The 887,722-nt window shown below is 64.2% G+C and carries 818 protein-coding genes, 8 tRNA genes, 3 rRNA genes, 1 other RNA gene, 14 pseudogenes and 1 riboswitch (1 of these 845 cut by a window edge); of the genes and pseudogenes, 417 read left to right on the forward strand and 427 right to left on the reverse strand.

What is annotated here, in order from left to right:
- Positions 1-823, forward strand: partial view of a type IV toxin-antitoxin system AbiEi family antitoxin domain-containing protein gene (locus tag QFZ40_RS17020; protein ID WP_306905823.1) — the 3' portion only. Its footprint begins 116 nt before the window's first position; the window shows 823 of its 939 coding nt (coding positions 117-939); its start codon lies beyond the left edge, outside the window; its stop codon occupies positions 821-823.
- A gap of 90 nt (positions 824-913) precedes the next feature.
- On the opposite strand, the gene QFZ40_RS17025 is transcribed toward QFZ40_RS17020, so the two are convergent.
- Both QFZ40_RS17025 and QFZ40_RS17030 read right to left on the reverse strand, forming a co-directional pair.
- Positions 914-2,179, reverse strand: a complete 1,266-nt coding sequence (locus tag QFZ40_RS17025) for a serpin family protein (protein WP_306905824.1) — start codon at positions 2,177-2,179, stop codon at positions 914-916.
- Positions 2,180-2,445: 266 nt separating this feature from the next.
- The gene (locus QFZ40_RS17030; protein ID WP_306905825.1) at positions 2,446-3,834 is read right to left on the reverse strand and encodes an MFS transporter; all 1,389 of its coding nucleotides are present in this window, start codon (positions 3,832-3,834) and stop codon (positions 2,446-2,448) included.
- A gap of 272 nt (positions 3,835-4,106) precedes the next feature.
- On the opposite strand from QFZ40_RS17030, the gene QFZ40_RS17035 reads away from it, so the two are divergent.
- Genes QFZ40_RS17035 through QFZ40_RS17045 form a run of 3 tightly spaced genes read left to right on the forward strand, consistent with a single transcriptional unit; the run spans position 4,107 to position 7,193 of the window.
- Entirely contained in the window at positions 4,107-4,775 is a 669-nt protein-coding gene (locus QFZ40_RS17035) for a response regulator transcription factor (protein WP_306905826.1), read from the forward strand.
- Positions 4,772-6,208, forward strand: coding sequence for a sensor histidine kinase (locus tag QFZ40_RS17040; RefSeq protein WP_306905827.1), 1,437 nt, complete (start codon positions 4,772-4,774; stop codon positions 6,206-6,208). Before QFZ40_RS17035 ends, QFZ40_RS17040 begins: the two co-directional genes overlap by 4 nt.
- Complete coding sequence (locus QFZ40_RS17045; protein WP_373427444.1) at positions 6,195-7,193, forward strand: TAXI family TRAP transporter solute-binding subunit; 999 nt, start codon at positions 6,195-6,197, stop codon at positions 7,191-7,193. The genes QFZ40_RS17040 and QFZ40_RS17045 overlap by 14 nt, the downstream gene beginning before the upstream one ends.
- 144 nt (positions 7,194-7,337) lie before the next feature.
- Here QFZ40_RS17045 and QFZ40_RS17050 read toward each other — a convergent pair whose 3' ends face one another.
- Positions 7,338-8,852 (reverse strand): helix-turn-helix transcriptional regulator, encoded by a 1,515-nt coding sequence (locus QFZ40_RS17050; RefSeq protein ID WP_306905830.1) that lies wholly within the window; start codon positions 8,850-8,852, stop codon positions 7,338-7,340.
- A gap of 153 nt (positions 8,853-9,005) precedes the next feature.
- Here QFZ40_RS17050 and aceA point away from each other — a divergent pair, with 153 nt between their 5' ends.
- Positions 9,006-10,322, forward strand: a complete 1,317-nt coding sequence (gene aceA / locus QFZ40_RS17055) for an isocitrate lyase (protein ID WP_306905831.1) — start codon at positions 9,006-9,008, stop codon at positions 10,320-10,322.
- A gap of 226 nt (positions 10,323-10,548) precedes the next feature.
- A complete protein-coding gene (aceB, locus tag QFZ40_RS17060) occupies positions 10,549-12,201 on the forward strand; it encodes a malate synthase A (RefSeq protein WP_306905832.1) in 1,653 nt (550 codons plus the stop codon).
- Positions 12,202-12,483: 282 nt separating this feature from the next.
- Here aceB and QFZ40_RS17065 read toward each other — a convergent pair whose 3' ends face one another.
- Positions 12,484-13,680, reverse strand: a complete 1,197-nt coding sequence (locus QFZ40_RS17065; protein WP_306905833.1) for an MFS transporter — start codon at positions 13,678-13,680, stop codon at positions 12,484-12,486.
- A 198-nt stretch (positions 13,681-13,878) separates the two neighbouring features.
- Between QFZ40_RS17065 and QFZ40_RS17070 the strand changes: the two genes are divergently transcribed.
- Complete coding sequence (locus QFZ40_RS17070) at positions 13,879-14,838, forward strand: D-2-hydroxyacid dehydrogenase family protein (RefSeq protein WP_306905834.1); 960 nt, start codon at positions 13,879-13,881, stop codon at positions 14,836-14,838.
- A gap of 14 nt (positions 14,839-14,852) precedes the next feature.
- Here the strand turns inward: QFZ40_RS17070 and QFZ40_RS17075 are convergent, their stop codons facing one another.
- Entirely contained in the window at positions 14,853-16,064 is a 1,212-nt protein-coding gene (locus QFZ40_RS17075) for an ROK family transcriptional regulator (RefSeq protein WP_306905835.1), read from the reverse strand.
- 178 nt (positions 16,065-16,242) lie between these two features.
- Here QFZ40_RS17075 and QFZ40_RS17080 point away from each other — a divergent pair, with 178 nt between their 5' ends.
- The 7 genes from QFZ40_RS17080 to QFZ40_RS17110 all read left to right on the forward strand — a co-directional run bounded on the left by QFZ40_RS17080 (position 16,243) and on the right by QFZ40_RS17110 (position 23,767).
- Positions 16,243-16,983: a sugar phosphate isomerase/epimerase family protein gene (locus tag QFZ40_RS17080; RefSeq protein ID WP_306905836.1), complete on the forward strand. Its 741-nt coding sequence runs from the start codon at positions 16,243-16,245 to the stop codon at positions 16,981-16,983.
- On the forward strand, positions 16,980-18,104 hold the full coding sequence (locus tag QFZ40_RS17085; protein ID WP_306905838.1) for a Gfo/Idh/MocA family protein: 1,125 nt from the start codon (positions 16,980-16,982) through the stop codon (positions 18,102-18,104). The genes QFZ40_RS17080 and QFZ40_RS17085 overlap by 4 nt, the downstream gene beginning before the upstream one ends.
- A gap of 107 nt (positions 18,105-18,211) precedes the next feature.
- Positions 18,212-19,585 (forward strand): ABC transporter substrate-binding protein, encoded by a 1,374-nt coding sequence (locus QFZ40_RS17090; protein WP_306905839.1) that lies wholly within the window; start codon positions 18,212-18,214, stop codon positions 19,583-19,585.
- Positions 19,586-19,647: 62 nt separating this feature from the next.
- The gene (locus tag QFZ40_RS17095; RefSeq protein WP_306905840.1) at positions 19,648-20,661 is read left to right on the forward strand and encodes a carbohydrate ABC transporter permease; all 1,014 of its coding nucleotides are present in this window, start codon (positions 19,648-19,650) and stop codon (positions 20,659-20,661) included.
- A complete protein-coding gene (locus QFZ40_RS17100; protein WP_306905841.1) occupies positions 20,654-21,493 on the forward strand; it encodes a carbohydrate ABC transporter permease in 840 nt (279 codons plus the stop codon). Before QFZ40_RS17095 ends, QFZ40_RS17100 begins: the two co-directional genes overlap by 8 nt.
- A 56-nt stretch (positions 21,494-21,549) precedes the next feature.
- Complete coding sequence (locus QFZ40_RS17105; RefSeq protein ID WP_306905842.1) at positions 21,550-22,764, forward strand: Gfo/Idh/MocA family protein; 1,215 nt, start codon at positions 21,550-21,552, stop codon at positions 22,762-22,764.
- A 1-nt stretch (position 22,765) separates the two neighbouring features.
- Positions 22,766-23,767 carry a sugar phosphate isomerase/epimerase family protein gene (locus tag QFZ40_RS17110; RefSeq protein ID WP_306905843.1) on the forward strand — a complete coding sequence of 334 codons (1,002 nt, stop codon included), beginning with the start codon at positions 22,766-22,768 and terminating at the stop codon, positions 23,765-23,767.
- A gap of 34 nt (positions 23,768-23,801) precedes the next feature.
- On the opposite strand, the gene QFZ40_RS17115 is transcribed toward QFZ40_RS17110, so the two are convergent.
- Together QFZ40_RS17115 and QFZ40_RS17120 are read right to left on the reverse strand one after the other, a co-directional pair.
- Entirely contained in the window at positions 23,802-24,617 is an 816-nt protein-coding gene (locus QFZ40_RS17115) for a hypothetical protein (protein WP_306905844.1), read from the reverse strand.
- A 34-nt stretch (positions 24,618-24,651) separates the two neighbouring features.
- Complete coding sequence (locus tag QFZ40_RS17120) at positions 24,652-25,770, reverse strand: glycosyltransferase family 4 protein (RefSeq protein ID WP_306905845.1); 1,119 nt, start codon at positions 25,768-25,770, stop codon at positions 24,652-24,654.
- Between the two features lie 187 nt (positions 25,771-25,957).
- On the opposite strand from QFZ40_RS17120, the gene QFZ40_RS17125 reads away from it, so the two are divergent.
- Both QFZ40_RS17125 and QFZ40_RS17130 read left to right on the forward strand, forming a co-directional pair.
- A complete protein-coding gene (locus tag QFZ40_RS17125) occupies positions 25,958-26,656 on the forward strand; it encodes a DsbA family oxidoreductase (protein WP_306905847.1) in 699 nt (232 codons plus the stop codon).
- Positions 26,657-26,698: 42 nt separating this feature from the next.
- The gene (locus tag QFZ40_RS17130; protein ID WP_306905848.1) at positions 26,699-27,349 is read left to right on the forward strand and encodes a TetR/AcrR family transcriptional regulator; all 651 of its coding nucleotides are present in this window, start codon (positions 26,699-26,701) and stop codon (positions 27,347-27,349) included.
- Positions 27,350-27,370: 21 nt separating this feature from the next.
- On the opposite strand, the gene QFZ40_RS17135 is transcribed toward QFZ40_RS17130, so the two are convergent.
- Positions 27,371-28,042, reverse strand: coding sequence for a LytR C-terminal domain-containing protein (locus tag QFZ40_RS17135; RefSeq protein WP_306905850.1), 672 nt, complete (start codon positions 28,040-28,042; stop codon positions 27,371-27,373).
- A complete protein-coding gene (locus QFZ40_RS17140; protein ID WP_306905851.1) occupies positions 28,035-28,334 on the reverse strand; it encodes a type II toxin-antitoxin system VapB family antitoxin in 300 nt (99 codons plus the stop codon). Before QFZ40_RS17140 ends, QFZ40_RS17135 begins: the two co-directional genes overlap by 8 nt.
- A gap of 150 nt (positions 28,335-28,484) precedes the next feature.
- Here QFZ40_RS17140 and QFZ40_RS17145 point away from each other — a divergent pair, with 150 nt between their 5' ends.
- Both QFZ40_RS17145 and QFZ40_RS17150 read left to right on the forward strand, forming a co-directional pair.
- Positions 28,485-29,414, forward strand: a complete 930-nt coding sequence (locus QFZ40_RS17145) for a hypothetical protein (protein WP_306905852.1) — start codon at positions 28,485-28,487, stop codon at positions 29,412-29,414.
- 74 nt (positions 29,415-29,488) lie between these two features.
- A complete protein-coding gene (locus QFZ40_RS17150; RefSeq protein WP_306905853.1) occupies positions 29,489-31,111 on the forward strand; it encodes a stealth family protein in 1,623 nt (540 codons plus the stop codon).
- Positions 31,112-31,190: 79 nt separating this feature from the next.
- Here QFZ40_RS17150 and QFZ40_RS17155 read toward each other — a convergent pair.
- The 4 genes and pseudogenes from QFZ40_RS17155 to QFZ40_RS17170 all read right to left on the reverse strand — a co-directional run bounded on the left by QFZ40_RS17155 (position 31,191) and on the right by QFZ40_RS17170 (position 34,984).
- Positions 31,191-32,121 (reverse strand): annotated as a pseudogene (locus QFZ40_RS17155) (phosphodiesterase).
- 159 nt (positions 32,122-32,280) lie between these two features.
- Positions 32,281-32,769: a glutathione peroxidase gene (locus QFZ40_RS17160; RefSeq protein ID WP_306905854.1), complete on the reverse strand. Its 489-nt coding sequence runs from the start codon at positions 32,767-32,769 to the stop codon at positions 32,281-32,283.
- A 78-nt stretch (positions 32,770-32,847) separates the two neighbouring features.
- Positions 32,848-34,200 (reverse strand): M23 family metallopeptidase, encoded by a 1,353-nt coding sequence (locus QFZ40_RS17165; protein ID WP_306905856.1) that lies wholly within the window; start codon positions 34,198-34,200, stop codon positions 32,848-32,850.
- Positions 34,201-34,606: 406 nt separating this feature from the next.
- Positions 34,607-34,984, reverse strand: a complete 378-nt coding sequence (locus QFZ40_RS17170; protein ID WP_306905857.1) for a MarR family winged helix-turn-helix transcriptional regulator — start codon at positions 34,982-34,984, stop codon at positions 34,607-34,609.
- An 85-nt stretch (positions 34,985-35,069) separates the two neighbouring features.
- Between QFZ40_RS17170 and QFZ40_RS17175 the strand changes: the two genes are divergently transcribed.
- On the forward strand, positions 35,070-36,530 hold the full coding sequence (locus QFZ40_RS17175; protein ID WP_306905858.1) for an MFS transporter: 1,461 nt from the start codon (positions 35,070-35,072) through the stop codon (positions 36,528-36,530).
- 101 nt (positions 36,531-36,631) lie between these two features.
- Complete coding sequence (locus tag QFZ40_RS17180; RefSeq protein WP_306905859.1) at positions 36,632-37,549, forward strand: oxygenase MpaB family protein; 918 nt, start codon at positions 36,632-36,634, stop codon at positions 37,547-37,549.
- A 78-nt stretch (positions 37,550-37,627) separates the two neighbouring features.
- On the opposite strand, the gene QFZ40_RS17185 is transcribed toward QFZ40_RS17180, so the two are convergent.
- Positions 37,628-37,715: transfer RNA gene (locus QFZ40_RS17185), tRNA-Ser, on the reverse strand.
- Positions 37,716-38,048: 333 nt separating this feature from the next.
- Here QFZ40_RS17185 and QFZ40_RS17190 point away from each other — a divergent pair.
- From QFZ40_RS17190 to recR, 4 genes are all read left to right on the forward strand, one after another.
- Entirely contained in the window at positions 38,049-38,372 is a 324-nt protein-coding gene (locus QFZ40_RS17190) for a hypothetical protein (RefSeq protein ID WP_306905861.1), read from the forward strand.
- Positions 38,373-38,427: 55 nt separating this feature from the next.
- Positions 38,428-38,524: signal recognition particle sRNA small type (gene ffs, locus QFZ40_RS17195), an RNA gene on the forward strand.
- A gap of 63 nt (positions 38,525-38,587) precedes the next feature.
- The gene (locus tag QFZ40_RS17200; protein ID WP_306905863.1) at positions 38,588-41,929 is read left to right on the forward strand and encodes a DNA polymerase III subunit gamma and tau; all 3,342 of its coding nucleotides are present in this window, start codon (positions 38,588-38,590) and stop codon (positions 41,927-41,929) included.
- An 80-nt stretch (positions 41,930-42,009) separates the two neighbouring features.
- A complete protein-coding gene (gene recR, locus QFZ40_RS17205) occupies positions 42,010-42,609 on the forward strand; it encodes a recombination mediator RecR (RefSeq protein WP_306905864.1) in 600 nt (199 codons plus the stop codon).
- A gap of 106 nt (positions 42,610-42,715) precedes the next feature.
- Here recR and QFZ40_RS17210 read toward each other — a convergent pair whose 3' ends face one another.
- Both QFZ40_RS17210 and QFZ40_RS17215 read right to left on the reverse strand, forming a co-directional pair.
- Complete coding sequence (locus tag QFZ40_RS17210) at positions 42,716-43,849, reverse strand: ABC transporter permease (protein WP_306905866.1); 1,134 nt, start codon at positions 43,847-43,849, stop codon at positions 42,716-42,718.
- Positions 43,846-44,775, reverse strand: coding sequence for an ABC transporter ATP-binding protein (locus QFZ40_RS17215; RefSeq protein ID WP_306905867.1), 930 nt, complete (start codon positions 44,773-44,775; stop codon positions 43,846-43,848). The genes QFZ40_RS17210 and QFZ40_RS17215 overlap by 4 nt, the downstream gene beginning before the upstream one ends.
- A gap of 247 nt (positions 44,776-45,022) precedes the next feature.
- Between QFZ40_RS17215 and QFZ40_RS17220 the strand changes: the two genes are divergently transcribed.
- Positions 45,023-46,381, forward strand: coding sequence for an aspartate kinase (locus QFZ40_RS17220; protein WP_306905868.1), 1,359 nt, complete (start codon positions 45,023-45,025; stop codon positions 46,379-46,381).
- A gap of 126 nt (positions 46,382-46,507) precedes the next feature.
- Here QFZ40_RS17220 and QFZ40_RS17225 read toward each other — a convergent pair whose 3' ends face one another.
- A complete protein-coding gene (locus QFZ40_RS17225; RefSeq protein ID WP_306905870.1) occupies positions 46,508-46,714 on the reverse strand; it encodes a hypothetical protein in 207 nt (68 codons plus the stop codon).
- Between the two features lie 172 nt (positions 46,715-46,886).
- Complete coding sequence (locus QFZ40_RS17230; protein ID WP_306906970.1) at positions 46,887-47,081, reverse strand: hypothetical protein; 195 nt, start codon at positions 47,079-47,081, stop codon at positions 46,887-46,889.
- Between the two features lie 157 nt (positions 47,082-47,238).
- Here QFZ40_RS17230 and QFZ40_RS17235 point away from each other — a divergent pair, with 157 nt between their 5' ends.
- From QFZ40_RS17235 to QFZ40_RS17250, 4 genes are read left to right on the forward strand one after another with little or no spacing between them, the layout of a single operon-like run.
- The gene (locus tag QFZ40_RS17235) at positions 47,239-47,736 is read left to right on the forward strand and encodes a MarR family winged helix-turn-helix transcriptional regulator (protein WP_306905871.1); all 498 of its coding nucleotides are present in this window, start codon (positions 47,239-47,241) and stop codon (positions 47,734-47,736) included.
- A 28-nt stretch (positions 47,737-47,764) separates the two neighbouring features.
- Positions 47,765-48,325, forward strand: coding sequence for a serine protease inhibitor (locus QFZ40_RS17240; RefSeq protein ID WP_373427445.1), 561 nt, complete (start codon positions 47,765-47,767; stop codon positions 48,323-48,325).
- Positions 48,282-49,271, forward strand: coding sequence for a 3-methyladenine DNA glycosylase (locus tag QFZ40_RS17245; protein WP_306905873.1), 990 nt, complete (start codon positions 48,282-48,284; stop codon positions 49,269-49,271). Before QFZ40_RS17240 ends, QFZ40_RS17245 begins: the two co-directional genes overlap by 44 nt.
- Positions 49,268-49,648, forward strand: coding sequence for a serine protease inhibitor (locus QFZ40_RS17250; RefSeq protein ID WP_306905875.1), 381 nt, complete (start codon positions 49,268-49,270; stop codon positions 49,646-49,648). The genes QFZ40_RS17245 and QFZ40_RS17250 overlap by 4 nt, the downstream gene beginning before the upstream one ends.
- Here the strand turns inward: QFZ40_RS17250 and QFZ40_RS17255 are convergent.
- Together QFZ40_RS17255 and QFZ40_RS17260 are read right to left on the reverse strand one after the other, a co-directional pair.
- On the reverse strand, positions 49,645-52,776 hold the full coding sequence (locus QFZ40_RS17255) for a S8 family serine peptidase (protein ID WP_306905876.1): 3,132 nt from the start codon (positions 52,774-52,776) through the stop codon (positions 49,645-49,647). The genes QFZ40_RS17250 and QFZ40_RS17255 overlap by 4 nt on opposite strands.
- Before the next feature lie 309 nt (positions 52,777-53,085).
- Positions 53,086-53,271: a hypothetical protein gene (locus QFZ40_RS17260; protein ID WP_306905877.1), complete on the reverse strand. Its 186-nt coding sequence runs from the start codon at positions 53,269-53,271 to the stop codon at positions 53,086-53,088.
- 259 nt (positions 53,272-53,530) lie between these two features.
- On the opposite strand from QFZ40_RS17260, the gene purS reads away from it, so the two are divergent.
- From purS to purL, 3 genes are read left to right on the forward strand one after another with little or no spacing between them, the layout of a single operon-like run.
- Entirely contained in the window at positions 53,531-53,782 is a 252-nt protein-coding gene (gene purS / locus QFZ40_RS17265) for a phosphoribosylformylglycinamidine synthase subunit PurS (RefSeq protein WP_214959051.1), read from the forward strand.
- A gap of 1 nt (position 53,783) precedes the next feature.
- Positions 53,784-54,569: a phosphoribosylformylglycinamidine synthase subunit PurQ gene (purQ, locus tag QFZ40_RS17270; RefSeq protein ID WP_306905880.1), complete on the forward strand. Its 786-nt coding sequence runs from the start codon at positions 53,784-53,786 to the stop codon at positions 54,567-54,569.
- Positions 54,566-56,884: a phosphoribosylformylglycinamidine synthase subunit PurL gene (gene purL, locus QFZ40_RS17275; protein WP_306905881.1), complete on the forward strand. Its 2,319-nt coding sequence runs from the start codon at positions 54,566-54,568 to the stop codon at positions 56,882-56,884. The genes purQ and purL overlap by 4 nt, the downstream gene beginning before the upstream one ends.
- Positions 56,885-57,014: 130 nt before the next feature.
- On the opposite strand, the gene QFZ40_RS17280 is transcribed toward purL, so the two are convergent.
- The 3 genes from QFZ40_RS17280 to QFZ40_RS17290 all read right to left on the reverse strand — a co-directional run bounded on the left by QFZ40_RS17280 (position 57,015) and on the right by QFZ40_RS17290 (position 58,470).
- Entirely contained in the window at positions 57,015-57,308 is a 294-nt protein-coding gene (locus QFZ40_RS17280; protein ID WP_306905883.1) for a DUF503 domain-containing protein, read from the reverse strand.
- 37 nt (positions 57,309-57,345) lie between these two features.
- Positions 57,346-57,969, reverse strand: coding sequence for a hypothetical protein (locus QFZ40_RS17285; RefSeq protein ID WP_306905884.1), 624 nt, complete (start codon positions 57,967-57,969; stop codon positions 57,346-57,348).
- A gap of 81 nt (positions 57,970-58,050) precedes the next feature.
- Positions 58,051-58,470: an MmcQ/YjbR family DNA-binding protein gene (locus QFZ40_RS17290; RefSeq protein WP_306905885.1), complete on the reverse strand. Its 420-nt coding sequence runs from the start codon at positions 58,468-58,470 to the stop codon at positions 58,051-58,053.
- Between the two features lie 45 nt (positions 58,471-58,515).
- Between QFZ40_RS17290 and QFZ40_RS17295 the strand changes: the two genes are divergently transcribed.
- Entirely contained in the window at positions 58,516-59,544 is a 1,029-nt protein-coding gene (locus QFZ40_RS17295; protein ID WP_306905888.1) for an isopenicillin N synthase family dioxygenase, read from the forward strand.
- A gap of 11 nt (positions 59,545-59,555) precedes the next feature.
- On the opposite strand, the gene QFZ40_RS17300 is transcribed toward QFZ40_RS17295, so the two are convergent.
- The 5 genes from QFZ40_RS17300 to QFZ40_RS17320 all read right to left on the reverse strand — a co-directional run bounded on the left by QFZ40_RS17300 (position 59,556) and on the right by QFZ40_RS17320 (position 63,426).
- A complete protein-coding gene (locus tag QFZ40_RS17300) occupies positions 59,556-59,981 on the reverse strand; it encodes a CoA-binding protein (RefSeq protein WP_306905889.1) in 426 nt (141 codons plus the stop codon).
- Positions 59,982-60,001: 20 nt separating this feature from the next.
- On the reverse strand, positions 60,002-60,862 hold the full coding sequence (locus QFZ40_RS17305) for a hypothetical protein (protein ID WP_306905891.1): 861 nt from the start codon (positions 60,860-60,862) through the stop codon (positions 60,002-60,004).
- Positions 60,859-61,410 (reverse strand): RNA polymerase sigma factor, encoded by a 552-nt coding sequence (locus tag QFZ40_RS17310; protein WP_306905892.1) that lies wholly within the window; start codon positions 61,408-61,410, stop codon positions 60,859-60,861. Before QFZ40_RS17310 ends, QFZ40_RS17305 begins: the two co-directional genes overlap by 4 nt.
- A gap of 294 nt (positions 61,411-61,704) precedes the next feature.
- Positions 61,705-62,061, reverse strand: coding sequence for a YegP family protein (locus QFZ40_RS17315; RefSeq protein ID WP_306905893.1), 357 nt, complete (start codon positions 62,059-62,061; stop codon positions 61,705-61,707).
- A 495-nt stretch (positions 62,062-62,556) separates the two neighbouring features.
- The gene (locus tag QFZ40_RS17320) at positions 62,557-63,426 is read right to left on the reverse strand and encodes a helix-turn-helix domain-containing protein (protein ID WP_306905895.1); all 870 of its coding nucleotides are present in this window, start codon (positions 63,424-63,426) and stop codon (positions 62,557-62,559) included.
- A 90-nt stretch (positions 63,427-63,516) separates the two neighbouring features.
- Between QFZ40_RS17320 and melA the strand changes: the two genes are divergently transcribed.
- The 3 genes from melA (at position 63,517) to QFZ40_RS17335 (ending at position 69,025) form a co-directional block, all read left to right on the forward strand.
- Entirely contained in the window at positions 63,517-64,893 is a 1,377-nt protein-coding gene (melA, locus tag QFZ40_RS17325) for an alpha-galactosidase (protein WP_306905896.1), read from the forward strand.
- A 265-nt stretch (positions 64,894-65,158) separates the two neighbouring features.
- On the forward strand, positions 65,159-66,838 hold the full coding sequence (locus QFZ40_RS17330) for an extracellular solute-binding protein (RefSeq protein WP_306905897.1): 1,680 nt from the start codon (positions 65,159-65,161) through the stop codon (positions 66,836-66,838).
- Between the two features lie 165 nt (positions 66,839-67,003).
- Positions 67,004-69,025, forward strand: a complete 2,022-nt coding sequence (locus QFZ40_RS17335) for a cellulase family glycosylhydrolase (RefSeq protein ID WP_306905898.1) — start codon at positions 67,004-67,006, stop codon at positions 69,023-69,025.
- A 69-nt stretch (positions 69,026-69,094) separates the two neighbouring features.
- Here QFZ40_RS17335 and QFZ40_RS17340 read toward each other — a convergent pair whose 3' ends face one another.
- Positions 69,095-70,384, reverse strand: a complete 1,290-nt coding sequence (locus tag QFZ40_RS17340; RefSeq protein WP_306905899.1) for an adenylosuccinate synthase — start codon at positions 70,382-70,384, stop codon at positions 69,095-69,097.
- A gap of 303 nt (positions 70,385-70,687) precedes the next feature.
- Positions 70,688-70,792: riboswitch (SAM riboswitch) on the forward strand.
- A 9-nt stretch (positions 70,793-70,801) separates the two neighbouring features.
- Between QFZ40_RS17340 and QFZ40_RS17345 the strand changes: the two genes are divergently transcribed.
- Positions 70,802-72,010: a cobalamin-independent methionine synthase II family protein gene (locus tag QFZ40_RS17345; protein ID WP_306905900.1), complete on the forward strand. Its 1,209-nt coding sequence runs from the start codon at positions 70,802-70,804 to the stop codon at positions 72,008-72,010.
- Between the two features lie 217 nt (positions 72,011-72,227).
- Positions 72,228-72,860: a uracil-DNA glycosylase gene (locus QFZ40_RS17350; RefSeq protein WP_306905901.1), complete on the forward strand. Its 633-nt coding sequence runs from the start codon at positions 72,228-72,230 to the stop codon at positions 72,858-72,860.
- A gap of 100 nt (positions 72,861-72,960) precedes the next feature.
- Here QFZ40_RS17350 and QFZ40_RS17355 read toward each other — a convergent pair whose 3' ends face one another.
- The 3 genes from QFZ40_RS17355 to QFZ40_RS17365 form a co-directional block, all read right to left on the reverse strand.
- On the reverse strand, positions 72,961-73,380 hold the full coding sequence (locus QFZ40_RS17355; RefSeq protein ID WP_306905902.1) for a DUF3151 domain-containing protein: 420 nt from the start codon (positions 73,378-73,380) through the stop codon (positions 72,961-72,963).
- Between the two features lies 1 nt (position 73,381).
- Positions 73,382-74,401, reverse strand: a complete 1,020-nt coding sequence (gene fbaA / locus QFZ40_RS17360) for a class II fructose-bisphosphate aldolase (RefSeq protein WP_306905903.1) — start codon at positions 74,399-74,401, stop codon at positions 73,382-73,384.
- A gap of 129 nt (positions 74,402-74,530) precedes the next feature.
- Positions 74,531-75,205, reverse strand: a complete 675-nt coding sequence (locus tag QFZ40_RS17365) for a TrmH family RNA methyltransferase (RefSeq protein ID WP_373427446.1) — start codon at positions 75,203-75,205, stop codon at positions 74,531-74,533.
- Between the two features lie 53 nt (positions 75,206-75,258).
- Here QFZ40_RS17365 and QFZ40_RS17370 point away from each other — a divergent pair, with 53 nt between their 5' ends.
- The gene (locus tag QFZ40_RS17370) at positions 75,259-76,089 is read left to right on the forward strand and encodes an HAD-IIA family hydrolase (protein WP_306905904.1); all 831 of its coding nucleotides are present in this window, start codon (positions 75,259-75,261) and stop codon (positions 76,087-76,089) included.
- On the opposite strand, the gene QFZ40_RS17375 is transcribed toward QFZ40_RS17370, so the two are convergent.
- From QFZ40_RS17375 to QFZ40_RS17445, 15 genes and pseudogenes are all read right to left on the reverse strand, one after another.
- Complete coding sequence (locus tag QFZ40_RS17375; protein ID WP_306905905.1) at positions 76,086-77,126, reverse strand: alpha/beta hydrolase; 1,041 nt, start codon at positions 77,124-77,126, stop codon at positions 76,086-76,088. The two genes, QFZ40_RS17370 and QFZ40_RS17375, sit on opposite strands and share 4 nt — an antisense overlap.
- 54 nt (positions 77,127-77,180) lie before the next feature.
- The gene (locus tag QFZ40_RS17380; protein ID WP_306905906.1) at positions 77,181-77,819 is read right to left on the reverse strand and encodes a hypothetical protein; all 639 of its coding nucleotides are present in this window, start codon (positions 77,817-77,819) and stop codon (positions 77,181-77,183) included.
- Between the two features lie 96 nt (positions 77,820-77,915).
- A pseudogene (locus tag QFZ40_RS17385) lies at positions 77,916-78,675 on the reverse strand (GAF and ANTAR domain-containing protein).
- A gap of 117 nt (positions 78,676-78,792) precedes the next feature.
- Positions 78,793-79,377, reverse strand: coding sequence for an orotate phosphoribosyltransferase (gene pyrE, locus QFZ40_RS17390; RefSeq protein WP_306906975.1), 585 nt, complete (start codon positions 79,375-79,377; stop codon positions 78,793-78,795).
- Between the two features lie 57 nt (positions 79,378-79,434).
- Positions 79,435-80,676, reverse strand: a pseudogene (locus QFZ40_RS17395) (FAD-dependent oxidoreductase); the annotation flags it as partial.
- A gap of 26 nt (positions 80,677-80,702) precedes the next feature.
- Entirely contained in the window at positions 80,703-83,021 is a 2,319-nt protein-coding gene (locus QFZ40_RS17400) for a gluconokinase, GntK/IdnK-type (RefSeq protein WP_306906977.1), read from the reverse strand.
- 68 nt (positions 83,022-83,089) lie between these two features.
- A complete protein-coding gene (gene manD / locus QFZ40_RS17405; RefSeq protein WP_306905907.1) occupies positions 83,090-84,319 on the reverse strand; it encodes a D-mannonate dehydratase ManD in 1,230 nt (409 codons plus the stop codon).
- Positions 84,320-84,324: 5 nt separating this feature from the next.
- The gene (locus tag QFZ40_RS17410; protein ID WP_306905908.1) at positions 84,325-85,785 is read right to left on the reverse strand and encodes a mannitol dehydrogenase family protein; all 1,461 of its coding nucleotides are present in this window, start codon (positions 85,783-85,785) and stop codon (positions 84,325-84,327) included.
- Positions 85,785-87,188 (reverse strand): glucuronate isomerase, encoded by a 1,404-nt coding sequence (gene uxaC, locus QFZ40_RS17415; RefSeq protein ID WP_306905909.1) that lies wholly within the window; start codon positions 87,186-87,188, stop codon positions 85,785-85,787. The genes QFZ40_RS17410 and uxaC overlap by 1 nt, the downstream gene beginning before the upstream one ends.
- Positions 87,189-87,192: 4 nt before the next feature.
- Positions 87,193-88,098: a sugar phosphate isomerase/epimerase family protein gene (locus tag QFZ40_RS17420; RefSeq protein WP_306905911.1), complete on the reverse strand. Its 906-nt coding sequence runs from the start codon at positions 88,096-88,098 to the stop codon at positions 87,193-87,195.
- 4 nt (positions 88,099-88,102) lie between these two features.
- Positions 88,103-89,269, reverse strand: coding sequence for a Gfo/Idh/MocA family protein (locus QFZ40_RS17425; RefSeq protein WP_306905912.1), 1,167 nt, complete (start codon positions 89,267-89,269; stop codon positions 88,103-88,105).
- The gene (locus QFZ40_RS17430) at positions 89,266-90,114 is read right to left on the reverse strand and encodes a sugar phosphate isomerase/epimerase family protein (protein ID WP_306905913.1); all 849 of its coding nucleotides are present in this window, start codon (positions 90,112-90,114) and stop codon (positions 89,266-89,268) included. Before QFZ40_RS17430 ends, QFZ40_RS17425 begins: the two co-directional genes overlap by 4 nt.
- A 2-nt stretch (positions 90,115-90,116) precedes the next feature.
- A complete protein-coding gene (locus QFZ40_RS17435; protein WP_306905915.1) occupies positions 90,117-91,040 on the reverse strand; it encodes a carbohydrate ABC transporter permease in 924 nt (307 codons plus the stop codon).
- Positions 91,037-92,047, reverse strand: coding sequence for a carbohydrate ABC transporter permease (locus QFZ40_RS17440; RefSeq protein ID WP_306905916.1), 1,011 nt, complete (start codon positions 92,045-92,047; stop codon positions 91,037-91,039). Before QFZ40_RS17440 ends, QFZ40_RS17435 begins: the two co-directional genes overlap by 4 nt.
- 6 nt (positions 92,048-92,053) lie before the next feature.
- Positions 92,054-93,415, reverse strand: coding sequence for an ABC transporter substrate-binding protein (locus tag QFZ40_RS17445; RefSeq protein WP_306905918.1), 1,362 nt, complete (start codon positions 93,413-93,415; stop codon positions 92,054-92,056).
- Positions 93,416-93,702: 287 nt separating this feature from the next.
- On the opposite strand from QFZ40_RS17445, the gene QFZ40_RS17450 reads away from it, so the two are divergent.
- The 3 genes from QFZ40_RS17450 (at position 93,703) to QFZ40_RS17460 (ending at position 96,028) form a co-directional block, all read left to right on the forward strand.
- Positions 93,703-94,689 (forward strand): LacI family DNA-binding transcriptional regulator, encoded by a 987-nt coding sequence (locus QFZ40_RS17450; protein ID WP_306906980.1) that lies wholly within the window; start codon positions 93,703-93,705, stop codon positions 94,687-94,689.
- A gap of 104 nt (positions 94,690-94,793) precedes the next feature.
- Complete coding sequence (gene nadE / locus QFZ40_RS17455; RefSeq protein WP_306905919.1) at positions 94,794-95,648, forward strand: ammonia-dependent NAD(+) synthetase; 855 nt, start codon at positions 94,794-94,796, stop codon at positions 95,646-95,648.
- A 23-nt stretch (positions 95,649-95,671) separates the two neighbouring features.
- Complete coding sequence (locus QFZ40_RS17460; RefSeq protein WP_306905920.1) at positions 95,672-96,028, forward strand: DUF5655 domain-containing protein; 357 nt, start codon at positions 95,672-95,674, stop codon at positions 96,026-96,028.
- Between the two features lie 16 nt (positions 96,029-96,044).
- Here QFZ40_RS17460 and QFZ40_RS17465 read toward each other — a convergent pair whose 3' ends face one another.
- The gene (locus QFZ40_RS17465; RefSeq protein ID WP_306905921.1) at positions 96,045-96,824 is read right to left on the reverse strand and encodes an IclR family transcriptional regulator; all 780 of its coding nucleotides are present in this window, start codon (positions 96,822-96,824) and stop codon (positions 96,045-96,047) included.
- A 184-nt stretch (positions 96,825-97,008) separates the two neighbouring features.
- Between QFZ40_RS17465 and QFZ40_RS17470 the strand changes: the two genes are divergently transcribed.
- The 5 genes from QFZ40_RS17470 to QFZ40_RS17490 all read left to right on the forward strand — a co-directional run bounded on the left by QFZ40_RS17470 (position 97,009) and on the right by QFZ40_RS17490 (position 100,514).
- A complete protein-coding gene (locus QFZ40_RS17470) occupies positions 97,009-97,740 on the forward strand; it encodes a CoA transferase subunit A (RefSeq protein WP_306905922.1) in 732 nt (243 codons plus the stop codon).
- 78 nt (positions 97,741-97,818) lie between these two features.
- Positions 97,819-98,523, forward strand: coding sequence for a CoA transferase subunit B (locus tag QFZ40_RS17475; RefSeq protein WP_306905923.1), 705 nt, complete (start codon positions 97,819-97,821; stop codon positions 98,521-98,523).
- Positions 98,520-99,704 carry an acetyl-CoA acetyltransferase gene (locus tag QFZ40_RS17480; protein WP_306905924.1) on the forward strand — a complete coding sequence of 395 codons (1,185 nt, stop codon included), beginning with the start codon at positions 98,520-98,522 and terminating at the stop codon, positions 99,702-99,704. Before QFZ40_RS17475 ends, QFZ40_RS17480 begins: the two co-directional genes overlap by 4 nt.
- A 191-nt stretch (positions 99,705-99,895) precedes the next feature.
- Positions 99,896-100,099, forward strand: coding sequence for a cold-shock protein (locus QFZ40_RS17485; protein WP_013599688.1), 204 nt, complete (start codon positions 99,896-99,898; stop codon positions 100,097-100,099).
- 94 nt (positions 100,100-100,193) lie between these two features.
- The gene (locus QFZ40_RS17490) at positions 100,194-100,514 is read left to right on the forward strand and encodes a DUF6221 family protein (RefSeq protein ID WP_306905928.1); all 321 of its coding nucleotides are present in this window, start codon (positions 100,194-100,196) and stop codon (positions 100,512-100,514) included.
- Positions 100,515-100,521: 7 nt separating this feature from the next.
- On the opposite strand, the gene QFZ40_RS17495 is transcribed toward QFZ40_RS17490, so the two are convergent.
- Complete coding sequence (locus QFZ40_RS17495; protein ID WP_306905929.1) at positions 100,522-101,655, reverse strand: acyl-CoA dehydrogenase family protein; 1,134 nt, start codon at positions 101,653-101,655, stop codon at positions 100,522-100,524.
- Positions 101,656-101,866: 211 nt separating this feature from the next.
- Between QFZ40_RS17495 and QFZ40_RS17500 the strand changes: the two genes are divergently transcribed.
- Together QFZ40_RS17500 and QFZ40_RS17505 are read left to right on the forward strand one after the other, a co-directional pair.
- Positions 101,867-103,591, forward strand: coding sequence for an AMP-binding protein (locus tag QFZ40_RS17500; RefSeq protein WP_306905930.1), 1,725 nt, complete (start codon positions 101,867-101,869; stop codon positions 103,589-103,591).
- A gap of 3 nt (positions 103,592-103,594) precedes the next feature.
- On the forward strand, positions 103,595-104,104 hold the full coding sequence (locus QFZ40_RS17505; protein WP_306905931.1) for a MarR family winged helix-turn-helix transcriptional regulator: 510 nt from the start codon (positions 103,595-103,597) through the stop codon (positions 104,102-104,104).
- A 64-nt stretch (positions 104,105-104,168) separates the two neighbouring features.
- Here QFZ40_RS17505 and QFZ40_RS17510 read toward each other — a convergent pair whose 3' ends face one another.
- The gene (locus tag QFZ40_RS17510) at positions 104,169-108,098 is read right to left on the reverse strand and encodes a family 43 glycosylhydrolase (protein WP_306905932.1); all 3,930 of its coding nucleotides are present in this window, start codon (positions 108,096-108,098) and stop codon (positions 104,169-104,171) included.
- A gap of 232 nt (positions 108,099-108,330) precedes the next feature.
- Between QFZ40_RS17510 and QFZ40_RS17515 the strand changes: the two genes are divergently transcribed.
- Positions 108,331-109,557 (forward strand): MFS transporter, encoded by a 1,227-nt coding sequence (locus QFZ40_RS17515; protein ID WP_306905933.1) that lies wholly within the window; start codon positions 108,331-108,333, stop codon positions 109,555-109,557.
- Between the two features lie 42 nt (positions 109,558-109,599).
- On the opposite strand, the gene QFZ40_RS17520 is transcribed toward QFZ40_RS17515, so the two are convergent.
- The 5 genes from QFZ40_RS17520 to QFZ40_RS17540 all read right to left on the reverse strand — a co-directional run bounded on the left by QFZ40_RS17520 (position 109,600) and on the right by QFZ40_RS17540 (position 114,619).
- Positions 109,600-110,190: a DedA family protein gene (locus QFZ40_RS17520; RefSeq protein ID WP_306906981.1), complete on the reverse strand. Its 591-nt coding sequence runs from the start codon at positions 110,188-110,190 to the stop codon at positions 109,600-109,602.
- A 116-nt stretch (positions 110,191-110,306) separates the two neighbouring features.
- Complete coding sequence (locus QFZ40_RS17525; protein WP_306905934.1) at positions 110,307-111,083, reverse strand: enoyl-CoA hydratase; 777 nt, start codon at positions 111,081-111,083, stop codon at positions 110,307-110,309.
- Complete coding sequence (gene mmsB / locus QFZ40_RS17530; protein WP_306905935.1) at positions 111,080-112,039, reverse strand: 3-hydroxyisobutyrate dehydrogenase; 960 nt, start codon at positions 112,037-112,039, stop codon at positions 111,080-111,082. The genes QFZ40_RS17525 and mmsB overlap by 4 nt, the downstream gene beginning before the upstream one ends.
- Positions 112,032-113,120 carry an enoyl-CoA hydratase/isomerase family protein gene (locus QFZ40_RS17535; protein WP_306905937.1) on the reverse strand — a complete coding sequence of 363 codons (1,089 nt, stop codon included), beginning with the start codon at positions 113,118-113,120 and terminating at the stop codon, positions 112,032-112,034. Before QFZ40_RS17535 ends, mmsB begins: the two co-directional genes overlap by 8 nt.
- Positions 113,120-114,619, reverse strand: a complete 1,500-nt coding sequence (locus QFZ40_RS17540; RefSeq protein ID WP_306905938.1) for a CoA-acylating methylmalonate-semialdehyde dehydrogenase — start codon at positions 114,617-114,619, stop codon at positions 113,120-113,122. Before QFZ40_RS17540 ends, QFZ40_RS17535 begins: the two co-directional genes overlap by 1 nt.
- Positions 114,620-114,766: 147 nt before the next feature.
- On the opposite strand from QFZ40_RS17540, the gene QFZ40_RS17545 reads away from it, so the two are divergent.
- Both QFZ40_RS17545 and QFZ40_RS17550 read left to right on the forward strand, forming a co-directional pair.
- Positions 114,767-115,573, forward strand: a complete 807-nt coding sequence (locus QFZ40_RS17545; RefSeq protein WP_306905939.1) for an exodeoxyribonuclease III — start codon at positions 114,767-114,769, stop codon at positions 115,571-115,573.
- Positions 115,574-115,607: 34 nt separating this feature from the next.
- Positions 115,608-116,558 (forward strand): hypothetical protein, encoded by a 951-nt coding sequence (locus tag QFZ40_RS17550; protein ID WP_306905940.1) that lies wholly within the window; start codon positions 115,608-115,610, stop codon positions 116,556-116,558.
- Between the two features lie 52 nt (positions 116,559-116,610).
- Here QFZ40_RS17550 and QFZ40_RS17555 read toward each other — a convergent pair whose 3' ends face one another.
- The 5 genes from QFZ40_RS17555 to QFZ40_RS17575 all read right to left on the reverse strand — a co-directional run bounded on the left by QFZ40_RS17555 (position 116,611) and on the right by QFZ40_RS17575 (position 121,262).
- A complete protein-coding gene (locus tag QFZ40_RS17555; RefSeq protein ID WP_306905941.1) occupies positions 116,611-117,663 on the reverse strand; it encodes a LacI family DNA-binding transcriptional regulator in 1,053 nt (350 codons plus the stop codon).
- 120 nt (positions 117,664-117,783) lie between these two features.
- Complete coding sequence (locus QFZ40_RS17560) at positions 117,784-118,035, reverse strand: hypothetical protein (RefSeq protein WP_306905942.1); 252 nt, start codon at positions 118,033-118,035, stop codon at positions 117,784-117,786.
- Entirely contained in the window at positions 118,032-118,928 is an 897-nt protein-coding gene (locus tag QFZ40_RS17565; protein ID WP_306905943.1) for a carbohydrate ABC transporter permease, read from the reverse strand. Before QFZ40_RS17565 ends, QFZ40_RS17560 begins: the two co-directional genes overlap by 4 nt.
- On the reverse strand, positions 118,925-119,962 hold the full coding sequence (locus tag QFZ40_RS17570; protein ID WP_306905945.1) for a carbohydrate ABC transporter permease: 1,038 nt from the start codon (positions 119,960-119,962) through the stop codon (positions 118,925-118,927). Before QFZ40_RS17570 ends, QFZ40_RS17565 begins: the two co-directional genes overlap by 4 nt.
- Before the next feature lie 7 nt (positions 119,963-119,969).
- Complete coding sequence (locus QFZ40_RS17575; protein WP_306905946.1) at positions 119,970-121,262, reverse strand: ABC transporter substrate-binding protein; 1,293 nt, start codon at positions 121,260-121,262, stop codon at positions 119,970-119,972.
- 126 nt (positions 121,263-121,388) lie between these two features.
- Between QFZ40_RS17575 and QFZ40_RS17580 the strand changes: the two genes are divergently transcribed.
- Positions 121,389-123,230: a glycoside hydrolase family 13 protein gene (locus QFZ40_RS17580; RefSeq protein ID WP_306905947.1), complete on the forward strand. Its 1,842-nt coding sequence runs from the start codon at positions 121,389-121,391 to the stop codon at positions 123,228-123,230.
- A gap of 171 nt (positions 123,231-123,401) precedes the next feature.
- On the opposite strand, the gene QFZ40_RS17585 is transcribed toward QFZ40_RS17580, so the two are convergent.
- The 7 genes and pseudogenes from QFZ40_RS17585 to QFZ40_RS17615 form a co-directional block, all read right to left on the reverse strand.
- Entirely contained in the window at positions 123,402-123,683 is a 282-nt protein-coding gene (locus QFZ40_RS17585; RefSeq protein WP_306905948.1) for a hypothetical protein, read from the reverse strand.
- A gap of 234 nt (positions 123,684-123,917) precedes the next feature.
- Entirely contained in the window at positions 123,918-124,529 is a 612-nt protein-coding gene (locus QFZ40_RS17590; protein WP_306905949.1) for a hypothetical protein, read from the reverse strand.
- On the reverse strand, positions 124,526-125,152 hold the full coding sequence (locus QFZ40_RS17595; RefSeq protein WP_306906982.1) for a hypothetical protein: 627 nt from the start codon (positions 125,150-125,152) through the stop codon (positions 124,526-124,528). The genes QFZ40_RS17590 and QFZ40_RS17595 overlap by 4 nt, the downstream gene beginning before the upstream one ends.
- Positions 125,153-125,208: 56 nt before the next feature.
- Complete coding sequence (locus QFZ40_RS17600; protein ID WP_306905950.1) at positions 125,209-125,589, reverse strand: hypothetical protein; 381 nt, start codon at positions 125,587-125,589, stop codon at positions 125,209-125,211.
- A complete protein-coding gene (locus QFZ40_RS17605; protein ID WP_282329661.1) occupies positions 125,586-125,777 on the reverse strand; it encodes a hypothetical protein in 192 nt (63 codons plus the stop codon). Before QFZ40_RS17605 ends, QFZ40_RS17600 begins: the two co-directional genes overlap by 4 nt.
- Complete coding sequence (locus QFZ40_RS17610; RefSeq protein ID WP_306905951.1) at positions 125,774-126,250, reverse strand: Asp23/Gls24 family envelope stress response protein; 477 nt, start codon at positions 126,248-126,250, stop codon at positions 125,774-125,776. The genes QFZ40_RS17605 and QFZ40_RS17610 overlap by 4 nt, the downstream gene beginning before the upstream one ends.
- A gap of 321 nt (positions 126,251-126,571) precedes the next feature.
- Positions 126,572-128,168 (reverse strand): annotated as a pseudogene (locus QFZ40_RS17615) (glycoside hydrolase family 68 protein).
- Between the two features lie 533 nt (positions 128,169-128,701).
- On the opposite strand from QFZ40_RS17615, the gene QFZ40_RS17620 reads away from it, so the two are divergent.
- Positions 128,702-129,133 carry a toxin-antitoxin system YwqK family antitoxin gene (locus QFZ40_RS17620; RefSeq protein ID WP_306905952.1) on the forward strand — a complete coding sequence of 144 codons (432 nt, stop codon included), beginning with the start codon at positions 128,702-128,704 and terminating at the stop codon, positions 129,131-129,133.
- A 151-nt stretch (positions 129,134-129,284) separates the two neighbouring features.
- On the opposite strand, the gene QFZ40_RS17625 is transcribed toward QFZ40_RS17620, so the two are convergent.
- The 3 genes from QFZ40_RS17625 to QFZ40_RS17635 form a co-directional block, all read right to left on the reverse strand.
- A tRNA-Phe gene (locus QFZ40_RS17625) sits at positions 129,285-129,360 on the reverse strand.
- Between the two features lie 48 nt (positions 129,361-129,408).
- Positions 129,409-129,482 (reverse strand) — tRNA-Asp (locus QFZ40_RS17630).
- Positions 129,483-129,573: 91 nt separating this feature from the next.
- Positions 129,574-129,646, reverse strand: a tRNA-Glu gene (locus tag QFZ40_RS17635).
- A gap of 169 nt (positions 129,647-129,815) precedes the next feature.
- Here QFZ40_RS17635 and QFZ40_RS17640 point away from each other — a divergent pair.
- The 6 genes from QFZ40_RS17640 (at position 129,816) to QFZ40_RS17665 (ending at position 136,738) form a co-directional block, all read left to right on the forward strand.
- Entirely contained in the window at positions 129,816-130,862 is a 1,047-nt protein-coding gene (locus QFZ40_RS17640; protein ID WP_306906983.1) for a PHP domain-containing protein, read from the forward strand.
- A 112-nt stretch (positions 130,863-130,974) separates the two neighbouring features.
- Positions 130,975-131,949: a DMT family transporter gene (locus QFZ40_RS17645; protein ID WP_306905953.1), complete on the forward strand. Its 975-nt coding sequence runs from the start codon at positions 130,975-130,977 to the stop codon at positions 131,947-131,949.
- Positions 131,950-131,997: 48 nt separating this feature from the next.
- Positions 131,998-132,441 carry a metallopeptidase family protein gene (locus QFZ40_RS17650; protein ID WP_306905954.1) on the forward strand — a complete coding sequence of 148 codons (444 nt, stop codon included), beginning with the start codon at positions 131,998-132,000 and terminating at the stop codon, positions 132,439-132,441.
- Between the two features lie 10 nt (positions 132,442-132,451).
- Entirely contained in the window at positions 132,452-133,372 is a 921-nt protein-coding gene (locus QFZ40_RS17655; RefSeq protein WP_306905955.1) for a cation diffusion facilitator family transporter, read from the forward strand.
- A gap of 229 nt (positions 133,373-133,601) precedes the next feature.
- Positions 133,602-135,011 carry a C40 family peptidase gene (locus QFZ40_RS17660; RefSeq protein WP_306905956.1) on the forward strand — a complete coding sequence of 470 codons (1,410 nt, stop codon included), beginning with the start codon at positions 133,602-133,604 and terminating at the stop codon, positions 135,009-135,011.
- A 50-nt stretch (positions 135,012-135,061) separates the two neighbouring features.
- Positions 135,062-136,738: an FAD-binding dehydrogenase gene (locus QFZ40_RS17665; protein WP_306905957.1), complete on the forward strand. Its 1,677-nt coding sequence runs from the start codon at positions 135,062-135,064 to the stop codon at positions 136,736-136,738.
- 7 nt (positions 136,739-136,745) lie between these two features.
- On the opposite strand, the gene QFZ40_RS17670 is transcribed toward QFZ40_RS17665, so the two are convergent.
- From QFZ40_RS17670 to QFZ40_RS17690, 5 genes are all read right to left on the reverse strand, one after another.
- Entirely contained in the window at positions 136,746-137,543 is a 798-nt protein-coding gene (locus QFZ40_RS17670) for an ABC transporter permease (protein WP_306906984.1), read from the reverse strand.
- An 82-nt stretch (positions 137,544-137,625) separates the two neighbouring features.
- The gene (locus tag QFZ40_RS17675; protein ID WP_306905958.1) at positions 137,626-138,564 is read right to left on the reverse strand and encodes an ABC transporter ATP-binding protein; all 939 of its coding nucleotides are present in this window, start codon (positions 138,562-138,564) and stop codon (positions 137,626-137,628) included.
- A 158-nt stretch (positions 138,565-138,722) separates the two neighbouring features.
- Entirely contained in the window at positions 138,723-139,841 is a 1,119-nt protein-coding gene (locus tag QFZ40_RS17680) for a LolA family protein (RefSeq protein ID WP_306905959.1), read from the reverse strand.
- Positions 139,842-139,930: 89 nt separating this feature from the next.
- Positions 139,931-142,708, reverse strand: coding sequence for a PEP/pyruvate-binding domain-containing protein (locus tag QFZ40_RS17685; RefSeq protein ID WP_373427447.1), 2,778 nt, complete (start codon positions 142,706-142,708; stop codon positions 139,931-139,933).
- Positions 142,709-142,738: 30 nt separating this feature from the next.
- Positions 142,739-143,770: a universal stress protein gene (locus tag QFZ40_RS17690; RefSeq protein ID WP_306905960.1), complete on the reverse strand. Its 1,032-nt coding sequence runs from the start codon at positions 143,768-143,770 to the stop codon at positions 142,739-142,741.
- A 402-nt stretch (positions 143,771-144,172) separates the two neighbouring features.
- On the opposite strand from QFZ40_RS17690, the gene QFZ40_RS17695 reads away from it, so the two are divergent.
- Positions 144,173-144,805 (forward strand): NAD(P)/FAD-dependent oxidoreductase, encoded by a 633-nt coding sequence (locus tag QFZ40_RS17695; RefSeq protein WP_306906986.1) that lies wholly within the window; start codon positions 144,173-144,175, stop codon positions 144,803-144,805.
- A gap of 56 nt (positions 144,806-144,861) precedes the next feature.
- On the opposite strand, the gene QFZ40_RS17700 is transcribed toward QFZ40_RS17695, so the two are convergent.
- Entirely contained in the window at positions 144,862-145,533 is a 672-nt protein-coding gene (locus QFZ40_RS17700; protein ID WP_306905961.1) for a copper resistance CopC family protein, read from the reverse strand.
- A gap of 110 nt (positions 145,534-145,643) precedes the next feature.
- On the opposite strand from QFZ40_RS17700, the gene QFZ40_RS17705 reads away from it, so the two are divergent.
- Both QFZ40_RS17705 and hutG read left to right on the forward strand, forming a co-directional pair.
- The gene (locus QFZ40_RS17705; protein ID WP_306905962.1) at positions 145,644-147,089 is read left to right on the forward strand and encodes an NCS2 family permease; all 1,446 of its coding nucleotides are present in this window, start codon (positions 145,644-145,646) and stop codon (positions 147,087-147,089) included.
- Positions 147,090-147,199: 110 nt separating this feature from the next.
- Positions 147,200-148,177, forward strand: coding sequence for a formimidoylglutamase (hutG, locus tag QFZ40_RS17710; RefSeq protein ID WP_306905963.1), 978 nt, complete (start codon positions 147,200-147,202; stop codon positions 148,175-148,177).
- A 16-nt stretch (positions 148,178-148,193) separates the two neighbouring features.
- Here the strand turns inward: hutG and QFZ40_RS17715 are convergent, their stop codons facing one another.
- Together QFZ40_RS17715 and QFZ40_RS17720 are read right to left on the reverse strand one after the other, a co-directional pair.
- Positions 148,194-148,862, reverse strand: a complete 669-nt coding sequence (locus tag QFZ40_RS17715) for a response regulator (RefSeq protein ID WP_306905964.1) — start codon at positions 148,860-148,862, stop codon at positions 148,194-148,196.
- A 2-nt stretch (positions 148,863-148,864) separates the two neighbouring features.
- The gene (locus QFZ40_RS17720) at positions 148,865-150,436 is read right to left on the reverse strand and encodes a sensor histidine kinase (RefSeq protein WP_306906987.1); all 1,572 of its coding nucleotides are present in this window, start codon (positions 150,434-150,436) and stop codon (positions 148,865-148,867) included.
- A 263-nt stretch (positions 150,437-150,699) separates the two neighbouring features.
- Here QFZ40_RS17720 and QFZ40_RS17725 point away from each other — a divergent pair, with 263 nt between their 5' ends.
- The 8 genes from QFZ40_RS17725 to QFZ40_RS17760 all read left to right on the forward strand — a co-directional run bounded on the left by QFZ40_RS17725 (position 150,700) and on the right by QFZ40_RS17760 (position 158,366).
- Positions 150,700-151,701, forward strand: a complete 1,002-nt coding sequence (locus QFZ40_RS17725; protein WP_306905965.1) for a Bug family tripartite tricarboxylate transporter substrate binding protein — start codon at positions 150,700-150,702, stop codon at positions 151,699-151,701.
- Complete coding sequence (locus tag QFZ40_RS17730) at positions 151,698-152,201, forward strand: tripartite tricarboxylate transporter TctB family protein (RefSeq protein WP_306905966.1); 504 nt, start codon at positions 151,698-151,700, stop codon at positions 152,199-152,201. The genes QFZ40_RS17725 and QFZ40_RS17730 overlap by 4 nt, the downstream gene beginning before the upstream one ends.
- Entirely contained in the window at positions 152,201-153,832 is a 1,632-nt protein-coding gene (locus tag QFZ40_RS17735; protein ID WP_306905967.1) for a tripartite tricarboxylate transporter permease, read from the forward strand. The genes QFZ40_RS17730 and QFZ40_RS17735 overlap by 1 nt, the downstream gene beginning before the upstream one ends.
- 90 nt (positions 153,833-153,922) lie before the next feature.
- Positions 153,923-154,315 carry a universal stress protein gene (locus tag QFZ40_RS17740; RefSeq protein ID WP_306905968.1) on the forward strand — a complete coding sequence of 131 codons (393 nt, stop codon included), beginning with the start codon at positions 153,923-153,925 and terminating at the stop codon, positions 154,313-154,315.
- A 338-nt stretch (positions 154,316-154,653) separates the two neighbouring features.
- Positions 154,654-155,994 carry an ABC transporter substrate-binding protein gene (locus tag QFZ40_RS17745; RefSeq protein ID WP_306905970.1) on the forward strand — a complete coding sequence of 447 codons (1,341 nt, stop codon included), beginning with the start codon at positions 154,654-154,656 and terminating at the stop codon, positions 155,992-155,994.
- Between the two features lie 44 nt (positions 155,995-156,038).
- Positions 156,039-157,022 (forward strand): carbohydrate ABC transporter permease, encoded by a 984-nt coding sequence (locus QFZ40_RS17750; RefSeq protein WP_306905972.1) that lies wholly within the window; start codon positions 156,039-156,041, stop codon positions 157,020-157,022.
- Complete coding sequence (locus QFZ40_RS17755) at positions 157,019-157,990, forward strand: carbohydrate ABC transporter permease (protein ID WP_306905973.1); 972 nt, start codon at positions 157,019-157,021, stop codon at positions 157,988-157,990. Before QFZ40_RS17750 ends, QFZ40_RS17755 begins: the two co-directional genes overlap by 4 nt.
- A gap of 187 nt (positions 157,991-158,177) precedes the next feature.
- The gene (locus QFZ40_RS17760; protein WP_373427484.1) at positions 158,178-158,366 is read left to right on the forward strand and encodes a hypothetical protein; all 189 of its coding nucleotides are present in this window, start codon (positions 158,178-158,180) and stop codon (positions 158,364-158,366) included.
- A 132-nt stretch (positions 158,367-158,498) separates the two neighbouring features.
- Here the strand turns inward: QFZ40_RS17760 and QFZ40_RS17765 are convergent, their stop codons facing one another.
- The 5 genes from QFZ40_RS17765 to QFZ40_RS17785 all read right to left on the reverse strand — a co-directional run bounded on the left by QFZ40_RS17765 (position 158,499) and on the right by QFZ40_RS17785 (position 164,207).
- Entirely contained in the window at positions 158,499-158,735 is a 237-nt protein-coding gene (locus tag QFZ40_RS17765; protein ID WP_306905976.1) for a hypothetical protein, read from the reverse strand.
- Between the two features lie 162 nt (positions 158,736-158,897).
- On the reverse strand, positions 158,898-160,490 hold the full coding sequence (gene hutH / locus QFZ40_RS17770; RefSeq protein ID WP_306905978.1) for a histidine ammonia-lyase: 1,593 nt from the start codon (positions 160,488-160,490) through the stop codon (positions 158,898-158,900).
- A 9-nt stretch (positions 160,491-160,499) separates the two neighbouring features.
- The gene (hutU, locus tag QFZ40_RS17775) at positions 160,500-162,200 is read right to left on the reverse strand and encodes a urocanate hydratase (protein ID WP_306905980.1); all 1,701 of its coding nucleotides are present in this window, start codon (positions 162,198-162,200) and stop codon (positions 160,500-160,502) included.
- A 156-nt stretch (positions 162,201-162,356) separates the two neighbouring features.
- On the reverse strand, positions 162,357-163,151 hold the full coding sequence (locus QFZ40_RS17780; protein ID WP_306906988.1) for an IclR family transcriptional regulator: 795 nt from the start codon (positions 163,149-163,151) through the stop codon (positions 162,357-162,359).
- A gap of 249 nt (positions 163,152-163,400) precedes the next feature.
- Entirely contained in the window at positions 163,401-164,207 is an 807-nt protein-coding gene (locus tag QFZ40_RS17785) for a gamma-glutamyl-gamma-aminobutyrate hydrolase family protein (protein ID WP_306905981.1), read from the reverse strand.
- Between the two features lie 220 nt (positions 164,208-164,427).
- Between QFZ40_RS17785 and QFZ40_RS17790 the strand changes: the two genes are divergently transcribed.
- Complete coding sequence (locus QFZ40_RS17790; protein ID WP_306905982.1) at positions 164,428-165,402, forward strand: phosphotransferase; 975 nt, start codon at positions 164,428-164,430, stop codon at positions 165,400-165,402.
- 88 nt (positions 165,403-165,490) lie between these two features.
- On the opposite strand, the gene QFZ40_RS17795 is transcribed toward QFZ40_RS17790, so the two are convergent.
- The 4 genes from QFZ40_RS17795 to QFZ40_RS17810 all read right to left on the reverse strand — a co-directional run bounded on the left by QFZ40_RS17795 (position 165,491) and on the right by QFZ40_RS17810 (position 168,772).
- Positions 165,491-166,960, reverse strand: a complete 1,470-nt coding sequence (locus tag QFZ40_RS17795; RefSeq protein WP_306905984.1) for an HNH endonuclease signature motif containing protein — start codon at positions 166,958-166,960, stop codon at positions 165,491-165,493.
- 188 nt (positions 166,961-167,148) lie between these two features.
- On the reverse strand, positions 167,149-168,120 hold the full coding sequence (locus QFZ40_RS17800; protein ID WP_306905986.1) for an NAD(P)-dependent alcohol dehydrogenase: 972 nt from the start codon (positions 168,118-168,120) through the stop codon (positions 167,149-167,151).
- Positions 168,117-168,350, reverse strand: a complete 234-nt coding sequence (locus tag QFZ40_RS17805; protein WP_306905987.1) for a helix-turn-helix transcriptional regulator — start codon at positions 168,348-168,350, stop codon at positions 168,117-168,119. The genes QFZ40_RS17800 and QFZ40_RS17805 overlap by 4 nt, the downstream gene beginning before the upstream one ends.
- Positions 168,344-168,772, reverse strand: a complete 429-nt coding sequence (locus tag QFZ40_RS17810) for a hypothetical protein (protein ID WP_306905988.1) — start codon at positions 168,770-168,772, stop codon at positions 168,344-168,346. Before QFZ40_RS17810 ends, QFZ40_RS17805 begins: the two co-directional genes overlap by 7 nt.
- Positions 168,773-168,997: 225 nt before the next feature.
- Here QFZ40_RS17810 and QFZ40_RS17815 point away from each other — a divergent pair, with 225 nt between their 5' ends.
- Both QFZ40_RS17815 and QFZ40_RS17820 read left to right on the forward strand, forming a co-directional pair.
- Entirely contained in the window at positions 168,998-170,497 is a 1,500-nt protein-coding gene (locus tag QFZ40_RS17815) for an amino acid permease (protein ID WP_373427448.1), read from the forward strand.
- Positions 170,498-170,550: 53 nt separating this feature from the next.
- Positions 170,551-171,186, forward strand: a complete 636-nt coding sequence (locus tag QFZ40_RS17820) for a LysE family translocator (protein WP_306905989.1) — start codon at positions 170,551-170,553, stop codon at positions 171,184-171,186.
- Positions 171,187-171,229: 43 nt separating this feature from the next.
- Here QFZ40_RS17820 and QFZ40_RS17825 read toward each other — a convergent pair whose 3' ends face one another.
- Positions 171,230-172,093, reverse strand: coding sequence for an SDR family oxidoreductase (locus QFZ40_RS17825; protein WP_306905990.1), 864 nt, complete (start codon positions 172,091-172,093; stop codon positions 171,230-171,232).
- A 121-nt stretch (positions 172,094-172,214) separates the two neighbouring features.
- Between QFZ40_RS17825 and QFZ40_RS17830 the strand changes: the two genes are divergently transcribed.
- On the forward strand, positions 172,215-172,604 hold the full coding sequence (locus QFZ40_RS17830) for a winged helix-turn-helix transcriptional regulator (RefSeq protein ID WP_306905991.1): 390 nt from the start codon (positions 172,215-172,217) through the stop codon (positions 172,602-172,604).
- Positions 172,605-172,782: 178 nt separating this feature from the next.
- On the forward strand, positions 172,783-173,046 hold the full coding sequence (locus QFZ40_RS17835) for a hypothetical protein (RefSeq protein WP_306905992.1): 264 nt from the start codon (positions 172,783-172,785) through the stop codon (positions 173,044-173,046).
- Positions 173,047-173,139: 93 nt separating this feature from the next.
- On the opposite strand, the gene QFZ40_RS17840 is transcribed toward QFZ40_RS17835, so the two are convergent.
- The gene (locus QFZ40_RS17840) at positions 173,140-173,889 is read right to left on the reverse strand and encodes a 3-hydroxybutyrate dehydrogenase (RefSeq protein ID WP_306905993.1); all 750 of its coding nucleotides are present in this window, start codon (positions 173,887-173,889) and stop codon (positions 173,140-173,142) included.
- A 52-nt stretch (positions 173,890-173,941) separates the two neighbouring features.
- Positions 173,942-175,324, reverse strand: coding sequence for an MFS transporter (locus QFZ40_RS17845; RefSeq protein ID WP_306905995.1), 1,383 nt, complete (start codon positions 175,322-175,324; stop codon positions 173,942-173,944).
- A gap of 129 nt (positions 175,325-175,453) precedes the next feature.
- On the opposite strand from QFZ40_RS17845, the gene QFZ40_RS17850 reads away from it, so the two are divergent.
- Positions 175,454-176,371, forward strand: a complete 918-nt coding sequence (locus QFZ40_RS17850; protein WP_306905997.1) for a LysR family transcriptional regulator — start codon at positions 175,454-175,456, stop codon at positions 176,369-176,371.
- Positions 176,372-176,401: 30 nt separating this feature from the next.
- Here QFZ40_RS17850 and QFZ40_RS17855 read toward each other — a convergent pair whose 3' ends face one another.
- The 11 genes from QFZ40_RS17855 to QFZ40_RS17905 form a co-directional block, all read right to left on the reverse strand.
- A complete protein-coding gene (locus QFZ40_RS17855; RefSeq protein WP_306905998.1) occupies positions 176,402-177,355 on the reverse strand; it encodes a spermidine synthase in 954 nt (317 codons plus the stop codon).
- A 42-nt stretch (positions 177,356-177,397) separates the two neighbouring features.
- Entirely contained in the window at positions 177,398-178,981 is a 1,584-nt protein-coding gene (rfaE2, locus tag QFZ40_RS17860) for a D-glycero-beta-D-manno-heptose 1-phosphate adenylyltransferase (protein ID WP_306905999.1), read from the reverse strand.
- The gene (locus QFZ40_RS17865; RefSeq protein ID WP_306906000.1) at positions 178,978-180,471 is read right to left on the reverse strand and encodes an aldehyde dehydrogenase family protein; all 1,494 of its coding nucleotides are present in this window, start codon (positions 180,469-180,471) and stop codon (positions 178,978-178,980) included. Before QFZ40_RS17865 ends, rfaE2 begins: the two co-directional genes overlap by 4 nt.
- Before the next feature lie 84 nt (positions 180,472-180,555).
- Positions 180,556-181,335, reverse strand: a complete 780-nt coding sequence (locus tag QFZ40_RS17870; protein WP_306906001.1) for an SDR family oxidoreductase — start codon at positions 181,333-181,335, stop codon at positions 180,556-180,558.
- 93 nt (positions 181,336-181,428) lie between these two features.
- Positions 181,429-182,811 (reverse strand): PfkB family carbohydrate kinase, encoded by a 1,383-nt coding sequence (locus QFZ40_RS17875; RefSeq protein WP_306906002.1) that lies wholly within the window; start codon positions 182,809-182,811, stop codon positions 181,429-181,431.
- Positions 182,808-183,551: a D-sedoheptulose-7-phosphate isomerase gene (locus tag QFZ40_RS17880; RefSeq protein ID WP_306906003.1), complete on the reverse strand. Its 744-nt coding sequence runs from the start codon at positions 183,549-183,551 to the stop codon at positions 182,808-182,810. Before QFZ40_RS17880 ends, QFZ40_RS17875 begins: the two co-directional genes overlap by 4 nt.
- Positions 183,548-184,801: a glycosyltransferase gene (locus tag QFZ40_RS17885; protein ID WP_306906004.1), complete on the reverse strand. Its 1,254-nt coding sequence runs from the start codon at positions 184,799-184,801 to the stop codon at positions 183,548-183,550. The genes QFZ40_RS17880 and QFZ40_RS17885 overlap by 4 nt, the downstream gene beginning before the upstream one ends.
- Positions 184,798-185,832: a glycosyltransferase gene (locus tag QFZ40_RS17890; protein ID WP_306906005.1), complete on the reverse strand. Its 1,035-nt coding sequence runs from the start codon at positions 185,830-185,832 to the stop codon at positions 184,798-184,800. Before QFZ40_RS17890 ends, QFZ40_RS17885 begins: the two co-directional genes overlap by 4 nt.
- A complete protein-coding gene (locus QFZ40_RS17895; RefSeq protein ID WP_306906007.1) occupies positions 185,829-186,917 on the reverse strand; it encodes a glycosyltransferase family 9 protein in 1,089 nt (362 codons plus the stop codon). Before QFZ40_RS17895 ends, QFZ40_RS17890 begins: the two co-directional genes overlap by 4 nt.
- Positions 186,917-187,453, reverse strand: a complete 537-nt coding sequence (locus QFZ40_RS17900) for a D-glycero-alpha-D-manno-heptose-1,7-bisphosphate 7-phosphatase (protein ID WP_306906008.1) — start codon at positions 187,451-187,453, stop codon at positions 186,917-186,919. Before QFZ40_RS17900 ends, QFZ40_RS17895 begins: the two co-directional genes overlap by 1 nt.
- 146 nt (positions 187,454-187,599) lie before the next feature.
- Positions 187,600-188,511, reverse strand: a complete 912-nt coding sequence (locus QFZ40_RS17905; protein WP_306906009.1) for a sigma-70 family RNA polymerase sigma factor — start codon at positions 188,509-188,511, stop codon at positions 187,600-187,602.
- Positions 188,512-188,658: 147 nt separating this feature from the next.
- Here QFZ40_RS17905 and QFZ40_RS17910 point away from each other — a divergent pair, with 147 nt between their 5' ends.
- Entirely contained in the window at positions 188,659-189,696 is a 1,038-nt protein-coding gene (locus QFZ40_RS17910) for an NAD-dependent epimerase/dehydratase family protein (RefSeq protein WP_306906990.1), read from the forward strand.
- Between the two features lie 24 nt (positions 189,697-189,720).
- Here the strand turns inward: QFZ40_RS17910 and QFZ40_RS17915 are convergent, their stop codons facing one another.
- The gene (locus QFZ40_RS17915; RefSeq protein ID WP_306906011.1) at positions 189,721-190,263 is read right to left on the reverse strand and encodes a hypothetical protein; all 543 of its coding nucleotides are present in this window, start codon (positions 190,261-190,263) and stop codon (positions 189,721-189,723) included.
- Between the two features lie 191 nt (positions 190,264-190,454).
- Between QFZ40_RS17915 and QFZ40_RS17920 the strand changes: the two genes are divergently transcribed.
- The 5 genes from QFZ40_RS17920 to QFZ40_RS17940 all read left to right on the forward strand — a co-directional run bounded on the left by QFZ40_RS17920 (position 190,455) and on the right by QFZ40_RS17940 (position 194,350).
- Positions 190,455-191,504 (forward strand): hypothetical protein, encoded by a 1,050-nt coding sequence (locus tag QFZ40_RS17920; protein ID WP_306906013.1) that lies wholly within the window; start codon positions 190,455-190,457, stop codon positions 191,502-191,504.
- Positions 191,504-191,935 carry a phage holin family protein gene (locus QFZ40_RS17925; RefSeq protein ID WP_306906014.1) on the forward strand — a complete coding sequence of 144 codons (432 nt, stop codon included), beginning with the start codon at positions 191,504-191,506 and terminating at the stop codon, positions 191,933-191,935. Before QFZ40_RS17920 ends, QFZ40_RS17925 begins: the two co-directional genes overlap by 1 nt.
- Positions 191,932-192,528 (forward strand): DUF3618 domain-containing protein, encoded by a 597-nt coding sequence (locus tag QFZ40_RS17930; RefSeq protein WP_306906015.1) that lies wholly within the window; start codon positions 191,932-191,934, stop codon positions 192,526-192,528. Before QFZ40_RS17925 ends, QFZ40_RS17930 begins: the two co-directional genes overlap by 4 nt.
- 108 nt (positions 192,529-192,636) lie before the next feature.
- Positions 192,637-193,803, forward strand: coding sequence for a YihY/virulence factor BrkB family protein (locus QFZ40_RS17935; RefSeq protein WP_306906016.1), 1,167 nt, complete (start codon positions 192,637-192,639; stop codon positions 193,801-193,803).
- Between the two features lie 370 nt (positions 193,804-194,173).
- Entirely contained in the window at positions 194,174-194,350 is a 177-nt protein-coding gene (locus tag QFZ40_RS17940; RefSeq protein ID WP_306906018.1) for a CsbD family protein, read from the forward strand.
- A 108-nt stretch (positions 194,351-194,458) separates the two neighbouring features.
- Here the strand turns inward: QFZ40_RS17940 and QFZ40_RS17945 are convergent, their stop codons facing one another.
- Complete coding sequence (locus QFZ40_RS17945) at positions 194,459-195,136, reverse strand: O-methyltransferase (protein WP_306906019.1); 678 nt, start codon at positions 195,134-195,136, stop codon at positions 194,459-194,461.
- An 86-nt stretch (positions 195,137-195,222) separates the two neighbouring features.
- Positions 195,223-195,546: a thiamine-binding protein gene (locus QFZ40_RS17950; RefSeq protein WP_306906021.1), complete on the reverse strand. Its 324-nt coding sequence runs from the start codon at positions 195,544-195,546 to the stop codon at positions 195,223-195,225.
- A gap of 134 nt (positions 195,547-195,680) precedes the next feature.
- Here QFZ40_RS17950 and QFZ40_RS17955 point away from each other — a divergent pair, with 134 nt between their 5' ends.
- Positions 195,681-196,346 carry a TetR/AcrR family transcriptional regulator gene (locus QFZ40_RS17955; RefSeq protein ID WP_306906023.1) on the forward strand — a complete coding sequence of 222 codons (666 nt, stop codon included), beginning with the start codon at positions 195,681-195,683 and terminating at the stop codon, positions 196,344-196,346.
- Between the two features lie 146 nt (positions 196,347-196,492).
- Positions 196,493-196,717 carry a hypothetical protein gene (locus tag QFZ40_RS17960; RefSeq protein ID WP_306906024.1) on the forward strand — a complete coding sequence of 75 codons (225 nt, stop codon included), beginning with the start codon at positions 196,493-196,495 and terminating at the stop codon, positions 196,715-196,717.
- An 89-nt stretch (positions 196,718-196,806) separates the two neighbouring features.
- Here the strand turns inward: QFZ40_RS17960 and QFZ40_RS17965 are convergent, their stop codons facing one another.
- The 5 genes from QFZ40_RS17965 to QFZ40_RS17985 all read right to left on the reverse strand — a co-directional run bounded on the left by QFZ40_RS17965 (position 196,807) and on the right by QFZ40_RS17985 (position 199,703).
- The gene (locus QFZ40_RS17965; RefSeq protein ID WP_306906025.1) at positions 196,807-197,202 is read right to left on the reverse strand and encodes a hypothetical protein; all 396 of its coding nucleotides are present in this window, start codon (positions 197,200-197,202) and stop codon (positions 196,807-196,809) included.
- A 77-nt stretch (positions 197,203-197,279) separates the two neighbouring features.
- Positions 197,280-197,540, reverse strand: coding sequence for a hypothetical protein (locus QFZ40_RS17970; protein WP_306906026.1), 261 nt, complete (start codon positions 197,538-197,540; stop codon positions 197,280-197,282).
- Between the two features lie 87 nt (positions 197,541-197,627).
- A complete protein-coding gene (locus tag QFZ40_RS17975; protein ID WP_306906027.1) occupies positions 197,628-197,939 on the reverse strand; it encodes an AzlD domain-containing protein in 312 nt (103 codons plus the stop codon).
- Positions 197,936-198,682, reverse strand: coding sequence for an AzlC family ABC transporter permease (locus QFZ40_RS17980; protein ID WP_306906028.1), 747 nt, complete (start codon positions 198,680-198,682; stop codon positions 197,936-197,938). The genes QFZ40_RS17975 and QFZ40_RS17980 overlap by 4 nt, the downstream gene beginning before the upstream one ends.
- 112 nt (positions 198,683-198,794) lie before the next feature.
- The gene (locus tag QFZ40_RS17985; RefSeq protein WP_306906030.1) at positions 198,795-199,703 is read right to left on the reverse strand and encodes a glycerophosphodiester phosphodiesterase; all 909 of its coding nucleotides are present in this window, start codon (positions 199,701-199,703) and stop codon (positions 198,795-198,797) included.
- 50 nt (positions 199,704-199,753) lie between these two features.
- Here QFZ40_RS17985 and QFZ40_RS17990 point away from each other — a divergent pair, with 50 nt between their 5' ends.
- Positions 199,754-201,103, forward strand: coding sequence for a DUF445 domain-containing protein (locus QFZ40_RS17990; protein ID WP_306906031.1), 1,350 nt, complete (start codon positions 199,754-199,756; stop codon positions 201,101-201,103).
- Between the two features lie 150 nt (positions 201,104-201,253).
- On the forward strand, positions 201,254-202,705 hold the full coding sequence (locus QFZ40_RS17995; RefSeq protein WP_306906032.1) for an HNH endonuclease signature motif containing protein: 1,452 nt from the start codon (positions 201,254-201,256) through the stop codon (positions 202,703-202,705).
- 12 nt (positions 202,706-202,717) lie between these two features.
- Here the strand turns inward: QFZ40_RS17995 and QFZ40_RS18000 are convergent, their stop codons facing one another.
- The 3 genes from QFZ40_RS18000 to QFZ40_RS18010 all read right to left on the reverse strand — a co-directional run bounded on the left by QFZ40_RS18000 (position 202,718) and on the right by QFZ40_RS18010 (position 204,960).
- On the reverse strand, positions 202,718-203,467 hold the full coding sequence (locus QFZ40_RS18000; protein ID WP_306906033.1) for a LamB/YcsF family protein: 750 nt from the start codon (positions 203,465-203,467) through the stop codon (positions 202,718-202,720).
- A complete protein-coding gene (locus tag QFZ40_RS18005) occupies positions 203,457-204,260 on the reverse strand; it encodes a hypothetical protein (protein ID WP_306906034.1) in 804 nt (267 codons plus the stop codon). The genes QFZ40_RS18000 and QFZ40_RS18005 overlap by 11 nt, the downstream gene beginning before the upstream one ends.
- 109 nt (positions 204,261-204,369) lie before the next feature.
- Positions 204,370-204,960: a hypothetical protein gene (locus QFZ40_RS18010; protein ID WP_306906035.1), complete on the reverse strand. Its 591-nt coding sequence runs from the start codon at positions 204,958-204,960 to the stop codon at positions 204,370-204,372.
- 131 nt (positions 204,961-205,091) lie between these two features.
- On the opposite strand from QFZ40_RS18010, the gene QFZ40_RS18015 reads away from it, so the two are divergent.
- The gene (locus tag QFZ40_RS18015) at positions 205,092-206,420 is read left to right on the forward strand and encodes an MFS transporter (protein WP_306906036.1); all 1,329 of its coding nucleotides are present in this window, start codon (positions 205,092-205,094) and stop codon (positions 206,418-206,420) included.
- A gap of 39 nt (positions 206,421-206,459) precedes the next feature.
- Here the strand turns inward: QFZ40_RS18015 and QFZ40_RS18020 are convergent, their stop codons facing one another.
- From QFZ40_RS18020 to QFZ40_RS18035, 4 genes are all read right to left on the reverse strand, one after another.
- Positions 206,460-208,802, reverse strand: coding sequence for a glycoside hydrolase family 65 protein (locus QFZ40_RS18020; protein WP_306906037.1), 2,343 nt, complete (start codon positions 208,800-208,802; stop codon positions 206,460-206,462).
- A 155-nt stretch (positions 208,803-208,957) separates the two neighbouring features.
- Positions 208,958-209,692 (reverse strand): HAD family hydrolase, encoded by a 735-nt coding sequence (locus QFZ40_RS18025; protein ID WP_306906038.1) that lies wholly within the window; start codon positions 209,690-209,692, stop codon positions 208,958-208,960.
- 396 nt (positions 209,693-210,088) lie between these two features.
- Positions 210,089-210,706: an alpha/beta hydrolase gene (locus QFZ40_RS18030; protein ID WP_306906040.1), complete on the reverse strand. Its 618-nt coding sequence runs from the start codon at positions 210,704-210,706 to the stop codon at positions 210,089-210,091.
- Positions 210,707-210,715: 9 nt separating this feature from the next.
- The gene (locus QFZ40_RS18035; protein WP_306906041.1) at positions 210,716-211,177 is read right to left on the reverse strand and encodes a MarR family winged helix-turn-helix transcriptional regulator; all 462 of its coding nucleotides are present in this window, start codon (positions 211,175-211,177) and stop codon (positions 210,716-210,718) included.
- Positions 211,178-211,283: 106 nt separating this feature from the next.
- Between QFZ40_RS18035 and QFZ40_RS18040 the strand changes: the two genes are divergently transcribed.
- The 6 genes from QFZ40_RS18040 (at position 211,284) to QFZ40_RS18065 (ending at position 217,316) form a co-directional block, all read left to right on the forward strand.
- Positions 211,284-212,561, forward strand: a complete 1,278-nt coding sequence (locus tag QFZ40_RS18040) for an FAD-dependent oxidoreductase (RefSeq protein ID WP_306906042.1) — start codon at positions 211,284-211,286, stop codon at positions 212,559-212,561.
- Between the two features lie 84 nt (positions 212,562-212,645).
- On the forward strand, positions 212,646-212,903 hold the full coding sequence (locus QFZ40_RS18045) for a DUF6458 family protein (RefSeq protein ID WP_306906044.1): 258 nt from the start codon (positions 212,646-212,648) through the stop codon (positions 212,901-212,903).
- Positions 212,904-213,086: 183 nt separating this feature from the next.
- Complete coding sequence (locus QFZ40_RS18050) at positions 213,087-213,893, forward strand: DeoR/GlpR family DNA-binding transcription regulator (protein WP_306906045.1); 807 nt, start codon at positions 213,087-213,089, stop codon at positions 213,891-213,893.
- On the forward strand, positions 213,890-214,900 hold the full coding sequence (locus QFZ40_RS18055; protein WP_306906046.1) for a 1-phosphofructokinase family hexose kinase: 1,011 nt from the start codon (positions 213,890-213,892) through the stop codon (positions 214,898-214,900). Before QFZ40_RS18050 ends, QFZ40_RS18055 begins: the two co-directional genes overlap by 4 nt.
- 2 nt (positions 214,901-214,902) lie before the next feature.
- Positions 214,903-216,969, forward strand: coding sequence for a PTS fructose transporter subunit IIABC (locus QFZ40_RS18060; protein ID WP_306906047.1), 2,067 nt, complete (start codon positions 214,903-214,905; stop codon positions 216,967-216,969).
- 68 nt (positions 216,970-217,037) lie between these two features.
- Positions 217,038-217,316 (forward strand): HPr family phosphocarrier protein, encoded by a 279-nt coding sequence (locus QFZ40_RS18065; protein WP_306906048.1) that lies wholly within the window; start codon positions 217,038-217,040, stop codon positions 217,314-217,316.
- An 85-nt stretch (positions 217,317-217,401) separates the two neighbouring features.
- Here QFZ40_RS18065 and QFZ40_RS18070 read toward each other — a convergent pair whose 3' ends face one another.
- Entirely contained in the window at positions 217,402-217,869 is a 468-nt protein-coding gene (locus QFZ40_RS18070; protein ID WP_306906049.1) for an SRPBCC domain-containing protein, read from the reverse strand.
- 177 nt (positions 217,870-218,046) lie between these two features.
- On the opposite strand from QFZ40_RS18070, the gene QFZ40_RS18075 reads away from it, so the two are divergent.
- Positions 218,047-218,472 carry a PepSY domain-containing protein gene (locus QFZ40_RS18075; protein ID WP_306906050.1) on the forward strand — a complete coding sequence of 142 codons (426 nt, stop codon included), beginning with the start codon at positions 218,047-218,049 and terminating at the stop codon, positions 218,470-218,472.
- Between the two features lie 208 nt (positions 218,473-218,680).
- Complete coding sequence (locus tag QFZ40_RS18080) at positions 218,681-218,947, forward strand: DUF7218 family protein (protein WP_306906051.1); 267 nt, start codon at positions 218,681-218,683, stop codon at positions 218,945-218,947.
- A 57-nt stretch (positions 218,948-219,004) separates the two neighbouring features.
- On the opposite strand, the gene ku is transcribed toward QFZ40_RS18080, so the two are convergent.
- Positions 219,005-220,123 carry a non-homologous end joining protein Ku gene (gene ku / locus QFZ40_RS18085; protein WP_306906052.1) on the reverse strand — a complete coding sequence of 373 codons (1,119 nt, stop codon included), beginning with the start codon at positions 220,121-220,123 and terminating at the stop codon, positions 219,005-219,007.
- A gap of 40 nt (positions 220,124-220,163) precedes the next feature.
- Here ku and QFZ40_RS18090 point away from each other — a divergent pair, with 40 nt between their 5' ends.
- A complete protein-coding gene (locus QFZ40_RS18090; RefSeq protein ID WP_306906053.1) occupies positions 220,164-222,749 on the forward strand; it encodes an ATP-dependent DNA ligase in 2,586 nt (861 codons plus the stop codon).
- A 132-nt stretch (positions 222,750-222,881) separates the two neighbouring features.
- On the opposite strand, the gene QFZ40_RS18095 is transcribed toward QFZ40_RS18090, so the two are convergent.
- Both QFZ40_RS18095 and QFZ40_RS18100 read right to left on the reverse strand, forming a co-directional pair.
- On the reverse strand, positions 222,882-223,142 hold the full coding sequence (locus QFZ40_RS18095; protein ID WP_306906054.1) for a hypothetical protein: 261 nt from the start codon (positions 223,140-223,142) through the stop codon (positions 222,882-222,884).
- A gap of 70 nt (positions 223,143-223,212) precedes the next feature.
- Positions 223,213-223,497, reverse strand: coding sequence for a hypothetical protein (locus QFZ40_RS18100; protein WP_306906055.1), 285 nt, complete (start codon positions 223,495-223,497; stop codon positions 223,213-223,215).
- Positions 223,498-223,976: 479 nt separating this feature from the next.
- On the opposite strand from QFZ40_RS18100, the gene QFZ40_RS18105 reads away from it, so the two are divergent.
- Both QFZ40_RS18105 and QFZ40_RS18110 read left to right on the forward strand, forming a co-directional pair.
- Positions 223,977-225,608 carry an MFS transporter gene (locus QFZ40_RS18105; protein WP_306906056.1) on the forward strand — a complete coding sequence of 544 codons (1,632 nt, stop codon included), beginning with the start codon at positions 223,977-223,979 and terminating at the stop codon, positions 225,606-225,608.
- A gap of 169 nt (positions 225,609-225,777) precedes the next feature.
- A pseudogene (locus tag QFZ40_RS18110) lies at positions 225,778-226,856 on the forward strand (FUSC family protein).
- Here QFZ40_RS18110 and QFZ40_RS18115 read toward each other — a convergent pair.
- Positions 226,824-227,597 carry an SDR family NAD(P)-dependent oxidoreductase gene (locus tag QFZ40_RS18115; protein WP_306906057.1) on the reverse strand — a complete coding sequence of 258 codons (774 nt, stop codon included), beginning with the start codon at positions 227,595-227,597 and terminating at the stop codon, positions 226,824-226,826. The pseudogene QFZ40_RS18110 and the gene QFZ40_RS18115 sit on opposite strands and share 33 nt — an antisense overlap.
- 194 nt (positions 227,598-227,791) lie before the next feature.
- Here QFZ40_RS18115 and QFZ40_RS18120 point away from each other — a divergent pair, with 194 nt between their 5' ends.
- Entirely contained in the window at positions 227,792-228,148 is a 357-nt protein-coding gene (locus QFZ40_RS18120) for a hypothetical protein (RefSeq protein WP_306906058.1), read from the forward strand.
- A gap of 43 nt (positions 228,149-228,191) precedes the next feature.
- Here the strand turns inward: QFZ40_RS18120 and QFZ40_RS18125 are convergent, their stop codons facing one another.
- Positions 228,192-228,731 carry a hypothetical protein gene (locus QFZ40_RS18125; RefSeq protein WP_306906059.1) on the reverse strand — a complete coding sequence of 180 codons (540 nt, stop codon included), beginning with the start codon at positions 228,729-228,731 and terminating at the stop codon, positions 228,192-228,194.
- Between the two features lie 175 nt (positions 228,732-228,906).
- Between QFZ40_RS18125 and QFZ40_RS18130 the strand changes: the two genes are divergently transcribed.
- Positions 228,907-229,662: a GAF and ANTAR domain-containing protein gene (locus QFZ40_RS18130; RefSeq protein ID WP_306906060.1), complete on the forward strand. Its 756-nt coding sequence runs from the start codon at positions 228,907-228,909 to the stop codon at positions 229,660-229,662.
- Between the two features lie 58 nt (positions 229,663-229,720).
- Here the strand turns inward: QFZ40_RS18130 and QFZ40_RS18135 are convergent, their stop codons facing one another.
- The 7 genes from QFZ40_RS18135 to QFZ40_RS18165 form a co-directional block, all read right to left on the reverse strand.
- Positions 229,721-230,050, reverse strand: coding sequence for a GNAT family N-acetyltransferase (locus tag QFZ40_RS18135; protein WP_306906061.1), 330 nt, complete (start codon positions 230,048-230,050; stop codon positions 229,721-229,723).
- Complete coding sequence (locus QFZ40_RS18140; protein WP_306906062.1) at positions 230,047-231,441, reverse strand: acyltransferase family protein; 1,395 nt, start codon at positions 231,439-231,441, stop codon at positions 230,047-230,049. The genes QFZ40_RS18135 and QFZ40_RS18140 overlap by 4 nt, the downstream gene beginning before the upstream one ends.
- A gap of 180 nt (positions 231,442-231,621) precedes the next feature.
- Entirely contained in the window at positions 231,622-232,026 is a 405-nt protein-coding gene (locus tag QFZ40_RS18145; protein WP_306906064.1) for a DUF1304 domain-containing protein, read from the reverse strand.
- Between the two features lie 42 nt (positions 232,027-232,068).
- A complete protein-coding gene (locus QFZ40_RS18150) occupies positions 232,069-232,932 on the reverse strand; it encodes a class II fructose-bisphosphate aldolase (protein ID WP_306906066.1) in 864 nt (287 codons plus the stop codon).
- Complete coding sequence (locus tag QFZ40_RS18155) at positions 232,932-234,398, reverse strand: GntP family transporter (RefSeq protein ID WP_306906067.1); 1,467 nt, start codon at positions 234,396-234,398, stop codon at positions 232,932-232,934. The genes QFZ40_RS18150 and QFZ40_RS18155 overlap by 1 nt, the downstream gene beginning before the upstream one ends.
- Before the next feature lie 187 nt (positions 234,399-234,585).
- Positions 234,586-235,485, reverse strand: a complete 900-nt coding sequence (locus tag QFZ40_RS18160; RefSeq protein ID WP_306906069.1) for an NAD(P)-dependent oxidoreductase — start codon at positions 235,483-235,485, stop codon at positions 234,586-234,588.
- Between the two features lie 38 nt (positions 235,486-235,523).
- Positions 235,524-237,029 (reverse strand): four-carbon acid sugar kinase family protein, encoded by a 1,506-nt coding sequence (locus tag QFZ40_RS18165; protein WP_306906070.1) that lies wholly within the window; start codon positions 237,027-237,029, stop codon positions 235,524-235,526.
- 147 nt (positions 237,030-237,176) lie between these two features.
- Between QFZ40_RS18165 and QFZ40_RS18170 the strand changes: the two genes are divergently transcribed.
- Both QFZ40_RS18170 and QFZ40_RS18175 read left to right on the forward strand, forming a co-directional pair.
- Positions 237,177-237,887, forward strand: coding sequence for a FadR/GntR family transcriptional regulator (locus QFZ40_RS18170; protein ID WP_306906071.1), 711 nt, complete (start codon positions 237,177-237,179; stop codon positions 237,885-237,887).
- A gap of 144 nt (positions 237,888-238,031) precedes the next feature.
- Positions 238,032-238,241, forward strand: a complete 210-nt coding sequence (locus tag QFZ40_RS18175; protein WP_306906072.1) for a dodecin — start codon at positions 238,032-238,034, stop codon at positions 238,239-238,241.
- Positions 238,242-238,318: 77 nt separating this feature from the next.
- Here QFZ40_RS18175 and QFZ40_RS18180 read toward each other — a convergent pair whose 3' ends face one another.
- Positions 238,319-238,531, reverse strand: coding sequence for a hypothetical protein (locus tag QFZ40_RS18180; protein WP_306906074.1), 213 nt, complete (start codon positions 238,529-238,531; stop codon positions 238,319-238,321).
- 75 nt (positions 238,532-238,606) lie between these two features.
- On the opposite strand from QFZ40_RS18180, the gene QFZ40_RS18185 reads away from it, so the two are divergent.
- Both QFZ40_RS18185 and QFZ40_RS18190 read left to right on the forward strand, forming a co-directional pair.
- Positions 238,607-238,894 (forward strand): hypothetical protein, encoded by a 288-nt coding sequence (locus QFZ40_RS18185; RefSeq protein WP_306906075.1) that lies wholly within the window; start codon positions 238,607-238,609, stop codon positions 238,892-238,894.
- A gap of 219 nt (positions 238,895-239,113) precedes the next feature.
- Positions 239,114-241,039: a glycosyltransferase family 2 protein gene (locus tag QFZ40_RS18190; protein ID WP_306906076.1), complete on the forward strand. Its 1,926-nt coding sequence runs from the start codon at positions 239,114-239,116 to the stop codon at positions 241,037-241,039.
- Positions 241,040-241,083: 44 nt separating this feature from the next.
- On the opposite strand, the gene QFZ40_RS18195 is transcribed toward QFZ40_RS18190, so the two are convergent.
- Positions 241,084-241,980, reverse strand: coding sequence for a helix-turn-helix domain-containing protein (locus QFZ40_RS18195; RefSeq protein ID WP_306906077.1), 897 nt, complete (start codon positions 241,978-241,980; stop codon positions 241,084-241,086).
- Positions 241,981-242,227: 247 nt separating this feature from the next.
- Here QFZ40_RS18195 and QFZ40_RS18200 point away from each other — a divergent pair, with 247 nt between their 5' ends.
- From QFZ40_RS18200 to QFZ40_RS18225, 6 genes are all read left to right on the forward strand, one after another.
- Complete coding sequence (locus QFZ40_RS18200) at positions 242,228-243,049, forward strand: aldo/keto reductase (protein ID WP_306906078.1); 822 nt, start codon at positions 242,228-242,230, stop codon at positions 243,047-243,049.
- Positions 243,050-243,077: 28 nt separating this feature from the next.
- The gene (locus QFZ40_RS18205; RefSeq protein WP_306906079.1) at positions 243,078-244,049 is read left to right on the forward strand and encodes an aldo/keto reductase; all 972 of its coding nucleotides are present in this window, start codon (positions 243,078-243,080) and stop codon (positions 244,047-244,049) included.
- Positions 244,043-245,074, forward strand: a complete 1,032-nt coding sequence (locus tag QFZ40_RS18210; RefSeq protein ID WP_306906080.1) for an NAD-dependent epimerase/dehydratase family protein — start codon at positions 244,043-244,045, stop codon at positions 245,072-245,074. The genes QFZ40_RS18205 and QFZ40_RS18210 overlap by 7 nt, the downstream gene beginning before the upstream one ends.
- 69 nt (positions 245,075-245,143) lie before the next feature.
- Positions 245,144-245,977, forward strand: a complete 834-nt coding sequence (locus tag QFZ40_RS18215) for an aldo/keto reductase (protein ID WP_306906082.1) — start codon at positions 245,144-245,146, stop codon at positions 245,975-245,977.
- A gap of 132 nt (positions 245,978-246,109) precedes the next feature.
- Entirely contained in the window at positions 246,110-246,376 is a 267-nt protein-coding gene (locus QFZ40_RS18220) for a GlsB/YeaQ/YmgE family stress response membrane protein (protein ID WP_306906083.1), read from the forward strand.
- A 110-nt stretch (positions 246,377-246,486) separates the two neighbouring features.
- On the forward strand, positions 246,487-246,984 hold the full coding sequence (locus QFZ40_RS18225; protein ID WP_306906085.1) for a hypothetical protein: 498 nt from the start codon (positions 246,487-246,489) through the stop codon (positions 246,982-246,984).
- Positions 246,985-247,122: 138 nt separating this feature from the next.
- On the opposite strand, the gene QFZ40_RS18230 is transcribed toward QFZ40_RS18225, so the two are convergent.
- Entirely contained in the window at positions 247,123-248,256 is a 1,134-nt protein-coding gene (locus QFZ40_RS18230; protein WP_306906086.1) for an epoxide hydrolase family protein, read from the reverse strand.
- 109 nt (positions 248,257-248,365) lie between these two features.
- Between QFZ40_RS18230 and QFZ40_RS18235 the strand changes: the two genes are divergently transcribed.
- The 4 genes and pseudogenes from QFZ40_RS18235 (at position 248,366) to QFZ40_RS18250 (ending at position 250,572) form a co-directional block, all read left to right on the forward strand.
- Complete coding sequence (locus QFZ40_RS18235) at positions 248,366-249,052, forward strand: TetR/AcrR family transcriptional regulator (RefSeq protein WP_306906087.1); 687 nt, start codon at positions 248,366-248,368, stop codon at positions 249,050-249,052.
- 49 nt (positions 249,053-249,101) lie between these two features.
- Positions 249,102-249,875: an oxygenase MpaB family protein gene (locus tag QFZ40_RS18240; protein ID WP_306906088.1), complete on the forward strand. Its 774-nt coding sequence runs from the start codon at positions 249,102-249,104 to the stop codon at positions 249,873-249,875.
- A gap of 46 nt (positions 249,876-249,921) precedes the next feature.
- Positions 249,922-250,032: pseudogene (locus QFZ40_RS18245) on the forward strand (DUF2510 domain-containing protein); the annotation flags it as partial.
- A 36-nt stretch (positions 250,033-250,068) separates the two neighbouring features.
- Positions 250,069-250,572: a hypothetical protein gene (locus tag QFZ40_RS18250; RefSeq protein ID WP_306907018.1), complete on the forward strand. Its 504-nt coding sequence runs from the start codon at positions 250,069-250,071 to the stop codon at positions 250,570-250,572.
- 79 nt (positions 250,573-250,651) lie between these two features.
- Here QFZ40_RS18250 and QFZ40_RS18255 read toward each other — a convergent pair whose 3' ends face one another.
- Together QFZ40_RS18255 and QFZ40_RS18260 are read right to left on the reverse strand one after the other, a co-directional pair.
- Positions 250,652-251,227: a transposase gene (locus tag QFZ40_RS18255; RefSeq protein WP_306906089.1), complete on the reverse strand. Its 576-nt coding sequence runs from the start codon at positions 251,225-251,227 to the stop codon at positions 250,652-250,654.
- Positions 251,166-251,861, reverse strand: coding sequence for an IS110 family transposase (locus QFZ40_RS18260; RefSeq protein WP_306906090.1), 696 nt, complete (start codon positions 251,859-251,861; stop codon positions 251,166-251,168). The genes QFZ40_RS18255 and QFZ40_RS18260 overlap by 62 nt, the downstream gene beginning before the upstream one ends.
- Before the next feature lie 266 nt (positions 251,862-252,127).
- Here QFZ40_RS18260 and QFZ40_RS18265 point away from each other — a divergent pair, with 266 nt between their 5' ends.
- On the forward strand, positions 252,128-253,936 hold the full coding sequence (locus QFZ40_RS18265) for an HNH endonuclease signature motif containing protein (protein ID WP_306906091.1): 1,809 nt from the start codon (positions 252,128-252,130) through the stop codon (positions 253,934-253,936).
- A gap of 431 nt (positions 253,937-254,367) precedes the next feature.
- Here the strand turns inward: QFZ40_RS18265 and QFZ40_RS18270 are convergent, their stop codons facing one another.
- On the reverse strand, positions 254,368-255,234 hold the full coding sequence (locus tag QFZ40_RS18270; RefSeq protein WP_306906092.1) for a putative protein N(5)-glutamine methyltransferase: 867 nt from the start codon (positions 255,232-255,234) through the stop codon (positions 254,368-254,370).
- A gap of 195 nt (positions 255,235-255,429) precedes the next feature.
- Here QFZ40_RS18270 and QFZ40_RS18275 point away from each other — a divergent pair, with 195 nt between their 5' ends.
- Positions 255,430-256,476 (forward strand): lactonase family protein, encoded by a 1,047-nt coding sequence (locus QFZ40_RS18275; RefSeq protein ID WP_306906093.1) that lies wholly within the window; start codon positions 255,430-255,432, stop codon positions 256,474-256,476.
- Positions 256,477-256,748: 272 nt separating this feature from the next.
- A pseudogene (locus QFZ40_RS18280) lies at positions 256,749-259,722 on the forward strand (alpha-amylase family glycosyl hydrolase).
- A gap of 107 nt (positions 259,723-259,829) precedes the next feature.
- Here the strand turns inward: QFZ40_RS18280 and QFZ40_RS18285 are convergent.
- The 4 genes from QFZ40_RS18285 to QFZ40_RS18300 all read right to left on the reverse strand — a co-directional run bounded on the left by QFZ40_RS18285 (position 259,830) and on the right by QFZ40_RS18300 (position 264,678).
- Entirely contained in the window at positions 259,830-260,738 is a 909-nt protein-coding gene (locus tag QFZ40_RS18285; RefSeq protein WP_306906095.1) for an SDR family oxidoreductase, read from the reverse strand.
- A 28-nt stretch (positions 260,739-260,766) separates the two neighbouring features.
- The gene (gene malQ, locus QFZ40_RS18290; protein ID WP_306906096.1) at positions 260,767-263,007 is read right to left on the reverse strand and encodes a 4-alpha-glucanotransferase; all 2,241 of its coding nucleotides are present in this window, start codon (positions 263,005-263,007) and stop codon (positions 260,767-260,769) included.
- A 236-nt stretch (positions 263,008-263,243) separates the two neighbouring features.
- Positions 263,244-263,537 carry a putative quinol monooxygenase gene (locus QFZ40_RS18295; protein ID WP_306906097.1) on the reverse strand — a complete coding sequence of 98 codons (294 nt, stop codon included), beginning with the start codon at positions 263,535-263,537 and terminating at the stop codon, positions 263,244-263,246.
- Between the two features lie 142 nt (positions 263,538-263,679).
- Entirely contained in the window at positions 263,680-264,678 is a 999-nt protein-coding gene (locus QFZ40_RS18300) for a LacI family DNA-binding transcriptional regulator (protein ID WP_306906991.1), read from the reverse strand.
- 164 nt (positions 264,679-264,842) lie between these two features.
- Between QFZ40_RS18300 and QFZ40_RS18305 the strand changes: the two genes are divergently transcribed.
- The 4 genes from QFZ40_RS18305 to QFZ40_RS18320 all read left to right on the forward strand — a co-directional run bounded on the left by QFZ40_RS18305 (position 264,843) and on the right by QFZ40_RS18320 (position 268,902).
- Entirely contained in the window at positions 264,843-265,961 is a 1,119-nt protein-coding gene (locus tag QFZ40_RS18305; RefSeq protein WP_306906099.1) for a substrate-binding domain-containing protein, read from the forward strand.
- A 29-nt stretch (positions 265,962-265,990) separates the two neighbouring features.
- The gene (locus tag QFZ40_RS18310) at positions 265,991-267,037 is read left to right on the forward strand and encodes an ABC transporter permease (RefSeq protein WP_306906101.1); all 1,047 of its coding nucleotides are present in this window, start codon (positions 265,991-265,993) and stop codon (positions 267,035-267,037) included.
- The gene (locus QFZ40_RS18315; protein ID WP_306906102.1) at positions 267,034-267,828 is read left to right on the forward strand and encodes an ATP-binding cassette domain-containing protein; all 795 of its coding nucleotides are present in this window, start codon (positions 267,034-267,036) and stop codon (positions 267,826-267,828) included. The genes QFZ40_RS18310 and QFZ40_RS18315 overlap by 4 nt, the downstream gene beginning before the upstream one ends.
- A gap of 84 nt (positions 267,829-267,912) precedes the next feature.
- Positions 267,913-268,902 (forward strand): carbohydrate kinase family protein, encoded by a 990-nt coding sequence (locus QFZ40_RS18320; RefSeq protein WP_306906103.1) that lies wholly within the window; start codon positions 267,913-267,915, stop codon positions 268,900-268,902.
- Positions 268,903-268,951: 49 nt separating this feature from the next.
- Here the strand turns inward: QFZ40_RS18320 and QFZ40_RS18325 are convergent, their stop codons facing one another.
- Positions 268,952-269,704: a GAF and ANTAR domain-containing protein gene (locus QFZ40_RS18325; protein WP_306906104.1), complete on the reverse strand. Its 753-nt coding sequence runs from the start codon at positions 269,702-269,704 to the stop codon at positions 268,952-268,954.
- Positions 269,705-269,956: 252 nt separating this feature from the next.
- Here QFZ40_RS18325 and QFZ40_RS18330 point away from each other — a divergent pair, with 252 nt between their 5' ends.
- Entirely contained in the window at positions 269,957-270,409 is a 453-nt protein-coding gene (locus QFZ40_RS18330) for a transferase (protein WP_306906105.1), read from the forward strand.
- Positions 270,410-270,532: 123 nt separating this feature from the next.
- On the opposite strand, the gene QFZ40_RS18335 is transcribed toward QFZ40_RS18330, so the two are convergent.
- From QFZ40_RS18335 to QFZ40_RS18375, 9 genes are all read right to left on the reverse strand, one after another.
- Positions 270,533-271,597: a HoxN/HupN/NixA family nickel/cobalt transporter gene (locus QFZ40_RS18335; protein ID WP_306906107.1), complete on the reverse strand. Its 1,065-nt coding sequence runs from the start codon at positions 271,595-271,597 to the stop codon at positions 270,533-270,535.
- The gene (locus QFZ40_RS18340; RefSeq protein ID WP_373427485.1) at positions 271,597-272,469 is read right to left on the reverse strand and encodes an urease accessory protein UreD; all 873 of its coding nucleotides are present in this window, start codon (positions 272,467-272,469) and stop codon (positions 271,597-271,599) included. Before QFZ40_RS18340 ends, QFZ40_RS18335 begins: the two co-directional genes overlap by 1 nt.
- Positions 272,470-272,615: 146 nt before the next feature.
- Positions 272,616-273,233 carry an urease accessory protein UreG gene (gene ureG / locus QFZ40_RS18345; RefSeq protein ID WP_306906108.1) on the reverse strand — a complete coding sequence of 206 codons (618 nt, stop codon included), beginning with the start codon at positions 273,231-273,233 and terminating at the stop codon, positions 272,616-272,618.
- Positions 273,234-273,259: 26 nt separating this feature from the next.
- Entirely contained in the window at positions 273,260-273,925 is a 666-nt protein-coding gene (locus tag QFZ40_RS18350; RefSeq protein ID WP_306906109.1) for an urease accessory protein UreF, read from the reverse strand.
- 150 nt (positions 273,926-274,075) lie between these two features.
- On the reverse strand, positions 274,076-274,558 hold the full coding sequence (gene ureE / locus QFZ40_RS18355) for an urease accessory protein UreE (RefSeq protein WP_306906111.1): 483 nt from the start codon (positions 274,556-274,558) through the stop codon (positions 274,076-274,078).
- 14 nt (positions 274,559-274,572) lie between these two features.
- Positions 274,573-276,303 (reverse strand): urease subunit alpha, encoded by a 1,731-nt coding sequence (gene ureC, locus QFZ40_RS18360; RefSeq protein ID WP_306906113.1) that lies wholly within the window; start codon positions 276,301-276,303, stop codon positions 274,573-274,575.
- On the reverse strand, positions 276,300-276,626 hold the full coding sequence (locus QFZ40_RS18365) for an urease subunit beta (protein WP_306906114.1): 327 nt from the start codon (positions 276,624-276,626) through the stop codon (positions 276,300-276,302). Before QFZ40_RS18365 ends, ureC begins: the two co-directional genes overlap by 4 nt.
- A 9-nt stretch (positions 276,627-276,635) precedes the next feature.
- A complete protein-coding gene (locus QFZ40_RS18370; protein WP_306906115.1) occupies positions 276,636-276,938 on the reverse strand; it encodes an urease subunit gamma in 303 nt (100 codons plus the stop codon).
- Positions 276,939-277,086: 148 nt separating this feature from the next.
- Positions 277,087-277,578, reverse strand: a complete 492-nt coding sequence (locus QFZ40_RS18375) for a MarR family winged helix-turn-helix transcriptional regulator (protein WP_306906116.1) — start codon at positions 277,576-277,578, stop codon at positions 277,087-277,089.
- Positions 277,579-277,725: 147 nt separating this feature from the next.
- Between QFZ40_RS18375 and QFZ40_RS18380 the strand changes: the two genes are divergently transcribed.
- Positions 277,726-278,406, forward strand: coding sequence for a GTP cyclohydrolase II (locus tag QFZ40_RS18380; protein ID WP_306906117.1), 681 nt, complete (start codon positions 277,726-277,728; stop codon positions 278,404-278,406).
- Between the two features lie 38 nt (positions 278,407-278,444).
- On the opposite strand, the gene QFZ40_RS18385 is transcribed toward QFZ40_RS18380, so the two are convergent.
- From QFZ40_RS18385 to araB, 8 genes are all read right to left on the reverse strand, one after another.
- A complete protein-coding gene (locus tag QFZ40_RS18385) occupies positions 278,445-279,011 on the reverse strand; it encodes a cysteine hydrolase family protein (protein ID WP_306906118.1) in 567 nt (188 codons plus the stop codon).
- A 57-nt stretch (positions 279,012-279,068) separates the two neighbouring features.
- The gene (locus QFZ40_RS18390) at positions 279,069-280,073 is read right to left on the reverse strand and encodes a LacI family DNA-binding transcriptional regulator (RefSeq protein ID WP_306906119.1); all 1,005 of its coding nucleotides are present in this window, start codon (positions 280,071-280,073) and stop codon (positions 279,069-279,071) included.
- A gap of 102 nt (positions 280,074-280,175) precedes the next feature.
- The gene (locus QFZ40_RS18395; protein ID WP_306906120.1) at positions 280,176-280,760 is read right to left on the reverse strand and encodes an HhH-GPD-type base excision DNA repair protein; all 585 of its coding nucleotides are present in this window, start codon (positions 280,758-280,760) and stop codon (positions 280,176-280,178) included.
- A 141-nt stretch (positions 280,761-280,901) separates the two neighbouring features.
- Positions 280,902-282,425: an arabinosylfuranosidase ArfA gene (gene arfA / locus QFZ40_RS18400; protein ID WP_306906121.1), complete on the reverse strand. Its 1,524-nt coding sequence runs from the start codon at positions 282,423-282,425 to the stop codon at positions 280,902-280,904.
- A gap of 95 nt (positions 282,426-282,520) precedes the next feature.
- On the reverse strand, positions 282,521-283,345 hold the full coding sequence (locus QFZ40_RS18405) for a sulfurtransferase (RefSeq protein ID WP_306906122.1): 825 nt from the start codon (positions 283,343-283,345) through the stop codon (positions 282,521-282,523).
- Between the two features lie 421 nt (positions 283,346-283,766).
- Entirely contained in the window at positions 283,767-285,287 is a 1,521-nt protein-coding gene (gene araA / locus QFZ40_RS18410) for an L-arabinose isomerase (protein ID WP_306906123.1), read from the reverse strand.
- 56 nt (positions 285,288-285,343) lie between these two features.
- Positions 285,344-286,033 (reverse strand): L-ribulose-5-phosphate 4-epimerase, encoded by a 690-nt coding sequence (locus tag QFZ40_RS18415; protein ID WP_306906124.1) that lies wholly within the window; start codon positions 286,031-286,033, stop codon positions 285,344-285,346.
- Positions 286,030-287,805 carry a ribulokinase gene (gene araB, locus QFZ40_RS18420; RefSeq protein WP_306906125.1) on the reverse strand — a complete coding sequence of 592 codons (1,776 nt, stop codon included), beginning with the start codon at positions 287,803-287,805 and terminating at the stop codon, positions 286,030-286,032. The genes QFZ40_RS18415 and araB overlap by 4 nt, the downstream gene beginning before the upstream one ends.
- A 419-nt stretch (positions 287,806-288,224) precedes the next feature.
- On the opposite strand from araB, the gene QFZ40_RS18425 reads away from it, so the two are divergent.
- The 4 genes from QFZ40_RS18425 to yjfF all read left to right on the forward strand — a co-directional run bounded on the left by QFZ40_RS18425 (position 288,225) and on the right by yjfF (position 292,853).
- Positions 288,225-289,187, forward strand: coding sequence for an ABC transporter substrate-binding protein (locus QFZ40_RS18425; protein WP_306906126.1), 963 nt, complete (start codon positions 288,225-288,227; stop codon positions 289,185-289,187).
- 95 nt (positions 289,188-289,282) lie between these two features.
- Positions 289,283-290,809 (forward strand): sugar ABC transporter ATP-binding protein, encoded by a 1,527-nt coding sequence (locus tag QFZ40_RS18430; RefSeq protein WP_306906993.1) that lies wholly within the window; start codon positions 289,283-289,285, stop codon positions 290,807-290,809.
- Entirely contained in the window at positions 290,806-291,837 is a 1,032-nt protein-coding gene (locus QFZ40_RS18435; protein WP_306906127.1) for an ABC transporter permease, read from the forward strand. Before QFZ40_RS18430 ends, QFZ40_RS18435 begins: the two co-directional genes overlap by 4 nt.
- The gene (gene yjfF, locus QFZ40_RS18440; protein WP_306906128.1) at positions 291,837-292,853 is read left to right on the forward strand and encodes a galactofuranose ABC transporter, permease protein YjfF; all 1,017 of its coding nucleotides are present in this window, start codon (positions 291,837-291,839) and stop codon (positions 292,851-292,853) included. The genes QFZ40_RS18435 and yjfF overlap by 1 nt, the downstream gene beginning before the upstream one ends.
- A gap of 133 nt (positions 292,854-292,986) precedes the next feature.
- On the opposite strand, the gene QFZ40_RS18445 is transcribed toward yjfF, so the two are convergent.
- Together QFZ40_RS18445 and QFZ40_RS18450 are read right to left on the reverse strand one after the other, a co-directional pair.
- Positions 292,987-294,021: a LacI family DNA-binding transcriptional regulator gene (locus tag QFZ40_RS18445; protein WP_306906129.1), complete on the reverse strand. Its 1,035-nt coding sequence runs from the start codon at positions 294,019-294,021 to the stop codon at positions 292,987-292,989.
- Between the two features lie 214 nt (positions 294,022-294,235).
- Positions 294,236-294,308: transfer RNA gene (locus QFZ40_RS18450), tRNA-Lys, on the reverse strand.
- 245 nt (positions 294,309-294,553) lie between these two features.
- Here QFZ40_RS18450 and QFZ40_RS18455 point away from each other — a divergent pair.
- The 4 genes and pseudogenes from QFZ40_RS18455 to QFZ40_RS18470 all read left to right on the forward strand — a co-directional run bounded on the left by QFZ40_RS18455 (position 294,554) and on the right by QFZ40_RS18470 (position 297,711).
- Entirely contained in the window at positions 294,554-295,213 is a 660-nt protein-coding gene (locus QFZ40_RS18455; protein WP_306906130.1) for a hypothetical protein, read from the forward strand.
- A gap of 280 nt (positions 295,214-295,493) precedes the next feature.
- Positions 295,494-296,112, forward strand: a pseudogene (locus tag QFZ40_RS18460) (DUF47 domain-containing protein).
- A gap of 1 nt (position 296,113) precedes the next feature.
- Positions 296,114-297,127: an inorganic phosphate transporter gene (locus QFZ40_RS18465; protein WP_306906131.1), complete on the forward strand. Its 1,014-nt coding sequence runs from the start codon at positions 296,114-296,116 to the stop codon at positions 297,125-297,127.
- A gap of 179 nt (positions 297,128-297,306) precedes the next feature.
- A complete protein-coding gene (locus QFZ40_RS18470; protein WP_306906132.1) occupies positions 297,307-297,711 on the forward strand; it encodes a hypothetical protein in 405 nt (134 codons plus the stop codon).
- 3 nt (positions 297,712-297,714) lie between these two features.
- On the opposite strand, the gene pstB is transcribed toward QFZ40_RS18470, so the two are convergent.
- The 5 genes from pstB to QFZ40_RS18495 form a co-directional block, all read right to left on the reverse strand.
- Entirely contained in the window at positions 297,715-298,494 is a 780-nt protein-coding gene (gene pstB / locus QFZ40_RS18475; protein WP_306906133.1) for a phosphate ABC transporter ATP-binding protein PstB, read from the reverse strand.
- Positions 298,495-298,573: 79 nt separating this feature from the next.
- The gene (gene pstA / locus QFZ40_RS18480) at positions 298,574-299,686 is read right to left on the reverse strand and encodes a phosphate ABC transporter permease PstA (RefSeq protein ID WP_306906134.1); all 1,113 of its coding nucleotides are present in this window, start codon (positions 299,684-299,686) and stop codon (positions 298,574-298,576) included.
- Positions 299,687-300,619: a phosphate ABC transporter permease subunit PstC gene (gene pstC, locus QFZ40_RS18485; protein WP_306906135.1), complete on the reverse strand. Its 933-nt coding sequence runs from the start codon at positions 300,617-300,619 to the stop codon at positions 299,687-299,689.
- A gap of 116 nt (positions 300,620-300,735) precedes the next feature.
- Complete coding sequence (pstS, locus tag QFZ40_RS18490) at positions 300,736-301,857, reverse strand: phosphate ABC transporter substrate-binding protein PstS (protein WP_306906136.1); 1,122 nt, start codon at positions 301,855-301,857, stop codon at positions 300,736-300,738.
- 24 nt (positions 301,858-301,881) lie between these two features.
- Entirely contained in the window at positions 301,882-302,043 is a 162-nt protein-coding gene (locus QFZ40_RS18495) for a hypothetical protein (RefSeq protein ID WP_306906137.1), read from the reverse strand.
- 47 nt (positions 302,044-302,090) lie between these two features.
- On the opposite strand from QFZ40_RS18495, the gene QFZ40_RS18500 reads away from it, so the two are divergent.
- The 3 genes from QFZ40_RS18500 (at position 302,091) to QFZ40_RS18510 (ending at position 307,070) form a co-directional block, all read left to right on the forward strand.
- Positions 302,091-303,218 carry an FUSC family protein gene (locus QFZ40_RS18500; protein ID WP_306906138.1) on the forward strand — a complete coding sequence of 376 codons (1,128 nt, stop codon included), beginning with the start codon at positions 302,091-302,093 and terminating at the stop codon, positions 303,216-303,218.
- Between the two features lie 156 nt (positions 303,219-303,374).
- Positions 303,375-304,748 (forward strand): DNA repair protein RadA, encoded by a 1,374-nt coding sequence (gene radA / locus QFZ40_RS18505; protein ID WP_306906139.1) that lies wholly within the window; start codon positions 303,375-303,377, stop codon positions 304,746-304,748.
- A 153-nt stretch (positions 304,749-304,901) separates the two neighbouring features.
- Entirely contained in the window at positions 304,902-307,070 is a 2,169-nt protein-coding gene (locus QFZ40_RS18510) for an amylo-alpha-1,6-glucosidase (RefSeq protein WP_306906140.1), read from the forward strand.
- Between the two features lie 2 nt (positions 307,071-307,072).
- On the opposite strand, the gene QFZ40_RS18515 is transcribed toward QFZ40_RS18510, so the two are convergent.
- The 7 genes and pseudogenes from QFZ40_RS18515 to QFZ40_RS18545 all read right to left on the reverse strand — a co-directional run bounded on the left by QFZ40_RS18515 (position 307,073) and on the right by QFZ40_RS18545 (position 315,275).
- Positions 307,073-308,116 (reverse strand): NAD(P)-dependent alcohol dehydrogenase, encoded by a 1,044-nt coding sequence (locus QFZ40_RS18515; protein ID WP_306906141.1) that lies wholly within the window; start codon positions 308,114-308,116, stop codon positions 307,073-307,075.
- A gap of 10 nt (positions 308,117-308,126) precedes the next feature.
- Positions 308,127-309,638, reverse strand: coding sequence for a CoA-acylating methylmalonate-semialdehyde dehydrogenase (locus tag QFZ40_RS18520; RefSeq protein ID WP_306906142.1), 1,512 nt, complete (start codon positions 309,636-309,638; stop codon positions 308,127-308,129).
- Positions 309,639-309,652: 14 nt separating this feature from the next.
- Complete coding sequence (locus QFZ40_RS18525; RefSeq protein ID WP_306906143.1) at positions 309,653-310,651, reverse strand: D-2-hydroxyacid dehydrogenase; 999 nt, start codon at positions 310,649-310,651, stop codon at positions 309,653-309,655.
- Positions 310,648-311,719 (reverse strand): annotated as a pseudogene (locus QFZ40_RS18530) (tartrate dehydrogenase). The gene QFZ40_RS18525 and the pseudogene QFZ40_RS18530 overlap by 4 nt, the downstream one beginning before the upstream one ends.
- Entirely contained in the window at positions 311,716-313,263 is a 1,548-nt protein-coding gene (locus tag QFZ40_RS18535; protein WP_306906144.1) for an aldehyde dehydrogenase family protein, read from the reverse strand. Before QFZ40_RS18535 ends, QFZ40_RS18530 begins: the two are co-directional and overlap by 4 nt.
- Positions 313,264-313,298: 35 nt before the next feature.
- Positions 313,299-314,576, reverse strand: a complete 1,278-nt coding sequence (locus tag QFZ40_RS18540) for an NAD(P)/FAD-dependent oxidoreductase (protein WP_306906145.1) — start codon at positions 314,574-314,576, stop codon at positions 313,299-313,301.
- A 27-nt stretch (positions 314,577-314,603) separates the two neighbouring features.
- Entirely contained in the window at positions 314,604-315,275 is a 672-nt protein-coding gene (locus tag QFZ40_RS18545) for a haloacid dehalogenase type II (protein WP_306906146.1), read from the reverse strand.
- 412 nt (positions 315,276-315,687) lie between these two features.
- Between QFZ40_RS18545 and QFZ40_RS18550 the strand changes: the two genes are divergently transcribed.
- The 12 genes from QFZ40_RS18550 (at position 315,688) to QFZ40_RS18605 (ending at position 327,237) form a co-directional block, all read left to right on the forward strand.
- A complete protein-coding gene (locus QFZ40_RS18550; RefSeq protein WP_306906147.1) occupies positions 315,688-316,614 on the forward strand; it encodes an ABC transporter substrate-binding protein in 927 nt (308 codons plus the stop codon).
- 10 nt (positions 316,615-316,624) lie between these two features.
- On the forward strand, positions 316,625-317,557 hold the full coding sequence (locus QFZ40_RS18555) for an amino acid ABC transporter permease (protein WP_306906148.1): 933 nt from the start codon (positions 316,625-316,627) through the stop codon (positions 317,555-317,557).
- The gene (locus tag QFZ40_RS18560; RefSeq protein ID WP_306906149.1) at positions 317,554-318,321 is read left to right on the forward strand and encodes an amino acid ABC transporter ATP-binding protein; all 768 of its coding nucleotides are present in this window, start codon (positions 317,554-317,556) and stop codon (positions 318,319-318,321) included. Before QFZ40_RS18555 ends, QFZ40_RS18560 begins: the two co-directional genes overlap by 4 nt.
- 3 nt (positions 318,322-318,324) lie before the next feature.
- The gene (solA, locus tag QFZ40_RS18565) at positions 318,325-319,458 is read left to right on the forward strand and encodes an N-methyl-L-tryptophan oxidase (RefSeq protein WP_306906150.1); all 1,134 of its coding nucleotides are present in this window, start codon (positions 318,325-318,327) and stop codon (positions 319,456-319,458) included.
- A gap of 76 nt (positions 319,459-319,534) precedes the next feature.
- A complete protein-coding gene (locus QFZ40_RS18570; RefSeq protein ID WP_306906151.1) occupies positions 319,535-320,788 on the forward strand; it encodes an aspartate aminotransferase family protein in 1,254 nt (417 codons plus the stop codon).
- A gap of 81 nt (positions 320,789-320,869) precedes the next feature.
- On the forward strand, positions 320,870-322,324 hold the full coding sequence (locus tag QFZ40_RS18575; RefSeq protein WP_306906152.1) for an NAD-dependent succinate-semialdehyde dehydrogenase: 1,455 nt from the start codon (positions 320,870-320,872) through the stop codon (positions 322,322-322,324).
- Positions 322,325-322,366: 42 nt separating this feature from the next.
- Positions 322,367-323,059 carry a GntR family transcriptional regulator gene (locus tag QFZ40_RS18580; protein WP_306906153.1) on the forward strand — a complete coding sequence of 231 codons (693 nt, stop codon included), beginning with the start codon at positions 322,367-322,369 and terminating at the stop codon, positions 323,057-323,059.
- Positions 323,060-323,286: 227 nt separating this feature from the next.
- Complete coding sequence (locus QFZ40_RS18585; protein WP_306906154.1) at positions 323,287-324,213, forward strand: ABC transporter substrate-binding protein; 927 nt, start codon at positions 323,287-323,289, stop codon at positions 324,211-324,213.
- Positions 324,214-324,226: 13 nt separating this feature from the next.
- Positions 324,227-325,159 carry an amino acid ABC transporter permease gene (locus QFZ40_RS18590; protein WP_306906156.1) on the forward strand — a complete coding sequence of 311 codons (933 nt, stop codon included), beginning with the start codon at positions 324,227-324,229 and terminating at the stop codon, positions 325,157-325,159.
- A complete protein-coding gene (locus tag QFZ40_RS18595) occupies positions 325,156-325,923 on the forward strand; it encodes an amino acid ABC transporter ATP-binding protein (RefSeq protein WP_306906158.1) in 768 nt (255 codons plus the stop codon). The genes QFZ40_RS18590 and QFZ40_RS18595 overlap by 4 nt, the downstream gene beginning before the upstream one ends.
- Before the next feature lie 97 nt (positions 325,924-326,020).
- Positions 326,021-326,731 (forward strand): GntR family transcriptional regulator, encoded by a 711-nt coding sequence (locus QFZ40_RS18600; protein WP_306906159.1) that lies wholly within the window; start codon positions 326,021-326,023, stop codon positions 326,729-326,731.
- A gap of 287 nt (positions 326,732-327,018) precedes the next feature.
- Positions 327,019-327,237, forward strand: coding sequence for a hypothetical protein (locus QFZ40_RS18605; RefSeq protein ID WP_306906161.1), 219 nt, complete (start codon positions 327,019-327,021; stop codon positions 327,235-327,237).
- Positions 327,238-327,536: 299 nt separating this feature from the next.
- On the opposite strand, the gene QFZ40_RS18610 is transcribed toward QFZ40_RS18605, so the two are convergent.
- Together QFZ40_RS18610 and QFZ40_RS18615 are read right to left on the reverse strand one after the other, a co-directional pair.
- Positions 327,537-328,196: a nucleoside/nucleotide kinase family protein gene (locus QFZ40_RS18610; protein WP_306906163.1), complete on the reverse strand. Its 660-nt coding sequence runs from the start codon at positions 328,194-328,196 to the stop codon at positions 327,537-327,539.
- A 21-nt stretch (positions 328,197-328,217) separates the two neighbouring features.
- The gene (locus QFZ40_RS18615) at positions 328,218-329,831 is read right to left on the reverse strand and encodes a peptide chain release factor 3 (RefSeq protein WP_306906165.1); all 1,614 of its coding nucleotides are present in this window, start codon (positions 329,829-329,831) and stop codon (positions 328,218-328,220) included.
- A gap of 394 nt (positions 329,832-330,225) precedes the next feature.
- Here QFZ40_RS18615 and disA point away from each other — a divergent pair, with 394 nt between their 5' ends.
- Positions 330,226-331,302 (forward strand): DNA integrity scanning diadenylate cyclase DisA, encoded by a 1,077-nt coding sequence (disA, locus tag QFZ40_RS18620; RefSeq protein WP_306906167.1) that lies wholly within the window; start codon positions 330,226-330,228, stop codon positions 331,300-331,302.
- Between the two features lie 26 nt (positions 331,303-331,328).
- On the opposite strand, the gene QFZ40_RS18625 is transcribed toward disA, so the two are convergent.
- Complete coding sequence (locus tag QFZ40_RS18625; protein ID WP_306906169.1) at positions 331,329-332,027, reverse strand: hypothetical protein; 699 nt, start codon at positions 332,025-332,027, stop codon at positions 331,329-331,331.
- 207 nt (positions 332,028-332,234) lie between these two features.
- On the opposite strand from QFZ40_RS18625, the gene QFZ40_RS18630 reads away from it, so the two are divergent.
- The 4 genes from QFZ40_RS18630 to QFZ40_RS18645 all read left to right on the forward strand — a co-directional run bounded on the left by QFZ40_RS18630 (position 332,235) and on the right by QFZ40_RS18645 (position 335,354).
- Positions 332,235-333,140: an A/G-specific adenine glycosylase gene (locus QFZ40_RS18630; protein ID WP_306906994.1), complete on the forward strand. Its 906-nt coding sequence runs from the start codon at positions 332,235-332,237 to the stop codon at positions 333,138-333,140.
- A 157-nt stretch (positions 333,141-333,297) separates the two neighbouring features.
- Positions 333,298-333,783: a hypothetical protein gene (locus QFZ40_RS18635; protein ID WP_306906171.1), complete on the forward strand. Its 486-nt coding sequence runs from the start codon at positions 333,298-333,300 to the stop codon at positions 333,781-333,783.
- A gap of 56 nt (positions 333,784-333,839) precedes the next feature.
- Positions 333,840-334,184 carry a hypothetical protein gene (locus tag QFZ40_RS18640; RefSeq protein ID WP_306906172.1) on the forward strand — a complete coding sequence of 115 codons (345 nt, stop codon included), beginning with the start codon at positions 333,840-333,842 and terminating at the stop codon, positions 334,182-334,184.
- A 189-nt stretch (positions 334,185-334,373) separates the two neighbouring features.
- A complete protein-coding gene (locus QFZ40_RS18645) occupies positions 334,374-335,354 on the forward strand; it encodes a hypothetical protein (protein WP_306906175.1) in 981 nt (326 codons plus the stop codon).
- 26 nt (positions 335,355-335,380) lie between these two features.
- Here the strand turns inward: QFZ40_RS18645 and QFZ40_RS18650 are convergent, their stop codons facing one another.
- The 9 genes from QFZ40_RS18650 to lysS form a co-directional block, all read right to left on the reverse strand.
- Positions 335,381-336,850, reverse strand: a complete 1,470-nt coding sequence (locus tag QFZ40_RS18650; protein WP_306906176.1) for an MFS transporter — start codon at positions 336,848-336,850, stop codon at positions 335,381-335,383.
- Between the two features lie 57 nt (positions 336,851-336,907).
- Complete coding sequence (gene dhaM, locus QFZ40_RS18655; RefSeq protein WP_306906178.1) at positions 336,908-337,609, reverse strand: dihydroxyacetone kinase phosphoryl donor subunit DhaM; 702 nt, start codon at positions 337,607-337,609, stop codon at positions 336,908-336,910.
- Positions 337,606-338,238 (reverse strand): dihydroxyacetone kinase subunit DhaL, encoded by a 633-nt coding sequence (gene dhaL / locus QFZ40_RS18660; RefSeq protein ID WP_306906179.1) that lies wholly within the window; start codon positions 338,236-338,238, stop codon positions 337,606-337,608. Before dhaL ends, dhaM begins: the two co-directional genes overlap by 4 nt.
- A 2-nt stretch (positions 338,239-338,240) precedes the next feature.
- On the reverse strand, positions 338,241-339,242 hold the full coding sequence (dhaK, locus tag QFZ40_RS18665) for a dihydroxyacetone kinase subunit DhaK (protein ID WP_306906181.1): 1,002 nt from the start codon (positions 339,240-339,242) through the stop codon (positions 338,241-338,243).
- An 82-nt stretch (positions 339,243-339,324) separates the two neighbouring features.
- On the reverse strand, positions 339,325-339,834 hold the full coding sequence (locus tag QFZ40_RS18670; RefSeq protein ID WP_306906183.1) for an amino-acid N-acetyltransferase: 510 nt from the start codon (positions 339,832-339,834) through the stop codon (positions 339,325-339,327).
- A 225-nt stretch (positions 339,835-340,059) separates the two neighbouring features.
- Entirely contained in the window at positions 340,060-342,552 is a 2,493-nt protein-coding gene (locus QFZ40_RS18675) for an ATP-dependent Clp protease ATP-binding subunit (RefSeq protein ID WP_306906185.1), read from the reverse strand.
- A gap of 367 nt (positions 342,553-342,919) precedes the next feature.
- On the reverse strand, positions 342,920-343,255 hold the full coding sequence (locus tag QFZ40_RS18680; protein WP_306906187.1) for a histone-like nucleoid-structuring protein Lsr2: 336 nt from the start codon (positions 343,253-343,255) through the stop codon (positions 342,920-342,922).
- 143 nt (positions 343,256-343,398) lie between these two features.
- A complete protein-coding gene (locus QFZ40_RS18685; protein ID WP_306906189.1) occupies positions 343,399-343,569 on the reverse strand; it encodes a hypothetical protein in 171 nt (56 codons plus the stop codon).
- A 2-nt stretch (positions 343,570-343,571) separates the two neighbouring features.
- On the reverse strand, positions 343,572-345,104 hold the full coding sequence (lysS, locus tag QFZ40_RS18690) for a lysine--tRNA ligase (RefSeq protein ID WP_306906192.1): 1,533 nt from the start codon (positions 345,102-345,104) through the stop codon (positions 343,572-343,574).
- 66 nt (positions 345,105-345,170) lie between these two features.
- Between lysS and QFZ40_RS18695 the strand changes: the two genes are divergently transcribed.
- Both QFZ40_RS18695 and QFZ40_RS18700 read left to right on the forward strand, forming a co-directional pair.
- On the forward strand, positions 345,171-346,154 hold the full coding sequence (locus QFZ40_RS18695; protein WP_306906194.1) for an alpha/beta fold hydrolase: 984 nt from the start codon (positions 345,171-345,173) through the stop codon (positions 346,152-346,154).
- A gap of 132 nt (positions 346,155-346,286) precedes the next feature.
- Positions 346,287-347,120, forward strand: coding sequence for an alpha/beta fold hydrolase (locus tag QFZ40_RS18700; RefSeq protein ID WP_306906195.1), 834 nt, complete (start codon positions 346,287-346,289; stop codon positions 347,118-347,120).
- 68 nt (positions 347,121-347,188) lie between these two features.
- Here QFZ40_RS18700 and QFZ40_RS18705 read toward each other — a convergent pair whose 3' ends face one another.
- Both QFZ40_RS18705 and QFZ40_RS18710 read right to left on the reverse strand, forming a co-directional pair.
- Positions 347,189-348,655 (reverse strand): DHA2 family efflux MFS transporter permease subunit, encoded by a 1,467-nt coding sequence (locus tag QFZ40_RS18705; RefSeq protein ID WP_306906197.1) that lies wholly within the window; start codon positions 348,653-348,655, stop codon positions 347,189-347,191.
- Between the two features lie 153 nt (positions 348,656-348,808).
- Positions 348,809-349,375 (reverse strand): type 1 glutamine amidotransferase domain-containing protein, encoded by a 567-nt coding sequence (locus QFZ40_RS18710; RefSeq protein WP_306906200.1) that lies wholly within the window; start codon positions 349,373-349,375, stop codon positions 348,809-348,811.
- 203 nt (positions 349,376-349,578) lie between these two features.
- Here QFZ40_RS18710 and QFZ40_RS18715 point away from each other — a divergent pair.
- Positions 349,579-351,128: pseudogene (locus QFZ40_RS18715) on the forward strand (DUF222 domain-containing protein).
- A gap of 304 nt (positions 351,129-351,432) precedes the next feature.
- Here QFZ40_RS18715 and QFZ40_RS18720 read toward each other — a convergent pair.
- A complete protein-coding gene (locus tag QFZ40_RS18720) occupies positions 351,433-351,579 on the reverse strand; it encodes a hypothetical protein (protein WP_306906202.1) in 147 nt (48 codons plus the stop codon).
- Between the two features lie 276 nt (positions 351,580-351,855).
- Between QFZ40_RS18720 and QFZ40_RS18725 the strand changes: the two genes are divergently transcribed.
- Complete coding sequence (locus QFZ40_RS18725; protein ID WP_306906204.1) at positions 351,856-353,673, forward strand: glycoside hydrolase family 15 protein; 1,818 nt, start codon at positions 351,856-351,858, stop codon at positions 353,671-353,673.
- A gap of 89 nt (positions 353,674-353,762) precedes the next feature.
- Here the strand turns inward: QFZ40_RS18725 and QFZ40_RS18730 are convergent, their stop codons facing one another.
- The 15 genes from QFZ40_RS18730 to dacB form a co-directional block, all read right to left on the reverse strand.
- A complete protein-coding gene (locus tag QFZ40_RS18730; protein ID WP_306906206.1) occupies positions 353,763-354,692 on the reverse strand; it encodes a 4-phosphopantoate--beta-alanine ligase in 930 nt (309 codons plus the stop codon).
- A 2-nt stretch (positions 354,693-354,694) separates the two neighbouring features.
- Entirely contained in the window at positions 354,695-355,681 is a 987-nt protein-coding gene (locus tag QFZ40_RS18735; protein ID WP_306906207.1) for a Rossmann-like and DUF2520 domain-containing protein, read from the reverse strand.
- The gene (locus tag QFZ40_RS18740; RefSeq protein WP_306906995.1) at positions 355,674-357,206 is read right to left on the reverse strand and encodes a PH domain-containing protein; all 1,533 of its coding nucleotides are present in this window, start codon (positions 357,204-357,206) and stop codon (positions 355,674-355,676) included. Before QFZ40_RS18740 ends, QFZ40_RS18735 begins: the two co-directional genes overlap by 8 nt.
- A 32-nt stretch (positions 357,207-357,238) precedes the next feature.
- Entirely contained in the window at positions 357,239-357,751 is a 513-nt protein-coding gene (locus QFZ40_RS18745; protein WP_306906208.1) for a PH domain-containing protein, read from the reverse strand.
- A complete protein-coding gene (locus QFZ40_RS18750) occupies positions 357,732-358,277 on the reverse strand; it encodes a DUF3180 domain-containing protein (RefSeq protein WP_306906209.1) in 546 nt (181 codons plus the stop codon). Before QFZ40_RS18750 ends, QFZ40_RS18745 begins: the two co-directional genes overlap by 20 nt.
- 3 nt (positions 358,278-358,280) lie before the next feature.
- The gene (folK, locus tag QFZ40_RS18755; RefSeq protein WP_306906211.1) at positions 358,281-358,820 is read right to left on the reverse strand and encodes a 2-amino-4-hydroxy-6-hydroxymethyldihydropteridine diphosphokinase; all 540 of its coding nucleotides are present in this window, start codon (positions 358,818-358,820) and stop codon (positions 358,281-358,283) included.
- Positions 358,817-359,191 carry a dihydroneopterin aldolase gene (folB, locus tag QFZ40_RS18760; RefSeq protein ID WP_306906213.1) on the reverse strand — a complete coding sequence of 125 codons (375 nt, stop codon included), beginning with the start codon at positions 359,189-359,191 and terminating at the stop codon, positions 358,817-358,819. Before folB ends, folK begins: the two co-directional genes overlap by 4 nt.
- Positions 359,192-359,204: 13 nt before the next feature.
- Complete coding sequence (folP, locus tag QFZ40_RS18765) at positions 359,205-360,125, reverse strand: dihydropteroate synthase (protein ID WP_306906214.1); 921 nt, start codon at positions 360,123-360,125, stop codon at positions 359,205-359,207.
- A gap of 10 nt (positions 360,126-360,135) precedes the next feature.
- Positions 360,136-360,780, reverse strand: coding sequence for a GTP cyclohydrolase I FolE (gene folE, locus QFZ40_RS18770; RefSeq protein ID WP_306906215.1), 645 nt, complete (start codon positions 360,778-360,780; stop codon positions 360,136-360,138).
- A 9-nt stretch (positions 360,781-360,789) separates the two neighbouring features.
- The gene (gene ftsH, locus QFZ40_RS18775) at positions 360,790-362,853 is read right to left on the reverse strand and encodes an ATP-dependent zinc metalloprotease FtsH (RefSeq protein WP_306906216.1); all 2,064 of its coding nucleotides are present in this window, start codon (positions 362,851-362,853) and stop codon (positions 360,790-360,792) included.
- A gap of 179 nt (positions 362,854-363,032) precedes the next feature.
- Positions 363,033-363,584 carry a hypoxanthine phosphoribosyltransferase gene (gene hpt, locus QFZ40_RS18780; protein ID WP_306906217.1) on the reverse strand — a complete coding sequence of 184 codons (552 nt, stop codon included), beginning with the start codon at positions 363,582-363,584 and terminating at the stop codon, positions 363,033-363,035.
- A gap of 29 nt (positions 363,585-363,613) precedes the next feature.
- Positions 363,614-364,675, reverse strand: a complete 1,062-nt coding sequence (tilS, locus tag QFZ40_RS18785; protein ID WP_306906219.1) for a tRNA lysidine(34) synthetase TilS — start codon at positions 364,673-364,675, stop codon at positions 363,614-363,616.
- Between the two features lie 69 nt (positions 364,676-364,744).
- Positions 364,745-365,878: a zinc-dependent metalloprotease gene (locus tag QFZ40_RS18790; RefSeq protein WP_306906220.1), complete on the reverse strand. Its 1,134-nt coding sequence runs from the start codon at positions 365,876-365,878 to the stop codon at positions 364,745-364,747.
- A gap of 93 nt (positions 365,879-365,971) precedes the next feature.
- A complete protein-coding gene (locus QFZ40_RS18795) occupies positions 365,972-366,346 on the reverse strand; it encodes a DUF7793 family protein (protein ID WP_306906221.1) in 375 nt (124 codons plus the stop codon).
- Between the two features lie 150 nt (positions 366,347-366,496).
- Entirely contained in the window at positions 366,497-368,065 is a 1,569-nt protein-coding gene (gene dacB / locus QFZ40_RS18800; protein WP_373427449.1) for a D-alanyl-D-alanine carboxypeptidase/D-alanyl-D-alanine endopeptidase, read from the reverse strand.
- A 151-nt stretch (positions 368,066-368,216) separates the two neighbouring features.
- Here dacB and QFZ40_RS18805 point away from each other — a divergent pair, with 151 nt between their 5' ends.
- The 3 genes from QFZ40_RS18805 to QFZ40_RS18815 all read left to right on the forward strand — a co-directional run bounded on the left by QFZ40_RS18805 (position 368,217) and on the right by QFZ40_RS18815 (position 370,897).
- Positions 368,217-368,705, forward strand: coding sequence for an inorganic diphosphatase (locus QFZ40_RS18805; RefSeq protein ID WP_306906223.1), 489 nt, complete (start codon positions 368,217-368,219; stop codon positions 368,703-368,705).
- 102 nt (positions 368,706-368,807) lie between these two features.
- Positions 368,808-370,148: a carboxylesterase family protein gene (locus QFZ40_RS18810; RefSeq protein ID WP_306906225.1), complete on the forward strand. Its 1,341-nt coding sequence runs from the start codon at positions 368,808-368,810 to the stop codon at positions 370,146-370,148.
- Positions 370,145-370,897: a DUF429 domain-containing protein gene (locus QFZ40_RS18815; protein WP_306906226.1), complete on the forward strand. Its 753-nt coding sequence runs from the start codon at positions 370,145-370,147 to the stop codon at positions 370,895-370,897. Before QFZ40_RS18810 ends, QFZ40_RS18815 begins: the two co-directional genes overlap by 4 nt.
- On the opposite strand, the gene QFZ40_RS18820 is transcribed toward QFZ40_RS18815, so the two are convergent.
- Positions 370,894-373,353: a phosphoketolase family protein gene (locus QFZ40_RS18820; protein ID WP_306906227.1), complete on the reverse strand. Its 2,460-nt coding sequence runs from the start codon at positions 373,351-373,353 to the stop codon at positions 370,894-370,896. The genes QFZ40_RS18815 and QFZ40_RS18820 overlap by 4 nt on opposite strands.
- A 175-nt stretch (positions 373,354-373,528) precedes the next feature.
- On the opposite strand from QFZ40_RS18820, the gene QFZ40_RS18825 reads away from it, so the two are divergent.
- From QFZ40_RS18825 to QFZ40_RS18845, 5 genes are all read left to right on the forward strand, one after another.
- Positions 373,529-374,506 (forward strand): hypothetical protein, encoded by a 978-nt coding sequence (locus QFZ40_RS18825; RefSeq protein WP_306906229.1) that lies wholly within the window; start codon positions 373,529-373,531, stop codon positions 374,504-374,506.
- Entirely contained in the window at positions 374,503-375,294 is a 792-nt protein-coding gene (locus tag QFZ40_RS18830) for a hypothetical protein (protein WP_306906231.1), read from the forward strand. The genes QFZ40_RS18825 and QFZ40_RS18830 overlap by 4 nt, the downstream gene beginning before the upstream one ends.
- The gene (locus tag QFZ40_RS18835) at positions 375,291-375,926 is read left to right on the forward strand and encodes a hypothetical protein (RefSeq protein WP_306906233.1); all 636 of its coding nucleotides are present in this window, start codon (positions 375,291-375,293) and stop codon (positions 375,924-375,926) included. The genes QFZ40_RS18830 and QFZ40_RS18835 overlap by 4 nt, the downstream gene beginning before the upstream one ends.
- Complete coding sequence (locus tag QFZ40_RS18840; protein WP_306906235.1) at positions 375,919-376,620, forward strand: hypothetical protein; 702 nt, start codon at positions 375,919-375,921, stop codon at positions 376,618-376,620. The genes QFZ40_RS18835 and QFZ40_RS18840 overlap by 8 nt, the downstream gene beginning before the upstream one ends.
- 76 nt (positions 376,621-376,696) lie before the next feature.
- Entirely contained in the window at positions 376,697-377,296 is a 600-nt protein-coding gene (locus QFZ40_RS18845) for a hypothetical protein (protein WP_306906997.1), read from the forward strand.
- Between the two features lie 37 nt (positions 377,297-377,333).
- Here the strand turns inward: QFZ40_RS18845 and QFZ40_RS18850 are convergent, their stop codons facing one another.
- Positions 377,334-378,194, reverse strand: coding sequence for an HAD family hydrolase (locus QFZ40_RS18850; RefSeq protein ID WP_306906237.1), 861 nt, complete (start codon positions 378,192-378,194; stop codon positions 377,334-377,336).
- A gap of 272 nt (positions 378,195-378,466) precedes the next feature.
- Here QFZ40_RS18850 and QFZ40_RS18855 point away from each other — a divergent pair, with 272 nt between their 5' ends.
- Positions 378,467-379,528: a hypothetical protein gene (locus tag QFZ40_RS18855; protein WP_306906239.1), complete on the forward strand. Its 1,062-nt coding sequence runs from the start codon at positions 378,467-378,469 to the stop codon at positions 379,526-379,528.
- Here the strand turns inward: QFZ40_RS18855 and serS are convergent.
- A complete protein-coding gene (gene serS / locus QFZ40_RS18860; RefSeq protein WP_306906241.1) occupies positions 379,525-380,805 on the reverse strand; it encodes a serine--tRNA ligase in 1,281 nt (426 codons plus the stop codon). The genes QFZ40_RS18855 and serS overlap by 4 nt on opposite strands.
- A gap of 88 nt (positions 380,806-380,893) precedes the next feature.
- Between serS and QFZ40_RS18865 the strand changes: the two genes are divergently transcribed.
- Positions 380,894-381,955: a diacylglycerol/lipid kinase family protein gene (locus tag QFZ40_RS18865; protein ID WP_306906242.1), complete on the forward strand. Its 1,062-nt coding sequence runs from the start codon at positions 380,894-380,896 to the stop codon at positions 381,953-381,955.
- A gap of 72 nt (positions 381,956-382,027) precedes the next feature.
- Here the strand turns inward: QFZ40_RS18865 and QFZ40_RS18870 are convergent, their stop codons facing one another.
- The 3 genes from QFZ40_RS18870 to QFZ40_RS18880 all read right to left on the reverse strand — a co-directional run bounded on the left by QFZ40_RS18870 (position 382,028) and on the right by QFZ40_RS18880 (position 383,696).
- Positions 382,028-382,240 (reverse strand): hypothetical protein, encoded by a 213-nt coding sequence (locus QFZ40_RS18870; protein ID WP_306906244.1) that lies wholly within the window; start codon positions 382,238-382,240, stop codon positions 382,028-382,030.
- A 95-nt stretch (positions 382,241-382,335) separates the two neighbouring features.
- Positions 382,336-383,316, reverse strand: a complete 981-nt coding sequence (gene pheA / locus QFZ40_RS18875; RefSeq protein ID WP_306906246.1) for a prephenate dehydratase — start codon at positions 383,314-383,316, stop codon at positions 382,336-382,338.
- A 53-nt stretch (positions 383,317-383,369) separates the two neighbouring features.
- Positions 383,370-383,696 (reverse strand): rhodanese-like domain-containing protein, encoded by a 327-nt coding sequence (locus QFZ40_RS18880; RefSeq protein ID WP_306906249.1) that lies wholly within the window; start codon positions 383,694-383,696, stop codon positions 383,370-383,372.
- Positions 383,697-383,902: 206 nt separating this feature from the next.
- Here QFZ40_RS18880 and QFZ40_RS18885 point away from each other — a divergent pair, with 206 nt between their 5' ends.
- On the forward strand, positions 383,903-385,363 hold the full coding sequence (locus QFZ40_RS18885; RefSeq protein ID WP_306906251.1) for an amidase: 1,461 nt from the start codon (positions 383,903-383,905) through the stop codon (positions 385,361-385,363).
- Positions 385,364-385,392: 29 nt separating this feature from the next.
- Here the strand turns inward: QFZ40_RS18885 and QFZ40_RS18890 are convergent, their stop codons facing one another.
- Positions 385,393-386,355, reverse strand: a complete 963-nt coding sequence (locus tag QFZ40_RS18890) for a glycoside hydrolase family 43 protein (RefSeq protein WP_306906252.1) — start codon at positions 386,353-386,355, stop codon at positions 385,393-385,395.
- Between the two features lie 193 nt (positions 386,356-386,548).
- Between QFZ40_RS18890 and QFZ40_RS18895 the strand changes: the two genes are divergently transcribed.
- On the forward strand, positions 386,549-386,752 hold the full coding sequence (locus QFZ40_RS18895; RefSeq protein ID WP_306906254.1) for a hypothetical protein: 204 nt from the start codon (positions 386,549-386,551) through the stop codon (positions 386,750-386,752).
- A gap of 217 nt (positions 386,753-386,969) precedes the next feature.
- Entirely contained in the window at positions 386,970-387,407 is a 438-nt protein-coding gene (locus QFZ40_RS18900; RefSeq protein WP_306906255.1) for a LapA family protein, read from the forward strand.
- Positions 387,408-387,438: 31 nt separating this feature from the next.
- Here the strand turns inward: QFZ40_RS18900 and QFZ40_RS18905 are convergent, their stop codons facing one another.
- The gene (locus QFZ40_RS18905; RefSeq protein WP_306906256.1) at positions 387,439-390,198 is read right to left on the reverse strand and encodes an aminotransferase class I/II-fold pyridoxal phosphate-dependent enzyme; all 2,760 of its coding nucleotides are present in this window, start codon (positions 390,196-390,198) and stop codon (positions 387,439-387,441) included.
- Between the two features lie 8 nt (positions 390,199-390,206).
- Positions 390,207-391,781 carry an amino acid permease gene (locus tag QFZ40_RS18910; protein ID WP_306906259.1) on the reverse strand — a complete coding sequence of 525 codons (1,575 nt, stop codon included), beginning with the start codon at positions 391,779-391,781 and terminating at the stop codon, positions 390,207-390,209.
- A 311-nt stretch (positions 391,782-392,092) separates the two neighbouring features.
- Here QFZ40_RS18910 and QFZ40_RS18915 point away from each other — a divergent pair, with 311 nt between their 5' ends.
- From QFZ40_RS18915 to QFZ40_RS18925, 3 genes are read left to right on the forward strand one after another with little or no spacing between them, the layout of a single operon-like run.
- Complete coding sequence (locus QFZ40_RS18915) at positions 392,093-393,430, forward strand: PucR family transcriptional regulator (RefSeq protein WP_306906261.1); 1,338 nt, start codon at positions 392,093-392,095, stop codon at positions 393,428-393,430.
- Positions 393,405-393,707, forward strand: coding sequence for a helix-turn-helix domain-containing protein (locus tag QFZ40_RS18920; protein ID WP_306906263.1), 303 nt, complete (start codon positions 393,405-393,407; stop codon positions 393,705-393,707). Before QFZ40_RS18915 ends, QFZ40_RS18920 begins: the two co-directional genes overlap by 26 nt.
- Before the next feature lie 60 nt (positions 393,708-393,767).
- Positions 393,768-394,679 (forward strand): glutaminase, encoded by a 912-nt coding sequence (locus tag QFZ40_RS18925; protein ID WP_306906264.1) that lies wholly within the window; start codon positions 393,768-393,770, stop codon positions 394,677-394,679.
- A 49-nt stretch (positions 394,680-394,728) separates the two neighbouring features.
- On the opposite strand, the gene QFZ40_RS18930 is transcribed toward QFZ40_RS18925, so the two are convergent.
- Both QFZ40_RS18930 and QFZ40_RS18935 read right to left on the reverse strand, forming a co-directional pair.
- Positions 394,729-395,307, reverse strand: a complete 579-nt coding sequence (locus tag QFZ40_RS18930; protein WP_306906266.1) for a DUF4190 domain-containing protein — start codon at positions 395,305-395,307, stop codon at positions 394,729-394,731.
- A gap of 59 nt (positions 395,308-395,366) precedes the next feature.
- Positions 395,367-396,440, reverse strand: a complete 1,074-nt coding sequence (locus QFZ40_RS18935; protein WP_306906268.1) for a nuclease-related domain-containing protein — start codon at positions 396,438-396,440, stop codon at positions 395,367-395,369.
- A gap of 195 nt (positions 396,441-396,635) precedes the next feature.
- On the opposite strand from QFZ40_RS18935, the gene pgm reads away from it, so the two are divergent.
- A complete protein-coding gene (gene pgm / locus QFZ40_RS18940) occupies positions 396,636-398,294 on the forward strand; it encodes a phosphoglucomutase (alpha-D-glucose-1,6-bisphosphate-dependent) (RefSeq protein WP_306906270.1) in 1,659 nt (552 codons plus the stop codon).
- 114 nt (positions 398,295-398,408) lie between these two features.
- Here pgm and QFZ40_RS18945 read toward each other — a convergent pair whose 3' ends face one another.
- Positions 398,409-399,014 carry a malonic semialdehyde reductase gene (locus QFZ40_RS18945; protein WP_306906272.1) on the reverse strand — a complete coding sequence of 202 codons (606 nt, stop codon included), beginning with the start codon at positions 399,012-399,014 and terminating at the stop codon, positions 398,409-398,411.
- A 189-nt stretch (positions 399,015-399,203) separates the two neighbouring features.
- Between QFZ40_RS18945 and QFZ40_RS18950 the strand changes: the two genes are divergently transcribed.
- On the forward strand, positions 399,204-400,556 hold the full coding sequence (locus QFZ40_RS18950; RefSeq protein ID WP_306906274.1) for a uracil-xanthine permease family protein: 1,353 nt from the start codon (positions 399,204-399,206) through the stop codon (positions 400,554-400,556).
- A 25-nt stretch (positions 400,557-400,581) separates the two neighbouring features.
- Here the strand turns inward: QFZ40_RS18950 and QFZ40_RS18955 are convergent, their stop codons facing one another.
- From QFZ40_RS18955 to QFZ40_RS18975, 5 genes are all read right to left on the reverse strand, one after another.
- Complete coding sequence (locus QFZ40_RS18955; RefSeq protein ID WP_306906276.1) at positions 400,582-401,454, reverse strand: SGNH/GDSL hydrolase family protein; 873 nt, start codon at positions 401,452-401,454, stop codon at positions 400,582-400,584.
- Entirely contained in the window at positions 401,451-402,326 is an 876-nt protein-coding gene (locus tag QFZ40_RS18960) for a GAF and ANTAR domain-containing protein (protein WP_306906278.1), read from the reverse strand. The genes QFZ40_RS18955 and QFZ40_RS18960 overlap by 4 nt, the downstream gene beginning before the upstream one ends.
- Positions 402,327-402,409: 83 nt before the next feature.
- On the reverse strand, positions 402,410-403,297 hold the full coding sequence (locus QFZ40_RS18965) for a glycosyltransferase family A protein (protein ID WP_306906280.1): 888 nt from the start codon (positions 403,295-403,297) through the stop codon (positions 402,410-402,412).
- A 142-nt stretch (positions 403,298-403,439) separates the two neighbouring features.
- Entirely contained in the window at positions 403,440-403,955 is a 516-nt protein-coding gene (locus QFZ40_RS18970; protein ID WP_306906282.1) for a hypothetical protein, read from the reverse strand.
- A 46-nt stretch (positions 403,956-404,001) separates the two neighbouring features.
- Positions 404,002-404,901, reverse strand: coding sequence for an SDR family oxidoreductase (locus QFZ40_RS18975; RefSeq protein ID WP_306906285.1), 900 nt, complete (start codon positions 404,899-404,901; stop codon positions 404,002-404,004).
- Between the two features lie 208 nt (positions 404,902-405,109).
- Here QFZ40_RS18975 and QFZ40_RS18980 point away from each other — a divergent pair, with 208 nt between their 5' ends.
- The 3 genes from QFZ40_RS18980 to QFZ40_RS18990 all read left to right on the forward strand — a co-directional run bounded on the left by QFZ40_RS18980 (position 405,110) and on the right by QFZ40_RS18990 (position 406,776).
- Positions 405,110-405,622, forward strand: coding sequence for a DUF6328 family protein (locus tag QFZ40_RS18980; protein ID WP_306906287.1), 513 nt, complete (start codon positions 405,110-405,112; stop codon positions 405,620-405,622).
- Positions 405,623-405,671: 49 nt separating this feature from the next.
- Positions 405,672-406,334 (forward strand): DUF6766 family protein, encoded by a 663-nt coding sequence (locus QFZ40_RS18985; RefSeq protein WP_306906288.1) that lies wholly within the window; start codon positions 405,672-405,674, stop codon positions 406,332-406,334.
- Between the two features lie 76 nt (positions 406,335-406,410).
- Positions 406,411-406,776, forward strand: a complete 366-nt coding sequence (locus tag QFZ40_RS18990) for a LuxR family transcriptional regulator (protein ID WP_306906290.1) — start codon at positions 406,411-406,413, stop codon at positions 406,774-406,776.
- Between the two features lie 24 nt (positions 406,777-406,800).
- Here QFZ40_RS18990 and QFZ40_RS18995 read toward each other — a convergent pair whose 3' ends face one another.
- Positions 406,801-407,925: a glycerate kinase gene (locus tag QFZ40_RS18995; protein WP_306906292.1), complete on the reverse strand. Its 1,125-nt coding sequence runs from the start codon at positions 407,923-407,925 to the stop codon at positions 406,801-406,803.
- 173 nt (positions 407,926-408,098) lie between these two features.
- Here QFZ40_RS18995 and QFZ40_RS19000 point away from each other — a divergent pair, with 173 nt between their 5' ends.
- Positions 408,099-409,133 (forward strand): ribokinase, encoded by a 1,035-nt coding sequence (locus QFZ40_RS19000; protein ID WP_373427450.1) that lies wholly within the window; start codon positions 408,099-408,101, stop codon positions 409,131-409,133.
- A 9-nt stretch (positions 409,134-409,142) separates the two neighbouring features.
- Here the strand turns inward: QFZ40_RS19000 and QFZ40_RS19005 are convergent, their stop codons facing one another.
- On the reverse strand, positions 409,143-409,904 hold the full coding sequence (locus QFZ40_RS19005) for a class I SAM-dependent methyltransferase (protein WP_306906998.1): 762 nt from the start codon (positions 409,902-409,904) through the stop codon (positions 409,143-409,145).
- A 120-nt stretch (positions 409,905-410,024) separates the two neighbouring features.
- Between QFZ40_RS19005 and QFZ40_RS19010 the strand changes: the two genes are divergently transcribed.
- The 3 genes from QFZ40_RS19010 (at position 410,025) to QFZ40_RS19020 (ending at position 414,502) form a co-directional block, all read left to right on the forward strand.
- Positions 410,025-411,710 carry a sensor histidine kinase gene (locus QFZ40_RS19010; RefSeq protein ID WP_306906296.1) on the forward strand — a complete coding sequence of 562 codons (1,686 nt, stop codon included), beginning with the start codon at positions 410,025-410,027 and terminating at the stop codon, positions 411,708-411,710.
- A gap of 20 nt (positions 411,711-411,730) precedes the next feature.
- Entirely contained in the window at positions 411,731-413,260 is a 1,530-nt protein-coding gene (locus tag QFZ40_RS19015) for a putative bifunctional diguanylate cyclase/phosphodiesterase (RefSeq protein WP_306906297.1), read from the forward strand.
- A 180-nt stretch (positions 413,261-413,440) separates the two neighbouring features.
- The gene (locus QFZ40_RS19020; protein WP_306906299.1) at positions 413,441-414,502 is read left to right on the forward strand and encodes an EAL domain-containing protein; all 1,062 of its coding nucleotides are present in this window, start codon (positions 413,441-413,443) and stop codon (positions 414,500-414,502) included.
- A 50-nt stretch (positions 414,503-414,552) separates the two neighbouring features.
- On the opposite strand, the gene QFZ40_RS19025 is transcribed toward QFZ40_RS19020, so the two are convergent.
- On the reverse strand, positions 414,553-414,783 hold the full coding sequence (locus QFZ40_RS19025) for a DUF6480 family protein (RefSeq protein WP_306906301.1): 231 nt from the start codon (positions 414,781-414,783) through the stop codon (positions 414,553-414,555).
- Between the two features lie 134 nt (positions 414,784-414,917).
- Here QFZ40_RS19025 and QFZ40_RS19030 point away from each other — a divergent pair, with 134 nt between their 5' ends.
- The gene (locus QFZ40_RS19030; protein ID WP_306906302.1) at positions 414,918-415,352 is read left to right on the forward strand and encodes a hypothetical protein; all 435 of its coding nucleotides are present in this window, start codon (positions 414,918-414,920) and stop codon (positions 415,350-415,352) included.
- Between the two features lie 49 nt (positions 415,353-415,401).
- Here the strand turns inward: QFZ40_RS19030 and QFZ40_RS19035 are convergent, their stop codons facing one another.
- The 3 genes from QFZ40_RS19035 to QFZ40_RS19045 all read right to left on the reverse strand — a co-directional run bounded on the left by QFZ40_RS19035 (position 415,402) and on the right by QFZ40_RS19045 (position 417,405).
- On the reverse strand, positions 415,402-416,205 hold the full coding sequence (locus QFZ40_RS19035) for a glycerophosphodiester phosphodiesterase (RefSeq protein ID WP_306906304.1): 804 nt from the start codon (positions 416,203-416,205) through the stop codon (positions 415,402-415,404).
- A 28-nt stretch (positions 416,206-416,233) separates the two neighbouring features.
- Positions 416,234-416,482 (reverse strand): hypothetical protein, encoded by a 249-nt coding sequence (locus QFZ40_RS19040; RefSeq protein WP_306906306.1) that lies wholly within the window; start codon positions 416,480-416,482, stop codon positions 416,234-416,236.
- A gap of 104 nt (positions 416,483-416,586) precedes the next feature.
- Positions 416,587-417,405, reverse strand: coding sequence for an HAD family hydrolase (locus QFZ40_RS19045; protein WP_306906308.1), 819 nt, complete (start codon positions 417,403-417,405; stop codon positions 416,587-416,589).
- Positions 417,406-417,618: 213 nt separating this feature from the next.
- Here QFZ40_RS19045 and QFZ40_RS19050 point away from each other — a divergent pair, with 213 nt between their 5' ends.
- Entirely contained in the window at positions 417,619-418,803 is a 1,185-nt protein-coding gene (locus tag QFZ40_RS19050) for an ABC transporter substrate-binding protein (RefSeq protein WP_306906310.1), read from the forward strand.
- 134 nt (positions 418,804-418,937) lie between these two features.
- A complete protein-coding gene (locus tag QFZ40_RS19055) occupies positions 418,938-419,342 on the forward strand; it encodes a hypothetical protein (RefSeq protein WP_306906313.1) in 405 nt (134 codons plus the stop codon).
- A gap of 76 nt (positions 419,343-419,418) precedes the next feature.
- Here QFZ40_RS19055 and QFZ40_RS19060 read toward each other — a convergent pair whose 3' ends face one another.
- From QFZ40_RS19060 to QFZ40_RS19075, 4 genes are all read right to left on the reverse strand, one after another.
- Positions 419,419-420,366, reverse strand: coding sequence for a glycosyltransferase family 9 protein (locus tag QFZ40_RS19060; RefSeq protein WP_306906315.1), 948 nt, complete (start codon positions 420,364-420,366; stop codon positions 419,419-419,421).
- On the reverse strand, positions 420,363-421,511 hold the full coding sequence (locus tag QFZ40_RS19065) for a glycosyltransferase family 9 protein (protein ID WP_306906317.1): 1,149 nt from the start codon (positions 421,509-421,511) through the stop codon (positions 420,363-420,365). The genes QFZ40_RS19060 and QFZ40_RS19065 overlap by 4 nt, the downstream gene beginning before the upstream one ends.
- Before the next feature lie 134 nt (positions 421,512-421,645).
- Positions 421,646-422,584: a carbohydrate kinase family protein gene (locus tag QFZ40_RS19070; protein ID WP_306906318.1), complete on the reverse strand. Its 939-nt coding sequence runs from the start codon at positions 422,582-422,584 to the stop codon at positions 421,646-421,648.
- Positions 422,585-422,586: 2 nt separating this feature from the next.
- Positions 422,587-423,432 carry an alpha/beta hydrolase gene (locus QFZ40_RS19075; RefSeq protein ID WP_306906320.1) on the reverse strand — a complete coding sequence of 282 codons (846 nt, stop codon included), beginning with the start codon at positions 423,430-423,432 and terminating at the stop codon, positions 422,587-422,589.
- A gap of 265 nt (positions 423,433-423,697) precedes the next feature.
- Here QFZ40_RS19075 and QFZ40_RS19080 point away from each other — a divergent pair, with 265 nt between their 5' ends.
- The 3 genes from QFZ40_RS19080 to QFZ40_RS19090 are packed head-to-tail and all read left to right on the forward strand — an operon-like array spanning position 423,698 to position 427,211.
- Positions 423,698-424,558 carry a polysaccharide deacetylase family protein gene (locus QFZ40_RS19080; RefSeq protein ID WP_306906322.1) on the forward strand — a complete coding sequence of 287 codons (861 nt, stop codon included), beginning with the start codon at positions 423,698-423,700 and terminating at the stop codon, positions 424,556-424,558.
- Between the two features lie 38 nt (positions 424,559-424,596).
- Positions 424,597-425,703: a GTP pyrophosphokinase gene (locus QFZ40_RS19085; protein WP_306906323.1), complete on the forward strand. Its 1,107-nt coding sequence runs from the start codon at positions 424,597-424,599 to the stop codon at positions 425,701-425,703.
- Positions 425,704-425,708: 5 nt separating this feature from the next.
- Positions 425,709-427,211 carry a SulP family inorganic anion transporter gene (locus tag QFZ40_RS19090; protein WP_306906325.1) on the forward strand — a complete coding sequence of 501 codons (1,503 nt, stop codon included), beginning with the start codon at positions 425,709-425,711 and terminating at the stop codon, positions 427,209-427,211.
- A gap of 31 nt (positions 427,212-427,242) precedes the next feature.
- Here the strand turns inward: QFZ40_RS19090 and QFZ40_RS19095 are convergent, their stop codons facing one another.
- The 10 genes from QFZ40_RS19095 to QFZ40_RS19140 form a co-directional block, all read right to left on the reverse strand.
- A complete protein-coding gene (locus QFZ40_RS19095; protein ID WP_306906328.1) occupies positions 427,243-428,337 on the reverse strand; it encodes a LacI family DNA-binding transcriptional regulator in 1,095 nt (364 codons plus the stop codon).
- 74 nt (positions 428,338-428,411) lie between these two features.
- Positions 428,412-429,413 (reverse strand): sugar phosphate isomerase/epimerase family protein, encoded by a 1,002-nt coding sequence (locus QFZ40_RS19100; protein WP_306906330.1) that lies wholly within the window; start codon positions 429,411-429,413, stop codon positions 428,412-428,414.
- 1 nt (position 429,414) lies between these two features.
- Positions 429,415-430,617: a Gfo/Idh/MocA family protein gene (locus tag QFZ40_RS19105; protein WP_306906331.1), complete on the reverse strand. Its 1,203-nt coding sequence runs from the start codon at positions 430,615-430,617 to the stop codon at positions 429,415-429,417.
- Between the two features lie 11 nt (positions 430,618-430,628).
- Positions 430,629-431,747, reverse strand: a complete 1,119-nt coding sequence (locus QFZ40_RS19110) for a Gfo/Idh/MocA family protein (protein ID WP_306906332.1) — start codon at positions 431,745-431,747, stop codon at positions 430,629-430,631.
- A complete protein-coding gene (locus tag QFZ40_RS19115; protein ID WP_306906333.1) occupies positions 431,744-432,496 on the reverse strand; it encodes a sugar phosphate isomerase/epimerase family protein in 753 nt (250 codons plus the stop codon). Before QFZ40_RS19115 ends, QFZ40_RS19110 begins: the two co-directional genes overlap by 4 nt.
- Before the next feature lie 280 nt (positions 432,497-432,776).
- Positions 432,777-433,673 (reverse strand): carbohydrate ABC transporter permease, encoded by an 897-nt coding sequence (locus QFZ40_RS19120; protein WP_306906334.1) that lies wholly within the window; start codon positions 433,671-433,673, stop codon positions 432,777-432,779.
- 12 nt (positions 433,674-433,685) lie between these two features.
- Entirely contained in the window at positions 433,686-434,645 is a 960-nt protein-coding gene (locus QFZ40_RS19125) for a carbohydrate ABC transporter permease (RefSeq protein WP_373427451.1), read from the reverse strand.
- A 2-nt stretch (positions 434,646-434,647) separates the two neighbouring features.
- Positions 434,648-435,937, reverse strand: coding sequence for a sugar ABC transporter substrate-binding protein (locus QFZ40_RS19130; RefSeq protein WP_306906335.1), 1,290 nt, complete (start codon positions 435,935-435,937; stop codon positions 434,648-434,650).
- A 165-nt stretch (positions 435,938-436,102) separates the two neighbouring features.
- Positions 436,103-437,185: a LacI family DNA-binding transcriptional regulator gene (locus QFZ40_RS19135; RefSeq protein ID WP_306906337.1), complete on the reverse strand. Its 1,083-nt coding sequence runs from the start codon at positions 437,183-437,185 to the stop codon at positions 436,103-436,105.
- A gap of 233 nt (positions 437,186-437,418) precedes the next feature.
- Positions 437,419-437,940: an AAA family ATPase gene (locus tag QFZ40_RS19140; protein WP_306906339.1), complete on the reverse strand. Its 522-nt coding sequence runs from the start codon at positions 437,938-437,940 to the stop codon at positions 437,419-437,421.
- Between the two features lie 178 nt (positions 437,941-438,118).
- On the opposite strand from QFZ40_RS19140, the gene QFZ40_RS19145 reads away from it, so the two are divergent.
- The 4 genes from QFZ40_RS19145 to QFZ40_RS19160 all read left to right on the forward strand — a co-directional run bounded on the left by QFZ40_RS19145 (position 438,119) and on the right by QFZ40_RS19160 (position 442,410).
- Positions 438,119-438,241 carry a hypothetical protein gene (locus QFZ40_RS19145; protein ID WP_306906341.1) on the forward strand — a complete coding sequence of 41 codons (123 nt, stop codon included), beginning with the start codon at positions 438,119-438,121 and terminating at the stop codon, positions 438,239-438,241.
- Positions 438,242-438,826: 585 nt separating this feature from the next.
- Positions 438,827-440,239 carry an MFS transporter gene (locus tag QFZ40_RS19150; protein ID WP_306906342.1) on the forward strand — a complete coding sequence of 471 codons (1,413 nt, stop codon included), beginning with the start codon at positions 438,827-438,829 and terminating at the stop codon, positions 440,237-440,239.
- Positions 440,240-440,856: 617 nt separating this feature from the next.
- Entirely contained in the window at positions 440,857-441,321 is a 465-nt protein-coding gene (locus QFZ40_RS19155) for a hypothetical protein (protein WP_306906344.1), read from the forward strand.
- Between the two features lie 237 nt (positions 441,322-441,558).
- Positions 441,559-442,410: a PhzF family phenazine biosynthesis protein gene (locus QFZ40_RS19160; protein WP_306906346.1), complete on the forward strand. Its 852-nt coding sequence runs from the start codon at positions 441,559-441,561 to the stop codon at positions 442,408-442,410.
- Between the two features lie 150 nt (positions 442,411-442,560).
- Here QFZ40_RS19160 and QFZ40_RS19165 read toward each other — a convergent pair whose 3' ends face one another.
- Positions 442,561-444,792, reverse strand: a complete 2,232-nt coding sequence (locus QFZ40_RS19165; RefSeq protein ID WP_306906347.1) for an ATP-binding protein — start codon at positions 444,790-444,792, stop codon at positions 442,561-442,563.
- Positions 444,793-444,935: 143 nt separating this feature from the next.
- On the opposite strand from QFZ40_RS19165, the gene QFZ40_RS19170 reads away from it, so the two are divergent.
- The 4 genes from QFZ40_RS19170 (at position 444,936) to QFZ40_RS19185 (ending at position 447,520) form a co-directional block, all read left to right on the forward strand.
- Complete coding sequence (locus tag QFZ40_RS19170; protein ID WP_306906348.1) at positions 444,936-445,184, forward strand: hypothetical protein; 249 nt, start codon at positions 444,936-444,938, stop codon at positions 445,182-445,184.
- A 162-nt stretch (positions 445,185-445,346) separates the two neighbouring features.
- Complete coding sequence (locus QFZ40_RS19175) at positions 445,347-445,898, forward strand: NUDIX hydrolase (protein ID WP_306906350.1); 552 nt, start codon at positions 445,347-445,349, stop codon at positions 445,896-445,898.
- A gap of 456 nt (positions 445,899-446,354) precedes the next feature.
- Entirely contained in the window at positions 446,355-446,507 is a 153-nt protein-coding gene (locus tag QFZ40_RS19180; RefSeq protein ID WP_306906352.1) for a hypothetical protein, read from the forward strand.
- Between the two features lie 65 nt (positions 446,508-446,572).
- Entirely contained in the window at positions 446,573-447,520 is a 948-nt protein-coding gene (locus QFZ40_RS19185; RefSeq protein ID WP_306906353.1) for an alpha/beta fold hydrolase, read from the forward strand.
- A gap of 192 nt (positions 447,521-447,712) precedes the next feature.
- On the opposite strand, the gene QFZ40_RS19190 is transcribed toward QFZ40_RS19185, so the two are convergent.
- Complete coding sequence (locus QFZ40_RS19190) at positions 447,713-448,336, reverse strand: NADPH-dependent F420 reductase (protein WP_306906355.1); 624 nt, start codon at positions 448,334-448,336, stop codon at positions 447,713-447,715.
- A 110-nt stretch (positions 448,337-448,446) separates the two neighbouring features.
- Positions 448,447-449,181, reverse strand: a complete 735-nt coding sequence (locus QFZ40_RS19195) for an SDR family NAD(P)-dependent oxidoreductase (protein WP_306906357.1) — start codon at positions 449,179-449,181, stop codon at positions 448,447-448,449.
- A 127-nt stretch (positions 449,182-449,308) separates the two neighbouring features.
- Here QFZ40_RS19195 and QFZ40_RS19200 point away from each other — a divergent pair, with 127 nt between their 5' ends.
- Entirely contained in the window at positions 449,309-449,956 is a 648-nt protein-coding gene (locus QFZ40_RS19200; protein WP_306906359.1) for a TetR/AcrR family transcriptional regulator, read from the forward strand.
- A 210-nt stretch (positions 449,957-450,166) separates the two neighbouring features.
- Entirely contained in the window at positions 450,167-450,631 is a 465-nt protein-coding gene (locus QFZ40_RS19205) for a hypothetical protein (RefSeq protein ID WP_306906361.1), read from the forward strand.
- 115 nt (positions 450,632-450,746) lie between these two features.
- Here QFZ40_RS19205 and QFZ40_RS19210 read toward each other — a convergent pair whose 3' ends face one another.
- From QFZ40_RS19210 to QFZ40_RS19220, 3 genes and pseudogenes are all read right to left on the reverse strand, one after another.
- Positions 450,747-451,202, reverse strand: coding sequence for a MepB family protein (locus QFZ40_RS19210; RefSeq protein ID WP_306906362.1), 456 nt, complete (start codon positions 451,200-451,202; stop codon positions 450,747-450,749).
- A gap of 309 nt (positions 451,203-451,511) precedes the next feature.
- Positions 451,512-451,787, reverse strand: a pseudogene (locus QFZ40_RS19215) (winged helix-turn-helix transcriptional regulator); the annotation flags it as partial.
- A complete protein-coding gene (locus QFZ40_RS19220) occupies positions 451,784-452,188 on the reverse strand; it encodes a VOC family protein (protein ID WP_306906363.1) in 405 nt (134 codons plus the stop codon). The pseudogene QFZ40_RS19215 and the gene QFZ40_RS19220, both read right to left, overlap by 4 nt.
- Before the next feature lie 219 nt (positions 452,189-452,407).
- Between QFZ40_RS19220 and QFZ40_RS19225 the strand changes: the two genes are divergently transcribed.
- The 6 genes from QFZ40_RS19225 (at position 452,408) to QFZ40_RS19250 (ending at position 458,819) form a co-directional block, all read left to right on the forward strand.
- On the forward strand, positions 452,408-452,566 hold the full coding sequence (locus QFZ40_RS19225) for a GNAT family N-acetyltransferase (RefSeq protein ID WP_306906364.1): 159 nt from the start codon (positions 452,408-452,410) through the stop codon (positions 452,564-452,566).
- A gap of 270 nt (positions 452,567-452,836) precedes the next feature.
- On the forward strand, positions 452,837-453,868 hold the full coding sequence (locus tag QFZ40_RS19230; RefSeq protein ID WP_306907000.1) for a LacI family DNA-binding transcriptional regulator: 1,032 nt from the start codon (positions 452,837-452,839) through the stop codon (positions 453,866-453,868).
- Between the two features lie 151 nt (positions 453,869-454,019).
- Positions 454,020-455,390, forward strand: a complete 1,371-nt coding sequence (locus QFZ40_RS19235; protein ID WP_306906366.1) for an MFS transporter — start codon at positions 454,020-454,022, stop codon at positions 455,388-455,390.
- A gap of 12 nt (positions 455,391-455,402) precedes the next feature.
- A complete protein-coding gene (locus QFZ40_RS19240) occupies positions 455,403-455,906 on the forward strand; it encodes a universal stress protein (RefSeq protein ID WP_306906367.1) in 504 nt (167 codons plus the stop codon).
- 522 nt (positions 455,907-456,428) lie between these two features.
- Positions 456,429-457,844 carry an NAD(P)H-quinone dehydrogenase gene (locus QFZ40_RS19245; protein WP_306906368.1) on the forward strand — a complete coding sequence of 472 codons (1,416 nt, stop codon included), beginning with the start codon at positions 456,429-456,431 and terminating at the stop codon, positions 457,842-457,844.
- Between the two features lie 186 nt (positions 457,845-458,030).
- Entirely contained in the window at positions 458,031-458,819 is a 789-nt protein-coding gene (locus QFZ40_RS19250; RefSeq protein WP_306907001.1) for a class I SAM-dependent methyltransferase, read from the forward strand.
- Positions 458,820-459,167: 348 nt separating this feature from the next.
- Here the strand turns inward: QFZ40_RS19250 and QFZ40_RS19255 are convergent, their stop codons facing one another.
- Positions 459,168-459,608: a winged helix-turn-helix transcriptional regulator gene (locus QFZ40_RS19255; RefSeq protein WP_306906369.1), complete on the reverse strand. Its 441-nt coding sequence runs from the start codon at positions 459,606-459,608 to the stop codon at positions 459,168-459,170.
- A gap of 222 nt (positions 459,609-459,830) precedes the next feature.
- Here QFZ40_RS19255 and QFZ40_RS19260 point away from each other — a divergent pair, with 222 nt between their 5' ends.
- Both QFZ40_RS19260 and QFZ40_RS19265 read left to right on the forward strand, forming a co-directional pair.
- Positions 459,831-460,508: an FMN-dependent NADH-azoreductase gene (locus tag QFZ40_RS19260; protein ID WP_306906370.1), complete on the forward strand. Its 678-nt coding sequence runs from the start codon at positions 459,831-459,833 to the stop codon at positions 460,506-460,508.
- Positions 460,509-460,629: 121 nt separating this feature from the next.
- Positions 460,630-460,989, forward strand: a complete 360-nt coding sequence (locus QFZ40_RS19265) for a GNAT family N-acetyltransferase (protein WP_306907002.1) — start codon at positions 460,630-460,632, stop codon at positions 460,987-460,989.
- Positions 460,990-461,018: 29 nt separating this feature from the next.
- Here the strand turns inward: QFZ40_RS19265 and QFZ40_RS19270 are convergent, their stop codons facing one another.
- Positions 461,019-461,489, reverse strand: coding sequence for a MarR family winged helix-turn-helix transcriptional regulator (locus QFZ40_RS19270; protein WP_306906371.1), 471 nt, complete (start codon positions 461,487-461,489; stop codon positions 461,019-461,021).
- A gap of 125 nt (positions 461,490-461,614) precedes the next feature.
- Here QFZ40_RS19270 and QFZ40_RS19275 point away from each other — a divergent pair, with 125 nt between their 5' ends.
- From QFZ40_RS19275 to QFZ40_RS19300, 6 genes are all read left to right on the forward strand, one after another.
- Entirely contained in the window at positions 461,615-462,568 is a 954-nt protein-coding gene (locus QFZ40_RS19275) for an SDR family NAD(P)-dependent oxidoreductase (RefSeq protein WP_306906372.1), read from the forward strand.
- A 1-nt stretch (position 462,569) separates the two neighbouring features.
- Complete coding sequence (locus tag QFZ40_RS19280) at positions 462,570-463,463, forward strand: amidohydrolase family protein (RefSeq protein WP_306906373.1); 894 nt, start codon at positions 462,570-462,572, stop codon at positions 463,461-463,463.
- Position 463,464: 1 nt separating this feature from the next.
- Positions 463,465-464,706 carry an acyl-CoA dehydrogenase family protein gene (locus QFZ40_RS19285; protein WP_306906374.1) on the forward strand — a complete coding sequence of 414 codons (1,242 nt, stop codon included), beginning with the start codon at positions 463,465-463,467 and terminating at the stop codon, positions 464,704-464,706.
- A gap of 97 nt (positions 464,707-464,803) precedes the next feature.
- Entirely contained in the window at positions 464,804-465,259 is a 456-nt protein-coding gene (locus QFZ40_RS19290) for a MaoC family dehydratase (RefSeq protein WP_306906375.1), read from the forward strand.
- Positions 465,260-465,294: 35 nt separating this feature from the next.
- Positions 465,295-466,662: an MFS transporter gene (locus tag QFZ40_RS19295; RefSeq protein ID WP_306906377.1), complete on the forward strand. Its 1,368-nt coding sequence runs from the start codon at positions 465,295-465,297 to the stop codon at positions 466,660-466,662.
- A 55-nt stretch (positions 466,663-466,717) separates the two neighbouring features.
- Positions 466,718-468,277, forward strand: coding sequence for an acyl-CoA synthetase (locus tag QFZ40_RS19300; RefSeq protein WP_306906379.1), 1,560 nt, complete (start codon positions 466,718-466,720; stop codon positions 468,275-468,277).
- Positions 468,278-468,286: 9 nt separating this feature from the next.
- Here QFZ40_RS19300 and QFZ40_RS19305 read toward each other — a convergent pair whose 3' ends face one another.
- Entirely contained in the window at positions 468,287-469,318 is a 1,032-nt protein-coding gene (locus QFZ40_RS19305) for a LacI family DNA-binding transcriptional regulator (protein WP_306906381.1), read from the reverse strand.
- Between the two features lie 150 nt (positions 469,319-469,468).
- Here QFZ40_RS19305 and QFZ40_RS19310 point away from each other — a divergent pair, with 150 nt between their 5' ends.
- The 3 genes from QFZ40_RS19310 to QFZ40_RS19320 are packed head-to-tail and all read left to right on the forward strand — an operon-like array spanning position 469,469 to position 472,530.
- Positions 469,469-470,674 carry a Gfo/Idh/MocA family protein gene (locus tag QFZ40_RS19310; RefSeq protein ID WP_306906383.1) on the forward strand — a complete coding sequence of 402 codons (1,206 nt, stop codon included), beginning with the start codon at positions 469,469-469,471 and terminating at the stop codon, positions 470,672-470,674.
- 48 nt (positions 470,675-470,722) lie between these two features.
- Positions 470,723-471,421 (forward strand): ThuA domain-containing protein, encoded by a 699-nt coding sequence (locus QFZ40_RS19315; protein WP_306906385.1) that lies wholly within the window; start codon positions 470,723-470,725, stop codon positions 471,419-471,421.
- Positions 471,406-472,530, forward strand: coding sequence for a Gfo/Idh/MocA family protein (locus QFZ40_RS19320; protein WP_306906387.1), 1,125 nt, complete (start codon positions 471,406-471,408; stop codon positions 472,528-472,530). Before QFZ40_RS19315 ends, QFZ40_RS19320 begins: the two co-directional genes overlap by 16 nt.
- Here QFZ40_RS19320 and QFZ40_RS19325 read toward each other — a convergent pair.
- The 3 genes from QFZ40_RS19325 to QFZ40_RS19335 form a co-directional block, all read right to left on the reverse strand.
- Entirely contained in the window at positions 472,486-473,637 is a 1,152-nt protein-coding gene (locus QFZ40_RS19325) for a GGDEF domain-containing protein (protein WP_306906388.1), read from the reverse strand. The genes QFZ40_RS19320 and QFZ40_RS19325 overlap by 45 nt on opposite strands.
- Before the next feature lie 66 nt (positions 473,638-473,703).
- The gene (locus QFZ40_RS19330) at positions 473,704-474,297 is read right to left on the reverse strand and encodes a DM13 domain-containing protein (RefSeq protein WP_306906389.1); all 594 of its coding nucleotides are present in this window, start codon (positions 474,295-474,297) and stop codon (positions 473,704-473,706) included.
- A gap of 100 nt (positions 474,298-474,397) precedes the next feature.
- A complete protein-coding gene (locus QFZ40_RS19335; protein WP_306906391.1) occupies positions 474,398-475,123 on the reverse strand; it encodes a TetR/AcrR family transcriptional regulator C-terminal domain-containing protein in 726 nt (241 codons plus the stop codon).
- Positions 475,124-475,228: 105 nt separating this feature from the next.
- Here QFZ40_RS19335 and QFZ40_RS19340 point away from each other — a divergent pair, with 105 nt between their 5' ends.
- The 4 genes from QFZ40_RS19340 to QFZ40_RS19355 all read left to right on the forward strand — a co-directional run bounded on the left by QFZ40_RS19340 (position 475,229) and on the right by QFZ40_RS19355 (position 478,947).
- A complete protein-coding gene (locus tag QFZ40_RS19340; protein ID WP_306906393.1) occupies positions 475,229-475,897 on the forward strand; it encodes a DUF2306 domain-containing protein in 669 nt (222 codons plus the stop codon).
- Positions 475,898-475,967: 70 nt separating this feature from the next.
- Positions 475,968-476,324 (forward strand): DUF6176 family protein, encoded by a 357-nt coding sequence (locus tag QFZ40_RS19345; RefSeq protein ID WP_306906395.1) that lies wholly within the window; start codon positions 475,968-475,970, stop codon positions 476,322-476,324.
- A 336-nt stretch (positions 476,325-476,660) separates the two neighbouring features.
- Positions 476,661-478,370 (forward strand): glycoside hydrolase family 127 protein, encoded by a 1,710-nt coding sequence (locus QFZ40_RS19350; protein WP_306906397.1) that lies wholly within the window; start codon positions 476,661-476,663, stop codon positions 478,368-478,370.
- Positions 478,330-478,947: a DUF6805 domain-containing protein gene (locus tag QFZ40_RS19355; RefSeq protein ID WP_306906398.1), complete on the forward strand. Its 618-nt coding sequence runs from the start codon at positions 478,330-478,332 to the stop codon at positions 478,945-478,947. The genes QFZ40_RS19350 and QFZ40_RS19355 overlap by 41 nt, the downstream gene beginning before the upstream one ends.
- A 144-nt stretch (positions 478,948-479,091) precedes the next feature.
- On the opposite strand, the gene QFZ40_RS19360 is transcribed toward QFZ40_RS19355, so the two are convergent.
- The 4 genes from QFZ40_RS19360 to QFZ40_RS19375 all read right to left on the reverse strand — a co-directional run bounded on the left by QFZ40_RS19360 (position 479,092) and on the right by QFZ40_RS19375 (position 484,167).
- Positions 479,092-481,014: a glycoside hydrolase family 127 protein gene (locus tag QFZ40_RS19360; RefSeq protein WP_306906401.1), complete on the reverse strand. Its 1,923-nt coding sequence runs from the start codon at positions 481,012-481,014 to the stop codon at positions 479,092-479,094.
- A 74-nt stretch (positions 481,015-481,088) separates the two neighbouring features.
- Complete coding sequence (locus QFZ40_RS19365) at positions 481,089-481,907, reverse strand: carbohydrate ABC transporter permease (protein ID WP_306906402.1); 819 nt, start codon at positions 481,905-481,907, stop codon at positions 481,089-481,091.
- Complete coding sequence (locus QFZ40_RS19370) at positions 481,904-482,872, reverse strand: carbohydrate ABC transporter permease (protein ID WP_306906404.1); 969 nt, start codon at positions 482,870-482,872, stop codon at positions 481,904-481,906. Before QFZ40_RS19370 ends, QFZ40_RS19365 begins: the two co-directional genes overlap by 4 nt.
- 32 nt (positions 482,873-482,904) lie before the next feature.
- A complete protein-coding gene (locus tag QFZ40_RS19375; protein ID WP_306906405.1) occupies positions 482,905-484,167 on the reverse strand; it encodes a sugar ABC transporter substrate-binding protein in 1,263 nt (420 codons plus the stop codon).
- 228 nt (positions 484,168-484,395) lie between these two features.
- Between QFZ40_RS19375 and QFZ40_RS19380 the strand changes: the two genes are divergently transcribed.
- A complete protein-coding gene (locus QFZ40_RS19380; RefSeq protein ID WP_306906406.1) occupies positions 484,396-485,460 on the forward strand; it encodes a LacI family DNA-binding transcriptional regulator in 1,065 nt (354 codons plus the stop codon).
- An 85-nt stretch (positions 485,461-485,545) separates the two neighbouring features.
- Entirely contained in the window at positions 485,546-486,565 is a 1,020-nt protein-coding gene (locus QFZ40_RS19385; RefSeq protein WP_306906408.1) for a LacI family DNA-binding transcriptional regulator, read from the forward strand.
- Here the strand turns inward: QFZ40_RS19385 and QFZ40_RS19390 are convergent.
- The 6 genes from QFZ40_RS19390 to QFZ40_RS19415 form a co-directional block, all read right to left on the reverse strand.
- Positions 486,562-487,593, reverse strand: coding sequence for an arabinan endo-1,5-alpha-L-arabinosidase (locus QFZ40_RS19390; RefSeq protein WP_306906410.1), 1,032 nt, complete (start codon positions 487,591-487,593; stop codon positions 486,562-486,564). The genes QFZ40_RS19385 and QFZ40_RS19390 overlap by 4 nt on opposite strands.
- Positions 487,594-487,608: 15 nt before the next feature.
- The gene (arfA, locus tag QFZ40_RS19395; RefSeq protein WP_306906411.1) at positions 487,609-489,159 is read right to left on the reverse strand and encodes an arabinosylfuranosidase ArfA; all 1,551 of its coding nucleotides are present in this window, start codon (positions 489,157-489,159) and stop codon (positions 487,609-487,611) included.
- Positions 489,160-489,246: 87 nt separating this feature from the next.
- On the reverse strand, positions 489,247-489,903 hold the full coding sequence (locus QFZ40_RS19400) for a YesL family protein (protein WP_306906412.1): 657 nt from the start codon (positions 489,901-489,903) through the stop codon (positions 489,247-489,249).
- Positions 489,904-489,906: 3 nt separating this feature from the next.
- Entirely contained in the window at positions 489,907-490,863 is a 957-nt protein-coding gene (locus QFZ40_RS19405) for a carbohydrate ABC transporter permease (RefSeq protein WP_306906413.1), read from the reverse strand.
- An 11-nt stretch (positions 490,864-490,874) separates the two neighbouring features.
- Complete coding sequence (locus QFZ40_RS19410) at positions 490,875-491,774, reverse strand: carbohydrate ABC transporter permease (protein WP_306906414.1); 900 nt, start codon at positions 491,772-491,774, stop codon at positions 490,875-490,877.
- A gap of 139 nt (positions 491,775-491,913) precedes the next feature.
- A complete protein-coding gene (locus QFZ40_RS19415; protein WP_306906415.1) occupies positions 491,914-493,245 on the reverse strand; it encodes an ABC transporter substrate-binding protein in 1,332 nt (443 codons plus the stop codon).
- Between the two features lie 310 nt (positions 493,246-493,555).
- Here QFZ40_RS19415 and QFZ40_RS19420 point away from each other — a divergent pair, with 310 nt between their 5' ends.
- The gene (locus QFZ40_RS19420; protein WP_306906417.1) at positions 493,556-495,010 is read left to right on the forward strand and encodes an arabinan endo-1,5-alpha-L-arabinosidase; all 1,455 of its coding nucleotides are present in this window, start codon (positions 493,556-493,558) and stop codon (positions 495,008-495,010) included.
- A gap of 126 nt (positions 495,011-495,136) precedes the next feature.
- The gene (locus QFZ40_RS19425) at positions 495,137-495,841 is read left to right on the forward strand and encodes an alpha/beta fold hydrolase (RefSeq protein WP_306906419.1); all 705 of its coding nucleotides are present in this window, start codon (positions 495,137-495,139) and stop codon (positions 495,839-495,841) included.
- A gap of 26 nt (positions 495,842-495,867) precedes the next feature.
- Here QFZ40_RS19425 and QFZ40_RS19430 read toward each other — a convergent pair whose 3' ends face one another.
- From QFZ40_RS19430 to QFZ40_RS19440, 3 genes are all read right to left on the reverse strand, one after another.
- Complete coding sequence (locus QFZ40_RS19430; RefSeq protein WP_306906421.1) at positions 495,868-496,821, reverse strand: LysM peptidoglycan-binding domain-containing protein; 954 nt, start codon at positions 496,819-496,821, stop codon at positions 495,868-495,870.
- A gap of 76 nt (positions 496,822-496,897) precedes the next feature.
- Positions 496,898-497,350, reverse strand: a complete 453-nt coding sequence (locus QFZ40_RS19435; RefSeq protein WP_306906423.1) for a hypothetical protein — start codon at positions 497,348-497,350, stop codon at positions 496,898-496,900.
- 260 nt (positions 497,351-497,610) lie between these two features.
- Positions 497,611-498,567, reverse strand: coding sequence for a phosphotransferase enzyme family protein (locus QFZ40_RS19440; protein ID WP_306906425.1), 957 nt, complete (start codon positions 498,565-498,567; stop codon positions 497,611-497,613).
- A 145-nt stretch (positions 498,568-498,712) separates the two neighbouring features.
- On the opposite strand from QFZ40_RS19440, the gene QFZ40_RS19445 reads away from it, so the two are divergent.
- Positions 498,713-499,051: a hypothetical protein gene (locus QFZ40_RS19445; RefSeq protein ID WP_306906426.1), complete on the forward strand. Its 339-nt coding sequence runs from the start codon at positions 498,713-498,715 to the stop codon at positions 499,049-499,051.
- A 22-nt stretch (positions 499,052-499,073) separates the two neighbouring features.
- On the opposite strand, the gene QFZ40_RS19450 is transcribed toward QFZ40_RS19445, so the two are convergent.
- The 7 genes from QFZ40_RS19450 to QFZ40_RS19480 form a co-directional block, all read right to left on the reverse strand.
- Positions 499,074-499,475: a VOC family protein gene (locus tag QFZ40_RS19450; RefSeq protein WP_306906428.1), complete on the reverse strand. Its 402-nt coding sequence runs from the start codon at positions 499,473-499,475 to the stop codon at positions 499,074-499,076.
- A gap of 10 nt (positions 499,476-499,485) precedes the next feature.
- Positions 499,486-499,923 carry a helix-turn-helix transcriptional regulator gene (locus tag QFZ40_RS19455; protein ID WP_306906430.1) on the reverse strand — a complete coding sequence of 146 codons (438 nt, stop codon included), beginning with the start codon at positions 499,921-499,923 and terminating at the stop codon, positions 499,486-499,488.
- 401 nt (positions 499,924-500,324) lie between these two features.
- Positions 500,325-501,170 carry an alpha/beta hydrolase gene (locus QFZ40_RS19460; protein ID WP_306906431.1) on the reverse strand — a complete coding sequence of 282 codons (846 nt, stop codon included), beginning with the start codon at positions 501,168-501,170 and terminating at the stop codon, positions 500,325-500,327.
- Positions 501,171-501,519: 349 nt separating this feature from the next.
- Positions 501,520-501,903 (reverse strand): ArsR/SmtB family transcription factor, encoded by a 384-nt coding sequence (locus QFZ40_RS19465; protein WP_306906433.1) that lies wholly within the window; start codon positions 501,901-501,903, stop codon positions 501,520-501,522.
- Positions 501,854-503,164 carry an MFS transporter gene (locus QFZ40_RS19470; protein WP_306906435.1) on the reverse strand — a complete coding sequence of 437 codons (1,311 nt, stop codon included), beginning with the start codon at positions 503,162-503,164 and terminating at the stop codon, positions 501,854-501,856. Before QFZ40_RS19470 ends, QFZ40_RS19465 begins: the two co-directional genes overlap by 50 nt.
- A gap of 470 nt (positions 503,165-503,634) precedes the next feature.
- Positions 503,635-503,982, reverse strand: a complete 348-nt coding sequence (locus tag QFZ40_RS19475) for a cupin domain-containing protein (RefSeq protein ID WP_306906436.1) — start codon at positions 503,980-503,982, stop codon at positions 503,635-503,637.
- A gap of 227 nt (positions 503,983-504,209) precedes the next feature.
- Positions 504,210-504,476, reverse strand: a complete 267-nt coding sequence (locus QFZ40_RS19480) for a LysR substrate-binding domain-containing protein (protein ID WP_306907003.1) — start codon at positions 504,474-504,476, stop codon at positions 504,210-504,212.
- Between QFZ40_RS19480 and QFZ40_RS21765 the strand changes: the two genes are divergently transcribed.
- The 4 genes from QFZ40_RS21765 to QFZ40_RS19500 all read left to right on the forward strand — a co-directional run bounded on the left by QFZ40_RS21765 (position 504,417) and on the right by QFZ40_RS19500 (position 506,738).
- On the forward strand, positions 504,417-504,680 hold the full coding sequence (locus QFZ40_RS21765) for a hypothetical protein (RefSeq protein WP_444861242.1): 264 nt from the start codon (positions 504,417-504,419) through the stop codon (positions 504,678-504,680). The two genes, QFZ40_RS19480 and QFZ40_RS21765, sit on opposite strands and share 60 nt — an antisense overlap.
- 326 nt (positions 504,681-505,006) lie before the next feature.
- Entirely contained in the window at positions 505,007-505,861 is an 855-nt protein-coding gene (locus QFZ40_RS19490) for a serine hydrolase domain-containing protein (protein WP_306906439.1), read from the forward strand.
- A gap of 35 nt (positions 505,862-505,896) precedes the next feature.
- Positions 505,897-506,160 carry a hypothetical protein gene (locus QFZ40_RS19495; protein WP_306906441.1) on the forward strand — a complete coding sequence of 88 codons (264 nt, stop codon included), beginning with the start codon at positions 505,897-505,899 and terminating at the stop codon, positions 506,158-506,160.
- Positions 506,161-506,306: 146 nt separating this feature from the next.
- Positions 506,307-506,738, forward strand: a complete 432-nt coding sequence (locus QFZ40_RS19500; protein WP_306906442.1) for a LexA family protein — start codon at positions 506,307-506,309, stop codon at positions 506,736-506,738.
- Between the two features lie 40 nt (positions 506,739-506,778).
- Here QFZ40_RS19500 and QFZ40_RS19505 read toward each other — a convergent pair whose 3' ends face one another.
- The gene (locus tag QFZ40_RS19505; RefSeq protein WP_306906444.1) at positions 506,779-507,177 is read right to left on the reverse strand and encodes a GNAT family N-acetyltransferase; all 399 of its coding nucleotides are present in this window, start codon (positions 507,175-507,177) and stop codon (positions 506,779-506,781) included.
- Positions 507,178-507,309: 132 nt separating this feature from the next.
- Here QFZ40_RS19505 and QFZ40_RS19510 point away from each other — a divergent pair, with 132 nt between their 5' ends.
- Complete coding sequence (locus QFZ40_RS19510) at positions 507,310-508,608, forward strand: Y-family DNA polymerase (RefSeq protein WP_306907004.1); 1,299 nt, start codon at positions 507,310-507,312, stop codon at positions 508,606-508,608.
- A 376-nt stretch (positions 508,609-508,984) separates the two neighbouring features.
- Positions 508,985-509,854, forward strand: a complete 870-nt coding sequence (locus QFZ40_RS19515) for a pentapeptide repeat-containing protein (RefSeq protein WP_306906445.1) — start codon at positions 508,985-508,987, stop codon at positions 509,852-509,854.
- A 67-nt stretch (positions 509,855-509,921) separates the two neighbouring features.
- Here the strand turns inward: QFZ40_RS19515 and QFZ40_RS19520 are convergent, their stop codons facing one another.
- Positions 509,922-511,205, reverse strand: coding sequence for a glycoside hydrolase family 27 protein (locus QFZ40_RS19520; RefSeq protein ID WP_306906446.1), 1,284 nt, complete (start codon positions 511,203-511,205; stop codon positions 509,922-509,924).
- A 150-nt stretch (positions 511,206-511,355) separates the two neighbouring features.
- On the opposite strand from QFZ40_RS19520, the gene QFZ40_RS19525 reads away from it, so the two are divergent.
- A complete protein-coding gene (locus tag QFZ40_RS19525) occupies positions 511,356-512,612 on the forward strand; it encodes a D-arabinono-1,4-lactone oxidase (protein ID WP_306906448.1) in 1,257 nt (418 codons plus the stop codon).
- A gap of 35 nt (positions 512,613-512,647) precedes the next feature.
- Here QFZ40_RS19525 and QFZ40_RS19530 read toward each other — a convergent pair whose 3' ends face one another.
- From QFZ40_RS19530 to QFZ40_RS19545, 4 genes are all read right to left on the reverse strand, one after another.
- Positions 512,648-514,408: an acetyl/propionyl/methylcrotonyl-CoA carboxylase subunit alpha gene (locus tag QFZ40_RS19530; RefSeq protein WP_306906449.1), complete on the reverse strand. Its 1,761-nt coding sequence runs from the start codon at positions 514,406-514,408 to the stop codon at positions 512,648-512,650.
- A gap of 7 nt (positions 514,409-514,415) precedes the next feature.
- Positions 514,416-516,128 carry a carboxyltransferase domain-containing protein gene (locus QFZ40_RS19535; protein WP_306906450.1) on the reverse strand — a complete coding sequence of 571 codons (1,713 nt, stop codon included), beginning with the start codon at positions 516,126-516,128 and terminating at the stop codon, positions 514,416-514,418.
- Between the two features lie 19 nt (positions 516,129-516,147).
- Positions 516,148-517,494: an MFS transporter gene (locus QFZ40_RS19540; protein WP_306906453.1), complete on the reverse strand. Its 1,347-nt coding sequence runs from the start codon at positions 517,492-517,494 to the stop codon at positions 516,148-516,150.
- Between the two features lie 82 nt (positions 517,495-517,576).
- The gene (locus QFZ40_RS19545) at positions 517,577-518,335 is read right to left on the reverse strand and encodes a LamB/YcsF family protein (protein ID WP_306906454.1); all 759 of its coding nucleotides are present in this window, start codon (positions 518,333-518,335) and stop codon (positions 517,577-517,579) included.
- 107 nt (positions 518,336-518,442) lie between these two features.
- Here QFZ40_RS19545 and QFZ40_RS19550 point away from each other — a divergent pair, with 107 nt between their 5' ends.
- Both QFZ40_RS19550 and QFZ40_RS19555 read left to right on the forward strand, forming a co-directional pair.
- The gene (locus QFZ40_RS19550; RefSeq protein ID WP_306906455.1) at positions 518,443-519,210 is read left to right on the forward strand and encodes a GntR family transcriptional regulator; all 768 of its coding nucleotides are present in this window, start codon (positions 518,443-518,445) and stop codon (positions 519,208-519,210) included.
- A 21-nt stretch (positions 519,211-519,231) separates the two neighbouring features.
- The gene (locus QFZ40_RS19555; RefSeq protein ID WP_306906456.1) at positions 519,232-519,567 is read left to right on the forward strand and encodes a hypothetical protein; all 336 of its coding nucleotides are present in this window, start codon (positions 519,232-519,234) and stop codon (positions 519,565-519,567) included.
- 68 nt (positions 519,568-519,635) lie between these two features.
- On the opposite strand, the gene QFZ40_RS19560 is transcribed toward QFZ40_RS19555, so the two are convergent.
- On the reverse strand, positions 519,636-520,151 hold the full coding sequence (locus QFZ40_RS19560; protein WP_306906458.1) for a MarR family winged helix-turn-helix transcriptional regulator: 516 nt from the start codon (positions 520,149-520,151) through the stop codon (positions 519,636-519,638).
- A 168-nt stretch (positions 520,152-520,319) separates the two neighbouring features.
- The gene (locus QFZ40_RS19565) at positions 520,320-521,000 is read right to left on the reverse strand and encodes a LysR substrate-binding domain-containing protein (protein WP_373427486.1); all 681 of its coding nucleotides are present in this window, start codon (positions 520,998-521,000) and stop codon (positions 520,320-520,322) included.
- Positions 521,001-521,168: 168 nt separating this feature from the next.
- On the opposite strand from QFZ40_RS19565, the gene QFZ40_RS19570 reads away from it, so the two are divergent.
- The gene (locus tag QFZ40_RS19570) at positions 521,169-521,573 is read left to right on the forward strand and encodes a DUF5997 family protein (protein WP_306906462.1); all 405 of its coding nucleotides are present in this window, start codon (positions 521,169-521,171) and stop codon (positions 521,571-521,573) included.
- Between the two features lie 30 nt (positions 521,574-521,603).
- On the opposite strand, the gene QFZ40_RS19575 is transcribed toward QFZ40_RS19570, so the two are convergent.
- Positions 521,604-521,984: a VOC family protein gene (locus tag QFZ40_RS19575; RefSeq protein ID WP_306906463.1), complete on the reverse strand. Its 381-nt coding sequence runs from the start codon at positions 521,982-521,984 to the stop codon at positions 521,604-521,606.
- A gap of 124 nt (positions 521,985-522,108) precedes the next feature.
- Here QFZ40_RS19575 and QFZ40_RS19580 point away from each other — a divergent pair, with 124 nt between their 5' ends.
- Entirely contained in the window at positions 522,109-522,768 is a 660-nt protein-coding gene (locus QFZ40_RS19580) for a hypothetical protein (protein WP_306906465.1), read from the forward strand.
- Positions 522,769-522,822: 54 nt separating this feature from the next.
- Entirely contained in the window at positions 522,823-523,425 is a 603-nt protein-coding gene (locus QFZ40_RS19585; RefSeq protein WP_306906466.1) for a DUF6919 domain-containing protein, read from the forward strand.
- Positions 523,426-523,436: 11 nt separating this feature from the next.
- Here the strand turns inward: QFZ40_RS19585 and QFZ40_RS19590 are convergent.
- A pseudogene (locus QFZ40_RS19590) lies at positions 523,437-524,841 on the reverse strand (flavin monoamine oxidase family protein).
- Between the two features lie 138 nt (positions 524,842-524,979).
- Here QFZ40_RS19590 and QFZ40_RS19595 point away from each other — a divergent pair.
- Positions 524,980-525,714: a TetR/AcrR family transcriptional regulator gene (locus QFZ40_RS19595; protein WP_306906467.1), complete on the forward strand. Its 735-nt coding sequence runs from the start codon at positions 524,980-524,982 to the stop codon at positions 525,712-525,714.
- A 226-nt stretch (positions 525,715-525,940) separates the two neighbouring features.
- Here QFZ40_RS19595 and QFZ40_RS19600 read toward each other — a convergent pair whose 3' ends face one another.
- Genes QFZ40_RS19600 through QFZ40_RS19615 form a run of 4 tightly spaced genes read right to left on the reverse strand, consistent with a single transcriptional unit; the run spans position 525,941 to position 529,418 of the window.
- Positions 525,941-526,345 carry a universal stress protein gene (locus QFZ40_RS19600; RefSeq protein ID WP_306906468.1) on the reverse strand — a complete coding sequence of 135 codons (405 nt, stop codon included), beginning with the start codon at positions 526,343-526,345 and terminating at the stop codon, positions 525,941-525,943.
- Positions 526,342-527,871: a tripartite tricarboxylate transporter permease gene (locus QFZ40_RS19605; protein WP_306906469.1), complete on the reverse strand. Its 1,530-nt coding sequence runs from the start codon at positions 527,869-527,871 to the stop codon at positions 526,342-526,344. The genes QFZ40_RS19600 and QFZ40_RS19605 overlap by 4 nt, the downstream gene beginning before the upstream one ends.
- A gap of 9 nt (positions 527,872-527,880) precedes the next feature.
- Positions 527,881-528,420, reverse strand: coding sequence for a tripartite tricarboxylate transporter TctB family protein (locus QFZ40_RS19610; protein ID WP_306906470.1), 540 nt, complete (start codon positions 528,418-528,420; stop codon positions 527,881-527,883).
- Positions 528,417-529,418, reverse strand: coding sequence for a Bug family tripartite tricarboxylate transporter substrate binding protein (locus tag QFZ40_RS19615; RefSeq protein WP_306906471.1), 1,002 nt, complete (start codon positions 529,416-529,418; stop codon positions 528,417-528,419). Before QFZ40_RS19615 ends, QFZ40_RS19610 begins: the two co-directional genes overlap by 4 nt.
- A 142-nt stretch (positions 529,419-529,560) precedes the next feature.
- Between QFZ40_RS19615 and QFZ40_RS19620 the strand changes: the two genes are divergently transcribed.
- From QFZ40_RS19620 to QFZ40_RS19655, 8 genes and pseudogenes are all read left to right on the forward strand, one after another.
- On the forward strand, positions 529,561-530,448 hold the full coding sequence (locus QFZ40_RS19620) for a LysR family transcriptional regulator (protein ID WP_306906472.1): 888 nt from the start codon (positions 529,561-529,563) through the stop codon (positions 530,446-530,448).
- 140 nt (positions 530,449-530,588) lie between these two features.
- Positions 530,589-531,503 carry a 5-dehydro-4-deoxyglucarate dehydratase gene (kdgD, locus tag QFZ40_RS19625; RefSeq protein WP_306906473.1) on the forward strand — a complete coding sequence of 305 codons (915 nt, stop codon included), beginning with the start codon at positions 530,589-530,591 and terminating at the stop codon, positions 531,501-531,503.
- A 43-nt stretch (positions 531,504-531,546) separates the two neighbouring features.
- Positions 531,547-533,163 carry an aldehyde dehydrogenase (NADP(+)) gene (locus tag QFZ40_RS19630; RefSeq protein ID WP_306906474.1) on the forward strand — a complete coding sequence of 539 codons (1,617 nt, stop codon included), beginning with the start codon at positions 531,547-531,549 and terminating at the stop codon, positions 533,161-533,163.
- Positions 533,160-534,488 (forward strand): enolase C-terminal domain-like protein, encoded by a 1,329-nt coding sequence (locus QFZ40_RS19635; RefSeq protein ID WP_306906475.1) that lies wholly within the window; start codon positions 533,160-533,162, stop codon positions 534,486-534,488. The genes QFZ40_RS19630 and QFZ40_RS19635 overlap by 4 nt, the downstream gene beginning before the upstream one ends.
- A 400-nt stretch (positions 534,489-534,888) precedes the next feature.
- A pseudogene (locus QFZ40_RS19640) lies at positions 534,889-536,458 on the forward strand (DUF222 domain-containing protein); the annotation flags it as partial.
- 129 nt (positions 536,459-536,587) lie between these two features.
- Complete coding sequence (locus QFZ40_RS19645) at positions 536,588-537,715, forward strand: L-talarate/galactarate dehydratase (protein WP_306906476.1); 1,128 nt, start codon at positions 536,588-536,590, stop codon at positions 537,713-537,715.
- A 10-nt stretch (positions 537,716-537,725) separates the two neighbouring features.
- Positions 537,726-538,454, forward strand: a complete 729-nt coding sequence (locus QFZ40_RS19650; RefSeq protein ID WP_306906477.1) for a FadR/GntR family transcriptional regulator — start codon at positions 537,726-537,728, stop codon at positions 538,452-538,454.
- Positions 538,455-538,599: 145 nt separating this feature from the next.
- Positions 538,600-540,009 carry an MFS transporter gene (locus QFZ40_RS19655; RefSeq protein ID WP_306906478.1) on the forward strand — a complete coding sequence of 470 codons (1,410 nt, stop codon included), beginning with the start codon at positions 538,600-538,602 and terminating at the stop codon, positions 540,007-540,009.
- A gap of 284 nt (positions 540,010-540,293) precedes the next feature.
- Here the strand turns inward: QFZ40_RS19655 and QFZ40_RS19660 are convergent.
- Positions 540,294-540,376: transfer RNA gene (locus QFZ40_RS19660), tRNA-Leu, on the reverse strand.
- Positions 540,377-540,796: 420 nt separating this feature from the next.
- Between QFZ40_RS19660 and QFZ40_RS19665 the strand changes: the two genes are divergently transcribed.
- Genes QFZ40_RS19665 through pknB form a run of 7 tightly spaced genes read left to right on the forward strand, consistent with a single transcriptional unit; the run spans position 540,797 to position 550,310 of the window.
- A complete protein-coding gene (locus QFZ40_RS19665; protein WP_306906479.1) occupies positions 540,797-541,540 on the forward strand; it encodes an FhaA domain-containing protein in 744 nt (247 codons plus the stop codon).
- Positions 541,537-542,019 carry an FHA domain-containing protein FhaB/FipA gene (locus QFZ40_RS19670; RefSeq protein ID WP_306906480.1) on the forward strand — a complete coding sequence of 161 codons (483 nt, stop codon included), beginning with the start codon at positions 541,537-541,539 and terminating at the stop codon, positions 542,017-542,019. Before QFZ40_RS19665 ends, QFZ40_RS19670 begins: the two co-directional genes overlap by 4 nt.
- A gap of 2 nt (positions 542,020-542,021) precedes the next feature.
- Complete coding sequence (locus tag QFZ40_RS19675; protein ID WP_306906481.1) at positions 542,022-543,794, forward strand: protein phosphatase 2C domain-containing protein; 1,773 nt, start codon at positions 542,022-542,024, stop codon at positions 543,792-543,794.
- Complete coding sequence (locus QFZ40_RS19680) at positions 543,791-545,188, forward strand: FtsW/RodA/SpoVE family cell cycle protein (RefSeq protein WP_306906482.1); 1,398 nt, start codon at positions 543,791-543,793, stop codon at positions 545,186-545,188. Before QFZ40_RS19675 ends, QFZ40_RS19680 begins: the two co-directional genes overlap by 4 nt.
- Positions 545,185-546,642 (forward strand): peptidoglycan D,D-transpeptidase FtsI family protein, encoded by a 1,458-nt coding sequence (locus tag QFZ40_RS19685; protein WP_306906483.1) that lies wholly within the window; start codon positions 545,185-545,187, stop codon positions 546,640-546,642. The genes QFZ40_RS19680 and QFZ40_RS19685 overlap by 4 nt, the downstream gene beginning before the upstream one ends.
- Positions 546,639-548,333, forward strand: coding sequence for a protein kinase domain-containing protein (locus QFZ40_RS19690; RefSeq protein WP_306906484.1), 1,695 nt, complete (start codon positions 546,639-546,641; stop codon positions 548,331-548,333). Before QFZ40_RS19685 ends, QFZ40_RS19690 begins: the two co-directional genes overlap by 4 nt.
- 15 nt (positions 548,334-548,348) lie before the next feature.
- A complete protein-coding gene (gene pknB / locus QFZ40_RS19695) occupies positions 548,349-550,310 on the forward strand; it encodes a Stk1 family PASTA domain-containing Ser/Thr kinase (RefSeq protein WP_306906485.1) in 1,962 nt (653 codons plus the stop codon).
- Between the two features lie 60 nt (positions 550,311-550,370).
- Here pknB and QFZ40_RS19700 read toward each other — a convergent pair whose 3' ends face one another.
- From QFZ40_RS19700 to QFZ40_RS19710, 3 genes are read right to left on the reverse strand one after another with little or no spacing between them, the layout of a single operon-like run.
- On the reverse strand, positions 550,371-551,012 hold the full coding sequence (locus tag QFZ40_RS19700; protein WP_306906486.1) for an anthranilate synthase component II: 642 nt from the start codon (positions 551,010-551,012) through the stop codon (positions 550,371-550,373).
- Positions 551,009-551,179, reverse strand: coding sequence for a hypothetical protein (locus QFZ40_RS19705; RefSeq protein WP_306906487.1), 171 nt, complete (start codon positions 551,177-551,179; stop codon positions 551,009-551,011). Before QFZ40_RS19705 ends, QFZ40_RS19700 begins: the two co-directional genes overlap by 4 nt.
- A 2-nt stretch (positions 551,180-551,181) precedes the next feature.
- Entirely contained in the window at positions 551,182-551,970 is a 789-nt protein-coding gene (locus tag QFZ40_RS19710) for a class E sortase (RefSeq protein WP_306906488.1), read from the reverse strand.
- A gap of 175 nt (positions 551,971-552,145) precedes the next feature.
- Between QFZ40_RS19710 and QFZ40_RS19715 the strand changes: the two genes are divergently transcribed.
- Both QFZ40_RS19715 and QFZ40_RS19720 read left to right on the forward strand, forming a co-directional pair.
- Complete coding sequence (locus QFZ40_RS19715) at positions 552,146-552,400, forward strand: cell division protein CrgA (RefSeq protein WP_306907005.1); 255 nt, start codon at positions 552,146-552,148, stop codon at positions 552,398-552,400.
- Positions 552,401-552,408: 8 nt separating this feature from the next.
- Positions 552,409-553,023 (forward strand): DNA-3-methyladenine glycosylase I, encoded by a 615-nt coding sequence (locus tag QFZ40_RS19720; RefSeq protein ID WP_306906489.1) that lies wholly within the window; start codon positions 552,409-552,411, stop codon positions 553,021-553,023.
- 218 nt (positions 553,024-553,241) lie between these two features.
- Here QFZ40_RS19720 and QFZ40_RS19725 read toward each other — a convergent pair whose 3' ends face one another.
- The 5 genes from QFZ40_RS19725 to QFZ40_RS19745 form a co-directional block, all read right to left on the reverse strand.
- Positions 553,242-553,709, reverse strand: coding sequence for a carboxymuconolactone decarboxylase family protein (locus tag QFZ40_RS19725; RefSeq protein ID WP_306906490.1), 468 nt, complete (start codon positions 553,707-553,709; stop codon positions 553,242-553,244).
- A 679-nt stretch (positions 553,710-554,388) separates the two neighbouring features.
- A complete protein-coding gene (locus tag QFZ40_RS19730; RefSeq protein ID WP_306906491.1) occupies positions 554,389-554,619 on the reverse strand; it encodes a hypothetical protein in 231 nt (76 codons plus the stop codon).
- On the reverse strand, positions 554,606-555,181 hold the full coding sequence (locus QFZ40_RS19735; RefSeq protein WP_306906492.1) for a phosphotransferase: 576 nt from the start codon (positions 555,179-555,181) through the stop codon (positions 554,606-554,608). The genes QFZ40_RS19730 and QFZ40_RS19735 overlap by 14 nt, the downstream gene beginning before the upstream one ends.
- Positions 555,182-555,247: 66 nt before the next feature.
- Positions 555,248-556,129: a rhomboid family intramembrane serine protease gene (locus tag QFZ40_RS19740; protein ID WP_306906493.1), complete on the reverse strand. Its 882-nt coding sequence runs from the start codon at positions 556,127-556,129 to the stop codon at positions 555,248-555,250.
- Positions 556,130-556,138: 9 nt separating this feature from the next.
- Positions 556,139-556,684, reverse strand: a complete 546-nt coding sequence (locus QFZ40_RS19745; protein ID WP_306906494.1) for a peptidylprolyl isomerase — start codon at positions 556,682-556,684, stop codon at positions 556,139-556,141.
- A 154-nt stretch (positions 556,685-556,838) separates the two neighbouring features.
- Between QFZ40_RS19745 and QFZ40_RS19750 the strand changes: the two genes are divergently transcribed.
- Together QFZ40_RS19750 and QFZ40_RS19755 are read left to right on the forward strand one after the other, a co-directional pair.
- Positions 556,839-557,819: a hypothetical protein gene (locus QFZ40_RS19750; protein ID WP_306906495.1), complete on the forward strand. Its 981-nt coding sequence runs from the start codon at positions 556,839-556,841 to the stop codon at positions 557,817-557,819.
- Between the two features lie 134 nt (positions 557,820-557,953).
- Positions 557,954-558,829, forward strand: coding sequence for a glycosyltransferase (locus QFZ40_RS19755; RefSeq protein ID WP_306906496.1), 876 nt, complete (start codon positions 557,954-557,956; stop codon positions 558,827-558,829).
- Positions 558,830-558,876: 47 nt separating this feature from the next.
- Here QFZ40_RS19755 and QFZ40_RS19760 read toward each other — a convergent pair.
- From QFZ40_RS19760 to dnaA, 12 genes and pseudogenes are all read right to left on the reverse strand, one after another.
- Positions 558,877-559,828: pseudogene (locus QFZ40_RS19760) on the reverse strand (DMT family transporter).
- 117 nt (positions 559,829-559,945) lie between these two features.
- Positions 559,946-560,021 (reverse strand) — tRNA-Ala (locus QFZ40_RS19765).
- 72 nt (positions 560,022-560,093) lie between these two features.
- Positions 560,094-560,216: a DLW-39 family protein gene (locus QFZ40_RS19770; protein WP_306906497.1), complete on the reverse strand. Its 123-nt coding sequence runs from the start codon at positions 560,214-560,216 to the stop codon at positions 560,094-560,096.
- Between the two features lie 60 nt (positions 560,217-560,276).
- A tRNA-Ile gene (locus QFZ40_RS19775) sits at positions 560,277-560,350 on the reverse strand.
- A gap of 99 nt (positions 560,351-560,449) precedes the next feature.
- Entirely contained in the window at positions 560,450-561,061 is a 612-nt protein-coding gene (locus QFZ40_RS19780; RefSeq protein ID WP_306906498.1) for a DUF3566 domain-containing protein, read from the reverse strand.
- The gene (gene gyrA, locus QFZ40_RS19785) at positions 561,058-563,736 is read right to left on the reverse strand and encodes a DNA gyrase subunit A (protein WP_306906499.1); all 2,679 of its coding nucleotides are present in this window, start codon (positions 563,734-563,736) and stop codon (positions 561,058-561,060) included. Before gyrA ends, QFZ40_RS19780 begins: the two co-directional genes overlap by 4 nt.
- Before the next feature lie 61 nt (positions 563,737-563,797).
- Positions 563,798-565,888, reverse strand: a complete 2,091-nt coding sequence (gene gyrB, locus QFZ40_RS19790) for a DNA topoisomerase (ATP-hydrolyzing) subunit B (protein ID WP_306906500.1) — start codon at positions 565,886-565,888, stop codon at positions 563,798-563,800.
- Positions 565,889-566,274: 386 nt separating this feature from the next.
- The gene (locus QFZ40_RS19795; protein WP_306906501.1) at positions 566,275-566,838 is read right to left on the reverse strand and encodes a DUF721 domain-containing protein; all 564 of its coding nucleotides are present in this window, start codon (positions 566,836-566,838) and stop codon (positions 566,275-566,277) included.
- Entirely contained in the window at positions 566,831-568,051 is a 1,221-nt protein-coding gene (gene recF / locus QFZ40_RS19800; RefSeq protein ID WP_306906502.1) for a DNA replication/repair protein RecF, read from the reverse strand. The genes QFZ40_RS19795 and recF overlap by 8 nt, the downstream gene beginning before the upstream one ends.
- A 42-nt stretch (positions 568,052-568,093) precedes the next feature.
- Entirely contained in the window at positions 568,094-568,978 is an 885-nt protein-coding gene (gene gnd / locus QFZ40_RS19805) for a phosphogluconate dehydrogenase (NAD(+)-dependent, decarboxylating) (protein WP_306906503.1), read from the reverse strand.
- 126 nt (positions 568,979-569,104) lie between these two features.
- On the reverse strand, positions 569,105-570,229 hold the full coding sequence (gene dnaN / locus QFZ40_RS19810) for a DNA polymerase III subunit beta (RefSeq protein ID WP_306906504.1): 1,125 nt from the start codon (positions 570,227-570,229) through the stop codon (positions 569,105-569,107).
- Positions 570,230-570,754: 525 nt separating this feature from the next.
- Positions 570,755-572,176 carry a chromosomal replication initiator protein DnaA gene (gene dnaA, locus QFZ40_RS19815; RefSeq protein ID WP_306906505.1) on the reverse strand — a complete coding sequence of 474 codons (1,422 nt, stop codon included), beginning with the start codon at positions 572,174-572,176 and terminating at the stop codon, positions 570,755-570,757.
- 462 nt (positions 572,177-572,638) lie between these two features.
- Here dnaA and rpmH point away from each other — a divergent pair, with 462 nt between their 5' ends.
- The 8 genes from rpmH to QFZ40_RS19855 all read left to right on the forward strand — a co-directional run bounded on the left by rpmH (position 572,639) and on the right by QFZ40_RS19855 (position 578,363).
- Positions 572,639-572,776, forward strand: a complete 138-nt coding sequence (gene rpmH, locus QFZ40_RS19820) for a 50S ribosomal protein L34 (protein ID WP_003800212.1) — start codon at positions 572,639-572,641, stop codon at positions 572,774-572,776.
- 38 nt (positions 572,777-572,814) lie between these two features.
- Positions 572,815-573,225, forward strand: coding sequence for a ribonuclease P protein component (gene rnpA / locus QFZ40_RS19825; protein WP_306906506.1), 411 nt, complete (start codon positions 572,815-572,817; stop codon positions 573,223-573,225).
- Positions 573,218-573,613 carry a membrane protein insertion efficiency factor YidD gene (yidD, locus tag QFZ40_RS19830; RefSeq protein WP_306906507.1) on the forward strand — a complete coding sequence of 132 codons (396 nt, stop codon included), beginning with the start codon at positions 573,218-573,220 and terminating at the stop codon, positions 573,611-573,613. The genes rnpA and yidD overlap by 8 nt, the downstream gene beginning before the upstream one ends.
- Positions 573,614-573,629: 16 nt before the next feature.
- Positions 573,630-574,607 carry a membrane protein insertase YidC gene (gene yidC, locus QFZ40_RS19835; protein ID WP_306906508.1) on the forward strand — a complete coding sequence of 326 codons (978 nt, stop codon included), beginning with the start codon at positions 573,630-573,632 and terminating at the stop codon, positions 574,605-574,607.
- Entirely contained in the window at positions 574,607-575,173 is a 567-nt protein-coding gene (locus tag QFZ40_RS19840) for a Jag family protein (protein ID WP_306906509.1), read from the forward strand. Before yidC ends, QFZ40_RS19840 begins: the two co-directional genes overlap by 1 nt.
- Before the next feature lie 20 nt (positions 575,174-575,193).
- Entirely contained in the window at positions 575,194-575,847 is a 654-nt protein-coding gene (rsmG, locus tag QFZ40_RS19845; protein WP_306906510.1) for a 16S rRNA (guanine(527)-N(7))-methyltransferase RsmG, read from the forward strand.
- An 83-nt stretch (positions 575,848-575,930) separates the two neighbouring features.
- A complete protein-coding gene (locus QFZ40_RS19850; protein ID WP_306906511.1) occupies positions 575,931-576,998 on the forward strand; it encodes a ParA family protein in 1,068 nt (355 codons plus the stop codon).
- Between the two features lie 66 nt (positions 576,999-577,064).
- The gene (locus tag QFZ40_RS19855; RefSeq protein WP_306906512.1) at positions 577,065-578,363 is read left to right on the forward strand and encodes a ParB/RepB/Spo0J family partition protein; all 1,299 of its coding nucleotides are present in this window, start codon (positions 577,065-577,067) and stop codon (positions 578,361-578,363) included.
- 5,441 nt (positions 578,364-583,804) lie between these two features.
- On the opposite strand, the gene trxA is transcribed toward QFZ40_RS19855, so the two are convergent.
- The 5 genes from trxA to QFZ40_RS19880 form a co-directional block, all read right to left on the reverse strand.
- Positions 583,805-584,131 (reverse strand): thioredoxin, encoded by a 327-nt coding sequence (gene trxA, locus QFZ40_RS19860; RefSeq protein WP_267276998.1) that lies wholly within the window; start codon positions 584,129-584,131, stop codon positions 583,805-583,807.
- Between the two features lie 36 nt (positions 584,132-584,167).
- Positions 584,168-585,124 (reverse strand): thioredoxin-disulfide reductase, encoded by a 957-nt coding sequence (trxB, locus tag QFZ40_RS19865; RefSeq protein WP_306906513.1) that lies wholly within the window; start codon positions 585,122-585,124, stop codon positions 584,168-584,170.
- Between the two features lie 247 nt (positions 585,125-585,371).
- Complete coding sequence (locus tag QFZ40_RS19870; RefSeq protein WP_306906514.1) at positions 585,372-586,985, reverse strand: discoidin domain-containing protein; 1,614 nt, start codon at positions 586,983-586,985, stop codon at positions 585,372-585,374.
- 171 nt (positions 586,986-587,156) lie between these two features.
- The gene (gene murJ, locus QFZ40_RS19875) at positions 587,157-589,295 is read right to left on the reverse strand and encodes a murein biosynthesis integral membrane protein MurJ (RefSeq protein WP_306906515.1); all 2,139 of its coding nucleotides are present in this window, start codon (positions 589,293-589,295) and stop codon (positions 587,157-587,159) included.
- A 71-nt stretch (positions 589,296-589,366) separates the two neighbouring features.
- Positions 589,367-589,867, reverse strand: a complete 501-nt coding sequence (locus QFZ40_RS19880) for an NUDIX hydrolase (RefSeq protein ID WP_214964453.1) — start codon at positions 589,865-589,867, stop codon at positions 589,367-589,369.
- A 207-nt stretch (positions 589,868-590,074) separates the two neighbouring features.
- On the opposite strand from QFZ40_RS19880, the gene QFZ40_RS19885 reads away from it, so the two are divergent.
- The 26 genes from QFZ40_RS19885 (at position 590,075) to QFZ40_RS20010 (ending at position 621,066) form a co-directional block, all read left to right on the forward strand.
- The gene (locus tag QFZ40_RS19885) at positions 590,075-591,583 is read left to right on the forward strand and encodes a CCA tRNA nucleotidyltransferase (protein ID WP_306906517.1); all 1,509 of its coding nucleotides are present in this window, start codon (positions 590,075-590,077) and stop codon (positions 591,581-591,583) included.
- 8 nt (positions 591,584-591,591) lie between these two features.
- Complete coding sequence (locus QFZ40_RS19890) at positions 591,592-592,164, forward strand: histidine phosphatase family protein (protein WP_306907006.1); 573 nt, start codon at positions 591,592-591,594, stop codon at positions 592,162-592,164.
- Positions 592,165-592,822: 658 nt separating this feature from the next.
- Positions 592,823-592,966 (forward strand): hypothetical protein, encoded by a 144-nt coding sequence (locus QFZ40_RS19895; RefSeq protein ID WP_306906518.1) that lies wholly within the window; start codon positions 592,823-592,825, stop codon positions 592,964-592,966.
- A 120-nt stretch (positions 592,967-593,086) separates the two neighbouring features.
- Positions 593,087-594,553, forward strand: coding sequence for a glycosyltransferase family 87 protein (locus tag QFZ40_RS19900; protein WP_306906519.1), 1,467 nt, complete (start codon positions 593,087-593,089; stop codon positions 594,551-594,553).
- Entirely contained in the window at positions 594,546-595,985 is a 1,440-nt protein-coding gene (locus QFZ40_RS19905; protein WP_306906520.1) for a phytoene desaturase family protein, read from the forward strand. The genes QFZ40_RS19900 and QFZ40_RS19905 overlap by 8 nt, the downstream gene beginning before the upstream one ends.
- A gap of 84 nt (positions 595,986-596,069) precedes the next feature.
- On the forward strand, positions 596,070-596,210 hold the full coding sequence (locus QFZ40_RS19910) for a hypothetical protein (protein ID WP_306906521.1): 141 nt from the start codon (positions 596,070-596,072) through the stop codon (positions 596,208-596,210).
- A gap of 36 nt (positions 596,211-596,246) precedes the next feature.
- The gene (locus QFZ40_RS19915) at positions 596,247-598,244 is read left to right on the forward strand and encodes a penicillin-binding transpeptidase domain-containing protein (RefSeq protein ID WP_306906522.1); all 1,998 of its coding nucleotides are present in this window, start codon (positions 596,247-596,249) and stop codon (positions 598,242-598,244) included.
- A gap of 88 nt (positions 598,245-598,332) precedes the next feature.
- Positions 598,333-600,015: an ABC-F family ATP-binding cassette domain-containing protein gene (locus QFZ40_RS19920; protein WP_306906523.1), complete on the forward strand. Its 1,683-nt coding sequence runs from the start codon at positions 598,333-598,335 to the stop codon at positions 600,013-600,015.
- A 135-nt stretch (positions 600,016-600,150) separates the two neighbouring features.
- Positions 600,151-601,347 carry an MFS transporter gene (locus tag QFZ40_RS19925; RefSeq protein ID WP_306906524.1) on the forward strand — a complete coding sequence of 399 codons (1,197 nt, stop codon included), beginning with the start codon at positions 600,151-600,153 and terminating at the stop codon, positions 601,345-601,347.
- A 70-nt stretch (positions 601,348-601,417) separates the two neighbouring features.
- The gene (locus QFZ40_RS19930; protein ID WP_306906525.1) at positions 601,418-602,914 is read left to right on the forward strand and encodes a bifunctional phosphatase PAP2/diacylglycerol kinase family protein; all 1,497 of its coding nucleotides are present in this window, start codon (positions 601,418-601,420) and stop codon (positions 602,912-602,914) included.
- 149 nt (positions 602,915-603,063) lie between these two features.
- A complete protein-coding gene (locus tag QFZ40_RS19935) occupies positions 603,064-604,014 on the forward strand; it encodes an ABC transporter ATP-binding protein (RefSeq protein WP_306906526.1) in 951 nt (316 codons plus the stop codon).
- A 14-nt stretch (positions 604,015-604,028) separates the two neighbouring features.
- The gene (locus QFZ40_RS19940; RefSeq protein WP_306906527.1) at positions 604,029-604,925 is read left to right on the forward strand and encodes an ABC transporter permease; all 897 of its coding nucleotides are present in this window, start codon (positions 604,029-604,031) and stop codon (positions 604,923-604,925) included.
- Between the two features lie 26 nt (positions 604,926-604,951).
- Positions 604,952-606,292, forward strand: coding sequence for a sensor histidine kinase (locus QFZ40_RS19945; RefSeq protein WP_306906528.1), 1,341 nt, complete (start codon positions 604,952-604,954; stop codon positions 606,290-606,292).
- Positions 606,289-606,981: a response regulator gene (locus tag QFZ40_RS19950; protein WP_306906529.1), complete on the forward strand. Its 693-nt coding sequence runs from the start codon at positions 606,289-606,291 to the stop codon at positions 606,979-606,981. Before QFZ40_RS19945 ends, QFZ40_RS19950 begins: the two co-directional genes overlap by 4 nt.
- A 72-nt stretch (positions 606,982-607,053) precedes the next feature.
- Complete coding sequence (locus QFZ40_RS19955; RefSeq protein WP_306906530.1) at positions 607,054-607,998, forward strand: intradiol ring-cleavage dioxygenase; 945 nt, start codon at positions 607,054-607,056, stop codon at positions 607,996-607,998.
- A 65-nt stretch (positions 607,999-608,063) separates the two neighbouring features.
- On the forward strand, positions 608,064-609,371 hold the full coding sequence (locus QFZ40_RS19960; protein ID WP_306906531.1) for a M18 family aminopeptidase: 1,308 nt from the start codon (positions 608,064-608,066) through the stop codon (positions 609,369-609,371).
- Between the two features lie 469 nt (positions 609,372-609,840).
- Positions 609,841-610,593, forward strand: coding sequence for a glycosyltransferase family 2 protein (locus QFZ40_RS19965; RefSeq protein ID WP_306906532.1), 753 nt, complete (start codon positions 609,841-609,843; stop codon positions 610,591-610,593).
- Between the two features lies 1 nt (position 610,594).
- Complete coding sequence (locus QFZ40_RS19970; protein ID WP_306906533.1) at positions 610,595-611,593, forward strand: glycosyltransferase family 2 protein; 999 nt, start codon at positions 610,595-610,597, stop codon at positions 611,591-611,593.
- A complete protein-coding gene (locus tag QFZ40_RS19975) occupies positions 611,590-614,442 on the forward strand; it encodes an Ig-like domain-containing protein (protein WP_306906534.1) in 2,853 nt (950 codons plus the stop codon). Before QFZ40_RS19970 ends, QFZ40_RS19975 begins: the two co-directional genes overlap by 4 nt.
- A 38-nt stretch (positions 614,443-614,480) precedes the next feature.
- Positions 614,481-615,578, forward strand: a complete 1,098-nt coding sequence (locus QFZ40_RS19980) for a hypothetical protein (protein WP_306906535.1) — start codon at positions 614,481-614,483, stop codon at positions 615,576-615,578.
- Between the two features lie 13 nt (positions 615,579-615,591).
- Positions 615,592-616,410: a glycosyltransferase gene (locus QFZ40_RS19985; protein ID WP_306906536.1), complete on the forward strand. Its 819-nt coding sequence runs from the start codon at positions 615,592-615,594 to the stop codon at positions 616,408-616,410.
- Positions 616,400-617,683, forward strand: coding sequence for a lipopolysaccharide biosynthesis protein (locus QFZ40_RS19990; protein WP_306906537.1), 1,284 nt, complete (start codon positions 616,400-616,402; stop codon positions 617,681-617,683). The genes QFZ40_RS19985 and QFZ40_RS19990 overlap by 11 nt, the downstream gene beginning before the upstream one ends.
- Positions 617,684-617,697: 14 nt before the next feature.
- Positions 617,698-619,479, forward strand: coding sequence for a glycosyltransferase (locus QFZ40_RS19995; protein ID WP_306906538.1), 1,782 nt, complete (start codon positions 617,698-617,700; stop codon positions 619,477-619,479).
- Between the two features lie 26 nt (positions 619,480-619,505).
- Complete coding sequence (locus QFZ40_RS20000; protein WP_306906539.1) at positions 619,506-619,817, forward strand: hypothetical protein; 312 nt, start codon at positions 619,506-619,508, stop codon at positions 619,815-619,817.
- Complete coding sequence (locus QFZ40_RS20005) at positions 619,814-620,017, forward strand: hypothetical protein (protein WP_306906540.1); 204 nt, start codon at positions 619,814-619,816, stop codon at positions 620,015-620,017. The genes QFZ40_RS20000 and QFZ40_RS20005 overlap by 4 nt, the downstream gene beginning before the upstream one ends.
- Complete coding sequence (locus QFZ40_RS20010; RefSeq protein WP_306906541.1) at positions 620,014-621,066, forward strand: hypothetical protein; 1,053 nt, start codon at positions 620,014-620,016, stop codon at positions 621,064-621,066. The genes QFZ40_RS20005 and QFZ40_RS20010 overlap by 4 nt, the downstream gene beginning before the upstream one ends.
- 9 nt (positions 621,067-621,075) lie before the next feature.
- Here the strand turns inward: QFZ40_RS20010 and QFZ40_RS20015 are convergent, their stop codons facing one another.
- Positions 621,076-622,095: a hypothetical protein gene (locus tag QFZ40_RS20015; RefSeq protein ID WP_306906542.1), complete on the reverse strand. Its 1,020-nt coding sequence runs from the start codon at positions 622,093-622,095 to the stop codon at positions 621,076-621,078.
- Between the two features lie 705 nt (positions 622,096-622,800).
- On the opposite strand from QFZ40_RS20015, the gene QFZ40_RS20020 reads away from it, so the two are divergent.
- From QFZ40_RS20020 to QFZ40_RS20030, 3 genes are all read left to right on the forward strand, one after another.
- Positions 622,801-627,540, forward strand: coding sequence for a DUF4082 domain-containing protein (locus QFZ40_RS20020; RefSeq protein WP_306906543.1), 4,740 nt, complete (start codon positions 622,801-622,803; stop codon positions 627,538-627,540).
- Between the two features lie 54 nt (positions 627,541-627,594).
- Positions 627,595-628,488 carry a DUF6492 family protein gene (locus QFZ40_RS20025; RefSeq protein ID WP_306906544.1) on the forward strand — a complete coding sequence of 298 codons (894 nt, stop codon included), beginning with the start codon at positions 627,595-627,597 and terminating at the stop codon, positions 628,486-628,488.
- Between the two features lie 277 nt (positions 628,489-628,765).
- A complete protein-coding gene (locus QFZ40_RS20030; protein WP_306906545.1) occupies positions 628,766-629,797 on the forward strand; it encodes a transposase in 1,032 nt (343 codons plus the stop codon).
- On the opposite strand, the gene QFZ40_RS20035 is transcribed toward QFZ40_RS20030, so the two are convergent.
- The 15 genes from QFZ40_RS20035 to QFZ40_RS20105 form a co-directional block, all read right to left on the reverse strand.
- Positions 629,768-630,592: a chain-length determining protein gene (locus QFZ40_RS20035; RefSeq protein WP_306906546.1), complete on the reverse strand. Its 825-nt coding sequence runs from the start codon at positions 630,590-630,592 to the stop codon at positions 629,768-629,770. The two genes, QFZ40_RS20030 and QFZ40_RS20035, sit on opposite strands and share 30 nt — an antisense overlap.
- Complete coding sequence (locus tag QFZ40_RS20040; protein WP_306906547.1) at positions 630,574-631,623, reverse strand: O-antigen ligase family protein; 1,050 nt, start codon at positions 631,621-631,623, stop codon at positions 630,574-630,576. Before QFZ40_RS20040 ends, QFZ40_RS20035 begins: the two co-directional genes overlap by 19 nt.
- Before the next feature lie 338 nt (positions 631,624-631,961).
- Positions 631,962-634,577 (reverse strand): WecB/TagA/CpsF family glycosyltransferase, encoded by a 2,616-nt coding sequence (locus QFZ40_RS20045; protein ID WP_306906548.1) that lies wholly within the window; start codon positions 634,575-634,577, stop codon positions 631,962-631,964.
- Positions 634,574-635,887 (reverse strand): acyltransferase family protein, encoded by a 1,314-nt coding sequence (locus tag QFZ40_RS20050; RefSeq protein WP_306906549.1) that lies wholly within the window; start codon positions 635,885-635,887, stop codon positions 634,574-634,576. The genes QFZ40_RS20045 and QFZ40_RS20050 overlap by 4 nt, the downstream gene beginning before the upstream one ends.
- Positions 635,875-636,594, reverse strand: a complete 720-nt coding sequence (locus QFZ40_RS20055) for a rhamnosyltransferase WsaF family glycosyltransferase (protein WP_306906550.1) — start codon at positions 636,592-636,594, stop codon at positions 635,875-635,877. The genes QFZ40_RS20050 and QFZ40_RS20055 overlap by 13 nt, the downstream gene beginning before the upstream one ends.
- 503 nt (positions 636,595-637,097) lie before the next feature.
- Entirely contained in the window at positions 637,098-638,681 is a 1,584-nt protein-coding gene (locus tag QFZ40_RS20060; protein ID WP_306906551.1) for a lipopolysaccharide biosynthesis protein, read from the reverse strand.
- On the reverse strand, positions 638,678-639,595 hold the full coding sequence (locus tag QFZ40_RS20065) for a glycosyltransferase family 2 protein (RefSeq protein WP_306906552.1): 918 nt from the start codon (positions 639,593-639,595) through the stop codon (positions 638,678-638,680). Before QFZ40_RS20065 ends, QFZ40_RS20060 begins: the two co-directional genes overlap by 4 nt.
- 68 nt (positions 639,596-639,663) lie before the next feature.
- A complete protein-coding gene (locus tag QFZ40_RS20070) occupies positions 639,664-640,773 on the reverse strand; it encodes a DegT/DnrJ/EryC1/StrS family aminotransferase (protein WP_306906553.1) in 1,110 nt (369 codons plus the stop codon).
- 39 nt (positions 640,774-640,812) lie between these two features.
- A complete protein-coding gene (locus QFZ40_RS20075; protein WP_306906554.1) occupies positions 640,813-641,892 on the reverse strand; it encodes a glycosyltransferase family 2 protein in 1,080 nt (359 codons plus the stop codon).
- The gene (locus QFZ40_RS20080) at positions 641,889-642,548 is read right to left on the reverse strand and encodes an acetyltransferase (RefSeq protein WP_306906555.1); all 660 of its coding nucleotides are present in this window, start codon (positions 642,546-642,548) and stop codon (positions 641,889-641,891) included. The genes QFZ40_RS20075 and QFZ40_RS20080 overlap by 4 nt, the downstream gene beginning before the upstream one ends.
- Positions 642,545-643,708 carry a DegT/DnrJ/EryC1/StrS family aminotransferase gene (locus tag QFZ40_RS20085; RefSeq protein WP_306906556.1) on the reverse strand — a complete coding sequence of 388 codons (1,164 nt, stop codon included), beginning with the start codon at positions 643,706-643,708 and terminating at the stop codon, positions 642,545-642,547. The genes QFZ40_RS20080 and QFZ40_RS20085 overlap by 4 nt, the downstream gene beginning before the upstream one ends.
- Entirely contained in the window at positions 643,705-644,700 is a 996-nt protein-coding gene (locus tag QFZ40_RS20090) for an NAD-dependent epimerase/dehydratase family protein (RefSeq protein ID WP_306906557.1), read from the reverse strand. The genes QFZ40_RS20085 and QFZ40_RS20090 overlap by 4 nt, the downstream gene beginning before the upstream one ends.
- Complete coding sequence (locus tag QFZ40_RS20095) at positions 644,697-645,821, reverse strand: Gfo/Idh/MocA family protein (RefSeq protein WP_306906558.1); 1,125 nt, start codon at positions 645,819-645,821, stop codon at positions 644,697-644,699. Before QFZ40_RS20095 ends, QFZ40_RS20090 begins: the two co-directional genes overlap by 4 nt.
- 27 nt (positions 645,822-645,848) lie before the next feature.
- Positions 645,849-647,384: a sugar transferase gene (locus QFZ40_RS20100; RefSeq protein WP_373427487.1), complete on the reverse strand. Its 1,536-nt coding sequence runs from the start codon at positions 647,382-647,384 to the stop codon at positions 645,849-645,851.
- 237 nt (positions 647,385-647,621) lie between these two features.
- Positions 647,622-650,315, reverse strand: a complete 2,694-nt coding sequence (locus QFZ40_RS20105; RefSeq protein WP_306906560.1) for a LuxR family transcriptional regulator — start codon at positions 650,313-650,315, stop codon at positions 647,622-647,624.
- 533 nt (positions 650,316-650,848) lie between these two features.
- Here QFZ40_RS20105 and QFZ40_RS20110 point away from each other — a divergent pair.
- Positions 650,849-652,303, forward strand: coding sequence for an amino acid permease (locus QFZ40_RS20110; protein WP_306906561.1), 1,455 nt, complete (start codon positions 650,849-650,851; stop codon positions 652,301-652,303).
- 113 nt (positions 652,304-652,416) lie between these two features.
- Here the strand turns inward: QFZ40_RS20110 and QFZ40_RS20115 are convergent, their stop codons facing one another.
- On the reverse strand, positions 652,417-653,067 hold the full coding sequence (locus tag QFZ40_RS20115; protein ID WP_306906562.1) for a DUF1345 domain-containing protein: 651 nt from the start codon (positions 653,065-653,067) through the stop codon (positions 652,417-652,419).
- A 379-nt stretch (positions 653,068-653,446) separates the two neighbouring features.
- Here QFZ40_RS20115 and rpsF point away from each other — a divergent pair, with 379 nt between their 5' ends.
- The 4 genes from rpsF to rplI all read left to right on the forward strand — a co-directional run bounded on the left by rpsF (position 653,447) and on the right by rplI (position 655,234).
- The gene (gene rpsF / locus QFZ40_RS20120; protein ID WP_050683795.1) at positions 653,447-653,752 is read left to right on the forward strand and encodes a 30S ribosomal protein S6; all 306 of its coding nucleotides are present in this window, start codon (positions 653,447-653,449) and stop codon (positions 653,750-653,752) included.
- 75 nt (positions 653,753-653,827) lie between these two features.
- Positions 653,828-654,397: a single-stranded DNA-binding protein gene (locus QFZ40_RS20125; RefSeq protein ID WP_306906563.1), complete on the forward strand. Its 570-nt coding sequence runs from the start codon at positions 653,828-653,830 to the stop codon at positions 654,395-654,397.
- A gap of 127 nt (positions 654,398-654,524) precedes the next feature.
- Positions 654,525-654,764, forward strand: a complete 240-nt coding sequence (rpsR, locus tag QFZ40_RS20130) for a 30S ribosomal protein S18 (protein ID WP_003800144.1) — start codon at positions 654,525-654,527, stop codon at positions 654,762-654,764.
- A gap of 17 nt (positions 654,765-654,781) precedes the next feature.
- Entirely contained in the window at positions 654,782-655,234 is a 453-nt protein-coding gene (rplI, locus tag QFZ40_RS20135; protein ID WP_306906564.1) for a 50S ribosomal protein L9, read from the forward strand.
- 174 nt (positions 655,235-655,408) lie between these two features.
- On the opposite strand, the gene QFZ40_RS20140 is transcribed toward rplI, so the two are convergent.
- On the reverse strand, positions 655,409-655,831 hold the full coding sequence (locus QFZ40_RS20140; RefSeq protein ID WP_306906565.1) for a DUF1801 domain-containing protein: 423 nt from the start codon (positions 655,829-655,831) through the stop codon (positions 655,409-655,411).
- Positions 655,832-655,990: 159 nt separating this feature from the next.
- Here QFZ40_RS20140 and QFZ40_RS20145 point away from each other — a divergent pair, with 159 nt between their 5' ends.
- Complete coding sequence (locus tag QFZ40_RS20145; protein WP_306906566.1) at positions 655,991-656,617, forward strand: FMN reductase; 627 nt, start codon at positions 655,991-655,993, stop codon at positions 656,615-656,617.
- 101 nt (positions 656,618-656,718) lie between these two features.
- Positions 656,719-657,054 (forward strand): TFIIB-type zinc ribbon-containing protein, encoded by a 336-nt coding sequence (locus QFZ40_RS20150; protein ID WP_306906567.1) that lies wholly within the window; start codon positions 656,719-656,721, stop codon positions 657,052-657,054.
- Positions 657,055-657,132: 78 nt separating this feature from the next.
- On the opposite strand, the gene QFZ40_RS20155 is transcribed toward QFZ40_RS20150, so the two are convergent.
- Positions 657,133-657,702, reverse strand: a complete 570-nt coding sequence (locus QFZ40_RS20155) for a hypothetical protein (protein WP_306906568.1) — start codon at positions 657,700-657,702, stop codon at positions 657,133-657,135.
- A 3-nt stretch (positions 657,703-657,705) separates the two neighbouring features.
- Entirely contained in the window at positions 657,706-658,155 is a 450-nt protein-coding gene (locus QFZ40_RS20160) for a hypothetical protein (protein WP_306906569.1), read from the reverse strand.
- Positions 658,156-658,842: 687 nt separating this feature from the next.
- On the opposite strand from QFZ40_RS20160, the gene dnaB reads away from it, so the two are divergent.
- Complete coding sequence (gene dnaB / locus QFZ40_RS20165; protein ID WP_306906570.1) at positions 658,843-660,222, forward strand: replicative DNA helicase; 1,380 nt, start codon at positions 658,843-658,845, stop codon at positions 660,220-660,222.
- Positions 660,223-660,274: 52 nt separating this feature from the next.
- Here the strand turns inward: dnaB and QFZ40_RS20170 are convergent, their stop codons facing one another.
- Complete coding sequence (locus tag QFZ40_RS20170; protein WP_306906571.1) at positions 660,275-661,243, reverse strand: acyl-CoA thioesterase; 969 nt, start codon at positions 661,241-661,243, stop codon at positions 660,275-660,277.
- A gap of 209 nt (positions 661,244-661,452) precedes the next feature.
- On the reverse strand, positions 661,453-661,887 hold the full coding sequence (locus QFZ40_RS20175) for a DoxX family protein (protein WP_306906572.1): 435 nt from the start codon (positions 661,885-661,887) through the stop codon (positions 661,453-661,455).
- A gap of 187 nt (positions 661,888-662,074) precedes the next feature.
- On the opposite strand from QFZ40_RS20175, the gene QFZ40_RS20180 reads away from it, so the two are divergent.
- From QFZ40_RS20180 to QFZ40_RS20190, 3 genes are all read left to right on the forward strand, one after another.
- Positions 662,075-663,427, forward strand: a complete 1,353-nt coding sequence (locus tag QFZ40_RS20180; RefSeq protein ID WP_306906573.1) for an MATE family efflux transporter — start codon at positions 662,075-662,077, stop codon at positions 663,425-663,427.
- 25 nt (positions 663,428-663,452) lie between these two features.
- Positions 663,453-664,043, forward strand: coding sequence for a hypothetical protein (locus tag QFZ40_RS20185; protein WP_306906574.1), 591 nt, complete (start codon positions 663,453-663,455; stop codon positions 664,041-664,043).
- Between the two features lie 118 nt (positions 664,044-664,161).
- Entirely contained in the window at positions 664,162-664,548 is a 387-nt protein-coding gene (locus QFZ40_RS20190; protein WP_306906575.1) for a hypothetical protein, read from the forward strand.
- Here QFZ40_RS20190 and QFZ40_RS20195 read toward each other — a convergent pair.
- Positions 664,545-665,090 carry a CGNR zinc finger domain-containing protein gene (locus QFZ40_RS20195; RefSeq protein WP_306906576.1) on the reverse strand — a complete coding sequence of 182 codons (546 nt, stop codon included), beginning with the start codon at positions 665,088-665,090 and terminating at the stop codon, positions 664,545-664,547. The two genes, QFZ40_RS20190 and QFZ40_RS20195, sit on opposite strands and share 4 nt — an antisense overlap.
- Positions 665,091-665,188: 98 nt before the next feature.
- Between QFZ40_RS20195 and QFZ40_RS20200 the strand changes: the two genes are divergently transcribed.
- Positions 665,189-666,226, forward strand: coding sequence for an EamA family transporter (locus QFZ40_RS20200; RefSeq protein ID WP_373427488.1), 1,038 nt, complete (start codon positions 665,189-665,191; stop codon positions 666,224-666,226).
- 96 nt (positions 666,227-666,322) lie between these two features.
- On the opposite strand, the gene QFZ40_RS20205 is transcribed toward QFZ40_RS20200, so the two are convergent.
- Positions 666,323-666,586, reverse strand: coding sequence for a hypothetical protein (locus QFZ40_RS20205; RefSeq protein WP_306906578.1), 264 nt, complete (start codon positions 666,584-666,586; stop codon positions 666,323-666,325).
- Positions 666,587-666,786: 200 nt separating this feature from the next.
- Here QFZ40_RS20205 and QFZ40_RS20210 point away from each other — a divergent pair, with 200 nt between their 5' ends.
- The gene (locus tag QFZ40_RS20210) at positions 666,787-667,059 is read left to right on the forward strand and encodes a DUF2277 domain-containing protein (RefSeq protein WP_306906579.1); all 273 of its coding nucleotides are present in this window, start codon (positions 666,787-666,789) and stop codon (positions 667,057-667,059) included.
- 86 nt (positions 667,060-667,145) lie between these two features.
- On the opposite strand, the gene QFZ40_RS20215 is transcribed toward QFZ40_RS20210, so the two are convergent.
- The 6 genes from QFZ40_RS20215 to QFZ40_RS20240 form a co-directional block, all read right to left on the reverse strand.
- Positions 667,146-669,539 carry a heavy metal translocating P-type ATPase gene (locus tag QFZ40_RS20215; RefSeq protein ID WP_306906580.1) on the reverse strand — a complete coding sequence of 798 codons (2,394 nt, stop codon included), beginning with the start codon at positions 669,537-669,539 and terminating at the stop codon, positions 667,146-667,148.
- A 28-nt stretch (positions 669,540-669,567) separates the two neighbouring features.
- Positions 669,568-669,789 (reverse strand): heavy-metal-associated domain-containing protein, encoded by a 222-nt coding sequence (locus tag QFZ40_RS20220; protein WP_306907007.1) that lies wholly within the window; start codon positions 669,787-669,789, stop codon positions 669,568-669,570.
- A 105-nt stretch (positions 669,790-669,894) separates the two neighbouring features.
- Complete coding sequence (locus tag QFZ40_RS20225) at positions 669,895-670,242, reverse strand: metal-sensitive transcriptional regulator (RefSeq protein ID WP_306906581.1); 348 nt, start codon at positions 670,240-670,242, stop codon at positions 669,895-669,897.
- A gap of 487 nt (positions 670,243-670,729) precedes the next feature.
- A complete protein-coding gene (locus QFZ40_RS20230) occupies positions 670,730-671,248 on the reverse strand; it encodes a universal stress protein (protein ID WP_306906582.1) in 519 nt (172 codons plus the stop codon).
- A 61-nt stretch (positions 671,249-671,309) separates the two neighbouring features.
- Entirely contained in the window at positions 671,310-672,074 is a 765-nt protein-coding gene (locus tag QFZ40_RS20235) for a class F sortase (protein WP_306906583.1), read from the reverse strand.
- Positions 672,075-672,195: 121 nt separating this feature from the next.
- A complete protein-coding gene (locus QFZ40_RS20240; RefSeq protein WP_306906584.1) occupies positions 672,196-672,828 on the reverse strand; it encodes an LPXTG cell wall anchor domain-containing protein in 633 nt (210 codons plus the stop codon).
- A 310-nt stretch (positions 672,829-673,138) separates the two neighbouring features.
- Between QFZ40_RS20240 and QFZ40_RS20245 the strand changes: the two genes are divergently transcribed.
- The 9 genes from QFZ40_RS20245 to QFZ40_RS20285 all read left to right on the forward strand — a co-directional run bounded on the left by QFZ40_RS20245 (position 673,139) and on the right by QFZ40_RS20285 (position 681,123).
- The gene (locus tag QFZ40_RS20245; RefSeq protein ID WP_306907008.1) at positions 673,139-673,339 is read left to right on the forward strand and encodes a hypothetical protein; all 201 of its coding nucleotides are present in this window, start codon (positions 673,139-673,141) and stop codon (positions 673,337-673,339) included.
- A 67-nt stretch (positions 673,340-673,406) separates the two neighbouring features.
- Complete coding sequence (locus tag QFZ40_RS20250; RefSeq protein WP_306906585.1) at positions 673,407-674,513, forward strand: WD40/YVTN/BNR-like repeat-containing protein; 1,107 nt, start codon at positions 673,407-673,409, stop codon at positions 674,511-674,513.
- Positions 674,473-674,793 carry a MoaD/ThiS family protein gene (locus tag QFZ40_RS20255; protein ID WP_373427453.1) on the forward strand — a complete coding sequence of 107 codons (321 nt, stop codon included), beginning with the start codon at positions 674,473-674,475 and terminating at the stop codon, positions 674,791-674,793. The genes QFZ40_RS20250 and QFZ40_RS20255 overlap by 41 nt, the downstream gene beginning before the upstream one ends.
- A gap of 159 nt (positions 674,794-674,952) precedes the next feature.
- Positions 674,953-676,305: an aminomethyl transferase family protein gene (locus QFZ40_RS20260; RefSeq protein WP_306906587.1), complete on the forward strand. Its 1,353-nt coding sequence runs from the start codon at positions 674,953-674,955 to the stop codon at positions 676,303-676,305.
- A gap of 123 nt (positions 676,306-676,428) precedes the next feature.
- Complete coding sequence (locus QFZ40_RS20265; protein ID WP_306906588.1) at positions 676,429-677,211, forward strand: ABC transporter ATP-binding protein; 783 nt, start codon at positions 676,429-676,431, stop codon at positions 677,209-677,211.
- Complete coding sequence (locus tag QFZ40_RS20270) at positions 677,198-677,908, forward strand: ABC transporter ATP-binding protein (protein ID WP_306906589.1); 711 nt, start codon at positions 677,198-677,200, stop codon at positions 677,906-677,908. The genes QFZ40_RS20265 and QFZ40_RS20270 overlap by 14 nt, the downstream gene beginning before the upstream one ends.
- 5 nt (positions 677,909-677,913) lie before the next feature.
- Positions 677,914-678,795 carry a branched-chain amino acid ABC transporter permease gene (locus QFZ40_RS20275; protein ID WP_306906590.1) on the forward strand — a complete coding sequence of 294 codons (882 nt, stop codon included), beginning with the start codon at positions 677,914-677,916 and terminating at the stop codon, positions 678,793-678,795.
- Positions 678,795-679,877 carry a branched-chain amino acid ABC transporter permease gene (locus tag QFZ40_RS20280; protein WP_306906591.1) on the forward strand — a complete coding sequence of 361 codons (1,083 nt, stop codon included), beginning with the start codon at positions 678,795-678,797 and terminating at the stop codon, positions 679,875-679,877. The genes QFZ40_RS20275 and QFZ40_RS20280 overlap by 1 nt, the downstream gene beginning before the upstream one ends.
- Positions 679,867-681,123: an ABC transporter substrate-binding protein gene (locus tag QFZ40_RS20285; RefSeq protein WP_306906592.1), complete on the forward strand. Its 1,257-nt coding sequence runs from the start codon at positions 679,867-679,869 to the stop codon at positions 681,121-681,123. The genes QFZ40_RS20280 and QFZ40_RS20285 overlap by 11 nt, the downstream gene beginning before the upstream one ends.
- A gap of 59 nt (positions 681,124-681,182) precedes the next feature.
- Here the strand turns inward: QFZ40_RS20285 and QFZ40_RS20290 are convergent, their stop codons facing one another.
- From QFZ40_RS20290 to QFZ40_RS20335, 10 genes are all read right to left on the reverse strand, one after another.
- The gene (locus tag QFZ40_RS20290; RefSeq protein ID WP_306906593.1) at positions 681,183-681,803 is read right to left on the reverse strand and encodes a PadR family transcriptional regulator; all 621 of its coding nucleotides are present in this window, start codon (positions 681,801-681,803) and stop codon (positions 681,183-681,185) included.
- A gap of 67 nt (positions 681,804-681,870) precedes the next feature.
- Positions 681,871-683,283, reverse strand: a complete 1,413-nt coding sequence (ligM, locus tag QFZ40_RS20295) for a vanillate/3-O-methylgallate O-demethylase (protein ID WP_306906594.1) — start codon at positions 683,281-683,283, stop codon at positions 681,871-681,873.
- A 41-nt stretch (positions 683,284-683,324) separates the two neighbouring features.
- On the reverse strand, positions 683,325-684,197 hold the full coding sequence (gene purU, locus QFZ40_RS20300) for a formyltetrahydrofolate deformylase (RefSeq protein WP_306906595.1): 873 nt from the start codon (positions 684,195-684,197) through the stop codon (positions 683,325-683,327).
- A gap of 10 nt (positions 684,198-684,207) precedes the next feature.
- Positions 684,208-685,101: a methylenetetrahydrofolate reductase gene (locus QFZ40_RS20305; RefSeq protein WP_306906596.1), complete on the reverse strand. Its 894-nt coding sequence runs from the start codon at positions 685,099-685,101 to the stop codon at positions 684,208-684,210.
- A gap of 88 nt (positions 685,102-685,189) precedes the next feature.
- Positions 685,190-686,482: an MFS transporter gene (locus tag QFZ40_RS20310; RefSeq protein ID WP_306906597.1), complete on the reverse strand. Its 1,293-nt coding sequence runs from the start codon at positions 686,480-686,482 to the stop codon at positions 685,190-685,192.
- A 56-nt stretch (positions 686,483-686,538) separates the two neighbouring features.
- Positions 686,539-688,044 (reverse strand): aldehyde dehydrogenase family protein, encoded by a 1,506-nt coding sequence (locus QFZ40_RS20315; protein WP_306906598.1) that lies wholly within the window; start codon positions 688,042-688,044, stop codon positions 686,539-686,541.
- A gap of 40 nt (positions 688,045-688,084) precedes the next feature.
- Positions 688,085-689,071 (reverse strand): VOC family protein, encoded by a 987-nt coding sequence (locus QFZ40_RS20320; protein ID WP_306906599.1) that lies wholly within the window; start codon positions 689,069-689,071, stop codon positions 688,085-688,087.
- Between the two features lie 25 nt (positions 689,072-689,096).
- On the reverse strand, positions 689,097-690,176 hold the full coding sequence (locus tag QFZ40_RS20325; RefSeq protein WP_306906600.1) for a 4-oxalomesaconate tautomerase: 1,080 nt from the start codon (positions 690,174-690,176) through the stop codon (positions 689,097-689,099).
- A complete protein-coding gene (locus QFZ40_RS20330) occupies positions 690,163-690,873 on the reverse strand; it encodes a 4-carboxy-4-hydroxy-2-oxoadipate aldolase/oxaloacetate decarboxylase (RefSeq protein WP_306906601.1) in 711 nt (236 codons plus the stop codon). Before QFZ40_RS20330 ends, QFZ40_RS20325 begins: the two co-directional genes overlap by 14 nt.
- Positions 690,874-690,886: 13 nt before the next feature.
- Entirely contained in the window at positions 690,887-691,618 is a 732-nt protein-coding gene (locus QFZ40_RS20335) for a PIG-L deacetylase family protein (protein ID WP_306906602.1), read from the reverse strand.
- A 216-nt stretch (positions 691,619-691,834) separates the two neighbouring features.
- Here QFZ40_RS20335 and QFZ40_RS20340 point away from each other — a divergent pair, with 216 nt between their 5' ends.
- Both QFZ40_RS20340 and ligM (QFZ40_RS20345) read left to right on the forward strand, forming a co-directional pair.
- A complete protein-coding gene (locus tag QFZ40_RS20340) occupies positions 691,835-693,220 on the forward strand; it encodes an aminomethyl transferase family protein (protein WP_306906603.1) in 1,386 nt (461 codons plus the stop codon).
- Between the two features lie 43 nt (positions 693,221-693,263).
- Positions 693,264-694,745 (forward strand): vanillate/3-O-methylgallate O-demethylase, encoded by a 1,482-nt coding sequence (ligM, locus tag QFZ40_RS20345; RefSeq protein ID WP_306906604.1) that lies wholly within the window; start codon positions 693,264-693,266, stop codon positions 694,743-694,745.
- 1 nt (position 694,746) lies between these two features.
- Here the strand turns inward: ligM (QFZ40_RS20345) and QFZ40_RS20350 are convergent, their stop codons facing one another.
- Positions 694,747-695,460: a GntR family transcriptional regulator gene (locus tag QFZ40_RS20350; RefSeq protein ID WP_306906605.1), complete on the reverse strand. Its 714-nt coding sequence runs from the start codon at positions 695,458-695,460 to the stop codon at positions 694,747-694,749.
- Between the two features lie 96 nt (positions 695,461-695,556).
- Between QFZ40_RS20350 and QFZ40_RS20355 the strand changes: the two genes are divergently transcribed.
- A complete protein-coding gene (locus tag QFZ40_RS20355) occupies positions 695,557-696,360 on the forward strand; it encodes an NAD(P)-dependent oxidoreductase (protein ID WP_306906606.1) in 804 nt (267 codons plus the stop codon).
- Between the two features lie 143 nt (positions 696,361-696,503).
- Here the strand turns inward: QFZ40_RS20355 and QFZ40_RS20360 are convergent, their stop codons facing one another.
- From QFZ40_RS20360 to QFZ40_RS20390, 7 genes are all read right to left on the reverse strand, one after another.
- Complete coding sequence (locus QFZ40_RS20360; protein WP_306906607.1) at positions 696,504-696,740, reverse strand: hypothetical protein; 237 nt, start codon at positions 696,738-696,740, stop codon at positions 696,504-696,506.
- A 200-nt stretch (positions 696,741-696,940) separates the two neighbouring features.
- Positions 696,941-698,164 (reverse strand): pyridoxal phosphate-dependent aminotransferase, encoded by a 1,224-nt coding sequence (locus QFZ40_RS20365; protein WP_306906608.1) that lies wholly within the window; start codon positions 698,162-698,164, stop codon positions 696,941-696,943.
- Positions 698,165-698,244: 80 nt separating this feature from the next.
- Positions 698,245-698,958, reverse strand: coding sequence for a DUF624 domain-containing protein (locus QFZ40_RS20370; protein WP_306906609.1), 714 nt, complete (start codon positions 698,956-698,958; stop codon positions 698,245-698,247).
- Entirely contained in the window at positions 698,955-699,887 is a 933-nt protein-coding gene (locus tag QFZ40_RS20375) for a carbohydrate ABC transporter permease (protein ID WP_306906610.1), read from the reverse strand. Before QFZ40_RS20375 ends, QFZ40_RS20370 begins: the two co-directional genes overlap by 4 nt.
- Entirely contained in the window at positions 699,887-700,810 is a 924-nt protein-coding gene (locus QFZ40_RS20380; RefSeq protein ID WP_306906611.1) for a carbohydrate ABC transporter permease, read from the reverse strand. The genes QFZ40_RS20375 and QFZ40_RS20380 overlap by 1 nt, the downstream gene beginning before the upstream one ends.
- The gene (locus QFZ40_RS20385) at positions 700,807-702,090 is read right to left on the reverse strand and encodes an ABC transporter substrate-binding protein (protein ID WP_306906612.1); all 1,284 of its coding nucleotides are present in this window, start codon (positions 702,088-702,090) and stop codon (positions 700,807-700,809) included. Before QFZ40_RS20385 ends, QFZ40_RS20380 begins: the two co-directional genes overlap by 4 nt.
- A gap of 68 nt (positions 702,091-702,158) precedes the next feature.
- Positions 702,159-703,172 (reverse strand): hydroxyacid dehydrogenase, encoded by a 1,014-nt coding sequence (locus QFZ40_RS20390; protein WP_306906613.1) that lies wholly within the window; start codon positions 703,170-703,172, stop codon positions 702,159-702,161.
- Positions 703,173-703,386: 214 nt separating this feature from the next.
- Here QFZ40_RS20390 and QFZ40_RS20395 point away from each other — a divergent pair, with 214 nt between their 5' ends.
- Genes QFZ40_RS20395 through QFZ40_RS20405 form a run of 3 tightly spaced genes read left to right on the forward strand, consistent with a single transcriptional unit; the run spans position 703,387 to position 708,603 of the window.
- Positions 703,387-705,513 carry a heparinase II/III family protein gene (locus tag QFZ40_RS20395; RefSeq protein ID WP_306906614.1) on the forward strand — a complete coding sequence of 709 codons (2,127 nt, stop codon included), beginning with the start codon at positions 703,387-703,389 and terminating at the stop codon, positions 705,511-705,513.
- Positions 705,503-706,657 carry a substrate-binding domain-containing protein gene (locus tag QFZ40_RS20400; protein WP_306906615.1) on the forward strand — a complete coding sequence of 385 codons (1,155 nt, stop codon included), beginning with the start codon at positions 705,503-705,505 and terminating at the stop codon, positions 706,655-706,657. Before QFZ40_RS20395 ends, QFZ40_RS20400 begins: the two co-directional genes overlap by 11 nt.
- Before the next feature lie 26 nt (positions 706,658-706,683).
- The gene (locus QFZ40_RS20405) at positions 706,684-708,603 is read left to right on the forward strand and encodes a DUF2264 domain-containing protein (RefSeq protein ID WP_306906616.1); all 1,920 of its coding nucleotides are present in this window, start codon (positions 706,684-706,686) and stop codon (positions 708,601-708,603) included.
- A gap of 14 nt (positions 708,604-708,617) precedes the next feature.
- Here the strand turns inward: QFZ40_RS20405 and QFZ40_RS20410 are convergent, their stop codons facing one another.
- Positions 708,618-710,777, reverse strand: a complete 2,160-nt coding sequence (locus tag QFZ40_RS20410) for an amylo-alpha-1,6-glucosidase (protein WP_306906617.1) — start codon at positions 710,775-710,777, stop codon at positions 708,618-708,620.
- A gap of 274 nt (positions 710,778-711,051) precedes the next feature.
- Here QFZ40_RS20410 and QFZ40_RS20415 point away from each other — a divergent pair, with 274 nt between their 5' ends.
- The 6 genes from QFZ40_RS20415 (at position 711,052) to QFZ40_RS20440 (ending at position 720,076) form a co-directional block, all read left to right on the forward strand.
- Entirely contained in the window at positions 711,052-712,350 is a 1,299-nt protein-coding gene (locus QFZ40_RS20415; protein ID WP_306906618.1) for an ABC transporter substrate-binding protein, read from the forward strand.
- A gap of 17 nt (positions 712,351-712,367) precedes the next feature.
- Complete coding sequence (locus tag QFZ40_RS20420) at positions 712,368-713,354, forward strand: carbohydrate ABC transporter permease (RefSeq protein WP_306906619.1); 987 nt, start codon at positions 712,368-712,370, stop codon at positions 713,352-713,354.
- Entirely contained in the window at positions 713,354-714,208 is an 855-nt protein-coding gene (locus tag QFZ40_RS20425; RefSeq protein WP_306906620.1) for a carbohydrate ABC transporter permease, read from the forward strand. The genes QFZ40_RS20420 and QFZ40_RS20425 overlap by 1 nt, the downstream gene beginning before the upstream one ends.
- A 2-nt stretch (positions 714,209-714,210) precedes the next feature.
- Positions 714,211-716,937 (forward strand): beta-galactosidase, encoded by a 2,727-nt coding sequence (locus QFZ40_RS20430; RefSeq protein WP_306906621.1) that lies wholly within the window; start codon positions 714,211-714,213, stop codon positions 716,935-716,937.
- A 25-nt stretch (positions 716,938-716,962) separates the two neighbouring features.
- Positions 716,963-718,237, forward strand: a complete 1,275-nt coding sequence (locus QFZ40_RS20435) for an ROK family transcriptional regulator (RefSeq protein ID WP_306906622.1) — start codon at positions 716,963-716,965, stop codon at positions 718,235-718,237.
- Positions 718,238-718,324: 87 nt separating this feature from the next.
- On the forward strand, positions 718,325-720,076 hold the full coding sequence (locus QFZ40_RS20440) for a glycoside hydrolase family 35 protein (RefSeq protein WP_306906623.1): 1,752 nt from the start codon (positions 718,325-718,327) through the stop codon (positions 720,074-720,076).
- Positions 720,077-720,155: 79 nt separating this feature from the next.
- Here the strand turns inward: QFZ40_RS20440 and QFZ40_RS20445 are convergent, their stop codons facing one another.
- Genes QFZ40_RS20445 through QFZ40_RS20455 form a run of 3 tightly spaced genes read right to left on the reverse strand, consistent with a single transcriptional unit; the run spans position 720,156 to position 722,091 of the window.
- A complete protein-coding gene (locus QFZ40_RS20445; RefSeq protein ID WP_159823645.1) occupies positions 720,156-720,332 on the reverse strand; it encodes a CsbD family protein in 177 nt (58 codons plus the stop codon).
- Positions 720,283-721,566: a HoxN/HupN/NixA family nickel/cobalt transporter gene (locus tag QFZ40_RS20450; protein ID WP_306906624.1), complete on the reverse strand. Its 1,284-nt coding sequence runs from the start codon at positions 721,564-721,566 to the stop codon at positions 720,283-720,285. The genes QFZ40_RS20445 and QFZ40_RS20450 overlap by 50 nt, the downstream gene beginning before the upstream one ends.
- Positions 721,567-721,578: 12 nt before the next feature.
- Positions 721,579-722,091 carry a cupin domain-containing protein gene (locus QFZ40_RS20455; RefSeq protein ID WP_306906625.1) on the reverse strand — a complete coding sequence of 171 codons (513 nt, stop codon included), beginning with the start codon at positions 722,089-722,091 and terminating at the stop codon, positions 721,579-721,581.
- 80 nt (positions 722,092-722,171) lie between these two features.
- On the opposite strand from QFZ40_RS20455, the gene QFZ40_RS20460 reads away from it, so the two are divergent.
- Together QFZ40_RS20460 and QFZ40_RS20465 are read left to right on the forward strand one after the other, a co-directional pair.
- Positions 722,172-722,831, forward strand: coding sequence for a TetR/AcrR family transcriptional regulator (locus QFZ40_RS20460; RefSeq protein WP_306906626.1), 660 nt, complete (start codon positions 722,172-722,174; stop codon positions 722,829-722,831).
- A 762-nt stretch (positions 722,832-723,593) separates the two neighbouring features.
- Positions 723,594-723,884: a hypothetical protein gene (locus tag QFZ40_RS20465; RefSeq protein ID WP_306906627.1), complete on the forward strand. Its 291-nt coding sequence runs from the start codon at positions 723,594-723,596 to the stop codon at positions 723,882-723,884.
- A 94-nt stretch (positions 723,885-723,978) separates the two neighbouring features.
- Here QFZ40_RS20465 and QFZ40_RS20470 read toward each other — a convergent pair whose 3' ends face one another.
- The 4 genes from QFZ40_RS20470 to QFZ40_RS20485 all read right to left on the reverse strand — a co-directional run bounded on the left by QFZ40_RS20470 (position 723,979) and on the right by QFZ40_RS20485 (position 727,394).
- A complete protein-coding gene (locus tag QFZ40_RS20470) occupies positions 723,979-725,247 on the reverse strand; it encodes a glycosyl hydrolase (protein ID WP_306906628.1) in 1,269 nt (422 codons plus the stop codon).
- Between the two features lie 347 nt (positions 725,248-725,594).
- Entirely contained in the window at positions 725,595-725,963 is a 369-nt protein-coding gene (locus QFZ40_RS20475; RefSeq protein ID WP_306906629.1) for a response regulator transcription factor, read from the reverse strand.
- Between the two features lie 151 nt (positions 725,964-726,114).
- Positions 726,115-726,261 carry a hypothetical protein gene (locus QFZ40_RS20480; RefSeq protein ID WP_306906630.1) on the reverse strand — a complete coding sequence of 49 codons (147 nt, stop codon included), beginning with the start codon at positions 726,259-726,261 and terminating at the stop codon, positions 726,115-726,117.
- An 11-nt stretch (positions 726,262-726,272) separates the two neighbouring features.
- Positions 726,273-727,394: a glycosyltransferase gene (locus QFZ40_RS20485; protein WP_306906631.1), complete on the reverse strand. Its 1,122-nt coding sequence runs from the start codon at positions 727,392-727,394 to the stop codon at positions 726,273-726,275.
- 201 nt (positions 727,395-727,595) lie between these two features.
- Between QFZ40_RS20485 and QFZ40_RS20490 the strand changes: the two genes are divergently transcribed.
- Entirely contained in the window at positions 727,596-729,329 is a 1,734-nt protein-coding gene (locus QFZ40_RS20490) for a glycoside hydrolase family 13 protein (RefSeq protein WP_306906632.1), read from the forward strand.
- Positions 729,330-729,332: 3 nt separating this feature from the next.
- Here the strand turns inward: QFZ40_RS20490 and QFZ40_RS20495 are convergent, their stop codons facing one another.
- Together QFZ40_RS20495 and QFZ40_RS20500 are read right to left on the reverse strand one after the other, a co-directional pair.
- Entirely contained in the window at positions 729,333-731,027 is a 1,695-nt protein-coding gene (locus tag QFZ40_RS20495; protein WP_306906633.1) for an alpha-amylase family protein, read from the reverse strand.
- Positions 731,024-732,013 carry a TIGR03885 family FMN-dependent LLM class oxidoreductase gene (locus QFZ40_RS20500; RefSeq protein WP_306906634.1) on the reverse strand — a complete coding sequence of 330 codons (990 nt, stop codon included), beginning with the start codon at positions 732,011-732,013 and terminating at the stop codon, positions 731,024-731,026. The genes QFZ40_RS20495 and QFZ40_RS20500 overlap by 4 nt, the downstream gene beginning before the upstream one ends.
- A gap of 130 nt (positions 732,014-732,143) precedes the next feature.
- Here QFZ40_RS20500 and QFZ40_RS20505 point away from each other — a divergent pair, with 130 nt between their 5' ends.
- Together QFZ40_RS20505 and QFZ40_RS20510 are read left to right on the forward strand one after the other, a co-directional pair.
- Positions 732,144-733,067, forward strand: coding sequence for an AEC family transporter (locus QFZ40_RS20505; protein ID WP_306906635.1), 924 nt, complete (start codon positions 732,144-732,146; stop codon positions 733,065-733,067).
- A gap of 39 nt (positions 733,068-733,106) precedes the next feature.
- Positions 733,107-734,195 carry an ATP-dependent DNA ligase gene (locus QFZ40_RS20510; protein WP_306906636.1) on the forward strand — a complete coding sequence of 363 codons (1,089 nt, stop codon included), beginning with the start codon at positions 733,107-733,109 and terminating at the stop codon, positions 734,193-734,195.
- 157 nt (positions 734,196-734,352) lie between these two features.
- On the opposite strand, the gene QFZ40_RS20515 is transcribed toward QFZ40_RS20510, so the two are convergent.
- The 6 genes from QFZ40_RS20515 to QFZ40_RS20540 all read right to left on the reverse strand — a co-directional run bounded on the left by QFZ40_RS20515 (position 734,353) and on the right by QFZ40_RS20540 (position 742,599).
- Positions 734,353-736,029: an HNH endonuclease signature motif containing protein gene (locus QFZ40_RS20515; protein WP_306906637.1), complete on the reverse strand. Its 1,677-nt coding sequence runs from the start codon at positions 736,027-736,029 to the stop codon at positions 734,353-734,355.
- Between the two features lie 34 nt (positions 736,030-736,063).
- A complete protein-coding gene (locus tag QFZ40_RS20520) occupies positions 736,064-737,701 on the reverse strand; it encodes an ATP-binding cassette domain-containing protein (protein ID WP_306906638.1) in 1,638 nt (545 codons plus the stop codon).
- Positions 737,698-738,528 (reverse strand): ABC transporter permease, encoded by an 831-nt coding sequence (locus QFZ40_RS20525; RefSeq protein WP_306906639.1) that lies wholly within the window; start codon positions 738,526-738,528, stop codon positions 737,698-737,700. Before QFZ40_RS20525 ends, QFZ40_RS20520 begins: the two co-directional genes overlap by 4 nt.
- Complete coding sequence (locus tag QFZ40_RS20530; RefSeq protein WP_306906640.1) at positions 738,521-739,462, reverse strand: ABC transporter permease; 942 nt, start codon at positions 739,460-739,462, stop codon at positions 738,521-738,523. Before QFZ40_RS20530 ends, QFZ40_RS20525 begins: the two co-directional genes overlap by 8 nt.
- 24 nt (positions 739,463-739,486) lie before the next feature.
- Positions 739,487-741,043, reverse strand: a complete 1,557-nt coding sequence (locus QFZ40_RS20535) for an ABC transporter substrate-binding protein (protein ID WP_306906641.1) — start codon at positions 741,041-741,043, stop codon at positions 739,487-739,489.
- Between the two features lie 236 nt (positions 741,044-741,279).
- Positions 741,280-742,599, reverse strand: coding sequence for an MFS transporter (locus QFZ40_RS20540; RefSeq protein ID WP_306906642.1), 1,320 nt, complete (start codon positions 742,597-742,599; stop codon positions 741,280-741,282).
- 230 nt (positions 742,600-742,829) lie between these two features.
- Here QFZ40_RS20540 and QFZ40_RS20545 point away from each other — a divergent pair, with 230 nt between their 5' ends.
- The 12 genes from QFZ40_RS20545 to QFZ40_RS20600 all read left to right on the forward strand — a co-directional run bounded on the left by QFZ40_RS20545 (position 742,830) and on the right by QFZ40_RS20600 (position 754,381).
- On the forward strand, positions 742,830-743,645 hold the full coding sequence (locus QFZ40_RS20545; RefSeq protein ID WP_306906643.1) for an IclR family transcriptional regulator: 816 nt from the start codon (positions 742,830-742,832) through the stop codon (positions 743,643-743,645).
- Positions 743,646-743,817: 172 nt separating this feature from the next.
- Positions 743,818-744,699, forward strand: a complete 882-nt coding sequence (locus QFZ40_RS20550; protein WP_306906644.1) for a shikimate dehydrogenase — start codon at positions 743,818-743,820, stop codon at positions 744,697-744,699.
- Positions 744,699-746,603: a bifunctional sugar phosphate isomerase/epimerase/4-hydroxyphenylpyruvate dioxygenase family protein gene (locus QFZ40_RS20555; RefSeq protein ID WP_306906645.1), complete on the forward strand. Its 1,905-nt coding sequence runs from the start codon at positions 744,699-744,701 to the stop codon at positions 746,601-746,603. The genes QFZ40_RS20550 and QFZ40_RS20555 overlap by 1 nt, the downstream gene beginning before the upstream one ends.
- A 36-nt stretch (positions 746,604-746,639) precedes the next feature.
- The gene (gene pcaH / locus QFZ40_RS20560) at positions 746,640-747,509 is read left to right on the forward strand and encodes a protocatechuate 3,4-dioxygenase subunit beta (RefSeq protein ID WP_306906646.1); all 870 of its coding nucleotides are present in this window, start codon (positions 746,640-746,642) and stop codon (positions 747,507-747,509) included.
- Position 747,510: 1 nt separating this feature from the next.
- A complete protein-coding gene (pcaG, locus tag QFZ40_RS20565; RefSeq protein ID WP_306906647.1) occupies positions 747,511-748,074 on the forward strand; it encodes a protocatechuate 3,4-dioxygenase subunit alpha in 564 nt (187 codons plus the stop codon).
- Positions 748,074-749,549: a lyase family protein gene (locus QFZ40_RS20570; protein ID WP_306906648.1), complete on the forward strand. Its 1,476-nt coding sequence runs from the start codon at positions 748,074-748,076 to the stop codon at positions 749,547-749,549. The genes pcaG and QFZ40_RS20570 overlap by 1 nt, the downstream gene beginning before the upstream one ends.
- On the forward strand, positions 749,542-750,360 hold the full coding sequence (locus QFZ40_RS20575; protein ID WP_306906649.1) for an alpha/beta fold hydrolase: 819 nt from the start codon (positions 749,542-749,544) through the stop codon (positions 750,358-750,360). Before QFZ40_RS20570 ends, QFZ40_RS20575 begins: the two co-directional genes overlap by 8 nt.
- Positions 750,357-750,836, forward strand: a complete 480-nt coding sequence (gene pcaC / locus QFZ40_RS20580) for a 4-carboxymuconolactone decarboxylase (protein WP_306906650.1) — start codon at positions 750,357-750,359, stop codon at positions 750,834-750,836. The genes QFZ40_RS20575 and pcaC overlap by 4 nt, the downstream gene beginning before the upstream one ends.
- 85 nt (positions 750,837-750,921) lie before the next feature.
- Positions 750,922-752,121 (forward strand): thiolase family protein, encoded by a 1,200-nt coding sequence (locus QFZ40_RS20585; RefSeq protein ID WP_306906651.1) that lies wholly within the window; start codon positions 750,922-750,924, stop codon positions 752,119-752,121.
- 4 nt (positions 752,122-752,125) lie between these two features.
- Positions 752,126-752,785: a 3-oxoacid CoA-transferase subunit A gene (locus QFZ40_RS20590; protein ID WP_306906652.1), complete on the forward strand. Its 660-nt coding sequence runs from the start codon at positions 752,126-752,128 to the stop codon at positions 752,783-752,785.
- On the forward strand, positions 752,785-753,474 hold the full coding sequence (locus QFZ40_RS20595; RefSeq protein ID WP_306906653.1) for a 3-oxoacid CoA-transferase subunit B: 690 nt from the start codon (positions 752,785-752,787) through the stop codon (positions 753,472-753,474). The genes QFZ40_RS20590 and QFZ40_RS20595 overlap by 1 nt, the downstream gene beginning before the upstream one ends.
- A 97-nt stretch (positions 753,475-753,571) precedes the next feature.
- Positions 753,572-754,381, forward strand: coding sequence for an IclR family transcriptional regulator domain-containing protein (locus tag QFZ40_RS20600; protein ID WP_306906654.1), 810 nt, complete (start codon positions 753,572-753,574; stop codon positions 754,379-754,381).
- A gap of 2 nt (positions 754,382-754,383) precedes the next feature.
- Here the strand turns inward: QFZ40_RS20600 and QFZ40_RS20605 are convergent, their stop codons facing one another.
- Positions 754,384-754,836 carry a hypothetical protein gene (locus QFZ40_RS20605; RefSeq protein WP_306906655.1) on the reverse strand — a complete coding sequence of 151 codons (453 nt, stop codon included), beginning with the start codon at positions 754,834-754,836 and terminating at the stop codon, positions 754,384-754,386.
- 442 nt (positions 754,837-755,278) lie between these two features.
- Between QFZ40_RS20605 and QFZ40_RS20610 the strand changes: the two genes are divergently transcribed.
- The 5 genes from QFZ40_RS20610 (at position 755,279) to QFZ40_RS20630 (ending at position 759,622) form a co-directional block, all read left to right on the forward strand.
- Complete coding sequence (locus tag QFZ40_RS20610; protein ID WP_306906656.1) at positions 755,279-756,472, forward strand: Re/Si-specific NAD(P)(+) transhydrogenase subunit alpha; 1,194 nt, start codon at positions 755,279-755,281, stop codon at positions 756,470-756,472.
- The gene (locus QFZ40_RS20615) at positions 756,472-756,762 is read left to right on the forward strand and encodes an NAD(P) transhydrogenase subunit alpha (protein WP_306906657.1); all 291 of its coding nucleotides are present in this window, start codon (positions 756,472-756,474) and stop codon (positions 756,760-756,762) included. Before QFZ40_RS20610 ends, QFZ40_RS20615 begins: the two co-directional genes overlap by 1 nt.
- Positions 756,759-758,132: an NAD(P)(+) transhydrogenase (Re/Si-specific) subunit beta gene (locus QFZ40_RS20620; protein ID WP_306906658.1), complete on the forward strand. Its 1,374-nt coding sequence runs from the start codon at positions 756,759-756,761 to the stop codon at positions 758,130-758,132. The genes QFZ40_RS20615 and QFZ40_RS20620 overlap by 4 nt, the downstream gene beginning before the upstream one ends.
- A 57-nt stretch (positions 758,133-758,189) precedes the next feature.
- Positions 758,190-758,621, forward strand: a complete 432-nt coding sequence (locus QFZ40_RS20625) for a DUF309 domain-containing protein (protein ID WP_306906659.1) — start codon at positions 758,190-758,192, stop codon at positions 758,619-758,621.
- A 74-nt stretch (positions 758,622-758,695) separates the two neighbouring features.
- Positions 758,696-759,622, forward strand: a complete 927-nt coding sequence (locus QFZ40_RS20630; RefSeq protein WP_306906660.1) for a diacylglycerol/lipid kinase family protein — start codon at positions 758,696-758,698, stop codon at positions 759,620-759,622.
- A 45-nt stretch (positions 759,623-759,667) separates the two neighbouring features.
- Here the strand turns inward: QFZ40_RS20630 and QFZ40_RS20635 are convergent, their stop codons facing one another.
- Positions 759,668-760,510, reverse strand: coding sequence for an ACT domain-containing protein (locus QFZ40_RS20635; protein WP_306906661.1), 843 nt, complete (start codon positions 760,508-760,510; stop codon positions 759,668-759,670).
- A 149-nt stretch (positions 760,511-760,659) separates the two neighbouring features.
- Between QFZ40_RS20635 and QFZ40_RS20640 the strand changes: the two genes are divergently transcribed.
- The 3 genes from QFZ40_RS20640 (at position 760,660) to QFZ40_RS20650 (ending at position 763,819) form a co-directional block, all read left to right on the forward strand.
- The gene (locus QFZ40_RS20640; protein ID WP_306906662.1) at positions 760,660-761,712 is read left to right on the forward strand and encodes an FUSC family protein; all 1,053 of its coding nucleotides are present in this window, start codon (positions 760,660-760,662) and stop codon (positions 761,710-761,712) included.
- A gap of 43 nt (positions 761,713-761,755) precedes the next feature.
- Entirely contained in the window at positions 761,756-762,499 is a 744-nt protein-coding gene (locus QFZ40_RS20645; protein ID WP_306906663.1) for an IclR family transcriptional regulator, read from the forward strand.
- A 132-nt stretch (positions 762,500-762,631) separates the two neighbouring features.
- Positions 762,632-763,819, forward strand: coding sequence for a 4-hydroxybenzoate 3-monooxygenase (locus QFZ40_RS20650; protein WP_306906664.1), 1,188 nt, complete (start codon positions 762,632-762,634; stop codon positions 763,817-763,819).
- Positions 763,820-763,827: 8 nt separating this feature from the next.
- Here QFZ40_RS20650 and QFZ40_RS20655 read toward each other — a convergent pair whose 3' ends face one another.
- The 6 genes from QFZ40_RS20655 to purB form a co-directional block, all read right to left on the reverse strand.
- Entirely contained in the window at positions 763,828-765,672 is a 1,845-nt protein-coding gene (locus QFZ40_RS20655) for an ABC transporter permease (RefSeq protein WP_306906665.1), read from the reverse strand.
- Complete coding sequence (locus QFZ40_RS20660) at positions 765,669-766,736, reverse strand: ABC transporter ATP-binding protein (protein WP_306906666.1); 1,068 nt, start codon at positions 766,734-766,736, stop codon at positions 765,669-765,671. Before QFZ40_RS20660 ends, QFZ40_RS20655 begins: the two co-directional genes overlap by 4 nt.
- Before the next feature lie 45 nt (positions 766,737-766,781).
- Complete coding sequence (locus QFZ40_RS20665; RefSeq protein ID WP_306906667.1) at positions 766,782-767,867, reverse strand: extracellular solute-binding protein; 1,086 nt, start codon at positions 767,865-767,867, stop codon at positions 766,782-766,784.
- 255 nt (positions 767,868-768,122) lie between these two features.
- Entirely contained in the window at positions 768,123-768,626 is a 504-nt protein-coding gene (locus QFZ40_RS20670) for a GNAT family N-acetyltransferase (RefSeq protein ID WP_306906668.1), read from the reverse strand.
- Between the two features lie 126 nt (positions 768,627-768,752).
- Positions 768,753-769,424, reverse strand: a complete 672-nt coding sequence (locus tag QFZ40_RS20675) for a histidine phosphatase family protein (RefSeq protein ID WP_306906669.1) — start codon at positions 769,422-769,424, stop codon at positions 768,753-768,755.
- A gap of 93 nt (positions 769,425-769,517) precedes the next feature.
- Entirely contained in the window at positions 769,518-770,960 is a 1,443-nt protein-coding gene (gene purB / locus QFZ40_RS20680) for an adenylosuccinate lyase (RefSeq protein ID WP_306906670.1), read from the reverse strand.
- 160 nt (positions 770,961-771,120) lie between these two features.
- Here purB and QFZ40_RS20685 point away from each other — a divergent pair, with 160 nt between their 5' ends.
- Together QFZ40_RS20685 and QFZ40_RS20690 are read left to right on the forward strand one after the other, a co-directional pair.
- A complete protein-coding gene (locus tag QFZ40_RS20685) occupies positions 771,121-771,423 on the forward strand; it encodes a hypothetical protein (RefSeq protein WP_306906671.1) in 303 nt (100 codons plus the stop codon).
- Positions 771,423-772,868 (forward strand): hypothetical protein, encoded by a 1,446-nt coding sequence (locus QFZ40_RS20690; protein WP_306906672.1) that lies wholly within the window; start codon positions 771,423-771,425, stop codon positions 772,866-772,868. Before QFZ40_RS20685 ends, QFZ40_RS20690 begins: the two co-directional genes overlap by 1 nt.
- On the opposite strand, the gene QFZ40_RS20695 is transcribed toward QFZ40_RS20690, so the two are convergent.
- On the reverse strand, positions 772,822-773,250 hold the full coding sequence (locus QFZ40_RS20695; RefSeq protein WP_306906673.1) for a phage holin family protein: 429 nt from the start codon (positions 773,248-773,250) through the stop codon (positions 772,822-772,824). The genes QFZ40_RS20690 and QFZ40_RS20695 overlap by 47 nt on opposite strands.
- Positions 773,251-773,442: 192 nt before the next feature.
- Between QFZ40_RS20695 and QFZ40_RS20700 the strand changes: the two genes are divergently transcribed.
- The 5 genes from QFZ40_RS20700 to QFZ40_RS20720 all read left to right on the forward strand — a co-directional run bounded on the left by QFZ40_RS20700 (position 773,443) and on the right by QFZ40_RS20720 (position 779,221).
- Complete coding sequence (locus QFZ40_RS20700; protein WP_306906674.1) at positions 773,443-774,561, forward strand: histidinol-phosphate transaminase; 1,119 nt, start codon at positions 773,443-773,445, stop codon at positions 774,559-774,561.
- A 149-nt stretch (positions 774,562-774,710) separates the two neighbouring features.
- A complete protein-coding gene (gene pdhA / locus QFZ40_RS20705) occupies positions 774,711-775,958 on the forward strand; it encodes a pyruvate dehydrogenase (acetyl-transferring) E1 component subunit alpha (RefSeq protein WP_306906675.1) in 1,248 nt (415 codons plus the stop codon).
- A complete protein-coding gene (locus QFZ40_RS20710) occupies positions 775,958-776,938 on the forward strand; it encodes an alpha-ketoacid dehydrogenase subunit beta (RefSeq protein ID WP_306906676.1) in 981 nt (326 codons plus the stop codon). Before pdhA ends, QFZ40_RS20710 begins: the two co-directional genes overlap by 1 nt.
- 107 nt (positions 776,939-777,045) lie before the next feature.
- The gene (locus QFZ40_RS20715; RefSeq protein ID WP_306906677.1) at positions 777,046-778,539 is read left to right on the forward strand and encodes a 2-oxo acid dehydrogenase subunit E2; all 1,494 of its coding nucleotides are present in this window, start codon (positions 777,046-777,048) and stop codon (positions 778,537-778,539) included.
- Positions 778,540-778,657: 118 nt separating this feature from the next.
- A complete protein-coding gene (locus tag QFZ40_RS20720; RefSeq protein ID WP_306906678.1) occupies positions 778,658-779,221 on the forward strand; it encodes a phosphatase PAP2 family protein in 564 nt (187 codons plus the stop codon).
- A 57-nt stretch (positions 779,222-779,278) separates the two neighbouring features.
- On the opposite strand, the gene QFZ40_RS20725 is transcribed toward QFZ40_RS20720, so the two are convergent.
- The 3 genes from QFZ40_RS20725 to QFZ40_RS20735 form a co-directional block, all read right to left on the reverse strand.
- Positions 779,279-779,617: a hypothetical protein gene (locus tag QFZ40_RS20725; protein WP_306907009.1), complete on the reverse strand. Its 339-nt coding sequence runs from the start codon at positions 779,615-779,617 to the stop codon at positions 779,279-779,281.
- A gap of 155 nt (positions 779,618-779,772) precedes the next feature.
- The gene (locus tag QFZ40_RS20730) at positions 779,773-780,201 is read right to left on the reverse strand and encodes a universal stress protein (protein ID WP_306906679.1); all 429 of its coding nucleotides are present in this window, start codon (positions 780,199-780,201) and stop codon (positions 779,773-779,775) included.
- A 48-nt stretch (positions 780,202-780,249) separates the two neighbouring features.
- Entirely contained in the window at positions 780,250-781,539 is a 1,290-nt protein-coding gene (locus tag QFZ40_RS20735; RefSeq protein WP_306906680.1) for an aminotransferase-like domain-containing protein, read from the reverse strand.
- A gap of 111 nt (positions 781,540-781,650) precedes the next feature.
- Between QFZ40_RS20735 and QFZ40_RS20740 the strand changes: the two genes are divergently transcribed.
- The gene (locus QFZ40_RS20740) at positions 781,651-782,514 is read left to right on the forward strand and encodes an isocitrate lyase/PEP mutase family protein (protein ID WP_306906681.1); all 864 of its coding nucleotides are present in this window, start codon (positions 781,651-781,653) and stop codon (positions 782,512-782,514) included.
- A 36-nt stretch (positions 782,515-782,550) separates the two neighbouring features.
- Here QFZ40_RS20740 and QFZ40_RS20745 read toward each other — a convergent pair whose 3' ends face one another.
- Positions 782,551-783,363, reverse strand: a complete 813-nt coding sequence (locus QFZ40_RS20745) for a hypothetical protein (protein ID WP_306906682.1) — start codon at positions 783,361-783,363, stop codon at positions 782,551-782,553.
- 194 nt (positions 783,364-783,557) lie between these two features.
- Positions 783,558-784,115 carry an NAD(P)H-dependent oxidoreductase gene (locus tag QFZ40_RS20750; protein ID WP_306906683.1) on the reverse strand — a complete coding sequence of 186 codons (558 nt, stop codon included), beginning with the start codon at positions 784,113-784,115 and terminating at the stop codon, positions 783,558-783,560.
- A 125-nt stretch (positions 784,116-784,240) separates the two neighbouring features.
- Between QFZ40_RS20750 and QFZ40_RS20755 the strand changes: the two genes are divergently transcribed.
- The 6 genes from QFZ40_RS20755 to QFZ40_RS20780 all read left to right on the forward strand — a co-directional run bounded on the left by QFZ40_RS20755 (position 784,241) and on the right by QFZ40_RS20780 (position 792,411).
- Positions 784,241-784,849: a TetR/AcrR family transcriptional regulator gene (locus tag QFZ40_RS20755; protein WP_306906684.1), complete on the forward strand. Its 609-nt coding sequence runs from the start codon at positions 784,241-784,243 to the stop codon at positions 784,847-784,849.
- Positions 784,850-785,214: 365 nt separating this feature from the next.
- Positions 785,215-786,198: an ABC transporter permease gene (locus tag QFZ40_RS20760; protein ID WP_306906685.1), complete on the forward strand. Its 984-nt coding sequence runs from the start codon at positions 785,215-785,217 to the stop codon at positions 786,196-786,198.
- Between the two features lie 2 nt (positions 786,199-786,200).
- Entirely contained in the window at positions 786,201-787,205 is a 1,005-nt protein-coding gene (locus QFZ40_RS20765) for an ABC transporter permease (protein WP_306906686.1), read from the forward strand.
- Complete coding sequence (locus QFZ40_RS20770) at positions 787,202-789,448, forward strand: dipeptide ABC transporter ATP-binding protein (protein WP_306906687.1); 2,247 nt, start codon at positions 787,202-787,204, stop codon at positions 789,446-789,448. Before QFZ40_RS20765 ends, QFZ40_RS20770 begins: the two co-directional genes overlap by 4 nt.
- A gap of 52 nt (positions 789,449-789,500) precedes the next feature.
- On the forward strand, positions 789,501-791,219 hold the full coding sequence (locus QFZ40_RS20775; protein WP_306906688.1) for an ABC transporter family substrate-binding protein: 1,719 nt from the start codon (positions 789,501-789,503) through the stop codon (positions 791,217-791,219).
- Positions 791,220-791,331: 112 nt separating this feature from the next.
- Positions 791,332-792,411, forward strand: coding sequence for a Gfo/Idh/MocA family protein (locus tag QFZ40_RS20780; RefSeq protein WP_306906689.1), 1,080 nt, complete (start codon positions 791,332-791,334; stop codon positions 792,409-792,411).
- Positions 792,412-792,561: 150 nt separating this feature from the next.
- Here QFZ40_RS20780 and ald read toward each other — a convergent pair whose 3' ends face one another.
- On the reverse strand, positions 792,562-793,680 hold the full coding sequence (ald, locus tag QFZ40_RS20785) for an alanine dehydrogenase (RefSeq protein ID WP_306906690.1): 1,119 nt from the start codon (positions 793,678-793,680) through the stop codon (positions 792,562-792,564).
- Between the two features lie 234 nt (positions 793,681-793,914).
- Here ald and QFZ40_RS20790 point away from each other — a divergent pair, with 234 nt between their 5' ends.
- Positions 793,915-795,135, forward strand: a complete 1,221-nt coding sequence (locus QFZ40_RS20790; RefSeq protein WP_306906691.1) for a PucR family transcriptional regulator — start codon at positions 793,915-793,917, stop codon at positions 795,133-795,135.
- Here QFZ40_RS20790 and QFZ40_RS20795 read toward each other — a convergent pair.
- Both QFZ40_RS20795 and QFZ40_RS20800 read right to left on the reverse strand, forming a co-directional pair.
- Positions 795,132-795,470 (reverse strand): hypothetical protein, encoded by a 339-nt coding sequence (locus QFZ40_RS20795; protein WP_306906692.1) that lies wholly within the window; start codon positions 795,468-795,470, stop codon positions 795,132-795,134. The genes QFZ40_RS20790 and QFZ40_RS20795 overlap by 4 nt on opposite strands.
- A gap of 75 nt (positions 795,471-795,545) precedes the next feature.
- The gene (locus tag QFZ40_RS20800; RefSeq protein ID WP_306906693.1) at positions 795,546-795,980 is read right to left on the reverse strand and encodes a helix-turn-helix domain-containing protein; all 435 of its coding nucleotides are present in this window, start codon (positions 795,978-795,980) and stop codon (positions 795,546-795,548) included.
- A 51-nt stretch (positions 795,981-796,031) separates the two neighbouring features.
- On the opposite strand from QFZ40_RS20800, the gene QFZ40_RS20805 reads away from it, so the two are divergent.
- Positions 796,032-796,814, forward strand: coding sequence for an alpha/beta fold hydrolase (locus QFZ40_RS20805; RefSeq protein ID WP_306906694.1), 783 nt, complete (start codon positions 796,032-796,034; stop codon positions 796,812-796,814).
- A gap of 59 nt (positions 796,815-796,873) precedes the next feature.
- Here QFZ40_RS20805 and QFZ40_RS20810 read toward each other — a convergent pair whose 3' ends face one another.
- Both QFZ40_RS20810 and ptsP read right to left on the reverse strand, forming a co-directional pair.
- Positions 796,874-797,152: an HPr family phosphocarrier protein gene (locus QFZ40_RS20810; RefSeq protein ID WP_306906695.1), complete on the reverse strand. Its 279-nt coding sequence runs from the start codon at positions 797,150-797,152 to the stop codon at positions 796,874-796,876.
- A gap of 49 nt (positions 797,153-797,201) precedes the next feature.
- Entirely contained in the window at positions 797,202-798,887 is a 1,686-nt protein-coding gene (ptsP, locus tag QFZ40_RS20815; RefSeq protein WP_306906696.1) for a phosphoenolpyruvate--protein phosphotransferase, read from the reverse strand.
- A 159-nt stretch (positions 798,888-799,046) separates the two neighbouring features.
- On the opposite strand from ptsP, the gene QFZ40_RS20820 reads away from it, so the two are divergent.
- From QFZ40_RS20820 to QFZ40_RS20840, 5 genes are all read left to right on the forward strand, one after another.
- The gene (locus QFZ40_RS20820) at positions 799,047-799,769 is read left to right on the forward strand and encodes a TetR/AcrR family transcriptional regulator (protein ID WP_306906697.1); all 723 of its coding nucleotides are present in this window, start codon (positions 799,047-799,049) and stop codon (positions 799,767-799,769) included.
- A gap of 120 nt (positions 799,770-799,889) precedes the next feature.
- Positions 799,890-801,932, forward strand: coding sequence for a PTS mannitol transporter subunit IICBA (locus tag QFZ40_RS20825; protein WP_306906698.1), 2,043 nt, complete (start codon positions 799,890-799,892; stop codon positions 801,930-801,932).
- A complete protein-coding gene (locus QFZ40_RS20830; RefSeq protein ID WP_306906699.1) occupies positions 801,932-803,095 on the forward strand; it encodes a mannitol-1-phosphate 5-dehydrogenase in 1,164 nt (387 codons plus the stop codon). The genes QFZ40_RS20825 and QFZ40_RS20830 overlap by 1 nt, the downstream gene beginning before the upstream one ends.
- A 124-nt stretch (positions 803,096-803,219) precedes the next feature.
- Positions 803,220-803,741 (forward strand): GNAT family N-acetyltransferase, encoded by a 522-nt coding sequence (locus tag QFZ40_RS20835; protein ID WP_306906700.1) that lies wholly within the window; start codon positions 803,220-803,222, stop codon positions 803,739-803,741.
- A gap of 40 nt (positions 803,742-803,781) precedes the next feature.
- A complete protein-coding gene (locus QFZ40_RS20840) occupies positions 803,782-804,246 on the forward strand; it encodes a MarR family winged helix-turn-helix transcriptional regulator (protein ID WP_306906701.1) in 465 nt (154 codons plus the stop codon).
- 160 nt (positions 804,247-804,406) lie between these two features.
- Here QFZ40_RS20840 and QFZ40_RS20845 read toward each other — a convergent pair whose 3' ends face one another.
- Both QFZ40_RS20845 and rraA read right to left on the reverse strand, forming a co-directional pair.
- Positions 804,407-806,059, reverse strand: coding sequence for an MDR family MFS transporter (locus QFZ40_RS20845; protein ID WP_306906702.1), 1,653 nt, complete (start codon positions 806,057-806,059; stop codon positions 804,407-804,409).
- Positions 806,060-806,233: 174 nt separating this feature from the next.
- Positions 806,234-806,731, reverse strand: a complete 498-nt coding sequence (gene rraA / locus QFZ40_RS20850) for a ribonuclease E activity regulator RraA (RefSeq protein ID WP_306906703.1) — start codon at positions 806,729-806,731, stop codon at positions 806,234-806,236.
- 129 nt (positions 806,732-806,860) lie between these two features.
- On the opposite strand from rraA, the gene QFZ40_RS20855 reads away from it, so the two are divergent.
- From QFZ40_RS20855 to QFZ40_RS20880, 6 genes are all read left to right on the forward strand, one after another.
- The gene (locus QFZ40_RS20855) at positions 806,861-808,177 is read left to right on the forward strand and encodes an MFS transporter (RefSeq protein ID WP_306906704.1); all 1,317 of its coding nucleotides are present in this window, start codon (positions 806,861-806,863) and stop codon (positions 808,175-808,177) included.
- 103 nt (positions 808,178-808,280) lie between these two features.
- A complete protein-coding gene (locus QFZ40_RS20860) occupies positions 808,281-808,889 on the forward strand; it encodes a TetR/AcrR family transcriptional regulator (protein WP_306906705.1) in 609 nt (202 codons plus the stop codon).
- A gap of 289 nt (positions 808,890-809,178) precedes the next feature.
- A complete protein-coding gene (locus QFZ40_RS20865) occupies positions 809,179-810,378 on the forward strand; it encodes an NAD(P)-dependent malic enzyme (protein ID WP_306906706.1) in 1,200 nt (399 codons plus the stop codon).
- Positions 810,379-810,594: 216 nt separating this feature from the next.
- Positions 810,595-811,095 (forward strand): DUF456 domain-containing protein, encoded by a 501-nt coding sequence (locus QFZ40_RS20870; RefSeq protein ID WP_306906707.1) that lies wholly within the window; start codon positions 810,595-810,597, stop codon positions 811,093-811,095.
- A 9-nt stretch (positions 811,096-811,104) separates the two neighbouring features.
- Positions 811,105-812,070, forward strand: a complete 966-nt coding sequence (locus QFZ40_RS20875; protein ID WP_306906708.1) for a hypothetical protein — start codon at positions 811,105-811,107, stop codon at positions 812,068-812,070.
- An 81-nt stretch (positions 812,071-812,151) separates the two neighbouring features.
- Positions 812,152-812,511 (forward strand): nuclear transport factor 2 family protein, encoded by a 360-nt coding sequence (locus QFZ40_RS20880; protein ID WP_306906709.1) that lies wholly within the window; start codon positions 812,152-812,154, stop codon positions 812,509-812,511.
- A 98-nt stretch (positions 812,512-812,609) separates the two neighbouring features.
- On the opposite strand, the gene QFZ40_RS20885 is transcribed toward QFZ40_RS20880, so the two are convergent.
- The gene (locus tag QFZ40_RS20885) at positions 812,610-813,275 is read right to left on the reverse strand and encodes a LysE family translocator (protein ID WP_306906710.1); all 666 of its coding nucleotides are present in this window, start codon (positions 813,273-813,275) and stop codon (positions 812,610-812,612) included.
- 105 nt (positions 813,276-813,380) lie between these two features.
- On the opposite strand from QFZ40_RS20885, the gene QFZ40_RS20890 reads away from it, so the two are divergent.
- Positions 813,381-813,836, forward strand: a complete 456-nt coding sequence (locus tag QFZ40_RS20890) for an Lrp/AsnC family transcriptional regulator (protein WP_306906711.1) — start codon at positions 813,381-813,383, stop codon at positions 813,834-813,836.
- A gap of 47 nt (positions 813,837-813,883) precedes the next feature.
- Here the strand turns inward: QFZ40_RS20890 and QFZ40_RS20895 are convergent, their stop codons facing one another.
- Entirely contained in the window at positions 813,884-814,351 is a 468-nt protein-coding gene (locus QFZ40_RS20895) for an Lrp/AsnC family transcriptional regulator (RefSeq protein WP_306906712.1), read from the reverse strand.
- 391 nt (positions 814,352-814,742) lie between these two features.
- Between QFZ40_RS20895 and gluQRS the strand changes: the two genes are divergently transcribed.
- From gluQRS to QFZ40_RS20910, 3 genes are all read left to right on the forward strand, one after another.
- Positions 814,743-815,624 carry a tRNA glutamyl-Q(34) synthetase GluQRS gene (gluQRS, locus tag QFZ40_RS20900; protein ID WP_306906713.1) on the forward strand — a complete coding sequence of 294 codons (882 nt, stop codon included), beginning with the start codon at positions 814,743-814,745 and terminating at the stop codon, positions 815,622-815,624.
- A 149-nt stretch (positions 815,625-815,773) separates the two neighbouring features.
- Positions 815,774-815,989, forward strand: coding sequence for an AsnC family protein (locus QFZ40_RS20905; RefSeq protein ID WP_306906714.1), 216 nt, complete (start codon positions 815,774-815,776; stop codon positions 815,987-815,989).
- Between the two features lie 47 nt (positions 815,990-816,036).
- Complete coding sequence (locus QFZ40_RS20910; RefSeq protein ID WP_306906715.1) at positions 816,037-816,666, forward strand: phosphohydrolase; 630 nt, start codon at positions 816,037-816,039, stop codon at positions 816,664-816,666.
- 237 nt (positions 816,667-816,903) lie between these two features.
- Here the strand turns inward: QFZ40_RS20910 and QFZ40_RS20915 are convergent, their stop codons facing one another.
- The 3 genes from QFZ40_RS20915 to QFZ40_RS20925 form a co-directional block, all read right to left on the reverse strand.
- Complete coding sequence (locus tag QFZ40_RS20915) at positions 816,904-818,229, reverse strand: ATP-binding protein (protein WP_306906716.1); 1,326 nt, start codon at positions 818,227-818,229, stop codon at positions 816,904-816,906.
- A 130-nt stretch (positions 818,230-818,359) separates the two neighbouring features.
- Complete coding sequence (locus QFZ40_RS20920; protein ID WP_306907010.1) at positions 818,360-819,115, reverse strand: SDR family NAD(P)-dependent oxidoreductase; 756 nt, start codon at positions 819,113-819,115, stop codon at positions 818,360-818,362.
- Positions 819,116-819,117: 2 nt separating this feature from the next.
- Positions 819,118-819,996 carry a fumarylacetoacetate hydrolase family protein gene (locus QFZ40_RS20925; RefSeq protein WP_306906717.1) on the reverse strand — a complete coding sequence of 293 codons (879 nt, stop codon included), beginning with the start codon at positions 819,994-819,996 and terminating at the stop codon, positions 819,118-819,120.
- A gap of 205 nt (positions 819,997-820,201) precedes the next feature.
- Between QFZ40_RS20925 and QFZ40_RS20930 the strand changes: the two genes are divergently transcribed.
- The 7 genes from QFZ40_RS20930 to QFZ40_RS20960 all read left to right on the forward strand — a co-directional run bounded on the left by QFZ40_RS20930 (position 820,202) and on the right by QFZ40_RS20960 (position 827,534).
- Positions 820,202-821,602, forward strand: a complete 1,401-nt coding sequence (locus tag QFZ40_RS20930) for an L-fuconate dehydratase (RefSeq protein WP_306906718.1) — start codon at positions 820,202-820,204, stop codon at positions 821,600-821,602.
- Positions 821,595-821,909: an L-rhamnose mutarotase gene (locus QFZ40_RS20935; protein ID WP_306906719.1), complete on the forward strand. Its 315-nt coding sequence runs from the start codon at positions 821,595-821,597 to the stop codon at positions 821,907-821,909. Before QFZ40_RS20930 ends, QFZ40_RS20935 begins: the two co-directional genes overlap by 8 nt.
- Positions 821,906-822,919 carry an aldo/keto reductase gene (locus QFZ40_RS20940; protein WP_306906720.1) on the forward strand — a complete coding sequence of 338 codons (1,014 nt, stop codon included), beginning with the start codon at positions 821,906-821,908 and terminating at the stop codon, positions 822,917-822,919. The genes QFZ40_RS20935 and QFZ40_RS20940 overlap by 4 nt, the downstream gene beginning before the upstream one ends.
- The gene (locus tag QFZ40_RS20945; RefSeq protein ID WP_306906721.1) at positions 822,916-823,884 is read left to right on the forward strand and encodes an amidohydrolase family protein; all 969 of its coding nucleotides are present in this window, start codon (positions 822,916-822,918) and stop codon (positions 823,882-823,884) included. Before QFZ40_RS20940 ends, QFZ40_RS20945 begins: the two co-directional genes overlap by 4 nt.
- Entirely contained in the window at positions 823,881-825,413 is a 1,533-nt protein-coding gene (locus QFZ40_RS20950) for a sugar ABC transporter ATP-binding protein (RefSeq protein WP_306906722.1), read from the forward strand. Before QFZ40_RS20945 ends, QFZ40_RS20950 begins: the two co-directional genes overlap by 4 nt.
- Positions 825,410-826,447, forward strand: a complete 1,038-nt coding sequence (locus tag QFZ40_RS20955; protein ID WP_306906723.1) for an ABC transporter permease — start codon at positions 825,410-825,412, stop codon at positions 826,445-826,447. Before QFZ40_RS20950 ends, QFZ40_RS20955 begins: the two co-directional genes overlap by 4 nt.
- Before the next feature lie 91 nt (positions 826,448-826,538).
- Positions 826,539-827,534: an ABC transporter substrate-binding protein gene (locus QFZ40_RS20960; protein WP_306906724.1), complete on the forward strand. Its 996-nt coding sequence runs from the start codon at positions 826,539-826,541 to the stop codon at positions 827,532-827,534.
- Positions 827,535-827,678: 144 nt separating this feature from the next.
- Here the strand turns inward: QFZ40_RS20960 and QFZ40_RS20965 are convergent, their stop codons facing one another.
- The gene (locus tag QFZ40_RS20965; protein WP_306906725.1) at positions 827,679-828,350 is read right to left on the reverse strand and encodes a FadR/GntR family transcriptional regulator; all 672 of its coding nucleotides are present in this window, start codon (positions 828,348-828,350) and stop codon (positions 827,679-827,681) included.
- Between the two features lie 249 nt (positions 828,351-828,599).
- Here QFZ40_RS20965 and QFZ40_RS20970 point away from each other — a divergent pair, with 249 nt between their 5' ends.
- Positions 828,600-829,877, forward strand: coding sequence for an alpha-L-fucosidase (locus QFZ40_RS20970; RefSeq protein ID WP_306906726.1), 1,278 nt, complete (start codon positions 828,600-828,602; stop codon positions 829,875-829,877).
- A 131-nt stretch (positions 829,878-830,008) separates the two neighbouring features.
- On the opposite strand, the gene QFZ40_RS20975 is transcribed toward QFZ40_RS20970, so the two are convergent.
- The 9 genes from QFZ40_RS20975 to QFZ40_RS21015 all read right to left on the reverse strand — a co-directional run bounded on the left by QFZ40_RS20975 (position 830,009) and on the right by QFZ40_RS21015 (position 838,760).
- Entirely contained in the window at positions 830,009-831,523 is a 1,515-nt protein-coding gene (locus QFZ40_RS20975) for an amino acid permease (RefSeq protein ID WP_306907011.1), read from the reverse strand.
- Between the two features lie 136 nt (positions 831,524-831,659).
- Positions 831,660-833,108 carry an aspartate ammonia-lyase gene (locus tag QFZ40_RS20980; RefSeq protein ID WP_306906727.1) on the reverse strand — a complete coding sequence of 483 codons (1,449 nt, stop codon included), beginning with the start codon at positions 833,106-833,108 and terminating at the stop codon, positions 831,660-831,662.
- A gap of 8 nt (positions 833,109-833,116) precedes the next feature.
- Positions 833,117-834,214, reverse strand: coding sequence for an asparaginase (locus tag QFZ40_RS20985; RefSeq protein WP_306906728.1), 1,098 nt, complete (start codon positions 834,212-834,214; stop codon positions 833,117-833,119).
- Positions 834,215-834,232: 18 nt separating this feature from the next.
- Positions 834,233-834,985: a FadR/GntR family transcriptional regulator gene (locus QFZ40_RS20990; RefSeq protein WP_373427454.1), complete on the reverse strand. Its 753-nt coding sequence runs from the start codon at positions 834,983-834,985 to the stop codon at positions 834,233-834,235.
- Between the two features lie 119 nt (positions 834,986-835,104).
- A complete protein-coding gene (locus QFZ40_RS20995) occupies positions 835,105-836,952 on the reverse strand; it encodes a glycoside hydrolase family 15 protein (protein WP_306906729.1) in 1,848 nt (615 codons plus the stop codon).
- A 325-nt stretch (positions 836,953-837,277) separates the two neighbouring features.
- Positions 837,278-837,574 carry a DUF4193 domain-containing protein gene (locus QFZ40_RS21000; protein WP_306906730.1) on the reverse strand — a complete coding sequence of 99 codons (297 nt, stop codon included), beginning with the start codon at positions 837,572-837,574 and terminating at the stop codon, positions 837,278-837,280.
- A gap of 134 nt (positions 837,575-837,708) precedes the next feature.
- Positions 837,709-837,873: a hypothetical protein gene (locus tag QFZ40_RS21005; RefSeq protein ID WP_306906731.1), complete on the reverse strand. Its 165-nt coding sequence runs from the start codon at positions 837,871-837,873 to the stop codon at positions 837,709-837,711.
- 214 nt (positions 837,874-838,087) lie between these two features.
- A complete protein-coding gene (locus QFZ40_RS21010; protein WP_306906732.1) occupies positions 838,088-838,315 on the reverse strand; it encodes a hypothetical protein in 228 nt (75 codons plus the stop codon).
- Positions 838,290-838,760: an Hsp20/alpha crystallin family protein gene (locus tag QFZ40_RS21015; protein WP_306906733.1), complete on the reverse strand. Its 471-nt coding sequence runs from the start codon at positions 838,758-838,760 to the stop codon at positions 838,290-838,292. Before QFZ40_RS21015 ends, QFZ40_RS21010 begins: the two co-directional genes overlap by 26 nt.
- A 294-nt stretch (positions 838,761-839,054) precedes the next feature.
- Here QFZ40_RS21015 and QFZ40_RS21020 point away from each other — a divergent pair, with 294 nt between their 5' ends.
- Positions 839,055-839,432, forward strand: coding sequence for a DUF7793 family protein (locus QFZ40_RS21020; protein WP_306906734.1), 378 nt, complete (start codon positions 839,055-839,057; stop codon positions 839,430-839,432).
- A 210-nt stretch (positions 839,433-839,642) separates the two neighbouring features.
- Here the strand turns inward: QFZ40_RS21020 and QFZ40_RS21025 are convergent, their stop codons facing one another.
- Entirely contained in the window at positions 839,643-840,278 is a 636-nt protein-coding gene (locus QFZ40_RS21025) for a histidine phosphatase family protein (protein WP_306906735.1), read from the reverse strand.
- Positions 840,279-840,287: 9 nt separating this feature from the next.
- Entirely contained in the window at positions 840,288-840,902 is a 615-nt protein-coding gene (locus QFZ40_RS21030) for a hypothetical protein (RefSeq protein WP_306906736.1), read from the reverse strand.
- A 186-nt stretch (positions 840,903-841,088) separates the two neighbouring features.
- On the opposite strand from QFZ40_RS21030, the gene QFZ40_RS21035 reads away from it, so the two are divergent.
- The 3 genes from QFZ40_RS21035 to QFZ40_RS21045 all read left to right on the forward strand — a co-directional run bounded on the left by QFZ40_RS21035 (position 841,089) and on the right by QFZ40_RS21045 (position 843,048).
- Entirely contained in the window at positions 841,089-841,373 is a 285-nt protein-coding gene (locus QFZ40_RS21035) for a DUF1540 domain-containing protein (protein ID WP_306906737.1), read from the forward strand.
- Positions 841,374-841,540: 167 nt separating this feature from the next.
- Positions 841,541-841,807 carry a helix-turn-helix transcriptional regulator gene (locus tag QFZ40_RS21040; RefSeq protein WP_306906738.1) on the forward strand — a complete coding sequence of 89 codons (267 nt, stop codon included), beginning with the start codon at positions 841,541-841,543 and terminating at the stop codon, positions 841,805-841,807.
- Positions 841,804-843,048 carry a type II toxin-antitoxin system HipA family toxin gene (locus tag QFZ40_RS21045; protein ID WP_306906739.1) on the forward strand — a complete coding sequence of 415 codons (1,245 nt, stop codon included), beginning with the start codon at positions 841,804-841,806 and terminating at the stop codon, positions 843,046-843,048. The genes QFZ40_RS21040 and QFZ40_RS21045 overlap by 4 nt, the downstream gene beginning before the upstream one ends.
- Positions 843,049-843,134: 86 nt before the next feature.
- Here the strand turns inward: QFZ40_RS21045 and QFZ40_RS21050 are convergent, their stop codons facing one another.
- The gene (locus QFZ40_RS21050) at positions 843,135-843,752 is read right to left on the reverse strand and encodes a uracil-DNA glycosylase (RefSeq protein ID WP_306906740.1); all 618 of its coding nucleotides are present in this window, start codon (positions 843,750-843,752) and stop codon (positions 843,135-843,137) included.
- Between the two features lie 293 nt (positions 843,753-844,045).
- Between QFZ40_RS21050 and QFZ40_RS21055 the strand changes: the two genes are divergently transcribed.
- On the forward strand, positions 844,046-846,475 hold the full coding sequence (locus QFZ40_RS21055; RefSeq protein WP_306906741.1) for a sensor domain-containing protein: 2,430 nt from the start codon (positions 844,046-844,048) through the stop codon (positions 846,473-846,475).
- Positions 846,476-846,583: 108 nt separating this feature from the next.
- Positions 846,584-847,018: a hypothetical protein gene (locus tag QFZ40_RS21060; protein WP_373427455.1), complete on the forward strand. Its 435-nt coding sequence runs from the start codon at positions 846,584-846,586 to the stop codon at positions 847,016-847,018.
- Between the two features lie 16 nt (positions 847,019-847,034).
- Here the strand turns inward: QFZ40_RS21060 and QFZ40_RS21065 are convergent, their stop codons facing one another.
- Positions 847,035-847,418: an RNA-binding S4 domain-containing protein gene (locus QFZ40_RS21065; protein WP_306906743.1), complete on the reverse strand. Its 384-nt coding sequence runs from the start codon at positions 847,416-847,418 to the stop codon at positions 847,035-847,037.
- Positions 847,419-847,535: 117 nt separating this feature from the next.
- Here QFZ40_RS21065 and QFZ40_RS21070 point away from each other — a divergent pair, with 117 nt between their 5' ends.
- Positions 847,536-848,435 (forward strand): cytochrome c oxidase assembly protein, encoded by a 900-nt coding sequence (locus QFZ40_RS21070; RefSeq protein ID WP_306906744.1) that lies wholly within the window; start codon positions 847,536-847,538, stop codon positions 848,433-848,435.
- On the opposite strand, the gene QFZ40_RS21075 is transcribed toward QFZ40_RS21070, so the two are convergent.
- The 5 genes from QFZ40_RS21075 to QFZ40_RS21095 form a co-directional block, all read right to left on the reverse strand.
- On the reverse strand, positions 848,422-849,531 hold the full coding sequence (locus tag QFZ40_RS21075; RefSeq protein WP_306906745.1) for a sulfite oxidase: 1,110 nt from the start codon (positions 849,529-849,531) through the stop codon (positions 848,422-848,424). The genes QFZ40_RS21070 and QFZ40_RS21075 overlap by 14 nt on opposite strands.
- 128 nt (positions 849,532-849,659) lie before the next feature.
- Positions 849,660-850,529: an SDR family oxidoreductase gene (locus QFZ40_RS21080; protein WP_306906746.1), complete on the reverse strand. Its 870-nt coding sequence runs from the start codon at positions 850,527-850,529 to the stop codon at positions 849,660-849,662.
- Between the two features lie 7 nt (positions 850,530-850,536).
- A complete protein-coding gene (locus QFZ40_RS21085) occupies positions 850,537-851,541 on the reverse strand; it encodes an aldo/keto reductase family protein (protein ID WP_306906747.1) in 1,005 nt (334 codons plus the stop codon).
- A 64-nt stretch (positions 851,542-851,605) separates the two neighbouring features.
- The gene (locus tag QFZ40_RS21090) at positions 851,606-852,655 is read right to left on the reverse strand and encodes an aldo/keto reductase (protein ID WP_306906748.1); all 1,050 of its coding nucleotides are present in this window, start codon (positions 852,653-852,655) and stop codon (positions 851,606-851,608) included.
- 185 nt (positions 852,656-852,840) lie between these two features.
- The gene (locus tag QFZ40_RS21095; RefSeq protein ID WP_306906749.1) at positions 852,841-853,599 is read right to left on the reverse strand and encodes a hypothetical protein; all 759 of its coding nucleotides are present in this window, start codon (positions 853,597-853,599) and stop codon (positions 852,841-852,843) included.
- Positions 853,600-853,829: 230 nt separating this feature from the next.
- Here QFZ40_RS21095 and QFZ40_RS21100 point away from each other — a divergent pair, with 230 nt between their 5' ends.
- Positions 853,830-854,231, forward strand: coding sequence for a YchJ family protein (locus QFZ40_RS21100; protein ID WP_306906750.1), 402 nt, complete (start codon positions 853,830-853,832; stop codon positions 854,229-854,231).
- On the opposite strand, the gene QFZ40_RS21105 is transcribed toward QFZ40_RS21100, so the two are convergent.
- The 3 genes from QFZ40_RS21105 to QFZ40_RS21115 form a co-directional block, all read right to left on the reverse strand.
- Complete coding sequence (locus QFZ40_RS21105; RefSeq protein WP_306906751.1) at positions 854,228-854,998, reverse strand: hypothetical protein; 771 nt, start codon at positions 854,996-854,998, stop codon at positions 854,228-854,230. The two genes, QFZ40_RS21100 and QFZ40_RS21105, sit on opposite strands and share 4 nt — an antisense overlap.
- 51 nt (positions 854,999-855,049) lie before the next feature.
- A complete protein-coding gene (locus tag QFZ40_RS21110; protein WP_306906752.1) occupies positions 855,050-857,050 on the reverse strand; it encodes an acyl-CoA dehydrogenase family protein in 2,001 nt (666 codons plus the stop codon).
- Positions 857,051-857,111: 61 nt separating this feature from the next.
- Entirely contained in the window at positions 857,112-857,414 is a 303-nt protein-coding gene (locus QFZ40_RS21115) for a hypothetical protein (protein WP_306906753.1), read from the reverse strand.
- Between the two features lie 254 nt (positions 857,415-857,668).
- On the opposite strand from QFZ40_RS21115, the gene QFZ40_RS21120 reads away from it, so the two are divergent.
- From QFZ40_RS21120 to QFZ40_RS21155, 8 genes are all read left to right on the forward strand, one after another.
- On the forward strand, positions 857,669-859,138 hold the full coding sequence (locus QFZ40_RS21120) for a DUF3375 family protein (RefSeq protein WP_306906754.1): 1,470 nt from the start codon (positions 857,669-857,671) through the stop codon (positions 859,136-859,138).
- On the forward strand, positions 859,131-860,000 hold the full coding sequence (locus QFZ40_RS21125; RefSeq protein WP_306906755.1) for a DUF4194 domain-containing protein: 870 nt from the start codon (positions 859,131-859,133) through the stop codon (positions 859,998-860,000). The genes QFZ40_RS21120 and QFZ40_RS21125 overlap by 8 nt, the downstream gene beginning before the upstream one ends.
- On the forward strand, positions 859,997-863,461 hold the full coding sequence (locus QFZ40_RS21130) for an ATP-binding protein (RefSeq protein WP_306906756.1): 3,465 nt from the start codon (positions 859,997-859,999) through the stop codon (positions 863,459-863,461). The genes QFZ40_RS21125 and QFZ40_RS21130 overlap by 4 nt, the downstream gene beginning before the upstream one ends.
- 278 nt (positions 863,462-863,739) lie before the next feature.
- A complete protein-coding gene (locus tag QFZ40_RS21135) occupies positions 863,740-864,840 on the forward strand; it encodes an iron-siderophore ABC transporter substrate-binding protein (RefSeq protein ID WP_306906757.1) in 1,101 nt (366 codons plus the stop codon).
- A gap of 10 nt (positions 864,841-864,850) precedes the next feature.
- On the forward strand, positions 864,851-865,948 hold the full coding sequence (locus QFZ40_RS21140) for a FecCD family ABC transporter permease (RefSeq protein WP_306906758.1): 1,098 nt from the start codon (positions 864,851-864,853) through the stop codon (positions 865,946-865,948).
- 26 nt (positions 865,949-865,974) lie between these two features.
- On the forward strand, positions 865,975-867,048 hold the full coding sequence (locus QFZ40_RS21145) for a FecCD family ABC transporter permease (RefSeq protein WP_373427489.1): 1,074 nt from the start codon (positions 865,975-865,977) through the stop codon (positions 867,046-867,048).
- Position 867,049: 1 nt separating this feature from the next.
- Complete coding sequence (locus QFZ40_RS21150) at positions 867,050-867,931, forward strand: ABC transporter ATP-binding protein (RefSeq protein ID WP_306906759.1); 882 nt, start codon at positions 867,050-867,052, stop codon at positions 867,929-867,931.
- Positions 867,928-868,965 (forward strand): siderophore-interacting protein, encoded by a 1,038-nt coding sequence (locus QFZ40_RS21155; protein WP_306906760.1) that lies wholly within the window; start codon positions 867,928-867,930, stop codon positions 868,963-868,965. Before QFZ40_RS21150 ends, QFZ40_RS21155 begins: the two co-directional genes overlap by 4 nt.
- A 115-nt stretch (positions 868,966-869,080) precedes the next feature.
- Here the strand turns inward: QFZ40_RS21155 and QFZ40_RS21160 are convergent, their stop codons facing one another.
- The gene (locus tag QFZ40_RS21160; protein ID WP_306906761.1) at positions 869,081-869,998 is read right to left on the reverse strand and encodes a glycoside hydrolase family 16 protein; all 918 of its coding nucleotides are present in this window, start codon (positions 869,996-869,998) and stop codon (positions 869,081-869,083) included.
- A 343-nt stretch (positions 869,999-870,341) separates the two neighbouring features.
- Between QFZ40_RS21160 and QFZ40_RS21165 the strand changes: the two genes are divergently transcribed.
- On the forward strand, positions 870,342-871,172 hold the full coding sequence (locus QFZ40_RS21165) for an SGNH/GDSL hydrolase family protein (RefSeq protein ID WP_373427456.1): 831 nt from the start codon (positions 870,342-870,344) through the stop codon (positions 871,170-871,172).
- On the opposite strand, the gene QFZ40_RS21170 is transcribed toward QFZ40_RS21165, so the two are convergent.
- Entirely contained in the window at positions 871,169-871,456 is a 288-nt protein-coding gene (locus tag QFZ40_RS21170) for a YciI family protein (RefSeq protein WP_306906763.1), read from the reverse strand. The genes QFZ40_RS21165 and QFZ40_RS21170 overlap by 4 nt on opposite strands.
- Before the next feature lie 72 nt (positions 871,457-871,528).
- On the opposite strand from QFZ40_RS21170, the gene QFZ40_RS21175 reads away from it, so the two are divergent.
- The gene (locus QFZ40_RS21175) at positions 871,529-872,008 is read left to right on the forward strand and encodes a MarR family winged helix-turn-helix transcriptional regulator (protein WP_306906764.1); all 480 of its coding nucleotides are present in this window, start codon (positions 871,529-871,531) and stop codon (positions 872,006-872,008) included.
- A gap of 78 nt (positions 872,009-872,086) precedes the next feature.
- A complete protein-coding gene (locus tag QFZ40_RS21180; protein WP_306906765.1) occupies positions 872,087-872,848 on the forward strand; it encodes an SGNH/GDSL hydrolase family protein in 762 nt (253 codons plus the stop codon).
- Here QFZ40_RS21180 and QFZ40_RS21185 read toward each other — a convergent pair.
- From QFZ40_RS21185 to QFZ40_RS21195, 3 genes are read right to left on the reverse strand one after another with little or no spacing between them, the layout of a single operon-like run.
- The gene (locus QFZ40_RS21185; RefSeq protein WP_306906766.1) at positions 872,845-873,621 is read right to left on the reverse strand and encodes an FAD:protein FMN transferase; all 777 of its coding nucleotides are present in this window, start codon (positions 873,619-873,621) and stop codon (positions 872,845-872,847) included. The two genes, QFZ40_RS21180 and QFZ40_RS21185, sit on opposite strands and share 4 nt — an antisense overlap.
- A gap of 55 nt (positions 873,622-873,676) precedes the next feature.
- Entirely contained in the window at positions 873,677-874,156 is a 480-nt protein-coding gene (locus QFZ40_RS21190) for an FMN-binding protein (protein ID WP_306906767.1), read from the reverse strand.
- Entirely contained in the window at positions 874,153-875,628 is a 1,476-nt protein-coding gene (locus QFZ40_RS21195; protein WP_306906768.1) for a ferredoxin reductase family protein, read from the reverse strand. The genes QFZ40_RS21190 and QFZ40_RS21195 overlap by 4 nt, the downstream gene beginning before the upstream one ends.
- A gap of 340 nt (positions 875,629-875,968) precedes the next feature.
- On the opposite strand from QFZ40_RS21195, the gene rpmB reads away from it, so the two are divergent.
- From rpmB to QFZ40_RS21235, 8 genes are all read left to right on the forward strand, one after another.
- On the forward strand, positions 875,969-876,205 hold the full coding sequence (rpmB, locus tag QFZ40_RS21200) for a 50S ribosomal protein L28 (protein WP_104043693.1): 237 nt from the start codon (positions 875,969-875,971) through the stop codon (positions 876,203-876,205).
- Positions 876,205-876,372, forward strand: a complete 168-nt coding sequence (gene rpmG / locus QFZ40_RS21205) for a 50S ribosomal protein L33 (RefSeq protein ID WP_013602737.1) — start codon at positions 876,205-876,207, stop codon at positions 876,370-876,372. Before rpmB ends, rpmG begins: the two co-directional genes overlap by 1 nt.
- Before the next feature lie 3 nt (positions 876,373-876,375).
- A complete protein-coding gene (gene rpsN, locus QFZ40_RS21210; protein ID WP_050687445.1) occupies positions 876,376-876,681 on the forward strand; it encodes a 30S ribosomal protein S14 in 306 nt (101 codons plus the stop codon).
- Between the two features lie 666 nt (positions 876,682-877,347).
- Positions 877,348-878,871 (forward strand): 16S ribosomal RNA (locus QFZ40_RS21215).
- 564 nt (positions 878,872-879,435) lie between these two features.
- Positions 879,436-882,573 (forward strand): 23S ribosomal RNA (locus tag QFZ40_RS21220).
- 235 nt (positions 882,574-882,808) lie between these two features.
- A 5S ribosomal RNA gene (rrf, locus tag QFZ40_RS21225) occupies positions 882,809-882,925 on the forward strand.
- The 16S, 23S and 5S rRNA genes sit together here, the layout of an rRNA operon.
- 319 nt (positions 882,926-883,244) lie before the next feature.
- A complete protein-coding gene (locus QFZ40_RS21230) occupies positions 883,245-884,255 on the forward strand; it encodes a LacI family DNA-binding transcriptional regulator (RefSeq protein WP_306906769.1) in 1,011 nt (336 codons plus the stop codon).
- A gap of 117 nt (positions 884,256-884,372) precedes the next feature.
- A complete protein-coding gene (locus tag QFZ40_RS21235) occupies positions 884,373-887,408 on the forward strand; it encodes a glycoside hydrolase family 2 TIM barrel-domain containing protein (RefSeq protein ID WP_306906770.1) in 3,036 nt (1,011 codons plus the stop codon).
- Positions 887,409-887,722: the final 314 nt, after the last annotated feature.

Below are 887,722 nucleotides of genomic sequence, written 5' to 3' on the forward strand. Positions count from 1 at the left end.
GTCGGGCATCCTGATCCGGCTGCGGCACGGCTGCTATATCAGGGGCAGCGTCTGGATGAAGCACTCCCCGGGTCTTCGCAGCCTCCAACTGATCCATGCCCATGCACATGGAACACGCACGACGTCGGCAGGCGCCTTCCGCTATAGCCACACCTCGGCTGCGCGGCTCTGCGGCCTTTACCTCTGGAACGTCGACAACCGGATCCACCTGACGCAGCGGACGCCCCCCTCAGGGGACCGACATGGTCGTGACGTTGTCTGCCATACGGCGGACGTAGCAGAAACCGACCGCGCCATAGTCAATGGCCTTCGAACCACCACCCTGGAGCGGACCGCCGTCGATTGCGGCTTGCTTCTTCCCTATCGGCAGGCGCTCATCCTCATGGACCACGCGCTCCGCCTTGGAGCGGACAGGATCAAGCTGGACGCCGAGGCAGCCAGGCTGGACGGACGCCGGGGCATAAGGAATCTGCGCCGCGTGCTCGCAGCCGCCGATCCGCGGTCAGAATCACCGGGCGAAACGCTAGCGCGGGATGTCATCTCCCGGCTGCGGATCCCTGCCCCGGAACCGCAGGTCGAGGTGATGACCCGCCGTGGCCGTTACCGGCTGGACTTCGCCTGGAAGCAAAGGAAGGTGGCCCTCGAGTTCGATGGGAAGACCAAGTACTTCGACTACCGGCCTACAGAGCAGGTGGTGTTCGAGGAAAGGCAGCGGGAGAAAGCCCTCACGGAGGACGGCTGGACGGTCATTCGCATCGAATGGAAGGACCTGTTCCGGGAATTGGAGTTCAGGAACCGCCTGCTGCCGGTGCTGGATGACTGACTGCCATCGAGTTCGCGGGACCAATCCCGGGAACGCTGTTGCGCTACAGCGAGCCCGAGCGTTTCCCGCGATCTCGGCAGTGGCACACCCTCAGCGCGGGTCGGCGATCTTGCCCATGAAGAGCGGCAGGCCGGTCTCGACATGCACGATCTGGTACTGGAACGGCCGGTTGAATTCGAGGATACGCGCAGGATCTGCCACCTTTCCGCTCACGGCCTCTGCATTGATCTGCGTCACAGCGGCGGCGATGGTCCCTTTCTCGGCCACGGTGATGTTGGCCGCCTGGGCTGCCTGCGTAATCCTCATCCCGTGCTGGATCGGATCGAAGTCCCGGGTAGTGGTGAGGGTCTTGCCCAGTCCCAGGGCGCCCAGGACCTTCCGTAGGTCAAAGCTGCTTTCGTGATCCCACGACGGGAGCGAGAGCTGGACGCTTTCGGGCGCCGCAGCTTCAAGCTTTTCCGCTATCCGGGCCAGTTGCCCGGGAGCGAAGCCCTTGGCGGTGTCAGTGCCCGTCTCCGGCAGGATGAGCCGCATGACGAACCCCTCGCCGAAAGGCAAATCCACCGCCTGCCAGCCGGTCCCCTCGGCGTACGCCAGATCCTGAAGCGTATGCATCATCGGGACGTTGACTTTCGCGCCGTCCGCCTTCGTGAACTGTGAATCCGAGGTGGCATTGGCACTGAACGGCGTTTTCCACGCACCCGCGAAATACACGGTGTTGAGCAGGCTGAACGTGTTGTTTCGATCGTAGCCAGCCGGTGCCTTCTTGATCCGGCCGCCGGTGCTCTTATCCACCCAGGCGTTGATGGCCGGGCTGGTGACTGGCTCATCGCTGAAGTCCACGGGATAAACACCCGCCCCGTAGTGTTTGGCCAGCGTCTGCAGGTAGGCATCACCAGTAGGAACGTTCTTGTCAACGAACAGTCCATTGGCCGTGTGCATCAAGGGCTTCAACGGCGGGTTCGCCTCGTCCACTGAGCCGGGATCGCCATCGAAACGCTCAAGGGAGGCCAGGAGAGCGTTCATAGCCTCGTCGCGGTTCTCCGCCGGAAGCCCCAGCACGGCGTCGATCTCCGCAGCCGTTTCGCCCGAAGCACCTGCACGGAGCATGGCCAGGGCAATCAGCAGGCTGCCCGGTGACGCAATGACATTGCCAGCTCCGCCGTCACTCAGCAGCGCATCGCCCAGCTTGAAGGCCGACGTCCGGAACGCTGCCAGTTCGCCCTTGAAAGCCGAACGGTCCACCGAAACCCGCTCAACGCCGTCGGCTTTCAGCAGCGCTGGTCCGGACGAACACGCCGTCAGCAGCAGCACAGCTCCCAGCGACAGAATCCTCAAAAAGCGGAGCCTTTTCATTGCCACCCCCGGCCGACAACGGCGGGAATCCGCCTCTTCCCAGTGAAGCAGCGACGGCGCCGGGAGACGATGCCTACTCGGTCACGTTTTGCGCTCGGTTCGGTCTCGCCTTCCAGCGCTCCCTCACCTTTCGCACCGTTTTGCCGAACGCTCCCTCACCTTTCGCAGGACTATGGGAACGCTCCCTGAACGACGACGACGGCGGCACGGCTCCGGCGCGGAACGTCACCGCGGAGCCGGCCGCCGCCGTCGTTCTTCAGCAATCGCTAGGCGTCGAGAAGGTCTTTGTCCTTGTCCGGGCGCAACCGGGACCAGGCGTCGCCCTGCTCACGGTCCAGGTGGGTGGCCTTCTTGTTCTTCAGCGCGAAGATGTAGACGAGCAGCGAAATGGCTATCGCCACCGTGACGTAGGTGAAGAACAGGTTAACTTGGCCGGACTGCTGCAGGGCGGCACCGATGAGCGGAACCGTGCCTCCGAAGAGGGAATTGGCCACGGCGTAGCCAAGTCCCAGGCCAAGGGCACGGATGGAAGCCGGGAACAGCTCAGCCTTCACCAGGGCATTGATCGACGTGTAGCCGCCAACGATCAGCAGCCCGCCGATCATGAGCAGGAAAGCAGTGAACGGGTCCTTGGTGTTGGACAGCGTGGAAAGCAGCGGCCAGGTGAAGAGGACACCGGTGATGCCGAACCACAGGAGCAGCGGCTTGCGCCCCACCTTGTCCGAGATGATGCCGTAGACGGGCTGGAGCAGCATGAAGATGAACAGCGCCCAGAAGTTGATCACGGAGGTGTCGGTCTTGGCGATGCCGGACGTATCGTTCATGAACTTCAGGATGAAGTTGGTGTAGGTGTAGAACGCCACGGTGCCGCCCAGCGTGACGCCGATGCAGATCAGCAGCGGCTTCCAGTACTGGGTGAACAGCAACTTCATGGTTCCGGGCTGGGCCACGCCCTGCACGGCCGGGATCTTGGCGGCCGCGACCTGCTCTGCGGACACTGTTTCTTCCATGGAGCGCCGCAGCCACAGGACCACCAGTGCGGCCACGCCTCCGATGGCGAATGGGATACGCCAGCCCCACCCGCCCAGGTCGCCCTTTGGCATGGCACCCTGCAGGATGACTAACACCAGCAGCGCCAGCATCTGGCCGCCGATCAAGGTGACGTACTGGAAGCTGGAGAAGAACCCCCGGCGCTTGGACGTCGCGGCTTCCGACATGTACGTGGCGCTGGTGCCGTACTCGCCGCCCACGGAGAAACCCTGGAGAACGCGGATCAGGACCAGCAGGATCATGGCCCAGATCCCGATGACATCCTGGGTGGGCAGCACGGCAATGGCGAACGAACCTGCGGACATCAGCGTGACGCTGAGGGTCAGCGCGGCCTTGCGGCCCTTGCGGTCGGCGTAGCGGCCGAAGAACCAGGCGCCGATGGGGCGCATCAGGAACGACGTCGAGAAAACCGCCATCGCTTCGAGGCCGGCCTGGAGGTCGTCGGTGGGGTTGAAGAAATGGGACTGGAAGTAGGCTGCGAACACTGTGTAGACGTACAGGTCGTACCACTCCACCAGGTTGCCGGCTGAGCCTTTGAGGATGTTGCCGACGGCCTTGCGGGTCCGGGCTGCCTCACTAAGGGGCATGGTCTGCTGGGTGCTCATCGCTGAACCTTCCTTGGCGGCGCCGCCACGGGTAACCGTTCCGGATTTAGGGTGGTGCTGTCCATGGCAACATTGCTCATGGTTCCTCCTCGACATTGAAGGCCGCCTGAATGGCGGGGACTCCCCTCAAGGTATTGGTGATCCACGGCACAGCCAACGCTGCGGGGCATTTCCTAACACTTCCTTAGGTTTCGCCCCGGCAGGGTGTGAAAAGGGGTAACCTCCAATGCGGGCAGGGATGCAGGTGCCCATCAAGGAAAAGGGACCAAGCCATGGAAGTGCTCATCGTCGAGGACGACGACGCCATGGCGTCCGCGCTGGAGGCAGCCGTCGTCTCCGCCGGCCACAAAGCAAGCCGGGTGGCACGGGGTGCAGACGCCCTCCTCGCCCACCGCAGGGCAGAAGTGATCCTGCTGGATCTGGGGCTTCCGGATATCGACGGCCTCGACGTGCTGCGTAAGCTTCGCCAGGTCACGCAGTGCCCCATCCTGATCCTCACCGCCCGTGACGATGAACGGAGCGTGGTGCTGGGGCTAAGGTCAGGTGCCGACGACTACCTGGTCAAGCCCGTGAAGCTGGTCGAGCTGCTGGCGCGCATTGAAGCCGTCACCAGGCGGACCAACCGTCACACGGCTGACAGGCAACAGAACATCGTGCTGGGAGATCTCGACGTCGACCTCCGCCGGCGCGTGGCGGCCCTCGGCAGCCAGGTGCTTCCCCTGACTGCCACGGAGTTCGACCTGCTCGCCCTGTTGGCCCAACACGCAGGCTCGGTGGTCACACGGGAACAAATCCTGGACGCGCTGTGGGGCGATGCTTTCCTCGCATCCTCCCGGTCCCTTGACGTGCACCTGACGGGGCTGAGGGCAAAACTCCAGTTGCCCGGGTTCATCATCAATGTCCGCGGCGTCGGCTACCGGATCGAGGCGGATCCCGCGTGAAGCTGCGCGTCCTCGGAGTCCTCAGCCTCCTGTGCGTGGCCATGGTCATCGTCGTGTGCAGCGCCATCCTGGCCTCTGCCAGCCGGGAGCTCACGCAGGAGGTCCAGATCAACCGGGTTGCCGCACTCAACCGGATCGCGCAGGTAGCCTACGATGCGGCGGTGGACGGCGATTCCAGTCAACTCCAGCGGGAGATGGACAGGTACTCCGGGCTTTACGGCGAGGGAATCCTGGTCCGCCTGCAGGAAGGAACCCTGCGATCCGGCGGCCTGGGCGAGGACCGGGCTGACGTCCGGGACGCGGTAGCCAGGGCCAACCTGAACCTCAGCGACACAACACTCGCCCCGCTACAACCGTTTGGAACAGGGTCTGAAGTGATCTCCCGGTCCTTCGGAAGCGCCAGCCAGGTTCTGGGCGAGGCCGTCCTCGAGGTCAACCTGGATGCGGCCCGGGAGAAACTGCGGGAACGCTGGCTCGTCGTCGGACTTGCGGCCTTCGCGCTCGGGGCCGTGCTCCTCCTGGGTGCAGCGCGTGTGTCCGGCTGGGTACTGCGACCCGTTCACCGGCTAAATTCGGCCGTCACCGAACTCGAGGCAACGGGCCGGACGAGTCAGCTTCCGGAGGACGGCCCGCCTGAACTCAGGGAATTGAGCCGTTCGTTCACCACGATGGCGCGCACCGTCAGTGACAGCATCGAGTCCCAACGCCAGTTGATAGCCGACACGTCCCACCAGCTGCGCAATCCTGTGGGCGCCCTGCGGTTGAGGATCGATCTGCTGCAGTTGGAACTGCAGACGCCCGGGGAGCATACCGCGGCGGCAGGAGTGCTGGCAGAACTTGAACGGGTGGAAGAGATCCTGGACGGCGTGCTAAAGCTGGCCGCAGCCGAGCATCGCGTGTCCGAAGACTCTGCCCGAGGCACACTTGGACCGGCTCCTGAAGGTGACAAGACCGCCGTCGACCCCTTTCCAGTCCTCCAGGGAGAAGTGGAACGTGCAGGACCCGCCGCGGGGCGCGCGGGGGCTTCGATCGTGCTGGCAGCGCCGCCCGACCCGGTCGTGCAGGTGTCCTGCAACCCCCATGAACTGGCCCAAATGGTCGGGGAACTGCTGAATAATGCCATCAAGTATGCGCCCGGCGCGCGGATCTCGGTTTCCGTCCGCGAGCGTGCGGGAGGAGCGGTCATCGAAGTATCCGACGACGGCCCCGGGCTTGCCGCCGACGAAAGAGCTGCTGCCACCACGAGGTTCTGGCGGTCGCCCCAGCACCGGGAGATCCGCGGCAACGGCCTGGGCATGACCATCGTGGACAAACTGGCGGCGGCTAACGGGGGTCGCCTGGTACTGGCCGAACGGTCACCCCACGGCCTGGAGGCCCGCATCGAGTTCCCACGCCCGTCGGCCTGGCCCGACCAGGAGCATGGGCATGGCTGAATCGATCCGCTCCCTTCCGGCAAGGAGGAGTGCCCTGAAGGCCGGGCTCGCCGCCGGGCTGACGGGCCTCCTCATGCCGGCCATCAATGCTTGCACCCCTGAGGCTCGTCCCGGCAACGTGACAGTGGCAGGCGGCGAGGCTGGAGGTTTCTACCTTGAGTTTTCGACGCTGCTGGCCGATGCCCTTCAGCGCCATGGCGTGGCTGACCACGCCGCTGCGCTGACCACCGGGGGCAGCCTGGACAATCTGGATTACCTTCTGACCGGCAAGGCCACCTTCGCCGTCGCACTGGCAGATGCAGCCGCCCAGCAGGCGGCAGCGAAAAGCCCGTCAAACATTGCTGCCTTGGGAAAAGTGTACGAAAACTATGTGCACTGCGTGGTCCGCAGGGACAGCGGCATCCGGGACTTTGACGGGCTTGTCGGCAGGACCGTGGCCGTTGGCGAGCCTGGTTCAGGTACGTCATTGACCACTCCCCGCCTGATCGAGGCTGCGGGGCTGAGCGCCACTTTGGGTGGCAACGGCAAGACCATCACCGTCATGAACCTCGGGCTCAATGCCGGCCTGGCCGCGCTGCAGAGCGGCTCAGTGGATGCCCTCTTCTGGTCCGGAGGCGTGCCCACCGCTGCCATCGCGGCCGCAAACAGGGAAGCCGGGCTGGCTTTCCTCGATCTCTCTTCATTGCTCCCGGCAATGCGGAAACGCTACGGCGCTTTCTACGATCGGGTGCTGATCCCCGAAGGCAGCTACGAGGGCATTCCGGCTGTCTGGACGGTGGGCGTGGCCAACCTGCTCCTGTGCCGCAGCGATCTGGATGAAACCATTGTGAAGAGGACTGTTGAGCTGCTGGTGGGGTATGCCCAGGAACTCATTCCGAAGTCCAGTCTGGGGGTCCAGTTCCTGAGTCCCGAAACGCTTATCAACACGGCGGAACTGCCCCTGCACCCCGCGGCGGCGGAGGCCTACAGGGCCCTCCACGGCTAAGGCTGCCCTCCCCTGCCCTTTCGCATCACGCACAGCAGACTTTTGTACCGCACGGGCACGTCAATCCGTGGATTCCCGGGCAACGGAGGAAGCGAGGACCCAAAAGCGTGCCCTGCGTGACGCCGGCCGCCCTAAGACAGGACCTCAGCTCCCCGAGTGCGCCTGCAGGAAGCTGTACACCTCGGTCTCGTCCACGCCCGGGAAGGCCCCCGGCGGCATGGCGGCGAGCAGGTGCGAGTGCGCCCGCGCCGACGGCCAGGCGTTGCCGGCCCATTCAGAGGCGAGGGACGCCGGAGGACGCTTGCAGCAGCTCTCGTCCGGGCACGTGGACTTGGACCGCTCGGTGGTGTCCCGGCCGCGGAACCATTTCACGTGCGCGTACGGCACCCCCACGGAGAGCGAGAATTCGCCGTTGGCCGAGCGTTCAGTCCGGGCGGTGCACCAGTAGGTTCCGGCCGGGGTGTCGGTGTACTGGTTGTAGGCACGGAACTTGTCAGCTACGTCGAACACCACGCGTGATGTCCATTGCTTGCACGACGGCTGGCCTTCGATGGCGCCGGTGTGGTCCTGCGGGAACGTCACACCGTCGTTCTCGTAGGCCTTGTAGATGATGCCGCTCTGGTGCGTTTTCTGGAAGTGTGTGCGGATGTCCAGATGCTGCGTGGCGAGGTTGGTGAACCGGTGGGCGGCGGTCTCGTAGGACACCGCGAAGGCATCCCGGATATCCTCGACGGCGATTTCCTTGGCCTGCTTGGCCTTCTGCAGGAAGTCCACCGTGGCCTTCTCCGGCAGCATCAGGGCCGCCGCGAAGTAATTGGTGGCCACGCGCTGCATCAGGAAATCGCCGTAGTTTTTGGGTGTCTGGTGGCCCAGGACGTAATGCCCCAACGCCTGCAGCAGGACCGACCGGGGATCGTGGTCGGTCCGCTGGTTCTGGGTCAGGTAAATTCTGTGGTTCTTAAGATCGGTCACCGACCGCGTTGAATGCGGCAGGTCGCCCACGTGGTGGAGGCTGAATCCGAGGTGGGCGGCGATGTCGGCAATGACGTGCTGGGACAGCGGGCCGGTGGTGTGCCCGACGCTCGTCAGCACCTTCTGGGCCTCCGCCTCGTACTCGGGAAAGTAGTTGTTCCGCTCCCGCATCATGGCCCTCAGTTCACCATTGGCACGGCGGGCCTCCTCAGGTGTCGCGATCTGCTCGTTCAGCTTCCGCTCGAGCTCGTGCTGCAGTCCCACCATGGACTCGAGCACGTCCATGGGAAGACGCGAGCTGATGCGGATTTTGGGCAGGTTGAGTGACTCGTAGAGGGGGCTTCGCTGGTACCGTTCCAGCTCGATTTCCAAGGCGGCTCGGCGGTTGGGCGGCTCGGCCCCGAGCAGCTGGTCGATCCCCACATTCAGCGCTGCCGCGAGCTGCTGGAGGAGCCCCAGTTTCGGCTCCCGCTTGCCGTTTTCGATCAGGCTCAGCTGGCTCGGGGCAGTCCCGACGGCGGCGCTCAGGCCATCGAGTGTCAGGCCTGCCGCCTTGCGCAGGTGGCGGACGCGGCGGCCCAGGCTGATCACGTCCAGTTCCCCGGCGGCAACAGACGACGGCGGGGCAGGGGCTTTGCGGTTCCAGCTTGAAGGCGACATTTCTTGAGGATACGCGAAGAAGTGCATTTCTTTCCATGCTTTTCCCCTATTGAAAGGGTTGGAAGTGCTGAAAAGTAGTGATCACGGAAAGAAACACCGCACCGGGGAAGCCGGCGGGACTGCAATGGCGCAGCTCCTGCCGCTGTAAACCACCCCGGAGCTCAATCAAGGAGATCAACGATGACTGCAGCATTTGAGCCTACCCAGGAAACGACAAGCGAGCAGGCTGCCGCCCTGGAGCTCGAGTGGGCCGCCAACCCGCGCTGGGAAGGTGTGACCCGGGACTACAAGGCTTCCGACGTCGTCCGTCTCCGCGGCCGTGTCTCCGAAGAGCACACTCTTGCCCGCCGCGGTTCGGAGAAGCTGTGGAAGCAGCTCACCGAGGAGCACCGGACCGGTGGCTACACGAACGCCCTGGGCGCGTTGACCGGTAACCAGGCCGTGCAGCAGGTCAAGGCCGGCCTGCGGGCCATCTACCTTTCGGGCTGGCAGGTCGCAGCGGACGCGAACAACTCCGGCCACACCTACCCGGACCAGTCCCTCTACCCGGCCAACTCGGTTCCCACCGTGGTCCGCCGGATCAACAACGCTTTGCTGCGGGCGGATCAGATCGAGTTCTCCGAGGGCATCCAGACCGTTGAGGACTGGATGGTGCCGATCATTGCCGACGCCGAGGCAGGCTTCGGCGGCCCGCTGAACGCCTACGAGCTCATGAAATCCATGATCCAGGCCGGCGCGTCAGGCGTGCACTGGGAGGACCAGCTCGCGTCTGAGAAGAAATGCGGGCACCTCGGCGGCAAGGTCCTGATCCCGTCCCAGCAGCACGTCCGGACGCTGAACGCGGCCCGCCTGGCGGCCGACGTCGCCGGCACCCCGTCGGTGGTCATTGCCCGGACCGACGCGGAGGCAGCCACCCTGATCACCTCCGACGTCGACGAACGGGACCAGGAATTCATCACCGGCGAGAGGACCGCGGAGGGCTTCTACAAGGTCCGCAACGGGATCGAACCCTGCATCGCCCGCGCCAAGGCCTACGCCCCGTACTCGGACCTGATCTGGATGGAGACCGGCACCCCTGACCTGGAACTGGCCCGGAAATTCGCTGAAGCCGTCAAGGCCGACTTCCCGGACCAGATGCTCTCCTACAACTGCTCGCCCTCGTTCAACTGGCGCAAGCACCTGGACGACGCCACGATCGCGAAGTTCCAGCGCGAACTCGGCGCCATGGGCTTCACGTTCCAGTTCATCACCCTCGCCGGCTTCCACGCCCTGAACTACTCGATGTTCGACCTCGCCCACGGCTACGCCCGGGAAGGCATGAGCGCCTACGTCGAGCTCCAGGAAAAGGAATTCGCCTCCGAGTCCCGCGGCTACACCGCGACCAAGCACCAGCGCGAAGTCGGTACCGGCTACTTCGACGACATCGCCACCGCGCTCAACCCGAACGCCTCCACCCTCGCCCTGGTCGGATCGACCGAAGAGGGCCAGTTCCACTAAAACTTAGCGTTCGACGGCGGGCCTTGCCTCCGGCCTTCGGACCGGCATCGCTCGGCGTGCTATTCCCCATGGCCGGCTTCTTACCTCGCTGAGCGAGGACGAAGCCGGCCACAGGGCCCCTTTTACGCACGCTGCCGCGGTACCGGCTCCTTCGGCCTTGTGCCTCACTCACCGCAGTGCCGCTACCCGCCGTCGAACTCCTCTTTTCGTCTTTAAGGAGACTGAGATGAATACCTTTACTGACAGCTTCACTATTAATGGCATTACCCTGACTGCGCAGCCCATCTGCCGGCAGGACGAGGTGCTCACGCCCGACGCGCTCGAGTTCGTTGCGAGACTGCACCGGGCCACGGCTGAGCGGCGGCAGGAACTGCTGCAGGCACGCCGGACCCGGCGGGCTGACATCGCCGGCGGCCAGGACCCCCGGTTCCTCCGGGAAACCGAGGACATCCGCAATGACCCGTCCTGGCGGGTCGCTCCCCCCGCCCCCGGGCTGGAGGACCGGCGCGTGGAAATCACCGGCCCGGTGGATAAGAAAATGACCATCAACGCCCTGAACTCCGGCGCCAGGGTCTGGCTCGCCGACATGGAGGACTCCTCCACCCCCACCTGGCGCAACGTCATCAAGGGCCAGCTGAACCTCACCGACGCCCTCGAACGCCGCATCGACTTCACCAGCCCGGAGGGCAAGGAATACAAGCTGCGCCCCGCCGGGGAACTGCCCACCATCGTGGTCCGCCCCCGCGGCTGGCACCTGCCCGAAAAGCACATGCTCATCGACGGCACCCCGATAGCCGGCGGCATCGTGGACTTTGGCCTGTTCTTCTTCCACAACGCCCGCCGCCTCCTCGCCCAGGGCAAAGGCCCGTACTTCTACCTGCCCAAGATCGAAAACCACCTCGAAGCACGGCTCTGGAACGACATCTTCATCCTCGCCCAGGACCTGCTCGGCATCCCGCAAGGCACCATCCGCGCCACCGTGCTGATCGAAACCATCACCGCCGCCTTCGAAATGGAAGAAATCCTCTACGAACTGCGCGACCACGCCGCCGGCCTGAACGCCGGCCGCTGGGACTACATCTTCTCCCTGATCAAGAACTTCCGCACCCGCGGACCCCGGTTCGTCCTGCCCGACCGCGCCCAGGTGACCATGACCCAGCCGTTCATGCGCGCCTACACCGAACAACTCGTCCGCGCCTGCCACAAACGCGGCGCCATGGCCATCGGCGGCATGGCCGCAGCAGTGCCCAACCGCAAAGACGAGGCCGCCAACGCCAATGCCTTCGAAAAAGTCCGCGCCGACAAAACCCGCGAAGCCAACGACGGCTTCGACGGCTCCTGGGTCGCCCACCCCGACCTCGTTCCCATCTGCCGCGAAGTATTCGACTCCATCCTCGGCGAGAAGCCCAACCAGCTGCACCGCACCCGCGAAGACGTGACCCCCGACGACGCCGCCCTGATCAACGTAGCCGCCACCGAAGGCACCATCACCGAACAGGGCATCCGGAACAACATCGAAGTCGGCATCCGCTACATCGAATCCTGGCTCCGCGGCAACGGCGCCGTCGCCATCCACAACCTCATGGAAGACGCCGCCACCGCCGAAATCTCCCGGTCCCAGCTCTGGCAATGGATGTACGCCTCCGCCATCACCGATGAAGGCGAGATCATCACCCACCAGTGGATCGAAGAGCTCCTCGACGAAGAGTTCGCCCGACTCGAACGCTTCGACGGCGACCGCTTCGAAGACGCCCGCGACATCTTCGAAGAAGTCACCCTGGCCCAGGACTTCCCGTCCTTCCTGACCCTCCCCGCCTACGCCAGGTACCTGACCGAGGCCCGCGAAAAGGCAACCGTCGAGGAACTCGCCGCGGCCTGAGGTCCCGGTAACCGTCCAGACTTCCGTTCGCCGGGCCGGCACGCCCTTCGCAACAGGTACCCCGAAATCCGGGGAGCCGGCCCGGCGACGGAACCACTTGGAGAAGGCGCGGCACCCGCCAAGTCGACTCCATGCGATCCACCGACGCTCTCTCACTTAATGTCACAAAACCAGGGACGCTCTCTCACTTTCCTCAAGAAAGTAAGAGAGCGTCGGTCGTTAAACTGCATTAAGTGAGAGAGCGTCCGGGAAAGGGGAAGAAACGTACGACGGCGGGCCGGGTCAGCGCCCTTTGGGCACCAGCCGCACGGAAAAGGTGGTGCAGATGAAGAAAATCAGGACCGAGGCCAGCACCACCAGCAGCGCCGGCGTCCAGGAACCCGACACATCATGCACGAATCCGACGAGCGGCGGCGCCACCGCACCAAAGCAGTATCCGACTCCCTGGACTGTAGCGGACATCCGGCCTGCGGCTGCCTGGTCCCGTGCCAGCTTGATGATTGCGATGAAAATCAACGTAATGCCGCCGCCTTGGGCAACCCCGCCGAAGGCAGACCACAGCCACCACAAATCCGGAACCAGCAGCAGCCCGGCCGGCACTGCCGTCCAGAGGATACCCAAGGTGACCGCCGTCGTCGTCGTACTGAAGTATTTGGCGGCGAAGGGCACACCCAGGCCCCCTACTATCGCGAGGATCTGGAAAATCGAGGATCCGGCACCGGCAGCGGAGGCGGGCATGCCAAGCTCATCGTTGAGGTAGCTCGGCAGCCAGGCCGTCACGGCGTAGTAGGAGCAGGCCTGCCCGGCGAATCCCGCGGTCAGTCCCGCAGTAATCCAGGCGGAACCCTTGACCGCCGGATGGTCCTGCCCACCCGGCACCACAGCATCGGAGGGCACAAACGCGCTCCGCGGCCCGACGGCGGTCGCCCAAAACGCCATCGCCACCACGGCCAGGATGCCCACCGAGGCAAGGGCAGCACGCCAGCCGGCCAGCTCAGCCAGCGGGGCCGTGACCATCGATGTCAGGAAGGATCCGATGTTCAGGGCCGCCGTGTAGATACCCATGGCTGTCCCCTGGCGCAAAGTTGAAAAATCGCGCCTGATGATCAGGGGCACAGCGATGTTCCCGATAGTGATTGCCAGACCGATCAGGACAGTTCCGGCGACCACCAGCACAGGGCCGCCAGACGATCGGACTATGATCCCGGCCAGCACTCCGAAGAGGGTGAGTGTCACGGCGAACTCTGCCCCGAACTTCCGGGCAGCCAGGGATGCCAGTGGAGCGGACAGGGAGAAACAGAGCACCGGGATGCTGGTCAGGAGCCCCAGCATGACAGGCGAGAAGCCCAAATCGACCTGCATGACGGGCACCACAGGGGCGACCGCAACAAACGGCCCGCGCAGGTTCAGGGCCAGCAGACCGATGCAGGCCAGCAGGATCCAGCCGTTCGGGACCCTGGCTAGGAGCCGTCCGTTCATGAGGTTTCTCCCGGCTTTAAACATGATTTCATCACTCCCATTGCTATCACGGACGCGCGGGCACCCATACCAACCGGCCGGGAAGATGAATCCCTGCCATACGATGAACCCAACGTCATGAACCCGGCGCCCCGGGAGCGCCGGCAGTATTCACGGCCTAGGAACTCACAGCCCAGACAAACGGACAAAGGAATGCACATGCAGCACCGGCTCGCCATCCTGGACGACTACCAGGACGTGGCGCACGGATTCGCCGACTGGGCCGCGCTCGAGCAGGACGGCGTGTCCATCACCGTCTTCAGGGAACCGTTCGCCTCCCAGGAGGCACTCGTGGCGGCGCTGGCAGGAGTGCAGATCGTCATTGCCATGCGCGAGCGGACGCCTTTTCCCCGCTCCGTCTTGGAAAAGCTGCCCGGCCTCAAGCTGCTGGTGACCACCGGCATGGCCAATGCTTCCATCGATATCGCCGCTGCGGCGGAACACGGCATCACGGTCTGCGGAACCTCGGGCTCGCCCACTGCCGCCCCCGAGCTGACCTGGGCCCTCTTGCTGGCCATCGCACGGAACCTCCCGGCCGAGGACAGGTCCCTGCGCGCCGGCACGTGGCAGACCACTGTTGGTTTCGAACTCGCGGGCAAGACCCTGGGAGTAGTGGGGCTGGGCAAGATCGGCCGCAGAATTGCCGCCTACGGACAGGCCTTTGGGATGGACGTTCTGGCCTGGAGCGAGAACCTGGCAGACGAGACCGCTGCGGATGCCGGTGTGCGTAAGGTCAGCAAGGAGGAACTCTTTCGAAACTCCGACATCGCCACCCTGCATCTGCGCTTGTCCCCGCGCTCGGAAGGCATCGTGGGCGAGCAGGAGCTTCGGCTGCTCGGGCCGGAAGGCATCCTGGTGAACACCGCGCGCGGTCCGCTGGTTGACCAGGATGCCCTGGTCCGCGCCCTGACGGAGGGCTGGATCGGGGGAGCCGCGCTGGACGTCTTCGACCAGGAACCACTGCCGGCCGGGCACCCGCTACTCGCCGCGCCGAATACGGTGCTGTCACCGCATCTGGGCTATGTCACCCGGGAGAGCTACCGGCAGTTCTACGGCGGGGCCTTCGAGGACGTCAAAGCCTGGCTGGCGGGCTCGCCCGTCCGGGTTATTTCCGGGTAGCGGCTTGGGACATGCTAGCCGGTCGCCTGGAGCGTGGCCTCGATGACGGCGGGGGACAAGATGTACTGGGTGACCATCTGGCTGGCGCCCAGGATTGCGGCCTGGTCACCGGCCACGGACGGCCCGATCCGCAAATGGGTGGTGGCCAGCGGCAGCGAGCGCCTGTAGACAACTTCCCGAACACCCGCCATGAGGTGCTCCCCGGCCTGACCCAGGCTTCCCCCGATGACAATGACGGAAGGGTTGAGCAGGTTCACCACGGTAGCGAGCACGTCCCCTACATCGCGCCCGGCCTGGCGCAGGGCCTGGATGGCTTGCAGGTTGCCGTCAGCCACCAGCCGGAGCACATCGCTCCCCTTGGCCGCGGGAATCCCCTGCCGGTTCAGTCCGGCGGCCACTGCCGGGCCTGAGGCGAGCGCTTCCAGGCAGCCGTAGTTGCCGCAGCGGCACAGCACCTCGTCGCCGCGGGGGACGCGGACGTGGCCCAGATCCCCGGCGGTGCCGTTAGCACCGCGTTGCAGTTCCCCGTTACTGATGATCCCAGCGCCGATGCCGGTGGCCACCTTGACGAGCAGGAAATTGTCGTGCTCGGGCCAGTGCGCCGTGCGCTCGCCCAGGGCCATGATGTTCACGTCATTGTCCACCAGGACGGGAACAGGCAGGGAGCGCTGGACGTAACGGACGACGTCGAACCCGTCCCAGCCCGGCATGATGGGCGGCTTAACCGGCCTGCCCGTGGCATGCTCCACGGGCCCGGGCAGGCCGATCCCCACCCCTGCGAGGTCATTCAGGCTCCGCCCGGCAAGCGCAAGGAGGGAAAGGCCCTCTTCAACTACCCTGTCCAGCACGGTTTCAGGGCCTTCGGCCACATCCTGCGCCAATCGCTGTTCTGTCAGGACGCGCCCGGACAGATCGGTGACGGCAACAATGACGTGGGTGGCCCCGACGTCGACTGCAAGCACCGCGCGGGCCGCCGGATTGAAGGCAAAGCGCGACGGCGGCCTGCCGCCGCTGGAGTTCGCCTCACCCGCCGGCCCCACCAGCCCGGAAAGAATCAGGGCATCGATCCGGGAGGCCACGGTGGAACGCGCCAGACCTGTGGTCAGCGCAAGCTCTGCGCGGGTCCGCGCCTTGCCGTCGCGCAGTAGCTGGAACAGGTCTCCGGCCCGCGCGAGAGTGCCGCCGTTGTCAGGGGCAGTCGTGTCTGTTCCGGGCATGAGGCTCATGAACAAGTGATAGCACAGCCCCTTCTGTATGTCACGCCTGAAAAGTATGACAATTGATTTTCAACTTTCGCTTGACGCTCGGCAGAAGTCCCTCTAGCTTTGGGTGTGAGGCAGCCCACTGGCCTGGGAACGATCCAGGACCGCAGCAGCCATCCAACCCCAATGACGAGGAGAGACAGTGTCATACTCGATCCAGCTCTACACGGTCCGAAAGGCCCTTGAAGAGGATCTCGCAGGAACCATCCAGCACCTGGCAGAAATCGGCTTCACCATGGTTGAGCCCTACCGCTTCGTTGCCAAAGCCGCCGAACTGAAGCAGGCTTTGGCAGACAACAATCTCACCGCCCCCTCGGGCCACGCGCCACTGCTCCAGGAAAACCAGGACGAAATCTTTGCCGCCGCCCGGCAGCTGGGCATTGGTACTGTCATTGACCCGCATGTGCCCGTTGAGCGTTGGAACTCTCTCTCAGACATCAAAAAGACCGCAAATCAGCTCAACGCTGCGGCCGCCAAAGGGGCCGAATACGGTGTCCGGGTCGGCTACCACAATCACTGGTGGGAGGTTGAGTCCGTCATCGACGGCAAGACCGCCTTGGAGCACCTGGCGGACAACCTTGATCCCGCCGTCGTGCTGGAACTCGATACCTACTGGGCCGCTGTTGGCGGCCAAAACCCCGCGGAGCTCCTGGCGCGGCTTGGCGATCGCGTCAAGTTCATCCACATCAAGGACGGCCCGCTGACCTCAGACCCGTCGAGCCAGACCGCCGTGGGTGACGGAAAGATGGCCATCTGGGACGTCATTGCCGCCGCAGGTTCCATTGAGGCCGGGGTCATTGAACTCGACGACTTCCAGGGCGATATGTTCGACGCGGTCCGTGACAGCTACAACTACCTCAGCGCCGGAAAGGTATCCGCATGAGCCGCGACGCAGCGAAAACAGGGCCGGTTGGAGTCGGAATCATTGGGGCCGGGGTCATCAGCAAGGAGTACCTGGACAACCTCACCAGCTTCCCGGACGTCAAGGTGGTGGCCATCGGCGATCTCTTCCAGGAATCGGCGGCCGCGAGGGCCGCTGAGTATGGCGTCCCGGTCCACGGCGGCGTGGAGGCGGTGCTGGGCAACCCGGACGTTGAGATCGTGATCAACCTGACCATTCCGGCAGCCCACGTCGAGGTCGCAACGCAAGCCGTCAACGTCGGAAAGCACGTGTGGAGCGAAAAGCCGTTCTCCTTGGACCGCGAAAGCGGCCTGGGGCTGCTCAAGACCGCAGACGCCGCAGGTGTGCGCCTTGGCTGCGCGCCTGACACCTTCCTGGGCGCCGGACTGCAGACAGCCCGCCGCATGATCGAGCGCGGTGACATCGGTGCACCGCTCACGGCCCTTACCCTGATGCAGTCCCCAGGACCGGAGTCATGGCACCCCAACCCGGCTTTCCTGTTCCAGGACGGCGCAGGCCCGCTTTTCGATATCGGCCCGTACTACCTGACCACCCTGGTGCAGACCTTCGGCAGCATCCGCAGGGTTGCCGCCTTCGGCTCCAGGTCCAAGGAAACCCGTGTGATCGGTTCGGGTCCCAAGGCCGGTGAAGAGTTCGCTGTCACGGTGCCCACCCATGTGAGCTCGATCCTGGAGTTCGAGGGCGGGGAATCCGCGCAGAGCATCTTCAGTTTCGATTCACCCCTCAAGCGCGCCGGTTTCGTTGAAATCACCGGCACAGAGGCCACCATCGCCTTCCCCGATCCCAACAGGTTCGACGGCGAAGTCAGGATTTGTGCAACGGGATCGGACGACTGGACCACAGTACCTTCCGTCGGCTCCACGGCAAGCCGGGGCGCAGGCGTCCTGGAAATGGCCCGCGCCATCCGCGAAGGCCGCCCGCACCGCGCCCAGGGCGAGCTGGCGTTCCATGTGCTGGACACCATGGCCTCCATCGCAGAGTCCATCGACACGCGTGCCTTCGTCGACGTCGAGAGCTCCGCTGCGCCGGTACCGGCCCTGCCGGAGGACTGGGACCCCACCGCAGCAACACTGTCGGCCTAGAGGACTGGATTGGTTGCCGGCCCGGTTAGCGGGCCGGCAACCAGGGCCTACCATGCCCGCTACGAACTGCCAGGACCGCCCAGGATGGGCGCTTGTATCACTCGCTTATGCACCAGCCACACCCGCACCAGCTCGACGACGAGAAAACCGGAGCAACCATGAAGAATCCCCTGAAAGTCTTATCGACCCTGACCGCCATTGCATCACTGGCCCTGGGTCTCAGTGCCTGCGCCAGCGGCAGCCCGCAGGCCACCAGCGACACCATCACTTACTGGGCGTCCGACCAGGGCAACAGCCTGGACGACACCGCAGCCAAGCTCAAGCCCTCTCTTGACCGGTTTACCGAGAAGACCGGAGTCAAGGTCAATCTTGAGGTCATCAGCTGGACGGACCTTTACAACCGCATCCTGACCGCCGTCACCAGTGGCGACGGCCCTGATGTCCTGAACATCGGCAACACCTGGGCAGTGACGCTGCAGGAAACCGGAGCCTTCGAACCGGTTGAAGGGAAACTGCTGGAGGCAGTGGGCGGCAAAGACCGCTTCCTGAAGACCAGCTGGTCCACCGGCGGCGCAGAAGGCAAGACCCCGACGTCGGTGCCCCTATACGGGCTGGCGTACAACATGTACTACAACACGAAGCTGTTCAAGGAAGCCGGAATCGAGAAGGCACCCGTGACCTGGGACGAATTCGTGGCCGACGCCAAGAAGCTCACGAAAGACACCAACGGCGACGGGAAGCCCGACCAGTGGGGGTTCACGGCCGCGGGTGCTTCAGTTTCGGCGAATTCGCACCAGGCTTTCATCAGGGGATTGCAGAACGGCGGAAGTCTCTTCGACAAGGACGGCAAGCCGACCTTTGACAGTGATCCACAAGTGGAAGGCGTGAAGCAGTTCATCGATCTGATGGCAACAGACAAAGTGATGTCGCCGTCGGACGCCGAAATCAGCCAGGGGAGCCAGAAGGTCGACAATGTCATCAATGGCAAGGCTGCGATGATGTTCGACCAGAGCCCGCTTAAGAACTTTGACGCCCGGGGTTTCAAGGACTGGGGGGTTGCCCCCATGCCGATGATGCAGGCCGGGGCGACCGGCGCCACCGGCACTCAGAGCCACGTTGCGGGAATCAATCTAAGCGTCTTCAAGAACAGCAAGAACAAGGACAACGCCATCAAGCTGGCCGGGTTCCTGACCAGCGACGCCGAGCAAGTTGCCCTGAACAAGGCATACTCCTCCCTGCCCGTCGTCACAGGCGCATCGTCCGACACCGCCTTCCAGACCGCCGAAGTCAAGGCCAAGAATGATGCCCTGGCCAACCACGCGATGCCCATGCCGCTCATCGCCAAGGAGGGGCAGATGGAAACGCTGACAGGCACCGCCATCAAGAACCTCTTTGCCAAGGCTGCAACCGGATCCGTGTCCGACGCAGACATAGAGGCAGCCCTCAAGGACGCCAACAACCAGATGGCTGCGGCCCAGTAATTAAGTCTGGAGGGTGCGGGGCGCTGTCACTCAGGGCCCCGCACCCCGGCAAAGGAGTTCACATGTCCCACTCAGCCTTGGACAGCGGCACCGCCGCTAAGGGCAGTAAGCCTGCCATTGATCCCGCACCCGGCCGGCCGCGAGGCGCCATAGGGCAGCCACCACGGAAGCCCCGCCGCTCGTTCCTACCGTATGGCCTGATCCTCCCGGCCGCCATCCTCGAAATCCTGATCCACATCGGCCCGATGCTGTTGGGCATCTGGATCGCGTTCATCTCCCTGACGCAGCTCAACCTCACCAACTGGCTCAATGCCCCCTTTGTGGGCCTCCAGAACTTCGTCAATGGACTCAACCCGGAAAGCACCATCGGGCAGGCTTTCTTCAGCACGGTGGGCCGCACGCTCGGCTACACCGTCCTGGTAGTCGGCTTCTCCTGGATCCTGGGCATGGCGGGAGCCGTGTTCCTGTCCTCCAACTTTAAGGGCCGGGCCATCCTGCGCACGTTCTTCCTGGTCCCCTATGCCCTTCCGGCTTACGTCGGCACCATCGCGTGGGCCTTCATGTTCAACCAGCGTGACGGTGCCGTGAACCAGATCCTGGTCGATACGTTCCACTTGTTCGGAGACGAACGGCCGTTCTGGCTCCTGGGCCAAAACTCCTTCGGAGCCATGATTGTGGTGAACATCTGGCAGCTCTGGCCGTTCGCATTCCTGATGCTGATGGCGGCCCTGCAGAATGTCCCCCACGAGGTCTACGAAGCGGCGGCGATCGACGGCGCCACGCTCTGGCAGCAGTTCCGCACCATCACGCTGCCCATGGTGCGTCCGGCCAACGGCGTGCTGTTAATGGTGATGTCCCTCTGGACCTTCAACCAGTTCAACGTCCCGTTCGTTTTATTCGGTGCATCGTCTCCCAAGGAAGCAACCCTCGTGTCACCGCTCATCTATCAGAACTCGTTCGGCAGCTGGAACTTCGGCCTGGGCGGAGCCATGAGCGTCCTGCTGCTGATCGCCTTGTTCATCGCCTCCGTCTTCTACATCCGCATGGTGCTGCCCAAGGGGGCCGACAATGATTGAGACCCGCAACTTCCGCATTCTGAGGAACGTGGTCCTGACCGTCCTGTGCCTCTGGGTCGCCATCCCCCTCTACGTGGTGGTTTCCACGTCGCTCAAGCCCCTCAAGGACGTCGCGGGACTGTTTCAGTGGATCCCGCGCGAAATCACAGCATCCCCGTACCTGGACATCTGGACCACCGTCCCGCTGGCCAAGTATTTCCAGAACAGCCTGATCATCACCGTCTGCGCTACCCTCTGCTCGGTGACGGTAGCAGTCCTTGCCGCATACGCCATCGCGCGGCTGCAGTTCAAAGGCAAGCGGGCGTTCAGCCTGACAGTCCTGTCGACCCAGATGTTCCCCGGCATTCTGTTCCTGCTCCCGCTGTACCTGATTTTCACCCAGATCCGGAACCTCACCGGACTTCAGCTGCAGGGCTCCTACCTCGGGCTGATCATCACGTACATGACGTTTACCCTGCCGTTCGCCATCTGGATGCTGAGCGGCTACTTTGCCTCCATCCCCAAGGAGCTCGAAGAAGCCTCCATGATCGACGGCACCGGCCGGATGGGCGCGCTCATCCGGGTGATTCTTCCCGTCGCCAAACCAGGCATCATCGCTGTGGCGGTGTATTCCTTCATCTCCGCCTGGGGAGAAGTCCTGTTTGCGTCGGTCCTGACAAACGAAGCCACCAAGACGCTCTCGCTCGGGCTCAAGGCCTATGCCAGCGAATCCGACGTGTTCTGGAACCAGCTCATGGCCGCCTCCGTGGTAGTCAGCCTGCCGGTGCTCATCGGGTTCATCTTGGTCCAGAAGCATCTGGTAGCGGGCCTCTCAGCCGGCGCCGTGAAGTAGCCAACGTAGCTGCTGCAAGCACCACCCACAGAACATCCCAATTGAGGAGCACCACTATGACGACGGCGAACACGCCATCACCGGCGCCAGCCGCCACAACCCGCCGCAAGTCACCTTTGGGGGTGGCAATGATCGGCTACGCCTTCATGGGCAAGGCCCATTCGAATGCGTGGCGGAACGTCGCCAGTTATTTCGACGTTCCGGCGTTCGAGCGGAAAGTCCTGGTGGGCAGGGATGCCGCCGCGGTCTCGGAGGCCGCCGAAAAGTATGGTTGGGCTGAAACAGCCAACGATTGGCGCACGGTGATTGAACGCGACGACATCCACGTCGTGGACATCTGCGCCCCGGGCTGGATGCATGCAGAGATAGCCATCGCTGCACTGAAAGCGGGCAAGCATGTCCTGCTGGAGAAGCCGCTCGCGAACACCCTGGCCGAGGCCGAAGCCATGACCGCTGCCGCCCAGGCAGCCCGGGCACGGGGCGTGCAGTCCCTGGTGGGCTTCAACTACCGACGCGTCCCCGCCCTTGCCCTCGCGAAGGAACTCATCGCCGAAGGCCGGCTCGGAACAGTCCGTCATATCCGCGCCGCCTACCTGCAGGACTGGCTAGCCGACGAAACAAGCCCCATGACGTGGCGGCTGAAAAAGGAAACCGCGGGCTCCGGCGCGCTTGGAGATATCGCCTCCCACGCCATCGACCAGGTGCTGTTCCTGCTCGGGGACCAGGTCACAGAGGTCTCCGGGCGGACGCACACATTCGTGAACCGGAGGCCCGGCGCCGAGGGCCTTGAGGACGTGACTGTCGACGACGCCGCCTGGGCAACGCTGTCCCTCGCCTCCGGGGCCATCGCCTCAGTGGAAGTCTCCCGGGTGGCGACAGGACAGAAAAACTCGCTAAAGCTTGAAATCTACGGCGATAAGGGCTCCATTCTCTTCGACCTGGAAACCCTGAACGAACTCGGATTCCTGGACGCCACCGCCCCCATCCGGGAGCAGGGCTTCCGCCGGATCCTGGTCAACGAGCCCGAGCACCCGTATCTTGAAGCATGGTGGCCCCAGGGCCACATCATCGGCTGGGAGCACACGTTCACCCACGAGATCCGTGACTTCCTGCTGGCCATTGACGGAGGAACTGCGCCGTCGCCGTCGTTCGAGGACGGGCTGGCCGTCCAGCGGGTCCTGAACGCGATCGAAGAATCTGCAGCCGCGAAAAGCTCAATCATCCAACTGGCAGGCCCGCCGGCCCGCACCGCCCCCTTCGAAGGAGCCTGACATGTCCCGCCCGTTTACCCTGTTCACCGGCCAGTGGGCCGACCTCCCCTTCGAGGAAGTCGCCAGGCTGGCGTCCGGCTGGGGCTATGACGGCCTGGAAATCGCCGTCTCCGGAGACCACCTGGACGCCTGGCGCTGGGAGGAACCCGGCTACGTCGAATCCAAACTCGCCGTACTGGAGAAATACAACCTCAAGGTCTGGGCCATCTCCAACCACCTCAAGGGCCAGGCCGTGTGCGATGACCCCATCGACTTCCGCCACGAAGCCATCGTCGGATCCAAAGTCTGGGGCGACGGAGACCCCGAAGGCGTCCGGACCCGTGCCGCAGAGGAAATGCAGCACACCGCCCGCCTCGCCAAAGCCCTGGGCGTGGACACCGTCGTCGGGTTCACCGGCTCCTCCATCTGGCAGTACGTCGCGATGTTCCCGCCCGTCCCGGAAAAAGTCATCGACGCCGGCTACCAGGACTTCGCGGACCGCTGGAACCCGATCCTGGACGTTTTCGACGAATGCGGCGTCCGCTTCGCCCACGAAGTCCACCCCTCCGAAATCGCCTACGACTACTGGACCACCGTCCGCACCCTCGAAGCCATCGGCCACCGCGAAGCGTTCGGGCTGAACTGGGACCCCTCCCACTTCATGTGGCAGGGCATCGACCCCGTCTCCTTCATCTGGGACTTCAAGGACCGGATCTACCACGTGGACTGCAAGGACACCAAGCTCCGGTTCACCGGCCGGAACACCGTGATGGGCTCCCACCTGCCCTGGGGCGATCCCCGGCGCGGCTGGGACTTCGTCTCCGCCGGGCGCGGTGACGTCCCCTGGGAATCATCCTTCCGCGCCCTCACCGCCATCGGCTACACCGGACCCATCTCCGTTGAATGGGAAGACGCCGACATGGACCGCCTCCACGGCGCCCCCGAAGCCCTCGCCGCCCTCAAAAAGTACGACTACCCGGCCTCGCAAACCTCCTTCGACGCCGCCTTCAGCACCAAGGACTAGCAGCGGGCTTGGCCTGATAGGCCTGATAGGCCTATCAGGCCTGAAGCGGTAGCACCAGCAAGTAGCCGGTCGGCAGATCGCTGCTCCAGCGCCGCGGCTCGCGCACCACGAATTGGGTTGCCAACTGCTCGGGGGCGAGCAGGCTGTTAGGCGCCGGCGACGGACCCCACTCCGCGCTGCCGTATGGGTGGAGCGGATCCTGAACGCGGATGCCGGTGACCGAGAATTCCGGGAACCGGGCAGGATCGCCAAGCGACTCAAACCCGCTCATGACCCAGGCGTGGCGGCCCCGCCACATAACCAGCCCGACAGGCCTGCCGGTCTCCGCCATGGCGCGCGCTGCTGTCCGCAGCGCGTCCTCGTAAACGGGGATACTGACCACGCCGTATGGCCCCATCCCGACCTCGGTCAGGACCTGGGCCCAACCGAACGGGTTGGCACCGTTGAACGAGTTGGACGACCGCGCCCGGGCCATCTCCCACAGGCCGCCCTGCTGGGCGCGGTCCGCCCAGGTGCCGCCGCCCGTGCCGTCGAGGAGGTTGTGCGCGATCTGGATGCTCGCCCCGACACACCAGTCGAAGGTGTATTGCGGCACGAAGTCGCCCTCCTGGTAGAGGTTGAGGGCGAACGGTTGGGGCACCGGCGCCGGAACCGGTGTCGGGGGCGGCGCAGTCTGCTCGGGGGCAGTCCGGTCAGGGACGGGAGCGACGCCGTCGGCGGTTGCCGCTGCAGACGTGGCGGGAATCGGCCGATTGGTCGCGTCGTCGAGGCCGATCGAGGGCGCGCAGGCGCCAAGGAAGGTCGCCAGGACGACGAGCCATGCCAGGAGACGGGCAGGGGCACCAGTCATGATCCAGTTTATCGCGCCGGCCGGTGGTCCTTCCTCATGGCCTCCGGGTGGAGATCGCGCTCGATTCTGGGGGCCTGGTCACGGCTCCCGGTACACGATTCTGCTGCAAGGACGGGCTGGCCGTCACCCTTTTGGCCGGATTCTTTTCCAGGAGCGCGGAATACAAATCCAGATGGTTTTTCACCATCCTTTCCGTACTGAAGTACTTAAGCGCCCGCGACCTGCACAGGCCCCTGTCCAGAGCTCCGACGGAGCCCAGCAGCGCCGCCAGTTCCTCGGTAGGGGCAAGGTAGCCGGTCCTTCCGTGGTCCACGATCTCTCGGGAGGATCCGATGGGGGTCCCCACCACCGGCGTACCGGTAGCCATGGATTCGATCATGACCAGGCCGAAAGGCTCCGCCCACTGGATCGGATTGAGGAAGGCCATAGCTTCACCCATCAGCCGGTATTTGTCGTCGTCGCCCAGTTCGCCAAGGAACTCCTCGTTGGATCCCAGAAGAGGTTCAATGACCTCGTTGAAATAGGTAATTTCCTCGGGTTCGCGCATTTTGGCGGCCAGCCGCAGCGGAATTCCCGCTGCCCGTGCGATCTGGATGGCCTCGTACACGCCCTTGTCAGGACACATCCTCCCGACGAAGCAGACGTAGCCGCCCTGTCCGGACCCGAACGGGACGGCGGAGACATCCATCCCATGATGGATGACCCGGGTGACAGGAACATCAGGCACCCGCGAGGCCTGGTCCCGGGATATTCCTATGATGGCTGTATCCCCTGCCATCGCACGGTACACATCAGCCGCTGCCGGTGTGAGCGGCCCATGGATGGTCGTGACAACCGGGACACCCGGGGGTCTGCGGGCGCAAAGGGGCCCTGCCAGTGTGTGGTCATGGATGATGTCCACCTCAGTCAGGCCCTCATACGCCCTGATGACGTGGCTGAGTTCAGAGAGCGAAAATCCTAGTTCCGCCGGCTCTGAGGGTCTCATACCCGGGACCATGGGCGCCGGACAGGTGCTGTCAGACGCTACGGCCAGTAACACTTCGTGCCCCGCGGCAATGAAGCCCCGTGCAAGCGAATCCACAACCCTTTCTATGCCCCCGTACGTGACGGGGGGAATAGGGATCCAGGGCGCGGCAATAAGTCCTATCCGCATTCAAACCTCCAGGAGAGTGGCAGATCAGTCTCCCCCCGAGGCCAAGCGCCTAAATGTTGTTGCGGAGGCATCTGCTTAACCTCTGGTTCCGACTATGGTCCGAAAATGCTCCCGAGACAAGGCCCGATGTGACCAATGCAACAGGTGCGCATGGAATGGCTGAAGGGGTTCCGGAGTTGACGCAACCATGAAGATTGAGATCTGGTCAGACGTCGCGTGCCCGTGGTGCTACATCGGCAAACGACGCTTTGAGGCTGCCCTGGCTGAGTTCCCGCACCGTGACTCAGTGGAGGTGAAGTGGCGCAGCTACCAACTCGATCCCGGCCTTCCGGACCACTATGACGGCACTGAACTGGACTACCTGAGCACGCGCAAGGGCCTGTCCCGGGAGCAGGTCTCCGGGATGTTCGAGCATGTGTCGGCCCAGGCCAAGGGCGAAGGGCTGGATTACCACTTCGACACCATCGTGGTTGCGAACAGCTTCAAAGCCCACCGCCTGATCCACCTGGCGGCAGCCTACGGAAAACAGGACGCCGCCAAGGAACGCTTGCTCAGCGACCACTTCGAGCACGGCAAGGACATCGGGAGCCGGGAATATCTCACTGCACTGGGCCGGGACCTGGGCATCGGTGCCGCGGAAGTGGCCGAGTTGTTTACCACGGAGAAGTACTCCGATGATGTCCGGGCCGATTTCGAGGAAGCGCGTGCATTGGGTATCAGCGGCGTGCCGTTCTTCGTGATCGACCGTAAGTTCGGTCTGTCCGGTGCCCAGCCCGCCGAGACGTTCACCGCTGCACTCAACCAGGCGTGGCAGGAGACGCATCCGCTGGTCCTGGTCGACACCTCCGACGGCGACTCCTGCGGCCCCAATGGCTGCGCCGTCTAGGCTATGCGGTGGTTTACTGACACATCGGGGTAAAGTGTCTGCATGCCCAAGATTACGGCGGCCAGCAACGGGGCCCAACGCGCGGAGACGCAGCGCAGGATCCTGACTGCATTCGGCGAGCTCCTGTTCACCCATGGCCTCCCCGGACTGACCATGACGGACGTCGCGCGTCATGCTGGTGTGGGCCGTACGGCCGTCTACAACTACTACGCGGACATTGAAGAACTCCTCATTGCCTATGCCCTGGTCGAGACCGAACGGTTCCTCGCAGAGCTGCGGGAAGCCCTGGACCGGCTGGACAATCCGGTGGAGCGGCTGGCGTTGTACGTGCGCGCCCAGGTGGAGGACCTGAGCCGGCGCCACCTGCCACCTGGACCGGCCATGGCAGCGGTGATGTCGCCGTCCTCCTTTGCCAGGCTGGCCGACCATGTGAGCGAGCTAAGTGTCATGCTTCAGGGCATCCTGCGCGACGGCATGGAGCAGGGATACTTTCCTGAAGCCGACATCGCCCAGCAGGCCCAACTGATCCACGGCACCCTGTCCTCCAGCGCGGCGCGCGGCAGCGACGAACCCCTCGAACTTGAGGCCCGGATCGCCCGCACAGTGCGTTTTATCCAGCTGGGCGCCGGAGCAAGATTCGACGACGACGGCCGTCCCGTACGAGTCGGGCAGTCCCCTGCGGTGGCGGGCTGAGCCCGTCCCCGCTCACGTGTTTCAGGGCGTGGCGCCTGCTGTCGGTATGACAGGCCACTTGTCGGGGTCGGCGACCCGCTTGCTTTCGCGGGGACAGCTGAGCTGGCCGGGGGTCTGGTCCACGCGGTCGGCCGGGGCAAGCTCCTTGTAGTCCGCGGAGAGGATCACGTCCACGCTGGCGTCTGTACGCCCGTCCTGGAAATAGTCCGACCCCGGCAGGTTGCGCTGGACACTGAAGGCAGCGGATTGTCCCGCCGCCCCTGACACCACTGCCGCCACCCCGCGGTACGCGTCCTGTGTGTTGGCAACCGTACCTACCACGAACTTGCGGGCCGCGAACTCGTCCGCCACGGTGCGCGCCAGACCTGCCCGGCTGGTGGCGTTATAGACATTCAGGTTGATCTTGTCATTCGGTGTGTAGTCGAAAGTTGCTGTGGGACAGACGGCCGCAGGTTGCTTGCTGGCCTCCGGCGTCGGGATCTTGAGTTGCCCGCTGATGATGGCGAGCGCGGTGATGATCGCCGCGACGATGATGCCTACCAGGAGGACCAGCACCACTCCGTGCACCACCCGGCGTCGCAGCCGGGCGGAGTCGTCCGGGTCGGGCTCGGTTTCGAAGGTGGCCCGCAGTTCGGGCCCGGTGACAACGCGGTGGCCGTGGAGGACGCTGACGTCCTTGGCCTTCCTAGCCATCGATGACCAGGACGCGCGCGTGGATGGCGGTGCGCTGGTGGAGCGCGGTACGCACTGCCCGGTGCAGGCCGTCCTCCAGGTAAAGGACGCCCTGGTACTGCACCACATGCGGGAAGAGGTCGCCGAAGAAGGTGGAATCCTCAGCCAGGAGTGCTTCGAGGTCCAGTGTGCGCTTGGTTGTCACGAGCTCGTCCAGCCGGACCGGGCGCGGCGGGAGCGCGGCCCACTCCTTGGGCGTGCTGTAACCATGGTCGGGGTAAGGGCGTCCCTCGCCCACAGCTTTGAATATCACCCTGCCACCCTAGGCAGCTTGGCAGCGCAAAAGAAGTATCCTGCCCGGGGCATTCCAAGGTTGTAGCCAAACAGTGACCATGTGTCATATCCCCGGGCACTTCCGCAGGCTGCTGCAGGGACAGCCGTGGCCGGCTGACACAATGGAGCCATGACTGCACCCGAGTTCCCTGCCGGTTCCACACCCGGTGTCCGCCTGCCGTCCGCTCCGTCCCTTGCATTACTGCTCGACGTCGACGGTCCCGTCGCCAGCCCGGTCACGCGTGACGTGAAATCGGAAATCATTGCAGACCTGGTGGCCCTCGCCACCGCCGGCATTCCCGTCGTCTTCAACACCGGCCGCTCCGATCATTTCATCCGGAAACAGGTGATGGAACCAATGATCGCCGCCGGGATGCCCGCCGGGACAGTCATCCACGCGATCTGCGAGAAGGGCGCGGTCTGGTTCAGCTACACCGCCGCCGGGCCCGGACCCATCCATGTGGACCGGGAACTGGCGGTACCCAAAGCCTACGGGGATGACGTCCGCAGGATGGTGGCCGAGGACTACGCCTCACACATGTTCTTCGACGAGACCAAGCGCGCCATGGTGTCGGTGGAGCAGCACATTGAGGTGGCAGCCGAGGAATACCTCGCTGAACAGAAGCTCTTCGATTCCGACGCCATGGACCTGATGGCCCGCCACGGGCTGGGCGTCGTACGCTTGGATCACCACGCGCCGAACTCCGACGACGAGGTGGACTACAGGGTGGATCCGACCATCATCTCCACGGACATAGAATCGGTGCGGCTGGGCAAGGACCTCGGAGCCAGCCGGGCGGTGGAATTGCTGGCCGCGCAGGGCATCACTCCACAGGCGTGGCGGACCGTTGGGGACTCGCGTACGGACTATGCCATGGCAGACTGGCTTCACCACAACGATCACCAGGTAAAGCACGTGGATGTCCGCCCGGCGGATGGAGTCCCCGTGAAGCCTTACGCCGTACTGACGGCCACGGATCTGGGTCTGGAAGCGGACGTGATCCACGACGACGCCGGCGGCGCCTTCCTGCGCAGCTGGCGCGAAGAACTGGCTGGCTGAGCACAGCCGGCCCGGACGGGACCCGACCGATGCCTGCCGTTTTCGGGGCAGGGCTATTATGCAGAGAGGAAATCATGCCATTTAGCAGCACGGAGACAACCATTACAGAAGCACCGGTTCAGGAAGAGATCTACTACGGCGGACAGGCATCCGTCGAAGCGCGCACACACGCAGAGGTGACCTCGCCCGCCGCTGAGGCGCGCCTCAAGCACCGCCCCGACGTCGTCCGACATAAGGGCAGGTACGCCCTTATCAACCACAACAGGACGCCGTACCAGGCAATGGTGGAGGACCTGCTGTTCTTACGCAACGTCCTGGCCGGCGCCGGCCTGGACTACCTTCTGGTCCGCGGCAACAGCGACCGTCCGGTCATAGCCCTGGACTGGAAGGACCGGAAGACGCTGCGGGCCGCACTGGTGGAAGCCTGCCGCAACGAACCGGTCTACTCGATGACCGTGGATGCCAAGAAGAAATCCTCGGTCCTGGTTGCGGATGGCGAGCTCTCCCCTAACCGACAGGCTCGAATCTTCCGCCTGTACCGGCCCCGGGTCGAGCCCGACGGCGGCTTCGAATTCGGATCCTCCGCCGGTGTCCAGCTGGAATTGTGGAGCTTTGAAGGCGAACAGCTGATCCTTCCCATCGAGAATTCACTGACCCGGCGGACCATGCTCAGCCAGGACGCCGTGCGTGGAACGGTGGAACGGTACGGTCACACCTGGCCCACCATTGAGAACATGTTCGCTGACCATGCCAGCGACATCAGCTTCGATATCGATCTGGTGTTTTCCTGGGTGGACGGCAGCTCGCCTGAGTACATCGCGGCCCGCCGGTCACAGATGGAAGGCGTGGTGCTGGGCGAGGGCGATGACCACGAGGCTCGGTTCCGCCAGATCAACGAGCTGAAATACGCCCTCCGTTCCGTCTATATGTTTGCACCGTGGGTCCGCAGGATCTTCATTGCGACCGACTCTCCCGCGCCGGCCTGGCTGGCGGAGCACCCCTCCGTGACCATCATCCGCAGTGAGGAATTCTTCTCGGACCCGTCGGTGCTGCCGACGCACAATTCCCAGGCCGTGGAATGCCAGTTGCATAACATCGAGGGGCTCTCGGAGCACTTCCTGTACTCCAATGACGATATGTTCTTCGGCCGGCCGGTAAGCCCGGACCTGTTCTTCACCCCGGGCGGCATCACCAAGTTCATTGAGGCCGAGACCCGGATCGGCCTCGGAGACAATGCAGCGGAGCGCAGCGGCTTCGAGAACGCCGCACGGGTCAACCGCAAGCTGCTGTGGAACCGCTTCGGCCGGATCACCACCCGCCACCTCGAACACACCGCCGCACCGCTCCGTCGCAGCGTCGTGGCCCAAATGGAGCGCGAGTTCCCGGAGGAATTCAGGAAAACGGCGGCGAGCCGGTTCCGCGCCGCAGACAACATCTCGGTCACGAACTCGTTCTACCACTACTACGCGCTGCTCACCGGCCTGGCCGTCACCCAGACCGCGGCCAAGGTGCGCTACGTGGACACCACGATGCGTGCCGGGCTGAACTATCTGCCCAAGCTGCTATCCAAGCGGAACATGGACTTCTTCTGCCTGAATGACGGCAGCTTTCCGGAAGTTCCCGCGGACGAACGGGCGCAGCTCGTGACCGACTTCCTGGAGAAGTACTTCCCGATCAAAGCTCCGTGGGAAATCTGACCCAGGAAATCTGACCCAGGAAACCCCACGTCTGGAAACCGACGTCGGGAAACCTTCCACAGGGAAGGCGCGGGCGCTCTTAGCTGCCGGAGCGCAACTGAACCCTGGCGCCGCCCACGGGCTTTGCCTTCTCGGGGATGCGGACACCGGCTGCCGCCAGGCGCTCGGCAGTCTCTTCCGGGTGTGACGTACTCCCCCACTGTCGGGGTGCTGCCCAAGGGAACCACCGAATGGACGATGGTGTGTTCGTAGACGTGCACGAGGTTGAAGGCCTGGCCGCCGTCACGTCCGCGGGTGCCGCCGACGGGCACGTTAAGGTCCTGTGTGTAGCACGACGCCGAGGCGACGGAGACGGGGATGCCCGCGAAGGACGCCGTGGTGGAGTAGTGCAGGTGGCCGGCCAGGATGGTCCGGACGTCTGAATTGCGGACGACGGCTGCGAGGCTGGCCTGGTCGCGCAGTTCCACGAGCACGGACAGGTCCAGGACCGACGGGACCGGCGGGTGGTGCAGGGCCAGGATGGTTCCGTCAGGCGCGGGGGTGGCCAGTTCGCGGGCCAGCCAGTCCAGCTGCCCCTCACTCAGTTCTCCGTGGTGGAATCCCGGGACCGAGGTGTCCATGGTGATGACCCTCAGGCCGTTGATGAAGTAGCTGTGGTCCACCGGCGCGTCGCTCCCGGGCTGGTCCAGCAGCAGGGTGCGGAAGTTTGCGCGGTTGTCATGGTTGCCCATCGCCCAGATGACCTTGGCGCCAAGGTCCTCACAGGCGGGCTCCACGATGGCGCGCAGTTTGGTGTAAGCCTCCGGATCGCCTTTGTCTGCGAGGTCTCCGGTGAAGATCACGGCCTCGGGCTTGGCCCCGGAAGCGCGCACTTCCTCAAAGAGCTGGATGAGCTTGGCTTCGCTGTCGATGGCGCCGTACAAAGGGTCCGGACCTCCCATCAAGTGGGGATCGCTCAGGTGGAGTAGGAAGTGGCGTGGCCGGGGGTGTTCGGCCTCGATGTGCTCCATTGCTGCCTTTGTGGTCGGTGGGAAACGGCGTTTCCCTTCTACCTCTCAGTACACTTAATCCAATCAGACAATTGGCAAACTTAGGGTGAATTGCAGCGGCCAAGTTGAAAAAAGATTAAGAATTACGCTGACTGACGTTGGTGCGGTCCCCTTCGACCTCTAGGCGGCGAGTGCCTTCTCCACGGCGTCGATGACCTCTGCTGAGTCCGGCTCGACGGTTGGCGCGAACCGTGCCACTACTTCGCCGTCGCGGTTGACCAGAAACTTCTCGAAGTTCCACTTGACCAGGCCTGGCAGAACGCCGGTCTTGAACTTGGTCAGCTCCGCGTAGAGCGGGTGCTGGTCCTTGCCGCGAACATTGGCCTTCTGCGTGAGCGGGAACGTGACACCGAAGTTCCGCTGGCAGAATTCGACGATCTCGCTGTCACTGCCGGGCTCCTGGCCCGCGAACTGATTACAGGGGACGCCCAGGATCTCAAAGCCATGGCCCTGGAATTTTTCATAGAGCGTCTCCAGCCCGGTGTACTGCGGCGTGAATCCGCAGTTCGAGGCAACGTTGACGACCATCACCACCTTCCCCTGAAAGCGGCCGAAGTCGGTCTGGGTGCCGTCGTTAAGGGTCAGTGGGATGGAGTAGAGGGAGGTCACGGGCGCTGTCCTTGATGTTGGTCGTGCATGATGTGCTTCCAACAATCAAACCTAAGCACCCTAGCTGGGAGTTTCCTGTCAAGGTCCTGAGGTAGCAGTACCGGCTACCGTGGCCGTACCTGCTGCCGTGTCTGTGGTGGAGGGCGCCGCAGGTGGAGCCAGGGCCGGCACGGTGGGAACCGGCTCTACAGGAACGGGCTCCACGGGAGCGGGAGCGACAGGTACCGGCTCCACAGGAACGGGCTCCGCGGGAGCGGGAGCGACAGGTACCGGATCAGCAGGAGCGGGCGCGACAGGAACGGGCTCCACAGGAGCGGGCGGCATAGGAGCGGGCGCCACAGGAACCGGCGCGACAGGAACGGGCTCCACAGGAGCGGGCGCCACAGGCACCGGCTCCACGGGAACGATCGTCGTCTGGGTCGGAGCAGGAGCGGCAGTCTCCGTGGCCGTCGGGGGCGGCGGTTCGGCGGGCAACGTGGCAGTGCCCGGTGCCGTGGGAATCGTCGTCGTCCCGCTCGGATCGGGAGCGGCGGGTTCCGTCGCCGGCGGGGCCGGCGGTTCAGCGGGCAACGTGGCAGTGCCCGTCGCCGTCGGATCCTCAGGAGAGGCGAAGGGGGAGGCTGAGGACGTCTCCGTCGGCGTCGGGCTTGACCACGACGGCGTGCCAGGATCCGCGTCCTGCTGTGCTGCCGGCACGATGGTCTGGTCCGGCACGGGCGGTTGGAGGAATTCGTGTTCGCCGCCCAGAACTGTGTGGCTGTGATCGGGGGCAACCGGAATTGCCCAGTGGGGCGCCTGGGATGGATCCGTGGTGATGGCCGCGTAGCTGACCATAGCGATATCGGAGAGCTCATCCACTTGACTTATGGGGAGGAACGTCCAGTTGGTCGGATCGGTGTGCTTTCCGCGGAGGATGGTCTCGAAGTGCAGGTGGCAGCCCGTGGACCACCCTGTAGTGCCGACGCGTGCAATCACCTGTCCCACTTGCACCGAATCGCCGGTGTGCACTGCGATGGCTTCCAGGTGGTTGTAGGTGGTGATGAGTCCGTTCCCGTGGTCAATTTCCACTCTGTTGCCGCCGCCCCAGGGGTGCCAGCCGGCTGCCCGCACAAGGCCGCTGTCCGCGGCGTACACCCTGGTTCCGCAGGCCGCTGCGAAATCCTGTCCCAGATGGAAGTCCCCGGCAGACCCGCTAAGCGGGCTTACGCGCAGGCCGAAGGGCGAACTCGGATGAAGGACTTCAAGTGGCGCCATGAGGGATCCCTCCGGGGGCCGCTTAAGAGCCGCGGAGGCGAGGTTGAGCTGGTGCCGCCCGTCTTTCGCAACGGTCCGGATCAGTGTCCGGTTGAACGGGACCAGCGCCCGCGCGTCGGTCTGAATGCTGCCGGGGAGGCCATTTGCGGCATCGGCCCCAACTGCAGCAGCCGTCATGCCTCCGGGATCCGGCGCCCCCGTGGCCCCCGCCCCGGAACCCAGGGTGCTGGAGCCAACACTTCCAGACGCCGCTCCGCCCGGGTGCTTGGCCGCCCAAGGGAATCCAGCGGTGAAAAGACATGCGGCGGCGACAAACACTGTGACTGCCAGTATCCGCACGACGGCAGCACAGGCTCCCGCAAACTCCCTATCCCGGCCGGATCCCCAATGATTGCCCACTCGTTTGACTCCCGGATCGACCCGTCGGACCCCAATCCGGACGAGCATACCCTCCCATGGGAACACAACGGGCCGGGCCCTGTGAACCCCGGTCCGGCTTAATTGGGGACATTTTGTGGATATGAGTGAGGGGCCGCTGACGGCCGCTTAAGCTCGGGGTGGGCTCAGCCCAGGCTTCTCCGGATTAGCCCAGGCTTTCCTTAAGGAGCGAGCGGTGCACTGCCGCAGCGCTCGCATGGAGCGCGCGTCCGGCGTCGGTCAGCTCCAGGTACAAGGAGCGGCGGTCATCGGGACAGGAGCTGCGGCTCAGCAAGCCTGCCTTCTGCAGCCGGTCCACCACTTTGGACATCGCACTTTGCGTCATCGGGGTGCGCTCCCCCAGCTGCTTCATCCGGCAGGCGGATTCCACACTGTCGGCGACGAGGTCCAGGATTTCGAACTCGTTCAACCCGATGTCGAACCGCGCCTCAAGCTCGCGGTCAATCGCGCCCGCGGTCCGGAAATAGGCGCTCTGGATGTTTCGCCACTCCTCGACGAGCTGACGGTCCCTAGGTGTTGCCATACCGTGATTCTAGTTGCTCATGGAGATAAAATCCACGTCATAATATTCCTTGTCATTCAATGACGCGTCATATAGATTGTTCGCTATGACCTCACTCTCCACTCTCCAAAAGACCTCACCCGGCGCGTCCGCGCCTGCAGTGTGGACTCGTGCGCAATGGATGTTGCTGCTGGTCCTCTGCACCGTTCTTGCCCTCGATGGCCTCGACGTATCCATGGTGGGCGTGGCACTTCCGTCGATCGGGCAGGAGCTGAATCTTGGCACGGAATCGTTGCAATGGATCGTGTCCGCCTATGTGCTGGGTTACGGCAGCCTGCTGCTCCTTGGCGGCCGGATGGCCGACTTGCTGGGCCGCCGTCGGATCTTCCTGATCGCGCTCAGCGTCTTCGCTGCCGCCTCCTTGCTGGGCGGACTCGTGGATGACCCCACGGTCCTGATCGCAACCCGTTTCGTCAAGGGCCTGGCCGCAGCCTTCACGGCGCCCACGGGGTTCTCAATCATCACCACCAACTTCGCCGAGGGCCGCGAGCGAAACCGCGCTCTGTCAATCTTCTCCACCTTCGGTGCCAGCGGGTTTTCGCTGGGGCTGGTGGTTGGCGGCCTCATGACCAGCATGAGCTGGCGCTGGACCTTCCTCGTTTCCGTGCCGTTCGCCGTCGCCGTGGTCCTCCTCGGCCTGAAGTACATCCCGCGCGACAACCCGGCGGACCAGGAACAGGACAGCGGCCACGATGTGTGGGGCGCTGTAACGCTTGCCGCAGGAATGCTGGGACTCGTCTACACACTTGTTTCCGCTCCGGAAAAGGGCTGGGGCTCCGTGGCAACCATCGCAGGTTTCGCAGTTTCGGCCGCAATCCTGACAGCCTTCGCCGTGATCGAAAACCGAGTGAAGCACCCGCTGATCAGGTTCAGCATCCTGAGGGAGGGGTGGGTGGCCCGCGCCAACCTGAGCGCCGTCGGTCTCTTCGGCTCCTATCTCAGTTTCCAGTTCATCCTCACCCTGTACCTGCAGTCCGTCCTCGGCTGGAATCCGCTGAGCATGGCGCTGGCGCTTCTTCCCGCAGGCCTCCTGGTGGTGGCCACCGCGCCCTTCGCCGACCGGTTCATTGACAGGTTCGGAGCGCCCAGGCTCATCGTGACAGGACTGGCCTCGCTGGCGCTGGGATATGCCCTGTTCCTCCGGGTGGGAACAACCCCCGTGTACGCTTCCGACATCCTGCCTTCGGTCATCCTGCTCGGCATCGGATTCGCCCTGGCGTTCCCTTCCATCAACGTCCAGGCGACAGCGGGCATCCGCAACTCGGAGCAGGGCCTGGCGGCCGGGCTGATCCAGACCAGCACCCAGGTGGGCGCCGCTCTTGTACTTGCGGTGACCACAGCACTGATCTCGGGCCAGGGGCATCCGGCAGCCCAAACCCACGACGCAGCAGCAATGCTGGCGCAATACCGTCCCGGACTCATTCTCAGCGGCGCCGTTGCCATCGCCGCCCTCCTCATCGCCGCGGCTCCGTCCCGCCGACGGAAGAAGGCCGCCGCCGTCGCCTGACCGCCTCACTGAACGCGGCACGGGCTACAGCCGGTCAACGCCCGCAGCCTGTCCGCCCGCAAGCCTGCAAGCGAGGGCAGGGAGTGGGTAAGAATAGGAATATGCGCAATCTCCTCAGGGAATGGCAGGGTGAACTGAAGCGTGCGTTCACCGGCAGCCCCGAAGCCCTGCCTGACTGGGTTCCGCTGCTGGCCGAAGGGGACGACGCCGGATACCACCTCCCGGGTTCGGCGGTCTGGGCGGTACACGGATCCATGCCCACCATCGTTGCCGGTATCCGCACGCTGCTGATGCAGGCCCTCCACCCGGGTGCCCTCGCCGGAGTACATGAGCATTCCAATTTCCGGGAGGACCCGCTGGGCAGGCTGGCGCGAACCATCCGCTGGATTTTCACCGTCACTTATGGCTCCAAGGCAGCGGCCGAGGAAGCTTCCGCAAGGCTGCGGCGCCTGCATGAGCCTGTCCAGGGAAACTACAGCGACGGGCACGGAACGGTGCGGGGCTACTCCGCCAACGATCCCGAGCTGGCCCGCTGGGTCCACATCGCCTTTCTCGACGCCTTCCTTTCGGCCCACAAGATCTGGGGCGGACCCATTCCAGGAGGGCCGGATGCTTATGTCAGGGAATGGGCACAGGCGGGGCGGCTGATGGGGGTGGAGGATCCGCCGCTCACCGAAGCCGACATGCGCCAGGAGCTGGACAGCTGGTATGCCAGCGGTGATCTCCTCGTGGACGCGCGCGTCGCGGAGACCGTTGAGTTCATCCGAAACCCGCCGCTGCACCCGCTCCTTCGCCCTGGCTACCGGATAATGTTTGCCGGCGCCGTGTACAGCCTCGAGCCCAAGTACCGCGCGATGCTGGGACTCACCACGCCGCGGCTGGGCCCCGTGCCGCTTCCGGTGAAGCTGGCCACCCAAGTCACGCTCGCCGTCGTCCGCCTTGCCCTCGGCAGTGAGGGCCCCAGCGAGCAGGCTGCCCGGAGGCGGCTCCGGAGGCTTGGATATCTGCAGGAGACTTAGCCCGCCCGGAGTGAGAATAGCTATTGTTTTGTTAATGCAAAAACCCGGCCCTAACAATGTCAGGGCCGGGTTTTTGGCTGGCGGAGAATGGGGGATTTGAACCCCCGAGGGCGTTAACCCAACACGCGTTCCAGGCGTGCGCCATAGGCCGCTAGGCGAATTCTCCAGCTGCTTCCGAATCAAAAGCAGATACTAGAATACCTGAACTTCCCGGCATCGCCCAATTGGGCCGCAGGCGCCATGCAGACGGAGATCGGGCCCGACTCCACAGCCGGCCGCGTTAACGCCAAAATGGACGCCCCCAATGCGTCCATTCCACGGTACAACGTTGAGCTGCCGGGTCCGGCCCTCCAGCCAGGCCCCGCAGCTCACAATCTTGAGATTGCCCCAATCGGTGTACATACCCATGATCCTGCCTGGCAGCCGGATAAGCAATGAAAATGCACATTCTTTGCCTATCTGAACCGGGCATGACTGCCCTTCTTGGCAGGATGGAGACATGACGCAGTTGCATGCCTTGGTGGTGTACGTGCCCACATCCCATACGGACGCCGTCCTGGCAGCCATCGGTGATGCCGGTGCCGGCCGGATCGGAAACTATTCGCATTGCTCATTTGTGACTGCCGGAACTGGCCGCTTCACGGCGCAGATGGGTGCAACCCCGTTCCTGGGTGACGTGGGAAGACCCGCGGAAGTCGCTGAGGACCGGATCGAATGCGTGGTCGACACGGAGAGGCTCGACGCCGTTGTGCTGGCTTTGCGCACCGCCCACCCCTACGAGGAGCCGGCTTTCATGAGCTGGCCAGTGGACGGCTGGCGCTGACGGAAGCCGTGCGCGGCGCGGTTCAGGGCACGCCAAAAGTTCGGGTAAACTTGCTGACGGCCCCTCATGTGGCGTCATCCTGTCGAACTCCCCCAGGACCGGAAGGTAGCAAGGGTAAACGGGCTCTGGCGGGTGCATGGGGGGTCTTTACTATTCCCCGGGAGGCAACCCGCGGGGAATCCTGATTGTCTGCCCGGATTGGTAGGGTTTTCTCTGTGACCGTTACAACCGCCCTTTACCGCAGATACCGTCCGGACTCGTTCGCAGACGTTATCGGGCAGGAACACGTCACGGAGCCGCTGATGACGGCCCTGCGTAAGAACCGCGTCAACCACGCCTACCTTTTCTCCGGCCCGCGCGGCTGTGGCAAGACCACCTCGGCGCGCATCCTGGCCCGCTGCCTCAACTGCGCCACCGGCCCCACCGATACCCCTTGCGGGACCTGCGCCAGCTGCATCGAGCTGGCCCGTGGCGGCTCCGGATCGCTGGACGTTATCGAGATCGACGCCGCCAGCCACGGCGGCGTTGACGATGCCCGCGACCTCCGTGAACGTGCAACCTACGCGCCTGTCCGCGACCGCTACAAGATCTTCATCATCGATGAAGCCCACATGGTCACGTCAGCGGGCTTCAACGCCCTGCTCAAGATCGTCGAAGAGCCGCCGGAGCACATCAAGTTCATCTTCGCCACCACCGAGCCGGACAAGGTCATCGGCACCATCCGCTCGCGCACGCACCACTACCCTTTCCGGCTCGTACCGCCGGAACCCCTGATGGCCTATCTGGAACTCCTGTGCCGGCAGGAGAACGTTCCTGTGGCCCCGGGTGTCCTGTCCCTGGTCATCCGCGCAGGCGCCGGCTCCGTTCGGGACTCCCTTTCCGTGCTGGACCAGCTCATGGCCGGCGCAGGGCCAAACGGCCTCGACTATGAGCTCGCCGTTGCGCTTCTGGGCTATACGCACGCCTCTCTGCTGGATGACGTCGTCGAGGCGGTGGCCGCCTCCGACGCCGCCACGGTGTTCCGCGCTGTGGACCGCGTTATCCAGACGGGCCATGACCCGCGCCGTTTCGTCGAGGACCTGCTGGAGCGGTTCCGGGACCTGATCATCGTCCAGGCCATGCCCGAAAGTGCCCAGACCATCCTGCGTGGCATGCCGGCAGACCAGATAGCGCGGCTCCAGGTCCAGGCCCACAATCTGGGAGCCGCTGAACTCTCGCGCGCAGCGGACGTGACCAATACGGCCCTGACCGAAATGACTGGCGCCACTTCCCCCCGGCTGCACCTTGAGCTTCTCTGTGCCCGGATCCTGCTGCCAAGCTCGGAACAGACCGAACGCGGCATCGCGGCACGAATTGACCGGGTGGAGCGGCGCCTTAACTACGGCGGGAATGACGTCGGCACGCCCCCTGCTCCGGCTTCGGCAGTTGAGGCGGCTCCTGCCGATGCCCTCCGGAGTCAGAGGCCACAAGTACCCGAGGCAGCGCTGGCCGGCGGAACGCCGTCGCCGCGCCAGGCAGCGCAGTCCGTCCAGGCACCAGCCTCCGGCCAGGCACCGCAGTCTGTTCAGTCAGCAGCCTCCGGCCAGGTATCCGCGTCCCCGGCGGCCGAGGCTCCCGGCACACCACGGTCTGCGGAAGCAGCTTCACCCCGCCAGCCACTCACGGCCCCGCGTGTCAGCACCGCTGACTGGCCGGTGGACGAAACGGCAGCAGCCCGCCCTGCGGCGGCGCTTGATACGAATACCGGGCGGGGACCTGCGCCGGCATCGCCGGCCCCCGTGGAACCGGTCCCTGCGGAACCGGCCCGTGTAAGACCGACCCCTGTGAAACCGGCCGCTGTTGCTCCGCCCCTTGCGGAAGAGCCCGTACGTGCGGCTGAAACGGCATCCACTGCCTCCTCGTCACCGGCACGCGGAACGGGCGCCAGGGGCGACGTCGAGGTTCTCCGCCGCGCATGGCCCGAGATCCTGCAGACGCTCTCCAGGATCAAGCGGAGCACCTGGGCCTTGGTAGAGCCAAATGCCCAGGTTGGCGCCTTTGACGGCCAGGTCCTCACCCTGGCTTTCAGCACCACCGGCCTGGCGGGGGCGTTCGGACGCGCCGACCATGCAGAAAATCTGCGCCAGGCAATTCATAAGACAGTAGGCATCGACTGCCAGATCACGGCGGTTGCCGGCGGCATCAACAGTCCAGCGAGCGCTGAGCCAAACCCAAAAGCACCGGCTAGTCCGGAGGCCACCGCGACGCCCGCGGATGTGGCCTGGGGACTTGCGCCTGCCGGCGGTTCCGCCGCCCCCGATGCCAGCGTGCCGGGAGACGCCGCGACACCCCAATCCACTGCGCGCGCACAGGCATCGGCCACTCCCGGTGAGCAGCCTCCATTGGGCCCCGGAAATCGTCAGGCCAAGATACAAGAACCGAGTGGAAGGAAAGCGGACCCTGCAGAGCCAAGCAGCGCCCAGTCAACCGGCACGCAGTCAACGGGCGCGGAGTTAAGCGGCACCGGAGTAAGCGCTACGGCGGCTGCCCCTGCCGTGCCGGCGCGGGGAGAACCGAAGGCCCGCACGGAGGCGCCTTCCGTACCCGCTGCACCCGTGGCTGATCCCGGTCCGGGGCAGGATCCCGACACCGCGGACAGTTATGCCTACTCTGACGACGACTGGGGTCCGCCGCGGGACGAAGACGCCCCGCCGCTGGACGAGGAACCTCCCCTGGATTGGGTTCCCTCAGCACCTGTCGCGCCGCCATCCGGGGCTTCAGCTACCCGCGCCGCGGCACCTGCCAAAGGAGGCTCGGCGTTTGCGGCCGCCCGGGCAGCCAGCGCGTCGGCGCTCGCTGCTTCCGCTGCGAACGGCGACAGCAGCAACGGCAACGGCAACGGCAACGGCAACGGCAACGGCAACGGGCATGATCCGTGGACCCGCGCCGTTGAGCAGGCACCGGGTGTGTGGGTCATCGGCGACGATAGCAACTTGGGAAAGAGCAAGGTCCTTCCCGCAGCTGAAGAGGCAGTGGGACCTGCAGCCCCGGCGCCGGTCTATGAACCTGCTGCTGCCCAGGTGCCGGTCCGCGCATCTGAACGCCCACCTGCTGCCGCAGGCAATCCCGAACCGGACACGGACGCCGATTGGGGCCTAACACCGGTAACAGATGCCAGGCCCGCTCCCGGATCCGAGGGTCCGTCGCACGTGGTTCCTGAGCCGGAACCCGCTTTTGAGCCTGACCTGGCCAGGGCGCCGGTCTACGCCATGGCGTCCTCGGCTCCCCAGGCTGCTCCGACGCAGCAGGCGCAGGCCACAGCGCCGTCGGCAGCGGCCGCACGGCAGAGCCTCTACCAGCGTCTCTCCAGCAGTCCGGAAGCTGCGGCCGGCCGCGCCAAAGTGCCTGTCCGGAGGGCCGGGGCCAGCGACACCTATGTGCAGGACGTCCCCAGCGCCGACGATGAAACCATCGAGGAATCCGGAGTCTTCGGACGCGCCGCCGTCGAGCGTATTCTGGGCGGAAAGCTGATCGAGGAGCGTTCGCTGGACGGAAGCCCCCTTCCGCCCCGGTATTGAGCGCAGCACCAGTCCTGCGCTGAGCGCACTACGCAGGCGACTGATTCACCCATCATCCAAGCCAAGCTAAAGAGGGAACTGTGTACGAAGGTGCGGTCCAGGAGCTGATCGACGAGCTCGGACGCCTTCCCGGTGTGGGCCCGAAATCCGCCCAGCGCCTGGCGTTCCATATCCTGGAAGCAGACCCGCAGGACATGAAGCGGCTTGTGGAAGCCATCACCACGGTGAAGGACAAGGTGAAGTTCTGCACGGTCTGCGGCAACGTCACAGAGCAGGAGCTCTGCAACATCTGCAGGGACCCCCGGCGCGACCCTTCCATCATCTGCGTGGTGGAGGAGTCCAAAGATGTTCTGGCGGTGGAGCGAACACGGTCCTTCCGCGGCCGTTACCACGTGCTCGGCGGAGCCATTAATCCCATCGCCGGCGTCGGTCCGGAGCAGCTGCGCATCCGAGAGCTCCTCACCAGGCTTAACGACGGCGCCGTCCAGGAAGTCATCATCGCTACTGACCCCAACCTGGAGGGTGAAGCGACGGCCACGTACCTGGCCCGCATGCTCAAGTCGATCGGCATCGCGGTCACCCGCCTCGCGTCTGGCCTGCCTGTGGGCGGGGACCTGGAATACGCAGACGAAGTCACCCTGGGACGCGCTTTCGAAGGCCGCCGCAACGCCCTCACCTAAAACGGGACATCGCGCCCCGCGAGAGTTATCGCACAGGTGTACACCCGACTGTCCGCGGCAGGACGCCGCGGACAGTCGGTGCGGATCGGGTTGGGGCCACGCCTGGCTAGGCGATTCGTGTTCCCCGCGCCAGCCTGCGAGCCGGAGTCCGCAGCGAACGCCAGCCAAGCCACATCAGCAGCCCGGCCAGCAGCAGCTGCAGCCCCAGACCCAGCGGCCATAACGGAGTGGCCTGGCCGAGGTACCGCGGCTTAGCCTCCCCGTTCGCGCAGGGATAGGTGCCATCCGGGCCGGCCATGGCGTAACGGGCTCCCTGGCTGATGTTTTCGATCGCTCCCACGGAGGAATAACCCATCTGAGCTGTCCTGTCAGGATAAGGAATGGCATCCGCCACCACCACATAAGGGTTCATGGCCAACAGCCAGGCCACGCGCTCGGTGTGCATGGCAGGCTGCTCCCGGAGCGGACCCGAACAGGTGTACTCCGGTTCAACCGGCCCCTGCGCCGATGAGAGATATTCCCTGTACTGCGCCTGGTTGGCCATGACGGTGCCCTGGGTGAGTCCCGTGCCGAGCCCGAACGAAATCAGCGTGCCGAAGACCAGCCCCGCGACGGCCAGATAGGTGACCACGATGGAGAACAACGGCCGTCCGGCCAAAGCCGAGATCCCGACACCTACGGCACAGACAATGCCGACTTCAACGGCCAGCATCAGCAGGGCCACCAGGACGTGACCCGGAGTCATGCCACCAAGGGCGACGCCGATGATCAGGAACGGCGTACTCGTCACAAGGAAGGCCAGCGCCGCCACCCAGGCTGCGAAGAACTTCCCCCACACGATTTGGCCTGGCCGGAGCAACGTCACCTGCAGGATGGCCAGGGTTCCGGCAGCCCGGTCACCGTTGACGGCATTCGCGGACAGCGCCGGTGCCACCAACAGGGCGAACAGGAGGACAAACGCCAGCACCACCTCGAAGATCATGGATCCGGGACCCGTAGCTTCCGCTGGTGCAAGCCCCCCATATGCGCGCTGGGCGGCCTGCGAGGCATTCCAGCTGGCCCATGTCAGCCAGGTCACGAGTCCTGTCAGGATGAACCAGATGGCCAGCATGATGTACCAGCCGCGGGACCTCAGCCGCTGTTTCAGCTCCAGGACCAACACATCCCTGATTCCTGCAAAGTAGCCACCAGCCAGCACGGGGGCGCCCCAATCCTTCCGACTGTCAGTCACCTGGCTCATCGCCGCTCCCCTTCAAGATTCATGTATGTCTCTTCCAGCGCACCTGAGGCCGGGGCAAAGGAGCTGACCCCCACGCCGGCGAGCACCAGGTCGCGAAGGAGCCGCGCGGCGTCGTCGTCGTTCAGCAGCAGAAGACTGAACGCAGGCCGGCGGCCGTCCTCAACCCGGAACGCAAGCCCCAGTTCGGTGAGTTTGGCGGCCAATGCCTCGCTGTCCGTCGCCGATACGGCGTAACGCCGGCCCGAGGCTGCCGCCTCTTCCGTGGTCTGCTGCCTGACGGTCCGGCCCTGGTTGACGAACACTGCGCCGTCGGCGATCTCATCGAGTTCACTGAGGACGTGCGAGGAGACCACCACCGCCTTGCCTGCAGCGGCCAGCTGCCTCAGCATGGTCCGCAGTTCCACCCGGGACCCGGGATCGAGTCCGGACGCGGGTTCATCAAGGAGCAGTACCGATGGATCGTGGATGAGTGCGCGTCCCAGACTGAGTCGCTGCTGCTGGCCCCGGGAGAGCACACGGGCCGGCTGGTCCGCAAGGTCACTGAGGCGGACCCGGTCAAGCATCATGGAAACCCGCTGCCCAATTCCGGCGCTAGGAAGCCGGTAAAAGCGGGCCATTTGCGTCAGGATTTCACGGGCGGTCAACGATTCCCAGACGCCCAGCGTGTCAGGCATCCAGCCGATCCTGCTTCGGACTTCAGCCCGGTGGTGTACGGGATCAAGCCCGCCCACGCTGATCGTGCCGGAATCCGGCGCCAGCAAGGATGCCAGCATCAGGAGCAGTGTGGTCTTCCCGGCCCCGTTGGGACCGATCAGGGCCGTCACTTTGCCCGCCGGGGCGTGAAAATCCATGTGCTCGACGGCATGCACCCGGCCAAAGCTCCGGCTCACCGCCGTCGCTGTGATGCTGCCGGAATTCCCACTCACCGGCTGAGCCGGATGGCCGGCTGCGTCTTGTCTTATTGCCATTCCTTGCGCACCTGTCCCCCAAGTCTCTGCATGCATACTGACTATGCAATCCTACGCCCGAGGCGCCGGACAGCGACTCCGCCCCAGGGCTGAGATTCGGTCACAATTCAACGGCGACGGCGGGCGGCGATAAACTGGGCGAACAAGTCGCGCCCGCAAGGCCGCCTGCCTCCAGAACTCCCATTGATCCAGCGAAGGTTCGCGCATGAGTACGCCCACTACCGAAGTGCACACCGCAACGCAGCCGCAGGAGCTGCCCGGCGGCCCCGCCGTCACCCAACAGCTGATCGTGCAGAAGTTCGGCGGATCCTCCGTGGCGGACGCCGACGGCATCAAGCGGGTCGCCAAGCGCGTCGTGGACGCCCAGCAGGCCGGCAACGAGGTTGTCGTGGTGGTCTCTGCCATGGGCGACACCACCGACGAACTCCTGGACCTTGCCTCGCAGGTAACTGATTCCGCACCTGCCCGCGAAATGGACATGCTCCTCTCCGCCGGTGAGCGCATCTCCATGGCACTGCTGGCTATGGCCATCAACAAGCTCGGCGCCTCCGCGCAATCGTTCACGGGTTCCCAGGCCGGCATGATCACGGATGGCATCCACGGCAAGGCACGAATCATCGACGTCGATCCGCACCGCATCCGCACCGCACTGGACAAGGGGCACATCGCGATCGTGGCCGGCTTCCAAGGAATGAGCCGCGCCACCAACGAGATCACCACCCTGGGCCGTGGCGGCTCGGACACCACCGCCGTTGCCCTGGCAGCCGCGCTGGAAGCAGACGTCTGCGAGATCTACACCGACGTTGACGGCATTTACACGGCCGACCCCAGGGTGGTGCCTTCGGCGCAGAAGATCGACACCATCTCCAGCGAGGAGATGCTGGAACTGGCTGCCTCCGGCGCCAAGATCCTGCACCTGCGCTGCGTGGAATACGCACGCCGCTTCGGCGTCCCGTTGCACGTCCGGTCCTCATTTAGCCAGCACGAAGGCACATGGGTCATCCCCAGTGCCGAAGACAAGATCATCACTCAAGAGGGAGTCGCCTTGGAGCAGCCAATCATCTCCGGCGTAGCACATGACCGTTCGGAAGCCAAGGTCACCGTGGTGGGCGTTCCGGACATTCCAGGCAAGGCAGCAGCGATCTTCCAGGTCATCGCAGACGCCCACTCAAACATCGACATGATCGTGCAGAACGTCTCCACCCATGGCACGGGCCGGACAGACATTTCCTTTACCCTTCCCATCGTCGAAGGGGCGGATGCGCTGGAGGCGCTTCGTGCAGCGCAGCCGGAAATCGGCTTCGAGAGCATCGAGTACAACGAGCAGATCGGCAAGCTGTCCCTCATTGGCGCCGGCATGCGTTCGCACCCGGGCGTTTCCGCCCGCTTCTTCGCTGCCTTGTCGGAAGCCGGAATCAACATCAACATGATCTCCACCTCGGAGATCCGCATTTCCGTCGTGACCCACGCTGACCTGCTCGACGACGCCGTGCGTGCCATCCACAAAGCGTTCGGCCTCGACAGTGATAGCGAAGCCACCGTGTACGGCGGTACCGGCCGCTAAGCCCCGCACCGCACTGCACTGCACGGGCGCCCCGGCGGCGCCGCCGGGGCGCTAAATGGCCCGCCCGCCAGCCTGTGAGGCTGGCGGGCGGGTGGTTTAGTATCAATCCCTTAAGCGCTGGTTTCGTTACTTGAGGTCTTCGCGGCGGACTGCGTAGTGATGGCCGTGGGAATCCGTCTCCACTTCGAAGTGGGACAGTTCCTCATCCGAGGCCTGCTCGAACGCATCATGCTTGTGCACTACCGGTGAGTCCGTGTCCAGGCGCGCTGCCGGGCCAAAGATGAACCGGAGCCTTTCGGTAAGGTTCATGAAACCGCTGAGTACATGTGCCATTACTTCCACCCCCTTCCCGCATTCCTAAGGAAGAGCCCAAGAGCCACTGCCTCCAAGAGGAGCCAGTGCCCTTATTTTACGCCCGGGTCCGCGAAAAGGATCTGCAGCGCCGGGCGGTTGTGGCGCCTGCCCGCACCCGGCGAGCTGGCTCATCACGGCGGCAGGCTGCTGTTTAGCGGAGGGACTTGTCATCCGGGTTCTTCGAGACAACGTACGTGCTGCCGTCCGGGCGGCGCACCGTCTCCCATTGTTGGCTTTCAGCTTCGCGCCGGGCCAGAAGTTGCCGGTTCTCCTCGGTCATCTCGTGCACCAGGGAACTACGGTTGGCAGGACCGAAGATGGCCCTGAGTTTGCCCGTTGCCCGCATGAAGCGCTGGGAGGCATTGCCCCTGCCGCCAGCCGTGCCCTTGCCCGCTGCACTGTCCTTACCCACTGGAGTGACTCCTTTGAAAGATGAATGCCTAGTTCAAGTGTACGCTAATGATTAGTGCACTAATCATCGGAGGCTTTTATTGGAGGCTGTCATGACAACAAAGCTGTCCCAGTCAAGGACCGGGGAGCAGCGGGACGACGACCTGCTGCTGGAGCACCAGCTGTGCTTCGCCCTGACAGTGGCGTCAAGGAGCGTGGTGGGCGCCTACAAGCCGGTTCTGGAGAAGCTGGGATTGACCCATCCGCAATACCTGGTGATGCTCTGCCTGTGGGAATCCAGCCCCCGCACCGTCCGCAACATCAGTGAGGCCCTTGCCCAGGAGCCTGCCACTATCTCACCCTTGCTCCGGCGGCTCGAAACCGCCGGACTCATCACCCGGCAGCGGGTCGACGGGAACGAACGCTCCCTTGCCGTCGGGCTGACCCCTGCCGGCGCGGAGCTGCGGAATCGGGCCCTCGCGGTGCCCGGCACGATGATGGAACGCCTCGGCCTCACACGGGAACAGGTCGGGCAACTGCATGCCTCCATGATGGGGCTGATTGCAGCCACCGCCGGAGACGCCGGCCGGCAACCGGACCTCCAGCGATAGAATGGCACTAATCGAGGAGGCCAGACGGGTGCGTAAATTGCTGTTCCAGGTGGCGGCCCTGCTGGTGGCTGCGGGTGCGATGTCAGCCTGCACCGGCACCCCGGGCCCGGTCAGCTCTTCATCAGGCACAGCCACTGCAGGCACCTCAGGTACATCGGATACCTCCGGCGCTCCGGCCCCGGACACCGAAACATCCGTTCCTGCTCCTGCACCGCCGTCGTCCCCCGCACCGTCAGGGCCGGGGGCAGGCAACGCCGAATTGGCCATCATGGTCAAACCGTCCGAGGCGGAACCCGCATTGAACTACACACTGGTCTGCCAGAATGGCGTGCCCGCCGCGGAAAGCAAGCACCCCGCAGCGGACGCAGCCTGCGCGGCCCTGAAGAACAACGCCGCTCTGCTGAGCCCGTCCATCAAGGGCACTGCCCAGGCATGCACGGAACAATACGGCGGACCGCAACAGGCCACGGTCACGGGCATCGTCGATGAAACTCCCGTGGACGTCACCTTTGCCCGCACTAACGGCTGCGAGATCAGCGCCTGGGATGCTGCCCGGGAGATCCTCGGGGTTGCCGGTGGAGCACCTTAGCCTGCTGGCGCCGGATGACTGGCTCACGCGCCAGGCCGCACACCAGGAACGCGTCCGGCGCTACGCAGACCCTTACCTTGCCCGCCGATCCGCCAGCCGAAAGCATCCGGTTGAGGACTTTCTTTTCACCTACTACACGCAGAAACCTGGGCAGCTTATGCGCTGGCACCCGGGATCCGGCGTCGTCCTGACCGGGCCTGAGGCTGCTGCCCGCAACGGCTGGAAGCACTACAGAACGCTCGACGACGGCGAACTCGCCTCGCTGGGGCTGCCCGCCGGAACCGCGGCTGTCACCTTCGACCGCCGCAGCTTCCTGGACGACCGGCACCAGGCCGTTGCCTTCGCCGCAATAATCCTCCGCGGAACCGCGGCCAGGCCCGCCCAGTTCGGCTGTTTCGGACTTCATGAATGGGCCATGGTCTACCGCCAGGACAAGTTCGACCTGCGGCATGAATACCTGCGCCTGCGCCTGGGTTCCGCAGGCACGGACAAGGTGGTGGAGGATAACAGGATCCGCTGTTCGCACTTTGATGCCTTCCGCTTCTATACTCCCGACGCCGTACCCCTGAATGAGCTGGCGCCCAGCCGCGACAACCAGCGCGACCTGGAACAGCCGGGCTGCCTGCATGCCAACATGGACCTCTACAAGTGGGCGTACAAGCTGCTGCCCGCACTCTCCAGTGAACTGGTCATGGACTGCTTTGAACTCTCCTGGCGGATCCGGGCCATGGACATGCAGGCTTCCCCCTATGACCTTGAGGAGTGGGGTTACCCGGCCATCCGCATCGAAACAGCAGAAGGCAAAGCGGCCTACGTGGAGCACCAGCGGGCCTTCGCCGCGGAAGCGGCGGCGCTCCGCAGGCGCCTCGATCTGGAACTCGCACCCCTAACCCCCGCGCCGGGTACGGGGACTGGCGCAAGGGATGAGGGAGACCTCAGGGAATGACAGCGCACGGCAACGAATCACTCCCGATCAACCTGACCATCAGGCTCAGGCAGGGTCCGGACGGCGGTGAGCACGAGTTCAGGCTTGTTGCCGCCGACGGCCGGCCTGCTGCCGGGTCCACGTTGCCGGATCCGGACGCTGCACTGGCCGCGGTGGAGCGGTTCGGCGAGGATATCTTCTTTCCGAAACCGGGGCCGCCCAGGCTGTGCACCCAGCAATACGGCGGCCCGCAGACTGCCCTGGTGACGGGAACATTCAGGGGCCGCACAGTCGCCGCCACCTTCCGCCGCACGGATGGCTGCGAGATCGCCCGCTGGAATGCCATGGCACCGTTGCTGGGCGGGACCGCTGGGCCGGCCGGCCGCCTCGGGGACTAACCGCCCGGGAGCCTGTCCGCAACCGCAGTCTCGGGAGACCCTGCCGGTGCTGACTGAGCGGAGGCTTCCACCTTGACGCTCACCCACGTCGTGATGCCGTTTCCGCCAAGGCTCAACCGGGAGAGGTAGGAGCCGCCGGATAGTCCGGTCCAGTTAAGCGTGGCAGCGGTGGCCACGCCGTTTGGCGCCAGGATCGGGTTCGGACTGACAGACAGGTTCCCGGCATCACCCAAGAACGTCACAGCCTGGACCGCCGCACTGGCCGGTCCGTTCCCGGGAGTGGAGTAGAGGTTGGCCACGACGTAGTACGTGCCCGCCCGCGGCTTCTCCAGGTCCAGGAACTCGCTGGCGGAAGCCGTCGCTACCTGGGTTGCTGAGAGGCCGCCAGCGCCGTCAGGGCCATATACCACCATGTCCCAGTCGACGTCGTCCGTTTCTGCCTGGACGCCAAGCCGGGCAAAGGTGGCACCTTCCGGCACCGTCACGCGGATGAGGGCATTGTGCTCGTCGTTCACCGGTGCATAGGCGCCCGGCGTCTTGGTAACGGCAGTTTCGCTTATGGGTGCGAGCCCTTCGACTCCCACCGCGATGGGGCTGTCGGAGCCGGAAACGAGCTGCGTGCTCCCGCTTCCCGTTCCGGTGGAAGAGCTGAAGGAGAATGAGGGCGCGATCTTGGCATCAACCGGGCGGGCGGCGATGGGCGAACTCACTGTACGCGGCCCCTTCCAGGTCAGTTCACCTGTGCTGAACTTGCCCACTGGTGCACTGACGTTCCTGATGGTGATGGTCACCTCGCGGGTCTTGCCCTGCTTCGCGAAAGTCAGGACCTGCGGCTCAACATGGATATCAAAGCCGGGCATTGTCACCTCAGGCCTGTAGCTGCCCGGAACCAGCGCTGTCAGCTGCCGCTTGACCTGGACCTCACCCACCAGGTTGCCCACGGCAATGGAGGGAAGGTTCAGGTTGACGGCGGCAAGTGAGCCTGCCTCCGGCGCTCCTGTATCCAGGCCCTGGCCGTTAAGGAAGGCCAGCCAGTCCTGGACGCCCGAGTCGTATACGAGGCCTGGATCCAGGACACGGGTGGAATCGATGTGGCCGGCGCCACCCTGGAAGGGATCCCGATTAGGCGTGCCGTCGGCATTGACCAGCGGATAGGCCGTGGTCATCATGGCGGACTTCACCATTGCCGGGGTCCACCGGGGCTGTTTGCCCAGCACCAGGGCACCAAAGCCGGCAATGTGCGGGGCTGCCATGGAGGTCCCTGACATGAAGCCGAACTGGTCGCCGTCGTTCCCTATTGTTGAGACACCGGCCAGGACATTCACGCCCGGGGCGGCAATGTCCGGCTTGAGCAGATCGCCGCCCGAGGCCAGGCTGGGTCCGCGTGAGGAGAAGCCGGCAACCTGGGGCGCCGGGGCCATCGGATCCCCCGTCAGATCCCCCTTGACCAGGCTGACCGTCAGGCTGGGATTTGCGCCCAGCTTCGACTTCAGTTCCAGGCTTTTGGGTGTATTGACGTGCACGGTGGGTACCACGTGGTTGTCAGCGTCCTCGGAACTCCCCGTGAGGTTCACGAGGATCATTCCCACACCGCCTTTGTTCTGGACTTCAAGGCTCTTGGCCGTCCTGTCCACCACGCCGCGGTCACACACCACCACCTTCCCGGATACTTTGGCCGCGTCCAACGACCCGGGACCGCAGAGGTTTGCATTGGTCGTGCCGGCGGCCGCGGCGTCGGCTGCGATCACCGCCTGCTTGTCCCGGAGCTCTGTCTTCATGATGGACGCGCCGCGGTACATGCTGCCGTCGGAAACGCGGACGGTGCCCAGCAGGTCGTTGGGGAACGTGGAGGCTGCCACCGTCGTCAGCCAAGGGGCGGCATGGTTGACGGTCGAGGCGGCGGGACCTGAGTTGCCGGCGGATGCGGAGATGAAGACCCCGGCGGCAGCAGCGTTCAGGAATGCCAGGGCCACGGGATCGCTGGTGCTGTCCGTGTTCCCGGAAATGGAGTAGTTCAGGACATCAACGCCGTCCTGGATTGCCGCGTCCACCGCCTCTACCGAGGCGGATGAGTAGCAGCCGCCGGTCTCGGGATTGTCGTCCTCCCAGCAGATTTTGTAGACAGAGACCTTTGCCGCGGGGGCGACCCCGGAGCTCTTGCCGAAACCGGCGCCAGCGATGACCTGTTCCACGTTGGCGTTGCCGGCAGCTGTGGTTGCTGTATGGGTGCCGTGGCTGCCCACGTCCACCGGCGAAAGCAGTTCCTGCGGAGCGCGGTGTTCGGGCGCCACGTACTGGAGGAAGGAGTCCGCGAAGTATCTGGCGCTGATGACCTTGGAATTGCACAGCGTTCCGTCAAATGTGGCGCCGGTGTCCACGCCCTTCTGGCACTCCCCCTCGAAGGTTGTGCCGTCTGCCTTGAGCATGGCGATCCTGCCGTCATCTGTGCGGTACGGGACGCCTACCTGGGCCGCCCCCTGTAGCGGCTGGACAGCGTCGCCCTGCAGGAAAGGATTGTCCGGAGCGTAGCCCGAATCGATAACTCCTACGACGACACCCTTTCCAGCATTCTCCTGCCCTCCGAATTGCCCCGCCCATGCCCCGTCGGGTCCGGTCAGCTTCAGGAAGTCGGTTGCCGTGTAATCGGGTGCGTTTTCAACGTCCGGGGAAACGGCGAGCACCCTTCTGTCCTTGGAGAGCTGCATGGCCTGGGCGGCTGTCAGCTCTGCCGTAAAGCCGTTGAGGGCGGCGGTGAACTGCTTGGACGGAGATACGCCCTGGTCTGCGGCGACATCCCGCTGGGCCTTCCGCAGGTGCGCGTCGTAGGCCTTGTAGTTGGGGCTTCCGGCATCGAGTTTCCTGCCGTTCTGCGGCTTCGTGCCGGCAAGGCCGGGTGTCTCGCCGTCGTAGGCCGCGGCCGCCTTCTCTGCGAGGACCACGATGTAGCGGCCGCCCGTGAATGGTGCGGGTGACGCGTTTCTTGAGCCTGTTGCCTGGGCCGGTTCGGCGGGCGCCGCGGTAGCGGGACTCAACGCCATCGAGGTGAGGAGAAGCGGCAAACTCACGGCCAAGGCCGTCGCTTTCCGGAACCCCCTGCCCCGCACGGGGCTCTTTCCAGTTGTTTTCACGGGCGGCTGCACCTTTCTCAAGATCCTGGCGCACATATGGGGCCAGGGGAGCTGGAAGCACCATGGATATTACAGATCTTGTAATCCGGTGAGACCAGATGCTCCAAACAGTACAGACAGATAGCCAAATATGACCAGAATGCAAAGCTTGTTTTTAGATTTGTCATAGCGCTGCCCGATCTGGGTCTCCAGGCTGCCGACGGGCTCCCCCGGGACGGGGTCGCCGAGACACAAAAACCCGGGACACAAAAAAAGGGCGCTCCCTTTCAGGGAACGCCCGGTTATCGCTGGATTATTTTCAACGTGCCGCTACTGGCGGGGGGTCCGCACAACCTCACTGATCCACTGCCGGGTCTTTTCGTCCACGTGGCCCGTCACATGGTGTTCACGAGCGGCGCGGTCCGCCTTGATCTTCTGCAGCACCATCCGGCCCAGGCCTGCAAAAACCGCGGCAGCAAGCACCGGCAACAGCATGGATTTTGATTTCTCAGCCATTACGCAATCCTAGTCAGGCGTAGCGTACGGGGCCAGAGCCGGCGTCGTTCCCCCGAATACTGTGTGCGGCCCTGCGGCCGGTAGAATGGGCTAGCAAGCTCGCGGAGCGCCCGTCCTCACCGTTTTAGATATCAATGTTGGTTTTAGATATCAATGTTCTAGACCTCACCGTTTTGGTGACTCAAGACACCACGGAACGGCGTGAGACGGCACCACTCCGCTGCGCCCATACCCAACGCTCACGCACAGGAGTTACCGGATGCCCCGGATCGTTGTCGATGTCATGCCCAAGCCCGAGATTCTGGACCCGCAGGGAAAGGCCATCGTAGGTGCACTCCCGAGGCTGGGTTTCACCGCCTTCAGCTCAGTCCGGCAGGGCAAACGCTTTGAACTCCTGGTGGACGGCGAGGTGACCGAGGAAATACTGGCCCAGGCCCGGGACGCGGCCGAGACTCTCCTGTCGAACCCGGTCATCGAGGACGTCGTCAACGTCGAGGTCGTCGAGGCCTGAAATGACTGAACTCCCTCTGATCGGTGAAGCAGCCGCCGGCGCCCCCGAGTCTCGGCTCGCAGGCGCCCGGATCGGCGTTGTGACCTTCCCCGGCACCCTTGATGACCGTGATGCTGCCCGTGCAGTCCGGCTTGCCGGCGGCACCGCAGTGCCGCTCTGGCATGCCGACACCGCCCTTGGCGACGTGGACGCCGTCGTGATCCCCGGCGGCTTCTCCTACGGTGACTACCTGCGCGCTGGTGCCATCGCCCGCTTCGCGCCGCTGATGTCCCTGATCATCGACGCTGCCAACTCGGATGCCAAACTGCCTGTCCTTGGCATCTGCAACGGCTTCCAGATCCTGACCGAGTCTCACCTGCTGCCCGGCTCCATGATCAAGAATGACCACCTGAAGTTCATGTGCCGCGATCAGGTGCTGCGGGTGGAAAACAGCAACACCGCCTGGACCCTGGACTATGAGGCCGGACAGGAAATCACCGTGCCGCTGAAGAACCAGGACGGCCAGTACATCGCTGACGACAAAGTCCTGGACGCGCTCGAGGCAGAAGGCCGCGTGGTGTTCCGCTACTTAGGCTTCAACCCGAACGGCTCGCGCCGCGACATCGCGGGCATCTCCAACGCCGCCGGCAACGTGGTGGGCCTGATGCCGCACCCCGAGCACGCGGTGGAAGTTGGTTTCGGCCCGGAGACAGCTTTGTCCGGCTCCGCCGGCGTCGGCGGGACCGACACCGACGGCCTGGGCTTCTTCACCTCCGTCCTGAACAAGATTGTGGGAGGCGCTAAGTGACCACCTCAGCTGAAACCGTCAGCAAGAAGTTCAACATCGACACCGTCGAGAACGCCGCCAAGACCCCTGACACCGAACTCCCCTGGGCAGAACTTGGCCTGAAGCAGAACGAGTTCGACGAGGTCGTCAAGGTCCTCGGCCGCCGCCCCACGGGCGCCGAGCTCGCCATGTACTCCGTCATGTGGAGCGAGCACTGCTCCTACAAGTCCTCGAAGAACCACCTGCGCCAGTTCGGCGACAAGGTGACCGACGAGATGAAGAAGGACATGCTGGTGGGCATCGGCGAAAACGCCGGTGTGACCAACCTCGGGGACGGCTGGGCCGTAACCTTCAAGATCGAATCGCACAACTCGCCGTCGTTCGTGGAGCCCTACCAGGGTGCCGCCACCGGCATCGGCGGCATCGTCCGCGACATCATCTCCATGGGCGCCCGCCCGGTCGCCGTGATGGACCCGCTGCGGTTTGGCGCCATCGACCACCCGGACACCGCCCGCGTCATGCACGGTGCAGTTGCCGGCATCGGCGGCTACGGAAACTCCCTGGGCCTGCCGAATATCGGCGGCGAAATGGTGTTCGACTCCGTGTACCAGGGCAACCCGCTGGTCAACGCCCTGGCCGTCGGCGTCATGCGCCACGAGGACATCCGCCTGGCCAACGCTTCCGGCAAGGGCAACAAGGTGGTGCTGTTCGGCGCACGCACCGGCGGCGACGGAATCGGCGGAGCCTCAGTGCTGGCTTCCGAATCCTTCGACGACACCAAGCCCTCCAAGCGCCCGGCCGTGCAGGTCGGTGACCCCTTCGCCGAGAAGGTCCTGATTGAGTGCTGCCTGGAGCTGTTCAAGGGTTCCCTGGTGGAAGGCATCCAGGACCTCGGGGCCGCGGGCATTTCCTGCGCCACATCCGAGCTCGCCTCGAACGGCGACGGCGGCATGCAGGTTGAACTGACGTCCGTACTGCTGCGGGACCCCACCCTGACCCCGGGCGAAATCCTGATGTCAGAGTCGCAGGAACGCATGATGGCCGTGGTCACTCCGGAGAACATCGCCGCCTTCGAAGCGGTCATGGACAAGTGGGCGGTGGAGTACTCCTGGCTGGGCGAGGTGACTGACACCGGGCGCCTGATCATCACCTGGGATGGCGAAGTCATCGTGGACGTAGACCCGCGCACGGTTGCGCACGACGGCCCGGTCTACGACCGCCCCTACTCCCGTCCCGAGTGGCAGGACTCCCTCCAGGCTGACACGTTCAGCGGCTCGGTCCAGGACGCCGGCCGTCCCTCAGCTCCTGCGGAGCTGGCGGCCGCGGTCACCGAACTGGTGGCGTCGCCCAACATGTGCAGCAAGGACTGGATCACCAACCAGTACGACCGCTACGTCGGCGGCAACACCGCCATGGCATTCCCCGACGACGCCGGCGTGGTCCGGGTGGACGAGGAAACCGGTCTCGGTGTGGCCTTGGCCACGGACGCCAACGGCCGGTACACCTACCTTGACCCGTACCACGGCGCGCAGCTGGCACTTGCCGAGGCCTACCGCAACGTGGCCACCTCCGGCGCCGTTCCGATGGCTGTCAGTGACTGCCTGAACTTCGGTTCCCCGGAGGACCCGGACGTCATGTGGCAGCTTGCCGAAGCCATCCGCGGCCTCTCCGACGCCTGCATGGTGCTGGGCATCCCGGTCACCGGCGGAAACGTCTCGCTGTACAACCAGACCGGCAGCACCCCCATCCACCCCTCCCCCGTCGTGGCTGTCCTGGGCAAGCTCGACGACGTCGCCCGCCGGACGCCGTCGGGCTGGCGTGAGGACGGCCAAGCCATCTACCTGCTCGGCACCACGAGCGCGGAACTGGACGGTTCGGAATGGGCGAACATGCGCGGCCACCTGGGTGGACTTCCCCCGAAGGTGGACCTCGCGGCGGAACGCGCGCTGGGTGAAATCCTGATCAACGCCTCCCGCGACGGCATGGTCGATTCCGCGCATGACCTCTCCGAAGGCGGCCTTGCCGCGGCACTCGTCGAGTCCTCGCTGCGCTACGGCGTGGGTGCAAGGATTGCGCTGCAGGACGTCCTGGACCGCGACGGCGTGGACCTGTTTACGGCCCTGTTCTCCGAGTCCCAGGGCCGCGCGGTTGTGGGCGTCCCCCGCTCAGAGGAAGTCCGCTTCACGGACATGTGCACCGCCCGCGGCTTCGCCCACCTCCGGATAGGCGTGGTGGACGCGGACAGCAACCAGCTGCAAATCAACGGTGTGGAGGCGCTGTCCCTGGACGCTCTCCGCGAAGCCCACGAGGCCACCCTGCCGAAGTACTTCGGCTAGTCCTTCCTAAACCAACGCGGGGTCACTTACCGCCCAATAATCCCCTCGGGATGGGCGTTAAGTGACCCCGCGTTGGTTTAACCACTAACGATCCCCATTGACAGTCCTCCCCGAAGGCGATTAGTAGCCTTCAGTCTTCGCTGTGGAGCTCCCGCTGCCTCGCGCTGAGCAGCTCGAACTCCGGCCGTGCGGCCACAAAACGTTCGACGGCGGTGAGCACCTCCACGAGGTGGGCGCGGTCTCCGGAAACCAGACCAGCGCCGACCTGCGAGCGCCGGTACTGGTCGTGGTCCCCCACCTCGGCCACTGAGACGTCGAAGCGGCGCTTGATCTCGGCCAGCAGCGGGCGTATGACCGAGCGTTTCTCCTTCAGGCTTTGGACATCGCCCAGGAGGATGTCCAATTCAATCCAGCCGATCCACATGAGAGTTCCTTCCGCCCTGGCTGTTGGCTACGTTTGTTCAGCCTGCCGCCAGGTCCAGTTCGCATCCCAGGATCGCCTCGCGGGCATACTGCTGTTGCGCCGGAGTTCCGAACCTTTCCGCCCACTGCTCGGCCAGCTGGAACTCGACCAGCGCCTCGGTGAATCGGCCGGCAATGCGCAGCTCCCGGCCGAGGTTGTTGTGCAGTGCCACCATCCAGCGCCGGGTCTCGGGATCACGGGCGGCGGACGCGTATTCCAGGGCGCTACGGGTCCAGGGTTCAGCATGCGCGGAATCGGCGAGGGCCAGCATGTGCAACGCGTCCACGGTGAGGAACTCCTCACCCAGGTGGTCAGCAAGCTCCGCCGCCTGCTCGAACAGCGGCACGGCCATGGCAGCGTGACGGCTTGAGTTCAGGAGCCTGGCCCGCTCCAGCAGGATTCGAACGCCCACAGTAGGTTCCTCTCCGTCGATCGAATCCAGCAGGGCGTCGGCCTCCTCGAAGCGGCCCTGCAGTCCGATGGCCCGCCCCAGCTGCGTCGCGAGTTCCGCCTTTTCATCTGCGTTGTATTGCTGGTCGGCGAGGGCAGCCCGGAAGCGTTCCTCGGAAAGCTTCGGGTCATCGAAGTCCCACAACCGGTCGAGGGTCTTTTGGTCCAGCATGTACTTTCTCCTGATCAGCTTTCACCTGCGGCATGGAGCGTTCCCTTCAATGTATCGGGAAGTGAGGGTGCCGGTTTCCCTTCAGCCGACAGGACCGCCAGGGGATCCGGAGAGCCGGGCCCATCCGAGCTGCTCCCGCTGCCTGCGGCTCAGCGTGGCTACCACCAGGTCGTAGGAGTCCTCCACCATGTCCCGGACCATGCCGTCGGGTAGGGCGCCGTCAAGGCGCACCCCGTTCCAATGCGTCTTGTTCATATGCCATGCGCCGGTGATCTCCGGATGGGCGGCACGGAGCTGCTCGGCCAGGGCCGGCTCGCACTTCAGACTCACCGACCAGTCGTCCGGGTTCATGGCGGATAAGGCGAACAACTTGGCCTCGTGCCTGGCGCCGCCGGACACATGCGCCCGGACCTTAAAGACTGACGTCTCCGGCCCGAACGGGAAATCCTCAAAAGCACCAGGAAACGACAGGCAGATCTTTCTCAGTTCCGATGGGTTCATGCAGTGAGCCTACAAAGCCTTCTCCGACGGTGCTAGTCTGCGAGCATGTCACATGATCAGGGGACCATACCTGTTCTGGACCTGGGCACGGCACGGCAAACCGACGGATCATTCAGCCCGGAATTCATTGAGCAGCTGCGCGATGCCACCCATCGTGTCGGCTTCTTCCAGCTCGCAGGGTACGGCGCCACACCTGGCCAGGCCGAGGAACTCCTCGCCATTATCAGGCGCTTCTTTGCCCTGCCCCTCGGGGAGCGGATGAAGCTGGACAACCGGCTCTCGCCGCACTTCCGGGGCTATACCCGGATGGGCACGGAGGTTACCCAGGGCAGGGCCGACGCGCGGGAGCAGATCGATTATTCTCCGGAACGGGAACCCGTCACGGATTATCCGCCGGACCAGCCGTACTGGCTCCTACAGGGCCACAACATGTGGCCGGATGAGTCGCTGCCCGAACTGGAACCGGCAGCGATGGCATGGGCAGAACTGATGTCCCGTGTGGGCACCGAACTTCTCCAGGCCATCGCGGTCTCCCTGCAGCTTCCGGAGGACTACTTTGACGAGCCGTTCCGGGACACGCCAGCCTGGATGGGCAAGCTGGTCCACTACGTAGGGGGCGTCGTGGAAGCCGCGGGCGGCCAGGGCGTGGGCTCGCACGCCGACTACGGATTTGTCACGCTCCTGCTGCAGGACTCGGTGGGAGGCCTGGAGGTGCTGCCGCCGGGAGCCAGCGAATGGGCGCCCGTGGAGCCCCTCCCCGGAGCACTGGTGGTGAACCTGGGCGAGATGCTTGAGGTGGCCACCGAGGGCTACCTCGCCGCCACGATCCACCGGGTCCAGGCGCCCCCTCCCGGGGTGGATCGTTACTCAGTGCCGTTCTTCTGGTCGCCCCGGCTCAATGCGGTCATTGACCCGGTACCACTGCCGCCTGAGCTGAAGGCGCAGGCCCGTGGTATCTCGGACGATCCGACCAACCCGATGCTCGCCTCGTTCGGCCTCAACATGCTCAAGGGCAGGATGCGCGCCCATCCGGATGTCACGGAGCGGCACTACCCGGAGCTCATGCAACGCTGATTCGTTACCGGTCAGAGGTTGTACTTCCACGCTTGCTGCGCCGGGCAGACATTCATCACGACATCCAATCCGGCTGCCTTTGCACGTTCTGCCGCCGCCTCGTCAATGACGCCCAGCTGCAGCCAGACGGCTTTGGCCCCCACCGCGATGGCCTCGTCCACCACTGCCCCCACCTTCTGGGAGTTCACAAAGCAATCGACGACGTCGATGGGCTGCTTCTCCGGTGGAATGTCCGCCAAACGGCGGTAGCCGGTTTCGCCGTGCACCGGATCGCCGGAAAGGTTGACGGGAATGATCTCCATTCCCAGCTGGTCTCGGATAAAAAGCGACGTGTCGTACGCCGCGCGCCATTCATTCGACGTCAGGCCTACGATCGCCCACCGCCCCTTGGTGCGCATGAGGCGTTCAATGACTGCCGGATCGTTGGTGTGGCCCATAAAGACATCCTATTCCGGGCCTACCGGTTGAATTTCTTCAGCCAGTTTGCACCGAGGTCCACATTCGACCTGACGGCCTTCCTGGCCGCTGCAGCCTTGCTGGCGGCAAACAGCTTCTGCGCTTTTTCGAAGTCCCGGGCCACATGGTCCACGGCCCTTTCCGGTTCCCGGGCGGGACTTTCCTGAACCTGCCGGGACAGTACTGCTTCCGCGACGGCTGCCGTGCCTGCGAGCGCAGCACCGGGGGCGGCACCCAGGACGGCCCCGCCGCCGACTGCCTTGACGCCGTCGGCCTTGTCGCCGTCCCCAACAATGTCCTTGACAGCGTCCCCGACAGGGTCTGGCTGGGCTGTGGAACCTCCTGCTTTCGTGCCTGGTCCGGTCGACGATGAGGGCGGCTGCTTCGGCGGCGCTGGCTCCGGATGCGGTCCGGCAGCCCTCGTCCTTGGCGCCGCGGGCAACGGCGGCGGCGGTGTCACCTGCTGCTGTGCTGGTGTCGAGTCCCCTTCGCTGCCGGACGGATCTCCGGAGATGGTCCAGGAGGGATCCCAGTCCTCAACCAGGTGCTGGATGGAGGCGCGGGCGGGCTGCCCATGGACGGTGCCGGTGGCTGCGACGCCGGTGACGCCCAGCCCCATGCCCGCGATGACGGCCAGTCCCACAACGGCGGACCTGTGCCGACGCAGCCAGCGCCGCCGGGCCATCTGATCCTGGGTGCCTGTCATCAGGGCTGCCAGTTCGACGCCGGGGCCGGGTGCGGGAAGGGACGCGAACGATCCCAGGGAGAACAGTACGGCGCGGAGCTCGTTGGAGTCGGATTGGCCGGAGTCAAGCAGCATCTCATCCACTATTTCCTGCAGACAGCTGGCATTCGATGTCATGGTGCCACATATTCCTTTACTGCCGACTGTTCACGGAGCCTGGTCAAGGCACGCCGTTGGAGCTGCTTGACCGATCCTGCGCTCTTACCCATGACGGCGGCAACTTCATCAACGGTGAGGCCGCCAACGAGGCGCATGGTCAGGACTTCCCGCTGCTCGTCCAGGAGGCCTTGGAGAAGCGCCAGGACTTCCTGGGGTGAGACCCGCTCCAGCGCTTCAGCTTCCGCGGAGGATTCCGCGCGCTGATCCAGGTCAGCATCGAAGGGAAGCTGGACAGGGGTGCGGCTTTGCCGGCGATGGTCGTCCACCAACCGGGCATGGGCCACGGAAAAAATAAAGGTGCGCAGGCCGCCAAGTCCGCCGCTGACAGTGTCCAGTCTCGGAAGAACGGCGAGGAACACTTCCTGCATGACCGCCTCCGGATCTTCCACTCCGCGGGCCTTGAGATAGCCCAGGACCTGGGACGCATAGGTCCGGTACACGAGGCTGAAAAGCTCTGGATCCCGGGCGCCCGCCCGCAATCCATCATCAGTCAGCGCATCGGTCACGGACGTAGGGCTTTCGGTGAGGGGACTTTGCTTGCTCAGTCTAGGGCCACTGACGCTGTTGCGGAATGCCCTTGCCCAGCTAACTTTACCTGCGGTAACCAAGCCGCCCGGGCCACCGCATCCGTCCCTGCTTCGAAACCCTTCAACCTGTGAGGGCTGCGGGCACAAAAAGAGCCGGGCTGGAATGTGATGGGGGACATATTCCAGCCCGGCGCTTCATAAAGGTAATCGCTCGAAGGGGGCCCAGGGTTACGCGTTATCCGAAAAACTTTTTTGGTCCCCGGATTGGTGTGCCTAAGTGACTCCTGACCAGTGTGGTGCCGGAACCGGACGGTGCAGTGGTTTGGCGTGGCCGGCCGCGCGCACCCGCTTCACCGGCATTCGCTTGTCGTCGCAGGCCTGCACCGGAGCGCCTGCTTCGGGCGCTAAAGGCTGGGCCGGGGCAGCTTCAGGCGGGGCCGGGGCAGCGGCCGGGCAGAGGTCGGTGATGAGGCCCATCCCTGCGCACTCCCGGACGGCGGCGATCCCGGCCACGGCAGCAGACTTGTCCTCAAATGCCGACGAGACCGCCATAAGTGCCCCGTCTGGCCCCTTGAGTCGAAATCTGAAATGCGATTCCGCGTCAACGAAAAGTTCAAACATCCCGGCCATGGCAATCCTTCCGCGCTGGGACTGCTGTCCGGCAGCAACGTCCCTCGGAGCAGGCCGCGGCGCATCCTTGCTGTCTACCGAGGGCCCGGTCGAAGGATCTGCTGATGAGCTCGTCCTGTGTTAACGAGTGTGTTGCCAGCGCACACCGGCCCACAAGGCTGCCCGGGTTAACCCTGCGTAAAATGCGTGCAACCGGCACCGGCGGGCCACCTTTCAAGGTGACCCGCCGGCGTCGTACTTCTGTTGGACTTAGGTCCTGACAGGGCTTTTGTGCCTACATTTTTGTAAGGCATCTGGTGACTGACACGGATCGTGCCGTGCATGCCTTCTGGTAGTCCGGCCTCGTGTGGTGATTGAGCGGCGCGCTGCAGCTTGTGGTTGTCCCCGCCAGTAGTCCAGGAGAAGCCCCCGAGCGCATTGCTCCCCTGAAGTGGTCGCATATCACGCGGCCGGCCCTTGAATTAGGTTCCCAACCAGTGCTCAGGTCTGCTCAGGTCAAGGTATTGATCTTAGCCGCCTGTATGTACCTGGTGAGGATCCGCACAGGCGGGTGAAGTGATCGTAGAAACTGCTTTGCGAACCGAATCCCGCCGCGTGGGCGATCGCGAGTGTTGTCATTGATGTCGTGATGAGCAGTCGCTGGGCCTCAGCAACCCGGCAACGAGTGAGATAGTTGCCTAGCGTCGTGCCGACCATGTCACGAAACAGTGTCATTGCATAGTTCGGGCTTAGATGCGCGGAGGAGGCAATGTCCGACATCGAGATGTTCTGTCGGAAATGGGTGGTCATGAACTGCGCCATCGTAGTAATGCGCATCATGCAGTCACCTGTCGCGGCAGGAAGGGTTTGATTTTCGTCTGCATCAGAGCTTGACTGCAAATGGTGTTGCAGCGCCCGTCTTGTCACGGCATGCGCCTCAAGGAGCGCAATCGTCTCGCCCTCGCAGCTTTCCAAGTCACTTGTCCAGGACTTGAACATTGATTCTAAGTTGCGCTCGACAGCGGCTGCTGGAACAACGATCAGTTGATTCATGAGGAGTTCGTTGAGATTTCGGTTGGGAAGCCCCCAGCTCAACACCTTGGCAAGTGGAATGTGCAGCCAAAAGACGTCGCTCGGCGTCGCATCTTTAGCAATGAGTCGATGGGGCGTAGCCGCCCAGAACAACGCAACCTGGCCGCTTTCAACTCTGACCCGCGAGCCGCCGAACAGATACTCCAAGGCGCCGTCCAGAACGAAATTAAGTTCAAGGTCGTCGTGCCGGTGCGCTCTCGGCATCGAAGGCACCTCGCCTCGCCATACACAGAGGCGGGACGCAGTTATTTCGACGGAGTCAGGAGATTCTGGCAGCAGGGTTTCAACGGGCATGGCCCTAAACATACCTGCCATCGTAGTATCCCGGAACATTCGCCGTTTGGAACGGAAGTGAGATTCTGGCGTGCAGCCTAGCTTGGATGGATGACAACATCCTCTTCCCAAAAAATTACGATCATCGGTGCCGGCGGGTTCGTGTTTCCGTTTCGCCTCATAGGTGATCTGGTGAGTTTTCCGGCCCTCCGTTCAAGCACACTGTGTTTGATGGACCTTGACCCGGAGCGGCTATCGCGCACTGCTGATGCTGCCCGATCCCTCATAGCCCACCATGGTTTCGATACCAAGATTGTCGAGACCATCGACCGCCGCGAGGCCCTCCTCGATGCTGACTTCGTCATCATTACCTTCCAAGTCGGTGGTATCGATTCCTACAGGCACGACGTTGAGATCCCACGGAAATACGGTGTAGACCAAGCGGTCGGGGATACTGTCGGTCCGGGAGGTGTGTTCCGATTCCTCCGTTCCGTCAACTCCTATGACGCCATCGCAGCGGATGCTCTGGAATTGTGTCCCAATGCGCAGTTCATCAACTACGCCAACCCGATGGCCATGGCGACAGGATTCCTCAACGCCAAAGGACTTAAGGCCGTCGGGCTGTGCCACAGTGTCCAGGGGACGACGCGGATGCTGGCCCGGACCCTCGATGTTCCCTACGACGATGTGAGTTTTGTCTGCGCCGGCATCAACCATCAAGCCTGGATTCTCAGTTTCCGCCGCGGCGAAGAAGACCTCTATCCAGGCCTGCGTGCGGTCATGCAAAGCCGCCACCTCCGAGGCCGGGCGGCAGACAGCCTCGCAAAGGACGACGGTGATCACAGCGAGCCCGCTGAAGCTGCCAGCAACTACGAGGGGGGCAACGAACAGGTACGCACGTCGATTATGGACGCCTTCGGGTTCTTCCAGACCGAGTCCAGTCACCACGCGTCCGAGTACCTGCCGTACTTCCGAAAGTCGCCGGACCTTACTCTGGAATACATTCCGCAACGCTGGGACTACTACGAAATCTGTTCCAGCCATGATGAGCAGGGCGAGATCGACGGACAGCTTTCATATTTAAAAGCGAACCTCACTACCTCGGTCGAGTACGGCGCGAGCATCATCAACTCGATCGTGACGGGAACACCGAGCGTTGTTTACGGCAATGTACCGAATGACGGATTGATCGGGAATCTTCCGGAATCCGCCTGCGTTGAGGTGCCTTGTTTGGTGGACGCGAATGGGGTGCAACCCACTGCGGTCGGCGACCTGCCGGCTCAGCTCGCAGCCGTCAACAGAACCAATATCGGCGTACAGGATCTCGCCCTCAGAGCTGCGCTAACCGGCGTGCGTGAACACGTGTACCACGCAGTGATGCTCGACCCGTTGACGAGCGCCCTGCTCACACTCGATCAGATCCGCGCCATGACTGACGAGCTCCTTGAGGCGCATTCCGGACTTCTGCCAGCAGGACTCCGCTTGTAATCACTCGCTTGTAATCACTACACGCCGAGTATTCGGCGCGATCAATACGAAGCCTTCCTAACCAAGTTCCTGCGTAAACCTGGAAGGTCGTTCGAACCTCACGACGATGCAGTCCGCGGCAGACGCAGCCGGAAGCTGAGCCAATCGAATCGCTTCGACCAATTCCTGGGCTGGCTGCCCGGTACGGAGCTGCGCAGAGCAGCAGCCGGCCTGGCAATTAAGCCTTCGTCAGGCCAACAGAAGTCCACACAAAGGAGTGCAAATCATGCTTGGAAACAATGCCTCACCGGAACGCAGCCCGTCCCTGAAGGAGCTCGGCCGCACAGGGGTAGGCCGCCGGTCCTTCCTGGGTCTTGTGGGTGGTGCCGTGGCCTTTGCCGCCCTCCCCGCTCTCACTTCATGCAGCAGCGGCGGCGGCGGGGCCCCGCAGGCCACCAGTTCCGCGGGGATGTCCGACGCCACGTCCAAGCTCGTGCCCAGCTACATTCCGCTGGACATCGTCAAACCGGACATCCCGAGTGTGAACGGTACATCGCCCGGCTTCACCAAATACCCCTCATCCTTAGTCAAGTCAGTGCAGGGTGTTCCCGGTAAAGGCGGAAGCTATACAGTCATGACCCCGGCCTGGTGGGCAATCCCGCCGGCGGATAACAGCTACTACCAGGCCGTCAACGAACGGCTGGGCGCAAAGCTCAATTTCCAGGTCAGTGACGGAAACACCTACGGGGACAAGATCCAGACGGTGCTGGCCTCACCCAAGGATGTGCCGGACTGGGTGGTCATCCCGTCCTGGAACCTTCCGCCGCGGTTCGGCCAGGCAGTCAAGGGCCTCTTCACTGACCTTTCCCAGTACCTTGCCGGTGACAAGGTCAAGAAGTACCCCAACCTCGCAAATATCCTCACCTCAGCCTGGAAGTACAGCTGTTTCGAAGGCGGGCTGTACGGGTTGCCGTTCCCGAACGAGCAGGTCGGGAACGCCTTCTTCTACCGTAAGGACCTGTTCGATGAAATGGGCCTGGAACAGCCAAAGTCCGCCGATGAATACATCGCACTGGCCAAGGAAATCACTGACCCGGCCAAGAACCGCTGGGGTTCCGAAGATGTGTGGGTCGGCGCGCAGATCATGCATGGCGTGGACAACTGGAAACTGGTGGACGGCAAGCTTCGGAGCAGGTTTGAGACAGACGAATACCGGGCTGCCCTGGAATGGGGTGCAAAGCTTTTCGCCTCAGGCGCTGTCCACCCGGATGCCGTGGCCGGCAACACCCAGAAGTCGGGGCAGCGCTTTGGGTCCGGCGCGTCGCTGATGACCAACGACGGGATTGGTGGCTGGCATGGAACCCTGGCCCTGAACCTGCCCAGCAACCCGAAGTTCCAGATGCAGCCCATGGACTTCTTTGCCCCTGACGGCGGAAAGCCCACGTTGTTCCGCGGTGCGCCCGCCGCCATCTTCAGTTTCATCAAAAAGACCGATGATGCTTCGAAGGTTGAGGAAATGCTGGCCCTGGCCAACTTTGCGGCCGCTCCCTTCGGCACGGACGAGAACATGCTGATCAACAACGGCGTGGAAGGCATCCACTACACCCGCGACGCACAGAACGTTCCGCAGGCCACGGCCAAGGGCACGGCGGAAGTGACCAGCACGTACGCGTTCCTGGTGAACTCCGCTGTGGTGAACAACCAGGTCCAGTACCCCGGCTACGTAAAGGCCAAAACGGACTGGGAAATCCGGCAGGCCCCCTACGTGGTTGACCCCCTCTTCTACGGCCTGCAGATTCAGGAGCCCAGCAAATTCGGCTCCCTGGGAAAGCCGTTCGACGACCTTTCCAAGGACATCCTCCGCGGGCGCAAGAGCATGTCGGACCTTGATGCGGCCGTCGCCACCTGGAAGAAGAACGGCGGAGACGAACTGCGTGAGTTCTACGCAGGATTCCTGAACGCCTAGGACGTATCTCCCAAAGCGGCGAGCAGATGCTAACTGCTCGTAGAACGAGTAACAGATTGTGTAAATGTCGATCGACAAAGCTGTGTGACATAACTTAGGCCCGCCGTTCGCACGGCGGAGCCCTTCGCTCACTTCAAGAACCCTGACCGTCAAGGAGAGTCCCACATGAGTTTGTACCCCCGTCGAAGAACCCGTCTGCGGCTGATCGCCGTCATGGGCGCCGTGCTCGCGCTGCTGGCGACCGGTTTCCTGGGCACGGTCAGCGCCCAAGCGGCCCAAGACTGCGAGGTCGATTACAAGGTCACCGGCCAATGGTCCGGCGGCTTTAACGCCAACGTCGAGGTCACCAACCTCGGCGAGCCAATCAAAAACTGGGACCTCGAGTGGACCTGGCCCGACGGCCAGAGCGTCACCGACATGTGGAACGCGAAGGACAAGAGCAGGGCCGGATCGGCCAAGGCCAGCGGCCGGGGCTACAACGCCGCGCTCGCGACCGGCGGTTCGACGTCGTTCGGGTTCACCGGTTCGTGGTCGGGTGCGAACACCGACCCGACCGGGTTCCGCCTCAACGGCCGCCTCTGCGAGCCGACCACCCCGCTCAGCGCCATGGAGCAGGTCGCGGCCATGCAGCCGGGCTGGAACCTTGGCAACACCCTGGACGCGCTGGGCGGTGAGACCGCCTGGGGCAACCCGCTGATCACCGAGGAACTCCTCCGGACCATCAAGGCCAACGGCTACAAGTCGATCCGCCTTCCGGTGTCCTGGGACGAGCACACCGGTCCGGGACCGGACTACACGATCGACCCGGCCTGGCTCGACCGCGTCGCGCAGGTCGTGGACTGGGCGATCGCTAACGACCTCCAAGTGATGGTCAACCAGCACGACCAGATGTGGACCAAGCTGCTGCCGGACGACCGCGAGAACGTGTTGGCGAAGTTCAAGGCGATGTGGACCCAGATCGCCGAGCGGTTCAAGTACTACCCGTCGGAGCTGTCCTTCGAGAGCATCAACGAACCGCAGTTCCCCAGTGACGAGGCCAACAAGGACGCCCACACCGCCACGCTCAACGTCGCCTTCCACGAGGCCGTCCGCTCCACCGGCGGGAACAACGAGGACCGGCTCCTGGTGCTGCCGACGTGGGTCACCAACTCCGAGCAGCCCCACCTTGACGCGCTCAAGGCCACCATCGACTCCCTTGACGACCCGATGATTGCCGCGACCGTCCACTTCTACGGGTTCTGGCCCTTCAGCGTCAACATCGCCGGGTTCACCACCTACGACGAGGCGACCCAGCAGGACCTCAAGGACACCTTCCAGCGCGTGAACGACACGTTCCTCGACAACGACATCCCGGTCATCGTCGGGGAGTGGGGCGTCCTCGGCTATGACTACACGCGCCCTGGCGTCCCCCAGTCCCAGCAGTACGGCGAGCTGCTGAAGTTCTTCGAGGCCACCATGTACGAGGCCCGGGAGCAGAAGTTGACCTTGATGCTGTGGGACGCCGGCTCGTACCTCAACCGCAACACCCTCGAATGGCGCGACCCGCTCCTTCGCTCGTACATGGAGTCGGGGATGACGACGCGTTCGGGCACCGCCTCGTTCGACTCGATCTACCTCGAGAAGGCCGGGACCATCGCGGACGAGTCGCTGACGCTCAACCGCAACGGCCTCGAGTTCAAGGGTCTGTGGCACGGGGACACGGCACTGGCCGAGGGCGCCGACTACACCGTGACGGGCGACACGCTCACCCTCACCGCCGCCGCGCTCACCCGCCTCGCGGGCGACCGCGCCTACGGCACCAACACGACGATCGAGGCCCGCTTCTCGGACGGTCTGCCGTGGCGGATCCACATCATCACCTACGACACTCCGCAGCTCTCGGACGCATCCGGGGCCACGGACTCGTTCGCGATCCCGACCCGGTTCTTGGGCGACCAGCTCGCCACGATGGAGGCCAAGTACGCCGACGGCACCAATGCCGGGCCCAACGACTGGACTGCCTTCAAGGAGTTCTGGGCGGCCTACCGGCCCGACTATGATGCGGGCGCAATCAGCCTTACCCCGGATTTCTTCAACGTGGTCAGGGACGACGAGCCCGTCACCCTCACCTTACACTTCTGGGGTGGCGGCACGATCGACTATACGATCACCAAGACCGGCACGACCGTGACCGGAACCTCCGCCTAGGCGGCAACCTGCCCGGCGCCGGCGGGCCACCTTTCAAGGTGACCCGCCGGCGTCGTACTTCTGTTGGCATTAGTCCTTGATGAGGTCGTTGACCACGATGGTCTGGTCCCGGTCCGGGCCCACACCGATGGCGGAGAAGCGTGTGCCGGAGAGCTTTTCCAGGGCCAGGACGTAGTTGCGTGCATTCTCCGGGAGGTCCTCCAGGGTGCGCGCCGCAGTGATGTCCTCGGTCCAGCCTTCGAAGTATTCAAAGATGGGCTTCGCGTGGTGGAATTCCGTCTGGGTCATGGGCATTTCGTCGTGCCGGACGCCGTCGACGTCGTAGGCCACGCACACCGGGATCTGTTCGATGCCGGTGAGGACGTCCAGCTTGGTGACGAAGTAGTCGGTGAAACCGTTGACCCGGGCAGCATGGCGGGCCAGGACGGCGTCGTACCAGCCGCAACGCCGAGGACGGCCGGTGTTGACGCCGAACTCGCCGCCGGTCTTCTGGAGGTAGACACCCATCTCATCGAACAGCTCCGTGGGGAACGGTCCGGCGCCGACGCGGGTGGTGTACGCCTTGATGATGCCGATGGAACGTGAGATTCGAGTGGGTCCGATGCCGGAGCCTACCGAGGCACCGCCCGCTGTGGGGTTGGAGGATGTCACGAACGGGTAGGTGCCGTGGTCAACGTCCAGGAACGTGGCCTGGCCACCCTCCATCAGCACCACTTTGCCCTCATCCAGCGCCTTGTTCAGCACCAGGGTGCTGTCGATGACCAGCGGGCGGAGGCGCTCTGCAAAGGACAGGAAGTAGGCAACGATCTCCTCCACCTCGATGTCGCGGCGGTTGTAGACCTTGACCAGGAGCTCATTCTTCTGCCGCAGCGATCCCTCGACCTTCTGGCGGAGGATGGACTCATCGAACACGTCCTGGACCCGGATGCCCAGGCGGGCCACCTTGTCCATATATGCCGGGCCGATGCCGCGGCCGGTGGTGCCGATGGCGCGGCTGCCGAGGAACCGCTCGGTGACCTTATCCAGCACCTGGTGATAGGGCGCGACCAGGTGGGCGTTGGCGGAGACACGGAGCCTGGACGTGTCGGCGCCACGGGCCTCAAGGCCGTCGATCTCCTGGAAGAGTGCCTCCAGGTTCACCACGCAGCCGTTTCCGATGATCGGAATAGCGTTGGGGCTGAGGATGCCGGCCGGAAGGAGCTTGAGCTCATACTTCTCACCGCCTACGACGACGGTGTGCCCGGCGTTGTTGCCGCCGTTGGGCTTAACGACGTAGTCGACGCGGTGGCCGAGCAGGTCAGTAGCCTTACCTTTGCCTTCGTCGCCCCATTGGGCTCCGACGATCACGATTGCTGGCATGGGATCCTCCCCCATTCGTTCGGGCCGCATCCCGTTGTCCAGCCCTGCCTGAATCACCAGGGGCGGATGCCGGAAGTCGGCACCGTTCATGAGAATGCCCCGACGGCTTCAGTCTGGCGGAACAGCTTCGGTGGCCTGCCAGGCAAGAGTTCGGGGCTCTTACCAGCCAAGTTTAGCGGATGCGGGGGTTTCTCCACTTGTTCGGCGACGCGGCTCCGCGTTGCCGGCACGCCACCTGCCGCCATCCCGTGAAACAATCCGGCAAAGGCTTGCCCTCATCCGCGCGATGCCATTAAGTGAGAGTACCCATCCGGAGCGGCCGAGAGACCTGGCTCGTAGACGCCGCAGCAACCGCGGAGGTGCAGGGACAATCCTGCCTGCAGGTGCTACTGCCAGGACCGATGGAAGGAATGATCCATGTCCCTCAACACTGACCACATCCGGGCCACGCATGCAGGCTCCCTGCCCCGCACACCTGAGCTCATCGCCGCCAACGCCGCTAAGGAAACAGACGGCATTACTCCCGAATTCCTTGAGTTGCTGGAAGCATCGGTGGCGGGTGTCGTCCAGCGGCAGAAGGATGTCGGGCTGAATATCCCGAATGACGGCGAATACGGGCACACCATGTCCACTTCGGTTGATTACGGGGCCTGGTGGAACTACTCCTTCGCCAGGCTTGGCGGCCTGGAACCAACGGATGTGGACCGCTGGAAGGACCCGGTGGTGCATCGCTCTACTCCGGGTCATATTGTGCTGACCTCATTTCCCGATCGCCGTGACCGGCTGGCTTTCAACGACGCCTACACCGATCCGTCCTCAGGGATCCTGACGCACCGCAAGAGCGTCTCCCAGCCGAAGATCACCGGGCCCCTGACATACACCGGACAGGACCTGGTGGCATCTGATGTTACGAACCTGAAGAAGGGCCTGGCTGCAGCCGGCCTGACTGAAGGCTTCGTGGCTTCGCTGTCCCCCGGTTCGTGCGCCAGGGTGGCCAACGAGTACTACGCCTCTGATGAGGAGCTCCTCTATGCCTGCGCTGATGCCATGCGGGAGGAATACAAGGCCATCATCGACGCCGGCCTGACCGTCCAGTTGGACGACCCGTCGCTCGCGGAAAGCTGGGACCAGATCAACCCTGAACCAGCGCTGCAGGACTACCTGAGGTTCATCCAGCTGCGCGTCGAGGCCACGAACTGGGCGCTGCGCGACTTGCCCAGGGACCGGATCCGGCTGCACGTCTGCTGGGGATCCTGGCATGGACCTCACACGACGGATATTCCGTTCGCGGACATCATCGGGTCCGTGCTGCAAATCAACGCCGGCGGCTACTCCTTTGAAGCAGCCAACGTCCGCCATGAGCACGAGTGGCGGATCTGGGAGGACACTAAGCTGCCCGAGGGCAAGGTGATCATTCCCGGCGTCGTGTCCCATGCCACCAACGTCGTGGAGCATCCCGACCTCGTGGCGGACAGGATCGTGCGGTTCGCGGAGCTGGTGGGACGTGAGAACGTCATCGCCTCCACCGACTGCGGACTGGGAGGCCGTGTGCACCCGCAGATTGCCTGGGCCAAGCTTGAGGCCCTGGGTGAGGGTGCGCGGCGCGCCACCGCGCGGCTCTGGTAAGAACACCACCAACTCCGCGGAAGGGCTCGTTACCCTGACCCGCAAAACCCGGCGCAGCGGCCCGGCGTTTCGTTTTGCGGGGCTTGCTAAACTGGAGAAGGCCGACCAGGAATCGGTCCACACCACATTTCAACCCATCCCGGGAACTGCCGTCCATGACGCGCCCATTTTTCCGGATTGGCAGCATCGCCGAGCCCCGCAGGAGACATTGCACTACATGACAGCCCTGGCACCCGAATCTTTCCGCGAGCAGCTCCTGAGCCGCCGATACGAACCCAACGTCGCAGCCGTCAACGAACTGTGCGATTCCCTGCAGGACGTGAGGCCGGACAGCGAAGTCCCGTACGTCGATCCCATGCATGACGTGGACGAGTGCCGGATCATCAGCCTGTACTCAAACATCGGCGAGGCCGACAAATCGGGTTTCATCACAGCAGGGGACGACGACGCCGCCACCCGCATGCTGGGCATCCAGTGGAAGCTGGGCCTCCGCCCCGAGTTCGTCATGCCGTGGAACGTCCACCCCTGGCACACCCCGGGCGAGCCCAACGGAAAGTTCACTCCGGACCAGATCGCCGCCGGCCTCAAGCCGCTGCTGAAGTTCCTGGCCCTGGTTCCGCGTGCTTCCGTGATCGTGGCGCACGGCACTGAGGCCAACCGCCTGGCCAACCTGCTGCTAAAGACCGAGGTTCCGCTCCTCTGGCGCCGCGGCTTGAAGACCTACAAGGTACGTTCCCTGTGCGGCCGCGCGTTTGCCGGAACTCCGGCACGGCAGGAGCAGTACCTCGAGGAAATGCACGTGGCCTATGCCGACGCCATGGCCCGCACGGGATTGACTAAGCCCAGCTAGCTTCTTAACCACAACGCGGGGTCACTTCCCGCCCAATAATCCGAGGATTATGGGCGGGAAGTGACCCCGCGTTGCTTTAAGCCCGTTGCTGTTGAGGCGATCAGGCCTCGATGGCGGCTTTCGCTGCCGGATCCGAGTCGTTGAGGAACTTCTCGATGCGCTCCGGCTCGTCCGCCTCACCGATCGCCGCCGACGCGCGGCCCAGCGAATAGAGGGCCCGTAGGAACCCGCGGTTGGGTTCGTGCTCCCACGGGATCGGACCCGTCCCGCGCCAGCCATTGCGGCGCAGCGAGTCCAATCCACGGTGGTAGCCCACGCGCGAGTAGGCGTAGGAATCGATGGTGCGCCCTTCAGCCCACGCCTCCTCTGCGAGAAGAGCCCAGAGCAGGGAGGACGTAGGGTGCCTGGCCACGAGGTCCAGGGCTTCCTGGCCGGCCTCCAGCTGCTCGTAGACCTCGGTCTCGGCAGGCAGGAGCGTAGGCTCGGGGCCCATCAGGTTCTTACGGAACTCGTCCGACATCCTAGAAGGTCTTGCCGAGCGATCCGAGCTGCTTGGCTGCCTCGACCACGCGGGCGGCCAGGCCGGCTTCGGCTGAGGCGCCCCAGACGCGGGGATCGTAGAGCTTCTTGTTGCCGACCTCCCCGTCGACCTTCAGCACGCCGTCGTAGTTCTTGAACATGTGGTTCACGACCGGACGCGTGTAGGCGTACTGGGTGTCGGTGTCGATGTTCATCTTGATGGTGCCGTAGGAAACGGCGTCGGCGATTTCCTGGTCGGAGGAGCCGGAGCCGCCGTGGAAGACGAGATCGAAGGGGTTGTCCTTGCCAATCTTCGCACCCACCTGCGCCTGGATGTCCTTCAGGATCTCCGGGCGCAGTTTCACGCCGCCGGGCTTGTACACGCCGTGCACATTGCCGAACGTGAGCGCGGTGATGTAGCGGCCGTTCTCGCCGGAGCCAAGTGCCTCGACGGTGGCAAGGGCATCTTCCACCGTGGTGTACAGCTTGTCGTTGATGGCGTTCTCGACGCCGTCTTCCTCGCCGCCGACGGTGCCGATCTCCACTTCAAGGATGATCTTGGCGGCGGCGGTGCGCTCCAGCAGTTCACGGGCGATGCGGAGGTTTTCCTGCAGCGTCTCGGCGGAACCGTCCCACATGTGGGAGTTGAACAGCGGGTTCCGCCCGGCCTTGACCTCGGCCTCGGAAGCGGCCAGCAGCGGCAGGACGAAGCCGTCCAGCTTGTCCTTGGGGCAGTGATCGGTGTGCAGCGCGATGTTGACGTTGTAGTTCTTGGCAACTTCGCGGGCAAAGGCCGCGAAGCCCAGGGAACCGGCAACCATGTCCTTGGTGGCGGCGCCAGACCAGTAGGCGGCACCGCCGGTGGATACCTGGACGATGCCGTCGGACTCGGCGTCGGCGAACCCGCGCAGGGCCGCGTTCAGCGTCTGCGAGGACGTGACGTTGACGGCGGGGTATGCGAAGCCGCCCGTCTTTGCGCGGTCGATCATCTCGGAGTAGATCTCTGGGGTTGCAATGGGCATGCTGACTCCTAAAGTGAATTTCGTCTGCGGGTTTTGTGGACCCTGGAGTGAACCTCGTCGGCTACGAACCATCCTAGCCATTTCTGCCGGGCGCCCGTGTTTCGGGTCACGCGTCCGGGTAATACTTGCTTAGATGTGCTGGTTGAACACGTGGCGGCGGACCCAGGCGTGCATGGCGATTGCGGCGGCGGAGGCCGCATTGATGGAGCGCGTACTGCCGAACTGCTCTATGGAGAGGGTGGCCAGCGCCGCCTCATGCACCTCCGGCGTCAGGCCGGGACCCTCCTGGCCGAAGACCAGCACGCAGTCCTTGGGCAGCTCATACGTTTCAAGGGGCACCGAGTCGGGGAAGATGTCGATGCCGATGATGGCCAGCCCCTCCCCCTGCGCCCAGGACACAAACTCCTCCACTGTGGGGTGGTACCGGACGTGCTGGTAACGGTCGGTGACCATAGCCCCGCGCCTGTTCCACCGGCGTCGTCCGATGATGTGGACCTCCTTGGCGAGGAAGGCGTTGGCAGTCCGCACCACGGTGCCGATGTTGAGGTCGTGCTGCCAGTTTTCGATGGCGATATGAAAGTTGTGCCGCCTGGAATCGAGATCCGCAACGATGGCATCGTGCTTCCAGTAGCGGTACTTGTCCACCACATTGCGCCGGTCGCCGTCCGCCAGCAGCTCCGGATCCCAATGGTCCCCGGCCGGCAGCTCGCCTTCCCAGGGCCCGACGCCGACCTCCGCTTTGGGCTCCGGCGCCTCCTCTGGTAGGGGAACGGGCAGGTCGGGGTTCTGGGGGTGGCGGGTCACCCCTCAACACTAGACTGGGCCTTTGGTACGTTCATCACCGGCGGAGGAGAAACATGGCAAAAACAGACCAGGTCAAGGGATCGCCGGCGGTATACCGGAGCGGACAGGAGATCGAGTGCTGGCTGACCGATATGGACGGCGTCCTGGTTCATGAAAACCAGGCTGTCCCGGGAGCCGCGGAGCTGATCCAGCGTTGGGTGGACACGTCCAAGCGTTTCCTGGTGCTGACCAACAACTCCATCTTCACTCCCCGCGACCTGGCCGCCAGGCTGCGGGCCTCGGGCCTTGAGGTCCCCGAGGAGAACATCTGGACGTCTGCCCTGGCCACGGCTCAGTTCCTGAAGGACCAGGTGCAGGGCTCCGGTTCCGGGAACCGCGCGTACACGATCGGTGAGGCGGGACTCACGACGGCGCTGCACGAGGCAGGCTTCATCCTCACCGACCAGGATCCCGACTTTGTGGTGCTCGGCGAGACGCGTACGTATTCGTTCGAGGCCATTACGATGGCCATCCGGCTGATCCTGGCGGGGGCGCGCTTCATCGCCACCAACCCCGACGCCACTGGACCGTCCAAGGACGGCCCCATGCCCGCAACCGGTGCCATCGCCGCACTGATCACCAAAGCCACCGGCCGGGAACCGTACGTTGTGGGCAAGCCGAATCCGATGATGTTCCGGTCCGCCATGAACCAGATCGACGCGCACTCCGAAACCACGGCCATGATCGGGGACCGGATGGACACGGACATCATTGCCGGAATGGAAGCCGGCCTGCACACCGTCCTGGTCCTGACCGGCATTACCCAGCGCGAGCAGATCGCGTCGTTCCCGTTCCGTCCCAACCAGGTCCTCAATTCCGTGGCGGACCTGAAGAGCCAGATCTAGAAGATGGTCACCCTTGTTCCGCCGCCGGGCAGGGGGAAGTACTCATTCAGCAGGCGCTCCACAACGGGGCTGTAAATTCCAGGATTCCATCCGGGGCTGGCGTGCGCTGGCCTGGCCCCGACCGTCTGCTGGTCCGTGGACACCATGTTGGATCCAAACGCCACCGCCCACTTATCCCGGGCAGTTCCGTAGTCGATCGTCTGGTCCTGGGGGTTCCCGATGAAGGCCATCCGGGTCCCTCCGAGTTTGTCCCTGAAGACCGTGCCGTCAAAGTGGTAAATGTAGTCGGACTCGGTCTGGATCAGCAGGGTGGATGGTGCGATAGGTGAGAGCTGCTCCATGCTCTGGTCCAGGATCTGGCGCCACGAACGCTCGTCCTTGTGGATCACCCGCTCACCCAGTTCGTACCCGCCCCGCACCACCGAGGGGAGGCGGACTCCGCTTTCGTAGAGGAACACCACCCCGTCGAACCAGCTCTGGTCAAGGACGTCGTTCTTGTTGTACGGGCTGGAGTCCAGGAGGATGAACTCGACCTCCACGTTCGCGAGTTCGCGCAGCTTGTACGCCACTTCGGTGGCCACCATGCCTCCGAAGCTGTGCCCGTAGAAGAAGAGTTTCGTCAGCTTTTTCTCCCGGATGTGCCCAAGGATGGCGATCACCAGCTCATCGATATCCAGCCCTTGGTTGGAATAGCCGACGGCGGCCAGCTGCCCGCGCTTGTTCAGCACCCCGCGGAGTGCGTTAAGGATCCAGAGGGCTTCTTCCCAGCTGGTCTTGTAGCCCGGGAAAAGGAACCAGCTGGCGTCCGGATAGTAGGCGTCGGCGAAGCCGTCAGGAACGGGCAGGATCTTGCTGGCCCTGCGCTCGGCCTGGATCCGTCGGGTAAACAACATGTCCGCGGCCAACAGGGACGAGGCGCCGGCTCCCACCAGGAAGCTGCGGCGCGAGAAGCGGCGGAGGGCGGCGGCGTCGGCGAGCAGCCGCGCTTCGGCAGCACAAGGCTGCTCCTGTTGCTCTGGTTCCCCCTTTTGCGGCACACCTCTACCGTAGCCACAGGGGAACCTGTCACTGCAACTGCATCCGCACGACGATCAGGCCGATGTCATTTCAGCGGGCGGCTCCTCCTCTGCCTGGGGCTGAAGCACGCCATCCCCGGATTGCCGCAGCGAAATCTCGTGGCCGATGTCGTTGTAACGGGCGAGGAGGTCGGCTCCGCCAAACGCCTGGGGAGTATCCAGCAGCGCAAAGAGCAAGTCGCTGGCGGCCAGGAGTTCGTCATCGGAACATTCCCCGAGGGCACGGTCCGCCAACAGACCCGGGGAATCGGGCATGATTTCCACGTGTGGCAGTCCATCCATGAATCCGTCCGTGAACAGATCCGTAATAGCCAGCGACTCCGTAAAGGCCAGCGACTGCCCGAGGATGCCTGACCCGGCGGCCTCTCCTGTGGCTGCCATCTGGAGCGAAACGCCTTGGCCTTCGACTCCCGCAAACGTCTCACCATCGATGGCGTTCAGATCGTTCCGGAGGCCTGCCAGTGCCGCCGATTCGATGAAGGCTGCGCCGGAAAGGTCTACCCGGATGTGCGAACTGATCCCCATCCGCCGCACGCGGCGAATGATGTGGACAAGGGATGGGCGGGATTCCTGGTTAAGGCTCCCCTGGACGTCAATCCTGACAATATCGGTGACGACGTCGAGCTTAATAAGGGCTTGCAGCGTGAGATCCATAGGTACTCCAAAGGAGGGTGTCTATGGCCGACGGCTCAACCTCGGCAAGCCTATCCTCCCGGCACTTCCGGCACAACCCGCGGGTTCAGGGACGAGCTAGCCGGCCTGAACCTGGTCCGGCTCCTCGTAGTGGGTCCGGGTTCCCGTCCCGCCTACCGAGTCCACGAGCGACTTCGCGATGTCGCGCAGCTTGGTGTTGCTGTTGCGGGACGCGTCAGTGAGGATCCTGACCGCGGCGTCCTGGCTGCACCGGTTCTGGGCCATGACGATTCCGACTGCGATGTCGATGATGGTCCGGGACTCCAAAGTGGCACGCAGGTTGGCCGCGCTGTCGGTGTGCAGCGAAAACCGGACGGCCAGGCGGAGCGCTTGGGAGATTTCCCTGGTGTAGCCCCTTGCCTTGGCAGCCGCGCGTTCATCGAACTTGTGGGGCGCGTCGGAATAGAGATTCAGCGCAGCCTTGGCCTCCCCCTTGCAGGTTGAAGGGCAACGACAGCACGGACCGCAGCCCGTGGGAAGCCACAGCGTTGGCATAGTCCGGGCCCCACCGGTCCTCCTCGAAGAGGTCCGGCACATGGACTTCGCGCTCTTCCTCCGCGGCTGTAAGGCAAGGGCCCTGGGACAGTGAGTATTGGATTTGATCCACTTCGCGGGCCGAGTCGCTGCTCCACCCGATGGTGGCAGCCTTCCGGTCCCGGAGCAGTGTGATCCCGCACAGCGCGTCGTCGCCGTCACCCGCCATCTGGTGGGCGGAGAACCTGGCTAGTTCATTGAGGAAGTCCTCGAAATCGGCGCTTTCCAGAATGAGGTTCTGGATTTGCTCGACGGTGCTCAAGGGTTGTTCTGGCGGGAGCATTCTGCACGTTCTCCAAAGGGGGTCCGGACGGGGTAAGCAAATAGTAGGGCACCCCTAAGGGCCCGTCCAGCCGGCCCCCGGCACCTCGGCGCCGGGGGCGTGCACGAAACGCTGGCGTCAGGCGAGGCCCAGTTCGTCCTTGCCGAAAGCGAACAGGTACGGCACTCCGGTCTCGGCCTCGATCTTTTCCTTGGCCCCGGTGTCCCGGTCCACGATGACCGCTACCGCGACCACGTTGCCTCCGGCCTTACGGACACCCTCGACGGCGGTCAACGCTGAGCCGCCGGTGGTGGACGTGTCCTCGAGCACCAGCACCTTGCGCCCTTCGACCGACGGGCCCTCCACCTGGCGGCCCATGCCGTAGGACTTCTGGGCCTTCCGGACCACGAAGGCGTCAACGTTCCGGCCGGCATCCACGGCCGCGTGCATCACGGCAGTGCCTACGGGGTCCGCGCCCATGGTCAGCCCGCCCGCGCATTCAAAGTCGATACCGGCGTCGTCCGCGAGGGCCAGCATGACCTGCCCCACCAGCTTGGAGGCCTCGTGGTGGAGGGTGATGCGGCGCAGGTCGATGTAGTAATCAGCCTCCGCGCCGCTGGAGAGGATCACCTTGCCGCGGACAACGGCAAGCTCCTTGATCAGTTCCAGGAGGCGGGCACGGGCAGTAGCAGTGTCAATTGCGGCGTGGGAGGGGGAAGTCATGGGTTCCAGTTTAGTGGTTGCGGGATCCATGACGACGGCCGGGCTGCGCCTGGCGAATATCGGCGCGTGTTCAGGTCTGGGTCCGAAGGCAATCATCCGCGGCATCAGCCTGCGTACCATTGGCGCGTGCCGGACAACAAGCAGCAGGAATGGCGGTGCCCCGGTTCTCCTGCCCGCGAACAATGGAACGAACACCGCGCGGTGCATAATGCGCTGGACGGTCTGGACAACAACGGTGGGCATCCGGCGCCTCCGCTGGACCGCGGCGAGATATTTGACCGGGACCCATCCGCGGAGCAGGGCCGGTGCCAGCCGTTCCGCCGCCGCAACGGCGTCCTGGATGGCGAGGTTAATGCCCACGCCGCCGACGGGCGACATTGCGTGGGCGGCGTCGCCGATGCACAGGAACCCTTCTCTGTACCAGCGGTTGAGCCGGTCCAGCCGCACGTCCAGCCAGTGAACGTCGTCGAGCGAACGGATCGAGCCCACACGGTCCGCCAGGTCAGGGCGGATGGCGGCCACCCGTTCCCGGAACCGCTCAACCCCCTCGGAGCGGATCCGCATGTCATCTCCCTTGGGGGCTATGTACCCCATCTGGTAGTAGTCGTCGCGAAACAGCGCGATCATCGCTTCACGGTTCCGGAAGGCCGGGACGATACCTCCCGCTGCGCCCTTTTCCGTAGCATGGCGCGGAAGTTTGAACCACCAGGTGTCGAACGGAACCGGATAATCCTTCGGCCGCAAGCCAGCGGCCTGGCGAAGCACGGAATGGCGTCCGTCCGCGGCCACCACGAGGTCCGCGTGGAGCTTTCCCTCGTTGCCGTACTTCCCAGGACCCGCCGCTTCCGCATCCCGGTGCAGTCGGTAGCGGACACCCGTGACGCCTCCGCGGTCGAAGATTAACGAAGTGGCTTCATGCTCCATTAGGAGGGTGAAGGTAGGCTCCCGGGCAGCAGCATCCGCAAGGAAGTTCAGGAAGTCCCACTGCGGCATCATCGCGACGTAGTTGTATGGGGGCTTCAAGGATGCAAAATCGCCAAAGGTGACCAAGCCGGCGCCTGGAACAGGAAAGGCAATGTTGTTCAGGCGGCTCTGCGGAAGCTTGCGGAATTCGTTTCCCAGGCCGAGTTGGTCGATCAGCCGGATGGTGGACGCGTGAACGGTGTCGCCGCGGAAATCCCGCAGGAAGTTGGCATGCTTTTCGAGCACCGTCACGTGCACCCCTGCCCGGGCCAGCAACAGTCCCAGCATCATGCCTGCGGGGCCACCACCCACAACCGCACAACTGGTCTTTTCCATGCCCCTACGCTACGCCCGGGACGGTGCTAGAGCCTGGTATCGAAGGAATCGCAGAAGACATTCTCGTTGAACGTCCCCTGGAATGCGGACTTGCCCTGGATTTTGTCAACGGCGGCGCGGATGGCCTCGCGTGTTCCGGCGTGGGCATGGATGGCCGTCCGGACCATCGGAACGTCGATCAAGTGGTTGGGCTGGTTCAGCGAAACGAAGACGGTTGGTACTTCCGTGGCGTACCAGGGGATTTCCGCCGCCATGGGAGACGACCACTTGATCCGGATGGCGGCCTCCTGGGCAAAGCCTTTGACATTGGCAAAGACAAACGCCGCATCGTACTTTTCCGCGTAGTCACCCGTGGCTTCCTCAGAGATGACGGACATGAAGTTGACTCCGGTCTCCCCTGCGGCTTCACGCTGCTCCGCCGTCCGGAACAGGTGCACCTCGAAGCCTGCCTGCTCCAGCTCGTCCTTGACGATGTCCAGGTAGGCCAGCGGGTCCGCCCGTGTGAAGTGGGAGCCTCCGGAGACGCCGTACAGGCGGATGCGGTGATGCGTTTCCGGGGTAATCGGCAGGTTGTTGGCGGTGTCCTTCACCAGGGTGACAGTCTTGTCCGCTATCCCGGCCGCGACGGCATGGTGTGCCTCACTTCCGATGACGGCAAGGGCTTCTGAAGGAGGCACCAGTTCCTCCCTCGGCACAGCGTGCAGGCCCAGGGTGGCCTTCAGCGCCAGGATGCGGCGCACGGCGTTGTGCAGCCGGTGCTCCGTGATAACGCCGGATTTGTAGCCCTCCATCATGTACCGGAAGTCCTCTGCAGGGTTGCGGAAGAACAGGAACATGTCGCAGCCGGCGGCGATGGTGGCGGGGACCAGGTCCTTGCGCTTCATGGCCTGGGTCAGGCCGAGCATTTGCGACGCGTCAGTGAGGATAAGCCCGTTGAAGCCGAGCTCGCCCCGAAGCAGGTCCAGGAGCAGCTCCGGAGACAGGGTGGCCGGCAGGATATCCTTGTCGGTCATGCCGGGACGGAAGTGCCGGGAAAGTTCCGGCGCGCCGATGTGGCCGATCATGATGGACTGCACGCCGTGGCCGATCAGTTCCCGGTATACGTGACCGTAGGTCCGGTTCCATTCCTCGTAGCCAAGGGTGTTGTAGGACGTGACCACGTGCTGGTCACGTTCATCAATGCCGTCTCCGGGGAAGTGCTTTATGGCGCAGACAGTTCGCGATTCGCTGATCCCGTCGAAGTATTCCTTGGCCCGCTCCACCACAATCTCAGGCGTGTTGCCGAAGGAGCGGGTGGAGATGACAGTGTTCCGCCAGTTGTAGTGGATGTCCACGATCGGGGCGAACGCCCAGTTACAGCCAAGCGCAGCAGTCTCCACTCCGGCGACCTGCCCCATTTGCCGGGCGATGGACTTGTCCGGGTGCGAGCCCGCCTGAAGGTGCGTGCAAACGAACGTGCCGTCGTCGCTGCTTCCGGCGCCGCCCATTTCCGGGTTGGACGCTATCAGCAGCGGCACCCGGCTTTTCGCTTGGGCGTACCGGATATGCTCCTGTACCGCGTCGGACGGGCCGGGGCGGTAGCGCATTCCGCCCACGTGATAGTTCCCCAGGATCCCGTCAAGGTACTGCGGGGAGTAGTCGTTGTTGTGGTTGATAAACAGCTGTCCGATCTTCTCCTCGAGCGTCATCGAGCCGAGGGTGGACTCCACCCACGCGACAGCGGCGTCGTCGAGGCTGAAGGGCGCGGACTGAAGGTCGACGTCGGACTGCCGGGCTCCGGGGTAATCACCGGATGCGGCCGGCCGGGCCGGCTCGACGGGCTGGGCAGGCAGTGCCGGCTGTGCCTCCACTGAACTGCCGCGGCCGGCGGTGATACCGGCGAGGCGGGTGAGTGCCGCCGCCACGACGGCTTCAACAGGGGCAGCAATGTCCACCACAATGCCTGCCTCGTCCGCTTCGAGCGGCTCCAGTGTTGCCAGCTGGGATTCCAGCAGCGAAGGCGGCATGAAATGCCCGGTCCTGCCCTCAATTCGGGCCCCCAGCACCTCCTTGCTGCCGTGCAGGTGCAGGAAAACCGTGTCCGGGGCCTGGGCCCGGATGGCGTCCCGATAGCTGCGGCGCAGGGCCGAACAGGCGAGGACCAGGCCGCCGTCGCCCGCAGCGGCGAGCTCGGAGCCCACAATAGCGAGCCACGGCCAGCGGTCCTCGTCCGTCAGGGGCGTGCCGGCAGCCATCTTGGCCACGTTTTCCACCGGGTGGAGGGAATCGCCGTCGAGGAAGGGCAGCCCCAGTCCGCGGGCCACGAGCTCGCCGATGGTGGTCTTGCCGCAGCCCGAGACACCCATGACGACAATGCGGAGCTTGTCACCGCCTGCCCGGGCGGATTCCTGGCGGCCGGGCTGTTCGCTGGCAGTCACCAGTCATGCACCGTTCCGTCCACCAGGCGGTTGTAGGGCAGGTAGGCCTGCTGGTAGGGGAACGCTGCTGCGGCTTCCTCGTTGAACTCGACGCCGATGCCGGGCTTGTCTCCCGGGTGCAGGTATCCATCCACAAACGTCATGGACTGCTCGAAGACCTCATTGGTCTTGTCCGAGTGCTGCATGTATTCCTGGATCCCGTAGTTATGGATAGCCAGTCCGACGTGCAGCTGAGCGGCGAACCCGACAGGGGAGATATCAGTGGGTCCGTGGAAGCCGGACTTTATCTGGTACTGCGCTGCGTAATCCATGACCTTCTTCAGTGGGGAGATGCCCCCGAAGTGGGTGGAAGCGGCCCGGACGTAATCGATCAGCTGTTCTTTGATGATGCTCTGGTAGTCGTACACGGTGTTAAAGATTTCGCCGATGGCCAGCGGGGTGGTGGTGTGCTGGCGGACCAGGCGCAGGGCTTCCTGGTTCTCAGCCGGGGTGCAGTCCTCCAGCCAGAACAGGTCATACGGCTCCAAGGCCTTGCCGAGTTTTGCGGCCTGGATCGGCGTCATCCTGTGGTGGCCGTCGTGCAGAAGGGGAATTTCCGGCCCGAACTCATTCCGGACCGCTTCGAAAACGGTGGGCAGGTGCCGCAGGTAGGCCCGCGTGTCCCAGTCCTCCTCCATCGGAAAGGCACCGCGGCCCGCGGGCTCGTAGTCATAGCGTTCACCGGACGCCTGCGCCTGGGCCGCCACTCCGTAAAGCGCCTTGATCCCGGGGATGGCTGTCTGGATCCGGATGGACTTGTAGCCCAGTTCCAGGTGCTCCCGGACGGAATCGAAGAGCGAGGGGATGTCCGCGCCGGAGGCGTGACCGTAGGCACGCAATCCGTTCCGTGAGGCACCGCCCAGGAGCTGGTAGACGGGCATTCCTGCCAGCTTGCCCTTGATGTCCCACAAGGCCATGTCCACGGCGGCGATGGCTGCCATGGTCACCGGCCCGCGGCGCCAGTATGCGCTGCGGTACAAGAACTGCCAGGTATCCTCGATCCGGTGCGGGTCCTTGCCTATCAGCAGCTGTGCCACATGCTCCTTCAGGTACGCGGCCACTGCAAGCTCACGGCCGTTAAGGGTGGCGTCACCGATGCCTGTCACACCGTCCTCCGTGGTGATCCTGAGTGTCACGAAGTTGCGGGACGGGCTGGTGACGAATACTTCTGCTGCGACGATCTTCATGAACTTCAGCTGTTCCTTCCGGGAATCAGGTGCGGTGCGGAGGGGGTGGACGTACGGCCTGTGGTTTCCGTGGCGAGGGTGCCGCAAAGGGCAGCCACCAACGACACGATTTCGGGGTCATCCGACAATTGGGGACTGACGAGGCCCAAGAGGGCGGCCACCCTGGCAGAGCCTGCAGGTCCTGCAGAATCGTTCGCCTTCCGGATGGCGGTGGCCAGCGGATCCTGCAGCGAATCCTGTTGGCCCACATAGTCGATCCAGGCAGCCAGCATCAGGGCGCTGCCCGCACCGGATCGGCCCCGGGACCTTTCGGCGGCCAGGACCGGCAGTGCCCGCATCCGGAGTTTAGTGGTGCCGTCCGCCGCGATCTGCGAAAGGTGGTGGGCTATCCGCCTGTTCCCGAACCTGCCGCGGAGGGCTTCGCGGTACTCGGGGATGTGGAGATCTTCGCCCTGCAGATGGGCGGATGCCTCATCCCAGAAGGCCTCCACGGCCTCCCGGCAGACCGGATCCTCAAGCGCTTCAGCCACCGTGGTGTGTCCGCGCAGCTGTCCGGCATAGGCCAGGAGCGAATGGGCGCCGTTCAGGAGCCAGAGCTTGCGGTTTTCGTACGGTTCGATGTCATCCACGACGACGGCACCGGCTTCCTCCCAGCGTGGCCGGCCGGCCGGAAAGTCACCGCTCAATACCCAGTCGCTGAAGGGCTCGGCAACCACCGGGGAGCTGTCGCGGTAGCCGCACCGGTCTTCCACTTCGGCGACATCGGCTTCGGTGGTCCGCGGGGTGATCCGGTCCACGGACGTGCTGACGAAACTGACGTTTTTCCCGATCCAGGCCGCCAGGTCCGGCTTCCAGGCCTCCGCCATGCCCACGACTGCGCGTCGGGCAACCTCGCCGTTCCCCGACAGGTTGTCGCAACTGACGACGGCGAGCGGGCCGGACCCGGCATCCCTGCGGGCGGCGAGGGCCAGGACCAGCCGGCCAAGCGGCGTCGTGGGTGTTCCTCCTGTGCCGGTGCCTCCGGTACCGCCGGCCAGCAGCGCAAGGTCACCGGCCATGCCGGCCGAAGAACGGTCGAAGGTGCCATCGGAGGCCAGGCCGTAGGCGGCCTCCGTAATCGTCAGGGTGACCATGGCGGTTGCCGGGGCTGAGACCAGTTCGCAAAGGCGTCCTACGTCCGCGCCGTCCACTGCTTCGACGATACTGCCGATCACTTCGAAGGTGTCTTCGTTGCCCGACCGCTCAATCAGCGTGTAGAGGCCGTCCTGCGCTGCAAGTGCAGTGGCCGCGTCCGGCCGTCTGCCGGTGAAGGCTGCGATCCCCCAGTCCGCGGCGTCCGGGGAGTGCTGGGTGTACCAGGCCTGATGTGAACGGTGAAAGGCGCCCAGGCCAAGGTGGACGATCCGTATGGGCGCCGTGGGCAGGGGCCTGAGGGTCCTGTCCAGCGCGGGCACCTGGATGTCCATCACAGCTTGAACACTCTGCGCGGGGACGAATCCACGATGTCGACGATGAGCTCGTGGGCACGTTCTTCGCTGATGCGGTGTTCGGCCACGAGCCGGGCCAGGAATGCGGACTCGATCCGGCGGGAAGTGTCGTGGCGGGCCGGTATGGAGCAAAATGCCCGGGTGTCGTCGATGAAGCCCGACGAGCGCGAGAAACCTGCTGTCTCGGTGACCGAGGAGCGGAAGCGCAGCATGGCGTCCGGCGCGTCGAGGAACCACCAGGGCGCGCCGATAAAGACGGACGGGTAGAACCCTGCCAGCGGTGCCAGTTCCCGGGAAAACACAGTCTCGTCCAGGGTGAACAGCACCAGGTGGAAGTCCTTGGCCGTGCCGAAGTCCTCCAGAAGCGGCCTGATCGCCTCGGTGTAGGTCACGGCGAACGGAATGTCATGGCCTGTGTCCGCTCCGAACTCCTCAAACGTGGGCCGGTGGTGGTTCCGGTACGAACCTGGATGGATCGTCATCACCAGCCCGTCCTCCACGGACATCCTGGCCATCTGGTACATCATGTGGGCTTCGAAGGCCTCGCGGTCCTCAGGAGTGGCGTCGCCGGCCCGGGCGCGCTCGAAAAGCCGCGCGGCGTCGGCGTCGTCCAGTTTGAGGGTGGCCGGAGTCCGGACGCCATGATCGGCGGAAACGGCACCGTTGTCCACGAAGTGCCGGCGCCGGGCTTCGAGGGCGCCGATGTAGCCGGCGTATCCTGAAGCACCCCCGCCGGCGGCGGCCAGCAGGCGTTCCACGTTCTCGTTCCAGGCCGGATGGGCAATATTCAGGTACTGGTCGGGACGGAATGTCGGCAGGACGCGGCTGGCAAATGCCGGATCGGCGGCCAGCGCCGCGTGGCTTTCGAGGGAGTCCAGGGGGTCATCGGTGGTGGCCAGGACTTCGATATTGAATTCCTTGAACAGCTCCCGCGGCCGGAAGCCGGGTTCGGCCAGCCTGGCCGAGACGGCGTCGAAGATCCGGTCCGAATTTTCAGCCGTGGGCTCTTCGTGCACTCCGAAGACATGCTCGAATTCCTGCCGGATCCAGTAGCCTGACGCGGTGCCCTCGAAGGCGGGCCACGCCTGGCAGAAGTTTCGCCAGACCTGCCGCGGATCCATTGTCGAACCGCCCAGGCCCAGCTGGTTCAGCGGGACCCCGTTGGCATGGATCAGCCGGGTTACATAGTGGTCGGGGGTGACAAGCAATGCCGCAGGATCAGGGAACGGCAGGTTCTGTTCGATGACCGCGGCATCCACGTGGCCGTGCGGGGAGATGATGGGAAGCCCCTCGACGGCGGAGTACAGTGAGCGGGCTATCGCGCGCACGCCGGGATCCGCCGGGAGAAGCCGGTCCGGGTGGGCTGCTATCGGCTGTTCCATGTGTTCAGCGCGCCCCTGCCCCTGCGGTGAGCCCGGCGAGGGCCGCCGTGCTGCGCAGGTACTCCAGGTTTCCGGCCGTACGTTCGGCCAGCGGAAGCTCGGTGGAAAAGTCCTCCACGGTTACCCAGCCGTCGTAGCCAAAGGCAGCCAGGGCCTTGAAGTATTCCAGGACGCTTGCCTGGCCGGTCTTCAACGGCGCCCATTCGTTCCGGAAGACGGCCGCTCCGGAAGCATCGGTCTCCTCGGTGCGGACCCATACTGCGTTCTTGACGTGGATGTGTGCCAAGTACTCCCCCAGCAGTTCAAAGGCCGGAAGGTAGTCCTCCTGCCCCTCGATGAGAAGATTGCCAAGGTCATGGATGACTCCCACATGCTGCGGATCCAGTCCCTCCAGCAGGCGCCGGGCTGATGATGCCGAGGCTGTGATGGTGCGGTGGTGCAGTTCGACCAGTGCCTTGATGCCGTGGTGGGCGGCCCGGTCAGCGACCCACTCGAAGTCTCGGCGGGCTGCCTCGAACAGGACAGGGTACGGGGTGCCGCTCGGCTCCTGGTCACCCCAGACGGCGGTGCCTAGCGCCGGCGTCGTCACCCGGACCTGGCCGGCCTCCAGGGCGGCCGTTGCCGCCAGCATGCGTTCGACGTCCTCGCGGTTGTCGCAGCGCGCATAGCCTCCGATGCCGGAGATCTCCAAGCCTGCCCGTCGGGTGATGGCCGCAATGTGCCCGATGTTGCCTTCAAGGCCCGTCAGCGGGATGGACGCCCTGTTGCCGGCCCAGAAGCCAGGTTCAGGTGCGTCTGCCTGGTCGGTGACCCGCCATTCGACGCCGTCCCACCCCTGCCCGGCCAGCGCGGTGACGGCCTCCTCGGGGGTCCAGTCGGGCGTGGAGGCCGTGAATACTGAGAATTTCATGACGTCAGATGCTTTCTGTCCGGGTGCCGCCCGTGCGGACTTCGAGGTCGTTGTACTTGCCGGCCAGGACGTCGTCGAACAGGACTGCCTCGTTCAGGGTGGCCGAAACGTAGACTGCACGCACGGTGGCGAGGGCATTGACGGCATCGCTGACCTTCACTCCCGGCTGGCGGCCTTCGGCGATCGCACCGAAGATGTCCCGGTACTGGCGGATGTGTCCTGCCGGGTAAACAGTGGGGTCCTTGGCCTCATAGTCCTCTTCGGGGTACTTGGCCAGTTCCGCGTCGGCCTGGTTGCCCCCGCCCTGCAGTCCCATGTCGGCAGAGTCCCCGCCGGCGTCCTTGGAGTGGAAATACTGCAACTGGTCGTTGTCCACCACCGCGGAGCCTTCCGAGCCCATCAGCTGCACCCGGACAGTGAGCCCGGGATAGGCGGCTGTGGTGGCATGCAGCACGGCCAGGCCGCCGTTCTCAAACGTCACGGTCGCCACCGCAGTGTCCTCAACCTCGATCCGCTCGTGGGCAAGGCGCGCCGTGTGCGCGTGGATCTCGACCGGCCGTCCCATGAACCACAACAGCAGGTCAACCGTGTGGACACCCTGGTTCATCAGCGCTCCGCCGCCGTCCATCGTCCACGTACCGCGCCAGTCGCCGGAATCGTAGTAGCCCTGCCCGCGCCACCAGGCCACTGAGGCGATGGCCGAGGTTAGCCGGCCGAAGCGGCCCGTGGCCACAGCATCGGCAACGGCCACGCTGGACCGGTCAAACCTGTGCTGGCTGATCACCGAGGCAACGACGCCGCGGCGTGCGGCTTCCGCCGCCGCCGCCTCGATCTCCTGCGCCCGGCCCAGATCGACGTCCAGCGGCTTTTCAATCACCACGTGTTTGCCGGCTGCAAGTACTTCGAGGCCTTGCCGGATGTGCAGCCCGCTGGGCGTTGCCAGTGCCACGAGGTGGATGTCGGTGGCGGCGAAAGCGTCCTCGAGGCTGGTGAAGACAGATGGCCGGGGGCGTCCGCTCTTCTCGATGAAGTCGGCCAGGGCCTCTGCGGCATCAGGAATGACGTCAACCAGGGCGACGATGCTGGCCTCGGGGAATTCATGGATGGCCACGGCGTGGGTGCGTCCGATGACGCCGCACCCGGTGATGGCCACGTTCAGGGAGTCACTCATGCTGTCTGGACTCCTGCTTCCGCCGTTACCTTTGCAAATGCCCGTGCCGCAATGCCGAACGCCGTGGGGCCGGAGAATCCGCCGAGGCCGTGCGCGCCGGCCAGGTGCGGCTCAAGCGACGCGAAGCCGCTGTAACCATCCGCTTTCAGGGCCTCCACCGTTCGCAGCACATCGCCGTCGCCCTCCCCTGCGGGAACAACGTGTCCGTTCGCGAAAAGCGCGTCCTTGACCTGCAGGTACTCCAGGTGGGGGCGAAGTTTCGCATAGGCCTCGTCAAAGGGCTTCACGCCGACCTGGACGAAGTTGGCGGCGTCCCACGCCACTTTCAGGGCCGGGGAGCTCACGGTTTCGATGATGTCCAGCACCCGGTCCGGAACGTCTCCGAAGATGTCCTTTTCGTTCTCGTGCAGCAGGACCACGCCTTCTTCCTCCGCGACGGCGGCCAGGGCGCGCATCCGCTCGATGACGTCGTCGCGGATGCTGTCCACGGCCACTGTTTCGCCGTAATAGAAGGAGAAGATGCGGATGTACTTCGCGTCGAGGATCTTGGCTGCGCGGGCGGCCCGGCGGAGGCGTTCCACCTCGTGGTCCACCGGGAGGCTGACGTCAACCTTGCCGATGGGCGAGGCGATGGCTGACACCTTCATCCCCTTTTCGGAGAGCAGCCGGGCGAGTGCGTGCAGCTGGTCGTCCGAGAGGTCAACGACATTGGTGCCCCACGCGCTGCGCACCTCGATGTAGTTGGCACCAAGGGCCTGCAGCACCGCGATCTGGACTGCCGGGTCGTCGTCGATCTCGTCCCCGAAGCCTGACAGCAGCCACGCGGACTGGGTGGTTGAAACCATGGTTATTTAACTCCTCCGGCGGTCAGCCCGCCAACTAGGTAACGCTGGAATATCAGGTAAAGAATGACCACCGGTGCCGCGCAGACCAGGGCCGCGGCCATCATCTGGCCGTAGTACGGAATGGCCCCGCCTTCCTGGGAGGCGCCGAAGATCTGCAGCGCCACAGCGGCGGTCTGGCTTTCCGGACGGGTCATGACGGACGCGAACAGCACGTCATTCCAGCCCAGCAGGAAGGCGAAGATGCCCGAGACCACGATGCCCGGCCAGCTCAGCGGCAGGATGATCCGGAAGAGGACACCCACGTTGCTGGCACCGTCGATCCGCGCTGCCTCTTCCAGTTCGCGGGGCAGGCCGCGCAGGTAGGTGACCATGACCCACGTGGAGAAGGGCATCGCGAAGGTCAGGTAGGTGACGAACAAGCCCCATTGCGTCCCGATCACCTGGATGCCCAGGTACGTCGCGGCCGAGGAAAACAGCACAAACACCGGGAGCACCATGAGCGTGCCGGGCACGGACTGCAGTGCGAGGAGTCCGCGCAGGATGGTGAGGCGGCCGCGGAAGCTGTAGCGCACCAGGACAAAAGCCGTGGACACCGACATGGCCGCTGAGACAATTGCCGTTGCTCCTGCCACCAGGACGCTGTTGGTCAGGCCTGTGGCCAGGCCAACACTGGTCCAGATACTGGAGTAGTTCTCGAACGTGACGGTGGAGGGCCAGAACTCGCCGTTTGCCACGCCGATGTCTGAGTTGACCGAGGCCAGGAAGATATACAGGACGGGGATCAGGACCAGGGCGCCCAGGAACACCAGGATGATGGCGAGTAGCGGACGAGGCAGGAGCCTTGTCACTTCGTGTTGCCGGGCGGACCCGGGACGGGGGACAGCGGCGGCGGCTTCGCGCGCCCTGGTGGCGGTGGTGGTAGTCATTTCTTGGCTCCAGGTGACTCGGCGTCGTCAAGCTTGACCGCGCGGAGGTAAACAAACAGCGGGATGGCGATCAGCACCAGGGAGATGAATGCCATGGCCGCGCTGAGGCCAAAGCGGAAGCTTTGGAAACTCGTGACGTAGGTAAGGATGGGGAGCACTTCGACGTCGGATGGTGCCGGGACTCCGAACAGCACGTAGGGAAGGGTGAAGTTGTTGATGTGGTGCAGCATGCCGATCAGGAAGGCGAGCGAGAGGGGTCCCTTCAGGTAAGGGAAGATCACGTACCGGAGCTTGTTCCACCACAGGGCGCCGTCCAGGGCCGAGGCCTCGTGGACCTCATGGTCCACGGACTGCAGGCCGGACAGTGCGAGGAGGTAGATGAACGGCCAGGATGCCCAGATCTGGACCAGTACCAGGGTCCAGAATGTCTGGGGGCCGTTGAGCCAGAGTCCCGTGTGGATGCCCACCAGGCCCAGTCCCCTGTCAACGATGCCGTCAGGCTGGAACATGGTGCGCCAGACGGTGGCGACCACAAACGAGGGAAGCACATAGGGAATAAGGAAGATGGACCGCACCACTGCGCGTCCTTTGAACGCGTTCTGCGTGGCTACGGCCGCGGCGATCCCCAGTGGAAGCGTGACAACCATGGCGAGCAGCGAGTAGCTGACGCTCAACCAGACCGCGTGAAGCAGCGGCGATGACGTGACTGCTTCGACGAAGTTCTCAACGCCGATGAAGGGTGAACTGATCCATCGGCGCAGGGTGTACTGGTCCAGGTTGAGGGTGGACATGTAGATGCCCAGGATCAGCGGAACCACGATGATGATCAGCATCAGGGTTCCGCCTGGGATGAGCATCCACAGGGGGCGGTTGCGTTCGCTCAGGCCCTTGCGGCGCCCGTTTTCCTCGCCGGCAGGTGGACCTGTCACGGAGGACGTGGTCCGTGAGGTCCGGCTGGCGGCGGACTCCGCCGCCAGCCGGACTTCGTTGGAAGCGTCTGTAGACATCAGAACTTATCCTTTGGATGCCCGGTCAAGGGATGCCTGGCCCTTGGTCTGGGCGTCCTTGATCCTTGTTTCGAGGGCCGATTCATCGATGCTGCCCTTGGACAGGTCCGGAATCGACTGGACCGTGACGTTCAGCAGGCCGAGCTGGATGTCTCCCCAGGCTCCAGTGAACGGTGTCGCCTTGGACTTGGCTGCGGCATCGGCAATGGGCTTGAGTACGGGATCGGTCAGGCTGGCCAAGGCCTCAGCGTTGGCCGGGAGGTCGCCGAAGGTCTTTTGGTAGTTGAGCTGCTCGTCCTTGGACGTGATCAGCTTGATGTAGGCGAATGCGAGATCCTTCTGCTTGGAGTAGTCGGCCACAACCAGGTTGTCACCGGAAAGGATGCTGGCGGCGTTGCCGCCGTCACCCTTCGGGCTGGATTCGCCGGGAGGGGTGGTGGGCATCAGGGCGTACGCGAACTTGCCGGCCACGGCTGAAGTGCTCAGCGTCGGAACGGAGCTTGACGTCGTCATCATCAGATAGCCTGCTTTGCCGCTGGCGAATGCTGCCACCGCGTTGCTGTTGCTCCAGCCGACGGAGGCGGGGTCCACGACCTTGTCGTTGGTCAGCCAGCCGAAGTAGGTCTGGTAGGCCTTCTTGACCGTGGGGTCATCCATCTTGAGCTTGTTTCCGTCCACGAGGGGGTTGCCGGCCTGGACAGCCATGGCCCAGATGAACTTCCAGGGATCGAAGTTGTCCTTGTAGCCGGTGGCAATGCCGTAGACGCCGTCCTTGGTCATTTTCTTCGCCTGCGCCGCAAGCTCATCCCAACTGGTGGCTGGCTTGTCGATGCCTGCGGCGGCCAGGAGATCCTTGTTGTAGGCCATCACAAAGGGCCGACTGACGAAGGGGATGCCTGCCTGGTGATCCTTGTCGGGACCGGAGATACCTAGGGCCGCCTGGTTGAAGCGGTCCTTGCCGCCAACCTTCTTCCAATCATCATCGGACAGGGTCACGAAGGCCTTGGTGGCGTAGGCGGTGGGAGTGAACGTGGTGCCGAGTCCATAGATGTCCGGACCCTGGCCCGAAACTACGGAGGTCTGGATTCGGGTGAGCTCATCGTTTGCTGAGGCGAAGGTTTCAAACTTCACATCGGCCCCGGTCTGAGCTTTGAACTTGGCAGCGATGTCGGCTTGCCATTGCTTCTGCTGTTCGGGGTACTGGGGGAGGACACCGGTAAGGACGTTGAGGGTCTTGCCCGTTCCGTCCACCTTGCCGTCGGAGCTTGTGGAGCCGCCAGTGCTTCCCGAGCCGGAACCGCAGGCGGTGAGGGCGAGTGCTGCGGCGGTGACGATTGCTGCAAGCCCGGTAGACGATCTAAACCTCATTGTTTTCTCCTCTAGAACACCCACATGGCCACAACGGCATGTGGCGGTCATCACTGCAGGCGATTCGAAAACCAGTTTAGGGAAGCTGCAACAATGCGGCAAGCGGTTGCCAAAAATTGCCATGCGTGGTCTGATGATGAGTGGAGGATGTCCCCGGGCAAAGTCCCTCGAGCAACGGGCTTCCAAGTGAATCCGACGCAAATCAAAGAAAGGGCTGGTCCATGGCTGAGGCAGCGGCGAATGCGGAAAACGCAGCCACAGGGCACAGTGGCACACCCGGCGACCGGATGCCCACGATCCGCGACGTGGCGAGACTGGCGGGCGTTGCCACCTCTACCGTGTCCCGGGCACTCTCCAAACCCGAACGGGTCAACCCGCGCACCCGGCAGCGCATCGAGGAAGTGGCCGCACAGCTGAATTACGTCCCCAGCTCGCAGGCCCGGGGGCTCAGTTCGGGACGCACCAATGCCGTGGCCGTACTGGTCCCCGACATCACCAACCCGTTCTACTTCGACATCATCCGGGGAACCCAGCACCAGCTCAAGGCGGCCGGCGTCACGCAGCTCCTGGTGGACACGGAGGAGTCCAACGAGATGGAGCTTGATGCGCTGCACAAGATGCGCCGGTCCGCCGACGGCTTCATCCTTGCCGCCTCGAGGCTTACTGATGCCCAGCTGGCCGAGGTTTCCGGAACCCAGCCGCTGGTGACCATCAACAGGGCGTCCGCGAGCGCGCCCACCGTGGTGATCGACACGCCGTCGGCCATCGTCCAGGCGCTGGAACACCTCTCCTCCCTCGGTCATCACCGCGTCTGCTATGTCAGCGGTCCGCCTACCTCATGGTCCAACCAGGCCCGTTGGAAGATCTTCGAGGAAGACTCCACGCGGCGTGGCATGGAAACGCACCGGATCGGGCCCTACGTCCCGAAGACCACCTCCGGTGCGGCCGCAGCCGACGCCGCAGTCCGAACGGGAGCAACGGCCTGCATTGTGTTCAACGATCTGCTGGCCATCGGCATGCTCCAGCGGCTGCGTGAACGGGGCATGCGCGTCCCTGAGGACATGAGCATCGTCGGCTCTGATGACATCTTCGGCGCGGACTTCTGCAACCCGCCGTTGACCACGATCGCCAGCCCCATCGAGCAGGCAGGAAGGGTGGCGGTGTCCATGCTGCTCTCGCAGCTGAATCCCACTCCCGGCCGGTCCAGCCGCAAGCTTGCCATCATGCCCACTCATCTGACCATCCGCGCCTCCACGGGCCCGGCCCCCGCCTGACCCCTTAGCCAGACACCTCAGACAGACCGGGCAATTGATTCCATGGCATGGCGGGCAGTGGACACAGTTGAGCGGTGTTGACACTGCTGGCTAGGCTATGTGACATGCGCGAACTCCAGGCCACCATCATCGAAGAAATGGGCGTGCAGCCCCGGATCGACCCCGTCGGGGAGGTGCGCAAGCGCATTACATTCCTCAAGGACTATCTCAAGGCCACCCAGACCAAGGGCTTTGTCCTGGGCATTTCCGGCGGTCTGGATTCGTCCCTGGCCGGACGGCTGGCGCAGCTGGCGGTGGAGGAACTGGAGGCCGAGGGCGTGCCGGCGAACTTCATTGCCGTGCGGCTGCCCTACGGCATCCAGCACGACGAGGACGACGCCCAGGCTGCCTTGGACTTCATCCAGCCCAAGACGGAGTGGACGTTCAACATCTCGGCCGCCGTGGACGGCTTCGAGGATGAGTTCGAAAAGACTGCCGGAGCCTCCATCTCCGATTTCCACAAAGGAAACACGAAGGCCCGCGCCCGCATGACGGCCCAGTATGCCATCGCCGGCGAATACAACTACCTGGTGATTGGCACGGACCACGGGGCGGAATCCGTCACGGGATTCTTCACCAAATACGGCGACGGCGGCGCGGACATCCTTCCGCTGTTCGGCCTGAACAAGCGCCAGAACCGTGAGCTGCTGGCCGAGCTCGGCGCTCCCGCCCGGGTCTGGGAAAAGGTGCCCACGGCCGACCTCCTGGATGGCACGCCCGGCCGCACCGATGAGGATGAGCTGGGCCTGAGCTATGACCAGATTGACGATTACCTCGAAGGGCGCGAGATTCCCGAAGCCGCCGCCGAGCTGATCGAGCAAAAATACCTCCGCACCCGCCACAAGCGCACTGTTCCGGTCACCATCTTCGACACCTGGTGGCAGCATGAAGGCCCAGAGGAGCCCAGGGTCGGCCTCTAAGCGGGCATGAAACCACGACGTCCATGACCCACGACGTCGACATCTACCTCGCCGGAAAGCCGCCTGCCGCCGTCGAACTTTTCCGCCGGTTCCGTGCACTGGTACTCACCGCAGGAGAGTGCGAGGAGCGGGTTCACCGCACGGAGGTGGCGTGGGCGGACCGGCGCGTCTTTGCCGCGGCGTTCATTCTCTCCGGCCGGCTGGAAGTGGCCATAGACCTGTCGCGGCAAGTGGACCACCCTGCGCTGCTGCAGAAATTTCCCACGACCAGGAAGGTCTACACGCACCGGTTTACGTTCAGCAATGCCGGCCAGCTGGACGGGGACATCGCAGCGTGGCTGGTAGAAGCACATGACACCGTGGGCACCGGGACCCGCTAGGCTCCGGCGACTACAGCTATTTGCCCGGGCCGCCCAGCTGGACAGTGATCCGGTGGGCCTCCTCCATCAGCAGCTTCCCCAGGGCCTCTTGGCGGTCCTCGCGAAAGCGCGGTTCGATGCCGGTGAGCGAAAGCGCCCATCCGGGACGGCCGGCGGAATCGAAGACGGCGGCACCCATCCCCCAGCTGCCTTCCAGCACCAGGCCGGGGTTCACCGAATACCCGGTCCGGCGGGTCGCGGCCAGGTTGGCCCGGACGACCGCTTCCGTGTGGGCTTCCGCGAACTGCCCGGCGTGGGCAGGCCAGTTGTCCAGCAACTGCTCCTGTTCGTCGTCAGCCAGGAAGGCCATGATCGCGGTCCCCGCCGAGGCGACGCCCAACGGGAAGCGGACACCCTCATGCAGCACGAAGGACCGGACGGGAAAGCTTCCCTCTTCGCGCAGCAGGCAGACAGTTTCAGCCCCGCGTCGGACAGAGAAGAAGGCGCTTTCGCCGGTCTCCTCAGCAAGCCGGCGGAGGCTTGGCCGGGCGATCTCCTCCAGCGGGAACCGTGCGGATGCCACGGAGCCCATCAGGAGGATCTCCGGCCCCAGGACCCAGTTGCCGGTGCGGGCGTCATGGTCAAGCAGTCCTTCGGATGCCAACGAGGTCAGGAGCCGGTGGACTGTGGGCCGGGTCAGCCCTGAACTCCGGACCAGTTCAACGAGCGGGCTCCCCTCGGGCTTGCGGCCAACGATACGCAACAAGGCGGCAATGCGGCTGACGACCTGCGCTCCCTGAACCGGAAATTGATTCATTCACTGCTCCAATCATCCATATTGTGGACACCGCCAACTCTACCGTCCACACTGTAAAACATTGAAAACGAGGGGTAACTTTGGCCTTGACAGCGAAAGTTTGGCTCCCGTACGCTCCAAATTCAGACGCTTTAGTCCATAAAGTGGACGGCCTAGGAAGACCAAGGCTCAACGAGGAGACCACATGTCCAAACTGAAATCCTGTACTTCCGAGGCCCTGCAGGATGTACTTCGGGACGGGATAACCCTTGCGGTCGGCGGATTTGGCCTGAGCGGAATCCCCGCGGACCTGATCGAAGCCGTCCGCGAGTCGGGCGTGCGGGACCTGACAGTCGTCTCGAACAACATGGGCGTGGACGGCAAAGGCCTCGGAATCCTGATCGAAGCCGGCCAGGTCCGCAAGGTTATTGCGTCCTACGTGGGCGAAAACAAGCTCTTCGCGGCGCAGTACCTCGCCGGACAGCTTGAGGTGGAGTTCACACCGCAGGGCACCCTTGCCGAGCGCCTCCGTGCCGGCGGCGCCGGCATCCCCGCCTTTTACACCAAGACCGGGGTGGGAACCCTGGTGGCCGAAGGCAAACCGCACGCAGTCTTCGACGGCGAGACGTACGTGCAGGAGCGCGCCATCCTGGCCGACGTCGCCCTCGTCCATGCCCACACGGCGGACACGGACGGGAACCTCATCTATCGCTATACCGCCCGGAACTTCAATCCCGTGGTGGCCACCGCGGCAAAGGTAACCATTGCCGAGGCCGAGGTGGTTGTGGATGCAGGGGAGCTCGATCCCAACAACATCGTGACGCCTGGCGTCTACGTCCAGCGCGTGGTCCAGGCCCGTCCCCGGATCAAGGACATCGAACAGAGGACCGTCCGCCCCCGACCCGCACGTGCAGAATCAGCAGCAGTACCCGCCTGACGCCCCACGCACCCACGCACGCACGAACGGCGGCACTAACGGAGACCGAAGCCCCGCCTCAAACACAAGGAGAACCCCATGGCCTGGACCAGGGATGAAATGGCTGCCATCGCGGCCGAAGAACTGAACGACGGCGATTACGTGAACCTGGGCATCGGCATCCCCACGCTGGTCGCGAATAACCTGCCCGACGGCGTCCGCGTGGTCCTGCAGAGCGAGAACGGCCTGCTCGGCATGGGTCCGTTCCCGTATGAGGGCGAGGAGGATGCGGACCTCATCAACGCCGGCAAGCAGACCGTCACGGTCCTGCCTGGCGGGAGCATTTTCGATTCGGCGACTTCCTTCGGGATGATCCGCGGCGGCCACGTCAAAGTAGCGATCCTGGGTGCCATGCAGGTCTCGGGCAACGGCGACCTGGCCAACTGGACCATCCCCGGCAAGATGGTCAAGGGCATGGGCGGCGCCATGGACCTGGTAGCCGGGACACCGCGCGTCGTGGTCCTCACTGAACACAACGCCAAGGACGGCACCGCCAAAATCGTTCCCGAATGTACGCTTCCGCTCACGGGGCTCAGCTGCGTGGACCGGATCATCAGCGACCTCGCGGTCTTTGACCTGGTGAGGAACGAAAAAGGAGAAAACGACGACGACGGGCGGCGGCTCACGCTCAACCGCCTCGCGCCGGGGGTCACCATCGACGAGGTCCGCGGGAAGACCGAGGCGGAGTTCGCCGTCGCCCTGGAAAGCAACCATGCCCCCGCCCTCGAAGGAGCCACAGCATGAGCCTGAAAGAACAGTTTGGAAAAGACGTCCTCCTCACCGGATGGGGCCACAGCCGGTTCGGAAAGCTCACGGAGGAGACGCTCGAGTCGCTGATCGTGCAGGTTGCCACGGAGGCCATCAGCCGCGCCGGCATCGAGCCCGGCCAGATCGAGGAGATCTACCTGGGCCAGTTCAACTCGGGCATGATGCCCCTGGCTTTCCCCTCATCGCTGGCCCTGCAGGTATCACCGGAGCTGGCCAACGTTCCGGCCACCCGAGTGGAGAACGCCTGCGCTTCCGGGTCCGCCGCATTCCAGCAAGGCACCAAGTCCCTGCTCGCCGGCACGGCCAGGACTGTACTTGTGATCGGTGCCGAGAAAATGACGCACGCCGGCGCGGACGTCGTCGGAGCCGCTCTGCTGGGCGCCGATTACGACATGGCCGGCCACACATCCACCACTGGTTTCACCGGCCTATTTGCCGACGTCGCCAGACACTATGAGAAGCGTTACGGACCGGTGTCAGACATCCTCGGCACCATCGCGGCGAAAAACCACCGCAACGGTGTGGACAACCCCTACGCCCAGCTCCGCAAAGACCTTGGCGAGGAGTTCTGCCGGACGGTCTCAGACAAAAACCCCATGGTGGCTGACCCGCTTCGGCGAACCGACTGCTCCCCCGTGTCCGACGGCGCCGCAGCCGTCGTGCTGTCCGTGTCACCGACCGGCGGGGCAACTGCGCCCGTGCGGCTCGCCGGAATCGGCCAGGCGAATGACTTTTTCCCCGCCGACCGGCGGGATCCCACCGCCTTTGCCGCCACGCGGGTCTCGTGGGAGCGCGCATTGGCGATGGCCGGCGTCGGGCTTGAGGATCTGGACTTCGCAGAAGTCCATGACTGCTTCACCATCGCGGAGCTGCTGATGTACGAGGCCATGGGACTGACCGAATCCGGCCAGGGAGGCCGCGCCATAGAGGAAGGCTGGGTATTTAGAGACGGCAAACTGCCCATCAACGTCTCCGGCGGACTCAAGGCAAAGGGCCACCCGGTAGGTGCCACTGGCGTTTCCCAGCACGTCATTGCCGCCATGCAGCTGACCGGTACCGCTGGCGGCATGCAGCTTAACAGCCCGCGGCGCGCAGCAGTCCAGAACATGGGAGGCGTCGGCATTGCCAACTACGTCAGCATCCTTGAAGCAGCGTAGGCGAAGTGGTTTCAGGGCCCGGCCAACCCGGCTGAAATCAGGCCAAGCGGGCTTTGGCTCCGCAATTAGTGCCTCCCTGCCCTTGCCCCTGAGCCGCAGGCCCCGTACGTTGGGGACAGCGGAAGAAGTTCTCCGCGCCGCAGGCCCCTGCGCAGGCGGAGCAAAATCAGAGTCACACGAAGGAATGCAGCATGGCAACAGGCACAGTTAAATGGTTCAACGCCGAAAAGGGTTTTGGCTTCATTGCCCCGGATGACGGGTCGGCCGACGTTTTCGCCCACTACTCGGCAATCGCAAGCAGCGGCTACCGCTCGCTGGACGAGAACCAGAAGGTCGAATTCGATGTGACCCAGGGTCCCAAGGGCCCTCAGGCAGAGAATATCCGTCCGCTCTAAAGCTAAGAATTATGGCCGGCAACAACCGGCCAGCTCATCAACCGGAACGGCCCTGCTGGACACCAGCGGGGCCGTTTCTGGGTAGTGTGGCGCCATGGACATTGTGGACTTCCTGCTCGCACGGATCGGCGAAGACGTGCAGAAGTCCAGCGAGCTGCTCGGCAGGCCCCTGCTGTCTGAGTCCGAGCGCTGGTACGAGGAACGGCTGCTCCTGGAAGCCCAGTCGAAACGTGCCGTGGTGGAACTCGTGGGGGCAGCCCGGCAGGCGGCACTGGCCAGCCTGCTCGAGACGGGTGACGCAGTCACTGGAAGCGCGGCCCAGGGCCTGCACTGGACGGATCTGGTGCTGAAGGCACTCACGCTGCCCTACAAAAGGCATGCCGACTACCAGACCTCCTGGACCCTGTCCTCATGATCGCTGACTAGACGAAGGCCGATTTCCCTGTGACGGCACGGCCGACGATCAGTGAATTGATCTCGTAGCTTCCTTCATAGGTATAGAGGATCTCGGCATCACCGAAGAGCTTGCCCATCTCGTAGTCGGAACTGATCCCGTTTCCGCCAAGGAGTGACCTGCCCATCGCCACGGAGGCCCGGGCCAGCCTGGTGCAGGTGGCCTTGGCCATGGCGGCCTGGACCATTTCCAGCTTGCCGTCCTCCTGGATCCGGGCCAACTGGGCCATTAGCGCCAGCGATGCTGACGCGTTCCCCAGCATTTCGGCCAGCTGCTGCTGGATGAGCTGAAATCGAGCCAGTTCCTTGCCGAACTGCCGGCGCTCCAAAGAATAGGAACGGGCGACGTCGAACGCGGCCAGCTGGATACCGGCACCTTGCCAGCCAACCCATGCGCGGGAATCCCTCAGCAGATGGTTGGCCTTGGAAAAGTCTGTCGCCCCGGGCAGGAGGTTGGATTCCGGGATCCGGACGTCGTCCAGCGCGATGTCCGCATTCTGCATGATCCGCAGGCCGATTTTGTTGGGGATTTTGGTGGCCGTGTAGCCCGGACGGTCCGTCTCCACAATGAAACCCTTGATCTGCAGGTCCGCCTCATCGCGGGCCCACACCAGTGCGAAGTCGGCGATTGTCCCTGCACCGATCCAGCGTTTGGCGCCATTGATCACCCACTCGCCGTTCTCCAGCCGGGCGGACGTTTCGAGACCGCCGGCGATATCCGAACCATGATCCGGTTCAGTGAGGGCGAAGGCACCCAGCTGGGTAAAAGCGGTCAGGCCCGGAAGCCAGCGCTGTTTCTGCTCCTCCGACCCGAGCTCGTTGATCATGCCCACGATGAGTTCGTTGTGGATCCCCACCAGGGCGGAGAGGGACACATCAGCCCGGGCCACCTCCACGTACATCAGGCCCTTGAAGAGCTTGGAGCTGCCGTCAGTCTGCAGTCCGCCCAGGCCGCGCTTGCCCATCTCCGCGAGCAGCCCGAACGGGAATTCCTCGCGGTTCCAATAGTCAATGGACGGCTGCCGCACCGAGGACTGGAGGAAGTTCCGGATGTCCAGGTAGCGCTGCCGCTCGGGTTCCAGCAGGAGGTCCACGATATACATCAGGTCAGCATCGGGAAACGGCGGCCCAGCCTCCGGTGCAGGATTTTCCTGAGGCGCAGTATTCAAAGCTGCTGGCAAAGCGCCCTTCTCACGTCCTTGTGGCTGCACGGGCACTCATCCCTTCGCTCCTTCTTCCAAACCCTTGGATGTCCTAGTATATTGCACAAGGTTGGATGTTTAGTGATGCGTATCACTTGGCGAAAGGTGCCCCATGTCAGTCACCGATGACTTCCGTGCAGCACGTGACCGCCTCCTGGCCCTCCGTTCGGACTATGTCCAGGCCAGGAGCGAGTTCCGGTGGCCGCGCTTCGAAGAGTTCAACTTCGCCCTGGACTGGTTCGACCAGATCGCTGCGGATCCGGCCAAAGGCATCAACCCCGCGCTCGTGATCGTTGAGCAGGACGGCTCAGCAACCCGCCGCAGCTACGCCGACCTGGCTGCCCGATCCAGCCAGGTAGCCAACTGGCTCCGAAGCCAGGGGGTGCGCCGCGGAGACCGGATGATCATCATGCTGGGCAACCAGGTGGAACTGTGGGAGCTGATGCTGGCCGGCATCAAGCTTGGCATTGTCCTGATCCCCACCACCACCCTGATGGGTCCCGCGGACCTCGCGGACCGGGTGGAGCGGGGCGAGGCGGGCTGGGCCGCCGTCGGACGTTCCAACATCGGCAAATTTGCCGGCGTTCCGGGCCGGTACCGCCTGATTGAAATCGACGACACCGGCACACCGGCAACCGCGGGTGCGCTGCAATATCGGGATTCGGCAGGCTTTCCGGACATGTTCACTGCCGAGGCCCCCACCGCGGCGGACGAGACGCTGCTGCTGTATTTCACCTCCGGCACCACCTCCAAAGCCAAACTCGTTGAGCACACCCACACGTCCTACCCGGTGGGGCACCTGTCCACGATGTTCTGGATCGGCATGGAACCCGGTGATGTGCACCTGAATGTCGCCTCGCCCGGCTGGGCCAAACATGCCTGGTCCAACGTGTTTACGCCGTGGATCGCCGAGGCGTGTGTGTTCATCTACAACTACGACCGCTTCGACGCCCGCGCGCTCATGGAGCAGATGGACCGCGAGAACGTCACCAGCTTCTGCGCCCCGCCCACGGTCTGGCGCATGCTCATCCAGGCGGACCTGGCGCTGCTGAAGAAGCCTCCCAGCAAGGTGGTCTCGGCCGGTGAGCCGCTGAACGCCGAAGTCATCGGTCAGGTGCAGCGTGCCTGGGGCCAGACCATCCGCGACGGCTTTGGCCAGACCGAAACCACCGTCCAGGTGGCCAACACCCCGGGACAGCCGGTCAAGACCGGCGCGATGGGCCAGCCGCTTCCCGGCTACGACGTGGTGCTGGTGGATCCGAACACGGGAGAAGAGGCCGACGACGGCGAGCTGTGCCTGCGCCTCGATCCCCGTCCCGTCGGGCTCATGAAGGCGTACTACGGCGACCCGCAAAAGACCGCCGAGGCGTTCCGCGGCGGCTACTACCACACGGGAGACATGGCCAGCCGTGACGGGCGCGGCATCATCACGTACATTGGCCGTGACGACGACGTCTTCAAATCCTCCGACTACCGGCTCTCCCCGTTTGAGCTGGAGAGTGTCCTGATCGAGCACCCGGCAGTGGCGGAAGCCGCCGTGGTTCCCTCGCCCGACGCCCTCAAGCTGTCCGTTCCCAAGGCCTACGTGGTCCTCGCCGCCGGACATGAGCCGGGCCCGGAGCTGGCCGAAGACATCCTGCGGTACTGCCGCGACCATCTCGCTCCGTTCAAGCGCATCCGCCGGCTGGAATTCGCGGCGCTGCCCAAGACGATCTCGGGCAAGATCCGGCGCGTGGAACTGCGGCACAGCGAAGAATTGAGGCACAGCGGGGACGCAATCCCCGAAGGGTTTGGCATCGAATACTCCGAGGCGGACTTCCCGGGGCTGAAGGGCTAAGCCATGGCCTCCCCGCTCCCCCGCGACCCCATCGCCGACGCCCAGCGCAACTGGGAAGAACACGGCTGGGCCGATGTTGCGGCACCCATGGCCGCCATTACGGCGGTCATGCGCACCCAACAGATCCTGCTGGCCCGGATCGAAGGCGCCCTGAAACCCTTCGGCCTGACGTTCGCGCGCTATGAACTGCTCGCACTCCTGAGCTTCGCGCGCAGCGGCGCGCTGCCCATGAACAAGGCGAGCGCCCTGCTCCAGGTCCATCCCACCTCGGTGACCAACGCCGTCGACCGCCTTGAAGGCGCCGGACTGGTGACCCGCTCACCACATCCCACCGACGGCCGCACCACGCTGATTGAGCTCACCGCGGAGGGCCGTACCGTCGCCAAAAGTGCGACGGCGGTGCTCAACACCGAGGTGTTCGGCCAGTCGGGGTTCGCGGGCGAAGACGTCGACCAGCTGATCCGGATTCTTAGCAGCTTCCGCCGGAACGCCGGCGACTTCACGGAAGGCTGAGCGCCATCTTGGGCAAGGAGGCACCCCGGTCAGGAGACCGGGGTGCTTCCATGAGTACGGGGATTCAGCCCTGCGCCTGTTCCTGGTTCTTCACCACCATGATCCAGCTCAACTGGATGTCATTCGCAGTGGTCGGGGCCAGATTGACGTTGAGCTTGCCCAGGGCGTCCGGGGACCGGCCTGTGTAGGTCAGCGTAGTGTCCGTCGCTCCGAAGCGTTGGCTGGCTGCCACGACTGTTCCGTTGATGCTGATCTTGGCTGCCCTGTTGGGTGCCGATGACGCCCACGGATCGAAGAGTCCGATGTACACCGTGTACTGGCCGGGATCCAGCGCACCGAACATATAGGACAAGTCCTTGCGGCTGGCGGTTTGGGTCACGTAGCGAAGCGTCGCGAACATGGATCCTCCCGATGTGGTGGACGTGCCGGGGTTGTCGTAGCCCCATACTTTGCCGGTGGCCGGATCAGGCCCCAGGGGCTGGTCTTTCACGGAGTTGGACAACGGGCCGAGGGCGGACACGGCATCCCGTAGATCGGCATAATCCTGGGTGTCTGATCCGCCCGGATCGGCCAGATAGACGGTACCCTTCGGGACCACCAGGACGTTGTAGGCAGTGCTTCGGCCGTTGGAGGCGAAGGTCGCCGTGACAGTTGCGCTGCCGGGTGTGTTGAACGCCGCGCCGCTCCAGGTGACTGCCGACGTCGTCGTGGTTCCGTTCTGGGTGACCACGGCGGTTGACGGCAAGGCAGCCGGGCCCGCGCCGAGTGCCACTTGTTTCGGGACGTCCATCTGGACGCTGAACTTTCCGCGGTTCTCGAGGTCCTGCAGCTTCCAGGTGTCGTGCCAGTCGAAGGTCAGTCCGCCATTGGCGTCGAACGTCATGGGCAGCCAGACCTGCGGGGCGTTGGCCAGGTCAGACGGCGTCCAGCGGTCGCCCATGTAAATGAACTTGCCCGCGGCGGCATCCACCGGGATGACAGACGTGCTCTGCGAGGAGAATGTGGTGTTGGCGTTTGTTCCGATGGCCGGGTTGCCGTGCTGGGTCCATGGTCCGAGCGGAGATGGGGCGGTGGCATAGCGGGCCGCATTCGCGTCCCAGCCTGTGGCTGCGGACGTAATCAGGTAGTACATTCCGTCGTACTTGAACATGGCCGGGGCCTCACGGGCTTGGCCCTGGAAACTGCGGCTGAAGTCCACGCCGTCCACCGACCGCGACTTCGGAACATTGAGGTACATGTAACTGGCGTTGAGCCGCGAAACATACATGGTGCGGTTCTCTTCGCTTGAGTAGACGATGTACCCGGTCCGGGCTGCGTCGTCATCCTGGAAGAGGTTCATGTCGCGCGCCATGCCCAGCTGGGAGGGGTACTGGTTGTTGGGGTCGTTTGCCGGGATCTGGTCCAGGCGGTAGCTGTCGACATACCGGAAGGGCCCGAACGGACTGTCCGACACAGCAACTCCCGCCTGGGCCTTGGCGTACTGCGCGTTGGACGTGGTGGACGGCCCATCGGCATGGACCCATAGGACCCACTTGTTGGTGGACTTGTTGTAAATGACCTTCGGGCGCTCGAGGACCACGGCCCGGCCAGCCGCGTTGCCCGAGCCGTTGCTGTCAAGGTCACGGAAGACGGCGTCCTTTTCATGCGTCGTGTAGTCGGCGTAGAGGGAGGTGAAGTACGGGTCCGTGTCCAACTGGGCGCGGGAGGTCAAGGCCTTAAGTGCCAGCCCTTCGTCCTTCCAGTTGTAGAGGTCGTAGGAGGAATAGGCATGGACGCCGGGCATGGGCTGGTAGCCGTTGGAGCGGTCCTCGCCATACCAGTAGTAAATGGTCTTGCCAGCGGCGTCCTTGGCGGGGATCACCTGGCCGCCATGGGCCTGGATGGCCTTGGCGTTGCTGTCCAGCCAGGGCTTCCCGGGCCGGAATGAATCATAAGTGACCAGTTTGCGCAGGGCCTTCGTCGCCGCGTCTATTGCCTCGTAGGCTGCCTTAATGGCCGCGGTGTCGGTAGAGGCAGCGTCCACCAGGGACTGCGCTGCCGCAAGCTTCTGCTTCAGAACATCAACGCTGTCCGTTGCATACAACGACGCCTGCTCCTGGCTCAGGCTGGCCTGCCGGATCTTTTCGCCCAGCAGTGCCGTGGTGTGTTCCAGCGGCTTGCGGATCAGCACGAAGTTCAGGGCGGGGTCCAGGAAGGTGTTGGTGCGTCCGGCCTGGCTGTGCGCCTGCAGGTTCAAGGTGCTGTCGGTGACCTGCACAATGAAGGTTTTCTCCAATGCGGTGCTGCCGGCGGATGCGGTTCCAAGAACTGCCCCTTCAGCCATGAGGTCCATGGTGCGGCCGGCCCAGCCGCCCGGGAGCTTGAATCCGAAGGTGACATCGTAGCTGCCGCTGGGCAGGTCGAAGTCGTATTTGACCGCGCGCTGGCTAAGGACCGAGCCGGCCGGCGGGGCGTCGTAAAGGATGGAGTCATACTTGCCCAGCGTCGTGTTGGTGTTGGCCTTCGGATTGGAGAATGCATCCGAGACATAACCCCAGCTGCCCCCCGTCTTTGCGTCCTGACCCAGAGGCTGGTCTGAGCGGGACTGGAAGATACCCAGCGTGTCGCCGTCTGCCACCTTGTCCGTAACCGACGCGCCGCTGTTGGCGAAGTACAGCATGCCGTTGGTGGATACCAACTGCGCGAGAGTCGGCTCCGGGAAGCCTGCGGGAGCCTCATCCGCGGCCATTCCGGGTGTCGCCGGGATCAGCAGGGAGGCGCCGACGGCAGCAGCGAGCGTTGCGCCGGCTGCCCGCCGGCCACGGACCCCGGCAGCAGCCTTGGCCGCTGCGAGAGCATAACCGGACAGGTGCCGGGAGCGGAAGGCGGCGAAGCCGGCCGCCCCGAGGAGGGCCATGCCGAGAACGGCGAGCGCTGGTGCCCAGGACCACACTGTTCCGGGGACTACTGCGGCGGGCAACTGTGGCGGGAGGGCGGCTATTTGACCGGCCAGCGGAACGGCAACAGCGCCGTCGTCGGGGCGGGTGAACAGCACGCTGTGTGCTTCACCGGCGGCCAGGGCAACAACCTTGGGGCCTACGCCATCGGGCAATGTGCCTTGGCCAGCATTGTTCTCGCCCCAGGCGAAGACCTTGCCCGACTCGGTGGCCACAAGGTTGTGGTAGCCGCCCGCTGCAATCGCAGTGACTTTTTCGGAAGCGAGTTCCGCGGGCACGTTGAGCTGGCCGTACGCGTTGGATCCCCAGGCAAGGACCTTGCCGTCGGCCGTCAGGGCGAGGGAGTGCGTTACTCCGGCGGAGACCGCCGTGATGCGGGTGGCCTTGACTTCTGCCGGGATTTCCAGCTGGCCGGCGTCGCTGCGCCCCCAGGCGGTGACCTGGCCTGTGCTGTCAAGGGCGAGGTTGAAGCCCGAGCCTGTGGCTGTCTGTTCGATTTGCCTGCCGCCCAGTTCGGCCGGGATCTGGTTCTGCGCGAATGCGTTGTCACCCCAGGCGACCAGGGTGCCGTCAGTCTTCAGCGCCACGGAGTTGCTCCCGCCGGCGGAGATCTTCCTTACACCGGTCAGGGCGGCCGCGGGGACAGCGGACTGTCCACTGGAGTTGCCGCCCCAGGCAACGACACCGCCGTCCCTGGACAAGGCCAGTGAATGGCTGGCACCTGCGGCGACGGCGGTGAACTTGGTCTTGCCGGCGGCAGGAACTGTGGATTGCCCGGCCGAATTGGAGCCCCAGGCGAGGAGTTGGCCGGGCTGCGTCACGGCGACAGTGTGATTGTTCCCCGCTGCCAGCTGCACGATGGGATCGTTCCGGTAGCCGGCTGGAAGAGTGGTTTGTCCGGCGTCATTGGCGCCGAAGGCAAACAGGTATGTGGGTTCGGCGGTGGGGGAAGGAGTCGGGGCGGGTGTGGTGGCGCTCGCAGCGCCCGCCGCCAATTGACTCGTGGCGGCGATGAGCAAGGCTGCCAAGGCCGCCTTGAATCTCAGTTGAAGCATCATCGGTTCTCCAGAGGTGGATGAAGGTTGGCCTGTTGCCAAGAGCGTCCCGGACCGGGGAACCGGGCTGGACTCCAAAGTATTGGGCAAACAACATGTTTGCAATAGGTCTTATTAAATGGTTTGTAATAAGTCGGGTCGCCAGAGGGTCCTGCGCTGGTCAAAGTCTCTGCCCTCCCGTAACCTTGAAGCGAGTCCGTGAACGTTCACGTTTCGAAGAAGAATCGAATCCCCTATGACGATTGCGCCATTCCTAGCTCAACAGCCCACAAGCGAGGCGCGTCGTGCGCGCCTTGCGGTCAACTTACTGTTCTTCACCAACGGCGCCATCTTCGCCAGCCTGCTCCCGAGGTACCCGGACATCAAAACGGATCTCGGGCTGTCCAACGCGGCGTTCGGCCTGGCAGTTGCAGCTTTTCCCCTGGGCGCACTGCTGGCCGGCCTGAGCGCCGGAATGCTCGTGCGCAGGTTCCGGTCCTCCAGGGTGGCAATCGTTGCCACCGTCCTGGCGTCGCTCGGTATTCTCCTGGCTGGCAGCGCCCCAGCGTGGGTGGCCCTTGCCGGCGGTCTTTTCCTTGCGGGCTCTATGGATGCCATCACCGACGTGGCGCAGAATTCCCATGGCCTCAGGGTGCAAAGGCTCTACGGAAGGTCGATCCTTAACTCGTTCCATGCCGTATGGAGTGTCGGGGCCGTCGTTGGAGGCCTCGTCGGCGCCGCTGCAGCGGAACTGGCCGTACCTCCTCCTGTCCATCTCGCCGTCGCCTCAACCGTTTTCAGCCTCATGGCGGTCCTGTCTTACAGGCTTTTGCTTTCGGGGCCGGAACCCCTAGAAGCCCCTGGCGACAATGACACGGGAGAGGGAAGCCCGAATGACTTCGGCGGGTTGCTTCAGTCCAAGGCTATCTACGGGGCGCTCCTTGCCCTCGTGATCATTGCCTCCGCCGGGGCACTCGTGGAGGACTCCGGAAGCTCTTGGTCCGCCATCTACCTCTCGGGCTCCCTCGGGGCATCGGCCTTCATGGCGGGCGCAGGCTTTGTGGCACTCCAAGGAATGCAGTTCGTGGGACGGATAATCGGTGACCGCCTGGTGGACCGCTTCGGCCAACGCGCTGTTGCCCGCTGCGGAGGACTGATTGTTCTGGCGGGCATGGGCCTTGCCCTGTCCTTCCCAACGATCATCGGCACTGTCATCGGTTTCGGTCTCGCCGGTCTCGGTGTCGCCACCCTCATTCCCGCCGCCATGCATGCCGCAGACGAGTTGCCGGGCCTCCGGGCGGGGGCGGGACTCACCATCGTCAGCTGGCTGCTACGACTGGGCTTCCTTCTTTCTCCCCCTGTCGTCGGTGCAATTGCAGACGCCTCATCACTGCGGCTCGGCCTCGTCGTCGTGCCCCTCGCAGGCCTTCTGGTAATACTTTTTGCCCGCGTCCTCAGCCCGCGTCCTGACCCCGCGTCCTGACCCCGGGCAGCAAGGAACACAGCACCGCCGGCTGGAGGCTTCCTAGCGACCGGACCTGCGGCGCACGCTCCTGACCACAAGCCCTACCACCATCAGTCCCAGCGCAACGTAGACCACGTAATTGAGGAACCGCGAATACTGTTCGATCAGCCTGTACTGGGTGCCGAGCAGGAAACCAAGGCCAATGAGTGCCCCGTTCCACAGACCGCTTCCAGCGAGGGTGAAAACGCTGAAGGTGCCCAGGTGCATGCTTGAGGCGCCGGCCGGAAGCGAAATGAGGCTACGGACACCGGGGAGCAGGCGTCCGAAGAAGACGGAAGACCTGCCGTGGCGGCGGAACCAGCCTGCTGCATTGTCAAAGTCTTCCCTGTCCACCAGCGGCAGCCGGGACAGGCCGCGGATGGATCTTTCCAGGCCCAGCCGGGCCCCCAGCCAGTACAACATGAGGGCGCCGAGATAGGCGCCCAGGGTGCTGGTAATGAAGACGAGGACCAGGCTCAAGGACCCCTGTTTGGCGAGATAGCCCGCCAGGGGAAGAATGACCTCGCTGGGGATGGGCGGAACGACAGTCTCGGCCAGAGTGAACAGCCCCACGCCCCATTCGCCAAGGGCATCGATGGCCTGGGCGGCCATCCCCACGAGCCCGGTCAGGTTGTCGGCTGCACCGGACGCAGCTACTGATGCTCCCTCCACCTATTCCTTCCAGCTAATTCTTTCCACTGATTCCTGACCTGTCAGCCATTGCGTGGTCAGCGGTGCTTGAACTCGGGCTGGCGCTTTTCTGTGAAGGCCGCCATGCCTTCCTTCTGGTCTTCCGTGGCGAAGAGCGAGTGGAAGATTCGGCGCTCGAACAGAACGCCCTGGGCCAGGCCGGTTTCAAAGGCAGCGTTCACGGCTTCCTTCGCCGCCATGGCCACCGGTTTCGACTTGGATGCAATGATCTCGCCCGCTTTGAGCGCTTCGTCCACTACATCCTCCGCGGGTACGACGCGGGAGACCAGTCCGCTGCGTTCGGCCTCCTCCGCGCCGATGAACCGTCCGGTCAGGATGAGGTCCATTGCCTTGGCCTTGCCCACAGCCCGGGTCAGGCGCTGGGAGCCCCCCATTCCCGGGAGCACGCCAAGGTTGATCTCTGGCTGGCCGAACTTCGCGTTGTCCCCGGCGATGATGAGATCGCACATCATAGCCAGCTCGCAGCCACCGCCCAGGGCGAAGCCGGACACTGCGGCGATGGTGGGAATGCGGAGCCGGGTGAAATCCTCCCAGCCGCGGAACCAGTCGGCGGCGTACATGTCCATGTAGCCCTGAAAGGCCATCTCCTTGATGTCCGCCCCGGCGGCGAATGCCTTGGAGGAGCCGGTGATTACCACGGCCCCCACTCCGGGATCAGTGTCCATGGCCCGGACAGCAGCCACCACCTCTTCCATGGTGGCCTGGTTCAGGGCGTTCAGCGCCTCGGGCCGGTTCAGGGTTACCAGGCCCACCCGGCCGCGCCGCTCCACGAGGATATTGGAGTACTCCGTCATGCTTGATTCCCGTCATCCAGCGCTGCGTCTGCCCCCGCGGTACCACCCTGTGATTTGTCCCGGATATCCGTGATGATCCCGGAGAAATCCCGGCCGGCGCCGCCTTCAGCGGCAAACCTATCGTAGATTTCCGACGCGAGAGGCCCCAGACGGGCTGCCACGCCGGTGCTCTGCAGGGCATTTACGGCGAGTTTGAGGTCCTTGGCCATCAGTGCCCCGGCAAAGCCCGGCTGGTAGTCGCGGTTGGCTGGACTGGTGGGAACCGGTCCGGGAACGGGGCAGTTGGTGGTCAGTGCCCAGCACTGGCCGGATGCGGCTGAAGCGACATCGAACAGCGCCTGATGGGTCAGTCCCAGCTTCTCGCCCAGGACGAATGCCTCGCTCACGGCGATCATGGACACTCCCAGTATCAGGTTGTTGCAGATCTTTGCGGCCTGCCCGCCACCGTGCCCGCCGCAGTGAACCACCCGCTTGCCCATCACTTCCAGCATCGGCCGCACGGTCTCGAAGTCATCCGGCTCGCCGCCCACCATGAAGGTGAGGGTTCCTGCCTCCGCACCCACCACGCCACCCGAGACCGGGGCATCCACAGCCAGGTGTCCGGCGTCGACGGCAAGCGCCGAAGCTTGCAGCGCCTCATCGACATTAATGGTGGAGCAGTCCAGGAACATGGTGCCGGGGGCTGCCGCGGCCAGCAGCCCGGGCTGACCGTCCACGCCCCGGTAGGCATCCAGGACATGCTGTCCGCTGGGGAACATGGTCAGTACCACTCCCGCTCCGGACACTGCCTCCACAGGGCTGGCTGCCGTGGGCACGCCCTGGGCCTTGGCGGTTTCGAGTGCGGCAGGCACGACGTCGAAACCCACCACGTGATATCCCCCTTTCACCAGGTTTACGGCCATGGGTCCACCCATATGGCCCAGGCCCAGGAAAGCGATGGTGGCGTTGTCAGGCATGATCCGTCTCCTTTGACCGAAGGTTCAGTTCCCTATCGCCCAGCGGCGCGAAAAACCGCTCCACGTCCTCTGTCTGTACCTCGCGCAGGGTGGCGGGCTTCCACTGCGGCGAACGGTCCTTATGCACCACCTGCGCCCGGATTCCTTCGCGGAAGTCGGGTGCGGCCAGGAACCTGAGCCCCACCCGGTATTCCTGCGCCAGGGCTTCTTCCAGCGTCAGGCCCTTGACCCGCCGGAGGGATTCCAGGGCCACCTTTACCGCCGTGGGCGACTTCTCTTCGATAGTCCTGGCCGCCTCGGCCGCCTCTCCCCCGCTGTCCCGGAGGCGGCGGACAATGTCCTCGGCGTCGGAGGATGCGTAGCAGGTGTCAATCCATTTCCGCTGTTCCACCAGCGCGGATGCGGGAGGCGTTTGGACGAAACGCGCGACGGCGGCTCCTGCGGTTTCGCTTTCGAGCTCCGCCGCCAGCTCCGGAAGCCTTTCCGACGGGATGTAGTGATCCGCAAGGCCGAGGAACAGCGCGTCCGCGCCGCTGAGGTGGGCTCCTGTCAGGGCAGCATGGGTCCCGGCCTCGCCAGGCGACTTCGCGAGAAGCCAGGTCCCTCCGACGTCGGGGACAAATCCGATGGTGGTCTCTGGCATGCCCATCCTGGTCCGGCCGGTGACTATTCGCACCGACCCGTGCGCGGAAATTCCCACGCCGCCGCCCAGCACCAGTCCGTCCATGAAGGCGACGTATGGCTTGGGATATGCCGAAATCATGGCATTCAGGCGGTATTCCGACTGCCAGAAGGCGGCCGTTTGCGCTCCTCCGGTGAGCATGTCCTGGTAAATGGCAACAATGTCCCCGCCGGCGCACAGGCCCCGTTCTCCGGCGCCCCGCACCAGGACGGTCGCCACGCCGTCGTCGTCTGCCCATGCGGTGAGCTGCTCCAGCATCGCCGCCACCATCCCGGCAGTAAGTGCATTGACGGCCCTTGGCCTGTTCAGGGTGATCACCCCCAGATGGCCGCGACGCTGGAACAGCACTTCTGCACTGGCCTGCGCTCCGTCTGGCGAATCCTCCGGAAGATCGGCCATCAGCTTCCTTCAGGCATCACGAAGCTGGCGCCCTGCCGGATTCCGGAGGGCCAGCGCGTGGTGACCGTCTTGGTCCTGGTGTAGAAGCGGAAGGCGTCGGCACCGTGCTGGTTGAGGTCGCCGAATCCTGATGCTTTCCAGCCGCCGAAGGTGTAATAGGCAATGGGGACCGGGATGGGCACGTTGATTCCCACCATGCCCACTTCCACGCGGCTCGCGAAGTCCCTGGCGGCATCCCCGTCCCGGGTGAAAATGGCTACCCCGTTACCGAACTCATTGTCGCTGCAGAGCTGCAGCGCCTCATCGTAATCGGCCGCGCGGAGCACGCTGAGGACAGGACCGAAGATCTCTTCTTTGTAGATCTTCATGTCCTTCGTGACGTCGTCGAAGAGCGTCGGACCCACCCAGAAGCCGCCGTCGTAGCCATCCACCGCCAGGCCGCGGCCGTCCGCCAGCAAGGTGGCGCCTTCGTCGACGCCGGACTGGATGTAGCCCTCGATCCGCTCCTTTGCGCTGGCGGTAACCACCGGTCCGAAGTCCGAATCCTTGTCGAGGCTGTGTCCCACCCTGAGCCTCTTGACCCGGTCCTGGAGCTTGGACACAAGCCTGTCAGCAGTTTCCTGACCGACGGGGACGGCTACGGAAATGGCCATGCAGCGTTCCCCGGCTGAACCGTAGCCGGCGCCGATCAGGGCGTCCGCCGCCATCTCCAGGTCCGCATCCGGCATGATCACCATGTGGTTCTTGGCTCCGCCGAAACATTGGGCGCGCTTCCCGTGGGAAGCGGCAGTGGCGTAGATGTATTGCGCAATGGGTGTGGAGCCCACAAAGCCGATTGCCTTGACACGCGGGTCCTCGAGGAGTGCGTCCACCGCCTCCTTGTCTCCGTTGACCACATTAAAGACGCCGTCCGGCACGCCGGCTTCCGAATAGAGCTCCGCCAGGCGGAGCGGCACAGACGGGTCACGTTCGGAAGGCTTAAGAATGAAGGCGTTGCCGGCAGCGAGGGCAGGCCCGGATTTCCACAGCGGGATCATGGCCGGGAAGTTGAACGGGGTGATGCCTGCCACCACACCCAGCGGCTGGCGCAGGGAGTGGACGTCGATCCCGGTGCCCGCGTCGTCGGAAAACTCGCCCTTGAGCAGGTGCGGGGCACCGGCCGCGAACTCCACCACCTCGATGCCGCGCTGGATGTCGCCCCTGGCATCAGGAAGTGTCTTGCCGTGCTCGGAGGACAGGAGTGTGGCGAGCTCGTCCATGTTCTGGTTCACCAGGTCAACGAACTTGAGCAGGATCCGGCCGCGGCGCTGCGCGTTCATGGCGGCCCACTCAACCTGGGCCTTCTCCGCTATGGCCACCACGTTCTCGACTTCTTCGCTGCCGGCCAGCGGCACACGCCCTTGGACCTGCCCCGTGCAGGGATCAAAAACGTCGCCGAACCGGCCCGAGATCCCGCTTACGCGCTTGCCGCCAACATAATGGGATAGTTCCTGCACCATGGCTGAATGCTCCTTCGCATGTGCTCCAGGTCATCTCTGCAAGCGAATATACTCGGACTTCCTACTAAATTCCAGAGCGCCGGAGGCAGCCCGTCAGCATGCCCTGCGCTTTCCCCGCCGCAGTACTGCCAAGGTAAGTTAGGGACTGTGAAGATAGCTACCTGGAATGTGAACTCCCTCCGTGCCCGTGCCGACCGGGTGGAGGCGTGGCTGCGGCGCAGCGACTGTGACGTGCTGGCCATCCAGGAGACCAAATGCACCGACGACAACTTCCCGTGGGAACTCTTCGAGCGGATGGGTTACGAAGTTGCGCATTTCGGCACGAACCAGTGGAACGGCGTGGCTATCGCCTCCCGGATAGGCCTCGAGGACGTGGAGCGCGCCTTTCTGGGCCAGCCCGGGTTCGGCAAAGCCGGCGCGGACCCGGTCCAGGAGTCCCGCGCCATCGCGGCCACCTGCGGCGGCGTCAGGGTTTGGAGCCTCTACGTACCCAACGGGCGCGCCCTTAACGACGAACACATGCCGTACAAGCTCAGTTGGCTGGACTCGCTGAAGAACCACGCCCAGGGCCTGGTGACCCGGAACCCGGAGGCCCAGGTTGCCCTGATGGGCGACTGGAACATTGCACCGCTGGACGAGGATGTCTGGGACATTGACCTCTTCCTTTCCCAGGGCTACACCCACGTGAGCGAACCGGAACGGGCGGCCTTCCGCGCCATTGAAGCGGCAGGCTTCACGGACGTGGTGCGCCCGTACACCCCGGGCCCGGGTGTCTACACCTACTGGGACTACACCCAACTGCGGTTTCCCAAGAAGCAGGGCATGCGGATCGACTTCGTCCTGGCCTCCCCTGCCTTGGCCGCACGCGTCACGGGCGCCTCGATAGACCGCGAGGAACGCAAAGGCAAGGGCGCATCCGACCACGCTCCGGTGCTGGTGGATCTGGCTGAGTGATGGCTGCATCCTGGACCCCCGAAAGGAGACTGCTATGACGGGAAACCTCTACCGGGGCCAGGCCGGCCTGCCGTTCTCATCCACGCTGCGCGTCTACGAACCGCTGGAAGCCTTTCCGGAGGAACAGCGGCAAGCCATCCAGGCGGCCGGCGCACGCACAGCCTCCCGCGCCGCCGTCGAAAACGCCGAGCTGCTGGCATCCCTGGGGCGGATCACCCGGGCGGGAGGGGATCCCTTCCCCACCGGCCGGACGGACCTGGTGCGCGTCACTACCGCTTCCAGGGCTTCGTCAGCAGGTACCCCTGCAGCGGAAACATCCGACGGCGCCGCGGCCACAGGTTCCGGGACCGGGACCGGGACCGGGACCAGCCAGGGGAAAAGCTCCGAAACAGTGCTGCTCTATTGCCCCAGCCAGCTCGTGCTGCGTGCCGGCCTGGCGGCCAACGCCCTGATGGAAGGCATCCACGGGCCCCTGGCCGAAATGCTGATCCCGGAGGAACAGCGGGACAAGCACCAGGAGCGGATCGACCAGGTCAAGGCCCGCGACGGATCCATCCGGGTGCACACCCGCGCCTCCACCTGGGGCATCCCGTTCAGCTGGTTCTCACTGTTCAGCGAATCCGACCACAAGGACGTGGTGGAAGCGGGCGGGCGGATCCTCACCGTCAGGGTATGGGCGCCTATAACCGAGGCGATGGAACGTGCGCGCTACGCCGTGGCCAACCTGGCGCTGGCAGCGCCGGACCTGGACATGCTTGATGACCTCGCCCAGCTGACGGAATGGCTGGAGCTGTTCCACGTGAATTCCATGGTGGAGCTGGACTACGGTGCAGTGGCTGACAAGGTTTACCCCGATGAGTCGCCCATGGACATCCGTCTCGGCATCGAGTGCCTGGCCGAGGGCGACATGACAGGCGCGGCGGCCGCCTATCGGCGGCTCGCGTCCCGGTGGATTCCCATCCGGCAGCTCGCCCGCGCTTCCTGACGGCACGGGCTCACCGCCGTCGACTCGACCACTTCCCAGACTGCACTCTTCGCTAAACCGGAGGCGGCGCCGTCGTACGTCTGACGATGAGCTCGTGGGGCGCGACGGCGGACCGCACGGAGCCGCTCACGCCGTCCAGTTCGTCAAGGAGCATCTTCGTGGCGAGTTCGGCCTGTTCGTCGGGCCGCTGCCCAACGGTGGTAAGTCCCATGGCATCAGCGAAATCGTGGTTGTCGATGCCCACGACAGAAAGCTCTTCCGGCACGCGGACACCTATCCGGGCTGCTTCGAAAATGACGCCCATAGCCATCTCGTCCGAGGCGCAGAAGATTGCGGTGGGTTTGGGCCCGGGACGGGCCCAAAGCCGGCGGAAGGCTTCCTGGCCGCTCCGGACCGTGAAATCACCCCACTCATCCCATTCCGGGCGGATGGGCAGCCCGGCGCCCTCCATGACCTCAGTGAATGCCAGCATCCGGACACGGGGCACATCGAAGTTAAGGTCGGTTTCGTCATCGCCGTGGATGAGCGCGATATCGCGGTGCCCCAGCTCAATCAGGTGCATGACTGCGGTTGAGGCCGCGGCGTAGTCGTCAATGCCGATGTACGCACATTCTTCGACGTGCCCGCCGACCACCACCAGCGGGATATCGATCTTCTGGAGGTGGTCAAGCTCGTCATGGGTGAGCGCCATACACAGAACCAGCAGTGCGTCGATCTGCTTGTACACCATGGTTTTACTGAAGAGCCGCTCGCGGTTGCTGCCGTGCCCGCCGAGATTAAACAAGGAGAGGTTGTAGTGGCGGGCATGCAACTCCCGGTCTGCCCCCTCAATGGCTTTGGAAAAGAACCAGCGGCTCACAAACGGTGCCAGCACCCCGATGGTTTTGGTGCGACCCGTGGCCAGTCCGGACGCCGATGAGGAAGCGACATACCCCAGGGCCCCAGCCACTTCAAGGATCTTTTCACGCGTTGCCGGCGAAACTCTGGGCAGCCCCCGCACCGCCCTTGACACGGTGGCAGTGGACACGCCGGCCGCCGCTGCTACGTCCTCAATGCTGACACCGCTGTGGCCGCCCCGTTGAGACCTTTCACTTGTGCGTGCCACAATGTCCCCTCATCGGCTCCAGGCAGGCGTCCGCAAACCCCTGCGATCGCCCCGAGCCATAGTATTTTGCGCGTCCCACTACTTCGTAGTGTTACCTGCGGGAAGCTGACCGCCTGGTGCCTATTTGCGGGCTGGCAGCCGACGGCGGAGCCGCACCATCCCGAAAATCGCCGCCAATGTGGCCAGCAGGCCGAGCGCCCAGCCGAGCGCGGGCTGGGCGGTGACTTCCATCCAGACAGTGACCGCCAGCAGGACCACGGCCCAGAAGCCAAGGAACCCGATGATGATGTCAAAGTCCTCGCCCGAGCGCTCCAGCCGGCGCCCGTTTCCCGCCCCCTTTGGCTGCTGGGGGCGGGAAACGTTCCCGGTCACTTGACTGCACCCGCTGTCAGGCCCGCGACGATCTTGCGCTGGAAGATTAGCACCAGGATCACCAAGGGAATGGTGACAATGGTGCCGGCTGCCATGATCGCCGTGTACGGAATCTGGTTAGGCTGCGCCCCCGCGAAGCTCGCAATGGCCACTGTGACCGGTTGCGTTGCGTCGCTGGAGAGCTGGCTGGCGATCAGGAATTCATTCCAGGAGGAGATGAAGGCCAGGATCGCAGTGGTGAAGATCGCCGGTGCCGCCAGTGGCATGATCACCTTACGGAACGCCTGCCCCTGAGTGCAGCCGTCCACGCGCGCCGATTCCTCGAGCTCCCACGGCATTTCCCGGAAGAACGAGGTCATGGTGTACACAGTCAGCGGCAGCACGAACGAGATGTTCGGAATGATCAGCGCCTGGTAGGTGCCGATCCAGCCGATGTTGGTGAACAACTGGAACAGCGGAGTGATCAGGGCAACGCCCGGGAACATGGATGCCCCCAGGATGAAGCCCAGCACCAGGTACTTGAACCGGAAGTTCAGGCGCGCCAGTGCATACGCCGCGAATACGCCGATCAGAAGGGAGATGGCCGTCACCACGACACCAATGAAGACGCTGTTGACCAGAGCCTGTCCGAAGTGGTTTCCGAACGAGGTGTCGAACGCCGTATTGAAGTTGTCCATCGTGACATGGGTGGGCAGGATCGAGGTGTCGTACGTAAATCCGACATCCCGGAACGCAGTGACCACCATCCAGTAGGCGGGGGCGAGGCACCAGATCAGGATGACAACCGCGCTGATGTAGGTCCGCCCCTGGGCCCATTTCTCGCGGTTCTGCGCCGTCTTCCGGCCCTTGTCCTGCCGTGCACGCAGCTCCGTGGCTGCTGTCGCGGTGGTCATTTCTTCCCCTTAGGAGTGGCGCCGCTTTGCTCCACAACATTCGCGCCCAGGAAGCGGACGAAAATGAAAGCGACCAGAAAGATGATGATGAACGTGATCGTGGACAGCGCGGCCGCCGCATTGAATCCCTGCCTGATCTGACTGATGACCAGGATGGAGAGGGTTGTGGTGTTGTTGGCCCCTCCGGTGAGGATGTACGGGAGGTCGAACATGCGCAGTGCGTCCAGGGTTCGGAACAGGACAGCCACCATCAAAGCCGGCTTGACCAGTGGCAGCGTGATCATCCGGAACCGCTGCCAGGCCGATGCGCCGTCCACCTTGGCTGCCTCGTAGACTTCCGCGGGAATCATCTGGAGGCCCGCCAAAATCAGCAGGGCCATGAACGGTGTCGTCTTCCAGACGTCCGCGATGATCACTGCCCATTTTGCCGGCCACTCACTGCCTGTCCAAAGGATCGTGGTGTTGAAGAGCTTGTTCGCGATTCCCTCAAAAGCGAAGATGAACAGCCAGAGCTTGGCGGTCACAGCCGTGGGGATGGCCCACGGCACCAGGACTGCGGCACGTACCAGGCTGCGGCCCTTGAAGGTCCTTGCCATGATCATGGCCATCCAGAAGCCGAGCACCGTTTCGAACGCCACAGTCACCACCGTGAAGAAGAAAGTGGTGGCAGTAGCTGACCAGAACTGGGCTCCCAAGGTGCCGGGCGGGCAGGCAACGGTCCCGCCACCCGGAGACGCACACTGCTGGGCAAGCCAGTTCACATAGTTTTGAAGGCCAGCCGGTCCGCCCTGGACGAACAATCCCGTGGCCGGATCAAGTCCGGCATCTTTCTGGAATGACATCACGATGGCACTGATGATCGGGTAGACGATCACAATGCCCAACGCAATGATGGTGGGGGCCAGCAGCCACGAGGCCCACTTGCCCTGGCTCTTTAGCCTGTTGTCCTCACCTACGCCCTTGGGCGCGTGGTGAAGCTCGGTACCGCCCGACGCCGGCCGTGTTACCGGCGTCGGGCCCAATTCGGTTGCCATGGCTAAACTACGATCCTGCGCCAGCGGACTCGATGGACTTCTGCATATCAGACAATGCTGTATCCACCGGCTTTTCGCCCTTGATGGCCGAGTAAGCGTTCTCCTGGATGGCCTTGGTGACGGCCGGGTAGAACGGGGTGACCGGACGCGGAACGGCGTTCTCAATAGACGTCTTCAGCACCGGCAGGTACGGCAGCTTCGCCACGAGGTCCTTGTCCTCATACAGGGCGCCGAGCACTGGAGCCAGTGACCCCTGGGTGGCGTAGAACTTCTCGGTCTCTTCGGAGGTCATGAACTTCAGGAAATCAAGCGCCGTGGCCTTGTTCTTGGAGTAGACACTGACAGCCATGTTGTGTCCGCCCAGGGATGAAGCCCCGGGGCCGTCCTTGCCCGGGAGTGCTGCCATTCCCAGCTTGTCCTTCACAGCAGAGGAACCTTCTGTGGTGGCCAGGTTGTAAACATAGGGCCAGTTGCGCAGGAAGAGCAGCTTGCCGCCCTGGAAGGCCTGCCGGCTGAGTTCCTCCTGGTAGGTGATGGCTTCCTTCGGGATGTTGCCGTCCGCGTACGCCTTCACCAGGTTCTCGAGTCCGGCCTTGGCCTCCGCGGTATTCAGGTTCGGTTTGCCGTCGTCGTTCAGAACCGAGCCGCCTGCGGAGTTGATGGCTTCGGAAGCGTTGACTGTGAGGCCTTCATACTTGGTGAACTGGCCTGCGTAGCAGCCGATGTTGTTGGCCTTGGCGATGGAGCACATGCTCATCATCTCGTCCCACGTCTTGGGAGGAGTCGGAACAAGGTCCTTACGGTAGTAAAGAATGCCGCCGTCGGAGGTCTGCGGTGCAGCGTAAAGCGTGCCCTTGTAGGTGGCGCTGTCAACTGTCGGCTTCAGCATGGCGCTGGTGTCCAGGGCCATCTTGTCCTTCAGCGGCTGCAACCAGCCCTTCGCGGCGAATTCTGCCGTCCACACGACGTCAACGTCCACGACGTCGTAGTTGGCGTTCTTGGCCTGGAAGTTCTGGACGAGATCGTCGTGCTGCTGGTCAGCCTGGTCGGTCTGCTCCTTGAAAGTGACCTTCTCGTTCGGATGGGCAGCATTCCACTTTTCTACCAGGGGGCGGACAACGTTGCTGTTGTCCTTGCCCTGGACATACGTAATGGGGCCGCGGCCATCCAGGTTGGCGCCTGCATCGCCGCCCCCGCCACCTCCACCGGTGGTGCCCCCTCCTCCGCCGCCACATGCGGAAAGTGTCAGGGCCAGGATGCCGGCGGTTGCCGCCGGAAGTAAGAATCTACGGTTTTTCATTCTTAGAGCTCCTCGCTGAGTGACATGTAAAGTCGCAGTGTGCTTGATGTGGTGACCATCACACTAGTAACGTTGCGGTGAGAAATGCAAGCGTTTACATCAAAACGTTACCTGAGAGGGAACCAAATGCGGCACAAGACCGTTCCTACCCCCGGCTCCGCCATCACGTCCTGGTGGGCGGATGCCGTTGTGTACCAGATCTACCCGCGTTCCTTCGCGGATGCCAACGGCGACGGCATGGGTGATCTCCGCGGAGTGACGGCGCGTTTGCCCTATCTGCAGCGCCTGGGCGTGGATGCCGTATGGCTGTCACCCTTCTATAAATCCCCTCAGGCCGATGCCGGTTACGACGTTGCGGACTATCGCGATGTTGACCCGCTTTTCGGCACGTTGGCCGACTTCGACGCAATGTTGCAGAAAGCTCACCACCTAGGGCTGAAAGTCATTGTGGACCTTGTTCCGAACCACACGTCGGACGAACATGTGTGGTTCCGGCAGGCGCTGGCATCCCCGCCGGGATCCGCAGAGCGTGACCGCTACATCTTCCGCCCGGGCAGGGACAAGGTCCCCGGTTCCGGGGACGGCGGGCTCGCTCCCAACAACTGGAGATCGATCTTCGGCGGCCCGGCCTGGAGCAGGGTCACGGAGGCCGACGGCAGCCCCGGTGACTGGTATCTCCATCTTTTCGACACCAAACAGCCGGACCTGAACTGGAACAACGCAGAGGTCCGGGAGGAGATGCGGTCAGTCATGCGCTTCTGGCTGGACCGCGGAGTGGACGGCTTCCGGGTGGACGTGGCACACGGAATGGTCAAAGAAGAGAGCCTTCCCGATTGGGATGGTCTGGCCGCAATGGTGGAAGGCACTTCCGGAGCGGCTCCCGGTGCCGCGCACACGCCGCCCGGAGAGGCTCCCGGAGCGCATTCGGAGGCACAGGAACCGCACCGCGCAGTGTCACCGGTGTATCCGCCCTCCCCGTTTTTTGACCAGGACGGCGTCCACGAGATCTACCGTGACTGGAACCGGCTGCTCGCCTCCTACGAAGGGGACCGGATGCTGGTGGCGGAAGCCTGGGTTGAACCGGCGGAGCGGCTGGTCAGGTATATCCGGAAGGATGAAATGCAGCAGGCCTTCAATTTCGATTTTCTCCTGGCCGGCTGGGATGCGGAGCGGATGGCCGAGGCGATTGAGGCGTCCTTAACGGCCGCCGCTTCGGTGGGAGCCCCCTCCACCTGGGTTCTGAGCAACCACGACACCGTCCGGCACACCAGCCGGTTCGGGCTGAAGGATCCCACCACGTTCCCCAAGGGCATCGCCGCAGAGGACGAGCAGCCCGACGCCGCCCTTGGGCTGGCGCGGGCCCGCGCTGCCACGCTGATCTCTTTGGCGCTGCCAGGCTCGGCCTATGTTTACCAGGGCGAGGAACTCGGCCTTCCGGAGCACACCACGCTGCCGCATGAGGCCCGCCAGGACCCCACCTTCTTCCGGACCAACGGTGCGGAAATCGGCCGGGACGGTTGCCGGGTCCCGCTCCCTTGGAAGGCGGACGAGCCCGGTTACGGCTTCGCGGAGACGTTCACCGCGGCCCCGGCGTCCGACGGCGGTGCAGGTCACCGCATGCCCGCCGCCCCCTGGCTCCCCCAGCCCGATTCCTTTGGTGAGCTCGCCGCCGACCGGCAGGACGGCGTCGCAGGCTCCACACTGGAGCTCTACCGTTCGGCACTGAAGCTACGTGCGGAGCACAACCTGGGCTCCGGAACCTTTCAATGGGCGGAGGTCCATCAGCCCGCGCGCGGCATCCTGGCCTTCCACAATGGCGATGTCCTGGTATTTGCCAACCTCGGCACGAGCCCGGTCGCTGTCCCCGAGGGGTTCAGCGTGGCGCTGTCCAGCGCGCCTGAATCTGCCGTATCTCCTGCATCGGCCGACGTGGCCCCCAACTGCACTGTTTATCTGCAGGCCCACTGATTCGGACCGGGGACGCGGGAGCCAACCGTAAAAGAGCGTATCTGGAAGAGGCAACAAGGACAGATGTGCCAGGAAAGGACGCCGGGCTCCTTGGGAGCGCGGCGTCCTTTCAGGTGTATTCCTGCAAATGTGTCCCTTCAGGCAATCCGAAGGGATTAGCCCTGCTCGGCCCTACTTGGCGCTCCTGAACAGCCCGGCGATCCTGGAACCGATCCCCTTCACGTTTTCGGCCACTCCACCGGCCAGTTCCTTGACGTTTTCGCTGACATCCCCGGCCAGCTCCTTGGCGTTTTCAGCCAAGTCTCCGCTGAGGAACTCTTTGACGTTCTCCGTAGCCTCGCCAGCGAACTCCTTGGCTTTCTCCGTGGCCTCGCCGGCGAACTCCTTGGCTTTCTCGGCGGCGCCTTCGATTCCGTCTTTGGCCGCTCCGCTGCCAGTTACTTCTTCACTCATGATGTTCTCCTTGGTTTCCCGGCAAAATCCATCCGGGCACGGTTGCCCCGGCGGCAGACGATGGCCGCCCGCCTGGAGAAGATCAGCTGTCCCCCGCACCACACACTAAGGCCAGGGCCCCGTCCCGGTGCAACATCCCGCCCTGGCGGAGGTCACCTGGGCACGTTGACATGACAACAGCGGCCCAATCACGGTAAGGAAGCGGAAGAAAGGTATATGCAGCGGCAGGGCCCGTCAGCGGACGCGCTCGGCCCGGCTGAAACGGGTCCGGGCTCCGGCGCCGATATGAATTAGGACAGGGGTCCTTTTGCCCACCACCGCGTCCAACGCATCCACTAAGGCGGCTACCTCGGCTGCAAGGAGATGCGGGGCAACCCCCTGGCGGGGCTGGAGCCTGACCTTCAGGGCAGGACTGCCCTGGACATCGTAAGTTACCACCGTCGCCCCTGCCAGGTCAGGACGTCCGGCAAGGGCGTGCTTCAGCGCCTGCTCAGCCACTCCTCCGCCGATCATGACATCTCCGGTCACAGTGCCGGAATCGTATTCCGCAGCCAACAGGTTGTTTTTGCCCTTTCCCTGCTGGGCAATCCAGGCAACCATCAGGCCGATCAGTACCAGCAGGGCAAACGCCACCACCAACCACAGCCAGCTTTCCGGGCGGCCGGGGAAGCGGGTGCTGTCAAAGGCCCGGTTGATTCCGCTCCAGACTGAACCGGCCCGGGAGTGCCACCACGTGGCCACGGCCGGAACAGAGGCCAACAGCATCAACAGTAGGCCCACAGCCAGAAGCATCAGCCCCAGGATGCCGATCAGGATCCTGTTAAGAAGGGTCGGGGTGCTGTTCACGCGCCAATCACCCCGGATGTTGACACATTGATCCGGGCATCCGGAGCGGGGATCAGTGCCATCTCGCCAAGCTCTTCCTGAACCGCCGCCAGCACAGAGGTTTCATCCACAGGCACTCCTGAAGTTGGACGCACGTTCACGATGACCTGATGCCGGGAAACCACCACCATCACCTGTTCAGGCGTGACGTTGGCGGCGAGCCTGGCACTTCGTGCCAGGGCGGATGCGATCACCTCGTCGTCGACCACCACCAGGGGACCGTTTCCCCGGACTGCCGGTGGCTCTTCCAGGCCCGGGACTTGTTCAACTGCCTGGCCCCCATAGCGGCCATCAAGCACGTGCCGGGCACGCCGGCCCGGAAGGAGGGCATTAAGGAGAAAGAAGAGCCCGGCCATGGCCAGCACAGCACCTATGACACCGAGGAGGGCGGGAGATATTCCGGCGGGCAGCGCCACGATGCGCTCCGCTGCCACCTGGGGCTCGATCAGCCATGCGGGCTGGCCGATGGCGTGCACGCCTGCTTCCAGCATCCCGTAGGCGGCCAGCACCATGACAAGGAGCCCAGCCACCGTTGCGACAGCGGCACGGGTGGAATGGGTCTCGCGGTAGAGAATCCTGCGCATGTCGGGTCCGGCATTGGCTGAACGCCTGTTCACTTGTCCGCTGCTCAGTGGACTGCTCACTGGACCCGGCCCCCTTCACTGATCCTGGCGCCGCTGATCCGGATGTCCACCCGGCTCAGATTGGCACCGCTAAGGACGGAAACGGTGGCCAGGATCCGGGCTTTGGCGGCCACAGTCCGGTCCCAGACGGACCCCCCGAACCCTGCCACGCGGCCTGCGTCCAGTGCTACTGCCTTCAGGGAGGGAATTTTAATCGGTGTCACCAGCGATAGCGCCAGCAGGCCGTCGTCGTCCGACCAGTCTGCCCGGACATCCTGCGCTTCCACGCCCAAGGCCTCGGCGGCCGCCGCCTGGGCAAGGCTTGTCAGGGCTTGTGTACTGATGCGGTTGTGGCCGGCCAGGACCTGCCCCCGCAGGGAAGGAACAGGTGAGCTCATGAGGAGGAGCGCCGGCCGATGATGGCGTCCAGGACGCCGCGCAGGTCCAGTTTCCCTTCCGCAGCACGGCCAAGCAGTGCACCGATGGCCATGAAAAGCAGTGACACCAGGAAGCCCCACAGCCCGAACTGGAAGGACATATAGGCCACAAAGGCGCCTATGGCGATTCCCACCACAGTCAGGTTCACAGCAGCCCCTCCCTTTCGCCAGTGACTGCAGTACCTGCAGCCGAGTGCTTCACCGGCGGCGCCACATACACATCGGTGATTTCAACGTTCACCTCGATGACCTGAAGGCCAACAAGCTCCTCAACTGCCCGGAACACAGCGGCTCTGACCTGGTCAGCAAGGGAGTAGAGCGGCGTACCGTACGTGGCAACCAGATTGATATCCACGGCCACCTGGGTCTCCCCGACCTCGGCATGGACGCCGGCCGCATGATCGGAACTGCCCACTGCGTCCCTGATGGCTCCGAGGGCACGGGAAGACCCGGAGCCAAGGGAGTAGACTCCCGGCACCGACCTGGCAGCTATGCCTGCAACCTTGGCGACGGCAGTTTCAGAGATGACGGTGCGGCCCTGTTCCGGGACCGGCAACGGCGCCGGATTGGCGGCAAGGTGGTTGTGAGCACCCGCATCGGGTTGTGGGTTCTGGTATTCCATCTGGCACTCCCCCTTCTGTTGATCCCAACCCTATCGCTTGCCCCTGACGGCGCGCTGGAATCCATGGCAAGTCCGTCTGTGAGATTCCGCGCCGTCGGAAGGACCTGTTCGTGATTTGGAGTTCAGGACCCGCCTGCTGCCGGTGCTGGATGATCGAGTTCGCGGGACCAGCCCCGGGAACGCTGTTGCGCTACAGCGAGCCCGCAGCGTTCCCGCGATCTCGGACCAGAATGTGAAGGCGGGAACGCCCGTGATGCACGGACGTTCCCGCTTGCTTGCGGCCAGCACGTTGGAGGGCCGCTGCCTGCCGTAGGGTGCAGGTTACTTGTAGAGACCCTCGCCGCCGACGCGGACGTTGGTGGGAAGGTAGCCGTACGGCCCGAGGCCGTTCTGGCCGAAGCTGCGGTCAACCTGCGAGATTCCGTTGCGGAAGTTGATCTTCACGGTGGGTGAAAGGGATCCTCCGCGGACGCCGTTCACGTTGTCGATGAAGGACTGCACCAGGCCTCCGGGCTGCACGTAGTGCGAGTAGGCCTGGAACTGGCGGCCGTTCTGCAGCGGGTTGGGACCTTCCGGAGCGTTGGCCGGCATGTTCAGGTCGGTCGGCGAGGCCAGGGCCAGGCCGCTGTTGTTCATCGGCTGGTAGTCGGAACGGACGCCGTCGCCGACGAAGCCGTAGACACCGTCGGGCCCGCGCATCCCTGCTGCATAGGTGAACTGGTGGCTGATGGTGAACAGGTAGTACTTGTTCTTGCCGCCTTCGTTCTGGATGAAGATCTGCGGACGCTCGGTCTGGTCATTGACGCAGTTTGCCGACAGGAGGGGAGGCAGGAAGGACCACTTGGTCAGGTCCTTGTTGTCTGCCACGGCGAGTCCAACGTTGGCGGTCTGGAACCAGGCACCGGTGTTGTTGACCTGGTCCAGGCTTTCGGCGTTCGCGTCGCCCGGCTTGTAGCCCAGGTCTTCCTGCTTGCAGCGGTATTCGCCGCGGGTGCCGCCGGTGTTTCCCTCGAAGACCATGAAGGTCTTCCCGGGGTGTGCCGGGTCCGCGAAAGTGTAGGGATCGCGGAAGGCGAAACCGGCGTTCTGCGCTTTGGTCTGGTACATCTTTCCATCCGGCTCAAGCAGCTTGGTGTGCTGGAAGCCGTCGAACGACACGCCGTTCTTGTCGGCGTGGATGTTACCGAGGGCCTTGGCGATGGCGGCGTCGGGGGCGATTCCGCCGCCTCCTGCGTTGCGCGCAGCCACGTCGTAGAACGTGGTTGCCGTGTAGAAGACGTTGACGTGGTCGCCCTGCATCAGCCGGGTGGAACCAGACCATTCGGTGTTCCCGATCGAAGAACCATCAACAAACAGATGGCCGCCGTAGTTCCATTTGTCTTTGGCAGGATCAGCGTTGGTCTTGCGGAAGAAGTAGCCGATGCGGGCATTCCAGTGGCGCTGGTCAAAGCCGTAGCCGGCGGTGGTGGTCCGCGACCAGCGAGAAGATCACATCGTAACCCTTGTAGCTGATCTGGTTCGCGTTTTCATCCGTCAGGGACCAGGTGTCCCAGACCCAGACGTCGTCGTTCATGGCGGGGAAATCCTCGGGGATTTCCGGCATCGTGACATCCGGGCTCATGGAGTTCTGGCCGGGAGTTACGGTCGAATCGCTCTGGGCCATGATCTGCTTGGCGTCCGCGCGGGTCCACTTCGAGGTGAAGTCAGACGCCGGGTCATGGGCCTGCTGGGTGTGCTCGGTGGGGAGGGGAAAACCGGGGGTTGGCGCCGGCATCTGCTGCGCGGCGGGCGGATCTGACGGTTCGTTGGCCTGTGCCGATGGCACGGCCAGGAAGGCCGAGGCGGCAATGGCCGCCGCCAGTGCTGCGGCGGCCGGACTCCACCGCAGCATCCGGGGTGAATTGGGGTGCTTGTGCATGTTTGCTCTTCTCGCGGAGTTGAAACTATTCGTGGAAGACGGGCTGGTGCCCTGGTCCTCGAAACTCCGGCGGCCCCGACAACACGGCATGCGTCATCGAGGACGCCGTTGTGTCGGGGGTGCGGGGCTTGGGTAAGGCCCCGAGTGATGGGTCAGGAGGATGCCGATTTCCTGGCCTGCCTCCACGATATGCACGCCCTGCCAGCCATTCAAACGCTGTTTCGCATGGCGCAAAATCATGTGAGCGCGAACAAGTGCAAGCGCTTACATGAGTAGCACGCGCGCGTGCCACAGGCGTTTAGTGTCAGTCAAATGTTGCAAGGCAAATCCCGTTTAGTGAGAAGGTTCACGTCCGGGCATCCGCGGAAAGGTGTTCCTACAATCGAGTACTCCAATGGTGACTTAGGCTCTTAAGCGTCTGCCCGGATTGGGCTCGCCCTGGGAGGCCTGCACTCAGGAATCTTCAGCAGGGAGCCCTGGTTATTTTCGGGCCGCACCACCAGATCAACGGCACCTCCCGAAAGGCGGCAAACATGGTAACTGGATCAGCCTCGTTGCCGCGGGTCGAAGGCGACGACCTCGAGTGGGAGGGCCAGCTGCAGACCTGGAACGACGAACCATTCACGGGCATCGAAGTGTGGCGCTTTCCGAGTGGCGCCATCGAGAGCGAAACGACGTACAGGGATGGCCTCAGCGACGGCCTGTCCCGCAGCTGGGACGAGCAAGGCCGATTGCGTTCGCAGTTCACCTGCCGCCTTGGCGCCATGCACGGCAATTGCAGGAAGTGGCATGCCAACGGCCAGCTCGCCGTGGACGGGAACTATGAATGGGGCGTCCGTATCAATGAGAGGGAGTACAACGAGCACGGGGCGCTGATTAGCGAGTTCGCCCTGGATCCGGCGGATCCCAGCTCGCAGTTCGGTATCCTGCTCAAGTTCAGGGAAGCCTACGACAAGTACCTGTAGGTCACGGAACCCCGCCGGGTGGACTTTTCCCCCTCGGCTTCCACGGGGAAAAGTCCATAAGGCGGGGAAAAGGTCGCACGGCAGAAGCCAGCCGGGGTTAGACGCGGTTAAAGAAGAAAAGCACCAGCTCCGAAGAGCTGATGCTTCCCAGTGGTGGCTCCGACCGGCGTCGATCCGGTGACCTTTCGATTTTCAGTCGAACGCTCTACCAACTGAGCTACAGAGCCTAGGTGACTAGTCACCATGACGGCCGGAATTCCTTCCGGCAATCAGAGCGACCCTGACGGGACTTGAACCCGCGACCTCCGCCGTGACAGGGCGGCGCGCTAACCAACTGCGCTACAGGGCCTTGCTTTTCTTGCTTCGCGGTATCGCTACCGCATTTTTTCAAGGCCTCCAGCCTACCAGACATTTACAGCCTGCCTGACCAGTTCCTTGCGTACCCCCAACGGGATTCGAACCCGTGCCGCCGCCGTGAAAGGGCGGTGTCCTAGGCCGCTAGACGATGGGGGCCAGAACCCGTTCGGAACAAAATAAAAAGGCTTCGAGCCGAGGCTCTCAGTCTTTGTCCTTTTGCTGTTTCTCCGAACTGGACTCTAAAACTATAGGGCTTCGTCAGGAATTATCCAAAATCGGCCGGCACCCCATGAACAAACCAGCGGGAAGCGGCGAAGATGGACAGATGGATGCCGCTGACGCTCTCAACGAGATTGCTTACTGGCTGGAACGCGGACGCGCGGCCACTTTTAAGGTCCAGGCCTTCCGGAAAGCCGCGGACATCATCAGCCGGATGGACCCTGGCGAAGTTGAGGCGAGGGCCCGGGACGGCCGGCTCAAAAGCATGAAGGGCATCGGGGACAGAACCTACCAGGTGATCCGCCAGGCAGTGGACGGCGCCGTCCCTGACTACCTCGAAGACCTCCGCCAGCGCAACGCCGGGCCGCTCGCTGAAGGCGCCGGCGGAGAGCTCCACGCAGCACTCCGCGGCGACCTTCACAGCCACAGCGACTGGTCCGATGGCGGCTCCCCCATATCCCTGATGGCCGGCACTGCCCGCCTCCTGGGGCACGAGTACCTTGCCCTGACAGACCACTCGCCAAACCTGAAAATCGCCAACGGGCTCAGCGCGGAGCGGCTGACCGAACAGCTCGGGGTGGTGGCGGCCATGAATTCGGACGCTCCACACGCCGCCGGGACGGCGAACGGCAAGGCCTTCCGGCTGCTGACCGGCATCGAGGTGGACATCCTGGAGACCGGTGAGCTGGATCAGGAGCCGGAGCTGCTGGACCGGCTGGACATCGTGGTGGCCAGCGTCCATTCCAAGCTCCGCTCGGACCGGGCGACCATGACCGAGCGGATGCTGAAGGGTATCCGCGATCCGCACACGAACGTGCTGGGCCACTGCACCGGCCGACTCGTTGAGGGATCGCGCGGGACCCGTCCGCCGTCGGAATTTGATGCCAGGAGAGTGTTTGAAGCATGCGCCGAACACAATGTGGCCGTGGAGATCAACTCCAGGCCGGAGCGGCAGGATCCGCCCGACGAGCTGATCCGGCTGGCCCTCGACGCCGGCTGCCTGTTCTCGATCGACAGCGATGCCCACGCGCCAGGTCAGCTGGACTTTCTGCAGTACGGTGCAGAGCGGGCAACCCTGAACAACGTTCCCGCCGAGCGCATTGTTACCACCTGGCCGCTGGCGAAGCTCCTGGACTGGTCTTCAGGCAGCTAACCGGGCCCTCCGGAGCCACATTAGGTCGCACCGGCCAGCTTTGGCAGGAACTCGACTAGACGTGGCCGATTTCCGCCAGCCACGCAAGCCGGACCCGGACTAGATTGGCTGCATGGCACGCACCCCCACACAGTCCAAAGAGTCAGCAGCCGTCATTCCGGCAGGCCGCAGCGTCAACGTTCCGGGGCTTGTGGCCGTGGTGGTCACCGTGGTGCTCTGGGCTTCGGCCTTCGTGGGCATCCGGGCCATCGGCCCCACCTTCTCCCCCGGTTCCCTGACGCTGGGCAGGCTCGCGGTTGCCGCCGTCGTGCTCGGCGCCCTGGTGCTGCCGCAGCTGCGTAAGAGCAGGATCCTGCCGCAGGGCCGCGAATGGTGGCCCATCCTGGCTTACGGGGTGATGTGGTTCGGTGGATACAACGTGGCCTTGAACGCCGCGGAGCACCTGCTGGACGCCGGAACCAGCGCGATGCTGATCAACGTCGCGCCGATCCTCGTTGCCGCCATGGCAGGGATCTTCCTCAAGGAGGGATTCCCGCGCTGGCTGATCATCGGCAGCCTGGTGGCGTTCGGCGGCGTCGCTTTGATAGCGCTGGGTCCGGGTGCCGGCTCGGGTCCCGGTTCAGGGCAACGTCCGACGGCGGATGTGGCGGGAGTGCTGCTCTGCCTCCTTGCCGCCGTGCTTGCCGCTGTCAGCGTCATCATCCAGAAGCCTGTCCTGCGGAAATTTCCTGCCGGGCAGGCCACCTGGTTCGGCATCATGGTGGGGGCTCTCTGCTGCCTGCCGTTTACCGGCCAACTGGTGTCCGAACTGCAGGTCGCCCCGCTGCCGGCAACCCTGGGCCTCGCCTACCTCGGTGTTTTCCCCACTGCCATCGCTTTCACGACGTGGGCCTATGCACTGTCCCTGATTGATGCCGGCAAGCTTGCGGCGACCACTTATCTAGTGCCGGGTACTACCATCCTGATCTCATGGCTGGTCCTGAGCGAGGTTCCCACCACCTGGGGGCTCGTGGGAGGAGCCGTCTGCCTGGTAGGCGTGGGCCTCACCAGGCGCCGGCCCAGGGAGCGGGGAACCCGTCACGTCTAAACGACTTCACCGGCCCCGATGTTCCTGGTTCCCGCTAGAGTCAGGGATATGCCCGCCAATCTGCCGCCCGGACTGCCCATCATCCCCGATGGTTCACGGGGTGATGGTCCACAGGATCCCGACGGGTTTGACATGTCCGCTGACGACTTCGAGTCTGCTGTTACTGCCGCGTTGAACCGGATTCCGGCCAAGATTGCCGGCGCCATGGTCAACGTCGCCGTGTTCGTTGAGGACGATTATGTTCCGGGACCTGACGAGGACCCGGACACTGTGTTGCTGGGGCTTTACGAGGGCGTGCCGCTGACCGACAGGGACTCCTGGTGGGACGCCGGATCGCTCCCGGACCGCATCACCATCTTCCGCCGGCCCATCCTGGAGATCTGCGCTTCCCGCGACGAGGTGATCGAGGAAGTGGCCGTGACGGTAATCCATGAGGTGGCGCACCACTTCGGCATCGGGGACGAGCGGCTGCATGAGCTCGGGTGGGATTAGCCTTGTAGGCATGGGACACGACCACAGCCACACCCACGGGATCACGGCAACCGGCCGCCACCGTAAGCGGCTCACCGCCGTCCTGTCCATCACCCTGGCAGTGGTGGTGGTCCAGGTGGTGGGCGCGCTCCTCTCCGGTTCGCTTGCCCTGCTGGCGGATGCAGGCCATATGCTCTCTGACGCCGCCGGCGTGACCATCGCCCTCCTGGCTTCGTGGATCGCTGGCCGGCCGGCCAGCGACCTGCGGACGTACGGCTACCAGCGCGCCGAGGTGCTGGCAGCGCTGGCCAACGCGCTGATCCTCATCGTGATCTCGGTGGTGATCTTCACAGAGGCAATCAGGCGCATCGGGTCTGCCCCCGAAGTCCAGACGAACATCATGCTTTTTGCCGCGATCCTGGGGGCTGTGGCGAACCTGGTGTCCCTGCTGATCCTGCATGGCGCACATGAGGACAGCCTGAATGTCCGCGGCGCCTACCTCGAAGTGCTCGGCGACCTGCTCGGCTCCTTCGCGGTCATCATCGCGGCTGTGGTTATCCTCATGACCGGGTACCAGGCCGCTGACACCATTGCATCCGTCCTGATAGCCCTGATGATCCTGCCACGGGCATGGAGCCTGCTGCGTGACGTGGTGGACGTTCTGCTTGAGGCCAGCCCGAAAGGGGTGGAGGTGCAGATGATCCGCGAACACATCCTCTCCGTAGACGGAGTGGTGGACGTCCACGACATCCATATCTGGACCATCACCTCCGGAGTGCCCGTGTTTTCCGCGCACGTGGTGGTGGAGGACGGAGTCCTCAACGCCCGCGGCACTGACCAGGTGCTGGATAAACTCACCACCTGCCTCGGATCGCACTTCGACACCGAACACTGCACTTTCCAGCTGGAGCCAGCCAGCCATTCCGAGCACGAGTCCCGCCAGCACGCGTAGCAGCAAGTCCGGGGAACGCGGGTCTGCCGGAGGGCAGGAGTGCCGACACGCCGGGCCAAATCCGCCCCAAATCCCATATTTGTTGTTTATGTTATTGATGTGACTCCTGTTGCCAAAGTGCAAGGGGTCACGTAGCCTCGGACCTGCTGGGCGATCAGCAGAGGGGCGTCTTTCTGCCGCACACCACATCCTCGCTCCCCCGGCCTGACGACGTTGCGAGGTTCTGCGAATGGGATTGACCCGATCCGGCCGGAAGGCCGCCGTACTATGCGCCGCCGTCGTACTTTTCGGGACCCTCCCCTTGCCCGCCCAGGCGGCCCCGGCGCCTGCCATCCAGCGGCCGGCCTCCCCTGACATGCCTTCCCCCGATGACATCGCGGCAGCAAAATCCAATGAAAGCGCGACGGCGAACGAGGTCACGTCCATCGAAGCCATCCTGGCGGATGCAGCGAGCGCGCAGGAGACGACTTTTGCCCTTGCCCTGAAGGCCAACAACTCCTACGGCGACGCCCTGGTGGAACTGCAGTCGCGACAGTCGGCGGCAGCTGTCGCCACGGCAAAGGCGAAGGCTGCGGGAGCGGAGCAGGACAGGACCCGGCAGCAGGTCGGCCAGCTCGCCGGGGATCTGTACCGCAACGGCGGCATGAACCCGGCCCTCAGCACGTTCATGAGCGGCGGGGGAGAAATCCTGTCGCAGGCTGCAACCCTGGAGGCTATTTCGGCCAGCCGCAGCCGCGCTTTCACATCGGCTGAAACAGCAGCCGCTGAGGCGCGCTCCCTGACAGCCGCGGCCGAGGACGCGAACCGGGCCGCGGCTGATGCGGCAGCGAATGCGGAAGCCCGCAAGACTGAGGCCGAACAGGCCAACGCTGCACAGGTCAAGGCAGTGGCTGATGCCAAGGCCCAACGAACAGTCCTGGTGGACCAGCTGGCGCAGCTCCGGAACACGACGGTCGCGCTGGAGTCAGCGCGCGTTGATGCCCTCGACCGGCAGCGCGAGGAAGCCCGGCTGGCTTCCCTCACGGCGGCAGCGGACGATGTCGCGGCAGGACAGGCGGCTGGCCCTGGTGGAGGAAGTCCGGCCCCTGCGCCTGTGGCTCCCGCTCCGCCGGCTCCTGCCCCGGCGCCCGCCGCACCGGCTCCTGCTCCCGCTCCGCCGGCTCCTGCCCCGGCGCCCGCCGCGCCGGCTCCTGCTCCCGCTCCTGCCCCGGCACCAGTGTCTCCAGCTCCTGGTCCGGCACCCGTGCTTCCGGCGCCGGCGCCGGGCGGGACCAATGAGACCGCCATTTCGGTCGCCCTGAGCAAAACCGGCGCACCGTACTTCTACCAGTACGGCGGCACCGGACCGTACGGTTTTGACTGCTCCGGACTGGTACAGACGGCATTCGCCGCAGCGGGCAAATACCTTCCCCGCACTGCGTCCCAGCAGTACGCCGCCGCCCCTGTACATGTGCCACTCTCGCAGGCGCAGCGCGGCGACCTGCTGGTATGGGGCTCGGCGCCGGACTTCTACCACGTGGCGATCTATCTCGGCAGCGGCCAGGTGGTCCAGGCGCTGAATCCGGAGGAAGGCATCGAGGTCACCCAGCTGAGCCGGATGGCCGGGATGCAGCTGTACCCGTACGTGGCACGCTATTAGCGGGCCCTGCGTCAGCAGTACCGGCCGGGTTGAAGAGGAGGCGGATTGGCGTGGACGCTGATGTCATCATCGTCGGAGGCGGCCTCGCAGGCCTGGTGGCATCCAATGAGCTGGTCCGGGCAGGCAAACGGGTCGCGATCCTGGACCAGGAGAATCCGGCCAACCTTGGCGGCCAGGCCTTCTGGTCATTCGGCGGCCTCTTCATGGTCGACACCCCGATGCAGCGACGCTTCGGAGTCAGGGATTCCTTTGATCTCGCCTGGCAGGACTGGCAGGGCAGCGCCGGATGGGACCGCCTGACAGGACATCTGCCCGACGACGAGTGGGCGCAGAAGTGGGGCCGCGCCTATGTTGAATTCGCCGCCGGTGAGAAGCGGCCATGGCTGCAGGAGCAAGGCGTCAGGTTCACCCCGCTCGTCGGCTGGGCCGAGCGCGGGGACGGCCGGGCCGGCGGCCACGGCAACTCCGTACCCCGCTTCCACGTCCCCTGGGGAACAGGTACGGGAATCTCCGAACCGTTTGCCGACAAAGCCCGTGCGGCGGCAGCAGAGGGGCGCGTTACCTTCCACTTCCGCCATCAGGTGGACGGCCTCACCTTCACCGGCAACACGGTCACCGGCGTGCACGGGACAATACTCGCACCAGACTCCGCGGCGCGGGGAGTCACGTCAAACCGTGACAAGGCAGGCGAATTCGAACTAACCGCACAGGCGGTAATCATCGCGACAGGCGGAATTGGCGGCAATCATGACCAGGTACGCAAATGGTGGCCCGAGCGCCTGGGAACTCCGCCGGCAACCATGATCACGGGGGTACCCAAACACGTCGACGGGCGGATGCTCGACATCGCTGATGATGCCGGCGTACGGCTGGTCAACCGCGACAGGATGTGGCACTACACCGAAGGGATTCGGAACTGGAACCCGATCTGGCCCTACCACGCCATCCGGATCCTGCCCGGGCCCTCGTCCTTGTGGTTCGATGCACTGGGGCGTCGACTTCCCGCGCCCGGATTTCCCGGATACGACACATTGGGCACGCTGAAACTGCTGCGCGCCACTCCGGACATCGCGCAATACGACTACTCCTGGTTCATCCTCACGCAGAAGATCATCGAGCGGGAATTCGCCCTCTCCGGATCGGAGCAGAACCCTGACATCACCAACCGGGACTTCAGGCTCATGCTGGGGAGCCGCCTTGGTCACGGCGCACCACCGCCTGTCGAAGCGTTCAAAACGAAAGGGCCGGACTTCGTCGTCGCAGCGAACCTCCGGGACCTCGTCGCGGGGATGAACCGTCTCACTGCTGAGCGGCTGCTGGATTATGGGCAGATCGAACGCCAGATCCTGCAACGGGACGCGGAAGTGACAAATCCGTACTCCAAGGACGTCCAGGTGATGGGCATCTCCAACAGCCGCCGTTACCTGGGCGACAGGTTGTTCCGGACCGCCAAGGCGCACAAAATCCTGGACCCGGCGGCCGGCCCCCTGATCGCCGTGAAGCTGCACATCGTGACCCGCAAGACCCTCGGCGGAATCCAGACCGACCTCGCCGGGCAGGCGTTCGCCAAGGACGGCAGCCTCATCCCGGGCCTCTATGCCGTGGGCGAAGCCGCCGGCTTTGGTGGAGGCGGGGCGCACGGCTACAACGCACTGGAGGGCACATTCCTCGGCGGCTGCATCTTCACGGGCCGCACGGCGGGACGCTCCCTGGCCCGGCAGCTCTGAAGGCGGCTCAGGACAGGACGTCCTTGCTGACGAACCTCGCGTAGGCAAGTGCGCCGAACACTACAACATATCCCGCCTGCAGCAGGGCGTTGCTGGCGAAAGAGTCCCACAGCACTGGCTGGCGCAGGACGTCGGCGAAACCGAACCAGTAGTGGCTGAAAAGCCAGGGGTGCAGCCATTCCAGCTGCGGAAGCTGATCCAGGACCTGTGACACCACGGACACCACTACAGTGGCTGCCATCGCCCCGACCGGTACAACGGTGAGCGTGGACAGGAAGAGGCCGATGGCTGAAAGTCCGGCCAGGGATAACGAAAGGTAGGCGGCGATCAGCACCAGTCGGAGCGCTGCTTCCGGAGGCTGGACAACGTCCCCTGACAACAGGGTCACGGGGCCGATGGGGAAGAACAGTCCGCCAATGGCTGCGCCGGCGAGCGCCACAGTGACTGGCGCGGCGACACAGAAGGCCAGCGCCCCTGCGTATTTCACAAGCAGCAGCCGCACCCGCCCGGCGGGTGCCACCAGCAGGTACCGCAGGGTGCCCAGGCTGGCCTCCCCAGCAATGGTATCGCCGGCCACTACCCCGATGGTGAGGGGCAGGAACAGCGGAACCGAAACCAGCATTGCCGTGACCGCCACGAACAGCCCGTTTTGCGTGATCCTGTCCAGGAACGCCGGTCCCCTGCCGGCGGGGACGCGCGAGGAAAGCCTGACCGCGACGGCGATCAGCACCGGTATGGCTGCCAGTGCCAGCAGCATCGCCCAGGTCCGCCGGCGCCTGAACAGGACCTTGAGCTCGGATGCCAGAAGGGAAAGACTCGATGCCGGTGCTTTCCCCGATGGTCCGGCGGGACTGTCAGGGACAGCACCGGGAACACCCGCCCGCAGGCTATTGTGCAACGTCGAACCCCTCCCCCGTTAAAGCAACAAAGCGGTCCTCAAGGCTCTCCCGCTCCACCGAAAATCCGCGGACCCGGACCCCTGCCTCCACCAGCCTCACCACCACGTCCTCCGGCGCCGCAACGTCCCGGGCTGCGGGATTATCTCCTGGCCGGACGCCCCCGCCGGACACTGGGGCTACGGCGGTAAGCACCTCGCCATCCGGCTCACGTGTCCCTGCCACCGGAGCCATGCCCAGCCGCACCAGGACCCCGGAAGCGGCGCCGGCGTCGGGCGTCACCAGTCGGAAGCGTGCTTCGCCGGACTGGCGCAGTTCCGCCAGGGGGCCCTGGGCCACCAGCCGACCGGCGCTCATGATCGCCGCATGCGTGCAGATCTGCTCCACTTCGGCCAGGAGGTGGCTGGAGACGAAGACAGTAGCGCCGTCCGCGGCCAGGGAGCGCACCAGGCTCCGCACCTCCCGGGTTCCCTGCGGATCCAGCCCGTTGGTGGGCTCGTCCAGGACCAGCAGCTCCCGCGGAGAAAGCAGTGCATTGGCGATCCCCAGCCTCTGCTTCATGCCGAGGGAATAGGCGTGGACCCGCTTGCCGGCGGCATGCGCCAAACCCACCCGCTCCAGCGCCTGGCCCACCCGCGCCGACCGCGTGGCCGGTGGTGCGTGGCGGCTGGCGGCGTCGAGCCGGTGCAGGTTGGCGGCACCGGACAGGAACGGATAGAACGCCGGGCCCTCCACGAGTGCCCCCACCCGCGGGAGGACCTCGTGGAGCCGGCGGGGCATCTCCAGCCCCAGCACGTTGACAGTGCCTGCCGTCGCGGCGGCCAGGCCCAGCATCATACGGATGGTGGTTGTCTTTCCCGACCCGTTGGGGCCCAGGAACCCGAACACCGAACCGTGCGGCACGGCCAGATTAATTCCATCGACCGCCATCTGATGGCCGAACCGTTTACTCAGGCCATTGGTCTCAATGGTCAGGCCGGGCTTCCCGCCTGCGGGCAGACTGGTTGGCAGGCTCGTTCGAGCCGGAGCCAAGCGGACAGGATCCTCGACGCTGTCCCCCCGGAGCGGGTCCTCCCGCCGGCGGGAAGTCACGGAGCCACTGCGGTGGCGGCTGCCTGCAGCCGTTCCGGCGGAACCATCCCCACAAAGACGCGTCCGTCGTCGGTGAACAGGACGTTCACCAGCGCGGTGGACAGCAGCCGTCCACCGGGAACGACGACGGCGGCCTGGGCCAGGAGCGGGTCCTTCAGCAGCGATTCGCTCAGGAAGGATCCCTGCCCGGCGTCCGCTGCCCGGATGCCGACGACCGTTTCCCAGCCGCTGCCCGTTACCGATGGCTTCTGGTCACCGGTCCCGCTGTCCGGCGTGACCGGCCGGTGCGGGATCGGCGGCGGCTGCAGTTCCTTCACGGTGGCGCCAGGCGGAGGGACAAAGCTGAACAATGAGTCATCGGGAGCCCCCAGGGACAGGCTGGTGAACCCCGATTGGAAGGCCGGATCAGCCTGTCCGCGCGCGGTCACCGATACCCTGAGCGGCAAGCCCGTCTGGCCGTCCACGGCGATGGCGGCCTTTCCCACCAGCGTCCCCTGGGTCCGGGGTTCCAGGACCAGGTTGTAGGCCGTCCGTCCGGCAACTTCAACGTCCGGACCCACAGTCACGTTGGTGGAGCTGTCCAGCGCCGCGAGGAACCGGCCGGCGAGGGCTTCCGGCGTGGGATAGGCCGGTGTCTGCGGCTGTGTCAGCGGAAGATCGCGGGCCATTGCCGGGAGCGTGAGATGGGCGGCGCTGTTGTCCTTGGATGAGTAGAACCACAGGTCACTGTCCCGCCTGATGATGTCCCTTTCAGCCAGCCGGTCCACTACCTGGACACGCAGCTTGGCCGGCCCGTCAACGAAGACCCGGGCCGTGTGCTGGCCGGTCAGGAGCTCGATTATCGATGCTGCCCCGCCCGCAGTCCCGCCCGGAGACGCCGGTCCCGACGTTGGTCCGGCAGCCGGAAGTTCGGGAAGTCCAAGCTCGGAGGTCTGCTGCAGGGTTCCGGAGAAGGACTTTGCCTGGTGCGTGGCCAGCAAGGTCAGGACCTGCTCCGGAGTCTTGTCGGGGAGGGGATCGCCTGCCCACACAGGGATTGATCCCGCCAGCGCCCCGGCGGCGATCACTGCAGGTACCGCCACGGCGGGCACCCACCGCAGCCACGGGCGGCTCACGCCAGCCCCGCTCCGTTGTCGTTGGCTCCCATAGATTCAGGTTACGCCTGCGGACGGCAGTCCACACCCCTGCCAGGCACGAGCTGTGGCTACGCGGGCGTGACGGTTCCGGCGCCGCCGTCGACCGTGATTCTCTGGCCAGTGGAAAGCACGATGGTTGCGTCGGGGACGCCCACCACCGCGGGGATGCCATACTCCCGCGCCACCACCGCCCCATGGGAATTGGGTCCGCCCATTTCCATTACCAGGCCGCCCGCTGTGAGGAACAGAGGTGTCCAGCCGGGGTCTGTTGAGGGGGCTACGAGGATCTCTCCGGGTTCCAGGTGGGCGCCCACGGGATCAAGGATGACGCGGGCGGACGCTGTCACGGTACCGGACGACGCCGGGCTCCCGGCAAGTGCTCCGGGAACAGCGTCCGCAGCCCCGACTGGCCGCACCGCTTCCGGTTCCGTGCCGTCGGACAGCAGCACGCGGGGCACATGGCGGCGTTCGAGCTCCAGGGCGTAGGCCTCCCGGCGCTGCGCCACGAGCTGATGTAGGCGCGTTCCGGTTGCGATCCCCTGCCGGGCCTCGACGGTGTCGAGGAAAAAGACGTCGTCGGGATCCCCGATTTTTCCGGCTGCGGCCAGCGACTCCCCCACCTGGCGCAGTTGTCTCCGCACCTCGGCGAGCCCCAGCACGAGCTGGTATTTGGGCAGCTCACGCAGCCCGGCGAAGAGCCTGGCCCGCCGCAACGCAGCCCGTACCAGGGCGCCGCGGATGCGGCCATGACGCGTCGCCTCCGCCGTAAGCCGCACCACGTGCGCCTCCGCTTCCTCCGCGCCGTTGCTGAATTGAAGGTCGGGAGCCAGCACGGGATTCTCCAACCGGAGGTAGTTCGCCAGGACACCGATGATGTGGGTGGGATCATCGGACCAGCGGGACATGCCCACATCGATCTCCGCCACCGCACGGTGTCCGTACCGCTGCATGAAGCGTTCCAGGCCTGCCTGCAGGACCGGCGGCAGCTCCTCCGCGTTGAACGCTGCCGCGAGAACGGCGGGCTCCTGCCCTGTCACGGCAGCGAGGGATTCGCCGTCGTCCTTGATCACTGTGGCGAGGTGCCACAGTTCCAAGTCCATTTCGGTGGTCACGTTGTTGGGCAGGCCACGGAGGACCTGCTGGAGGTCGTCCCACCGGCTGCGGCCGGGGCCCAACAGTTTTCCAGCGAAAGCCAGCGTGGCGAATCCAAGTGCCGCGAGGGGAAGCGTGGCAGGCACAATCGCAAAGAGTCTGCTGCCCAGCAGGTACTCGGCATGGTCAAGGCGTTCGGCCGGACTGGCGTCCGCCCGCAACTGCAGCGACCTTCCGAATTCACTGGAGAATCGTTCCAGCCGGCGCATGGCTGCTTCCGGCCTGAACAGGCCATGGAGCAGGGCTTCGGGAACACGGGCCCTGGCTGCGGCCGGAACCACGTGCCGGAGCAGGCCCAGCGGTGTCCTCCGGTTCACCGAAAACCGCGGATCATCAAAGATTTGGCGCAGCACGGTGGCGGAGCGGGCCTCCATCACGTCGAACACCCGGGGGACGATCCGACGGCCGGTGCTGCTGCGGGCAACAGTGGTGAGGTCGATGTAGATGCGTTGGCCGGCCTCTGCGTAGGGGGATGGCCCGTTATGTGGTTCGGGAACATCGAACCGGGCCGTCCGGGCAATGGAGGATGCAATGAGCCGGAGGGCGGCCAGTCCCATGGGAGTTATCGGCCGGGTCAGGCCCTGCGCCAGGCTGAAGCACAGGTAGACGCGGGGGCCGTCCTCTGCTGGCACCCGCTCGGGAAGGGGGTACAAGGTGGTGATGGGGCGTGACTGGGTCAGCCACAGCACATCGTCGCGGCCGAGGGCCCATTCGATGTCCTGGGGCGCCCCGAAAAGCCTCTCCGCCCGTATGCCGAGGGCTGCCAGTTGAACCACCTGCGCCTCGGTCAGGCAGGGGTCGCTCCCGGCGTCGGGGACTTCGACGGTCTCCGTCCCACCACCAGGCAGGGGCCGGACCATCATCCGCTTGTCCCCCAGCCGCCGTTCCAGGACCCTTCCCGCGACCGGGTCCGCGACAAAGTGGTCCGGGTTGACCGTTCCGGAGACCACTGCCTCACCCAGCCCTGGGCTGGCATCGATGACGGCCTCCTGCCGGCGGCCGGTGATCGGGTTGGCAGTGAACATCACGCCGGCCGCCGCGGCGTCCACCATCCGTTGGACGACGACGGCGAGCGCCACGGCTGCCGGGTCAATCCCGCGGTTTGCCCGGTAGCTGACCGCCCTGTCCGTCCAGAGGGACGCCCAGCAGTTCTTCACTGCCTCCAGCAAAGCGTCGCCACCCACTACGTTGAGGTAGGTATCCTGCTGACCGGCGAAGCTGGCGAATGGAAGATCCTCGGCAGTGGCCGAGGACCTCACGGCAACGGGGACGTCGTCCCCCAGAGCCCCATAGGCCTCAGTCACGGCAGCGGCGATTTCGGGCGGGATGTCCGCGGCACGGATGGCTTCCCGTGCCCGGCCAGCGAGCGCAGCCAGCTCCGGCAGCCGGTCTGCAGGCGTGGACTCCAGCTCCCGAAGGACCTCTCCGAGGGGTCCTGCATCAGTTTGCGTTTGTGGGGCGGTGGCCAGCCGGTAGGCGTCGGTGGTCAGGCAAAAGCCGTCCGGCACCAGCAGTCCTCCGCTCATCAGCTCGCCAAGGTTTGCTGCTTTGCCGCCGACCAGCGGCACCATTCCGGCGTTGATGTGGCCCAGGTCCAGGACCAGCTTCCCGTCCGGAACCCCGGTTCCCGTCTCTTGGGGTGCTTCTCCTGTTGTGCGTGCGGAATGATCGGGTGCTGCAGCGGATTCAGGCATCGCACGCCTCCTGTTGACGCAGCGGGAAGTTTAGGCGGCGCCGAGGATGGGACCGAAACTTGCTCTGTCAGCGAGCCGCAGGTCCTCACGGTCCGGCACAACCATGACCGGCCCCTTGGCATGGTGAAGTACTCCGTCGGAGGTGGATCCGAGAAGCATCCCGGTGAATCCGCCACGGCCGCGGGTGCCTACGACCACGAGTTCCACATGTTTGCTGGCCTCCACGAGAACTTCGACGGGTGAGCCGTCCTTCAGCTCAGACTCCATGGAAAGGTGCGGATAATGGCTCTTGAGCCAGGTCATGCCTGCATCCAGCTGCATACGGATATCCGCGAAGAGAGCCTTGCGGTCCATGGGCGCGGGAACCCACGCCAGAGATCCGCTGTACTGCGGAACGGCGCAGACCACGCGCAGGGTTGCGCCCATCCGCTCCGCCTGCGATGCCGCCTCCAGGACCGCCACGCGCGCCTGCTCGGAACCGTCCACACCCACCACCACCACGTTCTCTACGCGCTGGTGCCCCATTTTCGCCTGCTCCGCCTTGATCCGTTTATCCTCGGTGGTTTCCCCCAGCCTGTCCGCGCAGATGAGCGGGACAGTCACCGTTGGACACTTGGCATGGGCAGGCAGTGCGCTGCTTACCGACCCCAGAAGGCGGCCCACGAAACCGCCCCGGCCGCGCGTGCCGAAGACCAGGAGCTCGGCCGTTTCGGACATCTCCAGCAGCACGCCCGAGGCGTCTCCATTCTCAACGGAGGCATCGACGTCGACGCTGTAGCCCGAGACCTTGTCCACGGCCTGCCTGACGATCGCTTCGGCGCCTTCGCGGATCACCGAATCATCCACCGTGGCGTAGCCGCCGTCCAGGCCTGAGGCGGCAAAGATGGGCACGGAATATGCCGTCACGATATGCAGCGGGCGGCGCCTGCGCTCGGCTTCACGGGCCGCCCAAACGAGGGCACACTGACCATGGTCCGAACCGTCCACGCCGACAACGATCCCGCGGGGAGCAGCAGAATTGCCACCGCTGTCCCGGTCCCGATGCGTTTCCTGTGCGCCCATGGGGTCGCCTCCTCGCGATACTGCCTGATGTTGCGGCTATTCTGCCAGAAGCGGACCTGTTTCCCGCGTATGAGCCTTCAGCACGCACGCGGCCAGGCGAAGCCCGCCTCCACTTCTCACTATTCTCGGTACACGTTTACTTAGCAAGGAGTTATCCACAGCCCCTTACCTGCGGGGATGAGAGCGCGAACATCCAGTATGAAGAATGTTTGGGTTTGGGCTATCCCTGTCAGTAATTGTTCTGTAGTCTTCAAGCCATCGCTGGTCCGGGATGATGTCTGTCAGAAGACGTCCCGGCCAGGTACTGCGGCCGCACTTTGGGGGTAACGGAACGCGTGCAGGGCAACGATGCCTGCCAGCTGACTGTTTCGAAGGAGGAAAACTGTAGTGTCAAGCACGCCTATGAATGTCGGGACCGAACAGACCACCACGGTGGTCATTGGCACGGGCCTTTCCGGCCTCGCCGTCGCCGCAGAACTCCGCCGGCGGGGTGTGGACTCCATCGTGGTGGACGGACTCGACATCCTGGGCGCCGGGCAACCGGCTAACACAGCTTCACTCCAGCGCTGCGATGCAGCAGACTCAGACTCCCTCCGGGAGCGGAATGAAATCCTCCGCCACCTCCGCATCTACGCTGCCAGCCACGGCATGGATGTCCGCAACACCACACGGGCGGTCCAGCTGACAATGGTGGGCGGGGCGCCCACCGGCCCCACCGATGAACCCTTTGTCCGCCAGTGGGAAGTCCACACCCCCACGGGTATCCTGCTGGCTGATCACATTGTGCTGACCCGCTGCGCCCACAGCCAGCTCCGGCGGATGCTCAATGACTTCGGAATCACAGTGGGCCGTAACCTGGTGTCCGCGATGCGGGCAATCGGCATCTACCTTGTGGGTGTTGGCGAGCTCATCACCCCGTCCCCGAAGGAAGTTCTGCGCCAGGCAAAAACAGTGGGCCAGGCTATCTCCGCGAAAGTCAACCCGGAAAACACGCCAAACCTCCTCACCGGCAGCCTCGCCATCCTGCCCGCTTGATCGCCATCCTGCCTGATTAATTCAACCGGCCGCCTCAACGCGGCGCCGGGCTTGGTTCAGCCGGCGTCTTCGCCTGGTCCTTCACTGCCGGCACCCGGTCCTTCACTGCCGGCGAGCCGGCGCTTCGCCATGATCCCGATGGCTACCAGCAAACCGATGGCCACTGCCGCGAAGACCACAAGGCTCCAAGGGAACGGCTGCGACGCGTCGCCGACGGGGGCGGGCGACTCGGTTGTTCCAGGACGGGCGGTCCCCATGCTCGGAACGACAGCGGGCGCCGTCGAACTTCCCGAAGTTGAACTTCCCGGACTTGAACTTCCCGAAGGGGTCGCGCCCGGAACTGCCCCTGCCGTTGCCGTGAAGCTGAACGTCCCCTCGAGGGGGTGGGAATCCGAACCGGCGACGCGCCACGTGACCGTGTATTTGCCTGCCGGGCCGCCGGGCCTGAGTTGCTGGGAGGCCACCTTGTCCACGATTTTGACGGGGCCGTCCGACCATTCAGCGCCGCCGGCATCCTTGATGGAGAACCGGGCGCCGATGCCCTGCGGGGTGTTGTTGAAGGTGACACTCACCTTCTCCGGCGGCACGCCCACCGTGGCATCCGGCGCCGGGCTGCTCGATTCGGCGGAATCGTGGGCGGAAGCCGGACCGGCCGCACCGAGAAAGGCAGCTGCGAACACGGCTGTTCCGAGCACAATTTTGAACAACTGGCGGCGGATGGAACGCATGCTGGGACTGCTCCTTGTGTTGGCTTCCTTACAGAGTAGGCGAATGTGCCGGATTGCTCCGTTCGCTCCCCATAGGATTCAGGTATCCCCATAGACTCCCCGGAGGATTCATGCTCAAGCAAGGCTCTGCCCTGGACCGGTACTTTAAGGTCACTGAACGGGGGTCCAACCTGTCCCGCGAGATCCGCGGCGGGTTTGCCACGTTCTTCGCCATGAGCTACATCGTGGTGCTCAACCCGCTCATTCTCTCCGGCGCTGACTCCAACGGCACCACCCTGGGCTTCGCCGCGGTAGCCGCCGTGACAGCATTGGTGGCCGGTATCCTCACCATCCTCATGGGCGCCTGGGGAAGGCACCCTTTTGCCCTGGCGACAGGGCTGGGCGTCAACGCCTTCGTCGCCGTAACCGTGGCAACCAACCCGGGACTCAGCTGGCCGGACATGATGGGACTGGTGGTGATTTCCGGAGTCACCATGCTGATCCTGGTCCTCACCGGGTTCCGGACCGCCGTCTTCAGGGCAGTCCCGGAGGGCCTCAAGACCGCGATCGTGGTGGGCATCGGGCTGTTCATCGCCCTGATCGGCTTGGTTAACGCGGGCTTTGTCCGCCGGATCCCCGACGCTGCGGGCACGACGGTGCCGGTTGGCCTGGGCTTCGATGGCAAGCTCCTGGGCTGGCCCACTGCGGTGTTTGTGTTCGGCCTGGTCCTCACCATCGCCCTGGTGGTCCGCAAGGTCAAGGGAGCCATCCTGATCGGCATCATTTCCTCCACAGTCATCTCCGTGCTCCTGGAAGGAACGCTGCACATCGGACCGAGCGTCCAGCAGGATAAGCCCTTCAACCCCCAGGGCTGGTCCCTGGTGGCGCCGCAGTTCACCGATTGGGCGGCCCCGGACCTGTCCCTGATCGGCAAGGCCAATCCCTTCGGCGCCTTCGGGCACCTGGGTTTCGTTGCTGCCACGCTGCTGGCTTTTGTGATCCTGCTGAGCATCTTCTTCGACGCAATGGGAACCATGGTTGGACTGGCCAACGAGGCCGGCACGGTGGACCGGCACGGCAACATCCCCGACGTTGACCGTGTGCTCCAGGTGGACGCCCTCGGCGCCATCCTCGGCGGAGGCGCTTCGGTCTCCTCCAACCAGATCTACGTGGAGGCCGGCGCAGGGATCGGCGAGGGCGCCCGGACCGGGGTGGCATCCATCGTCACCGGCCTGCTGTTCCTCGTGGCCATGTTCTTCACCCCGCTCATCAACCTGGTCCCGTTCGAGGCGGTTGCTCCCGCGCTGGTGGTGGTGGGCTTCATGATGGTCTCCCAGGTGGGCAAGATCGACTGGCGGGACTGGGGAATCGCGATCCCGGCGTTCCTGACCCTGACCCTGATGCCGTTCACCTACTCCATCGCCAACGGCCTGGGTGCCGGTTTCATCGCGTACGTCCTGATCAGCACCGTCCAAGGCAGAATCCGCGACATCCACCCGCTGATGTGGGCAGTGGCGGCCGCGTTCCTGCTCTTTTTCTCGGTGGGAACCATCGAAGCTGCCCTCGGGATGCACTAAAGGCACTCTCCGGCAGGCGGCCTTCCGCATTTTAGGCCGGTTCCGGTATTCCAGACAGGACGACGGCGGCGCTGCTGGCATTCGCTGCAGCCATGGGGTGAGCTTGGAGCATGGCTTTTCCCGCGCTCACCATCGATATCCCGCCGCAGCCCTGGACGGGGAGGTTCGACGGCGAAACCGATGAGCACCGCCGCTGGTGGCAGGCGGTGTCGCGCTACTCGCCGGGGGCGTCGGGGGCGACGGCTGCTGCCCGGGCAACGCCGGATTCATTGCGGCCTGCCGTGCTCCTGGGATTCGCGAGCGATGAAGGCGTGCGTCGTAACAAGGGCCGGCCGGGCGCGGCCCTGGCCCCGGCAGCCCTCCGCGCGGCCTTGGGTCCGCTGGCGTTCCACCTTGAGCGGACAGTGTCCGACGCCGGCGATGTGGCGGTCTCCGACGGGGCACTGGAAGCGGGGCAGGCCCGGGCGGGGCTGGCTATCACGTCAATGCTCGACGCCGGCAGGCTCACCGTGGTGCTCGGCGGCGGGCATGAGACCGCGTTCGCCAGCTACCTCGGACTCGCCGGCTCCGAAGCGGTCCGCTCCGGGAAGCGGCTGGGCATCCTGAACCTGGACGCCCACTTCGATCTCCGTGAGGCGCCTGTGCCCAGTTCCGGCACCCCGTTCCTCCAGATGGCGGAGGCGGAAGCCGCCGCGGGACGCGAATTCCGGTACGCCGTCGTCGGCATTTCCGAACCGAACAACACCCGGGCGCTCTTCAACACCGCACGGCGGCTGGGCGTTAGCTACCTCCTGGATGAAGACTGCGAGGCAGAGCGGGTGCGGACGTTCGTTGCTGAGTTCCTCGACGGCGTGGACATGCTGTACCTGACCATCGATCTCGATGTCCTTCCGGCCGCGGTGGCTCCCGGGGTGAGCGCTCCTGCTGCCTACGGCGTGCCGCTGGCCGTCATCAGCGCTGTCTGCCGGCAAGTGGCACGGAGCGGGAAGCTGCTGCATGTGGACGTGGCAGAGCTGAACCCTGCCTTCGACATTGACGGCCGCACCGCCAGGGTTGCGGCGCGGCTGGTGAGCACCCTGCTCCAGTAGAACCACCCTTGAGGACTCAGGCGCCTTTAAGGACGTAGCGCCGTTCGGGCCTGCCGGCACCGTACTTGAGCCGGACCTCAAGCGCCCCCTCGTCGTACAGATACTCAAGGTACCGGCGCGCACTCACACGGGAGGTGCCCAGCTGGACGGCCACCTCAGCGGCCGAGAGGTCGCCGGCGGCCTCCTGCAGGGCCGCCTCGACCAGCTTCAGCGTTTCGACGCTGCACCCCTTGGGCAATGGCCTGTCAGTCCGCTCCATGCCAAAAACCCGGTTCACGTCCGACTGCTCCGCGACCTCCTTGGACGAGGCCAGGCTCAAATAGGCGTTCCGGTAATGCTCCAGCCGCTCCTGCAGGTCGGTCTGGGAGAAGGGCTTGATGAGGTAGTGCACGATGCCGCCCCGCAGCGCCTTCCGCACGGTGTCCACTTCGCGTGCCGCGCTGATGACGAGGACATCCAGCTCAGGGGCTGCTGTACGCAGTTTCTGCATCAGGTCCAAGCCGTTGATGTCCGGCAAATGGATATCCAGCAGCACCAGGTCCGGCATCAACCGTCCCGTTTCGGCAATCGCCTGGGCACCCGTATGTGCCACACCGACGACGTCGAACCCGGGCGTCCGCTGGATGAACCCCGCGTGGACCTTGGCGACCATGAAGTCGTCATCAACAATCAGGACTTTGATCATCGCTAGACCCTTCCGGCCTTGAGGCGGGCTGTAAAGACTGCCCCGTTGTCATTGGCAAACGTCAGATCGCCACCGCTTCGCCGGCAAACCACCCGGGAAAGGGCCAACCCGAATCCGCGCCCGCCCCCGGGTCCTGGCCCCTTAGTGGTGAAGCCCTGCCTGAAAATCTCCTCGGAGTGGCGTCCGGAGACGCCGGCGCCGGAGTCGCGCACGGTGACGGTGGCGCCGTCGTCCTCTTCCTCCACGAGCACGCGGACAGACGCCTCCGCACGGCCGGCAACGGCGTCGAACGCGTTATCCACCAGGTTTCCGACCACTGTGGCCAGATCCCGGGAAAGTTCATCGTCCACTTTCCCCAGCGCGGACTCCGGGTCAAGCTGCAGGGCCACTCCACGCTCGGCGGCGAGGCTGGATTTCGCTATCAGGAGAGCGGCCAAGGCCGGGTCGTGGATGCGGCTGGTGACGTCGTCGTTGAGCCTGGTCCTGTCCAAAGTTGCGCCATTAACAAACTGGACCACGGAATCGTATTCGCCGATCTGGATCAGCCCCGAGATCACATGCAGCTGGTTCGCGAATTCGTGGGCCTGGGCGCGTAAGGTGTCAGTCGCCGTCCGGGTGGCGCCCAGTTCGCGCTCCAATGAGGACAGTTCGGTCCGGTCCCGCAGTGTTGTTACTGAGCCTATGTCCCGGCCGCGCGAACGGATGGGCACCCGGTTCAGCACCACCATCCGGTCGCCCACCAGCACCAGCCTGTCCGGCCCCGGCTGGTCCCTGGTGAGGACTTCCTTCAGGGCGTGGTCAACCGCCAGAGATCCCACTTTTTTGCCCACGCAGTCAGGCGGCAGCCCCAGAAGTTCCCGGGCACTGTCGTTGGCCACGGTGATGCGTTCGTGCGGATCGAGCGCCACCACACCTTCCTTCAGCCCGTGCAGCATGGCCTCGCGGTTCTCCACGAGTCCGGTGATTTCGCTCGGCTCCATGCCAAGGGTCTGCCGTTTGACCCGCCGTGCCAGCAGGAGTGAACCGGCAACGCCCAGCACACTGGCCACTCCGAGGTACGTGAGGAGGTTGGGTACAGCGTCGCCAAGCCGCTCCAAGGTGGACGGGTAGTTCCGGCTGATGGACGCGATCCCGATCATTTTTCCGGCGTCATTGAGGACGGGGACATGGGCGGAAAGATAGGCGGTGCCCGATTCGTTGACGACGCCGGTCCAGGCCCTCCCGTCCAGCACATGGCTGTCGCCGAGTTGCAGCGGCTGGCCAAGCAGGCCCGGATCAGACGTGGCCACAACAGTGCGGTCCAGTCTCGCAAGGGCCACCTGGGACGAGCCGGAGACGGTCCTGACCGTCTCCGCGACTGAGCTGAGCGCGGCACCCAACCGCGGCTCCGCGTCGGGGAGTAATTCACGGACTGCGGGGTTGTTGCCCAGCGCTTCGGCAGCGGACAGAGCCCGGCGGCCCTCCGTCCGTTCGAACACTGCGGCAGATTGCGCCAGCGAGATGGCCACCACCGCCACCAGGACGGCCAGGACTATCAGCAACTGCAGAACAAGGTACTGCCCCGCGAGGGACATTCCTCTTCGTCGAGTCACTGTGGTTGTTTCCTCTGGTGGTTCAGCAGATGCGGCATGTGCGGAACGTGGATACCGGCAGTACAGCGTGGTCCTGCGCGGCTATCGGAACTATACCGCGTCAGCACGCGGTGGATGTTCGGAAACGTGAACGCAATGAACTTAACTTTCTCTGCGAACACAAGAGTGATGCCGGTCACTTCCGGGCCTAGCATCGGATCACAAGTCAGTTTTCCTGATCATTTGTCAACGAGAAGAGGAACACCATGCGCCAGATCCGCGCATTGCGTATTGCCGCCGTCGCCGCCGGCATCGCCCTGATGGCCACCGGCTGCGGTGCCACCGGTGGCAGCTCCACCAGCACCAGCGGTTCCGCCGGCCCGCTGACCGGTCTTCAAATCATGGTCCCCAACACTCCGGGCGGTGGTTACGACACCACTGCCCGCGCCGCGGCGAAAGTTCTCGATGACGAGAAGATCGCCAACAACACCGAGGTCTTCAACCTGGCCGGGGCTGGCGGAACCGTGGGCCTGGCCCGCATCGTCAACGAAAAGGGCAACGGCGACCTCGCCATGCTGATGGGCCTGGGCGTGGTGGGCGCGAGCTATACCAACAAGTCCGAATCCAAGCTGACGGCCACCACGCCGCTAGCCAAGCTCATCGAAGAGCCCGGCGCCATCATGGTCAACAAGGATTCGCCCTACAAGACCATCAATGACCTAGTCACCGCCTGGAAAGCAAGCCCGGGTTCCATCAGCGTCGGCGGCGGATCCTCCCCCGGCGGCCCCGACCACCTGCTGCCCATGCAGCTCGCCGGAGCTGTGGGAATCGACGCCACCAAGGTTAACTACGTCGCCTACGACGGCGGCGGAGACCTCCTCCCGGCCATCCTCGGCAACAAGCTGGGCTTCGCAGCCTCCGGCGCCGGGGAGTACCTCCAGCAGATCCAGTCCGGTCAAATCCGCGTCCTGGCGACCAGCGGCTCAAAGCGGCTCGAGGGCGTAGACGCACCCACCCTGAAGGAGTCCGGCATCGACCTGGAGTTCACCAACTGGCGCGGAATGGTGGCTCCTCCCGGAATCAGCGATGCAGACAAGGCCAAGCTGATTGCCGCCCTCGAAAAGATGCACGGCAGCAATGGCTGGAAGGAAGCGCTGAAGACCCACAGCTGGACGGACGCCTTCGTCACCGGTGACCAGTTCAAGTCCTTCCTCACAGAACAGGACAAGCGTGTTGCCGACGTCCTGACCAAGCTCGGGTTGGCATGAGCTCCATAGCCTCAGGCTTGAAAGGCCGCGCCGAGCTGGGGGTAGCCCTCCTGCTCGGCGTGGTCGGCGTCGTCGTCTTCCTGGACACCAGCCGCCTGGCTATCACCTATTCCCAAACCGACCCGGTAGGGCCCAAGACGCTGCCATACCTGGTGTCCGGCTTGCTGGTTGTCTGCGCAGTTCTGCTGGCAATCAATGTGCTGCGGGGCGGACAGGGCGAAGCCGAAGGCGGGGAGGACGTGGACCTCACGCACCCGGCCGACTGGAAGACCGTCCTGCCCCTGGCGGGGGCCTTCATTGCCAACATCCTGCTGATCGACTGGGCCGGATGGGTGATCTCGGGAACCATCCTCTTCTGGGGCAGCGCGTGGGCCCTGGGGAGCCGGCATTACGTCCGTGACGGGATCATCTCCGTGGCCCTTTCGGTTCTCACCTTTTACGGCTTCTACCTGGGCCTTGGCATTCACTTGCCGGCTGGTGTCCTGAAAGGAATTCTGTAATGGACGTCTGGTCCTCCCTGATGGACGGTTTCGCCACCGCCCTGACTCCCATGAACCTCCTCTACGCCGTGATCGGCGTCCTCCTGGGTACCGCCGTCGGAGTCCTCCCTGGACTGGGCCCGGCCATGACAGTGGCGCTGTTGCTGCCCGTCACCCAGGTCCTGGAACCCACCAGCGCATTTATTATGTTCGCCGGCATCTATTACGGCGGCATGTACGGCGGGTCCACTACGTCCATCCTCCTTAACACCCCCGGCGAATCCTCCTCGGTGATCACCGCCATCGAAGGAAACAAGATGGCCAAGGCCGGCAGGGCCGCCCAGGCTCTGGCGACGGCGGCGATCGGCTCCTTCGTGGCCGGCACCATTGGTACTGCCCTGCTGGCAATGTTCGCGCCGATCGTTGTGCAGTTCGCCGTCAGCCTGGGCTCCCCCAGCTACTTCGCGATTATGGTCCTGGCCCTGCTGGCGGTCACCGCCGTGCTGGGCTCCTCCCGGCTGCGCGGCTTCGCTGCGTTGGGCCTTGGCCTGGCCATTGGCCTGGTGGGCGCGGGGTCCGGACAGGCCCGCCTCACGTTCGGCATTCCATTGCTGACTGACGGCATAGACATTGTGGTGGTGGCCGTGGCGATCTTTGCCTTGGGCGAGGCCCTCTGGGTTGCTGCGCACCTGCGCCGCACACCGCTGCATGCCATCCCGGTGGGACAGCCCTGGATGGGCAAGTCCGACTGGAAACGGTCCTGGAAGCCGTGGCTTCGCGGTACCGCCTTCGGCTTCCCCTTTGGTGCACTGCCGGCCGGTGGCGCCGAGATCCCCACGTTCCTGTCCTACGTGACGGAGAAGCGGCTCAGCAAACACCCCGAGGAGTTCGGGCACGGTGCCATTGAAGGCGTCGCCGGTCCGGAAGCCGCTAATAACGCCTCCGCTGCCGGCACACTAACACCCATGCTGGCTTTGGGCCTGCCCACCAACGCCACTGCCGCCGTGATGCTGGCCGCGTTCACCGGATACGGCATCCAGCCTGGCCCTCAGCTGTTCGCCAGCCAGGGTCCCCTGGTGTGGGCGCTGATCGCCAGCCTCTTCATTGGCAACTTTCTCCTGCTGATCATCAACCTGCCCTTGGCTCCACTATGGGCGAAGCTCCTGCAGCTTCCCCGCCCCTACCTGTATGCCGGCATTCTGTTCTTCGCCACGCTGGGCGCCTATTCGGTAAACCTGCAGGCCTTCGACCTGGTGCTGCTATTGGTTTTCGGCGCCTTGGGTTTCATGATGCGGCGCTTCGGCCTCCCCGTCCTGCCGCTCATCCTCGGCGTGATCCTGGGGCCGCGGCTGGAGGACCAGCTCCGCAAGGCACTGAAGCTGTCCGGTGGCGATCCGTTGGGCCCCAACGGCCTCTTCGGCGAGCCGATCGCCGTCGTTGTCTACATCATTGTGGCCATCATCCTGGTCTGGCCGTTGCTGTTCAAGCTGTACCGCCGCGCCCGCCCGGCCGCCGACTCCATGCCCGCCACCTCCATGCCCGCCACCCGCTCCGGAGCATCGGAGCCGCGGGAGGCCGGGGGCGCCGTTAGCCATGGCAGCCATCGGGCCGATGGAAACCCAGGCGGCGACGGGGGCGACGGCGACGGTTAGGCAACCCCCGCCTGACTTTTCGCGCCACCAGCCAGAAGACCCCTAAGTACCGAGTCACACAACAGACCACAGACCAAAAGGAGAGCAACCATGACCATCGTGGTGGGATACGTCCCTACACCAGAGGGCGAGGCGGCGCTGACCCAGGCCATCGCGGAGGCCCGGAAGAGCAACACCACCCTGCTTGTCATCAACTCGTCCAAGGGGGATTCCCTGGTGGACAACAGGTACGCCCTGGAGCCGGAGATTCAGAGCATCGAGGACCGCCTGGCCATCCAGGGAATCGACCACGTGATCAAGCAGCCCGTCCGTGGGCATGATGCGGCGGCGGAGGTCCTCGATGCCGCAGAGGAGCATAATGCCGATTTGATCGTGATTGGCCTGCGGAGACGAACCCCGGTGGGCAAGCTGATCATGGGCAGCACATCCCAGCGCATCCTGCTTGAAGCCGACTGCCCCGTACTGGCGGTCAAGGCGGGCTAGGCTCGCCGGCTCCCAATCCGGGGCTTGTCCGCAGTTCCCCGCCTTCCCGGCGCGGCTCTGCGGACAAGCCCCGGGTTCTTGCTTTAATGCCCACTCCCGCTTCACAACAACACTGATAGGATAACGTTTTCCCAGTGTGGAGGCAATCTCTGCATCATCCGGAAAAGAAAACTATCTTCAGGTCTTGAATGTCGGGGCCATCACGTGACAGTATCAGCCCCGAGGATAACGTTTTCCTCGCCGCCCGGATTCGGGTGGCGAGGCGGCAGGCCAGTTGCCGGAACGAAACATCCCGCAACAGTCTCCACTCGCACGCAAGACCACAAGGAAGTGAACAGATGAGCCTGACAAACACCAAGCGGAAAGCCCTGTCGATATCGGCCGCGGTCGCAGCAATCGGCCTCCTGGCCGGCTGCGGAAGCGCCTCTGCGCCTGCCGCCCCGGCAGCGGACGCCGGCCCGGTAACTATTGACGTGTGGGGCTGGGACGCCGAGTCGACACAGCACGTTGTTGATGCCTTCAATGCCAGCCATGACAAGATCAAAGTCAATTACGTCCTGCAGGCCAGCAACACTGCCACCCAGACAAACTTCAGGAACGTCATGGAGTCAAAGAAGGACATCCCCTGCTGGATACCGGGAATCGCCCCCATCAGCACGGTTCTTGTCAACGGCTGGGCCCAGGACATCACCAAGTACATAGAGCCGATTAAGGACACCTACAGCAAGGGCGCCCAGGCCGCCGCCCAGGTTGACGGAAAGTACTACGGATTTCCGGCAGGTCCCTCGGCCACCTTCATGATGGCGAACAAGGCCGTCTACGAAAAGTACGGACTCGCTGTTCCGAAAACCTGGGAGGACTTCGTCACGACCGGCAAGGAGCTCAAGACCCACGGCGTCACGGTCATCAACCTGGCCGGCGAAGACCCTTCGACCCTCCTGCAGATGTCCCAGCAGGCCGGCGCGAACTGGTTCGCGATCGATGGCGACAAGTGGAAGGTCAACCTGCAGGACGACGCCACCATGAAGGCAGTGGACATTATCCAGAAGCTGGTGGACAACGACCTGGTAGCCCACCAGACCTACAAGGACAGGCCCGCACTCTACTCCTACTTCGACAGCGGCCAGCTCGCCACCGTGCCCCTGGCCTGGTGGTCCATGACCGGCTACCAGACCAACTTCAAAGCCTCCCTGGGACAATGGCAGGCAGTGGACGTCCCCCAGTTCAAGGACGCCAAGCAGTTTGTAAGCTCCGGCTTTGCCGATCCCGGCTTCGTTCCCGTCGGCTGTGAACATCCCGCCGCCGCCGTTGAATACATCAATTGGACCTCCAGCTCGAAGGATGCCATCGAAGCCGGCAGGAACAAGAAAACGGGCTCCGTGGGCGTTCCCACGAACCTTGCCGATGTGTCGGCCTACACTGCGGACGTCGTCCCGGACAAGATTTTCGGAGCCCAGCCTGCAGCTGAAGTGGGTGCCGTGATCTCGAAAGCCCAGAACGCCGCCGTCGGCAAGTTCGAGCGCGGTCCGAACTACGACGCCTGGTTCCCCGAGCTGCAGGACCAGTGGGGCAAGGCCATGGCCAAGCAGATCACCCTGAAGCAGGCGATGGCCAACGTCCAGGCCTTCATTGCCAAGGACCTTGACTCCAAGGGCATCAAATACGAGGTCAGCAAGTAACCACCCGGTTCTCTTCGGAGATCCGCAACAGAGAGGAGACGCGGATGTCTTCCAGATTAGAAGTCCGTAAAAGCCTGGACGGCAGGGAGCAAGAGCCCTCGAGGCAGGCACGGGCAGGTGCGTCCGCGTCTCCCCGGTTTTCCTGGCGCACCAAGCAGCGGCTCAAGGGGGCGTCGTTCACCTGGCCGTTCGTCATCGGTTTCGCGGTGTTCACGCTCCTGCCGATGGTCATTGGGCTCGGCCAGAGCCTTTTCGCCTCCAAGACCTCCGGACTGGGCTTCGGCGCAGCCACCGTCAGCTTCGCCGGGTTCGAAAACTTCGCCCGGGGGTTCATAGACCCTGTGTTCTGGAGTTCCATGCTCCGGGTGAGCATCTACGCCGTCGTGATTGTCCCCGTCATCCAGCTCATCAGCCTGGCGCTGGCGCTGCTGATTGACGCCGTGAAGCGCAGGGTGGCCAACCGTTTCCGGCTGCTTCTCCTGATTCCGTACATGATCCCCGGAATCGTGGCCATCATGATCTGGCTCTACCTGTACAGCCCGGTGGTGGGGCCCCTCAAGCCCTTCTTCGGCCTGTTCGGAATACACGCCGACTTTTTTTCAAGCGGCATGATTTGGGTCTCGATAGGCAACCTGGCCGTGTGGGGCTCCATTGGCTTCAATATGCTGATCCTCTTTGGCGCCCTGCAGGCAGTGCCACGCGAAATCTTCGACGCGGCCCGGGTCGATGGGGCCTCCGAATTCCGGATTGCCATGTCCATCAAGGTTCCCTACGTCCGCGGCTCACTCGTCCTGACCGGCCTGCTCTCGATCATCGGCACGCTCCAGATCTTCAATGAGCCAACGCTCTTCCGATCCATTTCGCCCGAATCGATCACCAAGGACTTCACTCCCAGCATGGTCATCTACAACCAGGCGTTCCAGGTGGGCAACCTGAACTATGCGGCCGCGTTGTCCATCATCCTGGCGGCAGTGGTAGGGGTTGCCTCGGTGATCATCTACCGCCTGACAAACAAGGTCGAATCATGACACTCACCTCACCGCCTTCAAAGGTCCTGGACCCGAACAATGACACCAGGAAACTGGAGCTCAAGGCCCTCCGCCTGCGCAAACGCCAGCTCAAGACCATGGACAACGATGACCCGTCCGAGATTTCCGGCAAGCGGGGAAGGTCCAGCTGGATCGTGCTCATCGGACTGGTCCTGTTTGCGCTCTACTCAGTAGGACCTGCCTGGTGGCTGATTGTTTCCGCCACCAAGTCCAAGGAGGACCTCTACACAACGGACGCGATGTGGTTCGCGAACTTCAAGCTGTTCGACAACCTGGCGTCGCTCTTCACCTACCAGGACGGGATCTTTGGCACCTGGCTGTGGAACTCGCTGCTGTATGCCTTTGCCAGCTCGATAGGCCATACGGTGGTGTCGATGGCCGCAGGCTACGGCCTGGCAATGTACGCGTTCAGGGGCAAGGGAACCACGATGGGCTTTATCATCGGCTCGTTCCTCATTCCAGGCGCCCTGCTCACCATTCCGTCCTACCTGCTCTTCGTGCAGATAGGAATGTACGACACCATTTGGGCGATGATCATCCCGGCGTTCTTCAGCCCGTTCGCTGTCTACCTGTCCAAGGTTTACGCCGAAGGCGCCGTTCCCAGCGAACTCCTGGAAGCGGCAAGAATCGACGGAGCGGGCGAATACCGGATCTTCTTCCAGATTTCCTCCCGGCTCATGACCACAGCGGGCGCCACGATCTTCCTCCTGCACTTCGTGGGCTCCTGGAACGGCTTCTTCGGCCCCCTGGTCTACCTTCGCGGCGCGGATAAATGGCCGGTCATGCTGGGCCTGTACTCGTGGCTCCAGCGCGGCACGGACTCCACAGTGGACCTCACCGGACTGGTCATCACCGGTTCACTGGTGGCCACGATTCCGATGGTGATCCTGATGATTGCCATGCAGCGGTACTGGCGCTCCGGCGTCGCGATGGGCAGCCTGAAGTAACTTAATTGCCCTGTTGCTGATAATCTAAGGGGCGGTATTGGGGGAGTGAAACAGCAGACATCTTACATTTCCGTGCGGGCGGCAGTAGAATTGGCAGACTCTCCGGCGCGCATTACAGAAAGACCAATACATGACTACCATCCTGGAACGCCCCCTGGCCGCCTCGCCGGCCACGGAACTCCCGTCAATGGATCTGCACTTTTCAAGTGTCGACGAGATGCGGCAGGGACTGGACAAGGCTGTTGCCACACTCATTGAAGCCGCGAAGGATGCCGCCTGCGGCATCCTCGTCACCCGACTGCAGCCCGGGCGATACACCGTAGCACTGGATGACTCAGTGCCTTTTGGTGAAACGTACGAGAACATCGCCGCCTGACAGCCGCCATGTCCCGGCGCCACCGCGGCACCCGCAACACACAAGAAGTCCCCGCCGTCAGGCGTCCTTCCCTGAGGAGGATGCCCAACGACGGGGACTTCTTTGCGTCAGCCTGACAGGAGCTGTTCCGAGTCAGCTCCTGCGTACCTGAACACCGTCGGATTTCAGGAAGAACTGCTTTTCGGACGGACCGGCCGGCACGAGCCACAGCACATTCCCGCTCTCCGACACTTCTTCCACTTCTCCTGCAGCGACAACGTGTGCGTGCTTGACGATTTCCACCCGATCTCCAGCCCTGAGGGTTCCCCAGTCTGAAATGGTGGCCGGATGGGCATTACGCCTTGATAAGACTCCCCCACGTGCTTTCATGTGAACTTCTACCCCTTTGTATACGTCCTGCGCCACAGCCTCTTTGATGTGACACTCACTGCACCTTCAGTTCTACTACACTTCCCGGGTCCGGATTATTCGTGTCGCCACATATTTCACCGCGGGCGGCCGCCAGGGACCCTGGCCGAACATGATTCCCTCTTATGCCAGGATTCCGACGGCGGATTCGGCTGCTGCCCGGACCTCGCCGCTGGCAACCAGTCGGTCAGCCGCTTCCAGTTCCGGCGAGAGGAACCGGTCAGTGCCGGGACCTTCGACGACGGCGCGGAGCGTCCCGATAACAGCTGCACCCGCGGGACCAGGCGTGAGCTGTCCGCCGGAGAGCTGCGTCCGGATTTCGATGGCCCGCGCCGACGTCACGAGTTCGATGGCCAGGACGCGGCGAAGGTTCTCCACGGCCTTGCGCAGCTTGCGCGCAGCGTGCCAGCCCATGGACACGTGGTCCTCCTGCATGGCCGAACTGGGAATGGAGTCCACGGAAGCTGGAACGGCCAGCCGCTTGTTGTCGGAGACCAGGCCAGCCTGGGTGTACTGCGCGATCATCAGCCCCGAATCCACACCGGGATCGGCAGCGAGGAACGCGGGCAGGCCATGGGAACGGGCGGGGTCCAGCATCCTGTCCGTCCTGCGCTCAGCGATGGAGCTCAGGTCAGCCACCGCGATGGCCAGGAAGTCCAGGACATAAGCCACGGGCGCGCCGTGGAAGTTTCCGTTGGAGCTGACCCTGCCGTCCGGCAGGACCACGGGGTTGTCGATGGCGGCGGCAAGTTCACGGGAAGCCACGAGGGCAGCGTGGTCCACGGTGTCACGGACGGCACCGGCCACCTGCGGAGCGCAGCGCAAGGAGTAGGCGTCCTGGACTTTCGAATCACCCACCCGGTGCGATGCCACGATCGGCGAGTTGGACAGGACCCGCAGCATGTTGTCCGCGCTGGCGGCCTGCCCCGGATGAGGACGGAGTGCCGCATGGAGTTCGGGCAGAAAGACCTGGTCCGTACCAAGCAGCGCCTCAACACTCAGCGCCGCGGTGATATCCGCCGTCGTGAGCAGTTGCCGGATGTCCGCGATGGCCATCAGGAGCATGCCCAGCATGCCCTCCGTGCCGTTCACCAGCGCCAGGCCTTCCTTCTCCGCGAGGGTGACCGGCTCGATGCCGTGTGCGGCCAGCAGTTCAGCCACGGGTGACTCACCCCGCCCGCCGTAGGTCACGCCGTCGGGCCCTTCCGCTTCGCCCTCTCCCATCAGCACCAGGGCGCAATGGGACAGGGGTGCGAGGTCACCGGAGCAGCCCAGCGACCCGAACTCACGAACGATGGGGGTGATGCCGGCGTTCAGCACGTCCACCATGGTCTGCAGGACCACCGGGCGGACCCCGGTGCGGCCGGAAGCCAGCGTCTTGGCGCGGAGGAACATGATGCCGCGCACCACCTCGCGCTCTACGGCCGGGCCCATGCCTGCCGCATGGCTGCGGATCAGGGACTTCTGCAGCTGGGTGCGCAGCTCGTTGGGGATATGGCGGTTGGCCAGCGCGCCGAAGCCCGTCGAGATGCCGTAGGCCGGGACGTCACTGGAGGCGAGGTCATCGATGTGCGCCCGGACCTTGGCGACCGTTTCCAGTGCTTCCTGGGAGATGGCCACCTTGGCGTTGTGACGGGCGACGGCGACGACGTCCTCGGGCGTGACGCCGCTGGAGCCGAGGGTAACGGTGAGCGGTTCGTGGGTTGTAAGTGTCACTTGGGTTTCCTAGTTCTTTGCTTCTTGCATCGGGATGCGGACGCCGCGTTCCTTCGCGACTTCAAGCGCGCGGTCGTAACCGGCGTCGGCATGTCGGATGACACCCATGCCGGGGTCGTTGGTGAGGAGGCGCTCGAGCTTCTGCGCCGCAAGATCGGTGCCGTCTGCGACTGAGACCTGGCCGGCGTGGATGGACCGGCCGATGCCGACGCCGCCGCCATGGTGGAGGGAGACCCAGGTGGCACCCGAGGCGGTGTTGAGCAGGGCGTTGAGCATAGGCCAGTCCGCGATAGCGTCGGAACCGTCGGCCATTGCCTCCGTCTCCCGGTACGGGGACGCCACGGAGCCGGAGTCCAGGTGGTCGCGGCCGATCACGATGGGCGCCTTGACCTTACCTTCCTTGACGAGCTGGTTGAACAGCAGCCCGGCTTTCGCGCGTTCGCCATAGCCGAGCCAGCAGATCCGTGCCGGCAGGCCCTCGAACTCGACGCGCTCAGCGGCGGCGTCGATCCATCGGTGCAGGTGCTTGTTCTCCGGGAAGAGTTCCTTGATGGCCTTGTCCGTCACGGCGATGTCCTCAGGGTCACCGGAGAGGGCGACCCAGCGGAAGGGGCCTAGCCCTTCGCAGAACAAGGGCCGGATGTAGGCCGGAACGAAGCCGGGGAACTCGAACGCCCGGTTGTAGCCGCCCTTGCGGGCCTCGTCGCGGATGGAGTTGCCGTAATCGAACACTTCTGCGCCGGCGTCCTGGAATTCCACCATGGCCTGGACATGCTTCGCCATGGACGTCTGGGCCTTTTTGGTGAAGCCTTCGGGATCGGCCTCGGCCTCGCGGTGCCAGTCCTCGACAGAAATCCCTTCCGGCAGGTAGCTCAAGGGATCGTGGGCGGAGGTCTGGTCCGTGACGATGTCCACGGTGAGCTCGCCGGCGTTGTGGCGGCGCAGGATCTCCGGGAAGACCTCGGCCGCGTTACCGACGTAACCTACTGACCAGCCGCGGCGCTCTTCCTTGGCCTTGAGGACCTTCGCGATGGCGGCGTCGAGATCCGTTTCAACCTCATCCAGGTACCGCTTACCGGCACGGCGGCGCAGGCGGGTCTCGTCGACGTCGACAATCAGGCAGGCGCCGTCGTTCAGGGTCACGGCGAGCGGCTGGGCGCCGCCCATTCCGCCGCAGCCGCCGGTAAGGGTCAGGGTACCCGCGAGCGTGCCGTTCTCATCCCCGGTGAGCTTGCGGGCGATCGCGGCGAAGGTCTCGAAGGTGCCCTGCAGGATGCCCTGGGTGCCGATGTAGATCCACGATCCCGCGGTCATCTGGCCGTACATCATCAGGCCCTCGGCCTCCAGTCGACGGAATTCGGGCCAGTTGGCCCAGTCGCCCACCAGATTGGAGTTGGCCAGCAGGACCCGGGGCGCCCACTCGTTGGTGCGGAACACGCCCACCGGCTTGCCGGACTGGACCAGGAGGGTCTCATCCGACTCCATGGTCTCGAGGGTGCGGGTGATGGCGTCGAAGGCGGCCCAGGACCGGACCGCCCGGCCTGTGCCGCCGTAGACCACCAGGTCATCCGGGCGTTCGGCGACCTCGGGATCCAGGTTGTTCATCAGCATGCGCAGCGGAGCTTCCGTCTGCCAGGACTTGGCGGTGAGCTCGATGCCGCGGGCTGCTTTGACCGGGCGGGCACCGGTGGTGAAATCGGCGGGTGCCATGGTGGCTCCTTTTCGTCTCAGGGAAAAATCGGATTGAAGTTCTGTATCTACTAAAGCCCCTGCGCAACCGCCCAGACAGGGCTTTCAAGAGGCCCCTGTCCGGGGTACCAGACGCTCCCCGGCTTCCAAATCGGGTGGCAAGCTGGCAGGGTGTCGCTACTTGGTGGGCCGGCCGTGGATCCGGACGGAGAGCTCGTCGGCGACCTTCTGCACCCGGGCTGCGAGCGCGGGCCATTCATCAGCCGGCAGCTTGTCCTCCAGGAACGTCACGGCGACTGCCGCCGTCGGCCATCCCACGTGGTCCGTGACGGCGGCGGCGATGGAGCCAAAGCCAGGCGTGACTTCGCCGTGCTCGGTGGCGTAACCGCGCTGCCGGACGCGGTCCAGATGAGAGGACAGCGCGGAATACTTCATGATGGCGCCTTCCACCTCATGCCGTGACGTGAAGGCGGCGGCGTTCGGATACAGCGCCCGGACCTGTGACTTGGGCAGGGCGGCAAGGATGGCCCGGCCGCTCGCTGTCAGGTGGCTGGGGAGCCGGACCCCGACGTCGGTGACCAGGGAGGGGCGGTTCTTGGCCCTTTCCTCCACGATGTAGAGGACGTCGCGGCCGTGGAGCACCGCCAGGTGCGCGCTCTCGCCGATCACATCCACCAGGGACGCCAGCAGCGGCCGGCCCAGGCGGGACAACGGCTCCTGCCGCGAATAGGCCGAACTCAGTTCAAAGGCGCTGATGCCCAGGCCATACCGCTGCTCCTCATGGAGATGGAGCACAAAACCGTTTGCCTCCATCACCCCCAGGAGGTGGTAGACGCTTGAGCGCGGCAGGCCCAGTGCCGTGGCAATGCTCGACGCCGCCATCGGCCCCCGCTTCGAGGCCAGCAGTTTGAGGATTCGCAGGGTGTTTTCAGCGGCCGGGACCTTGGACGCCAGCTTCGTAGGCGGCTTCATTGGCGGAAGGGAGGCAGCCCTCGCCGCACCGGGGGCAGCCGAGCCGCCCGGGTTGTTCATGATGGCTGAGCTTGGCATTTTCCTCTTCGCTTCATTGAGGTGTCCGGCATCCGATACTTAAGGATGCACCCCGATAGCCAAGGAAGAGTCTAACTTTGGGAGCTACTGTCTGTTATTCCAGACAGAGCCCAGTTGCACACAGGCTGGCCGTTCAGAACGTTCAGTCTCGTTCAGACTGTCCGGTCGCGTTCAGCTGGCGCTGAGCTCCTCGGCCAAAGCCGGGGCCTCAAGAGTGGCCGGGGCGAGCCTTGAGAGCATCTTGGCACTCGCGGCTTCGACGAATCCGGCGAACAGCGCCCTTTCGTCCGCCAGCTGCTCCGGATGCCACTGCACGCCCAGGCAAAAGCGGTGGCCGGGGTATTCGATGGCTTCAACCACCTGGTCTTCGCTCCAGGCCGTGGCAATCAGCCCATCGCCGAGCCGGTCCACGGCCTGATGGTGCGACACCGGGACGGCATCGAGTGAAGCTCTGCCGAGAAGTGCTCCGAGCTGGGAATCCGGCCGGATCTCCACCTGGATGCCGTTGAACCGGTGCCCGCCCAGCTGATAATTGCCGTTGCCCACGACATCGGGAAGATGCTGGTGGAGTGTTCCGCCCAAAGTGACGTTGAGCAGCTGCTCGCCACGGCAAATGCAGAGAAGCGGAACGTTCTGCCGGAGGGCCTCGATGATGAGGGCCTGTTCCCATTGATCGCGTTCCGGCTTGGGCTGGTTTGTTTCCGGATGCGGCGCCTGGCCATAGAGCCCCGGATCCACGTCCCAGCCTCCGGGGATCAACAGACCGTCCAGCCTGCTCACGAGGTGCTCTATCAGGTTCCCGACGGGCGGCTGCGGGGGAAGCAGGACGGGCACGCCTCCCGCTTCAAGAATCGGCGTCAGGTATGTCTCGGGGAGGAACGCGGCGCGCACGGTGCCGCAACCATCGGTTACTGCCTTTTCCAGATAGGTGGTCAGCCCGATGATCGGCTTGATCGCAGCGTCGTCGTGCACGTTCATGCGGGTCCTTCCGGGGAGCGTCTTATGCCAAGGCTACGAACCGGATGTGTACACCGTGTTTCGTCATCGTCACTTTTGCGTGTCTTTTGGGTCCTGGACTTTGGGCCACGCCGCGGAAGGAACGGCAGGAACAACACTGAAACGCCGGTTGGCCAGCACCGGCATGAGGCAACAAGCGCCACTGCCTGCCGGAGCCTTCATCCCCCGGATAATGGTCCTCATGCAACCTGAATGGAGCCCGCGCATCAGCTGGGCCGACCTGCCCGGTCACGTGCAGGCAGGAATCGAACAGATTCTCGGCGCGCCGGTGGTGGGGGCGACCGGCCAGCAGGGCGGGTTCTCCCCGGGCACTGCAGACAGGGTGGTCACGGCCACCGGACGCAGAGCCTTTGTCAAGGCGGTGGGTGTGCACCAGAATGAGCATTCGCCGGCAATCCATCGGAAAGAGGCAGCCATCGCGGCGGCGCTGCCTGACGGCATTCCCGCCCCGTCGCTGCTCGGAACGTTCGACGACGGAACCTGGGTTGCGCTGGTCCTCACCGACGTGGAGGGAAGGCACCCCCACACCCCTTGGGAGCCCCCGGAAGTGTCACTCGTCCTGGATGCCTTGCAGGAACTATCGCGCACCCCCGTCCCACGCGGGCTTGAACATTTACCGAGGCTTGAACATGAGCTAGCCGAGGCGTTCCAAGGGTGGGCCCGGATTCGGGCGGTTCCGCCTGAGCATTGCGATCCCTGGATCCTCGGGAATCTCGACATTCTGGAGCGGCTGGCCGAATCCGGGTTGGAGGACCTGGCCGGGGAATCCCTGGTGCATACTGACATCCGGGCGGACAACGTCCTCATCACCGCCGGCAACGGGGCGATTCTGGTGGACTGGCCCTGGGCATGCATCGGCTCGTCCTGGATCGACGCCCTGGCCGTGCTGATCAACGTCAGGGTTTTCTCCCCCACCTTCGACGTCGACTCCCTGCTGCGGTCCCATGCTGTTTTTGCGTCAGCCAGCGCTGCCGGTGTTGACCGTGTTCTGTCAGGATTGGCCGCGTACTTTACCGATGCAGCCAGGCAGCCGCCGCCACCGGGGTTGCCTACAGTCCGGGCGTTTCAGCGCGCACAGGGCGAGGCTGTAGTCCGCTGGCTCCGGGAGCGGCTTTCCGATCCGGAGGCCGGCTCTTCAGCACGAGATTCCATGTAGCCGTACCAGGCGTTGTCTAGAGTGCGCGCCGTGGACGAAACCCGTCGGGGGCGGGACAGCTCGGGCCAAGCTGAACGCTATGGCCCGGTTAATGCTCCGACTGTTCGACTAGCGCCGGCCGCGTCGCCGAGGCCAAGACCTGTTGTGGGCAGTGGGGTGGTTCCCAGTTTTGTTGTTCGCTTTGGTAGTGGCGTCCGGTGGGTGAGGTCCAGCCTGGTGGTTTGTTTTTGGTGGCCTGGGTTGGTTTCCACGCGGTGGTGTGTCGGAGTTTGTGGTGTTTGCGGCAGGGCTGGCCAAGGTTGCTGATGCCAGTGGTTCCGCCTTTGTGCCAGGCGAGGAGGTGGTCTGCTTCGTTGTCCAGCGAGTGGTTGTTGCAGCCAGGGAACGGGCATTTTCCGTCCCGCATTCGGAGCCATTGCCGCATGGCTGTGGGGATGCGGTAGCTGGTGCGGCCGATTTCCAGGGGTGCGCCGTCGCGGGGGTCGGTCAGGACCCGGTGGAACGAGTCGGCGCCGTCGGCAACGAGCCTGCGGGCCATTGAAGCAGGGATGGGGCCGTAGCCGTCCAGGGTGGCGGGTTCATCAGTGAGGCCCATGAGCGCGAACACCGGGACGGTGATGAGGACCTGGGCCTTAGGTGATGGCACCCCGCCGGTGGTAGTAGTGCCGGCGGCCATAGCTCCGGTGGTGGCTGTCGTGCTGCCGGTAATTGTGGCCGTGTTGCCCGTGCCGGTGCCAGTGTCTTCGAGGAGCCAGGCCGCTACGGTGTCCGCGCGGAGCTGGGTGAGGGTCCTGCCCTCGTCCGGGCCTTGCAGGGCGCGGGCGGCGGTGGTGGTCCGGTCCCAGATCCCGGCCGCGGTGTCGGCGGGCAGGTAGGCGGAGAGCCAGGCCATGCCGTCCCGGTCCGGGGCGTACTCAACCCGCCGGTCCAGGATGCCTTTAGAGTGGCGTTTTTCGATGCTGACAGGATGGTGACGCTCCCGCCAGGTGCGGGCTTTGGCCCGGAACCGGGACGGGACCAGCTCCCCGGCCGGACAGCTCCGCGCACCGCCGAGTTTCTCAGGGTCCAGGAAGTGAGCTTCCAGCGCAGCCGCGCCAGCGGGGTCAAGGCTCGTGGTTTCATCGACCATGACCCGGGCGTGCTGCCATGAAATTGACCCGTCCTGCAGTGCAGCCAGCGTCCGGGGCAGGGTGGTGGTCAGTTCGCGGGATTGGGCCAGCAGGGCACTAGCGGATCGTTCGCTCACGGTCAGGACACAAGCGACCTCCGCGACCACGGCCATCTCCCGGGCGGTGTGCTCCTGGGGTGATGCGGGCGGCGGCGCCACGGCCTGGGTTGCTTGCTCAAAACCCCTGGCCAACAAAACCTTCAGCCCAGCCAGCTGGGCTTCGGCCCGGGCCACCGCGCCCAGCCCGTCCAGACAGGCATCCGCCTGGTCCCGCAAAGGGTCAGTGCCGGCGGAGCCCGAACTATCCGTGGCGCGGCGGACAAGAACAGCAAGCGCAGCGAAGGTAGCCCCAAAGGCCTCCAACGACTCCTTTGCTGCTCTGCTTTCCATACCAAAGCATGCCAGCAGCCACTGACAATTACGCCGGCGCTGGTCGTGCATCCGATCCCGCCTTTGATCCGAGCCAGTCCGCCGAGCCCAGCCAGGCAGTCAAAGCATTTGGCGCAGAACGTCGGCCTCACACGCACAACATTCAACGAAGGCAAGGCCCTCTTCGCCCCGGCCGGAGGCAGGAAGCGTTAAATCCTGATGACGACCTTCCCCCGGGCGCGACCCTCGTGCATGTAGGTGATGGCGGCCGGAGCCTCGGCCAGAGGAAAGATCCTGTCCACGGCCGGTGTCACGGTACCGGCCTCGATCATGGACGCAAGATACTCAAGATCGCGGTGGTTCTCCCCCGCCACGAGTCCTTTGAGCTTCTGCCCCGTCCACGGCGCGAGGAGGGCCGCCCGCAGTGACCGCTCGAACCCGCCGGTCAGTTGTCCGCCGCCTTCACCGCCGACGATGACAAGGGTCCCTTTGGGCGCAAGAGCCCTCCGCAGCACTGAAAGCGGCCGGTTGCCGGCGGTGTCCAGAATAACGTCATAGCGCCGGCCAGCGGCAGCGAAATCTTCCTGGCGGTAGTCGATGACCCGGTCAGCCCCCAGCGACCGGACCAGGTCCAGCTTTGCCGTGCTGCACACGCCGGTGACTTCTGCGCCAAAAGCCTTGGCCAGCTGGACCGCAAAGGAACCCACACCTCCTGCTGCGCCGATCACGAGGACGCTTTGCCCGGGCGAAACCTGAGCGCTGTCGCGGATACCCTGGAGCGCGGTGCTGCCGGAAATGGGGACAGCAGCAGCCTGTTCGAAGCTGAGGTTCGCTGGCTTCAGGGCCATCCTGCCCTCCTTGGCACAGGCGTACTCGGCGAACGATCCTTCGCAGGTGCCGTAAACCTCGTCGCCGGGCTGGAATCGCGTCACACCGTTACCCACGGCCTCGACGACGCCAGCGACGTCCCGGCCCCGCACCGGCACCTTGGGCTTCTTCAGTCCGTATCCAAAGATCCTGACCAGATAAGGCAGCCCCGCCATGAGGTGCCAGACGCCCTGGTCGACGCCGGCCGCGTGGACCCTGATGAGCACCTCACCGTCTCCGGGAACGGGCTTGTCGATGTCCCGGAGCTCGAGAACGTCCGCGGACCCGTACACGTCCTGCACGACAGCTTTCATGATGCGTCTCCTTCATGGTTCGGAAATTGGAATACTTCCTCCAGCGGCACCCGAAGGGCATGGGCTATCTGGAAGGCCATCTCCAGGGAGGGCGAATACCGTCCCTGTTCGATGGCGATGACCGTCTGGCGGGTCACGCCCACGCGCTCCGCCAGCTCGGCCTGGGTCATTTCGCCGCGTTCGAACCGCAGGCGGCGGATGGAGTTGGTTACCTGCGTAGGTTTCACCACGGCTGGAACCCCCTGCGGTAGGCGACAATCTTTGCCACCGAGCCCAGGATTGCGGAGAGAACGAAGGCGAGATAGATGACGTTGGCGATCCAGAAATAGTCCAGCTCCGCCATAGCCATCAGCAGCGCGGACACTCCGCCAATGACCACGAACGACTGGCCGGTGTACTCGCCAAACCGGTAGATCTCCTTGTCCCGCTGGTCCTTCTTGCCCGCATCCTGCGGCGAGGAAATGCCCAGGACGGCGTGCAGCGCAATCGACACCGCAATCGACGCACCCACCGTCCACAGCAACGGGGCCACATAGGCGACTTCCGTGACCGGTCTGGTGCCGGCCAGGCCCAGGATGACGGCGACGTAAACGCTGTAGGACGCCGCCGCCACCACCCCCATGACCCACGCGCTCTTTTCCTCAAAGGACATTTTCCACTCCTGGACCACGCAACCATGTAAAACAAACTTGACACTGCAAACGTAAAGAATCTTTGACACCATGTCAAGAGTCTTAGACCACACAGAGAACCAGCCGGAGGATTCCGACTCCAGTCTGAGATGAAAGACACCAGAGTCCCGTGAGGCTCATCACGTCGGCCGGCCAAGTGGTCTGCTGGTTAGCGATCCCCCTCCCAACGACGAGAAGGTATTCGCATGCAGCAAACAGAAACTGCCGCCAGGCAAGAGAAAATGTCGACGGCACACCAGCCGGCCTCCGTCGGAAGTGTCCTCAATCGGGGACTGAACGTCCGCCATATACGCTTTATGGCACTCGGCTCGGCCATCGGCACGGGCCTGTTCTATGGCTCGGCGTCCGCCATCCAGAAAGCAGGCCCTGCCGTGCTTTTCGCCTACATCATCGGCGGAGCGGCTGTGTTCCTGGTGATGCGCGCGCTCGGCGAAATGGCGGTGCGGCACCCTGTTTCCGGCTCGTTCGGCCAGTACGCCAGCCGCTACCTCGGTCCGCTGGCAGGCTTTGTGACCGGCTGGACCTACGTTTTTGAAATGGCCATAGTGGCGATCGCCGACGTCACAGCCTTCAGCATCTATATGGGCTTTTGGTTCCCCCAGGTGGACCGCTGGATCTGGACTCTCGCCATCATCTTTTTCCTGGCCGCCCTGAACCTGCTCAGCGTCAAAGTGTTCGGCGAATTGGAGTTCTGGTTCTCCCTGATCAAGGTGGTGGCAATCATCTCGATGATCGTCGGAGGCGCCGCCATCATCGCGTTCGGCTTTCAGGCAGGGGGCTCAACAGTTGCGCCTGGACTGGGCAACCTGGTGGAGCACGGCGGAATGTTCCCCCACGGCTTCGAAGGCCTGCTCGCCTCGTTTGCCGTGGTGATGTTCGCGTTTGGCGGGATCGAAACCATCGGCATCACCGCGGGTGAGGCAGCCGATCCGAAGAAGGTCATCCCGCAGGCAGTGAACACGGTTCCGGTACGCGTCCTGCTGTTCTACGTGCTGACCCTTGGTGTGCTGATGAGCCTGTTCCCCTGGAATGAGATCGGCAGCAACGGCAGCCCCTTCGTCCAGATCTTCAGCGGCCTGGGGATTCCCGCCGCACCGCACATCCTCAACGCCGTGGTGATCACGGCCGCACTTTCCGCCATCAACAGCGATATCTTCGGCGCCGGACGCATCCTGTTCGGTCTGGCGAAGCAGGGCCACGCGCCGGCAGCCTTCGGCCGGGTATCACGCCACGGAGTCCCGTGGATGACCGTGGTGATGATGGCCGGCATCCTGCTGGTGGGCGTGGTCCTGAACGCCGTGATCCCTGAGGACGTCTTTGTGCTCATCGCTTCGATCGCCACCTTCGCCACGGTGTGGGTCTGGGTGATGATCCTGGCCTCCCATGTGGCGATGAAGCGGGAGATCGTACGGAAGAGCCTGCCGCCGTCGGACTTCCCGTCCCCGTGGTGGCCTGCGGCGTCCGTCCTGGCCATCGCCTTCATGGCGATGGTCATTGTGATCCTGGGCGTTTTCGACGACACCCGGGTGGCGCTCTACGTCGGCGCTGGCTGGCTTGCCGTGCTAGTCCTCGCCTATCAGCTCTGGGTAAGGGGGAACGGACGACGCCGGGCCGAACTGACGGACGAAACGTCACCGGTGCCGGTGGTCACGTGTGTGGCAGCGGGCGCTAAGTCCCGCGTGTAACCACAAGCGGTTGAACCAGTGCCGTCCGGGCCCTCCGGGAGCTAAGATCAGGCATGGTTCCACTCTCCAACCTCTTGGCGTTTGCGCTCGCATCCGTGGTGCTGATAGCAATCCCGGGGCCCAGTGTCCTATTCGTGATCGGACGTTCCCTGGCCCTTGGATGGAAGGGTGGCGTGCTGACCGTACTGGGCAATGCAGCCGGGCAACTGGTGCAGGTGGCCGCGGTCGCGCTCGGAGTGGGCATTGTGGTGGCACATTCCGTCATCCTGTTCAGCCTGGTCAAGCTGGCAGGCGCCGCCTACCTGGTCTATCTCGGCATCAAAGCCATCCGGCACCGGCGCCGCCATTCCCTTGCCGAGCGCCGGCCAAAGGATTCCTCGCCCCGACGACTGATGGGAGAGGGACTGGTTGTGGGTGTAACCAACCCCAAGTCCGTGGTGTTCTTCGTTGCCGTGCTGCCGCAATTTGTGGACTACCCGTCCGGGGCCATACCCTTCCAGCTCGCGCTGCTGGGTGCTGTATTCCTGCTGATCGCTATCGTTTCGGACAGTCTCTGGGCCGTAGCCGCAGGTTCAGCCCGCGAATGGTTCGTCCGGTCCCCCGGCCGGATTTCAGCGGTGGAGGCGACGGGTGGAGCTTTGATGATCGGCATCGGCGGGACCCTTGCCCTGACCGGCAGCAAGTCCTAGTAGCCTGCCCGGACAGGCAGGCAACCAGGACTCCCCGAGCTGCTTAGCCCGCGGCAACTGCCGAGCGGACGGCCACCGGCATCGGCGTTGCGGGCCGGCCGATCAGCGTGCGGAGGTCGGAACCGCTGACCAGGAGGTCGCCGCGGGCGATGCCGAGGTCGGAATCGGCCAGGATGTCGGCGAAGGCCTGCGGAACCCCGAATCCGGCGAGGAGTCCGGCGTAGTCCTCGGCCGGAAGATCCTGGTACGCCACGGGCTTGCCGGCCGCAGCGCTGATTTCCCGGGCCAGCTCGGCGAGCGTAAAGGCGTGGTCACCGCCGAGTTCATAGACCCTGCCGGCCTGGTTGTCGGCAATAAGGACGGCCGCGGCGGCTTCGGCATAGTCCGCGCGGGACGCAGCGCTGACTTTGCCGTCGCCGGCGCTTCCGGCGAGGGCACCCTGGGCCAGCGTTCCCGGCAGCTGGTCGGTGTAGTTTTCGAGGTACCAGCCATTGCGAAGGAGAGCGAACGGGATGCCGGACTCCTTCAGGATGGCCTCCGTTGCCTGGTGTTCGGCGGCCAGCTTCATGCCGGTGGTGTCGGCGTTGGCGATGCTGGTATAGGCAACCAGCTCCACGCCTTCCGCCTTGGCTGCCTCAATCACCGTACGGTGCTGGTCAACGCGCTGGCCAACCTCGCTGCCGGAAATGAGGAGCACCTTGCGGGCACCTTTCAGCGCGTTCGCCACGGAAGCAGCGTCCGAATAGTCCATCGGCTTGACCTGCACGCCGCGGGACTGGAAGTCGGCGAGCTTTTCTAGGGAACGGCCCGTGGCCACAATCTCCGCTGCCGGGACGTTGCGCTGGAGCAGGGCCTCGACGACGTGGCGGCCAAGCTGTCCGGTTGCTCCGGTAATGACGATGCTCATGGGCGTTTCCTTTCACTATTTTGTCAGGGTCACCCCTCATAACCAGCCTTCGGCCGGTTTACTTCCTAAAGGAGAGTACGCACTTCTAAGTAAGGTACTGACCCTTTGGTAAGATTTGGCCATGGAGGCGAATCTTCTGGCAGCCCATCTGCCCACTCAGTTACCGCCGGACCTGGCCGACGGCGTCTTTCCGGCCGGGTGCCCCAGCCGGACGGTTCTGGACCACATCACCAGCAAATGGGGGGTGCTCATCCTTGTGGCTCTCTCCGAAGGTGAGCACCGCTGGAGCGAACTCCGGCGACGAGCCGAGGGCATCAGCGAGAAAATGCTGGCACAGACCCTCAAGACCCTGGAACGCGACGGCCTTGTGCTGCGGACTGCCCGGCCGGTGATTCCGCCACACGTGGACTACAGCCTGACGGAGCGCGGCTACGAACTGACCGCGCTGCTGGTTCCCCTGGTCGCCTGGGCCTACGACAACGCTGGTGACATCCTCAACGGCTGGCGCTGACCAAAAACAGGTAGTGACCCTCCGCAAAAACGAGTACATGTTATTGATGTGACTGGTGTGACTTTCGCCTACTCTTGAGGTCAGGTGCCAGCCGGGATAGGAGGACCATCCTCAGCTGGAGCGTTCCCGGCACCCGCACCGATGTGAGCGGCCCCGCCGCTTTCAAGGAGTGGTTCGCATGGTGAAAGCACATGTCCAGGACCTGGCCAGCATGGGGCAGCCGGTTCGACTATCCTCCCTCGTTGTCAGGGCCTGGAACCAGGTCCTGGCGGCCCTCCGTCCGGGCTGCCCCTATCAGGTGGGAGATGCCGTGGTGGGAGAGGATCCGTTCAACGGCCGGCACGAGGGCATCGTGATGTCCCGCCGGAGTTCGTTTGTGGAACTCGGAACAGCTGCCGGTGTCTTCTACTACGACCACCGGCAGCTCAGGCGACAGGACTAGCCCTGCAGGACGTGAGGAAGCGTCCGTCCGAACCCTGCAGGACGTGAGGAAGCGTCCGGCCGAACCCTGCAGGACGTGAGGAAGCGTCGGGAGTTACCGCGCGGACCAGCCGCCGTCCATGGTGTAGCTGGCCCCGGTCACCATGCCTGCGTGGTCCGAGGCCAGCCAGGCCACCAGCGAGGCCACCTCCTCCGGCTCCACGAGGCGCTTGATGGCTGACTCGGTGAGCATGACCCTGGCAAGGACCTCCGACTCCGGTATCCCGTGCACCAGGGCCTGGTCCGTGATCTGCTTCTCCACAAGTGCGGTACGTACGTAGCCCGGGTTGATGCAGTTGGATGTGACTCCGTGTTCCCCGCCCTCCAGCGCCGTGACCTTGCTCAGCCCTTCGAGGCCATGCTTCGCGGAAACATATGCGCTCTTGAACGGGGAGGCCCGGAGTCCGTGCACCGAGGACAGGTTGATGATGCGGCCGAACCCGTTGGCATACATGTGCGGCAGCGCGGCCCGGATGAGCAGGAACGGCGCCTCCAGCATGAGGGAAATGATCCGGCGGAAGTCGGCAGGATCGAATTCCTCCAGGGGACTGATCCGCTGGATCCCGGCGTTGTTCACCAGGATGTCGCAGTCCAGGCTCAGGGTGGCGAGCCTGTCCACGTCCAGCAGGTCAACGGCCCAGGCCGTGCCGCCCACTTCATCAGCCAGCGCCGCCGCACCGGCGGAGTCGACGTCGGCCACTACTACCTTGGCGCCCCGGGAAGCGAGCTCCCGGACGCACGCGGCCCCGATCCCGCTCGCTCCGCCGGTCACGAGGGCCTTGCGCCCGTTCAATTCGTGTTCCATTGCTGTTCCCCTCGTGTGCTTACCCGACAAAGGTTCCAACGGCTCAAGCAGCTCAGCGTGAGCCGGCTGGCAGGAGTCCTTCGCGGGCGGCGTCGGCCTTGTCCACGTCCTCCAGGGCGATGCCCTTGGTCTCCTTCAGGCTCAGCACCGCTGCCGTGGTGATGGCACAGGCCACCAGCAGGTAGATGGCTGTGGGCAGCCATGAACCTGTGTCCTTCAGCCACTGGGTGGCGAGGAGGGGAGCGAGGGAACCGGCGAAGATGGACGTCACCTGTGAACCCAGCGAGACGCCCGAATAGCGCATTCTGGTGGGGAACAGCTCCGCCATGATGGCCGGCTGGCCGGCGTACATGAAGGCGTGCAGGCACAGGCCGATGGTCACGGCCAGCACAATCACCACGGGGTTGCGCGTGTCGAACATCGGGAAGGCGAAGAACGGCCAGGCAGCACCGGCTATCGCACCGAACAGGTACACGGGTTTCCGTCCCACGTTGTCCACGAGCCGTCCCACCTGCGGGATGACCAGGAAATGGATGACGTGCGCGATCAGGAGCGCCAGCAGGAGCGAGGAGGTGTCGTACTTGTGCACGCTCTTGAGGTAGACGATGGCGAAGCTGACCACCAGGTAGTACATGATGTTCTCCGCGAAGCGCAGACCCATCGCCTGCAGGATGCCTTTGGGGTACTTGCGCACCACCTCGAAGACGCCGTAACTGACAGCCTGCTCCTTTTCCACCAGGGCCTTGGCCTCCAGGAAAATCGGAGCCTCCGTGACGTGGGTGCGGATGTAGTAGCCAACGAACACGATCACCGCGGAGAGCCAGAACGCCACCCGCCAGCCCCAGCCAAGGAAGGCTTCCGGGCTCAGGGAAGTGGACATGATGAACAGCACCAGAGTGGCAAGCAGGTTACCCACGGGCACGGCGGCCTGGGGCCAGCTGGACCAGAATCCGCGGGTCTTGTTGGGGCTGTGTTCGGCCACCAGGAGCACGGCACCGCCCCATTCACCGCCCAAGGCGAAGCCCTGGATGAAGCGGAGGGCCACAAGCAACGCGGGGGCCAGGTAACCGATGTCGGCAAAGCCCGGGAGACAGCCCATCAGGAAGGTGGCCACGCCCACGATGACGATGGTCAGCTGCAGCGTTGGTTTCCGGCCCAGCTTGTCGCCGATCTGGCCGAACACGATCCCGCCAAGGGGGCGTGCCACGAAGCCCACAGCGTAGGTGAGGAACGCCTGGATGACGCCATCCAGGTCGTTGCCCGTGGCCGGGAAGAAGTACTTTCCGAACACCAGGGTCGCGGCCGTGGCGTAGAGGAAGAATTCATACCATTCCACCACTGTGCCCACCATGGAGGCGGCCACAATCTTCTTCAGTCCGGATCCCTTGGGTGCGGATCCCGCGGCGTTGTTTGCCGAGCGCTGCTCTACGCTCATGAGTTTCTCCTTAGTGTCCACATTGACACGTGCTGTGATCCACAGCACTAATGGCTCCCCTGAGTATTGCTGCACAAACATGCGCATTCAATAACCAAAACGGCACCGCTTGTGTGCACAATTGCAGATATGAAGCCCCATCCCGATGACCTGTTGGTTCTGCTCGCGGTGTCCCGCTCGGCAAAATTTACGACGGCGGCCCAGGCTTTGGGGCTGAACCACACCACCGTCTCACGCCGGATAGCAGCACTTGAGAAGGCGCTGGGCGGCCGTGTCCTGGCCAGGGCGGCCGGCGGCTGGGAGCTCACCGAGCTGGGCACGGAGGCCGTCCGCGTTGCCGAGCAGGTGGAGGCGGCAGTGAGCGGGCTGGGACCGGGGGGAAAGGCACCCGACCCGATTGCCGGCGTCGTCCGCATGACGGCGACCGACGGCTTCAGCGCCTACATTGCGGCGCCGGCCGTGGCGGGCCTGCGGAGGCAGCATCCGGGACTCAGCGTGGAAGTGGTGACCATGACCCGGCGTGCACTCCAGCAGCGCTCCGGGCTGGACATCGAAGTGGTGGTGGGCGTGCCCCAGGTTCACCGGGCCGAGGCCATCAGGCTGGGCGAATACATGCTCGGGATGTACGCGTCGCGTTCCTACCTGGCCGAGAACGGAACCCCGGCCACCGTGGCGGAACTGACTGAGCACCCGCTGGTCTACTTCGTGGATTCCATGCTGCAGGTTGACGACCTCGACGCTCCAAGGCGGCTCGTGCCGGCCATGCGTGACGGGCTCACGTCCACGAACGTGTTTGTCCATGTGGAGGCCACCCGGGCTGGTGCGGGCATCGGCTTCCTGCCCTGCTTCATGGGCGACCTCCACGACGACCTGGTCCGGCTGCTCCCCGCCGACTTCGCCGAACTGCTCCCCTACTGGATGGTGCTGCGGCAGGATTCCATGCGCCGCCCTGCCGTGGCCGCCGTCGTGCAGGCACTCCGGGACCGGATGGCGGAGCACCGCGAGGCGCTGCTGGGCCGGGGCAAAACCCCGTCGATTGTTCCGTAGGGGCGCCGTTTTGGAGCCCGAAAAGGGCCGCTACGGAGCAATCGATGGGCTGGCGGGAGACGGGGTGGCGGGGTCGTGCCGGACCGGGGAGCCGGCCGCGAAGGCACGCACCTGGGCGTCATTCCAGAGATGCGCCGGAACAGCGCCGCCCAGGAGCCGTCGGGCCAGCTGGGGATCGCCGTCGAGCGGCAGATCGCTGCCGGCCATCACCATGTTCCCGTACCGCCGGCCCTTGAGCATGGCCGGATCCGCGATGATGACCGTGTGCTCGAAGGAGGCCGCGATGGTGGCCGCATCCTCACGCGCGTTCCTAAGGTCCGGCGCGTCGCCCGAATTGACCACGTAGATGCCTCCGGGCGCCAGGACCCGGCGGACGTGGTCATTGAATTCCCGGGTAGTGAGCGGCCGGGGAGTCAGCGCTCCGGCAAAGACGTCCCGGATGATGAAGTCCCGGGTTTCCGGCGTGAGCGTCTCTGTGACCTCGCGGGCCTCCCCCACCCGGATCCTGAGCAGCGGAGCCTTGGGCAGATCGAACCAGCCGCGCACATACCCTGCGAGCTTTCCGTCGAGCTCCACCACCACCTGCCGCGCATCAGGGTAGGCGGAGTGGAAGTAGCGGGCCAGGGAGCAGGCGCCGCCCCCCAGATGCAGTCCCCGCAGGCGGGCCGGTTCCGCGGACTTCGGCCTGCTTCCGGCAGAGCCCGACGGCGGCCAGCGCGATTCGATGAGGGCAGCCATCCAGCGCATGTATTCAAAATCCAGGAAGAGCGGATCGGCGAGGTCGATGTGAGAGCTCATGACGCCGTTGATTTTCAGGAGCCAGCCGTTGGAATTGTCCTGGTCCGCGATCAGCTCGCAGTCGCCGGTGTCGATGTAGTAGACGCCCTCCACCGGCCCGTCCGGCCGGGTGCCGCTGGCCACCTCCACCACTCCGGCCACCGGGCGCAGGCTGTTCCGCGCAGCCGACCTGCCGCGCTTCGCCACTAGTTGCACCAGGCTTCAGTCATGGTTCAACCCTAGTTCACGCTAACTGGCCGGGGATGCCTCTTCGCCCGCCCTGATCCGCTTGACCACTGCCGTGGTGGAGCGTTCGGCAACGTAATCCAGAATGGCCACCCGTCCGCCGTAGTCCTCCACTGCCGGCGTCTCCTCCAGCATCTCTGGGGTGTAGTCCCCGCCCTTGGCATATACCTCGGGCCGGAGCTGCCGGATCAGTGGAGTGGCGGTGGGAGTGTCAAACACCGTCACGTAGTCAACGCAGCTCAGCGCGGCGATCACGGCGGCCCGGTCCGCCACAGCGTTTATTGGCCTTCCCGGCCCCTTGATCCTGCGCACTGATTCGTCGCTATTGAGTGCCACCACCAGGATGTCACCCAGCTGTTTGGCCTGGTTCAGATATCGGGTGTGGCCGCTGTGCAGGACGTCGAAGCAGCCGTTGGTCAGCACGATGCGCTGGCCCTGCGCCCGGTGCATCTCTACCTGGCGTTCCAGTTCCTCCGCACTAAGCGCCATGTCCGCGAAGCTCTCCAGGTAGCGGCTCAGCTGGATTGTGCTGCAGACGGACGTCCCCGGCTGGTGTACCACCACGTCCGCGGCGGCCTGCGCCAGGTCCAGGCTGGTGGCCAGCGGCAGACCGGCGGACCTGGCCAGGGTCAGGGCGGCTACAAAGGTGTCGCCTGCGCCGGACGCCTGCTTTTCCGCGGCGGGCCGTGCCCAGGTCCGGTGAGAGCCACCGTCCGCAGAGAAGAGCAGCGTGCCGTCCCGGTCCAGCGTGACCACCACCGCCCGGGCACCCGTAGCCTCCAGCAGCGCGTCCCGGTACCGGGTGACCGCCTCGACCCTCCCCGCGCCGGCGGTCAGGCGCAGGTCCAGCATCCCGGCGGCTTCCTGGGCGTTCGGGGTGACCAGATCAGGACGCAGCATGGCCCACGGGCGCGGGTCATGGGCATCGATCACCGTCAGCGGGCGCGGAGCTATCGTGCCACGGGCGCCTGCTGACACTGCGCCGCCGGCGACGCCGGCCGATTCCCGCGCTGCGAGCGCCTCGCGGAGGCTTCGGCGTACCGGGTCAGCCAGGACTCCGGTCCCGTAGTCGCAGACCATCACCGCGTCCTGATGTTCGACGGCGGCCCGGACTGACGCGGCCAGCGCTTCCAACGCCTCTCCCGGGACAGTCGTGGCGGCATCATCAATCCGCAGCAACACCTGTCCGCCGCTGCTGATACGGGTTTTGGTAGTGGTGACCATAGCCGGATGATCGTGCAGGTGGGTGACGTTTATGCCCGCCTCCACGAGCTTCTTCCGAAGCATCACGCCAGCGTCATCCGTGCCGATGATGCCTGCCACCGAAACCTGCGCCCCCAGTGCCGCCAGGTTCATGGCCGTGTTGGCCGCGCCGCCGGGTGCGTAGTCCCGGGTGGTCACGTCCACAACGGGCGCCGGCGCCTCCCGGCACATGCGCTCGATGTTTCCGTTCCACCAGCCGTCCAGCATGACGTCGCCGATTACCAGGACAGCGGGGCTTTCGGCGGCCAGCCGCCTCGGCAGCCATTCTGACAATGCTCGCTGGCCGCTGAGGTCTCCCTGCGCGGAAGGCTGCTGCTGACTCATTGCTGCTCCTGCCCGGGGTCCTGCTGTGACTGGGCATGTGCGGGCGGCGCGGCATTTTCGGATGGCATGGCATATGCGGGCGGCGCGGCGACGTGGACCACCTTCACGCGGGTGAATTCATCCAGCAGCTCCGGTCCGTAGCCAAAGCCGTGACCGCTCTCGCCCCGCGGCTGGGCAGCCCCGCCGGGTGCGCCGCCGAAAACCTCGTTGATCTTCACGGTCCCGACCGGGAGGGCAGCGATGGCCTGCTGGGCATGGGCGATGGTTCCGGTGAGCACTGTGGCCGCCAGGCCGTACCGGCCGCTGGCCGCACGTTTCAGGCCGTCGTCGAAGCTTTCCACCACCTGCACCGGCGCCACCGGGCCAAAGGTCTCTTCCGTCATCACCTGCATGCTGTCGGTGCAACCCAACAGTACGGTGGCGGGATAGAACGCGCCCGGCCCGTCAGGAACCCGGCCGCCTTCCACGGCGTGCGCCCCGAGCTCCACTGCCTGGGCCACCTGGGCGTGGACGGACTCCCGCAGCCGGGTGTCCACCAGCGGGGCCACGCTTCCGTCGGCATTGCGGAGCGCTGCCTCGGCCTCCAGCGCAGCACAGAATTCAGTGGCAATTGCCTTGTGGACGTAGATGCGTTCCACTGACGTGCAGATCTGGCCGCTGTTGCTGAAGGCCCCGATGGCCGCCTGCTCTGCGGCCCAGGCAGGATCAACGTCACGGTCCACCAGGAGGGGATCGTTGCCGCCGTTCTCGCGGATGACGTGCGCGCCGCTGCGGACAGCCGTCTCGGCTATCCGCGCCCCGGAAACGCTCGAACCAACATGGGCGACGACATCCGCACCTGCCTGGGTCAGCAGGGTCCCCACGCCGGCCCCGCCGGAGACACTGAGGAGAACGCCTGGCGGAAAGGACGGCGCCAGTACTTCTCCGAGGAATTCGCCGAGGCGGGGGCAGCGCTCACTGGGCTTGTGGACCACGGTGTTGCCCGTCACCAATGCCGCCCCGATCAGCCCGCAGGCGACTGCAACGGGATCGTTCCAGGGGGTCAGGACGACTGCGACGCCACGTGGTTCGGCCACGGTGTAGTCAGATGCGAACGGATTGCCCCGAAGGCTGTGCCCGCGGTGCACCGGTCCCAGTTCGGCGTATTGCTCCAGTGTGGAGACCCCGGCGGCTATCCCGGCCAGCGCCTCCTCCACCGGGCGTCCTGTTTCGCTGCTGTTGAGCCTGGCCAGTACAGGGGCAGCGGCCGCGAGGGCCCGCGCCGCGGCTCTCAGACACGTTCCCCGCTCGGCGGGCGCAGTTAGGGACCACCCGGCTGCGGCATTTCGAGCGGCCTCGACGGCGTGACTCACCGCCGCGGGCTCCGTTTCCACGACCGTCCACAGGGTATCCCCGGTGCGGGGATCCCTGATGGTTATGGTCGCCGGACCGTCTCCACTGTCCGTAGTAGCTGGCAGGGCGGCCGTCGTTGTCGTAGCAGTCGTATGCATGGAAGTCCTTCCGTACGCAATTCTCCTGTGCTGTTCCCTACGCCTTGCCCTGTACCCTTGGCTCCTGGATTTACACCGGATCCTTTAGGGCCAGGAGCCTTCCTCCTCGTGGCAGATCAGCATTTCCCGTACCTCGCAGCCCGTTGGCTGGGACAGTACGAAAAGGATGGCCTGGGCCACGTTGCCCGGGTTGTTGAGCCGGGAATCGTCCTGGGGCTTGTACTGCTCAGTTCGGTCATCAAAGAAATGCGTCTTCATGCCGCCGGGAATCATCGTGGTCACGCCGATCTCCCCTCCGGTCTCCGCCGCCAGGGCATGGCTGAAGCCCACTACGCCGAACTTCGAGGCGCAGTACGCTGTGGCATCGGCCACAGCCCTCTTACCCAGGGTGGAAGCAACTGTCACCACCCGCCCGTGGGTGGTCTTCAGGTAAGGCAGGGCGGCCCTGACCACGGAAACCGTGCCCATCAGGTTGACGCCGATCACCTTCTCCCACTCATCGGCGGCCACGTCGGCGAGCTTGCCGCACCGGTCGATCCCCGCCGCGGTGACCACGGCATCGAGCCCGCCGAGGGACTCCGCCGCCTCCCGGACGGCTTGTTCCACCATCAGACGGTCCGAAACGTCCACTTCGAACGCCTTCACGGCGGCGACGCTGCTGATATCGCGGTCCAGAACCACCGGCGTGCCGCCGGCCTTAAGGACGGCGTCGACGACGGCGGCGCCCAGTCCGGAGGCACCTCCGGTGACCAGCACCCGGCCGGGCCACGACGCCGAAGCGTTCGTCTGTGTGTTCGGCCCGGTGTTTGTCCCGGTCCTCGCCTCGGTGCTCGTCTCTGTGTGCGTCACAGTTTCTGCGTTCATGCTGTTCCTCTCGGTCAATTTTCTCACTCAGTCTTCTCGCTGAGAGCTTCTTATCCGGGATATGTGAGGCGGGATGGCAGGTAGAGGCGGAGCTCAGCTGACCTTGGCCAGGGCCTCCGCCAGCACGCTGGTGGAGCGCGCCGGATGGTAGGGGACGGTGAGGCAGCGGCCGCCCCAGCTCTCCACCAGCTCCGCTTCCGGCAGTCGGGCTCCGCGGTAGTCGCCGCCCTTCACCCAGATGTCAGGGCGGAGGCGGTCAAGCGCGGCTTCCGGGGTGTCCTCGTTGAAAATCATCACGGCATCCACGCTCTCCAGCGCGAGCAACAGTTCCGCCCGGTCCTGCTGATTCATGATGGGGCGCTGCTCACCCTTCAGCCGGCGAACGGAGTCATCAGAGTTCAGGCAGACAATAAGGCAGTCGCCAAGCTCACGCGCGGCGGCCAGGGACCTGACGTGGCCGGCGTGCAGCAGGTCGAAGCAGCCTCCGGTGGCCACCACCATGCCGCCGTTCTCCCGGACACTGCGGGCCAGCAGCAGCGGCTCAGTAGTACGGTGCCTGCGCCGGCCCGGCGGAGGCGGGTCCGCCAATGAGGCGACACCGCCGGCCGCCAGGAAGTCCGCGGCCTCATGAACGGCCAGCAGGGCAGCATCCTCAAGTTCGCGGCCGCCCAGCAGATGAACGGCCAGGCTGGCCGCCAGCCGGTCCCCAGCGCCGCAGGGATCGGCCACCTCAACCCGGGGCGCAGGAACGCGCCGTGGTGCCCGGTCACGTTGCCGCAGCAGGACCGCCCCGTGCTCTCCGGTGGTTACCAGGACGGCGCGGCTGTGCCACTGGTCCAGCAGGATGCCCGCCACTTCACCGGCTCCGTCCGGGGAGTCTCCCCCCACGGACGGAGAGGATGTGCTGCCCGCGGCCTTGTACGCCTCCGAAAGGTTGGGCGTGACTACGGCGACGCCCGGCACGGGACCGGCACCTGCGGGATGTGGGTCCCAGACGATCGGCACCTCATCTGCCAGACCCGCCAGGAGTTCCCTCAACTGAGCATTGGCAGCCAGGCCGCGGCCATAATCGGCGACGATGATGGCTTCGGCCTTCTCCACCGCACGCAGCATCGCGGGCGTGATTTCAGGTACCGGGGTCCGGCCGCAGCCCTGGTCAAACCGGACCACAGGGTGCGAACCGGCCCGGACCCGGGTCTTGACCGGTGTTGGAAAGCTGCTGGGACCCGCCACCAGCCGCACCCCGGCGAGCGCCGCTTCAAGCTGCCGGCCGGCGTCGTCGTCTGCCAGTACCGTCACCAGGGTGACGGGCCAGCCATCCTCGGCCAGCATCCGGGCGACCAGGCCGGCCCCCCCGGCTCGGCGCCTGATGCCCGACACGTCGACCACGGGCACCGGAGCATCCGGGCTCAGCCGCGTGGCCTCACCCGAGAGATCCACATCCAGGAGGACATCGCCCACCACAACAATCCTCATGGCCGGCCATCCCATTCACTTGCGGACGTCCCCGCGCTACTCCGGGCGACCTCGAGGTCGAAGGCCCGGCATATGCTGTGCAGGGCAATCAGGTGACCCTCCTGCGCGTTGGCATTGACGGCGTCGATCATCACCGCCTCGTCACAGGCCGCGGCCAGCGGGTTGGGCCCCGGGCCGGTCAGCGCCCAGGTGGTGATGTTGAGCCGGGAGGCTGCATCCACTGCCTTCAACAGGTTGGGGCTTTTGCCGCTTGTGGACAGCAGGACCAGCACGTCGCCGGACCGGCCGTGGGCACGGACCTGGCGGGCGAACAACTCGTCATAGCCATAGTCATTCGCAATGGCCGTCACGGCCGAGGTTTCCGCATGCAGCGAAATCGCGGAAAACGGCATGCGTTCGCCGTCGAACCGTCCCACCAGTTCAGCGGTCAGGTGCTGGGCCTCGGCCGCCGATCCGCCGTTGCCGGCGGCCAGGAGCCGTTGCCCCCGGAGCAGCCGCTGCGCAAGCTCGACTCCCCAGGCCGCGAGCGTGCCGGACTGGCTGCGGAGCGATTCAAGTGCAGGAAGGACATTGTCAAGGTGCACGCTCACGGCATGTGCAGCCGCGGGATCCAGGAATCCGCGCCTGTCATGGGCTGAAGGCTGCGCCGACGGAAGGGCGGAAGGAAGCGCCGAAACACGGGCCGAGGGAAGGTCAACCGCGTGGAGTTCAGCCTCTCGGAGGGACCATTCAGCAGTCATAGCGCAGCTCCTTCCATGGGGATCCTGCCGGCCGAGATTCCTGCAACCGCAAGCTGGTACGCCTTTTCAGTTTCGGCAGCCACCCGGTCCCATGAATACCGTGAGCTCGCCCGCCGCTGCCCGGCCGCGCCCAGCTCCGCCCGCAGGGCAGGATTGCCCAGCAGGAGGGCCAGCGCCGAGGCGATTGCTTCGGGGTCCCGCGGCGGCACGTGCAGCCCGGTTTTGTGGTCCACTACAGTGTCGCGAAGCCCGCCCACCGCGGCGGCCACCACCGGCACGCCGCAAGCCATCGCCTCCAGCGGGACAATGCCAAAAGGCTCGTACCAGGGCGAGCAAACCACAGCATCAGCGCTCCGGAAGATCCCCGGCATGGCGCCGCGCGGCACCTGCCCCTGAAGCGACACCCTGTCCGAAACGCCCAGTTCAGCGGCGAGGTCCAGGAGCCGGCACACTTCCTTGTCCGCGTGCAGGGCGCACGAGTCGCCGCCGCCGCCCACGATGAGGAGTTCGACGTCGTCGAACCCGGCCTCGCTGAGAAGCGGAAGGGCCCGGATCACCAGGTCCACCCCCTTGCGGGGAACGAGCCTGCCCACGGAAAGGATGCGGTAGCTGCGAGGCTTCGCATCCGCGGATCCCTTGGCGGAAAAGAGGCCAAGATCCACACCGCACGGGGCAATCGACACTTTCCCGGTCTTGATGCCCATGGCCTTCAGTTCGAAGACCTCATCAGAGCACGTGGCAATGATCCTGTCTGCGGAGCGGGCCACGCCCGGTTCAAGCCAGCGGCGCTCCGGAGGGCTGGTGTCTTCAAGGCCCTGGTGCCTGCGCTTGACGGTGCCTAGCGCGTGGAAGGTCTGGACGACAGGGACCCGGTAGCCTGCATCTTCCCGTCGTGCCGCATCGAGGGCTGCCAGCCCGGACATCCAGAAGTGGCCGTGGACCACATCCGGTGGCCGGTGGCCCCAGTCCCGGGCGATGCCGTCCGCCAGCTCTCCCATGAAGGGAAGCAACTCATCCTTGGGTATGTGGCGAGCCGGTCCGGCCTCCACATGCACCACGTCCAGCCGGCGCCCCACCTTCACCCGGTACGGAAGCTCCGTTGCGTCCCTCCGGGTGTAGACAGTGACGTTATGCCCCCTCTTGGCCAATGCCTCGGACAGGGCTGCGACATGCACATTCTGGCCGCCGGCGTCCACCCCGCCGAGTGCCGCCAGCGGACTGGCGTGTTCTGAAACCATTGAGATCTTCAAGGGGTTTTCCTCTCTCGCGCCGGAACAAGGATCTGCTCTTCCGGACGTTCGTTATCGGAGTGCCGCGGACGGGCTCGCAGGTCCGCCAGGAAAACATCCCAGTGGTCCAGGAACCTGCCCAGGCCGTAGCGTGCCAATGCCGCCTCCCGGGCGGCGGCGCCGCGCCGTCGTGCTTCTTCCGGGTTGGCAATAAGCCGCCGGGCGACGCGGATCAGTTCGTCGACGTCGGCGGACACCGCGCCGGCTTCCGGCGGCACCGCCCGGGGCGCTTCCGTGGTGGCCAGGGCAAGGACGGGCATCCCGAGATGCATGGCCTCCAGGAGGGACAGGCCCAGGGAGGTCCAGCGCATCGGATGCAGGTAGACGCGGCAGCGGGCCAGTTCACGGTGCAATTCATGCGTGTTCAGGTCGCCGCGCTCGGTGAGCCGGCGTTCCTCAATTCCGGCGGCCGCGGCCAGACCTTGCGTTTTCATGCCGAAGACCTGCAGCGGCGCGACGGCGGCAAAGGCGGGGAGGAGGTCAGTCCCTGTCACCCGTCCCCGCCGCACGGGTTCGTTTACCACGACGCCGAGCTCCGGCAGTTCGCCTGTGTAGAGCTGCCCAGGGTCCGGGATCCCGTGCTCGATGACCAGCGTCGGGGCGGAGCCGCTGTCCCAGGCGAGCCTGTTGAAGTGCGTGACATGCACCAGGGGGATGTCCGGTCGGTCCGCAAGCGGATGCCTGGTGAAGGGGAAATCGCCCTTCGGCGTGTTGTGCTCCACGTACACCGCCGGCAGGTCGGCGCCCGGTTGCCGGCCCAAGGCCCTGGCAGTTGCGGCTATTTCCTCCGGACGCTGAAGAACGACGGCGTCGACCTGGTCGGCGTCGAGGTCCGCCAGTGTCACCTCCCGCACTGAGTCCGGCCAGTCCCTGCCGGCACGCCCGAGGCCCCAATGGCCCCCCTGCGGGAGCACCGGCAGCAGATATTCGTGGCGCCCCCTGACAAACGCATCCGTCCAGGAGCCATGGACGTGCCACAGCAGGATTCTCATCGGTTGCGGGCCTTTCTCCTGGTGCTGACGTGGGTACTGAAGGATGAGACGCCGCCGATCAGCCGCTCCACAGCCTGAACAACCTCCTCGGGCGAGACGGAGTCCAGGCAGGGGTGCCCCGGGACGGGACATTCCCGCGCCCTGGTGAGCCTGCACGCGGCATTCTGGTCGCCGAGGAGTTCCAGGGGCACGCCGTAGGGTGCCCAGCGAACGGCGGGAACCACCGGGGAAAAGAGGCAGGCAACGGGGGTTCCCACAGCCGCGGCCAGGTGCGCGGGCCCGGTGTTCCCGGTGACCACTGCGTCCGCGCGGGCCAGGACGCCGGCAAGGGTGCGCAGGTCAGTGCGTCCGCCCAGATCAAGGGCCGACGGGCCTGCCACGGTGGCGGTCAGCGGCGTTTCGTCCGGCCCGCCTGTCACCACCACCCGGTGACCGGCGCCCTCCAGGAGTTCGACGGCGGCGGCGTGGTGCAGTGGCGGCCACGCCCTTGCCGGGACCGCGGCTCCGGGGTGGACCACCACATACGGCCCGTCCCCCACCAGCTCCTGCACGTCCGGAACCGGACTGACCCGCAGCTTTCCGTCGTCGCCTGCCGGCAGCCTAAACCCGGCCGCCTGGGCAATCCCGAGCGCACGCTCCGCCTCCGGCTGGTCCTCCGGGAAGTCTTCTCCGGGCTTGAGCCGAACGTCCAGCAGGGAGCCGGCGTAGTCGGTGGAGGCACCGCTGATCCGGCCGACGCCTGCCAGCCGCAGCAGCAGGGCCAGTGGGAGCGGAGACTGGTGGAACGACGTCAGGATCACCGCCTCGGTAATCCTGGAGTTCCGCACATAGTCGATCAGCCTGTCCGCATGCGGCCCGGTCATTTTGGGGGCAGGATTCATGATCCATGGGCAGTCCCAGCTGTAGGCCTCAGCAACGCCGGGCAGCATGGCCGCCGCAGCTTCGCCCTGGCGCCCGCACAGCATCACCACATGGTTGGGCCGGCTCCCGTCCGCCTGACGGCCGTTTGCGACGGCGCGCACGGCCGGTCCAGCCAGGAGCACGTCGCCCAGGCTGTCCAAGCGTGCCACCAGGACCCGTCCCATCAGGGTCCCTCCAGCAGCATGCCCACAGCCTGCGCAAGGTCCTTGGCCACCAGCCGCGACTCGCTGATTTCCTCTGCCCGTGTCTGAGGGGTGGGAACCAGGACTCCCGTGGCTCCCGCTGCCTCCGCAGCCCGGACATCGCTGCCTATGTCCCCGATCAAGGCCGCCTCCGAGGTTTTGATGCCCAGTTTTCGGCACGCGCTCAGGACCATGCCTGGAGCCGGCTTGCGGCAGGTGCAGGCATCCTCCTCGGAGTGCGGGCACACTTCCCACACGTCAAAAGGCCCCAGGAGTTCCTCAACCCTCGCATTGACGCTCGCCATTTCGGCGGCGGTGATGACGCCCCTTGCCACGCCGGACTGATTGCTGAGCACGCCGGTGGCAAGTCCACGTCCCCGGAGGGCATCCAGCACATCCTTGGTTCCGGGAAGAGGACGGACCAGCGCGGGATCACCGTTGTAGGGCACATCAACGACCAGGGTCCCGTCCCGGTCGAACAGAACAGCCCTGATCTGAGGAGTCGCGGAGCTTCTCATACCCCCGACGTTCCCCTGCGCTGCTGCTCCTAAACAGCCTGGAGAGCTTTTCTCCGGATTACTGCTCCCTATTAGTGCAGGTCAAGCGCCAGACAATCCGGTCTGATGCCGGTTCCGCGGGGGTTGTCAGCAGACCCGGCAGCACTTCACATGCTGTTGATGCGGGAACGCGGGGTCCGCTGCAGCCCCTTCTTGGACAGGCCGGAGCCGGAGGCCCTATGGTCCGTGGACATGGATGGACCCTCGGCCATTGGAACGAATTCCGCACCCGAGCTGGCTTCGATGAGCCTGTGCTGAAGGTCGACCAGGACGCGCGCCAGGCGGCGCGATACCTGCATCTGGGACATTCCGAGCCTTTTGCCAAGCTGCACCTGCGTCTCCTCGCAGAAGTACCGGCGGTACAGCAGCTCCCGGTCAGCGGGGTCCAGTTCCTGCATCGCCTCGCGCAGGCACGCCAGCTCTTCGAGCCGCTCTATGGGCATGTCGGGTGAAGCAAGGACCTCCACTATGGGCGGCGAGTCGCCGTGGGGATTGACGGCGTCGAGCGAGTCCGGGTGGAGGCTGCTGGACGCGCAGATGGCCTCCTGCACTTCCGCGGCGTCCACTCCCAGATGCTGGGCCAGTTCACTCACCTTCGGGATCCGCCCGAGGGTCTGCGCCAGTTCCGGTTCCGTACGGAAAATGCGGGAGCGGAGATCCTGGATATGCCGCGGCGGCCTGACCACCCAGCTGCGGTCCCGCAAATATCTCTTCAGTTCGCCGGTGATGGTGGGAGCGGCATAAGCGGGAAAGCTGTCACCTTTGGTCTGGTCGAAGCCACGTGCTGCCTTCACCAGGCCCAGATAAGCCACCTGGTTGAGGTCGGCCCGCTCCCGGCCGCGGGCTTCGAAACGTGCGGCGAGAGCCTCAGCCAGATCAAGGTAGCCCAGGACCAGCTCGTTTTCGAATGTCTGTCGCAGCCGGCCGTTTTTGGGTGCTGATGTCTGCTGGGGAAGCGCCGGCGGGAGCGACTGGACTGATGAAGTTTCCATGGCAAGTGCAGCAAGAAAATCAGGCATTGTCGGTGGTTCCTTCGGGTCGGGGGTCCGAAAGCCTGCGGCAAGACTTAGAAGTAGGACACCATAAGCCTGCTTATAAAACAATGCTTTCCGGATATAGGCTGACGTGCAGGTGGAACCACCGGTTCGGGTGAAGGAGTCGCCATGATGCGCATCGCCATCGTAGGAGCCAGCGGAAATGTCGGCACAGCACTGCTCCGGAATCTTCAATCACGCTTGGCGGAAAGACCCGGAAGCCTGGAGCTGGCGGGCATCAGTCGCAGGCTCCCGGACATCGCGATGCCTCCCTATGCCGGGGTGGAGTGGCACACGCTGGACGTGGGCCTGGACGCCGATATGCCTCGACTGCGTTCGGCCCTGGCAGGGGCGGACGCGGTGGTCCACCTGGCCTGGCAGGTGCAGCCGAACCGCGACTTGGATGCCTTGCACAGGACCAACGTCACGGGCACCGGGCATGTCCTGGAAGCGGCCGGGCAGGCAGGCGTCGGGCACATCGTGTGCGCTTCATCGGTAGGCGCCTACAGCCAGGCGCCGAAGGACCGGAGGACGGATGAATCCTGGCCCGCCGGTGGTATCCAGACCTCACACTACAGCCGGCACAAGGCAGAACAGGAAGCCCTGTTGGACAGGTTCGAGGAGGAGCATCCGGGGGTCAAAGTGGCCCGGCTCAGGCCGGGCCTGATCTTCCAGCGGGACGCCGGGAGCGAGATCGGACGGTACTTTCTGGGCCAGCTCCTGGCCAGGCTGCTGCCGCGGCGGCCGTGGACACCGGTCCTCCCGGCACCAGACAACCTGATTTTCCAGGCGCTCCACGCTGACGATGCTGCAGAGGCATATTGGCAGGTACTGGACCGCGGCGAGTCCGGCGCCTTTAACATCGCGGCGGAACCGGTAGTCACGCCACAGGAACTGGCCCGGCTCCTCGGCGCCAAACGGATCCTGCCCATTCCCATGGCGCTGCTGCATGCAGTGGCCGGACTTACGTGGCGGCTCCGCATTCAGCCAACAGACTCCGGATGGGTGGACATGGCTGCGGGCTCGCCGGTTATGGACACCGGCCGCGCGCGCCGGGTCCTGGCCTGGGAGCCTAGGATTACGTCAGTGGACGCCATAGCCCAGGTATTGGAAGGAATCGGAGCGGGGGCCGGAGTTGCCCCTTCCCCCGCCCTGAAGCCGAGGAGCTAAGCGCCCCTCGCCCGGGTAGCAGCGCTAGGCGCCTGACCGCGGATTGTCCCGGTCAGTCCTGACGTCCGTAGCCCCGGCATCCCGGCCGGTCCGGACGTCACCTGTCCGGGCGGCGTCATTCCTGGCCGCATCATTCCGGGCGGCGTCGTTTCGGGCCGCATCATTTCGGGCCGCGTCATTTCGGGCCGCGTCGGTCCGGGCATCCATCCGGCCATCCCTGCCCGACGGTATGTCCGGATCAATGGCATCAGCCTTCCTGCTGTGGCTGGCAACGTCTTCACGAAGCGCGTTGGCATCCGCAGCCTTCTGGTCAGCTTCCTGCTTCAGCCTGGCGGCCTCCACCTGCGCCTGCTCGGCGTCGGCGCGGGCGCGGGTGGCTCGGGCCTCGTTTTCGCGTGCATCCAGCTCGATATTCTGCGCCTTCTGCCGGATTTCAGCGGCCTTTTCCCGGCGCGACTCATCGCGCTTCTGCTGTATTGCCTTGCGGCGCTGACCCGTCAGCAGCAGCACAATAAGGACCACGACAATGATTCCGACAACCACCCAAACCCACGTTGCTTTATCCAACGCTGCCCACCTCTTTCCACTTCGCTACGGCCGGATCCGGGTTGATGCCAGGACGGCAGCCGCCCCGGAATCCGTTTGAAAGTAATTTAGCAAGGGTACTTACCTTCTGTTAGTAATCATGCTTACTATTTTACGGCCAGTATCGCTGGTTCTTGATCAAAAACCGGCCTTCTTGGAAAGAGAGAGCAAAGATGACAGAGAACCAATGGCCCGAGGACCCGGCTTACACGGTTCCTCCGACCACCTCAGGGGCAATGGGAGAGCGCAGTGCAACAACCTTCCCGTCCGCTGCGACTGCACCAACAGGCGGCGCCTACGAAACTTCCCGCAAGGATGCTGTGAAGGAGGAGGCCGGTGATGTTGCCCGGACGGCGGCGGATTCGGCGCAGAACGTGGCCGAGACTGCTAAGACTGAAGCGGCAAACGTCGCCTCGGAAGTTAAGGCAAACGCAAAAGACCTCCTCTACCAGGCGCGCAGCGACCTCACCCATCAGGCAGGTACCCAGCAGCAAAAGGTTGCTGACGGCCTCAGGTCAGTCTCGAACGAACTGCACAAGATGGCGCAGGCGTCAGACCAGCCTGGCGTAGCCTCCGACCTTGTCCGCCAGGCTGCGGAACGTTCGTCCTCCGTCGCCTCCTGGCTGGACGGCAGGGACCCCGGTTCACTCCTGGACGAGGTCAAGAGCTTCGCCCGGCGGCGTCCCGGCGCTTTCCTGCTTCTTGCAGCCGGCGCCGGCGTCCTCGCCGGACGGCTCGGCCGCAGCCTGAGCGCAGGCGCTCCCGGCTCCGCCTCCTCCGCTTCCGGATACACCGGCGGGCAGTACACCGGCAGTCGGTACACGGGAGAGCAGTACAGCGGCGGCCAGTACACCGGAGAGCAGAACGCAGGTGGCCAGTACACCGGAGAACAGTACGGTGCGGGCCAGGAACAGTACGGTGCAGGCCAGACGGGCCCGGGCGGCTATACCCCCGCTGGCGGCGCAGTCCCGCCACCCCCGGTTCAGCTCCCCGGGCCGGCCACCACCACGGCAGGGTTCGACGGCGGCGCTCCGGGAAGCAGCTATGCCGACACAACCAGCACGGCAAGTCCGCTGGACAGCCCGCAACTGGTAGAGGAGACACGGTCCGGCAACCGGATGGCTGACGACCCCCTGGGCGACCAAGCGCTGGCTGATGACCCCATGGGCACGGACCCCCTCACCCAGGACCGCTCCGCGGACGGCCAGACTGGCAGGCCGTGATGAGCAGCCAGATGCCCGAAACCCCCGGGGAAGCTGCCCACGCCAAGGCGGACAACACTTCCCTGGGCGATCTGCTGGGCGAGGTCACCCGCGACCTGTCCACGCTGATGCGTCAGGAACTGGAGCTCGCCAAAGCTGAACTGAGGCAGTCCGCTACCAGGGCCGGCAGGGGCAGCGGCATGCTCGCCGGAGCCGGCGTGGCGGGGCACTTCGTCCTGCTGTTCCTCTCCATCGCCCTTTGCTATGCCTTGGGCATGCTGATGGGTCTGGGATGGTCCGCCGTCGTGGTGGCCGTGATCTGGGCCATCATCGCAGCCGTCCTGGCCTCCATGGGGCGCAAGGAACTCAAAACGGTGAAGGGCATGCCCCAAACCACTGAAACACTCTCTGAAATCCCCCCAACCCTAAAACCCGGTGAGGTAAACCGATGAGCGACAACCCGGACGCGATCCGTTCAGACATTGAAGCAACCCGCGCCCGCCTGGGCACCAATGTGGATGCCGTGGCGGACAAAGTCACCCCCTCCAACATCGTCCACCGCCAAACGGACAAGGTGAAGGACGCCGTCTTCGGAGTGAAGGAAAAAGTCATGGGAGTAGCAGACGACGCCACCACGCGCATGCACAGGAGCACCGGCAGCGCGGGTAACGCCCTCGGTGATGCGGGCGCCGCCATTGGCGAGGCACCCCAGCAGGTCATGTATAAAACACAGGGAAACCCCCTGGCCGCAGGCCTCATTGCCTTCGGCGCCGGTCTGCTGCTGTCCTCACTGATCCCGCCCAGCGAAAAGGAACGCGAAGCAGCGGACTCCCTCAAGACCGCCGCCGAACCGCTGACTACCGAACTGACTGAAGCGGCCAAGGACATGGCGCAGGGCCTGAAGGAGCCGGCGCAGGAAGCCATGGAAAACGTCAAGGCAACCGCCGCCGACGCCGCTGAGCACGTCAAGGAAGAAGGCCAGATGGCGGCGGCAGATGTGAAAGACAGGGCAGCGGACGCCAAAGACCACGTCCAGAACACCTGACAGCACCGGCAGCCGCCGCACAACCAATACTGGCGCCACAGACAGGCCGGTTCCGCCTCGCGGCGAGCCGGCCTGTCCACGTTTACGCCCTAACGAGAGGACACCCCCATGGCCACTCAGGACAAGCCCGAGACGAGCACCGCCAAGTCAGGCAGTGTCCCGGCACCCGATGACCCGCGGAAGCCGGACAGCCCCACGGACGTTAGGAAACCGTCCTGGAAGTACATCACCAGGAAGACGTTCAGGGAATTCACTCAGGACCAGTGCCCGGATCTGGCGGCCGCCCTCACGTACTACGCCGTACTGTCGCTGTTCCCCGCACTGCTGGCTCTCGTTTCGCTCATCGGCATCTTCGGGGACCCGCAAAAGACGACGTCAGCGCTCCTGGAAATCGTGAGCGGCATCGCCCCGGGAGAAACCGTGAACACGGTCAAGGGCCCTGTGGAGGAGCTCGCTGCGTCACCCGCCGCCGGCTTCACACTGTTCATCGGCCTTCTCACGGCCCTGTGGTCCGCGTCCGGATATGTGGGGGCTTTCGGCCGCGCCATGAACCGCATCTATGAAGTGGATGAAGGCCGCCCGTTCGTGAAACTCCGCGGAACCATGCTGGCCGTTACCCTGCTCGCGGTGGTGATTGTGGCCCTCCTTGCAGGCATGCTGGTACTCAGCGGCCCCGTCGCGGAAGCCGTGGGCGGAGCCTTCGGGCTAAGCGGGACTATCCTCACCGTCTGGAATATCGCCAAGTGGCCGATCGTCGTCGCGCTCGTCATCGTCATCATCGCAGTCCTCTTCTACGCCACCCCGAACGTTAAGCAGCCCAAGTTCAGATGGATGAGCCTCGGCTCCTTCATCGCGCTGGTGGTTTTCCTGCTGGCTTCACTCGGCTTCGCCTTTTACGTGGCCAACTTCGCCAGCTACAACAAAACGTACGGCGCGCTGGGTGGCGTGATCGTGATGCTCCTCTGGCTCTGGATCCTGAACATGTCCCTGCTGTTCGGTGCGGAGTTCGATGCCGAGATGGAACGTGGTCGCGAACTCCAGGCCGGCATCGAGGCCGAAGAGACACTCCAACTGCCACCGCGGGACACCAAAAAGAGCGAGAAACTGCAGGAACAGGTACAGGAGGATATCCGGAGGGGCCGCGAGCTGCGCGAAAGCTACAACGGAAGCGGCGCGGAGAAGGGCAACCCCGAGCGTCGCGGTGCCGAGGGTGGAGGCACCGACATAACCAGCGCCAACAAAGGCAGCAGCAAGGAACGGGGAACCGTCGAATAAACGGCCTGTCCGGACAGCACCCGGCAGGTCTAGGCAGGGAGCTCAAGTAGGAGGAAAGTTAATAGAAGCAGGTCCTGTGAAGTTTCCCGGGTCATCGGTGGCCCGGGTGCCAGGCGGGGTCGGCGGTGAAATGGCCTCTTCTGAGACCGAGGCCAGTCCCCCCAGTCGCCGTCGGCCCCCTCGATCATTCCGACTGCATCCGCTCCTTTTCCCAACCCGATTTCCGCCCCCCGTTTTCTCACCCCACTTTCCCGCCCAGCCGGCAGCCTTCCGGCTCTATTGGCCAGCGCGGATGCTGGCTAGCATTGAAGAATGACCGGTGGCGGTCGCTGCCGGCCCCGGCCCGCAGGTAGAAACAGGGTGAAATGCCATGGGTTTGGATGACAAGATCGAAAACACCAGCGAGAAGCTCGGAGGCAAGGCCAAAGAGGCCGCCGGTGAGGCAACGGACGACGAGCGCCTTGAGGCCGAAGGGAAGATGGACCAGACCAAGGCGGACCTGAAGCAGGCCGGCGAGAAAGTCAAGGACGCTTTCAGGAAGGACTGACGCTTTCCGGTCCAGTACTCGGGCGTTCCCGCATCCTCGCCGGTTCCGGCCGCAGGTTCGACGGGTCCCCCGCAGGTTTGACGGGTCCGCCCAGGCCGCCGTCGGCCCTTACCGGACCACCGCCAGGGCGAACCCGTCCCACCCCTTCGACCCGACCGTCTGGATCACCGTGGCATCGAGCTGCGGATGATTTCCCATCAGTTCCAGCGCGCCGATGATCCCGGGTGCGTTGACTTCGTCCATGCCGGGGTCCAGCACGGCTCCTTCCCAGATGGCGTTGTCAAGCACCACGGTGGTTCCGGGCCTGCCCAAGCGGACAGCCCAATCGAGGTACCTGGTGTTGTTTTCCTTGTCCGCGTCGATGAAAACAAAATCAAAGGGCTCCTGACCCTCCGCCTGCAGGGCAGCCAACGAATCAAGGGCCGCGCCGACGCGAATGTCCACTTTGTGCCCTAACCCCGCAGCGTCCAGGTTGGACCTGGCAACGTCAGCATGTTTGGGAAGATATTCACACGTCACCAGCACGCCGTCGTCGGGAAGTCCCTTAGCCATCCAAATGGTGCTGAAGCCGGCCAGCGTGCCGATCTCCAGCACACGGCGGGCACCGGAAATCTGGACCAGGAGTTTGAGGAGCTTGCCCGCGTTCGGCGCCACTTCTATGGGCGGCATTCCGGCGTCGACGGCGGACTGCACCGCACGCTTCAAGGCTTCGTCAGGTTGCACGACTGTGTCAGTCAGGAAGTCTTCGACGGCGGTCCACGCGGTCTGGGGCTTGTGCTCAAACATGGCCACAGTCTGGCACGCGGCATGAAGCGGGTCTAGGCAGCACGCCGCAGGGCCCCATACAAGGACGTCCAGGAATGGAAGGCCGTTTAGGAACCGCCGGAGATCGCCTGTTCCAGGCGGTCCACTTTTGCGGTCAGCTCGCCCGTGTAGCCGGGACGAATGTCAGCCTTGATGACCAGGGACACGCGGCTGCCGAACTGGCCCACGGCCTCGGTGGCCCTCTTCACCACGTCGAACACCTCGTCCCAGTCGCCTTCAATAGTGGTGAACATCGAATCCGTCTGGTTGGGCAGCCCCGATTCCCTGACGATTTTCACAGCGGCGGCGACGGCGTCGTGCACCGACGCATCGGAAGGGCGGGAGCCGTCCGCGGGCATACCTGACGGGGCAACCGAAAATGCAAGCAACATGGAGCCAGTCTGCCATGGTCCGAAGCTGCGGCGCGGCGGCCGGTAGTGGGCCGTTAATAGTCCGGCGCACGTCATATAACCGTTTACCCTTCAGTAACCGTGAACGCTTCGGGCTGCATTGCTAACCTGTTCGCATGAATCTTGCAGTTGCCCGCAAACCGCTCCGTGCAGATGCAGCGCGGAACGTGGACAAGATCATCACTGCGGCCCGTGAATGTTTCCGCGATTTCGGCCCCGATGTGCCCCTCCAGACCATCGCTGCCACCGCCGGCGTGGGTCCCGCCACTCTGTTCCGCAACTTTGCTGACAAGGAGGAGCTGGTCCTGGCCGCCCTTAACCGGCAGCTCAGGCTGAGCGTGGATCCCGTCATTGACGACGCCCTGGCTGACATGGACGCTGCGGGAGGCCTGCTGCGGGTCATTGAAGCGATCATGGCTGCCGCCAGTGACAACGCCAACCTGCTGGGGGCTGTTGCGGGACGCCGTGAACTGCTCACCGGAATTACCGGCTCGCTCATCGACTCGATCGGCGTCCTGCTGGGCCGGGGCCAAGGCCAGGGAACTCTCCGCGCTGACATCTCCATGACGGACATGTTCCGGCTCCTGGCGATGCTCATTGGCGTAGTGGACACTATGGAGCCGGGGTCGGACGCCTGGCGCCGTCCCGTGGCGCTTATCGAGGATGCCATCCGCACGGAAAGGCCTCACCGGCCGTTGCCCGCCCAAGTGCCGTTGCCAGCCTCCCAACTCCAGGGACCGCAGGTCACGGGCCAACCGCTCCGGGGCTCACGGCTCAGCTAGCTGCTGCCGCCGCAGGCCTTGCCCATTGTGGGCATCCAGGAGTTGGAATAAACTCAGGTAGGGTTACGCAGCCAGCCTCTGAATTCCCAGATGGAGCGACCCATGAAACACGTCCTGCGTCATCATCACACCAGTCCGGTCACGCGATGAAAAGCTCGCACCTCTCCCACATCATCAGCGATCCGCGCGGTCCGGAAGAAGTCCTCCCCACCCTGCCGGCGGAAGAGCTGGCCAATCTGTTGGATGCCCTCTACCAGAACCTTGACACCCCCACACCCGAATTCGGTGCACAGGTATGGTACGAGCTGGCGGTCGAGGAAAGTGCCCGCCGGGCTGTCTCGCCCGGGGGCGCCGCCCACGGGGTTGCCTAGCTAATCCCGGGTTGCCTAGCTAGTTCTGGCCGTAACGGCCGCCTCACGACCGTTGGCGCGACTAGCCACACCTCCAGCCTCGAGCCAGGCTAGCTCGCGCCGTCCCCAGGCCTGCTGCTGCTGCCACGCTCATCGGTGTCCAAGCCATGATCATGATCGGCGTCGGGATGATCGTCCTGATGGTGGGCTTGTTCCTTGGCCTCCATCAAGTGCTGCTGCAGTTTTTCCTCGGCGTCCCGCCGACGGCGTGCGGTGTCCCGAAGGTCCCGTGTGGCCTGGGACCCGCCCGGATCGACATAGGCAGGCCGCGGCTTGCTGAAGGGCTCGGCGGCACGTCTCTCGGTCGCCCGGGTCTCGGACGACGGCCCGGCACTTCCGCTGTCTACGTCCGGCTGGTTAGTATCCTGCCGATCCGTGCCCGGCTGGTCAGCATGCTGCCGATCCGCGTCCGGCGTCTCAGTGTCTCGCTCTGGATGTTCGTTCATCACGATTTCTCCTTTCGGCCGCAAACCTGGGCTGCGGGCCCTCTCTCCAGTGGACCATAGATCAGCACAGGACAAAGTCAATCGTTACGCGCTGACTCCCGGCTGCGTATTTCGTTGCGAACCGCAGCGTAGAGGGCGGCTGTCTGTGATCCTTGGCCGATGTCCATCGCGAGCCGGAGGCGCTGGCCAAGGAAATCCAAGTCATCGGCAGGGACGTCCGAGAGGGAACTAAACCGGGCGAAGAACCGCTTGACCGGCACTCCTGCGCGGCGGTTGCCGGAAGCAACGGCGCGGGGCATCCCGGGTCTTTCACCGGCTGTATGCAGATGGTTTTCCATGTCACCACTAATTCTGGAGTTCCATGGCCAGCTGCATAGCCTGAGCTTCATATTACAGCGCCCGTGACCCGGGCCACCAGAGAATGCTCAGGCCAAGCCGATCATCCGCAGTAATGCGGCCGTACAGGCACCTATCATGACCACCAGCAGGAACGGCGCCCGCAGCGCCAGGGCCACAGCGGCGGCCGCGAGCGCGCCCAGGCGTGCGTCGGCTGCTAATGCCTGGCCGGTCGCCACCGCGTTCACGATGGTCAATGACGCCAGCAGGCCGATAGTCATGGTGCCTGCCACCCTGGAGATCCGGGGATTCTCCAGGAACTTCGCCGGCACAAAATAGCCCACCACCTTCCATGCATAGGCCAGGGCGCAGGCCAGCAGCAACCAGATCCAAAGGTTCACGCGCCCGCCTGCTGTGAGTCCTGGTGGTTGTGATGGTGCTCGGAATAGGGATCAACGTCAGGCTCCAGGCCTTCGTCCCTGCGTCCGTGGCTGAACCAGCCGGTCACGGCGGCCACGACGGCGGCGATCAGAATGGGCACGCCCGCCGGAACGAACGGCACGGCGAGCACTGTGGCAAGGGCGCAGACCGCCGCTATTGCCACGGGTTCGCGTCCCTTGAGCCTCGGCCACAGGAGGGCCAGGAACGCTGCGACGGCCGCGCCGTCCAGTCCCCACTGTTTCGGATCGCCCAGCCCGCTTCCCGCCAAAGCACCCACCGCCGTGAAGAGGTTCCAGAGCACGTAGATTCCGATCCCGGCCGCCCAGAAGCCTCGTTTCTGCTCGGCAGGATCACTCTGCCCTGTGCTGGTGGCAGTCGACTCGTCGATAGTGAACTGCGCGGCCACGTATCTGCGCCAGCCTGTCGGGTGAAGGAGGGCGTTGAGCTGCATCCCGTAAATGCCGTTGCGCATCCCCAGCAATGTGGCGGCGCCCATGGCAGCAATGCCGGATCCGCCGCCGGCCACTACTCCAATGAACGCGAACTGCGAGCCGCCACTGAACAGCAGCAGGCTCAGTGCCATCGTCTGCCAGAAGCTGAGGCCCGAGGTGACGGACAGTGCACCGAAGGAAATTCCGTAGAGACCTGTTGCGATGCTGATGGAGAGGCCCACCCTGACGGCGGGCGATGCCAGGAGCTTCATGGCTCCACTCAATCACAGCAACCTGCTGTGCCTAAACACAGCTGCTAAACACCTGCAGCTTAAACGCTGGCAGCAGAACACGCACGGCTAAACACAAGCGGCAAACAGGCACCTAATCCGGCAGTTGGAGCTGCAGGCCGGCCGGTTGGAGCTGCGCCAGGACCCTTGCCGGAATGTTCGTGGTGATCTCGTGGATGCCCAGACCCTGGCACAATGCCACGTCCCGTTCCGAGTCCACGGTCCACACCCGGAAGCGGCGGCCGGAATCCAGCCAGCGCTGAACGGTGCGGGCATGCTCACGAACGTAATTGATGCCAGGGCCCGCCAGCCGCACCTCGCATTCATCAATGATCCGTTCGCCTTCCAGCTGGGCAGCCTTCATCACGTTGGCTATGGCAACTCCGGTCAGCGGCCCCAGGCCCAGCTCCTCCCGGATCTCGTCGACGTCGACGTCGTCCACCAGCTGGCAGATGAATTCCGCCGGGACCGTCTGGAGCAGGTGCTTCACCGAGTCCGGGCTGAAGCTCATGAAAGTCACCGTGATGTTGTCCACCGAGGACGTGCCGGCGTCCCAGCCTTCGCTTTGGAGCACGTCCAGCACCCGGTCTTCGAGCCTGAGCTGGTAAGGACTGGGATGTTTAAGTTCGATTGCCAACCGGATGTCCCGGCCGGCGCCGCGGAGAACGTCCAGAAGCTCCGGAAGCGTCAGGAACTGCTCGGAGCGTGCACCGTATTTCTCCGGAATCCGGGCACCTTTCCAGGACGAGAAATCGAGGAGCCTTAATTCAGCCAGGGTCCGCTCGGCAACCGGGCCGGTCCCGTCGGACGTCCGGTCCAGGTTTGCATCGTGCAGGAGCACTGCGTGCTGGTCGCGCGTCAGGTGCACATCGCACTCCACACCGTCGGCGCCGTCGGCCAGGGCCTGGAGGTAGGCGGCGCGGGTGTGTTCGGCGAACACGGCGCTGGCACCCCTGTGCGCAAACACCAGGGGCCTCATCGGCAAAGACTCGTCAATTGTCATGAGGACACGCTAGTCGGTGCGGCCGACGCGTGCGGGACTAGGCTGGGCACATGCAGGTGAATTCTGAGCCAATTACCAGAGAAGCACCGGAGAGGCCCGCCAGCTCGCCGCAACCGTCGCGGAAGGCGAGGGCCGCCGTCGTCGGCAATCAACTTAGTCCAGGGGATGCCGAAAAGGCGGCAGCCCTGCGGAAAATGAAGCTTCTGGCGCTGGGTCTGCTCATCGCCATGGCCGTCATCTTTGTGTTTGCCTTCGCCCTGCAGCGGGATTATCCATGGCTGCAGTATGTACGGGCTGCGGCGGAGGGCGGGATGGTTGGCGCGCTGGCCGACTGGTTCGCCGTCACCGCCCTGTTCAAGTACCCCATGGGAATCAAAATCCCGCACACTGCCATTATCCCGCGGCGCAAGGACCAGATCGGGGCCTCGCTGGGTGAGTTCGTGGAGACCAATTTCCTGTCCGAGCAGGTCGTGCAGGACAAGCTGGCCAGCGTGAACATTGCCAAGAGAGCCGGCGAATGGCTGGCAGCGCCGGGCGGTGCGGAACGCGTGGCGAAGGAGGGCGCCGCAGTCATTCGCGGCGTGTTCAAGGTCCTGAACGACGACGACGTCCAGGCAGTGATCGAAGGCATGGTCCGCAAGCATCTGCTGACTCCGCCGTGGGGACCTCCGGTGGGCAGGATGGCAGAGCGGATTTTCGCTGACGGGCATCACCATAAGCTGGTGGACCTGCTGGTGGACCGGGCCGCGGACTGGGTTGACGACAACCACGAGACAATCACACGGCTGGTTTCGGACCGCTCCCCCACCTGGGTTCCGCAGTTCGTCGATGGACTGGTAGGCGACAAGGTGTACGTGGAGTTCCTCAAGTTCACGCGCGCCGTGCAGTCCGATCCCAATCACCAGGTGCGGCTGTCGATCGATAAGTACCTCAACGACCTGGCGCAGGACCTTCAGTACGATCCGGCGATGATTGCCCGCGCCGAGGACATCAAGGCGCAGGTGCTGGGCGATCCGGAGGTCCGTGAACTCGCCTCCCGGACCTGGGGCACCGTAAAGGGCGCCCTGCTCAGCGCGGTGGACGATCCGGAAAGCGATTTGACGGTGAAGTTCAAGGCTGCCGTCCGGGATTTCGGGTCTCGCCTCGTCAACGATGCCGAGCTGGCCGGGAAGGTCAACGCCTGGATCGGCGATGCTGCCGGTTACCTCGTGAGGACCTACCGCTCCGACATCGCGGGCGTGATCACGGAAACCGTGGCACGCTGGAATGCCGAGGAGACCTCGCGGAAGATCGAACTGCAGGTGGGTAAGGACCTGCAGTTCATCCGGATCAATGGAACAGTGGTGGGCTCCCTCGCCGGGCTGGGCATCTTTGCGGTGGCGCACCTGCTGTTCGGCTGACGAGCGGACCAGCTGGGCACAAATTACAGTTGAGCCCTGATCGTGCGCGGGCCGAAACCTCCCAAGGTTCCTTTTCAAAGTGGCCGCTGGTTATCCACATAGGCATTTATCCTCAACGTCTTTGTCAGTGCCTCGCGGGATGCTTTAGGCATGGAAAGAACGGCGGCAGAAGATGCGTTGGAAGCCTTTGAGGCTTCCATCCCCGTGTTGCTTTCCCATGTGCGGCGCGGGTTAGGCAGCTCGATCTCCGCCGTTTCTGATCCTCTTCGGGAGCAGGCGGATGCGTGCCTGGACGGGCTGGCCGAATCGGCCCGGGTCGAAGCGATGCTGGCCGCCCTTAAGGTGCACCTCAGCAGGGGGTACGCGGATAAAGCCACGGCTATGGCGCCGCCGCCCGCATCACCCCAGGAGCACACCGCCCAGGAAATGGCCGTGGTCGCGGAGGTCGCGTGCGTCCTGACCGTGAGCGAACGATCCGCCAGTGCCCTGCTCGCCCAATCCCGCGAACTCACCACCACCCTGCCCCGAACGCTGGCTGCACTGCAGGACGGATCGATTTCGTGGCAGCACGCCCGGTTCATGGTCGATGAAACCACGAGCCTTGACCCCGCTGGCGCGGCGGCGCTGGAGGCTCACTTCCTGACTCCCGTGATGGTGGACCCTGAGAAACTCGGTGCCGCGCGGAGTTGTCCGGCCGGGGAGCTGGTCCCTTCCCGGTTCCCGGCCAAAGCCCGCACCTGGCGGGAGCGTCACCATCCTGTCAGCATCGAAAAACGTCACTCTAAAGGCATCCTGGACCGGCGGGTTGAGTACGCCCCGGACCGGGACGGTATGGCCTGGCTGTCCGCCTACCTGCCCGCCGACACCGCGGCCGGGATCTGGGACCGGATCACTACAGCAGCGCGGGCCCTGCAAGGCCCCGACGAGGGCAGGACCCTGACCCAGCTGCGCGCGGACACCGTGGCGGCCTGGCTCCTCGAATCCACCGGCACCGGCAGCACGACCGGCGCCGGCAACGGGGGCATCAGCACAGTTGGCACAACGACAGCCACCACCGGCGGCGGGGTGCCGTCACCTAAGGCCCAGGTCCTGGTTACCGTTCCGGTGTTCGCCCTGATGGGCCTGACTGATGAACCCGCCACCCTGGACGGGTATGGCCCGATCCCGCCTTCCATGGCTCGCCGGCTGATTGCCGACGGCGCCGACTCCTTCCACCGCGTCCTGACCGACCCCCGCGACGGCGCACCCCTGGAAATAGGCCGCACCAGCTACCGCATCCCCACAGCCATGCGGCAATGGCTAAGGCTTCGGGACGGCAAATGTCCCTTCCCTGGCTGCAACAACCACTCCCTGGACAACGAAGCAGACCACCTCCTCGCCTGGCACAAAGGCGGAACCACCGGCATCACCAACCTCGGCCAGCCCTGCCCGAAACACCACAAACTCCGACACACCACCGCGTGGAAACCAACCCAAGCCACCAAAAACAAACCACCAGGCTGGACCTCACCCACCGGACGCCACTACCAAAGCGAACAACAAAACTGGGAACCACCCCACTGGCCACACCAGGTCTTCACCCCTGCCGACCAGTTGGAATAGGGCTACCTGCGCCTAGGCGAAGGATTGCAGTTCCACGCCGGCGGACTCCAGTCCGGCCCGGACACCGGCGGCCATTTCCACTGCGCCCGGAGTGTCTCCATGGATACACAGCGAATCGGGGTTGACCTGAACCACTGTTCCGTCCACGGCCACCACCTCTCCCTTCGTCGCAAGGCGCACTGCCCGCTCAACGATCGAGTCGACGTCGTGCAGCACGGCACCGTCCTGCGAGCGCGGCACCAGCGTCCCGTCCGGCAGGTAGGCCCGATCCACAAATGCCTCGATGAACACCGGGTGGCCGGCTTCCTTCGCCTGGACCAAAAGCTCCGAGCCGGGCAGGCCCAGGATCGGCAAGCCGGGGTCGTATGCCTGGATTGCGGCTACCACAGCGGAGGCCTGTTCGCCGTCGTGAACCAAGCGGTTATACAAAGCGCCGTGCGGTTTCACGTAGTCCACGGATGCGCCCACGGCATGCGCCACCCCGTCGAGGGCGCCCAACTGATAGAGGACGTCACCGAAAAGCTCGTCAAAGGACATGTCCATGGAGCGCCGGCCGAAGCCGGCAAGGTCCCGGTAGCCCACATGGGCGCCGACGGTCACGTCCAGCTCGAAGGCCGCGCGGCAGCTGTCCAGCATGGTCACAGGATCGCCGGCATGGAATCCACAGGCCACGTTGGCGCTGGTCACCAGCCGGAACATGGCGGCGTCGTCTCCCATGTTCCAGGAGCCGAAGGATTCTCCGAGGTCAGCGTTAAGATCCAAGATTTTTGCCTTCCAGCGTTTGGTTGTCGGGTGCCGCGGTGGCCTGGAGCTCTCCCGGGATGGTGTCCGGCATGGGGCCGAAGGCTTCCCTGGCGTTGGCTGCCACGGCCCGGCCCATCATGAGGTTGCCGGCACCGCCCACAACTGCGCCGATGCCGAACGGAAGTGCGCGGCCGAAAAATGCCGAGCCCTGGCGCCTGAGCAGGTTCCTGAGGAAGGCCTTTCGGATTTTGTTGCGGACCACACCAAAACCGGAGACCGGCATGGACTTGGACAAAGCGTTGCCCCACGCCTGCGTGGCGCTTGTCCCCTTGCCTGTAGCCTGACCGCTCAAGGTACCCAGCAAGGCCGTTCCCTCCTCACCGAGCATGATGGCCATGACCATGGTGCTGGCTTTCTCCGGATTGGTCAGGCGGATGCCGTGAAGCTCGGCGAGTGACGTGGCATAAAGCGCCGTCGCTTCCAGGAAGCCCACGGTGGCCACGGCAGAAAGCCCCAGTGACGCTATAGTGCCGACGCCCGGCACCACGGCCGTGGCACCGACGAGCGCGCCACCGCCCGTGACGGCCCTCAGGTAGTCGCGTTCCAGTTTGGCGGCCAGTTCCGCAGCGCTGGCACGTGGGTGCCGGCGTTGCAGCCGGCGGATGTTGGCCAGCACCAGGGGGCGCTGGATCTCCACTGCCCGGAGCAGCATGTTGTGCACTCCGGGTTTTGGCTTGCCGTCGGCATCGAACACCGCGTTGTGGGCGGTTTCCTGTGCGATTCGTACTGCGGGATTGCTGCGCCTGGCCATGGTCACCTCTGCTTCTGTCCTGCTTCCGGCCTGCCGGCAGTTCCGGCTGCGACCCTGCCTTAACACTAAGTGCGCTTAACCCTAAGGGTGCTTAACACTAGCCGCTCTCCTACATCACCCATGATTCGGCCGCGGCTATGTAACCTGACGACGACGGCCCCCGCGGTCCCGGATAGACCCTTGCGGCGCCCGGCCACTCAACTCCGAACTCGACTAGCCGGCCGCTGCTGCAGGGCAAGTAGACGTTGTTGAGGGCTGCTGCATTGGGCCCAAGCTGGAAGTCGGGTGAGGAGAAGTGCCGTCGGTCCAGGATCCCGGAAAGTTCGAGTTCGGCCTTGCGGCCGGTGGCGCGGAATCCGCGGTCCAGGTCCAGGTCGACGTCGAACTCATCCTGGGTGTGTGTGATCCCGTTCAGCGGAAACCTGGCTGCTTCGGGAAAATACCGGGTCAGTTCGCCGGCTAGCGTTGCAGCGAAGTACTCGTTGGTCCCGTAGCTCCGCCAGCCCTGCAGCGTGGCCACGAGCAACGCCCTTCCAGTGCCCCAGCGGGACCAATCGGCCATCCAGAACGACGCGAAGCAGCTGGCGGCCTCCCCGGGAATCAGCACCCCGGCGGCATCCACAGGGTGCAGCGCGAGGCCGGGATTGGCCCCAACGAAAGCCAGGCTTCGCCGCCACGATGCTGTAGGAACGGTCTCCATTATCTGAGCCTAGGCGGGGCGCAGGAAATCCTGCGGCAGGCATCGCCGGAGCAATGGCCTGGACTGTGGGCTTTTTCGAATGGCAGTACATGGCCGTTCCCCCGTCATCCCTCCGAGCCTAAACTTGCCCTATGCCCGCCCCCAAAGCCCTGCGGCCCTTTGCCCACCGTGAATATCGGGTGCTGATTACGGCGCTGGCCATCTCCATTTTTGGTTCGGGGATGTGGGCTGTCGCCATGGTTTACCAGGTGATCCACCTAGGCGGAGGTCCGCTGGAATTGTCCTTCGTGGCCACGGCGGGCAGCGTGGGCCTCGTCGGCTTTGTCCTCGCGGGCGGCATCGCCGCTGACAGGGTGCCGCAGCGGCTCCTGATCATTGCCGTGGAAGGTGCCAACCTGGCCGTGATCGCGAGCATCAGCGGGCTTGCCATGGCGGGATGGCTGCAGCTGTGGCACGTTGCCGTCGGGGCCTTTGTGCTGGGCGTCGGGGCCGCCTTCTTCTTCCCCGCTTACTCGGCGATCCTGCCGCGCATCCTTCCTGCGGAGGATCTGCTGGCAGCCAATGGGATGGAAGGGACACTCCGCCCGATCCTCCAGCAGGCAGCCGGACCCGCTGTCGCTGGAATCCTGGTGGCCGCGCTGTCCCCGTCGCATGCCGTAACCGGGGTGGCGGCCTGCCACCTGTCGGCGTTCATCATCCTAAACTTTTTGGGCCGGCACGCACTGGAAGCGCCCGCGAACGGGGCGGAACATCCTTGGCCTGCAACGGACGGAGCACCCGGTGAACGGGCCATCAGGACGTCCTTTTTCGCCGACCTCAAGGAAGGCGTCCGCTACACGCTTCGCACCCCGTGGCTTCTGTGGACCCTGGTGTGGGCGTGTATCTCAGTGCTATTCCTGATCGGGCCCATCGAAGTGCTGATGCCGTTCGTGGTCCGTGACCAGCTGGCCGGCGATTCCCGCATGTTCGGGTTCCTGCTGGCCATCATGGGGGTGGGCGGGGCTGTGGGTTCGCTGGCAACCGCCTCCCTGAAGCTGCCGCGCCGGTACCTCACGGTGATGATGGTTTCCTGGGGCATTGGCACGGTGCCGCTGGCCGCCGTCGGCATCATGGACAGCTTCTGGGCAGTCGCAGCGGCCCTGTTCGTGTTCGGTGCGACCGGCAGTGTTGGCATGGTCATCTGGGGCACGCTGCTTCAGCGGCGCGTCCCCGCCCACCTCCTGGGCCGGGTCTCCAGCCTGGACTTCTTTGTGTCCCTCGCGCTCATGCCTGTCTCCATGGCGCTGGCCGGGCCGGCTGCCGAGGTGCTCCCCGTCTGGCTGATTTTCCTGGTGGCCGGCGGAGTCTGCCCGGTCATGGCCGTGATCGCCTTGATCGTTGCCCGGATGCCCGACGACGAACTGGCCCATCCGCTGGAAACGGCACCGGAGACCGAACGCACGACGGCGGGAGGAGACTGACGCAGGACCCCGCGCCAACCGCCCGGCCAAAGAACACGCTCAGGCTCGGGCGCGCACTACCGGGATGCTCGCCGTCGGGGGCCCGCTCGGGAAGACCGTGGGCTCCGGAACGGGTACGGGCTCCAGCGGCACCCGGACAGCGTCCCTGCCTACTGTGATCAGCTGCCCGCGGACGTCCACCGCCAGCTCCTCACCGTCGCGGACAGTGAGGCTGATGGAGCCGGCGTCGAGCTCCACCAGAAGCAGCCGGCCCTGGATTTTGAGGTGGAAGGACAGGCTCTCCCATTCGGAAGGCAGCCGCGGATCAAAGAACGGGACGGGCCCCTGGTCGCGGAGGCCTGCGAAGCCGCAGACCAGCGAACTCCAGACACCGCCCGTGGACGCGATGTGCACGCCGTCGATGGTGTTGCCGTGGGTGTCATCCAGATCGATGAACACAGCGTTGGTGAAATGCTCCAGGGCCGCCTTGGGATACCCGACCTCGGCTGCCATGATCCCCTGCACACACGCGGACAGGGTGGAGTCGCCGGTGGTGATGGGGTCATAGAAATCAAACGCCCGGCGCTTTTCCTCAGCCGTGAAGTCCTGCCACTGCAGGAACATGGCCAACACGGTGTCGGCCTGCTTCAGGACCTGGTGCCGGTATATCACCAGCGGGTGGTAATGCAGCAGCAGCGGGTACTTGGACCGCGGAGTAGTCCAGTCCCAGGGCTCCAGCGTCATGAAGTCGTTGTCCTGGGAATGGACCTGCATGCGGTCATCGAACGGAAGCTGCATGCGGGCAGCGGCTGCCTCCCACAGCTGCCGCTCCTCGTCGCTGATTTCCGCGTGGTCAAGGCCGGCGGCTGCGCGCAGGTTAAAGCGGGCCATCACGTTGGTGTACAGGTTGTCATTGACGACGGCCGTGTACTCGTCCGGGCCGGTGACGCCATGGATGTGGAAGAGCCCGTCCTTGCCGAAGAAGCCCAGGGAGATCCACATGCGCGCCGTTTCGATCAGCAGATCGGCGCCCATGCCCTCGCTGAAGGCACGGTCCCCGGTAGCCCACAGGTACCTGTTGGTGGCGAAGGCAATGGCGGCCGCAATGTGGAACTGGGCGGTTCCGGCGGCGTAGTAGGCACTCGCCTCAAGACCATTGATGGTGCGCCACGGGAAAAGTGCGCCATCGACGCTGAGTTCCTTGGCACGAATCTTTGCCGCAGGGAGCATCTCGTGGCGGAACTCCAGGACCTGTCGCGCGCCGTCGGGGTTGGTGTAGGTCAGGTATGGCAGGAGGTATACCTCCTGGTCCCAGAAGTAGTGGCCTTCGTAGCCGGATCCGCTCACACCCTTGGCAGGGATGCCTGCGACGTCCGCGCGCGCTGTCGCCTGCGCCAGCTGGAACAGGTTCCACCGGATGGCCTGCTGCAGTTCGGGCCGGCCACCCACGACGATGTCCGACGTGGCCCAGTAGCGGCGGTAGTGCGCCTCGCTTTCGGCAAAAACATCCTGGACAGGACGGAGTCCGGCTTCCGCGGCTTCTGCGGCGTCCAAGCCGGAATCCTGGATCCCGCGGCCGGCGGCGTAGCTGACGCTCTTTTCCAGCAGGAAGGGCCGATCCGCCCCGATAGCCAGGACGTAACGGACGCTGCTGTCATCCTGGTCCACCAGTGTGTCGAAGGGCTGGAGCCCGACTGACGTCCAGTGGTCCACTGCAAGGCCGACCATCTGCCGGGATTCCGCTGCTTCCCAGGAGAGCCTGAGTGAGCCGTCGCCGCCGTCGAGCCTCAACGGCAGCAGGACACGGCCGGCGTGGCGGCCGGACCGGCGCGGATCATGCACGGAATGGTCCTCGACCGGCTGGTCCTGCCTGTTGATGACGGAGGACGTGACGTCCGCGGAGACCTCCCGGTCCGCTGACACCTCGAGGGAAATACCCAGGCTTCCGCGCGACTCGAAGCCGACTGCACGGCGCTCGATGGTGGTCACCGTTGCGCCGGAACGACACTGCCAAGTGATGTGACATTCATAGATCCCCGTGGAGAAATCAACGGAGCGGCGGTAGTCCTGCACTGTGGATTCCGCCAGGCTGAGCATCTCGCCGTCGATGATCACCGTGAAGTTGTTCGCATCCGGCACATAAATGATCCGCTGGCCGGTTCGGGCAAACCCGAAGGCGTTCTCGGCGTGTTTGATGTCCCAGATTTCGTGCAGCCCGTTGATGAAGCTGCCCGGCAAGTCCGAGTCGGCTGCTGCCCAGTGGGCTCCGCGGATGCCGAGGTGCCCGTTGCCGAGGGCAAACAAGGTTTCCAGGGTGCCGGCGCTGTCCGCCTCGTGGCGTGTTTCCACGAGCTGCCACGGGGCGTTGGGGAACCGTTCGCGGTCCGCGGTGATGAGAGCCATGGTGTTGGGGTCCTTTGGCGTGCAGCTGTGGGGTAAGACAGCTTCGATGGCGGTTGGAGAGTTTGAGGCGTTAGGGGTAATGCGTTTAGTAACAGGGGTAATGCGTTTGCGTAGCAGGGGTGGAGCGGGTGAAGCGGACAGCCGGGGAGCTGGCGCTAGAGGAGTTCCTTGAGGTCCTCCACCACCACGGTGGCCCCGGCATCGAGCAGTGTCTGCCTGCCCGCGCCGCGGTCCACGCCGATGACGGAGTGGAACTGGCCTGCAGAGCCGGCCTGGACGCCGGATACGGCGTCCTCGACGACGATGCACTCCTCCGTGGGCAGTCCCAGCAGGTGCGCGGCGTAGTCGTAAGTGGCCGGGCTGGGCTTGCCGGGCAGGCCTTCGGCCGCTGCCACGACGCCGTCCACCACCACGGGGAAATGACCGCTCAGGCCGGCAGCCTTGAGCACTGCCGGCGCGTTCCGGGATGAGGAGACGACGGCGACTTTCAGGCCCCGGTCCAGCGCGGCTTCGAGGAATCGCACCGAGCCTTCGAAAGGCTCAACGCCGGCGCTGACGATGTCGTTGAAGATCCGGTTCTTCCGGTTGCCGAGACCCTGCACCGTGACGTTCGCAGGATCGTCGTCCAACGGCCCCTCGTCGAGCACAATGCCGCGGGACGCCAGGAAGTCCCGGACGCCGTCGAACCGTGGCTTGCCGTCGATGTGATCGAAGTAGTCGCTTTCGCGGTAGCCGGCCACCCCGGGATGCGATGAAAGGTAGCTCTCGAAGAGTTCCTGCCAGGCACGCTCATGAACAGTGGCTGTGGGGGTCAGCACACCGTCAAGGTCAAAAAGGATGGCAGCTGCGCCCTTCAGGGATGGGATGGATGTTTCCAGAAGGTCGGTCATATGCGGTGCTTGTCCTTTCAGACGGGCAGCGTCAGGGGAAGAGTGCATGGGTGTGGCGGTGGCTATGGCGTCCGCAGGATCAGCAGGCGCGGCAGGTATGCGCGGGCAGGAAAACCGCGGCAGGCCCGGGGCCGCTGATGAAAGTCCTGTTCCATCATGGCCGCCGCCTCCTGCCTTGACAACCCTGCTGAACGGGGCCGGCGGTACCGCTCGGACAGCAGTATGGAACCTCTGCACGCTGCCCGCCTCCTTTCTGCCCAGTTCAAGGGCCGGTGGACCGGCCGACGTTGAGTGTAAGCGCTTGCAAATTTGGCGCGCAACTGTTTTTTCAACCGGCCGAAGTGTGACGTAATTCTCAGCGCAGGCGGAGGGCCGGCGACGGCTCCTGAAGGTGCGTCAGCGGAGGACGTAATGGCGGAGGAAGGCGCTGACGTCCGCCATTTCCGCCTTGCACATGGCGTGCCCCATCCCCGGGTACGTCCTGGCGGTGAGCTGCGTTTTCGCGTTGAGCCACTCCTCGGTATACGCGATGGCCTCATCATTGATCACCAGGTCTGCCTTGTCCCGGCCCCAGAAGAAGGGCGGTGGAGTGTCAAAGGATTCGCTCAGCGCCAGGAGGTCATTCTCCAGCACGAAACCGGACAGGCCCACAGTCGCCTCGTAGTCCTTTGGATGCAGCCGGAGTAGCGTGCTGGCCATGGCCATGCCTTGCGAATATCCGAGCAGGTTCACACTACTGTGCTGCCCCTTGACCGAACTGATCCAGGTGTGGACGGCATTGGTGGCGCTGATGACGTCCGCAAAATCGTTCACGAGGAAGTAGTCCAGGAGGAACCAGCCGTAGTGGTCGCCGATGGCCATGGGGGCACGCAGCGCCGCGCAAGTGAAGTCGGAAGGCAGGTAATCAAACAGCCGCACCATCCGGGATTCGTCCGTGCCATAGCCGTGCATCATGACCAGCAGCGGTGTCCCCGCGCGTTCATTCTCCGGTTTTGACCAGACCACCGTCTCCATCGGAACAGCCTATCCAGACCCCAGTCGCCCTGCCGCCGCTTGCTGCACCGCCGCCGCCTTGGAAGAAAAATCAGCGATGGTCCGCAGCTGGTCGTCGCTATAGTCTTCCAGCAAGGCTGCCAGTCCGCTCATGAAATCCGCGAAGTAGGGCGCTGCGGCGGCGCCCTGGTCCCCGACGAGTTCGATCAGAACCTTGCGCCTGTCCTCCCCGTGCCGGACGCGCCGGGCCACACCCTTGGCCTCCAGCCTCTGCATGAGGCCGGTCACCGACGCGGGGGCCAGCCCGGAATGCTGCCCGAACTCCCCCGCCGTCATCGGACCGAACCGCATCAGAATCTCGATCGCCTTGCCCTCCGTGGCCGACAGTCCGCGCAACTCGGAGAGTTTCGTATGGAACATGACCGCCGCCGTGGACAGTTCCCGTCCCGAGTCATAGACCGCCTGGAGCAGTTCCTCGCGCTGTTTCCGCATAATCCGAGGCTAGCAAACCATTTCGGCAAGCCGAAAGGATTGCCCGGGTCAGCTGGCCGGGATATATTTCGTTTAACCGAACGAAATATATTCCAAAGGAGAAGCAATGCTGCAATGCCTCGTCATCGGGTCCGGAGTATCCGGCCTGGCCACGGCCCTGTCCCTGCAGAAAGCAGGGCACACTGCCGTCGTTTATGAAGCCTATGCCGTTCCGTCCGACGGCATCGGCGGCTTCCTGACACTCGCCGTCAACGGCTTCGATGCCCTCAATACCCTGGGAGTGAAGCCGGCGGCTGCAGAACTGGGGTTCAGCACGCCACGGATGTCCATGTACCTCGGCAGCACCGGACGCCACCTGATCGACTTCGAGTTCGGCGGCACCCTTCCGGACGGGACAACGGCGCGCACGCTGACCCGTTCCGAGCTCTATGGCCTGCTTCGAACCGAAGCCACGCGGCGTGGCATCAAGATCGAATACGGTAAGCGGCTTAGCGCCGTGACCGAAAGGGCCGACGGCGTCACGGCAGTTTTCGACGACGGCACTTCCGCGGGCGGCGATCTGCTGATCGGCGCGGACGGGCTTCGTTCCACCGTGAGGACGCTGATCGAACCCCGCTCCCCGGCGCCACGCAGCATCCCCCTGCTCAATACCGGAGGCATCACCCCGGCTGGAACGCTGCCCGCCGGCACTGTGGACATCGGGCCGGGGCAGATGAAAATGATCTTCGGCAAACGGTGCTTCTACTGCTACATGCAGGACCCTGCAGGCCGGATCTGGTGGTTCGCCAATCCCCTGCAGCGGACAAGGGAGGATGTTTCACAGCTCGATACCGGAGAGCTCAGGGACTGGCTGACGGGCCTGGTGGCAGGCGACAAAACACCCATGGCGTCCATTATCAGCGCTTCGCCGGACATCATCAGGCCGTACTCCACCTTCGATTTTCCGAGCATTCCCCGCTGGCATCGGGGCCGCATGGTCCTGGTGGGCGACGCCGCGCACGCGGCGTCGCCGTCGTCCGGCCAGGGTGCCTCGATGGCCATAGAGGATGCCGTGACGCTGGGCCGGGCAGTGGAGGGCATCAGGCCCGATACCGCAGGCGCAAGCGCACTCCGGACGGCGCTCACGCGATACGAGGCCGAGCGGCGTGAACGGGCCGAAGCCGTGGTGGAGTGGGGCCGGCGGAGCGCGGCGCCCAAGATCCGCGGACAGTTCAGCCGCGTGCTCGAAGACCTGGTCCTGAAAGCTGTGTTCCGGTCGCTCTCCCGCAAGGCGGCAGCGGACTTCGACTGGATCTACCGGCACCACATCGAGTGGGACACCCGGAAAAGCGCCGGATTTCAGGCCCCGGTTCCACCCGGCGCCGGGGCAGGTGATGTAGCCTGACATTAGACAGCATGCTTACCATGCTGTTCAGGAACGTCGCTGTTGGAAACAGATCGGGCAGTCCTCACACCTTAGGAGTAAGTCATGAGAATCGGTTCCTCCATTTTCCTCATCGCACTCGGTGCCATCCTGGCTTGGGCCATCACCCCTGGATTGATCCCCAACGTGGACCTGACGTTGATCGGCTACATCCTGATTGCTGTCGGTGTTATCGGACTCATCGTCTCCCTTATCATCGCGTCTCCGGGACGCAGCCGGCGGGTCAGCGAAACCCGCTCCGTCATGGATCCGAACACGGGCGAACGCATCACCCGCAATGAAAGCCGCGACGGCCAGCTGTAGGGACGGAGACAGTACGCATGCATCCGGGAGGCCGGGCCAGATCCAAGCGGTCAGGCCCGGCCTTCTTTGTTCTTGTGGTTTTCCATTGACAAACCAACATGAACAAAGATAAAGTCAAGTAATTCAACATCATGTGATGCCAGTCACCTGAAGGATTTCCAGACTTTACGCAACGGAGGGTATGTGTTTGCCGAGGAGCGCCAGCAGCAGATTGCCGAGCTTGTTGCCGGCAGCGGTCGGGTCAGTGTGACCCTTCTGGCCGAGCGCTTCCGCATCACCACCGAAACCGTCCGCCGGGACCTGGCGGCGCTCGAGACCGTCGGTACTGTCCGCCGGGTCCATGGCGGCGCCGTCGCAGCCGACCGCTTCAGCACCACCGAGGAAAGCATCAACGAACGGGCCGTTCAGCGCCCGGACCAGAAAATGCGAATCGCCCAGGCAGCCCTGGCCCTCATCCCTGACGCTTCGCCGGGAAGCGTCCTGATCGACGCAGGCTCCACCACCGAAGCCCTGGCAGAACTGCTCTCCCGCCGCGCCGGCGTCGAACCTTCCGTCCCGGCGGAACCCGGAACGGAGCTCGTGGTGATCACCCACGCCATTCCGATCGCTGGAAAGCTGTCCACCACACCAGGAATTGCGCTCCAGATCCTGGGCGGGCGGGTCCGCGGCCTCACCCAGGCCGCCGTAGGACAGGCCACCGTGGAGGCGGCACGCCGGATCCGCCCGGACATCGCGTTCATCGGCACCAACGGTATCCACGCGAGCTTTGGCCTCAGCACTCCCGATCCTGAAGAAGCCGCCGTCAAGGCAGCCTTCGTCCATTCGGCACGCCGCATCGTGGTGCTGGCCGATTCCTCCAAGCTGGACGCAGAAACCCTGGTCCAGTTCGCCTCCCTGAAAGACCTGGACACCTTGATTACAGACAAAGAGCCCGGCCCCGAACTAGCAGCCGCTCTCACGGAGGCCGGGGTAGACGTGGTGATCGCATGATCGTCACGCTTACCGCCAACCCGAGCCTCGACCGGACAGTAGCCCTGCCCGGACCCTTGGAACGGGGCGAAGTCCAGCGCGCCGTCTCCGTCAGCCAGGAGTCGGGAGGCAAAGGCGTGAACGTTTCCCGCGCGCTGGTGGCCTCCGGCCTGGAAACGGTAGCCGTGCTCCCCGGAGCTGACAGCGATCCTGTCCTCGCGGGACTTCACGATGGAAAGGTTCCGTTCGCGTCCCTCGCCATCGGCGAACCGCTGCGCACCAATGTGGCCCTCACCGAACCGGGCGGGGTCACCACCAAGATCAACGAACCCGGTCCGGTCCTGAGCGAAGAACAGCAGGAAGCGCTGATCGTGCTGCTGCTGGAACGCTCGCGGGGCGCCAGTTGGGTGGTCCTGGCCGGCTCGCTGCCGCCTGGCTTCCCGGCTGACTTCTACGCCACCGTGACCAGGCGCCTGCGCTCGGCAAACAACGGCAGTGCTCCGCTGATTGCTGTCGACTCGTCCGGTGAACCGCTTGCCGGCGCTGTCGCCGACGCCCGGCCCGATGGCACGTCACCGGAGGGCATTTCCGGGAAGCCGGACCTCCTTAAACCCAACGCCGAGGAACTGGCGGAACTGGCTGCGGCAGCCGGCTTCGCCCTGGCGTCCACCGCTGACGAACTTGAAGCGGATCCGGTGGCTGCCGCGGCGGCCGCTGCCGCCGTCGTGCGTTCCGGTGTGGGTGCTGTACTGGCAACTCTCGGGTCCAAGGGAGCTGTTTTGGTAACGGCCGACGGCGCGTGGCTGGCCACGCACCCGCCGGTCGCCGCGGTCAGTACTGTCGGCGCCGGAGATTCGGCGCTTGCAGGCTACCTGCTCGCCCACGGCCAGGGCGCCGCCCCGGCCGACTGCCTTCGCCAAGCGGTGGCCCACGGTGCCGCCGCTGCTTCCCTGCCGGGTTCCACTGTCCCGGCAGTCCACCAAACCACTCCGGATGCCGTAACCATCACGGCCCTTCGAAAGGATTGACAGTGACTCAGCTCATCACCACAGAACTGGTCGAGCTCGACCAGAACCTGGGCAACTCGCCCGAGGACGTCATCCGGCACCTGGCCAGCAAAGTTGCAGCCAGCGGCCGCGCCACCGAAGCCGAAGGCCTGTTCGCGGACGCCTTCGCCAGGGAACAGAAGACCGCCACGGGCGTTCCCGGCGGCATCGCCATCCCGCACTGCCGCTCCGCGGCGGTCACCGTCCCCACCCTGGCAATGGCACGGCTCTCCCAGCCGGTTGACTTCGGCGCCAAGGACGGCAGCGCGGACCTGATCTTCTTCATTGCCGCTCCGGACGGCGCGGACCAGGAGCACCTGAAGCTCCTGTCCAAGCTGGCCCGCTCCCTCATCAAGAAGGACTTCACTGGGGCCCTGCGCTCCGCCTCCTCCCGGGAGGAGATCGTGGAACTGGTGGACGGCGCCCTGGCCGACAAGCCGGCGCACGCGGCCACCGCGCCGGTGGGCGCTTCAGCCGCTGCTGCTGGTGCTACCGCCGCTGCAGGTGCCGATGGAGGTGCCGGCACAGCCGCCGGCGACGGTTCAAGGCAAAAGCGCCTCGTCGCCGTGACAGCCTGCCCCACAGGGATCGCCCACACCTACATGGCGGCGGACTCCCTTGTTGCTGCCGCCCAGGAAGTGGGCGTGGACCTGCAGGTCGAGACCCAGGGTTCCTCAGGTGCGAAGCCCCTCGATCCGGCGGTCATTGCCGCTGCAGACGCCGTCATCTTCGCTGTCGACGTGGATGTCCGCGGCAAGGAGCGCTTCGCCGGCAAGCCGGTCATCAACGCACCCGTCAAGCGCGGCATCGACGAGCCTGCCAAGATGGTGCAGGAAGCCCTCGCCGCTGCAGACAACCCGAACGCACGCCGGGTTCCGCACTTCGGGGCGGAGGAACAGGCCGAGAACGCAGCCACCGAAAAGGGCGAGCACATCGGCCAGAAGCTCAAGAAGGCGCTGCTGACCGGCGTCAGCTACATGATCCCGTTTGTTGCCGGCGGCGGCCTGCTGATCGCCTTGGGCTTCCTGCTCGGCGGCTACAACATCACCAGCGTTGCAGACAAGATTGTGCTGGCGAACAACTTCGGCAACCTGCCTGAGGGCGGCCTCGCCATCTACCTGGGCGCAGTCCTCTTCAAGATCGGCGCCCTGTCCATGGGCTTCCTGGTCCCCGCGCTGGCCGGCTACATCGCCTACGCCATTGCGGACCGGCCCGGTATTGCACCGGGCTTCGTCGCTGGCGCCGTATCCGGCTTCATGGGTGCCGGCTTCCTCGGCGGCATCGTGGGCGGCCTGCTGGCAGGCTACATTGCGCACCTGATCGGGACCTGGCAGGTTCCGCGTTGGCTGCGCGGCCTGATGCCCGTGGTGATCATCCCGCTGCTCGCCTCGATCGTTGCCTCCGGCCTGATGTTCCTGGTACTCGGCGGACCGATCGCCGGCCTCACCACGGCGCTCAACGGCTGGCTGTCCGGCATGACCGGTGCCTCCGCCGTCGTCCTGGGAATCATCCTTGGCCTCATGATGTGCTTCGACCTCGGCGGCCCCGTCAACAAGGTGGCCTATGCCTTTGCTGTCGCCGGCCTGAGCGCCGGCAGCGCCACGAACCAGGCGCCGTGGCAGATCATGGCCACGGTCATGGCCGCAGGCATGGTCCCGCCGCTGGCAATGGCCCTGGCCACTGTCCTGGACAAGAAGGTCTTTAGCCTGGCTGAGCGCGAGAACGGCAAGGCAGCCTGGCTGCTGGGTGCATCCTTCATCTCCGAGGGCGCCATTCCGTTCGCCGCGGCCGACCCGCTGCGCGTCATCCCCGCCAGCATGGTGGGCGGCGCCGTCACCGGCGCACTTTGCATGGCCACGGGGGTCACCTCGCAGGCACCCCATGGAGGCATCTTCGTGTTCTTCGCCATCGGCAACCTGCTGATGTTCGTCATCTCCATCGTGGCAGGCACCATTGTCAGCGCTCTGGCGGTCCTCGCTCTTAAGCGCTCGGCTGCCGCCCGGGCCGCTAAGGCCGCTGCTAACGTAGAGCCCGTTCCAGTAACGGTCTGACCCCAGCATCACCCTTCCCAATCCACGGCACTGAACCAACAGCCAGCCGAAAGACATAAGGAGCAAAAATGTCAGAACGCACCGCAACCGTCGCCAGCCGCGTGGGCCTTCACGCCCGCCCCGCCGCCATCTTTGCCGAGGCCGCAGGCGAGTTTGATTTGGACATCACCATCGCACGTGAAGGCGAGCCAGCCGATGAGGCAATGGATGCCGCAAGCATCTTGTCCCTCATGAGCCTGGGTGCTTCGCACGGCGACGTCGTGGTGCTTCGCGCCGAAGGCAACGGCGCGGACGACGCGCTGGACCGGCTGGTCCAGATCCTGGAAACGGATCACGACGCAGAGTAGCCGCGCTTCGTTCGATACAAGCGTGCCGACGGCCGCCGCCGCGACTCTCCCCTTCCGGGACGGGTGCGACGGTGGCCGTTGGTGTCTAATCCTCGTTGTCTATGCGCAGGGCCTCTTTCTCTCCGCGCTCGGTGATCTCCTTGACGTCCGCCACGAGCATGTCCCACATTCCCTGGGAGTGCTGTGCTGCCTGCTCGGTGGCATTGTTATCCTGTGAAAGCGTGAGGCGCGTTGTCCCGCCCTCATCCTCCTCGAGGGTCCAGGTCAGCGTGTGGTAGTTCTCGGGGGCGTCCTCCTCGCCGCCCAGCGGACTGAAGTGCGTGTGGACCAGGCGCCGCCCCGGTACAAACTCCAGGATCTTGCCCCTATCCTCGTACTCCTTGCCCTCCCACTCGCCGCGCCAGAGGATGGAGCCGCCCACTGTCCAGTCGGTCACCAGCTCCGTGCCGAACATGAACTCCTTGACCGCTGCCGGGTCCGTGATCACGTCCCAGACGCGGTCCGGCGGGGCATCGATGCTGACCGTCGAGGTCGCCACATAGTTTCCTGCCACAGAACTCTCCTCCTGGCTGTCCGGGCGGCCCATCCGCCTGGCACTGAGACTACTCCCGCAGCGAATTGGCCGACAGCGCCAATCCCGGCACGCCTGTTGTTGGGGCGGAGTATTGAGAGCAGATTATTAAGACACAAATTGGAAGGGCTGGGGTAGGTAGGTAACGGGGAGACCGCCATGCGCAAGAAAGCCCTTTGGATCGCCGGAGCCGCTTCGGCTGCAGTCGCCTTGGGAGGAGCCACAATTGCCTCCGCTGTCAGCACGGCCGGCGATGATCAGCCCTTGAGCGGAACCAATCTGCAGCAGGCCAGCGATGCAGCCATCGCCAGCACGGGACCGGGAACCGTCATCAGCGCCGAGACGGACAACGACTCCGATTCTTGCCTCAGTGCCGCTGACCGGGACAAAGCAGGCCAGGCAGCCCTGGCGAGTGTTGGTCAAGGCCGGGTTGGCGAAGTGGAAGGCGAGAATGAGGGCGCTTCCGCATACGAGGTGGAGGTCATCCGTGACGACGGATCTGAAGTCGACGTCGAACTCGGGGCGGATTTCCAAGTACTGAACACCGGCGCGCCAGAGCGGGACTACAGGCAGTGCGTGGTTTGACCGGCAGTGCGTGATTTGACCAGCGGCGCTGCTCGGGCGCCGTACTGGCAAAGGTCACCGTCGGGAGTTCACCAACGCCCATGGGGCACACCCCTACACCGATTCCGGATCGATGGTCCGGTGCGTTTCCTTGTTTTCACACAGGACCGGAATTAGCGTTGAAGCCTGACCTCACGTCAGTACCGCAGAGGGGTTGAAGGAGAATGCCATGCCCGGCAAGAAGAATCCGAGCCTGAAGGATCCTGAGCTGTATGAGGAGCTGCGGGAGGAAGGTACGTCCAAGCAGAAGGCCGCCCGCATCTCCAACGCCGCCGCTAAAAAGGGTCGGTCCGAGACTGGCCGCAAGGGCGGCAAATCCGGCGACTACGACGATTGGACCGTCCCGGAACTTAAAGCGAAGGCAAAAGAGATAGGCCTTACCGGATACTCGGCCAAGAAGAAGAGCGAGCTTATCTCCGCCCTCCGGAACTCCTAGGAGGCGGCCATCTCCCGACCGGCTGCGAGACCACGGGCCTGCTTAGCCGCCTCTGATTCATGCACCCTTGCGCGTCCGCGTGGTGGACGCCTTCGCGGAAGCCGGCTCCGACTTCGCCGCGGGCTTGCGGGCCGTTGTCTTGGTGGCGGTGCTCTTTGCGGCCGTGGTCTTTGCTGCAGTGGTCCTCGTGGAAGCCGATTTGGCAGCCGTCTTGGCTTCAGCCGATTTTGGTGCGGAGCTCTTGGACGCGGCAGTCTTGGACGCGGCAGTCTTGGCCGGAGCCTTGGCTGCAGTCCTGGTCCCCGATCCGGTAGCCCGTTTGGCAGGAGCCTCCTCCCCGGCTTCATCGGCGCCGGAGTCGGCCTCAGCGGACGTTTCGGCCGAACCGCCCGCGCGCTTCCGGTCCAGGCTGCGCTTGAGGGCCTCCATCAGGTCGATTACCTCGCCCTTGCCACCCTCCCCTGCCTCAACTCCAAAGGTTTCCTCGGTGTCCAGCGCGTCGCCCTTCTCCAGCTTGGCCTCGATGAGCTGGCGGAGCTGGATCTGGTAGTCGTCGGTGAAATGGTCGGGTTCGAAATCGTCGGCCATGGAGTCCACCAGGGCAGCGGACATTTCGCGCTCCGGGGGGGAAATCCGGACGGCCGCATCCAGGGCAGGGAAGCTGGCTTCGCGCACCTCGTCAGACCAGAGCAAGGACTGCAGCACCAGCACGTCGCCGCGGATCCGCAGGGCACCCAGCCGGGTCTTCTCCCGCAGGGCGAACTGCACGATCGCCACCCGGTCGGTATCCTCAAGGGCACTGCGCAGCAGCACATAGGCCTTGGGAGATTTGGAGTCCGGCTCCAGGTAGTAGCTCTTCTCGAAGGTCATCGGGTCCAGCTGCTCGGACGGCACAAACTGGACAACTTCGATCTCGTGGCTGTTCTCCGCGGGGATGGACTTGAGTTCCTCCTTGGTCAGTATGACCGTCCTGCCGTCCTCCTCGTAGGCCTTCTCGATGTCCGAATAGTCGATGACCTTGCTGCATACCTCGCACCGACGCTGGTACCTGATCCGGCCGCCGTCGGCGTTGTGGACCTGGTGGAGGCTGATGTCGTGGTCTTCGGTGGCGCTGTAGACCTTGACGGGCACGTTGACCAGGCCGAACGCTATGGCACCTTTCCAGATGGCTCTCATCCTCCAAGTGAACATCAGACTTGGCCGGAGGTGAAGACCCATGGCCGGACCTAAGGAGCGTGTCCGGGTTGCCGGACGGGAACTCAGCCTGACAAACCTGGAAAAGATCATCTACCCGGAAACCGGCACCACGAAGGCCGACGTCCTGGCCTACTATGCCGCCGTCGCGCATGTCCTCATCCCGGCTGCCGCCAACCGGCCGGCAACCCGGAAGCGGTGGGTCAACGGCGTGGGTACCGCCGGGCATCCGGGGGAGGTGTTCTTCCAGAAGAATCTGGAGGATTCAGCCCCGGGCTGGCTCCCCCGTGCCGCCATCACGCACAAGGACCGCACCATCTACTATCCGATGGTCAATGATCCCGCCACCCTGGCCTGGTTTGGCCAGATCAATTCGTTGGAGATCCATGTGCCACAGTGGCAGGTGGACTCCCACGGCAACCAGCTGAATCCTGACCGCCTGGTGCTCGACCTGGATCCCGGACACGGGGCAGGCCTGGAGGAATGCGTCGAAGTGGCCTTCCTGGCCCGCTCTATCCTTGAGGACGTTGGCCTGGACCCCGTTCCCGTGACCAGCGGCAGCAAGGGCATTCATCTCTACGCCGGCCTCGACAGAACGCAGACCTCACAACAGATTTCCGATTTTGCCCACGAGTTGGCGCGGGCGTTGGAGGCTGACCATCCGGACCTCGCAGTCAGCGACATGAAGAAGACGCTGCGCACAGGAAAGGTCCTGGTGGATTGGAGCCAGAACAGCGCGGCCAAGACCACCATCGTGCCCTACTCGCTGCGTGGCCGGCATGCGCCCACTGTCGCTGCCCCGCGGACATGGCGTGAACTCAGTTCCCCCAACCTGCAACACCTCGACTACAAGGCCGTACTGCGCCGGGTCGAGGCGGGCAAGGATCCGTTCGCAGCCATCACCAGAGGAGCCGGGCATCCGGGTGCTTCCGGAAGTCCCGGACATACGGACGACGACGGCGCTGGGCATCCCCGCCTGCAGAAGTACCGTTCCATGCGGGACCCGGACGCCACCCCGGAGCCTTTCACGGGCGCCGAGGGCCCTGGGAACACCTTTGTGATCCAGGAGCATCATGCCAGCCGGCTCCACTTCGATTTCCGGCTGGAGCACGAGGGTGTGCTGGTGTCCTGGGCACTTCCCAAGGGCGTTCCCGATTCCGGGGGCAAGAACCATCTGGCAGTCCAGACGGAGGACCATCCCCTGGACTACGCAACCTTTGAGGGCACCATCCCCAAGGGACAGTACGGGGCCGGGGAAGTCACTATCTGGGACCACGGAACCTACGAACTGCAGAAATGGATCAACGGCAGGGAAGTCATCGCCACACTGAAGGGCTCCGAAGGCGGCGGGCTGGGTGGAACTAAAACGTTCGCCCTGATCCATACCGGCCGGGGACAGGGCAAGGACGCCGAAGGGCAGTGGCTGATCCACCTGATGGACAGGGATCCTGGCCGCCGCGCTGCGCGCCGGCATCCGCGGTCCTTCGAAGACGGGCCACCGGAGGACGGGCCTCGGAAGGACGGGTCACCGGAAGACGGGCCATCGGAGGACGGGCCATCGGAGGACGGGGAAACCAAGGATGGGGAAAGGGCCGATCAGCAAACAGCCTCCAGGGCCTCAAAACCGGCGGCGCCGGCATCCGCGCCCACAGCTGAGGATTTCCTACCCATGATGGCCACGTCCGGCACCGTCGCCGATCTTCAAGGCAGCGACTGGCAATTCGAGCTCAAGTGGGATGGTGTCCGGGCCTTGATCGTCGCCGACGAGCAGAAGGTCCGTGTCTTCAGCCGCAATGGCAACGACGTGACATCCACCTATCCGGAGCTGGCCGACCGCAGCTGCTGGCCGGCGCAGTCGTTCGTCGCTGATGGTGAGATCATCGCCGTCGGGCCTTCCGGGCGGCCCGATTTCGGGCTCCTGCAAGGACGGATGAAACTGACCCGGCCCGCAGACGTCAAGAAGGCACGTGCATCCATCCCGGTCCGGCTGATGCTCTTTGACCTCCTGTACGACGGCGGTGAGGACCTTCGCAGGCAGAGCCTGCGGAAGCGGCGGCAGCGGCTGGAAGAGTTCTTCGCCCCCTCGGACTGTCCTGTCGGGCTGTCCCCCGTCCTGGACGAACGGATAGACCACATCCTCGAGAGCGCGCAGGAGCTGGGCCTGGAGGGGGCGATGGCCAAACGGACGGACAGCCGCTACGCCAACGGACAGCGGACCCGGACCTGGATCAAGATCAAGGTGGAGAAGACCCAGGAGGTAGTAGTGGGCGGCTGGCGTCCCGGCAAGGGCGGCCGGCAGGGCTCGGTGGGATCCTTGCTGGTGGGCATCCCGGACGCAGGAAGCCTTCGCTACGTGGGCCGGGTGGGCAGCGGCTTCAGTACCCGCGAGCTGACTGAGTTGCGGCAAAAAGTGGAAGCCCTGGCACGGAAGACGTCACCCTTTGACGATGTTCCCAGGGAGGACGCCGCGGACGCCAAGTGGGTCACGCCGCGGCTGGTGGGTGAGGTGACGTTCGGCGAATGGACCGGCGCAGGAAAGCTGCGGCACCCCGTCTGGCGCGGCTGGCGGCTGGACAAGGATCCAGAGGATGTGGTGGCCGAGGCCTGAAACCCGGGGCTTCGTGAAAGCCAGGAAAGCTTCCATGGCCTGGCGACACCCGAATACGGGTGTCGCCAGGCCATGTGCGTCGTCGTACGGTTTACATGTCTCCAGGACTTAGTGTCCTATGACTTAGATGTCCTAGGACGAGTGCGGCATCTGCGGCCGGCCTGTACGGTGGACGGCCGTTACTGCTGCCTCATGTCCCCTCCGGCCCTGCTCCGCCCCGCGTTCCTTGGGGTGCCGCTTCTTGCCGTTGCCATCGGGCCAGTGCTGCTCCCCGCCCATGGCCGTGGTGACGGCGATCGTTGCCGGCCCTGGCAGTGACGGTGTATCCATGGCCGCCGCGAGGTGTCTGGCGACCTCCGGTTCGATCTTTACTTCTGCGTGTTTTTCAGCCATTTTTCTTCCTTTCCGCATTGAAATGAAGTGTCGTCGAACAACAGGTTTTTGCTGCTTCCTGACCTTGGACTTACCAGCGGACTTTCTTCTCGGCCGGACCTTGTTTGCCGCTGGTGTGGGTGGGCTTGTGGTTCTTGCCCACACTCGTCAGGCCGGCGTCCCCGCCCCGGGACTTGCTGGCAAGCATTGCCCTCTGCGCTTCAGTCAGCCGGGACTTGATGCCGCTCGGCGCTGGCTTAGCACCGGAGTCCGGTTGGCCGGACGGGGCTTCCGGGGCGGGGGCTTCGGGGGCTGGGGCTTCCGGGGCGTTGCCGGCTTCGGGCCGAGGCTGGCTTGAGGGGTTGTGTTCAGTCATTTGGATGGAACCTTTCTGAGGAGAATCAGCGTGTCTGGCGATATCAGGAGGACCGGGCCGGCCGAGCCTGGCCGCAGGCGTCCGCCTACTCAAAAATCAGTGTTCCCATGGCACAACAATAGGCAGCATGCCAGCGGGTTGTGAACCCCCGGCCCGGAGCCTAGGACAGCACCCATTCGCTGGGCCGCAGAGTCCATGGCCGCCGTCACATTTTTGGCCGATCCGGGCCCGAAGAGCCTCAAAAAAGCGGAAGAAGCGAAAAAATTGCATAACGATGAGGCTTTTCGGCCGAAATGCCAGTGATGGCGGGCCGGGAGAGGCGAAAACACATCGGAGATCGTCGGCTAAAAGCGCCCCAAAACAGGCCATCCTACGCCCTGCAGCCCGGAGCCACCAGGGGTTTCGCGTAAAATTGAAGGCCTGCCCGGAGCGGGGCAGCTACAAGTCGCAAGCAAATGACCTCCATAGGAGTCGCCCAAATGCCCACAGACCGAAGCACGACCGACTCTTCAGCAGGCGTGAACAACGCCCGCGGAACCAACAACATGGCAGCACCCGTCACACCAACAGGCCTGAGGAAACCAAAGCTCCTCGCACGGCGCCGGCTCAAGGAGTCCGACGTCAATGTCGTTAATCAGCCGATGCTGAAAAAAGCCGTCGGCGGCACCATTGTGGGTAACACCATGGAATGGTTCGACGTCGGCGTGTTCGGCTATCTGATCACCACCATGGGACCCGTCTTCCTTCCGGAAGCCGACAAGTCCGTCCAGACGCTGTTCCTGCTGGGAACATTCGCCGCCACTTTCATCGCGCGTCCACTCGGCGGCGTGGTGTTCGGCTGGCTCGGCGACAAGGTCGGCCGGCAGAAGGTTCTCGCCGCAACACTGATGATCATGGCTGCGAGCACATTCGCCGTCGGGCTGCTGCCGGGCTACGCCCAGATCGGCATTTGGGCCGCAGCCCTCCTCGTGCTCCTGAAGCTTGTCCAGGGCTTCTCCACCGGAGGTGAGTATGCCGGCGCCACCACCTTCGTGAGCGAGTACGCGCCGGATAAGCGACGTGGGTTCTTTGCAAGCTTCCTGGATATGGGCAGCTACCTTGGCTTCGCCCTGGGCGCAGCGCTCGTCTCCATCCTGCAGCTGGCCCTCGGCCAGACCGCCATGGAGGATTGGGGCTGGCGCCTTCCCTTCCTTGTCGCGGGTCCCCTGGGCCTCGTCGCCATCTACTTCCGGAACAAGATCGAGGAATCCCCTCAGTTCCAGGCCACTCTCGATGCCCAGGAAGCCCTCGGGCAGGACGCTGCAGCAGCTGACGTGGACGCCGCCAAGGGCCCGCTCGGCATCGTCAAGGCCTACTGGCGCTCGCTGATCGTGGCCATGATCCTCGTGGCAGCGGCCAACACGGCCGGCTACGCATTGACCTCCTACATGCCGACGTACCTTACAGAGTCCAAGGGCTACGATCCCGTCCACGGCACTCTCCTGACAATCCCCGTGCTGGTCATCATGAGCCTCTGCATTCCGTTGACGGGGAAGCTGTCCGACCGCATCGGCCGACGTCCTGTGCTCTGGATCGGCGCCATCAGCACCGTAGTGCTGGCCACCCCGGCGTTCCTGCTCATCGGGATCGGCGACATCTGGTCCACCCTCGCCGGCCTCTCGCTGATCGCCTTCCCGGTGGCGTTCTATGTCGCGAATCTCGCTTCCGCATTGCCGGCACAGTTCCCCACGGCAAGCCGCTACGGAGCCATGGGCATTGCCTATAACTTCGCCGTGGCCATTTTCGGAGGCACTACGCCGTTCATCGTGGCCGCGCTCATCTCCGTAACCGGCAATGACATGATGCCCGCCTACTATCTGATGGGCACGTCCCTTATCGGCGCCGTCGCGATCTACTTCCTCAAGGAATCGGCCCAGCGTCCGCTGCCGGGCTCCATGCCGAGCGTGGACACCGCGGCCGAGGCTCGCGAACTGGTGGCCACTCAGGACGAGAACCCGCTGATCGACCTGGACGAGATGCCGTTCGAAACCCAGGACGTTGTCGAAACCACCCCGGCGGACGCGGAAGGCACTGAAGACCTGGAAGACACCAGGGTTCCGGCGCCGGTTTAGGCAGTTGTCCCGGTACGTCTTGTAGCCCGCGCTCATGGGGTCCGTCCTGGCGCCCTCCCTGGGGAGGGCATCAGGTACGGGCCTCCGCCGCGTCTGCTGTGATACGTTCCGTAAGGCCCCGGCTCCGGGGAGCCGGACAAGATGGGTGGTGTGAACGGTGAAGCCCGTGATGCGGCAAGTCCGCGCCCTTCATCGGCTGGAGCCGGCGGACAATGATCATCTCGCAGCCCTCAGGGTAGCCCTCAGTGTTGCCGTCCCGTCCCTCGTTCTCCTGATTGCCGGCCGCGAAGACCTCATCATCTATGCGGTCTTCGGCGCCCTCACCGGCATGTACGGACGGTCCGAACCGCACCAGCTCAGGCTAAGGCACCAGTCGCAGGCCGCGCTGGTGCTGCTGAGCGGCGTCGGCGTCGGTATCTTCCTGTCGGTCAACCACCTCCATTCGTGGTGGCTGGTGGGAGTCGAGGCACTGCTTGCCGGTGCAGGCTCGGTCTTTGCGGACAAGGTACGGCTCAAACCGAACGGCCCGTTCTTCGGAATCCTGGCTCTGGGCGCCTGCGCTTCGGTCGCCACGGATGTCCCCTGGTACACGGCGCTGCTGATCGCCGCCGCCTCGGCCGCTTTCTCCCTGGCCGTTGGTTTCGCTGGCTGGGTACGGGCCAGGGCCTGGCAGCCAGGCGCCGGACGGGACGTCGTCTCCCTCCGCGGGCCGGCAGGGCGGCTCGCCGCGATACACGCGGCCAGGTACGTCCTGGCGGTCGGAGCTGCCGGAACCCTTGGCGTATTGAGCGGCAGTGGCCACCCGCACTGGGCCATGGCCGCCGCAGCTGTCCCCTCTCGGGAGCCGACCTGCCAAGCAGCGTCCGCCGCGGTGTCCACCGCATTGTTGGGACGTTTCTCGGGCTGGCTGTCACCGCCGTCGTTCTTTTTCCCGGCCTGTGGCTGCCGGCCGAATTCTTTGCCGACCACTACATTGCTGTGCTGGCCGTCCTGGTCATCGTTTTCCAGTTCACCACCGAACTGTTCATGACCAGGCACTATGGAATCGCGATGGTGTCCTTCACGCCCGTCATCCTGCTGATGTCGCAGCTGGCGGCGCCCATCGACCCCGCTGTCCTGATCATGGAGCGCGGTGTGGAGACCCTGGTGGGCGCACTGGTGGGAATCCTGGTGGTGGTTGCCGTGCGCCGGCGGAATCTCCGCCTCCCCGGCGCCCTACTTGGACCGTCGGGGCGGGCCGGTAGTTAGCCGGGCCGGCAGCACCTGCGCCGCAGCCACGATGAATCTGTACCTCTTGGACGGAATCCATACCGCCCTTCCATGCCCGCTCGCGGCCAGCGCCTCACGGACCACGCGGTCGGGCTTGAGCCACATCCACTGCGGCGCTACTGATTTGTCCATCTCCATGCGGTCGTGGAACTCAGTGTGCGTCAGCCCGGGGCAAACCGCCGTGACTGTCACGCCCTGGGGGGAGTATGCCAGGTTGGCCCAGCGGCTGAAGGCCACCAGCCACCCCTTCGCCGCCGAGTAGGTTCCCCGCGGCAGGAACGCGGCCACGCTGGCCACATTAACGATTTTCCCGGAACGGCGGCGCAGCATTCCCTTCAGCGCAGCATGGCTCAGCACCATGGGAGTTTCCACGAGTAGTTTCAGGTGCGCCTTTTCATCCTCGATGTCATTTTCTTCAAAGGACCGCAGCAGCCCGAACCCCGCGTTGTTCACCAGGATCTCCACCGGACGCGCCTCATCGGAAAGGCGTTCGACGACGGCAGCAACGCCGGCGTCGTCAGTCAAGTCTGCGGCAATCACCTCAACGTCGATGCTGTAGTTGTTTTCAAGTTCATGCGCTTTGGCCGCCAGCCGCCCGCTGTCCCGCGCCACAAGCACCAGGTGGTGGCCCTGTTCCCCCAGCTGACGGGCGAACTCGGCGCCAAGTCCCGCTGTAGCTCCGGTGATCAGCGCCGTGGTTTTGCTGTCTGATGCAGTCATGGCTCCAGCCTAGTCGGGTCACTTGGCGAGGCCGGAGCGGTGGCGAACAAGGAACAGCTCGGGATGCTCCGCCTGGTAGTCCCGGATGGCCTTGGCCGCAAAGCCGCCATGCGAGTCCACGCGGCCCGCCTCGAGCCCGCGTTAGGGTTTGAGTAGCACCGGACGTGGGCGGCACGAGTCAAACAGGGGGAAACGTGGAGCAGGCCGAGGCTAATCAGATCAGGTTCCGCGAAATTGACCAGGATGGGAATCCCGTTGATCCGGCAGTAGCGCGGCCGCAGGATCAGCCGCGCGGCGGGCTTGACCGGCCAGGCAGGAGGTCAGCCAACCCGTTCATCATCATCCTGTGGGTGCTGGCAGCCATCCTGCTGACCGGCGGCATCTGGGCCTTCCTTGAAGCCAGCGAAACGCTAGGTTCCGGATCGAACCCCATGCCGCTGTACTTTGTCCTGATGAACATCGCACCCTGGGCAGTCCTGAGTGGAGCGCTGACAGTGCTGGCCTTGCTCTTCTGGCACGCAGCCCAGTGGCAGCAGCGCAGGAACCAGTAGCTGAACCGGCCGTCACGCACCCGCGAACACGCACGTAATACCCTCAGATGCGAACTATGTGGGCCTTAAGTGCCTTTTCGCGGGTGGAGCGCTTGGCGGCCGAGGCGCGGGACGGGCGCACGGGGTGTGGTGGGTCTGTCGGCTGGTTGGGGTGCTCCAGGAGCGCGGCCTCTGCCACATCGAGGCGCGCCGCGGCCAGCTCCTTGGCCGAATGGATCGGGCAAACCGGCAGGTATACGGGTTCAACGATGGTCAGGCGGAACTCATCCGCTTCCTCCAGGGCGGCCGAGGCCGCAAGCCCCATTTCATGGTGGATGGCCGTGTGCTGTCCAGACCTATGCGAGCCGGGGCTGGCGATGTGGCGCAAATGGGCCAGGACCGCCGCATCCAGATGGATTGCCTTCTGTAGGTTAAGGGCAATGTCAGGACAGGAGGCCAGGCGCCGTGCGCGGAGGAGCAGGTGGAGCAGGGCCGGAAAGTTGGACTGGGTCAGGCAGCCGCCGACATCGACGGTGATGTGGCCGGGGTCAAGATCGACATGGACGATGATACGGAGCTTGTGGTGGGAAAGTTTGTGACTCAAGGGAATCTCCACGAAAGTACCGGCGGGCCGGCTGCATGGCCCTCCACCGACTTTACGAAAATGTTGCTCCCGTCACAACCTTTGATTGCAACGTTACGGCGCGCCGTGTTGACATCGGTCCAAAGAGAGCAGCCGCGGCCGGAGCTTTATCTTGGCGCAGGCCTAGACTTTAATCATGGACAAATCAGCAACCGGCAGCGGAGTTCGATCGGAGGCCGCTGTAGCATCCCAGCTGCAGAACCTTGTCGTCGACAGCCAGGACGTCAACGACTTCCTGAGCGAACTCTGCGACTACGCTGCCCGCGCTATCTCTGGTTCCATGGAGCTTCCTGTTGTCTGCGCGGTCACGCTGAGCCGGCGCCGCAGAACGACCACCGCTGCCTGGAGCGATCCGCAGGCGCGCCTGATGGACGAGATCCAACAGAACTTTGGCGACGGGCCCTGCCTCCACGCCATGCACACCGGCACAACCGTGCTGGTGCCGGACACGCGGAAGGACACCCTCTGGCCGGAATACAGCGAGGCTATTGCAGAAATGGGGCAGCTCAGTGTGCTCGCCGTTCCCCTCACACTCGATGAGGACGCCAAAGCGGCTTTGAACATTTTCGCGCCCATTGAGAATGCGTTCGATACGGACGCCCTTGAGAGCGCTGAACGCTTTGCGGCGAACGCCCAGAGCGCACTCCGCCTGGCGGTGCGTGTGGCCACCGGCCAGCAGCTGGCCGCGGATCTCAGGGCAGCAATGGAATCCCGGACTGCCATCGACCTCGCCGCAGGAATCATCATGGGCCAGAACAGGTGCTCGCAGGAAGAGGCTCTGGCCATTCTGGTCAAGGCTTCCAGCGGCCGGAACCAGAAGCTGCGGGTAGTGGCGGAGCAGATCGTGGCGGCGATCTCGTCAGAGGGCCCTCCAGTTACCCATTTCGACTAGAACGCCCTCCTGGAACGCCCACCGGCTGAACCCGAAGGACCCGATAAGAACTTGAGGATCACGCCTCGGGCCAGTCGACATACTGCTCGTATCCCTCGTGCTGGCGGAGGTAGCCGGAAATAAAGGGGCAGTGAGGGATGATCCGTTTCCCCGACGCCACAACGTCATCCAGGGCGAAGTGGGCCAGCACCTTGCCCAGCCCCTGACCCTTGAATTCCTCAGCGGTCTCCGTATGGCTGAAATCCACATGACCGGGCTTGTCCTGGAAGTAGGACCGCACGGCCACCTTCCCGCCCACCCGCAGCTCATAACAGTGCTGGGCATCATTCCTGGCTAGTGAGACGTCCGGGTTGAACCTGTCTTCTGCGGAAATAATGTTCTCAGTCATGGTTCGACACTGGCACTAGTTGGCCCCGCTGGCAATGCCCCGCCCGCGGAGCCTCCCACTGTCCCTCCAGGAGCCCCGCGCGCCTGCCCGCCGGCCCGCTGGATCGGTGCCGGCGGCCGAACCGGTATCCGCTCGGGTATCCGGCCCAGAAGCAGGACAGCCAGCATGAAGCAGGCCGCACCGCCGCCCAGCAGCCCCAGCGTAAGGCCGTTGAAGGCAGCGTCCGCCACCGGAATGAAGACGACGACGGCGGCCGTCACCACCACAATGGCGGGCCGATTGCGGGTGTGTCCGGACGCCGTCGGACGTTCCTCAAGCCGTCCGAACAGGGCGAGGACGGGAAGCAGCAGGCCAACCACGCCCAACAGGACCAGGGGACGCGCCCACCACCAGGCGGCAGTGCCGGCGGCCGGTTTCGCGATGTCTGTGAGCAGCAGGAGCCCGGACATTGCCACCAGCAGGGGAAGATGCCACAGGTAAACGGTCATCGAGCGGCGTCCGGCAACCGCCACAATGGCTCGGACCCAGCGCACCGCGGAAACCCAGCCGAGTCCGGGACGGAACAGTTGAAGGACAGCGGCCTGGGAAACGGCGAGCAGGAGCAGGCAGAGGTTGGGCGGGTTGAGGTTGACCAGCATGTTTCCGGAGTACAGGCCGAGCCCCGCGACGGCTCCCAAAAGCAGGTTCGCCCCGACTACCAGCGCCACGAGGGCAGCGCGGGAAAGCCGGGAAAAATGGCCGTCCGCCATAAGGAAGCCCAGCTGCTGTACCGTGCACCAGAGGAACACCAGGTTCGCATAGGCGAGTAGCGGAACAGTACCGCGCAGGCAATCGACGGTCATCACCAGTGCCGCCAGGGCTGCGAACGTCAGCCAGGGGGCGCGGGCGTGGAACCGCGCCAGCAGCGGAATGTTCAGCTGGGCGGCGAGGTAGGCCGCCAGGAACCACAACGGCATCCCGGCCCCGGTGGCCATGAGCTGCACCACCTGGCGGTCGACGCCCAGGAGGAGCGCCGCCCAGAGTCCGGAAAACATGCAGGCCAGCAGCGCCGCGGCCGGGCGGACCAGCCGCAGGAGCCGGGCCTGGGCGAACTCAACGCCGGTGCCGCCGCCGGACTTCAGCCGCCGCCAGGACTGCAGGCCCGTGGTGCCGCCGGTGACAAAAAACAGCGGCATAATCATGAAGATCCAGATCACAGGCTCAAACCAGTCCTGATCCCCGAGGGTATTTTCCGTGCTGACGGTGCCGTCCTCATGCAAAACCGGGCTCACCATCATGCAGTGAGCCACCACCACCAGCGCCAGGCAGAAGAAGCGGACCAGGTCGATGACCAGATCACGCTCCACTGGCCCGCGCTCCGGGGCGGGCCCCTGCTCTTCAACATCACTCACGTGCGGATCCCTACAAGCGCCGGACGTTGCTGTTAACCCTATTGTCCGCCCGTTATCCGCCCGCCAGGCGCCGTCGGAGCGAAAGCCGGTGCAGGATGCGAAGCCGCTCAACCAACGCGGGGTCACTTTCGGCCCATCCCGAGAGGGATATTGGGCCATAAGTGACCCCGCGTTGCTGTGTTAGAGGGCAACCGCCAGGATCCCCAGTACGACGGCGAGCAGCGGCGTGGCGCCCTGGGTGGCGGCAGCCCTGAGGTACTTCTTACCGCTCAGGGCCAGCACCAGTGCCGCGAGCAGCATGGACCCGCAGCAAGTGAAGATCAATGTCCAGCCCGCTATGGAGGCCGCAGACCCTTCGGACGTCAACGCCACGCAGCCGACGCCGATGAACGCCCCAATGGCAAGGAACAGATTGTAGAAACCTTGGTTGTAAGCCAAGGACCTGGTGGTCTCGGCGTCGGCTTGGGAATCCAGCCCGAAGCGCTTCCAGGTGGCAGGCCTGGTCCACGTCAGCGACTCCATAGTGAAGATGTACACGTGGAGGGCAGCAGCGATGAAGGCAAAAAGAAGGGAGGCCAGGATCATGGCTTGATCCTAGCCCCCCTTCCGGCGATGCTGCCGGACGCGTCAGCGCATGAGCGTGGCCAGCGTGGCGGCGGCGAACTCCCTGGCCGATCCGCTCCAATGACCCAGCAGGCCCTGGAGGTTCTCGCCGTCGGCCCGGTGCGCCGGCAGCTGCTCCTGCAGTGTGGACAGGACCCCGGTGCGTAGCTCCGTGTTGAAGTTGACCTTGCCGACGTTCATGGCAGCGGCCCTCACCAATTCGTCAGCCGGAATGCCTGACGCGCCATGGAGGACAAGGGGCACATGCGTGCGCACGGCAATATCCTGGAGCACGTCCCAGCGGAGCTGCGGCTCGCCCTGGTACTTGCCGTGCACGTTCCCCACAGCGACGGCCAGCAGATCAGCGCCTGTCCGGCTCACGAAGTCCTCCACTTGCGATGCGTCGGTCAGGCCCGCCGCGGGGACGCCGGCCTGGTCCGCCCCGAAGGCGCGGTCCTCGTCCCCTGCCAGTCCGCCCAGTTCCGCTTCAATCACGATCCCGGCGTAGCCCTTTGCCTCCAGCAGCGAGCGCGCCTCCCTGACCAGGGCGATGTTGTCTTCGTACGGAAGGTACGAGCCATCGGCGAGGACAGAATCCGCCCCCGCCGCGACGGCGTCGGCCATGACCCCGACATCGGACGCATGGTCCAGCTGCACCGCTACCGGAACGGAGGCGCCGTCCGCCAGTCCACGGAGCGCGGCGATAAGTCGCAGTCCGTGGACGGTGGCTGCGGTTTTCGGAGCCACCAGCAGGATCACGCCCCGGCCAGCCTGCTCCGCCGCGGCCACAACGGCCAGCGCGGTAGTGAAGTCGTAGCAGGTGAACGCAGGAACTGCGGAGCCTTGTTGCAGGGCGGAGGTGACCAGCTGGTCCAGTCGGGTGCGCATCAGACGCCGAGTCCTCCTACCAGGATCCAGGCCAGGTAGGTCAGGATGAACCCGGCAAGTCCGAGGATCGTAGTGAGCACGGTCCAGGTCCGGAGTCCGTCGGACACGGTGAGTCCGTAGTATCGCACCACGACCCAGAAACCGGCGTCGGTCACGTGGGACAGGCCGAGTGAACCAAAGCCGATGGCGATCACGATCACGGCGATCTGGGCCGGAGTGTATCCGCCGTTGGCCACGGCCGCCGAGAGCAGGCCGGTGGTGGTGACGATCGCAACGGTGGCGGAACCCTGGGCTGCGCGGAGGGCGAGGGAAATGATGAAGGCGAGCAGGAGAAGGGGCACGCCCAAGGTGTCAAGGGTGTCGGAAAGGGCCGCACCGATGCCGGAGACCTGGAGGACGCCGCCAAACACGCCGCCCGCGGCGACCACCATCAGGATGGAGGCGATGGGAGGCAGGGCGCCTTCGAAGATCTCGCCGGTGTCCTTGAGGGACCAGTTGCGCCGGACGGCCAGCAGGAAGAAGGACAGGCCGACGGCGACGAGGAGGGCCAGAAAGGGATTCCCGACGAAGGCGGCAACGCCGTAGAGCGGGTCCTTCTTGTCAATGAGGAGCGTGCCTGTGGTGCCCAGCAGGATCTGGACGATCGGGGCGGCGATGAGGAAGATGATCAGGCCCGGACGGGGCGGCGCTACGGCGTTGTGGCCTGGGCCGACGTGACCGGCGCGGATCAGGGAGTCGGAGCCGAACTCGTCCACCTGGGCCCTGACGCTGGGCAGGAGATCGTACTCTTTGCGGTTCATGATGCTGGCAACCCAGTAGGAGAGGAAACCCAGAGGGACACAGATGATCAGGGAGATCATGGCGATCAGTCCGATATCGGCACCGAGCACGCCGGCGCCGGCAACAATGCCGGGGTGCGGCGGAACGGCCACGTGGATGGCGAGCATGATGCCGGCCATGGGCAGGCCGAACTTGACCGGGTTCACGTTGGCGATCTTGGAGAAGGCGTACACGATCGGCACGAGCACGATGATGCCGACTTCGAAGAACACGGGGATGGCCACCAGGAAGCCGACAGCGGTGAGGGCCACGGCGACCCGTTTGGCGCCCAGCTTTTCGGTGAAGTGTGCCGCCAGGGACTGGACGCCGCCGGAGACTTCGATCATCCGGCCAAGGATGGCTCCCAGCGCGATGAGCAGGGCAACCTTGCCCATGGTGCCGCCCACGCCGGTGGAAACCACGGTGAAGACGTCCTTGAGCGGGATCTGCGCGGCCACAGCCACGAGGATGCTCACGGTCAGGAGGGCCACGAAGGCCTGGACCTTGAAACGGATGATCATGAGCAGCAGCAAAGCGACGCCTGCTGCAGCGATGGTGAGCAGCAGCGGAGTTCCCAGTTCCACAGCCGGTTTGATGACGGGGGCGTCGGCCGCCCCCACCATCAGCGTGTTTATCAGGGGGTTCATTAAGGTGTCTCCTTTGACATGCCAGTCTCTCAGAAGACGGGCACGCGGGCGCTGGATATTTTGAAGGGGAATGCGGAGGTACGGCGATGCCGGAGGGGGACCGCCGTCGTCGTACCTCCCGAACGGGAGAAATCAGAATGGAGAATTCAGCGGGGAGAATTCAGACGGGAGAATTCGGGCTGGAGAATTAAGGCGTGCGCTTCGTGGGCGCAACCACCTTAATGACGGCGGAGTCATCTGCGGCGGCGAGACCCTGGGCCTGGCCCAGGAGGTATAGCTGCTCTGCCGCGGCGGCAACGGGGGCGGCGAGGCCGGCGGCCCGGGTGGCCTTTCCGACGATGCCCATGTCCTTGACGAAGATATCCAGGCGGCTGAGCACTTCGGCGCCCTCCTCGGTGTAGGCCTCAAGGATGCGGGGGCCTCGGTTCGAGAGCATAAAGGAACCTGCGGCGCCGGCTTCCAGCGCGGCCAGGGTCTTGGCCTGGTCCAGGCCCAGCGCGTCAGCGAGGGCCATGGCTTCGGCCGCTGCGGCGATGTGGATGCCGCAGAGGAGCTGGTTGACGGTCTTGAGTGCCTGCCCGTCGCCGGGCTTGTCGCCCACCACGGTCAGTGTGGAGGCGAGCAGTTCCAGGACAGGGCCGGCCTTTTCCCGGGCCTCGGGAGATGCGCCCACAACGATCAGCAGGTCACCTTCGCCGGCACGCTTGGGGCCGCCGGAGAGGGGCGCGTCAACGAGTTCCACGCCATATTCCGCCAGCCGTTCAACAGTGGCCGGGATGGCTTCGGTGCCCACTGTGCTGCCGAGGATCACGACGGCGCCCGGCTCAAGCACGGAGCCAACGCCGCTCTCGCCGAAGAGGACATCGTTGAGCTGTTCGCCGTTACGGACGGCAAGCAGCAGGGCGTCTGCCCCCTTGGAGGCTTCCCGGGCGGAAGCAAAGGTGTGGATCCCGGCGTCCGCGGCGAGCTTCAGGCGCGGTTCGGCGATGTCGTAGCCGTTCACGGTGAGCTGGCTGGCCAGGCGGGTGGCCATGGGCAGGCCCATGGCGCCTAGTCCCAGGACGGCGACGGTGTAGTTGCTGGTCATGATGTTCTCCATTGAATGTGTGCGGCAGGTAGGTCGGTTTAGAAGGTGTTGCTGAGTTTGCGCGTGACCTGGGCCAGGGATTCGTCGTCGCCCACGTTGCCCGCGAACACGATGTACGGAATCCCCTTGGCTGGACCGTCCACGGGCTCCCAGAGGGAGACGATGCCCGGCAGCATGGGGCCGCGGACAATGGCGTGCCGGATTTCCAGGCCGTGCGCGGCCACGTCCGAGGAGGTGATGCCGCCCTTGGCAATGACAAACCGGGGCGGGAACGTTTTCAGCGTGCGGTTCACGACGGCCACGACGGCGGCGGACACCGTGCGTGCTATCCGCAGGCTTTCGGCCGGGTCTTCGGTCTTGATGAGCAGACGGCTGGTATGGAGGATGACGTCGCCGCCGTGGAGCGCGTCCACCACGGTATCCACTATGTGGCCGAGGTAATCCCCGGCGCTGTCTGTCCCGGTTTCGGCGGCAAGGAGTTTCCCGGCGTCGATCTCGACGATACGGGCCGCACTATGCTGCTCCGTCAGCGCTTTGAGCTGCCGGGTAGTGACGCCCACGTGGGAGCCCACCACGATCAGGCCGCCGGCGGTGGAGGGAGTGTAACCGGCGTAGGCTTCGGCGCCGCTGAGTTCATTACGGATCTCCTGGCCGATCCGGGCGCGAACAAACGGCGGTCCTACGCGGTACAGGAGCTTCTTGCCGCGGCGTTCGGCTTCCGCCAGGCCAAGTGCCAGCGCGCGCAGATCGTTCTCGGTGACGATGTCCGCCACGATCGGCGTGGAGTTGGTGGCGGCGTCAAGCGCATCGGCGACGGCGTTGGCAGTGATCTGTGGATCAGTGGAGGCGCGAATGACGTTGAGGTCCAGCACAATCACGGAATCGGCGCCGTAGCGTCCCCCCGACTTCTCCTCCACATACTTGGCCATCTCGGAGTTGGCGAAGCCGAAGCTGGCGTCCTTGGCGAATTCGGTATCTGCCACCGGGTTGAGGCTGCCCGCATCCGGACCGGAGCCGCGCATGTAGTGCACGCCGCCGATCGTTACCCGGCCGGCGTCCGGGAAGGCCGGGACGAGGACAACGCCGTCGGTCTGTTCTCCGCTGACCTCGGCCACGGTGGCGGCGATAACGTCCGGCTCCAGCGGGTAGTGGCCGCGAAGGGTGGAGTCACTGCGGCTGACAAAGCCCAGCCGGAGGGCACCGTTCCCTGAGCCGATATCCTGCGCAGTCCCGGCGGCGGCCAAGGCGTTGCGGACCACTTCCCGGTTCCGGGCGGCCGCTTCTGCGGGATCCAGGCTGCGGGTGTTGGTCAGAACGTAGACGGCCGGCTTGGCCTGGCCAAACGCCCAGATGAAGTCCTCAACGTCCCACCGGGTGAGCACGGGCAGGTCGGAGACGGACTGGGTACCCGTGGGGTCGTCGTCGAGCACTACCAGCATCCGGGGAGAGGCGGTACCGGCTGCGGCGAGGCTCTCGGCCACGAGAGTGGCAGGGATCTGTATCTCGGCCGGGAAGGCGGCCAGGATTTCTGCTTCAAGAGTCACTGTGCACTCCGTTGTGTATCGAATCTAGTAAAAAAGGTAACTGTAAGATGTCTGACATCTAACATTTAGGAATAGTGTGGCACACCACACTATTGGGCGCAAGTAGACTTGTCAGACATATCTCGACATGCGCGCTGAAGGGGGAAGATGGCACGGAAATCACTGGTCGGAGTAGTTGCGGACGAGCTTTTGGACCGGATCATTGCGGGGGAATTCCCGCCGGGAGCCAGCGTGCCGGGGGAACTTGAGCTGAGCGCCAAGCATGAGGTGAGCCGGATGACGGTACGGGAGGCCATGAAGACCCTCGAAGCGCAGCGGATCCTCAGCGTGGAGCGCGGCAGGGGGACATTCGTGAACCCGCTGAACCGGTGGGCCTCACTGGAGGCTGTGCTGCGTGCCGCGTCCGAGGGCAAGAATGAGGCGGACGCGTCCGTGCAGCTCATCGAACTCCGCCGGATGCTTGAGACGGGCGCCTGCGAGCTGGCCGCCGGCCGGATCGGCGAGGCGGATGTCCAGGCGCTTTTCGAGTGCGTGGCGGCGATGCGCGCAGCCCACGAGGTTAACGACGTTCCCGCGTTTGTGGAGGCCGACCTTGCATTCCATGACCTGATCCTGCATGCCTCCGAGAACGTGTTTGTCGCCGTGCTCTTCGAACCGCTGCACCGCGTCCTGGAGAAGCGCCGCGCCGAGACGTCAGCCGTGCCCGAGATCCAGGTCCACGCCATCGGGCATCACCAGAACATCGCGGAGGCCCTGGAATCCCGGGACCCCTCCCGTTCCCGTGAAGCCATGGACGCCCATATGCAGCAGACTCTCGACGACCTCAAGAACCTGGTGCTCGGCGCCCACAAGGGGTAGGTACCCGCACTCAGCAGGCCGTGCGTTCATCACACCCGCCGCTTCAGGTCGTGGGGCCGGAGGTCTGGCCAGGTCCCGGAAGTCCTACTAGTCTTCAAGAACGGCCCGCAACCGGGGACTCGAAGGCGATCACGAGGAGCGAAGTTGTCCAACCATACGTACAGCATTTCTGAAATTGTCGGAACGTCCGAAGAAGGTGTCGACGCGGCAGTCCGGAACGGGATCGCTGAGGCCGCCAAGACCCTGCGCAACCTTGACTGGTTCGAGGTCAAGGAAGTCCGCGGCCACCTTGCCGACGGAAAGATCGCCGACTGGCAGGTGACAATCAAGATTGGTTTCCGCCTGGAACGCTGACCCCGCGCCCTGATCTGACAATGATGGCCGCGCCCCTCCGGGGGCACGGCCATCATTTTTCCGTACGTGCGGCGTCTTTAGTTGAGGGAGACAAGGCCTGCGGTTCGACGGCGCCAAACCGCGGGCACGCCGTCGAACGCGGGGAATACCTGCCCCTCAAAGAAGGACTCCACCACTTGGGGATCGGATTCGGGACTCCACAGCCCTGAGACAGGGCAATGGGAACCCGTGGTACTTGCAGGGCCGGCGGCAGAGACCTGGCGTTCCTTCAACAGCGCGATGCGTTTCATCTTTGAGACCATCCTTGGCAGAAAAAAGTGTGTGCCTCCAGCCTAGGAAAGCGCGTCGCACTTCCCAATGGGCTGGTGGACAGAATCGTTGCGGACGGCTGGCCACTTGCACAGCTGCACAGCAAAACAATCATGGAGGCCGGTGGGGCGCCCGGCGGGTTGCGCCACCATTGCGCCGTTGGGGATGACTCGTTGTATCTGGTCGGTGTGTGGGAGTCAGAGGAACTGCTCAGGACACGCTTTGCCAGTGCCGAGTTCCCCAGTGCCGAGTTCCAAAGAATCCTCTCAGAAGCCGGCTTCCCTTCCATCGAGGACGCGGAGATCACAGTCCTGCAGCTGCATGCGATCGAGCCGCCCCTATGAGTGCCGGGTAGGACAGCCGGGCAGGCCGCCCCACAGCCGCCCCTGTAGGAATTCTTCCGTCATCACTCCCGTCCGCGCAGTTTTTGCCAAGGAAGTTGAAGGGTTGCGCAGGGTTTGCCGAGGTTTGGGACAGACCCCTGTCCGCCAGCCTTCCCCTTTGCCACCATGGTCCAGGGGCACCTGCTTTTCAGCAGGAAGGGACCAGGAAAGGGGCGCACCATGAATCATCAATTTGTCGTCCGGGTCCTAGCCACCCTCACCATCGTCCTGGGCATCAACTACATTCTCTGGCGCTGGCTGTTCTCGGTGAACTGGTCTGCGGCGTGGATCAGCGTTCCGCTGGCAATGGTCGAAACCTACAGTTTGATTGACGCCTTCCTCTTCGGCGTCACCATGTGGCGGCTCCGGGTGCGGGAAGTCCCTCCGGCTCCGGCCGAAGGACTGAGCGTGGACGTCTTCATCACCACGTACAACGAGCCCGTCGACCTCGTCATGACAACAGCCATCGCTGCCCGGCGCATCAGCTACCCGCATAAGACCTGGATCCTCGACGACGGGGCCCGCCCGGCCATGAAGGGGGCCGCGGAAGCAGCCGGCATCGGTTACATCACCCGCTCCCCCGACTGGGATAACCTCCCCCGGCACGCGAAAGCGGGAAACCTCAATAATGCCCTCGCGGCGACGCAGGGCGAGTTTCTTCTCATCCTTGACGCTGACCAGATCCCGGAACCGGGAATCGTCCATAGCATGCTGGGCCACTTCAACAACGAAAAGGTCGCCCTGGTTCAAACGCCCCAATGGTTCTCGAATGTCGCCGACGACGACATCCTGGGAAGCCAGGCGCCACTGTTCTATGGCCCGATCCAACAGGGCAAGGACGGGTGGAACGCGGCGTTCTTCTGCGGCTCCAATGCCATGATCCGGCGAGAGGCCCTGATGCAGATCGGCATCACCGGCTACGTCAACGGCGTCACGGCCACTGTGAAGCAAGCTTTGAAGGGCGCTGACAAAGTCATCGCCAGGGCCCGCACAGAGCACCGGACGGCCGGAGATCATGTGATCCTTGCGCTCGAGGACATCGGCGCGGCGGTGCGCGGCGCGCGCCAGGAACTGAAACAGGACCAGTCGGTCGCTAACATCACGTACGGCTTCCAGCGGAGGGTTGACCTGGCCGCGCGGAGCATCGTCATGGCGGATATAGCCTCGCTCACGGCCGATCTGGACGAGATCGAGCGGATGCAAGGCAACGGGACCGGTGTCCGGTACAACGACGAGGCCGCCATTGACCGCCTGGCCAGGCGCGACTGGTCACCCATCGGGGCCATGGGCTCGCTCCGCGGCCTGGTCCGTGACCTGGACGTCGATCGGCCGCAGGAGGCCCTGCCGGTCATGCCCATGGCCACAAACTCAGTCACGGAAGACATGGCCACTTGCATGCGCCTGCACGCTGCGGGCTGGGAGAGCGTGTACCACCACGAAATACTCGCCAAGGGCCTGGCTCCGGAGGACCTCCGGACGATGCTGACCCAGCGCCTGAGGTGGGCCCAAGGCACCATGCAGGTCTTCCTGCGTGAGAACCCGCTCCTCCAGCGCGGGCTCAGTGCCGGGCAGCGCCTGATGTACTTCTCGACAATGTGGAGCTACCTGTCGGGGTTCGCTGCGGTGGTCTATATCGCCGCCCCCATCATTTTCCTGTGCTTCGGCGTAATGCCCGTGGATGCTTTCAGTAGTGACTTTTTCGCCCGGCTGATACCTTTCCTGATCGTTAATCAGGTCCTGTTTTTCGTAGCGGCACGGGGCAGGAAAACGTGGCGCGGCCAGCAGTACAGCCTTGCGCTCTTCCCCGTCTGGATCAAGGCGTGCACGACGGCGGCCGGCAACGTCCTGTTCGGCCGCGACCTGGGGTTCGCCGTCACCCCTAAAACCCGGCAAAAAGGCGGCCCGCCCTGGTCCCTGATCCGGGCCCAGCTGGCCGCCATAGCAGCCCTCGTGCTGGCCGCAGTCCTCGGACTGGTGCGAATGTTCACGGGATTGGGAGCTCCGGCGGGAACGCTCGTCAACGTGGCGTGGGTCATTTACGATCTGCTGATCCTCAGCGTGATAATCCGGGCCGCGCTCTACAAGGGATTCACGCCAAACGGCTGAACATCCTCAGCCGGCGGGCACCACCTGAGCCGGCGGGCACATCCTCAGCTGTCGGGCGCGGCCGGCGGGACTGCTTCAGCGGAGAACAGCTGCTGTTCCGGCCGGGCATCTGCTCCAAGGCTGCCCAGCAGCGCCAGGGCATCCGCGGAGGGTGAACCCGGCTTGGCGGAATAGACCCGGAAGGCCTGGTCCGGGTCGTCGGGGAGGACAAAGTTCTCAAAATTCAGTTCCAGGTCGCCGACGGCGGGATGGTGGAGCCGGACGCTGCCAGCGGACCGCGTCGCCACCCTGTGTCCTGCCCACCATTGGCGAAAGTGCTCGCTCCGTACGGCGAGTTCACCCACCAACTGGTTGGCCTGCGCATCATTGGGGTGCCGTCCCACGTCGACCCGGAGCGCGCCGGCGGCATCCGCAGCAATAGTTTTCCAGTCCCTGAAGAGCTCCCGGGCCCGGGGATCCAGGATCAGCCAGCGCGTGAGATTGCGTTCCGGGGCCGGGAGCGCCAGGAAATCCGTGAACAGAAGGGAAGCCATCCGGTTGCCCGCCAGGACGTCCGTGCGCCGGCCCAGGACCAGCGCGGGGACGTCCCCCACTGCCTCCAGAAGGTGGCGGAGGGCGGGGCGCACGGACTGGGCAGTGCCGGGAGGACGCGTCGTGGCGGCGCAGTTTTCCAGTAGGTCCATCATGTGAGCGTGTTCGCTGACATCCAGTCGGAGCGCCCGGGACACGGAATCCAGCACCGCCCGCGACGGATGGATATTCCTTCCCTGTTCCAGTCGGATGTAGTAGTCAGTGCTCACGCCGGCCAGCCGGGCAACTTCCTCACGCCGCAGCCCCGGAACCCTGCGGGTGCCGGCAGTGCCCTCCGCTCCTGCGTCCTCGGGACTCAACCGTGACCGCATGGCTTTCAGGAATTTTCCGAACTCGGCGCTCTGACCCATGCAGCCCATTCTGCCGGGTTTCCGTCGGCTTTGGTGGCCCTTTTCCATCACGAGGGTAGGACTGGCAATCCTAGGAAAAACAGGAACAGGCTCAACTGCTGACTCCGGCAGCAAAAGTGCATAGGCTCAGGACAGAGCCTTTCCGAAAGCGCTTTCTCATGCAGCGTTTTCTCATGCAGGAGGGCACGTGCACGCACGTGCAGGAAGTCCCCAGCATCTACCAGCCGCGAGCAAGGAGCCACACACCATGTCAGAGCTGACACTGAACAACGGAGTCATCATTCCCCAACTGGGCTTTGGCGTTTTCCAGGTCCCGCCGGAAGACACCCAGCGGATCGTCGAGGACGCACTGGCCGCTGGCTACCGCCACATCGACACGGCCGCGGCCTATCGTAACGAGGCCGGGGTCGGGGCTGCCATCGCTGCCTCCGGGATCCCGCGCGCAGAAATCTTCGTGACCACCAAGCTCCGCAACGGCGAGCAGGGCCGGGCACAGGAAGCGTTCCAGAACAGCCGCAAGGCGCTGGGCGCGGACTTCGTGGACCTGTACCTGATTCACTGGCCGGTCCCTTCGCAGGGCCTGTACGTCCAGGCGTGGAAGGAGCTGGAACGCCTGTATGCCAACAATCAGATCCGCGCCATTGGGGTTTCGAACTTCCTCTCCCAGCATCTGGACAGCCTGCTGGAATCCGCGGAAGTCGTGCCGGCGGTGAACCAGATCGAACTGCACCCGAGCTACCAGCAGGCTGAATTGACGGCAAAGTGCCGCTCCCTGGACATCGCGGTGGAGGCCTACAGCCCGCTGGGACAAGGCGGCGACCTCAACGGAAGTGCTGTCACTGCCATCGCCCGCGCCCACAACGCCACGACAGCCCAGGTGGTTCTCGCCTGGCATCTGGCTGCCGGGAACATCGTCATCCCCAAGTCGGCCGATCCATCCCGGCTACGGGAGAATTTCGCCGCGTCATCCCTCACGCTGACAGACGACGAACTCGCGTCCATCACCGCGCTGGAGTCAGGGGCGCGCATCGGTTCGGATCCCGCCGTCGCCTCCTTCAGCCAGCTTTAATCCGCCTCGACCCAAAGGACTGAATCCCATGCAGTACACCCATCTTGGCCGTTCCGGCCTCAAGGTTTCCCGCCTCTGCCTTGGCACCATGAACTTTGGCCCGCAGACGGAGGAAGCTGATGCCCACTCCATCATGGACTCAGCGCTGGACTCGGGTATCAACTTCTTCGACACCGCCAATGTTTATGGCGGCACGGGGCACCGCGGCTGGACGGAAGAGATCATCGGCCGCTGGTTCGCTCAGGGCGGCGAGCGCCGGGAACGCACTGTTCTGGCCACCAAGCTGTACGGAACAATGAGCGACCGGCCCAATGAGTCCAAGCTCTCCGCGCTGAACATCCGCCGGGCCCTGGACGCGAGCCTCAAGCGTCTGCAAACGGATTACATAGACATTTACCAGTTCCACCACATCGACCGGGACACTCCGTGGGACGAAATCTGGCAGGCGATCGAAGTCGCTGTGCAGCAGGGCAAAATCCTCTATTCCGGCAGCAGCAACTTTGCCGGCTGGCACATTGCCCAGGCCCAGGAGGCAGCCCGACGCCGCAATTACACTGGCCTGGTTAGCGAGCAGTCCATTTACAACCTGTTCCGCCGCGAGGTGGAGCTTGAAGTCATTCCGGCCGCCCGGCAGTACGGGCTGGGGCTCATTCCCTGGTCGCCGCTCCAGGGCGGGCTGCTGGGCGGAGTGTTGAAGAAGGAACGCCAAGGAGTCCGGCGCAGTGAGGGACGGGCCCTGGAGACGCTCAAGAAGCACCAGGAACAGATCCGGCAGTACGAGGACTTTGCCGACGACCTGGGCCACGAACCCGGCGACATCGCCCTCGCCTGGCTGCTTCACCAGCCCGCAGTCACCGCACCTATCGTCGGGCCGCGCACCCAGGAACAGCTCGACGCCGCCATCCGCGCTTTGGACGTCACGCTCGACGCCGATGCCCTCAAGCGGCTCGACGACATCTTCCCGGGACACCGCACAGCGCCGGAAGACTACGCGTGGTAACCACGCTCTTGCCTGAAGCCGATACGGTGGCGCCGAGGAACATCCTGTTCGTCGGCGGCACCGGGGTCATCAGCGCGGCGGCGGCGGAACGTGCCGTCGCGCTGGGGCACCGGCTGACTATCCTGAACAGGGGCAAGTCAACGGGCAGGCCGGTGCCGGAGGGGGCCGAAGTCCTGCAGGCGGATGTGCGCGACGCTTCAGCCGTGCAGGAGGTGCTCGGCGCAAGGGAGTTCGACGCCGTCGCGGACTTTATTGCCTTCACTCCGGACCATGCCCGGGCCAGTTTGGAACTGTTCCGCGGCAGGGTCGGACAGTACGTGTTCATCAGTTCCGCTTCCGCCTACCAAAAGCCGCCTGCCCGGTTGCCCGTCGTCGAGTCCACTCCCTTGAAGAACCCGTTTTGGCAGTACTCACGCGACAAGATCGCCTGCGAGGAGTTGCTGTTCGGGGCGTACCGCTCGGAAGATTTCCCGCTCACTGTTGTGCGGCCCTCGCACACGTACGACCGGACCAAGATTGCGATGGTGGGCGGCTGGACGGACATCCACCGGATGCGCGCCGGGCTGCCGGTGATAGTGCACGGCGATGGAACGTCGCTCTGGACCCTGACCCACAGCCGGGATTTTGCCAAGGCCTTCGTGGGGCTCCTGGGACGGCCCCAGGCGGTGGGCGAGAGCTACACCATCACCTCCGACGAGTACCTTCCGTGGAACCAAATCTACGGACTCTTCGCGCGGGCAGCCGGAGTTCCGGAGCCCGAGCTGGTCCATGTGGCTTCGGAGACCATTGCAGCGCACAGTGACGAACTGGGGCCGAACCTGCTGGGTGACAGGTCTCATTCAGTAGTCTTCGACAACTCCAAAATCAAGTCCCTGGTGCCGGATTACAGGGCCACCATCCCGTTCGCTGACGGTGCCCGGGAGATCGTCGACTGGCATGACAACCATCCCGGGCTGCAGGTCGTGGACCAGCTGTTCATGGAGCTGAGCGACCGGCTGGTGGCCTGGGCACGCAGGCCTCTCTGACCGATATGAGGACTGATATTCAGCGCGTTTTAAGGGCCACGACCGCCGGATCCGGGAGACACTGTTCAAATGACACTCGCACCGCTCATCAAACTCAATGACGGACACACCATCCCACAAGTGGGTCTTGGCACCTGGCCGCTGGATGACGATCAGGTGGCTACCGCCGTCGTCCATGCAGTGGAGGCCGGATACCGGCACATCGATACCGCAGTGAAGTACGGCAACGAGGAAGGGGTGGGCAACGGCATCCGCGCCAGCGGCGTGGACCGCGGCGAGCTGTTCGTCACTACCAAACTGGACGGCCAGTTCCAGGGCCAGGACAGGGCCCTGGAAGGGCTGGAGGGCTCCCTGAAACGGCTGAAACTGGACTACGTGGATCTGTTGCTGATCCACTGGCCGCTCCCCCAGCGGGACGACTATGTCTCCACCTGGAAGACGTTTGAGCGGCTGCAGCAAGAAGGAAAAGCAAAGTCCATCGGCGTCTCCAACTTCAAGCCGGCGCACCTTGAGCGGTTGATGGCCGAATGTGAAGTCGTGCCGGCGGTAAACCAGATCCAGCTCAGCCCGGCCATCACCCGGGTAGCAGAACGTGAGTTCCACGCAAGGCACGGCATCGTGACCGAGTCATACAGCCCTCTCGGCGGCCCGGGCGCCGGCCTGCTGGACGCTCCCGTCCTTGCCCAGCTCGGCGAAAAATACGGCAAAACGCCCGGTCAACTGGTACTGCGGTGGCATATCCAGCAAGGAATTGTGACCATTCCAAAGTCGGGCAACCCGGACCGGATGGCGGAGAACCTGGACATCTTCGATTTCGCCCTGGACTCGCAGGATCTAGCGGAAATTGCCATCCTCGAAGAGGCTCCGGACGCCGGCATCGATTCGGACGTGACCGGGCACTAAACCTCTCCTGCTTACCGCCGCATCCGGAATGCCGGGTGGCAAAAATAAAGTAAGCATGATTACTATTGAGGCGGAAGGACGAAGCGCACCCGGGATCCGGGTGCCTCCTTTAGAAGGAAGAGGGAACGACAAATGGGTTTTTTTGCATTTCTGATTCTGGGCCTTATTGCTGGAGCGATCGCTAAGGCGATCCTTCCTGGTCGGCAGGGTGGCGGCATTTTCATCACCTTGCTGCTGGGCGTTGTGGGAGCGTTCCTCGGCGGCTGGATCGGCGGACTGATCTTCGGCACCGGGCTGCAGGAGTTCTTTTCGCTCCAGACCTGGCTGCTCGCGATCGGCGGCTCGATCATCGTGCTGCTTGTCTACGGCATGATCACCAGGCGGAGCGTCCGGAGCTAACTGCGGCACTCGGCCAGGAAACCGGCCCGGGGGCACAATCCCTGGGCCGGTTTCCCATCTCCCGGCCGTATGGCCGGGCTTGAAACCTTCTCACAGAGCAGGAGTTCACCATGAAATCAAAACTTCTTTTGGGCGTTGGAATCGCAGCAGGCTACGTCCTGGGATCCCGGTCCGGCCGGGCTGCGTATGACAAACTCAAGGCCCGGGCTGCCAGCATCTGGGACAGCAAGCCTGTCCAGGACAAGGTTGCCGCGGCCACCGAGGTGATCAAGGAAAAGGCCCCGGAGGTAGCGGACCAGCTCGGTGAAGCGGCCCGCCGGGCAGGCACCGTGATCGGCTCCGCCATTCACCATGACGACTTGGCCGGGGACAGCAAGACAGGTAACGGCAAGACCAGCAGGGCGGAGACGTCCGACGCCGGCGCTACCGTGAGTGCCTCAGGTACCGGAGCTGGAGCTGGAAGTTTCGGTGCCGGCACCGGTGACCACATTCCTGCCCACAGCACCCATCCCGAAACCGCCAACCTCGGCACGTCGGGTGAAAGCGGAGCAGCTTCCGCCGGAGCCACGGGTGCGGATCCCCTAAGGGACGGATCGCAGGGTCCGTAAAGGGATTTTTCGGCGAATGCCCAGTCCCGACCGATCATTCGCCGACCATCTGCACTGAACTGAACGACCTTGCTGGCCGTCGCGATCCTTGGGGGACGCGGCGGCCAGCGTCGTTCCGGCGGCAATCGAGCCACCCGGCTAACGTGCGATCGGTGTCGCTATCTTGCTGTAGAAGTCATGAATGTCTGCGGACAATACCGCCGGCGATTCATGAGCCGCATAATGGCCATGATCAGGGTAGACAACCCAGGACGCTATGTTGCTGTGGTCCCGTTGGGCAAAGCGCCGGATCGACTGGAAATCCCTTCCGCCTGCGGCGAGCGCTATGGGCACGGTGGTCGGCTCTTCGGGACGTTGCAGTGATTTGGCCATCTCGTAGTAGAACCGGACTGACGAGGCCATCGTTCGCGTGAACCAGTAGACGGCGACGTTCCCGACAATGAAATCGTCATCCAGGTCGTCGCCGAAAAGCTGGCTGTTCCAGCCCAGAAGACCTGCCGGGCTGTCGGCCAGGGCGTGCGCCAGCGTCTGTGGCGACTGGGACTGCAGCTGGTTGAAGGCCCCCATATTCTGCCAGAACCAGTTCAAGTGCTGGATGGCAGCTTCTTCCTCGGGCGTCATATCTGCAAGTTCTTCGGGATCTCCCGTGGGAAAGGAGAACAGCTGCGTGACGTGGACGCCAACGACGTGGGCCGGGTCCAGCCTCCCGACTTCCGGGGAAATGATGGACCCGCCGTCGTTCCCGACCGCCCCGTAGCGTTCGTAGCCAAGCCGGGACATGAGCTCCACCCATGCCCTGGCTACTCGATACTGGTCCCAGCCGCGCTCTGTAGTGGGCCCGGAGAAGCCAAAGCCGGGCGTCGACGGAACCACCACGTCATAGCCGTCGGCCACAAGCGGCTCGATGATGTCCAGATATTCGGCAATCGAACCAGGCCAGCCGTGGGTCAGGATGAGTCCGGTTGCGTCCGGCCTGCCGCTGCGCACATGCAGGAAATGGATGTTCTGGCCATCGATTTTCGTGATGAACTGCGGAAAAGCGTTCAGCCTGGCCTCGAAGGCACGCCAGTCGAAGCGATGGCGCCAGTGCGCAACGAGCCGCTGGACCCGTTCTACAGAGGTTCCGTAGACCTCCCCCGAGCCGGGGATCTGGTCAACCCACAGGGTTCGATCCAACCTCGCATGAAGATCGTCGAGTTCCGATTGGGGAATGTTCACCCGGAACGGACTCACGGTACTGTCGCTGACCTGTACTTCTGCTGTCTTGCCCATACCTGCTGCTCTCCTTCGCGGACGGATTCCGGTCAATCGGAACGGCTTATTCCGTTCTGATACCAGAATAGCGGAACGAAGCATTCCGTTCAAGTGGTATTGTTGATTCATGAGCAGTTCTCTAAAAGACCCCGTACAACCCCCGCCACATGAGCCTCCCCGTGGCCTGAATGGTCGGCGCGCACAGGCAGCCCGGAACGATCACTCCATCCTGGCCGCGGCGAGGACTGTCTTCCTGCAGAGCCCGCAGGCGCCGGTTGCTGCTGTTGCGAAAGAAGCAGGCGTTGGCATTTCCGCCTTGTACCGCCGCTATCCGGGCAAGGAGCAGCTCCTCCAAAAGCTGTGCGCAGACGGGCTCAGGACGTTCATCTCAATTGCCGAACAGTATTCGGACGGCCAACCGGATCCTTTCACCGCACTCAAGGACTTTGTTCGGGGAATTGTGGATGCGGACGTCCACGCCCTGACAGTCAAGCTCGCAGGTACGTTCACTCCGACGCCCGAACTTGGCGAGCTCTCAGTGCGCGCCGACCTTCTGATGAAGTCGATATTTCAGAGAGCCTTCGACGGAGGTATGTTGCGCGCGGATGCTGACGCCAATGACGTCCCGATGATTTTTGAACAACTCACTGCCATCCGTCTGCTTGACGAGGCGCGTACCGTGGCCCTGCGCCACCGCTACCTGGACCTCATCATGGACGGGATGCGCTCAAATCCAACCTTCGGAACGCTCTCAGCACCCGCACCAAGTGGCATGGAGCTCGGGGAACGTTGGGCAGTCCCTCAGTCCGCCTGAGTGCCTGAGTGCCTGAGTGCCTGAGTGTCTCTCAGGGTAGTCTGTGGTCATGGTGCGTGGTCTTGCCAACATCGGGGCTGAGAGCGTCTTGCTCGTCGGAGCAGGTCGAGCCATTTTGATGCAGATCGCGAATCCTGCTGTAGGCCACGGCGTGGCCGAGCACAGCAGGTTCGCCGAGGATCCCCTCGACAGGCTTCAGGCAACGATGACCTACGTTTATGCAGTGGTTTACGGCACAGAGGAGCAGCGGGCCGCCGCCCGTCGCAGGGTCAATCGCGCCCATGCTCCGGTTCGACGTGAGGCGGATTCAGGCTCCCAGGGATATAGCGCCTTCGACGCGCAGTCGCAGCTCTGGGTCGTTGCGACCCTGTATGACACTGCCGTGACTGTCTACGAAAGAATCTATGGCGAGCTGGACGAGGAGACAGCTGACCGCGTGTATCAGGACTACGCGCGAATCGGGACGACTCTGCAGGTCCCACCGCAACTATGGCCGGCCGACCGTGCTGCCTTCGCGGCATACTGGGCCGAGTCCCTTCAAATGCTTGAGACTGACGCCGTGACGCTGAGCGTTGCCCGGAATCTGCTTCATCCCCCGAGCGGGCCTCTCTGGCTTCGCCTGATCATGCCGCCAGCCCGTTTCATCACCGCGGGACTGCTGCCCGACGAGCTGCGTGAGGGCTTTGGATTGCGATGGAGCTCGCGTCACCGCCGCCATTTTGACCGCACCATGCGCACGGTCGGGATGGTCTACCGTCCGCTGCCGCAGCGGGTCCGGCACTGGTTCAAGAACTACTACCTCGCTCAGCTTGAGAGAGCCTAAGCTTCACTCCAACACCATCCCCGCCATTCACGAGAAGGGCACAAAGATGAGCGATCCCGGCAACAGGCCAACACCTCCGCCCGGCTGGCATCCCGATCCGGCAGGGTCAGGACGGCTCCGCTGGTGGGATGGCGTCAGGTGGACAGATCAGGTCAGTGGACCATATTCGCCGGGACATCCGCCCGGACAGCAAATGCCCGGCTATCCCTACCCGCCCGTCCTCGAGCGGCCCCGGATCAGCCCCGAAACGCCGGTCTACAACCCGATGATCTGGATCATCACACTTCTGCCGCTGCTCTCGTTGGTCCCCTTGCTTGTCTGGAATCCGCAGTTCCGCATCATCTACATCGGCGGCCGGGGCAGACCCACCGTGGATCCCGCCTCGGTCTTCACGCCGGAGTATTTACTGCTCGTGTTTTCCGGATTCCTCGTATACGGCGTCTCGGTGCTGCTGGCTTATTTCGACAGAGAGCGGCTCAAGCGCGACGGCGTGGTCAGGCCGTTCCATTGGGCTTGGAGCTTCCTCAGCGGCACGGTGTATGTCATTGGCCGCTCAGTGATTGTCCATAAAGTTGCACCGGGACGCGGGCTGGTGCCCATCTGGATACTGATCGGAGTCATTGTTCTCTCCATCGTCGTGTCGACTATCAAAATGTCCGCGCTGATGTCGTCGATGATGTCGTCCATTCCGAGCTGAGCAAGCCGAATTCGGCTTCGGGACCAGCCTGCAGGCTCTCCTCGCCTAACGGGGCACGTTATTGATGCTCCTATAGCTGTCAATGTTCGTTGAGCCAGTGTTCGTAGCGTTGGTGGAAGAGGTCGTCGCGGGTGTGCCCCCGTTCGAGCCGGGACAGTGCGGAGGGCCAGACGTGGAGGTTGTCCGCTGCGGCCTGGAGGGTGATGTTCTTGGTTTTGCGCAGTGCCCGGAGGGCTCCTGCGTCCGGTGCCGGTTGCGGATGGAGGAGCTGGTTATAGATTTCACGGGCGATGTAGCGTTTGAGGCAGCGCATGATTTCCTTGGTGCTTTTGCCTTCGCCCCGCCGTCTGACGACATATGTTTTCGTGCGGGTGTCGCTCATCATCCGGACCAGAGCGACGTGGTGGACGGCTTTGTTGGCCTGCCGGTCGCCGCCGCGGCTGAGCCGGTGCCGGCTGGTCTTTCCTGAGGATGCGGGGATCGGTGCAACGCCGACGAGGGCCGCGAATTGGGCTTCGGTCCCGACCCGTTCGGGGTTGTCTCCCACGGTGACCAGCAGCTGGCTGGCCACGTCTGTGCCAACCCCGTGCAGGTCACGGAGCATGGGTGCGTGGATGGTGAGGATCGCGTCGAGTTCGGCATCGATCAGCGCCAATTCCTGATGCAGTGCCCGGTAGCGGACCGCGAGGCGTTTGAGCGCGGTGGCGGTGGCGTTTAAAAGGTTCTGATATGTCCCCTGCCGGGCGGGTCTTCTCCAGCGCGGCCATCATCGCGGCGCTGGTCAGGCCACGGTATTTGGCGCGCAGCGCCTCGGGGGCGGAGACGAGGAAGCTCTGGACCTGGTTCATGACCGCGACCCGCGCCCGCATCGCCGTGGACCTCTCGGCCCGCAGGACGCGCAGGGCTTCCACGGCTCCGTCCCGGGCTTTGGGTGTGGCGGTGCCTCGGCCGGCCAACGCGGACTCGGCGGCCTGGTAGGCATCCAGCGGATCCGACTTCCCTTTCAGCCGGCGCCCCTGCCGGTTTGGGCGCATGACCTCCAAGACCTCGATGCCCTCTTTGGTCAGGACACGGGAGAGCTCGGCGCCGTAGCTGCCGGTGCCTTCGACTCCGGCGGCGAGGACCTGTCCGAAGCCGGTGATGAACGCGATAATCTTTTGGTAGCCGGACCCAACGGCCAGGAATTCCTTATCGGCGACATGGACGCCGGTTTCGGTGATGACGGCGACGTGATGCGTATCGGCGTGGGTGTCGATCCCGACGATGACTTTCCGGTGCTCGTTTGCCATGATGAAACTGGCCCTACCTTCCGTTGCGTGCGGTGGGACATAAAGGGCACGCCGGCCGGGTGGGCAGACAAAGACGGTAATGGGATTCCACTGAACAGGCTCCTATGAGGTCATGTCCACCTGGCCGCCGCGTTTTACTGCAGCTGTGCTGCGGCGGACAGATCATTTAGAAGACAAACCCTTCGGGCGTCAGTCGTACCCAGAGTCACACCGCAACACAGCCACTTCCATCATTACCGTCGTACCCCTTTGGCAGAGTATTCCTTATGGAAGCCATGGGGGATCAGCTTGCTGGGTACGGCGGTACAACCGCTTTGCTGACGCGTGCTTCCGGTGGCTTTGAGCATTCTTCGGCGTCCGACGGCGGTTCAGGCACCAGAACGTTCGACGGCGGTTCAGCGGCCGGCAGTCCGGCCCGGCTTCGCGCCGTGCCGGTGGTGGAGGCTGTCCCGCTTGTGCAGGCGGTCGCGCTCGTGCACGCCGCCGCCGTCGCCACAGCTGATGATCTGGCAATGGCCGATTATGTCCAGGCTGCGGATTTCGCCGGGCTTGTCGAGGAACTCTCCCGGACCGTTGACTACTTCCAGGTCCTCGCCGCCGGCGCCGTGGACCGCACCCGGACCCGGGCGATCGCGGCCGCCAGCACCCGGCATACGCACACAGCGGCCAACACGACCGGCCGAGACGGCGGGACCTGCCCGGTCGCCGAGACCAACGCGGAATGGCCGGCCACCGAAAGCAACCTCAGGCCCGTGCCGAACTCCCCGGCCGATGACGGATGCAGGAATACCGCCGAATTCCTGCGCATCAGGCTCCGGATCGGCATCACCGAAGCCCGACGCCGCCTACGCCTGGCCCAACAGACCCTGCCCGCCACCACCCTCACCGGAAACACCACACCCCCAGCCCTGGAACGCCTCGCCGCAGCACTCACCCCCACGGGTCACTGGCTCTCCGACAGCAGCGTAGATCACCCCAACCTCATGATCGAAGCCACCGCCCCCGCTGTCTCCTCCCGGGCCGGGACCATCATCAGCACCACCCTGGACCGCCTCCAACACCACACCACCACCGAAACCCTCACCCGGATCGAAGAACACCTCACCCGCACCGCCGCGACCGCCGACCCCGACTTCCTCATCCGCGTCGCCCGCCGCTGGGCCGACACCATCGACGCCGACGGCACCGAACCCAACGAAGAAGCCCTCCGCCACACCCAAGGCGCCTTCATCCGCAAACCCCGCCACGGCCTCCACCACCTCGAAATCTTCGCCACCACCGACCAATACGAACACCTCCTCACCGTCATGAACACCGCCACCAACCCCCGCACCCACACAGAACCAACCACCGCAGGCACAGGCACAGGGACCGGGACAGACGGCAACGCAAGCCCCGCACACGACCGGCAGGAAGCCGGGCCCGACCTGGACCAGCGGACCAGATCCCAGAAACAACTCGACGGCATCATCACCGCCATCAAAGCCGCACTCACCACCAACACCCTGCCCACCACCGGCGGCAACCGCCCCCAAATCCTCGCCACCATCAACTACCAAGACCTCCTCCCCCACCCCAACCACACCCCGCCAGGCAGGGGTACGGACACACGCACAGGCCCAGATACGGGTGCGGGTACAGGCACCGGGAACTTCACCTTCACCGGACCCGTCGCCGCCACCACCCTGCGCAAAACCGCCTGCGACGCCGACATCATCCCCGCACTCCTGGGCACCCACAGCGAAATCCTGGACCTCGGCCGCGCCACCCGCCTCTTCACACCCACCCAACGCCTCGCCCTCACCGCCCGCGACCAAGGCTGCACCTTCCCCCAATGCACCATCCCCGCCCCCTGGTGCGAAGCCCACCACATCACCTACTGGTCCCACCAAGGACCCACCAACACCGACAACGGCACCCTCCTCTGCCCACACCACCACCACCTCATCCACAAAGAACAATGGACCATCCAAATCCAAACCGGCATCCCCTGGTTCATCCCCCCACCCCACATCGACCCCACCCAAAAACCCCAACAAAACCACTACTTCAAACCCCCAACACCCCACGAATAACGCGGGCGGCGAACAACGGGGCAGCGAATAGAAGGGGCCGCGCCTGGCAGGTCCGCCCCCGATAACCCTTCAGGGGCGCGAGGCACATCCTCCGCCCCGGGATGGTGGGCACAGAGTTCAGGCTGGGTACAGAGTCTTGGTCGGGTACTGCTGCAACCGTCGAGAACAGCTACTAACTGGGCCCAGCACAGCTACAAACACCTGGGCCCATAGGTGTAGGCCGGGCACAGCTGCAAACAGTTCCAGCACAACGGTGCGGGTGGGCACAGCTGCAAACAGTTCCAGCACAACGGTGCGGGTGGGCACAGCAGTAGGGGCTGCGCAGAGCAGCATTGATTGTGCGGAGCAGATGAGTAGAGGCTTTAGGATTCCGCGCAAGGAAGGGTAGGTCCGGCCGCACAAACGGCCATCTTCAGCAGGAGGGTCAGAGCTTAGGTGGCCTGTGCACGCAGACCAATAACCACAGTGCCGTCCAGCTCCTCGGAGTGGACGATCCTGATCGAAAACCCGGCAGCAGCCATGATCGAGGCCGTTCCCTCCGCCTGCCGTTCGCTGGTTTCGATGAGCAAATATCCACCGGGAGCAAGCCAGTCAGGAGCGCCTGCAGCGATCCGCCGGTGGAAAGTAAGACCGTCCGCGCCGCCGTCGAGCGATATACGGGACTCGTGCTCCCGGGCTTCATGGGGCATCATGCTGATCGCTTCAGTGGGGACGTAAGGCGCATTGACCGCCAGAAGTCCCACCTTGCCCAGGAGTCGCGGAGGCAGCGGCTCATAGAGGTCTCCCTCGTACACCTGCCCTCCGGCCTCGTCCACGTTCCTGCGCGCGCACTTAACTGCTATCGGATCGATATCCGCAGCATGCAGTTCGATCCCGCCAACCCGCCGGGCCAGGGCAGCACCTACTGCGCCGGACCCGCAACAAAGGTCCACCACGACGTGTGCCAATGGACGGCGGCCGCCAGGGTTCCCCCGCAGGAGTGCGGCAGCCTCGTCGACCACTAGCTCTGTCCGGCGGCGCGGAACGAACACCCCGGAGTCAACAGCAACCCGAAGTCCGCCGAAATCTGCCCAGCCAATGATGTGCTCAAGAGGGTAGCCGGCAACCCGGCGTTCAAGGAATCCCAGGAGTTCGGCAGGATCGGCCGCGGAGTCCAAAAGGAGGTGCGCCTCGTCTTCGGCGAAGACACAGCCCGCGGCACGAAGACTGGCAACCGTGTCGGAAAATACGGTGCTGGAAAATACGCTTGCGGAAAATACGGCGTTCGTAGAGTTGGAACGCAATTCAGGAGTTGGCACGGGACCGCCTTTCGGTGAGCCGATGGGAACTCCTCGCGTCACCCGGGCCTGACGGCCCTCTGGCAGGATGCGGGAGTACCGGGAACTGATCGAGCAGTGATGGGACCCACCTCCTTCTGCCATAGCTGGAAAACTCCATGCTAGTCGAAGCCCCAATCCGAACGCGCGGACGCATTCATTGGCAGGATAGGAGCCATGACATCCTCTGAACAGCACCAACTGATCTGGACGGGCACCTACACGCCGGACGGCGGTGGTCGGGCGGAGGGGATCGGCGCAATCTCGTCGGCTCCGGACGGGACGCTGACATGGCTGGGCACAGCGGTGAAGGCCAGTTCGCCGTCGTTCGTTGCGGTGCACCCTACTTTACCCGTGGTTTACGGGGTGGGCGAGCAGGCCCAGACGGTCCAGGCTTATCGCCGGGCCGGTGAATTCGGTCTGGAAGCGCTGGGAGATGCAGAGAACGCCGGCGAGGCTGCATGCCACGTCGCGGTGGATCCGCTGGCCCGCTTCATCACCGTGGCCTGCTGGGGAGACGGCCAGGTTTTGCTTTACGAGCTGGACCACGACGGCGGGATGACAGGTCGGTTCCCGGCCGCGCCCTCGGTTGATCCGCACGGCAGCATGAGCCCCGGCGCTCCCCGGCAAAGCCGCGCCCACGCCAGCCTGATGCTGTCCGACGGGCGGGTCATGACCAGCGATCTGGGCCATGACACGCTGCGGGTCTGGCGATATGCCCCAGGGGCAGGGCTCATTGCGGACCATGAGGTGGCTCTCCCGTTCGGCAGCGGCCCACGCCATCTGGTGCAGCATGCCAGCGGGAGCGTTTTTGTGGTCTCCGAATACTCGGTCGAAGTCTTCGTGGTCAGGCCGGAGGCCGGGACCTTCGAGCTGATCAGCCGCGGTACGGCAACTTCCGGTGGCAGCGGTCCGGACGATTCGGCCGCGGAGATCTGCCTGAGCCAGGACGGGAACCACGCCTACGTCGGAATACGGGGCTCCAACCTCATCAGCGTCCTCCATGCATCCCCTGACGGCACTGCACTCTCGCCGATAAAGGACTTTCCCAGCGGAGGCGACTGGCCCCGCCACCACCTGGTCCGCGGCCAATGGCTCCATGTGGCGCATGAGCGTTCGGATGACATTGCCACGTTCGGTTTGGACCCGGCCAGCGGGCTACTCGGACCCCTGGTTCAGACTCTCCGCACCCCGTCGCCCACGGCCCTGGTGCTTGCCGGCTAGCTCTCCGCGGGGTTTACTCAAAAGACTGGAGAAATTAGCTGCAAGCGCTTACTGTTGTGACCTGGTTCACAGCCCGCCGCTCTTGAAACGCTGCCGGCCAGTACCTGCACAGCAAAGCCGCTACCAGGAAGGTCTCTCCTGCCGTGAATTCCCGCACCCCTCGAGGCGCTACCCCACGCCTCAAATCCTCGCCGCAAGCCCGCGCATCCCAGGTCCACAAGTCACGTTGGCGGACCGGAACCGGCCTCCTGGCAACCGCTGTCGCCGTCTCAGTGGCGGTATTGCCTGCCCAGGCCGCACCCCGTCCCAAAACCCCCCGGACCGCCGTCGGCTTCCCACTCCCTTCGCAGCCCCGTAACAGACGAGAACTTCTACTTTGTGATGGCAGACCGCTTCAGCAACGGGAACACGTCCAACGACGACGGCGGTTTAGGCCCTGATCCCATGGTGTCCGGGTTCGACCCCACCAGGAAGGGCTTCTATAACGGGGGCGATCTGTCCGGCCTGCTGGACAGAATCGACTACATCCAGGGCCTGGGTACCACCTCCATCTGGCTGACCCCGAGCTTCAAGAACAAGGCGGTGCAGCCCGAGGACAAATCGGCCGGTTACCACGGCTACTGGGTCACGGACTTCACCCAAATCGATCCCCACCTGGGCTCGAACGAGGAACTCAAAGCCCTCATCGATAAGGCTCACTCCCGCGGCATGAAGGTGTACTTCGACATCATCACCAACCACACGGCCGATGTGATCGGCTATCAGGAAGGCGCCCGGAAGCCGTACGTCTCCAAAGATGCCGATCCCTACAAAACGGCCGCCGGCAAAAACTTCGATGACCGGGATTTCGCCGGATCCGAGGATTTCCCCGCATTGGACGCCGCATCATCCTTTCCCTACGTTCCCCTCCTCGATCCGGGCGAAGAGAACCTGAAGGTCCCGGCCTGGCTGAATGACCCGACGCTGTACCACAACCGCGGCGACACCACCTTCGTGGGCGAGGACTCCTCATACGGCGACTTCTTCGGCCTGGACGACCTCTTCACGGAACAGCCCAAGGTGGTGGCCGGAATGGAGGATATCTACAAATCATGGATCAGGGACTTCGGAGTGGACGGCTTCCGCATCGACACCATGAAGCATGTAAACAATGAATTCTGGCAGGCCTTCGGACCCGACGTCCTGGGCTACGCCAAAGAACTGGGCAAGGACGAGTTCTTTATGTTCGGCGAAGTTTTTGACACCAGCAAGAGCTTCACGTCCCAATTCACCACACGGAACCAGATGCAGGCAGTCCTGGACTTCCCGTTCCAGGACGCCGCCCGCGGCTTCGCCTCCAAGGGCCAGGACACCCGCTCCCTGGCGTCCTTCTTTGCCGGTGACGACTGGTACACCGACGCCGATTCGAACGTCTACCAGCTGCCCACCTTCCTGGGGAACCACGACATGGGCCGCATCGGCAGCTTTATCGCGGCGGACAACCCCGGAGCAACCGACGCAGAGAAGGTGGCCCGCGACCAGCTGGCCCACGAACTGATGTACTTCTCACGCGGGAATCCCGTGGTCTACTACGGCGATGAACAGGGCTTCACCGGACCCGGCGGAGACCAGGACGCCCGGCAGACGCTCTTCGCAAGCAAGGTGCCGGAGTACCTCGACGACGACCTTCTGGGCACGGACGCCACGCACGCCGTCGACAATTTCAACCCTGGCCACCCGCTGTACGGGAAGATCAGTGAGCTCGCCGCCCTGACGAAGGAACACCCCGCACTGCGCGACGGCGCCCACCAGCACCGCTATGCCACGGAGGGCCCCGGCATCTACGCCTTCTCCCGGACCGGCGCTGAGGACCAGCGCGAGTACGTGGTTGCCCTGAACAACAGCGAACAGGAGCAGGCAGCCGAGATTCCGACGTACATCGAGAAGCGCAACTACACGCTCATCTATGGTGAGGGAGCCGGCGAAATCAAAACGTCCGATGAGGGCACCCTCGCCGTCAGCGTTCCTCCGCTTTCCGCGGTGGTGTATGAATCATCAGGCCGCATCCCGCGCTCCCCGGCGGCGCCCGCCGTCGTCCTCCAGGAACCTGTCCCTGCCGCCGAAGACAACGGCCGGGTCCAGGTGAAGGCCGACGTCGGAGGCAGTTCGTTCTACGAGGTCACCTTCGAGGCGAAGACAGCAGAAGGCAGCTGGCAGCCGATCGGCACAGACGACACCGCCCCGTACCAGGTGTTCCACGACGTCGCAGCCCTGGATCCCGGCACGTCGCTGGAATACCGCGCCACCGTCCTGGATAACGGTGGCCACACGGCTACCAGCTTGTCCCGGGCGGCCGTTGTACCGGCGCCGATACTGACCCTGCAGAAACCTGTTGAGGGCAGCAGTGTTGAAGGTTCGGTGGAGCTCAGCGCCACCGCAGATCCCGAGAAAGCCAGCCACACAGTGTCCTTTGAACGCAGCGTGGACGGCGGCCGATGGACGGCCGTTGGCTCCGACGATTCATCCCCCGTGTACTCCGTGAGGGATGATTTGTCGCCCCTGGACCTCCCGGACGGTACCAAGGTGCAGTACCGCGCCATCATGAGCGGCACCGGGTTCAACGTGACCAGCGAACCGCGGAGCGTGACAGTCGGCGAGGCGCCGCAGCCCCATTCGGTGACCGTTGCCGGGACCCTCAATACGAACATGGGCTGCGCTGGGTGGGATCCGGCGTGCCCGAAGGCCATGATGGCACTGGACCCGGCGGACGATATCTGGCGGCTCACCGTGGATCTGCCCGCTGGCCAGTACTCCTACAAGGCCGCATTGAACGGCGGCTGGGATGAGAACTACGGGGCAAATGGCGTGCCCAACGGAGATAACCTGGTGCTGGACCATCCAGGAGGACCGGTCACCTTCCGGTACGACAACACCTCGCACCTGGTGACCGCCGTCTACCCTTCCCAACAGCCGCAGGCCGTAGCAGTTGCCGGAAGCCTGGGGGTGCCGCTTGGCTGCACCGCGGACTGGCTGCCTGACTGCGATGAGGCGCAGCTGGCGCTTGATCCGGCGGACCTGGTGTGGAAGCTGTCCGTGCCGGACCTGGAGGCCGGGACGTACGAATTCAAGGCCGCACTGGACCGCTCCTGGAACGTCAACTACGGAGCTGACGGCGTACCCAACGGCGCCAACATCTCCTTCATCCACGACGGCGGTCCGGTCACGTTCCGGTATGACCATGTCACCCACCTCATAACCGCCCGCTAACAGGCAACACGGGGTCACTTGTTGCCCATCCTGAGGCCCAGGACGGGCCAAAAGTGACCCCGCGTTGTGTGGCTCCGAGGCCTGTGGGCGCCGAGGCCTGGAGTCGCCTAGCGCCGGACCGGGTGGCCGAGGCCTTCGATGAGCCTGGCAACGGCGTCCTCTGCGGTAGTCGGCGGGCCGAAGACCTCCCGCTGGCGTGTGGTGTCCGCGACGTAGCCGCCGGTCTTGAACCAATCGATCATCGCGGATAGGTCCTTAACCATCGGATTGACCCGTCCCAACAATGCCCCGGCGGCGTGGAGGACGCCGGCGGGGACGGACCGCACCTTGACGCGCTCTCCCAGGAGCCGTCCCGAAATGTCTGCGATGTCCTGCATGGACAGGGGCCGGTCCATGCCGATGTCCACCCGCTGCCCTTCCACTCCGGGTGCATCCACAGCAGCGGAAAGGTAGCCGGCGAGGTCAGCCGTCAGCACAAAAGTCAGGGGAACCCTGGCGGACCCGAACCACATGAACCTGTGTTTGCTGAACGGATCGCCGCCGAACCGGGTGACCTGGTCCAGGAAAGCGCCGGGGCGCAGTGCCACAAAGGGGACGCCCAGCTCTTGCAGCCGGTCTTCGGTGAGCTTCTTGTGCCAGAAGTGCGGTACCTGCGGGGTCTGGTCGCAGGTCAGGATGCTGGTGAGCACAAACCTGCGGATCCCGGCGCGGCTCGCCGCCTCCACCAGGTTGACGTTTCCCACGGTGTCGATCTCGGGGCTGTCACCCTTGCGGTGCCTCGTGTAACCGGCCGCCGACGTGATGACGGCATCGGCCCCCTCCATGGCACGTAGCAGCGAATCGGGGTCCATCATGTCACCCCGGGCAATTGCGGCCCCTGCGGCCTCGAGGCGTGTGGCATCCGAACCCGGCCGCACCAGCGCACGCACCTGTTTTCCGCGGCCCAGCAGTTCGGTAACCACTTGGCCACCCAGCATCCCGGTTCCGCCAACCACGAGCACAGGTCCTTCATTCATGATCCGGTCCTTTCCCGCCTACCTACATTTAGCTGCCCAAAGCTTCCTGCACCGCCGCCAGCAGCGAGTTGAAACGCGGGTTGGCAGGAAGGTCCTCCAGGAAGACGGGCTTGCCGTCCGGACCAGCCAGCGGCACCTGCCAGTTGGGATAGAGCGCCCCGGTAGTGCCGGGCTGGTTCTGCACGCGCCGCTCGCCCACCGCATCAACCAGGGCGACTCCCAGCAGGACCGACGGCGACTGGGCGAGCAAACGGTGTAGCGCCTCTATGGTGCGCTCCTCGCTGCCCTGGCTCTCAAAGAGAGCATTGCCGCCGTCGGGCAGCAGCCCGCGCTCCCGCAGCAGGCCCAGCATTTTCTCCAAGGTGGCCGTATGCTCTGCACGCTCATCCTCCTCGGACCGCTCCAGCAGGCCGAGGCGGCTGCGCAGCGCCACGTGGTCGCCGGCGAGATAGCCGGCGGTGGGCGGGAGGTCGTGGGTGTTAACGCTGGCGAGCGCCTGCTGACGGTACCTTTCAGGCGGGAGGGGCGAATCGCCGTCGTTCTCGAACCACAGGATGGAGGTGCCCAGGATGCCCCGGGCGGCAAGGTAGTCACGTACCCACGGCTCAAAGGTGCCAAGGTCCTCGCCGATCACCACGGCGCCGGCGCGCTGCGCCTCAAGAGCCAGGATGCCAATCAAGGCCTCATGGTCGTAGCGGACGTAGGCGCCGTCGCGGGGGGAGTTGCCCGCGGGCACCCACCACAGCCGGAACAAACCCAGAACGTGGTCCACGCGGATGCCGCCAGCGTGCCGGAGCACCGTGGACAGCATGTTCCGGAAGGGAGCGTAACCGGCCTCAGCCAGCCGGCCCGGATGCCAGGGCGGCTGGTTCCAGTCCTGGCCCAGCTGGTTGTACATATCCGGCGGTGCACCCACGCTGATGCCGGGGGCGAGCACCGGCCGGAGGGTCCAGGCGTCCGCGCTGCTCAGGTCCACACCCACGGCGAGGTCGTGCACCACACCCAGCCTCATACCCGCCCGGCGCGCAGCCCGCTGGGCATTCTCAAGCTGTTCGTCGCAGATCCACTGCAGCCAGCGGTGGAAGCCGATGCGGTCCGCGAGCCTCTCCCGCAAGGACTCGGCCTCGGCCGATCCCAGGGCACGGCCCGGATCGGTCCAGAGGGGATCCTCGGGCCCCAAGTCCTCTCGAATGGCTGACCAGAGGGCAAAATCATCCAACCCGGAGCCGGAGATCCGGCAGAAATCGTCGAACGCCGCCTGCCGCGAAGGCGACCGCCTGGCGTGATAGAGGAGCTCTAAAGCCTGGAGCTTGGCGGCATAAACGGTATCGCGGTCCAGCCGGTCGCCGTTCCGGTTCAAGCCCTGGGCCTGCTCTACCAGCGTGTCCACGGTGGCCCGCCTGCGTGGCTTCAGGTAGGCCAGTTCAGGAATGTCCTCCACCCGGATGTAGAGCGGGTTGAAGAAGCGCCGCGTGGACGGCGAATAAGGCGAGGGTTGGACGGGTGGCACAGGCTCGGCCGCGTGCAGCGGGTTGACCAGGACATAATCGGCGCCCCGGGCGCCACTCAGCGTGGCCAGATCCGCCAGGTCCGCGAAGTCGCCGATTCCCCATGACCGCTTGGACCGCACGGAATAAAGCTGGGTGGCCAGGCCCCAGCCGCGGCGTTCCGCCAGGGGTTGGGCGGTGGTCAGTCGTGCGGGCACCACCACCAGCGTTCCCTGCGCCGAAATCCCCTCCGACTCTGCATGCAGGGTGTGCCAGCCAAGAGGCAGCCCCTGGGGCAAGGCGAACGTCGCCCGGCCGGTAGGCATCCCGTCAACGTCCTGCGGCGGCACCCAGACATCCTGCTGGACTGCCTCCAGCGGCTGTTCCGGACCCGTGCCGTGCTCCAGTACAACGCTCAGCCGTGCAGTCGCCCCGTCGCGGACATGGACGGGAACCAGAGCGGGTTCACCTTCCTGAACCACGACGGCGGGAGGCAGCATCCGCCGCCAGGGCGCCAGTTCCGCTTCGGCGAGGGCTGCTTCGATGAGCTGATCAGTATGGGCCGGGACACCAAGGGCGGCAAGCACCTTGATCAAGGTCTCCTCGGCAACGCTGTGCGGCAGGCCATCCCAGCCTTGGAATATGGTGCCCACGCCATGCGCATCGGCCAGCCGCCGGAGCAGATTCTGGTCAACGGACCCCTGACCTGCCGCGTCGACGACCCCGGGGGAAATCACCGGTGTGTCTGAAGATTTCGCTTGCTGCTGGTCTGGAGCCTTCATGGATGTCCGCCTCGTCCGGTCTGATGGGCCTGAACCTACACTGCTGCCTGTTGTTGCCGGAGACCTTGCGGGCCCCCGACCACACTGCTGGTTCCGATTATTGCAGGGCCACCGGGGGTCTGATCCAGTCCGATGACCTGTCTTGAAGGACCACCCCTTTGGCGCTCCTGCAATGACAACGTTGTCCATCAGGTTGTCAGTTAGTCCCCCAGCTTGTCAGTGAGGCGGTGTGGCACTCAGTCGACCGGCTGGAGCCAGGTCAGGACTGAGCCGTCCCCTTCGATGTGGTCCGCGAGTTCTCCATTGAACCTCGCACCGTAGTCTGCGCTGATGTGCTCCTGGAAAGCTGTGTCGTTTTCGTAAACCTCGAAGACGAAGTATTCCCGCGGGTTCGTTTCCCGCGTGTAGGGGAGGAAGAGCTGGTTGCCGGGTTCACGGCGCACGTGCTCGGTCAATTCGCGCATCATCTCCGCAACCCGGGCTTCGCTGCCGGGCTTGACGGTGAATTCTGCATAGAGCGTTTTGGTCATGGTATTTCCCCTCGTTGCTGGTTGGGCCGGCTGGCCCGGGCTCGTTAGTTGTTGAAAATTGCGGTGGTCGAAAATATCGATGGTTGAGGATCTTGGTGGTGAAGATTTTTTTCTGCTTGAAAATTCCAGTCGGAAGCCCTTCTCAGGAAACCGGCGGAAGCTCCCCTGAGCCGCGCTGGATTAGTTCTGACGGAACGATGTACGTGCGCGCCGGGCTGGAGTCGCCGTCGATCCTTGCCAGCAGCCGCTCCGCGGCGAGCTTCCCGATCCGCTCAGGATGCTGGGCGATAACAGTGATCCCCGGGTCCATCATGTCCGCCAGCGTGAAGTCGTCAAAGCCCACCAATGCCACGCGGCGGCTGGCTCCGAGCTGCTTCAGGGCTCGCATGGCGCCGAACGTAATGAGGTTCTGGCTGGAGAAGATCGCCGACGGCGGATCCTCGGACGTGAGCAGCTCAAGGGCCGCCAGGCAGGATGACTCCTCGTTATGGAGGCCTTCGCGTACGGGGACCGTGGACGTAGCGACCCCCGCCCTGCCAAGTTCCTCCATAAAGCCGCGCCGGCGCTCACGGGCTGTCTGGATATCGGTGCGGTCGCCCAAGTAGGCAAGTTTTGTGTGCCCGTGGGCTATGAGGTGCTCCGCGGCCCTGGCCGCCCCGACCGCATTGTCCGTCACCACGGCGTCCGCCTCGATGCCCACAGGCTCGCGGTCAATGAACACCATGGGCAGATCCCGCGAGTGCTCCGGGATGACGTAGGACTGGCTCTTGGCAATGGGGGTAAGAACCAATCCGTCCACCCGCCGGCCAAGGAAGGCGGCAACCAGGGATTTTTCGCGTTCGGGGTCATCGTCCAGGCTGGCGGCAAAGACAGCAATGCCGCGTGCTGTGAGCGTGTCTTCCAGGGCCCGGTGGATTTCACTACTGAACGGGTTGGCCACACTCGGCAACAGGAGCCCGATCGACAGGGTCTGGCGACCGGCGCGCCTTAGGCTACCGGCGGCCATGTCCAGCTGGTAGTTGAGCTGCTGCGAGGCGCCCAGGACCCGCTGTCGCGTGGACTCGGAGACGCCCGGTTCGTCGTTCATGACGCGGGAAACCGTCTTGATGCCCACTCCAGCGAGGGCAGCGACATGGCGCATAGTGGGCCGGCTCTTCCCGGGATCCGCTTGGTAACGATTAGACATCGTTGTCATAACTTCGTCCTTTATCTTCGAATTTACGTTGACTCTACCCTGTGATGCTGGTTACATGATGACTGACATCGTTGTCAGGCACGGGAGTGCCACGATAAACAGGAGATTCAATGTTGACTTCCAAAGCCCCCCGCACCATCGCCAAGCGGCTGCTCGCCGTGGGCGCCGTCCTGACCCTTGGCTCCCTCAGCCTGACTGCCTGCGGCGGAAGTTCCGGCCCCAGCTCCACCGGCAACGCAACATCAGGCGAGAAGGTGGGCGTGTCGCTCATCGTCAAAACCACCGCCAACCCGTTCTTCGTTTCCATGCAGGATGGCGCCAAGAAGGCTGCAGCGTCCGAGGGCGTGGACCTCAAGCTCGCGGCCGGCAAGGCTGACGGCGACGAGGACACCCAGATCCAGGCCATCGAAAACGCCATCTCCAAGGGCGACAAGGGCATCCTGATCACACCGAACGGTCCGTCCGTGGTGGACGCACTGAAGAAGGCCAAGGACGCCGGCCTGTTCGTGATCGCCCTCGACACCCCGCCGGACCCCGCAGACGCCGCGGACATCACCTTCGCTACCGACAACTTCGCGGCAGGACAGCTGATCGGCAAATGGACCGCCACCCAGCTTGCCGGCAAGAAGGCCACCATCGCCCTGCTCGACCTGTTTGACGACAAGGTGGTCTCCGTCGACTACAACCGCGACCAGGGCTTCCTGACCGGGCTGGGCATCGACACCGCCGATAAGAAGAAGAACGGCGACGAGGCCAAGACCGGCAAGTACACGGGCGGCAAGGGCGGCGACTACGAGATCGTGGGCAGCCAGGCCTCCCAGGGCGCCGAGGACGGCGGCCGTACAGGCATGGAAACCCTGCTGTCCAAGAACCCCAACATCAACGTTGTGTACACCATCAACGAACCGGCAGCGGCAGGCGCGTATGAAGCCCTGAAGTCAGCCGGCAAGGAAAAGGACGTCCTGATCGTATCGGTGGACGGCGGCTGCGCCGGCGTCAACAACGTGAAGTCCGGCGTCATCGGCGCCACCGCCCAGCAGTACCCGGTCAAGATGGCAGAACTCGGCGTCAAGGCCATCGTTGACCTGGCCAAGACCGGCAAGAAGCCGGCCAACTCCGAAGGCCTCGACTTCTTCAACACCGGGGTCGAACTTGTCACCGACAAGCCGGCCGACGGCGTCAAGAGCATCACCACCTCTGAAGCCAGCCAGATCTGCTGGGGCAAGTAGAAACCGACCGAAGAAACCCGGGAGTAACCGTGACCCAGCAACAGACCGCAGGCCCGCCCGCAGCAGGGCATGCCGACCTGGCCGAGGAATTCCTCGACCGCCAGACACCGCTTAGCCGCATCCGGAACGTCCTGCACCGCTACCCGGCGCTGAGTCCCGCCATCGTGCTGCTCATCGCAGTCGTGGTGTTCGGGGTCCTCAACGACAGGTTCCTGCGGGTTGAGAACCTCTCACTGATCACCCAGCAGGTGTCCGTCGTGGGCACCCTGGCCATCGCTCAGACGCTCATCATCCTCACCGCCGGCATCGACCTGTCCGTTGGCGCGGTCATGATCCTTGCCTCCATGGTGGTGGCGCAGCTGTCCGTCGGCAATGGCATCCCCGGGCCGCTGGCACTCATCCTCGGCCTCGTGGTGGGGCTTGGCGCCGGGGCACTGAACGGTTTCCTGGTCACCAGGTTCCGGCTGCCACCGTTTATCGTCACGTTGGGAACCCTGAATATCTTCGTCGCCCTGACGCTGCTCTATTCGGGCGGGTCAACGGTACGCGGGTCCAGCATGCCGGGGCTGTTGACCTGGATGGGCAGCACCTTCCCGATTGGACCGGTGCGCATCTCCACCGGCGTCGTCATGATGCTCCTGCTGTACATTGCCATGGCGTTCATCCTCGGCAAGACGGCCTGGGGCAGGCACGTCTACGCAGTGGGTGACGACAAGGAAGCCGCCCGCCTGGCCGGCATCGCGGTCAACCGCGTCCTGATGAGCGTGTACCTGACGGCAGGAGCGGTGCTGGCGATCGGTGCCTGGATCCAGATCGGGCGGACGAACGCTGCCAGCCCCAACGCCGGCGTGGATCTGAACCTGGACTCCATCACCGCCGTCGTGATTGGCGGAACAAGCCTCTTCGGCGGCCGCGGCTCCATCTGGGGCTCGCTCCTCGGTGCGCTGATTGTGGGCGTGTTCCGAAACGGACTCTCCCTCGCCGGGCTGGATGTGCTCTACCAGACCCTCGCGGTCGGCGTCCTCATCATCCTCGCTGTGTCCATCGACCAGTGGATCCGAAAGGTGAAATCATGACCGCCACGCACGCTGAACCGGCCGGAACCGGGCTTGGCCAGCCCATCCTGCAAGCACGGAACCTCGTCAAGACCTTCGGCCGCGTCGTGGGCCTGGATGGTGTCAGCCTGGACCTCTACCCGGGCGAAGTCCTGGCAATCATCGGGGATAACGGCGCTGGAAAGTCCACCCTGATCAAGTGCCTCACCGGGGCCGAGATCCCGGACTCCGGCGAGCTGATGGTGTCAGGCCAGCAGGTGCACTTCAAACGGCCACAGGACGCCCGGCTGCATGGGATCGAAACGGTGTACCAGAACCTTGCCGTCTCACCGGCCCTGGACGTTGCTTCCAACCTCTTCCTTGGCAGGGAGGAACGGCTTGCCGGGCCGATGGGCAAGATCTTCCGTGTCCTTGACACGAAAGGGATGCGCCGCAAGGCCAAGGATGAGCTGAACCGGCTCGGGATCTCCACGCTCCAGGATGTGACAGTGCCTGTGGAGAACCTCTCCGGCGGCCAGCGGCAGGCCGTCGCCGTGGCGCGCGCCGCGGCTTTCGGCTCCAAGGTGGTTGTGCTCGACGAGCCGACGGCAGCGCTCGGCGTCCGGGAATCGAACCAGGTCCTTCAACTGGTCCGGGACCTCCGGGACCAGGGGCTGCCCGTCATCCTGATCAGCCACAACATGCCGCATGTGTTTGATGTTGCGGACAGGATCCATATCCAGCGCCTGGGCAAGTGCGCGGCAACGATCACGCCGGAATCGCACTCAATGACCGATGCGGTGGCCATCATGACCGGTGCCGCCACAGCCTGACCGGCTCCTTGTAAGAACTCTCCCTCCCGATGCCGTCCGCGGGCCTGCAGCAGGCCCGCGGACGGCTCTCTGAAAGGCCTCGTCGTGCCCCAGAACTCTCCCACATCCTTGGCGCCGGCCGCTCCGGACGTTGTTGTCATCGGCGAAGCGCTGGTTGACGTCGTCACCTCCGCCGGGGGCACCGTCGAGCATCCGGGCGGATCACCAATGAACGTCGCCTACGGCCTGGCCCGCCTGGGCGTCGCCACCGCCCTGCTGACTTCGCTCGGGGACGACCCGCGGGGCGCCGCGATCGAAAGCCACCTGCTGAGTGCCGGCGTCGAGCTCCTCCCCGGCTCAAAGTCCGCCGGCCGCACCGCCTCCGCCACGGCGACGCTCGCCGCCGACGGATCCGCCAGCTACGAATTCGACATCACCTGGAAGCTTGCGCCTGTGGCGCCCGCCTTCCTGCCCAAGGTGCTCCACACGGGATCGATCGCCACCTTCCTCTCCCCTGGTGCCGCTGCGGTTAAGGCGCTCCTGGAGCAGTCGCACCGCGAGTGCATGGTCACCTACGATCCCAACATCCGGCCCGCCCTCCTAGGGAGCCACGCCGAGGCCCGCACCATCTTTGAGGAGCTCGTTCCGCTCACCGACGTGGTCAAACTCAGTGACGAGGATGCCGCCTGGCTCTACCCGGATCTTGGGCTTGAGGAGGCAGCGGCCCGCATCCTCGGGCTGGGGGCCGGGTTGGCCGTCGTAACCTGCGGCTCGGAGGGTTCACTCCTGGCAACGCCGGCCACCACGCTCCACATCCCCTCCGTCAAGTCGGTGGTTGCAGATACCATCGGTGCCGGCGATTCCTATATGGCGGCCCTGATCTATGGGCTGCTGGCACGTAAAACCGAGGGCCTGGGGCCTGACACCCTGGAGAATCTGGGACGGACTGCGTCGAAAGCGGCGGCGATAACCGTACGCCGCCCTGGCGCCAACCCGCCGACGGTCGCGGAGCTGACAGCCGAACTGCTTGAGGACGGGCCGCAAGCCGGCATGCTGGCCGGGGAGAAGGACGCACCCGCCGCCGTCGTCGCCTGACAAATCGTCGCGTGGCCAAGCCGAGAGGGACCGGGCTGGCGCCCGTCCACTATTCGTCGAAGTAGGTGGAGGTTGCCCCGGTTCCTGAAATGGAGGATACGACCCGGGCTGCCACTTCATTGAGCTTGATGTTTTGGGTATTCGAGGCGTGCAACAAAACCTTGAACGCGGTGTTTTGGCTGCAGCGGTTCTTGGCCATGATGGCACCGGTGGCCAGATCGATGGCGGTCCGCGACTTCATCGCGGCCTTCATGTCATCGCGGGTTTCCTGCAACTGGGCCAGTCTTAAGGCGAGCTGAAGACTCTTGGACGCCTGCTCGCCGAAGGCCTCCGCTCGTGCAATCGCCTGCCCGCTGAAGGCGTGGGGCTGCTCGCTGTATAGGTTCAGCGCCGCCCGGCTGGGACCCTCCAGCGGCAGCGGAATGCCAACTACCGAAAGTGTCCCTAGGCCGGTGACCCCTTGGACATAGGCCGGCCAGCGCTTCTCCAACCTCAGGTCGGGGACCAGTACGGTGACCATGCCGCGGATGGCTGCCAGGCATGGTGCATCCCCGTAGTGGTGCTGCAACTGGTCCATCACACGGGCGGATGGGCTGCTGCCGGCCACTATGGTGGTTTTCTTCCTCCTGACAACGGAAATCCCGCAGGAAACCGTGCCTCCGCGACCGCTGAGCCGGGCCGCTGAGTACGCGGCCAGTTCCCCGAGGAAGTGCTCAACTTCAGGATTGTCCAGCACCACATCCTGAAGGTGCTGGGCAACATCCGTGAAAACGTCATTTTCTGAGACTTCGGCAGCTACCATGGTTCCCCCCTGAACACACAGCGTGGCTGTAGCGCTTACCAGCCAGGTTGATCGCCTACTGCAAAGACGGTGACCACAGTTTACCCCGGGTGTTTTCCCGGCAAAAGGGCAGCTTCTGCGGCAAGGGGCCCTTGTTCGCTCCGAAGGTTTCAGCGCCGTCATTTTTCGGGGTTTCACGGGAATCCCCACGTGCCTTTGAACGTTAACATTTATGGCGCGGGAAACTCACCCGTGCGCTGGATAAGGAACGGAATGAGCAGGAAGTTCGAATCAGTAGAAGACGACGCCGGCAAGGTGACCCGCTACTTGCGGCACCCTAACGGCGGGGGCTTTGTCGGACCCGGTGCCAACGTTGATGAAACTGCCCGTATCGGTTCAATGACCTATGTGGAGCCAGGTGCACAGGTCGGTCCTGGCGCCCGGGTAGGGCGTGGAAGCTGGATCGACCGCGAGGCGAAAGTCGGCGACCGCACCGTAATCGGCGACGGCGTCTACGTAGGCCACGGATCGGTCATCGGCAACCGAGCCCACATCGGAAGCCATTCGCGGATCGGAGCCGGGGCCCTGATCGGCCATGGGACGCATGTGCACGCCGATACGACTGTGCCCGAGCGTGGACGCGTGATGGCAGAGGCAGTCCGGCGACGCCGCGGCCCGGCTGAGAAGCGTCCGCCCCGCAGGCCGGACCACGGCCTCGCGGCCTAAAGTAGGCCAGGGGCACTCACCTGGCGGATCCCACCGCCAGGTGCCGGCCCGTCCACCCACGTGGCTACGGCCCGGGCAGCACCGAGAAAGTGGGGGCTGGCTAGCCCGTACTTAAGCGCGCTTTCAGCCGGAAATCCTGCGCCGGCCGTGTAGCACCGCCAGGCCCCACACTGCCAGCAGCAGGATCACCAGGAGCAGCCCGGCGTCGCCCAGGTCAACGGCGCCCAGCCAGCCGGTCAGTGGGTCGTCCAGCCGGAACGCTGCTTTAGAAAAGCCAGCAAGTGTGATGACCGCGATGAACAGCGCGGACAGTGCCGAGATTCCAGTGACTGCGGCGTTGAAGCCCAGCCTGCGCCGCGGATTGAGTAGCGCGGAGCGGTACATCCGCATCATCACCACCCCGTTGAGCGAATCGCACAGGGTCATGGCGGCGGTGAACGCGAGCGGCAGCGCAACCAGGGCGAGCGGCGAGACGCCCGCCAGCGAGGCCGCCGTCGTCATTACCAGCAGCCCGATGTTGGTGGCTGTGTCAAAACCGAGCCCGAACAGGAAGCCGATCACATAGATGTGGCGTGGCCGCCGCACGCGGGTCAGGGGCCTGGCCAGCAGGCGTGCCACAAGTCCCTTCGCCTCCAGGTCTTCGAGGTTGATGGCGCCGCCGGCACGTGCACTCCAATACATCTTCGCCGCCTGCAGGAAGGCGGAGCCGTTGAACATTCCCATGGCCAGCAGGAACGATCCTGACACCCCGCTGCCGATGAGCCCGAGCACCGCGTTCCCCGCCGAGTCTGACTGCATGAGCTGTCCCACCATCGTGGCACCGGCAACCAGGAGAACGCCCGCCAGGATCACCACCGAACTGTGCCCCAGGCTGAACGCGAAGCCCACGCTCACCGGTTCCTGGCGCTGCGCCACGAACGTGCGGGTGGAATTGTCGATGGCGGCCAGATGATCCCAGTCGTAGCTGTGTTTGACGCCGGCAAGATAGGCGGTCAGCACCAGTCCCAGCGCTAGCGGCTGTTCGCTGCCCGTTCCGGGGACAGGGGATGCGAACATCCCGGCAAGAAGGAGTACGACGGCGGCGGCGTGCAGGGCGCCCACGGCACCAAAGGTGAACAGCAGCCGCGTCCTCAGGGGCAGGGTTTCCCGCTCACGGTACATCATGGCGAACCGGGTGAGCGTGGTCATCAGTATTTCCTCAGATCCAGGGGTTCCCGCCCGTGCCAGCGTTCCCTGAGCAGTGCCATGCAGGCACCCAGAAGACGGTTCAGTTCGCCCGTGCTGTTGGACAACGAGCGGAGCACCAATCCGCCGGTTCCGCACACGCTGCGGGTCAGGGAGATCCCCGTGCAGGCATCATGTTCTGCAGTGAGCGCGTACAGTTCATCGGCGAGCGCCTGATCTACACGGGCGTCCACCACCAGCAGCGAACCGAGATGGCTAAAGCCCTCCATGAACCCCATGCCGGTGACATCATCCAGGGGCGGCCGGATCAGGAGGTTGTCGAGGGCCAGCAGTGTCGGTTCCGCCGATCCGCCGCCGTCCACCCGGATTTCGTTCCGGAGCCGCAGCTCCTCATATCGGAACGACGCGCCATCCGGCGACCATCCCGGGGTCACCACCTCGGCCATGACCAGGCTCGACGACGGCCGCAGGGTGATGTGGGTATTCTGCCGGTAGCTGGCCTCCCGGTAGGCAATCAGCTGGTCCGGCACCAACTCCAGCCGCGCGCCCTCCCCCAGCCGAATCGCCATCCGCTGCTCGGCAAAGGACCCCGGAGTCCGGTAAACCTTGGTAGCCGACTGTGTGGTGAGCAAAAGGTCAGCCCCATCCCCCACTTCCACGTCCAAAACAAACAGATCCGCGCCAAGATAGGCCCCGCCAGGATTCACCACGACGTAGCAAACCTGCCCGGAGTCATCCAAATAGTGCGGGCGGAGAACCCTCAAGGCGCCTTCATGAAATTGCCGGGACGCAATGGAACGCCCCCCACGCTCACTGATGACGAGCTCAAGCACTCCGCGAGGCACCTCAACCGCGGAGGCCGCGGAGCCGGATATTAGGGGCCGCGGCGTGGCGGCTCTCGTGGGGGGCCCACTGGCGCGAGGGCCCCGGTCCGAGCTTGCGAGGATTGGGAGCGCCAGGGGACGGGCACGGCCCCTAATATCCGGTGAAGCCGCCGGACCCAACTGGGCCGCCGTCGTGCTCACGAAGCCAGATCAAGCATGAGGACGTCATGGCGTATCCAGTTGATGACGGCGTCGAGGCCTTCGTCGGTTTTGAGGTTGGTGAAGCAGAAGGGTTTAGCGCCGCGGAACTCTTTGGAGTCCCGTTCCATCACATTCAGGTCCGCGCCGACGTGCGGTGCCAGGTCTGTCTTGTTGATGATGAAGAGATCTGACTTGATCATGCCTTGCCCGGCCTTGCGGGGGATCTTCTCGCCTTGGGCCACGTCGATGATGTAGATGGAGAAATCCACGAGTTCGGGGCTGAAGGTGGCTGAGAGATTGTCACCGCCGGATTCGACAAAGATGACCTGGAGGTCGGGGTGCCGGGTTTTGAGTTCCTCGATGGCGGCGGTGTTCATGGAGGTGTCTTCGCGGATGGCGGTATGGGGGCAGCCGCCGGTTTCGACGCCGATGATCCGGTCCACCGGGAGGATCCCGTTTGCTGCGAGGATTTTGGCGTCCTCGATCGTGTAGATGTCGTTGGTGATCGCGGCCATGGAGATTTCACGGCTCATGTGCCGGGTGAGGCGCTCCACAAGCTGGGTTTTGCCGGCGCCCACCGGGCCGCCGATGCCGATCTTGACGGGTTCAGACATTGTTTCCTCCTTTGAAAAAAGCACAGCTAGCTCATGAACATCCGGGCGCGTTGGCGCTCGTGCCGCATCTGCGAGATTTCCAGTCCCGGGCTCACTGCCCCGAAGTCGTCCGGCGTCAGGTCGCCGATCTTCCCGACGGCGGCAGCGACGCCGTCGGCCGCGTTCCGCAGCAGCCGCTGCCCGGCGTTCTGCCCCAACGGGATGGCCCTGACGGCATTTTGCGTCAGCGAGGTGACAGCGGCAAAAAGGTAGGCGGCGAGCGCCTCCGGAAGCGGAACCTGCAGGGAACGGGCGAGGACGGCGAAGCCCAGCGCCTGATGCCCTGCGGCCCGGCCGGCGCCCACCAGCTCCCGGTACCTTTCCAGTTCCGCGGACGGAAAAACTTCGGAACCGATCTCCAGCAGGCGCAAGCCCATCTTTACGCTCGCCTCCCGAACCTGCCGCGGCAACAGAGAAGCAGTAAGCAGAGCATCAAGCTCCACAACATCAGCACCCTCATAAAGAAACCGAATGGCGAGCCCGTCAGAGTATGAAAGCGGCTGCGAGATGTAAGCCCCGAGCCACACCCCAAAAGATCCCTCATCACGAACCACACCAGCGTCGATATAGGTCTCAAAGCCAAGAGAGTGCGCAAAAGCCCCGGTAGGCAAGGCGGAATCAGTAAGCTGCTGCAGCGCCAACTGATAGGTCATGACAGGCACCTCGACAAAAGGTGACTCTTCGGATCGGCGGAGGCGGGAGATAGGGGCCGCGGCGTGGTGGGCACCGCGAAGCGGGCACGGCCCCTATCTCCCGTCGAAGCCCCCAAGCCGCACCCAGCCGTCAAAGCCAATGGCGCCGAGTTAGTGGCTGTGTTCAGCATGGCGGAAGGGCACAGGCATGACGCGTTCCTGGCGGTCGTAGGGCACACCGACGTGGCGAAGGTAGTCCTCGACGGTGTGGTCGTACTGGCACACCATGACCTCGGCACCGTACTCCGAGGCCCCGTCGAAGAACTGTGCCTGCAAGTGCCGGTTGCCGAGGGAGTGCGCCACGACGCCCATCTCGTGCACTGACCGGGGGGCAATAACGAGGACGTCCGTGGGAAGGACGGAGACCACGATCATGTTGGTTTCGGCCAGGTGCAGGATGTCGCCGTCGCGCAGATCCCCGGAGCCTGGCTGAAGCCTGATGCCGATCTCATTGCCGTGGTCGGTGGTGACGCGTTGGATGCGTTTGACCAGCTGGGAGCTGGGCAGCACTACCTTTTCCTGATGCAATCCGGCGTACTGCGCCCGGCTTGCCGGCAGGTCGTGCAGGTTGCCAAGGACTTTTTCGATGATCACGTCAGCTCCGGGGTCTAGAAGAGGAAGTAGCGCTGGGCCATGGGCAGGACGTCTGACGGTTCGCAGGTGACGTCTTCGCCGTCGACGGTTACCTGGTAAGTTTCCGGGTCCACCTGGATGTCGGGGGTGGCATCGTTGTATTTCAGGTCCGCCTTGGTCAGCGAGCGGATCCCGGAGACAGGACGGATCACCTTCTCTAGTCCCAGCTCCTCCGGCACGCCGGCGTCAACCGCGGCCTGGGACAGGAACGTGATGGAGGACTGCTGCAGGGCCTTGCCGAAGGTTGCAAACATGGGCCTCATGGTCCGCGGCTGGGGAGTGGGGATCGAGGCATTGGCGTCGCCCATCAGCGCGTAGGCGATCTGCCCGCCCTTGAGGACCAGTTCGGGCTTGACCCCGAAGAACGCCGGGTCCCAGAGGACGAGGTCCGCGAACTTGCCCTCCTCCACCGAGCCGATCGAGTCCGCCATACCTTGGGCGATGGCGGGGTTGATGGTGTACTTCGCCACGTAGCGCTTGAGGCGGAAGTTGTCGCTGTTTTCGGTGCCGTGCCCGGCGCCGGAGGGATCGGAAAGCACTCCGCGCTGTTTTTTCATTTTGTCCGCCACCTGCCAGGTGCGGGTGATCACTTCACCGACCCGGCCCATGGCCTGCGAGTCCGAGGACGTGATGGCGAAGATCCCCAGGTCCTGCAGGACGTCCTCTGCGGCGATGGTCTCGGCACGGATGCGGGAGTCTGCAAAGGCCACGTCTTCAGGGATGTCGGGGTTCAGGTGGTGGCAGACCATCAGCATGTCCAGGTGCTCTTCGATGGTGTTCCGCGTGTACGGCAGCGTGGGATTGGTGGAAGCCGGCAGCACATTGGGCAGCCCGGCGATCCTGATGATGTCCGGCGCGTGCCCGCCGCCTGCGCCTTCGGTGTGGAAAGTGTGGATGACCCGGCCGTCGATGGCCCGGATGGTGTCCTCAACAAAGCCGCACTCGTTGAGGGTGTCGGTGTGGATGGCCACCTGCACGTCGTATTCGTCGGCCACCTTCAACGCTGTGTCGATCGAGGAGGTGGTGGAGCCCCAGTCCTCGTGGACCTTCAGCCCGATGGCGCCGGCACGGATCTGCTCGGCCAAAGGTTCGACGGCGGACGCGTGGCCTTTGCCAAACAGCCCGATGTTGATGGGGAGGCCTTCCGCCGCCTGCAGCATCCGCTGGATGTGCCACTTGCCCGGCGTCACGGTGGTGGCCTTGGTGCCTTCTGCCGGTCCGGTGCCGCCGCCCACCATCGTGGTCACGCCGCTGCTAAGGGCGGTGGGCACCTGGTCCGGGGAGATGAAGTGGATGTGGCTGTCCACGCCTCCGGCGGTGAGGATCTTCCGTTCCCCGGCAATAATTTCGGTGCTGGCCCCAATGACGATGTCCACGCCGTCAGTGATGTCCGGGTTGCCGGCCTTGCCGATCCTGAAGATGTGGCCGTCCTTGAGCGCGACGTCTGCTTTGTAGATGCCTGAGTAGTCCAGGATGATCGCGTTGGTGATGACTGTGTCCGGCACATTTTGATCCCGGGTGGCCTGTCCGTTCTGGCCCATGCCATCGCGGATCACCTTGCCGCCGCCGAACACCACTTCTTCGCCGTAAACGGTGAGGTCCTTCTCGATCTCAAGGAACAGCTCGGTGTCGGCCAGGCGGATGGCGTCACCCGTCGTCGGGCCGTAGAGATCGGCGTATTGCCGGCGCGGAAGGTCGAAGCTCATCTGATTCCCTCTTCCCCGGCAAGTCTGCCGTTGACCGCATTGCTCAGGCCGTAGACCTCGCGGCTTCCGGCCAGTTCGATGAGCCGGATGGTCTTGCTGTCGCCGGGTTCGAACCGCGCAGCGGTGCCGGCCGGGATGTCCAGCCGACGCCCGTAGGCCGCCGCCCGGTCGAAGGTCAGTGCGCGGTTCGCCTCCGCGAAGTGGAAATGCGAGCCCACCTGGACGGGCCGGTCACCGGTATTGACGACGACGACGTCGATCGCCTCCCGTCCGGCGTTCACGGTTACGGGTTCGGGCCGAAGGACGTACTCTCCTGGAATCATGGCCTGCCCCTAGCGGATCGGGTCGTGGACGGTGACAAGCTTTGTGCCGTCGGGGAACGTCGCCTCGATCTGCACGTCATGGATCATTTCCGGCACTCCCTCCATGACGTCCTCGCGTGTGAGGAGGGTGGTCCCGTAACTCATGAGTTCCGCCACGGTGCGGCCATCCCGGGCGCCTTCTATCAGTTCATAACTGATGATGGCCACCGCTTCGGGAAAATTCAGTTTGAGTCCGCGGGCCTGCCGGCGCCGGGCAAGATCCGCGGCGACTACGATCATGAGCTTTTCCTGCTCGCGGGGCATCAAGTGCATCTGGTTCCCTTCAACAGCCGTGGAAATGGCGTGTGACCACACTAGGCCGGTCAGGTTTCCGCGAGGTTTCCGGCCTGCCCCATCCGATCACGGCCCATCCAATCACGCTCCGGCCTGGAAGAGCCCCTGACGCGCTGGCAGGCTTGGGCTAGTCGGTGGTGCGCAGGCAGCGGTCGTCCGGGTCAATGGCACGCATAATGCGTTGGCCGATGTCAGTCAGTTGGCGGACTTGTGCCTTGGTAAGCGGGTCAAAGACGAGCGTCCGCACGGCTTCGACGTGTCCCGGGGCGGTCTGGACCACTTTCTCCCAGCCTTCTTCGGTGAGCGTGGCCAGGGTGATCCGGCCGTCCGAGGGATCCGGTGAACGACGCACCCAGCCGCGTTTTTCGAGCCGCCCCACCACCTGGGACAGCCGCGGAAGACCCGATTCCGCGAAGCCGGCCAGGTCACTCATCCGGCGGGTGCGTTCCGGAGCCTCCGAGAGGCCGGCGAGCACCAGATACTCAAAGTGGCTGAGTCCGGCATCTCTCTGCAGCTGCGCGTCCAGGGCACCGGGGAGCCGCATCATCACCCCCACCACGGTGAGCCAGGTCTGCCGCTCCTCGCTGCTCAGCCAGCGGGGTTCAATCGAAGTATCCATGCGGCCAGCATAGCCCAAACTACTTCACGCCTGAACAAAAAGAAGAGTTGGATTACTTGCATCATGAAGTAACTAACTGTACGGTTGACTTCAATCTTGAAGTAAGTAGTGAGCACGCCGCCTACCCAGAATTCCGGAGGACCTGAGATGACCGCTTTGTTTGAGAGCCTGGCGACGCCTTTCAGTACCGCTCAAGCCGAAGTGCGCAGCCGGGTGACAGTTCCGCTGCGCTTCCCGGATGGTTTCACCGCCACAACCGAGATATTCACCTTCCACAACCTGGCCGACGGCAAGGAACACCTGCTGCTCGCCCTCGGTGATTGGCAGACGGCCCTGGCTGAAACGTCGGCCGCAAGCGAGGCACCCCTGGTCCGGCTGCATAGCGAGTGCCTGACAGGGGACGTCTTCGGCAGCCAGCGCTGTGATTGCGGGCCGCAGTTGCGTGAGGCGGTCGAGCAGATCAGCGCCGTCGGCGGTTTCCTGCTTTACCTCCGCCAGGAAGGTCGGGGCATTGGCCTGTATTCCAAACTGGATGCCTACGCGCTGCAGGACGCCGGCCTGGACACTTATGAAGCCAACCTGGCCCTCGGACGCGGCGAGGACGAGCGCGACTACACCGCCGCCGCTCAGATGCTTGGTGCCCTCGGGGCCACCTCGGTCCGCCTGCTGACCAACAATCCTGACAAGGTCGCGCAGCTCACCGGCCTCGGAATCAACATCACGGAGCAGGTCCCCACCGGGGTGCATCTGTCCCCGGCAAACGAGCGGTACCTGGCAGCGAAGCGTGACCACACCGGCCACACCCTCAAGCTTCCGCTGGCTGCCTGACGCCCCGATTGCCTGACGCCGGGGTACGGCAGCAGGGGTTACTGTCGGCTGCCGCCGTCCCGCAGCCTGCCCAGGATCACTTCATTTGACTGCACGGGCTGGCGGTATTCGGCCGAGAGTATCCGGAGCATGTCAGCGGCAGCCTCCGCATCTCCCGACGCCATGGCATCCTCTGCGTATGCGACCCGGATGTTCCTCGCAAAGGCATCGGCGGCAGTCTGCGCGATGCAGTTATGCGTGGATACCCCTGCCAGGACCACCTCATCCACCCGCCAGTTCCGGAGCCGGGAAAGGAGATCCGTGCCCACAAAGGCACTGTCCCGGGTCTTGATCAGCTGGGGCAGTCCGTTGATGTCCAGCCCGGGCACGAATTCGGCCTGGGTGCCGCCCCGGAAAATGAAGCCCTGGTCGTCGTCGAGCATGTTCAGCGACCACGTGGACTTGTCCCGTTCGTGTTCTGTTCCGATCAGCAGCGCCTTGTGGCTGTTGGAGGAGAAAGCGTCCAGCAACTCATTGCAGGCACTGACCAGCCGTTCCTGCTTGGCCGCGAGAGCCGGGTCCTCAAAGTAGGCGTTCTGCATGTCGATGACCAGCAAGGCAATCATGTGACCAGCCCTTTCAGCGTCGAAGAGGTGCAGTAGCAGTAAACGGCAGGACCGGCCCTAGGGCGCGGACTCCCTGATCTTCAGGATAAAGCCCGCTTCGACATGAACCCCGCCGTCCGTCGGCTCCAGTCCCTCGATCCTGTCAATGAGCAGCCCGATGGAACGTTCGGCAATCTCGTCCATACCGGGTGAGACTGTGGTGAGCGATGGGGAGGCGAACCGCGCCTCGTCAATGTCGTCGAAGCCGGCAACCGCGACGTCCTTCGGTACCTCGATACCCCGGATGAGCAGCTCGTGCAGGGCACCCAGCGCGAGTGCGTCGTTCAGGCCGAAAACGGCGTCGAACGTAACTCCCCGGTCCAGCAAAGCAGAGATGGCGGCGGCACCTTCATCGCGTCGCCACGTACAGGGTGCCAGCAGCTCCGGGTCGAACTCGATTCCGGCCTCGTCCAGTGCCTTGCGGTAACCGCGTAGCCGCATGCCGCCGCTGCCCTCCGATTGCTCGGGATGGACGCCCACCACCGCAATTCGACGGCGGCCCCCCGCCAGCAGGTGCGCCGTGACCACCTTCGCGGCTTCTTCGTTTTTCATGGTGACCAGGTCAAAACGGGGGTCCAGGATGTGTTCCCCAAGCAGCACCACCGGCTTGTTGCCGCGCCCGGCGGCAACGGCGTCGGCCTCCATCGCCAGCGGCGTGAACAGGAGCCCGTCGGTCAGCTGACGGAAAGGGCCCTGCAGCGCATTCGTTTCATTTTCTACCGTTGCGCCCGACTGTTCCACGAGGACGCGGTAGCCGCGGCCTGACGCCACCTTCATCAGCTTGGAGGCAAGTTCCGCGTAGTACGGCGCGGAGAGATCGGAGAGGACCAGCCCCAGCATGCGGGTCTTGCCGGAACGCAGGCTTCGGGCCGTCAGGTTCGCCTCGTACCCCAGCTCGGCGATGGCCTCATGGACTTTCTGCCTGGTGGCTGGACGAATGAACTCATAGTCGTTGAGCACATTCGATACCGTCTTGAGCGAGACCCCCGCGGCCCGTGCGACGTCGTTCATCGTGACTGCCATTGGTGTTTGATTCTCCTTGCGATCCGTTTCAGTACATCGTTGCAGATGGTGGCCCACCCGGAACAACCTGCCGTTACGAAGCCGCAAGCGCCGGGGGCAAAATCAGCCCTTGGCCGCCTTGGCTGCGGCCTTTGCCGCCTGTTTGCTGGCCCGCACCTTGGCGAGCGACTGCGGATCCACGATGTCGGCAACAGAGAGGAACGCATCTTCCTGACCGTAGTTGCCGGCCGCCTCCCGCCATCCGGGCGCTTGGAGCCCGCACTGCTTGCCCAGGAGTGCCAGGAAGATTTTCGCCTTCTGTTCCCCGAATCCCGGCAGCTCCCGCAGGCGCCGCAACACCTCGTTCCCGTCCGGGTCACCCTTGGTCCAGATCAGGGTGGCGCTGCCATCCCAGTCGCGCTGGACCGCTTCCGCGAGCGCCTGGACCCGACCGGCCATGGAGCCGGGAAAGCGGTGCACCGCCGGCCGCTCCTTGAACACCTCGACAAAGGCCTGGGGATCGTAGGAGGCAATGGCTGACGGCTCAATTGAGCCGACGCGTGCCCGGATTTTCTCCGGTCCGGCAAACGCGGATTCCATGGTCACCTGTTGGTCCAGGAGCATGCCCGTCAGCAGCGCAAAGGCGTCATCGCTCAAAAGGGTGTCGGCAGCCGGATCCCCGGTGATATGCAGTTCCATGCCCTCCATCCTTCCACCTGCTCCCGCCCGAGTCATTGTCCGTGACAGGCGGGGCATTTGAGCTGATGATGCGCCCTCATCCGGCCGGTGTTCCAGCGGTTGAGGGCGCATCATCAGGTCTTTTATGCAGGCACGGTGGCCGCTTCTGGCTTAGGAGCCCACCGCCAGCCGGATCATGGACCAGGACACCGCCGGGAGCTCGGCGGTGAGCCGTCCGCCGTCGGCCTTCACCGTGACGTTCTCGGCAGGCAGGACAGACGTCGAGTCGTCGGCCGTGGCCTGCCAGTACGGATCCTTGTTCGTGTAGGTAACCGCTTCGATGATCGAGACGGCGCCAAGCCCGGCAACAGCTGCATCGAGCGTCAGTGTGTCCGTCGCTGAGCGGTTGACGGCGAAAATCACGGCCTCGCCGGTCCCGGCGTCGAACGTGGCCACTGCGGACAGCGCGTTGAAGTCGGCCGTCTTCCCGCCGCTGACCAGAGGCGACTCGACGGCGAGCTGAAGAACCGTGCCGGCCGCATGCCGGGAGGTGAGGGCGAACGGGTGGAAGGTGGTCTGCTTCCACGCCCGGCCGCCGGGCTCGGTCATGATGGGGGCAATCACGTTGACGAGCTGGGCCAGGCTGGCGGAGTGCACGCGGTCCGTGTTGCGCAGCAGGGTGATCAGGAGGTCACCCACGACGACGGCGTCCGCCACGGTGTAGCGGTCTTCCAGCAGCACGGGGGCCACCGGCCAGTCCTTGCCGCTGGGCGTCCTGGATTCCGCGCGGCTGCCGTGCCAGACGTTCCATTCGTCAAAGGAGATGTTGATCTGCTTGGCGGACTTCTTGACCGACTTCACGTGGTCGATGTGGCTCACTGTGTCCTTGATGAAGGCATCCATCCTATGGCCTGCGGAAAGGTGTTCCTGCAGGTCACCGAAGTCCTCGAAGTACTGGTGGGCGGAAATCAGGTCCACCAGTTCGTAAGTCTCGGTCAGGACTACGCGTTCCCATTCGCCGAAGGTGTCCATGCCGGGGGACGAACTGCCGCAGGCCACGAGTTCCAGGTCGGGCTCGACCATGCGCATGCCGCGGGCCGTGTCGGCTGCGAGGCGGCCGTACTCGAGGGCGTTCTTGTGGCCGATCTGCCACGGACCGTCCATCTCGTTCCCGAGGCACCACATCTTGATGCCGTAGCCGTTCTCCGCACCGTTGGCCTTGCGCTGGTCGGAGAGTGCCGTGCCGCCGTCGATGTTGCAGTATTCCAGCAGGTCCAGGGCTTCCTGGGTCCCGCGGGTGCCGAGGTTGACCGCCATCATCGGTTCCACGCCGGCTTTGGCGGACCATTTGGCGAACTCATCCACGCCGACCAGGTTGGGATCGGAGGAGTGCCAGGCCAGGTCCAGACGGACCGGCCGCTGCTCCACCGGGCCCACGCCGTCTTCCCAGCGGTAGCCGGAGACAAAGTTGCCGCCCGGGTAACGGACAGTGCTGACACCCAGTTCACGCGTCAGCTCCAGCACGTCCGTGCGGAAGCCGTCCTCATCGGCTTGGGGGTGCTCCGGCTCGAAGATGCCGGTGTACACGCACCGGCCCAGATGCTCCACGAAGGCACCAAAGGTCCGTCGACGGACCGGTCCTACGGTGTACGCGGGGTCGATGGTGATTTTTGCTGCGCCAGATTCTGCTGCCACGAAAACGTCCTCATTTCTATTTCTACAACGTTATAGAAATCAATTCTTAGCGTTGCTTCGGGATGAGTCAAGGACCCTTCGGAAAATAGATCTGCCTAGGCGGTTTCCACAGGAAGATTTAGTGCGCGGGCATACTGGGACCAGCCGCCGACGAACAGTTTGCCCCGCCCCGCCCCAAGGAATTCCAGGACCAGCAGGTTGTGGCAGGCGGTCACCCCTGATCCGCAGTAACTGATGACATCCCCACCTGATCTGATGCCGGCGCGCCCGAATTTTTCCCACAGCTGCGCCGCCGGGAGCAGCCGGCCGGACGGATCGAGGTTTTCCCGGCAAGGCACGTTCACCGCGCCGGGTATGTGTCCCGGGCGGGGATCGATCGGGTCCTGGCTGCCGTCGAAGCGGTCCCGGTTCCTGGCATCCACCACCGTGCGGCCGGCGGAGGACGCCTCGGAGATATCCGCCAACAGGGACTCCGGCCAGGCCCGCGCGCCCAGGTCTCCTTGAGGGCGGCTGGATGGCTGGCACTCGAGTTCCCCGAAATAGCTGGCCATTCCGCCGTCGAGTATGGCAGCCCTGCGCCCCGTGGCCCGCAGCATCCACACGAGCCTGGCGGCAATCACGCCGCCCGCGTCGTCGTAGGCGATGATCGTGTCCGCATTGTTGATGCCCGCCTCACGCATCCCCCGGGCAAACACCTCCGGATCGGGCAGCGGATTCCTCCCCGCTTCCTCTGAGGCCGGACCTGAGAGCCAGCGGTCAAGGTCGATGAATACCGCCCCGGGAAGATGGCCGGCGTTGTAGGCGTCCCTTCCCGATGAACCGTCCAGGTACCAGCGCGTGTCAGCCAGAACGAACTCCCCGGAATGGCTGCCGCACCAGTCCAAGTCAACAAAAGGAGGAAAATCTGAGTGCTCCGTCATGACGTTCAGCCTAGGACCTGATCCCACCTGGCGAGACAGCGGTCCCACTATGTGGGATGCACGGCATGCGCTGCGAAAGGGCGCTCAATTCCATGGCCATGGCATTCAGGCCGCCAACCTAAGTACTACCTAATCTGAAAGTCGAGTACTGATTACTCGTTCTTCCTGACGGCTGTGGAACTAGGTTCTTCTTAAGGAATTGGACGTGTTTGACTCACAAGGGGGTGTGAGTCGCAGTGCGTTCACCCGCTATTTGCGATTTCCCGGCAATCGAATCCGGGCATTAGCGGGGCCGGCGACGAGGAGACCTTCGAGACCAAGGTCTCTCCCCCAGCCGTCGCCGGCCCTCCCACCGTTGAGTAACAGGCACCGTTGACCAACGGGCATTTCAGCACCCGCTTCAGCCTGACCCGGGATCGGTTTAGAGACCTCCGGCGAGCTTGTAGTACGCAGCGTTCCAGTTCAGGTCCTTCTTGAACTGGCGGATGGTGGTGCCCTCGTCGATGGTAAGCAGCTCAGTACGGGCAATTTCCGCAAAGTCTTCAAAGACGTCCATGCCGACGGCGGTGCTCAGCACGGTGTGGTGGGCGGCCCCCGCGGTGAGCCAGGCGGCAGCGGAGGTGGCGAAATCAGGCTTCGGCTCCCAGAGCGCACGGGCTACCGGAAGGTTCGGAAGCGGCTGGTCCAGGGGCACGACGTCCACGGCGTTGGCAACGAGCCGGAAGCGGTCCCGCATGTCCGAAAGCGCCACCACAACACCGGGTGAGGCGTCGGCGTCGAACACCAGGCGGACGGGATCTTCCCGGCCGCCGATGCCCAGCGGATGGATCTCCAGGCGCGGCTTTCCGGCGGTCAGCGACGGGCAGACCTCAAGCATGTGGGCACCGAGGATCTTCTCCGCGCCGGGCTCCAGGTGGTAGGTGTAGTCCTCCATCAGGGAAGCTCCGCCGGGCAACCCGGAGCCCATCACCTTGGCTGCGCGGACCAGGATGGCCGTCTTCCAGTCGCCCTCGGCGCCAAAGCCGTAGCCATCCGCCATGAGCCGCTGGACGGCCAGGCCGGGGAGCTGGCGGAGTGCGCCGAGGTCCTCGAAGGAAGTGGTGAACGCGGCGGAGCCGTTGGCTTCGAGGAAGCTGCGCAGACCCAGTTCGATGCGCGCTCCATAGCGGAGTGAAGCGTGCCGCGCGGCGCCGGCGCGGAGCTCCGGAACCACGTCGTAAAGATCCTCATACACTTCCACCAGGGCGTCCACGTCGGTGTCCGAAGCACCGTTCACGGCGTCGGCGAGTTCGTTGACCGACCAGGTGTTGACCGCGACGCCGAAACGGAGTTCAGCCTCGGTCTTGTCGCCTTCTGTGACGGCCACATTGCGCATATTGTCACCGAACCGGGTCAGCTTCAGTGTCCGGACTGCGGCCCAGCCGGCCGCCGCACGCTGCCACACACCTACCTGACGCGCCACCTCAGGGTTGGAGACGTGGCCGACTACCGTCTTACGGGCGATGCCCAGCCGGGACTGGATATAGCCGAACTCGCGGTCACCGTGTGCAGCCTGATTGAGGTTCATGAAGTCGAAATCGATGTCCGCCCACGGCAGTTCAACGTTGGCCTGGGTGTGCAGGTGCAGGAGCGGCTTGCGCAGCAGGTCCAGGCCCTGGATCCACATCTTGGCCGGAGAGAACGTGTGCATCCAGGCAGTGACGCCGATGACGGAATCATCCGAGTTGGCTTCCAGTGCGGTTCGGCGGATTGCATCTGAATCAGTCAGGACCGGTTTCCAGACGATCTTGACCGGAACGCTGGAGGAGGCGTTGAGCTGGTTGGCGATCTCCTGGGACTGGGCGGCCACCTGCTTAAGGACGTCCTCGCCGTAGAGGTGCTGGCTGCCGGTCAGGAACCAGACTTCATAGCCGTCAAGGGAGGTGTTTGCTGCGGTGTTCATGGGTTCTCCTGCAAGTAAATTCACGGTGGGGTGACGTCGGCGGGCTCGGCCGGGTGTTACTGACCGTAGACGTTCTGGTAGCGGGCATAGAGGGAGTCGATATGGACCTGGTCGATGGGGATCGGCTCCCCCAGCTGGCGGGAAATGTGCACAGTACGTGCCACTTCCTCGCACATCACGGCAGCCTTGACCGCGGACTTGGCGTCTTTGCCGATGGTGAACGGACCGTGGTTCTGCATCAGCACGGCGGGCGAGTTGGAGCCCCTCAGGGTCTCCACGATTCCCTGCCCGATCGAGTCGTCGCCGATCAGGGCGAAGGGGCCCACCGGGATGGAACCGCCGAATTCGTCGCTCATCATGGTCAGCACGCAGGGGATGGACTCGCCCCGGGCCGCCCAGGCGGTGGCGTAGGTGGAATGGGTATGCACCACGCCGCCCACCTCAGGCATATGCCGGTAGACGTATGCATGCGCGGCAGTGTCCGACGACGGCGACAGCGGCGGGTTGCCCCACTCACCTTCCGCGTCACCGTCAACAGGAACCCCGTAGAGATCGGTGACCACCATTAGGTCCGGGGTCAGCTCGTCATAGGAGACACCCGAGGGTTTGATGACCATCAGTTCAAGGCCGGGGACGCGGGCCGAGACGTTTCCGGCTGTCCACACCACCAGCTCGTAGCGGGTGAGTTCCGCGTGCAGGGCGCAGACCTCGGAGCGAATGCGGGCGATGACTTCCAGGGCGCTCAAACGGACACACCCACGGCGCGTTCTGCCGCGTCGGACTCAGCCGGCGCGGAATGTGCGGCATCCAGGGCGGGCTTCGCCCGGCGCTGGATGGCCTTGAGCCGGTGCATCACATCGTTTGTTCCACGGCCGAAGTAGTCGTGCAGGGTCCGGTATTCCTGGAAGAGTTCCTCGTAGGCGGCAACGTTTTCAGGAATGGGAGTGTAGACGTCGCCCGGTTCGGAACCCATCGCTGCGGCAGCTACCCGGATATCGGCGTACTTCCCGGCCGCGACTGCGGCGTGGATGGCGGAACCCAGTGCGGGCCCCTGGGCTGAGCCGATGGTGGAGAGCTGAAGCCCGGTGATGTCCGCATAGATCTGCATGAGGAGCTTGTTCTTCAGCAGCCCGCCCGCCACGATGAACTCCTTGACGGGCACGCCGGAATCACGGAATGCGTCCACGATGGTCCGGGTTCCGAAGGCGGTGGCCTCCAGGAGGGCGCGGTAGGTGTCCTCCGGCCGGGTCGCGAGGGTCTGGCCCACCACGACGCCGGAGAGTTCGTGATCCACGAGCACCGAGCGGTTGCCGGAGTGCCAGTCCAGCGCAATCAGGCCGTGTTCGCCGATGGCCTGCCTGGAAGCGAGGTCGGTGAGGTACTCGTGGATACCCAGGCCTGCCGCTTCGGCGGCCTGGTGGTATTCCGGAGGGATGCCATATTTAGTGAACCATCCGAAGATGTCGCCGACGCCGGACTGGCCGGCTTCGTAACCCCAGAGGCCGTCGACGATGCCGCCGTCCACCACGCCGCACATGCCTGGTACTTCATGGAGCTCTGCTCCGTTCATGACGTGGCAGGTGGAGGTGCCCATGATGGCGACCAGCTGGCCTGGATCAACTGCCTTGGCTGCCGGCGCCGTGACGTGCGCGTCGACGTTGCCCACCGCAACGGCAATGCCTTCCGGCAGGCCGGTCCAGGCTGCGGCTTCGGCGGTGAGGTAGCCTGCAGCGTCCCCGAGGCGCCCAATGGTGTGTTCCAGTTTTGAGCTGACGAAGTCGGCAAACTCCGGGTTCAACGCCGCCAGGAAGTCCTCGGACGGGTAGCGGCCGTCCTGGTAGATGCCCTTGTAACCGGCGGTGCATGCGTTGCGCACGTACTTTCCGCACAGTTGCCAGACAATCCAGTCGGCAGCTTCCACCCAGTGGTCCATCTCGGCATAGGCCGCCGCGTCCTCCTCCAGGAGCTGGAGGCCTTTGGCGAACTCCCATTCGGAGGAGATGAGGCCGCCGTAGCGCGGGAGCCAATCCTCCCCGCGTTCCTCGGCCAGCTTGTTGATCCGGTCCGCCTGGGGCTGCGCGGCGTGGTGCCGCCACAGCTTCACGTAGGCGTGGGGCCGGTTGGCGAACCCGTCCAGCTCGTTGAGCGGCGTGCCGTCGGACTTGACTGGAACCATGGTGCAGGCGGTGAAGTCCGTGGCGATGCCGACGACGGCTGAGGGGTCGATTCCCGCGTCGGCGACGGCGGCGGGTACTGCGTTCCGGAGCACGTCGCGGTAGTCGTTGGGCACTTGAAGTGCCCATTCTCCGGGAAGCCGGGCGGCGCCGTCGCCAGCGACGTCCCGCGGAAGGACATCCGTCACGACTGCATGCGGATAATCAAACACTCCGCTGCCGAGTTCCTTGCCGTCCCGGACGCGCACCACTACGGCACGGCCTGAGAGAGTTCCGTAATCCACGCCGATGACGTAGTTTTCGGCATCGGGACCGCTGGAAGGGTGAGGTGTATTGCTCTGCATAAGGTGCCTCCAAGGTAGAGGCGAGGACCTCTTTACCCACGTTGGAAAAGGAAAGGACTACTACAATTGTGAACGCTAACACGAGCAGCGTCAAGGCCAGCTGAAACCGGGCCGGATTCGCCCTGGCTCTGCCGGCACAATGGCGCCCAGGACAACTGAAGGCAAATCCATCCACTTCGTCCAATGGCTGGTGAAAGCCTGGGCGGCGCTATGTACGCGGCGGGACGACCATGGGCAACGGAACGACGCGCAGTATCCAAATCGTGATCAGAGAAGCTTGACGCCAACATTGTTAGCGTTCACACTTGCTGCCAGAGCAGCAGCTCACTTGCAGCGATGGCGGTGTTTCGAATTCCCGCCTGCCTGTAATCCACGCATCCGGGAGGACGATTGTGTTCAAGAAAACCTTAGTCGCGGTCATGGCGGCATCAGCCCTGGCATTGACAGCCTGCGGCGGTGGCACCCAGGCCGCCAGCAGCGGAAGCAGCGGCGGCAACGCAGACAAAAAGATCGTGATGGGCTTCGCCCAGGTAGGCGCGGAAAGCGGCTGGCGCACCGCGAACACCAAGTCGGTCCAGGAATCGGCCAAGACGGCCGGAGTCGACCTGAAGTTCTCCGACGCCCAGCAGAAGCAGGAAAACCAGATCAAGGCGATCCGGTCCTACATCCAGCAGAAGGTGGACGTCATCGCCTTCTCCCCCGTGGTTGAATCCGGCTGGGACACCGTCCTGAAGGAAGCCAAGGACGCCAAGATCCCCGTCATCCTCACCGACCGCGCCGTGGACTCGGCTGACAAGTCCCTCTACAAGACCTTCCTCGGCTCCGACTTCGTCCTGGAAGGCAAAAAGGCAGGCGAATGGCTCGTCGCCGAGACAAAGGCGGCCACGGACACCGTGAACATCGTCGAAATCCAGGGGACTACGGGCTCCGCCCCCGCCAACGACCGTAAAGAAGGCTTCCAGGACGCCATCAAGGCCAACCCGAAGCTGAAGATCATCGCCTCGCAGAGCGGCGACTTCACCCGCAGCGGCGGCAAGCAGGTCATGGAAGCCTTCCTGAAGAACAACCCGGACATCGACGTCGTCTTCGCCCACAACGATGACGAAGGCCTCGGCGCAATCGAAGCCATCGAAGCCGCCGGCAAGGTACCGGGCAAGGACATCAAGATCATCACCATCGACGCCGTCAAGGACGGGATGACCGCCCTGAGCGCCGGAAAGATCAACTACATCGTGGAGTGCAGCCCGCTGCTGGGCACCCAGCTGATGGACCTGGCCAAGAAGGTCCTTGCCGGCGAAACAGTACCCGAGCGCGTCGTCACCGAAGAAACAACCTTCACGCAGGAACAGGCCACCAAGGCCCTGCCTACCCGTCAGTACTGAGCCAGCGCTCACCTGATCGTCCGTGCGGTGGCGCCCGCATGCAGAACTTGCCACGCGCCGCCACCGCACGGATCAACACAGAAAAGAAACTCAGGATGAACGAACTCGTTCCGGTCGTCGAGATGACCGGCATTGCCATCGGATTCCCAGGGGTGAAGGCCCTTGACGACGTCAGCTTCCGTCTTTTCCAAGGCGAGGTGCATGCGCTCATGGGTGAAAACGGGGCGGGCAAATCCACCCTCATCAAAGCGCTGACAGGCGTCTACACCATCGACTCAGGCCGGATTTCTGTCCTCGGGCAGCAGCAGAACTTCTCCACGCCTGCAGAATCCCAGGCGGCCGGCATCAGCACGGTGTACCAGGAGGTGAACCTCTGCACCAACCTCACAGTCGAAGAAAACGTGATGCTGGGGCGGGAGCCGCGGCGCCGGGGTTTCATCGACTGGCGCGGCGTGCGCGCCCGGACCCGAGAGGTCCTCGCGCAGCTTCACCTGGAACATGTGGATCCGGGTTCTTTGCTTTCCGAACACTCCATCGCGGTGCAGCAGCTGATCGCCATCGCCCGGTCGGTCGAAGTCAACGCCAAGGTCCTGATCCTGGACGAGCCCACGTCAAGCCTGGACGCAGATGAAGTGAACCAGCTTTTCCGGGTCATCCGGGATCTGCGCGACAGTGGCGTTGCCATCCTTTTCGTTTCGCACTTCCTGGAGCAGGTCTACGAACTGTCAGACCGGATGACAGTGCTCCGCAACGGCAAGCTTGTGGGTGAATACATGACCCGCGAACTTTCCCGTATGAGCCTCATCTCAAAAATGATCGGCAAGGACCTCGAGGTCCTGGAAGAACTGGACAAGGCGTCCGCCCGCTCACAGACCAGGCTCGCTGCCACCGCACAGCCGTTCATGGAAGCAGAAGGACTCGGCCGAAAAGGATCCGTCTCCGGCGTCGACCTTTCCATCTATCCGGGCGAGGTTGTGGGACTCGCCGGACTTCTCGGGGCCGGACGCACCGAGACGGCACGCCTGCTCTTCGGCGCGGACAAGGCCGATGAGGGCTCCATCAAGATCAAGGGCCAGCCGCTGAAATTGCGTTCCCCACGCACTGCCATCGACCATGGCATCGGCTTCTGCTCCGAAGACCGGAAGGAGGAAGGCCTCATCGGCGACCTCACTGTCCGGGACAACCTTGTGCTGGCCATGCAGGCAACCAAAGGCTGGGCACGGCGGATTCCGCGACGGATACAGGATGAACTCGTCGCCGAGTTCATCGAGACCCTCGACATCCGGCCGGCAAACCCGGATGCCCTCATCCGGAACCTGAGCGGCGGGAACCAGCAGAAAGTACTGCTGGCCCGCTGGATGGTCACATCCCCGGATCTGCTGATTCTCGATGAACCAACCCGAGGCATCGATATCGGAGCGAAGACGCAGATCCAGAAACTGGTCAACAAGCTTGCATCCGGGGGCATGTCCATCCTTTTCATCTCTTCTGAGCTGGAGGAAGTGCTCCGGCTCAGCGACCGCATCGCGATCATCAAGGACCGGGCCATGGTGGCAGAAATCAGCAACGACGACGTTTCAGTCGAAGACGTCCTGACAGTCATCGCCGGAGGCGCCCAGTGAGATCCGTATTGAAAAACCGGCTGGCCTGGCCGGTCATTGCCCTCGTTGCGCTGCTGGCGGTGAACCAGGTGTTCCGCGGTGACTTCCTGAGCCTGCGGATGCAGGACGGGCACCTCTACGGCAGCATCATCGACATCATGCGCAATGGAGCCCCCACCATCCTCATCGCCCTCGGCATGACATTGGTCATTGCCTCCAGGGGCATTGACCTGTCGGTGGGCGCCGTGGTTGCCATAGCCGGCGCCGCCTCCTGCTCCTACATTGCCGCTTCTCCTGAACCGGCCTCGCCGGCAACAGCGGCAGTAGCAGTTGTCATCGCCGTTGTGGCCGGCCTGGTCCTTGGCGTCTGGAACGGCTTCCTGGTCTCCACCATCGGGGTCCAGCCCATCATTGCCACGCTGGTACTGATGACAGCCGGCCGCGGCATTGCCCAGCTTGTCACCGGCGGCCAGATCGTCTCGGTGACGAATGACAGCTACAAGGCGATCGGTGCGGGCTACCTCTTTACCCTCCCCGTCTCCATCCTGATCACCGCCGTCGTCTTCATCCTGGCCGCTGTCCTGACGCGCCGGACCGCGCTGGGAACGCTGATAGAGGCCGTGGGCATCAATCCCGTCGCCAGCCGGCTGGCCGGGTTGCGGGCACGCAACATCATCTGGATCGTCTACATTTTCAGCGCGTTTTGCGCCGCTATCGCCGGACTGATGATCAGTTCCAACGTCACCGCCGCCGACGCGAACAACGCCGGCCTGTACATCGAAATGGACGCCATCCTCGCCGTCGTCATCGGCGGCACGTCGCTGGCCGGCGGACGCTACAGCCTCGTGGGCACCGTGGTGGGGGCATTCATCATCCAGACCCTGACCACCACCGTTTACACGCTGGGCATTCCACCGGAGGTCACCCTGGTGTTCAAAGCCTTGGTAGTCCTCACGGTTTGCCTGTTGCAGGCGCCCAAGGCACGGAACCTCCTGAGGAACCTTAAGCCCGCAAGCACGCTTCGCACCAAGGAAAAGGTGGCCGTCTGATGTCTCCCCTGTCCACAGTGGCCCCGCCCGCAGTCAAAAAGCCCTCCTCCGTCCGGACCCGGGTGCGTAACGGAGCCCGCTACGCACCCACGCTCGCCACCTTGGTCCTCTTCATCCTGATGTTCATCGTCGGCGCCGGAATGTACCCCAGCTTCCTCTCGGGCCAGGTAATCCTGAACCTCTTCATCGACAACACCTTCCTGATCGTCCTGGCCGTCGGCATGACCTTCGTTATTCTTACGGGAGGCATAGACCTGTCCGTTGGCGCCGTCGTCGCCCTGTCCATGATGGTCACCGCCACGATGCTTCAAAACGGCTGGAATCCCGCCGTCGTCATTCTGGCGGTGCTGGTCATCGGCGGCGGGCTGGGACTGCTGATGGGGCTGGTCATCCAGTACTTCGACATCCAGCCCTTCATCGTGACACTGGCCGGAATGTTCCTGGCACGGGGTCTGTGCTACGTGATCAGCCTCGAATCGATTCCTGTCACCGACAGCTTCTTCACGGACATGGCGCAGGCGAGGATCCCCCTCTCGCAGGAGCTGTTCATCTCCCCCGGCGTCCTGATCGCCCTGGTGGTTGTGGGCCTTGCGTTCTTCGTCCTCCACCACACGAGGTTCGGACGGACGGTCTACGCCATCGGCGGCAATGAGAATTCGGCCATGCTGATGGGCCTTGCCGTGAAGAGCACCAAAGTCCTGGTTTACTGTGTCAGCGGGCTTTGCTCGGCGGTTGCCGGGATCCTCTTCTCCTTCTACAGCCTGTCCGGCTACAGCCTGGCCGCCCAGGGCATGGAGCTTGATGCCATCGCCGCTGTGGTCATCGGCGGAACCCTGCTGACCGGCGGGGTTGGCTACGTGCTGGGCTCGGTCGTCGGAGTCCTGGTGCTGGGGATCGTCCAGACCTTTATCGCGTATGACGGCACCCTGAGTTCGTGGTGGACCAAGATTGTCATCGGCGGCCTGCTGCTGGTCTTCATCCTGTTGCAGCGGCTCTTTACCAAACGGACCGCCTGACACGCCCCGGCGCGAACAGGCAGTTCGCGAACAGGCAGTTCGCGAACAGGCAGTTAATGCCCTCAGATTGGGATTTTGAGGGGATTAGCTGCCTGTTCGCGCTTGTCAGGTTAGACGCCGTGGCAGACGCGGGTCAGCGCCGGGTCAGACGCGCCGGTAAGACGGGCCCCGTGCTCTCCCGCACTACCAGCTCCGGAGTAACCACGACTCCGCTGACATCGGCCCCCTGCTCGATTTCCCCCACCATCGCATCCACACAACGCCTGCCGAGTTCCTCGAAGTCCTGGCGCACGGTGGTCAGCGGCGGGACAAAGTAGGCCGCCTCCGGGGTGTCGTCAAACCCGACCACCGAAACGTCGCCCGGGATACTGATTCCCGCTTCGCTGAAGGCCCTCAGCAGCCCAAGGGCCATCTGGTCGTTGCCCACGAAAATTGCCGTGGCTGAAAGCTTCGCCGCCCATTCGCATCCGATGTTGTAGCCGCTGCCCGCGCTCCAGTCGCCGTGGACGAGGAGGTCATCCTCAAGGCCCGCCGCCCGCAGCGTCTGGCTCCAGCTTTCTGCCCTGGCAGCACCGTCGATCCAGTCAAGCGGTCCTGAGATGTGGGCGATCCTCGTGTGCCCCTGATCGATGAGGTGCCTGACGGCGAGTTCCGCGCCGCGCTTCTGATCAACCATGGCGCCGCTGATCCTGTCGTTGCCCAGCGAGCCGACGGTGACCACCGGCACGTCCAAAGCCATCTCGTCCAGCGCGCTCAGCGTGTCCGAGTGCGGAACCACCACCACCACTCCGTCCACTGACTGATCCTGGAAATGGCGCAGCGCATCGGAAATGGTGTCCCGGTTCACGGTTTTCAGCGCAGCGATGCTGACAAAGTACCCGGCGTCCCGCGCAGCCTGCTCAACGCCCAGGATGGTGTTGGCCGGACCGTACTGGGACAGCTCGCTGCCCACTACGCCAATGGTCTGGGACCTGCGCGTGACCAGGCTCCGGGCAGCGGTATTGCGGCGGTATCCGAGCTCCGAAATGGCAGCTTCCACCCGCTCCCGGGTTGCCTTGCTGACGTTGGGATGGTTATTAACCACCCTGGACACGGTCTGGTGTGACACACCGGCCAGCGCAGCTACGTCATTGAGGCGCGGTAGCCGGCGGCCGTTGGTGTTCGCCACAAAAGGGCCTTTCCACTGGAGGGTATTGCTCCATATCCTATGGCCCGCACGCGATAGGTGCGTGTCAATTTATCCCCCTGCACACGGCGCCCCTGCAAAAACGCTGAAATTGTACTGCTGCAGCCGGTGCCAGATGCCACTCATATCGCGGATACAAAAAACCCCGGCCTCCTGGTGACAGGAGGCCGGGGTTTTCCACTCTTCGCTAAAAGAGTGGGCCCTGTGGGGCTCGAACCCACGACCCACGGATTAAAAGTCCGATGCTCTACCAACTGAGCTAAAGGCCCCAGCCAACGGCCATTACAGCCGATACAGCCCATCCATTTCTGGACGTTAACACTGTACCCCACACCCGGGGCCGCTTCCGCCCGGGGCCGGCGCAGCCGCCGAACCTTTCCGGCCCTGATTTTCAGCGAGGCCTTCAGAGCACCGGTCCGGGCGCCGGAAGCCTCGGACACCTTCCGCGCACTGTCCCCTCGCCGTCCTCCGGAATGCTCGATTTCCGCCGTGGCACAGGAGTAGCGTGGGTGCCATGAGCGAGCAAGCAGGACCCAGCCACTACGGCGGAGCCAACAGGCATCACAAGCCGAAGCCTTTCGCCCCCATTGATTTTGAACCGTTTGCGGGCGGCGCCGATCCCGCCCGCGTCTCCGAGGCCGCACACCTTGCCGCCCAGGCGCTGGTGCGCCACGGCCGCGAAAGCGATGACCCCGTCATCACCGAACGGCTGGTCCGGCTGGCCGACGAGCAGGGCCTGGAGGCTATCGCCGAGATGTGGGCCGAGAGCCCGGCGCGGTCCCTGCCTGGGGCGCTCTGGCGGCTGTATGCCATCCGGGCTGCCACGGTTCAGGACCCGGAGCGGATTTCGGTCTACTTCCGTGCCGGCAAGGACACCGCCCAGGTCTCCAATGTGGTGGCCGGTGCAGCCGAGCCGCCGGGTGCCGACGAAATGACCGCGATGGCCGACGCCATCCTGTCAGGAGCGTTCGACGGCGAGTTCGACGTCGCGCTGGAGCGTTCCGCTGCCTTCTGCCGGGTAGTGGCGCTCGGCCAAGCGACCATCGCCGACGGCGCCGAGCATTCCAACGAGGCCCACGCCAGCAAGCTGACCCGCAACTCCCACCAGCTCGTGAAGACGGCGGAAGACCTTGAGCACGCAGCCAACGCCTGGCGGCTGGGCGAGCTGGACTGACCTGCGCTCAACCCCATGGGGGTCCGATCTGTCAATGTTGACTTGGAACAGCCAACGTAGAACACTGAAACTGGTGTCGAGCCGCGAAACCCCCGGGCTTCAACAATTAGCCGCCTAGAGCGGCCTACCGCCGAGAGGCGTATCCGGTTCGGCACCATTTTTCTGCCCATTTTTTGGGTCCGTTCCGGGCAGGTAGAGTAAGCGTCAGTTGCAGGCCGGCGCCAAGTCACCAGGCCGCAGCTCCCAGCCCAGTACATCCTCCGGAGACCGGTACCCCACAGTGAAGCTGCGCCTTTTCCCCCAGGAGCCCGCCGGGCTGAACCTCCTCTCGGAGATGGCGCAGCAGATCGTGCTGGCCAGCGCCACCCTCGCCGAGCTCCTGGGTGTCCCCGCCGCCGAGCACGCGAAGCTCGTGGAGGACATGCACAATCACGAGGCCAAGTCCGCTGAGCTGCATTTTGCCCTGCTGACCCACATGCGCACCAGCTTCGTGAATCCGCTCCCCCGCGAGGACATGTACGCCCTGTCCCGCTACCTTAATGAGGCCATCGAAAAGCTGGACGCCGCCGGCGAGCTCGTGGGCCCTGTACAAACTTGAGCGGCTGCCTAAACGGGCTGCTGACCAGCTGGAGATCATCAGCCGGCAGGCTGAGCTCACGGTGGACGCCATGCGCCGGCTCGACAACCTCGATGACCTTGAGGACTACTGGATTGAGATCCTCCGCCTGGCCAAGCGCGCAGAACGCACGCACCGGGTCTGGGTAGCGGACATGATCACTGACATGAAGTGGCCCCAGTATGCCCGCAACCGGGACATCGCCAACCAGCTCGTGGAAGTTACTAAGGAAATGCGGCGCATAGCCACCCAGGTGGGCAGCATCATCGTCAAGGAATCCTGACGTGACCGTTGCCATCTTCGGCGCCGTGGTCCTGCTGACCGCGGCGTTTGCGTTCCTGAACGGATTCAGGGACGTCTCCACCTCAGTTGCGCTGGCGGTGCGCACCCGCGCGCTCACACCAAGCGTTGCTGTGCTGCTTGCCGCGTTCTTCAACTTCGTGGGCGCCCTGCTGAGCGCCAGCCTGGCGGTGGCCGTCAGCCAGACATGGATCAACCTGCCAAGCGGCTCGGACGGCCTGAACATGCTGGTGGCAGGCCTCGCCAGCGCCTTCGCCTGGGGCGTCCTGTTGTGGTGGCGGGGCATCCCGGCGTCCTCCACCCATGCACTGGTGGGAGGCCTGGCCGGAGCCGGGGTAGCCAGCCTTGCATTGGGCGGTCCGGGCCTGGGCGGAGCGGACCAGTCACTGCTGTTCCAGGTGGTGCTGCCGCTGCTGCTGTCTCCCCTGGTGGCTTACAGCGGTGCGTTCCTGCTGGTCTTCCCGGTCACCTGGGCAGCACGGTACGCCCAGCCAAACGTCATCAACCAGCGCTTCCGGCGCAGCCAGTCAATCGCGGCGGGCGCGGTGGCGTTCGGGCACGGGTTGCAGGACGGCCAGCGGGTGAGTGCCGTGCTGCTCCTCGCCCTGGTGGCAGCGGGCTATTCCGACGGCGATACTCTGCCCTTGTGGATTGCGCTACTCTCCGCAGTGACCATTACGGCCGGGACGCTCTTCGGCGGCTGGCGGATTTCACACACCATCGGCTACAAGATCACCCGGATCGATCCGCTGCGGGGATCCGTGGCCCAGATCTTCAGCGCCCTCATGCTGTTCGTCGGTGCCATCGGGCTGCACTGGCCCGTCTCCACCACGCACACGGTCACCTCGGCCGTGCTCGGTGCAGGCGAAAACCAGAACTTCTCGGTGACCAACCGGAAGCTGGTGATCCGCATTGTGGGGCTCTGGGTCCTGACGCCAGTGGCCACGGCTGCCCTTGCCTTCGTGCTTGCCCTGGCCCTCTACCCCGTGGACGGGTGACGTTCGGCAGGTTCCTACTGGGCCTATACAGGCGAACCGCGGTGACGTAAATTCAAAAGTAGGTCCCTGAAGCGATGCCGCCGACGGGGATCGACATCCGCCGCCGGGTGCAGGGCCGCGGATTGAGCCGCTGCAGCATACCGGCGGCACGGATGCACATCGTGGAAAAGGCGGGCGCCATGTCTACCTCGAATCCCCGGCACTCCCTGCCCCAGCCGCGGCAGCTCAGGTGCGAGACCTGTGGAACGGAACAGCACCTGACCATCCACGCCATCACTGCCATGGGGGCAGCCAACGGCGACCTGGTCACTGTCTCTTACACCTGCAATGACTGCAGGGGGTTCCAGGAACATCTCGCTTACGCGGGCGATGTGGCCGCTGCCCTGCACCACCTGCCATCGCTGGCCAAGGTCATCATGTTCGGTGACGACTACATCCACTGCGGATTTCCCATGGAAGAAGCCGAATTCGAAATCGAACGCCTCTGCTACCGCAGCAGCAGTGTCGGCGGGCTCAGCACAGTCTCACTGCCCACCAGGGTCCTGCGGTGCCGGTGCGGCTTCCAGCTGGAAGTTCCGGAGTAGCTCCTACCCGAAACGGCCGGAGACATAGTCCTCGGTGGCTTTGACGGTGGGGTTGCTGAAGATGGTGTGAGTGTTGCCGAATTCGATCAGCTTGCCAGGCTTGCCCGTCCCTGCGATGTTGAAGAAGGCTGTCTTGTCCGAGACACGCGCCGCCTGCTGCATGTTGTGGGTCACGATCACCACCGTGTACTGGTCCTTGAGCTCGTTGATCAGGTCCTCGATGGCCAGGGTGGAAATCGGATCCAGCGCGGAGCACGGCTCATCCATGAGGATCACCTGCGGTTCCACGGCAATGGCCCGCGCAATGCAAAGGCGCTGCTGCTGACCGCCGGACAGGCCCGAGCCCGGCTTCTCCAGCCGGTCCTTGACCTCATTCCAAAGGTTGGCCCCCCGCAGCGAGCGCTCCACCAGCGCGTCAGCCTCGCCCTTGGACATCTTCCGGTTATTCAGCCTCACCCCGGCCAGGACGTTGTCACGGATGGACATGGTGGGGAAGGGGTTGGGCCGCTGGAACACCATGCCGATCTGGGACCGCACTGTCACCGGGTCCACACCGTTTCCGTACAGGTTGTCCCCGTCCAAAAGCACTTCGCCTTCGACGCGGGCACCGGGCAGGACCTCGTGCATGCGGTTCAGGGTCCGCAGGAAGGTGGACTTTCCGCAACCCGACGGGCCAATGAACGCCGTGACGGACTTGGCCTCGATGTTGATGGTGACGTCCTCAACGGCCAGGAAATTGCCGTAGTACACGTTCAGGTCCTTGACGTCGATCCGCTTAGACATGATGTTCCTTCACTTGCTGGGGTAGGTATTGAAGTTTAGGGGGCCGGCGGGGCGAACCGGAATGCCCTGCCGGGGCTGGCTAGCGGCCGGTTTTAGGAGCGAAAATCCGGGCAATGAGCCGGGCACCGAGATTAAGGATCATCACCAGGATGATCAGGACCAGAGCCGCCCCCCAGGCCCGCTGCGAGGACGGGCCGGGGTTGGACGGGGACGTGGGGTTCAGGATCTGGGTGTAGATGAACGTCGGGAGGGACGCCATCCAGCCGCCAAACACGTTGTTGTTGATGCTCGTCGCGAAGCCGGCGGTGACCAGGATGGGCGCCGTCTCGCCGATGACCCGGGCAATGGCCAGGGTGACGCCGGACGCGATGCCGGAGATCGCCGTCGGAATCACTACTTTCAGGATGGTGCGCCACTTGCGGACGCCCAGGGCGTACGCCGCCTCCCGAAGTTCATTGGGCACAATCTTCAGCATTTCCTCGCTGGAGCGGACCACCACCGGGATCATCAGGACGGAAAGCGCGACGGCGGCAACGGCGCCGGTTTTGGTGCCCGGCCCCACGACGGCGAAGAAGAACGCCGCGGCGAAGAGGCCCGCCACGATAGACGGTATACCTGTCATCACGTCCACGAAGAAAGTGATGGCCCGCGCCAGCCTGCCGTCGTTGCCGTACTCCACCAGGTAGATGGCGGTCAGCAGGCCCACAGGCACGGAGATAACGGTGGCGAGGAGCGTGATCTGGACGGTGCCCAGGAGCGCATGATAAATACCGCCGACCACCGGTGCGCCGTCTTCAGCCGCTTTGTTGTCGTAGACGCCGGTCACTCCGTTCATGGAGCTGCTGAGGAATCCGGGTGTGACCAGGCCGGGAACGCCGTTGACCAGCACGGTCCAGATCACAGAGACGAGCGGGAGCAGCGCGACCAGGAACGCGCCGAGTACCAGGCAGGTGGCGAGCCTGTCCTTGGCCTTGCGTGATCCCTCGACGGCGGTGCTCCAGCCGACCAGGCCGGCAGCGAAGAGCAGGGCGGAGAGGACGCCCCAGCCGAAGGCGTTGAAGCCGATCAGGGCCAGGACGGCTGCGCCGATGATCAGGGCCGCCGCCAGGACAGCGTACGGAGCGTATTTGGGCAGCTGGCCCCTCGTGAGGGCCGACCTCTTGCTGCGAACGGGAGTGAGGGTGGAGGTCATTTAGTTGGCTCCCGAGAATTCTTTGTGCCGGGTGATGATCCAGCGGGCGATCATGTTCACGCCCAGGGTGATGACGAACAGGACCAGGCCGGCAGCGATCAGCGTGCTGACCTTGAGGCCGCTGGCTTCGGGGAAGTTGAGGGCGATTTCAGCGGCGATGGTCTGGTTGCCGGACTGGATCAGGCTCGCGGTGAGGACCCCGGAGGACAGGACAAGGGCCACGGCCATGGTTTCGCCGAGCGCACGGCCCAGTCCCAGCATGATGGCGCTGATGATGCCCGGGCGGCCGAACGGCAGGACGGCCATCCTGATCATTTCCCACCTGGTGGCTCCCAGTGCGAGCGCGGCTTCCTCGTGGAGCTTGGGCGTCTGCAGGAAGATTTCACGGCTCAGGGACGTGATGATGGGCAGGACCATGACGGAAAGCACGATGCCGGCGGTGAGGATGGTCTTGCCGGTAGCGGAGGCCGGGCCCTGGAAGATGGGCAGCCAGCCCATGTTCCCGGCCAGCCAGTTGTAGGCCGGTGAGATTTCCCGGGCCAGGAACGCGGCACCCCACGCGCCGTAAACCACGGACGGGATGGCGGCAAGGAGGTCCACCAGATAGCCCAGCCCTGCCGCGAGCTGCCTCGGCGCGTAATGCGAAATGAACAATGCCACCCCGATCGCGACGGGCGTGGCGACCACCAGCGCAATGATCGCTGCGATGAGGGTGCCAATGACGATGGGCCAGATGTAGGGGAAGAAACCCGCCCCGCCCTGGATCTTGTCCGCCGGAGCGGTCAGTGCCGGGATGGCCTGGACCACAAGGAACAGGGCGACGCCGAACAGGACGGCCAGGATGAGGCATCCGGCGGCCAGGGCGGCGCCGGAGAAGATCTTGTCCCCGGCGCGGCCGGCGCCCTGGGGACTTCTCAGCGAGGTGGCGGTCATTCCAGACCCTTCGGTTGTGGTGGTGCTCAAAATGTGGTGGTCCTCAAAAGCCGGGCAATGCCGAGTTCCCCGCTCCGCCTTGCGGCAGGGCGGGGAACTCGGCTCAGGGACAGGTACTAGGACTTGACCTTGATGGATTCAATGGCCTTCACGGCCTTGGCGGCGAGGGCCGAAGACAGCGGGGCGGACTTCGCCGAGTCCGCGGCCGCCTTCTGGCCGGCGTCGGAAACTACGTAGTTCTCGAAAGCCTTCACGAGGTCAACGGTTTCCTGGCTGGCGTACGTGGTGCAGACCACGTGGTAGGAAACCAGGACCACCGGGTATGCGCCGGAAGCCGTGGTCTTGCGGTCCAGCTTGATGGACAGATCGTTGGCAGGACGGCCGTCAACGGGCTTGCCCGCATCGACAGCCTTGGCTGCCGCGTCGGCGGAGATCTTGGTGAAGGAATCGCCCACCTTGATCTGTGCAACACCGAGCTTGCCGCTGACTGCCGAGTCATCGGCGTAGGTCACGGCGCCGGGGGTGTCCGTCACGGTCTTGACGACGCCGGACGTTCCCTTGGCGTTTTCGCCCTGGAGGGACGCCGGCCAGACACCGGCGGACTTGTCGGTCCAGACCTCGGGAGCCGCTGCTGCCAGGTAGTCGGTGAAGTTGCTGGTGGTACCCGAATCGTCCGAGCGGTTAACCGGGGTGACCTTGGTGTCAGGGAGGGTGACGCCCGGGTTCAGGGCTGCGATGGCGGGATCATTCCACTTGACGATGGTGCCGCGGAAGATCTTCGCCACGGTGGTGGCATCCAGCTTCAGCTCGGTCAGGCCCGGGAGGTTGAACGCAACGGCGATCGGGGAAATGTAGACGGGGATGTTGATGGCACCGTCAGGGCCACACTTGTCCTTGGAGCTGGTGAGCTCTGCGTCCGAGAGGTAGGCATCGGAGCCGGCGAACTGGGCGGAGCCGTCGAGGATCGCCTTGCGGCCTGCACCGGAACCGTCCGGGGAGTACTGGACAGTGGCGCCCTGGTTGGCGGAGGCGAAGCTGGTCTTCCATGCATCCATGGCCGCGCCCTGCGCGGATGACCCAATGCCCGTGAGCGTGCCGGTGACCTTCGGGCCGGCAGAAGTCTGGTTGCCGGCAGGCGTGGTGCCCGTGGCGTTGTCTGAACCGCAGGCGGTCAGCGCAAGAGCGCCGGCTGCGATGACAGCGATAGCCGCGTGGCGGCCAAAGCGGAGTGCCTTCACTAGATGTACCCCTTCCAGGGTTATTCAGGTGCGGGCAGGGCCGGAGACGCCCTGCAGCGCGATGCGTACGTTGTGTACCTCCACTGAAGTTATGGGCTGCAGGTAACGGGACTGGCTGTCCAAAGTGAACAGGAAATTAACGACGGCGGCATATTTGCTTACATCTGCTGCGTCACCATTGCGCACATCACATGACCCGCCTTAGTGCATGGCCTGTGAATAGACTGGAACGCATGGCCGCCACAGCAGGACTCTCCGCAAGTAGACGTTTCCTGCGCGGCCGCATCCGCACCGGCCTGATCCGGAGCCGGAATTCGCTGGTCCCGGCCATCCAGATGACCCTGTGCGCGGTGGGTGCCTACGCCTTCGCTGAGTACGTGCTGGGGCATTCCGGCCCCCTGTTTGCGGCCACCTCGTCCCTGATTGCGCTGGGTTTCTCGCGGGATCCGCGCCTGCGCCGGGTGGTGGAGGTGGGCCTGGGCTGCACTATCGGCATCGCGGTGGGTGACCTCCTGCTCCACTGGCTGGGCAGCGGGATCTGGCAGGCCGCCGTCGTGCTTCTGTTCTCCATCCTGCTGGCCCGTTTCCTGGACAGCGGCACCATCTTCACCACCCAGCTGGGGCTGCAGTCCCTCCTGGTGGTGCTGCTGCCGGCGCCCGCCGGCGGTCCTTTCACGCGGAGCATCGATGCGGTGGTGGGCGGCCTCTGCGCCCTGCTGGTGACCATCCTGATTCCCAAGGACCCGCGCCGGGAGCCGCGCAAGGACGTCCAGAAGCTGCTCCATGAACTCGCCGAGGTGCTCCGGGAATGCGCCACTGCGCTGAGCGACAGCGATTCGACCCAGGCGTGGCATGCGCTGATCCGGGGCAGGAATTGCCAGCCCCTGGTCGACTCCATGCGGCAGTCGCTGCGTGCCTCGGGTGAGGTGGCTACGCTCTCGCCGGCCTACCGCCGGCACAGGGATGAGCTGGACCGGCTGGAACAGTCGCTGGATTTCATCGACCTGGCATTGCGCAACAGCCGTGTATTTGCGCGCCGCCTTACCAGTGCCATCAACCACGCAGCGCTCTCTGACGAGGCCACGGAGAACATGGCGGAGGTTCTGCAGGAGACCGCCGCCGCCATTGACGAACTTTCCCTGGGCCTGGCCGAGTCGCACGACGGCGTGCGGCGCGCGCATCTCCGGACGGCCAAGCAGGACCTGACCGGCATAGCGTTGCGGTTGCACCCGAAATTGCTGGAGGTGCAGCGGCTGGAGGGAGAGACCGTGGTGATGCTGTTCAGGCCGCTCATGGTGGACCTGCTCGAGGCCACGGGGATGGATTCGCGCGAGGCCAGGGACGTGCTGCCCGCGCTGTAGCTCCTGCGGCTGGGCCCACGCCCGCAGGGTTCCCTGGCCTGAGCCTGCGAAGGCTGGGAGCCGGCCTGAGCCTGCGAAGGCTGGGAGCCGGTGGGGACTTGCGAGGTTAGGGTGCCGGCGGGGAGAATGTCCGGCCCCGCCACTAGGGTGGAACCCATGGCAACAAAGACTTCCCGGGCAGCCAAGGCGCCGGCCTACAAGTGCGCCGAATGCGGCTGGACCGCTGTCAAGTGGGTGGGGCGCTGCGGCGAGTGCCAGGCCTGGGGCACCGTCGAGGAAACTGGCGCCGCAGTTGCGCGCACGACGGCGGCAACAACAGTTCTGGAGCCGGCCCGCCGGATTGCCGAGGTGGACGCCACCTCGGCGGCGTTCCTGCCCACAGGCGTTGATGAGCTGGACCGTGTACTCGGTGGCGGCCTGGTGCCGGGCGCTGTCATCCTGCTGGCCGGCGAGCCCGGCGTCGGCAAGTCAACACTGCTGCTGGACGTGGCCGCCAAATTCGCCCGCACCGCCCAGGACGTCCTCTACGTCACCGGCGAGGAGTCCGCTGCGCAGGTGAAGCTCCGCGCTGAACGGATCGACGCCGTCGCGGATTCCCTGTACCTGTCCGCCGAAACGGATCTGGGGCAGGCACTGGGACAAGTCGAGAAAATCGAACCGCGGCTGCTCATCGTGGACTCGGTGCAGACCCTCAGCAGCGCCGATGTGGACGGCAGCGCCGGTGGTGTTTCGCAGGTCCGGGAGGTGGCCGCGTCCATCATCGCTGCAGCTAAACGCCGGAACATGACCACCCTGCTGGTGGGGCACGTGACCAAGGACGGATCCATCGCGGGCCCGCGGCTGCTGGAGCACCTCGTGGATGTGGTGTGCCAGTTCGAGGGCGAGCGGCATTCGCGGCTTCGGCTGCTGCGGGCAGTCAAGAACCGATACGGACCAACGGATGACGTCGGCTGTTTTGACCTGAACGAGGACGGCATCCTTGGCCTGGCGGATCCCAGCGGGCTCTTTGTCAGCCGTACCAAGGATCCCGTCTCCGGCACGTGCATCACGGTGACCATGGAAGGCCGCCGGCCGCTGCTGGCTGAGGTGCAGTCCCTGCTGGCAGAAAGCCCCAACTCGCAACCGCGCCGGGCCACCAGCGGCCTGGACAGCTCCCGGGTGTCCATGCTGCTGGCCGTGCTCCAGCAGCGGGCCGGCTGCCTGTTGCACAAGGATGATTCCTACGTGGCGACGGTGGGCGGCGTCAAGCTCAGTGAACCAGCAACTGACCTCGCCGTGGCCCTTGCCGTGGCTTCGGCCAAGGCCAGGAAGCCGCTGCCCGTCCGCCTGATCGCCTTCGGCGAGGTAGGCCTGGCGGGAGAGGTCCGCCCCGTTCCCGGCATCAACCAGCGGATCCAGGAAGCTCACCGGCTGGGATTCACGCACGCGGTGGTTCCGGCCAGCCACAACGGCCCCGGTCCGGTGCCTGCCGGCTTCAGCGTGCGGGAAGTGGAACACCTCACGGAAGCGTTGAGCCTGCTGATCGGATAGCGGCTGAGTCAGCGCCGTAACAGCAGGCCAAGGGGCTCTGGCACACGGGATCAAGCGGGAGTAGCGTCGGTCAGAGAATGTTGTGGCTGGTGGATGCAGCCGCATTTTCCCAGGGCCAGGGCCGCTGGCCCTCGTCTGTTGAAGGAGCCAGTTATGGCCGGATGGAATGCTGATACGGCAGCGGGGCCTGTGGGGGTCGGGACGGTCACCTTGGTCGAGGGATCGTCCTTCTGCATTTCCTTGCAGAACGGGGATATTCATCCTGACCATCCGCATGGCGTATTCCACCTTGACACGCGCATCCTGTCCGGCTGGCGCCTCACGGTCAATGGACTGGCGCTTGAGCCGCTGGCTGCGGAGACGAAGGAGCCCTACCGGGCGCTGCTTGCGGGACGGGTTCCCCGCTCAGACGGGTACGCGGACAGCCCTTTGATCGTGGAGCGGCTGCGTGAGGTAGGGGCGGGCATCCAGGAACAGGTCACTGTGCGGAACTACTCTGTAGAACCGGCCGAATGCCTGATCTCGTTTCAGGTGGAGGCGGATTTCGCGGATCTTTTCGAGGTGAAAGACGCACGGATCCAGCGGCGCTGGAAGGAAACCCGGGACGTGGACGGTGACTCGTTGAGCATCCGGTCAACCTGGCAGGATGTCCGCAAGGGCATCCTTGTCCAGGCTCCGGGGGCCGACGTCACCGAAGATGCCCTGTCGTACCGGGTGTCTGTCGCGCCGCACAGCCAGTGGAGCACTGTAGTGACCGTGGTGCCCCTGGTCCCTGGCAATGAGGCGGCCAATCCGCCACCGCCGTCGTTCGTCCATACGGATGCGGAGGGTTTGTCCCCCCGCGACCTGCGCCGGCGCGAGTGGGTGGCCAAGATCCCGGTGGTGCACGTGGAAAACCAGTCCGTGGAGCGGACGCTGCGCCGCAGCTACGACGACCTCGGGGCCCTCCGCATCGAGGATCCGAACCATCCGGACCGTGTAGTGGTTGCCGCCGGCGCGCCTTGGTTCATGACCCTGTTCGGCAGGGACTCACTCTGGGCATCAATCATGGCGATGGCCGTGGATCCGTCGCTGGCCTTAGGCACGCTGCAAACCCTCGCGGATCGCCAGGGCAAGGTGGTGGATCCGATGAGTGAGGAGGAGCCGGGCAAGATCCTGCACGAAGTCAGGCTGGACGTTTCCAGCGGCCTGTCCCTGGGTGGCAAGTCGGCCTACTACGGCAGCGTAGACGCCACACCACTGTTTGTGATTGTCCTTGGAGCAGTCAGCCGCTGGGGATTCGCCGCTGATACCATCTCGGCCCTCCTTCCCCACGCCGACCGCGCCCTGGAGTGGATCCGTGATTACGGTGACAAGGACGGTGACGGTTTCGTCGAGTATGAGCGGCTCAACCCGCAGGGGCTGATCAACCAGGGCTGGAAGGACTCCTGGGACGGGATCAACTTCGCGGACGGGACGATGGCCGAGGGGCCCATCGCGCTGTGCGAGGTGCAGGCGTACGTCTACGACGCATACATGGCCCGTTCATGGATGGCCTACGACGGCGGCGAGTCGGCTTTAGGGGACGAACTTGCCGCCCGCGCCGCGGAGTTCAAGAAGCGGTTCAATGAACAGTTCTGGATGCCGGACCGCGGGTACTACGCTGTTGCGCTTGACGGCAAGAAGCGGCAGGTTGACGCCTGCGCTTCCAACATGGGCCATTGCCTATGGCATGGCCTCGTGGATGAGGACAAAGCCCCGCTCGTGGCCGAGCGGCTGATGTCCCCGGAAATGTTCAGCGGCTGGGGCGTGCGGACCCTGGCAAGTGACATGGGCGCCTACAACCCCGCCAGCTACCACAACGGCTCTGTCTGGCCGCACGATAACGCCATCATCCAGGCCGGCTTGCTGCGCTACGGTTTCGTGGCCGAAGCACAACGGATCTCCACGGCGCTGCTGGAGGCAGCGGAGTTTTCGGGTGGCCGGCTGCCCGAGCTGTTCTGCGGCTTCAGCCGGGAGCAGTTCGCGGAGCCGGTGCCCTACCCGACGGCGTGCTCGCCGCAGGCCTGGGCAGCCACCACCCCAATCCAGCTGGTCACGAGCCTGATGCGGTATGACGCCCATGTGTCCCGCGGCGGCATGTGGATGGATCCGGTGCTCCCTGAATCCTTCGGCAAGCTTCACATCACCAACGCACCCATGGCCGGCGGCCGGATCACGATCGATATCGCTGACTCCGTCCCGACCGTCCAGGGGCTGCCGGAGGGGATGGTGTTTCATCAGGGGCATCGGCCGTGGCTGTCGGAACTCGTGGAGCAGGCAGGTCAAGGCGGAGGGGCCTGACCTCAGTAGGTGGTTGCGTCGATGACGAAGCGGTAGCGGACGTCGCTGGCGAGGACGCGTTCGTAGGCGTCGTTGATTTTGCTGGCCGGGATGATTTCCACTTCGGCGCCGAGTCCGTGCGCGGCGCAGAAGTCGAGCATTTCCTGGGTCTGCTGGATGCCTCCCATTTTGGATCCGGTGAGGTTGCGGCGGTATCCGGCGAGGGACCAGGTCCGCAGGCTGAGAGGCTGGGGCGGCAGTCCGACCATGACCATGGTGCCGCCGACGGCGAGCAGTGAGAGGTACGCGTCGACGTCGATTTCGGCTGAGACGGTGTTGATGATCAGGTCGAAATGGTCCTTTAACGCCTCGAAGGTCCCGGTGTCAGCGGTGGCGTAGTAGTCCTGGGCCCCGAGCCGGAGCGCGTCTTCCTGTTTTTTCAGGGACTGGCTGAGCACGCTGACCTCGGCGCCCAGGGCTGCTGCGATCTTCACACCCATGTGCCCGAGCCCGCCCATCCCGATGATCGCCACGCGTTTGCCCGGGCCAGCGCCCCAGTTCCGCAGCGGTGAGTACATTGTGATCCCGGCGCACAGCAGCGGCGCTGCCTCTTCCAGTGAGATCCCGTCCGGGATCCCCAGCACGTAGTTCTCATCCACCACGATGCTGGTGCTGTAGCCGCCGGCGGTCGGCAGCCCGTCCCGGCCCACCGAGTTGTATGTACTGACCGGTCCGGCCTGGCAGTGCTGTTCCTCCCCGGCCCGGCAGTTCACGCATTCCCGGCAGGAATCGACAAAGCAGCCCACCCCGACCCGGTCCCCGACGGCGTGGCCGGTCACCCTCGCGCCGACGGCTTCAACGATGCCGGCGATTTCATGGCCTACCACCACCGGGTACTTCACCCCGGCCCAGTCCCCCCGGGCGGTGTGGATGTCTGAATGGCAGATCCCGGTGAATTTGATTCCGATCCGCACCTCGAATTCGCCCGGCTCCCGGCGCTCGATCACCCCGGGCTGCAGCGGTGACGTGGCCGACGCGGCGATATACGCCCTGGCAAGAGTAGTCATCAGGACCGCCTTAATTGGAAGGGAAGTTATAGGACGCACCCGAAGCATGGGCAGGTTCTGGCCAGCGGGAGGTGACGACCTTGCCGCGGGTGTAGAACGAGACGCCCTCGGGGCCGTAAATGTGCTTATCGCCAAACAGCGAGGCCTTCCAGCCGCCGAAGGAGTGATACGCCACCGGCACCGGGAGGGGAACGTTGATGCCGATCATGCCCACGTCCACGGAGCGCTGGAACGTCCGGGCGGCGGCGCCGGAGGAGGTGAAGATGGCGGTGCCGTTGCCGTAGGGGTTGGCGTTGATCAGCCGGATCCCCTCCTCCAGGTCATCAACCCGGACGACGACGAGGACGGGTCCGAAGATCTCCTCGGTGTAAGCGGTCATTTCGGTTGTGACGTGGTCGATCACGGTGGGTCCGACCCAGAAGCCGTCCTCGTGGCCGGGGACCACCAGGTCCCGGCCGTCGACCACCATCGCGGCGCCGGCGGCTTCGGCCTCGGTCACGATTTTGACGATGCGTTCCTTGGAGGCCGGGGTGATGACCGGACCCATCTCAGCACCGGGAACGGTGCCGTTGTCCACCTTCACTGACAGGGCGCGTTCCTGAACTTTTTTGACCAGCAGGTCTGCGGCGTCCCCGACCGCGACCGCAACGGAGATCGCCATGCAGCGCTCCCCCGCGGAACCGAACGCGGCAGCGGCCAGATGATCAGCGGCGTTATCCAGGTCCGCGTCCGGCAGGATGATCGCGTGGTTCTTCGCCCCGCCCAACGCCTGCACCCGCTTACCGTGCTTCGTCGCGGTTTCCTGGACGTACCGGGCGATCGGGGTCGAGCCAACAAAGGAGATCCCGTCCACATCAGGATGCGTAAGCAGCCCGTCCACGGTTTCCTTCCCGCCATGCAGAACCTGGAACACCCCGTCCGGCAGCCCTGCCTGCTTCCACAGCTTCGCGAGCAACATTGACGCGGACGGGTCACGCTCGGAAGGCTTGAGAATGAAGGCGTTCCCGGTGGCGATCGCCATCGGCGCCATCCACAACGGCACCATCACCGGGAAATTAAACGGCGTGATCCCCGCAACCACACCAAGGGGCTCACGGAAGGAAAACACATCGATGCCGGTGGACACCTGGTCCGAATAATCGCCCTTGAGCAGGGTGGGGATCCCGCAGGCGAACTCCACCACCTCCAAACCCCTGGCAATCTCACCCTTCGCATCCGAGAGGACCTTGCCATGCTCGGCCGTGATCAACGCAGCAAGCTCATCCACATGCGAGGCCACCAGCTCACGGAACCTGAACAACACCCCCGTGCGCTTCGCCAGCGAAACATCACCCCAGGAATCGGCAGCAGCATGCGCCGCCGCCACCGTCGCATCCAAATCCGCACGACTAGCCAGCCGCAACTCCCCGCTGACAGCGCCGGTCGCAGGGTTAAAAACCGGCCGCGTCAGATCACCCTCACCAACAGTCTCCGAACCATTGATGAAATGGCTGATCGTGGTCAGTGACGTCGTCGTAGTCATTGCGGTGTTCCTTTTCAGGTGAGCGAGGGCTCGGAGGTCGGGACGAATCCGAGGGCTTTGTCCACGATGTTTTCGAGGGGTTGGCCGTTGCAGTACCGTTTGAGGTTGTCGAGAAAGAGTTTGCCGAGGTCATCGAGGTAGTCCTCGGTGTCGCCGCACATGTGGGGGGTGATGATGACGTTCTCCATGCTCCAGAGGGCGTGTCCTTCGGGCAGGGGTTCGGGGTGGACAACGTCCAGGGCTGCGCCGGCTATGGAGCCTGAGCTCAGCGCATCAGTCAGCGCCGGGGTGTCCACCAGCTGACCGCGGCCTACGTTGATGATCCGGGCGGAGGGCTTCATCGCGTTGAGGACTTCGGTGCTGACAAGTCCGGTGGTGTCGGCGGTCAGCGGCGCGGCGAGGACCAGGTAGTCGTAGCCGTGAACCACGGCGGCGAGCTCGCGGGAGGAGAGGACCTGGCCGAAGTCAGTGTCCCCTGGCCGGGCTGTGCGGCCTGCCCCGTCGACTTCCATTCCCACGGCGCGGAAGAGCCGGGCGATTTCACGTCCGATGGATCCGGTGCCGACCACCACGGCGCTCTGGCCCTGGACCTTTCGGGTGGTCCGGTGCTGCCAGCGTTGTTCCTGCTGGAGCCGGTAGGAACCCTGGGAGTCCTTCGCCATGTCCAGGACAAAGCCGAGCGCGAACTCCGCGATCGCGGTGCTGAGGACCCCGCGGGAGTTCGTGTAGGTCACATCACTGGCAGCCAGCTCATCAAACATCAGCTGGCTCACGCCGGCCGCCGTGACATGGATCCACTTCAACGAGGAGGCAGCGTCCCAGTTCTCACGCAGGGCCGGCGAGAAGGAGTGCCACTGGTAGAGCACGTCCGCGCCGTCCATTGCCTTGGCCAGCCCCTCGGCCTTTGTCAGCCGGACTTCTGCGAGTTCTTCGATCTCTGCCAGGCGGGGCGGGAGCGCCTCGCGGTAGAGGGCGGCGACGACGGGCCGCTTCGCCCTTGCGGCGGTGGTCATGCTGTGACCGGGGTGAGGGCGTTGATGGAGGTCAGGACGGCTGCGGTGAATTCGGACGTGGAGGAGGTTCCGCCGACGTCGCGGGTGCCGTGACCGGCACGAAGGGCCGATTCGAACGCGGCCTGCAGGTGCGCGGCGGCTTCGGGGGTGGCCCAGGTGCTCAAGCATCATCGCCCCGGACCAGATCTGTCCTACCGGGTTGGCCAGGCCCTTCCCTGCGATGTCCGGCGCGGAGCCGTGGACCGGTTCGAACAGGGACGGGAAGTCACCTTCGGGGTTCAGGTTCGCGCTGGGCGCCAGGCCGATGGAGCCTGTCACGGAGCTGCCCAGGTCCGAGAGGATGTCCCCGAGCAGGTTGGAGGCGACGATGACATCAAGGGTCCAGGGCTTCAGGACCAGGTGCGCGGCCAGGGCGTCCACCAGTTCATGCGTCACGCTCACCCCGGGATACTGGCGCACGGTTTCGGCGACCACCTCGTCCCAGAACGGCATGGTGTGGATGATGCCGTTGCTCTTCGTCGCGGACGTCAGCCTGCCCTGCCGGGACGCTGCAAGGCCAGCGGCGAAGTGCGCGGCGCGGGAAACGCCCAGGCGGGTGAAGATGGTTTCCTGCACCGCTGTCTCGTGCGGCAGGCCACGGTACATCCGCCCGCCGACCTCTGAGTATTCGCCCTCGTTGTTCTCCCGGACGATCAGGATGTCAATCGGGTTCTTCGCCTCCAGCGGCGAGGACACGCCGTCGAGCGTTTTGACCGGGCGGAGGTTGATGTACTGCTGGAACTCCCGACGGATCGGGATCAGCAGCCCCCACAGCGATTCCGTGTCCGGAACCTCCGGTGAGCCCACCGCGCCCAGGAAAATAGCGTCATGCTTGGCCAGCTGTTCGATTCCGTCAACGGGCATCATCCGCCCGTGCCGGCCGTAATAGTCCGAGCCCCAGTCAAAGAACGTGAACGCCAGGTCCAGCCCGTGAATCGAGGCGATCCGCTCCAGGCATTCAATCGCCGCGGGGACCACTTCCTTGCCGATCCCGTCCCCGGCGATCACCGCAATACTGTGCGTGCTCATGCGGATGCCCCGTCCGTGAGGCCGCCCAGGACCTGCCAGCGGGCCTTGGAGTCGCCAAGGTTGATGATGGTGTTCTTGGGTTCGGTCATTTCCCGGACCGCGTGCCGGACGCCTTCGCGGCCCACGCCGGATTTCTTGAACCCGCCGAAGGGCATGGAGTCGATCCGGACGTCGCTGGTTTCGTTGATGACCACCGCGCCGACGTGCAGCTTCTCCGCGACCGTCAGGGCAAGGTCAATGGACTGGGTAAAGATCCCGGCCTGGAGGCCGTACTCGGTGTTGTTGGCCGCGAACACGGCGTCCCGGACCTCGATGAAGGGCAGGATGCTGACCACCGGGCCGAAGACTTCCTCCGCGATCACTTTTGCGTCCGAGGGCACATCGGCCAGGACGGTCGGCTCGTAGTAGGCGTTGTGGCGCTTGCCGCCGGCGTGGACAGTCGCGCCGGCCGCTTTGGCCTCTTCGACCCATTCCTCAACCCGGCGGGCCTCCGCCTCCGAGATCAGCGGGCCAACGTCGGTGCCGCGGTCAAGCTTGGGCCCGATCCGCAGCGCTTTCGTCCCGGCAGTGACCAGGTCCAGGACCTCGTCGAACAGGGAGGTGTGGACGTAGACCCGCTGGACCGAGAGGCAGTTCTGCCCCGCCACGCCGAACGCGCCGGCCACGATGGCCTTCGCCGCAGCCTTTGCGTCAGCGTCGGAGCAGACAATCGTGGCGTTGTTCCCGCCGAGTTCGGACAGGATCTTCTTCGCCCCGGCCGCCGCGGCGATCCGCTCCGCCGTCGCGGGGCCGCCGGTGAAGGAAATCAGGTCCACCCGGGGATCCGTGACAACGGCCTCGGACACGCCCGGGCCGGACACGATCGCCGCGATCCGGCCCGACGGGACTCCTGCTTCCAGCAGCAGCCGGACAAAAGCCAGGCCGGTCAGCGGTGTCCGCGTGGAAGGCTTCAACACCACGCCGTTGCCACCGATCAGGGCCGGGCCCAGCTTATGCGCCACCAGGTTCAACGGATCATTGAATGGCGTGATCGCCGCGACGATCCCTACCGGCTGCCGGCTGTACCAGCCGATCTTGCCCGCACCGGCCATGCTGTCCTCAAAACCCAGGGTCTCCCCCGCCAGCTCCTCCGAAGCGGCCGCGGAAAGCCTCAGGGTCTCAATGCACCGCCGAACCTCACGCTCGGCCTCAGTGATCGTCTTACTGCTCTCAGCAGCAATGATGTTCGCGAACCGCTCAGCCTGCTCCCCCAAAAGCAGCACGGCCTTTTCCAGCGCCTGCCGGCGGGCACGCAACGGCCACTCGTCCGCCTGGAGATGGCGGTCTATGTGCCCGATGGCACGCTCCACGTCCTGCGACGTGGAGGTGCACACCCGCCCCAACAGGACACCATCCTCAGGATCCCGCACCTCCAAGGTCAACTCGGCTGTCTGCCACTGCCCTTCGAAAAAAGCTCCGCCGGGAAGGTTGGCAAATTGTGCGCGCCTGTAGGCAGATTCCTCTGTAGTTTTTGGGCGCGCTTCAGCGACCGTTGTTGATGACATGGGGGACCCTTATCTTGCCTGGTGGTGAGAAACGTCTACTTGACGCGGTCGATGATTTTTGCCGCTGCGCCGATGAAGGGCAGGAACCAGGGCGGCCCGAAGTGGCCCGGAACGGGCGGGTTCTTCAGGTCTTCCCAAACGTTGGCGCTCTTGTCGCCGGCCATGTAGTGCGCCATCCTCTTGCCCATGTGCGCGGCCATCTGCACGCCGTGCCCGCTGTAGCAGAGAGAGTAGAACAGGCCGTCATGCTGGCCCGCGTGAACCATCTGGTCCATTGAGAGGTCCACCAGTCCGCCCCAGATGTAGTCCACCTTGGCGTTGGACAGGTAGGGGAAGAGCTCGAGCATTGCCTTGCGCAGGATCTCGGCGCTCTTGACGTCCGAATCCGGGCTGGACAGCGCAAAACGGGCCCGGCCACCGAACAGCAGACGGTTGTCCGGGGTGATCCGGAAGTAGTAGGTCAGCATCTTGCTATCCGAGGCCTGGCGGCGGTTCGGCAGGATGCGGTTGACCACATCTTCGGGCAGCGGGTCAGTCACAATGATGAAGCTGCCCACCGGGATCACGCGGCGCTGCAGCCAGGGGGTGACGTTGCCGGTGTAGCCGCTGGTGGCGACCAGGACCTGCTTGGCCCTGGTGATGCCCCGGGTGGTGTGCACATCGTGCACGGTGCCGGAGACCTTCTTCAGCTCGGTCACTGCCGCGTTCTCGCAGATATCCGCTCCGGCGGCAACAGCTACCCCGGCCAGGCCATGCACGAACTTGCCCACGTGCAGGCCCGCCCCGAGCGGGTCAACCATCGCGCCCTGGTAGAAGTCCGTGCCGATCTCACTGTGGATCTCGGACTTGGGGATAACGGTGACATGGTGGTCGGCCAGTTTGGCCAGCTTCTCCTGCGACTTCAGGAAGCCCTCATAGTGGGACTTGTGGAAGGCCAGCGAGAGCTTTCCAAAGCGGTTGTAGTCGCAGTCGATGCCATTGTCATGCACCAGCTTCTCGATGGTATCGATGGCGTCGTTGTATTCCTGGAACATCTCCACGGCACGCGTGGCGCCGTAGCGCTTGACCGCGGTGCTGAAGCTGATGGCCAAACCGGTGGTCGCCATTCCCCCGTTCCGGCCCGATGCGCCCCACCCCACGGTGTGGCGTTCGAAAACGGCAACGCTAGCGCCCTGCTTGGCAAATTCAAGGGCTGCGGACAGCCCCGTAAATCCGGCGCCGATGATGGCGACGTCGACGTTCTCGGGAACCGGAGTCTGCCGGTAGTCTCCGGATGCTTCAGCTGTATCCAGCCAGTAAGGAATGAGTTTCACGGTTTGGCCTTTCGCCTCAAAGTCGGTTTAGAGACCGAGGTGCTTGTTGATCTCGTCCAGGGACTTGGCAGTGGTGAGGTCGTAGCCCGGGCCGATGGGGTCGTAGCCACGGTCCAGCACCCAGAGGTTGCGGAAGCCCATGTCGTGCATCGGATGAATGTCGTAGCGGGTGTGCGAGGAGATGTGCAGGAAGTCCTCGGGCTTGGCGTTCAGGGTGTCGAGCATGTACTCGAAGGCCTGGTAGCGGGGCTTGTAGGCCTGGGCCTGCTCAGCGGTGTAAACGGCGTGGAAGTCGGCGCCGAGCTTGGGAATGCTGATGTCCAGGAAGCTGTCGTCCGCGTTGGACAGAGCAACCAGCTTGTAGTTGTCGCCCATGAGCTTCAGCGGAGCCGGTACGTCCTCGTGGGCGACCCAGCCGCGTACAGCGTCAGCGAACGCTGCGCCGGCACCTTCGGTCGGTCCGATGCCCCAGCGCTTGCACACCCGGTCAAAGGAATCCTGAAGGATCGCCTCGTAGGGCTTGTAGTCGCCACAGACCTCGTCGAACCGGTACCCGCGGAACTGCTTCTTGAAGGTCGGCCACTGCTCTTCTGAGATGCGGCCATCGAGCAGGCGACGCGTGGTGGGATCGATGTCGAAGTTGATCAGAGTGCCGTAGATATCAAAAGAGATGTACTTCGGCCGGTTGGAGTCTGCCATAATTCGTCCGTTTCATTCGGTCTTGAACGGGAGGCCCGGATGTGTGGCCTGCCGCCTTCCTTTAAGTCTGCGCCTGCGGTTCCATCGGGGCTATTCAGGCTCCGATGCCCGCTGTTCTGACTCTAGGTCTGCTGATTGTAGATTGTCAACAGTTCTTTATGAGATTCTTTCGCAACTAGGAAGAGGCCCTCAAAAATAGTTGGTTTATTTATCGTCAATTGTTGACAATCGGCGATTTGGACTGTTGCATTGCCTTAGATGCGGAAACGAGATCCTGATCACAGCCGCATGGAGCACCACCCCCAGCACCGCCTCGCATCCTGCAACAATGGATGCGGACGGAGGGTTCTGGAAAGAAATGCACCCATCTCAGCAGATCATCTTCAGCTGAAACCTCTTGAAGGGAAGCACCATGAAAACCAGAAACAAAGTTCAGACTGCCACGGCAGCCCTTGGCGTCTTGTTGGCCCTGAGCGCCTGTGGAGGCACGGCGGCGAGCACTCCGGCCCCGGACAGCTCCAAGACGTCCAACACCGCAGACATCTCCGAGGGTGTCCAGGCGGATGCGGCCGCCGTCGCACTTCTGCCGCAGTCCATCAAGGACAAGGGCGAACTCACCGTCGCAATGGACCTGCACTATCCGCCGACGACGTTCCTTGCTGACGACAACAGCACCCCGATCGGGCTGAACCCTGACGTTGCCCGCCTGGTGGCGAAGAAGCTGGGGCTGAAGCTGAAGTTCGAGAACACCGGCTTTGACACCATTGTTCCCGGCATCGATGGCGGCCGCTACGACTTCACTATCACCACCATGTCCCCTACGCCCGAGCGGCTGAAGGTCCTGGACATGATCGACTACTTCAAGGCCGGTACTTCAGTGGCCGTGAGCGCGGGAAATCCGCTGAAGCTGACCAATGAGACCCTGTGCGGTAAGAATATTGCCGTCACCGCCGGTTCGACGGGCCAGCTCAAGCGCCTCCCTGCCCTCTCGGATCAGACCTGCACCTCCAAGGGTCAGCCGGCCATCAACGCGGTGACGCTGCCCAACGTCCAGGACTCGCTGACCCAGCTGGCCTCAAAGCGTGTCGACGGCATCCTCTACGACACCACCTCCCTCGCCTGGGCCGCCAAGCAGCAGCCGGGCGCGTTCACCATCCTCACCCCCCAGGTCAACACCGGATCCACTGACCTTACGTCTGTGGGCCTGAAGAAGGGCTCCGCCCTGACCCCTGCCCTGCAGAAGGCCGTGCAGGATGTCCTGGACAGCTCGGAGTACAAGAAGTCGCTCTCGAACTGGAGCCTGGAATCAGGTGCCATCACCACTGCCAAACTGAACTAAGGACGGGTACATGCAGTCCCTGATCTCCGAAGAAAGTGACGCCACAATGAGTGGGATAAATTCAGCCCTGAAGCCTAGGCTCAAGCGCCGGAGTACGTTCGAGTATGTGGCCTGGGTGGTATGCAGCCTGATCGGCATCGGCATCCTGGCCTCCGTATCCACCAACCCGAACTTCAAATGGGACGTGGTGGCGAAGTACTTCACGCAGGAGACCATCCTTCGTGGTTTGATGCTCACGATCTTCCTCACGGTAGCCAGCATGGTCCTGGGAACGCTCCTGGGCCTGGCGCTGGCGGTCATGAGGTCCTCCATCGTCAAACCGATCGCAGCCACGGCCGGGGTCTACATCTCCCTGTTCCGCGGCACCCCGGTCCTGGTGCAACTGATCTTCTGGTTCAACATCGCAGCCCTGTACCCGAACCTGACCATCGGAATCCCGTTCACCGACATCAGCACCGCGATTGACGTGAACGCCCTGATGGCACCCATCACCGCGGCCCTGATCGGCCTGACCCTGAACCAGGCCGCGTACATGGCCGAGATCATCCGCGGCGGGTTCTCCTCGGTCGGGAAGGGCCAGATCGAAGCAGCGGACTCCCTCGGGATGAGCGCCGCGACGAAGATGCGCAAGGTCATCATCCCCCAGGCAATGCCCTCGATCATCCCCGCGACCGGTAACCAGGTCATCGGCATGTTCAAGGAAACCTCCCTGGTCAGCGTCCTCGGCGTGGCCGAACTGCTCCAAAGCGCCCAGCTGATCTACGCCCGCACCTACGAAACCATCCCGCTGCTGATCGTCGCCAGCCTCTGGTACCTGGTAATGACCCTGCTGCTGAGCTACCCGCAAGCCAAGCTCGAAGAGAAATACTCCCGCGCAACCTCCAGGCTTCCCCGCAAGGCCAAACCCGTTGTGCTCACCGACCCGGAAGGTATCGCCCGATGAGTGCAGACGGAACCATCCTCGCCAAGAAAATCCGAAAGTCCTTCGGACACAAAACAGTCCTCAAGGACATCGACCTGGAGATCGCCAGCGGAGAGATCTGCTGCATCATCGGACCCAGCGGCTCCGGCAAATCCACCGTCCTGCGCTGCATCAACGGCCTGGAAACAGTGGACTCCGGAGTCCTGAAAGTCAACGGCGAAGACTTCGGCTACTACGAAACCGAGAACGCCTACCACGCCCTGCCGCCGAAGAAACTCGCCGAACAGCGCACCAGGCTCGGCATGGTCTTCCAGCAGTTCAACCTCTTCCCGAACATGACAGCGCACGAGAACATCATGTCCGGACCCGTCCTGGTCAAAGGCGCCGACAAGAAAGAATCAGCCAAACGCGCCCACGAACTGCTCGCCAGCGTCGGCCTGGCCGGGTTCGGGGACTACTACCCCGCCCAGCTCTCCGGCGGCCAGCAACAACGCGTCGCGATCGCCAGGTCCCTGGCCATGGACCCCGAGATCATGCTCTTCGACGAACCCACCTCGGCCCTGGACCCGGAAAAAGTCGGCGAAGTCCTCGCCGTCATGCAGGACCTGGCCAAAAAAGGCATGACCATGGTCGTGGTCACCCACGAAATGGGCTTCGCCCGCGAAGTCGCCGACTCCCTGATCTTCATGGACGACGGCTACATCGTCGAACGCGGCGACGCCCGCGAAATCCTGGCGAACCCGCAGGAACCCCGCACCCAGGCATTCCTCAGGCAGGTGCTCTAAACCATGGACGGAAAACTCGCCGTTATCGGCCTGGGCAGCCTCGGGAGCATGGCCCTCTGGCAGGCCTCCCGCCTGAGCCAGGACGTCGTCGGGTTCGAAGCCGCGTCCCCCGCCCACGGCCGTAGCGCCGTGGGCGGGGACACCCGGCTCTTCCGCATGATCTACCGCGGAAACCCCGACCTCTACCCCATCCTGGAACGCTCCCGGGATCTCTGGGCCGAACTCGAAGCCGAAACAGGGCAGAACATCCTCGCCCGCACCGGCGGACTCTCCATCGGAACCAAAGACGGGGCCTACCTCACCGCCCTGCTGGAAACCACCCACACCACCGGAGCCGAATACCAAATCCTCAGCCGCGAACAAATGGCCGAACGCTACCCCCAGCACAACCTCCGCACCGACGACATCGCGGTCTATGACCCGCACGCCGGTGCCCTGCGCACCGACCGGGCAGTCACAGCCGCCGTCGCGGCCGCCCAGGCCAACGGCGCAACAATCCACACCAACACCCCCATCGACAACATCACCGAAACCAGCGAGGGCGTCCTCATCACCTCCGGTGAGAAAACCTGGACCTTCGAGAACGTCATCGTCTCCTCCGGCGGCTGGTCCCAACGGCTCATGCCTGACTACCTGAAAGCCGCAACGGAAACCAAACGGATCTTCCTGACCTGGTTCGTGGCCAAAAACGCGGCAGAATTCTCGCCCGAGAACTTCCCCGTCTTCATCCGGATCGAGGAGGACCGCTCCATGTACGGGGCACCCGCCGTCGACGGCGTGACCGTCAAAGCAACCCTGGACGGCCGCGGCGGACCCACCAAAGACGCCGAATCCGTACCAAGGAACCTCACGCCCGCAGAGATCCAGGAAACGACCGAAACCGTCACGGAGTTCTTCCCCGGCCTGGTCCCCAACATCGTCCGCTCGGACGCGTTCCCCGACCTCTACACCGCCGACCACAACCCACTGCTCGGCCGGCCAACAGAAAACAGCAGGATTTACTACGCCACCGGTTTCTCCGGCGGAGGCTTCAAGAACGCCACCGGATTCGGCGAAATCGCGGCACATGAAGCGCTGGGCAAACGGGCCTTCGATGGGCTGGACTTCGTCCGGCCTGACCGCTTCAAGACCACCTAACCCCGATAACAAACAAAGGGTGGCTCTAACTCCGCCTATTGTTGACAATCTACAGTCTGTAAGAAAGTATGAAGCCATGGCAACACTTAGCCCCCTCCTCAAGCAGGCCACTCCGGTCGTCGTAGACCATGCCCTCGGCAGCTGGATCCACGCGACCGACGGCAAAAAGTACCTCGATTTCACCACTGGAATCGGTGTCACCAGCACAGGTCACTGCCACCCCGACGTCGTTGCGGCAGCACGCGAGCAGGTGGGCAAGATTGTCCATGCCCAGTACACCACCGTGATGCACAAGCCCCTGCTTGAGCTCACAGAAAGACTGGGAGAATTCCTGCCTTCGGGGCTTGACAGCGTTTTCTACGCCACGTCCGGCTCCGAGGCAGTGGAAGCTTCCGTCCGCCTCGCACGTATGGCTACGGGACGACCCAACATCATCTCGTTCCACGGAGGCTTCCATGGCCGGACTGTGGGCGCGGCTTCGCTCACCACAGCCGGCACCAAGTTCCGTTCAGGCTTCTCCCCCCTCATGGGTGGAGTACACATTGCCCCGTTCCCCCACGCCTACCGGTATGGATGGGATGAGGAAACCGCAGTCAACTTCGCCCTGAAGGAACTGGATCACCTCCTCCTGAGCATCAGCAGCCCCGCGGATACTGCGGGTTTCATCATCGAACCCGTCCTGGGCGACGGCGGTTACATCCCCACACCGCCTGCTTTCCTTCAGGGCCTGCGGGAGCGCGCAGACCGTCACGGCATTGTACTCATCCTCGATGAGGTCCAGGCCGGCGTCGGGCGCACCGGTAAGTTCTGGGGCCACGACTGGGCGGGAATCACCCCCGATGTCGTTATCACCGCGAAGGGCCTCGCGAGCGGTTTCCCGATCTCGGCAATTGCCGCATCAGCAGAGCTGATGGGCAAGGCATGGGCAGGTTCCCAAGGTGGCACCTACGGCGGAAACGCTGTAGCGGCAGCTGCCGGCGTCGCAACCCTGGGCGTTATCGAGCGCGAGAACCTGGTAGAGAATGCCTTGCTTCGCGGCGATGAGCTTCGGGCGGGGCTTGACAAGCTCAAGCCAGAATTCGCGGTCATTGGAAATGTACGGGGCCGTGGCCTCATGCAGGGCGTCGAATTCACGTCTCCGGACAGCACCCCTGATGCCGCTACTGCCTTGGCTGTCCAGCAAGCGGCAATCAAGGAAGAACTGCTCCTCCTCACCTGCGGTCCGCACGGCAACGTCGTCCGCATCATCCCGGCGCTTAATGTCAGCAGCGACGAGATCCAGGCTGGTCTGACCAGGTTCACCCAGGCGCTGAAGACAGCCACCTCCTAATACAACCCAAGGCACGGACTTCGCCGGGGCGGAACCCCACCGCCCCGGCGAATGCCTTCCCCACGACACTGAAAGCGTGACATGAGTCTTTCCTTTGATCCCACCACTCTTCATACTGACTTGTTCATCGACGGTGCCTGGCGGAAGGCCACCCGTGGTGCCACCTTCGCCGTCGAAAACCCGGCAACGAACGAAATCATTGCCCAGGTCGCCGACGGCGGACCCGAGGACGCAGCCCTGGCCATCGAGGCCGCGGGCCGGGCCCAGGCAGCGTGGGGCAAGTCCACGCCCCGGGAACGGGCCGACATCCTGCGCCGCGCCTTTGACCTGGTCATCGCCAACACCGACCGGCTGGCCGCGATCATGACAGCCGAAATGGGCAAGCCCCTTGCCGAGGCCAAGGGCGAGGTGGCCTACGGCGCCGACATGCTCCGCTGGTTCTCCGAAGAGGCCGTCCGCGTCGGCGGCGACAGCACCACCTCAGTCGATGGCAACACCCGGATCCTGATCAGCAAGGAACCCGTTGGCCCCTCCGTGCTGGTCACCCCGTGGAACTTCCCGCTGGCCATGGGCGCCCGGAAGATCGCCCCCGCCGTCGCCGCCGGCTGCACCATGGTCTTCAAACCCGCGGAGCTGACCCCGCTGACCTCCCTGGCCCTGGTGGACATTTTCCAGCAGGCCGGCCTGCCTGACGGTGTACTGAACGTCGTCACCACTGCCAGCGCCGCCCCGGTGGTGGAGAACTGGACCAGCAGCGGCATCGCCCGCAAGATCAGCTTCACCGGCTCCACCGGAGTCGGCAAGATCCTGCTGCGTCAGGCAGCGGAGAACGTCATGCGCTCCTCGATGGAACTGGGCGGGAACGCCCCGTTCATCGTCCTGGCAGACGCGGACATCGAAAAGGCTGTTGACGGGGCCATGAAGGCCAAGATGCGGAACATGGGCGAAGCCTGCACCGCGGCCAACCGCTTCTTCGTGCACCGTTCAGTGCTGGCCGAATTCTCCGAGAAGTTCTCCAAGAAGATGTCCGAACTGCGGGTCGGCGACGGCGCCCTGGACGGCACCGAGGTCGGGCCCCTGATCGAGCAGAAGGGCCTGGACAAGGTCCAAAGCCTCGTGGCCGACGCGGTGTCCAAGGGTGCCCGGGTCCTGACCGGCGGCACCCGCCCTGAGGGCCCCGGCTACTTCTACACCCCCACCGTCCTGACCGACGTTCCCCTGGACGCGGACCTGATGAGCACCGAGATCTTCGGACCGGTCGCCGCCATCACCCCCTTCGACAGCGAAGACGAAGTGCTCCGCGTAGCCAACGACACCGACTGGGGCCTTGTCGGCTACGTGTTCACTGAGAACACAGGCAAAGCCATGCGGTTCTCCGCCGAACTCGAAGTCGGAATGATCGGCATCAACACCGGCCTGGTTTCCAACCCGATAGCACCCTTCGGCGGCATCAAACAGTCCGGCCTGGGACGCGAAGGCGGCAAGATCGGTATCGAAGAATTCCTCGAGTACAAATACACCGCAATAGCAATCTAGAAATTATGTAGTATGCCGAGGAGTGAGATGAGGGGGATATCAATGGCGGCACCGGAAGGGCTCTTTGCACTGGAGGGAAGACCCACGGCGCAGTTGATCGCTGATCAACTGCGGGAACAGATTGTTCAGGGTACGTTCCGCCCTGGTGAGCAGATCAATGAATCAGTGCTGGCAACCCAGCTGCACACCTCCAGGGGTCCTGTCCGGGAGGCGTTGCAGCGGCTCTGCCAGGAGGGGATTCTCGTCAGCCGCCGCAACAGGGGTGTCTTCGTTCTTGAGCTCGCTACCGATGACATCAGGGAGATCTATGCGGTCCGTGAGGCTGTGGAATCAACGGCGGCAGACGCGCTGCTGGATGCGGGCGACGAGCAGGTCAAAGATACCTGCCAGGATTTGACCGCCATCATCAGCGACATGGCCAAGCAGGTTGCGGTGTCCGACTGGCAGGCAATTGCCCAGCTGGACATGGAATTCCACACCTCCTTCGTAGCCGGAACGGGCAACACACGCCTGATCCGGATCTATCAGACCCTTGCGGCTGAATCGAGGATGTGCATTCTCAACCTTGCCGTCGCCTATCCCCGGGTCGACGTCCTCGTGCAGGAACACCAGAACATCCTGGACCTGCTCGAGGCCGGCGACAGGGAAGAACTGCACATAGCCATCAAACGGCACATGGAGAAGGCGGTTGAGGACCTCACGGGCACAAGGGAAGAGACGGAAGCCACCGTCTGAGGCTCTCCCTCAGGCTCCGTTCCACAAGAGATGGCCAGATCCAAGGGATCTGGCCATCTCTTTTTTGCCCTGATCGCGTCCCAGCTCTGCGCCCCTGACGGCGATGCCGCCCAGCGATACCCCATAGTAAATTCTGCTAACTGTCGACGATCTGCGAATTCAATGGTTGCATTGTAGATACGGGGGAGCATCCACTACTGTGCGGAGCATCCAAGGGAGACACGCGTTTGAAGACCCGACTCACAGTCCGGACTGCTGCTGCAGGATTGGCCTTTTTGCTGGCGCTGGCCGGGTGCGGATCGAGCCCCGGCGGCGGTCCTGCGCAGGATGGTTCGACGACGTCAAACACTGCAGACATCTCCGAAGGTGTCGGCCCGGACCAGGCCGCCGTTGGGCTGTTGCCGCAGTCCATCAAGGACAAGGGCGAACTCACCGTCGCGATGGACCTGCACTATCCGCCGACGACGTTCCTTGCGGAAGACAACACCACTCCAATCGGCCTGAACCCGGATATTGCGCGCCTGGTGGCGAAGAAGCTGGGGTTGAAGCTGAAGTTCGAGAACACCGTGTTCGATACCATCATTCCCGGTATCGACGGCGGCCGCTATGACTTCACTGTCACCACCATGTCCCCCACGCCCGAGCGGCTGAAGGTCCTGGACATGATCGATTACTTCAAGGCCGGCAATTCAGTGGCCGTCAGTGCGGGAAATCCGCTGAAGCTCACGAACGAGAGCCTGTGCGGTAAGAATATTGCTGTCACGGCCGGTTCGACGGGCCAGCTCAAGCGCCTCCCTGCCCTCTCGGATCAGACCTGCACCTCCAAGGGACAGGCCGCGATCAACGCAGTGACGCTGCCCAACGTCCAGGACGCGCTGACCCAGCTGGCCTCGAAGCGTGTCGACGGAATTCTCTACGACACCACCTCCCTCGCCTGGGCCGCCAAGCAGCAGCCGGGTGCGTTCACGATCCTCACTCCCCAGATCAATGTCGGCTCCAGTGACCTGACGTCTGTTGGCCTGAAAAAAGGCTCGCCTTTGACCCCGGCTCTGCAGGCTGCCATTCAGTCGGTCCTGAACAGCCCGGAATACAAGAAATCGCTCTCAAACTGGGGCCTGGAAGCAGGTGCCATAACAGATGCCAAGCTCAACTAGGAGAGGTGCTGCGATGCTGGAGACCGCCAGTCACGGAAGCGGGAACAAGATGAATGCGATTGACCCCGCACTTAAGCCGAGGCTCAAGCGCCGGAGTACGTTCGAGTATGTGGCCTGGGTGGTATGCAGCCTGATCGCCATCGGCGTCTTGGCCTCCGTTTCGACGAATCCGAACTTCAAATGGGACGTGGTGGCGAAGTACTTCACGCAGGAAACGATCCTTCGTGGTTTGATGCTCACGATCTTCCTCACCGTGGCGAGCATGGCCCTGGGAACTCTCCTGGGCCTGGTACTGGCGATCATGCGGGCCTCGAGCATCAAACCGATCGCGGCCACCGCCGGGGTCTACATCACCTTGTTCCGAGGAACCCCTGTCCTGGTGCAGCTGATCTTCTGGTTCAACATCGCAGCACTCTATCCGAATCTCACGATCGGGATACCGTTTACGGACATCAGCACCGCGGTTGATGTGAATGCCCTGATGGCACCCATCACCGCGGCCCTGGTCGGCCTGACCCTGAACCAGGCCGCGTACATGGCCGAGATCATCCGCGGCGGGTTCTCCTCGGTCGGGAAGGGCCAGATCGAAGCAGCGGACTCCCTCGGGATGAGCGCCGCGACGAAGATGCGCAAGGTCATCATCCCCCAGGCCATGCCCTCGATCATCCCCGCGACCGGCAACCAGGTCATCGGAATGTTCAAGGAAACCTCCCTGGTCAGCGTCCTCGGCGTGGCCGAACTGCTCCAAAGCGCCCAGCTGATCTACGCCCGCACCTACGAAACCATCCCGCTGCTGATCGTCGCCAGCCTCTGGTACCTGGTAATGACCCTGCTGCTGAGCTACCCGCAAGCCAAGCTCGAAGAGAAATACTCCCGCGCAACCTCCAGGCTTCCCCGCAAGGCCAAACCCGTTGTGCTCACCGACCCGGAAGGTATCGCCCGATGAGTGCAGACGGAACCATCCTCGCCAAGAAAATCCGAAAGTCCTTCGGACACAAAACAGTCCTCAAGGACATCGACCTGGAAATCGCCAGCGGCGAGATCTGCTGCATCATCGGCCCCAGCGGCTCCGGCAAATCCACCGTCCTGCGCTGCATCAACGGCCTGGAAACAGTGGACTCCGGAGTCCTGAAAGTCAACGGCGAAGACTTCGGCTACTACGAAACCGAGAACGCCTACCACGCCCTGCCGCCGAAGAAACTCGCCGAACAGCGCACCAGGCTCGGCATGGTCTTCCAACAGTTCAACCTCTTCCCGAACATGACAGCGCACGAGAACATCATGTCCGGACCCGTCCTGGTCAAAGGCGCCGATAAGAAAGAATCAGCCAAACGCGCCCACGAACTGCTCGCCAGCGTCGGCCTGGCCGGGTTCGGGGACTACTACCCCGCCCAGCTCTCCGGCGGCCAGCAACAACGCGTCGCGATCGCCAGGTCCCTGGCCATGGACCCCGAGATCATGCTCTTCGACGAACCCACCTCGGCCCTGGACCCGGAAAAAGTCGGCGAAGTCCTCGCCGTCATGAAGGACCTGGCCAAAAAAGGCATGACCATGGTCGTGGTCACCCACGAAATGGGCTTCGCCCGCGAAGTCGCCGACTCCCTGATCTTCATGGACGACGGCTACATCGTCGAACGCGGCGACGCCCGCGAAATCCTCTCCAACCCCAAGGAACCCCGCACCCAGGCATTCCTCAGGCAGGTGCTCTAAACCATGGACGGAAAACTCGCCGTGGTCTCCAAGGGGCCGCAAATCCAATACTGTCTAAGGAACGTAATAGTCCCGAGAGTGAAGTGAGGGAAGAGCAATGGCGGCACCGGAAGGACTGTTCGTGCTGGAGGGAAGGCCCACGGCGCAGCTGATCGCCGATCAGCTGCGCGAACAAATCGTCCAGGGGGTTTTCCGTCCCGGAGAGCAGATCAACGAGTCTGTGCTGGCGAGCCAGCTGCACACTTCGAGGGGCCCGGTCCGCGAGGCGTTGCAGCGACTGTCCCAGGAGGGGATCCTGGTCAGCCATCGCAACCGGGGAGTGTTCGTCCTGGAGCTTACGGCCGTTGATATCAGGGAAATCTATACGGTCCGCGAGGCCATGGAATCAGCCGCTGCAGACGCGCTGCTGGATGCCGGCCAGGAAAAGGTCGAAGAGACCTGCCAGGAGCTGAAGTCCATCATCAGCGACATGGCGAAGCAGGTTGCGGTGTCCGACTGGCAGGCGATTGCCCGGCTGGACATGCAATTCCATACCGCCTTCGTGGCTGGCGCGGGCAACACACGCCTGATCCGGATCTACCAGACCCTGGCGGCTGAATCGAGGATGTGCATTCTCAGCCTGGCCGTCGCCTATCCCCGAATCGACGCCCTGGTCCAGGAACATCAAAACCTGCTGGACCTGCTGGAGGCTGGCGACAGGGAAGAACTCCACAAAGCGATCGATCAGCACATGCAAAAAGCCGTTGAGGACCTCACCGCCGTCATGGAAGCGAAGGGAAATACCACCTTGGAATCTTCTCCGGCGTAGTCCCGGAAACAGGTCAGGTGCCGAACGGGGTACCCTTCCGGCACCGTCAAGAGCCTCCGAGCAGCTGAAGCTGCCCGGAGGCTTTCGGTTTCGGTCGCTGGTCTTGCCTTTCTTGGGATACATCCAAACTTTTCCTAGCAATTGTCAACAATCGACGATATGCTTGGAGCGGAATCCTTAGCTTCGTGAAATCCCGTGCGGACGGCTGCATTGGTCAGATGTGACCCGGCCTGAAAAGTCGACCGCCCCCCCTTGCACTCCAACCTGATTTATGAAAGGCAGCGATAATGCCAAAAAGCCGCCGTGCATCTTTGTGGGCTTCGCTCCAGCAGGGAGATGTTGTCACTCTTAGCCGTCGGGGGGTCCAGTGCCACAAGGGCTTCGTTGAAGATCGGACCGAGGACGGTCAAACGATCTGGGTGACCGACGACATCGGTCACCGACGGCTGTTCCACGTGCAGGACGACTATGACCTGCTGGTTGCCGGCGATGTTTTCGCCAACTAGGCAGATTCCGTTCGCAGCCCGCTACGCCGGGCCGCTCGGAAGTCAGCCCGTGGAAGCCACGTGCTCAGCCTGATCGTCCTGGTGTTAGCCGGACTCTTGACCGGATGGACCGCAGTTTCACAGCCACCGTGGTCCGGACGGGGGAACCGACGAAGCAGGTTCGACGCCCTATCCCCGTTGCAGATTTGCGCCGGGAGCGTTGCCCTGGCTGCCATTCTCACGTCCGTTCAGCTTCAGCTGGCTGCCCGCCCCTAACCGGACCGGATGCCCGGACAAGCCTGTCACCGGAGCCCGCCCTGTCACCGGAGCCGTATGACGACGTCGGCCGAGTTCCTAGTGGTCCGGATGAACCGCGCGTTGGGTTCATCAGTGCTCTCCACCCATTCCACTGCCTTGGACAGGGCCTTGCCGAAGTGGACGTGCCGGTTAACGAGTCTCTGCAATCGGAGTTCGTCCGGGGTCTCCAGGTACCAGACCTCATCCAGTTGGGCACGGACTGCCAGCCACGGGAGTGCGGGAGCCAGCAGGTAGTTACCTTCGGTGATCACCACCGGGACTTCCTTCGGGACGGCTATCGACGCAGCAATGGGTTCTTCGAGTCCTCGCCGGTAGGAAGGGGCGTAAACAACGTCTTCGTCCCGGGTCCGGATTCGCTGCAGGAGGGAACGGTAGCCGCCGACGTCGAACGTGTCGATCGCCCCTTTCCGGTGAAGCTTCGGAGTGTCCTTGATGACATCGTGGCCCAGGTGGAACCCGTCCATAGGCAGGACGACGGCGGTGCCGCCGCCGAGCTGGTCTGCCAGCCTTTCGGCAAAGGTTGATTTACCGGCGCCAGGTGCCCCGCACAGGCCCAGGACAAATCGGGAACCCGGCGTCAGTTTCCGCAGGATCCGCTCCGCGAGCTGATCCGGGTCCGCATCCAGGGTTTCCGGCAATGAAGGGCGGTTGCTCAGCGCCATGTATTCAGCTCCTTGCAGCGGCTACTTTGCCGGGTTATGCGTTCCGATCGGCACCAGGGTCAGGTCAGGGTGGTTTTTCTCGATCCGGCGCAGCGCCCAGACGTCATTGAACAGGGCAAGGTATTCACCGTCGGAGCGCAGCAGTACCTCCGCGCCCGGGACGTTTGCCAGCGCAGGCATCGCATCCGCCGTCGAAATCCTGGCGATGGAATAGGGCAGGCGTTCCAGCCGCATGGGGGCACTGAAGTCGTGGGCCATACGGTCCTCCACCACCTCAAACTGCATGGGGCCGACGGCGGCAAGAACGGGCGCCTGGTCTCCCCGGACGTCGGAGCGGAGCACCTGTATGACGCCCTCGTGTTCGAGCTGCTCTATGCCCCTGCGGAACTGCTTGAAGCGGCTGGGGTCCTTGGAGCGGGCCACCTGGAAGTGCTCCGGTGCGAAGAGCGGAATAGCCGGGAACTCCACCGGGCCCTCCAGGAAGAGGCTGTCCCCCACGCGCAGGGAGGAGGCATTAACCAGGCCGACGACGTCACCCGGGTAGGCCTCGTCGATGACTTCGCGTTCACGGCCAAAGACCTGCTGCGCGTACTTCGTGGCGAAGGATTTGCCGGTACGCGTCTGGGTGACCACCATGCCGCGCTCGAAGATGCCGGAGCAGACGCGGATGAAGGCGACGTGGTCCCGGTGGGCCTTGTTCATGCCCGCCTGGACCTTGAAGACAAACCCGGAGAACGGCGATTCCACGGCCCGCGGGGCGCCGTTAACATCCGGCCGGGGTGCCGCAGGCGGTGCATAGTCAACCAGCGCGTCCAGGAGTTCCTTGACGCCGAAGTTCAGGGCGGCGGAGCTGAACAGGATGGGGGTGGCCTTGCCAGCATGGAAGCTCTCGACGTCGAACTCCAGGTTGGACTCAATCACCAGTCCGGCCTCGTCCACGGCGTCGGTCCAGTTGCTGCCCTGGCTCTCCGCTGCCTGTTCGGGGGTGAAGTAGTCGGTGAGGGCGATGCTGGCGCCGGAGTTGTTGCGCTGGAAGCGGGCAAAGCGGTCGTTACGAAGGTCCCAAACCCCCCGGAAGTCTCCGGAGATGCCCACTGCCCAGGTCAGCGGCATGGGCTGCAGGCCGGTCCGCTCAGTGATTTCATCCATGAGCGCCAGGGCGTCCAGGCCGGGGCGGTCCCATTTGTTAATCACGGTAATAATGGGGAGGTTGCGCTGCTTGCACACTTCGAAGAGCTTCATGGTCTGGGTTTCCAGGCCCTTGGCGGCATCCACCAGCATCACCGCGCAGTCCACGGCAGCGAGGACACGATACGTGTCCTCGGAGAAGTCAGCGTGCCCGGGAGTGTCCAGCAGGTTGATGACGGTATCGCGATACGAGAACTGGAGGGCGGCAGAACTGATGGAGATGCCGCGGTCCTTTTCCATCTGCATCCAGTCGGAGACCGTTTCCTTGCGGTTGGCCTTGCCGCTGGACGCGCCGGCGGTGCCGATCACCTTGGCATGCAGGGCGAGCGCCTCGGTGAGCGTGGATTTTCCGGCATCGGGGTGGGAAATAACAGCAAAGGTCCGACGCCGGGCCGCCTGCCGGTGAATCTCGTGGACCCGGGCGGGGCTGAGGACATCTTGGGACACGGTGCTACTTTCGGTGCGTTGGGGGATACCCCTGACGCTTGACGGGACATCGCTTGATGGGCGCGGGACTGGCCACAGCCAAGGTCCAAGTTTATCGCAGTGATCCAAGGAGCGCTGAGGCCAGCTTCCCGGTACGACGGCGGCTGCTCCTTATAACTGCCGCCAGCAGCCAAAATGCCCCAAAATGGCCCCTTCGTCAACCGGCTCCGCACCTATTCCACCCACCGCTACGGAGCCGCCCGACGGGGCACTTTGAGGCTTGCTGGTGCGGAACAGCCCCTTCTTTACCTCTATCATTGACCTAGCGGGAAACTGAGTACTTTTGACCCTGCCGGCGGAGAGTGGAAACCGGCCTACTTGCGGACCGTCGTCCGCACCTTTGAAGGGAACACCTATGGCTCGGAGCCCCGAAGAATCGCTCAAGGCGACTCTGGGCAGGGTGGCTCCAGGCACGCCGTTGCGCGATGGCCTGGAACGCATCCTCCGCGGACGCACCGGCGCACTGATCGTGCTGGGTTCGGACCGGACCATCGAATCCATCTGTTCCGGCGGCTTCGACATCGGCATCGATTTCTCTCCCACCCGGCTCCGCGAACTGGCCAAAATGGACGGTGCCATCATCTGCGACAGGGACGCCGGGAACATCCTCCGCGCAGCCGTCCAGCTGGTCCCCGACTCCAGCATTGAGACCCAGGAATCCGGCACCCGCCACCGCACTGCCGAGCGCGTGGCCATCCAGACCGGCGTGCCCGTGATTTCCGTCAGCCAGTCCATGCAGATCATCGCGTTGTATGTGAACGGCCTGCGGCACGTGCTTGAGGGCTCGGAAAAAGTCCTGGCCCGGGCCAACCAGGCCCTGGCCACGCTGGAGCGGTACCGTTCCCGCCTGGACCAGGTCACCAGTTCGCTGTCCGCCCTTGAAATCGAAGCCATGGTGACGGTGCGGGATGTAGCCGTCACCCTGCAGCGCCAGGAGATGGTCCGCCGGATCTCCGAGGAGATCTCGCAGTACGTCCTGGAACTCGGCGAAGACGGGCGCCTGCTGTCGCTCCAACTGGACGAGCTGACAGTGGGCCGCGGCCCCGGCAGCGACATCATCATCCGGGACTACGCTGGCCCCGAGGCCTCCGCCGCTGACATCGAGAAGGCCGTCAGCGCGCTGGTGAACCTGGGGCCAACAGAGCTGATCGACCTTGGCAAAATCTCCGGAATCATCGGGTTCGCCGGCGGCGTGGACACGCTCGACGCCGTCGTGCAGCCCCGGGGATACCGCCTGCTCTCCGGACTCAAGGCAGTGCCAAGGGCGGTGGCCGACAGGCTTGTTGACCACTTTGGCGGGCTGCAGTTCCTGATGGCTGCGACCATCGACGACCTCATGACCGTGGACGGCATCGGCGATCAACGCGCCCGGACCGTACGCGAAGGCCTTAGCCGCATGGCCGAGGCAAGCCTGCTGGACCGCTTCCTCTAGCCGCACACCCCCGTTCCGGGGAAGGGTCAATTGAGCTGGAAAACGGCCTTGGGACTGGCCTTGGAGCCGAGCTTGGCGGTGAAAACGTAGTACGCCCCGCCGGCTCCGGGCTTTGCCTGGATGGGCTGGCAGCCTTCCACTGTGCGGTTCCTCGGCCAGGGGAAGTTGGCCGTCTCGCTCGCCCCCGGCTGGATGGTCTTCACCAGGTCCTCGCTCTTGGCCTGGCAATCCCTGGACGAGAAAATCCTGTCAGCGCCGCTGGTGACAAGGAACTCCATCTGGGACGTGCCGATATTCACGTCGCACGGCATCTGCCCGCCGTTGGTCACCTTCAGGGTGAGCAACGGGTTCTCCGCCGGACCGTAGGCGGCCTTGTCGGTCGAGGCGGAGACCGTCACGAGGTTCTGGTCGCACGTTGGGGTCGGGGAGCTGCTGGGAGTCGGGGAACTGCTGGGAGTCGCCGTGCTGCCGGCGACGGCGGACGCCGGGGTGTCCGTGGCGGCCCCGGTTGCGGCGGGCGCAGCGTCAGTGGATGAGGCTTTTTCCGCGTTTCCGCTGAAGGCTCCGGCGGCGGCAAATCCACCGAGCACCAGGGCGATCAGCACCAGCAGGACTGCTCCCACGAACAGCCGACGACGGCGGTAGACGGCGTCACTCGTCCCGCGCCTTGCACGGGAATTTGAGTTGGATGCCGTCTTTCGTGATGAATTGCCTTGCCTGCCCATCCTTCTAGGCTAGGGAACCGGCCGGACTATGCTCCCCCACCACGCCGGGCGCCGGGCCATCGCTATGGTCACGGTTTGTTCCGGCTCCGGTCCCGTCCGCCACGGCGCGTCCGTTACAGTGTTGGGATCGACGCTACAACCAAGTCCCCAGCCCTGCCCGCCAACGCCCGCAGCCTCGGGCCCGGTCTTGACGCCCTCCATCGCCGGATAGTGGGCTGGTTTGAGGAGACTGCCCGCGACCTGCCCTGGCGCGAACCCGCATGCTCGCCCTGGGGCGTGCTGGTCAGCGAGATCATGCTCCAGCAGACCCCTGTGGTACGCGTGCTGCCCGTCTGGGAGGAGTGGCTCAGGCGATGGCCAAACCCTGCTGCCCTGGCCGGTGAGCCCGCCGGCGAAGCGGTCCGCTGCTGGGGCAGGCTGGGCTATCCCCGCCGTGCCCTCAGGCTCCACGCTGCTGCCGTGGCGATCGTTGACGGTCACGGTGGGAAAGTCCCCGATACTTACGCGGAACTGCTGACGCTGCCGGGCGTGGGCAGCTACACGGCCGCAGCCGTCGCCGCCTTTGCCTACGGGCGCAGGGAGACGGTGGTGGACACCAACATACGGCGCGTGCACGCGCGGCTCGTTTCCGGCGTCGCCCTTCCGGCGCCTTCCCTGACCGCCTCTGAGATGCGGCTCGCGGCTGAACTATTGCCGGACGACGACGGGACATCCGTCAGGTGGAACGCTGCGGTGATGGAACTTGGGGCTCTGGTATGCACGGCACGGGCGCCGAAATGTGCCGCCTGCCCCGTCCGGGAACAATGCGCGTGGCTGGCAGCAGGCGAGCCGCCGCCGTCGTACACCCCAAAAGGCCAGGCCTGGCACGGCACCGACCGCCAGGTCCGCGGAGCCGTGATGGCGGTGCTGCGGCTCGCGGAAACGCCGGTCCCGCCGGAGATGTTCGTCCAGGAGCCCGCGGACCTTGGTTTCGAGGCTGAGGGAATCGGTGCGCCGTTGTCCGCCCTTCACCGGCTGAACTCGGCGCCGGAGCAGCTGGAGCGCGCGCTGGCCGGGCTCCTCAGCGACGGGCTCGCCGAGCTTCACCACGGCGGCTACCGGCTCCCCGCGTGATCCCTGGCCCGCCCACCTTCCGGCGCGGGCACCTTCCGGGCATCGGCCTGACCCGCAAGGTCTCATTCCGGCAGTCTCTGGAGCGGGGCCATAACGATGTCTGCATCACTTCCCTGACATCCGTTGGGCTCCGCCGCGGCCGGCCCTACGCTGAAGTATGGGCAAGCCCGGGGTGCTGCTGGTACTGATCACGACGGCCTTACTCACCTCTGCCTGCTACCCCTACGCGGCTCCGTGCCCGGCGATCGCCCAGGCAACTGCGGTGTCCGTGGCTGTGTCCCGGGAGTATGTTCCCCAGGTGAAGACCCTGCGGCTGAAGGCCTGCCAGGAGGGCGCCTGCAAGGAAGCGGACCTGGAACTCTTCGGTGGCAGCGTGTCCGTGGACCAGGGCTGCGGGCCGGACGGCGTCTGCTCCGCCACGGCCTCCCCGGACGGGACCATGATGGGGATCCTGATGCTGGACTCCCTGACCGAAGCGCCAATGGCCCTGACCGCCACCGGAACCGCGCCGGACGGGGCCGCCCTTCCGGTGCGCACTTTGGATTTCCGCCCCCGCGGCGCCTACCCGTACGGCGAACAGTGCGGACGGTTTGTCACCGCCTCCGTGAAGCTCGACGCCGAAGGGCTGCACGACGTTTCCTAATCGGGGCCTCTTCAGGCAACGTAGGATGAAAGCGTCGATCAACTACTGAGGGAACCATGAAGAAACTCACTACGGCCCTGCTCGCCACCGGGCTCATCCTCTCCGCCTCGGCCTGCGCCGGACCGACCAAGCTGTCCACGGCGGAAACCTGCGACCGGATCAAGATCGCTGTCTCGAGCCCGGCCAACGGCATCGGCAAGACGGGGATGACGCTCCTCGCCAACCAGATCCGGCCCATCGAGGCCGTGGCTTCGGATGACCTGAAAGCCGCGCTGAAATCAATCATCGAATACACCGACGAATCAGCGAAAGAGAGCCCGGACGCCGGCAAGCTCAGCGCGCTCCAGGGCGGTTACCAAGAGGCCGGCAGCACGTACAGCAAGTTCTGCAGCCAGGGCTAGCCTCCCGCCAAGACCCGCCTTACCCGCCCCAACCTGCGCGAACTGGCAGCAGATCCCCTCAAAACCCGCGTTTTGGGTTCATTTGCTGCCAGTTCACGCGTTGCTTAGGGGCTTTGGAGGGCTATGGACGCCTGAATCTACATCGTTGTATATTTGCTGGAACCACCACCCCAGCATCCGGAGAATCCCTTGATTGCCACTGACGCGAAGTCCGCACCGGCCCCTTTGTACCGCGATCCCTTGGAGGACGGCGCGGCGGACCCCGTGCTGGTCTACAACCCGCATGAGCAGGCGTGGTGGATGATCTACACCAACAGGCCCACGACAGTGCAGCACGCCGAGGGGATCAGCTGGCTCTTCGGTTCCAGCCTGGGTGTGGCATCGTCCACGGACGGATGCGCCACCTGGCGTTACCGCGGAACCGTCGAAGGGCTCGACTTTGAGTGGGGACACAATACTTTCTGGGCTCCTGAGATCTTCGAGCATGATGGAATCTTCCACATGTACGTCAGCTACATCCGGGGCGTTCCCTTGGGCTGCGACGACGATGAGACGCTCATTCACCACTACACGAGCAAGGACCTCATCATCTGGGACCACCACGGCCCGATTGCCCTGAGCTCGAACAACGTCATTGACGCCTGCATCATCCAGCTTCCTGAGGGCGGATTCAGGATGTGGTACAAGGACCAGGGCCGTGATTCCGAGACCTGGGCCGCGGACAGCGACAACCTTTACGACTGGACAGTCCGTGGCCGCGTGCTGTCGACGCCGGGTGGCCACGAGGGTCCTAACGTCTTCTTCTTCCGCGATTCCTACTGGCTGATCGTGGACAGCTGGAGCGGCCAGCTCGCCTACCGCTCTCAGGATCTGGACCAGTGGACACCGGCGGGCAAGATCCTGGCCGGTTCCATCGGTGATAAACCCTCCCGGACAGACGACAACGGGCCGGGCCTCCACGCGGACGTGGTTGTTGACGGTGGGGACGCCTGGATCTTCTACTTCACCCATCCGGAGCGGCCAGGCAAGGACCACCCCACCGAACGCAGCCGGCGTTCATCCATCCAGGTGGCCCGGCTCGACGTCGAGGACGGAAACCTGGTGTGCGACCGGGACCAGGCCCCCAGGCCGGCGATAGGCGCGCCGGCAATCGGCGCACCCCGCCCTTAAGGTTCCCGCCCCGAGGATCCCCGCGCTTAGGGTTCGGCGGGCGGAGCCGTCCCGCCCCGAGGGACGTGGGCGCTAGCCTGGTCCGGGACCGGCTCCCGGGCCGCTGCCGGCATGGCGAGCACCGCCCCGACGGTCATCACGGCAGCCAGCACAACGGCCAGGAACACTGCGCTGGATGCCCCAACGACGGCTTGGGGGTCCGTGTGGCCGTTGGGACTGCCGGCATAGATTGCGTTTGCTACCGCACCGAAGACTGCGACGCCTAAAGCACTGCCAATCGATCGCGCGAAGAGGTTGGTGCCCGTTACCACGCCGCGCTCGTTCCATTCGACGCTGGATTGGGCAGCGATGAGGGTAGGGGTTGCAACGAGGCCAAGCCCCAGTCCGACAGTAAAACAGCTGGCCGCGACCAGGACTGCGTTAGGGGTGTGAGCGGTCAGGGCGAGGATCACCGAGCCGGTGACTGTGACCGAGATTCCGATCAGCGCTGTGGTCCTGAACCCCAGCCGAAGATAGAGGCGCCCTGACTGGGAGGCACTGATCGGCCATCCGAGCGTCAGTGCCGCGAGCGCCAGCCCGGCGACAATCGGCGAGGTGGCAATTGCTCCCTGAAGGAAAGTCGGGACGTAGGAGGTGAGGCCGAGTATGATCGCCCCGACGCCGAAGGAGATGAGCGTCGTCGTGCCGAGGAGGCGCCGGGACAGTACCCACGGCGGCAGGACAGGCTCGGCAGCCCGCCGCTCGGCAATGAGAAATATGGCCAGCAGAACGGCTCCGACGGCGAACGACGTGATGCTTATGGGTGAGTCCCAGGCCCACGCCTGGCCGCCTTCAAGGGCTCCGAGGATTAGCAGGCTCAAGGAGACAGTCAGAAGCACGGCTCCGAGGTAGTCCACGCGGTGCTTCGTGTGCTCGATGTTTTCATGGAAGGCCCGGACCAGCATCCAGCCGGCCAGGAGGCATAGCGGCACGTTGATGAGGAAGATTCCACGCCAGATGCCGAGCGAGGAGAATATCCCGCCCAGTGTTGGTCCGACGACGGACGAGACGGCCCACACGCTGGCCAGGTAACCCTGCACCTTGGCACGCTCGGCGATGGAATAGATGTCGCCGGCGATGGTGATGGAAATAGGCAGGACTGCTCCGGCACCCAGGCCTTGGACCACGCGGAACGCAATGAGCGCCGGCATGCTCCACGCCAGGCCGCAAAGAATCGAGCCGAGCAGGAACAGGCCAATGCCTGTAAGGATAATGGGTTTGCGGCCTGCCATGTCCGAGAGTTTCGCGTACACGGGCACGGATACGGCCTGCGCGAGCAGGTAGGCGGAAAAGAGCCACGGGAACGAAGAGAACCCGCCGACATCCCGCACTATCGAGGGCACCGCTGTCGCGACGATCGTCGAGTCAATGGCCACGAGGCCGCTCGACAGCATCAGGGCGATGAGGACAGGGCCGCGCTCGGAACGGAAGCCGACGCCTTCAGCACGGGTAGTCATGAGGTGACCTCGTTTCAGTCGGTGGCCAAGGCAGGTGTTAGCACACCGGATTCAACTCTACGGCTCGCCGAACCCCGCCTGCACCAGCCCGCCCACGTAGTTCACGGCCCGCTCGGCGTCCGCACCCCACGCTTCCACATGCAGGACCGATCCTTTCCCCGCCGCCAAAGTCATCAGGCCGGTCATGGAGGCCCCGTCCACCCCGTTGACCTTCACGTCCGCGTCCAACGAGGCGATGCCGCCAGCGATTTTGGCCGCCGGGCGGGCATGCATGCCCGCCTGGTTGATCAGCTCAAAGTCTCCGGTGAAGTCGGGCCCGCCCCCTGTGACGGCGCCTTCAGACACCAGGCTGGCCGGCGCCGGAGCAGGACCGCTGCCCGGGCCGGAAGGGTAGGCGGCTTCGGCAGCACGCTTTACTGTCTCGGCGTCAGCCCCGCCCTGCGCTGCCACGGCAGCGGCCACCAGGCCCTCCACCAGTGGAGCGTCAGCCAGCAGCACGCCAGCCGGATCGTCTGCGAATTCAACGGCCGATTCGGCAGTCATCACTGCCGATCCAAGATCCGTCAGGACCACCACGCCGTCACCGCCCGCAGCCTTGTCCAGCGCCGACATGACCTTCTCCAGGCTCGTGCCGATCCGGCCGTCCGGGGTGCCGCCGGCCGCCAGGATCACGACGTCGGGCGCCATCTGGGCGGCAAGCTCCACCGCGCCGTCGGCGATCTTTTCGCTATGGGACACCACCACGATGCGGACGGTCACGCCGCGGCTCCGGCGGCCGCACGGAGAATCAGTGCGCTGGAGGCCGCACCGGGATCCCGGTGGCCTGCACTCCGCTCCCCCAGGTAACTCGCACGGCCCTTGCGGGCGACGAGCGGATCCGTCGCCACTGCCCCGGCCTCGGCAGCCTCTGCGGCGGCAACGAGCACGGCGAGGACGTTCCCGCTTCCGCCGGCCGCTACCGCCTGGGCGGCTTCGGCAGCCGGTGTCCAGGCATCCACCATGGTTTTGTCGCCTGATTCTGCCTTGCCCCTTGCCACGATGCCGTCCCGGGCAGCCATCAGCGCTCCGGCGAGCGCCGCGGGATCAACCTCGGCGACGTCACCCAGGTAAGTGGATGCGCGGAGGAACGCGGTGCCATACAGCGGACCCGCTGCCCCGCCAACTTTTGACATCAGGGTCATTGCAGTCATTTTGAGGGCCGCGCCGGGAGTTTCCGGCGGAGCTTCGGCCAGTTTGTCCAGCACTGCCTGGAAGCCGCGGTCCATGTTCTCGCCATGGTCCGAGTCCCCGATGGCGCGGTCCAGCTCGATGAGCTCCACCCGGTGCTCGGCCATGGCCTGAGCGCAAAGCGTCAGCCATTTCACGGCCCAAGTCACATCCAGCATCATGGCTACACGCCCCAGCGCAGGGCGGCAGTGTGGACCGGGGCATCCCACAGCTGCGTCAGCTCGTCGTCGAGCCGCAGTACCGAAATGGAACAGCCCTGCATTTCGAGTGCGGTGATGTAGTTCCCCACCAGCGAGCGCTCCACCGTTGCACCCCGGTCCGCTATCACCTGCGCGGCCCGCCGATAGACGATGTATAGCTCGCTTAGGGGCGTGCCGCCCATACCGTTGACGAACAGCAGCACCTTGTCGCCTGACGCAATGCCCAGGTCGCCGAGTACCGGTTCCAGCAGGCGGTCGGTGATGCCGTCGGCATTCTCCATGGGGATCCGGTGCCGGCCCGGCTCTCCGTGAATGCCGATGCCGATCTCGATCTCGTTGTCCTCCAGGTCGAAGCTGGGGGTGCCGGCGTGCGGAACCGTGCAGGCGGAGAGCGCAACGCCCATGGTCCGGGCGTTGCTGTTGACCCGGTCACCGACCGCTGCAACCGCATCCAGGCCGTACCCGCGTTCGGCCGCGGCGCCGGCAATTTTTTCCACGAGCACTGTGCCGCCAACCCCGCGCCGTCCGGCGGTGTACAGCGAATCTTCCACGGCGACGTCGTCGTTCACCAGGACGGTGCGGACCTCCGCCCCTTCCGCCTGTGCCAGCTCGGCGGCGGTCTCGAAGTTCAGGACGTCGCCGGTGTAGTTCTTCACAATATGCACGACGCCGGCGCCGGAGTCGGCGGCGAGCGTCGCCGGAAGGATCTGGTCCGGCGTCGGGGAGGTGAACACCGCCCCCGGCACCGCGGCGTCGAGCATTCCCATCCCGACAAAACCGGCATGGAGCGGCTCATGTCCGCTTCCGCCACCGGAAACCAGCCCCACTTTTCCCGCAACCGGTGCGTCTCTACGGGTGATGTAGGTGGGGTTCGTACTGACGGTTACGAGGTCCGCATAGGCCAGGCCGAAGCCCTCCACGGACTCGTCCACTACGGAGCGGGGGTCGTTGATGAGTTTTTTCATGGCAGAACTCCTGGCTGTGGTGCTTCCTGGAGGATGTCACTTTGACCCTACTACCGCCGTCGGAACGGCGGTAGCACGGCGTTCAGAGGAACTTGATCATGCGCGTGTTGCCCAGGGTGTTGGGCTTGACCCGGGCAAGGTCCAGGAACTCTGCCACACCTTCGTCATGGGAGCGGAGGAGTTCCGAGTAGACGGTCGGGTCGACTGCCGTCTGGTCGGCCATGACCTCGAAACCGTGGCGCTTGAAGAAGTCCACCTCGAATGTCAGGCAGAAGACCCGGGCGACGCCGAGGGTGCGCGCCTCCTGCACGAGACTCTCCACCAGGACATGGCCCACGCCCTTCCCCCGCCAGGCCTCTGATGCGGCCAGGGTGCGTACTTCGGCCAGGTCCTCCCACATCACGTGCAGGGCGCCGCAGCCAATGACTTCGCCGTCGTCGGATTCGGCGATCCGGAACTCCTGCAGGCTTTCGTAGTAGGCCACCGTCTCCTTCGCCATCAGGATTCTCTGCTCTGCCAGCGGCGCCACCAGTCGCTTGATGGCGGCAACATCGCCGGTGCGGGCAGGGCGGATATGGAAGGAGTCAGTCACAGGTTCAATCCTACGGTGGCGGCCTCGGTGGTTAGGGCGCTCCGGCACCGGTGCCATTTGCCGCTTGCTGCTCCTTCGTCGCTCTGACGCAAGCTACACAAATGCCACCGGCACCCTCGCTTCGCTGCAGGTGCCTGCTGCGGACTGAGCCACGACTGCTGGTAACGCAAAAGCCCCGCCTGTTCCCTTTCGGGAGCGGGCGGGGCCTTGGCGGTCCGGAAGCGCCTAGACGCTCGGAGCGATTTCCGGGATGCGTGGCTTGGCGTTGCCAGCGAAGGTGAACTTGGCGTCGTCACCCTCGCCGTCCACATCCACCACAACGATGTCGCCGGCGTGGATCTCGCCGAACAGGATCTTCTCGGAGAGCTGATCCTCGATCTCGCGCTGGATAGTGCGGCGCAGCGGCCGGGCACCCATAGCGGGATCGTATCCACGGGTTGCCAGAAGCACCTTGGCGGCGGTGGTGAGCTCGATGCCCATGTCCTTGTCCTTGAGGCGCTTCTCCAGGCGGGTAACGAACATGTCCACGATCTCGATGATCTCGTCCTGGGTGAGCTGCGGGAACACCACAACGTCATCCACACGGTTCAGGAACTCGGGGCGGAAGTGCTGCTTGAGCTCTTCCGTGACCCGGGCGCGCATCCGGTTGTAGCCGGTCTGCGTGTCCGTGCCCGACTGGAAGCCGGTGGCAACGCTCTTGGAAATGTCCCGCGTACCGAGGTTCGTGGTCATGATGATCACGGTGTTCTTGAAGTCCACCACCCGGCCCTGGGAGTCTGTCAGGCGGCCGTCTTCCAGGATCTGCAGGAGCGAGTTGAAGAGGTCCGCGTGGGCCTTTTCCACTTCGTCGAACAGGACCACGGAGAACGGACGACGGCGGACCTTTTCGGTCAGCTGTCCGCCTTCCTCGTACCCGACGTAGCCCGGAGGGGCACCGAAGAGCCGCGAGACCGTGTGCTTCTCCGAGTATTCGGACATGTCCAAGGTGATGAGGGCGTCCTCTTCACCGAACAGGAACTCGGCAAGCGCCTTGGCCAGCTCGGTCTTGCCGACGCCGGTGGGGCCGGCGAAGATGAACGAGCCACCGGGCCGCTTCGGATCCTTCAGGCCTGCACGGGTGCGGCGGATCGCCTGCGACAGGGACCTGATGGCCTCGTTCTGGCCTACGACACGTTTGTGCAGTTCGTCTTCCATCTTCAGCAGGCGCGAGGACTCCTCCTCGGTCAGCTTGAACACCGGGATACCCGTGGAGTTGGCCAACACTTCGGCGATGAGATCCTCATCCACCTCGGAAATGTCGTCCATGCCGCCGGACTTCCAGTGCCGCTCCTTCTCCGAACGTTCGGTAATGAGCCTTTGCTCCTTGTCCCGGAGCGAAGCTGCGCCTTCGAAGTCCTGCGCGTCGATGGCGGATTCCTTCTCCATCTTGAGCTGGGCGATCCGCTCATCCATGGCCTTCAGCTCCGGCGGGGCGGTCATCCGGCGGATGCGCAGCCGGGCACCGGCTTCATCGATGAGGTCGATCGCCTTGTCCGGCAGGAAGCGGTCCGAGATGTAGCGTTCGGAGAGGTTCGCTGCCGAGGCGAGGGCGCCGTCGGTGATGGTGACGCGGTGGTGCGCCTCATAGCGGTCACGCAGGCCCTTCAGGATCTCGATCGCATGCGCAACCGAGGGTTCCTTGACCTGGATCGGCTGGAAGCGGCGCTCCAGCGCGGCGTCCTTCTCGATGTGCTTGCGGTACTCGTCCAGGGTGGTGGCACCGATGGTCTGCAGTTCGCCGCGGGCCAGCATGGGCTTCAGGATGGACGCAGCGTCGATGGCACCTTCAGCGGCACCGGCACCCACGAGGGTGTGGATCTCGTCGATGAAGAGGATGATGTCCCCGCGCGTGCGGATTTCCTTGAGGACCTTCTTCAGGCGCTCTTCGAAGTCACCGCGGTACCGGGAGCCTGCCACCAGTGAACCAAGGTCCAGGGTGTACAGCTGCTTGTCCCTGATGGTTTCCGGGACGTCCCCGCGGACAATCGCCTGGGCCAGGCCCTCGACGACGGCCGTCTTGCCGACGCCCGGCTCACCGATCAGGACCGGGTTGTTCTTGGTGCGGCGGGAAAGGACCTGCATGACGCGTTCCATTTCCTGCTCGCGCCCGATCACCGGATCCAGCTTGTTCTCGCGGGCAGCCTGGGTCAGGTTGCGGCCGAACTGGTCAAGGACCACTGACCCGGCGGGGGTCCCTTCGGGCTGGCTCGAACCGACGCCTGCACCGGTGGTTTCCTTGCCCTGGTAGCCGGAGAGGAGCTGGATGACCTGCTGGCGGACGCGGTTGAGGTCTGCGCCGAGCTTGACCAGCACCTGCGCGGCAACACCTTCACCCTCGCGGATGAGTCCCAGCAGGATGTGCTCCGTGCCGATGTAGTTGTGGCCCAACTGCAGGGCCTCGCGCAGCGAGAGCTCCAGGACTTTCTTGGCGCGCGGCGTGAAGGGGATGTGGCCGGACGGGGCCTGCTGGCCCTGGCCGATGATCTCCTGCACCTGTTCGCGCACGCCGTCGAGCGAGATGCTCAAGGACTCGAGAGCCTTGGCGGCAACGCCCTCACCCTCGTGGATCAGACCCAACAGGATGTGTTCGGTTCCAATGTAATTGTGGTTCAGCATGCGTGCCTCTTCTTGGGCAAGCACAACTACGCGACGGGCACGGTCCGTAAATCGCTCAAACATTTCGCCACACTCCTAGCTACGACGTACTTTGATGCTACGTGGCGGACCGGGCATTGTGGAGCGTGTTCGCCACGGGGGAAACCGCAGCCCTGCCGGGAATACCTGGCAGAGGCCCTATACGGGTCCTGACCGGACACTGCCGTCTGGTTCCGGCAGGCGTACCGCCGGCCGCTTCCGGCCACTCTCTGCCGCGCCGGCCTGGAAATGTGCCATGAATATTGCCCTTCCGCCATGGTCCGGAGCTGCAAATGCGCAGGAGTTTCATATCGCCGCGGCTGCGGACGCGCATAAAACCAATTTGCGCCAAAAACCCTGCCTTCGCCCGGAGGCAGAGGCAGGGCTTAAAGAGACGCCCGGAAACCGGGTTCTAGGAATTTGCCTTTTGGTAGGCTTCCTGGATTTCGGCCTGAATTCGGCCACGGCTGTTAACGGTGTAGCCATTGTCGCGCGCCCATTGACGGATCTGTGCCGAATCGTTGCTCCGCGCGCCCGTAGCTGTCCTGGTTCGTGCGGGACGGCCTACGGATGCCGATGTCTTACGGGCAGCGGCCACAAACTTCTCGAGTGCGGAGCGGAGCTCTGCGGCATTCGCAGCCGACAGGTCAATTTCGTAGCTGACCCCATCGAGGCCAAAGCGGACATTCTCGTCCGCGGTTCCCCCATCCAGATCATCGACGAGGATGATGTTTACTTTCTGTGCCATTTAATTGTCTTCCTCTTGAAAAGGGCCGGGGGTTCAGAAAAGCAGGATGTCCTGTAAAAAGTATGACCCTCGTTATGGCAACGCGTCAAAGCGCCGAATGGTTCCTGTGGATATTCGGAGAAAATTCTTTCGTTTTATTTATCTCAATCCGAGGCGGTGCCGTTGAATGGCTCTGCCTTGCGAGCATCTGCCTCGGCCTGGGCCCGGGCTTCCGCCTGCCGTTCGGCCTTATCGGCATTGAAGATCGATTTCATCGCGAACCAGAAAAGCAGGCCCACCACAATCGACGGGAGGAGTACGGCGACATATTCCATGGTTAGTGCCCTTCAGGCTTAAGGAGCGGAAAGAGGATGGTCTCCCTGATGCCGGCGCCTGTGAACAGCATGACCAACCTGTCGATGCCCAGGCCGATGCCGCCCATGGGAGGGGCACCGTACTCGAGGGCCCGGAGGAAGTCCTCGTCCAGCTGCATGGCTTCGTCATCGCCCGCGGCTGCATGCCGGGACTGCTCGGTCAGACGCTCGCGCTGGATGACGGGGTCGATCAGTTCGGAGAAGGCCGTGCCGCGCTCCATGCCGCCGATGATGAGGTCCCAGGCTTCGATCAGCCGGCCGTCCTTCCGGTGCGGGCGGGCCAGCGGCTGGGCAGATGGCGGGTAGTCGTAGACAAAGGTGGGGTTCAGCAGGGTGGGCTCCACGATCTCACCGAACAGTTCCACGGCCAGTTTCTCGGCGTCCCATTTTGGGTCTGCCTTGACCTCATGCTTTTCCGCGATTTCGCGCAGCACCTCGACCGGGGTGTCAGGGGTGACTTCCTGGCCGACGGCGTCGGAAAGTCCGGGGTAGACCGAAAGCCAGGCCCAGTCGCCGTCGAGGTTGATCTCCCCGGCGTCGGTCTGCAGGGTGCGGCCGGCACCCACTGCATCCGCGGCGTCCAGGATAATCTCCTTGATGCGTTCCGCCATGATGAACTGGTCAGCCCAGGCTTCATAGCATTCAAGGGTGGTGAATTCGGGGCTGTGGGTGGAGTCCACGCCTTCGTTGCGGAACACGCGGCCCATGTCGTAGACGCGGTCGATCCCGCCCACCACGGCACGTTTGAGGTAGAGCTCCGTGGCGATGCGAAGGGTCATCTTCTGGTCGAACGCGTTCATATGCGTCTCGAAGGGCCGTGCCAGTGCGCCGCCGTGGACCAGCTGCAAGATGGGGGTCTCGACTTCCACATAGTTGTGGCGGAAGAGCGTTTCGCGGATGGAGCGGGTGATCGCTGCCCGGGTGTAGACCATTTCCCGGGCCTCGTCGCGCACCATGAGGTCCACGTAGCGCTGCCTGACCCGGGTTTCCTCGTTCAGTTCCGCATGCAGCACCGGCAGCGGACGCAGGGCCTTGGATGCCATGGACCAGGAGTCGGCCATGACGGAGAGTTCACCGCGGCGGGAGGAGATGACCTCGCCCCTGATGAACACATGGTCGCCCAGGTCAACCAGCGCCTTCCAGTCCGCGAGCGCTTCTTCGCCGACGTTGGCGAGGCTCAGCATGGCCTGCAGCCTGGTTCCCTTGCCGTCCGTTCCGCCTTCCTGCAGGGTGGCAAAGCATAGCTTGCCGGTGTTGCGGACAAACACCACCCGGCCTGTGACACCCACGATGTCACCCGTGGTGTCGTCAGCCTCGAGGTGGGAGTACTTTTCGCGGATCTCGGTCAGGGAATGCGTGCGCTCCACACCCACCGGGTATGCCTCGGTTCCGCGTTCGAGAAGCCTGGCGCGCTTTTCCATCCGGATGCGCATCTGCTCGCTGGCGTCGAGCGGCTCAGGGGCATTCTTGGGGGCGGGGGTGTTTTGGGAAGTCACAATCCCCAAGTTTACCGGGACTTACGGTCACCGGCTTCCGGCGGTCTCCGGGCTTAGACTCGGGCTGTGGAGACGTGGACACTTGAAACGGACGACGGCGGGCGCCTGGCGGTGCACTCGTTCCTCACCGCAGCGGCCACGGCCTCCCCGGTGTCGTCCACGTTGTCGTCGGCGCTGGCCTCCAAGGCTGCCGGCATCTCAACAGACAGCACTCCAGCGGACAGCACCTCAGCAGACAGGGAGCGGACGACGTCGGGACCACCCGGCGTCGTCGTCATCCACGGAACTTTGGTGACGGACGCCCTGTACCGGCCTTTTGCCCGGAAGCTCAGCGTCCTGCTGGGCCGGCCGGTGCACTGCTACAACCGCCGCGGCCGGGCAGGTTCCACGCCGCAGCCCGACGCTTACTCGGTGGAAACCGAAATCAGCGACCTCGCAACAGTCATGCGGGAAACCGGCTCCACGGACGTGGTGGCGCATAGCTATGGCGGGTTCGTTGCTTTACAGGCCGCCCGTACTGTCGCGATGGGCCGGCTGGTGACTTACGACGCCGCGGTTTCACTCTCCGGCAGCCTCAAGCAGCGGTGGCGGCCGGAACTCGAGGATGCCGTCACAGCAGGGCAGCTCAACCGCGCGTGGGCGCACCTGGTCCAGGGCCTGACAACTGCCGGCCCGGTTTCCTACCTGCCACTTGGTGCGCTGCGGATGCTGAGCATCCTTTCCGCAAGAACCAACGTGGGAGCGGAAATGCGGCAGCTGCTGCCCACCGCAGTCGCCGAGATGCGGGCGGTGCTGGACGCCGACGCCGAACTGGACGATTTCACCCGCCTCACCACGCCGATCCTGATGCTCAGCGGCGGGTGGAGCCCGGCGTACTTCGCAGAGACGGGCCGGCAGTTGGCCGCTGCCGTGCCGTCCATCGAGTTCGCGATCGTACCGGGGCAACTCCATGAGGGCCCCATCCGCCCGGGCAAAGGCCTGGCGGTCAGGATCGCCCGGTTCATCAACGGCACAGGCAGCCCGGCCCCGCGGCTGGGGCGGCGGCGATAGATTCCGCCTGTTGCGCTCCCCCATCCAACCAGCCGACAGTGACTTCTATGGTGCGACTTCCAACCTGCGACTTCCATCCCGCGAACCGCTTTCGTGCTGCCAGTACGCAGGTACCTCGGATAGGCTCGGAACATGACGCGCGAGAACATCAGGACCCCCGACGGCGGCACGCTGGAGCTCTTCTCCACAGGCGCTGAGCTGGCATCGGCCGGCTCCGGCGTGGTGGTTGTCCCGCCTTCCATGGTGACCGCTGCCGACTACACCAAGTTTGCGCAAAAACTCAGCGCCGCCCTGGGCCGCCCCGTGCACACATTCAACCGGCGCGGCCGCGGATCCTCCTCACCCCAGCCGGAGGACTACACGCTGGATGTGGACATCCGGGACCTCGACGCTGTAATGAAGCACACGTCCAGCACGGATGTTTTCGGGCATAGCTTCGGCGGTGCGGTTGCCCTGCACGCGGCCCGCACGCTTCCCGTGGAGAGGCTTGCGGTCTATGACCCGGCGGTCTCCGTGAACGGCAGCGTCAAGGCGGACTGGACCGCCGAATACGAACGCGCGACGGCAGCCGGGGACGACGACCGCGCCCTCGCCGTCCTGATCAAGGGCCTGGAGACCGGAGGGGCTTTCTCCCGGATGCCGCTGTCCATGCTTACCATCGCCAACAAGCTCACGGCGGGCACCTCCATGGGCAAGCAGATGCGGGAGCTGATGCGTACGGGGGTGCGGGAAATCAAGGCGATTATCGCTGCCGACATGCCGGCCGAGCCGTTCCTGGAACTGCCGCTGGAAACCCTGATCGTGGTCGGCGAGAAGAGCCCGGCCTACTTCGGCGTGGCCTGCGGCCAGATCCACGACGTCCTATCAGGCTCCAGCTACACCATCCTGCCGGGGCTGGGGCACGACGGCGTCCTCCGCGCCCCGGATAAGCTCATCAACGAACTCAGGGACTTTTACGCCGGCTGACCACCATGTAAGTAGCTGCAGGTGTCGTTCTGGGGGCCCGGAACGACACCTGCTGCTACCTGGTGGGGCTAGTGGGCGGGTGCGGTGCCTTGCGTCTTGCGCATCATCGCGGAAAGCACGACGGCGGCAAGGGCTATCACAGTTGCGGTCAGGAACGCCGCACTCATCCCGGCGACGAGTCCTGAGGCGGCAGAGACCACGGCGAAGATGGACACCAGCAGCGCGGTCCCGGCGGCACCGGCAACCTGCTGGGTAGTGCTCATGATGGCCGAGCCGTGCGAGTAGAGGTGCGGCGGCAACGGGTTCAGGCCGGTAGTGAATGCCGGCGTGAACAGCAGCGCCAGTCCGAAACTCAGCCCGACGTGAAGGATGATGATCCACCAGACGGGAGTGCCGGCGTCGAGCATGGAAAACTGCCACAGCGCCAGCACCATCAGGACCGAACCGGACACGGTCAGGGGCAGCGGACCGACCTTGTCAAAGATGCGCCCGATGACGGGACCCAACAGGCCCATGGCAAGGCCGCCGGGCAGAAGGGCAAGCCCTGTCTCCAGGGAATGCAGGCCGCGGATCTCCTGCAGGTAAAGCGGCAGCAGGATCACGCCGCCGAACAGGGCCATCATCGCCACGACCATCAGCAGCACAGAGACCGTGAACATGCGGAAGTTGAACGCCCGAAGGTCGAGCAGCGGCGCCTCCCCCTTCTGCAGCCGGAGCTGGCGGAAGACAAACACGGCCAGGCAGGCTATCCCGATGACCAGTGCGACTATTGCCATGGTGTTGGGCCCGCCCTGGCCGCCTGCCCCGCCGCCGATCTGGCTGAGGCCGTACACCACACCGCCGAAGGCAGGAATGGTGAGGGCCACCGAGAGGAGGTCGAGCTTGGCCTTCTCCGTTTCGCCCACGTTGGTCAGATATTTGGCCCCGATGGCGAACGCTGCCAGTGCAACCGGCAGGACGAACACGAACATGAAGCGCCACGTGAAGTGCTCCAGGATCAGGCCGGAAACCGTCGGTCCCATGGCCGGGGCCACCGAGATGGCAATGCTGACATTGCCCATGACGGCCCCCCGCCTGGCCACAGGCACCAGGGTGAGGATGGTGGTCATGAGCAGCGGAAGCATGATGGCCGTGCCGCCGGCCTGGATGATCCTGGCCAGGAGCAGGAGCTCAAAGCCCGGGGCTGCGGCGGCCAAGGCGGTACCTCCGGCGAAGAGTCCCATGGCCAGCATGAACACGGCACGGGTGGACAAGCTCTGCAGGATGAAACCGGTGGTGGGGATGACCACGGCCATGGTGAGCATGAAGCCAGTGGACAGCCACTGCACCGTGGGCGCGTCGACGCGGAGGTCCACCATGAGCCGCTGGAGGGCGACGTTCATGATGGTTTCGTTCAGGATCACCACGAACGTGGCCACCAGAAGCGTGGCGATGATGGTCACCGATTCGCGGGACATCTTCTCCGGCGCGGACGGCTTCACCCCGGCAGACTTCACGGGCTCACCGTGAGCATTCGAAGATACTTCTGTGGACATAGGTGTCCCCCCAAGGAGTGCGAGATTGTGCGCGGCTTCGGCGCTGCAGGTTCCAACACTCTACCGCTTGGAGTAATTCCTTCGCACGGGTTTTTTTCTTCTCCTTGAGGGGACCCCTTGCGTACGCGGTCAGCTGACTATGCTGTCAGTTGCCTAGGCGGTCTGCCCGGCGTGGAGGCCTTCGGAGACTTCCTCGACCAGCTTGCCGTTGAAGGCGGGAAGGTCCTTGGGGCTGCGACTGGTGACCAGCCCCTGGTCCACCACAACTTCCTCGTCCGTCCAGTTGGCCCCGGCGTTCTTCAGGTCGGTCTGGAGCGTGTGGTAGGACGTGACGTTCCGGCCGCGGACCACGCCGGCGTCGATCAGCAGCCATGGTCCGTGGCAGATGGAGGCCACGGGTTTGTGCTGCTCGAAGAATTTCCGCGCGAAGTCCTGCGCGTCCTTGTCCACCCGGAGGTGGTCCGCATTCACCACGCCACCGGGTAGCACCAGGGCGTCGAAGTCGGCGGCGTCGGCTTCCGCTACGGTGAGGTCCACATTGAAGGTATCGCCCTTGTCAGTGCCGTTGAAAGCCTGCAGCCGCCCGCTCGACGGCGCCACCAGCGTGGGCTCTCCGCCGGCGTCCTTCACGGCCTGCCACGGGCTGGTGAGTTCTACCTGCTCCACCCCTTCGGTCAGCAGGAAAGCGACTTTCTTGCCTGCGATAGTGCGCTCTGACATTTTTCCTCCTTCTGCACTGCGGGGCCGGCCCGCTCGTGGCTCGCGGCAGTGCCCCGCTTCGAGAGTTGTTTGTCTGGCACCATCCAGCCTAGAAAAGCCCCAACTAATAAGCAAGCTGAGCATTTACCGCGTTGAGCAAAGCTAACGGCAAGAGCCTGCGGGCTTCCATCATTACCGTCGTACCCCTTTGGGAGAGTAGGGGTATGGGAAGCAGAGCCGCGGCCGAGGCGTTGGAGGTCTTCAGGGCCTCCGTTGCTGCGCTTGCTGAGATCGTCCCCGGCGGCCGTGGCTCTGCAAGTGCGGGTGAGGGTGCCGGCGAGTGTGATCTTCTGCGGCAGGAGGCTGACGACTGGCTGGACACCCTGGCGGAGTCCGCCAGGTTGCAGGCCGCAACGGCCGCCCTGGTGGTTCATGCCGCGGCCGGGTTCACCCGCGCAACCCAGGCCATGGCGCCGCCGCCCGCTTCGCCGCAGGAGCACACCGCCCAGGAGATGGCCGTGGTCGCGGAGGTCGCGTGTGTCCTGACAGTGAGCGAAGGTGACGCCAGTGCCCTCCTTGCCGACTCCCACGCCCTGACCAGTACCCTTCCTTTGACGCTGGCCGCGTTGCAGGACGGGTCGATCTCCTGGCAGCACGCCCGGGTCGTGGTCGATGAAACCACTGGCATTGACGCGGCCAGGGCAGCGGCACTGGAGGCGCATTTCCTGGCACCTGACTGCTGAACGTGGAGGCGGAGGCGCCCGGCGCTTCCCGCAGCTGTCCGGCCGGGGAGCTGGTCCCGACCCGGTTCCGTGCCAAAGCGCGGACCTGGCGCGAGCGCCACCACGCCGAAAGCATCGAGACCCGCCACACCAAGAGCGTCGCCGACCGGAGGGTCGAATTTACCCCGGACCGGGACGGCATGGCCTGGCTCTCGGCCTACCTGCCCGCGGACACCGCGGCCGGGATCTGGGACCGGACCACCACCGCAGCGCGGGCCCTGCAGGGCCCGGACGAGGGCAGGACCCCGACCCAGCTGCGCGCCGACACCATAGCGGCCTGGTTCCTGGAAGGCACCACCACCGGCAGCGGCAGCATGCCTGGCATCAGCACCGCTGGCATTACTGCCGGCACCACAGCTGGCACCACGGCCACTGGCAGCAGTGCTGGCACCAATGCAGGCGGCACCTCGACCGGCACAACAACCACCGCCGGGGTGGCCTCACCTAAAGCCCAGGTCCTGGTCACCGTCCCGGTGTTCGCCCTGATGGGTCTGACTGATGAGCCCGCCACCCTGGACGGCTACGGCCCCATCCCTGCCTCAATGGCCCGCAAGCTCGTCGCCGACGGTGCCGACTCCTTCCACCGGGTCCTGACCGACCCCCGCGACGGCGCACCCCTGGAAATCGGCCGCACCAGCTACCGCATCCCCACAGCCATGCGGCAATGGCTTCGCATGCGGGATGGCAAATGCCCCTTCCCCGGCTGCAACAACCACTCCCTGGACAACGAAGCAGACCACCGCCTCGCCTGGGCCCACGGCGGCACCACCGGCATCAGCAACCTCGGCCAACCCTGCCGCAAACACCACAAACTCCGACACACCACCGCCTGGAAACCAACCCAAGCCACCAAAAACAAACCACCAGGCTGGACCTCACCCACCGGACGCCACTACCAAAGCGAACAACAAGACTGGGAACCACCCCAGTGGCCGAATGAACTTCGAGCTCCTGTGCGTCGAGCTGATCGAAGACCCAGAGTCAGGGAATGATCGCGACCTACATAAGGGTCCGGGGCCGCCCGGAGTTCCCCCGCTGACTGAAGGTCATCCACGCACGCTCTTTATCCACGCACCTTTGGACTGCGCCCGGCTGTGACGAAGCTTGCGCGAGCAGTACCCACGGACGGCGCTACGGAGCTTCCTAGAGCAGTGCCTCGGGAAATTGCACTCGATGTCGTGAGGTATTGAGATTGCCTTTGTGTGGCTAAGGCTGAAAATGCGGGAGGCTGTGACTTCGGAGGGTCAACGGTGATTGAGGATCACACATGCCTGGTTTGGTGTCGGACGTAAGCCGTCAGACGTAAACAGCCTGTTCACCAGGGTGGCAGACAAAGAAGCCGGGCTGCTGAACGGGCTCGAATGGGACGATCAGCCACTGGCTGCCGTAGTACTCCACGTACGAGTCCGCAGGGCATCGAGAATAAGCTTCTTCGCGGGTCATTTCAGGCCGTTTCCTCAGGTTCAGATGAGTTGTTTCGAGCTTGCACCTCAAGAATTGAGAGGTGTTAGCGCTAACTCCCTTAAGTGTGAGCGCTAACACAAGGAGCGTCAAGGCATATTTAATCAGCCGAGAGGCAGCTTGCTCTGTTGCCCGTAGAACCCGATTACCGGCGGCCGGCAGATATTGCTTCTCGAAACCTGGAACATCTCCTGCTTCCCAAAAACAAGGACTCGCTGGCCACTGCCGCGGCACCGAATGTTGTGCTTATCTAGGAGCATGGCGGAACCCATAGAGGATTACGCACTCCTGTCAGACCTCGCGACCGGGGCACTGATCTCCCGGCACGGGAGTGTGGATTGGCTCTGCTTCCCCCGCTTTGACTCACCGTCCGTCTTCGGGGCGCTCCTCGGCAACGAAGACCACGGCCGGTGGCTACTCGCACCAGTCGAACCAGACGCCATGGTGGTACATCGTCAGTACGCGGAGTCGACCTTCGTTTTGGAGACTACCTGGCAAACCTCGGGCGGCCGGATTCTTGTGACGGACCTGATGCCGCCCGGACAAGGCCGATCCTCCCTTTTGCGACGTGTGACAGGCCTCAGCGGGACCGTTCCGGTGCACCAGGAACTGATCATCCGCCCGCAGTATGGGGCACTAACACCGTGGATGAGCCGCATGCGGAAAACCACTGCGCCCGGCAGCGGGGACTCGCTGGTAGCCATGGCCGGGCCGGATGCCTGGGCCCTTCATAGCCGTCGGTTGCCCGAAGCGCATGGCCGAATGCACCTTGGGAAGTTCTCAGTTTCGCCGGGCGAGACCGTCGAGTTCGAGCTGACCTGGTTTCCTTCATACCGCGAGGCCCCGCCCCAGATCGATTTTGACGCAGCTCTCAGGGAGACCGTGAGCTATTGGAACCGGTGGGCTGGCAACTACCGCCAGGGCGGAATCTACGGGGAGGCGGTCAAACGGTCGCTGCTGGTGCTCCGGGCCCTTACGCACTACGAAACAGGAGGTATCGTCGCCGCTCCGACCACCTCCTTGCCGGAGGAATTCGGCGGTTCGCGGAACTGGGACTACCGCTATTGCTGGCTCCGCGATGCCGCGCTGACGCTTGAGTCAATGCTGACCCATGGTTACGAATTTGAGGCCCTCCAGTGGCGCAACTGGCTGCTTCGAGCGCTGGCCGGCGACCCGGAAGACGTCCAGATCATGTACGGCGTCGCCGGTGAACGCGACCTGCCGGAGACGGTGCTCACCCACCTTCCCGGCTATCAGGACGCCAGACCTGTCCGGATCGGCAACGCGGCGGTCTCCCAGTACCAGGCCGACGTCGTGGGCGAAGTGATGGTGGCGCTTGAGCGGCTGCGCCTCGCCGGTGGCAAAGAGGACGCGTTCTCCTGGGCGCTTCAGCGGGCCCTGCTTGGATTTGTGGAGAAACACTTTGATGACATGGACTTCGGCCTGTGGGAGATGCGGGGCTCAGCACAGTACTTCACGCATTCCAGGGTCATGATGTGGGCGGCCTTCGATTGCGGCGTCCGGGGCGTCCGGGACCATGGGCTGCCGGGGCCGGCGGAACACTGGGACGAACTGCGGCGGCGCCTGCGGTCCGAAATCATGGACAGGGGCTTCAACCAGGAGCTCAACTCCTTCACGCAGACCTACGGCGGCCGCCAGACGGACGCTGCACTGTTGGCCATGCCACAGGTTGGTTTCCTCGCGTACGACGACCCCTTGATGCTCGGCACCGTGGCACAGCTCGAAAAGGAATTACTCACCGGGCATGGTCTTCTGCTGCGCTACCGCACCGAGACAGGCGTCGACGGGCTTGAACCGGGGGAGCACCCCTTCCTTGCCTGCTCCTTTTGGCTGGTCGAGCAGTACGCCCGTTCTAACCGGAAGGATGAAGCAAGGGAGCTCATGGACACACTGGTGGGGTTCTGCAATGAGCTTGGCCTGCTGAGCGAGGAATATGCGACGGAGGAACGGCGGATGGCAGGTAACTTCCCGCAGGCCTTTTCCCATCTGGCCCTGGTCCGGGCAGCTGACGCCATGCACGGCGTGGAGCGGCTCAGTCTGGCCGTCCCGCACTAGTCAGCCAACTACTAGTCAGCCAAAAGTAGTCCGCAAAAACGTCAACGCGATGAGCCCGCAGCACGTGACACCATTCAGGAACGAGGAATTCACGAATTCAGGGGCACGTTGTCTATCAGCCGGACCGGGCCTACCTTGGCCGCAATGATTGCCAGGCCCTCGCCGCGGAACGGGGTCTCCTTACAGTTTTCGGCCAGTGGCTCGAGCGTGCGCGGATCCACGACGTCGAAGTAGTCCACCTCGACCAGCGGCTGTGACGCCACCAGTTCCTCGGCCGACTCGAGGTCCAGCGGCTCGTGGGCATTGGCACGCTCCTCGAGAAGACTGAGCGCGCGGGACAGCACCAGCGCCGCTTCGGACTGCTCCTGAGTGAGGAACCGGTTGCGACTGGACAATGCCAGGCCCTCGCTGGAGCGGACTGTTGGTACGGCAACGATCTCCACCGGAAAGTTCAGGTCGGCCACCATGCGACGAACCAGCGCCAACTGCTGGGCATCCTTCTGGCCGAAATAGGCCCGGTAAGCCGGCAGGCCACCGGCGCTGCCCGAAACAAACGCACCGCCGGCCTGCAACCCTGCCCCCGGCATGCCGAAGTGCAGCAGTTTGGCCACGACCGTGAGGGCGCCATCGAAGTGCCCGGGCCGCGATGCACCCTCCCACTTCTCCCCCAGCCGTCCCGCAGTCACTCGGACCATCGGCTCCCCGCCGGGATAGACCTCCTCCACCGAGGGGGCAAACGCCAGGTCCACCCCCTGCTCCTCCAGCAGGGCCAGGTCGGCGTCGAGGGTGCGGGGGTAGCGGTCAAGATCCACCGCATCACCGAATTGAAGCGGATTAACAAAGATGGACGCAACCACCACATCATTCTGTTCGGCGGCGGTGCGCGCCAGCTGCGCGTGGCCTTCGTGAAGTGCACCCATGGTCGGAACCAGACCCTGCGACACACCCTGCTTCTGCGTCAGCAGGCGCGCGCTCTCTGCCCGCAGTTCCGTCGCCGTGGTCACCAGTTTGATGGGCATCTTTAGTGTCCTTCCGGGGCCTGCGGCCCGCCGTCATGTTGGACGTCCTGCTCGACGCCGTCTCCGCCGTCCTGTTCAGCGTCCTGTCCGCCGACATGGTTTCCGTCCGGCTCCAAGGCCTCGCGGACGGCCTCGAGCTGGCCCGGTTTCAACAGGCCGCGGCCTTCTGCCCGCCGGGCCGTGGCCCGGGCCATCGCGAGATACGCCTCGAGCACGTCTCCCTGGGAACCGGCATCGTACTCACGCAAGGCCTCGGCATGGGCCGCCACCGTTCCCACATCCCCGCGGGCCACCGGCCCGGTCAGCGCCGATTCGCCGGAGGCAAGCGCGTTCTCCAGTGTTGCGCGCAGCAACGGCCCCAGCATCCGTTCCGGTGATTCAACGCCTACATCCCGCAACAGCTGGGAGGCCTGCGCCACCAGGGTGACCAGGTGGTTGGATCCGTGGGCCAGGGCCGCGTGGTAGAGTGTCCGGTCGCCCTCGGCGATGGCGACGGGCTCGCCCCCCATCTCCACGACCAGCGCCTGGGCGATAGGCAGCATCGCAGCATCGGCCGTGACCCCGAAGGTACAGTCCAGCAGCCGGGTGAGGTCCAGGCTCATGCCGGTGAAGGTCATGGCCGGGTGCAGCGCCAGGGGCACGGATCCGGCCGCCCGGACCGGGTACAGGACGCCTACACCGAACCTCCCCGACGTGTGGGCCACGAGCTGTCCCGGCTGCCAGGCCCCAAGTTTTGCCAGGCCCTGCACCAGTCCGGCGAGGGCGTCGTCCGGAACCGCCAGGAGCACCAGTTCCGAGCGCTCCACGATGTCCTGGACCTCCATGACGGGCACACCGGGAAGCAGGGCTTCGGCCCGCTCGCGGCTGGATTCGGACAGGGCGGAAACCCCGACGACGGCGTGCTCCGCGGCTCGTAATGCCGCGCCCAGGACGGCGCCCACTTTGCCGGCGCCAATGATTCCGACGCCGAGGCGTCCGGGCTTAGCCATCCTGCTGGCCTTCCTGAACTGGAGTAGTAGTCGGGATGGTCTCCCTGGGCCGCTCCACCTGGCCGGGGTCCAGCTGTGCCAGCCACTGTTCGCTGGTCTGCCGCTTTCGGGCCAGGCGTGCACGGGCCGACTGTTCGTCAAACAAAGCCCTGGCTTCGTCCAGGTCCGCCTGGATCAGCCGGGGCTGGACCGGACCGGCAGTGGTGTGGAGCACAAGGTCCACCAGCCGGAACCGCCGCGCCAGCGGCCCCTGGTGCAGGGCGATGGATTGAGTCCGCTGATGCGGCACCATCACCAGTTGACGCCACCAGCGGCCCGAGCGGATCAGCAGCGCCGTGTCAGTGGCGGCGAACCCGTTACGCCGCCACCCCAGCGGGGCCAGCAGCCTCCCGCGGCGGGGCGTGGTGACAAAGCCGCCGTCGGAATCCAAGCCGGCCAACCCGGCCGCAAAAACCTTTCCGGGCTCCCGGGTTCCGGGGTCAGGCAGTACCAGCGAAAGCATCGTCATCACGTCCGGCAGTTTACCCACAGGCAGCAGCGTGGTGCGGGAAGCCGCCTCACCGTTGTTTCCAGCAGCCCCGTAGCCGGCCACGTTCACTTGGATCCGGTACCAGCCAAAAATCCGCCACAGCGGCGGCTGCACCACTTTCAGCGCCTGGATGCGGCCTGGCGGCAGTGTCTGGGCCTGGGTATCCAGGAGTCCATAGCGCAGCCGGATCCCGTCAGGCGAAATAGCCGCTGTGAAGTTGTAGCCCTTGTTGAAGGACTGCCAGTAGCTGGCGGCAAGGCCCAGCACAGCCGGAATCAGGTAGAAATAGAAGCTGCGGTTCTCGGTCACGGCGGACAGGACCACCGACGCAATACCGCCCAGCACTACTAAGAAGCTCTGCTCGCTGAGCAGCAACGAGCCGAAAAGGCGCGACGGCGGCACGGAAAGCACTGCGTATTCCGGCGCTTCGGGTGCTGCCCCCTCGGGACGGCCTGAGCTTTGCACCACTCCGGCAGCCCGGGCCAGGATGGTTGCCCGAAGCTGCCGGGCATCGTCCATCCGAAGGTAGGCAAGCCGGACGGCAGATTCGCCCGCGTCCGCCACTTCGAACTTGAGCTCGGCCAGGCCAAAGATCCTGGCCAGCAGGGGCTGCACGATGTCGATAGCTTGGACCCTGTCCAGCCGGGCCTGGCGCTGCTGCCGGAACACGAAGCCTGTGTTGACCCGGACGTAGCCTTCGGAAACCTGGTACTTGGTGAAGTACCAGGTCAGGATGAAACCGAGCACCGCGATCAGAAGCACTATTGCGCCGCCGGCAATGAGCCATGGCACACGGCCGGCGAAGCCGTTTTCCAGGACTGGCCTGCCCTGGAGCATCCGTTCGAAGATGTCCCGCCCGAAGAAGTAGCCGATGGCGGCTAGCGCCACCCAGCCGCGCACAAACGGTGACGCGGGATGCACGCGCAACCACTCGCCGTCTGGCGCTTCCGGCGAGGCCGGGGGTGAAACTGGGGGTCCTGGTTGCGATGCCGGCAGTCGTGCCCGATCCGAAGGAGTGCCCTCGGCTGTCACAGTCCTGCCAGCCTGGCTTCACCGCGGGCTGAGAGCTGCTCACGCAGGCGCGCCCCCTCCGCGGCGGGCAGGCCGGGGATCAGTGCGTTCGTTCCGGGCGAAGCGGTGTGCAGCTTGAGGGTGCATAGGCCCAGGGCGCGTTCCACTGGCCCCACCGCTATGTCCACGTACTGCATCCGGCCGTAGGGAACGGCCATGGTGCGCTGGAAGAAGATGCCGGTGCGGATCAGCAGGTCATCGTCGCGCTCGGCATAGCCGATGGCGCGCACCTGCCTCGGGATCAGCAGGAGGCGCCAGATGGCCAGGGCCAGCATCACCGCGGGGACTGTGACCGCCAGCCACAGCGGCGGCCACACCCACCAGCCGGCAAGAACCAGGATGAGCGGCAGGCTGAGGACCAGCACGGCCACCAGGTTACCCAGCGCCCACTCCACAAGGCCCACCGTGACGTACTTGGGCGAGACACGCTGCCAGGTGATGCCTGGCGGATCAATCGCCTCGGTAGGCATATTCGCCTTCCCCTGCGGCTTCGCCCCGTGCACCCCGGCCGGGCTGACCCTCGCCGGGCGGAGTTTCGCCGTCCTCCGGGGGAATCTTGCAGAAGCGCTCCACCAGCAGACCGACCACGATCATGGCCAGGCCGCCGCTGGCCATCGCCAGGGCCAGTAACGTGATCCCCTGGTCGCTGCGCAGGCTCCAGACCCGCAACTGGTCCAGGAAGATGCCGGTGTGCCAGCCCAGCAGGACGGTTCCGGCATAGGCGCACGCCTGGGCCAGCACGAGCGTCCGTGCCGCCAGGATGGGGTCGAGGGCTGTTTTCTTCTTGCTGCTGTCGCGGTTGCTGTTGCGCCACCTCAGGACCCTGATGCCAAGGACCAGTGTGATGGCCACGATGACGGCCATGGTGGCCAACGCCGTGGCAGGCAGGACCGGTGTGGCCATGCTGAACCGGTTGGTAATGGCGGTCGCGGCCCAGCCGGCGACGGCCAGTACGAGGCCGATGAGCATGAGCCTCAGCGGATTGATCGGCTTCATAAGCTACTCAACCGCCCCGGCAGTCGGGACGCCGTCAAAGTCACCAAAACCATCGAACGGCGCTAGGTCACCAAAATCGGCGGCGCGGGTGGCAAGGGAGCTGATGCGTTCCCCGTTCAGCGTGGCCGCGGGCTCGATCAGGGACCACGGATACAGCACGAAAGCACGGGTGGCGGCGCGTGGATGGGGCAGAGTCAGCACCGGGTCATCGCTGACGAGGTCGCCGTAGACGATGATGTCGACGTCGAGCGTCCGCGGCCCCCAGCGGACATCGCGGACACGGTGATGCTTGTTTTCCACGGACTGGCAGTGCTCCAGCAGCTTCAGCGGGGGCAGCGACGTTTCCACGGTCACGACCATGTTCAGGAAGTCGGGCTGGCCGGCGGGGCCGCCCACAGCCTTGGTCTGCACCACGGGGGAAACGGCCAGCAGCCGGACCTCCGGCGGATCCACGAGGTCCGCAACGGCCTCGGACAGTGTGTCGTTGCGTTCGCCCAGATTGCTGCCGAGAGCCAGCACAGCCCTGGTGTAGCCCGTGGTCATACTCCCTGCCCGTCCTTCCGGGCGCGATGCACGCTGACGGCCACGTCACCGAACGGCACTTCGATCGGCGCCTTGGGCTTGTGAACGGTGACGTCTACAGCCTGGATCCGGAATGTGCTGAGCAGGTCGTCGGCGATTCGAACGGCAAGCCCCTCGATCAGGTTCAGCGGAGGGCCCGTGATCCAGTCCTTGATACGCTCCGCCACCTCGCCGTAGTGCGCCGTGTCCCGGACGTCGTCGGATTCCGCCGCCTTGGCGAAGTCCAGGTGCAGCTCGGCGTCCACAATAAATGGCTGGCCTTCACGGCGCTCAAAATCGAACACGCCGTGATGGCCGACGGCGGTGACGCCGCTCAGCGTGATCCTGTCCATGGGTCCCCCGGCCCTAGTGGGAAATGCGTACGGCCGCGATGCGCGAGGCGACCTTGACGGCGTCAAGGTTGGGGCCGACGTCGTGGACGCGGACGGCCCAGGCGCCGCGGAAAGCGCTGATGGCAGTGATCGCCGCGGTTGCGGCGTCCCGCTCCTCCGGTACGGCAGACTTGCCGGCAACCGTGAGCAGCGTGCCCAGGAAGCGTTTGCGTGACGCGCCCACCAGGACCTTGTGCCCCAGGCTGTCCAACTTCTCCAGGCCCTGCAGCAGCTCCCAGTTCTGGTCGTCGTTCTTGGCGAAGCCCAGGCCGGGGTCCACGATGATCTGCTCGCGGTTCACCCCGGCGGCGTAGAGCTTGTCCCGGACGCCGGCGAGTTCGGCCACCACCTCAGCGGCAACATCCTGGTATTCGGCAAGCGAATTCATGGTGCGGGCATCCCCCCGCCGGTGCGTGAGGATGTAGGGCACCCCGGACGTCGCGACGAGCTCGGCCATCTCCGGCTCGATGCTGATGCCCGAGACGTCATTGATGATGGCGGCGCCGGCGTGCAGAGCGGCGGAAGCCGTAGAGGCATGCGTGGTGTCAATGCTGACCAGGGCGCCTGCCTTCACCAGCGCCTCGATGACGGGCAGTACCCGGCGCTGCTCTTCCTCGGGGCTGACATCCTCCGCACCGGGACGTGTCGATTCGCCCCCGACATCGATGATGTCGGCTCCCGCATAGAACATCCGCAGCCCGGCCGCGATGGCCGTGTCCGCGGTTGGGTGCTTGCCGCCGTCGCTGAAGGAATCCGGTGTGACGTTCAGGATGCCCATCACCAAAGTGCGGTCCGTGGGCAGGTCTTCGAACTTTGCGGCCGGCCGCGGTTTACGCAGGATGGGCAGCGGGGACGTTGCGGGCCCGGTTCCCGGGGCTGCAGCTAATGAGTCCATGGTCTGATAATTACCTTCCGATGATGAGGCTCATGGCTTCGGCGCGGGTGGCCGGGTCATGAAGTTGCCCGCGTACCGCGCTGGTAACGGTCTTAGCTCCGGGCTTGCGGACACCGCGCATGGACATGCACATGTGTTCGCATTCGACGACGACAATCGCGCCGCGGGGCTTGAGGTGCTTGACCAGCGCTTCGACGATCTCCGTAGTGAGCCGTTCCTGCACCTGGGGGCGCCGGGCGTAGATGTCCACAAGGCGTGCCAGCTTGCTGAGCCCGGTCACTTTACCGTCATGTGAGGGGATGTAGCCCACGTGGGCAACCCCGTGGAACGGCACCAGGTGGTGCTCGCAGGTGGAATAGAAGGGGATGTCCTTGACCAGGACCAGTTCCTCGTGGTCAAGGTCGAACGTGGTGGACAGGACATCCGCCGGGTCGTGATGCAGCCCGGCGAACACCTCGGCGTAAGCCTTGGCCACCCGGCGCGGCGTCTCCTGGAGGCCGCCGCGGTCCGGGTCCTCGCCGATGGCGAGCAGGATCTCGCGCACCGCTGCCTCGATCCGGGGACGGTCCACTTTCGGGTGTTTCTTGGCGTGGGATCCGTCCTCCGCCGATGATCCGGCGTAGGAGGGAGCGTCGTCGTCGTCGAAGTGAGTCACAGAAGAAGCTTAGCCGTGGAGGACGTCTGGCCCCGAGTCGGGGATGCCCCCCTGGAACGGCACGTCCTCCGGAACACCCTGCGGGTGCGGCGGCTGGGCGTCCAGCGGCTCCTCGAGCCGCGCTTCCGTGGCTTCCTGCTGGGCTTCCCGTTCTGCCCTTTCCTGGCGTGACTCCACCGGGCCTTCCTTTTGGACGGGCCTGGTTTCCTTCGAGAGCCAGACTTCGCGGAAGTCGCGCTTGCGGATGTCCGAGAAGATGGATGCGATCTCGGCCTGGTTAAGGGTTTCGCGTTCCAGGAGCTCGAGGGCAAGCATGTCCAGGACGTCGCGGTTCTCGGTGAGGATGGCGTAGGCCTCATCGTGCGCCTGGTCGATCAGCCGGCGTACTTCCTCGTCCACCACATAGGCGATCTGGTCGGAGTAGTTGCGCTCGTGGCCGGCGTCGCGGCCAAGGAACGGCTCGCCGCCGCCCTGGCCAAGGCGTACGGCCCCCACGCGTTCGCTCATGCCGTATTCAGTGACCATCTTCCGGGCCGTGGCGGTGGCCTTTTCGATGTCGTTGGAAGCGCCGGTGGAGGGGTCGTGGAACACGATCTCCTCCGCCACCCGGCCGCCCATAGCGTAGGCCATCTGGTCCAGCAGCTCGTTGCGTGTTATGGAGTACTTGTCGTTGTCCGGCACCACCATGGTGTAGCCCAGGGCACGGCCGCGGGGCAGGATGGTGATCTTGGTGACCGGTGCAGAGTTCCGCAGGGCCGCAGCCACCAAGGCGTGTCCACCTTCGTGGTACGCGGTGATCTTGCGCTCGTGCTCCTTCATGACCCGGCTGCGCTTCTGCGGTCCGGCCATGACGCGGTCGATGGCCTCGTCCAGGGCGCGGTCGTCGATGAGGTTGGCGTTGGAGCGGGCGGTCAGCAGCGCTGCCTCGTTCAGGACGTTGGCAAGGTCGGCGCCGGTGTAGCCGGGGGTCTTCTTGGCCACGGCCTTCAGGTCAACTCCCGAGGCCATGGGCTTGCCCTTGGCATGTACCTGCAGGATCTGGTCGCGGCCGATCAGGTCAGGGGCCTCGACGGAGATCTGGCGGTCAAAACGCCCGGGGCGCAGCAGTGCGGGGTCCAGGACGTCGGGACGGTTGGTGGCTGCGATCAGGATGACGTTGGTTTTGACGTCGAAGCCATCCATTTCAACCAGGAGCTGGTTGAGGGTCTGTTCGCGTTCGTCGTTGCCGCCGCCGATCCCGGCACCGCGGTGACGGCCGACGGCGTCGATCTCGTCCACAAAGATGATGGCGGGCGAGTTGGCCTTGGCCTGCTCGAAGAGGTCGCGGACGCGGGAGGCGCCCACACCGACGAACATTTCGACGAAGTCGGAGCCGGAGATGGAGAAGAAGGGCACGCCCGCCTCGCCGGCGACAGCACGGGCCAGGAGGGTCTTGCCGGTTCCGGGAGGGCCGTAGAGCAGCACGCCTTTCGGGATCTTGGCGCCCACAGCCTGGAACTTCGCCGGTTCCTGCAGGAACTCCTTGATCTCCTGGAGCTCCTCAACCGCTTCGTCCGCACCGGCAACATCAACAAACGTCACCTGCGGCATGTCCTTGTTGACCATCTTGGCCTTGGACTTGCCGAACTGCATGATCTTGGAGCCGCCGCCCTGCATCCGGGTCATGAGGAACCAGAACAGCGCGCCGAGCAGGATGACGGGGATCAGAAGGGAAAGCAGGCCTGAGAACCAGTTGCTTTCAATAGGCTGGTCCGTGTAGCCGCTGGCGGGCTTGGCGTCCGTGACGGCCTTGACCACGTCCACGGCGCGGGCGTCCACGAAGAAGAACTGGACGCTCTTGCCCTTGTCCTGGCCGTTTATCTGGAGATCGTCCTTGAGCGTGAGGTCCACACGGTTTTCGCCGTCGAAGATCCTGGCCTGCTCAACCTTGCCGTCGGCAAGGAGGCCCAGGCCCTTGTCCGTGTCGATCCTTGCCGCGCCGCCGGGAGCCAGCGTTGCAAAAGCCACGAGGAGCATGCCGATTACGACAACGATCCAGATGCCCGGGCCCTTGAAGAAACTCTTAGCTTTCATCTGTTCGGGGCTGGCCCCGTCCCTCCTGGTAGTCCTGCACGGCGAGTGATCTGCGCGCGTGTGGTGCTGCGTCAGCTTCTAGCTTTACACCGTTCGGAGTGAATCACGCACGGTGTCGCTTAAAAGTTCCCTCTGGGCGTAGCGGGGCACGGCCATGGCCGGAGCCTGGGAGGCGCAGATTACTCGTAGACGTGCGGCGCCAGGGTGCCGACGAAGTCCAGGTTGCGGTATTTCTCGGCGTAGTCCAGGCCATAGCCGACCACGAACTCGTTGGGGATGTCGTAGCCGACGTACTTGACGTCGATCTGGACCTTCGCGGCCGTGGGCTTGCGGAAGGCGGTGCAGATTTCCACCGATGCCGTGCCGCGCGATTCCAGGTTGGTCTTCAGCCAGGACAGCGTGAGGCCCGAGTCGATGATGTCTTCAACAATCAGGACGTCCTTCCCCATCAGGTCGGTGTCCAGGTCCTTGAGGATACGTACTACTCCCGATGACTGGGTGCCGGAGCCGTAGGAGGAAACAGCCATCCAGTCCATGGAAATGTGGCTGTGGAGCGCGCGGGCAAGGTCGGCCATGACCATCACTGCACCCTTGAGCACGCCGACGATGAGGATTTCCCGGCCTTCATAGTCCCTGTCGATCTCGGCAGCGAGTTCGGTGATCCGTTGCTGGATCTGTTCCTTGGTGTAGAGAACGTGCTTGAGGTCTGCCTGGACGTCGTTTGAATCCACCAATGACTCCTGTGTAGATGCGGGTGCGACTATATTTGGGGCGGTTTTTGAGGCCGGAATACTAGCTTCCCACAGCGGGCGCCTTCACGGGGAACGGAAGCATCCCCGGCGGCCTGGACACCGGCAGAGGCGCGGGGGCGGGCTGCATCCAGCTGGGCCAGCGACAGGCGGTACACGCTCACCCCCCCGGGCAGCTCCACCGGACCTGCGGAACCCCGCCGCCGCAGCAGCGCTTCCGCCGCCAGGAGGCGCTGATAGCTGGGCTGTTGACCCCCGACGTCGGCTGCTGCCCTGGCGATCACCCGGAACCTGATCGCCGGGGCCAGGTTCGCGACCGCGTCCTCGGGAAGGCTGACTTCCTCGCCCGAACGCTCAACCATGCCTGCAAACGTGCGTTCCGCCACGTCTTCAAGGTAGTCGGCGTCCAGCTGCAGAATGGAGGCCGTCCGGGCGAGTGACTCGGCGACGCCGGGACCCAGCTTTTCCTCAAGCAGGGGCAGTACTTCCACCCTTGTCCGCGAACGGGCGTAGGCCGGATCCGCGTTGCTGGGGTCGTGCCAGGGCTCGAGTTCCTCAACCCGGCAGATCTCCAGGGTGTCTTCGCGGCGCAATCCCAGGAAGGGCCGGAGCAGGATTCCGCGGACAGGCCTCATTCCTGCCAGGGAACGCGTGCCGGAGCCCCGGGCAAGGCCCAGCAGGACCTGTTCGGCCTGGTCATCCAGGGTGTGACCCAGCAGGATTGCGCTGGCCCCTTGTCCTGCAGCGGCTGCTTCCAGCGCCGCATGGCGCGCCTCGCGGGCGGCTGCTTCGGGACCCATCCCGGTGCCGGCAACCTCCACTGTCCTGACTTCCACCGGCGAAAGTCCCAGGTCCTCCAGGGCAAGGGCAGTCTGCGCCGCGACGCTGGCTGAGCCTGGCTGAAGCTGGTGGTCCACTATTACGGCGCCCACTGTTATGGCGTGCCCGTTGACGTGGCCACGGCGGCCGAAATAGGCGGCCACCGATGCAAGGGCAAGCGAGTCCGGGCCGCCGCTGCATGCGACCAGCACATGCTCCGGGTATCCGGCCAGGGCCAGGGCGTCCCCGACCATTTTCCGCGCCTTGCCAACGACGGGCGCCAGCCTGCCGGGCCGGCGTCGTCCGCTTGGAAGTTCGTGCAATTACAGGCCCATCCGGTCAAGCCACAGCTTGGCGTCGTGGATTTCGGGCTCTGTCGGCAGGTTGTCGGCCGATTCCCAGACCCTGTTGAACCCGTCCATCCCGGCCACGTCGACCACCGCCCGGACGAATTTCGCGCCGTCGGAGTACTGGCGCATCTTCGCGTCCAGACCGAGCAGGTTTCGGATGAATTTTTCGATCACGCCGCGGTCCTTGCCGCGGTCGTTGAAGCGCTGCCGGATGGTCTTAACGGTCGGAATGATGCTCTCGTCCACGCCGTCCATGACCACGTTGGCATGGCCCTCGAGGAGGCTCATGACTGCTGTCAGATGGGACAACGACGCCTTCTCCTCCGGATTCTGCAGAAGGTCAAGGATCGCACCGCGGCCTGGCGCGTTGCCGCCCGCGCTGCGGTCCTTGAGCGAACGGGCGGCAGCGGAGGCACGTTCCATGAGGGAGTCCACGTTGCCCAGCAGGTGCCCGCTCAGGTTGTCGATTTCGGCCAGCATGTGATGGCGGAGCCAGGGCGCGGCCGCAAACTGCACACGGTGGGTCTGCTCATGCAGGCAGACCCAGAGCCTGAAGTCTTCAGGGACGACGTTCAGCTGGCGCTCCACCGAAACGATGTTGGGCACTACGAGCAGCAGCCGTCCGCCGGCCGGTGCGGTGGAACCTTCCGCCAAGGCTGCAAAAGGATCGTACTGGCCCAGGACCTTGCTGGACAGGAAGGCCAGCACGGCGCCGAGCTGGCTGCCGGTGATGGCGCCGCTGACGCTGGCTGCAGCGGGGCTGACATTGCCACGGCGGCTTTCGAGCATCTTTTCCATGGCAGGTTTGAGCATTACGGCGAAGCTCTGGGTGTTGGCCTTCGCCCAGTTGGCGCGGTCCACCACCAGGACGGACGAGTCACGGAGGTCCCGTGCAGCCTCCAGGCCGGTGATTTCATGAACGTGCGGCACCGAGGCATCGGCCAGGCTGCGCAGGCTGTCCACGGCGTCGCCGATTTCGGCCGAGTCCAGCATGGGCCCCGCGGACGCCAGGCGTGCTGCGGTGGAGGCGGCAAGGTCCCAGTTGATCAGGGATTGGGCCGGGCTGGGCGAGGCAGCGGCGGACGAATCACGTGTTGTGGACTCCATACTTCCCATCAGACCACAGCCGACGGCGGATCGGCCTTAAGTTCGCTGACGGGCGAGCGGCTGCGGCCGGATTTCAGGTTCACATGCCCGGGTTCAGCTACTTGGAGTAGAGCCTTCGAGCAGCCAGGTCATCGCTTCGGGACGGGACGTGAAAAAACGGGTGGGACAGGGTGGGACATGCATGCTGAGAAAGAAGTTGGCCAGAACCCGATCGACAGGGCTTGATCCCAGCAGGGCTATCCGGTTGGCCGCACAAGGGATGGAGAAAACGCCACGTGCCTGCCGGCTCACGGACTCGGTGGTGGCCATGTCCACCAGCATCGGATATTCCGATCCGTCGGCGGCTTCGTTGACCGCGGCCATCGCGGCATGGGCATCCACGGCTTCAATTCTGACGCTTGGCTTCCACACCAGGTGGATAATCTGGTCGGCCTCAAGTGCTACCGCGCCTTTGCCGCCTTCAACCATGATTGGTTCCACTGCCTGTCCCCCAAAAGTTTCGGCTGGGCTTTATCCTATTCCCTTTCGCCGGGACCGGTTTATCCCCCCGTTATGGTCTTTTCCCCGCGGTACTCCGGGGGGAAAAGACCATAACGGGGGGAAAGAGGCTCGGAGGTACTAGCGGCAGCCGCAGGCAGCCAGCGCCGTGGCCGCCCGGTCCAGGGCTTCCTTGTTGCCTGCGGCTCCGGGCGTGAGGCCGTTACCGATGAAGGAAAAGACCAGGAGGCGGCTGTCTGCGTCAACCACATAGCCGCTGAGTGCGATCACCGAGTTCAGTGTCCCGGTCTTGGCCCGGACCAATCCGGCGCCGCGGGCGGTGGCGTTGTCCCCATAGCGGGCGCCCAGGGTCCCGGTGAGGCCTGCCACCGGGAACCCGGCCAGCGCAGTGCGAAGCCTTGTGTCCGTGCCTGAAGTGATGGCGCGGACCACTTCGGCGAACTGGCGGGCCGAGACCTGGTTATCCAGCGCCAGCCCGCACACGTCCGCAAGCCTCATGGTGTCTGTGGGAATGCCCAGCTCCGTGAGCTGCTTCCGTACTGCCTCCGTTGCCCCCGTGTTGCTGCCTGGCTGCCCCGCTGCGACGGCGGACATCCGTCCCAGGATCTCGGCCAGGTAGTTGTCTGAAGTCTGCAGCATGAGGTCGACCTGCTGGCTGACCGTGGCAGACTGCACCTCCGCGAGGACGGCAGGTCCACCGCCATCTGCAGCAGGCGCGGACGGAGCAGGCCCGGACGAAGCAGGCCCGGAAGGAGCAGGCCCGGACGAAGCTTGGAACCGCGCGACGCCGTCCGTCACGCTGAGCCCCGCAGCTGCACCTGCCGCTTTGAGCTGCGCCGCGAACGCCTGCGCAGCGGTGACCGCCGAGTCCTGGGGCCGGGGGCCGGTGGTGGCTACTGGGTCAAAGCGGGCAGAGTTCAGTGCGAGCGGGAATAGCGGAGCCTGTTCGCCCGCCTCCACGTCACCTTGCGCCCATGCGGGGTTCAGGGCCGGTCCGCTGAACAGGGAATCGTCCACCAGGACTGTCACCTGCCCTGCAGTACCTTTCTCTTTCAGCGCCGCAACCGTTGACACCGCCAGTGTCGCGAGCCCGGCGTGGCCCATCACCTGGGCCGGCATGGAATCACCGGCGCCCAGGAGGACGTCGCCGCCCCCGGTGAGCACCACCTGCCCGGCCGCCGGACCAGATAGGACCCGCGTGCTGAACCGGTGGTCGGGGCCGAGGGCACGCAAAGCAGCCACGGCGGTGAGCAACTTCATGTTGGAGGCCGGAATCCTGTTATCTGAGCCGCCGCGGTCAAACAGGACCTGGCCCGTGAGCGCGTCCTGGACCAGCCCCGTAAAGCCGCCTCCGCCGTCGGCCTTCAACAGCGCCTCCAGCTGCGTGCTGACAGCGGATGGCAGCGGCACCGGCGCGGAATCCTGCAGCGGGGGCAGGCCCTGCCGCGGTGCGAGCGTGGCAGGTGGCCGCTGCCACGCCGGAGGTGCAGGAGTGGAAAGCGGCTGGCCCGGGCCGACAAAGGCCGGCCCGGCCATCATGGCCACAGGTATGGCCAGGACCACGGTCAGCAGAAGCAGCAGAGCCTCGGGCCAGGCCTTCAGCAGACGCGTGACCCTGCCCTTGACAGGGTCTTTGGCGGGGCGCAAGGGCGCGTCGTCGGCAACCGGTTGGCTGCTTGTTTCCTTCATCGTGGTGCTGGTCCTCAAGTCCCGAAAATTCCCCATAGTTCCTGAAACTTGGGCCGCTCGCTATATCCTCAATAGTAGTCGGCGGCACTGACACTCCTTTTGGCGGAGGTCAAGTGTGCCGCGAACCCCTGCAATTGCCGAGGAGCATTCCATGAAGCATGACGTGACCATCGAGATCCCCAAGGGGTCCCGCGTCAAGTACGAAGTCGACCACGAGACCGGCCGCGTCCGCCTGGACCGCGTCCTCTTCACCTCCATGCAGTACCCCACGCACTACGGTTTCTTCGAGAACACGCTGGGCGAGGACGGTGACCCGCTGGACGCACTGGTGCTCCTGCAGGACTTCGACCTGCTCCCGGGTGTCATTGTTGAATCGCGCCCCATCGGCGTCTTCAACATGACCGACGACGGCGGCGGCGACGCCAAAGTCCTGTGCGTCCCGGTTGACGCCCGCTTTGACCACATCCAGGAAGTCAGCGATGTCAGCGAATTTCTGATCAAGGAAATCGAGCACTTCTTCACCCGCTACAAGGACCTGGAGCCAGGCAAGTGGGTCAAGGCTGAAGGCTGGGGCGACCGGGCTGCAGCCGAAGCCGAGCTCGAAGCGTCGATCAAGCGCTACGTTCCGGTGGCACACTAGTCCCCGCACTCCCCTCACCTGACAACGCGGGGTCACTTTTCGCCCAATCCGGCCGCCGGATTGGGCCGGAAGTGACCCCGCGTTGTGGTTTAAGGTGAATCGGTGAGCTCCGCACCTATTTTCAACCCGCCCTGCGGTCCGGTCACCGGCTGGCGGGACCACTCCGGCGCCGGCGATGTCATCCGCGCCACCGGCATCCCTTACGCCAAGGCCGGACGTTTCGAGCTTCCCGTTCAGGCAGCTGACTGGGACGAACCGTTGTCAGCAACCTCCCCCGCCCCTGCCTGTCCGCAGGGGCCGGTGCCGTTCCTCGATGACATCCTGGGCACCCGCTACGGTGAGCTGCCAGGCAGCGAGGACTGCCAGAATCTTTCCATCACCATGCCCGCAGATCTTGCCCCGGGCGACAGGCTGCCCGTGATGGTCTGGATCCATGGCGGTTCCTACACCACCGGCTCCGGTGACCTCGCAATTTTCGACCCCGCTGTGCTGGTCGCCGAAAACCGGGTGATCGTGGTCTCGGTAACCTACCGCCTGGGACTGTTCGGCTTCCTCGCCACCAGCTCCGGCCGGCCGGGCAACCTGGGGCTGCTGGACCAACTCGAGGCGTTCCGGTGGGTGCAGCGGAACATTGCAGCGTTCGGCGGTGACCCCGGTTGTGTGACGGCTTTCGGCCAGTCGGCCGGAGGTGACGCTATCGCCCACCTCATGGCCACTCCTGAGGCGCCGTCCCTGTTCCAGCGGGCCATCATCCAGAGCGCACCGTTGGGGATCTCCCGCGGCCGGACCAAAATGAACCACGTGATGGGTGTCGCTGCCGAGGCCGTCACCGAGGAAACTCCTGCGATGGAAGTCGTGGGCATCGAGGATCATGTTTCCCACGTTGCCCGCAAGTTTGGCCTGAGGGCCGCCATGCCGTTCGGCACCCAGTACGGACACCCACCGCTGCCCTCGGAAGCGAAGATTGAAGCAGCTTGGAACACAGCCGCCCCCGGCATCGAGGTCCTGATCGGACACACGGCTGACGAGGCACGCCTGTTCCTGCCTGAAAACCCCTGGATCAAGCGTCTGTCGGGGATTCCGTTCCTCGGCTCCGCGGTAGTTAAAGCCACCAACTGGGCCGTCACCGAAGCGGTGTACGGCAGGCCGGCCCGGAAGTTCGCCCGGCGGCATTGCAAGGCGGGAGGCAAGGCCTACGGCTACCTGCTTTCCTGGGGAGCGCCGGGAAACTACTACCGGGCCGCCCATACGGTGGACCTGCCGCTGCTCTTCGGTAACAGGCTTACTTGGCAAGGAGCCGGCCTCCTGGCCGGTGCCTCCTGGGACGAAGTCAATGGCGTGGGCCGGCAGCTGCGGAGCCTGTGGGCCGCATTCGCCCGGGGGGATGACGTGGGCAGATCGGGTGGCATACCAGGGGCCTTGCAGCTCCGGTCAGTGCCTTGAGGACTCTGGGCGTCGACCTTGCGGCAGCCACGAAAAAGACAGCCGTGGCGGTCCTCGAGTGGGGCCAGGACTCAGTCCGGTTAGTGCATCTGGCACTGGATGTGGATGACCACGAAATCGTGGAGCTCTTCGACTTTGCGGACATGACAGGCATTGACTGTCCGGTCGGCTGGCCACGGGCCCTTATTCCATTCCTCACCGGGCATTTGAACTTTGATGCCGGCCCCGTCCTGGCATACGACGGCATCGAGGGCAGGCGCTTGCTCGCCTACAGGGATACAGACCGCTTCGTCACCGCCAGGACCGGTCTGATTCCGCTCAGCGTCTCGGCGGACCGTCTGGCCCATCCGGCCATGAGGTGCGCCGTGATCCAGGCAAGGATCGCGGCGCTCCACGGCGCGCAACCAAGGGATGGCTCGGGCCGCCTGGCTGAGGTCTATCCTGCCGCCTCGTTGAAGATCTGGGGCTTGAAGGCCCGCAGCTACAAGGGGCGAGGCAAGTCCGAGACCGAAAGCCTGTCCTTGCTGTTGGGGAATTTGCGTCGGCAGGCGCCGTGGCTGGACCTTGGCGGCCACGAGGACCGCCTGTCCGGCTCGGACGACCTGTTCGACGCCGTCGTCGCGTCCCTCACCGCCCGCGCCGTCGCCGTCGGCCTCACGATTGTCCCGGACGACGCCCACGCCGCAGCTGCCCTGAGTGAGGGCTGGATCCATCTGCCGGCGGGCAGACTAACGGAACTGGCCTGCTAGCCGAGCTGCCAATTCCGGATCTCCTCCGGATCCTCGCCGTGGGTGCGGGTATGTTCGCGGGCCCGGATTTGCCGGTCCTGCAGGTTCTGCCGCAACAATGAGTGCTTTTCTGCCAGGCCGGGAACCCGGTCAAGGGCGTCGATGGCCAGCTGGAAGCGGTCGATCCCGTTCAGCATGGCCATGTCGAAAGGCGTGGTGGTGGTCCCCTCCTCTTTGTAGCCGCGCACGTGCAGGCCCTCCTGGTTAGTGCGGCGGTAGGCCAGCCGGTGGATGAGCGCCGGATAGCCGTGGTACGCGAAGATGATGGGCTTGTCCGGCGTGAAAATCCCGTCAAAGTCGCGCGAGGTCAGGCCGTGCGGATGCTCCCCCGCGTCCTGGAGCCGCATCAGGTCCACCACATTCACCACGCGGACTTTCAGTCCGGGAGCGCCCTTCCTGAGCAGCTCCGCTGCGGCAACGGTTTCCACGGTGGGCACGTCGCCGGCACAGGCCATGACGACGTCGGGCGCCTCGCCGGGGACCTCTGACCCGGCGAACTCCCAGATCCCCAGCCCGCGCTGGCAATGGGTGGCAGCATCGGCCGGCCCCAGCCAGGTGGGTGAGGGCTGTTTTCCACTGACCACAATGTTCACGTAATCCGTTGATGCCAGGCAGTGCTCCATGACGGACAACAGGGTGTTCACATCCGGCGGAAGGTACACCCGGATGACCTCGGCCTTCTTGTTCACAGCGTGGTCGATGAAGCCCGGGTCCTGGTGCGAGAACCCGTTGTGGTCCTGCTGCCACACGTGCGAGGACAGCAGGTAGTTCAGCGACGCCACGGGCTGGCGCCACGGAAGCTTCCGATGCACCTTCAGCCACTTGGCGTGCTGGTTAAACATGGAATCGACGATATGGATGAACGCCTCGTAGCAGTTGAACACGCCGTGCCGGCCGGTCAGGAGGTAGCCCTCCAGCCAGCCCTGGCAGAGGTGCTCGCTGAGTACCTCCAGGACCCGCCCGGACCGGGCAAGGTGCTCGTCGGCGTCGTCCATTCTGTACTGCCACACTTTGTCCGTGACGTCATAGACCTTCTGCAGCCGGTTGGACGCGGTCTCGTCCGGCCCGAAAAGCCGGAATGTCTCCATGTTCAGTGAAATCACATCGCGCATCCATGCGCCCAGCGTGAGCATCGGGCTGACCCGCCCGGTCCCGGGTGCCTGCACCTCCACCGCATGGTCTTCATAGGCTGGTAGCTCTAGAGCCCGGCGCAGCAGACCGCCATTGGCATGCGGGGTGGCGCTCATCCGGAAGTCCCCGGTGGGTGCGCCTTCCGCGATGTCCGGCCGCAGCCGGCCTCCGCCGTCGAACAATTCCTCGGGACGGTACGACCGCAGCCATTCCTCGAGCTGCTTCAGGTGCTCTCCATTGGTGCGGACCTCCGCCAACGGGACCTGGTGGCTCCGCCAGGTTCCTTCCACCTGCAGTCCATCCACTGTGCGCGGCCCCGTCCAGCCTTTGGGCGAGCGCAGGACGATCATGGGCCACCGGGGCGCGCTGTCTTCTTGTGAGTGGAATTGCGGAGCCTCCGCATCAGCGCCGCCCGCCCGAATTCCACGGCGGCTTTCCTGAATGGCGCGGATTCCGGCCAGGCAGGCCTCCAGCGCCGACGCGAAATCCTGGTGCGCCTGCGCAGTTTTGTCCGGATCGTCCACCGTGACGAAGTACGGCTCGTGCCCGTAACCGCGCAAGAGCTGTTCCAGCTGATCCTCAGGCATGCGTGCCAGGATGGTGGGGTTGGCGATTTTGTAGCCGTTCAAATGCAGAATGGGCAGCACGGCGCCGTCCGCCGCCGGGTCAAGGAAATTGTGCGAATGCCAGCTCGCCGCAAGCGGCCCGGTTTCGGCTTCACCGTCTCCGATCACGACGGCGGTGATCAGCTGGGGATTGTCGAACACGGAACCGTACGCATGGGCCAGCGAGTAGCCAAGCTCACCACCCTCGCTGATGGAGCCGGGGCTCTCCGGGGCGGCGTGGCTGGGAATGCCGCCTGGGTACGAAAACTGACGGAACAGTTCGGCCATGCCGGCCTCGTCGTTGCCCACGTGGCCGTAAATTTCGGAGTAGGTCCCCTCCAGCCATGCATTCGCCACCACTGCCGGACCGCCATGACCCGGGCCCGCGATAAACAGCATTTCCTGGGAATTCCTGCGGATCAGCCGGTTCAAGTGGGCATAGATGAAGTTCAGTCCGGGCGTGGTTCCCCAATGGCCCAGGAGGCGGGATTTGGTGTCCTCGGCGGTGAGCGGCCGGCGAAGGAGCGGGTTGGAGCGCAGGTAAATCTGCCCGACGGAAAGGTAGTTCGCGGCCCGCCACCAGCGGTCCACCTGTTCCAGTCCGTCGCCTTCCGCAAGCCCCGTTCCGGACTCATGAGTCGCGACGCCACTGTGGGCGTCCTGGTCGCGGGTGTTGGCCATGGCATTCCTCCCGTTAGGTCATGCCGCCCGTCGGCGGCGCTCCTCCCCCATCGCAGCAGATGCGCCGGCCCGAGACAACCACCTGCGGGGAGGACTCCCCATCGCTGCCTTGCGTGCAACCGTCTAGGCTGTCGGGGAAACTTAAGAATTTCCTGACCGAATTGGGGGAGAACGGATGGCCGGGTTCTACGGTGCTGATATCAGCCAGCTGCGAACACTCGCGGGCGTGATGGGTAAAGCGGCCGACACCATTGCACTGCAAAGCACCCAGTTGACCAACGTGATCAACTCCACGGCTTCGTGGAAGGGCCAGGATGCCGCCCATTTCAAAAGTGACTGGAACTCCAGCCACCGGCAGAGCCTGATCCAGGCGGTCACGCTGCTGCGCTCCAGTGCCAAGGAGCTTAAGGAGCACGCCAACCAGCAGGAGTTCGCCAGCCACAAGAGCGGCGAAAGTTCCGTAGGGGTCATCAAGGACGTGTACGACACCGGAATGGGCGTCAAGGACCTCGGAGCCCAGCTCTGGAGCGCTTACAAGCTCGGCAAACTGGGCTGGGAGGACTGGGCGAAGACGCGTGAGGTTCTCACCAACTGGCGGGCGGGGGGCACTGTCCTGAACGAGGCCCTCGACTCGCTCCGCAACGGTGGCAAGATCACAGACGTCATCGCCGACCTCAAGGCCAACATCCCCTACAGCCAGGCCTTCCAGGACGCCACGAGGTTCTCCAAGGGACTCCGCATAGCCGGCGCATTGGCAGCACCGCTGAACATTGTAGGAGGCATCAGCGACATTGTGAGCCCCGAGCACGACGGTTGGCGCGGGGCCGGAGACCGCGTGGCGGGTGGACTCTCGGTGGCAGGCGGCGTGGGCAGCATCATGCTGATGACCGCCGGCGGAGCCGCCATGCTGGGGCCGATCGGTGCTCCCATCGTGATCGGCGCCGGGATCGTGGCAGGCGCATGGGCCGTGGGCAACCTTGTCGCTGACAACTGGGACTCCATCAGCAACTTTGCGCGCAACCCCGGGAGCTACATCGCGGATGGAGCCGGTGAGGTTGCAGATTTTGCGAAAGACACAGGCAGTAGGGTGGCAGATGGGGTCGGCGATGCGGCCAAATCAGTCGGTAAATTTGTCGGAGGAATATTCGGATGAGCACGAACACCATGAAATGGACCCAGCGCGACGTCGAGTGCGCAGCCAAGGTGCTGGAATCAGCCAGCGCAGATGGAATTGCGCTGCCGACGCTCACGGATGAGGAAGTCGTGGCCCTCGACGGGGTCCAGCACGAGCAGATCGTGGCGCTCCCCTGGCTTTCGGCCCAGACCACCGAAAAGGAGATCCTGTGCGCAGTCGCCCTGCGGGGCCTCCTGGCGAAGGAACTCGTCTACCCGGTCATCTTCGAGGGCGAAAGCGAGCCCACCAGGCTGCATGCGCTGGAGGACATTACCGGGGCGCTGACCCTCCGCCGCAGCGGGGACAGCGTTGTTTCCATCGAACGGACGGTCTCAACGGGGAAACGCTGGCTCTACGCCTATATCCACGTTGAGGGGGTGCTGCTGGAGGAAGTCGACGACGGCGGCCTTCACGGCTTTTCTGTCATTACTCCCGAACGGCTGACGGCCAGGCTGGCGGAGTTTGTCGACCCGGAGGGGGCAGCCGTGCGGGACTCGGAAACGGTGTCCTACTCCGAGCCCGACTTCGAGGCAGCCGCCCCCACCGTTTTGGGGGATACGCGCGCCGCCAGCAACGTCGTGGCTTTCAGCACCGGCTCCGATGCCTTCCCGACGATCACTGTCTACACCGGTCCGGCAGGAGTCCATGTGCTGACGCCGCTGCCCATCCAGGCGTCAGGCAACGTCGGGCCCGTCAGCCTTGAGCTCCAGGAGACCTCCAGGGGCACACTCGAAGCCGCTCTGGCCGGATTGGTTTCCAAACGGTGAGCAGCAGGCCGAAAAGCAGCACCGGGCTGGTCGATGCCGCCAACGGCCAGCCCGTATTCGTGCATGCGGACACCGGGAAGCATTACGTGCGGAAGGCCGGCTGGCCGCACTTCTGGGGCCGCGCGCTGGACGCCCTCGTAGTGATGGTTGCCTCCGGCATCCTTATGGCTGTGCTGAACTCGCTCGTGCAGAATCTCGCTTTGGGCTCATTATCGCTTGCGCTTCTCTCCAGCAACGGGCTTTTCGTGGCAGCCCTCGCCGCCATCTGGTTCCTGGTTGTCTTCGCCTACGGCATGGTCGCCGGAACCGCCGGGAGCCTGGGTGATGCTGCCGCCGGCATGCGTTCGGTCAGGATCGCTGACGGTACGACGTCGGGAGCATGGTTGGGCGGCTGGCGGGCCGTCTGCTGGTCCTTCGCCCCCCTCTACTATGTTGTGGTTTTCGCCTCTGCCCTGGGTGGGGGCGGCGGGGACACGTTCGAGGCGAAGTTCACCGCCGTCGACCTCCGGTCGGGCCTCTCCGAGGGGGCAGCCCCTGTCCGCGATCCCCGGGCTGCTGCCGCCGAGAGGGCCGCAGCGGACGAGCATGATCAGTTGCCCAGGCTCTACGGCAACCCGAACGCACGTGGCTGAACGGGGCCGGACCTGGCTGGTCCGCCGGGCCGAGAGGCTCTACGGGCCCCAACTGGGAAGGCTGCGGCATTCGGAGCTTTCCTGGCACATCAGCTGGAGATTGTTGCCGTGGTTCATCGCGGCGGGGTTCGTGTTCGCCGCCATCGCAGAGTTCACCGGCCAGCCCACCTCCTCACGGGGTCCCGGCCTGTTCTCCAACCTTCCGCTGTACATCACGGCGAGCCTCCTCACCGGGCTGGTCCTCTGGTCAATAACGCTCCTGTGGAGTTTCCGCCGGCTCCTCATCTTCGACCGGGGCCTTCTCTACCGCTACAGCCAAAAACACGCGGCCAGGGCCATCCTCTGGGAAGACATCGACGCCGGAACCCTCCGCTCGGTGACGGCTTCGGACGGCAATGATGTCGACCGGTTCCTCAAAACCCGGTCCCCCGGGGACAAGACCTCCCTGGGTGTCCGGGGGCCTAATGCCGTCGTCTTCCGCGCCACGGATTCGAAGTTGCCCCTGAACCCTCCGGCATCGGCAGGTTCAGGCAGCGGCACTTCACGGTTCTTCACGTTCGCCACCAGGGAAAACATCGAACAGCTGATGGGCATCATCCGGAATGGCCTCCGGCAGGCAGGAGTCGCGGACGCCAGTATCGGCCCCCAGACGCTGCCGCCGATCGTCCTGCGCTCCGCCATGTCGCTGGACTGAGGAGCGGGGAAACGCGCCGAAAGGACGGCCTCAGCCACCTTGCCTCTTGTCGGCCACCCGGTAGTCTGTGACCACAATGTTCACCCTGACCATCAACCAGACGGATAGCCGGCGCGACGGCGACCGCGTCCCTCAATTGCTGAAGGACCTGCGGCACATTCCGGCACGCCTTGATTTCGACAGGTCGGTGGAGGATGAGGTGCAAGGCATCGTGGACTGCCCGCACCAGGCGGTAGAGGCGGCACTCATCGCCCTGCGCTGCGGATCCTGGTATGTGGGGATCGGGGTAGGCCCCGTGAATGAGCCCCTGCCCAACCAGATCAAGGATGCCTCCGGGCATGGCCTTGTCTACGCCCGGCGCGCCGTGGACCGCCTCCGGAACGGCAAGGACCGGGTGCCGGTGGCAGTGGAAGGTCCGCTGGCTGACCTGGCCAACGAGGCGGAAGCCGTCCTTCGGCTGATGGGTCACATCGTCCGGGGAAGAACCGGTGCCGAGTGGCGTGTCCTGGACCTCATGACCCCAGGCGTCCGCGGCCAGCAGAAGGCCGTGGCCCATGAACTCGGCATCACCACCCAGGCCGTCAGTAAGGCGGTGGCCAGGGCGCAATGGAACGAGGAGCATGCTGCCCGGCCTGCCGCGGCCCGGCTGCTGGCTTTGATCCTCGAGGTGCGCTGACCGGGCTGCTGCCTGGCCCCGCCTACCTGCCTACCTGCTAGAGCAGGCTGCGCAGAACGTAGGCGGCGCCGTCGTCGAACACGGAGTGGGTGACCTCATCAGCGGCGGCGATTACTTCCTGTGGCGCCTGGCCCATCGCTACTCCCCGGCCTGCCCAGGACAGCATCTCGATATCGTTCCGCCCGTCGCCAATCGCTACCGTCCGGTGGGATTCAATGTCGAGCCTGCTGCGGAGCTTCTCCAGGGCGCTGGCCTTGGTCACGCCTGCGGCGGCAATGTCCAGCCAGGCGGTCCAGCCCACGGAGTAGGTGACGCCGGCAAGGCCAACGTGTTTGATCGCCTGCTTGAACTCTTCCGGGGTGTTCTCCGTGCTGAACACCACCACGCGCACCGCCGTGGATTCCAGCATGGTGTGGAACTCGACGCCGATCGCCTCCACTCCGAAGCTGGCGTCCTGGAAACGCTCGGTGGAGAGGAAGTTGCCGTCCTCGTCCTCGAGCGCGTACTTGGCGGACGGAAGCTGTTCGCGGAGCGCCCGCAGGGCAGGGGCGGGGTCGAAAGTTGCCCTGTGGATGACTTCGTAGCCGTCGGCCAGCCCGGGGTCCAGCCGCAGGGTCACGCCGCCGTTGCAGCAGACGGCGTAGCCGCGATCGATGCCGATCTGCTCAATGATGGGCAGGGTCGCGTTTCTGGAGCGGCCCGTAGCAATCATGACCTCATGTCCGGCCGCGACCACGGCCTGGGCGGCTTCCCGGACTCCCGGGGACATGTGGCCGTCGTGGTCCACCAATGTCCCGTCAACGTCCAGGGCGATCATGAGCTTGGTGCTTGTCTTGGTGTTTTCGTTATCTCGCCGGTCATCGTTGCCAGCGACTGAGGTTTCAGTCAAGGTAGTCATCCATCTAGTAGAGCAGATACCCCCGATACCGGCTAGGACGAAGGCCACAGCAGCTCATGAACGCAGGGTTAATATTCACAGGTTTATCCCCGGTGTGAGTGTTAACCCGAGGCCTTCTCCGCTCGCATCAGCCCCCGGTTCCCCCTCCCATGGTCATTTCCCCGCGGCGTTTTCGGGGGATCTGACGAGGAGAGGGGAACGTGTGCCGGCTTTGTCCACATGCAGGGGGTTTCCTCTGGCTGCGCCCGGCCAGCCGGGGCCAGCATTGGGACATGGAAGCCGACCCGCCTGCCCTCATCCTTGCCCGCAACAGGCGTGCCATGCGCGGTACCAGCCGTGAACTGAGCCGCGCCTACGCCAAGGGGACCTTGGTCCGTGTCCGGCATGGCATTTACTACAGCAAGGCGGCATGGATTTCGATCAAGGCGTGGGAGCGTTACGCCGTGACCACGGCCGCTGTGGCGAGCGGGGACCCTTCCGCCGTGTTTTGCTACCTGACGGGGCTCCGCCTGTGGAGGCTGCCAGTTCCAGGAGTACCAGGGCATATCCATATCCTGACCGCCTCACCGCACAAGGCCGGCCGCCACGCCTCCACCACTACGGCTGCGAAGGACCCGAAAACAGGTGTCACCGGGCTCAAGAACGTCAGCAGCTATGGAATCGCCCGGCACCATTGGACGGCCGATGTCGTACAGCGCCGGGGATTTGCCGTCACCTCCCTGATCCAGACCGTGACCGACTCGATAGTGCGCATGGAGCTTCCCGAGGCCGTCGCCGTCGTCGATGAAGTTCTGAGCGCCCGGCGACAGGAGGGCGATCGGCTGACCCGCGATGAGGTGAAGCGTGCGGCGGCGCTCATCACTTCTGCGACAAAGCGGTCCCGCGTCCTGGAGGTCCTGGCGTTGGCCGACGAGACCGCGGAATCTGTCGGGGAATCCCGGAGCCGGGTTCTCATCCATGTACTGGGGCTGCCGGCACCTGTTCTGCAGCAATCGTTCCATGACGCGGAAGGGTTCGTGGCGAGGGCGGATTTCTTCTGGCGTGAATACGGGGTGATCGGCGAGTTCGACGGCGACGCCAAGTATCTCGATGACGCGCTGCTGGGCGGCAACAGCATCCGGTTGGCGATTCTGGCTGAGAAAAAGCGGGAGGACCGGCTCAGGTCGCTGGGCTACATAGTGGTCCGCTGGGACTGGACGGCAGTGACCGACCCCCGGTCGCTGGCCCGGACGCGGCGGCGGGGATCACAGCCCGGAAATCCCCGCCGAATGGTCTATTCCCCGCGCCAGTACCGGGGGAATAGACCACATGACGGGGACTGCCGCCCGTCCTAGAGCACCGGAAGGACTTCGAGGCCGCCCAGGTACTTCCGCAGCGCGGCCGGGACGTTGACGGAGCCATCGGCGTTCTGGTGGTGTTCCAGGATGGCCACAATCCAGCGGGTGGTAGCCAGGGTGCCGTTCAGGGTGGCCACGGCGCGGGTTCCCTTGGACACGCCTTCCTCATTGACCACGCGCTCCCGGATGTTGAGCCGCCTGGCCTGGAACGTGGTGCAGTTGGATGTGGAGGTCAGCTCGCGGTAGGCGCCCTGAGTGGGAACCCAGGCCTCGCAGTCGAACTTGCGGGCAGCGGACATGCCCAGATCGCCGGCCGCGGTATCGATCACGCGGTACGGGATCTCGCACTTGCCCAACATCTCCTCTTCCCAGGCAAGCAGCCGCTGATGCTCCCCGGCTGCCTCTTCAACCGTGGTGTAGATGAACATCTCGACCTTGTTGAACTGGTGCACGCGGATGATGCCCCGGGTGTCCTTGCCGTGCGACCCGGCCTCGCGCCGGTAGCACGAGCTCTGGCCCGCATACCGGACCGGCCCGGCGGACAGGTCCAGGATCTCGTCCGCGTGGTAGCCGGCCAGCGCCACCTCTGAGGTGCCCACAAGGTAAAGGTCGTCTTCGGCGAGGCGGTAGATCTCGGCGTCGTGCTTCACATCAAAACCTGTGCCCTGCATGGTTTCGGGGCGCACCAGGGTGGGCGTGATCATCGGGATAAAGCCGGCATCGATCGCCTGGTCCATGGCCATCTGCAGCAGCGCCATCTCCAGCCTCGCGCCCACGCCGCGGAGGAAGTAGAAGCGGGAGCCGGACACCTTGGCGCCGCGTTCCATGTCGATGGCGCCGATCAGCTCGCCGATCTCCAGGTGGTCCTTCGGCTCGAAATCGGGGAATTCGCGGGGTGCACCGACTGTCTTGACCACAACGTAGTCGTCTTCGCCGCCTGCGGGAACGCCGTCTTCGATGAGGTTGGGAATGACGCGGAGCAGTTCGTCCTGCTTGGCCTGGGCGGCATCTGCCTCAGCCGAGGCCGCCTTCACCGTGTTCGCCAGTTCCTTGACCTCGGCCAAAAGGGCCTTTTTCTCGTCGCCCTTGGCCTGCGCCACCTTCTTGCCGAAGACGTTCTGCTCCGCCCGGAGATTCTCGTAGCGGATCAGGGCTGCGCGGCGGGCGGAGTCTGCGGAGATGATCGCCTCCACCACTGATTCGTCCGCGCCACGGGCGCGCTGGCTGGCTCGGAACTTGTCCGGGTTTTCGCTGAGGTCTTTTACGTCGATCACCAGACAAGAGTAACCAATCCGGCGGCGGCGGCGCGGCCAGCAGGAGGCGGGAACGCGGTGCCCCGGGCCGGGATACTGTTGAACCACCATGAGCGACTGGCTGCTTTACCTCCTGAGTGCCTCGGCACTGGCTTTCGCCGTCTCCAGTTGGTGGGGCGTGCGCAAGCTCAAAGCGCTGCATGTCAGGAGCGCCGTGGGCGGTGACGCGCATGACGCCGGCCTCGAACAGCAGCGCGTGGCAGTGGTCCTGAATCCCATCAAAGCACGCGCCGCCGAGGCGAGGGCAGCCATCCAGCGCGCCTGCCTGGCCGCAGGCTGGGAGGCCCCGCTCTTTTTCGAGACGACCGCAGAGGACCCCGGATTTTCCCAGGTCCAGTCAGCGCTGGACTGCAGGCCCGACGTCGTCCTGGTGGGCGGCGGCGACGGTACGGTGCGGGTGGTTGCAGAGTCCCTGGCCCATACAGGAGTCGCGATGGGCCTCATACCCCTGGGGACCGGTAATTTGTTGGCCCGCAACGTGGATCTGGACGTCTACGACCTCCACTCCAACGTCCAGACGGCCCTGTTCGGCCAGCAGCGGTACATCGACACCGCCAGGATGGGCATCGAAAACTCACGGACCGGCCACTCTTCCGAACACGCCTTCCTGGTGATCGCAGGAATCGGGATGGACGCAGAGGTCTTGGCCGACACCAATGACGGCCTGAAGAAGGCTGTGGGCTGGCTCGCCTACACGGAAGCAGGGATGCGGCATATGCCGGGCCGGCGGAAGAAAGTGTCCATCTCCCTGGACGGCGGCGCAGAGCAGGTACGGAACATCCGCAGCGTGCTTTTTGCCAACTGCGGACTGGTGCCGGGAGGCATCGACTTCATTCCGCAGGCAATGATCGACGACGGGATGCTGGACGTGGTGGTGATGAGCCCCCGCAGTGCCATCGGCTGGCTGGCCATGTACGCGAAGATTGTGTTCAAGCACAAGGGAAACCTGCCGGTCATGACGATGTACCGCTCGGGAAAGGTTGTCATCAAGTGTCCCGAGCCAATGCCGACACAGCTCGACGGCGACACGTCCGGTGAGGCAACGAAGCTCAGCGTGCGGGTGGAACCGCGCTCACTCCTGATCCGGGTCAAGGGCCAGCAGCGGATATGAGTATTCAGTAATCCGGTCAGGGCATGTGGTCAGGTTTGGGGGCAGTAGTCGGGCGGAACGGTGCAAGCCAGTTCAGGCGGTGGCCTTCTTGGCTGCCTGGGCTTCAGCTGCGGCTTTGGCGGCGGCCCGGGCTTCGGACTGCTCGCGGATCATTGCCTGTTCCTCTTCGAAGCGCAGGCGGTCGGCGCGGTCTGCTTCGTCGCCGTCCCAGTCCTGGTTGTCGGCGGTCGGCTTGGGGTTGACGATCATCCCCTGGCCGTCATTGTCGCTGCTACTGGTAGTCATGACCCGCTCCCTTCGTTAGGGGCCATCCCCCAATGTGGATCAAGTAAGCATACGCACAGTACCAAGCGTGCGGAAGTACTCCGGATGGCATTTACCTACGCTGTGGGCGAAGCTCCGGAAACGCTTTCGGACGGGATCGGCTCGCCCTGGAGGATGGCTCCTACCCATTCATGCGCCGCCCGGAATGCCTCATCAGACGTGTGCGGCGCTATATAGGCGCTCTGCGCGTCGGCCCGGCCGTACGAACCCAGGAAGCGGGTGGCCGGGCTGATGCGGTGCAACCCGGCCAAGGCGTCAGCCACGCGAGCATCGCCAACATGGCCGTCGGCATCGATGCTGAAGAAGTAGTGGCCCAGGTACTGCCCTGTCGGCCGGGACTCGATCCGGCTGAGGTTCACGCCGCGGGTCGCAAACTGGTCCAGGATCTCCATCAGGGCACCGGGGCGGTCCTCAGGGAGTGGCACTACCACTGTGGTCTTGTCCGCTCCGGTACGTTCCGGCAGGACCCCCGGCCGGCCGACCAGGACAAAACGGGTTACGGCGCCTGGGTTGTCGCCGATGTTCTCGGCAAGAACGGACAGTCCCGGCTGTTCCTGCGCCACGATGGGTGCGCAGATGGCGGCGTCGTAGTGCGCGTCCTGTTCGAGCAGGCCCACCGCCGCTGCTGCGGTCGAAGATCCAGGGACGTATTCCGCGCTAGGAATATTATTCTCAACCCACAGCCGGCACTGCGCCCAGGCGTGCCCGTGCGTGGAGATCCGGCGGATATCGGAGATTGCCACTCCCGGCCTCGCGACAAGTACGAAGCTGATGGGCACCAGGACTTCGCGGATGATACGGAGTTCCTGGCCGCTGGCGATGGCGTCAAGGGTGGCTGTCACGCCGCCCTCGACTGAGTTCTCAATAGGGACCATGGCTGCGCCCGCGGAACCGTCGCGGACCTTGTCCAGCGCGGCGTTAACGTTGGACGCCGGAACGCGGGTTGCCTCGGCAGCCCCCGGGACCTGCATCAGCGCCGCCTCGGTGAAGGTCCCTTCAGGCCCAAGAAAGGTGTAGGTAACGGGGGACGCCGGCATGGATTATTCCTTTGTGGTGATGGAACAGGTGGGTGGTGGACGATCGGCAGGGTTCAGAGCACCAATGGCTTGAGGCCGTTGTCGGAGACAAGCGGCTTCCCCGATTCAAGCCACTGGTCCATTCCGCCGGCCACGTTGATGGCGGCGTAGCCCTGGCCGGTGAGCCAGCGGGCGGCCCGGAATGATCGTCCGCCCGTCCGGCAGATGACATAAAGGTCCTCATCCGGATCAAGTTCGTCCAGGCGGGCCGGAAGCTGGTCCAGCGGGATGTGCACGGCGCCCTCTGCATGCCCGGCCACCCACTCGTAGTCTTCACGGACATCCAGGATCACGGCGTCTGCCGGGACGTCATTGACGGGTACGGTATCGAAATCGCTCACAGGAGTCCTCTTTCGGAAAATCAGGTCTTATCCCAGCCTAGCGCCAGCGGCTCACGGCGCTTGGGATACCGGGGACAAGTTACGCTTCTGAATGAACCTAGGAGGACTCATGCCTGCCCGAGCATCCCGCCGCCCCGGCCAGCCGCTGACGGCACCGTTCCAGGAGCGCCAGAGAGATTGTGACCTGCGGCGGGAACCACGGTTCATTGGCTGACATCCATGAGCTGTCCGCAGTCCAACTGCGGGTGGCCTTACAGGCCGGGGCGCTGTCGGCACGGGAGGCCACAGCGCATTACCTGGCGCGCATCGAGTCGAAAAACCCGTTGCTGGGGTCCTTTGTCACAGTCACCGGGGACAAGGCGATGGCGGAAGCGGGCGCCGCGGACGAGCGTTACGCCCGGCTTCAAAAGGCGCACCCCGGTAAAGCGACCCGCAAACAGACCGGCAAACAGACTGGCGAAGCCCTCCCCCTCCTCCACGGAATGCCGCTGGGCTTCAAGGACCTGACGGACGTTGAAGGCGTCGTGACCACGCACGGCAGCGCCGCCCTGGACCACAAACCGGCCCTCACCGACGGTGCGCTCGTGACCCTCCTGAAGTCAGCCGGCGTGATCTCTCTCGGCAAAACACAGGTTCCGGAGTTCGGACTGACGGCTTACAGCGAAAACCGTATCGCCCCGCCGTCGCGCAATCCGCACGCCCCCAGCAGGAGTTCCGGAGGTTCCTCGGGAGGCAGCGCTGCCGCAGTGGCGGCGGGAATGCTTCCTTTCGCGCCAGGGACCGACGGCGGCGGTTCAGTCCGGATCCCGGCGGCAGCCTGTGGTCTCGTCGGCTTAAAGCCCGGCCGCGGGCTGGTTCCCGCCGGTGAGAGCTCCGGAGATCCGGCACGGCTTGTGGCGGCAGGCCCCCTCGCCCGGACCGCGCAGGACGCGGCCCTCATGATGGATGCCCTGGCACCTGGGCCTGCGAGCAGTTTCCTGGAAGCGGTGGGACAGGTGCCGGGTCCGCTGCGGATCGGCCTGACCCTTGACAGCCCCTGGTCCACCGCATTCCCTTTCACGCCGGAGCAGGAGGCTCTGGACGCGTTGCATGCCGGGATGGAACTCCTGGAGCATGCGGGACACATAGTCCTGGAAGCGCCAATCGGCTACGACAACCGTTACCCGGATGCCTTCACCACCGCCTGGACTGCCGCCGTCGGAACGGCCAGGATCACTCCCCGGCGGGAGGCTCTGCTGGCACCGCTGACCAAGACGTTCAGGCGCCGGGCGCAGCAGCGCAGCACGGCCAAGCTCAATGAGTCACTGGCGTTCCTGCGGCAGTTCCAGCGCGACACCGTGACGCAGTACGGGCAGTGGGACCTGATGCTGATGCCCGCACTGGCCCAAACGCCCCGACCCGTGGGCTGGTTTACCGGGGCCGGGCACGGGGACGGCAACTGGCCTGCTGCGGAGTGGCCTGGAGACGCCGACGGCGACTACCGCAAGCAGTGCGAATTCGCGCCGTGGTCCTCAATGGTGAACGTCTGCGGCCTCCCGGCACTCACGATTCCAGTGCACTGGACGGGCGGGCAACCTGGAGCAGGCCTGCCGATGGGCATCCAGCTGGTGGGCCCGATGGGATCGGAACTCCTCCTTCTCCAGGTAGCGGCCCAGCTTGGCTTCTAGCCGCGGCTGCCCGCCAGACGTCCTTGAAATCAGGCTGTTGAAGGAGCGGGAAACCGGGGCCATCCTTCGGGAGACCAGACAATGGGCCTGATGCGAGTGTGACGGTTCGGTTCATGGAGCGGGTTTCCTTCGATATCCCGCTCAGACCGCGCGTGGTACACGATCACATCGTTTCCGGCCTCGTCCACGGTGAAGGAATTGTGTCCCGGCCCGTACTCTCCGGTCTCATCCGATGATGCCAGCACCGGGAGCGGGGACTTCGTCCACGAGGACGGATCGAGCAGGTCAGCGTCGGAATCGGCTGTCAGGAGCCCTACACAGTAGTTTGCATCCGTGGCGCTGGCGGAGAACGTCAGGAAGATCCTGTCGTTCCGCTCAATGACCGCCGGCCCCTCGTTCACGCGGTGGCCCTTGATTTCCCAGTCCATAAGGGGATCCGCGATGCGTACCGGCGGACCCGCCAGGGTGGACGGCGACGACAAAGGGGCAATGAAGAGGCTGGAATCCGGATCCATCTGGGCCCATACAAGAAACCTCGTCCCGCCGTGATCGAACGTAGTTGCATCAAGGGAGAAGCTTTCCTTGTGGGTTTCGATACGTACCGGCGGGCCCCAGGCCGGGGCTGCCGGGTCGGGTCCCGGGTTGGACATAACGTACATGCGGATCCGGAAAAGATCGTCACTGTCTCCGGCCGCGAAATAGATGTGCCACTGGCCGTCATAGTGATGCAGCTCCGGCGCCCAGATGTGGCCGCCCAGCGGTCCCGAGGGCGGCCGATGCCAGATGACCGTTTCCTCAGCTGAACCGAGCCCGCCAAGGGTCGCGGCTGAGCGGAGTACAAGGCGGTCGTACTCCGGAACCGACGCCATGAAATAGTAGCTGCCGTTGTGCCGGATCACCCAGGGATCGGCGCGCTGCCGGATGAGCGGGTTCGGAAGGTCGGGAAGGGCGCTTACGGGAACTGGAGCAGCAGCGGTTTCGGGGCTGGGCATGTAGGGGCCATTTTTCTATCGTGCCCGGGGACCGGGAGATTTACATCGTTGTAGATAAATCATGGGACATATCGGCCCAACCGTCAATGGACGGGGCAGAGCCCTTGGGTGCGCATGATTTGCGGAGCCAGGTGTCGACTTGGAGCCCCGGGCGGAGGACGATTAAAGGGCAGTCACTATGAGGAGGTCTGCGATGTGCTATTCATCGAGCAAGGATTTCGGCTGGGGCATCCGGAAGGACGCCGAGCGGGAACCCGAAGCGCGTAAAGAAACGCAGCCGGACCGTCCGGAGCCGCATGTCACGGCGCAGGACTTCAAGTTCTGGGCCTTTCCGCGTCGTCGGAAGACAACCGCAGCTCAGGAACCGGTACCTGACCGCACCCGCGAGAGGGTCTGACCGGCAGGTCTGATCCACCCGAAGAAAGGCCCCCTGACGGGGGCCTTTCCGCTGTCGCGTTCCCCCACTTCGGATGACCGCATCAATGACCGGCCGCCGCTGCTGCGGTGCAACGGTAGCGAGGATGCGTCGGATGGCGGGTATACAGCGGCATCGCAGTACGATTATGGTGGAACTGTAAGTATGCTTATTAGTTACGGTTAAGGGGATCATCATCATGAGCACGGGAAACGTCACACCTGCCGGTGGCGAGGAGCGGCGGATGGTCCCTGGCGCGCAGGCATCGGATCCCCATCTGACGGCTTCCGCTCCCATCGCCTCGGGCCCCGCGGCAGCGCCAGCAGCTCCTTCCGCGGCGGCCCCTCCAGCGCCGGCCCTTCCAGCTGCAGAACAACGCGTCACCCGGGCTGGGGTGGTGTGGGCGGCAGTGGTTGCAGCATTGGTTCTCCTCATCCTGCTCATCATCTTCATCATGCAGAACCAGGAGCAGGTCGCGATCAGATACCTGGGGATGGAAGGATCGGTCCCGCTGGGCATGGCCCTCTTCATTGCCAGCGTCACCGGCGGAGTGCTGGTGGCCATCTCGGGTGGTGCCCGGATCCTGCAGCTCAGGTACAACGCCCACAGGTCGAGGCTGAGGCAACCGCGCTCCTAGCCGCGCACTCCGCCGCGCGGCTCTTGCCGGATTAGTCCGCCGCGAGCCAGGCCGATGTGAAAACCCGGTAACCCAGGGCGGGGTCGAAGCCGTGGACCTCACGCGTGTCCAAGGCGGCCATGAAGGCCAGGGCGTTGCCAGTGATCACCTGCCCTGGCACCAGGATGGGAAAGCCCGGCGGGTACGGCGTGACGAAGCCGGCCGAGACAACTTCCTGGCCGGCCTCCACCCGGTCCGCAAGCTCGGCCGGATCCACATATTCCGTGGCTCCGTCCTGGTACGTCGCGAAGTAGGCGGCCCGAAGGTTGCCGTCGGTATTGGTGCCGGCGCGGAACCGGCGGGCGAAACGGCTGAAGTCGGGAAGGGCGGGCGGGTCGCTGCTCAGCGCGGATATCCTCGCCTCCAGTGCTCTGAGCCCGCGCGGACCCAGCTGACGCTTCTCCGTCTCGAACGATTCCGCCAGCTTCACGAGCACCTCCACCAGATAGGCCACGGCGCTGCGTGACGTGCCGATGTTGGTCATGAACAGCACGCTGTTCCGCGATGTCTTGTTGACCTGGATGCCGTACTTGTCCATGAGGTGGTCGTGCTTGAACGTGTCACCGTCAATCCCGGTGAGGCTGATGTCCAGCGTGAGCCGGCTGGGGTCCACGACGAACTCATCACAGCGCCAGGCCTCGTCGAAGTCGGACAGCCCCTGGCTCAGGGGCATCGAGTAGCCTGTCTCCCGGAACCGCTCCGGCACAAGCTGGCGGGCGCCCAGGATGCGGAAGTACCTCTTCAGCAAGGGGTTGCGTGCCACCGCCTGAGCGATGCTCACGGCCAGGTCCGCCTGCTTCTGTACCAGGGCAAAGCCTTCCAGCTCGGCCTGCCGCCGGCCGATGTCCAGGGACGCCAGGATCTGGTAGTTCGGCGACGTGGACGTATGGGTCATGTAGGCCTCGCGGAACGCCTCGCCGTTGAGCTGTTCGAAGTCCTGGTCGAACACATGGATCATCGATCCCTGGCGCAGCGACGTCATGGTCTTATGGGTTGACTGGGTGGCATAGACCCGGAGCCGGGCTTTGGCCGGATCCGGAATCAGCCTGGTCCCCAGCCAGGCCTCGTCGGCCGCAGGTTCCCCGGTCACCGGATCCACGAGTTCCCGCGCCTGCTCTGCGAATTGGAGCCGGTAGCCAGGATCCCGGAATTGAGCCTCGAGCCTCGCAGCCGCTGCCATCGCTGTCCGACGGCGGTACACGGGGTGGAACCCGGCGAAGGCGAACCAGGCCTCATCCCAAAGGAAGACGAGGTCGGGCTTGATCGCGAGGCATTCCGCCATGACCCTCTCGGGATCATAGACAATCCCGTCGAACGTGCAATTGGTCAGGGTGATCATCTTGACGTCGTCCAGCCGGCCGGCCCGCCGGTAATCCAGCAGCATCTTCTTGATGCTCTCCAGCGGGACGGCACCGTAAAAGGAGTACCGGTCCAGCGGGTAGGCGTCAAGGTAGGCCACCTGCGCCCCTGAGAGCATGAGCGCATAGTGGTGGGACTTGTGGCAGTTCCGGTCCACCAGCACGATGTCGCCTGGAGCCACGATGGCCTGGTGCACCACCTTGTTGGCCGTGGACGTGCCGTTGGTGACGAAGAATGTTTTGTGTGCTCCGAACGCCCGCGCCGCGAGGGCCTGGGCCTTCTTGATGGACCCGTGCGGGTCAAGGAGCGAATCCAGCCCGCCGGACGTCGCCGATGTCTCAGCGAGCAGCAGGTTCTGCCCGTAGAAGTCTGCCATGTCCCGGATCCAGGGAGAGTTCCCCACCGACCCGCCGCGGGAAATCGGAAGGGCATGGAAGACGCTGGCAGGCCTCCGGCTGTATTCCTGCAGGGCGGTGAAGAAGGGCGTTTCGTAGCGGGCCGCCACCCCCGCGAGCAGGGACAGGTGGAGGTCCAGCCGGTCCTCGCGGCGGAAAATCCGCGCGAAGCGGCGGGTCAGGGAACCGGCCAGCCCTTCAATGGCTACATCCGCCACGAGATAGACGTCCAGCTCCGGCCGAAGTTCCGCGATCCGTTCAGCGAGCCTGAGGATGCGGTCGATGGGACGCAGACGCTCCAGGCCGTCCTCCACGTAGCGGGAGACGAACCTCCTGAGGTCCGAGCCCAGCGGACCGGAAGCTGTGATGGCGAACCCGGGCCGGAGCACACAGGCCTGGATGTCCGCATTGAGCAGCAGCGCCACCAGGGCATCCTCGTAGGAAGAAACGACGTTCACGTCGTAGCTAAAGGCGTCGGCCGGCCGGCGCTGGGCCAGCATGTCGCTCTTCAGCGCCTCGCCGTCGTGCTCAGGGATGTCATCAACCACCAGCACCTCAAACCGCGGCCGCTCCACAGCCGTCTCGGCCGCCTCGGGGGCTCCGACGTCGGCCGAATCGGAAAGGCCCGGCGCAGGCTGCTCGGGCCTGGGGCGCCACGTCCTGGCCCGGATTCCGTCAACCAGGTCAAGGGCCTCCTGGTACAGCCCGGCACGGATGAGGCCGCTAAGGCGTTTCATGACGCCGGGTCCCGGAAACGCCCAGTAGGGCTCGACGGAGTCCAGCAGGGCCGTCGCCCGCAGGATCTGTCCCAGCAAACCGGACTCCTGGGTCGCCCCGGGACCGCTCGGACGGCCGCTGAGTTGCCTCAGCGCGTAACCCAGGAATTCCCAGGAATCCGCACGGATCCGCCAGACGCGGCTCGGGGTTCCGATCTTCTGCTCTGCCGGCGGGACCCGTAAAGCCGGGGACACGTCGTCGTACTTCACGCTGTTTTTCATTCCGCTTGTCATTCCGTTTTCTGCTCTGCTTTGGGTTTCCCTGCTGTTCCGGCCGCCAGCGCGGCTTCAGCCCGACGGCGGCGTGTTGCGTACCAGCCGAGGCCGAGCAGCGGAATGAGGGCCAGCGATGCGAGCAGGACCCACCGTCCCGTCTCGGAAAAGCCCATGGTGACCAGGACGAATGCCAGGAATGCCAGCGTCAGATAGGACGTGAAAGGCGCACCGAAGAGCCTGAATGACGGCCGGACAGCCTTGCCCTGCCGCACCCATTTCTGGAGCTTGATGTGGCAGAGCATGATCGTGGCCCAGCCGCCGATAATGCCCACGGCGGAGATCTCCAGGACGATTTCGAAGACCTGGGACGGGACGAGGGCGTTGAGGCCAACCCCCAGCAGGGTAACGACGGCGGTGAGCAGGATTCCGCCGTAGGGAACTCCGCTGCGGCTCATCCTGGCCGTGAAGGCCGGCGCCGACCCGTTCACGGCCATGGATCTCAGGATGCGCCCGGTGGAGTAGAGCCCGGCATTGAGGCTGGACAATGCCGCCGTGAGCACCACGAAGTTCATGACGGAGGCGGAAACAGCGGCCGACTCCGGCGAACCGACGTGCGAGAAAAAGGTGACAAACGGGGACTCGCCCGCCTTGTAGGCAGTGAAGGGAAGGAGCAGGGACAGCAGCAGCACCGAGCCGATGTAGAAAACGGCGATCCTGGCCACTACGGTGTTCACCGCCTTGGGCATGACTTTCTCCGGGTTGGCGGTTTCACCGGCGGCCGTGCCCACGAGCTCGATCGCCGCATAGGCGAACACCACCCCGCTGATGGCCAGCAGCGGAGCCACGGCGCCTGTGGGGAACGCGCCGCCGTTGTCCATAATGACCCCGAATCCCGGCGTTCCCAGGTCAGTCTTGCCACCCAGAACGATGAAGCAGACGCCCACAATCAGGAACAGGACCAGCGCCGTCACCTTGGTCAGCGCGAACCAGAACTCCATTTCGCCGAAGACCTTCACGGATACGAGGTTCAGGCCGAGCACCACCACCAGGGCCAGCAGCGCGATGGCCCACTGCGGCATGTCCCGCACCGGTTCCCAATAGGGGGCCCAGAACTTCACGTAAAGGGCGACGGCGGTCACGTCCACGATGGAGGTCATGGCCCAGTTCAGGAAATAGAGCCAGCCGGCCGTATGCGCCATCCTTTCGCCGTAGAACTCCCGGGCATAGGACACGAAAGAGCCCGACGACGGCCGGTACAGCACCAGTTCGCCCAGTGCCCGCAGGATGAGGAAGGCGAAAAACCCGCAAACGGCGTATACCAGGACCAGGGCGGGACCGGACCCGTTCAGGCGGCCACCGGCACCCATGAACAGGCCGGTGCCGATGGCACCGCCGATCGCGATCATCTGGATCTGACGGGGCGTGAGGGTCTTGTGGTAGCCGGCTTCCTCGCTGGAAAAGTCCTGGGCGGCAGCGGACCGGTCCCCCAGCAGCTCGCGGCCGTTCTCCAGGGCGTCCGCCGGGTCCAGGGAGTCCGCCACTGGCTGGCTGTCCGCCTCCGGTCGCGTGCCCGTAGGCGTGGCGTTCATGGCAGTTCGAGGGGGCTAGTAGGGCAAGTCATTTCGTGGGGTCTCCTTTGACTCCTGCGCCGTCCGGGGCGGCGGACAATCCGTGCGTACTCCGGCCTCCGGGCATCTTTGCCGCTGGAGGCCGGTATCCAACTCTAGGGATCCGGGGCTAGCTTTGTTTTGGGACGGCCGCCAAATTCAGCCGCGCCCCTTTGTGCCGCCAGCCAATTTTGGCCAGCGGGAACGCGAGTAAGGTACATGGCTGTGGCAATGACTGCCGGCTCCGCGGAGCATGAAACTTTATAAGCACCAGAAAGGGTCTGAACAAAGACGTGAGGCCTGAAGAGCAAACCGTCGACGCCGTCGGCGTCACACTGAGCGACGTCCTGGAAGACATCGGGGTCGACAACGCCAGGCTGCTGATGGCTCCCGGGCCGAAGAATGAACAGGTCCGCGAAACCGCGATTGTTGACCCTGAGGACGGCGCGGCCGTGGCACCCGGCGCCTTGGTGTTTCTCGTGGGGGCGCGAGGGCGGGCGTCACTGCCAGCAGTCCGGGCATTGCTGGCCGGCCGGCCCGTGGCCATAGCCATCAAGGGTTCCGAGACGGAACTGGCTGCCGTCCGCGAGGTGATGGAAGGAACCGGAACGGGGCTTATTGCCGTTGCTGCAGGAGCCCGCTGGGACCAGCTCGAGGGGATAGCGATAGACCGCCTCCGGGAATCACTCCCTTCAGGGGATGCGTCCACACTCATGCAGCGGGACCTGTTTGGCATCGCCCAGACCACGGCCACGCTCACCCGGGGCCACGTGGTGATCGAGGACACCGCCAACCGGGTACTGGCGTACTCGCCCGCCTCAAATGACGTCGACGAGCTGCGGCGGCTGTCCATCCTGGCCCGCCGCGGTCCGGAGCGTTACCAGAAACTATTGAAGGAATCCGGGGTCTACAAGCATCTGCAGGGCGGAGAGGTGCCCATCCACATCCCTGCCAACCCGGAGGAAGGCCTTCGTGAAAGGGTGGCGATCGCCATCTTCGCAGGCCGCAGGATCCTGGGCTACATCTGGCTGCAGGAGGGGACGGAACAGCTTGCAGCCAACACTGACAGGATCATGGTGGGTTCCGCGCGGCATGCCGCCATCGAACTGGTGAGGCACCGCAACGAACAATCGCAGTCCATGCGCCGCGACCGGGTCTCCAGTCTTCTGAGCGGCACCGCCCAAATCCACTCACAGGCACAGTCCGCCGGACTCGATCCTTCCAGGCCTGCAGCGCTGGTGCTGGTCTCTTCCGGCAGTCTGCATCAGTCAGCGCCGGGTCTTCAGCTCCAGCGCGGGGAACTGGCCAACCTGGTGTCGATCCACGCTGCCGCCTACCGGCCCGGGGCCGTAGTGGGGGCCCTCGGCCTGGAGACGGCCATCATCCTGCCTGACCTGGATCCGGTAAAGTCCCCGGCCGCCATCAGCAGGCTGGTGAACGTGATCGTCCGCGACGCCGGAGCGCACCTTGACCTGCAGGTGAAGGCCGCGATCGGCGCCCGTTGTGGAGCGCCTGGACAAGCTGCATACATCACTGGAGCACGTGAGGAACGTCCTGACGGTGCTTCACACGGACCCCACCCTCAAGGTTGCATCCTTCAGCGAAGTGGAAACCACGGTGCTGGTCAATGAGCTGCTCGACCTTGTGGGATCACGGCAGGAAATCCGCCACAAGGGCATCACGGAACTCTGTGACCGCTATCCGGAATTCGCCATAACCCTGCTGGCCTACCTGGAATCATTCGGCGACGTCAACCGGTGCGCGGAGGATCTGGTGATCCACCGCAACACCGTGCACTACCGCCTGCGCCGCTCCTGCGAAGTGGCCGGGATCGATCTTCAGGACCCGGGCCAGCGCCTGTTGGCGCACCTTCAGATCCGGCTGTGGACACGGTCCCGAAACAACTGACTTTTCCCTCACCAGCTACCTCCTCACCAGCTACCTCCGAAAGAACAGAACACACCATCCATGGACATTCAAAACCTCCTCGACGACATCGTCGGATCCGTCAGACCCCGGCTGGGGCAGGGCGAAGTGGCCAACTACATACCCCAGCTGGGGGCAGTGGACGTCGGCCAGTTCGGAATTTCCGTCGCCACCGGGGACGGCGAGGTCTACGCCTCCGGCGACGCTGCCGTGCCCTTCTCCATCCAGAGCATTTCCAAGGTTTTCGCGCTGGCCCTTGTCCTGGCCGGCGACGGCGACGGTATTTGGAAGCGGGTCTTCCGCGAACCTTCGGGCAACCCGTTCAACTCACTCGTGCAGCTGGAGCACGAGGACGGGATTCCACGGAACCCGTTCATCAACGCCGGCGCACTGGTGGTCACCGATCGGCTCCTGAGCATCACCGGCGATGCCTCCGGAGCCGTCCTTGACCTGCTGCGGCAGGAAAGCGGCAACAGTTCGATCGGGGTTGACGACGTCGTGGCCGAGTCCGAAGCCAGGAACAGCAACCGGAACGCCTCCCTGGCGCATTTCCTTGCGAGCTGCGGCAACCTCGAGAACCCCGTGCAGGACGTGCTGGACAACTACATCCTGCAGTGCTCGCTGGAGATGAGCTGTACGGACCTGGCCTTGGCCAGCAGGTTCCTCGCCAACAACGGCGTGCGGGTCGACGGCACCGCCCTGCTGTCCTCGCCGCAGACAAAGCGGATCAATGCGGTGATGCTGACGTGCGGGACTTATGACGCCGCAGGGGAATTCGCCTACCGCGTTGGACTGCCCGGCAAGAGCGGAGTGGGCGGCGGAATCATCGCTGTGGTACCGAACAACTGCACGGTATGCGTGTGGAGTCCCGGCCTGGGGAAGTCCGGAAACTCTGTGGCAGGAGTGGCAGCCCTGGACGAGTTCACCACCAGGACCGGATTGTCGGTTTTCTAAAGGGACCTTGTGTTGCGCCCGGGGTCAATAGCGGGCTGCCACGGACGGCCTAGTAGGTGTAGCTTCCGTTGGAACGGTACATCGTTGCGGCAATGATCACGAAAACCCAGAATGCCCCGTAGCCGAGCAGGCAGAGGTATCCGAGGACCAGACCGGTGATGGACATGCCCTTGCCGGAAGGTTCGCGCCGAAGCGCCAGGTGGCCGGTGATGATTGCGGCGATCTGGGGAAGCATGAACCAGCCGAGCATCACAGAGACGATGCCGCACACCATGCTGGCGATGCTGAGGCCTTTGGGCTCCGCCGGCATGCCGTAGTACGCGGACTGACCATAAGGGCTGGGAGGCTGGCCGTACGGTCCTGCGGGCTGGCCGTACGGGCTGGGAGGCTGAGCGTAGGGCGGGCCGTACGGCTCGCCCGGCTGGCCGTACTGGTTTTGCCCGAACTGCGGCTGGTTGTCCTGGTTCTGGCCAAACTGCTGCTGGCCGCGCTCCGGTGGCGGTGGAGCCGGGATCTCGGACCCCTGCGGAGGCACGAACTTTGGCGGCTGGTAGCCCTCGGGCGTATCGCCGGATGGCTGTTCGTCTGGTCCCTCTGAGTCCGGGCGCTGGGTCGGCTGGTCACTCATGGTTTCCCCCTCCAAAGTCTTTGTTTCCCAGCCTACCGCCGCGGTTACCGTCAGATGTCCTACCGCCCCCAATACGGCAGGACATACACGGCGAAAGTCACGAAGGCAGCCAGGAAGAACAGCCTTCCCATTCCCGTCGCGGCGGCCATGCCACTGGATCGTGGGGCTGGTTTCCGGAGTCCCGGCGCTGCTTCCCGCAGTCCCGGCCGCACGCTTGCTGGTCCCTGTCGCCCAGCCTTAGGCGACGTGGCTGCGGGTGAGCTGGCTGCAGGTGACGTGGCTGCGCCCGACCCGGCTTCACTCGCTCCACGGGCCGGTACCCGGCGCATCGGTCCCCCATCTCCCGGTCCGCCAAAGCGCGTCGCCCCGCCCGGTCCGCCGACGCGCGGTCCACCGACGCGCGGTGACCCGCCCGCCGGCGACTTGTCCGCCGGAGGGAGCAACGACAAACCCTCGCCCTGCTCCTGGGTCAGCTGCTCGCCGAGCCGGACATACAGCCCCACCACGCTGTCCTGGTCAAGGGCCCGGGGCAGCGCCAGAATGGCGTCCACCACCCGGTCGGTGCCGGCGACGGCAACATCAGAGCTGGTGATTCCAAAAACGTCAGGCTGGGCCGACATACAGATCATGGGGCGGGCGAACCGGCGGAGCGGTGGTTCAAGGACCGAAGCCACGGCAGCGCACTGGGCCAGGGCTCCCTCGACAGCTAATGTCCTCGAGTAGCGGCCCTGCCACAACACACCGGAGGAGACGCGGACCTCTCCTGTCCAGTTCTTCGCGTCCACCACCACTACACCGCCCGGTCCCACCAGCACGTGGTCCAGGTTCGCCTTGGGCCTTCCGGGCCAGTGGACATCATGCAGCACGTACCAGCCGTGGGGAATGAGCTCGCTCAGTTTGTCCGCCACCAGCCTTTCGCAGGGAGCGCCGACATCCCACGGTTTCGTCGCCCGCTCGGCCTGGTCGAGCTGGCGCTTCAACCGCGCCACCCGCTCGGCAGCCAGCCTCGACTGTTCGGCTGCCCCGTCGCCTGCCCCCATCACACGCCCTGCTTTCCTGACGTCCGCGACGGCGGTGCTGGCGCCGTCGTCCGTTGCCTCGCAAATCTCCCGCGTACTTCCCTGTCCATCCAAAGTCTTTTGCGGAGTTTCTTGAAAGTAGCAGCGGCGCGGGCTGGCGGTATATAAGTACTTTTGGGCCGAGTACTCAGTTTCACTACCTGTTTTCCACGCGCTGTTCCCACCGCATTGTGGGGAAATCTTCCGTCACAGGGGCAGTAATCCGGTCAGGTCGTTTTTCCTCCGGCCCCCGTCTGGCATGCTGGTGCCATGGCTAGCCGCGCGGGCACAGTTGCCCAACCCCAGGACCTTGTTGATATCACTGCTCTCCTTGACGCGTATTACGACGTCTCGCCGGATCTCGATGATCCCGGCCAGCGGGTGGCTTTTGGCACCTCCGGACACCGGGGATCCAGCCTCAAGGCCTCGTTCAACGAGAAGCATATTGTCGCGATAACCCAGGCCATCGTGGAATACCGGGCCGGGCAGGGCATCACCGGCCCGCTGTTCTTGGCAAAGGACACACATGCGCTGAGTGAGCCGGCCCAGAATTCGGCGCTTGAGGTGCTCGCCGCGAACGGCGTCCAGGTGCTGATCGACGCACGTCACGGCTACACGCCCACACCTGCGCTGAGCCATGCCATCCTTACCTACAACAGGGCACGCCTTCCCGGTGCGCCCGAGGCAGACGGCATCGTGGTCACTCCCAGCCACAACCCGCCAGCCGACGGCGGCTTCAAGTACAACCCGCCGCATGGCGGCCCCGCAGACTCGGACGCCACCGGCTGGATTGCCAACCGCGCCAACGAGCTGCTCGAAAACGATCTCCGCGGCGTGAAGCGCATTCCGCTCGCGGATGCCCAGGCTGCGGACACCACCGGAAAGTTCGATTTCCTCAGCAGCTACGTTGACGACCTCCCGTCCGTGCTGAACCTGGATGCCATCCGCGACGCCGGCGTCCGCATCGGTGCTGACCCCATGGGGGGAGCCGCCGTCGATTACTGGGGCGAGATCGGCGAGCGCCACCACCTGAACCTGACCGTGGTGAACCCGACAGTGGACCCGCAGTGGGCATTCATGACCCTGGACTGGGACGAGAAGATCCGGATGGACTGCTCGTCCCCGTCGGCGATGGCGTCGCTCATCCAACGGATGTCCGACGGCGGCAGTTCAGCTGCGTTCGACGTCGCCACCGGGAATGACGCCGACGCCGACCGGCACGGCATCGTCACCCCGGACGGCGGGCTGATGAACCCGAACCATTACCTCGCCGTCGCCATCGACTACCTCTACCGCAACCGCAGCGGCTGGAACCCCGCCTCCGTAGTGGGCAAGACCCTCGTGTCGTCCTCCATCATCGACCGCGTGGCCGACAGCCTGGGACGCAAACTTGTGGAAGTACCCGTGGGCTTCAAGTGGTTTGTGCCCGGGCTGCTGTCGGGCGAAGGCGCATTCGGCGGCGAGGAATCGGCCGGCGCCTCCTTCAACAAAAAGGACGGCAGCGTCTGGACCACGGACAAGGACGGCATCCTGCTCGCGCTGCTGGCATCGGAAATTACGGCTGTAACGGGTAAATCCCCGTCACAGCTCTACAAGGGCCTGACAGATCAGTTCGGCGCGCCGGTCTATGCGCGTATTGATGCTGCGGCCACGCGTGAGCAGAAGGCGGCACTCGGCAAGCTGTCGCCGTCGGACGTCACCGCAACCGAGCTCGCAGGCGAGGCCATCACCGCCAAGCTCACCGAGGCGCCCGGCAACGGCGCCTCCATCGGCGGCCTCAAAGTAGTCACCGAGAACGCCTGGTTCGCCGCACGCCCGTCCGGCACCGAGGATGTCTACAAGATCTACGCCGAGTCATTCAAGGGCGAGGAGCACCTCAAGCAGGTCCAGGCGGAAGCCAAGGCCCTCGTGGACGGTGTGATCGCCTAGCCCGCTCCGGAATAGCTAAACGCTCCCTCACAGCAGGACGTGAGGGAGCGTTGGCGGTTAAGGCGCAGGACGTGAGGGAGCGTTGGCGGTTAAGGCGCAGGACGTGAGAGAGCGTCAGACGGTGCGGACGACGTCCTCGTAGGCGAACTTGGGCTTCGCGTCGCCCCAGGCGTCCTCGCCGGGCTGGCCGATGTTGACCAGCAGGAAGCTCTTCCGGTCCTCGGCCGGGAAGAACGCCGCATCGATGGCGGCGAAGTCCGCGCCGGTCATGGGGCCTGCGGCAAAGCCCAGGGAGCGGACCGCGAGGATGAAGTAGCCGGCCTGGAGGTGCGCGTTGTTGTTGCCAGTGGTCGCTGTGAGCTCGGGCGAGGAATCGTACCTCGCTTTAGGAGCGTTGTAGCCCGGCAGGAAGGTATCCCACTGCTCGGCCCACGAGGTGTCATAGCTGAGGATGGCAACCAGCGGGGCCGAAGCGGTCTTGGCCCGGTTTCCGGCCGCGAGCGTGTCAACGAGCGTGGCCCGGGCTTCGTCCGAGCGTACATAGGTCACGCGGAGCGGCTGGGAGTTGAACGCTGTGGGGCCGAACTTGGTGAGTTCATAGATGGCGCGGGCCTGATCCTCTGTCACCTCGCCGGTGAACGAGTTGGCCGTGCGGGCCTCGGCAAAAATGGCGTCGACGGCGGCCGCATCGATGGCCGCTTCTTCATGGGCAATAGTCATTGGCTTACCTTTCGCTGGGCCCGCATGCCTGCCGGCTGCGGCGGTTCTGCTTTCCATGGTTGCAACTTCAAGTGGTTGTGTCCTCTTCCCATGACGGCAGGTGACGTTGGGCACGTCTAAAACCGGCGCGGTATTGTTGCACCGGAAGATCCCCGCCCCCCGCGGCAACCCCTTTGAAAGGCCCCCGCCATGAGCATGCTTGGAACCAAATGGAAGCTGCACGGCACCGGCAGGACCATCCGGCCCGGCCATGTGGTGGCGCCGCATGAAAGGCTGACCTGGCCGCTGACCATCGGCGTGGGCATGCAGCACGTGGTGGCCATGTTCGGTGCCACGTTCCTCGTACCCATCCTGACGGGAATGCCGCCCGCTACAACTCTGTTCTTCTCCGGCGTTGGCACGCTGCTTTTCCTGGTCATCACCCAAGGCAGGGTGCCCAGCTACCTTGGGTCGAGCTTTGCGTTCATCGCCCCCATCATGGCCTCCCAGCAGCAGTTCGGCGTGCCGGGCGCACTGGGCGGAGTGGTCCTTGCCGGCGTCGTGCTGGCCCTCATCGGGGCGATCGTGCAGAAGTTCGGTGCGGGCTGGATCAACCGGCTGATGCCACCCATCGTCACCGGCGCCATTGTGGCCCTGATCGGGCTGAACCTTGCCCCGGCGGCCAAGCAAAACTTCGATGCGGCCCCGGTTACGGCCGTGATCACACTGGCGACGGTCATCCTGGTGAGCGTCCTGTTCAGGGGCATCCTGGGGCGGTTGAGCATTCTGGTGGGCGTGGTGGTCGGTTACCTGGTGGCAATGATGCGCGGGGAAGTGCACTACGACAAGATGGACGCAGCCGCCTGGATCGGCCTCCCCCAGTTCCAGACGCCTGAATTCCATGTGGGTGTGCTTGGCCTCTTCGTCCCCGTGGTGCTGGTGCTGGTTGCGGAGAACATCGGTCACGTGAAGTCCGTGGCGGCAATGACGGGCCAGAACCTCGACGGCGTCTCCGGCCGCGCGCTGTTGGCCGACGGCGCTGCGACCGTGCTCGCCGGCCTGGGCGGCGGCTCCGGCACCACCACTTACGCGGAAAACATCGGCGTCATGGCGGCTACCAAGGTGTATTCGACGGCGGCGTACTGGGTGGCGGGCATCTTTGCCATCCTCCTGAGCTTCTCCCCGAAGTTCGGCGAACTGATTGCCACCGTGCCTCCGGGCGTGCTCGGCGGTGCAGCCACCATGCTGTACGGCATGATCGGCGTCCTGGGCGTGAAGATCTGGGTGCAGAACAAGGTGAATTTTGCCAACCCGGTAAACCTGACCACCGCCGCCGTCGCACTGATCATCGGCATCGCGGACTACAGCTGGACCGTTGGCGACCTGAAGTTCACCGGGATCGCCTTGGGCTCGGCCGCTGCGCTGGTGATCTACCACGGCATGAAGGCCATCGCGAAAGCCCGTGGCTCGGTGGCTGAGCCCGAAAGCGAACAGGCGGGCCTGCCGCCCGCGGTGAAGGCGGCAGTCAACGCCGCCGCCAAGCGGGCGCCCAAGAAGCGCTGACACCTCCGGCCGGCGGAACCGGAAGTCAGGCTGCGGAATTGCCCAGGAAGGGACCGGGCGGCCTGCCGACTCCAAAAACAGGACCCGGGCGGGGACGTTTGGCCCGCAGCGCGTCTGCCGATGACCTTTGCGTGAGCTGGCGGAGCGCCCAGGGGACAAGGTACTCCCGGGCCCAGACGAGGTCCTCTGCACGGGCCTCCTTCCAGCTCCGCGCCGGTAACTGCTTAGGCTCCAGTGGCTGCAGGCTGTGCGGTACGCCCAGGGCGTTCAATACCGCCAAGGCAATCGTGTGGTGGCCCAGGGGGGAGAAGTGGAGCCTGTCAGGGTCCCACATGCCGGGCCCGGTGAGCTCGCGCAGGCACCAGAGGTCAACGATCACCGCGTCATGACGGGCCGCCACTGTATGTAGGTTCTCGTTGAAGATCGCCACCTTGCCACGGATCTGGCTAAGCACAGGCGTTGCCCCCCAGTCCGGACCTGCGAAGAGGACCACCGTCGCGCCGGTTGAAGTCAGCAGTTCCACACCGGCGTCGATCTTTTCGGCCAGGCGGTCAGGATCACTGCGGCGGAACACCACGTCGTTGCCGCCACCGGAAAGAGTGACAAGATCAGGTTTCAGCGCCAGTGCCGGTCCTAACTGCTGGTCCAGTATCTGCCGCAGCAACAAGCCCCGGATCGCCAGGTTGGCGTAGGAGAAGTCCGGCTGTCCTGCACTGAGTTCCTCTGCCACCCGGTCAGCCCACCCACGCAGCCCGCCTTGGCTGTGCGGCTCGGGATCCCCTATCCCTTCCGTGAAGGAGTCGCCGAGGGCGACGAAGCGGTGCCACGGGTGCGCATTCTGCCCTGGACTCGTGTCGGTGGTGGCTGGCTGCAGGCCCGAAGGCTCCGGGACGTTCATGCTCTGCTCCTTGTTCGGCGCGGTGATGCGGCCCGTCGCTGCGGGACACTTTCCTGCGTTGAAGCGATCCGCGGCGGTGACACCTTCGGAAGCGTGGAATCGGCTGCTGTCCTGCTCTGGATTTCCTGGGCTTCCTGGCCGGGACCCTGCTGGCCCCTTCCGGAAGCGGACGAGACGACGCTCAACGCAGCATCGCGGAGTCCGAGGTTGTTGTGCAGGGCCACGGTCCGCAAATATTGAAAGGCCCCCTCATGGCTGAGTCCGTAGTCGCTCATCAGCGTCCGCACCGCCAGGTCCATCAGCGCCATGGAGGTCTGGGCAACCGCGAGTTCCGCGTTCGCCTCGGCGCGTTCCACCAGCCGCAGCACCATCCGAAGGGCGCGGGCAACATGCCTGGCATAGCTGCGAGTCCTGACAATGTCCTCACTGGTGAAGGCGTGGGGGACGGCGGCATACAGGTTGATGGCGGCGCTGGAACCGGCGGCGGACACAATGGGCATGGACAGGAGGGACCCCACTCCGTGGCTGGCAGCAGCGACGGCGTATCCGGGCCACTGCCTGTCCTGCGCCAGATCCGCCACATGCACAAAGTCGCCCGAGCGCACAGCCTGCAGGAGCGGCCCGTCAGCAAAGGAGCACTGCTCCCGGTCAGCAGCCAGCGCCTGTGCGCTTCCGGCCGCAAGGGTATGTGCCTCCCCCCGGCTGAACAAGGTGGCGGCCCAGTTGATATCCCGCCGGGCGCCTTGGATGTCCCTCATGAATTCGGCGGTGACATCGCTCAGGAAATTCTCGACGTCGTTGCTTTCGAAAACAACGTCCTGGGGGGCACGCAGCGGCTCCCAGCGATCGCCCCCTGAGGTCTCCACGGCCATGTTCCACGCCTAGGTTCGAAACCCATCGGCCCACTGCAAGGCCATATTCCAAGGATACGTCCGCTGCCGGCCGGAAGGGGTGTTCAGAGCCCCTCACGATCGGTGGAAGGCCGCTCATGGTTCAACACGACGTCGAAGGCTTCCACACTTCGGTCGCCCACTGTGGTGGGAGATTCAAGATGGACCGCGCCGGACGGCAGGATCCCCGCTCCGCCGAACCTCTCCATCACCTGCCACTGGGCAAGAACGTCCTCTCCGGCATGGTTCGGCGGAAGGCCCCGCCAGAAGGTGAATCCTCCGGACTCGACGAGGGCATCCCTGCGGTACAACGTGCAGCCTCCCAGCCAGGCCACCCGGTACGGCACCCATTGTCCTGGCTGCAGGGAAAGGTCCAAGCTGAGGTGGCTGAGGTTGGCGGCGCTGTGAAGGGGCCACCGGCGGAATTCCGGCCGGTTCGGCCGGATCCTTTCCGCCTGCACAGGGCCCTCCCAGGCTTCGAACACCTCTGTCTGGTCGGGCCGCCTGTCGTCCAGGTAGGAAAGCCCTTGCGGCGCCATTCCCACAAAGCCACACCGGAGTTCGTCAAGCGCTGAACTAAGCCGGTCCAGCGAACCCGGTTCCAGCCACACGTCGTCGTCCAGGAACAGGCACTTGTCTGCGGCCGACTGCTCCAGCAGGAACTGCCGGTGTTCCGCGAGCCCCTGCCGCGGCAGGTGGCGGAGGAGAGTCACCGGCCGGCCTTCTGCTTCCAGGACACGGACCATCGCTGCCGCCGCCGGGTGTTCCCAGCCCGGGGCGTCCCGCGACTGGTCGCTGATAATGACGCCGAAATCGGGATCGGACTGACCCGCGAGACCCGCGAGGGTGACGGCAAGTTCCGCCGGCCGGTCACAGGTGGGAACGAGGACGTCCACAGCGACCTGCCCGGGGATGCCGCGCTGCGCCCAGCGCTCCGATGATCTTCTGCTCATGGCACACCTCTGGGCTTCCGGGATTGCGGTCCCAGACTCGGCGGGTCCGCTATGGACAGGTACCCCAATGGTCCGCAAAATATGCCCCTGGCACGTGCCCGGCTTCCCCTATGCCGGCCTGAACCCCCGGCGCCCCGTGCGGTCAGCCGGCGTCGAAACTTTCCTCGTCGTCGTCGTTCGGTGACTTCTCCCGGGGAAGGTCGTTCCCGCTGCCGTCCGGGAGTCCGGCAGCATCCTGATCGGGCTCGGAGGAGAAGGCCGCCGAGCCTTGCGTGTCGGCATTGGATTCGTCGATTCCGGCCTCGGCTGAGGGCACGTCGGCGTCCCTGGGGACCGGCGGCTCCCCGGGCTCGAACCCGGGATCGTTCGTGTCGCTCTCGGCGTGATACTGCGCGTCGATGCCGCCGAAGCGGCCGGCCCCCGGCTCGCCCGCGCTGTCCTGGTCCTCCTCCTCGAAATGGCTGAGGTTGGGAGAACCGGTGGCGAACGTTTCCCCGGTGGGGCTGTCCTGGTTCAGGCCTGCGGCGTCAAAATCCTCTTCCTCCCGGGGCTGGGCAAACTGCCTGTTGTCCGGCCCGCCCGTCTCCTGCTCGGCGGTCGGCGTTCCGTAACCGCCCGTTTCCTCCTCGGGAGCCGCATGCTGGTTGTCCTGACTCATGGTTCCTCCTGTTGTGGATGTGGATGAATCTGACCTGGAAAACTCTTTAAAGTCCCTTGCCCCCGGTCACAGGCAGCACGGCTCCGGAGATGTAGGATCCCTGTTCCGAGGCCAGCAACACGTACGCCGGGGCGAGCTCGGCGGGCTGGCCGGCCCTCTGCAGCGGGGTGTCCTGGCCGAATTTGGGCAGCTTGTCCGGCCACTCCGTGGCGGGAATCAGGGGGGTCCAGATAGGACCGGGCGCAACAGCGTTAACGCGGATGCCCTGCGGGCCCAGCTCCTGTGCCAGTGCCTTGGTGAAGGCCACCTGGGCTGCTTTGGTCATGGCGTAGTCAATGAGCTCAGGGGAAGGATTGAAGGCCTGGATGGACGCTGTGGTGATGATCGAAGAGCCGGCCTTGAGATGCGGGACAGCGGCCCGGGCAGTCCACAGGAGCGAGTAGAGGTTGGTCCGGAAGACGCGGTCGAATTCCTCGGTGGGGAGCGATTCGAGGCTCTCCCTGTTCTTTTGGTAGGCCGCGTTAAGCACCACCACGTCCAGGCCGCCAAACTCGGCCACGGTCTCCTCCACAATCCGGGTGCTGAACTCTTCATCACGGGCATCCCCCGGGAGCAGGAGGGCACGCTGCCCGGCTTTGCGGATCCACTCAGCGGTGTCCTGCGCGTCGTCTTCCTCCTCCGGGAGGTAGGAGATGGCGACGTCGGCGCCCTCGCGGGCGAATGCGATCGCCGCGGCCTTCCCTATTCCGGAATCGCCGCCGGTAATGAGTGCAGCCTTGCCCTGGAGCGCGCCATGTCCCTCATAGCTCAGCTCGCCGTGGTCAGGCTTGGGATCCATAGGCGCCGTGAGGCCGGGCTGCTTCTGTTCCTGCTGGGGAAACGGCTCCTGGTGGTAACCGCCCCTGGGGTCTGCAGGCTGGTCCGTCTGCTTCTGCGTGTCGCTCATGATCCACCTACTCGCTGTCGGTTTCTTAAGGCTCCGCCGTGCACCGGCCCTTCGAAACTATCGCGGCGGACTGAGCAAAGTCCACCGTTTGTGCAAATAATCAGTAAACTTATCAAATGTTGATGTTGACGAAACCCGGGCCCGGTTTTGGAGCACCAGGCGCAGGCAGGAACCACGCCGGGACACCGGGGCGCAAGGAGGAACATTGATGTCGGACGTGGAGGACTTCACCAGCAGAAGCGGACGGAACGAAACCCGTGAAGAGCAGCTTGACCGGAACTGGGGTGAACTGCTCCAGGAACTGAGGGTGCTGCAGACCGGTGTCCAGATTCTGGCCGGTTTCCTGCTGACACTCCCGTTCCAGCAGCGCTTCCGGGAACTGGATGATTTCCAGGTAGGCCTCTACCTGGCCAACGTGGTGATGGCCACCATCACCACGGCGTTCATCCTGCTGCCCGTCAGCGTGCACCGGCGGCTGTTCCGTAAGCGGCTCAAGGAAACCCTCGTCTCGAGCGCCGATGCGATCACCAAGATCGCGCTGGCCGGCGTTGGAATGCTGAGCGTGGGAACGGCGTCCCTCGTCTTTGACGTCACCGCCGGGCGCGTGACCGGCCTCGCCGCCGGGGGCGCCCTCCTGGCCATCCTCCTCGTCCTGATGGTGTATGTCCCGATGCACCTGAACAGGCGGGCCGCGGAAAGGAACGGTTCGATCCCCGACTGACCACATTCTTGGCTGACTACTCGAATCTCAGACAACTAATGGAGGAAAGATGCGCAAATGGGCCAAAGAACACGGACTACTGCTCGCCAACATCGCCTTGTTCGTGGTGTTTTTCGGCGGAATGGTGATCTCAGGTGCTTCCGCCTACACCGAGGAGCAGGCAGCCCACGGCCAGCCCGGTGTGTCCGTGCTGGAGTACCTGGCCACCGGAGACTTTGTGGAAGCGACATTTGAAAACTGGGAATCCGAGTTCCTGCAGATGGCCATGTACGTCGTGCTGACGGTTTTCCTTTTCCAGAAGGGCTCGTCCGAGTCCAAGCCCATGGGCAAATCGTCGCCTCAGGACGAGGATCCGCGGGATGCGAAGATCAAGGACGCCACGCCCTGGCCGGTGAAGCGCGGCGGCCTCGTGCTGAAGCTGTACGAACACTCGCTGTCCATACTGCTGCTGCTGCTTTTCGTCGCATCCTTCACCCTGCACGCGGCCGGCGGCACGGCGGCGTACAACGAGGAGCAGCAAAGTCACGGCCAGCCCACTGTCACGATGCTCGGCTACCTCGGAACCAGCCGATTCTGGTTCGAGTCGTTCCAGAACTGGCAGAGCGAGTTCCTGGCCGTCGCTGTCCTCGTGGGCGCATCAGTGTATCTGCGCGAAAAGGGTTCTCCCGAGTCCAAGCCGGTTGCCGAGCCGCACTATGAGACAGGCGCCTGAGCAGCCTGAGCGCCGTGCACATCCTTCATTCGGGTGGCCTGAGTAACCGGCCGGCTAGCCGGGCAGGAGGAATGCCATGCGAACAATCCTGAGAACAGTCCTCTTGGCGGTGGCGCTGGCCGCGGCGGCACCCGTGTTCGTCGCCTCCGCCCAGGCCGCCCCGGGCTCCGTCGCGGTCCGTGCCGTACACCGCCCGGAAGTCCAGTCCGCCGTCACCGTACAGTCGGCAACGACCTTACAGTCGGCCGCGGCCGCCTCCGCCACGAGCCCCTCGCCCACAGATCCGGCCTCCACCGGTCCCGCCAATCCCGGGACAGGGGAAACCGGCGAAGCGGAAGCGACCCGCACTAACTACGCGCCGCTGGTGATCGGAGCAATTGCCGTGCTCACCCTGGTGGTTGTTCTGATTTGGCGCCGGCGACGCAACACCACCATCGTCTAGGCGGCAGCGGCACACCCAGCCCTGCTATGCGCCTTCCAGAAGCTGCACGGTGGCCCGGGACAAGTACTTTGCAGCATGCTCGACGGCGTCCTCCAGGCTGGGCGCGACGTCCAGCAGCTGCGCCGCGGCCACCACGCCATTCGCGGCAAGGTCCTCCGGCGTGACCAGGATCCGTCCCGCCACGACGACCACGGGAATGCCCCGTTCCCGGGCGGCATGCGCGAGTGCGATGGGCGCCTTGCCTGTGAGCGACTGGGAGTCCATCGACCCTTCGCCAGTGATCACCAGGTCAGCGTCGTCGAGCTGCCCGGCCAGCCCGGTGAGCCCGGCTACGAGCGCAAAGCCGCCTTCCAGGCGGGCGTTCGCCAAGCCAATGAACGACGCCGGGAAGCCGCCGGCCGCACCAGCCCCCTCGACGTTGACGTCCCGGCCAGTGGCTTCCCGAAGCAGGGACGCCCAGTTGCGCAGCCCGGCGTCGAGCATTTCCACTGCGGCTTCATCTGCACCCTTCTGCGGCCCAAACACATGGGCTGCACCGTTCGTCCCGTACAGCGGGTTCCTCACGTCCACGGCGATGCGGAAGGAAGCCGCCGACAGCCGGGGGTCCAGTCCTGAGGTATCCAGGGCCACCACGTCCGCCAGCGATCCGCCGCCCAGCGGCACCACGTTCCCGGCGGAATCCAGCGGCCTGAGGCCGAGCGCACGCAGGGCGCCACTTCCGCCGTCGGTCATGGCCGACCCGCCGAGGCCCAGCACAATCTCGGTGGCCCCGGCATCCAGTGCGGCGGCAATCAGCTGGCCGCAACCATAGCTGTGGGCCCTGAGGGCATTTGCCGGCGTGGGTTCCATCTGGGCCAGCCCCGAAGCCTGCGCTGTCTCGATCACGGCCGTAGCCCCGCCGTCGGCCTTCTTGAGGATGGCCCACGCAGCGCCGACAGGCGACAGAATGGGTCCCACGACGGCGTTGATTCGCTCTTCATAACCGGCGGAGACGGCGGCCTCCAGGGTCCCTTCGCCTCCGTCCGCGATGGGAAACTGGGTGGCCACCGCATCGGGATAGACCCGCAGCGCACCTTCAGCAATGGCAGCCGCGGCCTCGGCAGCGGTCAGGGAACCCTTGAATTTGTCCGGAGCTATGAGAATGCGCATGCCGTCCATCATGCCAGCTATCTGACGGAAAGCGCTTGCCAGCTCTATGCGTTCGCCCGGACAGCGCAAACTGACGGCTGCGACATCTGATTCGTGCCCGTGGCTTGCAGAACCCGTTTTTGCCCGGGACCAGACACGCCGGTACGGTCTAGTCCATGCTGAATGGAGTAGACGTGCAAGCAGGAACGGCCGGCCGGATCGTCGTCGTCGGATCACTGAATGCGGACCTGACCGTCTACTGCGAGCGCCTTCCGCTTCCCGGCGAAACGGTGCACGGCAGCGGTTTCGCCGTCCATCCGGGCGGTAAGAGCGCCAACCAGGCCGTCGCCGCGAGCCTGCTCGGCGGAGCGGTCAGCCTCATCGGCGCTGTCGGCGACGATACCAACGGCGCCATGCTCACGGCCTCCGCGGCGGGCGCGGGCGTCGACATTTCACGTGTGCGGATCTCGCAAACAGCGGCTACCGGCGTGGCGGTCATCGCGGTCGACTCCTATGGCGAGAACACCATCATCATCTCGCCGGGAGCCAACGGTACGCTTGGCCCTGCCGACGTCCACGCCTCCGGGGACGCCTTCGACGGTGCCTCCGTGATCTGCCTTTGCCTGGAGGTCAGCCTCGAAACAGTGGTGGCCGCTGCCCGTTCAGGACGCGAAGCCGGGGCAACGGTCCTGCTGAACCTTTCGCCGTATTCCGACATCCCGCAGGAACTGGTGGGGCTCGTTGACATCCTGCTGGTCAACGCCCATGAGGCGTCCCTGTTCCTGGGCGGTGCCGCGATTTCTGAAGGTGGAATACCCGAAGGTAAAGACAAGGCCGGCTGGGAAAGGGCCCGCGTGCGCTTTGCCGAGCTGGGGTTGCAGTGTGTCGTCGTCACTTTGGGAGCCAACGGGTCGGTGGTCCTGGACTCGGCGGCGGACGAAGACAGTAAAGTCGTCCGGGTCGCGCCAGTGGAGGTTAAGGCGGTGGACACCACCGGTGCCGGTGACGCCTTCACTGGTGCCCTGGCAGCCCGTCTTGCCGCGGGTGCTTCCCTCAAGGACGCCGCCGCTTTTGCTTCTGCCGCCTCCTCGCTGGCGGTCACCAGGAAGGGAACGCAGGCGGCATACCCGGATGTAGAAGACGTCAGGCGGCTGCTTGGTTTCCCAAGCGCGGGTTTCCCAACCACGGGTTTCCCAAGTGCGCCGCGCGGAGCTCCTCGCGGCGAATAGCGCTTTCCGTTAGTGGCGCGCCCTCAGCACGGCGAAATATCCCGGGATCAGGCTCTCTCCGGCCACATCCGTCATACGGTTAGTCTCAATGGTCACAGGGCCGTCCTCCAGCAGTTCCCACGCCTCCGGCGGCATCACCCTGCCGCATTCCGATGGTCCGAAGTGTCCCGGCATCGGCAGCTCACGGATGGCCCGTTCCAGCGGCGCGGGGATATCCCGGATGGTTGCACCCAGATGCGTTACATAGTCCACAGGGTCACCCTGGAAATTGGTTTCCGCCAGGAAAACGGTACCCCGCGTTCCCACGAGATCCCTGAGATTGCCCACCAGTGCTGCCTGGTCTGCCGGCTCGAGGACATGCAGCACTCCGCGGATGAAAACGTTGGCATCGGTGGGCCCGGCCAGGCCGTGGCCCGCGCCGGGCGCCGTCATGTCGCGCACCACGTAGCTGACGTTCTCCATGCCCGCGGATTCCCTCCTGGCCCGGGCCACGGCGTGGTCCGAGACGTCAACACCGATGGCCTGCGGGAAGAATGCCGCGAGGCCGCGGGTGAAGCTGCCATGGCCGCATCCGATGTCCACCACTGGGAGGCCAGGGTCCAGATGCCTCTGCAGCGCGTCCAGGTAGCCAAGCAGCTCGTGGTCGTTTCCCGAGTCCCAGAGCACCTCCCCGCGGGGGCCCGTAGCGGCAATCCCGGCCCAGTACCGGTCCCAGGCCAGCGGCCGGTCTTTGGGCGCAGAACGGGACAACCGGATGAGCTTGGGAACCATCAGGTACTTCCGCAAAGCGGAGCGCACGGCAGCTACAGGCGAGGACACCGTCCAAATATATGTCCTGACGCACTCTGCAGCCTCTTCGATAACGGAGCAGCTGCCCCGTGTCCCCCTAGAATGTACTCAATCAGGAGCGAAGGGGGCACGGTGCAAGGGGACACACCATTTGTCGCAACTGGGCCGCACACCGCCATCGTGGCGGATCCAGACGCCGGACGCCGGGACTTCACCGCCGGGGCCCTGCGTGCTGCCGGTTATACCGTTCACGTTGCCGGGGACCCCGGGACTCTGTCCAGGTTGCTCGACGACGATATCCCGTCAGTGCTGGTGGTCGACAGTTCACTTTCCATGCTGGAGACCGATATTCCCGTCCTGGTCCTGGTGGACCTGGACAACCAGGCCGAGAGCGCGGCATTGGAGCGGCCCGGCATCCGCGACTGCGTCGCAAAACCTCCGGCGGCCAAGGAACTTGTCCAACGTGCCACCGCCCTCATCAACCTCGTCGCCCGGCGCACCGAGGCACGGCGGGAAGCGGAAGCCCTGAGGGAACGGCTCCGGCTGGTTTCTTCGGCCATCCGTGCAACGAACGATCCCCGCGAGATCGCGGACTGCGTGGTGTCAGGATTCGGTGAGACCTTCGCGGCGGACCGCGTATGGCTGACCACGTTCGACGACGACAGGGTGCCACGCATTACCGCACAGTGGAGCCGCCCCGGGCTCGAGGCCCTGCCGGACGGCAGTCTCACGGACGAGGACTCGGCCCTCCGGACCGCGGATCTCCTCTGGGCCAGGGCAGAAGTGCTGACGTCGGACGGATGGGACAGCTCTGATGCCGCCCCCGGCAGCTGGCTCCCCGGCTCCCTGGAGGCCAAACACGCCTCTGCATCAGTCCTGGTTCCGATGGGGGAAGGCGATTCATCGCTGGGCCTCATCTGGATCGCCCTCCTGGACAAGCCCCGGAGCTGGTCGCGGGCCGAACTGGGGCTCATCCAGCACGTGGCCGGCAATGCCGCCCACGGGCTGATCCAAAGCCACCTGATCAGCAGCCAGCAACAGGTTGTCAAGCAGCTTCAGCAGCTGGACAAGGCCAAAACCGATTTCCTGGCCACGGTCAACCATGAATTGCGTACTCCGCTGACGTCGATCATCGCGTACCTGGACATGATCCAGGAGAGCACTGTCAATCCGGTGTCCAGTGAGGTGCATCAGATGCTGGACATCGTGGTCCGCAACACCGAACGTTTGAGGCTGCTGATAGAAGACATGCTGAGCGTTTCCCGGAACGGCCAAACGGAGAGCTCGCTGCACCTGACACCCGTCCGGCTTGGCCGCACGCTGGATATTGTCACCGGCGCCCTGAGGCCGCTGGCGAAGCTCCAGAACGTGACCATAGCGCTGGAACCCGTACAGGAGGATCCTGAGATTATGGGGGATGAAGTTCAGCTGGAACAGGTTTTCACCAACCTGGTTTCCAACGCCATCAAGTTCACGCCCAGCGGGGGGAAGATCCATGTGGGCAGTGTGTCGCACGCGGCAGCTGACGGGACCCGCTGGGCCACCGTCAGCGTGGCGGATACAGGGATCGGCATTTCCAGCGACGAGCTCGCCCATGTATTCACCAGGTTCTACCGCGCCTCCAATGCCATGGCCGGGGCGGTCCCTGGCACTGGCCTGGGGCTGGCCATTACCCAGGACATCGTGAGCCGGCACGGGGGCAGGATCGACGTCGCGTCGGAACTGGGTGCAGGCACTACCGTCACCGTAAGCCTCCCCTTGGACAACGGCCGGAACCAAGCCAACTGACAGGGTGAGGAGGACTCCAGATGTTTGCTGACAACGATCCCAGGCTCTCCCAGCTGCTCGATGGCATCGTCCGGCTTGCCTCCGGCGACCTGAAATCCCGCATCGAAGTCTCCTCAGCCCGGGATGAGCTCGATGCCATCATCATGGGAACCAACCTGCTGGCCGAGGACCTGCAGATCATTTATGAGGAACTGGAGCAGCGGGTGGAGGTCCGTACCCAGATGCTCCATGAGGCCCATCTTGAAATGCAGAAAATGGCCATGCAGGATCCCCTCACAGGCCTGGCCAACCGCTCTGCCCTCCTCTCCGCCCTGAAATCCGCGCAGGGGGACGGTGCCACGAGTGAGCCGCCGGTTATCCTGCTGCTTGACCTGGATGCGTTCAAGTCCATCAACGACACCCTTGGCCATACGGCGGGCGACCAGGTTTTGATCACTGTCGGAGAACGTATCCAGGACTCCGTCCGGAGCACCGACGTTGTTGCCCGGCTGGGCGGGGACGAGTTCGCCGTCGTCATGCCCGCCACCGGCACCGACCAGGCCACCATTGTGGGCCGGCGTATCCTGGCGGCCCTCAGCGCGCCCATCGAACTGCCGGACCGGAGCATCCGCTGCGCGGCCAGCCTGGGGCTGAGCGTGGGAGACCAGGGGCAAGGGCCTGAGGAAATGCTCATGCAGGCCGACGTCGCCATGTACGCCTCAAAGGCCGAAGGGCAGAACAGGCTCCACATCTTCGAGCCCGGACTCCTGCTGGTCCGCCGGCTCCGCAGCCAACTGCTGGAAGATCTCCGTGCGGCCATCAGGGGCGAAGGGCTGGTCATGCACTACCAGCCCGTAGTGGAGCTGGCCACCGGACGGATCGAGGGCGTCGAGGCGCTGATCCGGTGGAACCATCCCACCCGCGGCTTCGTCATGCCCGACGAATTCATCCCTCTGGCGGAAGAGGCGGGGCTGATCTCCGAGCTGGGGCTTTGGGTGCTCAAGGAGGCCGTGGGACAGCTCCGGTCCTGGATCGCGGATTCAGTGGTGGACAGCAGGTTCTCCGTCCGGATCAACATCTCAGCTAGCGACCTCCAAAGCCTTCAGTTCATTGAGGACGTCCGCGGCGTGCTCAAGGAAACCGGCGTCCGTCCCGAGCAGGTTGTCCTGGAATTGACGGAAATGGCCATCGTGAAAGGCAACGAACTGGACCGCTATTCCCTGGCCGGCCTTCGGGGCCTGGGCGTAGGCATCGAGATTGACGACTTCGGGACGGGTTATTCCTCCATCAGCTACCTCCGGTCGCTGCCCGTGGACCGCGTCAAGGTTGACCGTTCGCTGATTGTCGGCCTCGGCACCGATCCTGCCCAGCCTGCGCTCGTGGCAGCGGTCCTCCAGCTTGTCCGGGCCTGTGGCCTGGAAGCGGTCTGGGAAGGCGTGGAGACTGCAGAGCAGGCCGAGCACCTGAGAAGCCTGGGATGCCTCAGCGCCCAAGGGTATTTTTTCAGCAGGCCGCTTCCGCCGGAACAGATCCCCGCCTTCGTGGCGGCGCAGTCCTCGAGGGCGACCTAGGCTTTAATGCGCCATAAGCTGCGCTTTTGTCCGTCCCGATATACGATCATCATGCGATGCCGATTTTTAGGACCAACGAAATCGGACTTAAACAAGAAGTAACGAATTCCGAAGGCGCCTGGAAATTTGAAAAACAATAGGGCCAACGGGCCATTACTTCGTCAACTGGGGGCGTAGCTAATGTCGGTTCGGGTACAAGCGTGGGGACTCATTGCCGCGGTGTTAGCGGATCAGGATCCTGCCGGCGCAGCAATACGGCAGCGCCTCAGCGACCGCCTCGATGAAAACCCCGGAGTTCCGGAGCGGGCGCTCCTGGAACACCTTCTGGAAACCCGGCAGCAGGATGCCCTCAGCGAGGGCAAACCGGACGTAGTCCACAGCCCGCTGCCGGTGGAGAGCATGCCCCCGCACCTGGTTGAGCAATTACAAACGCTGCGGAGCCAGTCGCGGATCAGCACCCTGCTTGAGAACCAGATGCTGATGACCGCTTTCCAGCCGATCTACGGCCTGGCGGCCGGGAGCGTGGTGGGCGTTGAGGCCTTGTCCCGCTTTGTCAGCGACGACGGCGCCAGTGCGGAGTTGTGGTTCGCCGAAGCCGCCTCCGTAGGGCTTGGCGCCAATCTGGAATTCTCCGCCCTGGGCTCCGCTGCCGCAGCGGCCGCAAACCTTCCGCCGCACCTTTATGTGTCGCTGAACATCTCGCCCACATCCTGCATTGATCCACGGCTGCCCGAATTGTTCGACCATATCGAACTGCCTATCGGCCGCATTGTCCTTGAATTGACTGAGGGAATACCGGACGAGGAATACCTGCATTTCATTTCCGCCATTACGCCGCTCCGCGAAAGCGGACTCCGCATCGCCATCGACGATTCACACTCCGGTGCCGGCGCCCTGAGCCGGATGCTGCACCTGCGCCCCGATTTCATCAAGCTGGGCAGGAATGTCATCAGCGGAGTGGACACCGACCCCTCCCAGCACGCCCTGGCAGCCTGCATGGTGGACTTCGCCGACCAGATCGGCGCCGTTCTGGTGGCCGAAGGCATCGAAACACCCGACGAACTGCGCGTTCTCACCGAACTGGGCATCAGCGCAGGCCAAGGCTACCTGCTGGGCCGCCCGTCAGTCCGCCCCCAGGACTGGAACGCGTGGAACACAGCTCTCGACCCCGACGGGCTCGGGCGCCACGTTGCTGCCGGAGACCAGCTGGCACACGATTCAGGCGGGGGCGACAAGCACTGACCCGCCTGTTCTAAGCCCGCCTGCTCCGGGCGGGGCGCATCGTCAGCAAGTTACTCGCTGTGCCCCTGGTCTCCGCTCATCTGGTCCTCGGCCGGTGGCGTCTCCCCCGGCGGCACTCCGCCGCCAGGCTCAAGGCCAGTAATGTTGCCCTCCAACGGATCGGGATTCGCGGAATCGGCCTGGCCCTGCTGCGCTGCGGCGGTGTTGTTGCCTGCCTTATCAGGACGTTTCCCTGGCTGATCAGGGTTGGCGGGATCGTTCTCCGGATGGTAGCTGCTCATGGTGCTGGTTCCTTCCTCGGACGGGCTGCGGTTCCTTCCTCAGCTCTGGACTAATTGTAAGCATGCTGATAATTCTGGAAGGGTAAGGCGCTGGCCCAGGCAGCCGGCGTGAGACGTCTAGAAGGAGTAGCCACATGGGTATCGGCGACAGCATCGGCAAAGCGGCAGAGAACGCCATGGAGGACCTGGCGGGGACATCCACGCCCACTGAAGACGCTCACGTCCCCGAACCGACAGACCCCAACAGCGACGTTGAAGTGCATTCCTCCATCAGCGAGGGCTCCAACGCCATGGAAGCCGAAAAGGAAAAGGCTCCCGGCTTGAAGACCGGCCCGGCAACCGGACCGGTATCAGGGAATCCGGCCAGCCCCAGCGACCAGCCCGGCGGCCGAGACACCGGCGAATCTGACACCGGCGAATCCGTGGACACGGGCTCGCCTACCGGGGCGCCGGACGTTCCGCGCGACGTTCCCGGATCCGCGGGCCTGCCCGAGGGGGATCCGGACGCGTTGCGCGCCGACCCCGGCGAGGGCGACGAGGATCCCTCCACCGGACTGGGACGAAGCTGACCCGCCGACGCTGAGGCAGGCAAATAACGCAGGTGAGGAGATCCGGGGATCAGCCGCCGGCCCACTCGCCGCGTTCCAGCATGACCATCTTGAGCAGATCCGCGCGGTCGGTCACGATGCCGTCCACGCCGAGGTCAAGCAGCCGCCGCATCTCCGCCGGATCATTGATGGTCCAGACGTGCACCACCAGGCCCAGGGCATGTGCACGCCGGATGTAGCCGTGGGTCACCACCCGGAAGGGGCCGTACCTGACCGGGACCTGAAGCGCGTGTACATCGCGCAGGGCGCGGCGGAGCACACTCCGGAGCAAGCGGACAGGCAGCAGGTTTCCCAGCGCAAAAACCAGGGTATTCGTCGTCATCCCTGCTGACGATGCCACGGGCCGGCTGAGCAGTTTCAGCACAGCCCGGCGCCGCCGGTCCGAGAAGCTGGCCACCAGCACCCGGTGGTGTGCGCCGTGCCGTTCGATTCCAGCGGCGAGGCTTTTCACAGAGGTCCAGTCCTTGACGTCAACGTTCAGGCGGACGTCAGGGAACGCTGTCACGAGGTCATCGAACAGCGGCACAGGCTCCCTCCCGCCGATGCGCGCGGCGGCAACCTCGGCGGCGGTGAGACCGGAGATCCGGCCGCGGCTGTCGGTGACACGATCCAGGGTGTCGTCATGGAAAACCAGCAGCACGCCGTCGGCAGTGGTCCGGACATCCGTTTCGAGGTACCGGTAACCGAGTTCGACGGCGGCGCGGAACGCGGCCATGGAGTTCTCCAGCCCCTCGGGCGAGAAACCCCGGTGGGCCAGGGCCACTGGGCGGGGGGGACGGGCAGCACCCGGAACGTCGAAAAAAGGCTCGGTCACGCTGCGAGCGTACCCGAGCGACGCCTCTTCAGTCGTGCCTTGGCACGATCTCCACGCCGTCGCTGCAGTGCAGCAGGATGCGGCCGCGGCCGCCGTCCAGGTCGACCCAGACAGCCGTGTGGTCCCACGTGATGGCATCCACGAGGCCGCCGGTTTCGAAGCCTGGCGTAAGGCGAACGCCCACGCGGTCGCCCTGCCTCAGTTCTTTCCAATGGGCTTCCGGCTGCGCAGCGTGCAGCGATGCCTCAGCTGCACGCTCGTTGACGTTCTTTGCCATGATGTCCCCTCAAACCGCGGATCGGTCTCCGTCAGCCACGCTACGGTCCGAAGGTAAACGCCAGGTGAGCATCAGCTGTGAAATCCCCGGCCAGCCGCTGAAGACTACGGAAGCTTGACGCCAAGGGCCGCCAGCCTGGCTTCGAGGACCTGGGCAACGCCGTCGTCGTCGAAATGGGGCGCCTGCTGGCCGGCGGCACGGATTGCCTCCGGGTGGCCGCTGGCCATGGCATAACCGTGTCCCGCCCAGCGCAGCATCTCGATGTCGTTGGGCATGTCGCCGAAGGCCACCACGTCGGCGGCGTCGATCCCCAGCGACCTCGCGTACTCGGCGAGGGTGACGGCCTTGTTGACGCCCGGCCGGGACAGCTCCAGCATGGCCACGGTGGGCGCGGAGTGGGTAGTGGCAGCCAGATGCGCGACGGCGGGTCCCACCTCGGCCAGGAACTCGTCCGCTGTGCCCTCCCGCACGATCGCGAGGAACTTCACCACTGCATCATCGGCGGCCAGCGTCTCGGCCAGCGGTGCGGGCTTGAACTCCCCCAGCAGTTCGCTGGATCCGTTTTCGATGAAGCCGGGCTCCAGGTGGAATCCGGTCAGGGTCTCTGCTGCGAACAGGGCTGTCGGCCGCAGGTCCTTGATGATCCGCCGGATTTCCAGCACAGCTTCGAGGCTCAGCGTCCGCGCGGACACGAGTTGGTCTGTCTCCAGGTTCCAGACCACTGCCCCGTTGGAGCAGATCACTGTGCCGGCGTGGCCGAGCTGTTCTTCCAGGGGGTGGAGCCAGCGCGGTGGGCGGCCGGTCACGAAAACGAGTTCGATGCCAGCGTCCCGGCAGGCGTGGAAGGCGCGGACTGTGCGGTCACTGATCTTTCCGTCGTGCCCAAGAATCGTTCCGTCCATGTCACTTGCTACCAGCCGCATCCTGCCAGTCTACGTGGGCTCAGGTCCCCGGGACCCCGGAGGACCGGCCTTCGCTGCCCGGAAGTGTGTCGCCCCGAGACCTTTCTTGACGCTTCACTACGCCGTATTGAGCCTGCGCGACGCCGCGTGACTGTGCGTGTCAGGCATCGTTGTGGCACTGCCGCAGCTCTCCGTAATCTCGTCTCCAGTAACCGCCCCAGCAAAGGAATTTCCATGTCAGCACCCCAGGACAAGAGTCCGCAGAACGAACCGGGCTCAACCCGCATCGTTGCCGGCCAGACAGCCTCCCCCAAGCGCCCCCTTGGCTTCAAGATCGGTATTGTGGCCGGCATCCTGGCCCTGGTGGGCGGCGGCGTAGCCGTTGCCTCCTCCGTGTCAGCAAACAACGCCAGCAGTTCAACCCAGCAGGCAGCGGCACCTGCGAACAACGCTGCGGCTGAGCTGAAGCTGGGCTATTTCGCGAACGTTACGCACGCTCCCGCGCTGGTGGGCCTGAGCAAGGGCTTCCTCCAGGACGCGCTGGGCAGCACCAAGCTCAGCACCCAGGTCTTCAACGCCGGCCCGGCAGCGATCGAGGCGCTGAACGCCGGCGCGATCGACGCCGCGTATGTCGGTCCCAACCCGGCCATCAACTCCTTCGTCAAGAGCCAGGGCGAGTCCGTCAGCATCATCGCCGGCGCCGCGGCAGGCGGCGCGCAGCTGGTGGTCCGGCCGACCATTAATTCCGCAGCGGACCTCAAGGGCAAGACCCTGGCGACCCCGCAGCTTGGCGGCACCCAGGATGTGGCGCTGCGTGCCTGGCTCACCAGCCAGGGCTACAAGACCAACGTGGACGGCAGCGGGGACGTGGCGATTAACCCCACTGACAACGCCCAGACGCTGAAGCTGTTCCAGGACGGAAAGCTCGACGGCGCCTGGCTGCCTGAGCCCTGGGCCTCCCGCCTGGTGCTCCAGGCCGGAGCCAAGGTCCTGGTGGACGAAAAGGACCTGTGGGACGGCTCGCTCTCCGGCAAACCGGGAGAGTTCCCCACCACCATCCTGATCGTGAACAAGAAATTCGCCGCCGAGCACCCGGACACGGTCAAGGCACTGCTCAAGGGCCACGCCAAGTCAGTGGACTGGCTCAACACGGCATCGGCTGACGAAAAGGCAAGCGTCATTAATACCGCCCTCAAGACCGCTGCCGGTGCCGAGCTCAGTTCCGATGTCATCCAGCGGTCGCTGCAGAACATTGTGTTTACAGTGGACCCGCTGGCTGGCACCTACAAGAAACTCCTGCAGGACGGCGTCACTGCCGGTACCACCAAGCAGGCCGACATCAACGGCATCTTCGACCTGACGGCCCTTAACGAAGTCACCGGGGAGAAGACCTCAGCCGCCGGGCTGGGCAAGGAGTAGCCCAGAGCATAGTGATCCCCGGCTGCGTGAGTGCTGGTCCGGAATGCGGACCAGCACTCACGCGGTGCGTTTTCGTCGACGTTGCCCCGCTCCGACGGTAAGGTGTGATGCACAGCTGTCCAGGGGGAATTGCTATGACAAATGATCAGATCGTGCAATGGCAGTGCGACAAGTGCGGCGGGGATGTTGCAGGCTCAGAAGGCTACCTTTCCGTTGACATGCCCGCCGTGAATCTTGCCGAGCGGGCCCGGCAGGAGCGGGAGATCCATCACGGCACGCCTGCAACAGGCGGACTCGGGCCCGTACCGGATACCGCAGAGCAGCCCGAGAAAGTTCAATGGCGGGTACACCACAGTGCCTGTGACCCGGACTCGGGCAGCATGAGCTACGGCATCGACGTAGCGGACATAGCAGCTCTTTCGCGGGTGCTTGCCTGGACGCTGCATTTCATGGACACCAAGGACTGGATCAGGCATACCGACTGGACGTCCTTCGTGCGCGCCAGGACAGGCGTGGACCTGCGGCGCGAACGGGCCTAGCAGAGCCGGTATTGGCTGTCCCGCACGCATTGTACCGGCACAGCGGGAAACGCTCAGGTGGCAGGGGGCCCGCTGCTTAGAGAAGGCCCAACTCCCTGACTGCCGCAAGAACGTCAGGGACCGAAACGGCCAGCAGCGCCGGATCCGGGTCCTTGGCAAAAGTGTCGCCTCGCCGCAGTTCAGCACGCGTCAGGACCACATGCGGACCGGGCGGCGGCCCCCAGATTTCAGGTGGCGCCGGTCCGAATAGAACAACCGAGGACGTGCCGTACGCGGTGGCCAGGTGCGCGGCACCTGTATCGGCGGAGATGACGAGCCGGGCTGCGGCGATAGTTGCCGCAAATTCGCCGAGGCTCAAGTTTCCCGCCAGGACAGCGGTATCGGACAGGCCTGCACGGCGGCACACATCAAGCGCGCGTTCACGCTCACCTGCCCCGCCGGTAAAAATAACGTGATGACCCGCCCCCGCAAGGTACGCGGCGACGGCGGCGAAACGCTCCGCGGGCCAGAGCCGGCTTCCGTAGGCGGCTCCGACATGCAGCACCGTTGACCCCGGTACCGGGCTGGCCACAGCGGGAACGCTGAGCCGGAAGTCAAGGGGATCCGCTTCGATCCCATGCCATTCCAGGAGCCTGACCCATCTTTCCCGCTCATGGAGTTCCGGCTGCCAGCATGGCCCGTCACGGTACCGGCTGCGGTGGCCGATGGTCCGGCGGGCACGCAGGGCCTCGATCCTGTCCTGGCTCTCCGGACCGCTGCCGTGGAGGTTCACTGCCACATCCACCAGGCCGGGTTTCACCGGCAACGGTTCATCCAGCCCGTGCGTGGGCAGCAGTTCATAGCCGCCTACCAGACCGAGGGCTTCGGTAAGCCACGCCTGCGCCGCATACCGCAGCCTGTGGCCGGGAAAGGCGCGGCGAAGGGCATGCAGGGCCGGAACCGCCACCAGAAGGTCGCCCAGTTTCAGCGCCCGCAGCACCAGCAGTTCAGGTTTCCCGTCCTGTTTCCCGTCCTGGAGCGTCATGCCTTCCAATCCCCCGAAAAGGCTGCAGTTGCGGCGAGGCTGCGGACGTCCTCGTGGACTTCCCGCACGCCGACCTCGGCCACTACCGAGTCATCGTGGGGACATCGCGGTGCCGTCCAGCCAACCTGTGTGACGTCTATCCCGCAGGTCGGGCAGGTGGTCACCCAGGAAGCGTGGACGCGGTGAAGGCTCCGGCCCAAAGCTCCGGCGTTGATGACGTTTCCGGCCCAGAAAATGCCCACGGTGGGGACCCCGAGGGCCTGGGCGAGATGCCGGGGACCGCTATCGTTGCCAACCACCACTGCACTGCGGGAAAGGAGCGCCACGAGGCCTGCCATGTCCAGTTCTCCCGCCACGGAACGGATAGCTGCAGATCCTGCCAGCGTCACGATCCGCTCTGCCAGCTGCCTTTCGGACCTGTCGCCGATTACCACCACGTGGCAGCCGTCGGCGGCACAGGCGATCGCCAGCTCCGCAAAGCGGTCCGCGGGCCAGCGCCGTCGCTGGTCGGTGGCACCGGGATGCAGTACCACCAGCGGCTGGGCGTTTGTTTCCGCGATACCTTCCGGTAATCCGACGGAGTCTGCCGCGGTCAGCCTCGCTTCCAGGTCCACCGGAAAGGCTCCCGCAAATCCGGCCACCTCCAAGGCCCGCAGCGGCTCATGCTGATAGTAGAGATAGGGAACTGTCCGCTCCAGGCTGGCCGCATCCGCTGTTCGCGTGCCCACGGTATGACGGGCTCCGAGGCGGAGCAGGAACGGATTCGAGTATCGCCCTCCGCCATGGAGCTGGACGGCAAGGTCGAAGCGCTGCTCCCGCATCTCCGCGAAGAAGCGGTCCAGCTCATCGGGGTCTTCTTCACCGGGCCGGACCCCCTCGGCAAACGGCAGGAGGCGCACCTCGTCCACAGGACTGTTCGTCGCTTCAATGAGGGCCTGGTGCACAGGCGTTCCCAGCAGGGTGACCGTCGCCCCGGGGTAGGCAGCCTTGAGCGCGGCCATGGCGGGAATGGCAAAGATCAGGTCTCCCAGTCCGCCGCCGCGGAGGACCGCAATCCGGGAGACGCCGTCGAACTTTTCCAGGACGGGGCCCACACCGATGCCGCGACGGACCGAACCGCCGAATTCTGCCGTCAACTGCTCCACGGAGGCTCCCTTCGGTTCAGGCGGCCCTTACGCACTGTTCCTTTGCCGCCGTCGGCCGCTTGCTTGTGCAGCCACAATACGGCGATCCGGCCAAAGGCGCGAGAAGGGCACCCTCCCCCCACTGGCCGTCGAGCTCAAAAGCCCGGAACGGCATTCAGTTCTGCTCGCGTGGGCGGGTTCGCTCCCGGCCGGGACACGGTGACGGCGGCGGCCCGGGACGCGTGGCCCAGGAGTTCCTCCAGTCCCTCGGCCGGAAGCTCGCGGAGGTCCTTGCGGTTCTGGGCGCCGTCCAGGCCGCGGTCCACGATGCCGGAGAGCAGCGCCGCCATGAAGGAATCGCCTGCGCCCACCGTATCCGCCACGTCCACCCGGGGAGGGACACACTCGGCTTCGCCGGCTGCCGTGATGCCCCACGGACCGGTCGCCCCCCGGGTGACCACCACCATGGCCGGTCCCCCGGAGCCTCCCAATTTAAGCCAGCGGCGGGCCGAATCCAGGACGTCTTCCCCGGGGTAAAGCCATCCCAGGTCCTCATCGGAGGCCTTGACGACATCCGCCAGGCTGACGAACTTCTCAGCCTGCCGGCGCGCGTAGTCCACGTCCCCGATAATGCTGGGCCGGCAGTTGGGGTCAAAGCTGATGGTCGCAAAGGGGTGGGCCTGCTCGACGGCGGCCAGCACGTCGGCGGCACCGGGGGCCAGCATGGTGGCGATGGATCCGGTGTGCAGCAGGGTGGTTCCCTGCAGCATGAAGGCCAGGCGGTCTTTCAGGCCGGGAAGCTCCCAGGTGAGGTCGAACGTGTAGGCAGCGGCGCCGTCGTCGTCAATCAGGGCGGTGGCAACGCTGGTGGGAAGATCGTCAGGGCCCAGCGGAAGCATCACGGAACTGGAGCGGAGGTGCGCAGCCACCGCATCCCCGTAGGCGTCCCGCCCGTAGCGGCCGATGAACTGTACCGGGTGGTCAAGGCGGGCAAGGCCCACGGCAACATTCAGGGGACTGCCGCCCACATGGGCTTCAATGCCTGAAGCGCGCTGGACAACGTCGACCAGGCCCTCGCCGATGACGGTGAGCATGCTTATACTCTCCCAGAGAAGCGGGCCCGGGAAATACGGGTTGGCTGGCCCAGGAGCCCCTGTACCAGTTCGCGGCATTTCTTGTAGGCGGCGGATCTCGGATCGATGAGCGCGTAGTGGTCGCCCGGAACCTTGGTCAGCTGCGGAGGGAACGGTGCCCTCCGTCCGGCTGCCACATACGCTTCCGACTGGCTCAACGGAACGTCGGCGTCCGCCGTGGCATGGACAACGTGGACGGGAAGGTCAAGCGGGAGGGCGGACATGGGGTCCGCATACTTGTGGCGCAGCGGATATTTCGACGACGATCCGCCCATCAGGTTGCTCACGGCACCGCTGCTGAGGTCCTGTTTCTCCGCCGCGGCAAGGTTGAGCAGCCCGGACTGGCTCACCACGCCGGTCAGGAGCACGGCCTGGTCACCGGCGTTTCGCCTGACCTGGCGGTCCGCGTCCGCCAGGCCAAGCTGCGAGAGCCTGCTCCTGCCGGCGGCCCAGGTTGCCAGATGGCCTCCTGCGGAATGGCCCAGCGCCACCACAGAGCCCAGTTTGAGGGCATGGGCGGCGGCGATGTCCCTGAGCTTGTCGATTCCGGCCAGCACGTCTTCAAAGGTGTGGGGCCAGCCTCCGCCATTACCCGCGCGGCGGTACTCAAGGTTCCAGGCGGCCATCCCGTGCGCGGCCAGGTCCTTGGCGATCGGCTCCCCCAGTTCTGCGCCGTACTGCGAGCGCCAGTAGCCTCCGTGGATCACGACCACTACGCCGAAATGCGACGAGCCATCGGGCAGTTCGGGCAGGAAAAGCTCACCCCACTGGCTTGGATCCCCGCCGTACTGATACTTGTGCCGCTTCACTGCATCCTCCTGTACGTCCCCCTGGGGCACCTGCCGCCGCGGGCCGCCGTCCTTGGAAAGGCTCGGCCCCGGGGCATCAGCCCTCCTCCGAGCCTACAGGGAGGTTCGCGGCCGGTCCGGGAGGTTCCGAAGTTCGCAACAACCGACCGGGCATTTCCATCTGCCGGCCCGACACGGGCCACTTCGTCATCATGACCGTGCCGGGTCCACCCATGCAGTATTGTTCGCTGGGAAGCCACAAGAACGAACAGAACCAGGAATGTGCATGTGCCAAGGGCACGCGATCCTCAGCCCGGCCGTCAGCCGGCGCCTCGCCCTTTCGGCATTGACCGCATCACTGGTGGCAGGACTGGGCGCCTGCTCCGACGGCCCGCCGGGACCGGCCGGCAACACTTCCGCCCTGGCTGCCCCGGATGCAGTCCAGGCGGCGGCACTGGCTGATGCGGGCGCTGCCGCCACCCCGCCGGTTCCGGTTCCGGTTGCAACGAAAAGAATCAGGAAGAGCTTCATTCCGGACGTTGGCCTTCCGCCTATAGTTAACGGCCTCGCACCAGTCATCACCCGGATCCCTACCAAGCATCCGGTCGTCTTCCTCACGATCGACGACGGCGGCACGAAGAATCCGGACATGCCTGCGCTCATGTCCGGCTATGACTACCCCGCAACGATTTTCCTGGCACAGACCTACGTCAAGGACAATCCGGCCTTCTTCAAGCAATTTGAGTCGCAGGGAAGCCTGATCGAAAACCACACCATCAGCCATAACGTGAACATGGTGCAGAAGCTGGGCTACGCGGACCAGCTCGCCGAAATCACCGGCATGCAGGGCTTCGTCAAAGACCAATATGGAAGGCTGCCCACCCTCTTCCGTCCGCCCGGCGGTGCCTACTCAAATGTGATGAGGAAGGCTGTTGCCGATGCGGGCCTGAAGGCCGTGATCACCTGGGAGGCAAAAGCCAACGCCGGGAAAATGGACTACCAGTATGGCAACGCTCTGCGTCCGGGAGATATAGTCCTGATGCATTTCCGGCCCGAATTCGCCGCTGACCTGGGAGCATTCCGCCAGGCCCAGCTGGAGGCCGGGCTTGAAGTGGTGTTGCTGGAGGACTTCCTCGGCGTCAGATAGGCGCCCGCACTGTCAGACCTCCGCCGTAAGCTGGGACCATGCCGAGTAACTGGGACAGCCTGGACGTCAGCCTCCGGGGATCCGTGCAGGAAAACGTGGAGCTGTACGAGCGCGTCCGCCCTGCCCTGAAGCTGGTCACCAAGGATGTCCTCCATATCCTCCGCGACATGCTCAAGGATACCGAGGTCACTCCCCTGTTTGTCACCGGCCGGACCAAGTCGGTGGAATCGTTCCGGGAGAAGATCTCCCGCATCGAGGAACCGCTGGAGCCGGGCGGACCGCCGGCGCTGAAGTTTCCGGACCCGTTTCGCACGCTCAATGACATGGTTGGCGTCCGGGTCATCACCAAGCTTCCGGCCGAGAATGCGTCCGTGGCAAACCTCATCAAGCGCCAGCGCCAGGTCTTTGACTGCCGCGGGGACCGGGAGAAGGACATCGGTTCCATCGAGTCCGGTACCTACGGCTACTCCAGCCGCCACCTCATCCTGCGGACCATCCAGAACGAGGCCGTCAAGGAGTACCAGCAGGTCTTCAATCCGGATGTCCAGCCCAACGGCAGCTATTTCTTCGAATGCCAGATCCGCACTGTTTTCGCGCATGCGTGGAGCGAGATCGAGCACGATATCCGGTTCAAGGCCGAGGACCCCCGCGCCTGGACACCGCATTTCGACCGGCAGTTCACCGCCACTGCCGCCATGCTGGAAACAGTTGAAAGCGCCTTCGCGGACCTGCACGAACGCTACGAGGAAGTCCGCAGCTACTGGGATATGGAGGGTGAAGGCGCTGCGCCGCTCACCCCTAACAGGATCCGGGACGTCTGGCGTACCCTGCTCCCGCACGTGGACCGTAAAGTGGATGATGACTGGGGCTGGGCCGCCGAACTCATGGCTGCGCATGGCCTCAACCAGACCGTCCAGCTGGCCGGCCTGCTCAGTGCCAACCGGATCACCGAGGTCCGCAAGGCACTGGACCACCGTTACTCCCCCGGACCGGACCGCCTGCTGGATGATCTCCTGCTCTGGCAGTACGGCCCCAAACACATCGACCTCACCGCCGAGGCGCCCGACGCCGTTCCGCACCCGCGGCGCGACAGCCTCCTGCTGCGACTGAAGCAGATCGATCGCTACCGCCAGACCAAGAAATAGGATCCATGCAGCCCTTGCAGCTCCAATCCGTCCGGGCCACCCTCCGTTCACCCCGCCGGCTCAAGACCGAGGCGCTTGCAGGGCTGGTGGTGGCGCTGGCGCTGATCCCGGAGGCCATCGCCTTCTCAGTGATTGCCGGCGTGGATCCGCGGATCGGGCTGTTCGCCTCCTTCACGATGGCTGTCACCATCTCCTTCGTGGGCGGACGGCCGGCCATGATCTCCGCGGCCACGGGAGCGGTAGCACTGGTCATTGCCCCGCTGATGCGCAGCCACGGCCTGGATTACCTCATTGCCGCGGTGATCCTGGCCGGCGTCTTCCAGATCCTGCTGGCCGTCCTGGGGGTTACCAGGCTGATGCGGTTCATTCCGCGCTCGGTGATGGTGGGCTTCGTCAATGCCCTCGCCATCCTGGTGTTCCTGGCGCAGTTGCCTGAGCTGATCGGCGTGCCGTGGATGGTTTATCCGCTGGTGGCCGTTGGCCTGGTGATTGTTGTGGCTCTGCCAAGAATCACGACGGCGGTTCCCTCACCGCTGGTGGCCATTGTGCTGCTCACGCTGTTTACTGTCCTGGCAGGGGTGGACGTGCCAACGGTCCAGGACAAGGGCCAGCTGCCGCAGAGCCTGCCCACACTGTTCTTCCCGCATGTCCCGCTGACTTGGGAGACCTTCCAGGTCCTGGCGCCTTTCTCCCTGTCGATGGCGCTGGTAGGGCTGCTGGAATCACTGCTGACGGCCAAACTGGTGGATGACGTCACGGACACGCGTTCCAACAAGACCCGCGAAGCCTGGGGCCAGGGTGTGGCCAACATCGTCACCGGTTTCCTCGGTGGCATGGGCGGCTGTGCGGTGATCGGCCAGACCATGATCAACGTCAAGGGCTCAGGCGCACGGAGCCGGGTATCCACCTTCCTCGCCGGTGTCTTCCTGCTTGTCCTCGTAGTGGTGCTGGGCGACGTCGTGGGCCTCATCCCCATGGCCGCCCTGGTGGCGGTAATGATCTTCGTCTCCGCCATCACGTTCGAGTGGCACTCCATTGCCCCGCGGACCCTGCGGCGGATGCCCAAGTCCGAGACCGCAGTCATGCTGATCACCGTCGGCGTGGTGTCCGCCACGCACAACCTGGCCATCGGCGTGGGCGCGGGAGTCCTGGCAGCAATGGCCATGTTCGCCCGGCGGGTGGCCCACTTCGTCACGGTGGAACGTACGGTGGTGGAGCTGAACGGCGAGAAGGTGGCCACGTATACGGTGGACGGCGAACTGTTCTTTGCCTCCTCCAACGACCTCTACACCCAGTTCGAATATGCCCTGGATGCGGAGCCGGACATCAGCCGGGTGGTGGTGGACCTGCACGCCTCGCACCTGTGGGACGCCTCCACCATCGCCGTGCTCGATGCCGTCACGGAAAAGTACCGCCGGCACGGGCGCGAAGTGGAGCTGATCGGGCTGAACTCGGCCAGCATCCAGATGCGGGAGCGGCTGGCAGGCAAGCTCAACGCTGGGCACTAGAGGCGAACGTGGACTGACCCAGGCACCAGCCCTACACGCTCTTACTGTTTTTCTGTTGTGGCATCGGCAGTGATTGCCGGCCGGTTCCTTGTGGTGCTGCTGTTGACTGCCGGATCATGAGCTCTGGAGACCAAAGTGCCGGGTGGGTGACGCTGCGGTCACCTTCCAAGGCGGCGAGGAGACTTTGTGCTCCCTCCGCCGCCCTCCGGGTTGAATATCGAATGACCGTCGTCAATTCCAGTGATTTGCCAAGGTCCTGGCCATCAATTCCCATGATGGACAGGTCTTCCGGAATCCTCAGGCCAGCGTTCCCGGCTTCCAACAGCACGCCCAAAGCAATCTGGTCGGAAGCGCAGACGATGGCGGTCGGCTTTGATCCGGGCTCGGCCCATAGAAGGCTGAACGCGGTCCGGCTGTTGCGGATCGCCCCGGGCTGATCTTCTATCCGGACTTCCCTTAGCTTGAGGCCATCAGCGTTCAGAGCGCTCGTCCGGTGTTCCCGCACGGCTGCCAGCAGACCGTTCCGGGACTGGGCCCCAAGTCCGCCATGGAAGAAGGCCAGGTCCGTGTGCCCAAGCTGAACCAGGTGGCGAATTGCGGTGGTTGCGGCGTCCAGGTCACTGTCGTCCTGCTCGCCGTGCAGACCGATCACGATGTGCGGCATCCCGCTCCGCTGCAGTTGATCGATCTCGTCCTTTTCCAGGGTGGCCGCTCCCAGAACCAGAAGCGCGTCCACACGTCGGCAGAGCATGTTCAGGTCTCGAGGGAACCGTGGACTGGCAGAGGAATCCGGGAGATGCAGCAGAACAAGGGAGTAATCCCGCCCGCGGAGTGCCCGCGCGGCACCTTCAACAGCTGCGCCGTAGTCGGGGTGGCGAACGGAGGAAGTGACAACGCCAATGCTTCGTGTTTTGCCAGTGGCGAGCCCTGCCGCGGAGGCTGACGCAGCGTAGCCCAAGGCTTGGGCGATTTCGAGAATTCTCGTCCGTGTGGGTTGGGCGACTCTGGGAAGACCCCTGATGGCGCGGGATACAGTGGCCGTGGAAACACCGGCCGCCGCGGCCACGTCTTCGATGCTTGGCTTAGGGTGGTGCGCCCGGGTTGCTCTGACGGCCGGCAGTATCATGATCCGAATCCTTTGCAGTACGTGCCCCTGGAGTTGTCAGGCCCGGGCCGTCTGGTGCGCCGGTACCGCCGCTGCTAGTCCTTGGTGCTGAAGGCGGCGTCGAAGGAGGTTTGCGAGGCCGGGTAGTCGTACTTTTTGAGGGCGGCGAGGGCTTCGGGGGCGCCGTGGAGGCGGTCCATGCCGGCGTCTTCCCATTCAACGGAGATGGGTCCGGTGTAGCCGATGGCGGTAAGGGCGCGGAAGGAGGATTCCCAGGGGACGTCACCGCGCCCGGCGGAGACGAAGTCCCAGCCGCGCCGGGGATCGCCCCAGGGCAGGTGGGAGCCCATCACGGTGTTCCGGCCGGTGAACCGGAGCTTGGTGTCCTTGCAGTCCACGTGGTAGATCCGGTCCTTGAAGTCCCAGATGAAGGAGACGGGGTCGATGCCCTGCCACATGAAGTGGGAGGGGTCCCAGTTCAGGCCGAAGGCTTCGCGGTGCCCGATCGCTTCGAGGGTGCGGACGGTGGTCCAGTAGTCGTAGGCGATTTCGGAGGGGTGGACTTCGTGGGCGAAGCGGACGCCGCAGTCATCGAAGACGTCCAGGATCGGGTTCCAGCGGTCCGCGAAGTCCTGGTAGCCGGCGTCGATGACTTTTTCCGGGACGGGCGGGAACATCGCGACGTACTGCCAGATGGAGGAGCCGGTGAACCCGACGACGGTGTCCACGCCCAGGGCTTTGGCGAGGCGGGCGGTGTGTTTCATTTCCTCTGCGGCACGGGTCCGGACGCCTTCGGGGTCTCCGTCGCCCCAGACTTTGGATCCGACGATGGCTTCGTGGCGGAAGTCGATGGGGTCATCGCAGACGGCCTGGCCCTTGAGGTGGTTGGAGATGGCCCAGACCTTGAGGTTGTATTTCTCCAGTACGGCGAGTTTGGAGTCGACGTAGCCGGGTTCCTCCCAGCGCCAGGCGTCCAGGTGGTCTCCGGAGACGGCGATTTCTAGGCCGTCATAGCCCCAGCCGGACGCCAGCCTGGCGACTTCCTCGAAGGGGAGGTCGGCCCACTGGCCGGTGAACAGGGTAAACGGGCGGGACATGTCAGGCTCCTTGCATCTGTGACGCTGAACCGGCCACTACGGATTGATGAACGGGGATCACGGTGCTTTTGTTGTTGGCTGACTCTTCGACGGCGGCAAGGACCCGTTGCACCTGGAGTCCTTCTTCGAACGATGGAGACGGCTCCTCGCCTGAGTTGATTGCCAGCAGGAAGTCCCGGATCTGGTGGGTGAACGTGTGTTCCCAGCCGATGATGTGTCCCTGGGGCCACCAGGCCTCCAGATAGGGGTGCTCGGGTTCGTTGACCAGGATCCGGCGGAATCCCTGCTCCCGGACAGGGGCGGTGGCGTCAAGGAAGTTCAGCTCATTCAGGTTTTCCAGATTGAATGTCAGTGCTCCGCCGGTGCCGTAGACCTCGATCTGGAGGCTGTTCTTCTGGCCGGTAGCTACCCGTGACGCTTCGACAGAGGCTCCCATGTCTCCGGTGAGCCAGAAGGTCGCCCACGCCGCATCATCCACCGTGACGTCCTCCAACCCGGACGGACCCGGGCGCTGTGTCACGAAGGTCCGCAGGACGCCCGAGGCTTCAAGAACTGTTTGCCCCGTGAGGTAGCCGATCTGGTCAATGGCGTGGGAGGCGATGTCGCCCAGTGCACCGGAGCCTGCCGCGTCTTTTCGAAGGCGCCAGGTCATGGGCGATTCGGCGTCGGAGAGCCAATCCTGCAGGTAGGCGGCGCGAACGTGCCGGATGGTGCCCAAGCGGCCTTCCGCGATCAGTTCCCGTGCCAAAGCCAGCGCCGGGACGCGGCGGTAGTTGAATCCGACCATGGACTGAACCCCTTTTCCACGCGCGGCCCGGGCTGCTTCAACCATTGCTTCGGCTTCGGCCAGGGTATTGGCCAGGGGTTTCTCCACGAGGACATGCTTGCCCGCCTCCAGCGCAGCAATGGCTATCTCGGCGTGCATCCACCCTGGCGCGGAGATGTCGACGACGTCGATGTCCTCACGGCTGATGACTTCCCGCCAGTCGGTGGTCCATTCGCTCCAGCCGTAGGTCGACGCTGCAGCGGCGACCTGGGCGGCGTCCCGGCCCACCAGGACCTTTTGCTCGAAGGCCGGGACGGTGAAGAAGCTGCCCACGTTCCGCCACGCATTCGAATGGACCTTGCCCATGAAGGCGTACCCAATCATGGCCACGCCGAGGGGACGGGTCTGTTCCAGCTGGGGGTTTGGTTCTGCTGACATGGCGAGGTCTCCTAGAGTGTCCGGGCTGACGGTTCCCAGTCCTCCGGGAGTGCAGCGGAGGCCGGGGCGGAGCTTTCAACATCTATGAAAGCGCGCGATTCGATGGATTCGGAGATCGAGACCATGGTGTCCAGGACGTGGTACGCCAGGTCGCCGGTAGCGCGGTGCGGAACGCCTGCTCGAAGCGACCGGGCCATGTCCAGCACGCCCAAACCGCGGCCGTCTGCAGGGCCGGTGGCCGGAACAGTGGTCCAGTCCCCGTCGCCAGCCCGCCAGATACGGACATCACCGTCGAATTCGTTCGGATCAGGAAGGGAAATGGTGGCGTCCGTCCCTGTGATCTCCACGAATCCCATGCGTTCCCGCGGGGATTCGAAGCTGAAGACACTGTGGGAGGATGCCCCGCCGTCGAACTGTGCCATCGCGGAGACGTGCGTGGGGACGTCGACGGTGAATTCCTCGCCTGCCTTCGGGCCCGACCCGATCACGCGCACGTCCTTCGCTTTGGACCCAAGAGCCGCGACCCTGCGGACTGACCCGAAGGTCTGGACGAGGGCCGTCAGGTAGTAGGGGCCCATGTCGAACAGCGGGCCGGCGCCGTACTGGAACAGGAAGCCAGGATTGGGGTGCCAGGATTCCGGGCCGGGTGTCTGGAACGTCGTCATGGCTGTGAGCGGCGTGCCGATATCACCGCGCTCAATGATCCGCCGCGCCGTCTGCAGCCCGGCGCCCAGGAACGTATCCGGGGCGCAACCAAGCCGCACACCTGCCGCGTCAGCAGCCTTCAGAAGACCAAGCCCCGACTCCCGGTCCAGCGAAAACGGCTTCTCGGTCCAGACGTGCTTCCCCGCCCGGACCGCTGCGGTTGCCACTTCCACGTGCGCGGCCGGGATGGTCAGGTTCACAATGATTTCGACGTCGGGATGGTTAAGCGCCGCGTCAACCCCGCCGAACTCCGGAATGCCGTACTCCTTCGCCCGTGCTTGCGCGGCTTCTTCGAACAGGTCCGCGATTATGTGGACCTTCAGATCAGGGAATACGGTCAAATTGTCCAGGTACTGCTTGCTGATGTTGCCGGCGCCGATAACGGCGACGCCGACCGGCCCGCTGCCGCTTGCGACGCCGCTCATGCCAGCTCTCCTGCGTTCACTGCTGCATTCTCGAGGTAGCGCAGGCTTTCCGCGATGCCGTCGAAGATGTCCCCTGAGTAGTCGTCGAACTCAACGACACCCACCTCAAGGGACCCGGCGGCCTTAATGACATCCAGGACGGCGATGCGGCCCTGGCCTGCGGGTTGCTGGGCTTTGATGTCGGCAGTTATCGGGCCGTCCTTGATATGGATGAACTTCACCCGGTCACCGAGGCGCCGGAGGAGGGCTTCGGGATCCTGGCCTCCGACTGCTGCCCAGTAAACGTCCACCTCCAGGACAACCTCCGCGTCCAGCAGCCCGGCGAAGTACTCGAGGGCGGTCTGGCCCTCGATCATCGACTCCAGTTCCCACTGGTGATTGTGGTAGCCCACGCGGATGCCGTACGCGGTGCCCTTCTTCGCCGCGGCGTTGAGCTTTTCGGCCGTGGCGTAGATGTCCTCGGCTTTTTGCCAGTGTTCTGCCGGCAGGAAGGGGTCAATCACCGTAGCGATGCCCAATTCCTTGGCGGCCTCAAAGATTTCGTCCTGATCCTGACTCATCAGCGGGGCGTGGCCGGAAGGTGCTGACAGACCGTTCTCGGCAAGGGCCGCGCCAAGCTGCTTGGCTGTGGCCACGAAGTCGTAGGGCTCAACCTGGGTGAAGCCGATTTCTGCGACTTTGCGGATGGTGCCGGGAAGGTCGTCCTGCATGGCGTTGCGGAGGGTGAACAGTTGAATTGAATATGACATTCGTTTCCTTGTAGGTGGGCTGTGATGGGAAAGACTGTGGAGTATCACCGAATTTCCCTTGGGGCGGGCCCTTGGATGAAGAGGCGGTTTCCCGTTGGAGCAACGGCGAAAGGGAGTTGGCTCAAAGGCCGCCACGCAGCGGTCTCACAATTTCTCACTAGAACGCGTCAGCCCCGGGTCTTGGGGTTGGATGGACGATCCTGCTGGATTATTCATCCAACCCCAAGACCGCCGAACTGGGTGCGCTGGGTAGCCGCGGTGTGGGCAGGAACCCAAGGGTTTACTTGATGCCGGTCGCGGCTACTCCCTGGATGAAGAAGCGTTGCAGGGCGATAAACAGGGCCACGATGGGGGCGATGACCAGCACCGAGCCGGCCAGCAGCAGGCCGTAGTCAGTCGCGTTCTGACCGGTGGAGAACAGCGACAACGCGACGGGCAGCGTGTATTTGTCTTCGCTCTGGGCGGCCACGAGTGGCCACAGGAAGTTGTTCCAGGAGCCGAGGAAAGTGAGGATCCCCAGTGTTGCCAGCGGCGGCCCGCAAAGGGGCATAACGATCCTAGCGAAGGTCCGCAGTTCGCCGGCTCCGTCGATCCTGGCCGCCTCGATAAGGGAATCCGGTATCCCCATCATGAACTGCCTCATCAGGAAAACGCCCAGTGGCGAGACCAGGAACGGCAGGATCAGCGCCGGGTAGGTGTTGACCAGGCCCAGCTTGCTGACCATCACGAAGAGCGGAACGAATGTCACGACGCCGGGAACCATGAGGGTTACCATCACCAGCAGGAACAGGACCTTCTTGCCGGCGAAGTCCATCTTGGCCAGGGCGTAGCCCACCATTGAACAGAACAGGAGGTTCCCCAGGACCGTGACGACAGCAACAATGAGGCTGTTCATGAAGAAGCGGTCGATGTGCAGATCGGTGAACCAGCGCACGTAGTTGTCCAGGGTGGGGTCCTGCGGCCACCAGGTGACGGGCCTGCGCAGGAGCTCTCCCTGGGTTTTGAAGGATCCGAGCAGCATCCAGACGAAGGGCAGTATGGTCGCGGCTCCGGCAAGAACCAGGCCGCCGTAAACCCAAGCCTGTTTTCCGATGGTGGAGCGCTGCTTGCGGAGTGTGACGGCCCGCCGGGGTGCCGGGCGAGCCGGCGCCGCGGGAGCGGTTTTTGTATCGGTCATCGTGTACTCGCTTCAGTCTTTGGAGCGGAGGGTACGGAACTGGATCAGGCTCAGCAGGGCGATGGCTATGAACAGCACGTAGCTGGCGGCCGAGGCCAGGCCATACTTACCGAACCCGAACTGGTTGAAGGTGAAGTAACTCACCGAAAGCGTGGAGTCCAGGGGGCCGCCCTTGGTCATCACGAACGGCTCCTCGAAGAACTGCAGGAACCCGACCGATAGCAGGACCGCGCCCAGAAGCAGGGTGGGGCGCAGAATCGGGAGGGTGACCGTGAAGAACCGTTGCCAGGCATTGGCGCCGTCCACCTCGGCCGCTTCCAGGACCTCGGTGGGGACGTTCTGCAGCCCGGCCAGGAAGATGATCATCAGGGTGCCCATATTGCGCCAGACAGCCATCAGAATCATCGCCGGCATCGCCCATTCGGTGCTGTTCAGCCAGTCCGGCCCCGCGATGCCCACCCAGCCGAGGATGAGGTTCAGAAGCCCGTCCGGTTGCAGGATGAACCGCCATACAACGGCGATGGCGACGATGCTGGTCACCACCGGCGTGTAGAAGCCGACCCTGAAGGCGCTCCGGAATCGGGTGATCCCGTTGTTCAGCGCCACCGCCAGGGCCAGTCCCGCTGCCATGGTCAACGGGATCCCGACGATCACGAAGTAGCCGGTGTTGAGCATGGAGTGAAGGAACTGCTGGTTGCCGAAGAGCGCGGCGAACTGGTCCAGGCCGACGAAGCCCACGGCGAACGGGTTCCGGACATCCTTGCTGGTGAAGTCCGTGAAGGACATCACAAAGGAAGACAGTAAAGGCATCAGCATGAAGAGCCCGAAAATGAGGGCGAACGGCAGGGCGAACATCCATGCGACCAGGGTTTTACGGCGGCGTCTGGAGGCAGGACTGCGGTATTCCGGCGTCCGGGGCAGGCCAGCGGACGGAGTCCTGCCATTCTGCCCCGTTGCCGTTGTGGTGGCCATGATTACTTCCCGGTACCGATGGAATCGGCGGTGGCCTGCAGCTCTTTCATCGCCACCGCGGGGTCCTCGCCGGACTTGACGATCTTTTCCAGCTGCGTGTCTGCGGCGGCCGCAACCTGGGTCCAGGTGGAGATGGTGGGCGGGAAGTTGGTGTCCTTCAGCTGCTCCCCGAAGACGGCGAGCTTCTTGTCATCGGCCAGGCTGGGGTCTTTCCATGCACTCTGCAGAGCGGGGAGACTCCCCGACAGCTTGTACCACTTGATCTGGATTTCCGGCTTGGACAGCCACTGTGCGAGCTTCCAGGCTCCGTCCCGGTTCTTGGCGTCCTTGAAGACCACCAGATCGGAACCGCCGATGAAGGAGGTTCCGCTGACCTTCTTGGGGAACGGCGCCACCATGTACTTGTCCTCGAAACCGGGACCGCCTGCCTTGTTGATCTGGGCGAGGCCGGACGGCCCCAGGATCATCACCGGCGATTCGCCGTTGGCAAAGGCCGCTTCGCCGGCGCCTGCCCCTGTTGCGGGGTTCTTGTTGGCCAGCCCCTCCGTGAAGAAGCTCTGGTAGTACTTCAGTGCGTCCACGATCTCAGGGGTGTCAAAGGTCCACTTCGAGTTGTCCTTGCTGATGAACTGTGCGCCGTTTGACCACAGGAACGGAAGCATCCCTTGGAAGGAATCGGCACCGGACACCGGCAGCTGGAGTGGGTATTTCACGCCGTCCTGTGACTTCAGGGCCTTTGCCATGGAGGTCAGGCCGTCCCATGTAGTCGGGAACTCCGGGTATCCCGCCTTCGCGGCCAGGTCCTTACGGTAGTAGAGGACCCGGGTGTCCACGTACCACGGCACACCTAGTGTGGCGCCGCTGACCTCGGTTGATTTGACGGAGCTGGGGAAGAACCCGGAGGTAGCAATCTCGGCCGGCTTTGGATCGAAGGCATCGCTGAAATCGGTCATCCAGGTGGTGCCCATCTGGGCGAGGTCCGGTGTGGTACCTCCGGCGATGGCCGTCTGGTACTTGTTGTGCGCGGCATCCCAGGGGATGGCCGTGACATTGACCTTCACCTCAGGGTTCTCGGCCTCGAAATCCTTCATAAGCTCGGGAAGCAGCGTCGCTTCGCCCCCCTGTGCCCACACATTGATCGTGCCGGTAGCGGCACCGCCCGCGATCGCCTTGCCGGTCTCCGTAGTGTTAGTGGGTGCATTGTCCCGGCCGCAGCCGGTCAGCAGCAGCCCGGCAGCAAGCCCGAGTGCGGCAACCTGCCTCAAACGCACACCCATATTTAGTTGGATCATCTTCGTTCCCTTCGGTCAGACGCCTCAAGCAGCGCCAAGTAGCAGAACTCCAATTAATGCGCTTAGATTCCTGGGAAGCAGAATGTCAATGCGCTTAGATCGGATTGAGTCCAATCTAAGCGCATTACTGTGACTTTGACAACACTTTTCCGCCAGAAATGCAGATTAGGTTTTCGCGCAGCCGCAGCTTTCACGCACCACAAGGTGCACAGGCAACTGTCTTTCGACCAGAGGGGCAAGGGGTTGCGATATGGCGTCCACGAGGATTTCCACGGCGGTGCGACCCATCAGTTCCATCGGCTGGCGGACCGTGGTCAGCGTTGGGCTGACCAGGCGGCCGGCGACTACGCCGTCAAAACCAGTTACTGCCACCTGATCAGGGACCGAGACGCCGGCGGCCTTGAGTGTCTCCATCACCACCAGCGCTTCTTCATCATTGGCACAAACGAAACAGTCCGGAAGCGCACCGGAACCTAGGAGCTTCGTGACCAGCTCGGCGGTTACGCCGCTGGCGCCGGGCCTGCTCTCCACCACGGGCGGAACCTCTAAACCGTGGTCCCGCAGCACAGCGTTGAAAGCCTCGTATCTTGCTTCGGTCTCGACATTGGGGATGCTGACAAAGACGAATTTCCGGAACTGATGAACGTCTATCAGGTGTTCCATGAGCTGGCGCATGCCCGAGGCGTTGTCCACCGTAACGTGGTGAAGCCCGTCGCCGTGCGAGGGTTCAGAGAGTTCAAGAACAGGAATGCGGGCAGAGATCCGTCGCGTGACCTCATCGGGAATGGTCCGCGGAAAAATGATCAGGCCGTCGACGCGGCCGGCAATGTCAGTCACGGCCCTCTCACTGCTGGCCCTGTTGCCACCGCCGATCATCAGGGCATAGCCACGGCTGAAACTCTCCAGCTCCACACCCCGCTGAACCTCGTCGACCCATACCGGGAACAACCGGCAATCATCATTGGGTGCCACGACCGCGGCGGCACGGTCTTTCTTCATCCCTTCGGCATCGGGCAGAAAATTCAGGAAGTCGAACGAGAAGAGCCCAAGGGCGCCTGTACGGCCCCTCGCCAGGCCCCGGGCACTCGCGCTGGGGACATACCCAAGCGCGCGGGCAGCATCAAGGACCGCATTCCGGGTCGAATCTTTGACCCGGTGAGGCTGACTGAACGCAAAGGAAACCGTTGCAATCGAAACCCCCGCCCGCTCCGCAACGTCATAAACCGTCGGACCTTTGACCACTGCCATCACTCCCCTCCCTGAAAGCTTATGCGCTTAACAATAGGCGGATAAATGACCAGAGGTTTCTCGTCCACTGCAAAGAGGCATGTCAGCGCCCCAAACCCGCTCGTACACCGAAGCCGACCAGGTCTTCAGACCGGCCGAGCCCCTCTACGAGCACCGTCCGGTCCAGGTCCGTCCGTTACTCGGTCATGGTGGCGCCGGTTCCCTGATTCCAGGTCATGGTTAGAGGCTGGGGTCTAAGCGCTCAAGAAAGCTGGCAGCTGCTCCACGAGCGTGGCTGCGTCGACCGCCTCCGATGTATCCACGCCAATCGTCTGCCCTATCCCGAGTGGGCTGGCATTCGCCGACCATTCCTCCCAGTCGCTGCAGAGGGGAACTGTCGGATGAATCTCATGTCTTTGACGATCCAAGTACCGTCTCCATGCGACGTCGGAAGGAATTTCGCACCAAAGTTCAACGACATCAGGACTACCCGAATGGGCCAACCCTTCAAGGACAAAACCACGATCACGCGGCCCGTACCACCAGGACTCGACGATGACCGTACCCTCAATCGCGGAGACCAGTTGCCACATCGTTTCAGAGGAAATCCCGCCCAGCCTTCTGCTGCTGATTTGCCCACGGCTGATATCCGCCAGGGCTTCCTTGATGTCGTCCTTGGAGACAACAGGTATGTTCAGCTCGTCGCCCAGGAGCCTGCTCAGGGTGGTCTTACCGGAACCTGGGAGACCATTTATCAAGATCACGGATGCAGCCATAGTTCATTGTGCCCTCCCACTCGATGTCCCAGGCACCCGGCAGGGTCAGATCCGGTCATGGAGCAAAAGTATGACCATGTCAATCCTTGGCCCCGGGTTGGACGGACGTATCTGTCCCCACCCGAATCATTCAAGCTGGGCGTTACCAAGGGGAGCTTAGGCGGCGAGGCCGGGGGCCGTGGCCGCAGTGGACGTTCACGGGCGCGCGGAAGCCGATTTCGTAGTGCTGATGGTGGTGCTTGTACCAGTCCAGGAGTCCGCTGATGAAGCACCGCCCGCAGTTGCGGATGTTGACCCCTAGAAGTTATTCGGGAATTCAGGCGCTGGCAGTAGCAATTCCGGAGCCTGATCCTGGCCGCAGGGGCAAAAATTCAAGCGGCGCGAAAGTCAAGATTCAATCAGGCTATGGAAAAAGTCCTTGACAACAATGGTGAGGTGCTTCATTCTGTTGCTTATAGCGAAACCTATTGCTCCATACGGAACAAGTCGAAGCGGTGCCCCAGCAGTTTCGCGACCGCCCCTTGAAGCGTGAAGATGTGCTCCATGCACTACCGCCGCTCTTTGAACTTGCTCCCGGGGGAACTGCACCACCTGCCACGAAGCATCGAACCTGCCAGCCCAGGTTTGATGCGTCGACGGCAAATCTGAGGCACCCGCAACACTCAGTAAAGGGAACCTTTCATGACAAGCAATCGTGAAGTCAGTGCCGATAAACGTAGCGAGAGACCAAAGCCGATCGGTCGCCGCCGACTCAAAGTGTCAGATGTTAATGTCGTCAACCAGCCGATGCTCAAGAAGGCACTCTAGTGCCGTCAGCGGTTTGCGCTGAAACGGCGCTCTGGTGCCGTCAGCGGTTTGCGCTGAAGACAGAAGGGAACAAATCTCAATGACCTATCTGACCAGGACGACGGACTCCGTCGGCACCTCCATATCAAAAGAGAGCAGCTCCAAGTTCAAACGCCGCTTCATGGTGCGGCTTGTCGCTGTCTTCATCGGCGGGATGTTCCTCGACGGGTACATCCTCGGAATCATCGGCCCCGTCGCCGGATCCATGCGCTCAGATCTCCAGCTCGATGCACTATCTCTGGGCATGATCGCTGCAGGCCCGCTGGCTGGTATCTTCGTCGGCTCCCCACTGGCCGGCTGGGCTACTGACAAGTTCGGACGCAAGCCCATGTTCCTCGTGGACATGGGCCTGTTCCTGGCCGTCTCAGCGGCCCAGTTCTTCGTAACCTCCGGAGAGGGGGCCGTGATCCAGCTGGCCATCATCCGGTTCCTAATGGGCGTCGCGATCGGCGGCGAGTACTCAATCGGTGGACCATTGCTATCAGAGTTCTCCCCTCCAAAGCTCCGCGGGCGATTGCTCGGGCTGACCCTGATCGCTTGGTACGCCGGTTTCATGATGGCATTCATCGTCGGCACGCTCCTGCACGACGCCGGTACCCCATGGCGCCTCGTACTCGGCACCTGCGCGATACTCGCATTCGCCCTGTTCATTGCCCGCTTGGGCCTCCCTGAATCGCCGAGCTGGCTCATTACGAAGGGACGGCACGAGGAAGCACTCGCGATCGCACACCGATATATCGAATCGCCCCAGATGCACGACAGCATCACCGGAGAGATGGATCTGAGGATGATCCAGGAGGCCCAAGCCGCGAAGAGTGGGACCAAAATCAAGAACGCCTCCTTCGGAATGCTGTTCTCGAGGCAGTACTGGCGCGCCACCGTCTTCACTGCAGGTTTTTGGTTCTGCGCGGTCACTCCGTACTTCGCGATCGCGACCTTCGCCGACGAGGTGCTCAACAAATTCGGCTTCGGCGGCGGCTGGGCCGGTGGAGTCGGCCTGTCCGCACTTGCGGTGGCGGGCGTTGTCACCAGCGTACTTCTGATTGACAAGCTCGGCCGCCGAATCCTCACCGTGCCCGGGCAGTGGCTTTGCGCGGGCATCCTGCTGGTCATCGGAGTCTGGGGGAACGCGCCAGCGATCCTCGTGCTCGTCCTGTTTCTCGCCTTCTCCTACTTCAATGCCGGCTACACAACGATGACCCAGGTCTACCCGGCCGAGGTATTCCCCGGCCACCTGCGCGGCGTCGGCACGGGCTTCGCCGCGGCCTTCAGCCGCATTGGAGCCGCACTCGGCACCTTCGCCCTGCCATGGGCGATCGCCAACATCGGCCTGGGCGCAACCATGGTCGTGGCCGCCGCCGTCGCATTACTCGGCGCAGTCCTCTCGCAATGGCTCGCGCCTGAGACGAAGGGGCGCACCCTCGCCGAGATCTCAGCGGACTTCTCCCACTGACACCGGGGACTGCACGGTGCAAAAAATCGGGCGGAAATTCTGATAGCCGTCGATCTGTGATTCCCGGGACGGATTTGCCGGAGTTGTTCCCATGTCGGTACATCTTTCCGCATGCTGCCGTGGCGGCGCTCGGGTCACCCGGCGCCGCCCGGCGGCTTAACGCTGATGCGCTAGCCCGCCCCACCCGGGATGCGATCGTCCTCCCAGCTGTAGCCTCGCCGGGAAGGCAGCGTTCGAGCACGAGCGCATCGTGCTCTGGTACGCCGAGGTGATGGACCTGCCTATGCGTGAGATCCCGCCGTTGCTTGGCATCGAACCCTAGGCGGTCTCCCCTCTGCTGTCCCGGGCCCGTTCCGGCCTCCGGACAACCTACGATCTGCAAACTCAATCTGCCCAGAGACTCAGGAACGCCGATATCGGCAAGGAAGCAAGCAACGGCGATTCAATCCCGGCCATTTGAGGGCGGCTCCCGCAGGCATTGCGCCGGTCTCCAATCCGCCTGCATCGAAGTGGTCCCCAACCGTAGCGTTCCCAAACTTGCCTTGAGCCTCACAAAGCTCTACCAAACCTATTTACAGTCAGTCACGACCATAAGGACCGAGAAAAAGGTGAAAGACATGAAGAAATCAAGCGACGCCAAGGAATCCTCGCTTGGCTCGGTCCGACAAGACGCACGGGACGAGGGCACCGAAGTCGACGTCGATACCCCGTTCGTGCCCAGGCAGGACGTCGTCGCGTTACTTTTGGCCGAGAACGTCAATGACCACATGAGCCTGGGCTTCTTCTCGCACCAGATCGGCACTTGGGGCGGCGTTCCAGCCGCCATCTTGCGTGAACGATGTATCGCATACCTGGACCACATGCTCCACGAAGGCTACCTGCATGTTGGGAACCTCTCAGGAAACACCTTGGTGCCGTGGCAGAAGAGCACGATACAAACCCTGGAGACCATCCAGGTCCTCTGGCCCGCCGAGGGCGGGCGCGAAACCATTCGGGACAGCGCTTGGCTGGCCAACACTCAGTTGGGGGATGAAATTGCAAAGAAATACGTGACAGACGGGAAATACCCGGAAGGCGCCTAGCAGTACGAGAATTCCTGAGTGCCGTGCCCGTCAATGAGCCGGGCCTGTATCCCCCTCCTCGGTTTGCGTTTTGGAGGTAGCCGATTCAACAGCCTGCCGGACGGTCCTTCGACGGACGCCGAGCCCGGGCCGCCAAGGCATCTCCACGCTCCTCACGGTTGATAAGAGCCTTCTCTGGCATGCTCGTAGATCGGGAGACAGGGCATGCCTTGCGAGCGCCGGTGATATCCTGCGGCGGTGACTTTAGAAGCCTCGCGTCTGCGCCCGTTCCATCAAGTCGACGTGTTCTCGGACCAGCCTTATCTAGGCAATCCACTCGCGGTCGTCGTCGATGCCGAGGGCCTCAGTAGCGAGACTATGCAGCAGTTCGCAAACTGGACCAATCTTTCGGAAACCACGTTCCTCCTGCCTCCTACGGATTCGCAGGCCGACTATCGCGTTCGCATCTTCACTGGCAGCGAGGAGTTCCCGTTCGCCGGGCATCCGACGCTGGGTTCTGCGCACACCTGGCTCCAGGCCGGCGGGGTGCCCAAGACTGACGGCGTCCTGATACAGGAGTGCGGCGCGGGTTTGGTTCGAGTGAAGCACGACGGCGGACGATTGGCTTTCGCGGCCCCGCCGCTAACCCGCTTCGGTCCAGTGGACTCCGCCGTCCGTTCGCAGCTGGCAGCCGGACTGCGGCTTCCGGAGAACGCACTGTTGGACGCAGCGTGGCTGGTCAACGGACCTGAGTGGATTGGAGTCCTGGTTGCATCCGCCGCGCAGGTGCTTGCGATCGAACCCGATCTGGCGGCGCTGGCTGACCTCAAGGTGGGTGTGATCGGCCCCCAGGAGCCGGGCGCCGGAACGGACTTCGAAGTCCGGACCTTCATTCCAGGTGAGGCCATGGTGGAAGACCCGGTTACCGGCAGTTTCAACGCCGGCGCGGCGCAATGGCTGATCAGAAGCGGCCGCGCACCCGAGGAATATGTGGCTGCCCAGGGAACGGTACTCGGCAGGGCAGGACGTATCCATGTGAAGGCTCAGGACGGGGACATTTGGATTGGCGGGGAATCGGCCACCTGCATCCAAGGCACTGTCATGCTCTAGGCTCTCATCTTCAACTTCGAACCTGCGTCCCCGCACGGAGGCGGCGAGCCTGGGATGGATTCAGTGAAAGCCCTTGGGCTGGCGGTCACAGCAGGGGCCCAGTCAAGGGGCAGGAGGAAAATCGTTGTCCCGCTGCTGGCAATACTATGCTCAGGCCCGTGGCTCACGGTGCTCGTGCTCGGCCGCCCAGACAGCCAAGGACGAGCGACTGTGCAGCCCCAACTTCGTCAGGGCGTGCGCGACATGGTTCTCGACGGTGCGCACCGAGAGCGAGAGTTGCCTCGCGATCGATGCGTTGCCGAGGCCCCGGCGTATAAGCTCGACGATTTCGAGTTCGCGGGGCGTCAGCATGCCCGGCTGCAGCCCACCCTCGACGGCACGAAGTTCCTCCGCGGCCTCCGCGAAGGAGAGTTTCTCCCCGGCCTCCCACGCGGCCGCAAAGCTCTGCGATCCGAGTAGCAGCTCCGCGATCGACCGCACTTGGGCGAAGTCTGCCAGGGCGATCTCGTGGAACCTCCCGCCGGCACCCTCCCGACGCGTGGTTGCGGCGGCCGCGCGCACCGCCGTCGTCGGATCCCGCGCCACAGTCAGGGCCGCCAGGCGGGCGAGCGCGACGCCGCGGTAGGAAATGTCGCCCACTTGAGCGAAGGCGTTCACGCCTTCGAGGAGCCTTGCCCGGCCCACGGCAGCACGGCCCAAATTCGACTCCGCTAGGCCCAAGTACGTGAGGATCTGTCCCTGGGCCCAGAGGTCTCCGGCGGCGACGGCTAGGTCCAGGGCCTCATGGAGGATGCCGATCGCGTCGTCGTCGCGATGGGCCCACACTGCCGCCATCCCCAGCATGCCGACGGCCCTGCTACATCCGGCCGTATCGCCGAGTTTCGTATACACATCCAGTGCCGCCCGACACGACTCCACCGAACCCTCGGTGTCCTTGGCAAGACAGCGGGCGATGGCCTGATAGAAAAAGGCGGCCGCTGCCCCTGCCGAATCCCGATCGAGGATGGCGAGCGCCTCCCCAGCGAGCCGGTTCCCGGCCTCGGTCTCCTGCCGTGACGTGTGGCAGACAGAAGCCGTGACCAGCCCTTCGGCCCGCGCGTCATCGGGGGTTGGATGACGTTCAAGAAGACCAGCGGCCCGGGAAAGCCCCTCGTCCTGGGCACTGCGGAACCACAGCTCGCGCGTAGCGCCCATGATCCTGAGGCCCTCAGCGGGCGCTGCAACGACCGCGAAGTCGAGGGCCGCCCGGACGTCGGGCAGGCGATCGACCGCTTGCCCGTTGCGTGAGCGCTCCATCACGCTCAATGGCCGTTCGGCGCCGAACTCTGCCGCGATCCACGCCAGGTGGCGTCTCTGCACTTCCTCGAGCCGTCCGGCGTCGAGCCCCTCGCGGGCGAACTCGCGCAGGCTCTCGAGAAGGCGGAAGACCGTGTGGCCTGCACTGTCGACGGATGGCTGGAGCAGGGATCGGGTGACGAGGTCTTCGAGGTTCTCGAGAGACGCACCCGCGACGGCGGCCGCCGCCCGTGCATCGAACGGGCTCGCGAAGACGGCGCATGCCTCGAATGCGGCGCGCTCATGCTTCCCCAGCGAGTCCACGCTCGCAGCGATGCATGCCCTCAGAGTGCGATGGCGGGCGGGCGCTGTGGCAGATCCGGATCCAACGTCAAGCAGGCGGCTCTCAAGCATTGGCAGCATTTCAGCCGGCGTCATGACGGACATGCGGGCAGCTGCCAACTCAACGGCCAGCGGAAGCCGGTCCAGCCGCACGCACAGCTCCCGGGCCATGGAGCGGGACTCAGTGGAGACTGAGAGCGACGGCCGCACCGCTAACGCACGCTCCCAGAAGAGAGTCTCGGCGTCGTCGTCGAGCATTGGCCCGACCGGAATAGTATGCTCGCCCGCAACGTGGAGGGGCTGCCGGGACGTGACCAGGAGGGTACAGTCCACGGCCCCTTCGAGGAGCTCCGCCACGAGGGCAGCCGTCTCTTCAAGGACATGCTCTGCGTTGTCCAGGACGACGAGCACCTGTTCTCCGCCGTCGAGCCACCACAGGATCGCGTCGAGGGCACCCTCCCTCCTGACGCCGCGAAGGCCCATGGCCTCTGCAACCGCGAGCGCCACCGGGGCGCCTTCGGGGATACGGGTGAGGTCGACGAACACCGGATGGCCAAGTCGGTCCCCGGCGGCGTGCACCGCGGCGAGAGCTACACGGGTCTTCCCGACGCCCCCTGGCCCGGCGAGCGTCACGAGGCGGCTCGACAGGAGAGCGTCGGTGACCGAAGCGAGTTCGATGGTGCGGCCGACGAAGCTGCTAGCAGACGCCGGAAGACGCCCGGGGACACGCGCCATCGGTGTCGTGGAAAGCGTTGCCCTGGCCATGTCATCAGTATCTGCGGGGCGGAAGAAGGGTGTCCAGTCCCCAAATGAGTAGGCACTTGAGTAGTTGCCCCGATGTCTTGGCCACTCCTCGAATCCTATCTTTGGGGTATCAGAAAAAGGCATACAACCGATAGGAGCCCGCCATGTACGCCACAGCACCAACCCCGACCCGGACCCCCGCACCGCCGACGGTGCATGAACGGGCCGTCATCACGTGGGGCGCGATCTTCCCGCTCGTCACGCTCAGCCAGTGGGCGCTCTCACCATTGATCGGGCCATGGCCACCCGTGCTTCGGGCCCTAGCGATCACGCTCGTCGTGGTCCCCATCGCCGTGTACGTCGTCGTTCCCCGCCTGAGTGCGGCGTATCTGAGGCTTGCTCGCCGGCGGTGAACCGCGGCGCTAAGTGACGGCATTTCGCCGCGGTTAATGTCAGCCTAGGCCCGTGTCCCTTGCCCCGCTGGCGACCGGCTAACGGGCGCGGGTCGACAGCCGTCACCCGCCCCTTCGCCGTGCCGGTAAATTGTTCGTTGCCGGGTGCGGCAAGATGGCAGGATGCCTCTTGCCAATCTGCTCACCAGCCTCATGGCACTTCCTGAATCAGGACCGCGAGACGCATATCTGCGGTTTCTGAACTTAGCTGGGGACTCCGCGTTGCGTCGAAGTGGCGGCCCTGAGCATGTCACCGGGTCCTGCTTCGTGTTTTCGCCTACATTCGATCGCGTTCTCCTGTGTTTCCATCGCAAGGGGCAGTTCTGGGTGCAGTTCGGCGGTCACATTGAGTCGAAGGATGCATCGGTGGCGGAAGCCGCACAGAGGGAGGCCCGTGAGGAGTCCGGAATCGGCGACCTTGTCCTGCTTTCTCCGGCGATCGTGGATCTTGACCGGCACGACCTGCACGCGGGATTCTCATGTACCGCCCATTGGGATGTGGGGTTCGCTGCGGCCATCACCCCAGACGCCGAAATCTCCGTGAGTGATGAAAGTGAGGACGTCCGATGGTTCCCGATCAACGACTTGCCAACTCAAATGCCAGCAGGATTCAGCGCGCGCTTGGAACGCGCCCGTCGCACGGTGATGTTACTGACTGGGGCACATGTCGGCTAATGAAGAGCCGTGCTCCCGCGGGGCGTGAACTGTCCCCAGACGCCCACTGGAAAACGGCCCCATCGTCTCAATAAGCGACCATCTTGCGCACCGGTAAGGGGGGCCCACGACCCGCGAGATCCAATGCCCGACGCGCAACTCCACGTGCAGCGTTACGGTCCCCGATAGCCTCCGCCAAAGCAATCACGGCCATGTTCCGCCTGAAATGATTGACAGGGAACGGATCCTGACGACGCCGACCAGACGCGGGAGCAGTTTGATGGCGAGCTTGCGGGGCGGCTTGGACTCGGGCCTACATGGGATCTCGCGTACGCCGCACAGGCATTCACGCTAAACGACGCATCGGCGAACCCACTTGAGGCGGCGCGGGCACTGGCATCCTTCATTGACGGCTACCGTGCCGATGACGAGCTCCGGGCAGCGCTCCCCGCCACTATGTGGCAACGGACAACTGCCATGTACGAACTCCTCAAGAATTCCCATGCCACGGGAGCCGAACCGTGGGGGACGATGTTCACCACCGGCCACGGGGACCACTGGACCAGTGTGACCCAGTTCGTGAGGGACAACGAGTCCCTTTGGGCCGAAGCAGTCAGGGCTCCCCAGTAGACCTTCCCTCTTCGGAACGCGTTGAACATCCCTCCTTTGGCCCTGGCTCCCAATATTGTGGAGCGGTGACGGGCGAACAATCAAAGATTGACAGCGGCTGGGTGAACGTGCCCCATGCCAGAATCTATTGGGAAGCCACCGGCGAACCTGCCGGCATTCCAGTCCTATACCTTCACGGAGGCCCTGGTGGTTCCCTTGGTCGAGGCGGCTACCGTAAGCGCCACGACCACAGCCGGTTCCGGGTTGTCGGCCTGGACCAGCGCGGTTGCGGCAAGAGCAGCCCCCACGTCCAAGACGATATTGACCACCTGTCGGAGAACACGACCCAAGCCTTGATCGAAGACATCGAGACAGTGAGAGAGCACCTAGGTATAGAGAAGTGGATCGTCACCGGCGTTTCCTGGGGCAGCACTCTTGCTCTCGCCTATGCCCTGGAACATCCCAATCGGGTCCTCGGTATCGCCTTGGTAGCGGTGACAACAAGCAGCAGAGACGAAATCCAATGGATTACTGAAGACGTCGGACGCATCTTCCCCGAAGCCTGGAGTGACTTCTTAGAGGCAGCGCATGCAGAACCTGGCGAACGCGTGGTCGAGGCTTACGCCCGTCGGCTGGCAGGGCAGGATCGCGACGACGCCCGACTGGCCGCCTTGTCCTGGGACCGTTGGGAATCCACGCACGTATCGCTGGACCCCAACTGGCTGCCTGGCCCACTGTTTGAAGACGAGCAAGAGCGCATGACGTTCGCTCTTCTAGTCACGCACTACTGGTCCAATGACGGATTCCTAGTCGACGGACAAGAGATCATCACGCGGATACATGAGCTCAACGGCATCCCCGGCCATCTCATTCATGGTCGGCGGGACATCAGCGGCCCAGCCGTCACCGCTTGGCAGTTGCACCGGCGCTGGGACTCAAGCCGACTCATCATCATCGAAGATGAAGGGCATGGAGGCCCTGGATGCATGGTGGCGCTGACGCAGGCAGTCCAAGAGATTGCTGCAATGGTTTGAGGTCACAAGTCCTTCTGATGCGCGGCTATCGTGCCACGCTCCGGTTCATTGGCTGCGCTGGTGTGAGCTGTGCGTGAAGGCTTACCAAGTAGTGCGAATGACCGTTGGGACGCTGGGAGGGATGCTGGCCTAGATCCATCAACCGGTCAGGACGCACGTCGCCCTGACCGGTGACTGCTCGGCTCTCGCGGCTCAGCCGGCGAATTCGTTGACGCCGAGGGCAAAGTCCCAGTGGCCGACCCCGTTGCCGGCGAGGCCCACCGTGACCAGGCCCATTCCTTCCAGCCAGTGGGCCATTTTCAGACCGCCGACGTCCAGCGGGCGCAGCCCTAGGCTTTCCGTGAACGCCGCCACGTGCGCCTTGGCTTGCGCATTATCGCCCGCGATAAGGACGTTGGGCCGGCCCTTCTCCAGGACATTACGGAAGATGGTGTTGAATGCCTTCACCACGCTGGCGCTGGCCGGGGCTATCTTGGCGACTTCCTGCGCGATCGAGGTCTCCCCGTTGTGGGCCAGTCCGTCGAACGTAGCGTTGAAAGGGTTGCTGATGTCGATGATGACCTTGCCTGCGAGGGCGTCACCGTACTCTGCGACGACCGGAACGACGCCGTCGTACAACAGGGCCGTGATGACCATGCTGCCGGCCGGGACTGCTCCCCACGTGCCCGCCGTCGTGCCGCCGCCCAGAGTCTTGGCCAGGTGATCGGCCTTGGACTCGTCGCGTCCCATGACTTCGACAGTATTGCCGCCTGCCACTGCCAGGGTGCCGATTGTGCGGGCCATGTTTCCGGTGCCAATGAGGGTAATGGTGCTCATGAGTTGTGCTCTTTTCTTGTTCTCGAGGTGTCGCTTTGTCTTGTTGGAGATCAGTTCGTTGTGGCGACCGGAGCTGCGAGGGTTTGCCCGTGGGATTCCTGGTGTGTGGTTCAGAGTGCGGTGGTGCCGCCGTCTGCCACCAGTTCCAGGCCGTTGACGTAGCTGGAGTCGTCGGAAGCGAGGAACAGGGCGACTGAGGCGATTTCTTCTGGGCGGCCCATCGTTCCGCGGGGAATGAGGGACTCGAATGCGGCCTTGGTTGCGTCGTCGAAAAGTTCTGCCTGTTTCGCAGTGGCGACCTGGCCGGGGGTCAGGACGTTGACCCTGATTTTGCGGTCGCGCAGTTCGTTGAGCCAGACGCGGGCCCAGGCTTGCTGGACAGCTTTGCTTCCCGCGTAGAGGCTCCAGCCGGGGAATGCGCCGAGGGAGGCGTTGGATCCGGTCATGAAGATCGAGCCGTTGTCGTTGATCAGCGGCAAGGCCTTCTGGACCGTGAACAGGGTGCCGCGCGCGTTGAGTGAGAAGGCGCGGTGGAACTGTTCCTCGGTGATCTCGCCGAGGGCGGCGGGTTCGCCCATCCCGGCGCTGGCCCACAGGACATCGATCGAACCCTTCTCCCGTTTGACGGTGTCGTACAAGCGGTCCAGATCGTCCAGGTCGGCCGCGTCACCTTGGACGGCGGTGACGTTGCGGCCGATCAGTTTGACGGCGTCATCCAGTGCTTCCTGCCGCCGGGCCTGGATGAAGACGTGCGCTCCTTCTTCGACGAACACTTTTGCGCCTGCCAGTGCCATGCCGGTGGATCCGCCGGTTATCACCGCGACCTTGCCATCAAGCTTTCCCATGAATGCTCCATTCATATGCCGTGTCGACGTTAAGTACACCGATCTGAGTGCTTAACGTATCCATGTGGTTGGGCCGGGCGCAAGTTAAGTACACCAAGCCGTACCCTTTACGGGATAAGCTGGTTGTATGACGGAGTTGAAGAAGGGACCGCGGGGTCTGCGCCGCGGTAGGGGCGCACGGGAGCGCATCATTAGCGCATCACAACAACTGTTCCGCGATCAAGGCATCAACTGCACCGGCATGGACCAGCTCTGCGCGTCGGCTGAGGTGTCCAAACGCACGCTCTACCAGCACTTCGCCGGCAAGGACGATCTGATCGCCGAATGCCTCCGCCAATTCGATCCCGACATCCTGCCCGAGGTCTTCGACCGCACCGACCTCACACCCCGCGAACGACTCCTCGCCATCTTCGACATCCACGCGCCCCTGTGCCCATTCATCGCGGCTGCCGTCGAAATCCCCGACCCTGACCACCCGGCACGCGCCTACGCCCGCAACTACAAAAGAGATTTTGCCGCCCGGCTCACCGACACCGCCCGCGAGGCCGGCGCCACCAACCCCGAACAGCTCGGCGAGCAACTGGCGCTGCTCCTGGACGGCGCCTCGGCCCGGAGCCGGGTCCTCAACACCGACACCTTCGCCACCGCTGCCGCCATCGCAGTCATCCTCATAGACAACGCCACCCCCAGGACAATGGCACCGGCCGGCGCAAGCGCTGTCGAACACCCTCCTGGCCAGGGCCACGTCCTTGAACACATCACGGGGCAGATGTGATCCGAGAGCTACATCGGGCAGAATAACGCGTGAAAATCGCAGCGCCGGCTCGCACGGCGGCCTTCCCTCAGGGGTTGAGCGACAAGGGGTACGAGACGGCGGTCAGCCAGTCGAACCAAGGCGGCGGCGAATGGGAGAGCCCAACCAAGGACGCTGCCGCATTTCAGGAACCAGCTCAGCGCCGCCGGCAGACGGTGAGATCATGAGGCCATGACAAGCTTTCAACGGTTCCATGCGAAGTATGTAGGGCGCACCGGGGCGCCCGTCGGAGTCTTCGTGGCCGTGGACCACCTGCGCCGGGCAGGGCGGCTCAGTGAGAAAGAAATCATCTGCTACGCCCTTGCAGATGCGTGGTTCCAGCAGAACCTACCCAACCCGCCGTTCTACGTGGACGAGAATTCCATCGGCGCGGTCACCTGGTTCCGGGAGTCCTCTGACGATATGACGGCCCGCCTTCAGCCGCTCCTGGCGATTCTGGATGCGAAGAGCGTCGTATGGGAGCAATCGTTTTCAACTGATCCCGGCCAGATCGTCTACCAAGACCCGTGGCAGGTCGGCGTCATCCCGTCATCACGGATGGCGATGACGCCTGTGCCCTACCCCGGGAAACTGGGACCAAGCGACTGGTTCGAAGTGCGCGACCGCTATCTTCAGTTCCACGGACCCGGATCGTAAGGAAGATGTGGGCCTGTAGAGGGTTCGGCCAACGGGCACGACGAGGTGCCGTGATCGATCGGCCTATGGACGGTGTTGAAGTACGCGATCCTTTCCTTTTATGGTCCGCGATGCGCTACTCGGATTTAAGCTCGGTGAATGCATCCGCCTGCGCGCGCTGGGTGCGTAATGCTTGAGCATTCAGGTTGGTGGACCAGGCGGGATAAAGGCGGAAACCGCGCTTGCCGGGATGCAGTTCGGAGCTGACGTATCCGAGCGAGATCAGGTGCGCCGGGCTGAATTGGAAGACGCCGAACCGTTCGTGCTCCTCTACGAAGACGAGCAGTCCAGACATCGACTCGTCAGCCGTGAAGGGCCTGGTCGATCCGCCCTCGTCGCGCTTCCAAACCGCGACAAAGGCGCCCTGCTTCGTCGGTGTGATCCGGGCGGTGCGGATTCGCCACTGCTCATTGCCGATTAGTGCGACTCCAGATTCGTAGTCGCTGTTTTGCTCTTCAATCTGGATGACAGGCTGTGCATCGGCAGGAGCAGGCGCAAGGCCGATGAAGCGCTTGAGTGCGTGGAAGTTCACTCGGAAACTGTATGCGCTCAAGAATCCGGCTAATACCAGTCCGGTAAAGGATGGGCTATCGGGACTTGTCGCTCGGCCACAAAGCGCTGCGGAAAACGAGGCCATCACCGCTGCAACTCACCAGGAGTGGGTGCGCGGCGCCCAGCCCGTTCGGGTGTCTTAGAAGCTTTAGTTTTCTGGGGCGCCCCTAGGCCGTTTTGATCGAGTCCGGTTTGATCCTTATCAGGGTGGCGGAGAGGCTGGCGGCGGCGCGGTAGCTGCCGGGGAGCTTGTCGCAGCGCATCGCGATTCCGCGGCACACCTAGGCCATTCCTCGTCGCCCCAACGTGCTAGCGCGACGATCGCCTCGCGCAAGGCGAGCCCGCGATCGGTCAGCGCGTAGGCCCGGGTGTTGTGCCGGAGGGGCAGGCGGGACAGTACGCCGGCGGCCTCGAGTTCGCGCAGGCGGGTCGCAAGCATGTTGGTCGGCACTCCGAGGTCGCGCTGCAGATCGCCGTAGCGCTGTGGCCCGTCGAGCAGCCGCTCCACGACGAGCAGGGCCCACCGCGCTCCGACGATGTCGAGGGCCGCGGCGAGGTTGCTCACGCGGTTGGATCGGCGTCCGGCTTCATCCAAAACGGCGAGTAGTGGTAGCCGTCGGGGTCGTCGAATTGGCGCTGGTACATGAATGGGTAGTCGTCGGTGTCACCGATCCGCCCGCCGGCGGCACCGGCGCGTTCGATGAGCTCGTCGACCGCCTCGCGGCTGCCGAGGTCGAATGAGACCGTGACCTTCGAGGGGGTGTCGGGTCCGCCGACCAGCTCCTCGGCGCCGCCGACGCTCGCGTACATCTCGCGGCTGCCGAGCATGACGTACTGCTCGGGCGCGATCGCGAAGCATGACACGTTGTGATCGGACATCTTGGCGTTGAGGGTCCACCCGAGGGCGGTATAGAAGGCGGTGGCGCGCTCAACGTTCTCAACCGGGCAGGTGATGAAAAGGCTCATGCGGCCTATACTTGCAAAATGCAAGTGTCACGTCAAGCCTCGGCCGCAATCCTACGAGAGTCACGTCAGCGCCAGTAAGCCGGTCGACCGGGAGCCGGAACACTCAAGGCCGAAACCCTCGAAGGCGAGGACTAGAGCGATGCCCCCTGCCTTCTTGGTTATCCATCACTCTCTTGGGCTGTGATCGTGGGCAATTGCTCGCGCGGGTAACGTGGCCACATGCCCAGCCTCAAACAGACTGCCGGATCCGTCGTCGGCTATCTTTTGGCCCATTGCCGCGCCACATTTCTTGCCAATGGCCCGGTTGCCTGGGTCGAAGAAATCATGGTTGCTGAGCGAGCACGCCGCAATGGCGTGGGACAGGCCTTAATGACTTGAGTCATGGGCGGAGTCGCAAGGCGATGCTTATGTGTCATTGGCAAGCCGTCGTGCCGGTGACTTCTATCTTGCACTTGCCTATGAGGACGCAGCGATCTTCTTTAAGAAGGCGCTCCGGCATGAATAGAGAGACTAGGGCAAACAGCGGCCCTGTTTCAGGGAAGAACACTGCACGGCGATATGCTGGCTGGAGATGATTAAATTCGCTCGGCGGCAGGATGGCGGTAGCCCTGGCCCGACGCGGATCTTGAGGAGAGACACTTGGGTACCATGGCGGAAGTTGCCCGTGCTGCTGGTGTTTCCAGGAGCACGGTGTCTTACGTTTTAAGCGGCACACGCCCAATTTCGGATGAGACTCGTCAAAAGGTCCTGCGGGCAATGACGGATCTTGATTACACTCCAAATGCCCTGGCGCAGGGGTTGGCCGGCAAACGCACGGGAATCATTGCCTTGATCTTTCCGATCGGTGAGGTTGGTTTCAACCTCACCGATTTCGAGTACATCCAAGCCGCTTCCGAGCAGGCACGCAGCGAAGGCTATCACCTACTGTTGTGGCCCTACAGCGTGAATGACGTCGAGGAGCTGCGGAAGGTCGTCAGCCAGGGAATCGTGGAGGGCGTGGTGCTGATGGAGGTGCGAACCGTGGACGAGCGGGTGTCGTTCCTTCTGGACGCACATCTTCCCTTCACCACGATAGGCCGTACCGGAGGCCTCCAGTCACATCCTTTCGTTGATTCGGACTTTGAAGCCACCGGCAACATGGCTCTTGAGTATGTCCTTGGACTTGGACACACGGACGTGGCGTATCTGACGAGATCACAGGAAGAACTGGATGCCGGTCACGGACCTGTCGTGAGAATGCAGGATGCTGTGCTGGCAGCCGCCGAGGCAAGGGGAGTCCGGATGCCCGTGTTCACCGTGTCCCCGACATTCAATGACGGCTGGAAGGCCTTTGAGAAGATCCGGGAAAGGTCACCCCGGGTAACCGCTTTTCTGACATTCAATGAGCCTGCCGTACCGGGTTTCGTCGCTGCAGCTGCTGAGCACGGGGTCCATATCCCGCGGGACATGTCGTTGGTAGGCCTGAACAGCAGCGATGACGGATCGCGGACGAGCCATCCCAATTTGACCAGTTTTTCCCCAAACCACAGCGAGCTGGCCAAGCTGGCGGTCAGTTACTTGATCCGGCGCCTTCAAGGTGAGGATCCGGCAGCCTTCCAGAAGCTCTTAGAGCCTGAATTGACTGAACGGGGCAGCGCCGGCAGCGCACCCGCCTCACCCGGTTCGTCCCGCAACACCTGATCCCTTCACAATTCGTGTGATCCTTGACACTCCCTAGGATGATCCATAGTCTTTGTTGACGCGCGTCGACGAAGCGCGTCGACGCTCGGGCACCGTTGCCCGTTTGGGTCCGGCGAATGGTCTCCGGCCCCTTGATGAGAAGGAAATGCCTATGAGTTCGGCGAAGCAGTCCAGCATGCACCAAACGGCGATCCGGCAGAAGCCGCTGATGAACATGAAACAGATCCTCCTGATGAACGCCGGGTTCTTCGGGATCCAGTACAGCTTTGGAATGCAGCAGACAGCGATTAACCCGGTCTACGAGTTCCTTGGCGCCAGCCCCGCCGATCTGCCCATCCTCAACCTCGCCGGGCCGATCACCGGCCTCTTGATCCAGCCCCTCATCGGTGCTCTCTCCGACCGAACCTGGAGCCCGCGATGGGGCCGCCGCAAGCCTTTCTTCCTGATCGGGGCCATCGGCTGCGCTCTCTGCCTGTTTCTGTTCCCGTTCGTGACCGCGGTATGGATGGCGGTGATGTTGCTCTGGCTGCTGGATGCCAGCAATAACACTGCGATGGAGCCTTATCGGGCCTTCATCGCCGACAAGCTTCCCCCCTCCCAGCTCGGTAAGGGCTTCCTGGCTCAGGCGTTCTTCACCGGCCTCGGCATCACCCTGGCCAACATCTCCCTGTTCGTCTTCCAGCAATTCATCGAAGGGGCCACCGAAGCCGGTATCCCGTATTGGGTGGTGGGCTCATTCATGCTTGGCGCCGTCTGCTCAATCGGCACCGTGCTCGTCTCGGTGCTGACGACGAAGGAGATCCCGCCAACCGAGGAGGAGCTCGCGGCACTGCGTGCCAAGAAGGGTGGCCTCCTTCCAGCGGTGAAGGAGATCGGCGAGGCGATCCGCGAGATGCCGACCCAGCTGCGCAAGCTGGCAGTCGTGTACCTGTTCCAGTGGTACGGAATGGTCTGTTACTGGCAGTTCGTGGCTCTGTCCGTCGCCAAGTCAGTGTTCCCGGATGACCTGCAAGGCAAGGAGGACGCTGTCGCGTGGACCGGTCTGGTCAACGGCTGGTACAACATCATCACCTTTAGCGTCGCCTTCGCGCTGGTCGCTTTTGCGCGGCGTCGCGGCGCCAAGGTTGTCCACTGTGTGTGCCTGTTGCTGGCTGCCGCCGGGCTGATGATTTTCCCGTTCGTTGACAACAAGTTCTTGCTTTTCCTTCCGATCATCGGCCTCGGGATCGCCTGGGCCTCCATCATGGGAGTGCCCTACATCATGGCCGTCCGAATGATCCCCTCAAGCCGGTATGGCGTCTACATGGGCATCATCAACATGATGATCGTGGTTCCGATGCTGATCCAGTCGGTGACCTTCGGCTGGATCTACGACCATCTGTTGGGAGCTAACCCTAACAACGCGATCGTGTTCGCTGGTGCGCTCCTCGGTCTGGCAGCGCTCACCATGCTGTGGATCAAGGAACCGCGGATCATTAGCGACGTCGACGACGTCACCCACATGCCGATTTCCGCGCACTGAGAGGGACCTGACATGACCACTATGAAGGACTACCGTACGATCGTCGTCGGGACGGACGGATCCGGGCTCGCCGGACCTGTCGTCGCACGAGCCGCCTGGCTCGCAGTGCGGGACGACGCCGATCTAGTTATCGTCTGCGCATACGCCCGTGCTTCCCGTCGCGCAGAAGCCATGAACGTCCACACTATCGGCGGTGACCCACGCAGCGGGCAGGTCCTCGGACGTGAGGCAGCCTCGCTTGCCGTCGAGACCGCCATGGCCACAGCCAGAGACGAGGGGGCGACGGTTTCCGCCACTCTCCTCATCGACGGTGAACCAGCCACTGCACTCATGGCCACCGCTCAAGAGCGGTCCGCGGACCTCATCGTCCTCGGGGCCATCCATGACCGCTCGCTCGCAGACCGGCTGCTCGGGACGGTGGCCACTGAGGTAACGAAGAGGGCAAACTGCGACGTGCTCATCGTCCGTCCGGCTGATGACGAAGGCGACCTGGAGGTCCCCGAGGACACGCCCTAGCGCTGGCGACGAGAAAGCCGAGGTCGCGGCCGCCCAGAGAGGCGGTCGCGGCCTCAAACGGCTTCGCCCTCCTTAACTCGACGTCGGGGAGGAGGCGGACCGGTCTTCTGTCACCGCCCCTCGGAGCTCCCCGGCAACCAATGGAGCGGGAAATAGGGAGCGGTCCCTTTTCTGTTCCGCGGCAAATGCCGCCTTTACCCGAAAACCAAGAGAGAAGTATGGAAACGCTCACAGAGCACAACCTGTCGATAACTGTCGTTGTCACCGATCGAGAAAGGCTGGACAACCAATTAGACGCTGCCGTGCGTGCCATCCGTGAAAGATCAACGGGGGAACGGCGACGGGGAATTCTTGTTACCAGATATGCCGCCAATGAATTTAAGGTGGCGCTTAGCGATAGTGTGCCTTTCGGTATGACCCACGAGAATCACTCCTGGTAATTTCAGAATCTTAAATCCGTAACCCACTAATACGCGCCCGCGTGCGAGTTCGCTCCGCGTGCATGAGAATAGAAGCCTCTATATGACTACCCAGCCGGTCCTCAGTTCACCCCGCATAGCGATTCTCGGTGGAGGGCCAGGCGGTTATGAAGCCGCCATGGTCGCGGCGTCCCTCGGTGCGGCGGTGACCGTGATCGAACGTGCAGGCCTGGGCGGATCGGCAGTGCTCACGGACGTCGTCCCCTCGAAAACGCTGATTGCCACGGCAGACCTGATGACGCGCGTCGGTGAGGCCGGAGGGTTGGGAGTCAAGTTCGATCTCAACGGCGCCGACTGCACGCCGAGCATGCACGCGGACCTCAAGCACATCAACGCCCGCGTCCTGGCCCTCGCCCGTCAGCAGTCCACTGACATTCAAAAGGGCCTCGAAAATCTGGGTGTCCGCGTTCTCAAGGGCTCCGGCAGGCTGTTGGACAACCACACCATCGAGGTCATCGGAGCCGCCGGCACCGAGATCATGGAGGCAGACGCGATCATCCTGGCAGTCGGCGCCCACCCTCGTGAGCTGCCCACCGCGCTTCCTGACGGCGAGCGGATTTTGAACTGGGCCCAGCTATACAACCTCGAGGAGCTGCCTGAGGAACTCATTGTGGTCGGCTCCGGCGTAACAGGTGCCGAGTTCGCCTCCGCCTACAACGGGCTGGGCTCCAAAGTGACCCTCATATCCAGCGGAGACCGTGTCCTGCCCAGGTCGGACACGGACGCCGCAGAGGTGCTGGAGGGTGTCTTCGAACGCCGTGGTGTCAAGGTCCTTGCCCGCTCCCGCGCAGAAGCCGTGGAGCGAACCGGCGACGGTGTCGCCGTGGTGCTGGCCAACGGCGTCAAAGTAACCGGCAGCCACTGTCTCGTGTGCGTCGGATCCATCCCGAACACCGATGACATCGGGCTCGAGGCAGCCGGCGTTGAACTCACGGACAGCGGCCACATCAAGGTGGACGGCGTCTCCCGGACGACCGCATCGAACATCTACGCAGCAGGCGACTGCACAGGAGTTTTCGCCCTCGCCTCGGTGGCCGCCATGCAGGGCCGCATAGCGATCGCCCATCTCATGGGCGATGGCGTCGCCCCGCTGAAACTGATTCAGGTGGCCTCAAATATCTTCACCTCTCCAGAGATCGCCGCAGTGGGTGTATCTGAGGAAGACGTGATATCAGACAAATTCCAAGGCGATGTTGTCAAGCTTCCCCTGAGCAGCAACGCCCGCGCCAAAATGCGCAACCACAAGGACGGCTTCGTCAAGATCATCGCCCGCAAGGGATCAGGCACCGTGATCGGCGGAGTCGTGGTGGGACCGAACGCCTCCGAACTGATCTTTCCGATCGCCATCGCCGTCGCGCAGAAACTGCATGTCGACGACGTCGCCAGCGCCTTCACCGTGTATCCCTCGCTGACTGGGTCAATCTCGGAGGCAGCGCGGCGCCTGCACGTACACATGTGACCCCGTCCCGTTCTATCCGCTGCAGATCCAGGTCCGGTAGTGGGTTTCGACCGGCCGCGTCGGGCGCTGACAGGGGAATCATGAATGGTGAAAAAAATAAGTGCACATGTCTAGGGGAATCTGTCTCGTCATTGAAAATGATGAGGACATCGGCGGTCTCATCACCCTGATCCTGACCCAGGAAGGATTCGAGGTGCGCGCTGTCCGGACACGTTTGAAACGGTCCTCCGGTCCCACCGCTGGCGAACACTCGAGAACTCGGCGGCCTACCTCCTGCCCCATCTGTCCCCCGACTTCCACGTCCTCGACATCGGATGCGGCCCCGGCACCATTACCGCGGAGCTCGCGTCATGCGTGGCTCACGTGACCGCGGTGGAACACACCTCCGCCGCGCTCGACCTAGCTCGTGCGGAGATGGACGGGCGCACGAACGTCTCGTATGTCGTAACCGATGCACACGCTCTCGACCTGCCCGACGACAGCTTCGACGTCGTGCACGCCCACCAGGTCTTGCAGCACGTCGGAGACCCAGTGCAGGCGCTCCGTGAGATGAAGCGCGTTTGTAAACCCGGAGGACTGGTGGCCGTGCGCGACAGCGACTACCTCGGCTTCACGTGGTTCCCTGAGATGCCGGCCTTCGACGAGTGGATGCGGCTTTACCAAGAGGCCGCGCTGGCCAACGGAGGCGAGCCCCAGGCGGGACGTCGGCTGCTGTCGTGGGCCCGGACGGCCGGGTTCACCGACATCACACCGTCCTCGAGCACTTGGTGCTTCGCGAACCCGGAGGACCGGCAGTACTGGGGCGGGATGTGGGCCGACCGTATCCTGCAGTCAGCGCTCACGACGCAACTTTTGGACTCCGAGATGGCCACTCCGCTTGAGCTGCAGGCGATCTCGGAGGGATTCCGTTCCTGGATCAGCGATGAGGAAGGCTGGTTCAGCCTCCTCAGCGGAGAAATCCTCGCCAGGGCTTAGGGTGTGTTGCTAAACCTTTTGAAGGTGGATTTCCGCCAGGCTTGATTGCCGCGCCACTGGGTCCTCTTGGAACAGCGATCGACTCCTGGGGAGCAGCAGCCGGCTTCGCGTGTGTGGTGTTTGTCGGCCTCTTCATAGCCACAAACAACTGCCCTCGGCCAAAAGTCCCTGAAATAGTCCCCGGTGCCTTCCAGCATCCCGCAGGAACAGTACTCACCCGGCTATCCCGCCGCGAGCAGGACCATCCAGTTTGGGGAACCTCCTACGGGAACACCCTCGCAGTCACTGCAGTTCGCTAGTTTTCACGAATGCCGAACAGCGGTCCTTGTTTGCCTGCGATCCTCTTAGCTATTCATTCCCAGATGTGTCTGATGGGCTGTTGAAGTTGAAGGCGAGTTTGTGCCTATCGTGCTCCATGCGGGAGGTTGCCACGTCAGCCATGTTCTCCTCGGCCCATTCCTTCATTTCAATGACAATACGGAGAAGTGAGTGACCGCGAGGAGTGAGCTCATAATCTGTCCGCATGGGTACTGACAACGTGACATGGCGTGAAACCAATCCGTCACGTTCCAGCGAACGCAGCGTGGAGGTGAGCATCTTCTGGCTGGCACCGGCAATCCTCTTCTGGAGGTCACTGTGGCGTTGCTTCCCATCAACCAGGGCGAGCATTATCAGTGTTACCCACTTGCTGCTGATGGCCTCAAGCAGTTGACGTGCCGGGCATAGTTCCAATGATGCGTTGTAGTGCTTCTGTGCAGCCTGACGTTTCTGTTCAGCCGTAAGAGTCATTTCCCCAATTGTCTTCTCTTTCGATTACCTCGTTGAGGCCAGCATAAGTGGGCGCCTGACACTGAAGGAAAACGTGCCGGAACCCCAAAAGGACTTTCCATGGAAGGCACGTCGGCGTGCCCTAGGCACAAAAAAGTGCGTTCTTACGCAGCATCGAGGTCTTGGTCAGGATTGGTAACGAGGGACAAAGTGCCTCGTTCGTAACGCTTTGAAAGGAAGCCAATGCCTACCATCCTTCACATTAATGCCTCTCCCCGATACGCCAACAGTGAGTCCCTTCAATTGGCCCGGCATTTTATCGACTCCGTCCAAGCCGCCGGGTCGGAGAGCTTTGAGCTGGAGACCCTGGACCTGTTCAACGAGGGAGCACTGCCCGTTTTCGGCCGTATCGCAGCGGATGCCAAGATGGCTGTTTTTTCCGGCCAAGACCAAACACCGGAGCAGATCATGGCATGGGAATCAGCCCGTGCCGTGTTCGATCAGTTCACTGCTGCCGATGCATACGTCTTCAACATCCCCATGTGGAATTCCGGTGTTCCCTATGTCCTGAAGCAATGGATCGACATCATCACCCAGCCCGGATGGAGCTTCGGCTTCGATCCCGAAAACGGCTACCGTGGCCTGATGGAGGGAAAGCAGGCCATGGCTATCCATACCAGCGGTGTTTACGCCCCCGGTGTACCGGTCGCCTTTGGTTCTGATTTCAGCAGCACCTTCTTCGCTGACTGGCTGAACTTCGTAGGCATTTCAGATTCCACTCATGTCCGTTTTGCCCCGACAGTCCTCAACGGCGACGTGGACGGCACGCGAAAGGTTGCGGAGCTCGAGCTCTCCGAAGCAGCGGTCGGGTTTGCGAGCAAGCTCAGGACCGTTGGTGTTCTCCAGCTTGTCAATGACTAAGCCGGACGCAGTGCGTATCGGCATTTCGGGCAGCTATGCCACCGCCTCGTTGCTGCTCTCGGCATTCGGGACGCCGCGCTCGTAGAGAGCGTGCGTTGCTACAAGCAGCGAGCATCGTCGGATAGCAGAAGCTGTCGGCTGGTCAGGATCATTCGACTGGGACACCCTTCCCCTGTCCTTGGAGGCATCCGTGTCTGGCGTCGTTGCAGTAGCTGGTGAGCGCGTCGTAGGAATGGGTCGCCTTGTCGGTGACGGGGTGAAGTACTTCTATGTTCAGGACGTAGCCGTAATTCCTGAGTACCAGGGCCAAGGAGTGGGTAAAGCGATCATCGACCAGCTTCTGTTGCATGTCGCACAAACGGCGCCGTCGACCGCGTTCGTCGGGCTCTTCAGTACCGAAAACGCGACGAAAGCCTATGCCAGCCGCGGATTTACTGCAGGAGATATGGCCGGCATGTTCCGGCTGGTGCAGCCGGTCTAGTTTCGCAGCTCTACCAGCACCAGCGGTCTCTAAGGCCAGAGGGCCTTCCTGAGCAGCGCCTTGAGCTGGGCGATTTCATCCTCCGCGAGGCCTGCGAGCGCCTCCGCCTCAGCCCGCTGTGCAGCCTCTCCGGCCACCACGAGGAGCCTCGAGCCTTTGGCCGTTGCGGTCACCGTCTTTGCCCTCCTGTCCTGCTTCCCCGGAGCCCTGGCCACCAGCCCCCGCTTCTCCAGCTCATCGACCAGGGAAACAATCTGGCTCGGATCCAGGCTCAGGAAATCCGCGAGTTCGCGCTGCGTCGGCTCAAGCCCGCTGTTGGCCAGAATCAGCACCGAGTAGGAGCGCTCCTTGAGATCGAACTCCGACAGCGCCCGGTTGTTCAGGACCGAACCGGTGGCGCGCAGTTTAGCCAGCAGGAATCCCACATCATCGGTGATCGGCGCGGCGATCAGCTTGTCCTCCGCCGCACCCTGCTCCGCGCCCTGCGTCTCGATCGTCATGCCAGACTCCAATAATGGTCAAAATAAACCGTTGACTTTTTCAACTATCCGTATTTTCATGGATACAGAACAGCATCCCATGCCGGAAGGCAGGATGCACACGGACAGCTAGCAAGGGAGCAGCGATGAGCCTGTCAGGCAAAGTAGCAATCGTCACCGGAAGCGGACGGGGGCTTGGACTTGCATACGCGAGGGAACTTGCCCGCCACGGCGCCGCCGTCGTGATCAATGACGTTGATGCCAACGTTGCCTCCGAAGCAGTCAAGACCATCGAGTCCGACGGCGGGCGTGCTGTCGCCGTCGTCGCCCCGGTGGGCAGCACCGGGGTGGCCAGGCAGCTGGTGGCGACGGCCGTTGATGCCTTCGGCCGGCTGGACATCCTGGTCACCAACGCGGGAATCCTGCGGGACAAGAGCCTGCTGAAGATGACCGACGAGGACTTCGACCTGGTCATCAACGTCCACCTGCGCGGCACCTTCACCTGCGTCCGGGAAGCTTTTGCCTACTTCAAGGAGAATGGCATCGCCGGCCGCATCATCACCATCGGCTCCCCCACCGGCCAGCGCGGCAACTTCGGCCAGACCAACTACGCCGCGGCCAAGGCCGGGATCGTCGGCATGGTGCGCACCTGGGCGCTGGAAATGAAGAAAGCGGCCGTCACTGTCAACGCCGTCATCCCGGTGGCCGCGACTGCCATGACCAAGACCCTCCCGTATTTCCAGAAAGCGGTGGAAGCAGACGAGCGCGGGGAGGCCATGCCTTCCTTCTTCCGCCACGAACTCGGTTTCGGAACGGCCGACGACGTCTCCGGACTGGTTGCCTTCCTCGCCTCCGACGACGCCGCGAACATTACCGGCCAGGCCATCGGCGCCGGTGGTGACCGGCTGCAGGTCTGGACCCACCCGGAAGCTGCGACTACGGAATACCGCGAGGGCGGCTGGAGCTACCAGGCCCTCTCCGAAAACGCAGCGTCCCTCTTCAGCGCGGGCACCTTGCAGGGCTACGGCGAGGAATTCCTGCCGCTGCCCGAGGACCTCCAGCCCGAGCCGGCCCAGCCTGCTGCAACACCGGCCCGCTGAGATGGCCGCCACCCGGTACGAACTGGGCATCGACGCCGCGAAACTCGATGCCATCGATATGCACGTCCACCTCGAAGTGGACGGCCACGGCCACGAATCCCTCCCGCATGCCCTGACCGAGGCCTCGGCCAAGTACTTCAAGGCCGAGGACCGCACGCCGTCCCTGGACCGGATCGCCGAGGTGTACCGCGGACTGAACATGGCCGCCGTCGTCTTCACCGTGGACGCCCGCACCCAGCTCAAGCACGAACCGAACAGCATCCCGGAGCTGATCGCCGGGGCCGCCCGGAACAACGACGTCCTGATCCCGTTCGGCAGCGTCGATCCGCGCACCGGCGCCGAGGCCATCCAGGGCGCCAAGCACCAGGCCATCGACCTGGGTGCCCGCGGCTTCAAATTCCATCCGTCCCTGCAGGGCTTCGACCCCTCCAGCGAACAGTTCTACCCACTCTGGGAAACGCTGCAGGAACTGGGACTGCCCGCGATCTTCCACACCGGCCAGAACGGCATGGGCGCCGGCCTGCCGGGCGGCTACGGGATCAAACTGGCCTACTCGAACCCGCTGCTCCTGGACGCCGTCGCCGCTGACTTCCCTGAGTTGCAGATCATCATGGCCCATCCCTCGGTGCCGTGGCAGGACGAGGCCAACTCCATCGCATCGCACAAGGCGAACGTATTCATCGATCTCTCCGGCTGGTCCCCCAAGTACTTCCCGGAATCCCTCGTGAAGGCCGCCAACTCCTATCTTCAGGACAAGGTCCTGTTCGGCACCGACTTCCCCCTCATCACCCCGCAGAAATGGCTTGGCGCCTTCGCGGACCTTCCGCTCAAGGACGAAGTCCGCCCGAAGATCCTCAAGGGCAATGCCGTGCGGCTGCTCGGCCTGGGTAGCTAAGATGGGCTCCGCGACGGCTGAGCAGACGCCTCTTCCCGAAAAGACCCGGCTCTACGGTGTCTGCGACTATTACGACGCCGAGTCCCTCCTCACCGGTGATGAGCGCCGGGTGCTGGGGCGGCTGCGGAGCTTCCTGGACCGGGAGGCGCGGCCGGTGCTGGCCGATTATTGGGAGCGGGGCGAGTTTCCCACGCACCTGGAGCAGCCGCTGATCGACCTGGACCTGATGGAACCCGCAGAAGGTGGCGCCCTGCGCCCGCGTTCCACGCCCGCCAGGGGGATCTATCAGGGCTTCCGGATCTTCGAACTCGCCCGCACCGACGCCTCCCTTGCCACCTGGTACACCGCTCAGGCCGGACTGTTCCGCACAGCCATCCGGGTGGGTGCTTCCGCCGAGCAGCAGGAAAAGTGGATGCCCCAGGTTATCGACTTCTCGCTGAAGGGCGTGTTCTCCCTGACCGAGCCTGAATCCGGCTCCGACATTGCCGGCGGGCTTTCCACCACCGCCCGCAGGGAAAAAACGCGGGACGGTGATATCTGGGTGCTCGACGGCGCCAAGCGCTGGATCGGCGGGGCCGCGACGGCGGATGTGCTGGCAGTGTTCGCGCGTGACGTGGCAGACGGCCAGGTGAAGGGCTTCCTCGTTGACCGCGAGGCGGACGGTGTGGCGCTGGAGAAAATCCGCGGCAAAACGTCGCTCCGGATGATGCAGAACGCCCACATCACGCTCAGCAGCGTCCGGGTGCCGGAGTCCATGCGGCTGCACAACGTGAACTCCTTCAGGGACGTCGCGGCGATGCTCAGGGCCATGCGCTCTGACGTCGCGTGGATCGCCACCGGCATCCAGGCCGGAGCCTTCGAGGCCGCCCTGAGCTACGTCACCGGGCGGCACCAGTTCGGCCGTCCGCTGGGCTCCTTCCAGCTGATCCAGGAAAAGCTCGCCAGAATGCTCGGCAACGTCACCGCATCGCTGTCCCTGGTGGTCCGGCTGACGGAACAGCAGGCCAAGGGCATCTACCGGGACCAGGATTCGGCCCTTGCCAAGATGCAGACCTGCCTGCTCATGCGCGAAACAGTGGCCCTGGCCCGCGAGCTGGTCGGCGGCAACGGCATCACCCTCGAGACGGACGTCGCCAGGTTCCACGCCGACGCCGAGGCCGTCTACTCCTATGAAGGCACCCACGACATCAACGCCCTCATCATCGGCCGTGCCTTGACCGGCGTCAGCGCGTTCGCCCCCTGAACGCGGCCGACTGAACCCCCACCTACCCGAGAGTTACACCATTGTCCGGCACCGCCGTCGGACGTTCCCTACCCACCCATCTCCACAGGAGGCACACATGCCCAACCTCGTCGTCGACTTCGACAAACTGCTCACCCTCGCCGGCACGGACCTCGGTGTCACCGAATACCGTGAAATCAGCCAGGAACAGATCAACAAATTCGCTGACGCCACGGGCGATGACCAATGGATCCACGTCGATCCCGAACGCGCCAAGGACGGCCCGTTCGGGGCGCCGATCGCCCATGGCTTCCTCACCCTCTCGCTCATCATCCCGTTCTGGGGCGAGCTGTTCGACGTCGAAGGAGTCACCACCAAGGTCAACTACGGCCTGGACAAAGTCCGCTTCACTTCCCCGGTCAAGGTGGATTCGCGGATCCGCATGCATGCCACCATCGCCGAAGTCATCGAGGTCAAGGGCGGGGCCCAGATCAAGGTCGCGAACACCATCGAGATCGAAGGCCAGGAACGCCCCGCCGTCGTGGCGGAATTCCTCGCCCGCTTCTACAAATAAACCCTCACCTCACTCCCCTGTTCAAAGGAACAACCATGTCAGGACTCACTCAGCTTCACGCCATGGGCACTGCCGAGCGGCGCAAGGAAGCGCGCACGGTCATCGCCTCCAGCTACCTGGGCAGCACCATCGAGTACTACGACTTCCTGCTCTACGCCACCGCCGCTGCTGTGGTCTTCCCTAAGGTCTTCTTCAGCGGCATGGACGACTGGGTGGGTGTGGTGGCCGCGTATGGCACCTTCGCCGCCGGCTATGTGGCCCGGCCGCTCGGCGGGATCATCTTCGGCCACTTCGGCGACAAGGTGGGCCGCAAGAGCATGCTCATCATCTCCATGCTGGTCATGGGCATCGCCTCCACCCTGATCGGCGTGGTCCCGGACGCCTCGGTGGCAGGCCCGTGGGGCGCCGTGCTCCTGGTGATCCTCCGGGTTTTCCAGGGCATTGCCGTGGGCGGCGAGTGGGGCGGCGCCGCGCTGATGGCGCTGGAGCACTCGGAGTCCGGCAAGCGCGGCTTTGCTGCCTCCTTCGTGAACGCCGGCGCACCCACCGGCGCCGTCCTGGGCACGCTCATCATGGGCGCGTTCTCGGCCCTGCCGAACGGCCAGTTCCTGACCTGGGGCTGGCGGGTCCCGTTCCTGCTCTCCTTCGTCCTGCTTGCCGTGGGCATGTTCGTGCGGCTGAAGGTCTCCGAAAGCCCCATCTTCCAGGCCGCCCTCGAGCAGGAGAAAGCCGAGCGGGCAACGGCGGACCGGGAGGCCCGCGAGCAGGGACAGACCGGCCGGCGCGACATTCCGTTGCTGCAGGTGCTGCGGCGGCCCAGGACACTGGTCTTCACCATGCTCGCCGGCGCCGCTGGTTTCGCACTGCAGGTGGTGATGGCAACGTTCTCTGTAACCTACGCCGTCTCCAGGGGCGCCGACCGCCAGGGCGTGTTGTACGCCTTTGCCGCTGCATCCCTCGTGTCCGTCGTGTTCGTCATCCTGGGCGGCCGCCTCTCGGACAAGCTGGGCCGGCGTCCCGTCATGATCGGCGGCCTGGTGCTGTTCATCATCTATCTCGTGCCCATGTTCGCGCTGCTCTCTTCGAACAACATCATGCTGGTCTTCGTGGCCTTCGCGGTCGGCCTGATGATCCACTCCACCCTCTTCGGGCCGCTGGCCGCCTTCGTATCGGAACAGTTCGGCACCACATCCCGCTACACCGGCGCTTCCCTGGGTTACCAGCTGGCAACCCTCCTCGGCGCGGGCTTCACCCCGGGCATCGTCGCCCAGATCTATAAGGACTCCGGCCAGGACACGGCGTCAGTGGTGACCTACCTGGCGGTCATGTCCGTGGTGTCCATCGTCTTCATCGTCCTGACCCGCGAGCCGAAGAACAACGATCTCCTGACAATGAAGTCCTGACTGTTCGTGCCCGGTCCGCCCGAACGGACTAACCTCAAATTAGAAAGGAACCGCCGTGGAAAACTTTGGCATCGGCTCATGGCTGCAGCGCCGCCGCCCCAAGTCCGGCAACAAGACCGCGCTAATCAGCGGGGACCGCGAACTGAGCTACGAGGAGTTCGCGGACCGGAGCGTCCGCCTGGCGAACGCCCTGCGGGACCGTGGAGTGGCCAAGGGAGACAGGGTGGCCTACCTGGGCGAGAACCACCCCTCCTTCCTGGAGACGCTCTTCGCCTGCGGTCTCCTGGGGGCAATCTTCGTTCCCCTCAACACCCGCCTGGCACCACCGGAAATCCAGTTCCAGCTCCAGGACTGCGGCGCGCTGACCCTGGTTCATGCCCGGAGCCTGGCGGGGCTGGCTGAGCTCGGCGCCGCAGGCACACCCGTGGCCCGGCGCATCGTCGTCGGCGATTCAGGTTCTCCCGCGGGGGAACCGGCGCCTGAGCAGGGGACGACGGCGGTGGAGGACTTCGAGACGGCAGTCTCGGCAGGTTCGGACCAGTTCATCGACGGGGACGTGGCGCTGGCCGACGGCGCCATGATCCTGTACACATCGGGCACCACCGGGCGGCCCAAGGGAGCGCTGCTGACCCACGGGAACATCGTGTGGAATTGCCTGAACGTAATTGTGGACTTCGATTTCGCCTCGACTGATGTGGCGCTCATGATCTCACCGATGTTCCACGTGGCCTCACTGGACATGGGTGTGCTGCCCACGCTCCTGAAGGGCGGAACGGTGGTCCTGGAACCCAAGTTCGATCCCCGGCGAACCCTGGACCTGATTGAAAAACACAAGGCAACCATCATCAGCGGGGTCCCCACCACCTACCAGATGCTCTGCGAGCACCCCGCCTGGGAGGCCACGGACCTCAGTTCCCTGAACAAGCTGACCTGCGGAGGCTCGGCTGTTCCGCTGCGTGTGCTGGAGGCGTACGAACGGCGTGGCCTGCACTTTTCGAACGGCTACGGCATGACCGAGACAGCGCCGGGGGCCACCACGCTTCCGGCGGCCCGGTCGCGCGAAAAGGCGGGATCTTCCGGTCTGCCGCACTTTTTCACCGACGTGCGCATCGCCGACTTCGATGACTCACCGGCGGCGCCGGGCGCTGTCGGCGAGATCCAGATCAAGGGTCCGAACGTCATCGGCCAGTACTGGAACAGGCCTGAAGCCTCAGCGGCCGCCTACACTGACGGCGGCTGGTTCAAGTCAGGCGACATGGGCTACAAGGACAAAGACGGATTTGTCTTCATTTCCGACCGGCTCAAGGACATGATCATCTCCGGCGGAGAAAACATCTATCCCGCTGAGGTCGAGCAGGCCATCAGCGAGCTTGAGGAAGTGGGAAGCGTCGCTGTCATCGGCATTCCCGACGACAAGTGGGGAGAGGTACCGCGGGCCGTCATCCTGCTGCGCGACGGTGCACAACTGACGGAACCGCAGCTTCAGGAACACCTCAACGGGCGGCTGGCCCGGTACAAAATCCCGAAGTCCGTGGTTTTCGTCAGCGACATGCCACGAACAGCCAGCGGAAAGATCCGGAAGGCCGAACTGAGGCAGCAGGCCTCCAATACCTAGCGGGAGTTCCTAGCGGGGTGCGGCCGTCGATTCCCTGACCACCAGGTGGGTGGCAAGCTCCACCCTCCTGGAATCGGGAACCTCGCCGCGCAGCTGGCGCAGCACGGTCCGAAGGGCCGCCCGTCCTATCTCCTGGAACGGCTGAGCCACCGAGGTCAGTGCGGGCACTGACTCCTCCGCCTTGCTGGTCCCGTCAAATCCCACCACGCTCAGCTGCTCCGGGACCTGGATATTCCGCCGCCGTGCCTCGGCCAGCACGCCCAGGGCGATCGTGTCGTTTCCGGCAAAAATCGCGGTCGGTGGCCGTTCAAGGCGCAACAACGCATCCAGGCCCCGGGCACCGTGGTCCGCCGCGAACGTCCCGGCGATGATGTAGTCATCCTGCACGGGGACATCGTGCGAGCGGAGCGCGGCGAGGTAGCCGTGCAGCCTCGCCTGGTTGCACTCAACATTATCGGGGCCACCCAGATAGGCGATCCTCCGGTGTCCCAGCTCCAGGAGATGGGTCGTGGCGTCCTTACCGCCTGCCCAGTCCGTTGACCCAATGCTCACCACATCTTCCGACGGCGGATTGAGCGGATCGATGACCACTACCGGGATGCCCCTCCGGCGGAAGGCCCCAAGCGGAGCGTCGCCAAACGCCGATGTCACCACGATCATGCCGCAGCGGCCTTCGTCCACGATCCGCTGGGCCCGCTGATCCGGATTCAGCGGCGAGGCAGCCTCAATTCCGGTGACGTGGAGCAGGACCTCAACACCCGATTCGACCGCACATTCCATGATGCCGTTCAGCACGGCGATGTTGTAAGCGGAGATCAGCGAATCAAGGACCACCTCCACCGCGGGCTTGTCGGCAAGGGTCCGGCGCTGCTGGAGCGGCGACTTGTAGCCTGTGCGGGCCAGCACCGCGAGCACCTTGGCGCGGGTTTCACCGGAAACGTCATGTCGGCCATTAATGACCTTGGAAACGGTAGGGGCGGAAACGCCGGCCTCTCGGGCGACGCCGGCAAGCGTGAGCCTGGACTGTCGTTCCAGCGCCATCTGAACACTCCCTTGTTTCTCGAAATATTTCGTTCCAGTCTAAATCAATAAAACCTTGACCTGTCGGACTAGCGGGACTAAATTTTATCCCACTAACATTCCTGCTTCCCGAAATATTTCGCGAACAGCCTCTGCTCATAAGGACAAGCATTGACCACCCCACAGCCTCTGCGCATCGGCATGATCGGCTACGCCTTCATGGGCGCGGCTCACTCCCACGCATGGCGCACGGCGCCGCGGTTCTTTGACCTTCCCCTGGAACCGCAGCTGATAGCAGTGGCCGGCCGCAACGCCAGCGGTGTCCAGGCTGCGGCCTCCAAACTGGGCTGGTCATCCACTGAAACGGACTGGCGGCGGCTGATTGAACGGGACGACATTGACCTGATCGACATCTGTACCCCCGGCGACACCCACGCGGAAATTGCCATCGCGGCCCTCGAGGCCGGCAAGCACGTGCTCTGCGAGAAGCCCCTGGCCAATTCCGTGGCAGAGGCGGAGCGTATGACGGAGGCTGCCGGAGAGGCAGCGAAGAAGGGTGTATTCGCCATGTGCGGCTTCACTTACCGCCGCACACCCGCCTTGGCCCTGGCCAAACGGATGGTGGAGCAGGGCCGCCTGGGTAACATCCGGCACGTCCGCGCCCAGTACCTGCAGGACTGGCTCAGCGACGAAAACGCCCCCATGACCTGGCGGCTGGACAAGTCAAAGTCCGGATCCGGTTCCCTCGGTGACATCGGGGCGCACAGCATCGACGCCGCCCAATGGGTCACCGGCCAGAAAATCACAGGCGTCTCCGCACTCCTTCAGACCTTCGTCCCTGAGCGGCCCCTTGCCGGCGACCTCGTCGGCCTGGGGGGCCACGGGGACGTCGCCGGCGACGCCCCGCGCGGTGCCGTCACCGTGGATGACGCTGCAATCTTCAGTGCCAGGTTCGACGGCGGCGCTTCCGCCGGTGCTGCATCTGCCGGTGCCATCGGCGTATTCGAAGCCACCCGCTACGCGCTGGGCCGCAAGAACGCCATGCGGCTGGAGGTGAATGGCACCCGGGGCTCGCTGGCCTTCGACTTCGAAGACATGAACGTGCTCTCCGTCTATGACGCCGCCGAGAGTCCGGACGCGGGCTTCCGGCGGATCATGGTCACCGAACCTGAGCACCCCTACGTGGGCAACTGGTGGCCAACCGGCCACGGCCTCGGCTACGAACACGGCTTCACCCACCAGGTGGTGGACCTGGTGAACGCCATCGCGGAACAGCGCCAGCCCGAGCCGTCCTTCGCCGATGCCCTGCAGGTCCAGCGCGTGCTCGGGGCCGTCGAGGCGAGCGCCGCAGCTGCCAGCCGCTGGCACGACGTCTGAACGCATGCAACCCAATTGAACGTATAAGAATCCAACTAGAGGAAATTCATGACCGGCAACAAGACCGCCCTGGTGGTCCGTGGCGGGTGGGACGGGCACCAGCCTGTCGAAGCCACGGAACTCTTCATCCCGTTCCTCAAAGGGAACGGCTACGACGTGCGGGTCGAGGAATCCCCAAAAATCTATGCCGATTCCGGGTACATGGCCGGCGTGGACCTGATCATGCAGTGCATGACGATGTCCACTATCGAACCGGAAGAATTCGAAGGACTGCGGGCCGCCGTCGAAAACGGCACCGGGCTGGCGGGCTGGCACGGCGGCATTGCCGATTCCTACCGCAACACTTCCGACTACCTCCACCTGATCGGAGGCCAGTTCGCGTGCCACCCTGGCAAGCACCTTGACGAACGCAGCGGAGAGCAGGCGGACAACTACGTGCCTTACACGGTGAACGTGCTTCCCGCCGCGGCCGACCACCCGATCACGCGCGGCATCAGCGACTTTGACCTGGTCACCGAACAGTACTGGGTGCTCGCCGACGACTATATTGACGTGCTGGCCACCACCACCCAGAAGGTGCGCGAGTGGGACCCCTGGCACCGCGAGGTCACCTCTCCAGCCATCTGGACGCGGCACTGGGGCCAGGGCCGCATCTTCGTCTGCACCCCCGGCCACCGGGTGGAAATCCTGCAGGACACCAACGTCCGCACCATCATTGAAAGGGGCCTGCTGTGGGCAAGCCGCTGAACATAGGGATAGTAGGCTGCGGGGCGATTATTGCCCAGTACCTGGCCAGTTTCCGGACGCTCAAGACCGTCCAACTGGTGGCTGTGGCCGACTTGGATCCCTTGCGGGCGCAGGCGGTAGCAGACCAGTACGACGGCGTCAGGGCGGTCACCGTGGAGGAGCTCCTCGCTGCCGACGATGTGGACCTCGTCCTGAACCTGACCATCCCCGCAGCGCACGCCGATGTGGCCCTGAAGGCAATCGCGTCAGGCAAAAGCGTCTACGGCGAAAAGCCGCTCGCGGCAACCAGCGCCGAAGCGCGTACTGTGCTGGAGGCAGCGCAGGCCGCGGGCGTCGTCGTCGGCTGTGCCCCGGACACGGTGCTTGGCACCGGTGTGCAGACAGCCAGGAAGGCGATCGACGACGGCCTGATCGGAACCCCTGTTGCCGCTACGGCCACCATGGTGACCCCCGGGCACGAACTTTGGCACCCCAACCCGGACTTCTACTACCAGCCCGGCGGCGGACCGCTCCTGGACATGGGGCCCTACTACGTCAGCGCCCTGGTCACACTGCTGGGGCCGGTGGTATCCGTCACGGGCGCCGCAAGCCACACCCGTACCCGGCGCACCATCGGGTCGGGTCCGCGCGCCGGCGAAGTGATCCCCGTGAACGTTGATACGCATGTCAGCGGAATCCTGGTCCACGCCGGAGGGGCCATCTCCACGCTGGTCATGAGCTTCGACGCCGTGCGCACCAAGTCGCCCAATATTGAAATTCACGGGGAATCCGGTTCCCTGGTGGTCCCTGACCCCAACCTCTTTGACGGCGACGTTGAGTTCTTCGGCCTGGGAGCCGGCAAGTGGGAGACCCTCCCTGTTTCAGCCGGTTATGTGGAGGCGGGCCGCGGGTTCGGCATCGCTGACCTCGCCGCAACGCCGGCCGGAGCGGAGCCGCGCGCTGGCGGGAAGCTGGCCTTCCATGTGCTGGACGTCATGGAATCAATACTCGAATCCGCCCGGACCGGGTCCGGCGTCGCGATCGGCAGTACCGCACCACGCCCGGAGCTGGTACCCCTGACAGTCCTAGCCGATCCTGTCGCTGCGGGCGGTGCGGTTCCGACCCAGTGACTTTGCCGTATACAGGGCTGCATCGGCGGAGGCGATGAGCGCGTCCATCCCTGCAGTGCCGGCGTCGTAGGTGGCAACGCCGTAACTGACCGTGGGCATCTGCACTCCATCCGCCATGGAGGCCCTGGCCAGCCGGCGGCTGACCTCATCGGCGATGTGCTCTGCCCTGTCCGCGGAGGCGCCGGGGAGGAGGAGGACAAACTCTTCGCCGCCGTACCTCCCTGCAAGGTCTGTTGAACGGACGGTGTCCGTGCAGGCAACGGCGAAAGCCTGCAATGCCCTGTCTCCGGCCGCATGCCCGTACGTATCGTTGACGGTCTTGAAGTGGTCCAGGTCCGCCATGATGAGTGCTCCCGAGGCCCGGGCCGCGGCAGGATCAGCGAGCTGCTCCGCCGCGAGATCCAGGAACGCCTTGCGGTTGAGCAGCCCGGTAAGGTCGTCGCGGGTTGCCACCATCTTCAGGGCGCGGGTCTGCTGTTCGGTGCTGAGCGCGGCCATGCTGAAGGACACCACCACCAGCATCACCATGGTGACCAGTGTGGTTACTGCTGAGCCAAAGAAAGTGTCAAAGACGGGGCCATCAGGACCGTCCAGGAGGAAGCCCACCAGGCGGCCGAAGTAGAAGACAGACACGCCCCCTGCCGCGGCGGCCATCGGAATCCTGACCCGCGAATAGCCGGGTTCCAGCCGCCAGAGCTCGCGCGACGCCAGGCCTATCGTCATGCTCATCGCTGCGAGGAAAACCGGTCCGCCCGCCCAGGTATTGGTGCCCGGATTGTCTACGACCGACGCGAGCAGCGTGACCAGCGGAAAAACAGTAAAAGCCCACCGCTTCAGCATCTTTGTCCGCAGGGAACGGGCGCCCGCCCAGACAGCAACTCCCCCGTGGACCAGCAGGACGTTTCCCAGCGGGTTCGCCCACCATTGATGGCCGGTGCCGTTGAGGAGAAAGGCCGCTGACCCGAACAGGAAGAAAAGCAGTGCGATGCACCACCAGCCGCTGTACGGGGACCGCGTTGTGCGGTACGCCGAAAAGTAGAAAAGCAGCCCCAGCACAAAAGCCATCAGGCCGAAGGAAGCCCTGAGGGTTGCTGTGTCAAGAGCCATTTCCGACGTCCCCCTGATGACGAAGTGGTGCACGCCCCAGTATGCCACCGCTCTCCGGGTCCGTCGCTATCTAGAAACCAGTTGGGCCGCTCCGAATGAGACGCTGAACTGGACGCACCACAGGTCAACGGACTTGTACTTTGACAGGTCAGCGTCCCCGGGCACGGCGTAGACCTGGTTTCCCTGGTTGCCCTTGATCAGGCCGAGGTCATACCGCTGCGCAGATCCGGCCGTGAACCACCCCGCTGTTCCTTCCACCACGTCGGCAGCGCTCAACCACACGTGCACATCAGGACCGTTTGAGGTGTCGAGGTTCTCCAGGGTGAGGACCCGGGAGCCGTCGGGCTGCCTGATGATCCGAACTGTCCCGGTAGTGGTGTGCTCATGGCTGATCAACGAGCCGGCCGCGAGTTCGACAGGTCCGGAAGGCACCGCCGGGGCGGGAGTATCCGGCGATGAGGCCCCGGGCGACGAGGGCGCCGGTTCAGGTCCTGTCGGCCCGGCCGTGGCTACGGCCGGGAGCTGTTCGTCGACGCGGACGTCCAGGAAAAGAAGCCGGGGCTTGAACACCACCAGTCCGATGACGAGTGCGGCCACGGCGGCGGCCGCCGCGAAAGCCGTGAGGCGCCGCCGCCGTACAGTCTTAGTGTCTCGGCTCATAGTTCATCGTCCCCGTGGTGATCCCCCGGAGCAACGGACGGAGATTACCAGTTGCGAACGTTTTGCCCGGTCACCAGGATGCCGGCGTCCGCAGGCCGCACTACCCGCGGTCCCGCATGGCGCGCTCCGACGTCCAGTCCTGTCCGTGAAGCCGTTCAAAACCGTCGAGGAGCAGATCGAGGGCAAACTCGAACTCAAACTGGTCGTCGCAGCCCTGCCCCACCACGGAGCCGTCGTCGTGCCTTGCCGCCATGGCGACCTGCAGGATGTTCGGGTACCGCTGGGACATGTCCTGGACCATGGCAGCCTGCACCTCCGGCGGCACGTCGGCCGTCGACTTGTGGCCGGCTTCGTTGTCGAAGAGTTCCTGGGTGAACCCCCACATCCGGCTGCCGAGTGCATGCATAGCATGGTGCGTGAGATCCACACTGAAGCCGCCGACCAGGAACATCCCGATAAAGTCGTCCATGTACTCAAGGACTGCCGCCGTCCTGCCGGTGCGCGATTCTATCGCCTGACGGGCCCAGGGGTGCCGCAGCAATGCCTGCCGCGCCGAAAGAACCCTCGTGCGGACCGCATCCTTCCAGTCGGGGTTATGGAGGGCCGGGCCGATCTCGCCGACGATGACATCCACCATGCCGTCGAGAAGTTCCTCCTTGTTGGCGACGTGCTTGTAGATCGCCATAGGCACGACGGCGAGTTCCTGTGCGAGCCTGCGCATGCTGAGGGACTCAATGCCGGCTTCATCAGCGAGGACGACGGCGGCAGCCAGAACCCGGTCCCTGTTCAGGGGGGTGCGCCGCGCGGTTACCGGCTGCTGGGTCATGCTGGACACCCTCCGTACCCTCGACTCTTGACAAGTGTACTACGTACACCTACCGTTGGCCTGAACGAGGTGTACACCGTACACCCACTAAGTGGAGGACCATCCATGCCACCGCTAAACATCGCAGCCATCCAGCCGGTGAGGCGGCGCTCCCGGCCGCAGTGGCCCGTGCCGGCCGGACTGATCCTGCTCAGCCTGGTCCCGGTGATCGCCGGGGCGGCCCGGCTGACAGTGATGGGTAGCGGCACCGCCGTCACAGCCGGGAACGCGCGGTTTTTCGCCTCACCTGTCCCCGTCGTTGTCCATATCGTCAGCGTCACCGTCTACAGCCTGCTCGGGGCGTTCCAGTTCGTTCCCTCACTTCGAGGCAGGCGGGGCTGGCACCGCATCGCCGGACGTATCCTGATACCCGCCGGCCTGCTCGCGGCCCTCTCCGGACTGTGGATGGCACTGTTCTACGTCCTCCCGCCCTCCGACGGCTTCGTTCTCCTTGTCCTCCGGCTGATTTTTGGGTCAGCGATGGTGGTCAGCATTGTCCTGGGCTTGAGGGCGATCGTCCGCCGGGACTTCATCATGCACGGCGCGTGGATGACCCGCGCCTACGCAATCGGCATGGGCGCGGGAAGCCAGGTGGTGACCCTCCTTCCTGCGCAGCTCGTTCTCGGGCCGCCAGACGCCCTGACCCGGGCCCTGCTCATGGGTGCGGCGTGGGTGATCAATCTGGCGCTGGCCGAATACGTCATCCGTCGGCGCGCGCAGCGCAGGGACCGTTGAATTCCGCCATTTACGGTGCCCCCCGGAAGAAATAAGATCGGCCTTACCTACGGCACGGAAGGAAACTGTCATGGAGTGCATCGTTTGGTCCGCCCCGATTCTCCCCGGCAAGCTGGACGCTTGGAGGGTATTCGCCGAGAGTGCCAAAGGGGAGGACTACGACCGCTCCCGAAAGCGCATGGGAGTGGTTCGGGAAGTTGTATCACTGATGCAAACCCCGCAAGGGGACTTCGCCTGCATCTTTCAAGAGGCCAAGGATATAGCCAAGGCATACCAGGTTGTCGCGCAGTCAGATGATCCCTACGACATTTGGTTCCGGGACCAAATCATGGAGTTCCATGGACTGACACCGGAGATGCTGCAGGGACCCCCGCCTGCAGTCGTCGCCGTCGATTACCACAACGACGAAGGGTCGACGGTCGCATAAGCTCGCCTGTCACAAGGCGCAGCACAAAACTTCGCACAGAACTCGCTGGGCAGGGCGGAGAAACCATCAAGCCAGTAGCCAGTGGGCGTGAGGCACTCACAGCATCCTCCAATGTCGGGGGCCTATCGTCCGTTTTGGTTGCCGCGGCGGGAAAATCGCAGAGATCGTTAGCGCGTGCCAGCACCGAGCGATAGGAGGAGCAGCAGTCAAGACGGAAGCGGCGCTGAAGCCCTGCCACTTCACATTCGAACGGTTGGGGACATACCCGAAAGTGGCCGGCTTTGTTAGGTAATCTGGAACCGCTCCCACTCCAGCGCGCCTCCTCGAAGGACCTCCATGAGCCACCGCACGTCCTCTTTTCCGCTGTCCAGCGTCCGGCTGCTGGACAGCCAGTTCAAGAAGGCGCAGGAGGTGGATATGCGGTATCTGCTCAGCCTCGATCCCGACCGCTTGTTCGCACCTTTCCGGAGGGAAGCAGGACTTCCGCCGGCCGCAGCCAGCTACGGTGGATGGGAAGCCGAAGGCCTGGACGGCCACATCGGCGGGCACTACCTCTCGGCCTGTTCGCAGCTCTTCGCGGCCACCGGCGAGCCGCTGGTTCGTGAACGGCTGGACCAGGCCATGGACATCCTGTCTCAATGCCAGTCGGCCGCGGGCAGCGGATATCTGGGAGGGGTGCCTGGCGGCCTGAAACTCGGCGAGGAGCTGGCGGCAGGGCACGTGGACGCTGACCTGTTCACACTCAACGGGCGCTGGGTTCCCCTGTACAACCTGCACAAAACCTTCGCAGGCCTGCTTGATGCTTACACCTACGCCGGCGTCGGGCGGGCCCTGCCCATGCTGACCGCCCTCGCCGACTGGTGGCTGGGAATCTCCGCCGGCCTGGGCGACGAAACCTTCGAGGAGATCCTGCACAGCGAGTTCGGCGGCCTGAACGACACGTTTGCCGCGCTGCACGAAATGACCGGCAAGGACGAGTACCTCCGCGAGGCCCGCCGCTTCTCCCACCGCGCCATCCTGGATCCGCTGGCCGGCGGCCGGGATGAACTGGACGGCCTGCACGCCAACACCCAGATCCCCAAAGTGGTCGGCTATGCCAGGCTTGCCGCCGCGACCGGCGACGAACAGCTGGCCCGTGCCGCCGACTTCTTCTGGGACACCGTCACCGGCAGCAGGAGTGTGTCTATCGGCGGCAACAGCGTGCGGGAACACTTCCACCCCTCCCGCGACTTCACGCCGATGGTCACGGACGAGCAGGGACCGGAAACCTGCAACACCTACAACATGCTCAAGCTGGCAAAACTCCGCTTCGAACGGACCGGAGATCCCGCCTCGATCGATTTCTATGAGCGGGCCACCTACAACCACATCCTCTCCTCCCAGCACCCGGAGATGGGCGGCTTTGTCTACTTCACCCCCATGCGGCCCGGGCACTACCGTGTCTACTCGAAAGCCCAGGAGTCCATGTGGTGCTGCGTGGGCTCCGGCCTGGAAAACCACGCCCGGTACGGCGAACTCATCTACAGCCACACGCCCGACGACCTCCTGGTGAACCTCTACGTGCCCTCGGAACTGGACTGGGCCGGGCGCGGCGTGCGGGTCAGGCTGGAGACGGACTTCCCCCGCTCCGATACAGCCACCCTCCACATCACCACGGCAGCACCCACGGAATTCGCGCTCAGGCTCCGCCGCCCCGGCTGGGCAGTGGACATGGAGGCCGACGTCGACGGGCAGCCTGTCGCGGCCGCCTCGCCTTCGGACGGGGGCCCGGAAATCGCCATTCGCAGGGTCTGGGAAGGAACCACCGCGGTGACTGTCCGCCTCACGGCCGAGGTCACCGCCGAAGCACTGCCGGATGGCTCGCCCTGGGTTTCCTTCAGCTACGGCCCGGTAGTCCTGGCCTCCCGAGGCGGCGCTGAGGACGTCCCCGCGTTCGAGGCCGCCGACGAACGCATGGGCCATGTGGCGTCGGGGCCCCAAGCTCCCCCTGGCCCAGACTCCGGTGGTGACAGCACCCAACCCGGCGGACGCCGTCGTACTCCTTGACAGGAAAACACTCACCGCCGAACTGACGGCCGCACTCAACGGCGACCGGGTGAGCATCGGCCTGGAGCCGTTCGCGGGCATCCACGGCGAGCGCTACAGCGTCTACTGGCCGACGGGGGCCTCCGACGCCGAACGCACCGCAGCGCTCCGGCGCCTGGATGAGCTGGAGGCCTCGGCCGGGGATGTCATCGACCGCGTCATCGCCGGCGAACAGCAGCCCGAGTCCGATCACCACTTTGCTGGCGAATCCACCCGGGCAGGCGGCAGCGACGGCGTGCACTGGCGCAACGCCACCGGCTGGTTCTCCTACAACCTCGCCGGCCCGGGAGACTCCCCCGCCGTGCTGCGCGTCCGTTTCCGCGCGACGGGGGGCGCCGAGGACAGGGCACACGAGCTCCGGCTCAACGGTGAGCCGTTGGGCGAACCGGTGAGGACCGTTCGCGACGGGGACGCAGAAGTTCAGGACTTCGGCGTTCAGGCCGCGGAGGGCACGGAGAGGCTGACATTCTCGGTCCATGCGCTGCCCGGAGCCGCTACCAGGGACCTCTTGTCGGTGGAACTCCTGCGGCAGGACTGACGAAAAGGGAACGGGCCCGGACAGCGACGCTGTCCGGGCCCGTTCCGCAATTCCTAGAGGAGTTTTGATGGCGAGGGGATGGCGGGACTGGGATGCGCCTTGCCGGGCGCTTGCTCCTTTCGGATCGGGGCGCCGGAAAGAATCCTAGGAAGGCTGTTCCCCTGATGACTGTGCCTTCACCGGGATCCAGACCCTCATGGTGGACGGGCCCCTGTTACCCCAGGAATGGTAGGGAACAAGGTTGACGGTCCACGGCCCGTGCCGCTCAGCCTCGACGTGCTCCGCGTAGGGCCAGGCAGGGTGCCCCGCAGCCGCAGGCTCAACTCCGATCCGGGCGCCGTTGATGACGTCCGCCACGGCCACCGCCGGGTCGAAGGAAACGTCATTGACGGTACCTGCGGGAAGGTCCACCGATTCCAGGCAGAGCACCAGCGGTCCGCGCTCAAGGGCAACGGTCCCCCGCACTGCGTCCATGTGTGGGTGGGGGTGAATGACGCGGGGCCGCATCGGAAGGCTGAGCGTGAGCGTGTCCCCTGGCTCAAAGCGGCGGCGCACCTCCTGGGAGGGGTCGTGTTCTTCGCCATTGACGTGGAGGGTGGCCGCCTCCTTGGCCCAGGCAGGCACCCGCAGCGAGATGCCGGCGGGAACGGCAGGAGCATCCACAATCACCACATCGATGCGCCCCTCATCCGGATAAGCGGTACGCATGGTGACGGACAGCTGCCCGGCGGACGGAAGCTGCGTGCGGATGTCGGCATCGCCGTACTGGTGGATTTGCAGGGCGTCGTCGGTGGCCGTTGCAAAGTACAGCTGGACACTGGCCAGTGTCCGCGCAACGTTTGTGGGGCAGCATGACACCTCAAACCAGGGTGCACGGAGGGTCGCGAGTGCTCTGGCGCTGATTTCGTCCTGGTTGGGCACGTTGCCCTCGACGCGCTGGTGAAGGGTGTTGGTGTAGAAGAACCCCCGTCCGTCCTGCCGGGGGGAAGCCAGGATGTTGTTCAGGAGGGTGCGTTCCATGAGGTCCGCATATTTCGGATCCCCGGTGCGCAGCAGCAGCCGCCAGCTCAGCATAACCGAGGCGATGCCTGCGCAGGTTTCGGAGTACGCCCGGTCCGCAGGCAGTTCGTAGTCCGCGCCGAACGCTTCGTCCTGATGGTGGGAACCCATACCGCCGGTGATGTAGGTCCTGCGGGCCACCGTGTTTTCCCACTGCAGTTCGACGGCGCGGGCAAGTTCTTCGTCGCCCTGATCCGTCGCCACGTCGAGGGCTCCCGAGGCAAGGTACAAGGCCCGTACGGCGTGCCCGCGCAGGACATGCGCGTCGCGAACGGGTACATCGTCCTGGAAATACTCCTGGCCCCACTCGATGGGTTTGAGGGTCCCGGTACCCCGCCGTTCGATGAACAGCCGCGCAAGCTCAAGGTAACGCGGCTCTCCGGTGGCGCGCCCGAATTCCGCCAGCGCAACCTCTATTTCCGGGTGCCCGCAGACGGCGTTGCGGCCATCCGGGCCGAACTCCCGCCACAGGTGGTCGGCCAGGAGCCGCCCGGCGGCCACCAGGCCGTCGTCTTGACCGGACCTGAGCCGGGCCACGGCGGCCTGGAGGAGATGGCCGAAGCAGTAGAGCTCGTGTCCCCATTCCAGATCGGAGTAGCGGGCACGCTGGCCTGGCCGGCCGAAGCTCGTATGCAGGTAACCGTCCGGCTCCTGGGCGGAGACTACCCGGGCAACCAGGCTCCGGTATCGTGCGTCCAGGCTGTCTTCATGCTTCCGGCCAAGCTCCCAGGCCATCGCCTCAAGAAGCTTGTAAACCTCCGAGTCCACGAATTCGATGCCCGCATTTGCGCCGCTGATGGTGCCGTCGGCTGCCCTGTCAAAGTTGGACGTCCAGCCGATCCGCTCCATCCACTGCTCGCAATGCGACAGGATGACCCGGGCGTTGAGTTCCTGCCAATCGCCCCAGAAGCCACCGGTGATAGAGATCTCTTCAGGGCCGAGGGGACGAAGGGCCGACACAGCCGGGTGGACAGGACCCCCGGTGAGGTCGAGTTTGGTCGTTGACACGAGTTTGTCTCCGCTTCAGTGCTTGAGTTGAAAGTAGTCAGGGGTATGGGGGTACCTTTCCCCATCAGGTTTTGTCAGTCTTTGACGGCGCCGGCGGTTACCCCGGCCGCAACATAGCGCTGGGCCACGACCAGCAGGATGGCAGCCGGAATTGACGCGATGACGGCCGTGGCCATGATGGCGTTCCACTGCGTCGTGTTGTTGCCGATGAACTTGTAGATGCCGAGGGTGATGGGAATCAGATCCCCGCTCCGGTTCAGGGTGGACGCGAAAATGAAGTCCGACCAGGACCACAGGAACGCGAACAGCGAAACGGTCAGCAGCGAGTTCCGGCTGAGCGGAAGGATGATCGAGACGAACGTGCGCCACGCCCCCGAGCCGTCAAGCCGTGCAGCCTGCAGGAGCTCCGTAGGAATCCCGGACATGAAGGCCTGAAGCAGGAGAACGGCAAATGGCACGGCAATCGTTGAATCCGCAACAACCAGGCCCCACAACGAATTCAGCATTCCGAGCTTGAGGTAGATGGCGTAGAAGCCCATGGCCATGACAACGGCCGGAATCATTTGGGCCACGAGCAGGATAAAGCTGAGTCCTTGCCGCCCTTTCAGGTTCAGCGTAGCCATTGCATAGCTGGCGGGGGCCGCGACGGCGAGAGTGAGCAGCACTGTTCCCAAGCCCACCAGGAGGCTGGTGCCCAATTGCGGAAGTTGCTGCGAAAACGCAGCGACATAGCCTTCCAGGGTGGGATCAAGGGGCAGAAGGCTCGGCGGGGAACGGCGCAGGTTGCTGGTTTTTGTCAGTGAAACGTTAACGATCCAATAGACAGGGAAGAGCATGATGGCGGTCAGGACGAGCGCCATGAGGGTCTTCCATAGTGATCTTGTTCCGGTCATTGTTTCTCGAGCTTCCTTTGCATCTGGAGATAGATCAGCCCGAAGACCAGCGCCACGACAATGAGCAGGTTTCCGACGGCGGCGGCGGGGCTGAAATCTGGATTCCCGGCACCGAATGCCTCCCGGTATGACCAGGTGGCGAACGTTGTGGACGTATCTCCCGGACCGCCCGCCGTCATGATCCAAATGAGATCGACAACCTTGAGCGTGTAGATCAGCCCCAGCAGCAGCGTGATCGCCGAAACCGGCTTAAGAAGGGGGAAGGTAAGCCGCCAGAACTGTTGCCAGGCATTGGCGCCGTCCAGGGATGCCGCCTCATAATAGTCAGCCGGAATGTTCTGCAGGCCCGAGTACAGGATCACCAGATTGAAGGGAATTCCGAGCCAGATGTTGGCGATGATCACGGAGGTCAGGGCGACGTCGGGGGAGGTCAGCCAGTTCACCGGGTCCAGGCCCACCACTCGAAGGGCTGCGTTGATGATGCCGTTGTCGCTGTTGAACATCCAGGCCCAGGCTGATGCCGAGACAATCATCGGCAAGAGCCAAGGGATCAGGAACAGCCCGCGCAGCACCGCGGACAGTTTGAAGTTCGCACGGAAGAACACCGCGAGGGCCAGGCCTGCCGCGTACTGGAAGGCAATGGAACCGATGGTGAAAAGTGCCGTGTTGGTTGCCGCTTTTGCGAACGACGACGAACCAAAGATTTCAACGTAGTTCTGGAAACCGACGAACTGGGCATTTCCCCGCACAAAGGCCCGCGGAGTGTAGTCGTGCAGGCTGAGCTCTATGTTGCGGTACAGCGGGAACGCGTAGAAGATGAGCAGGTAGAGGACCAGGGGCGTGACGAACGCCCATGCGACCCATTGGGAATTATCGTTGGGGCGTCGTCGGGATTGGCGTGGCTGGGCGGCAGGGGCCGCCCGGTCCCCGGCACGAGTTCGTACCGGGGCGGGGGTGGTTGTCATGGCATATCTTCCGTTCAGGGACCGGCTTCAGCTCACTTGGACGTTTTCTCGGACGCTGTCCTCTGAGCTGCTTTGAGGGCGTCGGCCGGGGAGGCTGCGCCGCTGAGCGAGTTCTGGACGGCCGTCCACAGCTGCTCGGAAATGATGGGGTAATCGGTGCCGAGGTTGTCGCTGGTGCGGCCCTTTGCCTTGTTGACGGCGTCCACCCAAACCTTGAGTTCAGGGTGGTCCTTCAGCAGGAGGCCCTGGCCGTCACTCGTCGCGGGAATGTAGTAGGCAAAGGTGTTGGCGGTTTTCACCTGGCCTTCAGTGGTGCTCATGCACTCGATGATCTTCTTTGACGTGTCGTAGCGGCTTTCGTCCTTTTGGACTGGCATCAGCAGGAATTCGCCACCGGTGGGTGCCGGCGCCACGCCCCCGTTTTTCGCGGGAATCGGAATGTATCCGGTCTTGAACGGCGCTTTTGCGGCGGCGTTCACCTGCCAGGTGCCGTTAACCGCGAAGCCGAAGTCGCCGGTGAGGAACTCTTCCCAGGTGGTGTTCTGTGAGTTGCTGATGACGGAGTTGGGGGCGATGCCGGTCTTGACCCAGTTCGTCCAGAGCTCCAGGGCTTCAACGGCAGCAGGGGAATCAAGATGCTTCAGGTCAGCGCCTGATCCCCAAAAAAACGGAAGGAACTGGAAAGAGCCTTCTTCAGTCCCGATGGCCGAGAACGTGAGGGCCTTGCTTCCCGCGTTCTTGACCTTCGTCAGAGCCGTCTGGAAGCTTGCCCAGTCCTTGATGCCGGCAGGATCCACTCCTGCCTTGGCCAGGACATCGGCATTGTAGTAGAGGGCCAGGGTGTTGGCGCCGAGCGGAATCCCGTAGGTCTTGCCGTCCACCACTCCAGCGGCAAGCAGGTTTGGTTCAATGGCCGAGGTATCCAGGCCAACGCTTTCCATGTCGATCAGGGCGCCGGTATCGGCCAAGGTGGAGACGGCCGGGTTGTCGAGGAGAATGACGTCCGCGGCGGTGCCCTCCTGCGCCGCCAGCAGCGCCTGGTTGGTCAGGGCTTGGGTGTCATAGGCAGTGCGTTCGATCTTGACGCCGGCCTTGTCCCCGCAGGAGCTGATGCGCTTGGCCCAGTCCGAGCCTTCCGTGTGCTGGGGATACGGGTCCCAGACCGTGAACGCCTTGGGAGCCGCCGACGACTCCGCACCCGTCCCCGGTGCCCCACCCGAACAGCCTGTTACAACGAGCGCCAGGGAGATGATACTGACGGCCGCCAACGTGTGGCGCGTGGTTTTTCTACGCATGATGCTTCGTCCTTTTCTTCCTTGAAAAATCTGAGGGCCTGCCGCGGCGATGATCAGACGCCCGAACGGAACAGTTTCCGAAAAACCGAAAGTGGTTTCAGAAGAAATTAGCAGCGCCTACTCGCCTATGTCAACGGTTCTGTGGTGGAAGACGAGCGCGTTTGGCCAAGTTTCGGAAAATTTTTCGGTATCCTTGGTTAAGGAATACTTGCTCGGGGAGGGGAATCCATGACGAAGGCGGAAAAGAGGCCGGTCCTGACGGACGTTGCCCTGGCCGCTGGCGTGTCTGTCGCCACGGCGTCGAAGGCCCTGAATGGCCGGAACCATGTCAACAAAAACACGCGCCAAAGGGTCCTTGATGCAGCCGAAAAGCTGAAGTTCTCACCGAATCCGTTCGCCCAGGCCCTCAACTTCCCGGTCACCGGGACTATCGGGGTACTGACGGCCGACCTCTCCAGCCGCTTTGTCCTGCCCATCCTGATGGGCGTCGAGGAGGCCTTCGGGGCTGGGTCCACTTCTGTCATCATCAGCGACGCCCGCAAAGACCTGGTGCGGGAACGGTTCCTGCTGCAGACCCTGATTGCCAAACGCGTGGACGGCATCATTGTCCTCGGCGATGATGCCAACGCACGCCCTTCCCTCTCCGAACATGTCCCGGTACCTGTCGTATACGCCTATACGCCCTCCGTCCTGGCAACCGACTGCTCCTTTACCCCTGACAACGCCATGGGCGCCACTCTGGCCATCGACCATTTGGTGGCCCGCGGGCGCAGGAAAATAGCGATGATCAACGGCGAGCCGCGTTTCGAGGCAGCGCAGGAACGGAGCTCCGCAGCCCACGCGGCTTTGCAAAGCCATGGCCTGGGCTTCGTCTCGGGGGAGGTCCTGTACGGCGACTGGAGTGAATCCTGGGGACGTCAGGGGGTCCGTGCGTTGTTGAATGCCCGCCTCGACTTCGACGGGATCTTCTGCGGCAGTGACCAGATCGCCCGCGGCGTGGTCGACGCCCTGAGGGAAGAAGGGCGCTCCGTCCCCCACGATGTCGGGGTCGTGGGTTTCGATGACTGGGAGCTGTTCAGCACCACATCGCGCCCGCCGCTGACAACCATCGACATGAACCTCGAGCACATGGGCCGGGCAGTCGCCGGAGAGCTTGCAGTTGCCATTGCCGGCGTGACGCGTCCTGGCCTCCACAAGCTGCCGGTGCGGCTGGTCCCGCGGGAATCTACGGCGGGACTGGACGGAAGCCTGGCGAACCGCGAGGATGCTGCGGGCGGCCCCCTCAAGGCCTGACCGCCCAGCTACCTGAATGGCCATGCAACGTTGTAATGTTTCCCAAAGGGCCCATTCGGCCTGAAACTTACCGGAGGGATGCGGGATGGCAGCGACTCTTCATGACGTGGCACGGGTCGCAGGCGTATCCTTCAAGACCGTTTCAAATGTCATCAACAACCACCCCCATGTCCGGGACACCACCCGTGCCAAGGTTGAAGATGCCATCAAGGCCCTGGGGTACAGGCCCAATCTGACTGCCCGCAGCCTGCGCTCCGGGCACACCGGGGCCATCACCCTGGCCCTTCCCCAGCTGAGTCTGCCCTACTTCGCTGAGCTGGCCGACGCCGTGATCGAAACCGCCGCCAAACACGGCCTGGTGGTGCTCATTGAGCAGACCGGCGCCGACCGCGCCCGCGAACTCGAAGTCATGTCCAGCCCGAGGCTCAAAATGTCCGACGGCCTGATCTTCAGCCCCCTTGAACTAGGCCAGGACGACGTTGACCTGATCAAAGCCGACGTGCCCATCGTCCTGCTCGGAGAGCGGATCTTCGGCAGCAATTCAGACCACGTAACGATGCAGAACGTCACAGCTGCACGTGCCGCCACCGAGCACCTGCTGGACCTCGGCCGGAAGCGGATCGCCGTGGTGGGCGCCCATAAAGGGGAAATCATCGGCTCGGCGGGGCTTCGGTTGCGGGGCTACCGTGAGGCACTTGACGCGCGGAACATCCCGTACGACGACAGCATAGTTGCCTACCTCCGGGACTGGCACCGTTCCAACGGTGCGGCCGCCATGCACGATCTGCTGGACCGCGGCGCCACCTTTGACGCCGTCTTCGGGCTCAATGACACCCTGGCCCAGGGCTCCGTGCGCGTCCTGCAGGAAGCCGGCTTCCGGGTCCCGGACGACGTCGCCGTGATCGGCTTCGACGACCTGGACGAAACCCGCTACACGCTGCCCACCCTGAGCACTGTCGACCCCGGTCGGATCGAAATCGCCGAGACGGCCGTCCGGATGCTCATGGAGCGGATCAAGAATCCGGACGGCGGCCCGCCCCGGGAAATTGAAGCAGCCTTCCACGTTGTGCCGCGCGAATCGACGGTGGGCTCCAGTCCCGGTTAGTTCCGGCCCCAGCTGGCCGTGGGCCAGCCATCCTTCCACTCCAGGTGCAGGAGTCCCAGCCGGAAGCCGCCGTCGAGTTCTTCCGCGTAGTAGTGGAACGCCAGTGTGTCGCCGGAGACGGACTGCCCACCGGGACCGGTCCGGCCGCCGTCGGAAGCCAGTACCGGCGTCCCCCCGCCGTCGAGCAGCGCCTTGCCGTCGGCGTCCAGGTATGGGCCGGTGATCCTGTCGGCTTTACCCACCGCGATGTTGTAGGTGCTCTCCAGTCCGCGGCAGCAAAAGTCGCGTGAGAAGAACAAATAGTAGGCGCCGTCGTGCGGCAGGATGTAAGGCGCCTCGATGGCGTTGGGCGGGGCCTTCCGGTCGGCGAGGCGCAGCGGCTCGGCATTATCTGCGCGCAGCCCTGTGGGCCATTGGAGCTGCACGAGTTGGATACCCGTCCAGAAGGAGCCGAACGTCATCCACGGCGTCCCGTTCTCATCCTCGGCAATGCCCGGATCGATGGCGTTGAACCTCTCCCCCTTGGACGAAATCACCTGCCCGCGATCCACCCATTCATAGGCAGGATCCGCGGGATCGAGGGCGGTGTTGGTGGCCAGCGCAATCACGGACAGGTTCTTGCCGAACGTGGAGGCCGAGTAGTACAGGTACCACGTGCCGTCATGCTCATACAATTCCGGCGCCCACAGGTTGTGCACGCCGGGGACCGCTGCGGTAAGCCAGGCCGGCTTCTGCTTCCAAACCTCGCCGGCATATTCCCAGTTGTGTCCATCCGTGGAACGCCGGATCTGGATGTTTCCGTCGGCCACATCACCGTTGCCCGTGGAGTAGACAAACCAGGGTTCGCCGTCCTTCCCGGCCACGAGGGCAGGATCGTGCGTGAAAAAGTCCCCGGTCAGGTCACCGGCCGGCATCCCCTCAGCGAGTGGGCCTGCCGATCCGGCGCAGCCGCTCATCATCAGGACGACGACGGCCACCGCCGCGGCCAGCCGCATCCGGGGGCGGCGGCGCGCTGGAGTGCTGGGCATGGTCTGCAGCATGGGTCAGCCGAGCGCGACGGCGGACCAGGACACCGGCGGCAGGGTCAGGGTGAGCGTGCCCTCCTCCAGGACGGCCCCGGTGAGCTGCTTCAGGCCCACGCGGTTCTGGTCCTGCAAGGTGTTCTTGGCGTAGACGTCCTCATCGTGAAGGGTCACGGCCTCGGCGATGACCTTCGCATGGAGTTCCGAGACATTGATGGTCACGTCGATCGCCTCGGTCTGGCTGCGGTTCACCAGGAAGAGAGCCGACTGGCCGGTGGCGGCGTCCGCGGTTGCCACGGCGTCCACCAGCGGCGCTTCGCCATAGACCGCTGTCGCGTAGGTTCCTGCTTCGATTCTCGGACGCAGAACTTCACCGCGGGCCAGGCGGGAGGTGACCGAGAACGGGAAGAACGTGGTCTGCCGCCAGGCGTCGCCGCCGGGTTCGGTCATGATGGGCGCAATGACGTTGACCAGCTGCGCGAGGGAGGCGGCGGCCACACGGTCGTGGTTCTTGAGCAGCGTGATCAGCAGGTTGCCCAACACCACAGCGTCGGCCACGGAGTAGACGTCCTCCAGCTGCCGGGGCGCGTGCACCCATTCGTCGTTGACCTGGCCGGATGCCTGGAACTCATCCAGGTACCAGATGTTCCACTCATCAAAGGACAGTTGGATGGTCTTCTTGCTCTTCAGCTTGTGCTTGACGTGGTCCGCAGTGGCCACCACGGTTTCGATGAAGTACTGCATGTCCAGCGAGGACGCCAGGTAGGACCCAAGGTCGCCGTTGCGCTCCTGGTAGTAGGCGTGGCACGAGATGTAGTCAACGTGCTCGTAGGTGTGCTCGAGGACCACGCGCTCCCATTCGCCGAACGTGGGCATGGAGGAACTGGACGAGCCACAGACCACCAGCTCCAGGTTCCTGTCCGCGGTCTTCATGGCGGATGCGGTGCGTGCCGCGAGCTTTCCGTAGCTGTCCGCGGACATGTGGCCGATCTGCCAGGGACCGTCCATCTCGTTGCCGAGGCACCACATCCGGATGTTGTACGGGTCCTTGGCGCCGTTGGCGATGCGCCGCTCGCTGAGTGTGGTGCCGGACGGGTGGTTGGCGTAGTCCAGCAGATCCAAGGCGGCTTCGATGCCGCGGGTGCCAAGGTTGACGGCCATCATCAGCTCGGAGCCGGTGAGCTTACACCAGCGGGCGAACTCGTCCAGGCCCACCTGGTTGGATTCCAACGAGTGCCATGCGAGGTCACGCCGGACCGGCCGCTGGTCGCGGGGGCCCACGCCGTCCTCCCAGCGGTACCCGGAGACGAAGTTGCCGCCGGGGTAACGGATGGTGCTTGATCCGAGCTCCTTGACGAGTTCGATGACGTCCCGCCGGAACCCGTCCTGGTTGGCGGTGGCGTGGCCGGGCTCGTAGATCCCGTCATAGACGCAGCGGCCCAGGTGCTCCACGAAGGAGCCGAAGATGCGGCGGTTCACCGGGGCAACAACAGCAGTCCGGTCAACGGTGATGGTGGTTGGTGCCACAACAGCCAGATCGGCCTGTTCAGTGGCGTCGGAGGTGATGGTCATGGATTCTTCCTGTTCTGTATAACGTTGTAGATGGGGCGGAGGTCGTGGGGTTGCAAAAGGGAGGTTTACTCAAGGAGGCTGGACGGTTCAGGCGAAGGCTGGTTCTGCGGCTTCAAGTCCGGCGAGCCGGTGTCCCACGAGCCAGCCGGAAAGCAGCAGCGGAACGGATGCCCCAACGAGGGGCACCAGGACGCCTATCCCCGAGAAGATGACGGCGAAGGCCACCAGGCTGATCAGCAACGAAAGGGTCATGACGGGCGAGACCAGCGGGAGCACGAAAGCCGTACGCCAGGTCCTGATGACAGAGTCCCGGTAGCGGCTGCACACGGCAACAGCCGTCGCGGCAGCTGCCATCGTGCCCAGGCCGGCGAGCGCCGCGATCACGAGCAGCACGGAAGGGACAGGCGAGGACAGTTCCGGGGTACCCGCCGGTACCAGCACGGTCAGGAAGTTAAGGAAGAGCACGACGCCGGCAAGCCAGAAGATGCTGCCCACCCGGTTGACGTGCCAAAACTGTGAGCGGTATACCGTGACGAAATCGCGCACCAGGTGTTCGCCTGCAGCGCCGGTCCGAAGCCTGGCCAGGACAGTCGTGGCCGCAACGGCCGCCGGGAACATTCCGAAGATCACCAGGCCGGCCAGGGTGCCGGCACCAAAGAGAACGTTGACCAGGACCAGCCGGGTGGCGAAAGCCAGCCACTCCATCGCTCGCCCGGCCCATCCCAGGTTGTCAGTGCTGGGCACGGTTCAGCCCTTGGATCCCGAAAGGGCGATCGACTCAATGATTTGGCGCTGGAAGACGATGAAGACGATCAGCACGGGCAGCAACGCGATGAATGACGCTGCCATGATCAGGGGGTAGTCGGTCTGGATGGCGTACTGGGCGTTGAAGTTGGCGATGACCAGTTGGAGCGTCTGCGTGGCCGGGGAGTTCAGGTAGATGATGGGTGCCAGGTAGTCGTTCCAGACGGCCATGAACCAGAGGATGAACTGGGCGGCCAGCGCAGGGCGGATGGCCGGCATGATCAGGGTCCAGAAGATCTGGAGGTAGGACGCGCCGTCGATCCTTGCCGCTTCCACGATGGAGTCCGGGACGCTGTTCAGGAACTGGCGCAGGAAGAAGATCATGATGATGTTGCCGAAGAGGCCCGGGACGATCAGCGGCAGCAGGGTATCCACCCAGCCGATGCTGGCGAAGATGGTGAACTGCGGAATCATCAGCGTGGGGAACGGGATCATCAGGCCGGAGAGCAGTCCCAAAAACAGGACGTTCTTGAAGGGCATTCGCATCTTGGCGAACGCGAATGCCGCCAGCGCCGAGGTCAGCGATCCGACGATGGTGACCGAGCAGGCCACGATCAGGCTGTTCTGGATGCCGCTGAGCAGGGGGCCGGCCGCCCAGATCCGGGCGTAGTTCTCCCAGACGAACGGGTCCGGAATCCACTGCGGCGGAAGCTCGAAGACCCCGTCCTTGGTCTTCAGGGACGTGGAGAAGGTCCAGGCCAGCGGGGCGACCATGATCACGGCCCCGGCGGAGAGGATGAGCGTTGTCAGGATGTTGCCAAGCCTGAGGCCGCCCTTGGCCGACCGCTGGCCGGTGCTTCCCCGGCGCCGGTTTCTGCCGCGCCCGGCTCCCGGCTCCCGGCCGGGGATGATCCCGGTGGGTTCCAAAGGAGGGCTGGTCATAACGTTCTGTGCGGACATGCCTGCCTGCCTCAATCGATCGAAAACTGGTTGCGGCGGTTGAGCCGGAATTGGATGAAGGTAATGGTGAACACCAGCAGACCGAGGACAACTGACATGGCGGAGGCGTAGCCCATCTGGAGGTTGTCGAACGCCTTTTGCCAGATGTACCAGACGATGGAAGCTGACTCGAATTCGGGCCCGCCCGTGGGGGTCATGATGTTGATTTCCACGAAGATCTGCGAGCCGCCGATGATGCTGGTGACAATAAGGAAGAACGTCACCGGCCGCACCATGGGAATGGTGATGTGCCGGAACTGCTGCCAGGCCGAGGCGCCGTCCAGGGCGGCGGCCTCATAGAGGTAGCGGGGAACCGACTGAAGGGCTGCCAGGTAGAGCAACATTGAATATCCCAGCCCCTTCCACACGGCCATGATGATCAGCGCCGGCTTCACCGTGGCGGTGTCCTGCAGCCAGTTTGGACCGTCGATTCCCAGCAATCCCAGGCCTTGGTTGATGAGGCCGAAATCGCCGTTGAAGGCCCACTGCCACAGGATGGCCACCGCGGCGATGGAGGAGATCACTGGCAGGTAGTACACCGTGCGGAAAAACGTGGTCCCGCGCATCTTGCGGTTCATGGCCAGGGCCAGCGCCAGCGAAATGACCAGTCCGAGAGGAATACCGATCATCATGTACAGCGTGTTCCACAGCGACTTCAGGAAGTACCGGTCGCCGAACATCTTGGTGTAGTTGTCCAGGCCCTTGAACACCGGCGCGGAGATGCCGTTCCAGTTCGTGAAGGACGCGTAGACGGAGAAGAGCAGGGGGAAGAGCGTAAAGAGGAGGAACCCGGTCACCGGTATGGCAACAAAGACAAGCGCGGCCTGGTGTTCCTTCCGGTGTAGCCGCGAGCGGCGAGTGATGGTGGACATCGCTGGATCCTCTTTGTTTCGTGACGGCGGGGCTGGGGCAGGGTGGAGAAGGTGCCGCGGCTGCACTCCGGTGGAGCCGCGGCACCTGGCAGGTTGGGCCTTTAGGGCCGGGCGTGCTTTAGGCGCGCCCTCGTGGAGCCTAGGTGCCGGCCTGCTGGTTGGCGGCGTCCAGGAACTCCTGCATCCTGGGCTGCGCTTCCTTGAGGTAGTCGGCAGCGGTCTGCTTGCCGTCCAGGACCGGCTGGATGTTGGTGAAGAGTTCGTCGTACCACTCGGCGTTGAAAGTGTTGCCGCCGGGGAGTGCGCGGCCGTAGTCCTTGACGATCTGCAGGAATTCGGCCTTGTTGGCGGGCTTGGTAGTGGTATCAGCAGCCCAGGTTTCGGCCATGTCCTTCAGGTTCGGAATCTGGATCCCGGCGTCAACCAGGCTCTGCTGGGCTTCCTTGTTGGCCGTGAGGTACTCCACCAGCTTCACGGCGTCCTCCGGCAGTTTGGTGCTCTCGGACACCGCGATGCCCAGCGTTCCGGTCCAGGTGGCGGCCTTGCCCGTCTTGCCGGCCGGGTAGGGGATGACGTCCCAGTCAAAGTCCAGCTTCTGATAGGTCGAAAGGTCCCAGGGGGCGATCGGGAAGAACCCGATTTCGCCCTTCATCCACCGCTGATAGGTATCCAGGGTCTGCGCCTCGGCCACGGAAGGTGTGACCCCGTGGACGTTCTGCAGGTCCGCGAACCATTGGAGCGCCTCGGCGAACTCCGGGGTATCCACCGTGACCTTCGTGCGGTCCTTGTTGAGCCAGTCACCACCGTTGGACCAGACAAACGGCTGCAGGTTCCACTGCACGTTCAGGCCTGTGCCCCACTGGTCCAGGGTGCCGTCCCCGTTGGTGTCGGCGGTGAGCTTCTTGGCGGCAGCCACGAATTCATCGAAAGTGTAGGGCTTGTCCTTGTCGGGCAACGGGATGCCGGCCTTTTCCAGCATGGTCTTGTTGTAGCCGAAGGAGAACGGTCCAACGTCCTTGGGCAGGGCATAGATGGCGCCCTGGCCCACGCGCTTTCCGTCGTACCGGTAGCTGTCAACACCGTATTCCCAGATGTTGTCCAGGTCTATGGCGTCGGACTTTTCCACGTAGTCGGTGATGTCCTTGACGATGCCGTTCTGCACGTAGGCCTGGACGTCGCCCGGGCCGATGTAGAAGACATCCGGGACCTGCTTGCCGGCTATCGCGGCCTTCAGCTTCGTGGCGTACTGGTCGGCGGTGGTGACGATGATGTCCACGTCCACGTGGTTGTCAGCTTCAAACTGGGCAACCGCCTTTTCATACGCCTTCTTCTCATCCTCACCTCCACGGAACATGAAGGTCAGCTTCTTTTCGCCGGTGTCCCCACCGGTGGGGGCGGAGCATCCGCCGAGCATCAGGCCAGCTGCTGTAAAGAGCGCCAAGGCAGCGGCCATGGGACGTGACTTCGTCATCACGTGGTCCTTCCGGGTTGGGTGGAGTGATCAAAACTTCGTGCTGGGTAAATGGTCAGCGCCGCCGTCCGTGGGTGGCGGACGGGCATCCGGAGCCGAGTTTTGCAACGTTGTAAGAAACTTTCACATAAGCGACCTGCCATCGTCAAGATGGCGCCCGGTTTTGTTTTTCGGCCCACAGGCCTTGTCCCTTGACGCAGCTGGCGCCCCATGCCATATTTCATTACAACGTTGCAAGAAGGTGACTGTCCGGACGCATCCTCCGGCGCTCACGTCAATTCCCCCACCAACTTTTCGGAAGGACCACGTGATGACGAAGTCACGTCCATGGGCCCCGCGCGCCTTGGGATTGGCAGCGGTTTTCACCCTTGCCCTGACGGCAGCAGTGCTGCCCCCCGCCGCGGCCAATAACCAGAAACAAGCCAGCGACCAGAAATTGGCCGAAGTCCAGAAGCCCGCCGGAGTCCAGAAGCTGCAAGCTGACCCACCGGGCGGGAAGACTGTGGTGGGCCAGACCTCCCCCATCCACGATCCCGCCCTGATCATCGATACCGACGGCACCTGGTACGTCTACTCCACCGGGCTCCTCAACCGCGAGAATGGCGGCACCATACAAATCTGGTCGTCCCATGACCACGGGACCACGTGGGGATACACGGGGACAGTGTGGGACCGTATTCCTGCCTGGATCGATGAGCACTTCTCTGACGGCGAGCTGCCCGGCAACCTCTGGGCGCCGGAAATCACCGAACACGACGGAACCTACTATCTGTACTACTCGGCGTCGCGATTTGGCGGCAACAACTCCCTGACCGCGCTGGCAACCAACACCACGCTGGATCCAACTGATCCGGACTATGAGTGGGTGGATCAGGGCCTGGTGGTGTCGTCACCGGCTTCAGGGCTGGATCCCGCCAACCCGGGCAAAACGTTCAACGCGATCGACGCCGGCATCATCGAGGACGCGGACGGCACCCCGTATATGGCCATCGGCTCGTTCTGGTACGGGATTTTCCTGGTGCCCATGGAATGGCCCACGGGTAAGCCGGTGGAGGGCTGGCAATCCAAGACCGTGAACATCGCTGACCGCTTTATGCCGGGCAATCCCATCGAGGCCCCGTACATCACCAAGCATGGCGGTTACTACTACCTCTTCGTCTCCTTCGATTCCTGCTGCCGTGGGGCTGATTCCACCTACAAGGTGGCCGTGGGCCGTTCCACGTCCGTGAAGGGACCGTACCTGGACAAGGACGGGCGTGACATGTTCGGCGGCGGCGGTTCAGTGGTATTCGATTCCCACGGCGCCATCACCGGCCCAGGGGGCCAGTCGGTCTTTGGCGATTACATGGCCTTCCACTACTACGACGGGTCCAACCAGGACATCCCCTACTTCCCCACCCTGGGCGTGCAGAAGATCGACTGGGTGGATGGCTGGCCCGCCTTTGACCAGACAGTGGAGCGACCGGCGGTCCAGAAGCAGCCGAAGGCCCTCGCCACGGATGCGGGGAAGAAGGCGGCGTTCAGTGCCACCGCTACCGGAACGCCAGGACCTGTGGCTGTCTGGGAGACCTCGTCCGACGGCGGAGCCAGCTGGCAGGTGGTGGCGGCCCAGCCGGTGACAAAGCGGACGGACGAAGGCACCTACAGTTCGACTCTGCAGTTCGGGGTTGTGTCCACGGAGCAGGACGGGCTGATGGTCCGTGCCGTGTTTCAGAACGCCCACGGCAAGGTGACCACGGACGCCGTCGGACTCTCCGTGAAGTAGCGTCGCAGCACACGTTCCGGGTTCAGTCCCGGGAGCGGAAGTGGTGACCTTCGACTGACGGCGCTTCCTGCGCTGGCGAACCGTGCCGGTCTTAACACACCGGCCGGCGCCCGGTAGGGTGCCGCCATGGACATCATCCTTGTACCCGGGTTCTGGTTGGACGCTTCGTCATGGGCGGAGGTCACACCACCGTTGGCGGCGGCCGGACACCGGCCTCATCCGATCACTCTTCCCGGCCTCGAATCTGCCGACGCAGCGCGGTCCGGCATCGGCCTGAAGGAGCACATCAACGCCGTCGTGGAGGCGGTGGACGCCCTCGAAGGCAAGGTGGTCCTGGTGGGCCACTCCGGCGGCGGCGCCATCATCCACGGTGCAGTTGACGCCCGGCCTGATCGCGTGGCACGGGCCATCTACGTGGACAGTGGTCCCCTGGGCGAGGGTGGCGTCATCAATGATGAGCTTCGCGCCGACGGAGATGAAGTGCCGCTTCCGCCGTGGGAAGGGTTCGAGGACGCAGACCTTGTGGATCTCGACGACGGGCTTCGCGCCGCGTTCCGGGCCCGGGCCGTACCGGAGCCGAAGGGCGTGGCCTATGACAGGCAACACCTTCACGACGAGCGCCGGTACACGGTCCCCGCGACAGTGATTGCCTGCCAGTTTCCGTCCTCTCTGCTCCAGGAATGGATGGACTCAGGCCATCCATTCGTTGCGGAGCTGGGACGTATCCACGACGTGGAGTTCATGGACCTGCCCACCGGACACTGGCCCCAGTTCACCAAACCCGCCGAGCTGGGCCAGGCCATCCTCAGGGCTGTGGACCGCACTAACTGACGGCAGCTTGCCCTGCCGTGGGAGGCCTACTTGTTAATGGGTTTGTTCAGGGCAAGGCTTATGGTTTGGCCCGGCACGAATTCCCCCGACGGCATGTCGGCCATTTCGTACCAGCTTCCGCCGTTGCCGGTGAGCGGGCGGTTGGCTGACCTCAGGTCGGTCACGCTGAAACGGAACGCTACCTGGCGCTCGGTGTCTCCCGGCGCCGTGGTGTAGGTGAGCGGGATCCCGTCGGCGTCGGCGGTGAAGGTACCCTGGGCGGCCTCGATTTTCATCTCCCCTGGCATCAGCCTCACCCTGGTGCCGGCGGGGATGGGCTTGTCCGCACTCAGCGCCGGGTTGTAGAGCAGCAGCTGGGCGGTGGTGGATCGGAACTTATAGCCGAGGCTGTCGAAGGAATCGCCGTCGACTGTTGTGTAGAAGATGGTCTGCCCGAATGAGTTATTGACCGACGTTCCGCTACCGGACCTGCTGTCGATCGGATTTTTCTGCAACTGGATGTGGCTCCCGGTGCGAATGAAGTAGGTGTTGCCCTTCTCGTACACATACGGAACCTTGTTCGCTTCCGCAAGCTGCTCGTTCGTGAGTCCGAACCGGTACGTGATCCCGGCGAGAGTATCGCCGGGGACAATCACGTAGTCAGTAGGGATGCCATTCGCGTCGATCGTAGCGGTCCCCTTCGCTCCTATCATCGGACCGGATACGGGGATCAGTCGAAGCTTCGTATTTGGCGCCAGCGGGTTTCCGGGCTGCAGCATGTTGAATTCAGCCAGTTTTGCCTCCGAGATGTGGAAGGAGTCAGCCACTAAGGCAGGAGTGTCACCGGGGACAGTGGTGTAGAAGTCCACATTGCCGAAGGAATCGGTAACGGTGGGCCCGGCCGGTGACGGCTTTCCAGCAGCCGCCGTCCCGGTTGTTGTTGCGGTGGACGTCGGAGCCGCCTGTTCGTCTGGCTGTCCGCTGTATGTGCATCCCGCCATTCCTGCAGACAGCAAGATGGCGAGTATTGCAAGGGTCCAGCCCTTGGGTCCGCCGTTCCCATATTTTAAGAATTTTCTAGATCTGGCCATTGCCAACCCCCAAAAGAATGCCACTCTTCCGCTTCACTGATGAACCGACTTCCGGCCGACCTATCCCATTGTTTTGCCGACGGAGCTCATTCCCAGGTTGCTGAAAGCCTGCGGGAATCAGGTCATTGGTGATTCCTCCGGGGTTCATGGAGTTCCGGTCCCAGAGTCGTGCGCAGAGGCTTACCGGATCAGGGGTCTGGTGGCTGTCCGTGCCCGGGACGTCCTCTGTTCCCGTGAGCAGGTAGGGCGGCATGGTGATGCCCGGCGCATTCGGGGCAGGATAGGTCGTGGTCACATCAGCCCGGAAGTAGCAGCGGATCTCGGGTGCGCCGGTTGCGGACGGGACATCAAGCGGGGAAGGCGAAGTGTGCTGGGATGGACGGATGACGTCTCCAGGCACCGGCTTTTCGGTTGCTGCAGAAGCAGTAAAAACGGTCATGCCAACGAGTAAAGCCGTTAAAGTGCCGACGCCGGCAAGCGCCAGAGATTTTGCCCTGGATTTCATGCGGTTCCTTGAAAGTTCCTGGGCGCCCAAACCGGCTTAATGCGGGCCTGTCGTTGGAAATACAAACCCATAATGTCTCCCCTATATGAATTGCTCCAGGCAATTTAAGAGCCAGTTGACCAAAGCAACTAAACCGGAGGATAAGCCCGAAACCTTGGAGCAACCTGTGCGTTCCGGGTCCCGCGCTCAATGGCTTACACGGCGTTTGCCCATCCTGCCGGGTCATCACCGGGCGGGATGGCCTGGATCCCCCGCAGCAGCACAAGCACGTGCAGCCAACGGCGTTCGAGCGCGGTGAGCGGCCGCACTGACTCGTATCCCTGGAGGAAAATGTCACGGACCCTCTCGGGCGTCGGCTGCCACTTAGTGAAGCGGGTCCCGAGTACTACGAATGTGTTCGCCAGGTCGCTGACGCAGTAGTCCACGGCGACCTCGTCGAAGTCCAGAACTGCGAGAATCTCGGAACCCGAGGTGAGTATGTTGGATGCCCGGTAGTCGTTGTGAACCAACTGCGGCTCACTGTCGATCGGAGGCAGCGCAGTCAGCCTGTCCCTTAGTCTCGCGGAGGCGGCAGGCACCATCCCAGGGTCATCATGGTGCAGCCACGTCTCGATCCGGTGCCGCAGATCCAGGGATCTACCTGTGAGGCGGCCTAATGCAGTCAGCCGGCTGTCCCCCTGAGTCGCCAAAGCATTGTGCAAGCGGGCCAGACAGACGCCGGCCCCTCGGACTGCGTAATGCTCAGTAGTGTCAAGGAGTCCGCCCTGGATATGCGGTTGCACGGTGATGGACAAGGAATCGATGATGACTCGGTACTGACCATTAAGTGAGGCCATCGGGGGCGCAACTGGCACCCCTTGCCTATGCAGTGCGTGCTGCAGATCCGCGGTTGCGGCAAATTTTACGAACTGGTCCTGGTCTCTGGACCACTTGGCAACCAAGGTTCCCCGGTTCGTACGAATCCAGGCGATGGCGTTGTCGCCGCTGATGAGGATCCGCTCGCAGGCCTGAACATCCAGTGCCCAGGCTTGGCCCAGGACGCTGGTAAGCCATCCGGCCGCCTCGTCGAAGCTGGCCAGGCCAAACCTTTCCTTCAGCACGCCCAGCGGATCAGCCGATTCCCATAGCATCGATAACCCAGGTGGAAACATCCTCGAAAGTGTACTAGCCAGGAATTGATGAGTTCCCACGTTCCGGATCGTGTCGCTCCCGGGTTGCATTTACGTCGCTTGCGAGACTCGGGTTTCCAGCGTCGAGATAATCTCCTCGGCTTTTGCCTGGGTGTAAGGACTGACAATGCCCCATTCCCATCCCGCCCATCAAGGACTTTTCTGGCGACGGCCACCACCGAGCCTCGGCATCATCTTGATGCGGGATGCCAAGTTCCTCCCGCGCTATCAGCCAAAGATCCCGCGCCCCGTGCGGATCGTTGCGCGGATGTCCGGCAAGTTTCCTGAGGGCAGGACTGTCGCAGCCTCGGACAAGCAGATCCGCGGCAACGTCAGGGAAGCCCTCGACCGGCAGGAGCCCGATCTGATCCCGCAGGAAGACCAAGCGAAAGTCCTCCGGCACACCGCTTTCCAAGGTCATGAATCCCACCCTAGCTGCGTGCCGGGCTTCGGCCGGAGGCCTTAGTTCGGCGTCAGCGAAAGGTCTGTCATGCCTGATTGAAGCGGACCATGTTGCCGGAAGGGTCACGGAAGGCGCAGTCGCGCGGGCCCCAGGGCTGGACGATGGGTTCCTGAAGGACCTCCGCGCCCGAAGCGCGGACGGCCTCGAAGGTGGCGTCCAGATCGTCGGTGCGGAACACGAGGATGGGCAGGACGCCCTTGGTTAGCAGCTGCTGAAGCGCGTCACCGTCTTCCTGCGAGCGGCCGGCGTGCGGGACGGACAGCACGAACTCGAGATCAGGCTGGGCCGCGCTGCCGAGGGTGACCCAGCGCTGTCCGTCGGAGCCGACGTCGTTGCGCACTTCCAGGCCGAGGACGTCGCGGTAGAACTTGAGCGACTCATCGAGGTCGTTGACGGTGATCTGTGCATACTGAAGTGAAATGTTCATGCCTCACACGCTATTGCAGTGGCCGCGGGGGCGCTTCTTCAATCCTGCTCGGATTGCGCGGGGGCCGCGTGTGCTGGCGGGCGATGCAGGACGGCATGGCTTTCACCGCTTCGTGTTCCCGAGCCCTGTAGGCGCTCGGGGTCAGGCCCACGATCTCGGTGAAGCGGGAGCTGAACGAGCCAAGCGACGTACAGCCGACCTCCATGCAGGCGTCCGTCACGCTGGCGCCCGCCCGCAGCAGCGCCATCGCACGTTCGATCCGCCGCGTCATGAGGTAGTTGTAGGGCGTCTCACCGTATGCCGCCTTGAACTGGCGGGAGAAGTGCGCTGGGGACATCAGCGCACCGGCAGCCATGGTGGGCACATCGAGAGGCCGGGCGTAGTTGCGGTCGATCAGGTCCCGGGCCCGGCGGAGGTGGGCGAGGTTGGCCAACTCCTGCGGTGTCATGCGGCCATTCTAGTTGTTGACGGACGGCTCGCTAACGGCCAACCAACACGAAAAGGTCATCGCCCGGGCGGTGGAGTCCCTGACGATGAGGCGCGGCTCTCTTCTTTCGTCCACAATCGGCGCGCCCGGGGAGGCTAGGCGGTCGAGGGCAGCGGCGCCAGCCGCCCCCCAGAAACCCGTGGACGGACGCTCGAAGCGCTCGAAGAGGATGTCTCGACAGGCGCGATCTACATCGTCCACAAGAAATATCGTCCCCGATCCCCTGGCGGCCAGGACGGCTGCCAAATGACGAAGCCACTGATTCCTGCCCGTCACATGGAGTCCGCTTGGACCCCTGTGACGGTCAGGAGCGGCGGGCTGACCGTTCAGGAGGGTAAGCCTGCCATTCGCCCCGGCGTTGGTCAGGCCAGGTGCCTGCCTAGGAACGACAGGACATCGGGCAGGATGGAACTCCAGTAGCCGCTGTCATGCCCGCCGTCCTGGAAGCCTCCCTCGTGTTCGCCCGGGAGGTCCTTCACATAGTCCTGCACACTGAAAAGCAGGTTGTCGCCCTTACCGCAGTCAATCCTCTTCGGCAGCGACTCCAGCTCCGGCCGCAGGGCGAAAATATCGTGGGCCGCGAAATCCTCCGCATCGTCAAAATTATCCGACCGGCCGGCGTCGTATAGGCTCCAGATTGCTGGACTCATGGCTGCGACGGCACGGAGACCAGGGATGCGGTGCTGGGCCGCGAGTAGCAGGGCGCCGAATCCACCCATCGAGAGCCCGAACACTGCAATCCTGCCCGTATCCAGCCCCTGGTCTGCAAGCAATGGAAGGAATTCTTCCATGACCATGGATTGCGTGTCTGTGCCGGCGGCGCGGCGGTGCCACCAGGTGTTGCCTCCGTCAACAGCAGCGATGGCAAAGGGCGTTCCTCCGCGGGCAAGGTGCTGGGCGAGGACACGATCCGCATGCAGGTCGTCGAACACCATACGGTTGTCGGCCCCCGCGCCGTGCAGGAAAAGGGCCACGGGCGGCGGGGACGGGTTGTCATCCGCGGAGCCTGGCACGGCCACAGACCAGCCTGTTGGTACCTGCGGCCGGAACTTGGACGTGAAACTGCCGGTCCGGATGTCTATCGGCGGAGTATGACCGGGGGCTGCCCAGTCGGTGCACGCAGCGAGCGCAGCGGCAACTGCGGTGCCGGTTCCGAGGCCCAGCAGCCGCCGTCGGGAAACAACCAGGGATTCGTGGCGCAGGTTCAACTCTGGCTACCTCAACCGGTCTCAAGTATCCGGATGAATTCGGTTGGAATGAGGTCCGCGAGCCAGACAACGTCGCTGCCCCGGTAGAAGTTGGTGCCAGCGCTAGGATCGGTCACGCCCGGGCTCGGATCTGGGCGCGACGATGGTCACTCGACATACCGCGTCCGCGTTTCATGAGGTCAACCTATCGGTATTCGAGTAGTGGCGCAGGACCACGCGGCTGGCAAATGTCCGTGTCCCTATTAGACAAGGACGTCGTTCCAACGGCCCGGGAGGGGAACCGATTAGCGTGGCTCCCGGGTAAGCAAGGCCCTGACCCAGATGGCGTGCGGCGACGCAGGATAGCTACTTACTCGTGGGATGGTTCGCCGGTGATCCGGTGGTCGGCGTGGTTGATCGTTTCGCGGATCAGCCTGACCAGGTGCCCGTCATGGAGGGAATAGATCACATGGCGGCCGTCTTTGCGGGTGTCCACCAGTCCGCTAAGCCGCAGCTTGGCCAGGTGCTGGCTGGCCACTGTGCGGGGCACGCCGGCCGCGGCGGTAAGTTCGGTGACGGTCTTGGGCCCTTCGGCGAGCTGCCAAAGCAGGTGCAGGCGGGTCGGTTCCGCCAGCATCCTCAGCGTGGAGGTGGCGCTCTCGAGCAGTTCCGGTCCGGGCGTGACCGGGTGGACGAACGACGGTTCAGCGGGGCTCTGCGCGACGCCCGGCACGCTCTGCGGCTGGCTGGTCAACGGCTTGTTCCTCGCTTCCCGGGTCACGGTTCAGGATATTCAGGACCGCCGGCGTAGTGTTCCGGGGCCAGGACAGGAAGGCACCTGCGCTACCTATCATTGCAACAATTGTCAGGGCGAACGCAGCAGGGGACAAACCCATAATGGCGCCGGCCCAGCCGGCCAGGGGATAGGTGAGGATATAGCAGGCGTGCGAGAGGGAAAACTGGGCCGTGAACACGTAGGGTCTGGTCTCTTCGGTGGAGGCATCGCGAAGCAGCCGTGCCGAAGGCGTCAGAATGGTCGAATTACCTGCACCCAGGAGGAACCACAGGGTCAACAGCATCCACCACCCGGCACCGGACAGCCCCAAGAACGTCACGGCTGTGGCGCCGAGCATCACCACCGGAATGACTACGGCGCCCGTGAGCATCACTGCGCGGTCCCCGAAACGGTCCAGCAACCGCGGTGCCCCCACGGCCACGATCATTGACCCGACGCCGAAGCAGGCCAGCGCGAGGGCCAGATCGGTGTCCGGCCGCTTGAGAACGTCGCGGACGTACACCACTGTGTTCACCAGTATCAGCGCTGTCGGGGCCGCAACCACCAGGTTCAGGGCCAACAGCGAGCGCAGGTGCCGGTTGCGCCAGAAAATCCGTGCCCCCAGAGTGGTCCGGTGCCACAAGGATGTTGCTGGAGCGGCTGCCGCCGAACTGGCAGGCAGCGCTGTGATGACCACCATAAATGCGGAGAACATAAACCCAGCGACAGTGCCGAGGAACAGGTTGTTGTAACTGAGGACAGTCAGCAGCAAGGCAGCCGCGGCCGGACTGACCAGTGCCTCCATGTCATATGCCAGCCGGGACAACGACAGGGCATGCGTGTAGTCACGCTCGTCCTTCAGGACTGCCGGAATGATGGACTGGAACGCGGGCGTGAAGGTCGCCGACGCGGATTGCAGCACGAAGATCACCACGTAGATCTGCCATGTCTCCGAAATGAAAGGCAGGCAAAGAGCCATCGCCGCCCGGATCAGGTCAGCGCCAATAAGGACCGGCTTCTTCGGCAAGCGCGCCACCAAAGCCGTGATCACAGGTGCCAACCCGACATAGGAGAGCATCTTGATGGTCAATGCCGTTCCCATCACAGCACCGGCATTACTGCCTGCCAGGTCGAATGCCAGCAGGCCCAACGCCACTGTGAGCAGGCCCGTTCCCACCAACGCCACGGCCTGGGCGGCAAACAGCCGCCGGTACGTCCGATTTCCCAAAACCGACAGCAACGAAAAGACCCCTTTTGGCGCTTAGGTGCATAAGTGCATGCTTCTGCACATGTTATCCCCCTGGGGATGTCAGCTGTCAAGCGAGTCGGGCGACCTGGGCGGGTTGGAGAGGCCGCGTCGCGTGACCCTGGAGGAGGAAGAACAGTCTTGCTGTTTCTTCTACTTCCTCGACGGCGTCCACAGCTTGTGGATCCGCCACCATCACTGAAGCGGACGGCGCGAGCTTTGAAATTGATCCGGGTACTCTGCTGGCAATGCCCGCTGGCTGGGAGGCACATGGAATATCCACGAAACCGTCCGCAAGATGTGGGTTGACAAGGATGTCCCCGCCTCGTCTGACTAGTCGGGGTAGAACGTGTAAGCGACTCTGGCCTATGACGCGATTTGATCACGCTGCTGTGCCAGAGAGACGAGCGGGCCGCACCCTCTATGAGGGTACGGCCCGCTCCTAGCGTTACGTCAGACGACGATCAGTCGAAGCCGTGGCAGTAGACCTTGCGGATGGTCTCAGTGACCTCCCAGCGGCCCGACCAGCCCTTGGGCTGCACGACAACGTCGCCGGCAGAGACCTCATAGACGTTGCCGGTGTCGCCATCCGTGACGGTCACGCGGCCGCTCACGATGTAGCACACCTCGGTATCCTCCCGGGGGGTGATGTTCCAGCCCCCGGGCTGGCACTCCCAGACGCCGGTCTTGACGGCGGTGTCGAACTTCAGGATTGCCGTCTTGGGGTCACCTGAGTCATAGCCGGCGCGGTGTCCGTTAGGCTCGAGCTCGCCCTGAATCTTAGCTGCAGGGACGAATACGTATGGACGCATGATTTTCCTTCCACTGGGTTGTGAATTGTTGACAATCCTACTTGATTGATCAGTGGGCGTCCATCGCACACCACATCCCCGTCGTCGCTAATCATGCTGTCATTTACAACGACGTAAACCTGCTCCTTCTCGCCAAAACGCCACAGCGAGTAGTCCCCGTTGTTTTAACGCAGGACGATGCAGTTGTGCCGTTCCAGGTCCCTGATGCTCTGCAGCGGGGGGCACCGTCAAAAGTAGCTGGGCCCCGCGCACACAATCCGACGGTTCCGTGCCAGGAGTTTAGCCTTGAGTCGGGAGTCAGAAAGCCCTCCGACCCGAATGGCGATGTCAAAACTCGTCCCCAAGATGTTCAAAGGCAGCGGAGAAAGCTCCAGGTCTATCTGGATGAACGGATGCTGCCCGACGAACTCCCCCAGCAGAGGAGCAGTGTGCTTATGGCCAATCCGCAGGCTGGAATGCACAGTAATGCGCCCCTTGAGCTCACCGTGCTGCATAGACAACGCTTCTTCGAGATCAGTTTTCTGCTGCAGGATGGTCAAGGCGCCTGTCGCATAGAGCTGCCCTTCTTCGATGAGGTCAGCCGACGGGTGCTGCGCCGGACCAGTGGTACGCCCAGCCGCGATTCGAGCGCGGCAAGGCGTTTGCTCACCGCTGACACCGACTTTCCCCAGTTCCTAGCCGCCTCAGTATGGCTCTAGGAACGGGAAATCTGTTCAAAAAAACTAGACAATGGCCTTGACTAGCGTTCGAAGCAACGCCTCACCTGTTTGGTTCAACTCAGACCTGTTGCGACGTTTGTGAGAAACCGCCCTGCCCCCATTGGCGTGCAACCCGTTCTTGTGAGACCAACTCTGCACACTGAATGAAGGGGTTACCGGTATCGCTCTGATGGGCTTGCGCTTTTGCTCTTGACGCGATGCCAGGCCCTGAGGAGCATCGGTTTAATATTGGCGGCCGGCTCCTGGACGTCCGGTTGTCCACCTCCAGGCAGGAGCGTGATCAGATGCCGGGCACGCGTATTCAGGTGACCTCTTTCCCAAGCGCTGCCATCGTTGTCGCCTTCGTCCTGAGTGCCCTGCTCAGCGGCTGTACCCAGGAACCGCGGCCACCGGCACCGGCCACTCCTTCAGAGGGCTCTTTCGTTGCAGTTCTTGAGCGGTTCAGCAAGCGAATGCTCGATATCGGGGCGCCGGCTGTCCTCATTCAAGCCAGGGTCAACGGTGAGGTATGGTCGCTGGCCAGCGGGGTACGAAGCCTTGAGAGTCAGGCCAAGGCGCAGATCACTGATCAGTTCGAAATCGGCAGTGTCACCAAATCCATGGTGGCCGTGTCCGTTTTGAAGCTGGTCGAAGAGGGCACGCTCAAACTCGATGATCCGGTCGGACGGCACCTCGCGGAGTTCGAAACTCTAATGCATCCGCCGCAACCCGTCACGATAGGACAATTGCTAAGGCACGAGTCCGGCATTCCCACCTACGACCAAGCGCTCTTCGCCGGGAAACCGCTGCGGGAGGCGCTGACCACCCCGCTCTCGCTCGAAGAGCACCTGGCCCTGGCCGCCAGATTGCCGTGGAAGCCGAATCCTGCCCAGGGTTTTGAGTACTCCAACTCAGGCTACATAGCCCTTGGCCTCATCGTTGAGCACCTTAGGGGCAGAAGCCTCGGCCACGTCCTGCATACCGACATCATGGAAGCGCTGGGGCTAACCGGCACCCGGCTCATCACCCCGGGGCCTGCCCCGGAGTCCATGATCCATGGCTACATCACCATCGACGACGACAAAGTGGATGTCACCAACCCCGGCGAGCTCATTGGCAACGCGGCAGGTGGCGTCGTCTCCACCGTGGGCGACTTGAACACCTCTACTCCGCACTTTTGAGCGGCAGGCTCCTCAAGCCCGAAACAGTCGACGATATGCAAGCATCCGGAAACGGCTTCTACGGGGCCGGACTTTACCGGTGGAGCGATTCCTGTACCAATGACTTCTACTACGGTCATAGCGGGGACTGGGCCGGATACGGGACCATCGCCATGATCAGTGCCGATGGCAAGCGCCAGGTCGCAATGATGCTCACTTATCCGCCCGGGCCGTTCAACATCGCGGCCCACATGTCCAGCAACCCCTTTGCCCTGGACATCATCGGCGCGGCACAAGAGGCACTCGACAGAACCTGCTAGGCCCCCTTCCGGCTTGTCTCCCGGTCCCCCAAGTTGCCTCGAGGTGTAGCCATCATGCATCTGATGCAATTGCGCAACTTCGGCGCATTGTCGCCGCCACCCTGTACACTCAAAGAATCGAACATATATTCGAATAAGGGTGTGTTGTGGGCGTTGTTATCGGTCCCCGTGTGATAAATGCGGGCCTCTCCCTGCGGCTGGTGCTGGTTTCGCCCGTTGCGGTTGCCGCCGGCTACCCGTCGCCCGCCCAGGACTACTTTGACGGCCGCATCGACCTGAATGAACACCTCATCAAGGACATCACCAGCACCTTCGTTGTCCGCGTCACCGGCGACTCGATGGAACGGGCAGGAATCAGCGACGGCGATGAACTCATCGTCAACCGGGCACTGGAACCCAGGGACGGCTCCGTGGTCATCGCCGTCCTGGACGGCGAACTCACCGTCAAGCGGCTGCGGATCACTGCCACCGGGGTCGTGCTGCAGGCAGAAAACCCTCGGTACCCGGACATCTGCGTACCCGGCCTCAGCGAGCTGACCATCTGGGGCGTGGCCACCACCTGCCTGCACCATGTCTAGCATCCGGCATTGCATCCAGCGTCAGCGTGAGGGCGCACGTTCAGAGGAGACGCACCATGCGGATCTCGCGCACGCCGTCGTACACAGCCACGGTCCCGTCGGCTACAAACCCGTGCTTGCGGTAGAACGCCTGCGCCCTGGGATTCGGATCGGCCACCCAGAGCGCCACCGAATCGTGCGGGTCGACGACGGCATCGAGCAGGGCGGCCCCGGCGCCTGTCCCGTGCTCAGCCGCGACGACGTACAGAACATAAAGGTGCGTGTCCCACTGCAACTCGAAGGCCTGCGGGGGCCCCGCCATGGCGATCCCGATCAGCTCGCCGTCACGTTCCGCCACAGCAACGCGGTTCGCGCGATAGCGCTCGTCACTGAGTACGGTGGTCCAGAACCGCTCCCGGACGGCGGGCAATTCCAGGTCGTCGAGGACGCGGTCCGCCATCACCCCGCGGTACGTCTACGCCACGACCTCACGTTTACGCGGGCCATCTCTGCAGCATCACCGGCATGAGCTTGCCGAACTGTCACAGGGATATCCATGGTCAAAACCATACCGAGAGCGGCGGCCGGTCCGATGTCTAAGCCGGCGCTGATGCGGCAGATGCAGGAAATCGCCCTCGTGGACGTGAACTGTTTTTACGCCAGTGTGGAGCGCGTATTTGATCCGTCCCTGGAGGGTAAGCCACTGGTTGTATTGTCCAACAACGACGGCTGTGCGGTCACACGTTCTCCCGAAGCCAAGCGCCTCGGCATCGGGGTTGGGGAGCCGTGGTTCAAGATCGCGCCCCGGGCGAGGGAATGGGGGCTGATTGCACGCTCCAGCAATTACGAGCTCTATGGGGACATCAGTGCTCGGGTGATGGAACTCCTGGGCCGGTACTCCGCGTGGGTGGAGGTCTACAGCATCGACGAGGCTTTCCTCGGGGTCAAAGGCTCCCCCGCCGAGCTGCTCCAGCTGGGCAGGGACATGAAGACGGCGGCCGCCAGAAATGTGGGAGTCCCCGTCTGTGTGGGGATTGCCCGGACCAAGACACTGGCAAAGCTGGCGAACAAGTGGGCCAAGCACAACAGCACGTTCGACGGCGTCTGCCGCTGGGACTCGGTTCCCGCAGACCGGCGGGAGGCACTCATGGCGGGCCTGTCCGTCGTCGAACTCTGGGGAGTGGCCACGCGCCTTACCAAGCGCCTGGATGCGATAGGTATCCACTCCGTGCTGGACCTCAGCCGGGCAGATCCGGTGCGGATCCGGGACAAATTTTCGGTCGTGCTCATGCGGACTGTCCTGGAACTGCAGGGCACGCCCTGCATCCCCATGGAGGAGGAACGCGTTGGCCGGGATCAGCTGATCTTCTCGCGTTCGTTCTCCACCCCTATCACCACCGCCGCCGAATTGCGCCAGGTCCTGAGCGTCTACGGCCAGCAGGCCAGCGCGCGGCTCGCCAAACACCACCTCCAGGCCAAGGTCCTCACGGCTTTCGCCGGCACGTCCCATTACAACCAGCGGGACACCTCCTACCCTTCCGTCTGTGTCCCCCTTCCCATGCCCACAGCCGACCCGGTCATCCTGACCAAGGCAGCCCATGCCCTGCTGCCCGCCATCCACGAAGGCGTGAAGTATGCCCGTGCCGGGATCATGGTTACGGACCTGCGGCCCACCGGAAACCAAAAACCCCTGGAACTATTCGAAAACCCGCACGAGGAACGCAACATCGGACCGCTCATGGAAGATATCGCCCGCCGCTACGGCCGCGGCTCCATCGGGCTTGGCTATGCAGGGATCCGCGGCGGACCGGACTGGAGCATGAAGCGCGGCATGCGATCCCCGCGCTACACCACCCACTGGGATGAGCTCCCCCTGGTCAAAGCCGCGTGATAGCCCGGAGCCGCAGGAAGTTTGATTCTGCTGCGGGCTTTGGCCCTTGAGATGCGGTTCGAGCGTCGATTCGCGGAGCCGGGATTGGAGGTCACCACACCCACGGCACGAACTCGCCCCTTATGGAGCGGCCTGGCGTCAAACCAGTTCTGACAACGGGACGCCGCGGGAGTATTCTCAATCCCAGTGACTCTTCAATCTTCTTCGTGACCCAGCCATCCCGCCGCAGCTGCCTCCCGCTCCGCTGGCTTTCTTTTCCATGCCTTCACTCCTGAATTTCAGTCAGGAGTGGTGATTCCGCGTGCCCTCAAGGGGAACTCCTGAAGGAGTTCCCCCTCTCCCCGCACACTCATCGGAACCATCTTTGGGAGAACCCTTGGACACCACCGCTATACCCCGGACGGGGACAAGCCCGGCCCCTGATCGGGAGACCCTTCGCCCTGACTGCAGCAACTGCTTTGCGCTGTGCTGCACGGCCTTCGGCTTCTCACGCTCGGCAGACTTCGCCATCGACAAACCTGCGGGCAGCCCCTGTAAGAACCTGGACCAGGACTTTTCCTGCACCATCCACGACCGGCTGCGTCCCAGGGGGTTCCGCGGCTGCACCGTGTTTGACTGCTTCGGGGCCGGACAGGCGGTTTCCCAGCAGCTTTTCGGAGGCATCAGCTGGCGTGACGCGCCAGACTCCCGGGTGGACATGTTCGCCGCATTCAAAGTCATGCGGCAGCTACACGAGTTGCTGTGGCACCTGGCCGAGACGCAGGAAAAGACGTTAGACGCCGACATCGCCCAGGAGGCGAACGAGCTGCAGTTGGTTATCGGGGACCTTGTCCGCGGTCCCCTGTCCGGGCTGCTCGCCTGCGACGTGGACACCATCCACTCAAGGGTCAGGACGATACTCATGGATGTTAGTGAGGAAGTCCGCGGAGGCTACTTCGCGGAAGGCGCCGACCAGGCGGGTGCCGCCCTCAAGCCCGGCGCCGATCTGGCCGGAGCGAACCTCAGCGCCCGCAAGCTGTGCGGAGCGGACTTGCGCGGATCCTGCCTCATCGCCGTCGATCTCCGTGGCAGTGACCTCTCCGCGGCGGACCTGCTGGGCGCGGACCTTCGGGATGCACAGCTCGACGGCGCGGACCTGTCTGCCGCACTCTTCGTCACCCAGCCACAAATCAACTCCGCCCGGGGCAGCAGCGGGACGCTCCTGCCGCCGGGACTGTCCGTGCCACAGCACTGGAAGGAGGAGTAAGGGCGGGCGGGAAGCACTGCGGGAACGTTCAGTTGGGCCAGCAGCGGCGCCAACTGGACGTTCGCGCCTACTCGCCGGGAAAGCGGTACAGCTGGGCACCGTGCGCGGGGAGCTTCACTTCGAGGGCGGGCAGGCCGTCCTGGAGGCCGATTGCGGGCTCATCCCCGCTCCAGGCCTCCCGTACCCGGCGAGCGAAACCGTTAGGCACTCCCAGGTCTCCCACCGGAAGTGTCCGGACCAGGTCAGCCGGCCCGGTATTGAACACCGCGACAAAACGGTCCTCCGACGTCGTACTCTGCGCCCCCCAGACCACCAGGTCCCCTTCGCGCAGCAATTCACGGTTGTTGCGGCTTGCGTTGAGTACGTCGAGCAAGTCGCGGTTAGTCAGGAGCGGAAGCGTTTCCGGTGGCGACGACGGCAGGTCGCAGCCGAGCATCAGCGGCGAACGCGAGACGCACCACAGCGTCATCATGGTCCGCTGCTCATCCATGGTCAGCCGGCTCAGCCGGGCGGTGCCGCGTTCGGCCCTCAAGGCGATCCGCCCGACGGGGAGCATGTCGGCGTCAGCCCAGGCGCCCGCCTGCTGGTGGGGAGCCCAGCGGGCCATCCGTGCGAACTGCGCCTCCACGTCCTCCCACACATCCCAGAGGTCGTCGGAAACGCGCCACATCTGGGCATTGTGGCGGAGGTGGTCCAGATGCCCGAGGGAGAGCGCGCGGCCCGGTGACAGGCTGAGCACGATGTCGCGCCCGGAGTTGGAAATCGCCTGCCGGTAGGCTGCGATCTCGTCCGCGAAATAGGGACCCAGCATGTCATCGGCCTTGACGAAGTCCACGCCCCATTCCGCAAAGAGCCGGAGCTGGGAGTCGTAATAGGCCCGGGCGGCGGGATGCTGATGGTCCAGCCCGAAGTTGTCGGTGTTCCAATCACAGACGGACGACTGGTCGGCGATCTGATCCGCTGTGAAGTCTGTGCCTTCTACCGGCAGCCTGTCCCTGACTGCCTGGCGCGGAATGCCACGCATGATGTGCAGTCCGAACTTGAGGCCGAGGGCGTGAACGCGCTCGGCGAGGGGGCCAAACCCCGCGCCGCCCGCAGCCGAGGGGAACCTGTTGATGGCAGGCAACTGCCGGCCGAAGCCGTCCAGTTCCAGCGCCGCGCCGTCGTTGTAGCCGCCTGCCCGCGCCGCGGGTTCGTACCACTGGATATCCACCACTACGGTGTCCCAGCCGTAAGGCAGGAGGTGTTCTGCCATGAAAGAGGCGTTGGCCAGCACCTCCTCCTCCGTGACCGTGGTCCCGTAGCAGTCCCAGCTGTTCCAGCCCATCGGCGGTGTCATGGCGAATGTCATCGGGTAAATTTACAACGATATAGAGACGCGCGCCACCCCTTCCAATTGGAACCCGGAAGCGATGCCCGCGAGCTGGAAGCGCCTTGACAGCCACTGTGTGAGCGCTCACGATTTATGGAGCAAATCCACCCCACCGGGAAAGTCGATTTAATGCAGAACTGGGCAGGAAACCTCCATTACTCCTCCGCTGAGGTCCGCCGTCCTCGCTCTGTCGATGAGCTCGCCGGTATTGTCTCCGCGGCCGGCCGGGTCAAGGCTTTGGGTTCGCGGCATTCCTTTAATCGCGTGGGCGATACCGACGGCGTCCACGTCCTCCTTGACGGCCTGCCGCAGGAGATCGAACTGGATTCCGAGCGGCAAACTGTCCGGGTCAGCGGCGGTATCAGCTATGGCGTGCTGTGCCGCAGGCTGGAAGAGTCCGGCGTCGCCATCCACAACCTGGCATCCCTGCCGCACATCTCGGTGGCCGGAGCCATCCAGACCGGCACCCACGGTTCGGGGGTGGACAATACGTCCCTCGCCGGCGCCGTCGAACGCATTGAACTGGTCCGGCCCTCCGGCGAGCAGGTGTCCCTGTCCCGCGAAGACGGTGACGTGTTCCTGGCCAGTGTGGTGGGTCTTGGTGCCATGGGCATCGTGACAGGCCTGGAACTGTCCGTCCGGCCCAGCTACCGGATGCGGCAGCGGGTTCTGGAAAATCTCCCGTGGGAGAGTGCCCTGGAGAACTTCACCGCCATCGCCTCTGCCGCATACAGCGTCAGCCTCTTTACCGACTATGCCGGGGACACCGTCAGCCAGGTCTGGCTGAAAGCGCTTGATTCCGAGCCGGCCCTCACTGACCTCTTTGGCGCCACACCGGCCGTGGAGGCGCGGCACCCCCTCCCCGGAATGTCAGCCGAGAACTGCACCCCGCAACTGGACGAAGCCGGTTTGTGGCTGGACCGCCTGCCGCATTTCCGGCACGAGTTCACTCCGAGCAACGGCGAAGAACTGCAGAGCGAATTCATCCTGCCGCTGGAACACGCACCGGCGGCGTTGCAGGCAGTCCGCACCTTGGCGGACAAGGTGGCGCCCCTCCTGTTTGTCTCGGAGATCCGTACGGGCGCGGCGGATGAGTTCTGGCTCAGTCCGTTCTACCGCCAGCAGAGCGTTGCCCTGCATTTCACCTGGAAGCCGTTGCAGGCCCAGGTGGAAGCTGTCCTCCCGGAAATAGAGGACTTGCTGCGCCCGTTCGGCGCCCGGCCGCACTGGGGCAAGCTGTTCACCCCTGCCAGTCACGACTGGGAATCCCTGTATCCCCGGTTCGCCGCCTTCCGTTCCCTGGCGTCGGCCTATGACCCGGACGGGAAGTTCCGCAACGGCCTGCTGGACAGCATCCTGGGTGTTCCTGCCGCGAGCGCCCGCTAGCAGCCCCAGTCCCCTGGTGCCCGCCGATCAGCGGGTCAGCCGATCAGCGCCAGCACCGCGCCGGCGCTTACTATGCCGCCGGCCTCTGCCCGGATCCCGGTCAGCGTGCCGCCGCGGTGGGCGGCGACCTGGGTTTCCATTTTCATCGCTTCAAGAACGACGACGGCGTCCCCCGCCGCTACCTCGGCGCCCGGCGGAACCAGCCATTTCACCACCGTTCCGGCCATGTCAGCACGCAACTCACCAGGGTCAGCAGCGTCCGGGACGGCTCCGCCGCCGGGCGTTGCATCCAGGTCCACATCGGCAGGAACGGCACGCCCGGACCGGGCCCAGCCATCCAGCAGCGCGGCGGGAAGCCCGACGGCGAGCCGCCGGCCGTCCAGATCAACGGTGATGGTGCGCCGCTCGCCATCCGGAGCTGACGTGCCGAACCCCGGGTCCGCCAGGACCTGGCCGGCGAAATCGGTCTCGATCCAGCGGGTATGGACGCCGAGCGCGGTTTCCGACGTGAAGTCCGGCGCCTGAACCACGGCCCGGTGGAACGGGAGGACGGTGGCCACTCCGGTGATCTCCATTTCAGCCAGGGCGCGCCGGGCCCGGCGCAGCGCCTGCTGGCGGTCGGCGCCGGTGACGATCAGCTTCGCCAGCAGCGAATCAAACTGCGGTGCGACGAAGGACCCCGCCCGGACGCCCGAGTCGAGGCGGACGCCGGGGCCGGTGGGCCCGTGGAATGTGGCAATGGTGCCCGGTGACGGCAGGAAGCCTCGGCCCACGTCCTCGGCGTTGAGCCGAAACTCGAAGGAATGGCCGCTCGGTACAGGATCTGCCGTGAAGCGCAACGGTTCACCGGCAGCTATCCTCAGCTGCTCCTGCACCAGGTCGATTCCGGTGGTCTCCTCAGTAATCGGATGCTCCACCTGCAGGCGCGTGTTCACTTCCAGGAACGCCACGGTGCCGTCCGCCGCCACCAGGAACTCCACGGTGCCCGCCCCCGAATAGGAGGCTTCCCGGCACACCGCCTTGGCGGCCGCGTAGATCTGCCGGGTCTGCTGATCGCTGAGGAACGGTGCAGGAGCCTCCTCCACCAGCTTTTGATGGCGGCGCTGCAGGGAGCAGTCGCGGGTTCCCACCACCACCACATTCCCGTGCTGGTCCGCCAGGACCTGGGCCTCCACGTGCCGGGGACGGTCCAGGTAGCGCTCCACGAAGCATTCACCGCGGCCGAAGGCCGCCACAGCTTCCCGGACCGCGGAGTCGAAGGACTCCTCGATCTGGTCCAGCTCCCGGACCACCTTGAGGCCGCGGCCGCCGCCGCCGAATGCGGCTTTGATAGCAATCGGCAGACCGTGCTCTTCAGCAAAAGTGCGGGCTTCGGCGGCGGAGGCCACCGGGCCGTCACTGCCCGCCACGAGCGGCGCCCCAGCCCGGACAGCGATCTCCCGGGCGGTGATTTTGTTGCCCAGTTGCCGGATGGCTTCAGGCTTAGGGCCGATCCAGGTCAGGCCGGCGTCCAGGACGGCCTGAGCAAACCCTGCGTTCTCGGACAGGAAGCCATAGCCGGGATGAACGGCGTCGGCCCCGGACTCAACCGCGACCCGCAGCAGTTTGGCGATGTCGAGGTACGTTTCAGACGGCGAGTTGCCGCGGAGGCTGTATGCCTCGCTGGCTGCCGCCACGTGCATGGCGTCCGCGTCAACATCCGCATATACCGCGACGGATTCCAGCCCTGCGTCATCACAGGCACGGGCGATACGGACGGCGATTTCTCCGCGGTTGGCGATCAGGACCTTGCGCATCAGTTACTCACTTTTCTGGGGAGGATTGTCGGGAAGGTGGGAAGGCATCCGGCGGCCGGGACACGCACCGGAACCGGAGGTGCCCGCCGATGGGGACCTGGGCTGCGATACCCAGCTGGTGCTCCACCACCACCCCGATCACGGGGTAGCCGCCGGTAATCGGATGATCGGCAAGGAACAGTACTGGCTGGCCTTCCGGCGGGATCTGGATGGCACCCGCCACCGTTCCCTCGCTGGGAAGCTCGCCGTCGCGGCTTCGGCGGATCGGCTCACCCGACAGGCGCATGCCCACCCGGTTGGAGCGCGGGGTCACCTCCCAGTCCTGGCCGCAAAGGGCTGCCAGGGCGGCCGGGTCGAACCAGTCGTCGCGCGGGCCGGGCACGATGTCCAGCACGGTGACGCCGGTGTCCGGGTACTCGGGCTGCAGTTCCGGATCCCCCACCACGTTCGAGGCGGCGGTCCTGCCGGCGGCGAGTACCTGGCCGGCCGTCAGGGGTGGCGGGCCGAGGCCGGACATTGTGTCGGTGGAGCGGCTGCCGAGTGTGCTGCCCGTATCCACCCCGCCGCGGATGGCAAGGTAGGTGCGGAACCCGCGTTCAGGAGCCCCAATCGTCAGGATCTCACCATCCAGCAGGGCAAACGCGGTAGCCATGGGCACAGTGCGCAGGCTGTCGTTTTCTGAAGCAGTGCCGTCATTCTCCGGGGGCCCCACCACACTCAGTGGCGACGGCGCGCCGGTCACTGCCAGCACCTGGTCCCCCACGGCCTGCACGCGCAGCCCGCCGGCGGCACTTTCGACGACGGCGGCAGCCGGCAGGTTGCCCACGATCCGGTTCGCGCGCCTCAGGGAGGCGCGGTCAAGGGCGCCGGAGGGGGAGACTCCAAGTCCTGCATGGCCGGGGCGGCCCAGATCCTGGACCAGGCTCTGAAGTCCCGGGGACAGGACCCGGAGGCCGGACTGCGGCTGCGGCTCCTGCTGCGGGTGTTGCTCCGGCTGCGGCTGCGGCTGCGGACCGAGTTCAGGCATGTCGGGCTCGGCGGCCGGATGCTCTGTCGCGGCAAGCTCAACGGACTCCCGCACGGCCCTGAACTGCACTCGGTCCCCCGGCACGGCAAGGGCAGGCTGCTCCCGGTCCAGGTCCCACATGCGCGCAGCCGTCCGGCCGATCAACTGCCAGCCGCCTGGAGACTTCCGCGGGTACACCGCCGAGTAAGGGCCTGCAAGGGCCACTGCTCCGGCGGGAACTGCGGTCCGGGGCGAGCTTCGGCGCGGAACCTCGAGCAGCCGGTTCTCCCCTGCCATGTAGCCGAATCCCGGTGCGAAGCCGGCGAACGCCACCGTCCACACCTGCCCGGTATGGGCTGCTATTACGCCGTCAGTTCCCAAGCCGGTGAGCCGCCCCACTTCGTCGAGGTCCTCGCCGTCGTACACGGTCTCGATGACTACCAGCTTGCCTTCCGTGTGGGCCTGGACTGTCAGGTCCATCTCGAGCAGCATGCCGGCGATCCGCCGGGCCGCGGCGGGCGAGTCCGCCTTGACCATCACCGTTTCAGCGGCGGCCAGGACGTCCACCTGTCCGGGCAGCGGCTGCTCCAGCAGGAGTGCCTGCAGCGCCATCACATCGTGGAGCCCGGAGAGTTCGGCGAGTACCGCCGTCGTACCCACGGGCCGCACGGCAAGCACTTTGGCCGGCGCGGCGGGTGCGCGAACTGTGTCCATGGTGATCAGGCCGCGCCGCTCAGGCGTGGCTCTCCTGGCCGGTGGCTTCGCCGAGCAGGCGCAGGTCCTCTTCCGGCTGCGGGTCGCGGCCAAGGGCCAGCCCGATGATGGTCACCAGTGAGGCCGCCAGCAGGTAGACAGCTATCAGGTACCAGTTCCCGGACGCCGCGTACAGGGCGGTGAAGATCAGTGGCGCAACTGCACCGCCGATCACCCCTGCGAGGGTGTAGGCCAGCGAGCTGCCGGCGTAGCGAAGCCGGGCCGGGAACTGTTCGGTGATGTAGGCGGCCTGGGGCCCGTACATCAGGGCGTGGAATGCCAGTCCGATCACCACGCCTGCTGTCAGGACCACCTCAGACCTGCTTTGGATCATGATGAAGAACACAGGTATCCAGATAGCGGTTCCGGCGGCCGCGATGCCGTAGACCAGGCGGCGGTTGAAGCGGTCGGTGAGGGCGCCGGCGGCCGGGATCAGGAACAGCTGGAAGGCGGAACCGATCAGGATGGCGGCCAGCACGTTGCCGGTGGTCATGCCCAGTTGCTTGGTGGCGTACACCGCGACAAACACCGTGAACAGGGCGTAGAGCACGTCGGGGCAGACGCGGGACAGGGCAGCGGAAATCAGGGCCCGGGGTTCCTTGCGGAACACTTCGGTAATCGGCGCTTTCGGCCGGTCGCCGTGGGCGGCGATGGCCTTGAAGACCGGGGTTTCCTCCAGCTTGAGCCGGATGAGCAGGCCAAAGACCACCAGCAAAGCCGAGGAGAGGAACGCCACCCGCCAGCCCCAGGACAGGAAGGCCTCGTTGCTCAGGGATGCGGCCAGGATGGCGAGGACGCCGTTGGCCATCAGATTGCCTGCGGGCGGGCCGATCTGGGCGGCCGAGGACCAGAAGCCGCGCTTGGTCGGATCACCGAATTCGCTGGAAAGCAGCACCGCGCCGCCCCATTCACCGCCGACGCCGATGCCCTGGGCCAGGCGCAGCAGCACCAGGACAACAGGGGCGGCGATGCCGATGACCGAGTAGTCGGGCAGCGCACCGATCAGGAAGGTCGCCACGCCGATAAGCATCAGCGTGACCACCAGGACCTTTTTGCGTCCGATCCTGTCACCGAGGCGGCCGAACACCACCCCGCCGATGGGGCGGGCCAGGTAACCGACGGCGAAGGCCGAGAACGAAAGCAGAAGCCCGACGAATTCGTCATTGTTGGGGAAGAAGACCTTGGGGAACACCAGTGCCGAGGCGACGGAGTAGATAGCGAAGTCGTAGTACTCAAGGGACGTGCCGGTCAGGCTGGCGATGTACGCCTTGAGGGCACCGGCAGGCAGCTTCCTTGCTGTTGCCGGTGCTGGGGATGAAGCGGTCATGCTGTCCTCCGGGAGGGGTGAGGTGGTGCCTGGATGGGAGAGTCAATGCGGATGGAACGGGGCAGGGCAGGATTTTGGCGGGTCAGACGAAAGCGGAGACGGTGACTCCGGCCCCCGCCAGGGCGGCCTTCGCGGCGGTAGCCATGGCCACCGCTCCAGGGGAATCACCATGGACGCAGATGCTTTCCGCCTGGATCTTCAGGAGGGAGCCGTCGACGGCGCGGACGGACGATTCTGTGGCCATCCTCAGCACCTGTTCAGCAACGTCGGCCGGGTTTTCTAACACGGCCCCGGGCTGTGACCGGGACACCAGGGTCCCGTCCGGGTTGTAGGCCCGGTCCGCGAAGGCTTCTGGAACAGCCCGTAGTCCGGCGGCTGCCGCAAGGCGAAGCACCTCCGAGCCCGGCAGGCCAAGGATGGGAAGGCCCGGATCCACCGCCCTGACGGCGTCAACTACCGCCTGGGCCTGCCCCGTGTGGTGCACTATCGCGTTGTAGAGTCCGCCATGCGGTTTCACATACCGGACCCGGGCGCCCTCTGCTGCCGCCAGTGCCTGGAGCGCACCCAGCTGGTAAACGACGTCGTCGGCCAGTTCAACGGGGGCAACGTCCAGGAAGCGGCGGCCAAAGCCCGCCAGGTCCCGGTAGCCCACGTGGGCGCCGACGGCGACGTTGGCTGCAGCGGCGTCACGGCATGTCCTGCGGATCACGCCGGGATCGCCGGCGTGGAAGCCGCAGGCCACGTTGGCGCTGCTGACGGACCGGAGAATGGCCGCGTCGTCGCCGAGGGTCCAGCGTCCGAAGGATTCGCCGACGTCGCTGTTCAGGTCGATGCTTGCCATTTGTGATCCTCATCTCATTGATGTGCCTTACTAAGCATGCACCAAAAATTGCGATTGTTCAACGATTCTGCGATTCAACAATGTGACGATCGTGTAAATTCTGCAGTATGGCCCGTTCAGACGCAGATATCCGCCCTCCCCGTTCCCTTCCGGAGAGCGAAGTACAACACAGCGGTCCAGGGCTTGCTGAAAGCGGTTTGGCGGGGCGGGCCCGGGCCGGGCGATTGCGGGTGGCGGTTCCGTCCGTGGCAGAGCGGGTCGCCGTTGAGCTCCGCCTGCAACTGGCGGAGGGCAGGTTGCTGCCGGGCACACGCCTGACCGAATCCACCATCGCGGAGGATCTCGGGGTGTCCCGCAACACGGTCCGCGAGGCCTTTGCCGAACTGGCCAGCGAGCGGCTGGTTGTCCGGCACCCGAACAGAGGTGTCTTCGTGGCCAGCCTCGGCGCCGGTGACATTCACGATGTCTACACCGTTCGCCGCGCCATCGAAGTCAGTGCCATCCGCGGCGGGGGGACTCCGGAACGCATTGAAGCCGTCCGGGCCGCCGTAAATGAAGGCAAACGTGCTTTGGCAGCCGGCGACGAGGAGGCTCTTGGCACGGCCAACCAGCATTTCCACGGCGCCATTGTGGCCCTGGCCGGCAGCAGGCGGCTCAACAGCATCATGGCCCAGGTCCTTGCCGAAATGCGCCTGTTTTTCCACAAGGCCACTGTGGACGGGCAGTTCTACCGGCACTACCTCCAGGACAACGAGGTCATCTGCCAGGCCCTGGAAGCAGGAGACCTGGACCGCGCCGCCCGGCTCCTGCTGGAGTACCTGGACCGCTCCGAGGACAACCTGGCTGCCGTCCACGGCGAAACGGATGACTCATAACTGAACCGTTAGGCTGGAAGGATGAACCGACGTCTTGCCGTCCTGTCCGCAGTCCCCCTCATGCTCCTGCTGGCCGCCTGTGGTTCTGTCCAGGATTCTACTGAAAAGGTGCCGGATGACGCCGCGTCCAAAGCGGCCAGGTCGGCCGCAGATCAAGTGAAGAGCCAGGTGTGCACCATCGTCCAGGACGGGGTGGTCAGCGTTGAAGAAAAGGCGCTGCTCGGCGGACTGGTATCCGCGTCTAAAACGGCCGGTGTCCCTTCCGAAATTGCGACGCCGCTGGGCCAGATTGCCGCATCACCCGACCAGGTGCCAGCCGAATCCGTGACGGCGCTGCAGCAGGCCTGCTCGCCGTAGGGACCCGTAGCGGCTGCGGATTTCCGGGCGATTTACTCCATCTTCAAGGGGCCTGGTTCTACGTTCCGCTAGTCCAGGCTCCGGAGGTTTGTGGCCCGCCGTCCCAAGTGCCGGAACGCCCGGCGTTGGCTTATTTCTGTTACTTTGACGTCCTCCGGCTGGGCTGACGGAAAGGCCGAGACGAACTTGGCGAGCTCCTCACAAAGGACTTTCCAGCTGATGTCCGGATCGTTCGGATAGGCATTCGCCTCGGCTTGGCGTGCCGCCTCAAGTGCCGCCTCGCCGGCCGGAGTGAGTTCCACCTTGAACTGCCGTCGATCTGAAGCGTGGCGTCTGCGGGTGATGTGCCCTGTGCTTTCCAGCCGCGTCAGGACCCTGCCGAGCGTCTGGCTCTGAACGTGCACCACGGAAGCGAGCTGCTCCTGGTTCAACGGCCCCGCGGCGAGTCCCTCCAGGGCAATCACCGCTGCCCGGGTCAATCCCAGGGGAGCCAGGGCGTCATCCTGCCGCCGCTGCACCATGCGCGCCGCTACCGTCAGCAAGCGGTAGCTGTTCCGGGCATCTGGATCAACACTGCTGCTCATCGGCCGCGGCCTTCCTGTGGATGGCGGGATCAGGGCACCTTCACCCCTCCATGCGTCGCTAACCTCTACCATAAGCATGCTTAGCAACCGCTTTGCAAGTATGCTTACTAATCTGCCTTGCTGATCCTCGTAGCGGCGCTTCCTGCCAGGCCCAATCGGATCCTGATGCTAGCGCTTGCCCTTTTTCCGCGAGCCCTTGCCCCGGCCCTTGTCCGGATTGGGCGCGTAGCGCTGAGCCACCTTGGGCTTCTTGACGCCGGTCCCCCGCCGGTCCGGTTTGGGTTCCTTCTTGGGCTTCTCTTGCTGGGCCGAGGGCTGGCGGGAGCTCTGGGCCGTGCGCCCGCGCACAATCCCGATGAACTCCTCAAGAATTTCGTCGGTGGAACCGCTCGGCCAGGCCAAGGCGATTTCAGTGACGGGCGCTCCTGTGAGCCGACGGGCCACGGTGTCCTTGACGTTGAAGTGCCGTGCCACAGACATCGGCAGGATAACCAGGCCGGCACCCGAGGCTACTACCTGCATCGCACTCTCGGGCCCGCCCAGCACGGCGACGTCCAGGAATGTCTCCTCGGCCAGGTCGGCCAACGCCACTTCTTCAAACACCGAGATCTCGTGCCCTTTGGGCGCCACCACCACAGGCTGCTCCTCGTACAGCGGGATCACGTTGAGGCCTTCACGCTCCACCGGAAGCCGGACAAAGCTGAGGTCAGCGGAACCGTCACGCAGCACGTCCAGCTGGGCGCCGTCGTCGGACATAAATGACCGGAGCGGGATATCCAGGACGCGCTCTTCCCATCGGCGGATCCACTTCCCCGGCGTCACCCCGGCGACGTAGGAGAACCGGAGCACGCGGGGCGCATCCTGCCCTGCGGGTTCTGCGGGGGCGGGTTTCTGCGGGGAATCATTGTCTGCGGGCACGTCTTCACAGTACCGCCACCGCCGCAGCGGTAGCCTTGCCCCTGCTGCTCTGGTGCTGCTCTGGTGCCCTGCGAGCAGTGAGCCGGATACCCTTGAAGCATGACCTCTGCAAACTCCCAGTCCATGAAGCCGGCCACTGTTGCCAAGAAACTTGGCATCTACCTGCCCGCTACACCGCAGGAGTTCCAGGATTCAACCATCAGCCGCGAGGATTTCGCCGAACTGCAGGCCAACCCGCCGGAGTGGCTCGTTGAACTCCGCCGCAACGGGCCGCACCCGCGCCCCGTCGTGGCCCAGAAGCTGAATGTTTCCATCAGCGGCCTGGCCCGCGGGGGTGTCGAGGAAGCGCTGACGACGGCGGAAATCACCGCGCTGCTGCAGGCTCCCCCGGCCTGGCTGGTCGCCGAGCGCTCCACCCACGCTGCCGTCCGGGCCGAGGCCCAGCGCGTTAAGGACGAGGCGGCCAAGAATGCAGCCAAGAAAGCCCGCGCCTCGGCGAAGTAGAGCCGAGGGCACGGCAGGCAGGACCCTTCATCAGTCCTGGTGCAGCTGCACGAAGTTGCCGCAGCCGTCGTCGAACACGGCCGTGATCCCGGACGGGCCGTCGCTGGGTCCGCCCTGAAAGGCCACGCCGGCGTCAACAAGCCTGCGGTACTCAGCCTGCACATCCGGCACGCCGAAGACGATGGCCGGCATCCCGGCGTCGTGCAGTCCGTTCATGTAGTCCGCCCCGAGCGGGTTGTCGCTCGGCTCCAGGAGCAGCCCCACTGAACCTGCATCCGCGCCCGGATCCTTGATGATGTACAGGTTGTATTCGGGCACGGCCAGCAACGTTTCAAAGCCGAGAGTACCCGTATAGAACGTGTGGGCCGCCGCTGGATCCTGGACGTGGATGCTGCACATTTTGAGTCTCATGGTCCTACGCTACGCGGCCCTCCAGTGCCGGGACAGCACCCATTGACCGGCGGGCCCGCAGGGGTTGCAATGGAAGGAGCGGCCCCGGTTCCAGGGGCCGAAACTGATGCTTGGAGGTGCCGTGGTGGCAGCCCTGACAGAAGCCGTGGGCCTGGGAGCCTGGACAATGTTGTTCTGGGCTCCTCTCCTGGTATTCGCGGTAGCCGGCACGGTGTTTGCCGTCCGGCTGCACACCGCAGGCAATGCCGTGCCAGCATCGGCTCCCCCGCAGGCAGCGGAACCGGGGCTCAGCGGAGTTGGCAGCACAAGAAAGATCCCCGATCGCTCCGACACCTTGTTCTGGGACCTGTTCATGGGCTCTGCAGTGGCCCTCCCGGCCCTCCTTATCCCCACCGTGATGTCGCCGTGGGCAGGTGCCGTGCTCGCCACACTGGGCGGAGCGGCCGGCCTCACCGCCTACCGCTACAGCCCACGGGTGCTGGCCCACCAGGAGCTCCGCCGGCAACGGCGTCAGGCACAGCCGGCGTATAAGGCAGCGGAGGCCCTGCACCAGGCCCTCCTTGCCCGCTGGCGCAGCTACGAACTCGATCCGGGCTGCAGCATCGATTATCCGGCTATCACCGATGTCCGGATGCCCGAAACGTCGGCCCTTATCAGGGCCATGCGGGAAGCGGAGCGGCTGCAGTCCGTGCCGCACGAGGGCTACGTGCCCGCCGTGGCGCGGCTTGAGGTTTCGCTCGCAGCGGCGGAGAGGGCGGCCGGAATGCCCTCCAGCCGACGTTAAGTGCTGTGTCGCCGCCGTTGGAGCGAGGTGGTTGGGCGGCGGTAGCATCCGAGGATGGAGCTCAAAGAAACGGATGTTCGTGACCAGTTCGGCAGGCTGCTGGCGGACCGGGAGGTCTGGCGGCAGGCCGTGACGCTGGAGGCTGCCGGCGAGCTGACGGCACGCTGGCTGGAAGGCGGCAGCGAATACCAGGCCGCAACCTTCACGGCCAGGTATGACGAGGAAACCGACGCCATCGCGCCGCTGCTGGTGCAGCTGAACAGGAACGGGCTGTTCACCAAGGAATCCCAGCCCGGCCTGCCATACAGCGGCAGTGCCCAGCGCCAGTATGTGACCGGCTTCTGCAGTGCAGATGTGGCAGCGCAGCTTCTGGCCATGTCCACCCGGTCCGACCTGGTTACGGTGGCGCATGGTCCGGGGGAGGCCAGCACCGCTGCCATCCCCGTCACGCTCGATGGAGCCGAGGTTGTCACCGTGCTTGGCTCCAGCGAGACCCCTATAACCTCGGATCAGGTCCAGGACTGGGCGGAGGAGACCAACGAAACCTTGGCGCTGCTGCTGGCCGACTCCTGGTACGTGGAAATTTTTGATCCGGCGTGGGGCAGGAACGACGTCCTGCTTCCGGCCGTCCTCGCCGCGCTGACTCCCGGGGAGTAGGAGCCGGTGGGCTACAGGCCCGCCGGCTCTGCCACGCGGGCCACTTCGCAGATGCGCGCCGCGGTGATCCGGCCCATCCGGATAGCACCATCCACGTGCTGGTAGCCTTCGGCGGCAAGGTCTGAGGAGGACCAGTAGATGGGTCCCACCGGCGTGTGCTGGTCCTTGCCGTAGCGGTGCAGGCCTCCAAGGTCGTAGCTCGAGGCGTAAGCGCCCCTCGTCCATTCTTCCGAACCCCAGTCGGACTCGTAGTAGACCTCCGGCTCCAGCGCCTTCTCCCCCAGGAAGCCGGCAATGGACTCCAGCACTGCGCGCCTCCGGTCCTCGGCGCTCAGCTCGAAGACGGCGTCGGCCTTTTCATCGGAAATGAACGCCCACCAGGGTCCCCCGGACATCGCCGTGGTTGGTGTTGTCGTAAACTTCCTGGACGAGTGAGCCGGCGCCGAATCCGGTTCCTGACAACCCGTCCTCCCGCCAGAACGGTTTGCCGTAGACCGCGTGGACCTTGATGACCAGGCCCAGGGACTGGTGCTGGTGCATCTGGTGCTGTCGGCGCGGCAGGGGCGGGTTGAAGGAGACGCGCGAGTAGAGATTTGGCGGCACGGCCATGATCACGAACCTGGCGTTGACTGTGGCGCGCTCGGAAACGACGGTGACGCGATAGCTCTCGGGGCTGCCGCCGTCGGGATTCACGCTCCAGTTGATGGTCCGCACCGGACTGTTAAGGACGACGTCGTCCCCCAGCTCCTGCGCCTGCAGCAGCGAGACCTGCTGCATACCGCCGATGACCCGCTTGTCCAGGATGAAGTCCTCATCCGTGAGGTGGGTGAAGGACCCGGCGGAGGCCGCCATCAGCACGGCCTGCAGCGCCGAGAATGCATGTGCAGGCTTGGTGAGCATGCCGCCGGCGATGAACAAGCCGATGTTGTTGCAGGCTTCCTCGTTGTCCGAATGGGCGCGCAGCCAGTGATGGAAGGAGATGGTATCCAGCTCGCGGGCCTTGGCATGAGCCCAGGGTTCTGTAGGGCCTATTTCGGCGGCCAGCCCGTCCAGCAGCGCAATCAGTTTGTCCATCTCGACGGCGGTGGCGGAGTCTACGGGGAAGGAGTCGCCGGTGTAGCGCACAGGAATGCCGTCGGCGCCGATATATACGGACTCGCCGCTGCGGTAGCGGGAGTAGGTCTTCAGGCCCAGTTCGTCCAGCAGGTCCAGGAGCACTGTCTGGTCCGGTGAGACCCACTGGCCCCCGATTTCCAGCAAGGCGCCGTCCACGTTATCTGTCCAGGTGCGTCCGCCGACCCGGTCCCGGGCCTCCAGCACGGCGACCGTGAGGCCGGCCTTCTTAAGTTCACGGGCTGCGGTCAACCCGGAGGGTCCCGCTCCAACGACAACAACGTCGCGGTTTAGGTTCAGCATGATGTCCTCTCTTCGGCGGCAAGGTGATGCGCGCCACTAAATGAATGCCATTCATTTATTAGAACTATAGCGGTTTGCGCCGGGCTCCGGAAGAGGTCGGTGGAATAATGCTGGGGAACCCACCGAAAGGCCAGCACCATGTCGGCAGCCGCCGCCCAAGGAACCACCGCCGGAACAGCCGGCTCCAACACGGCAACAGGCGTTACAGCGGACCCGTCGAAGAGTGCCCGGCGGCGGGCCGGCCGGCCGTCGTCGGCAGTCCTGGACAAGGCGGGAATCACTGCTGCTGCGTTGGACCTCATCAGCAGGAAGGGCTATGACGGCCTCACGATGGCCGGACTGGCGCGCCAACTGGACGTCGCGCCGTCGGCCCTTTACAACCATGTGGCCTCCAAGAGTGACGTTCTCGTGCTGGTGGAGGACCATCTCGCGGCTCTGGTTGACGTCTCCCGCTTCGGCACGGCGTCCTGGGAGGATGCTGTCCGCGCCTGGGCCTGGAGCTACCGCGACGTGTTCGCCCAGCACACGCCCCTGATTCCGGTGATCGCAGTCCTTCCCGTGACCGACGCGCCCCAGACCCTGGCCATGTACGAGACGGTCAGCAAGGGCTTCCGGGATGCAGGATTCCCGCAGGAGCGCATCATTTCCTCCATCGTGGCGCTGGAGTCCTTCATCTTCGGCTCGGCCTATGACGTCACGGCACCGGCGGACATCTTCGATCCCGGCAGCATGGCCGAGGCAACCCCGCACTTCACCGCTGCGGTGCGGAGCCTGGCGGCCCGGGGAGACGAGCGCCCCGCGGACGTGGCCTTCGGCCTGGGGCTCGAAGCACTTATCACTGGGCTCGGAGCGCTGCGGACGTGGCGGGGCTGAACGAAGTGGGGGCATTTCGACACGGACACGCCGCCGTTTCAGCCCGGTCCGCGGATTTTGCTCCCCAAAGTGGCCCACGACGGCGGGACTCACCCCACCGGGCTGGATGGGCACGCCACATCAGCGGGTGTTTTGATATCGGAAACAGCGAAGGCAGGCGGTCTCCGTGGAGACAGCCTGCCTTCCTCTGCATCTCTACGGCTGCAGGGGCTGTGCCGAGGCCCGGCTAGAAACCGGCTCCGTCAGCCTTGACCGCCAATACGGGGCGGTCGGCCTGCATCAGGATGCGCTGGGCGTGGCTGCCCAGGATGAACTTTCCCACCTGGGTCCGATGCCTGAGTCCGATGACGATCAGCGAAGCGTCAGCCTCTCGGGCAACGTCGAGGAACTCGTCAGCGAGGTCATGCAGGTACGGAGGCTGAATGACCCTGGCGGTGACGCCGGCCTCCGCTGCACGGCTGGCCGCCTGTGCCAGGACGTTGTCGGGTGCCACTGATTTGTCCACCAGCGCGCCTTCCCTCGCAGAATTGACGATCACCAGGTCCTCATTGCGGAGCTTGGCCTCAGCAATGCCTGCCGTCAGCGCGGCCTCCCCTGCGGGTGTGGGGACGAATCCGACGATGATGCTCATACCTTCTCCTTGATTTCAGGCGTGACAGCTGTGGGGGCAGTGGATTTGCGCTTGGATATGGCACCACGGATGATCGGAAGCACTGCCACCAGGACAAAGACCAGCAGCAGCGTTGCCGAAATCGGACGGCCGAAGAAGCCGAGGGGATCGCCGCCGAAGACCAGCAGGGAGCGGCGCATTGAGCTTTCCAGCAGTTCGCCGAGCACGAACGCCAGCACCAGCGGGCCGGGTTCGAAGCCGAACTTCTTCATGAGGTAGCCGACGATGCCGAAGACGACGACGAGCGTAACATCGAACATGCTGTTGTTGATGGTGTAGGCACCCAGCAGCGTGATGAGGGCCGTGACCGGCGCCAGGATGGCGGCCCGGACCCGGAGGATCTTCACGAAGATCCCCACCAGCGGCAGGCTCATGATCAGCAGCAGGATGTTGCCGATGTACATGGAGTTCACCACGCCCCAGAAGAGCTCGGGGTTCTGTTCCACCAGCTGCGGGCCGGGGGTGACGCCCTGGATCAGCAGCGCGCCGAACATCAGCGCCATGGTGGCGTTGGCCGGGATGCCCAGCGTCAGCAGCGGGATGAAAGAGGACGTGGCGGCCGCATTGTTCGCGGTTTCCGGTCCGGCCACGCCTTCGGGTGCACCCTTGCCGAAGCGCTCCGGCTGTTTGGCCCGCTTCTTTTCCATGGCGTAGGACGCCATGGAGGCGATGGTGGCACCGCCGCCGGGAAGGATTCCCAAGAAGAAGCCGAGGACTGATCCGCGGCCGATGGCGCCGGAGGCCTGCTTGAGGTCACGCCGGGACGGCCAGACGTTGGTGACTTTCGACGGCGCCTTGGCCGCCCGGTGCCGTTCCTCAAGGTTGTAGAGGATTTCGCCGAGCCCGAAGATGCCCATGGCGATCGGTACAAAATCGATGCCGTCGGCCAGAGGCAGGCTGCCGAAGGTGAAACGGCTTTCACCGGTGAAGATGTCCCGGCCAACCGTGGCGAGCAGGAGCCCCAGCGCGGCGGCGATCAGCGCTTTCGCCTTCGATCCGCTGCTGATCGTGGCTACCAGCAGGATGCCGAGCATCGCCAGGGCGCTGTACTCCGGCGGCCCGAAGTCGAGGGCGAAACTCGCCACAAGCGGCGCCAGGAACGTCAGCCCGACGATCGAGGCGGTTCCGCCGATGAACGAGCCGATGGAAGCCAGTCCCAGCGCCGTACCTGCCCTGCCCTGCTTTGCCATCTGGTAGCCGTCGAAGACGGTGACCACGGAGGACGCCTCCCCGGGGAGCCGCAGTAGCACGGAGGTAATTGTGCCGCCGTACTGTGCGCCGTAGAAGATGCCGGCCAGCATGATGATGGCCGTGACAGGCTCCACGTTGTAGGTGAGCGGAAGCAGGATGGCGATGGTTGCCGCGGGCCCCAAGCCGGGCAGCACACCGATCAGCATGCCGATCACGACGCCAATCAGGCAGTAGAGGAGGTTGGTCGGCTCCAGGACAACCGCAAATCCGTTGATAACGGGATTCAGAAAATCCACGGGGGTCTCCTAGAAGAGATGGGGGATGGACGTGTTGAGCGCAAGCACGAAGATTGCGTAGAAGGCGATCACGACGGCGGCACTGACTACCAGCGTGGAGCGCCAGGTTTCGCCGCCAAGGAAGCGCATCCAGATGACGCACAACACCAGGGCCGGCAGTTCGAAGCCGATGAGCGGCATCAGGGCGACCATGGCAGCGAGTGTCACCAGGCCGGTCAGCGGTGCCGTGGACATCCGTGTGAACGCCTCCGCGTCCCGGTTGTGTCGGCCGGCGATTAGCTGGAAGAGCCCGAGAACCACCATGACGCAGCTGATGATAAACGGCCACAGACCGGGCTGGGGCTTGTCAGGCGTACCCAGCCCCATGGCGATCGAGAGGATGACGGCGCCGATCCCGACGCCAAGAACTACCAGGGACGTGGCCGCATTGGCGAGGGGGCCGGCCGCGGGAGGCTTTTCCTCCTCCCACTGGGCTGCGAGCTGCTCCGGCGTCAGGTCATCGAGAAGTTCGCCGGCGGACTCCGCGGGGGTTTCCTTCACTGGACTCACTTATTTCCGCTAAGGCTGATGTCGTACTTCTCCACCAGTTCCTTGTACTTCGCTGCGTATCCCTTCCAGTCAGCGACGACTTCCTCACCGGAAATCTCCTTCGGGGTCAGCATGTTCTTCTTGTTGAACTCCTTGTAGGCGTCCGACTTGAAGGTGTCCTGGAAGGCGGCGAGCAGCTTCTCCTTGACTTCTGCGGGCGTGCCCTTGGGCGCCGCGACCGCGCGGTACTGGGCTACGGGCACGTCATAGCCGGTTTCCTTGGCGGTGGGAGTGTCCGGCAGGTAGCTGTTGCGTTCCTCCGAGAAGACCAGCAGGGGCGAGACCTTGCCCGCCACGATCTGGGGCATGGCCTCGCCGAGCTGGATGGTGGCGAGCTCCACCTGGTTGCCGAGGACCGCCGTCAGGGCTGGCTTGCCGCTGTCAAAGGGGATGTCTGTGCCCTTGACCTCGGCCTGCTTGAACAACACGGTCTGGGCGAGCTGGCTTCCGGTGCCTACACCGGTGGTGCCGAAGGTGACGTTGCGGCCGGCGCCGGCCACGTCCTTGAACGTCTTGAATCCGGACTGGGTGCTGGCCACCAGGACATAGTCGTCCTGCGACAGCCCGGCGATGATGTCCAGGTCATCGACGCTGATGGCTTCGTCCTGGGTGACGGCCAACGGAGTGATGGTGATCAGTGATGCCGTGAGGAGGACCAGCTCCTGTCCATCGGCGGGCTTCCCGGCCACTTCCTTAGTAGCCAGGGCGCCATTGGCGCCGGGCTTGTTCACGACGGGCATGGGCTGGCCGAGGGTCTTGGAGGCGCCTTCGGCGAGGGCCCGGGCGATCAGGTCGGTGCTGCCGCCGGCGGCCTGGCCCACGGTGAGGTTGATGGGTCCTGACGGGTAGTTGGCTGAGTTGGCCTTGCCGCCCGCGACGTTGCCGCAGGCCGTGAGCGCCAACAGTGTGACGGCGGAGGCCACTCCGAGAACCGTGCGGCGGGTGGGGAAGTGCTTCATTGGAACTCCTCGTAGAAATCCCGGGGCGGGGTCCCGGACGTTTGTGTGAACCGAATCACGCCGGCTCGCTAGTCGAGTGTAGGGAGACGCTATGATGCATGTCTAAGCCCTAAAATGCATCGGGTGATACCTGAAAGGCATCATGTTTACTTTTGACCAACTGGCCGGATTCATCGCCGTCGCCGAAGAACTCCATTTCGGACGGGCAGCCGAAAAGTTGAACATGACCCAGCCGCCGCTTAGCCGCCAGATCCAGAAACTGGAGAAAAGCATCGGCACGGAGTTGCTGGAGCGCGATAACCGTAAGGTAAAGCTCACGCCTGCCGGGAACGCGTTCCTGGACGAGGCCAGGAGGCTCATCGCCTTGGCAAACCGCGCCCCGATCACCGCCCGCAGGATCGCCACCGGACGCTCGGGCGTGCTCCGTGTCGGCTTCACGGCGGCCAGCGGGTTCAGCATCCTGGGCCCGCTCCTGGAGGAGATCGTGGCCATTCTTCCCCAGGTGGACATTGACCTCCAGGAACTGGTGACCGGCGAGCAGATCCAAGGCCTCCTCACTGGCGAGCTGGACCTGGGCCTGGCGCGGCCCCCGTTCGACCGGGACGTCTTTGATTCGCACCTGCTCTACAGGGAGTCCATGATGCTGGCCGTCCCGGCAGGCCACCGGCTGGCGGGCCTTTCCCGGCCCATCGAAGACGCCGACCTCCGGGACGAAGCCCTCATCATGCACTCGCCCACCAAAGCGGCGTATTTCTACGATCTGGTCGTCCGCATGCATGACATCCAGCATGGGAATGTCCTCCACACGGTGAGCCAGATCCTCACCATGGTTTCCCTGGTTGCAGCCAGGCGCGGGGTGGCCTTTGTCCCCCATTCGGCCACGCTGCTCGCCATCAAGGGCGTCGAATTCCTGCCTCTCGCCGGCAGCGGCAGAGAAGACCCCGTTGAGCTGCACGCGATCTGGAACCGCAAGGTGGCTAACCCAGCCCTGCGACGCCTCCTTCAGGACCTGGAGTTCAGGACGGAGTAGGCACTTCGGCCGCACGGCAAACTATGCGTTTTAAGTATCAACCAATACGAAATAGCACTTAGACAGGCATCAAATAGGCTGCCTACTCTGGACGGGACCCAACACCCCCGCCGCCAGCGGCATTCACAGAGGACAACATCGTGGCAAAGTACTCCCCCCAGGAACTGGCAGACTCCCTCAAGGAAGGCCTGCTGTCTTTCCCGGTAACGTCGTTCGATGCGCAGCTGCAGTTCGATGAGGAGAACTACCGCAAGCACCTCGCCTGGCAGGCGAGCTTCCCGGTGGCCGGCCTCTTCGCAGCGGGCGGCACGGGCGAAGGTTTCTCCCTCTCAGCTGCGGAGTCCGAGCGTGTGGTCCGCACCGCCGTCGAGGAAGTAGGCGGCCAGGTGCCAGTCCTGGCTTCTGCCGGCGGCTCCACTGTCCAGGCCATCGAGAATGCCAAGGCTGCGGAGGCCGCAGGCGCAGAGGGCATCCTGCTCCTTCCCCCCTACCTCACCGAAGCGGACCAGGGTGGTCTGATTGACCACGTCAGCGCCATCTGCAGCGCCACGTCGCTGGGTGTCATCATCTACAACCGCGCCAATGCCATTTATAAGGACACCACCGTGGCAACCCTCGCGGAGCGCCATGAGAACCTCATTGGCTTCAAGGACGGCGTGGGCGACCTCGAACACGATGCCCGCGTCTATGCCAAGCTCGGCGACCGCCTCTTCTACCTCGGCGGCCTTCCCACGGCGGAGACCTTCGCCCTCCCGCTGCTCCAGCTCGGTATGAGCACCTACTCCAGCGCAATGTACAACTTTGTTCCGCAGTTCGCCCTGGACTTTTACCAGGACGTCCGGAACAACGACCGTGTGGCCGTCAATAAGAAGCTCAACGACTTCGTGATCCCCTACCTGGATATCCGGGACCGCGTGAAGGGCTACTCCGTCTCCATCGTCAAGGGCGGCCTGGATGCCATCGGCCGCTCGGCAGGCGGGGTCCGCCCGCCGCTGCAGAACCTGGCGCCGCAGGACCTGGCGGACCTCAAAGCTCTCGTCGCCACCGTCTCCTGAACAACCGTCTCCTGAACAACGTCTCTCCTAAGGAGTCAGCACTATGACACTCACCGGACATTCCCTGATCGCCGGGCAGCCCGTCGTCGGCGCCGGCAAGACCGCTTTCGGCCTCAACCCCGCCACCAACGCGGCGCTTGAACCCACATACACGCTGATCACCGAGGAACAGCTGACGACGGCGACCGTAGCCGCCGCCGCTGCGTACCCGTCCTTCAGCACCCTGGACCCCGACACCCATGCGGCCTTCCTCGATGCCATTGCGGACAACATTGAAGCCATTGGCGAGGAGCTCATCATCCGCGCCGGCCAGGAAACGGGCCTGCCCGCCGCCCGGCTGCAGGGCGAGCGTGCCCGCACCACCGGCCAGCTCCGCCTGTTCGCGTCCGTGGTCCGGCAGGGCGACTTCCGCGGCGTCCGGATTGATCCGGCCATCCCGGACCGTACGCCGATGCCCCGGGTTGATATCCGCCAGCGCCAGATCCCGCTGGGCCCTGTGGCCGTGTTCGGTGCCAGCAACTTCCCGCTGGCGTTCTCGACGGCGGGAGGCGACACGGCTTCGGCCCTCGCCGCCGGCTGCCCGGTGGTCTTCAAAGCCCACAACGCCCACCCGGGCACCAGCGAGCTCGTCGGCCAGGCCGTGGTTAAAGCAGTCAAGGACTTCAACCTTCATCCCGGCGTGTTCTCCCTGATCTACGGCCCCGGGGCCAGCATCGGCCAGGCCCTCGTGGCCGATCCCGCCATCAAGGCTGTCGGCTTCACCGGCTCCCAGGCAGCCGGCATCGCGCTGATGCGCACCGCCGCGGGCCGGCCCGAACCTATCCCGGTTTACGCGGAAATGTCCTCGCTGAACCCGGTCTTCGTCTTCGAAGGCGCCCTCAGCGGCTCCGCCGAACAAATTAACGCGCTGGCCGCCCAGTACGTCACCGCCGTCACCGCCAGCTCCGGCCAGCTCTGCACCTCCCCCGGCCTGCTGTTCGCCCCCGCCGGCGAACCCGGGGACAAACTGGCTGCCGCCGTCGCACACGCCGTCTCCGCCTGCGCCGGCCAGACCATGCTGACCGAAGGAATCGCCGGCTCCTGGAACCAAGGAACCGAGACGCTCGGCTCAGCTGCCGGCGTCGCCGTCGTGGGACAGGGCACTCCCGGACCCACCGAAAACGCCCCCGCCCCCACCATCTTCGGAACGCACATCAGCGAGTTCGTCGCCAATCACGTGCTGCACGAGGAAATCTTCGGCGCCGCGTCCCTGGTGATCCGCTACTCCTCCACCGACGAACTCGTCGAAGCCGTCAACCGGCTTGAAGGCCAGCTCACCGCGTCGCTGCAGCTCACCGCGGAGGATTACCCGACGGCGGCACCCCTGATCCCGGCACTCGAGCAGAAGGTGGGGCGCATCATCGTCAACGGCTGGCCCACCGGCGTCGAAGTCGGCCACGCCATGGTCCACGGCGGACCCTTCCCCGCCACCTCGGACTCCCGCATCACATCCGTCGGCACGCTTGCGATCAACCGTTTCCTGCGGCCGGTCGCCTACCAGAACATCCCCCAGGAACTACTGCCTGTCCCGCTGCAGGACACCAACCCGTGGCACCTGAACCGCCGCATCGACGGCGTTATCGAAGCGGCAGCCGTCGTAAAGGACGAGGTCAACGCATGAGCACCCAGCCCACCATCGCCAAGGTTGAAGTAGTTCCGGTCGCCGGCCACGACAGCATGCTGATGAACCTCAGCGGCGCCCACGGCCCCTTCTTCACCCGCAACGTGGTCATCGTTACCGATTCGGACGGCCGAACCGGCCTCGGCGAGGTCCCCGGCGGCGAGAAGATCAAGGCAACCATTGAGGAAGCCGGGACACTCATCACTGGCCAGCCCGTGGCCCGCTACCGTTCACTGCTGCGTGGGATCGCCGCACAGTTCGCGGACCGTGACGCCGGCGGCCGCGGGCTGCAGACGTTCGACCTGCGGACCACCGTCCACGCGGTTACCGCCGTCGAGTCCGCCCTGCTGGATCTGCACGGCCAGTTCCTCGGCGTGCCCGTCGCGGAACTGCTGGGTGACGGGCAGCAGCGCGCCTCGGTGCCGATGCTCGGATACCTCTTCTTTGTCGGCGACCACGCCAGGACCGATCTTCCCTACCTGGTGGAGGACGCGCCGTCGGACCGCTGGGAGAAGCTGCGCCGCCAGGAGGCCATGACGCCGGAGGCGGTTGTTGCCCTGGCCGAAGCCGCTCAGGAACGCTACGGCTTCAGCGACTTCAAGCTCAAGGGCGGCGTGCTGTCCGGGGACGACGAAGTTGATGTTGTCACTGCCCTCGCCAAGCGCTTCCCCGAGGCCCGGGTGACGCTTGACCCGAACGGCGGCTGGCTCCTGGAGGAGGCCATCCGCCTGGGCAAGCGAATGCAGGGCGTAGTGGCGTACGCCGAAGACCCGTGCGGCGCGGAAGGCCGCTTCTCCGGCCGGGAGGTCATGGCCGAATTCCGCCGCGCCACCGGATTGAAGACCGCCACCAACATGATCGCCACGGACTGGCGGGAAATGTCACACGCCATCCGCAGCAACGCGGTGGACATTCCGCTGGCGGACCCGCACTTCTGGACCATGTCCGGTTCGGTGCGGGTGGCGCAGCTGTGCAACGAGTTCGGGCTCACCTGGGGATCACACTCGAACAACCACTTCGACATCTCGCTGGCCATGTTCACGCACACCGGCGCCGCGGCTCCGGGGGAAATCACCGCGCTGGACACACACTGGATCTGGCAGGACGGCCAAGGGCTGACCAAAAACCCGCTGCAGATCCGCGACGGTGCCATCGAAGTTCCCAGCGCGCCGGGCCTGGGCATCGAGCTGGACCGCGACGCCCTGGGCAAAGCGCACCTGCTCTACCTGCAGCACGGCCTCGATACCCGCGACGACAGCATCGGCATGCAGTACTACATCGACGGCTGGACCTTCGATCCGAAGCGGCCCTGCCTGGTCCGGTAAGGACGTTCAACCACACAGCTTCCGCACGGCCGGCCCTCCTTTCACAATGGAGACGGCCGTGCGGCGTCTGAAAGCTGGATAGTTAAATAGCTGATTTTCGTGCCCCGACAGGCCTCGAACCTTTACTGTCGGACCCCCTTGAGAGAGTATTCCTATGGAGGCCTTTAGCGTTCAGCAGGCGGAACACGGCGGTAAATCCGCTCTGCTCACGCGGGCTGAGTCGCTCGTTGGGGGCGCTTCCGGCAAAAGACCCGACGTTGCCGGGACACTTCGGTTAAACCGCCACTGCACTCCGCCTACTGAACCTGCAGGCCTGCCCGACGCCGCCGGGCTCGCGCATGCTATCGCTGTGGTGAAAGCGGCCGCCGCGGCTGGCCCGGACTTCCTGGCGCTGGCCGACTACGCGGAGGCCGCCGATTTCGCCGGCCAGGTCGAGGACCTCTCCCGGTCTGTGGAGTATCTGCAGGTCCTCGGTGCCGGCGCGGTGGATCGCACCCGCACGCAGGCTATTACCGCGGCCGCCGCCACGCACCAGCGGCCGGACCAGGAATGGCACCGCGGCGGCTGTTCGGTCTCATGCGGCTGTTCGGTCTGCTGGGCCTGCTGAGCCCGTTTCGACGTCGCTGACGTCCCCGGCTGACGACGGGTGCCGGAATACCGCCGAGTTCCTGCGTGCCCGGCTCCGGATCAGTATCGCCGAAGCCCACCGCCGGATCAGTCTCGCTGCCGCGGTGCTCCCCCGGCCCGGGATCACCGGCCACACCCAGCCAGCCGAACGCCCGGAACTCGCCAGCGCCCTCGCCGCCGGGGCCGTCGCCTCCCGCCCCGCGACCATCATCACCCTGGCCCTGGATCGTGTCCGGCACCACGCCACCGAGGACACCACCGCCCGGATGGAACACGCCCTGACCCGCACCGCCGCAGAAAACGACACCGACTTCCTCACGCGCATCGCCCGCCGCTGGACCGAGGCAATCGACCAGGACGGCATCGAACCCACCGAACACGAACTCCACCAACGGCAAGGCGCCTTCATCCGCCCAGCCCGCCGCGGACTCAACCACCTGGAAATCTTCGCCACACAAGACCAGTTCGAACACCTCCTGACCGTCATGAACACCGCCACCAACCCCCGCACACAGCCCCGAACCCCAGACAAAACCCCCAACGGCAAGACCGCCGCAAGCGACGCGCACGCCGGCGAGGCCACCGGCGAAACCGAAAGCGACCCTGAAACCAACCTCGAAGCCAACCTCGACCAGCGAACCCGGCCCCAACAACTCCTCGACGGGCTCGTCGGTGCCTGCAAAGCAGCACTGGCCACCGGCACGCTCCCCACAGTCGGAGGGCTCCGCCCCCAGGTGATGGTCACCATCGACTACCACGACCTCCTGGACCGGCTCGAACACGCCACCGCTCAAGGACCCCGCTACCGCTCCCGAACAACAGGCACCACCGCCGACACCGGCACTATCCCCGGCACCCGGATCCCCGACTCCGGCATCACCACCGACCCCGGCCCCGGCCCCGGGATCCCGGACTCTGGCAGCATCCCCGGCACCGGATCGTTCCCGTTCACCGGCCCCGTCACCGCCGCCACCGTCCGCAAAATCGCCTGCGACGCCGACATCATCCCCATCCTGCTCGGCAGCGAAGGACGGATCCTGGACATCGGCCGCACCACACGGATCTTCCCGCCCCACATCCGCAAAGCCATCAGCGCCCGCGACCAAGGCTGCGCCTTCCCCGGCTGCACCATCCCCGCACCCTGGTGCGAAGCCCACCACATCACCTACTGGTCACACGGCGGAACAACCACCGACAACGGCACCCTCCTGTGCACCCATCACCACCACCTCATCCACAAGGAACAATGGCAAGTCCAAGTCACCAAAGGCGTGCCCTGGTTCATCCCGCCACCCCACATCGACCCCCGGCAAAAACCCCAACGAAACCACCACCAGACGTAAGAGCTCTGGAGTTCAGCCGGATGGAAAAAGGAGTGCAGCTTTATCTACAGACTTGTAATACAAGTTTCAAACTTGTATCCTAAGTAGGAGGGCAATGCAGCCCGGACAGCCTGCTTTCGAGGAGCACCCATGAGCACCGTAGACCTCATCCGCCACGTGAAACTTTCCACTGCGAGGCTTCCCCTAGCCGTCCCGATCAGCGATGCCAAGGTTTTCACCGGCCGCCAGAAGCCCATGACGGAGGTGGTCTTCCTGTTTGCCGAGATCACCACGGAACACGGCCACAGTGGCATCGGCTTCAGCTACTCCAAGCGCGCCGGCGGCCCCGCCCAGTATGCGCACGCCAAGGAGGTCGCCGAAGGCATCATTGGCGAGGACCCCAACGACATCGGCAAGATCTACACCAAGCTCCTCTGGGCCGGCGCCTCCGTAGGCCGCTCCGGCGTCGCCACCCAGGCGCTGGCCGCCATCGACATCGCCCTCTACGACCTCAAGGCCAAGCGTGCCGGCCTGCCCTTGGCCAAGCTCCTGGGCTCTTACCGCGACTCTGTCCAGACCTACAACACCTCCGGTGGCTTCCTCAACGCTTCCCTGGAAGAGGTCAAGGCCCGCGCCACGCAGTCCCTGGACGAAGGCATCGGCGGCATCAAGATCAAGGTGGGCCTGCCCGACAGCAAGGAAGACCTCCGCCGCGTGGCCGGCATCCGCGAGCACATCGGCTGGGACGTCCCGCTCATGGTGGACGCCAACCAGCAGTGGGACCGCGCTACAGCACTGCGCCTTAGCCGCCAGCTGGAGGAGTTCAACCTCGTCTGGATCGAAGAGCCTCTGGACGCCTACGACTTCGAGGGCCACGCCCACCTTGCCAACGTCCTGGACACCCCCATCGCCACCGGCGAGATGCTGGCATCCGTCGCCGAGCACAAGGGCCTGATCAACGCCAACGGCTGCGACATTATCCAGCCGGACGCACCCCGAGTGGGCGGTATCACCCAGTTCCTGCGCCTCGCCGCCCTCGCCGACGAACGCGGACTGGGACTGGCACCCCACTTCGCCATGGAAATCCACCTGCACCTCGCCGCCGCCTACCCGCGCGAGCCCTGGGTGGAGCACTTCGACTGGCTGGACCCGCTGTTCAACGAACGCCTCGAAACCAAGAACGGCCGCATGATCGTTCCTGACCGCCCAGGCCTGGGCGTGACCCTGAGCGACCAGGCCCGGGCCTGGACCACCGAATCCGTGGAGTTCGGCGCGTAACCTTGAACGCATGAGCCGGAACCTGACCGCGGACCTCGCCGCCGATCTTCGTACCCGCATTGTGGACGGCGTGATCCAGCCTGGCGACAAGCTGCCCAGCGAAAATGCGCTGATGGGCGAGTTTGGCGTCAGCCGCACAGTGGTGCGGTCCGCGCTGACGCGTCTCCAGGCCGAAGGCCTGGTGGAAACCGAACGGGGGCGGGGCAGCTTCGCGCTGACCCCGCCCGATGACGGTCTCCAGCCAGTTCCGGGAAGCCGGCCGGTAGCCAGCGTCGAGGACCGCCTCCATCTGCTGGAATTCCGGATGGGCGTGGAGGCCGAGGCTGCAGCCCTCGCCGCCCGGAACCACACAGAGCGCCAGCTCCGGGCGGTCAATGCTGCGCTGGAGCAGTTCACCGCCAGTCCGAACCACCCCGGCCACGCGATGAAGTTCGATTATGAATTCCACCGGGCCATCGCGGCCGCCTCCGGGAATCCGTTCTACTCGGACTGCCTGGCGGCCCTGGGCCAGACCATGATCGCAATGCCGCGCACCCGGCTGATGACCGGCGTCGAGCATTACGCCCGCGACCATTTTGACCAGGTGATCCACGAGCACAAGTCCATCGCCGCGGCCATCGCGGACGGTGATGAGACGGCGGCTGCTGCCGCGATGCGAAGCCATTTGGCGAATTCCCGACGCCGGTTCAAGGCTTCCGCGCGTCCACCGGCTAGCCATCCCGGTGTTGACACGGCGTGATGCCCTGAGGACATCAAACAATGCCATATGCGTGTGGACGTGCATTGGGATTCCTGAATACAGTGAATGGAGTCGCTGTGGTGCGTACCACAGGAATTCACTGGGGTCCGTGGATCCCCACCGCAATGCCTAAGGAATTTTCCCCATGCAGTCTGTAGACACTGCTGTCACGGATGTGGCCCTGGCCACGAAGAAGTTTTTCAAGCGGGTGCTGCCCATCATGCTTGTCATGCTGGTCTGCAACCAGCTGAACCGATCCAACATCGGTTACGCCCACGAGCACCTCGAAGCTGACGTCGGGATCGGAGCCGCCGCTTATGGCTTCGGAGCAGGGCTCTTTTTTATCGCCTACGCCATCTTTGAACTTCCCAGCAACGTCATGATGGAGAAGTACGGCGCCAAGGTGTGGCTCGCCCGCATCATGGTCAGCTGGGGCATTGTGTCCTTCCTCATGGCCTTCGTACAGAACGAAATGATGTTCTATGTGCTCCGGTTCCTGCTGGGCGCCGCCGAAGCCGGCTTCTTCCCGGCAGTGATTTTCTACTTCGCCCGCTGGGTCCCGGCAGGACAGCGCGGCAAGGCGACCGCCATCTTCATTGCCGGCTCCTCCATCGCCGCTGCACTGTCCGGACCTATCGCCGGCATGCTCCTGAGCCTCCACGACGTCCTGGGGCTTCGCGGCTGGCAGTGGCTGTTCGGTTTCGAGGGCCTGCTCTCGGTGGTGGTAGGCATCATCGTGTTCTTCCTGCTCGATGCCCGGATCCAGGACGCCAAGTGGCTCTCTGCCGGTGAAAAGTCTGCCCTTGCCAACGCCATTGCCGCAGAGGACTCAGAGCACGCCAGCACCACCGGGGCGAAGATCAACCGGTGGAAGATGCTGCTCAACCCGCAAATCCTGCTGCTCTGCGGCATCTACTTCTCCGTGCAGCTCTCCATCTACGCCAACACCTTCTGGCTGCCCACCATCATCAAGCAGATTCCCGGCACCACTGACCTCAGCGTCGGCTTCCTGTCAGCGATCCCCTGGGTCTGCGCCGTCTTCGCCATGTATTTCGCCGCCAAGTGGCAAGACAAAGCCAAGTCCAAGCGGCCGCTGCTCGTCGCCGCCCTACTGGTCGCCGCCGTCGGAACTCTGGCCGCAGCAATCGCCACCCCTGTCCTGGCTCTCGTTTTCCTGGCCATCGCGGCCATGGGATTCAAGAGCGCATCGCCGCTGTTCTGGACCATCCCGCAGTCCGGCCTGCACCCGCTGGTACTCGCGCCCGCCATCGCCATCATCAACTCGCTGGGCAACCTGGGCGGCTTCGTGGCCCCCTTCGGGTTCGGCATCATCAAGGAAACCACGGGAAGCGTAGTCCCGGGCCTGTTCGCCCTGGCTGCAGCGTCCACACTCGCCGCCGGCCTCGTCTACTTCCTCAAGGAACGCCGCAGCCCGGCAACGCGGGAGCAGGAGACAGAGCACGAGACGGAGCAGGAAACCGGGCAAGAGTCCGGCAACGCTGCCGCCGGCAAGGCAGCCTCCGGAGAAGCCCTGCACCCGGCCACAGCACGATAACCACAGACGCCACGCAGCTTCTCCCCGCTTTACACATCGACGCATCGTATGAAGCGGAGGTTGAGCTGGTGGTGATTGGCGTCCGCAGGCGCTCCCCGTGGGGAAACACTTGCTCGGCAGCACTGTCCAGAGGGTCATTCTGGAAGCGGGCTTTCCCGTAAAAGCCGTTAAGCCCGACGTCGGCCCGAACACCTAAGCGGCGCGCTCCCCTCCGGATGAACTACCTGCCCCGGATGCAAACGAAAAGAGCCCCGGTCCTAAGACCGGGGCTCTTTCCATTTGCGTGCGCGAGGGGGGATTTGAACCCCCACGCCCTTTCGGACACTGGCACCTGAAGCCAGCGCGTCTGCCGTTCCGCCACTCGCGCGCAACTCCTATTACCGGGAAACGGCCGGTTTCCCGGAACCGCACCTTGTAAAAGCAGCGAGATCAAGCATAACGGACACCGGCGGCAAAACACCAATTGGACGCCGAAGGCACCCGCCCGGACCACTGCCGGACGTCTCCGTCGTCCACGCTAAACCGTGCAGCAGGCCGGGCGGAAGCCGTAGGAATGGCGGGTGCCGAGCCCCCGGTTTCGCCGCCCCTGGGCCCCCGGCGGATGTGCCGGCTTGAACTTTTCCTCAGGCCCGGCCGTTGTGCATTAAGGTCATTCACAGCCCCGGCCAGTAGTATCTGATGTAGTAGTGGCTGCTGTTGGCAGGCCTGCCACTGTGCTGTGAATTCTGTTACCCGTTGCGTTCCGAAACGAAAACTGCCCCGCACCCGGGGGGAAAGGAGAAGGACCATGGGATTGCTGGACAAGGTCGAACGCGGCATCGAAAAGGCCGTCCGCGGTGTCTTCTCCACCGGTTCACGGGCCCAAGTCGAGCCCGTGGAGATCGCCAGCCGGCTTCGCCGGGAATTGGACCACAAGGCCATCACGATCGCTGCCGGCCGCACCCTGGCCCCTAACGTCTTCGACGTGCAACTCAGCGACGACGACTTCAAGCGTGCCCAGGAATGGGGCACGCCGCTGGCCGAGGAACTCTGCGACGTGGTCATCAATCATGTCCGCAGCCAGGGCTACACCCTGCAGGGCCCGGTCCGCATTTCCTTCCGCAGGGCTGAGGAAATGCGGGCCGGAGATTTCGAGATCGCCTCCTCCACGGAGAAGTCCAAGGGCGCGCCCGGAAGGCCTTCACCACGCCCCAACGTTCCGGCCGCTCCCAGCCGGCAGCCTGTCCGCCTTCAGCCGGTCCTGGACATCGACGGCCAGCGCTATTCCCTCAATGCCCCGTCCATCGTGCTCGGCCGGTCCTCGGAGGCCGATATCCTTGTTGACGACACGGGCGTGTCCCGCCGCCACCTCGAAATCCGCACGGAAAACGGCATGACCAGCGCGGTGGACATGGGCTCAACCAACGGCAGTTATGTGAACGGGCACAAAGTCTCCGGAAGCACCGAACTCACTGACGGCTCCACCATTACGATGGGACGGACAAAGATCATCTTCCGCCTGCTGCCCGCCAACACCGGTGGCCGCCCATGAGTGAACTGACCATCACCGCCCTGCGCTTCGGGTTCCTGCTTCTCCTTTGGGTGCTGGTCTTCAGCATCGTTTCGGCCATGCGCCGGGACCTGATGGTGGGCCGCAAGGCAGCCGTCGGCTCCCCCACGGCCCGGCAGGTCCGCAAGAACCCGGAGTTGGCCGAAGGGCCACCCCAGCCCGTGAAGCAGCAGGCCCGGCAACTGGTAGTCACCGAGGGACCCCTCAAAGGCACCACCATCCCGCTGGCCGCGAGCCCCATCCTGCTGGGTAGGGCCCAGGAAGCCACCCTGGTACTGGAAGACGACTACGCTTCCGGCCGCCACGCGAGGCTCTTTCCGCAGGGCAGCCGCTGGTTCATCGAGGACCTGGGTTCCACCAACGGAACCTACCTGGCGGACCAGCAACTTACCCGGGCCCTGCCCGTTGAGCCTGGCGTACCCGTGAGGATCGGCAAGACGGTCATCGAATTGAGGCCATAAACATGGCCGGCCCTGAAATTCCCGCAAACGAGGCCCAGCCCGTGGAGCGGCCCCTCATCATGCGCTACGCCGCGCGCTCCGATGTGGGGCGCATCCGTGCCAAGAATGACGACTCCGCTTACGTGGGCCGTCATCTGGCCGTGGTCGCGGACGGCATGGGTGGCCATGCGGGCGGCGACGTCGCTTCGGCAGCCACGGTCCTGGACATGCTCCACCTCGACCGCGGGGATTACGACGACGATGCCGGCACCGTACTGGCCGACGAGATACAGACTGCCAATTCGCTCCTGTCTGAACTGGTGCATATCAACCCCAAGCTTGCCGGAATGGGTACAACTGTCACGGCGCTGCTGCTGGTTGACGGAAAGCTGCACTTCGCGCACATCGGCGATTCCCGCGCTTACCGGCTGCGCGACGGTGTATTCGAACAGGTCAGCGTGGACCACACCTTCGTCCAGCGGCTGATCGACGAGGGAAGGCTCCGCCCCGAGGAAGCCGAAACGCACCCCCACAAGAACGTCCTGATGCGGGTCCTGGGCGATGTTGATGCCAGCCCGGAACTCGACCTGGACACCCTGGACGTCAAGCCCGGCGAACGCTGGCTGCTGTGCTCGGACGGACTTAACTACGTTGCCGGACACGTGGTGGAGCGGACTGTCCGGGAGACGAAGGATCTCCGCGAGTGCGTGGAAACCCTTGTCGACCTGACCCTTGAAGCCGGTTCTCCTGACAACGTCACCGTGGTGATGTTGGAGATTGTGGAGGAAACGCCCGACGACGTCAGTACAGCCGCCGTCGATATCGTTCCTTCCGCCCCGGTCACCGGAGCAGCCGGCTCTACCGGATCAACTGTCGGGGCAGCTGCCGCGCCCGCCACGGAGCCTGACGATGCGGACACCCAGGATCCGGCGGCCAACGACTCCCCGGCAAAGGACGCGGCGGGCGCTGCAAACCCCGGGGACGTCACAACCTATCGAGCCCCGTCAACCAACGATAGCCACCCCAATACTGCAGAAACTGGCGATGCAGACTCCGACACCGGTGCATCCGGCTCCGGAGAATCCGGCGCTGCCGGTTCCGCTTCCTCTACCGACCCGCATCTGGGCGAGCACCTGTCAGCCGAGGTCCTGCGGCAGGAGCTCGACTCCCGCCCTCACGAACTCGTAGGGGCCGCTGCCCTCGCGGCCGAGACCGGATCCATTCCCACCATCGCCGGGCGCACCGTTGCCCGCCGGGCAGCCACTGTGCTGACGCATAAAGCCGAAACGCCGGGGCCGGACACCGATGACGCCATGGCACAGCCCCCGCGCCGGTGGGTCACACTGTCTGTCGCCGCGGCCGTGCTGATAGTCCTCACCGTCGGACTCTGGCTGGGCTATGCCTGGACACAGACCCGTTACTACATCGGCGAATACGATTCGCGGGTTGCCATCTACAACGGTGTCTCCCAGCGCCTCGGCCCTATCCAGCTTTCAAGCCTGGAGGCCGTGACGGAAATCCGGATGGATTCACTTCCCCAGTTCTCACAGCAGCGGGTCCGGCAGACTGTCCCTGCCCGCGACCTCTATGATGCACAGCGGATCGTCAAGAACCTGGAACTCACGGGCACCACCTCTCCAGCCGACGAATGCCTGGCGCCGTCACCGTCCCCGTCGGCCACAACGGCTCCCGCCGCCCCCGCGCCGTCGCCTGCTCCATCAGACCAGGCGGCCCCTTCACCGAGCCCGTCTCCCTCCCCCAGCCCCACTAACACCACCTGCGAGGGGAGCCAATGAGACAGCCCGGCACTCTGCCCAAACCGCGCCGCAATGTTGAACTGGCACTGCTGATCCTTGCCCTTGCGGTCGGCATCGGCGCCAGCATGATGGCCGCCGCCGGCCAGCAGAAGGCGCTGGACAATGATTTCTGGTTCCAGTCCAGCCTCTTGGCAGCTGCCTCCCTTGCATTCCATGTGGTGCTGCGCATCCGCGCGAAGTATGCCGATCCGGTAATACTCCCCCTGGTGGTCGCGCTGAACGGGTTGGGCCTTGCCATGATCCACCGCCTGGACGCGCCTGGAGATGACACAGGCAACAACCAGCTGCGCTGGACACTCATAGCCATGGCCGTGGCGATTGCAGTGATCTGGTTCCTCAAGGACCACCGGATCCTGCGCCGCTTCACATACATTTCGTTGGCGGCCAGCGCGCTTCTGCTGGTGCTGCCACTGATACCCGGGATCTCGGCCGGAGACATTCTGGGCGCCCAGGTCTGGATCAAGCTCGGACCGATGACCTTCCAGCCAGGCGAGGTCGCGAAGATCACGCTGGCCATATTCTTTGCCGGTTATCTTTCGTCCAACCGCGACCTCATCCTGCTGGCCGGACGGAAAATAGGACCGCTGCAGTTCCCCCGCGTCAAGGACATGGGCCCCATGATCATGGCCTGGCTGGTCAGCATCGGCGTGCTCGTCTTCCAGCGGGACCTTGGTACTTCGGTTCTGTTCTTCGGCCTCTTCATCGTGATGATCTATGTGGCCACCAGCCGCATCAGCTGGGTAGTCATCGGCATGGTCCTGCTCCTCGGCGGCGGCTACGTTGCCTCCAAAGTGTTTTCCCACGTGGGCCTGCGGATCGACGGGTGGCTGAACGCCTTCACCGACGACGTTTACGGCCGCCAGTACGGCGGCAGTTTCCAGATTGTCGAAGGGCTGTTCGGCATGGCCAACGGCGGCCTGGTGGGCACCGGGCTTGGCCAGGGCCGGCCCGAGCTCGTGCCCTTCTCCAACAGCGACATGATCATCGCCTCGTTCGGCGAGGAACTGGGCCTGATCGGCCTGTTCGCGATCGTCATGATGTTCCTGCTCCTGTTCACCCGCGGCTTCCGGGCTGCGCTGGGTACCCGTGACGCCTTCGGCAAGCTCCTCGCGTGCGGACTGTCCTTCGCCGTCGCCCTCCAATGTTTCGTGGTCATCGGGGGCGTCACCCGGCTCATTCCCCTGACCGGCCTGACCACGCCCTTCATGGCAGCCGGTGGCTCATCACTGCTGGCCAACTGGATCATCGTGGGACTGCTGCTGATGATTTCGCATACGGCCCGCGGGCCGGTTGACACCACTCCGCTGCCGCCCGCAAAGGGCGAAGTTGCAGAGGGCATCGACACACCTACTGAGGCGGTGAATCACCTGTGAACCAGGCAATCAGACATTCATGGGTGGCAGCGATCGCCATGTTCGCGCTGATCTTCGGTGCGATCAGCTACGTCCAGGTAGTTGGCGCTGATGACCTCAACGCTAATGCGTGGAACAAGCGCGCCATCCTCCAGGACTACTGCAACGACCGTGGCGCCATCATCGTGGGCGGGACGCCGGTGGCTGAATCCGTGGAGGGTTCGGACGCCTGCAAGTTCCAGAGAACCTATCCCCAGCCTGAGCTCTACGCGGGCATCACCGGATACTTCTCGCAGAATTACGGGGCCACCGGCCTCGAGCAGGCCATGCGCGGCCAGCTCGCAGGGAGTTCGGACCAGCTCTTCCTTGACCGGGTCGGCCAGCTATTCCTGGGCAACCAGCCCAAGGGTGCTTCCGTGGAACTGACCATAGATCCCAAGATCCAGCAGCTCGCCTACAGCCTCATCCCTGACGGCCAGCGCGGATCCATCGTGGTAACGAATCCCAAGACCGGGGCAATCCTGGCCATGGTGTCCAAGCCGTCCTACAACCCCAACCTCGTTGCCACCCAGGACCCTGCTGCAGAGACGAAGAACATCAACGAGCTCGTGAAGGTTCCGGGAATCAACCTGAACCAGAACGTGAGCGGTCCCACCGGGGAGCTGCTGGCGCCGGGCTCTGTGTTCAAGCTCGTGGACACGGCGGCCGCCTTGAACTCCGGCAAGTACAACAAGGACAGTGTCCTCCCGAATCCTGCCGAGATGCCCTTCGACGGCATCCAGTACAAGCTCCCCAACTACGCAGGCGGCAACTGCTACACCCAGAACACCGCCACTTTCGCTTTCGCCCTGCAGCAGTCCTGCAATACTCCGTTCGCCAGTATCGCACTTGACCTCGGACGCGACGCCATCGCGGAGCAAGCCGCCAAGTTCGGCTTCGGTGAGGATGTCGGCGACCAGCTGAAGCTCGGCTACGCCCGGGGCAACGGCTTCCCCAACGATCTGGACAAACCAGGACTCGCGCAGTCGGCCATCGGCCAGAAGGACGTGCGTGCCACGCCGCTGCAGGTCGCCCTGATGACGGCAGCCATCGCCAACGGAGGCGTGCAAATGAGCCCCAGCCTCATCAAAACGGTGCGGTCTCCGGATCTTCGAGTGATCGACGAACCCAAGCCCACCCCGCTCCGGACCTCCACTACCCCTGATATTGCCAAGCAGATCACGGAATGGATGACCAGTGTTGTCAGCCAGGGAATCGCCAGCGGGGCATCGGTCCCGGGGGTCCAGGTGGCCGGCAAGACCGGTACCGCGGAACTCGGCAACGGCCTGAACAACTCATGGTTCACCGGATTCGCCCCGGCGAACAACCCGCAAGTGGCCGTCACCATCGTCATGGAAGGCGTCGACATCTACGCGGGAGCAAAGCTAACCAGTCCGAACGCGAAGAAAATTTTTGAGGCGGTGTTGAATAAGTGAGGCCTACAACGGGAATCACCCTCGGCGGCAGATTCCAGCTGACGACGCGGATTGCGATCGGCGGGATGGGAGAGGTCTGGAAAGCCAAGGACCTCATCCTGGGCCGTATCGTCGCGATCAAGGTGCTGAAGGAGGAGTACACCGGTGACCCCGGCTTCCTCCAGAGGTTCCGTGCGGAGGCACGCCACACGGCACTGCTGAACCATGTGGGCATCGCCAACGTCTTTGACTACGGCGAGGAGGAGGGCTCGGCGTACCTGGTAATGGAGCTGGTTCCCGGGCAGCCCCTGAGCAGCATCATCGAGCACGAGCAGGTGCTGTCCCCGGACCGGACCCTGTCCATCATCGCCCAGACAGCCCGCGCCCTGCAGGTCGCCCATGCCCAGGGACTGGTACACCGTGACATCAAGCCGGGCAACCTGCTGATCACCCCGGACGGCCGGGTCAAGGTCACCGACTTCGGCATCGCCCGCCTCGCTGACCAGGTCCCGCTGACGCAGACGGGTCAGGTGATGGGCACCGCCCAGTACCTGGCGCCTGAACAGGCAACCGGCCAGACAGCCACGGGATCTTCGGACATCTACTCGCTCGGCGTGATCGGCTACGAGTGCCTCACTGGCCACCGGCCCTTCTCCGGCGAGTCCCAGATAGCGATTGCACTGGCGCAGGTCAACGACGCTCCGCCGCCGCTGCCGGAAACGCTGCCCAGACCTGTCCGCGCCCTCCTGATGTCCATGCTGGCGAAGGACCCGAAGAACCGGCCGGCGAATGCCATCAAACTCTCCGAGGCCGCCGAGGCCATCCGCAACGGCGATATCAACGCTGCCCACGCCGCCGTACCGGGCATGCTGCTTTTCGAGGCAAGCACCGGTCCGATCACCGCTCCGGTGGATGTTGCGACCGCTCCCACCGGCATTATCGCCGGCCAAAAGGAGGGGTCGACGACGGCGACCTCCGCCTTGCCCGTGCTCGGCGCCGGTGCGGCGGGTGCAGCAGCGGGACTCGCGGCGGGAGCTGCCACAGGCAACGGCGGAACCGGCGTTGGCAATACGTTGTCCCGCGCTGATGCGCTGGCTGCCGAGCGCAGCTGGGACCAGGAGGAAGAGACATACGACGAGGAACCCGCTGACGAGCCTGAGCGCCGCGGCCGCAGCCCGTGGACCTGGCCGCTCATCGCCCTGATCCTGCTGGTCCTGTTTGCCCTGGTGGGCTTCTTCCTGACACAGCAGGGGATCCTGTTCCCGTCCAAGGATTCCAGCAGCACGGTGTCGAGCCCGCCTTCCACCAGCGCCAGCCCCATAACGACTTCCGCGTCGCCCACTCCGAGTGCAACCACCACCAGGGCAACTCCCACGCCCACACCGACACCGACCACCGTCAACATCATCGCTTCCGCCTACCTGGGCAAGGACTACAGGGAGGTTCAGAACGCGCTGGCCAACATGGGGCTGGCCGTAACGGTACTTCCCCAGGAAAGCAGCGCGACCCCGGGAACTGTCCTGGAGCTGAACCCGGTGGGCACGGTGCCCAAGGGATCCCAGGTGGTGGTCATGTACGCAGTGCCGAAGCAGGCGGTCACGACGGCGCCTGCTTCCACGCCGTCGCCGACTCCTTCGACGGCCCCCCAGTCCGCCCTGCCCGACTGCACCGCCGGCCAGCTGCCGGGTGTGCCTCCCACCTGCAAGCCGTAGCCACCAGGACCATCTGTGACTGACTCGCCCCGCACCCCGTCGCACCGGGAGGACAGCCTCCCGGTGGATAATCAGCGCGTCCTCAGCGGCCGCTACGAACTGGGCGGACTCATCGGCCGGGGCGGGATGGCGGACGTCCATCGGGGAGTGGACACGCGGCTGGGCCGGACTGTTGCAGTGAAGCTGCTTCGTCCGGACATGGCCCGGGATCCGCAGTTCCAGGCCCGGTTCAAACGGGAGGCGCAGTCTGTGGCCGCCCTGAACCACCCTTCCATCGTGGCCATCTATGACACTGGCGAGCATGCGGTTCCCGACGGCTCCGAGGACAACATCCGGGTGCCCTACATTGTGATGGAGTTCGTAGAGGGCAGCACTCTGCGGGACCTCATTCGCGCCAACGAAGTCAGCATTGACCGGGCCATCGACTTCTGCCTGGGCGTGCTGTCCGCTCTTGAGTACAGCCACAAAGCCGGGATTGTGCACCGGGACATCAAGCCGGCAAACGTCATGTTCTGTGAGGCCTCCAATTCGGTGAAGGTCATGGACTTCGGGATAGCCCGGGCCATGGCTGATTCTTCCGCCACCATGACGCAGACCCAGGCAGTGGTGGGGACCGCGCAGTACCTCTCGCCGGAGCAGGCGAGAGGTGAAACCGTTGATGCACGCAGTGACCTTTATTCCGCCGCGTGCCTGCTGTATGAGATGCTGACCGGCCGCCCGCCGTTCGTTGGAGACAGCCCGGTGTCCGTCGCTTACCAGCACGTCCGCGAAATTCCCGAGCCTGCCAGCAGTGTGAACCCCGCCGTGTCGGAACCACTGGACAGTGTCCTGGCCAAAGCCCTTCAGAAGAACCGGGCGGACCGCTTCCAGGATGCCGCGGCTTTCCGGCGGGCCTTGCGCGCCGCCCGGGCAGGCGTCCCGGTGCCGGAGCTCGCGGCGACAGAAGCCCCGACGGATCCCAACGACCATGTCCCGACGCCGCATCAAGGCCCCGCAACGGAGGCTTTCGCCTACACCGGCGCCAGCTTCCTGGACGATGCGCCGACGGGCAGGTTACGTTCCCCTGGCAACACCCTCGGCGACGGAAGTGGACTACCGGCCCAGCCGGCAGCCGTTTACGAGCCGTCAGAACTGGACGAATTGCCCTTGGGGCTGCCCCGGGAACGAGACCGGACCCCGCGGCAGAAGTCCCGCCGTCGAGCATGGATTACCACGCTGGTGATTTTCACTATTCTGGTCCTGGCTGGCGGCGGACTGTGGGTGTACACCATCGTGAACCGCCCCGCTCCGGCGCCTCCCAAGGTCCAGATCCCGGCGGTGGCAGCCCTCACAGAGTCCGCCGCGCTGCAGGAGCTCTACGGCGCCAACCTGCGTCCGCAGATCAAGCGCCTCCAGAACGATACTGTGCCCAAGGGGACAGCCATCGGCACGGATCCCGCTGCCGGAACTTCACTGGATCCTGACTCCGACGTGATACTCAACATCTCGGACGGCCCCAGTACTGTCAAGATCCCTGACAACCTGCCGGGCCAGACAGAGGCGGCCGCCCGTGATGTGCTGCGGCAAAGCGGCCTCGTCGGGGCGCCCTCGACCACTGAGGCCAACAGCGCCACAGTCCCTGCGGGAAGGGTGATTACCACCAGCCCCGCGCCGGGCCAGATGGTGGCGCCGGGCAGCACTGTGGAGATTATTGTTTCCACCGGCAAGGTTTCCATGCCGGAGCTCCGCGGCCGCACCCGTGCTGATGCGGAGGCCGCACTCAAGGATCTGGGACTGGTCCCGAATGTCCAGGAAGTCGAGAATTCCCAGGTCGAAGCCGGCCGGGTGACGGATCAGAGTGACCCGGTCAACTCCTCTGTTGCGCAAGGCAAGACCATCAACCTTGTGGTCGCTAAGCAGCCGGCGCCTCCTCCGACGCCGACGCCCACACCTACACCGACGCCCACTTCGACTAAGAAGCTTAGCCCGCTCGGTTAGGGCAACGCCGGGCCAGGCAACGCCGGGTTTAAGACAACGCGAGGGCTTAAGACGCGGGGGTCAGTGCTGGATGAGCGGGCTCAGCTTTGCAGCCCGGGAAGCCGCTCCGGCCATCCCCAGGGACTCAAGCCAGTTGCCCAGCATCTGGTAGCCGCCCTCGGTCAGCACTGACTCCGGGTGGAACTGCACGCCGCACAGCGGGGCTGTCCGGTGCTGGAGGCCCATGACAACACCCGATGACGTTTCCGCGGTGATCTCCAGGATGTCAGGGATAGTCTCGCGGACGGCCGCCAGTGAATGGTAGCGGGTGGCGGTGACAGGGGAGGGGAGTCCGGCGAAGACGCTAGTGCCATTGTGCTCCACCAGGGACGTCTTGCCGTGCATCAGCTCCGGGGCATGGGTCACCTTGCCGCCATAGGCCTCGGCGAGTGCCTGATGGCCCAGGCAGACGCCGAACATGGGTTTGCTGTTGGTGCCGCACCATTTGATCAGCTCGATGCAGACGCCGGCCTCGGCCGGGTTGCCGGGGCCCGGCGAGATGAGTATGCCGTCACGCGATTCGGCCATCTCGATGGCCTCGGCCAGCGTGACATCATCATTGCGCACCACGGTGGTTTCCGCACCGAGCTCTTGGAGGTACCCCACCAGGGTGTATACAAAGCTGTCGTAGTTGTCTACGACCAGGATTTTAGCTGTTGTCATGGCTGACTTGCGGAACCAATCGTTGAGTCGGTGAATTGGGTGAACTGTGACATCCAGGGGAAGAGGAACTGAACCATCATGACCAGTGCCAGTGCCACGAGCACCAGCGAGGTGAGGATGCGGAGCCAGAGGGGACCCGGGAGGTGGCGGAAGATCCAGCCGTACATGGTCAGCTTCCCCCGATTGCGGCGGCAACCTCGGCTGCGATTTCAGCCGGCGGCCCCGCGGAAGCGGGCCGCCAACTGTCGAGCAGGGCGTACGCGATGATGCGTTCCTGGGAACCGAAGCGGGGGTTGCAGCTGGTCATGGTGAGGAAGCTTTCCGTCGGTTTGGCCCCCGGTTTGGTGGGGACCGGTTCGAGCACGTCGGTCCTGGACGGCAGCACTATCTGGTTGTTCCGGAAGACGTAGACGTAGTAGCCGTCCTTGGTCTGAACGTAGATCTTGTCGCCCGGCACAAGGGTGTGGATGTTGTCCAGGACGGCGCCGTGGGTCTGCCGGTGGCCCGCCACGGCGAAGTTGCCTACGGCTCCCGGCATGGCGGTGTTGCTGTAGTGGCCCAGTCCGAGGGTGTCCAGGACGTCACTGCTGGTCCCTTGGACGATAGGCCGGGTGTAGTTCGGGCCAAAGCGCGGAATGTACATGATTCCAATGGTTCCGCCATGTCCCGGTGCCGTCGCGACAACCGGTGCGCCATAATCCACGGGAGCGGCAGGTGTGCCGGCGGGAGCTGGGCTGGCAGGCGCCGCGCCGCCAAGGCCCTGGGCGAATTCCTTGATGACTTCGTGCTGCTTGGCGTCCGATTCCACGTTGGTCCACCACAGCTGCCAGGCCACAAAGAGCAACAGGATAATGCCGGCGGTGATGAGCAGCTCGCCCAGGACCTGGACGGTTCCGCGCAGAATCTTGGCGCCCGGAGCCGGCGCAGCGGCTGGCCTCGCCTTCTCCTGCAATACCACGCGTTCTCCTCCGGGTCGGACATGATGGGCGCTGGTGGGCCCTGAACTACGGCTAGAATTGGCTGCTAGTAAGAATCCAGATTTGTCCAAGATCGCGCAGACCGCTGGCAATTTCCTTCTTGCAGGATATCAAGCCCTGGCCGCCGAGCTTGCTTCAGACCGCCAAGGAGAGCACGTGCCCGAGTCAAAGCCACGCAAGAAGACTTCCAGCGCCGCGCAGCCGGCATCGGCGACGCAGGCATACAAGCCCAATGCTGTCTGGTTCAAGCCGGTGATGTTCGGTCTGATGATCATTGGCTTGCTCTGGATCATCACCTTCTACATCAGCGAGGGCGTACTTCCCGTCCAGGCTTGGGGATCGTGGAACATCGTGGCCGGTTTCGGCATCGCCATCGTCGGCTTCCTGATGACCACCCGCTGGCGTTCCTAGCCGCCGGCATGATTCCCGGCAGTAACGGCACGGTTATCGGCGACGACGGGCTGGCCCGGCCACCGTGGGCCTCCGTCGATCCACTCCTCCGCGAATACTACGACACCGAGTGGGGCCTGCCTGTCCGGGATGAGCAAGGACTCTACGAACGCATTTGCCTGGAGGGCTTCCAGGCAGGGCTGTCCTGGGCCACGATCCTGCGAAAGCGCCCCGCCTTCCGTGCGGCGTTCCACGACTTCCAGCCCGACGCCGTTGCGGAATTCACCGACGACGACGTGGAGCGTCTGCTCCTGGATCCGGGCATCGTGCGGCACCGGCTCAAGATCCGCGCGGCGATTACCAATGCCCGGGCCACGGTGGCGCTGCGGAGCGAAGGCGGCCTGGTGGATTTTGTGTGGCAGTTCCAGCCCAAGGAAACGCCCCGGCCTTCCAGTCACGCCGATGTCCCCACCCAGTCCCCGGAGTCTGTGGCACTGTCGAATGCCCTGCGGAAGAAGGGGTTTTCCTTTGTGGGCCCCACAACGATGTTCGCCCTCATGGAGGCCGTCGGCATGATCGATACCCATCTGGTGGACAGCCACCGCCGGGGCTCCTCCGGAGTATGGCCTGACAGACACGCGTAGCCTGACCGGTCGGCAGGGAATGCGCAGAAGTTATCCCCGGCTGTTGGAAAAGTTATCCACAGTGTGCATAACTGACAGAGGCAGATGGACCGGGGAGGAATTCCCTGCCATGGAGCAGGCTTTAGGGAAAGCGCGACCGTTGGCCGACTTATTAACAGTGTGGATTTCCTGTGGATATCTGCTTGGAAGCGCAGAGGGTGCGAGGGCGCCCGCCGCAGTCATCGGTTCCTCCGCACCGGGTGATGGCTGATGATCGATACCCGGTTGAAGGCGTTCATGGTGATGATCAGCCAGCTGACCGCTGAAAATTCCTCGGCACTGAGGTGTTCCCGCGCATATCCCTCGTCCTGTTCCCGGCTGCGGTGATCCGGCAGTTCGGTGAAGCTCTCGGCCAGCGTGAGGAAGGCCCGCTCCTTCTCGGTGAAAAGTGCCGTTTCCCTCCATGCCGGCAGGACGGCAAGGCGCTGCGGGGTTTCACCGCTATCCAGCGCGTCCTGCACATGCATGTCCAGGCAATAGGCGCAGCCGTTGATCTGGGAGATCCGCACGTAGAGAAGCTCGACAGTCTTCCGGTCGATCCCCGCCTCAGCGGCAGCCTCACGGGCCTTAAGCCCCAGGCCGTTCAGCGCCCGCCAGATCGCCGGATGCTGTTTGTCGAGGAAGATGTGCTGCGTGGTGGCGGTCATGGGTGTCCTCCTGGCCGGAAACTTCTACTGTGACAGATCGTAGACGGTGGTGCCGCCCACCATGCTGGTCGGGAACGTGGATTTCACCCAGGCGGCAATTTCGATCGCCGCCTCCGAACCGCTGTCACCGCCCATACGAGCCGAGCCGGTGGTTCTCCACTTACTAACAGTCCACTACCCACAAGTTATCCACAGATGTGGACAAAATCTCAGCATATTGGGGAAATGTTGGCCGTAACCGGGGCCCATGCTCAAAGCGTGATGGGGAACTACTCCCTTGTAAGTTATTAACACTGTGAATAATCATGTGGAAATCCTGCGCAAAGGTTGAGCCTCCAGGCATACGTTGGGCGCACGGTCTTTGGATGTCCACAGGAGACTCGTTTTCCACGGAATTATCCACTTAACCACAGGGGGATCTTTAGCAGTTATCCACATTTGTGGAAACCGGGGTGCGTTGAGGTGCATCAAGCGCCCATCGCCGCAGGGTTAGTACGTTCTGCCTGTGGAACTACAGCCGTGTAAGTTACCAACAATGTGGATAACGTCTGTGGATAACTGGGTCCGGGCATACCCATTCGTGAAAAGCACGCAACAAGGCACCCGTTCTCTGGGCTGTCCTAGAGGCCGAGGGCCGGATCCGAGAGCAGGCGGGCAAGAGTGTTCCTGCCAAGTGCGCTCATAGCGGGGTTCGAATCCGCGTAGTACCAGACCAGCCCCATCGCTGTTCAAAGGCCCAGGCGGCGCCCCGTCGCCATTCGAGGTCTTCGATGCCAAGATTGGCGCGGAGGAGGTTTCTCATGCCGGTGTCCAGCATGTGCCAGGCAGCAACGAGGTCAAGGGCGGGATCTGCAGGGCCGAAGCCGCCGGTGTCGAGGACGCCCGCGAGCCGGCCGTCAATGAGGATCACGTTGCCGGGAAGACAGCGAGGACCAGGCCCGGCGCAGCCGATCCACGGGGAGCAGTCCGTCGCTTAGCTGCAGGCAATACGCAATCCACTCATCGTGCGCGGTCAGCTCACCTCCGCGACCATCCCCTGAGAACGTGCGGCCTCGGGTGTCTGCCGCCCGAAGGCTGACGATAAGAGTCGTTAGGTCCTCCACGAAGGCCCGCCACGACGCCACGGAATGCGGGGTTGCGATCCCGCCCTCGATCCACGTCTGGACTGACCAGGGCAGGGGATACCCCTCGTCGGGCTCGCCGATTACCACCGGCAGCGGGCACGGTAGGGTGCTGATCGTCGCGAACTCCCGCATCGCAGCGTGTTCGGCGACCAGCGTTGCCCGGATCCTGGCGGGGTCCTGGCTTTGCATCGGAAACCTGGCCGCGTAGCGGACCCCCACGCGGTAAAGATAATTGACTGTTCCGGTGCTCTCGACCGCAGCAACCTGATCTTCGTCTATAGAGGGAAACACGCCCCGCAGGAGACGCAAGGCATCTGACCGGCCCAGGCTGAGTTGATTTTCGTGCATCGTCAATTTTTGAGTCTATGCACGGGCAATCGAAGCCGTCTTAGCCTGCCTGCTCAGCCCGCATGTTTAGCCCGCGGCTACCCTGATCCAGGTCACCGCCAGGAGTAGTGCCAGAACGCACGCGAGCCCGCCGGCCTGCAGGAGGGCCTGCCGGGGTCCGCGCGGGGTATAGGCAATCACGGCCGCGCACAGGCCGCCCGTGATAAGGCCGCCTAGGTGGGCCTGCCACGCGATCTGCGGAATCAGGAAGCCGATCACACCATTGATGGCGATCAGGACCCACAGCTGCCGGGTGTCCCCGCCGCGGTGCCGCTGGACCAGCAGCATCGCGCCGAAGAGTCCGAAGATGGCGCCCGAGGCGCCGACCAGGCCGGACAGCTGCTGGCCGGGTACGAAAATGGGATTGAGCAGCAGATATCCCACGGAACCGCCGATGGCGGAAATGAGATAGACAGCCAGGAACCGGGCGCGCCCGAGCAGTGGCTCCAGGGCCTGGCCGAAGATCCACAGGGTGTACATGTTCAACACGATGTGCAGTATGGAATCCGGCGAGTGGAGGAACGCTGCCGTCAGCATGCGCCACGGTTCGAAGGCACCGAGTGCGGGGCTGATGAAGAAGTTGTTATAGGCGAACTGTTCGTACACCGCCTGGCCGGGGATCACCCACTGCAGGACGTAAACCACCGCGCACAGCGCAATTAGCCCGATCGTCACCAGTGGTCTGCCGGTTGCCACGGCTCCGCCGTATACGGTCCGGACTGCCGGCGTCGTACTTCTTGTTTCGTTGACGCAGTCAACGCATTGGAACCCGACGGCTGCCGCCCGCTGGCAATCGGGACACGCAGGGCGTCCGCAGCGCTGGCAGCGCACATAGGAAGGCCGGTCCGGGTGCCTGGGGCACACCGGAACCTGCGCGGACGGCTCAGCCGACGGGATTCCGTAACTCATCAGGTGAAACTAGAGCTGTTCGATGTCGATGCTGTTGATGGTGACATCCTCCACGGGGCGGTCGCCCATGCCGGTGCGGACGCCTTCGATGGCGTCAACGACCTTCTTGGATTCCTCGTCCGCCACTTCACCGAAGATGGTGTGCTTGCCCTGAAGCCAGTCGGTGGGGATGGTGGTGATGAAGAACTGCGAGCCGTTGGTGCCCTTGCCCATCTGGATGCCGGCGTTGGCCATGGCCAGCTTGTACGGCTGGTTGAAGCTGAGCTCCGGGTGGATTTCGTCGTCGAACTTGTAGCCGGGTCCGCCCACGCCGCGGCCCAGGGGGTCGCCTGCCTGGATCATGAAGTCCTTGATGATCCGGTGGAAGATGGTGCCGTTGTACAGCGGCGTACCCGTCTTGTCCTCACCCGTCTCGGGGTGGGTCCAGGCCTGCTCGCCCGTGGCGAGTCCGATGAAATTCTTGACCGTCTTGGGCGCATGGTTGCCGAAGAGGTTCACGGCGATGTCGCCGAGGCTTGTGTGGATGGTTGCTTTTGCAGTTGCGATTGCAGTCATACCGCTCATTCTTTCACGGCGGGTCAACGCGGAAGCGGCGGGAACGGCAGTTCCGCGCTGGGTGAAATCCGTCGGAATTACGCGGGGAGAATAGCCGGTGAAGACCAATCCACGTAGGCTAACAACAGATCGTCACATTAATTGGGAGGTAGTTGTGAAGAAATCGGATCGTATTGCGCATGACCTTGAGCAGTCAGTCAATAGTGCAGTAGAGAATGCCAAGGATTGGGCAGCCCCCCGCGTAGAAGCTGCAGTCGACTGGGCAGTTCCCCGCCTTCAGCATGGCCTGGATACAGCATCTCCCAAGATCCAGGAGGGGCTCAAGACCGCGGCCCATAACCTGGCCGACGGCGTCGCAACAGTCACGCCCCGCATCCAGGACGGGCTGGCCCAGCTCGCCCCCAAGATCCATGACGCCGTTGAAGGTGCCACGCCCCGCCTCCATGAGGCACTGGACAAGGCCACTCCGGTGATCCAGAACGCACGCGACAGGGTAGTGGTGGAGTACCTGCCGCGGCTCTCGGACCAGATCGGCCACGCGTCCGAAGCCGTGCACCGCACCCTGGAAAATGCCCCGGCCCACGTGGATGCCGTCGCCCAGAAACTCGGCGACGTCGGCATTGTGCACGCCATGCAGGAGCAGGCACAGGCAACCGGAACCCAGTTCAAGGCGGCAGCCGCCGAGGCGGGCAAGGCAGTGGGCATCCAGCTTGCCCAGCCGGAGAAGCCCAAGAAGCGCGGTTGGCTGGTGTTCGGTGTGATCGCTGCCGCCGTGGCCGCCGGGGTAGCCGCGTGGAAGGCCTCCAAGCCCGTGGAAGACCCCTGGAAGACACCTTCTCCCGTCACACCAACTCCTGCCCCGGTTCCTGCCGCCACCGTGAACGAGGCCATGGATTCGGGTGCCGGAGCTGCAGCCGGCACTGAAGCTTCCACCGCCACACTCGCCGGGGCCGCCCCGGCCAAGGCCGAGGACATTGCGGAAGATCCCACGGACTCCGCCGATGCTGAGGACAAGGCAAAGCATGTAGCTGATGAATCGTCTGAAGCGGCGGAGAAGGCTGCCACGGATGCCAAGACCGCCATGAAGAACATCGCTGCCAACATGAACGGTTCGCAGGACAAGAGCACCAGCTAGTACGAACACGCCTGGAAACGGCGAATTGAAGGGGTTCCGCACGAGCGGGACCCCTTCAGTCTTTTCCAAATGTTTCTCCGGTCTTTGACCTGTCCCCGGAGGGGCGGAAGACCAACGATGCTAAATTTGAAGTGATGTCAGCCGATAAACCCTCCGGGGATACCTTGAACGACGCAGCACTGCTGCCCCGCGTGTCCATTGTCATCCCGGCGTATAACGAGGAGAGCGTGATCCGGCAGTGCCTCATCGCTGCCATCTACCAATCTGTCCCGGCGCACGAAATCATCGTGGTGGACAATCTCTCCACGGACCGGACCGCAAGCATCGTCAGGCAGATGCAGCTGGAGTATCCCGAGAGTCCAATCATCCTGCTGAACCAGGACCAGTGCCAGGGCCTCATTCCCACCCGGAACTTTGGACTTAACCACGCCACGGGAGACGTCCTGGGACGCATCGACGCCGATTCCGTAGTGGAGCCTGACTGGGTCGAGCAGGTGCAGAATACCTTCCTGGACCCGTCCGTGCAGGCCGCCACAGGTCCGGTCGTCTACTACGACATGCCCATGCGGCGGTTCGGACTAAAGGCCGACGATAAAATGCGCCAGCTCATGCTCAAGCTGGCCAAACACCAGTACCACTTCCTGTTCGGTTCCAACATGGCGCTCCGTGCCTCGGCATGGGAAACCATCCGCGATGAAACCTGCCGCGATGAAAAGGACGAGATGCATGAGGACATTGACCTCTCGCTGCATCTCGCCGACCATGACCTCAAGGTCCAGTATTCGCCGCAGATGGTCTCCGGCATGTCCGCCCGCCGGCTTGAGGACTCACCGCGTGACTACCGCTACTACGTGACCCGCTTCGATCGCACCTATAAAGCACATAACGTGAAGAAGATGGCGCTCAAGGCACCCATGGTGGTGTTCTTCTCCGTTTATTTCCCGGCGAAGCTCCTGCGCGCCATCCACACGGTGAACACGGCGCAGCCCGTACGGCGCGGCGGGCAGTAGGGGCCAAGTCCCGCCCGGCAGTCCCCGTCGTCCCTCGCTGCATGGGATCAGTCGGTTCCTAGTTCGGCGAGTGGTCTGTCCGACGGCGGTTCGCCATGATGATTCTGCTTCCCGGTGCCTGGCCGTCCGGCGCGGTTCGACATCTGCCCCAGAACGACGACGGCGAGTCCCGCCAGGATGAGCCCCAATCCCGCATACGTTCCGGCCGGGAGTGTCTCATGCAGGAACACAGCGGCCAGGAGGGCTGCCCCTGGAATCTCCAGCACGATGATCATCGACACCAGCAGTGGACTCATGGTTGCAAGCAGTTGATTAAAAGCCGTATGGCCCACCAGCTGGGCACAGACGGTGATGGCTGCAATGCCCAGCCAGCCGGCGGCGTCGAACCCTGCCAGCGGCTGGCCGCTGAACAGCGCCAGCAACGCCACCAGGGCCGCGCACATCCCGTAGCAGAGCGTGGTGTACGTCCCCCAGGGACATGCTCTGCCGCGCTCTGCCGCCCGCCAGGGTGTACAGGCCGGCCAAGGCCCCGCCGGCCACTGCCAGCAGGTCTCCCAGTAGCGCCCCCGGAGTGGAACCCATGTCGAAGCCGGTGATGGCCACCACGCCGCCGAAGGCGATGCCCAGGCCGGCCAGTACCTGCCACCGGTGCCTCGTTCCGCGCAGCAGCTGGAATACGGCAATCCACGCGGACTGAAGGCAGACAAGCGCCGTGGCAGCGGCAACGGAGGTGAGCTGCAGCGAGGTGATGAAGCAGGCGAAATGTAAGGCAAGAGCGACGGCGGCAAGCAGCGACCAGCGGAATTCACGCCTCGTGATCCGGCCGAATTCCCGTGGTTCGCGGATCAGGATGGGGGAGGCCATCACGCCTGCCGCGATGGCGTTGCGCCAGAAGGCGATGGCGAGGGCACTCACGGTGGTGGCACCGAGGGTGGCGGCGATGAGCGGTCCGGACGAGGCAACACCCAGGACGCCGAACGCTGCCAGTAAGAAGTTCACTATCCCAACCCTACTGGCCCTGTTATCTGAAGGCCGGGCCTCTCAAGGAGCCGGTCAAATCACGTGGGGTTAAAGCAAAAGTCCCGGACAGCGATTCCGCTGTCCGGGACTTTCTTATGGTGGAGGCACGGGGACTCGAACCCCGAACCCCCTGCTTGCAAAGCAGGTGCGCTACCAATTGCGCCATGCCCCCATAAGAAGCAACCCGTCAATCATACCCTAGAACCCGGGAGCGTCTTGCCAGCTCGAGGTCCGGGAATCCGGACTAATCAACCGTGTCGGTTGACTGGTTCCAGACCGTTTTCCGGGCCTCGGATTCCTGTGCTTTCTTGTAAAGCAGGACGCCTGCGATCGCAGCTGCGAGTACCAGCAACTTCTTCACATGCACCCCGTTCCGGCAGTGTCCACTAACGTGGACCCAACCTCCGTTGAACCTGCACAGGTTCCGTGGGCGTACCAGGACTTGAACCTGGGACCTCTTCGTTATCAGCGAAGCGCTCTAACCGCCTGAGCTATACGCCCCGATGCCTCATCGGGCCGAGATACGACTTTACAGCACATCCCGGCCCGATCTCAAATCGAGGCATTTGTTGGGAAAATCTCCCGAAAATTACGGCATTTTCAGTCGTCAGTGAGGGTAACGCCGATGCCGCCCACGAGTGTTGCGGAGATGTTGTACAGCACGGCGGACAGCATAGAGAGCGCCGTCAGCAGGACCACGTTCACTACGGCGATGATGGTGGCAAAGGAGGCAACCTGTCCCAAGGACGCGACCTTCTTCAGTTCGAATCCGCCGCCTTCGGACCCGGCAAGGGTCCCCAGGAGGCTATCCACCTGGTCGAAAATTCCAGTAAGGTCCAGGACCGTCCAGAGCACGATGGCTGCCACAACAGTGACGATTCCCAGAGCCACGGAGAGGAGGAAGGCCATCTTCAGGACAGACCAGGGATCCACCTTGCTGACGAGAAGGCGTGCGCGCCTGACCTTGGCCTTGGGTGCCGGCTTGATCAGTCCCGGGGCTGCCTGGGCAGTCCGCTGCCCGGGACCACCCGGCCGCTGGCCCTGTCCGGGCTGGCCCTGCGGCGGGCGCTGGCCCTGTACCGGGCGCTGTGCGGGAACGGCCGGCCGCTGCTGGGGACGAACGGGGGCGTTCACCCGGGGGGCAGCCGCGGGTTCACGGGTAGCGCCGGGGGCATTGCTGCCCGGCTTGGGATATGAGTCGGGATTACTCACTCGTTACCTCCGGTGTAGTCTTCATTCGGCTCAGCTTCGCCGGAGGCGTCCTCTGACTCAGCGGCCGGTGCTGTTTCTGCCATTGCCTCTGACCCTGCGGATCCCTCGGGGGATCCGGCCTCTTCAGCCAACGTTACGTCATCCTCCAGGGATTCATCGCCCTCAAGCCCGCGTTCGCTGTTCCGTGCCACCTCGATGATCCGGTCATTCTTGTCAGGCTTGGCGAAGATGACACCCATCGTGTCACGGCCCTTGGCCGGGACGCCTGCGACGGAGGAACGGACAACCTTGCCGCCCTCCATGACCACCAGGACCTCATCCTCCTCCTGGACGATGAGCGCCCCGACGAGGTCGCCGCGCTCTTCGGCCAGCTTGGCAACCTTGATTCCCAGCCCCCCACGTCCCTGCAGTCGGTACTCTTCGACAGCCGTCCGCTTGGCATAGCCGCCCTCGGTCACGATGAACACAAACGAGCCGTCGGTAATCACGTTGGCGGCCAGCAGTTCGTCGTCCTCCCGGAACTTCATGCCGGTGACGCCCGACGTGGCCCTGCCCATAGGACGCAGCGCGTCATCGGTGGCCGTGAAGCGGATGGACTGGCCCTTGCGGGACACCAGCAGGAGGTCATCCGTCTCGGAGACCAGCTGGGCGGACACCAGCTCGTCCTCGTCCCGGAGATTGATGGCAATTACGCCGGCGGAACGGTTGGTGTCGTAGTCCTCCAGGCGGGTCTTCTTGACCAGGCCCCGTTTGGTGGCGAGCACCAGGTAGGGCGAATGCTGGTAGTCCTTGAGATCCAGGACCTGGGCGATGTGTTCGTCCGGCTGGAAAGCCAGCAGGTTGGCCACGTGCTGTCCCTTGGCGTCACGTCCTGCTTCCACCAGTTCGTAGGCCTTGGCACGGTATACCCTGCCCAGGTTGGTGAAGAACAGCAGCCAGTGGTGGGTGGTGGTCACGAAGAAGTGCTCCACCACGTCATCGCCTCGCAGCTGCGCACCCTTGATGCCCTTGCCGCCGCGCTGCTGGGAACGGTAGTTATCGCTCCGCGTGCGCTTGACATAGCCGCCCCGGGTGATGGTGACGACCATTTCCTCTTCCGGGATCAGGTCCTCCATGGACATGTCGCCGTCGAATCCCATCAGGATCTTGGTGCGTCGGTCATCGCCGTGCTTGGCGACGATCTCCGCCAGTTCCGTGCTGATGATCCCGCGCTGGCGCTCCTCCGAACCAAGGATGGAGTTGTACTCGGCGATCAGGGCCTCGAGCTCGGCATGCCTGTCCTGGATCTTCTGGCGTTCCAGAGCGGCGAGGCGGCGCAGCTGCATGTCAAGGATGGCCCGGGCCTGCAGTTCGTCGATGTCCAGGAGCTGCATCAGTCCATCGCGTGCGGCCTCAGTCGTATTGGACGCGCGGATGAGCGCAATGACTTCATCCAGCATGTCCAGCGCCTTGAGGAGCGCGCGCAGGATGTGCGCTTCCTCTTCGGCCTTGCGCAGGCGGTAACGGGTCCGCCGCGCGATGACATCCATCTGGTGCGTCACCCAGTGGCGGATGAACGCGTCCAGGCTGAGAGTGCGGGGAACACCGTCAACGATGGCGAGCATGTTGGCGGAGAAGTTGGTCTGCAGCTCGGTGTGCTTGTACAGGTTGTTCAGCACTACCTTGGCTACGGCGTCGCGCTTGAGCACGATCACCAGGCGCTGGCCGGTGCGGCCCGATGTTTCATCCCGCAGGTCAGCGATGCCCTGGATCTTGCCGTCCTTGACCAGCTCGGCAATCTTGATGGCCAGGTTGTCCGGGTTTGCCTGGTAGGGCAGCTCGGTGACAACCAGGCACGTCCGGCCCTGGAGTTCCTCGACGTTGACCACTGCGCGCTGGGTAACGGAGCCACGCCCGGTCCTGTACGCATCCTCAATGCCCTTGTGCCCAAGGATTGTGGCCCCGGTGGGGAAATCGGGTCCCTTGATGCGGAGCAGCAGCTCTTCCAGGAGCTCCTCGCGGCTGGCCGTGGGGTTGGCGAGGTACCACTGGACGCCGTCAGCGACTTCGCGAAGGTTGTGCGGCGGGATGTTGGTGGCCATGCCGACGGCGATGCCCGAGGAGCCGTTGACCAGCAGGTTGGGGAACCGGGCCGGCAGGATGGTCGGTTCCTGGTTCTTACCGTCGTAGTTGTCCTGGAAGTCGACGGTCTCCTCGTCAATGTCCCGGACCATTTCCATGGCGAGCGGCGCCATCTTGGTTTCGGTGTACCGCGGGGCGGCCGCGCCGTCGTTTCCGGGCGAACCGAAGTTCCCCTGGCCAAGCGCGAGCGGGTAGCGCATAGTCCAGTCCTGGATCAGGCGGACCAGGGCGTCGTAGATCGCGGTGTCGCCATGGGGGTGGTACTGGCCCATGACTTCGCCCACCACACGGGCACACTTGTTGAACGAGCGGTCGGGGCGGTAGCCTCCGTCGAACATGGCATAGAGCACGCGGCGGTGCACGGGCTTCAGGCCGTCGCGCACATCCGGGAGGGCACGGCCGACGATAACGGCCATCGCGTAGTCAAGGTAGGAGCGCTGCATTTCAGTCTGCAGGTCCACCTGCTCCACGCGGTCGATCAGCACGTCGCCTTCAAGAACGTCCTCGGGAAGACCTGCGGATTCCGCCGGGTTCTCGGGTATTTCGTCACTCATGGTTTATATTTTCCGTTTCAGGTATATGTCGGGCATGGAATATCAGAAAGGCCTGAGTGCCTCAGATATCCAGGAACCTGACGTCCTTGGCGTTCTGCTGAATGAAGTTCCTTCGCGATTCCACGTCTTCGCCCATCAGCACGGAGAAGATCTGGTCTGCGGCCAGGGCGTCATCCATCGTGACCTGCAGGAGGGTTCGGTGGTCCGGATCCATGGTGGTGTCCCAGAGCTCGGTGTAGTCCATCTCGCCCAGGCCCTTGTAGCGCTGGATGCCGTTGTCCTTGGGAATGCGGCGGCCGGCCGCCTGGCCGGAAAGGAGCTTTGCATCGCGCTGCTTGTCGCTGAAGACGTAATCGTGTGGAGCGTTGGACCACTTGATCCGGTACAGCGGCGGCTGGGCCAGGTAGACGTACCCGTTTTCGATCAGCGGGCGCATGTAGCGGAACAGCAGCGTCATGAGCAGCGTGGTGATGTGCTGGCCGTCGACATCGGCATCAGCCATCAGCACGATCTTGTGATACCGGAGCTTGGCGAGGTCGAAGTCCTCTCCGATTCCGGTGCCGAAGGCGGTGATCATGGACTGTACCTCGGCATTGCCGAGGGCCTTGTCCAGCCGTGCCCGCTCCACATTCAGGATCTTGCCGCGCAGGGGCAGGATGGCCTGCGTTTCGGGGTTGCGGCCGCGCTTGGCCGAGCCGCCTGCGGAGTCGCCCTCCACAAGGTACACCTCGCACTTGGCGGGATCCTTTGACGAACAGTCGGACAGCTTTCCCGGCATGCCGAAAGATTCCAGGGGACTCTTGCGGCGGGCATTGTCCCTGGCCTTGCGGGCTGCCATCCGGGCCTGGGCGGCGGAAATCGCCTTACGGATGACATCGCGCGCCGGTCCGGGGTTCCGCTCCAGCCAGTCACCGAGCTGGTCGGTCACCACACGCTGGACAAAGCCCTTGACCTCGGAGTTGCCCAGTTTGGTCTTGGTCTGGCCCTCGAACTGCGGTTCGGCAAGCTTGACAGAAATGACCGCGGTCAGGCCTTCCCTGATGTCATCACCGGTGAGGTTATCGTCCTTTTCCTTGATGATGCCCTTCTCCCGCGCGTAGCGGTTGATGAGCGAGGTCATCGCGGCACGGAAACCTTCTTCGTGGGTTCCACCCTCGTGGGTATTGATGGTGTTGGCGTAGGTGTGGACGCTTTCGGAATACGCGCTGGTCCACTGCATGGCCATTTCCACCGCGATGTGGCGTTCCGTGTCCTCGGTTTCAAAGGCGATGACGTCCTCATGGACGACGTCCACCTTCTTACCGGAGTTCAGGTGCTTCACGTAGTCAAGCAGGCCGTCGTCGTATTGGTACACCACCGTGCGGTGTTCCGCGGTGACCTCGCCTTCGGTGACGACGGCGTCGAGGTCCAGGTCGTCGTCAGCGCCGGTGTTCTCCGTGGACGTTCGCTCGTCCGTCAGGGTGATGCGCAGACCCTTGTTCAGGAATGCCATCTGCTGGAAGCGCGCCCGGAGGGTCTCAAATTCGAATTCAGTTGATTCGAAAATGCCTGCGTCGGGGTAGAACGTCTGGGTGGTCCCGGTACGGTCCGTCTCTTCACCCTTGACGAGTCCGCCTTGTGGCTTGCCGCCATCGGCGAAGGACATGCGCCAGACGTGGCCTTGGCGCCGCACCTCGGTGTCGACACGGCTGGACAGGGCGTTGACTACGGAAATACCCACGCCGTGCAGGCCGCCGGAAACGGCGTAGCCGCCGCCGCCGAACTTGCCGCCGGCGTGCAGGATGGTCATGACCACTTCTACCGTGGGCTTGTGCTCGGTGGGGTGCATGTCCACGGGGATGCCGCGTCCGTCATCGACCACCTTGACGCCGCCGTCGGCCTGGAGAACCACTTCGATGTGTGTGCAGTATCCGGCTAGGGCCTCATCAACAGAGTTATCCACCACTTCATAAACCAGGTGATGGAGTCCGCGCAGGCCGGTCGAGCCAATGTACATGCCGGGGCGCTTGCGGACAGCTTCGAGGCCCTCCAGGACAGTAATGTCACTGGCACCATATTCGCGCGGTGTCACAACTTCAGCGGAGGTGTCAGGTGTAAAGGCATCCTCAACTGCGGGTTCCACTGCCTGGATATCTATCTTGTCGTTAGCCACAGGCGCTGTCGACTCCTCTGTTTCGATGATGGCCGGCCGGTCCCGTTCCCGCGTTCTTTCAGGGAAAGGCACCTGCCAACAGGCGCAAACTGATGGCGCTGGCTACTTGGTCGACATGCGGAACCGCTATCCGCTTAGCTGTTAGCGTGCGGAAAACGGACTCAGTCAACGTTTCACCGGCGCCCAGTTATCTGGTGTGATTCTATCGTGAATCGGGACTTAAACCCGCATTCCGGGACCCACGCCGGGATCCAATGTGCCTGTGTGAGGGCATTGACCCCGCCTAGGGGGTCCCAACGCGCCGGTCTTTGGGTTCCTATACGCCCCCAGGGCGTTACAGCGCTCTACACGCCGCCGGACGAATATTCAAGAGTCGACGGCGACGGCTATCCGTAGGTATCACGCGGCCCGCGGCCGTTGACGGTACGGCCGCCCTTGCGCCAACTGGGCGCCGACGGTCCGAGCACCTGGATTTTAGTGACAACACCATCGCCCAGTTCGGTCCTGAACTTCTCCAGCAGGCTGATGCTCAGGAGCCGCAACTGTGTAGCCCACGCGGTTGAATCGCACCGTACGTGAAGGGTGGTGTCCGTGAAGCTTTCGGGAGTGCAGTGAGCGGAGATTTCCGGGCCCACCAGCGCGGGCCACTCGGCCATCACCGATCCAACCGCCACAGGCGACGTCCAACCTCGTTCGGCAACCAAGCGTCCCACCACCTTGCCCAGTCCCAACGGATCACGTCCGCTCGAATGGAACTGGCTGAAGCCGCGGGTATCCTTCATTCCACGCTTGGACTTTGCGGCGCTTCCCGCCCGGGGTGCCGCACGCCGGATCTCGCCCCGAGCCGCGGCCGCCTCGCGCATTCTGTTAAGTGCCGCCTGGGGCGCATCGATGTCGTCAGGATCACGGCCGGGCTGCAGCCCGCCAGGGTCTCTGTCGTTCCTACTCATCGATTCCTCCCGGGATAACCTTCACCCGCCGGCCGGACAGCTCTTCCGGAATATCGGCGTCGACGGCGGCGGTCACCAGGACCTGTTCCGCGCCGGAGACTATTGCCGCCAGTTTACGCCGCCGCTGGACATCCAGCTCGGCAAAAACGTCGTCAAGGATAAGGATCGGGGCCGAGCCACCCGTCCGCGCGTCGTCGAGCATCACATAATAGGAGGCCAACCGCAGCGAAAGGCACATGGACCAGGTTTCACCATGTGAGGCATAGCCCTTGGCCGGGGCCTCGCCCAGAACCAGCTCCAGTTCGTCCCGGTGCGGCCCCACCAAAGAAATGCCGCGTTCCAGTTCCTTGCGGCGGGATGCCTGGAAGGCCCTGACATAGCGTTCGGTGAGCTCGTCAACGGAAAGCAGCAAAAGGTCTTCAGACCCGGCCGGCTTATCCCCGATACCGATGTCCCCAACGTCCTTTGCACCGCCGGCACCAAGTTCGGGAGCGCCGCCGTCGTCCATCAGGTTCTGGAGGGTGGACCGGTACACGGCGTCCGCTTCCTTGGATCCATCCGTGAGCTGCCCATATGCCTTCGCCAGGTGCGGGCGCAAGCGGTCGACGAGCTCCAGCCGCGCGTGGAGAAGCTCAGCACCGGCACGTGCCATGTGCTGGTCCCAAACATCCAGGGTTGCCTCATGACCAGCTGTGAATCGTCCGGCCCGGGCCGACTTAAGCAGGGCATTGCGCTGCTTAAGGACGCGGTCGTAATCACTGCGCGTTGCGGAATGATGCGGAACCAGGCTCACCAGCAGTTCATCAAGGAACCGGCGGCGGTTGGCGGGATCTCCCTTGACCAGGGCTAGGTCCTCGGGAGCGAAAAGCACCGTCTGGCAGATTCCCAGGAGGTCACGCGCCCGGACCGGATTACTGCGGTTGATGCGGCCGCGGTTTGCCCGGCTGGCGTTGATCTCCAGTTCAAGCACAACGGTCTGGCCGCCCCGGACCAGGCGGGCCCGGACCAGGGCGCGGTCCATGCCAAAACGCAGCAGAGGACCATCTGAACTGACCCGGTGCGAACTGAGCGTGGCCAGGTACCCGATGGCTTCCATCAGGTTTGTCTTGCCGATACCGTTGGATCCGACCAAGACTGTCACACCCGGTTCCAGGGCGAGCTCAACCTGGGCGTAACTGCGGAAGTCAGTCAGCGAAAGGTGTTCTAGGTACACGCTGTCTTCAGAATTCTCGGAACCGCGCGGGTCCCGGGGTGGCTATTTGGCGGGGCGGGTGGCATGCCCACCGAACTGGTGCCGCAGTGCGGAAACCATCTTCATTGCCGGAGAGTTGTCTTCCCGGGATGAAAAACGGGCAAAAAGGGCTGCGGTGATGGCGGGGGCGGGAACGGCATTGGCGATGGCCTCTTCCACGGTCCACCGTCCTTCGCCGGAATCCTCCACGTAGTCATCGATGGTCTGCAGGCCCGGGTCCTCGTCCAACGCCTTGACCATCAGATCCAGCAGCCAGGAACGGACCACCGTACCCTTCTGCCAGGCCCGGAAGGTTCCCGGCAGATCCGTCACGATGTCCTTGGCGGCGAGGAGTTCGTAGCCTTCGGCATAGGCCTGCATCAGGCCATATTCGATGCCATTGTGAACCATTTTGGCGTAGTGGCCGGCCCCTATTCCGCCCACGTGGACAAAGCTGTCCTCGCGTTCCCCGTCAGGCCGGAGGGCGTCAAAAACCGGCAGGGCCCGCTCAATGTCGGCCGCGTCGCCGCCAGCCATGAGGCCGTAGCCGTTCTGCAGTCCCCAGACGCCGCCGGATACGCCGCAGTCAGCGAACCGGATGCCCTTTTCCGCCAGCAACGCGCCGTGCTTCTGGTCTTCCGTGAAGCGTGAGTTGCCGCCGTCGATCACCAGGTCCCCGGCATCGAGTTTGTCCCCAAGTTCAGCGATGACGGCATCAGTGACGTCCCCGGACGGGACCATAACCCAGATGAGGCGCGGTGCGGGCACTGTGGCAATGAGTTCATCCACGGAGGCAACATCGGTGACGTCCGGGTTCCTGTCGAAACCGGTGACGTCGATTCCACCCTTGCGCAGGCGTTCGCGCATGTTGAAACCCATTTTTCCGAGGCCGATCAGTCCAATGTGCATTATGCGGGTTCTCTTTCTGCATTGGGTGTCGGTTGTCGTTTTGGGGCTCAGAACGACAACAACTGTCTGGGCCAACGCCGCCAGGGTTCCCTGGCCGAGCTTGCGAGGCGAGGGTGGCGGTGGGGACTAGTTGGGGAGCCGGACGGGCATCACAAGGTAGCGGTAATCGTCCTGGTCTTCACCGTCGGCATCCACCTGGGCGGTGATCATGGCCGGTTTGGGCGCCGTGGTGAACGAGAACCTCACGTACTTGGTTTCGATCACGCTGAGTCCCTCAATCAGGTAATGAGGGTTGAAGGCCACTGTGATGTCATCGCCCGAAAGCTGTGCTTCCAGCTCTTCGGAGGCCTGCGCATCCTCTCCGGTTCCAGCGTCCAGGTGCAGCTGACCCTCGGTGAAGGCCAGCCGGACAGGTGTGTTGCGCTCGGCAACAAGGGAAACACGGCGGACTGCCTCCACGAGTTCCTGCGTCTGGACGGTGGCGTGGATGGGCGTCGAATCAGGGAAAAGCGAGCGGATCTTAGGATAGTCACCGTCAACCAGCAGCGACGTCGTGGTCCGGCCACCGCTTTCGAAGCCAATGAGCCTGCTGTCGTCATCAGCCAGGGCAAGATTGATGTCTCCGCTGTTGCCGAGGGTCTTGGCAACTTCATTCAGCGTTTTCGCCTTGACCAGGGCGCTGGTGGAAATACCGGGCGTGACAGGCTTCCACGGGACTTCACGCATGGCCAGCCTGTACCGGTCGGTGGCCAGGAGCGTGATGAGGTCATCCTCGATTTCCATCCGGACACCGGTAAGGATCGGGAGCGTGTCGTCCTTGCTTGCAGCGATGATGACCTGGGAAACGGCCTGGGCGAAGGCATCACCCGGGACGGTACCGCTGATAGCGGGCAATGCAGGAAGAGGCGGGTATTCGGCCTCGGGCATGGTGGCCAAGTGAAAACTGCTGCGACGGCAGGTCAGTGTGACTTTATTGCCGTCGGTTTCCACGTCCACCGGCGCGGACGGCAGGCTGCGGCAAATGTCGGCCAGGAGGCGGCCTGAGACCAGGATTGTGCCCTCATCTGTGATGTCAGCGGCAATTTCGAGCCGGGCGGACGTCTCGTAGTCAAAGCTGGAAAGACTGACAGTGCCCGCTTCTGCTTTGAGGAGCAGGCCTGACAGTACGGGTACCGGCGGCCGCGGAGACAACGACCGGGCTGTCCAAGTGACGGCTTCTGCCAGGACGTCCCGTTCGACTCTGAACTTCACGGAAGGGTGCCGCCTTTCATTGCTGCTGCCATGTCTGATCCGGAGACTCCGCCAGGAGCCTCAAAAGTTGTTGCCCCAAACACGTGAACCTGCATGGTCCGTGCTTGCCGAACCACAGAGAAACCCAAGGATGGGAGCGCTGCTGACAGCTTAGCCGGAAGATCCGGGATTAACCCATCCCCGGCATGGATCGCCCCGTCAAGGGCATGGCGTTTGCGGCATGGGGCGGAGTGCGGATCGAGATTGTTGTTTGAGGGAAATCGATTTTTTGGGATTAGTAGTGTTAATAACTGCTGTGGAAACTGTGGATAACCCGATCTGGCAGCAGGATCCAGCGGTTAAGGCCTGTTCATGGACTGTGGGTGGTGCAGGTTTTAAACAGGGTGTGGATGGGGATAACCGTTTCGCCGTTTTCGCTGATCCACAGATGCCTTAAGGGTTTTAAGCCCATTAACGGCGGTTGTCCCCTTAAGTTTCCACAGGGTTGTCCACAGCTCCCTGTTAATAAGGTAGGAGTGTGCGGGATCAGGAGTCCCGTTGCTGCTGTTTGATCCGGTTGGTGAGCTCGGTGACCTGGTTGTAAATCACGCGGCGCTCGGCCATCAGCTCGCGGATCTTGCGGTCGGCATGGATGACAGTGGTGTGGTCGCGGCCACCGAGTTCCTGACCGATCTTCGGCAGCGACATGTCCGTCAGCTCACGGCAGAGGTACATGGCGATCTGACGGGCAGTGACCAGGGTGCGCGTCCGCGACTTGCTGCAAAGCTCCTCCATGCTGAGCTTGAAGTAGTCGGCCGTCTGCGTGAGGATCTGGCTCGAGGTGATTTCCTGGGCGCCATCGTCCGTGATGAGGTCCTTCAGGACCATCTCTGCGAGGGCGACGTCCACGGCCTCCCGGTTGAGGCTTGCAAACGCCGTTACCCGGATCAGGGCACCCTCGAGTTCGCGGATGTTGCTGGAGATCTTGGAGGCGATGTATTCAAGGGCATCGTCGGGTGCCGAAAGCCCTTCGCTGAGGGCCTTCTTCCGGAGGATGGCGATGCGGGTTTCGAGTTCGGGAGGCTGGATGTCTGTCAGGAGGCCCCACTCAAAGCGGGACTTCATCCGGTCCTCGAATCCTGCCAGCAGCTTGGGCGGCTGGTCCGAGGTGATCACCACCTGCTTGTTGTTGTTATGGAGCGAGTTGAATGTGTGGAAGAACTCCTCCAGCGTCCGGTCCTTGCCGGCAAGGAACTGGATGTCGTCAATCAGCAGCACATCCACGTTCCGGTACGTGGTCTTGAAGCTGGCACCTTCGTCGTCGCGGATGGAGTTGATGAAGTCGTTGGTGAATTCCTCAGAGTTCACGTAGCGGACCCGGATTCCGCTGTAGAGCCGGCGGGCATAGTGGCCGATGGCGTGCAGCAGGTGCGTCTTGCCCAGTCCGGAATCGCCGTAGATGAACAGCGGGTTGTAAGCCTTGGCTGGCGCTTCCGCCACAGCGACAGCTGCAGCATGGGCAAACCGGTTGGATGAACCGATAACGAACGTGTCAAACACGTACTTGGGATTCAGCCTGCCGAATTCGTGGGATGTGCTTGGCAGCATCGGCTGCGGTTTCTGTTCGATCAGCTGATCGGACGCAAAGGACGGCTCGACGACGAGTTCGGGCTCCACGTGGATAGGAACCAAATCGGTGTCCACGTCGATGGCGCAACGGATGTCTTCGGAAAAGACGTTGTGGAGGGCGTCGTCCAGAGCGTCCTTGACCTGCGTCTGCAGGACCTCACGAGTGAGTTCATTGGGGACAGCCACCAGCAGGGTTGAACCGATCAGGCCCTGGGCCTGGGCCAGGATGACAAAGCCCCGCTGCCTGGGTGTGACGCGGTCGTCCTGCTCCAGCAGGGTGACAACGCGGCGCCAGGAACTTCCGACAGTATTGGCGTGGTTGGCTTCGTCTACTGTCATCAAAAAGTTCCTCAAAACTTGCTTGCCTGCATTATCTGCAGCCCCAAGTCCGGAACCAGGATGCTGGCCCAGCTTAATCCACAGGGTTATGCACAGTCCGTGGATAATCGGCTACTGAGCCACTCTAGGGGATCAAAACGCCAGAAGATAGCTGGGAAGTAGCTTGTGGATAATTACACCGTTGTGGTTCGAAAACAGCCGTTGTGAGCCAGTTCATCCACAGGGTGTGGAGGGCGCTTAAGCACAGCTGGGGACAGGCATCCCGGCCCGTGTCGGTTTGACTCGAGGGTGCATTTTGCCCTAACGTTGTGAAGTCCTTTGTGTCCGCTTTTTGGCCCCATCTTGACGTCTCAACGCACAGCGTTCGAGCAGCCGGGGAAGCGTGCATATACAAAACTTAGCGTCGGCCAGTTCTTCCCCTTGATCGGGTGGGCGCACCTTTGATCCACTGGAGTAACTAACGTGAGCAAGCGGACTTTTCAGCCGAATAACCGCCGTCGAGCCAAGAAGCACGGCTTCCGCCTTCGTATGCGTACCCGTGCCGGCCGTGCCATCCTGGCAGCCCGTCGTGGCAAGGGCCGCACCGAACTGTCGGCCTAGAACTGACTCGTCGGTTTACATTTCTTTGCGAGTTTAAGGTGCTGGCCACCCGTAACCGTTTGAGGACTGCAACCGATTTTTCAACAACCGTACGTTCCGGTGTCCGCAATGGGCGCCGGAACGTAGTGTTATATACGGCAGCTATAGCTGCCGACGAACCCAGCCGGATCGGGTTCATCGTTTCCAAGAGTGTCGGGAACGCTGTGGTCAGGAACCTCGTTAAGAGGAGACTGAGGGAAGCCGGTGCTGCCTCGCTGCGCGAGTACGGCACGGGATTTGCCATAGTGGTCCGGGCTCTGCCCGCATCCGCTTCCGCCAGTTGGGACCAACTGCTGGCGGACTACAATGCTGCATTGGAATCGACCATGAACCGGTTGGGCAGCCGCCTTCCGCGGGCTGCTGTAAACGGTTCAACCCGTACGACACAGGAAGGGACACAGCGTGCATAACGTGACTGCCGCCGTCGTCCGTTATTTCTACCCTGTGGCCATCGCCCTGGGCAGGGCCGTCTGGAACCTGCCCCGGAACATCCTCATTCTGCTGCTGCTGGCCTATCGCAAGGTGATTTCGCCCTTGTACGGCCAGGTTTGCCGTTTCTTTCCTTCATGTTCGGCCTACGCCCTTGAAGCGATTACTGTCCATGGCGCCGTCAAGGGAAGCTGGCTTGCTGCCCGCCGCCTGGCACGCTGCCATCCATGGAACGCGGGTGGAGTGGACCATGTCCCCGCCGGTCACCAGTGCTGGCCTGAGGGCCGCACCCCCACAATTGTTGTGCTGAACAACCCGGACAAGTACCTGGCTGCTCAGACTGATGGAGAAGGCCGCCTTGCGGCCTGACGAGTAGGGATATCGTATGGACATCTTTGGAACAATCATGGCCCCGTTCAAGTGGCTGGTTTCAGTCATCATGGTCGGGTTCCATGACGGACTCAGCTTCATCGGCCTCCCGGCTGCAAACGGCTGGACGTGGACGCTGTCCATCATCGGTCTGGTGTTGGTCATCCGCGCCGCCCTGATTCCCGTGTTCGTCAAGCAGATCAAGGCCCAGCGCGGCATGCAGCTGCTGCAGCCTGACCTGAAGAAGCTCCAGGACAAGTACAAGGGCAAAACAGACCAGCTCTCCCGCCAGGCCATGGCGCAGGAGCAGATGGCCATGTACAAGAAGCACGGGACCAACCCCTTCTCGGCCTGCCTTCCGATGCTTATCCAGATGCCGTTCTTCTTTGCACTGTTCCAGGTCCTCTCGGGCATTAGCTCGGCCAAGGCAGGTGGCCAGGGCATTGGGGCCATGAGCGTCGAGCAGGTCAGGCAGTTCGACGAATCCAGCATCTTCGGCGCGCCGCTCTCCGCGACTCTCCTGCACGGCGGCGGCGGCGACTCGCAGCTGGTGGTCAATATCCTGTCCGTCGTGATGATCCTGGCCATGACCGCCTCGCAGTTCATCACCCAGAAGCAGATCATGGCCAAGAACATGTCCGAAGAGGCCATGGCCAGCCCGTTTATGCGCCAGCAGAAAATGATGCTGTACATCCTGCCGCTTGTGTTCGGTGTGGGTGGCATCAACTTCCCCATCGGTGTCCTCATCTACTGGACCACCACTAACCTCTGGACCATGGCGCAGCAGTTCTTCGTTATCCGCCGCATGCCGACGCCGGGTTCGCCCGCAGCCAAGGCCCTGGCCGAGCGGCGTGCCGCAAAGGGCCTTCCGGCACTGCCCATCCTTGGTGGCAAGAAGGTCGACCTCGAAGCTGAGGCTGCTGCCGCAGCAGCGATTGCCGAGAGCAAGGGACAGCGTATCCAGCCACAACGCAAGAACAGGAAGAAGAAGTAATGTCAGCCGAGAGCACAGATCACGCCCTTTCCGACGAGGTCCTGGACGATCAGGACGAGTCCGTAAGTGACGCCGACGTGTCCCCCAAAGGATCTGCCGCAAGCCGCCTGGAGGAAGAGGGTGACGTTGCTGCCGACTACCTGGAGGAACTCCTTGACATTGCGGACATCGATGGAGACATTGATATCGAAGTCCGGAACGGACGGACCTACATCTCCATCGTTGCGGAGGAAGGCTCCGAAGGCCTTGACAGCCTGGTGGGTGAAGACGGGGAAGTTCTCGAGGCGCTTCAAGAACTTACGAGGCTTTCTGTCCTTTCTGCTACGGAGAACCGCTCCCGCCTGGTTTTGGACATCAATGGCTACCGCCACCAGCGTGCAGGACACCTGCACAAAATTGCCGAGGATGCAGCAGCCTCGGTCAAAGCGACGGGCAAGGCTGTTGCCCTTGAGCCGATGAGCGCCTACGAGCGGAAAATTGTCCACGACGCCGTTGCGGACCTCGGCCTGGTCAGCGAGTCCGAGGGCGAAGGCGCCGGACGCCATATCGTTGTCTCCGCTGACTAGAGAATGCTGATCCGCTAATCATGGTTGATATCACGGCAGCCGAACTACTGGCCGCGGAAAAGATCTTCGGCGACCGCCTGGACCTCGCCAAACGCTATGTTGAGCACCTGGCAACGTCCGGGACGGAACGCGGACTTATCGGCCCGCGCGAAGTGCCGCGGTTGTGGAGCAGGCATGTGCTGAACTGCGCGGTTATTGAAAGTGAAATCGCGCACGGCAGTCATGTGGCAGATGTGGGCAGCGGCGCCGGCCTTCCGGGGCTGTGCCTGGCCATCGCACGTCCGGACCTGGAACTGACTCTTATCGAGCCGCTGGAGCGCCGTGTGATCTGGCTCCAGGAGGTTGTGGATGACTTGGGGCTCGGCAATGTCACCGTCATGCGTACACGCGCGGAACTTGCCGTGGGGCTCGTGGACGCCGATGTGGTGACAGCGCGTGCCGTTTCGGCCATGAGTAACCTTGCCGGCCTCACCATCCCCCTCCTCGCGGGGAAAGGCGAGGTTGTTGCCATTAAGGGCCGCAGCGCAGGAGAAGAAATTGAGAAGGCCGCCAAGGTGATACGTAAGCTCGGCGGGGTTCAGACCTCCGTCCTTTCTGTCGGTGGCGATCTTCTCGACGAACCCACCACGGTGGTGCGCATCGTTGTAAACAAGTCCCAAAAAATCGCGGGCTGAGGGCCCGGTAACGTCGGTCTGTAGGTGTAAGCAGTTAGGCTAGACAACGGCAGCAATGGCTGAACGAGAGTGAGTGTGTCCCAGTGACCAGTAGCGAAGCCTCCACACAACGGATTCCCCCGTTTGTGTCCTTGGGGTCAGCACGATCAGTAACTGGGGCGGGCCTCGTGCCAGGGCGCGGTGGTATTCACCCAAATCCGGCTTCAGATTCCACTGCTCTGGCAGCTGTTTCACGTGAAACAACCTCATCGGGTAAGACGAACGTCATCGACATGATGGATGATTCGAGCCCGATAGCCCGGGAATTAGCACATGAGACCAAGCGTCGGGAACGACTCCTCGGCCGGGAGCTTCCCAAACCGGAGAAGACCAGGATCTTCACGGTCTCCAACCAAAAAGGTGGGGTAGGCAAGACCACCACCACAGTGAACATTGCGGCGGCCCTGGCGGCTGCCGGTTTGAATGTCCTGGTCATTGATATCGACCCACAGGGCAACGCCTCCACAGCATTGGGCGTCGAGCACCACGCAGATGTGGACAGCATCTACGACGTCCTGATCAACGACTTCCCGCTCGCGGACGTGGTGGCGCCGTGCCCGGACATCAGCAACCTGATATGCGCGCCAGCTACCATCCACCTTGCCGGCGCAGAGATTGAACTCGTCTCGCTCGTGGCGCGCGAACAACGGCTCCGCAGAGCAATTGACGTGTACTCCAAGGCGCGCGAAAAAAACGGCGAGGAGCGGCTGGACTATATCTTCATCGACTGCCCGCCGAGCCTGGGCCTGCTCACGGTCAATGCGTTCTGTGCCGCCGGCGAGGTTCTTATCCCCATCCAGTGCGAGTACTACGCCCTCGAGGGACTGAGTCAACTGCTCAAGAACATCGAGATGATCCAGAAGCACCTCAATGCTGACCTGATCGTCTCCACTATCCTGCTGACCATGTACGACGGCCGCACCAACCTGGCGGCACAGGTGGCAGCAGAGGTACGGCAGCATTTCCCCGATCAGGTTCTGGGAGCCGTGGTTCCCCGCTCGGTGCGGATCTCGGAGGCACCGAGTTATCAGCAGACCGTTATGACTTACGACCCTTCCTCCAGCGGAGCCCTGTCCTATCTGGAAGCCGCAGCCGAAATCGCTGAGCGTTAGAATCTTCAAGAACTGCAACAACCGGAGTCAGGCGATGCCGGACTCGTCCACTGGAGGGATCTATCCATGAGCGAAAAGCGACGGGGCTTAGGCCGCGGTCTTGGCGCACTCATTCCAAGTTCCGCCGCTATCAACGGGTCGGGCACTGGAACACCTGCGTCACGCCCAGTGGACCTATTCTTTCCGGAGGGTCGGAAGAAGGTAGTCCCGGGCGAGGATTCCCTCTCTACGGATGACACCCGGACCCCTTCGGCCGATTCAGCCTCTTCGTCCGGCTCTGAGTCTTCTTCTGCTCCGGACACTCAGTCGGCAACGGCCACCGAAACCGCAGATGCTTCCAAAGCCGCTGCAACCAAAGCGGAAAGCACGGCAGACACCAAGACGGCTGACAAGCCCGCAACGGCCAAGACGGCTACCGGGACGGAGCCGGCGGCCCGCAAGACAGCGAACAGCGTGAACGGACGCACAAAGAGTTCCGCAGCGACCGAGACGCCCAAGGCTGAGGGTGAGATTCCCGAAACAGACAACGGCGTTGACCTGGTGGAAGTCCCCGGAGTGCGCTTCGCTGAGATTCCCGTGACAGACATCCATCCGAACCGTAAACAGCCACGCTCGGTCTTCGATGAAGACGACATGGCGGAGCTCATTCACTCCGTACGGGAAATCGGTGTCCTCCAGCCAATTGTGGTGCGGACATCAACCGAAGAAGGTGGAGAGCCCTATGAGCTGGTGATGGGTGAGCGCCGGTGGAGGGCTGTTCAGGCTGCGGGCCTGGCAACCATTCCTGCCATTGTGCGTGACACCACTGACGATGATCTCCTCCGGGATGCTTTGCTTGAGAACCTTCACCGCAGCCAGCTGAATCCGCTGGAAGAAGCGGCGGCTTATCAGCAGCTGCTCGAAGATTTCGGAACCACCCACGAACAGCTCGCCGATCGCATTGGACGCTCCCGTCCCCAGGTGTCGAACACACTCCGACTGCTCAAACTTCCCCCCTTGGTCCAGCGCCGGGTAGCTGCAAGTGTGCTCTCTGCCGGGCATGCCCGCGCGCTGCTTGCCCTTCCGGATGCAGCAGCGATGGAGCGGTTGGCGCAAAAAATCGTGGCCGAAGGTATGTCGGTTCGTGCCACGGAAGAAGCAGTCACCCTGTATCAGGATCCTGCTAAGCCGCCTAAGAACAACATTCCGAGGCCAGGTGCCCGTCACGAGCGCCTGGATTATCTTGCGTCTTCCCTCTCAGACCGATTGGACACCAACGTTAAGATCTCTCTGGGTGTCCGTAAGGGACGCGTAAGTATTGAGTTCGCCAGCGTTGAAGACCTTAATCGCATCATGGAGGTCTTGGCTCCCGGCGACGAGAACTAGCCGTATGTCTTCTAACTAGCCGTACAGTCTTCTAGAGCGGGCCTGTTTCACGTGAAACAGGCCCGCTTTTGTTTCCCCTGAATCTTACTGAGCTTCTGACTGCGTGCCGTTCTACTTGACCACCGTGCTATCCCCTGTGATCGTCTTCAACGTCGGTATTTGTGGACTGCAGGTAGGAGTCGCCCCCGATTAGGTTTCCTTTCGTGGTTGTGGAACTGATTTTTGGCCCTGCAAGATCCGGTGACGCTGGAATCGGGGCGTAGGAGGTAGATTCCAGGCTGCAGGCATGTAGGGCATTCGTGAATACTGCAGTAGGATCGTCGAAATCATATAAACCATGGAGGAATGGCGCACAGACGCTCTGCGTGTTTTGGCGCTGACCTGGGATCGGACTGTGCCAAGCGTCGACGCGCTCTTGTTCTCAAAGGCCTTTTGTCGCCAGACCTTCCTTAGCCAATATCGTGTAGCCGATTGATGAACGCTTGGCCTTTTCGCTTCTGCGTGGAGAATCGTATCTGAGAGGCACAATCTCCCACTAGTCAGCTGAACACGCTGCCGGGATTATCCGCAGTCGATCCTGTTGTGTGCGGTGCGGCCACTATGCGACAACTCAGAACTCACGCTCCGAGAACTCAAGAACTCATCCCCCGGCTACACGAAAACTAGGATGTGGTTTTGCCGTGGCGGCACGCTCGGTTTCACGTGAAACGTCGTTGCCTCCGCACGGACGTCACATCCGCTCAGCCGAGACCAGGGTTTCTGTCGGTTGACTCGGGGGAACGGCCATTCTTCCGATCTGGGAATGGTGGCACCTGGATCATATTGTCCCTTCCGGGTATCCGAACCACTGGCTGCATATTCCTCGAGCCAGATGCGACGTGACCGTTCATCCAGTGGTCCCGCTACACGGAAGTCGAGCAGTGGCCTGCTGCATAGGTTTCACGTGAAACATGGGACTCTTGGGGCTGGCGGGAGGGGACCAACCTTTCGCCCTGGCAGAGACACTTACAGTGAGTCCGTTCAGCCACACAACGGTGGAGGAGCTCCCCCGTGGATGATGTGGGGAATGCATCGTTACATTTGCGCCAGCCAACCCCTACCGCTACCAGCGCTGCCGCAGGGCTCGCGGACTGATAGCTGATCCCTGCATGCCCGTCGAGACCATGCAGAAGCGGGTCGCTCTTGCCGACGGTCGGGCCGGCACGGGAAGGCTCCTACGCGGCGTGTGTCAGCCGCTTGAAGCGCTCAACAGCGGCGTCCTGTCGGCATCATGGCTATGGGCACCGTGGGTGCTCACACCTCTCTCTGGGATGTCCAGGTCCCCGTGCTCGCGCTGCGGAAGAGATGTACGCAGAATCCTGCCGCGATGCTGTTCCCGGCAAGCCGCTCACGTTCTCCCACCGGAGAATGGCATGTTTGCCCAGCTATCCGAGTTGGGCATGATCGTCTATAACGACGGTTCGGCCGGCCGGAGGGCTGATCTATCTTGACCGCCATCTGCCCGTCTCCCGTCGAGGCCTTCAGATCTTCCGGCCACGTAGCCGTCCGTCGTTGGGGAAGCAGTTCGGCCCCGGTGTTGTCTATACGACGAGGTCTGCGCAAATGGATGAATGGGCTTCGGACCGCTCCCCCATGGTCCGGGGTATTTGCGACGACCTTGCGGGCGCCGTGCTGAGGAGCACATTTCGTCCGCGGGGTAAGCCCACGATGCGATCATCTTTCGAAGAAGCCGGGTAGTGGCCGTTGGCCTCAGTCTTCGCCCAGCGCCAATGGCAAGGACGGATCGACGTGGTGGAGCGGGCATCCGTGGCATCTCAGGGCCTCCCAGTCGCGGACTGTCTGTTGTCGGGCTGATGATGCAGATTCCCGGATCGTGCTCTTGCTCCCGGTATGTGTGGCAGTGTCTTGGCACCGGAACGATAGCCCTGCCTGTAGGTGCATTCGCAGCTTTGCTTGATTTGCACTTATGCAGTCCCCGAGCTGAGCTTCTCTTGCGACCAGCCATCCAGGATTAGTCGTCGTCAATTTCCCGCGCACAAAGTCATTGCCTTGCTCTGTCGACCATTGTCTGGACCCAGCAGTCGTACAGGCAGAGCGATCTCCTCAATCGTGTTCGCGTCATCCCTGGCGCCCTTTGGATCCTCCACATTGGGCCATAAATGGAGTCCACAGCGCGAGGACGAGGTTCAGCTGCACATTTCCACACGGTATGAACGGCAGCCTTGGCTGTGCATAGTGTGGTGGATATCGCTGTGGATAACTTTGTGGATAGTCCTACTCAGGTCCGCCCTCTGTGCTAGACGCCCATGCGACAAAACGTTCCCGAACGACCTCGAGTACATAGCCGGCAGTCCGGAACGTCAGCTGTTTCACGTGAAACATGAAGGAGCGGCATACTCCCCGTGCCGAAAACTGCATAAAATCGCCTTGTGTAGGCGAATTCCGGCGAGTATTCGTGGAAAACCAGGTCAGAAGCGGAGGTGATGATTCTCTATTCCGCCGTCCCTACGCTTGATACGATGACAAGCTGTCGCAGCCCTACTCGTGATCTAAATCCACAGGCCCCTTAACCTGCCGAGAAAGCTGTGGGAAGGCCTGTGGATAACGGTGTGAATAACTTCTGGGGATAACCGGTCGCTCTCGGTGCATAGGAGCATGAGTCATCGGTCGCGTGGCACTGAGACGCACGGATGAGCCTAGCTGCATCCCTCGGACGAAGGTCGTGGGAGACAGAACCACTGTGGGATTGGACCACGTATGTGGCCCTTCCCGGGGGCCACGAACTCTGCATCGCTTCCGCCACGAATGGGTGGAGCTGCAGGCACGGTAAAGATGGGCGGGTCTGGTGACTGTTCCAGTAGGTACGCCAACGATGGCCGCCTGAACCCGAGGACCTCCTTGGACCATCTGGTTCCCTGGTTCCCTAGTGATGACCATCTGGCTCCCCGGCGAAGAGCATGCGGTTTCGCTGGACGTAAGCCACGCAGCGAACGTGGCTCGTCCTCGCCGCCGATACATTAATCGGCCAAATCGAACTCCACTTGGGTCCGGAGTCGTGATGTGGTGCTGAGGATTCAAGCCGTGCGACCCGCCCGCTTGGCGAACAGAAGGGCTACGTATGCGCCGACCCATCCGGTCGGTCTCCGGACACTCGGGCTCTGTCCCTGCATACTCTCGTGTCGCTGAGGCTTGCGAACTGGAAGGCCGCTTGTTGAGAAACCGACGCTCCAGGATATGTGGCGCGTTTGCTGTAGGTGCCGACGCGCGATCCTGTGTGGGGTCACCGTTTTATCTGAAACGCTGAGCCGAAATGCCATTGGGGATTGAGATGCGAGTTCAGACCAGCGGGATGGTGTTTCACGTGAAACTCTAACCGCACATAGATGGGGTGAGTCCGGACCCCGGATGGGACAAGAGGGAGTTGCTCGAACCCAGTTCGATGTTGATCTGTTCTTCTCTTGGCCACAGCCGGTTGAGCACTCGGATCAGGAAATAGGTGGCCCTGTGGCGGGACCGCCATTTGGTCATCAGCTCTTCCGTTGCAGTGAAATCTAGCGCCATACCTGGCGGCGGCGGAGAGACGCAGAAAGTCAGGGGAATGACGAGAGAAAGGAGAATAGCCGGCTCCGAATGGGTCCGCGCTGTAGAAGGTCTCGATTCAGCCGACGTCAGCGTTCGCGTGAGATGGTCTCCGAAATGCACTCCTTTCTCAGGACAGGCGCCCAATCCCAGATCGTTCAAGACTCCTGGAGTGCCCGTATTACGATCCGTGCGTTCTGACCGCCCATCCTGGACTTCAGCGGAAACGCTATCGTCGTGAGCACTCAGCATGGCAGGGCCGAGGGCTGGTGCTGATCCAAATCCAATGTTTTTTACAGTCGGATGTGGCCGTGTTGCTATTGCCAGGGCTGTGCAATGCCCAGACTGCCCCGATTGCTGGAACCCGCAGAACCGTCGAATCAGATCACATGTTGTTCCCGAGCCGAACCACAAGACTCCCCGTCCAGAAGCCAAAACTGGCGGGTGCACGGGTTGTCGTGGAACGCTGTCCTGATTCTCGAACGTGATGTATCGCGGAGACATGACTTTGACTGTTCGAGGGAGGCGTACTCCCTGGGCAGCAAGCCTGAAATGCTGAACCCGCTACCTGGACAACCTTGCCATCTACAAACCATGGCTCCTACGTCGACGATGGAATCTTCCGTTATTGGATCTGTCCTCTTCTGGCAGTAACGCTACCTTTTTCATGTGTCTGCGCGTAGACGCCGGCTCAATTCGCGGCCCCGACTGCTTGACATGTTTCACGTGAAACACGAGAGGCGCTGGCAGCAAAAACCGAGCCTCACCACAGACTCATATCGTGAAAATAGAAGATGGGAGGCCACAACTGGGCTTTCATCCGTTCTCTTTCCCTGACGGCGATCCCAACCGTCCGCTACGCAGAAGTCGAGGCGTACCGGCGTCAGCTTCTCGAATCAGTCGTACGGACTCGTAGTCGCGCCCGGAAACCCAAATGTCCGGGATGAGGGTGGAGTACTCTCAGTCGCTTGATCATTCGGTATGGAACGCATGGCGAAGTTTGAGAGCTGAGCCCGCAGCGCGGGAACGTGGAGTAGGAGTCGCATGGTTTCCTTGGCGCGGCGCCTGACCCTTGAGATTGCCTTTGGTCTCAGATGCCCCTCTCAGACGCCCCAACGAAGTTCACCATTTGCGGGAAATCGAGAGAATCAGAACATGAACCGCGATCTGGCATTGATGCCTCTTCAGAGGCATTGCTGCTCCTGGGCGGTTTGGCATTGAAGTATTGCTGCTCTTGGAGGGATAGATACCTGTTTTGGTCGGCTATTGGTCCTGTGTATTGGTACTTTCGTCATGAGTGGAAAGGTGGGCGCAGTAGCCCGGGGAAGTTTCGGTGTCGAGCGCGGCCAGGCATTGGGCGCGGACCGACCGGGGTCTGGCAGACACCAGTGATGCGTCTGGTTTCACGTGAAACGGTGCAACGTTTCCTCGGAACCAAGCGACCAAATCCTGTCTTGCTCGGTGATGGAACCCAGTCGGGCCCAAAGGAGGAAGCAGCAGGAAGCGGGACCGTTCTCACTGTTTCACGTGAAACACGCTGCGCTCCCCCCTGTTCACCGGCCGTGGAAGAAGCTGCAGCAGTCGACAGGAGACAACGGACCATGAAGCGAGCAGCATGAGCAATCCTGCACAAAAGAAGCGTCCTAGTAAAACGAACTCAATTGATCCCACTCCACACTGCAGTAGTCGCACCGCACCCGGCAGAACGCTTTCAGTCTCTGCGTAGGTTCAAGCCAAGTCACACCCGGGATCCCCGATGTGGACCAAGGCGGCGGAAAAGAAGATGGCCACCGCTCCGGGAAGCGGTGGCCACTAATTCAGGTTACTGACCCGTCCTCGTTTGCGAGGAGGAGACACAGTCCCTAGGAAAGGACGTCGGCAAATTCTTTTTCAAAGAACTGCTTGGGCTTGGCTCCGATAACGGTGCTCTTCACCTGGCCGTCCTGGAAGAGATAAACAGCCGGAATGGACGTGATGCCATACTCGGCGGCGATCGCGGGGTTATCGTCCACGTTCACCTTCACGACATTGACCTTCTCACCGTACTCCACGGAGATTTCGTCGAGGATGGGGCCAAGTTTGCGGCAGGGACCGCACCATTCTGCCCAGAAATCCACGATGACCGGCTTATCGGCGGACAGAACGTCCGAGCCGAAACTTGCATCTGTTACGTCTTTTGCATTGCTCATAACTTTGTCTCTCTCTTCGATTGGCCGTTACGCGGGTTACGCGTGAAGGTCTGCGAGGTAATGCTCTACATCGATGGCAGCGACGCAACCCGAACCGGACGCCGTGATGGCCTGCCGGTACGTCGGGTCCACAACATCGCCGGCAGCAAAAACGCCTGGAATGCTGGTCTTGGAGCTCCGGCCCTCTACTGCGATCGTTCCGGCCGGAGTGATCTCCAGCGCGTCCTTGACGAGCTCGGTCCGCGGATCGTTTCCAATGGCCACGAAGACACCTGTCACGGCCAGGTCCGAAACGCTTCCGTCCAGCAGGTTCCTGATCTTGAGACCGGTTACCTTGTCCTGCCCTATGACGTCGTCAACCGTGCTGTTCCACACGAATGAGATCTTCTCGTGGGCCAGTGCACGATCGGCCATGATCTTTGAGGCCTTGAGGGAATCGCGCCGGTGAACAACCGTGACTGACTTCGCGAACTTCGTCAGGAAGAGTGCCTCTTCCATCGCGGAGTCTCCCCCGCCGATGACGGCGATGTCCTGGTCCTTGAAGAAGAAACCGTCGCAGGTTGCACACCAGCTCACTCCATGCCCGGAAAGGCGCTTTTCGTTGGGCAAGCCAAGCTCGCGGTACGCGGACCCTGTTGAGAGAATGATCGCCCTGGCCTGGAAAGATTCACCGGTGGCGATGGTGACAGTCTTGATGTCGCCGTCGAGCTGCAGGGCCGTGACATCCTCGAACTGGATCTCAGTGCCGAAGCGAGCCGCCTGCTTCTCGAAGTTCTCCATGAGATCGGGACCCATGATGCCTTCCGGGAACCCCGGGTAGTTCTCGACATCGGTGGTATTCATCAGTTCGCCGCCGGCGGTGACGGATCCCGCCAAAAGCAAGGGCTTCAGGTTGGCACGAGCGGTGTAGACGGCTGCCGTGTAACCGGCCGGGCCCGAGCCCACGATGATGACATCACGCACTTCGGACGCGGTGTTTTCTGCGTTGCTCACTGAACGGTGAACCTCTTCCTTAATCGATGCGGCGGCTTTGGGGGCCGGCCACATGGCACAACTGAATCCTGATGTTGAATATTCCGGGCGCCGTGGAAACGGAGAAACCGTGAATCACGGAACAGAGCCACCCCAGCAAGACGCCATACCAGATTACCGGGTGCGGGCAGCAGAGCCGCGCCCGGCCACAGCCGAAGAAATCCGGCGCAACATAGGGGCGACTCTGAGCCGACTGCAGGGGCGCATGCTACTGGATTTTAATCTCTGACAAACGAAGCCCGTAGCCGTACCGGGTCTTGGGCGCAGCCAGCTTCGGGAGCGCCTTGATGTTGATGATGACATACTGCGCCTGGACCGGCTCAGCCAATGGCATGGTCAGGTCCGTTGATGTGAAACTGTTCGTCCCGACCAGTTTGGCGCCGTCCACCGAGGGGCGGTCGTTAGTATAGATGCTGATGTTTCCGCCGGATGCTCCCAGCTGGGTCAGCGTGATGGAGGAAACCTTGGCCGGGTTTTTGAGCTTCACGATGAGTGGCACACCCTCGGGTGCAAGCCCGCCCCACGCTTCCGTGGCAAATTCCATGTCCGACCAGTAGCTGGCAGCATTCCCGTCAAAAGCCTTCACCAAGTCCCCGTCGTACGTGGCGGCGAAGTCGAAGTTCCCTTGCCGGGTGATGCTCTCGATTGCTGGCGGGACTGCCGGAGCAGCGGAACTCGCCGTCGGGCCTGCAGTACCCGCTCCCGGTGTGGACGAAGCGGACGCGCCGGGGCCGGTGTTTGCCTGCGGATCGCTCTTGAAGAGGGTGCCCAGGTTGGTCACCGCGAATACCAGTCCGGCTATCAGTACGACGGCGAGGAGGCCGCCCACAAGCCAGCGCATGGAACGGGGTTCCCGATCGGTCTCGTCCTCGTAGTAGTCCCCGGCAGTTGATGCGGGCGGCACGGTGGCTGCAGGTGCTGAGGAGCGGGCAAAAGCAGGGAAGCTCTTCGTGGAGCGGTCTGTCGCGGCTGGTTCCCGGCTGCTGGCGGGCACCTCGTCGGCGACGTCCTGATCCTCGGCGTCATGACCGTAATCGTCCTCCGACCACAGGGATACCTTGGGAGATCGCGCGGCCGGGCCGTCATTCGGTCCGACAGTTCCAGAAACGGGAACGTCGGACTGAGGGGCAACGCGCTGGACCGGCTGTGGTGCGGTGGCCTGGTGCTCGGCACCGGAGTCTCCGGATGATTCGACGCCGGCTGCATCCGTGCGGGCTTCGGCACCATGGAAGGCGCCCGCACCTGCAGCAGCGACTCCTGCGCCCGCACCTGCTGCAGCGCCCGCAGCAGCACCTGCGGAAGGGGCCGTCGTCGGACGTGCCGGCGGCCTGGGCGGGACCACTGGGGCCGCCCGGTGTCCATCCACCTGGCCCGGATGGCTATTCGAATAGTTGATGTAGCCGGCATCGACGTTTTCTTCTTCGTCGTCGTACGGCTCCGGCTCGTGCGACCGCGGCTGGCCGAAGATTTCGCTGCCCAGCGTGTCCGTGAAGAAGGGTTCAACGTACGGCGGGTTGGAAGCGACGACCAGGTCCAGCAGGTCAGCGGCCGACGTGTGGTTGGTGATCAGGTAGGTTGCAGCGTCGGTCACACCAAGGTCCAGGACCTGGACGTTGCCGGGGCGTTCACCGGTGGCAACCTCGCGTGCGCTCTGCGCCACCTGCTCGGTGTTCTCCGGGCCTGCAACCAGAATGCTGACCGGACGGTTGAGAACCTGGTCCACCCCGTCCAGCACCAGATCGTGGCCGTGCGAGGTCAATACAGTGGCTGTGACCTTGTACCGGCCGCCGAGTACTGATCCAACATCGATCGGGTGGGACACGTGTTCCTCCTAGACTGTCCGGGAATTGCCGCTGCATATGATGCCATCACCGGTCAAGAGCCTGCCGGCGAGCTGGCTGATGCTTCACCGCAACTACCCCTGTTCACAGTCGATCCTAGCCGATGGGCCGCGGCCGCCGGTGGAGACAGGCAGCCAGTAAACCGGTCGAGATCACTTTTTCCGCGGCCGCCGGGACCTGAAGTAGGGGTTGTGGCCTGCCTTCCCCTGGAACGTGCGGCGGCCAGGCAAGGGGATCTCGTCCCGCATAAGGCTCCCCCGCGCCGTGCCCGGAACGTCCTCGCCAGGCAGGTAGCGAACGTCCGTGGCGTCGCCTTCCCGGGACGTTCCCGTCGCTGTAGCACGTGCCGGCGGTGCCAGGCGTTCCGGCGCCGGTCCCGCTCGGAAGGAAGCTGCGTCGAACTCACCCGAGATCCGTGGAATCAGGCCGGTGTCCACCGAGACGGTGGCCCGGGCAGGCATCGGATGTTGGGGTCCCGAGTCATTTCCTTCCGCGTTCGACGACGACGGCGTTCCCCCGGCGGCGTCCGGCGATCCGGCTGGGCCGCGGCCGAGGCGTCCCAGCAGGGGCCGGAGTAGGTCACGGAGTTCGGCTACATGGAAGATCTTGAGCAGGAAGACATAGACCACCAGCATGATGGGCCCGACCACGATGAGGGTCACCAGGGCAGCGAGCCGGTCGCTCCACGCAAAGCCGTCGGGGCTGTAGCTGCCCATGAGCCACAGTGCCCCGGCGCCTGCTATCGCGGAGCCGAGCGCGGCGTATCCCATCCGGATATACGAATTGGCAATCCGGGGGCCGTCCAGGTGCCCCAGAAGCCGGCGTAGGAAGTATGCGCTGATGACTACCGAAAGGATGTTGCCCACCATATAGAGGATGGCGATGGCGTAGATGACTTGGCCCACCGGCAGGAACTGGATGGCGAACGCACCGGCGACGTAGACGACGGCCAGCAGGAGCTGGATGTAAAACGGCGTGCGGGCGTCCTCATTGGCATAAAAGACCCGCGACATCATGAAGTTGGCACTCATGAACGGCGTGCTGAGAGCCAGGATGGTCAGCGTCTGCGCCAGCATGACGCCGTCCTGCTTGTCGCCGCCGGAGAAGAACATGCCCAGCGGCCCGGCCAGCGCGAACAGGGCAAGCGCACCAAACACCGTGGCCACGGCCATGGTCCGGAGGCCGTGGGACAGGGCCTCACGGAGCTCGGCCTTGTTGCCGTCCTGCGAGGCACGGGTCATCCGGTTGAAAAGGACTGTCGCGAGGGACAAGGCAATGATGGAATGCGGCAGCAGATAGAGCTGGCTTGCCACTTCAAGCACCGCGTTGCCGGGCAGGAAATTGGCTGCGGGATCGCCGGCATTCTTCAGTCGCAGGCGTTCGGCTCCCGGGATGGTGGCGATGCGCATGACGTAGAGGAACGCCAGCTGCCCGACGGCGGCGGTCAGCAGTGTCCAGACGCTCAGTTTTGCTGCCTGGCCCAGTCCCACCCCGCGCCACCCGAACCGGGGCCGGAGCCTCAGTTTCAGGCCGAATACCGGAATCAGCAGGATGGTCGTCTGAGCCACCACCCCGATGGTGGAGAAACCCGCGACGAACAGCGTTTGCGACGGACCCCAGTTGTCCAATGTGTGCGCGTTATCGATGTTGGCACCGAAGATCCAGATGAACATGCCGAGGCCGGCGATGGCCACGAGGTTGTTGAGGATGGGAGCCCACATGGCCGGGCCAAAGGCACCATTGGCGTTGAGTACCTGCGTCAGAAGGGCGTAAAGGCCGTAGAAGAAGATCTGCGGCAGGCACCAGAACGCGAACGCGATGGCCAGGCCCTTCTGCGGAGGCGAGTATCCCTGCGTGGTCAGGTCGATAATCAGAGGCGCGGCAAGGGTGACCAAGGCGGTGAGGCCCAGAAGCAGCAGGACGGCAAGGGTCAGAAGGCGGCTGATGTAGTCCGCTCCCCTGTCCGGCGCCTTGCTGGCTTTGATGATCTGCGGCACCAGCACCGCATTGAACACGCCGCCGGCCACCAGCAGGAAGATCAGGTTGGGCAGGTTGTTGGCGTTGATGAACGTGTCGTTGACCGTGGAACTCAGCCCCAGCGCAGCACCAAGCATCCATGTCTTGCCGAAGCCCAGGAACCGCGAAACCAGAGTGCCCGCCGCCATGATGGCACTCGAGCGGGATTCACTCGGCTGCGCAGGGACCGGCTGGGCTGGAACCGGCTGGGCGGCAGCAGGCCCGGTTTCACCGGCCGCACCCGCTTTGTCGGAAGGGAAATTGGTAGCTGACATTGAGTTCATCGTCTCACCCTGAGGCTGTTAATGCCGCAAGGCGTGGGGCGGACACCAGTCAAGCGAAAGACTCAAAGGTGCTCCGGCAGGACTTCCCTGGCCAGGTCTGCGATACGCCGCTCATTGGGAAACGAGAGCTTGCGCGCCAGCTCCTGGATCGGAACCCAGGCCACGTCAACAGCCTCCTGGTCAGGATCGTTTTCGATGGTGAGCTCCCCTCCGGTGGCCCGCAGGAGGTAGTGGTGCACAGTCTTATGGACACGGTGGCCGCTGACCGTAAACCAATAGTCGATGCTGCCAAGCGGAGCAAGAATGCGCCCGTCAATGCCGGTTTCCTCGGCGATCTCGCGGACGGCAGCCTGTTCGTTGTTCTCGTTGCCTTCCGGATGGCCCTTGGGAAGGCACCATTCGAGCCGTCCACCCCTATTAAGGCGGGCAATAATCGCAACCCTCAGTTCGGCGTCGGACGTGTCCACCACAACGCCGCCGGCGGAGATTTCCTCGACCGTAGGGAGCGAGGCCGGGGCCGAATGCGGGGCAGGCGCGACGTGGGCACCGATTGCCGACGGCAACGGTGGATTTGTCCTCCTGCCGGGAGCGCTCGGTACGGGATGGGCCATGAAGTCCACTCTAACGACTCTTGCCCGTCCCTGATGACCGGAACATGACATCAAGATGGACTGCGTATGACGTACTTTGCAGGCGTTCGAGCGAATGCGCGCGATCTTGACACGATTTTGTCCTGCCGAGCCGCTGGTTTCTGACAAGCTTAAGTAACTATGGCGCACGCACATCACAAGACTGACACCCACACCGTTGACTTCCAGGTGGACCCGGTGGTCCTGGAGCTCGGGCAGCGCTTTGTCGACGCCGGCCACGAACTGTCCCTGGTGGGCGGCCCGGTGCGCGATCTCTTCCTCGGGCGGACGTCCCCCGACCTGGACTTCACCACGGATGCCACACCGGACCAGACGGTTGCCCTGATCAAGAAATGGGCGGACAACTACTGGGAAATCGGCCGCGCCTTCGGAACCATCGGCATGAGGAAGTCGGGCTATCAGATCGAGATCACCACCTATCGCGCCGAAGCCTACGACCCCGAGTCCCGCAAGCCGGAGGTGGCCTTCGGCTCATCACTCACCGATGACCTGCTGCGCCGAGACTTCACCATCAACGCCATGGCACTGCGGCTGCCCAGCCTGGAACTCATCGACCCCTTTGGCGGGGTCCGCGACCTCCACGCCTCCGTGCTGGCCACCCCCGGCGCCCCGGAAACCTCCTTTTCCGACGATCCCCTGCGGATGATGCGGGCGGCACGGTTTGCGTCCCAGCTGGGAATTAGCGTGCACGACGACGTCCGACTGGCCATGAGCGAAATGGCCGAACGGATCACCATCATCTCGGCCGAACGCGTCCGTGACGAGCTGGTCAAATTGATTTGCGGGGCCCACCCCCGCGTGGGCGTGGATCTGCTGGTGGACACGGGCCTGGCCGAGTTTGTGCTGCCCGAGGTGTCCGCGCTGCGGCTCGAATCCGATGAGCACCACCGCCACAAGGATGTGTACCAGCACTCCCTGCAGGTACTCGAGCAGGCGGCAGGGCTGGAAACAGATTCCGACGGCGTTGTGCCGGCTCCGGATTTTGTCCTGCGGTTCGCGGCCCTCATGCACGACGTCGGCAAGCCCGCCACGCGCCGTTTTGAACCGGGCGGCGCCGTCAGCTTCCGCCACCACGACATGGTCGGTTCCAAGCTCACGGCGAAGCGGATGAAAAGCCTCCGCTTCGACAACGACACGATCAAGGCCGTGGCCCGCCTGGTGGAGCTGCACATGCGCTTCTACGGCTACGGGGAGGCCGGCTGGAGCGACTCGGCCGTCCGCCGTTATGTCACCGATGCGGGCCCCCTCCTGGAACGGCTGCACCTGCTGACGCGCTCGGACGTCACCACCCGTAACCAGCGGAAGGCGGAACGGCTCGCCTTTGCCTACGATGACCTTGAAGCCCGGATCGCGGCACTGCGGGAGCAGGAGTCCCTGGACTCGGTCCGTCCGGATCTTGACGGTGCCCAGATCATGGCCATCCTGGGCCTCAAACCGGGACCCGTGGTGGGCCGCGCCTACAAATTCCTGCTCGATGAACGGATGGAGAACGGGCCGCTGACGCCGGATGACGCCAAGTCCAGGCTGCTCAGCTGGTGGGCTGAGCAGCCCGAATCCCAGCCTCCGGTTACGGAGGCAGCGATGCCCCCTGCCGGCGTCGAATTTTCCCCCAAGGAGGAGTCCAAGTGAACGTCCCGATGATTGCGCCACGTCCCCAGCTCTGGATACTGCGCCATGGTGAGACCGAATGGTCCAAGAGCGGACAATACACAGGCCTCACGGACCTGCCCCTGACCGTAGAGGGCGAGCAGCAGGCAGTCGAGGCACGGAAGGTCCTGGATTCCGTCGACTTCGATCTGGTCCTGACATCTCCCCTGCGTCGCGCCCGGCGAACGGCAGAACTGGCAGGCTTCCCCGACGCGCAGCACGAGCCGCTCGCCGTGGAATGGAACTACGGCGACTACGAAGGCATCAGCTCGGACCTGATCCGCAAGGACAACCCGGACTACCTGATCTGGACGCACGGCGTGCCAAATGGCGAAACGCTGGATGAGGTGGCTGCCCGCGCGGACAAGATTGTGGCCCGGGTACTCGAATCAGGGCTGGACAACGTACTCATTGTGGCCCACGGCCACTTCTCCAGGATTCTCACGGCGCGTTGGCTCGAACTCCCGGCAGGCGAAGGCCGGCACTTCATCCTGGGAACGGCAAAGGTGTGCACCCTTGGCTGGGATAAAAAGACTCCCGCGATTGTCCGCTGGGGACTATAAAGGCCGGTTTTTAAAAACTTCTTTTGAAAACTTTACGAATTAAGTGGCGAGCCGCTGTATTCGTAGTGTAATTTTATTTCTGACCCCAGAGCGGTTTGCCGGGGTCTCGGCGCACATTCCACTGGCCAGTCAGCCGGTGCAATGGCATAGCGGAAAAGGAGGTTGGGAGAAATGATTACTTTGACTAGCGGATGGAAGATGACCATCACCGCGTTCCCGGCCCCTGTCGCTACTGTGCGCCATCTTGACCGACGATCTGACTCCTAAGACGCTGAGCTCCTGGTGCCTGGCACCAGTGGAGCGATAGCAGTTCATTGGCCGCCCTGCATGTAGGGGCGGCTAGGGTCGGCGCCGGTCCAGGCGGAACCCTGCGGTTGCGCAGCATCCCATAGTTCGGAACCAGCTTCTTGTTGGGTCTGCCGTGCAATAGCCTCAGGGGCCCTAATTTCGCTTTCTCGCGAACACTCCAATTAGTATCGGGCATTTCTTTGCCTGAATTCATGCCGCTTATTGTGACGACCATCAGTGGCGCTAATTGTCATGCCTAATTTCATTTCCAGGCATGTTCGGGGGAAACGACAACCGCCACAACAGCCGCAACATCCCGCTCCCAGCCTGCCAGCCAGGCTGTCCGATATGCGCGAAAGGAGGTACGACAATGATCAAGAAATTTCTGGAAATGCTGTATTCGGGACCCAACCCTGTCGCCGGCAACCGCCGTGAATTCAACGAAGAACTGCTGAACTGGCACCGTGAGTACGTCTATGCAGCGCTACACCAGCAGATCCGTGGCCTGAACTGACACCACAGCCCTCTTCGGGCCATAGGAGGATCTGATGGCCAAAGCCGGCACTCATCCGCAAGGAGCCCACGCGGCGACGCCTGGGCTCCTCCGTTTAACCACACCGGTAAGCTCGAGACCATGCAGGAGACAAAACAGCCGGCGCACCGACGACGCGCCCGCCTGGTCGTTCCGAGCCGCAGCGATCTGCTGCTGAGGAACTTCACCGAACTGATCGGCGGGCCGATGGGTGCACGGTCGGCCCCCGGGATTGTCTCGCCCGGCGTGTTCACTGTGGAGCGGGTGCTGATCATCCTGACTGTCCTGGCCGCCCTGGCCGGCATACTCGTCAAAGGCTACTGCCGCGTCAACGGGTGGGAGTCACCCAGCCAGTTTTACGCCACCTGCTACTCGGACTTTCCCGAGCTGTTCCGCAACAGGGGCCTGGGAACGGGGACCTTCCCGTTCCTCAGCCAGGGAAGCCTGTTTGAGTACCCGGTCCTCATGGGGCTGATTGCCGGCGTTACCGCTCTGATGGTTCCAGGAGAGGGCGTCAGCGACGCCCGCGTCCTGGGATATTTCGACGTCAATGCCACGCTCATTGCCGCAGCCTGGATTGTCACTGTGCTCGCGACTGCAAGGATGTCGCACCGACGGCCCTGGGATGCGGCAATGGTGGCACTGGCCCCGGGAATCGTCCTTGCCGGGACGATCAACTGGGACATGTGGGCCGTTGCCCTGCTGGCCTTGGGAATGTACTTCTTTTCGCGTGAGCGGCTGGTACTTGCAGGCGTCCTGATCGGGCTCGGCACAGCCACGAAGCTCTACCCGGTGCTGATATTCGGTGCCATCCTGCTGCTTGCCCTGCGTACAGGACGGATCCGGGCCTTGCTGGTTACCGCCGGGGCCGCCGCCGTTTCCTGGCTGGCCGTCAATGTGCCCGTTGCGGTCCTGAACCCTTCCGGCTGGAAGTACTTCTACCAATTCACCGAGGACAGGCCCGCCGGATACAGTTCCATCTGGTTCGCCTACAACCTGGTGGCAGACAGGCTCAGTTGGAAAACTCTGGGCCCGGACACGGTCAATTCGCTGGCCCTGAACATTTTTGTGCTGGCGTGCGTGGGGATTGCCGTCGTGGCCCTGACAGCTTCGAGGCGTCCCCGCCTTGCGCAGCTCGCATTCCTGATCGTCGCGGCATTCGTCCTGACCAACAAGGTGTACTCACCCCAGTTCGTGATCTGGCTGATTCCCCTCCTGGCGCTGGCCCGGCCCCGGTGGCGTGATTTCCTCATCTGGCAGGGCATTGAGGGCCTGCACTGGGCTGCCATCTGGATGTACCTGGGCCAGGTGACCAGCGGCGGCCCTTCACAGCACAATATAGATATGCCCTACTACGTCCTCGCCGTGGTGGCACATATGCTTGCAACTGCATATCTAATGTTCAGGGTGGCGTGGGACATCTACGATCCCGCTTACGACCCCGTCCGCCGCCATGACCTGGACGACCCCCATGGCGGCCCCTTCGACGGCGCGGCGGACAAGCTGCGGCTCAGTCTCCGCCGTCCGCTGGAATCCCTACTGCCGTGGAGGGCGGGGAGCCGTGCCTGACGTCGCCGTGGTCGGCTCCGGACCCAACGGACTGGCGGCCGCTGCGGTTATGGCCCGCGCAGGCCTCTCCGTCGAGGTGTACGAAGCGGCAGCGATCATGGGCGGCGGGACCCGCACTGTGGAGCTGATGCAGCCCGGGCACATCCATGACATCTGCTCTGCGGTCCATCCGATGGCGTTGGCATCACCCTTCTTCCGCGCATTCGAGTTGGAGCGGCGGGTGGAGCTGGTTGTACCGGAGCTTTCCTTCGGCTCACCCCTGGACGGCGGCAGGGCGGCTCTTGCCTACCGCTCCCTGGACCGCAGTGCCGCTGCCCTGGGGCGCGACGGGGATGCCTACCGGAAACTGATGCTTCCGCTGGTCCGCCGCATCGACGGCGTCATGGACCTCACGCAGAACCAGCTGTTGCGGTTCCCGGCGGACCCGGTTGCAGCGGTCCTCTTCGGGTTGCGGACCCTCGAACAGGGCTCGCCGTTATGGAATGTGAGATTCCGGGAGGACCTGGTTCCATCGCTGATCACGGGCGTGGCGGCCCATGCAGTCTCGCATCTTCCCTCCCTGGCAGCTGCCGGGGCAGGGCTAATGCTGAGCGCACTGGGACACGCCCGGGGCTGGCCGATTCCAGTTGGCGGATCAGCTTCCATTGCCGCCGCATTGGCCGAGGACATCAAGGAGCACGGCGGCGTGATCCACACAGGGACTCCAGTGGAAAGCCTGGGGGAACTGGGCAGGCCGCGGGCAACACTGCTGGACGTCGCGCCACGGGGATTACTTGGCATTGCAGGCACGGAACTACCGGACGGCTACCGGCGGTCCCTCGAAGCCTTCCGCTACGGAAACGGCTCATGCAAGGTGGACTTCATCCTCTCCGCACCGGTCCCGTGGGCCAACCGGGAGCTGGCACAGGCCGGCACCGTGCATGTCTGCGGTACCCGCGCCGAAGTGGCGAAAGCAGAAAACGAGGTAAGGGCGGGACGGCACCCGGAGCGGCCTTATGTCCTTGTGGCACAGCCATCGCCTTTCGACGGCGGCCGGGCGCCGGCAGGCCGCCAAATCCTGTGGGCGTACTGCCATGTTCCTGCCGGATCCACGGTGGACATGGGCGAGGCAGTCACGGCTCAATTGGAACGTTTTGCCCCCGGGTTCCGGGACGTGGTGGTGCAGGCCCGCGTCACTACCGCCGCGGAACTGGCCGAGTACAACCGCAACTATGTCGGCGGCGACTTCAGCGCCGGAATCATGGATGTACCCGGCCTGCTCCGGAGGCCGGTAGTTTCACCCGTGCCATGGCGGACGCCATTGCGCGGGGTCTACATTTGTTCATCTTCCACGCCACCGGGACCAGGCGTGACGGGCATGCCTGGTTATCATGCAGCGAAGCATGCCCTCAAGGACATATTCGGTCTGCCGGTCCCGGGACTTGGCCTTTAGGGCTTACATTTAACGCCGCAATAGCCACTCCCTGCCGAGTGGGAGGCCGGGGTTTTAGTTTGCGGCGGTGAAGCATGCCCTCCGGTGCGCAGGGCATTCGATCTCGTCGAGCAGGGCCACTGCGTGCCCGCCATTTTGGACGCCCGCGACGCCTACGACGAAGCGCAGGATGCTGCCGCCTTGGACTGGGAGCCGGACGGGTCGGGGCGCAGCGCGGGAACCTGAGAGCAAGCGCATTCCAAAAAGGGGCATAATGGCGCAGTGGGGAACTCAAAAAATCTGTCACTTGCCGTCATCGGACTCATTCTCGGCGCCGGGCTGGTCGCCTGCGACGATGGCCGCGGGGGTGCAGAAAATGCTGCCAAGCAGTTTGCGTCAGCGGTTTCCGCGCTCGACGTCGGATCCGTCGCCTTTGATGGCAGGGACCCGGCCGTCGCCAAGCAGCAGGTCCAGGACGTGTTCAAAGCCCTCGACCCGGACAAACCGGCAGTAGAGGTGGGCGACGTTACCCTGGATGGCGACAACGCCACTGCTCCGCTGAACTACACCTGGAAAATCGGTGCCGGCGAGTGGAAGTACACGGTCTCCGCCAAGTTCAAGAAATCAGGCGACAAATGGCTGACGGTCTGGGACCCCACCATCCTGGTGCCCGGCCTTGCTGACAACGAAATCCTCAGCAAGGGCACTCAAGCACCACAGCGCGCCGATATCCTGGGCGCCGGTGACGCAAAACTGGTCACGTACCGGCCCGTAGTCAATGTCGGCATCGACAAGCCCCAGCTGGGGACCCAGGACGCGGCCGCGGCAGCGACCAAGCTGGCCCAACTTGTGGGAGTGGACCCCGCAGCTTACGCACAACAGGTGCAGGCCGCCGGCGCTGAAGCCTTCGTTTCCGCCATCACTTTGCGGGATGAGGGAAGGACCATCAGCGACCAGCAGATCGCCGCCATTCCAGGGGCCCGCGGAATTCCTGACAGCGTGCCGCTCGCGCCCAGCCGCACCTTCGCCCGTGCCGTTCTCGGTTCGGTCGGGGAGGCCACTGCGGAACAGATCGATGCCTCCGGGGGGGCCCTGAGCGCCGGGGATGTAACAGGTATCGGAGGGCTCCAGCAGCAGTACGACGCCCAACTTCGTGGCACCCCCGCTGTTGTCATCCGTGCCCAGCGGGCAGACCTCACCCGCGAAGAGATCCAAGGAGCCGCCACCGATCCCCGCAGGGTGGTCTTCCAGGTGGCGCCGACCCCGGGCACGCCGCTGAAAACCACTTTGGATCCGAACCTTCAGGCACTCGCGGAGAGCACGTTGGCCAACGTGGGCCCGGCGTCCGCCATTGTGGCCCTCCGGCCGTCCAGCGGAGCGGTACTGGCGGCGGCATCTGGCCCCGGAAGCAACGGCTACAACACTGCCATGCTCGGTCAGTACGCGCCGGGATCCACCTTCAAAATGGTGGATTCACTCGCCTTGCTGCGCGACGGGCTAACCCCCGATTCGAAAGTGGAATGCACGCCCACGCTCACCGTTGACGGCCGGACGTTCAAGAATTCGGAGGGTTATCCCACCTCTTCATTGGGCTCCGTGACGCTCCGTGATGCCTTCGCGCACTCCTGCAACACCGCGTTTATTTCGCAGCGGGACAACGTCAGCCAAGGCCAACTCGAGGCCGCCGCAATGGCCATGGGAGTGGCTGTGGAAGTGCCCTCACTGGGTGCCGCCGCTTTCCTGGGATCGGTACCCGGCGCCGCAGAAGGCACCGAACACGCAGCTTCGATGATCGGGCAAGGCAAAATACTCCTCTCGCCGCTTGCGGCGGCCATCATGGCCGGTTCCGTGGCCAAGGGCTCGCCCGTTTCACCGCAATTGGTCCTGAATCCCGGCGCCGGTGCCGCTGCAGGGACGACCGCCGGGCCTACCGCAGACGCCACCCCGCCGTCGCCGTCGCCGTCGTCGACTGTTACGGCGGAGGCGCCGTCTAAGGCTTCAGACAAGCCGATCACCGCTGCGGAGGCGGCAGCCTTGTCAGACATGATGCGGGCCGTCGTAACGTCGGGCCATGCAGGCTTCCTGGCCAGCGTCCCTGGTCCGCCGGTGGGGGCTAAGACGGGGACGGCGGAATTCGGCAACGACAACCCGCCTAAGACACATGCCTGGATCGTGGCCGTACATGGTGACCTGGCCGTTGCTGTCTTCGTGGAGGATGGCGGCCTTGGCGCCACGACGTCCGGTCCGCTGCTCAAACAGTTCCTCACAGCCGCGGGCTGACAGCACTGAGCTGGTGCCGTGCTGACCCCTGGTACTGACCCCGCGGTACTGACCTGGGGCCGCGCGTGCCCGTGGGAAGATTGTTGGCGTGGCCCATATTGACGTTTCCGGCATCGACTACTTCCTCTCCGACGGCACCCAGTTGCTCAACAGCGTGACCTTTAAGGTCCCGGACGGCACCAAAACGGCCCTCATCGGACCCAACGGCACCGGCAAAACCACGCTGTTCCACATCATCTCCGGCGACCTCACGCCAGACGAAGGCGTGATCGGCCGCTCCGGGAACATGGGGATCATGCGTCAGTTCGTGGGGCAGGTCCGGGACGATTCCACAGTCCGCGACCTCCTGGTGTCCGCGGCTCCCCCGGCGCTGGCCGCGGCTGCCCGTGCCGTCGATGAGTCCGAGCTCGCCATGGTGGAGCACGACGATGAACCGTCCCAGATGCGGTACGCCCAGGCGATCGTGGACTGGGGCGATGCCGGTGGCTATGACGTGGAGACCGTCTGGGACGAGGTGTGCATGGCCGCGTTGGGCCTGCCGTTCGACCGCGCGCAGCACCGGCCGGCGTCGAGCCTTTCCGGAGGTGAGCAGAAACGACTGGTCCTGGAGGCGCTCTTCGCCGGGCCCGACGAACTGCTGCTCCTGGACGAGCCAGACAACTACCTGGACGTTCCGGGCAAGCGCTGGCTCGAGGACAAGCTCAACGAGTCCAGGAAAACAGTGTTCTTCATCAGCCACGACCGCGAGTTGCTGAACAACGCCGCGGGACGCATCGTCACACTCGAGCCGGGCATCAACGGGGCCGGCGCCTGGGTCCACGGTGGCGGCTTTGGCTCCTACGTGGACGCCCGGGCCGACCGGAACGCCCGCTTCGAGGAGCTCCGCAAGCGCTGGGACGAGGAGCATGTGAAGCTCAAGGAACTCGTCAACATGTACAAGAACAAGGCAGCATTCCGTTCTGACATGGCGAACCGGTACCACGCGGCCCAGACCCGGCTGGCCAAATTCCTGGAGGCCGGGCCGCCGGAGGCCCTCCCGATCGAGCAGAACGTCCGGATGCGGCTCAAGGGCGGTCGCACGGCGAAACGGGCCATCGTGGCCGAAAAGCTGGAGCTGACCGGGCTCATGAAGCCGTTCTCCACTGAGGTGTGGTTCGGTGACCGCGTGGGGGTACTTGGTTCCAACGGCTCCGGCAAGAGCCACTTCCTACGCCTCCTCGCCACCGGTGGCACCGATCCTGAGCGCGAGCACGTTCCTGTCTCCGATGTAGAAATCGCCGAGGTGCCGCACGAAGGTACCGTGAAGCTGGGTGCGCGCATCCGGCCTGGATTCTTTGCCCAGACCCACGTTCGGCCCGATCTCCTGGGCAAGACACTCCTGGAGATTCTCCACCGCGGTGACGAGCACCGTTCCGGGCTGGGCCGGGAGGCCGCCGCGGGTGCCTTGGACGGCTATGGCCTGGCCGGGCAGTCCGAGCAGAAGTACGAGTCCCTTTCCGGTGGTCAGCAGGCCAGGTTCCAGATCCTCCTGCTGCAGTTGTCCGGAGCCACGCTGCTCCTGCTGGATGAGCCCACCGACAACCTGGACCTGCACTCGGCCGAGGCGCTTGAGCGGGCCATCGACCACTTCGAGGGAACCGTCCTCGCCGTCACCCATGACCGCTGGTTTGCCAGGACATTTGACCGCTTCCTGGTGTTCGGTTCCGACGGGCGGGTTTACGAATCGACGGAGCCGGTATGGGATGAAAAGCGGGTGGAGCGCGCCCGCTAAACCGATGATCCCTCAGATCTTGCAGCTTAGGGCCGGGCGCTTCCTCACATCATCTGAGGAAGCGTTGGGGTTTTCGTTGCGAAAGGTGAGGGAGGGTTTTTGCCTCAACAAGCTCTCAGGGGAAGTAGTGAACGTATGAGCATCAACACCAGCACCAAAGCCGGTCCTGCACTCAAGGCAGCAGCAGTCGCCACAGTGGTGGTCTTCGGCGTCAACGGCCTGGTTTTCGCCAGCTGGGCCGCCCGGATTCCGGCCGTCACGGAAACCCTTCACGTGACCTCGGGGCAGATGGGTACGCTCCTGTTGTGCGCAGCTATCGGTTCGCTGCTGGCACTTCCGACGGCGGGCCTGGTGGTCAGCAGGATCGGCACGGCCAACACGATCCGCGCCAGCGGGCTGCTGGCTGCTCTGGCCAGCGTAGGTATTGCACTGTCCCTTTCGGGTGAATCCATTGCGGGAACAGCTGTCAGCCTGTTTTTCTTCGGAATCGGCATTGGCCTTTGGGACGTGTCCCAGAACATTGAAGGAGCCGACGTCGAACACCGGCTCCGGCGCACCATCATGCCCCAGTTCCACGCAGCCTTCAGTGGCGGAGCGTTCATCGGTGCGCTCATCGGGGCCGGGCTCTCAAACATAGGAGTGGGCCTGCCGGTGCACCTGCTGGCCATCGCCGGACTCGTGGCCCTGGTCACGATGCTGACCCCGCGCTATTTCCTGCCACACACCGCAGCGGCCAGACCCGCCGAAGGCGAGGCAAAGGCACCCAGGGGACCTTCGGCGTGGCGCGAAAGCCGCACGGTGCTGGTCGGGGTGGTGGTCTTAGGTGCCACGCTGACCGAGGGTGCCGGAAATGACTGGATTTCGAAGGCCTCCGTCGACGGCCTTGGCACGTCCGAATCCACCGGTGCACTGATGTTTGCCCTTTTTGTGCTGGCCATGACCGCCATGCGCTTCTTCGGCGGCCGCGTCATCGACGCGTACGGCCGGGTGGCGGTGCTGCGCGCAAGCATGGGTGCGGCGGCCGCAGGCCTGTGCCTCTTTGTCCTGGCCGGAAACGTCTGGCTGGCAGCCCTTGGTGCTGCATTGTGGGGCGTCGGCGCAGCACTGGCGTTCCCGATGGGCATGTCGGCCGCAGCCGATGATCCACAGCGTGCAGCCGTCCGGGTTTCCGTTGTGTCCACCCTGGGATATATCTCCTTCCTCGCAGGCCCGCCGCTGCTGGGATACCTGGGCGACCTCACGGGTATCCGGCCGGCGCAGCTGGCCATCCTCGCCCCGATTGTGCTGGCCCTTGTCTTGGCCGGCGCTGCCAAACCGCTCCCTGCAAAGTAGGCAGGAGCAGCTCAAAGGCAGGCACGATCAGTTCCGGCTTAGGCAGGCGCCCTGCCGGTAGGGTGGGAAGATGCACAGCAGGCGGCGCAAAGGCCCGGGATGGATCAGCCGGTTTGACCGGCACCTGGTGCGCGGCGTTTCGAGGTTCCCCGGCGGAAACCACGATGACTTCCTCCGCCTGCTCTCCGCATCGGCCAACCACGGCAAGCTGTGGATGGGTGCGGCGGCGGTGATAGCCGTCTTCCCTGGAAAACCCCGGCGTGCCGCCCTGCACGGCCTGCTTGCCCAGGCCGTGGCGTCCACCGTGACCAACGTGGTGTTCAAGACCCTGCTCCCCCGGACCCGCCCCCTGCCTGAGCACCTTCCGGTGTTCCGCTTCGTGCACCCGCAGCCCACGAGTTCGTCCATGCCGTCGGGACATTCGGCATCCGCCATAGCGTTCGCGGTCGGCGCAGGGCTGGTCAAACCCTCGCTCGGAGCTGCCCTGGCTCCGGCGGCCGCGGCCGTTGCCTATTCGCGCGTGCATACCGGCGCCCACTGGCCATCGGATGTCCTGTTCGGCTCCGCCATTGGTGCGGGGGCGGCCCTGATCACCCGTAAATGGTGGCCTGTACGACCGCCGATTCCGGACACCGCCCGCACGTGGACGTCCGCGCCCGAACTTCCAGGAGGTGATGGCCTCAGTATTGTGGTGAACACGCTCGGCGGCTCCTTCACGGAAGAAACTGCAGCAGCATTGCAGGAAGTATTCCCTAAGGCGTATATCAATTCCGTTGCCTCCGGGGAGAACCTGCTGCAGGAGATCCGCTCCACAGCGACCTTCCCCGGAACGAAGGCGCTGGGTGTCTGGGGCGGGGACGGAACAGTGGGCGCCGCGGCATCGGCCGCCATCGAACATTCCCTGCCGTTGCTCGTGCTGCCCGGGGGAACCCTCAACCACTTTGCCCGTGACGCCGGAATCGGAAGCCTCAAGGACGCACTGAAAGCGGCGGCGGGTGGCGAGGCTGCCCTCGCGGACGTCGGCGTGGTGTCGGTGGAGCGCGGCCTGGCCGGGAACCCGGAGACCGTGGAACTCATCATGCTGAACACGGCGAGCATCGGCATGTACCCCAACCTGGTCAGGCGCCGCGAGCACCTGCAACCTGCCCTCGGCAAGCCGCTGGCGGGAGTGGTCGCCATGTTCCGGACGTTTGCTGCAGGCACACCGACCACACTGATTGTGGACGGTGTGCGGCACAGACTCTGGATCGCCTACGTCGGGCGCGGCCGCTACTATCCCCGGGACCATGCGCCTCTGATGCGCCCGGTCCTGGATGACGGGGTACTGGACGTCCGGATGATCACCGCGGACGAATCCCTTGCCCGGCTCCGACTGCTCTGGTCAGTCCTGACCGGAACCGTGGCCACTTCCAGGATCACGCACCTGAGGGAGGCCACGCGTCTCCGCGTTGATTCTGCGGGTTCGCCGATGGTTCTTGCGGTCGACGGCGAGGTCCTGGCCGGTGTGCGCAGCGCGGAGTTCAGGGTTGAACGGCGGGCGCTGACGTATTACTCGCCACAACCCTGAAGCGCCGGTCATCCGTCCGGACTACCCTGAATCAACCCTGAATCATCCCTGAGACCGGCGAAACCGGGACGTCCCGTCTGTAGCGTTGAGGATGCACACCACACTTCCGTGCATCCAGCAGCCAGCAGCTGCCGTTCGAAGGAACACTCATGATCGAGGCAAAAGGCCTGACCAAGGTCTACGGCGGCAAAGCCGCAGTCGGCGGCGTTAGTTTCACCGTCCAGGCAGGCCAGGTAACAGGCTTCCTGGGCCCTAACGGCGCCGGCAAATCAACCACCATGCGTATGGTCATGGGACTGGACCGGCCGACGTCGGGCACGGTCACCGTCAACGGCCTCCCGTACGCCGAGCACAAGGCGCCGCTTCACGAGGTAGGCGCGCTGCTGGACGCTAAAGCCGTCCACACGAGCCGCAGCGCCTACAACCACCTGCTGGCGATGGCAGCCACCCACGGCATCCCGAAGTCCCGGGTGAACGAGGTCATTGAGATGACCGGCCTGGAGGCCGTGGCCAAAAAGAAGGCGGGCGGGTTTTCGCTCGGAATGGGGCAGCGCCTGGGCATAGCCGCGGCGCTGCTTGGCGACCCGCAGACCCTGATCCTGGACGAACCGGTCAACGGCCTGGATCCGGAGGGGGTGCTCTGGGTCCGCAACCTGGTGAGGTACCTGGCCAACCAGGGCAAAACCGTTTTCCTCTCCTCGCACCTGATGAGCGAGATGGCCCAGACCGCCGACCACCTGATAGTGATCGGCCGGGGCCGGATTATCGCCGATGCCCCCGTCCAGCAGATCATCGCCGGAACACGCCAGGCACGCACACTGGTCCGCACCTCCTCCGCCTCGCAACTGGCGGCCCTGCTGGCCGGGGACGGGGTGAAGGTGGACCAGAGCGAGACGGAGACCCTGGAAGTGACGGGGATGGATTCGCGGCAGATCGCCCAGGTTGCGCTGGAAAACCGGGTGCTGGTCTACGAACTCACCCCGCAGCATTCGTCCCTGGAAGACGCCTATTTCGATCTCACGAAGGACGAGGTGGAGTACCACTCGCACCTCGCCGACGGACCCGCCGGAGAATATGCCAGCGCGACGGCAGGAAAGTAAGGACGATGACCATCATGACTCAAACCCGCACACGTGCCCGTTCCACAGCCAGTTCCACCGCAGGTACCGGCGGCGTGACCTTCCCTCGGGTGCTGAGGTCCGAATGGATCAAGCTCCGGTCACTGATGTCTACCCGCATCCTGTTGCTGCTCACCCTCGTGGCCATCATCGGCGTCGGCGGCCTGGCCGTCCTGATCCGGTACACCTACCTGGAAAACATAGCGCGCACCGCACGGGACCAGGGCCAGACGATGACCCCGGAAATGATGGAAAAGTCCTTCCCGCCCGGATCCGGCTTTGACCTCTACAACCTTCCCAACGCCGGCCTGCAGATCGGCATCCTGGTGCTGGGCTCACTTGCAGTGCTGTTCATCTCCTCGGAATACGCCACGGGCATGATCCGCTCCACCATGAACGCGGTTCCCCGCCGGACCCCCGCCTTCCTGGCCAAGGCCATCCTGCTGGCGGTGGTTTCCTACGTCATCACCACAGTCGCAGCCGTGGCAACCTTCCTGATTGCGATGCCTGTGTTCCAGGGACTGGGCTTTGATCTTGACTGGTCCACTGACGGCGTTCTGTACAGCGTCTTCACGGGGGGCCTGTACGTGGCCGGTGTGGCACTGATCGGTTTGTCCCTGGGGACCCTGCTGCGGAACTCGGCCGGTGGCATCACTGTCCTGGTGGGCATGTTCTTCGTCCTGTCCATCGCTTCGAGCTTCATGACCCTGATTCCCGGTGAATTCTGGAAGTACGTGCCGCAGTACATCCCCAGTGAGGCCGGCGGACGCTTCCTTTCCATCGGCCACACCGACGGGGTGATCGACCCCTGGCAGGGCGGACTGGTCTTCCTCGGCTACGTGGTTCTCTTCCTGGTTCCGGCACTGGTCGTGCTGAAGAAACGCGACGTCTAGGAAGCCGCAACGTCTAGGCTCAGACCATGAGCGACCCCTTACCAGTGAAGGACGCGCCGGCCGGCCAGGCTGACGCGTCCTTTGCCGAACTCACCGCCAGGCGCCGCGGCCTGCTTCGCCGCTACCTGCACCGGCATCCCCGGATGATGGATGCGGTGGTGGCCCTCTGCTACGCGCTGCTGGTGGCTCCGACCGTAGCGGATGCCGTCACGTCAGGGGCATGGCTGGCGGCGGTCCTCCTGTTTGCGGTGGCCGGCGCGCTGTTTTTCCGGCGAACATATCCTGTGGTTCTGGTGGCCTTTGTGGCCGTGGTTGAAGTGGCCGTCACGCTCCTCCATCCGTGGGGCTCGAACGTTTCAGCCGGGCTCTGGTTTTCGCTGTATGCCGTGGCCGTCGTGCACACACGGCGGTTCGCGTTCATTACGCTGGCCGCGGCCACCGCGCCGCTGGCGTTGCTGTACCTCCTTGCCGCCGTCGGCCCGATGGAACATCCCTTCGTCCACGGGACCGGACCGAATCCCGCCGACTTCCAGCTCCTGTCCAGCATTGCCACGGGGGCGACCATTGCACTGTCCAACGTCATCGCCACCGGAATCGGGATCTCCGTGCGGCAGCGGCGTGAACATGAGCAGGAAATTGCGGCGTGGGCCGCCAGGACAGCCAGTCTGGCGTCCGTGAACGAACGGACCCGGATCGCCCGTGAAATGCACGACGTCGTGGCGCACTCGCTGACGGTGATGATCAGCCTGTCGGACGGTGCCGCGGTGGTGGTCAGGAAGAGTCCGGAGCGCGCGGGCGAGGTGCTGGGTGAGCTGTCCCGCACCGGCCGCACGGCGCTTGCGGACATGCGGCGGGTACTCGGCGTGCTTCGGGACGACGCCGGCGCGGCGGCGCCCCGCCAGCCCCTCGCATCCGCGGACAGCCTGGACAAGCTGCTGGAGGGCTTCAGAACCGCGGGCCTGCCGTTGCACTACTCGCACACCGGGCCTGCCCTGCCTGAGGACGCGGCCTTCCGGCTGACCGTCTACCGGATTGTGCAGGAGTCCCTCACGAACGTGCTCCGGTACGCCCGTTCCCTGAGCCGGGTGGACGTAAGAATTATCCGGGCCGGTTCCACCGTCACCATTGACGTGCTCGACGACGGCGCAGGGCAGGGATCGGATCCCGCCTGGGGATCGGGGCAGGGGCTGGCAGGCATGGCCGAGCGCGCCCGGATCTACTCCGGCACCGTGGAAGCCGGCCGGAAAGGCCAGGGCTGGAGCGTCCGGGCTGTCCTTGCCTGGCCCGGCGACCAGGAGGACGAAGTGCCCAAAGCCGTCAATAGTGCAGTGCCCGGACCAGCCGAACAACTTCAAGGCAGGAAATGACTGAAAAACAACGGATCACTATCCTGCTGGTGGATGACCAGCCCCTCCTCAGGATGGGCTTCCGTCTGATACTCGAAGGCGAGGATGACCTCCGGATCGTAGGAGAGGCTTCCGACGGCGCCGAGGCAGTGCGGCTTGTCCGGGAACTGAACCCCGACGTCGTACTGATGGACGTCCGGATGCCGGTGCTTGACGGTATCGAGGCGACCCGTGCCATCACCGCCACCGGATCCGGCGCCAGGATCATCATCCTGACCACGTTTGACGTGGACGAATACGCCTTTGCCGGGCTGCAGGCCGGTGCCTCCGCGTTCCTCCTGAAGGACGTGGCACCTCCGGAACTGATCAATGCTGTCCGAGTGGTTGCCAGCGGGGATGCCGTGGTGGCGCCACGAGTCACGCAGCGGCTCCTGGAAACGTACGTACGAGGCGCCAACAGCCCTGCTCCTGCTGCCACCATGCGCGACCCCCTGCTTGATGACCTCACGCCCCGCGAAACGGAAATGCTGGAGGCCATGGCCGAAGGATTGTCCAACGCGGAAATCGCCCACCGGTATTTCCTGTCCGAGGCCACCGTCAAGACCCACGTCCGGAGGATTCTCACCAAACTCCATTTGCGGGACCGCGTCCAGGCCGTTGTATACGCCTACGAGACGGGCCTGGTGGTCCCAAGCAACCCCGACTACTGAGAGCTGGTGGCTCACAGTCCACTCACAGGAAGGCCCTATGCCCGGCACAGTGCCTGCTACTTTGATGGACCCATGAACACTTCACACACACCCTCTGATCCCCACACCTCCCTTGACCTGACGCCGCAGGAGCCGCACCCCAACCACGACCGCGGCCTGGAGTTCGACCTCTCGACGCTCATGAGCCGCCGCTCGCTGGGGATGTTCTTCGGTGTCGGCGGTGCCGCCGTGGCCCTGTCCGCCTGCACACCCGGCGGGTCCAGTTCCACAGCCAGCACGTCGGCGTCCAGCGCCACCGCTACTGCCGCGGAAACCGCTACCGCAAGTGCCGCCGCCACTTCGTCAGCCGCTACCGCCACGCCGACGCTGACCCGGGCCATTGCCGAGTGCGGGGTGGAAATCCCGAAGGAAACAGCCGGCCCCTACCCCGGCGACGGCTCCAATGGCCCCAACGTCCTGGAAGCATCAGGGGTGGTCCGCCAGGGCATCACCTCAAGCTTCGGGACGTCCAGCACCAAGGCTGAAGGCGTACCTCTGACCATCACCCTCACCCTCCTGGACAACGCCAACGGCTGCGTCCCGCTGGCCGGAGCCGCCGTCTATGCCTGGCACTGTGACCGAAGCGGAAAATACTCCATGTACGACGCCGGGCTCGCCAACGAAAACTACCTCCGCGGCGTCCAGGAAGCAGACGCCAACGGCCAGGTCACCTTCACCTCGATCTTCCCGGCCGCCTACTCCGGCCGCTGGCCCCACATCCACTTCGAGGTGTTCGAGTCCATGAGCAATGCCACATCGGCGGGGCAGGTGCTGGCGGTTTCCCAGATAGCCCTGACCCAGGCTGCCTGTGATGACGTTTACGCCACACCAGGCTACGAGGCCAGTGTTGCCAACATGAAACGCACCACCCTGAAATCGGACAACGTGTTCGGCGACGATGGCGGCATCTACCAGTTGGCCACCATGACTGGTTCCGCTGCTGCCGGGTACACCGCAGGGCTCAACGTCACAGTCTGAGTCACCGGCTGAGCCACGGCCTGAAGCCGGATTGGCGGCCGGCCGCCGGCGTTAGACTCAAGACCATGCCTTCACCTTCTTCCGCCGCAGAGCACATCCAGGACCTCGGCGCGTATGTCAGCGCGTCGCCGTCGAGCTTTCACGCCGCCCATGAGGCAGCACGGAGGCTGGAGACGGCCGGTTTTGCCCGCCTGGACGAGCTGGACCCCTGGGAAGGCATGGCAGGTAAGTACTTCATGATCCGGGACGGAGCCCTGATCGCGTGGGTGGTGCCGGAGGGGGCCGGCCCGGTCACTGGGTTCAACATCCTGGGCGCGCATACCGATTCACCGTCATTCAAGCTCAAGCCGAAGCCCACCATAGGCAGCCAGGGCTGGCTTCAGGCCGGCGTCGAGATTTATGGCGGACCGCTGCTGAACTCCTGGCTGGACCGTGAGCTGCAACTGGCAGGCAGGCTGGTCATGCTGGATGGGACGCAGCACCTGACCGCCACAGGGCCCATGCTCCGGTTCGCGCAGTTGGCCATCCACCTGGACCGGGCAGTGAACGACGGGCTCACCCTGGACAAGCAGCGCCACATGAACCCTGTGTGGGGACTTGGCAGCCCTGGGGATGTTGACCTGCTGGCGGTGCTCGCCCAGCACGCATCCGGCGGGCAAGGCGTGAAGGCGGCGGAGATTGGCGGGTACGACGTCGTCATGGCGGACACGCAGCCGCCTGCGGTTTTCGGGGCCAGGGGTGAGTTCTTCGCCTCCGGACGCCTGGACAACCTTTCCGCCACCCACGCCGGGCTGGCCGCGCTGATCGCGCATGCTTCCCGCACCGCAAGCTCGTCCGCGCCGATCGCCGTCCTGGCGGCGTTTGACCACGAGGAAATCGGCTCCAACTCGCGCTCGGGCGCCTGCGGACCGGTCCTGGAAGACGTACTGGTGCGGATCTCAGACGGCCTGGGCGCCACAGTGAGCCAGCGGCGGCAGGCGCTTGCGGCGTCGTTCTGCATCTCTGCCGACGCCGGTCATGCGGTGCACCCCAATTACGCGGAGCGGCACGATCCTGCCAACCAGCCTGTCCTCAACGGCGGCCCGCTACTGAAAATCAACGCAAACCAGCGCTACGCCACGGACGCCAATGGTGCTGCCTTCTGGGCCCGTCTCTGTGCCAGGGCTGAGGTGCCCTACCAGGAATTCGTATCCAACAATGTGATGCCTTGTGGCTCCACCATCGGCCCGCTGACGGCCACCCGGCTCGGAATCCGAACGGTGGATGTCGGCGTTCCGCTGCTGTCCATGCACTCCGCCCGCGAGCTCTGCGGAGTGGAGGACCCGCACAGGCTTGCCAAGGTCACGGAGTTATTCTTCCGGACCGTGGCGTAACTACCCCGCCGCTCACCCGGGCCCGGGCCCGGGTGGTTGAAATGCGCAGCCGATTCTTTTGCCGCACGGGCATAAACCGCCATACCTAATTTCCGCCCGGACAATAACCCCTATACCTAATTTATAAGCATTGCAATAACCCCGGTACCTACGGGTGGTGCCTCAATAGGGGGATAAAAAGTGAGTACCTACTACTCGTGACATTACCTTTGGCCGGACCATAGGCTCTACGACACGGGCAGAGTCAAAGGCTAATGAGAGCTGGGGCCAGAGACCAGACCATGACCGGTAAGAGCTAGTGACGCGCTCTTCTACCGAGTAGAGCGCGACGTCGTCGGATTGTCCGTTCTGTCATGAAGTGGTGAGGCATTTGTCTATTTCCACCCAGCTTCCAATTTCCTTTTCTGAGCCGGCAGTCCCCTCGCCGAGGGCGTCGATAAGTGTGGTTATCCCAACGCTCAATGAGGCCATGAATCTTCCTTGGGTCCTTCGCCGCATGCCGTCGTATGTGGACGAGGTGGTGATTGTTGATGGGCGCTCCGTGGACCACACTGTCGACGTTGCCCGCGCACTTCGAGTCGACGTCGTCGTCGTGGCTGAGCCGCGTAAGGGAAAAGGTGTTGCAGTTCGTGCGGGATTCGCCGCAGCCTCGGGCGACATCATCGTCATGCTTGACGCGGACGGAAGCATGGACCCTCAGGAGATTGGCTGGTTCGTTTCCCCCCTGCAGCACGACTATGACTTCGTAAAGGGGTCACGTTATGTCACCGGCGGCGGGTCCGAAGACCTGACGTTCTTACGGAATGCCGGCAACCGGGCGCTTACCGGGTTGGCCAACGCCGTACTGCACAGCAACTACTCTGATCTTTGCTACGGATACATAGCGTTCCGGAGGGAATGCCTGGAGGTCTTGCAGTTAGCGTCGGACGGGTTCGAAATAGAAACCGAGCTGATTGTCCGTGCGGCCAGGGCAGGCCTGCGCATTGCCGAGGTACCGAGCATTGAGCTGGATCGCATCTCGGGGGCCTCTCACCTGCAGACGTTCCGTGACGGGTGGCGGGTCCTTGGCACGCTGGCGAGGGAATGTGCGTTGTGGGAGGCGCCCACCGCAGGCGCCAGGCCCGAGGCCCTCCGTCGGGTGAAGTATGCCTATGCCAACATCCGCTTTCCGCGCACACCAACGGATCCCCAGACCGTTCTCTCACTGGCGCAGGGAATGTGACATGTACGCGTTCAACCCGCCTCCGACTGTCTCCGTTGTCATCTGTTGCTACACGATGGCCCGCTGGGAACTTCTGCTGGATGTCATAGGATCCGTCCGCAATCAAACGATGCCCCCGAAAGAGGTCATTGTTGTTGTTGACCACAATGAGGACTTGTATAAGCGTCTCGTTGCGGTGGTGGATGACGTGACTCTGGTGGAGAGCGCCGGTCCCCGAGGACTCTCCGGTGCACGCAATACGGGGGTGGGGCTCGCGGATTCCGACGTCGTAGCCTTCCTGGACGACGACGCCCAGGCAGCCCCGGACTGGCTCGAGCGCCTGGTGGTTTTCTACGACGATCCCGATGTCCTGGCCGTGGGCGGCGGCGTTCAACCCGTCTGGGAATCCGGCCGTCCTGCCTACTTCGGCGAGGAGCTGGATTGGATTGTTGGCTGCAGTCACCGCGGCATGCCCAAGGTAGCCTCCGAAGTCCGGAACGTCATCGGTGCGAACATGTCGTTTCGACTGGAAGTTCTCCGGCAAGTCGGGGGCTTTAACCTCGCTCTTGGCCGCCAGGGGACAAAACCCCTTGGCTGTGAAGAGACGGAGATCTGTATCCGTTCCATCATGGGCTCTCCCGGATCCCGCATCGTCTATGAACCGGCTGCCGTGGTGCACCACCACGTGCCAGCGAGCAGGGGAACCGTGCGCTACATGCTGGCCCGGTCCTGGTCGGAAGGGCTGTCAAAGGCACAGGTCAGCGAAATCGTAGGCCACAAGCGTGCGCTGGGACCGGAACGGCGCTATGTACGCAGCATCCTTCCGCGCGCTGTTGCAGCTGGAATCTACGGCTGGAGCACCGGAAGCAACCCCCAGGGGCTAGGCCGTGCAGCGGCCGTTCTCGCGGTGTTGGCCTTCACGTCGGCCGGATACCTGCGGGGGCGCCGGCTCGGTCACGTCTCCACAACCCAGCTGAGCAGGACAGCTGACCAAAGAGCCCCCTGGAGGGAAGTCCAGTGAGTGAACGCGAGAATGAGCTGCTCTCCGCCGACGATACGCGGTTGGAGCTGCAAAATCAGACCGGATCAACAAAGAACGGACATGTTATGCCGACCTACAACGAACGAGCCCGGTTGCTGCTGCACCCGGGAACAGTTGTGCGAGGTTCCGCCGATGTTGCGACGCCCGGCGGGATGCCTGAACGCAAGGCGCGCTGGACTTCCTGGCTTGCCATAGGGCGGGGAAGTGGTGGCTCTGCCATTCTTCGCCTTCGCGGTCTGCGGAGTCTGCGGTTCCATGCATTGCTGACGGCGCTGCTGCTTGCCCTGGCTGCCCTGATGGTGCCGGGTACGGCATCGGCCGCCACAGGTGATGTTGGGACCGAGGGTCCGTCGCATTCCGGGACGGGGACGCCTACGGGTACGAAACGGGCGATCAGTGCGTTGTGGTTCAACGACGGGACCTGGTGGGGGAACCTGTGGGACACTGCCAGCTCGGACTTTCATATCTTCCGGTTCAATGCCCCAACGAACTCATGGGTCAACACCGGTGTGACGACGGAAACGCGGTCAAACACTCACCATGACGTGCTGTGGGACGGGACGACGTTGTATGTGGCGAGCTATCAGTTCGTCAATGATGGCCTGCCAGCTGTGGCGGGCTATCCGACCACGATGCGGCGCTTCAAATACGACTCGAGCACAAAGAAGTACTCGCTCCTGGGCTCCTCACAGATCAACAACTCCAAAGTTGAAGTTCTCACCATCGACAAGGACTCCACGGGTAAGGTGTGGTCCACCTGGCAGCAGGGGAACCAGATCTATCTGAACGTTTATGACCCTGCAACCAACAAGTGGGGGACGCCGTTCAAGCACCCGTCGTCGTTGAGCAACGTGTCTGTGGACGACACGTCGGCTGTGATCGCGTTCGACGGCAACAAGATGGGTGTGATGTGGAGCCGCCAAGTGGGTGATGCCACCGACGGCATGTACTGGAGCTACCACGTGGATGGAGATCCGAACACCACCTGGACCGCTCCTGTCGCGGCGGTGAAGGGGCAGCGCAGCGGTGATGACCATATGAATTTGAAGTGGCTGGACTCCACGGATGGCCAGGTTTTCGCCGCTACAAAGACTTCCTTCATTCAAGCTTCCCAGCCGCTGATCCAGCTGTTGGTATTGAATGGCACGACGTGGACTGCGCACACGATCGCGACTGTGTCGGAGTGTCCAAACAGGGTGATCATCCTGATTGACGAGAGCACGACGCCAAAAACGCTTCGTACCTTCGCTACCTATCCGAAGCCAAGCGGCACCACGAACGCTGGTGTCTGTACCAGCTCGGGAGGCGCGATCTACGAAAAGTCCACGAAGCTGGACAACATCAGCTTCACCACCACGAAAACGCCTCGTATCGTGGACGCCGACCAGTATGTCCACAACGTGACGTCGACAAAGCAGAACCTCAACAATTCGACGGGCACGGCCAACAGTGGCCTGCTGGTGCTCGCCGATGTGAATGCCACAAGCCGTTACTGGCACTACTACGAACCCAAAGTCGGTGGTGATACGACGGCTCCAACGGTGACGACTACCTCACCGACTGGCGGTGCTACCGGTGTGGCGGTGACGGCGAATGTGACCGGGACGTTCTCGGAGGCGATGAACGCGTCTACCGTTACCTCGAGCACGGTCACGTTGACGGCAGGGGGGACGCCGGTGCCGGCCGCTGTAACGTACGATGCCACGAACAAAGTTGCGACGTTGAATCCGACTGCGGACCTCGCGGCGGCAACGACGTACACGGCAACGATTAAGGGCGGCTCCAGTGGGGTGAAGGATGTTGCCGGTAACGCGTTGGCGTCGGACAAGACGTGGACCTTCACCACGGCTCCCGCAGGTGGTGATACGACACCTCCAACGGTGACGGGTACGTCTCCGACTGGCGGTGCTACCGGTGTGGCGGTGACGGCGAATGTGACCGGGACGTTCTCGGAGGCGATGAACGCGTCTACCGTTACCTCGAGCACGGTCACGTTGACGGCAGGGGGGACGCTGGTGCCGGCCGCTGTAACGTACGATGCCACGAACAAAGTTGCGACGTTGAATCCGACTGCGGACCTCGCGGCGGCAACGACGTACACGGCAACGATTAAGGGCGGCTCCAGTGGGGTGAAGGATGTTGCCGGTAACGCGTTGGCGTCGGACAAGACGTGGACCTTCACCACGAGTGCTCAGACTTCGGGGGGCTCCATTCAGCGCCAAGGCATGAGCACACTGGTTAACACGACGAGTGCCACGAGCCACACGATTACCAAGCCCGCTTCGGCGGCGACAGGCCAAGTCTGTGTCGCTTCATTGGCGCTCAACGGCTCGACCGTTTCAGCGGCCCCGGCTGGGTGGACCCAGTTTGCCGCAGTTACGTCGATCACCAACCCGCATCTGTATGGCTACTACCACGTCATGGGGGCCTCCGAACCGGCCAGCTACACCTGGACTACAGCAGGGTCGGTCGCTAGCGGTGGCGGCATCAGTTGCTACTCCGGCGTGAACACTACAACTCCGTTGGACACAACAGCCTCGGTAGCCGCGTCTGCCGTCGCTGCAACGACGGGCTCGGTTTCTGGAGTCACCACAACAACCGCGGGAGCTATGCTCGTCGGTGCAATTGCCATCAACTCAAGCAATACCACCATCGCAATCACTGGCCCGTCAGGCATGGCAGAAGTGTATGACGTCGGTGGTAAGCGCACTGAGCTTGACGATGGCCTCCAGGCAGCCGCTGGTTCCTTAGGCAGCAAGTCTTGGACATGGACCAGCGGTTCGGCGCGCGAATGGGCCGGCTGGCTCGTCGCCCTCCGCGCCCAATAACCACCATCCGACCGACAGTATCTAGACAGGGGACAAAAATGAACAACAGGCAGACCAAGACCAAGGCACTGCACTTCGACATCCACGGCCGCATCAGCATTAGCGTCGATGCCAAGGCGCCGGCAGCACACCAGCTGCGGACCATGCTGGCCTGTTTCGCCACCGATGCCGAACGGCCTGCTGACATCGTGGTCGATGCCCGGCCGGAGCCGATGCCGGATGCAGGTCTGCTGGAGCACGAGCTCGCGTACACCGAGGACAGCGTGCGGTTCAATGCCGATCGGGTCCAGGTCGTGAGGGATGCGGAGCAGTGGCGGATCCACGGGGCGGGCGAACTCTTGACCTCCGTGGTCCCTGTTCTCGATGCTGCCATGGTTGCTAAAGGAGCTGCCATGATCCACGCGGCAACGATGGCCTACCGGGGCCATGCGATCGCGCTTCCCGCCGCTGGAGGGACCGGTAAGACGAGCACCGCCGCCAAGCTGATGCGGCGGGAAGGGTGGTCCTTCATGGGTGATGACTGGGCCTTCCTCGCCGAGGACGCCACGCTGCTCGGCTACGCGAAGCCGATGTTCATCAAGCCGCACCACCGGACCATCTACCCGCACCTGTTCGAAGGGGTCCGGAAGCCGCTCGTCCCCTCACAGTTCTCGCAGAGTGTCGGCCGTCTGACCACGGTGGTGCATCCGTACGTCATCCGGTATCCGCGCCTCGCGGACTTCTCCCGGCGATGGTCGCCGGAGCACCGAATGGTCGACGCAGGGAGCGCATTTCCGGGACGGGAAGTGACCACGTCAGCCCCACTCGCGGCCGCCGTGTATGTTGAGCGCTTCGAAGGCAACCGGACCCGGATAGTCGAGCGGACGACCGACTGGATGGTTGATCGCATGATCGGCAACTTCCACATCGAGATGGCGGGCTTCTCGCAGCGGGTTGTGACCGGCCTGGCGGCCACGTCCGTCTTCCCGTGGCGCGAGCACTTCGCGGCGAAGGGACTCGTGCTGAGCAAGGCGCTCGACGGACGTCCCTGCCACCTGCTGCAGGTCCCTGCCGCGTACTCGGCGGACGAGGCGTCGGACGACATCGTCCGGCATCTGGATCAGCTGCTGCCGTCGGTCCTCGACGAGCAGAACTGAGGGGGCGGACACAGTGGGCCACAGCCCTGCAGAGGTCACCGCCGTCGTTCCGGCCCGCAACGCAGAGCAGCTGCTCCCGCGCTGCCTGGAGGCCCTGCGTCAGTCCGGTGTCGCCGAGATCATCGTGGTGGACGGATGCTCCACCGACCGCACCGTCCCCCTCGCCCTCGAGGCCGGCGCCCGGGTCGTGAGCGACGAGGGCCGCGGCCTGCCATGGGCTCGAACGCTTGGGGTGCAGAGCAGCAGCACCCGTTGGGTCCTGCTCGCCGACGCCGACGTCGTGTTCGGTCCCACGGGGGTCGCCGACCTGCTCACGGAGCTGGTGGAGGGCGGCTACGACGCCCTCCAGGCCGGTCTGGAGAGCGTCGCCGGACCGGGCTACTGGGGCCAGGCACTGGCACATCACCATCGCACCGGCCGCAGCCGCAACTGGTTCGGGCTCGTGGCGACGATCGTCGACCGGGACCTGATGCTGGGTGTGGGTTTCGATGACACCTTCAAGTCGGGAGAAGACATCGAGCTGCGATGGCGGATGCGGGAGAAAGGGCTGCGAACGGCGGTGTCACGCCGGGTCGTCGTCGAACATCGTTTCGCCGCAGACGACTTTGAATTCGCGCTCGACCAGTTCGTCATGGACGGAAAAGGCTTGGGACGGATGATCCGCAAGCACGGCTGGCGCGGTGCGAGGTTGGCGCTACTGCCTGCCGCCGCAGCGGTCCGGGGCAGCGCCTTGAGCCTCGCCACGGGCCAGCCTCGGTGGCTGCGCTACTACGTCGCCTTCTGCTGGTATAACTACGCTGCAATGGCAAGGGGTTTGCGTTATGAGCGCTGATACGGGAATCATCTTCACGGACGCCTCGAACGCCCGGCACTCCGCCTTACGCAGCTCGCTCGGCCTCGTCGTCGGCAAGGCCGCGCAAACGGGCGCCGGCTTCGCCTTCTGGATCGTGGCAGCCCACGCAACGTCCGACCGTGAGGTCGGGCTCACTACGGCCGCCGTTTCGGCGGTGATGATCTGCACGCAGCTCGCGGTGCTGGGCGTCGGGTCTGCCGTGATCCTTTCAGTGGGACGGGGGGAGCCGCCCGGGCGCGTACTAGATGCGGCGTTCGCCATCGTGGCCTTAGCTGGCACCGTGCTGGCCCTCGGCTACCTCGTGCTGCAGTCGGCCGTGACGCCGGACACGGCCTTGACATCGGTTCTCTTCTGGCTGACGTTCCTCGTGGCTGCCATCTCGGGCACCTTGGTCATTGTGCTGGACCAGGCGCTCGTGGCGCTGGGACGCGGTGCCAGCGCGACTTCAAGGTACGCGTTGGGCGGCGGAGTCTCACTCGGGGCTGCAGCGCTCGTTGCCTGGTGGGCGCACGGCGCTGCCGCCGACGTGCTGATGGCCTGCTGGACCCTCGGGACGATCGTTGCATGCGTCGTCGGTGCAGTTCAGCTGCGAAAACTGGTCGGCTACCGGCCGCGATTGTCCCTGCGCCCGGCGCGCGGCCGTCCACTCCTGGCGCTGGGCCTTCCGTACCAGCTCCTCACCCTCACCGAGCGCGCACCCGGGCTGGTGCTGCCGCTCCTGCTCGCGCACACGGTGGCGCCGGAGGCAGCTGCCTACTGGTACCCCGCCTGGATGATGGCCTGGGCCGCCTACTCCGCTCCGATGCTGATGGGCATCGTCCAGTTCTCGGAAGGTGTCCGCGAGCCTGACCGCCTCGTGGCGACCACTTGGGCGAGCCTCCGTTGGTCGCTCGCTGTAGGCGGTCTGGCTGCCGCCGTCCTCGTCATCCTCGCTCACCCGCTGCTCAGTCTGCTGGGGGAGCAGTACGCTGACTCCTCCGCTGGCGCCCTGCGGTGGTTGGCGGCCGGACTCGTGCCGTACGCGGTGCTGCAGGCCTACAACGCCGTATGCCGAGCGCGTGGCCGCTACACAGAGGCGATCGTGGTCGGCGTGACGCTTGGAATCGCCCTCTGCGCCTCCGCGCTGGCTGCCGCGGACAGGGGCCCCACGGCCATGGCCCTTGCGTGGCTGGTGGTGCTCTCCATCGGGGCGGGGGCGGTCGGCCTCCGATTACTCGCCGTCCTTCGGCGCGTCACTAAGGACGCGCGATGACCAGGGAGCTTGCCATGACCATCCGAACCAACCGAACCATCCGCACCCAGGGACGCTGGAAACTACGGGAAGTGTTGTGCGCAGTGGCGGGCGTCGTTTCGCTGGCGCTTGTCGTGTGGGCCGCCTCCACGGTCGCCTTGCCCGTGAACAGCGACCTGGGGCTCGTCGCCGTGCTGCCCTTTACGTTCTGGGCGGGGGTCCTGCTTCTGAACGTTGCCTTCGTCGTGGCGCTGCGGGGCGATGACGACGGCCCGGCGCGCCGCCCGGTCATGATCTGGCTCGTCGTTGTGCTTGTGCTCGTGCTCTTCGGGACCGCAGCCTTCGTGACGGATGTACCGCGGGGTGAAGTCGCGTTCCGTCATCTCGGCATCGCCGACGCCCTCACGCGCGCCCAGGGTATCGACCCGGACATCGACGCGTACTTCAACTGGCCGGGCTTCTTCGCCCTCCTGGCGACCGTGCTCCGGGCGACCGGTCTCGACCCGATGACCGTTGCAGTGTGGGCACCCGTGGTCAACATGGGTCTGTGGCTGATGGCCCTGGCCGTGCTGACGCGCTACCTGACGAGTGATCCGCGATGGCGCTGGCTCGTGCTCTGGATCTTCTGCCTCGGCAACTGGCAGGACCAGGACTACCTGTCTCCCCAGGCGTTTGGTTTCTTCCTGTACCTCGTCGTGATCGCGCTGATCCTCGGCCCGTTGGCCGCGCGGCCCCCCAAGTTCAGCGGCTTCCGAAACACCGACCTGGCGACGTGGTGGCAAGGGCGCACGCCCGCCGAGCCCCGCCCGGGATATCGGGTGAGCGCCCTCGCGGTGACCCTCCTGCTGGTCGCGGTCATTTGCGCGAGCCATCAGCTGACGCCGTTCCTGGTGCTCATCGCCCTCACCGCTCTCACCCTGAGCGGGCGTGTCTGGCCGAGCCGGCTGCCGCTGATCACCGCGGTCATGCTGGCGCTCTGGCTCGTCTACCCCGCCAGTGCATACCTCGCCGCGAACCCACCCCTGGCAGAAGGAGGACTGTTGGCCGCCATTGAAGCGAACGTCGTCGACCGCGTGGGCGGGACCGCCGGGCACGTGCTCGTGGTGCAGGTTCGGATCGTTCTCACACTTGTGCTGTGGGCCCTCGCTGTGGCGGGGGCAGTGCGTGACCGACGCAGAGGGCGTCTCGACATCCGGGTGGTCCTCCTCGCCGTTACCCCGCTGGTGCTCTTCCCCGTGCAGTTGTACGGCGGGGAAATGCTCATCCGCGTCTCGCTGTTCGCGCTGCCCTTCATCGCCATGCAGGCGTGCTCGATCCTGCTTCCTTCGGGGGAACGCAGCACACGCCTCTCCTTCCGAGCCGCGGGGGGCCTGGCGCTCGCCTGCTCCCTGCTGGCAGTGCTAACCGTTACAGGCCGGTTCGGAAACGCCGAGTATGACGTCTTCACCGACGGTGAGATCGCCGCCGTCGCCGCCGTGCAGCGCCTCGCGCCACCCGGCGCGACGATCATCTCGGCTGCCCACCCGACGCCGTGGCGAAGCGAGGCCTACCTCGACCACCGGTATCACACGATCGAGGACCTGTGCCCGTCCGATTTGTCGACGGCGAAGTGCGGCCCGCTCGTCTACGAAGACGCCCGGCGTGATCCTGCCGGTGCCGTCGTGCTGCTCACGCGCTCGTCGGAGGCGAGTCTCGTGCTTCAGGGCGCCAGCAGCGCGAGCGGCTTGGCCGATCTGGAGAAGTGGCTGAGCACTCAGGACGGCGTGGAGCTCGCGTTCAGCAACTCCGACGCAAGCGCTTACCGGGTGACGCCATGAACGCCGGCGGAGTTAGCCGTCCCACCATGGCGCTTGGTCTCGCGGCCATCGCGCTGTCGCTGGTAACGCTCGTCGGGCTACCGACACCGCTGCAGGCGGTTGCCGCGATAGCCATCCTCGTCTTGCTCCCGGGACAGGCACTGGCCCGGCTCACGCCGGTTACCGACCTCGCGCTCGGCGCGCTGCTTGTCCTGGCGCTCGGCCTCGCCGCGCTCACAGCTGTGTCCACGACGATGTTCTACCTCGCTGTGTGGTCATGGCAGGCGTGCATCATCACGATGGGCGTCATCACCATCCTCGCGTGCATTGCACGCGCACGACAGGAGGCCACATCATGATCGATCTGGCGGGACTGCTCGCTACTGCCGCCCTGCTCGTCACCCTCGTCGCGCTCGAGGTCCGACGCGCGGGACCAGATGCCGGGCAGCCCACACGTCTGCGGCTCCTCGGCCTAACGGTGAGCCGCAGGGTCGTCGCCGTCATGTGGGTGGTGTCCGTGCTCCTCTTCCTTCCACGCGTGCTCGGGCTGCTCACGTGAGCAGCCCGGCCCGATGGTGGCTCCTCAGCGACCTCCACCTGGGCATGTCGGACGACGACCCCCGGCGCCCCGGCAGAATGCTGCCGGAGTTCCTGCGCCGGGAGGTGCCCGCGGCCTCAGGTCCGAAGCAGCACGTCGCCTTCATCGGTGACACGTTCGAGCTGGTCGGGTTCGCTGAGGACGAGAGCCTTGCCCGGCTCGAGTCCATCCTCGCCCGCCACCCCGAGACGTTCTCGGCGCTGAAGGCGTGTGCGGCGGACGGCGTGCAGCTGCACTTCGTGTGCGGCAACCATGACGTGGAGCTGGCCCGCCCCTCGGTTGCCGCCCGGCTGTCGGCGCTGCTGTCACCCGGCGAGCCCTCGCAGGTCCGGGTGCACCCGTGGTTCCTGCACGTACCCCACGTGCTCGTTGCCGAGCACGGGCACCAGCATCATGCCCTGCATCGGATGCCCGAGGTGCTCCGCACGGCGGTCAACGGCACCGACGAGCTGGAGCTGCCACCGCTCGCCGCCTGGAACGCCGATCCGTCGAGGTCGCGCCTCAGCCGTGCCCGGGCCGTTGCCCGGGCTTGCCTGGCCTCCGAGCGGGCGGAACGCCGCGTACGGGAGCTGGCGTACGACGAGCTGTTGCAGACCGAGTCATTGCGGCTCGCGCTCGACGGGGTGGCCGTTCGGGACCTGGCTCGACTGTCCCGGTTCCGGACGGTGTCGGCGCTCCCGGTCGCCGCGACCCGCATGGTGCTCGCGGCCGCCGGCCGCAGAATCGCCAGCGAGGAGGCGCCTGCTGCAGCGGGCCGGTTCGCACGTACCCTGGACGCGCACGGTTCTGGGGTGGCCTGGTATGTCTCCGGCCACACCCACAGGGCCCTTGAGTCCGAGCTCGAGTCGTGTCCCACACGGTACGTCAATACCGGAACGTGGTGTTCGGACGTCCGCGGAAGTGGACCTGACCAGACGGACCGTCGGGCGTTCCCGTTCGCCGTGGTCGACGTCGCCCGCGACGGCGCCACCAGCGGCGGGCTGAGGTATTGGCGTCCGGACCGGGGCTAAGCCCTACCGCTAACCAGGGCCTCGAGACCCGCTGTCAGTCTGCATTCCGCCCGAAACCGGACGGAATTCCCAGGTATAAGAGCCGTCAGCCTTAAGGCTCATGCGCAGGTGACCCCATGTGTCGCTAAACTTCCGCTCCACATAAGGGGGGGTGCTGGTGAACGGCCGGAGGCCGATTCCACCGGTAGACACCTGAAATTGTTGCATCCCGTCCGCAACGCACTGGTCTTCGTTGTTCACCGGGCAGGTCCGCTCATAATTGTGCTGTGAGCCGGATAGCAACACGCGGACACGGTTCGCCCAGAACATGTCTATCCACGGCTTCGCCTGAGAGAAGCGGGTATGGCTCGATGTGTTGCTGGTGAAATACGGATCGTGGTAAATAGCCGCCAGATGCTTTCCAGCGGCCTTTGCGGCTTTGAGGTCGGCATCCATCTCCGAGGTCATTGCCTTCGCCCGCGTAGCGTTGTACTGCCATGTTGCCGTGGGCGCTACCAGAAAGTGCCAGTTGCCCTTGTCGAACGAATACCATTCAAGGGCGTCCTGGAACCGTCCAAGATCGGAGCTCGTCGCGCTCTTCACCGGGGACACGCACTGCCCATCCATGTACCGGTCAACGTCGTCATTCCCGCCGGGTTCAACATCATGATTCGGGCCAGCGGTCCAGTACATCCTGGTCTTAGCCGGACCCCACAACTGGTCGTAAGCCTTGAGCGTGGCACAGGTGCCGTTGTCGTACTGGAAATCGCCCAGCATCAGGAAGTTATCCAGCGAATCGTCGTTGAGACCTGCGATGATGCTAGCCGCGTTCTTACCACTGGCCGATGTAGGCGACGTGTTACCCGGAGGGTTCACATCCCCGACTGCGGCGAACTCAAACGACTGATCGGACCGCGTAGTGGGCGTCGGTAGGGCTGAGACAGATGTCTCGGCCGGGGGCGCGGTCATTCCTGTCGGTTGAGGTGCGGGGGCCGAGCAGCCGGCCAGGAAGACTGCCGCCACCCCAAGGGCGACCACGTGTTTACGCATACGTCAGATGATAGGCTCCTGCCGAAACGGTGCCTATGCGACCGCACCCCGCGTTAGGCGCGCAGCTCGTGTCGGTCTTCAGTTCGGCCGGCGCATTTCATTGTGCCCTGAGCTGGGAAAACTATTCCGAGCGGTCCGTGACCGGTTTTGGCCGCCTGCTGAGGCTCCGCCACAAACTTCTGCGGGTATCCACAGAGTCGCCCCCGTTGGCTAGGAGGCGTACGCGTGCTGGGCCTAGGGTTGAAAAACGCGGATGCCCTGCGGGTATGCGGTCCATGGTTCCGGACCGGATAGAGGAGAGACGAACTAGTCTCGCCACCTCCAGGACGTCGGTAACAACTAACTGAATGCGACAGCCAGGCGCCGGTTACCGGCATCTCAGGCAGGACAGGGCAGTGCAGACGCCCCAGGCCTGCCGCTTCGTGGTTGTGCCGTCACTTTGGAGCCAAAATGAAGTCTGCACGTGGATTGTTTTCCCGCAGGATCCTGAAGCTGGGCGCGTCCGCCATGGCCGCCGGGCTGCTCGCGTCGACCCTCTCCATTGCGGCATTCCCATGGGCCCTGTCACCCGCCAGGGCCGCAGGTCCCTGTGACGTTCCGGTGGTCAGCAAGGTGGCCTGCGAAAATACCCAACCGGGCAGCCCCGCTTCCGAGTGGCAGGTTTTCGGAGCTGGGAATTCCACTATTCAGGGTTATGCCACGTCCATGAGCGTCAACGCGGGCGAGGCATTGGCTTTCAAAATCAAAACGCCTTCCACGTCGTATCGAATTGATATTTATCGCCTTGGCTACTACCAAGGGCTAGGAGCGAGAAAAGTCGCGGCCAATATCCTTCCTTCGGTACCCCTACCGCAGTCCCAACCGAACTGCGCGACCTTTTCGGCCACCGGCCTAATTGACTGCGGTAACTGGGCAGTGTCAGCGTCCTGGCAGGTGCCGGCATCCGCTGTCTCCGGCGTGTACCTTGCCCTCCTTGTCCGGAATGACACGACGGCCGCAAGCGCCATTCCATTCGTCGTTCGGGACGATTCCGCGCATTCCGCAATGCTTTTTCAAACATCCGACAGTACTTGGCAGGCGTACAACAGTTATGGAGGCAACAGCCTCTATCAGTGCACGGTCGCGTGCCCGCCTGGAAGTCCGCAAGCCTACAAAGGCGCCTTCAAGGTCTCGTACAATAGGCCCTTTAATTCGGGGGCCGATGACTTGGGTCGAAGCTGGCTTATGTACACGGAGTACCCCATGATCCGGTTCATGGAAGCTAACGGCTACGACGTGAGCTACATGAGCGGCTTAGATGTCGCGACCAAAGCGCCACTGCTGTTGAACCATAAGGCCTTCTTGTCCGTGGGGCATGATGAGTACTGGTCAGCTGAGCAGCGTGCGAATGTCGAAGCGGCCCGCGATGCGGGAGTTAACCTAGCCTTTTTCAGCGGCAACGAAATGTTCTGGAAGACCCGGTGGGAATCCAGCGCTGCTGGTACGACCACACCTGGCAGAACGTTAGTGTCCTATAAGGACACTCATTTCAACGCGCAGGTAGATCCTGTCTCATGGACTGGAACATGGCGTGACCCCCGGTATGGGACCTCCTCTGGAGGGGGCAACCCCGAAAATTCCCTCACCGGACAATTCTTTCTTGTAAATTCCGGAACGACTGATATTAAGGTCACCTCGGACTTCGCCCGGCTTCGCCTTTGGCGCAACACTGTTGTGGCCGGTCTGGCCAACGGAGCCACCGCAACGCTTGCACCCGGTGTTGGTGTCCTAGGTTACGAGTGGGATGTCGATGCCGACAATGGATTCAGGCCCGCTGGAGCCTTTCGGCTTTCGCAAACCACCAATTCAAGCGCAGAAGTCTTCACTGACTACGGCTCTTCCACGGCCAACAATCAGAGCGCAACGCACAACCTTGTCATGTACAAGGCCGCATCGGGGGCGTTGGTTTTCGGGGCTGGGACGGTGCAATGGTCGTGGGGGCTTGATGGGTTCACGACAGGCAAGGCAGTAGACAAGACGATGCAACAGGCCACCGTAAACTTATTTGCGGACATGGGTGTTCAACCGCCTACCCTTATCGCTGGCCTTACAGCGGCATCAGCGTCATCGGATGCTTCGCGTCCCACCTCTTCTATCGTTACGCCTGCACCTTCGTCCCTCGTCACAGACGGCACCCTCGTGACTGTGACCGGGACGGCCGCAGATACAGGGGGCGGTGCGGTAGCCAGCGTTGAAGTATCCACGGACGGCGGTACGACTTGGCGTCCAGCCACAGGAACAACCAATTGGACGTTCAGCTGGACTGCGCACGGAAGTCCAACGACGACATTGCGATCGCGGGCAGTCGACGACAGTGGAAATATGGAGCTGCCGACAGCAGGAAATACTGTAAGTGTTCCATGCCCTTGTTCGATATTCGGCGTGAGCACGGTTCCAGCGATACCAGATGCCAATGATGGTGGGTCTGTCGAGGTGGGAGCAAAATTCTACTCAGACGTCGCCGGGACGGTCACTGGCGTTAGGTACTACAAATCAACCAAGAACACTGGCACCCACATCGGCAATGTTTGGAGTGAATCCGGACAACGCCTGGCCACTGCAACATTTACTGGCGAGACTTCGAGTGGCTGGCAGACAGTCAACTTCAGCCCGGCCCTGACGATTTCGGCCCAAACACGATACGTCGTTTCTTACTTCGCACCTGCCGGGCATTACGCCCAGTTCAATGGATACTTCTACAATCATCCGTCTCCCGCACCGGCCGGAAATGGATCGACAGATAGTTCGCCCCTCCATTTCACACGAAGCGTCCCCGGAAGTCCTAACGGTTTCTACCGCTACGGCCCATCCTCAGGCTTTCCAAACCAGATTTATGATGCTGAATATTATTGGGTTGACCCCATTTTCAGCCCCGCCAGCACCGCTCCCCTCGTTGCTTCTGTTTCGCCGGTGAATAATGCCACGGGTGTGGATGTGGCGGTGAAGCCGACTGTGACGTTCAACCAGGGTGTGACCGGGTCGTCTGTGGTGTTTGCTTTGAAGGATGCTGCGAATACGTCCGTGACCGGCTCTGTGGCTTATGATTCGGCGTCTCGGACGGCGACGTTTGCGCCAGCAAGTGCGCTGGCGTCCGGGACGGTGTACACGGCGACTGTGAGTGGCGCGACGAATGCCGCGGGGCAGGCGATGACAGCGCCCTATTCCTGGTCGTTTACAACCGTGGCTCCTCCGACGGTTGCTTCTGTTTCGCCGGTGAATAATGCCACGGGTGTGGATGTGGCGGTGAAGCCGACTGTGACGTTCAACCAGGGTGTGACCGGGTCGTCTGTGGTGTTTGCTTTGAAGGATGCTGCGAATACGTCCGTGACCGGCTCTGTGGCTTATGATTCGGCGTCTCGGACGGCGACGTTTGCGCCAGCAAGTGCGCTGGCGTCCGGGACGGTGTACACGGCGACTGTGAGTGGCGCGACGAATGCCGCGGGCCAGCCGATGACAGCGCCCTATTCCTGGTCGTTCACAACTGGAAATACCCCCCTCGTTGCTTCTGTTTCGCCGGTGAATAATGCCACGGGTGTGGATGTGGCGGTGAAGCCGACTGTGACGTTCAACCAGGGTGTTACCGGGTCGTCGGTGGTGTTTGCTTTGAAGGATGCTGCGAATACGTCCGTGACCGGCTCTGTGGCTTATGATTCGGCGACTTGGACGGCGACGTTTGCGCCAGCAAGTGCGCTGGCGTCCGGGACGGTGTACACGGCGACTGTGAGTGGCGCGACGAATGCCGCGGGCCAGCCGATGACAGCGCCCTATTCCTGGTCGTTTACCACCGTGGCTCCTCCGACGGTTGCTTCTGTTTCGCCGGTGAATAATGCCACGGGTGTGGATGTGGCGGTGAAGCCGACTGTGACGTTCAGTCAACCTGTTTTGGCGTCGTCTGTGGTGTTTGCTTTGAAGGATGCTGCGAATACGTCCGTGACTGGCTCTGTGGCTTATGATTCGGCGGCTCGGACGGCGACGTTTGCGCCAGCAAGTGCGCTGGCGTCCGGGACGGTGTACACGGCGACTGTGAGTGGCGCGACGAATGCCGCGGGGCAGGCGATGACAGCGCCCTATTCCTGGTCGTTCACGACGGCGCCGGCACCGGCGATATGCCCGTGCTCGGTGTTCCGTCCGACATCCGCTCCTGCCACGACTTCAGTGAATGATGGCAATGCGGTGGAGCTCGGTATGAAGTTCCGGTCCGACGTGTCCGGTACAGTCACAGCCATTCGGTTCTATAAGGGCGCTGGTAACACCGGTACCCATGTTGGCCATCTGTGGTCCTCGGCAGGAACGCTGCTGTCTTCGGTCACGTTCACGGGCGAGTCATCGACCGGCTGGCAGGAGGCCACTCTTGCCAGTCCCGTGGCTATCACCGCCAATACAACCTACGTTGTCTCGTACTACGCGCCCAACGGGTTCTACTCGGCAAATGGTGCGTACTTCAATTCGTCCGCGGATAACGGGCCACTTCACGGCTTGGCCAGCGGAGTGGATGGATCGAACGGCGTCTACCGTTATGGCAGCGTAACAGCATTCCCATCGGACAGTTACAACAACACCAACTACTGGGTCGACGTAGTCTTGGCTACGAGCGGATCCGGCACAGCTCCGGTGGTTGCTTCTGTTTCGCCGGTGAATAATGCCACGGGTGTGGATGTGGCGGTGAAGCCGACTGTGACGTTCAACCAGGGTGTGACCGGGTCGTCTGTGGTGTTTGCTTTGAAGGATGCTGCGAATACGTCCGTGACTGGCTCTGTGGCTTATGATTCGGCGGCTCGGACGGCGACGTTTGCGCCAGTAAGTGCGCTGGCGTCCGGGACGGTGTACACGGCGACTGTGAGTGGCGCGACGAATGCCGCGGGGCAGGCGATGACAGCGCCCTATTCCTGGTCGTTCACGACGGCGCCGGCACCGGCGATATGCCCGTGCTCGGTGTTCCGTCCGACATCCGCTCCTGCCACGACTTCAGTGAATGATGGCAATGCGGTGGAGCTCGGTATGAAGTTCCGGTCCGACGTGTCCGGTACAGTCACAGCCATTCGGTTCTATAAGGGCGCTGGTAACACCGGTACCCATGTTGGCCATCTGTGGTCCTCGGCAGGAACGCTGCTGTCTTCGGTCACGTTCACGGGCGAGTCATCGACCGGCTGGCAGGAGGCCACTCTTGCCAGTCCCGTGGCTATCACCGCCAATACAACCTACGTTGTCTCGTACTACGCGCCCAACGGGTTCTACTCGGCAAATGGTGCGTACTTCAATTCGTCCGCGGATAACGGGCCACTTCACGGCTTGGCCAGCGGAGTGGATGGATCGAACGGCGTCTACCGTTATGGCAGCGGAACAGCATTCCCATCGGACAGTTACAACAACACCAACTACTGGGTCGACGTAGTTTTCAAGCAGTAGATCAACACGCGAGCGAAAGCGTCATGAAAACTCAAAGTTGAAAGGAAGACTTAAATGTCATCCTCGCCCCATACTCCCAAATCAATAGCACTCATTACACCCAGTTACGGGCCCGATTTGGAGCTTTGTAGGGATCTCCGGGACTCAGTACTGCGGTTCACCAGCACCAGCGTGGAGCATTTCATTATCGTCCCCAGGGCTGACAGATCCGCTTTTAGCGATCTTTCGGGCCATAGGACATTTGTAAGAGAAGTTGATGAATTTCTTCCGAAATCAATGATGAAGATGCCGAAAGTAAATGTTTGGCTCAACATTCGGTGGCCGATTCCCCCCATACGTGGCTGGATTGCTCAGCAGATTGTAAAACTGGCAGCCGCCGCATCAATGACAACGGACGTCGTTCTGCTTATCGATTCTGACGTTATTCTGATTCGCCCCGTGGACGCTGAATCCTTTTCGCCTCTTGGCCAGGTGCAACTCTTTGAAGCTATCGGGGCTATCGATGGGACGCTTCCCCGCCATAGGCTTTGGCACGCTGCAGCCCGGCGGCTTCTCGGACTTCCAAGACTCGAAGCGGACTTGCTTCCCGACTACGTCTGCTGGCCATGTGCATGGGAGCCGAGTGTTGTCCGCCAAATGCTGGGTCGGGTTGAATCCAGCACAGGGCTGCCATGGCAAACAGCTCTCGCGAGAGAACTGCACTTCTCCGAAATGATCCTTTACGGCGTGTTTGTCAGGGAAATCCTAGGTGTGAGTATGCCACTGACTTTGACATCGTCCATGCGTTGCGTAAACCATTTTGATGAGACGGCGCTAACTCGAGAATCCATGAAGGCGCTGCTACGAAGTGTTGGCCGTACGGATTTTGCCGTTATGGTGTCGGCAAAGTCCGAGACGCCACTTGACCTTCGCCGTGAGTTATTTCGCGAATTCTGTCCGCCCGCCTAGAAGCCCAGAGGAAGCAACCCCTGCCGATCGGAAGATTCGTTCGAGCATGTGCACTGTTGAAGTAGGCTAGAGCGCGGCTTGCAAGACCCGTATGCCGGCGGGCCAAAGGGCGACTCGCCGCCGATCACGTGCGCAGCCACGAATCCGGGGGTGAGCCCTATGGGGGCTCTTCGTGGTTGGTGGGGAATTGAGTTCGTGTCGTTGAAGACAAAGGGGCCCGTGGCCCTGTTGGGATGAGTGAGTCTAAGCATTCAAGCTGGAACAGGACCACGAGCCCTTGAACGAGCCTACCGGGGTCGCAGCCGACGCTGCCACCATCCTTTTCAACCTGCCCGACTACAACGTCGTCTCCACCACCTTCACTGCCGGCCGTCGGCAGGTCATTATCGAAACCGACCAGCCGCCTGGCTGCCCAAGCTGCGGTGTCATCGCATCCCGGCGGAAAGAGCGCCGGCTTCAACGACTCCGGGATATTCCCGTCGCCGGGCCGGTGGAAGTGCTCTGGTCCAAGTACCGCTGGTACTGCGAAGAGTCAGCGTGCGACCGGCTCTCGTTCTTCGAATCCACGCCGCAGGTGCCGCGTCGCGCCCGTTCTACGAGCCGGCTGCGGGACCATCTCGTGGACGCGGTCATCCGCTCCGGAAGAGCCGTGTCAGAGACGGCTGCCGGCTTCGCGGTCTCCTGGTGGATGGTCCGGGCGGCGCTGAATGAGGCCTGCCTGCTGCGGCTGCCGGACGTGGACAAGCTCAGCCCGCGGATGCTCGGCATCGATGAACACCGGTTCCGGTCCGTGCGCTACTTCCAGGACCCATCAACAAAGGCATGGACACGGTTCGAGCCGTGGATGACGACCATCGTGGATTTGGACACTGGTCAGGTCCTGGGCGTCGTTGACGGCCGCGATCACAAGGGCGTCGGGGACTGGCTGTTCGCCCGTCCCCTGGAATGGCGCCTGGCCGTGCAGGTCGTCGCGATCGATCCCTCGGCGGCCTTCCGGAAAGCGCGGCGGATGTGGCTTCCCCGCACCGCTGTCGCTGTCGATCACTTCCGAGACGCACGTGGACAACATCCTCGCCGTGGAGGCCGTATTATACCGGAGCGGGCCGCCATACATCGAGCAGCTCCTCCGCGGCGGTCCAGTATGGGCCGAGCAGAGGCCAAACAAACATGGAGATATTCATGTCGGGGCTTTGGCATCGATTTTGCCGAAATCAAACTTGTTCCAAAAGGACGTCATTCATTCCCGCCACAATGCGCGCGACCTACGACTGTGCGGTCCTTAGTCCCTCAGGGTGGACACCATACTTGATCGAATATTCGAGGATGCAGGTGGAGAGAGGAGTGCTTCGGACCTACTCTCATGCGCCTGCTCATCATCTTTGCTGGCAGCCTGCATGTTCGAACCCCTTCCCGGCTTTGGGTTTGTCTTTGCATGGCGTGCACTTACATCTCCGGCTTCGAAACGACGACCACGTGAAAGCTCAATTGAACGGGCGATGGACACTGCGCCGAACGCCAGGAACGCTCCTGCCACACCGACGATTATCAAAGTTCTGAGCCGGCTTGAAAAGTTTTCCTTCGCTTGGCCTGGCCCGTCCACAGGTAAGGCAGAAAAAAGGTAACCGTCGTCCGCGCCATTTACCTTCTGCAGGTCATAAAGTGTGCTGGTGAGCTGTTGAGCCAACCCGCGTACGGTGGCAACCGCCTGGTCAGGCGAACTGCCGGATGCCTGCAACTGGAGCAGCATCCCCGACCCAATGTTACTCGCTTGGGAAACTGTGTATTCCGTTCCCAATCCCTCTTCCCGTAGATCGTCTGATGTTGCCTGGCCGCCAAGCTTCGTGATCAAGACCTGCGAAAGGAGAGAACTGTCCGGGCTCCGCAGATACGGGTTGTCACCATTCGCAGTCGCCAACGTAGGGTTAGCCAGAATCTCCGTCGCCGACGGTAGCTTCGGCGTGACTAAGGCATATGTCATCGTGGCCTGGTATGACCGCGGGGCAAACAACAACACATAAATGACGGCGAATAGTGTTAGCAGCACCGCCGGGAGAGCCACCCACTTGTGCTGTTTCAGAATCCTGATTACTGAAAGGGGATCCACTGTGTTCTCCTATTGTGGGGCACATGAACCGGCGTTGACTCCCAAAGAGTGCTGCGATTCGTTTCCAATTGCGACTTAACAATGAGCCAGGACCCGCCTGACAAACCAATAAAGAATGGGCAAAGCAGGGCGAATACTGGAAAAGACATTGAGTCAAAGGCGCCGGATGTAACAGTTGCTATAAGCCCTGCTGCCGCAACAGCAGCGGAGAGAAGACTGATGTCATTTTCCTTTGCGTTCCATGCGGCCATGAAGGAAGCCAGCACAGGGACCAGAAGATAAGCTATGAAGGCAATGAGACCAACGACACCCATAGTTACCGCCACCAACAGATACTCGTTGTCAAAATTGTCTATTGGACGTGTCGGGATCCACGTACCAGGACCGATGCCCAACCAAGGACGGTCCCCTAGAAGCCTTAGCGCCAACGGGTAATCATTGGTTCGGTAGGTGATGGATGGGTCGGTGTTCCCTGCAGTTGTTGCGGCAATCATTGTGGTGATAAGGCCCGGCACGGTAAGGAAGAGCATTGCTGCGCCGAGGGGGGCGACGACGATGGCCCAAATGCGTTCAACGCGCGGAAGGAATGGAATCGTGACCAACAGTGCGATCAACAATCCGATCAGGGCCGAGCGGGAAACAGTCATGGCGTTAGCCAGGACCAGCAGTGCGACCGTTATCCAGTGGAGAAGCCTACTTCCCTGCTTGTCGTGGACTGCCCTCCAAACAGACAGCGGCAGGAGCATCGAACTCACCACGCCAAGTTCTATCGGATGCATAGTCGTTCCTGCGACTCGCATGAACATGCCCCTGGGCTGGCTGCCTACATCAGTATTCTTGACAAAGCCGATCATGTAGTCCGTTATTGCTTCAAGCGGGTCAGTTCGCGTGACGAACTGAAAAATTGCAATGACGCAACACACGGAAGCCCCTGCCAACAGCCATCGAACTAACTGCATCGCGTCTTCCAGACGACGAACTGACTCTGTCGTTGCAAAAGCGATTCCTGCAGAAGCCAGTATGAGAAGCATCCATCGGTCAGCGGCGGCCCGTCCCATAGCTGTGCTAGACCCACTAAGGCCAGCAAAGAGGGCCAAATAGCTCGCGCAGGAGGCCAGAATCATTAGGAGAACCACTGCGCGCCCAGGGTGCCTGTAGTCCACAGGATTGTGTAATCCCAAAATTGCTGACCCGCCCCAAAGGCCGAAAAGTAAGAGCGCCAGGACCTGAGGTACGCTGCCGCTCGCGCCGAGGGGTGCCAGGACCATGTAAGGGGGAAATGCCAATATGCTGAACAGCGCCCCCTTCAACAACCAGGGGTTTGCCACTCCACTGTTGGCGCCGGGAGCATCCAGATGACCGGTGGCATTCATGAGCGAGGGTCCCGCTGTCTATCGGATCCGCGGCTGCTTTCGTCCCGCTCCCAATTATGGGAACGGGACGCACCGCGGCGTCCGATAAGGGCGAAGGCAAAGTAAATCACAGCATTTGTCGCGGAGATTGGCCCCCGAACCGAGCTAAGAACTTCTCTCAGGGTGTTTCGAGCCGTGCTGTGACCCCCGCCCTGACCGTTTTGTTCGGAGTTGCCACGATACACCCGATGCAAAATAGAGAATTGATCCTTGAGCGTCCTTGGTGGACGAAATACCACCGGTTCGCCCTCTAGTACGGTCTTTTCATTCGCCGCAAAAAGGCGGTCGATAAAGAGGTCATCTGAAATCAGGTCCGGAAACGATGTAAATCGGCGATGCCCCTTTTCGGATATGGCGTAGACACCGCCTGCCCACAAGCTGGTCTGGACCGATGGGAGCTTAGTCCGTGTGTGATAGTAGGAACGAATTAGGGGATTCGCGCCGTGGAGGTCATAGTGGACAACAGGGCGTGCAGCCAGTTTTTCACCGCCTGACAGCGTCAGGAACAGTTCGCGTAAAGCGACTGATCCAACTTCTACGTCAGCATCCATGTACAGTCTGGGCCATTGGGAAGCTATCGAGTCGGCGACATTGAGAGCAGCGGTTTTCGATGCCTCTTCGATTTCCACGACGGTAACACCCTCAAATGTCCGAGCTATTTGAGCGGTGTCGTCGCTGCATCCGTTGCAGGACACTATGACCTCAATCCCTGCTGATCTTGTAAGCGGTGCTAGCGGAGCTAGAGCGCGCGCAATGACGGCCGCTTCATTATGCGCCGGAATAATTACTGCCCCGGATGGGAATCCGCTGGCGTCATGCCGCGATGGACCTGGAAGTTCAGACCATTTCGCCTCCTTCAGCACCGTAGAAAGAACTCCCCGACGGTCTGTTTTCCAAAACCTGAGGGCTTCGGACAGTACCACTGAAAATCGATATGCGGCCGAGTAAAGTGAGGAGTGATGCTTACGAATGTAGCGAATTCGATTTACGGATAGTAGAGCGTTGAGACTTGCTGAACTTCCTGAGCCTCCGCCGGTGTGAGTCATTACCGCCCGTGGTTCAAACCAGATGGAATGGCCGAGCTTACGGACCCGGCGACAGTAATCCGTCTCCTCCGAATACAGGAAGTAGCTTTCGTCCCAAGAAATCTGGTCGGCTACTGAACGGCGAATCATCATGGCCGCTCCCGTGGCCCACTCCACGATATGAGCGTGCCTGTAACTTTCCGGGTTGCAGTCTGTTTCTGCCAGCCAGTTTGGACGGTCAGGAATACGGCTCCCCAGAATGGCATCGCAAACTGCACGACTGAGGGTCGGCTCACGATGTATCGAATAGACAGTCTCAGAGCGTTCATTAACCAGTTTAGGCACCACCACCCCAGCATGAGATCGCTGCAGCCGGTTCCAAAGGAAACGCAAACTTCCTCGATCAATTGTGAGATCGGGGTTCAGAATGATGACGGAATCTGATTCACCAGCCCTTGCCAGGGCAACATTGATGCCGGCCGAATACCCTAAATTGCCGCCGGTATTAACAACACAAACATCCGGATGCTCGGTCCGGATCCTCTGAACGGTTTCGTCATCGGACGAGTTATCGGCAACTATTACTCGTAGGGTCAAATCTGCCGTCTCCTGACGGAGACTGTCTAATAATGGGCCGATATGGTTCGCACTGTTATACGTGACTACTATTGCTACGGCGTCCACGATCTCGTTTGATTCCGTGAAATATCCGGGAGTCCTCGGAGCAGGCGTCGACAAATGCTTCGTTTCCTGAATTTCCGCCGGTAGAGTGGATGATTTTGTCTTCAACTTGATGTAGGCCTCGGGTCCGTCTATAAGGTATCTGCGCGCCAGTCGCCGCGGCTCCTTGGCTAACCGGTAGCACCACTCCAGGCCATGGTCTCGCGCCCAGACCGGGGCGCGTCCTACTCGTCCTGCCATAAAGTCCACAGCTGCACCAAACGCCAGGAGAACGGACGCCCCTGTGTGCTCCCCATATCGATCTATCCATAACTCCTGTCGTGGTTTCCCCAAGCCGACGAACAAAATCTGCGTACCCGAATTAGCGATCAGCTGTGCAAGTTGCTGGGAACTGTCGTCGGAATTAAGTTCGACGCGACTGGGCGACCACATTCCTGATATTTTCAACTGAGGACGTTCGATCGAAAGTTTTCGTCTTAGAAGAGCTTGAGTGGCTTCTGAGCCGCCCAAAAACCCAACTGACAGCCCTAGCAATTCGGCCTGCACCAGTATCGGGTACGCAAGTTCACTACCAGCAAGCCTTGGCCACTCATGGTCTGTCAGTCGTCGTGATTCCTGCACCAGAGGCGAGCCGTCCAGGAGATAGAGCCATTCCAGAGTGCTCGCTGGATCCGAATGAAGAGTGCCGGCCCAGCGTCCCCTCACCCCAAAATGGTGGAGATGGTCAAGATTCACTGAGACAACGGCGAGCCGCGTCCTTTCGTCTGACATGGCCCTGTTCATGATGAGGGATACGGCCGGTTCGAATTCCATGAGGTTAACGGGTGTGCCAGCAAGAATTACACCGCTGTTCATTGATTTCGTCATGATGGCCTCTCGGGTCCAGCCGTCTTTGGCTTAGGTTGAAATGGTCCAATTGCTGAATCAAAGTGGCTTGACTGGGATGGAAGAGGTTCCGAACGGTGAAGGGGGCCACGGTCCGATGGATTCGTTTTGGCGAGGCTTGGAGTGGGTGGCTCAAGAGGACGCATCTGAGCCCGCTTCGGGAAAACTTTTGCCAGCAGCTGGCGAAATCCTCGAATTGTCAGGAACGGGCGTTCGCAAGCGATGAAAAATAGATAGGCGCTGCCTATGGCAAGGGGAATACCAAGCAAGGCCAGGGTCAGAAATGCTGCTGCGCCTGTAAGACCTGCTCTAGCCACAACGTGAATGCGAAGCAGTTCCAGTACGGGCGCGTGTATGAGGTAAATACTGAATGCGAACCGGCCCAGAGAGACAAGAAATCGAGTGCCAAGCAGGGATGTTAACCATCTGAGCTTCCCCTGGTCTAATGCCGTCAATAGAGCCGCGGTGGCTCCGCCAACTGCCAGATCGACCCAGAAGTATGTGGCCACTATCCGTGCCGGACCGGCAACAGCAGCAACTACGATGAATCCCACCACCATTGTGACCGCAACGCAAACTGCCATCCTGGCTCCGATTGCCTTTGAAGCAAGCCAGACAGCAGCGGTTCCGAAGGCAAAAAGTGCAAAATAGGCTGTACTGAATCGTTCAAAAAAGGCAAGAAACGGAAAATACTGGCCCCCTATGTGCTGGACCAAGACCAAGAGCAGTATCGCTGGTATGACGCGCATAATTCGGTATCGGCGCAAGCAGAAAACGAGCAGCGGAAAAAGGAAATAGATGTGCCATTCCACAGCTATCGACCAAAACACACCATTAGGCGGTGTGGTGGATATCGCATCTTGGATTAATAGACCGTGAATCGCGATATCTTGAACGGTAACTTCGCTGCCCGACGGTGACGCAATCAGCCCGGTTGCGATCAGTAGTGCCGAAAAGCCGAGCGCTGCCCAGTACGGCGGCACAATCCGCCAAAAACGGCGCCGCATAAAGGTTAGGCCACCGTGCCGCAGTCGCATCCCTTGGTCCGCAGGGGCGAGTGCAAGTGAATAACCGGAGACGACGATGAAGACCGAGACCGCCAAATGGCCGTACACGAGCCAGTCAGTCCACCAAGGCCCGTTGTTTCCTGGATATCCGCCGTATGACATCAGCCAGACGTGGTGGAGGACCACGAATGTGGCTGCAAGGGCGCGAACTCCATCAAGCCAGTTGAGTCTGCGGACATCGGGCCTGCTCTTGGTGACACCCCCGGGAACTGTCAAGTCCTGCACGTCACGGCCTCCTCAATGTGCTTCGCGACCTCGGCCTGCGTGTCGGCCCAACTCGGACCGGTAGCGGCCGCGGCGCGTACTGAGCGTTCCAGGATGTGCGGGTCGGAGACCACCGCACTCAAGGCTCGGGCCAGTGCGGACGGAGTGGGAGGAGCCCAGTGAGCCTCAGGATTGGTGAGGACAGTACGCGAAAACTCGTGGTCATTTACGACTGCGATGTTGCCGGCCGCCAACATTTCGGAGGCCACCAACGTAATATTCGTAAAGGACAAGGCCAGCCCAGCGATGGTGCTGTTGTATAAGTCATTGAGTTCCGCCGGAGTTAACGATCCGTACTGAGTAAGCGGAATGCCCCATCCGGTCACCTTGGATCCATAAATGTGGATTTTCTGCTCTGGATGCAGGGCGTGGAACGCCTGTAGGGCCAGGCGCCCCAGTTCGTAGCCTCGGCGATCGGTACCGGGACGCGCAAAGAAGACGACTCCAGATCGTCGAGCTCCGCCGATGACGCGGTAGGCATTCGTGTCGTTGCCGAATGGGACCGTGATTGACTCGACGCCGACTTCCCGGGCGAGTGTTCGAGCAACCATCTGGCCAAGTGCCAGGTGCGTGAAGCCGAACCGGTAGGTGTCTTCAGCCAGGCTATAAAGGCTGCCGCGCGGATAGAAGTAAGGTTCAAAGTCTTGGATGAAGTAAAAGCGATGCATGCTTCCCCCGCCGTGACTGGCCAGAGCATGTGCGGTGTCCCAAGAACTGGCCACGCAGCCATCAAATCCGTCAATAACTTGGGGCAGCGGTCGAATATCGGCCTTTAGATTCGGCCAGTGCCGCCGGATCGATGCTGCGTAGGCATTGAAGTCACTTCCATGGCGGTTATATAGCAGGAGTGTGCAAGTATGCCCTCGCCCCTCCATTCCAGCGATCATCCGAAAGAAGGTTGTGTGGCCTCCTGATCCTGGACCCGGGGGAGTGCAAAGCCACCCCAACCTCAGAGGGCGGGCGGCAGATAGGGTAGGCGGCGGACTAAGTTCCAGGTTTGTCGAATCAGCAATATCCTGCTGCAACAGCGGGAAATTCAGACTCTGCGTATCAAATTTCGTAGCGAGAAATTCGACCGTCCGGCGGGCAACACGTCGGCCCGCGTCTTTTGCGCCTATTTGTCGGACCCGCCGAAGAAGAGACGAGGGTGTTTGGTAGTCCGTCCCCTTGATCATTGCTCTTCTCCAATGTTCGGTCTCTGGTCGGAGGAAGCCGCTGCGGCTACTTGCAACGCGGTTCCTGGGGGGCCGCTCCGGGCTCCGCCATCCAGTTCCGGTTCAGCGCCCTCGGCGCGCCCTGGCTCGGTCACTTGTCCGCCTTGAAGTCGGGACAGCTCCCGCACTTGTCTGAGCCACCAGTTCATGAGGGGTAAGGCGTAGGCAATTGAGCCTGCAATTGTCCCAACGGTGAGTGCGAGCCACCGTACTGGGATGGTGACTGTCGTGAGCCACAGGACTCCGGCGAGGGGCAAACCGGCAAGTGTCGGAACGATCCACGCACCAATGAATCCAAGAGTGGGAACGGCCGATCGCCGCATGGAGATGAGGTAAGCAGGAAGAACCACAGCCAATGCCACTATTACGTGTGCCCACCCGGCCCCTGCGAGGCCTGCCGATTGCACTCCAACGAACATTGCGGGTATCAGCGTCACTAACCAGATGGCCTGGATGAGCAGGACTCTGCGGGTATGACCGCTCGCAATAAGATAAGTCGCAGCAAGGTCGAAGATGACGCGAAAGGCGCCAAATGCGGCCAAAGGAACGACCGCCACGACGGCTCCCATCCAAACATCCCCGTATGCAACGGACACCAGTTGGGGTGCCAGGAACATGAGACCGACTGCCACTAGGATGCTCACCGCCCAGATGGGTCCGCTTACCTGCACCATGGCGCGGCCCCTGTGTACAGTGCTGGCCAATCTGGAAAAGGCCGGGAGTGCGATGACTCTCACAGACTGGCCGGCCACGGACATAGGCCACGAGGCCACATTAAAGGCCAAGGCATAGAGGCCCAGTTCGAGGGGACCGAGAGTGCGGGCAACCATAAGGTTGTCGACGCTCACCGTCAGCCATGCCACGAAGTTGGCCGTCGCTAGCGGCAGACCAAACCCGACCGCCTCGCGGGCCACCTCTCGGTCCCACCCGAACTCCGGCCATCGCCCTACGGCAATGTACTGCATCACTACCGCTGCGGACTGTCCAGCGATTCTGCCCAGTGCCAGGGCGGCGGGACCGAATCCTGTGATGGCCAGGAGGGCCATCACCAATGTCGATATGACCATTGAAGATGCATCGACGGCAAAGAGAGTGCCTTGACGGATATTTCGCTGCAGAAGGGCTGCTGGGACTACTGAAAGGCCGATGAGGAATATTGATATCGACATCAATTGGACAACACTTGTAGCTTCGGGGCTTCCGAAAAAAATGGCGACGTGTGATGCGGCGAAATACATTGCCCCGGCGAGAATGCTGCTTAAGACCAGCCCAAGAGTGCCCACAGTTGGGAGATGGCGCTGATAGTCATCGCGGCGAACCAAGTCAGCTCCGAGACCAAATTCGGCGAGGGATCCGAGGATGGACCAAGTTGTAAGCGCGACTGCAAAGACTCCGAAGGCCTCTGGAGCAATAAGGCGTGCCATGATGATACCCACTGCCAGATTGCTCAGACGCAGCACAATATTGCTAGCCGTACTCCAAACCAGTCCTCGACGGACTTTCTGCCCCATGGCAATATCCGCCGACAGTTGCTCGCTCACGAGCGCCATCTCCCCGAGGGAACGATAGACGCTCGCTTCAATTCTGAGCGTATCCGCATTGCCCACACTTTGAAGGGACTCCAAGGCTGAGGAATGGGAGGCATGAGGTCTTCGTTGATGACGAGGACGCCGTCATGCGCGTCATAATCCAGTGCAGCTGCCGGCACGATACGCGATTTCCAAGAATCAGGAACCGTTTCATCCGGTGTTCCGGCGAAATAGCCCACGTTCCTAACTTGTGTCACTGACATCGCCCATTCTTTGACCATCTCATGCGAAAATTCAGATGGCATCCCTGGCGAAGTTCGGCGAGTATCAAGGCGCTTTTGTATTTGGGTCGGCGATCTGTAGGCAAAATGCCTGATTGGGATTCGCATGGGTGCTGCGGGGCGACTCCACACCGCGCGAGGAAAGCCACCATCCGTGTGTTGCCAACCGATTGTTGGATCATGACGGAAGAAGCGCGGTTCCGACCAGTGATTAAGGTAATAGCGGCACTTTTCGGTTATTGGTACATCGTCATTAAACAGGTCAGGGCTGGCGAAGTATCTTTCTGCATCGATATCTGTAAAGTAGTAAGAAATGCTCGCAGACCATACTGAAAAATATTCATCTGGCGTCTTCACTAGAATCTCACGAGGATCGTCAACATAGAATTCGTCGGCATCTAACCTGCACCACCAATCACCACCGGCAGCCTTTGCAGCATTTGCGTTGTAAAGCCGAGCCCTTATCCCATCGTGGAAGGGTGTTAAATCACATCCCACTGGAATAATTCGAGGCTCCAATTTAGACATGGACTGGACGCGTTGCCAACCATCGTCGTCGCTGCCATTATCTAATAGAAATATTTCATCACACCAGCGGAGCGCATCGGAAAGCGTTTGTTCGATAATGTCTGATTCATTCTTCATAACGCACAATGCTCGGATCTTCATGTGAGATCACCGCCTTTCCAGTGAAGAAGTGCACCGGTGTGTATTCATAGCCCACGCCCCCGAAGGGCCCTCAGTAGCGTGTCTACGACAAACTGCTGCTCCGTTTCCGTAAGATGCGCGTGAATGGGCAGAGAAAGTATTTGGTCTGCGGCCCTTTCGGCTACGGGATATGCACGTGCCGGAATGTCGATGAGAGCAGGAGTCCTGTGAAGCGGCTGAGGATAATGGATGCCGGCACCAATGCCGGCTTCGTGAAGTCGCTTCAGGACGGCATCCCGTTGCGGAATCCGAATGACATACAGGTGCCAGACGTCCATGTTGCCTGGCATGGACTTTGGTAGGATTATGTCGTCAATCTCTCGAAGCATCTGGTCGTAACGGGCGGCAACCTGCCGGCGCCGTGCATTCCAGTCATTCAACCGCCTCAGTTTTATACTGAGAACAGTTGCCTGGATAGCATCAAGCCGTGAGTTGAACCCCACGGTTTCGTGAACATATTTCACGATGCTCCCGTGAGAACTGAGCATCCGAACGGTTCTTGCAATTGATTCGTTATCGGTTATGACTGCCCCGGCATCCCCCGCGGCTCCAAGATTCTTTCCAGGGTAGAAGCTGGTTGCCGATGCGGACCCCAGACTGCCCGCGGAACGTCCGAATCGAGTGGCGCCTTGGGCCTGGGCCGCATCCTCCACTATGTGCGCTCCCGCGTCGCGTGCCATCGACTCAAGTTCTTCAACTGCTGCGACTTGTCCGTACAGGTGTACGGGAACGATTGCAGATGTTCTGCTTGTAACGGCTGCAGCGACATTTGGTGCGCTAATCAACAAATACTTTTCGTCAACATCGACGAAGATGGGTATTGCACCGATCCGTATAACAGCCTCGGCAGTGGCGATAAACGTATTGACCGGAATAATCACCTCGGAGTTGCGCGTCACTCCAACGGCTCGCAAGGCCATTTCGAGCGCATCGGTGCCGTTACCCACACCAATGCAGTAGCGCGATCCCAGAAATTCTGCATACACCTGTTCGAATAGCTCAACAGCCTTTCCGCCAATGAACTGACCGCTTCGAAACAACTCTTGGATTTCTGGCAAAAGCTCCTCTTCGACTTCTTGACTCTGTGCGGCCAGGTCCACGAGGGGAATGTTCATGTGGAGCTCCTTAGAAAGGCGGTTATCTAGATGCAAGTTTCACGAAATACCGATAGCTTTCCAAACCCGCCATCGCATCCGATCCATTTGCTTTCGAACTAATTCAGTAAGTATTTGTTGGACATTTGGTTGACTACCTGCCTCGGCACGACTAAGCCGACGTCTGTACTTTCGATATCTTGAATTGCGCTTGGCTTTCCGGTCGGCTTCCGTTGCCGTGCTGGCAAGCTGGATAGCGGTTTCCTGGCTGCCGCCCGTGTCGAGCTCACGCTGGGCTAGAAGCAAGGCCTCCCGCGCCAGTGCACGGCGGGCCAGACGCAAGATAGCGCGTCCGTCAGTGTCGTCTCGCAGCTCATACGTGGAGCAGAATGCGAGAAATGCCTTCAACCTATGACTTAGGTCTGTCGCCATAGACGAATATGAGAGCAAGTGCATGTTGGACTCATGTACTCGATAGAAGGCTTGCGGGGGACCGTGGATGTAGCCGATATCCCAACGCGACGCCAGCCGAAGCCAGTACTCCAGGTCCCCGGAGTGTGGGAGCTCCGGGTTGTAGTAGCCGACTTCGCGCATCGCCTCAGTACGCATGACGACTTCAGGAGACAAAATGAAGCACCTTCCGCGGTAACTAGCCAGATGCAGCCACTCGGAACCACGCCAAACTGTCCACGTGCTTCGGTCCTTGGAGCTCAGGCTGGGGCTGCCCTCGGCATCGTTAAAATCCACCGGACGTCCATAAACCATTCCAACTGCCGGGTGGGCGGCCATTAAATCCGTGGCGCGTGCCAGTGCGTGTGGCGCCAGGAGGTCATCGGCAGACAACAAGACTGCATACGTAGTCTCAATGCGGGCAAGGCCGTCGTTATAAGTCCCGATGTGACCTTCATTTTCCGCGTGTGCGACCACGGAAATTCGGGCATCTGTATCGGCAATGGCGGTTGCCACCTTTGCGGAGCCGTCCGGGGATGCATCATCAACAATGATGATGCGCACATCGACGCGCTCCTGCGAGAGCACGCTATTCACGACCTGCGGGAGGTACTTTCCGTAGTTGTAGCAGGGTATGACCACAGTGACCGAGGCACGTTCGAGTGACTTCTGAGGCCGACATATCCTCATCGTGCACCTCCAAAGCCGAATGCGTCCCGATCGATTTCGTGGGCCGGGACGCCCACCCAGGTCTCACCGTCGGGCACGTTGCTGAGTACCGCGGCACCCATGCCGACTGTGGCGTAGTCCCCCACCGACGTCCGCTCCCTGACGCTGGAGTTCATTCCGAGGTAGGCCGCATGCCCGATCCGTACCCCGCCCCCAAGCGAGACGCCGGCGGCGAAGGTGGCGAAGTCCGCCACGTCGTCGTCGTGCGTGAAAGTGACGGAGGGCATGGCCACCACATGCGACCCCAGGGTGACCGAGGCTGTCAGTGTGACGTTCCGCATCAGGATGCTGCCGCGGCCGATCCTGCATCCCTCGGGCGGCTGCACGGACGGATCCACCGCGGTGGCATATCGGGCCTCGTGCAGGCCCATGGCGGTGAGACGCTCCACCACCGCCTCCCTGGACTTTCCGGAGCCGATGCACACGAGCACGAAGGCGTGCTTGAACTTTGGGGCATCGTCAATGGTTCCCAAAACCGGGGCGCCGTCCACGGTGACGCCGGCCATTTCCTTGTCGTCATCGAGCATGCCCACGACGTCGTACTGGCCGCTGCTGCGTACCATCGCCAGGACCTCGCGGGCCAGCCCGCTCGCGGCGATGAGGATGAGCTCACTCACGTGCGCGCACCGGCGGCCGCACGGATGCATTCCATGACCCGCTCCATTCCTGCGTCGTCCAGCTCGTGGAAGACCGGGAGTATCAGTGTCCTGTCGGTCATCCGCTCGGTGTTCTGCAGGCCGGCATTGCCTGTATCCCGCCATCGGTAGGCGGGCTGCCGGTGCGCTGCCATGATTCCGCGCCGTGCGGAAATCCCGGCATCAGCCAGCCGCGCCAGCAGCCCTTCTCGGTCGGTGCGGAAGCCCGGCAGGACTTCGAGCCAGAAGGACTGGAAGTTGGTGGTGCCGTAGGGCGGATCTGCGGCAAACCGCAGGCCCCTGAGGCCTCTTAGTCCGGCGACATACTGCGCCGCGATCTCCCGCCGCCTCTCCACTATTCGGGCGAGCCGTCCGAGCTGCACTATCCCCACGGCGGCCTGCAGGTCCGTCATCCTGTAGTTGTAGCCGATCTCGAGGTAGACCTCGGCCGGCGCCAGCACGGACCCGTGCCGGTCAGTGGCCGAAACGCTCATGGAGTGCTCGCGGAGGGTCCGGGCCCTGGCCGCCCAGTCGGCGCGCTGGGTGGTCAGCATCCCGCCTTCACCCGTGGTGATGATCTTGCGAGGGTGGAACGACCACACCGTCACGTCCGCCCCGGTGCCCACGGGCCTGCCCCTGTACTGGGAGCCTACGGCGCAGGCGGCATCCTCGATGATGGTGATCTCGTGCCTGTCGCACAGCTCGCGGATGGGATCCAGGTCAACCGGCACGCCGCCCTGGTCCACCACGATCACCGCCCGGGTATCCAGCGTCAGCGCGGCCCGAATGGTTTCCGCCGTCACGTTTCCCGTTGCCGGGTCCACGTCGCAGAAGACCGGCCGCGCACCAACATACGTCACGGCATTTGCGGTGGCGATAAAGGAAAGGGAAGGTACGACGACGTCGTCCCCGGCTCCGATGCCGGCCACCACCAGGGCGAGGTGAAGCGCAGTGGTGCAGCTGGACGTTGCGATGGCATGCCGCGCGCCCTGCGCTGCGCTGAAGTCCGCCTCGAACTGCTTGACCTTGGGCCCCTGGGCCACCCAGCCGGAGGCAACCACCTCCGCCAGGGCGCTGGCCTCCTCCTCGCCGAGCCAGGGCTTCATCACGTTGATCCGCGCAAGGACCGTTTCCGCAGTCACCGGACACCCACTTTCCTCGTCGCGGCGATCTCGTCACGCAGCGGCGTCCACCACCTGACCAGTTCGCGGAGCCCTTCCTGGAGCTCCACCTCAGCTTTGAACCCGAGATCCTGCCGCGCAGCCGTAGTGTCGGCCAGCCGGCGGACAACGCCGTTAACCAGTCGGGCCGGCCCGTGCTCCACAGCCAGGTCCGAGCCCATGACACGGAGCAGGGTCTGCGCCATTTCCAGCAGGCTTGTCTCAGTTCCGCTGGCGACGTTGTAGATGCCGTGCGTGACATCGCTGGCCGCCGCGAGGACATTGGCGCGGGCAACGTCGGCGGTGTATACGAAGTCCATGGTCTGCAGCCCGTCGCCGAAAATCAGCGGCGGTTCGCCGTCGACGATCCTTTCCATCCAGCGGACCAGCACCTCGGTGTACAGCCCGTGGACGTCCATCCGGGGCCCGTAGACGTTGAAGTAGCGCAGCATCACATAGTCCAGCCCGTTCATGGCATGGAAGCTGCGGGCCATCCCCTCGTTGAATGATTTGGCGGCGCCGTAGAAGGTGTCGTTGTTGGCGTGGTGGTGGCGCTCCGGTGTCGGGAATTTCTCCGCCATGCCGTACACCGAGGCGCTTGAGGCGGCGATCAGTTTGTCCACTTTGTGCTCCGCCGCTGCTTCCAGGATGTTGAAGGTCCCGTTAACCAGGACTTCCAAAGCAAGGCGCGGTTCTTCTGCACACTGGGTAATGCGGATGGCCGCCTGGTGGAACACCAGGTCCTTGCCTTTGGTGAGATCGTGTACCAGATCGCGGTTGCGGATGTTTCCCTGGATCACTTCCACCTGCCCGGTAGCCAGGGCACCGGCCAGGTTCAGGAGCCGTCCCCGGACCATGTTGTCCAGCACGTCAATCCGGTTAACCCTGGCCTTGAGCAGGGCATCAATAAGTGTTGAACCCACTGTTCCGGCGCCCCCTGTCACCAGGACATTGGCGCCCTCCAGCTCGCTCACCGCACACGCTCCAGCCTGGCCGCTGACGTTTCAAGTTCGGCTCCGGCGACCTCTGCCGCCTGGCCGTCCTGGCCCAGGCTGCGCGTGACGGCTTCCAGGACGGAAAGCACCCGCAATCCGGATGCCCCGCCTGTCCGGGCCTCGCGTTTGTGGCGGATGCAGAAGGCGAGCTCCTCCACCACCTGGCTGAGGGCTTCCCGCTCCTGCAGGGCAGGAGACCAGGTGTCACCCAGCCGGTAGGAAATGGCGTTCGTCTTCCTTTCGCCGGGTGATTTGGGCTGGCGGTCCAGGCTGACGCCGCGGTCATACACACTCAGCCGCTGCTGCGGGTTCAAGTCGTCCCAGACCAGGGTGCGGAGCGAGCCGCCGATCACCATCTGGCGGATCTTGGTAGGGCTCAGCCAGTTCACGTGCACATGCGCGGTGCCGTCGTTGGGAAGCCTGAAGTTCAGGTGTCCCACGCAGTCCCGTCCCGTGCCCAGCGGATCCGCTCCGAAGGCCGAGACTTCGGCAGGGTTCAGGCCCCCGGGAAGCACGAAATCAAGGATTGCCAGATCGTGCGGGGCCAGGTCCCAGAAGACGTCCACATCCGGCTGAACCAGCCCCAGGTTGATCCGGACGGAGTCCACAAAGAGGATCTCGCCCAGCGAGCCGGCCTGCACCAGCTCCTGCATCTTCAGCACGGCCGGCGTGTAGCAATAGGTGTGGTCGGCCATCAATACCAGTCCGTTAGCCTCAGCTTCGGCCACCATCTCCAGCCCATGGGCCCTGCTGTCCGCCAGTGGCTTTTCCACCAGCACATGCTTGCCTGCGCGCAGCGCCGTCATGACGGTCCCATGGTGGGTGTGGGCCGGCGTCGCGATGGCCACCGCGTCAACGTCCACCGTGTCCAGCAGCTCGTCAAGGGACTCCACCACCGGGATCTCGCCCAGGGTGGCTGCCAGTTTGCTGGCGCGCCCGATGTCCAGGTCGCAGATGGCCATCAGGTCCCAGTCGGGGCTGGCCTGCAGGTTCCGGGCCAGGTTGGGGCCCCAGTATCCGGCCCCGACGACGGCGATCTTGAGTTTCCGTGCAGGTTGCCGGTGGGTGGGGGTGTGGAACGGATTGGCGAAGTTTTTCATGTCACTTTCTTTCCCCGTGTGCGGTTCTTAGTAGGCGCCGGACGGCTGGACGACTGCGCGGAAGGTCCGCCAGAGGATTAGCAGGTCCCCGGCGATTGACCAGTTTTCGACGTAGTAGAGGTCCAGCCGGACGGCTTCGTCCCATGGAAGGTCGGAGCGGCCGTTGATCTGCCACAGGCCGGTGATTCCCGGCTTGATCAGGAGCCGCCGGTGGGTGTGGCTCTCATAGCGGTGGACTTCCCGGCCCAGCGGAGGCCGGGGCCCCACCATGCTCATGTGGCCGAGCACGACGTTCCACAGCTGGGGGAGTTCGTCCAGGGAGTACTTGCGCATCCAGCGCCCGCAGCGGGTGACCCGCGGGTCATCCCTCAGCTTGAACAGGACGCCTGCGCCTTCGTTTTGATCGCCCAGGGCGGCCAGTCGGGCCTCGGCATCCACCACCATCGACCGGAACTTGAGCATCCCGAACGTGTTGCCGTCCTTGCCGATCCTGTCCTGGCGGAAAAACACCGGGCCCGGACTGTCTAGGCGCACGATCGTGCCGAGTACCAGCAGCACGGGTGAAAGCGCCAGGAGCGCGGCCAGGGCCATCGCGACGTCCATGACACGCTTCAGCGCATGCTTCGCGCCCGAATACTGCGGAATATCCACATGCATGAGGGGCAGGCCCTCCACCGGCCGCCAGTGGATGCGGGGACCCGCAACGTTCGTCAGTGCGGCCGCGAGCACCATTTCCGCTGAGCTTTCCTCAAGTTTCCAGCCGAGTTCCCTGATGAACCTGTTGCCCCCGGGAAGCGGGCCGGCCACGATGACGGCGTCTGCTTCCACGAGGCGTGCCGTGCGGGCTATGTCGTCAGTGGAGGACAGGACCGGAACGTGCTGGTTGTCCACGCGGAGGGTTGTGCCGCGCCGTGCGCCCGGCAGGCACACGCCAAGAATGTCGTAGACCGCCCCGGTCTTCTTCACTACCTGGCGGACCACATAGCGCACGTCCTCAGGGTCACCCACCACAATGGCCCTGGAAAGGTGGTGGCCATTGGCTTTCTCGATGCTGAGCCAGCGCCGGAAGGCCCAGCGGTTCCAGGTCAGGGCCACCAGCCCCAGCGGCAGGGACACGGCGATGAATGCCGTGCCGCCGTGGACGGAAAAGACGACGGCGACGATCGCCATCAGCCCGAAGACACGCAGGCTTGCGGACGCGACGCGCTTGTATTCGTCCGCGCCGACGCCAAGGACTTTGGAATCACGGGTGTGGTAAACCTCCAGGGCTGCGAGCCAGAGGAGGACGACGGCGATGGCGGCGAGGAAAGAGCCGTCGCCGTCCGCGCCACCTGCGGTTCCGCCGCTTGAAACCAGTTCGCCGGTGAACACTGCGCCCACCACCAGGACGGAGTCGGCGGTGCGGAGAAGATTGGTGAGCCTGGCGATCCAGGCTGTTGCGGCTTCGCGCCCGGTGCGTGCCGAGGCCCGCCGTGCACCGCCGCTGCCCACGGATGGGGCAGCTGGCGGCAGCAGAAGCCGGGTTCCTACGGATTCTGCTGCCGCCAACGGCGCTGTTGTCATACGTTGTGCAGCAACGGACGCAACGGGCCAGCCCAAGGCTCCACGCCGGGTCCCGGCAATCGGTACCTCTGCCATGATTACCCCTTCCCTGCGTGTCCGCTTTGTGCTCTGACCGTGAAGCAAAATTAGTCCGTCAACGGCCGCTGTGGCGGGGAAAGAAGGGGCGCTTGTGGATGGATCAAGGGAACAGTGTGGAAACTGCGGGTACCTGCAAGGGCCCGATTTTGCCGGGGTTTGCTAGAGGACGGGCAGGACGTACGGTTCGCGGGCGGCGGCTTCCTTGCCAGCTGCCAAGGCGGTCAGCTGGGCGCGGGATTCCACTCCCAGCTTCCGGTAGATCGCAGTCAGGCGCACTTCGACGGTCCGGACGGACACGTAGAGTGTTGCTGCGATTTCCTTGTTCCGCATTCCCCGGGCCACCATTTTCGCCAGTGACCGTTCGTGGTCGGCGAGCATCAGCATGGCGGGGTTGCCGGCCGCACGGACGGGTTCCACCCGCTCGTCCAGCAGCAGGGAATCCACGTGCTGAGTCCAGGCATCCGCTCCGGCTTCATCGAACATGACTTTCGCCCGCAGCAGCGCGTCCCGGGCTTCGCGCAGCCGGCCGAAGGCGCCGAGCCGCTCCGCGTAGCAGAGCATTGTCCGGGCCCGTTCCAATACAGACTCGTGGGCGATCCTGCCCTCCAGCGCCTGGCTGAACAGCTGCAGGGACTGATCGCCGTCGGCCAGCATGGCCCGGCTTCGTGCCACAGCAGACATCAGCCACGGTGAGCGCAGGCCAACGGAACGGCTCTCCAGGCGGAAGAGCGCCTGGGTGGCTTCCCGGTGCCGTCCCAGCCGGACCAGCACCTCCACCAGATCCGCCCCGCATCGCAGCAGAGTGGGATTGCCAAAGGCCATACCAATCTCGGCAGCACGGGACAAGTGGGCGAACGACTCTGCGAGGTTGCCCCGCATGAGGGCAAAATGGCCCTGGTATGCAGCCAGCTGGGCAGTGATAGCCGGGTGGCTTTCCCCGCCGGAGAAATGCTGCGCCTCCGCCACGTAGGCACGCGCCAGTGCCTCATCGCCCAAAGCGTGGGCCCGCCACACCCGGAAGATGTGCCGGATCCCGCGATGGTATTTGATCTCCGGTTCAGAGAGTTCCAGGTCCTCGATCAGCTTGACTGCCGTCCGGACATTGCCCGCACGTATCTCGTTGTCCACCGCAAGGAAGTCTGCGGTCTCCCGCCAGTTGATGTTGCTCGCCTCCAGGGAGTTCCGGACCATGCTGAACGCCTCGTGGGCGAGTTCATGGTGTTCCGCGTAGCTGAGGGAGCGGCCCTGGACCAGCAATGTCGCAACGTTGTCGCTTACGCCGGCTTCATGCTTGCGGCCAACATTTTCGGTTTTGCCGCCGATTGCCTCGATCAGCAGCCTGGCGCGGCCCACCATTGCCAGGCAGTCGGCGGAGGCGGATTCCTGGAAATTCCTGAGGTGCTGCAGGAGGCCGGCTGCATCTTCCAGCTCCCAGCGCTCTGCATAGTAGAGGGAGCCCAGGGCCAGCAGTTTTGCGGCAAACGCCGGATCGTGCTGGCCGAATTCCTTGACCAGGCGCAGCACCATGCTGGAGCGTACGGCGGCCCCCTGGATGAACTGGATCTCGAAAGCCAGGCCGGTCAGGCGAAGGATCAGCGCAGGATTGCGCGTCACCCGCTGCGCCCAGGTCAGGTAGCGCTTGGCGTAGACAAATTCGCCCCTGTTGAACAGCAACTCGGCCAGGGTGGTGAGGCGGGCAGCGGTCTCGGCCTCCCAGGGGTTGATAGTGAGGGCGCGTTCAATGTATTCCACGGCGAAGGCAATCTCCCCGCTGCGGATAAGATCGGCGGCGAACCGGAGGAGGCCGAACGGTGTCTGCCTCTCCAGCGCGGTGAAGCTCAGGTGCCACCGTCGGGCGTAGGGGTCAGTAGCCTCGGCCGCTTCGGCCATGGCACGGTGGCTGGCGGTGCGCACTGCCGGTGTCATGGCCGCAAAGACGTAACCGCGGAGCAGCTGGTCCCGGATCCGGAGGTAGGGGCCGGTCCTGCTGACCATTCCGGCGGCCAGGAGTTCATCGATCCCGGGCCACAGCTTGCTGTAGACCTTTTCCAGGGTCGTGATGTCGCTCCGGCAGGACAGCGAAAGGAGGTCCAGGACACGCCGCGCATCGTGGGTCAGCCCCCCGACGGTGGCTGCGAATTCAGAGACGAAGCTCCCCTTGGAGGGCAACGGCACCGGAAGGGCGTACTTGCCTTCGGCCTGCCGCTCAAGCAGGCATGTGTAGAGCTCGACGGCGGCCAGCGGGTTGCCTTGGGTGGCCGCGGCAACCGCGTGGACGGCCGCCGTCGCGGTCTGCGGTGCCGGGATCGACTCGAGCATCCGGACGGTGTCGTTGTAGCTCAGGGGCCTCAGTCGAAGGCTCGGAAGGCTGGCGAACGGGCTGTCAGGGGATTCTTCGCGCATGCTGAGGAACAGAGCCATGTCAGTTCCGGAAAGGCGGCGCGCCAGGAAGCCTATGACCGACTGGCTGCTGGGGTCCAGCTGGTCTGCGTCGTCGATGACGATGACAGTGCGGGAGGACGAGCGCTGGTGCAGTCCGTTGAGGAGCATGGTCGAGACCGTCGGCACGTCCATGGCGCCGGTGAAATCACGGAGCAACTCGTCGGCGAAGCGGTTGAGGACGGGATCATCGATTCCGTTCAGGAGTGCTGTGAGACCAGAGAGCGGCCAGTCGGACTCGGAGGCGCTTGCCCGAAGGAAAACAGTCCGGTAATCGGAAAGCCTCGGAATCTCGGACAGCAGGGAGGATTTTCCCACTCCTCGCCGCCCTACGACCGCTAGTGCTGACTCCTTGGGCCCCCGGATCACGGAAATGATCCGGTCCAGCTCCTTGCTTCGGCCTATTAACGACATGTGGTCCCCATCCATCGAAGAAGGAGACCTGTATTCCTTTGTACTTTCAAAAAAATTGTGTGTCTCGCCGCCGGTCCCTAGCATGACCGGCGGTTCAACCCCCTGGCCGCTAGTTGCGTCCAGCCCGGTACCCAGCCGTTGCTTGTCAATATAACCTTGATCCACAATTCGCACCAGAGAATTCCTGCAGGTGAAGTACTCGTATTCCCCCGTCAAGTACACATATTCGTGGCGCTCAAGTACTCATATTTCCGTCCCGTTTCAAAATTGTCCTATACGCATCAGCTGATTCTCCATGGTGTTTTAGCTTGTGAACTTCTCTGAATCTGGCCCCGGTCTTCTGTGTGAGTGCACATTCCCTGGCCGATAAGGCACGTCTAGGGTGGAGACCGTGTGATCCACCCCACGGCTGAACCGCCACGACCGGTTCCGATCCGGGGATCCACGCCGCCGAAAACAGGCTCCGTTTAAAAGTATTGATCTCAAAGTATTGATCGAAAATCTTCTGCAATAACACTAAGGACGGCGCAGGCATGAACTCTGACCAGCAGTTATCCAAGTCGCTCAAGCCGCGGCATCTTTCCATGATTGCCATCGCCGGCGTGATCGGCGCGGGCCTTTTTGTGGGTTCAGGCGCTGCGATCCAGCAGGCCGGACCCGGAATCCTTCTTGCCTACATGGCTGCCGGGATCGTGGTGATCCTGGTGATGCGCATGCTGGGTGAGATGGCCGCTGCGAATCCGGAGACCGGATCGTTCTCCACGTACGCTGACAAGGCCCTGGGGCGGTGGGCAGGCTTCAGTATCGGCTGGCTCTATGCCTGGTTCTGGATCATCGTCCTGGGCATCGAGGCAACAGCAGGCGCGGCCATCATGCACCGCTGGGTGCCGGGTATCGACCAATGGGTCTGGGCGCTCATCCTCATGGTGCTGCTGACCCTGACCAACCTTGGCTCGGTGAAGTCCTACGGTGAGTTCGAGTTCTGGTTTGCCTCCATCAAGGTTACGGCGATCGTCCTGTTTCTGCTTTTCGGTGCCGCCGCCATCCTGGGACTCGTTCCCGGCGTTCCCGCTCCCGGCCTGAGCAACCTGACGGGGAACGGCGGGTTCCTGCCTAACGGTCCGGGAGCTGTCCTGGCCGGCATCCTGGTCGTGGTTTTCTCGTTTTTCGGTGCCGAAATCGCCACCATTGCGGCCGGCGAATCCGAAAATCCCGTTGATGCCGTCAAGAAGGCCGTGAAGTCCACGGTATGGCGCATCCTGGTGTTCTACATCGGCTCGATCGCCATTGTTGTCACGCTTTTGCCCTGGAACTCCGCCAATGTGGCCAAGAGCCCGTATGTTGCCGTCATCGAACTGTTCGGGATCCCCGGTGCGGGCACCATCATGGACATTGTTGTGCTCACCTCCGTCCTGTCCTGCCTGAACTCCGGGTTGTACACCGCCAGCCGCATGCTCTTCTCGCTCTCCAAGCGCGGCGATGCACCCAAGGCGTGGACCCGGATTTCCCGCCGCGGTGTTCCTGCCACAGCTGTCCTTGCCTCAACTGTCGTGGGTTTCGTGACGGTGGGACTGAACTACGTCGCCCCGGACACGGTTTTCCTGTTCCTCGTCAACACCTCGGGCGCCATCGCCCTGTTCGTCTGGCTGGTTATCGCAGGCTCGCAGCTCATCCTTCGCAGGCGGATGGGGGCAGCGGCAAAGGATCTGGCCCTGAAGATGTGGCTGTTCCCGTACCTCACGTGGGTGTCCATTGTTAGCATCGTGGCACTGCTCATCGGCATGGTCATCCTCGAATCCACCCGCGAATCGCTCCTGCTGTCCTTGGCGCTGGGCGCGGTTGTGGTGGGCATCGGCCTGTGGCGCTACCGCAAGCCTGCCGCTCTTGCCACCGCCGACCTTCGCGGTGGGACCGGCGAAGATGAGACCGCCGAAGGTGAGACCGCCGAAGGTGAAAACACAGTCGTAGGTGCCGGCCCGGCGGCGTAATTCTTCGCTGTCGGTAGATCACTGCTCAAACAGGCCGCATGCGGTGTGTTCCTCTCGGAACAACCTGCATGCGGCCTGTGCGTGTCCCGGCCGGAGCGGGGCCTGCCGTCTGCTTAGGCCGCCAGGCCCAGCACCAGGTTGATGGTGGCAGCCAGGATGACCGTCCCGAACAGGTAGGACAGCAGGCTGTGCTTGAGGGCCTCGCGCCGGATGCGGGGATTCTCGAGGTTGGTGTCCGACACCTGGTATGTCATGCCGATGCTTGTTGCCAGGTACGCGAAGTCCGTGTACCGCGGTGGCTCGTCCTGGTTGAAGCTGACCCCGCCTACTTTCTCTCCTCCGTAGTAATGCTCCGCGTAGCGCAGGGTGAAGAGGGTCTGCACCAGCATCCAGGACAGCGCGACGCTGGCGAGTACCAACGCGGCACCGCCCAGCCTGGTGCCGCCGCCCTGGTGTGAGTCCACAATCACGACGGCGACGGCTGCCAGCGAGGCAGCGTTGGCCACAAGGATGAGAAAGTCGGTAGCCGCGCGCGAGGGATCCTCCGTGGTGGCGTGCGACTTGGTTTCGTCCGGATCCAGGCCGCCGATCACCACCCACACCCATGCGACGTAGACCAGGGCCGCAGTGGCCCAGCCCGCCGCCGGTGCCTGCAGCCAGCGTCCCGTCGCGCCCGTGGCGGCGGATGCTGCCAGTCCCGCCACAATCATGGCCACGAATCTCAGGCGGCTGCGGCGCACCCTTGGGCGCAGGGTTTCAGTCATGCTCTGAACTCTAACGGGGGCAGAGCCCGCGGCAGCCACTCCGTCACCTGAGGCAGCCTTTTAGGGTCCACCCTCTCGGCCCGAGGCGGGGTGGCGCGGATCTGCCGCCGTCGGCCGTCCAAAAGAGTGCCTGCCGTGACACGAAACGGCAAGGAGGCGCGGTTTTCCACATAGGCGCAGCCGCGGTGTCCCGGCAGCCGCACGGCGCTTACTCTTGAGTCACGCGCAAATCGCCTTACCGGTCCAAATGCACTAAGATAGTGAAGTCTGTGCTGCGTCCTGCCTCCGTTCCGGTGGCCGGACATTGCATGGCACCGCAAATGAACCTCCTGTTACGGAAATGCCGTAACCGCTTAGCCCAAAGGAGGTGGGTTCACATATGCGTCCTTACGAATTGATGGTAATCATCGACCCCGAGGTCGAAGAGCGTACCGTTGAGCCGTCGCTTCAGAAGTTCCTAAATGTCATCACCAACGATGGTGGAACCATCGAAAAGGTTGACATCTGGGGCCGTCGCCGACTGGCCTACGACATCAAGAAGAAGTCCGAAGGTATCTACGCCGTGGTGAACTTCACCGCCAAGCCGGACACCGCCAAAGAACTTGACCGCCAGCTGAGTCTCAACGAGACCATCATGCGCACCAAGATCACCCGCCCCGAAGAGCAGAAAGTTGTTGCCGAGTAATTCCGGCTTCGATTTTCATTCTTTACCCCGCAGGAACGAACTCTCTTCATCCAGGATCGAACAAGGAGGCAGTAGATGGCAGGCGAGACCACCATTACGGTCATCGGTAATCTCACCAATGACCCGGAGTTGCGGTTCACTCCGTCAGGTTCGGCAGTAGCGAACTTCACCATCGCTTCCACCCCACGCACCTTTGACCGCCAGTCGAATGAGTGGAAGGACGGGGAAACCCTGTTCCTCCGCGCATCTGTATGGCGTGAAGCTGCCGAGAACGTCGCCGAATCCCTCACCAAGGGCATGCGCGTGATCGTTTCCGGCCGTCTGAAGAGCCGTTCCTACGAAACAAAAGAAGGCGAAAAGCGCACCGTTATCGAGCTCGAAGTCGATGAAATCGGCCCGAGCCTGCGCTATGCCAACGCCAAGGTCAACCGCACCCAGCGCTCCGGCGCCCAGGGTGGTCAGGGTGGCTTCGGCGGAGGCGGCGGCGGTGGCTTCGGAGGCGGCGCTGGTGCAAACCAGGGCGGCAACTCCGGTGGAAACTGGGGCGCAAACCAGCCCGCAGCGCAGGAAGACCCTTGGGCAACGCCCGGGGTCAGCAATGCCGGCGGCTGGGGCAACGGCCCGGACTCCGAACCTCCCTTCTAACCACTCATTAAGGCCCGACGCCGGGACCGCCGCGGTTGCCGCAAGGCACCGCACGTGACTGCCGCCGTCGGACCACCACCATCCCGTGGATCAATATCCACGGGCTCCCTAGAATAGGAGCTCCACGATGGCTAAGGCTGAACTCCGTAAGCCCAAACCAAAGTCCAACCCCTTGAAGGCCGCTGACATCACCGTCATCGACTACAAGGACGTAGCATTGCTGCGCAAGTTCATCTCCGACCGCGGAAAGATCCGCGCCCGTCGCGTCACCGGCGTCACGGTCCAGGAACAGCGCAAGATCGCACAGGCAATCAAGAACGCCCGCGAAGTTGCTCTGCTGCCTTACTCCGGCGCTGGCCGCGGCTAAGGAAGGGATTAACTAACATGGCAAAGCTCATTCTGACCCACGAAGTAACCGGTCTCGGTGCTGCTGGCGACGTTGTCGAGGTCAAGGACGGTTACGCACGTAACTACCTGCTGCCCCGCAACTTCGCCCTGACCTGGTCCAAGGGTGGCGAGAAGCAGGTTGAGTCCATCAAGTCTGCCCGCGCCGCCCGCGAGCACGCTTCTCTGGAAGACGCTCAGAAGCAGGCCGCTGCACTCTCCGCGAAGCCGGTCAAGCTCGTTGTCAAGGCTGGCGAGACCGGACGCCTGTTCGGCACCGTCAAGCAGGGCGACGTAGCCGACGCTGTCGAGGCCGCTGGCCTGGGCCGCATCGACAAGCGCAAGGTTGAACTGCCGGCACACATCAAGTCGGTTGGTTCATACCAGGCCAACGTCCGTCTGCACGACGACGTTGCTGCCGTGATCGAACTCGACGTAGTCGCTGGCAAGTAGCACTTCCGGCCATTGGCCGCAAAGCGCTATGCAGTCCTGACTGCTGAAGGCCCCCGCTTTCGGATCCTCCGGGAACCGAAAACGGGGGCCTTCGCCGTTCCTGGCCCGGCATGTTCTACCGGGCTCTTGGGCGGGGGCTCCGATGCGCTGCAACTGGCCTATGCCGGCCGGGAGTCAGCCGTTTTGTGTCCATGCCGTCATATGCCGATAGCCGGCCCGGATCAGCTCCGCGAGCACGGCCTCGTCCACATCTTCCAGCTTGTTGACATACAGGCACCCCGCTCCAGTCCGGTGCTTGCCCAGCCTGGGCAGCAGTGCGCCGGCCTCAGGGCTTTGCAGGAGCCGGTAAAGCGAGAGGCTCGCCTTCCTGGGCGAGAAGCCCACAGCCGCCGCATCGCCTTCCCGCCCGGTTTCGTATCTGTAGTGGTACCGCCCGAATCCCACGATACTGGGACCCCACATCACGGGCTCCTCGCCGGTGATCGTGGACATCAGTTCCAGGAGGCGCAGGCTGTCCCGGTGCCGCACAGAGTGGTCCACACCATCGAGGAACCCGCCGACGGAAGCCTCTGTTGCCTGGGTTTTGTTTTCGGCCATGGAGGAAGTCTGGCAGAGGGCTGTGAAGTTGTCAGGGCCGAGGCAGGGATGGCTAGGCCGGATAGAGAGCCCGGGGAATAAAGACCGGTGGACGGCCGTTGGGCAAGTACATGCAAAAACATGTATCCTAGTTTTCCAGCCGAACCTCAGGAGCACACCGTGGAAACCCGCCGCATCATCGTCCTTTCAGCCGGTCTGGGCGTCCCTTCGTCGAGCAGGCTGCTTGCCGACCAGCTCGCGGCCTCCGCGGAACGACAGCTCTCCGCTGCCGGATACCAGGTGGCGGTGGAGGTTATCGAGCTCCGGGACCTTGCCGTGGACATCGCCAATAATTTCGTCACGGGCTACGCCGGACCGCGCCTCGCTGAGGTTATCGCGGCCGTGGAGGCCTCCGACGGCGTCATCGCTGTGACCCCGGTGTTCAGTGCGTCGTACAGCGGCTTGTTCAAATCCTTCATCGATGTCCTGGACCCGAAGTCGTTGGAGGGGAAGGCAGTCCTGCTGGGTGCCACAGGAGGCACAGACCGCCACCAGATGGTGCTGGACTACGCCATGCGACCGCTCTTCAGCTACCTGCGGACCCGGATGACTCCCACCGGTGTCTTCGCCGGTCCCCAGGACTGGGGAAACACGGACGACGGCGGATCGCCGCTTTCGGTGCGCATCGACCGCGCGGCGACCGAGTTCGCCGTGCTGCTCCAGGGCAGCCAGCCCCGCCCCCGGCCGGCAGCGTCGCAAACCCTGCCGTTCGAGCAGTTGCTGGCGGGCATCTCGGGCGGTCGCTGAGGCAAGTCCGGGCAGGCAAATCGGGCGCTCTCTGACGCGGGTACGGGCAGGGGCATCGGAGGGGGCCGAACTTTCGGGCCGTCCCGCTCGTTGTCCGGGACATGAAATGTCCTGTGGATTCCGTTGACCTGATTATGAGCGAACGCAGTGGTGTCGAGATTGACTACTGCCCCCAGTGCCGCGGCGTGTGGCTGGACAGGGGTGAACTGGACAAGATCATTGATCGGGCCGCCGATTCCCTGGGCGGAGGGGCTGCCCGCCCGGCAGCCCCGGCACCCGGGGTGGGGCCGCCGCCGCTGTACCAGAACTTTGAGCCCCGCCGCGAGCAGCCCCGCCCCGATGACCGGAACTACGGGAAGCAGGGCTATGACCGCGACTACGACCGGCGCCGGCCGAAAAAGAAGGAGGGCTGGCTGGGCGACCTATTCGACTTCTAGCGGAGCCGCCCGGAGCCTACAGAGCTGCCGGGACGTGGCTGCCGCCGGCCGCGGGCGGCTGGTGCGCCAGTCGTGGTGTCAGTCGTCCAGGAGCGCGATGAACTCACGCGCCTGCTTCAGTGAGATGTCTGAGTGGCGCGTGAGGGCATTGGCTGCGGCTTCGGTGTCGCCGCTGCGTGCGAGCGTGCGGATCCGCCCGTAGATCTCGTCATTGAGCATGTTGCTAGAGACTTCGCGGGTGACGTCGCCTTTACTGGCGATGGCACGGTACCGGTAAGGGAAGCGCTGCGGGACATCGTCCTCATCAGGGTCAGCCGCCACGGGCTCTGCTGCGGGACTCCGGTACGGCTGGGGGTGGGCCGCCAGCGCGCCCACTGCATCCCGGGCGGACCGCAGGCCCTCTCCGGTTGCCTCGTAGTAGAGCTTGATGGCTGCCATCGCCTGTCCCTGGGCGATGAGCGCGTAAAGCCGACGGTGCTGGTCCTCGGTAAGCCTCGCAGCGGCTGAACGGGCAACCTCTACGGGATCCACTGCGGGGGTGGCAGGCCGGGAGCTGGCGGCGGCCCGCCTGCTGACGGCCCGGGCGGCCAAGGCCACGCCTATAGCGACAACAACCATGATGAGGGTGGGGATCAATAGCGATTGCATTGTCTAAAGCCGATCTACATACTTTTTGGCGGTAGCCAGGTCCGAGTGTGTTGCCTGGCGGAGTAGTTTGATGGCCTGGATCTTCTGTCCGTTACGCGCCATCGACTGCAGCTGCTGGAAGAGCTGGGGATTCAGCTGACCGCCGGGAAGTGCCAGGTAGCCATAATGCCCGGGGCTTGCCTGCGCCTCCTGTGCGGCCCGGGCGTGTCCCTCCTGTTGCGACTGCTGCTGCTCATTCTGGCTGGGCCGGGTAGTGGCGGTCACGCGGGCGCGAGCCGCGGTGGCTGCCCGGACTTGGGACGCATAGTGCTCGGCAGACCGCATCGCGAGGTCCTGCTGGTACCTTTCGGCGTCTGAAATGCCGGAATCCCGGGGGCGCAGTGCCGTCGCGAACCCCCAGAGCACCGCCACAAGAATCAAGGCAGGCAGTAACACGATCAGTATTTCGCCCATAAATAGAGCTTAGGCCAGTTCCCGGTTATCCACAGCATATTCCGTGGCCCGTATGCAAGCAGCAGGCTTCCGCGGCGATTTCGCGCAGTCCGGTGTGCAATCGATCACAAAATGCGCATGAATCGCCACGATCATGGCTCGAAAACGGCCAACTATCAACAGCGCCAGCCTGCAAGCTGTGGATGAAGGTTCATCAAAAGAATATTTACTCCACACGCTGGCAAGAACGTTTCCGCAGGTCAGAGCGATATGTGAGGCAAAACTTTCTTTGTTTCCACAGGCTCACCCACAAGCTGTGCACAAGCTATGCCCCTTAGTGCACAGGTTATCCACAGCTGCGGGCAGGTGCCGGCTTTGCTGTGGAGACAAGGAGGGCTAGCGTAGCGGAATACCTGTTTTGGGGCTGCGGAAACGGGTCTCCGACACTGTGGCAAACACCATGACCGGTCCAATGACCTGGGCGTGGTGCTGCCCTCTGTGGATAACCTGTGGATTGTGGGGATAAGTGTGCGTGCACGCGCAAAAAGAATGCTTGCAGGCCGACCGGCCGGAAATGTCGGTGCCTGCCTGTACACCTGAAGCGTATGGCGTTGCGGACGTCCCGCTGCGTCCGCACCCGGCAGGAAAAATGGCTTACGTGCCGCGGCAGCTTGATAACGCCGCAGCATACAACGGAGGACGGCAGCTTTGTCAGTAACGCACCTGGATTCGATCGAGGGTACCCGCGGATCCGAGGGCAGCCGGAAGCCGCCACAGGATATCCCCGCCGAACAATCAGTACTGGGTGGCATGATGCTCTCCAAGGACGCCATAGCCGACGTTGTGGAGATCCTCCGCGGCCAGGACTTCTACCGCCCCGCTCACGAGACCATCTACGAAGCCATTATCGATCTCTACGGCCGCGGAGAGCCCGCCGACGCCGTTACGGTATCTGATGAGCTGACCAAGCGTGCCGAGATCAACAGGATCGGCGGTCCCGCCTACCTGCATGAGCTCATCCAGACCGTTCCCACGGCGGCCAATGCCGGATATTACGCAGAGATCGTTGCCGAACGGGCCGTGCTTCGCCGGCTCGTCAATGCCGGCACTAAGATCGTCCAGCTGGGTTACGGCTCGGACGGCGAAGTGGAGGACCTGGTCAACCAGGCCCAGGCCGAGGTCTATGCTGTTGCCGAGCGGCGCACTGCCGAGGATTACGTGGTCCTTAAGGACGTCATGGAGTCCACGGTGGACGAAATCGAAGCCTCCGGCCACCGCGGCGAAGGCATGACCGGTGTCCCCACCGGTTTCTATGAGTTGGATGAGCTGACCCACGGGCTCCACCCCGGCCAGATGATCGTTATCGCTGCCCGCCCGGCCGTGGGTAAGTCCACGTTCGCCCTGGACTTCGCCCGCTCGGCTGCGATTAAGAACAACCTGGCCACTGTCATGTTCTCGCTGGAAATGGGGCGGAATGAGATCGCGATGCGTCTCCTTTCCGCGGAGGCGACCATCGGCCTCCAGGACCTTCGCAAGGGCACCATCAAAGATGAGCAGTGGTCCAAGATCGCCACCACCATGGGCCGGATGAACGATGCCCCCCTGTTTATCGATGACAGTCCAAACATGTCGCTAATGGAGATCAGGGCTAAATGCCGCCGCCTCAAGCAGCAGCACGACCTCAAGCTCGTGATCCTGGACTACCTGCAGCTCATGAGCTCCGGCAAGAAGGTGGAGTCACGCCAGCAGGAAGTGTCCGAATTTTCCCGTGCGCTCAAGCTGCTGGCCAAGGAGCTCCAGGTCCCGGTGATCGCTCTGTCACAGCTGAACCGTGGCTCTGAACAGCGCCAGGACAAGCGTCCGATGGTCTCGGACCTGCGCGAATCCGGTTCCATCGAGCAGGACGCCGACATGGTGATCCTGCTGCACCGTGAGGATGTCTACGACAAAGAGTCACCGCGCGCAGGCGAGGCGGACATCCTGATCGCCAAGCACCGCAACGGTCCTACCAAGGACATCGTGGTTGCCTTCCAGGGCCACTATTCCCGGTTCGCCAACATGGCGGCCGACGCCGGCGGCGGCTTCTAGCGCCAGACCTTCGTTTCGTTACAGTAATGTGTGCGATTCACTGCTGTTCAGTTCACTGCTGGGTCAGCAGATGGTTGGGCAGCCGGTTCCCCGGGGCGGTGCCGCGGATTTCCAGCAGTTCGCGGGCATGGGCGTGCAGCCTCTTGTCCTCTTCGGACACGGGAACCCACGGCGGCACGGGCACTGACGTTCCCTCAGCGTCGCGTGCAACCATCACGGTGAGGCAATAGGTGGTCAGGTTGAGCTCCCGACTCTTGGGATCCCCGGAGCGGACGTGTACTGCCACGTGCATGCCTTTGGTCCCGGTGTACACCAGCCGGGCTTCCACTTCCACCACATGGCCGATCAGCAGGGGGCGGTAGAAACGGACGCCGCCGGAGAACACCGCCACGGTGTCCATTCCGCAATACCGCGACGCACAGACATATGCTGCCTCGTCTATCCACTTCATCACGATGCCGCCGTGGACCTTACCTCCCCAGTTCACGTCGGTGGGGGCTGCCATGAACCGCAGTGTTATCCGTTCGGCCGTGCCGGCATCGGTATATTCCTGGCTGTTCATCGCTTCGACGATCTTTTCCCGGACCTTAATCCGGGCCAGCGCGTGGTCCCGCTGTTCGATTTCCGCGGCTGAGACAGGTTCGAACTGCTTGACCGGTATGGGCTTCCCGTCCGGGCCCACTGCGACAAAGATGACCATGCACTGGCTTCTCATGGTGGCGGGTCCGCCCTTGGGATCTCCCGATGAGACCACTGTCCGGATATGCATGGACGAACGCCCTGTGTAGACGATGGTGGCTTCCACCTCCACCATGTCACCGCTGTTCACCGGGTCCGCGAAGTGGATGTTTCCCACATAGGCGGTGACGCAGTAGGACTTGGCCCAGCCCACCGCGGCGGCGTAGGCGGCCTTGTCCACCCACTCCAGCACGGTTCCGGCATCCACCGAACCGCTGTGGCCCACATCCATCGGGGCGGCCAGGAAGCGGAGGGTTACGGAATTAGAGGCGGTCTCAGTCATGGTGCGATCTTACTGAGGGGGAAGGTTACCCGCCGGTTGATCGGGGCTGACAATGCCTGCCGACTGGTTGAACCAGTTATGACAGGACTAGCAGTGGCAGGACTAGTAATGACAGCGACTATCGATGACAGGGACGGCTATTGACCACGACGGCGGATAGGCACCCGGGTGCCTATCCGCCGTCGTGGTCAATACCGGGAAAGCCCTGCTTAGGCGAGGACCGCCAGCCGGGAGTTCTTGCGGCCGAACACGGCGCGATCCACAGAAATGCGGCCGGCGCCCGTGAGCGCCAGGGCGAGGGCTGCCGCGGCCAGGAGCAACACGAGTTCATAGCCGCCGGCTTCGGCGAAGACGCCCGCCTGGGCGTGCACAAGGAACAGTGCGCCGAGCATGTCCAGGGCCAGGAGTGCCGCGACCACGCGGGTCAGGATGCCCAGGATGAGCGCGATTCCGCCAGCCAGCTCGAGTCCGGCAACTGCAGGAGCTGTCACTTCGGCAGCGGGTACGCCCATCTTGGCGAACGCGGCCTGGGTGCCGGCAATAGTGAATTCGTTGAACTTCTGCCAGCCGTGGGCAGCGAAGAGGAAGCCCAGGATGACGCGCAGGAGGGTGATGGCGGACGTGGTAAGGGAGGACTGGTTCATGGGAGTTTCACCGTTTCGGATGTCGGTCGGGGCTTTCGGGATACAAGCGGGCCGGATCTCAGCGTTGAAGCTTGAAGTATCGAGTCTTCCGGACTCATGGTTGAAGTGTCAACAAAAAGATGTCCAATGTGTCCTTTCTCATGGACATACGCCCCTCATCTTCGCGGTGCCCCGGTAGGCTGTCTGGGTGCCTCGTCAATCCGCCCCTGCTGCCACGCATGCGCCAACGGGTCACGCCAGGGAGATCCTTCGGCTTGCCGTTCCGGCCTTCGGTGCGCTGATCGCTGAACCCCTTTTCCTGCTGGCTGATTCAGCCATCGTGGGGCATCTTGGCGTCGCCCAACTGGCAGGCGTGGGCCTTGCGTCAGCGGTGCTTCATACCGCCGTCGGGCTGATGGTCTTCCTTGCGTACTCCACCACGCCCGCGGTGGCACGCGCGATCGGGGACGGCCAACTCGGGAAGGCGCTGGCGGCCGGGCGCGACGGCGTGTGGCTGGCATTGCTGCTGGGCCTGGTGCTTGCGGCGGCTGGGTTCGTGGCGGCTGAGCCGGTGGTAAGCCTGATGGGGGCAGAGGGTGACGTGCGGACCTTTGCCGTGGGCTACCTCCAGTGGTCGATGCCCGGGCTGGTGGCGATGCTGCTCGTTTTCGCCGGAACCGGGGTGCTTCGGGGCCTTCAGGACACGCGCACGCCGCTGGTTGTTGCAACTGCCGGATTTGGCCTGAATGTCGTCCTCAATCTGTGGCTTGTTTATGGCCTGGGTTTGTCCGTGACCGGCTCGGCCGTCGGCACCAGCATCGCCCAATGGGCCATGGCTGCCGTCTATCTCGTGATGGTCCAACGCAATGCAGTCCGGGTCGGCGTCGGCCTGTTTCCGGACTGGCACGGCATCCGTGCCATGACGCGCATCGGGTCCTGGCTGATGCTTCGAACGCTCAGCCTCCGGATCGCCATACTGGCCACCGTCGTGGTTGTCACCGCCCAGGGTGCGGTGAACCTTGCGGCACATCAGTTGGCAATGTCGATCTTCTCCTTCCTTGCGTTTGCCCTCGACGCACTGGCAATCGCCGCGCAGGCGCTGATCGGGAGGGAACTCGGTGCGTCCAACGCCGTCAGGGCACGCCTGCTGACCCGGACCATGATCCGCTGGGGTGTCGGCTTCGGGGTGGTTACCGGACTGCTGCTGGCTGTGGCCGCGCCATGGGCGGGTGCCTTGTTCACCTCCGATCCCGCGGTCCATTCAGTCCTCACCTTCGCCCTGTGGGTTGTGGCAGCCGGGCAGCCGATCGCCGGGTACGTTTTTGTGCTCGACGGCGTGCTGATCGGCGCCGGCGATGCAAGGTACCTGGCGCTGGCGGGCTTGGCGAATCTTGCCGTTTATGTACCGATGCTCCTGGCGGTCAGCATCTCAGGCATCTCCGGGGTGACGGGACTTACCTGGTTGTGGGCTGCGTTTGCGCTGGGGTACATGGCGGCCCGCGCCCTGACCCTCGGCATCCGCGGCAGCTCCGACCGCTGGATGGTGCTCGGTTCGCGCTAGCAGCGTCGCCCACTAAACTGGACCGGTGACCCAACCGTTGACGCCCGCAGGAACTGCCCCAGGTGCCGCCCCTCACGCTGACCTCTGGAAGCCGGTACTGCTCCGCGCCCTGGCGGCCCTGGTGTTTGGTGCGGTGACCGTCTTCTGGGGTTCGCCATCCGTGGCCGTGATGGGCTGGTCCGGCGGGGCCTACCTGCTGGCTACCGGCCTCCTGCTGATCCGCAGCATCCCCAAGGGGGGCTACCGTTACGACACAAATCCGGGACGGCTCTTTTCCGCCGCAGGCTTGGCCCTGACCGGGAGCGGCGTTGCCCTTGCCCTGCTGCACGGTGACCTTCTCTTCGGAGTCATCGCCGCCGTCGGGCTGGGCCTGACGGGCGCGGTGGAGTTGTACTGCGGCATCCGGTATCGCGGAATGCATATATTGGCCCGGGACTGGCTGGCGTCCGGAGTCATCGGGGTCGGCACGGCGGCAGCCCTGCCCTTTTTCATCAGCCTCGGCGCACACGCGCTCCTTGGCGTCGCGGGCGGCGGCGCCATCATTTCCGGTGTGCTGTGGGTGCTCTCAGGGTTAACGCTCCGGCACGATGCCCGGCCGGACGCCGGGAAGCCGTAAACTAGGAAAACACGGTTCTACTCAACGTAGAATTCGGCCGTGCACGAGACGCGCACCACAGACCGCATCAGTCAAACCAGGCAGGCCACCGCGGCCTGCCTGCAGGAGAGGAACCATCTTGGCAGACCAGCAACCAGGAAAACCGCGTAAGCTGCGGACCTCGGTGAAGGGGCCGCTGATGTTTTCCGCGTTCTGGGCCGTCATCGCCTTCTTCGCGGTCCTGATCTTCGCCTCAGGCGGCAGCTCCCGCGCCCCGCGGTTTGACCTCGCCTTCACCGGTGCGGGGATTGCTTTCATTGTCACCCTGGTCATCGCCGCGATGCTCTCCATGAGCTACAAGGACAACGCGGAGCATCTCGGCAAGGGATCCGGTGTCAACCTCAGTTCCGCCAGGAAGACCCTGCATGGATTTGGCGGCCATGGCGGCCAGGGTCCGGCGAGGCCTGGTGGTTCCCCGGATTCAGAGGGTCCAGGCTCTTCCGCCGGGGACTCAAGCCCCTCCTAGCCCGCTGACGCCTGGCGGGCGCGATAGGCGGCCACATGCACCCGGTTGGCGCAGTTGCCGGTATCGCAGTAGCGCTTCGAGCGGTTCCTGCTGAGGTCCAGCACCACGGCATTGCAGTCGTCGGCCTCGCACACCAGCATCCGGTCCATCTCCTTGCTTCGGATCACGTCCACGAGGGCCATGGCAGCCTCAGTGCTCATCCTGTCCGCCAGTGGCGCTTCACTGGTCGTGGCATGCAAGTGCCAGTCCCACTGATCGTGCTTCATGAGCTGAGGAAGGGCCTTGCCTTCGCGCAGCAGCCGGTTCACGGTCTCCACGGCGGTGTCCTCGTTAGCGGTCCAGACCGCGGCCAGCTGGCTTCGGAGCCGGTGAACGCTGGCCAGTTCCGCCTTGTCGCGGGTGCGCGATCCGGTGAATTCTTCCGCCTCAAGGAACATGTCCAGGTCACCGATGGAGGCCAGGTGTTCCCGTCCGTTCGCCGCCGTATTGATCAGATTAACCACGGTACGCAGCGCCACCTCCGTGTCAGGGGCAAAAACCATCTTGACTCCTTACAAGCCGCGGGCGTAGTGTCATGAGCATTACCCCACTTTACTCCTGACAGGAGGCGCCGGTGCCTGCCACCAACCAGCCCGTATCAATCCGCCAACTATCACCGTACCGGCGTGGATTCTTGGCCTCAGGTCTCGGGATAGCACTGTTCTCTTCCGCTGTCTTCGGGACCTCCGGCTCCTTCGCCAAAGCCCTGCTGGAGGCAGGCTGGTCTCCCGGGGCGGCGGTGACCGCGCGTCTCACCGGCGCCGCTTTGATTCTTGCTGTTCCGGCGGTCCCCGCCCTTCGCGGCCGCTGGCACCAGCTCCGGGCTAACTGGATCACCATTGTGCTGTTCGGCCTGATCGGTGTGGCCGCTTGCCAGCTCTTTTACTTCAATGCGGTGGCAAGGCTCTCCGTGGGGGTCGCGCTCCTCCTGGAGTACCTGGCCCCGGTCATCATCGTGCTGTGGCTGTGGGCAGCCAGCCGCCGGGGCCCAAGGGCGCTGACTTTGGGTGGAACCCTGTTGTCCCTCGCCGGACTTGTCCTGGTGCTGGACCTCACCGGAACCGTGAAGGTTGACCTCATCGGCGTGCTGTGGGGAATGGCGGCTGCGGTCTGCCTTGCGATGTACTTCTTCATTACCGCGAAGGAGAACGACTCCTTGCCGCCGATCGTCCTTGCCTCCGGCGGGCTGTTGGTGGGTGCGGCAGCCATGTGGCTTGCGGGGGCAACAGGCCTGCTGCCCATGGCCTTCAGTACGGCTGACACCAGGCTTGGACCCTGGGTCACGCCGTGGTGGGTGCCCGTGGGGGGACTCATAGTCCTGGGCACAGTCCTGGCCTACGTATCCGGAATCAGGGCAGCCCGGGCGCTGGGGTCCAAGGTGGCGTCCTTCGTCTCGCTGACTGAGGTCCTGTTTGCCGTGGTTTGGGCGTGGCTTCTCCTGGGCGAGCTTCCCGGCGCCATCCAGCTTCTGGGCGGAGTACTCATTATTGGCGGTGTCATCCTGGTCCGGCTTGACGAGCTGCGTGCTCCTGCAGTTGCGGCAGGAACCATTCCAGGAACAACCCCGGCTCGCAGGCCAGCGGCAGCCAAGGTGGCTTCACCGCTCGGGCACGCGAACGACGTCGAACCCGTTCCGTAAACACACCCGCCCCGCCTGGAATGCTGCTCGGCGGGAAACCCTGAGGGCCCGGACAATGTCCGGGCCCTCAGGGTGGTGACGAGTGAAACGTGGCGACTAGCGCGAAGCCTGGTCCTGCTCGTCGGCGTTCTTGGTGGCCTTCTGGCCGGCTTCCTGCAGAGCCTGGGCGACCTTGGTCAGCGATGCCACGTGCTGGCCTGACCATTCGCTGCGGAACTTCTCCGCATCGGGGCCCATCCACTGGGTGCCGTCCAGCACCTTGGTGAGCATTGATTTCTGGTTCTCGATTTCAGACGAGCCTGCCTGAAGCTTGTTGCCCAGGTTCTTCAGCTGAGCTACATCCGCGCCCCAAATAGCCATCAGATTTCTCCTTCGTTTATTGGATCCGATCCAGGTCGGCATCCCCAGCGGCCCCCGGCTCATCCGGAAGATCCATTGCCTAAAACCTATCCCGGCCCCGAAACACTGTCGATGGGCACCACTGCCCATGCAGTATTCCCCACGGGCGAGGTCCGGGGCAGGGGGTCGATCCAAGGCGTTTCAGAGCCTAGCATGGCAATATGTGCCGGAATATTCGAACCCTCCACAACTACGAGCCTCACGCCACCTCCGACGAGGTCCATGCCGCAGCGCTGCAGTATGTGCGCAAGATCAGCGGCAGCACCAAACCGTCAAAAGCCAACGAGGAAGCCTTCGAGCAGGCGGTGCACGAGATCGCCCACATCACCCAGCACCTGCTGGATTCGCTGGTCACCCACGCGCCAGCCAAGGACCGGGAGGAAGAGGCCGCCAAGGCAAAGGCCCGCGCCGCCGTCCGCTTCGGCGCGGCATAAGGTCCCTGGACAAAGTAGGTCGCAGCAGGTGCCGTTTTGGGCGTTCATAACGGCACCTGCTGCTACCTGGTTGGGATGGCCGGGGCTTACTTGCCGAAACTGCGCAACCGCAGGGAGTTCGCCACGACCAGAACCGAGCTTGCCGCCATGGCGGCCCCGGCAACCATCGGGTTCAAGAGGCCCAAAGCGGCCACGGGAATACCCACCGCGTTGTAGAAAAAGGCCCAGAACAGGTTGGTCTTGATGGTGGCGAGCGTCTTCCGGGACAGCTCGATGGCCTGGGCAACCTGGCTCAGATCATTGCCCATCACGGTAAGGTCAGCGGCTTCGATGGCCACATCTGTGCCCGACCCCATCGCAATTCCCAGGTCCGCCTGCGCCAGCGCCGCGGCGTCATTGACGCCGTCGCCGGCCATCGCCACGATGGCGCCTCCGGCCTGAAGCTTCCGGACGGCTTCGACTTTTCCGGCCGGGAGGACACCTGCAAAGACGTCGTCCGGGGAGATTCCGACGGCGGATGCCACCTGCGCCGCTACCGTGGCGTTGTCCCCGGTCAGCAGGATAGGCCTTAGCCCCAGCGACTTCAGGCGTGAAACGGCAGCTGCGGACCCTGGCTTGATGGTGTCCCGCAGCGTGATGATTCCGGCAACTGAGCCGTCCACCGCGACCCAGATTGCTGTGGCGCCTGTCGCTTCGGCCGCGGCGAGGGCCTGGCGCTGTTCGGCGGAAATCCGGACGCCGTTCTCGTCCAGCCAGCCGGTACGGCCGGCAACCACAACCCGGCCCTGCACTGTACCGGCGACCCCGCCGCCAGGAGCCGAACGGAAGTGTTCGACGCCGGGGAGGCGGCCGCCGTCGTCGTCCTGCCTTTGGTGCCGCGGCAGGAGAGCCGCGTCAACAGCGGGCGCCTGCGCCGAATGCGCTGCCTGGACGAAATGTGCCGACTGATGCCCTTCTGCCAGGGCAGCGGCAGCGATGGCGTGGGCAAGGGGATGCTCGGAGGCTGCCTCGACTGCGCCGGCGAGCCGCAGCACCGCCGAGCTGTCAAAGCCATTGAACGCGCGGGTGTTCTCGACGGAGAGCTTCCCGCTGGTCACTGTTCCTGTCTTGTCCAGCAGGATGGTGTCCACGGTGCGGGTGTCCTCCAGGACCTGAGGGCCCTTGATCAGGATGCCCAGCTGGGCGCCGCGACCGCTTCCGGTGAGCAGTCCCACGGGGGTGGCCAGTCCCAGGGCGCAGGGGCAGGCGATGACCAAAACGGTGACAGCGGCCGTAAACGCGGCGCGGAGCTCTTCACTGCTGACGGCCGGGCCCGCGAGGAGGAGCCAGGTGCCGAACGTGAGGGCGGCGATCACCAGCACCACCGGGACGAAAACGGCACTGATGCGGTCCGCGAGGCGGGCGATGGGGGCCTTGCCGGTCTGGGCCTGTGAGACCAGGCGGGCCATCTGGGCCAGGGTTGTCTCGGAGCCCACCCTGGTGGCGCGGACCAGCAGGCGGCCGGAGGTGTTGATGGTGGCCCCGGTGACCGTGCTGTTCGGACCAACTTCGACCGGAACGGACTCGCCGGTGACCAGGGAGGCGTCGACGGCGGAGCTGCCTTCGACGACGACGCCGTCGGTGGCGATCTTCTCACCGGGGCGGACCACGATGACGTCGCCCACCCTGAGCTGCTCCGCCGGAACCTTATGTTCGGCGCCGGCGCGGAGGATGGTGGCGTCCTTGGCTCCAAGGTTGAGCAGTGCCCTGAGTGCGTCGCCGGCCTTTTGCTTTGCGTTGGCTTCCAGGAAGCGGCCCAGGAGCAGGAATGTAGTGACCACCGCGGCCACCTCGAAGTACAGGCCGCCGGACTCCATGCCATCCATGGCAGGTTGCTCGGTCATCCGCGGATCCAGCACCAGCTGGACCGCGGAGAACAGGAAGGCGGCCACCACCCCGATGGAAACCAGGGTGTCCATGGTGGATGCCAGATGGCGTGCATTGACAGCGGCCGCACGGTGGAAGGGCCAGGCCGCCCAGGAGACCACGGGCAGTGCCAGCGCCCCTGCCACCCAGCCCCAGTGCGGGAAGTGGAAGGCCGGCACCATCGAGATCAGGAATACGGGAACAGTCAGGATGGCCGCAACGATCAGGCGGGGCCATAGCTGCGATGAAGTGCCTCCGTGCTGAAGGTGGTCCTGATGTGCCGGCTGTGCATGGTCCGCCGGAGTTTCGGCGGGAGTTTCGTGGGGGACTGGTGCCGGGCGCAGCCGTGCCTTGTAGCCGGTGGCGTTGACGGTGTCCACCAGCTGCTGGTCAGTGATTCCAGCGGGGACGGTGACGTGTGCGGACTCCAGGGGAAGATTCACGGAGGCCACCACTCCCTCGAGTTTGCCGAGCTTCTTCTCCAGGCGGTTCACGCAGGAGGCGCAGGTCATGCCCTCGATGTCGAGTTCGACCACCCGGCTTCCCGCCTGATGGAAGAGATGCTCGCTGCTCATTCTTGCTCCTCGGGATCGTGGCGGATGATCAGGCTTCGTTGGCAACAACCAGGTATCCGGCCTCTGCAACCGCTTCACCTATCTCGGACGGTGACAGTTCCTGGCTGGAGGTGATCGTGACGGTCGAAATGCCCCCCGAGTTGAGGTCGACGTCGACCGTCTCTACTCCTGCGAGGGACTCGAGTTCCTCGCTTACTGATGAAATGCAATGGCCGCAGGTCATGCCTGAAACGCTGACGGTGGTGGAGATGGTGCTCTATGGCTGGCTCCTTTGTGCCTTGCCGGCAGGTGGGCCGGCGTTTGGTGTTTGGTGTCGGTGAGGTCTTTTACGAGTGGGGTCTTAGCCGGTTGGGGTCTAACGGAGCAGGCGCCCGATGGCGTCTGCCGCCTCTTTGACCTTGACGTCGATTGCCTCGGCACGCAGATCCGGGTCCGGCTCGGAAGCCGCGCCCACCACGCAATGGCCGATGTGCTCTTCGACCAGTCCGAGGCTGACGGCATGGAGGGCCTTGGTGACGGCGGAGACCTGAGTGAGGATGTCGATGCAGTACTTATCCTCATCCACCATCCGCGCAATCCCGCGTACCTGGCCTTCGATCCGCTTGAGCCGGCGCAGGTAGGCCTCCTTGTTGGCCGTGTAGCCATGCCCCTGGACCGGATCAGCGTCAAGGGTCGCCGCGGTGGTTTCGTCCCGTGTTGTCATAGAGTCCAACGTATACCCCTTGGGGGTATCGGCGCAAGTACCCCCTGGGGGTATGCAGGGGACTATGGGGAGTGCAGCGCCGGCTCGCCATGCCAACTTGCGACGGGCTTAAGCGCTGCACACGGCTCCGGCCAGGCTTTCGCCTCGTTATGGTCTCTTCCCCCACGCCCGCCAGGGGGAATAGACCATAACGGGGGGCTTTTATAGGGGCAGGCGTGTGTTTGGCAGCGGGCCGGTCCGGAGCGGGAAAACAGCTGCGGGTAAGCGGCGGTAGCCCGCTTTCCGGGTACCCGGGCATTAAAAAGCTCCGGAGTGCGTTATTGGGGGATACGCACTCCGGAGCAGCCTTTGGGCAGTTTCCGTATCCTTCCTTTCGGTTGGATCGGCCTGCTTGAACCAGCTTACGTTGCCACCCGAGCCTTTCGCCACCACCTGGAATAACTACTTTCGCTTTATTATTTCTTCCCTTGTCAGCAGGCTTTAGCGCTCACAATTTGTCCTCATGGGCAGCCATCCGGAAGGGAACCATCAACACCGGATGGCTCTGATGATGACTCAGCCAGGTGCCGACGGAACCGTTGAGGGCTTCCGAAATCCTATGGACCACGCCCCGCTCCGATGTCCCCACGATGATCATTGGAGCGTTGCTTTCTGCGGCCAGCCGCGCGAGTGCACGGGCGGGATCCCCTGCCAGGGTGCGCAAGATCCATTCCACGGGCGCTCCTTCTGTGGGCGCGTCATCCATAGCCGCCTGGATGACCGCCTTGAGCTCACCGGTTACGGCGCGGATGTCGTCGTCGTCCTTATCCGGATGCAGGGACAGCCGGTGCGCGGACCTGGCCGGATCCCATTCCACCAGGTAGCTGGCCTCATCGACATAGGCGCACAGCAGGGGCGAGGAGAGTTTGGCCGCCAAGGTGAATGCCGTGCTGAGGACTTCGGGATGCTGCTTGGGCATGATCCCGACAACGAGCGGGGGAGGGCCGCTGAACCGTTCTGGCGTCATAGCTCATTCTCTGCCTGTGGAGCAGGGTTGAACAGGCGTCTCCCGGAGGATCCCGGGATCGCTAGGCGGCGGGGGAGGCGGAGACTACGACGTTCCTGCCCCAGGGGTCTTCGGTGTAGCAGCTGATGAGGATCACGCGGTTCGGGACGATGTCCCAGATGGGGCTGTCCTTCAACGTGGACTTGAGGTACGTGGTCACGCTGTCCACGCGGTAGCGGATGGTGCCGTTCGTGGTGGTGATGGTGAATTCGTCGCCCACTGACGCAGCCGAACTGAGGTGGTTGAACGGTGCATCCCTGCCTTCCCAGCTGTGACCGATGATGTACGTTGTGTTGTTCGAGCCGTTTCCCGGAGTGCCGAACGGTGTCAGCCAGTATCCGTCCATAGTGGTGGGCGGCACGATGGTTTGGCTGGCCATCGCGGACTGGTCCGGTTCAAGCGCGTGGATTGCGGTGTCGATCGCCGTGGCGGCGTACTGGATGTGCCGGGGTTCGGACGCTGCCGGAAGTACGGGACCTGCAGGGGAGGACTCCGCAGCTGCTGACGCGGCTGCTGCGGGAACAGCTGTCGGGACGGGGGCAACGGGGCCTAGCGAATGGGTGGTGTCCGTTGCCCGGCCGGTCGCCGCGGAGAGAGGCCACCCGGTGTACGGCGTTGGCGCGGCGGAGTGGACGGGGCCGGCCGGTGCTGCAGCTTCCCCATGCTGGAGGAGCGGTGCGCCGAACGTGAGCGAGAAGAACCCTAGGATCCCGCACAGCAGAATTGCCAGATCTCCTCGGTTCCAGCCCCGACGTCCTTTCATGGCGGAGACCCGATGCTTTGCCATTTCGCTCCTCGTGTATCGGATGAAGGTGATAACAGGGAGGGCGTCCCACCTGCCAGGACGCCCTCCGTGTTCGTTTGCCTGTCAGGCCGGTCACGATGTGGCCAGCCTGAGCCGGGTCAGCCTATTCAGTGCTGAAGCGGCGGCGTGCGGTCAATGCCAGGCCTGCTGCCAGAAGGGCACCCAGCCCGGCCAGCCAGCCTGGCGCCTCGCTTCCGGTATTCCCGCCGACTGCCGTCTGGGCGTTGAAGCCCTGGTTTGTACCCTGGCTGACAGGCGCAGCAGCTGCTGGTACCCGTGCTGATGAGGCCAGCGGAGCCGGGGCGGCAGGTGCAACAACGGGCGCTGCAACTACTACCGGTGCAACTACTGCCGGCGCCGCAGCAACCACCGGCTGCTCAACGACCGGCGGGTCCGCCGGCTGCTCAACGACGGGCGGCTCCGCCGGCGGTTCGACGACGGGGGGATCCACTGGCGGAACCACGACAGTAACCGGCACGCAGTTGTTGTTGTACGTGGCAATTCCGGCGGCTGTCCAGTTCATGCCTCCCAGCAGCAGCGCGTTGGGCGGAATGATGTCGTCGGTATCCAGGTCGTGGCCGTTTAATCCATTGCCGTTGATCACGTTAAGCACGTACGGATTGGCCGCGCTCTTAGTGGCGTGGCAGACACTAATGTTTTCTGCGGCGAAGGCGGGTGCGGTGACAGTGAGCAGCCCCAGGCCCGCTACCCCCACTGTCGCAATAACTCTTTTCATGACAATTCTCCCCAGTCTGATGGAAACCGACCATGCTGGAGGAAGTAGCGGTGACTCACAGTGCCCCAGCAGCACGGCCAGCTTGCTTGTGATTTCAGGCTAGGGGCGGGTCCCGAAACACTCGCGAGTAGCGGGTACTCGACTTTTTCGCGGGCTGACCTGCGGAATTACCTGTTCCTACGCGGGGAAACCGGTGCCGACTACCTAGGTGGCCGGTGCCCGCCGGGAACCGGTGGCCGGCTGCCCGGGTCCCTTGAACGCGGCCAAGCCCGCGCCTAACGTGGAGACATACGAAAGGTGCGTGAGCGGCATGGAAATCTTCATGTGGTGGCTGGATCTGGATCTGGAAACCAAGGAATGGCTGCGGGAAAACCTGCGGGCGGAGGAGCTGCCGCTGCCAGTACTCCAAGGCATTGCAGAGGCAGGCGGTCCGCATCCGGATACCCCCGTCTCGGTGCTCACCGAAGCCGACTGGGATTTCATCGAGACGCAGTCCGAATTCGTGGATTGAGGATCCGGGAAGACTCCCGCCGCGAAAGAACTGAAAACCGTTGCTACCTTCCTCCGGGAGTGGTTGCATGGGGAGCATGTCACCTGCGGAGAGCTTTGTCCTAGCGATCGGAACCAAAAAAGGCCTATGGCTGGCCACGAGTCCGGACAGGCAGGAATGGTCGTTCTCGGGCCCCCATTTCCTGATGAGCGAGATTCCCAGCATCGGCATTGATACGCGGGACGGCCGTACGCGCATCATGGTTGGCGTCAGGTCCGAGCACTGGGGCCCGACGGTGGTGCATTCGGACGATCTGGGCGCCACCTGGACCGAACCGGAACAAGGCGCCATCTCGTTCCCTGAAGATACAGGCGCCGCCCTGGAACGCATCTGGCAGATCTACCCGGACGCCGACTCGCGGCCCGGTGTCGTGTGGGCCGGTGCAGAGCCGATCTCGGTCTGGAAGTCCATGGACGGCGGAGAGCACTTCGAACTCAACCGAGGCTTGTGGGACCATCCGCACCGGAGCGACTGGGGCGCCGGCTACGGCGGCGCCGCGGCCCATTCAATCGTCGTGAACCCGGCGGGGGACAACGTGCACATCGCCATGAGCACCGGCGGGGTTTACCGCTCGCTTGACGGCGGGACGTCCTGGGAGCCCAGGAACAAGGGGATTTCCGCCTACTTCATGCCCGATCCAAACCCGGAATTCGGCCAGTGCGTGCACAAGATCGCTGCGGATGCCGGAGTCGAAGGCCGCCTCTATGCCCAGAACCACCACGGCGTGTACCGCACGGATGACAACGGCGAGAACTGGGATTCCATTGCCGACGGGCTCCCGGCCGATTTCGGCTTCGTCATGCTCACCCATCCGCACCGCGAAGGCACAGCATGGGTGGTCCCGCTGAAGGCCGACGGCGAACGGATCCCGCCGGACGGAAAGCTGGCGGTACACCGCACAGACGACGCCGGAGCGACCTGGAGGAGGCTGGATTCCGGGCTGCCAGAGCACGAGTACAACAGCGTGCTGCGTGACGCCGCCGCCGTGGATTCCGCCGAACCGGCAGGAGTCTACTTCGGCACGCGTGGCGGCACGGTTTACGCCAGCGCGGACGAAGGGGAGACCTTTGCCGAGGTGGCAGCCCACCTGCCGGATGTCCTGTGCGTCCGGGCGGCAGTGGTCGCCAGTGCCTGACATCAGTGTGGTGCTCCCGAGCGTCCTCCAGCCTTTGGCCGGCGGGCAGACGGTCCTGACTGCGTCCACGGACGGACCGGTGACGGTGGAGGAGCTGCTGAATTCCCTTACCGTCGATTTTCCGATACTTGCCAGGCGGTTACGGGACGAAACGGGTGCCCTGCGCCGTTTCGTCAATATCTACGTGGGCGGCGATGAGGTCCGCCGGCTCCAGGGCCTCGAGACGCATGTTCAGCCGGGGCAGGAGGTGCTGGTGATCCAGTCGGTGGCTGGCGGCTAGGCTGCTCCCGCCACCCGGCCAGCACTGGGTTTCCGCTGTGCCCGCCTTGCCGGCACCTGCATCTGCCATGACCAGTTTCCGCGGCGTATCGTGAGTTTTAGCAGGAACGACGCCGTTCAGTGCAGTGTGTGCGGTGTCGCCGTCTGAGGAGGGATCGCCGTGACCAGCCAGAGCCTTCAGTCCGCCATTGACGAGCAGGGCAGTGCCGTCGAGGTGCTGCGAAATGCAAAGTCCCGGCCTTTCACCTTCCCGGTAACACCTGAATTCACCAACTGGCGGAGCGAGCAGGCCTCCTGGCGCGACTCCTGCGCCCTGCTTGACCAGTCCCATCACATGGCTGACCTGTTCGTCAGTGGTCCGGACGCAACCAGGTTCTTCACCTGGATCGGCACAAACTCCGCCGCCGGCTACCAGGTGGGGCGGGCAAAGCAGTTGGTCGCCGTCAACCACGACGGCTACCTCATAGGCGACGGTATTCTGTTCCACCTTGGCGAGAACTCCTTCGACTTGGTGGCCCTTCCGATGTTGAGTGATTGGGTTGAGTACAATATCTCGTCCGGAGACTGGGAGGTCAGCCTGGAGCGTGATGACCACTCGCTGATCCGGCAGGGCGATCCGAAACTCTTCCGGTACGAGCTGCAGGGGCCGAACGCGCTCGCGATCATCGAGAAGGTTACGGGCAAGCCGGCGCCTGAGCTCAGGTTCTTCCACATGGGCGAGGTCGAAATCGGCGTCAGCCGCGTGGGGGCACTGCGTCACGGCATGGCGGGCCAGCCGGGATTCGAGTTGTGGGGTCCGTGGGCTGACTCGGCCGCGGTGCATGCAAAACTGCTCGCTGACGGAGAGGAATTCGGCATCACCCAGGTGGGGGCCAAGGGATATTCGTCGGCCAACCTCGGCTCCGGATGGGTGCCCTCCCCTCCGCCGGCGATCTTCCAGCCCGAGCTCAAGGAATACCGCGAATGGCTTGACCTGTCGAAGGCCGGTTCGCTGGGAGGCAGCCTCTACTCGGATGACATCACTGACTATTACGTCACGCCCTATGACCTCGGGCTTGGCCGCTCAGTGTCGTTCGATCACGACTTCCTCGGCAAGGAAGCCCTGCAGCGGCACTCCGAAGACCAGCGGCGGACAAAAGTCACTCTCGTGTGGAACAACGACGACGTCACCGGCGTTCTCGGATCGATCCTTGGTGACGGTGTTCCCGCCAAATACATCGAGCTCCCCAAGTCGCGGTACGCACTGTACCAGGCGGACCGGGTCCTGAAGGACGGCCAAACGGTCGGGATGTCGCTCGACGTCGGCTACCTCGCCAACGAGCAGGCCTTCCTCTCCCTGGCGACAATCGACGTCGCGCATGCCCGGACCGGAACCGAAGTAGTGGTGGTCTGGGGCGAAGAACCCAACTCGCGAAAGTGCCAAGTGGAGCGCCACCGCCAGGTGGAGGTCCGAGCCACCGTCGCTCCGGCACCGTTCACGGAGTACGCGCGGACCGGCTACCGCACGTCGTGATCGCCATGGCCAGGAGTCAATCCAAGATCGTTGACAATTTCGTCTCCGATCCGTAGCGTCGGTTTCATGCGGTCGTGATGGATCGCATCCGTCCCGAGCATAGATGCGACAGGAGGGTACAGGATGGCCGCGAGCCTGAGCCTCAACGATGTGAACCTGCACTTCGGCGGCGTCAAAGTGCTGCAGGAAGTCAGCTTCCACGTTGAGCCGGGTGTCATCTTCGGCCTCGTCGGTCCCAACGGAGCCGGGAAGACTTCGCTGTTCAACTGCATCAGCGGCCATTACAAGCCGAGCTCCGGTTCGATCACCATCGACGGAAACGAGGTGCTGGGCAGTGCCCCGTTCGGGCTCGTACGCCTGGGGCTGGCCCGGACCTTCCAGCATCCCGCACTGCAATTGAACGAAACAGTGCTGCAGAATGTGCGTCTCGGCGGGCATACGCGCCTCCCTGGCGGACCCGTTTCCTGGGCTCTGCGGCTGCCCTCGACAGACCGCGCCGAGCGCGGGATGCGTTCCGAAGCGCTCAAGCTTCTTGACCGTGCAGGTCTGGGCTGGGCCGCCCACCTGCCTGTCGGGGAACTGTCGCATGGACTGCACAAGGGCGTGGAGCTGTGGCGCGCGCTGCTTTCCAACCCCTCCCTGTTGCTGCTTGACGAGCCCGCCGCCGGGCTTTCGCACACCGAGGTTCAGCAGTTCATCCAGACCGTGAAGCGGATCCAAACCGAGCATGACATCACGATCGTCATCGTCGAGCATCACATGGGGCTCATCTCCGCGCTCACCGACAGGGTCGTCGTACTGGACCACGGGCGCAAGCTCATGGAGGGCACCGCCGCCGAAGCCCAGTCCGATCCGCGGGTCATCGAGGCCTATATCGGAAAGGACGCCGCGGATGACGCTGCTTGAACTTTCCGGCGTGACCGCGTCCTACGGGCCCGTGCAGGTGCTCGACGGCGTCGAGCTGAGCGTGCCCGAAGGGGGTTCGGTGGGGATCCTCGGTGCCAACGGCGCAGGCAAGACGACGACGTTGCGCGCCATCAGCGGCACGGTGCGCACCGGAGGACGGATCAGGTTCGAGGGGCGGGATATCCGCGGCTTCCGGCCCGACCGGGTGGCAGCACTGGGGATCGCCCATGTTCCGGAGGGGCGCGGAACCCTCGGCCAGCTCAGCGTGCGGGAAAACCTCATGGTCGGTGCCTATCTCCGCAAGGACCGGCGGTCCATCCCGGCCGACATCGAGTATTGCCTTGACCTGTTCCCGCAGTTGCAGGACAGGGTGGCATCGAGGGCCGCATCACTTTCGGGCGGCGAGCAGCAGATGCTCGCGGTTGCCCGGGCCTTCATGGCCAAGCCCAAGCTGCTGCTGCTCGACGAAGCATCACTCGGACTTGCCCCGAGTACTTCCAAGACCGTGTATGAGGCGATCAGGCGGCTGCGGCTCGACTCCGGTATCGCCATGCTTGTGGTGGAGCAGAACGCGAACCTTGCCTTCTCGCTCGTCGATACGGCCACCGTTCTTGAAACCGGGCGGAATGTGCTGACCGGCTCTTCGGACGAACTGAGGGGCATGGACGAGATCCGCCGTGCCTACCTGGGGGGCTGAACAAGATGGGGACTTTCATCCAACTTGTGGTTGACGGGCTCGCGACGGGTTCAATCTACGCGGCGTTGGCCCTCGCGATCGTCCTCGTGAACCAGGCTACGGGCCTGATCAACTTCGCCCAGGGCGGCCTGGCCGTGCTTTCCAGCTACATTGCCTTCGCATTCCTGCAGCTGCAATTCCCGCTCATCGTGGCTATTCTCATCGCGGTGGTGCTCTCCTTCTTCATCGGCGCGCTGGTGGAGCGGTTCCTCCTGCGCCGGTTCGAGCGGGGCGACCCGGATACGGCCGTGGTGGTGACTATCGGTCTGTTGACCCTGGTCACGGGTATCGCAGCCATGATCTGGAGCTACAACAACCGTGCCTTCCCCTCGCTTTTCCCGCTCACCAGCGTTGAAATCCTCGGAGCTGTGGTGAGTGTCCGGTCGCTTGCGACCACAGTGACGATCGTGGTCATCATGGTGGTTCTGCAGCTGCTCTTCCTGCGGACCAAGCTCGGGCTCGCGCTCCGAGCGGTGGCTGACAACCCTGCCTCGGCTGCGTTCTCAGGGCTCCCCGTGGGACGGCTGCTGATGGTCGGCTGGGGTCTCGCGGCGACGCTCGGGGCGGTCGCCGGGATTCTGGTCGCCCCGCAGCTGACCCTGACCCCGGGCATGCTGGATACGGCGCTCGTGTACGCGTTGGCTTCAGTTATCCTCGGCGGCCTAAGCAGTCCAGTCGGCTGTGTCGTGGCCGCCTCGGCCATCGGCGTGCTGGAGAACCTCGTGGCGGTGTATGTGCCCCTGATCGGCCACGACCTGAAGATCGCAGTGCCGTTCGCACTGATCTTCGTCATCCTCATCCTCCGTCCCCAGGGCCTGTTCGGGCGAAAGGTCGTGGTGAGGGTGTGATGAGCAGCGTAACTTCCCTGCGGAGCAACAGAATACTGCGGATCGTCCTCATTGCCGCCGTCGCCATCCTGCTGCTTGTTGCCCCCCTCGTCCTTCCTGTGTTTGCCAACCAGACGCTGGTGCGGATCGGCGTCTACGCGGTGGCAGTGCTGGGGCTGAACATTGTCATGGGCTACACCGGACAGGTGAACCTCGGGCAGATCTTCTTCGTTGGGCTCGGCGCCTATGTCACTGCCTATGGTGTCAACCACGGCTGGAACATCGTGGTGGTGTTCGCCGCGGCGTGCGTTATTGCGGGCATCGTGGGGCTGCTGGTGGCGCTCGCAGCGGCCAGGCTCGGAGGTCTCGCCATTGCAATGGTCACGATTGCCCTGCCGATCGTCGGCGTGCCACTGGCCAAGCGGCTTGATGAATTCACCGGCGGCTCCCAGGGAATCTCGGCCCGCTTCTCGGATGCGCCTGACTGGTCGCGCCTGTACTCAGACCAGTGGCAGTTCTACATTGTTTTGCTGGTGACGGCGGCCGCGTTCCTGGTTGCCCGCAATTTAGTCCGTGGCAAGTACGGCCGGGCGTTCGGCGTGGTGCGGGAGAACGAAGCCGTCGCAGCATCCATGGGTGTCTCGCCGTACCGGACCAAAGTGCTTGCGTTCACCGTCGCGTCGATATTCGGCGGCGCCAGCGGCTTCCTTTACCTCGCCGCCGTACAGTACACGTCGCCCGAAACACTCAGCTTCGGCCACTCCATCAGCCTCGTCGCCGCAATGGTCATCGGCGGCGCGGGAAGCATTGCGGGCTCACTCATCGGCGGTGCCTACTACGTCTTGGTTCCGCAGCTCACGAACGCCATTGACCCCAGCTTCACCACAGCCAGCCAAGGCGCCATTCTCCTTGCGGTGCTGTTCCTCCTGCCGGAAGGACTGGTCAGCCTTCCGCGGGTGGTCCGCCGGCTCACCCGCCGGCGCAGCACGCGCCCCGCTCCCGGAAATTCCCCCCAGACCGCTCCGGCGCGTTCTCCGGTTACTGAGGCAGCACCGGAGGGACTCCAAAAAACAGAGAGAGGCAAGATCGGTCATGAAGGTTAGAAACAAGTCAGGCGGTGCCCTTGCCATCGTCGCGATGGCATCGGTCGTGGCGCTCTCCGTCTCAGGTTGCACCCGCGACGGCGCCGGCCAGGGGAATGGCTCGGGGGCGAGCCCGGGCATTACCGACACGTCCATCACGCTCGGGATCACCACCCCGCTCAGTGGCCCGACCGCAGGCCCGGGAACCTGTACTGTCGCGGGTGTCGCAGCCTACTTCGGCGCCGTGAACGCAGCCGGCGGCGTGAAATTCGGTGACGGCAAGACGCGCTCGGTCAACATCAAGTCCTACGACGATGCGTACGATCCGCAGAAATCCCTGTCGAACTTCCAGCAGATGGTCTCGGACAACATCTTCGCCGTCACGGCCGGCCTTGGTACCCCTACCAACCGTGCCTTCCGTGACGCCGCCATCAGCCAGAAGGTCCCCCAGGTGCTCGTGATGACCGGCGATCCGTTGTTCAGCGACCGCAAGCAGAGCCCTTGGCAGCTTGGTTTCGTGCCGATCTACCAAAATGAGGGAGCTGCCTTCGGCAAGCTGCTGGCAGGGTCGAAGGATCAGCACAAAGTGGCGATACTGTCGCAAAACGATGACTACGGCAAGGGCTACGTTTCGGGATTCAAGGAAGCCATCAAGGGCAATTCCAGCATCTCGATCGTCGGAGAACAAACGTATGAGGCCACGGACACCTCCGTCGATGCGCAGCTCACCCAGCTGGCGTCGTCAGGGGCGGATGTCTTCTTCAACGCCATGTCCATCACCCCGCTGGTGATCGCCGCGTTGCAGAAGGGGCAGCAGATCGGTTGGAAGCCGAGCTGGTTCCTTCCCTCAAACACGTCCAGCCCGACGGCGATCCTTCAGCCGGGCGGGGCGACCGCCTATCCCGGCATTTACTCGGTGTCGTTCGCAAAGGCCCCGCAGAGCCCGGTGTTCGCCAAGGACCCTGACGTAGTCAAGTTCCTGTCAGAACTCAAGCAGTACGGCAACTACCCGGACATGCCTGCTTTCCCGCACTGCATGTGGAGCTACATGGTGGGAGCCACGCTGGAACAGGCGTTCAAGAACATGACCGGGCCGACCCGTGACAACTTCATGGAATCGCTGCGGGATATCAAGGGCCTGAAAGCGCCGCTGATGCTGGAGGGCACATCGGTGGACACTACGGTGGACGGCCAGCCCGCCGTATCCACGGTGGTCGTGCAGAAGTACAACGGGCAGGGATACGCCACCGCGGAGAACTTCGGCTAGGACTGCCCTGCGGGTGCCATCGTCATCTCCGGCATCAATGGCCGGGGATGACGACGACGCTACACGCGTGCGGTGTCCCGGTCCGCGCGCGCTCCGGCTGACCGGTCCAGTTCGTCGATGAGCTTCAGTCCCCGCCGCGCCCAGGCGATTTCGCCGCGGGCCCTTTCAACCAGGCCCTCGTACGTGAACCTTTTGAACGCGATGGTTCGTTCGCGGTCCTCGGGTTGTGTGACGGCGAGGCGCCGCACCAGCATGGGGTTGGCAAGTTCATCGATCCGCAGGAGTTCACCCTCCCACTGGGCGAGTTCACCCTCCCACTGCATGATGTGTGAACGGAAAAATTCACGGGCGGCCTCGGGAGTGGCCGCCTCAAGGTAGGCGGCCCGCAGGTGGGCGGGGTCGCGGACCCGCGCGTACTTCAGGGGCGTGTGCATCCAGGCGAGGAAGGCCTGCTCCCCGGTATCGGTCACGTGATAGATACGCCTCGTGGCCCGCTGGCCGCGTGTCTGCTCCTCACCCTCGATGAGGTGCTCAGCCTCCATCTTGCGCAGCTCGGGGTAGATCTGCGAGTCGGGTGCATGCCAGACATGCCCCACTGACATGGCGAACTGTTTTTGCAGTTCGTAGCCTGACAGTGGCCCCACGCGGAGCAACGCAAGCAGCGCGTATCGCAGGCTCATACAGCACTCCTTCATTAACCAGGCATGGATTCAGGGGCGGGGCCGCCCCGTGAGGCCGCCTCCCACACTAGGCCGACTTGTAGTTTGTGCGCCACCCGCCACGGTACGTGGCGCGCGCGACGGCGGAGTACGGCACAGGGCTGACCACTGCGCGCACCTCTGTCTGAACGTGCGGTTCGACTGCTGCCTTGGCCGTGCCGCCGTCGGGCTCCCCCCATACAACCTTCAATTCGGTGCCTTCGGGCACGTTCGGGTCGATGGTGGCGAGTGAGAGTGCCCGCCGTTCGTTCGCGCTGTAGCCCGTGAACATGGAGTACCCGACGACGGTACCGTCGGCATCAATGACGGAGTCGTAGTTGGCCGAACCGTAGTTGGCGAGCGGCAGGTCGAAGAACTTGTAGCCCGGTCCTTCCCCCGTGAACAGCGATGCGAAGATCGACGTGACGTCCTCGCCGTCCCAGGCCAGGGTGACCTTCTTCCGCTGCGAATCCTGGTCGATCCGCTCCAGGGCGTCACGGCCGATGAAGTCATGGTCGAACTTCACAAACGACCCGTAGCCAAGCTCCCATGGAGTCAGGTAGTAGTCCTCGATGTCCTTCGACACGAAGGACCCCGCAAGGGTACCGGTAGCCTCATAGCCGTCCGCGGGAAGCCACTCGCGGTAGCCGCGCTCGGCTTCGCCTGAGTAGATGGCCGGCAAGGGCGACGGAATCCAGCCGGACTCGAGGGTGTTGGAAGGATAGGCGCGCGACCCCACGGGCACCAGTCCGAATTCGGCGCCGGCTTCGATGATCGCGTCCCGGATCCGTCCGTGGTCGGCATAGGGCCCAAAGATTTCAAGACCCGGAGCGCCGGCCATGCCATGGCGGAGGGTACGGACGTTTGTACCGTCGATGGTCATGTTGGACATGTTGAAGAACTTCAGCTGCTCCACCGGGCCCCGGTTCAGCTTTTCGATCACCTGCCAGGCGTTCGGCCCCTGGATCTGGAAACGGTAGTACTGGCGGGTGACCGGCAGGCCGTAGGGCCGGGACGGCGAACGGCGGTCCACGGTCATCTCCAGGTTCGGGTAGCCGCCGGTCTGGCCATGGTAGAGCAGCCAGTTCGCGGCCGGTGAGCGTCCCACATAGACATACTCTTCCTCCGCCAGGCGGAAGAGGATGCCGTCGCCGATGACATGTCCGGACTCGGTGGTGGGCACGTACTGCTTGGCCCTGTTGACCGGGAACACGGCGGTGGAGTTGATGGCCGTTGATGAGATGAGCCTGATCGCGTCCGGGCCCTTCATGAACAGGTTGTCCATGTGGTGGGACTGGTCGAAGAGCACGGCGGTCTGGCGCCATGCGGTCTGCTCCTTGATCCAGTTCTGGAAGTCGGCGGGGACCACGGGGTAGATGTAAGAGCCGATTTGTGAGTTGCGGAGCAAATCCACTGCGCCGCGGGACGAATCGAGGACTTCCTGCAGATTCCTGGGTGCCACGATGAACCTCTCATTCTGTATCGGTTGCGGATCGGTTGTTCTCAGAAGACGATGGTCTGGTTGCCGTGCCGGATGACCCGGTCCTCGGCGTGCCACTCGACCGCCCGTGAAAGCACGGCGCGTTCCACATATGCGCCGCGGGCCTGGAGATCGGTGGCGGTGTGGGCATGTGTCACCCGGGCAACGTCCTGCTCGATGATGGGGCCCTCGTCAAGATCCTTGGTCACGTAGTGCGAGGTTGCGCCGATGAGTTTGACCCCGCGCTCCTTGGCCCTGCGGTAGGGGGCGGCGCCAATGAAGGCGGGCAGGAAGGAGTGGTGGATATTGATCAGCGGTACCCCCACCCGGTCGAGGAACTCCGGCGACAGGATCTGCATGTAGCGGGCCAGGACCACGAAATCCACATTGCCCTCCAGCAGCTTCAGGATCTGGGCCTCCGCGTGTGACTTGTCAGGATCAAGGGACGGCACGTGGAAGAAGGGCACACCGAACGAGCGGACGTCCTCGGCAGTGTTGGTGTGGTTGGAGATCACCATCGGGATGGTCACTGGCAGCTCACCGCGGCGGTGCCGCCAGAGCAGTTCGAGCAGGCAATGGTCTGAGGTGGAGACCAGGATGGCCATGCGTTTGGGCACAGACCGGTCGGTGAGGGTCCAGGCCAGCCCCAGCGGCTCCAGGGTCCTGCCGAGGTCTGCCTCGATTTCGGGCAGTGCCACCGTAAGGTCGGGCCGGCTGAAGACAACCCGCTGGAAGAAGTCGCCCCCTGTGGGATCACTGGAGTACTGGTCAAGGGAGACGATGTTCCCTTGGTTCCGGGTGACGACGGCCGCTACCGAGGAGACAATCCCCGGCCGGTCCGGGCCATGGACAATCAGGCAGGCCTGGTCCTTCTGCGCTTGGCTGTGCAGAGCCATCGGGGCCGCCTCACGCCTGTCCGCCCGTGAACTGGCGGACCCAGCCCGCCGTCTCTGACAGGCCACCGAAGGTGTAGAAGTGAAGCCCTACCTGTCCCAGCAGCCCTGTACGCGTACCTGAGGAGTGGTCAGCGAGTACCGCGGCCAGATCGTTGACAAAGTTGTCGGGGCCGGCCACGCCGACGAGGTTGGTGAGTGAGAAGCCGTACTTCTTCACGATCATCGCATTTGCCCCGACGCCCAGGCGGCGGGCAAAACCCAGGAGCCGCTTGATTCCCACCGGGCCCGGGGTGCCGACCCGGACGGGCGCAGTGATGCCTCTGGCCCGAATCGCCTCGATCCACTCCGCGACGGGATCGGTATCGAACGAGAACTGGGTGAGGATGACCATGTCAAGGCCCTGGTCCCGGAGCGTCGCAGACTTGTCTTCGAGCGCACTCCACAGGGTCTCCTGCGGGATATCGGGATGGCCTTCCGGATACCCGCCGATTCCGACTTCACGTACTCCGAAGTCCTGCAGGATGCCGCTGCGGATGATCGAGAGTGAGTCGCTGTAGGGCCCCTCGGGGCGGGCGGGATCACCGCCGATAACGAAAATGTGGCCGGCGGCATCCACCTCCTGCAGGCGGCCGAGGAACTCCCTGAGCCGCTGCTCGGACTCCAAACGCCGCGCTGAAATGTGGGGTACGGGAACGAATCCCATTTCCCGGACCGCCTTGGCAGCGGCCACGCGCATCTCAAGGTCCTCGTTGCCCAGGAAGGTCACGTTGATTCTCGTGCCAAGGGGAATGAGAGGCCTTGCCTCGAGGAGGGAAGGGATGTCCTTGCCTGTCATCTCAAGGGAGAAGTCCTTCATGAGTTCGAGCGAAGCTGCGCGGTTCGTCTTTTGTGCGATCTTAGTCACAGTCCCACGTCCTTTCAGCGGCCTCATTGCCTTCTCAAATTTTACCTATGTAAATAGGTACTGTCCATAGGTATATTCGGGCTGAGACTCATGAGCGTCCGGCAGGGGCGGACGCGGTCAGCACTTGCCGTTCCCGCCCTACGAACAAGCCCGCCGCAAGCTGCGCGGCGAGGGTGAGCTCCACGAGCAGCAGGGGCGCAAGCCATCCACCGGTGAGCGAAAGGAGGCCGCCAAAGGCGACGGGGCCAACAGCGGCAATCGCATAGCCCCCGGACTGGGCCATGCCCGAGAGCCGCCCGGCAGCTCCGGGAGTCCGTGCCCGCAGCCCGAACAGGCTGAAGGACATCGCCAGGGATGCGCCCGAGGAGAGTCCGTAGAGGATCACCCATCCGGGGAACAGCAACGGCACTGCGATGAGCCCGGTGACGGCTACCAGGCCGAGCACCGGGATGAGGGCGGGTGTCCACCGTGCCAGCGTCCCGCGTAGCATCAGCGGGACGGAGAGCGAGCCGGCAAGGGAACTTACCTGCAGCAGCATCACGTCGATCCCGGCCACAACCTCCGGGCGTCCCAAGCTGTGCGCGAGCGGCGCCAGCCACGTGACCATCATGTAGAAAGCCATGGCCTGGAACCCCATGTACGAGAGCACCTGCCACGCAACGGCATCGCCCCACACGCCCCAGCGGCCATGCGGTGCCTGCTGCGGTTCCACGGCAGGAGCAGCGGTACCGGGCGGCCCGGCCCGCGGCGTTCCGGCATCCGGAGCCGGGGTAGCCCAGGCACGTGCTTCACGGCTTCGAACCATGGCAACGAGCCAGATCACTGTTGCCAGTGGTATGAGTGCGCCCGAAAAGAGCAGCGCACCCCGCCACCCCAGTACCCCTTCACCGCCGGGGACCTGCGAGACCGGCACCACAACTCCGGAGGCAAGCGCGCCCGTGCCGCTGAGGAAGGCCGTGAAAAGGGCGGTCACCACCGCCAGGCGATCGCTGAATTCGCGTTTGATCACCGCCGGGAGCAGGACGTTGGCCACCGCGATGGATGCCCCGATCAGGACTGTTCCGGCCCACAGATTCAGGGGAGCTCCGGGTAATGACCGCCATACGGTGCCTGCTCCGAGCGCGATCAACGAGCAAAGGACCACTCCCGAAAATCCGAAACGCATGCCGAGGCTGTGGGCCAGCGGTGAGACCGCCGCGAAGGCAATCAGGGGGATGGCGGCCAGCAACCCCAGTGCAGCCTCGGCGATGCCCAGGTCTGCGGAGATCTGCGTCAGGAGGGGTCCCACGCCGCTGATGGTCGAGCGCAGGTTTGCCGCGACCAGCAGGACGGCGGCGAGAAGGAGGAGGCCGGGGTGCCGTACCTCTGCTGATGGCCGCATCCCCGCCCCCTGGCATTCAGACAAACTAGCCCTCCGATAAACAGGCCTCCGACAAATCAGCCCTCGGACCCGCCTTGGGACCCGGCGTCGGGCTCGAGGCGGGCGATCGACCGGGTGTCCTGGAACGCCCGGACGCCCTCGATTCCCTGCTCGCGGCCCATGCCGGACTGCTTCATCCCGCCGAAGGGAGCGCGCAGGTCCAGCCGGGTCGCGCCATGGTCGTTGACCCAGACGTAACCGCAGACCAGCCTTCCGCCCACCCGGTCGCCCGCCTCGGGGTTCGCCGTCCATACCGAGCCGCAAAGCCCGGACCACGTGTCGTTGGCCATCCGGACCGCTTCATCCTCGGTGTCGAACGGGATGAGCGGAATCACCGGCCCGAACTGCTCCTGGGTCACGACGCGCAGGGACGGGTCGGGGTTGATCACCAGTGCCGGGCGCAGGAAATTACCGCTCCGCAGCTCCGGATCCGTCGGTAGCGTCCCGAACTCCCTGACGTCGGCGCCGGCCTCCTTTGCTTCCTCGATGATCTCGCTCACGAAGGCCTTCTGCGCCGGCTGGTGCAGCGGGCCCATCGTGGTCCCCTCATCCAGTCCATACCCGATGACCGCCTTGTCGAGCCGCTCCGACAGGCCCCCGACGAGCTCATCCAGGCGCGAACGGTGGACATAGATCCGCTTTGCGTTCATGCAGATCTGCCCGGTGGTGTCGAAGATCGAGGCATACAGGCGGTCGAGGTGGGTGTCGTCCAGGATTGCGTCCTCAAGCACGACGGCGGCATCGTTTCCGCCGAGCTCCAGGGTCACCCGGGTCAGGGACTTCGATGCCATTTCCATGATGCGCTTGCCGCCGGCAACGCTGCCCGTGAAGCAGACCTTCGCGACGTCGGGGCTGGTGATCAGGGCGGACACGTCGGCATCCTTACCGGTCACCACGTTCAGCACCCCGGGGGGCAGCTTCTCGGCGATCCTTTGGACCACGCGGGTAGTGGCGAGCGGTGTGGTGGGCGGAGGCTTGACGATAGCTGTGTTTCCGGCGAGCAGCGCGTGTGGCAAGGAGGCCGCCAGGATCGCGATAGGCCAGTTGAACGGCACGATCACCGTCACGACACCCAGCGGCTGGTACTGGATTGTCGTGGACACCGGGATCCCCGGCGCCGGGGGGAGCACTTTAGTCGCATCCACCTCGTCGGCAAGCGCGAGTGCCAGGTTCCACCGGATCTCGAACACGAGTGAATCGACCCAGGATTCCATCCGGATCTTCCCGTTCTCCTGCGACAGGATGGCAGCATCCTCGTCGCGGAAGTCGGCGATGCCCTCAAGTGCAACCCGCATCTGCTCGGCGCGTTCCTGCGGGCTCAGCGCCGCCCATCCGGGATAGGCCGCCTTGGCCGCTGCAATAGCGTCATCGACGTCACGCGGACCGGCCGCTGCCGCATACCCGACAATCACGCCCGGTTTGCCAGGGTCGACCACCTCCAGGGTGTCCGCGGCCTGGCGTTCCGTGCCGCCGATGTACAGGCCAGTGGTTACCGGCGCCGACGTATTAATGGTGTTGGTCATGTCGCACCTTTCTGTGCAGTACTGCAGTTTTTTCTTGGCGTCACTGTCGGACGACGGGAGTTCCATGGGTATGGAACGTTTCGATGGTCTTCATACCCCAGGCCTGCCCTTTCTTGCGCTCCTCCTGGGTCCACTCCACGACCGGGGAGTCGGGGTCCAGCAATAGGCGGGCACCGGCGTTGGCGAGTTCGATGCGGTTTCCGCCCGGCTCCCAGACGTACAGGAAGAAGGTCTGGTTGATCGCGTGCTTGTGCGGACCGGACTCGATGTGGATGCCGTTCTCAAGGAAAATATCGGCTGCCTTGAGGATGTCCTCACGGGTATCCGGGGCGAAAGCGACGTGGTGCAGCCGGTTACCGTGCTTGAGCCAGTCGTCCGAATACACAATGTCGTAGGACTTGTTGTTGAAGTGGAACCACCAGGCGGCGTAACCGCCGTCGTCCAGCCTGATCCGTTCACTTTCGCGGCCCCGCAGCGTCGTGGCCACGAACTCGCCGTTGGCCACCACATCCCTGGCGAGGAAATTGACGTGGTCCAGCCGCCTGGCATTAACGCCACGGCCGGGAAACGCCGAGGCCTGGTTCTTCAGCGCCGGCTTGTCGTCGGTGGCCACGTACCGTTCGGTTTCGTAGTAAATCGCGAGGTCGTGCCCGTCGGGGTCCCGGAAAGCGTAGGCAGGACCGGTCCCCACTTCGCCGTCAACCCAGCCGATGCCGAGGCCGGTGGCCTCAATGGCCGCCACCCGCCGCTGTAGCGCATCCTGGCTGGTCGTCCGGAATGTCGTCCGCCCGACGCCGGCATCGGGGGATGCTGTGAGCTTCAGTGTGTAGAGCTGATATTCGTCCCACGTGCGCAGGTACACCGATTTCCCGTTGCTGCCGTTGTTGTTAGTTCCGGCGTCACCGGTCTCCGCGACGACGCGCATGGCGAGCAGGTCGCGGAAGAACCACAGGCTCTTCTCGAAGTTAGGCGTCAGCAGCTCCACGTTCCCCAGATGGGCGACGTCGAACGAGGTGTAGTCGGTCATGGACCTGTCCTCTCAAAGGCCGGTGTCACAGGCGCGGACGCGGGAAGACGCGGCCGTCGAAGATCTTCCGCGCCGTGCGGAGCGCTGCCGAACCGGTGACCCGGAACCCTTCAGGGCCTGAATCGACTCCCACTTCAACATCGAAGTGGCCGGTGGGGTGCTCGATCCGCAGCGGCGCTCCGGGAGGCGGCAGTAAGGCGATTCCGTGGCCCACTGACCCCTCGGCGAGCACCCCCGCACCGACCGTCAGGGCACCCAGAACACCGATCGACGTATGCACCCGCTGCGGCAGGAAACTCCGGGTGGCAATGGCACCGCCATCCCGGGGCGGGGCCAGCAGGACAAGCTTCGGCACGGTGGCATCGCTGACATCCCCCATGCCCATCACTTTGGCCGCCTCCAGGCGGAGAGCACGGAGACGGTCTGCCAGACCGCCGTCGGCCTCCAGATCGGCAGGAGGTTCGTGGCCGGTCACACCCAGATCGGCGGCGCGTATCAGTACAGTCGGCATACCGTTGTCCACACACGTGACGTCCACGCCGTCGACCCGGTCCAGCACGCTGCCCGAGGGAAAGAGCGCGCCGGTTGACGAGCCGGCGGTTCCCTCGAAACTGAGCTTGATCGCACCTGCCGTTCCGGGGACGCCGTCGATCGGGAGGTCGCCGTCGTAGTCCACCACGCCGCCGGGAGTGGCGAACCGGGCGGTGGCGATGCTGTCCGTATTGACCATGCGGATCCGCACTTCGGTCTGCCCGTCCCCGGCCGGAACAAGGCCGCGCTCCACCGCGAAGGGACCGACGCCAGCCAGGATGTTGCCGCAGTTCTGGCGGTCGGTCACGAATGCCGTGTCGACGCCAAGCTGAAGGAACAGATAATCGACGTCGGCGCCGTCGTCGGGGGACGGTGAAATGACAGCGACCTTGCTGGTGAGCGGGTGCGCGGCACCAAGCCCGTCGATCTGCCGCGGGTCCGGTGTGCCCATGATCCGGAGGAGCAGGTTGTCACGTTCCTCGCGCTCCGCCGGAAGGTCAGTGGCAAGGAAGAAGGCGCCTTTGGACGTCCCCCCGCGCATGTACAGGCAAGGGATTCCGTCAACCATGCCCATGGCCGGCCTCGTACTCCGCCGTTGTCACGTATTTCACGCCCAGGTCATCCAGGACGCCTCGAAGCCGGTTGCGGTCCAGGCTCAGCTCGCCGGCAAGGTACGCTGCCCGCGATGCCGCCTCCTTCATCACCCTCGCATCGGCTGCTTCGAGGGCGGACTGCACGTCCAGGCGCGGCACGCAGAGCACGCCGTCGTCATCGGCCACGATGACATCGCCAGGGCGCACCACCGTGCCGCCCACCGTGATGGGCACGTTCACGGAGCCCGCTGTCGCCTTGACCGTGCCCTGGGCGTTGACCGCGGCGGACCAGACCGGAAACCCCATGGCCCGCAGATCGGCCACATCCCGGACCCCGCCCGTTGTCACGAGCCCCCGCACCCCCCGGTGCTGCAGCGCCGTCGCGAACAATTCGCCGAACGATCCGTCAAGGGAGGGGGAGGCGGTTGTCACCACCAGCACGTCACCCTCCCGGCACTGCTCCACGGCCGCATGGATCATGAGGTTGTCGCCGGGCCAGCAGAGGACCGTGACGGCTGAACCCGCAATCCGGACCCCTTCCTGAATGGGACGCAGCGAGGCGCCCACCAATCCTGTGCGCCCCATTGCCTCATGAACCGTCGCGACGCCGTGCGTTCCGAGTTTGTCGATGACGGAAGCCTCGGCCCGGCGGACATCGGTGACCACGACCGTCTTCATTCGAGGACCTTCTTCACTCGAGGACCTCAGTGACCTGGGGGTAGTAGCGCATGTACGCCTCTCCCTTGGTGTCGACCGGAAGGCCGAGGTTAGGGCCCGCGTTGCGCTTGACCTGGACACCGCGGCGCACGGCCAGTGACGTGTAGTAGTCCCACATGTGCTGCTGGGCCGGCAGGCACTTCATCGCCTGCTCCTTGGCGGGGAACGCGGCGGTGATGTCAAGCAGGACATCGGGCTTGAAGTCGCATTGTTCGGGCTGATGCGGCTCGAAGAAGAACACGGGCGGTGCCCCGAGCACTTCACCCGGGGCTTCGTAGCCAATCGCTTGGGCGAGGATCCTGGCATCTATTGCCAGCCTTGCAGCCGCTGGATGGTCACCGTTGTATGGGTCCAGCAGCGGATGCGTCAGCACGACGGTGGGCTGAACCCGGCGGTAGATCCGGACCAGCTCATCCAGCAGTTCCCGGCTCGGCAGAAGGGGGTAGTCGCCGGCGTCGAGGAATTCGATTTCTGCGCCGAGGGCCGCGGCGGCGGCCTCTGCCTCCTCGCGCCGGATGGCCTTGATTTCGTCCAGGGACTTCCCTGCCAGCCACTGGCTGGCGGACTCCCCGCGCTCGCCGTAGGAGAGGCAGACGACGACGGCGCGATCACCGCGGGCGGTCGCGGCGGCGATGGCGCCACCGGCCCGCCAGACGAAGTCGCCGGCGTGCGCGCTCACGACCAGCACAGTGCCTCCATTGGCCATGACGGGTCCTTCCCGGATCAATGTCGCATCCTCCGCGTCCTCCTGCCAGATAATCACTCTCTGGTACTCGGGTCAAGGCATCGGCTACAATTTTGTTACCAATCCTGATCCAAATGTTTGTTGCTGCCGCATCCCGGATTTCCCCGTGTGATCCCTGCCCTGAAGCGAAAAAGCCCTCAAGCGAAAAAGCCCGTTGAGCGAACTAAGGAGTTCACCATGACGGAGACATTGCAGGAAGCGATTGACCGGGCGGGCTCTCCTGTGGAACTGCTGCGCAATTCGCCGGCAAGGCCTACCGTCTTCCCGGTGACGCCCGAGTTCACTAACTGGCGCTCCGAGCAGCACTCATGGCGAACCGGCTGCGCGCTGCTGGACCAGTCCCACCACATGACCGACCTGTTCCTTCGCGGGCCCGGCGCCGAACGCCTGCTCAGCAGCCTCGCCGTGAATTCCTTCGCGAATTTTCCGGTTGACCGCGCCAAGCAGTTAGTCGCCGTGAACCACCAGGGCCACCTCATTGGTGACGGCATCCTGGCGCACCTCGACGCGGACTCCTACAACCTGGTGGGGCATCACATGGTGATCGACTGGGTGCAGTTCCATGCCGAGACGGGCGGCCATGATGTCGACGTGGAGCGTGACGGCAATTCCATCGTCCGCACTGGCGATCCCCGGCTGTTCAGGTACGAACTTCAGGGACCGACGGCGCCGGCCATCGTCGAGAATCTCATCGGCGGTCCGGTACCGCAGATCGGCTTCTTCCATATGGGCCGTTTCCCGATCGCCGGGCTCGAGGTCCGCGGCATCCGGCACGGGATGGCAGGCCAGCCCGGCTTTGAGCTGTTCGGGCCGTGGGCCGACGGCGCCCGGGTCAGGGATGCGCTGCTGGAAGCCGGTTCCGGTCTGGGCCTCACGCAGGTAGGGGCGAAGGGCTATTCGACGGCGAACCTTGAGTCGGGATGGGTGCCCTCGCCGGTCCCGGCGATCTTCTCGGACGACAGGTTGCGGTCCTACCGGGAGTGGCTTCCCGCCGCCGCGGCCGGGTCGCTCGGAGGCAGCTTCGATTCGCCGGACATCGAGGATTATTACCTGACACCCTACGACCTGGACTACGGGCGGTCGGTGGCGTTCGACCACGACTTCGTCGGACGGAAGGCACTTGAGACGCTGTCTGATGCTAAACCGCCCGGAGGTTCGCGCCGCCGCAAAGTAACGCTTGTGTGGAATCCCGACGACGTCCAGGAGGCCATGGGCTCGCTCCTTCGCCCCGGCCTCCCGGCCAAGTACATCGAGCTGCCGAAGGCGCGGTACGCCCTGTACCAGGTGGACCGGGTGCTCCGGGACGGCGCCACGGTCGGACAGTCCTTCGACTGCGGCTATATCGCCAATGAGCAGTCGTTTGTCTCGCTTGCCAGCATTGACACCGGCTTCGCTGGGGCCGGAACCGGGACCGAGGTCGGTGCCGAAGTTACGGTCCTGTGGGGTGAGCAGCCCAATTCGGCCAAGCTCCAGGTCGAGCCGCACCGGCAGGTTGCCGTCCGGGCTACCGTCGCCCCCGCTCCGTTCGTGCAGTACGCGCGGGAAAGCTACCGCGCCGCCTGACAGCCAGTCAAGAAATCCCACCGAACCCAAAGGAGAAAACCTGATGGCCCAGAAGACCCTGCAGGATGTCCTCGACGAGGCAGGCAACGCCGTCGAACTCCTGCGCAACTCCCAGCTTGGCACCTACATCTACCCGGTGGTCCCGGCGGAGTTCACCAACTGGCGGCGCGAGCAGCGCGCATGGCGCGAGACCGCCGTGCTCTATGACCAGTCGCACCACATGGTGAACTTCTTCATGAAAGGCCCGGACGCCGTGAAGCTCCTGTCCAATACCGGCATCAACAGCTTCGCCAACTTCCCGGTGAACACGGCCAAGCAGTTCGTGCCGACGGCGTCCAACGGCGGCGTCATTGGCGACGGCATCCTGTTCCACCTGGCCGAGCAGGAGTTCGTCTTCGTGGGCCGCGCGCCCGCCGCCAACTGGCTCCAGTTCCATGCCGAAACCGGAGGGTATGACGTCGAGTGGACCTACGACGACAGGTCGCCGTCGCGTCCCTACGGGCAGGCGGTCCACCGGGAGTATTTCCGCTTCCAGATCCAGGGGCCGAACGCCTGGCAGATCATCGAGAAGCTGAACAACGGAACGCTCGAGCAGGTGAAGTTCTTTCACATGGGACACCTGGGTATTGCCGGGGAGCAGGTCCGTACCCTGCGCCACGGTATGGCCGGTGCGCCCGGACTGGAACTTTTCGGGCCGTATGAGCACCACGGGAAAATCCGTGATGCCGTGCTTGAGGCCGGGGCCGAGTTCGGCATCGAACCGTGCGGCTCCCGCGCCTACTCATCGAACACCCTGGAATCGGGCTGGATCCCTTCGCCGCTGCCAGCCATCTACAGCAGCGAGGCCGAACGCGCCTACCGCCAGTGGCTGCCGGCAACGAGCTACGAGGCGATCAACGCGCTCGCCGGCTCCTACGTGTCCGCTGACATCGAGGACTATTACCTCACTCCCTGGGAGCTCGGCTATGGCTCGTTCGTGAAGTTCGACCACGACTTCATCGGGCGCGATGCCCTCGAGCGGATCGATCCTGCCAGGCAGCGTAAGAAGGTCACGCTGGCCTGGGACGACGAGGACCTCGCGAAGATCTGGGCCTCCTTCCTGGACCGCGATAGCCGGGGCTACCAGTTCTTCGACCTGCCGAACGCGAACTACGGATCATCGAACTACGACTCCGTGGTGGACGCCGACGGGACCGGCGTCGGGCTCTCACTCTTCACCGGCGTCACGGCCAACGAGCGGCGCGGGCTGTCCTTGGCCACCGTGGATCCCGAGGTCGAAATCGGCACGGAGGTCCGCATTATCTGGGGCGAACCCGACGGCGGAACCAGGAAGACCACGGTGGAACCGCACGATCAGTTCAGCGTGCGGGCGGTCGTCAGCCCGGCGCCCTACGCCGTCACGGCACGCACTGAATACCACGGCGGCTGGCGGACCGCGGCCGCTGCCGGCCGCGGAGACCCTGCCTCCGGAGACCCTGCCTCCGGAGACCGGGCCTCCGACGGCGGCCTCCGCAAGGGCGCGTGACTCAGATGCCGGCGATTGGCCCGGACTCGGGCGACGAAAGCTCCCGCAGGGCGTCGATCACGCTCAGCAGATGAACGCGGACGGCCTGCTCGGCAGCGGCGGGATCGCGGGCGACAACGCCGTCGATGATCGCCGCGTGCTCGAGTACCGAGACCTTCGCCCGCTGGGGACGCGACGAGAGCTTGAACTGGTGCCGGACGCTCTGCGCGTGCAGCCTGGCCAGCACCTCCGAGGCGGTGGCGTGGTGGCTGAGTTCCCGGATGCGGACGTCCAGGTACCTGTTCAGCCGCCCGTATTCAACAAGGTCGCCCTCCGCCACGGAATCGATCATTCGGGCACGCAGGCGGCCGAGTGCCTCGATATCCTCATCGGAGATGGTGGCCGCGGTCTTCGCCGCGCAGAGACCCTCGACGCCAATCCGTACTTCGAGGATCTCGATGGCCTCCTCCACTGAGATGGCCCTGACCCGGGATCCACGGTTCGGCATCCGCTCGACCAGCCCTTCGCCGGCGAGTTCGAGCAGCGCGGTGCGGACCGCGGCGCGGCTGGCCGAGAACTCCGCACTGAGGTCCGCCTCGATGAGCCGTTGGTTCGGCGCATACTCGCCCTGGATGATCGCGTTCCGAATGACGTCTGTCACCCTCGGGTCGGCTTCGGCCGCCCCTTCGGCTGCGGCTTCGGTTGCCGATGAAGCATCGTCGGGGGCTGACGACATGTGCATTTCCTCCCAGAATCGCCGGACAGGGAACGGGCCCCAATACGGGTCACCATTTTGTCTACAATCTTAGGAGCATCGGAGGTAAGTGTCCGCATGCGCGTCGCCGTATTAGGCCTCGGGGAGGCCGGAAGCATCTATGCCGCCGATCTTGCCCGGCGGGGGCTGGCAGTACGGGCGTTCGATCCCGTGGCACGTCCACTGCCGCCCGGTGTCGGGCAGGCCAGCGACATCGCCGCGGCAGTCCGCGGGGCTGCCGTCGTGTTTAGTCTCGTCGGCGGGCAGGCCGCTGAGACCGCCCTGGAGGAGGCTCTGCCTGCGATGGAGCCGGCAGCCATCTTCGCTGACATGAATACTGCCAGCCCTGCGCAAAAGCAGCTGCTCGCGAAGCGGGCGGACGGGAAAGGCATCCTGTTCGCCGACGTGGCCATCCTCGCCCCGGTGCCCCGCGCCCGGATCGAGGCGCCCCTGGCAGTCAGCGGTCACGGAGCGGTGGAGTTGCTGCGCGTCCTCTCCGGGTTGCAGATACCGGCGGCCTATGTGGGCGATGAGGCCGGAAGTGCGGCCGGACTGAAGCTGCTCCGCAGCGTGTTCATGAAGGGACTTGCCGCTACCATCCTCGAATCCGTCACGGCCGCCAGGGCCATGGGGGCGGAGGAGTGGATGGTCAATCAGATCGCCACAGAGCTTGGCCCCTGCGGCCCTGAACTAGTAACCCGGATACTGGAGGGCACGCCGGCTCACGCCTTCCGCCGCGGGGTGGAGATGGGCGAGGCGCGGCTGTTCCTTGAATCCTTGGGTACCCCGCACCCGATGACGGACGGCGCAATCGAGTGGCTGCATTCATTGTCGCCGTCGGATCCTTCGCCCTCCGATCCAACGCCGTCCGAACCAGGATGACGAGGGTCGTTCCCCTTGGCTCCTCCTCGATGCCGGCGAAGCTGTCAGTCCGGGCATGCGGCGCGGCGGGCAGTCCTTACTGACTACACCCACAGCGGTACATGCATGGTCTCTTGAAGCAACAGGCCTTGAAACAAAGCGCTTCAGGCGACCCGCCAGACGGTGCACTCGTCGGTATTGATCGCTTTGCGCAGTCCCGTGTGGCGGTCCATGATCCAGACGACGCCGATGCCAGGTGCTGTCTCCTGGACGCGTCCGCGGCGGATCACCACGTCGTCGTAGCTGGGGCCCACGGACAGACGAGCTTCGATTTCATCCCCGCGGTGGAGCTGATCCAGGGTGCGGACCCGGGTTACATGGGTTTTGGTTTCCTTCACCATGGCTGCGCCTCCTGAACTGGAGTTTTGCCTGCTCTTGCCGGCCCTTCCAGTATGGCCGGGCAATGTTGCGTCTTCGTTTCCTCACGGTTAGGAACCGGTTAGTTCTCCAAGCCGGTCCTGTTTCCACTGCCTGCATCGAACCAAGGGGAGGGCGTAGGCCCTTTCGAGCCGGCGGCCGCCGGGGCTGGCCGTGTAAACGGTTAGTCCGGGCTGCTGCGGTACGCCGCCAGGAAGGTGGAGATCCGTCGCACCGCTTCCTCAATGTCCAGTACCGACGGGAGGATCACAAAGCGGAAGTGGTCCGGCTTGGGCCAGTTGAAGGCCGAACCGTGTGAGACGAGGATTTTTTGGTCCTTCAGCAGGTCCAGGACGAACTGCTCGTCACTCCTGATCGGGTAGAGCTCCGGATCAAGGCGTGGAAAAAGGTACATGGCTCCCGCTGAAGGAACACATGTGACGCCCGGGATGGCCGTGAGGAGCTTGAAAGCAAGGTCGCGCTGGTCGCGCAGCCTGCCGCCTGGCCTGACCAGCGCGTCGATGCTTTGATAGCCGCCCAGGCAAGTCTGGATGGCATGCTGGGCCGGGACATTGGGGCAGAGGCGCAGCGAGGCGAGCAGTTCCAGCCCTTCCCGGTAGTCCAGAGTGGCCGAGAGGGGACCGGTGACGGCCACCCAGCCGGCACGGTACCCTGGCATGCGATAGGCCTTCGACAGGCCGCTGAATGTCAGGCAGCAGATGTCCTCCGCCACCGAGGCGGTATGGATATGCTCGGCGTCTTCGTAAAGTACTTTCTCGTAGATCTCATCAGAGAACAGGACGAGGTTGTGCTTGCGGGCCAGGTCGGCGAACTGTTCCAACACGTGCCGCGGGTACACGGCTCCCGTGGGATTGTTCGGATTGATGATCACGATCCCCTTGGTCCGCCCGGTGATCTTTGCCTCGACGTCGGCCATGTCCGGCCACCACTTCTCGTCTTCGTTGCAGAGATAGTGCACGGGCTGGCCGCCGGTTAGGGTCACGGCGGCAGTCCAGAGCGGATAGTCCGGTGCAGGGACGAGGATTTCGTCGCCGTTTTCCATGAACGCCTGGAGGCACATGGAAATGAGCTCGCTGACGCCGTTACCGATGAAGATGTCCTCGACGCCGATCTGCATGAGGCCACGCGTCTGGTAGTACTGCGAAATGGCTGTCCGCGCCGAGAAGATGCCCTTCGAGTCGCTGTAGCCCTGGGCGCCGCGGAGGTGGTGGATCATGTCCACCACCACTGACTCGGGCGTCTCCAGCCCGAAAGGCGCGGTGTCCCCCAGATTCATCTTGAGGATACGGTGCCCCTCGGCCTCCATCTGCTTGGCCGCCTGGAGGATCGGTCCCCGGAGTTCGTACCGGACATTCTGGAGTTTGCTGGAGTGCTGCATGGCGCGCATGGTTGATCTTTTCACAGCGTTGTGCGCTTTGGGGCCGGCGGGCCGGCGGGTTCGCCCGGCCTGCTAACAGGCCCGGCCGGTCAGCTGTCCTGGAGGGCCGCCTGGAATGCGAAGGCGGCATTGCTCCACAGCACAAAGAGCAGCGGTGCCGGGGCCAGGGCCACGCCAATGACGGGCTGGACCAGGACCGCTGCCGCGATGATTCCCAGCAGCACCAGGGCCGCAAGGCTGAGGTACCAGCGCCGGACTGAGAGATACAGCGAGGCTTTCAGGATGGCCCGGGTGCTGACCTGCGGCAGCAGGACGATTCCAGCAAGCACCGTCACGGCAACACAGACGACGGCGGTGAGGGCCAGCGCGATCAGCGGCACCAGCACGGCGGCGGCCGGCATCACCTGGACGATGGCCAGGTCCACGCCGAGGAAGCCGATGCCTGCCACGGCTGCCAGCCCTGCCGGGGCGGCCCGCCGGAAGGAATCCCGGTAGCCGCGCAGGAAAGCCGCAACCGGCCTGACGGCCGGTCCCTCGGCCTCCTTCAGCGACTGGAAGGCGGAGAAAGCCGCCGCCAGTGACGGGGCCACGGTCACCGACAGCAGCAGGAAGAACGGCCACGCAGCCACCGGATCCGCCACCAGGGACAGACCCAGCAGCAAGGGTGCGTTTGCCGCAGCGAGCAGGACGTTGACGGCAAGGAAGGCGTAAATGAAGCCAAAAATCATCCCGAACGTCTCAAAGCCCGGGCCCTGCCACCTCCGCCGCAGCGGCTGCACGGTGTGCTGGCGCACGCTGCTCATCCCTTCATTCCGCTCGTTGCGATGCCCTGGATGAAATACCGCTGACCGATCAGGAAGATGACCAAGATGGGCACAATGGAGATGACGGAGCCGGTCATGATCATGGCGAATTCAGCGTCGAACTGGCCCACGAAGGACCGCAGTCCCAGCTGGACCGTCCACAGCCTGTTGCTCGTGAGGTAGATAAACGGCCCCATGTAGTCGTTCCACGCGTTCACGAAGGTCAGCAGGGCGAGGCTGGCCAGCGCTGGTTTGGACAGCGGCAGGATGACCCGTGCCCAGATGCCGTACTCGCTGAGGCCGTCGATGCGGGCGGCCTCGCAGAGTTCATCGGGGATGGTCATGTAGTACTGGCGCATCAGGAACACCCCGAACGCACTGAAGGCCTGGAGCAGGATGAGGGCGTTGAAGCTGTTGGTGAGCCCCAGCTGCTGCATCATGATGTACTGCGGCACCATGTAGGCCTGCCAAGGGACGGCGATGGTGCCGATGTAGGCCAGGAACAGCACGTCCCGGCCCGGGAAGCGGACCTTCGAGAAGCCGTACGCCGCGAGGGAACCGGTGAGGACCTGCAGGCACGTGATGATCACGGCCAGGTAGAGCGAGTTCTGCAGATACCCCATCATCGGGATGCGGGTCCAGATGTCGGTGTAGTTGCTCCACACGAATTCGGCTGGAATCCACTGGATGGGGACGGTGAGGACCTGGTTGTTCTCCTTCAGGGAGGAGGAAACCATCCAGATGAATGGCACCATCAGCGCCAGGACCAGCACCGCCAGGACACCGTAGATGATGACGTTGGTGGTGCGCGCCTTCCGTTCCCGGGGTGAGCGACTTCTTTGCGTACGACGGCGGTCTTCCGGTGCCGCGGGGGCTGCGCCTGCCAGGAAAGGTGCCTCGGCCTTGAGGTCTTCGGCCATGTTGGTCATCAGCGTTCCCTCCGCTGTTGGAGCTTGAATTGCAGGACGGTGACCGTCAGGACGATGACAAAGAGCACCAGGGAGATGGCCGAGGAGTAGCCGAACTTCCCGTCGCCGATGCCCTCCTGGTAGATGAGCTGGGACAGCACCGTGGTGGCCCGCCCCGGTCCGCCGTTGGTCATCACCACGATCAGGTCAAAGACCTTGAAGCTGGACACCGTCAGCATGACCACCACAAAAAACGTGGTGGGCCGCAGCGACGGCAGGGTGACATTCCAGAAGCGCTGCCACGGGCTGGCGCCGTCCACTTCCGCTGCTTCGTAGAGTTCGGTGGGGATGGCCTGGAGCCCGGCCAAGTACAGGATCATGTAGTAGCCCATATCCCGCCAGACGCTGGTGATGATCACGGCGGGCATGGCCCAGTCGGAGCTGGAGGTCCAGCCAGGAGCTTCGGCGACGCCAACCGCGTGCAGGAACTGGTTGATTGGACCGCTGTCGGGACTGAAGAGCATGTTCCAGACGACGGCGACCGCCACCAGTGAGGTGATGTACGGGAAGAAGATGGCCACCCGGAAAAAGCCGATGCCCTTGAGCTTGCGGTTCAGAAGCAGTGCCAGGACCAGGGCAAGGGCCATGGTCAGCGGAACGTGTCCCAGAGCGTAGGCCACCGTGTTGCGCAGTGCCACCCAGAAGGTGTCGCTTTGGACCATCCGCTGGAAGTTGGCCAGGCCCACCCAGCGCGGGGCGCTGAACGACGTCCACTCCATGAAGGAGAGGGCAAAGGCTGCAAGGACGGGAATCAGGGTGAAGGCCAGGAAGCCCAGGAAGTTCGGAAGGATGAACGTCCAGCCGATCAGCGTGTTGCGCCGAGCCTGTTTCCGGTTGCCCCGGCTGTGGACAGCCGGGGCCCGCGTGATTGTTTCCGTAGTCACTGGCCCAGGACTTCGCTCGTGACCCGCTTGCCCATTTCAGCGATGCCGTCAGCCACGGAGCGCTCGCCCACCATAACAAGGTCGTGTTCCTGGTTGAGGATCTTGTCGATGGCTGCGGACTTGTCGCTAACGGGCATTTCGAGGGCGGTTTCGTCCGGGGTGAAGGCCTTCTTGGAGAGCTCGTCGGTGGGTAGGCCGTCAAGCTTGAAGTAAGCCTCCGTCACCGCGTCATTCTTCAGGGCCGGGACCACACCGGTCTTGGCGATGGCCTTGGCGCCCTCCGCACCGGCGGCCCATTCGATGAACTTCTTGGCTTCCTCGGAGTGGGCGGCATTCTTGTTCACGGCGAAGGCAGTGGGGGAGCCGAAGGTAGTGACGTCGCCGCCGGACTTCTTCTGCGGCATCGGGGCCAGACCCCAGTTGACGTTGGTCTTGCCGGCCTGTTTGGCGGCCACAATGCCGGAGATGTACCAGGTGCCCATCGGCATCATGGCTGCCTGGCCGGTTTCGAACATGGTGCCGTAGCTGGCCTTCTGGCTCTTGGCCGTGCCGAAGTCCAGGGTGGCGCCGCTCGTCTGCAGGTCCAGGGCGGTGTTGTACTGGTCCTTGAAGAAGGAGTAGTCGCCTCCGATGAGGTCGCCGTGGTTCTGGGCGGCCGCGATGGCCTGTATGACGGAGCGCCAGGTGTGCTGGTATGTGCCGTACACCTTTTTGCCGTCGGCAGCGGTTCCTGTGAGTTTCTTGGCGAGCTCGGCGTATTGGTCCCACGTGATGTTCTTGGGTTCTTCCAGCCCGGCGGCCTTGAAGAGGTCCTTGTTGTAATAGAGCAGCCAGAAATCCTGCCGGTACGGCGCTGCGAAGTATTTTCCGTTGAGGTCGAAAGCATCCAGCCCGGCGAGGTTGTCCTTATCCAGGGCGTCCACCACGCTGTTGATTTCCTGGAGCTGGCCGTTGTTGGCGTAGCGGGAGTAGTCAATGACGTTCTTCATGGTGAGCACATCGGTGGTGTCACCGCCGGCGAGCATGGTGGTCACCTTCTGGGGGTAGTCATCGGCCAGGATGTCCACGGGCTCAATGTCCACGTTGGGGTTGGCGGCCTCGTAGCCGTCGAACAACGCCTTGAACTCAGGTGATCCTTTGTAGTTCCAGACGGACACAGTCAGGCGGGTCTTGCCCTCCTGGGCCTGCGGCTCCGCCGGACCGGCGGCACCCGCGCAGGCGGTCAGGCCGAGGCTTGCGGTTGCGGCGAGGGCTATCGCCGCGAGAGTGGTGCGCTTCATTGCGGATCTCCTTATGTGAGGGGTTCGGATCCGCCGCTGCTGCGGCGGTGTTGTTGGAAGCTGGTTGGTTATGCGATGAGGTCCAGATGTTCTGCCAGGACCTCGGCCGTGAGGTCTTTGCCTGCCAGGTACCGTTCAAGTTCGCTGATGGCGACGTCGGACATGCGGCGTGTTTCCGTGCCCAGGGATCCCGCGATGTGCGGCGTGATCACCACGTTGGGCAGGTCGTAGAGCACCGAGCCGGCGGGCAGCGGTTCCGGTTCGGTGACATCGAGGATTGCGTGAATGCGGCCCGTGGCGCAGGCGGACTCCAGGGCGTGGGTGTCAACCAGGGAGCCCCGCGCCGTGTTGATGAGGGTGGCGTGGTCCTTCATGGCTGCGAGCTGTGCCGCACCGATCATGTGCCGGGTTTCCGTCAGGGCGGGGGCGTGGATGGTGACGACGTCGGAGGCCGGAATCAACTCCTCGAGCGTCACCAGGCGTGCCCCGGCTGCGGCGACAGCCTCGGGATCCGCATACGGGTCCGCAACCAGGCAGGTGACATCCTGGAGTTGCCGGACGAGCTCCACCACCCGCCTCCCGATCCGGGAGAAGCCGACGACGCCGATGGTGCGGCCGATATTGCCGAGTTCGCCATGGGCACTCACATACGACCAGTCCTCGCGGGAAATCCTTGAAGCGTTCCCCAGGACCTGTGCCTTCTTGCCGGACAGGACAATGGACGCAAACGTGAACTCGGCCACGGGGATGGCATTCGCCTCTGCCCCCGTGGTCACCAGGATTCCGCGCTGCCACAGTTCATCCGTCACAAAGGACCGCACGGTGCCGGCGCAGTGGAAGACGGCGCGGAGGCGGGGCATGCGGTCCAGTGCTTCGCTGTCCAGCCGCGGAACACCCCAGCTGGTCAGCAGGACTTCCACGTCGGGCAGGAGCGAAGCGATCTCCGGGTCAGCCAGTGAATCGGTCCAGGCCGGGGCGCCGAGTTCCACGAGGCCAGCGAGTCGACCCATCCGGATGGCATCGAACTGGTCTTTCATAGTGGAGCTGTTCATCAGCAGGAGCGCTGTGGGCTTGCGCGGCATACCTGGGCCGTCCCTTCCTGTGTCGTCCGGTGGGGATGCGCGGCCGTTGCCATGTCTTGCGTCACATCCAGAAAAGAGTACATACTCATACTCACAAGAAATCAATCAATCAAAACAGACTTGATCATGTTCGTTCAGATTCGAACATCGAGCGGGACGCGAGAGTTTTAAGAATAGGCGGACACCGATGGCGGCCCAGTTGAAACCCGCACGAATGGACTCGGCAGAACAGGACCCTCCACGATCGGACGGAGCGCCGGGGACTGCCCGCTCCCTCCGGGGAACCTTCCAAGGACCCCTCGCGGCGGCCTGGCGGGGTGACGCCGGGGAGGATGCACTGCTCCGGACCCTGGCCGGCGGCCGTGAGCGCTTGACGGTCCATCAGGCGGCGATGCGCGGTGGATGGTCCGCCGTCGGCGCGGCTCCGGTGTCAGCCCTGGCAGGCGAGGCGGAAGCGGAACGGGGGACGCCTTGGCCGCAGCCCCTGCTGTCCCACTATGCCCGCTACTTCCGCGACGGCAACCGCACGGCTTACGAGGGGCTGGTGGCTGCCAGGCAGCAGCGGCTCACGCGCGCCGTGGTGATGGCCTGCCTGTCCGATGCCCAGAAGCAGGCCCAGGAGCATGTGCGGAAGCCGGGCGAAGAGCCTGTCTCCAGCGCGCTCCGGCAGGAATGGCTGGACGAGGTCATTGACGGCGCATGCCTGCTGTGCGAGCAGAGCTCGTGGTGCTGGGCGGCCCATGAGGACGCCTACTCCCGCCGGGGCGACGTGGTTCCGGACCGGTCGGCTCCGTATCTGGACCTGGGTGCCGGTGAAGTGGCCGCGCAGCTGGCCTGGCTGGACCTGGTCCTCGGAGAGCAGCTGGACAAGCGCGCGCCCGGCCTCCGCCGCCGGATCCGGGAGGAGGTCATGGACCGCGTGGTCCGTCCCTTCCTGGGCCGCGATGACTGGCACTGGCTGGGCCTGGACGGCGACGTCCACAACTGGAACCCCTGGATCCACTCCAACGTGATTGCCGCGGCCATGGTCCTGGTGGATGATCCCGGACTCCAGGCGCAGACAGTGGCCCTGGCCATTGAAGGGCTGGACCGCTTCTTTGCCTCAATTCCGGCAGACGGCGCCATTGACGAGGGCTTCGCCTACTGGTGGAACGGTGCCGGGCGGGCACTTGAGGCGTTGGCCCTGCTGGAGGAAGCCACCGCGGGAACACTCCACGCGGACATCCCCGTGGTCCGCGAACTCCTGGCCTTCCCGCACCGCATGCACCTGGGCCACCGGTGGTACCTGAACGTCGCCGACGGAGCGGCCCGGGCCTCGAGCGGCCTGCCCTGGGACCTAGTCCGGCGGTGGGGGGAACGCTTGGGCAACCGGGACGCCGCACAGCATGCGGCCGCCTTCAAGGCAGCTGCACCCAAAGTGGAAATCGGGCTGGGCCGGACGCTGCGTGCGCTCTTGGACCGGTCCGGGGGCGGGAAGGCCGAGCAGCGGCACCGCCCGCAGGGGCAGGATGCCTCACCACTGACACCGCCGCTCACCGGCTTCACCTATCTGGAATCCGTGCAGATCATGCTGGTCCGCGAAAACCCGGGCAGCACGCACGGCCTGGTCCTGGCTGCCAAGGGCGGGCACAACGGCGAACACCACAACCACCGCGACGTCGGCTCGGTGGTGGTGGCCCTCGACGGCGTCCCGCTCCTCGCCGACGCAGGCCAGCCCACTTACACCGCCCAGACGTTCGGGCCGGACAGGTACGGCATCAGGGCGATGCAGAGTGCCTGGCACAGTGTTCCCGCTCCGTTCGGCCTGGAACAGGGCACCGGCCGGGACTTCGCCGCAGCTGTGGAGAACGTTCCGACCCCGGAGGATCCGCGGCTGGTCCTTGGGCTGGCGGCGGCCTACGGTCTCGGCCCGGCCTCCAGCTGGATCCGGTCGGCCTCGCTGGAAAGGACGGCATCGCCGCACGCCGTGCAGCGCCCTGGACAGGGGCGGGTCCTGATTGAGGACCGCTGGAACCTCGGGGCTCCGGACGGCGCCGCGTCACCGGCCGGAACGCCCGACGTCGATATCCACTTCCTGCTCTCCGGCACCGTAGAGGTGGACCAGGAAGGGACCGCCACCGTCCGTCCGGACGGCATCCCCGGCGCCGCCGGCGGCCGCGGGGCGCTGCTGCGCTGGGACCCGGCCGCCGCCGTCGTGCACGTGGACGAATGGCTCCTGGACGATCCCCTCCTGGCCCAGGTATGGGGCCCCAGACTGACTAGGCTCCGGTTCCGGATGCCCGAAACCATGCGCGCTGCCGGCGCGTTCACCCTGACAGTGGAGGCCAATGATGAGTCCTGAACAGTCCCCCGCACCCGCCGCCAGGTCCCTCTTTTCCCTGCAGCGCCGGGAGCGGCTGATGGAGGAACTGCGTGCCCATGGTTCAGTGACAGTCCGCGGCCTTGCGGCGGAACTTGGCGTCAGCGAGCTCACTATCCGCCGGGACGTCAACATCCTGGCGGACGAAGGCCTGGTGTCAAGGGTGCATGGAGGCGCCACCCTGCCCAGCCCGCTGGACCGCTCCGCGTCCCTCAGCAGGAATCACACGAACCGCTACTCGATCGGCATGGTGGTCCCGTCGCTGGATTACTACTGGCCGCAGGTGATCAGCGGTGCCCGCGCCGAGGCCGAGGAACAGCAGGCCAGGATCGTGGTCCGCGGCTCGAGCTACGACGCCGCCGATAACCGGCGGCAGGTGCAGGCACTGCTCGATACGCAGAACATCGACGGACTCATCGTGGCCCCGGACATGACGGGGGAGGCCGGCCACGAACTGCTGCGATGGCTCAACGGGCTCCCCATCCCGGTGATTCTGGCGGAGCGAAGATCGCCGACGGAAATCCCCGCGCACCGGCTGGAGTGGGTGGCCACCGACCATGCCTTCGGAGCCGGAATGGCCACCCGCCATCTGTGGCAGGAAGGGCACCGCAGGATCGGCTGCCTGACAGATTCATCCAGCCCCACGAGCTCACACGTGGTCCGCGGCTGGCGCCAGGCCATCGCGGCCCTGCGGATCCCGGCCGAAGGGTCCCTCAGCGAGGACTCGGCAAACGTTCCCGCCGGAGAGCGCGCTGCACACTTCGACCGGGTCCTGGACCTGTGCCGGGAATCCGGGACCACTGCCATGCTGGTCCACTCAGACACCCAGGCCGTGGCCTTCGTCCAGCACTGCGTGGACCGCGGCGTGGATGTCCCCGGCAGCATGGCCGTGGTGGGGTACGACGACGAAGTGGCGTACCTCGCCGAACCCGCCATCTCCGCCGTCCGGCCGCCCAAGCAATACGTGGGCCGGGTCGCAGTGCAGCTGGTGACCGCCCGGCTGGCGGAGGGCCGGAAGCGTCCCGTGCACAGGATCCAACTCAATCCCGACCTCATTGTCCGCGAATCCTCCCTCGGCGGTCCGAGGACAGCGCCGACTGAGGCCGGCCTGGCGCCCGCCACCTGAACCAGTAGCCTTAGGACCCACGTTTGATGACTGTTCCGCGCCTGGACCTGCCCGCCCCCAACCGGGAGCTCTCGCCCTACACCGGCCTGACCAGGGAGCACTGGTGCGCCTACGCCGACTTCCTGCTGCGCTCGGTCCAGCGGTTCGCCACCGAGGACCACGCCAACATCCACCTCCCCGGAGCCGGCAGCGCCTACGGCCCCCGCAGCGATTCCCTTGAAGCCTTCGCACGCACCTTCCTCATGGCGTCCTTCCGGATGGCGGGAGACCCGGCCGCCACAGGCTGGCTCGCAGACTGGTATGCCCAGGGCCTGGATGCCGGAACGGACCCGCGCTCCCCGGACCGCTGGCCCACCCCGGGGGAACTGGGGCAGGCCAAGGTGGAGGCGGCGTCGCTGGCCGTGGGCCTTGCCCTGACGCGGAACCAGTTGTGGGACAAACTCCCGGAACGGGTGCAGGGCCAGCTCATCGCCTGGTTCGAGACCGTGGTCGGCGAGGAGTATCCACCCATCAACTGGGTGTGGTTCCAGATCGTGGTGGAGACCTTCCTGGCGAGTGTGGGCGGCAGGTCCTCCGCGGAGGACATCGAGGCGGGGCTTGCCGTCCACGATTCCCTCTACCGCGGCCAGGGCTGGTTCGCTGACGGCCCGGAGCGGGCATACGACCATTACGTGGGCTGGGCCTTCCACGTGTACCCCCAGCTGTGGGCCATGCTGGCGCCAGGGGATCCCCGGGTCAAAGCCCGCGGCACGCTCGACGGCGACCGGCTGGCGGACTACCTCGACGACGCGGTCCACCTTGTCGGTGCCAACGGCTCGCCCCTCATCCAGGGACGTAGCCTGATCTACCGCTTTGCGGCAGCCGCACCGTTCTGGGTGGGTGAGCTCTCCGGGCATACCCGGCTATCGCCGGGCACCACCCGCCGGGCCGCCTCAGGAATGCTGGACTACTTCGCGACGCACGCCGCCATCGACGGGCAGGGCCTGCTGTCCATCGGCTGGCACGGGGAATTCAAGGGGATGAAGCAGTCCTACTCCGGTGCCGGTTCGCCCTACTGGGCCGCCAAGGGAATGATCGGCCTGGCCCTGCCGGCCAGCCACCGCGTGTGGACGGCTGTGGAGGAGCCGCTTCCGGTGGAGCGCGGGGACATCCGCAGGCTGATCGCCGCACCTGGCTGGCAGGTCAACGGCACCCAGTCAGATGGCATCGTGCGGATCACCAACCACGGTACCGACCATGCCCGCCAGGGGGACCGGCTCGCCGACTCCCCGCTCTACGCCCGGCTGGGCTACTCCACCCACAGCTTTCCGGATCTCGCCCCTGAATCTTTGGACAACGCCGTCGTGCTGGTCGATGGTGCCGGCCGCCTGACGCACCGGACGGGGTTCTCAACACACAGCCTCACCGTGTCCGGAGGCGGACTGGAGGGATCTTCCGGCGGGGCTGTGAACTGGATTGATGTGCCGGACACCACCGGGCCGGACCATGGAAGCGGGGTTGCCGGGCAGCCGACACAGGGGCCGGAGATGACGGTGACATCCTTCACCAGGGGCGCGGTGGAGGTCCGCATGGTCCGGCTTTCCGGCACCTCCGGATGTCCGCCGGCCCGGCTGCGGATCGGAGGCTGGCCGCTGGATCCGGACTCGGACCTGACCAGCGTGGTGGTGCCGCTGGCGGGTGTCGGGGAACCGCTCGACGACGGCGGGAGCCTTGCCGGCGTGGAGGCCCGGCCCATGGGCAGCGGCATGGTTATCCCCTGGGTGGGAACCTCCGGCCCCGCGACGGACGGTCTCTATGTGGTGGTGGTGGGGTTCGGCGGCGCGGGCGTTAGTGAGTCCGTCAGGGGAGTGCAGCTGGACTCGGACCCAAACGGGTTCAGGGTGCGGTTCGACGGGACTCCTGTGCCGGCCCGGGAAACGGAACCTTTGGGCAGCACCCGAAGCTAACCCGCCGATAGAAGCTAACCCTGCCGATACAGGCCGGCCTGTTCCACGAGTTCGGTCAGGTACGGGCGTTTGCCTTGGCGCAGTTCCAGTCCTTCGGGCAGCCCCTGGACGGACGGTACCGAATTGGCGATATCGATGGTGATCCTGCCGCCAGCCAGCGGGGCGTTGCTGATGTGCAGGTTGCCATAGGACTCCGGGAGTACGGGATCCACCCATACGCCACCGAGGGAAACATGGGTGTCATACCGCATCAGGTTCGTTACCAGCCGGATGGGGGTGGTTGCTGCCCAGGCCTGCGGCGAGCAGGCCGTCGGATAGGGCACCGGCTCAGCGAACTGCTCCCGGCTGAACCCGCAGAACAGCTCAGGCAGCCGGCCGCCCGAGTAATCGGCAGCCTCCAGCAGGGCAGTGGAGATCCGTTGCGACTCGGCGATGAACCCGTAGCGCAGCAGGCCGCTGGCGATGAGCGCGTTGTCATGGGGCCAGACCGAGCCGTTGTGGTAGCTCGCCGGGTTGTAGGCGCCCATATCGCTGGCCAGCGTGCGCACGCCCCAGCCGCTGAACATCTCCGGGGACATGAGCCGCTCCACGACCTGCGGCGCTTTGTCTTCGTCGATGAGGCCGTAGACCAGGCAGTGGCCCATGTTGGAAGCGCACGCATCAACCTGCCGCTTCCTGCCATCCAGGGCGACGGCATAGTATCCGCGGTCCGGCATCCAGAACTCCTCGTTGAACCGCTTCTTCAACTGCGCCGCCCGGTCGGCGAAGTCGGTAGCCAAAGCCAGGTCGCCGGCGTCGTACGCCATCCAGGCGCGCGCGGTGTAAGCGGCGTAGACATACCCCTGCACTTCGCAGAGCGCGATCGGCCCTTCTGGCATCGTGCCGTCGGCGAAGTTGATCCCGTCCCAGGAGTCCTTCCAGCCCTGGTTGGCCAGCCCCTCGGGGTTGAGGCGCTCATACTCGACGAAACCGTCACCGTCCTTGTCACCGTAATCACGGATCCAGTCCAGCGCCCGGTCCGCATGGGGCAGCAGTTCGGCGATGGTTTCCGCGAAAAATCCATAACGGCTGGCGGAGCCGAGCACCAGCACGAACATGGGCGTTGCATCGACGCTGCCGTAGTAGACCGGCTTCCCGCCCAGGGACAGGCCGCTGGAGACATCGAGCCTGACTTCGTGCAGGATCTTGCCCGGCTCCTCCTCACTCATCGGATCCACCACCCTCCCTTGGCGGTCCGCAAGGGTCTGCAACGTCCCCAGAGCGAGGGAAGGGTCCACCGGAAGCGCCATTTCCGATGCCAGAAGCGAGTCACGGCCGAATACGGTCATGAACCAGGGGGCTCCGGCGGCCACCACCACGCGGTCCGGGTGATTGGGATCCTCGATGCGCAGTGATCCGAGGTCGTCGTAGCTGCGCCGCAACGTCCGTTCAATGGAACGATTTTCCATATGCAGCACCGGAATCTTGGCCACCCACTCCTGCCGGCGCAAGTCGCGCGGGGACAAGCCGTCAGCGTCCGTATGAATGAACGACGGCGGAGGTGGACTCGTTGCGTGGGTGCGGGGTACCACGGTGAGGATGGTACTCCATTGGGTGTGGGCAGCAATCGACACCCGGTAGGTGATGGCTTCCCGCGTGACCTCGGCTCCGGGAGCCTGTATCAGGATCGTTTTGCTGACATCCTGCCAGGCGGCCTGGATCGTCAGCGAATCGCCGTCCACGTTGCGGGTTTCTTTCCACCGCCGCTGGATCCGCTCCTCTTTCACCTCGAAGACGTCCGCGAAATCCGCCTCCGCTGTCAGGGTGATCAAGCATTCGGCGCGCGTCGGGGAGTAATTGCGGACAGTGACCTGCTCCTGGATGCCGGCCCCGACTTCGCGCAGCCGCTCAACTATTAGCGGGCTGTCCGCATACCCGTCAGTACGGGGAACGCGGCCGCCAAACAAGGCCCGGTACGGCTCCTTGATTTCCGCTGCCAGCGGCTCAAGGGCCTGGCCGTTGATGGTCAGGTTCCAGCCGGAGAGGATGCGTGTGTCCTGAACGAAGACACCGTGCGGATGCTCGGATTGGATGTCGCCGTTCGACAGGGAAATGCAGAAGGAGGATCCCTCCACCAGGGTCACCGTCCCGGCCCCGAGCGGCCCGGCAACAGCGTCAGCATTCAATCCAGCCATCCCGGCCCTCCAACAAGATTTTTACCCTGGCGCCACGGACAGTTGTTCCGCCGTAGCGCCGCCTCATTGTTCCCCATCGACGCTACGCCGGTCTGCCCGGAGGCGCCAGAGCAGACCTGCCAACCTTGTGTCCTGGGCCACTTCCGACTATTGACAAGGGTTAGAATAAGCAATAGCGTAAGGGCCGCCGGGCCGATCAACTCCTCGGGCCGAGCGTCCAGCTTCGATGGAAATCGTCGTCGGCAATGACTGCCGGCCATTTGAAGGGAATGCAATGAAGCTTCTGGAAACCAACGTCTCCCGCCGCAACGTCCTGGCAGGACTCGGCGCCAGCGCCGTCGGAATCATCACCCTCACCGCATGTGGCGGTTCGAACAGCCCGTCCTCGTCATCAGCAGCCAAGGACTTTGTGATGACCGTGTGGGGCGGCGACCCGGACAAGGCGGCCTACCAGGCACGTCTGGATCTTGCGAAGGCAAAGTACCCGGACTACAACATCACCCTTCAGATCATTCCCAACAAGGACTACGCGCAGAAGGTCCAGACCATGATCTCCGGCGGCACCGGACCGGACATCATGCAGGTCGCCGAGGACGCCAACGCCTACAGCTCCAAAAACCAGCTGCTGCCGCTGGACGACTACATCTCCAAAGCATCCCTGGACCTGCCCGGAACGTTCGGGCCCGTGGCCGAAAACTGGAAGTACAAGGACAAGACCTACGCCGTTCCGGACCGCGCCGGCGCCATGATCCTGTATTACAACAAGGGCGAGTTCGACAAAAAGGGCCTTAAGGCACCCACCGCGGACTGGACGTGGGACGATCTCCTGTCCACCGCCAAGGAGCTGACCGGTAACGGTGTCTTCGGCTACGGCGGCACTGAATGGTGGCCAATCTGGATGTCCTTCGCCTATCAGAACGGCGGCCAGGTCATTGATGCCTCGACCGGCAAGCCCTCGGTGAACAGCCCCGAGGTCATCGAAGCCCTGCAGTTCTGCCAGGACCTGATCTTCAAGCACAAGGTGGTGCCGTCCAAGGTTGACTACGCGAACATGGGAGCGGGCGTGGGCGGCGACGCTGCCTTCGCGTCGGGCAAGGTCATGATGAACAGCACCGGTTTCTGGAACATCGGAAGCCTCGCCAAGCAGGACAAGATCACCTGGGATGTGGCCCCCATCTGGCGGGGCAAGGACAAGGCGATCTCTGCCTTCGGGTCCGGCCTGGCCATCTCGCGGAGCAGCAAGAACCCTGCCGATGCCTTCAAGATCATCCAGTTCATGACCTCGGCCGAAGGCCAGCAGCCTATCCTCCAGCTGGGCCAGGACGTACCGGCCCGCCAGGACCTGCAGAAAAGCCAGGACTTCCTCAAGCCGTCCTGGCTCAAGGGGGACGTGAACATGCAGGTCTTCCCGGACTCGACGCCGTCGATCTTCAAGCCGCCCTTCATCCCCGAGTGGAACGAGATGCAGAAGGCCATCACTGATGCCATGGCCGACTTCTGGCTCGGCAAGTCCGATGCGAAGGCTACTGCCGCCGATCTTCAGAAGCGCCTCGACTCAATCGTCAAGGCCTAGGAAGCCCGGGACCCGTCATGACATCCGTTCAGCAGAAAGCCCCGGTTCCGGCCCCGTCGCCGGACCGGGGGCCAATCCCGCCGGCCACCCGGCCCGTACTCAAGGCACGGCCCAGCGCCATGCGCCGCAAGGAGGCCCGCTTCTTCTGGCTGTTTATCTCGCCGTGGATCATCGGGTTTGTGGTCTTCCTCCTCGGGCCCATGCTCGCATCCGTCTACCTGTCGTTCACCGACTGGGATTCCTTCACGGATCCCAACTGGGTGGGCGTTGCCAATTACGTCCGGCTGCTCACTGAGGATGACGTGTTCCACAAATCCCTGTGGAACACCTTCTATTTCGCCTTCTTCTCGGTCCCGCTCGGCATGGCAATCGCGCTCTGGCTCGCAGCGCTGCTGAACAAGAAGATGCGGGCACGCAAGATCTTCCGCACCCTGGTCTACTTGCCGCACCTGGTTCCCATCGTGGCCGTCGCCCTGATCTTCCAGATGATCCTGGCGCCGGATGCGGGCCCCCTGAACCGGGTCCTGGCCGTGTTCGGAATCGACGGTCCGGCCTGGCTCTTCGATTCCGACTGGGTCAAGCCGGCCATCATCCTGCTCTCACTCTGGCAGGCCGGCGGCTCCACGGTCCTGCTGCTGGCGGGCATGAAGGGCATCCCGCAGGAGTTCTATGAGGCCGCCGAGATCGACGGCGCCTCGTCGGTCCGCCAGTTCTGGAGCATCACGTTCCCGCAGCTGACGCCCATCATCTTCTTCAACCTCATCATGGGCATCATCGGCGCCTTCCAGGTCTTCGCCCAGGTGTACATCCTCACCCAGGGCGGTCCGGACAACGCGAGCCAGATGGTGGTTCCGCTGCTCTTCAACGAGGCCTTCAGGAATTACCACATGGGTTACGCCTCGGCGATCTCCTGGCTCCTGTTCCTCATCGTCATGGCGCTGACCGTCGTCGCCTTTGTCACGTCGCGCAAATGGGTCTTCTACGAAACCGAGGTCAAGAACTGATGGCCGAACTCAAGGTCTACAAGAGCACCGCATTCACCTATGCGGGGCTGCTGATCGCATCCTCCGTCTTCTTCGCCCCGCTGGTCTTCGTGGTCTCCATCGCGCTGAGCAGTGACCAGACCGTCAGTACGGGAAGTTTTTCGCTCATCCCCACCGAATTCCGCTGGGACAATTTCGTCCGGATCTTCCAGACGCAGCAGCCGGTGGGCAACTTCGTCCTGAACTCGGTCATCATCTCGGTGCTCTCGGCAGTGGGGCAGGTCTTTTCCTCGGCGCTGGTGGGCTACGCCTTCGCACGGTTGAGGGCGAGGGGCAAGAACATCACGTTCATGATCGTGCTGGCCACCATGATGATCCCGGCCCAGATCACCATGATTCCGCAGTTCATCCTGTTCAAGGAGCTGGGATGGATCAACACCTTCCTGCCGCTGATCATCCCCAATTTCTTCGGCAACGCATACAACATCTTCCTGATCCGCCAGTTCGTCACGCGGCTGCCGCTGGAAATGGACGAGGCCGCCATGGTTGACGGGCTGGGCTACTTCGGGATCTTCCGCAGGATCGTCCTGCCCATGATGACGCCGGTGCTGATCGCCATCGCCATCTTCACCCTGACGTGGACCTGGGGCGACTTCATGGGCCCGCTGATCTACCTCAACGAGGACACCAAGATGCCGCTGGCGCTCGGCGTGCAACTGCTGACCAGCACCAGCCAGGAACTTCAGACGCCGCCATGGAACCTGGTCATGGTGGGCACCGTGTTCCTGTCCCTGCCGATGATCATCATCTACTACTTCGGCCAGAAGTACATGTACGAAATGAACCTCTCAACGGGCAGCGCAGGTGTGAAGTAACAATGGAATTCCCTTCAGGCGGTTCTGTTTCGCTCGACGGCGGCCGGCTGGTGATCGACGGCGAAGCCCGGCTCCTGCTGTGTTCGTCGCTGTTCTACTTCCGGCTTCCCCCGGAGCAATGGCAGGACCGCCTGAAGCAGGTCCGGGAATCCGGCTACCACGCCGTGGACGTCTACATTCCGTGGAACTTCCACGAGACGCGGCCCGGAACGTACGACTTCTCGGGCCGCCGCGACGTCGCGCATTTCCTGGACCTCGCGGCGGCCGAAGGCCTGCACGTGATGGCCCGTCCGGGTCCATATATCTGTTCAGAGGTGGACGGCGGCGGCCTGCCCGCCTGGCTGGGCCTGGATCCGGAGCTCAAGGTACGGCAGAACGAACCGCGCTACCTTGACCAGGCGATCTCCTGGTACCGGACGGTGCTGCCGATCCTCGCCGCCCGCCAGCACGGCCGGGGCGGGAGCATCATCCTGCTGCAGATCGAGAATGAACTCGACTTCTTCGACTGCCTGGACCGGCCCGGTTACATGCAGGCGCTCGCTGATGCGGCAACCCGGGCGGGCATCAGCGTCCCGGTCATTGCCTGCGCCGGCCAGGGAGACCTTGCGGGTGCAACCGGCGGAGTGCCGGGCGTGGTGCCTGCAGCCAACTTCTATCCAGATGATTCTTCGCCTGACGTTGAGGCTGAGGTACTCGCCTACCAGCGTGAACTGGCGGCTCGGGGTATCCCGCTGCTTGTGACCGAGACCAACAGGCTGCACCTGACGCTCCGCCGCGAGCTGCTCGCCGGCGCCCGGCTCCTTGCCCCGTACCTGCAGAGTTCCGGCTGGAACTTCGGACTGAACCCCTCCACCGGCAACTGGGGGAACCCAGGAAACTTCATGACCCACAGCTACGACTTCGGCGGCTATGTATCGGTGGACGGCGCCACGCGGCCGGAGTACTTCGAGGGCCGCAAACTCGCTGCCGTCGTCGGCGCCCTGGGAGCCCGGCTGGCATCGGCCGTTCCGGTCCTGGACGCGCCGCTGGAGCTGCTGCCAGATTTCGCCAGCTCCTCGGTCCGCCCCGTGCTTGCCCTCTCCGGCGGCGGCTATTTGGCCGGCCTGCCGAACCTCGGCGGGCAGGCCGGTACCCTCCAGCTCAAGACAGGCGGCGGTGCCTTCGCCGCTATTACGGTTCCGCCGGGCAAATGCCCGCTGCTGGTGGCCGGCCTGCCGCTGCAGGACTGGGGGGTGCCCGGCGTTCTGGAGCTCGCCACGGCGGAACTGCGCGCAGTCACGCGCACGGCCTCCGCGCTCGAACTGGCGTTTGCCGACACGCCCGGCGCTGTGCTGGTGGTCGGCTCAGACAGGATTCCGGAAGTCCGGGCGGGGCAGGCTGAGTTCCGCGGCCACCTGCTGGTCGCCGAGCTGTCGGCAGGTCCCGGTCAGGTGGTGTTCGACGACGGTACCCGGCTTTCGTGGGTGACGCATACCGACGTGGAGGCACTATCAGCGGAATCCGCAGGAGACGCTGCAGCAAACTCTGCAGAAAACCGGGAGCGTTGGGGCGGAAGCTCTCCCGCCACCGTCGTGCTTTCCCGTTCGGCGGCATCACCGGCCCGGCTCTTCGCAGACGTACCGGCAACCCGGCACCCGGACGCCCCGGCCCTGGAAGCGCTCGGCGTATATGCCGGCCGGGGCAGGTACCAGGCAGCGGTGCCGGCAGGCTGCAAACAGCTCCTGATCGACGGGGCAGCGGACATCCTGGCGGTGTCCTTCCGTCCCGGAGCCGGGAATCCGGTACCCCTAGGTACCCTGACCCCGTTTGGCGCCGCCGCCGTCGTCGGGCTTCCTGCAGCGGAGGGTGGGGAACTCACTGCCGACGTCGAGATCTGGGGCCACTCCAACTTTGGCGACGCCCGGCTTCCTGCCCTTTCCCTCGGTGCGCTCCGCGGCACTGGAACGGTCCTGGCGGTGACAGGCTCGGTCGATGTGTCAGGTCTCTGGCGAGTCCACGGCCGCGGGCAGTGGGCTGAGCCGGGCCGGGCGATCCGCCCGTTCGGTGGCTGGAGCAGCTCACGGCTGGGGGTAGGCATCGAATACCGGAAGACGCTTCCGGCGCCCGCAACCGGGGAGGAGGGCTACCTGCATTTTGACGGTCTGGCGTCGCCCGTTTCCGTGAGGGTCGGGGATCTGGTGCCCGTGATGGTTGTCCCGGAGAACCCGTTCCTGCGGCTGCCCCGTCAGGCCGACAGCTGGGACATCGCCGTGTCCTTTCCGCATGACCCGTCCCACGGCCCCGGCGCCGTCACGCTCCATTCAGGCGTTCTGCTCCAGGACTGGACCGTCCAGGCGCTGCCGCAGGACACGCTCGATGAGCTTGCGCGGAACGCGGGAAGCCCGGCCGCCGGTACGGAAGCGCCTCTTCCTGTAGAGGTCGCCGCCGGCGAGGCACGCTGGCTGAATCCGGACGTGGCTGGTCTTGAGGACGGCAGCGGCTACTTTCTCAGGGCCTCGGGCTCCGGGCTGATGCTCAGCGCCTGGCTGGATGGAACCAGGCTCGGCCGGGTAATGCTCGGGATGAACGACGATGACGGAACTCCGCAGATGCGCGGCGGGGACCCGGGTGTGATCTGGCTCCCTGCGCCTATGATGAAACCGCAGGCCAGACTCACGCTCTTGCTGGAAAACCGCGGGATGTCGGCAGGCAGGCTTGAATCCCTGCTGTGCGAGCGTGCGCACAGCTGACACTGACTGAACGTAGAAGCAGACCATGCCGAAGAGAACGTCCAAGGACATCCGCAACGAAAGCCGCTTCGCCCTGCTCCGCGGCCTCTATTCGCTTGGTACGGCGACCCGCCAGGAGCTGGCGGCCACGACGGGCCTCAGCTTCGCCACCATCTCCAACATCGTTGGCGAACTGGTAGAAGTGGGTGTTCTGGTGGAAGCCGGGAGGGAAGACTCCGGCGGAGGCCGGCCGGTGACCCGGCTGAAAATCTCCCCGGAGCGCGGCGCGCTGGTTGGCGTGGACATCGCGGAAACCTACATCCACGTCGACGTCTACGACCTTGCGCTGGGAGTGATCGGCCAGGCCGAAAGCGAACTCGCCATTGAGGAAAACGAGCCCGCGGCACTGGTCCGCCGGGTTGCCGGCGTCATCGACGAAGCTGCATCCGGGGCCGGCATGCCCAGGAGCAGGCTCCTCCGCGCCGGTGTCAGCCTGCCCGGCCAGGTGGATCCGCAGCGGGGCGTCTCCGTCTTTGCGCCCAATTGGGACTGGCATGAAGTACACATCCAGGCGCTTCTGTCCGAGGCGATCGGCCTGCCGGTGGACGTGGACAACCCGCTGCGGGCCATCGCCCTCTCGGAGCTCTGGTTCGGGGCGGGCCGCCTCGTCAACAACGTGGCCACTGTCAACCTCGGCACCGGCGTGGGCGCAGGGCTCGCCATCGACGGCGAGCTGGTCAGGGGAGCCAGCAACACTGCCGGCGAATGGGGCCACACCACCCTGGTCTTCGACGGGCGCCTGTGCCGCTGCGGCCGGCACGGCTGCGTGGAAGCCTACCTTGGGGTCCCCGGGCTGCAGCAGACCATGGCCGAGATCAACGCCGGCCACGATCTGCTCACCGGCGACCGCCAGCGCGAGTTTGTTTCAGATGTGGCCAAGGGACTGTCCGACGGCGACCCCGACTGTGTGAAACTCCTCGAGGTCACCGGCCGCTACTTCGCCGCAGCCCTGGGAAACCTGATCAACTTCATCAACCCCGACCATGTGAGCGTCCTCGGCTGGACGGCCGGGATTATCGGTCCGGAGCTTCTGAAGGTCACCGAAAAATACCTGCCCCGGGAAGTACTGCCGAGCGCCGGCAGCGCAGTCCGGCTCGGGCTGTCCACTGTCGTCGGAAACTCCGTGACCCTGGGCATGGCCACCCTGGCCCTGGAGGGCTTCCTGGAGCAAGTGGGAGTGCCAAGCCGGGGCCCGGCTGCGCGCACCGCGGCGGCAAAACGTGCTGGTGTCGTCCCTGCAAACCAGGCGGCGGGCACTTAATAGAGGCTGTCCTTCCGCTTCCATTTGCGGTCATGGGCAGTTATTCTAATGCTTGAAATAAGTAGTGAATTAATCGGGGAGACAGCAGTGAAAACCTTTGAGATCGGCAGCCAGGACTTCCTGCTGGACGGTCAGCCGTTCCGGATCCTCTCCGGAGCCATCCACTATTTCCGCGTCCATCCGGACCTGTGGGCAGACCGGATCCACAAAGCCCGGCTGATGGGCCTGAACACCATCGAGACGTACGTGCCGTGGAACGAACACTGCCCGCACCCTGGTACCTACGTGGATGAGGGCCAGCTGGACCTGGGCAGGTTCCTGGACCTGGTCGCGGCTGAAGGGATGCAGGCGATAGTCCGGCCCGGCCCCTTCATCTGTGCGGAATGGGACAACGGAGGGTTGCCAGCCTGGCTTTTCAGCGACCCCAGCGTCGGAGTCCGCACCAGCGAGCCCGGCTACCTCGCCGCCGTCGACGGCTTCTTCCACGCGGTCCTGCCTGCCGTGGTCGGGCGGCAGGTCACCCGCGGCGGGCCTGTGATCCTGCTGCAGATCGAGAACGAGTACGGCGCCTACGGTAAGGACGAGGCGTACCTGCAGCACCTCGTGGACCTCGTCAAGCGCGAAGGGGTGGACGTTCCGCTGTTCACCTGCGACCAGCCGTTCGGCAGCATGATTGAGGATGGCTCGCTTCCGGAGCTCCACAAGACCGGCACGTTCGGCTCACGGGCTGCCGAGCGCCTGGCGTTCCTGCGCGACCACCAGCCCACCGGACCGCTGATGTGCGCGGAGTTCTGGAACGGCTGGTTCGACAACTGGGGGACCCACCACCACACCACCGACGCCGCAGCCTCCGCCGCTGAACTTGATACGCTGCTGTCCGCCGGAGCCTCGGTGAATGTCTACATGTTCCATGGCGGCACCAACTTCGGCTTCACCAACGGCGCCAACGACAAGGGCATCTACGAACCCACCATCACCTCCTATGACTACGATGCGCCGCTGACTGAGGACGGCTATCCCACGGATAAGTATTTTGCCTTCCGGGAGGTGATCGCCAAGCACTTCCCGGTACCGGCGGAGGTGCCTGCCAGGCGCCAGGAGGCTCCGGCGGGAACCGTGACCGTGACCAGCGCGGCGGCACTCCTGGATTCGCTGGACCTGCTGGGCGAGGCCGTCCGCGTGGACGGCCCGGCTCCCACTACCGAAGACGCCGGGCACTATCGCGGCTTCACGGTCTACACCACGCATCTTTCACAGGCCGGCGTCCTCACCGTGGCCGAAGTGCGGGACCGCGCACAGTTCTTCCTGGACGGCCGCCCGGTGGGTGTGCTCAGCCGGGAGCTGGGGGAGCGGGCCATTGCCCTCCCTTCCGGCGGCCGCCTCGAGGTCCTGGTGGAAGACCAGGGGCGGGTGAACTACGGTCAGCGGATCGGCGAGTTCAAGGGCCTGATGGCTCCGGTAAAGCTCGACGGCGTGGAAATCGTTGAGTGGGCCATCCGGCCTTTGGATTTCGGTGACCTGGCCGCGCTGCGTGAGGCCGGCAGCCCGGCTTCAGGGGAGGGCGGCCTCGCGGGGCCTTCCGTTTCCTTCGCCGACTTTGAGGCCGAGGGCCCCGGGGACCGCTACCTGCGGCTGGATGGCTGGACCAAGGGCAATGTGTTCGTCAACGGCTTCAACCTGGGCAGGTACTGGAGCCGGGGTCCGCAGAAGACCCTGTATGTTCCGGGGCCGCTGCTGCGCCGAGGCACCAACGAGCTGGCCATCCTGGAGCTGCACGGCAGCACCACCCGGGCTGTTCAGTTCGTGCCGGGACCGGACCTGGGCCCGGACGAAAAATAGCCCGGACGAAAAATAGCCCGTGCGTTAAGACAGAGGAGGGTGCATCCCTCGGGATGCACCCTCCTCTGTCGCGTTCGGGTCAGTCCTTCTTGAAAGCGTCCTTGACCTTCTCGCCGGCCTGCTTCAGATCGCCCTTGGCCTGGTCGGCCTGGCCTTCTGCCCGCAGGCTTTCATCGCCAGTGGCAGCTCCGGCAGCTTCCTTGCCCTTACCGCCGGCCTTCTCTGCAGCGTTTTCGATCTTGTCGCCGAGTCCCATGATGAATTCCTCCTCTGGTTGGCGGCCGTTCGATCCGGCCTTCCAACATCATAAGCATGCTTAGCAAAATTGCGCCAGCTGCAGGCGGTCCGTTAATGGGCGTCCGGGTGGCAGCGGCGCCCGCAAGGAATGTTGTGATGCCCTCCTGTCCGTCGGGTTTCCCTGCCATTGGCCCCCGACGCTTTACGACCCCCTTTGCGAAACCTGCGCAGACTTTCACCAGCCAGGCCAGTACGAACATGCCAATCAGTGCGTAGCCGAGAGTGGTCGGGTCAACGTTCCCGATGGCGGCCACAGCCCCGCCAACGCCGGCCTGCGCATTAGTCAGTGACGCCAGTTCAGCTGCCCCCAGGACCAGGGCGACGGCCGCAGAAAATCCAGTGAGTGCGATGTTGTACAGCTGCCGGCGGCCCGGGCTTGAAACCGCTCGGCCGTATGCGAGGTTCATGAACCAGCCGTCCAGGGTGTCCAGCAGACTCATGCCGGCAGCGAAGAGGATGGGCAGGACGAGGATCGCGTACCAGGGAAGCGCCATGGTTGCCGCTCCCCCGGCAACCACGAGCAAAGCCACCTCCGTGGCCGTGTCGAAGCCCAGGCCGAAAAGCAGCCCCACCGGGTACATCTGCCATGGCCGACTGATGCTCCGCATTACTGGCCCCAGGATGCGAACCATTGGACTGGTCAGGGCTCCTTCGGCGGGATCCATTGTTTGACCGTAGCCTCTTGCGGCCTGGAACAGGAGGACCGTATTTAGGGCGGCCAGGATGCAGAGGAACACTCCTGAGATCGCTGTGCCTGCGACTGCCAGGCCTTCACGCAACGAAGATCCGCCTTCTATCACGAGGCTTCCCATGTACTGGGCTCCGGCCGCCAGCAGTACGCACAGCCCAAAGACGACTGTGGAGTGACCGAGCGAGAACCAGAAGCCGACGGAGAGCGGCCTCAGGCCCTGACCTATGAGCTTGCGGGTGGTGCAGTCGATGGCGGCAATATGATCGACGTCGAAAGCGTGCCTCATGCCAAGCAGATATGCACCTATCCCTATTCCCATGCCGAAGACCTGGGTTGAGCTGATGTGCAGGTTCTGCGGAACCAGGATGAACGCCAGGACGCCCCAGCCCACGACGTGCAGGAGGAGGATGGTACCGGCCATGCCGGCCGCGGGGGTCACCCGTTTCCGGGCGTCACCCCCCAGGCCGGACGCGGCGCTCTCAAGGGAAGCCAGGATCGCCATGACCCTGCCCTGTCAGCCCCGGGGAGGCGTGAGGCCGTACCGGGCGATGATGTCCGGCAGCCAGGGCGGCTCGGCGAACTGCAGTCCGTATTCGGCGGCCAGTCTTCCAATGACCTCAGGATCAGGCGGTCCTGCCTCGAAGTGGTCTGCCAGTCCCCAGAAGAAATGCTCAAACCCCGCAGGGCTGATCACTTCGATCATCCGCGCCGGGACTTTGCCCGCGTTCCACATGGTGTGCAGTTCCCCACGTGGTTTTGTGATGTAGCCGCCGGCGCCCAGCACCGCCTCACGCTCGCCGGACCTAAACCCGATCTCGCCTTCAATGACGATGGAGTACTCGTCCTCGCGGGTATGGGTGTGCGGCGGAACGAGGGCCCCGACGGGGAACGGGTGCTCCACGATCGAGATCTGTTCATTGGTGTGCTCGCCGAAGAGCTTGAAGACCACGCCGATGCTTCCCAGGCGGCCCTCCCGCCCCTGCCCCGGCGGCACGACTGTCAGCCGCGGAGCCCCTTCATTGTCCATGACAGGCCATCCTTCCTAATTTCGATATACACTGGTGTATATCGAAATTGTCCAACCGCAAAAGGACCGGTGTCAATACTTTGAGTGAACACCCCCGTTCAACCAAAGGCCGCCGCTACGAGATGGGCAAACGCGGCGAGCAGATGAACAGCACCCGCCAGCGCATCATCAACGCCGCCGTGGCCCTGCACGGTTCGGTGGGCCCGGCGCGCACGACAATTGCAGGCGTCGCCGAGCAGGCGGGAGTCACCCGCCTCACCGTCTACAGGCATTTTCCCGACGACGACGCACTGTTCTCTGCCTGCTCCTCGCACTGGCTCTCCCAGCAGCAGTTGCCGGACCCCTCCGCCTGGGCACGGCATGCAGGTGCCGGGGAACGCCTTACAGCCGGGTTGTCAGATCTGTACCGTTTCTACAGGGACGGCGAGGCCATGCTGACGCGGATCTATGGGGACTGGGACGCGCTGCCGGCCCAACATCGCAAAAACCTCGAAACCCGCGACGCCTATTTCCGCACCGTTTTGCTTGAGCCGTTTCCCGAGCCGGGCGGGAACGACAAACTGCGCGCCGTCGTCGGACACGCAGTTTCCTTCTGGACGTGGCGGTCGCTTTGCCATGACAACGGGCTCTCCAACGAAGACGGCGTCGAAGCTATGTCCGGCCTGATCATGTTGACGGCAGGCAACAGCGCGGCGGGAGCCAGGACAGGCACGGAAAAAGCCGCAATCAGTAAGAGGTAACGGTCACTTCCGGATTGTCATACTGCAGGCTTCACTGCCGGTACTCAGGCGTACCACTGCCAGCCTGGGGGAGCCCAGTCCTCCGGAGCCCTGTGGGCGTAGTGATTGCCGCAGCGCCGGCAGTTGTAGCTGACGACGGGCGGTAGCAGGCTTTCCCTGTCCACGGCATAAGAGGCAGGCACATAACCCGTGAACTCCAGGTAAGCGTCAGTGCCGCAATGGCGGCAGTGAGGCAATGCCGGCGGCGGGGCCGGAGCAGATTGCCAGACGTCGTGCCCATGTCTTCGCGGGACTGTAATCACGGGTTCACGCATTCTTAGATGCCAAGGGGTGCGGATCACTCTACTCCTCCGGTCGCGTCTCCGGAATCCCTTCACAGTGAAACGGCCTCAACGTTCGCCATGCCCCGGCTCCACATGCCTTTGGCGTCCCGTGATGCTGGTACTTGGTGCCAGCCCGCAACCAGGACATTTCCGGTATCCTGACCGCCGTCCTGACACAGGCCGGATGCAACGTCATGATCGCAAGATAGCTTGGATCCCCGGCAGGCATTTTCACCCTGGATGGCCGTCTTAAGGAAGGACGCGAGTAGCCGGTACGCGGCTTAAAACGGCCCGATACCTACGCCCAAAACGACTACCTGACTATGCCCGAATCAGTAGCAAGCGGACCGTGGCCGGTCGTAATCTGGTGTGACTGATGGTCCTTTGCTGGGACGGGGACGATCGGATGAACGGTTTGGCACTAGTCCCAGGAGCAGAGATGAACCCCAATGTCGTCGACGTCGCCGATGTTTTCAATACCTACAGGGTGCCAATGAAATTCCGGCAGGACCCGCAGCTTGTGCAGACAGCATGGGACCTTGCACGGGTTGCCGCGACCCAGACAGGTGACGCCGGATGCGTAGCGCGCTTGCGGCTGGAGCATCCCGAGTTGAACGTCCTGGCAACAACCCTCGAAAACCGTGTCATGCTGCGTGAAATTTTCGGCAATCAGCTTCGGAGCCGGCTCGGCGATCTGCAGAGGCAGACGCTGGGGCGGTACAGGACCTAGGCTGCAGAGGAAACACGATGCCTGGCCTGCCACACGCTGGCAGCCGTTCACGTGGAGGGCCGCGCCGAAACGGGGCCCTCCACAGTTGATCCGGTTACGACCGTCTGGCCGCCAGGGCAGCGGTAAGGGCGCTTGTTGAGGTGGTGGAGCTGTTGATCCGCCAGTCGACTTCCTTGTTGTGATGGAACCAGACGAAAGCCGTGATGTCTGATTGCGCGGCAAGATAAGACACCAGGGATGTGTCCCAGGCCGCCTTGGAGCCTCCGGCTTCCGCAGACGCAGTCTCGGCGATGATGATGGGCTTGCCCGGAGCAAGGCTGCGGAGTGCGCTTAGGCCTTCATCCAAAAGGGCCGACGGCGATGTCCAAGTGCTCCAGGACGCGGCGGTTCCCCAGTTGTAGCCGTCCAAGGCCACGACGTCGACATAGCCCGTACCAGGGTAGAGGCCGGAGAGGGGGGTTGAGCCCCAGTAGGGAACGTTGGGGCTCCAGACCCACTGCACGTTGGCGGCACCGGTGGCCGCCACGACGTCGTGCACGTGCCGCCACGCGGCGACATAGTCTCCGGCCTGGTTGCCGTTGGCGGACTCGGCCCAAGGGTACCAGTTGCCGTTCATTTCGTGCCCGAACCTGAGCATGACCGGCTTGCCCCAGGAAGCCAGGGCGGTGCCCCACTGCTGTATGTAGGCATCGAAGTCCCCCGCGGTGATGCGGTCCAAGGAGTAGGCCGGCTGGTCGGCGCCGTTTCCGGTCCACAGCCATGGCTCCCAAGTGACGAGGCTGGTGGCGCCGCGCGCGTTGACGGCATTCAGTTCAGTGATCGGAGCAGGCTGGGCGAAGTCGGAGTACCACATCACGACCGAAGGGCTTTCGTTGACGAGGGTGGAGACGGCGTCCAGCTCGCTGGCGGCGAGCGGGCCGCCCGGCGTCGACACGCCGAAACGTAGCCGCGCGGAGCTGACCGGCGGGGCGGAAGTAGGTGTTGTTTTTGTCTTGGCCGCCATCAGGAGCGGAGCGGCCCCCTCGGGGCGGGCACTGAGCGACGCGGGGCTATAAGTAACGGTGTAGGGCGCGGACGCCGAGTCCCCTCCTTCTTCGGCCGTGACGACGACGGTAGTCGCGGTGGTGAGGGGAATCGTCACCGCCGCGCTGAAGGATCCGTTGGCTTTGGCAGTGAACGGAACACTGGCCGTTCCGGCCGTCACGGTTCCGGACACCTTGCGGGCGAACCCGGTGCCAGTCACGGTGACAGAGGAACCGGCCGGCCCTGCTGACTCACTCAACGTGATCGCCGCCCGTCCCGCAGCCTCGGCCGGCACGGCAATGCCGAACAACACGGCCAGTGACAGGACAAGGCCTGCCACGACAAATTGAAAACTACGGTTCTTAACCACAAACACTCCCCAGCATCGTGAAATGGCCGCCCTGCTCCAGGCCGGCCCCGGCCGCAGGTGCGGCCTCTGTCAGACGCCGGCAGGGGGTTTCGAAGCGAGAGTCCTTGGCGGCATCCGGGCGATGTTTCCGCGGTCCGGGGCATCCCGGACACGTGAAGAAAATACTCCCAGACAATGAGTACCAGAGGCTGCGGGCAACAAATAGCGATGTTGGCCCGTCCTCCAAAAGCCTGCGCACTTCCTGTGGCAATGCAGAGGAATTCTTGAGCTTCGGCCGGTGCGCCCAGAACCGGCGCTAGAGCCTGGCAGCTGTGCCGCTAGAGCCGGGCAGGGCAGAGCCTGTCAGCGAGGATGGTCAATTCGCGGGGGTGGAATGGCTTGACCAGATAGGCTGACGCGCCTGCGGACAGTCCGTCCATTTCGTCGCTGAGCCGGGCGCGGGCAGTGAGCATCAGAATAGGTGCAGCACTTATTTGCCTGAGCCCCTGGGCAACATGAAGACCGTCGATGTCCGGAAGTCCCAGATCGAGGGTGACCAAGGCCGGATTCAGTTGGGCGGCAGCTTCCAGGCCGGCCGCGCCGGTCCCGGCCACATGCACCTCAAACCCGCCCTTGGACAGGACGAAGGAGATTAGGCTCGCAATATCTTCGTCATCCTCGATGACGAGACAAACACCTCTGGACACCGGAAACCCCCAACATTCGGTACCCCTCCAGTCTAGCGGCGGAACCCGCACTGGTGCCCCCGGAACTGGTCCCGGTCATCGGCAACGCTGACTCATCGGAAACGCCGACGCCGGGCACGCGTTCAGCCGCCGCCCGTGCGGCTGGAAGCCATCAGGGGCGAACCTTGCTGTCCCGCCGGACGAGGGCCAGCAGGGCTACACCGATCAGTATGATCCCGAAGGCTGTCAGCAGGCCTGCGCCCAGATCGAGGCCCGTGTATGCCAGGGCGGCGCCGGAAGCCGGGAGGCTCGCTTTCATTCCGTACATTTTTAGTTGATTTCCTCTGCCGTGTATTGCGCTTCCCAGCGGTCTATCCGCCGCCGGGTGATCTTGGTTTTCAGTACTGCCCACCAGGACGCCAGGAACCATCCGGAGCGGAGCCACATGAAGATTTCCTGCGGGAAAAAGGACGCCGCTATGGCCAGGTCTTTCCAGTCGCGGTGCGGAATACGCATAGCGCGCTTGATGTCCAGTGCTACGAACAGGATCGGCACCAGCCACCAAAACAGAACGATGTGGAATACTCCCAGGGCCAGCGAGCCCGCCAGGACCGCAACCCACAGGAGCTTAAGGAACACGCCCAGCAGGCCCATAGCCTGCTGCCCCCAGTCGCGCAGGGTCAGCCGGTTGAACCCCAGGTCCAGCAGGTCCTCCACGGTTCCCACCTGCCACTTCATGCGCTGTCCCCACAGTGCCTTGATGGACTTCATCGAGTCCGTGTAGGCGCGGACGTCGGGCGAAACCTGGCAGACGTAGCCAAGTTCACGGATCCGGTAGGTCAGCTCGAAGTCCTCGACCTGGGAGGTGTACACCCAGGGCCCTTCCCGGTCCCCGCGGGCCGCGATCTGCCGCAGGACGGCGTTATTAATTGCACAGCCAGTCCCGGCAAGCACGCTGGTCCTGCCCCGCCTCAGGGCGGTGTCGGTCCAGGTGGCGAATTCCGCTTTCTGCAGCCGGCTCAGGAGGCCCGGATCCTGCATGGTGAATTTTGACGACGAGCCGCCCAGCCGTCCGGCGGTTTCGGCGCCGAATTCCTTTGCCCAGGCTGCCAGGGCATTCGGCGGCAGCACGGTGTCCGCATCCAGGCAGACAACAACATCGGCGTCGTGGGCGTATTCAGCCCACGCACGGTTCAGCGCTTCGGATTTGCGGTGCTCCAGGCGGGGGAGTTCCATCACCGTGACGGGGTACATCCGGGCTACAACGGCCGTTGAATCCGTGCAGCCATTGGGGATGACCACGATCAGGTCAGCCGGGCGTGACTGTGTCATCAGGCCATCGAGCGTGGCGCCGATCGAGCCGGACTCGTTGTAGGCCGGGACAAGCACCACCACACGGAGACGGCGCGGGGCACCGGCGTCGTCCTCGGAGTCCACCGCAGACGATGACATGACTGCGTGGATGACTGCCTCCTGACGGGTTCATGCCCCGCCGGGGCTGCTGATGAAATCATCGTGGAGGTCCGCCCTCAGCCTTAGGCAGTGGATTTGCTCAAGATTCAGGCAATTCCCCGGCTGGAAGGCCTTGCGGGAGGCGGAAGAATGGCGTTCACTGGGCCTGCATGCCGCCCTACCGAATGCCAGGAGGAACTGATGACCAGCCAGGAAACCCAGCCCGGGACGGAGCTGCGCAGCGGGCGCGAGTGGTTCAAAAGCGCGGTGGTTTACCAGATTTACCCTCGCAGCTTCGCCGATTCCGACGGCGACGGCGTGGGCGACCTGCGCGGGATCATCAGCCGGCTGGACTACCTGCACAACCTGGGCGTCGACGTCGTCTGGCTGTCTCCGGTCTACCGGTCACCCCAGGACGACAACGGCTACGACATCAGCGACTACCAGGACATTGATCCGGTGTTCGGGGACCTGGCAGCCCTCGACGAACTCCTCAACGGCCTCCACGCCCGCGGCATGAAGCTCGTGATGGATCTCGTGGTGAACCATACCTCTGACGAGCACCCGTGGTTCGTGGAGTCGGCCTCAAGCCGGGACAATCCGAAACGCGACTGGTACTGGTGGCAGCCGCCCCGCCCGGGCTCGGAACCAGGCACGCCGGGCGCCGAGCCGAACAACTGGGGCTCCGCCTTTTCCGGCCCTGCGTGGGAATATGACCCCTCGAGCGGCGAGTACTACCTGCACCTGTTCTCGAAGAAGCAGCCGGACCTGAACTGGGAAAACCCGGAAGTCCGGGCAGCCGTCTACGACATGATGAACTGGTGGCTGGACCGCGGAGTGGACGGATTCCGGATGGACGTCATCAACTTCATCTCCAAGGACCCTCGCCTGCCTGAAGGGCCCCGCGCTGAAGGCATGCTCTATGGCGACGGCGGCCCGCACTACATTTCAGGGCCAAGGATCCATGAGTTCCTTCAGGAGATGCACCAGGAGGTGTTCGCGGGCAGGGACAAGGATCTGCTGACTGTAGGTGAGATGCCCGGCGTCACCGTGGAGGACGCCCTGCTGTTCACCGATCCGTCGCGCGAGGAAGTGGACATGGTGTTCCAGTTCGAGCACGTGGCACTGGATCAGGAGGGCGGCAACAAATGGCGGCCCAAGAAGCTCGTGCTGACCGACCTCAAGAAATCGCTGGGGCGCTGGCAGGACGCCCTGGGGGAGCGGGGCTGGAACAGCCTCTACTGGGGCAACCACGACCAGGCCCGGGCAGTTTCCCGCTTCGGCGACGACGGCAGGTACCGCGAACTGTCCGCCAAGATGCTCGCCGCCGTACTGCACCTGCACCGCGGCACGCCCTATGTCTACCAGGGCGAAGAGCTGGGCATGACCAACATGGCTTTCGGCGCCATCAGTGACTACCGGGACATCGAGGTACTCAACCACCACCGGGAGGCCACCACCCACCTGGGCCACACAGACGCCGAAGTCCTGGCCGCGCTCGCGCCGCTCAACCGCGACAACGCCCGCACGCCCGTGCAGTGGGACGCCTCACGGCACGGCGGCTTCACCACGGGCGCGCCGTGGATCGCCGTCAACCCGAACGCCAACACCATCAACGCCGCAGCCCAGATAGATGACCCGGAATCCGTCTACAACTTCTACCGGCAGGTGATTGCGCTGCGCCACACGGACCCCGTGGTGGCCTACGGGGACTTCACCATGCTGCTGCCCGAGGACGAGCACGTCTACGCCTTCCGGCGCTCGCTGCCGGGCGCGGAATTGCTCGTCCTCGGCAACTTTTCGGCAACCGTCCAGCCGGTCGACGTCGGCGACGCCGCCTGGTCCGGGGCGGCTTCAGTTTTGGGAAACTACCCTCCTGGCACCGGCCTGACGCTCCGGCCCTGGGAGGTGAAGGTCCTGCGGCGTGAACTGTAGCGGCTATGGTGCGAGCCGGTCACCGGGACGGTGCACACGGAACCACCGGTAGCCGTAACGTCCCAGCTCAACGGTGAAGCCGCCGTCGGGCTCCAATGGAACGTTTTCGCCGTCGAACAGGTCCAAAAGGATGGCACCTTTATAGGCGCGCCGCGGGACATCGTCCGGACCCGCCTTGCCCGCCACCTTCACCGGGTCCGGGCCGAAGTTGTGCAGCAGCACCAGAGTCGCCCCGGACGAGCTGACAGTGTGTGCGAAGACCGCCGGTTCGGCCTGGTCGATCATGGCGAAGTCGCCCCAGCCCAGCTCGGGGGACTCGCGGTAACGCTGGATGAGTGTGGCCATGAAGTTCCACAGGGAGTCCGGATCCCGCTTTGCGGCCGAGGCGTTGACCTTCTCCGGGCCGTACTCGCCCCGGACGAGGGGAGCCACCAGCTCGGAGGCCTTGGCGGCGGAGAAGCCGCCGTTCTTCTCCGTATTCCACTGCATCGGGGTTCGGACGGCGGCCCGGCTTTTCTGCTTCAGGTCCTCGCCCATCCCAATCTCCTCGCCGTAGAAGAGAACGGGGGTCCCGGGCAGGGAAAACATCAGCGAATACACCATCCGGATCCGCCCGGCATCACCGTCGAGCATCGGCGGGAGCCTGCGGCGCAGCCCGCGGCCGTAGATCTGCATGTTCTTCTCCGGGCCGAACGCGGCGAAGACCTCCTGGCGTTCGGCGTCGCTCAGCTTGTCCAGCGTGAGTTCGTCGTGGTTGCGGACGAACATGGCCCAGTGGTTGTCCGGGTGCAGCGGCGGGCGGCCCTTGACCGATTCGGCAAGCGGACGGGCATCCTGCCGGGCCAGGGACAGGTACAGGTGCTGCATGGACATGAAGTCGAACTGCATGTTCAGCTCGTTGCCCAGTGAACCGCCGAAGTATTCCAGCTGTTCTTTGTAGGGCAGGTTGACTTCGCCCAGCAGCACTGCGGTGCCGTTCCTGCGGTTCAGGAAGCTGCGAAGGGCAGCGAGGTACTCGTGCGGGTTGATCTTTGCGGCCTCGTCCTTGGGCTCGCCGCGGGTTTCCAGGAAGAACGGGACTGCGTCCAGCCGGAAGCCGTCCAGCCCGAGCTGGAGCCACAGACCCATGGCCTTGGCAATCTCGTTCCGGACGGCCGGATGTGTGACGTTCAGGTCCGGCTGGTACTCGGCGAACATGTGCAGGTACCACTCGCCGGTGGCATCGTCCTGGGTCCAGAGCGAGGTCTGCTCGCCCGGGAACACCACCTCCGACGATGTGTCAGGCGGCGTGTCCTTCCGCCAGACGTAGTAGTCCCGGTACGGGTTGTCCGTTGACTTCCTTGCTTCCACGAACCACGGATGCCGGTTGGAGGTGTGGTTGACCACAAAGTCCGCAATGACCCGGAGGCCCCTGTCCTTGGCCGTGCGGATGAACTCCACTAGATCGCCCATGGTTCCCAGCCTGGGATCCACGCTGAAGAAATCCGTCACGTCGTAGCCGTCGTCCCGGTCGGGCGAGGGGTAGAAGGGCATCAGCCAGATGCACGTCACGCCCAGCGCAGCGAGATAGTCCACCCGCTGGGTGAGCCCCGCGAAATCGCCGGTCCCGTCGCCGTCGTCATCGAAGAAGGTTTCAACATCAAGGCAGTAGATGACGGCGTTTTTCCACCACACGTCAGACGTCTGCTCGATCCTCATGGCGCGCTCTCCTGTGTCAGGGCTGGTGTCTGCTGAAGCCGGGGGAGCACGTCCGCGGCGAACGCATCAATGAACGGTGCCTGCTCCTGTCCCACGAAGTGGAGGTAGAGCTCATCGAAGCCGAGGTCGGCGTACCCGGCGAGCCATTCCACGTGCCGGTCAAGGCTTGACGAGATGTTTACGGATTTCCTGACCTGCTCCTCGCCCACGTGCATGCTGACTCCATCGAAGTGGGCGGCGGTGGGCAGGTCCCAGGTGACGGGCGGCGCAAAGGTATTGCTCCGCCACTGGTCCAGGGCGATGGCCACGGCTTCCTCCTCCCGCGGCGCCCAGGAGAGGTGGACCTGGAGGACAGCCTTCCCCTGGCCGCCGTGGTCCCGGTAAGCCGCGAGCATGTCCTTCAGCTTTCCGGCCGGCTGGTTGACCGTCACCAGGCCGTCCGCCCAGCCGGCGGCGCGCCGGGCGGTATCCACACTGATGGCGGGCGCGATGAGCGGTGGCGGGGGTTCCGGAACGTCCCAGATCCGGGCCTGTTCAACGGTGACCAACCCATGATGGGTCACCTCCTCGCCCCGGTGGAGCCGCCGGATGATGTCCACGCACTCCTCGAGCCGTTGCTGGCGCGCCTCTTTGGGTGGCCACGCTCCGCCCGTGATGTGCTCATTCATGTTTTCGCCGCTGCCGGGTGCCATCCAGAAGCGGCCCGGGAACATGCAGGCCAGGGTGGCCGAGGCGTGGGCGATGATGGCCGGGTGATAGCGCTGGCCGGGCGCCGTCACGACCCCGAATGCGAGGTTGGTGGTGGCCAGCGCCGCGCCCAGCCAGGACCAGGCAAAGCCCGAATGCCCTTGCCTGGCGGACCACGGCTCGATGTGGTCCGAGCACATTGCGGCACCAAAACCGGCCTGCTCCGCGTACTGGACATCCTTGAGCAGCTGCCCGGGACTGATCTGTTCATGCGAGGCATGGAAGCCGACGGTGACCATCGTTAAGGTCTACCGTCCGGCGCGGCGCCCTGTCGAGGGTGAGCCGCGTGTCGGGATAAGTTGGGAACCTGTATTACAAGGTTTTTGGGTATTGCTGGGTTATCTGGCGGGGCCGGAAGGAAGTACCTCTGTGGGTGGCGTGCTGATCGGACTGGCCGTGATCGGCGTCGTCATTGCTGCGGGATACATAGCTGCGCGATGCGGGCTGGGCGGGGAACCGACAGTCTCGGCGCTGACCCGCACGGCATTCTTCATCACCAACCCGGTGCTGCTTTTCACCGTGGTCCTGAAGTCCGACCTCACGGTGGTCTTCTCCGCCTATGTGCCGCTGGCACTGCTGACGGCGGCCATCACCGCGCTACTGTATGTGGCGCTGAGCCGGCTGTGGTTCCGGCGCCCCCTCGCGGAGACTGCTGTGGGTGCGATGGCGAGCTCGTACGTCAACGCCAACAACATCGGGATCCCCATCACTGTCTATGCGTTGGGTGATGCAACGCCGGTGGCACCCGTGCTGCTGGTGCAGTTGCTCGTGTTCGCGCCGCTGGTCCTCACGCTGCTTGATTTGTCCGCGGCTGGACGGTTCTCACCCCGCCGGATGCTGTCCCAGCCGTTCCGGAACCCCATGATCATCGCCTCGCTCCTGGGTGTGGCGCTGGGCGCCTTCCACGTGCAATTGCCGGAGCCGGTCATGGCCCCACTCACCCTGCTGGGCGGGGCGGCGGTCCCGGTAGTCCTGCTGGCCTTCGGGATGTCCCTTCACGGTAACCGCATCCTTCACAGCGCCGGCCACACACCCGAGATCCTCACGGCCACGGCACTCAAGTCGGCCGTCATGCCGGCCGTGGCGTTCGCCGTCGGCCGTTTTGTGTTCAATCTTGAGCACCACATGCTGCTGGGTGTGGTGCTGATGGCTGCCCTGCCGACAGCGCAGAACGTGTTCCTGTTCGCCAGCCGTTACGAGCGGGGCCAGACGGTAGCCAGGGAAACGGTACTGCTTTCGACGGCGGCAGCCGCCCCGGTGCTGATCCTCGCCGTCTGGCTTTTGGCAGCATAGCCCTACCGCCGGCGCGGCGAGCGGGCAAGAATGGGCACTATGCAACTTCCCGTGATGCCTCCTGTCCCGCCCATGCTCGCCAAGGCCGTCAGCGGCATAGACGGCATCCCAGGAGGCGGGGACCTCAGCTACGAGCCCAAGTGGGACGGGTTCCGTTCCATCATCTTCCGCGACGGGGACGACCTGGAGATCGGCAGCCGCAACGAGAAACCCATGACACGGTACTTCCCGGAGCTCGTGGAGGCGCTGAAGGAGAACCTGCCCCCGCGGTGCGTGCTCGACGGCGAGATTGTCCTGGTGGGTGCCTCGGGAGACCGGCTGGATTTCGACGCCCTCCAGCAACGGATCCACCCCGCTGCCAGCCGCGTGAAGCTGCTTGCCGCGCAGACCCCTGCCAAGTTCGTGGCCTTCGACCTGCTGGCGCTCGGCGACGACGACTATACAAGCCGGCCGTTTGCCGACCGGCGCGCCGCCCTGGAGAAGGCGCTCGCGGGCAGCCGCGCCCCCGTCCACCTCACGGCAGCCACCCGGGACAAGGGGATTGCGGAGCAGTGGTTCCGGCAGTTTGAGGGTGCCGGGCTGGACGGGATTGTGGCCAAGCGGCTGGACGGCAGCTACCAGCCCGACAAACGCGTGATGTTCAAGGTCAAGCACGAACGCACCGCGGACTGCGTCGTCGCGGGATACCGGCTGCACAAAAGCGGTCCCAACGCTATCGGCTCCCTGCTGCTGGGCCTGTACAAGGACGACGGCGCCCTGGCAAGCGTTGGCGTCATCGGCGCCTTCCCCATGAAGCGCCGTGAGGAGCTGTTCGAGCAACTACAGCCTCTGGTCACCGATTTTGACGGGCATCCGTGGGCCTGGGCCAAGCAGGTGGAAGGCGGACGCACGCCGCGGAACGCCGAAGGCAGCCGCTGGAGTGCAGGGAAGGACCTGTCCTTTGTGCCGCTCCGGCCCGAGCTGGTTGTGGAGGTCAAGTACGACCATATGGAGGGTGAGCGCTTCCGCCACACCGCACAGTTTGCACGCTGGCGGCCGGACCGGGACCCGGAATCCTGCACCTTCGCGCAGCTGGAGGAACCCGTTAACTTTGACCTGGCCTCGGTCCTGGAGACCGGGCAGCCCTAGCGCGGGTGAGTGCCTGAGGACGGATACCTCGCTGCTGCGGAAGGAGGGCGCAATTTGCTCGGTCAGGGGGGTGGCGGGAGTCCGGTCGGTCAGGGGGGTGGTCGGGGGCTGGTCGGTGAGGGGCTGGCCGGTGGGGGGCTCGCCGGAGCCCGGCCGGTCAGGCGGGGGCATGGAGGAACTGCCCCAGGCCGTCCTCTCCCAGCGAGAGCCCTAGATGGACAAAGTCCGGGTGGCCACCCGAAGGAACATGCACAGGGGGTGGCAGGTTTGACGCGGGCCTGGATCTAACCTCCTGGTGCCGGTCCTGTTTTTGTTCAGTCGGCCAGTGCGGCGGTTCCCAGTCCTGATGTTCGCTCTTGTAAGTGCGGCCCATCGGCGATATCCAGCCCGGCGGTGCGCCTTTGCCGGCCGTCGTTGGTGTCCACCCGCTGGTGTGTTTGAGCCGGTGATGTTTTGGACAGGGCTGTCCCAGGTTGCTGATACCGGTTGTTCCGCCCTTGTGCCAGGCGAGGAGATGGTCTGCTTCGTTGTCCAGGGAGTTGTTGTTGCAGCCGGGAAAGGGGCACTTACCGTCCCGAAGCCTTAGCCATTGCCTCATGGGTTTGGGGATGCGGTAACTCTTGCGGCCGATCTCCAGGGGTGCTCCGTCGCGGGGATCCACCAGCACGCGGTAGAAGGAGCCGGCTCCATTCGCGACGAGGTCCCGTGCCATCGAAGCCGGGATGGGGCCGTAGCCGTCCAGCATCGCGGGCTCATCGGTTGCCCCGATCAGGGAAAACACCGGGACGGTGACCAGTACTTGTGCCCGCGGCGAGGGGACGTCCGCCAGGCCCGTACTGGTGTTCGCATCGCCACTAATGCCCGCGCCCTTCACGCCGCCGGTCGCACGGCTGCTGATAGCGCCGGCGCCGCTCCGGCGACCTTCAGTCCCCACGCCGATCCCGCCGCCTTCAGTCCCACAGACCGCACAGCTGACGCGGTTTGGCCCCGCAGTGAAGAGCCCGGCGTTGAGGAGCGAAATGGCCAGCACGTCGGCCCGCAACTGGGTCAGGGTACGGCTTTCGGCAGGCCTCTGCAGGCCCCGGGAAATAGCTGTGACGCGGTTCCAGATTCCGTTGGCAGTGGCAGCAGGAAGGTAGGCGGAGAGCCAGGCCATGCCATCCTGATCAGGGGTGTACTCGATTCGCCGGTCCAGGACACTTTTGGCGTGCCGCTTCCCGATGCTCTCGTGGTGGTGGCGTTCCCGCCAGGTTCGGGCCTTGTTGCGGAACCGGGATGCCGGCATTTCCCCCGCGGGGCAACCGCGGCCGAGGTCCGGCGCGTTCGGATCGAGGAAATGCGCTTCCAATGAGGCGGCGCCGGCGGGATCGAGACACGCAGTTTCCTCGACCATTGCCCTGGCGTGCTGCCAGGAAATGGTTCCGGCCTGCAACGCGGAAAGGGTCAGCGGCAACGTGGCGGTGAGTTGCCGGGCATGGGACAGCAAAGCGTCAGCGGCGCGCGAACCTATGGTCAGCACGCAGGCGATCTCAGCGGTCACAGCCATCTCGTGGGCCGTGGCTTCCTGAGGGGACGCCGCAGGTGCCGCGATCGACCTGGCGGTAGCAGCGAATTTCGCCGCGGCCTGCGCCTTCAAAGCTGCCAGCCGCGCCTCCGACCGAGCGATCCCGCCGAGGATATCCAGGCAGCTATCTGCCAGGGCGTGAAGCTGATCGGTATCAGAGGAGGCTCCGGGGCCTGTCCGGTCCAGTTCCGCAGTGAGCACTGCAACGGCGGCATTGATCGCCTCAAATGCCTGCGCTTCCACTGTTTGCGCCGCTGCTCCCCGTGCCATGTATCAATCATCCGGGGAGGGTCTGACATTTTTCCTAGGAGACTGCCGAGGGCCTTGCCACGTCCAAAACGGTCCACATGCCGTCCGCCCGGCACGGGATGGAGGCCTCAACCAGCGCCCGGCTGTGCTCATGCCGTGGCGCCGCGAAGAAGTCCTTGGTCTCCGCGACTTCGATCACGCGCCCCTCCAGCAGTACGGCCACCCGGTCGCACATATACCTCACCACGTCCATGTCGTGCGAGACGACGATCAGGGACAGGTTGCGTTCCCGCTGCAGCCGCAGCAGCAGGTTCAGGATGGTGCGCTGGGTGAGGGCGTCGAGAGCGGAGGTGGCTTCGTCACAAATCAGGACCTGCGGTTCCAACAGCAGGGCCCGGGCGATGGTGGCGCGCTGCAGCTGGCCGCCGGAGCATTGGCCCGGACGCTTGTCCAGTATGGCTGCTTCCAGCTCCACCTCCTCCATCACTGCAGCGATCCTTTCGTCGCGCTGATCGGTTGGCTGGGCAGGGCGTGAGCGCAGGGGGGCCTGCAGGCTGGCGCGAAGCGTCATCCGCGGGTCAAAGGCGCTGTGCGGTTCCTGGAATACCAGCTGCACAGCGGTCGCCTCACGCGGGCCAGTCGCGTCCAACTGCCGGGTGATGGACCCGGCGCTCGGCTTCTCCAGTCCCACGATTGCTTTAGCCAGGGTGCTTTTGCCGGACCCCGATTGCCCCAGCACGCCCAGGATCTCCCCGCGTTTGAGGGTTAGCGAGACGTCCTCAAGGGCAGCATGGCCCAGCTTCCGCCGCGGCCCGAAGTGCTTGCCCACGCCGTTCAGAACCAGGATTTCGCGTTCCCTGGAAGGCGGACGACGGCGGGACTCCGGTGCCAGCCGCGCCGCCGCCAGGAGTTCGCGGGCATAGGCAGTCCGGGGCCTGGTCAGAAGGTCCCCGACGGAACCGGACTCCACAATGGTTCCGGAGTTCATGACGAGGACGCGGTCCGCGAACGCCGCGACGGACGCGACGTTGTGCGTGATGTACAGAATGCCCAAGCCGCGTTCCCGGCGTTCCCTGTCCAGCAGCTGCAGGATCTGGCGCTCCAGCACTTTGTCCAGTGCCGACGTCGGCTCGTCTGCCAGCAGCATGCCCGGCTGGCCGGCCAGCGCCAGGGCCGTCATGGCCCGCTGTGCCATGCCCCCGGAGAGCTGGTGCGGATAAGCCCGGATGCCCTTAGCCGGATCGGCGAACCCCACCTCCTCAAGGAGTTCCAGCGCTTTGCTCCGCACTTTCGTGCCCCGGAGGCCGCCATGGAGCCGCAGAGGTTCCTTCAGGTGCTGTTCAATGGTCCGGTTCGGGTTGAACATGCGCTTGGGCTGCTGGAACAGCATCCCCAGCCTTCCGCCCCGGACCCGGTTGAGCTCTTGTTCGGAGGCCCGGGTCAGCTCCAGGCCCCCGAGCCGGATGGAACCGCCGCTGATGCCCAGGCCGGGCGGCAGGAGCCGGAGGCAGGACATGGCAGTCAGGGTCTTGCCGGAACCGGAGCTGCCCACGAGGGCCACGAATTCACCGGGATCCACGGAGAGGGAGACACCCGAGAGCAGGGGCTTGCCGTGGCTTCCGCCGTCGGGGTCCCTGTGACTCACTTCCAGGCCGTCCAGGACCAGGCGGGTGTCCGTGGCTCCGCTACTCATTTCTCCGCCGCCAAGGGCAGGAGGAGTGGTGCCGCGGCCATGTGGGCGGCCCGCTGGCCAATGAGGGTCACGCAAAGGGCAACGGTGAAGATGACCAGGCCGGGGGCGAGGATTCCCAGCGGGGCGCGTTCCGCAAACGGCTGCGCGACCGCCAGCATGGAACCCCAGTCCGATTGCGGCGGCTGGACCCCCAGACCCAGGTAGGAGAGGGCGCCCACGCTGATGAGCAGGTGCCCGAACCGCAGGGTCGCCTGGCCCAGGATCGGCCCCGCGAGGTGGGGCAGGACGTGCCGGAAGATAATGAACGACGGCGGGCAGCCCACGACGCGCGCCGCCTCAACGAACCCGCGGGCCGAGACATCGTAGGCCAGCGTCCGCGCCAGCCGGGCAAAGGGTGTCCACCCCGTGATGGTCAGCGCGAGCAGCAGGGGCCCGAATCCGGTGCCAAGCGCCGCGACGATGAACAGGGCGACCACCATTTCCGGCAGCGCGAGCAGGACGTCGTTCGTGCGGGTCAGGAATTCGTCCACCCATCCGCGCCGCCGGGCGCTGAGAACGCCGATGGCCAGGCCCAGAAGACAGGTCAGCAGGGTGGCCAGCGCGGCCACAGCCATGGAGAACCGGCCGCCTTCAAGGAGCCGGCTGAGGGTGTCCCGGCCCAGGTTGTCCGTACCCAGCCAGTGCTCGGCCGACGGCGGAGCCAGGCGTTCGGCCAGGTTCTGCGCCGCGGGCGGGTAGGGCGTGATCCAGGGTGCCAGCAGTACTGCCAGCACAATGATGCCGAGCAATGCCGCGGCAACGCCGGTGACGGTGATCCGGTTACGCAAGGGAACCTCCCACCATCCGGCTGAGGAATCGGTGCACGAAGTCCGCCAGGGTGGTTATGCCGACCGCGAGTGCCACCACAACCACCACCCCGCCCTGGGCGAGCGGAATATCGCTGTTGACGACGGCGTCAAAGAGCAGCCTGCCCATGCCCGGAACCGCGAAGATGACCTCCACAATGACCGATCCGCCCAGCAGGCCCGCGAACCAGACGGCGAACAGGGTGGAGAGCGGAAGCAGGCCGTTCGGCACCACGTGGCGGAGGATGGCCTGGCCCTGGCTCAGGCCCCTGGCGCGGGCGGCCGGTACATGCTCCGCGGCGGCCGCGTCGATGATTCCGGACCGCACCGCCGAGGTGAAGAAGCTGATGGGGCGCAGGGCGAGGGTCAGTGCGGGCAGGACGGCGGATGAGAGGTTTTCCCAGCCTGCCGTGGGCAGTACGGACAGCTTCAGGGCGAAGACCAGGACCAGCACCGGAGCCACCCAGTACTCCGGCATGGCGATCAGGGCCTGGGTGATGGCGGTGATGGTTTTGTCCGGGGTGCTTCCGGGCCGCAGCCCGGCGAAAATTCCCAGGGGGAGCGATACCGCCACAGCCAGGACCAGCGCCATCGTGACCAGGGTGAGCGTGACGGAAAGCGCCGGGAGCACCTGCTCCGCCACAGGAGTGCCGCTGGAGAAGGACAGTCCCATGTCGCCGCTGAAGAAGCGCCCAAGCCAGCGGAAGTATTGGACGGCTAGGGGATCGTTCAGGCCCAGGCTCGCAGTGAGGCCCTGCACGGCGGCATCATCCACGGCGTCGCCGGCCACGCGTGACCGGATGATTTTCCGGACCGGATCCCCTGGCGTGAAGTAGGGGATCAGGAACACGGCAAAAGAGGACACCACAACGGCGGCCACCAGGGTGGCCGTCCGTTTGGCGATGAATTGCAGCATGAGCGGCGGGACTCGGGATGTGGACTAGGAGCGGGACTTTGCCGTCTTCGCCGTCAGGACGTAGCGGGACAGCGGGTCCTGGACGTAGGAGAGGACATTGTTGCGGACGGCATCGGTTGCCTGCTCGTTGACCAGCCAGGCGTTGACCGACTTGTCCTGGAGAATCTGGCCTGCCTCTGCGTACAGCTTGTAGCGCTCGTTGTTATCGACGGTTTTGGCGGCATTGGCGATGATCCCGTCGTATTCCGGGTCGCAGAAGTGGCTGAGGTTGTAGGTGCCCTTGCAGGTGTAGTCGGCCGTGAGGAAGCCGATGGGGTCCGCGATGTCGATCAGCCTGTTGCGCTGGCTGAGCAGCATGTCGTACTTTCCGGCCAGGACGTCAGGCTCCGCCGAAGCGTATTCCTTGGTTGTAATGGTGACCGGAATGCCGACTTTCTTGAGGTTTTCCTGGACGACGGCGGCAACGTCGGCGAATTCGGCGCGTTCAACGATGGCGATGATTTCCAGGGGACGATCGGGGGTGTAGCCGGCGCTTGCGAGCAGCTTTTTGGCTTCCTCAAGGTTCTGCTTCTGCTTTTCCTGCTTCTCTCCCGCCCAGGGCTCAGAGGGCGAGAACGGTCCGGTGGCCGGCAGGGCCGCGCCTTCGTACACGCTGGCGGCCAGGGCGTCGAGGTCCAGGGCGTCCCGGATCGCGGTACGGACGTCGACGTTGTCCAGGGGCGCCCGGCCGTTGTTCATGTACAGCGTGGCTGTGCGCGGCGAATCGGTGCCCAGGACAGTGACCCCGTGATCCGCCTTGAGGGTCGCGACGCTGGCGGCGGGGATGGACAGTGAGATGTCTGCTTCGCCGGTCTGTACCTGGGCCGCACGGGTGGGGCCGTTGGTGATGAACCGGATCTCGGCACCGGCCAGCTGTACGGGGCCGCCCCAGTAGTTCGCGTTCCGGTCCAGGGTGAGGGACTGTTTTGGCTTCTCGGACACCGGGGTGAAGGGCCCGGTGCAGTGCCCGAACGGGTCGAGGCCGCCAGCCTTATAGGCAGCCGGCGACAGGATGCCGGTGTTGACGCTGGCCAGCCGGTACGGCACCAGCGGGTTCTCCGCGGGCGTACTGACCCTGACGGTCTGCGCATCCACCGCTGTGACGCTGCTGATCATCGTGCGGTTGAAAGCCCTGGCGGGGACTTTCGCGTCGAGGACATGGTTGAGGGCGGACACTACGGACTCGGCTGTGAGATCGCTTCCGTCCTGGAACTTGACGCCCTGCCGGATGCTGAAGTCCCAGTCCAGCGGGGAGCTCTGCTTCCACTCCGTGGCCAGGAAGGGAACCACTTTGCCCTCGCCCTGGTCATATTTGGTGAGGGTCTCCAGGCAGCCGGACAGTGACAGGATGTATGCGGAGTCAGACTCAAGGGCCCAGTTGGCTACTGGAGCCCGGAAGTTGTCCACCACGATCCGCTGGCTGGTGTCGGCCGCAGCACTGGACTGCGGGGCCTGCGTCTGGGTGCCGGTGAAGCCGCAGCCGGTGAGGGCCAGGGCGGCCGCCGCAGTGATCAGGACGCGGGGACGGAGGGACGTACGCACAGGAAACCGCCTTGCAGGACTGCCCCTGGGACGGGCAGGAGGAGAAGAAGGGACTACTTAGGGTAGCCTTCCCTTCGGTAAAACGTGAAGTTGATGACGTGACGGCCCGTCACCGGGGAAGGTGAGGCTGCACCTCCCCCGGCCACGCGCCGTCGGGCTTCCAGTGGAATAGCGCGCGCTTTCCGGAACAAGGCGGTTTCCGGAAGAACGCTGGAGGAACCAAATGGCTCCGGGACCTACTTGAGGCCGAGCTGCTTGGTGGGGACCCTGAACGTTTCCTTGGCGGTCAGCGCGGAGACGGCCGCCACCGCGCAGATAACGGCTGTGAAAATGCTGATCTGGACCCAGCCACCGGGCTTGATGCCTCCCATTGCCGCCACGATGGCGGGAGCGAAGCCCGCCATCAGGAAGCCGAGCTGGGTACCGATGGCCAGGCCGGAGAAGCGGACCTTGGTGCTGAACATCTCGGCGTAGAAGGACGGCCAGACGGCGTTGGAGGCTGCGTAGCCGCAGGAGAAGAAGCCGATGGCGGCCAGGAACATCAGCGGGATACTGCCGGACTCCAGGCTCAGCAGGAACACCGGAGTGAGGGCCGCGCTGGACACCGCACCGTAGATGAAGACGGGCTTCCGGCCGATCCTGTCCGCGAGCCGGCCAAAGAGCGGCTGGGTTCCCAGGGCCACGAGGTTGGCGCCGACAACAAGCCACAGCGTAGTAGTGCCGTCAACGCCGGCGACTGTCTTGGCGTAGCTGATGGCAAGGGTGCCGAAAACGGTGGAGACGGCGGCGATGAAGGCACAGCAGATGACGCGGAGGACGTCGCGCCAGTGGGCCTTGAGCAGGTCGGCCACCGGGAGCTTGGAAATCTGCGCTGTCTTCTGGGCTTCCTCGAAGGCAGGCGGCTCGTGCAGGGTGCGGCGGATGAAGAACGCCACAATGACGACGACGGCGCTGAGCCAGAACGGGATGCGCCAGCCGATGCCGTATTTGATCTCGTCCGGCAGAGCGAGGACCGGAATGAACACCAGGGCTGCCAGGATCTGGCCGCCCTGGGTGCCGGTAAGGGTCCACGAGGTGAAGAAGGAGCGGCGGTTGTCCGGTGCGTGCTCCAGCGTCATAGAGGAGGCGCCCGCCTGCTCGCCCGCTGCGGACAGGCCCTGGCACAGGCGTGCAAGGACCAGGAGGACAGGAGCCCACCAGCCCACCGTCTTGAAGTCAGGAAGGCAGCCGATCACGAAGGTCGAGGCACCCATCAGCAGCAGGGTGAACATCAGGACCTTCCGCCGGCCCACCCGGTCACCGAAGTGGCCCAGGATGACAGCGCCCACGGGCCGCGCCACATAGGCAAAGCCGAAGGTGGCGAAGGACATGATGGCGGCATTCGTGTCGGCATCCGGGAAGAAGACCTTGGGGAAGATCAGGGCCGCGGCGGAACCGAAAATGAAGAAGTCATAGTATTCGACGGCGCTGCCCAGGAAGCTGGCAAGGGCGGCCTTCTTCGGGGTCCCGGCCGGGGCGACGGTGCCCGGTCCGGCGGACGGAAGGGTGTGACTCATGGAGGTCCTTTGGTGTGACGGCATTGTCGGGGATGGATCTGGAGTGTCGAGTCGCCGCTGCCCGGGTGGATGGCTTGTGCGGCAGGCTGAGGTTCTTCGAAAAGACCGGCCAGTAGCCACATGGTGAGAGCTACTTGTGCGATACAGCAATGATGACTGTGAGGCCAGTCACCTGTCAAGAAAATAATCACTATCTAGCAATAGTTCCCACGATGTGGCAACATCGAACCATGAGTGTGAATCAAACCACAGGTGCTACTGAGGCCGCAGTCCCCCAATCCGATCGACCGGCTGACCGTACCGACATGGTGGGAAAGGCCCTGAACCTGCTGGTCCTCCTGGGTGACGAGCCGCGCGGCGCCACGGCGGCGGAGATCTCACGCCGTGCCGACCTCCCCTTCAGCACTACCTACCGGCTCCTGGGCTCCCTCACACGGGACGGCTTTGTTGACTATGAACCGGACGGGCGCCGGTACCACCTGGGGCTGCGCATCTTCCAGTTGGGCCAGCGGGTATCCAACCACCACGGCTTCGCGGGCACTGCCATGCCCATCCTCCGCCGCGTCACTGAGCAGACGGGGGAGGCGACCATCCTCAGCGTCCGCGACGGTCACCGCCACCTCACGGTCAGCAAGGTGGATGGCCCCCAGATGTTCCGGGTCACCAGCGATCCCGGACATCTTGGCGCGCTGCACGCCACCGCCGTGGGCAAGGCGCTGGTGGCCTTCGCCGAGGATTCCGAGCGGGAACGGCTGCTGGCCGAACTGGCACTGGAACCACTGACCAGCCATTCCATCACGGACCGGGGCGCCTTCCGTACGGAAATCGAGCAGGTCCGCCGGCAGGGGTATGCGGTGATGGACGAGGAAAACGAGGCCGGCATGCGGGCCGTGGCCGTCCCGGTCCTCAACTCCCAGGGGCACGCCTTCGCCTCACTGGCAACAGCCGTTCCGGTCTTCCGATTGAGCCTGGAGGACCTGACCGCCTATGTCCCGCTGCTTCAGGATGCCGCGGCCGAGCTGTCGGCCAGGCTCCCCCAGCGCTGACATGCTGGCCCCCCAACAGAAAAGTGCCTCGTGACTTTATGAGAATGTTCGTATGTAGAACAAGAGTGCAAGAAGTGAACAAGTGTTGTAGTCTAATCCCTAACACCGTCCGGGCCGGTCACGCGTTGAGCGCCGCTACCCGCCCGGTGCCGCTATCGAAGGAGCTGCACGGATGAGTAATCGGACTCAGTCCTACCTTGTGGGACTGGTCGGTGACGGCGTGAAGCCGTCACTCACCCCCGACATGCACGAACGCGAAGCGGATCTGCAGGGCCTGCGCTACCTCTACCGGCCCATCGACCTCCTGGAGCTTGGCCTTCCCGGCGAGTCAGTGGGCGACCTGCTGCAAAGTGCCCGCATGCTTGGTTTCAATGGCCTCAACATCACCCACCCCTGCAAGCAGCTGGTCCTGCAGCACCTGGACGAGGTCTCACGGGACGCCCTCAGGCTTGGCGCCGTCAATACAGTGGTGATCCGGGACGGCAGGTTCATCGGCCACAACACAGACTTTTCGGGCTTCGCCGCCGCCCTCGCCTCGGGCCTTCCGGGGGTTCGGCTGGGCCGCGTGGTCCAGCTCGGCGCAGGCGGCGCCGGTTCCGCGGTCGCGTACGCCCTGCTCTCAGCAGGCGTGCAGTCGCTTGACTTGGTGGACGTGGACCCCGCCCGCTCTGCGGCCCGTGCCGCCGAACTGTCCGGCTTCTTCCCCGACAGCACCGTAACGGCCCGTACGACGGCAGAGCTGCCGCAGCTGATGCCCCTGGCCGACGGGCTGGCGCATTGCACCCCCGTTGGAATGGCCGCACACCCGGGTGTCCCACTGGACCTGGACCTCCTGGAACCCCGGCACTGGGTCGCCGACATTGTCTACCGCCCTATTGACACCGAGCTGGTCCGGGGTGCCCGGGCCAAGGGCTGTGACGTGCTTGACGGTGGCCGCATGGCCGTGGGGCAGGCAGCAGACGCGTTCCGGATCTTCACCGGCGTCAGGGCAGATGCGGAACGCATGCGCACTCATTTCCTGGAGCTTGTGGCTGCCGAAGGGGTGGCTGCCTGATGCGCACCGGAATAGCCACTGTGTGTCTCTCCGGCACCCTGAAGGAGAAGATGCAGGCCTGCGCCATAGCGGGTTTTGACGGCATCGAAATCTTTGAGCAGGACCTGGTCACCTCGCCGTTAGCTCCGGAGGATATCCGCAGGATGGCAGCAGATCTTGGCCTCACCCTTGATCTCTACCAGCCTTTCCGCGACTTCGACAGCGTGTCCGAGGACCTGTTCGCCGCAAACCTGCGCCGGGCCGAGGCCAAGTTCAAGCTCATGGCCCGGCTGGGCATGGACACCATCCTGGTCTGCTCCAATGTGGCCACGGCCAGCATCGACAGCGACAGCCTCCGGGTGGAACAGCTGGGGCGTCTGGCCGGCCTGGCCGGGGAGCACGGCGTCAGGGTTGCCTACGAAGCGCTCGCCTGGGGAAAGTACGTTTCAGACTACGAGCACGCCCACCGGCTGGTGGAGGCCGTGGACCACCCCAACCTGGGCACGTGCCTGGACTCGTTCCACATCCTGTCCCGCGACTGGGATACCGCGCCTATCGAGGCGATCAACCCCGGGAAAATCTTCTTCGTCCAGGTCGCGGATGCCCCCAAACTGTCAATGGACGTCCTCTCCTGGAGCCGCCATTACCGCGTGTTCCCCGGAGAGGGGCAGTTCGAGCTCGCCAAGTTCATGGGCCACGTGGTCCGTGCCGGTTACACCGGGCCGGTCTCCCTGGAAGTCTTCAACGACGTCTTCCGCCAGTCCGACGTGGAGCGCACTGCCGTTGATGCCATGCGTTCGCTCATCTGGCTGGAGGAACAAAGCGCCAAGTGGCTGGACGGGACCTCCACCGAAGGGACGGCCGGCAGCGCTGCTGGCTCCCGCCGTCGTTATCCCATGGAACTGGCCACGCTGCCCAAGGTGAGCGAGCCGGCAGGATTCAACTTCGCCGAGGTGAAGGCCGAGGACACCGTTCAGCTGGAGAAGCTCCTGGGCCAGCTCGGCTTCGAATTCAACGGACGCCACCGCACCAAGGACGTCCAGCTCTGGACCATGGGCCAGGCCCGCGTGATCATCAATGAGCAGGCGGCGTCGCATTCGGAACCGGCTATCGCCGCCTTGGGGTTCGACGTCGATTCGCCCCTGATTGCCTCCGCCCGGGCCCAGCAACTTAAAGCTCCGGTGGTGGTCCGGAAGGTGCAGGCCGATGAGGAAGTCTTCCAGGGCATCTCCGCGCCGGACTCCACCGAGATCTTCCTGTGCCAGGGCAGCCCGGACGGCACCGCCGCCTGGACTGCTGAATTCGGGCAGCCGGACGAGTCGGGCGGGGGCCTGCAACACAGTTCCCTGCGGGACGTTGCCACCCCTCATGCGGTCATTGACCACGTGAACCTCGCCCAGCCGTGGCAGCACTTCGACGAGGCCGTGCTCTTCTACACCAGCGCAATGGCCTTGGAGCCGCAGCCGTTCGCCGAGGTTCCGAGTCCCGGAGGACTGGTCCGCTCGCAGGTGATGCAGACCTCCGACGGCGCCGTACGGCTTGTGCTGAATCTCGCGCCCGTGCAGCAGGCCCGGAGCGAGGTCCGAAAAACCTACCAGGAACACATCGCCTTCGCCGTGGACGACCTCGTGGCAACGGCGCGGTCCGCACGGGACCGGGGCCTTGAGTTCCTGCAGATTCCGGCCAACTATTACGAGGACCTGGACGCCCGGTTCGACCTTGAACCAGGATTCCTGGCCACCCTCAAGGAACTCAACCTCCTGTATGACAGGGACGCAAACGGGGAATTCCTCCATTTCTATACCGCCACCGTGGGCAGCGTGTTCTTCGAAATGGTGGAACGCCGGGGCAACTACGACGGCTATGGGGCGCCGAACGCTCCGGTACGCCACGCCGTCCAATATGACTCAGTCCACCGCTTCTGAATCCCATCCGCAAGAACCACCCGAAAGGAGCCAGCCGTGCCGCAAGAAGGCAACCAGCTTGGGACCGACGAGCTTGTACCGCACGCAGAACCCCATGCCGGGCACCTGCCCCCGGACCGAGCCATCGAAACCCAGGCCGATCTCAGTGCAGAGATCAACGCCATGCGCGATGCCTATTCACGGGGGCTCAAGGACGGCGCCCCGGGAGAGACCCAGCCACGGCTGGACTACCCGCCCTACCGCAGCAGCATCCTCCGCCATCCCACCAAGAGCCTCCACCACGCGGACCCGGAAACCATCGAGCTGCACTCCCCGGCCTTCGGCCACCAGGATGTGCACGCGCTGGAATCTGACCTGACTATCCAGCACAACGGTGAGCCCCAGGGTGAGCGGATCATCGTTGCAGGCAGGGTCCTGGACGGCGACGGCCGCCCGGTGGCCGGCCAGCTTGTGGAGATCTGGCAGGCCAACGCCGCCGGCCGGTACATCCATAAGCGCGACCAGCACCCCGCCCCGCTGGACCCCAACTTCACGGGCGTGGGCCGCTGCATCACCGGCCCGGACGGTTCGTACAGGTTCACCACCATCAAGCCCGGCGCCTACCCGTGGAAGAACCACCTCAACGCCTGGCGCCCGGCCCATATCCATTTCTCGATGTTCGGTTCGGAGTTCACCCAGCGCATCGTCACCCAGATGTACTTCCCGGGAGACCAACTGTTCCCCCTTGATCCCATCTACCAGTCGATCATTGACCAGGACGCACGGGACCGCCTGGTGGCCACGTACGATCACGACCTGACGCAGCCCGAATGGGCGCTCGGCTACACCTGGGACATCATCCTGACAGGCTCCAAACGGACCTGGACCGAAAATGAGGCACTCGGCGCGGCCGGAGATGAGGAATAACGTGAACACGACTCCCAAGCTTGTCGCCACGCCCGGCCAGACCATCGGCCCGTTTTACGGCTACGCCCTGCCCTATGAGAAGGACAGCGAACTCCTTGCGCCGGGTTCCCCCGGATCGATCCGCCTCCAAGGCACCATTTACGACGGCGCCGGCGAACCCATTCCGGACGCCATCCTGGAAATCTGGCAGCCCGATGCGGAAGGCAACATCGTCTCGCGGACGGGATCCCTGGTCCGCGACGGCTACACCTTCACTGGTTGGGGCCGCAGCTCCTCGGGATACACCGGCGTGTACACGTTCACCACGGTGAACCCCGGACCCACCGAACCTGGAGCGGCCCCCTTCATCTCGGTGGTTCTCTTTGCCCGGGGCCTCACGAACCGCCTCTTCACCCGCGTGTACCTGCCGGAGAACGAGGAAGCCCTCGCCTGTGACCCGCTGCTGGGTTCCCTCGATCCGGAACGCCGCAAGACGCTCATCGCCCGCCGCGACCCCGACGGCGGACTCACCTGGGACATCCGCCTGCAGGGTGAACGCGAAACAGTCTTCCTGGACTTCCAGTGATGGACGCCGACAGCGGTACAGCGGGAACCTTCGGCCCTGCCGACGGCGACGTCGGCCTGCTCAGTCCTGTCTCGTCGTCGCCCCTGGTTGCGGTCCTGACCGGCGACCGTGCAGTGCTGGGAGCCATCCTCGCCGTCGAATCCGGCTGGGCGGCGGTGCTCGAAAAGGCGGGCCTGGCGCCGGCCGGTTCCGCCGCCGTCGTGGCTTCTGCGGCGGAGGCGGGCCGCTACGACGCTGCTGACATCTCGCTTCGGTCTCAGGGCGGCGGCAACCCGGTGATCCCGCTCCTGGCCGACCTGCGCAGGCATGTCCAAGCCCTGGACAGTGCCAATATCGGCGCCGCGCAGGCCGTGCATGCCTCGCTGACCAGCCAGGACGTCCTTGACACGGCCCTGATGCTGCTCGCCCGGAACACCGTCGAGGCCCTCCTCGCGGACCTGAAAAGCACGTCGACGGCGCTGGCCGCGTTGGCGGAAGACCATACGGAAACGCTGTGCGTTGGCAGGAGCCTGACACAGCATTCCCTGCCGTACACCTTCGGGCTCCGTGCAGGGCAGTGGTTCCACGGTCTGGCCGCGGCGGGCCGGCAGCTTGAGGGCCTGAAGCTGCCGGTCCAGTTCGGCGGTGCCGCGGGCACGCTGGCGGCCGGGACGGTGCTGACCTCCGGCACGGCGGCCGATCCCTTCACGCTGGCCGCCGCCCTGGCCAAGCAGCTGGGACTGGCCGCAGCGCCGGCACCGTGGCATACCAACAGGCTGACAGTCACGTCCCTGGGCCACGCCTTGGCGTCGGTGCTGGATGCGTCCGGAAAGATGGCCGCGGACATCCTGTTCCTGAGCCGGCCTGAGGTGGCCGAGCTCGCGGAACCCCGTGCCGCAGGGCGCGGAGTATCCTCGGCGATGCCGCAGAAGCAGAACCCTGTGCTCTCGGTCCTGATCCGGAGCGCCGCACTCCAAGGGCCCCACCTGGCCGCCCAGCTGCACCTGGCCGCCGCGAACTTCAACGACGAGCGCCCGGATGGCGCCTGGCACACGGAATGGCCGGCACTCCGCGAGCTCCTACGGCTGGCCCTGGGCGCCGCCGGCAACCTCCGGGAACTCGTCAAAGGCCTGCAGGTGTTCCCCGATGCCATGCGGCGCAACCTGGACCTCGCCGGTCCGCTGCTCCTGTCCGAAGGAGTCACCGCCGCGGTGGCGCCGCTGCTTGACGACCAGGATGGACGGACCGGCAAGCAGCAACTGCAGGACGTGGTGCACCGGACCCTCCAGGCGCCTGCCGCGGAACAAGCGGGCACCTACAGGCGTTTGCTCCGCGAGGCCATTCCCGTGGGGAAGCTCACCGATCTGCGGCTGGACGAGCTCCTGGATCCGGCCGGCTACCTGGGCCAGGCGGCGGAAATCTCCCGGCGCATCCTGGCCGCCTTCCCCGACTTTGCTTCTCCGGATACCGACGCGAACGGAGCCAACCGTGGCTAAACCCACCCTGAAGGCAGTACTGCTGTCGCCCCAGCGCCCGCTGGGTGACCACCCCCTGCTGGTGGCGGGATCGTCCCTGGGCACGTCATCCGTCCTGTGGAACGAGACTGCCTTCCTCCTCGGTAAAGACTTCGACGTCGTGGCCTGGGATCTGCCCGGACACGGTGTCTCACCGGCAGCGACAGAGACGTTCGACGTCGGCGCACTGGCAGATTCAGTGGTGGATCTGGTGGATTCGATCGCACCGGGAGAAAGCTTCCACTACGCCGGCGTTTCCCTGGGCGGAGCCGTCGGGCTGCAGCTTGCCATCAAGCATGGCGAACGCCTCAAGAGCCTTTCGATCCTGTGCAGCGGCGCCAAGCTGGGGACACCCGAAGGCTGGCTGGAACGCGCGGAGACTGTGCGCAGCCAGGGCACGCCCGTCATGATCCAGCAGTCCGCGGAACGATGGTTCCCGCCGGGCTTCATGGACCGCGAACCCGAGCGGAGCAGCAGGCTCCTCCACGCCCTCCGCGATGCCGACCGCTTCAGCTACGCCTTCTGCTGTGAAGCCCTGGCCGGGTACGACGTCCGGGCGGAACTTGCCGGGATCTCCGTCCCCACCCAGGCCGTCGCGGGTGCCCTGGACGGCGTTGCCCCGCCGTCGTTGGCGCAGGAAATCGCGGATGCCATCACCGCGGGCGGAGGCACCGCGAGTGCGGTCACGCTGGGAGGCGTGGCCCACCTGGCGCCGGCCGAAGCGCCCGCTCACGTTGCCGAACTCCTGCGGAACCTCCTCACGTGGAGCGAATCCCGGGGAGCTGCCACGTGAGCGGCTCTGAGCTTTCGGGCGGGCTACGGCACGGAGCAGTCCAGCCGGACGCTACCAGCCAGGAGATTTACGACGCCGGCATGGCCGTCCGGCGTGAGGTCCTCGGCGGCGCGCACGTGGACCGCGCCAACGCCGCCAAGGACGGGTTCACGGAAGACTTCCAGGACATGATCACCCGGATCGCATGGGGTGGCATCTGGACCCGTCCGGGCCTTTCGCGGCCAATGCGCTCCGCGGTGACCATCACGGCCATGGTGGCCCACGGGCACTGGGAAGAGCTGGCCATGCATCTTCGCGCAGCCATTACCAACGGCCTGAGCAGGGACGAGATCAAGGAAATCCTGCTCCAGACCGCCATCTACTGCGGTGTGCCGTCCGCCAACACCGCCTTCAAAACCGCCCAGCAGGTCTTCCATGAAATGGACGCCGCGACAGACACCTCCCAACCCAAAACCACCCCCACCCCACCCAACTAGGTCGCAGCAGGTGTCGTTTTGAGCCCTCATAACGACACCTGCTGCTACCTAGTTGGGCCAGGCGAGACAGAATCAAAGGAACATCATGAAACAGGCATTCATCTACGACGCTGTCCGGACACCGTTCGGCAAGTTCGGCTCAGGACTCGCCGCCGTCCGGCCGGATGACCTCGCCGCCCATGTCGTTAGGGAAACCGTCAAGCGCGCCCCGAAGCTCGACGTCGAGCGGATCGATGAGGTGGTCCTCGGCAACGCCAACGGCGCCGGGGAGGAGAACCGGAACGTGGCCAGGATGGCCACCCTGCTCGCCGGATTGCCAACCTCGATCCCCGGCACCACGGTGAACCGCCTGTGCGGCTCGTCGCTGGACGCGGCCATCATCGCCTCCAGGCAGATCAACGCCGGCGACGCCGAGCTCATGCTCGTCGGCGGCGCGGAGTCGATGTCCCGAGCGCCGTGGGTTCTGCCCAAGACCGAAAAGGCGTACCCGGCCGGGGACCTGAACCTGGCCTCCACCACGCTGGGGTGGCGGCTGGTGAACCAGGCCATGCCCAAGGAATGGACCATCTCCTTGGGCGAGGCTACCGAGCGGCTGCGCGAAAAATACGGTGTGACCCGTGAGCAGCAGGACGAGTTTGCCGCCAATTCCCACAACCTTGCCGCGGCTGCCTGGGACGAGGGCTTCTACGACAACCTGGTGGTCCCGGTGCCCGGGACAGACCTGGTCCGGGATGAAGGCATCCGCGCAGGCTCCTCCGCCGAGAAGCTCGCCGGGCTCAAAACCGTGTTCCGGGCCGAGAACGGCACCGTCACCGCCGGTAACTCCTCCCCGTTGTCCGACGGCGCCTCCGCGGCCTGGATCGGCAGCGAAGGTGCCGCCGGGCTGCTCGGGCTGGAGCCCTTGGCCCGCATCGCCGGCCGCGGCGCCCACGCCAACGATCCCCAGTATTTCGGCTACGCGCCGGTGGAAGCGGCAAACAAGGCCCTCGCGAAGGCGGGAATCGGCTGGGACCAGGTTGGCGCCGTCGAACTTAACGAAGCGTTCGCCGCGCAGTCCGTGGCGTGCATCAACGCGTGGGGGATCGATCCTTTGATCGTGAACCGGCACGGCGGCGCGATCGCTATGGGCCACCCGCTCGGCGCGTCAGGGACCCGCATCCTGGGCACACTGGCCCGCAGCCTCCAGGCCTCCGGTGAGCGCTGGGGTGTGGCGGCGATCTGCATCGGCGTGGGCCAGGGCCTGGCAGTGGTGCTGGAGAACGTGACTGCGAACGGAAAGGGATAGGGCGATGCTCAACTTTGTGGATTCCGTCGGTGAGGCCGTCGCCGGTATAGGGGATGGCGCCACGGTGATGATCGGCGGGTTCGGAAACGCCGGACAGCCGTTCGAACTCATCGACGCGCTTCTGGACTGCGGTGCCACCGGCCTTACCGTCGTGAACAACAACGCTGGCCAGGGGGACCAGGGTCTGGCGCTGCTGATCAAGGAAGGCCGCGTGAAGAAGATGATCTGCTCTTTCCCCCGGCAGTCCGATTCCTGGCACTTTGACGCCAAATTCCGCGCCGGCGAGATCGAGCTGGAACTGGTGCCGCAGGGCAACCTGGCTGAGCGGATCCGTGCCGCGGGCGCCGGCATCGGCGGCTTTTTCACGCCCACCGGCTATGGCACCGTTCTGGCCGAGGGCAAGGAGACCCGGATCCTGGACGGCCGCGGCCAGGTATTCGAGACCCCGATCCATGCCGATGTCGCCCTGATCAAGGCACTCAAGGCCGACGGAAAGGGGAACCTGGTGTACCGCAAGACCGCCCGGAACTTCGGTCCCATCATGGCCGCGGCGGCCAAGCACACGGTAGTACAGGTATCCGAGATCGTCCCGACGGGCGGACTGGACCCGGAGAACATCGTGACCCCGGGAATCTATGTCAACAGCATTGTGAAGGTGGCGTGATGAGCCCGCAGACAACCGGCCAGGACCTCCAGACAAGTGACAAGCCGCTGGGCCGCGACGACCTTGCCCGCCTGGTGGCGAAGGACATCGCTCCCGGCTCCTTTGTGAACCTGGGGATCGGCCAGCCGACGCTCGTGTCTAATTACCTGCTGCCGGAGCAGGACATCACCCTCCACACGGAAAATGGCATGCTGGGCATGGGGCCTGAGGCTGTCGGGGATGAGATCGACGGCGACCTCATCAACGCGGGCAAGATCCCTGTCACCGAGCTCCCCGGGGCGTCCTATTTCCATCACGCGGATTCCTTTGCGATCATGCGCGGGGGCCACCTGGACATCTGCGTGCTGGGCGCGTTCCAGGTCTCCGCGACAGGTGACCTCGCGAACTGGCATACCGGCGCCCCGGACGCCATTCCCGCCGTCGGTGGTGCGATGGACCTGGCCACCGGAGCCAAGGACGTCTTCGTCATGATGACCTTACTCACCCGCGAGGGCGCGTCCAAGATCGTGGAAACATGCACGTACCCGCTGACCGGGATCGGCTGCGTCACCAGGGTGTACACCGACAAGGCGGTGTTCCTTACAGGTCCCGACGGCGTCAGTGTCCGTGAGACGTTCGGCTGCACGTTCGAGGAACTCCAGGAACTGGTGCCGGTCCCGCTCAAAGCAGCCCCCGCCGTCGAGCGCTAACACCCCCACCCCTGCGCGAACAGGCAGCAGATCCCCTCAAATCCGGCTATTGAGGGCATTACCTGCCGGTTCGCGGACCGCCCTAGGATTGGTAACCATGACCGACGCACCAGCCGCCATACAGGCCGCTCCGCAGGCGAGCGACCAGTACGTGCAGTCGCTGGCACGCGGGCTGGCCGTGATCCGCGCCTTCGACGGGGACCATCCGGTCATGACGCTGACCGAGGTGGCGGCCCGCACAGACCTCACTAGGGCCACCGCCCGGCGTTTCCTGCACACGCTCGTTGAGCTGGGCTATGTCAGGACCGACGGCAAGACGTTCGCCCTCACGGCCAAGGTCCTCCAGCTCGGCTACGCCTATCTTTCCGGGCTGTCACTGCCGCAACTGGCCCAACCGCATCTGGAGGAACTGTCCCTGAAGCTGGGTGAGTCCACGTCCGCGGCGGTGCTGGACGGGACAGACATCGCCTACATCGCCCGGGTGACGATACGCCGGATCATGAACGTGGGCATCACCGTGGGGACGCGTTTCCCGGCGTACGCGACGTCTATGGGCAGGGTCCTGCTCGCTGCCCTGCCGCCTGAGGAGCTGAAGGCCTACCTGGCCGCGGCGGAGATCAGGCCGCTGACACCCCGCGCGCTCGGCACGGCGAAGCAGCTCCTGGCTGAGCTGGACACGGTAAGGGCACAGGGCTGGTGCCTGCTGGACGAGGAGCTGGAACTGGGGCTCATGTCCGTCGCGGCCCCGGTCTATGACGGTCCCAAAGTAGTGGCCGCGGTCAACGTGTCCCTGCAGGCCCAGTCCGTCGCTGCAAAGGCGGACCGGGAGGCCTACCTGGCATCGGTGGCGCAGGAGATCGTGGCCACAGCCAAGCTGATTTCGGTGGACCTGAGCGCGAGGCGGTAGCGCTAACCCTGCCGCGTCTGTGCGAAGAGCCGGCGGAGGGTAAAGAAGCAGCCCAGGGCACTGAAAAGCAGAGCGAGCAGGAAGTCGCCTATGTAACTGTCCACCAGTTCCGGGTTGGTGAACAGATTGAAGGTCAGCAGATCCCAGGTCTGTGGATCCGCCAGCATGGTCAGGGGCGAACCGCCGCTCAGGAACCTTGCCGCATCAACCAGCATGCCTCCCCAGAACGAGAGAAGCACCGTCACAACGGTTACGCCCAGCACCACCCATACGCCGCGGCGGCTGATGGTTCCGCCGCTGCCCAGGACGTAGAGACGCGCCGCTCCGGCGGCAGCCATGAAGGAAACGATGGACGCCATCCAGCCAAGATCCCACAGGATCATCCAGGCGATCACAGCAACGGGGATGATAACCAGGGAAAACACCGCACCGCGGATAACATCTTCGCGTCCCACTGCCCATAGCGAAGGAGCCGCCTGGTTTTCGGCCGGGGGCGCCCAGTCGCCGGTTGCAGGTTGGTCGTATGGCCAGGCTGAAGATGTATTTCCGGCTTCTCCGGCTGGACCGGATGCTTCGAAATCGGCGCGCTCTGACAAGGGTCCCCCAATATTTCGATGTGGATGCGGCAAATCCCGCTAATTCTGACACGGTGGAGCCGGATTTGGGCAGCAAAAATGGGGTCCCATTTAGCGCGACCGGTTTTAGGAGCCCGGAAGCCGGAAGGAACTGACAGGAGAATCGTTATCCGCGGCACCTCGCCGCCCTACTCCCGCCGCAGCCGGACGGGCCATAGACTCTAGCCAACTACGTGCAGCAGAGTTGCTCCGCGCCAGCCCGCCCTCACCGGCGGGACCGGCCAAGCCGCCCTGCCGCACTCGTGAGTGAGGGGAGTTGGCGGTGAAACTCGGCATTCCGAGGGAACAGCACGAGGGGGAGCGGCGCGTCGCCGCCACGCCGGAAACCGTGAAACAACTGGCGGGGCTAGGGCTTGAGGTCCTGATTGAATCCACAGCAGGGGACGCCGCCGGCTACAGCGACCACGACTATGTCCAGGCCGGCGCGCAGATGGTCCCGTACTTGAACACCGGCGAGCTGGACGTCCTCGCCCACGTCCGCCCGCTTGAAACGGCAACAGCCAAGGCCCTGAAAAGGGGTGCCATCACCGTCGGCCTGGCCTCGCCGTCGTCCGAACTCGCAACGGTCCAGGCGCTGGCCGACGCCGGCGTCACCTCCTTCGCCCTGGAACTGGTGCCCCGCATTTCCCGGGCTCAGTCCATGGACGCCCTCAGCTCCCAGGCCCTGGTGGCCGGCTACCGTTCCGTGCTTGAGGCCGCCATCCGGCTGCCCCGGTTCTTCCCGCTATATATGACAGCTGCCGGAACTGTGCCGCCGGCCCGCGTGCTGGTGCTCGGCGCCGGGGTGGCCGGGCTGCAGGCCATCGGGACGGCGAAGCGGCTCGGCGCCCGCGTCTCCGCCAACGACATCCGCCCCGCCTCGGCGGACGAGGTCGCCTCCATGGGCGGCACGTTCATCAGGCTTGACCTTGAAACCGCGGAGGCGTCCGGCGGCTATGCCCGCGAGCTGAGTGCCGACCGCGGTGCCCTCCAGCGTGAGCTCCTCGCCCCGCACGTCGCCCAATCAGACGTCTTGATCACGACGGCGGCGGTCCCCGGCAGGCGGGCACCGCTCCTGGTCAGCCGCCAGATGGTGCAGGGCATGCGCCCGGGTTCTGTCGTCGTCGACCTCGCCGCTGAGTCAGGCGGCAATGTCGAAGGCTGCGTCCCCGGGGAGGACATCCTGGTCCCCACCTCGGACGGCCAGGGCCACGTCACGGTAGTGGGGCTGAAGGACGCACCCTCCGCGATGGCCTCGGACGCGTCCCGCCTGTACGCCAAGAACGTCGCCAACCTGCTGGCCCTGATGACGCGGGACGGCAGCGTCATCCCGGATTTCGACGACGACGTGGTGGCCGGAGCCTGCCTGACGCACGACGGCGGGGTGCGGCATCTGCCCACGGCGGAAGCGCTCGCGGCCCTGAATCCGGCACCTCCCACCCTGGCTCCCGGAGCAACAACCGAGGGGGCACTGTAATGGACGGCATTAGCCTGCTGACGATCACCGTGCTGGCCGTCTTCGTGGGCTTCGAGGTGGTCTCCAAGGTCTCCAGCACCCTCCACACCCCGCTCATGTCCGGGGCCAACGCCATCCATGGAATCATCCTGGTGGGCGCCATCATCGTCGCCGGGCAGGCCGCCGACCCCTGGGTCCTGGCCGTGGCGCTGCTCGCAGTGGTCCTCGCCACCGCTAACCTGGTGGGCGGCTTTGTGGTGACGGACCGGATGCTGCATATGTTCCGCGGCCGCAAAGGGGTGGGCAAGTGATCCTGCTCGATCCGGTCTGGACCGCGCTGCTCTACCTCGCCGCCGCCGTGTTCTTCATCCTGGCCCTTCGCGGGCTGAGCTCGCCGCGGACGGCGCGGCGCGGGAACCTGGTCGGCGCCTTCGGGGCGCTGCTCGCCGTCGTGACCGTCTTCCTGTCCGCCAGGCTGGAGAACATACCGTGGATCATCGGCGCCATCGCGGTGGGCACGGCGGTGGCGGCTCCCGTTGCCCGGCGCGTGAAGATGACGCAGATGCCCCAGCTGGTGGCGCTTTTCAACGGCGTGGGCGGCGGGGCGGCGGCACTGGTGGCCCTACTGGAACTCAGCCACAATGGGGACCCGTGGACCAGGCTCGCCATCGTCTTTACCCTGCTGGTGGGGGCCGTGTCCTTTGCCGGTTCCGGCGTCACGTTCGCCAAACTGCAGGAGCTCATGACTACCCGGCCGGTGGTTTTCCCCGGGCTGCCCGTCGTGATGGCGGCGGTGCTGCTCGCGGCGGTGGGCACCGCCGTCGCCGTCGTCCTGACTGGTTCCCTTGCGCTCGCCGTCCTCCTCATGGTGCTGGGCCTGGCCGCCGGGGCGCTGCTGGTGCTGCCGGTGGGCGGCGCTGACGTGCCCATCGTCATCTCGCTCCTGAACGCGTTCACCGGCCTTGCCGTTGCTGCCTCCGGCGTGGTGCTGGGCAACGTGCTCCTGGTGGTGGCGGGCACGCTGGTGGGCGCTTCCGGTACCATCCTGACCCGCGCCATGGCGGCAGCCATGGGACGCAGTGTGGCGGGGATCCTTTTCGGTGCCTTCCGGGGAGGCTCGACGGCGGGATCCACCGCAGTGAGCGAGCGTCCGGTGAGGTCCTCCAGCCCGGAGGACGTTGCGGTGCTGCTGGGCTATGCGCAGCGGGTGATCATAGTCCCGGGGTACGGCCTGGCCGTGGCGCAGGGCCAGCACACAGCGGCCGAGCTCGCCCTGGCCCTTGAAGCCCGGGGCATCGACGTGGATTTCGCCATCCACCCGGTGGCAGGGCGGATGCCCGGACACATGAATGTGCTCCTGGCCGAGGCAAACGTTCCGTATGAGTCCCTGAAGGAGATGAGCGAGATCAACTCCGAGTTCAGGACGGCGGATGTTGCGCTGGTGGTCGGCGCGAACGATGTGGTGAACCCGGCGGCCAAGACGTCCTCCGGCTCGCCGATCTACGGGATGCCCATCCTGGAAGTGGCTGACGCCCGGCAGGTGGTTTTCCTCAAGCGCTCCATGCGTCCGGGCTTCGCCGGGATCGAGAATGAGTTGCTGTATGAGCCGCAGACCTCGCTGCTCTTCGGCGACGCCAAGGATTCGCTGGCCAAAGTGCTGGGTGCAGTTAAGGCGCTGTAGCCTGCTCACAGGCAAGAAGGTTGGTATGGTCCAGGGATGCTCAGGACGGAGACTGCTATGACTGGTGACAGGGACCGGGATGCTTCAAGCCGTCCACGGCAGGCCCGGCCACGTGATGCCCTTGGGCGGCCGCTGCCGTACGGAAGTGCCGGCGTCGAGCCGGTCTCGGAGGAGCCGCTGCCGCCGGCGGAGACGCTGGTCTCGGCGCGGAACCTGGTGGAAGCGGGACGGCCCTTCGCCGCCCATGAGGTACTCGAGGCCCGCTGGAAAGCCGGGCCGGATGAGGAACGCAACCTGTGGCAAGGTCTCGCCCAGATCTGCGTCGGGCTGACCCACGCTGCGCGGGGAAACAGCGTCGGCGCGGTCCGGCTCATCGAGCGTGGGGCAGCCCGACTCAAGGAGTACGCCTCAGGCGAAGGGCCGACCTACGGGCTCGACCTGCCGGCCGTGGTGAGTTGTGCGCGTGATCGGATGCGCACCGGCGGCTGAGCAGGGGACCAGGTAACCGGCTGGCTCGAAAATGGCAAGTATGCTTCCTTAACAGCACACCACCGGAGGACACCATGCCAGCCACCAGTTCCAGTTCCCTTAAACGCGCGGCCGTCATCATCAATCCTGCCAAGCCAGTGGACATCGACGTGCGCGGCCTGATGGCCAAACACTGCGCCAACCACGGCTGGGGCGAGCCTATCTGGCTGGAAACCACCAAAGAGGACCCCGGCGTAGGACAGGCGAAGGAAGCACTCAAGCAAGCGGCCGACGTCGTTATTGCCGCCGGCGGCGACGGCACCGTGCGGTGCGTGGCTGAGGTCCTCTCCGGTACGCCAACCCCGCTGGGCCTGGTCCCGCTGGGCACCGGGAACCTGCTGGCCCGGAACCTGGGCATGGACGTCACGGATGTTGAGGGCGCCATAGAAGGTGCCCTGGCCGGGTGGGAACGCAAGATCGATGTGGTGCGCGCCGTCCGCAGCGATCCCGACAAGGAACAGTTCTTCCTGGTGATGGCCGGCGTGGGCTACGACGCCACCATCATGGCCGACACGAACGAGGATCTCAAAGACAAGGTGGGCTGGCTGGCCTACGTGGATGCCGGGATTCGGAACCTCCCCGGCAAGCCGGTGAAGGCGAACATCGTCATCGACGGCAAGGCCGTGGTGCACCGCCGGGTCCGCAGCGTGATGGTGGGGAACTGCGGCAAGGTCCAGGGCGGCCTGGAGATCTTCCCCGATGCCTCTGTGAACGACGGCCTACTGGACGTTGTGGTCCTGGCGCCCAGTGGCAAGCTCGGCTGGTTCTCGGTGGTTGCCGGCATGATCGGCAAGGGACGAGGCAAGGACACGTCCGTTGAATACTTCCAGGGCAAAACCGTGGAAATTACGTTGGAGCACAAAGAGGACTACCAGCTCGACGGCGACCATGAGGGCGAAGGCAAGCACGTGCTGATGACCATTGAGCCGGACGCGCTGACCATCCGGATGGCGGCCAACTAGGAGCCGCGCGGTCCAGCTCGGCCGGCCGGACGGCGGCTGACAGCGTTACGGGCCGGCCGCTACAGGCCGGTGGGACAGGATCTCGGCGAGCTCCGCGAGCCGATGGGCACGGGCCGACTCCGCCGGCGTGAACGGTTCGCCGGGACGGGCGAAGGTGATGGGCCCATGCCAGGCGGTCGGGATCTTCAGCTGCGTGCCGGCGTCGTCCGTTTCGGGGGTGCCGGCCGCCTCGGCGGGCGGCACGATCCGGGCGCGCAGCAGTTCGGCAACTGCCAGCGGCAGTTCGTCGGGAGCGTCGGCGATCCGGGCGGCGAGGCTCAGGGCCTTGGTTTGTCCGTCCGCCATGGCGAGAGCGGTGGTCGGCCATACACGTGAACGGGAGCCGCCGCCGTCGTGCAGGGCCTCCAGGAGCTCCCGTTCGCTGAGGTTTCCGGGGGCGGAGAGGACAAACTCGTCCAGCACCCCTCCCGGCATGGGGTGGACGTGGATGCTCAGGATGTTGGTGTCCAGGCGGGCCAGCGCCTGCGTGATTTTCTGCAGGGAGCCCGGCTGGTCCCGCAGCACGGTGCGTGCCCGCCAGAGTGCCGGCGCGGTGCCCAGCTGCTTGCGGTGGCGCAGTGCCGGCGCGTGCAGCCAGCCCCGGAGGACGCGGGCAGCGGACGGCTCCGCCACCCAGATCACCAGGACGGTGGCGGTCAGGGTAAGCACCAGGACCTTGGCAACGTAGGGGAGGTGGGTTTCCACCACCAGGGCGTGGACGAGCAGTTCGATCGGGAGCATGACCGCCACATTGGCAACAGTCAGTCGGGTCTTGGTGGGTTCCGGCATCTGGCCGCAGACTTCGCAGCTCAAGTCAGCCGCGGCAGGGGTCCTTGCAGTGGGCTTCATATCTCAAGGATCGCGTGGCGCTGTTTCGGTGGTGTTGCCCCGCGGTTCCGATCGTGGGAATGCTGCGAGACGTAGGATTTACGGGAAACGTCAGCGTGGCCGCCGTCAGATATTAACAGCCCGTATCGCAGGAAAGGCGCCCTCCGCACGTGAAGATCCTCGCTGAAATGTTCAGCATTGCCCCGGCCAACAAGGACCACCACCCGGCTCTCCGCTGCGCCGTGGGTGTCTTTGTCCCCCTCATCACCCTTGTGCTGCTGGGCCGCCTGGACCTCGCGATCTTCGCCTCTTTCGGCGCCTTTACCGGCATCTACGGCCGCGGTGAACCCCACGGATCACGTTTTGCCCTCCAGCTTCGCGGCGGCTTGCTGATGCTGTTGGTCATCCTGCTGGCATCGCTCGTGGCCCGGATGGGTGCCGCCTGGGGGCTTGATGAGCCAGCCACGACGTGGTTCCTCGTCCTGGCGACCACCCTTGTGGCGGGCGGCTGCTCGGTTGCGGTCTCCTGGTGGCTGCTCCGGCCTGCCGGCTCACTGTTCCATATCTTCGCCTTCGCGGCGATCGCCTCCATCCCCAACCAGCCGCCGCTCTGGCAAGGCATGCTGGTTGCTGTCCTGACCACTGTCTTCTGCCTGCTGGTCGGCTTCTCGTCGCGCGTGCTGGCCAGCCACCGCGCGCCCTGGGTCCGGCCGCGGCCCCTGCGGCGCTCCCTGGAGGAGCGGAGAGCGGCGTGGCTGGAAGGCTCCGGCTACCTCGTGGCCGCCGGTCTGGCCGGAGGCCTGGCCACCTTGGCGGGGCAGTGGCTGGACTTTGGCCATAACTACTGGGCCATGGTGGCAGCCGTGGTCCCGCTCGTGGGGCACACCACCAGGCACCGTGTCCGCCGCGGCGTGCAGAGGATCATCGGTACCGTCCTGGGCCTCGTGGTGCTGGCCGGAGTCCTGCTGCTTGGCCTGGAGCCCTGGCAGACGGTTCTGGTGATGGCGCTGTGCCAATTCGGTGCGGAGATGTTCATCATCCGGCAGTACCTCCTGGCGCAGCTGTTCGTCACGCCGCTGGCCCTGGTCTCCACCCTGCTGGTGGTGCCGGCCTCGCCCGCCATCCTGCTCCGCGACCGGATCATCGAGACGGTGGTCGGCGCCGCCGTGGGCATTGCCGTGGTGCTGGCGCCCACCGTCTGGCGCCGCCTGCGGCTGGAGTAGCGGGTGTAATCTGGGACGACTCCGTTCAATGGAAGCAGCAGTCATGGCCAATTCAGTCTCGGGGGACTCGGTGGTGGACCGTGTAGTCCGGGTAATCTCCGCCTTTCCCGAAGGCACCAGCAGTCTTCAGCTCTCCGAGCTGGCAGGCCTCGCCGGGCTTCCCCTCACCACGGCTCACCGGCTGGTCCGGCAGCTCGCGGCGCACGGCCTGCTGGAGACGGGCGCGGGCGGTACGGTGCGGCTTGGGCTGCGGCTGTGGGAGCTGGTGAACCGGAATTCCCCGACCCTGGCATTGCGGCAGGCGGCCATGCCGTTCATGGAGGACATCCAGCAGGTCCTCAACCAGAACGTGAACCTGGCTGTACTCGACGGCTGGGAGGCGCTCTTTGTGGAGCGGCTGTCCCGCCGGGGCTCGGTGGCGAACCGGGCCAGGGTTGCCGGGAGGATGCCTGTCCATATCTCGTCCGCCGGGCTGGCGCTCATGGCCCACCAGGACAAGGCGCTCCAGGCAGAGTACCTGCAACAGTTTTCGGATCCGGCAGAAAAGGTGTCCGCCGACGCCCTGCGTGCCCTGCTCAGCGAGGCTGCCCATCAGGGATTTGCGCAGCTTGAGGGCGTGGTGGATCCGGAGACCTGGGGCATTGCCGTTCCCGTGCTGGACCGGCGGCAGCACGCAGTCGCGGCTCTCGGCGTCGTGGTTCCTTTACGTGAGATGCGCCTCCAGGCGCTGGTTCCGGCACTGCAGACTGCTGCAAGGGGCATCGCCCGCCAGCTTTCCGGTGCGTGAGCAACCCCGTTACAGCCGTTTCCGTTCAACGGAAACCCTGTAACGGGAGTGGGTCCTTCCGGCGCACACTTTAGCCAGACGCACCAACCTGCCCGCACCAGCCACGGGCCCGCAACGAAGCGAGAAACAATCTTGGCAACACGCAAAGTCATTACCACCCAGGTCGCCATCGTGGGCGCGGGTCCCGCCGGACTGATGCTCTCCCACCTGCTGGCAACATCCGGCATTGACTCCACCGTGATCGAGGTCCGCAGCCACAAGGCGATCTCCGAGACCGTCCGGGCGGGAATCCTGGAGCACGGCACCGTCAATCTCCTGGTGGACAGCGGCGTTTCTGACCGTGTGCTGCGCGAGGGCAACCGGCACGATGGCATCGAGCTACGGTTCAACGGCGAAAGCCACCGCGTCGACTTCAAGGACCTCGTGGGCGCATCCGTCTGGCTGTATCCGCAGACAGACGTTTTCCTGGACCTCGCCGCCCGGCGGAAGGCCGACGGCGGCGACGTCCGCTACAGCGTCACCGGCACCAGCATCCACGACATCGAGGGCAGGCCCAGGGTCTGGTTCACTGACGCCGACGCTGTGGACTACGAGATTCAGGCGGAATTTGTGGTGGGCGCCGACGGTTCGCGCAGCCATTGCCGCACCCAGATCCCGGAAGCGCACCGCAAGTGGTATTTCCATGAATACCCCTTCGCCTGGTTCGGCGTCCTGGCCGAAGCCCCGCGCAGCGCCGATGAACTGATTTACGCCAACTCTGACAACGGGTTTGCCCTGATCAGCCAGCGGACCCCGACTGTGCAGCGCATGTACTTCCAGTGCGACCCCAGAGAGAACGTGGCCGACTGGGACGATGACCGGATCTGGGCCGAATTCCGCAGCCGGGTCAACGGAAACGGCTTTGAACTCAAGGAAGGCCCGGTCCTTGACAAGATGGTCCTGCCCTTCCGCAGCTTTGTCCACACCCCCATGCGGCACGGGAGCCTGTTCCTGGTGGGCGACGCGGCCCACACGGTTCCGCCCACCGGCGCCAAAGGGCTGAACCTGGCGATCCATGACGTCAAGGTGCTGTTCGAAGGGCTGGACAGCTACTATCGGTCCGGCTCCACCCTGCTCCTGGACTCCTTCAGCGACCGGGCACTGGACCGGGTATGGAAAGCCCAGCAGTTCTCCTACTGGATGACCACCATGCTGCACACGCCTGCCGAGACGGACGACTTCTCCCGCGCCCGCCAGCTCGGTGAGCTCAACTCCGTGGTGTCATCCAAGCACGGCATGGCCTACCTCGCGGAAGCGTACACAGGCTGGCCATCAAGATAAGACTCGCTTCACCTGACGGTCACTTCGCTGGCCCTGCTGTCCGGGACCCCGGCAAACGCAGGATCTGGTGGCAAAGAATCATGCGGAACGGATTCAGGCCGCTTCCGGCCGGCACCGGCGCCGCGTTTGGCGGAGCGTCCATAGACGAGGTACATGGTAAGTCCGGTGATGACCATAAGCAGCACGGTGTAAACGAAAGTGTTGCCCACGCCCTCCACCCCTTCGGCGCCGTCGGTGTTCGCCTTGATCACCAGCCCCAGCGGCTGGACCAGCGGGTGCGCCAGAAAGATCGCGGTGTCGTAGTCGTCCAGCAGGTTGTTGAAGTTCAGCGCGGCAATGGCTGCGGCCGCCGGAAGCACCAGAGGCAGCAGGATCCGCCGGTACACGTACAGTGTCTTGGCGCCCATGATGGCGGCGGCTTCCTCCATCGAGGTGTTGACCGACGCGAAAGATGCCTTGAGCATGCGGAGGGTGAACGGGATCTTGACGGTCACAAAAGCGATCAGCAGGATCACTGTGGTTCCGGTGAGGACAGTGCCGCCCACCATCGGATTCGGGTGGTCGTAGCTGATGATGAGTCCCAGGGCGAGCAGGGCGGAGGGCAGGATCCAGGGAATGTGGAGCAGGTATTCGAAGACAGAGGCAACCCAGTTTTTGTACTGCTGAAGCAACCTGGCCACAAACAGCAGCCCGCCCACCGCAATCAGGGTCGCCAGTCCGCTGTAGACCACGCTGACAATAAAGGGCTGCAGGCCTGATGGCTGGGTCAGGATCCGCACGTAGTTGTCAAGCGTCAGGCTGCCCGCGGAGATCCGGCCGCTTTGGATGGCAGCGCCGTCGGCGAACGAGTACAGGACAATCAGCACGACGGGCAGCGTGTACAACGCGAACAGCAGGTAGGCGATGATGTGCACGGCAGCATTGGCGACAGGACTGGCAATTTGCTGCTTCTGCAGCGCCGTGGACACTTTGGACAGCGAGTAATAGGTACCCCGCTTCTCCAGCCGGGACATGACCGCGAGCATCACGATGGTGGAGACGCCCAGGATGACAGCCAGCAGCGCGGCCAGATCCCGTGAAGTAGGACTGTCGGCGAAGGTCAGGATCATGGGCGTGATGGTCTGGAACTCCCGCCCGCCCAGCACCTGCGGCGCGCTCAAGGCCCCCAGACCGGTCAGGAAGGACAGGATGGTGACCGCGAAGAGAGTGGGTCTAAGCATGGGGAGCACAACCCGGCGCAGGATGGTCCAAGTGGATGCGCCCAGGTTCCGTGCGGCCTCAATGGTTTGGTAGTCAACGCCTTTGAGCGCATTGCCTACAAACAGCATGTGGTTGGTGGTGGTGGCAAACGTCATCACCACCAGCACAGCGAAGAAACCGGAGAACCACGCCGGATCCATGTCGGGGAACACCGTGTGCATAAAGGACGTCACAATCCCCTTGTCGCCGTAGATGAACTTGTATCCGGCGGCCAGGACGATGCCTCCATAGATGAAGGTGGAGGCGTAGCCCAAAAACAGGATCCGGGAGCCGCGTATTTTGAAGTATTGCGTCACCAGCACAATGAAGATGCCCACAACGTTCACCGTGACGGACAGGGCAAGCGCCAGCAGGAAGCTGTTGCCCAGGGATTTCATGGCGCGCTGGGAGGAGAACAGCTTCTCGGCCGCCCGCCCGGAGAATCTGCCGTCCGGAAAGAATGTTGCCATGAGGATGTTGAGGTTGGGCCAGACCAGGAAAGCTGCGATGAACCAGGTGAGTACCGCGCCCACCATCAGGACGAACGGCGAGCGGAGCATGCTCCTGGCAGAGCCACCATTCCTGCCGCTGTTCTTCACGGAGACTCTGCTCATGGCAGGGCCACTGCCTCGGGCTTCCTTGCCAGGGCTGCGCCGGTACCGGGATGGTACTGAAGCACGTGGCCCGGCTGGACATACACAGTGGCCTTAGCGCCGGCGTCGGGGTGCACGCCCCCGTCTTCCCGGACCAACAGCCGGATATCCGCGCCATGGCTCCGCACTACATACCGGCTGTGGAGGCCGTGGTAGGTGCGTGACACCACCGTTCCGGAGAGCCCGACGACGGCGCCCCCGTTCAGGGGCGCGCTCAGGGATGCCTTTTCCACCCTCAGGTAGGAGTTGGCGTTCGGGCTGAGGCCGGCACCGGAGAGCCGGTTCAGTTCAGTGATGAATTCAAAGTTCAGCAGCGAGCTGTCACCGATGAAGTTGCACACGAATTCTGTGGCCGCCTCATCGTAGATGGCCTGCGGGGTGCCCACCTGCTCAATCACCCCGTTGTTGAAAACAGCCACCCGGTCGCTCATGGCCAGTGCCTCATCCTGGTCGTGGGTGACGTACACGGTGGTAATGCCGAACTCGCTCTGCAGGTCTTTCAACTGCTGCCTGAGCTGGTGCCGCAACTTGGCGTCCAAATTCGAGAGTGGCTCGTCCAGGAGCAGGATCTTGGGCCGCAGCACCAGGGCGCGGGCCACCGCCACCCGCTGCTGCTGGCCTCCGGAAAGCTCCGCCACATTTTTGTCCAGCTGCTCGTCGCTTAGCTCCACTCGCCGTGCGATGTCCCGCACCAGCCGGTCGGCGTCGGCTGATTTTTCCTTCCGGACCCGGAGCCCAAAGGCAATGTTCTCCCACACGCTCATGCTGGGGAACAGGGCATAGTTCTGGAACACCATCCCCACCTGACGCTTATCGCTGGGAAGCCGCGTGACGTTCCTGCCGTCCACATGGACGGTTCCCTTGGAGGGTTCAATAAACCCGGCCAAGGTGCGCAGCGCCGTCGTTTTCCCACAGCCGGATGGACCCAGCAGCGTGAAGAACTCCCCGGGTTTTACGTCAAGGTCCAGGTGGGGGATGGCAATAAATTCGCCAAAGGAAACTTCGATGTTGTCCAAGCGGATCATGGGAAAGCCTGTCTCGGTGGGCTGATGGAGCGGGTCGGGCGGCGGCTACGTCATGTATTCGAGTTCGATCTTCTCCACCCAGGCGCCCATGTTCTTTTGCACGAAGTCCCAGTCGATGTCCTGCTGCTTGAGCCCGGCGAAGAACTCCACTACCTCCGGCTTTGCCTTGGCGGCGGCACCCTTGTTCACGGGCATCGAATTGAACTGCTGCGCCCAGGCGCCTTGTACGTCTGCGCTGCCGAACCAGTCGATGAATTTCTGCGCCTCTTCCTTCTTGTCAGTCCCCTTGACCAGGGCCACCTGTTCGACGGCCAGCGGAACCCCCACGGACGGCGCGACAGTCTCCACGTTGACCTTGAAGGACTTCTCACGTTCGCTGATGATCGAGGACGGCATCTGCCCCATGTCCACTTCACCGGACGCAATCCGGGCAAAAAGGTCCGTCTTGGCCACGGCCGGGCTGCCGTTCTGGAAGTACTGCTCCACCTGCTTCCAGCCTTCGTCAGAAATGCCCAAATCGCCGGAACTGTCCTTGTACCGGGAGAGGATGCCGGCGAACACCAGCTGTGCCGTGGCTGTGCCGAGTCCCGTCACGCGCTCATAGCGGCCTTTGAACTCGTCCTTGGTCCAGAGGTCCGTCCAGTCCTTGGGTGCGGCATCCTTGGTGATCTTGTCCGAGTTGTAGCCCAGGAGGATGGCCTGCTTCACGAGCGGCCAGTAGGCCTTGTCAGATCCGCTGTCGCCGAGGGCGGTGTCCACGTCGGCCGCCCAGGCTGGCTCATAACGCTCGATCGCGCCCTCGGCCTTGATCTGCGCGAAGTACATGTTGTTGAGGCCGAATGCCACGTCGGCAATGGGGTTGTTCTTTTCGGCAATCAGTTTGTTGGTGGCATCTGCCCCGCCCACACCAACCACTTCGATCGTGAAGCCGGCCTCGGCAGCCTTGGCAGTCAGCCATTCCCCCCGGCCCTCTCCGTTGGAGTTCGTATAGATGACGAGTGTGTCGCCGCTGCCTCGGCCCGGAGCGGAGGAAGATTCTCCGGAAGCTGCGGGGGTGGCCGCACCACCTCCGCAGCCAGCAAGCAGGGTGACGACGACGACGGCGGCAGCCAGGGTCTGCAGTTTACGCACGATCAGGACTCATTTCTGGACTGGAATCGGAGCATTGTCCGGCCAGCCTATAGCTGGACCCGAGGATTGTGGACGTTTATAGCTATCGATTCGATAAACGTCCAGGCCTTCAAGTCTGGTCCAGTATCCGAAACAGCCAGGGCCCGGTGCGTAAACGGGCCATGAACGTCTTAGTGCGATTGCGTCTGCGGCGGTGAGGGCCCGGGACGCTGCGTGTGGTGCCCGCGGCGGGGCGCTACCGTCGGCCGATGCAGCCTAGGCCATGGCGGTGTGCGCCGCACTGTGCGAGTCGATGGTCTTGGCATAGCAGTAGGAGTGTTCCACCCCGATGTAGGGGCCGAAGTTGGGGACGGGCTCGAACCCGGAGCTTTCGTAGAAGTGCCGGCCGTCCGGCTGCGCCGACCCCGCCTCGGCCTTGATCCGTGTGATCCCCTGCTTGAAGGCCTCCGCCTCAAGGGCCGCAAGGATGGAGCTCGCCACGCCTGAACCGCGCGTATAGGGCAGGACGTACAGCCGCTTGATCTCGGCCGCCCCGGCATCGAGCAGCCTGAGGCCGCCGCAGCCCACGGGCTGCCCCGACCCTTTGTCGTACGCCACCAGGAACACAGCACAATCGGCGCCCGACGGCGGGGTGCCCGGTTCGTGGTCAGGGGTACCGAAGCGAGCGTCGAGTTCTGCCTGCTGCGCCCTGCGCAGGTCGGCGCCCACGGGGTTGGACCAGGTGACCTGCCTGATGTTGAGACGGGGATTGGTCTGCATGACTGCCTCGATTCGCCGAAGGGTTATGCCTGACAAGCCTAGGAGGGCGCCGTTACCGCGGTGTTTCCTCCGCGTAAGCGGACAGAGAACAGTCAGTATGCCCCGCGGATACCTTTGCGGGCCGGACTATTTTCCTTCGCCCGTGGGGTCCTCGGCGGTGGGATCGGCCAGCGCCAAGCCGCCCACCGGGCTGCCGTCCCAGTGGACCAGCGTCCAGCCGGCGTCGGGGTCCCCTTCCAGGGCCACGATCCCCGTGTTGGACAACACGTGCCGGGCGGCGAACTCGTGGTCGGTGTCCGCAGCGCGGCGGCCCGCCCAGGTGCGGATTGCGGCGCCGTGGCTGACAACAGCCGCGGCGGCACCGTCCCCCTCTTGAGCGGCGCGTTCGGCAACCCGGGTGATGGCGGCGTCGAACCGGTCGAAGAATTCGTGTCCGTCCGGCCCGGCCGGCATCCGGCGGTCCAGATCCCCGGCGGCCCATGCAAAAACCGTGCCCAGGTAGCGCTTGTGGGACTCGTGGTCGGTCAGTTTCTCCAGGGCCCCGGCCTCGATTTCGTGCAGGCCGTCCATTACTTCGACCTTGAGCCCGTGCAGCCTTGCCAGGGGCGCGGCCGTCACCTGCGTGCGGAGCAGGGTGGAGGCGTACAGCGCGCCGATGGGCTCGTTTGCCAGTGACCGCGCCATCGCCTCTGCCTGCCGCTGGCCCAGCTCGGTGAGCCCTGGTCCAGGATGGGCTGTGTCCAGTTGGCCAAGTACGTTTCCGGGAGTCTGACCGTGGCGGATGAGGAGCAGCTTCATGCACCCAGTTTCCCACCTCGGGGCAAGGCCCCAAACCGAAGGCGCCGGGCCCCTGGGAGCCCGGCGCCGCCGTCGTACGTCTTTGCTCGCGACCTACTTCAGGTGGTCAACCAGCTGGTCTGCGATGCCCGTGTACTTGCCGGGGGTCAACGCGAGCAGCCGGGCTTCAGCGTCCGCCGACAGGCCAAGGCCCTGGACGAACTCCTGCATCCGGGCGGCGTCCACGCGCTGCCCGCGGGTGAGGTCCTTGAGGCGCTCGTACGGGTTTTCCATGCCTTCGACGCCGGCGATCGCCTCGGCGCGCATGACCATCTGGATGGCCTCGCCCAGGACTTCCCAGTTGGTGTCCAGGTCGGCTGCGAGGACGTCCTCGGCAACGTCGAGCCGGTCCAGGCCCTTGGCGACGTTTGAGATGGCCAGCAGTGAGTGGCCGAATGCCACGCCGATGTTGCGCTGGCTGGAGGAATCGGTCAGGTCGCGCTGCCAGCGTGAGGTGACCAGCGTTGCGCCGAGCGTATCCAGCAGGCCGTTGGAAATCTCGAGGTTGGCCTCGGCGTTCTCAAAGCGGATCGGGTTGACCTTGTGAGGCATGGTCGACGATCCGGTGGCGCCGGCCACCGGGATCTGCACGAAGTAGCCGATCGAGATGTAGCTCCAGATGTCGGTGCACACGTTGTGCAGGATCCGGTTAAAGCGTGCGACGTCGGCATAGAGCTCTGCCTGCCAGTCGTGGCTTTCGATCTGCGTTGTCAGCGGGTTCCAGGTGAGGCCGAGGCCTTCAACGAAGGACCTGGCCACCTGCTGCCAGTCGGCGCCCGGGACGGAGGCCACGTGGGCGGCGTAGGTGCCTGTTGCCCCGTTGATCTTGCCCAGATATTCAGTCCTGGCGATGCGGTCCAGCTGACGGGTCAGGCGGTGCGCGATGACGGCGAGTTCCTTGCCCAGGGTGGTCGGCGTCGCAGGCTGGCCATGGGTTCGGGACAGCATGGGGACGGCACGGTTGTCATCGGCCATCCGGCTGATCTGGCCCACCAGTGCGCGCGCTGCAGGCAGCCACACCTCCTCCACAGCGCCCTTGACGCCGAGCGCGTAGGAGAGGTTGTTGATGTCCTCGGAGGTGCACCCGAAGTGGACCATGGCGGTCAGGTTTTCGATGCCGATGCCGGGCAGGCGGCGGCCGATGTAGTATTCCACGGCTTTGACGTCGTGGACCGTGACAGCTTCGATATCGGCCAGTTCAGCCACGGATGAGGAATCGAATTCGGTGACGATCCTGCGGAGCTGGTCCTGCTGCTTGGACGTCAGCGGACCTGCGCCGGGGAGGACGTTGTTGCTGGTCAGATGGATGAGCCATTCCACCTCGACGGCGACCCGGTCACGGTTGAGGGCTGCCTCGGACAGGTAATCAACCAGGGGGGCGACGGCTGACTGGTAGCGGCCGTCCAGCGGGCCGAGCGCGATCTGTTCCGGTGACGCGGCCAGGGCCAGGCGTCCGGAGGGCGTACGGGTATCAGCTGTGGCGGCAGTTTCAGGCATGTGCTGATTCTTTCACGAACTCCAGCCCTGCCTTAAGCCGGTCTCCTGCGTGTGACTTGTCCACATAGCCGACGGCGGCGCTTCCGTGACGCGGCCGTCGTCCGTAGCGTCGGGGTTCACAGAAGAGGTATCACGTACCGGAGTGGGGGAGCGAAGGACAATGAGTATTGATGCAGCCGCCGGGGACATGGGTGCAGCCCTGGTCCGCGGCAGCCAAGTGCAACAGCTCGCAGCGAGGGTGGCTGGCTGCACGGATCGCGTGGAGACGGTGTTGGCAGGCTTTCGCCAGATCCAGCTTCTGGACTGGCAGTCGGCCGCCGGCCGCGCGTACCGGAACTCAGTGGCCCTGCAGGAGTCCGCACTGGGGCGCGCCCGGGACCGGCTCCAGGACGCCGTATCCGCCGTGAACAGCCACGCCCGGGCTGTAGCCGAACCTTGCGGAAATCCGTCAGGACGGTACTGATGGCCGAGGTGACGCCGTCCGGCAGCGGCGGCCCGGTCAAGGTCAGTGATCCCGTCGACGACGGCGTCCTGGAAATCAGGGGCGGCGTAGGAGGCATCAGCTTCCAGTTCGAGGAACTCGTTGGCGGCGCCCGGAAGCTCGATGACCTGGCAGGTGAGCTAAGCGGCGTGGAAGTGGAGGCACGTCGTATCTGGGAAGAGCTCTGCCCTTACCAAAATGATCAACGGTCCTCAGGCACCGCGGCGCTGATAGCGGTCGGGGAGGCCCAGCGCAGCGTTCAGGCTGTCCGGATGGAGCTCCAGCGAATCGGCAGCCAGGTGCGCGCCAGCAAGCGGGACTATGAAGTGGCGGAGGCAGCGGCCGGTCTTGCCCGGACGGTTGGGATCACCAGCCCCAAGGAGCTGGTCGACTCGTGGATGGATTTCTGGCGGACCGGCGTTCCCAGCGAAAGCGCCATGGAACTGCTGACGGCCGGTTCGCCCCTGACATTGACTGCTTTGCTGGGACTCTCGCCCCGACTTTTTGGCCAGCTGATGAGGGCGGAGGCCCGGGCCGGGAGGGATCTCCCTGCCGTGGGCCCCCTGGTCAGAAGCCTCACCGAGGGCCCGCTCTCCGCGGCGGCTCCTCGTCCGGTCCTGGTCGAAAGGGCAGAAACCGTGGAAGCGGATTTCGAGGCAACCCCGGCAGGGCTGTTGGACCGGATCAGGTTGGTCGACGAGCGGGGGGACGGCTATATCGAGGTCGTCGAGGTCGAGAACGAGGGGCACAAGGCGTACGTGGTGGTCATTCCCGGCACCCAGCCAGGCGCGGAACTCGGCGGCAGCAATCCGTTTGACGAGGCGGGAATCGCTGAAGGGCTGGGTTACGGCTCGATTGAGGTTAACACCGCTGTCCGCGAGGCTCTTAGGGAAGCCGGCGCGGAGAAGGGCGCTCCGGTGGTCGCGGTCGGCTACAGCCAGGGCGGAATCCACGCCATGAACCTGGCCGCCGACAAGCTGTTCCTGGCCGAATACGACCTGAAATACGTCCTTACCGCCGGATCCCCCGTGGGCGGGATTACTCCGGCTCCCGGCATCAGCACCCTTCATCTGGAACACAGGGCGGACTGGGTTCCCGGCGGCGATGGCACGCCCGGCCCGGACACCAGGAACCGTGTCACGGTCACCATGAACAATCCGGTGTGGACCGAATACGGAACGGCCCCCGGCATGGGTCCCGGCCATGCGATCACGAACTACCAGGAAGGGGCCCGGTTGGTTGGGGCCAGTGACGATCCTTCACTGGTCGATTCCACTGCCGTGCTCTCCGGCGTCCTGGGTGCCGGCGGGACGGCGACAGCTACCCGTTTTGCACTCTCCCGCGCGAAGGCCCCCGAACCGCAGGCCCCTACCGGCCGCATCAGCCGCGACGGGCGCCCGGGACCCTTCCCGCAACAAGGGAAATGACCGTAATGATGATCGCGGCGAGCACCGCTGTCCAGAAGAAGGAATCGATGCTGAATTGCACCGGGGTGTAGCTGCTGATCCACGAGGTCAGGTAGAGCATGGCTGCGTTGATGACGATGGTGAACAGGCCGAGGGTGAGGATGGTGATTGGCAGTGAGAGGAAGCTGACCAGGGGGCGGACAAAGGCATTAACTACGCCGAAGATCGCACCAATGAACAAGTAGGCCAGGATGATCCCGATGGTATCGGTGCCCTGGGTCACGCCGGACTTTTCCAGTGCCGCGGTGGTGGCTGAACTGGAAATGTCCAGGCCGGGCAGGATCCAGCTTGCAATCCAGAGGGCCAGTCCGTTGATCAGGACCCGAACGATGAAAGAGCGCATGTGCCCATGCTGTCACACGACCCTGTGGGCCAGCCCGGCTGGCGCCCACTCCCGCCGCTGCCGGTCCGCCCTATGTGCCTGCCCGCACCGCTGACTGCTTCCGTTAACTGCTTGCTTGCCCCGCCAGCATGCGGTGGTTCTTCCGTGGAGGCGCTCCCGTTCCGTCCGCCCGGGAGAAGTAGGCTAGTTGGCATGACTTCATCAGAGACCCTGGCCGGAGGAATCCGTCCGCGCCCGATAGTGGGCCGGCTTCCGCGCTACGCCGCGGGCAAGCCCCCGGTCGATGTCGCCGGGATGGTCAGCTACAAGCTGTCCTCGAACGAAAACCCGCTCCCGCCGCTTCCTGCCGTGGTGGAGGCCATCGCCAACCAGACTGACTTCAACCGGTACCCTGACCCGCTCAGCAGCAAGCTCCGCAATGCCCTCGCAGAGTTCCTGGACGTGCCGGCTGACGACATCGTCACGGGTGCCGGCAGCCTGGGTGCACTCAACCAGCTGCTGGCCGCCTTTGCCGGGCAGAACGATGACGGCAAAGCGGACGAAGTGGTTTACGCCTGGCGTTCCTTCGAGGCCTATCCCATCAGCGTGGGCCTGGCGGGCGCTGAAAGCGTCCGGATCCCGCTCACTGCCGATGGCCGGCACGACCTCGAGGCCATGGCGGCAGCCGTCACTGTCCGCACTAAGGTCATTCTCCTGTGCACGCCGAACAACCCAACGGGCCCCGTCCTGACCGCAACGGAGACGGAGCGGTTCATTCAGGCGGTCCCTTCCGACGTCGTGGTGGTTATTGATGAGGCGTATCAGGAGTTCGTCCGGGCCGAGGATGCAGTGGACGGCCTCGCCATGTACCGCAAATATCCCAACGTGGTGGTGCTCCGGACGTTCTCCAAGGCGCACGGCCTGGCTGGGCTCCGCGTGGGCTACAGCGTCTCGAACCCGGAACTGACGCAGTACCTCCGGATGGCGGCTACGCCCTTCGCCGTGTCCCAGATCGCGGAACGGGCGGCAATCGTCTCGCTGCAGAACTACCCCCAGGTTGTAGAAAGGGTACAAAGCCTCGTGGAGGAGCGTGACCGGGTGACCGCCGGGCTGCGCGAGCTGGGCTGGTTTGTTCCGGCCGCGCAGGGCAACTTCGTGTGGCTCTCTCTCGGTGCCGACAGCGGGGAGTTCGCTGAGCTGGCGGGCGAACGTGCGCTGTCCGTCCGGGCCTTTGGGGATGAAGGCGTACGCGTGTCGATAGGCGAAGTGGAGGCCAACACACGCTTTCTCGAGCTGTGTGCGAACTATACAAAGCCGCCGCGCCGTTCCTAGCGCTTAACGTGTAGCGGCCGCGCCACCTACTGAAGATAAAGTAAGGACCAGTAAGCCAATATATATGCCAGCCGGGGAATGCATTCCCCTATGGGCATATATCCCAGCGACATTGCAACGCATCCGGATGCGGCAAGCAAGGAGACGGTATGGGCACCACACATCTGCCCTCCACCGAGTTCGACGGAACAGCGGTAGACGACCAGCTCGAGGCTGATGCCGAGGCCGCCATGGGCGAGCCCGCGGCACAGATGGTTCAGCTCCTGGGCCCGGACGGGAAACTGGGCAACGATCCCGTCTATAGCCCCTACGCCGAGAAACTGGATCCCGAGAAGCTGCGCGGGCTCTACGCCGACATGGCCAGGATCCGCCGCTTCGATGTGGAAGCCACAGCCCTCCAGCGGCAGGGACAGCTGGCACTGTGGGTTCCGCTGACCGGCCAGGAAGCCGCCCAGATCGGATCCGGCCGCGCCAGCCAGCCCCAGGACTACATTTTCCCTACTTACCGGGAGCACGGTGTTGCCCTCACCCGCAACGTGGACCTGGCCGAGCTGCTGCGCCAGTTCCGCGGCGTCTCCAACGGCGGCTGGAACCCCAAGGACACCAACTTCCACCTGTATACCCTCGTCCTTGCAGCCCAGACGCTCCACGCGGTGGGCTACGCCATGGGCATCCAGCGCGACCAGAAGCTGGCGGCGGCGTCAGATCCGGTCGGCACGGAACCGCCGGCGGCAGTCATGGCCTACTACGGCGACGGTGCCAGCTCGGAAGGCGACGTCCATGAATCCATGGTTTTCGCTTCGTCCTTCAATGCACCGGTGGTGTTCTTCTGCCAGAACAACCACTGGGCCATCTCGGTGCCCAGTACTGTGCAGACGCGTGTCCCCCTGTCCAACCGTGCCAAGGGCTACGGTTTCCCGGGAGTGAGGGTGGACGGCAACGACGTCATAGCAGTGCACGCCGTGACCGAGTGGGCGCTGGACCACGCGCGCCAGGGCAAGGGACCGGTGCTGATCGAGGCGTTCACTTACCGTGTGGGTGCCCACACCACGGCCGATGACCCCACAAAATACCGCCAGTCTGCTGAAGAGGATTCCTGGCGGGCCAAGGACCCCCTGGTCCGGCTTGAGAAGTACCTGCGCGCCGAAGGACTGGCCGACGATACCTTCTTCGCCAAGGTCAAGTCCGACGGGGACGAGCTCGCGGCCTATGTGCGGCGGACCACCCATGACCTGGAAACCCCGGACATCCGTACCGCCTTCGCCAACACCTACGTGGAAGCCCACCCGCTCGTTGCGGAGGAGCTGGCGTGGTTCGAGGAATACAGCGCAGGATTTGCAGCCGAACCGGATGCCGGCGCGCCGGGCGACGGGGCAGACACGAAGGCAGGCAACTGATGACCACCATGACCATTGCCAAGGCCATCAATGAGGGCCTCCGCGCAGCGCTCAGCAACAACCCGAAGTCGCTGCTGATGGGCGAGGACATCGGGCCCCTGGGCGGCGTCTACCGGGTCACCGACGGCCTGATCGCAGAATTCGGCCCCGACCGCGTAGTGGACACACCCCTCGCCGAGTCGGGCATTATCGGCACCGCGATCGGACTGGCATTGCGCGGCTACAGCCCGGTCTGTGAAATCCAGTTCGACGGCTTCGTCTTCCCCGGCTTCAACCAGATCACCACGCAGCTGGCCAAAATGCATGCCCGCAGCAACGGCAACCTCACCGTTCCCGTGGTCATCCGGATCCCGTATGGCGGCGGCATCGGCTCCGTAGAGCACCACTCCGAGTCGCCGGAGGCGCTGTTCGCCCACACTGCCGGCCTGCGCATCATCACGCCGTCCAACCCGCACGATGCCTACTGGATGATCCAGCAGGCAGTCGAATGCCAGGACCCCGTCATTGTTTTCGAGCCCAAGCGCCGCTACTGGCTCAAGGGAGACGTGGATGTCGAGGCCGCAGGCGCTGCCGACGACCCGTTCAAAGCCCACGTGCTTCGCGAGGGTGCCGACGCCACGATTGTGGCGTACGGCCCCCTGGTCCCGGTGGCACTGGCCGCGGCAAACGCCGCTGCCGAGGACGGCCGCAGCATTGAAGTAATCGACCTGCGCTCGATTTCTCCGATCGACTTCGATACGGTCACGGCATCCGTCAACAAGACCGGACGGCTGATCGTTGCCCACGAGGCCCCCACCTTCGGCGGCATCGGCGGCGAGATCGCAGCGCGGATCAGTGAGCGCGCCTTCCTCTCCCTCGAGGCCCCGGTCATCCGCGTCGGCGGTTTCCACATGCCCTATCCGGTGGCAAAGGTCGAGGAAGACTACCTTCCTGATATCGACAGGATCCTTGAGGCCCTGGACCGCGCGCTGGCGTACTAGACACACCAAGGCACTCCAAACGCCTGCCGACCGCTCATCCTGCCCGTTCCGGCCGACGCATCCTGCACAAGGAGCGGTGGCCGGAGGCTCCGAAAACCGAGGACATCATGACTCTCAATAAGTTCAACCTCCCCGATGTGGGCGAAGGGCTGACAGAGGCGGAAATCGTTTCCTGGAAGGTCAAGCCGGGGGACACCGTTGCCATCAACGACGTCCTCTGCGAAATCGAGACCGCCAAGTCGCTGGTGGAGTTGCCGTCCCCCTTTGCCGGGACCGTCACGGAGCTGCTGGTCCCCGAAGGGGTGACGATCGACGTCGGCACCGCCATCATCAGCGTCACGGACGAGGTGTCCGGTGATCCGACGCCTGCGGACGTCCCCGCGCCGGCAACACCTGTCCAGCCTCTGTACGGCAAGCTTCCGGAGGCCGACGCCGATGCTTCAGGCAGTGCCTTGGCCGCAGGTCCCCTGGTGGGTTCCGGCCCCAAGGCCGACGCCGTCAAGCGGCGCGTGCGCAGGCCCGCTCCGACGGCCGCCGGTACAGTTCCCGGGTCAGTACCCGCTGCGATTCCCACGCCCGTCCCGGTGCCCCGGCAGGCGACAGAGGTGTCTCCAGCTCCCGTGTCTGACGGTTCGGAAGCGGATCCGGCCGATCTTGTGGACAACCGCCCCACCCTTGGCGGGACCATCACCGGCCTGGTGAACCGGGTCCTGGCCAAGCCCCCGGTCCGGAAGATCGCCAGGGACCTCGGGATCGACCTCGCCGACGTCGTGGCTACCGGCCTGCGAGGCGAGGTTACGCGCGAGGACCTCGTCAGCTACCAGGCCCAGCGCGATGCGGAACTGGACAAAGCGGACGGATTCTGGGGCAAGGCCGGAAAGCCGCAGGACCAGCGGATTGAACGGATCCCGGTCAAAGGCGTCCGCAAGGCAACCGCGAAGGCGATGGTCGAGTCGGCGTTTGCAGCGCCGCATGTCAGCATCTTCGTGGACGTTGATGCCAGCCGCACCATGGAGTTCGTCAAGCGGCTGAAGGTCTCCCGGGACTTCGAGGGCATCAAGGTGTCCCCGCTGCTGATCCTGGCCAAGGCAGTCATCTGGGCCGCCGCACGGAACCCCAGCGTCAACGCCACCTGGGTGGACAACGCCGACGGCACGGACGGCGCCGAAATCCACGTCAAGCACTACATGAACCTGGGCATTGCGGCAGCCACCCCCCGCGGGCTTATGGTTCCGAACATCAAGGACGCGCAGGACCTTTCGCTCAAGGAGTTGGCGCTGGCCCTGAACAACCTCGCCACAACTGCCCGGGCAGGCAAGACCAAGCCCGCCGAGATGCAGGGCGGGACCCTGACCATCACCAACATCGGTGCGCTGGGCATCGATACCGGGACTCCCATCATCAACCCGGGTGAGGTGGCCATCGTTGCCTTCGGGACCATCAAGCAGAAGCCGTGGGTGCTGGACGGGGAAGTCATCCCGCGCTGGATAACTACTCTGGGCGGTTCCTTTGACCACCGTGTAGTGGACGGTGACCTCTCTGCCCGCTTTATGGCCGACGTCGCCGCCATCCTCGAGGAACCGGCGCTCCTGCTTGACTAAGCAGACTCACACACGAGCCACACTGCTTGCCCGGGCGCGCTGATTGACTGGGCACACTCACAGGCCGGTACCCGTGGATAGCCCGGCCCTTCGGACCAAAAACCGGACGGCAGTGTGGTTGACCGAGATTTTCCAGCCGCCTGTGGTGGTAACCCTGCAGCTGCTGATTAGCCCCCTCATCGAGGCGGGGTTCCCCGGAACCGTCGTATACGGAGCGCTCGCTGCCCTTTTTGTGTGCGTCCTGCCGCTGTTCCTGCTGCTGGCGCTGGTGAGGCTGGGGAAGGTGACAGACCACCACGTCAGCAACCGTAAACAGCGTGCTCCGGTTCTGCTCATGGCCCTCGCGTCGGTGCTCGCAGGGCTGCTGGTGCTGGAATCCGCAGCCGCGCCGCGGAGCGTGATGGTCATGGTTCTGGCTGTCGTGGCCGGCATCCTCGTGCTGGCCGCAGTGAGCCCGTTCTGGAAGATGAGCGGGCACGCAGCAGCCATATCGTCTTCTGCCGCCATCTCCGTGCTGATGCTGGGGCCGGCCTGGCTGCCTTTGCTGATCCTGATACCGGCAGTGGGCTGGTCCCGTGTGGTGCTCCGGGCCCACACTACGGGTCAGGTCATAGCCGGCTCACTGTTTGGCGGCCTGGTGATGGCGGGCCTGTGGTGGCTTCTGCGAGGCTGGCTGGTGTAACGGCTCCCTAGGTTGGCGCCGGAAGAGTCAGGCATGAAGAGTCAGGCGCCGGAAGCCTCAGTAGGCCGGGTATGTATACAGTGCCTGGACCATGGCGGGATCCCCGCCCATCCCGTGCACAGCTGCCATTCCAGCGAAGACGAGGCCGCCAAAGCCGGCGGCGGCGGCTGAAATGACCGCCAGCAACTTCCAGTCCGCGCGCAGGACCATCCCCGGTGTCTCAGGCAGGCGAAGGCCGGGGGAGATGAGGTTAGGGGCACTGTCCACGGAACCGTCGTCCAGGAGGGCCACCACGCGGCCGCTGCCGCGGTCCACCCGCATCGAACAGATGTGGTTACCGTGACGGGCCAGGAGAATGTCATGGCCAACAAGCTGGCGCCTCTGGCGAGTGATCAAGGGAACCCCCTGGTTGCCGTGGAAAGTGACTGTCCGCGTCATCGGGGGCATATCTATTTTATCGCGGGGGCAGCCAGGAAAAACGGCACCAGGGAGTGAGAACAGACACCATGCACGGGCTGTAAAAAGCACCGTGCATGGTGTCTGGAGGTTACTTAGTCGGCGTCGTAGGTGTTGGCGATGTAGACGTCGCACGGGGCGTTGTGGGCAACGCTGTTGGCCACGCTCCCCAGCACGCGGCCGATGCCGCGCATCCTGCGGTTGCCCACCACGATCATCTTGGCGTCCAGGCGCCCGGCCTCCCGAATAAGTGCCTCGGCAGGCTTGCCGCGCGCCGCTGAGTAGGTCACTTTGATATCTCCTGCCAGGGAGTCCGCAACCGTCTTGGCGACGTTCTCGGCGCCGTCGGCGTCGGAGACGATCCACTCGTCGCTGCCGCTGCCGAAGATCTCCGTGCGGTCGCTGTCGAAGGCTGACACCACGTGCAGCGACGCGCCGAGGGCGGCGGCCAGATCGCGTGCGGACTCGGCGGCCTTCTTGGCGGTTCCGCTGCCGTCAACCCCAACAACAATAATTCCGCTCATTTGTGCTCCTTTGCTCAATGGTCTGTACTGCAGATTCCGTTGCCAACGCTACAGCCCTGCGATGGCTTCCCGCAGCACGGGGGCCAGACGCCGCACTCCTTCGGTAATGGCTTCCGGGGGCACGGCACTGAACGCCAGCCGCAGTTTGTTGGACGGTTCATCAGACGGAGTGAAGGCTGCGCCCGGGATAAACACGACGCCGGCATCGATTGCCTTCTGCAGCAGAGGATAGGTATCCACGCCTTGCGGCAGGGTCACCCACACGAAGAAGCCTCCTTCCGGGGTGGTCCAGCTGATGCCGTCGGGCATGTGCTCGTCGAGCGCATCGAGCATTGCCTGGCACCTCTCTGCGTAGAGCCCGCGGTAGATTGCGATCTGCCCCTTCCAGTCATAGTCCCGGAGGTAGGCTGACACCAGCATCTGGTTCAGCGTCGGCGGACACAGCGTGACGGACTCAGAGGCCAGATAGTAGCGCCGCTGGAGATGCTCCGGAACCAGGGCCCATCCGATGCGCAGGCCGGGCGCAAAGATCTTGGAGAATGAGCCCAGGTAGATGACGTCCCCCGGATGGTCCGCCCGCAGCGGTGCCAGTGGAGCCCCGTCAAAACGCAGCAGACCGTACGGATTGTCCTCGAGCACCAGAATATTCGCATTGCGGCATATCTCAACGATGCGCTGGCGGCGCTCCTTGGCCAGGGTGATGCCGGAAGGGTTGTTGAAGCTTGGAATAGTGTAGAGGAACTTGATGTTTTTCCCGGCCGTCTGGAGTGCGGCAATCCTGGCCCCAAGCAGTTCGGGGACCAGGCCGTCGTCATCCATCTCCACGGTTTCCACCTTCACCTGGTAGGCCTCAAAGGTGTTGAGTGCGCCCACATAGGTAGGGTTCTCCACGAGGACGACGTCGCCGGGGTTGCAGAAAACCTTGGTGGCCACATCCTGCGCGGACTGGGAACCGGCGGTGATCACCACGTTCTGCGGGACGGCGTCGAGGATTCCTTCGGCCGCCATCACTTCACAGATCTGTTTGCGGAGTTCTTCCATGCCCTGGCCGCCGCCGTACTGCAGGGCGATCAGGCCCTCGTTCGCGATGATCGCGGCGGCGGTCTCAGCCAGCCGTTCCAGGGGCAGTGACTGCAGGTAAGGGCTGCCGCCGGCGAGGGAAACCAGCCCGGGCCGCATGGAGACATCAAAAACGTCCCGGACCGCCGATTGCCTGATGTTGGCTGCGCGCTCTGAGAAGAGGCCATCATGGCGATGGGCGGAGGTGGCAGCGCGTTCGAGTGCGTCGATGGCCTCGGCTGGAAGCAGCCCTGCGGTGTCAAGTGTTTCATTGGTCACATGCTCAGGATACAACCGCATGTTGCTAACTAGGCAACATTTGTTGATGGACAAGGTATTTCGCTGGACGTGAGACTTTACGTCCACATGCGGAGGGGCTGGAATGGAGCAATGACAACGCCCCCGCACTCCGCCGCCAATGCAGCCGCCTTCCACGCCCTCCACCAGGCGGGCACGTCGCCCCTGGTCCTGGTCAACGTGTGGGACGCCGCGTCCGCCAGACTCGTGGAAGAGGCCGGGGCCACTGCCATCGCCACCTCCAGCTCGGCAATCTCATGGAGCCTGGGCTTCCCTGACGGCAACAACCTCCCGCGGGCGCTGGCGATGGAAGCGCTGAGGAGGATCGTCGCCGCTACCGGTCTCCCGGTGACGGCGGACATCGAAACCGGCTATGCGGGCAGCGGCAGCAGCTATGGCGGCGGACTCCTGCGGGACACCGTCCTGGCGGTGCTGGACACGGGCGCAATCGGCATCAACTTCGAGGACTCGGGCGACTCTCCACTCACCGCCGTCGACGACCAGTGCCGGCGCCTGAGCCTGATCCGGGAGACTGCGGCGTCCACCGGCGTCGAACTTTTCATCAATGCACGCACTGACACCTACCTGTCCGGTCATTACCCTGACCAGGCCTTCGAGGAGACCATCCGGCGCGCCGAGGCCTACCTCGCGGCAGGCGCCAGCGGCATCTTTGTCCCCGGGGTGACTGACCTGCGCGTTCTGCACGAACTTTCGCTTGGGATTGATGCTCCGCTGAACGCACTTGCGGGTGTGGGGGCGCCGTCTGTGGGCGAACTTTACGACGCCGGCGTGCAGCGCATCAGCATCGGCGGCAACACTGCGAAGGCCGCGTATGCAAAAGTAGCCAAGGTGGCAGCCATGGTACTGGGCGACGGGAACTGGTCCGAGCTGGCAGGAGCCCGCAGCCACGCCGCCATGGATGCCCTCTTCGAAGACCACGTGCCGTTCGATGATTAAACGCGATGGAACTGCCCCTGCTGTTTGAGGCCCCGGCTATTTGAGGCTCAGGACCTCGGTCAGCGACACGCCGTTGACGTAGATCTCGGTCCGGATCGCACCCACCGACGCCACGGCGGTCTGCGTGAGCTGGGCCTCCACCCTGGGAATATCGCACACTCCTCCCGGCCGGATGGTGCCGGCCAGGTAGACGGTCACTGTGGTGCCGTCGAAGCTGCCGGCAAGGTACTGCAGCGTTGAAGCTGACAGGGAGTTGTAGGCGCCGGCCACCGGGGGCTCAGAACCGTCCAGGAGGGCGCGCATTGCCGCCGGTAGCGGTTCCGTGGCTCCGGCGGCGGGAAGGTGGACACCCACCAGGCTGTCATTGCAGCCAAAGCGCACGCCGCCGCTGCCGCCGTCGTCCAGGAGCACGTAGTAGGCCGTGACTTTGTTGCTCCCGGCCGCGTTGCCTGAAGCGCTGGCGGCTGGCGGTGGTGGTGCAGGGGCCGCCGATGCCTGGTTTTCGCCGGATGCGGGGGCAGTGCCCGGGACGGCGGCCTCGCCCTGGCCTGCGCTGCCGGCTCCGCCTGCACCTGTGCCAGGAATAATGGAACTGCCAGGTGACGCGCCGGGGCTCGTGTCAGGGGAGGCGCCGGAAGCTGGAGCAGTGTTGGCTGAGGATCCGGCCGAGGGTGGCTGCTGGGCCTCAGGGGCAGGCGCGATTCGGTCCTGCGGTGTTGCCGCCTGCCCACCTGCAGCTGTGCCGGTCGAAGAACCTGGCCCGGTGCAGGCTCCCAGCCAGAACGGAAGGACCAGCGCCGCCACTGCCGCCGTCGCCGTCCTTGTTCTGGCACTTCGCCTGCTTGCCATGCTGCACCGCATTCCTGTCCCGGTACGTTCCGTTCATTAACGTTACGGGGGTCCGATGCGGTAGAGAATGCCGGGGCGGTACCGGTTGGGACAAGAGTTGGTCACGGCGCCGCCGCATAAGGGTGCAGCCTCACGGGGAGATAACAAACGCCCCGGGCGCCGGCCGGCACCCAGGGCGTTTGGAGCCTGGAGTCCTAGGCGGGAACGCGGGCAGCTTCCAGTGCATCGAAGACGCCCTTGATCTGCTCAACGACTTCGGCGTCATCCTTCGGGTGCAGTTCGGCAAACCGCACCATGGAGCCCGGAACCGCCAGCTTGACGTCCTCAAGCACCTGGGCCCCGGCGATGCCGGCTGCCTTACGCGCTTCATCCTGGGCCCAGACTCCACCGAACTGGCCAAAGGCCGTACCGACGACGGCGGTCGGCTTGCCCACGAGGGCTCCGGCGCCGTACGGGCGGGACAGCCAGTCGATGGCATTCTTCAGCGAAGCGGGAACTGTTCCGTTGTGCTCGGGGGTAACCAGGAGCAGGGTGTCGGCTTCGTTGGCTGCTGCACGAAGAGCGGCGGCGGCCGGAGGGATCTGGCCTTCAACGTCGATGTCCTCGTTGTAGAACGGAATGTTGCCCAGGCTGTCGTGGATGACCACGTCCACCTGTTCCGGAGCGTTCAACTGGATGGCCTCGGCGAGCTTCTGGTTGATGGAATCGGCGCGAAGGCTGCCGACGAGGGTGAGTACAGTGCTCTTGGGCATTTGGAACTCCTTGGATCGGGCTGCGGCGGACCGCAAGCCGGTTTGAAAAGTGGAGGCGTTGGGGCCTTCACGGTACTAAACGGACCGTGGTCCGGATATTATTCCCGGGGTCTAGAATATGGGATGTGACGTTCATCCCATTGGAGCCCGGCTCACCGCCGGGGCCTTCCCCTGAACGCAGAGATGCTGCGCGGAACCGGGAGCGGTTGCTGGGAGCCGCCCGGGAACTCATTGAGCAATGCGGAGCGGACGCGCTCACCATGGACCGGCTTGCCGAAGCCGCAGGTGTCGGTAAGGGCACCGTCTTTCGCCGGTTCGGCAGCAGGGCCGGCCTGATGATGACGCTCCTCAGCGATGCGGAGGCCGATTTCCAGGCCCGCTTCATGTTCGGCCCGCCCCCGCTGGGGCCCGGTGCGCCCGGCCTGGACCGGCTGGTTGCTTTCGGGGCCGCAAGAATCGCCTTCGTGCTGGAGTACGGGGAACTCGCGAGGGCCGCCGATGTCTCCGCCCGTAACCGGTTTGAGGTGCCGGCCGTTGTGTTGTGGCACCGGCATATTGAGTTCCTGCTCCGTGAGGAAGGGATGGATTCGGATCCGTGGCTGATGGCGATGTTCCTTGGTGCGGCCCTGGAGCCGGATCGGCTGCTGCACACGGTCCGCGTCCGCACGGTCTCTCCGGACCGGCTCGCCGAATCGTGGCGAGAGTTGGTCACGCGCGTGGTCCGGGGCGGCTAGGCAGCCAGGATCTCTGAAAATCCCCCAGTCAAATCAATTACACAGAATCATTCATAACGATTCCATACTGGGCTCGTGATTTCCGCCCGTATGCGAGCTTATTGACAGGATTTGTGTGGTAATTTCCTCTGGAATGTGACCCGCAACATAGTTCACCAGGACTGGGCCTGCAAAGGCCGCGGGAGGCCAGCCATCCGCTGGTGCAGAATCCCGAGTGGCGGGCCATCCCCTGCCATGGTGGGAAACGGAAGGATCAAGCTCGTGATTGTTGCAGTTAACCTCAGCACCCCGATGCCACAGCATCGGACCCCCTTGCGCCATCCGGGCAAAGTGTTGGCGGCAACAACACAGAAGTAGCCCACCACATGCTCAGGTACCTCGCCAAGCGCGGCATCACGTATGTCTTCATGATCTTCCTGACCACCTCGGCCGGGTACTTCCTGGCTGTCACTTCCCTCAAGCCAGCCCTGTTGGAACAGGAGCGGATCCCCCGCCCCACGCCCGAGCAGGTCGCCAACTCCATGCGCCTCAAAGGCCTGGACCCGACCCTCAGCCCCTGGGAACGCTACGTGGACTGGCTCACCGGGATCGTGACCCGCTGGGATTGGGGCCGCAGCCCCAACGGGGCATACATCAACGCCGAATTCGGCGACCGGGTGTGGATCTCCACCCGGCTCTTCCTTGCAGCCATCATCCTGACGCTCGTCATCGGCGTAGGACTTGGCGTGTATTCCGCAGCCCGGCAGTACCAGTACCAGGACAGGGTTATCACCTCCTACAGCTACCTGGCGTACATCGTGCCGGCACCTATCGCCTACTTCCTGGTCCAATTGGGCGCCATCAACATCAACGAGACATTCGGCGGACGCATTCTCTTTGTCACAGGGATCTCCACCCCGGGCGTGGAACCAGGCTGGCCGCAGTTCGTGGACATGCTGGCCCATTACGCCGTGCCAACCGTCGCCATCACCCTCGTGGGATGGGGTTCGTACCAGATCGCGCAGCGGCAATACCTGCTGGACAACGTCAATGCCGACTTTGTCCGTACGGCCCGTGCCAAGGGACTCACCCGCAACCAGGCCATTAGCCGTCACGCCCTCCGCGTTTCGTTCATCCCCGTGGCGCAGAGCATCGCCTTCACTATCCCGGCTATTTTTGCCGGCGGTTTCTTCGCCGAGAAGATCTTTGCCTGGCCGGGCATCGGCTCCTGGAGCATTGACGCCATCTCACTGCAGGACGTCAACGCCGCCACGGCCACCCTGGCGTACGGGTCCGTCATCTTTGCCCTCGGGGCCATCCTGGCCGACTTTGCCACCACGCTTGTCGACCCGAGAGTGCGGGTGCAGTAGCCATGACGAACCTCAACGCAGTTGATCCGGCAGCCGTCGCGGAGGAGGCGCACCTTCAGGGCGCAGACGTGGTGATCGGCAAATCCACCATCATCTTCCGCCGGTTCATGCGCAACAGGACGGCAGTGGCGGGCCTGATCATTTTCCTCGCCCTGACCGCCTTCTCCTTCGTGGGCGGCTACTTCACCCAGTGGGACAAGGAGACCATCGACGCGTTCAACATCGGCATGCCGCCGTCGGGCGAACACTTCCTGGGCACGTCGCAGGCAGGTATCGATCTCTACGCCATGACGGTGGAAGGCACCAGGATCTCCATCCTGATCGGCCTGATCGTCGGCCTGGTTTCGGTGCTGGTCGCCGCCGTCTACGGCTGCACCATGGCCTACTTTGGCGGCAAGGTGGACAAGGTGATGCTCTTCGTCCTCGAAGCACTCATCATGATGCCGGCGCTGCTGGTGGTTGCCGTTGCCACCAGCGGCGGCGGAGACGGCCTTAAGAGAGACCTGCCCAGCTGGCTGCTGCTGATCATTGTTCTGCTGGTCTTCAGCTGGATGGGAACTGCCAGGCTGATCCGCTCGCTCTCCATGTCCCTCATGCAGCGGGATTACGTCAAGGCCGCCCAGTACATGGGGGTTCCGCCACGCAGGATAGTTTGGCGTCACCTCGTCCCCAACATCGGTTCGCTCCTGGTCCTGGACATCACCCGAGGCGTCACCGGCGCCATCCTCGCTGAGGTCGCCTTTTCCTTCATCGGCATCGGCATCAAGGTGCCGGACGTGAGCCTGGGCGTCCTGATCGGCGGGGCGACATCCCAGGTCCAGACCTTCCCGTGGATGTTCTGGGTCCCGCTGACAGTGATGTTCCTGCTAACCGGGTCCCTTGCCATGATGAACGACGGCCTGCGGGACGCCTTCGACCCCAGTTCCAGTTCCATCGGACGCGCCAGGACAAACAGCGCCAGCAAAAACAACGCCAGGACAAACAGCGCGAAGAAGAAGCGGGCATGAGCAGCGAAACGTACATCGAACCGGCTGACCCGAGGCCTTCGGCTGCTGATCGCCTGCACATAGCCGGCCTTCACAGCCCGCTCCCCGCGGAGAGTGCTGTTCTTTCCGTCCGGGACCTCAACGTCCGGTTCAACACGGAAAACGGCATCGTGCACGCGGTCCGCGGCGTCGATTTTGACCTGCTGCCGGGTAAGACCCTGGGCATCGTGGGTGAGTCCGGGTCGGGGAAGTCCGTGACGTCGCTTGCCGTCATGGGCCTCCTGCCCGCCACGGCCGACGTCACCGGCTCGGTGATGCTCAACGGCAAGGAGCTGCTGGGCCTCAGCGACAAGGCAATGTGTGCCTATCGCGGCAACGACATGGCCATGGTGTTCCAGGACCCGCTGTCCTCCCTGACTCCGGTCTACACGGTGGGAGCACAGATCACCGAGGCCCTGACCATCCACAACCCCGCCATGAGCAAACAGGCAAAAGAAGCCCGCGCCGTCGAACTTCTGGCGATGGTGGGAATCCCCAGCCCGAAGGACAGGCTCAAGGCATTTCCGCACGAGTTCTCCGGCGGCATGCGCCAGCGGGTGATGATCGCCATCGCGATCGCCAATAACCCGCGGCTCCTGATCGCTGATGAGCCGACGACGGCGCTGGACGTCACCATCCAGGCCCAGGTGCTTGAGGTGCTGCATACGGCGCAGGAGGAAACGGGCGCCGCCGTCGTCATGATCACCCACGATCTGGGTGTGGTGGCAGGCATGGCGGACAACATCATGGTCATGTACGCCGGGAAACCGGTGGAAACCGGCGGCGTGGATGATATCTACTACAACCCGCGGATGCCGTACACGATGGGACTGCTCGGAGCGGTGCCGCGGGTGGACGTTGCCGAGAAAACCTCGCTGGTCCCGATCGAGGGAATACCGCCCAACCTGGTCCACCCGCCCACCGGATGCTCCTTTGCACCACGATGCCCACTGGCGTCAGAAGCATGCCTGGACGGTGAACCCGCGCTGGCAGAAGTCGCCGGCGGCGTCCATCACCGGGCGGCCTGCATCAAATCCGATTCCCTGGGCGCGGAGGTGGACGTCCACGAAATCTTCTCCGCGCCGCCGGTGCCCGTGTCCCGTTTCGACCTCATTCCTCGCGGGGAACGCAGCACGGTCCTGCAGCTCAAGGACGTCCGGAAGCATTTCCCGCTGACCAGAGGTGCCCTCCTCAAACGGCGGATCGGCACCGTAAAGGCCGTGGACGGCATCAGTTTCGACATCCGCGAGGGCGAGTGCTTCTCCATCGTGGGGGAGTCCGGCTCGGGCAAAACCACCACCCTCCTGGAAATCATGGAATTCCACAAGGACCAGGACGGCGAAGTGGTCATCGGCGGCATCAGCAACAAGGAAGCCGCTGACGCCAGGACCAAAAGCGCCATGCGCAAGGAACTTCAGATGGTTTTCCAGGATCCCACCGGTGCCCTTGATCCGCGGTTCACGGTGTACGAGGTGCTGGCGGAACCCCTTCAGAACGCCGGGCTGGCCAAGCCGGCCATCAGGAAGCGGATCATGGAACTGATTCAGCTCGTGGGCCTGCAGCCGGACCACGTCAACCGCTTCCCCAACCAGTTCTCCGGCGGGCAGCGGCAGCGGGTCGGCATAGCCAGGGCCCTGGCCGTGAACCCCAAACTGGTGGTGCTGGACGAGCCCGTCTCCGCCCTGGATGTCTCCGTCCAGGCAGGCGTCATCAACCTGCTGGACAAGCTCCGCGCCGAGTTGGGCCTCAGCTACCTGATGGTGGCCCATGACCTCTCCGTGGTGCGGCACATCTCCAACCGTGTGGCGGTCATGTACCTGGGCAAGATCGTGGAGATCGGCGAGGTGGACAGGGTCTTCGACAATCCTCGCCATCCGTATACCCGGGCATTGCTGTCTGCCATTCCGGTTCCCGATCCGCACCTGGAACGCACCCGGGAACGGATCATTCTCCAAGGAGACCTGCCATCCCCTTTGGATGCGCCAAAGGGCTGCAACTTCGCCACCCGCTGCCCCGTCTTCGCCGCTCTCCCCGCGGCCAAGCAGGAACAATGCCTCACTCTGGAACCGCCGCTTGAATCGGTTCCTCCGTCCGCCGCGGCCCAGGTTCTCGAGGCTGGCCCCGTACCGGCGCCGGACCAGCAGTTCGCCTGTTTCTTCCCCGACGGCGAGCTGGACGAGGACATGCTGGTGGTCCACGAAACGGCGGATCACGATGCACCGTAGGTTTTTCCGACCCATCACAAGCACCACCACCCGCACCAATGAAGGGAACACCATGAAGAATCTGACCAGAATTGGCGGAGCTGCGGCCATTGCTGCGGCTTTGACACTGACGGCCTGTGGAGCGGGAGGCTCTCCCACCGGGCCGGAAACGGCCAAAGGACAGGGATCCGGCGGTGACGTGTCCAAGCTGATCAGCATCAACGCCAAGGATGCCAAGGACCTTCAACCCGGCGGCAAGGTCACGCTTCCCCTGGGTAACATCGGCCCTGATTTCAACGGGTTTTCCAACAACGGCAACAGTGCCGACAATTCGGCGCTGATGGCGGCGATTAATCCGGTTGCGGTGTCCGGCGGCGGTATCGGCGGCTGCTGGAAGTTCGATTTCGCGGGCAAGGCGACGCCGAATAAGGACTTCTGTGAGTCTGTGGACAGCGAGGTCAAGGACGGCAAACAGACCATCACCATCAAGGTCAACCCCAAGGCGACCTACAACGACGGCACCCCTATCGATATCAAGGCCTTCCAGAACACGTGGAACATCCTCAAGGGTTCAAATCCCGATTACGACATTGTGAGCCCGGGAGCCTATCCGTTCGTTGAATCGGTCGAGGCCGGCAGCAGCGACAAGGAAGTCATCGTCAAGACCAGCCAGCCCGTCTACCCGCTGGATTCCCTCTTCTTCGGCCTGATCAACCCGAACGTGAACTCCCCCCAGGTCTTCAACGAAGGCTTCAACGGCAACCTGCATCCGGAATGGATGGCCGGTCCGTTCAAGCTGGACAAGTACGACAGCGCGGCCAAAACCTTAACCGCCGTCCCGAACGATAAATGGTGGGGCACCAAGCCTGTCCTGGACAGCGTCACCTTCCGCCAGCTCGAATCCAGCGCGCAGATCGCTGCCTTCAAGAACGGTGAGATTGACGCCATGTCGGCGAACACGATCGCGCTCTACAAGCAGCTGGACGGGACCAAGAATTCCGAGGTGCGCCGCGGGCAGCGGCTCTTCGCCGGTGGCATGAACATCAACGCCCTGAGGGTGACTGATGTTGCTGTCCGTAAAGCCATCTTCACCGCTGTGGACCGCGAGGCTCTGCGCAAGGTCCGCTTCAACGGGTTGAACTGGGAGGAGCCCAGCTCCGGCTCCATGATGCTCCTGCCATTTTCCGCGTACTACCAGGACAACTACCCTGTCAAGGAAACCGGCCCGGACGCGGCCAAGAAGGTCCTGACCGACGCCGGCTACACCCCTAACGCCTCGGGCATCATGGAGAAGGACGGCAAGCCGGCCGCCTTCAAAATCAGCAACTTCGGTGACGATCCCACCGCGCTCGCCACCACCCAGACACTGCAGAAGCAGCTGCAGGCTGGTGGCATGGATGTTGGCATCGACCAGCGCGCCTCCGCCGACTTCGGCAAGGTCGTTGGTTCACGCGACTTCGACCTCAGCCTTTCCGGCTACACGGTTGGAGCGGATGCAACGGACAGCGTGAAGCAGTTCTATGATTCCAAGGCCAGCGTGAACAAGGTGGGCGACGCGGAACTGGACAAGAAAATCGCTGACCTGGCTTCCATCGAAGACAACAGTGAGCGCAACAAGGCTGCCATGGAGGTTGAAAAGGAGCACATGGCCAAGTACTTCTCCATGGGTCCGGTGTTCAACGGTCCGCAGATCTCATTCGTCCGCACCGGTCTGGCAAACTACGGTCCCTCACTCTTCCAGAGCCCGTCCCAGGTTCCGGACTGGAGCACCCTGGGCTGGGAAAAGAAGTAACACCCCCTGTAACGCTCTCTCACTTCCGGTCGTTCAATGGCTGGGAGTGAGAGAGCGTTCGGTCTTAATGCGCAGGAAGTGAGATACGGTGCGCGGGGGTAGCGTTTCCCCTATGACCGGAACCGGAGCCGAACACACCACCATCCGCACCGCCGTCGTCGGCTTTGGACTGTCGGGACGTGTTTTCCACGCGCCGCTGATCGCGGCCGATGCCCGCTTTTCGCTGGACATCATCGCGACGTCCGACGCCGGCAGGCAGGCTGCCGCGCTGGAGCGATACCCCGGTGCCACAGTAGTTCCCGACGGCGATGCGGTGCTGGCGCTAGCCGGGAATCTTGACCTTGTGGTGCTGGGGACACCTCCAGCGACCCACTATCCGCTGGCGAAGGCCGCGTTGGAGGCAGGGCTGGATGTCGTGGTGGACAAGCCCTTCACGGTCCGCAGCGCCGAAGGGCAGGAGCTGATCGAGTTGGCGGAGCGACTGGGCCGGGTGCTGAGCGTATTCCAGAACCGGCGCTGGGACGGCGATTTCCTGACTCTCCGGAAGCTGCTCGCCGGCGGGGCTCTGGGGAGCGTGACCCGGTTCGAGTCCCGGTTTGAGCGCTGGTCGCCGGAGATCTCCAAGGCCTGGAAAGCAGACGCGACGGCGGCCGACGGCGGGGGCGTGCTGTTTGACCTTGGGAGCCACCTCATCGACCAGGCCCTCCAGCTCTTCGGCCCAGCCACCGTAGTCCATACGGAGCTCCAGGCCCGGCGGCCGGAGGAGAGGGCTGACGACGATTGTTTCCTGGCGCTGCGGCACCAGTCCGGAGTGATCAGCCACCTGACCATGAACATGCTATGTGCCCAGCAGGGTCCGCGCTTTCGCGTCCTGGGGTCTACGGGAGGCTTCACCAAGCATGGCGTGGACCCTCAGGAGCCGTACATCGTGGCCGGCGGCAGCCCGCTTGATGCCGATTACGGGGTGGAAGCGCCGGAGTGGGCCGGTGTACTGGGCCGTGACGGACACCTGGACACCCTCCCCACCGAGCGCGGCGCGTATCCCGAGTTCTACCGGCTCCTGGCGGAGAAGATCCTCGACGGCGGCGCGGCCTCCACCCTGCCGCTCCCGGTAAACCCGGCAGACGCCGTCGAGGTCCTCAAATTAATAGAACAAGCAAGAGAACTGGCGTCGCCGCAGATGGGGAACTAACGTCAGAACGGCAGCCATCCAGAAAGCGTGCTCCCCACCAGCACCCTAACCTCGCAAGCTCGGCCAGGGAACCCTGCTGGCGTGGGCCCAGGCGACGAAGGAGCAGCACGCGTTGGATGACTGCCGTTCCGACGGCAATCAAGGGAACTTCTACGCCGACACCAGTTCGTGCCAGTCCGCCACGAGGGGAAGGTTGTGCGCCTCGGACACGGAGTGGTGCGCCACATGGCCTCCGGCGATGTTAAGGCCGGCCGCGAGGGCCGGGTCGCGGTCGAATGCTGCCCTGACGCCCAGGTTGGCGAGCGAAACCGCATACCGCAGCGTCACGTTGGTCAGGGCGTACGTGGACGTGTTAGGCACCGCGCCAGGCATGTTGGCCACGCAGTAGAAGATGGTGTTGTGCACCTTGTACGTGGGCTCCTGGTGGGTGGTGGGGCGGGTGTCCTCGAAGCAGCCGCCCTGGTCCACAGCGATGTCAACCAGCACTGAGCCGGGCTTCATCCGGGCCACGAGTTCGTTGCTGACCAGCTTGGGAGCCTTCGCCCCCGGGATCAGCACGGAGCCGATGACCAGATCGGCATCCACCACTGACTTCTCGATCTCGTACTTGTTGGATGCCACAGTCTTAAGCCGGCCCTGGTACTGGGCGTCCAGCTCGCGCAGGCGGTTGATGTTGATGTCCAGGATGGTCACGTCGGCGCCCAGGCCGAGTGCCATCGCGGCGGCGTTAGTGCCCGCCACTCCGGCGCCGAGCACCACGACCTTGGCCGGGCGCACGCCGGGTACGCCGCCGAGCAGTACTCCCTTTCCGCCGGCGGGAGCCATCAGCGAGGTGGCCCCTACCTGGACGGAGAGACGGCCGGCAACCTCGGACATCGGCGCGAGCAGCGGGAGGGTGCGGCCCTCCTGAACGGTCTCGTAGGCGATGGCGGTGACGCCGGAATTGATGAGTTCCCGGGTCAGCTCAGGTTCGGCCGCGAGGTGCAGGTAAGTGAACAGCACCAGGCCCTTGCGGAAGCGGTGGTACTCGGCCTTGATGGGTTCTTTGACCTTCATCACCATGTCCGCACCGGCCCAGACGTCGTCCGCTTCGGCAACGATTTCCGCCCCGGCGATGGCGTATTCCTCGTCCGTGATGCCCGAGCCCAGGCCCGCTCCGCGCTCCACCAGAACCCTGTGGCCATGCATGAGGAATTCATGGACGCCGGCGGCTGTGATGGCAACGCGGAATTCGTTGTTCTTGATCTCTTTGGGGACACCGATGATCATTCTGGGCTCCAGTTTCACAGACCCGAAAGGCCTGAAATCGCGGGGATAAGTTGTGATTCCAGAATAAATCCGCTTGTGAGGCAGATGACATGAAACCCTGCCGGCCGGAGGACCGTAACCGCGTCATTCCGGGGTTTTTGACTCAAGCACCTCGACATTTGTCCAGCTCGCAAGCGTCAGGTGTCGCCTCGTGTCCGTTCACCGGAACGCCGCCGCGGGAAGTAGTGTTGGCGCATGCAGCAGCAGGATGTGGAACAGCTTGTGGAGCGTGTAGCCCAGAAGCTCGGGCGGGGCCTTTCACTGGAGGACCTGGACGGGCTGCTGCTGGCCTACAGCTCCAACCAGTCGCATGCCGACCGGGTGCGGGTCAATTTTCTGCTGAGCAAACGCGTCCCCGCGGACGTCAGCGCCTGGCAGCTTTCGCACGGCATCGCGACGGCGGTCCGTCCGGTAGCGGTTCCCGCCAACCCCGACCTGGGGATGCTGGGGCGGGTCTGCGTCCCGCTCATGGTCCGGGGATTCCGTGTGGGCTACCTGTGGGTGCAGCAGGACTCGGAGGATGAAAACCCGACGGCGATCCTCGCCCAGTTGCCCGATGTTGCCGATGACCTGGAACTGCTCTCCGGGCTCCTGCTGGAATCGAATACCGCCGAATCTGAGTTCCGCCGCGGCCGCGAGCGCGAGTTCCTCGCCGCCTGTTCCGGCGAGGCCAACGCGGTGGCTGCCGTGGCCGGCTGGAAGGAAATCCAGGGCAAAGGGCCGTGGCAGGTCGTTACCGTGCTCGACGCCGACGGCTGGGCAGGGGGACCGGATCCCATAGCGTCCACGCTGATCCACCGGTCGGCAGCCCTGCAGGCCACCGTGGGCGTGGATGCCGTCCTGTTCAGTGCGGGCACTGAGACCCATTCGGTGGTGCTTTTCCGGGAATCCGTCGGCCGGGCAAACCATGCCCAGGTACTGGTTCACTACCAGCTTGAGCTGGCCAAGCGCTCAGGCCGCCCGGTGCACCGGATCATCCTGGGCATCAGCGAGGGGTTTGCCAAGCCGCGGGAGCTGGCCGACGCCTACCGGCAGTCAAAGCAGGCGGCCCAGGCGGCAGCGGTCGATCCACAGCTTGGGGAACTGGTGGACTGCCGCTCCGCGGGCGTGTACCAGCTGCTGGCCTCTGCCGGCGGCGGTGCCGGTGCCTGGGCGGATTCCGGGTCTGTCTTTTTCCGGTTGCTGGAGGACCATGACCGCAACGACGAGCTGATCCCCGTCCTGGAACTCCTCTATGACAACGACGGCTCGGTGCAGGACGTGGCCACCAGGCTCCACCTCCATCGCAGCAGTATCTACAACAGGCTGGGCCGCATCCGCCAGCTCCTGGGGGTGGATCCGCTGAAGGGAATGGCCAGGCTGGAACTCCACGCCGCCCTGAAAATGCGGAGATGGGCTGTCCGGCCCCTGATCTAGGCGGCGTTGTCTTCCCGCTTGGCGGGTCCTCCCGAGGACCCGCCCGGACTTGGCGAATCAAGGGGTGGTGCCTCCGGGCCGGGTCCCGGCTGGCCCGGTGCCGGGTGCGGTTCCAGGGATGTGGCCTGCTCGAGTGACGCCGCCTGCTGCAAGGTGAGGGACTCGCGGCGGCGGCGGGTCAGCGCGCTGTCCGCCCACATGGCCACAGCCACAAAGACCACGGAACTGGACATAACCACCGCGGTATTGTTCAGCTTCATGGCGGATCCAAGGAAGGCGGCCACCAGCATGGCGGCAATGCCCGCCACAACGTGCAACCCTCTGAATTTCGCCACAATATCAAGCCTAACCCCGCCCGGCAGCCGGTTTCAGGGCCTGATAAAGATCGTTGCTTGATCCTTATCACTCCGTCACGGGGAGCCTGTTCTGTCGTCATTTTTCGGCTGGTTGTGCTTGGCCTGCCGGGTCTTCTCCTGTCCGGTGTTCTCCTGCTGGTCAAGCCAGGCCATGACGGCGGCAAGGCGGATCCTCCGGTGCGTTCCGCGGTATTCCACCGGAATCTCGCCCCGGTCGGTCATGTTGCGGAGGTAGGTGTGGGAGATGCCGGCCAGTTCAGCCGCCTTGGATGTGGTCAGCATTTCCTCCACGCTGCTGACAGTTACCGCTTCCCCCCGCCCGAACCGGCTGAGCAGGTCGACGACGGCGTCCCTGGCCTGCGGCGGCAGCCGGTGGACGGTGCCATCCACGAACACGGTGATGTCATGGCTGCCCTGCAGGGCCCGCTGCAGCTTCTCTGCGTCCTCGGCGGGCAGGCCGGCAGTCATCCTTGGAGCTATCAGTGCCATGGGAACAGCCTAGCCCGGGACCCTTCCGGCAGGCGGCGGTATGCTCAGCTGATGAAACTCAGTGGCGGCAAAGACGTTGAGGCGGGCGGGCTGACCGGACGGCTCTACGCCTCTGTGGGATCCGGAAGCAGCGGCCCCCGTCCTACGTACGTGCTCCTGCACGGCATCGGCGTCTCCCACCGTTACCTCGCGCTCCTGCACCGGGAGCTGGCCACGGCGGCCAACGTCTACTCCTTTGACCTCCCCGGCTTCGGCGGCGCCCCGAGGCCCGGACGCCAGCTGTCAGTGGGGGAGTATGCGGAATTCGTGAACGGCGTCCTGGCGGATGCCGGGGTTCGGTCCTGCGTGCTGATCGGCCATTCCATGGGCACGCAGTTCGCCGTGGAACTCGCGCTGCAGGAGCCGGGGCTGGTGGCCGGCGTTGTGCTCATGGGACCGGTGGTGGACCCGCGACGGAAGTCGGTGCCCGCCCAGGCAGCCGCCCTGACCCGCGATGCCATGTTCAGCGAGAGCCTGTCCTCAAACGTCACCGTCTTCGGTGACTACTTCCGGGCAGGCCTCCGCTGGTACCTGACGGAGCTGCCCGTCATGATGGAATATCCGCTCGAATCCAGGATTCAGGGTGTCGGCCAGCCCGTGCTGGTGATGCGCGGAAGCCGGGATCCCGTGGCACCGCATCCCTGGTGCGAACGCCTCGCGGGCCAGGCGCCCCAAGGCAGCCTGGTGGAAATCCCTGGGCAGGGCCACGTTTTCCAGCACACTGCACCCGGCCCGGCGGCCGCGGCCATCAGCAGCTGGGTCCGGATGGCGGACGGGTTCGGCGTGACCGCCTGACCCGGCTCTTGCTCCGGCACCTGCCCCTGCTCCGGCGCCCCTACTACGGACCTCGGCTCCTACTCGGCGTCGAGGTCCGTCTCCAGGAGCTTCACGAGCGAATCGAGCGCCGCCTCCGCACCCTCGCCCTCGGCGCGAAGCACCACCACGTCACCCTTGGCGGCGCCCAGCGTCATGAGGGAGAGGATGCTTGAGGCATCCAGCGCGTCATCCTCCGGCTCTCCCTGCATGGCAATGGTGACGTCCACTCCCACGTCGCCGGCTGCCTCTGCGAAGATGGCCGCCGGACGCGCATGCAGTCCGGAACGGCTGGCAATGGTGGCAGTCCGCTGCGGCATTGGTCCTCCTCATGGTGCGGGCCTGACAGGTGGATCTGGTTGCGGGCCGTTACAGGCCGAGTTCTTCCAGCACGGGCAGTTTCTCCCGGACCCAGGCGCGCGCTTCGGTAGCGCTGCGGGCAGAGAGCGCCAGCTTGGCCAGCTCCTGTGCTTCGGCCAGCGTGACGGTCTTCAACACCGCCGCGACTGCCGCCAGTGATCTGGCCGTCATGGAGAGCGTGGAAACGCCAAGCCCGGTGAGTACGACGGCGAGGGCGGGATCCGCTGCTGCCTCGCCGCAGACGCCCACGGGCTTGTTGCTGCCCTCCGCCCGCGATCCTTCAACCGTCAGGGCGACGAGGCGGAGGACGGCAGGCTGCCACGGCGTGTTCAGGTTGGCGAGCGGGCCGAGCTGGCGGTCCGCGGCCATGGCGTACTGGGTGAGGTCATTGGTGCCCAGGCTCGCGAAGCCGACCTCGCGCAGGATGGACTCGGCCGTAAGCGCTGCGGAGGGGACCTCCACCATCACGCCCGGGGTCTTGATTCCGGCATCAGCGCACATGGAGGCAAAACGGGCGGCTTCTTCGGCGGTCGAGATCATGGGGGCCATGACCCACACGTCCGCTTCGGACTGCTTCTCCGCCAGTGCGATGGCCTCCAGTTGGCGGTCCAGGACACCGGGGGTAGTGAAGTCGGTGCGGTAGCCGCGCACGCCCAGGGCGGGGTTGGGCTCGGTGGAGTCCGTCAGGAAGGGGAGCGGCTTGTCGGCGCCCGCGTCGAGGGTTCGCAGGACAACCTTCTTGCCGGGGAAAGCGTCAAAAACACTCTTGTACGCTGCCGCCTGCTCTTCCACCGAGGGTTCGGTATCCCGCTCCAGGAAGCAGAACTCGGTGCGGAACAGGCCAACGCCCTGGGCACCCAGCTTGGCGGCCGCCTCGGCGTCCTTGCCGCCGCCCACATTGGCCAGCAGGGGCACCAGGTGTCCATCCGCCGTCGCGCCCGTGCCTGTGAACTCTGCCAGGAGCGACGCCGTGGCCGCCCATGCCTCCGCTGCGGAACGCAGGGATTCGTCCGGCTCGGAGACGACAGTGCCGGCGGCGCCGTCCAGATACACCTCCATGCCGTCCGGAAGCTCGTCCACCCCGACTGCGGCGACGACCGCGGGAAGGCCGAGGGAGCGGGCGATGATGGCTGTGTGTGACTGGGGCCCGCCGCCTGAGGTCACCAGGGCCAGGACCTTGTTCGGGTCCAGGGTTGCAGTGTCCGCCGGAGCGAGGTCCTCGGCCACCAGAACGAAGGGGGTGCCGGACGTCGGGATCCCCGGCGCGGGAACGCCCCGGAGTGCAGCGACGATGCGGGCCCGGACGTCCAGGACGTCGGTTGCACGCTCGGCCATGTAGCCGCCCAGGTTGTGGAGCATTTCCGAGACGGAGGACCCGGACTCCCAGACGGCACGTTCGGCCGAGGTTCCGCGGGCGATCAGCTTGGCCGCCCCCTTGATCAGCATGGTGTCCTTGGCCATCAGTGCCGTGGCCTCCAGGACTGCCTTGCCGTCCCCGGTGGCATGGGCGGCACGCGCTTTGAGCTCGTCATGCACGGACTGGGAAGCCGACTTGAGCGCGGCAGTGGCTTCCTCTGCAGAGGTTCCGGCGGCCAGCTGCTCTCCGGCCGGAGGTTCACTGATCGGTTTGGGCATCTGCCGGATGGTGCCGATGATGCGGCCGGGGCTCACGCCTACTCCTGGGAAGTTCTGCACTGAAGGTCCTCATTCTCTGCCGGTAGCCAGGCCCGCCAAGGTTGTCCCGGCGTCATGCCGGGCCGCCGCAACCGCTGTGTGCGACGGCTGAAACGTGCCTGAAAAAATTGTATGTGATGCAGTTCATATAGCAACGCTATAGGTGATAGGGTAGCGGCTATGAGTTTGGATGGCCAGCTTCCCCCGAAAACGAGACTGCTGCGTGCCGCGGCGGAATTGCTGGCCAACTCTGCGGGGGCACCTGTTTCCACCCGCCAGATCACCCAGCTGGCGGGCGTCACGGCGCCCACGCTGTACCACCACTTCGGTGACAAGGAAGGTCTGTTCGACGCCGTCGTCACCGCAGGTTTTGAAGAATATGTTGCGGGCGAGCGGGATTTCGCCCCTTCCGGACACCCGCTGGAGGATATCCGGCGGATGTGGGACAACCACGTCCAGTTCGGGCTCAACCATCCGGAACTGTACCTGGTGATGTTCGGCAATATCCGTCCTGAAAGCCGCCCCTCCATCGTTGCTGATGCCGAGGCCCTGATGGAGGAAATGCTGAACAAGGCAGCAATGGCGGGCCAGCTGAACGTCCAGCCGCGCGAGGCTGCCAGGTCCATCCTGGCTGCCAACGTTGGCGTGACGCTCATGCTGATAGCGGAACCTGCCACTGAACGGAACCTTGAACTGTCCACCATGACCAGGGACGCCATGATCTTCGCGGTGGCCGCTGAGCAGGCCGCCGGTGCCGGCTCGGATGACTCCGGAAAGTCCTCGGTGGTGGTGGCTGCGATTGCCCTGAATGCCGCACTTCAGGCATCGCACTCAGACCAGCTCTCCAGCTCGGAACTCAAACTCTTCCTCGAATGGCTGCACCGGATCTCAAGCAGTCAGTAAACGCGCCAACCAGGCACGTCAGCCCCCAGGGGCAGCTCCACCTCTTCCTTATGGCAATTCCGTCGTCGGAAAATATCGGACCATCCTGCGAAGCAGCAGGAATCACGGTTAGGAAATCACATGGCAACAGAGACAGTTGCAAAGCCGCGAACCAGCATGCGGGTTGGCGTCCAGAAGTTCGGGACCTTCCTGTCCGGAATGATCATGCCCAACATCGGGGCGTTCATCGCCTGGGGACTCATTACGGCCCTCTTCATTGAGAAGGGCTGGCTGCCTGTTCCCCAGTTGGGCGGCTTTGGTGAGACCGCGGGTGTGGCTAACACCGGCCTCGTTGGTCCCATGATCAAATACCTGCTGCCGCTCCTGATTGCCTACACCGGCGGCAGGATGGTCTACGACGTCCGCGGCGGCGTGGTGGGCGCCATCGGCACCATGGGCGTGATTGTCGGTGCCGGTATCCCGATGTTTATCGGCGCCATGATCATGGGTCCCCTGGGCGGCTGGACCATGAAGAAGATCGATTCGCTCTGGGACGGGAAGATCCGCCCGGGCTTCGAGATGCTGGTGAATAACTTCTCCGCCGGCATTTGGGGCGGTCTGCTGGCAATGCTTGGCTTCTATGGCATATCCCCGCTGGTCACGGCCTTCAGCACGGCCGCCGGCAACGTGGTCCAGTTCCTGGTCGCCAATGGCCTGCTGCCGCTGACCAGCATATTCATCGAGCCGGCCAAGGTGCTGTTCCTGAACAACGCCATCAACCATGGCGTGCTCACCCCGCTGGGCATCCAGCAGTCGCTGGACCAGGGCAAGTCCATCCTCTTCCTGCTTGAGGCAAACCCCGGTCCGGGGCTCGGGCTTCTGCTCGCCTATATGTTCTTCGGGAAAGGTGCCGCCAAGGCCTCGGCTCCCGGTGCAGCCATCATCCACTTCCTGGGCGGCATCCACGAGATCTACTTCCCGTACGTCCTGATGCGTCCGCTGCTGATCCTGGCCACGATCGCAGGCGGCATGACGGGCATCGCAACCCTGGCCATCACCAACTCCGGCCTGGTGGCGCCGTCCGCTCCGGGATCCATCATCGCCGTGCTCGCACAGACCTCCCGGGACAGCTACTTCGGCGTGATCCTTGCGGTCCTGCTGGCAACCACCGTCTCCTTCCTGGTGGCCTCGGTCATCCTGAAGACAACCAAGCACAGCGACGAGGTGGACCTCAACGACGCCACCTCCCGCATGGAGCAGATGAAGGGCAAGAAGAGCTCGGTCTCCTCCGCCCTGACCGGCGCCGGTACGGTCGGCATTGCCGTTCTTGCCGGACCAGTTCGGAACATCGTGTTCGCGTGCGACGCCGGCATGGGCTCCAGCGCCATGGGGGCCTCGGTGCTGCGGAACAAGATCAAGGCGGCCGGATTCCCCGACGTCAAGGTCACGAATGCCTCCATCGCCAGTCTTAAGGACGACTACGATGTGGTGGTCACTCACCAGGACCTCACCGAACGGGCCAAGCCGGTCACGTCCAGCGCGGCGCATTTCTCCGTGGACAACTTCATGAACAGTCCACGCTACGACGAAATTGTCGAGCTGGTCAGGAGCAGCAACACCGGGGAAACCGAAGCCAGGACGTCCGGCGCAGGTACTGCGGCAGCGGCCAGCCCTGGCGCCCATAGTGCCGCAACCGGTGCGACCGCGGCAGCGGGCGCCGGAGTCGCTACTGAAACGGCCGCCGTCGGGCATTCCGACATCCTTGCTGCCGAGAGCGTGATCCTCAACGGCACTGCCACCACGCGGGATGCAGCGATTGACGAAGCCGGCCGGCTCCTGCTGGCACGCGACGCCGTGGACGAGGGCTACATCGCGGCCATGCACGAACGCGAGGAGTCCGTTTCCACGTACATGGGCAGCTACCTCGCCATACCCCACGGGACCAACGCCGCGAAGGACCACATCAGGAAGTCCGCCGTTTCCGTGATCCGCTACCCTGACGGCATCGACTGGGACGGCAAGCAGGTCAAGTTCGTGGTGGGCGTGGCCGGCATCAACAACGAGCACCTCCACATCCTGTCCTCGATCGCCAAGGTATTCACCAGCAAGGCACAGGTGGCCCAGCTGGAAGCAGCAACGTCGGTGGATGAAGTGCTCGAGCTGTTCGGGAAGGTCAACGCATAGTGAAGGCAGTACATTTCGGAGCGGGTAATATCGGCCGAGGCTTCGTGGGGCTGCTGCTGCACGAGGCCGGGTATGAGCTGGTTTTCGCCGACGTCGCGGAAGCCCTCATCACCCAACTGGCAGCTGCGGACAGCTACGCCGTCCACGAGGTGGGAGAGAATCCGACGGTCCGGACAGTGGACAACTTCCGGGCGCTGAATTCCTCCCTGCAGGAGGCTGAACTGGTGGCGGAAATCTCGACGGCGGATATCGTCACCACCGCCGTCGGGCCGCACATCCTGAAGTTCGTGGCACCGGCCATCACCAAGGGAATCGCTGCGCGGGACGCCGGCCTCGCGCCGCTGCAGGTGATGGCCTGCGAAAACGCCATCAACGCCACGGACATCCTGCGAGACGAAATTGCCGCGCTGTGGGATGACGCCGCGGGTTCCCTCGACTCCCTGGCGGTGTTTGCGAATACCGCCGTGGACCGGATCGTCCCCAACCAGGACGCCGGGCAGGGCCTGGACGTCACGGTGGAAACCTTCTACGAATGGGTTATCGACCGGAAACCCTTTGCCGGGGCGCCGCCTGCCATCCCCGGGGCGACCTTCGTTGAGGACCTGGCCCCCTATATCGAGCGGAAGCTTTTCACCGTGAACACAGGCCACGCCGCCGCGGCGTACTTCGGATTCGAGGCCGGCCTGGAGAAGCTCTCGGATGCCATGGCCGACCAGGATGTTGCCGAGGACGTCCGGGCGGTCCTTGAAGAGACCAAGCAGCTCCTGGTTTCCAAACACGGCTTCAGCAACGAGGAACAGGAAGCCTACGTCCAGAAGATCCTGGTCAGGTTCTCCAACCCGTACCTACCGGACACTGTCAGCCGGGTGGGCCGGGCCCCGCTGCGGAAACTCAGCCGCAATGAACGGTTCATCGGACCGGCCGCTGAACTCGCCGAACGCGGTATTGTCCCGGAGGCGCTCCTCGGCGCAATCGCCGCTGCCCTCCGGTTCAACGACCCCGCCGATGCCGAAGCGACTGAACTGGCGCAGATCCTGGCCTCGTCCACGCCTGCAGAGGCGACGGCGCGGATCACGGGCCTGACGCCGGAACATCCCCTCTTCGACGCCGTGTCCACCCTCGTCGAGGAACGCCAGGCGGAACCCGCCAAGGCCCCGGCCTGACACCGCCGCACGTAACCACGATTTCGGCAAACAACGACGCCGGCACTCAACGTGAGTGCCGGCGTCGTGCGTCTGTAGGTCGCCTTCTCCCTGCCCGCCACGTCTGGTGTGGAATGCTGGTTAGGTGACCCGGAACCCAGATGCCCTGCCCCCTCTGCTTACCCGCGACGTCGACGCCGGAACGTTCCGCCTGCGGCACGCGACCCGCTCGGATGTGCTGGCGATCGTGCAGCTGCTAGCCGATGACTCTCTCGGTGCCGGCCGCGAAAGCGTGGAGGATCTTGCCCCTTATGTGAGGGCGTTTGAAGCGATCGACGCCGATCCATGCCACGTGCTGGCCGTGGGCGAACTGATGCCCGCCGGTGCGGATTCCGGGCCGGTGGTGGCGACGTTCCAGCTGAGTTTCCTTCCGGGCATCTCGCGGCGCGGTTCCTGGCGCTCGCAGATCGAGGGCGTCCGGGTGACCGGCGACCTCCGCGGCCAGGGCATAGGCAACATCATGCTCCAATGGGCCATCGACGAATCCAGGCGCCGCGGCTGCGGGCACATGCAGCTGACCACCCATAAAACCAGGACGGACGCGCACAGGTTCTATCAGCGGCTGGGCTTTGACGCCAGCCATGAGGGCATGAAGCTGACCTTGTGACTTTGACGGTAAGGGCACCTGACTCTTAGGCTGCCTAACGATGGATACTTCCGATCGGGACTTTGGGCTGCATGAGGACACGGGGCTGCGTGAGCTCGCCCGCGATTTCCGCGAAGCCCTCCGCCACAGTGTCTACCTGTTACGCCGCCTGGACGGCGACGGTGAACTCAGCGCAGCCCAGCTGAGCACCCTGAAGATGCTGCTTGACGGCGAGGTGCGGGTCGGGGAGATTGCCCGGAACCTGGGGGTCAAGGTGCCCAGCGCCACGGAGCAGATCATCAGGCTCGAGCGGGCAGGACTCGCGCGCCGGAAGCCGGATCCTGATGATTCCCGTGCCGTCCGCGTGATGCTTACTGCTGAAGGAAGGGCCGCCGTCGACTCCGCCAATGAGCGGCGCACAGCAGTCATGGCGGGCATCCTCAGCTCCCTCAGTGACCAGGACCGAAGGGCCCTGGCGGCTGCCCTCCCCGTCATCGACAAAGTCAACGCCACGCTTCGCGCCTGATTGTGCCCTCTACCCATCGGTGCCCTCGCCGTCACACAGGGCACGCTTTTGGGTCTGCCTCAAGATGGCGAGCCCGGTATCCCGGTAAAAGGGAACGGCAGGCAGTCCAAAAGACTGCCTGCCGTGACGCTTAGCCGGACCGCGCCGGAACCAGAATGGGTCAGTGGGCCGGGACCGCCTCTTTTGCAGCGGCCTTCGGGTCCGTCAGCTTCTTGTTCGGCAGAGCGAAGCTGATGAGGAATGCGACGCCGGTGAGCACTGCAGCGGTGATCATCACGGTGTCGATGGCGTAGGCAAAGCCCTCGGTGATGGGCCGGGTAAGGGCGCTGTTGGCCGTGTGCAGCCAGCTGGTGTCGTTGAGCGAATCGTTGGACGCGCCGTTCTGGAAGAACTCGTAGAGCTTGGCGTTGGCGGGGTCAGCTGCGACGGCGGGATCCTTAAGGACGGCCAGGTAGTCCGCGTTCTGCATGGCTGATTTCATGCCGTCGGCAATCCGGTTCGCGGCCAGGCTGAACAGCAGGGAGATGAACACGGCCGTGCCGACGGCTCCGCCCATGGAACGGAAGAATGCGGCCGAGGAGGTTCCCACGCCCATGTCCTTCGGCGGGACGGAAACCTGCATGGCCAGGGTGAGCGGCTGCATGCAGAAACCCAGGCCCATGCCGAAGAACACGGCGATCAGGCCAGGGACCCACAGTCCGGTGTCCACGCCCAGCGACAAGCCCATCACCAGGGCGGCTGCCGTCAGGATGGCCGTGCCCATGATGGGGAAGATCCGGTACGTCCCGGACGCGGAGATGGTGCGGCCTGCTGTGATGGAGCCCGTGAGGATGCCGACGGTGAACGTGATCATCATGAGGCCGGCCTGCGTGGGGGTGAGACCCTTGACGAGCTGGAGGTACATGGGGAGCATCGCGATAGCGCCGAACATGCCGATGCCGATGATGAAGTTCAGCAGCGACGACAAACCGAAGGTGACGTTCTTGAACAGCCGGAGCGGGATCAGGGCGTAGTCCCCGGCGCGCTTTTCAGCCAGCAGGAACCAGAGGATGCCCACAACGCCCAAACCGTAGCAGAGGAAGGAATTCACCGAGGTCCAGCCCCAGGTCCGGCCCTGTTCCGCCACAAGGAGCAGGGGCACAATCGCCAGGGTGATCGCTGCGGCGCCCCAGTAGTCGATCTTCTGCTTTACATGCTTTGAGGGCAGGTGCAGGAAGAGGAACACCACGGTCAGTGCGGCCAGGCCGATGGGCAGGTTGATGAAGAATACCCAGCGCCAGCCGTCGAAACCCAGGATGGTGGCTGACCCGGCAAAGGCGCCGCCCACCACCGGACCCAGCACCGAGGAGATGCCGAACACGGACATGAAGTAACCCTGGAACTTGGCACGGTCCTTCAGCGAGACGATGTCGCCGATGATGGTCAGCGCGAGGGCCAGCAGGCCGCCTGCGCCGAGTCCCTGAACGCCGCGGGCGATGGCGAGTTCGGTCATGGAATGCACGGAACCGGCGTAGAGGGAGCCCACCAGGAAGATCGCAATGGCCGTCAGGTACAGGGGGCGCCGGCCGAAGATGTCGCTCAGCTTGCCGTAGAGCGGCGTGCTGACGGTGGAGGTGATGAGGTAGGCCGTGGTGGCCCAGGCCTGCAGGGAGAGCCCGTCCAGGTCGTTGGCGATGGTGTAGATCGAGGTGGACACGATGGTCTGGTCCAGGGATGCCAGGAACATGCCGAGCATGAGTCCCACCATGACAGTGATGATCTGACGCTGGGTCAGGGTTTCGCCGGCGGCTCGCACGGCGGTGGCTTTGGACATGACTGCTCCAGAGGAAGAAAAGGGAAACAAGCTTGATAGTTGCTTTCAGTAACTATCTTACTTCCCGATTTGTTCCTCCCTGCCCATCTTTTTTCCTGTTGAGGTTCGAGACGGGTTGGATCCCCGCGCTAAACGCTGGCCTGAGCGCGGGGACCGGTGTTCACTGCGGCCGGATCAGCGCTCCACCAGGATGCCGTCCGGGTCGCACCAGATCATGACGCCGGCACGGATGGTCACGTCCGCGATCTGTACGTCCACGTCCACCTCGCCTGCGCCCGCCTTGGCGCTCTTGCGCGGGTTGCTTCCCAGCGCCTTGACCCCCAGTTCCAGCCGCGCGATCGCCTCCCGGTCACGGACAGCTCCGTTAATGACGACGCCGGCCCAGCCGTTTGCCACGGCGCTTTCGGCGATCATGTCGCCCATCAGGGCCGTGCCCAGCGAGCCGCCGCCGTCCACCACCAGGACGGCGCCATTGCCCGGGCCTGCCAGCGTGGATTTCACCAGCGCGTTGTCCTGGAAGCAGCGGATGGTGCGGACCGGGCCGCTGAAGTGTGAATGGCCGCCCAGGGACTGGAATTGAAGCGATACTGATGCCAGCTCCTCCCCGCGCTCATCGTAGAGATCGGCGGTGTTGACTGCCGGGCTGGACTGGTTTTCGGCGGCTGCGGTCATGGGTTCTCCTAGCTGGACAGTGTCTTCGAAGGCTACGCCCGCAGGCAATGTGCCGTATGACAAGCGAGGCGGTGATGCCCACGATAGTCTGATTTCCAGAACCGACAACTGTTCCGGGGGGAGCCAGTCATGAGCTTGTCCGACATGCCCGGAGCAGTGCCGGACCCGGCTGCCTTCGGCAGGCAACCGGCAGGAACGCCGACGACGGCCCTGGCGGAACCGGTGCAGCGTGTCCGCCCGCTGTGGATCACCGGCCTGGTGCTGGTCAACCTTGGCATCAATGCGGCCTTCTTCGGACCCATCCAGGTGCTTCTGGGCCAGCAGGCGGCCCACTTTAGCGACAACGACAAAGAAGCCATCCTGGCCCTGGTCACTGGCGCCGGAGCCGCGGTGTCCCTGGTGGCCAATCCGTTGTTCGGGGCGCTCAGCGACCGCACCAAATCGCGGCTGGGACGGCGCGTCCCGTGGGTTCTCTTCGGAGCGATCCTGGGGGCAGCCGCGCTGATTGCGCTCGCGGGTGCCCCTACCGTGGCCATCATGACCGTTCTCTGGTGCCTGGTCCAGGCCGGATGCAACAGCGCCTACGCCGCCATCACCGCTGCGATCCCGGACCGCGTGCCGGTTCCGCAGCGAGCCACGGTCGGCGGCCTGGCGGCCATGGGCCAGACGGTGGGAATCCTCGCCGGCGCCGTGATTGCTGCCGCCGTCAGCGGAAATTTCGCGGCAGGCTACTGGATTTGTGCCGCAGCGCTCCCCGCCGGCGTCGTGCTCTATTTCCTGAGGAGCGACGACGTTCCCCTCCCTGTGGCGATGCGTCCGCCCTTCAGCCTTTCCGCCTTTGCCAGGGGCTTTTGGATTTCGCCGGCGGCCTACCCGGACTTCGCGTGGGCCTGGCTCACGCGCCTGCTGGTGAACATTGGCAACCACATGGTGACGCTGTACCTGCTGTTCTTCCTGACTGATGCCGTGCACCTGAAGGAGACGCAGGGAATCGAGCCCGAGTTCGGCGTGCTGGTCCTCACCGGCCTCTATGCGGTGATGGTCATCGTCACCAGCATCACGGGCGGTCTGCTCAGTGACCGGGTGGGCAGGCGCAAGCCGCTAGTGATTGCGTCGTCGGTGATCATTGCCGTGGCTTCGCTGATCCTGGCGTTTGCGCCTACCTGGCCGGGGGCCATCACGGGAGCCATTGTCCTTGGAATCGGTTTCGGCGCGTACCTGGCCGTGGATTTCGCGCTCATCACCCAGGTGCTCCCCACTGCCCTGGACCGTGGCAAGGATCTGGGTGTGATCAATATCGCCAGTTCCCTGCCGCAAGTCCTGGCGCCGCTCATCGCCTTCCCCTTCGTGAAGCTGTGGGGAGGCTACGTTGCGCTGTACGTGGCCGCCGCGGTCATCGGCATGCTGGGTGCCGTTTTCGTGGTCAAAATCAAAGGAGTTGACTAATTATGCGACGAAAGGGTGCCGTATAGTTGGACCGGATTGCAGGCGGAACGGGATGGGGGTTCGCCTGGCCGCTGCACCATAAAAACACAACCCCGGAATGCTGATGCCCGAGACCATTTCAGACCATCCGCCCATGGCCGCCCGCCCATCCGCTCCACGCCAGCAGTTGCGCTATGCCAGGATTCTTGAGGCCGCCGCAGGGTTCGCCCGCAAGGGGCTTGATTCGGTGGATCTGTCCGAGGTCGCGGCGAAGGCGGATGTCCCGTTGGGGACGCTGTACAGGTACTTTCCCTCACCCACCCACCTGATGCTGGCCCTGTACCGCCACCAGCTGGATGAGCTGCATGGCGCCGCGCGCAACGCCGCCGCACGATTCCGGGGCCGGGCTCTTGCCGGCGTGGTCATGGAGATTTTCCACATGAGGGTGATGCAGCCCGCCGTCGAGCAGTGCCTGACCCGCGGCGTCTATCTCAAGGACCAGGACACCACGGCACTGCTGCGGGAGATCGACGCCTTGGGCGAACAGGCTGTGGCCTCAGCATGCAATGATGCGACGGCGGCCAGGGTCCTGCTTCTGACGGTCACTGGTCTGGTCCAGTCCGTCCGGAGCCGCCGGTTGTCCCTGTTCGAGGCGGAAGAAGACCTGAAAAAGGCCTGCGCGCTCCTCGTCCCGGCAGAATCGGCCGCCCATTCTTGGCACCAAACGGCGTAACTGGTCTAGACCAGTAAGGCCTTAAATCCGTCTTATTGGCATGATCCGGATCACAAAAGACCGGGACTAAACGTTTTGGCGGGCTCTTGGCAGCCGATGGTGTCATTTCTGCCCCGTCCGCTCTGATTACCATTGCAGAACCGGAGTGGCTGGCAATCCGCATCTGCTACGACTTCACACCGGGCCCGCCACCCCTGGGCCCTGGGAAGCGCCAACCCACCACTTGAGCCTCCATGTGCTTGAGCCCTCATGCGCCGTGCGCCCACGGCTAGCCCCAGGAGACAAAGACGTGTCCATTGACGCAATCGCATCCATCGACAATTCCGCCGCCACAGCCCTGACAGAAGCAGAGATCTTCGACGCGCACCAGGGCGGCAAGCTCTCCATCACCAGCACGGTGCCGCTGTCCAACAAGCGTGACCTTTCCATCGCCTACACCCCGGGCGTCGCCGAGGTCAGCCGAGCCATCCACAATAAGCCTGAACTCGCCCGCACTCTTACCTGGGCCCAGCGCCTGGTGGTCGTGGTCAGCGACGGCACGGCGGTACTGGGACTTGGCAACATTGGAGCCAGCGCCTCGCTTCCCGTCATGGAGGGCAAGTCCGCCCTCTTCAAGACCTTCGGCGACCTGGATTCCATTCCGCTGGTCCTGAACACCACTGATGTCGATGAGATCGTGGAAACCCTTGTCCGGCTGCGTCCCAGCTTCGGCGCCGTGAACCTCGAGGACATCTCCGCACCCCGCTGCTTCGAGCTGGAGGAAAAGCTCATCGAGGCTCTGGACTGCCCGGTGATGCACGACGACCAGCACGGCACGGCAGTGGTTGCCCTTGCCGCCCTCACCAACGCCGCCAAGGTGACCGGCCGCGAACTCGAGGGCCTCCGCGTGGTGGTGTCCGGCGCAGGTGCCGCAGGCATCGCGGTCGCGGAAATCTTCCTCACCGCAGGCATCAAGGACGTCATCCTGCTCGATTCAAAGGGTGTCATCAACCGCGAGCGTGCGGACATCGCTGCCGATCCGGCCAGCAAGAAGGCCCAGATGGCGGAGCGCAGCAATCCCCGCGGCATCAGCGGCGGCCCGGGCGAGGCTCTGCTTGGCGCTGACGTGTTTGTCGGCGTTTCCTCCTCCAAGCTGGACGAGGAGCACCTGAAGCTGATGAACGAGGGCTCCATCGTGTTTGCCCTCTCCAACCCGGACCCGGAAGTCCTGCCGGAGGTGGCCGCCAAGTACGCCGCGGTGGTCGCAACCGGACGTAGTGACTTCCCCAACCAGATCAATAACGTCCTGGCTTTCCCCGGCATTTTCCGCGGCGCCCTGGATGCGGGTGCCCGCCGGATCACGCCAGCGATGAAACTTGCAGCTGCCCGCGCCATCGCCGGACTCGCGGAAGCTGACCTCTCCGCGGATTACATCGTGCCCAGCCCGCTGGACCCGCGTGTGGCACCCGCGGTGACTGCCGCCGTCGCCGCCGCGGTGGAAGCGGAGTAGCCTCCGCACTCAGCCACTCAGCCAGCCAGCCTGTCAGGATTCCGACGGCGGCGCCTCCCGTGCTGGGGAGGCGCCGCCGTCGGTGGTTAACCGCGGGAAGCCCAACCGCCGGAGGGCAAGCTGCTGCAGGCGCGGCCGTCTGGGGTTAAACCGCGGGAAACCGGGCCGCTGGAGGCGGAGCCGGCGGGACAGCAACGCCGCCCTAAACTGGGGGTCATGAACTCCGAAACGGTGGTGACCATCCTGTGTGGCCTGGGTATCCTGGTGGGCGTGGCCGGCACCGTCATTCCGGTCCTCCCCGGCAGCGTCCTGATCGGGGCCAGCCTGCTGGCGTGGGCCATCTGGGGCGGCGCCGGAACTACCGGCTGGGTGGTGTTCGCGATTGGCCTGGTGTTCGTACTGGCGGGCATGGCAGCCAGCGCCGTGCTGACCGGACGCAGGCTCAGGCAGCACAGGATCCCGCCCCGGAGCGTGGTGATCGGCGTGGTGGCAGGTGTTGCCGGAATGTTCATCATCCCCGTCGTGGGGCTCTTTGTGGGTTTTGCCGCCGGGCTCCTGCTGAGCGAGTTCGTCCGGACCCGCAACTTCCGCATGGCCACCGCATCCAGCTGGGCGGCGGTGAAGGCCACTGGGCTGGGCATTCTGGTGGAGTTCGGGCTGGCCTGCCTGGCGGCGAGCACCTGGGTGATCGGCCTCTGGGTCTCCCTGGCCACGTAGCATGGAGAAATGACCGCGGGGGATGCAAAAGCGCCGATCTACCGGGATACCCGGGACCTGACGCCGTTCGGTCACGCCAGGCTCAGGACGCCGGTCCGCGAACTTGCCGACGGCGTCGGCGGGCTTATTCATGGAGTCCTTGGCGGCCGTGACGAGGCGCTGATTTCCGTGGACGGCGACGTCCCGAGGCTCAAGCGGCTGCCGGGCAAAGCGGCCAAGGCCGTCCACGGTGCCATCTTCACCAGCAGGGAACCGGAGCGGCTGATTACTGTGGGCCGGGCTTATCCCGAGTGGGCCGGCCTGTGCTACATCATGGCCGGACTGCTTGCGTACAAGCACGGCAGCTATCTTCGCGCCTCCGAACTCCTCCAGCGGGGCCTGTCCACCAGGAACGACGACGACGCCAACCAGTATGCGTCCACTTACCTCACGCGGGTGGTAACCCGGGTGGAGCTGGCGGAAAGGATCGAGGTCCCCGTGCTCTTCAGCGAGGAAGCGGTTTTCCTGGCCCTGGCGCACTCGCTGCGGGAGACAGGCCATACGGAAGCCGCGCTGGAGTCGCTGGCCGCATTGCCGCCGTCTTTGCCTAGTGCGCTGGCCCGCTGCGCCCTCGCCCACTCGCTTGGCCGGGACAAGGAAGTGGTGATCTGGACCGACGGCCTGCTCAACTCGGATGACCTCTCCGCTGCGTTGCTGCTGGTCCGGGCCCGTTCGCTGAGGCGGCTCCGCGCCCACTCGAAGGCGCAGGAGACTTTGAAGGAGGTGCTCCGGCGCCGCAAGACGGATTTGATGCTGCGCAATGATGCGCTCACGGACGGCGCATTGCTGGTCCTAGAGAACGGCCGGAAGTCACTCAATCCGCTGGGCTGGCTCCGCGGGAGGCCCGCGGAGCTCGAAACATTTGAAGTGATCCGCAAGGACGTGGAGGAGCGCAGGCTCTGGGAGCAGGACTGGAAGCAGCTGGGCGGGGATTGAGCCCAGACGTATCGTCCAGCTCCCGCGGCGGGTGATCTACCTGCCCTTGTAGGCCGGGCGGCCGCAGGGTACAACGGAGAAATGAGCGACGCAGTCCGGTCCTGGATGGAAAAGTACATCGCGGCATGGACCACGAATGAGCCTGAAGATATCCGGGCACTGTTCACGGAGGACGCGGTCTACGCCACCCGGCCCAATGACAGGGATCCCTGGACCGGGAGGGAGCAGATCGTGGACCGGTGGCTTGCAGCCCGTGACGAACCCGATGAATGGACCTTCGAGTGGAAGCAGCTCGGCACCGACGGTGACCTGGCCTTTGTGCAGGGCTTCACGCACTACCTGGGCGACCGCCCCAGCTATGACAATCTCTGGATCATCCGGCTGGCCCCGGACGGACGGGCCACGGAATTCACGGAATGGTTCATGGAGCGGAAGTTCTAACGCAGCCACTCATCAACGGCCCCGTCGGGCCCGGGTTGCGGCATGGGACGTCCCTTCGTTCCGTCCCGGGCGCCAAACCCGGGAAGGTTGCTCACAGGCTACTGCACCGGGAACCGGACGCCGTAGGAAATCAGCAGGGGACCCAGCTGTTCGCAGAGCAGTGCGACGCCGAGGGCTACCATGATAATGCCGCTGGCGAGGGTGATTTTGCCTGCTGCCCGCGGCCGGGACTGCAGGAGCTTGCGGGCCAGGAGCGCCACGCAGGTGTAGACCACGGCGGCAAGCAGCACAAATGTCAGGCCCAACAGGCCGGACTGCACCGGCATTGGAAGGGGCGCGTCCGGGCTGACGAACTGCGGCACCAGGGCCACGAAGAAGAGCAGGCCTTTGGGGTTGATCCCGCTGGTGCCCATCCCTTGCAGGAATGTCCGGAACTGGTTGGATGCGGGATTTCCGACGGCGGCCGTCAGGCCGAAGGAGGCCCCGCGCCAGGAACGCAAAGTGCTGACGCCGAGCCAGAGGAGGTAAGCCGCTCCCGCCACGGTGATCCAGCCGAGGACCCCCGGCATGCCCGCAAGCAGCGCCGCGATGCCTCCGACCATCAGCAGGGTATGGAGTATGTAGCCGCCGCAAAGTCCGGCGACGGCGGGAACGAAGCTGCGTTGCCGCAGGCCTGCCGTGATGGAGTACGCCCAATCCACGCCTGGTGTGCATGCCAGCGCTGCAGCCACCAGCACAAACGCGGAAAACAGCTGGGGGTTCATGGCGGGCTCCTGTCAGACGGCTACAGAAACAAAGCCTATTAACTTAGCCGCCATAAGTGCTCGCCTTTTTCGCCATACTTTAGGACGTCTGAGTAAGATAATTGCGTGATCGACCACATTGACAGAAATATCTTGCGCCACCTCAAAGAGGACGGGCGGATGACCGCCACAGCGCTCGCAGCCAAGGTGGGACTGACAGTTGCCCCGTGCCACCGCAGGCTTCGGGATCTGGAAACGTCAGGAGTGATCCGCGGATACAAGGCAGATATCGACCCCGCCGCCGTCGGGCTGGGGTTCGAGGCCATCGTGTTTGTGACCCTCCGCCAGGTGGACCGGCGCACTATGGAAATCTTCGAAAACAGGGTGGCGGACAATGCCAACATTGTCGAGGCCCAGCGGCTCTTCGGCTCACCCGACTACCTGCTGAAGGTCATCGCGGAGGACCTGCCGGCCTACCAGCGTTTTTACGACTCGGAGCTCACCTCGCTGCCCGGCGTCGAACGACTGACCTCAACCCTGGTGATGAAGAACCTGAAGTCGAATGCCGGCCCACCGGTGTAAACCGGTGTAAGGAGAGGCAAGAGCCCGTGTGTGGCCGCACAGCGGACTCAGTCGCTCAGTAATCCTGTGGTCCGGTAGGGAATCACCTCGCGCAGGAACATGCTTGTTGACGTGCGGACTATCCCCGGGCAAAGCCTGATTTCCTCCGATACGCGGTAGAGATCGTCCGGGCTGCTGGCGACGACGCGGATCAGCAGGTCGGTGTCGCCGGCGGGGGCATGGCACTCCAGGACCTCGGGGATCTTCCGGAGGGCGGCAATGGCTTCGTTCAGGTGGCTCTGGTCCAGTTCCGCGCTTACAGCGGCGGCCACTCCACGTCCCAGCGCGGAGGGAAGCACCCGGCTGCTGTTGGGACGCAGGGCGCCCGACGCAGTCATCCGCTCCAGTCGCGACTGCACCGTTCCGCGCGCCAGGCCCAGCCTCTGGGCCAGGACCATGATGGGCACGCGCGGGTCCTCGTCCAGGGCTTTAAGGATCCGCTTGTCCGTGGCGTCGAGTTCGTGCAATCTGATCATTTCCTGTCGATGAATACGGCCCGGAATAGTCAGACTGAACAATCAAAACCGTGCCGGTTGTGCCTACTGTATGGCCTCTGCTCAAATAGTGGCAACAAGGGCAAGGCTACCGCCGATCCCCGCAGGCTATAGGCTCCCCGGCACACCACCCGGATCCTAGATTCCGCCTCCCGCAAGGAGGACGCCGCTGATTGACACTTGTTCACGCATCGTCACTCCGCAACCACGGCAAGGGCCCCTGAGCTACCGACGTCGGATTTCCCGAAGTCATCGGTAGCTGAGGGGCCCTTGTGCTGTCCCGATGCTGTCACCTGTGTTGTCCAAGGTGCTACCGCCCAAACCCGCGGCCGGCGCGACGGACCCCCGCGCCTTGTCCACATAGGGTTGTTGCATGACCAAAGCCGGCCGCTTCGCCCCGAGCCCTTCCGGTGAACTTCACGTGGGCAACCTACGGACGGCCATTCTCGCCTGGCTCTTTGCCCGTTCCACCGGCAGGAATTTCCTGCTGCGCGTGGAGGACCTTGACCGCGCCCGGGCCGGGGCGGAGGCCGAGCAGCTCCGCGATCTGGCGGCCATAGGAGTGACCTGGGACGGCGCCGTCGTCCGCCAGACTGACCGCGGTGACGTGTACGCCGAAGCCATCAGCCGCCTGGCTGCCGCGGACCTGACCTACGAATGCTTCTGTACGCGCCGGGAGATCCAGGAGGCGGCCTCCGCTCCGCACGCGCCGCAGGGCGCGTATCCGGGCACCTGCCGGGACCTTGACCGGGCCGAGCTGGAGTTCAAGAGGTCGACCCGGCCTGCTGCTCTCCGGCTCCGGTCTGCGGTGACCGAATTTGCCGTGCGGGATGTGTTGCACGGCGGATTCACCGGGGTAGTGGACGACTTCGTGCTCCGCCGCAACGACGGCGTCGCGGCCTACAACCTTGCGGTCGTGGTGGATGATGCTGCCCAGGGCATCGACCAGGTGGTCCGCGGGGATGACCTTCTGCCGTCCACGCCGCGGCAGGCGTATCTTGCCTCGCTGCTAGGACTGCAGGTGCCGGAATACGCCCATGTTCCCCTTGTGGTGAATTCCGACGGCGTCCGGTTGGCGAAGCGCGACGGCGCAGTTACGCTTGGCGACCTAGCGCTCAGGGGGCAGTCCGCGGCCGGGGTGAGGGATCTGTTGCTGGCTTCGGTGGGTCTGCCGGGCGGGACCCTTGAGCAGGCGCTCGCAGCGTTCGACCCCGTCGCGCTTCCCCGGGAGCCGTGGGTATGGCCAGGCGCCTAGCGCTTCCCGCCTCCCGGGACGGTGCACATGGCGGGTCCTGACCTGTGCCAGCCCCACCGGGCACGCAAGGGTCCTTCCAAGCGCATACGCCGGGCCGGATCCGTCAACTGATGTTGACGCTACCCCGCTCGTCAACTAATGTTGACGAAATGGAGGTGGATCGAATGAAGACACTCGTTGGATCGATGGACGGCAAAGGTCCGGCCGAGGCGCTGTACGCCGTTGCTGAACTGCAAAAGGAAGTGGGACGGGCAGAAGCTACACTCGTCCGGAGTGCGCGTCAGGCCGGGCTGTCCTGGGAAGCGATTGCTCTTTGCCTGGGGGTCAGCAAGCAGGCTGTCCACCGGAAGTACGGGAAGCGGTAGCTGGTCCGGGCGAGGTTCTTCAGTGAGTCGGCGCGTAGGCTGGAGCCATGTCAGACCAGCCCTCGCCGGAGCACGACTCCGCCCCCAGCTTCACTGTAGACACCGCGAAGGTCCTGGCCGAAGTGGCCCACAATCGCCAAAAGGACAAACTGAAGCGTCCATACCGGGAGCATGTCATTGCGGTCGGAGACGCCTTGGCGGATTTCGACGACGACATCCGAATTGCCGGCTACCTGCATGACATTGCCGAAGACACTCCGATTACTCGCCAGGCCCTGCTGGACATGGGCGTTTCCCAGCGGGCCGTGAGCATCATCGAACGCGTTACCAATCGCCTGCACGACGACCCCGACGATTACCAGGCCGGGATCCGCTTCATCGCTGAGGACCACGACGCGACCCTGGTGAAAATTGCGGACAACGCCCACAATTCTCTGCCGGAGAGAGTCAAGGCCCTGGCCGAGAAATGGCCGGACAAACCACCGGTCACCAAATACCGGGATGCCCGGCCGGTGCTCTATTCCGCCGTGGATGTCGAAGAAGTCCGCAAGATCCTGGCCCGCGTCAACCCTTGGCTCCTGCAGGAGCTGGATGACCGGCTGGATGAGGAGGACGACGTCGATTACGAGAACCTGTCTTACGACGACGCCGGCCCCGAGACTCGCCAGGACTCCTAGCCCTTCCGATCATTAGACCCAGTGTCATTCGTGGAGATCGAGCTGCCTAACCCGCGCCGCACATGGGAAAGCAACACGGGGATGGAAGCCTCAAAGGCTTCCAACGCATCTTCTGCCGCCGTTCTTTCCATACCCAAAGCATCTCAAGGGGTCGGACAATAAAGGCAGCTGAGGCAAGTAAGGCAGGTCAGGAAATTAGGGCAGACCAGGCAAGTTAGGCTGGCCGGCCCGCCCCCGCTAAATCCGGCCCAGGCGGTCGATGTCCTCCAGGAAGTCCTGATGGACTTCGTCGCTGACGGTGGTCCGGGTGTCGCCGATGGCGTCGAGGTAGTCCTCGGTGGACGGCCCTCTCCGGACGGCCGCCCGGACTGAAATCCCTCCCCGGGAGGCCGCGCCGCCGTCGCCGTCCTGGCCGTAAACTACACTTTCCAGCGCCCGCTGGGAGGCACTCCGTGCGGCGTACTCAATATCCGCGGGAGAGAAGCCCTCGGTGCGGTCCACCAGCATCTCCACGTCCACGTCGTCCACCACCGCAGGGGGAATGAAGCGCTGCCACATCGCATCGCGGGCCTGGCGGTCCGGCAGGCCGATGGGGATGACGTAGTCGAACCGGCCGTGGCGGAGAAACGCGGTGTCCAGGGCGCGGATGAAGTTGGTGGCGCAGACCAGCAGCCGGCCGGGCTGTTCGCGGAAGGCCGGAATGATTTTCAGCAGCTCGTTCGTGACCCCCTGCAGGGGAGAGGGCGGTTCGCCCGACCGCTGGGAGGCGATCTCCTCCACCTCATCGATAAACACCACAGCATGCTCCAGTTCGGCGATCTCCAGGAACGTCTCGCGCAGTGCGCCGGCCAGACCCTTCGGATCCGAGGCCAGTCGCGACGGGAACACCTCCACGAACGGCCATTCCAGGCGCGACGCGATCGCCTTCGCGAAGGTCGTCTTTCCGGTGCCTGGCGGACCAAAAAGGACGACGGCCCGGGGCGGGACCACGCCATACTCATCGGCCAGGTCTGCCTCCGCCAGCGGCAGGACCAGGCGCCGTTCCAGCAGTTCCTTCTCACGCCGCATGCCGGCTACGTTTTCCCAGAGGTCCCGGGCCAGGATGCGGCCGCCCAGCTGGCCCAGCGCGCCGAGCTCCTGGCGCTGCACAGGAATGGTCCGTTCGAAGTAGCGCAGGTTCTTCTTGAGCGCGAACCCCCGGCCCAGGAAGGCCTCCACCCGGGTTTCGGCCTCCGGCATCAGCGCGGAGAGCTTGTTGAGCCCGTGCGGGGCCATCCGGTTCTCGACGGCGGCCAGTAGCGAGGTGCCGATCCCGCGGCCGCGGAACTCGGGAAGGGTGGCCAGGAAGACGATCCAGCCCTGGTCGTGGGCGGCGCGTCCGACGGCGGCACCCACCACCTGCTCTCCCAGCACCGCCACCACGGCGTGGTCCTTTTCGCAGGAAGCGAGCACCTCGGAGAGGGCATAAACCGGTTCAACGTTGGTGGCCTTGAGGGTTTCCCAGAGGTGCAGGATCCCGTCCAGGTCTGCCGAGTGGAAATCCCTGATCCGCCAGTTGCTCATGCCGTGTCTCCCGGGTCGTTCGTCGTTGAACTGCTCTGCTGAGCATAGGCGAACCTGGGGCACGGGATGTTGCATGCAGTTTTAGTTACGCGCGGGAAGCTACCGCAGAAAGCAGAAGCTACCGCAACAACTACCCCAGCGGCCGGAGCCGCAGGCCCTGCATGCCGCCGTCGACAGCCAGTGCGGTCCCGGATGTCGAACCTGACCGGGGGCTTGCAAGGTAGGCGATGGCCCCCGCCACTTCCTCGGCAGAGACAAGGCGTCCGTGCGGCTGGCGCGCATTAAGCGCGGCGCGCTCTGCCTCCGGATCCGCTGCCGAGCTCAGGAGCCGGGCCACCCACGGGGTATCCACCGTTCCGGGGTTGACGCAGTTCACGCGGATGCCTTCGCGGATGTGGTCAGCTGCCATCGCCAAAGTGAGCGACAGGACGGCTCCCTTGGATGCCGAATACAGCGCCCGCTGGGGGAGCCCGGCCGTGGCCGCGATGGAGCAGGTGTTGACGATCGCGGCCGACGGCGACCGGCGAAGGTGCGGGAGCGCTGCACGCGTCACCCTGGCGACCCCCACCACGTTGATGTCCAGCACGCGGGTCCATTCGTCATCCTCATTAGCGGCGACGTCCCCTGCGGCGCCGATCCCCGCGTTGTTCACGACGATGTCCAAGCGGCCGAAGCGGTTGGTGACGCTTTCGACGGCGGCACGAACCGAGGCATCGTCCGCCACGTTGCATTCGACACCGAAGTGCGCGGTCCCCGCCGGGTTCAGGTCCAGGACGGCCACCTGCGCCCCTCCAGCGGCCAGTCTGTCTGCGGCTGCTGCCCCGATCCCGGAGGCCCCGCCGGTCACGATCGCCACCAGCCCGTCGAATTCTGCATCTGCTGACATGTTCACTGTGCTGCTCCTTGCCTGTAGAACTCCTGGCGCTGGCTGCCGAGGCCTTCAATGTCGAGCTCCACCACGTCGCCGGGCTGGATATAGGGGAAGCGGCCGGACAGGGCCACACCCTCGGGAGTGCCGGTCAGGATCACGTCGCCGGGCTCAAGGAGCATGTACTGGCTGACGTGGTGGACCAGCGTGGCGACGTCAAAGATGAGGTCCGCCGTCGACGAGTCCTGCCTGGCCTCGCCGTTGACATGGGAGCGCAACCGCAGCCGGCCGGGATCAATCTCATCCGCCGGGACAAGCCAGGGGCCCAGGGGCGTGGAGGCGGGCAGCGATTTGCCCTTGGTCCACTGGCCGGCGGCACCGGGCAGCTGGTATTCGCGCTCAGAGAGATCGTTGGCCACCAGGTATCCTGCGACGTAATCCAACGCGTCGGCGGGATCGGACAGATAGCTGGCCTCCTTTCCGATCACCACTCCCAGTTCAACTTCCCAGTCGTACTTTTCCGACGACGGCGGGATGGGGGCGGCGTCGAAGGGGCCACTGATGGTGTTGGACGGCTTAAGGAAAACGACAGGGATTTCCGGCGGTGCCGATCCTGATTCCGCGGCGTGAGCGGCGTAGTTCATGCCGATGCAGACAATGGAGCCGGGGCGTGCGATGGGTGCTCCCACACGGAGGCCGGCCGCCGGAAGCTCAGGCAATTCTCCCGCCGAAAGCGCCTGCCGGGCCCGTGCAATGCCGTCCTGGGCAAGGAACAGGCCGTCGACGTCCCGGGTCAGGGAGGCGAGGCTGAAGTATTTTTCATCGCCGTTTGCGTCAGCCGTCACTACTGCCGGCACTTCCTGTCCGCGTTCGCCCAGCCGGGCCAGCTTGATACTCATGGTCTCCCCTGATTTGTAAGGCACAAAGTGCCGGTAACATCCGAGCTTTTGCCGCTCTGCTTTCCTAATACTACGCATAAGTGACCCATTGACAAGCAAAACATCCGATGTTTAGGTTAACCCAGATCCTCCGCCCGGCTGCTTGATTTCCTGTCCGGTCGGCCACGAAGCGCCACTTACGGCCGCTGCCCCAGTCAGGAGCATTATGAGCGTCATCACCGCGGTAGAGACCTTTGACATCCGGTTCCCCACGTCAAAAGAACTGGACGGCTCGGACGCCATGAACCCGGACCCCGACTATTCGGCTGCCTACCTCATCATCAGCACCGATGCGGGCGACGGCTTGGAAGGCCACGGATTCGTCTTCACCATCGGGCGGGGGAATGAGGTGGAAGCCGCGGCCATCGATGCCCTCCGTCCGCACATCCTGGGGCACAACGTCGAAGAGCTCCTCGCGGACATGGGCGCAAGCTGGAAGCTGCTGGTCCATGATTCCCAACTGCGGTGGCTGGGTCCGGAAAAGGGCGTCATGCACATGGCCATCGGCGCCGTGATCAACGCCCTGTGGGACCTGAAAGCCAAGCGTGCAGGACTTCCGCTGTGGGAACTGCTGGCAGGCCTGAGCCCCGAGGACATTGTTGCCCTAGTCGACTTCCGCTACCTCACCGACGCCCTGACGCCGGATGAAGCCCTGGAGATCCTCCGCCGGGCCGAACCCGGGCGGGCCGAACGGAAGGCCAGGCTCCTCACCGAAGGCTACGCCGGCTACACCACGACACCCGGCTGGCTCGGATACAGCGACGAGAAGCTCGCCCGCCTGGCCAAGGAGGCGGTGGCGGACGGTTTCGCCCAGATCAAGCTCAAAGTGGGAGCCTCGCTGCAGGATGACATCCGACGTGTCCGTGTGGCCCGCGAAGCAGTGGGCCCCGACATCAAGATCGCCGTTGACGCAAACCAGCGGTGGGATGTGCAGGACGCCATCGAGTGGATGGCACATCTGGCGCCCTACGACATCGCCTGGATCGAGGAACCCACCAGCCCGGATGACATTCTGGGGCACGCCGCCATTGCCCGGGGCGTGGCACCCATCCCGGTGGCCACCGGTGAGCACGTGCAGAACCGCGTGATGTTCAAGCAACTGCTGCAGGCAGAAGCCATCGAAGTACTCCAGATCGACGCCGCCCGGGTGGGTGGAGTGAACGAGAACATAGCCATCCTCCTGCTCGCGGCGAAGTTCGGCGTCCGGGTCTGTCCGCATGCCGGCGGGGTGGGATTGTGCGAAGCGGTACAGCACCTTTCCATGTTTGATTTTCTCGCCGTCTCGGGGAAAAAGAACGACCGTATGATTGAGTTTGTGGACCACCTCCACGAGCATTTCGTTACCCCCGTGGATGTGCACGGAGGCTGCTATTGGCCGCCGTCAGCACCTGGCGCCGGTGCCGAAATGCACCGGGAGTCGCTGGCCGCCTACAGCTTTCCCGACGGCGCCACGTGGAGCGGTGACGTGCCCTCCAGCGAGCTTTCGGCTGGAACTGTCAACGCAACGGCGGTCCCTGCAGTCACCATCCCGGAGCTCGCCCGGAACGAGGCCGCGCTCGATGTCTGAGACCATCGTGCTGCACACGCGGCTGAAGCCCGGCGCGGCCCAGGCCTATGCGGACGCGCACGCCGCCATACCCGGGGAGCTCGTCGCTGCCTTGAAGGACGCCGGCGTCAGCAACTGGCGGATCTGGCAGAGCGGCCAGGAACTGATCCACCTCGTGGAAGTTGACGACTACAAGGCCATGCGCCACGAGCTTGCCACGAATCCCGTCAACATTGCTTGGCAGGCGCGGATGGCCGACCTGCTGGAGATCGAGGATGACTACAGCGGCAACGACTCAGGCCTTCCGCTGGTGTGGGAACTGCCATGAACACTGAAATTACTTCAGGCGCGGGCACTCTTACTCTCGGCAGGTTGGGCTTCGGCGCCGCCGGGATCGGCAACCTCTACCGGGCAATCCCGGACAGCAGGGCAACGGCGACAGTCGAAGCCGCCTGGGACGCCGGCATTAGGTATTTTGACACGGCTCCGCACTATGGCCTTGGCCTGTCCGAGCGGCGCCTGGGCTCCGTGCTCATGGGCAAGCCACGGCAGGAATTTGTCCTGTCCACGAAGGTGGGGCGCCTTCTGTCGCCCAAGCAGGGCGTACTGATGGGCGGCGCCGGCAAGGATGACGGGGTCGCTCCTGGAGGACCACGGGACACGGAAGGGTTCGACGTACCTGCCACCAGCCGCCGGGTCTGGGATTTTTCCGGGCAGGGCATCCGGCAAAGTATCGAGGAGTCACTCGAACGGCTCGGCCTGGACCATGTGGACATCGCCTACCTTCACGACCCCGACGTCCACGACCTCGCCGGTGGCATCCGTGACGGACTGCCCGCCCTCGAAAAACTGCGTGCCGAAGGGCTCGTCCGCGCCATCGGCGTCGGGGTTAACTCGGCGGAAGCTGCCCTTGAGTGTGTGGAAGCGGCGGACCTGGATCTCGTGATGCTTGCGGGCCGGTACACCCTGCTCGAGCAGCCCCGGGTTCCGCTACTGGAGAGGTGTCTGGAGAAAGGCACCGGAGTAGTCAACGTCGGGGCCTACAATTCCGGGCTCCTGGCCCGGCATGACGTATCCGATGACGCGCACTACAACTACGGGCAGGCGCCGTCGGCTCTGCTGGAACGGGCCCGGCGGCTCGCCGCCATCTGTGGCAGCTTCGGAGTGGAGCTTCCGACGGCGGCGCTTCAGTTCGGCCTTCGCCACCCTGCCGTCGTCAACGTGACAGTCGGGGCCACGTCTCCCGAGCAGGTCCGGGTCAACGCCGGACGGATGGCTGAGGAAATTCCTGCAGAACTGTGGAATGAGCTGTCACGCCAGGGGCTGATTCCCTCATGATCGACTCTCATCTTCACCTGTGGGAGTTGCCTCCCTCCGCCGGGCAGCCCGACGCCCTGCAACCCGATGGTCCAGGCGCACCCCGGCGTGCCTACTCGTGGCTGGGCCCCCAGCATGGACCCCTGTTCCGCAGTTTCGGGGAAGCCGAGGCCCACGAAAACCTCGTGCAGGCGGGAGTCCGCGGAGCTGTGCTGGTCCAGGCAGACGACACCGTCGCGGACACGGACGCCATGCTGGCCGCCGCCGACCGCAATGACTGGGTGCTCGCCGTCGTCGGCTGGATACCGCTGGAACATCCGGAGCTGGCGGAAGCGGAGCTCGAGCGGCTGGGGCGGAAGCCGAAGTTCCGTGGCGTCCGCCACCTGGTCCACGACGACCCGCGGGATGACTTCCTCGAGCTGCCGGAGGTCCGCGAATCACTGAAGCTGGTCGCTGACAGGGGGCTGGCCTTGGATATTCCTGATGCCTATCCCCGCCATCTGCAGCGTGCCGTCACTCTTGCACGCGAACTGCCGGAACTTACGGTGGTGCTCGACCATCTGGGCAAACCTCCGCTCACGGACGCCATCGCAGCCGGCAAAGGGCCTTCTCCGGAACTGGACCGCTGGCGCCGGGAGTTCCGTGCACTGGCCCAGTTGCCCAACACTGTAGCGAAGGTATCGGGGCTGCACTTGCCCGGACTCGAATACACGGCCAAGGCGCTGCGTCCCCTGTGGGAGGAGGCGCTCACGGCTTTTGGCCCGGAGCGGCTCATGATCGGGATGGATTGGCCGGTCAGCACACTCGGCGCGCCCTACGGTCGCACCCTGGAGGTGCTCCTGGAACTTGCAGCCGACCTGGATCCGGCGGACCGGCATGCCTTCCTTGAAGGTACCGCTACCCGGATCTACAGGTTGCCCCAGCCATCGGAATCCGCGCAGCCGGCATCGGAAAACCCAACCAAGCAGGACGAGGTGAAAGCATGACGACGGACCAAACACCGCTGTTGTCCGTGCGTGGAGTAGGGAAGACCTTTCCCGGGGTCAGGGCGCTGCACAACATGCACCTGGACCTGCGGCGCGGAGAGGTGCTCGCGCTCGTGGGGGAGAACGGCGCGGGCAAGTCAACGCTGATGAAGCTGCTCTCGGGGATTTACGTCCCGGACGAGGGAACATTCGAGCTTAATGGGGTTGCCTTTACGCCTGCCGGACCAAAGCACGCCCAGGAACTCGGTATCAGCATCATCCATCAGGAGTTCAACCTGATGCCGGACCTCACTGTGGCGCAGAACATCTACATCGGCCGCGAACCACGCCGCTTTGGAATGCTCAGCGAACGCGCCCTCAACCGGAAGACCCAGGACCTCTTTGACCGGATGAGCCTCAAGCTGAACCCCCGCGAGCGTTGCGGCGGGCTGACAGTAGCCAAACAGCAGATGGTCGAGATCGCCAAGGCCCTGAGCCACGATTCCAAGGTGATCATCATGGACGAGCCAACGGCAGCCCTGAATGACGCCGAAGTGGCCACCCTTCACGAACTGATCCGCGGGTTCGTGTCGCCGGAGACAGGGGTGATCTATATTTCGCACCGGATGGATGAGCTCAAGCAGATATCCCAGCGCATCACCGTCATCCGCGACGGCGAATACGTCGACACCGTGGACACTGTGGAGACCACCATGCGGGAGGTCATCTCGCTCATGGTGGGCCGAACGATCTCCGGTGAGCAGCGGCCGGCCGAGGAAGGAACGGACCGTCCCGACGACGTCGTCCTGTCCGTCGCGGGGCTCAGCACGCCTTCCCTGCTGAAGGACGTCAGCTTCGACCTGCGCCGGGGCGAGATCCTGGGCTTTTCCGGGCTGATGGGGGCCGGCCGGACCGAAGTGGCGCGGGCCCTGGTCGGCGCGGATAAGGCAAGCTTCGAACAGCTGCAGGTCAACGGCGCGGACGTAAGGATTCCCAATCCCGCAGCCGCCGCCAAATTCGGCATCGGCTACCTGTCCGAGGACCGCAAGCATCTGGGTCTCATGCTGGAACGGGACGTCAAGGAAAACATCATGCTGTCCTCGCTGGCTGAAAACTCATCGGCGGGGTTTATCCGCGATGCATCGCTCCGGCGCACGGCCGATGAATACGCCCGGAAGCTCAGGATCAAGACGCCCTCCATCAGGCAGCTGGCCAGGAACCTTTCCGGCGGCAACCAACAGAAGGTGGTGATCGCGAAGTGGCTGGTCAAGGACTGCGACATCCTCATCTTCGACGAGCCCACCAGGGGCATCGATGTAGGAGCCAAGGATGAGATCTACAGGCTCCTCAACGAGCTGGCGGCGGAGGGCAAGGCGATCATCATGATCTCCTCCGAACTGCCCGAAATCCTTCGCCTCTCCCACCGGATCGCAGTCATGTGCGAAGGGCGAATCACCGGGTTCCTTACCAACGCCGAAGCCACCCAGGAAAACATCATGGAACTTGCGACCCGGCGAGTCTCCATCACCACAGGAGCACCAACCTTATGAGCATCATAGAAACCCCCAAGCCGAAAGAGTCCAAGGCGCCAACTGCCCCGTCCTCACCTCTCCGGGTGCAGGGACTGACCTTGCGGCTCCGCTCGTCCCTCCAGCAGCTCCTGGCCTTCGGGTCGCTGATCGTCCTGGTGGTCTTCTTCGGCGTCATGAACTCACGGTTCCTGCTGCCCGGCAACCTCTCGGACATCCTGCTCTCGACCGTGGTTATCGGCCTGCTGGCGCTCGGGGCGACGTTCGTCATCATCACCGGCGGCATCGACCTCTCAGTGGGCACCGGCATGAGCCTCTGTTCAGTGATGGTGGGCGTCGTGCTGACCTACCTGGGCCTGCCGTTGTGGGCCGGCGTGGTGGGCGGAATCCTGATGGGAGCGCTGATCGGGGCCGTGAACGGCTTCCTGATCTCCTTCCTGAAAATCCCGCCCTTCATCGCCACCCTGGCCACCATGCTTGTCTGCCAGGGAATGGCGCTGGTGGTCTCGGGGACCAAACCCATCTATTTCACCGGCACCGAAGGGTTCTCGAACCTCGCCCTGGGCAAGCCCATTGCCGGGCTGGTCATTCCCAACGCCGTCTTCATCTTCTTCGCGGCGGCCACAATAGCCGGCGTGGTGATGAGCAAGACCCTGCTGGGCCGCTACACCTTCTCCATCGGCTCCAACGAGGAAGCGACAGCGCTCTCCGGCATCAATGTCCGCAGCTGGAAGCTCTGGATCTACACTGCTGCCGGGGCGTTCACCGGCCTGGCCGGCGTCATCATCGCAGCCAGGCTCAACTCCGCCCAGCCCGGGCAGGGCATGGGATATGAACTCCAGGCGATTGCCGCCGTCGTGATCGGCGGGACATCCCTGGCCGGAGGCAAGGGTTCCATCGTGGGAACGGTGATCGGCGCCCTCATCATGTCTGTCCTCACCAACGGCCTGCGCGTCATCTCGGTGCCGCAGGAGTGGCAAAACGTGGCCATCGGCGTCGTCATCCTGGTAGCTGTCTACCTGGACATGCTGCGCCGGAAGGAGGCCGCCACGTAGTCTCTCCAGCCGCCCGCAACACCCGGCACCTCCTGCACCAACCCCCATTGCATCCCTTTCCCCATTGAGAAAAACAACGGAGTTTTCACCCATGAACAAGTCCAGTTTCGACCGGCGCAGTTTCCTCACCATGTCCGGCCTGGCCCTCGGCGTCATAGCAGTCGCCGGCTGCGAGGCACCCGCGGGTTCCCCCGGCGGTGCCGCCAGCGGCGGAGCGAAGCCGTACATCGCCATCGTCTCCAAAGGCTTCCAGCACCAGTTCTGGCAGGCCGTGAAGCAGGGCGCTGACAAGGCAGCCAAGGAATTCGACGTCGAAGTCACCTTCGAAGGCCCCAACACCGAAAAGGATGTGGACCAGCAGATCCAGATGCTCACGACGGCGCTGGGCAAGTCACCGTCCGCGGTGGGATTCGCCGCCCTGGACTCCAAGGCCGCCACGCCTTTGCTGGAGCAGGCCAAGAGCAAGAACATCCCGGTCATCGCCTTCGACTCCGGCGTTGACTCGGACATCCCTGTCACCACGGCCTCTACAAACAACAAGGCTGCGGCAGCAGAGGCTGCCAAGCACCTCGCCGAGCTCATCGGCGGCGCAGGTGAAATCGCCATCATCGGCCATGACCAGACCTCCAAATCCGGAACTGACCGGCGCGACGGCTTCAAGGAATACATCGAAAAGAACAACCCGAACATCAAGATCGTGGCCATCCAGTACGCCGGCGGCGATCAGCTCCTCTCAGCCGACGCAGCCAAGGCCATCGTGACTGCGAACCCCAACCTCAAGGGCATGTACGGCACCAACGAGGGGTCCGCCATCGGCATCGTCAAGGCCGTCGAGGAACTGGGACTCAAGGGGAAACTGACCATTGTCGGCTTCGACTCGGGCAAGGCCCAGATCGATGCCGTCCGGTCCGGACTGATGGCCGGAGCGGTGACCCAGAACCCCGTGGGAATCGGCTACGAAACCGTGAAGGCTGCCGTGGCCGCCATCAAGGGGGAGAAACTGGAGAAGGTCATCGACACCGGTTTCTACTGGTACGACGCAAAGAACATCGATTCGGACCAGATCAAGCCCAACCTCTACCAGTAGTCCCAGCCGGAACTGCATCAATACCTCCACAACGGCGGCCCCTCACCTTCCCGGGAGGGGCCGTCGCTGTGCCCAAGCCGGTTCGGCGCCGACTGCACTGGCCGGCCCAAAGGCCACAGGACCGCCCAAAGGCTACCGGCGTGGCTAGAGGGCTTGGCGCAACCAGGCTTCCACGCCGCTGATGTGGACGGTCACCAGTGCCCGGACGAGCTCGGCGTCACCCCGGGCCAGGGCGTCGGCAATGGCCTTGTGCTCTGACAGCGTATGTGCCACCGCCTTGTCCTGGGTCAGGCCGCGCCAGACCCGCGCCCGCACAGTGCTGCCGGAAAGTGCGTCCAGCAGACTCTCCAGGTACGCGTTGCCTGCGGCCCTGCTGATGAGCCGGTGGAATTCAAGATCGTGGGCCACCAGTTCCTCAACAGCGGTGTTCTCATCGATGCCGTCCATGGTGCTGCGGAGTTCCAGGAGTTGTTCGGGACTTATTTTGCCCGCGGCTATGAACGCCGTGGCCGGTTCCAGGATGCGCCGGACCTCGAAGAGTTCCAGGATGGACCTGTCCTGGTGAAGTTCCACCACGAAGGCCACCGCCTCGTTCAGCAGCTTTGCATCCAGGCTCGTCACATAGGTGCCGTCGCCGCGGCGCACGTCCAGGACGCGGATGAGGGCCAGTGCCTTGACCGCCTCACGCAGCGAGCTGCGGGACAGCCCCAGCCGGTCACTGAGCTCCTTCTCCGGAGGCAGGCGGTCGCCCGCTTTGAGCTCGCCGCGCAGGAGCATGTCCTTGATCTTGTCGATCGCCTCGTCTGTGACAGCCATGCGAACATCCTAGCGCCCAATCGTCGGATGTCTGGCTGCAGCACGACGCGAGCGGCCCGGGTCAGTGAGGCGCCGGAAGGGGATATTTGTTGGGGGTGACAAAACCGGAGGGAACGATGAGGTGCCGCAGGAGATCGGAGCTATCTCGCCAATATTCCCCCGTCATGCCCCGAAAGACGCCATTGACAGCCAATACATCCGATGTTTAGGCTGACAGGCGTATCCGCCTCCCCTACCAAAGGATCTTCCATGATTCACCACGCTCCCTGGTTCGAAGAAGCCCGGCTCGGCATGTTCGTCCATTGGGGTCTGTATGCGTTGCCTGCCAGGCATGAGTGGGTGATGAACCTCGAGGAACTCAACGCGGAGTACTATTCCCGCTACTTCCGGCGCTTTGATCCGGACCTTTACGATCCCCGGGAATGGGCGCGGGCGGCGAAGGATGCCGGCATGAAGTACGTCGTGCTGACAACAAAGCACCATGACGGCTTCTGCCTCTGGGACTCTGCGCTCACGGATTACAAGTCCAGGAACACCCCTGCAGGACGCGATCTGGTGCGTCCCTACGTTGATGCTTTGCGGGCGGAGGGCCTGAAGGTTGGCTTCTACCACTCCCTGATTGACTGGCACCACCCGGATTTCACCATCGACGGTGCGCATCCGCAGCGGAACTCCCCCGACGTGGCAGCCATGAACGCCGGGCGAGACATGGCTCGCTACCGGGACTACCTCCACGGCCAGGTCAGGGAGCTGCTCACGGATTACGGCCAGATCGACTATCTCTTCTTCGACTTCTCCTACTCAGAGGATGGGCCGGAGGAATTCTGGGACGGCAAAGGCCGGAAGGAGTGGGACTCAGAGGCGCTGCTCGCCATGGTGCGGGAGCTGCAGCCCGGCATCGTGGTCAACGACCGCCTGGAGATTCCCGGCGACTTCATTACCCCGGAGCAATACCAGCCGGCCGGACCCATGCTGGCGGACAACAAGCCGGTGGCGTGGGAAGCCTGCCAGACGCTAAACGGAAGCTGGGGCTATGACCGGGACAACTTCAACTTCAAGTCCGTGGACCTGCTCATCCGGATGCTTGTGGATGGTGTCTCCAAAGGCGGCAACCTGCTGCTCAACGTCGGCCCTACCGGCCGCGGCAATTTCGATCCGCGTGCCAGTGAGGCCCTCCGGGGAATCGGGGCGTGGATGCAGTTGCACGGCCGGTCCATCTACGGGGCGGGTCCGTCCGCTTTCACGCCGCCTGCGGATGCGCGGTATACCCAGCGCGGAAACCGGCTTTACGTCCACCTGTTCGCATGGCCTTTCCAGTTTGTCCACTTGCCGGGACTGGAAGGAAAGGTGGAGTACGCGCAGCTGCTGAACGACGCTTCCGAGGTCTTCCTCCAAAGGAACGATCCGCAGGCGCAGGCACACAACATGCAGCCCGGCGCCCAGCCCGCCGGCACCCTGACCGTCAAGCTGCCCGTGCAACGGCCGGACGTCGCCGTCCCCGTTCTCGAGCTTTTCCTCACTGAATAGCCAGGCAGCTTTTCCTGACAGAGGAGGCAGGCAGAGGGAGGCACCTTAAATTACGACGGCGGCACCCGGGTTCCGTGGGTACAGAACCGGGGTGCCGCCGTCGGACGCTACTTCAAGGGTTTAGCGGGGAGTTACTTTCCGTCCCTGCCCGCGCCCGGAGCCGGCCGGTTGGCCACGAGCGGGTACGGGCCGGTGAAACCGTCACGCACGGCGGCGAGTTCCAGAATGCGGTCCCGGCACAGGCGCCAGCCCAGCATCAGCGCGGGAATCACGATCACCAGTGACGCGATGGTCCACGTGCCCACAGGGGAATCGAAGGCCATCAGGATCAGCACCGCGGCCAGGAATGCGAGCGTGATCCAGCCGGTAACCGGGGAGCCTGGCATCCGGAAGGCGGGGCGCAGCAGTTCACCGCGGTTAGAGAGCTTGACCAGTTGCATCTGGCACAGGACGATCATGCCCCAGGTGCTGATGATGCCCAGCGACGCGATGTTCAGGACGATCTCGAAGGCTTCAGCCGGTACCACAGCGTTGAGCACCACGCCGAGGCAGGCCACTGCAGCTGTCAGCGCGATGCCGCCGTAGGGGACGCCAGCCTTGTTCATCCGGCCGGCGAACTTCGGTGCAGATCCGGTGACGGACATGGAGCGCATGATGCGGCCGGTGGAGTAGAGCCCGGCATTCAGTGAGGAAAGGGCTGCGGTGAGGACCACGAGGTTCATGATGGCATCCACACCCTCAACGCCGATGGAACCGAAGAACGTCACGAAGGGGCTTTCCCCGGCCTTGTAGGAGGTGTAGGGGAGCAGCAGCGACAGCAGGATCAGGGAACCGACGTAGAAGACCGCGATACGGACGATGACCGTGTTGATGGCCTTGGGCATGATCTTCTCGGGGTTTTCCGTCTCGCCGGCGGCGGTACCGATCAGCTCGATCGACGCGTAGGCGAACACCACACCCTGCATCACCACGATGGCGGGCAACAGGCCGTTCGGGAAGAGGCCGCCGTTGTCAGCGATGAGGCTGAATCCGACCTCCTGGCCTGCCACCGGTGTGCCGAAGATGACGAAGTAGATACCAACGACCAGGAAGGTGAGCAGGGCCACCACCTTGATCAGCGCGAACCAGAACTCCAGTTCACCGAAGACCTTAACCGAGATCAGGTTCAGGCCCAGCACCAGGATGAGCGCCGCCAGGGCCCACATCCACTGAGGAACATCGGCAATCGGGGCCCAGTACTTCTTGAAGAAGTTCATGTAAAGAGCGACGGCGGTGATGTCCACGATGGCGGTCATGGCCCAGTTCAGCCAGTAGAGCCAACCGGTGACGAACGCGGCCTTCTCTCCGAAGAATTCGCGGGCGTAGGAGACGAACGAGCCTGACGACGGGCGGTGCATGACCAGCTCGCCGAGGGCGCGGAGGATCATGAAAGCGAAGAAGCCGCAAACGGCGTAGCTGATGATCAGGGCCGGGCCCGCCGTGGCGAGCCGGCCGCCGGCGCCCATGAACAGGCCGGTGCCGATCGCACCGCCGATGGCGATCATCTGGACCTGGCGGGGTTTGAGGCCCTTGTGGTAACCCTCGTCCTCCCGGTGCAGGGTGGCTTCGGAGGCGTGGGCGTGCGCGGGAATGGTGTGGTCGGAAATGGGCGCTTGTTGCTGGGCGTCCACTGGGGGCTTTGTCACGGGGAGTCCTTTATCTCTTGGGTGGGGACTATCAGGTGGAGCTATTTAGTGCGGGATGGGCCCACAACTGCCGGGTTCCCTGACCGGGCTTGCGAGGTTAGGGGGCGGTTGGGGATTCTTTGGTGAGGTTTGCCAGGCGTTCGGGGCTGAGGAGTTCCTGGAGTTGGGTGTTGGTGAGGAGTCCGTGTTCGAGGACTAGTTCTGCTACGCCTTTGCCGGTGGCGAGTGCTTCCTGGGCGATGGCGGTGGCGGTGGTGTAGCCGAGGTGGGGGTTGAGGGCGGTGACCAGGCCGATGGATTGTTCCACGGTTTGGCGGAGGTGTTCGGTGTTGGCGGTGATGCCCTGGATGCAGCGGGCCGTGAGGGTGCGGCAGGCGGCTTCGAGGTGGGAGATGCTCTTGTGGAGGCTGTGGACGATGATGGGTTCGAAGGCGTTGAGTTGGAGTTGCCCGGCTTCGGCGGCCATGGTGATGGTGACGTCGTTGCCGATCACTTCGTAGGCGACCTGGGAGACGACTTCGGGGATGACCGGGTTGATTTTGCCGGGCATGATGGAGGAGCCGGATTGGACGGCGGGGAGGTTGATTTCGCCGAACCCGGCGCGCGGGCCGGAGGAGAGCAGGCGCAGGTCGTTGCAGATTTTAGAGAGTTTCACGGCGACGCGTTTGAGGACGCCGGAGAGGTGGACGAAAGCGCCGACGTCCTGGGTGGCTTCGATCAGGTCCGGTGCGGTGACCAGGGGCAGGCCGGTGATGTTGGCGAGGTGCCGGCAGGCTGTTTCGGCGTAGCCTGCGGGGGCGTTCAGGCCGGTGCCGATGGCGGTGGCGCCGAGGTTGATTTCGTGGATCAGGACTTCGGCTTCGGCGAGGCGGAGCCGGTCTTCGCCGATGGTGATGGCGTAGGTGCCGAATTCCTGGCCCAGGGTCATGGGCACGGCGTCCTGGAGCTGGGTGCGGCCCATTTTGACGACGGTGCGGAATTCGAGGGCCTTGGCGGCGCAGGCTTCTTCGAGTTCGGCCAGGGCGTTGAGGAGTTCGCGGGCGGCGAAGATGGTGCCCAGTTTCACGGCGGTGGGGTAGACGTCGTTGGTGGACTGGGAGAGGTTGACGTGGTCGTTGGGGTGCAGGCGGGTGTAGTCGCCTTTGGGGTGGCCAAGGATTTGCAGGGCGCGGTTGGCGATGACTTCGTTGGCGTTCATGTTCGAGGAGGTTCCGGCGCCGCCTTGGATGACGTCGACGACGAACTGCTCGGCGTACCGGCCGGCGATGATGTCCTGGCAGGCCTGTTCGATCGCGTCGGCGCGTTCGGCGTCCAGCAGCCCGAGTTCGCGGTTGGTGCGGGCCGCGGCGAGCTTGACCGCTGCCAGGCCGCGGACCAGGTGCATGTTGGAGGAGAGTTTCTGGCCGGTGATCGGGAAGTTTTCCACCGCGCGCAGGGTATGCACGCCCCAGTACGCTTCGGCCGGGACGTCCCGGTCACCGAGCAGGTCATGCTCGGACCGGACCCCGGTCTGGCTGGGATTTTGGGCGATTTCGGTGGTGGTCATAGGGGTCCTCACGAGGCTTCGTTGACGGGTTCGGACAGGAAATCTGTTGGCTGCAGGAGGCCGACCTGACGTCCGCCACCAAGAACGGGAGCAGTGCCGATCCCGGAAAGTGGCGAGATATCCATGCCGAGCGCCTCGAGCACCCTCACGGTGACTGGCATCCGGGCACGGTCGGCGCCGTCGGATATCTTCACGGCAATGCCGCGGCCGTCCGCCAGGCCCACCAGCTGGATTCCCTCAAAACCGTCCTTTGCGACGGCGCCCGGGAGCAGGCGCATGAACCGGGTGACGTCCCGGCCTTCCCCGGCCACCATGTCCGGGTGCCTTCGCATGGCGAGCCCGACGGCGGCTTCAGCAACAAGCGGGCAGGTCCCGGCGTCGTCGGGCTTGCCGTGGGTATTGGCCCCGGAAACTGAACCGCTGGCCGCGGCGATACGACCGAATGCGCGGGCCATGCCGCGGAGGGTCAGGGCGAAGAGCGGCGTACCGCAGCCATCCGTGCTGAGGCCCAGCAGTTCCTCGCCTGTCAGTTCCGTGACCGTGCGGCCGACGAGCTGCTGCAGCGGGTGGGCCGGATCGAGGTATCCCTTGACCGGCCAGCCGTTGATGACGCAGGTCGCCGCCATGGACGCATGCTTGCCGGAACAGTTCTGGGTCAGCTGCGTCGCGTGGCCGCCGGACCGAAGCCATTCCTCACGCTCAGCGTCGCCGTAGGGGAGGTCGGTGCTGTTCTCGAGGTCGTGAGCGGTGAGGCCATGCATTTCGAGGATCCGCAGGGCACCGTCCCGATGCCTGGCCGCTCCGGAATGGCTTGCAGCGGTCAGGGCCAGGAGTTCTGCCGGCAGCTGCAACCCGGCGCGCACCATGGCGACTGCCTGCAGCGGCTTGAGCGAGGACCGCGGGTAGAAGGGGGCCAGGGGGTCTCCTGCCGCCGCCAAAGTGGATCCGTCCGATGCGGTCGCAATGACCGATCCGTAGTGGATGCTTTCCACCAGCCCGTCGCGGCTGGCCACCGCCAGGGCGGCGTGCTGCGCGAGCGGTTCCGCGAAGGGTGTCACGGTGCCGGGGGCGGCGGTCCGGGCAGCAGGAAAGGCAGGGATTGGCATAGCGTCCTTTTAGCGGGGTTACTTGTTGAGGATTGAATCGAGTGCAGCGCCCACGGCCCGCAGGTGTTCGGCCATGGCGGCGCTGGCATCCTCTGCGGAACCTGCTTCAATTGCGGCGAGGATGTGCTGGTGTTCCAGGTCGGAGGCGTGCTGCCGGTCCGCCACCATGTTCAGGGTCTCTGACTGGTAGGCGAGCGCGCCGCGGATGTCCGCCACGACGCTGGCGAAGACTTTGTTGCCGCTGGCGCGGGCGATGGTGGCGTGGAAACTGGAGTCAAGAGCTACCCAGGATTCCGGGTCCGTTTCCGTGGACATTGCTTCGACGATGTGCCGGAGCGTCTCCAGCTCTTCCTCGGTCCGGCGCTGGGCGGCCAGGCCGGCGGCCGGTACCTCGATGTGAGGACGAGCCTCAGTCAGGTCGCGGGCGGAATACTGCCCCAGTGTGAGGTCGTTTGCCACCGTGCTGGCGACCACGAAGGTGCCCTTGCCGGTCTTGGTGACGGTGAGCCCCAGGGCAGTACAGGACCGAAGGGCTTCCCGGATGACTGAGCGGCTGACCCCGTACTGCTGGGCGAGGGAGGCCTCGGAGCTGAGCTTGCCGCCCACTGCAACCCGGCCGGACTCTATGTCTGCGCGGATCGCATTGAACACAGCCTCGGCGGCGCTAAGCCGGGCCAGGGGCTTGGCCGGTTCCGGCGCCGAGATGGTTGCGGCAGCGGGGCCGGGGGACTCTGCAGGCTGTCCTGCTGTCCTGCTGTCTGACAGGTTCACGCTTAAAATATGGCACGGGTCACACGCGGTGTCAACTGTCCGGAGGAGACTTTTAAGCCGATGCTGCCCGGTGCCATTCATTAGGGGAACCCTGACAACCGCCGTCATGGGTGGGAGGGTCAGGAGTTTGCGGCGGCTCGTCGCTGGGCTTTGAGCAGCCGCAGGCCGCTGGCCAGCACGCCCACGTGGCTGAAGGCCTGCGGGAAGTTACCCAGGAATTCCCCTGTGCCCGGATGGATCTGTTCAGGAAACAGCCCGAGAGGGTTCGCTCGCCTGCAGAGGGATTCGTAGAGATCGTGGGCCTCATCCACGCGTCCTTGACCGGCAAGGTTGTCCACCAGCCAGAAACTGCAGAGCAGGAAGGCACCCTCACCACCAGGCAGTCCGTCCGGCGATTCCCGCGGCAGGTAGCGGAACAGCAGCCCGTTGCCTGCATCCAGCTTCGCCGCAATGGCCTCAGTTGTCGCCACCATCCTGGGGTCGTTGAACGCGATGACGTTTCGGACCGGGAGGGTCAGCAGGGCAGCATCCAGGCCGCCTGTTCCGCCAAGATGCTCCGTGAAGGTGTTGCTGTCCGGGTTCCAGGACAGCCCCAGAGTGGCCTCGCGGATTTCCTTTGCCGCCGACTCCCAGCGCCTCTTCGGATAGGGCAGCTTATGTCTCCGCGCGATCTGGATGGCCCTGTCGATCGCCACGTGGCACATGGCCGCGGAATAGGTGAAGGGACGGCCTGCGCTCCGTACTTCCCAAGGGCCGCTGTCCGGAGTCCTCCAGTTGTGGATGGCGGCTTCGACGATAGGCGTCAGCGTCGTCCACAACTGGTGGTCCACGAGCTGGCCGCTGTTGGACCACTGGTAGGCGATGTCGACGATTTCCCCGTAAACATCCTGCTGCAACTGGTTGACGGCGCCGTTTCCCCACCTCACCGGAGACGACCCGCGGTAGCCGCGCAGCACGGGATCCTCCACTTCTTCCGGCGGCTGGGAGCCGTCCAGTGCGTACAGGACGTGAGGTACGCCGTCGCGCTCCACATTGGTCAGGACCCATGCCAGGAACACATCAGCATCACTGGGATCACCAATCCGGCGGAAGACATAGTTGGAGAAGGAGGCGTCCCGGACCCAGGTGTAGCGGTAGTCCCAGTTGCGAGGTGAACCTGGCCATTCCGGCAGCGAGGACGTGGCAGCAGCCATGATGGCGCCGGTCTCCGCATGATCCAGCAACTTCAGAGTGAGGGCGGAGCGCTTCATAAGATCCGCCTGGGAACCTTCGCAGTCCAGGCCCGATGCCCATTGACGCCAGCCCCTGACTGTCTGTTCGATCAGTTTCTTCGCATCCGGACGCTGGCGCAGGCGGAAACGGCCGGACCAGTGCAGGGAGACTGTGATTGTTTCGCCGGCACGCAATGTCAGTTCGGTGGAGAGCCCCCTGCCGTCCGGCCTGAGTTCAACCGATGACCACAAGTACACTTCGGAGGTTCCGTTCACGGGCCAATCGAACCTCCAGCCGCCGGCAAGCTGGTCATAGGTCGTCCCGACCTTGGGCACAAGGTTAACCCGCACCCGCACATCTCCACCCACGGCCTGCGCATGCCGGAGCAGCTCGCGGCGGCCGGCCGGAACAGGCTCCGCCAGGTTCGCCCCCGAGCGCAGGGTAAGGCAGTCAGTTACCTGGAGCATGCCGTGGTCCGAGACCAGGGAGGTGACCAGGACACACGAGTCCTCCGTGTACCGCTGCATTGAAGACCGGAGAGGAACAGGCGTGATCTCAAAGAGGCCTCCGGACTCATTGTCCAAAAGGCCTGCCAGGAAGGGGGGACTGTCGAATTCCGGTAGGCAAAGCCAGGAAATTCCGCCGTCGCGGCCTGCCAGGGCGCAGGTAGAACCGTCGCCGATGAGACCGTGATCCTCGATGGGTAGGTACCCGTCGAGGCGCTCCACCGGACGCGGGCTCGCCGCAGCAAACATGCCTGCTGGTTCCTTAGGATTTTTGTTTCTCGCTGGTACTTAAATTATCCCGCTGTGCCCGCCGGGATGTTGCATTCCAGGAAATTTTTCAGGATCGCCCTGAGTCCGCTGCCGCGGCTTTCTTCACCAGGCGCTGATCCGTGCCTCATCGGCGGAGGTGAGCTTCTTCAGAGCGAAAGCTGTCGGCCACATGGTGCCGTCGTCGAGGTTCGCCGCGTCGTTGAAGCCGAACGTCGCGTAGCGTGTCTTGAACTAATTCGAGCTTTGGAAGAAGCAGAACTGCTCGATCCTGTCATTGAAGAACCCGCCTTAGCCCTCGCACGCCTTAGCCCTCGCACTCCGTGCAGAACTTCCTGCCGTCCTTTTCACGGGCGAGCTGGCTGCGGTGGTGGACCAGGAAACAGGACATGCACGTGAATTCGTCGGATTGGACCGGGACCAGCTGGACCAGCAGTTCCTCGCTTGAGAGATCTGCCCCGGGCAGCACGAAGCTGTCAGCGAGATCGGCCTCGTCCATGTCGATGCTGGCCCCTGGCACGGTCTTCTCAGTCTTGAGTCCGTCCAGGGTTTCGGTCGACTCATCCTCGGGCATCAGGCGCGGAGCGTCATAGTCGATGGACATCGCGGTTCCTTCCTTGGGTTTCGTGTGCGAAGGTTCGCTGGAACATTACTCCAACCGGACACTCGCGGAAGATATTCCCGCTGCCCGGGCCGCGTCCACTCCGGCCGCACACCAGACGCTGGCGGGGCAACGGGTCATGCCTCCGCGTCGCCGTTCCTGTTCCGTCGAGTGCTCCCGATAGTGCGTTCGGCAGCGTCAAAAACGACGTCCCGAAGATTGCGGGTGCGGACCATGATGGCTCTTTGACGGTCCGCGCCGGTTCCGTCGGCGAGGATCTCTGCGACGGCTTCTTCCACCACGGCCAGGTCCCCGCATTCGGCCAGGACCGGGGGGATTGGCAGGCAGTGCGATCAGAATGGGAAGCCAGATCCGGAGACCAGCAGGAACTCCTCTTCCACACTGAAGCTTCGCACAACGCCAGTCTGCCCCATGCCCAGGGCTTCGCTAACGCTTCACTTACGCTTCAACGACAGGAGCGAATGAGGCAAATATCCGTCAACCCCTACCGCTGAATCAGCGGTAGGGGTTGCCCTCCCGGCCTCCGGCGCGGCGATGATCGTAGCCCTGCTCCCATGCGCGTGCAACGGCGGAGACCAGATCCGCAAGCAGCGGATAGTAGGGGTGGTCGGGCCCGATGAAAATCATCTCTTCCTGCGCCTTTTCGACGACGGCGCGGATCTCGTTTTCCGTGTCCGTCCCTCCGCTCTTGTGGTGCTTATGCCGTGCCCGCGGTGGTTCCACTGCCGCCTCTGTCGCCTCCGCCTGCGGCGGGTGTGCCTTGCCGGTTGACCGGGATCTTCCGGGACTGGTTTCCTGACTCCTCGGGCACGGGGACGCGTACTTCAAGGACCCCGTCGGTGTAGGAGGCCCTGATGTCCTTCTCATCCACCATGCTCGGGAGGCTGATGGTGCGGGAGAAGGTGCCGTACCGGAACTCGGAGCGGTATCCCCGCTTGTCCTTGTGCTCGGACTTTTCCTCGTGCCTGACGTCAATGCGCAGTTCGTTGCCGGCCAGCGTAATGTCAACATCCTTGTCAGGATCGATGCCGGGGACTTCGGCCTTGACGACCATCGTGCCGGCGTCGCGGTATTCCTCGACCCTCAGCCACGATCCGGTGTCCCCTTCAAGCAAGCGGCGGAAGGGTTCTGTGATGTCAGCGCCCGCCCAGCGCATCAGGTTGCTCATGGCTCCTCCAATCTGCTGCCGGCCCTGCAGCAGCCGACGCTCGGGCAGGGCCGGGTCGGATTCCGACACCAATAAAATACGCCCGCCAGGCCCGGTTGTTAAGGCCTCCCGGGGTTCCGCGGGTCCTTCGGCATGGCAGCAGTTCAAGGTGTGAAGTGGCGCAGCGGACGCCGAAAAAAGGCGGGCCTGACGGGCTCAGGGACTTTCGGGTTTGTTAGCGCGCACTTGCTAAGATTTGGCACGTGGACAGGTCTGAGATCCACGGAGACCCACGCGAAGAACGGAATGCGCCCAGTGGAACCCACTCATATCGACGGCGGGAAAGCCATCCTGGAACTCCGTGAGGACGGCGTGATCCATTTGAAATGGCAGCCCGGGGTTAGCCTTGGCGCGGCCGATGTTTTCAATGCCATGGCGAGCGTCAATGACATCTGCGCCGGATTGCCGCATCCGCTGCTGGTGGAAATGTCCGATACCGAAACGGTCAGTCACAGCGCACGTGCAGCTTTCTCCACGCCGTGCGACGCCTCACGGATCGCACTGCTCGGCTCCAATCCTGTTGACCGCGTGATAGCCAACTTTCGCGGCACCGAAACGTATCCGTGTCCAACCCGCTTCTTCCTTGACCGGACAGAGGCCATCAGGTGGCTACTTCAGGATCCCGTTTCCTGACTTGCACCCCGAGTCCGCAGAGCTCCCGTGTTCCGGGAAGGAAATGCCTGCCGGACCCTGTTACTGGCAAGTAGTGGAGGCTGGCGAAAATGAGTATCTGTTACTCGTGCCCGGAATGGTTTTGGGGAGTTCAATTGAGGTCAGGGTCGGCGACAATCAAGCCTTCTGAGACCGAGGCTTACCCCCAGTTGCCGCCGGCCCGTCCAACTCTCACTCAAGATGTCCGACGTCGTTGAGGGACATCACCTGCCTGTCATGGAAAAAATCGTCCTCCCGAAGATGCGTGATGCTGCCAGGCGACACCTTGAACTTCACGTAGCCGGCTTCTTCGAGCGGAAGCCCGATCCAGGCTGCAATGAGATAGGTCGCCGTGCCGCCATGCGTAACCACGACTACATCCTGCGCCCCGCACATGAGGATCCGCTCAAGAGCCGCATACGCGCGGCCCGCCAACTCGAGCCTTGATTCAGAACCGTCTATTCCATCTCGATGCCGCATCCTGTCCCCCAGCGCGGGCGGGGGCACAAAAGGAGTCGAACCCGCCGGTGTGGCCTCGGCAGCTCCATAGGACTGCTCCCGAAGGTCTGCGTCGATGAGCATGTCCACGCTCAGGCTTTCAGCAATTGGTTCTGCCGTTTGCCGCGTCCGGAGGAGATCTGAGCAGAAGAGCAACGGGCTGCGACCGGCCGGTATCCGCTCGCTCAACGCCGTGGCGACGCGTCGGGAACTCGCCATGCCCCGAGGGGTGAGTGATGAGTCATGCCAGCCACCGACGAGGTTCTCCACGTGGTGGGTTGCTTCCGGGTGGGTGACTATGTACACGTTCTGCAAGGCATACCTCTTCATCTGCCGGGCCTAGAGTTCCTTGAGCCAAGGGTGGTTTGGATGCGCAACGAGGATAGCTGCGCGGAGCCACCGACGGTCGGAGTCATTAAGCAGGGGCAGGCAGGCCCGAAAATCCTCTTGGTCCTGTGCCCTGAGACCTGGGGCCTTGTGCAGCAACTGGATCTCCGGACGCAGATAGTTGATCCCGTCGCGGTTCCACACTATATCCGCGGTCCTGCGGCGTATCCGGGCATCCCGCTTGTAGGTCCACATAGACATCGTGGCATCCATGAGAAGGACGTCGTACTCCCATGGGTCTGCGGCACTTTCCCGCAACCAGAGATTCCCGCACGTGGAAGAAATTGCTTCGTCAGCCTCTCCAATGAGTGGCCGGAGCGTTCCCTTGTCGGCGGCCCAGACGTCGAACCGCGACGTGAGGTGCCGCCGCAGGAGGGCGACTTCAGAGCGCAGGATGCTGGGATCCAGGTCGCCATGGGGCCGGGGTTTTCCGGTGAAGGCTTCGATCGCCCAACCGCCGGCAATCCACCAGAATCCGGGGTATCCCTTGAAAAGCTCAACCGCGTCAGCCGGCGTTCGGTGCCGCCAGCGCCCGTACAGGCGGACGGCCTCATCGTGATCAAGCATGCTATGAGTCTAAGGCGGGCCCGGCTGACGGCACTCGTCACCTAAGAGGTTCCCTGAGGCGAAAAGCTGTCTCTCATTCCGGCGAATTACGACACACAATTGGGTCTTTTTGATCGGCCCGGGCTGGCCTACCGTGAACACAGGTTGCGGCCCGTCCCGGGCGGCTGGAAGACGGAGGATTTTCCCATGACAACGCATGTCGCAGACTGCAGCGTGACCAATTGCTCCTTCAACGATCACTCGGAATGCAATGCCGCGGCCATCACTGTCGGCGGTACCGAAGACCACGCCACATGCGCCACCTTCATCGACACCGGAACCCACGGGGGCCTGATGAAGGTGCTGGCTGGCGTCGGCGCCTGCCAGCGCTCGGAGTGCGTACACAACGACCATTTGATGTGCGGCGCCCCTGAGGTGCACGTCGGCCCTGGTGCTGACAACGCCGACTGCCTCACGTACGCGCACACGTAAAAGGCCGGCGTTCCGCCCGCGCCAGGCCTCCAAGCGGAACTGGCCATGGACGTTTGAAGGACCGTGAAATAGGTACCTTCGTTCCGATCTGCCTCTGGCTTGCCACTTTTCCTTGGCGTAGACTCAGGATGAACGGCAGAGCGGCACGATCGTACCTATGAGGAGCAATGGCGGAGAAGATCACGGACCAGCTGGCGGCAGAGGTTCGTGCCCGCCGGATGGCCCTGGGACTCACCCAGCAGGACCTGGCCGCCATGGCCGCCGTCTCCGAACGCTTCGTCCGGTTCGTTGAGCAGGGCAAGCCTAGTATTCAGCTGGACTCGCTGACTGCGGTACTTGAAACCCTGGGTCTTGAGCTCAGCCTGGGCACCAGGACCAGCAAGGCCGCCAAGGCTCTCACCAACCCGTCCATCGGTAAGGACGCCCCGGCGTGAGACACCGGATCGCCGATGTCTACAAGGCCGGCGTCCTGGCCGCCCGGCTCGAAAGGCACGATGGCGGCACACGGTTCACCTACCTGCCGGCTTACCTCGCGTCGGGGCGGCCTGCCGTCGCCAGTTCCCTGCCGCTGAGTACGGAACCTGTGCTTGCCGCGGCAGGGGCCGCGCCGCCTTACTTTACCGGGCTCCTGCCTGAGGGGCGCCGGCTTAACTCCCTGCGGCGTTCGGTGAAGGCGAGCGCTGACGATGATCTTTCGTTGTTGATCGCGGCAGGCGGCAATCCGGTCGGCGATGTGCAGATCGTGGGTCATGGCGAACCGCTGGACCCGGACGAGCATGCTGTTGAGCTGGATCCGAAGCAGGCCGTGGACTTCGACCAGCTGCTGGGGGATCCGGACCTGATCGATCCCGTTGCCCTGGCGGGCGTGCAGGACAAGCTCTCGGCGGGGATGATTTCCCTTCCTGTGGCCAGCGCAGGCAAGCGGTTCATCCTCAAACTCAACGCCCCGGAGTTCCCGCACGTCGTGGAGAACGAACTGGTCATGTTCCGGTATGCGGCCAGGCTGCGGATCCCGCTGAGCAAGGTCCGGCTGATCCGCGACGTCGCCGGCAGGCCGGGCCTGCTGGTGGAGCGCTTCGATCGCGTGCCGGTCGCGGGAAGCGGCCCTGATGAAGTGCGGCGCCTGGCCGTGGAGGACGGCGCGCAGGTGCTCAGGCTGTACCCGGCGGACAAATACAACGTGGGGTACGCGCAGGTCTGCCGTGCCCTGGCCGAGTACTGCTCGGCGCCCCTTCCGGCTCTGCGCAACCTCGCGATCCAGGCGGCGTTCGCTTGGCTGAGCGGCAACGGGGACCTGCATGCCAAGAATGTCTCCATGATCCAGCAGCCGCACGGAGAGTGGTCCGTCGCCCCGGTGTATGACATCCCCTCGACCGTCGTCTACGGCGACAGGACGCTTGCCCTGACCCTGGCCGGGAAGCGCAGCGGGATCTCCCGGCGGCATTTTCTGGGCTGGGCTTCTGAGCTGGGACTCACCGGGCGTGCGGCGGTGCAGGTAGTGGAGGCGGCCCTGAAAGCGTCCGGCCCGCTGATCGCGGACCTGCAAAAGGGCACCGCTTTCGCTGGTGCCATGGCGCCCGGAGAGGACGACGGCGGCTCGCCTTTTCCGGACCTGGTCACCAGGGCGTGGGTCAAGGAGCTGAAGCACAGGAGGAGGCTGCTGGAAGGCGGATGAACAGGAGGTGACGTGCACTCTCGGCCGGGTGCCGGCGTCGTCCGCTCCGCCGCTTGAAAGCGGTTGGAGAAACGCGGTTGGAGAACCTAGAGGTGCTGGATGCCTGCGCGCTGCATGGCGTCTTTGTAGATCTCGACGCTCTTGGCCAGGAGGTCCTCCTGCTTGGCTTCAGAGACGGCGAAGGCCCGGCCGCCGAGAGCGCTGGCCTTGTAGATCTTGATGCCGCTGTTCTTCAGTGAGGAGTGGTAGGTCTTCTCGAAGAGGGCGAGAAACGTGGAGGCGTCAGTCCCGTGCGCGATGATTGCGGAGACGCGCCGGTTGATCTTCAGGAACTGGCGGAAGGGGCGCAGCCCGTCAGTCTTTTCCTGGACATTAAGTGCCGACGGGAGCTCAGGGTCACGGATCCACGGGTAGGCGTTCCACGGCATCACGTAGCGGGGGTCGAGTTCGGCGAGTTCGTAGATCTGGGTGGCCCTGCGGGCTGACTCATCGTCGTTGTAATGGGAGATGAAACCGGATTCAGTGCCTTTGCCGGGGCTGATCTGGAGGCTGACGATCCGGCATTCGTCCTCGTCATGCACGGGATCGATGTAGGGGACGATGGACCCTGGCTTCTTTTCCATCAGTTCATCGCAGAGCTGCGTTACCGCCGCGATGTTTGGTTCCTGTAGCAGGGCCTTTTTTTCGTCCCAGTCAATCGTCACGATCTCTCCCTCAGCAGCACGGCGTCCAGAATCAGGCGTCTTATGCCACTCTACGCTTTCGGGCGTTGCAGCGCGCGGACGAGTTTGCTTCCCGGATGCTTGTGGAACGAGCCCGGGCGTCCGGAAAGCGGCGCCTGATGCCTTGCAAAAACAAGAGCCTGATGATGTACTTCGGGCACAGCCACCAGACTGCCGGGGCTGCATCCTGGCAGGGTCGGGCTGGGTATGCAATGCGACTGTCGGGCGAACACGTCGGAGGGGTCATGGCTGGGGAGCACCATGATGATCTTGTCATGCAGTCGCTGTTGCTGGATGAGATCGGTCAATCGGTGATCGGCCTTGATGATGCGTGGCAGATTACCTACTGGAACCGTGCTTCCGAGCGACTGTATGGGTTCAGCTCCACAGAAGTACTCGGATTGAAGATTACCGAACTGGGCATCATCGATTCGCATGACGGGCCCGGGCAGGGAGCGACAGGCCAGGAGATTGTGGACCGCCTCGCCCGGGGCCGGGACTGGGCCGGGGAATACTGGGTACGGCACCGGACAGGGCGGGAGTTTCCTGTCCACGCTACGCTGAGCCGGATCCGGGGCAGGCACACCGTGCCCGTTGCTGTAGTGGCCATTTCCAAGGACATCACGGACCGGAAGCACAGCGAGGCGATCCTGCGCCGGCTCTCCGCCATGGTTGAGTCCTCCGGAGATGCCATCATCGGGGCCGATCTGACCGGCACGATTACGAGCTGGAACGCCGGGGCTGAGAGGATGTTCGGCTGGAGCGCCCGGGAGGCCGTCGGCCGGAACTACAGCCTTCTGACTACGCGCGAGGACGCAAACCTGGGCGATATGGTGGCAAGCCGGATGGAAAGCGGGACATTCGTCAGGGGACTTGAGACGAGGTGGCGGGCCAAGGACGGGACCTACCTTGACGTTGACCTGACAGTGTCGCCGGTGTACGGCCAGGATGGATCGCAGATCGGGGCATCGGCCATTGCCCGGGACATTACGGAGATCCAGCGGCTCAAAGCTGCGGCCACCGCAGAACGCGAGCGACTCCTGGCCGCACAGGAAATGGCACATGTCGGAAGCGTGGAGTATGACGTTTCCACCGGGGAAAGGTGGCATTCCGAAGAGTTTGCGCGGATCTTCGGGCTGGGGCCGGATGAGCGGACCTCCCGGCAATCAATCCTGGAGCTCACCCATCCGGAGGACAGGGACCATGTCCGGCAGGAATGGAAGAATCTGGATGATGGCCACGGATTTGCGGATTTCGAGTACCGCATCATCAGGGCTGACGGCAGGCATCGCTGGCTGCATTCCCGAATTCGCACCATGAACGGCGCAGACGGAAAACCCCTTCGGTTCCTGGATACGGTGCTGGACATTACGGAACGCAAGAAAGCCGAAAAGGTCCTGGAATGGCAGGCCCGCCACGACGCCCTGACCCGCCTGCCGAACAGATACATGCTGACGGAAGTGCTTCAGGGCCTCCTCGACCAGTCGGCCCGTCCGGTGGTGATGTTCGTCGACGTCGACCGGTTCAAGCTGGTCAACGACGGTATTGGCCACGAAGCCGGAGACACCATCCTGGTGCTTCTCGCGGAACGGCTGAGGAATGCCGTCCGGCTCGGTGACATGGTGGGCCGCTTCGGAGGCGATGAATTCGTCGTGGTGGGCGAAAACCTGACGATGCGTGGAGCGAAGGCTATCGCCGGCCGGATCAAGGCGGCGACGCGGAACCCCTTCGAGGTCGACGGACGCCAAATCTACCTCAACGTCAGTGTGGGAATTGCCGTGGCGGGGCCCGACGATACGGCTGAATCCATGCTGCGCGGGGCCGACGCCGCCATGTACCGGGCCAAATCGGCAGGCGGCGATTCCTCGGCCGTCTACGAAGTGCAGATGACCGGTCAGGCCGCCGGGCGACTCGATCTCGAATCCGATCTGAGGCTCGCCCTTCAACGCCGGGAGTTACTGCTGGAGTACCAGCCGATCGTTGACCTCCGCAGCGAGGTCACAGTCGGTTTCGAGGCACTGCTGAGATGGCATCACCCCGAACATGGCCCAATCATGCCTGACGTCTTCATCCCTATCGCCGAAGAGACAGGACTGATCCTTCCAATCGGCACCTGGGTGCTGCAGGAAGCGCTGGGGCAAGTGGAGCAGTGGCGCAGACATCTCCCGGAAGCCGCCAACGTCTACGCGGCAGTGAACATCTCCGGACGCCAGTTCGTGGCAAGGGACTTTCCTGACGTCGTCGACGCCGCAGTGCGCTCCGCAGGGATCGATCCCGCCGCAGTCAACCTGGAGATCACCGAAACGGTACTGATGGATCAGCCGGGCCTGCCCAAAGAGACCCTTCAGCGGCTGATCCAGCTTGGGGTGGGCCTGTCGATCGACGACTTCGGGACAGGATACTCGTCGTTGAGCTACCTGAAGTGGCTATCAGCCAGAACGCTGAAAATCGACCGTACCTTCGTAGAGGAACTGGGCAGGGGTCCCCACGGCGCCTCCATCATCGAACTCGTTCTTGGCATGGCGGACAACCTAAGCCTCAATGTCGTCGCTGAAGGCGTCGAAACCCTCGACCAGGTCAACGAACTCCGCAGGCTGGGAGTCCGAAGCGCCCAGGGCTACTTCTGGAGCAAATCGATGCCGTCAGACCGCGTACCCGACTGGCTGGATACGCTCCCGCCCGGCAGCCGCCGTAGGCTGGCTTAGGTAGCCCCGACATCGCCCCCTTCATAAGGAAATCCATTGCCGCTCACGAGGACAACGCTCAAAGAAGGCGGATTTTCAGGATTCCGGACCCTCGGCAGCGTTGAGATCATGAGGATCCCGCAAGGCACAGGCCTCTTCGCCGTGCTGCGCCCGGACGGGTTCGAGCCGCGGTTCCTGAAGAAGAGCGCCGCCGGTATTTTCAAGAAGAAGGACCCGTCGCTGCCAGAGCCCGCCCTGGCCGCTGAGTGGGTCGATAGCGCCGACATCCTCTACCTCGGCAAGGCGGGGCCCGGGAGCAAAGGCAACCGCGGGCTCCGGCGGCAGATCCAGGAGTTCCTGGACTTCGGAAAGGGAAAGCCTCCGGGCCACTGGGACGGCAGGCTGGTCTGGCAGCTTGCCAATCCAGAGGCACTGGTCATCGCCTGGAAGGAACTCCCGGCAGCAGAACTGAACACGTCTGAGGCCAGGTACCACCAGGAGTTCGTCGAAGCCTACGGCAGGCTGCCGTTCGCAAACCTGGTGCAGGCGCGGGCCCGGAACTAAACCGGTCCGCCCTCACTCAGGCCGGGCCCCGCAGCCGCTCCATCTCGCGGCGGTCCTTCTTGGTCGGGCGACCGGCCCCGCGGTCCCGCTGCGGGAGGCCCAAAGCCGGTGCGATAGGCCGCGGCGGCGTGTGGTCCGTGAAGCAGTGCGAGGCAGCCTCCGCGCCAACGCGCTTGGCGATCAGCCGGCGGACTTCCAGGATCCTGTCGTACCCCGGCTGCCGGACGGTCACGGTATCGCCCGTGACCACGGTGGCCGATGCCTTGGCAGGATTGCCGTTGAGCCGGACATGGCCGGCACGGCACGCGGCCGTGGACGCGGAACGGGTCTTGTACGCCCGGACTGCCCAGAGCCACGCGTCAATGCGGACGCTGGCGGGGGACGATGGAAGGCTGGTCATGGCTGGCACTGAGTATACGGTGTCAGGACTTCAATCCGGGCGGCGGAAGCCTCTCCGCTAAAGCGCGGTCGGCCACTTCCGGGGCGTTCTCCAAGGAAGTTCCCCTACCCTAGACCAGTGCCCCCACTCCACGTTCTCGTTACCGCCTGGCAGATCGACTGGACCGCCCTGGTGATAACCGGTGCCGGCGCAGTGCTCTACGGGCTCGGCCTCAGGGCAGCAGCCGCTAAAGGCCGGCGGTGGCCGCTATGGCGGACCCTGGCGTTCTACCTCCTCGGCCTCGGATCCCTGCTGGTCCTCACGTGCGGCTTTCCGGGTGCCTACAGTGCGCAGCTGCGGTGGGCATTCACCCTGAAGAGTTCACTGCTGCTCTTCGTGGTGCCGCTGCTGATTGGACTGGGGAAGCCCATCACACTGGCCCGCGCGGCACTACCGCCCGGTGGCATTGCGCGGCTGAACGCCGTGCTGTCCCACCGCCTGGTGCGGTTCCTGAGCAATTCGATGGCTGCCCCGCTGCTCGGACTTGCCCTCTTCTCCACCTTCCTCACCCCGCTGTTCTACGCTCTTCGGGCCAATCCGCTGGCTGAAGCCCTGGTCACCCTCGCGGTGCCGCTGCTGGGCCTGCTGATGGCACTCCCGATCATCGAGGAAGCAGACTTCCAGCGTTCCAGTGCCTTCATCACGCTGGAATTCGTCTTCGTCTTCATCGAGCTGCTGATCGATGCGGTCCCCGGGATCCTGCTGCGGCTCAACGGCCAGGTACTTGACCACGTCCTGGCCGCCGGCTCGCAGCCGGCCTGGTTCCCGGACCCCCTCCGGGACCAGCAGCTGGCAGGGGACCTGCTATGGTTCATCTGCGAGATCGTGGATCTGCCCCTGATCATCCTGATGTTCATGCGGTTCGCGCGGAGCGACAAACGCGAGGCACGTGGCTTCGATGACCTCACTGACCAGCAGCTCGATCAACTTAATGCGGAGCACCTCCGGCGCGGCTCCGGGCGTGTCACTCCACCGTGACGCTGACCCGCTGCACCATGTTGTTGCCCAGCCCCTGGTAGTTCCAGTTCTGTTCCAGCGGCTGGGAGGCACCAGTGGAGTCCGTGGCACGGCAGGCCAGCTCGTGCTCGCCCGGATCTGCCACCCACGGCAGCGTCCACTTGCACCAGGCAAACGGGCCCGGAGGCTTTTCCAGGTGGGCAGGCACCCATTCGCCGTCGATTCCCACCTCTACGCCGCTCACCGCACCCGCGCCGGACCACGCCCTGCCCTGAAGCATCACAGGCCCGCGCGCCAGGAACCGTTTGCGGGTGAAAAAGTCCGGAATGCCCGGCGGAACCATCAGGGAACGGATCCTGATCCGCGAAACCGGGGTGCCGGCGTCGTCCGCCTTGTCCTGGTACCTGTAGGCCACCTGCTGCTGGTATCCCTTGAACGGGGCCGTCACCACCTCGATGGATTGCAGCCACTTGACGCTTGTCATGCCGTACCAGCCGGGAACCACGAGGCGGAGCGGATAGCCATGCTGCGGCGGCAGCTCACTGCCGTTCATCCGGTAGGCAAGCACGACGTCGGGCCGCATCGCCTCGCGGATCGGCAGGCTCCGCGCGTACCGATGCCGGACGCCGCCCTGGATTCCGGCGTCGGCGCCGGTGAAGACGACTTCAACCGCTTCGGACAGCACGCCGGCCTTCGCCAGGAGATAGGCAAGCGGCACACCTGTCCACTCCGCAGTGCCGACGGCTTCAAGGACCCATGGCTGGCTGAGCGGCCGGGGCCTGAGCAGTGAACGGCCGTTGCCGGCGCACTCCAGGGTGACGGGGACGGTGATGGCAGGGTCCTTCTTCAGCGCGGCCAGGCTCAGCTCCAGCGACCGTTCCACCGCGCCGCTGATCCGCAGGTGCCAGGAGGCCGCGTCCGTGTCGGGGATGTCGAAATGCGTCAGGACGTAATGCAATCCGGGGGGCGTGATGTCACGGCGGAGTGCTTCGAGCGGCATCGAATGGTTCCGCGCCGCCAGCTGGAGTTCCTGCGCCGTCAGGGGGCCGGAAGTGGGCTCTCCCGTGTTTGAAGCGGGACGCATGGTGCGACGGGTCCTGTAGATCTGCTTGGTCATGGCGGTGCGATCCTGTTCAGCGAGCTGGCTGGGTTGCCCTCCTCACAGGTTTACGCCGGGGCCAGGTGTCCGTCAACGCTTTCGTTATGCTTCCGCCGTATGCGCCAAATCCGTCCTCTCCGGGGCGCTCAGAGCTGCGGGCGCTCGAGGAACTCCGCCAGGCTGAGCGGCTGCCGGCCGGTCAGGGTCCGCACGTCCGGGGATAGCCCGGCCATTTCGCCTGCAGCCATGGCCGTGTACGTGCTCACCCAGGCTTCCACCTGCCAAGGCGGTGCTCCGAAACGGGCCCTGGAGGCGTGGGCCTCGTCGAGCGTTTCCGGGTGGTAGGTGATGGTCCGCCCGGTCCCTGCAGTGAGCAGTTCCGCCGCCCTGGCCAGGGTGATTTCCTCCGGTCCGGTGAGGCTGTAGGTGGTCCCGACATGCAGCGCCGGATCCCTGAGTACCGTCACGGCCGAGCGGGCGATGTCCTCCCGGGCAACGGCTGACACGAGCCCGTCGGCGGCGGGACCGCGGATCACGCCGTCTTCTCCGGCCAGGAGCGGCAGGAAGTCCAGGTAGAAGTTGTCCCGGAGGAATGTGTAGCTCATCCCGGACGCCTTGATCCGCTCCTCCGTTGCGTAGTGATCCCGGGCCAGGGTGAAGGTGGCATCCGGGGATGCTCCGTAAAAGGAGGTGTAGACAACGTTCTGCACCCCGGCCGCAGCCGCGGAATCAATGAAGCTGAAGTGCTGTTCGAGCCGGTCCTCGGCCTCCGCCGCGGAAACCATGAATAGCGTCTTGACCCCCTCAAGCACCCGGGCTGCGAGGTCCCGGTCCTCATAGCTGAACACCAACGGAACCGCACCATTCAGTTCGGGTGCCCGGCCTGCATCACGCACCAGCAGCCGCTGGGCCGAGCCCGCTGCGGCAAGCTCCCGCGCCACCATTCCGCCCAGGCCTCCGGTGGAACCGGTGACTGCAAGGTCCGGCAGGGATGAGACGTCCGGCAGGTGTGTCATTGTGCTCCTAGGCTTCGCGGGCTGGAGGCGACTTGGTCAGGGCGGGGTCCCGTTCAGCGAGGGAGCCGATGGCGTCGTCGATGCTCTTCATGACCCCGGGCTCAAGCTTCACGCCCGCCGCCGCTACACTGTCCGCGAGCTGTTCCGGCCTGGAAGCGCCAACAATGGCAGAGGCCACATTGGGGTTCTGCAGGACCCAGGCCACGGCAAGCTGCGTCATGGACAGGCCCGCTTCCTCGGCGACCGGCTTGAGCTTCTGGACGCCTGTGAGGACGTCGTCGCGCATCCACCGCTGGATCATCCTGGCGCCGCCCTTCTCGTCCGTGGCGCGGCTGCCGTCAGGAGCCGGCTGGCCAGGCAGGTATTTTCCGCTCAGGACGCCTTGCCCGATGGGGGACCAGACTATCTGGGAGATCCCCAGCTCTTCCGACGCGGGAACAACCTCGGCCTCGATGACCCGCCACAGCATGTTGTACTGGGGCTGGTTGGAGATCAGCTGGAAGCCCAGTTCCTTGGAGAGGGCGTGGCCGGCGCGCATCTGCTCTGCCGTCCATTCACTGACGCCGATGTACAGCGCCTTGCCCTGCCGGACGATGTCCGCGAACGCTTGCATGGTCTCTTCCAGCGGTGTCTCAAAGTCGTAGCGGTGGGCCTGGTAGAGGTCCACGTAGTCCGTCTGCAGCCTGCTAAGTGAACCGTTGATCGACTCCATGATGTGCTTGCGGGACAGCCCGACGTCGTTCTTGCCCTTGGGTCCGGTGGGACCGAAAACCTTGGTGAAGATTTCCAGCGACTCGCGGCGTTCGCCCTTCAGCGCCTCGCCGAGGACGGTCTCCGCCGCGGTGTTGGCATAAACGTCGGCCGTGTCAAAAGTGCTGATGCCGGCGTCGAGCGCTGCCCTCACACACTGGGTGGCGACGTCGTTCTCCACCTGGGAGCCGTGGGTCAGCCAGTTGCCAAAGGTGATTTCCGAGACTTTGAAGCCACTGTTTCCGAGGTATCTGTATTCCATGGGTTTCACGCTAGCCGAGATGGTTGCTCAAGGTAAGGGCTTTCCGGCAGCGGCGAGGGAAGTTCTAGCGCCGTCGGAGTTCCGCGTACTCCAATGACGGCACGATTGCCCCCGCATCACGCTCCACGAAGTTGGTTCCCGGGGCCACCAGTTCGTCCACCGCGTCCAGTACCGACTCACCCAACACGGTGTCCGCTGCTTTCAGGTAGGCGTGCAGATGCTCCTGCGTGCGCGGGCCGATGATCACGCTGCTGACAGCGGGGTGGTTCAAGGCAAAGCCCACGGCCAGCTCAACGAGGGACAGGTCAAGCTTGTCGGCGAGCCGCGCCAGCGAATCGGCGGCCAGCAGCTTTCGTTCACTGGCGGGCCCGGAAATGTCGTACCGGCCCGGGAGGGAATGTACCCGGGTTGGCAGCTTGCCGGCGTCGAGGACAAAATCCCCGGAGAGCCACCCTCCGGCGAGCGGCCCGTATGCGAGCACGCCGAGCCCGTACTGCTGCGCAATGGGCAGTACATCCCGTTCGTTGCCCCGTACCAGCATGGAATAAGGCACCTGGTTGGCCGCCGGCGGGATCAGGTGGTTGGTCGTGGCCAGCCACTGCGCTTCCACGAGCTGCGCAGGGGTGAACACCGACGTGCCGTAGTAGAGGATCTTCCCCTGCCTGATCAGGTCGTTCAAAGCTGTGATGGTCTCGAGCACATCAGTGTTGTAGTCCGGCCGGTGCGCCTGGTACAGGTCGATCCGGTCCGTCTGCAGCCGGCGCAGGCTGCCTTCCACGGCCTGCATGATCCAGCGGCGGGAGTTCCCGGAATGGGCAGGGTTGGCGCTCATCTGGCCGTGGAACTTGGTGGCCAGGAAGACCTCGTCACGCCGGCCGCGGAGGGCCCGCCCCACGACCTGCTCGGACTCGCCCTGGGAGTACACGTCGGCGGTGTCGATGGCGGAGATGCCGGCGTCAAGCGCCGACTGGATGATCCGGATGCTCTCGTCCGCGCCGGTGGGCGCACCGCCTGAGAGGCCGCCCGGCCCCTCGCCAAAGTTCATGGTTCCCAAAGTGAGCGGACTGATAGGCGTGCCTGTACGCCCGAATACCCGCAGTTCGCTGAGGCTCATCCCCGGTTCCTCACATTCGATTGCCCACGCGGATTGCTGTGGATCGTCACGAGGCTACACAAATTCCGCGGCGCGCGGCCGGTCAGTGAATTAGTGCTTCGCTTTTCGTAGCAAGGGGTAATGAAAGGGATGAGGTGACGTTTTGTGAACGTGCGGCACGGCAGCGGCCTCCTGCACGGGACCGTTCAGTGCCGGTCCGCCGGCAGTCGGGGCTTGAGCGCCATGTCATGGGTGGAGAGGGACACCAGTGACCCTGTATCCAGCAGGGACAGCGGCGAGGTGGCGGGAGGCTTCTTGAAGGATCGCGGAACGTCCCGCGCCGGGTGGTTCTGGTGCAGCGCCGATTGGACGAGCGGGGCCACGGCCACCACCTTCGCCGTAGGGACGGCTGAGCCGGGAGCGTCGACCACCGGGAGCTTGATTTCGGAAGCCTCCGCCCGTGCCCGGGCGATGGCGCGGGCATCCGCCTCCGCAACCGCGGCTGCCCAGTCCTTGGCCAGCACCGGCGGCTCACGGCGGGCGGCCGTCAGCAACGGGTGATGTGCGACGTCGGCGCGGAACCGGGAACGGAACTGCGCGACGGCGGTGCGGAACCGGGAACGGAGCTGCGACGGGTTCAGCAGGCTCCCCCAGTCACGCGGAGTCCGCGGGACCTTCGGGCGGGGGCTGGAAGCTGCGGAAGTGGCTGGCGGGGCGGAAACAAGGGGGGCGGGCGGCGGAACGACGCCGGTGCCGTCAGGGAGTGGCAGATGCACCACGGGAACGGTTTCGTCCTTGAGGGCCCTGCCGAAAAGGGCCATCACGCTCAGGGCAACCAGCCGGCCGATACCCGCCAGAACCAACGTGGCAACAACAAGCAGGAACAGGCCGAAAAACATCATCAAGGCAAGGCCGAGGGTTCCGAAAAAGGTCAGGTTCAAGGCAATCGTCGTCGAATCTCCCACGTCACCTCTCCTATCTGCCAGCAGCGGAGTCCGTGCCGGCACTCATCACCACGGGCATCAGCCCCTCCACTACCTTACGGACTATTTTTGCGGCACACCGCCGCCGGGCGGGCCCTGGCCGAGGTTGTTTCGAACCTGTTACCGGATATGACACCAGCAGGGCGCCTATAGTCGGAACTGACCCCGCCGGCCGCCCAATGGCAGGCCGCACCATACCGGACAGGAGCATCATGCCTGCACCTTCGATCAATGGCAGAAGCTGCATTTGCCTCTCCGGTGAGGAGTACGTCGAATGCTGCGGGCGCTTCCATAGCGGGGCTGCGGAGGCGGCCACCGCGGAGCAGCTGATGCGTTCCCGCTACAGTGCTTTCGTCCTGCAGGACGCGGACTACCTCCTGCGCACGTGGCATCCGGACACCGCCCCGTCCGGGCTGGAACTGGACCCCGGCATGGAATGGCGGCGTTTGGACATTCTGTCCACCAGCCGGGGCGGACCCCTGGACACCCGGGGCACGGTGGAGTTCAAAGCTCACTTCGTGCACGACGGCGAGCGGGGAATCCATCACGAAACCAGCTCCTTCGTGCGTGAGAACCGCCGCTGGTACTACGTTGGGCCCTTCCTGCTTGGCTAGCCCTCGTCGTACTCTTCATCAGGGGTAAAGCCCGCACGGTCCACCTTGCGGTGGAAGTGCATGCCTGCCAGGCCGCCCAGCACCGCTCCCAGAAGTGCAACCAGGGCCACCACGACGGCGGCGATGATGCTTGCAGTGGTCAGTTCCCCTTCATTGACAGGGATGCGCGGAAAGCTGTTCAAGTTGGCCAGGATGTTGAACTGCTGCCCGGCAATGAGCCCCAGTAAGGCCACTACCACGGCGGCGATCAGCGCCCAGATCCAGACCATGAACCCTTGCTTGGCGCCGTCGAACCTTGCCATCCTGCCGGCGACGTAGCCACCGCAGTAGTAGGAGAGGAACAGGATCACCAGGAGGACGGCAATGCCCACCAGGCCCACGGTGCCGTTCGTCGTCATCTGCCTGACGGCGTCGTTGACGTTCGCGTTATTGGCCAGGCCGACGGCGGTTCCGGCAGCGGCCACCAAGGCGGTCAGCAGCACGGACATGCCGGTGGCGGTGAGCCAGCCGAAAAACGCCGAGCCCACCTTGATGCCGCCGAACTGTTCCTTCTCCCTGGCGACAGCAGTCTGCCTGTCGGTCAGGCCGGGGTCTGCCGGCTGCGGGGAAGCCCGGTACTCCGCTCCGGCAAAAGGCGCAGGCGCCTGCTCATAGGAGCGCGTGGGCTCACCTCCCGCGAACGCCTCGTCACGGGCCGTTTCGCTCCGTCGATAGTCATGCCGGTCCCCGCGCGGAACGCGGTCTTCTGGATCTGCTGGGCTGCTCATGACACAACTCAACCACTGCTCAAGGCGGATAACAAGGATACTTACTATTTTCTAGCGGTAGTTACGGTGCAGGTTTTCTTTCCGGGAAGGCCCGGGAGTGGCGTCCGCGATCCACGGCCCGGTTCCTTCCGAGGGGTCCAGGATGCCTGCCTCCAGCCACGTGTACTCCCCGGCCAGGACCTTGCGCGAAAGGTCGTGGTCCACGTCATCGGTGTTGCGCCAGAGCTGGTCAAAATACTCGTCAACCCGTACGCGGGCCTGCTCACAATACGCCTCAGCGAGCTCGTAGGCGGTGGCCGCCCGTTCCGGCGCGGTATGGAGCATCATCTCGGCCCGTGAGCAGCATGCCGCCATGGCAAACAGCTCCGCGCCGATGTCCACTACCCGGCCCAGGAACGCCTGCTTGTACTCAAGCTTTGCCTGCCAGCGGCCCATTCCATAGAAGGTCTGCCGGGCCAGCCGGCGCGATGACCGCTCCACGAACCGCAACTGCTTGGCCAGCCGCCCGAACTCGCTGTAGGACCTCGGGTCCATCCCCGCGCCGGCCACCAGCCGGGGCAGCCACTTTGCGTAGAAACCTGAAGCCCCGACGGCAGCCCTGGCTTTTTCGGACAGGGTTGCGTCCACCGAGGCGAGGTCGCCGGCGGCCGCCAGGTGCGCGTCCACGGCCTCGCGTGCAATGAGCAGCTTCATGATCTCCGAGGATCCCTCGAAGATCCTGTTGATCCGGAGGTCGCGAAGCTGCTGCTCCGCCGGCACAGCACGCTCGCCCCGGGCCTCCAGGGAGTCGGCGGTCTCGAAACCGCGCCCGCCGCGGATCTGCACCAGCTCGTCAGCGATCCGGCAGCTGATCTCCGTGGACCACAGTTTGGCAAGTGCCGCCTCGATCCGCACGTCCTTCTGGCCGGCGTCGGCAAGTTCAGCGGACAGTTCAAAGACGGCGTCCAGGGCGAAGGCGGAGGCGGCGATGAAGGCGATCTTCTTGCCCACGGCCTCGTGCCTGCCCACGGGCTGGCCCCACTGGCTGCGCGCGTTGGACCACTCCCGGGCGATCTTCAGGCTCCAGCGGCCCGACGCGACGCACAGTGCCGGGAGCGCGAGCCTGCCTGTGTTGAGTGTGGTGAGGGCGATTTTAAGGCCCTGGCCCTCGCGGCCCAGCCTGTTCGCGGCAGGCACACGGACCTGGTGGAAGCGGGTCACGCCGTTTTCGATGCCCCGCAGCCCCATGAACGCGTTCCGGTTCTCCACCGTGATGCCCGGGGAGTCCATCTCCACCACAAAGGCACTGATTCCGCCCTTGTGCACTGTGCCGTCCGCGTCGGTGTGGGCCGGGACCAGGGCCATCACCACCACCAGCTCGGCGATCACGCCGTTGGTGGTCCAAAGTTTCACGCCGTCCAAAACGTAGGACCCGCCGTCGTCCGTGGGAACAGCCGTGCTGCCCATCCGGGCTGGATCACTGCCCACGTCCGGCTCCGTCAGCAGGAATGCGGTGATGGCGCCGGCCGCACACCGGGGCAGGTACTCCCTTTTCTGCTCCGGCGTGCCGAACACTTTTACCGGTTCCGGCACGCCGATCGACTGGTGGGCGGAGAGAAGTGCGCCAAGGCTCGGGTGCACGCTGCCCAACAGTGCCAGCGCCCGGCCGTAGTACACCAGCGAAAGACCCAGGCCGCCGTACTCCTGCGGGATCTTCATGCCAAAAGCACCCAGCCCGGCCAGCCCGGCGAGATATTCGTCGGGGATCTTTGATTCGCGTTCAATCAGGCGCCCGGACAGGGTCCGGGCGTACTCGGTCAGCCGGGCCATGAACGCTTCGCCGCGTTCCACATCATCGGCAGCGGCTGAAGGCCAGGGGTGGATGAGGCTGAGATCGAAGCTGCCCAGGTACAGGCCCTTGGCGAAGCTTGGCCTGTCCCAGCCGGCCTCCCGGGCGGCCTCGGCAACGGCGCGGGCTTCCTGTGCAGTGACCTCCGGCCCGATCCTTTGTGCGGCAACGGGTGTTTCTGCGGCGGGACTGTCGGTGGCGGGACTGTCAGTGGCGGAGCTCATGGGTCATCTCCTCTAGCCGGATGGCCGGTAAAGCCCAGGATCCGCCGGGGTGGAGAACCCTTCAGCTGTCCTTCAATATTACCCGCGGGTAGGTTCCGGTGCTAGGGGATGGCTGTCCGGCGAAGTCGCCGGGAATCTCGACGGCGGAGGCGTGGTGGAGCAGCCTGTCCCAGCCGTGGTTGATCCCGTGGACCACAGCCAGCAGAGTGCTGGATACCAGGAACCAGGCAAGCTTGCCCACACCGACGAGAAGCAGTGCGACGAACCCGGCCGTCATGACGAACACCAGCAGCAGCAGGGCAACCGCCAGCGTTCCAACGAACACCATGGTGGCTGTCTCCACCGAACTCAAGTCAAACTGCATGCTTCCCCCTGCTGCGCCGTTGCTTTCGTTGAATCAGTAGGACTGAGCGTAGGGGTTCCCCGCTGTTTGCAGCCAGAGTCGGCACGCCGGCAGGGGCGGTTGATACGGGATCGAAATGCTACCCCGACGTAGGTCACGGGACGGTTGCGGGCAAAGGTGCTTCCTGGCTTCCGAGGCCTCTGCGTTAACCTTGTAGTTGGCAGTTTCCGCCGAAGCCTGCGCCCAACGTCCCCCAAGCCATTAAAGGAGTCTGTGTGCCCCGTTCCGCCAGGTCGTCCGCTGACGCCATCAGCGCCCGGCTAGGGGACCTCGAACTTCTCACCAAGGGGCCCGCGTGGGCCCTGACCCGGTCGGCACCGTGGGTCATCGCCGTCCTGCAGGCATCCTTCACCCGCACCCGGCCGCAGCTTCCGCTGGAAGAGTTCCATGCCGACGTCGACTCCTTCCTTGAGCAGCTCCGCAGCCGGGAAACCGGACCCGGAGGCCCCGCCGGCGGCCTGCCCTCCGGGAAGAAATACGCGGACGAGTGGACCCGCAAACAGTTCCTGACCCGGCGCAACCAGTCGGGCCGGATCGTTTACGAAGTCACAGAGCCTGCCGCCCGTGTGCTCGCCTTCCTGGACAGCCTTTCCAGCGAGCGGTCCACGCTGAACGGTTCCAGGCTGGGCACCCTTCTCGGCGATGTGGAAAAGCTGGCCAACGAGACCAACCCGGACCAGAGCGCCCGGCTCGAATCCCTCGAGGAAGAGATCGAAGAGCGCCAGCAGCTGATCGAGGACATCAGCTCGGGCGACTATGACGGCCTGCTCGACGACGACGAAGCGGTTGAAGCGGCCGGCAACATCCTGGACCTGGCCGCGAGCCTGCCGGCGGATTACAAGAAGATGCGCGACCGCATCGAGGATCTGGTGGGTGAGCTGCGCAACCAGATCATTGAAGAGTCACTGAGCAAGGGCGCCACCATGGCCCAGGTTCTTGAAGCGGACAAGCGGCTGCGGCAGAGCCCGGAAGGAAGGACCTTCCGCTCCTTCACGGCGTTCCTTGAGGACCCGCAGCAACAGCTCCGGTTCCGCTCGGCCATCGGTGAAGTCCTCAGCCGGCAGTTCGCCGACGATCTTTCTCCCGAGGACCGGGAAACCCTGAAAAACCTCGTGGCCGAACTCCGCCAGCAGCACAGCCAGATCCAGCGCATCTACGGCAAGCTCAGCGAAAGCCTCAACACGTACGTCCAGAGCGACGACTTCCGCCAGTCCGTGCGGCTCCGCACAGTCCTGCGTGAGGCCGAGCAGGCCATCCGGTCGCTTCCCTACGAGCGGGAACGCCCTGGCCTGGTGCGCGGCCCGGTCCTGTTCAATGCGGGTTTTGAATCCCTGGCCATGGTCAAGCTCTACGACCCGGACGAGTTCGCGGTGCCGCCCAGGCTCGCGGATCCCATCGCCTTCAGCGATTCAGACCGCGTGCGCTCGCCGAGGACGGGCAAAGCCCGGCCCGACGCTGTCCGGGCAGCCCTCGCCGGCGCCTCCACGCTGGCCGAGGCTTGGCGACAGCTTCCGCCTGAGGAACGCCACATTAATTCCATCCGCGCCCTGCTCTCGGATGCCCTCCACGGCGGAGCCGACTTCGACCGGGAAGCCTGGCACGGCCTGGACTTCGAACAAATAGACGGCACCACCCGCAAGGCCTACCTGCCCGTGGTCACCCTGGCAAAGGATTCAGATGACTGAAGAAATCACGACGGCGGCGCCTGCAGTTGACGAGGAAGCCTCCTTTGCCCCGGCGGCGTCTGCTGCTGAGCGTCCGTTCACCGTCACTCCCCGGGACACGTTTGTGGATGGCGCGGCGCTGTTCCCCGGCGACACCGGCGTGCTGTCCATGAGGGTCCGCCAGGCACTGGTGAAGCTCCTGAAAGGCCCGTACATCGACGGCGGCCGGGACGAGAAACTCTGGACCACACTCCTCGACAACCAGCTCATCCTGCGCAGCCGCCTGTCCGAACTCTTCCTTACCCTGCAGCTGGACCACGAGCGCAAGGTTGCCGTGCTGCGGCCAGTCGACCCGGAGGCCATCGGCGGCAGCACACGTTCCAGCATCCTGCGCCAGCAGCGCGCGCTGAGCCGGGTGGAGACCATCGTCCTGCTCCGCCTGCGCCTGCTGCTTGACCGCCATGTCACAGCCCAGACGGATCCGACCATCACCCGCGAGGAAATCGCGGACCTCGTGGCGCACTACCAGCCCGCCGGCCAGCAGGACGCCCTCAGGGACTCGGACGTGGTCAACCGGGCCATCACCAAACTCCTGGCCCGCCAACTCCTCCTCACCACAGGCCTGGAAGACGTCTACACCATCTCCAACGCACTGCCGCTGGCCCTGCCTTTCGAAAATATCGGCGACATCCCGGCCCAAATCGAGGCCCTGGTAGCAGCCACAACAGACCCCGCAGGAACCGAAGCCCTCATAGAGCTCGACGGCGACCCGGCTGCCGAGGACGACGGCGGCGACGACGACGCCGAAAGTGACACGAACAACGACGACGACGGTGCAGCATCGTCGTCGTACTCAGCCACGAGCACGGAGGCCGACAAGTGAGCATCGCAACCATGCTGCCGATGGGCGAGCTCACCAACCCCGGCCAGATGCGCCTTGCCCTGGTCCAGGTGGTCAACTGGGGCACTTTCCATGGGGCGCACTCGATGCACGTGGACCGTAACGGCACCCTCCTCACGGGCAACTCAGGCGTAGGCAAGTCAACGCTGTTTGATGCCATGCTGCGGGTGTTTGACGCGCGGCCGCGCTCCAACGAGGCCGCCGCCCAGCGGGCCGGCGGTGCCGTGGAAGACAAGAGGACCACGTTCACCTACATGCGCGGAAAAGTGGGCGACAAGGCGGTGGGCGAGGGTTCGGCGAGTGCGTTTCAGCGCCCCGGTGCCACCTGGTCCGCCGTCGCGTTGACGTTCGATAACGCAGCAGGCACGCGGGTGACTGTGTCGGCGCTGTTCGACCTGCCCAAGAACGGCACGGAGTCGAGTGTGGGCCGGTTCTACCTGATCGACGGCAAGCCGCTGGACCTGCCGGCCATCGAGGACATTGCCGAGAAGCGATTCACCAAGGCCGCGCTGGAATCCATCTTCCCCGATGCGCAGATCTTCGATGTCCACAAGGCCTTCGCGGAACGGTTCCGCCGGGTCCTGGGCATCAGCTCGGACCAGGCCCTGCCGCTCCTGCGGGTGATCCAGGCCGGCAAGGGCCTGGGCGGCAGTGTCAACACGTTCTTCCGCGACCAGGTCCTCGATGCGCCGGCCACGCTCGCCGCCGCGGATGATGTGGTGGAGGAATTCAGCAACCTGATGTCCATCCGCCAGCGCCTGGAGGACGTGCGGCAGCAGCGGGACCAGTTGGCGCCTGTACCAGGCCTGAATAAGGAATACGCGCAGGCCCTGCTGGACGCGAACCGCCTCAGGGACCTGGCCGGCGAGGAGTTTGAGGCCTACAAGCAGCAGCTCGCAGTCGCTGTGCACCAGAAAACCCTGGAACGCTTCAAGGAGCTCGCCCAGTCGAAAGCCAAGGAACTCGGCGCGGAGCGGTCCGTCCGTGACGGCCTGGCCAAGGAACTCCGCCAGCTGGAGACCGATTACAACAACCAGGGCGGCAACGCGATCTCCGCGATCGAGCAGTCCCTGGAGAATGCCCGCGTGGCTCTCACGCTCCGCGAGCAGGTGGAGGAAGCTGCCCGCAAGGCACTGGCCGACGCCGGGCTGCAGCTTGAATGGACGGCCGAGGGCTGGGAACAGGCCCACGAGCAGGCAGCGGCCAGGTCAGCTGAACTAATGGACGATTCCCGGGCCCTCCAGGAACTCCGGTTCGAGGCCTTTGATCACCATGCCACCAGGAAACGCGAGCTTGCTGCCGCGCAGCAGGAGCTCGTGTCGTTGAGGACGCGCAAGTCCCTGCTGCCGCCGTCGAGCATTGAAAACCGGGCGGCGATCGCGGCCGCCGTCGGCGTCCCTGAGGACCGGATGCCGTTCGCCGGTGAGCTGATCGACCTCGCCGAGGGTGCGGAGCAGTGGCGGCCAGCCGCGGAGAGGGCGCTCCGGAGCCTCGCCACCACGCTGCTGGTCCCGGGCGAACATTTCGGCGCGGTGACCCGGTACCTGAACGAGAACAAGGTGCGGGGGGCCCTGCGCGCCGTGGACGTGTCAAAGCCACTCGCCGGGGGCGCGCTCGCCGTGGAGGACGTACGCGACGGCGACCTGCTCACCAAGCTGGACATCCTCACGGCCGGGGGTGTGGCAGAAGCCGGGGAATGGGTCCGTGAACGCATCGCCCTCGACTTTGCCTATCCCTGCGTCGAAGACCCGGACGAGCTTGCCAGGCTGGACAAAGGCCTGAGCCTGGGCGGCGTGGTCAAACGCAACCGCCACACGGTGGAAAAGGACGACCGTTTCACGAGCCGGCAGGACTATGTGCTGGGCTTTGACAACGCGTCCAAGCTGGAGCTCGTTGCCGCCCAGGTGGAGGACCTGCAGCAGGAACTGGGCAAGGCGGCCGAGCTGGCGCAGAGCCGCGAGGAGTCGCACCAGGGGATGAGCCGCCAGCTCGAGGCCCTGCGGAGCATTGCCGAGGACCACCGGCCATGGGAGCAGGTGTCCGCGGCAGTGGCCGCCGACGACCTCGCCAGGATCGACCAGCGGCTCAAGGATGCCCTGGCGGCGCAGGCGGACCTGGAGCCGCTCCGGGCCGCGGTTGAGGCGGTCCGGCAGAAACACCAGTCCAGCACCGAGGCCGCGGCTGTCCTGCAAAGCGAATACAAGGCGCTGGACCGCCAGCTGAGCGCTGCCGACTCGTTACTGGAAGCCGCACGGGTGCGCCTGGCTGAGGCGCCGCCGTCGGAAGCCACCGTCTTGGAGCTGGAACCCTACTTCAGGGACTTCGGCGACGTGACAGAAATGCACGAGCTGGACAACCTGGCCAACCGCGTCCGCACGTCGTTGTTGGGGGAGCTGCACGCCGCCGAGACGCGCGGGCAGGCCACGTCGGAGCGGCTGACCCGCATTTTCGAGGGTTTCGTCCGGGAGTGGGGAACCGCCATCTCGGCGGACCACGGAACCTCCATCGGCGCCGCTGGCGAGTTCGAGACCCGGTACCACGCCATTGTGAGCGACGGCCTTCCGGCGCAGGAGGCGGAGTTCCGGCAGTTCTTCAACCAACGCACTCATGAATCCTTCAGTACGCTGCTTCACCTGCTGGATGAGGAACGCCGCTCCATCAGCAGCCGGATCCTGCCGCTCAACGGCATCCTGTCGCAGGTTAATTTCCATGAGGGCAGCTTCCTGGAACTGGACATCAAGCAGACGCTCCCGGCTACGGCCAAGCACTTCAAGGACGCCATTCAGAACGCGCTCAAGGCCCGCCACTCGCGGCCTGCCCGGGGGGTTTCGGGTACTGGTGCGCCGGGCCCGGACGACGACGAACTCACCACCCGCTACAAGTCCCTGGAGACCCTGGTGAAGCGGCTGGGATCCCAGGCGCCGGAGGACCGGCGTTGGCGGGCGGAGGTGCTGGACGTCCGTGGGCACCTGTTCATCCAATGCAAGGAGCACCGGGAAGTCGCTGAAGCAGACCTGGGGGGAAACGGCGGCCGGAAGACCGACGTTTACATGCACACGGACACTGGTTCCATGTCCGGCGGCGAGCGGCAGCGCTTCACGGCGTTCATCATGGCCGCGGCCCTGAGCTACCAGCTGGGGATCGCCGAGCAGGGGTTCACCACGTACGGGACGGTCATGATGGACGAGGCCTTTGTCCTTGCGTCGGAGGAGTTTGCCGGCGCCGGGATCAAGGCCCTGCACGAATTCGGGTTCCAGTTGCTCCTCGCTGCGCCGGAAAACGTCATTGACCTGTCCCGTCACCTGGGCTCTGTCACGGAGATTCTGCGGGATAAGCGCACCAACCGCTCGGGCGTGCTGACGGCACCGGTGATCGGGCGTGCGCCGGGAGCCGAGGGGGCCTGGCGGTCCGAGGCGAATCCTGTGGACATCGTCCTCCGCTAACTCCCCCTCCCCTTTGATGCTTCCTCACGTTTCGTGAAGGAGCGTTCGGGATTTTGGCGCGAGATGTGAGGGAGCGTTCGGGATTTGGGCGCGAGATGTGAGGGAGCGTTCGGGATTTGGGCGCGAGATGTGAGAGAGCGTTCTGAAGGGAAGTTGTCCGGTCTGCAGTGTGTGTCCTTCGTCACGGAAAGGGAATTAAGCCACACAAAGCTTGCGTAATCCTCTGAAGGATAGGCTAGCCTTACTTGGGTTTGCATCATTTCACCCAAAGGAGCTCCGTGACTTCCCCCTTCTTCTCCGGCCGGAGTGCCACGCGCCGCACGCTGTTCAAGTCAGCTGGCGCGGCATCGGCTGTCTTTGCTGCAGCGGCGTTCACCCTGAGCGCCTGCTCCACAGGCCCCGTGTCCTCCGCCTCGGATGCAACCGCCACAGGCTCAGCACCGCAGTTCCCGGTCACCATCAAGCACCTGTTCGGCGAGACCACCATCAAGAGCCAGCCCCAGCGCGTGGCAACCGTCTCCTGGGTCAACGATGACGTGGCGATTGCCCTCGGCGTGGTTCCGGTGGGAGTTCCCAAGAATGAGTGGGGCGGCAACGCGCAGGGCTCCACCCCGTGGAAGGATGCAGCCCTTGAGAAGCTGGGAGCGGGCTTCGGCTCGGCAAAGGCTCCCGCCCAGTACTCCGAAGCAGACGGCGTGAACTTCACGGAAATCGCCACACTCGCCCCGGACGTCATTCTGGCGGCCTACTCCGGACTCACCGAAGAGGACTACAAGAAGCTCAGCCAGATCGCTCCCGTGGTGGCGCAGCCCGAGGTGGCATACGGAACCTCCTGGCAGGATTCCACCTCCATTATCGGCAAGGCACTGGGCAAGGATGCGGAGGCAACCAAGCTGGTCGCGGATACTGAGGCCACGATCAAGGACAAGGTCTCCAAGTACCCGCAGATCCCCGGTAAGAGCTTCATCTACGGCAACCTGGAACCCGCTTCGGCCGACGGCGTCAATGTGTATACGGCCAACGACAACCGCCCCCGCTTCCTTTCAGAGATCGGCATGAAACTTGCGTCGGTTGTGGAGGACAACTCCAAGGGATCCAACGCATTCTTCATCCCGTGGTCCGCGGAGAAAGCCAATGAGCTCAAGTCCGACATCTTTGTCACCTGGGTTCCGGACGCCGCAACCACGCAGTCCATCAAGTCCGACCCCCTGCTTGGCCAGATCCCCGCGATCCGGAACGGTGCCCTGGTGGCCGATTCGGACAACACTCTCACGCTGTCCATCTCTGCGTCCTCGCCGCTGAGCCTGCCGTGGTCGCTGGACACGTTCCTGCCGCAGCTGGCCGGCGCGGCGGATAAAGTCACCGCTGCTGTGAAGTAAGCACCGTCCCATGACGGAAAGTACGACGACGACGCCCGCTCGCGCCGGGGGGAAGGTCAACGCCGGGGGTAAGGCCGGGAAGGCCGGGAAGACTGCGGGGAGGGCCGGGAGAACCGGTACCCGGCAGGCCGCCTGGCTGCTGGCGGCCGTCGTCGTACTCGCCCTGCTGACCGTGGCATCACTGGCGGTGGGTGCCAGGGGCCTTTCCCTTGGCACCGTATGGCAGGCGCTCACCCAGTTCGATCCGACGAACGGTGACCACGCCGTAGTCCAGGCGCGCATTCCACGGACCGTGCTTGGCCTGCTTGCCGGCGGTGCGCTGGGCCTCGCCGGCGCGGCGATGCAAGGGGTGGCCCGCAACCTGCTGGCCGATCCGGGCATTCTGGGCGTCAATGCAGGGGCCGCGCTGGCCGTGGTCACCGGGATCTACGTGTTCGGCGTGTCCTCCCTTACCGGCTACATCTGGTTCGCGTTCATCGGCGCGGCTGCAGCCGCCGTCGTGGTTTACCTCGTTGCCTCCCTCGGCAGGGAAGGCGCGACGCCGGTCAAGCTCGCCTTGGCAGGGGCTGCTCTCAGTGCCGGGCTCTACTCGCTCATGAACGTCATCCTGGTCTCCAGCCAGGACACCCTTGACCGCTTCCGTTTCTGGCAGGCGGGCGGGATTTCCGGCCGGGACTGGTCAGTGGTGCTGCCTGGCCTGCCGTTCCTGGCCGCAGGTGCCGTCATTGTGCTGTCCACCGGACGGATCCTGAACGGACTGGCCCTGGGCGATGACATCGCCCGCGGGCTGGGGCAGCGGGTGGGGCTGGCCAGGGGCGTGACAGCGCTGGGCGTTGTGCTGCTGTGCGGATCAGCGACAGCGCTGGCAGGGCCCATCGGCTTCGTCGGCCTGGTCATTCCGCATGCCGTGCGTTCCCTCACGGGCCCCGATTACCGCTGGATCCTGCCATTCTCGCTGGTCCTGGCGCCGGCGTTGCTGCTTGCCGCGGACATCATCGGCCGGGTGGTGCTGCTCCCCGGCGAGGTCCCGGCCGGCATCATGACCGCATTGGTGGGCGCGCCCGTGTTCGTCTGGCTAATCCGCCGCGGCAAGGGGGCCGGACTGTGACCACCACCGAGCGCGAACGTGCAGATATTCCCCTCAAAAGCGTAAAAACAGGGCATTATCTGCATGTTCGCGCGGCACTTCTCGCTGCGGCACTCCTTGCACTTTTCGCGGCTTCAGTCCTTCTGGGCAGCTACACCGTGACCATTCCGGACTTCTTCAGGATCGTGACGGCCCACCTCACCGGCGGCGAAAGGATCCCCGGAGCCAGTTTCATCGTGATGGAGAACAAGCTGCCCAGGGCGGTCATCGGCACCATGATCGGGGCGGCTTTCGGCCTGTCCGGCGGCCTCTTCCAGACCATGCTCCGCAATCCGCTGGCCAGCCCCGACGTGATCGGCATCAGTTCCGGCGCCAGTGCCGCTGCTGTCACGGCCATCGTCATCTTCGGGGCGTCAGGGGCTGCTGTCTCCGGTGCTGCCCTGGCCGGGGCGCTCGGCGTTGCCGCCCTCATCTACGCCATCTCCCGCGGCGGTCCGCTAGGCGGCAGTTCGCTCGGCGGGGGCGGCGGGGGCGGCGGGAACGCCGCGGGCAACCGCCTCATTCTGGCCGGCGTGGGCATCGCCGCCGCCCTGCATGCAGTGGTCAGCGTCCTGATGACCCGCGCGGACATCCGGACCGCCGCGGATGCCCTGGTCTGGCTCAACGGCTCCCTCAACTCAGCCAACTGGGAGCGCGCCGGCGTCCTGTCGCTGTCCCTCCTGATCCTCGTTCCAGTCGTCGTTGCCCTCGCCGGGCCGCTCCGGGTCCTGGAACTCGGCGATGACACTGCCGCCGGCTTGGGCATCCGCGTCGGGTTAACCCGCGTGGCAGTGGTGGTCACCGCCGTCGCCCTCGCTGCAGTGGCGACGGCGGCAGCAGGCCCTGTCTCGTTCGTCGCGTTCCTTGCCGGCCCCATCGCAAGGCGCTTCACCCGCAAGGCCAGCCTCCCGGCCTCGGCGATGGTGGGTGCCCTCATTGTCCTGGCGGCAGACTACGCCGCCGCCAACGTCGCTCCCTTGCTGCTGGACGGCACTGTGCTGCCAGTCGGCGTGGTCACCGGCGCCCTCGGTGCCCCCTTCCTGCTGTGGCTCCTCGTCACGTCAAACCGAAAGGATGCCTGAGATGGCAGTTCTCAACGCCCGGGACCTCACGCTGAAATACGACCAGCGGTGCGTGGTGGACGGGCTCAGCATCGAGATCCCTGAGGGAAAGGTCACGATGATCGTGGGCGGCAACGCGTGCGGAAGATCGACCCTTCTCCGTGGCCTGTCCAGACTCCTCAAACCCGCGGGGGGAGCGGTGACGCTCGACGGCAAGGACATCCACTCCCGTCCGGCCCGTGAACTGGCCCGCACGCTGGGGCTCCTCCCACAGCACCCCGCCGCCCCGGACGGCATCACCGTCCGGGACCTGGTGGGCCGCGGCCGTTACCCGCACCAGGGCTTCTTCCGCAGCTGGGGCGCGAGGGACGTGTCCCAGAATGAGCGCGCAGTGCAGCGGGCGCTCGAAGCTACCGCAACGCTGGACCTCGCCGGGCGGAACGTGGATGAGCTGTCCGGCGGACAACGCCAGCGCGTCTGGATTGCCATGGCGCTGGCCCAGGAAACGGACGTCCTGCTGCTGGATGAGCCCACCACGTACCTGGACCTTGCCCACCAGGTGGAAGTGCTGGACCTGGTCACGGACCTCAACCGCAAACGGGGCACTACCGTGGCCATCGTCCTGCACGACCTGAACCTCGCGGCCCGCTACGCGGATCACGTCATCGCCATGAAGGCCGGCTGCGTCGTGGCGCTGGGAGCCCCGGGGGAGGTTGTCACCGTGGAGTTGGTCCGGGACGTGTTTGGACTGGACTCCCGCATTATTCCGGATCCGGTTTCGGGGACACCCCTGATCATCCCGGTCGGGCGCCACCACGCCGATGCCACCGGCACCATACCCGCCACCGTCAACGCCACCGCACCCGTCAACGCCCCCGCCGACGAACTGGAGTTTGTTTCATGAAAAGCCGTGAGATCGCATCAACTGAGCCCATGACCCTGGCGTTCGAAGTCATCGTTTCCTCAGTGCAGTTACTCAGCCCCAACTTCCGCCGGATCACATTCGGCGGCTATTCCCTGCGGGACTTCGGCGTGCACGGTGACACCCTGGATCTGCGGATCAAGCTCATGATTCCGTCCCTGGCATCGGATGGCAGCCAGCTGCCGCTGCCTAGTTTCATGGACCAGGCGGGCTGGTACCGGGAATGGCTGGCCATGGATCCGGCGGTCAGGGGCTCCATGCGCACCTACACGGTGCGCGATTCACGCCTGGATTCGGTCTACCCGGAGATCGACGTCGACTTCGTGATGCACTTCGACTCCGACGGTAACGGCGGCCCGGCCGCGAACTGGGCCCTTAACGCCAGGCCGGGCGATGCCATCACGATCATCGGCCCCAATAACCACGCGGCTCACTGCGTCACCGCTGAGATTTACTCCGGCATCGAATGGCGTCCCGGGATGGCCCAGCGCGTCCTTCTCGCCGGCGACGAAACGGCCGTGCCGGCGATCTCCGCCATCCTCGAAAGCCTTCCGTCCTACATGACGGGCCAGGCCTACCTGGAAGTTCCGGAGGCAGGAGACTTCCTGGATCTCAAGACCGCCGCCGACGTCAACATCACTTGGCTCGCCCGGGATGCCGCCATCGGCCGCTCACGCCCGCACGGCGAGCTGCTTCAGGGAACGGTCCGGCTAGCCGTCCCGGTTCCGGGCTGGGTGGCGATCAAAGCGGCCGACGGCGGCGCCGGCCCCGAGCCCGAGGACGTCAACGTGGATGTGGACATCCTCTGGGAGACGCCCTCGCGGATGGACACCGAGGCGATCGGCGCCACCAAGAATCCCGATGTGCCCGCCGGCGGCATGCCCTTTTATGCCTGGATTGCAGGGGAAGCAGGGGTTATCAAGGACATGCGGCGGTACCTGGTACGGGACGTGGGGATCGACCGCAAGCAGGTTGCTTTCATGGGGTACTGGCGGCGGGGCAAAGCCGAGGTTTAGGGGCCTGGCTGACGGATCGTCAGGGGAACGAACGACGGTCGTTGCAACTCCCAGGACAGGGTGTTGCAACGACCGTCAAAACACGCCAGGCGCGTGGAGGACTTTCCGGGCTGTCTTACTTGTATACGCGGACCCAGTCGACCTGCATCTGCGAGGGTTTGGTAGCCGAGCCGTCCGGGAACCAATCCAGCTGTACTGTCTGTTTCATGGCGACCGCGGGCTGGTGCGCAGGGTTCGTGTCGGTGAAGGTCTTTACGCCGTCGATGTATCCGTTGATGGCAGCCGGAGTCCACTCAACTGCGTAGTTGTGCCACTGGGTGGTGTCGAGGGGAGTCGCCGTCGTGGTCTGGAAATCCTCTCCACCACAGGCGTAGTGCAGGAAGAACTTCATTAGGGTGGTGTCCTTGGTGCTCTCCGCATAGTCGATCTCGGGACAGTTCGGGGCAGAGCTGTTGCTGAGGATCAGGACGGGGTGGTACTGCGGGTCCCGTGCATTGGTTTTCATGCGGGTCTCCCAGCGGCCGTACCTTTGCTGCGAGAACTTTGCTGACATGCCGCCCGTAGTGCCTGCGGAGTCGCCGCTTACGGTTGCTACGCCGTTGGCGACCGACCATGCCTGGGGGCTGCGGATGCCTTTGCCTGCATGCCCCGCACTGTTATAAACACTCCATTTTGTGGAATCCGGTGCTCCGGTGTTGGAGAATTCATCTCCGGCCACGACAGGGCCCCAACCGAAGTTGGTAGCTGCCTGCGAACCGTCACCCGTCGTGGGTGCGGCCTGCTTGGCGACGGGCTGCACCGCGGGGGCAGCGGGTGCTGCCGGGGCCGGAGCGATGGCCGTTGACGGGTCTGTCGCGGCTGGAGCGGCAGTCTGGTCGCTGCTTGAAGCCGCCGGCTCCGGGGTTGCCGCGGCGGAGGACGTAACGGGTGCGGGAGCCGGGGCTGCACTGGATGGTGATGACTTATGGCCAGCCTGGCTTGGGGCAGAGGCCGCATGTGTCGTGGCTGCGACGTCGCATGCCGTCAGGGACATAGCTCCTGCCATGGTGATTACGATTGCTATTTTTTTGAACAAAATACCCCTCCGGGCTTAGGACTTGGGCAAACGACTGCCGCAACTGAGGCGATGACGACTGCGGAGAGCATCTTTCGGCCCCTTGGCGGGTCCGAGCAAGCAGGCGCCGCTGGGGCGCATCGGTGCCCGGCGTTCGGGCTGTCCGGGGCCCTGCATTGGGGCCAGCCGCTACGTTACCTGATCGTGACCTTCTGTCGCAAAAATGTGACGTTTGACCCAAATCACCCCTCCGGTCCTGTTGCCTTCCGTTCACCTTCGCGTTTACTTCGGGGCTTAGGTTGGCCGGGTGTGCGCTGATTCTTTGCTTCCTTCGAGTGGGCGCCGTGTCTTTGTCGCACTCGGGGATTCATTCACCGAAGGCGTGGGGGACCGGGATGAACGCCTGCCCAACGGGGTCCGCGGCTGGGCCGACCGGGTGGCGGAGAAGCTGGCCAAGGCCCAGCCGGGCTGGAAATATGCCAACCTGGCCATCCGGAGCAAGCGGCTGAGGCACATCATGAGTGAGCAAGCTGACCTCGCGCTGGCCATGGAGCCCGCACTGGTAACCCTCTACGCCGGCGGGAATGACATCCTGGACCTGGGCACGGACGTGGCAGCGCTCATGGAGGACTACGAAGAACTGGTCGCGAGGCTGGCCGGGACGGGGGCCACTGTGGTTCTGTTCACGGGTTTCGACGTCAAGGTCTCGGCCCTCCTGGAGCCCCTGCGGAAACGGAACGCTTTCTACAATCACAGGGTCCGCGAAATCGCGGCGAAGTACGGGGCTGTGCTGGTGGACTATTGGTGCCTGGATGCCTTCCACGACCGGCGAATGTGGGATTCAGACCGGCTGCATATGTCCAAGGCAGGCCACAAATACCTTGCCGGGCAGGTGCTGGATCAACTCGGAGTGCCGCACAAAATCCTGCCGAAGGAATGGGACCCGCCGGCCAGGCTCAGCCTGCGGGAGTGGGAAAGGCGGCAGCGGCGGTGGGTTCACGATTGGGTCCTGCCCCTGTTCGGCCGCAAGATCAGGGGCGTCACGCTGGGGGATGCTTTAAGCCCGCGCTGGCCGGAACCGGTGAAGGTGCCGCGAAAGGGCGGCCTCAAAAAGGTGTCAGAAAAGGCCAGGGCCCAAGGCCGGGAGTGCTAGGCGTCCAGGAGGTTTTCGAAGCCAGGTGCAACCCTGTTGGCGGCGAACTCGGTGACTTCGAAGTCCGCGACGCCGTTCACGTAGAAGGGGTCCTTGGCCAGGCTGGCGTCCAGTGTCATCCGATCTGCCCGGGACAGCAGCAGCCCGCCAGTCCGGGGGACTTTGCGTCCTGCGGCAACAAAAACGCCGTCGTCAAAAGCACCCTTCAGCCAGTCGACGTGGGCCTCCAGATGGAAGTCCACAATGTCCTCGGGCACCCTGTAGCTCAGCGAGACAACATACATACCGTTCAGACTACCCGGAGGGCGCGGGGTCACTTGAAAGGTCAAACACTTAAGCAAACCTAGAATGTACGTATGACCGAACCACGCTGGCTCAACGCCGATGAACGCCGTGCCTGGCTGGCCCTGCTGAGCATCAACACTATGCTTCCGGCGGCTCTGGATACCCAGCTGCACACGGCGGGCAAGGTGTCCCTGTTCGATTACAACGTCATGGCGATGCTGTCCGAAACCGAGGGGCGCTTCCTGCCCATGAGTGAACTCGCAGCCCGCACCAGCTCCTCGTTGTCCCGGCTCTCCCACGTGGTCACCAAGCTTGAGAAGCGCGGCTGGGTGGAGCGGCGCCCGCACCCCGGTGATGCGCGCGTCACCACTGCGCACTTGTCCGACGCTGGCATGGCCACTTTGGTGTCACTCGCACCAGGGCACGTGGAAGCGGTCCGCACGAAGTTCCTCGATGCCCTGACGGCGCGGGATGTCTCGGACCTGGCACGGATCGGCGAGAAGATCGTGGCCCGGCTGGACGATGACCACTGGATCCTGCGCGAGAACTGAAGCCGTCACGCACCCTGTTCCCGACCCGGCCCGCCCCGGCACTTGGTTGCTCCCGGCAACGGATGACACACTGGCGCTATGGATTTTTCAGCCCGGTACGTAGCCCTCGGCGATTCCTTCACGGAGGGCGTTGGTGATGATGACCCCGCGCGCCCCAACGGTGTGCGCGGCTGGGCGGACCGTGTTGCCGAGCAGCTGGGGGCGGCGGATCCGGGCTTCGGCTACGCCAACCTCGCCATCCGCGGAAGGAAACTCCGCCGGATCATGGCTGAGCAGGTGGACGCCGCCGTCGAACTTAAGCCGACCCTGGTGACAATTTACGCAGGAGCCAACGACATTCTGCGTCCGAAGATCGACATCGACGATCTCCTGGTGGAGTACGACGCCGGCATCCGGAAGCTGACCGCCACGGGCGCCACAGTGGTCATGTTCACCGGTTTTGACTCCCGCGGTTCCAAGATTTTCAGCACCACCCGAGGCCGCACCGCTATCTACAACGAGCTGGTCCGCGGCATCGCCGGCGACCACAATGCCCTGCTGGTGGATTACTGGCGCTTCAGCGAGTACTACGACTGGGGCATGTGGGCCCAGGACCGGATGCACATGTCGGCCGCCGGGCATGCCAACATGGCCAAGCGCGTGCTGACCGTCCTGGAACACGATCACTCGATCGAGGTGCCGCCCATGACGCCGGTTCCCGAGCTGAGCCGCAGTGAAGCCATCCGCGCGAATGCCCGCTGGGTCCGCGATTTCGCCGCCCCATGGGTGGTCCGCAGGGTCACCGGCAAGTCCTCCGGGGACGGCCTCGCCCCGAGGTATGCCCAGCTGACCCGCCCCTAGCTGCGGAAGCCCGGCGTCGCCAGCAGCTCCCCTTCCGCCGTCACGGCCAGCACGGATATGTCCCAGCCATCCGCAGCCCGGTCCAGCATTGGGGCGCCGCCGGCCACAATCGCTGTGGCCAGGACGTCGGCGGTCACCACGTCGGCGGCGGCTACGGACACCTGGACAAACTCCTCAGCGGCGCCCCGCTGCCGCCAGATGTGGTGGCCGCGTTCGGCGGATCCCGAGGTGGCCAGCGCCGCATGCCTTCTTCCGGCACCAAGGGCATACCCGGCCACCAGGGCGCGGCGGTCTGCGGGGTCAACGATGCCGGCTTGCCACGCCTTACTAGTTGGCGGCGTACTTCCAGGCTGCGTACTTCCCGGCAGTGGAGAACCGCTGACTAACACGTCGCCGCCGGCGTTCAGACACCAGTGATGCAGTCCCAACGCCAGCAGCGACGTCCCCGCCTCACTGATGGCATGACCCTTCACCAGACCGGAAAGGTCCACCACGCCGTCGGGTCTTTTAGGAGTGAATGCCCCTTCGGTGCGGCGCCGCCAGTCCAGCGCGTCCGCATACAGCGTGCGCATGGCGGCGGAGGCGTTCTGGAGCAACAGCTCGCCGCGGGCCAGCCGGTTCGCTTCCGAATCAGGCCGGTACAGGCTGAACGTGTGGTCCAGTTCCTGGAAGAGGCTTTCGACGACGGCGGTAGCGGCAGCGAACTCGTCGTCGACCAGGTGCCCTCCCGGAGCCGGATCGCGTGGAAAGGCCAGGCTGATGACCGTGCCCATGCACCGGAACGTCCTGGCCTGCAAGGCAGGACGCTCCGCAGCTGGCCTGAGGCTGTCAGAGATGGGCGGCATCGATGGCTGCCTGGAGGGAGGTGAGATACGCATCGCTGGTGACTGTGGCGCCGCTGATGGTCTGGACGTTTGCGGACTGGGCCGCCAGCGCTTCACTCCGCAGCAGGGGAGCGGCCCGGTTGCTGATCTGGACGGATTTGCGGTCGTCGTCGGTGAGGTGGAGCGCCTTCACATCGGTGATTGCGCCGGCTTTGACAGTGATCTGGACCTGGACGCTCCCGAACCTGGTCTGGACACTGGCGCCCGTGTATGTGCCGCCGGCCGCCGTCGAGGACTCTGAAGAGCCGGAGTCTGTGCTTCCGGTCCCCGAGGTACCGTCACCGGCGGCCGCCCCTCCGGTGGCTCCAACTGACATGGCCGCTACCGGAGCCTGGACCTCGGCCACTTGGGCGCCGGCCTGCCAGCCGGCCAGGAGGATGCCGGCCGATGCCAGCGCCGCTGAAACTGCTCCCCGGACGGTCACCAGTCAAACCTTTCGTGATGGATCTGTTCCGCCCGGACGCCTGCGGTACGGGCGTCGGCGACGACATTGCGGGCCCAACCGGCCGGACCGCAGACATAAACATCCGACTCCGAGATGTCCGGTGCGTAGGCTGCGAGTGTGTGGCCCCTGCGGACAGCCTCCTCAGGCAACCAGGTGTGCGGGTCCCCATCGACCCTGGGACCTGTCAGGTGGAAGAGCCTGGCGCCACGGTTCCGGCAGATTTCAAGGATTTCCACGCTGAGGTACAGCTCCTGTTCGCTGTGTCCCCGAAGCAGGACGGTGGCGTTTCCAGGACTAAACGGTGTGCTTTCGAGCAGGGCACGCAGCGGGGTGATGCCGATTCCGGCTCCGATCATTACCACTTTGTCCCGGGTGCGGGCCGCCGTGCCGAATAGCCCGTAAGGTCCTTCCACAGCCACCTTTGTTCCGGGCCGCAGGCGGGCAAGCTGTGCCGATCCACGGCCCAGGTTCCGCACCGTTATCCGCAGGCCGCCCTCACCCTGAAGGCCGTGTGCAAGGGGTTCCGCCGACAGGCTGAAGGGATGCGGATGCCACCATAATCCCGGGGCAAGGAACCGCCAGACGAAGAACCTGCCCCCTGTGCCGGTAAGCCGGTCGAGCTGACGTCCCGACATCTCAATGTTCACAACCCCTGGGGCCACCGTTTGAATCCGGCTGACGGTGAGCCGGTGCCGGTAGGTGGCCAGGACGGGCTGTAGCACGCGGAAAAAGAGCAGGGCCGTCCCGGTGGCAACGCAGATGGCCATCCAGTACCAGCGTTGCCACGTCCCTTCAGCGAAGACCGCTCCCACGCTGAACTGATGCGGGATCGAGGTGGCGACTGCGGCATACGTCAGCAGGTGCACGCCGTACCAGAACTCGTAGGGAAAACGCCGGCGTACGGCCACCAGGGAAGTGATGACCACAGCGAGGAACAGGGCCATCGAAATGAAGGCGAGCCACATATCAGGCACCTGGACCCACAGGGCAACCGATTCGCTGACGGGATCCAACCCCTCGGCCATTCCGTAGCCCACAGCTATCAGGAGTCCGTGGGCCAGCAGCAGGTAGAGGGACGGCTTGCCGAGTTTCCCGTGGAATTCCAGCGCCCGGTCGTGGCCGATGGTGCGGTCGATCAGCGGAATCCGGGCCGCCAGAAGCAGCATCAGCAGGACCAGGTCCATTCCCGCCAGGCCGGCGACGATCCCCATTGCGGTAAACGCGGACGCGGCGGAATCGATGCCCCTTGCGCCGCCGTCGGCTAGCCAGAGCGCCAGTGAAGCCGCCACCGAACTCCAGGCCGTCACCGTCAGGGCATCAGAGCGGAGTCGCCGTCGGCGGTGCTGTGACGCAAAGTTGTGGGGCCCGGCGGGGATTGCGGGATATGTACGAACCTCCGGGCCGCCGGAGCGGCTATGTGCCGGAGGTGCCGGCATGAGCTGTGAGTTCATGCTTCAAAGATCTGCCGTGAAGCTTTCATTCTGCTGTGAAGCGACAGGTGCATTCGCTATGACTTCTGCAGAACAGGTCGATTGCGATGATACAGGCGCTTATTCACCCGTGGACGCCGGATTGGTCTTTAATTGCCCGAACTCGTAGACTTGGTAGGCGCTAAGTGCGCGGAGCGTGCGCAATTGCTCCGGTGGCCCGGTAATTTTCTCCAGGGTAGCCGGTAGTTAGGGGCTCAAGTTGCGTGACTAACCGTTCACCCTGATCACTTTGGGTCGCACTTGGACGCATGATCCAGCAGCAGATATGCGGATCATTACTTTCAATTTTTGAGGAGAAGTCATGGCAGCACACTGCCAAGTGACCGGAGCCGAGCCGGGCTTTGGGCACAGCATTTCGCACTCGCACCGCCGCAACAAGCGCCGGTTCGACCCGAACATCCAGAAGAAGCGCTACTGGGTTCCGTCCCTGCGCCGTAATGTCACCCTGCAGGTCTCTGCAAAGGGCATCAAGACCATCGACGTACGCGGCATCGACGTAGTCGTCGCCTCCATCCTTGCTCGGGGAGTGAAGCTCTAATGGCTAAGGACAAAGACGTACGTCCGATCATCAAGCTCAAGTCGACTGCGGGCACGGGTTACACCTACGTAACCCGCAAGAACCGTCGTAACGATCCGGACCGCATGGTCCTGAAGAAGTACGATCCCAAGATCCGCCAGCACGTCGAATTCCGAGAGGAGCGCTAAACCATGGCTAAGAAGTCCAAGATTGCTCGCAACGAGCAGCGCAAGGTCATCGTTGAGCGTTACGCTGCAAAGCGCCTCGAACTGAAGAAGACCCTCGTCGATGCCAACGCTACCGACGAAGCACGCGAAGCTGCACGCCTCGGCCTGCAGAAGCTGCCCCGCAACGCGTCCCCGATCCGTCTGCGTAACCGCGACATCATCGACGGCCGTCCCCGCGGTACCTTCCAGAAGTTCGGTATCTCCCGTGTCCGCTTCCGCGACATGGCGCACCGCGGTGAGCTCCCGGGCATCACCAAGTCTTCCTGGTAATTCAGCACTGCTGATTCCAGCTGCTTGAGAAGGGCCGGCAACCATGTGGTTGCCGGCCCTTCTGCTTTTAATCGCTGCCGTCCGGCAAGTGCCCTCACGCGGGTTGGATGTAAGCCAGCACACAGAGGTGAAGTACGACGGCGGACGGCCGGCAGGGTGCCTGGATGGGCGATCCTGACGCGGAATCACGGGCTTGCAGACCCCTCTCAGGCCGGATTTGCGGTGGGGGTTGAGTGGGTGTATTGTTTTTTAAGTCGCCGCGAGGGAGACAGCGAAGAGCTGGTTACCCCGGGCGGCCAAACCCCCAAAATAAAGACCAAATTCTGGTAGCTCATTAGAGCGCCTCGATTCGGTGGGGCCGGCTCTCCTGCCGGTGCCGATCCTGAGACACGGATTTGCATCGTGAAGGCGAACCGGGTAAGTTTGAAAAGTTGCTCCGGAGCGATCCATGGCTGGTTTTTGGTTGTGGTGGTGTCGGATGTGTCTGTTGTTTGAGAACTCAATAGTGTGCCAAGTTTGTTGATACCAATTGTTTTTTGATTGGTTGTTTTGGCCGGGTCCGCCACCTCGTGGTTGGGTCTGGTTTTTACAGCTGGTTTCAAATTTTTGCAGTGTGGTTGCCGCGTTTTCCCGTGGTTTCCATGTTGTTTTCGTTTTTGTTTTACTTCAACGGAGAGTTTGATCCTGGCTCAGGATGAACGCTGGCGGCGTGCTTAACACATGCAAGTCGAACGATGAACCTCACTTGTGGGGGGATTAGTGGCGAACGGGTGAGTAACACGTGAGTAACCTGCCCTTAACTCTGGGATAAGCCTGGGAAACTGGGTCTAATACCGGATATGACTCCTCATCGCATGGTGGGGGGTGGAAAGCTTTTTGTGGTTTTGGATGGACTCGCGGCCTATCAGCTTGTTGGTGAGGTAATGGCTTACCAAGGCGACGACGGGTAGCCGGCCTGAGAGGGTGACCGGCCACACTGGGACTGAGACACGGCCCAGACTCCTACGGGAGGCAGCAGTGGGGAATATTGCACAATGGGCGCAAGCCTGATGCAGCGACGCCGCGTGAGGGATGACGGCCTTCGGGTTGTAAACCTCTTTCAGTAGGGAAGAAGCGAAAGTGACGGTACCTGCAGAAGAAGCGCCGGCTAACTACGTGCCAGCAGCCGCGGTAATACGTAGGGCGCAAGCGTTATCCGGAATTATTGGGCGTAAAGAGCTCGTAGGCGGTTTGTCGCGTCTGCCGTGAAAGTCCGGGGCTCAACTCCGGATCTGCGGTGGGTACGGGCAGACTAGAGTGATGTAGGGGAGACTGGAATTCCTGGTGTAGCGGTGAAATGCGCAGATATCAGGAGGAACACCGATGGCGAAGGCAGGTCTCTGGGCATTAACTGACGCTGAGGAGCGAAAGCATGGGGAGCGAACAGGATTAGATACCCTGGTAGTCCATGCCGTAAACGTTGGGCACTAGGTGTGGGGGACATTCCACGTTTTCCGCGCCGTAGCTAACGCATTAAGTGCCCCGCCTGGGGAGTACGGCCGCAAGGCTAAAACTCAAAGGAATTGACGGGGGCCCGCACAAGCGGCGGAGCATGCGGATTAATTCGATGCAACGCGAAGAACCTTACCAAGGCTTGACATGGACCAGACCGCTGCAGAGATGTGGTTTCCCCTTTGGGGCTGGTTCACAGGTGGTGCATGGTTGTCGTCAGCTCGTGTCGTGAGATGTTGGGTTAAGTCCCGCAACGAGCGCAACCCTCGTTCTATGTTGCCAGCGCGTTATGGCGGGGACTCATAGGAGACTGCCGGGGTCAACTCGGAGGAAGGTGGGGACGACGTCAAATCATCATGCCCCTTATGTCTTGGGCTTCACGCATGCTACAATGGCCGGTACAAAGGGTTGCGATACTGTGAGGTGGAGCTAATCCCAAAAAGCCGGTCTCAGTTCGGATTGGGGTCTGCAACTCGACCCCATGAAGTCGGAGTCGCTAGTAATCGCAGATCAGCAACGCTGCGGTGAATACGTTCCCGGGCCTTGTACACACCGCCCGTCAAGTCACGAAAGTTGGTAACACCCGAAGCCGGTGGCCTAACCCCTTGTGGGAGGGAGCTGTCGAAGGTGGGACTGGCGATTGGGACTAAGTCGTAACAAGGTAGCCGTACCGGAAGGTGCGGCTGGATCACCTCCTTTCTAAGGAGCACCTACGGATTGTTCATGCCATGTATGTGGTGTGGGGGTTTGTCAGGAGTATATGCCCGTTGCGCAGACGCAAGTTCTGCGGCGGGTGCTCAAGGGTGGAATATCAACGAATAGCGGCTGCCTGGTTTATGCCTTGTCTAGTACGGATGTTTTGTTCTTCCTTTGGGGAGTGCGGGTGTCCTGGAACGTCGGGGTGTGGTTTGGGTGGTTTAGTGTTTGGCACACTGTTGGGTCCTGAGGCAACAGGGCCGGTGGGATGCGTCATGGCTTACGGGTTGTGGTGTGTTTTTCCGGGTTTGTTTGTTTCTGGTTTCCTGGCTGCACTGATCGCACGGTTTGCTTGTCCTTTGGGGCGGGTGGTGTGTGGGGTGTGTGGTTTGGGGTTGTTGTTTGAGAACTACATAGTGGACGCGAGCATCTTTTATAAGAAGCAATTTCCAAGAATATGAACCTGGATCTGTCCGGGGTGCTGTTGCTGTGGCTCTTTTGGGTTGTGGTGGTGGTTCCCGGGTGGTTTTCGTGGTTCTCTCGTGAATTAGTTTTTTGATCTTTTGTGGTCAAGTTTTTAAGAGCACACGGTGGATGCCTTGGCATTAGGAGCCGAAGAAGGACGTAGGAATCTGCGATAAGCCTGGGGGAGTCGATAACCGGACTGTGATCCCAGGGTGTCCGAATGGGGAAACCCCGCCAGACGCGCGAGTGATCTGGTGACCCGCATCTGAACACATAGGGTGCGTGGAGGGAACGCGGGGAAGTGAAACATCTCAGTACCCGCAGGAAGAGAAAACAATAGTGATTCCGTTAGTAGTGGCGAGCGAACGCGGATCAGGCTAAACCGTTCCATGTGTGATAGCCGGCGGGCGTTGCATGGTCGGGGTTGTGGGACTTTCCATACTGGTTCTGCCGGACCGGTGGGGTGTGATGTGCAGGCATAGGTGAACGGTCTTGAAAGGCCGGCCAGAGAGGGTGTGAGCCCCGTAACCGAAATGTTGTGTACCGCCTGTGAGAGTATCCCAAGTAGCACGGGGCCCGAGAAATCCCGTGTGAATCTGTCAGGACCACCTGATAAGCCTAAATACTCCCTAATGACCGATAGCGGACCAGTACCGTGAGGGAAAGGTGAAAAGTACCCCGGGAGGGGAGTGAAACAGTACCTGAAACCGTGTGCTTACAATCCGTCGGAGCAGCCGTGAGTAATCACAAGTAGCTGTGACGGCGTGCCTTTTGAAGAATGAGCCTGCGAGTTAGTGTTACGTCGCGAGGTTAACCCGTGTGGGGAAGCCGTAGCGAAAGCGAGTCTGAATAGGGCGTTGCAGTGGCGTGATCTAGACCCGAAGCGAAGTGATCTACCCATGGCCAGGTTGAAGCGACGGTAAGACGTCGTGGAGGACCGAACCCACTTCAGTTGAAAATGGAGGGGATGAGCTGTGGGTAGGGGTGAAAGGCCAATCAAACTTCGTGATAGCTGGTTCTCCCCGAAATGCATTTAGGTGCAGCGTTGCGTGTTTCTTACCGGAGGTAGAGCTACTGGATGGCTAATGGGCCCTACAAGGTTACTGACGTCAGCCAAACTCCGAATGCCGGTAAGTGAGAGCGCAGCAGTGAGACTGTGGGGGATAAGCTTCATAGTCGAGAGGGAAACAGCCCAGACCACCAACTAAGGCCCCTAAGCGTGTGCTAAGTGGGAAAGGATGTGGAGTTGCGAAGACAACCAGGAGGTTGGCTTAGAAGCAGCCATCCTTAAAAGAGTGCGTAATAGCTCACTGGTCAAGTGATTCCGCGCCGACAATGTAGCGGGGCTCAAGTACACCGCCGAAGTTGTGGCATTCAGATTTTTGCTAAGCCCTTGTGGTTCAGGCGTCTGGATGGGTAGGGGAGCGTCGTGTGGGCGGTGAAGTCGCGGTGTAAACCAGCGGTGGAGCCTACACGAGTGAGAATGCAGGCATGAGTAGCGAAAGACGGGTGAGAAACCCGTCCGCCGAATGATCAAGGGTTCCAGGGTCAAGCTAATCTGCCCTGGGTAAGTCGGGACCTAAGGCGAGGCCGACAGGCGTAGTCGATGGACAACGGGTTGATATTCCCGTACCGGCGAAAAACCGTCCATGCTGAACAGGGGATACTAACTGCCCGAGACCTGCCCGATCACCCTTGTGGTGTGAGGGTTTTGGTGGAGCGCGGGACCTGATCCTGGGAGGTAAGCGTATTAACAGGTGTGACGCAGGAAGGTAGCCAAGCCGGGCGATGGTTGTCCCGGTCTAAGGATGTAGGGCGAACGGTAGGCAAATCCGCTGTTCATGATGCCTGAGATCTGATGGGACCCCCTCACGGGGGGATTTGGTGATCCTATGCTGCCGAGAAAAGCATCGACGCGAGGTTTTAGCCGCCCGTACCCCAAACCGACACAGGTGATCAGGTAGAGAATACTAAGGCGATCGAGAGAATTATGGTTAAGGAACTCGGCAAAATGCCCCCGTAACTTCGGGAGAAGGGGGGCCCCAACCTTGATGGACACACGCTGTCCGGAGGGGATCGGGGCCGCAGAGACCAGGGGGAAGCGACTGTTTACTAAAAACACAGGTCCGTGCGAAGTCGCAAGACGATGTATACGGACTGACTCCTGCCCGGTGCTGGAAGGTTAAGAGGACCGGTTAGCCGCAAGGCGAAGCTGAGAATTTAAGCCCCAGTAAACGGCGGTGGTAACTATAACCATCCTAAGGTAGCGAAATTCCTTGTCGGGTAAGTTCCGACCTGCACGAATGGAGTAACGACTTCCCCGCTGTCTCAACCATAAACTCGGCGAAATTGCAGTACGAGTAAAGATGCTCGTTACGCGCAGCAGGACGGAAAGACCCCGAGACCTTTACTATAGTTTGGTATTGGTGTTCGGAGTGGCTTGTGTAGGATAGGTGGGAGACGTTGAAGCCCGGACGCCAGTTCGGGTGGAGTCATCGTTGAAATACCACTCTGGTCACTTTGGACATCTAACTTCGGCCCGTAATCCGGGTCAGGGACAGTGCCTGATGGGTAGTTTAACTGGGGCGGTTGCCTCCTAAAAAGTAACGGAGGCGCCCAAAGGTTCCCTCAGCCTGGTTGGCAATCAGGTGTCGAGTGTAAGTGCACAAGGGAGCTTGACTGTGAGAGAGACATCTCGAGCAGGGACGAAAGTCGGGACTAGTGATCCGGCGGTACATTGTGGAATGGCCGTCGCTCAACGGATAAAAGGTACCTCGGGGATAACAGGCTGATCTTGCCCAAGAGTCCATATCGACGGCATGGTTTGGCACCTCGATGTCGGCTCGTCGCATCCTGGGGCTGGAGTAGGTCCCAAGGGTTGGGCTGTTCGCCCATTAAAGCGGTACGCGAGCTGGGTTTAGAACGTCGTGAGACAGTTCGGTCCCTATCCGCTGCGCGCGCAGGAAATTTGAGAAGGGCTGTCCTTAGTACGAGAGGACCGGGACGGACGAACCTCTGGTGTGTCAGTTGTACTGCCAAGTGCACCGCTGATTAGCTACGTTCGGATGGGATAACCGCTGAAAGCATCTAAGCGGGAAGCTCGCTTCAAGATGAGATTTCCATACACCTCGTGTGTGAGAGGCCCCCAGCCAGACCACTGGGTTGATAGGCCGGATGTGGAAGCGAGGACTAACGACTCGTGAAGCTGACCGGTACTAATAGGCCGATAACTTACACCACACACCACCCCGCAAACGAACTTCAAAAGCGTTTGCAACCAGGGGCTGGTAAAAAGAAACAAGACTGCTTGCGTCCACTATGTGGTTCCCAAACAACAAACCAAACCGGTTAGTTGCAGGGAACAAAACCACAACTACATAACAACACCACAACTGCCCCTTAACACGGGCACGAATGTTGTAACCACAAGATTTCCCCACCCCGCGGCACAGCCAACGGGTCCGGGTACAAGGGTTACGGCGGTCATAGCGTGGGGGAAACGCCCGGTCCCATTCCGAACCCGGAAGCTAAGACCCACAGCGCCGATGGTACTGCACCCGGGAGGGTGTGGGAGAGTAGGTCACCGCCGGACAACCATTAGGTCGAGAGCCCCCCAACACACACGTGTTGGGGGGCTCTCCCACATTAACCACCACACACAACCCCCTCCCACCACCCGCAGCCCTTTTGATGGACCCTCACTCACTACCCGCACGGTTTTGGGCGACCCTCACCCACTACCCGCAGAAACCCGCGACCCGGCACCCCACCCAAGCGCCGCCGTCGAACCCTACCCGCACGAACTGGGAGAGCACCCCCCGGATTCCTGCAAGAACTGAGAGAGCATCCCCCGGATTCCTCCAGGAACTGAGAGAGCGTTGCAGAGGCGCGCGGCTCTAGACTTACGGTCTATGACCTCCTCTTCCCCCGGTAACCCGCCCGCGAAGCGCGCCACCATCCTCGACGTCGCGGCCGCTGCGGGCGTTTCACGGCAGACTGTGACCCGGGCAATGAACGACATGCCAGGCATCCGGCAGGCCACCCGCGAACGCGTCCAGGAGTTGGCACGGGAACTGGGCTATTCGCCGAGCAGATTCGCCAAGGGCCTGGTGCAGGGAGCGCGAACATCCGTTGGCCTGGCCATCCCCGACCTCACGAATCCCTACTTTCCAGCCTTCGCGTCAAGTGTGGTGGAGATGGCTACCCAGCGCGGCTGGAACGTCGTGATGGATGATTTCGGTCACGGCACAAGCAGTTCGTTGGACGCGGTCGCGCGGCTGTCACCCCAGGTGGACGCCGTGATCGGATATCTGGGCTCCGACTCGGGGAAGGCCCAGGCAATGCTGGGCAGGCGTCCGGTGGTGGTCCTGGACGATCCGGCTGGACAGACGGCCGGCGGAATCTCCTTCGACTACTCGCACGCGGCCAGGCTCGCCCTAGGCCGGCTGCTCGCCGTGGGCTGCGGCCACATCGCCTACCTGGATTCGGGGACAGACGATGCACTTACGGTCCGCGGCTCGGCCGTGGCAGGGGTGGCTGCAGAACTGGGAATTGAACTCACGGTATTGCATGCCGCCGAGTCAGCCCAGGCTGCGGGTGAGGCGGTGGCGGATCTGGTTAGCCGCCACGCCGCAATGGACGGTCTGGTGGTCTTCAACGATCTGATGGCTGCCGGCGCCCTGAAGGGTCTGGCCAAAAGCGGCCGCACAGTGCCGGATGACTGCGCTGTGATCGGAATGGACGGCATTCCCCTCGGGGAGCTTGTCACGCCGGAGCTGACCACCCTGTCCCTGAACCTCCGCGAGGTGGGAAGAACCGCCGTCGACCTTCTTGAAGGACTGCTCTCCGGAGCCTTTGCCCACGGCAGCCCGGAGGCACAGCTAAAGCTCCGTCATGACCTGATTTTGCGTGAATCCGCCTAACGAGGCCTATTCAAACCACGCCCGAAGGGGATACCATCTCATATTAACGTGAACGTTCACGAAGCGTCGTCGGAAGTCACATCCCAAAGGCCCCTCAAACTGCAGCAAGGAATACCCATGTCAGTTCAATCAACCTCCGCACCGGCAGAGAACAGGCCAGACACCGCTCCAGTCCCGCAGGGAGTTGGCTCCCAGGAACGCAGCCTGGAGCTCGCCGCTGCAGCTGTTCAGGAACTGGCCTCGGTGGCGCCGGCGAGGGGGACGCTGCCTGCGCGCGCCTACCTCAGCACCGATGCCCCCAGGAAGTCGCTCAACGGAGAGTGGCAGTTCCGCCTGAGCGCGGGTATCCGACAGGCACCCGAAGACGGCTGGCAGCAGGGCGTGAGCCCGGCGGGGTTCGGCCCGCTCCCTGTGCCCTCGAGCTGGCCCATGCACGGGCATGGTTCGCCGTGGTACACGAACGTCCAGTTCCCATTCGCGGTGGAGCCGCCACATGCGCCCGAAGCGAACCCTATCGGGGACCATCTCGTCGAATTCCAGGCCGGCCCTGAGTTCTTCCCGAGTGCGCTCCTCCGGTTCGACGGCATCGAATCCGCCGGCACCGTGTGGCTCAACGGCAAGGAGCTGGGGAATACCCGCGGGAGCCGGCTGGCACATGAGTTCGACGTGACCGGCGTTCTGGTCGAAGGCAGGAACGTCCTCGCTGTGCGGGTGGCGCAGTTCTCCGCCGCCAGCTACATCGAGGACCAGGACATGTGGTGGCTGCCCGGCATCTTCCGGGACGTCACGCTGCAGGCCCGGCCGGAACACGGAATCGATGATGTGTTTGTCCATGCGGACTACGACCACCGCACGGGCGAAGGCATTCTGCGGGTGGAGGCGAGCCGGGCAGGCGAGGCGATTGACGCCGTCGTGCGCGTTCCGGAACTGGGGCTGGAACTGGAGGCCGGCAGCGAGCACCGCATCCCGCAGGTTTCGCCCTGGTCCGCGGAGCTGCCGCGGCTCTACGAAGCGACTGTCAGCGCACCCGGTGAGACCGTGGCCCTGCAGATCGGCTTCCGGAGCATCACCATCGAGGACGCACAGTTCAAAGTCAACGGCCGGCGCATCCTGCTGCGCGGAGTCAACCGGCATGAGCACCATCCAGGCCTCGGCCGGGTGGTGCCCCGGAACGTCGTGGAGGCCGAACTGCGGCTGATGAAGCAGCACAACATCAACGCCATCAGGACCTCCCACTATCCCCCGCACCCTGAGTTCCTGGCGCTGGCGGACCAGCTGGGCTTCTACGTCGTGCTCGAATGCGACCTGGAGACGCATGGCTTTGTCAGCGCGGGCTGGAACGAGAACCCCAGCGATGACCCGCAGTGGGAAGCCGCCCTGGTGGACAGGATGCGCCGCACTGTTGAACGCGACAAGAACCATGCCGCCGTCATCATGTGGTCGCTGGGTAACGAGGCAGGCACGGGCCGCAACCTTGCAGAAATGTCACGCTGGGCCAAGGACCGGGATCCGTCGCGGCCCATCCACTATGAGGGCGACTTGAGCTGTGCCTATGTTGACGTCTACTCACGGATGTACGCCTCCCACGCCGAGACCGACCTGATCGGCCAGGGCATGGAGGACGCCCTGGAAGACCCGGCGCTGGATGCCCGCCGCCGAGCCATGCCGTTCGTGCTGTGCGAGTACGTCCACGCCATGGGCAACGGGCCTGGCGGCATGTCTGAATACCAGGAGCTGTTCGACCGCTACCCCCGTCTGATGGGCGGCTTTGTGTGGGAATGGCTGGAGCACGGGATAACCGCCACGGACGACGATGGCCAGGAGCACTTTGCGTACGGCGGTGACTTCGGTGAGGAAATCCACGACGGCAACTTCGTGACAGACGGGCTCGTGGACGCGAACCGCAAGCCCCGCCCCGGCCTCCTGGACTTCAAGAAGGTCATCGAGCCGCTTACCGTCGCTGTGGCCGAGGACTGGTCCGGCTTTACCCTGCGCAACGGCTTTGACTTTGCGGACACTTCGTCATTCAGCTTCCGTTACACGGTGGAGTCCGACGGCGAAACGCTCGACGCCGGAACGGTGGACGTTGCGCCGTTGGCTCCGCATGCCGAAGTGCGTGTCGACCTCCCCGGCACCCTTGCCGGGCTGGGCGGCGGCGGCACCGCAGTCCTCACAGTCAGCGCTGTCCTTTCTGCTGATGCTGACTGGGCCGACGCCGGGCATGAAATCGCGTGGGGCCAGGCCGTCCGCGGTATCGCTGCCTCCGAGCCGCGGCCCGCACTTGAGCCGGTGGATGTCGAGGCCGCGGAACTGCGGCTGGGGCCGGTGGTCTTCGACCGCGTCTCCGGGCTTCCCACATCAATCGGCGGCGTCCCCATCGATGACCTGCGCCTGGTTCTCTGGTGGCCGCCCACCGACAACGACCTTGGCGGCGAATGGAGCGGACCCGACAGGCGGCCGATGGCCACCCAATGGTCTGAAGCCGGGCTCAACAGGCTCCATGCCCGCCTGCTCGGCATCTCCGCTTCGGTATCCCCGGACGGCGGAGAACTGCTGACGGTCCGGACCCGGATGGGTGCAGCAGACAAGCAGTTCGGTGTGCTGGTGGATTATTCGTGGTCCAGCGATGGGCAGTCCGTCAGCCTCCGGACCCACGTCCGCCCCGATGGCGAATGGATCAATGCAGGCCACGGCGTGGAGTGGGCCCGAATCGGGCTCGAAATCGTACTCGCTGCGCAAACCAAGTCCGTGAGCTGGTTCGGTCAGGGCCCGCACCAGAGCTACGCCGATACAGGCCAGGGCACTAGGACCGGTTGGTTCGAGCTGCCAATGGAGGAGATGGACGTCGACTACGTTCGCCCCCAGGAGTCAGGTGCACGGTCCGGAGTGCACACAGCATCCCTCGAGCTCGAGACCGGCACGTTCGTAATCGCCGGCGCACCGTTCGCACTCACGGTGCGCCCTTACAGCCAGAATGTCCTGGCTGCCGCCCTGCACCGGCCCGACCTGGTTCCTGATGGGCGCAGCTACGTATACGTGGACCACGCCCTTCGCGGCGTGGGCACCGCAGCATGCGGACCAGGAGTGCAGGAGCCGTACCGTGTGAAGCCGCGGGAAGCGGACTTCACGGTCGTACTTCAGGTGCGTCCCTGACGTTCGCCTGCTGTGACCCACTCCACAGGGAAGGGTTCGCGCTGATTGAACCGTTCCTGCGGGCTTGAAGCCTCTGGAATCCCCGCCAGTTCGGGGATTCCGGGGGCTTCCGGCATGCTCGGCCGGGGATTTGCGGTAGTGGTTCCGGCCGTGTATTGTTTTCTGAGTCGCCGCCGCTGAAGCGGAAAAATAGCGACCGACCCCCTTCTTCAACAGCCTGAAATGGCACGCAAATTAGTGTGCGAAATACGGGCGGGGCCGACTTGTGAAGCTTGAAATCGCGGAAACGCTGATTTGCAAAGCAACCAGAGATC

It is taken from the genome of Arthrobacter pascens (assembly GCF_030816475.1).
GTDB lineage: Bacteria > Actinomycetota > Actinomycetes > Actinomycetales > Micrococcaceae > Arthrobacter > Arthrobacter pascens_B.

Coding starts and splice junctions, on each gene's coding strand:
- QFZ40_RS20520 (WP_306906638.1), bottom strand. CDS start 737,701: ATGAGTAGCGGAGCCACGGACACCCGCCTGGTCCTGGACGGCCTGGAA.
- QFZ40_RS17380 (WP_306905906.1), bottom strand. CDS start 77,819: ATGGATCTCACGCTGCAAGCCCTTATTAAGCTCGACGTCGTCACCGAT.
- QFZ40_RS20435 (WP_306906622.1), top strand. CDS start 716,963: ATGCCGAAGAGAACGTCCAAGGACATCCGCAACGAAAGCCGCTTCGCC.
- QFZ40_RS19230 (WP_306907000.1), top strand. CDS start 452,837: ATGGCGGAAGTTGCCCGTGCTGCTGGTGTTTCCAGGAGCACGGTGTCT.
- rpmG (WP_013602737.1), top strand. CDS start 876,205: ATGGCTAAGGACAAAGACGTACGTCCGATCATCAAGCTCAAGTCGACT.
- QFZ40_RS20430 (WP_306906621.1), top strand. CDS start 714,211: ATGGAATTCCCTTCAGGCGGTTCTGTTTCGCTCGACGGCGGCCGGCTG.
- QFZ40_RS19755 (WP_306906496.1), top strand. CDS start 557,954: ATGTCAGCCGATAAACCCTCCGGGGATACCTTGAACGACGCAGCACTG.
- QFZ40_RS18970 (WP_306906282.1), bottom strand. CDS start 403,955: ATGAGTCAGGACAACCAGCATGCGGCTCCCGAGGAGGAAACGGGCGGT.
- QFZ40_RS18520 (WP_306906142.1), bottom strand. CDS start 309,638: ATGACTACGACGACGTCACTGACCACGATCAGCCATTTCATCAATGGT.
- QFZ40_RS18015 (WP_306906036.1), top strand. CDS start 205,092: ATGCCCGCCCCCAAAGCCCTGCGGCCCTTTGCCCACCGTGAATATCGG.
- QFZ40_RS17695 (WP_306906986.1), top strand. CDS start 144,173: ATGAATGTCGGGACCGAACAGACCACCACGGTGGTCATTGGCACGGGC.
- QFZ40_RS17320 (WP_306905895.1), bottom strand. CDS start 63,426: ATGCCCGTTGAAACCCTGCTGCCAGAATCTCCTGACTCCGTCGAAATA.
- QFZ40_RS17110 (WP_306905843.1), top strand. CDS start 22,766: ATGTCCCGCCCGTTTACCCTGTTCACCGGCCAGTGGGCCGACCTCCCC.
- QFZ40_RS17115 (WP_306905844.1), bottom strand. CDS start 24,617: ATGACTGGTGCCCCTGCCCGTCTCCTGGCATGGCTCGTCGTCCTGGCG.
- QFZ40_RS18265 (WP_306906091.1), top strand. CDS start 252,128: ATGGAAGCCATGGGGGATCAGCTTGCTGGGTACGGCGGTACAACCGCT.
- QFZ40_RS21000 (WP_306906730.1), bottom strand. CDS start 837,574: ATGTCCATCGACTATGACGCTCCGCGCCTGATGCCCGAGGATGAGTCG.
- QFZ40_RS21230 (WP_306906769.1), top strand. CDS start 883,245: ATGACCTCCTCTTCCCCCGGTAACCCGCCCGCGAAGCGCGCCACCATC.
- dacB (WP_373427449.1), bottom strand. CDS start 368,065: ATGAAGGAAACAAGCAGCCAACCGGTTGCCGACGACGCGCCCTTGCGC.
- QFZ40_RS19725 (WP_306906490.1), bottom strand. CDS start 553,709: ATGACCGCCACCACGCAGCACATCTTCCTCGACAAACAGCATCCGGCG.
- QFZ40_RS17250 (WP_306905875.1), top strand. CDS start 49,268: ATGACAGCGCACGGCAACGAATCACTCCCGATCAACCTGACCATCAGG.
- QFZ40_RS18195 (WP_306906077.1), bottom strand. CDS start 241,980: ATGGGTCAGAGCGCCGAGTTCGGAAAATTCCTGAAAGCCATGCGGTCA.
- QFZ40_RS19995 (WP_306906538.1), top strand. CDS start 617,698: ATGACCATCCGAACCAACCGAACCATCCGCACCCAGGGACGCTGGAAA.
- rpsR (WP_003800144.1), top strand. CDS start 654,525: ATGGCTAAGGCTGAACTCCGTAAGCCCAAACCAAAGTCCAACCCCTTG.
- QFZ40_RS19645 (WP_306906476.1), top strand. CDS start 536,588: ATGAGCACCGTAGACCTCATCCGCCACGTGAAACTTTCCACTGCGAGG.
- QFZ40_RS20315 (WP_306906598.1), bottom strand. CDS start 688,044: ATGACCAACACCATTAATACGTCGGCGCCGGTAACCACTGGCCTGTAC.
- QFZ40_RS17950 (WP_306906021.1), bottom strand. CDS start 195,546: ATGTTGCTTGCATTTTCGGTTGCCCCGTCAGGTATGCCCGCGGACGGC.
- trxA (WP_267276998.1), bottom strand. CDS start 584,131: ATGAGCAATGCAAAAGACGTAACAGATGCAAGTTTCGGCTCGGACGTT.
- QFZ40_RS17990 (WP_306906031.1), top strand. CDS start 199,754: ATGCAGGTGAATTCTGAGCCAATTACCAGAGAAGCACCGGAGAGGCCC.
- QFZ40_RS18685 (WP_306906189.1), bottom strand. CDS start 343,569: ATGGAATATGTCGCCGTACTCCTCCCGTCGATTGTGGTGGGCCTGCTT.
- QFZ40_RS17295 (WP_306905888.1), top strand. CDS start 58,516: ATGTCACATGATCAGGGGACCATACCTGTTCTGGACCTGGGCACGGCA.
- QFZ40_RS20685 (WP_306906671.1), top strand. CDS start 771,121: ATGAGTATTGATGCAGCCGCCGGGGACATGGGTGCAGCCCTGGTCCGC.
- murJ (WP_306906515.1), bottom strand. CDS start 589,295: ATGTCAGCTACCAATTTCCCTTCCGACAAAGCGGGTGCGGCCGGTGAA.
- QFZ40_RS20790 (WP_306906691.1), top strand. CDS start 793,915: ATGCAGCAGCAGGATGTGGAACAGCTTGTGGAGCGTGTAGCCCAGAAG.
- QFZ40_RS19940 (WP_306906527.1), top strand. CDS start 604,029: ATGACTCAAACCCGCACACGTGCCCGTTCCACAGCCAGTTCCACCGCA.
- QFZ40_RS18370 (WP_306906115.1), bottom strand. CDS start 276,938: ATGCACTTGATGCCCCGCGAGCAGGAAAAGCTCATGATCGTAGTCGCC.
- QFZ40_RS18385 (WP_306906118.1), bottom strand. CDS start 279,011: ATGATTGCCTTGCTGGTCATCGACATGCAGAACGCCTACTTTGAGGAC.
- QFZ40_RS18205 (WP_306906079.1), top strand. CDS start 243,078: ATGCAGTACACCCATCTTGGCCGTTCCGGCCTCAAGGTTTCCCGCCTC.
- QFZ40_RS17565 (WP_306905943.1), bottom strand. CDS start 118,928: ATGACCACCGCGACAGCAGCCACGGAGCTGCGTGCACGGCAGGACAAG.
- QFZ40_RS18335 (WP_306906107.1), bottom strand. CDS start 271,597: ATGACCACGCTCACCCGGTTCGCCATGATGTACCGTGAGCGGGAAACC.
- QFZ40_RS20335 (WP_306906602.1), bottom strand. CDS start 691,618: ATGGCCAATGGAGGCACTGTGCTGGTCGTGAGCGCGCACGCCGGCGAC.
- QFZ40_RS18305 (WP_306906099.1), top strand. CDS start 264,843: ATGTTGACTTCCAAAGCCCCCCGCACCATCGCCAAGCGGCTGCTCGCC.
- QFZ40_RS18595 (WP_306906158.1), top strand. CDS start 325,156: ATGAGTGCAGACGGAACCATCCTCGCCAAGAAAATCCGAAAGTCCTTC.
- QFZ40_RS19260 (WP_306906370.1), top strand. CDS start 459,831: ATGCCTACCATCCTTCACATTAATGCCTCTCCCCGATACGCCAACAGT.
- QFZ40_RS19630 (WP_306906474.1), top strand. CDS start 531,547: ATGACACTCACCGGACATTCCCTGATCGCCGGGCAGCCCGTCGTCGGC.
- QFZ40_RS20810 (WP_306906695.1), bottom strand. CDS start 797,152: ATGCCGCAGCGGACTGCCACCATTGCCAGCCGTTCCGGACTGCATGCG.
- QFZ40_RS17835 (WP_306905992.1), top strand. CDS start 172,783: ATGGTGAAAGCACATGTCCAGGACCTGGCCAGCATGGGGCAGCCGGTT.
- QFZ40_RS19285 (WP_306906374.1), top strand. CDS start 463,465: ATGGGCTCCGCGACGGCTGAGCAGACGCCTCTTCCCGAAAAGACCCGG.
- QFZ40_RS17510 (WP_306905932.1), bottom strand. CDS start 108,098: ATGATGCTTCAACTGAGATTCAAGGCGGCCTTGGCAGCCTTGCTCATC.
- QFZ40_RS19925 (WP_306906524.1), top strand. CDS start 600,151: ATGAGCATCAACACCAGCACCAAAGCCGGTCCTGCACTCAAGGCAGCA.
- QFZ40_RS17515 (WP_306905933.1), top strand. CDS start 108,331: ATGACGATTGCGCCATTCCTAGCTCAACAGCCCACAAGCGAGGCGCGT.
- QFZ40_RS17090 (WP_306905839.1), top strand. CDS start 18,212: ATGCACCAGCCACACCCGCACCAGCTCGACGACGAGAAAACCGGAGCA.
- QFZ40_RS19445 (WP_306906426.1), top strand. CDS start 498,713: ATGCCCCATTCCCATCCCGCCCATCAAGGACTTTTCTGGCGACGGCCA.
- QFZ40_RS20195 (WP_306906576.1), bottom strand. CDS start 665,090: ATGGTTTTTGCCCCTGACACGGAGGTGGCGCTGCGTACCGTGGTTAAT.
- QFZ40_RS17580 (WP_306905947.1), top strand. CDS start 121,389: ATGCGGCACAAGACCGTTCCTACCCCCGGCTCCGCCATCACGTCCTGG.
- QFZ40_RS21060 (WP_373427455.1), top strand. CDS start 846,584: ATGAGGATCCCGCAAGGCACAGGCCTCTTCGCCGTGCTGCGCCCGGAC.
- QFZ40_RS19955 (WP_306906530.1), top strand. CDS start 607,054: ATGAACACTTCACACACACCCTCTGATCCCCACACCTCCCTTGACCTG.
- QFZ40_RS18300 (WP_306906991.1), bottom strand. CDS start 264,678: ATGCGCCATGTCGCTGCCCTCGCTGGAGTGGGCATCAAGACGGTTTCC.
- QFZ40_RS20880 (WP_306906709.1), top strand. CDS start 812,152: ATGAGCGACGCAGTCCGGTCCTGGATGGAAAAGTACATCGCGGCATGG.
- QFZ40_RS19030 (WP_306906302.1), top strand. CDS start 414,918: ATGGGTATCGGCGACAGCATCGGCAAAGCGGCAGAGAACGCCATGGAG.
- QFZ40_RS19480 (WP_306907003.1), bottom strand. CDS start 504,476: ATGCAGCACGGTGAGCTCAAGGGGCGCATTACTGTGCATTCCAGCCTG.
- QFZ40_RS17175 (WP_306905858.1), top strand. CDS start 35,070: ATGACCTCACTCTCCACTCTCCAAAAGACCTCACCCGGCGCGTCCGCG.
- QFZ40_RS17845 (WP_306905995.1), bottom strand. CDS start 175,324: ATGAGCGTAGAGCAGCGCTCGGCAAACAACGCCGCGGGATCCGCACCC.
- QFZ40_RS20065 (WP_306906552.1), bottom strand. CDS start 639,595: ATGAAGAATGAATCAGACATTATCGAACAAACGCTTTCCGATGCGCTC.
- QFZ40_RS19115 (WP_306906333.1), bottom strand. CDS start 432,496: ATGTCATATTCAATTCAACTGTTCACCCTCCGCAACGCCATGCAGGAC.
- QFZ40_RS17100 (WP_306905841.1), top strand. CDS start 20,654: ATGATTGAGACCCGCAACTTCCGCATTCTGAGGAACGTGGTCCTGACC.
- QFZ40_RS20820 (WP_306906697.1), top strand. CDS start 799,047: ATGAGTTTGGATGGCCAGCTTCCCCCGAAAACGAGACTGCTGCGTGCC.
- QFZ40_RS21085 (WP_306906747.1), bottom strand. CDS start 851,541: ATGGAATACAGATACCTCGGAAACAGTGGCTTCAAAGTCTCGGAAATC.
- QFZ40_RS18150 (WP_306906066.1), bottom strand. CDS start 232,932: ATGCGCACCCGACTGGACCAGCTGGTCACCTCCGCCCTGCAACAAGGC.
- QFZ40_RS19635 (WP_306906475.1), top strand. CDS start 533,160: ATGAGCACCCAGCCCACCATCGCCAAGGTTGAAGTAGTTCCGGTCGCC.
- QFZ40_RS17795 (WP_306905984.1), bottom strand. CDS start 166,960: ATGGAAAGCAGAGCAGCAAAGGAGTCGTTGGAGGCCTTTGGGGCTACC.
- QFZ40_RS17485 (WP_013599688.1), top strand. CDS start 99,896: ATGGCAACAGGCACAGTTAAATGGTTCAACGCCGAAAAGGGTTTTGGC.
- QFZ40_RS20025 (WP_306906544.1), top strand. CDS start 627,595: ATGTCATCCTCGCCCCATACTCCCAAATCAATAGCACTCATTACACCC.
- QFZ40_RS19705 (WP_306906487.1), bottom strand. CDS start 551,179: ATGTACGGCTGGATCTTCCGCCACCTCCCGGGTCCCCTCTGGCTCCGC.
- QFZ40_RS17190 (WP_306905861.1), top strand. CDS start 38,049: ATGACGCAGTTGCATGCCTTGGTGGTGTACGTGCCCACATCCCATACG.
- QFZ40_RS18470 (WP_306906132.1), top strand. CDS start 297,307: ATGTCTACCTCGAATCCCCGGCACTCCCTGCCCCAGCCGCGGCAGCTC.
- QFZ40_RS20895 (WP_306906712.1), bottom strand. CDS start 814,351: ATGATCAGATTGCACGAACTCGACGCCACGGACAAGCGGATCCTTAAA.
- QFZ40_RS19410 (WP_306906414.1), bottom strand. CDS start 491,774: ATGTCCACCATCACTCGCCGCTCGCGGCTACACCGGAAGGAACACCAG.
- QFZ40_RS17725 (WP_306905965.1), top strand. CDS start 150,700: ATGCGCCAGATCCGCGCATTGCGTATTGCCGCCGTCGCCGCCGGCATC.
- QFZ40_RS20635 (WP_306906661.1), bottom strand. CDS start 760,510: ATGAAGCCCACTGCAAGGACCCCTGCCGCGGCTGACTTGAGCTGCGAA.
- QFZ40_RS19430 (WP_306906421.1), bottom strand. CDS start 496,821: ATGGCGGGATGCACATACAGCGGACAGCCAGACGAACAGGCGGCTCCG.
- QFZ40_RS20210 (WP_306906579.1), top strand. CDS start 666,787: ATGTGCCGGAATATTCGAACCCTCCACAACTACGAGCCTCACGCCACC.
- QFZ40_RS17865 (WP_306906000.1), bottom strand. CDS start 180,471: ATGCATACGACTGCTACGACAACGACGGCCGCCCTGCCAGCTACTACG.
- QFZ40_RS17350 (WP_306905901.1), top strand. CDS start 72,228: ATGACAGCCCTGGCACCCGAATCTTTCCGCGAGCAGCTCCTGAGCCGC.
- QFZ40_RS17045 (WP_373427444.1), top strand. CDS start 6,195: ATGGGCATGGCTGAATCGATCCGCTCCCTTCCGGCAAGGAGGAGTGCC.
- QFZ40_RS21125 (WP_306906755.1), top strand. CDS start 859,131: ATGACTGAAGAAATCACGACGGCGGCGCCTGCAGTTGACGAGGAAGCC.
- QFZ40_RS18790 (WP_306906220.1), bottom strand. CDS start 365,878: ATGGAGTCCACAACACGTGATTCGTCCGCCGCTGCCTCGCCCAGCCCG.
- QFZ40_RS18250 (WP_306907018.1), top strand. CDS start 250,069: ATGCCCGGCTATCCCTACCCGCCCGTCCTCGAGCGGCCCCGGATCAGC.
- QFZ40_RS20275 (WP_306906590.1), top strand. CDS start 677,914: ATGGGGACTTTCATCCAACTTGTGGTTGACGGGCTCGCGACGGGTTCA.
- QFZ40_RS17465 (WP_306905921.1), bottom strand. CDS start 96,824: ATGAATCAATTTCCGGTTCAGGGAGCGCAGGTCGTCAGCCGCATTGCC.
- QFZ40_RS17050 (WP_306905830.1), bottom strand. CDS start 8,852: ATGCACTTCTTCGCGTATCCTCAAGAAATGTCGCCTTCAAGCTGGAAC.
- QFZ40_RS20960 (WP_306906724.1), top strand. CDS start 826,539: ATGAACAAGTCCAGTTTCGACCGGCGCAGTTTCCTCACCATGTCCGGC.
- QFZ40_RS19390 (WP_306906410.1), bottom strand. CDS start 487,593: ATGCCCAGCACTCCAGCGCGCCGCCGCCCCCGGATGCGGCTGGCCGCG.
- QFZ40_RS17935 (WP_306906016.1), top strand. CDS start 192,637: ATGGCCACTCAGGACAAGCCCGAGACGAGCACCGCCAAGTCAGGCAGT.
- QFZ40_RS18945 (WP_306906272.1), bottom strand. CDS start 399,014: ATGACTATTGCCCATGAAGAAGCGGCCATCGATGCGGCCGCCGTCGAC.
- uxaC (WP_306905909.1), bottom strand. CDS start 87,188: ATGGAACAGCCGATAGCAGCCCACCCGGACCGGCTTCTCCCGGCGGAT.
- QFZ40_RS17340 (WP_306905899.1), bottom strand. CDS start 70,384: ATGCCAGCAATCGTGATCGTCGGAGCCCAATGGGGCGACGAAGGCAAA.
- QFZ40_RS17600 (WP_306905950.1), bottom strand. CDS start 125,589: ATGAGCTCACCTGTTCCTTCCCTGCGGGGGCAGGTCCTGGCCGGCCAC.
- QFZ40_RS19085 (WP_306906323.1), top strand. CDS start 424,597: ATGCCGAGTAACTGGGACAGCCTGGACGTCAGCCTCCGGGGATCCGTG.
- fbaA (WP_306905903.1), bottom strand. CDS start 74,401: ATGCCCATTGCAACCCCAGAGATCTACTCCGAGATGATCGACCGCGCA.
- QFZ40_RS18160 (WP_306906069.1), bottom strand. CDS start 235,485: ATGACCAGCAACTACACCGTCGCCGTCCTGGGACTAGGCGCCATGGGC.
- QFZ40_RS19675 (WP_306906481.1), top strand. CDS start 542,022: ATGGCCGGCCCTGAAATTCCCGCAAACGAGGCCCAGCCCGTGGAGCGG.
- QFZ40_RS20625 (WP_306906659.1), top strand. CDS start 758,190: ATGACTGGTGACAGGGACCGGGATGCTTCAAGCCGTCCACGGCAGGCC.
- QFZ40_RS21035 (WP_306906737.1), top strand. CDS start 841,089: ATGACAACGCATGTCGCAGACTGCAGCGTGACCAATTGCTCCTTCAAC.
- QFZ40_RS18890 (WP_306906252.1), bottom strand. CDS start 386,355: ATGCCCAGCCCCGAAACCGCTGCTGCTCCAGTTCCCGTAAGCGCCCTT.
- QFZ40_RS17290 (WP_306905885.1), bottom strand. CDS start 58,470: ATGAACCCATCGGAACTGAGAAAGATCTGCCTGTCGTTTCCTGGTGCT.
- QFZ40_RS20860 (WP_306906705.1), top strand. CDS start 808,281: ATGCCCGAGACCATTTCAGACCATCCGCCCATGGCCGCCCGCCCATCC.
- QFZ40_RS20390 (WP_306906613.1), bottom strand. CDS start 703,172: ATGCCGCGCAAGCCCACAGCGCTCCTGCTGATGAACAGCTCCACTATG.
- QFZ40_RS17170 (WP_306905857.1), bottom strand. CDS start 34,984: ATGGCAACACCTAGGGACCGTCAGCTCGTCGAGGAGTGGCGAAACATC.
- QFZ40_RS17235 (WP_306905871.1), top strand. CDS start 47,239: ATGACAACAAAGCTGTCCCAGTCAAGGACCGGGGAGCAGCGGGACGAC.
- QFZ40_RS20155 (WP_306906568.1), bottom strand. CDS start 657,702: ATGCAATCGCTATTGATCCCCACCCTCATCATGGTTGTTGTCGCTATA.
- QFZ40_RS18130 (WP_306906060.1), top strand. CDS start 228,907: ATGGACAAATCAGCAACCGGCAGCGGAGTTCGATCGGAGGCCGCTGTA.
- QFZ40_RS19020 (WP_306906299.1), top strand. CDS start 413,441: ATGTCGGTTCGGGTACAAGCGTGGGGACTCATTGCCGCGGTGTTAGCG.
- QFZ40_RS18525 (WP_306906143.1), bottom strand. CDS start 310,651: ATGACCACCGCCGCAAGGGCGAAGCGGCCCGTCGTCGCCGCCCTCTAC.
- QFZ40_RS20715 (WP_306906677.1), top strand. CDS start 777,046: ATGACTCTCAATAAGTTCAACCTCCCCGATGTGGGCGAAGGGCTGACA.
- aceB (WP_306905832.1), top strand. CDS start 10,549: ATGAATACCTTTACTGACAGCTTCACTATTAATGGCATTACCCTGACT.
- QFZ40_RS20645 (WP_306906663.1), top strand. CDS start 761,756: ATGGCCAATTCAGTCTCGGGGGACTCGGTGGTGGACCGTGTAGTCCGG.
- gyrA (WP_306906499.1), bottom strand. CDS start 563,736: ATGAGTGACGAAATACCCGAGAACCCGGCGGAATCCGCAGGTCTTCCC.
- pgm (WP_306906270.1), top strand. CDS start 396,636: ATGGCTAGCCGCGCGGGCACAGTTGCCCAACCCCAGGACCTTGTTGAT.
- QFZ40_RS20095 (WP_306906558.1), bottom strand. CDS start 645,821: ATGAAAAACTTCGCCAATCCGTTCCACACCCCCACCCACCGGCAACCT.
- QFZ40_RS19155 (WP_306906344.1), top strand. CDS start 440,857: ATGAAGAAATCAAGCGACGCCAAGGAATCCTCGCTTGGCTCGGTCCGA.
- QFZ40_RS20540 (WP_306906642.1), bottom strand. CDS start 742,599: ATGAGTCACACCCTTCCGTCCGCCGGACCGGGCACCGTCGCCCCGGCC.
- QFZ40_RS20100 (WP_373427487.1), bottom strand. CDS start 647,384: ATGACAACAGCGCCGTTGGCGGCAGCAGAATCCGTAGGAACCCGGCTT.
- QFZ40_RS20765 (WP_306906686.1), top strand. CDS start 786,201: ATGACGAACCTCAACGCAGTTGATCCGGCAGCCGTCGCGGAGGAGGCG.
- QFZ40_RS19045 (WP_306906308.1), bottom strand. CDS start 417,405: ATGCGGCTGGTAGCAAGTGACATGGACGGAACGATTCTTGGGCACGAC.
- QFZ40_RS19890 (WP_306907006.1), top strand. CDS start 591,592: ATGATTGCGCCACGTCCCCAGCTCTGGATACTGCGCCATGGTGAGACC.
- QFZ40_RS20250 (WP_306906585.1), top strand. CDS start 673,407: ATGGGGAGCATGTCACCTGCGGAGAGCTTTGTCCTAGCGATCGGAACC.
- QFZ40_RS17095 (WP_306905840.1), top strand. CDS start 19,648: ATGTCCCACTCAGCCTTGGACAGCGGCACCGCCGCTAAGGGCAGTAAG.
- QFZ40_RS20670 (WP_306906668.1), bottom strand. CDS start 768,626: ATGCAGACCAATCCCCGTCTCAACATCAGGCAGGTCACCTGGTCCAAC.
- QFZ40_RS18105 (WP_306906056.1), top strand. CDS start 223,977: ATGCCCACAGACCGAAGCACGACCGACTCTTCAGCAGGCGTGAACAAC.
- QFZ40_RS17335 (WP_306905898.1), top strand. CDS start 67,004: ATGAGTTTGTACCCCCGTCGAAGAACCCGTCTGCGGCTGATCGCCGTC.
- QFZ40_RS21140 (WP_306906758.1), top strand. CDS start 864,851: ATGACGGAAAGTACGACGACGACGCCCGCTCGCGCCGGGGGGAAGGTC.
- QFZ40_RS19345 (WP_306906395.1), top strand. CDS start 475,968: ATGGAGTGCATCGTTTGGTCCGCCCCGATTCTCCCCGGCAAGCTGGAC.
- QFZ40_RS20310 (WP_306906597.1), bottom strand. CDS start 686,482: ATGCGGCCATCAGCAGAGGTACGGCACCCCGGCCTCCTCCTTCTCGCC.
- QFZ40_RS20110 (WP_306906561.1), top strand. CDS start 650,849: ATGAACTCTGACCAGCAGTTATCCAAGTCGCTCAAGCCGCGGCATCTT.
- QFZ40_RS17210 (WP_306905866.1), bottom strand. CDS start 43,849: ATGAGCCAGGTGACTGACAGTCGGAAGGATTGGGGCGCCCCCGTGCTG.
- QFZ40_RS20245 (WP_306907008.1), top strand. CDS start 673,139: ATGGAAATCTTCATGTGGTGGCTGGATCTGGATCTGGAAACCAAGGAA.
- QFZ40_RS19450 (WP_306906428.1), bottom strand. CDS start 499,475: ATGAACATTTCACTTCAGTATGCACAGATCACCGTCAACGACCTCGAT.
- QFZ40_RS18170 (WP_306906071.1), top strand. CDS start 237,177: ATGGCACGGAAATCACTGGTCGGAGTAGTTGCGGACGAGCTTTTGGAC.
- QFZ40_RS19550 (WP_306906455.1), top strand. CDS start 518,443: ATGGCCCGTTCAGACGCAGATATCCGCCCTCCCCGTTCCCTTCCGGAG.
- QFZ40_RS21195 (WP_306906768.1), bottom strand. CDS start 875,628: ATGAACTCACAGCTCATGCCGGCACCTCCGGCACATAGCCGCTCCGGC.
- QFZ40_RS19620 (WP_306906472.1), top strand. CDS start 529,561: ATGTTTACTTTTGACCAACTGGCCGGATTCATCGCCGTCGCCGAAGAA.
- QFZ40_RS19745 (WP_306906494.1), bottom strand. CDS start 556,684: ATGACTGCAATCGCAACTGCAAAAGCAACCATCCACACAAGCCTCGGC.
- QFZ40_RS18965 (WP_306906280.1), bottom strand. CDS start 403,297: ATGAGCAGAAGATCATCGGAGCGCTGGGCGCAGCGCGGCATCCCCGGG.
- QFZ40_RS17825 (WP_306905990.1), bottom strand. CDS start 172,093: ATGAGCATCGTCATTACCGGAGCAACCGGACAGCTTGGCCGCCACGTC.
- QFZ40_RS19275 (WP_306906372.1), top strand. CDS start 461,615: ATGAGCCTGTCAGGCAAAGTAGCAATCGTCACCGGAAGCGGACGGGGG.
- QFZ40_RS18455 (WP_306906130.1), top strand. CDS start 294,554: ATGAGCGAGCAAGCAGGACCCAGCCACTACGGCGGAGCCAACAGGCAT.
- QFZ40_RS17985 (WP_306906030.1), bottom strand. CDS start 199,703: ATGACAATTGACGAGTCTTTGCCGATGAGGCCCCTGGTGTTTGCGCAC.
- QFZ40_RS19245 (WP_306906368.1), top strand. CDS start 456,429: ATGACTACCCAGCCGGTCCTCAGTTCACCCCGCATAGCGATTCTCGGT.
- QFZ40_RS18215 (WP_306906082.1), top strand. CDS start 245,144: ATGACACTCGCACCGCTCATCAAACTCAATGACGGACACACCATCCCA.
- QFZ40_RS21015 (WP_306906733.1), bottom strand. CDS start 838,760: ATGAGCAACCTGATGCGCTGGGCGGGCGCTGACATCACAGAACCCTTC.
- QFZ40_RS20875 (WP_306906708.1), top strand. CDS start 811,105: ATGACCGCGGGGGATGCAAAAGCGCCGATCTACCGGGATACCCGGGAC.
- QFZ40_RS17585 (WP_306905948.1), bottom strand. CDS start 123,683: ATGAGTGAAGAAGTAACTGGCAGCGGAGCGGCCAAAGACGGAATCGAA.
- QFZ40_RS17540 (WP_306905938.1), bottom strand. CDS start 114,619: ATGGTGCAGGAACTATCCCATTATGTTGGCGGCAAGCGCGTAAGCGGG.
- QFZ40_RS20395 (WP_306906614.1), top strand. CDS start 703,387: ATGGACTCGGCAGAACAGGACCCTCCACGATCGGACGGAGCGCCGGGG.
- QFZ40_RS17315 (WP_306905893.1), bottom strand. CDS start 62,061: ATGGCCGGGATGTTTGAACTTTTCGTTGACGCGGAATCGCATTTCAGA.
- folK (WP_306906211.1), bottom strand. CDS start 358,820: ATGACCACGGGCTACACCAGGGCTGTGCTGGCTCTCGGCAGCAATCTG.
- QFZ40_RS20955 (WP_306906723.1), top strand. CDS start 825,410: ATGAGCATCATAGAAACCCCCAAGCCGAAAGAGTCCAAGGCGCCAACT.
- QFZ40_RS17025 (WP_306905824.1), bottom strand. CDS start 2,179: ATGAAAAGGCTCCGCTTTTTGAGGATTCTGTCGCTGGGAGCTGTGCTG.
- QFZ40_RS19535 (WP_306906450.1), bottom strand. CDS start 516,128: ATGGACACAGTTCGCGCACCCGCCGCGCCGGCCAAAGTGCTTGCCGTG.
- QFZ40_RS18500 (WP_306906138.1), top strand. CDS start 302,091: ATGGCCGCCACAGCAGGACTCTCCGCAAGTAGACGTTTCCTGCGCGGC.
- QFZ40_RS19655 (WP_306906478.1), top strand. CDS start 538,600: ATGCAGTCTGTAGACACTGCTGTCACGGATGTGGCCCTGGCCACGAAG.
- QFZ40_RS20005 (WP_306906540.1), top strand. CDS start 619,814: ATGATCGATCTGGCGGGACTGCTCGCTACTGCCGCCCTGCTCGTCACC.
- QFZ40_RS19235 (WP_306906366.1), top strand. CDS start 454,020: ATGAGTTCGGCGAAGCAGTCCAGCATGCACCAAACGGCGATCCGGCAG.
- QFZ40_RS19015 (WP_306906297.1), top strand. CDS start 411,731: ATGTTTGCTGACAACGATCCCAGGCTCTCCCAGCTGCTCGATGGCATC.
- QFZ40_RS19380 (WP_306906406.1), top strand. CDS start 484,396: ATGACGAAGGCGGAAAAGAGGCCGGTCCTGACGGACGTTGCCCTGGCC.
- QFZ40_RS17120 (WP_306905845.1), bottom strand. CDS start 25,770: ATGCGGATAGGACTTATTGCCGCGCCCTGGATCCCTATTCCCCCCGTC.
- QFZ40_RS19305 (WP_306906381.1), bottom strand. CDS start 469,318: ATGGCGCTGGAACGACAGTCCAGGCTCACGCTTGCCGGCGTCGCCCGA.
- QFZ40_RS20930 (WP_306906718.1), top strand. CDS start 820,202: ATGAGCGTCATCACCGCGGTAGAGACCTTTGACATCCGGTTCCCCACG.
- QFZ40_RS20485 (WP_306906631.1), bottom strand. CDS start 727,394: ATGTCATCGTCTGCGGTGGACTCCGAGGACGACGCCGGTGCCCCGCGC.
- QFZ40_RS18430 (WP_306906993.1), top strand. CDS start 289,283: ATGAACGAACTCGTTCCGGTCGTCGAGATGACCGGCATTGCCATCGGA.
- QFZ40_RS18605 (WP_306906161.1), top strand. CDS start 327,019: ATGCCAAAAAGCCGCCGTGCATCTTTGTGGGCTTCGCTCCAGCAGGGA.
- aceA (WP_306905831.1), top strand. CDS start 9,006: ATGACTGCAGCATTTGAGCCTACCCAGGAAACGACAAGCGAGCAGGCT.
- QFZ40_RS20465 (WP_306906627.1), top strand. CDS start 723,594: ATGAACCCCAATGTCGTCGACGTCGCCGATGTTTTCAATACCTACAGG.
- QFZ40_RS21075 (WP_306906745.1), bottom strand. CDS start 849,531: ATGACCAAGCAGATCTACAGGACCCGTCGCACCATGCGTCCCGCTTCA.
- QFZ40_RS20985 (WP_306906728.1), bottom strand. CDS start 834,214: ATGCCAATCCCTGCCTTTCCTGCTGCCCGGACCGCCGCCCCCGGCACC.
- QFZ40_RS18390 (WP_306906119.1), bottom strand. CDS start 280,073: ATGGCAGTCACGATGAACGACGTCGCACGGGCCGCGGGGGTCTCGCTC.
- gnd (WP_306906503.1), bottom strand. CDS start 568,978: ATGCACATTGGACTGATCGGCCTCGGAAAAATGGGTTTCAACATGCGC.
- QFZ40_RS19170 (WP_306906348.1), top strand. CDS start 444,936: ATGTACGCCACAGCACCAACCCCGACCCGGACCCCCGCACCGCCGACG.
- QFZ40_RS19280 (WP_306906373.1), top strand. CDS start 462,570: ATGGCCGCCACCCGGTACGAACTGGGCATCGACGCCGCGAAACTCGAT.
- QFZ40_RS17800 (WP_306905986.1), bottom strand. CDS start 168,120: ATGAAAGCTGTCGTGCAGGACGTGTACGGGTCCGCGGACGTTCTCGAG.
- QFZ40_RS20510 (WP_306906636.1), top strand. CDS start 733,107: ATGCAACTTCCCGTGATGCCTCCTGTCCCGCCCATGCTCGCCAAGGCC.
- QFZ40_RS19455 (WP_306906430.1), bottom strand. CDS start 499,923: ATGACACCGCAGGAGTTGGCCAACCTCGCCCACCTCCGCCGGGCCCGG.
- QFZ40_RS21115 (WP_306906753.1), bottom strand. CDS start 857,414: ATGCAGTTTGACTTGAGTTCGGTGGAGACAGCCACCATGGTGTTCGTT.
- QFZ40_RS17595 (WP_306906982.1), bottom strand. CDS start 125,152: ATGCGCAGGATTCTCTACCGCGAGACCCATTCCACCCGTGCCGCTGTC.
- QFZ40_RS19700 (WP_306906486.1), bottom strand. CDS start 551,012: ATGACAACAGCTAAAATCCTGGTCGTAGACAACTACGACAGCTTTGTA.
- QFZ40_RS18640 (WP_306906172.1), top strand. CDS start 333,840: ATGAAGAAACTCACTACGGCCCTGCTCGCCACCGGGCTCATCCTCTCC.
- QFZ40_RS19990 (WP_306906537.1), top strand. CDS start 616,400: ATGAGCGCTGATACGGGAATCATCTTCACGGACGCCTCGAACGCCCGG.
- QFZ40_RS20350 (WP_306906605.1), bottom strand. CDS start 695,460: ATGTCGTCAGCCCCCGACGATGCTTCATCGGCAACCGAAGCCGCAGCC.
- QFZ40_RS18510 (WP_306906140.1), top strand. CDS start 304,902: ATGGCCGGATGGAATGCTGATACGGCAGCGGGGCCTGTGGGGGTCGGG.
- solA (WP_306906150.1), top strand. CDS start 318,325: ATGGACGGAAAACTCGCCGTTATCGGCCTGGGCAGCCTCGGGAGCATG.
- QFZ40_RS20940 (WP_306906720.1), top strand. CDS start 821,906: ATGAACACTGAAATTACTTCAGGCGCGGGCACTCTTACTCTCGGCAGG.
- QFZ40_RS18895 (WP_306906254.1), top strand. CDS start 386,549: ATGTGCTATTCATCGAGCAAGGATTTCGGCTGGGGCATCCGGAAGGAC.
- QFZ40_RS18730 (WP_306906206.1), bottom strand. CDS start 354,692: ATGCCCATCAAACTGGTGACCACGGCGACGGAACTGCGGGCAGAGAGC.
- QFZ40_RS18925 (WP_306906264.1), top strand. CDS start 393,768: ATGGACATTCAAAACCTCCTCGACGACATCGTCGGATCCGTCAGACCC.
- QFZ40_RS20800 (WP_306906693.1), bottom strand. CDS start 795,980: ATGGCACTGATAGCTCCAAGGATGACTGCCGGCCTGCCCGCCGAGGAC.
- QFZ40_RS17085 (WP_306905838.1), top strand. CDS start 16,980: ATGAGCCGCGACGCAGCGAAAACAGGGCCGGTTGGAGTCGGAATCATT.
- QFZ40_RS20375 (WP_306906610.1), bottom strand. CDS start 699,887: ATGACCAACATGGCCGAAGACCTCAAGGCCGAGGCACCTTTCCTGGCA.
- QFZ40_RS20280 (WP_306906591.1), top strand. CDS start 678,795: ATGAGCAGCGTAACTTCCCTGCGGAGCAACAGAATACTGCGGATCGTC.
- QFZ40_RS21105 (WP_306906751.1), bottom strand. CDS start 854,998: ATGAGCAGCCCAGCAGATCCAGAAGACCGCGTTCCGCGCGGGGACCGG.
- QFZ40_RS17895 (WP_306906007.1), bottom strand. CDS start 186,917: ATGGGACGGGTCCTGGTGGCACGCTTGGACAGCCTGGGCGACGTGCTC.
- QFZ40_RS20270 (WP_306906589.1), top strand. CDS start 677,198: ATGACGCTGCTTGAACTTTCCGGCGTGACCGCGTCCTACGGGCCCGTG.
- QFZ40_RS20240 (WP_306906584.1), bottom strand. CDS start 672,828: ATGAAAAGAGTTATTGCGACAGTGGGGGTAGCGGGCCTGGGGCTGCTC.
- araB (WP_306906125.1), bottom strand. CDS start 287,805: ATGCAGAGCAATACACCTCACCCTTCCAGCGGTCCCGATGCCGAAAAC.
- QFZ40_RS19545 (WP_306906454.1), bottom strand. CDS start 518,335: ATGGCAAGCATCGACCTGAACAGCGACGTCGGCGAATCCTTCGGACGC.
- QFZ40_RS18375 (WP_306906116.1), bottom strand. CDS start 277,578: ATGGATACTTCGATTGAACCCCGCTGGCTGAGCAGCGAGGAGCGGCAG.
- QFZ40_RS17135 (WP_306905850.1), bottom strand. CDS start 28,042: ATGGCTAGGAAGGCCAAGGACGTCAGCGTCCTCCACGGCCACCGCGTT.
- QFZ40_RS18330 (WP_306906105.1), top strand. CDS start 269,957: ATGAGCAGGAAGTTCGAATCAGTAGAAGACGACGCCGGCAAGGTGACC.
- QFZ40_RS17225 (WP_306905870.1), bottom strand. CDS start 46,714: ATGGCACATGTACTCAGCGGTTTCATGAACCTTACCGAAAGGCTCCGG.
- QFZ40_RS18575 (WP_306906152.1), top strand. CDS start 320,870: ATGAGTCTTTCCTTTGATCCCACCACTCTTCATACTGACTTGTTCATC.
- QFZ40_RS19100 (WP_306906330.1), bottom strand. CDS start 429,413: ATGTCCCGCCCGTTTACCCTGTTCACCGGCCAGTGGGCCGACCTCCCC.
- QFZ40_RS18380 (WP_306906117.1), top strand. CDS start 277,726: ATGACCGCTTTGTTTGAGAGCCTGGCGACGCCTTTCAGTACCGCTCAA.
- QFZ40_RS18600 (WP_306906159.1), top strand. CDS start 326,021: ATGGCGGCACCGGAAGGACTGTTCGTGCTGGAGGGAAGGCCCACGGCG.
- QFZ40_RS18040 (WP_306906042.1), top strand. CDS start 211,284: ATGCTGCAATGCCTCGTCATCGGGTCCGGAGTATCCGGCCTGGCCACG.
- QFZ40_RS20415 (WP_306906618.1), top strand. CDS start 711,052: ATGAAGCTTCTGGAAACCAACGTCTCCCGCCGCAACGTCCTGGCAGGA.
- QFZ40_RS19295 (WP_306906377.1), top strand. CDS start 465,295: ATGTCAGGACTCACTCAGCTTCACGCCATGGGCACTGCCGAGCGGCGC.
- QFZ40_RS17280 (WP_306905883.1), bottom strand. CDS start 57,308: ATGTGGATCGGCTGGATTGAATTGGACATCCTCCTGGGCGATGTCCAA.
- QFZ40_RS17740 (WP_306905968.1), top strand. CDS start 153,923: ATGACCATCGTGGTGGGATACGTCCCTACACCAGAGGGCGAGGCGGCG.
- QFZ40_RS19220 (WP_306906363.1), bottom strand. CDS start 452,188: ATGAGCCTTTTCATCACCTGCCCGGTTGAGAACGTTGAGCGCGCCACC.
- QFZ40_RS17150 (WP_306905853.1), top strand. CDS start 29,489: ATGCCATTTAGCAGCACGGAGACAACCATTACAGAAGCACCGGTTCAG.
- QFZ40_RS19190 (WP_306906355.1), bottom strand. CDS start 448,336: ATGAGCACCATTACCCTCATTGGCACCGGAAACATGGCCCGCACAATC.
- QFZ40_RS20000 (WP_306906539.1), top strand. CDS start 619,506: ATGGCGCTTGGTCTCGCGGCCATCGCGCTGTCGCTGGTAACGCTCGTC.
- purB (WP_306906670.1), bottom strand. CDS start 770,960: ATGCCTGAAACTGCCGCCACAGCTGATACCCGTACGCCCTCCGGACGC.
- QFZ40_RS20615 (WP_306906657.1), top strand. CDS start 756,472: ATGGACGGCATTAGCCTGCTGACGATCACCGTGCTGGCCGTCTTCGTG.
- QFZ40_RS18030 (WP_306906040.1), bottom strand. CDS start 210,706: ATGGAGACGGTGGTCTGGTCAAAACCGGAGAATGAACGCGCGGGGACA.
- QFZ40_RS20015 (WP_306906542.1), bottom strand. CDS start 622,095: ATGCGTAAACACGTGGTCGCCCTTGGGGTGGCGGCAGTCTTCCTGGCC.
- QFZ40_RS17505 (WP_306905931.1), top strand. CDS start 103,595: ATGGCCTCCCCGCTCCCCCGCGACCCCATCGCCGACGCCCAGCGCAAC.
- QFZ40_RS20495 (WP_306906633.1), bottom strand. CDS start 731,027: ATGAGGATCGAGCAGACGTCTGACGTGTGGTGGAAAAACGCCGTCATC.
- QFZ40_RS20290 (WP_306906593.1), bottom strand. CDS start 681,803: ATGAGCCTGCGATACGCGCTGCTTGCGTTGCTCCGCGTGGGGCCACTG.
- QFZ40_RS19110 (WP_306906332.1), bottom strand. CDS start 431,747: ATGAGCGGCGTCGCAAGCGGCAGCGGGCCGGTCGGCGTCGCCGTTATC.
- QFZ40_RS19415 (WP_306906415.1), bottom strand. CDS start 493,245: ATGACGAAGTCACGTCCCATGGCCGCTGCCTTGGCGCTCTTTACAGCA.
- QFZ40_RS18675 (WP_306906185.1), bottom strand. CDS start 342,552: ATGTTTGAGCGATTTACGGACCGTGCCCGTCGCGTAGTTGTGCTTGCC.
- QFZ40_RS18200 (WP_306906078.1), top strand. CDS start 242,228: ATGTCAGAGCTGACACTGAACAACGGAGTCATCATTCCCCAACTGGGC.
- QFZ40_RS18995 (WP_306906292.1), bottom strand. CDS start 407,925: ATGCGCATTCTCATAGCTCCGGACAAATTCAAGGGTTCCCTGACCGCT.
- QFZ40_RS18705 (WP_306906197.1), bottom strand. CDS start 348,655: ATGTCCACAGAAGTATCTTCGAATGCTCACGGTGAGCCCGTGAAGTCT.
- QFZ40_RS17575 (WP_306905946.1), bottom strand. CDS start 121,262: ATGAAAAACCGTAGATTCTTACTTCCGGCGGCAACCGCCGGCATCCTG.
- yidC (WP_306906508.1), top strand. CDS start 573,630: ATGGACATCTTTGGAACAATCATGGCCCCGTTCAAGTGGCTGGTTTCA.
- QFZ40_RS19150 (WP_306906342.1), top strand. CDS start 438,827: ATGACCTATCTGACCAGGACGACGGACTCCGTCGGCACCTCCATATCA.
- QFZ40_RS17355 (WP_306905902.1), bottom strand. CDS start 73,380: ATGTCGGACGAGTTCCGTAAGAACCTGATGGGCCCCGAGCCTACGCTC.
- purU (WP_306906595.1), bottom strand. CDS start 684,197: ATGGCTCTGCACAGCCAAGCGCAGAAGGACCAGGCCTGCCTGATTGTC.
- QFZ40_RS17640 (WP_306906983.1), top strand. CDS start 129,816: ATGGATGCCGCTGACGCTCTCAACGAGATTGCTTACTGGCTGGAACGC.
- QFZ40_RS18625 (WP_306906169.1), bottom strand. CDS start 332,027: ATGGGCAGGCAAGGCAATTCATCACGAAAGACGGCATCCAACTCAAAT.
- QFZ40_RS19195 (WP_306906357.1), bottom strand. CDS start 449,181: ATGGGAAAGCTTGATGGCAAGGTCGCGGTGATAACCGGCGGATCCACC.
- QFZ40_RS20215 (WP_306906580.1), bottom strand. CDS start 669,539: ATGAGCAGCGAGCATCTCTTCCATCAGGCGGGAAGCCGGGTGGTCGAA.
- QFZ40_RS17145 (WP_306905852.1), top strand. CDS start 28,485: ATGACTGCACCCGAGTTCCCTGCCGGTTCCACACCCGGTGTCCGCCTG.
- QFZ40_RS19525 (WP_306906448.1), top strand. CDS start 511,356: ATGCAGAACTGGGCAGGAAACCTCCATTACTCCTCCGCTGAGGTCCGC.
- QFZ40_RS18985 (WP_306906288.1), top strand. CDS start 405,672: ATGCGCAAATGGGCCAAAGAACACGGACTACTGCTCGCCAACATCGCC.
- QFZ40_RS20980 (WP_306906727.1), bottom strand. CDS start 833,108: ATGACCACCACCGAAATCGCCCAAAATCCCAGCCAGACCGGGGTCCGG.
- QFZ40_RS17300 (WP_306905889.1), bottom strand. CDS start 59,981: ATGGGCCACACCAACGATCCGGCAGTCATTGAACGCCTCATGCGCACC.
- QFZ40_RS17685 (WP_373427447.1), bottom strand. CDS start 142,708: ATGCCTGAATCCGCTGCAGCACCCGATCATTCCGCACGCACAACAGGA.
- QFZ40_RS19040 (WP_306906306.1), bottom strand. CDS start 416,482: ATGGCAAAGAACGTCAACGAGCGTGCAGCTGAGGCATCGCTGCACGCT.
- QFZ40_RS17995 (WP_306906032.1), top strand. CDS start 201,254: ATGGAAAGAACGGCGGCAGAAGATGCGTTGGAAGCCTTTGAGGCTTCC.
- QFZ40_RS17430 (WP_306905913.1), bottom strand. CDS start 90,114: ATGGTTTCAACCACCCAGTCCGCGTGGCTGCTGTCAGGCTTCGGGGAC.
- QFZ40_RS20655 (WP_306906665.1), bottom strand. CDS start 765,672: ATGAGCAGAGTCTCCGTGAAGAACAGCGGCAGGAATGGTGGCTCTGCC.
- QFZ40_RS19900 (WP_306906519.1), top strand. CDS start 593,087: ATGCAGGAGACAAAACAGCCGGCGCACCGACGACGCGCCCGCCTGGTC.
- pstB (WP_306906133.1), bottom strand. CDS start 298,494: ATGTCTAAGCGGATCGACGTCAAGGACCTGAACGTGTACTACGGCAAT.
- disA (WP_306906167.1), top strand. CDS start 330,226: ATGGCTCGGAGCCCCGAAGAATCGCTCAAGGCGACTCTGGGCAGGGTG.
- QFZ40_RS20710 (WP_306906676.1), top strand. CDS start 775,958: ATGACCACCATGACCATTGCCAAGGCCATCAATGAGGGCCTCCGCGCA.
- QFZ40_RS17840 (WP_306905993.1), bottom strand. CDS start 173,889: ATGGAACACGAATTGAACGGGCGCAAGGCCCTCGTGACCGGCGGAGCG.
- rraA (WP_306906703.1), bottom strand. CDS start 806,731: ATGACCGCAGCCGCCGAAAACCAGTCCAGCCCGGCAGTCAACACCGCC.
- QFZ40_RS20370 (WP_306906609.1), bottom strand. CDS start 698,958: ATGAGCAGCGTGCGCCAGCACACCGTGCAGCCGCTGCGGCGGAGGTGG.
- QFZ40_RS17550 (WP_306905940.1), top strand. CDS start 115,608: ATGACGGGAAACCTCTACCGGGGCCAGGCCGGCCTGCCGTTCTCATCC.
- QFZ40_RS17905 (WP_306906009.1), bottom strand. CDS start 188,511: ATGCCTGATTTTCTTGCTGCACTTGCCATGGAAACTTCATCAGTCCAG.
- QFZ40_RS19895 (WP_306906518.1), top strand. CDS start 592,823: ATGATCAAGAAATTTCTGGAAATGCTGTATTCGGGACCCAACCCTGTC.
- QFZ40_RS17420 (WP_306905911.1), bottom strand. CDS start 88,098: ATGAAATTCTCAGTATTCACGGCCTCCACGCCCGACTGGACCCCCGAG.
- QFZ40_RS18005 (WP_306906034.1), bottom strand. CDS start 204,260: ATGGCCAGGCGCAGCAATCCCGCAGTACGAATCGCACAGGAAACCGCC.
- QFZ40_RS18010 (WP_306906035.1), bottom strand. CDS start 204,960: ATGGAGACCGTTCCTACAGCATCGTGGCGGCGAAGCCTGGCTTTCGTT.
- QFZ40_RS18905 (WP_306906256.1), bottom strand. CDS start 390,198: ATGAAAAACAGCGTGAAGTACGACGACGTGTCCCCGGCTTTACGGGTC.
- QFZ40_RS19060 (WP_306906315.1), bottom strand. CDS start 420,366: ATGACGCTCCAGGACGGGAAACAGGACGGGAAACCTGAACTGCTGGTG.
- QFZ40_RS17445 (WP_306905918.1), bottom strand. CDS start 93,415: ATGAGGTTTAGATCGTCTACCGGGCTTGCAGCAATCGTCACCGCCGCA.
- QFZ40_RS19180 (WP_306906352.1), top strand. CDS start 446,355: ATGTACGAACTCCTCAAGAATTCCCATGCCACGGGAGCCGAACCGTGG.
- nadE (WP_306905919.1), top strand. CDS start 94,794: ATGCGCGAACTCCAGGCCACCATCATCGAAGAAATGGGCGTGCAGCCC.
- QFZ40_RS20265 (WP_306906588.1), top strand. CDS start 676,429: ATGGCCGCGAGCCTGAGCCTCAACGATGTGAACCTGCACTTCGGCGGC.
- QFZ40_RS21170 (WP_306906763.1), bottom strand. CDS start 871,456: ATGTATGTTGTCTCGCTGAGCTACAGGGTGCCCGAGGACATTGTGGAC.
- QFZ40_RS18135 (WP_306906061.1), bottom strand. CDS start 230,050: ATGACTGAGAACATTATTTCCGCAGAAGACAGGTTCAACCCGGACGTC.
- dhaK (WP_306906181.1), bottom strand. CDS start 339,242: ATGAAAAAACTCATCAACGACCCCCGCTCCGTAGTGGACGAGTCCGTG.
- QFZ40_RS20105 (WP_306906560.1), bottom strand. CDS start 650,315: ATGTCGTTAATAGGCCGAAGCAAGGAGCTGGACCGGATCATTTCCGTG.
- QFZ40_RS18545 (WP_306906146.1), bottom strand. CDS start 315,275: ATGGCAGACTCCAACCGGCCGAAGTACATCTCTTTTGATATCTACGGC.
- QFZ40_RS17075 (WP_306905835.1), bottom strand. CDS start 16,064: ATGAGCCTCATGCCCGGAACAGACACGACTGCCCCTGACAACGGCGGC.
- QFZ40_RS21025 (WP_306906735.1), bottom strand. CDS start 840,278: ATGAAGAGGTATGCCTTGCAGAACGTGTACATAGTCACCCACCCGGAA.
- QFZ40_RS18230 (WP_306906086.1), bottom strand. CDS start 248,256: ATGGGCAAGACAGCAGAAGTACAGGTCAGCGACAGTACCGTGAGTCCG.
- QFZ40_RS20770 (WP_306906687.1), top strand. CDS start 787,202: ATGAGCAGCGAAACGTACATCGAACCGGCTGACCCGAGGCCTTCGGCT.
- gluQRS (WP_306906713.1), top strand. CDS start 814,743: ATGACCAAAGCCGGCCGCTTCGCCCCGAGCCCTTCCGGTGAACTTCAC.
- QFZ40_RS18425 (WP_306906126.1), top strand. CDS start 288,225: ATGGCGGCATCAGCCCTGGCATTGACAGCCTGCGGCGGTGGCACCCAG.
- QFZ40_RS18190 (WP_306906076.1), top strand. CDS start 239,114: ATGAATCATCAATTTGTCGTCCGGGTCCTAGCCACCCTCACCATCGTC.
- QFZ40_RS18045 (WP_306906044.1), top strand. CDS start 212,646: ATGAGAATCGGTTCCTCCATTTTCCTCATCGCACTCGGTGCCATCCTG.
- QFZ40_RS19130 (WP_306906335.1), bottom strand. CDS start 435,937: ATGATCCAACTAAATATGGGTGTGCGTTTGAGGCAGGTTGCCGCACTC.
- QFZ40_RS19505 (WP_306906444.1), bottom strand. CDS start 507,177: ATGGCGGACCGCGTCCTCGACGACCTGGAATTGCCCGCCGTCCGGGAG.
- folB (WP_306906213.1), bottom strand. CDS start 359,191: ATGGACAGGATCACGCTGAGCGGCGTCACCGCCGTCGGCCATCACGGC.
- QFZ40_RS19405 (WP_306906413.1), bottom strand. CDS start 490,863: ATGTCCGCACAGAACGTTATGACCAGCCCTCCTTTGGAACCCACCGGG.
- QFZ40_RS19885 (WP_306906517.1), top strand. CDS start 590,075: ATGGCGCACGCACATCACAAGACTGACACCCACACCGTTGACTTCCAG.
- QFZ40_RS17810 (WP_306905988.1), bottom strand. CDS start 168,772: ATGTCCTTTGAGGAAAAGAGCGCGTGGGTCATGGGGGTGGTGGCGGCG.
- QFZ40_RS19855 (WP_306906512.1), top strand. CDS start 577,065: ATGAGCGAAAAGCGACGGGGCTTAGGCCGCGGTCTTGGCGCACTCATT.
- QFZ40_RS19325 (WP_306906388.1), bottom strand. CDS start 473,637: ATGGCTCTTGACACAGCAACCCTCAGGGCTTCCTTCGGCCTGATGGCT.
- QFZ40_RS20750 (WP_306906683.1), bottom strand. CDS start 784,115: ATGCCCAAGAGCACTGTACTCACCCTCGTCGGCAGCCTTCGCGCCGAT.
- QFZ40_RS20425 (WP_306906620.1), top strand. CDS start 713,354: ATGGCCGAACTCAAGGTCTACAAGAGCACCGCATTCACCTATGCGGGG.
- QFZ40_RS18960 (WP_306906278.1), bottom strand. CDS start 402,326: ATGGCCGTGGAGACCTCAGGGGGCGATCGCTGGGAGCCGCTGCGTGCC.
- arfA (WP_306906411.1), bottom strand. CDS start 489,159: ATGACCATCACCTCCGACGCCACTGAACAGGCCGATCTGGCTGTTGTG.
- QFZ40_RS18365 (WP_306906114.1), bottom strand. CDS start 276,626: ATGATTCCAGGAGAGTACGTCCTTCGGCCCGAACCCGTAACCGTGAAC.
- QFZ40_RS18870 (WP_306906244.1), bottom strand. CDS start 382,240: ATGACTACCAGTAGCAGCGACAATGACGGCCAGGGGATGATCGTCAAC.
- pstA (WP_306906134.1), bottom strand. CDS start 299,686: ATGACCTCCACCCTCACTCCCGTTCGCAGCAAGAGGTCGGCCCTCACG.
- QFZ40_RS19540 (WP_306906453.1), bottom strand. CDS start 517,494: ATGACCGCTTCATCCCCAGCACCGGCAACAGCAAGGAAGCTGCCTGCC.
- pyrE (WP_306906975.1), bottom strand. CDS start 79,377: ATGACTTCCCCCTCCCACGCCGCAATTGACACTGCTACTGCCCGTGCC.
- QFZ40_RS18550 (WP_306906147.1), top strand. CDS start 315,688: ATGAAAACCAGAAACAAAGTTCAGACTGCCACGGCAGCCCTTGGCGTC.
- QFZ40_RS18295 (WP_306906097.1), bottom strand. CDS start 263,537: ATGACCAAAACGCTCTATGCAGAATTCACCGTCAAGCCCGGCAGCGAA.
- QFZ40_RS18990 (WP_306906290.1), top strand. CDS start 406,411: ATGCGAACAATCCTGAGAACAGTCCTCTTGGCGGTGGCGCTGGCCGCG.
- QFZ40_RS18805 (WP_306906223.1), top strand. CDS start 368,217: ATGAAGCATGACGTGACCATCGAGATCCCCAAGGGGTCCCGCGTCAAG.
- QFZ40_RS19530 (WP_306906449.1), bottom strand. CDS start 514,408: ATGCGCAAGGTCCTGATCGCCAACCGCGGAGAAATCGCCGTCCGTATC.
- QFZ40_RS20450 (WP_306906624.1), bottom strand. CDS start 721,566: ATGGCGATCCTGGCTTCCCTTGAGAGCGCCGCGTCCGGCCTGGGGGGT.
- QFZ40_RS21110 (WP_306906752.1), bottom strand. CDS start 857,050: ATGAGCTCCGCCACTGACAGTCCCGCCACCGACAGTCCCGCCGCAGAA.
- QFZ40_RS19350 (WP_306906397.1), top strand. CDS start 476,661: ATGAGCCACCGCACGTCCTCTTTTCCGCTGTCCAGCGTCCGGCTGCTG.
- QFZ40_RS19650 (WP_306906477.1), top strand. CDS start 537,726: ATGAGCCGGAACCTGACCGCGGACCTCGCCGCCGATCTTCGTACCCGC.
- QFZ40_RS17965 (WP_306906025.1), bottom strand. CDS start 197,202: ATGAACGAACATCCAGAGCGAGACACTGAGACGCCGGACGCGGATCGG.
- QFZ40_RS17940 (WP_306906018.1), top strand. CDS start 194,174: ATGGGTTTGGATGACAAGATCGAAAACACCAGCGAGAAGCTCGGAGGC.
- QFZ40_RS20160 (WP_306906569.1), bottom strand. CDS start 658,155: ATGGGCGAAATACTGATCGTGTTACTGCCTGCCTTGATTCTTGTGGCG.
- QFZ40_RS17435 (WP_306905915.1), bottom strand. CDS start 91,040: ATGACTACCACCACCGCCACCAGGGCGCGCGAAGCCGCCGCCGCTGTC.
- QFZ40_RS20780 (WP_306906689.1), top strand. CDS start 791,332: ATGACCGGAACCGGAGCCGAACACACCACCATCCGCACCGCCGTCGTC.
- QFZ40_RS18275 (WP_306906093.1), top strand. CDS start 255,430: ATGACATCCTCTGAACAGCACCAACTGATCTGGACGGGCACCTACACG.
- QFZ40_RS20445 (WP_159823645.1), bottom strand. CDS start 720,332: ATGGGACTCGGCGACAAGATCGAAAACGCTGCAGAGAAGGCCGGCGGT.
- QFZ40_RS20230 (WP_306906582.1), bottom strand. CDS start 671,248: ATGACGCCAGAACGGTTCAGCGGCCCTCCCCCGCTCGTTGTCGGGATC.
- rpmB (WP_104043693.1), top strand. CDS start 875,969: ATGGCAGCACACTGCCAAGTGACCGGAGCCGAGCCGGGCTTTGGGCAC.
- QFZ40_RS17450 (WP_306906980.1), top strand. CDS start 93,703: ATGCCCACGATCCGCGACGTGGCGAGACTGGCGGGCGTTGCCACCTCT.
- QFZ40_RS18065 (WP_306906048.1), top strand. CDS start 217,038: ATGTCAGAACGCACCGCAACCGTCGCCAGCCGCGTGGGCCTTCACGCC.
- QFZ40_RS20950 (WP_306906722.1), top strand. CDS start 823,881: ATGACGACGGACCAAACACCGCTGTTGTCCGTGCGTGGAGTAGGGAAG.
- QFZ40_RS19330 (WP_306906389.1), bottom strand. CDS start 474,297: ATGAGCCGAGACACTAAGACTGTACGGCGGCGGCGCCTCACGGCTTTC.
- QFZ40_RS17925 (WP_306906014.1), top strand. CDS start 191,504: ATGAGCAGCCAGATGCCCGAAACCCCCGGGGAAGCTGCCCACGCCAAG.
- QFZ40_RS19720 (WP_306906489.1), top strand. CDS start 552,409: ATGATTCCCGGCAGTAACGGCACGGTTATCGGCGACGACGGGCTGGCC.
- QFZ40_RS20740 (WP_306906681.1), top strand. CDS start 781,651: ATGACAACGCCCCCGCACTCCGCCGCCAATGCAGCCGCCTTCCACGCC.
- QFZ40_RS19140 (WP_306906339.1), bottom strand. CDS start 437,940: ATGGCTGCATCCGTGATCTTGATAAATGGTCTCCCAGGTTCCGGTAAG.
- QFZ40_RS18865 (WP_306906242.1), top strand. CDS start 380,894: ATGAGCGACTGGCTGCTTTACCTCCTGAGTGCCTCGGCACTGGCTTTC.
- QFZ40_RS19510 (WP_306907004.1), top strand. CDS start 507,310: ATGTCTAAGCCGGCGCTGATGCGGCAGATGCAGGAAATCGCCCTCGTG.
- QFZ40_RS18710 (WP_306906200.1), bottom strand. CDS start 349,375: ATGTCAGAGCGCACTATCGCAGGCAAGAAAGTCGCTTTCCTGCTGACC.
- QFZ40_RS17780 (WP_306906988.1), bottom strand. CDS start 163,151: ATGAAGCCGCCTACGAAGCTGGCGTCCAAGGTCCCGGCCGCTGAAAAC.
- rpsN (WP_050687445.1), top strand. CDS start 876,376: ATGGCTAAGAAGTCCAAGATTGCTCGCAACGAGCAGCGCAAGGTCATC.
- QFZ40_RS17610 (WP_306905951.1), bottom strand. CDS start 126,250: ATGGAATACCAGAACCCACAACCCGATGCGGGTGCTCACAACCACCTT.
- QFZ40_RS20690 (WP_306906672.1), top strand. CDS start 771,423: ATGGCCGAGGTGACGCCGTCCGGCAGCGGCGGCCCGGTCAAGGTCAGT.
- QFZ40_RS17700 (WP_306905961.1), bottom strand. CDS start 145,533: ATGCGTTCCATCCGCCGCCAGTTGTTCAAAATTGTGCTCGGAACAGCC.
- QFZ40_RS18820 (WP_306906227.1), bottom strand. CDS start 373,353: ATGGCCAACACCCGCGACCAGGACGCCCACAGTGGCGTCGCGACTCAT.
- QFZ40_RS17470 (WP_306905922.1), top strand. CDS start 97,009: ATGTCCAAACTGAAATCCTGTACTTCCGAGGCCCTGCAGGATGTACTT.
- QFZ40_RS20140 (WP_306906565.1), bottom strand. CDS start 655,831: ATGGCCGAAAACAAAACCCAGGCAACAGAGGCTTCCGTCGGCGGGTTC.
- hutG (WP_306905963.1), top strand. CDS start 147,200: ATGGCTTTTCCCGCGCTCACCATCGATATCCCGCCGCAGCCCTGGACG.
- QFZ40_RS20455 (WP_306906625.1), bottom strand. CDS start 722,091: ATGGACAATGAAGGGGCTCCGCGGCTGACAGTCGTGCCGCCGGGGCAG.
- QFZ40_RS19440 (WP_306906425.1), bottom strand. CDS start 498,567: ATGTTTCCACCTGGGTTATCGATGCTATGGGAATCGGCTGATCCGCTG.
- QFZ40_RS20775 (WP_306906688.1), top strand. CDS start 789,501: ATGAAGAATCTGACCAGAATTGGCGGAGCTGCGGCCATTGCTGCGGCT.
- QFZ40_RS17645 (WP_306905953.1), top strand. CDS start 130,975: ATGGCACGCACCCCCACACAGTCCAAAGAGTCAGCAGCCGTCATTCCG.
- QFZ40_RS19365 (WP_306906402.1), bottom strand. CDS start 481,907: ATGACCGGAACAAGATCACTATGGAAGACCCTCATGGCGCTCGTCCTG.
- tilS (WP_306906219.1), bottom strand. CDS start 364,675: ATGGTCGGGGACGCCCTGGCCCTGGCCGGATACCCGGAGCATGTGCTG.
- QFZ40_RS18845 (WP_306906997.1), top strand. CDS start 376,697: ATGTTCACCCTGACCATCAACCAGACGGATAGCCGGCGCGACGGCGAC.
- QFZ40_RS18950 (WP_306906274.1), top strand. CDS start 399,204: ATGAGCATGCTTGGAACCAAATGGAAGCTGCACGGCACCGGCAGGACC.
- QFZ40_RS20385 (WP_306906612.1), bottom strand. CDS start 702,090: ATGAAGCGCACCACTCTCGCGGCGATAGCCCTCGCCGCAACCGCAAGC.
- QFZ40_RS17750 (WP_306905972.1), top strand. CDS start 156,039: ATGTCTTCCAGATTAGAAGTCCGTAAAAGCCTGGACGGCAGGGAGCAA.
- QFZ40_RS17875 (WP_306906002.1), bottom strand. CDS start 182,811: ATGAGGATTGTTGTGGTGGGCGATGTCCTCCTGGATGTGGATCTCTCG.
- QFZ40_RS17745 (WP_306905970.1), top strand. CDS start 154,654: ATGAGCCTGACAAACACCAAGCGGAAAGCCCTGTCGATATCGGCCGCG.
- QFZ40_RS17495 (WP_306905929.1), bottom strand. CDS start 101,655: ATGTATATCGTGGACCTCCTGCTGGAACCCGAGCGGCAGCGCTACCTG.
- QFZ40_RS19950 (WP_306906529.1), top strand. CDS start 606,289: ATGACTGAAAAACAACGGATCACTATCCTGCTGGTGGATGACCAGCCC.
- QFZ40_RS21150 (WP_306906759.1), top strand. CDS start 867,050: ATGGCAGTTCTCAACGCCCGGGACCTCACGCTGAAATACGACCAGCGG.
- QFZ40_RS19290 (WP_306906375.1), top strand. CDS start 464,804: ATGCCCAACCTCGTCGTCGACTTCGACAAACTGCTCACCCTCGCCGGC.
- QFZ40_RS19270 (WP_306906371.1), bottom strand. CDS start 461,489: ATGACGATCGAGACGCAGGGCGCGGAGCAGGGTGCGGCGGAGGACAAG.
- QFZ40_RS20840 (WP_306906701.1), top strand. CDS start 803,782: ATGGATACTTCCGATCGGGACTTTGGGCTGCATGAGGACACGGGGCTG.
- rsmG (WP_306906510.1), top strand. CDS start 575,194: ATGGTTGATATCACGGCAGCCGAACTACTGGCCGCGGAAAAGATCTTC.
- QFZ40_RS21175 (WP_306906764.1), top strand. CDS start 871,529: ATGACCGAACCACGCTGGCTCAACGCCGATGAACGCCGTGCCTGGCTG.
- ureG (WP_306906108.1), bottom strand. CDS start 273,233: ATGTCTGAACCCGTCAAGATCGGCATCGGCGGCCCGGTGGGCGCCGGC.
- purQ (WP_306905880.1), top strand. CDS start 53,784: ATGACTGAACTCCCTCTGATCGGTGAAGCAGCCGCCGGCGCCCCCGAG.
- QFZ40_RS20340 (WP_306906603.1), top strand. CDS start 691,835: ATGACGGAGACATTGCAGGAAGCGATTGACCGGGCGGGCTCTCCTGTG.
- QFZ40_RS20115 (WP_306906562.1), bottom strand. CDS start 653,067: ATGACTGAAACCCTGCGCCCAAGGGTGCGCCGCAGCCGCCTGAGATTC.
- QFZ40_RS20915 (WP_306906716.1), bottom strand. CDS start 818,229: ATGAGCAACTGGCGGATCAGGGATTTCCACTCGGCAGACCTGGACGGG.
- purS (WP_214959051.1), top strand. CDS start 53,531: ATGCCCCGGATCGTTGTCGATGTCATGCCCAAGCCCGAGATTCTGGAC.
- manD (WP_306905907.1), bottom strand. CDS start 84,319: ATGAAGATCGTCGCAGCAGAAGTATTCGTCACCAGCCCGTCCCGCAAC.
- QFZ40_RS17900 (WP_306906008.1), bottom strand. CDS start 187,453: ATGAGAAGCTCCGCGACTCCTCAGATCAGGGCTGTTCTGTTCGACCGG.
- QFZ40_RS19080 (WP_306906322.1), top strand. CDS start 423,698: ATGTGCCAAGGGCACGCGATCCTCAGCCCGGCCGTCAGCCGGCGCCTC.
- QFZ40_RS18555 (WP_306906148.1), top strand. CDS start 316,625: ATGCAGTCCCTGATCTCCGAAGAAAGTGACGCCACAATGAGTGGGATA.
- QFZ40_RS20055 (WP_306906550.1), bottom strand. CDS start 636,594: ATGCATCGCTTTTACTTCATCCAAGACTTTGAACCTTACTTCTATCCG.
- QFZ40_RS20125 (WP_306906563.1), top strand. CDS start 653,828: ATGGCAGGCGAGACCACCATTACGGTCATCGGTAATCTCACCAATGAC.
- QFZ40_RS18055 (WP_306906046.1), top strand. CDS start 213,890: ATGATCGTCACGCTTACCGCCAACCCGAGCCTCGACCGGACAGTAGCC.
- QFZ40_RS17960 (WP_306906024.1), top strand. CDS start 196,493: ATGAAAAGCTCGCACCTCTCCCACATCATCAGCGATCCGCGCGGTCCG.
- QFZ40_RS20070 (WP_306906553.1), bottom strand. CDS start 640,773: ATGAACATTCCCCTCGTGGACCTGGCCGCACAGAGTCAAGAAGTCGAA.
- pstC (WP_306906135.1), bottom strand. CDS start 300,619: ATGACCGCCACCTCGCTGAGAAGTCCCCAGGGCGCCGGCCGCGCCGGG.
- QFZ40_RS20040 (WP_306906547.1), bottom strand. CDS start 631,623: ATGCTTCTCATACTGGCTTCTGCAGGAATCGCTTTTGCAACGACAGAG.
- QFZ40_RS20285 (WP_306906592.1), top strand. CDS start 679,867: ATGAAGGTTAGAAACAAGTCAGGCGGTGCCCTTGCCATCGTCGCGATG.
- QFZ40_RS21040 (WP_306906738.1), top strand. CDS start 841,541: ATGGCGGAGAAGATCACGGACCAGCTGGCGGCAGAGGTTCGTGCCCGC.
- QFZ40_RS20970 (WP_306906726.1), top strand. CDS start 828,600: ATGATTCACCACGCTCCCTGGTTCGAAGAAGCCCGGCTCGGCATGTTC.
- QFZ40_RS17260 (WP_306905877.1), bottom strand. CDS start 53,271: ATGGCTGAGAAATCAAAATCCATGCTGTTGCCGGTGCTTGCTGCCGCG.
- melA (WP_306905896.1), top strand. CDS start 63,517: ATGACAACATCCTCTTCCCAAAAAATTACGATCATCGGTGCCGGCGGG.
- QFZ40_RS17690 (WP_306905960.1), bottom strand. CDS start 143,770: ATGGGCGCACAGGAAACGCATCGGGACCGGGACAGCGGTGGCAATTCT.
- QFZ40_RS20045 (WP_306906548.1), bottom strand. CDS start 634,577: ATGACGAAATCAATGAACAGCGGTGTAATTCTTGCTGGCACACCCGTT.
- QFZ40_RS19175 (WP_306906350.1), top strand. CDS start 445,347: ATGCCTCTTGCCAATCTGCTCACCAGCCTCATGGCACTTCCTGAATCA.
- QFZ40_RS19555 (WP_306906456.1), top strand. CDS start 519,232: ATGAACCGACGTCTTGCCGTCCTGTCCGCAGTCCCCCTCATGCTCCTG.
- QFZ40_RS20585 (WP_306906651.1), top strand. CDS start 750,922: ATGAAACAGGCATTCATCTACGACGCTGTCCGGACACCGTTCGGCAAG.
- QFZ40_RS17675 (WP_306905958.1), bottom strand. CDS start 138,564: ATGGCGGTCGATGGAATTAATCTGGCCGTGCCGCACGGTTCGGTGTTC.
- QFZ40_RS18830 (WP_306906231.1), top strand. CDS start 374,503: ATGAGCACGAACACCATGAAATGGACCCAGCGCGACGTCGAGTGCGCA.
- QFZ40_RS19370 (WP_306906404.1), bottom strand. CDS start 482,872: ATGACAACCACCCCCGCCCCGGTACGAACTCGTGCCGGGGACCGGGCG.
- QFZ40_RS19255 (WP_306906369.1), bottom strand. CDS start 459,608: ATGACTCTTACGGCTGAACAGAAACGTCAGGCTGCACAGAAGCACTAC.
- QFZ40_RS19375 (WP_306906405.1), bottom strand. CDS start 484,167: ATGCGTAGAAAAACCACGCGCCACACGTTGGCGGCCGTCAGTATCATC.
- QFZ40_RS17820 (WP_306905989.1), top strand. CDS start 170,551: ATGGTTCCACTCTCCAACCTCTTGGCGTTTGCGCTCGCATCCGTGGTG.
- QFZ40_RS17830 (WP_306905991.1), top strand. CDS start 172,215: ATGGAGGCGAATCTTCTGGCAGCCCATCTGCCCACTCAGTTACCGCCG.
- QFZ40_RS20500 (WP_306906634.1), bottom strand. CDS start 732,013: ATGGTCACCGTCGGCTTCCATGCCTCGCATGAACAGATCAGTCCCGGG.
- QFZ40_RS18725 (WP_306906204.1), top strand. CDS start 351,856: ATGGCGGAACCCATAGAGGATTACGCACTCCTGTCAGACCTCGCGACC.
- QFZ40_RS17535 (WP_306905937.1), bottom strand. CDS start 113,120: ATGGCCGATCTTCCGGAGGATTCGCCAGACGGAGCGCAGGCCAGTGCA.
- QFZ40_RS17370 (WP_306905904.1), top strand. CDS start 75,259: ATGGCAAAAACAGACCAGGTCAAGGGATCGCCGGCGGTATACCGGAGC.
- QFZ40_RS17945 (WP_306906019.1), bottom strand. CDS start 195,136: ATGTTTGAGCACAAGCCCCAGACCGCGTGGACCGCCGTCGAAGACTTC.
- QFZ40_RS17130 (WP_306905848.1), top strand. CDS start 26,699: ATGCCCAAGATTACGGCGGCCAGCAACGGGGCCCAACGCGCGGAGACG.
- QFZ40_RS18115 (WP_306906057.1), bottom strand. CDS start 227,597: ATGACTGCATCAGACAGCAAAACCACGGCGCTGATCACCGGAGCTACA.
- QFZ40_RS19340 (WP_306906393.1), top strand. CDS start 475,229: ATGCCACCGCTAAACATCGCAGCCATCCAGCCGGTGAGGCGGCGCTCC.
- QFZ40_RS18285 (WP_306906095.1), bottom strand. CDS start 260,738: ATGAATGAAGGACCTGTGCTCGTGGTTGGCGGAACCGGGATGCTGGGT.
- QFZ40_RS20170 (WP_306906571.1), bottom strand. CDS start 661,243: ATGACTGAGACCGCCTCTAATTCCGTAACCCTCCGCTTCCTGGCCGCC.
- QFZ40_RS18610 (WP_306906163.1), bottom strand. CDS start 328,196: ATGGCGCTGAGCAACCGCCCTTCATTGCCGGAAACCCTGGATGCGGAC.
- QFZ40_RS18580 (WP_306906153.1), top strand. CDS start 322,367: ATGGCGGCACCGGAAGGGCTCTTTGCACTGGAGGGAAGACCCACGGCG.
- QFZ40_RS18225 (WP_306906085.1), top strand. CDS start 246,487: ATGAAATCAAAACTTCTTTTGGGCGTTGGAATCGCAGCAGGCTACGTC.
- QFZ40_RS17220 (WP_306905868.1), top strand. CDS start 45,023: ATGAGTACGCCCACTACCGAAGTGCACACCGCAACGCAGCCGCAGGAG.
- QFZ40_RS19670 (WP_306906480.1), top strand. CDS start 541,537: ATGAGTGAACTGACCATCACCGCCCTGCGCTTCGGGTTCCTGCTTCTC.
- QFZ40_RS17850 (WP_306905997.1), top strand. CDS start 175,454: ATGAAGCCCCATCCCGATGACCTGTTGGTTCTGCTCGCGGTGTCCCGC.
- QFZ40_RS17880 (WP_306906003.1), bottom strand. CDS start 183,551: ATGACTGCTGAATGGTCCCTCCGAGAGGCTGAACTCCACGCGGTTGAC.
- QFZ40_RS20360 (WP_306906607.1), bottom strand. CDS start 696,740: ATGGTGAAGGAAACCAAAACCCATGTAACCCGGGTCCGCACCCTGGAT.
- QFZ40_RS17980 (WP_306906028.1), bottom strand. CDS start 198,682: ATGAAGCTCCTGGCATCGCCCGCCGTCAGGGTGGGCCTCTCCATCAGC.
- QFZ40_RS19615 (WP_306906471.1), bottom strand. CDS start 529,418: ATGAAGCACTTCCCCACCCGCCGCACGGTTCTCGGAGTGGCCTCCGCC.
- QFZ40_RS17410 (WP_306905908.1), bottom strand. CDS start 85,785: ATGGACATCCAGGTGCCCGCGCTGGACAGGACCCTCAGGCCCCTGCCC.
- QFZ40_RS19105 (WP_306906331.1), bottom strand. CDS start 430,617: ATGTCAGCAGAACCAAACCCCCAGCTGGAACAGACCCGTCCCCTCGGC.
- QFZ40_RS18955 (WP_306906276.1), bottom strand. CDS start 401,454: ATGAACGTCCCGGAGCCTTCGGGCCTGCAGCCAGCCACCACCGACACG.
- QFZ40_RS17285 (WP_306905884.1), bottom strand. CDS start 57,969: ATGCTGGACCAAAAGACCCTCGACCGGTTGTGGGACTTCGATGACCCG.
- QFZ40_RS19840 (WP_306906509.1), top strand. CDS start 574,607: ATGTCAGCCGAGAGCACAGATCACGCCCTTTCCGACGAGGTCCTGGAC.
- QFZ40_RS17955 (WP_306906023.1), top strand. CDS start 195,681: ATGAATCTTGCAGTTGCCCGCAAACCGCTCCGTGCAGATGCAGCGCGG.
- QFZ40_RS20530 (WP_306906640.1), bottom strand. CDS start 739,462: ATGCTGCAATTCATCGCCAAACGGACGGCCACCCTGGTGGCCGCCGTT.
- QFZ40_RS18700 (WP_306906195.1), top strand. CDS start 346,287: ATGACGCGCGAGAACATCAGGACCCCCGACGGCGGCACGCTGGAGCTC.
- QFZ40_RS18795 (WP_306906221.1), bottom strand. CDS start 366,346: ATGGTTGAAGGCGGCAAAGGCGCGGTAGCACTTGAGGCCGACCAGATT.
- QFZ40_RS17765 (WP_306905976.1), bottom strand. CDS start 158,735: ATGAAAGCACGTGGGGGAGTCTTATCAAGGCGTAATGCCCATCCGGCC.
- QFZ40_RS18020 (WP_306906037.1), bottom strand. CDS start 208,802: ATGGCTCTCATCACCGCGGACCGCGAACGGTTCCCCAACGCCCCGTGG.
- folP (WP_306906214.1), bottom strand. CDS start 360,125: ATGGACTCATTAGCTGCAGCCCCGGGAACCGGGCCCGCAACGTCCCCG.
- QFZ40_RS17655 (WP_306905955.1), top strand. CDS start 132,452: ATGGGACACGACCACAGCCACACCCACGGGATCACGGCAACCGGCCGC.
- QFZ40_RS18075 (WP_306906050.1), top strand. CDS start 218,047: ATGCGCAAGAAAGCCCTTTGGATCGCCGGAGCCGCTTCGGCTGCAGTC.
- QFZ40_RS20660 (WP_306906666.1), bottom strand. CDS start 766,736: ATGATCCGCTTGGACAACATCGAAGTTTCCTTTGGCGAATTTATTGCC.
- QFZ40_RS18090 (WP_306906053.1), top strand. CDS start 220,164: ATGGCCGGACCTAAGGAGCGTGTCCGGGTTGCCGGACGGGAACTCAGC.
- QFZ40_RS20550 (WP_306906644.1), top strand. CDS start 743,818: ATGAGTAATCGGACTCAGTCCTACCTTGTGGGACTGGTCGGTGACGGC.
- QFZ40_RS17065 (WP_306905833.1), bottom strand. CDS start 13,680: ATGAACGGACGGCTCCTAGCCAGGGTCCCGAACGGCTGGATCCTGCTG.
- QFZ40_RS17330 (WP_306905897.1), top strand. CDS start 65,159: ATGCTTGGAAACAATGCCTCACCGGAACGCAGCCCGTCCCTGAAGGAG.
- QFZ40_RS18515 (WP_306906141.1), bottom strand. CDS start 308,116: ATGACTACTCTTGCCAGGGCGTATATCGCCGCGTCGGCCACGTCACCG.
- QFZ40_RS19570 (WP_306906462.1), top strand. CDS start 521,169: ATGACCTCTGCAAACTCCCAGTCCATGAAGCCGGCCACTGTTGCCAAG.
- QFZ40_RS18910 (WP_306906259.1), bottom strand. CDS start 391,781: ATGAACGCCACGCCTACGGGCACGCGACCGGAGGCGGACAGCCAGCCA.
- QFZ40_RS20995 (WP_306906729.1), bottom strand. CDS start 836,952: ATGTTTGCTGCGGCGAGCCCGCGTCCGGTGGAGCGCCTCGACGGGTAC.
- QFZ40_RS19970 (WP_306906533.1), top strand. CDS start 610,595: ATGTACGCGTTCAACCCGCCTCCGACTGTCTCCGTTGTCATCTGTTGC.
- QFZ40_RS20935 (WP_306906719.1), top strand. CDS start 821,595: ATGTCTGAGACCATCGTGCTGCACACGCGGCTGAAGCCCGGCGCGGCC.
- QFZ40_RS18560 (WP_306906149.1), top strand. CDS start 317,554: ATGAGTGCAGACGGAACCATCCTCGCCAAGAAAATCCGAAAGTCCTTC.
- QFZ40_RS18095 (WP_306906054.1), bottom strand. CDS start 223,142: ATGGCTGAAAAACACGCAGAAGTAAAGATCGAACCGGAGGTCGCCAGA.
- QFZ40_RS18180 (WP_306906074.1), bottom strand. CDS start 238,531: ATGAAACGCATCGCGCTGTTGAAGGAACGCCAGGTCTCTGCCGCCGGC.
- QFZ40_RS20905 (WP_306906714.1), top strand. CDS start 815,774: ATGGAGGTGGATCGAATGAAGACACTCGTTGGATCGATGGACGGCAAA.
- QFZ40_RS17705 (WP_306905962.1), top strand. CDS start 145,644: ATGCTCAAGCAAGGCTCTGCCCTGGACCGGTACTTTAAGGTCACTGAA.
- QFZ40_RS21065 (WP_306906743.1), bottom strand. CDS start 847,418: ATGACCAGCCTTCCATCGTCCCCCGCCAGCGTCCGCATTGACGCGTGG.
- QFZ40_RS20225 (WP_306906581.1), bottom strand. CDS start 670,242: ATGACAACACGGGACGAAACCACCGCGGCGACCCTTGACGCTGATCCG.
- QFZ40_RS20355 (WP_306906606.1), top strand. CDS start 695,557: ATGCGCGTCGCCGTATTAGGCCTCGGGGAGGCCGGAAGCATCTATGCC.
- QFZ40_RS18155 (WP_306906067.1), bottom strand. CDS start 234,398: ATGAACCCCCTGATAAACACGCTGATGGTGGGGGCGGCCGACGCCCCC.
- QFZ40_RS17305 (WP_306905891.1), bottom strand. CDS start 60,862: ATGACATCGAATGCCAGCTGTCTGCAGGAAATAGTGGATGAGATGCTG.
- QFZ40_RS20925 (WP_306906717.1), bottom strand. CDS start 819,996: ATGAGTATCAAGCTGGCCCGGCTGGGCGAACGCGGACAGGAAGTGCCG.
- QFZ40_RS20945 (WP_306906721.1), top strand. CDS start 822,916: ATGATCGACTCTCATCTTCACCTGTGGGAGTTGCCTCCCTCCGCCGGG.
- QFZ40_RS20675 (WP_306906669.1), bottom strand. CDS start 769,424: ATGAAGCTGCTCCTCATCCGCCACGGTCAGACTCCCGGAAACGTACTT.
- QFZ40_RS18315 (WP_306906102.1), top strand. CDS start 267,034: ATGACCGCCACGCACGCTGAACCGGCCGGAACCGGGCTTGGCCAGCCC.
- QFZ40_RS20700 (WP_306906674.1), top strand. CDS start 773,443: ATGACTTCATCAGAGACCCTGGCCGGAGGAATCCGTCCGCGCCCGATA.
- QFZ40_RS17125 (WP_306905847.1), top strand. CDS start 25,958: ATGAAGATTGAGATCTGGTCAGACGTCGCGTGCCCGTGGTGCTACATC.
- QFZ40_RS20150 (WP_306906567.1), top strand. CDS start 656,719: ATGAAATGTCCTGTGGATTCCGTTGACCTGATTATGAGCGAACGCAGT.
- QFZ40_RS20695 (WP_306906673.1), bottom strand. CDS start 773,250: ATGCGCTCTTTCATCGTTCGGGTCCTGATCAACGGACTGGCCCTCTGG.
- QFZ40_RS20400 (WP_306906615.1), top strand. CDS start 705,503: ATGAGTCCTGAACAGTCCCCCGCACCCGCCGCCAGGTCCCTCTTTTCC.
- QFZ40_RS19575 (WP_306906463.1), bottom strand. CDS start 521,984: ATGAGACTCAAAATGTGCAGCATCCACGTCCAGGATCCAGCGGCGGCC.
- QFZ40_RS17660 (WP_306905956.1), top strand. CDS start 133,602: ATGGGATTGACCCGATCCGGCCGGAAGGCCGCCGTACTATGCGCCGCC.
- QFZ40_RS17970 (WP_306906026.1), bottom strand. CDS start 197,540: ATGGAAAACCATCTGCATACAGCCGGTGAAAGACCCGGGATGCCCCGC.
- QFZ40_RS20330 (WP_306906601.1), bottom strand. CDS start 690,873: ATGAAGACGGTCGTGGTCACCGATGTCCGCCGGGCCGAGGCTTCCGTC.
- QFZ40_RS17440 (WP_306905916.1), bottom strand. CDS start 92,047: ATGTCTACAGACGCTTCCAACGAAGTCCGGCTGGCGGCGGAGTCCGCC.
- QFZ40_RS18975 (WP_306906285.1), bottom strand. CDS start 404,901: ATGAGCGACACGCAGAAGCAGACGGACCAGCCTGCAGACCCCAGGGGC.
- QFZ40_RS20410 (WP_306906617.1), bottom strand. CDS start 710,777: ATGGCTGGATTGAATGCTGACGCTGTTGCCGGGCCGCTCGGGGCCGGG.
- QFZ40_RS20825 (WP_306906698.1), top strand. CDS start 799,890: ATGGCAACAGAGACAGTTGCAAAGCCGCGAACCAGCATGCGGGTTGGC.
- QFZ40_RS20235 (WP_306906583.1), bottom strand. CDS start 672,074: ATGGCAAAGCATCGGGTCTCCGCCATGAAAGGACGTCGGGGCTGGAAC.
- QFZ40_RS20760 (WP_306906685.1), top strand. CDS start 785,215: ATGCTCAGGTACCTCGCCAAGCGCGGCATCACGTATGTCTTCATGATC.
- QFZ40_RS17165 (WP_306905856.1), bottom strand. CDS start 34,200: ATGACGGCTGCTGCAGTTGGGGCCGATGCCGCAAATGGCCTCCCCGGC.
- QFZ40_RS19930 (WP_306906525.1), top strand. CDS start 601,418: ATGCACAGCAGGCGGCGCAAAGGCCCGGGATGGATCAGCCGGTTTGAC.
- rfaE2 (WP_306905999.1), bottom strand. CDS start 178,981: ATGAGTCAGCAGCAGCCTTCCGCGCAGGGAGACCTCAGCGGCCAGCGA.
- QFZ40_RS17790 (WP_306905982.1), top strand. CDS start 164,428: ATGCAACCTGAATGGAGCCCGCGCATCAGCTGGGCCGACCTGCCCGGT.
- QFZ40_RS17760 (WP_373427484.1), top strand. CDS start 158,178: ATGGATCTGCACTTTTCAAGTGTCGACGAGATGCGGCAGGGACTGGAC.
- QFZ40_RS19385 (WP_306906408.1), top strand. CDS start 485,546: ATGGCAGCGACTCTTCATGACGTGGCACGGGTCGCAGGCGTATCCTTC.
- QFZ40_RS18395 (WP_306906120.1), bottom strand. CDS start 280,760: ATGGAGGGCATGGAACTGCATATCACCGGGGATCCGGCTGCCGACACC.
- QFZ40_RS18635 (WP_306906171.1), top strand. CDS start 333,298: ATGGGCAAGCCCGGGGTGCTGCTGGTACTGATCACGACGGCCTTACTC.
- QFZ40_RS17755 (WP_306905973.1), top strand. CDS start 157,019: ATGACACTCACCTCACCGCCTTCAAAGGTCCTGGACCCGAACAATGAC.
- QFZ40_RS20845 (WP_306906702.1), bottom strand. CDS start 806,059: ATGTCCAAAGCCACCGCCGTGCGAGCCGCCGGCGAAACCCTGACCCAG.
- ureC (WP_306906113.1), bottom strand. CDS start 276,303: ATGAGCTTCGACCTTCCGCGCCGGCAATACGCCGATCTCTACGGCCCG.
- QFZ40_RS19960 (WP_306906531.1), top strand. CDS start 608,064: ATGCCTTCACCTTCTTCCGCCGCAGAGCACATCCAGGACCTCGGCGCG.
- QFZ40_RS18590 (WP_306906156.1), top strand. CDS start 324,227: ATGCTGGAGACCGCCAGTCACGGAAGCGGGAACAAGATGAATGCGATT.
- QFZ40_RS19665 (WP_306906479.1), top strand. CDS start 540,797: ATGGGATTGCTGGACAAGGTCGAACGCGGCATCGAAAAGGCCGTCCGC.
- QFZ40_RS19680 (WP_306906482.1), top strand. CDS start 543,791: ATGAGACAGCCCGGCACTCTGCCCAAACCGCGCCGCAATGTTGAACTG.
- QFZ40_RS20420 (WP_306906619.1), top strand. CDS start 712,368: ATGACATCCGTTCAGCAGAAAGCCCCGGTTCCGGCCCCGTCGCCGGAC.
- QFZ40_RS20515 (WP_306906637.1), bottom strand. CDS start 736,029: ATGGCACGGGGAGCAGCGGCGCAAACAGTGGAAGCGCAGGCATTTGAG.
- QFZ40_RS18260 (WP_306906090.1), bottom strand. CDS start 251,861: ATGGCAAACGAGCACCGGAAAGTCATCGTCGGGATCGACACCCACGCC.
- QFZ40_RS21180 (WP_306906765.1), top strand. CDS start 872,087: ATGGATTTTTCAGCCCGGTACGTAGCCCTCGGCGATTCCTTCACGGAG.
- QFZ40_RS20325 (WP_306906600.1), bottom strand. CDS start 690,176: ATGGGCATGGTTGACGGAATCCCTTGCCTGTACATGCGCGGGGGGACG.
- QFZ40_RS19945 (WP_306906528.1), top strand. CDS start 604,952: ATGAGCGACCCCTTACCAGTGAAGGACGCGCCGGCCGGCCAGGCTGAC.
- QFZ40_RS18850 (WP_306906237.1), bottom strand. CDS start 378,194: ATGACTACCTTGACTGAAACCTCAGTCGCTGGCAACGATGACCGGCGA.
- QFZ40_RS18100 (WP_306906055.1), bottom strand. CDS start 223,497: ATGACTGAACACAACCCCTCAAGCCAGCCTCGGCCCGAAGCCGGCAAC.
- QFZ40_RS17345 (WP_306905900.1), top strand. CDS start 70,802: ATGTCCCTCAACACTGACCACATCCGGGCCACGCATGCAGGCTCCCTG.
- QFZ40_RS18930 (WP_306906266.1), bottom strand. CDS start 395,307: ATGAGTGACCAGCCGACCCAGCGCCCGGACTCAGAGGGACCAGACGAA.
- QFZ40_RS19520 (WP_306906446.1), bottom strand. CDS start 511,205: ATGACATTCGCCATGACACCGCCGATGGGCTGGAACAGCTGGGACTGC.
- pdhA (WP_306906675.1), top strand. CDS start 774,711: ATGGGCACCACACATCTGCCCTCCACCGAGTTCGACGGAACAGCGGTA.
- QFZ40_RS18650 (WP_306906176.1), bottom strand. CDS start 336,850: ATGACTACCCGTGCTGAAGGCGTCGGCTTCCGTTCCGAGCGCGGCCCT.
- QFZ40_RS17475 (WP_306905923.1), top strand. CDS start 97,819: ATGGCCTGGACCAGGGATGAAATGGCTGCCATCGCGGCCGAAGAACTG.
- QFZ40_RS19795 (WP_306906501.1), bottom strand. CDS start 566,838: ATGAGTAGGAACGACAGAGACCCTGGCGGGCTGCAGCCCGGCCGTGAT.
- QFZ40_RS17480 (WP_306905924.1), top strand. CDS start 98,520: ATGAGCCTGAAAGAACAGTTTGGAAAAGACGTCCTCCTCACCGGATGG.
- QFZ40_RS20885 (WP_306906710.1), bottom strand. CDS start 813,275: ATGAACCCCCAGCTGTTTTCCGCGTTTGTGCTGGTGGCTGCAGCGCTG.
- QFZ40_RS19585 (WP_306906466.1), top strand. CDS start 522,823: ATGGAGCTCAAAGAAACGGATGTTCGTGACCAGTTCGGCAGGCTGCTG.
- QFZ40_RS20075 (WP_306906554.1), bottom strand. CDS start 641,892: ATGAGGATATGTCGGCCTCAGAAGTCACTCGAACGTGCCTCGGTCACT.
- QFZ40_RS20730 (WP_306906679.1), bottom strand. CDS start 780,201: ATGAGCGGAATTATTGTTGTTGGGGTTGACGGCAGCGGAACCGCCAAG.
- QFZ40_RS19980 (WP_306906535.1), top strand. CDS start 614,481: ATGAACAACAGGCAGACCAAGACCAAGGCACTGCACTTCGACATCCAC.
- QFZ40_RS18735 (WP_306906207.1), bottom strand. CDS start 355,681: ATGGCTAAGCCCGGACGCCTCGGCGTCGGAATCATTGGCGCCGGCAAA.
- QFZ40_RS17490 (WP_306905928.1), top strand. CDS start 100,194: ATGGACATTGTGGACTTCCTGCTCGCACGGATCGGCGAAGACGTGCAG.
- QFZ40_RS19005 (WP_306906998.1), bottom strand. CDS start 409,904: ATGGTTCCCAAGCTCATCCGGTTGTCCCGTTCTGCGCCCAAAGACCGG.
- rpsF (WP_050683795.1), top strand. CDS start 653,447: ATGCGTCCTTACGAATTGATGGTAATCATCGACCCCGAGGTCGAAGAG.
- QFZ40_RS19600 (WP_306906468.1), bottom strand. CDS start 526,345: ATGAGCATCATCGTCGGATTCGTCCCCACACCCGCAGGGGAGGCCGCG.
- QFZ40_RS20595 (WP_306906653.1), top strand. CDS start 752,785: ATGAGCCCGCAGACAACCGGCCAGGACCTCCAGACAAGTGACAAGCCG.
- QFZ40_RS19070 (WP_306906318.1), bottom strand. CDS start 422,584: ATGCTCACCGTCATCGGCGAGGGCCTGGTCGACGTTGTCCAGCGCGCT.
- QFZ40_RS19025 (WP_306906301.1), bottom strand. CDS start 414,783: ATGAGCAGCTACCATCCGGAGAACGATCCCGCCAACCCTGATCAGCCA.
- QFZ40_RS17035 (WP_306905826.1), top strand. CDS start 4,107: ATGGAAGTGCTCATCGTCGAGGACGACGACGCCATGGCGTCCGCGCTG.
- QFZ40_RS17245 (WP_306905873.1), top strand. CDS start 48,282: ATGCTGCCCGGGAGATCCTCGGGGTTGCCGGTGGAGCACCTTAGCCTG.
- QFZ40_RS17890 (WP_306906005.1), bottom strand. CDS start 185,832: ATGAGAATCCTGCTGTGGCACGTCCATGGCTCCTGGACGGATGCGTTT.
- QFZ40_RS20365 (WP_306906608.1), bottom strand. CDS start 698,164: ATGCGCGCCATGCAGCACTCCAGCAAACTCCAGAATGTCCGGTACGAA.
- QFZ40_RS17815 (WP_373427448.1), top strand. CDS start 168,998: ATGCAGCAAACAGAAACTGCCGCCAGGCAAGAGAAAATGTCGACGGCA.
- yjfF (WP_306906128.1), top strand. CDS start 291,837: ATGTCTCCCCTGTCCACAGTGGCCCCGCCCGCAGTCAAAAAGCCCTCC.
- QFZ40_RS21090 (WP_306906748.1), bottom strand. CDS start 852,655: ATGAGCCTCAGCGAACTGCGGGTATTCGGGCGTACAGGCACGCCTATC.
- QFZ40_RS17870 (WP_306906001.1), bottom strand. CDS start 181,335: ATGAACGCAGAAACTGTGACGCACACAGAGACGAGCACCGAGGCGAGG.
- QFZ40_RS17920 (WP_306906013.1), top strand. CDS start 190,455: ATGACAGAGAACCAATGGCCCGAGGACCCGGCTTACACGGTTCCTCCG.
- QFZ40_RS18680 (WP_306906187.1), bottom strand. CDS start 343,255: ATGGCACAGAAAGTAAACATCATCCTCGTCGATGATCTGGATGGGGGA.
- QFZ40_RS18220 (WP_306906083.1), top strand. CDS start 246,110: ATGGGTTTTTTTGCATTTCTGATTCTGGGCCTTATTGCTGGAGCGATC.
- QFZ40_RS18825 (WP_306906229.1), top strand. CDS start 373,529: ATGGCCGGGTTCTACGGTGCTGATATCAGCCAGCTGCGAACACTCGCG.
- QFZ40_RS19055 (WP_306906313.1), top strand. CDS start 418,938: ATGACAAATGATCAGATCGTGCAATGGCAGTGCGACAAGTGCGGCGGG.
- hutU (WP_306905980.1), bottom strand. CDS start 162,200: ATGGCACCCGCCGATTTCACCACCGGTGCCCGCCCGGTCAAAGCAGCC.
- QFZ40_RS17715 (WP_306905964.1), bottom strand. CDS start 148,862: ATGATCAAAGTCCTGATTGTTGATGACGACTTCATGGTCGCCAAGGTC.
- ftsH (WP_306906216.1), bottom strand. CDS start 362,853: ATGAAAGCTAAGAGTTTCTTCAAGGGCCCGGGCATCTGGATCGTTGTC.
- QFZ40_RS18535 (WP_306906144.1), bottom strand. CDS start 313,263: ATGTCATCAACAACGGTCGCTGAAGCGCGCCCAAAAACTACAGAGGAA.
- QFZ40_RS21155 (WP_306906760.1), top strand. CDS start 867,928: ATGAAAAGCCGTGAGATCGCATCAACTGAGCCCATGACCCTGGCGTTC.
- QFZ40_RS17730 (WP_306905966.1), top strand. CDS start 151,698: ATGAGCTCCATAGCCTCAGGCTTGAAAGGCCGCGCCGAGCTGGGGGTA.
- QFZ40_RS17650 (WP_306905954.1), top strand. CDS start 131,998: ATGCCCGCCAATCTGCCGCCCGGACTGCCCATCATCCCCGATGGTTCA.
- QFZ40_RS18745 (WP_306906208.1), bottom strand. CDS start 357,751: ATGCCTACCGAGGCGATTGATCCGCCAGGCATCACCTGGCAGCGTGTC.
- QFZ40_RS19135 (WP_306906337.1), bottom strand. CDS start 437,185: ATGGCAGTGGTCAAAGGTCCGACGGTTTATGACGTTGCGGAGCGGGCG.
- QFZ40_RS18235 (WP_306906087.1), top strand. CDS start 248,366: ATGAGCAGTTCTCTAAAAGACCCCGTACAACCCCCGCCACATGAGCCT.
- QFZ40_RS20965 (WP_306906725.1), bottom strand. CDS start 828,350: ATGGCTGTCACAGACGAGGCGATCGACAAGATCAAGGACATGCTCCTG.
- QFZ40_RS20490 (WP_306906632.1), top strand. CDS start 727,596: ATGACCAGCCAGGAAACCCAGCCCGGGACGGAGCTGCGCAGCGGGCGC.
- QFZ40_RS19225 (WP_306906364.1), top strand. CDS start 452,408: ATGCCCAGCCTCAAACAGACTGCCGGATCCGTCGTCGGCTATCTTTTG.
- mmsB (WP_306905935.1), bottom strand. CDS start 112,039: ATGCCTGACAACGCCACCATCGCTTTCCTGGGCCTGGGCCATATGGGT.
- QFZ40_RS20910 (WP_306906715.1), top strand. CDS start 816,037: ATGTCAGACCAGCCCTCGCCGGAGCACGACTCCGCCCCCAGCTTCACT.
- QFZ40_RS19165 (WP_306906347.1), bottom strand. CDS start 444,792: ATGGCCAGGGCAACGCTTTCCACGACACCGATGGCGCGTGTCCCCGGG.
- QFZ40_RS19735 (WP_306906492.1), bottom strand. CDS start 555,181: ATGCACGAAAATCAACTCAGCCTGGGCCGGTCAGATGCCTTGCGTCTC.
- QFZ40_RS20920 (WP_306907010.1), bottom strand. CDS start 819,115: ATGTCAGCAGATGCAGAATTCGACGGGCTGGTGGCGATCGTGACCGGC.
- QFZ40_RS19200 (WP_306906359.1), top strand. CDS start 449,309: ATGACGGAGTTGAAGAAGGGACCGCGGGGTCTGCGCCGCGGTAGGGGC.
- QFZ40_RS18570 (WP_306906151.1), top strand. CDS start 319,535: ATGGCAACACTTAGCCCCCTCCTCAAGCAGGCCACTCCGGTCGTCGTA.
- QFZ40_RS19315 (WP_306906385.1), top strand. CDS start 470,723: ATGACCGGCAACAAGACCGCCCTGGTGGTCCGTGGCGGGTGGGACGGG.
- QFZ40_RS17400 (WP_306906977.1), bottom strand. CDS start 83,021: ATGGGTGTCTCGGGCTGCGGCAAGACCACCATCGGCGAGCTCGTGGCC.
- QFZ40_RS18900 (WP_306906255.1), top strand. CDS start 386,970: ATGAGCACGGGAAACGTCACACCTGCCGGTGGCGAGGAGCGGCGGATG.
- QFZ40_RS18405 (WP_306906122.1), bottom strand. CDS start 283,345: ATGACGGAGCACTCAGATTTTCCTCCTTTTGTTGACTTGGACTGGTGC.
- QFZ40_RS19090 (WP_306906325.1), top strand. CDS start 425,709: ATGCAGCCCTTGCAGCTCCAATCCGTCCGGGCCACCCTCCGTTCACCC.
- QFZ40_RS19125 (WP_373427451.1), bottom strand. CDS start 434,645: ATGGCCACCACAACGGCAACGGGGCAGAATGGCAGGACTCCGTCCGCT.
- QFZ40_RS17520 (WP_306906981.1), bottom strand. CDS start 110,190: ATGGCCGCCCAGGCCATCGATGCCCTTGGCGAATGGGGCGTGGGGCTG.
- QFZ40_RS17620 (WP_306905952.1), top strand. CDS start 128,702: ATGGTAACTGGATCAGCCTCGTTGCCGCGGGTCGAAGGCGACGACCTC.
- QFZ40_RS18080 (WP_306906051.1), top strand. CDS start 218,681: ATGCCCGGCAAGAAGAATCCGAGCCTGAAGGATCCTGAGCTGTATGAG.
- ku (WP_306906052.1), bottom strand. CDS start 220,123: ATGAGAGCCATCTGGAAAGGTGCCATAGCGTTCGGCCTGGTCAACGTG.
- QFZ40_RS20020 (WP_306906543.1), top strand. CDS start 622,801: ATGAGCGTCAACGCGGGCGAGGCATTGGCTTTCAAAATCAAAACGCCT.
- QFZ40_RS17525 (WP_306905934.1), bottom strand. CDS start 111,083: ATGACGGAGTACTCCAATATCCTCGTGGAGCGGCGCGGCCGGGTGGGC.
- QFZ40_RS18750 (WP_306906209.1), bottom strand. CDS start 358,277: ATGAAGCCGATCAATCCGCTGAGGCTCATGCTCATCGGCCTCGTACTG.
- QFZ40_RS20745 (WP_306906682.1), bottom strand. CDS start 783,363: ATGGCAAGCAGGCGAAGTGCCAGAACAAGGACGGCGACGGCGGCAGTG.
- QFZ40_RS20870 (WP_306906707.1), top strand. CDS start 810,595: ATGAACTCCGAAACGGTGGTGACCATCCTGTGTGGCCTGGGTATCCTG.
- QFZ40_RS19935 (WP_306906526.1), top strand. CDS start 603,064: ATGATCGAGGCAAAAGGCCTGACCAAGGTCTACGGCGGCAAAGCCGCA.
- QFZ40_RS20600 (WP_306906654.1), top strand. CDS start 753,572: ATGACCGACGCACCAGCCGCCATACAGGCCGCTCCGCAGGCGAGCGAC.
- QFZ40_RS17910 (WP_306906990.1), top strand. CDS start 188,659: ATGCGCATCGCCATCGTAGGAGCCAGCGGAAATGTCGGCACAGCACTG.
- QFZ40_RS18145 (WP_306906064.1), bottom strand. CDS start 232,026: ATGATCCTGGCCTCCCTTCTTTTTGCCTTCATCGCTGCTGCCCTCCAC.
- malQ (WP_306906096.1), bottom strand. CDS start 263,007: ATGAAGGCTCCAGACCAGCAGCAAGCGAAATCTTCAGACACACCGGTG.
- QFZ40_RS20855 (WP_306906704.1), top strand. CDS start 806,861: ATGAGCTTGTCCGACATGCCCGGAGCAGTGCCGGACCCGGCTGCCTTC.
- QFZ40_RS19560 (WP_306906458.1), bottom strand. CDS start 520,151: ATGAGCAGCAGTGTTGATCCAGATGCCCGGAACAGCTACCGCTTGCTG.
- QFZ40_RS20545 (WP_306906643.1), top strand. CDS start 742,830: ATGAGTGTGAATCAAACCACAGGTGCTACTGAGGCCGCAGTCCCCCAA.
- QFZ40_RS18325 (WP_306906104.1), bottom strand. CDS start 269,704: ATGGTAGCTGCCGAAGTCTCAGAAAATGACGTTTTCACGGATGTTGCC.
- QFZ40_RS18035 (WP_306906041.1), bottom strand. CDS start 211,177: ATGCGGAAACAGCGCGAGGAACTGCTCCAGGCGGTCTATGACTCGGGA.
- radA (WP_306906139.1), top strand. CDS start 303,375: ATGGCAACAAAGACTTCCCGGGCAGCCAAGGCGCCGGCCTACAAGTGC.
- QFZ40_RS19595 (WP_306906467.1), top strand. CDS start 524,980: ATGTCGGCAGCCGCCGCCCAAGGAACCACCGCCGGAACAGCCGGCTCC.
- QFZ40_RS17230 (WP_306906970.1), bottom strand. CDS start 47,081: ATGCGGGCAACGGGCAAACTCAGGGCCATCTTCGGTCCTGCCAACCGT.
- QFZ40_RS21030 (WP_306906736.1), bottom strand. CDS start 840,902: ATGCTTGATCACGATGAGGCCGTCCGCCTGTACGGGCGCTGGCGGCAC.
- QFZ40_RS21080 (WP_306906746.1), bottom strand. CDS start 850,529: ATGACACACCTGCCGGACGTCTCATCCCTGCCGGACCTTGCAGTCACC.
- QFZ40_RS19495 (WP_306906441.1), top strand. CDS start 505,897: ATGCAAGCATCCGGAAACGGCTTCTACGGGGCCGGACTTTACCGGTGG.
- QFZ40_RS18025 (WP_306906038.1), bottom strand. CDS start 209,692: ATGACCGACCTTCTGGAAACATCCATCCCATCCCTGAAGGGCGCAGCT.
- ald (WP_306906690.1), bottom strand. CDS start 793,680: ATGATCATCGGTGTCCCCAAAGAGATCAAGAACAACGAATTCCGCGTT.
- ligM (WP_306906604.1), top strand. CDS start 693,264: ATGGCCCAGAAGACCCTGCAGGATGTCCTCGACGAGGCAGGCAACGCC.
- QFZ40_RS17105 (WP_306905842.1), top strand. CDS start 21,550: ATGACGACGGCGAACACGCCATCACCGGCGCCAGCCGCCACAACCCGC.
- QFZ40_RS20555 (WP_306906645.1), top strand. CDS start 744,699: ATGCGCACCGGAATAGCCACTGTGTGTCTCTCCGGCACCCTGAAGGAG.
- QFZ40_RS17720 (WP_306906987.1), bottom strand. CDS start 150,436: ATGTCCCTCGCGGGGCAGTACCTTGTTCTGCAGTTGCTGATAGTCCTG.
- QFZ40_RS19240 (WP_306906367.1), top strand. CDS start 455,403: ATGACCACTATGAAGGACTACCGTACGATCGTCGTCGGGACGGACGGA.
- QFZ40_RS21185 (WP_306906766.1), bottom strand. CDS start 873,621: ATGGGCACGGTCATCAGCCTGGCCTTTCCACGCGATCCGGCTCCGGGA.
- QFZ40_RS17500 (WP_306905930.1), top strand. CDS start 101,867: ATGTCAGTCACCGATGACTTCCGTGCAGCACGTGACCGCCTCCTGGCC.
- QFZ40_RS21235 (WP_306906770.1), top strand. CDS start 884,373: ATGTCAGTTCAATCAACCTCCGCACCGGCAGAGAACAGGCCAGACACC.
- QFZ40_RS19120 (WP_306906334.1), bottom strand. CDS start 433,673: ATGACCGATACAAAAACCGCTCCCGCGGCGCCGGCTCGCCCGGCACCC.
- QFZ40_RS19420 (WP_306906417.1), top strand. CDS start 493,556: ATGACGAAGTCACGTCCATGGGCCCCGCGCGCCTTGGGATTGGCAGCG.
- QFZ40_RS21160 (WP_306906761.1), bottom strand. CDS start 869,998: ATGTCCCTGACGGCATGCGACGTCGCAGCCACGACACATGCGGCCTCT.
- QFZ40_RS19010 (WP_306906296.1), top strand. CDS start 410,025: ATGTACTCAATCAGGAGCGAAGGGGGCACGGTGCAAGGGGACACACCA.
- QFZ40_RS20590 (WP_306906652.1), top strand. CDS start 752,126: ATGCTCAACTTTGTGGATTCCGTCGGTGAGGCCGTCGCCGGTATAGGG.
- QFZ40_RS18720 (WP_306906202.1), bottom strand. CDS start 351,579: ATGACCCGCGAAGAAGCTTATTCTCGATGCCCTGCGGACTCGTACGTG.
- QFZ40_RS17460 (WP_306905920.1), top strand. CDS start 95,672: ATGACCCACGACGTCGACATCTACCTCGCCGGAAAGCCGCCTGCCGCC.
- QFZ40_RS20570 (WP_306906648.1), top strand. CDS start 748,074: ATGGACGCCGACAGCGGTACAGCGGGAACCTTCGGCCCTGCCGACGGC.
- QFZ40_RS20480 (WP_306906630.1), bottom strand. CDS start 726,261: ATGAAAGCGAGCCTCCCGGCTTCCGGCGCCGCCCTGGCATACACGGGC.
- QFZ40_RS17785 (WP_306905981.1), bottom strand. CDS start 164,207: ATGAACGTGCACGACGACGCTGCGATCAAGCCGATCATCGGGCTGACC.
- QFZ40_RS17570 (WP_306905945.1), bottom strand. CDS start 119,962: ATGGCAACCGAATTGGGCCCGACGCCGGTAACACGGCCGGCGTCGGGC.
- QFZ40_RS18855 (WP_306906239.1), top strand. CDS start 378,467: ATGGAAGCCGACCCGCCTGCCCTCATCCTTGCCCGCAACAGGCGTGCC.
- QFZ40_RS17735 (WP_306905967.1), top strand. CDS start 152,201: ATGGACGTCTGGTCCTCCCTGATGGACGGTTTCGCCACCGCCCTGACT.
- QFZ40_RS19475 (WP_306906436.1), bottom strand. CDS start 503,982: ATGCGTCCATACGTATTCGTCCCTGCAGCTAAGATTCAGGGCGAGCTC.
- araA (WP_306906123.1), bottom strand. CDS start 285,287: ATGAACACCGCAGCAAACACCTCCCTTGACGGCTATGAAGTCTGGTTC.
- QFZ40_RS21765 (WP_444861242.1), top strand. CDS start 504,417: ATGGCCAATCCGCAGGCTGGAATGCACAGTAATGCGCCCCTTGAGCTC.
- QFZ40_RS21100 (WP_306906750.1), top strand. CDS start 853,830: ATGCCTGCACCTTCGATCAATGGCAGAAGCTGCATTTGCCTCTCCGGT.
- QFZ40_RS19425 (WP_306906419.1), top strand. CDS start 495,137: ATGGACATCATCCTTGTACCCGGGTTCTGGTTGGACGCTTCGTCATGG.
- QFZ40_RS17070 (WP_306905834.1), top strand. CDS start 13,879: ATGCAGCACCGGCTCGCCATCCTGGACGACTACCAGGACGTGGCGCAC.
- QFZ40_RS19050 (WP_306906310.1), top strand. CDS start 417,619: ATGTCAGCACCCCAGGACAAGAGTCCGCAGAACGAACCGGGCTCAACC.
- QFZ40_RS20255 (WP_373427453.1), top strand. CDS start 674,473: ATGTCCTGTGCGTCCGGGCGGCAGTGGTCGCCAGTGCCTGACATCAGT.
- QFZ40_RS20175 (WP_306906572.1), bottom strand. CDS start 661,887: ATGAACCAGTCCTCCCTTACCACGTCCGCCATCACCCTCCTGCGCGTC.
- QFZ40_RS17425 (WP_306905912.1), bottom strand. CDS start 89,269: ATGAGTGACTCCCTGAACGTGGCCATCACCGGGTGCGGCGTCATCGGA.
- dnaA (WP_306906505.1), bottom strand. CDS start 572,176: ATGACAGTAGACGAAGCCAACCACGCCAATACTGTCGGAAGTTCCTGG.
- QFZ40_RS19205 (WP_306906361.1), top strand. CDS start 450,167: ATGACAAGCTTTCAACGGTTCCATGCGAAGTATGTAGGGCGCACCGGG.
- QFZ40_RS20320 (WP_306906599.1), bottom strand. CDS start 689,071: ATGACCGACTACACCTCGTTCGACGTCGCCCATCTGGGGAACGTGGAG.
- QFZ40_RS19435 (WP_306906423.1), bottom strand. CDS start 497,350: ATGACCGTTTTTACTGCTTCTGCAGCAACCGAAAAGCCGGTGCCTGGA.
- QFZ40_RS19965 (WP_306906532.1), top strand. CDS start 609,841: ATGAATCTTCCTTGGGTCCTTCGCCGCATGCCGTCGTATGTGGACGAG.
- QFZ40_RS18350 (WP_306906109.1), bottom strand. CDS start 273,925: ATGACCTATCAGTTGGCGCTGCAGCAGCTTACTGATTCCGCCTTGCCT.
- rplI (WP_306906564.1), top strand. CDS start 654,782: ATGGCAAAGCTCATTCTGACCCACGAAGTAACCGGTCTCGGTGCTGCT.
- QFZ40_RS20405 (WP_306906616.1), top strand. CDS start 706,684: ATGACTGTTCCGCGCCTGGACCTGCCCGCCCCCAACCGGGAGCTCTCG.
- QFZ40_RS17930 (WP_306906015.1), top strand. CDS start 191,932: ATGAGCGACAACCCGGACGCGATCCGTTCAGACATTGAAGCAACCCGC.
- QFZ40_RS19740 (WP_306906493.1), bottom strand. CDS start 556,129: ATGAGTTACGGAATCCCGTCGGCTGAGCCGTCCGCGCAGGTTCCGGTG.
- QFZ40_RS18980 (WP_306906287.1), top strand. CDS start 405,110: ATGTCGGACGTGGAGGACTTCACCAGCAGAAGCGGACGGAACGAAACC.
- QFZ40_RS17030 (WP_306905825.1), bottom strand. CDS start 3,834: ATGAGCACCCAGCAGACCATGCCCCTTAGTGAGGCAGCCCGGACCCGC.
- QFZ40_RS19095 (WP_306906328.1), bottom strand. CDS start 428,337: ATGATACTGCCGGCCGTCAGAGCAACCCGGGCGCACCACCCTAAGCCA.
- dhaL (WP_306906179.1), bottom strand. CDS start 338,238: ATGATGCTGGATGTGACTTGGGCCGTGAAATGGCTGACGCTTTGCGCT.
- QFZ40_RS20805 (WP_306906694.1), top strand. CDS start 796,032: ATGAAACTCAGTGGCGGCAAAGACGTTGAGGCGGGCGGGCTGACCGGA.
- QFZ40_RS18240 (WP_306906088.1), top strand. CDS start 249,102: ATGGTGCGTGGTCTTGCCAACATCGGGGCTGAGAGCGTCTTGCTCGTC.
- QFZ40_RS17180 (WP_306905859.1), top strand. CDS start 36,632: ATGCGCAATCTCCTCAGGGAATGGCAGGGTGAACTGAAGCGTGCGTTC.
- QFZ40_RS20630 (WP_306906660.1), top strand. CDS start 758,696: ATGCCAGCCACCAGTTCCAGTTCCCTTAAACGCGCGGCCGTCATCATC.
- pheA (WP_306906246.1), bottom strand. CDS start 383,316: ATGCCGGCGTCCCCCGTTACCTACACCTTTCTTGGGCCTGAAGGGACC.
- QFZ40_RS19335 (WP_306906391.1), bottom strand. CDS start 475,123: ATGACCCAGCAGCCGGTAACCGCGCGGCGCACCCCCCTGAACAGGGAC.
- QFZ40_RS20205 (WP_306906578.1), bottom strand. CDS start 666,586: ATGGCTATTTGGGGCGCGGATGTAGCTCAGCTGAAGAACCTGGGCAAC.
- QFZ40_RS21055 (WP_306906741.1), top strand. CDS start 844,046: ATGCAGTCGCTGTTGCTGGATGAGATCGGTCAATCGGTGATCGGCCTT.